This is a genomic window from Streptomyces sp. NBC_00691, assembly GCF_036226665.1.
Lineage (GTDB): Bacteria > Actinomycetota > Actinomycetes > Streptomycetales > Streptomycetaceae > Streptomyces.
Window position 1 is genome coordinate 226,427 of the sequence record NZ_CP109007.1, and the last position, 922,746, is coordinate 1,149,172.

Consider the following 922,746-nt stretch of genomic DNA (forward strand, 5'->3'; position numbering starts at 1 on the left):
CCGCGAGCAGGAACAGCGCCCTGGTCTCCTCGGCGGTCAGCCCCGTGAGGTCCGTACGAGCGCCGCCGACCAACGACCAGCCGCCCCCGCGCCCGCGCTGCGAGTAGACGGGCACACCCGCGGCGGACAGAGCCTCCAGGTCACGCCGCGCGGTCCGCGGCGACACCTCGAGCTCGGCCGCCACCTCGGCCACCGTCACACGGGTGCGGGTTTGGAGGAACAGCAGGGTTGCCACCAGGCGATCGGCTCTCATGCCGATCATTCTCATCCGGAAAGTGGCCAGGGGATGACCTGTTCTGCTTCCAGGATGAGGTCATGACGCACACCGAGAACGCCCCCCCCTGACCACCCTCACCCCCGACAGCACCGGTGACCCCCGCCAGGGCCTGTCGAGTCTCCCCACGCTCGCCGACGACCTCGCGGACAGTGCATGGCAGGAAGCGTGGGACGCCGTGGTGCGTGAGGTCGAAGCGGCGTGGGCGGACCCCGCGATCCTGGGCCGGACCCTGACCCTGCCGTTCGGCAACATTCCAGGCGCAGCCGCCGCGGCCGTCTGGACCTCCGAGTTCACCGTCCACACCTGGGACATCGCCACCGTCACCGGCCAGCACCCGGACTGGGACCCCGAACTCATCGCCGCCTCGTACGCCGCCATGCAGCGCGGGCTGCCCACCGGGCCGCGCGACGGCGCGCCGTTCGCAGCCGCGGTGGACGCCGACCCCGACGCGCCGGCCATCGACCGCCTCGTCGCGTGGTGCGGACGCAAGCCGTAACCAGCATCCGAGGCCGACTGGCCCAGATCGCCGTCTACGTACATCTGCGCGCCTTCGCCGCAGACGCCGGTGCTCCCGACCTCCCCCGATGAGCGGCTGCGCGCGCTGTACGAAGAAGCCGCCTCGATCCTCGGACATGACAGAGGCGGACTGGAGCATGCCATCTGACGGTTGCCTTCCTAGTACCCCTAGGCTAAAACTAGGGGTATTAGGAACTCGGGAGGATGCATGGTGCGGGCCGGACTGACTGCGGAGCGGGTGACCGTCGCGGGCGCGGAGCTGGCGGACGAGGTCGGGCTCGACAAGGTGACCATGTCGCAGCTGGCGCGGCGGCTGGGCGTCAAGGACGCGAGCCTGTACGCCCACGTCCGCGGCCTGGAGGATCTGCGCGGCCGGATCGCGCTGCTGGCGGCGGACGAGAAGACCATCCGCATCGCGGAGGCGACTGCCGGGCGAGCGGGCAAGGACGCGCTCGTCGCGTTCGCGGACGCCTGGCGGGAGTACGCCCATGAGCACCCGGGCCGTTACACGGCCACGCAGACCCCGATCCAGATCGATCCCGTACTGGCCGCCGAAGCGCCCGGACCACGGCGCGCGGTCGAGCTGACCTACGGCATGCTGCGCGGGTACGGACTCGCAGAGCCGGACCTGACCGACGCGGTCCGGCTGCTGCGCAGCACGTTCCACGGGTTCGTCGCCCTGGAGGCGGCGGGCGGCTTCGCGCACGAGCGTTCGCCGCAACAGACCTGGATCCGCGCGCTCGACGCCCTGCACACCCTCCTGGAACACTGGCCCCCGTCCCGAGATGGAGACCCCTCATGACCGACCCGGCCATGGGCAGCCTGCGTGTGAACGGCGCGACCCTGCACTACGAAGTACGAGGCCAGGGCCCGCTCCTGCTGCTGATCCCCGGAGGGACGGGCGGCGCGGCGTCCTTCGACGACATCGCCGACGGCCTGGCCGCCACCTACACCGTCGCGGCCTACGACCCGCGCGGCATGTCACGCAGCACCCTGGACGACCCCGACGCCGAACAGCACGTGGCCGAGCACGCCGAAGACGCGCTCCGGATACTGGACCTGCTGTCCCCCGGCGAGGCCGCCCGCGTGTTCGGCGCCAGTTCCGGCGCGATCACCGCCCTGCACCTGCTCACCGCCCACCCCGAACGCATCGCACGCGTCGTGGCGCACGAGCCCCCCGTCGTGCACGTGCTCCCCGACGCGGCGGAACACCACGCACTCATCGCCCACGTCCAGGACACCTTCCGCACCCAAGGACTCATGCCGGCGATGTCCGCGTTCGCCGCCGGCCTCACCAGGGGCAGCGACACATCCGGGCCGAAGACCCAGCTCAAGCTTCCGCCACAGACAGCGGCACGGGCCGAGCAGACCATGGCCGACCTGCCGTACTTCGTCAGCCGGATCGTGCCCCGCTTCATGTCCTACGCGCCGGACATCCCCCGGCTGGAGAAACTGACGGAACGCCTCGTGATCGCCGGCGGACAGGACTCATCCGGTGAGCTGCCCCATCGCTCAGCGGCCTTCCTGGCCGAGCTTCTCGGCACACAGCTCCAGCGCTTCCCCGGCGGACACATCGGACTGACCACGCACCCCGCAGAGTTCGGCGAGCTCCTGCGAAAGACCTTCGCGGCCTCGGTCTGAATCGCCCGTGACCTGGCCTGCGGCGCTCGCAGGCATTCTCGGCACACCGTCAGGCCCCGTCAGGCCCCGAGCCAGCCGGCACCGTGCTGGTGAATTCGTACCGTACGTGGAACGGGGCTGGTGAGCTGGCGCTGCGGTGCCGTCTGCCGTGACGGCCGGGGCAGACGGCCGCACGGTAGGTCACGGCTGCCGTCGCCGGAGGCGAGCAGGGGTGATGGGGAGGGGCAAGGACTGAGGCGGCCCTCCCCTGCGTTCTGACGCGAGCCAGGAGACCGGCAGCGCCGGCGTTGTCAGTCCCCGGTGTTAGCGTCGCCGCCATGGCGAACCGTTCATATCTCTACTCCGCGGACTCGATGCCGAACGCGGCGGAGATCCCCCAGCACGTCCGATGCATATCCGAGCACAACGGGGACATCCCGCTCGCGCACAAACTCATGGTGGGGCACCGGACGACGATCGTCCCGTCCATGATCTGGAACCCCCCGATCGGTATCGCCGCGGACTACACCGCCGGGGCGGCACTGCTCCGCGACCTCCTGCGCGCGGTCGGCAAGGGCCTGGAGGACGACACCGAGTTCGCCGCCTGCGTTGCCAGGACCACCGCCCACCTCGCACAGCAGCAGGCGAAGTACTTCCTCCTCGAGACAGGGGAGATCATCTCGCTGTCAGGTGACGACCCGGCAGCGAGCGTGCAGCGCCTGGTATCCACGGACATCCCGGACGTCGTCGCCAGGGCCGAAGCGGCCATCGCCGGCCGCGACGACGACTGGCTGGCCTCACTCCGAACCGACTGGCACAGACACTTCGCCTCCTTCTACAGCGAAGCGCTCTACTTCTCGTTCCCCAACTGACCGACTTCCACGACACGCCACCGGGCAGCCCTGGCTCGGTCCGAAAGGAGGCCAGGGCCAGCCGGGTGAGGGGATGCGTTCGCGTCACGGCCCAGCGGGACTCACGGCCCAGCGGGACTCACGGTCTGCGGGCCACCCAGAGCAGTTCCGCCGGCCAGCGGTGCGCCCAGTCCGGCGGGTCGGTCTCGTTGTATCCGTTGAGCACACCCGGTCCGGGCCGCGGCTCGATGAGATCGTCGATGATCAGACCCGCTCCGCGCAGCACCCTGACCCAGTCGCCGTAGGTCAGCTGATAGCTGACCGCGCCGTCGCCCTCCGCGATCGCGTCGAGCCCGAAGTAGTCCTGCCGCAGCGTGGTCGTCACACGGCCGGCGGCTTCGTCGTAACACGCCTCGAACCACGGACTGGCGACGTTGAACACCAGACGCCCGCCCCGGCCCAGAACACGCGCGACCTGCGGAACAGCCAACCGCGGAGGAGCCCAGCTGAGGCCGCCGAAGTCACAGAAGACCAGGTCGAAACTGCCGTCGGCGAAGGGAAGTTGTTCGGCAGCACCCTGCACCAGCGCATAGCGGGCCGCCCCCATCGCTCCCGCCGCCGCGCCGAGCTGGGCCTCTGACAGGTCGAACCCGACCACCAAGGCGCCCTCGGCGGCAAGCACCCTGGACCACTGGCCGGCACCACAGCCGAGCTCGAGGACGCGCTTGCCGGCAACGTCACCCAGGGCCTGCAGCTGCGCGTCGGGCACGGAGTACATGCCCCACAGCCGGGGTGCGGCACCGATCTGCGGATCATGATCGCGCTGGTAGGCACTGCTGAGCTGATTCCAGAACCGCCGGTTGACCGAGACACTGTCCACCCACCGACTCCAGCATCCCCACCGGAAACGGTCAACCCGATGCGGTCACCGGCCCCTCGCCCCTCCCCCTCTCGGTCAGAACCTGGAAGAGCATCTCGGCGCCCCGCCTGGCGAGTTCCAGGAGCAGCGGCGTACCTACCCACGAGTGCACCGTCAGTCGGATGACGGAGGGCCGGAGCGTTTGATGGCTCGGCCCACGAGCACGGCCAGCGGGACCACGATCGCGAGGTAGACCGCGCAGATCACCGCTGCCGCAGTGCTGGCGAACACCAGGTAGACAAGCCCCCCGAGGACGAGGGCCACCGTGAGGGTCAACAGAAACACGCGCATGAGACGCTCAACGATCGAAGCAGCCCGGAGGACTTCCTGGGCGTTCCACGACATCCTGCCGGGTGCGCCCGCAGCCACCGCGCCCCTCTGGCCGGACTCCCGCTGTCGGCGACGGCCGGAGTTCGTGCCGCAGTCGTTCCACGCATCGTCCACACCGCCGAAGCACTAGTCGTCACGCAGGGAAGCGCCTCCAGGGTGGGGCGCCACACCTACTCGTACCCACGCCGAGGCCTGCCGACCAGGCGCTCCGCGCGGGAAATGGGCGGCCGGCGGCCGAAGAGGTGGCTTACGCTTCCGCCTCATGACCGTCGTACTGCGGGGCGATGCCCTGGAACTGACCCCGGCCGGGCCCGACGACGTACCCGCGCTGGCGGCCATCAGAGCCACACCCCAGGTCCGCGAACGCTGGCGCGGCGGGCCCGATCTGGCGTCCGAGATCACCAACGACCTCGCCGACCCGGACACCCACTGTCTGACAGTCCGCAGCGATGGCCGGATCGTCGGCATGATCCAGTGGTACGCGGAGGAGGACCCCGACTACCGCCACGCGGGCATCGACCTGTTTCTCGACCCGTCCGTGCACGGACGGGGACTCGGCACCGACGCCGTACGCACCCTCGCCCACCATCTGGTCCACGACCTTGGCTACCACCGTCTGGTCATCGACCCGGCCGCCGACAACTCCCCCGCAATCCGCTGTTACACCAAGGCCGGTTTCCGGCCGGTAGGCATCATGCGACAGTACGAGCGCGGCACCGACGGCACCTGGCACGACGGACTCCTGATGGACCTGCTGGCAGAGGACCTGCTCCAGAGCGACATCTGAGTCAACGGCCTTGGGCGTTTCGCACGCTGCGGGTGGCGACGACTCTTCGCACGTCACCGTGTCCGGTGGGCACGCACGGTCCGCTGTCAGGATTAACGGGTGCGGAGCGCCCGTGACGCCCCTCGGGGAAGCGGTCGCCGACCGCGCACGGGCGGGTGGTGCGGGCCGCGTTCGACGTCGGGGTGTCGTGGCCTGTGGCGAGCACAGTGTGCAGAGCCACGGCCGAGGCGGCGCCGCCGACGGGAACGCCGCCTGTGGCGTACCTTCCCCGCGATCACGACCGGCGTCACCGACGCCGCCTCCGTAGGGATCGACAGGGCGATCAGATCGGTCCCGTTCGCCTTCACTCGAACGCGTCGTCAGTCGAGAACCGCCGGCCCCTGACGAGATACATAAAGGATTCATATAAAGCCGCTATGCTTCGGGCATGAGCCGCAGAGACGCCGCGCACGGCGCTTCCGATGCCATCGGGTCAGCCCTCTACGGTCTGGCCACCAGGGCCGTAAGACGCCTTCCCCGCGACATGAGCCTGACGTCCGCCGCCACCTTGGCCACCCTGGACAAGACCGGACCGCGACGGATCACCGATCTGGCGGTGTCCGAGGGCGTCACCCAGCCCGCGATGACCGTCCTGGTCCGGGTGCTGGAGGAATCCGGGCTGGTCGAGCGGAAGGGCGATCCTGCCGACAAGCGGGTCACGCTGGTGTGCGTGACCGAGGCCGGCGCGTCGTACGTCCGGACGCGACGCCAGGCGGGCGTCGACGCGTACGCACGGTTGATCGATGGACTCGCCAGGGACGAGGTCGAGGCCTTGGCGGCAGCCCTTCCGGCGCTGATCCATCTGGCGGAGCTCGACAGCCACGCCCGAGAGGAGTCGGACCGGTGACCTCCGCCCAGACTCATGACCAGCCCATGAGTACTGCCCTGATACGCCCCCAGGCACGTCTGCTGGTTCCCGCCCTGCTGTTCATCGCCCTGGTCGTGGCGGCCGTCGCCAGCCTCGGGACGCCCCTCATCACCAGCGTGGCGACCACGTTCCACGTCTCCCTCGACAGCGCGCAGTGGACGCTGACCATCGCCCTGCTCAGCGGCGCCGTCGCCACACCCGTCCTCGGCCGGCTCGGAGCCGGTCCGCACCGGCGGACCACGATTCTCGCCACCCTGGCGATCGTCGTCGTCGGCAGCGCGCTCACCGTGCTGCCACTGCCGTTCACCTGGCTGCTGGTGGGGAGAGCGGCCCAAGGCGTCGGACTCGGTCTCACGGCGCTGATGATGGGCGTGGCCCGCGACCACCTTCCCGAGGAGAGCGGCGCGACCACGATCGCTCTGATCTCAGTGGTCTCCATCATCGGAGCCGGCGTCGGCTACCCGCTGGCCGCGCTGCTCGCCGAGTTCGGAGGCCTGCGGGCCGCCTACGGCCTCGGCCTGCTCGTCACCGCCCTCGCCTTCGTGACCGCGTGGCGCTCCATGCCCGCGGCTCCCCAGGGCCGCACCGCTCGCGTGAACGTGGCCGGTGCGCTCGTCCTGACGGGTGGACTGCTCCTCGCCCTGCTCCTGGCCGGTGAGAGGGGCCTGTGGAGCCGACACCTCGCCCTGGCCGTGGCCCTTGCCATCACCGCGGTACTACTCCTCTGCGGCTGGACCGTTTCCGAACTGCGCACGAAGAATCCCCTGGTCGACGTCCGGGCGGTACGGCACCCGGCGGTCGCCGGGGCGAACATCGCCATGTTCGTCGGCGGCAGCGGCATGTACCTCCTGCTCACGCTCATCACCCGCTACGCGCAGACGCCGCGCGACGCCGGCTACGGCTTCGGGCTGACCACCTTCGCGGCGGGGCTGGTCCTCATCCCGTTCTCCGTGCTGGGGTTCGTCGCCGGCAAGCTCACGCCGCGGGTCCGCGCACGGATCGACGGCCCCCTGCTCCTGGCCGGCAGCGCCGCCATCGTCGGCGGCGGGTTCGTCCTGTTCGCCACCGCCCGGTCCAGCGTGGCCGAACTGCTCGCGGCCATGGGCGTGCTGGGCTTCGGCGTCGGCAGCTTCTCGGCCGCCATGCCCGGCGTCATCCTGGCCGTCACCCCCAAGAGCGAGACGTCGAGCGCCATGAGCTTCAACTACGTCGTCCGCAGCGTCGGGTACTCCCTGGGCAGCGCCATCGGCGGTCTCGTCCTGGCCGCCGGCACCGCCGCGGGCCGGCTGTTCCCCGACGACGACGCCTACACGACCGCGGCGCTGGTCGGCGTCGTCGCGATGGCGATCACGACGATGGCCGGCCTCGCCCTCGCCCGCCGACCCGAGGCCCCTTCGATCACGGCCCCAACCGGCGTGCGGGGCCCGGGCCGGTCGGGTCGGACCGGAAGCTGAGGATCGAAGCCGTGCGATGTCGGGGCCGTCACCGTCGGCTCACCGACCCGGAGTTCGACAGCCCCGAACAGGTGACTGCCGCGACGGCAGGTGGCGCGCGGGACATGCTCCCGAACCGCCACTTCTCCAGCTGGGGGACGACAGGGCATCGCGCACACACTCGAATCTAGTGCCAACCGGTGTACCCGTCCGGGTGCCCCCCTCCGGAATCCCCGCCCATGAGACCGAGCACGAAGAGAATCACCACGATCAGGGCGAGCAACACCAGCCAGAATCGGTCCTCGAATCCTGGGCGCCTCGGGCCCCGTGGACGATCGTCGCCCCGGCTCTCGGCGTCGCTGTCCTCGTCGCTCACCTCGTACCCCCCCCGTCGTCTGTTCATGGCACTGCGCGACGCGGTCAGCGTCAAGCCTCTCGACGCCCGGGAGGTGTCCGAGCTGCGGCAGCCGGTTGCGAACCGCCACGGGTCAGTGACCGGCCTTCGTTGACGAACCGCATCCTGCCCTGCCTTCCAGCGCGACGAGAGGTGGGACCGGCACAGCACCCCTCCCCGGCGTTGACGGGAGCAGGGCCCCGGCGCCGGTCGGCCGTTGCCCGGTGCCGGCACCCGTACTGGCGGCTTCGGCACGACCGCAACAGGCCCGTCCGGATCTCTGCCTCCCCCGCGCCCTCGTCACCTCACCGCCGAGCGCCGTCGAAGGGCAGGCGACAGCGTGGACACCGCCCCTCGGCCGGACGGCAGTCTGAGGCGCGGGGGATCAGGTGGCCGGGTCGAGCAGGTGGGCACCGTTGTTGCGGACGTTGTTCACGGCCGGGGAGACGGGCCGGGCGTCGAGCCGCCCGTCAGCGGGGCGGGTGAGGAGGGCGCGGAGGTCTTCGGTGTCGTGGTGGTGGGGGTCGAGCCAAGCGTCGTAGTGGTCCGGGGTGAGAGCGAGAGGCATGCGGGGGTGCACGCGCCCTGCTTCGTCGGTGGCCTCGGTCGTGATGATCGTGCAGGTCGTCAGCCAGGCGTCCGGGTCGTCGTCGCTCGTGACATCGGGGTCGCGCCAGTACTCGTACAGACCTGCCATCGCCAGCACCTGGCCGTCGGCGGGGTGGATGAAGTACGGCTGCTTACGGGTCCTGCCCGTCGCCTCGTCCTTGACCGGCTCCCACTCGTAGAAGCCGTCGGCCGGCAGCAGACAGCGGCGCCTGGCGAAGGCACGCCGGTACGCGGGCTTCTCGTGCACGGTCTCCACCCGGGCGTTGATCATCCGCGCACCCGCCTTCGGGTCCTTCGCCCACGAGGGCACCAACCCCCAGCGCAGCACCCGCAACTCACGCCGCACCTCATCACCGTCACCGCGGCCCGCTCGTTCGAGAACCGCGTAGACCTGGTCGGTCGGCGCGACGTTCCAACTGGGCGCCAGCGCCTCGGAGGGACGCCAGTCGGTGACCTGGAAGAGTCCGGTCAGGTCCTCAGGACCGCGGGTCGAGGTGTAACGGCCGCACATGCGGCCACTGTGCCACGACTCGCGCCCGGTTGTCGGCAGCCCGGACACTCCCGGAGTCCGGGGCGACGGCGCGCCCTCGCCGCCAGGGGTCCATGCGGAGGCTTCCGACGACCCCCGCCGTCGTCCGCGGCGGCTACGTCAGGACGCTCGACCGGCTCCGCGCCCCTACGCGGAAACCCGTACACGGAGGAAGGGGGTCTCCCCGGTGCGCGGAGCACCGGGCAGACCCCCCTCCTCATTCATTCAGGCGGCGGGCGTCAGCCGACCGAACCCGACTCCGCCGGGAACTCCGGCGGCCAGGGCGTGTCGTACAACGACGCCCGCTCGCCCATCACGGCGTACTCCGCCTCCCGCCAGTTCGGATGGCCACCGACGACGAAGCTTTCGCATTCCGGATCCAGGATCCAGGTGTACTCGGCGTCCGCCGCCGGAATGCCGTGCCGTTCACTGAGCACGGCGAACTCGGCGGCGGTCGCCCGCCGGATGTGGAGCCCGTTCCGGTAGAGGGACTTGAGGAACATCAGTTCCACATGCCCGATGGAGACCTCGACCCTCGTCGTGGTCCGGTCCACGAGTGTGGCCTCACTGATCAGGAAGAGCCGGCGGTGCGAGGGGTCGAACCCGCCGACTCGGAAGAGCCGCCCTTCCCTGACGAGATCCGTCATGCTCACCATCTCCTCATCAGTCGGCGACCGGCGTGCCGTTGGCGTACTTCCACTTCTCCGGGTAGACCTGTACGACCTTGCCCTCCGCGTCGGTCATCCACCAGTCGATGGACTTCCAGCCGCGGTCCTCCACCCGGACGGCCGAGCGGAGCTTGGTCATCTCCCATGCGGTTCCCATGCCTTTCGACCGGATGGTCTCCCAGTCGCCGATCGTGATCCCCTCTCCTCGCGTGATGAGCGCGTTCAGCGCCTCGTCCGGAGTCCTGGCACCCGGGACTCCGTCGAGGGACACCGAGATCCTCACATTGCCGTTGGCCACCGCCTGCTCCACTCCCACCGTCCAGAGCGGTCGCACTCCCAACCCCATCTCCTCCGGCAGTTGAGTACCGAATTCCTTGTTGTTGAAGGTGCGCCCGCCGGGCCCGCCAGAACAGCCCTCAGCGACGCCATGACTTTCGCGCGCCCCTGGACGGTGCGGTCGGGGCGGCCGGATCGAGGGTGAGTTCCCACTGGTGCCTGCTCTTGTCGATGGTGACCAGGAGGGGCCCGCTGGGCAGGGTGACCTTCTCCCGTACGCGGCGACCGTTCCACTCGTGCACGAGCCGCTTGGCGGGGCGCCTCAGGTCACGGGGACTGTCGCCCCAGTGGTAGTGCATCTGGAACCAGCCCTTGTGCGGGTCCTCCGCGCGCACCTTCAACTCGGCCTCGGGGCCGGTGCGGACGAAGACTTCCCGCCCGCTGCCCGCGATCGTGCCGAAGTCCAGCGGCAGGGCCGCCGACAGGGGCAGGACCGTGAGCTGCCACGCCCCGGAGTTGCGCACCTTGAGGGTGAGAGGCCCGCCCTTGCGGTGCGGCACCATCAGGGTGCGGCCGTAGTGATCGGGCAGGTCGGACAGGAAGACGTCGTCCTCGCGGCCGGGGATCTTGACGGAGATGAAGTTGTACTCCTCCGTCCGCGCCTCCAGGATCACCGGCTCCCCGTCGGGCGGGAACGGCAGGTCCACGGTGACCGTCTTCGCGCCCTTGCCGCGGTAGACGCACGGCTCGAACGCGAAGAAGCCAGCCGCCCAGGAAGCGTGCTCGACGGGGGTACTGACGGCGGGCGCCCCGGCGGCGTAGACGGGCGCGAACCCGGCGGGCGCGGAGACAGGCGACACGGATGAGACGGGGTACGTCGCGGAATCGCTCGCCGGGCCGGGCCCGGGCGACCCCGGGCCCGCCGTGAACGCATCCGGCCCCGGCACCGACGACGCTCCGGGAGCCACCACGCCGGAGCCGGCCTTGTCCACCCCGGCGAGCGGCACGGGGCCGGAGACGGAGGGCACGGCGGGCGACGCCGAGGGGACCGACGGCGCCGGCGGTGACGGGTGCGGGGGCGATGGCACCGCTGCCACCGCCCCCGCACCCCCTACGTCCCGCATCAGGCCCGCGAGCCCGTCCTCGTAGCCCTGCCCCACCGCGCGGAACCGCCACGCCCCCTCGCGCCGGTACAGCTCTCCCAGCACGAACGCGGTCTCGGAGGTGGCGTCGGTGACCGCGTACCGCGCGACGACGGTTCCGTCGACGGCGACCAACTGCGCGTAGAGACCATGGACCTGCCCGAAGATCCCGTCCACGCAGGATCCGACTATCAGGACCCGCTGGACTGCGGGTTCGACTCGGAGCAGGTCCAACTCCAGCCATTCGGCCAGCTGTCCGGCCCCGTGTCCCGTACCGACGTGCCGAACGGCGCCCGAGGGGTGGAGGGGACGGTCCTGAAAGACGATGTCGGCTTCGCCGCGCACCACGCCGGCCGCGTCGAGCAGAAGGGCCGCGGCTGACACGGTCGGCGCCCCTGGCAGCGACTGCCGCCCCACGGCGACACGCAGAGGGGCGGCGGGAACGGGCGCGTTCGCACCCTTGATCATGTGCCTCATGCGGAACATGGTGACAGCGGAGCAGGCGTCCGGAGAAGATCTTCGGCACGGAGGATGCTCGGCACGAGCGGCCGGAGCGCACGGTCCGCGCAGGGCCACGTGGTCCGTCGCCGGGGCCTCGGCTCCACCTGTCGACGCGGACCCACAGGAGATCTTGAGACCGCGAGCGGCGCATGGCAGGCTCGTGCCGCATGATCGATGAATTCGCGAAGGACAACGTGCGCGGAAGGCTGCGGCGGGACCGCGAGGGGCTGCTCTGGAAACTCGACGGCCTGTCCGAATACGACGCCCGCCGACCGTTGACAGCGACCGGGACCAACCTCCTCGGACTGGTCAAACACATGGCCACCGTCGAGGCCAGGTACTTCGGAGAGGTCTTCCACCGCCCGTCCCCGGAACCGCTGTGCCGGTGGCAGGACTCCGACGGCAGCGATCTGTGGGCGACCGAGGACGAGACCCGCGATCAGATCGTCGCCTTCTATCGACGCGCGTGGGAACACTCGGACGCGACGATCGACGCGCTTCCACTCGACGCTCCCGGCCACGTGCCGTGGTGGCCGGAACCTCATTCCGATACGAACCTGTTCGCCGTCATGATTCATGTCCTCGGCGAGTCCATCCGGCATGCCGGGCACGCCGACATCCTGCGCGAGACCCTCGACGGCCGGACCGGGCTGCGCGCCGAACTCGAGAAGCAGATCGACGCGGAAGCACGTGCGGCCCACTGCGCGAAGATCGAGCAGGCCGCCAGGTCGGCCGCACCGGTCGAGGCTCGACGACAGCCTCACGTGCCGTGACGTTCGTACGGCATCCCGTCGGCCGAGGGGCCGCTCCGCGGAGCGGGCGCGTCAGTATCCGGTACCGCGCTTGACCTTGGCCCGCTCCGCGTCATGGGTCGCGCCCTTGTCGTCCAGGGTGCGGCACGCATCCTCGATGTCCTGGCTCAGGCGGTCGATCTGTTCGCGGCTCAGGGTCTCCTTGACCAGGGCACGCAGGATCTTCACCCGCTCCGCGTCGGGCGGAAGCGTGTACGCCGGCACCATCCAGCCGCGTTCCGCGGCGAGTTGCCACGCGATGTCGGACTCGTCGTAGGAGCGCTTGTCGGCGAGGCGGAAGGCAACCAGCGGCAGTTGCTCCAGGTCGGCTCCGATCACTTCGAACCGCCCACCGTTTCGCAGGTTGTCCGCCAGCACCCGGGCGTTCTCCTGCATCATCTTCATGACGTAGGTGTAGCCCTGCCGGCCGAGCCGCACGAAGTTGTAGTACTGCGCGAGCACCATCGACGCGCCGGTGGAGAAGTTCAGGGTGAACGTCGAATCGGTCTTGCCCAGGTAGTTCTCGTAGAACACGAGGTCCTTGGACAGGTCCGACTCCTCACGGAAGATCAGCCAGCCGATGCCGGGGTAGACCAAGCCGTACTTGTGGCCCGAGACGTTGATCGAACGGACCTGATCGAGCCGGAAATCCCACTTCGAATCCGGGTAGAGGAAGGGCCAGACGAAAGCACCGCTGGCGCCGTCCACGTGGATGGGGATGTCGAGGTCCCGCTTCTCACGGACGTCACGCAAGAGCTTGTCGATACCGACGACATCGTCCTTGTGGCCCGTGAAGGTGGTGCCGAGAACGGCGACGACGCCGATCGTGTTCTCGTCGAGGTGGCGCTCCACGTCCTCAGGGCCGATCGTGTACTTGCCTTCCGCGAGCGGCACGATCCGCGGCTCGACGTCGAAGTAGCGGCAGAACTTCTCCCACACGACGTGGACGTCCCCGCCGAAGATCAGATTGGGCCGCTCGGTCGAGAGGCCTGACGCCTTGCGGCGCTCGCGCCACTTCCATTTCAGTGACAGCCCTCCGAGCATGATCGCCTCGGATGAGCCCTGGGTCCGGCATCCGGTCGTGCTTCCCGGTGCGTGGAAGAGATCGGCGAGCATGCGCACGCAACGCTGCTCGATCTCGGCGGAAATCGGGTACTCCGCGTGGTCGATGAAGTTGCGGTGGAGGTTCTCGGCGATGAGCCGCTGCGCTTCCGGCTCCATCCACGTGGTGACGAACGTGGCGAGATTGCGTTGCGGGTCGCCCTCCATGGCGAGATCCACATCCACGAGCCTCATGGCGTCCGTCGCCGCCATGCCCTCCTCAGGAAAGGTCTCCGAAGGGGCGGGCACGGCCAGGAATCGATTACCGAAAAGAGACTCGTCGTCACGCTTGGTCATGCGGGAATTCAAACAGCCCGGTCGTCTGCCTTCTCGTGGGACACGCCGAGGTGCTGGGCCTGGGCACCGATCACGAATGCCGTCACGGCCGCCGAATCGAGCAGCGGAGAGGCGCACCGTGGGGGCGTGTACCGCATCCCGCTCCGCCCATGGGATCGCTGCTCCGGTGCGGTGAAGAGGGGGCGCGAGTCGGGCGTGTCGGTGGGGCCGGGGAGTCTCTGTCCAAAGGATTGTGTCGGCCGCGGCATCGGCCCTGGACCAAACCACGACCGCCATCAGCGAAATGGACATGGTGTGACCAGAAGACACAGCCGGCGCCGGGGTCTCGGCGCTGTGGGAGTGGCTGCGGCCCTCGTCTGGGGCAGTACCACCGCCGGGGCCGCCCGGCCCTCCGACGAGGCGCCCGGAGGCTTCGAGCGGGCGGCCGAGCAGGCGGCAGCGGAATTCGGTGTGCCGAAGGAAGTCCTTCTCGGTGTGAGCCACGAGTCCTCGTGGTGGGAGGCCAACGACGGCCGCCCCAGCACCAAGGGCGGCTACGGTCCGATGCACCTGACGGACACGACGTCCGGGGGCACGTACGACCATCGCCCGGGCGAAGGGCCGGTGGACGCCACGGGTACCGACGACCCGTCCGAGCACACGTTGCAGGCCGCCGCCGCGATGATCGGCGTCGATCCGGCGACCCTCAAGCGGGACGAAGTCCAGAACCTGCGCGGCGGCGCCGCGCTGCTCGCCTCGTACCAACGGAAGATCACCCGCGCGTTGCCGCGCGACCCGAGTGGTTGGTACGGCGCCGTGGCGCACTACAGCCAGGCCGCCGACACCGGCGCGGCCGGGCGGTTCGCGGACGGCGTGTTCGAAGTGATCCGCGCCGGCAAGCAGCGGGTGCGCAAGGACGGCCAGAGGGTTTCCTTGGCGAAGACGCCGTCCGTCCGACCGACACGGTCACAGCTCGCGTCACTGGGGCTGCGGTCGTCGGCCTCCGCGGCCGTGCCGGAGTGCCCCGGCGAGCTGCACTGCCGGTTCGTTCCCGCGGCCGCCTCGAACTACCAGGTGTCCACGCGGAACTCGAACGGCCTGGACATCGACTTCATCGTCATCCATGACCTCGAAGGGTCCTACGACGGGGGAGTCAGCTGGTTCCAGGATCCCGTCAGCGGGGTCTCCGCGCACTACGTGATGAAGGCCGACGGCAGTGCGGCGACGCAGATGGTCGCCACCAAGGACATCGCCTTCCACGCCGGGAACTACTGGGTCAACCTGCACGGTCTCGGCATCGAACTGGAGGGGTACGCCGCCCAGGGTCCCACCTGGTTCACTCCGGCCCAGTACAAGGCGACCGCCACGCTGGTGGTCTACCTGGCCCGGCGCTTCGACGTCCCGCTCGACCGCAAGCACATCATCGGGCACGACAACGTCCTCCCTCCCAGGCCGGCCCGCGCCCCGGACGCCCACTGGGACCCCGGCCCCTACTGGGACTGGGAGAAGTTCATGGCTCTCCTCGACCCCGAGCGGCGCCGGCAGCGCGAGGCCGAGGGCGGAGCGGCGGGCGCGGCCATCGGAGTCGGGCACGCGGTCACGATCGCCCCGGAGTACGGCGAGAACAGGCAGAAGGTGACGGTGTGCTCCTCGACGTGCCGGGTCCAGACCCAGCCGTCGAACTTCCTCTATGTGCGCAGGGAGCCCCGCGCCGACGCTCCGCTCGTCTCCGACCTCGCCCTTCGCCCGGACGGATCGGCGGGAAGCGACCGCATCGACGACTGGGGATCCACCGCGATGTGGGGGCAGGAGTTCGTGGTCGCCGAGCTGCGAGGGGACTGGACGGCCATCTGGTTCGGCGGCCAGAAGGGGTGGATCCACAACCCGGCGGGCGTGAACACCCGACCCGCCCCGAACGCGCGGATCGTCCGTCCCTCCGGCGGGACGAAGTCGGTCTCCGTCTACACCACCGCCTACCCCCGAGCGGACGAGTACCCGCAGGGACTGCCCGAATCGGCACAGACCCGGTTCGTCATGCACCCGTTCCCCCAGGGGCAGGCGTACGTGGCCGCTCGCACCTCGGTGGGCGCCGACGACTTCTTCCCGGCCACGCCGACGCGCCCAGAGGTCGTGGTCACAGGTGACCAGACGTACGAGGTGATCCAGTACAACCGGCGTCTGGCCACCGTGAACACCGCCGAGACGGACTGACGGCCCCCGGGGGCCTGGGCCGGCCAATGCAGTTGCCTTACGGCCGAGCCCCAGAGCTACTGGGCCGTCTCGGTCGACTCCTGGCTCCAACGCAGTTCGTTCACTGCCTCTGCCGCTTCCCTGCGGACCTCGGGGTGGGGGTGGTGAAGGAACCGCTCGACGATCGGCAGTGCCGCCTGGTCGTGAGTCGAAGCGAGGAGTGCCAGGACGTAGTCCAGGAGCAAGGGTTCGAAGCCATCCGAACCGACGGCGAGCGGCTCCACCACCCGGTAGGGAAGTTCGTAGTGCGTGGAGGCGGTGCAGGCTGCGTGCAGCGCGGACTCCCGCGCCGAGTAGCCCTCATCAGAAAGCGCGACCGTGACGAGGCGCTCGACGGCCCGCTCGGCGTCATCCGGCGTCAGGCGGCCCGTCTCCAGCACGTCGCTGACGACATCAAGGCAGAGGTCCCGACGGCCCGTATCGGAGCCGTTCAGCTCCTCCCAGGCCGATTCGATCAATGCAGTCAGTCCCTGGTATCCGTCCACGGCCAGAGCTTAGGAGACGGTCGCCGCCTGGTCTCAGGGATAAATGATCGGGTCATGGCGGTGAAACGGCCTGTGTTTCCTTCAGTGCCGGTCGTCCAGCCCTGCGGCTGCTCTTCGCCTTCGAGGTTGGGTTGTGGGCCCATCGGCCGGGCTGGACCGTGTCGCGTCTGACACGGGTTCTCAGGACGGGCCAGCGGTTCGGTTTCTTGATCGCGCGTGGGCAGTCCCGGTTGCGCCGGGTCGGAAGAAGGCGGCTGCGCGCCTCCCGCCCTGCCTCGGCGAACGAGCGCGTGAGCTTGGCGGTGGTGGCTCCGAGCTGGGACGGGATGCTGCGGCGGACGACGCGGACGCACTTCAGGTAGGAGACGCGGTCGGCGTCCACCGCCGGGCGGGCAAGTGCTGCTGTGTGGGCGAACTTGCGGATCGCGTGGTGGACGGCGAGGTAGGCCCACAGCTCCTGCCGGACACCCTCCGGTGTCCGCGACCGGATCGGCCCGCCAGGGCCGAGGTCGTTCTTGATCTCGTCGAAGGCGAGCTCGATCTCCCAGCGTTCCCCGTAGAGCGCAACCAGCTCGGCGGCCGGGTACTGCTCGGGGTCCAGCAGCGTCGTGCCCAGGTGGGCGACCTTGTCGCCCTTGGCGAAGGCGATGACGCGGTAGATCACGTGCCGGGGCAGCGTCCGGCCTTCCCTCGCGGCTCAGAGCCGGACCTCTTTGCCTGGTCGCGCCATCGACAGACACGAGCCGTCCGGAAGTTCTTCCTGGACGGTGCCGAGGTGGTTGGACTGGAGCCTGACGAGCAGATCCGCGCCCGCCACGGTGAAGACGTGCGCGAACTCGACCGACCAGAAGCCGCGGTCGGCAATGACCAGGTCGCCGGGGCCGGTAGAGCCGGCCAGTGGGTAGGCGAGGCTGCGTTCGCCGTCGCGATAGCCGCCCAGGCGGGCATCGAGGACTCCGTGCGTTCCGATCTCGGCCAGTACGACCGCTCTGACCTGGGGGAATCCGAAGGGGGCGCTGCCGGTGGTGGAGGGGCCGTCGAAGGTGTCGCCGTTGCTCGTCGAATCCGGAAGCTCGAACTGGGTGCCGTCCAGGGCGAGAAGCCGCAGCCCTCGCCACCACGCGCCCGGCGTGTCCGGAGTGGCGAGCGGACCGGCGACCTGCCGGAACACGGTCTTCAGTACGTCCTTCCCGAGCCGAGCGCGAGCCCGGCACAGCGACGACCGGTTCACCCGCGTGAGGGCTCGGCTGCCCGGAATGCCGCTGGTCAGCACCCGCAGCACCTCCTCGTACGACTCCCGGGCGAACAGACACAGAGCCAGGACGAAGTACACGACCAGCCGAGCCGGCAGAAGACGGCGGCGCCGCTCGGCACGGTCGTGCTTGGCTATCGCCGCGTCCACCAGCTCAGCGGTGAACACCTTCGTCAGATCCCGATCCGTACCCGCTGGCCCGCACCCCACCCCGTCACACGCGGGGCAACGATCTCCGCAGCTCAAAAGCAACTGCATTGGCCTGGGCCGGCCCTCGAGTGCCGCCGCGGTTCCGCCGTGGCGGCCCCCGCCTCGCGGTCGGCGGCACGCCCCGACCGTCGTTCCGCGAAACCGGTCAGCGACGGCCTGCGTCGACGTCCTGGTCCTGGACGTACTCGACGGTCTGCATCATGCCGAGGTCCTCGTGGTGGAGCTGGTGGCAGTGGGCGAGGGTGCGGCCGGTGAAGTGCTCGTACTTGACGAGGAAGGTGACGGACTGGCCGGGTGCGCCGCCGGGCAGGCCGACGGTGTCGTGCCAGACGGGCGGGTCCAGCCGTTCGCCGTTCCTGTGGGTGAGGAGGAACTGGTTGGTGTGCAGGTGGAACGGATGGTTGAACGCCGGCAGTGTCTCGTCGGTGCGCACCGTCCAGCGTTCGACGGCGCCTACGCGCAAGGTGTGGTTGGTGTAGTCGGGGTCGAACAGCCCGTAGGACAGGTCGCGTCGGGGATCGCCGTCACGGTCGGCCGGTGGGGTGGCGTGGGTGCCCAGCATGCGGAAGGCGTTCGGGAAGGTGCCGGTGAAGACGTTGGGGTCGGCGTGGAAGACGACCTCCCGGTCGGCGTCGGGATCGCTGATGTCGTTCTCGTCCAGGAAGGGCCTGCCCGCCGGCAGCCGGGTGGGCAGCTCCATCGGCGGTTCGACGGGCGGGCCCGTCACCTCGATCGTCATCAGCGGTCCTGGGACCCCCTCCGACCTGAGTTCGTACGTGCCGGGCCGCGCACCCCGGATCAGGAGATCGGCGCGGTTGCCCATGGCCAGGTCCACCAGGTCCCGTGCGACCGGAGCGCCGAAGGTGACGCCGTCCTGGGCGATCTGGTGCACCGTCATGGTGCCGCCGTTCCCGGTGACCGTGAGCCGCAGGCCGGTGAAGGCGGTCGCGGCCACCAGCCGCCACCGCTGGACCTCGCCCGGGCGCAGGGTGATGGTGGGGTTGACCGATCCGTTGACGGTGAAGGTGGACGGGATGCCCTTCACCCAGCCGCCCGAGGTGAACGCGGGGACCTTCCCGTCCTTGAGCTTGAGTTCGTTGACGCAGACGACGACATCGGCGGCCGCCTTGATCTCCGGGACCTCGTCCACGTCGCCCTCGACGACGATCACACCCGTCATGCCGCCGACGAGCTGCTCGGTGGTGGCTCCGTGCAGGTGCGGGTGGTACCAGTAGGTGCCGGCGGGGTGGTCGGCCGGGACGTGGACGGTCGTCGTGTACCGCGGTTCCGAGGCGCCGGCCGCGGCCTCCTCGGCGGTGCGCGGTGCGAACTCGCGCCAGACGTTGTCGGCCTGCTCCGACGGGGAGACGTGCATCCCGTGGGTGTGCAGGTTGAAGCTGTTGGGGTGGTGCGGCGTGTTGTGGCCACCCTGGTGGGGAGGATTCGGCGGCAGGCCGTTGATCTGGGTCAGCCGCAGCGTGTCCCCGGCGCGCAGACGCAGCGTCGGCCCTGGGAGCGCCCCGTTGTAGGTGCGGGTGGTGGCAGGGCCGTAACCGGGGATGGAGATGTCCGTGAGCCGGACGTCGAGGATCCGGTCGAGTACCGACGAGGCCGAGCCCGGATCGGGCCGCGAGACCGCCAGGGCCGGCTGTGGAAACGGGGCGGGGGACGGGGACGCCCGGCGCTCGTCGAGAAGTCGGCCGGGCGCCGCCGCGAGGCCGACGACGGAGATGGCCTTGAGTAATGATCGACGGCGAATTCTCCCGATTTCTCCCATAAGCCGGAAATCTAGATCACCTGGGCCCGGGTGGCCGGCACGGCACACCGCCCGGGGATCGGTCGCCTGGTGCGTGTGCGTCCGACGTCACGTGACGACGGGTCACCTCTGCCCGGCTGTCGGCCTCACGGACTCCGCGGCATGCCCGCGGGACCGATCGGCGGACTCGACCGCTGTACGGGGCCGGTTACCGGACCCGAGATCCGGCGAAGAGCTCCTGAGCGGCCTCTGACCGCGGCACCGCGAGCACATGCGCCGACTGGGGCCTTCTCCGCCGAACCTCGCTGGACTCCCGCTGGACCTCCTTGCCGGGGCCCTCGGCGCGGCAGGTCAGATCTCGCAGCTGATGCTGACGCCCCAGCCGCCCTGGCCGTCGCTGTGGACGTCGACGTGGACACCGAAGGACTGGGTCGTGGAGGCGATGCCGATGTCGGCCCCTTCGACCAGCGCCTGGCTGAGGAGTGCCCGCCACCGGAAGCCGTCGGCCGGGTCGGACGTGGCCGTCGTCAGCTGGTCGCGCTGCTTGTCCGTGAGTTCGAAGTACTCGTCCCCGAAGGCCAGCACGCCACGGGTCTGGATGATGTCGATCGCCCGGAGCCGCTCCTGGTCGTTCTGCTGCAGTCGCTGGATCAGCTCCTCGAAGGTCTGCGGGTTGAGCGCGGGCTTGGTGTACGTGGCCATGGTGTCTCCTCGAAGCCCATGGGTGGAGGTGTGGGCGCACAGCGGCGTGCGTCGGCGTACGCGACGGAGAAACCGGTGCGGGGAAGTCGGCCAGATCGAAGCCTGCCTGAAATCTTCCTTTATCCCCCTTCCTCACCGTACGCGCAACTCGCCTGCCCCGCATGGCGGAAGTGGGGTCCTGAGCCCCCTCACTCCCCTGGTCGCGGCGGGCTGGCGACCGTGCGGCCGCCCCCGGACAGTGACCGGAGTGCCGGCACGCCGGCAGAGACCCACCGAGAATCCCGCCCCGCCCCGGAAGGCCCCCGATGTCCGGACCCGTGGAACCCGTGCCCGACTGCGCGGACGACCCGACCGGCGCGCTGCGCGCCATGTTCGTGGACCTCGTGCAGGGCGGACGGATCGCACAGGGGCAGGAACCCGCGCTGCGCCCCGTCTTCCTCAAGGCCCACGGCTCCGCCCGTGGCGTCCTCACCGTCGACGCGGGCCTGCCCGAGGAGCTGCGCGTCGGTTTCCTGGAGGAGGCCAGGGCGCGGGGCGGCCTGACCGCGTGGGTGCGGTTCTCCAGCGACACCGTGCCCTCCCGGTCCGATCTGCGCACCACTCTGGGTGTCGGGATCAAGCTCTTCGGGGTCCCCGGCACGAAGCTCCTGGCGGACCGGAGCGCCGCGGACACCCAGGATCTGCTGCTCCAGAACCATGACGTGTTCTTCGTCGACACCGCCCGCGACATGTGCGAGTTCACCCGGGCCGGGGTGGTCGACAACACGCTCCAGACCTATCTGGACAGCCATCCGGTCACCCGTACCGTGCTGCTGGACATGGCCAAGGCCGAGGAGAGCGCGCTGACGGCCACGTACTGGAGTGTGCTGCCGTACGGCTTCGGGGACGAGCGGCACATCAAGTACAAGCTCGTCCCGGCGGGCTGCCCGGAGGGCGATCCGCAGGCCGTGCCGCCCGACGAGGACCCGTCCTTCCTCCGTGGCGACCTGCGGCACCGGCTGGCCGCCGGGGAGGCTGCCTTCGACCTGTTCGTACAGGTGCGCACCGATCCGGAGCGGATGCCTCTGGACCGGGCCACCGTCCGCTGGGAGGAGGCGGAGAGCGCCCCGGTCCGGGTGGCCCGGCTGACCCTGCATCAGCAGAGCACGGAGGCCCGTGGCCAGGCGGCGTACGGCGAGAACCTCGCTTTCAACCCCTGGCACTCCCTGCCCGAGCACCGCCCGGTCGGCAGTATCGCCGAGGCCCGCCGCGAGGTGTACCGCGCCTCGGCCACCCGGCGGCGCGACGCCAACGGCGTCCCGACGACCGAGCCCGGTCCCGCCCGGCCCGCCTCCACCGAGCCGCCGGGCCGCGACACCCGCATCGTCCGCGCGGCCATCCACCCGGCGATCGGCGTGGCCCGGGTCGGCGACAGCGCCGAGGGCTTCTTCCTCGCCCCCGAGGTCGACGAGGCGCCCGCCGAGGCGGTCTACAAGGACGCCACCGGAGCCCTGAAACGACAGGCGGTCCGCTTCAGGGTGTACGGCTTCAACGCGGCCGGGCAGCCCGTCGCGGAGCTGACCGCGGACAACGCCGATCTGCTCTGGACCGTGCACGTGGCCAACAAGAAGGGGGCCTGGTACCAGTTCCAGCTGGCGCTGGACATCCCGGAGGCCGACGAGGCGCCCCCGAGCAAGCTGCGCAATCCCCTGGTCCGGCCCCGGAGCCGGCTGGTCATCGACCCGGGCTCCCGGTCGGTGCGCGGCCGTGACCGGGCCGGTCTCACCGGGCTCCGGTTCGACACCGGCACGTTCCTCGGCACCCCCGTGTACCTGGGCGAGCTGCGCACGGACCGGGCCGGCCGGCTGCTCTTCCTCGGCGGCCGGGGTGCGGCGGCCTCGGCGGACGGCCTCCCGGCGACGGACTTCGCCAACAACGACGGCTGGCACGACGACGTCGCCGACGGGCCGGTGCGGGCCGAGGTCCGGATCGACGGGCGTTCCATCCCCGTCGAACCGGCCTGGGTCGTCGTCGCGCCCCCGGACTACGCGCCGGGCCTCAAGTCCGTCCGCACGCTGTACGACCTGCTCCGCGACACGTACGTGAAGGCCGGCCTGCTGCCGCGCCCGCAGGTGGTGTCCTTCACCCAGGACGTCCTGCCGGTGCTGCGGCGGCTGTGCGACCTGCAGTGGGTCAACCACGGGCTCGCCGTCCAGTTCGGCCACGGCGGCCGTGACCATCTGCTGGCGCCCGAGCGGCTCGCCCGGCTGGCGAGCAAGGACCCGGCGCACAAGGAACTGCGCCGCCAGGTCTGGGCGTCCCTGCGGCACCTCGACCGCGACGGCATGTCGACCGTGCCCTGGCCGCCGGTGTACGGCGATGCCATGAGTCTGCCGCCGGTCTCGCCGCGCCAGCATCTCGCCCTCTCACCACTCCAGTACGACCTCCTGACGCGCTGGATGAACGGGGCGTTCGTCGAGGACTTCCGGCCGGCCGCCAGGCCGGTGACCAGGCTGGACGACGTGCCGCTCGCCGAGCGTCCCGCGACGCTCGACCGGGCCGCGCTGTCGTTCTGCCTCGCCGACGCCTTTCACCCCGGCTGTGAACTCACCTGGCCGATGCGGCACGCCACGCTGTACTCGGCGCCGTTCCGGATCAAGCACCGCCAGACGGGGCTGCCCGACCAGCAGTACGGGAGTGTGCTGACGCCGCAGGCCGCGCTCGCTGTCGACGGCCCGCTGTACGCACAGGGCCCCGGCCACCTCACCCGGTGGATGGCCGTCCCCTGGCACACCGACACGGCGAGCTGCCGCTCCGGCTACGACCAGGGGTTCGGGCCCCGCTACGACCCGTATCTGCCGACGTTCTGGCCGGCCAGGGTGCCCAATCACGTCCTGGCCGAGGAGGACTACGCGATCGCGATGGACCCCGCGCGGCCGCAGGAGGAGCGGCGGCTCGCCTTCGAGCGCCGGTCGGTGTGGCTGCGCTGGCTGCCCACCGGCTACGAGACCCAGATCAACGAGATGGTCCGGGACTTCGGCAGGCTCGGGATCGTCGAACGCCGTCCCGGACCGCTGGACACCCCGGGGCTTCCGGAGACGATGATGGTGGAGTCCGAGGTGACGTTCACTCCTGAGGCGGCACCGCCCCGCGAACGGAATCTCATCACTGTGCACGTGCCGGAGGCCGTGGATCCGGAGGTCCGGGCCGACGCGGTGGCCGCGGCCGCGGCGTTGGCCGAGCCCCCCGACGAGGAGATCTCGGCCGGCTACATCTCCAAGGTCACCCGCTTCCCGGGCCACCGGTGACGGACGGCTGCGACGTGGTCGTGGCGGGCGCCGGGCCGGCCGGGTCGGTCGCGGCGCTGTGCCTGGCCCGCGCGGGCCACCGCGTCCTGCTCCTCGATCCCCTGTCCGGTGACCGCCGGTCCGGTGACCGTCCGGCGGTGCCCGCCGGGCCGGCTGCCACGGCTGCTTCCGACGGACCGCCGAACGACCTTTCGCACCGCGGGGAGGTACGCCCGTACCGGATCGGCGAGGCGCTGCCGCCCGCCGCGCGGCCCCTGCTGCGTGACCTCGGGCTGCTGGCGGGGCTCGACGCCGACGGACACCTGCCCTGCACCGGCACCGAAGCGGCGTGGGGCTCCGGGGAGCTGTACGGGCGCGAGAACGTCCTGGACCCGCACGGGCCCGGCTGGCATCTGGACCGCGTCCGGTTCGACGCGTTCCTGCGCGGCGCGGCCGAGCGGGCCGGAGCCCGGCCCGTGTGCGGCGTGGCGGTGCGCCGGACCGGACAGCCGGGCGCGTGGCGGCTGGTCGTGCGGGAGCGCGGGGTCGAGCGGGAGGCGCCCTGCCGGTGGGTGGTGGACGCCACCGGTCGGCGCGCGGTGATCGCCCGGCGCGGAGCCGTACCGCTGCGGCAGGACCGGCTCGTCGCCGCGTACGCCGTGCTGTCCGGCCCCGCACCGGCCGACCAGGACCTGCGCACGCTCGTCGAGGCGGCGCCCGAGGGCTGGTGGTACACCGCGCGCGTGCCGGCCGGGCGGCTGGTCGCCCATCTCACCGATCGTGACCTCGCCGACCCCCGGCTCCGTACCACCGCCGGGTTCCTGGAGCGGGTGGCTCGCACCCGGCACGTACGGACCCGGTTGGACGGCTACGTCACCGGGTGGGCGTCCCACCGCGAGGACTGTGTGGCCGGTTGGCCGCCGGACCGGGACGGTGACGCGGCAGGGTGGCCGTCCGGCCCGCGCTGGGCGCCGGCCCATGGACAGCGGCTCGCCCCGCCGGCCGGTCCGGGCTGGGTGGCGGCGGGCGACGCCGCGCTCGCCTGCGACCCGCTGTCCTCCCAGGGGATCCTGACGGCCCTGCACACCGGCGTCCGCGCGGCGCGGGCCGTCGACCGCTGCCTGCGCGGTGGTGGCCGCGGCGAGGAGGACGCCCTCGCGGAGTACGGCGCCTTCGTCGACGGGGTCGCGGAACGCTACCTCGCGCACCACGCGCGGGCCTACGCGGACGAACGCCGCTGGCCGTCGGCCCCGTTCTGGGCACGGCGCCGTCCGGCGGTCCTCGCGAGATCCCTCCCGAAGCCGGGCCTCACGCCGGGTTGAGGCAGATGTTCTGCGTGGTGCCGGACATGGTCGCCTGGTCCAGGACGACGAGTCGGTTGACGTAGCCCTCGCGCATGACGAGCACCGAGTACGCCGACCACATGCCGTCGACGAGGGCGATGAACTGGGCGTTGGCGTCGAAGGTGTACGTGTTGAACCCGTCCGTGATCCAGGACCACGGCAGCAGCATCTCGTTGGAGCAGTCCCGCAGGATCAGGGTCACGACCCACGGGAAGTGGAAGTCGGCGCCCTCGGTGTCGGCCCGCTCGGCACCGAACACGGTTCCGCCGTCGAAGACCCCGCTCTTGCGCCCGCTGCCGGAGGCCTGTTCCGCGACCGCGGCGAACCGCTTGTGCATGGGGTTCCGCAGGCGCGCGGTCGAGCCGTGGCCCTCCGCCTGGCGCAGGGACAGGCGGACGAACGCGGTGAGTTTCGCGGCGAGGTCGGCCTCGTCGTAGACGGGGAACAGCTCGGGGGGCGCACACGGCTGGTCCGGGAAGTCGGGCGGGAAGAGGGGCGGGAACCCGGGCGGGAACCCGAGCGTGCCCGCGTCCGTACCCTGGGCGGCCAGCTTCTTCAGGAGGTCGTCCCAGTCCACGAGGGGCATGGGCAGGCCGCGGAGCAGGGCACCCAGCTCGTAGACGAGTGCGGTCTCGGGGTGGGCCATCAGCAGCTGGGCCTCGAACGACGGTCCCTGGGGCACGTCGGCGTTCTGGTTCACCATCACCATCACCCTCTTCTGGTTGACGGGTGTACCGCTTGGAGGAGGAGAGGCCCGGCGCGCGGAGATCGTCCGGAGGCGAGCCGGGCGGGAGGGAGAACGCACCAAGGGCCGAGCAGGGGCCGTTGCCTTCCGCGGCTCCACGGCAGCCTGCGCTGGGGCACTCCTTGTGCGGACACTCCCAGTCTCACCCTGGCTGATCAGGCTCGCAAACGCGGTCCGCACCACGCTCCGGCTCCGCTCGGCGCGCCGCCTCCCGCCCCCTGCCGTACCGTGGAAGGTGCCTGCTCGACTCGGTCGTGCCCCGCCAACGCACCCTGGGGGAAGGGCAGATGACGACCCTCACTCCTCCTCAGCTGCGACTGCTCGGCCAGTTCCGTCTGGAGTTCCCCGCCGGACCGGTGGACCTGTGCGGCAACGCGCAACGACTTCTCGCCTTCCTGGGGCTGCGCAGACGGGTCAGCCGCAGCGTCCTCGCCGGAACGCTGTGGCCGGACGTCACCGAGGAGCACGCACGAGGCAGCCTGCGCACGAGCCTGTGGAAGCTGCCGCACGGCGACCGCCCGCTCGTCCGGTGCGGTGGCGAGTCCGTGGAACTCACCGACACCCTGCGGGTCGACGCCCACACGCTGGCCGAGACGGCCCTCAGCGTGGTGCGCGCCGAGGAGCCGCCCCGGCCCGGCCCCGCACCGCTGGTCCTGCTGGGCGGCGGTGAGCTGCTGCCCGGCTGGGACGAGGACTGGGTGCTGCTCGAGCGCGAGCGGCTGCGCCAGCTGCGGCTGCACGCGCTGGACGCGCTGGCGGAGGGCCTGACCCGGCAGGGCAGCCCGGCCCTGGCCCTGGAGGCGGCGCTGGCGAGCGTACGGATCGAGCCCCTGCGGGAGAGTGCGCACCGGGCGGTCGTGGCGGCGCATCTGTCGGAGGGCAACGTGATCGAGGCGGTGCGGCACTATCGCGCGTACCGGGTGCTGCTCCGGAACGAGCTGGGCCTCGAGCCCTCCACACAGCTCACCCGGATGATCCCGCCCGCGCATCGGTGACGGCGGAGTGACACGGTGCTGACGACGTCTGCCTAGCGTTCCTGATGGACGAAAGGGCGCGAAAGCGGTCCGGAAGGAGCTTTCCATGACGACGCTTCTCGCATACCGGAGCAACCGGATCGTCGAGCTGATGGAGGAGCCCGCCGAGCGCCGCGACGCGGACTGGCTGAAGGAGTCTCTCCAGCAGGCGATGCTGCTGGAACTCGCCACGCTGCCGCCGTACTTGTGCGCGATGTGGTCCATCGAGCCGCAGAGCGGGGACGTGTTCAAGGCCTTCAGGCGGATCGTCTTCGACGAGATGTCCCACCTCGGTCTGGCCGGAAACATGCTCACCACCATCGGTGGAGTCCCCCGCCTCGCCGATGCCCGTACGGTGCCGGCGTACCCCGGCCCGCTCCCCGGCGGCGTACGCCCGTCGCTGAACGTCTTCCTGAGCGGGCTAACGAAGGAGTCACTGGATCTGTTCGCGCGGATCGAGGAGCCCGACGACCCGATCGCGGAGGCCCGTTCGCACACCTCCATCGGCGCGTTCTACACGGCGATCCTGGAGGCGTTCCGGGACCACGCGGCTTTGATCACCGGGGCCCATCAGCTCGTGCGGGACATGGCACACCACGGCGCGGGCAACAGCCTCGTCGCGCTGAACTCGCCGGCTGACGTCGAGGCGGCCATCGACGTGATCAAGGAACAGGGCGAGGGCACCACCGCCTCGCCGGAGAACCCGCACCCCGGAGAGAGCGGCGAGCTCGCCCATTTCTACGTCTTCCGGCAGCTCTTCCACGGCCGCAAGCTGGTCAAGGTCGCCGAGAACCCGGACCGGTGGGATTTCACCGGGGACGTGATCGCGATGCCGGTCACCCGCCCGATGGGCAGGGTGCCCGAAGGCGGCTGGGGAGGACCCGGGCAGCCGGCCCCCGACGCCGCTGCGCAGGACCTGCTGGACCGGGGCAACCAGGCGTACAGCAGGATGCTGCGCGCACTGGAGGATGCCTGGCAGGCGGCGGACGCGGACACGGCGGACGGCCTGCTCGGCGACGCCGTCGGCGAGATGATCGGTCTCAAGAGCCCGGCCCGGTCCCTGATGACCCGCGAAGTCCCGGGCAGCGGCGGCAGGACCTACGGACCGGAGTTCCGGTACGTCGACGCATAGGACCGGCCGCGGCCGCCCCGGAGAGGAACGAGTGCCATGAGCGAGCAGGGTTCGGGCCCGGGTCAGGGTCGTTTCGAGGTCCCGCCGGATCTCCCCGTCGACGGGAGCGCGGACCGGGAACCGGAGGGATTCCGGGTGCCGCAGTACCCGCCGTCGCAGGAGAGCCGCGCGGCGCTGGAACGGGCGAGCGGCCTGAGGGACACCAGGATCAAGGACGCCCAGGAGGCCGTGACCGCCGCCCTGTTCACCGATGCGCGGGCCCGGTACGCGAGCGGCACACCACGGACGGCGGACACCCTCCAGGGGGTCGGCGCCATCCAGGGCGTCGGCGCCGGCATGAGCGTTCCCGGCGAAGGGGCGCCCGGCACGGAGGTCCTGAGCGTGTGCGTGGCGGAGCCCACGGCGGCGAGCGACGTCCGGGAGCTCGTCGTCGACGCGTTCGGTGTCCGCGCGGCCGGAGACCTCCCCCTGCGGGTGGTGCACAGCGGTCTGATCCAGCTCCAGACCCACACCCACCGCCAGCGGCGGGCGCCCGGCGGCATCTCCGTAGGCCATCACACCGGTGTTCAGGGCACTCTGGGATTCGTCGCGAAGGGCCGCGCCCCCGCCGACGCGAACAAGTTCTTCCTGGTCAGCGCCAACCACGTCATCGCCAACAAGAACGCCGCCGCCTTCGGCTCCTGCATCGTGCAGCCCTCCCCTGCCGACGGCGGCCGCTGCCCCACCGACCGGGTCGCCGTGCTGGACCGCATCCTGGCACTGGACCTGACCTTCTCCTCGCCGAACTGGGCCGACTGCGCCAGGGCCTGGTGCTATCCGGACGAGGTGGTGCAGAGCCCGTCGCAGGTCCACATCGTGCCCGGGTTCGGTCCCCAGCTGTTCGGCATCGGCAGCACGGCCCAGTTCCCCGTCGTGAACACGGTGGTCGGCAAGAGCGGGTGCATCACGCAGATGACGTACGGGAGAGTGGACGTCCCGTCCTGGAACGGCCTCGTCTACGACACGTCCACCTCTCCCCCGACGGCGCTCCCCTTCAACGGGCAGACGCTCATCGTCAGCCCCGGTTACGCCTTCTCCTGGCCCGGGGACTCCGGGGCGGTCGTGTGGAACTACGACGCGGCCGTGAACCCGATCGGCCTCCTCATCGGGGGCAGCCCCGCCGGCGTCTCGATCTCCACTCCCCTGCCGTGGGTCCTCGACTATCTGGACGTCGGTCTGGTCTAGGGGGCCGGGCCGGAGTCACGGCGGCATCTCCTGGACGCGCCGCGCGCTACCGAGCCGCATCGAGGCGTGGGGCCACGCCGTGCCGTGGCGTGCAGCCCTGAGCCGAGCCGCGAGCCGTTCAGCGAACGCGTTCGCTGAACGACGTCGCGAACACGTTCACTGAGCGACCCATCACGGATCCGGACCGCCCGGCCCCGTCTACCCCTCGACGCTGATCGCCCGGACCGGACAGGCGCGGGCGGCCTCGCGGACCAGGGGGCCTCCGCCCTCTTCCCGGCCAGGAACCACCGTCCCGAACCCGTCGTCGTCCTGGGTGAAGAAGTCCGGGGACGTCAGGGCGCACTGTCCGGCGCCGATGCAGAGGTCCCCGTCGATGGAGATGCGCATCTGTGCGGTCCTTTCACCACGTGACGGGGAGTTCGAGCATCCCCTGGATCGTGTCGCCCGGCTTGAACGGGATCTCCTCGGCGGGGACGGCGAGCCGCAGCCCCGGGAGCCGGCGGAGCAGGGTCCCGAGCGCGATCTCCATCTCCGCGCGCGCAAGGTTCTGCCCGAGGCACTGGTGGATGCCGAAGCCGAAGGCCAGGTGGTGCCGGGCCGAGCGCGACCAGTCCAGACTGTCGGGATCGGCGTAGGCGGCGCCGTCCCGGTTGATGACGGAGGTCGAGAAGACCACGCCCTCCCCGGCGCGGATGACCGTGCCGTCGATCTCCACGTCCTCGCGGGCGACCCGCAGGAGCCCGTCCGCGATCGACAGGAACCGCAGCAGTTCCTCGACGGCCGCCGGTACGAGACCGGGGTCGGCCCGGAGCTCGGCCAGCCGCTCGGGGTGGCGCAGGAGTGTGTACGTACCGAGGGAGATCATGTTCGCGGTGGTCTCGTGGCCCGCGATCAGCAGGATCGTGGCGAGCTGGACCAACTCCTCACGGTCGGGCCCGCCCGGCTCCCGTTGCCGCGCCACCAGGTCGTCGAGCACGCCCTCGCCCGGCTTGCGCCGCTTGCGTTCGACCAGGTCGCCCAGATAGCCCTCGAGCTGGGCGAGCGCGTCCTCGGTGTCCGCGCCCGTCGGTCCGCGGAGCAGCCGCGCGGACTGCTTCTCGAAGAAGTCGTGGTCCTCGTACGGTACGCCGAGCAGGCCGCAGATCACGATCGAGGGCACCGGCAGCGCGAACGCGCTCACCAGCTCGGCCGGCGGACCCGCGGCCTCCATGGCGTCGAGGAGCCGGTCCACGGTCTCCTGGATGCGGGGGCGCAGCCGCTCGGCACGCTTGAGCGTGAAACTCGGGATCAGCATGCGGCGCTGGACGTTGTGCTCGGGGTCGTCCCAGCCGAGCAGCGCGGCACGTCGGCGTCGGCGCAGGGCCGAGGCCCGCTCGGTCGTGAGCGGGAAGTCCGTCCGGGTGGAGTCGGTGGACAGCCGCGGGTCCGAGAGCAGCGCCCGGCCGGCCGAGTGTCCGCTGACGAGCCACACGGAGCGCCCGTCCCACAGAGTCACCCGCGACAGCGGGCGTTCCTCGCGCAACGGGTCGTAGGCGGTGGGCGGGTGGTAAGGGCAGGTCCGGTTCTGGGGGAACGCCACGGCTTCCGTCATGGGGGCCTCACAAGGGGCGAATCGGTGGCTTGGGGATTCGTTGCCGTCACCACTACATGCCTCAGGCACCTATCTGGTCTACGTGTAGTTCGGCCAATCCACCGGAACGGGGTCATCCATTCGGCGGCAGCCGGGTGGATGCGCGGAAGCCGCGCGTCGGGGAACGTCACGAGCGGCGGCGCGGGAAGGGGAAGCCGTGGGCGAGGGGGCCGTCGGCGGGGGCGCGCGCAGGGGGAAGGCGCGCGCCGCTCGTCGACGGACCGGGTCCGCGGACCCGGTCCGGGCAGCGGTCTTGAACGGCAGGCGCCGTCCCAGGGGTCAGAAGCGCTGTGGAGGCGGCCCGGAAGGGGCGGGTGCCATCGTGGTCAGGACGAAGGCGTGGCCACCGGGGTCGGTGTAGCGGCGCACGTCCGTACGCCGGTCGGTCCGCGTTCCGTCGCGCTCGGCGGCGATGGGCCGAGCCCCGAGCGACACCGCCTCGCGCTCCGCCTCGTCGAGGGCGTCCGGGGCCACGAAGATCTGCAGGTGAGCCTGCTGGGAGTCTTCGGGCCGCGGCCAACTCGGCGGCGCCTGACCGAGGTCACGGCGGATCCCGAGCACGACTCCGGTGTGGCCGGATACGAGAAGCAGGTCGTGGTCGCCTCCCGCGGGTTGCACGGTGGCGCCGAGCAGGGTCGCGTAGAAACGTGCGAGGGGTTCCGGATCGGTGGAGTCGAGGACGAGGACACTGGTCTTGGAGACTGCCATGCAGCCCGTCTGCCCCGCGGGTCCGCGGCCATGCCCCCAGCCCTGACCGGAGAGTCGGGGGAGGCAGAGGGGACCCGGCGGTCCGCTGCGGTGAACCGGCCCGAAGGGGCAGGGTGCGGGCCCCAGGGCCGCCCGCGCTGCGTGTACCGCACGTGCCGCCCGCGAGGGAACCGTGCGGGGGGGGGCGACTCGGGCCCGCTCGCCGGCGCGGAGACATCATCCGGCCGCGACGGGCAAAGCGGTCTGTCATGACGACGCAGACGGGCGCGACCGCGAGACCTTCCTGGCTTCTGGTACTGGTGCCGGCGCAGGTGAGCCTGATGGTGGGGCTGGGCCTCCTGTTGACGAGGGATCCGGTGGCCCGCCTGCTCACCCCTGGGGAGGACCGGGTCAGCCACGCCTTCGCCGCCGGTCGCGCACCCGTGGCCGACGCCGTCTCGGGCGCGCTGTCGGTACTGGCCGGCACCCAGTCGATCGTCGCGGTGACGCTGCTCTGCGTCGCCGCACTGCTGGTCCTGCCGAGTTCACCCCGGTGGGCGGAAGCCGTGTTCCTCGGCACGTCGGTCGCCGTGCAGTCGGCGGTGTTCCTGGTCGTGACCGTCTGTGTGCAACGGCCCCGCCCCGCCGTGCCGCACCTCGACGCGGCGCCGCCCACGTCGAGCTTCCCGTCCGGTCACGTCGGGGCCGCGGCCGCCCTGTTCGGAGGGCTGGCGCTGCTGGCGCTGACGCGTCTGCGGGGCCCCCGGCGGTACGTCGTCGTGACCGCTCTCCTGCTCGTCCCGCCGCTGGTGGGGCTGTCACGGCTCTACCGGGGCATGCACCACCCCAGCGACGTCGTGGGCGGCCTGGTCAACGGCGCCCTGACAGTTCTCGTCGTCGGGTGGGTGTTCCTCGCCTGCGGCGCGCGGGGCGGCGCCGACGACGACCGCGGCCGCCGCAGGTCGACCCCGGTCGTCCGGACGGCCGGGCGGGTCGTCGTCGTCCGGCATCCGCACGTCTGCGACGACGGGCTCGCCGACCGTGTGCGCGCCGTCCTGACGGCCCACGGCCATCAGGAGCAACGGTGGACGACGACCACGGCCGATCAGCCGAGCGGTGAACTCGCCGAGGTCTGTGCCGCCCCGGCGGCGGGCGGAGCCGTGCCGGCCCCCGTCGACCTGGTCGTCGCCTGCGGAGGCGACGGGACCGTACGAGCCTGCGCCGACGTGGTGGCTGGGACCGGGATCCCCCTCGCTGTCGTGCCCTGCGGCACGGGGAACCTCCTCGCCCGGAACCTGGGGCTTCCCTTGGACCCGGTGACGGCCCTGGACGAGGCCATGGGCGGAGAGTGCTTCGGCATCGACGTGGGGCGCGTGCGGGGCGACGGCCTCGAGTCCTCGCGGTTCACCGTCATGGCGGGGGCGGGTTTCGACGCCGCCATGGTCCGCGACGCGTCGCCGCGGCTCAAGGCGCGGCTGGGCTGGGCCGCCTACCTCCTCTCGGCGGCCCGGCACCTCCGGGACCCCCGTACCCGGGTGTCGCTCCGGGTCGACGGCGGACGGCGCCGTCGTCACCGGGCGCGCATGGTCGTCGTCGGAAACGTCGGGACCCTGCAGGGCGGAGTCGAGCTCCTGCCGGGGGCGCGCGCCGACAGCGGACGGCTGGACGTCGTGCTGTTCGACCCGGAGGGCGCGGCCGGGTGGCTCGCCGCGACCGGACACCTGGTGTCCCGAGCCCTGCGGCCGGGCTCCGGCGCATGGCCGCCGAGGGGGCGAACCGCTGCCGACGCGGCGGAGACCGGCCGGCGGTCCGTCGCCGGCGGGGCCCTGACGTACTACCGCGGCCGCCGGATCGACATCCGGTTCGCCGGGGCGCAGCCCCGTGAGATCGACGGGGACACCGTCCCCGACGGCCGCCGGCTGACCGTGGAGGCGGAGCCCGGCGCGCTGCGCGTACGGCTGCCGCGCGCTCCGGGGTCCTCCGCGACGCGGCCCGCGGCCCCCGCCCCGCGCCATGCGCGGCAGAGCTCCGGTGTGCCCCGGGCAGCCGGAGCCCCGGACCTTCCCTCCGGTACCTCCGGTCGTCCCGCCGCAGCCTCGGACCTCCCCCCGGTCTCCGGCCGTCCCGTATCGCCCGAGGTCCTCGCGCCGATCAGGCCGAGGCGCACACAGTCAGGATCATGATGGGCACCGCCACGCGTGTACCGCAGAGACGTGACGTCGCGGGAGAGGAACTGTCCGGCGACGAGGCATGGGCGGCACTGCGCCGCTACGGGGGCTGGCGGCTGGCCAAGGACTCCTTCGTGCGGTTCCGCTACGCCGACGGGTTCAGTCACTCCCGTGCCCTGGCCCTGCAGACCGTGCTGTCCATCGTGCCTCTCGCTATCGCCGTCATCGGCCTGTCCAGCGTGCTGCACACCGAGGACATCGGCCGCGTCGCGGAGCTGACGATACGTCGGATCGCCAGCGGGCCGAGCGCGCAACTGGTCGACGACGCCCTGCGCGAGAGCCGTCGCCACGCCGACGACGGCGGCCAGGCGGCCCTCTGGCTGGGGTTGCTGTTCTCCCTGGCCAACGTGACGACCAGCCTGTGCCAGGTGGAGCGGGGCGCCAATCGCATCTACGGGAACGAGCGCGACCGGCCGTTCCTCCACAAGTACACCCGGGGACTGGTGATGGCCGTGCTCGCCGGGCTGCCGCTGGGGCTCAGCTTCGTCGTCACGGTCCTCGGCAGCAATCTCACACACGCGTTCGCCGAGGTCTACCAGCTCGGGCCCGGCGCCGTCCGCGCCTGGGAGGTCCTGCGCTGGCCGATCGGGATCCTGCTGGCCGTCCTGGCGACCAGCGCGATCTTCCGCCTCTCTCCGCGCCGCGCCCAACCGGGCTACACCTGGCTCGCCTTCGGCGCTGTCGTCTATCTCTTCCTGTGGATCACGGCGACCTGGGCACTGAGCCTGTACGTCGGCGCGAGCGGCTCGTTCACCACCGTCTACGGTCCCCTGAGCGCGATCATGGCCCTGCTGCTGTGGTCCTATCTGACCTCGCTGGCCCTCTTCCTGGGCCTCGCGTTCGCCGCACAGCTGGAGGCCACGCGTGCGGGCGTGCGGGAGCCGTTGGGCCGGGACCCCGGAGTCTGACCACATCGCCCACGAGCAGGCCGCGGCTCACCCACTCGACACGTAGGAAGTCGGCTTCCCCATGGCACAGCGCACCACGCGAACCCGAATGCCCGGCGTCCGGGCCCTGCTACCCCGGCACCGCAGTGCCGACGCGACCTTCGGGACGCGGCTCGTCCTGGCGGCGGTCTCCACCGCCGTGGTGGCCGTCCCCTTCGCGCTCGCGCTGGTCCTGGTCGAGTCCCGGTGGCCGCCGCTGTACCGGCTCGACCGGGCCACGGCCGAGCGGCTGCACCAGACCGCCCTCGAACACCCGGGCTGGGTGGGGTTCCTGGAGTTCCTCACCGGTTACGTGTGGGACCCGGTCGTGATGCGTCTGCTGGTCGCCGTCGTGGTGGTGTGGCTGCTGACCCGCCGCGCGTGGCGGCTGGCCGCCTGGGCCTCCGTCACGGCGGTGGCGGGCGGTCTGATCGGCCTGCTGACGAAGCACGTCGTCGAGCGTGCCCGCCCCCACCTGCCGGACCCGGTGTCCCACGCTCCCGGCTTCTCCTTCCCCTCCGGTCACGCGATGACCGCGACCACCTCCTGCGCCGTCCTCCTGCTGGTCCTGCTTCCCCTGGTGCCCCGTGCCTGGCGTCCGCTGCCCTGGGCGCTCGCCTGCACGGCGGTCCTGGGGGTCGGGTACACGAGGGTCGCGCTCGGGGTGCACTGGGTGAGCGACGTCGTCGGCGGATGGCTGCTCGGCATCACCGTCGTCACGGCGACGACCCTGGTCTTCGAAGCCTGGCGGCTCGACAGCGGGCGCCGGCGGACCACGCCCGCGCAGGGTCTGGAACCCGAGATCTCCTCGGCCGCACCGGAACCGCCCCTTGCCCTGCACCACACGCCGGTTCCCTCGGACGAGCCGAACGATCCGCCCGGTGAATCCCGTCGACCACCCGGGCGCCCCGATTGATCTTCGATCGGCGGGGTAGCCAAGCCGCATGGCCCTCGACAACACATCCACCAGCCCTGCGACCGGCTACGCGCAGCCCGACATCGACGTCCGGACGCTGTCCGCGTTGCTCGACGGCGAGTACGCCGGGATCCGCGACCTCGTCCGATCCAACCTGTCGACGTACGCCTCCCTCTTCGAGGAGGCCGAGGAACTCGACATCGAGGCGTTCCGCGAGCGGGTTCGTGAGGTCGTGGTGGAGATGGCCGCGACGGGCCAGACCGGCATGGGCTTCCCGGCCGCCTACGGCGGGGGCGGCGACGTCGGGGCCTCGATCGCCGCGTTCGAGACGCTGGCCTTCGGCGACCTGTCGGTCCTGGTGAAGGTCGGGGTGCAGTTCGGTCTGTTCGGCGGCGCGATCCTGCATCTCGGCACCGAACGCCACCACGACGCCTATCTGCCACGCCTGATCACGGGTGAGCTGATGGGCTGCTTCGCGATGACCGAGACAGGGCACGGCTCCAACGTCCAGGCCCTCGGCACTGTCGCACGGTACGACGCCGCCCGCCAGGAGTTCGTCGTCACCACGCCCGGCGATCAGGCCCGTAAGGACTACATCGGCAACGCGGCCCGCCACGCCGAACTGGCAGTCGTCTTCGCCCAGCTGGAAGTGGCCGGGAAGTCCCACGGCGTGCACGCCTTCGTCGTACCCGTCCGGGTCGGCGGCGAGCCGGCGCCCGGCGTCCGTATCGAGGACGACGGCCGCAAGATGGGGCTCAACGGCGTCGACAACGGCCGCATCTGGTTCGACGAGGTGCGGGTGCCCCGTGAGGCACTCCTCAACAGGTTCGCCGACGTCAGCCCGGACGGCGTCTACGAGAGCTCGATCGAGAACCCCCAGCGGCGTTTCTTCACCATGCTCGGCACGCTCGTCCAGGGCCGGGTCAGCGTCGGCGGGGCCGGCATCGGCGTAGCCAAGGTCGCCCTGGCGGTCGCCACGAAATACGCAGTCCGGCGGCGGCAGTTCGGTGCGGCCTCGGAGACCGAGGAGCAGGTACTGCTCGACTACGGCCTGCATCAGCGCCGGTTGCTGCCGCTGATCGCCCGGACGTACGCGCTGCACTTCGCTCAGGACACCGTTCGCTCGCACCTGCACGACGTCTTCTCCGGCAGCACGGACGACGCGGAGGCGCGACGTCGGCTCGAGTCACGGGCCGCGGGTCTGAAGGCGATCGCCACCTGGCACGCCACCCGGGTCGTCCAGGAGTGCCGCGAGGCGTGCGGCGGCGCCGGGTATCTCGCCGTCAACCGGTTCGCCGCGCTCAAGAGCGACAGTGATGTCTTCACCACGTTCGAGGGCGACAACCACGTCCTGTTGCAGCTTGTCGCCAAGGGACTGCTCACCGATCAGGCGAGCGCGTTCGAGGACCTCGATCAGGCCGGCATGGTCCGCTACGTCACCGGCCTCGCGGTCGACACGCTCCTGGAGCGGACCTCCGTCCACAAGATGCTCGAACGCGTTCGTGACCTGCTGCCCGGCGGCGACGAGTGGGACCAGGAAGCCGGGCTCCTCGACTCGGAGTACCAGCTCGCCATGGTCCGCTTCCGGGAGGAGCACATGCTGGCCGGACTGGCCCGCCGGATCAAACGCGGGATCGACCAGAAGCGTGATCCCGGTCTGGTCTTCTCACAGGTGCAGGACCACGTCGTCGCTCTCGCCCGCGCCCATGTCGAGCGGCTGGTGACGGAGGCGTTCGTCGACAAGGTACGCGCGATGCCCGACGGCGACGAGAGGGTCGCGCTGGCGTTGCTGTGCGACCTGTTCGCCCTGTCGACGATCGAAGCGGACCGGGCATGGTTCATGGAGCACGGTCGGCTGACCGTGCAGCGTTCCAAGTCGATCAGCCGTGAGGTGAACGACCTCTGCCGCAAGGTCCGGCCCCTCGCCGTCGACCTCGTCGACGCCTGGGGAATCCCGCCCGAGATGCTGCGTGCGCCCGACCTCGTGGGCTGAGCCGTGCAGCCTTCCTGAGGCCGCCTGGGCGCGTACGTTCGCCACGGCTGCCCACCACGCAGTGCGCCCTTCGCCGCGCGCCCTTCGGCCCACGCCCCTCGCCGAGGGGCGTGGGGTCACCTGATGCCGAGTACGCGCACGGCCTCCACGATCAGCTCCCAGAACCCGTCCGTGTCGACCTCCATGCCGACCTCGATGTCGGCGGGGCCGCCGGTCACGCCGTGCAGGTCCACCACCGTCGCGCCCCGTGTGTGGGTGCCGGTCAGCTCGACCCTCACCGCCGCCCTCACCAGGCTGACGAGCGAGGGGTTGATCAGGTGGGCGACGGTGAGCGGGTCGTGCAGCGGGGGCGCGTCGAAACCGTAGACCTCCCGGTAGGTGGACGCGAAGTAGGTGAGAAGGTCGACGCAGAGCCGGCTCAGCGGGGTGCCGAGCCCGGCGATCCGGGCGACGACCTCGGGGGTGGCCCGCACCTGATGGGTGGCGTTGAGACCGAACATCGTCACCGGCAGCCCGCTGCGGAAGACGATGTCCGCGGCTTCCGGGTCGCAGAGGATGTTGAACTCGGCGGCGGGCGTGGTGTTCCCACGTCCCGTCGAGCCGCCCATCAGCACGATCCGCTCGATCCGCGACGCCAGCTCGGGATGGGCGAGCAGGAAGACCGCGATGTTGGTGAGCGGTCCGGTAGGCACCAGCGTCACCGGCGCCGGGTGCGCGAGCAGGGTCTCGCGGATGAGGGTGAGTGCGTCGCGCGGGTCCTGCCGTACCGCAGGCTCGCTCGTACCGAAACCGGGCCCGTCGAGGCCGGAGGAGCCGTGGATGTTCTCGGCGATCCGGCACGGTCCGTGGAGCGGTCGGTCCCGTCCCGCCGCGATCGGCACATCCCTGATCCCGGCCACCGAACACACCCGGCGGGCATTGAGCGTGGTCTTCTCCACGGTCTGGTTGCCCGCGACGGTGGTGATGGCGAGCAGCTCCACGGCGGGGTGCGCGGCGGCCAGCAGGATGTTGAAGGCGTCGTCGTGACCGGGATCGCAGTCGAGGATCACGGGGATAGGCATGTCCTCACCGTCCCACACGGGTGCCATGGCGCGAAGGGAAGACGACGCCGATTCCCCCGTCGTTCAGTACCGTACGGAGCGGTCGTTCCGTGCCGTACGGAGCGCCGGAAGGGGATGCGCGATGGCCGGTCTGAGGCTGGGTCCACTCCTGCGTCACGTGGACTGGGAGTCGGGCACGAGCGCGACGGTCTGGGTCGAGACCGACCGGGCGTGCACGGCGGAGGTCCGGTGCCCGGGCGGCGCCGGAGGTTCGGCTCCCACGTTCCGCGTCAGCGGCCATCACTACGCGGTGGTGGTGGTGACCGGACTCGCCCCCGGGTCCGCCACGCCGTACGAGGTGCTGCTCGACGGCGAGCGGGTGTGGCCCCTCGCGGAGTCGTCCCAGCCGCCCAGCACCATCCGTACGCCGTCGGTTCCGGCGACGGGCGCGGTGGTCGCCTTCGGTTCGTGCCGGTGGGCGGCACCTGCCATGGGCCGGCCCGATCCGGTGGGCCCCGACGTGCTCGACACGCTCTCCGCCCGGCTCGCCGCCGACCCGGAGGCCGAGCGTCCGGATGTTCTGCTCCTCCTCGGCGACCAGGTGTACGCGGACGAGACGTCCGCCGACACCCGTGCCTGGATCTCCCGGCATCGGCGGGCGGCCGGCACCGGCGCCACCGCCCCGCCGGACCAGGTCGCCGACTACGAGGAGTACACCCACCTCTATGACGAGTCCTGGGGCGACCCTGAACTGCGCTGGCTGCTCTCGACCGTACCCAGCTGCATGGTCTTCGACGACCACGACGTCATCGACGACTGGAACACGAGCGCCGCCTGGGTGGCCGAGATGCGTGCGACGCCTTGGTGGCACGAGCGGATCACCGGCGGTCTGATGTCGTACTGGGTCTACCAGCATCTCGGGAACCTCTCCCCCGCCGAGCTCGCCGACGACGAGCTCTACGCGGCGGTGCTGGCGGCCGACGACGGAACGGAGGTGCTGCGCGCGTTCGCCGAACGCGCCGACGCCGACCCGGCGACGGTGCGCTGGAGCTACCGAAGGGACTTCGGCCGCACCCGGCTGCTGATGGTCGACACCCGGGCGGCGCGGGTGCTGGAGGAGCGGCACCGGTCGATGCTGGACGCCGAGGAGGCGGCCTGGCTGAGGACGCAGGCGTTCGACGACCTGGGCGCCGTCGACCACCTCCTGATCGGTACCTCCCTCCCGTGGCTGCTGCCCCCCATGGTCCACTTCGCGGAGGGCTGGCACGCGGCGCTCTGCCGGGGCGAACGCGGGCCGCGCTGGGCGCGCTTCGGCGAGTGGCTGCGCCGGCGGGCCGACCTGGAGCACTGGGCGGCGTTCACCTCGTCGTTCCGGAGACTGACGGAGACGGTCGCCGAAGTGGGGCGGGCGGACGCCGCACCGGCCACGGTGTGCGTGCTCTCCGGGGACGTGCACCACGCGTACGTGGCGGAGCCCGTCTGGACCGAGGGGCGGCAGCTGCGCTCCCGTGTCTTCCAGTTCACCTGCTCTCCGCTGCACAACTCGGTGCCCGCGGCCATGCGGGCCGCGTTCCGTTTCGGCTGGAGCCGGTTCGCCAAGGGGATCGGGCATCTCCTCGCCCGCCATGGGCGGGTCGCGAGGCCGGCGGTCCGGTGGGCACGCACCGGCGGGCCGTGGTTCGGCAATCAGTTGATGACGCTGACTCTGCGGGGCCGTACGGCGCGGCTGCGGTTGGACAAGGCCTCGGCCGGCGCGAAGCGGGGGCGCCGCGGGACCGACCGTGCCGGCGCGCGGCTCACGGGCGTCCTCGACCGGCCCCTGACGGACGGACGGTGACCGCCCGTCCGGGACCAGGGCGAGCAAGGGCGTGCGGAGTGGTGGGTGGCGCGGGGTGACACCAGTCGGACGAACGTCACGGCGTGCGCCGCACGTCGTGAGCCGGCTGGGGGAATCGGGCACGGGCAGACGTCCGTACGGTGATGGCGGTGCCGCCGGAGTCCGGGCTTCGGGGTCAGCCCCGTAGGGTGGCGATGGCCTTCTCGATGCGCCGACGGCGCGTCTCGGGCTTCTTCGCGCTCTCGACGGCGCGCACATGCTCGCGCTTACGGCTGTACGAGAGGTTGTCGTACGCGGCGCGGGCGACGGGGTCGTCGTCCAGGGCGCGGGCGAAGTCCTCCGGCTCGACGACGACGCGCGGTTCGGTGTCGAGTTCCACCTCGACCTCGACCTCCTCACCGATCGCGACACCCGCGGCCTGCCGGTGGGCGTTGCTGAGGCCGAGCAGGTGGCGGCCTCGGAGGAGGGCGACCCGGCTCTTCCAGGAGTGCCCGTTGAGCGTGATCGTCACGGGTGGCCGCGCGCCGCCACCGAGCGCGGCGACCACCTCGGGCGGAACCTCCAGGCCCCGCATGGGCTCCGGCGGCTCGACGTAGGCCGAAAACCTCATGATCTGGCTCCTGCCGTTCTGTCGGCGCGGCTACTCGGCGTAGGGCTGGTCGGTTCCCTGGTCGCTGTGGCCGAGGCTCCAGACATAGCCGTCCGGGTCGGCGAAGGTACCGCCGTATCCGCCCCACGGCAGAGCTCCGGCGGGCTTGAGGACCGTGGCCCCGGCCTTCGCGGCCTCGGTCATGATCTCGTCGACCCGGGCCTCGCTGCGGACGACGTAGGTCAGGACCAGTCCGCTGAAGCCGCTGCCTTCCGGGTCCGTGCCCACCTGGTGGGCCAGGCCCTCTCGGCTGTAGAAGCCGACGGGCGAGGCGCCGTCCGATGCGAAGAACACCGAGATGCCGTAGTCGTTCTCGATCTTCCAGCCGAGTCCCTCGGTGTAGAACTGCTTGGCCCGGTCCATGTCCCGGACACCGAGGAGGATCGAGCTGACGTGTGCCTTCATGGCGTGCTCCTTAGCACTGCGGAGGGGTGGGTGCCGGACATCCGGGCCGGGGCACGGATGTCCTCTCGGTGGGTCCTGCCGGTCGATCGGTGTGACGTTGCCGAGGGTCAGGACCGCGTGGCGGCGAGCGCAGCGGCAGGCTCCCAGGCGAACCCGTCCTCGTCGGTGAAGGCGTCGGCGGCGCCGCCCAGGACGATGCGGTGCGAGCCGGTGCCGTCGGCGGGGACGCCGAGGTCCTTGGCCAGGGCACGGCGCTTGTAGAGCGCCAGCTTGACGCGGCTGGAGTCCGCGGGGGTGAACTCGGCGTACTTGCCGCCGAAGCTCTTGGCCACGCTCAGACCCCGGCCGACGTAGAACTCCTTGGTGGCCTTCACGCTCTCGACGCCGATCAGCAGGACGACCTCGTCGATCTCGCGGGTGGCGGGGCCGGTGTCCTTCTTCGCCGAGGTCGCGATCTTCCAGATCGTGCCGTCCGGGGCCCGGACGACGCCGCCGTAGCCCCAGAGCGACTTCGTGGCGGGCTTCAGCACCGTGGCGCCGGCCTCGACGGCGGCGCTGACGAAGCCGTCGACGGTGGCCGGACCGGACACCGTGAGCGCCAGGGTGAAGCCGCGGAATCCGGTGGACGGTGCCGTGGACGCCCGCAGGCGAATGTACGTGTCCACGCCGAAGGCGCCGTAGAAGCGGCGAGCGGCCTCGAGGTCGGCCACCTCGAGGGTGACGGATGCGAGGGTTGTCCGGGCTGCGGTGGAAGCGGTGGTTGCCATGACCATCACGCTAGGGGCCGGGCCCCGGCCAGGGCTTCTCGATTCCTGACCGGTCGGCCGACGCCCGCCTGGCCCGGCGTTCCGCACGTGCCGACGCCCCCGACAGCCGTACCCCTGGATCGGGGCGCCGAACGCCCGCGTACGGCTCGGCCCCGACCGCTGGACGGTGCCTAGCCCGTGACGGCCGGGCCCAGTGCTCGGGCCAGGGCGGTGCGTGAGGTGACGCCCAGCTTGCGGTAGGCGTTGCCCAGATGGGAGTCGACGGTGCGGTGGCTCAGGAAGAGGCGTTCGGCGATCTGCCGGGAGCGCAGTCCCTCCGCGGCGAGGTCGGCGATCTCCCGTTCGCGCTCGCTCAGCGCGGACCGCAGATCCACGGCGGGGGTTTCGGTCGGCGAAGGGAAATCGGCGGCCCGTGGCTCGGTGGACGGGAGTCCCGCGGCCGGGGTCGCCGCGGTCGGACCGGCGTCCCCGCCCCGCCGGGTGTCCGCAGCGAGTCGGTCGCGGACACGTGCCGCTTCCTCCACGGCCAGGGACGCACCGCAGGAGCGGGCCAGGGCCTCGGCCTGTGCCAGGACGTCCAGCGCGGCGGTCCGGCCGCGTTCCGACAGGGTCGTCGGCGCCCACTGCAGCGGCAGACCGAGGCGGCCCGCGTCCGCCTCCGCGTCGGCGAGCAGCCGCTCGGCCTCCTCCACGTGACCACGGGTCAGCGCGGCGGTCGCCATGAGGGCGAGGAGCGAGGGCCGGAAGGTGGGCTGCACCTGTGGCAGCCCGTCACCGCCCCCGCCGCCCAGCAGTGTCCGCAGGCAGCCGGTGGCGTCCCCGCCGAGCAGCTGAGCGTGCGCCAGCAGGCTGATGGCGGAGGTGGCCCACCAGCCCCGGCCGAGAGCGGCGGTGTCCACCGCTCGCGCCGCGAGCGCGACCGCCTCCTCGGTGTAGCGCCGCCCTCGGGCCCAGACCAGCGTCATGGCGCGCATCGCCGTCGCCAGTGTCACCACGTCGGGGGCGTCGACCGCGAATCAGTTCGGTGGCCTCGGCGGACAGTACGGTGGGCAGCGGCCGGGGCAGCAGCGCCATGCCGGTGCGGGCGATGGCCTCCGCTTCCTCGTAGCGGCACAGCAGACGCTCCGCGTCGGCGCAGACCGCGTACGCTCGCAGCAACAGCCCCGAGCTCGGCGTCGTGCCCCCGTCGCCGTTCGGCCGCGTGAGCGTGGGACCGCCCCGGGCGAGCAGGTCGTGGGCGAGGGCACGGGCCTCGCGGCGGCGTTGTGACGGGCCGGGCCTGCTGAGCGGCGCCGGGCGTGCCGTCCCCGTCTCAGGGAAGGACCCGTGCGTCGGCGGGCGCGGCAGGGCCCTCCTGGGGCCGGGGCGCTCCGGCCGTGGTGACGACGATGAGGACGTCGTCGTACGACCACCGGCGTGTTCCGGTCTTGGGCGGATTGAGGAGCGGGATCCCGGAGGCGCCGGGGCGGTAGCCGAGGGCGGTGGCGCCCTGCCGACCGGCGGCCTCGACGAGCGTGGCGAAGGGGGCCTCGGTCCCGGCGGGGACGTAGTCGGTGGCGGGGCGGAGACGGACCGCGTTGCCCGTCGGGGAGAAGAGCTCGTCGAAGGCCGCCGCGAGTTCGGTGGTCTGCGAGACCTGGGCCATGAGCAGGCCGACGAGCCGCCCGCCGACCACGAGGTCCGTGTGCGGGCCGGACGGGGCGAGGGGGCGGTGCTGGGCGTCCGTCAGTTCGGCGACGGTGGGGCTCCGGTGGCCCGACTCCCGCTCGGCGGCGCGGAGCCGGAGGAGGGTGACGAGGGTGTGCTCGTCGGGGTCGGGGTGGTCGTCGGGGCCGCCGAGGACGAGGACGTGGTGGGCCGGGTCGGGGGTGGGGAGGGTCTTCTCCCGGACCGCCGCCCAGCCGTTGCGGGCGAGGCCGTCGACGATGTCCGGGCCGCGCCGGTTCCAGCCGAGAATCAGGACGCGCCCGGGGACTGCCCGGATGCCGACGCCGGTCGCCGCCGGCGCGGACGAGGGCGGCAGGGGCGGGAGCGGTGTCGCCGGGATCGTGGTCCAGGTCGGTGGGGTCTCGTCCTCGGCCAGGACGACGACGGCGTCGCCGGGGGCGAGGGTGGTCTGGGGCGGCGGGTTGAGGAGCGGCGAGCCGTCGGGCCGTACGAGGCCCACCACACACGCGTCCACGCAGGCCGCCCGTAGTTCGGCGAAGGTCCGGCCGCCGAGCCCGGGGACACGGTGGACGTGCAGCTCGGCACCGGCGAAGTCGAGCAGGTCCTCCAGGACGTGCGACAGTCCGGGTTCGAGGACGCACTGGACGAGGGTCCTGGCCGCGATGCCGTCGGCGTCGAGGACGACCGCGCCGTGCCCGGCGGCGAGCCGAGCGGTGGCGACGTTCCGGGTCTGCCGGACCGCCGCCACGACGCGTACCGGGCTCGCGTCGCCGACCACGGCCCGGAGCGCCAGCAGTGTCTTGACGACCTGGGTGTCGGCCTCGGGGGTGTCCGGCGGCAGCACCACGACCGCCCCGGCGGCGGCCGGGCTGACGCGGGCGAGAGCTGCCGGATCGGCGGGGCGGCCCCGGCGGCAGAGCAGCCGGACGCGTCGGCCGCCGGCGGCGGCGAGAACGGCCCGTAACTCCCGCTCCATGTCGAGCTTGTCACGGTCGGCGAGGACCACGACCGCGCTGTTCCGCCGCTGGGCATGGGCGGCGAGCAGCTCGGCGACGAGCGTCGGGGTCTGCTCGGACCAGCCGAGGACCAGTGAGTGGCCGCGCTCCACGACCGTCGTCTGGCCGCGCTGGAGCTCGGTCAGCCGGTCGGTGATGGCGGTGGTGACGAGGCCGACGAGGGTGGAGACGTAGAGCAGGGAGACGAGGGCCAGCAGGACGGAGATGACCATCCGCAGCGGTGGGCCGACCTCGCCGCCGAGCCGGAGGGTCTGGCCGACGGTCCGCCAGACGGTCGCCACCTTGCCCTGGACGGTGTCGGGCGAGCGGTTGTCGGTCCAGACGAGGAGGGCGCTCGCCGGCGCCACCACCGCCAGGCAGACCAGCGCGAGCCAGCCCGCGACCGTGGTCATGCCCTTCACCACGGTCCGGTCCACCCAGTACCGCGTCCGGTCCCGAAGCGGCGGCGTGGGACGGGTACGGGGCGGGCCGGGAGTCAGCGGGGCCGGGACGGCCGCAGGACGGGACGGCCGCTGGGGCGGGACCGTGAAATCGAGCTCCTTGCGCACGTCAGCAGGGTGACGGGGGTACCGGGGCGAAACGCCGTCGACGGGCGCCGTTCATCCTTTCGGGCAGGCGGCCGGGAGTCATGCGTTCGAACCACAGGCGCCATCGCGCGCCTCCGCGCCCCTCCGCGCGCCCGGGCGCCGGTTCGGCAGGCCCACCCGTACCCCTGAGGGTGAGGGGCGAAGGCTCCGCGTCCTGCGAATCAGGGCAACTGCTGTTCGGCCCAGATGATCTTCCCGGTCCCGGTGTACCGCGTCCCCCAGCGCTGGGCGATCTGCCCGACCAGGAACAGACCCCGCCCGCCCTCATCGGTGTCCGCGGCGAGCCGCACGCGCGGCGAGGTACTGCTGGCGTCGGCGACCTGGCAGATCAGCGTCCCCGCGTACACGAGGCGTACTCCGATCGGGCTCCCACCGTGCCGGATGGCATTGGTCACCAGTTCGCTGAGGATCAGCTCCGTGCCGAGGACCAGTTCCTCCAGGCCCCAGCGGCGCAGCTGGGCCGTGGCGGTGGCCCGGCTGGCGGACACCGCCGAGGGGTCGGGCGGGACGTTCCATTCGGCGATCCTGTCCCCGGGCAGCGCGCGGGTACGCGCGACCAGCAGGGCGATGTCGTCGGCCGAATCCGCCGGGAGCATCGCCCTGAGCACAGCGCCGCAGGTCTCCTCCGGACTTCGCCCGGGGTGGGAGAGGGCCGTGCGCAGCCGCTCCAGTCCCACGTCGATGTCGTGGGTCCGTGACTCCACCAGCCCGTCGGTGTAGAGGACAAGCTCACTGCCCTCGGGGAGGTCGAACTCGATCGTGGTGAAGGGCAGTCCGCGCAGTCCCAACGGCGGTCCGACGGGAGTGTCGGGAATGCTCGCGGTGCCGTCGGGGCTCACCAGCATGGCCGGCAGGTGCCCGGCCCGGGCAAGCTGACAGCGGCACGTGACCGGGTCGTAGATCGCGTAGAGGCAGGTGGCGCCGACGACAGCGTCCTCGCGGCCGCCGGCCGTCTGCTCGTCGTCGATGCGGGCCACGACCTCGTCCAGGTGGGTGAGGAGTTCATCGGGCGGCAGGTCGAGCATGGCGAGGTTCTGCACGGCGGTGCGCAGTCTTCCCATGGTGGCGGCGGCGTGAAGGCCGTGTCCGACGACGTCACCGACCACGAGTGCGACCCGGGCACCGGACAGCGGGATGACGTCGAACCAGTCTCCGCCGACTCCCGAATGGGCGGGCAGGTAGCGGTGGGCGGCCTCGACGGCGTCCTGCGCCGGCAGCCCGCGCGGCAGCAGGCTCTGCTGGAGGGTCACCGCGAGCGGATGGCCGCCGCTGATGGCAGCCGCGAGCTGTTCCTGGCTCGTGTACCGGGACTCGAACTCGCCTCCGTTGCGGCCCAGTCGGAGCACGGCGATGCGGTCCGCGACGGCTTGAACGTCGTCGAGGTTGTGGCTGACCATGATCACCGCGTGACCCTGGTCACGCAGCCGACGGATCAGGTCGAGCATCCGCGAGGTCTGTTCCACGGTGAGCGTGGCGGTCGGCTCGTCGAGGACGACCAGCTGAGGGCTGCCCAGCAGAGCCCGTGCGATGGCCACCGTCTGGCGCTGGCCCAGGGTGAGCGCCTTCACGGGCGTCCGGATCCCGGGAAGGCTGATGGCGAGGCGTTCGAGCAGCGCGATGGTGCGCTTCTCTATCTCGATCTGCCGCAGGACCCCGAACCTGCGCAGTTCGTGGCCGAGGTAGAGGTTGGCGACCACGTCCAGCCGGCCGATCAGCGTCGGGTCCTGGTAGACGGTGGCGATGCCGAGCCGTTGGGCATCGACGGGCCGGCGCAGCTCGACGGGCACGCCCCGCCACTCGATGGTCCCCGCATCCGGCGGGCCCACCCCGGAAACCGCCTTGACCAGTGTGCTCTTGCCGGCTCCGCTGTCACCCACCAGACCGAGCACCTGCCCCCGGTCCACCTGGAGGTCGACCGAGTCGAGCGCGACGACCCCGCCGAAGTGCTTGGTGATCCCACGCAGGGACAAGAGCGGCCCCCTGGGCACTCGCCCACCTCCACCCTCTCCGTACCTTCGGACGGCAGCCTTCGGACGGCACCCCGGAAGGCTCGCCCGATCGGGCGAGCCTTCCGGGGAGCCTGCAGCAAGGGTTGTCCACCCCGGCGCCTGCCCCGTGAACGGTGGTGACGGGACACGCGAGAACGCCCCGTTCGGCGGCACGTGCAGCAGTCCCGGCGCGCCCCACGCGGCACTTCCCCTTCGGCGCGCCCCACGCGGAACGTTCCGTCCGGCACGCCCCATGACTGATCGAGGGAGGTCTTCGCTGTTCCTGTCGCCCGTCCGGCCCGTCCGGCCCGTCATGCCAAGCCCCCTTCGGCCCCGTCGCGGGCGCCGACCCGCGGGCGCACCACAGCGATGGCTTCGCCGGCCCAGGCGTGCCGGACCGAGGCGCTCACAGGTGGTGACCGGAGGAATTCACGAGGTGAGAAATTAGATGAATCCTTCACTGAATTTGCGTCAATAACCGTCGCCGTTTATTTCGATTACATAACAGGACGATCGAAAAGGCCTGGACCAATCCTCAATCATTCGATCAACTCCCTTTAATTCGCAAGCAATTGAGTGTTCATTAGATACGGAAGCGTAGGTAACGGAATGGATTCTCTGAGCACGCTCCCCTTTGTCCGAATTCTTCACCGGGAGGTTCTGACAGGCTTCCGCGCACCCAGTCTTCTGACCAAAGAGTTGAGGTGTGCATGCCTAGACATAGGAAGCCGAAGGACAACCGGGCACGCGGGGCATGGCCTCGCAGACCCTTCATGGGCATGACCGCCGCGATGGCCATCGCGGCGGTCATAGCCGGAGGGATCGCCTACGGGGCGGGACGCGCGGACTCGGGCGAGACTCCGCTCGCCCGCCTGGAGACCCCCGTCATCGGTGTCGCCGACACCGCCGTCCCCGCCGCCGCGCCCGCCAGGAGCGTGGAACCGGAGCCGATCCAGAAGAAGCCGACCAACGAGCCGGCCAAGGGCCTGGTGTACGACGGGCTCAAGGCGGCCCCTCAGGGAGACCGCTGCGCAGGCGTCTACGCCACGGCCACAGGTCTGTGCACCCACGGCCCCGACGCGCCGCCCAAGGGCGTCGACATCAAGAAGGACACTCCGCCCGCGGTCAAGTCCGTGACACCCGCGGCCGATCCCGCCAAGCCGGCCCCGCCGCGGACCGCGCCCCGTAAGAGCCGGGGACCGTCGCAGGACGCGCCCGCCGTCGACGCGCGGGCCCCGCGCAGCGCGGCCGCCGTGTCGCCGAGTCCCCCCGCCGCGACCGCGCCGGCCGCCCCCGGGACCACCACGACCGCCGCCGCGGGGCCCGCCGGGCAGACCGTCCAGTGCGACGGCGACGGCAGCACCGGCAACCGGGTCCAGGTCGTGTACGTCCACGGCCCGGGTCGCGACCGGTACTCCGAGTACCTCGCCTCCTTCCGCAAGTGGGCGGCCGACGCCGACCTCATCTACTCGGCCAGCGCCGAGGACACCGGCGGTGTCCGCCACATCCGGTACGTGACGGCCGCGGACTGCACGCCCACCGTCCTCGACGTCGAACTCCCCGACTCCGCGCTGGCCGAGTTCAGCGCCACCAACCGAGCGCTCGCCTCCAAGGGCCTCGACCGACGCGACCGCAAGTACATGATCTTCGCGGAAGCACAGGTGTACTGCGGCATCGGCACCTTCGCCGGCGACGAACGGCCGGGCCAGTCCAACCTGAGCAACTTCGGCCCCTCGTACGGGCGAACCGACAGCGGCTGCTGGGGCGGACACACCGCGGCCCACGAACTCGGCCACAACCTGGGCGCGGTCAACAACAGCGCGCCCAACACCAGCCGGGGTGCGCACTGTACGGACGAGTGGGACGTGATGTGCTACTCCGACAGCCCGTACTACCCGAAGATGCGGAACGTCTGCACCAACCGGGCCTCCGAGAACATCCTCGACTGCAACCACGACGACTACTTCCACACCAGCCCGCAGCCGGGCAGCTACCTCGCCACGCACTGGAACATCGCCGACAACCAGTTCCTGATGCGGACCAAGGGCGGCGGTACCGGACCGGACCCCACGCCGAACCCCACACCCAGCCCGACGTCCACCCCCACCCCCACCCGCACGCCGACCCCCACGCCCACGCCGACCACGCCGCGGCCGGGCGCCGCACCGGACGTGACGGTCGGCCAGATCCAGGCGGACTCGGTCGTGGTGAGCTGGCCGCGGGTCGGCGGAGCGGCCTGGTACCAGGTACTCCTCGACGACAGGCACCTGACCTGGGTCCAAGGGACCGCGCTGCGGATCTACAACCTGCGGCCGGGCACCTCGCACACTGCCGCCGTCTCCGTCCGCGACGGCCAGGGCCGTGACAGCGGACCGGGCCGGGCGACGAGCTTCCGTACGGCCGGTGCGGGCGGCACCACCACTCCGGGCACCCGCTACCTGCTCTCCAACGGCAGCACCGGGCTGAGCGCCCAGCTGTGGGGCGGCCGAAGCGCGGACGGCACGGTCCTGGTCGGTGCACAGAGCAACGGGTACGAGCAGCAGCAGTGGTACTTCGACGACGCGGGCAGCGGTCTCGTACGCGTCCGGTCGGCGGCCTCCGCCAAGTGCCTGCAGCCCGGCGGCACGCCTGCCCCCGGCATGTGGGTGGCCCAGCAGCCCTGTGCCGCCGGCTCCTCCGCCCAGCAGTGGCGGATGACGGTGGTGAACGGCGCGGTCACACTCACCGACCGGAACGGGTCCTACGCACTGACCGTCAGCAGCCGCCCGTACTACGGGGCCTGGCTGCTCGACCTCCAGCACGTGGACGGACGACCGGGGCAGATCTGGACGGCCCGCCGGGCCGACTGAGCCGACCAGTTGGTCACCCCCTCGACGCACGTCGGGCGGGCCGCCGATCGGCGGCCCGCCCTCGGCGCCCCTCGCACCTCGCGTCACCACGCCTCGTCGCCCTCACTCTCACCCTCACCTTGACCTTCACGCTCACCTTCACCGTCACCTTCACTTTCACTTTCAGCCGCGTAAGCCCACGCCAGCCCGCCCCTGTCTCCCTCAAGCACCGGACCGGAGCCCCGCCATGCACACCGCCACCCGACCCGCACTCATCGTGACCGCAGCGCTGGTCCTGAGCCTCGGCATCGCCGCGCCGCAGCCCGCCGCCGCACACGGCGACACCCTGGACGTGGTCATCACCGGTCACCGGGACGGCCACGTCCTGACCAAGGTGACCTGGGAGAACGACGGCGATGCGGTCGACGAGAAGGTCGCCGCGCTGGTCAGCGCCGTCAGCGCGGACGGCCGCCGTACGGCGGGCCCTTGGAAACTCGTCCGCGACAGCCGCCCGACCGACTGGACCACCGCCGAAGCCCTGCCGGCCGGCAGCTGGACGGTCACGGTCGCGGCCGGGCAGCCCGCGCTGGGGCATGCCGAGCGGCAGTTGACGGTGGCGGCGGCCGCCTCGTCGCCCGGTGCCTCGTCGGTTCCGGCCAGGACCGCTGCCACGCCGACCGCCCAGACTCCACCGGGGACGCAGGCCACTCAAACGGCTCCCGAGGCTTCCCCGTCCCCGTCGACATCTCACTCCGCGGCCGAGGACGTGGACGACGCCACCTGGGGTCACTGGCTGACCACGGCGGGGCTCGCCGTCGCCTCACTCGCCGGAGCGGCGGCCGGGATCTGGATACGACGGAGGCGGGGCGGACGGCGCTGAGGCACGCGCGATGCCGTCCGGGTTGAGCACCCCGGTCTCGATGTCCCGCACCGGGTCGTACGCGGACGGTTCGACCCGCGCGACCCGCCCCACTCCCCCGAGCACGGCCTCCGGCAGCTCCTGGACCCCGGACGGCCGCATCCCGGGCACGGACGGCGCCTCGGCGACGGCGAGTCCACGCTCGCCGGGCAGGGTGTGCGGCGCGGGCAGCGTCATACGTCCATGGCGTCCTCCTCGGGCAGACCGTGCGCGCGTACGGGAAATCCACCTGATCAGCGCGTTGCCGGGGCAGTAGCATCCCCGGATGCGAAGCATCGAGGCCCTGATACCGCGGCCCGGAGCCGACGACGCCGCAGGCCTGAGAGAGGTCGGCGCGGAGGAGCTCGCCCGCTACGTGGCGGACCCCCGCCACCCGTGGTGGCGCCGCAGGCCGTGCGCAGTCGCGCTGACCGGCCGGGTGCCCGAGCCGTACGTCCCCGGACTGATCGCGCGCGTCCAGGATCCCGGGGACACCTCCGAGGTGCGCCGGGCGCTCCTCGACCTGCTCGCCGACCGGACGGAGCTGCTGCCCTGGCTGCGGCACGAGGACCGCGCGTCGGACACCTCGTACGGCATGGGCGCGGCCTTCCTGAAGGCTCGGGGTGTCCTCGGCGACCGCTCGGCCGCGCCCGAGCTGTCGACCCTCGCCGCCTCTCCCTGGCAGGGGGAGCGCGACGCGGGCGATGCGGGTCTCGACGGGCTCGTGGACCGGTACGGAGCGGACGCGATCCTGGCGGAACTCGGCGAGGAGCGGCCCGAGGACCGGGAGTTCCGCGTCTGGACGCGGTACCGGGCGGACGAGGACGTGACGTACGCGCTCGCGGATCCGGACCGGACGGTCGCGTACGTCGGGCAGTCGCTCGCGCACGACGCCGACCGTCTGCGCGCCTACCTCGACGAGGCGCCGACGACGGAGGCGAAGGTCTGGGCAGCGTACGCGCTCCACGGCCTCACCGAAGACAGGGCGGAGGCCCGGGCGGTCTACGAGCGTCTGGGACGCCCCCGGGTCGAGGTCGAGGGCCTGGACGAGGAGCTCCGGCGCGCGATCGTGCACGAGTACGGTCCCGGCTGTCAGCGTGCGAGCGACCCGCGGTGGCGGATCGAGGCCGTGTGCGCCGAGCCGCCGGCCCGTCCCGACGTGGAGGACCTGCTCCGCCGGGCGACGGCCGCCCTCACGGCGGCCGGCCTTGAGCCGAGGCCCCCTGTCTCCTGCGGTGAGGACCACCAGCAGGGGGACGGGACGTACCACGTGATCGAGACCGGCGGGGGCCGGCTGCTGATCAGCACGCTGGGCCCGTTCGCGACCGGCGAGCAGGAAGCTCACGACGCGGCCCGGCGCGCGCTCGAATCGGCGGGCTTCCGCTGGATCGACGAAGAGACGGGCGCGATCCGGGTCACGGACCTCTGCGTCTACTACTACGGCGGCCGGAACCCTCTCACGGTCGACGCGCTGCTCTTCTACTGGCAGGACTAGAACCTGTCGTCGGCGTATGGGCCCGGAGGGCTCAGCGGGTACGGCCGGGGGCGGATCCCTTGCGGACCCGCCCCCGGCCCGCGCCGGCTCAGCGTTTGAGCATGAAGGTGAAGTCGTCGGAGAGCCGGCCGTTCAGCCGGGCCGTCGAGACGAGCCTCCCCTCCTTGATCAGTCGCTCTACCTCGGCCCGTGACAGACCGAAGCCTTCGGCGACCAACCGCACCGGCCGTACCGGGATCCGCGCGGCGAAGCGGACCGAGACATCGGCCGTCTCATCGTCCAGGTGGTCCGATCCCCCGGTGTCGAGGCGCCAGGCACCCGCCCAGTCGAGGGCGACGTGGTTGCGGCGCCGTAGGCCCGGGTCCTGGAGCAACTCGGATGCCAGGCTTGGGTCGTTGTCGTGCATCCGGTCGAGCAGCTCCGGTCGTACGGAGCGGACGTTCGCCCGCTCCAGGACCGTGAGCTTCGCCGTGTCCCCGCAGGAGGCGCAGAGCACGAGCAGCCAGGCGTCGAGGAGCTTGTGGTGCGCGTTGACGCGGAACTTGCCGTTCGCCCGGAAGCGCTCGGAGGCGCAGGTGTGGCAACGGCGGAGGACGGCAGGAAGGCAGGTGGGCATGACCACCCAGCGGTTGAGCACAGGAGTACACCGGTTTCAGTGAGAAATCCGCAGCAAGAAGGAGCGCGGCGCTCAAGCGCGACGCGCGACGGTTCAGCGCTCGGTGGGTCTCACACGGTGTACAAAGGCCTGCCCTTGGCTCGACGACGTGGCTCGGCAGTACCGTACGGGCGCCCGGTGCCGCCGTTCCACAGGTTTTCGCCGAGCTGTACGGGCCGCGCCACCGGCTCCGTACGCGGAGGAAGACGAGGGTCGGCTCGCGGCGGGGGAGGCAGCGGAAGACGCGGCGTCTTCCCTCCGGGGGTGCGGTCGGGACGGTGGGGGCAGGGTGCGGGGAGGGATGGTCCACGGTGGTCTTCCGCCTGTCACCACAAGGGCTTCGGGCGGCGTCTGGCCTGATTGCCCGTTGTGCCGCCACCGGCTCGCGCCCGAGACTGACGTGTGCGAACGGGAACGCGGGAACGGTGTGTTCGGTGAAACGGATCCACTTCACGAGCCAGGACCTGATGCGGATCCGAGTGGCCGGGACGATCGGCACGGCAGCCGAGACCTTGGACAGTGTGAGGCTGCTGCACACCGCTGACGTCGGCCTCGGTTTCCGGCGCTGGCAGGTTTCGGTCCGAGGCCGACTGGACGAACGGGTACGCCCCCTCCTCGCCCTGCTGCCGCCCGAGGGGCCCGATGTCGACCTGTGGAGCCTGGCCGGCGACTCGGTGTGCATCGAGGAGGCGGTGGACCGACTGCTCGGCGCTCCCCGTGACCTGCTCCGTCTCGAGTTCGAGAACATTCGCTTCCGTCCCGCGCACCGCGTCTGGGCGCGCGACCTGGTGGACGGCGACCGCGAAGCATGGCTCCAGGTCACCACGGCGCTACGGGCCTGCCACGCCGCCACCGTGGCTCCGTACTGGGACAGGGTGCGCTCGCATCTGGCCGAGGTCCGCGCCACGTATGCGAACGCGATGACCGAAGGCGGGGTCGACCGTCTGCTGCAAACCCTCTGCGGCCCCACGCTCCGCTGGCGGCCACCGGTCCTCGAACTGGATCACCCGCACGCGGCCGATGTACATCTCAACGGGCGCGGTCTCGTCATCGCGCCCACGCTGTTCTCCGGCCGGCGGGCCGAGCTGATGCACCCCTCGCTGGATCCGGCCGAAGCCCCCGTCCTCGCCGTCCCGTCCGTCACCGACGCCCTGGTGGGCAACACACTGTGGGACGGCAGCGGCACCTCCAGCGGTCAGGCGCTGGAGGACCTGCTGGGACGCACACGCGCCGCGATCCTGGAGGCGGTGGCAGTCGGTCACAGCACCACGGATCTGGCACGTCGGCTCAGCATCTCGCCGGCGACCGTGAGCCACCACACCTCCGTGCTCCGCAACTCCGGCCTGGTCGCCACTCGAAGGGAAGGCAAGGCGGTCCTCCACACCGTGACATCGATGGGCATGGCCTTGCTGGAGCCGGGTTCACGCCCGCTGTGACCGACCACTCGCGGGCGAACTCCCGCGGGCAGGCTCCCGCGGGCGAGCCGCGCGACGGATGCCACGTCACTCCTCCCCATGTTTTCGACGGAGCTCGAAAGCATGGCCCCGCCATCGATCCCGAACCTACGGTGACGGCGAGTCAACGGGCCACGCCACGAGTCGACCGGCGTGCTGCAGAGCCTGGTTGGCGAAGAGCCGCCGGCATCGCTCGCGGCGGCATGACGAGAGGACGAAAGAGATGCGTTCGCATTCCTTCCACAGGGGGACCCTCGCGCTGCTGGCCGCGGTGGGACTCCTCGCCGTCGGCAGCACGGCGGTGTCGGCGCAGCCGGCCACCCAGCCTGCCGCACCCACCGGGACGGCCGCCACCGCCCCTGTCCTGCAGACGGCAGGAGCAGGGACCGGTGCCGGTGCGCAGCGTGCGGCCGACGTGGTCCAGACGTTCGCGAACATGGCCACCGGATCCTGCCTCGACGACAGCCAGCAGTTCGGCCTGCGCGGCTACGGCTGCAACGGGGGCGTCTACCAGAAGTGGAACGTGCACGTGTGGGGTGACGGCACCCGTCAGCTCCGGAACCTCGCGACCAACGAGTGCCTCTTCGACGACGGCTTCACGCTGGACACCCGTGCCTGCAACTCGTCGCGCGAACAGAGCTGGTTCGCGCACAAGAGCGGTGACCGGGTGACCTTCCAGAGCCAGGCCACGAGCGAGTGCCTGGACGACAGCCAGTACGGGCTGCGGACGATCCAGTGCTCCTACAACCGCAACCAGACCTGGCGCTGACTCCGGCCCCGCCCGGTCAGGAGACCTGTCCCCACGGGGGTCGGGGACAGGTCCTGGCCGGGCGGCTGCAGCGGGGCTGACGACGTTTCCGTCGCCGAGGCCGATGAATCCGGCCCAAACCCTTCCGACACACGAAGGTCTGTGCAATTTTACATGTCACACATCATCGCCGCGTTCCTCGACACGTGGCTCCAACGGCCCCGGAGGCCCCCACAGATGCATCCGTTCCGGATATCGAGAGCCGACGCGCGCAGACTTCCCGCGCTCGGCGCAGCCGTCCTCCTCGCGCTCGGCCTGCTCGCCCCGCAGAGCCAAGCCGCCTCCGCCGGCGCCGGCACACCGGCCCGTGCGGCCGCCCAAGGCCCCGCGGCCCCGGCGCCGCGGTCGATCCCGGTGCCCAAGTCTCCCGACGCGATGAGCACCAGCCCGCGCTTCCGGATCTCCTCGCAGGACAGCACCGAGGAGTCCGCCCCGGCACCCGCCCCGACCGCCAAGGCGATCAAGGTCGGCAAGCAGTCGTCGGCCGCCGCGGCGGCCGAGTGCGGCGACCTCTCCGGCGTCATCGACGCCACCGGCAGCCTGCTGGTCCAGCGGCTCACGTCCCTCCCCCGGATCAACTGCACCTACCCGCTGTTCGAGCTCACCGGCGAGAACGCGCGCAAGGCCTTCCGCGAGGCCCAGATGGTGACCGTCGCCGACGCGCTGCGCGACGCCTCCGCCACGTACGCGGGCAGCAACAACGCCTCGATCGGCCAGCTGGTGCTGTTCCTGCGCGCCGGCTACTACGTCCAGGACAACCACTCCGATGTCGTCGGCGACTACGGCACGGCGCTCGACACCGCGGCCCGCGGCGCGCTGGACGCGTTCTTCGCCTCCCCGCGCAGCAAGGACGTCACCGACGCCAACGGCGAGATCCTCAACGAGGTCGTCACGCTGATCGACAGCACCCACACGGCCGGACGGTACGCCGGCGTCGTCAAGTGGATGCTCGGCGACTACAGCGGAACCTGGCCCGGCCAGATGAACCTGGCCATGCAGCACGTCGAGTGGGTCGTCGAGAACGGATTCAAGGCCAAGGACGACGCCCGCGGCTGGCGGGCGGCCCTCAAGGCCGACCCCACGATCCTCGACACCTGGGCCGGCTTCATCACGCGCAACGGCGCGCAGCTGAACCGTCTGGACGTCGTCAGCAACGTCGGCCGCCACCTCGGCCACGCACTCGACATCCCTGAGCTGAGGGACCGGCTCCGGCCGCTGCTCAAGGACCTGATCAACCGGTACCCGAACGTCGGCCCGACCGCGCCCATCACCATGAACCTCGGCTGGTACACGCGCCAGTACGACCGGAACAACTGCGCGGCCTACGCCATCTGCGACCTGCGCGAGCGCGTGCTCCCGGCGATCCTGCCGATCCAGCACACGTGCACCCCGGGCCTGAGGATCCGCGCCCAGGACATGTCTCCCGGCCAGCTGGCCGGCACCTGTACCAGCCTCGTCAACCAGGACGCCTACTTCCACCGCGTCATCGGCGACAAGGGCCCGGTCCCCGGTGACGTGAACACCGACCTGGAGGTCGTCGTCTTCGACGACTACACCCAGTACGCCCTGTACGCCTGGGCCATCTACGACATCGACGTCGACAACGGCGGCATGTACGAGGAGGGCGACCCGGCCGCCGCAGGCAACCAGGCCCGCTTCATCGCCCACGAGGCCCACTGGCTGCGCCCGGACTTCCAGATCTGGAACCTCAACCACGAGTACACCCACTACCTCGACGGCCGCTTCACGATGTACGGCGACTTCGAGGCGGGCATGACCACGCCGACCATCTGGTGGGTCGAGGGCATCGCCGAGAACATCTCGTTCGGCTACCGGAACGAGCGCAACGCCGACGCGATCGCCGAGGCCCGCACGAACACGTACCGGCTGAGCGAGCTGTTCGACACCGTCTACGGCCAGGACGAGGACCCCGAGGTCAGCTCGAACCGGGTCTACCGCTGGGGCTTCCTAGCGGTCCGTTACATGCTCCAGGCGCACCCGGCCGACGTCGAGACCGTGCTGGACGAGTACCGCGCCGGTGACTGGACCGGGGCCCGCTCCTTCCTGAAGGAGACCATCGGCACCCGCTACGACGCGGGCTTCGCGACCTGGCTGGCGACCACCTGCGCGACCGCCGACTGCGGTCCGCTGCCGGAGGCCACCCCGGCCGCGCCCGCCCCGCTCTGCACGATCAGCGACTCCCGCCAGTTCGACCAGAACTGCCGTCGGGACGATCTCTCGGCCGCCGCCGGCGGCTACAGCTACCACTTCGTGTACCTGCCCGCCGGCGTCAAGCAGCTGACCATCACGAGCAGCGGCGGCACCGGCAACGCCGACCTGTACTACGGCGGCGGCAGCTGGGCCACCACCGGCAGCTACACGGCGAAGTCCGTCAAGGCCGGCAACGGCGAGACTCTGACGATCGACAACCCGCCGTCCGGCTGGGTCTACTTCAGCCTCGCGGCCGCGCAGGACTTCAGCGGTGTGAGTCTCTCCACGCAGTCCAAGTGAGCCGGTTCGCCGGGACCGGCCGGGCCGTTGACACCCGGCCGGCCCCGGCGAACGGGGGACGGCACATACGAACGGCGCATGTACGGCGCGTACGGGGAGCCCGTACGCGCCGTACATGCGCCGAACCGCCCACTGGGCCTTCGTCGCCGCCGCGGTGGTACGGGTCAGGCGACCAGCTCGTAGATGCTCCGGCCCATCACCCACAGACCGACGAGCAGGGACAGCGTGACGATCAGCTGCTCCTGGTGCCGCTGCAGCCAGCTGCGCAGAGCGTTCAGCCGGGCGTGCGCGGCCTCAGGCGCCCACACCGCGTACATCTCCATCACGATGAGGCTCAGCGTCGCCAGCAGGCAGTAGCCGCTCAGGGCGAGCCAGTCGTCGAGGGTGGAGAGGTCCGCGTCGACGGCGGTCGCGGCGCCCACGCCGACCAGCCCCCACGGCTGCAGCAGCCAGGCGAGGGCGGCCGCGGTGACCAGGGAGGCGTCGTCGATCCGGGCGGCCCAACGGGGCGGGCCGTGCGGGCGCGGCGGGCGGCGCCGGCGGTGCGCGCCGTACACCACCAGTGCCACGCCGATGACGAGTTTCGCGACGATCGCGACCGTCGACGGCGTGCTGTTGTGCTCGGGGGGCTTGCCACCGGTCAGCAGCACCACACAGGCGATCACGGCGACGATGTTGACCAGCCACGACAACAGGAACGCCATCCCCTTGCGGAAACCGCGTCGCGACGAGAGCAGGAGGATGAAGGCGCTGTTGTGCAGGGGCCCCAGGCTGATGGCCGTACCGATCACGATCAGGTCGAGGACCATCGAATCAGCCGCTCCCGGAAGTGAGGGTGGTGTGCCGGTGGACGGGCGGGCCGGCAGAGTCGGGCGGCGCCGGTGCGGGTGCCGCATCCCGACTTTGCAGGTGGCGAAGGGGCCGGTCAAGCAGGCCACGCCCGCACGTCACCCGCGTTCACCGGACCCCGTGCTCTCCGTCGACGCCGGCTGTGCGCGCTCGTGGGGCCGGGAGCCACCGTCACCGACCCGGCGTGTCGCAGGGCGGACGCGTCAGTCCACCGGTTCGTCGACAGCGGAGTGCTCGCGGTTTCCCTTGCCTGCCTCGCCCCGGCGTCCGGTTCCCGCCACGTCGGTCGGGGGCACCTCGGAATCGGGCCAGTCCGGTACGGGTATGGCCAGGGGATCCTCTCCCTGCTCCGCCTGCTGGTTCTGCGGGTCGCGGGGCAGTGGTCCGTCCGCCTCCTCCGGTTCGTCCGGTTCGTAGCGCGTATCCGTCTCGTGGCGCCGGTCCGTCTCATCCCGCCCATCGCGCCGGTCCGTCCGACCGGGCTCCTGCTGGATGCTCATTCGCGCTCTCCTTCCTCTGATGGCGGTCCTCCCTGACGGAGCCGCCGGGCCACGGGCGGCATCCCCTCAGGCGGCCCTCGCCGCCCGGGTGCCGGACCCGTCCCTTGGCGGCTGACCGCAGCGCTGTCAGGTAAACCCCCGCGCCACACGAAAACGGTGCCCGCGCCCCAGCCCCCAGCCCCCATCCGGGGACGCTCCCCTCGCCGGGTTCCGCCGTGCCCCTGTGGTGTCCACACCTCGGGGGATACCTGGTGAATTCGCCGTCCTCCTCCTCCGTGGTCCTCGCGAGCAGTCGCCTCCGGTTCACCGCGCGCGGGCGGGGTCCCGCTTCACTCGCTCGGGCCGCGGACCATACTGGTCGGGCCCTGATCGCCCACCGAACGGTTCCATGGACAAGAACAGCACTTCATCGACCACCGTCCCCGACACCGCCTGGCTCGGGCGTGGGCGTCACCTCGGGCCCGAGCCCGAGCGGGACGTCCGGCGCAACCTGCTCGCCCTCAAGGCCGCCCAGGTAATCGACGACTTCCTGGACCTCGACCCCGTCGAGGCGGCGCGGTCCACCGACCTGTACCCCCGGGACGCGTCCGCCGACCCCGGCCCGTCCGCCCGTCGCGTCTTCGAGGCCCGTTGGCGTGTGGCCGACGACGTGACGGTACGTGCGCAACTGGTCACCTACGCGACCGGGTCCCGCCGTGCGAAGAGCGAAGGTGTCGACTGGGTCCTCGCCGCCGAGGCCGAGCGGGCGTGGCATGCGGGCTGGCCCTCGCCGGCCACCGTGTTCTGGCCCGACAGCGACCAGATCGCCTGGGACCACGTGCCGGTGGAGGACGTGCGCCTGCGAGCGACGAACCACCTGCCGAAGGACGACGACGAGTTGCGCCGCCTGCTGCGGGCCTGCACCCGGCAGAGCTGGTCCCTCCATGTCGTGGTGCACGAGGCGATGACGCCGGACGCCCTGGGCCGCCGGCCGATCACAGCGTTCCTGCCGCCGAGCCTGCGGCACCGGGTGGTCGAGCACCGGGCCACCCCGGACCAGGCGCTGATCGCCGACTTCGTGATGAAGCGTGAGCTGGGCGTGGGGATACCGCGTGGCGGCGCCGTCCTCCTGCCCCCGACGCCGCGGCCACTGGCGTACGACGCGGAGCGCTTCACGGTGCGCGATGTCTTTCTGGACGGCACGGAGCCCACCCAGCTCCTGGCCAAGATCGAGGAGTTCGCCGCACTGCCCCAGCCGATGCCGGCCGATGCCGAGCAGGCCCTGGCCCGGCTGCGCCAGGGCTGGCACCTGCTCACCCCCGACGAGGAGCTGGCCCACGCACGGGCCATGGTCACCAGGTACGCCAAAGCCCTCGAAGCCATGACAGCCTCCTGCGACCTCTACCGGGAGGCCGCGGAGTCGGCGCTCGGTGCCCTCGCCGAGGCGTCCGGCGGCGACGGCGCGCCCCGGACGGCATCGCCCTCCACGGCCAAGGAGGAGCCTTCGCCGTGGAAGGCCCTCACGAAGACGCTCTCCCGTTTCCGGGGCCCGAATCCCCCGGCACCGGACACGGAGGTCCCGGAGCAGCCGCACAACCGGTGAGCTGCGACCCTCCGCCACCACGTGGTGGAAGGGGGCGTCGCATCCCCCGGTCGGGTGAGGCGACGTCTTTCGGAGCGTGAACCGGGGGCGCCTGGTGGATCGCCGGCGACGGAACCACCAGGGCCCCCGCGCGCGTACTCCCGTACGCGCATGCGCAGGTCGGTACGCGCGCGGGAGCCGGTGCGGGGGCCGCCTCGTCGGCCCGGTGAGCGGGTCAGCCGCCCTCGGTCTCGAAGGTGCGCAGCAGGTCGGCGGCGACGCTGACGGCGATCGTGGCGGGCTCCTTGCCGTTGATGTCGCCGAGCCCGATCGGGGTCTTGATCCGGTCGATGGTGGACTCGGCGTGACCGCCCTCGGTGACCAGGCGTCTGCGGAAGCGCCCCCATTTGGCCGCCGACCCGATCAGCCCGATCGAGCCGAGATGGGTGGTGCGCAAGGCGGCGTCGCACAGCGCCGCGTCCTCGGCGTGATCATGCGTCATGATCAGGACGTGGGTGCCGTGCGGCAACGTCTCGAGCACTTCCTCGGGCAGCAGCGGTGTGTGGTGCACGTGGAGCTGAGCCACCGCGTCCGCCAGTACGTCGAGCCGCTCCGCGGTGAGGAGGTCGGCGCGGGTGTCGATCAGATGGAGGTCGAGGTCCTGGCGGGCGAGGATGCGCGCCAGTTCCATGCCGACGTGCCCGACCCCGAAGACGGCCACGGCTCGTACCACCGGCAGCGGTTCGAGCAGCACGGACACCGTGCCGCCGCAGCATTGCACGCCGTGCCGGTTGGCCACCTTGTCGTTCAGCGCGAAGTCGAGCAGCTCCGGATCGTGTTCGGCCGAGCCGATCATCTCCCGGGCCCGGTCGATCGCGACCGCCTCGACGTTGCCGCCGCCGATCGAGCCCCATGTCTCGGTCCTTCCCACCACGAGCTTCGCACCGGCGTCGCGGGGTGCGTGGCCGCGCACGGTCGCGACGGTCACCAGCACGCCGGGTTCCCGGCGTGCGCGCAGCCGGGTGACCGCGGCGACCCATGTCATGTCAGGCACCACTCAGCGCTTCTGCCTCGGTGCGGGTCGGCCCGTCGGCGGCGGGCCCGTTGCGGGTGCCGCCGTGCGGTGCGTCACCGTTCCGCGCGGCGTCGTTCCGGCGGGCCGCCTGGATCGCCCAGTAGACCGCCTCGGGCGTCGCGGGCGACGCCAGCTCGACGCCGGCCCCGCTCGGGCCGAACGCGCCGGCGGCCTGCCGCAGCGCCTCCCGTACCGAGAACGCCAGCATGAGCGGAGGCTCCCCCACCGCCTTGGACCCGTACACGGCGCCCTCTTCGGTGGCGTTCTGCAGCAGCGTGACGTGGAACTCCTCGGGCATCTCCGAGAAGCTGGGCAGCTTGTAGGTGCTCGCGGCCTGCGTCAGCAGCCTGCCGCGGTACGGACCGTCACTGGCGTCCCACCGCATGTCCTCGAGCGTCAGCCAGCCCGCACCCTGCACGAAGCCGCCCTCGACCTGACCGATGTCGATCATCGGGGACAGGCTGTCGCCGACGTCGTGCACGATGTCCACCCGCCGGATGCGGTACGCCCCGGTGAAGCCGTCCACCTCGACCTCGGCCGCGGCGGCGCCGTGGGAGAAGTACTTGAACGGCGAGCCCTGGAACGCCTTCGCGTCCCAGTGCAGACCTTCGGTGCGGTAGAAACCGGCCGCCGACAGCTGTACGCGCTGGAAGTACGCGGTACGTACGAGGTCGTCCCAGGCCAGCTCCTGGTCGCTGCCCAGGGTGCGGGCGACACCCTCGACGATGCGTACGTCCGAGGCGTTCGACCCCAGCCGGGTGGCCGCCACCAGGAGCAGCCGATCGCGCAGCTGCTCGCAGGCGTTCTTCACCGCGGCGCCGTTGAGGTCCGTGCCCGCGCTCGCGGCCGTGGCCGAGGTGTTGGGCACCTTGTCGGTACGCGTCGGGGCCAGCCGCACCTTGTGGAGCGGGATGCCCAGCGTGGTCGCCGCCACCTGGAGCATCTTGGTGTGGAGGCCCTGTCCCATCTCGGTGCCGCCGTGGTTGATCAGGACCGAGCCGTCCTTGTAGATCAGCACCAGCGCGCCGCCCTGGTTGAAGGCAGTGAGGTTGAAGGAGATCCCGAACTTGATACCGGTCATCGCGAGCGCCCGCTTGGTGTGCGGATGCGCGGCGTTGAAGGCGGCGATCTCGCGCTTGCGGTCCGCGATGCCCGCGTCGTCCTTGACCTGCTGCCAGACCGCGGCGATCCGCTCGGGCTGGACGACCTCCTGACCGTACGGAGTCGACTGCCCCCGCCGGTAGAAGTTGCGCTCCCGCAGCTCCATCGGATCGAGGCCGAGCAGGGGTGCGCACCGGCCCATGATGTCCTCGATCACCAGCATGCCCTGCGGTCCCCCGAAGCCGCGGAAGGCCGTGTTGGAGACCTTGTTGGTCCGGGCGATGCGGCCGGTGATGCGCGCGTTCGGAATCCAGTAGGTGTTGTCGATGTGGCACAGCGCCCGGGCGACCACCGGCTCGGACAGGTCCAGGCTCCAGCCGCCGTCCGCGGTCAGGGTGGCCTCCAGGGCCTGGATCCGGCCGTCGGCGTCGAACCCGATCTTCCACCGGGCGTGGAACCCGTGGCGCTTGCCGGACATGGTCAGGTCCTGCGTCCGGTTGAGCCGCACCCGGACCGGCCGCCCGGTCAGCTTGGCGCCGAGCGCGGCGACGGCCGCGAACCCGTGCGGCTGCATCTCCTTGCCGCCGAAGCCGCCGCCCATCCGGAGGCACTGCACCGTCACCTCGTGGCTGTGCAGCCCGAGCACATGGGCGACGATCTCCTGCGTCTCGGAGGGATGCTGCGTACTGCTCTGGACGAACACCTGCTCGGCCTCGTCGATGTGGGCCAGCGCGGCGTGCGTCTCCAGGTAGAAGTGCTCCTGATCGGAGAACTGGAGCTCACCCGCGAACACATGCGCGGAGTCGTCGAAGCCCGCGTCGACGTCGCCGGTCAGCATCTCGGGACGGGCGCCGTGAAAACTGCCGGCCTCGATGGCCTCCCGCAGTGTGACCAGCGAGGGCCGCTCGTCCAGTTCCACCTCGACGGCCGCGGCGCCGAGCCGGGCCGCCTCCAGGGTCTCGCCGAGCACCCACGCGACGGCATGACCGTGGAACATGACCGTGTCGGGGAACAGCGGCTCGTCGTGCTTCATCCCGGCGTCGTTGACACCGGGCACGTCGGCAGCGGTCAGAACGCGGACCACGCCGGGCACGGAGAGCGCGGACTCGGTGCGCAGCGCCGTGATCCTGCCGTGGGCCTTCATGACCTGCACCGGGTAGGCGTGCAGGACGTCCTTGGTGCGGTGGACCAGGTCGTCGGTGTAGAGCGCGGCGCCGGTGACGTGCAGCGCGGCACTCTCGTGCGGCATCGGGACGCCGACGACCGGCTTCTCCGGACGCTGGGACAGATGGCTCATGCCGACACCGCCTCGGTGGTCTGCGCGTACGTCTTCAGCAGGGTCTGGCCGAGCATCGCGGAGCGGTAGTCGGCGCTGGCACGGTGATCGTTCATGGGGGTCCCCTCGACCCGCAGCACCTCGGCCGCGGCCTCGACGGTACGTACCGTCCACGGCTCGCCCTCCAGGGCCGACTCGGTCGCGAGGGCGCGGATCGGGGTGGCGGCCACGCCGCCCAGGCCGATGCGTGCCTTGCGTACGATCCCGTCCTCGATGTCGAACGCGAAGGCGGCCGCGACGCTGGAGATGTCGTCGAAGCGTCGCTTGGCGATCTTGTGGAAGGCGGTGACCGGCGACAGCGGGAGCGGGATCCGTACTGTTCGGATCAGTTCGCCGGGGCGGCGGACGCTCTGCCGGTAGCCGGTGAAGTAGTCCGCGAGGGGTACCTCGCGCTCGCCGTCGGCGTCGGCCAGCACGAGTGATGCCTCCAGCGCGAGCAGTACCGGCGGGCTGTCTCCGATCGGGGAGCCGGTGCCCAGGTTGCCTCCCAGGGTCGCGCCGTTGCGGATGAGCCGGGACGCGAACTGCGGGAAGAGGTCGGCGAGGAGAGGGACACCGCCGTCGAGGCGACGCTCGATCTCGGTGAGCGTCAGCGCCGCCCCGATCTCCATGGAGCCGGACTCGGCCCTCAGCTCGCGCAGTTCGGGCAGACGGTCGACGGCCACCACGCAACCGGCCCGGCGCGAGCGGATGTTGACCTCCACGCCCCAGTCGGTGGAGCCGGCGACGACCACCGCTTCGGGGCGCTCGCGCAGCAGCCGCAGCGTCTCGGCCAGGGTGTCCCTGCGCAGGAACGCGCTGTCGTCCCGTACGTACTCGGTGGCGACCGGCGCGGGCGGGGCCTGCTCTCGGCGCCGGCCGAGAGGGTCCTCGGCGCTGGGCGTGCCGACGGCGAAAGCGGCGTCGCGGATGGGGCGGTAGCCGGTGCAGCGGCAGAGGTTTCCGCTCAGCGCGTGCAGGTCGAAGCCGTTCGGACCGTGCTCGTGGTCGGTGCGGTGATGGCTGCGGGCCGGGTCGGCGGTGTCTACGCGGGCCGCGTGCTCCGTCGTCCCGCCCGGGTCCGGCTCCGCCTTCGCCCGGCGGTCGGGGCGGTAGTACTCGGCGGCCATGCTGCAGACGAACCCCGGTGTGCAGTAGCCGCATTGGGAGCCGCCGCGGACCGCCATCTCCTCCTGCACCGGGTGCAGGGTGGGCGCCGTGCCGGGCCGGCCCGCAGTCGCGAGGCCCTCCGAGGTGATCAGCTCCTGGCCGTCGAGCGCCGCGGCAGGGACCAGGCAGGCGTTGACCGCCACCCAGTCGGTGGGCTTGTGCACCCCGGGTCGGGCCACCAGCACGGAACAGGCTCCGCATTCACCCTCGGCGCAGCCTTCCTTGGTGCCGGTGAGGCCCCGGTCACGCAGGAAGTCCAGCACCGTGGTGTGGGGAGCGGCGGGGGCGAGGGGCGTTTCTTTCCCGTTGACGATGATCCGCACGGCTACCATGACGGGCCTTCGATGCGGTGCGAGATCGGTCGATTCATCATGTTCGCCAATTTTCGGGCAACTTTCTGTGCTCAGGAGCGCCACGGGACGGGAGCGGGCGCGAAACGGCACGCGACAGCGAGGTGCCGGGGCCGGGCGGTGTCGGCAAGGAAGGAATGTGCCGCGGAGGGGCACAGCGGTACGGCGCGCTGGGCGTACTAGCAGCCGTGCGCGATACGACCCGGGACCCAGACCGTGGTGTGGGCGAGGCGACTCAGATCGGAGCAGGTGTACATCCGCTGGTCGCCTCCTCTCGGTCGCCATGGGTGAACGTTGACCGCAAGCTAACGGCTGGCGCCAAGCAGGTCAAGCACGGCCCGGTGGGGAACAAGCTGTCCGCCCGGTCAGGCGTCCCAGGCACGAGGGCGGTCGAGAACGTCCCACTCGGGGCGGAGCAGCGAGAACACGGCGAGGTCGTGCCGGCGACCTCGGTGGAGGCAGGCGGCCCGGCTGATCCCTTCTTGGGTGAAGCCGGACTTGGTGAGGACGGCGAGCGCGGGGGCGTTGTCGGTGTGGGTCTCCGCCGTGAGCCGGTACATCGGGAGTTCCCCGAAGGCGAGGTCCACCACAGCGTCGAGGGCGGCCGTGGCGTGGCCGTGCCCGCGATGCCGAGCCGCGAGCATCAGCTCGACCTCGGCTGTGCCGTTGACGATGTTCTGGCTGGTCAGCCCGACGTAACCGACAGGGGTCCCGCCAGGAGGGAGGATGAGGAAGTCGTCGCGGTCGTCGTCGTCGATGTCGCGCTCGATGCGCTCGCGCACGGCGGTGAGCGAGCGTGGCCAGATGCCCATCTGGTGGGCGACCACCGGGTCGGATCGCCAGCTGTGCACGAGTTCCGCGTCGTCCGTGTCGAGTGCCGCGAGGCCGATGGACCTGGCCCGCCAGGCGAGCTCCCTTACGGCTTCTGCGTCTTCCTCGCCACCGGCAATCCTGATGTCTTCGGTCATGGGCGGATGCTATGGGTGCAGTGGTGGCCGGACCACCATGTTTCCGCGCCGCCGTACGGCGGCCCCCGCCTCCCGTCCCCCTTCGACCGCGGACCGGTCGACGGTTACTCGTCAGAGCCCCGTCGGGTCGGTGTCGCAGGTGGCGCGGCGCCGGCCGATCGTGACCAGGGCTTCCCACAGGGCGTCGAGCTCGCCGCGGCGAATCTCGTGGATCGCTCCGTCCACGGGTTCGGCGCCCGGGCCCAGCGGCCCTTCCGGCTCCCCGGCGTCCCTGCGGAGAACGATCCCGGTGGGCGGATCCAGGGCACGAAGATCCCGCAGGAGACGGTAGCGGGCGAGGTCGGCCTCGGGGTGCGGCAGGTGGCGGGTGATCACCGCGATGTCGGGCAGCAGCACCCGGGCCTGGGCCAGGGCGATCCGGGGTTCGTAGGCGTGGGCGACGATGCGGAAGTGCGGGCTGGAGTGCACGCGGGCGCGCACCGATTCCAACTCGCCGCCCTCGGGCAGGCCTGCAATCAGCACGGTCATCATCGAAGTCATTGTCTCTCCATCCGGCCGCCGACGCCTCGCCGTGGCGGAGGCGGAGGCCACCTGGCGGGCCCGGCGGTCTCCGGCGCCTCGCCGTGGCGGCGGAGGCCACCTGGCGGAGCCCGCCCTCGCCGGTCGACGCCTCGCAGCCGCCCGCCGCACTCCCCCACCGCCGAAGGAGGCCACCGGTGGTCCCTGACGGCAGGATGGCGAAGGGACGCCGCCGATGGTCCCCGACGGCCGGATGTCGACTCCGGTGGCCCGGCCCCTACGTGGCCGGGGCGGGCGGCCTCGGGAGGGGGCGGGGAGGGATCTCCCGAGGGCGGGCGGGGAGGTATCAACACGCCGGACGGTACGGGGTGGCCTCACCCCTTCGCGCGAATCGAAGCCGCCTCAGTCCACCAGCACCCCCGGGTTGAGGATGCCGTGCGGGTCGAGGGCTCCCTTGGCCGCACGCAGGGCGAGGGCGAAGGGCTCCGGGCGCTGGCGGTCGTAGCCCGGCCGGTGGTCGCGGCCGACGGCGTGGTGGTGGGTGATGGTGGCGCGGTGGCGGTGGAGCACGTCGCCCACGACCGCCTTCAGCTCGTCCCAGAAGGCGACCTCGTCCCCCGGACGGCCTGCGGCGAGCACGGTGAAGTAGGGCGCCGCACCATCGGGATAGACATGCGTGAGGCGGCAGTTGACGGTGGCCGGGTGTCCCGAGATCTTGAGCGCCGCCTCGTCGACCGTCCTGCGGACGTCCTCGATGAGGGCGGGGATACGGTCCCAGGTGGCCGCCGTCTCGAAGGTCTCCGCGACGGCTCCCATCCGCGCCAGGCCGTCCCGGAGGTAGGGCATCCGCAGGAACGCCGACCGCCACGCGTTCACCGCCCCGTCGGCGGGAGCACCGTCCGTGCCGGCCTCGGAGGGTTCGCGTCGGCCCCCGTGGGAGCGGGCCAGGTCGACGGCCTGTGCGAGCCGGGTGTCGACCGGGGCGTCGGCGGACTCGAAGCCCAGGACGAGGACGGCCGAGCCGTCCCGCGCGGCACCCGCCAGTGCCGCCTCGCCTGAGTCGAGCAGTCGGCAGTTGGCGGGGGCGAGGTCGGACTGCGCGAGGGCGCGGACCGCCTCGATCGCGGCGCCGAGGTCGTCGAAGGCGAGGGAGGCGGACGCCTTGTGGACCGGGCGGGCCTGGAGCCGTACCCACGCCTCGGTGATGATGCCGAGCGCGCCCTCCGAGCCGAGAAACATCCGGTCCGGCGAGGGGCCCGCGCCCGAGGCGGGCAGCCGCCACGACTCCGCGGTGCCGGCGGGGGTGACCACCCGCAGCGACTGGACGAAGTCGTCGATGTGCGTGCGGCCGGTGGCGTAGTGGCCGCCGGCCCGGGTCGCGAGCCAGCCGCCGAGGGTGGAGAACTCGAAGCTCTGCGGGAAGTGCCGGAGCGTCAGGCCGTGGGGACGCAGCTGGTTCTCCAGGCTCGGTCCGAGCGTCCCTGCCTGGATGCGGGCTGCCCTCCCCTCGGAGTCGACCTCCAGCACCCGGTCCATCCTGGTCAGGTCGAGGGAGAGCACCCCGCGATGGCGGTCGCCCCGGTACTCGACCCCGCCCACCACCGAGGATCCGCCGCCGAAGGGCACGACGGCGACGCGGTGTTCGCCGGCCCAGTCCAGGAGGTCGCCCACTTCCCTCTCCTCCGTCGGGAACGCGACCAGGTCGGGGATCCGGCCCGGACGGCCGCGCAGGGCGCGCGCGATGTCCCGGTACGCCTTGCCCATCGCGTGGGCCGCGCGGTCGCCCGGATCGGTGCTGATCAGCGGCGCCAGGCTTGCGGGAGGCGGGACGGCGGGTGCCCCGATGCCCAGATCGGCGATACGGGGTACGGGAAGCGGACGGGCCAGGGTTCCGGGCAGCAGGGCTCCCATCGCCACGCACTCGGCATCGTCGGGGTGAGCGCTCTCCCACCCCCAGCCCCACCAGGACCGGAGGGGGGAGGACGGGATCGGCTGCGTCGTCGTGCCGGACATGGGGGGCTCCAGGGGCCGCGAGTGAATTTACCAGTGGGTAAATTACTTACTGATAATATCTGCGCATGGCAACCCCTCGTTCGAAGGCCGGCACCAAGGGCGTCCCCCGGCACGTCCGTCGGCAGCAGATGCTGGAAGCCGCCACGGAGGAGTTCGGAACCCACGGCTACGCCGCCGCCTCCCTGGCCGCCGTGGCAGACCGCGTCGGGGTCACCAAGACGCTGCTGCACCAGTACTTCGGCACGAAGGAAGACCTGTACGTCGCCTGCGTGACGCCCGTCGGGGACGGCCTGCTCGACACGATCCGCACGGCCATGGGCGAGGAGGGGGGCACGACCCCCCACACTCCCCTGCGGGTGCTCGGCGGCATCTTCGTCGCACTGGAGGGGCATCGGGAGGCGTGGTTCGTCCTCTACGACCGTTCCCTGCCGTCCGGCGGCGCGGCCGCCCGGACGGCCGCGAGCTACTGGGCGGCCATCGACGCGCTCGCGGCCGACGGCACCACCGAGCTGCTGCGCGTCGCGGGTTCCACCGACCCCATGGACGCCGACGCGCTCCGCCACGTGTGGACGGACCTGGTCGGCACCCTCGTCCGTTGGTGGGTCAAGCATCCGGAGGAGACCCCGGAGGCCATGACCCGGCGCTGCGCCCGCCTCTTCACCGTCGCCGCCGCACTCACGGCCGACCCTGCACGCCCGAGCTGACCGGAGGACGGGGCGGGAAAGGCCGGAGGATGCCGGTCACATCCCGGTGATGTCCCTGACCCGCCGGAGCACCGAGTCGAGGGCGGCGACGCCGCTGTCGCGCCGCTTCGCCTGCGCCGCCCGGTCCTCCGGAACCAACCGTTCGGCTGTCCGCACGGCGTAGGCGTCCGGGTCCCCGAAGGCGGCCTGCGGCTGCTCTCCCGTCTCCGCGCAGTGCGCCGTGACCTCCTTGACCGCCTGGAGCACGACCGCCCGGTCGACGCCCGGCTGCATGGCGAGCCGCACCTGGAAACGCGCCATCCACTTCTCGCGGTCCTTCTCTCCCGCCGCGTTCGTCGTGCGGTCCTTCTTCGCCACGCGCTCTCTCCCATGTGATCGGCAGCCGTCCGTCATGGAGTGGGACGTCGAGAGCCTTCGGCGGGTTGCCCGAGCGACACGCCCTCCGGTCACCGATCGCCCCCCGCCCATGCGGGGGCGTACCGGAACCTCACCTGCCCACTCTCCACCCGCCCCCATCCCAGGGTGTGTTCACGGCGAACAGCCCAGGGGGCCAAGCCTGATCGAAGGCGGCGCACCAGTGATGTACGGCCTCCACCAGGCTGATCGAAGACCGCGCAGCAGCGTGGCCGCAACGCCGCTTCACCTGGCGGCACAAGGCGTGTCCGCAGTCTTGCGCCCGTCCGCGCCACGGGTACACCATGCATGTGACTGACTGGTAGTTCAGTAGCGCCGTGCCGCACGGGCCGAAGGGCACCCCCTGCCCGTCGATGACGACAGCATGCGACGGCAACGCGCCATATCTACCAATACCCGACTGAACAGGGTGAAATCTCCCGTCAGCGCGCTACGCTCCCCCTCATGCCGACCATGAACATGTCACCTCGGGGTGTCCGCCTCGGCGCGCCCCCTCGGACCGGACCACGCCCGGCCGGGACCACGTCCACGACGAGACCCGCCCGGTTCTCCTTCGTCCTCCTTCTCCTGCTGAGCCTTCTCGGGGCACCGTCCCTGGCCAGTGCCGCGCCACCCAACCCCGCCCGATCGGTCGCAGCCGCCGCGTCGGAGAACAGCGCCGCCGCGGCCCAGGCCCAGGCACGCTGGGGCGACCGGCGACTCGACCAGGTCACGTTCCTCGGAACCCACAACGCGTTCACCAACTACGAGGACTCCCGGTGGAGTTCGGTGTCCCAGTCCGATTCCATACGCCACCAGCTCGAGAACGGCGTGCGTGGTCTGAGCCTGGACACCCACTGGTACGAGCGGAGCAACTGGCTCTGTGTCATCAGCTTCGGCAGCGACTGCTACCCGAGCGACGTCTACCTCTGCCACGGCGAGTGCAAGACCTTCGCCGGGGTCACGTACGCGCTGCCCCGGCAGTCCTTCCAGAGCAGCATGCAGACCGTGGTGGACTTCCTCGCGGCGAACCCCCAGGAGGTGGTGACCATCTTCCTGGAGGACTACGTCAGCGCCCAGCAGCTGGGGAACTCGCTCGGCCGGGTGTCAGGCCTCGACCGACTGCTCTTCCGGCCGGACGCGTGGAACGTCCGCCGGCAGGGGTGGCCGAGGATGACCGATCTCGTGAGCTCCGGGAAGCGTCTGCTGATCTTCAGCGACTCTCCTGACCGTGAGCACCTGGGGGTCATGTACGACAGGGCCTGGACCGTCAGCAACTTCTGGAGCCTCGGTGACCTCGGCAACGACGTCTCCTGTGTGACCCGGTGGTCCGACGTACCCCTGGACCGGCAGGAACCGGGCTTCCGGCGGCTGTTCACCATGAGCCACCACCGGAACGTCCCCACGGTCATCAACGCGGCCCTCGACAACGGGGCCAAACTGCGGGACCGCGTCAACCAGCAGTGCCGCCCGGCGGCAGGTGGCCGCGACCCGAACTTCGTGTCGGTCGACTTCCACCGGATCTCCGACGGAAGCGGCCAGACGCCGGCCTCGATCGTCGCGGAACTCAACGCCGGCAACTGATCTCCCCCGCCGCCTGATGCCCGCTGGTCGATCCACAAGCTCGCCGGTCACCCGCGACGCGGCGTCGCCCGGCCCGTCCGGATCGGCCGTGAGGCCCCGCGGTGCTTCCTGGCCCGTCGCGGGGCTCCTTCCAGCGCACGAGTCCCTGGAAGGAGCCCCCGGTTGCGTGGAGAAGAGCGCCCGTCGGGGCAGCCGACCCCCTCTCACGGCGTGGCGGATTCTCCGGTCACGGCACCGGCACTCGCCGTCGCCCAAGCTCTGAACAGCGTGAGGGCCTCGGTCAGATTGCCGGGGCCACAAGCGATGTGGAACGCCTTCTCCGACGTCCGGACCACCACCCAGTCATGCTCACTCCGCATGACCCGCCGCTGGGGGTACTCCCGGTCCGCCAGGTCCGTACCCGCAAGATCGATCTTGACGGTCCAGCCCGGGTTGTCGAGGGTGTCGATCGCCACACCCCACTCGTGCTCCCAGTCACCATCGCATTGTGAGCCGTACCAGCTCTGCAACCAGTCGAGGACGTTCTCGGATTCAGCCATGGACGCAGGCTATGAGAACTGCCGGAGAGCCGAAGTGATGGGGAACCCAAGCGCCGATGGACCGAGGCGCCGGTGAACCTCGTCGGTCACCGCTCCGGGTACGCCGTGTACGTGTCCCGTGCGATCGAAGGAGCCGACTCCGCCCGGACGGCAAGACCATCGCGACCAACGGCGACGGCGAAGTCCTGCTCTGGAACGCCGCCACCGGCGCCCTCGCCGGCACGGTGGGCGGCGACTGGGAGGCAGTGACGGCCCTCGCGTTCAGCCCCGACGGAAAGGCCCTCGCCATCGGCGACGAGGACGGCGGACTCAGGGTGTGGGAGCCGGGGTCGGGCGGCTGTTCCTCTGGTCCACCAAGACCCGATCCGTCACCGGCGAGGCAGAGGTCGCCGAAGGACCGGGCTCCGTGCCGGTGGCCCTCAGCGCCGACTGGGAACGACTGGCCACGGCCGGCGACAACAACTCGGTACGGCTGTGGCCGTTCTCCCCCGGCAACCCGCCCGGGTACCTCCACACACCCACCGCCACACATTCCTCCGGCTGACCACGCGCCGCTGCCTTCCCACCGCTGACACCGCACCGGCGCTCTGCCACGTGGGCCTCAGGACATGGAGGCGAGCAGGCCGATCTCGGGGGCCAGGACGCCCGGCTGGGCGAGCGAGCGGAAGTCGGCCTCGACGGTGGCGAGGTCGAGGACACCCGCGCGGACCGCCCGGTACCTCACAGCGGACCACGCGAAGACATCGAGGTTGTCGAAGTCCGTTCCCTCTTCGATGACTTCCTCTTCGTGGAACCACACCGCGACCCGGCCATCGGTACGCATCACGTACAGGTTGCCACCGCCGTCGGCGCCGAGCGACCACACGTCGTCGTCGCTCAGCTCCGTGGCATAGTCGCTGTTCAGGAGGGCGCAGCCGTTGGCGGCGAAGTCGAAGGCGTACGACCAGTCGTGGACGTCGAGGCACTGCCGCATCACCCCCGAGCGGGCCTTGCGGTCGAACGCGGCCAGCGCCGTCGCGGCGCTCTGCGGGAGCCGGGTGAGGAACGGCTCGACCGGGCGGGTCGGGGCGGGTATCACGACCGGTGGCGCGTCCGGGAACCAGCGCGCCAGGTCCGCGTCAAGTCCTCGCTCCACGTACCCGGCCAATTGATCGACATGAAGTGACATGCGGTCAGGGTAGCCAGCTGGGCAGCGCCCACCGGCCACACACCGGTGACACCGCCACCCTGGCACGGCGGCTCGGCGAGGCGGCCGGCGAGACAGCCCTCCAATGGCAGGGTCAGCGGCCGGATCCGTCTGGCAGACCACGTTCGGAACCAGATCCGGAGGCCTGTCCCTGTGGCGGTTGCAGGGCGGTGGCCGCGTTCGCCACCGCGCGTGGCGGCCTCCCCGGCTGTCGCTCTTCTCCGGGACCGTGGGGGTCGCTGCCACGGACGCTCGGCGGTCTGCCACTCGCAGCGCGTGGGGCGGCGCCGCCTCCGGTCACACGGAACGGCGCAGTTGCTCCCGTACCCAGGTGGGGTCGGGGTTGGTGTGCGGCCGTCCCGCCACGACGACGGTCGGCACCGTCTCGTTGCCGTCGTTGGCCGCCCGCACGGCCGCCGCACCTTCCGGATCACGCCAGATGTCCACCCAGTACATCCGCCGGGCGTTGTGCCCCAGCCGGATGCGCAGGCGCAGGCAGAACACACAGCCCGGCCTCCAGAAGACGATCGGCCGGCCGTCCTCCTCGCTGCGACGCTGTGCCTCCACAGCGCCGATCGACCTCGGAAAGACCAGAGGGGAGTTCATCACAGCGAGCAACAGGAACAGCACGAGCAGTGCCACTGCCTCGCCGGGCCTCTCGTTACGGAACAGACCGATCGCGATGGCCGAGCCGCAGAGTGCGAGCAGTATCGGCAAAACCCACAGACGCATCATGAAACGCAGGCTATCGACCGTCCGGGACTCGCGTGCGGCGCCGTGGACCTCCTGACGTGTCCAGGGCGTCTACGACCTGCTACTCCCCGCACGCATGCGCTCTCGACGATCGGGCCTTCCGGTCCGCCGCACCTCGCAGGCCGGCACCGGGGACCGGTCCCGGGCGGCGGTGCCGGGGGTCCCGGGCGGCGGTGCCGGGGGTCGAGTCCAGGGGCGGAAGGTCGGAACCGTGCTCGGAGGCGCGTCAGCGGCGTGCGAGCTGCCGCTCGCCGTTGATGCCGGGCCGGTAGGCCAGACCGTAGTGATGGAACACCGCGGGCTCCTCCTCCGCGGGAAGGACGTCGTCCGTACCCATGGCCGGGCAGTCCTTGACGAGCGCCTTCCCGTAGGCGACCCGAACGTAGGCAGGCCCCACGACGGCGCCGTCGAGCGGGACGAAGACCAGGCGACGGCGGGTCGGCAGCCCGACCTCCACGGTCGCCATGGCGGGCTCGTCCGTGCTCGTGTCCACGTAGATCGCCTCCAGGGTGCCGATCTTGTGGCCGTCAGGGTCGACCACGTCCTGCATGCGCCACTCACGGATGTCGGCTGACTGAATCATCGGGGGCGTCCTCCGTCCGAACGCGGAGCCGGAGCCCTACGGCTGCGGTACCTCCCACACTGCCCCGGGCCATCCGTGCTCACCACCCGGCGGACCGGCCCGGTCCTCGGCCGGGTACCGGAAGTGAATCTTGCCCATAGGGTGTTGGCATGACGCTGAGCCGCATAACCCTCTCCTCTGGACGTTCGATCGAACTCACCGAACTGCGCATGTCTTCGAGCTATGGAGGGATGCTGGAGGGCTACCCGTGCAAGATCATCAATGACATGAGGGTCGGGGGCCTCCAGCGGCAGGCTGAGCTTGCGTTTCCCTCCAGGCCGGTTCACCTGGTTCCCCCCTCCCGCGAGTACCCGGACCAGACCCCCGGCGCCTTCGGCCCCGTTGAGGTACTTCCTGCCGTGGCCTGCATCGGGGCCCTCCGCTCGACAGCGGTCGCCTCTGAACTCGACCCGGTACTGCACCGTTCCGCTCTCATCGTGGTCTGGTTCCAGACCACCCTGGATGTCCCGTCGGGCGAGGACGCCGACCTTGGACTGCGCAGCATTCGCTGGGAGGAGCTGGCGCAGGACCACGCGCTCTAGCGACAGGTACCGATCAAGCCACCCGTCGACGGCCGCGACGAGGACGATCGCGCGCGGTCTCCGCGGAGGCGTACACCTTGTCGGCGCGGACACGCGAGGGGGCCGGACACGTGGCCGACCCGGCCCGATGCGGGGCGTCTGGCGCCCGGCGGCCGGCGGCCGGACGGCGGACCCGGATCTCGGTGCCCCGGATCCCGGCGCCGTCGACGATGCCGGTCCGCCCACTGCGCCGGAGTGGCCGATCACTTCGGCCAGTGTCCGCAGCCGGACGCCGGGGCCGTGGTCCCCGTCAGTAGTACCCGTGTCCCGTCGTCGCGACCAGGAAGCCGACGCCGATGCCGACCAGGGCCGTCGCGATGACGTACCCGGCAGGGGCCCGGGCTTCGCCCCCGGGCAGAGGGGCGAGCACGCCGGCCGTCCTGGTCTGCCACCACACGAAAGCCGCCATCAGGATGCCGGAGGCCAGAGGCAGGACGACCTCCTGGTTCGTGAAGTACGGAACAGCCCCGCCGACGGCCGCGATCGCGCCGAAGCCGAGCAGCACGCCGGGCACGTCGAACGGCGCACCGAGGCGGACCGTCCTGTCGCGCACCTGGGTCGCCGTACCGACCACGGCGACCAGCGCGAGGGGGACCACGACGAGCACGCACACCCTCCAGGCCAGGCTGTCGAGGAGCAACCAGCCCGCGAGCAGGCCGAGCGCCGGGCCGCTGCCCGCGACCATCACATGGATCCCGAAAGCCTTGCGTCGCTCTTCCCGGTCCGTGAAGGACGCGGATACGAGGAGGGGCGCGGACAAGGAGACCAGTGCGGCGAAGACGCCTTGAACCACGCGGGCCACGATGACCACGTCGTAGGAAGGTGCCGTCACGACGACCACGGCGGCCACCACGAATCCCACCAGGCCGGTCATCAGGGTCCTCTTGCGGCCCACGCGGTCCGCGAGGAGGCCGCCGAACAACAACGTCACGACGAAGGCGAGCACATAGAGGCTGGGCAGCAACTCCAGGTAGACCGTGGAAGTCACCTTCATTCTCGGGCCGAACCCGAGGTCGATGTAACCACCCATCCACATCGCCGCGGTGAAGGACGCAGCGTCGAACAGAACGGCGAACTGTGCCAGGGCGACCATCACCAGTCCCCGCCGGCGCCGAGGAAGAGGCACGCTCGGATCCGTGGGCCGGGCCGCGGCTGTGGGTGCGCCCCAAGCCCCGGGAGGTGTGCCCGGTGCCTGCGGCGCACCTCCCGGTGTCTGCGGCGCACCGAAGCCGGGCCCGGAACCGGAGTGCGCGGAGGCCGTCGGGGTGTAGGCGGGCCGCGGGGGCAGCGGCTGGGCGGGCCGGCCTCGCGGGTCCGGCACGACGGCGGGCCGGCCGGCGGGCAGAACGGGGGCGTAGTCCAGCAGATGGGCCGCACGACGCCCGAGTTGAGCCAGCACGGCGCCCGGCAGCCACTCGCCGGCCTGATCCGGCTCCGTGCGTTCGGCGACCTCCTGAGGAGTGGGCCGCTTGACCGGGTCCTTGTCGAGACAGGCGCGTACGAGCTCGACGAGCGTATCCGGTACGCCCGTCAGGTCCGCCTCTTCCTCGGCGATCCGGAAGAGGTGGGCGTTCAGGCCTGTCTCCGTAGCGCCGAACAGCAGCCGCCCCGTGGCTGCGTAGACGAGGAGCGCACCCAGGCAGAACACGTCCGAGGCCGGGGTGAGTTCGAGGCCGCGCACCTGCTCAGGCGACATGAAACCGGGTGAACCGATCAGCATGCCGGTGCGGGTGTGCAGGCTGTCTCCGGCCAGGCTGTCCATGGCCCGCGCGATGCCGAAGTCGATGACGCGTGGGCCGTCCACGGTGACCAGGACATTGGACGGCTTGAGGTCACGGTGGATCAGTCCCGCCTCGTGCACGGCTCGCAGGGCGAGCGCGAGGCGGTTGGCGAGGAGTCGGACCGACCGCTCCGGCAGGGGCCCGAAGTCCTGAGCCACGACGGTGCTCAGGTCGGGCCCGGGGATGTACTGGGTCGCCACCCACGGCACGACGGCCTCGGTGTCGGCGTCCAGGACATCCGCGGTCCAGTCACCCCCGACCCGTCTGGCCGCAGCGACCTCGCGGGCGAACCGGCGTCGGAACTCGGGGTGTTGGGCGTGTTCGGCCTGGACGACCTTGACGGCGACCGTACGACCGACGTCGGAGCGGCCCAGGTAGACCAGGCCCATGCCACCCGCACCGAGGCGGGCGATCAGTCGGTACGGCCCGATGTATGCGGGGTCCTCCCCCGTCAGCTGTTCCACGGTGGAGAATTCAGCCCCTCACGTGCGCGGGACCGCCGCCGTACGCCAGGGCGCCGATCTGCGGAGTGACGGACTTTGCGGCGTGGCCCATGCGGTGATCCCCCTGGAAAGGTCGCGAAGATCCCAAGGTAGAGCAACTGCCTGCGCACCGGCAGGGATTGGGCCTACAGGCGACCGCGACCCGACAGGGCGGGTCGGCACCCTTGGCCACGCGACGCTCGAACCGGCGGATGACCGGCTCTCGGAGCTTCCTGAGGCCGTGCGCCGATGGTCCTCTGCTTCCAGCGATGACCGGCCCGGCGTTGCGACGCGACTCGGCGAATCGCTGGTGATGGGGTGCGCAGGAAGCCGAGCAGATGGGGTGCGCAGCAAGCCGAGCACTCGTCAGTACTCGATCCGGCCAACCCTGTGCAGGGGGATTCCCCGCTTCCGGGGTGGGGCTGGCCTCCCTCCTGACCGGGGGACCGTCGGATGTGCCGGTGATCACCGGGTCCGTAGCGTCTTCGTCATGACCCAGACGACACCCCACACGACGCGCCGCTCTTCGAGTCAGGCCACGCCCCACCCCACGCTGCTCACCCGTCGGAGTCGGCCCGCGCGGCACCGGAGGGTGCGCCGGTCCCTCGCCGCCGCGACCGCCGTCGTCGTCACCGCCCTGGCCGCCGCTCCGGCGTTCGCCGCGTCCGAGGCCCGTCCCACGCGAGTCCCGGTCCCGGTCCAGCAGACCATCGGACGCGGGACCCTCGTCGGTGTCACCCCTGTCGGCGACCTGAGTCGGACCGAGGTGGCCGCGTTCCTCGAGGACGCCGGCATCGACGCGTCGACCGTGCGCCACGGCATACGGAGCTACCGGCTCACCTACCGAACGCTGACGCCACAGGGCACGCCGACGACCGCCACCGGCCTGCTGGTGCTCCCCAAGGGCGGCGAGCGGCGGCTCGACCTGGTGGCGGACACGCACGGCACGATGGTCCACCGCGACTACGCGCCGTCCGTCGCCGAGGACTTCGGCCTCTACGCGCCCTACCTGCACGCCTCTGCGGGCAGGGCCGTCGCCGCTCCGGACTACCTCGGGCTCGGCAAGGGCCCCGGCCTCCACCCGTACATGGACACCGCCTCCTCCGTCTCGGCCTCACTCGACATGCTGCGGGCCTCCAGGACCGCTGCCGCCTCGCTCGGCAGGCCGCTCACCGGGGACGTGTACGGCACCGGGTTCTCGCAGGGCGGCCAGGTGGCCATGGGACTCGGCCGCGAACTGGCACGCGGGGCGGACCGGCGCTTCCGGTTGCGGGCCCTCGCGCCGGTCGCCGGACCGTACGATCTGCAGGGCGCCGAGATTCCCGCCCTGCTCGACGGCCGGGTCAACGACATCAGCGGCGTCTTCTACATGGCGTACTTCCTCACCGCGCAGAACCGGCTCCATCCCGTCTACACCGACCCGGCCGAGGCCTTCCGGCAGCCGTACGCGGGATACGTGGAGCAGCTCTTCGACACCCGGCACACCGAGGAGGACATCGTCCCGAGACTCCCCGGGTCGGTGAAGGAGCTGCTCACCGACGAGTTCTACGACCGGCTGAGCCACCCGACGGGCGGCCTGCTGGCCGCACTCAAGGCACAGGACGGCACCTGCGACTGGAAGCCCGATGTTCCGGTACGGCTCCACACCGCGGCCGGCGACACGGACGTGGCGATCGCCAACTCCACCAGCTGCGCGGCCGACCTGGCCCGCAACGGCGTGCGGGCCCCCGTGATCGACCACGGAATGGCCGACCACAACGGCTCCTTCAAGCTCGCGGGCCCGGAGATCGTGCGATGGTTCGACAGACTGGCGCGCGGCTAGGAGCCGCTTGGGGCGAGAACCGGGGGCGGGAGCGCAGCGCGAGGGTGAACCGCGCCGTCGAACCGACCCCCGGGGGCGGCACGGCGAAATCGGCTCGCCGCGCCGGCGGACCAGATGACAGGGTGCGGCGCATGACGCCGCAGTATGAGATTCGTGCCGACTACGACGCTCGCACGATCGTGGTCTATCAGGCGTACTCGCCTGCCATCGCTGACGCGGCACTGCGGGCGGGTCGCTTCGTCGCGCCGTTCTCGTTCCACCGAATGACGTGGATCAAGCCGTCGTTCATGTGGCTGATGCACCGCAGCAACTGGGCCCGCAAGCCCGGCCAGGAACGTGTTCTCGCCGTGCGCATCACCCGGGAGGGGTGGGAGGAGGCGCTGTCCCAGGCCGTGTTGACGACCTCCGACCCGGCGGCGGTGGCCCAGGCGGCCGTGCATGTCCAGTGGGACCCGGAGCGCTCGCCGCGCGGAGCGGCACTGAATCACTACAGCATCCAGGTCGGCGTCGGCCGCCACTTGATCCGCGCGTTCACCGACGACTGGATCGTCAGCCTCACCGACCTCACCCCTCAGGTCCGCAAAGCCTCGGCACTGATACGAGCAGGGCAGGCCGCCAAGGCTCATCGGCTGTGTCCCGCCGAGCGGACCTACCCGACGCCGCGGGCACTGGAAGAAGGCGTTTCGCCAGGCAGGTGATGAGGACCTGGTGAGTGGCCGCCCCGGCGACGTACCACCCGGCCGGCCTCCCCTGGGTGGAGGCGCGAGTGGGGCCGCGCACTCGGCGGCAGACCGTCCGGCGAGAGGCCACGGGGTGCGCTCTCCGCCACGGTCGTAGAGTCTGCGACGGGCACTCACGGAGCGAATCCACACGATGCGGGGCGCAGCTCGATGTCTCACCGACACGGGTTGCCACTTCACACCGCCCCGAGTTCAGCGCCCCTGACGCCTACGCGCATCGAACCGGAGCAGCACCCGCGCCACACGCCACACGCCGGCAGCGGCACCCAGGACAGCCCCTGCCTTGAGCAGCACCTTCCCCGCGGGCTCGTCGACTCCGACGACCAGTGCCGGGACCAGGAGGACGCCGAAGACCATCGCGGCGAGCATGCAGGCCGTGACCAGGGCGAACATGATCTCGACCGTCATCGCGTCCTTCTCCCACCGCGACTCTCTCCCCATATCCATCCCGCCAGTCTCACATGACTCCTGGCCAGATACGGGATCTCCGTCACCGCACGTCACAGCCGAACTCGACCGTGCCGAACCGGTGTCAGGAGACCCGGTCGCGTCCGGGCGGGCCACTGGTCAGCCGCCCTGGCCCGCGCTGCCGATCGGGCCGACCTTCACCGGGGATCCGGGACCCTCCGTGACGGGCAGGGTCGCGGCGCCCGGCCAGGCGAGGGTGACCGTCTTCGTCTCGTTCGGCGGGGTGACCAGGAGGCCCGTGATGCGGGCGCCGGAGCCGCCCGTCCTGTTCACGGGGTAGCCGATGGCGAAGGCCACCGACTTCCCGCTCTTGAGAGTGACCGAGGTGCCTTTCACGCCGGTGCGCTTCGCGGACAGCGTGCCCGCGTTCGTCTTGAGGTCGACGCCCGCGTAGCCGGACACCACGCAGTCCCGGCCTCCACCGTTCTTCAGCTCCACGACGACGGTGCCGTCGGGGTCGCCCTCGATGGTGTTGTCCATCGCCGTGATCTCCAGATCATCGGTGCGGCACTTCCCGGTCTTGCCTGTCTCCCCCGTCGTGCCGCTCTCGCCCGACCCGGTCCCGGCTGAGGCGCCCTGCCCGCCGGAGCCCGTCCCTGCAGTGCCCGATCCCCCGGAGCCCTTACCTCCGGAGCCCTGGCCCCCCGAGGTCTGTCCGGCGGAGTCCGCCCCCTGGCCCTGCCCCTGCCCCTGACCCGCGTCAGCCTGGTCCCCACCGCCGGTCGAAGCGGACGGGCTGGAGGCCGACGGCGATCCGCCCTGCCCCTGGGCGTCGCCGTCGTTGCAGGCCGTCAGCGAGAGCCCCGCGACAACGACCAGGGCGGCGGTGAGGGTGAGCTTGTGAACGCGCATGGTTTCTTCCTCGGTGTCGGTGGGGGGCCCAGCTGCTCGGTACTCGGTAGGAGTCAGCGTTTCCTGAGGTCAAGACCCGTCTCGGCGCCAGGCCGTTCCGTCCAACCGCTGCGTGGTACAGCCCTGTTACACGCCCGGGCCCCGACCCTCCACCCTGACCAGGTGGGGCCTTCCCTTCCACCGCCCCCGCGCCCTGTCCCGTATCCGTCGTCTGGGACAGAGCCGTGACCCGACGCTCCTTGACCTCGGAGGGACCCACCGGTTGACCATCCGCTGTCGCCGGTCAGCGGGACGCGGTCGGCCGTGTCACCACGTGCGAAAAGACCCGCGCCGTCGGCGAGCACCTTCCGGGATACTCGACACCCATGAATGAGGTCGAGGTCGTCGTTGCCCACTCCGAGCGCGCGACCCTGCGCGTCGGCGACGTGTTCCTGAAGGTGGACGCCGATCAGGCGCGTCTCGACTCCGAGGTCGAGGCGATGTCCCGCGCTCCGGTCCCGACCCCGAAGGTCCTGTGGCGGAAGCCCTCCGTGCTCGCGATAGCCGCGCTCCCGGGGACGACGCTCGGCCGCCTCGGCGGACCATCGACCGGATCGTCGGCAGCGTGGGCCGCGGCGGGCGCCGCCATCAGGAAGCTGCACGACGCGCCGCTGCCGCCCCGGCCCGGCCGAGCCGGGCGGAGCACCATCGCGCTGACGGCGGAACTCGACGCCGAGTGCGAGCTGCTCGCGTCGAGAGGCCTCCTGCCCGCCGACCTCGTGACCCGTAACCGCCAGGTCTCCGAGGCCGCGCTCCGGCCGTGGAATCCGGCGTTCACACACGGCGACCTGCAGATCGCGCATGTCTTCGTCGACGGCGACGAGGTGACGGGGATCATCGACTGGTCCGAGGCGGGCCAGGGTGACGCTCTGTACGACCTCGCCACCTTCACGCTCGGACACGAGGAGCACCTCGACGACGTCCTCGCCGGCTATGGCACCGTCATCGACCTCGACGTGATCCGCGCATGGTGGTCCTTGCGAAGCCTGCTGGCAGTTCGCTGGCTGATCGAGCACGGCTTCGACCCCTTCGCGCCAGGCTGCGAGGTCGATGTACTGAGATCCCAGATGTGAGACTGAGCGCGTGTGCTCGATCCGTTTCGATGCGCCTTGACCGGGACCGCGACGAACGCAATCCTCTTCACTGCCTCAGTCGTTGTCGTCGAAGAGAATGCAGATCGATACCGGATACTTGGGCGACCACTTCTCCGTCACCGCGTCATACGCACGCGCATACCCGTTCTTCGCGGTTCCGGTACAGGGGGCACGGAGATTCGTGTTGACGTTGATCCAGCCACCGGCGAGCGAGGGGTGGTCTCTGGCCGTCACCCACTTCTTGAAATACACGGTGCCGTTGTTGTGCTTCACGGTGACGTAGACCTGGCCGTTCTCGGTGAAGCAGCCGCCCTCCACCTTCAGATCGCCGTCGAAGGCGTACGTCGACACCCACGGCGGAGTAGGGGCACAGTTCACCCCGGCGATCACGGCGTGATGACTCACCGACTTCGCTTGGGCCGACGCGATACCGGGAGCAGTGAGACTGATCGCCGCCGCCATGACAGTCGCCATCGTGGCAGTTGCGAGTCGACGGTTACCCAACGTGGAGTGAGCGAGGATACCCATGTGTGTTCCTCGTGGATTCATGGATTCGATGCCGCGTCGAATCCAGCTGTTCGGGCGTCAAGGAGGGCACGCCGAAACAGGTTTGGGTGTCCTCGTAGACTTGGGGCTCCGCCACGGTCGACCGAGTGACCATCGGGCGACAAGGTCCAGCTGGAGCCATGCATTCCTCCGATCAGTCTACTGAAAGCTGCGGAATGGTGGCAAATTGTGCACATGTTCCCTTGCCGGTCGATGATCGATTGAGCCCGACATGACGGCCGCTCGGCCCCAATGCGGCGAATGGGGCGCTTGCGCCCTCACACGAGAAGGCTCCTCAGGATTAGTACGTGTACCTCTGTCAGCCCCTGCAGCCGTACGCCGCGGTCACCTCCGCCAGTCCCTCCAGGCTGCCGTCGAAGCCTCCGCCCTCGCCCAGGCGGGCGACCAGGAGCACCCGGGCCGGCACACCGGCGGCCGCGTACGCGGCGAGCCGGTGATGGCCGTCCAGGACCGCGCCGACCAGCCAGCGCTCCTCGTGCTGGGCCTCCACGTACCGGTCGTCGATCCAGCCGAGGACCACGGCTGCGGGTCGCTCCCCCGCTGCGATGGCGGCCGCGTACCGGGTGACGGTCGCCGGTTCGAGCGCCTCCGGCGGCTGTGAGGGCAGGAAGGCGCCGTACGAGAACGGCACCCGGCCGCCTGGAACGGGCGCGGTCAGCTGGAAGTGCGGGACGCCGGGCCAGTGGTCCTCGGGACGGTCGCCGACGTGTCCGACGTCGTCGCCGTCCGCCTCCGCCCGGGCCACCGCGCGGCGGTACCACCACGACTGGGCCGGCTCGGACACTCGTTCCAGCGGGATGTCCAGCAGGAGGGCACGGTAGTGACCGGTCTCCAACTCGCCCAGCACAGGACTCCATTCGGCGAGCACCGCGGCATCGAGCCGGTCCAGACCGGCCGACCGGGCGCGCATGCGGGCCGCGATCCGGCTCGCCTCGCCGTCCGGCCAGTCCAGCAAGGTGAGGCCCAGCTCGCACGTGTCGCAGATCGAACCGACCCGGTACAGCGACTTCCCGTCGAACGTCAGGGAACGGTTCCAGCGCGGCCAGGAGGAGCCGGGCGACGGCGGGTCGAAGGTGACCCGGATCCGACCCGCGCCCCCGTCGACGGAGAACCGGGCCCGCGCACCGGACTCGACGACGAGATCCCGGACCACCACCGGCGCGTGCTCGGTCTGACCGTCGGCCCAGGCGGCGCGTACAGCCGCCGCGTACGCGGCGCCGCTCGCCCGCTCGGGCAGGAGGGGGTCGCGTCCGGTGAGCCGTACGAGCGCGTGGTGGACGTCGTACACCCGCTCCTCGCCGCTCTCGGCCAACCACCGAAGCAGGTACGGCACGGCGGCGCGATCGCCCATCAGCTCCAGGGCGACGACGAAGGCGGTGTGGTCGAGCCCGGTCACCTCGGACAGCCGGGCGGCGATCGGGGCCGTCCACTCGCGGCCACCGAGGCGGCCCAGCGCCAGGGCGGAGCGACAGCGCACGGCAGGTGTGTCGAGGAGTGCGCCGAGGCGCGGGGCGAAGGACGCGTCGCCGGAGAGGCCCATGGCGTCGACGAGTTCGGGAGTGGGCAGGCCGCCGGCACGAGCATCGCTCCCAGCGGATGCCGTGGCCTCCGCGTACGTGCGCAGCAGTTCTGCGGGCAACCGCAGCCGGCGTGCCACGGTGGCCTTCAGCAGGTCCCGGCGGTCATCAGCGGCGAACGCGGGCTCGGCGAACAACCGGAGCAGGACCTCGTCGCCGGTCTCGCCGAGCCCCTGGAGGAGCCAGGCGAGATCGGGGCGGAAGGCGGCCGCGTCCGTGTCCGACCGGTACAACTCCTCGACCGCCTCGGCGAGACCGTCCGGCCGCTCCGTGCTCAAGGCGTGCAGCGCGATCCACGGGTCTCCGGCGCTCAGAGCGGCGCGCAGACGTGCCCGTACCGTGTCGTGATCCCCCATACGGACAGTATCGGCCACGAGTGGTCGGCGGCGTCGGCGGGTGGACGCCGGACGGGGCCAGGGAGCCGGCCATGAGGCCTGGGGCTCCGCTCGGCTCGTCCCGTTGCCTCCCGCGCGGGCGGTGCGCGTGGGCAGCCTTCCCTGATGGCTCCTCAGAACCTGCGGTCGAGACACCGGGTTCATAGGGTGGTGACGGGGCCGCGTACAAGACCGCGGCCCCGTCGGTCGGCACCGGTCCCTGAACCCCCGAGCAGGGACCGGTGCCCTCCGGGGCCGTCTCGGTGGCAGCAGCGGTTGGTGCACCTCTGTGTCCTGCGCCCGGGGTGGCCGTGTCCGGGGTGCCCGGGAGCCCACGGCAGTGTCCCGGGCGTCGGCCGGCGAACGACGCGTCAACCGGTACGCCGACACGCTCTACGCGTGTGCACGGCAGAATCCGCGAACCGCTGCCGTGAAGGCTTCCGGCGCCTCCAGGTTGCTCATGTGGCCCACCTCGGGGATCACCACCAGCTCGGCATGTGCGATGGCGTCCTGGAAGGCGTAGGCGACGTCCAGCGGGGAGCGGGCGTCCTCCTCGCCCCACAGCAGGAGGGTCGGCACCGTGATCCGGGGCAGCAGGTCCCTCTCGTCCGCCTCGGCCATCAGCGAGAGCTGCGCGGCCATGGTCTCCGGCCGGACGTCTCGGCTCATGGCGTCCAGCATCGCCGTGAAGCGCTCCGGCGGGCCGGCTGCGTAGAGTCCGGGCAGCGTCGGGTCGAACTCCTCCCGGGGTGCCGCGAGCATCCGCCGTGCCCCCTCGACCCGCGCCGCGACCTCCTGTGGGGGCAGCGAGCCCTTCCATCCGGCGTACGTGTCCACCATCAGCAGCGACCGCACCAGATCCGGCCGCCACCGGTACAGCTCCAGGACCACTGTCCCGCCCCACGACAGCCCCGCGACCTGCGCGGGCCCCAGCCCTACATCCTCGATCACGGCGGCGAGGGCACGCGCGAAGTCCTCCAGCCGGAAACCGTCCGGCACCGCACCGGACCGCCCTGACCCCGGCTCGTCCCAGGCCACCACCGTGAACTCGTCCGCCAACGCCTCGATCTGCGGTTGCCACATCCGCGCGTCGAGCCCGGTCCCATGAGCGAACACCACGACCGGACCCCGGCCCTGCCGCGTATAGGCGACATCGACTCCGTCAACCCGCACCACCGCCATACCCCCAAGCTAAGGCGTGCGCCCCGGACCGGCGAGACCAGCCCGTGCCACGTGGCACGCGCCTGGGACGTGTGAGGGTTCGAGGTTCCTCGAATCCCCTTCGGCAGCTGCGCGGTACTGGTGGGGGCGCGGACGATCGTGGAGCCGGCCGCAGCCGACCGGTCCAGCCCCCTCAGCCCCGCCCCTTCAGCCCCGCCCCGCCGGCACTGACACCGACACGCCCACAACCGGTGGGGGCTACCTGTGGCTCGACTCCGCCTCTGAGGTCAAGGTCACCGGCACCGCGGCCCGCACGGCTGTCGACCCGGGCGGGCATCGGCACCGTCAGGGGCGATCGCGACGCCGTGTGCGGCGTGCTCTCCTGACCCGGCGGGGCCTGGGGTGCGGCAGACGCCGAGGCCTACGGGGCCGTCTTCACGCAGGACCCCACGTCTGGCTCCACTGCCGTCGAGCAGGGATTCCGGGCCGCTCAACCGAGCCTGCTCCCACCCCGCCGGCCCGGTGACGTCGCATCGGGGTGGTTCAGGGACGCGTGCCCGTCGGCGCGAAGGCAAGGCCCGTCGGTGTGTTCAGGCCGGTGGCCGGGAGGGTGGTCTGGCCGCCGCCCGTCTCCCGGACGCGGACCACTCGGTTGTTGAAGCCGTCGGCGATGTACAGGCTGCCGCAGCCGTCGAGCGCGAGGCCCAGCGGGCTGCTGAGGCCGCTGGTCGGGACGGTGGTCTGGCCGCCGCCCCGCGCGATCCTCACGACGCGGTTGTTGCCGCTGTCGGCGATGTAGAGGTCCCCCGCGGCGCCGAGTGCCAGTCCGGTGGGCTGCGAGAGGCCGACGGTGGCGATCGTGGACTGGCCGCTCCCGTCACCGGCCACCTTGACGACGCGGTCGTTGACGAAGTCGGAGACGTACAGGTTCCCGGCCTCGTCCAGAGCCAGGCCCCAGGGGTGGAGCAACCCTGAGGTCGGTACGGTCGTCTGGGTGCCGTCGGCCACGGACACCTTCACGATCCGGTCGTTGAAGCTGTCGGCGACGTAGAGACTCCCCGCCCGGTCCAGGGCGAGCCCGAGGGGCCGCGACAGGCCGTCGGTGGGGACGGTCGTCTGGCCGCCGCCCTCCGCGAGCCTCACCACGCGGTTGTTGCCGGTGTCCGACACGTAGAGCCGACCCGCCGCGTCACCGACGATGCCCGTCGGACGTACGAGACCCTCGAAGGGCACGGACATCTGATCGCCGCCCCTCACGGGCAGGCGGACGACCCGGTTGTTGCCGTAGTCGGACACGTACAGGGGCGCATGCGTGGAGGGCCGGCCGTCCTGCGGAGGGGTTGCGCCCGCCGTCGTGGGGAGCGTGCACAGCGCCACGAGACCCACCGCGGCGACGAGCCGACGGCCCCATCGGCGCGAGGGGCACACCTTCGCGCGTGCGGGCGCGAGCGTCACCGTTCCGGATCCGGCCCTCGTACGACCCACCATGACTTCCCTTCAGATCTGAGCGGCCGACTCACCGCCGCACCTCTTCCGACCATAGGAAGCGGCACCGCCGCATACCGGAACCACGCCGCCCGCCCCGCCTCAGGCCACCCCAACGTCCCAGGCGCAGGCCTCATGAAGGCGTCGTCCTGGACACGCACGACGCTCCCCCTCAAGGACCCCGGGCGCGCCAGGCCCTCAGTCGTCCGCGCGTACGCCGGGCCGTGATCGGCGCGGAACAGCCTTAGGCTGGGGCTATGAACCGCACCGATCGCCTGTACGCGCTGGTCGAGGAGCTGCGCGCGGTGGCGCCCAGGCCGCGCAGCGCCCCGTGGCTGGCCCGGCGGTTCGAGGTCAGCGTGCGCACCGTGGAACGGGATCTCGAGGCGTTGAGGCAGTCGGGACTGCCCATCCGCAGTGACGCCGGCCGGGCCGGCGGCTACAGCCTTGACCGGGACCGTACGCTGCCGCCCGTGACGCTCAGCGCCGCCGAGGCTCTCGCCGTCAGCGTCGCGCTTCGTACGGCGGCGTCCACTCCGTTCGCGGCAGCAGCGCACCGCGCAGGTCAGAAGGTGCTGGCCGTGCTCCCCGCCGACGTACGACAGCGCGAGGAAGCGCTCGCACGGCAGGTCTACCGGGTCGGGGATCACTCGCCTGACGGGAGCGACAAGTTGAGCGAGATCATCGTCGACGCGGTGATCTCCGGCCAGGTCCTGCACCTCACCTATACGGACCGGGCAGGCGCGGCGACAACGCGCGACGTCGAGCCGTTGGGGCTCCTGTGGGGGCCGAAGGGCTGGTATCTGGCGGCGTGGTGCCGGCTGCGGTCAGCGGTCCGCGGCTTCCAGCTCGACCGGATCACGTCGTTGGAACCGTCGGACGAACAGGTGGCGTCCCGGGAGCCTCAGTGGCGGGCCGAGCTGAGGCGCCTGGACGCCGAACCATTCACTCTGTGATCTGAAACACCGACAGGACGGTGTCGCCAGGGGCCGCGATGCTGTTCGGCATGGACAACGAGAAGCGCATGATCACGTGGTGCCGCATGTGGAACGAGGACCCCTCCCTGGCGTACGGCCTGATGTCCGACGACTGCGTGCAGTGGTCGGACCACGGGGCCAGTCTGGACACGGTGGTCGGCCCCGAGGAGCAAGAACGGTTCGTCACCGCGTATCGCGCGCGGCACGTGAACATCTTCAGCCCCCGGGTGCTCGCCGACGCCGGTGATCGGTTCGCCTACCTGTGGGATGTGAGAAAGGCCGACGGTCAGGTGCTGACGGGTATCGACGTCAACGTCCTCGAGGACGGCCGCATACGGGAGAACTGGACGTTCGTGGCGGAGCGACGTTGTGAGCGGCCCGATCCGGAACCCGGAGGAGCGGGAGCGGTGGGAGGGGCTGGAGGGGTACGGGGGGCTCACCCTGCCGCGATCGAGCGCCTGTGCCAGCGCTGGGTCCAGCTTCGCAACGGACGGGCCGAGCTGGCCACGGACCTGGTGACGGGCGACTTCCACCTTTTCTCGGGCACCGGACCGGAGGGCGACGCACACGGCCCGGCCGAGCTGGCCGACCTGATCGAACGGCAGGCCAAGACCGACGGCCCGACCGCGCGCACGATCCACCGGGAGCCCGTCGTCGACCTCGTGCGGGGGTACGCGGCGATCCTGTGGACGGCGGAAGGCAGGGGTGACGGTGCGTCTGTCGGCGGCGTCGACCTCCTGACGGTTCGCTCCGACCGGGTCACACGCGCGTGGTCCCTGACGGGCACTCGTCCCTTCCGGTACTGAGGCGTGCGCCCGCCTCTCTTGGTGGGCGCGCATGAGAGCCACGACGGTGTGTCCGCGCCGGGAGGCGATCATCCCGGAGCCGTGGGGACGGGGACCCCGATGTGGTCCGGTCAGAGTGGCTCGCATGGGGAAGTCACGTGCCGGGATGTCTCGTACCGGGAGGCCCCCCAGGAGGCCTCGCGCCGAGAAGGGGGGCCGGTGTGGCGGGGTGGGGCGTCGTCCGCTTCCTTCGACGCTCCGCTCCCGCCGTGCCGTCAGTCCGCAGCCGGCCGGAGGAAGTCCGTCCCGACGGACCGGGCTGTGTCCTCGACCGCGTCGCGGTTCTTGTCCGCAGCCGTGAACAGCGTCAGGCCGACGCTGCCCTTGTCGCCCCACACGCACATCGCTCGCAGTGTGCCGCTGGCCACCTCGGTGAACCTGAGGCACTGCATCCAGGCCCCGTGGGGGCCGGCCGCGGCCCGCCAGGTGTCGTGGATGGTGCCGACCTCTTCCGTCTCCTTGGGGAAGAGCCCACCGTCGTACACGTACGACTCCCGCATCTCGTGGAAGTCCCCGGTCGTCACGGCCACCAGGTACTCGGCCGCGGCGTCGGCAGGAGCGTCCTCGGCGATGTACAGGCGGGCCGTCGAATCCGTCAGCTCGCCGTCGGGCATGGCAGCGAACGGGTCGAACTCCTCACGCAGGTCGAAGCCCTGCAGGCCCTGGAAGGTGTCGTGGGCGACGATGTCGTAGCGGGGATGGGCGAGGGAGGAGGTGTACGACGCGACGCCCACGGCCAGCAGGAGCGCGATTCCGGCTCCCGCGAAGGCGTACTCGCGAGGAGTGACGCGGGGCACGGGCGGGAGTTCCGGCGCCCCGAATCCTTCGGACCCAGCACTCGCTTCGGCCGCGACGGCTGCGACCATCCGCTCGGCGGCCCGCTCGCGGGCGGCCCGCAGTTGCCTGCGGAGGCTGAGGAACGGCAGGCCCAGCAGCAGCCCCACTCCCGCCGCCACGCCGAACGGCATCGCAGGCAGGACGGTGATACGCAGAACGATCAGCCCGGCGACGACCACACCTGTGGCGAAGCGGTATTCGAGACCGCGGCGCAGCAACAGGGGTAGCCAGGACCGACCGGTTTCGGCCAGGGAGGCCGTCGTCTCGGCGAGGACGGCCAGCCGCAGGTCGTGCGGGGCCGCGGCGGCCCACTGCGCGGCCTGAGCGGCGGCAGCCTGGGGCGTGGGGGCGTCCGCGAGGGCACGGGCCGCGTCGAACGACTGCACCCGGCGCACCGAGTCACTGTCCTTGGCACTCGTGGAAACGGAGCTGCCCGCGGTCTCCACTCGCACCAACTCCGTTGAATCCGGGGCTAGTTCGCGCAGACGGGCGAGGAGTACGGGACCGACCCCGGGCATGCCGTCCCGGCCGGTCCAGCGCGTCGGTGCGGGTGCAGAGTTCCGCGTACCCGGCGAGCAGGCCTACGTCGTCCGGGAAGGCGTCGAGGCCTTCGCGGAAGACGCGCTCGGCCGCGTCGTCATGGTCGTCGTCGTCCTCGGCCATATGGGCGCGGGCGAGGGACAGGAAAAGTCCGGCGTCGCGCCCGTCGGCTTCAAGCGCGGTCCGTGCGACAGCCCGCGCCTCGGCCGCTCGGCCGACGGCGACGAGTGCATCGATCCGCCCCCGCACGTCGTCACGCACGTCGTCACGTACGTCCTCTTTGTTGTTGTTCACGAGTCCCCACCCTTGGTACAGCAAGCCGGACGAACACGGCCGCGGCTGTCACTATCACCCGTACCGGAACCCTGGGTCAACCGGAAAAAGACTGCCCTGACCTGCCCTGACCTGCTCTTTTACCGCCCAACAGGATGCAATCGGACGTACTTCGAGCCCTGCCCGGACTCCGGAGCTTCTTGAAGCCAGGCGTCAGGATGACGGGCGCGGCTGCGGGCGGGACGTTCCCGGGAGGCAGGTGACCGCCGGGTTGTACGTGGTGAACTGGCCCTGGGGATTCTTCTTCCACAGCCAGAGGTGCAAGGCGTAGTGGACGGGCTGGCCCGGGAAGTTGCCGCGGTTGGGTCCCTTGAAGGGCATCCCGAACATGCTCGGTCGGTCGTCGTCCGTCGTGAGGTTCTGGTCGCGGTCGTAGACCATCCATTGCACTCCGACGAGACGCTTGCCTCCCTTGCTGTCGTCCTCGTAGAAGAGGGCGGTGGGCTTCGCAGGGTCCGTCGAGTTGTCGTACGCGTGGTTGAAGTGCGGGTAGCCGAGCGCGCCCGTGCCACCCGCACGGTCGAAGACGCAGTACTGATCGGGCTTGTAACCGGCCCGCACGCCGTTCGCGTGCTCCTGGTACGGAGCGGTCACCCGGTAGGTGACCGCCTTGTCCGCCGCTGCCCTGCCGGGCTCGGGTCCAACGACGGCGACGGCGACATCGGCATCGGCGACGGCGGGCGCCAGGGCGAGCGCGGTGGCGCCGGCCAGGACCAGGGCGAGCGTGCGGGCCATACTCGGACTCCTCAACGACGGCGGGGCTCGGATGCTCCACTAGTCCTTCCCCCACCCGCCTCACCCGTCCCACGGACGGTCCGGACGGAGGACACCCGACCGCACGGTCCAGGGCTCACCAGCTGCCTGGGGTGGCACCGCGAAAGTTCGCCGACGGCCTCATCGGCCCCGGCGGTGCACGGGGCCGCCACCTCGGCGGGCGCGTGGGGGGCGCTGGCTTCGGCGCGCGGCGGACACGTCGTCGGCGTCGGTCGGCTGCGGGGAGGAGAACGTGGCCTGAACAGCCGCCGGCGGCGCGGTCTTGGCGGGCGCGGGGACGGAACCACCGGGCGGCGTGGCGGCGCCAGGAAGGACTGTGGCGTTGACGATGTGCGGAGCGCACGCCTGGCAGACCTCGGTCAGGGTCCACACGTCGCCCACGGCTCGGTTGTGGACGAGGATCAGCAGGATCCGCCCCGTGCAGGTGGTTCTGGTGGTGTGGTGGCGGCATTCCGCCGCTCCGCAGGCGCAGGCGGCATGGGGGCGGGGGGTGGCGGATCGTGCGTGGGCGTGGACGTGCTGGTGCGCGAAGCGGCGCAGAGCGTTGATGTCCTTGGAGCGTGGGGGCATCCGGCAGGCCTTGGTGCTGCAGGCCACAGTGGCGGAATGGTCAGGATGTCCGGTCAGGTGGACGGTCCAGGTTCTGCCCGGCGGGCGTGATCCGGGGAGACTGCTCACTTCGTGGGTCCGTTCGATCGGGGGTGTGATGCTCTGGTCTTACCCTCCCGCGGCGTGCGGGTCACGTCGGTGTCGGCGGCCGCAGAGCCGTAGGGATATTCATAGCCGGGAAGGTCGATGCTGACCACCATCAACTCATACGACGTCGCCGACATCTCCGGGCCGTCCGGCATCACGTACTTTCCGCACGTACGAGGCGTCCACCTGTAGGACTCCCTCGCGACCTACTCTCCACCGCGGGAGTCCCCGAGAGCACGTGCTTCCCTCCCCTCGGCTTTGAGGACGACAACCTCGCCCGACGGGCTTTCGTTGCGAGCGTCAAGGCGTCCTGCGGCGGGGTCGGCGCCACGAGCTCTACCGGCCCGACAAGGGCGCGGTCTCCTGGAGCGGCGGTGATCTCGCCCGGCGGACCCCGCCGCGGTCTGGGGCCCTCGGGTTGCCCACGACCGGCGGCTTTGGGCCCCTGCTCGGCCGGCATCGGCGGCGCCAGTCGGCCTCGATCCTGGCGACAGGAGGAGCGCGGTCATGGAGGTGGCCTGGTCGACCCCGAGCGACATCGGCGCCTCGGGGCACACCGCACGCTCCGCCTCGCCGCCGGGCGCCGGATCACCGCCTGGCCGATCGCCTGGTCACAGGAGGCGGCGCTTCAAGGGGATGACTCACTCCTCGCTTCCGTGAGTGAGAACGAGCGAGCGCCGGGCGTGCCAGGCGAGGGAGTCGGAGATGCCCTGTTCCACGGAGAGGACCGGTTCCCAGCCGAGGAGTTCTCCGGCGAGGGTGATGTCGGGGTAGGCGCCCGCGTTGTCGCCGGGCCGGCGGCCGACGGTCTCGTGGGCGAGCGGCTGACCGGTGACCTTCTCGAAGGCCTCGATGAGCTCGAGCACGGTCGTGCCGGTGCCCGAACCCAGGTTGATGACGCGGTACGGCCCGCCGCCGTCCGCGTCGTTGGAAGTGATGGTGTCGAAGCGACGGACGGCCGCGATGTGGCCGCGAGCCAGGTCGTGGACGTGGACGTAGTCACGGATGCCGGTGCCGTCCCGGGTCTCCCAGTCGGTGCCGGTGACGGGGAAGGGACGCCCGGCGTGGTAGGCGTCGATCATGACGCCGAGCGCGTGGGTGGGCTTCATGACCTGGAGACCGGACCGGAACTCCGGGTCACAGCCGATCGGGTTGAAGTAGCGCAGGGAGATGGCGCGCAGCGGCGTCCCGGCGGTGATGTCCTCCAGCGCGTTCTCGAAGTGCGCTTTCGTCCGGGCGTAGGGGCTCATGGGGTTGAGCGGCGACGTCTCGGTGATGCCCTGCCCGGGCTCGTAGATCGCGGCGGAGGAGGAGAAGAGGTAGCGCTCGCAGCCGTTGCGGAGCAGGTGTCCGAGGAGCGCGAGGCCCTTGGAGACGTTCTCGGTGTAGTAGTAGAGGGGGTTCGCGACCGACTCGGGAACGACGATCTTCGCGGCGCAGCCGATGGTGGCGTCGATGTCGGGGTGGTCGGCGAAGATCTGGTCGATCACGTCGCCGTCGGCGATGTCCCCGCGGTACCAGGTCCGGCCCTCCACGAACTCGCTGCGGCCGGTCGCCAGGTCGTCCAGGATCACGACGTCGATGCCGTCGTCCAGGCAGGCGGAGGCGATGGTCGAGCCGATGAATCCGGCGCCGCCGGTGATCAGGACCTTCATGAGGTGTCTCCCCAGTTGCACACGGAACTTGTAGAACCTGTACGCGGAACTTGTACGCGGACGTGGTCGCGCACCCGGCCTGCCGGGCCGAGCGGCTGCCAGGGAGAAGACACTAACAGCGCCATTGCGGCGCATTTCGGGGTTCACGGTGAAGGCACCCGTTCTGGACGCCGGACCTTCGGAAGCAGCCGACCGGCCGACCGGCCCCGACGGGCCCGCCTTCAGGGCCGCTCTCCGCGCCTGTTCACGGCGGCGTCCGCGCCGGCGAGCCGGCCGACGGAATCGGGGATCGGCGCTTTGATCCGTCTCGGTCGGAGCTCCCAGCACGGTCAGCCGTGGAGGAAGGCATCGACTTCGGAGAAGGGGGCTGCTGTGTCGGGTGTGAAACGCCTGATCTCTCCCCGGAAGGAGCGGACCTCCAGCCAACTCCGGGTCGTCGCAGTCGGGAGCGCGTGCAGGAGCGCCTTGAGATCGGTGGATCCGAAGACCTTGAAGGTCCGCGTCCGCCCGTAGTGGGACGGTTCGACATCGAACCTGAGGTCGACCGTCGGGTGCGGCTGACGGCTCCAGTCGCTGTAAGGCAGTCCACCGTGACCGTGGATACGCGCGTCGACGAGGACTTCCGGATCCGCGTCGCCGATCTCGCAGTCGAAGACCGGGAAGGCTGTCGCGACGCGAGCGGCGATGGCTGGAAACGCGATGCAGGTCTGGCCGAGTGCCGGCGCGCAGAACAAGGCGTGACTGAAGGGCCCCACCGGCTCGGGCAGCCGCACCTTGTGGTGGGACCGCCCGTCGAAGGGCAGATCACGCTGAGTGCCGAGGAAGGTCAGGAAGGACGACACGGTCGCGGGGTCGTGGCTGTCTGCGCGTACGGTGAAGTGAACGGCGCTACGCCCCTGGTCCCGCAGGACGAAGTACTCGTGAAACCTCACCGGGTGGTCCGGGGTGTGGCTGCGGCGGTACGTCTCCTCGAAGCCATCGACCGGCAGATACTCCGGGACGGTGGCATGCGGCCGGGTGCTTGCCTTGATCACGTCGAGGACCGGCGTCTGCTGGTCGGGTTCGACGGTGCCGATCGGCGCCTCGACCTCGACCTCGACCTCGACGAAGCCCTTGCGCAGCCATTCATCGATCTTGCGCCTGGCGTGGCGACGGGCGTGCTCCTCGTCGTTCAGCGTCGACGTGCTCGCCTTGCCGCTGGTGCCTGTCGCGCCCCAGCGGAGGAAGCAGCGGATGCCTTCCTGGCGAATCTCCCGATACTGGGTCTTGGCCCCCTGCGGGAGCTCGAACCGACGTCGGCCCGTCACCATGTCCTCCAGCAGACTGTGAACCCGGGGACAGCGCCGTACGTCTCCAGGGCCGTCCTCCGGCCGACACATTATCCCGTGAGTGCTCGCTCTCCGGGTCCTGGACGACGAGCAGGGCGGACCGTCAGGTCTGCGGACTGTCCAGGGGATCCGACGCGGCGGCGGCCGGTTCCGCGAGGCGGAACAGTTTCTCGGAGGTACCGAGCTTGCCGGTCAGGCGAATGACTCGGCCGAGCCCTCTCGGCATGATCCTGACGCGCATGGTCACCTTGGCGTCGACGGGAGCGCCCAGGGGCGCGTCGACGAGCAGCCGCAGTTCCTCGTTGACGTGGAGGAATTCCTGGTCCGAGGCTCTGAAGTCCCAGTAGGCAGTGGTGAATCCGACGCCCGAGGAGGTGATCCGGGGGCAGTAGACCGTCCTGCGCCGGGTGATCTGAGGCGTCAGTTCCGCGCCGACGAGTGAACTCGCCACCTGGAAGGTGAGACCGGCGCCCATCGTCGTTTCGATCTCGACCGGATGCTCTCCGTCGACGAGTACCGGCGACATGTCCGCCACGACGGTTCCTCGCGAAGCTGAGAGGTCGACGACGAGTCGGGACCAGCGCACGACGGATTCAGGGTGCGTCTGGATCACGAAGATCAACGGCACGTCGTAACCGCTGCGGCCGGGAAGGGAATCCTCCACCTGGCGGACCGGACCGAGGGCGAGCCCGATACGGGTCGCCCGGCGCAGCAGCGTGATCGTCGCCTCGTCGATCGGCGCCAGTTGCCGGTCGGGCTCGTGTTCCTCCACGACCGGCTCGACCATGTCGAGCAGCTCGTACCCTTCGGGGAGTTCCGTGTGCGTCCGCATGTCATCCTCCGTCTCGGGGTGTGGGGCGAGTGGGTGCACGCCAGTCGCCGAGGAGGCAGAACGCCGCCCAGCGGTCGATACGCTCGTCTCCGGCACGGTCGCGTGCGGCGAGCATGGCCGCGCGCAGAGCGTGTGCGGGGGCCGCTCCGCCGAGCGTCAGGTCGTGGAAGTCGCCCATGATGGCGGCCGTGGTGGAATCCGGTACCCGCCACAGGCTCATCACGAGGGAGCGCACTCCGGCGAAGAGGAGCGATCGGCTGAGGCCGAGGGTCTCGTCCGTCCGGCTGGTGCGGCTCACGCCCGTCTCGCAGGCCGAGAGGACCGCGAGTCGGACGCTGTGCCAGTCCTGCTGCAGGATGTCCCGGGCGGTGAGGACTCCTCCCGCCAGGATCAGGCCGGAGGAGAGCGGGTCGTCGGCGTCGAAGTGGGCGTGACAGGCGGCGTGGAAGACCGAGGTGTTCGGGACGCGGAGCAGGACCTCCTCCCGTGTGGCCGTGTCTCCCAGGAGGGGAACGGTCCCCAGTCTGCTGCCCAGCGCGACCGCTTCCGTACGTGCGTACGGAAGGTCGAGGCCGGGGTCGCCGAGGACCACGGCGTCGGTGCCGGTTCCGGGAGGGCGGTGGTTCATGGTGCGCAACAGGGAGACGGTCGGCAGACGGCCGATGGGGTTGCGGTCCAGGAGGGTGGGAAAGCCGTCGACGGAGAGGGCGTGGAACGGTACGTGGTGGAGGGCGCCCGTAGGGCAGATCAGTAGGGTCTGTCCGGGGCTCGCCACCGCCGTGAGGGGGGCGACGAGGGGCGCCAGGACGTGCTGGAAGAGGCCGGGCATGTCTTCGGCCATTTCCCGGACCTGTCCCGCGCTTCCGAAGTGGTCCTCGATGAAGCCCAGCATCCGCGGTCCGTCGGCGTCGATGTGCGCCACCCGGAGTCCGGTCTCCGCGCCGATGGTGAAGACGACGATCTGTCCGTCGTCCAGGATCGCGTACGAGGCCACGACGGCCGACTCGCCGGCGAGTTCACTGATCACATCGGCGGGAGTGAGAACGTCGGCCTGTCTGATCGCGGCGTACTCGGCGGCTTCCGCGCCGCATTCCGCCATGCGGGCCCACAAGGTGGTGAGTTCGCCGGTCAGCACGTGGTGACGCGTCCAGTCGACCGCGCCACCGCGTTCGACCTCGGTGCGAGCACTCAGCAGTTCGGCTTCCCGGTCGAGGAGCGGTGGCGGGACTCCGACGGGTGCTCGGAGCCGGGCGGTGCTCATCGTGTCGAGCAGCGCGCGGGAGCGCTTTCTCTCGGACGCGGTGTAGGCGGCGATCACGTGTGACTCGGGGTCTCCGTCCGAGCGGCTCGCCCGTTCGAGGCGGTACCGGGTGAGCAGCTCGAAGACGGTGACCCGCTCGTCCTGGATGCGCATGCGCAGGTCCGGGTCGGGTTGGGCAGCCCGTACGAGGTCGGCGAGGCCGGTGCCGAGTTCCAGGACGTCCGTGGCCGTGTAGAGCTCGCCGTACTCCCAGGCGGAACGTGCCATCGGCATGATGACGTCCCAGGCACGCTCGACGGCGACGATACGGCGCCCGGTGCGTGCGGTGGGTTCACCCCGAGGGGCCCAGAAGAGCGGTTCCCCGATGGTGCCGGGCACCGAGGACAGGGCCAGCACCTGCTCGTACGCCAGGGTGTCGTGGCCGAGGTGCGGCCAGCGTTCGAGTATCTGAGCCGTGGCGATCCAGTCCGTCGCCAGGCGGTTCGCGTTGCCCGCGTTCAGTTCCCGGGCGGTGGCGAGATGGTGCAGGGCGCGGCGGGGCAGGCCGAACCAGGTGAGCAGGCGCCCCAGGTTGTGGTGTGCCGTGGCCAGGGCCACCGGTACGGGACTGAGGGCCGCTTCCCTTTCGGCGAAGCGTTCCGCGGCGAAGAGACGCTGCAGCGCCAGCTCCATGTCGCCGTCCCGCAGGTACGCCGTCATTCCTTCGGTGACGAGGTCCACCACTCTCTGGTGGTCGGTGACCGGGCTGCCGTTCTCGCGTTCCCGCCGCAGCCGGGTGTAGTGCTCGGCTCCGGCGTCGTCGCCGCTGCGGCGGGCCGCCGCGGCCAGTGCTTCGTACTGGCCGGCGCGTCGTGGGCGATCGTCGAAGTGGTCCATGCCGATCCGCTGACTTCTTCCCGTGCGGGCGCGCTCGGCTTCGTCGGTGTCGGCCCACTGCTCGGCGGTCTTGAGGAGGTCGTACGCCTCGCTGTAGCGGCCCAGTTCCGTGTTGACCCCGGCAAGCTGTTCCAAGGCTTCGGCGAGACACCGGGCCTTGCCCCGGTCGTCGGGGTCTCCCTCAGGCCATGGGTCGTCGAGTGCCTCCGCGATCTGAACACCCCGGCGGGCGAGCAGCAGTGCCCGCTCCGGGTCGGTGCCCCTGGCCGACCATTGGTGGACCAGCACCGTGAGCCCGGTCAGTGCGGCGGGCCAGTGCTCGGGGCCGTCGTCCACGAGCCAGCGGGCGAAGTCCTCGTCGTCGGCGAGGCGGTCGAGCATGGAGCCGATGGCGGGCTGATCGCGCCTCAGGGATTCCTCCACCCGAGGGGGGAGGTCGGCTTCGATGCCGGGCCCCACGGCGAAGGCGGCGGTGGGGATGCCGGGCCGCGGGGTGGCGGTGTGCCGATGTTCCTCGGCGTGCGCGGAACCGGAAGGCGGAGCGGGCGGCGCCGGAGGTGCCGCACCGGCCGATGACGGAAGCTGTTCGAGGGCCTGCCTGGCCCCTCCGTAGTTCGGGTCGAGAGCGAGTGCGCGCAGGTAGCAGGAACGCGCTGCCTCCGTCGCGCTCGCGCCTCGCTCCGCGCGAAACGTGTCACCCAGGAATCGCCAGGCCATGGGCGTCTCCGCCACGGCCAGCGACTCCTGGAAGTACACCCGCGCCGAGGCCATGCACCCGATGACGAAGTACACGTCACCGAGTGCGAGGAGGGCCGTGTAGCTCTCGGGGTCGACGTCCAAGGCCCGCTGGTAGCAGCCGGCCGCCTCCGCGTACGCACGCCGTTGGAAGTGCTCTTCTCCCTGCTGGATGTGCTGTGCGGCCTCCCTGTGGGCACGGGTGGTCAGTGGCACTCCCAGGAGTCGCGCCACGGCGGCCGCCAACAGGGGTTCGCTCTCGGCCAGTTCGGCCAGCTGCTGGGCTCCGTCGGGGTTTCCCGCGATCATGGCCGCGAAGATCTGGGGCTTGATCTCTCCCGGAGGGAGCGTGCCCATGTCCGGAGAGATGGTCAGCCGCCCGTCCTCGAGACGTGCGAACGCCCGCTGCGCCGTGGGGGCTGCCGGTCCTCTGGTCGGCATCAGGTCACCGAGACCGGCGCCGGTCAGGCGTCTGAACTCGCTGTCCCACAACCCGGCTTCCGGAGAGCCTTCCTTCACGAGCAGGATGGTCAGTTCCTGGAGGATGCCCTCCTCGCCGGCGATCGGCGGATCCGACAGGCGGGATCGCAGAAGGGCGATCGCCTCATCCGCACGGTCGGTGCGAGAAAGAGCCTTCGCCACGGCGACCAGGCGCTCTCCGTCGTCAGGGTTCTCGGCGAGCAGTCCGTTGTGTATCCGAAGGGCCCGATCCACATCCCCTGCGTCGTCGAAGTGGTCCGCGAGTCGTTTCCGGAACGGCGCGGCCGGGGCCACCGGGACGATGAGCCGGTCTCCCACCACGGCCCAGGCCATGGCCCAATCGACGTCCCCGTCCGCGAGGCCACGCTGCAACTCGCCGAACCAGGCGTGGATCAGCGCCATGAGGGCACCTGCGGGACGTTGTTCCAGCCATGAATCAGCCAGGTCCGCCATCGCGTCCGGATCGGCGGTCTGCGTCATCTCCTCGACGACGTGGAATGCCTCGTAGCGCATGCTGAACGCCAGACGCACATCCGAGAGTCCCCCTCCCGTCCACGACTCCAGCGTGTCGAAGACCGGCCCGACCGCCTCCAAGATCCCGGGGAGGTCAGCACGGTGCGCCTCGGTTCCGCAGGTCACCATGCCCAACGACCCGAGCAGACAGGCGAGCCCGTCGTCCGCCTGCAGGCCTTGCTGTTCGGCAAGGGCGAATTTCCGATGGGCCTCGGCCCGGTCTCCCGCGGCATCCGCCTCGATGGCCCGCAACAAATGGGCCTGACCTGAGAACGTCTCTTTCACACGACGGGCTTCGTCCCACTCCGCCGAGGAGCCGACAGCCATCCCGGCGACGAACGATTCCAGTACAGCGGCCATCAAGTCCGCGTCCGACCGGGTGTTCCACGGATCCTCGCGGGTCGCACCATAGGCGAACGCGTTGATCACCAGCTCGGTGCGCTCCTCAACTCCAAGAGCTGCCAGGGCGTCCCGTCGCTCCCGGGGCGCCAGCATCGACAAGCGGCGGAGTTCCTGCTCGACCGTCGCGGGGTCCCCGCTCTCCCGCTCTCCGAACCGGCTGTACATGGAACGAGCCAGAACTTTCAGCATCGCATGACCGAGCACGACTCCCCCGCCCCGTGTTCTCCCCATGAACCCTCAGCAGTCTGCTCTCACAGACGAATGGGCCACGCGCGTAGTTCCCCCTCTGTTCTTCACGGTCCCTGCGTCCGGCCCGGAGGCCGACGCTCCCGTGGAACCGCCGGCGTCCGGGCACGTGGGACCGCCGGCCTCCGGCACGTGCGGCTGTCGGTGTGGGGACTGGGGTTACAGGCCGCCGGTGAACAGGAGCTTGTCGGGGGTGACGGCGCTGAGGTTCGTCAGCAGGCCCTTGGTGGAGTTGCCGTCGAGCCAGGCGCCGACCTCCGCCGGGTCCGCCGGTCGGGTGTTCCGCCTTGTAGAGCACGGCGACACCGATCACGTGCGGGGCGGCCATGGAGGTGCCGTTCTGGGCGACGGAGCCGCCGCCGATGCGCGCCGACACGACGTCCTGGCCGGGCGCGAAGAGATCGACGCACCGGCCGTGGTGGGAGAAGGACGCCTCCTCGTCCCGCGCATGCGGGCGGATGCGAACGCTGTCGCCGGGGCGGTGATAGCGAGGACCGTCAGGGCGGCGGTGGCGCTCACCAGAGCGAAACTGGTACGCGTGTTCAAACGGTGAGCGCATCATGCAGAGATGATCACTTTCTATGACATCTCGGATGATTACGGCGTATGCCGCGAATATTACTGAAATGCGCTTCACCGAAGTGGCTCCATCAGCCCGAACGGGGCACTCCGGGCTCTTCTCAGGGCTTGCGCCCGGTGCCGGACATCTCGTCGGAGCGGCCTGCGCGACGAGGTCCACCACCGGAAATGTGAGCCTCACTCCCCGCCGTATGCCATTGCCCGGGAAGCGACTTGCTCACCACGCGGGGCGCCGCGGACGGCCGGCACCCGCCTCCGGAGTCACTCCGCTCCGGGACTCCCGGCCGCGAGCCCGCGCCGGAGAGCGGGTGTCGTCGCACTCGCTCCTCACCTTTCGTTCACCTACATAAGGGTAAACACCGTTGCGATCTCGTTAAACGTTTACTTCTTGACGACAATGTGGCGGCCGAGTTGACTTCGTGCCACCTCGGCCGCAACGTCGCGGCCTCGTCAGGGAGGCAACCCCACATGAACGCGATGACGCGTCGCACCGTCATAGCCACGGCCACGGTCTCGATGGCCCTCTCGCTCGCCGCCTGCGGCCAGGCCAGCGGCGACGACGACAGCGGTGACAAGGGCAGCTCGACCAAGATCGGCCTGCTCCTTCCCGAGAACAAGACCTCGCGGTACGAGGCACTGGACAGACCCCAGTTCGAGAAGGCCGTCAAGGGCGCCTGTCTCGCCTGCGAGGTCGTGTACAACAACGCGGTCTCCGACGTCGTCAAGCAGAAGCAGCAGTTCGACCAGCTCGTCGCCGGCGGCGTGAGGGTCATCGCGCTCGACCCGGTCGACGCGACCAAGGCCGCCGGCTGGGTCAAGGATGCCAAGGCCAAGGGCGTCAAGGTCGTCGCGTACGACCGCGCGATCGAGGGCGCGGACGCCTACGTGAGCCACGACAACAACAGGGTCGGCGAGCTCCAGGGCGAGGCCCTCCTCGCCGCGCTGGGCCCCAAGGCCGACGACGCCGACATCGTGATGATCAACGGCGACGAGAAGGACCCGAACGCCGGCCTCTTCAAGTCCGGCGCGCACAACGCCCTCGACGGCAAGGTCGGCAAGATCGCCTACGAGGCCTCCGGCCAGTGGGACCCGAAGATCGCCGGCGAGAAGATGTCCGCCGCGATCTCCTCGGTCGGCAAGGACAGGATCGCCGCGGTCTACTCGGCCAACGACGGCATGGCCGGGGGAATCGTCACCGCCCTCGAGAACGCCGGCATCAAGGGCATCCCGGTGGGCGGCCAGGACGCCGAGATCGCGGGCATCCAGCGCATCGTCGCCGGTACCCAGACCTTCACCATCTACAAGAGCCCCCTGGAGCTCGCCCCCAAGGCCGCCGAGGTCGCGGTCGATCTGCTGATGGATCTGCCCCTCCGCGCCAGGACCGAGACCAACGGTGTCCCGTCGCACCTCCTCGACCCGGTGGTCGTCGACAAGACGAACATCCAGTCCACAGTCATCGAGGAGGGCATCTACACGGCCGCCGACATCTGCACCCCCGAACTCGCCGCCAAGTGCACCAAGCTCGGCCTCAAGTAACCCCCGGCCCACACCCGTAGGAACCAGGCCGTCAGCCCCCGCCGACGGCCCGCCGCCCTTGCGGCCCCGCTCCCCCGCCCTCGCGCACCGCCGACGCCTCCTCATGGCAGCCGCCACGGCCGGACTCGATGTCACAGTGGTGAGGTCTCGATACGGCGAAGGTGTGCCCGGAGCGGTCCGCCTCCCCTGCCTCCGGCCCTCGGCCGACCCGGAAGCCGCTGTCGGTCCGGGGGCCGGACGTGCTCGGTGTCGACGACGCCCTGGCCCTCCTCAGGCCGAGCACCCATCGCCAGCCCGAGCCGGCGGGCGGATCCTGACGGCGCCCCCTCCTGTGACCCCTGCCCGATGGTCGTTGAGGTAGCCGTCCAGGTCGCGGCCGTTCGCCGAGGCATGCTGTTCGAGGACGACAAGGGCCTCCTCAGGGCGTCCGGCGTCGGCGAGCAGCTCGGCGATGTGCGGCGCGGTGTACGAGGTGGCTCCCTCCGGGTGGGCAGGGGGTCATCGAACTCGTCGACGAACGCCGGCCCTCGCGAGGCGGAGAGCCGCGCCGTCCATGCCGTACGACAGGCGAAGGAGGAGACGGTCATGACCGCCGACAGCGCCAGGTACGGCAAGCCGTACGCCGAGACCGGGGCGCTTCCTCCGTCCTCCCGAATGGGCTGGTGCGGGGCGGTGGCGCTGGTCAGGGACGTAGGCCTGCGATCAGGGCAGAGGTGACGACGTGGTCGGCGGGGCCGGTGTTCCAGTTCGCGTTGATCGGACTGACGGCGATCCGTCCGGCGCTGACGGCCTCCAGGTCACCGCCCTTCGCGGGCGAGCGCAGGTCCACCCTCACCTCGGCCTTCCAGGTGCCGTCGCCGGAGTCGGTGAAGTCCGGTTCGAGGATCGTCTGCGCGTCCTGGAACGTGGTCGACACGCCCACGGCGGTGCCCCTGCCGTCGGTGCCGACGACGGGATGGTTCACGTTCAGACCGACACCCTTGGGCAGCAGCGGACCCGACTTCGCCCGTACACGGAGCCGGTCGATGAGCTTGACGGCGAAGTCGAGCGTCGGGCCCATCGCGTTGACGGTGGTGACCGGGTCGGGCACGGAGACGCCGCCTGTGCTCAGCGCGATGGCAGGAACGCCCGACTCCACGGCGACGACGGCGCCGCCGACCGTACCGGAGTGGGTGGCGAGCCCGGCGACGTTCGGCCCGAAGTTGGTGCCGGACACCACCAGGTCGGGAGCGTCGCCCCCGAACACCTCGGAGAGTCCGAAGGCCACCGAGTCTCCGGGGCTTCCGTCGACGGCCCAGACCTTCGGCTCGGGGTGCTTCACCGTGATCGTGGGGGCGCTCGACATCTTCGTACCCGCACCGCTCTGGTTGGTCAGCGGGGCGACGATGGTGACGTCGTGCCCGGCGGCGGTGAGCCGCTCGAACGCCGTGCGGATGCCGGGCGCGTTGTAGCCGTCGTCGTTGGTGAGCAGGATCCGCAGCGGGGCCACGTGCGGCCCGGGCCGCGCGGCCGTCGGGCCGGTCTGCGGCGAGGTGACGGTCGGTGCGACGGCGCCGGCGGGCGCGGTTCCGGAGAGGACCGCGGTGCAGAGGATCAGCATGGCCGGCGGCAGAACGCGCATGTGTCTCACAGGATGCTCCTTGGAAGAGGGAGGACAGGGTGCTGGTGGGGAGAGGGGAGGGGCGAAGGTGGTGGCGCTGATGTGACTGATGTAGCTGGTGCAGCTGTTGTGGCCAATGGGGGTGCTGGGGACAGGGCAGGTGGTGGGACTCGTAAGCCTTGTGCAGCAGCGAGGGTGGTTGACGAAGAACCGGCAGGCACCTGGCCCTCGGCATGCGCCCGCCCGCCGGAGCAAGGGCGCCCGGGCCGCGGCGGCGCCGACGATGACCGGCGCAGACAGCGGCCGGCGCGGGCGGCCGTCGGTGATGACCGGCGCCGGCAGCGACCGGCGCGGGCGGCCGTCGGCGCGGTCTGCTGCCGCACCCGATCCCGACTCCCACGAGCGGGAGGTCCGGGCGACCGCCGACACCGAGTGCAGGCGACGCGGGCTGCAGCGGCACGCGCAGCAGCCGACGCCGGCTACCGCCGACGCGAACCGGCCGGGGTCAGCGCACGCCGCGGATCGGGAGGATGGCGAGCGCGCCGATCAGCGACAGGGCGCCGCCTGCCAGGAAGAGCGGGGTGTACCCGCCCAGGCCGGTGACGATGGCGGAGGCGACGAACGGCGCGATGATCTGCGGCCCGGCGTTCGCGACGTTGAGGACGCCCATGTCCCGGGCCGCGTCCTGCGCCCGGGGCAGGACCAGGGTGACCAGCGCGGTGTCGACGGCCATGAAGCAACCGAAGGCGAGGCCGTTGAGGGCGCTGAACACGAGCATGCCGGTCCAGGTCGGGCTGGCGACGGGCACCACCATGACCAGTCCGGCCAGCGTGGCGGACACGCCGACGAACACCTTGCGGCGGTTCCAGCGGTCGGACAGTAGTCCGCCGACAACGGTGGACAGCGCCACAGCGACCATCGAGACCGGCGCGAGGATCGCCATCGCCGCGGGCGGGTTCAGCCCCGCGGGGAGCGCGATGAGGTCGTCCAGGATGTACAGCTGGTAGCCGACGACGGAGAAGTAGCCCAGGACCATCAGGGCGCGGCCGATGAAGGCCCATCGGAAGTCGTGGTTCGCCAACGCGGAGAGGAAGGCGGCGAGTTGGGTTCCCTTCCGGGTTTCCGCCGCGGGCTCGGCGCGAGGTGTGTCGCGCAGAGGACGGAGAGGAGCAGCGCGGCGACGGCGACGATCGCACCGAAGATCAGGTAGCCGGTGCGCAGTTGGTCCGTGGTCTGCGAGGCGATGAGGACGCCGGCGGTTCCGCCGATCGGCATGCCGAGGCCCACCAGCGCCGACGCCGTCCCGCGACGGGCCGCGGGGACGCGGTCCGGCACGATCGCGGTGACCGCCGCCTGGTACGTGTTCATCGTCGCCTGGACCAGACACCAGCCGATGCCGACGAGCAGCGCGGTGGAGACGTTCCCGAGGAAGGCCAGGGCGATCAGCGCACCGGTCGCGCCGCTCAGGATCCAGGGATTGCGGCGGCCGCTGCGGTCGGAGAGGGCGCCCGCAATCGGGTTGAAGGCCGTCGCGAAGATGGCGCTGATGCCGCCGATCAGGCCCAGGACGGCGACCTTGTCGTCGGGTGCGATCGCGGCGACCTGGGTGGGCAGGAGGACGGAGCCGACTCCCATGTAGACCGCCATCATCGCGGAGTTGGCGACCAGCAGCAGGGGCATGAGCCCGCGCTGGCGCGGAGCTTCCTGTTCCGAGGTGGTGGCGGTGTCACCGGTGGCGGTGTCACCAGTGGCAGTGATTCCGGTGGCGGTGTCACCGGTGGCAGTGATTCCGGTGGCGGCGGGCGGATCGATCGGATCGGTGAGCTCGTTCGTGGCCATGACGACTCCTGGGAGGACGGAGCGGGGAGGTGGGGTGCGGCGGAGCCGCATCGGGTGGGGTGCGAGCGGGTGAGGCACCGGTTCCGGGTACGCGGGTGGCGAGGGGCCGGATGAGGGGGACGTCGCGTGAGCGGTCGCGCGGGGCGACGGTGTCACCGAGCCGCCGCCGAAAATTGCGTCCGACACGATGTTGTTACACGTGTCACCCGCAGCGCTTGCACACTGTGTAGCACCCATCTTCAGCCTCGGCTAGGGCCTGCGACGGGTCGATGCGCAGATCGTGACAGAGGGGAGATGCGCACGTGGATCACGTGTAACCACGGCTCGGGCATGCTGACCAGGGCCATCGCGGCTCCCTGCCCTCTTGCCAATGCGCCAACGGTCACGCATCCGCAAGGCTCCGCGCCCATCGCGAGGACCTCATGGCCCGGACGCCACTCCGGCACGCAGGCCCTCGGCCCGCGTGTACGTGCAGGGTCCATGGGTCCACAGCCCTCCCCCGCACCCCTCGCCCGCCGTGCAACCCTCCGACCGGACGCCACCCGGGCCGCACCCCCTCCCGGTCGCACGAGCCTCCCGGAGCGCGACCTTCCGGCAGGACGCGCGCCTCTCCCCCACACCCTGTGACCGCCTCACCGCGTACCCCCACCGCTCCGGGCGGAAGACCGTGAAAGGCCCGCCATCTCGCGTACCTCCGACGCCCCCGTCTCTCGCGCCCCGCGCACCCTCCCCGGCCGCCACGTCACATCGGCACCACCACGCCGCACGCCCAACGCCGGAATCGCGCTCCTCGCCCTGTCCCTGCCGAGGGCTGCACACCCGCACCGGCGACCGCCCCTTCCTCCCGGGGCTCGACGACCGCTGGGCCGCTGTCGGGGAGCTTGCCCGTGACGCGTCGCCTGCACGGAACGGACACGTAGGGCCGGAGCCCGTGTCCCGTGGACCGCTCGCATGGATCGCGCGGCAGCCCCGCCACCTGCGCGGTCTAACTCGTGTAACCTCAGAGTGAACATCGGCACACCTCAGACACGAGCCGCGCAAGGAGCGTCACGGGACGTCATGGCAGAAGAAACCCCCGTCCCCGCCTCGATCACGAGCGCCGATGTGGCACGCCTCGCAGGTGTGTCACGGGCCACCGTCTCCTTCGTACTCAACAACACCCCGGGCCACCGCGTCAGCGAGAGCACGCGCGCCCGCGTCCTCGACGCGGCCGACCGGATCGGCTACGTCCCGCACGCCGCCGCCCGGTCGCTGCGCGCCGGACGTAGCAATCTCGTGCTCATGCCCGCGTCGATCTCCGCGATCGGCCGCCTCGTCAGCGACTGGGTCGACGACCTGCACGGCGAACTCGACCGTCACGGCTACACCGCCGTCCTCCACGCGGGTCGCTTCACCGACCCGGTGAACGCCGCCCGGGCCTGGGCCGAGCTGCGCCCCGCTGCGGTCGTCGCCCTCGACGGCGACCGGATCACCCGGCAGGCAGCCGAGTTGCTGCACCGGGCCGGGGTGCGCGGAGTGCTCGCCTTCGCGTCCCGGCCCGTCCCCGGCATCCACACGATCGGCTTCGACCACGCACTCATCGGCGCCACGGCGACCCAGCACCTGATCGCCCGCGGCCGGACCCGGATCGGCGTCGTCATGCCCCAGGAACGCGGGCTCGACGCACTCGCCCGGCCCCGTCTCGCGGGGGCGGAATCGGTGGCCGCCCGGCGCATGGCCACCGTCGCACCGCTGGAACTCGCCTACACCCGCGAATCGGCGACCGCGCTCGCCCGGCGCTGGGCGAGCCTGGACCTCGACTCCGTCTTCGCCTACAACGACGAGTACGCCGCGCTGCTCCTGCACGCGCTGCAGGCCGAGGGGATCTCCGTACCCGACGAGGTGGCGATCGTCGGCTCCGACGACCTCGTCCTCTCCGGGCTCCAGCAGCCCGCGCTCACCACGGTCCGTCTGGACCTGGCGTCGCCGGCGCAGATCGCGGACGCCCTGCACGAACTGATCGAGACCGGCTCGACCGCGCTCCTCCCCGCCATAGAGGCCGTCCTCGTCCACCGCCAGACGTCCTGAACGGCCGCCCGCGCCCCGCACAGGGGACGTACCTTCGACGGCGCCCGGGCCCGCGCAGGGCCGGGGCGCCGTCGACGTCCGCGAGGACGTGCGGCCCACACCTTCGGCCCGTCCGGTCGGGCGGAACGTGCTCACGGCCGGTCAGAACGCGTGCGTCGGTCGGTCCGTGCACGCGCGTCGGCCGGTCAGGACACGCGCATCGGTCAGTCCGTGCACGCGTGTCGGCCGGTCAAAGCACGTACGTCGACCGAGGTGCTCACAGTCGAATGCCGACCGACGACCGAACGACGAAGGTCTACGCTCGCCCCGTGACAGCGACATGGGAGCCCACGACGCCCGGCGTGCTTCGCCTGCCCTCGGGCCGGTTCATCCGCGGCCGGGGACTGCGCCGGCCACTCCCACCAGGCCCGCAGCCCACGTTCGCGCTGTACCTGCTGGGCCACCGGCCGCCACCCGTCGCGTGGGAGAACAGGTGGATCCGCTGGCCCGACTTCTGGCTGCCGTCCGACCGTGCGGCGACCGCCGACGCACTCCGCGAGGCATGGGCACGCGCCGAGGCCGAACGTGTCGAGATCGCCTGCGCCGGCGGACAGGGGAGAACCGGCACCGCCCTGGCCTGCCTCGCCGTGCTCGACGGGGTACCCCGTCAGCGCGCGGTCGCCTACGTCCGGGAGCACTACGCCCGACGCGCCGTCGAGACCCCCTGGCAACGCCACTACGTCTCCCGATTCCAGTGACGGAGTCCGTTGTTGACGAGCCACCGGCCCGAAGGCACCTCACCGGCCGGTGAGCCTTCCCTGTCGCCGTACTGAGGCCTGTCCGGCGGATCAGGAGACCGTACTGCGTACCTCCGACAGCCGAGGACTGCAGGTCCCATGCTCCGCCGGCCGGGCCCTACGGAACCGTGGGCGCGGTGTCCGGTGCGGCTGCGGCCGCCCCCCGGCGGTCGCGAGCGGCTTCGCGGGCGAGCGCCGGAGCACAGAGCCACCACGCCAGCAGGCCCGCGCCCGCACCGGCGGCCGCACCGGCAGCCGTGTCGGTCAGCCAGTGCGCGTGAAGCCACGTGCGGCTCCACATCATGGCCGACGTGAACACGACTCCGCCGAGCCACCATGCCCGCCGCCGCGCGGCCGGGACCAGCAGCACCCCGACGAGTACGACGAGCAGCGCCGCCCCGGCCGCGTGGCCGGACGGGAACGAGCCGTGGTCGACCCGGACCAGCGGATTCGCCGGTCGCGGCCGGTCCACGAGGTACTTGAGGCCCTGGACCACGAGCAGATTGCCCGCGAGATAGACGCCGAGCAGGAAGCCGACGGACACCCAGCGCCCCCGGAGGAGCAGGAGGAGCAGCAGAGCGAGCGGTACGACGATGCCCAGGGGGCCGCCGAACCAGTTCAGGACAGCCGCGAGGACGGCGTACGGGCCGTCGTGCGGGCCGCCCATCCAGGACAGCCACTGATCGTCCAGGCCCTGGAACGGAGGGTTGGCCGGGTCGGTCCGGACGACGAAGGCGGGCAGCGCGGCGGAGCCGAGCAGCAGGAGCCCTGCCGCGAGGACACCGGGCCGACGCGCTGACCCCGCCTCGGGCGACCTGCCAGAGCTGGGTGAACCGTCCGCGTCGGACGGTGTGTCCGAGCCGGACGGCACGGCTGAGCCGGATGACTTGTCCGAGCCGGACGGCGTAGCCGAGCTGGAGGAGCGGTCCGAGCCCGACGGTGTCTCGGCGGAAGGCGGCCTCTCCGCGAGGAGCGGCCTCTCGGTCCGGAACGGTCTCTCGGAGTGCGGGGAAGGGGTGGCCGGGTGGATGGACATGAGTGCCTCTCGCGACCGCGGGGATGGCCGCGGTTCTTGGGTTGGTCGGCGTATCCGCAGAAGCTGCGGAACGGGCCTCTCGACGGCCCGACTGCCGACGGCAGCGGAGAAAGAGGGGGATGTCGCAGCGGGAAGGACGGGGGAAGGAAAGGCAGGCTGGAGGGGCGGCGGCGGTCGGGTGGTCGCGTCCGGGGAACGTCTGATCCCCGAGGCCAGCCCCGGGACCAGTCACCGTCACCCCGTCACCCCACCGCCCCACCACCTCAGCCCTTCGCGTCCAAGTGACGGGCCAGGAAGGTGACGCTTTCGGCGACGATCCCCGTGATGTCCGCCGAGCCGAGGAAGATGTGATCGGCCCCCTCGACGGGTCGCAGGGTCACCTCACCGCCCGCCCCCGCGAGTGCCTCGGCGAGCACCTCGCTCTGGCTGTACGGCACCAGGCCGTCCCGTGTGCCGTGGATCAGCAGGAACGGCGGCGGGGTCGAACTCGCCGCGTACGTCACGGGGCTCGCGGCCCGGGCCAGGGCCGGGCGCTCCGCCTCGGTGCCGCCGAGCAGGGCCTCGTAGGGATCGGGGAAGTCGCCGCCGGGGAGCATCCCCGGCAGGGGCTGTCCGGCCAGGGCGGCGAGGTCGGATACCCCGTACCAGTCGACGACCGCCCGGACGCCCGTGTCCCCGGAGCCCACCCCGTGCGTGCCCTCCAACGCCTCGGCGTCGGCGGTGTCCGGGCCGACGAGTCCGGCGAGCGCGGCCAGATGGCCGCCCGCGGACTCACCCCAGACGGCGATCCGGTCCGGGTCGATGCCGAGGTCGGCGGCGAATCGGCGGACGTAGCGGAGGGCGGCCTTCACATCGTGCAGCTGCGCCGGGAAGGGGGCTTCGAGGCTGTGCCGGTAGTCGATGGAGACGAGCGCGAGCCCGGCGGTCAGGACCGATCCGTGCAGCAGAGCGGCCGGCACGGTCGGCGGCGGGTAGCGGCGGTCGCCGTCCAGCCATCCTCCGCCGTGGATCCAGACGACCGCGGGGAACGGCCCTTCGCCAGCGGGCACCTGGACGTCGAGGAGCCGCGGGCGGTAGCCGGGCGTGGTGGCGTAGGTGACCCCGTGGAAGTGGCGCACGCCGTGCTCGTCCGTCACGGGCGGCACCGGGGGCTGGTACGGCGGGGGCGGCCAGGTCATGTCGGCCGGGTCGAGCTCGGCCAGGTGGGATGGTGTCATTGCGGCCCTTCTGCCGGCCCGGGGCTCGGTGCGCTTTGTGAGAAATGCTTGCGCCCGATGCCCGGGGGACATAATGAGTTACACGTGTCAGCAGAACCCTAGCGACGCACTTCGGCCGACGACAAGCCCAACGGCCACCCGAGCCGCACATTAGTTACACGAGTTAGCGGCCGCCTGCGTTGCGTATCCCCTCCTGGGAGCACGCCGTGCCCCCCGCCCCCACACATCGTGCTCGACCCGCGCCTGCGGCACGTCCCCGAGGCCTCAGTCGTGCTTCCTCAGGACCGAGGCCGCAAGACCGAGCCGGCCGCGCCTCGAACAGGAACGAGAGACGAGACAGGCACCCCCCGGCCGTGGAGCAGCGTCCTGAGCGACTGGGCCGCGTCCTGCGCGGAGGTGACGGCGGTGGCCTCCGTATCGCTGATCCGGATCGTGGGAAGCCAGCCGTGCAGGGGTGGCAGCAGGTCCGCCAGCGCATCCCTGAACGCGCGTTGCCGATGGCGCCCTCCCTCACCGGGGAACAGCGGTGGTCTCGGCCTGGCGAAGCCACCACCGCGCTCCTTCCCGGTACGGGTGTGACAGCGGGCCAGCCATTGCGAGGCGTCGAAGCCGATCCGCACACCTGCCGGATAGTGCTCCAGAGTCAGGGCACGGGCCGCCGTGAAGTGCTGCTCCTCGTCGACCTCCAGGATCTGCCGGTCCCCGTTCTCGTAGGTCAGGAGAACGTCCAGCCTGCGCCCTTCACGAGGAGGGGCCAGTTCGGGGAGGACCAGGCCGGTGAGGGCCCCGTAGATCGCCGACGCCGTCTCCCACAGGGCGAGGCACTCGATCCTTCCGGGGCGCCGCAGCCAGGGCGGGCACCTCTCCGAGTCGATCTCCGCCCTCACCGTCTCGGCCAGCAGCCGGGTGACGCCGTCCTGCACTTCCCTCACACCCGAGCCCCCTCACTCGATCGGCTGCCCCCGAGTCTGCCGACCCCCTCATCCGTTGCCCAGAGCCTGCGCGTACTCGACGAGTTGGCCCTCCTGGTCCCCTGTCAGGTGCCGGACCAGCCCAGGTTGCGGAGCGCCGGCATCCGGAGAAGGGGCGAGCCGAAGCCCGGCGGATACTGCTCGTACGGGCGGGGCCGCCAAGGGGTGAGCGTGCCCGTCGGCGCGGTCAGCGCGCGGGCACGGGTGCGCAGCAGCCGCCGCCCGGAGGAGGGCAGCTCCAGGGAACGCGCCACCAGGGAACTGGGGGCTCCGGCCGTCTCGTCGAAGAGCCACGCGGTCTCGGGTACGGGAAGGTCCGCGACGAGCAGGAGGTCGTGGACGCGCAGCCCGGTCCGCTCCGCGATGCGGCCGAGTGACTCCTCGGCCGGCGGCCACACCGCCGGGAGACCGACCGCGGCCGCGAGGCGCGCCAGTCGTATGTCGGGGTCGGGGTAGGTCGAGGTCTCCATGGCCATCACGGCTTCGGTCGAGGGTGTGCGGTACGAGAAGGGACCGTAGACCGTGTTCGGTGTTCGGTGTTCGCCCGGTCTTCGGCGAGCGGTCCTCAGGGCACGGTCTTCCGGCGAACGGTACTCCGCGACCGGCCTCGACGACTGATCCGCCCTGATCGGCCTTCGACGACTGTCTGCCGTGGCCGGCCTGCGGCGACTGAGCCGCAGGGGACACTCTGGGGTCGCCCCCCCCCAGCGGCCCTGAGGGTTGGCGCGTGCTGCTCCATGTGAACGTGACCTTCGCGGCGCTCCTGGCAGTTCTGCTCGCCCTCGCCGCCGGTGTGGTCACCGTCGCCCGGCTCGGCCGCCCACGCGACACCCTGTTCGCCGGGGCCCGCGCCGCCATCCAGCTCGTCGCCGTGTCCCTCGTGATCGGCTGGGTGGTCCGCACGCTGCCCCTGCTGCTGATGTACGCGGTCGCGGGTCCGCACCGCCGGGCGCCGCGTCGTCCCCGTACCCGGTCGCGCCTGGCCGTGGACCGCGGTGCCGATCGCCGCGGCCGTCCTGCCCGTGGTCGTCGCACTGCTGCTCACCGGGGTCGTTCCGGCTCAGGGCATCGCGCTCGTCCCGGTCACCGGCATCCTCATCGGCGGCGCGCTCACCGCCACCGTGCCGGCGGGACGCCGCTCCCTCGACGAACTCGCCACGCGCTGGGGCGAGGTGGAGGCCGGCCTCGCGCTCGGTCTGGCCTCGTCGCCCTGCTCCTGGTCCAGGCCGGCGCCGCGGCCGTCATCCTGGAACTCGTCACGCGGGGCCGCCTCGTCCGACCCAAACCCTGAGGGCATGTCAGAACGCCTGCTCCACGCGAAGGTTCCCGAGCTGTCACGTCTTGAGGGGCGTGCGCGACGCTCCGTTATCCCTCGTGTCCCGTCGGCCTGGTCCACGGGTCCGAGTCCGAAGGCGCCGAGAGGGCCGCGCGGGCCGGATGCCGCGGGCCGAGGAACGTGGCGAGGCCCGGGTCACCGGGTGCCGGGCCGGTGACCTGGGGCCAGCCCGCCCGCTCGTAGAAGGCGCAGGTGTCCTGGGCCGCGGCCGAGGTCAGCAGCCAGCAACGGCCGTCGGCCCGGTCCTCCGTGACCGCGTGCAGCAGCCGTGCGCCGAGGCCGGAGCCGCGTGCGCGGGTCGAGACGGCGAGCTCGTCGACCTCGCGCGCCCCGCACAGCCAGTCGGTGGTGCGGCGCTCGCCCAGCGCGGCGGATATCAAGGCGTAGGCGCGGTCGGTGGGGAACGTCTCCGGGGTCGTCCAGGCCGTGGCCCAGCCGGCCACCCTGTCGCCGTCGAGGGCCAGCGCGGCGGCGAACCCGGGGCGGCGTACGTCCCCGGCGAGCCGCTCCAGGTAGATGTCGGCCTGCTCCGGCCCCTCCAGCCAGGGAGGGCTCCCGAACGCGTCCGCGTACACCGCGCGCACCCCGTCCGCGTACGCGAGCAGACGGCTTCCGGAGACCCGCTCGACGGTAGCCATCAGGCGGCCCGCGCCGACACCGGCGCCGACGGGGTCAGGGAGGCGTACTCCAGCGGGGCCGACGGGTCGACGGACACGTCCAGCGGGGCGGGTTCGGCTCCTGCGCGTACGAGGAGATCACCGACGGCCGCGATCATCGCGCCGTTGTCGGTGCACAGGGTCATGGGCGGGACACGCAGTCGGACACCGGCGGACGCGCACCGCTGCTCGGTGAGGGCGCGGACCCTGGAGTTGGCGGCGACGCCGCCGACCACGATCAGCGTCTTGACGTCGTACGTGCGGCAGGCCGCGAGCGCCTTGCGGCTCAGCACGTCGGCGACGGCCTCCTGGAGTGCGGCGGCACCGTCCGCGACAGGCAGGTCGAGCCCCTGCGCCCGGTGCCGCTCGACCCAACGGGCCGCCGCCGTCTTGAGCCCGGAGAAGGAGAAGGCGTACGGGTCGTCACCGGGTCGGGTCAGCGGCCGGGGGAAGGCGACGACGTTCGCGTCGCCGTCCCGCGCGGCCCGGTCGATGGCGGGACCGCCCGGGTAGGGCAGACCTAGGATGCGGGCGACCTTGTCGAAGCACTCCCCCGCGGCGTCGTCGAGCGTGTCCCCGAGGTGCAGGATCGGTTCGCGCACGAGGTCGCGGACGAGCAGCAGGGACGTGTGGCCGCCGGAGACGATGAGCACCACGCAGGGCTCGGGCAGAGGCCCGTGTTCCAGGGTGTCGGCGGCGACGTGCCCGGCCAGGTGGTGCACCCCGTACAGCGGCACCCCGGCCGCGTACGCGAGCGACTTGGCACCGGCCAGCCCCACCTGCAGCGCGCCCGACAGTCCGGGCCCCGTGGTGACGGCGACCGCGTCGATCTGGCCGAGCCGGAGTCCCGCACGGTCGAGTGCCTCCCGGACGACCGGGTCGAAGGACTGGAGGTGCGCCCGTGCGGCGATCTCCGGCACCACACCGCCGAACCGAGCGTGCTCGTCCATGCTCGACGCCACGACGTGCGCGAGCAGCTTCCCGTCCCGCACGATCCCCGCACCGGTCTCGTCGCACGACGACTCGATGCCCAGTACCACCGGCCCGCTCACCACAGCACCCCTTCTGCCTCACTTCACTACTTGCAATATATGTGCAGTAAGGTCCGACGGATGCCCTCGGAGGGGCCGGTGACGTGATCGGCCGTCCGGAACCTACTGCGGCACCGCGGGGAGGCTGCGGGGGCCCGTGCAGCGGGCGCCCGCCTCCTCCACCCGTCGGCGCAGTTCGCGGTCGGACGTGACGACCCGGCACGGCCGGCCGTTCGCCTCTCGGGCCAGTTCGGCGATCAGGTCGTCGCCGCTGCCCGGCGCCTCCTCGACCCGCACGCCGGGGACCGAGGCGACGCCCCGGGCACGGCCCTCCACGACCAGCACGATCTCGTACGGTCCCGGGAACGGTCCTTCGTCCGGACCGCCCGTCAGGGCGAGCCGGTCCCGCAGTCGTTCCGCGGCCCCGCGCCGGTCCCGCCACCAGCCGTCAGGCACCGATCCCACGACGTTGGCGCCGTCCACCACGAGCAGGGGACGGAGCGGCGGATCCTCAGAGCTCATCGGCCCAGGATGTCATCCCCAGCCCGGCAGGGCCGTGCCCCCGGCAGCCGGGGACAGGGCGGCTTCGCGTCAGCGCGCACGGCGCGGGAGCCGACCGCCTCGGCGCCGCGACTAGTCTGCGGGGCGGGGATCACGCACGCGACAGGGGGATCGGATGACAGCGGCGTTGACGGACGCGGCACGGAACTACTGGATCGACAGCCGCAGACGGGAAACCGACCCGCTGCAGCTCTCGGCGCGAGCAGCGGGAAGACTGACACCCGTCATCGCCGCCACCGTCGACGCCCTCGTGGAGCGTGGCATCGACCGCTCCTGGGTTCGCCTGGGCCGTGACGCCTCCCTGCCGAGCTCGTTCGGATTGGCGAACACCCACTGGGACATCGTCATCGCCAAGGACGAGACCATCGTCGGAGCGATCGAGTTCACGACGCTCTCCGGCATCTCCGCCTCGAAGAACCTCACCAACAGGATCCACGAGATGGCCTCGCGAGCCTTCTTCGCGCAGAGCGCCCACGGTCATGGCGGGCCGCCTCCGCAGCTGGGGCTCTTCATCATGCTGGAGCACAGCGGGGACAGGCGTGTGCGGCCCCGGCTGGAGGAGGCGTTGAGCCAGTTCCACAGCGAGGAGATCTACGACGAGATCGCTTACACCCACTACGCCGACGACGTACTGCTGGAGCCGAAGGCGGAGATGGCCGTCCGGCGGTTCGTCGACCGGATCAGCCGTCGGCTGCTCGCCCGCGTCGTGGGGCCGCTGGAAGAGATCCCCCCGTATCTGGAGGGCTATCGCGAGGTGATCGAGGCGGCCCAGGGCGTGAAGAAGGACTACTCCCTGGAGCGCATCCCGGTCGTCGGCGGGCAGGGCGAGGTGTTCCGTGGCGTCCACAAGGCATCGGGCATCCCCGTCGCGTTCAAGCGCCGCCTCTCCCAGGGATCGAAGGCGGGGGCCCGGATGAGGCGGGAGGTCGACGTCGCACGCCTGCTGAACGGACACCCGCATGTCATGCCGGTTCTCGACTTCGAGGCGCAGCACCACTGGTTCGTCATGCCTCTGGCCGACGCGACCGCGGAAGAGCAGGCTCATCATCTCAAGGACCCGAAGCAACTGCGCCGAATGATCGAAGCCGTGGCGTCGGCACTGGCCGAGGCCCATCGGCACGGCTGGCGCCACCGCGACATCAAGCCCTCCAACATCCTCCTGCTCCATGGGCGGTGGACGCTGGCGGACTGGGGCACCGTGCGTCGCCCCCGCGGTGCGACCACCTTCGCCGGTCGCACCGGCGCGTACATCGGCACGCTGGGGTTCGCTCCGCCGGAGTTGTCCGTCAAGCCCAATGACGCCGTGCCGGCGTCGGACATCTACAGCCTCGGAAGGGTGGCCGCGTGGGCCCTCACCGGTACGTCGCCGCAGGCGAACATCCCTCTTCTGCCGGCGAACGAACCGTGGCGGACCATCGTCAGGGAGGCGACACAGCACGAGATCGGACGACGTCCGCAGAGCATCGACGAGTTCCTGGCCCTCATCGACCGCGAACACGCGAAGCGCTCCGCCGACTCGTCGCGGCCGGAGGAGTGACGGCACGCGGGCGGCCCGGGGTCCTCACCCAGGTGCCGTCACATCGGCCGGGGACGGCGCGCGTTCCCGAGCGTCTCCGTCAGATGTGGATCTGGAAGGCCGTCCAGCCCGAGGATCCGGTGGCGATGGTGCCGTGGCCGGCCCTGCCGTTCCAGTTGAGGCAGCCGCGGAGGCTGCCGTTGGTCGGTGCCGACGATCAGGAAGTGCGCCTCGCCGTCGGCGTCGAGGTCGGACATCCGGATCTGCGAGCCGCCGTTCGCCCCGCCCATGAGGGAGTCGCTCGGCCGTCCCCGTCGAGGTCGACATCGGCGTCGGCCACCGTGGTCGGCTCGGGCAGGGCGGGCTTGACGACGACGTTCTCGGTGATCCAGCCCTTGCCCGCGGCGCGGGCGACGGCGTCGTAGAACGCGGTCGCGATCTTGGCGTAGCCGGCGTCGTCGGGGTGCAGGCCGTCACCCAGTTCGGCGACCGTCACCGCGGAGGTGTCGGCGAGCTCGACGTGCGCTCCCTGGGCCTGGTAGTCCGACACCAGGGCGCGGACCGCGTTGTTGTAGGTGACGACGCGGGCCTGGGCTGCGTTGTCGGCGTTCGGGACGATGGTGGCGACCGCCACGGTGATCCCGGGGGCGGAGGCGCGGATCCGGTCGACGAGCTGCTTCAGCCGGGTCGGCGCGTTCGCCACGTCGATGTTCTTGTTGACGTCGTTGGTGCCGATCTTCAGCGTCACCACGTTGGGCCGGGCCTGGTACAGCCAGGACCCGATGGTGTCGTGGATGCCGCCGATGAACCAGCCCGAGTGGCCCTCGTGGTCGGTGTCCGGGAGGGTGCCGCTGCTCATCGAACCGACGAAGTCGACGGTGTCGCCGTGCCCCTGGAGCTTGCTCCACAGGCCAGGACGGTAGCCGTCGCCGGTGCTGCTGCCGACTCCCAGCGTGATCGAGTCGCCCAGCGGCATGACCGCCAGCCGCGGGACCTTCCACTGTGGGGCGGGTGCGGCCGACGTGGGTGCCGCCTCGACGACGACGGAGAAGGCGCTCAGCGCGCCGACGGCGATGACACCGGCGAGGAGCCGGGTGATCCGTTCACGGAACCCGGCCCCTCCGGGTGTCCGCCGGGGGGCGGAGGAGTGTCTCAAGGTGCGTCCTTCCTGGGAGGGGACGTGGGCGGGCGGAGCATGTCGCTCCGGGGACGGCGGGCGACCGCAGGGCTCCCCGGATGATCGCGGCCAGGCGCGTCGAAGGCCGTACGGCACGCCGGGCGGGCAGTGCCGCACCCCCGGGCCGTCCGTCGCCCGGCCCGACCGACAAGACACCCCCGAGGCTCGCCACCTGGCCGCACGGGCCGTCGCCGTCCGGCGGGACCCGGTACGGTCCTCGACGACCTGCGTGCCGATCTCTCCCCCCACGACCTGCCCGTCGTCGACGACCCCCGGGTCCGCGCGGTGCTGCTGCGCACCCACCAGGAGGCTCTGCGAGTCTCGCACCACGGCTGGCTCGACGACCGTCCGGCCTTCGTCCGCCCGTGGGGCTTCCACGTCTCCTCCGTCACCTCGCCCGCCCTGCTGTGGCACGGCCTCGACGACGCCTTCTCGCCCGTGGCGCACACCCGTTGGCCGGCCGGACGCATCCCCGGCGCCGGGCTCGTCCTCGTTCCCGACGCCGGTCACTTCGCCGCCCAGCCGGCCCAGCCCGACGTACTGCGCCGGCTGGACGGTCAGAGCGCCGGTCGCTGATACGCGGTCGAGCGAGCGCCCTTCAGGGCGTCGAGGATCCGCTCGTGGCTGTCCCCGACGACGTCGCCGACCCGGACCCTGATGTGGAGCGCCTCCACCTCGTCGACGAAGCGCCGGGAGAAGGCGCCGAGCATGGTCGTCTCGTACGAGCCGGTGCCCACCAGGGGGAACTTCCCCATGGTGACCAGCTGGAAGTCCTCCCCGACGGTGAGCCCGGCCCCGGTCAGTACGGCCGCCACGCCCTGGACGTCGGTCCACGGGGCGGCCTGGTCGGGCTCCTCGCCGCGCAGGACGGCCCGGCACTCGTAGGCCTCGACCACCGCGGCGTGCGAGCCTCCGTTGAGCAGTCCGACCTGCCACTCGGGTACGCCGCCCCGCAGGTGCCCGGTCGTCCAGTCGGCGCGCCAGCCCAGCATCGGCCGTACGGTACGGGCGTACTGCGCCCTGGCGAGGACCGCTCCGGCCGCGACGGCGAGCAGGCTGCCGAGCGGCTCCATGTCGAGCAGTTGAAGCCGCCACGGCCATGCGGCCCGGGCCTCCTCCGTCATGTTGGCGCGGACGGCCTCCCAGCCGAGCACCGCCGCCAGCAGGACGAGCAGCACGATCGGCACCGTGAAGAGCAACGGGCTGCGTCGCACGCGTCGTTGAGCATCCGTCTCGATCGTCGGTCCACCCCGCCTGAACCTGCCCATGGCCATTCCCCCGGTTCTCGACCAACGGTCCCCCGGCCGCCCCTGCGGCCCGGGAGCCTCGACCGGCTCATGGTGCCCGAACAGGGGCGCGGCCGACTAGGGGATCCCTCGACGGCGCGCCCCCGGGCGTGAGAGGGCACGGCCGTGCGGCACGCCGCACGTTCCGCCACAGCCCGGTGCCGACCGTGCGGACGGCCGACCCCTCCTGACGGTCGGGATCGTGAACAGCGGCAGGTGCGTGGCGTCCTCGTCGGGCAGCCGGACCGCGGCCTTGGCCGCCTCCGCCGCTTCCAGGACGTGTGCGGGGATGGAGGGAAGGGGGCAGCGGCCTGCCCGCGTAGGCGAGCGACAGGCGGTGGCTTCTCGCCGGACGCCGTACGTCGGAGGGCAGCGGCCCGCCGCCGTACGGAGGCCATGGGTGGCCTTCTCGCCGTACCCCGGACGGCGGGCACGAGACGCGGCCCGCACGGTCGTCGCGCCATGGGCGCACCCGGGCCGCCGTCGTACTCCCCGCTCCGTGCCCGCCCCGTCCCCCTTCGGCGCGGCGGACGCCGGGCTGCCCGTCCTGGTGTCAGGAGGGTGTGGGGGCCGTCTTGCTCGTGGTGGTGTCGCCGTCGTCCTGGGCCTCCGCCGCGGGTTGCTGCGGCGTGGGCGGGGTGCGGACCAGGAGTGCGATCAGCACGGCCACGGTGCCGATCACGGCGCCGACGCCGAATCCCCAGCGGATGCCCGTGGCGAGGGCGCCGGTCGCGTCGGCGCCGTCGAGCGCAGCCGTGGCGGCGTGTCCCGACATGACGCTGATGACCAGGGCGGTGCCGGCGGCCGCGGCCACCTGCTGGAGGGAGCCGAGGATGGCGGAGCCGTGGGCGTAGAGGTGCGGCGGCAGCACGGACAGGCCGGAGGTGAACACGGGGGTGAAGACGAACGCCATTCCGGCGCTCAGGACCACGTGCAGGGCGAGCACCAGCCACGGTGAGGTCTCTTCGCCCGTGAGGGCGAACAGACCGAGGCACAGCGCTGTGACCACGGCTCCGGGCACGACGAGGCGCGGTGCGCCGAGCCGGTCGTAGAGCTTGCCGACCTGCGGCCCGAGCAGGCCCATGGTCAGACCGCCCGGGATGAGGAGCAGTCCGGTCTGCAGTGAGGTCAGGCCGCGTACCTCCTGCAGGTAGATCGGCAGCAGGATGAACGCGCCCATGAGGGCCATGAAGGACAGGCACATCAGCCCGAGTGCCACGGAGAAGTGACGGAACGCCAGGGCGCGCAGGTCCAGCAGCGGCGTGGACAGCCGCTGGAGTGCCAGTTGCCGCCAGACGAACAGGCCGACCAGGACGCCGCCGGCGACGGTCATGGCCTCCGGGGGAACGGGGGCCCTGCTCGCGTCCCCGGCTCCGAGTTCGCTCAGGCCGTAGATCAGGGAGCCGAAGCCCGCCGCCGCCAGGGGGACGGACAGCCAGTCGATCGGTCCGGCCTGCGGTTCTCCGATGTTGACGAGTCTGCGTCGGCCGAAGACGGTCATGGCTCCGGCGATGGGCAGCACGGCCAGGAACAGCAGGCGCCATGTCCCCAGTTCCAGCAGGACGCCGGAGACCGCGGGGCCGAGTGCGGGGGCGACGGAGATGACGAGGGTGATGTTGCCCATGACGCGGCCGCGCTCGTGCGGGGGTACGAGGGTCATCAGTGTCGTCATGAGCAGCGGCATCATGACGGCGGTGCCGCCGGCCTGGATGACGCGGGCGGCCAGCAGCACGGGGAAGACGGGCGCGGCCGCGGCCAGCGCCGTACCGGCCAGGAAGAGTGCCATGGCCAGGCTGAAGGCGGTCCGGGTCGTCACGCGCTGGAGGAACCAGCCCGTCACCGGGATGACGACGGCCATGGTGAGCATGAAGGCCGTGGACAGCCACCCGGCGGCCGCCGCGGTGACCTCGAACTCGCGCATGAGCCGCGGGATCGCGTTGACCATGATCGTCTCGTTGAGGAGGACGACGAACGTGGACAGGACGAGAATCCGCAGCACGGCGGTGACGTGGGCGGGCGAGAGGGTGGGTGTGGTGTGGGAAGCGGGCATGGTGCCTTCCGTCATGTGAGTGTCCTCCGCACGTGGCAGCTCACACGGGTAGACGGCGGCGCCGGGAAGAACTCATCGGTGCTCCCGATCCTGTCGGTGGTGCCGACCGGGCACAAACGAATTTTCCGTGCCGGGACGGTGGGCCGGCGGTGGCCGGTGGGGCGGCCGAGGCGGGCGCGGTCCGGTGGTTCACCGGTCGCATCCGGAGGGCCACCGGGCCGCCGGACACGGGGGCGGAAGGCTTCGCTCCGCACCGTCTCCGGCTCCAACCTCCGTGACTTCGGGGCGAGTAGAAAGCGCCCGCAACCGAGGAGCACTCAGGAAGCGCTTGCTGTCCGGCACTTCCTGCGGGGTCAACAAGTGCGGACCTTCTCGGGCGCGGTACCGGAAAAGTATTGCCCTCAATGAATGCCGATCCGATCACAAGAGTTCCGAACTGATCAACAACGCATCTATAGTGCCGTCGTTGCGTCTTCCTTCCCCGCGTGCCCGCTCTTGAGAGTCTGGTTGATGTCGGCGTCACCCACCCCCTTCCGTCCTGCCCTGACCGCCTCGCTGCTGACCGCCGCCGCGGGCGGTGCGCTCGCAGTGGCCTCCGTCGCCGCGGCGCCGGGCGGAGTCCGTACCCCGCTCGGCTGGTTCGCCGCCTGCGGCGTCCTGCTGCTCTCGGCCGCGGCCTTCGCCGTGACCTGGTACGGGCGGACCGCGCGCGTACTCGCCCGGCGCGCCGAGACCCTCGCCTCCGAAGTCGCCTCCAAGGACGCGTACGTCGCCCGGTTCGCGGCCACCGCCGAGCGTGAGACCGCCACCCTCAAGGACCGCCTGGAGGCGGAGACCGCCGCCGCCCGGGCGGCCCACGCGGCCCGGTCCGAGGAACTCGCCCGGTCCCACGCGGCCGAGATCGCCGTACTGCGCCGGGAACGAGCCGCCGAGACCGCGCGGCTCGAAACCCGGCTGCGCCGCGCCGAGTCCGGCCGGTCCGCGGCCATGGCCGCCGCGGCCAACGCCGCCGGCCGTATGCAGGCCCTCGCGACGAGCATGCTCGCCGACCTCCGCGAGATGGAGAACCGGCACGCCGACGAGGACGTCCTGACCGACCTGCTCCACCTCGACCACCGCACCGCGCAGGCGGGCCGGCTCGCCGACTCCGTCGCCGTGCTCAGCGGGGCCAGGTCCGGCCGGCGCTGGGCCCGCCCCATCGTCATGGAGTCGATCCTCCGCGGCGCCATGGGCCGGATCAGCGGCTACCAGCGGGTGCGCCTGCACTCCAGCAGCGACGCGGCCGTCGCCGGGCACGCGGCCGAGGGCGTCATGCACGCCCTGGCCGAACTCATGGACAACGCGGCGAACTTCTCGCCGCCCACCGCCGAGGTGCACGTCTACGTCGAGGAGGTCCCGGCCGGCGTCATCGTCGCCATCGAGGACAGCGGCCTCGTGATGAGCGACGTGCAGCAGCGCCGCGCGGAGGCCGCCGTCGGTTCGGCGCCGCAGGACCTGGCCGGCCTCTCCGGTACCCGCCTCGGCCTCGCGGTCGTCGGCCGACTGGCGCGCAAGCACGGCCTCACCGTGTCGTTCCGCCCCTCCGCGCGCGGCGGCACCGGCGCCCTGCTCATGCTGCCGCAGGAGCTGATCAGCCACGCACCCGCGGAGCCGACGGCCACACCCGCCGACCCGCTGCCGCCGGTCTCGGGCCGCGGCCTGTCCGTGCCCGCCACGACGGGCGGCACGACCGCCGCCCCGGCCCCCGAGCCCGAGACCGAGACCGTGCACGACAACGCGGCCGAGGCCACCGGCGAACACCCGCGGTTCGGCGAGAGCGGCCTGCCCCAGCGCCGCCGCGGCCGTGCCATGGCCGCCGCCCACCCCGAGGGGCCGCTGGCCTCCGAGAAGACTCCCGCCGAAGGGCCGCGCACCGGCGCGGCCGCCGGCGCGGCGAACCGGTTCGGTACGTTCCGCCGCGCGGTCCGCGCCACCACCGCCCGGCCGGACGGCGAGCCCGAAGGCGCCCCCGCGCCGGAGACCGCCACCGTCACGCCCGCCGGCGACGACCGTCCCGGCTCCTCCTCCGCACCCACCGATCCGGCCGGCCCGACGTCCGCTCCGCGGACGCCGTCGCCGTCCTCGAACCCCCCGTACCCGGAAGGCACCTCGTAATGACCGGCTCCACCACCGACGAGAAGCTCAGCTGGCTCCTCGAGGGCCTGCTGGAACGCACCCCGGGCACCCGGCACGCCCTGGTGCTCTCCCGCGACGGCCTCAAGCTCTGCCGCACCCCCGAGCTCTCCGTCGACCAGGCCGACCAGCTCGCCGCGATCGCCGCCGGCATCCAGAGCCTGTCGCACGGTGCCTCCGTGGAGTTCGGCGACGGCACCGGCGGGGTCCGCTCCGCGATCGCCGAGTTCTATGGCGGCATCCTCTTCATCGTGGAGGCCGGCGAGGGAGCCCACCTCGCCGTCGTCGCCGACGAGGACGCCGACGCCGGCCTCGTGGGCCACAACATGTCGGAGCTGGTGGAGCAGTTGAGCGAGCACCTGGTCGCGAGGCCCCGGGGATGAGCCGCGGCAGACCGGGCAGGGACGACTCCCCCGACCGGCTCTACACCCTGACCGGCGGCCGCAGCCGTGCCGGGTCCGACTCCTTCGACCTGGTGACCCTGGTGGTCTCCGAGAGCGACCCGGCCCCCGGCATGCAGTCGGAGCACGCCGCCATCCTGCGCATGTGCCGGTACCCCACCGCGGTGGTGGAGGTCGCGGCCGGGCTAGGTCTGCCCGTGTCGATCACCCGGATCCTCCTGGCCGACCTGCACGACACCGGCGGGATCAGCGCCCGGCATCCCCGTGCGTCGTACAGCCTTCCCGATCACGACATCCTGGAGCAGGTGCTCGTTGGACTCCGTAACCTCTGAACAGCGCCAGACCCTGCACAGCACCGCCGACAACGGACTGAAGATCGTCGTCGTCGGCGGATTCGGAGTCGGCAAGACCACCCTCGTCCGCTCGGTCAGCGAGATCCGTCCGCTGAACACCGAGGAGACGATGACGCAGGCGGGCGAAGGCGTCGACGACACCTCCGGGGTCGCCGCCAAGTCGGCCACCACCGTGGCCTTCGACTTCGGCCGGATCTCGCTCGACACCCACAACGTCCTGTACCTGTTCGGGGCACCCGGCCAGGAGCGGTTCTGGTTCCTGTGGGACCGGCTGTTCTCCGGGACGCTCGGCGCGGTGGTGCTCGTCGACACCCGTCGGCTCGCCGACTCCTGGTACGCCATCGACCGCCTGGAGCACCACGGGACGCCGTTCGTCGTCGCCTGCAACGACTTCGGCGGCCCGTCCCACACCCCCGCCCAGATCCGCGGGGCCCTCGACCTCGCCGACGAGGTTCCGCTGGTCTTCTGCGACGCCCGGTCGCGCGAGTCCAGCAAGCAGGTCCTCATCTCGCTCGTCGAGCACCTGCGGACCGTCGTCGCCCCGGCCACGCCGCCGGTCCCGCAGCCGATCCCGGAGCCCACCCCGTGACCCTCCCCGAGCACCCGCCCGTCCCCCTCAGCGGGCCACGCTTCCAGACCGACCCCACCGAGCTGTACCGGCAGATCCGGCGCGAGCACGGAGCGGTCGCCCCCGTCGTGCTGGACGGCGGCATACCGGCCTGGCTGGTCCTCGGCTACCGCGAACTCCACCAGGTCACCAGCGACCCCGCCCTCTTCTCCCGCGACTCCGATCTGTGGAACCAGTGGGACTCCATTCCGCCGGACTGGCCGCTGCTGCCGATGATCGGCCGCAAGCAGCCGTCCATCCTCTACACCGTCGGGGAGCGGCACCGCGAGCGCGCGAACGTCATCTCCTCGGCCCTGGAGGGGATCGACCCGTTCGTGCTCAAGGAGCGGGCCGAGCGCTTCGCCGACGAGCTGATCGACGCACTGTGCGGCAAGGGGTCCTGCGACATCATCGCCGAGTACGCGATGCTGCTGCCGGTACGCGTCCTCGCCAGCGTCTACGGCTTCTCCGAGGAGCAGGGGCCGGGGCTCGTCACCGCCCTCAACGACATGATCAACGGCCAGGAGGGCGCGCTGGAGGGCCAGCGTCACCTCGCGGAGTCGATGTTCGCCCTCCTCGCCGCGAAGGCGGAGGAGCCGGGCGACGACGTGGCCTCCCGGATGCTGGGCAACACCGACGGCTTCACGGTCGAGGAGGTCGCCCAGGACCTCATGGTGATGCTGGCCGCCGGCCATCAGCCCACCGCCGACTGGATCGGCAACTCGCTGCGGCTGATGCTCACCGACGACCGGTTCGCCGCCTCGCTGTCCGGCGGCCGGCACAGCGTCGGCGAGGCGATGAACGAGGTCCTGTGGGAGGACACCCCCACCCAGAACGTCGCCGGCCGCTGGGCCTCGCGCGACACCCACCTGGGCGGGCGCCGGATCGGCCGCGGCGACCTGCTGCTGCTCGGTCTGGCCGCCGCCAACTCCGACCCGCACGTGCGCGCCGACGCGGGCCGGCTCACCGGCGGCAACAACGCCTACCTGTCCTTCGGCCACGGCGAGCACCGCTGTCCCTTCCCCGCGCAGGAGGTCGCCGAGACCATCGCGCGCACGGGGATCGAGGTGCTGCTCGACCGGCTGCCGGACGTCGACCTCGCGGTCCCCGCGGCCGACCTCGCCCGCCGCCCCTCCCCCTGGCTGCGCGGACTCTCCGCGCTCCCCGTGACCTACACCCCGACCCCCGCCCTTGGAGCCCTCGGATGACCTGCCCGCACGCCCACGCCGCGTCCGCCGCCGACGCCATCGTCCTGGACCCCTTCGTCGCCGACCTCGACGGCGAGAGCGCCCGGCTGCGGGCCGCGGGCCCGCTGGCCCGTGTCGTCCTGCCCGGCGGGGTGCCCTGCTGGGCCGTCACCCACCACGCCGAGGCGCGGCGGCTGCTCACCGACGCCCGCCTGGTCAAGGACATCGACGCCTGGGGGGCCTGGCAGCGCGGCGAGATACCCATGGACTGGCCGCTGATCGGCCTCGCGAACCCCGGCAAGTCGATGCTGACGGTGGACGGCGACGAGCACCGGCGGCTGCGTACGCTGGTCGCGCAGGCGCTGACCACGCGCCGGGTCGAGCGGCTGCGCGAGGGCATCGAGGCCCTCACCACGGGCATGCTGGACCGGCTGGCGGAGCTTCCGGCGGGCGAGACGGTCGACCTGAAGGCGGAGTTCGCCTACCCGCTGCCGATGAACGTGGTCAGCGACCTCATGGGCGTCGACCCGGTCGACCACCCGCGGATGAAGGCCCTGTTCGAGAAGTTCTTCTCGACGCAGACGCCGCCCGAGGAGGTGCCGCAGATGATGGCGGACCTGGGCACGCTGTTCGCGGGCATCGTGGCGGGCAAGGTCGAGAAGCCCGGTGACGACCTCACGAGCGCGCTGATCGAGGCGTCGGAGGGCGGCGACCGCCTCACCACGGAGGAGATCACCAACACGCTCCAGCTGATGGTGGCGGCCGGGCACGAGACGACGATCAGCCTCATCGTGAACGCCGTCCTGGCTCTGGAGACCCACCCCGAGCAGCGTGCCCTGGTCCTCTCCGGGGAGGTGCCGTGGGCGAACGTGATCGAGGAGACCCTGCGCTGGTCGACGCCCACCTCTCACGTGCTGATCCGCTTCGCCACCGAGGACATCGAGGTGGGCGACCGGATCCTGCCCAAGGGCGAGGCGCTGATCGTCTCGTTCGGCGCCATCGGCCGGGACGAGGAGCAGTACGGCCCGACGGCGGGCTCGTTCGACGTGACCCGTACGCCGAACCGCCACATCTCCTTCGGTCACGGCCCGCACGTCTGCCCGGGTGCAGCGCTCTCCCGTCTGGAGGCGTCGGTGGCCCTGCCGGCCCTGTACGCGCGTTTCCCGGGGCTGCGTCTCGCCGTCGCGCCCGAGGAGCTGCGGAACAAGCCGGTCGTCACGCAGAACGACCTGTTCGACCTCCCGGTCGTCCTGGTCTGACGGGACCTCGACGAGTGGGCCCGGTGTCCACCGGGTGCGGGCCGATGTCTCCGGCCCGCACCCGGTGGCACGCCCGGGGTCCGGGCACTCCGCGAGGTCCGTGACGTCCGCCGGGTCCGCCGTGAGGCACTCCGTGGGGTCTGCCGTCGGTCGAGGGCCGGGAGGACTCCCGCACCGCGGTGGAGCCGGGTCGCGGAGAGGCAGGGCGCGCCCGGCGTCCGACGGTCCCGGACCGGTGGGGCGAGGACAGGGAGCATGGCGTGCATGACCACTGAGCATCCCGCCGAGCGCGGCGGACCCGAACACGACCGGTTCGCCGCGTTCTCCGATCGGGCGTCGAACGTCACCGGCTCCCCGCTGTTCTACGTCCTGTGCGTGCTCCTGGTCCTCGGCACGGTCGTCCTGCATTTCCTGCATCCGCCGCTGTCCTGGCTGATCTTCGCCGGGGACGTCATGACGGCCGTCAACCTCCTCCTGCTCGCTCTCCTGAAGAACACCGAACGGCGTGACACACACGCTGTTCAGCGCAAGCTGGACGCCATCGCGGCAGCTCTTCTGGAGCAACGCGAAGGCACCGGCCACAGGGCGGCCGACGAACTGCGGCAGGCGATCCGGATGGAGGAGAACCAGTAAGACCGTCGGCGCGTCCCCCACGTGCGGGGCGTCACCTCCCGGGCGGGCTCGGCCGGCCCGCGCCGAGCCGTCCGTCCCCGAAGCGGGGGTGATCCCTCGTCCGCCCGGCCGTACCCGCGTATGAACCCCGGAGCGTCCGGGCAGGCGGGTTGTCCAGAGGCCCCCTGCGGGGCGGCGACGGACGAGGTGGGGCGTGGCAGTCGGCAAAGGACAGCAGAACCAGGGCCAGGGGCTGCTCGCGCGCCTCCGGCGTGACCCGTTCGCCGTCCAGACCGTGCGGTCCGCGGCGGCGGCCACCCTCAGCTATGTCGTGGCCCTCCGGCTGAGCGCCGAACCGGTGCCCCTCACCGCGCCCCTCACCGCCCTGCTCGTCGTCCAGGTCACGCTCTACTCCACCGTGACCACGAGCCTGCGCCGGGTGAACTCGGTCGTCGTCGGCGTGCTCATCGCCATCGCGTTCAGTGCCGTCGTCGGCCTCTCCTGGTGGAGTCTCGCCCTCGTCATCCTCGCCTCCCTGCTCGTCGGCCGGCTCGTCAGGGTCGAGGAGTTCATCCCCGAGGTCGCCATCAGCGCGATGCTCGTCCTCGGCGTCACCCAGGTGTCCGACACCGCCTGGGACCGCGTCCTGGAGACCCTCATCGGCGCCGCCGTGGGCATGCTCTTCAACCTGGTCCTGGCTCCGCCCGTCTGGGTCGACACCGCGGGCGACTCCATCGAGGACCTCGCCCGGCGGATGCGGCTGCTGCTCCTCGACGTGGCGGAGGAGTTCACCGGCGCGCCTCCCGTCGAGCGGGCCGCGACCAGGCTCCACGAGGCCCGCCGTCTCGACAACGACGTCGCCGACGTCGACGGGGCGCTGCGCACCGCCGAGGACAGCCTGCGGCTCAACCCCCGTGTCAAGGAGGGCCTCCTGCACCGGGTGGTGCTGCGTACCGGCCTCGACACCCTGGAGATCTGCGCCGTCGTCCTGCGGGTCCTCGCCCGCACCCTCACCGACCTCGCGAAGCACCGTGACGGGCACCAGCTGCTGCCCGAGCCGGCCGCCCTCGCCATCCGTGAGACCGCCCAGTACACCGCCGACGCCCTCGTCAGTTTCGCCGTCCTGGTCACCGCGCGCGGCAGCGAGGACGCCGAGGCCGCGGAGACCCGGCTCGCGGGCGAGCTGCGGGCGGCGAGGGCCTGCCGTGACCACGCCGCCGACCGGCTCCTCGCCCTCGCCCTCGCGGACGCCGGACGGTGGCAGCTGTACGGGGCCCTGCTCACCGAGGTCGACCGGATCCTCGACGAACTCGACCCCGAGCACCGGGGCCACCGGCTGATGGAGGAGCTGGACCGGCGGGTCCGTGAGCGGACCGACCGCCGACGCCGTCTCGCCCTCCGCGACCGGTGGAACGCGCGCCGGGCCGCCCGTGCCGACGGCTGAGCGCTCGGCGACGGGGGTACGCGGAGGCGGGTCGGCAGCGACCGCGGGCGCGTGACATCGTGGGGTCATGACCATCGTCGTCCGCCCGGCGTCCGTCTTCGAGGACGTCCGCGCCCTGGTCGGTCCGAAGTCGCCCGGGGCCAACGTCTGCTGGTGCCTGAGCTACCGGATCCCGTCCAAGCTCAACAACGAGCTCCGCGGTCCGGCCCGCGGTGAGTACGTCGCCGAGCTGTGCCGGTCGACGCCTCCGCCGGGTGTGCTCGCGTACGACGGCGACGAGCCTGTCGGCTGGGCCGCCGTGGCACCGCGCTCGGGCACCTCGTTCGCGCGCAGCCGTAAGATCCCGCACGTCGACGACCTGCCGGTCTGGGCGCTGTGGTGCGTCCGGGTGCGCCCCGGTCACCGCGGGAAGGGGATCTCGCACGCCCTCATCGCCGGTGCGGTCGAGTTCGCCCGCGGCCACGGCGCACCGGCGGTCGAGGCGTACCCGCTGGACAACGGTGACGCCAAGGTCGACCTGACGATGGCGTACGCGGGGATCCGGAAGAACTTCGAACGCGCCGGGTTCACCCATGCCGCCGACACCACTTCGGTACTGGCGGGTCATCCGCGGGTCCTGATGCGGCTCGACCTGCGCTGACGCACCGACTGCCCCGGGCGCGTCACGGGGAGGGGAGCACCACGGTCAGCGCCACGGTCGCCGAGGCCACGCGCACCGGCACCTGACCGTTCACCGGCCCCTGGCTGATCGCCGGTCCCTGCCGACCGTCACTCGGATCGACCGCCACGAGCCGGTTCGTACGGCTCCGCGCGGACAGCGCCGAGCGCCACTCCCCACGGGTAGGCCTCCGGCGTCCCGGGCTGGTTCGGCACGAATCCGCCCTCCCCGTAGAGGACGGTGACGCCGGCCGCGCGGAGCGTCTCCACCGACCGTTCGAAGGCGGGGTGCTGAGCGTAGGCCGCGTTCACGCACGGCATCGTCACCGTGGGGATCCGCTTTCCGATGCCCTCGGCCACGACGCCGACGACGAACTTGTCCGTCAGCCCGAGCGCCCACTGGTTGATCGTGTTGAACGTGGCCGGCGCCAGGAGGATGGCGTCCGCCGGCGGCCACACCTCAGGCTGTCCGGGCAGCTCGTAGTCCCAGCGGACGGGATGGCCCGTGAGAACGGCGAGGCCGTCGAGCGAGTCACCGAGCCAGCGTGCGGCTGCGGGGGTGAGGCCGAGGCAGACGTCCCAGCCGTCGGCCTGCGCGTCCTCGATGACATGGGCGATGTCGAAGACGGGCGGGGCCGCGCAGCTGAAGAGGTACAAGGTCCGAGTAGGCATGCGCCTATCCGATCACACACGATCATCTCCGCTCCGGGTGGCATCACGGGCGCACGCGGAGCGGGGCGCGCCTCACTCCCGCTGGTCCACGATGTTCTGGACCTCGTCGGCGATGCCGTCCAGAACGGCCTTCGGGTCGGAGGACGGCGCGACAGCCCGGCCGATGTTCCTCTTGATGGTGTTGCTCACCTGCAGCCAGGACGGTTCGTTCACCGGGTAGAGCTCGGCACCGCTCAGGGCGTCGAGGAACTGCTCGTTGCCGGGGTTCGCCGCGTCCTTGGACGCCTGGCTCGCGGTGACCGTGGAGGGCAGCAGATGGTAGCGGCTGGCGAACGTGGTGAGGTTCTTGTCCTCGTAGACGAAATCGAGAAAGCTGCCCACGAGTTCACGATTTCCATCGCGCTTGAAAGCCATCATCCAGTCGGCGACACCCGCAGAAGCCGTCGCCATTCCGTCTTCCAGCGTGTCCGAGACCGGCATTCTCAGCGTGCCGACCTTCATTCCCTTCGCCCGCGCCTCGTGCAGAAGCGAGGGATATCCGTTCAGCATTCCGACTTCACCGCGCAGGAATGCGGCGAACGCGTCCTTCCGGTTGACGCCGCCCGGCGGTACCGGGCCGGTCAGGCCGGGCTCGACGAGATTGTTCTTGATCCAGCGGAATGTCTCCGTGTTCCGGTCGGACGCGATGTCGTATCCGCCGGTGTCGCCGGCGTACCCTCCGCCGTTGCTCAGTTCCCAGATCAGTGCCTCGGCGTGGGCCTCCTCGGGGCCGAGCGGCAGGGCGTACGGGCAGGGCACACCCTCCGCCTTGAGGGCCTTGGCCGCCGTTTCCAGTTCGTTCCAGGTCTTCGGCGGCTTCGCTCCGGCCTTGTCGAACAGCTCCTCGTTGTAGAAGAGAAGCCGGCTGCTGGCCACGAAGGGCAGGCCGTAGAGCGTGTTGTCGACCGAACCCGCCTTGACCAGCGGTGCCAGGAAGTTCGACTCCACCCTCACCGAGAGCAGTTCGTCGGCGGCATAGAGCCGGCCCTGTGCCGCGAAATCGGAGTACGCGCCCATCAGCGCCACGTCGGGGGCGTTTCCCTCTTCGACGAGGCGGGTGACCTCACGGTCGATCTCGGCCCACGGGTGGAGCGTCACCTCGACCTTCTTACCGGGGTGGGCGGCGGTGAAAGCCGCGATCAGTCGGTCCCAGTACTCCTTGGAGCTGGTCCCCGGGCTGGTGCCGTACTCGGCCGCCACCAGGCGCAAGGTCGTCCCGTCGCCGCTTCCGGACGAGCCGCAGGACGTGACGAAGGAGCCCAGCAGTCCGAGTGCGGCCACGGAGGCGGTGGCGCCGGAGAGTCTTGGTCGCACGGGATCGTTCCTTTTGATTTCTTCGGACAGTGCGTCCGGCATCCTCTCCTGAATCGGGACACATGACGTCACCCGCTCAAGAATTGTGGCATTTTCTCCAACCGAACCCGCGGGGTCTGGTGCTTTCTCATATGCCGCGTCCGAATATGACGCGCGTAGAACGCTCCCTATTGTCCGCCGCTCTCCGCGAGGGAGTGTCAGCCGACGGTCTGTTCCCGGCCGTCGGGCGGAACAGATGTGGGGGCCTGCGTTCCGCCGCCGGCCCCCACACGTCCTCGTCTACACGAGGGCCTCCTGGAGCGGGAGCGCCAGGTGACAGTGGATCAGCCTTCTGCGGACGGGGCGCCCGGAAGGCCGGGCCGGGTGGCGGCGTTCGCGGCGGCGTTCGCGGGGTTCCCACTGGACGAGCAGGACGGCCGCGGCCATGGGAACGCAGGTCAGGAGGATGAACGTCATGACGTGGCCGTCGCCTTCGACGCGTCGGCGTGGGCCGTCCGCCGCCCCGCGGGGCACGCGGTGTCCATGAGGTGCTGAACAGCCCTCGACCGGTTCGCGAGCCTGAGGCGGCGTCCGCGCCGGGGCCACCAGTCGAGAACGGCGAGGAAGCCGGAGTCGCAGAAGGTGACCTGGCTCGTGTCCAGCACGAGCCCGGTGCAGCCGCCGTCGGCGGCGGAGGCCAGCAGCGTCCGCAGCGGGATGGCGCTGTAGTGGTCGATCTCCCCGGCCAGGTGGACGACCAGAGTGCTGCCGAAGGTCGTGCAGGATGCGACGACTATGGCGCAGGGCGCGGTGTCCGCGCCCGAGTCGTGTACGGCGGACGGGACCGGTGCGGTGAGAGGAGCGGGCTTTATCGGGGCGGTGCTTGAGGTGGTCACATCTCCATCAACGCCTCCGGACCGGTCTCGGGAAACGAGCCCCGCGGCGCATTCACCCCATGTGATCAGCGCCTATGCCCGACACGGGGGAAAGATTACGCCCGGAGGAGGACAACCACGGCGAGGATCTTGACCGCGGCGAGGAAACACGGGTCGACGGTGGCGGCCGGCGCGGCGCGCCCCGGCTCTGCGGTGGCCCGCCCCGCGTAACGTGACGGGCCCCGGGGGCGGTCCTGGACGGCCGGCGTGAAGCCCGGGGCGAGAGAAGAGGGGTGACGGACCGGCATGGGAACGACGGACGACGACGAACTGCACGACGTGACGGTCGTCGGGGCCGGGGCCGCCGGGCTCGCCTGCGCCACGGACCTGTTCGCCGCGGGGCTGCGTGTGCGGCTGCTGGAGGCCGACGACACCGTCGGCGGACGGATGCGTACCGACCGGGTCGCGGGTTTCACCGTCGACCGAGGGTTCCAGGTCTTCAACACGGCGTATCCGCAGGTGAAGCGCCGCCTCGACCTGCGGGCGCTGCGGCTGCGGCCGTTCACGCCCGGCGTGCTCGTGCACACGGACGACGGGATGCGGCGCTTCACCGATCCCAGCCGGCGTTTCCGTGAGAGCCGTGACCTCCTGCCAGGACGGCTGGCGTCCGGCCGCGACCTGCTGGCCCTCGGTGTGCTGACGGCACGCGACGTGCTCGCACCGGCCTCCCGGCTGCGGACGCGGCCCGACCGCACGACGCTCACCGCCCTGGCCGACGCCGGAGTGTCCCCCGACCTCGTGGAGACGTTCTTCCGGCCCTTCCTCTCCGGAGTCTTCCTCGAGGACGACCTGGAGACCTCGGCCCGCTTCTTCCACCTCGTGTGGCGGAGCATGCTGCGCGGCACGCTGTGTCTCCCCGCCGACGGCATCGGCGCGGTCCCCGCTCAGCTCGCCTCCCGACTGCCTCCGGGCGTCCTGCGGACCGGCGCTCCCGTCGCGGCCCTCACTCCGCACGGGGTGACGCTCACCGACGGCACCGAACTCCCCTCCCCCACGGTCGTCGTCGCCACCGGGCAACGGGCCGCCGGCGAGCTCCTTCCGGGTCTCTCCGTCCCGCGGGGGCGGACCGTCACCACGCTGTACCACGCCTCCACCACGCCGCCCCTGACCGAACCCGTCCTCGTGATCGACTCACGGCGCAGGTTCCTGAACAGCTGTGTCCTCACCGCCCTGCATCCCCGGTACTCCCCCGACGGCAGGGCGCTGGTGTCCACCTCGGTCCTCGGGACGCCGGACGCCCAGGCCGTGGCCGCCGTGGTCCGCGCCCTGGGCGAGGTGTACGACACGGACACGGTGGCGTGGGAACTCGTCCACCGGGTCACGGTTCATGACGCCCTGCCCGCGATGCCCGCGCCCCATCCCCTGTCGCGCACCACTCGCGTCGCACCGGGCCGGTACGTGTGCGGTGACCACCGGGCCACGGGTTCCCTCCAGGGCGCTCTGGCCTCGGGCACCCGGGCCGCGCGTGAGGTCCTGGCCGACCTGGGACGACCCACGGGTCATTGACCTTCCGGATCGACGGATCGACGGATCGACGGATCGACCCGGGGAGAGACGGGTGCATCCGTTTCCGCGCCTGACCGGGAAGTCATTGAGGACGGGTGGCCGGTACGGGCGCTCGCCGGTCATGAGAAGGCGGAGGTCGGTACGGTGATCACGGTGGAACGGAGCTTCGTCGTCGGGCTGCCGCTGGACGAGCTCGTCGCATACCTGGAGGACTTCGGCCGTGCCGAGGAGTGGGATCCCGGGACCTTGCGCTGCGTACGGCTGGACGAGGGGCCGGTACGGCCCGGGGCCCGGTGGCGCAACACCTCGCGCTTCCGCGGCCGCACCACCGACCTCGAGTACCGGCTCGTGGAGCGCGAGCCGGCGCGTCTGATGTTCGTCGGGGAGAACAAGACGGTGACCGCGACGGACGATCTCGGTTTCGAGGCCGAGTCCGCCTCGCTCACCCGGCTGAACTACCGGGCGTCACTGCGGTTCAAGGGGCTGGCCAAGCTCGCCACGCCTTTCCTCAGGGCCGAGTTCGAGCGCCTGGGCGACGCCGTCGCCGAGCGCCTCCCGGCCGCCGCCACACGACGGCGCGCATGAGGCAGGGGACGCCCCGGCGCCCGCGGTCGCCACAGGCGTGCGGCGCGCCGGCTCCCGCGGGCGTCCTCACCTCAGTGCAGAGTGATCCCGGCGGCGACCGGCAGGTGGTCGCTGCCGGTCGCGGGCAGGGTGCGGATGCGGACGACGGACGCCGAGCGGGCCATGACCTGATCGATCCGGGCCACCGGGAACGCGGCGGGGAAACTGAGGGCGAAGCCTCGCTCGGCCCTGTTCATCCGTGAGGTCAGCGGCCCCAGTCCGCGGTCGTCGACGGTGCCGTTGAGGTCGCCCAGCAAGATCACTGTTCTCACCTTCTCCGCCGCGACGGCCTCACCCAGCAGGCCGGCGCTCTCGTCACGCCAGGAGGACGCGAGTCCACTCGCCCGCACGCGGACCGAGGGCAGGTGTGCGACGTACGCCGCGACCTCCCCGCGTGGCGTGCGGACCACGGCCCGCAGCCCACGGCTCCAGGGCCCCGTCACCCCCCGCGGTTTGACATCCACCACCCGGACACCGGTCAGCGGATGCTTCGACCACAGCCCGACGGTGCCCCGGACCGCGTGGTAAGGGAAGTCCTGGGCGAGCGTCCTCTCGTAGACCCCCAGCGCCGGGGGTACCAGCTCCTGCAGCGCGATGAGGTCAGGTTCGGCCCCGGCCAGGGCGAGGGCCGTGCCGGCGGGGTCGGGGTTCTCGTCGCTGACGTTGTGCTGCACCACCAGCAGGTCCTGGACGACGGGCCTCCCACCGGGCAGGAGCAGCCCGCCGAAGAGGTACGTCCACGCCGCCACGGGCAGCAGCAGCGCCACCAGCGCGACGGCCGAACGACGCAGCAGCGCCACGCCGAACAGCAGAACGATCCCCAGGCCGAGCCACGGCAGGAACGACTCGACGAGACTGCCCAGGCGACCGACGGAGTTGGGCACGACCCGATGGAACGTCAGCAGCCCGGCCGTCAGCACGGCGCAGGCGGCGGTCACCCGTCCGCGCGGCCGGGCCGACGCGCCTCGCGAGTCCCCCTGCCGGCCCGCGGCCGGAACCCACCGCCCGGCCGGGCGGCGCGTCCACCTGCGGGCCACCGCCTTCGGCGTCGCCGTCACACCGCTGCCCGCTCGCTCCACCCGACTTCCCTCCGCTCGCCCTCGCTCTCCAGGACGAGCCACGGCGTGGATCGGTTTCCGGATCCGTCGCCTCGTCCCGCCACGCCACCCCGCCCCCGCGCGGCGGACGGGCGCTGTCGGCATTCGCCGGGGTGGTCGACTCAGTTGTGGAGAAGTTCTGGTCACCCCGTGAGTTTTCGGTCGGCGAATTCCTCACCGATGCCGCACCGGAATCACTTCCGGACCCTTCCAACTGAATAGTAACCAGCCCCTGACCAGCCAAAACTCCATTCTCGACGGTGCGTCCACGGGAATCCCCGGAATTCCGACAGGCGAGGTATGGTCGGGCCCGCTCACCTGTCCGAGTCATTGTCGAACGCCGTGGGCGAAGTGAAATCGGGGCACATGCAGACCCCAAGGGTGAAGACCGACCAAAGACGTTCGAGGCGAGGCAGACCGATGGAAGCTCCGACCAACCCGTCGGCCGACGGCTGCGGCTCCGGTGCCGCTGCCCCTGCCGGCGGTGCGGGCGGGGGCTGGTTCGGGCGCGATCCGAAGGGAGCGCAGGGGCCCCAGCGACAGGGGCACCCGGAGACCGGCCGGCCGGCCCCCGAACCCTCGCGTCCGACCGCACGACAGCCGGCCCCGGCGACGCCCCCTTCCACCGCTTCGGCGCCGTCCGCCACGGAGTTGCTGCGCCGCACGATGGCCGAGATCGAGCCGATCGCCGACCAGGTCACCTCGTACTTCTACGCCTTGCTCTTCCTCCACCACCCCGGCCTGCGGGACCTCTTCCCGGTCGCGATGGACACCCAGCGCGACCGTCTGTTCAAGGCCCTGCTCACCGCCGCGACCCATGCGGACGACCCTGTCACCCTGACGACGTATCTGACCCACCTCGGCCGCGGGCACCGGAAGTACGGCACTCTCCCCCAGCACTATCCGGCCGTCGGCGAGGCCCTGATCGGCGCCCTCTCCCGCCACGCCCCGCAGACCTGGGGGCCGCGCACCGAGGCCGCGTGGGTGGGTGCCTACACCACGATCTCCCAGATCATGATCGATGCGGCGACCGAGGACGAACTCCGTGCCCCGGCCTGGTGGCAGGCGGAGGTGGTCGCCCATGTCATGCGTACGAAGGACGTCGCGGTCGTCACGGTCCGGCCCGACGGGCCCTATCCCTTCCTCGCCGGGCAGTACACGGCTCTGGAGACCCCCTGGTGGCCGCGGATCTGGCGGCACTACTCCTTCGCCTCCGCGCCCCGTTCCGACGGACTGCTCTCCTTCCACGTCAAGGCCGTGCCGGCGGGCTGGGTCTCCAACGCCCTCGTCCACCGCGCCCGCGTCGGGGACGTCGTCCGGCTCGGACCTCCCGCCGGTTCCATGACCGTGGACCACACCAGCGACAGCGGCCTGCTCTGTCTCGGCGGCGGCACCGGCATCGCGCCCATCAAGGCCCTCGTGGAGGACGTCGCCCAGCACGGTCGGCGCCGCTCCGTCGACGTGTTCTACGGCGCGCGCCGCAACCAGGGCCTCTACGACATCGACACGATGCTCCGGCTGCAGCAGTCGCACCCCTGGCTCTCGGTGCGCCCGGTCGTCGACGACGGTCCGGTCGGTCTGCTGTCCGGCGGCATCCCCGAGGCCGTACGCGAGTTCGGCCCGTGGCACACCCACGACGCGTACCTGTCCGGCCCGCCCGGAATGATCCGGCGCGGCGTCGACACCCTCGTGGGCATCGGCATACCCACCCATCGCATACGGCACGACTCCATCGAAGAACTGGTCGGGGCAACGACGTGAGCACTTTCGAACACGCCGGACGGCGGGCGACGGCCCTGCGGACCACCCGCCCCGGCAGTGACGGCGAACACCTGGTCCAGCAGCGCATGGGCACCACCGAACGCGCGGACCGCTTCTACGCCGACCAGGTCCTGGACCGGCTGAACCCCCGGATGCGCGAGTTCGTGAACCGGCAGGAGATGTTCTTCCTGGCCACCGCCGACCGGCACGGCTCGTGCGACAACACCTTCCGGGCCGGCCCGCCCGGTTTCCTCCACGTCCTGGACGACGCGACGCTCGCCTACCCCGAGTACCGGGGCAACGGCGTCCACGCCAGCCTCGGCAACATCGAGGAGAACCCCCAGGTCGGCATCCTGATGGTCGACTTCCTCCAGGACCGCATCGGCCTCCATGTCAACGGCACGGCCACGAGCGTGCCCGACGACGAGATGCGCCGAGCCCACTCCTGGCTCCCGTCCGACCAAGTGCCCGGCCGCCGGGCGCTGGTGTGGGTGGTGATCACCGTCGAGGAGGCGTACATCCACTGCGCCAAGCACATCCCGCACCTCCAGAAGGTCCCCGCGCGCGGCCAGGGCCGCCCGTGGGGAACGGACGACTTCAAGCGCAAGGGCGGTGACTTCTTCGGAGCGGCCTCGTCGGCGCCGGAGCGGGGTCCCTACCTGCCGCCGCCCCGGCCGGACGCGGACGCGGCGACCTGGCGGGCGGAGGCGGAGAGGGTACTGGCGAGGGCCGAGGGGTGCGCCCTCGGCGAAGGCGGCGGCGCCGGGTCGGAACCGACGGCGGGGACCGCGCCGTTCAGCGGCTGGTTCAGCAGAAGCGCCTCGGTCTGAGCCCCGCTCGCCCCACATCTCCGCACTTGGGGCCGGGTCGGGTGAAACCTTTCGGCCGAATCTTCCGTCCCCCTTTCCGGGAGAGCGTAGAGAACCGGCGAGGAGCAGCAGGACATGGGGCTGAAGAGCAAGTACACCGCGCACATAGCCGTGGCGGCTTCGGCGGTCGCGATCAGCCTGGCGGCATGGGCGGCCACCGCGCTGACGGACACCGAGGCCGCCGCACAGGCTGCGGGCGCGCAGGGACAGACGAAGGATCCGGCATCGCGTCCGCCGCCGGTGTCGAAGGTGCGGATGCCCCAGGGGATCGCCCATGCCGCGGAGGCGGGCGGGAAGGCCGTGAACATCACCATCGACGACGGACCCGACCCGCAGTGGACACCCAAGGTGCTGAGGGTCCTCAAGGAGAACGACGTCAAGGCGGTCTTCTGCATGGTGGGACCCCGGGCGAAGGAGTTCCCCGACCTGGTCAGGCAGATCGTCGCGGACGGGCACCGCCTCTGCGACCACACCATGTCCCACGACACCACGATGGACAAGAAGTCCGTCGCGTACCAGAGGCAGCAGATCCTGGACGCGAAGAAGATGATCGAGGACGCCGCCGGGGGCGCCCCGGTGGAGTACTACCGGGCGCCGGGCGGTGCGTTCACCCCCGACAGCCGGCGCATCGCCGCCGAGGCGGGCATGCGGCCGCTGGGGTGGAACGTGGACACCAAGGACTTCGAGAAGCCCGGCACCAGCGCCATCGTCGGCACGGTCAAGAACGAGCTGTCCAACGGGCCGACGATCCTCTTCCACGACGGCGGCGGCGACCGTGTGCAGACCGTCGAGGCCCTCGAGCAGGTCCTGCCGTGGCTCAAGGAACAGGGACACCCCTTCAGCTTCCCCGTACGCACCGCCCCCTGAGGACCAAGTCGGCAGGGATCAGGACCGGGCCATGCGGGCGGCGAGACCCGCGCGCGTGGCGACGTCGGTCTTGCGGAAGGTCCGGGAGAGACGGGTCTCGACGGCTCGCGCGGCCGGTTGGCATATGGTCCGCGGTCGCCCTCCGGTCAGGGCCGGGCCGCTCCCCGTCCTCGGCCACCGGGCGGCGCCGCGCGGTGCTCGTCGGCGCGGGGATGCCGCCGGGCGTGGGCCCGGGCGAGCTGTTCCGCCGCGCTGTTCAGCAGCGTGTCGAGGACCACGGGGTAGGCGCTGTGCGTCATGCGCCCGGCCAGGAGCCGCGCGGTGGCCGCGATGTGCGGATGCGTGTCGGCGGGCAGCTCGGCGTAGGTGGAGTTCCACATCTCCTCGTCCGCCGCCCGGGCCTCGTCCGTCAGCGCCAGCGACCCCGCGTCGAGGGCGGCGAAGGCCAGGCCGAGGTCGATGAACGCGTGGTAGACGACGACCGCGTCCGCGTCGGCGAAGCCCGCGCCCCGCAGGATGCCGAGGATCGTCTCGTCCACCGCGATCTCCCGTGGGCGGCCCGTGACGCGGCTGGCCGTCAGAACGGCCGCCTGGGGGTGGGCGAGGTAGGAGGCGTGGATGGCCAGGCCGAGGGCCCGCAGGTCGGCACGCCAGTCTCCGGTGGCCGACCAGGTGTCCAGCGCCCGTCCCATCAGCTCCTCGCCGATGGCCCTGGTCAGGTCGTCCATTCCGGCGAAGTAGCGGTAGAGGGTGCTCGGGTCGGCGCCGAGGGCGGCGCCCAGCCTGCGCGCGGTCAGTCCGGTGCTGCCGTGTTCCCGCAGCATCCGCAGCGCCGTGCTGACGATCAGCTTCTCGGACAGCACCGTGCCCTGCCTGGTCGGCCGGCGCCTGCGCCGTGCCTCCTCCGGCACCACTTCCTTCACCATGCCGCTTCTCCCAGCTCTCCCGGATCTCCCGTACGGATCGCCCGCGCGCCCACCCTTATGCCAACGCCGTAGACCTTAACCTGGGGCATCCCGTTGCATGTGTCCAACCCCGGGAGCCACCGTCTCGGGCGACGAAAGGTGTGTGACATGCGAGTACTCCTCGTGGGCGCGGGCGGCGTGGGCACGGCCGTCACCCGGATCGCGGCCCGGCGCGAGTTCCTGACCCACATGGTCGTCGCGGACTACGACCTCGCACGCGCCGAGGCGGCTGTCGCGGCGCTCAAGGACCACGGGGACCGGTTCAGCGCGAGGCGTCTGGACGCCTCCGACGAGGACGCGGTCCGCCAGGTGCTCGTGGATGAGAACTGTGACGCCCTGCTCAACGCGACCGACCCGCGCTTCGTGATGCCCCTGTTCGACGCGGCCCTCGCGGCGGGCACGCACTATGTCGACATGGCGATGTCCCTCTCCACGCCGCACCCCACCCGTCCGTACGAGGAGTGCGGCGTGAAGCTCGGCGACACGCAGTTCGAGCAGGCGGGTCCGTGGGAGCGTTCGGGACGGCTGGCTCTGGTCGGCATGGGGGTGGAGCCGGGTCTTTCCGATGTGTTCGCCCGGCACGCGGCGGACGAGCTGTTCGACGAGATCGAGGAGATCGGCGTCCGCGACGGCGCGAACCTGACGGTCGAGGGCTACGACTTCGCTCCGTCGTTCAGCATCTGGACGACCATCGAGGAGTGCCTCAATCCCCCGGTGGTCTACGAGAAGGACCGCGGCTGGTTCACCACGGCCCCGTTCAGCGAGCCGGAGGTGTTCGACTTCCCCGAGGGCATCGGTCCCGTGGAGTGTGTGAACGTCGAGCACGAGGAGGTCCTGCTCATCCCCCGCTGGGTCGACGCCCGCCGGGTGACGTTCAAGTACGGCCTCGGCGACGACTTCATCGCCAAGCTCAAGACCCTCCACGAGCTGGGCCTGGACTCCACCACGAAGGTCACCGTCCCCTCGGGTGACGGGCCCGTGGCGGTGTCCCCGCGCGACGTCGTCGCCGCCTGCCTGCCCGACCCGGCCACCCTGGGCGATCGGATGACCGGCAAGACCTGCGCGGGCACCTGGGTCAAGGGCACCAAGGACGGCTCGCCGCGCGAGGTGTACCTCTACCACGTGGTCGACAACGAGTGGTCGATGCGTGAGTACGGTTCCCAGGCGGTGGTCTGGCAGACCGCCGTCAACCCGGTCATCGCCCTGGAACTCCTCGCGGACGGCACCTGGTCAGGCAGCGGCGTCCTGGGCCCTGAGGCCCTGCCGCCGCGTCCCTTCCTCGACCTCCTCACCGCGTACGGCTCGCCGTGGGGCGTCCGCGAGGAGATCTGACGGCTCGCCGCCGCCCGAGCTCGCGGGGGCTGCACCTCCGTGCGGTGCCGCACAGAGGAAGGCCCCCCGCCCCGCGAGGGGACAGGGGGCCTTCTCCGGCGGGCGGCCCGACTCGGGTCAGGCGTGGCGGCGTCCGTTGCCCGTGACGAGGCGGTAGAGGACGAGGAGGATCACAGAGCCGACGATGGCGGCGATCCAGGTGGAGAGTTCGAAGAATCCGTCGATGGCGTCGACGCTGAGGACCGCCTTGCCGAGCCAGCCCCCGAGCAGACCACCCGCCACGCCGATGAGCATGGTGATGATGATGCCGCCCGGGTCCTTGCCCGGCATGAGGGCCTTCGCGATCGCGCCGGCCAGCAGGCCGATGAGGATCCACGCGATGATGCCCATGATGTGCCTCCAGTTCGTCGCCTGAGAAGTTCGCACACAGCGTCTGTTCCGATCCGGCGCGGTCAAACCCGTCCGCTCGAACAGGTGTGCCGATACCTGCCCCTCCCGGACGGGCCTCGGGGCACGCCGGAGTGCCGGGAGGTCTCGCTTGGGCGGCCGGCCGCGTCAGCCGGTTTCGAGCAGCCCCTGGCGCAGGCGCTTCACGGTCCGCGAGAGCAGGCGGGACACATGCATCTGGGAGCAGCCCAGGTGTTCCCCGATCTGGGCCTGGGTGAGTTCCTCGACGAACCTCAGGTGGATGATCTGCCGGTCGCGCTCGTCGAGCTCTGCGATGAGCGGGGCCAGGGCGTGGAAGTCCTCCACCAGCTCCATGGCGGGGTCCTCGCTGCCTATGAAGTCGGCCAGGGAGGCCTCGCCGTCCTCGCTCTCGCCGCTCAACGCGGCGTCGAGCGAGGAGGAGTTGTACCCGTTGGAGGCCAGCCGTGCCTCGGTGACCTCCTCCTCGGTGAGGCTCATCAGCTCGGCGAGTTCCTTGACCGTCGGCGCCCGGCCCAGGCGCGTGCTCAGCTCCTCGGTCGCCTTGGCCAGTTCCACCCGGGCCTCCTGCAGACGGCGGGGGACGTGCACCGCCCAGGAGGTGTCACGGAAGAACCTCTTGATCTCCCCGACGATGTAGGGCACGGCGAACGTGGTGAACTCGACCTCCCGCGACAGTTCGAAGCGGTCGATCGCCTTGATCAGCCCGATCATCCCGACCTGGACGATGTCCTCCATCTCGTCACCGCGATGGCGGAACCGCCCGGCCGCGTAGCGGACCAGGCTCATGTTCATCTCGATGAGGGTGTTCCGCGCGTACTGGTACTCGTGCGTTCCCTCCTCCAGCACCGTGAGCTCCTGGAAGAAGACCTTCGACAGGGCCCGCGCGTCCCTGGGCGCGACCGCCAACGCGTCCGGTACGACCGGCAGCGTTCCCGTTCCGGCCTCGATCCTCTTGGCCGACATCATGGTGAGCGTCACGCCGTTCCCCTTCCAGGTGTGTCACGAGCATGGAGTCGTGACCCCGTGTCAGTTCGCCTACCCGGCAATCCGAAGTCCACACGGACGAGTTCGTGGCGGGTTCCCCGGGGAGCGGATCCTCCGGTCCGCTCGCTTCGGCCACCGGTCACGGGGCAGAAGGAAAGTGCCGTTCGGCCCTTCGAAGGAGAGACATGACACGGGATCCCTCACTCAGAGCCGTCGGGTGGGCTCGATCGCTTCCCCTCGGCAGCAGCGTGAAGACGGCGCGCGACTGGACGCGCGAGCATCTGGCGTCGCTCGGCTGGGACCGCACCGCGCCGGACCTGGTGGACTCCGTGGTGCTGGCCGTCTCCGAACTGGTCACCAACGCCCATGTCCACGCCCACAGTGACGCGCAGCTCATCCTCACGTGGGACGAGGCGTGCCTGCACGTGACCGCGCACGACGCGTCGCCCCGTGTTCCCGAGCCGCGCCACCCGGACGACGACGCTCTGGGCGGGCGCGGTCTGCTCCTGATCGGCGCCCTCGCCGACGATGTACGGATCCGCTCCTGCCCGCGGGGCAAGGACGTCACCGCCTGCTTCGGCCCGCCCTCGACGGGCCGGCCGGACTGAGGAGGGTCCGCGCGAGGGTCGAGCGGACAGCCGCCCCGTTCGAGGACACCTGCCTCATTCGTCCCCGGACGGTCGTCGGCTCTCGTACGGCACGTCAGCGCCGGAGGGAGGCGAGCAGCGGCTGCCAGTCGATGTGCCTCTCCTCGGTGCCCTGCGGCACCAGGGCGAAGGTGTCGCGTACGAGGCGGGCGAGCCGCTCCTTGTCGCACCTGACCGTGGCGCAGTGACCGGCCGGACCGAGCCGCAGGAGGAGGCTGCCGTCGGACGCGGGCCTCAGGCGGACCTCCCCCGCACCGGTGGGGGCCCGCGATCCGCTGAGGACCATCTCGCGGTCGACGCGCCACACGACGGGCGCTTCGCCCAGGAGGTGGAAGACGATGCTCAGCGCGTGGGGGTCGCGGGAGGTGTAACCGACGGTGGTCTCGATCGGGACGGACGCGTCCGGGGTCAGCAGCTCCATGGCCACGGGCTGCGTGAGGACGCGCGGCGGGGCGAGGGGTGCGACGGGGCGCTGCGGCATGGTGGGCCTCCGGCTGAAGGGACGTGGCGAGCGGTGCGGTGTCCGCCTGACCCGTCCTCTCGCTGTTACACCTCTCGCCCGCGAGACGGATGCGCCGTGGGCGTCGCGGTTCCGTGAAGGCCGTGGGAGCGGGGCCGTCGGGGGCCTCGGGGACAGAACCGCCGGAGGGCTGACGCGCGAGGCCCGGAGCGGAAGCCGGGCGGGCCTGTCAGAAGCCGGGGCGAGGCCCGGAAAAGACGCCGGGCAGGCCTGTCGGAAGCCGGGCGGGGTCCGTCAGGGGCCGGGGAGCCGGGGGCCGTCCGCCGCGCCGGTCGAGGTGTCCCCGTCGCTCCCCGCGGTCGCGGTCTCGGACCGGCCCGTCAGGTGCTCGTAGGTGCCGGTGAGTCGGAGCAGCCTGTCGAGCAGGACCGGTCTGCGGTCGAGGTGGAGCCGTACTCCCCTCGCCGCAGCATGCCGGTGGAGGGCGAGCAGGGTGGAGAGGCCCATCGAGTCGCACAGGGTCATCCGGGCGCAGTCCAGGTGGACGTCCGAGAGGTCGGGCACCGCGTCGATCTGGGCACGGGCCGCTTCGAGCAGCTCGTCGGCGCTGTCCCAGGCGAGGTCGCCGGAGAGCTCCGCGTACAGGACGCCGTCCGCAGCGGGGGCCGCCTTGAGTTCGAAGGTGCTGTGAGATGCGCTCATGAGTGGGGTCCGGGGGCCGTTGGGACGGGTACACGGGCGAGGGCGCGACGTCCCGCGACGAGATGGGTCCGCGCGCGGGGGAAGTCGTACTGTGCGTCGGCGAGGAGTCCGAGCGCGGCGGCCAGGGCGTCGCCCGGGACACCACGGGCCCGCAGGATGCCGGCGGTCCAGGTGACGAAGCCGGTGAACAGCTCGGGGTCGTCGGCGTAGAGGGACGCGGCGAGGAAGTCGACGATGTGCGCGATGTCCTCGGCGGTCCGTTCCCGCTGCTGTTCGGTGTACGCGGCCATCGCCGGGACCGCGTCCTCCAGCTTCTCGAGGACGTGGCGGGTGAGTTGCGTCCGGCTGCGGGTGACCAGTGTGTACTCCTGGTCGGACAGGTGCGGCAGTTCGCGGGACGGGTCCCGCGGAGGCGCCTCCGGGCGCCGCAGGCCGTCGGTCAGGAGGGAGGCGGCGACGCGGGCGTCGGGTGCCCATCCGTCCGCGCCGATCAGGGCGGCGTACCGGCCGTCGGGTCCGAAGGCGGCTCCGCCGACGAGGACGGGAAGGCCGATGGCCTGGACGGCGGTGACAGCGGCGTGGGCCGTCGGGAGCCGGAGCGGCAGGGAGGCCGAGAGAGCGACGGCGTCCGCGCCGGTCTGGTGCAGATGCGCGATCAGGTGAGGGGTGGGGACGTGAGCCCCCAGGTAGTCGACGACGAAGCCCCGGCTGCGCAGGACTTCGGCGAATAGGCGGGCGGGCAGCGCGTGCCACTCTCCGTCGACGCAGGCGACGGTGACGCGCTGCGGTGCCGTCGCGGTCGCCCGCCGGGCGTCCGGCCCGGCGGCGGTGCGGTGGCTCGGGGCCCGGTGGGCGAGGGCGGCGATGACGCGGTCCTGGATCGCGGTCACCGCGTGCTCCTGCGCGACGCCGATGCGGCCGGCGGCCCATTCGCCGCCGACCCTGGCCTGTACGGGTCCGATCACGTCGAGCAGGAGGTCCTCCTTCGTGGCCCCCGCGTCGTGGGCGTCGAAGACCGCCTGGGCGGCCGCCGTCTCGTCCCTCGCCGTGAGGGCCGCCCACAGCCGCTCGCGCGTTCCGACGAGGCCGGTGGACGAGGTCGTGGTGTGCGTGATCGTCATGCGGTGTACCTGCCCCGGGTGTGGCCGTTCACCGCGGAGAGATGGTTGGTGTGCGGTGCGGTGATGACGACGACCGCCATGTCGTCGTGCGGACCACGGCCCACCCAGTCGCCGGTGATCATCTGGAGGCGTTCGACGACGGCCTCCGCGGGGAGTCCGACGCACTCGGCCAGAGTGGCCTGGAGCCGGTCCTCGCCGAACATGGACGAACCCAGCGGTCCGCCCCGGGCCTCGGTGATCCCGTCCGTGTAGAGCAGGCACGTCTCGCCGGGCGACAGGTGCACGGTCGCGGACCGGGAGGTGACCTCGGGAAGTGCGCCCACGAGGGTTCCGCTCGTGTCCGCCTCCTCCACCTCTCCCGTGGTGCGCAGGATGAGGGGCCGAGGATGGCCGGCGCTGGTCAGCCTCAGCCGCACCTGGCCGCCCGAGCGGCGTACCGAGGCCAGGACCAGCGTGGCGAAGCGGGTGTGACGAGAGGTCAGGAGGGCGCCGTTGAGCAGCTTCAGGACGTCCTGGTGGTCGCCGGCGAGGGGCAGGAGCGCCTGGACGGTGCTGCGGATCCTGCCCGTGAGCACGGCGGCGTCAAGGCCCTTGCCGCACACGTCGCCGAGGACGGCGAGCGTCTCCTCGTCGGCGGTGTTCCCGGCGTGCACGTCGTAGAAGTCGCCGCCGATCCGCTCCGTGTCCTGGGAGGTCCGGTAGCCGCCGGCGAAGTCGACCCCCTGGACATGGCGGAGTCGCGGCGGGAGGAGTTCGGCGATCAGCGCGCGGGTGATGCGCGCCTGCTCCGCGTAGAGGCGTGCGGCCGACAGGGCGGCGCCGGCCCGGGCGGCGAAGAGCCGGGCGAAGAGTTCCTCGGAGGAGTCGAAGGCCCTCCGCCCTCCGCGCCGCAGCAGGATCAGGACGCCCGCGGGCACGCCGTGGCCGGGCAGGGGTGTGATGGCGACGGCGCCGGGGGTCCCTTCGAAGTCCTCGGGGACGGCCCAGTCCGGCAGCTCCGCCGGGTCGATCCAGCGGGCGGGCACCGGGGGGAATCCCTGGAGGGCCTCGGCCAGGCCGGGAACCGACGTCGGGTCCATCGTCACCTGGCTCCGGTCCCAGCGGTCGCCCACCGCGGTGACCACGCCGTACCGATTCCTCACGGGCGGGGAGACCACGAGCGCCGCGTCGCCGAGGTGGGCCGCGGCGAGCAGGGCCGTCTTCTCCAGGCAGCGGTCGGGGTTCAGCGAGGCGAGGAGCTGTGTGGACGCCTCGGCCAGGAGCGCGGTGCGCTCCCGTTCGGTACGCAGGGCGTCCTCCGCGGCGTTCAGATCGGAGTCGTCGACCAGCCACCAGGCGACGTCGCCTTGCCCGGACTCGGTGGGGTGGGCGCGCAGGAGGCGGCCCTCGTGACTCCCCCGCAGGGCGAGACGTCCCGCTCGCGCGGGTGCCGGAACGGACGGCGCCGGCACCCGGCGGGACAGCCGCTGGTGTGCGTCGGCCAGCCATCCGGGGACGACCTCGTCCAGCCATGAGCCGACGCCCATCTCCGGGAAGAGGTCGGCGGCGGCGGTGTTGAACTCGACGACGCCGCCCTCGCGGTCGGCCACCACCGCCGGGTGGGGCGAACGGAGCCAGGAGATGCCTCCGGCTTCGGGAGTGACCTGAGAGCGACCGAACCCATCTTCGAAAACAGTCATATGCGTGGCCCGCGCGTCGTGGCCCGCCACCTTCCCCGCTCGACGACAGTTTGCCTGCCCACCCTTCCTCAGGGCGCCTCACACATCAAGTGAACCCTCCTCTTTCGGTACGCATCCGACCCTCCCTCGCCATACCCGCACCAACCCGGCACAAGACCTTCACGGATGGCGCATCCTCCTGCGCGACCGACGACCCGGCGGTTCTCCCGGTCCGTCGCGCCCCGCCATCGGATTCGTGGCGGCGGAACGCGTTTCGGCTGCGTGTTCGGGGTCATTCGGAACCTCGGATGTGGTCCTCGACCCGGAGGGGTTCCGTCGTGTCGGTCATGGTGTTCCTGGTGTTCGGTGTCGGGGTGGCGATGGCGTGGTGGGGCATCGCCCCGGTCCGCGCCCCCGTCCGCGGCGGTGTGCGGAAAGGACCCCGGTGACGGCCGGGAGCAGCGTTCCCGGCCGCGGCGGCGTACTCCGGCAGGAGGGAGAGGCACGCCCTGACCCGCTTCCCCTCCGGTTCCGGCTCCACGCTCACCGTCTCGCAGACGGAGACGACGATCTCGACACCGTGCTGTCCGATGCGGCGGGGATCGTGTCCGCGAGGTACGGGGGCGGCGGCCTCGCGGTCGAAGACCGAGATCTCCAGGGTGTCCTGCCGCAGCTCCAGCAGCAGTCGGCAGGGGCCGGCCGCGTGCCGGACCGCGTTGGTCACGAGCTCGCTGACCACCAGCCGCGCCAGCTCGACGCGCTCGTCGGCCACCGGTTCACGCCCCGCGGACGGGGCGGCCGCGAGGAAGTCGGCCGTGAAGGCGCGGGCGGAGGCGATCGCTCCGCCGTCGTGGGCGTCGTCGTAGACGACACTCGCGGCCAGCAAGGGCTCCCGTGCCGCGGGCTCCGCCGTCATCGCGTATGTCATGGCGCTGGTACTCCCCTCGTCCGGTGGGTGCGCCGGGCACCTCCCCCTCCGCCTTTCCCCTCTTCATGGTTCCCACACCGCCCACCACGCGGATCACACAGACCGGTGGCGCGTCAGGGAGGGGGCGCGGCGGGTTCCCCGCCCGGTCTCGGGTCCGGTGGGGCCGCCCCGCGGCCGTTCCAGTCGAGGCAGAGCACGAGGACGGCGTCCGATGCGCCCCGGGGTGTCTCGCACAGTGCCCGTACGACGGCTCCGGGAGCGTCCGCGCAGCTCAGGTGGCTGGTCCGGGCGAGCGCCCGCGCGACGGGACCCTCCGGCGCCTCGTACTCCCCGGTGGACGCGGGATGGCCCGTACCGCAGGCGACGAAGATCAGCCGGTCGCCGGGGAGGAGGCGCAGGTGCTGGGGCGCGTAGACGGTGTCCTCGAACATGCCGAGGGGCAGTTGCCTGTCCAGTTCGACGCGCTCGGGAACGGCGTCGCGGATCAGCCAGAGCGACGGCGACCCGGCGTCGACCACCTCGATCCCGCCGGTGGCGAGGTCGAGACGGAGCAGCAGGGCGGCCAGCGGGCTCTTCCCCCGGTACTGCCCGTAGAGCGCCTGGTCGGTGAGGCTGGCCTGCCCCACCAGGTCGAGTCCGGCCCGCCGGGCGTTGCGGATCGCCGTCAGGGCGAAGGTGCTCACCAGGGCGGCGGGAGTACCGGGCCCGATGCCGTCGGCGACGGTCAGCAGGAGTTCGTCCGCGGTCACGCTCCAGTCCAGGAGGTGTCCGCCCGAGGTGTAGGCGGGCTCCCAGTGCGCGTGGAGGTCGAACGCCGGCCCGGCACAGGCCCGGCCCGGCAGGGTGTCCCACTGCATCTCCCCCGCGACGCTGAGGGCGTGCGTCCTGCGGGTGCTGCGGTACAGGTCGGTGTGGCGGTCGGCGACGCACAGGGCGTGTCCGAGCGTCTCGGCGACGCGGCCGAGACTCTCGACGGTCTCCGGCGTGCCCCGGTCCGACGGCAGGATGACCACGAGCACGCCGAATCGGTCGCCGCGGACCGTGACGGGAAGGTAAACGGTCGCCGTGGGCCCGACATCACGCGAAAGATATGGTTGCTGCGTGCGGAAGACTCGACCCGCGGGGCCCGCGTCCACGGGCACGTGCGGCGCTCCGGCAGGCGCCTGCACGGGCACCACGGGGCGCAGGGACGTGAATCCGTAGTCGATGAGCAGCAGGTCGGCGGAGGACGCGGCGTACAGCCGCGTGAGACTGGTACGGAGGGAGTCCAGGAGGAGATGTGGTGCCGCCCCGCGCAGTGCGCCTTCCACTGTCACGTATCGATCCACCGGATCCGTACCGCCTTCTGGAGAGATGTGGAGATGACCGGTCCGCCGCACGGCCGAGGTCCTCGGCCCCGGACGCCCGAGGAGTGTCGGCAGGCATGAACACCAACCCCGCTCCGTCGCCGCGGGAACCGCAGCAGACGGCCGAGGCCGCGCGGGAGCTCATCGAGCTGCTGGAGGTGCTGTGGGAGCGCGGCCGGGACATGGTGTCGTCGACACCGGTCTCGGCGAGTCAGCTGCGCGTGCTCTACAGCCTGGACCGCGAGGAGGGCATCAGCCTGCGCATCCTGGGTGACCTGCTCGGTTCCGCCCCGCCGTCGGTCAGCCGCATGTGCGACCGGCTGGAGGCGCTGGGCTTCGTCCAGCGCCTGCCCAGCCCCGTGAGCCGGAGGCAGCTGGAGCTGCATCTGACCGGGCACGGCAAGGCGTACCTGCGGGAGCTCCGGGCCCAGCGGGAGCAAGCCCTGCTCGCGGTCATCGCCGACATGTCACCGACGAGCCGCAAGGCCCTGCTGCGGGGGCTCACGGGGTTCCACGAGGCCCTGGGCGAGAGCGGGTCGGCCGCTTCGTCACGCCCGCGCACGCCGTTGAAGGACGTCAGCTCGGCCTGACCCCCGTGCGGCGCCGGCTCCGGCCGGGCGCACACCCCATGTCCCCATCGCCACCCCTGGTTCTCCATGACGTGTCCCACCGGGCACGCGCCCGGGAGGAGTACCCCAAGGATACAGTTGTCACACGGCAACTGTTGACACGGCGCCGTTCCAGTCGAGGCAGACGACGAGGGCGTCGTCCTCCAGTGCGCCGCCGCCGTGATGAGCGCTGAGCTCCCGGAGCATCGCCTGCGGGACGTGCGTGGGCGGCAGCAGACGCGTCCCCCTGAGCGCACGGGCCAGCGCCCGGTCCCCGTAGCTCTCGCCGGCCGGTGAGACGGCGGCGTACACCCCGTCGCTGCCGAACAGAAGGCGGTCCCCCGGCCGCACGGTGAACCGCTCGGGGACGTACACGGAGTCCTCGAACATGCCGAGGGGCAACTGCGCCTCGAAGCCGATGGACTCGACGGAATGGCCCCGCAGCCGCCACAGGCGAGGCGAACCGGCGTCCACGGCCTCCACCTCTCCCGTGGCCATGTCGAAGGACAGGAGCAGCACCGACACGAAGGCGCCGCCCCGGTACTGCGCGTACACGGCCTGGTCGGCCAGCGCGGCCTGGTCCGCGAGGGCGAGACCGGCCCGGCGGGCGTTGCGGAGCGCGTTGATCGCCAGGTTCGTCAGCAGGGCGGCCTCGATGCCCTCCCCCATGCCGTTGGTGACGGTGAGGGTGAGACGGCCCTCGGAGACCGACCAGTCGTAGTTGTCGCCGAAGATGGCGTACGCGGGTTCGAGGTGGGCGGCGAGGGCGAACTCGGGGCGGGCGCACGAACGGCCGGGCAGGAGCTGCCACTGCATCTCCGCCGCGAGCGTGAGCCGCACCGCCCTGCGTGCCAGGACGTACAGGTCCGTGTCGCGCTCGGCCACCAGGATCTCGTGGCCGAGTGCCTCGCAGATCTGGGCGAGTCCCGGGAACAGGGGGCCCAGGTCGATTCCCGGGGGCAGTTCGGCGGTGAGGACACCCAGCCGGTCTCCACGGACGGTCACGGGCAGGTGGAGCAGGACCGACGCCGGTCCGTGGACCGCATAGGGCTCCTGGGCACCGAAGGCTCGGCCCTCGGGACTGTCGTGGATCGGGATCGACGGATCGGCCCCGGGGGTGCGCTCGACGAGCTGGAGCGTCCGCAAGCCGTAGTCGGCGAGGCGGAGTTCCACCCGCAGGGCGCCGCAGCACTCCCGCAGGGCGTCCTCGACGACGCTCACCAGCCGGTGCGGAGCTGCCCGGCGGAGCGCCTGCTCGACGTCGGCGATCTCGTGCACGTTCTCCCTCATCCTTCCTCTCGGGCCCGGTCCCGTGCCGGGCACCGCGCTCCCTTCCGCTATCTCTCGCCGCCGGCCGCGGCCAGGGCCTCCGCCACTCGGTCGTGCGGCGGGATCGTCGTCGTCACCCCGGTGATGTCCAGGATGCGTCGCACCGCCGGGTTCGGCGCGGCGAGGTACAGGTCCCCGCCGGCCTCCCGTGCCCTGTGCACCGACCTGATGAGCACGTTCAGACCCGACGAGTCCATGAACTCGAGCGCGGTCAGATCGAGGACGAGATGGTGCCGCCCTTGGCCGAACTGTTCCGCGAGGTGGTCGTCGAGTCTGTCGGCCGTGTCCAGGTCCAGTTCACCCGCTACGGACAGCACAGCCGTGCGGGCGTCGCGGGTCTCGACGACGACCTGGAGGTTCGGTTCTCGCTCGGACATGTTTCCCTGCTTTCCGGGTGGGGGCGGTAGATCGTGGGGCGGACGGTCGGGGATCAGTACACCTGGACGCCGACCACGCACGTGTCGTCGTCCGTGTCCGACTTGCTGCGCGCCAGCAGCTGGTCCAGCCGCTGCTCCAGGCTCCCGGACGGGAGCTGGGCGACGGCGAGCAGCTGGGCGACGGAGTCCTCGACGGGGGTGTCCCGCCGTTCGACGAGTCCGTCGGTGTACATCAGCACGATGTCCTCGGGTTCGAGCCGGAGCTCGGTCTCCTCGTACTCGGCCTCGGCGAGCGCGCCCAGCAGCATTCCTCGCAGGAGCGGCAGGTCGAGCGCCCTCTCCCCCCGGACGAGCACCGGCGGCAGGTGCCCCGCCCGGGCCCATCGCAGGGTACGGGTGTCGGGGTCGAAGATCCCGCAGACGGCGGTGGCCGTGACATGGGCGGTGAGGTGGTGGGCGACGCTGTTGAGCCAGGACAGGAGCTGTCCCGGCCCCGCGCCCGTGACGGCGAGGCCGCGGAGCGCGTTGCGGAGCACCACCATCCCGGTGGCGGCCTCCACTCCGTGGCCCGCGACATCACCGACGCACAGGAGCACCTTCTTGGAGGGCAGCACGACGGCGTCGTACCAGTCGCCGCCGACCAGGGACTCGGTCTCGGCCGGGCGGTAGCGCACGGCCACATCGAGGGCCGGCGCGTCGAGCGGCGGTTTGACCGGCGGCATGATGGCGTGCTGGAGCTGGAGGGTGAGCCGGTTGCGCTCCTCGGCGGCCTCCTCCGTGGCGACCAGCCGGTCGTGGGTGGCCGTGAGGGCGACCTCGGTCCAGTGCTGCGCCGAGATGTCCTGGTAGGCGCCCCGGACGGTCTCGAGGCCGCCGTCGACGCCCAGGGCGGGTTCGGCGGTCACCCGGATGTGGCGCGTGACCCCGTCGCGGCGCAGCATGCGGAAGGCCGCGGATCCCACCTGCCGCTGGTGCAGCACCGTCTGGAGGAAGTGCCGGATGGTGCCGGAGTCGTCGGGATGGGCATGGCCGAGGAGATCGCGCAGGGCGACCGGCGCCTCCGTCGGCCGCCGGCCGAAGAGCTCGAAGAGCTGGCCGTGCCAGGTGATGTCTCCGGTGAGGGCGTCCTCCTCGAAGGCGCCGACCCGGCCCAGGCGCTGGGCGTGCTGCAGCAGGCTTGCCAGGCGCGCCGATTCGTCCTCGACGCGCCAGACCAGGAGGACGCTCCCTCCGTACCGGCTGATGCTGATGTCGGCGAGCGAGGTCAGCGGCACCTGGTCCACCAGGGCGGTGAGCCGGGTGCGCCGCGCGCGGAACGGCTCGCCCGTGGCGTAGACCCGCTCGATCCGTTCGAAGAGTTCGCTCTCGTCGGCCGTCGCGGGGTACGCCTCCAGGAGCAGCGCCCCGTCGACGGCGCTGCGCGGCCGGCCGGCGGGGTCCTGGAAGTGCGCGTTGGCGTGTCTGACGCGGAAGTCGGCGAGCCGGCCCTCCTCGTCCAGGTGCGGGGTGAGGACGAGGGCGGAGTCGTAGAGCCCGTCGGACAGCTCGGCCAACTCCAGCGATCCGTCCCCGGCGGGGCCGAGGGTTCGCGTGGGGGCCGCCTGGTCGGGGAGCCCTTCCAGCGTATGGGCACAGAGTTGCGCGAGTGCCTCGATCTGTCGTTCCACGGCCTGCGGCTGGGGGCCCAGCGGGCGGGCCCAGCAGATCTCCAGGACGCCGTGTATGCGACCGCCGGTCCCGGCGGGGACGACGACCCGCCCGCCGTCGGGGTGCCGCGTACGTCCGATGGAGGGGATGCCCGAGGCGGCCAGGTTGGGGTACCAGACGGTGCGGCGGCCGGTGAGCGCCTGTCGGGCGGCGGTGGTCACCCCCGGGGGTACGTAGTGCCAGCGGGCCGCCTCGTCGGGTCCGAACCCCGCGTGGCCGCGCAGGCTCAGCGAGGTGTCCGGGCTGGTGGTCCAGATCGCCACGGCGACGGCGCCCAGGGGTTCGAGGGCGTGCGCGAGCAGCGAATCGGCGACGGCCTGGGTGTCGCCGGCGCTGAGCGCCGCGCTCTCCGCCGTACGCAGGCGCACGGCGACCGAGGCGGCGGGCCCCGCGGTGCCCGGTTCACCGACGGTCGCCCTCATGAACTCGCCCGCGGCCTCGGAGACCTGGTCCCGGGCCGCCTGGTTGATGATGTCCGCGGCCAGCTCCAGCCGGGAGAGGCCGGCCCGGTCGGCGAGCTCGGCGAGCTGCCGCGCCGCCTGGGCGGGGCCGCAGCCGAGGCGCTCGACGAGGACGCCCTTCGCGAGTTCGATCAGGGCGCGCCCTTCGGTGGCCGCGTGCGCGGCGCGCACCTCGCCGCGCAGCCGCTCCACCGTGGCGGACAGCCGGCCGTCGGTGAGGTCGTCCGGCGTCGGTGGGAGTTCACCGCCGGAGGGAGGGGAGACCGGTGGGCCGGCGGGTGCCTCGGGCGCCGTGGCACCGTCCCCAGGAGGGACGGCGGACGGGTCTCCGTCCCGGAAGGGGGGGCCACTCACGTGGGCGACTCCTCGGTCAGGACGGCCTCGCGACCGCGGAAAGGAAAGGGACGGTGACAGGATGCGCCAGAACGGCCGGGGAATCGCCGTCGGGTGCGGGACGGCCCGATCGGGCCCGCGGGACTACGCATCGTTCAGCCACCGGCCGACGCAGGCGATGAGTTCGTCGGCGTCGACGGGCTTGGTCACGTAGTCGCTGGCGCCCGACGCGAGGCTCTTCTCACGGTCGCCCGGCATGGCCTTGGCGGTGACCGCGATCACGGGCAGTTCCGCGTACTGCGACAACTTCCTGATCCGGGCCGTCGCCGTGTAGCCGTCCATCTCCGGCATCATCACGTCCATCAGGACGAGGGACACGGCCGGGTTCGCCAGGAGCGTCTCGATCCCCTTCCGGCCGTTCTCGGCGTGCAGCACCGTGACGCCGTACAGCTCCAGGATCCCGCTCAGGGCGTAGAGGTTCCGGGCGTCGTCGTCGACCACGAGGACGGTGCGGCCGTGCAGCGTGGTGTCGATCGCCTGGGGCGCCGGTGCCCAGTGGTCCCCGCGGACCAGGGGCACGACATCGCCGGGCTGCTCCGCGGACAGGTGCAGCGCGATCCGCTCGCGCAGTTCGTCGAGGCTGGAGAGCAGCTCCAGCGGACGGCGGCGGGCCAGCTCCTGCAGCGCCACCTCCTCGTGTGCGGGGAGCCGGCGGTTGTTGTGGGCGAGGACCGGAACCGTACGCAACGCCTCGTCGCCGTCCACGGCGTCCAGGAAGCGCAGGGCGTCGCCGTCCGCCATGTCGACATCGAGCACGACGCAGTGGAACGGCTGGGTGGCGAGCGCGGTGGCCGCCTCCTGAGGGCCGACGACCGCGATCAGTTCGATGTCCGTCCGCTCGGCGTGCGCCCCGTCGGCGGAGAGCTGCGTGACCGCGTTCTCGGCGACGACGGCGAGGAGCCCGCGCGGGCGCTCCTCGATCACGAGGAGGCGGCGCGTCGGCCGGGTCCTCGCCGTGCCGGGCCCGGCGGGCAGGGCGGGAGCGGCACCCTGGGCCGGTGCCGGGATCTCGGTGGCCTCCAGCGTCCGGGCGGCGGGGTCGGGCCGCTCCGTGAAGTCGGCGCGGGTGACGGGCAGGTAGAGGGTGAAGGTGCTGCCCTCCCCGGCCACGCTGGTCACCGTGAGAGCGCCACCGAGCAGATGGGCGATCTCGCGGCTGATGGAGAGGCCGAGGCCGGTGCCTCCGTACTTCCGGTTGGTCGTCCCGTCGGCCTGCTGGAAGGCGCCGAAGATGGCCTCCAGGTTCTCGGGGGCGATGCCGATGCCGGTGTCCGCCACGCGGAAGGCGACGACGGCGCCGCCCCGCTGGACCGACACGGGGAGCTCGGCGTCGGAGGCCGGTTCGATGCGGAGCTCGACGCTGCCGTGCTCGGTGAACTTGACGGCGTTCGAGAGCAGGTTCCGCAGCACCTGCCGGAGCCGGGAGTCGTCGGTGATCAGGTCGACGGGCACGCCGGCGGCCGTGGCGACGGAGAAGGCGAGGCTCTTCTGCGAGGTGAGGGGGCGGAAGGTGGCCTCGACGTAGTCGAGGAGCCTGCGCAGGGGCACCCGCTCCGGGTTGAGGTCCATCTTCCCCGCCTCGACCTTGGACAGGTCGAGGATGTCGTTGATCAGCTGCAGCAGGTCGGACCCGGCGGAGTGGATGATGCCGGCGTACTCGACCTGCTTGGCCGTGAGGTTGCGGGTCGGGTTCTGGGCCAGCAGCTGGGCCAGGATCAGCAGGCTGTTGAGCGGGGTGCGCAGTTCGTGGCTCATGTTCGCCAGGAACTCGGACTTGTACGTCGAGGCCAGCGCGAGTTGCTGGGCACGGTCCTCGAGCTCCTGGCGAGCCTGCTCGATCTGGAGGTTCTTGGCTTCGATGTCGCGGTTCTGTGTGGCGAGCAGGGCCGCCTTCTCCTCCAGCTCGGCGTTGGAGCGCTGGAGCTCCTCCTGCTGCACCTGGAGTTCCTCGGTGCGTGAGCGCAGTTCGCCTGCCAGCCGCTGGGACTCGTCGAGGAGCTCGTCGGTACGGGCGTTGGCGACGATGGTGCTGAGATTGACTCCCACCGTCTCCATGAGCTGCTCCAGGAAGTCCCGGTGCACGGAGGTGAAGGGGCTGAACGCCATGAGTTCGATGACGCCGAGCACCTGGTCCTCGACGACGACCGGCAGCACCACGAGGCTGCCCCGGGCCGTGCTCCCGAGTCCCGAGGAGATCGTGACGTAGTCGGCGGGGACGTTCTCGGCGGCGATGGTGCGGCGGCTGCGGGCGGCCTGTCCCACCAGCGACTCACCCAGCCGGAAACGGTCCCTGCCCCGGTCTCCGGCGGGTCGGCCGTAGGCGCCGACGAGGCCGAGTTCGACGCTGTCCGATCCTTCTTCGGCCAGGTAGAACGCGCCGTACTGGGCGGCGACGAGCGGGGTCAGCTCGTCCATGACGAGTTCGGCGACGACCGCCAGGTCCCGGTGGCCCTGCATCAGCGCGGAGATCCGGGCCAGGCTGGACTTGAGCCAGTCCTGTTCCTGGTTGGCGCGCGTCGTCTCGCGCAGCGAGCCGACCATCGCGTTGATGTTGTCCTTGAGCTCGGCCACCTCGCCCGAGGCCTCGACGGTGATCGAGCGGGTCAGATCGCCCTCGGCGACGGCACTCGCGACCTCCGCGATGGCGCGGACCTGGCGGGTGAGGTTGCCGGCCAGCTCGTTGACGTTCTCGGTCAGCCGCTTCCAGGTCCCGGAGACGCCCTCGACCTCGGCCTGTCCTCCGAGCCGGCCCTCGCTGCCGACCTCCCGCGCGACGCGGGTGACCTCGGCGGCGAAGGAGGACAGCTGGTCGACCATCGTGTTGATGGTCGTCTTCAGTTCGAGGATCTCGCCGCGGGCGTCGACGTCGATCTTCTTGGAGAGGTCGCCGTTGGCGACGGCCGTGGTGACCTGGGCGATGTTCCGGACCTGTCCGGTCAGGTTGTTCGCCATGGAGTTGACGTTGTCGGTGAGGTCCTTCCAGGTGCCGGCCACGTTCGGCACCCGGGCCTGGCCACCGAGCCGGCCCTCGGTGCCCACCTCACGGGCCACACGGGTCACCTCGTCGGCGAAGGCCGAGAGCGTGTCCACCATGGTGTTGATGGTGTCGGCGAGCGCGGCGACCTCGCCCTTGGCCTCCACGGTGATCCGGCGGGAGAGGTCACCGCGGGCCACGGAGGTGGCGACCTGGGCGATCGAACGCACCTGCCCGGTGAGGTTGGACGCCATCACGTTGACGTTGTCCGTCAGGTCCTTCCACGTGCCCGAGGCGCCCCGGACGGTGGCCTGACCGCCGAGATTGCCCTCGGTGCCCACTTCGCGGGCGACCCGGGTCACCTCGTCGGCGAAAGCCGAGAGCTGGTCGACCATCGTGTTGATGGTCGTCTTCAGCTCCAGGATCTCGCCGCGGGCGTCGACGTCGACCTTCTCCGACAGATCGCCGTTGGCGACCGCGGTGGCGACGTGTGCGATCGCCCTCACCTGAGCGGTGAGGTTCCCCGCCATGGAGTTGACGGAGTCGGTGAGATCGCGCCAGGTGCCGGAGGCGCCCCTCACATCGGCCTGTCCGCCGAGAATGCCCTCCGTTCCCACCTCACGGGCCATCCGCGTGACCTCGTCGGCGAAGGAGGAGAGCTGGTCGACCATCGTGTTGATGGTGTTCTTCAGCTCCAGGATCTCGCCCCGCGCGTCCACGTCGATCTTCTGGGAGAGGTCTCCCTTGGCGACCGCGGTGGCCACCTGGGCGATGTCCCGGACCTGGGTGGTGAGGTTGCCGGCCATGGCGTTCACCGAGTCGGTGAGGTCGGCCCAGGTCCCGGAGACGCCGGGCACGGCGGCCTGCCCGCCGAGTGTCCCCTCCGTGCCGACCTCACGGGCGACCCGCGTCACCTCGGAGGTGAACAGGGACAGCTGGTCGACCATCCCGTTGAACACCATGGAGATCTCGCCCATCAGGCCGTCCGCCTCGTCGGGCAGACGGGTGCCGAAGTCACCGTCCCGCACCGCCGTCAGTCCGGCCAGGAGCTGTCGGAGCTCGGGCTCGCCCACCGCGGCCGGCCCGGGCCTCACCCGGGCCGACGAGCCTTCGGTCGTCGTCTCAGACATGCCCCATCCTCGTTCCCAACAGGCTTCCGCTTACGGACCGTTCGGTCCCGGTCACCGAGCCGGACGCCCGCTCCCCCAGGACGACTCCGACCACGATGGTTGCCGTACGGCAATGATGACGACACTACCCCTACGTGATCGCCAAGAGGAGGGCGGTGCCGCGTCATGCGGCCGGAACACGCCGTCGGCCCGGTTCGCCCGGGGCCTCGCGACGACGCGGCGCCGGGCCCCCGGGCGCGCGGACGAGCCCGGCACGCTCCGAACGGGGAGTGCCGGGCTCGTTCGTGCCAGAGGATCGCCTCCGTCGCAGGTGGACGACGGAGACCTGCGGCCGGCGGTGCCGCCTCGGAAGGGCCAGGAGGCGGAGGGACAGGATTCGGGTGTACGCGGCGTCGGGGCCGGGCGGGGCTCCTCGGCCCTCAGAAACGGCGTTCGAGGAGCCGGGCCACCGGCCCCAGGTCCCTTCGCCGCGTCCGCCGTCCCAGCGCGTACGCGAGGGCGAGCGCGGCCACCGTGCCCGCGGCGGCACCCGCCGTCACCGCCCTGTGGGCGCGCACGGCGGTCCACAGCGTGTCCCCGGCGCCGGTATCGACCCGCACGGCCGTACGGGCCTCGGGCAACGGAGCCGGAACGGCACGCAGCTCCCCCAGGTCCAGGTGGACCTCCACCGCCTCGGGGCCGTACGCCTCCGAAATGCCGGGGTCGGACGTCTCACCCCTCTCGGCGTCGTGCGCCATCCCGGGGTAGTCCGGCACGGCGTGCGGCCCGGTCCAGGGGAACTGGTTCTTTCCGCTCTTCTCCGAAGCACTCATGCGAGCCCGTCTCACCGGATGCGACCGCGGTAAACCTGGTGCCTCGTACCGGACGGTCTCCTCGTGTCCCGTGGTGGTGGCGCGCGGCGGGACCCGCCGCCGCGGACGTGGGAACGGCGTGGGCCGGACACGTTCTGTCCGGCCCACGCCGTTCGTACGTCCCTGAGGGGGAGCCCGGGCCGCGGCTCGTCAGATGGCGCCGGTGCCGCCCGAGAAGGGTCCGCCGGTGCGGTAGTACTGGGTGATCTCCTCACGGTACTGCCGGTCCGCGAGGTGCTTGTCGGAGACGAACTCGGGTGCGTCCTTCACTTGTTCCTTGGACAGGGCGAGGTGGACCGTGTAGTCCTCCAGGTCCACGCGGGTCACCGCGCTCGCCGGGATCAGCGCCTCCTTGCCGAAGATCCAGACACCCGTGTCCACCACGAGATAGGCGTCGTCGACCTCGTCGGAGTGCTTGTCCACCTTGCCGATGTGGCCGTCGGCCGCCTCGACCCGCCATCCGACGAGGTCGATGCCCGCCAGGTGGCCGGACTCCGTGCTGTAGGACCAGATGCGATCGTTCATCGCTGTCACTCCTCTGTCTCTGTACGTCGTGGGCGTCACGGCACCGGCATCCGCGTGTGCCTCAGAGCAGGTCACGCCGGTCGTCGTCGGTGACCGTGGGGGCCACGGGCGGGACCACCATCCGGCGGCGGCGAAGGACGCTCGTGTACACGGCGGTTCCGAGGAAGCCGACCGCCATGAGAATCAGGCCGACCAGATCGAGGTCGATCGCTTCGAGCTCCCAGTCGGACGCGAACGTGAGGATCGCTCCGACGGCGATCATGATGATGAACAGTCCCAGACCCATGATTGTGCTCCCTCCCAAACGGGTTGGACAGCGTCCGCGTACCCGGCCCTCAGGCGTTCATTCCGCTCTTCCCCCGGGCGCCGGTCGGGTCGCGCCCCCGTCGGACGGCGTGGGCGGGCATCCCGCGGATCCGCCGGATCCCGCTGGTGTGAGACGGCGGCGACGGGCAACACGGAGTGACAGCACACGAAGCCCGGTGGCACTCGCCCTCGACGGAACGAAGGAAACCATGGCACACGACATCTGGACCTACGGGCAGACAGCTGCCCCCGCGGCACGTCTCGACCTGATCGGTTACCGGGTCGAGGCCACGGACGGGTTCGCGGGCACGGTCGACACGCACGAGCCCACGGCCGGCCGCGCGCACGTGGTGGTGGACACGGCTCCCTGGATCCCCGGCAGGCGCGTCATCGTCCCGGCGGGGGTCGTGACCGCGGTCGACCCCGGTACGGAGAGACTCCACATCGGCTGCTCCAAGCAGCAGATCGAGGAGGCCCCGCAGTTCGAACCCGGCCCCGACCACGTATCGGACGACGAGCAGCCGCACCGGATGGGGCTCGTCGACTACTACCTGGCGTTCTTCCGATAGGCGATCCCCGCAGGAGCGTCCGCCTTCCGATCCAAGGAGAGAACCATGAGCGCACTGCTGACCCGTATCAAGCGATTCGCCCACAGCCCTCAGGGCCGTAGCGCCGCGGCGTCCGTACGCCGGGCCGCCGCCGACCCCCGCAGGCGCACCCAGGTGCAGCGCCTCCTCACCAAGCTGCGCGGCCACCGCTGACGGCTGCTCACCCCGGCCCGGCCGGGTACGGGAACGACGCCCCGCGCGGTGGACCGCGTGGGGCGTCGCCGCGTCCGCCCCCGGCCGCCGGACGCGGCGCGGGAAGGCTCCTGAGCCGGTCTCGTGGAATCGGCCGGTCACGCGCGGCGCCGCGCTCGATCGGCGGCGCTCCGGCGCATGATGAGCGGGTCACCGGGGTCGGCCCCGGCGACCTGCGGCGAGAGGAAGGCTGATGCCGGTGGAGGAGGACACCCTGGGCTCGGTCCTGGCCGACGTGCTGGCGTCGTCCCACCGTCTCGCGCCCCGAGCGATCCCCGACCTCGTGCGGGACGCCGGACGGCGCCTGGGGCTCTCCGCTGCCCGCGTCTACGTGGCCGACCTGCAGCAGCGCGATCTGGTCGCCCTGCCCCATTCGGAGCAGGGGCGTGGATACGACGCCGACGGCGGGACCGCGGACTCGGAGACGCTGCCCATCGAGAACTCGCTCGCCGGGCGCGCCTACCGCACCGAGACGGTGCAGGTGGGCCGGCCGGACGCCGCCGACGGCGGCCGCGGCGGCACCGGCACCGAACGGACCGGCTGGATCCCGGTGGTGGACGGCATCGGCCGCGTGGGGGTGCTGCGCGTGACCGCGCCGGAACTCGACGCGCGCCTCCTGCGCCGGTGCGAGGCCTTCGCCGACCTGCTCGCGATGATCCTGGCGACGAAGGAGCAGTACAGCGACCTTCTGGCCCAGACCATGCGCACCCGGCCGATGAGCGTGCAGGCCGAGTTGCTGTGGGCGTTCCTGCCCCCGCGCACGATCGGCACCGCGGTGGTGAGCTCCAGCGCCGTCCTGGAACCCGCGTACGAGGTGGGCGGGGACGCGTACGACCACAGCCTGGCCGGGGACGTGCTGCACCTGACGCTTCTGGACGCCATGGGCCACGACCTCGCGTCCGGCGGCTGCAGTGCCATGGCGCTGGCCGCCTGTCGTTCCGCCCGACGCGCGGGCGGCCGCCTCGACGACATCGCCGTGGGGATCGACCGCACCTTGGACCGCTGGATCCCGGGGCGCTTGCTGACCTGCGTCATCGCCGACCTCGACACCTCCACCGGCCGGCTGGACTGGATCAACTGCGGCCATCCTCCGCCGCTGCTGATCCGTGACCGCCGTGTGGTGACCGGCGCACTCGACCGCGCCCCCCGTCCGCCCCTCGGGCTGACCGGGTACGACCTTCCGCCCCCGCGCGTCCACAGCGCCCATCTACAGCCCGGCGACCGGCTGCTGCTGTTCACCGACGGCGTCACCGACGCCCGGTCCGGCACCGGTGACCTGTTCGGCGAACAACGCCTGGCCGACGCCGTCGTCCGTGCCCTGACCGACGGTCTCCCCGCCCCCGAAGCCCTGCGCCGCCTGATCGAGCAGATTCTCGTGCACCAGAACCAGCGCCTGAGCGACGACGCCACCCTGCTCCTCACCGAGTGGCATCCTGGGCGCCGATGAACCCGCCCGTACCGGGGCACCGAGCCTGGCGCACGGGGCGACCGGCCGTCTCTCGTGGGTGTCAGTGTGTGCCGGACCGGTCGAGCCAGCGCCGGAGCGCGCTGTGGGTGGTCTCGTCCAGGGCGCACAGCACCTCGATGGCGTCGAGATCGCCCGGCAGGGGTGCGACGCCCGCCGCGGTGAGGGCGGCGTGCAGCTCCAGCCGACGGCGGTCGGCCGGCCGGAGACGGCCGGACAAGCCGCCCGAGGCCACGGGCTCCGACTCCCGGTCGTCGTCGTAGTCCATGATGCCGAAGGCCGCCGAGGTCTCCCCGGTCCGGTCGTCGATGTCATGCGCGGCAGGGAAGCGGTACGGGTCGAGATCCAACAGTGCGCGCGGAGCCGTGGTGAGCGCCTGGAACTCGGTCATGAGCGTCTCCTCAGTCGTCGTGCAACGTGCACATGACGACGACGGGGGCATGTCGACCCGTTGCGCACCAGGGAGAAAGCCACCCGGATGTCCCCTATGGCATCTCGTCACACAGAAGATGAGGCCACGGACGCCGGAACGCCGGCAGGCAGGCACGTCGGCCAGGACTGTGCGCCGGGAGGAGCGCTTCTCACAGCTGCCGCAGCGCCGGCAGAAGCTTGGCCTCCGCCCAGCGCAGGAAGGGTTCCTGCTGGTCGCCGCCGATCTGGATCAGGCAGACCTCGGTGAATCCGGCGTCGGTGTAGGGGCGTACCGCGTCGACGAAGGCGTCCACGTCGTCGCCGCAGGGGACGGCATCCGCGACGTCCTGGGGCCTGGTGTGCCGCGCGGCCTGGTCGAAGGCGACCGGGCCGGGGAGCTCGGCGTTGATCCTCCAGCCCCCGAGCGCCCAGCGGAACTGATCGTGCGCCCGGGCCACCGCCGCCTCGTGATCGGGGTCGTAGGAGACCGGGAGCTGGCCCACGCACGGTTTGCCGGAGCCTCCGTACGCGCCGAACGCGGTCACCAGCTCGCGCTTCGGCTCGGTGGCGACGAGGAGGTCGCCGTGCAGTCCGGCCAGCTCGCAGGAGCGGTCTCCGGAGGCGGCGATCCCGATCGGGGGCGGATCGTCGGGGAGGTCCCAGATCCTGGCGTTCTCGACGTCGAAGTGGCGGCCGTGGTGGCTGACGTATCCGCCGGCGAACAGGGAACGGATGATGCCCACGGATTCCTCGAGCATCTCCAGGCGGACGCGGGCGGCGGGCCAGCCCGCGCCGACGATGTGCTCGTTGAGGTTCTCGCCCGACCCCAGGCCCAGCCGGAAGCGCCCCTGGGAGAGGAGCTGCATCGTGGCCGCCTTCTGGGCGACCACCGCGGGGTGGTAGCGGAACGTCGGGCAGGTCACGTAGGTCATGAGCGGGATCCTGGAGGTCGCCTGCGCGGCGGCGCCCAGTACGCTCCACGCGTACGGCGCGTGCCCTTGGGACTCCAGCCAGGGAAAGGAGTGGTCGGAGATGACGGCGAAGTCGAAACCCGCCCGCTCCGCTTCCACCACGTGGTCGACCAGATCCCGCGGTCCGGCCTGCTCGGTCATCATCGTGTATCCGAAACGCACCATGTCGGGCGGCTTTCCGCTGCGGGCTGCCTGAAACGTCCGCACCGGCCGCCGCCTCAGGCCGGGTGCCCCGGGTCGAGATCTCTCAACTCCCGGTAGCGGAGGAGCACGGGTGGCGGGCCCGCGGCCGGCGGGCAGACGTCCACGGGCGCAAGGAGGAATCCCACGTGGTCGCCGCCCTCGATCCGCCCCTCGATCCGGCCGGTGAACCAGGTGCGCAGCTCATCGAGGACCGGGCTGTCTCCCACTCCCGGCCGCCAGTCGATCGTCGCAAACTTGTCGACCCGGTCGCCCGTCTCCTCTCCGAAGAGCTCCGCCAGCGCCCGGTCGTCACGGTGGAGCAGGTGCACGGTGAGGTGTTCGGCCGTGCAGGCGACGCGGTAGGTGTGGTTGGCGACCGACAGCCACACGGCGAACCTCGGCGGGTCGATGGAACACTGCGAGGCGAACCCCACCAGGCAGCCCGCCCGCTGCCCGCCGGACGCGACCGTCACGACGTACATCGGGCCGTCGAACGCGTCGGTGAAGGGGTCCGCGTCCGTCACAGCGCCTCCTGAGGGTTCCGCCGGGAACACCGGGCCCCGACGAGATCGTGGTGACGCGTCCGGCCGGCCTGCGAGGCTCGTTCCCGCAGCGGAGCGCGGACGCACCGGCCTCCGTCGGGCCGGTTCGTCGTGTTCACCGTCCCTCAGCCCTCATTCGGCCCGCGGCCCGGCCCGTCCGGGCAGGGGCGTGCGCAGCGCGCTGCGCCCTTCGGCCCAGGCCGCGCCGATGTGCTCCGCGAGGCGGTCCTCCAGAAGGACGGTGGCCGCGCAGCCGAAGGCGATGTCGGCTTCCAGGGACGGCTCGTCGGCGAGCAGGCCGCCGATGACCTCATGGCGCACGACCTGTTCGTGCACGGCGTCCGCCTCGACGTGCTCGTCGTAGAAGTGGGCGGCGGCCCGGCCCGCACCGCAGCGGCGCATCGCCTTGGCGAGTCGCCTGGAGCCGGGTGAGGAGGTCACCTCGACGCACGCGAAGTGACCCACCAGGAGACCGCGGTGGGAACGGTGGAGCCCGAAGAGGGACATCAGGTTGAGGGTGGCGAGCAGCGGCGCGGGAGCCTGGTCCAGGTAGCGGCCGTACGCGGGGTCGAGGCCGAGGTCCACCATGAGGTCGGCGTAGAGGCGGGCGTGGATCCGGTCGGGGCGGCCCGCGCCGAACTCGTCGTACTCGATGGCGGCCATCGCGGCCTTGGCGCGGCCTCGCAGCCGAGGGATCACCCAGACATGCGGATCGGCTTCCTTGAGGTGGTAGAGCGAACGAAGGGCCGCGTACTCCCGCAGCTGCCACAGCTCGCCCTCGCGTTCGAGGTGGTGGCTGAGACCGCCGGAGTCCAGGGGTTCGACGAGGAGCGGGGCGAAGGCCTCCTCGACGGTTCGGGGGGCGTCGGACAGCTCGGTGCCCAGGGCGTGCAGGAAGCGCGATTCGAGGTCCAGGCGCAGCCGCAGCAGTTCCGGATCCCATTCGCGGTCGTCGTCCACACCGTCGAAGCCTCGGTAGTGGAGCTCGTAGAGGAGGTGGAGCGCCAGCTGGAGGTCCTCGCCCCAGGGGTCCGCCGACAGCACGGCGCCCGGGCGGTGGGCCGGAGCGGCGTTCGCCCGAAGGGCCTCCGTGACGGCGGCGGACAGGGTGCCGCGCGGCTCGACAAGACGGGCGTCCCCGGTGGACGCGGTGGCCTTCGTCGCCCTGGTGCTCGGGGTGCTCGGGGTGCTCGTGAGCGAGGCTGTCATGTGGGGCTCCTGTCCTCGGAGGGCGGGACCGCGCGCTCGCGGGGGCGGTGGCTGGTGTCGCACCACGGGTAGATGCGACTGCGGCGGCAGGTGCAGAGAGCGACCACGAAGCGCTCGGAACGGGCGACCGTTCCGTCGTCGAGGACGATCTCGACCGGCCCCTCGACCAGATCAGGTCCTCGCACGTCCCTCTGCGCCTTGGCGGACCGGCGGGCGGGCGCGTCCGCGCGGGTCGGGCCGGGGGCGTTCCGGGGGTCGCCCGGGCTGCCCGGGCTGTTCCGGGAGTCAGCGTGCACGGATGACCACCAGCTCTTCCCTGTCCTCGGCCTCCGTCGCCAGGCCCGTCCGAGCCAGCCAGGACCGGCGCGAGCGCAGGACGGGCCCCCAGGGCACCGAGGCCCTGGCCGTGACGTCCGCGTCCATGCCCGCCCCGGTCAGGCGGTCGACGGTCTCCTGGGCCCCGCACATCTGGGAATGGACCAGCAGCAGGACCCCGCCGGGCCGCAGCAGCGCCGGAGCGCTCTCGCAGATGCGATCGATGACACTCCGCCCGTCCGGGCCGGCGTCCCAGGCCCGTTCCGGCCCCCGCGAGGGCAGCAGGACGTCCGGTGCCGGCACATACGGCGGATTCGATACGACGAGGTCGAAGCGGCGGCCCCCGCTGCGCGCCGCGAAGTCACCGTGGACGACGCGCAGGGGCAGTCGGTGGCGCAGGGCGTTCAGGCGGGCGGTGAGGACGGCGGGCCACGAGACGTCGACCGCGGTGACCCTCGCCCGTCGCCGCGCCGCGTCGAGGGCGACCGCGCCGGTGCCCGTACCGATCTCCAGCACCTCGGTCCCCGGCCCGAGGTCCTCCTGGGCCAGGGCGTGGGCGAGCAGAAGCGTGTCCGCCTGCGGCCGGTAGACGCCGGGCAGCGCGATCAGACCGCCTGGCAGGGCGCCCAGGGACAGAGCTGTAGCGGACACGGAACACCTCCATGATCGACGGTCGTCGGGGCCGGTCGGGGGGCGCGACGGCTCCGGCCGGCTGCTCCCTGCGACTGCCCCGTGCGGGGCGGCTCATCCCTGCTGTCGCGATCTATCGGCGCAGGCGGAGCGGGCGGACACGAGGAGTGACGCGCCGGCCGGGTGCCGCCGACCGGTGCAGCCGGTCGGCCCCTGACGTCGGCTCCGCCGGCCGGTGCCGACCGGTCAGACCTCGCGCCACTTGGACTGGCCGAAGGAGAAGACACCGAAGAGCACCAGGCCGACAGCCACGGCGATCAGAAGCCACGGGCCTGCCGGGGTCTGCGCGAACGAGCGCAGCGCGTCGTCCATCCCCTTGGCCTCTCCCGGATCGGACTCGATCGACGCCTTCAGGCCGAACAGCCCGACCGCGGCGAACACGAGCCCGCGGCCGACGCCGCCGGCGATGCCCGACACGTCCATGAAACGGCGCTGCAGCCGGGACATCCGCTGGCGCTCCAGATGCTTGCGGTACTTCCGCAGCACGGCCCGGCCGGCTATCCACAGCCCCGCGCCCAGAACGCCCGCGGCCACCGCGCCCACCCACCACGGCCCGCCGGGCAGCGCCAGCAGGCGGCTCGTGAGGTCATGGCTCTGCTTGTCGGTCGAGCCCGCGCCGCTGCCCCGGTCACCCACCGCGAAGGACAGGACGAAGAAGGCGGAGACCGCGTAGAAGACGAACCGGCCACCGGACAGAGCGCGCTTGCCTGCTCGATCGCCCTTCGGTCCGGCGGCTCCGAAGAGCGCCTCCGACAGCCTCCACAAGGCCATGCCGGCCAGGCCGATGCCGAGGGCCCAGAGCAGGACGGACCCGAACGGCGTCGAGACGACCTCCTCAAGGGCCCCGCCCCGGTCGGCCTGCTCGCTCGTACCCGTCAGGCCGATGCGTACGGCCAACGCTCCGACGAGCAGGTACAGCACTCCACGCGCCACGAAGCCGGCGCGAGCACCCGCTCGTACGACCTGTGCGCGGTGCGCTCTTCTCGCGGTCGTCGTGAACGACTCTCCTGTGGTCATGAACGGTCACTCCCTTCGGGTCGGAACCTTCGGGTGCCCCCGAAACGAAGGCGTACTCGCGCGACTGACAGTGTTTCAAGTGCCGCCGACCGGTCAGCCGAAAGGAACGGCACTCCGCCCCGTAGACAGGAGGAATGACATGGACAGCTGGCGCACCTCCGCCGCCTGCCAGAACGTCGACCCCGACCTCTTCTTCCCCGTGGGGACCGGCGCCCCCGCTCTCGTCCAGACCGAGAAGGCGAAGGACGTCTGTCGAGGCTGCCCTGTCCGGGAGGCCTGTCTTCGCTGGGCCATGGACGACTCCCGCCAGGTGACGGGAGTATGGGGCGGCCTCGACGAGAACGAACGCCGCGCTCTGAAGCGCCGGCTGCGCAACCGTCTGGTCAAGGCGCGGTGAGGAACCCGACCCCTCGACACGGTTCGCGCCGCCCCCGCTCCCGGCATACGTCCGGTGTCGAGAAATTCCCGCCGGTCATCCGTTCCTTCGGCCGGCCCGGCCGACCTGTCGAGCCCCGACACGCGGGAATCGCGTGGCTCGGGCCCGCCGCGGATCGTCGGGGGAACCATGGGGCGGCGGGGACGTCGTGCTTCGGTCGATCAGCGTGATCGGAGGCACGATCCGGATTCGTCGGAGATCGGCGGTCCACCGATGTCGAGAACGTGCCACCGGCTCCGTCCCCGGGTCATCAGCGGCCACCGACAGGTCGCACAACCAGAGGGAGACACCGGCATGGCGATTCAGCGGATGGACAACGTCGGCATCGTCGTCGACGACATGGACGCGGCCGTCGCGTTCTTCGTGGAACTCGGCATGGAGCTGGAGGGCAGGGGCGAGGTCAAGGGCCTCTTCGCCGACCAGTGCACCGGGCTCGAAGGCGTCCACTGCGAGATCGCGATGGTCCGGACCCCCGACGGGCACAGCCGGCTCGAACTGGCGAAGTACCGCAGCCCCGCGGTGATCGGCGACGGCCCGCGCGACCGGCCGCACAACGTCCTCGGCACGCACCGCGTCATGTTCGCCGTCGACGACATCGAGGACACGGTCGCCCGTCTGCGGCCTCACGGCGCCACGCTCGTGGGCGAGATCGCGCGGTTCGAGGACAGCTATCTGCTCTGCTACGTCCGCGGCCCGGAGGGCATCATCGTCGGACTGGCCGAGCAGCTCGGCCGAAAAGAAGGACCGAACGGGTCGTAGTCGCCGTACGTGCCCCGCGCCGTCGTCGCGGAGACGCCAGGCGGCCGGGGCCCCGGGGGTCAGACGCCGGGCCGGGAGACGAAGACCCGCTCCAGCAGGGAGTACAGGGAGTCCCGGTCCTGGCCGCTGAGCTGGTCCAGGCCCTCCTGCGTGGTGCTCATCCTCGCGCGGATCGCGTCGGTGACGCGCTCGCCCTCGGCCGTGAGGATGACGTTCTTGACGCGCCGGTCCAGGGCGTCGGCCTCGCGGCGCACCAGCCCCCGCTTCTCCAGCCGGTCGATGATCCCGGTCATGTTGGAGGCGTCGCAGGTCATGGTCTCGGCCAGGGAACGCATCGCGGCGGGTCCCCGGCGCAGCACGGTGAGGGCCTTGCCCTGGCTGGCCGTGAGGTTCTCGCTCGCCGCGGCGACGGTGAAATCGCCGTAGTAGACGCCGAGCGACACGGAGAGCAGTTCCATGAGCTGGGCCGTGTCGACGCGGGGAGCTTCTGTCATGAGGGCACTCTACCCGGAGATACTTGACTATCTCAAGCATCACCCTCTACCGTCCCTCATTGCATGAAGTTATCAAGCATCAAGGTTGTCAAGTAACCGCCACGAGGAGCGTCCCTGTGTCCGTCACCGCGTCCCCCACGTCCCGCGCTGCCGAGATCCTGTCCCGGCCCGTCTCGCTGAACGGCCTGACCGTCCCGAACCGCATCGCGATGGCACCGATGACGCGCATGTTCTCCCCCGGCGGAGTCCCCGGCGAGGACGTGCGGTCGTACTACGCCCGTCGCGCCGCCGCCGGCGTGGGCCTGATCGTCACCGAGGGGACCTACGTCGGCCATGAATCGGCCGGGCAGAGCGACCGTGTGCCGCGCTTCCACGGCGAGGAGCAGCTGGCGGGATGGGCGAAGGTCGCCGAGGCCGTGCACGCGGCGGGCGGCACGATCGTCCCGCAGCTGTGGCACATCGGCATGGTGCGCGAGCAGGGCCAGGCGCCCTACGCCGACGCACCGGCGATGGGCCCCTCCGGAATCCGCCCCGACGGCACCGAGGGCACGGGCAAGGCCATGACCCAGGCCGACCTGGACGATGTCATCGGCGCCTTCGCCGAGGCCGCCGCGGCCGCCGAGCGCATCGGATTCGACGGTGTCGAGCTGCACGGCGCCCACGGCTACCTCCTCGACCAGTTCCTGTGGGCCGGGACGAACCGCCGTACCGACGCCTACGGCGGCGACTCCGTTGCCCGTACGAAGTTCGTGGCCGAGGTCGTGAGCGCGGTCCGCGCGTCCGTCTCGTCCGAGTTCCCGGTGATCTTCCGCTACTCGCAGTGGAAGCAGGACGCCTACGACGCGCGGCTCGCCGAGACCCCGCAGGAGCTGGAGGCGATCCTGGCCCCGCTCGCCGCGGCTGGCGTCGACGCCTTCCACGCCTCCACCCGCCGCCACTGGATTCCCGAGTTCGAGGGTTCGGACCTGAACCTGGCGGGCTGGACCAAGAAGCTCACCGGCAGGCCCACCATCACCGTCGGCTCGGTCGGCCTCGACGGCGACTTCATCCACGCCTTCGCGGGCGAGGGCGCCCCGGTCCAGGGCATCGACGACCTCCTCGACCGCCTGGATCGGGACGAGTTCGACATGGTCGCCATCGGCCGCGCGCTGCTCCAGGACCCGGAGTGGGCGGCGAAGGTCCTGGCGGGCCGGACCGACGAGCTCAAGGCGTACGACGCGGCCGCTGTGCGGACGCTCAGCTAGGTTCTGCTTCTCGTTCGGTCTCCCCCAGGCGGACGGCGAGCGCGGCGATGTCGTCGTCGAGCTGCCCGTGGGTGTAGCGAAGAAGATCACGGTGCAGCGCCGTGAGGAGTTCGCGGGGTGGTGTGAGCGGCTGTCGGCGCGTCCAGGCGGCCAGCGGGAAGAACTCGCCCCGACGGTCACGGGCCTCGGCGATCCCGTCGGTGTAGAGGAGCAGCAGGTCACCCGGGGCGAAGGCGCAGGTGTCGACGTTGTAGTGGTCGCCGAGCAGATCGGCGAGGCTGAGCAGGGGCGAGGGGGTCCGCGATTCGACGACGCGCAGTGTCGCGCGGTTCAGGATCAGCGGGGGCGGGTGTCCGCAGTTGAGGACGTCGATCCGCCCGGCGCCGTCGGGGATGTCGACGAGGAGCGCGGTGGCGAAGCGCTCCATCGTCCCGTCGGGGGGAAAGGCTCCGTTGTACCGGGTGCAGGTGGCGTCGAGCCTGCGGGCGACGTCGACCATGCGCGTCTCGCTGTAGGCCGCCTCGCGGAAGGCGTTGACGATGGCCGCGGCCGCTCCCACCGCGGGAAGGCCCTTGCCGCGGACGTCACCGATGAGCAGCCTGACGCCGTACGGCGTGTCGACGGCCTCGTAGAAGTCGCCGCCGATGCGCGCCTCGGCGGCGGCCGCGAGGTACAGCGACTCGATCTCGACGTTTCCGAAGCGGCGCGGCATCGGACTCAGCACCACCTGCTGGGCGGCGTCGGCGACGAGCCGTACCTGGAGGAGGGTCCGTTCCCGCTGGAGCCGTACATGGCTTCCGTAGGCCGCGGCGACGGTGACGGCGATGATCCCGGCGACCGTCCACCACGTTCCGAGGTCGGGGAAGACGAGGCTGAGGCCGATCATCAGCACCAGGCAGACGGTGCCGAGCAGAACGGTGGGCAGAACCGGCCACATGGCGGCGGCCAGGGCCGGTGCGGCGGGCAGGAGGCGGCTGAACGCCATCTCCGGCGGAGTGCTGTAGGCCAGTGAGGCGATGACGACGGTCAGGATGACCGGCGACAGCCGCACGAACGTCCCAGGGCCGAAGCGCCGGCTCAGCCGTAGCCGTCCAGACTCGATCACATCGGACAGAATATCCACATATGGGGTAGTCAGCGCCTCAGGAGACAGGGCCGGCCCCGGAGGTACGGGGCGCGTCACGTCCGCCCGCGCGGGGACGTCATCCCTCCGCGCCGCCTTCGGCCTCCCAGCGCAACAGGTCGCCCGGCTGGCACTCGAGCACCTCACAGAGCGCCGCGAGCGTCGCGAAGCGCACCGCCTTGGCGCGGCCGTTCTTGAGCACCGCCAGGTTGGCCGGCGTGATGCCGACGCGCCCGGCGAGCTCACCCACGGACATCTTCCGCCTGGCCAGCATCACGTCGATGTCGACAACGATCGCCATCAGATGACCTCGTCCAGCTCGGCCTGCATCCGGGTGGCCTCGACGTCGCGCGCGACCGCCTGGGCGAGCAGCATCCGCAGGAGGAGCACGACGAGCGCGACCCCCAGGACGGCCAGGGAGATCCCGCCCATGATGACGCTGACGCCCGGGTCCTCCCGCTGACCCGGCGCGTTGATGATCGTGACAGCGAGCCACAGGACGGCGGCGGCCACGATCGAGCCGATCACTCTGTCCACGTACCGGAAGGCGGCGTGGGAGAACACGGTTCCGCGTCGCACCATCGCCACCAGCCGCCACACAGAGGCCAGGGCGACCTGTGCCGTCACCATCCCCAGGACCACGATCACCCGCAGCGGAGTCAGGGGGATCGACCCGTCCTCGGGATCGTTCCCTGTGACCAGCATCCACAACATCAACATCTGTACGCCCACGGCGCCGGCGAACACCACCGCGAGCACGGCGCGCAACGCGCGCACTGTCAGCTTTCCCATGACCCACCCTTAAATCGACTTACGATGGGAACCTATCGAATCTCGATAGATGCAGCAAGGGGTGGGCTACACACGGGGCGGGGCGGGGCGGCGGATGACACACCCCCGAGAGGCCGCACCGAGGGCCGCACCGCCAACCCCGGCCGGAGCGTGGCACGTCCGCGCGACACCCGGTCGTCACTCGATGCCGGTGTCGCCCAGCACCTCCAGTACCTGACGCAGTCCGGCACCCGTCTTCGCGACCAGGTCGCGGTCCACGTCCGCGAGCAGGCGCGCGTAGTTCTCCAGGTGGTCCGCGAACGCGGCGCGGGTGACCTCGTGACCGTGCTCGGTGAGGCGGATCCTGATGGTGCGGCGGTCCTCACCGTCACGGACCCGCTCGACCAGACCCTTGGCCTCCATCCTGTCGATCCGGTTGGTGATCGCACCCGAGGTGACCATGGAGGCCTTCAGGAAGGCCCCTGCCGTGAGGGCGTAGGGCGGGCCCGAGCGCTGCAGCGTGGTCAGCACGTCGAACTCCCCGTGCTCCACGCCGTGCGCGGCCGCCGAGGCCTTCGCGGACTTGTCGATCACCCGGGCCAGGCGCTGGATCCGCCCGAAGAGCTCCACCGGCCACAGGTCCTCCGCGATGTCCGGGCGCTCCTTGACCCACTGACCGATGATCGCGTCCACGGCATCACTCATCGCCGTACTCCTCTCCATGGAAATCCTCTCAACGTTAAGACACTTGACGTTGAGAGAGTCGGGCTGCTTTTATTTCAACGTTGAGATTATCAAGGCTGAACAACAGGAGCATCCCATGCCCGAACCGGCTCGGCCCGAACCGGCTCGGCCCGAGCCGGCCCCGCCCGAGCGCCACCGCACCGCCGCGCACCTCACACCCCACCTCGTCCCGCGCCCCTCCGGAGTCCGCCGTGTCCCTGCTCGACCGCACCCGCCCCGTCCAGCCCACCCAGGCCGCCCGCCCCGTCGCCGCCCTGTGGCTCGCACTGCTCGCCACGCCCTTCGCCGCGAGCGCCAACAGCCCTGTCCTGATCCTCCCGGACATGGCCGACTCCTTCGGGGTCCCCACCTCCACGGCAACCTGGCTCGTCACCGTCTTCGCCTGGGCCGTCGCCGTCGGCACCCCCCTCATGGCGGGACTCCTGCGCCGCCGGGGACTGGGCGTCACCCTCCGGCTCGCCGCCCTCCTCATCACGGCCGGCACCGCGGTCGTCGCCGCGGCACCCTGGCTCCCTCTCGCCATGGCAGGGCGCGCCGCCCAGGCGGTAGGCGGCGCCGGCCTCATCACCGCCGCCATGAGCCTGGCGGGAACGGTCCGCCGCATGGGCGTGATCACCGCGGGCTTCGGAATTCTCGGCGCCGTCGGCCCGCTGCTCGGCTCCACCGTCGCCGGCGCGGTCTCCTGGCGCCTCTCCCTCGCCGTCGGAGCCCTCGCGCTCCTCGCCCTGCCGGCCGTCGCACGCCGCGCCGACCTGTCCGCCCCCCGCGACACCACCCCCTTCGACGGCCGCGGCGCCGCCCTCCTCGTCCTCCTCGCCACCGCCCTGGTACTCATCCCCCGCTTCCCGCTTCCCGCGATCGCCGCCTCCCTCGCCGCCGCCGCGCTGCTGACCCTGCACGTCCGGACCCACCCCACCGGCTTCGTTCCGGCCTCACTGCTGCGGACCAAGACGTTCGTCCTGTCAACCCTGCTCGCCTGCACCGTCTCCACCTCCTACTTCACCCTCCTCTTCACCGTCCCGCAGCTGCTCACCGACCGGACAGACTGGGCCACCTCCACCATCGGCACCGGCCAGCTGATCGCCCTCCTGACCGGCTCCATGCTCTCCATGGCACTGGCCGCCACCGCGGCCCGCTGGGGTCGCCCGCGCGTCCTGACCATCCTTCTCACCGTCGGCGCCCTGGCCCCGCTCACCGCGCTCCTGACCCCCTGGCCGCCGCTGCTCCTGCTGGCCGCGACGCTCGCCGTCCTCGCGACCAGCGCCGGCCAGGCCACCCTCGCGGTCTACGCCACCCAGGCCGCTCCCAGCCCCCAGCGCCCCACCGCCATCGGCCTGTTCAACCTCGGCTACCAGCTCGGCGGCGCCTTCGGCCCGGCGATCGCCGCCCTCATCACCCTCAGCGCCTGAACCCCACCCCGTACCGCCACCGCAGCGCACCCCCCACCACCACGCATCGCCCCGGTCCCCGCATCCGCCTTCCGTGCCCGCGCACGGGGGGCGGATGTCCTTGTCGCCCTTCACCACTCCTCACCGGACCAGGTAGAAAGGCCTCATGGGTTCGAGCGAAGACCGGATCGCGCAGGTCGAGAAGCACTTCGGAGTCCGGTTCCCCCAGGACTACCGGGACTTTCTGGGCACCACGGGGAGCCTGCGCCAGTTCGTTCCGCCCGCTGACGACTTCCTGGTGATCGACGCACTGGAGGAGCTCATCGGCGCCAACGAGGCCGGTGAGTTCCAGGAGCGCTTCCCCGGCGCCGTCGTGATCGGCGGGGACGGAAGCCGCGAGCTGCTGGTCTACGACTTCCGCCAGGCCACCCCGGTCCTGGTGACCCTCGACGTCTCCGCTGAGGACTGGTCCTCCGCCATCCACCAGGCGACGTCGCTCTCGGCCCTGCTCGAAGACTTCCCCCGCACCGGATGGCAATGGGACGAGACCGCTTAGCCGCTCCCCCGCCGACTCCCCCGGCCGGACCGACCGCAGTGTCCACACCGGACGCAAGGGCCGCACCTGCCGCACCGAGCCGCTCACGGGAAGCGGCGCCTCCCCCGGCCCGCGCCGTAAACTGGGAGAGGCCTGATCGCCTGGCACGGAATGCGGCGACCCGGACAGCAGCGACACGGACAGCGACGCCCAGGATCTACGGCGACATCGCGTGCCGGTCCCCGACCGGGTGCGGCACGGAGGTGTCGGGAGGTGCCCTCGGAGGCATTCCTTGTCAGTCGAGTTGAACCACACGATCGTCCACGCCCGGGACAACCGGGAGTCCGCGGAGTTCTTCGCGAGCCTCCTGGGCCTGGAGATCACCGGCGAGTGGGGGCCGTTCGTCGCCGTGGATCTGAGCAACCACGTCACGCTGGACTTCGCCACGATCCCCGCGGACAGCATCACCCCGCAGCACTACGCCTTCCTCGTCTCCGAGGAGGAGTTCGACGCGGCGTACGCGCGGATCAGGCAGGACGGCATCGAGCACTACGCCGACCCGCACCGGAAGCAGCCCGGCGTGATCAACCACCATGACGGCGGCCACGGCGTGTACTTCGTCGACCCGGCGGGTCACCTCATGGAGCTGATCACCGTGCCGTACGGCGGCCGGCCCTCGTAGCCGACCGCACCGAGGGCGGTCCGGTCATCCGGTGACGGCCGCGGGCACGTCGTCCCAGGCCAGCGAGGACATCCTCCACCCCGCCGGGGTCAGGAGGTACTGGGTGGTCTTGTGGCCGGACCCCTCGAACCACCGGCCGTCGCGGTAGCCGGACTTGTGGTACTCGCTGAACCGGTGGGCGATCGATCCGAAGATCTCGGTACGCGCGGCGACCTCCCGCTCGGAGAACTCCGTCAAAGTCCCGTCGGTGAGCATCCTCCGACGGGGTTCGATGAACGCGTCGAGGTCGTAGATCACCGGCTCGCCTCCGATGTTGGCGATGATCCGCCCCTGCGGGATGAACACGTCGCGGATGGCGTCGAGGTCGGGTCGCCTGCCGCCGGTGTTGGTGAACGCGCCGACGAACACACCCATCAGCCGGTCGAGTTCCGCCTGGACCCCGGACGCGTTCCCTTCCCCGGCGGTCGGCCACTCCTCGGAGAGGACCGACCAGACCTCGATGTCGTGCCGCACACCCCGGTACGGCGAGTGCCGGCGCAGCACGCCGTCGCGCGTCATGCCGAGCCGGCGGGCGGCACCGATGCTACGGGCGTTGTGTGCGGCTACCCACCACTCGACCCGGCTCATCCCCCGCTCGGTGAAGGCCCAGTCGATCAGGATCCGGCAGGCCCGGTTCACCAGACCGTGCCCCTCCCCCGCCTTCTCGAGCCAGCAGCCGATCTCGCTCACCCCGGACGTGCTGTCGAAACGGGTGAACATGACGCCGCCGACCAGCGTGCCGTGCAGCCAGATGCCGAAGATCCCGCCGTTGTCGGCGGCCAGCCGGTCGGCGTAGCGCTGGAGGGTGGCCGTGGCAGAAGGCAGGTCGGTGCTGAAGGTCGCCCAGGGGATCCACGGGTCGACGGTCTCCCGCGCGCGGTCGATGTGGGCGAGGAACTCCGGCGCCCGCCAGGGCTCCAGGGGGCCCAGCCGAGCGTGCTCGCCGATGGGCAGAGTGAACATACGAGCATCGCTCCCTCGGTACGTAACAAGCGTTCGGTACGTAAGCTAGCAGCATGCCGCCCGCACCTGGAGACCGCGATGCCCGCCGCGAGGACGTATCCGAGACCGTGTGGCAGGTGCTCGCGGACAAGGGGTTCGGCGGGCTGACCCTGCGCGCCGTCGCGACCGCGATGGGGGTCTCGACCGGGATGCTCATGCACTACTTCCCGACCAAACGGGCCCTGATCACCCACGCCCTGGACCTGCTGGAGAAGCGCACCGCGGAGCGCCCGCGCCGGGCCCGTCCCGGCGCGGGCCTCGCCACCGTGCGCGTCATGCTCCTGGACATCCTGCCGCTGACCCCCGGCGACACCGCCCGCAACCGCATCTGGGTCGGCTCCTGGGACCTCTCCCTCGCGGACGGGGGCCTCGCCGCGGAGCAGGCCGGCCGCTACACCAGGCTGCGCTCGACCCTCCTCCCCCACCTGGAAGCCGCACGCGACCTCGGCGAACTCCCGGCCGGCACCGACCTGGAACAACTCGCCGCGACCGCCGTCGCCTTCACACACGGCCTCGTCGTCCAGGCCCTCTTCGACCCCGCCCGGTTCCCCGAGGAGGCGCAGACCGCGATGCTCGACGACTTCCTCGCCTCGGCCTCGCCGCCCCACCCCGACACGGACGCCGACCGACAGACCCCCGGCCACCGGTAGTTCGGCCGCCCGGGTGGTGACGCGAACGCCTAGTCCTCGGCCGGTCCCTCGCCCTTCGCCCAGAGGGAGCGGACGTGGCCCAGGTGCCGGGTCATGCACGCCTCCGCGCCCTCGGCGTCCCCGGCGAGCATGAGGTCGAGGAGTTCCAGGTGTTCCTCGGCCGACGGGATGAGGTCGCCGCTCTCGTCGAGGGCGGTCAGCCCGTACAGGCGTGACCGCTTGCGCAGGTCGCCGACGGTCTCGACGAGGCGCTCGTTGCCCGCGAGGCCGAGCAGGGTGAGGTGGAAGAGCCGGTCGGCCTCCAGATAGCCGATGAGGTCGTGCTCGCGGGCGGCGCGCACGATCTCCGCGGCCACCGGCCGCAGCGCCTCCAGGTCCTCACGGGTGGCGGACCGGGTGACGCGGCCGACCGTCGGGATCTCGATGAGCGCACGGATCTCGGTGTACTGGTCGAGGTCGCGTTCGTCGACCTCGGTGACCCGGAACCCCTTGTTGCGGACGGGCTCGACCAGCCCTTCGCGGGCCAGGTCGAGCATCGCCTCGCGCACGGGAGTGGCGGAGATCCCGAAGTCCTCGGCCAGGGTGGGGGCCGAGTACACCACGCCCGGCCGCAGTTCCCCGGAGATCAGTGCGGCGCGCAGGGCATGGGCGACCTGGTCGCGCAGCCGCTCCCGGGAGGCGTTCAGGTCGCGCTGGGTCAGGTGCCCCATGGAGGTGGTGATCCCTTCGGCTCGATCTGCGTCACCACCGTACGATGTCACGTCGCGGCGCCCGCGGGTGCCAGGGTGTACGTCCGGGAGGACGTGTAGAACTCGAGGGCCGCTCTGCCCTGCTCGCGGGGACCGTGACCGGACTGCTTCGCCCCGCCGAAGGGCAGGTGGAAGTCGACCCCGGTGGACGGGGCGTTGATCCGGATCATGCCGGTGTCGACGAGGTCGAGTCCGTACAGGGCCGCGTCGAGGTCGGACGTGTGGACCGAGGTGACGAGGCCGTACGGCACGGAGTTCGTGATCCGTACAGCGTGGGCGAGGTCGTCGGCGGGGAGCAGCGCGGCGACGGGCCCGAAGACCTCCTCGTTGAGCAGTCGGTGCCCCGGCGGCACCTTCTCGACCAGGGTCGGAGCCGCGTACCAGCCAGGTGTCGTCGGGACGGTGGCGCCGGCGAGGACGGGGAGCCCCTGCCAGGCCTCGACCACGCGCTCGCGCGCGCTCTCGTGGACGAGCGGCCCGCACACCGTGCCCGGATCGGCGGGGTCGCCGACGCGGACGGCCCGGAAGGCCTCCGAGAGCGCGTCGCGCAGGGGTTCGAGAGCGGCGCCGACGGCGACGATCCGGCTGGTGGCGGTGCACTTCTGGCCGGCGAACCCGGCGACGGCGGCGGCGATGTGGGCCGCGGCCTGCCCGATGTCCGCGTCGGGCAGGACGATCGCCGCGTTCAGACCGCCCATCTCGGCCTGTGCGGGGATGCCCCGGGCCGTCGCCGCGCGGACGACGGCCCGGCCCACGGGGGTGGAGCCCGTGAAGGAGACGACGTCGGCGGCGGAGACGAGGGCGTTGCCCTCGGTGGGACCGCCCGGCAGGACGGCGAACACATGGTCCGGGAGGGCCTGTCGGACGACCTCGGCGAGTCGCTGGGCACACGCGGTGGCCTCGGGGGCCGGCTTGAGGACGACCGTGTTGCCGACCGCGAGCGCCGGGGCGGCCTTCCAGCTCGGGATGGCGAAGGGGAAGTTCCAGGGCGTGACGAGGCCTGCCACACCATGGGGGCGGCGCCGGTTCAGGAGCAGCCCGGGGCCCGCCGCGGTCTCGTGGACGGTGCCGGTGGGCTCGAAGGGCGCCTGGGCGTAGTAGCGCCAGATCGCGACCGTGCGGGCGATCTCGGCCCTGGCCTCGGCGAGGGGCTTGCCCACTTCGCGTACGGCGAGGGCGGCGAGCTCGTCGGCCGCGGCTTCCAGAGCCGCGGCGACGGCGCCGAGTGCGGCCGACCGGGCCGCGGCTCCGGCGCGCAGCCAGCCGGGCTGGGCGGCGCGGGCCCGCTCGACCGCGTCGGCGGCCGCGAAGGCGCCGGGGGCGGGGATGCGTACGAGCACGTCGGTCGGGTCGGCCGGATTGTGCGAGACGAGAGTGGTCACGTCGGTGGTCACAGGAGGAAGCCTCCGGGGAAGGGGTCGTCCGGGTCGAGGAAGTACTGGGCGGTGCCGGTGATCCAGGCGCGTCCGGTGACGGTGGGGACGACGGCGGGCAGGCCGCCGACCTCCGTCCCGGCGGTGAGCCGGCCGGTGAACCGGGTGCCGATGAAGGACTCGTTGACGAAGTCGCGGTCGAGCGGGAGTTCGCCCCGTGCGTGGAGCTGGGCCATGCGCGCGCTGGTCCCGGTGCCGCAGGGGGAACGGTCGAACCAGCCGGGATGGATGGCCATCGCGTGCCGCGAGTACGTGGCGTCGGAGCCGGGGGCCGTGAGGTAGACGTGTTTCAGTCCGGCGATCTCGGGGCGGCTGGGGTGCACGGGTCGGTCCGGGGAGGCGTTGATCGCGTCCATGATCGCGAGTCCGGCGGTGAGGAGGTCGTCCTTGCGGTCGCGTTCGAAGGGCAGCCCGAGGTCGTCGAGTGCGACGAAGGCGTAGAAGTTGCCGCCGAACGCGAGGTCGTAGGTGACCTTGCCGAAGCCGGGCACGTCCACCGCGCGGTCCAGGCCCACGGAGAAGGCGGGCACGTTGGTGAAGGTGGCGGACTTCGCCGCGCCGTCCTCCACCTGGACGTCGACGGAGACGAGACCGGCCGGGGTGTCCAGGCGGACCGTGGTGACCGGTTCGACGACCGGCACCATGCCGGTCTCGACGAGGACGGTGGCGACGCCGATGGTGCCGTGGCCGCACATCGGCAGGAGTCCCGACACCTCGATGTAGAGGACGCCGTAGTCGGCGTCGGGGCGGGTGGGCGGCTGGAGGATGGCGCCGCTCATGGCCGCGTGTCCGCGCGGCTCGAACATGAGGAGCGTCCTGAGGTGGTCGAGGTGCTCGATGAAGTGGAGCCTGCGGTCGGCCATGGTGGCCCCGGGGATCACACCGACACCTCCGGTGATGACCCGGGTGGGCATTCCCTCGGTGTGGGAGTCGACTGCGTGGAAGACATGACGCGTTCGCACGGGGTTCCTTTCGGTCCGGTCTGTGGTCCGGTCGGGGAGCCGGTCTGTGGTCCGGTCGGGGAGCCGGTCTGTGGGTCCGGTCGGGGGGGCTGTGGTCCGATCTGTGGGTCCGGTCGGGGGTACGGCCGGGGCCGGTCAGCGGTGGCCGTCGGCGACGGCCTTCTCGGTGGCGGTGCGTACGGCAGCCTCGGTCGCACCGGTGAGCGGGAGGCGCGGGGGGCGGGTGGGGCCGCCGCGGCGGCCGGCGATGTCCATGGACAGCTTGATGCACTGGACGAACTCGACCTTGGAATCCCAGCGCAGCAGGGAGTGCAGCGAGGAGTAGAGCGGCCGGGCGGTCGCCAGGTCGCCCGCCACGGCGGCCCGGTACAGCTCGACGGAGCTGGCGGGCAGGGCGTTGGGGTAGCCGGCGATCCAGCCGACCGCGCCGGCCGTGGCCAGTTCGAGCAGGACGTCGTCGGCGCCGATCAGCAGGTCGAGTTCCGGGGCGAGTTCGGTGATCTCGTAGGCCCTGCGGACGTCGCCGCTGAACTCCTTGACGGCGACGATGCTTCCGTCGCCGTGCAGCCTCGCCAGGAGGCCCGGGACGAGGTCGACCTTGGTGTCGATGGGGTTGTTGTACGCGACGACCGGGATCCCGACCCCGGCCACGTCCGCGTAGTGGGCGATCACGGAACGCTCGTCGGCGCGGTACGCGTTGGGCGGCAGCAGCAGGACGGAGCCGCAGCCGGCCTCGGCGGCCTGTTCGGCCCAGCGGCGGGACTCGGCGCTGCCGTAGGCGGCGACGCCCGGCATGACCCTGGCCCCGTCGCCCGCGGCCTCGACGGCGGTACGGACGACCCGGGCGCGCTCGTCGGCGGTGAGGGTCTGGTACTCGCCGAGGGAGCCGTTGGGGACGACGCCGTCGCAGCCGTTGGCGATCAGCCAGGCCACGTGCTCGGCGTAGGCGTCGTAGTCGACGGAGAGGTCGTCCTTGAACGGGAGGGTGGTGGCGACCATGATGCCGCGCCAGGGGCGGTCGGTGGTCCAGGTGGTGGTGTTCATCGCGACGACCTTTCGGTGAGGTGTGACGTCCGAGGCGGGACGTCTCGGGTGACGTCTCCGCTGATGTCTCGGGTGCGACGGCCGAGGGTGATGGCCGAGGTGGCTGAGGTGAGAGGTGGCCGAGGTGGCTGAGGTGGCTGGGGTGAGAGGTGGCCGAGGTGTGGCGTCTCAGGAGGGGACCGGGTCGGTGGAGCCGCCGACTGCGGACGCCGGTTCCGGGTCCTCCGGCCCGTCGAGCGCGGCGAGCGTCGACAGCGGGACGGGAACGGCGAACGGACGTCGCTCGGCCTGTGGTTCGGGGGTGGCTCCGGCGGCCGCGAGGCACGCCACGGCCGTCCCGCACATCCGGCCCTGGCACCACCCCATGCCGGCCCGGGTGAGGAGTTTGACGGTCCGGGCGTCGCGCGCGCCGCACTCGGCGACCGTCGCGCGGACCCTGCCCGCCGTGACCTCCTCGCAGCGGCACACGTCGGTGTCGTCGGTCAGCCACCCGGTCCAGCCGGCGCCGGGGGCGTGTGCGGCGGACATGACGTCGGCGAAAGCGCGCATACGGTCCCGGCGCCTCCGGAGTGCGGCGGCCGCCGCGCCGGCGGCGGGTCGGCCGAGGAGCCGCGCGGCGATCGCCCGGCCCGCCAGTTCCCCCTCGACGCGGGCGAGTTCGGCACCGCCGACGCCCCCGGTCTCGCCTGCGGCCCACAGTCCGCGCACCGAGCTCTCCTGGAGGTCGTCCAGGGCGAGGCCCAGCGTGCCGTCGGGCAGTGCGCGGGTGGTGCAGCCGACCGCCACGGCCAGCTCGATCTGGGGCACGAGGCCGTGACCGACGGCGAGGGCGTCGCAGGCGATCCGGCGACCCGTCCCCCGGACGGGCCTCCACTCGCGGTCCAGGCGGCTCACCGTGACGGCCTCCACCCGGTCGGTGCCGTGCACCTCGGTCACCGCGCTCCGGAACCGTACGGGCACCCGGTGACGGGCCAGCGCGGCCGTGTGGACGAGGGCCTCGACCGCCTTGCGCGGATTGGCGAGGAGCGCCCGTGGGGTTCGGCCGTAGCGGAGGTACCCCGCGGCCTCGATCACCGCCGGCACCCGCGCGCCGGCCGAGGCGAGCGACGAGGCGACGGCGAGGAGCAGGGGGCCGCTGCCGGCGACGACGACGGTCCGGCCGGGCAGCACGAGGCCGGACTTGAGCATGGCCTGCGCTCCCCCGGCGCCCACGACGCCGGGCAGGGTCCAGCCGGGGAAGGGCAGTTGGCGTTCGTAGGCGCCGGTGGCGAGGAGCAGGGCGCGGGCCCGGATCCGGACGGGCGCGTCGGCACTTCCGTCCGTGCCTCCCTCCGTGCTTCCGTTCTCGCCGGTGAGTGCGTGCGCCGTCCACGTCCCGTCGGTCCCCTTCACGACGGACCACACATGATGTCCGGTCAGGTGGTCGACGGCGCCGGCGTCCAGGCGTCGGCGCAGGTCGGCGAAGGCGGACCAGTCATGATGGAGGGCCTCGGGCCGTACGGCGCCCAGGGCGGGCGCCGGATGGCGGTAGAACTGCCCGCCGGGCTGGGGCGAGGAGTCCAGCAGGGCGACGGTGAGGCCGAGTTCGGCGGCGGTGACAGCTCCGGCGATCCCTGCGGAGCCCGCTCCGAGGACCACGAGGTCGTACGGCACGTCCGAGCCCCGGCCGGCTCCGGGCACCGTGTCGGCGAGGGCGCGGGGCGGGTTCTTCGACGCGGACGGGACAGAGGGCTCGGCCACGTCTTCGGGTTCAGACGCCGAGGCGGTCATGACCGTGCCCTTCCTGCGTGGTGATGGCGTCGCCGGGGCGGGCCGGGACCAGACAGGCGCGGCGGTTGGGCTCTCCGTTGACGGTGGCGAGGCAGTCGTAGCACTGGCCGATGCCGCAGAACGCGCCGCGCGGGCGCCCTCCGTCCCGGGTGGTGCGCCAGGCCAGGATGCCCGCGCCCCACAGGGCGGCGGCGAGGGTCTGGCCCGGCAGTGCGGGGACGGGCCGGCCGTCGAAGGTGATCTCGAACGGCGGATCGGGGCGTGCCCCGACGAGGCCGATGGGGGTGCGGGCCACGGGCCCTCCTCTCATGACGGTGGGTGCGCGCCTCAGGGTGCGGCGGCGTCGAAGCGCTCGGGTCGGAACGGGTGGAGGTCGAGGGGTGGTTCGGCGCCGGTCACGCAGGCCGCGACGATCTGTCCCGTCACCGGTGCGAGACCGATGCCCGCGCCCTCGTGGCCGCAGGCGTGCAGCAGTCCGGGGACGCGCGGGTCGGGCCCGATGGCGGGCAGGTGGTCGGGGAGGTAGGGGCGGAAGCCGGGGTAGGTCCGGATCGCCCGTACGGTGCCGAGGACGGGGAACAGCGCGGTGGCGCCGGCGGCGAGGCGGCGCAGGACCTCGGTCGAGAGGGTCCGGTCGAAGCCGACGCGCTCGCGGCTGGCGCCGATCAGGACGGGTCCGGCCGGGGTGCCCTCGACGACGGCCGAGGTCTGGAGCGCGGCGGAGCCGCTGGCCACGTCGGCCACGTAGTCGGCGGCGTACACCTTGTGGCGGACGACGCGCGGCAGGGGTTCGGTGACGAGGACGAAGCCGCGGCGGGGCAGGACGGGCAGGTGGACTCCGGCGAGGTCGGCGAGGGCGCCGCCCCAGGTTCCGGCGGCGTTCACGACGTAGGGGGCGTGGAGTTCGCGGGTGGCGGTCCGCACTCCGCGGACCGCTCCGCCCGCGCCGGTGAGGAGGCCGGTGACCTCTTCGCCCAGCGCGAGGCGGACCCGGTCGCCGGCGCTGCGGAGCAGCTGCGCGGCAGCGTGGGCGGGCATCACCTGGGCGTCCTGGGGGTAGTGGAAGCCGCCGGTGAGGCCCGGTGCGAGGTGGGGCTCCAGGTCGTGGAGCCGGTCACCGGTCACTTCGTGCGCGACGACACCGGCTTTCTCCTGGCGGGCCGCGAACTCGCGCAGGGCGCGCAGTCCCGTCTCGCCCGAGGCGACGACCAGGCCTCCCTTGGCCTCGTACTCGACGGCGGGCGGGAGCCTGTCGGCGAGTCCGGTCCACAGCGCGGTGGAGAGGAGGGCGAGTTCGAGTTCGGGGCCGGGTTCCTTGTCGGAGACCAGAAGGTTGCCCTCACCCGCTCCGGTCGTGCCGCCGGCGACGTAACCTCGGTCGACGACGGTGACGGAGAGGCCGGCGAGGGCCGCGTAGTGGGCGCAGGCTGCGCCGACCACGCCGGCGCCGATGACGATGACGTCCGAGGTTTCTCTCGTGGGCACAGCAGTAATATTTCACATTGCACTCGCCCTGCCAAGACCCCTCGCGACCCCACCGCCTCCCCCCACCTTCCGGACACGGATGGATAACGGCCCACCCGACACCTTGTCAGTACAATTTCACATTACTATGTTACCGGTCACATTCCAGCCGCCTCAGGCTGTCCGACCGCTCTCCCGGAGTGACCCCGTATGAACAAGCGCACCCGCACCCTGGCCACGGCCCTGGTGACGACCCTGACCCTCGCCGCGACCGGCTGCTCCGGCGGAGGCACGCCCGGGAGCGACCGGAACGGCAAGAACCCCGCGACCTCGAACACCGGCGCGGTCCTCGGCGGCACCCCGCAGAAGGGCGGCACCCTCACCGTCCTGTCCAACCAGGACTTCACCCACCTCGACCCGGCCCGCAACTGGGTCATGGGCGACATGGACTTCGGCACCCGCCTGCTCTACCGGACCCTTGTCACCTACAAGGCGGAGCCCGGTGCCAAGGGCGGTGCTCTGGTCCCCGACCTCGCAGAGAACCTGGGCGTCTCCTCCGACGGCGCCAGAACCTGGACCTTCACGCTCAAGCCGGGTCTCAGGTACGAGGACGGCACGCCGATCACCTCCCAGGACATCAAGCACAACGTGGAGCGGTCCTTCTCCCCCGACCTGCCCGGCGGCCCCGACTACGCGGCCCGCTACCTCGCCGGCGCCGAGGGCTACCAGGGCCCGGCGGGCGGCAAGCACCTCGCCTCGGTGAAGACCCCCGACGACCGCACGATCGTCTTCGAACTCCGCACGCCCTTCGCCGAGTTCCCCTTCGCCGCCACGCTGCCCACCTTCGCGCCCGTTCCCCCGTCCCGGGACAAGGGGCCCCAGTACGACAACAGGCCCTTCTCCTCCGGCCCGTACAAGGTCGACTCCTACGCCCGCGACAAGCAGCTGGTCCTCGTCCGCAACACCCACTGGGACCCGAAGACCGACCAGGTGCGCAAGGCGTACCCGGACAGGATCGTCGTCACCATGGGCCTCAAGGCCAATCAGATCGACGACCGGCTGATCGCCGCCACCGGCCCGGACGCCTCGGCCGTCCCGTGGGACAAGCTCCGCCCCGAGTCCACCCCGAAGGTGCTCACCAAGCCGGACATCAAGGCCCGGCTCCTCGCCGAGTCGACCAGCTGTACCGAGATGGTGCAGATGCACACCGGGCGCGCGCCGTTCGACGACGTCAGGGTCCGGCAGGCCGTGCAGTACGCCCTGGACCGTGAGGCCGTCCTCACCGCCTCCGGCGGCCCCGCCCTCAACGACCCGGCCACCGCGCTCATGCCGGGCTTCCTCTTCGGCGGCAAGCAGCCCGACACCCTCGGCATCCCGCTCACCGGCGACGTGCCCAAGGCCAAGGAGCTGCTCAAGGAGGCGGGCAGGGCGGACGGCTTCACCACCCGCATCACCGTCTCCAACGGCGACAAGGCCGTCGGCGAAGCCGTCCAGCAGTCCCTCGGCCGAGCCGGGATCAAGGTGACCATCGAGACCGTCGACCCCTCCGCCTTCTACGACACCATCGGCGACACCAAGAACCGCACCGACCTCGTCTACACCGGCTGGTGCCCCGACTACCCGTCCGGCTCCACCTTCCTGCCGTTCGTCTTCGACGGCCGATTCATCAAGGAGAAGGGCAACTCCGGCAACCACTCGCTCTTCCGCGACGACGCCACGATGAAGCGCATGGACGAGATCGCGGCGATGGCCGACGCCACCCAGGCGGCCAAGGCCTGGCAGGAACTCGACGGGAAGATCCTCGCCAAGGCGCCCACCGCGCCCGTCGTCGTCGAGCGCAAGCCCCTCCTCATCGGTACCAACATCGCCGGCGCCTTCGGCCACACCTCCTTCGGCGGCCAGCTCGACTACGCCACCGTCGGCCTCAAGGACCCCTCGAAGAGCGAGAACTGAGGCCGCCCGTGACCACCACCCCGCCCTCCCCCGGGACCGCCACCCGGCCGTCCTCCCCGACCGAGGCCCCACCGTCCCCCGCCCCCGCGGCCCACGGTCCCCGGCAGCTCGTCCGTGAAGAACTGCGCCGCCGCCCCGCCGCCCGCCTCTCCCTCGGCGTGGTCGCCTTCTTCGCGCTCCTCGCGGCGGCCGCCCCGCTGATCGGCGCGCTCGGCGGCTGGGGCCCCGACGAGTTCGACAAGAGCGCCGTCGACCCGTACCTGGGCGGCCTTCCCCTCGGGCCGCTCGGCGGCGTCTCGGCCGAGCACTGGCTCGGCGTCGAACCCGTCACCGGCCGCGACCTGTTCGCCCGGGTCGTGCACGGCGCCCAGGTCTCGCTGCTCATCGCCTTCTCCGCGACGGCGATCGTCGTCGTCGCGGGGACGGCGGCCGGCGTCGCCGCCGGCTACTTCGGCGGCCGCACCGACACCGCGCTCTCCCGGCTGATGGACCTCACGATGTCGTTCCCCTCCCTCATCTTCATGATCGCGATGATGTCGGTGGCCCGGGACGTCGACCGGATCCTCCTCATGACCGCCGTCATCGGCCTCTTCGGCTGGCCGGGCATCGCCCGGATCGTCCGCGGCCAGACCCTGTCGCTCAAGCACCGCGAGTACGTCGACGCCGCCCGCGTCGGCGGCTCCGGACCTCTGCGCATCCTCGTCCGCGACATCCTCCCGGGTGTCGCCGGGCCCGTCATCGCGTACACGACGCTGATCGTCCCCGGGATGATCGCCACCGAGGCCGCCCTCAGCTACCTCGGGGTCGGCGTCCGCCCGCCGACGCCCTCCTGGGGCCAGATGATCGCCGAGAGCGTCGCCTACTACGAGACGGACCCCATGTACTTCGCGGTCCCGAGCCTCTGTCTCTTCCTCACCGTGCTCGCGTTCACCCTGCTCGGCGACGCGCTGCGCGACGTCCTCGACCCGAGGGGAGGCGGCGCGTGATCGTCTACCTCGGCCGGCGCCTCCTCGGCGTGCTCGGCGTGCTCGTCGCCATCGCCGCCGTCACGTTCGCCGTCTTCTACGTCCTGCCCTCCGATCCCGCCGCCGCGGCCTGCGGCAAGGCGTGCAGCACCGAACGGCTGGAGGCCATCCGCGCCCACATGGGCCTGGACGCCCCGCTGTGGCGGCAGTTCGCCGACTTCGTCACCGGAATCTTCACCGGGCGCACCCTGGGCACCGGCCAGTACGCCCTGGAGTGCGACTTCCCGTGCCTCGGCTACTCCTACGAGAACAGCCAGGGCGTCTGGGACCTGCTCGTCGACCGGCTGCCGGTCTCCGCGTCGCTGGCCGTCGGCGCCGCCGCGATCTGGCTGCTCCTGGGCCTCACGGCGGGCGTCACCGCCGCCCTCCGCAAGGACACGCTCACCGACCGCGTCCTGATGGTAGGCGCGGTCGCCGCCGCCTCGCTTCCCGTGTACTTCACCTCGGTGATGCTGATCTACGGGCTGATCCGGGTCACGGGCCTGCTCCCCTACCCGCAGTACGTGCCCTTCGGCACCGATCCCCTCTCCTGGGCCTCCAATCTGCTGCTCCCCTGGCTGGCGCTCGCGCTCCTGTACGCCGCCATGTACGCGCGGCAGAGCCGGAACTCGATGATCGAGTCCATGGCGGAGCCGTACATCCGCACCGCGCGCGCCAAGGGGCTGCCACGCCGCACCGTGATCGTGAAGCACGGTCTGCGCGCCGGGATGACGCCGATCCTGACGATCTTCGGGATGGATCTCGGTGGGCTGCTCGCGGGCGCCGTCATCACCGAGTCCATCTTCGGACTGCCCGGCATCGGACGGCTCTTCTACGGCGCCCTGTCGACCGGCGACCAGCCGGTCATCCTCGGGGTGACGCTGCTCGCCGCCGCCTTCATCGTCGTCGCCAATCTGGCGGTCGACCTCCTGTACGCCGTCGTCGACCCGCGAGTGAGGTACTGATGGGCGACTCCGCCCCCCTCCTGTCGGTACGGGACCTCACGGTCACCTTCCCGACGAGGCGCGGCCCCGTGCGGGCCGTGGACTCCCTCGCCTTCGACGTGCCGCCCGGCCGGACGCTCGGCATCGTGGGTGAGTCCGGCTCCGGCAAGTCGGTCACCTCACTCGCCGTCATGGGCCTGCACACCGGTGCCGAGGTCACCGGCTCCGTCACCCTCGCCGGGCAGGAGCTCATCGGAATGTCCGACCGCGAGCTGAACAGGCTCCGCGGCCGGCGGATGGCCATGATCTTCCAGGACCCGCTGTCCAGCCTCCACCCCTACTACACGGTCGGCGAGCAGGTGGCCGAGCACCACCGGGCGCACTTCGGATCGCGCCGGTCCACCGCCCGCGAGCGGGCCGTCGAAGCGCTCGCCGAGGTCGGCATCCCCGAACCCCGGCGCCGGGCCGGCGAGTACCCCCACCAGTTCTCCGGCGGCATGCGCCAGCGGGTGATGATCGCGATGGCCCTCGTCTGCGAACCCGAGCTCCTCATCGCCGACGAGCCCACCACCGCGCTCGACGTCACCGTCCAGGCCCAGATCCTGGAGCTGATCGCCCGTCTCCAGCAGGAGCGGGGCCTCTCCGTCGTCATGATCACGCACGATCTCGGGGTGGTCGCCCGGGTCGCCCACGACGTGCTCGTCATGTACGGCGGCCGGGCCGCCGAACACGCGCCCGTGGACGCCCTGTTCGCCTCGCCCGCCCATCCGTACACCCGCGGCCTGCTCGACTCGCTGCCCCGTCTGGACGACCCCGACGACGCCCCGCTGCGGGCCGTCCCGGGCAGCCCGCCGTCGCTGCTCGAACCTGCCCCGGGCTGCGCGTTCGCACCGCGCTGTCCCCGCGCCGCCGTCGGCTCCGCGGAGGAACGGACCCGCTGCGTGACCGAACGCCCGTCCCTCGGCGGCCCGGACGGACACCCGGCCGCCTGCCACTTCCCCGCGTACGAAGGCGTCGCCCCATGACCACCAACGCACCGCCCCTCCTCCGCGTACGGGACCTCACGATCACGTTCCCCGGCCGCCGCAGGGGCTCGGCACCGATCCGGGCCGTCGACGGCATCGGCTTCGACGTCGCCGCGGGCGAGACCCTGGGCCTCGTCGGCGAGTCCGGCTGCGGAAAGTCGACGACGGGCCGCACGATCGTGCGGCTCCTGGAACCCACCGCCGGTTCCGTCTCCTACGAGGGGAGGGACATCAGCCATCTGTCGCAGCGGGCGCTCAGACCGCTGCGCCGCGACCTCCAGATGGTCTTCCAGGACCCGCACTCCTCCCTCAACCCCCGGCAGACCGTGGCCCGGATCATCGCCGACCCGCTGCTCGTCCAGGGCGGCACGGCGGCCGGCGCGCGCAAGCGCGCCGTGGAGCTGATGGAACTGGTCGGCCTCATCCCGGAGCACATCGACCGCTACCCTCACGAGTTCTCCGGCGGGCAGGCCCAGCGCATCGGGATCGCCCGTGCCCTGGCCACCGGCCCGCGGCTCGTGGTGGCCGACGAGCCGGTCTCCGCCCTCGACGTCTCCGTCCAGGCGCAGATCGTCAATCTGATGGAACGTCTCCAGCGCGAACTCGGGCTCGCCTACCTGTTCATCGCACACGACCTCTCGGTCGTGAAGCGGGTCTGCGACCGGGTGGCCGTGATGTACCTGGGCCGGATCGTGGAGATCGGCACCAAGGAAAGGGTGTACTCCGCACCGGCCCACCCCTATACACGGGCACTGCTGTCCGCCGTTCCGCTGCCGGACCCGGCGGCCGAGCGGAGCCGGGAACGGATCACCCTGCTCGGCGACCCGCCGAGTCCGGCCGCGCCGCCGCCGGGCTGCACCTTCCACCCGCGCTGTCCCAAGGCGCGGGAGATCTGCGGGACCGAGGCACCGCCGCTGCGGATCCTCGTTCCCGGCGAGGCGCGCGAGGTCGCCTGTCACTTCCCCGAGGGCGCCTGAGCGCGTCGGTGCCCCGGTCCCGCGTGCGCGCGGGACCGGGGCACCGGTGTGTTCAGGACGAACGGGCCGCCCGGTATAGGGCGGTGGCGACGGCGAGGTCCTCCCAGGCCATGCCCACGCTCTTGAAGAAGCGCGGCCGTCCGGCCGAGGGCCGCCCGCGGCCGGTCACCAGGTCGGCGAGGTCGCCCCTGATGTGGTCCGCCGCGATCGCCCCCTCGGAGAGCGGGAAGAGCAGGTCTCCCGCCTCCCGCAGGGCCGCGGTCCGCGCCTCGACGTAGACCTCGGACCGGGCCACGAGCGCGGTGTCGGTCTCGCGGGCGGCCGGCTCGTGCGAGCCGACGGCGACCACGGTGGCGCCCGCCGCGACCAGGGTCCCGTCGAAGAGCGGCTCCCGGGCCGTGGTGCAGCAGACCACGAGGTCGGCCTCGGCCACGTCATCGGGAGTGCCCGTGCGGGCGAGGACGCCGAGGGTCCGCGCGTACCCGGCGAGCGTCCGTCCGCCGACCGGCTCGCGTGCCACGACGACGGCCTCGGCGACCTCGCGGACGGCGAGGACGGCCTCCAGATGGCCGTACGCCTGGGGGCCCGCCCCGAAGAGGACGAGACGCAGGGGCCGGTCGGCCGGTGTGAGGGAGCGGACGGCGAGGGCGGAGACGGCCGGCGTACGCAGTTCGGTGAGAGCCGCTCCGTCGAGGAGGGCGAGCGGCCGGAGGTCGGCGCCGTCGAGCAGGAGGTAGGAGCCGGTGATGCGGGGCAGCCCGCGCGCCGGGTTGCCGGGGGCGACTCCGGCGACCTTGACGCCGGCGAAGGAGCCGAAGGCGGCGGGCATCAGGAGGAGTTCGCCGGCGGGGACGGGCACGGCCGTCCGGGGAGGTCCGGCGTCGGGGTCGAGTCCGGCCCGCAGGACGTCCGCGAGGACGTCGGTGACCGCCGCGGGACCCAGGAGCCGGGCCATCGTGGGTGCGTCGAGGAAGAGGGGCGGGTTCACAGGAGGAACCCCGTTCCCAGGCCGTCGTCCGGGTCCAGGACGAAGGCGTGGGTGCCGGTGCGGTGGGTGGTTCCGCCGACCTCGGTGATCCCCGCCCCGAGGAGGCGGCCGGTGAAGAGGGTGCCGACGACGGACTCGTGCCGCAGGGTGTCCCCGACGGCGAGGCATCCGTCGTCGCCGAGCAGGACGAGGCGTGCGGAGGTGCCCGAGCCGCAGGGTGAGCGGTCGATCTGCCCGTCGGCGAAGACGGTGACGTTGCGCTGGTGGAGCCCTTCGGGGGTGTCGGGGAGCTGCTCGTACAGGATGACGCCGTACACGTCGTGACCGGGGAGCGCGGCACGGATCTCCCGCCCGGCGTGGACGAGTTCGGGCAGGGCGGGCACGGAGACGTCGAGGCCGAGGTCGCGCGCCGCGACGGAGACGTAGAGGGCACCGGAGTCGGCGAGGTCGGCGTCGACGGTGCCGAGCGTGGTGGTCACCTTGATGCCACGGGCGACGACGCGGGTCGGGACGTTGCGGAAGGTGACGCCGGTGGTGCGGCCCGCGGCGCGGTGCACGGCGGCGGTGACACGGCCGGAGGGCACGTCGATCCGTACGGAGACGTCGCCGTCGTCGGGGGCCGGGACGCGCCCCGTGTCGACGGCCCAGGCGCCGAGGGCCATCGTGCCGTGGCCGCAGGCGGTGGAGTAGCCGTCCTTGTGCCAGAACAGGACGCCGAAGTGGGCGCCGTCGTCGTCGGGAGGCACGATGAAGCCGCCGTACATGCCCGCGTGCCCGCGCGGCTCACGGGACAGGAGGCGGCGCAGGTCGTCGAGGGGTCCGGGGCGCGGGTCCGTGCCCGATCCGCCGGTCGTGAGGGCCGTGGCCCGGCGCTCGGCGACGGTGTCGCCGGGGATCGGGGGCAGGTCCTCGTCGACGATCCGGAAGGGTTCGCCTGCGGTGTGGTAGTCGGTGGTGCGGACCGTGTGCGGGGTGGTGCTCACGAAGTACGGCCTCCGGGAGGGGATTTCGGGACGTGCGCCGGACGGTTCCCTGTCGGGTCGGCGCGCGCCGGGCCGGTCCCTCCGCGGGGAGGGACCGGCCCGGCCGGGGTGGGATCAGCTACGGAGGGGGCCTTCACAGCTGAAGCTCGACGTGCCGGCGACCCTGGTGGACCAGATGTCGATCGGCCCGAAGGAGCAGTTCATGTCGGCCAGGTTGTTGGAGGCGGCGCCCGCGCGGTCGAGGATGAAGTAGTCGACCGTCTCGGACATGTCCTTGAAGTTCTGGTCCGCGCTGCCCCAGTTGGACAGATTGGCGGTGATCCGGCCGGTGCAGACGAACCGGCGCTTGCCCGGCTCGCCCTTCTCGACGCAGTCGGGGGTGTTGTAGGTGGCGGTGGCGAAGGTCGACTTCACCGCGTCCAGGGCCGCGTCGCGCAGCTGGGCGTCGGGCGTGAACGTGGTGTTGGGGACGTAGAGCCTGTCGACGTCGGCGATCTGGGTGTCGAGGAAGCGGTTGTAGCCGCTCTGCAGGCCCGCGTCGCCGCCGAGGCGGACCCGCCAGGCGTCGTACGCGGCCACGTCGTTGTTCCGCAGGTGGGTGTACATCTCGCGGAGCAGGGAGGGCCGCTCGTTCCAGAGGAACTCGAAGAAGGTTCCCGCGTAGTTGTAGAAGCGGAAGCCGTCGCCGTCGTAGGTGGCGTTGAGGATCTGCCGGAGGTTCATCCGGGGGCCGCCGCCCGCCGTGTCGTTGATGATGCCGCGGACCAGGGACTTGCGGACCTTGATGCCGTCGCTGCGGGTGGCGCCGTCGAAGAACTCGGCGGTGCCCTCGTCCATGAAGGTGGTGCGGTCGCCCTGGTACCAGGGGCCCTCGCCGAAGAAGCCGGGGACCGCGTAGCGGCCGTTGAGGTAGTGGGTGTACTCGTGGCGGAAGAGCTCTTCGAGCGTCAGCGAGGAGTCCTGCGGGACGCGGCGCTGGTAGGTGTAGAAGGTGGCGCCGCGCTCGATGTAGATGCCGCCGTTGTTGGTGTCCATCCCGGTGAGGATGGGGTGGTAGTTCTCGTAGTCGGCCCGGGAGCCGTACAGGACGATGGTGAGGGTGGTGTTGGGGTCGCCCGCGAGCGGCTGCTCGGTGCCGACCACCCGGTGGAACTGCGCCTTGACCTGCTTGCTCGCGTAGTAGAGCTGGTCGACGGTGGCCCGGTCGAGCCCCGTGCGGACCTTGATCCCGCCGTTGTCGTAGGTGTAGGTGTACGGGAAGATCTGCGCCTCGATGTCCGCCTTGCAGACGCCGTACGGCTTGCAGGCGTCGAAGTAGTTGAGCCACGAGACGATCTTGGCCCACTGCTGGCTGCCGCGGCCGAACGTGGTGACCACCTGGCCGAGCAGTCCGCCGAGGTCGGCGGTGACGGCTGTCCGCAGGCTGGGGATCTCACCGAAGCGGCCGTACTCGCCGAGGGCGTCGCGGGCCACCCAGTCGTTGGCGGTGCCCTTCAGGTGGCTGTAGCCCGCGAAGGCCTTGAAGAGGGCGCGGTACGCCGGATCGGCGGCGGCCGCGGCCTGGAAGGCGGCGTCCTGGTTGCCCGGGTAGACGCCCAGGTAGTTGACGGAGAGCGCGGCGAGCGCGGCACCCGCCCAGGACGGGTCGAGGTGCGTGGCGGTGTGCGAGGGGTCCATGGTGGCGAGGACCCGCTTGATCAGGCCGAGCTGGTGCTGCCGGAGTCCGGGGGCGCTGGCCGCGTAGAGGGCCTCGCGCAGGGTGACGGCGTTGGCCTTGGTGACGTCGAACGTGCGGGCCGCGTTGCCGAAGTCGGCGACGGCCTGGCGGACGGCGTTCACGGTGGGCGCGTCGGTGGTGTCGATCTCGTCGCGTGCGTAGTCGTGGTACGCGACGGCGTGCAGGTAGGTGAACATCTCCTCCAGATGGGAGGAGTTGCGGCCGTCGTGGGCGGCGGCCAGGGCGGATATCCGGCGGGCGACGGCCTGGACGTGGGCGTCGGACATGACGGGGGTGAGCCGGGCGTCCCAGGTCCAGATGAGTCCGCGCAGACAGTCGTCGGCGAGGACCGCGGGGTCGGCGAGGAAGTCGGCGAACTGCTCGGGGCCGAGCCCGGTGACGCCGTCGAGCGTGCAGGGAACGCCGGCGGCGGTCGTCGTGGTGCCGACGGCGAAGGTACGCGCGGCGACGGCGGTTGCCGGGGCCCGGCCGGGGACGCGCCCGGTGGCGAGGCTGCCGGGAGCGGGCGCGGGCCCGAAGGTCTGGCTTGGAGCGGTGGCGAGGCGCTCCACCTCGTCGAACGGGTTGGTTCCGTGCCCGGCCCGGGGGGCCGGAGCGCCGGTCGACGCTGCGGGGACAGCGGTGGCGCGGGCGTCCGTGTCGGCCGCGAAGACCCCGGTCTGGCCCGAGGAGGCCAGGAGGGTCACCGCGACGGCGGAGGTCAGCAGGGACGAACGCACACGTCTGTGGATGGACAACAGAACTCCATGAGTGGTGGGGGAACGTCAATGGATGAGACGAGAACTGTTGTGGTGCGCACGGTGTTTGACGAAGATTCATCGAACCGTGTGCGGTGTAACATAGTAATGTGAAATTGCACTGACAACCCCTGGGTGGCCACGAGTTGCCCGAGGTTCCCCCGGAGCCCCACCCACCAGAGGACCGGGGGCTCGCCCCTGGAGTACCTCGGGACGGAGTGGCACCTCACCGACCGACGCCGAGAGCCCGCGCCGGAGGGCGCCGGGCCGACGGCGTCATCGCTCCGCCGCGGGCGGTCAGCCCGCGCCGTCCTCCGGGGCGCCTTGCTCGACCTCCTCGCCACCGACGACGAACAGCGACTCACCGCGGCCGTCGAGCACCCACTCGCCCCGCTGCACGACGACTCCGAAGACGGCTGACGGCGGTCCCCTCCCCGCCGGCCCCGCTCGGAGTGTTGCCGCGGTGTGGCGGCGTCATGGCGGTTTCGTGGCAGCGGAGTCCGTCTGCGCGTACGCGCGGCGGCGCGCCTCTAGCATCCGGTGAACGGCCCCGCCGCTGCGTGTGCGGGGCCGCACACCGGTCGCCGCCAAGGGCAGGTTCTCGATGAGCACATCCCCCACCCACACCCGTACGCTCACCGTCGGCGAAGCGGAGGCTCGGCTGCCCGCGTTGTACGTGGTCGACGTCCGCGCCCCGGGCGAGTTCGCCTCCGGTCGACTGCCCGGAGCCGTCAGCATCCCCCTGGACCGCGTCGAGGAACGGGTGTCCGATCTGCGGGACGCCGCCGCGAACGGTCCGCTCCTCTTGGTGTGTGCCTCCGGTGCCCGCTCCGAGAAGGCCGTCGCGGCCCTCGCCTCCCACGGGGTCGTCGCGGCGAGTCTCACCGGTGGCACCCGGGGCTGGGTCTCGGCCGGGCATCCGCTCGAATACCCGCCGGGTCCCGTGCGGAAGGTCTGGGGGATGGAGCGTCAGGTGCGCTTCGCCGCAGGGTCCCTGGTCCTGCTGGGTCTGGCTCTCGGGCTTCTCGTCCATCCCGCGTTCCAGGCGCTCTCGGCGGCGGTCGCCGGGGGCCTGGTGTTCTCGGCGCTCACCGACACCTGCGGTATGGCGGTGGTCCTGGGCCGGCTCCCCTTCAACCGGCGCGGCTCGGTACCGCACAGCTGACGCGTGCCGCCGCTCCCCGCGCGGTCACCGCGGTGCCGCGGGTCCGGCGGGGCGGGGTCACGCCTCTCGGGGCCGAACCGGCCGAACAGCACGGTGAGGCCGACGGCCGTCAGGGTCCCCGCGACGACGCCGCTGCCCAGGATCGTGCGCGCTTACGTCGACGTCCTGGAGCCCTGAGGGGACGAGCCCCCGGCGCGACCGGGCCCGTGCCCGCGGCCTTCTCGCTCCTTCCCGCTCACCCCGTTCCTTCCCCGGACGCTCCCGCCCCCTCCCGGACCTGCGTGCGGGACGGAGGCCGAGGGTGCACGCTGGGGAGCGTGGCCTGCCCCACCCGGCCGCCCCACGCCGTCGAAGGCCCGTGCCGTCCGGGGCCCGCGCCGTCGTGGCGACGAAAGGAGCACCGCCGCCATGGGTGACCTCATCCTGATCCGTCACGGCGAGACGCGGTGGAGCGTCGCCGGGCGGCACACCGGCCGCACCGATCTGCCGCTCACACCGGACGGCGAGGCGGAGGCACGCACGCTCGCCCCGTTCTTCGAGGGCCGCTCCCCCTCCTTCGTGCTCACCAGCCCCTTGCGGCGGGCCCGGCACACCGCGGAACTCGCCGGGCTGCGGGATGCGGTGAGCGACGAGGACCTGTGCGAGTGGGACTACGGCGGGTACGAGGGCCTGACCACGGCCCGGATCCGCGAGACCCGGCCCGGCTGGTCGCTGTGGGAGGACGGCGTGCCGCCGCACGAAGACGGCCGGCCGGGCGAGTCCGCCGTCGACGTGGGGCGCCGCGCCGACCGGGTGCTGGCGCGCGTCACGCCACTCCTCGCCGCCTCGCAGGAGGACGGTGTGGTGGTCGCGCACGCGCATCTGCTGCGCGTCCTCACCGCCCGCTACCTCGGGCTGCCGCCGTCCGAGGGGCGGCTGTTCCTCCTGACGACGGCGACGCTCTGCAGGCTGTCCACGGAGCACGGACTGCCGGTGGTCGCCGGCTGGAACCAGCGCCCGCTCCCCCGAGTCCCCGCGTGAAACGGGGACAGCACGTCATGAACCGGTACGCCGGGCACTGGGCGGCGTGGCCGCCGGTATTCGGTGCCGCGGTCATGGCCACCGGCATCCTGTCGGTCGGTCTGAGCCTGACCGGCTTCGAGGTGGTCTCCGTCGTCACGTTGTGGCTGGCCACCACGCTGTGGCTGCTGCTGGCGGTCGGCTTCACGGCCCTGCTCGTGCGGGACCGGCGCCGCTGGGAGGCGAGCGCCGACACCCCGCCGGCACTCACCGCGGTGGCTGCCACGACGGTGCTCGGCGTCCGGTTCGAGATCCTCGGTCTCACTCCGGTGGCCGTGGCACTCCTGGTGGTCGCCGCACTGGTGTGGCCCGTGATGCTGATCGCCGTGCTCCGCCACCTGCCCCGGCGAGCGCCGGGCGCGGTGTTCCTGATCTGCGTGGCCACCCAAGGGCTCGCGGTGTTGTGTGCCGTCCTCGCGCCGGAGGCCGGTGACCGGCTCGCGCAGGTGGCTCTCGGCCTCTTCCTCCTGGGACTCGCCCTCTACGTCGACGCCCTGGCCCGTTTCGACGTCCGCCAGGTGGTGACGGGCGCGGGCGACCACTGGATCGCGGGCGGGGCCCTGGCGATCTCGGCGCTCGCCGGAGCGAAGCTCATCGCCTCGGGCGTCTGGTCGGGAGGCGCGGCCACGACGCTGCGCACGACCACGCTTGTCCTGACGGCGCTCGATCTGGCCTGGTACGCGGTCCTGCTGTGCGCCGAGTTCGCCCGCCCGCGCCTCGGCTACGACGTCCGTCGGTGGGCGACGGTCTTCCCGCTCGGGATGACGGCGGTGGCCTCCCTGTCGGTCGCGGCCGCCACCGGAGTCGGATGGCTGGAAGGCCTGGGCCGGGCGCTGCTGTGGATCGCCGTCGCCGTATGGCTTCCCACCGCCTACGGCTTCGCCCGTTCACTCACCACCACGGCCGCACGGCCACACGCCTGAGAACGACCCCATGACGCCCCGGCGGGTGCGCTCGGGCCGGGCCCTGACGGACCGCCCGGCCGTGCGCTCTCCCGGTGCCGCCCAGGGCCCTCCCGCCCCGTCCAGCCGTGGTGAGGCGTCGGACGGAGGATGGGTGCACACTGGTCATCTGTACGGACTGCCGGCCCACCCCATCCGCTCGATCCGGGCGTCGGGGACGTGGCGACTCCTGGAGCACCGGGGAGCTCCAGGCCGATCCACCCGGGCGGCGGGAGGAGGACACATGGCAACGTCACCGGGTCCCGCACCCCGTGCCGGACCGGAGGACGGAGCGGACGGGGCTCCGTCCGCCTCCACGATCGACCCGGCGGATCAGCTGGCGCGTCTCGGCCGATCGTGGGTCTGGCTCCTCGGCGCCGCGATGGCGACGCTGGTCCCGGGCATCCTGGCGCTCGTGTGGCCGGATGTCACCCTGCACGTCCTGGCCGTGCTCATCGGCGTGTACCTGCTGCTGACCGGTGTCTTCCGGTTCGTGACCGTGTTCGGGCGCGGCAGTGAACGCGTGCCCGGCCTGATCGTCGCCGTCCTGTGCGTCCTGGGCGGGGTGCTGTGTCTGAGGAACCCGCTCCAGACGATCGCCGCGCTCTCGCTGATCACCGGCGCCGTCTGGCTGGTGTCCGGCATCGTCACCCTCTACACGGCCATCGCCACCGAGAACATGCCGCACCGCGGCGTCGTCATGGCCGTCGCCGCCCTCGGCATCGTGGCGGGGATCGTGGTGCTGGCACTGCCGACGGAGTCGGCCCGGACACTGACCAGGCTGCTCGGACTCTGGCTCGTCCTCCTCGGCCTGGCCGAGACGGCCGCCGCGCTGGCGTGGCGGTCGGCACTGCGCAGGGCGGGCGTCACGGGCCACGACGCGCCCGGCCCGGCCGTCTGACCACCACGTCGCCGACGCGGGCTCGCGCGCCCAGCCTTCGGGGTGGGGGCTCGCCCGCCCCCGCCCCGCGCGGGACCCGAGGCACACCACGGCGTGCCCGGCGACCGCGGAAACGGAGGAATGATGTACCTCGCCTACGACTACCCGCTGCTCAACGTCTTCTGGACCATGCTCTGGTTCTTCCTCTGGGTCCTGTGGTTCATCCTGCTCTTCCGGATCATCACCGACATCTTCCGCGACAAGGACATGAACGGATGGGCCAAGGGCGGGTGGCTCGCCTTCGTCATCCTGCTGCCCTTCCTCGGTGTCCTCGTGTATGTGATCGCCCGCGGCAAGAACATGGGCCACCGCGAGATCTCGCAGGCCCGTGCCCAGCAGCGGGAGTTCGACGCCTACATCCGTGAGACCGCGGCCGGTGCCCCGCGGCCCAGCAACGCCGAGGAACTGACCAGGCTCTCCGAACTCCGCTCCCGCGGGCACATCACCGAAGAGGAGTTCAGCCGGGCGAAGGCGCTGGTCCTGACCGACGACCGGCCGGCCGCGAGCCCCGCACCCGGCACCCCTCCCACCCCCGACGTCCCTCCCACCCCCGGACGCTGACCGCGCCCGGCATTCGACCGAGAAGCGAGGGCTCGCAATGGCCTCCACCCACACCACACGGCCGTCCGGTACGACGGGACAGGCCTGGGCCGGCGGACTGACCGTCTTCGCCGCCGTCATGCTCGGGATCACCGGCCTCGTCGGGATCTTCCGCGGCATCATGGCGATCGCGGAGGACGAGGTGTTCGTCGACACGCCCAACTACGTCTTCAAGTTCGACCTCACCTCATGGGGCTGGATCCACCTGATCCTCGGCCTCGTCGCGCTCCTCGTGAGCTTCGGGCTGTACCGGACGGCCACATGGGCACGCGTGGCCGGCGTGGGCATCGCCGCCCTCATCATCATCGCCAACTTCCTGTCCCTGCCCTACTACCCGGCCTGGTCGATCCTGATGATCGCCATGTCGGGATTCATCGTCTGGGCCCTGTGCACGGTGAAGCGCGACGACAGCCTGCGCGCCTAGGGCCTGTCAGGGGCCCAGTCGGTCGAGTTCCTCGGCGGCACTCCTCTCGATGACGGCGGCCAGGTCCTTCGCCTCCTTCGCGCCGCCCGAGGCCCGCTCACCGGCGCACAGGGTCAGGGTCTGCGCGTAGTGCGCGCGGAGCCCGGCGGTGAGGATGCGTGCGAAGTCCTTGCCGGTCGCCCGCTTCGCCCCGGCGAGGGTGTCCAGGCTGACCATGCCCGGCATGTTGTGCCCCTCGTGGGGGCGGGTGTCCGGGATCCCCGCGAGGTCCAGGAGTGCGCCCAGTCTCACCCGTTCCTCCTCCAGTCGTGATCCGGCCCGGGCGGCGAGGTCCGTCAGGGCCGGATCCGTCGTGCGCGAGGGTGCGAGGCCGGTCAGGAGGCGGGCCCGCTCGCTCATGGGAATCATCAGCTGGATCCAGGCGGTGTCGGTGGCGTTGAAGGCCGCTGCCCGCGGCGGGCCGGTCACCGGCTGCGTGGTGCAGCCGGTGACCATGAGCGCCGCGAGCAGGGCCCACGCCATCCGCGGGGTCAGAAGGTGCCGGCGGAGTTGCACTTGGCGCTCTGCGCGATGCAGTCCCTCACCCGGTGCCCCAGGGCAGCGTTGTCCCAGGCGTTGAAGAAGTCGCCGTGGATGGACGACGCCATGCCGGATGACAGGGAGAAGCCGGTGGCGCTCCCGGAGGTCGGGTAGCCGATGACGAAGGAGACGGACGGGATGGCGACGGGGTGGTCGCCGCCGCATGTGCCGTTCTGGGCGAAGGCGACGTGCGACTTGTGATCCGGGCTGTCGAGGTGCTTGCCGTCCCAGCAGTCGGGGAAGAGCAGCTGGTGGACGAGCTTGGCGGTCGGGGCGCAGACCGGCCAGTTGCCGTCGGCACTGCGTCCGATCTCACCGCCCTCGCCGGCGCAGAAGAACTGGTTGACCGAGCCCGCGGGAGTCGGGACCTGGGACTTGGCGTTGCCGGCGATCATGCGGAAGCCTTGGGGGAAGGGCACCGTCGCCGTGGGGTCGGGCAGCCTCGACCCGTAGTAGACGATCATGCCGTCGCTCTCGACGGCCCTGCCGTCCTGGTACAGGGTGGGGATCCAGTAGGCGGAGAGGTCCTTGGCGGGGGTGCAGCTGGTGCCCTGATGGGCGAGCAGGCTCTGGGTCGTGGTGAACGCGTCGGTGCTCCTGTTGCCGAAGAAGCTGTGCATGTGGGACGCGCCGGGCAGGGCCGGGGCGACGATGGGGTCGTCCGGCTTGGAGTGGCTGTAGGTGCAGGTGGCGTTGAACTCGGGTACGCGGACCGTGCCGGCGGGCACGGTGGCCGGGGTCATGGCCCGGTACTGCGCCAGTTGGGCGTTCCACGCGGCCTGGTCGATGCCGACCCAGCCGGGGGCGGTGCCGCCGGTGCCGTTGTCGAACGAGAACCAGTTGATGTCGACGAAGTCGCCGGGTGCGGCGCTGCGGACGACGGCGAACAGCGTCTGCGGGCCGGTGGCATGGGTGGTGATCTCGGCGGTACGGGTCGCCCAGTTCTGCCAGCCCCCGGTCGGGGTGATCTGGAAGGCGGCGAGCAGCGGGCCGGTCGGTGATCCGGTGCGCAGCTCCACGGTCCCGGGGCCGCCCGTGGCGGAGGCGATGCGGGCGGAGGCCGTCAGGGGGCCGGAGGCGAGGTCGACGGCGTCGAAGCGCAGCCAGTCGCCGTCGGCGAGATAGGCGACGTTCTGCCCTCCGCCGGTGTCCGCGGTCGCTTCGACACCGGCGCCGGACTGCGCGGCGTAGGACTCGGCCTGGACGACGACGGCGGCGGCCCACGCGGTCCGGGCGGTGAGCGTGACGCTGAGCGCGGCGGCCAGGACGACGGCCAGTGCCCCCGCCAAGAGGGTGGAGAGGTGGACGGATCGTCGGATCATGTCTGTTCCTCTGGGGTGGTGGGAGGGGTGTTCGGCGGCGGTGGCCGGGCGCGCCGTGGCCGGCCCGGGAGGTGGGCCGGCCACGGCGGGCACCCGGTCGGAGGCGGGGCTACTGGTAGACGCGCACGTAGTCGACGAGCAGCTTCGCGGGGAACGGCGTGGTGGCGTCGGTGGGGCCGGGCCAGTCGCCGCCGACCGCGAGGTTGAGGATCATGTAGTGCGGATGGTCGAAGATCCAGGGCCCTCGTTCCGTCTCCACCTGCTCCTTGTCGAGGGTGAAGACCGTCCGCCCGTCGAGGCCGTAGACGATGCCCTTGCTCGTCCAGTCGGCCGTCCAGGTGTGGAAGTCGTCGGAGAAGTCGGCGCCCTGGGGCAGGGTGTAGGGCGAGCCGATTCCGCCGCCGCCGTTGTAGGCAGGCGCGTGGACGGTGGAGTACGCGGTCTTCACGTCCTTGCCGAGGATCTCCATGATGTCGATCTCGCCGTTGTAGGGCCACGGCCGGCCGGTGAGGAAGTCGGCTCCCATCATCCAGAAGGCGGGCCAGAGCCCGTTGCCCTTGGGGACCTTGATGCGTGCCTCGACGCGTCCGTAGGTGAACTGGAAGGTGGAGCCCGTGTTCATGCGGGCCGAGGTGTACTGGCAGGTGGTGCTGCCGGTCAGCGGGTCGGGCGGGCATCCCTTGCCGGGCGTGGCCTGCTTGCGGGCCTCCATGACGAGGTGACCCGCACCGTCGAGCGCCGCGTTGTCGTGGTCGGTGTAGTACTGCAGCTCACCGTTCTGGCCCGTGCCCGGGTCGGCCTTCCATCTGGCCGGGTCGGGCTTGCCGCCGGCGGCGCCGTCGAACTCGTCGCTCCAGACCAGCCTCGGCGGTTGCGCCGGGTCGGAGGGCAGCGGCGGGGCCGGGTTCGGGGCGCCACCGGTGCCGTACACCTGGAAGTCCCACAGCGAGTAGCCGTAGGCGGTGGCTCGTTCCGTGCCGTACATCCGGACGTGACGGCCGGTGCCGGAGACCTGGAGGGTCTGCTTGAGACCCGTTCCGGTCGTGGTCGAGTAGATCGGTGTCCAGGCGGTGCCGTCGGACGAGACCTGGATCTGGAAGGACCGGGCGTAGGCCGGGTCCCATTGGAGGACGACCTTGCTGATCTGTGCGGTGGCCCCGAGGTCGACGGAGATCCAGGCGGGGTCCGTCCAGCCGGTGGTGGAGCTGGTCGCCCAGCGGGAGGCCGGGTCCCGGTCGAAGGCGCGGGCCGGAGTGCACTCCCAGCAGTTCTGGTCGCTCTGGGAGGAGGAGGCGGCGCCCGGCCGGCCGTAGGAGAGCAGGGTGTCCCCGCCGCTGCCGCCCCCTGTGGTGGTGCGGACCGCGAAGGTCCAGAGGGAGTAGCCGTAGGCGGTGGCGCGCCGGGTCGCGTACAGGCGGACGAACCGCCCGCTGCCCGAGACGCTGACGCCCTGGCTGCCGCCGGTCCCCTGGGTCGTCTCGTGGACGGTGGTCCAGGTGGTGGCATCGTCCGACACCTCGATCCGGAAGGCCTTGGCGTACGCGGCCTCCCAGTCGAGGGTCAGGCCGCAGATCTGCTGTCTGGTGCCGAGGTCGACCTGGAGCCACTGGTCCTCGGCGAATCCGCTCGACCAGCGCGTTCCCGGGTCCCCGTCGACGGCGTTCCGCGCGGCGAACGCCCCCTCGGTGCTGGAGGCGGTGACGGACGTGCCGCGCGCGGCGTCCGCACTGCCGCAGGCGTCGGCGCGCGGGGAGCCGTGGACCTGGAACTCCCAGAGGGAGTAGCCGTAGGCGGTGGCGCGCCGGGTCGCGTACAGGCGGACGAACCGCCCGCTGCCCGAGACGCTGACGCTCTGGCTGCCGCCGGTCCCCTGGGTCGTCTCGTGGACGGTGGTCCAGGTGGTGGCATCGTCCGACACCTCGATCCGGAAGGCCTTGGCGTACGCGGCCTCCCAGTCGAGGCTGATCCGGCTGATGGTCGCGGGGGCACCCAGGTCGACCTGGAGCCATTGGGCATCGGCGAATCCGCTGGACCAGCGCGTCCCGGGATCCGCGTCGACGGCGTTCCGGGCGGCGAAGGCCCCCTCGGTGCTGGAGGCGGTGACGGACTTGCCCTGTGACAAAAGGACTTCCGCGGCACGGGCGGGTGCGGCGGGAGTGGCGGGTACGGCGGTGAAGGTGAGCAGGGTGGCCGCGACGGCAACGAGTAGACCGAGGCGGCGAAGCAGCGGACGCACGGCGTCTCCTCCGATAGGGAAAGGCGAGGGAGCGCTCCCTGAGGGGTGAGAATGGGCCGGTCCACATCGACTGTCAAGGCCTTGGTTCACTTGATGGAAACGCCATGGATTCGCCAACGACCCTTCATGGAACGGTTTCTGAGTGTCCATCGGAAGCCTGCCCGGAAGGCCCTGCCAGGACGAAGGGGCCGTGTGGGCGAAGGTGGGTGACGGCCTGGACGCCCGAAAGGGCCTCGTCCGCCCTGCCGTTGACATGGGCGGCGACGGGGCGTCATCCTCGCCGGAGAACGCTCCCTGGGCGGCTCGGGCGTCGTCGATCGAAACGGACTGGGATGAAACGACCCACGCTGGAAGTGGTCGCCGCTCGCGCGGGTGTGTCCAAGTCGAGCGTCTCCCGGGTGGTCAACGGCGAGACGACCGTCGCCCCGCAGATCCGTGACGTCGTGATGCAGGCCGTACGCGAACTGGGCTACGTCCCCAACGCGGCCGCCCGCAATCTCGTCACCCGGCGGACGGACGCGGTGGCCGTGGTCGTCTCCGATCCGCCCCAGGGCGTGGTCTCCGACGACCCCCTGTTCTCCACCGTCGTGCGTGCCGTGAGCCGAGAGCTGGAGGCCGCGGGAAAGCAGGTCGTGCTCATGCTCGCGGAGTCGGAGCGCAGCCGGGCCCGGGTGGAGCAGTACGTGGCCGGCCGGCACGTGGACGGCGTCATGCTCGTCGCGCTGCACGGGACGGACCCGCTGCCGGCGGCCCTCGCCAGGACAGGCCTGCCGATCGCCTCGTTCAACCGCACGTCCGCGCCCCAGGTGCCGTACGCAAGCCTCGACAACATCGGCGGCGCCACACTCGCCGTCCGGCATCTGCTGGAACGGGGACGCCGCAGGATCGCCGCCATCACCGGACCGCTGGACCTGTTCGAGGCACGCGAACGGCTCGACGGCTACCGCGCGGCGCTGCACGGCAGCGGCCGCCGGTCGATCGTCGCGCTGGGCGACTTCACCCGGGCGTCGGGTGCCCAGGCGATGGAGCAACTCCTGGAGGACGACCCCGCGTTGGACGCGGTGTTCGCGAGCAACGACCTCATGGCCATCGGCGCCCTGCGGACCCTGCGCCGGGCGGGGCGCCGCGTGCCCGAGGACGTGGCCGTCGTCGGCTTCGACGACATCGAGGCCGCCGCGTACACCACGCCCGCCCTCACCTCCGTACGGAGCCCCATGGCCGACCAGGCCATCGCCACGGTTCACCTGCTCCTGGGACTCATCGAAGGCGGCCCCGGCGATCCGGTCGTCATCCGCAACGAACTCGTGGTCCGCGAGTCGACCTGACCGGCACGATGCGCGCGCGGTGCGCGCGCCGTCGAGGAGCCGGGATCCGGGGGCTGCCCCCGGTCGCGTTCATCATCAGATGGTCGGTCCGGCGGCCGGAAGGAACACTCGCCTGGGTGACTGTGGGGCGAGTGAGGGCCGGGACATGATCATCGGCATGAGTGCCTCTCTGATCCGCCGCGCCTGCGCCGCGGCCCTGCTCGTCACGTCCACCCTCGCCCCCGCCGTCGCCGCCGCGCCCCGGCCCGACGCGCCCGCACCGGAGTCGAAGCGGGCGGTGCAGGCCCGTCTGCTCGGTGAGAGGACCGTCCCGCACAAGCTCGACTTCCAGGGGACCACGGTCGGCGGTCTCTCCGGCATCGACCGAGACCGGTGCACCGGCGAGTACGTCCTCATCAGCGACGACCGTTCCTTCCTCCAGCCCGCGCGCTTCTACACCGCGCGGATCGATGTCGACGCGGCCGGTGTGCACGCCGTCGACTTCACCTCGACCCACCCCCTCCTCCAGCCGGACGGCTCGGTGTACCCGTCCCCCGCACTCGGCGACGGCAAGGCGATCGACCCGGAGGAGATCCGCGTCGACCCGCGCGACTGCCGTTACTGGTGGGGGCAGGAGGGCGACCGGCCCGCCGTCGCCGGCCCGCCGGTGATCCAGCCGTCCATCGAGATCTCCGACCCCGACGGAACCCACCACGGCCGCCTGCGGCTGCCGCGGAACTACCTGGTCACCGCGGAGCGCGGGCCGCGCCGCAACCAGGCCGTCGAGGCACTCACCTTCGGCGCCCGCGGCACCGTCGTGACCAGCGCGATCGAGGGTCCGCTGCTCCAGGACGGCCCGGTGCCGGACCTGACGCACGGCGCGCTCGTCCGTGTCACCCGGCAGAGCCGCGGCGGCCGGGTGCTGGGCCAGTACGCGTACCCCGTCGAGAAGATCTTCGCCGAGTCCGACCCGACGAGCCCGTGGGGCCCCGACACCGGCGTACCGTCCCTCCTGGCCTTCCCGAACGATCCCGAGCGCTATCTCGTGCTAGAACGCACCTGGGTCGCCGGCTCCGGCTACAAGATCCGGCTGTACGACGCCACCACGCGGGGCGCCACCGACGTACGGGCCGTCGACTCCCTGGCCGGACGGCCCGTCGTGCCGATGCGGAAGCGGCTCGTCGCCGACTTCGACACCCTCGGCCTGTCCACCGTCGACAACACCGAGGGCATGACCTGGGGCCCCACCCTGCCGTCGGGCGAGCGCTCGCTGATCCTCGTCAGCGACGACAACTTCGACACGGAGGCGGTCACTCAGATCGTCGCGCTCGCACTGCGCTGAACCCGGGTTCCGTCGGCGTCCAGGTGGGGACCGTGAGCCCGGGATCACCCCGTCGCGGCACGGGCGGGCCGGTCAGGCGCCCTCGTCGAAACGGCCTGCCTCCACCTGGAGGGCGAGGGACTGCAGCACCTCGGCGGAGGAGATGTCGCTCCGCCCCTCGTCGTGCGCCACCGCGAGACTGGTGAAGGCCAGGGTGAAACCGGAGACCATCGTGTACAGCGCGGGTCCGAGCGCCGCGGCGAGGAGGTGGGCGACTTCCTGCGGGGCCGCGTCGGCCGGCACGCTGATGTGGGGCAGCATCTCGTTCAGCATCTGGGTGACCACGCGCGGCTCGACCTCGGACGCCGCCTCGAAGTCCTCCTCGCCGTCGCTCTCCTCCTCCACGGCCCGGCGGATCTCCTGAGCCTCCGTCAGAATGCCGATCACACGCTTGAGAACCTCAGCTCGCTCCATTGCACGGAGCCTAGCCCCACGGGGGCGGCTCGGCGTCCGGCGGGACTCGGGGTGGCGCCACTCCGCCCGGCGGGGGTCAGGGGGTGGCGCCGTTCGGTGCCACCTTCCAGCTTCCGTCGTCCACCACGTACGCCGTCAGGCGGCGGGTGATCGTATCGCCGCGCCCGTCGAAGGCGACGCGCCCGGTGACGCCCTCGAAGGCCGTACCGGCGACCGCCCGCGCGAGCTTCTCCCGCGCGTCGGCGGGGAGCCTGCCGCCGTCGGCCGTCACGACGGTCTTCACCGCCTCGACGAGAGCCCAGGTCGCGTCATAGGCGTAGGGGCCGTACCAGCCCGGCGGTTCGGGGTAGTTCGCCGTGCGGTAGCGCGCGAGGAACGCCTGCCCCGCCTCAGACTCCTCGGCGGGTACGCCGATCTGGGTCGCGAGGTCGCCCTCGGCCTCCGGATTCTCCGTGGGGTACCGCAGGTCGAAGATGCCGTCGCCACCCATCAGGGGCACGTTCACCCCCGCCTGTTCGAGCTGCCGGGACAGGGGCGCCGCGGCGTCGTAGTAGCCGCCGAAGTAGACGGCGTCGGCGCCTGAGGCCCGTACGCGCACGGCGAGGCCCGCGAAGGCGCGTTCCGCGGGGTCGACCTGCTCGGTGCCCACGACGGTCCCGCCGAGTTCGGTGAACGTGTCCGTGAAACCGGCGGTGAGCGTGGTGCCGTGGGTGCTCGTGTCGTCGATCACGTAGAGCCTGGTCTTCTTCGCCTCGTACAGGTACCGGGCGGCGAACGGCCCCTGGTCGACGTCCGTGGCGATCGTGCGGAAGTAGGTGGAGTGGGGACGGGACGTGTGGCCCGTGGCCCAGTCGGGGCCCAGGGTCAGCGTGGGATCGGTGTTCCCCGGTGACACGGTGACCACGCCCGCCCGCGCGAGCGGGGGCACCAGCGTCCGGGCCACGGAGGAGTTGAGCGGGCCGACGACGCCCAGAACCTTCTCGTCGGCCACGAACCGGGTGGCGTTGGAGGCTCCCTCGGCGGCATCGGCCGCGTCGTCCAGGGCCTTGATCTCGAAGGTCACGCCGGGCACGTGCCGGGACTCGTTGGCGGTCCTGACCGCGAGGTCGGCGGAATTCCTGATGCCGAGGCCCATCGAGGACATTTCGCCGGTCAGGGGCGCGTCCACACCGATCACCACCGTGATGGGGGTGTTCCCGGCGCCGCTGCCGCCCGCGCCTCCGCGGGCGACGTCGTCGTCGCGGGTGAGGACCCACGTCAGGAGGGACCCCGAGGTCAGCACCCCCAGCGCCGTACCCAGGACCGCGGCGCGCCGGGTGAGTCCCCGCCGCTGGTCCGACGTCGGCTCCCGGTGCTCCGGGGCGAGCGACGCGTCGAGCGTGACCGGCTTCTCGCCCTGAGGCACGGGGACGGGCGCGGGCGCCGGCGGGGTGGACGGCCGGTCGGGGACGGGCGCGGGCGCCGGCGGGGTCGACGGCCGGTCGGGGACGGGTGGGCGTGGAGTGCCGAGGGAGGCCCCGGAGTCGAGGACCGTCGGCGTAGGCGTGGGTGGAGCCGAGACGGCCCGCAGCACCGACGCGAGCAGCTCGGCCGCCTCCGAGGCGCCCAGGCGTCGTGCCGGGTCCTTGGTGAGGAGCCCGTCGAGGACGGGGGTCAGCGGCCCGGCGTGGACCGGTGGCCGGTGCGGGCTGGTGAACACCGCCACGGCGAGGGCGTGGAGCCCGTCCACCTCGAACGGCGGGCGTCCCTCGACGGCGTGGTAGAGGGTCGCACCGAGCGCCCACAGGTCGTTGGCCGGAGTCGGCCGCTTGCCTTCCAGCTGCTCCGGCGCCATGTACTGCGGGGTGCCGATCACGATTCCGCTGTGACTCAGCTTCGTCGTGGCGTCGGCGAGGTGGGCGATGCCGAAGTCGGTCAGGACGACACGGTCCTTGGTCAGGAGCACGTTGTCCGGCTTGATGTCGCGATGGACGATGCGCGCCCGGTGCGCCTCGGCCAGGGCGTCGAGCAGGACGGTGCCGATCTCCGCCACCCGCCGTACGGGCAGCCTGCCGTGGCTTCGGACGGCACCGGCCAGGGACTGCCCGCGGATCAGCTCCATGATGATGACGGGGGCTCCCTCGTGCTCCACGACGTCATGGACGGTGATGACCCCGGGGTGGCTGAGAGTCACCGCCGCACGGGCCTCGCCGGTGAACCGCCGGAGCAGCACGGCTCGGTCGTCGTCGTCCATCCCCGGCGGGAACAGGATCTGTTTGACGGCGACCTCGCGTCCGAAGAGCTGCAGGTCGAGGCCGCGCCACACCCGGCCCATGCCGCCCTGGCCGATGCGTTCGACCAGCTGGTAGCGGCCGGCGATGAGTTCGGGATGTGGCTCGGTCACGCGCACACTCTAGGACCTGGTGGTGTTCTCAGGTGACGGAACGACGGCTTGATCACGCCTACGGGTGCGAGGGGCGGCTCGCCCTCCTCAGGTACGGGACAGGGCGTCGACGAGGGCCAGTTCCTCGGTGTCGAAGTCGAGGCCGCGGAGCGCGGCCACGCTGTCCTCGAGCTGTCGTGTGCTGCTCGCGCCCACCAGGGCCGAGGTGACGCGGCCTCCCCGCAGCACCCAGGCGAGGGCGAGCTGGGCCAGGGTCTGGCCGCGGGACACGGCGATGTCGTTCAGGGCGCGCAACCGGGTCACCAGGTCCTCGGTGACGGAGTCGCGGTTCAGGAAGGGGCTGTCGCTCGCGGCCCGGGAGTCCTCGGGGATGCCGTCCAGGTAGCGACCGGTCAACAGGCCCTGTTCCAGCGGGGAGTAGGCGATGGAACCGATCCGCAGTTCGTCGAGGGCGTCGAGCAGTCCCTCGTCCTCCGGACGCCGGTCGAGCATCGAGTAGCGGGGCTGGTGGAGGGTGAGCGGGGTGCCGAGCTCGCCGAGGATCCGGGCGGCCTCGCGGGTCTGCTCGGCCGAGTAGTTGGAGACGCCGACGTAGAGCGCCTTGCCCTGCTGGACCGCGGAGTGGAGGGCGCCCATGGTCTCCTCCAGGGGCGTCTCCGGGTCGAAGCGGTGCGAGTAGAAGATGTCGACGTGGTCGAGCCCGAGCCGGCGCAGGCTCTGGTCCAGGGAGGACAGGAGGTACTTGCGGGAACCCCACTCGCCGTACGGACCGGGCCACATCAGGTATCCGGCCTTGGTGGAGACGACCAGTTCGTCGCGGTAGGGCGCGAAGTCCGTCCGCAGGAAGTCGCCGAGTGCGGACTCCGCCGCGCCGGGCGGGGGGCCGTAGTTGTTCGCCAGGTCGAAATGGGTGATCCCGAGGTCGAAGGCGCGGCGCAGGATGGCGCGCTGGGTCTCCGCCGGGCGGTCCGGGCCGAAGTTGTGCCACAGCCCCAGGGAGAGGGCCGGGAGCTTCAGGCCGCTGTGCCCGGTGCGCCGGTACAGCATGTCGGCATATCGATCGGAATGTGCGGTGTACAACGCGACTCCATGGCGGTGGGAACGGCCCCCGGTCACGGGGGTGCGGCGGGGGGACCGCCGTGCCGCCACCAATCTCCCCTGTCCCGGGGGCATGAATCCAACAGGAGAATCCGATGCGATTCAGCGAGTAGCCTTCTGAATCATGGAACTGCGCCATCTCCAGCACTTCGTCGCCGTCGCCGAGGCACGGCACTTCACGCGGGCCGCGGAGCGGCTCATGGTCTCCCAGTCCGGTCTCTCGGCGTCGATCCGGGCCCTGGAGCGGGATCTGAGGGCTCCGCTGTTCGTACGGAGCACCCGCCGGGTGACGCTGACGGAGGCCGGGCGGGCGCTGCTGGTCGAGGCGGAGCGCATCCTCGCGCGGGTACGGGCCGCGCACGACGCGGTGGCGGCCGTGCAGGGCGTGGTGCGCGGCACGCTCTCCCTGGGGGCCGAGCAGTGTGTGGCGGGTGTCCATGTGGCGGGGCTGCTGGCGGCGTTCAGGCGACGGCACCCTGAGGTGGAGATACGGCTCCGACAGGAGGGCGGGCTCGCGCTGGCCGAGGACGTCGCCGCGGGGCGCCTCGACCTGGCCTTCGCGTACCGCACCCGGGCGGACTCCGAGCAGCTGCGCGCGGTGCCGCTGGCGGCCGAGCCGATGACGCTCCTGTGTCACCCGGCGCACCCGCTCGCCACGGCCCGGCCGGCCCTCGCGCTCCGGGACCTGGCCGAGCAGGACTTCGTCGACTTCCATCCCGGCTGGGGTCCGCGTCGGGCCACGGACACCGCCTTCGCCTCCGCGGGCGTGCCGCGCACCGTGGGGCTGGAGGTGAACGACGTGCACAGCCTCCTGGACCTGGTGGAGGAGGACCTGGGTGTCGCCGCCGTACCGCGGCATTTCCGGCACAAGCGGGAGTCCCTGCACGCCGTCGCTCTCACCGACGCCGGCGAGGCGGTCTACGAGACGGTGGCCCTGCTGCCACCGCCGCAGGCCACCAGCCCGGCGGCCCGCGCACTGATGACTCTCCTGGAGCGGGGAACCGTCACCTGAGGTGCGGGCGCGCCGCCCACGCGCCGCACGGCCTGGAACCCGGGTGCGGTCGGCCCGGGGCGGGTCTACCGTGGCGGCTCGGCACGTCGTGAGGGGGAATCATGGTGCTTGTCATGCCGGGGCGGCGGACATCGACGATGGAGCTGATGGCCGTCGAGGCGGCGGGACGGGGAATGGCGGTCGTGGCCGCGGAGGGGTTCTCCGGGGCATCGGGACCGGCGTACTGGTACGGCGGGCCGGAAGCGGGGGCCCGGCTGGCGGGGCGGCTGGGGATCGCGTTGCTCGAACCGGCGGACGACTGGCTCGCCGAGCTCCCGGAGGAGTTCACCGGGCGGGAGGTCCGTACGGCCACGCTCGCTGACGCGTGGGCGATCGGCCGGCCGACGTTCGTCAAGCCCCCACGGGACAAGTCCTTCCCGGCGGACGTGTACGCCGACGGCTCCCGGCTGCCCGCGGGCCTCGATCCCATGACGCCGGTGCTGCTGTCCGAGGTGGTGACGTTCGCCGCCGAGTACCGGCTGTTCCTGCTCGACGGACGGATCGCGGCGGCCAGCCGGTACGCCGTGTTCGGCAGGCTCGACCCCCGTCCGCTCGACGGGCACGGGCCCCTGGCCGCGGAGATCGCCGCGTTCGTCGACCGTCTGGTCGCCGCGGCCGGGCCCACCCTGCCGAGCGCCGTCGTGGTGGATGTCGGGCAGCTCCTCGACGCGTACCGCCCGGGCCGTCGGTGGGCCGTGGTGGAGGCCAACATGGCGTGGTTCTCGCACGCGTACGCCGCAGATCCGGCCCGAGTCCTGGATGTCGTGCTGCGTGCGGCGGGGCCGCGCGAGCGGGTGAGGCCGGAGGATCTCCCGTTCGTTCGGCACGGTTCGGCAGCGCGTCTCGGGCCGCACGGGCACGGCCGCCGCCGAGCCGGCGACGGAGCGCCGGTAGCGTGATGAGCCACCGCATGGAACGACCGTGCGCCCGGTGGTCCGTACGACGGCGTGCGGCGGAGAGCGATGAGGCCGCGATGACTGAACCGACCAAGCCCGAGGTCGAGCTTCCCGAGGGGGACGCCCCCACCGAACTGACGATCCGGGACCTCGTCGTCGGGGACGGGCCCGAGGCGAAGCCGGGCAGGGTCGTCCGGGTTCACTACGTCGGGGTCACCTTCGCGTCCGGCAAGGAGTTCGACGCCTCCTGGGACCGGGACCAGCCGTTCAAGTTCGCCGTGGGCGGCGGCAGGGTCATCAAGGGCTGGGACCGGGGCATCCGGGGGATGAGGGTCGGCGGCCGGCGCGAGATCGTCGTGCCCCCGCACCTCGGCTACGGCAAGGAGTCGCCCTCGCCGCTGATCCCGGCGGGCTCGACGCTCGTCTTCGTGGTCGACCTGCTCTCGGTCGCGGTCTGAGGCGGAGTCCGCCGGCTCGGCGGCTCCGCCCGGTCGACGGCCGAGCCGTCCGGGGGCGATGCCGACGCGTGCGACCACACGCGAACCGGATGCCCCGGGGGGGGCCGCCCTGGGAGCGGCGCGGGAGTCAGCGCCGTCACCCCGGGGCGGTCTCATGCGGCGGGCTGATGTCGCACGGACAGAGCCCGGTCCGCCTGAGGCGGTCAGAACGCGAAGGCCGCGCCTGAGTTCAGGGTGACGCCCATGGTGCAGGTGTTGGCGAAGGTGTACTCCCAGGAGGTGCGGGAGCCTTCCCACACACCGTCCACGGTGACGGTGACGGGGTCGAAGTGCTGCGGGCACATGCGGTCCGGATCGGGCGAGGTCAGCAGACCGTCGAAGGCGCCGCGCTCCGACGTGGCCTTGAGCTCGGCGCAGGCGGCCTCGGGGGCGGGGTGGGTTCCGCCGGCGGTCGGCGCGCAGCTGAGCGTGACCGCCCGCAGGACGACGGCCGAGCTCACGTCGGAGCCCTTGCTGATGCTCAGCACGACGGCGGAGGGCGCGTACAGGCTGTCCGTCCGGGCCTCCGCGGCGCCGGCGGTGCCGGCGAGACAGAGGAGAGCGGAGGCGGAGATCGCAGCGAAACGGCGAAGCATGACAGTGACTCACTTTCGATTCGAAGAGTTGAGGCGGCATCTACCTTTCGATCACCGCCCCGCTTGCGCTTCGGAGTGTGTCTGACACAGAGAGCGACCGCACCTTCGCGGTCACTATCCGGACATGCGCACCCACATGCCGGTGATCGAATGAATGTTCAGCAGGTCACGCCCGATGCCGGACGGTCTCACCACGGCCCCGCACCCGCTCGCTGCAGCCCCACGGCGACCGCCGGCCTGCGCAAGGACGCGTCAGGTTTACCGACCGGTCGTTCAGTACGACCGATTAGCGACGCTCACCCTCACCCCTATTGCCCCAAATGAGAGAAATGCCGCTTGCCGGTATGTTCTGTCACGAGGCCGCGCCTCGGCAGGCGTCCGCAGGGACCGTGCCGAATCCGAGGAATGCCTCATTTCCGTGAACACCCACAGGGGCGGGCCCGCCAGGGTCATCCCATCGGCACCATCCGGGCGGAGGAAATCCGTGGGAACGGTCCATACACAGGACGGCACCGGCATCTTCTACAAGGACTGGGGGCCACGCGACGCGCGGCCGATCGTGTTCCATCACGGCTGGCCCCTGAGCAGCGACGACTGGGACAACCAGATGCTCTTCTTCCTGGAGCACGGTTACCGCGTGATCGCCCACGACAGGCGCGGGCACGGCCGTTCCGGCCAGAGCGCGACCGGACACGACATGGACACCTACGCGGCCGACGTGACAGCGGTGACCGACGCTCTGGACCTGCGCGACGCCGTCCACATCGGCCACTCGACCGGGGGCGGCGAGGTCGCCCGGTACGTCGCCCGCGCCAAGCCGGGGCGAGTGGCGAAGGCCGTGCTCGTCGGAGCGGTCCCGCCCGTCATGGTCAGGTCCGACTCCAACCCGGGCGGCCTGCCGATCGAGGTGTTCGACGGCTTCCGGGCCTCCCTCGTCGCCAACCGCGCCCAGTTCTACGTCGACGTCCCGGCCGGGCCGTTCTACGGCTTCAACCGCCCGGGCGCCGAGGTGTCCCAGGGCGTCATCGACAACTGGTGGCGCCAGGGCATGAGCGGCGCGGCCAACGCCCACTACCACTGCATCAAGGCGTTCTCCGAGACGGACTTCACCGAGGACCTGAAGCAGATCGATGTGCCCGTTCTCGTCGCCCACGGCACCGACGACCAGATCGTCCCCTACGACGACTCGGCACCCCTGTCGACGAAGCTGCTGCGCAACGGCAGGCTGAAGAGCTACGAGGGTCTCCCCCACGGGATGCTGACCACGCACCCCGACACCGTGAACCCCGACCTCCTCGCCTTCGTCGAGGAGTGAGGGGGCGGAGACCGCCGCACGAGGTGCGGGGCTCCGGCGGGCGTCGCTCCCCGCGGGCCGGCTGAGGGCCGCGACCAAAGTCGTACGCGTGCCGCCGTCTCGGAGACTCTTGGCCGATGTCCGGCCCGGTACCGGCCTGTGAAGCTGGCCGGAAGAGCTACCGGGCCGGGCCCGTCAGGGGACGGGTCCGAGAGAGTGAGAGCGACGATGGTCAAGCATGAACCCCCGGTCACGGTGCGCCTGCCCGACGCGTGGCTGTGGGTCGTCATCCTGCTGGGGGCTTCGCTCGGCGTCGGTGCCGCGTTCGCGGTGGGCCCGGTCGCCGACTGGACGAACCGCCTCTTCGACAGCGCACCGGGCCCGCTCAGGCTGGTGGCCGCCCTGCCGCTCGCCTGGGCCGTGCCGGTGCTGACGCTCGTCGGCGCGTCGGCCGGGGCATGGCTGGCGGGCGTCTGGCGCGCGGAGAATCCCGTGGTGGAGGTGGGCGCGGACAGCGTCGTCGTCCATGCCGACGGCGGCGGTCGCCACGTCGGACGGGCGCAGTTCGCCGAGGTGTTCACCGACGGGCACGACCTGGTGCTGCGTGGTGCCGACGGCGAGGAGCACGTCCGCACCCGGGTCGACAGCGGCCTCGCGGGTCGCCTGCGGTCCGCGTTCGAGCGGCACGGCTATCCCTGGTGCGGCACCGTCGACCCGCACGAGTCCGCGTACACCTCCTGGGTCGACCACACGCCGGACCTCGACGAGTCCGCCCACGCGTTGCTGCGGAAGCGCCGACGGGCGATCGAGGACGACCGGACCGGCGCCGCCGACGCGGCCCGTGAGGAGTTGTGGGCACGAGGCGTCAGCGTGCGGGACCGCGGCAAGTCCCAGCAGTACCGCACGGTGTGACCGGGAAGGCTCAGGGCTGCGAGTGGGCGTCGAGGACTCCGGGAGAGGGCGGGGCCGCGGCGGGGAGGACGACGCGTACAGCCCCTTCGGAGACGACCCGTTGCCGACCGTTCACGTCGTACTCGGCGGCACCGCGCTGCCCTCGGGAAGGTACCAGCGGTGCGGCCGGATGAGCTCTCGCAGGCTGTCCGGACCCCAGGATCCCCGGGCGTACGGCTCCACCGGCGGCGGGGACTGCAGCAACGGAGCGGCCACCTCCCAGAGACGTTCGATGCCCGCGGCGTCGGTGAAGAGGGACTGGTCACCGAGCATCGCGTCGAGGATGAGGCGCTCGTATCCCTCTAGGGCATGGTCCTGGTTGAAGGAACCGGCGTAGTCGAAGACCATCTCGGCCTGGGCCAGGCGCATGTCGGGGCCGGGCCGCTTGGCCAGGAAGCGTGCGGTGATGGTCCCGGGGTCGTCGAAGTCGATGACCAGTTCGTTGTGGCGGCCGTCGGCGGAGTCCTGGGCGGCCGGCGGGAACATGCGCAGCGGTGGTTCGCGGAAGCCGAGGGTGATCACGTGGCGGCTCTCGGCCAGGGCCTTGCCGGAGCGGAGGTAGAAGGGGACGCCGGCCCAGCGCCAGTTGTCGATCTCCAGGCACAGGGCGGCGAGGGTCTCGGTGTCGGAGGCCGGATCGACCCCGGGTTCGGCGCGGTAGCCGTCGTACTGTCCGCGGACCACCCGGGCCGGGTCGACGGGGCGCAGGCTCTGGAAGACCTTGTCCTTCTCCGCGCGCAGGGAGTTCGCGTCGAGGGTGGCCGGCGGTTCCATGGCGACGAACCCGAGGAGCTGGAACAGGTGCGTGACGATCATGTCGCGGAAGGTGCCGGTGCCTTCGAAGAAGTGGGCGCGGCCCTGGATGTCGATGTGTTCGGGAACGTCGATCTGGACGTGGCTGATGTGGTCGCGGTTCCAGACCGGCTCGAGGAGTCCGTTGGCGAAGCGCAGGGCGAGGATGTTGTCGACGGACTCCTTGCCCAGGAAGTGATCGATGCGGAAGACGCGCGATTCGTCGAAGACGGAGTGGAGGGACCGGTTGAGAGCGCGGGCGGAGGCGAGATCCGTGCCGAAGGGCTTCTCCACGATCACGCGGGCGTTCCGGGCGAGTCCGGAGGCACCCAGTGTCCCCACGACGGAGGCGCACGCCTGAGGGGGGACGGCGAGGTGGTGGAGGAGCCGTGGACTGCCGCCGATCGCCCGCTCGGCCTCCTGCACGGCGGCGACGAGCGGGCCGGGATCGTCCGGGTCGGCGGCGCCGAAGGCCAGCCGGCTCTCGAAGTCCCGCCACGCGGCGCCTTCGGGCTTGGTCCGGCCGAACTCGGTGACCGCCTCGCGCGCGTGTGCGCGGAACGCGTCGTCGCCCAGGGCGACCGCCGCGGGAGCCGATCCGATGATCCGGTAGTCGTCGGGGAGCAGCCCCGCTCTGGACAGGTGGTACAGGCCCGGCAGGAGTTTGCGGCGGGCGAGGTCGCCGGTGGCACCGGAGATGACGATGACGTGGTCGTCGGGGGTGTGCCCGCCGGAGCTGGGGGGTGTGGCCACGTCGGATCTTCCTTTCGCCACGGCCGCCGGCCCCCCGTGCGTCGCGGAGCGGGCCCTGCCGCTGAATGGTGGTGCGGCCGGGCCATCGCGCGCGCCGCCCGGCTCACCTTCATGGGCCCACTGTGGTGCCGCCGCGGGAGTCCGGCACCCCCCGGCAGGCCGACAGAGCGACGCGGTCCCGCACGGGGGTCGGGTCTCAGCGTGGCTCGGTGGGCTCCTCACGGGGCGGGAGAGCCGCCATGGCCCACCGGATCGTCCCCGTCAGCGCCCGCCCCGACACCCGTACGAGCCCCTCGGGCAGGTACGGCGCGGGGTGGAGGCCCAGCAGGGTGCGCGCCCAGGGTGGCAGCAACCGGACCGCGTTCGACGCGAGGACGGCGTAGGGGCCCCGCGCGGCCCACGGCAACGGGGGTTCGCGGAGTACGAAGCGGGCCGCGTCCCGGGCCTGTGCCGTGGCGCGCAGCTCGGAGCGGTAGCTCGCCAGCCGGGCGGCGAGGGCGGCACGGTCGCGCGGCGGATCGGGGACGCCGAGGGCACGGGCGACGCGGGCCGCGTCGGCGATGTACCCGTCGTAGCCGGCGCCGTCCAGCGGGTCGGCGCCGAAACGCCGGTGTGCGCGCAGGAAGCTGTCCACCTCCGCCACGTGCACCCAGCACAGCAGGTGCGGGTCGGCGGCGTGGTACGGCTCTCCGGCGGGGGTGGTTCCCCTGATCCGCTCGTGCACCGCGCGCACGCGGTCGACGGCGCTCTGGGCGTCGTCGGCGGTGCCGTAGGTCGTGACGGCGAGGAAGGTACTGGTCCGCTGGAGGCGCCCCCAGGGATCGCCCCGGAAGCCGGAGTGCCCGGCGACGGCGGCCATCGCGCGCGGGTGCAGGGACTGCAGGAGTAGCGCGCTCAGGCCTCCGACGAACATGGACGCGTCCCCGTGGACGGTGCGGATGGGCCGCTCCGGGCCGAACCAGCGGGGGCCGGGGGCGCCGTGGATACGGGCCCGGTTCTGTGGCCCGGACGGTCCGGCGACATGGCTGAAGAGGCTGGCGCCGACCCGCTCACGCAGCCCCGGACCCGACTTCCCGGTCGTGTTCACGCCTCCATCCTCGCGCGCGAGCGACGGGAACGCCCCGCCGGCAACGCGGGTGCCCCGGTGATCAAGCGCAGGTGCCCCGGTGATCAGTCGTGCGGTACGTCCCCGACGGCCGGGCGATGCCCGCCGGCCGAGGCGGCCAACGCGTCCGCCACGACCGCCGCGTCCGCGTCCGCGACATCGGCCGGGTACTCCGGCAGCAGATCGTCCCAGACCGGCATCCACGACCCGTACAGCTGGGCCTGTCCCTCGGGCCGGGCGAAGAACCAGATGTGCAGGTGCGCGCCCCCGTCCCCGATGCGGTAGACGTGGGCTCGCGAGATGTGGGGCAGGGCCTGCACATGGCGGACGAGGTGGGCCGACAGGATCCCCAACTCGGCGGCCAGTTCGTCGGGCAGGTCGGCCATGTCGTAGTGGTCGAGCGGATGCAGCATGAGCACCAGCGGGACGCCGACTCCCGCGATCCGCGTGAGCCGCCATCTGTCGTTGAACCAGATCCCATCGCCCCGGTCACGGCACGACTCGCAGTCCGACGGGTCCTCGCCGTGTCGCGGAGGCTCGGGCAGAACGGGCGGGCGCAGGGGCGAGACGCGCAATCCGTCCGCTTCGAACGGGCTGATGCTCCACCCCGTCATGCGCGCGAGCGGCAGCCGCTGCTCGGCGTCGGCGGCGGCGAGCGCGTGTTCGTAGAATTCGTCAGGTCGCAGAGCCATGCACCGAAGACTAGTTCGATGTCGTCCGGGCGCGGCTACGTGATGCCCGGTCAGCGCAGCCGGCGGGCGCGCAGCACGAGGTCGTCCGTGTGGTGCGCGCCGGCCCCGCCGTCGGGTGCGACGCGGGCGCGCTGCTCGTCCACCTCCACCACCCAGTCGTCGCCGAGGAGGGCCGTGACCATCGAGGGCCAGACGTAGTCGGCCGGGTCGAAGCCGCTCTCGTCCGGATCCCGGGTGTCCATCCCCGCGTGATGGACGAGCAGCAGCACCCCTCCGACGGAGACGGCCCCGATCAACGCGCGCTCGGCAGCGGCGTCGGGGGTGCGCAGCAGGGCCGGGTACTGGGCGGAGACCAGGTCGAAGGATCCCGGCGCGAGGGCCGCGTCCGTCAGTTCGGCGTGGACCCAGTGAACGGCGACATCCGCGTCCCGAGCGTGCCCGGCCGCCCGCTCCAGGGCCACGCCCGAGACCTCGAGCGCGGTCACGTCCCAGCCGCCGCGCGCCAGCCAGACGGCGTCCGCGCCCTCGCCGCAGCCGACGTCGAGGACCCGGCCGGGGGTGAGTCCGGCGACCTCCGCCACGAGCGCACCGTTCGGTCGGCCGCTCCAGAGTTGTTGCCGGTCGGCGTAGCGGCTGTCCCATTCCGCCCGTACGGCGGGGTCGCCGGCATAGTCGTCGAAGGGCGAGGAAGCGGCGTGCGCGGGCGTTCCCGCTGCGATGTTCTCGGTCACGGATCCACCATGCCCATCCGGCCCTTCTCGTGGCGCGAAATTTGCCGTTCCGGCAAGAAACAGCGGCCGGGGAAGGCGTGACGGGCTTGGCCGCGTATCGGCCGACCTGTCCGACGTCTCCGGCGGTCGTCCCGGCCCCGAACCGGTCCGGCGCGGCGGGAGAGCCTTTGTGCGGCGCGCTCCTCAAGCGGCTCGACGGCGCCGACACCTCGTGGATCGTCGGGCTCCCGGTCACCGCGGCCCTCTACCGGCTGTGCGTGCGGCGCACGGCCGACCGCCGTCATGTCGATCATGCGAACTACGCGCGTCGACCTGCCCGTACGCCGTTGACGACCCCCTCCGGCTCGGCAAGACTCCTGACCCATGCAGCCCCTCCGTGACCAGTCGGTCACCACCGTCCAGCGCCGACACGTGGACCTCGTCCGTGTCGCGAGCGCTGTCTGTCGCTGCCGCTGACCGGACGTCCTTCCGCTCCCCCCGTACCCGCGTTCCCTCCGCACACCCGCACGCCGGGCCCCGGAGGCATGCCCGCACGCCCCCTGGAGATTCGTATGTCCACGCCCCTGTCCCGCCGTGCCCTCGGCGGGGTCGCCGCCGGCGCCGCGGCCGCCGCCGCGCTCGGAGCCACCGCCCCCGCCGCACAGGCGGCGGCCACCGCGGCCGACCCGCGGGAGAGGCCCTTCCGCGCCGCGCACCCGCGCCGCCATTCCCGGCGGCCCAACATCCTCTTCATCCTGGGCGACGACCTCGGCTGGGCCGACCTCTCCTCGTACGGCTCCCCGCACATCCGCACCCCCCACCTGGACCGCCTCGCCCGCGACGGCGTCCGCTTCACCGACGCCTACTCCGGCTCCGCCACCTGCTCCCCCACCCGATTCAGCCTCTACACCGGCCGCTACCCGGGCCGGACGAAGGGCGGACTGGCCGAGCCGATAGCCGACAGGTCCGTCGGCCTGGAACCCACCCATCCGACGCTCGCCTCACTCCTCCGGGACTCCGGCTACGCCACCGCCCTCATCGGCAAATGGCACTGCGGCTACCTGCCCGACTACTCCCCCACCCGTTCCGGATGGGACGAGTTCTTCGGCAACTTCGGTGGAGCCCTGGAGTACTACTCCAAGCTCGGCCTCGGCGGCGAGTACGACCTCTACGAGGGCGACGCCGAGTACAAGGACCTGCGCTACTACACCCGGATCCTCACCGAGCGCGCGAGCGAGTACGTCAGCCGCGACCACGACGAGCCCTGGCTGCTCAACCTGAACTTCACCACCCCGCACTGGCCTTGGATCGCCGACGGAGACAAGGAGGCGAGCGACGAGATCGTCCGGCGCATCAAGGCCGGCGACCGCTCCGCCCTCTGGCACCAGGACGGCGGCTCCGTCGCGAAGTACCAGGAGATGGTCGAGGACCTCGACCGCTCGATCGGACAGGTCCTCAAGGCGCTGAAGCGCTCCGGCCAGGAGCAGGACACGCTCGTCTTCTTCGCCAGCGACAACGGCGGCGAGCGCTTCTCCTACAACTGGCCGCTCGCCGGCAACAAGGGCTCGCTCCAGGAGGGCGGCATCCGCGTGCCGTCGATCCTGCGCTGGCCCGCCAGGATCGACGGCGGCCAGGTCAGCGACCTGCCGGTGTTCTCGCCCGACTGGACGGCGACCCTGCTCGACCTGGCCGGGGCCCGCCCCCATCCCGCGTACCCCCTCGACGGCACCAGCATCGCCGGGCACCTGCTCCGCGGCGCCGACGTTCCCGAGCGGGATCTCTTCTGGCGGGTGCGGGGCGAGCGGGCGCTGCGCCGCGGCGACTGGAAGTACTACCGGGGCAAGTCCGGCCGCGACCAGCTCTTCGATCTGTCCGAGGACTCCCGTGAGCAGGCGGACCGGGCACCGTTCGAGCAGGCGCGACTCGCCGAGCTGCGGGCGGCCTGGGAACGGATCGACGCGGGGCTGCTCCGCTACTGAGCCCGGCCGGCGAGTGGGCCGTACGAAGGGCGGTGCGCGGTTTTCCGGTGCTCCCCGTGTCCGGGCGGGTAAAGGGGCACGGGGCGGGGGTGTCCGATGGACTCGTCGAGTGCTGTGAGGAGCACGTCCGCCCATGCTCATCGATCTGAGACGACGTACCGCGCTGGTCACCGGCTCCACCCAGGGGATCGGCGCCGCCATCGCCACCGGTCTGGCCCGGGCCGGAGCCCGCGTCGGCGTCAACGGGCGGACTCGGGAACGCGTCGAGCGGGCCGTCGCCCACCTGCGGGCCGAGGTCCCCGGCGCGGATCTGGTTCCGGTGGTCGCCGACGTCGCCACCGAGCAGGGCGCGCGGCTGGCCGCCGAGGTGCTGCCTCAGGTGGACATCCTGGTGAACAACCTCGGCGTCTTCGGCGAGGCCGACCCGCTGAAGATCAGCGACGACGAGTGGCGGCGCTACTTCGAGGTGAACGTCCTGGCCGCGGTGAGGCTCATCCGTCAGTACCTTCCCGGCATGAGCGAGCGCGGCTGGGGGCGGATCCAGAACATCGCGAGCGACTCGGCCGTGGTGATCCCCGCCGAGATGATCCACTACGGCATGTCCAAGACAGCGCTTCTGGCGGTGACGCGCGGCTTCGCCAAGCAGGCGGCGGGGACGGGGGTCACCGTCAACTCCGTCATCGCCGGACCCACGCACACGGGCGGCGTGGAGCAGTTCGTGTACGAGCTGGTGGACCGCTCCCTGCCGTGGGACGAAGCACAACGCGTCTTCATGCGCGAGCACCGTCCGCAGTCCCTGCTGCAGCGGCTCATCGAGCCCGAGGAGATCGCCCACATGGTGGTCTACCTCGCCTCCCCGCAGGCGTCCGCCACCACCGGTGGCGCGCTGCGTGTGGACGGCGGGTACGTCGACTCCATCCTGCCGTAGCGGAGGTACCGGCGCCGGGGGGCCGCCGCGGCCGGTACGGCGCGCCCTGGCGCGCGGGCGCAGGGGCGTCGGTTCGTGAGCTTGCTTCTGCGCTGGGCGCACCTCTTGGCCGCGCCGTCGCGCTGTGCGCTCGCTGAATCAAGTGAATGCGGGCGGGGGCGTGTTGGTCCGCCGATGTCGTCGGGAACCTTCTCGTCAGCGGACCTCACCGTCGAGAAGGAAGCCAATGACGAGCCAGGTTACCGAAGTCGAACTGGAAGCCCTCCTCCACAAGGCGCTGCACGCCACGGGTACGGGCGCGCGCTGGTCGGCCGACTCGGACGAGATGTGGTGCCGTGTCACGCCCGAGTCGGGGACACGGCGTGAGCAGGGGTGGAAGCTGCATCTGTCGGCGACGGCCGCCTCCGCGCCGGCTGTCCTCGAGAAGGCCCTCGACGTGTTGCTCCGAGAGGAGTCGGCGTTCAAGTTCGCCCGGTCGCTCGACCAGGTGAGCGCGCTCAACTCCCGCGCCACGCCCCGGGGAAGCTCGGGCAAGTTCATCACCGTCTACCCGCGCTCCGACGCCGAGGCGGCCCGGCTCGCCCGCGAGCTGCACAGGGCCACGACGGGGCTGGCCGGCCCGCGGATCCTGTCCGACCAGCCGTACGCCGTGAACTCGCTGGTCCACTACCGGTACGGCGCGTTCGTCGGCCGGAGGCGGCTCTCGGACGACGGTCTGCTGGTGTGGTTCATCGAGGACCCCGACGGCAATCCCGTGGAGGACAAGCGCACCGGCCAGTACTCTCCGCCCGCGTGGGCGGTCTCCCCCTTCCCTGCCACGGTCTCCGTCGTGCCGCGCGCGGCGGAGGGACAGGACGCGGCGGGAGGCACGGCCGCTCCGGTGCTGCTCGGTGGTCGTTTCGCGGTGCGGGAGGCGATCCGGCACACCAACAAGGGCGGCGTCTACCGGGGCCGCGACGTCCGTACGGACGCCCTCGTGGTGATCAAGGAAGCCCGGCCGCACGTGGAGGCCGACGCCTCCGGGTGCGACGTCCGTGACTGGCTGCGCGCCGAGGCCCGGACGCTGGAGAAGCTCAAGGGCACGGGACTGGCTCCGGAAGCGCTGGCGTTGTTCGAGCACGGCGGGCACCTCTTCCTGGCCCAGGAGGAGGTACCGGGCGTCACGCTGCGCACCTGGGTCGCCGAGCACTTCCGCGACGTCGGAGCGGAACGCTACCGGGTCGACGCCCTGGCCCAGGTCGAGCGTCTGGTCGAGCTGGTCGCCGCGGCCCACGCCCGAGGCTGTGTCCTGAGGGACTTCACACCCGGCAACGTCATGGTCCGCCCGGACGGCGAGCTGCGCCTGATCGACCTCGAACTCGCCGTCCTGGAGGACGAGGCCGCCCTGCCGACCCGCGTGGGCACCCCCGGCTTCAGCGCCCCCGAGCGCCTGGCCGACGCACCCGTCAGTCCGACGGGCGACTACTACAGCCTCGGTGCCACGGTGTGCTTCGTCCTGGCCGGGAAGGTACCGAACCTGCTGCCCGAGGAGCCCGCCACCAGGACCGCGGAACAGCGGCTCGCCGACTGGCTGGCCGCCTGTACGGAGCCGCTCCGGCTGCCGGGCGACCTGGCGGCGACGGTCCTCGGGCTGATGAAGGACGACCCCGCCGAGCGGTGGGATCCCGACCGGGCGCGCGAGGCCCTCCGGCAGGCGGACCGGTCGCGGCCGCGGAGCCGCTCCGCACCGCGGGCGCCGCTGGACGACCGCCCCGACGGCAGCCTGGGCGAGGAGCGGCGCGACACGGCGGCGGGAATCGTGGACCAGGCGGTGGCGGGGATCGTGGACCATCTCGTCGCCTCGATGACGCCGGTGGACGAGGGCCGGCTGTGGCCCGTGTCCACCATGGCCGGGGAGACGGACCCCTGCACCGTGCAACAGGGCGCGGCCGGTGTCCTGGCCGTACTGACGCGGTACTGGGAGCTCACCGGTGACGACCGCCTGCCCGAGGTGATCTCCACCGCGGGCCACTGGATCGCGGACCGCACCGACCTCCGCTCCACCCGCCCCGGTCTGCACTTCGGCGGACGCGGAACGGCCTGGGCGCTGTACGACGCCGGGCGCGCCGTGGACGACCACGGGCTCATGGACCACGCGTCGGCTCTGGCGCTGGCTCCGCAGCAGTCGACACCCCATCACGACATCACCCACGGCAGCGCGGGGAGCGGACTGGCCGCCGTCCATCTGTGGCACCGCACCGGTGATCCGCGCTTCGCCGAGCTGGCCGTCGACGCGGCCGACCGGCTCGTCGCCTCGGCGCAGCGCGGTGGGGACGGAGTGGGCTGGCCGGTACCCGCGGAGGCGGCCTCCCCGGACGGCGGCAATCGCTACCTCGGCTTCGCCCACGGAGCGGCCGGGATCGGCTGCTTCCTCCTCGCCGCCGCGACCGTCTCGCGGCGCCGGGAGCATCTGGACCTCGCGGTGGAGACCGGCGAACACCTGCTGGCCCACGCCGTACTCACCGGCGAGGCCGCCCAGTGGCCCGCGCAGTCCGCGGACCCGCCCACGGCCCCGTACTGGTGCCACGGCTCGGCGGGCATCGGCACCTTCCTCGTCCGGTTGTGGCAGGCCACCGGGGACGACAGGTTCGGCGAACTCGCCCGCCGCAGCACCCATGCCGTCACCGAACGCGCCTCCCGCGCGGCCCTGGCCCAGTGCCACGGGCTCGCGGGCAACGGTGACTTCCTCCTCGACATGGCCGATGCCACGGGTGACCCCGTCCACCGGACCATGGCCGAGGACGTGGCCCGCCTCCTCGTCAGTGAGAGGGCCCACCGCCGCGCCCAGGTGGTCTTCCCCAACGAGTACGGGGACGTCTCGACCAGCTGGAGCGACGGATCCGCCGGAATCCTGGCCTTCCTCCTGAGGATCCGGCACACAGACCCCCGGCACTGGATGGTCCAGCAGCCGGTCTGAGCGGCAGCACGTCTGTCGCCAGCTCGCACAAAGAAGGAGAAACCCATGGAGAACAACGAGATCGAACTGCTGGCCCGCCTCCACGCCCTTCCGGAGACCGACCCGGTCGGTGCCGACGGAGCGCCGTTCGCCGCGACGTGTGAGTGCGTCGGCCTGCTGACCCTCCTCAACACGGTCTGCATCGGCATCAGCTGCGCGTAGGACCGGCACCCACCATCCGGCCGGCGGCCCACCCGGGAAGCCGCCGGCCGGATGTCCCCAGGGCGAACCCGTAGACGAGGACCGACCCCATGCAGCGACCCGCCGGTGCCGAGGACCGATCAGACCCGATGCAGCCACCCGCCGGTGGCGACGAGCGCAGCCCCGCGACCCTCGTGACGGCCGCCGTCGCCGGTACGGCCGCCGCACCTCACGCTCCCGAGCCCGTGTACGCCATCAGCACACGCGGCCTGGTCAAGGGCTATCCGGGCCCGCACGGCACGACCACCCTCGCGGTACGCGGCCTGGACCTGGACGTGCCGCAGGGCGAGACCTTCGCCTTCCTGGGGCCCAACGGCGCGGGGAAGTCCACCACGATCGCCGTGCTCTGCGCCCTGGCCCGGCCCACCGCCGGTCACGCCGTCGTCGCCGGCGCCGACGTGCTCGGTCGGCCGCACGAGGTGCGGCGCCGGGTCGGCATGCTCTTCCAGCACAGTGCGCTGGACCCGGACCTCACGGCCGAACAGAACCTGTTCATCCACGCCCGCCTCTACGGGCTGTCCCGCCGCCGTACCCGATCGCGCGCCGCCGAGGTGCTCGAGACGGCCGGACTGGCCGACCGGCGGCGCTCCCCCGTACGCACCCTGTCCGGTGGCATGCGCCGCCGGCTGGAGATCGCCCGCGCTCTGCTGCACTCCCCCCGTGTGCTGTTCCTGGACGAGCCGACCACCGGACTCGACCCGCACGCCCGCGCCCGGGTCTGGGAGCATCTGCGCGCGCTGCGCGACCGGGACGGCAGCACGCTCTTCGTCACCACCCACTACCTGGACGAGGCGGAGAACTGTGACCGCATCGCCATCATCGACCGCGGCCGCATTGTGGCGCGGGGCACGCCCCTCGCACTGAAGGCCGCGATCGGCGACGACCTGGTCGTCCTGCGTACCGGCGACGACACGGCGGCACGACGGGTCGCGCGCGGCGTCGTTCCGCCGGACCGCGCCGTGACCGCGGACGCCGACGGAGTCTCCCTGCGGGTACCGGACGGCAGCACCTGGATCCCGCGCCTCTGCGCGGCCCTGCAACGCCACGGCATCGCCGTCCACGCCGCTTCCGCGGCCCCGCCCACGCTCGACGACGTCTTCTTCCACCACACCGGCCGCAGTCTCGACACCACCGGGCGCCGCCCCGCCGACCCCGTGCCCGCGTGCGCGAGCACGCCGGAAGCCGGTGGTCACCGATGACGGACCTCACCGTCAGGACACCGGGCACGGCCGACGTTCCGGACGGCCCCGGTGTCCCGGGCGCTCCGCACGGCTCCGGCATCCGCGGCAGCGGGCGGGCCGCCCGTCTCCGGCACGAACTGCGCGCGGTCCACGCCCTGGTCCACCGCGACCTGCTGCGCCTGGCGGGCCAGCGCACCCACACCGCGCTGATGCTGCTCCACCCGATGCTCTACCTCCTCGTCCTGGGAGGCGGGCTGGCCGCCCTCATCCCCCGTTCCTCCCTGGGCGTCGGCTACCAGACCTACCTCTTCCCCGGCATGTTGATGATGACGGTGCAGACGCCGGCCATCATGGTCGGCATCCGGCTGATCACCGACCGGCAGAGCGGCTACGTGCGGGAGCTCCTCATGGCCCCCGTCAGCCGCGCCACCCTCCTCCTGGGGCACTGCGCGGGCGGCACCATGACGGCCACGGCGCAGGGCGCCGTGCTGCTGAGCCTCATCGGTGTGGTCGGCCTGCCCTACGACCCGCTCCTCCTGGTCCTGCTCCTCGGCGGCATGATCCTGGCCTCGTTCACCATCACCGCCCTGGCCCTGACCCTGGCCGTGTCCCTCCGCCGGGCGGAGACGTTCCACACGCTCCTCGGCGTGGTCATGATGCCGCTGCTGTTCCTCTCCGGCGGCTTCTTCCCGCTGCACTCCCTGCCCGGCTGGGCCCACGCCCTCGCCGCCGCCAACCCGCTCGCCTACGCGGTGGACCTGCTCCGCCGCTGCGTCACCCATCGCGTGCCCGGCCCGCAGGCCGCCTCCGGCATCGAATGGGCAGGCCGGCAGCCGCCCCTCCCTCTCGAAGCCGGTCTTCTCCTCGCCACCGGCGTCCTCGCCCTGCTCTGGGCCGCGCGACGCTTCAACCGTCCGGAGTGACCCGGCGCGCCGGTCGTGATCAGGTCGTGCCGACTCCGCCGCGAGCCAGCGTGAACACCCCGGCGACGATCAGTGCCACCCCCGCGAGCTGGGGCAGCAGCCACCAGCCCGCCCGTACGTGCTCCTCGTACAGCAGGACGCCGAGGCACAGGCTCACGGTGGCGTCGCCGAGGGTCAGGGCGGGCTGCGAGGCGACGAGCGGACCTCCCTGCATGGCGTGTTCGAGCAGCAGGAGGGCCGCGATACCCGCCGCGCCGAAGGCATAGGTCTGCCAGGCCGTCAGGAAGGCGCCGATGCCGCCGTCGCCGAGGATGTGCATGGACGTCTTCATGAGGGCGGCGGTCAGGGCGTAGCAGATCGCCGTCGCGGCCCCGAGACAGCCGGCCCTCGCGCGCCCGGCCGGTCGGCGGAGTCCGACGACGGTGAGGGCCACCACGGCGACGGCGCAGGCCACCAGCACCGGAACCCAGCGGTCCACCGCCACATGGGTGCGGTTGCCGGTGGGCGAGGCGGCCATGAGCGCCACGCCGAGGCCGAGCACGACCCCGGCCACGGCGGCCCAGAGCCGGACGGGCAGTCGTTCCCGCGTCAGAAGGGTGGCGATCAGCAGGGCGAGGGGGAGTTCGAGGACGAAGAGCGGCTGTACGAGGGCCAGCGGCCCGGTCGCGAGGGCCGCCGCCTGTCCGACACCGGCCGCGATGACGGCGAGGATGCCGGCCAGCCACAGGGGACGGTGGAGCAGGTCGAGGATCAGTCCGGGCCGGAAGGAGTCGGACTGCGGGACGGTGAGCGCCGCACGCCGCTGGAGCACCGTGGCCAGCGCGTTGCTGAACGCGGCGAACAGCGAGAAGAGGACCGGCAGGACGATGCCCATGGACCGATCCTCACCGGGACGGCCGCCGTCGAGGGGGCGACACCGGTCGGCGCCCGTACCGAGGACCCGGTCGGGCCAACGGTCGGGGAGCACGACGGTGTTCGCGAACGGTCCGGCGGGCCCCCTGGCCGTATGTCCATAGGGCCGAACGGGTGATGCGCCGCGGTCGTGGGGGACAGCACTCCGGCCGCCGCGACGCGTCCCTCCTATCGTGGAAGGGCACATGAGGACGGCTCGACGTCGGGACGGCAGTGGAATGGACGAACAGCGGGTCGACTACGCAGCCGTGTTCCAGGCCCTGCCCGGCATGGTCGCCCTGCTCACCCCGGACCTGGTGTACGTCGACGTCAACGAGGACTTCGCGCGTCTCGCCGGACGCTCCCGCGCGGAGCTGGTCGGCCGCTACATCTTCGACGCGTTTCCCGAGAGGCCGGACGACCCGGCCGCTGCCGGCATGCGGGAGACCGAGGCGTCGATGCTGCGCGTGGTGTCCACCGGCGAGCGCGACACCATGGCACTGCTCCGCTACGACATCGAGGACTCCCGGCGGCCAGGCCACTGGCAGGAACACTTCTGGAGCCCGGTCAACGCACCCGTGCTGGGCTCCGACGATCAGGTGGTGCTGATCGTGCACCGGGTGGAGGAGGTCACTCCGCTCATCCGCGCACGGGGCGGTCTGGGGGGGCACCACCAAGGCGGCCAGACTGGAGGCGGAGCTCTACACGCGCTCCCGGGAACTGCAGGAGGTCAACGAGCGCCTGCGCAAGGCGCACGCCCGGGAGCGCAAAGTGGCCCTGGCCCTCCAAGCGGCGATGCTCCCCTCCCCCGGCCCCGTCGGGCACCACCGGGCGGCGGTGCGCTATCGCCCCGCGGTCGGCGGCCTCAACGTGTGCGGTGACTGGTACGACCTGGTCGGCCTCCCCGGGGACCGGATGGCGGTGGCCGTGGGAGACGTGGTGGGCCACGGCCTCAACGCCGCCTGCGTCATGGGACAACTGCGCAGCGCACTGAGCGCGGCGACGCTCGTCGCCGACGGCCCGGCCCAGGCACTCGAGGTCCTCGGGCTCTATGCCCGCTCCGTCGAGGGCGCCGAGTCGTCCACCGTGGCGACGACCTTCATCGACTGGACCACGCACACCCTCACCTACAGCAGCGCCGGCCATCCTCCGCCCGCGTTGCTCACCCCCGGCGGCGACGTGGTCTTCCTCGACCGGGCGACCGACCCGCCGCTCGGCGCCCGCCCCGCACACGTCTCCCGTCCCCAGGCGACCACCGCCTTCTGCGAGGGCGCGACGCTGGTGATGTACACGGACGGCCTGATCGAGCGCCGCACGGAGGACATCGACGCCGGCCTCGCCCGCCTCGCCGACTCCCTGCGGCTACGGGGTCGGGACAACCCCGAGGCCCTGGCGGACGGCCTCCTCGCGGACCTCCTGAACACCACCGGCAACACCGATGACACCGCGCTCGTCGTCATCCGGCTGTGAGCCCCGGGCGGCGGGCGCGACCATGTGCCGGTCCGCCTTCGGTGTCCATGGCCGTTCGGCGACCCTCGCCGTACGCTCAGCAGGGTGCATCCCTCGACCGAGCCCCCTGGGCACAGCCCCTCCCGCCACGGCCGGCCCCGGCGGCTGCTGGTCCTGCGACACGCCAAGAGCGCCTGGCCGAAGGGCGTCGCCGACCACGACCGGCCCCTCGGCCCGCGCGGGCTGCGGGACGCCCCGGCCGTGGGGCGCCATCTGGCCGGGGCACACGGGCTGCCCGATCTCGCCCTGTGCTCCCCGGCCCGGCGTGCCCGCCACACCTGGGAGCTGGCGGCCGCGGAGCTGGACCGCCCGGTGCCGACCCGTCACGACCCGCGGCTGTACGGGGCGGACGGCCCGGAACTGCTCGATGTCCTCCACCGGGTGTCCGACGAGGTCGAGACGCTGATCGTGGTCGGGCACAACCCGGGGCTTGAGGACCTGGTCCTGCTGCTGGCCGCCGGTGCGGACGAGGCGGCCGGTGCGGTGGGAGCGGACGAGGACCTCCTGGACCGGGTGCGGACCAAGTTTCCGACGTCCGCGATCGCCGTCCTGACCTGGTCCGGCACCTGGTCCGGTCTGCGCCCGGGGGAAGCGGTCCTGGCGGACCTGGCGATTCCTCGTGGGGTCCGCGACTCCTCCTGAGGGGGGCCGTACGCGCGCGCAGCCGACTGCCCTGCCCGCTCCCCGGCTCGTGTCGCCGACCATCGCTTCACCAGGTGCGGTCGAGCAAGTGGGCGAACAGCACGTCCAGTTCCTCCGCCGCGGAGTGCCGGAGCGGTGCCTCACGCAGGGCGTGGCGGGCGGCGTCCAGGTGCCGGCGCGCCTCCTCGCGGGTTCCGGTCCGTCCGCCGGCCTCCTCCACGAGAGCCGCGGCGTGTTCGGCGTTCTCTCCGTCGATCCGGGTGCCGGATGCCAGCAGCGCCCCGAGGGTGTGCGCGGCCTTGCCTCCGGCTGACAGCGCGATGAGGACCGGGGCGGTCTTCTTGCCCTGCCGGAGGTCGGCGTGGACGGGTTTTCCGGTCACCCCCGGGTCGCCCCAGATGCCGAGGATGTCGTCCACCGCCTGGAAGGCGAGGCCGAGATGGCGTCCGGCTCGGTCGAGCGTGGCCACGGTCCGGTCGGGGGCGCCGCCGAGGATCGCGCCGAGCGCGAGCGCGCAGCCCAGCAGCGCGCCCGTCTTGTGTTCGGCCATGGACCGGTACTCGTCCGGCTCGACCGCTCCGGGCCCGGACCAGGGACGTTCCTCGAAGCGCAGGTCCTCCGCCTGGCCGGAGACCAGCGTGTTCAGGGTGTGGGAGAGGTGCCGTACCGCGGCCGCCGTCTGGTGGCCCGGGGCCTCCGCCAAGGTCGTCACGGCCTGGGCGAGGAGCGCGTCGCCGGCCAGGACGGCCGGCCCGGTCCCGTAGGTCTTCCACACCGCGGGGCGCTGCCGGCGCAGCGCGTCGGCGTCCATGATGTCGTCGTGGAGCAGGGAGAAGGTGTGGACGAGTTCGACGGCTACGGCGCCGGGGACCGCGTCGGCGCCGTCCGCGCCGACGGCCTCGGCCCCGAGGAGGGCGAGCGCCTGACGCACTCCCTTGCCCTCGGATCCGCCGGGGCCCGGGGTTCCGGCCGCGTCGGCCCAGCCCAGCCCGTACGCCGCCATCTCGCCGGTCCAGGGGTGCAGTCGGCCCACCGCCTCCACGAGGGCGGGACGCACCCGGTCACGGCACCGCCCGAGGAGGAGAGCCGCCGAGGCCTCGTGCGCACGCGGAGCACCCACCCTGGTCACCGCCGTGGTGCCTGAAATGGCGTCGAGCGTGCGGAGCGGCGGGGCGGAGGTCGGGAGGGCGCTCACCGCAGGCCCTCCACGTCGGCCTTCCGCAGGGCGTCGGTCCCGACCGCCGGCAGCACCGGGCCGTCCGTCCCCGCCCCGGTTCCCTCGGGGTCCGGCAGGGGCCCGACTCCCAGCTCGGCCGCGGCCTTGTCCACCATGTCCCGGGCGTGCCGCAGTCCGATGCGGTTCAGCGTCGTGCGGAGTTCGGCCAGTTCCGCGGCGGTGCGCGCGGCCTCGCGGCCCAGTCGGGCCTCGGCCTTGACCAGTCCCAGCCGCGACAGTGCGGCCCCCCGCGGCTCCTCCATGTCGCGGAACTCCGCCAGGGCCTGCGCGTACAGCTCGCGGGCCTGCTCGTGGCGGCCGGCCCGGTAGAGCACGTTGCCCCGCATCTTGTGGTTGTACGCGAGCGCGCTGGCCAGCCGTATCTCCCGGCATGCCTCCTCCGCCCGCGACAGCAGGGACAGGGCGCGCTCCACGTCCCCGTCCCGTACGGACACCACGTCGGCGATCCCCCGCAGGGCCCAGGCCCACCCGCGGCGGTCCTCGGCGCGCGAGGCCGTCTCGGCAGCCTCCTCGAAGAGGGCCAGGGCCTTGTCGTAGGAGCCGGTGTTGCGGTGCATCTGCGCGATGCCCTCGAGCGCCCAGACCGTGTGACGGGCCTCGCCGCGACGGCGTGCCTCGGCCAGCAGCTGCTCGTGCAGCCTGCCCACCGCCTCGTAGTCGCCCTGGATGCGTCCGGTCTCGGCGAGCCCCGCCAGCGAGTAGCCCCGCACGACGATGTCCCCGCCCCGCTCGCCCGCCTCGGCGGCGAGCCCCAGCAGCCGGTACGCGAGCCTGAGCGCACCGCGCTGACGGGCCAGCGTGCCGCCGCTCCAGAGCGCCCACGCCATGGCCCCCTCGTGACCGGCCGAACGGGCCGCCCGGTAGCTCGCCTTCCACGCCCGGTCGGCCTCCTCGATCCGCCCGAGCCTGCGGCACGCCTCCGCGACGGCCAGTCCGCAGCGCGCCGCCTCCCGCAGGTCCCCGGCCTCCTCCGCCGCCTGGAGTTCCCGGACGCCCCGGGCGAGCACCTCGGGCAGGGAGGCGTTCACCGACAGCGACCCGAGCGCTCCCTGGTACTCCGGCGCCGACGCCCTCGCCGGCCTGTCCGTCACCTGACCTGCCATCAGAACCTCCTCGGGTCGGCTCGACGATCGAGCCGACGCGAGGATCAAGACGTCTGTCCCGGGACGGGGTTCCCTCTCCGGAGCAATGTCCGTCTCCGTAGGGGCAACAAGATCGTCCTCAAGTACTACGCGGTGGCTCGACGTCCTCAATGAGACGGACGTCGTCGGTGGCCACCGGCGAGGGAGCCCTCCTGCCGGGCACGGCTCCTCGCGGGAGTCAGGCCCCGGGGAACATCGGCTCAGCCGCAGTCGAGGACGGCGGGCGTGAGGGGGCCTCGATCTCCGGCCGCATCACCGCGTGACGGGGAGGCACTCCGCGAGCAGGCCGACGATGTCGCTCCAGGCTCGCTGTGCGTGCCGCGGGTGGTAGCCGACGCCGGGGGGCGTGACGTGGTCGACCGTCGGGTGGTGGAAGGCGTGCAGGGCTCCGCCGTAGACCGTGAGGCGCCAGTCGACTCCCGCGGCCTGCATCTCGGCGGTGAACGCCTCCCGTTGCGCGGCGGTCCCCATGATCGGGTCCTCCGATCCGACTCCTGCCCACACCGGGCAGCGAATGCGCGCGGCCTCGTCCGGTCGGCCCGTGGTCAGTGCGTTGACCGTCCCGATCGCGCGCAGGTCGACGCCGTCGCGACCGAGTTCCAGCGCGATGGCGCCCCCGGTGCCGTATCCGATGGCCGCGACGAGGTCGAGGTCGGCCCGCGGTTCGGCGCGCAACACGTCGAGCGCCGCGTGGCCGATGCCGCGCATCCGGTCCGGATCGGCGAGCAGGGGCAGGCAACGGGCCAGCATCTCCTCGGGATCGCTCAGATAGCGCCCGCCGTGCAGGTCGAAGGCCAGTGCCACGTACCCCAGCTCCGCCAGGGCCTCCGCCCGGCGGCGCTCGACATGGCTGAGGCCCACCCCCTCGGGTCCGATCAGCACCGCGGGCCGGTGATCGGCACCGGCCGGGAGCGCGAGGTGCCCGCTCATCGTCAGGTGGTCGGCTGAATACTCCACTGTGCGTGTGGTGACCGTCGTCATGCGACTCGACTGTAATGACCGTCGAGTTCGCCCGGACGGTTGTTCACCGCCGGCGGACAGTGGTCCGTCCCGGCCGTGTCTCCGGGCTCCGCGAAGCGCGGGCCGCGGTGCGCGGGCTGGTGCCGGTCGGCGGCCGGGCGCGTCGGCGCGGTGCGCCCGGCCGCCGGGTGTGTCAGTCGGCCGGGCACTCCTTCCACGCCAGGTGGTAGACGGTGCTGATGTCACCGTCGGTGGAGTCCATGGTCATGTAGCTGGTGGCGCCCGCGGCCGACGTGCCGGCGTTCACCCGGAGTTCGGTGTTGATGTTGAAGTTGCGCTGCACGCCGCAGGGCGCCCACACCAGTTGCGCCCAGTCGGTGTCGTCGGTCGCCTGCCAGTTGTCCTCGTACGGGCCCCGGAAGGTATGCGTGCGGGAGGCGGTGTTCGGGGAGCCCTGGAAGTAGTAGGAGGCCTTCTCCGTGCTGCTCGCGCCACGCTGGAGGGAGGCGTAGCCGCGGTAGTCGGCGCTGGCGATCGCGTAGGTGAAGCCCTGTGGGACGTGCACCAGGAGGTTCAGCTGGCAGTTCCTGCGGGCCGCCGTGGGCGACGAGCCGCCTCCCACCTGCGCGAGGTACTCGCTGTAGGTCACGGTGAAGGCGGTGTTGTCCTCGGAGACGGCGATGGCGGCGGTGCCCAGCGGGCAGCCGGATCCGTTCACCGTGGCGATGTCGATGACGATCCTGTCCGGCGGCGGGTCGACGATCGACGAGGGGCCGGCCTGAGCGGGCAGGACCGAGGCGAGCAGGGCGGCAGCCGCCCCGCTCACGAGCAGGGGAACTCTCATGTCTCTCCCATCCGGTGCTTCGGTTCCCGGCGGGCGCGGACGCACGGGTGCGTCGGTGCCACGGGCGGGATGACGCGGCGCGCCCCGCTCGATCGCGGCGGCGGCCGTCACGGACCTCCTGCGGTGGAGGCCTGGTGCGCGGTGCGAGGGATGCGGAAGGCCAGAACGACGCGGTGGGGTAGTCCAACAGACAATGGTTGAACTATCATGCGTATGAGCTCTGTCCGACCATCCCCACCGATGTCGGCGGGGATGGTCGAATGCTAGGTGTCGACGCAGCTCTGGGCAGGACGGCGCCAAGCCAATAACCGCGTCGCGTACCGCCTTCTTTTGGCGTGGAAGTGCACCGCGCCGCCTCTTGCCCCTCAGGGAAGAGCGCCACGATCCCGGGCCGGGCCGCCGCTGGCCGGCCGGTCCGCGCACCGGCCGGCCAGGGGCGGGGCGAGCGGTCAGTCGACGGTGTGGACCAGTTGACTGCTGAGTTCGTAGCGCGCGCCGACGATCGCCAGCCGTCCCGCGCCGATCCTCGAAGCGAGGTCCGGCTCCGCGGCGAGCCGCGACCGCACACGCCGCACCTGCGCCGACACGGTCGCGTCGATGCGGGCGGTGCCCTCGTGCGTGTGATCGATCGCGGGGATGATCTGGTCGGCGATGTACTGGATGTGCGCGGGGAGCCGCTCACCGGTCTGCTCCGCGTGCACGGCCGCGGACACGGCGCCGCACGGCTGGTGTCCGAGGACGAGGAAGCGGCCCCGGTGGGGTCCTGGGATATGTGAGGTTCAGAGGAAGGATTCACGCGAGGAACGTACGGCGCGTCGGGGTCGCACGGTCGTGCATCGCCCGACGCCGGGAACGTCTTTGGCGACTTTTCAGGGAGAGACCCGGTCCTGGAGGGCCGACTTCCAGGCGGGTGCGGGGATGGTGGGCTTGCTCTCGGGGCGGCGGCCGCCCTGGGCGAAGAAGTCGACCAGCGGCAGCAGGGCCGCGCCCACGGTGACCGCTTCCGGGCCGAGGGTGCCGAGGCCGATGCCGGTACGGCTGGCCGGGTACTTGAGCGCGTACTCCCGTGCGTAGCCGGACACGGTTTCGAGGAAGCGGGTGCCCAGCTGGAGTCCGGCCCAGCCGCCGACCAGGATGCGCTCGGGCTGGAAGAGGTTGATGAGGTCGGCGAATCCGGCGCCCAGGTACTCGGCGGTCTCCTCCAGGACGGCGAGCGCGGTGGCGTCGGGCTCCGTCCCCGGCTCCGCCGGGTAGGCCGCCGCGAGCATCGCCGTCAGCGCCGTCTCCTCGTCCGCATCCGCCGGGGGCAGGCCCCCGGCCTCGCGCCACCGCTCCAGGAGCGCCTCGGATCCGGCGTACGCCTCCAGGCAGCCCCGCGCTCCGCACCGGCAGCGGCGCCCGCGGACCCGTACCGTCAGATGACCCCACTCGATCGCCCGGCCCGGCCCCATCGGATCGGTCACCACGCAGGCGCCGACGCCCGAACCGAAGAGCACCACCACCGCACTGCGCGCCCCCCGCCCGGCACCGAACCACATCTCGGCCTGGCCCAGGGTCTTGGCACCGTTGTCGATCCAGTACGGGACGGACTCGGGCAGGTCGACGGCGGAGCGGAGAAGGCGCTCGAAGGGGACGGCGTCCCAGCCGACGGTCTGGCCGTGGACGACGGCACCGTCCTCGGGGGTGCGGGCGACGATGCCGGGGACGCCGACGCCGACGCCGATGAGGCGGTCGGCGGGGACGTCCGCGAGGCGCAGCACCTCCGCGATGCCCTCGCGCAGATGGTCGACGACGAGATCGACGTCGTAGCGGGCCGTGCGAGGCCCGGAGCAGGCCAGCGGGCGTTCCGTGCGGGCGAGTTCGGTGAGGGTGAGGTCGAACAGCTCGATCCTGACCCGGGTCTCGCCGATGTCGACGCCGATCATGAAGCCGCTGGCGGGAGTGATCCTGACGAGGGTGCGGGGGCGTCCGCCGGCGGAGTCGACGCTGCCGGCCTCCTCGACGAGACCGTCGGCGACGAGTTCGGCGACGACGTTGCTGACGGATCCCGAGCTGAGGCCGGTCGCCGGGCCGAGCATGAGACGACTCATCGGTCCGTCGAAGTACAGCCTGCGCAGAACGGCGGTGCGGTTCTCGCGCCGCAGGTCACGCACCGTGCGGCCAGTTCTCGCGTGCACTTTGGTCCCCGTCTCTGAAGTCGTTCGTTGCAACATACCCGCAGCACAAGCCTTGACGCGACCTTCTCATGGGGTTTAACTCACATCCTAAATTAAGCCGATGTCACGGCGAGGCCTCCAGTCGCCCACCTCATCGGCCCTCCCCTCGTCCCCGAAAGGGCCCAGGAGCCATGCGCAGAGTCAGAGCCGCTGTCACCGGTGTCGTCACCCTCTCCCTCGCCTTCACCGCCACCGCCTGCGGCGGCGGTGAAGGAAGCGAGTCGTCGCCGAAGACCCTCACCTACTGGGCCTCCAACCAGGGCGCCAGCCTGGAGGTCGACAAGAAGGTCCTGCAGCCCGAGCTCGACCAGTTCGAGAAGGAGACCGGGATCAAGGTCAAGCTGGAGGTGATCCCGTGGTCCGACCTGCTCAACCGGATCCTCACCGCGACCACGTCCGGCCAGGGCCCCGACATCCTCAACATCGGCAACACCTGGAGCGCCTCGCTCCAGTCCACCGGCGCCCTCCTGCCCTGGGACGCGAAGAACCTGGAGGCCATCGGCGGCAAGGGCCGCTTCGTCGACTCCGCGCTCGGCTCCACCGGCGTCGCCGACAAGGACCCGGCCGCCGTCCCGCTCTACTCCATGGCCTACGCGCTCTACTACAACAAGAAGATGTTCAAGGACGCCGGCATAGCCAAGCCGCCGACCACCTGGGACGAGGTGATCGCGGCCGGCAAGAAGCTCAACAAGAACGGCAACGCGGGCATCGGGGTCGAGGGCTCCAACCTCTCCAACAACATCCACCAGGTCTTCGTCCTCGCCAAGCAGCACGGCGCCGACTTCTTCACCGCCGACGGCAAGCCCGACTTCACCTCCGACGGTGCCGTCGCCGCCGTCAAGCAGTACATCGACCTGATGGCCGTGCAGAAGATCGTCGCCCCCGGCAACGCCGAGTACGCCCAGAACCAGTCACTCAGCGACTTCGCCAAGAACAAGACCGGCATGGTCCTGTGGCAGACCCCCTCGCAGACCTTCTCCTCGCAGGGCATGGGCCCGGACGAGTGGGGCGTGGCCCCCGCCCCGGTCCCGTCGGGCAAGCCCGGTCAGGGCGCCCAGACCAACTCGATGGTCGCCGGCATCAACCTGGCCGTCTTCAAGAACACCAAGAACCTCGACGGCGCGCTGAAGTTCGTGAAGTACATGACGAACGACGAGGAGCAGGTCGTCCTCAACAAGGCGTACGGCTCCGTCCCGCCGGTCAAGAGCGCCCAGAAGGACCCCGCCTTCGCCGACCCGTCGCTCACCGTCATCCGCGACACCCTCTCCACCAGCGCCGCCGCCCTGCCGCAGGTGCCCGAGGAGTCCCAGTTCGAGACGGTCGTGGGCACCGCGGTCAAGGAGCTCTTCGCCGACGCCGCCGCCGGCCGCCCGGTCACCACGGAGTCCGTGAAGGCCAAGCTCGAAAAGGCCCAGCAGCAGATGCCCAAGAAGTAGGCCGCCGCACCATGACCGAAACCGCCGTCGCTCAGCCGACCGAGCCGGCGGTGCGCAAGGCCACACCCGGAGAGGCACGCGCACCACGCCGCTCCGGGCGTCGCCGCATCGCACTGCCCTACCTGCTGCTCCTGCCCGCCCTGCTCCTCGAACTCCTCGTCCACCTCCTGCCGATGCTCATGGGCATCGCCATGAGCTTCAAGGAGCTCACCCAGTTCTACATCCGGAACTGGGGCGAGGCCCCCTGGTCGGGTTTCGACAACTACACCGTCGCGATCGACTTCGACGCCCCCGTCGGACAGGCGCTCCTGAAGTCCTTCCTGACGACCTGTCTGTTCACCCTCCTGTCCGTGGGGCTGTGCTGGTTCCTCGGAACGGCCGCCGCGATCTTCCTCCAGGAGAACTTCCGGGGCCGCGGCTTCCTGCGGACCCTGTTCCTCGTCCCGTACGCCCTGCCCGTCTACGCCGCCGTCATCACCTGGGCGTTCATGTTCCAGCGGGACAACGGCCTCATCAACCACGTCCTCCACGACCAGCTCGGCATCGGCGACAGCCCCGCCTTCTGGCTCATCGGGGACAACAGCTTCTGGGCCCTGCTCATCGTGTCCGTGTGGAAGGGCTGGCCCTTCGCCTTCCTCACCGTCATGGCCGGACTGCAGAACATCCCCCGTGACATGTACGAGGCGGCGGCGCTCGACGGCGCCGGCGTCTGGAAGCAGATCCGGCACATCACCCTGCCGTCGCTGCGCTCCGTCAACCAGGTCCTCGTGCTCGTCCTGTTCCTCTGGACGTTCAACGACTTCAACACGCCGTTCGTGCTCTTCGGCAAGGCGGCGCCCGAGGCGGCGGACCTGATCTCGCTCCACATCTACCAGTCGTCCTTCCAGACCTGGAACTTCGGCACCGGCTCGGCCATGTCCGTGCTCCTGCTGCTCTTCCTCCTCGTCGTCACGGGCGTCTACCTCCTGCTCACCAGCCGCGGAAGGAAGACCTCCGATGTCTGAGCACGCATCCCGGCGCACGGCTCCGCGCTCCCCCATGGCGGCGCCCCGCTCGTTCCTCTGGACCCGGCGGATCTTCCTCACCCTGCTCACCGCCTTCGTGGTGCTGCCGGTGTACGTCATGGTCTCCAGCTCCCTCAAGCCGCTGGAGGACGTCTCGGGGAAGTTCGAGTGGATCCCCTCCGGGCTCACGCTCCGCCCCTACTTCGACATCTGGGAGACCGTCCCGCTCGCCGACTACTTCGTGAACTCGATCGTGGTCGCGGGCGCGGCCACCGTGTTCTCGGTGGTGGTCGCGATCTTCGCCGCGTACGCCGTCAGCCGCTACAGCTTCCGCGGCAAGCGGGTCTTCACGGTCACGGTGCTGTCCACGCAGATGTTCCCCGGCATCCTCTTCCTGCTGCCGCTGTTCCTCATCTACGTCAACATCGGCAACGCCACCGGCATCGCCCTCTTCGGCTCCCGCGAAGGCCTGATCCTCACCTATCTGACCTTCTCGCTGCCGTTCTCCATCTGGATGCTGACCGGCTACTTCGACTCGATCCCGCGCGAGCTCGACGAGGCCGCCAAGGTCGACGGCTGCGGCCCGATCAGCGCGCTGTTCCGCGTGATCGTCCCGGCCGCCTCGCCCGGCATCATCGCCGTCGCCGTCTACGCCTTCATGACCGCCTGGGGCGAGGTCCTCTTCGCCTCCGTCATGACGAACGACACCACCCGCACCCTCGCCGTCGGTCTCCAGGGGTACGCCACCCAGAACGACGTGTACTGGAACCAGGTGATGGCCGCCTCCCTCGTCGTGAGCGTCCCCGTCGTCGTCGGCTTCCTCCTCCTCCAGCGCTATCTCGTCGCCGGCCTCACCGCAGGTGCGGTCAAGTGACGTCCCTCTCCACACCCATCACGAAGAGGTTCCCCGTGTCCGAATCCCCCGACTCCCGCACCACGCTCGACCTGGAGGCCTTCCCGCCGGACTTCGCCTGGGGCACCGCGACCTCCGCCTACCAGATCGAGGGCGCCGTCGCCGAGGACGGCAGGGCTCCGTCCATCTGGGACACCTTCTCCCGCGTCCCCGGCGCGATCGACCACGGCGACCACGGCGACAGCGCCTGCGACCACTACCACCGCTGGCCCGAGGACATCGCCCTGATGAAGGGCTTCGGCACGGACGCCTACCGCCTCTCCGTCGCCTGGCCGCGCGTCCTCCCCGGCGGCGACGGCCCGGTCAACGCGCCCGGACTCGACTTCTACGACCGGCTCGTCGACGGCCTCCTCGACGCCGGCATCACCCCCTCCGTCACCCTCTACCACTGGGACCTGCCCCAGGCCCTCCAGGACCGGGTCAAGGACAGCCACGGAGGCTGGACCGAGCGGGCCACCGCCGAACACCTCGCCGCCTACGCCTCCGTCGTCGCCGAACGCCTCGGCGACCGCGTCACCCAGTGGGCCACCCTCAACGAACCGCTCTGCTCCGGCTGGATCGGCCACCTCGAGGGACGGATGGCCCCGGGCCTCACCGACCTCACCGCCGCCGTCCGCGCCTCCTACCACCTCCTTCTCGGCCACGGCCTCGCCACCCAGGCCATCCGCGCCGCCGCACCCGGCGCCCAGATCGGTCTCGTCACCAACCACTCGACCGTCGCGCCCGCCTCGACCCGGCCCGAGGACATCGCCGCCGCCGCCCGCGCGGACGGCCACACCAACCGCTGGTGGCTCGACCCGGTGTACGGCCGCGGCTTCCCCACCGACATGCGCGAGCTGTACGGCGTCGAACTGCCGGAGCGCCCCGGGGACCTGGCGACCATCGCCGCCCCGCTCGACTGGCACGGACTCAACTACTACTTCCCGGTCACCGTCGCCGACGACCCGACGGGACCCGCCCCGTACGCGAGCGAGGTACGGCTCCCCGACGTGCCCCGCACCGGCATGGACTGGCAGATCGACGCCGGCGGCCTGGAGGCCTTCCTGCTGCGCCTCACCGAGGACTACGGCGTACGGAAGCTGTACGTGACCGAGAACGGCTCGGCCTTCCCCGACACCGTCGGTCCCGACGGCGCGGTCCACGACCCGGAGCGCACCCGCTACCTGGAGCAGCACCTCGCGGCCTGCGCGAGCGCGCTGCGCAAGGGCGCCCCGCTCGCCGGGTACTACGCCTGGTCGCTCCTGGACAACTTCGAGTGGGCCTACGGCTACGACAAGCGCTTCGGCCTCGTCCACGTCGACTACGCCACCCAGCGCAGGACCGTGAAGACGAGCGGACGCCGGTACGCGGACATCATCCGCGCCCACCGCGCGGCGAACGCGGGCTGACCGGACGCCCTTCGCGCTCCTCCGGAAGGCCGCCCCGGCACCGCCGGGGCGGCCTTCGGGGTCGGACAGGCCCTCGCCCCTCCCGGAGGAGGATCGGGCACGGCGCCCCGACGCCTCCTCGCTCTCCTCGCTCTCCTCGCTCTCCTCGCTCCCGGAGATGATCCCGGCGCCGCCGTTCCGCCCGCACGAGGGGCCGGCCCGCCGTTCGCTCCGGGAGGAGAGGGCCGGTGCCGCACCGCCGGCCCTCTCCCTCGACTCCTCCGCCCCGCTCCGCCGCCTCAGGGAGTGCCCATGGCCGCAAGCTCCGTGCCGTCCCCTCCCCCGGGGTCCGACAACGCCGACGGGCTCGCGGCCACACGGATCCGGCACGTCCTCGGTCCGGCGGCGGTCGTCCGCGGTACCGCCCTCAGCGGCGGTCTCCACAACTCCGCCCGGCTGCTGGAACTCTCCGACGGCCGGCACCTGGTGCTCAAGACCGCCCCTCCGGCCGGCACCCCCGCCCTCACCCACGAGCGGGGTCTCCTCGGCACCGAGGCGCTCTTCCACCGTCTCGCCGCCAGGGCGGGCGCCCGGGTGCCCGCGGTCCTGCACCATGAGCCCGCCGGCCCCCGCACCCCCGCCGAGTGGCTGCTCCTCTCCTACGTCGACGGCACCACCTGGGACGCGGCCCGCGACCGGCTCACCCCGGCCGACCGCGCGGCGCTGCGCCGCCGGCTGGGCGAGAACCTGGCCCGGATCGCCGGCGTCACGGGGCAGGCGTACGGATACCCGCAGCCCGGCGCGGGGCTCTCGGCCCCCGACTGGCCGACCGCCTTCGCCGCCATGCTGCACGCCGTCCTCGCCGACGCGGACCGGTTCGACGTCGCCCTGCCCGCCCCCGCCGGGTTCCTCGCACGGCTGCCCGCGCGGTTCGGCCACCGGCTCGCCGAGGTGCGCCGTCCCGCCCTCGTCCACTTCGACGCCTGGGAGGGCAACGTCGTCCTCGCCCGCACAGAGACCGGCCCGTGGCGTCTGAGCGGGCTCATCGACGGCGAACGCGCCTTCTTCGGCGATCCGCTGGCCGAGCTCGTCGGACTCGACCCGCTCGGCGCGGCCGAGGACGACGCCGACCTCATGGCCGGCTACGGCTCCGTCGTCCCCGCCCCGGCCCTCGGCACCGGCGCCCGCGTCCGCCTCGCCCTCTACCGGGTCTATCTGGCCCTCGTGATGCGCGTGGAGTCCGTCCCCCGGGCCTACGGCGGAGACTTCGCCGCCTGGCTCGACGCCTGGTCCGCCGACCGGGTCATGGAGCAGCTCGCCGTGCTCGACTCCCTGGAGGCGTGAGGCCCCGGGGCCGGCCGGCGGGGACCGTCCCTGTGCCCACCGGGACCTCGTCACCGTGCCCCTCGCCGTCACCGCGGCCGTCACCGGGAGGGTCAGGTGGACTCGCGTACGACCAGGACCGGTTCGAAGACCTTCGCGACGGTCTCGGACCGGCCGCCGTCGAGCTGCTCGACCAGCAGCGTGGCCATCGCGGCCGCCATGCGCTCCACCGGCTGACGCACGGTGGTCAGCTGCGGCTGTGCCTTCCGCGCCACCACCGAGTCGTCGAAGCCCACCACGGCCACCGTGCCGGGGACCGCGATCCCCTGCTCGCGCAGGTACTCGCAGGCGCCCCGGGCCATCAGGTCGTTGGCGGCGAACACGGCGTCGATCTCCGGGTGGTCCTTGAGGAGTCTGGCCATGGCGCGCCTACCGCTGTCCACCGTGAAGCGCCCCCGTGCGACGGGAACCGACGTCACCCCGTGCGCCGCGAGCGCCTCCCGGAAGCCGTCGAGACGTTCGTCCGCGGTGGGGGCGGTGACCGGCGCGGCGATGGTGGCCGGGCGTCGCCGACCGGTGGCCCACAGGTGCTCCGCCGCCAGCCGCGCCCCGGCCGGGTTGTCGAGGTCGACATAGCCGCACCGCTCGCCGTCGCGAGGGCGGCCGAACAGCACCGTGGGAAGGCCCGCGGCCACCAGCATCGACGGCAGTGGGTCGTTCTCGTCCAGCGGCACGACCAGGGCCCCGTCCGCGCCGCCCTGACGCAGGTACTCGACGAGCTGGGCCCTGGCCTGCTCGGACTCGGCGACGAGCAGCACGGGCTGGATGGCGCGGCGGCGCAGGACAGGCAGGACACCGTCCACCACGCGGCCGAAGAACGGGTCGGAGAACACCCGGGCGGTGAAGGACCGGCCCGTGGCGGAGAGCACCAGGGCGACGGTCCCGGTGCGCCGGGTGACCAGGGAACGGGCGGCCTGGTTGGGCGTGTAGCCGATGCGGGCGATGGCTTCGCGCACGCTCTCCTGGATGTCGGGAGCCACGTTGCGCACGCCGTTGACGACGCGGGACACCGTCGCGCGCGATACCCCCGCCTCGCGTGCGACGTCTTCCAGAGTCGGTCCTCGATTCCCCACCTGCGCACCTTAACGGTGTCGTGTGTCCGGTGGGAGGACGGTCCACGGACGGCCGGAACCAGTTGGCGTCGACACTTAATGAAAGCCAAAAGAAAAGTCGTGTCATACGCCTTGACCGTCAACTCGCCCTGCAGGCAAGGTTTCGGGAGAGCGCTCTCCCACGTTTCCCCCATGTATCCAGAGGAGACCCCATGTCTTCCGTCGGGTCCCCGCCGGTCTTCCGGCGACCCGCCTCACGCGTCCGCCGGGCCACCGTCGGCGCACTTGTCACGTCGTTGGCCGGCGGCCTGCTCGCCCTCGGTCCCGCCACGACGGCACAAGCGGCCCCCACCCTGCTCTCCCAGGGGAAGACCGCGACCGCCTCCTCCACCGAGGGCGGCGCCTTCTCCGCCTCCGCCGCCGTCGACGGCGACCTCACCGGCACCCGCTGGGCCAGCGCCTGGCAGGACGCCCAGTGGATCCAGGTCGACCTCGGCAGCAGCGCCACGCTCAGCCACGCCGTCCTCAACTGGGAGGCGGCGTACGGCAAGAGCTACTCCATCCAGGCCTCCGAGAACGGCACCGACTGGCGGACCGTCACCTCCGTCACCGCGGGCGACGGCGGCACCGACAACGTCACGCTCTCCGGCACCGGCCGCTACATCCGGATGAACGGCCTCACCCGGGCCACCGGTTACGGCTTCTCCCTCTGGGAGTTCCAGGTGTACGGCACCACCGGCGGGACCGGCCCGACGCTCCCCGGCGGCGGCGACCTCGGCCCCAACGTGCATGTCTTCGACCCGTCCACGCCCGGCATCCAGGCCAAGCTGGACCAGGTCTTCCAGGAGCAGGAGTCGGCCCAGTTCGGCAGCGGCCGGCACGCCTTCCTCCTCAAGCCCGGCACGTACAACGGTCTCAACGCCCAGATCGGCTTCTACACCCAGATCGCCGGCCTCGGTCTGCGCCCCGGCGACACCACCATCAACGGTGACGTGACCGTCGACGCCGGCTGGTTCAACGGCAACGCCACCCAGAACTTCTGGCGCGGCGCGGAGGGCCTGACCCTCAACCCGGTGAACGGCACCGACCGCTGGGCCGTCTCCCAGGCCTCCTCCTTCCGCCGCATGCACGTCAAGGGCGGCCTCAACCTCGCGCCCAACGGCTACGGCTGGGCCAGCGGCGGCTACATCGCCGACTCCAAGGTCGACGGCCAGATCGGCAACTACTCCCAGCAGCAGTGGTACACCCGGGAGAGCTCCATCGGGGGCTGGTCCAACAGCGTCTGGAACCAGACGTTCTCGGGCGTCGAGGGCGCTCCGGCCACCTCCTTCCCCGAGCCCCGCTACACCACGCTCGACACCACGCCGGTCTCCCGCGAGAAGCCGTACCTCTACCTCGACGGCAACGAGTACAAGGTCTTCGCCCCCGCCAAGCGCGTCAACGCCCGCGGCACCAGCTGGGCCAACGGCGCCCCGCAGGGCGAGTCGATCCCGCTGAACCAGTTCTACGTGGTCAAGCCGGGCGCGACCGCCGCCACGATCAACCAGGCGCTGGCCCAGGGCCTGCACCTGCTGTTCACGCCGGGCGTCTACCACGTCGACCAGACCATCAACGTGAACCGCGCCAACACCATCGTGCTCGGCCTCGGCCTCGCCACGATCATCCCGGACAACGGCGTCACCGCGATGAAGGTCGCCGACGTCGACGGCGTCCGCCTCGCCGGCTTCCTCATCGACGCCGGCCCGGTCAACTCGCCGACCCTGCTGGAGCTCGGACCGCAGAACTCCGCCGCCGACCACGCCGCCAACCCCACCACCGTGCAGGACGTGTACATCCGCGTCGGTGGCGCCGGTGCGGGCAAGGCCACGACCAGCGTGGTCGTGAACAGCGACGACGCCATCATCGACCACACCTGGGTGTGGCGCGCCGACCACGGCGAGGGCGTCGGCTGGGAGACCAACCGGGCCGACTACGGCGTCCGCGTGAACGGTGACGACGTGCTCGCCACCGGCCTCTTCGTCGAGCACTTCAACAAGTACGACGTCGAGTGGTACGGCGAGCGCGGCCGCACGATCTTCTACCAGAACGAGAAGGCGTACGACGCCCCCAACCAGGCCGCCATCCAGAACGGCTCGACGAAGGGGTACGCCGCCTACCGGGTCGACGACTCCGTGAACACCCACGAGGCCTGGGGCCTGGGCAGCTACTGCAACTACAACGTGGATCCGACGATCGTCCAGGACCACGGCTTCAAGGCACCGGTGAAGCCGGGGGTGAAGTTCCACAGCCTCCTGGTGGTGTCCCTCGGCGGAATGGGCCACTACAACCACGTCATCAACGACACCGGGGCGTCCACCATCCCCGCGGGCACCTCCACCGTGCCGTCCACCGTCGTCTCCTTCCCCTGACGGTCCCGCCGGGACGCCCCACCCGTCCGGGGCGTCCCGGCCCCTCACCCCTTCCGGGCGGCGCCCAGTCCCCGCTGCGCCGCCCGGAAGGCGATCCCCCTCCTCCCCTCCGTCCAGGAGCCTCAATGACCTCCACCCATGCCCCCACGACACGAAGGCGCGCCCGCGAACGCGCCCGCAGGACAGGCTCGCTCATCTCCCTGGGTGCCCTGCTCGCCACCTCGGCCACGGCGCTGAACGTCGCCCCGGCCACCGCCGCCGAGACCCTGCTCTCCCAGGGCAAGACCGCCACCGCCTCGTCGAACGAGGGCGCCGCCTGGGCCGCCTCCGCCGCGGTCGACGGCGACCTCACCGGAACCCGCTGGGCGAGCCAGTGGACCGACTCCCAGTGGATCCAGGTCGACCTGGGCAGCAGCGCCGACATCAGCCGTGTCGTCCTCAACTGGGAGGGCGCCTACGGCAAGGCGTACGACATCCAGCTCTCCGACAACGGGTCGGACTGGCGCACCGTCAAGTCCGTGACCGCCGGCGACGGGGGCACCGACGACCTCGCGGTGACCGGCAAGGGCCGCTACGTACGCCTCCAGGGGATCACCCGGGGCACCGGCTACGGCTACTCCCTGTGGGAGTTCCAGGTGTACGGCGGCGGATCCGCGCAGCCCGAGCCCGGCGGCGCCGTCCGGGTGAGCGGCACGCAGGGCAACTGGCGGCTGACGGTCGGCGGGCAGCCGTACACCGTCAAGGGCGTCACCTGGGGCCCCGCGATGGCCGACGCCCCCCGCTACATGCCGGACGTGAAGTCCATGGGCGTCAACACCGTCCGCACCTGGGGAACGGACGCCGGCAGCAAGCCGCTGCTCGACGCGGCCGCCGCCAACGGCGTCAAGGTGATCAACGGCTTCTGGCTCCAGCCGGGCGGCGGACCGGGCTCCGGCGGCTGCGTCAACTACGTGACGGACGCCGCGTACAAGAGCAACTCGCTGACCGAGTTCGCGAAGTGGGTCGACACCTACAAGTCCCACCCCGCCACCCTCATGTGGAACGTCGGCAACGAGTCGGTCCTCGGTCTGCAGAACTGCTACAGCGGCGCCGAGCTCGAGGCCCAGCGCAACGCGTACACGACCTTCGTCAACGACGTCGCGAAGAAGATCCACTCCATCGACCCCGACCACCCCGTGACCTCCACGGACGCGTGGACCGGCGCCTGGCCGTACTACAAGCGCAACGCGCCCGACCTGGACCTCTACTCGATGAACGCCTACGGCGACATCTGCGGGGTCCGCGAGGACTGGGTGGAGGGCGGCTACACCAAGCCGTACATCATCACCGAGACCGGTCCGGCCGGCGAGTGGGAGACCCCCAAGGACGCCAACGGCGTTCCCGACGAGCCCACCGACGTCCAGAAGGCCGACGGCTACACCAAGGCCTGGAACTGCGTCACCGGCCACCAGGGCGTCGCCCTCGGCGCGACCGTCTTCCACTACGGCATCGAGCACGACTTCGGCGGCGTCTGGTTCAACCTGCTCCCCGACGGCCTCAAGCGCCTCTCGTACTACTCCCTCAAGAAGGCGTACACCGGGTCCGTCGCCGGCGACAACACCCCTCCGGTCATCAGCAACATGACGGTCACCCCCGCCGGATCCGCCCCCGCCGGCGGTGAGTTCACCGTCCGCGCCGACGTCCGTGACCCCGACGGCGACCCCGTCACCACCAAGATCCTCCTGAGCGGCAACTACGCCAACGGCGACAAGCGCCTCATCGACGTCCCGTACCGCTCCCTCGGCAACGGCGCCTTCGCGGTCACCGCGCCCGAGAAGCTCGGCGTGTGGAAGGTGTACGTCCAGGCCGAGGACGGCCGCGGCAACGCCGGCATCGAGACGAAGTCCGTCAAGGTCGTCGCCCCGCCGGTCGCCGGCACCAACATCGCCCTGAACCGGCCCGCCACCGCCTCCTCCGCGCAGGCCTCGTACGGCGACTGCCCCTGCCCGGCGAGCAACGCGACCGACGGCAACACCACCACCCGCTGGGCCAGCGACTGGAGCGACCCGCAGTGGATCCAGGTCGACCTCGGCTCGGTCAAGCCCATCCGCACCCTGCAGCTCGTCTGGGACCCCGCCTACGCCAGGTCCTACGAGGTGCAGGTGTCGGACGACGGGAACGCCTGGCGGACCGTCCACACCACCACCACGGGTAACGGGGACATCGACACCGTCGCGCTCTCGACCACGGCCCGCCACGTCCGCCTCCAGCTGACGGCCCGGGGCACCGGCTGGGGCTACTCCCTCCACGAGTTCGGCGTCTACAGCTGACCACGCCGAACCCCACGAACGGGTGGCGGAGCCCGCCCCAACGGCTCCGCCACCCCGGCAGCACCGCACAGGACCAACCCGCCAGTCACGTGGCCTCCACGGTCACGCGAAACCACCCCCATGGGCAGGAGATCCCCATGAGAGCGAGTCCCAAGCGGCTCCCCGCACTCCTCCTCGGCACGGCCCTCGTCGCCGGCGTCCTCGGCATCGGCACCATGGCCTCCGCCGCGGGCACGGACAGCGGCACACCGCCCACCGTCGTCACGGCCGGCGCCCACAGCGGGCACACCATGGCCGTGTCCACCCAGGCCTCGGGCGACGACGCCGACGGAGACGGCTACATCCCGGCCGTCCCGCAGGTCACCGGCGTCACCCCGTCCACGGCCACCCCGCCCCCGGCCTACCATCACGAGTTCCAGGCAGGCTGCTCGGTCACCCACACCGCGCCGGACGACCCGATCGTCTACCCGGGCCAGTTCGGCAAGTCCCACGACCACACGTTCATGGGCAACACCTCCACGAACGCCGCCAGCACCACCGGCTCGCTCTACGGGGGCAGCACCACCTGCAAGGCGCCCGCGGACGCCTCCGCGTACTGGATGCCCTCGCTGTTCAAGGGCGACCAGAAGATCCTGCCCGTCGGCCCGCAGGTCATCTACTACAAGGCGGGCGTCACCGACTACCGCAGCGTGCGGCCCTTCCCCAAGGGTCTGCGGTTCGTCGTCGGCAACCCGATGCAGACCGCCGAGGAGTTCCGCGCCCACAAGGGGTTCGTCGAGGGCTGGGAATGCGGTGACAGCTTCTTCAACACCGACATCCCGGCGAACTGTCCGAGCCGGCCCGACGTCCAGCTCAACCTGCGCATGCAGGCCCCCAGCTGCTGGAACGGCCTGTACCTCGACACCCCCGACCACAAGAGCCACATGGCCTACCCGGTGGTCAAGCCCGGCACCAACGACAACATGTGCCCGGCCTCCCACCCGGTCGCCCTGCCGATGATCGAGTTCAAGATGGCGTGGCCGGTGAACGGCGACATGAGCCAGGTCCGCCTGGCCAGTGGCCGCGGCTACTCCTTCCACTACGACTTCTTCAACGCGTGGGAGGAGCGCACCCTCAAGGCCCTCGTCGACCACTGCATCGTCGGCGGCCTGCAGTGCGACACACGGGGCTTCGACCTGTACCGCCCCGAACGCGGCGTCGTGCTCGACGAGAACCACCGTCTGCCCTGATCCCACTCCCGCATCCGGCCCGGACGCCCCCGAGGGCGCCCGGGCCGCTTTCCCGTCCGCCCCTCGGCACCAGGAGGATCCCGTGACCGCCCCCGCCCCGTCCGCCACTGCCCACCACGACGCGCTCATCGACCTCCTCCCCCCGCACTTCCGCTTCGGCGCCGCCACCTCCGCCTTCCAGATCGAGGGGGCCGCCGCCGAGGACGGCCGCACGCCGTCCATCTGGGACACCTTCTGCAGTGTCCCCGGGGCCGTCGACAACGGCGACACCGGAGACGTGGCCTGCGACCACTACCACCGGATGCCGGAGGACGTGGCCCTGCTCGCCGCCCTCGGACTCGACACGTACCGCTTCTCCGTCTCCTGGTCCCGCGTCCAGCCGCACGGCCGGGGGCCGGCCAACCCGGCGGGGATCGGTTTCTACGACCGCCTCGTCGACGAGCTCCTCGCGCACGGCATCACCCCCTGGCTCACCCTGTACCACTGGGACCTGCCCCAGGAGCTCCAGGACGCCGGCGGCTGGCCCGCCCGCGACACCGCACACCGGTTCGCCGACTACGCGGAACTCGTCCACGAGCGCCTCGGCGACCGCGTCACCCACTGGACCACCCTCAACGAACCGTTCTGCTCGGCCGTCCTCGGCCATGTCGAAGGCATCCACGCGCCCGGAGGCCGCTCCTTCGCCGACGGGGTACGGGCCGTGCACCATCTGCACCTCGCGCACGGCCTCGCGGTCCAGCGGCTGCGCTCCGCCGCCCGCCGCCCGCTCGACCTGGCCGTCACCCACCTCCTCGGCACCAGCCGGCCCGCCACCGACTCCGCGGCCGACCGCGAGGCCGCGCGCCGGGCCGACGCCCTCGGCTTCCGCTTCTACCTCGACCCGATCCTGCGCGGCCGGTACCCGCGGGACCTCGTCGACGACCTGGCCGTGCGGGGCGTCGAGATCCCGGTCAGGGACGGCGACCTGGAGATCATCTCCAGCCCCGTCGACACCCTGGGCGTCAACTACTACCGCTCGATGCGCACCTCGGGAGTCGACGAGCACGGCGCCACCACCGACGCCCACGGCATCCCCGTCACCCGGAACCTGCCGCACGGCGGGCTGCCGGTCACCGGCCTCGGCTGGGAGGTGATGCCGCACGACCTCACCGAACTCCTGCTGCGCATCTCCCGTGACTACCCCGGGACGCCGATGGTGGTCACCGAGAACGGGGCCGCGTACGAGGACGTCCCCGACGCCCACGGCTTCGTCGAGGACTCCGACCGCACCGCCTACCTCGCGTCCCACCTCGCGGCCGTGGCGGAGGCCGGCACCCGGGGGGCCGACGTCCGCGGCTACTTCGCCTGGTCGTTCCTGGACAACTTCGAGTGGGCGTACGGCTACGACAAGCGCTTCGGGCTCGTCCGGGTCGACTACGCCACCCAGGCCCGTACGCCCAAGCGCAGCGCCCTGTGGCTCCGCGACACGGCCCACCGCGTCCGGGCCGGCGCGCACGAGTGACCCGCCCGGGGTGACGCGAGGAGGCCGGGCGTCACGGCTCCCGGTCCTGGGTCTGCTCCTCGCGGCCGATGCCCGGACGCTGACGCTTGGCCCGGTGGCCTCCGGCGCCCGCCCGGTCGGTGTCACCGGCCCGGTCGGTGTCACCGGCCCGCTCGATGTCCCTGCCGGCACGGCGCGTCACGGCCTCCTCGGCCTCCTCGCGCGCCTCCCTGTCACCGCTTTCACCCTCGGCGCCCGCCGGAGTGGTGGGGGCGGTGCGGCGGTGCCGCCGCTCGTCCTCGTTCCCTCGTCCCTTCACGGGGTCCTCCTTCCACCGCGCCCCGTGGGCGTCCTCATCGGTCCGGCCTCTCGTCCGGCGCGGTCCAGGAGTCCCGCCGCGCCTCGGCCGCCGGCGGCTGAGCGACACCGGCGGAGACCTTTCTGCGGGCCACCCGCCGGGTACCCCACCAGAAGGCGGCGATCAGCAGGACGGCGATACCCACCCCGATCAGGATCAGGAGCAGGGCAGGGGAACCGGAGGCGGCCGTCTCGGCGGCGGTCGCAGTCGAGAAAGGCATGGGCGCCCTTTCTGTCGAGAACGGAACAAACCGTCTGGGTTCCGCTGCTACCCCCCGGCTCCGCAATCATTCACACGGCTTCCCGAGGCGGCCCGGGCGGGAGCTCCGCCCCGCCGTCGAGGTGCGGGAAGCGGAACTCCGTGCGCCGGTGGGCGGTCGTGCCGGGGCGCAGTACCGGGCTGGGGTACTCCGGCCGGTTGGGTGCGTCCGGGTAGTGCTGGGTCTCCAGGCAGACCGCGCCGTGGCGTTCGTGGGCGCGTCCCGTCCCGTCGGTGAGGGATCCGTCCAGATGGTTGGCGGTGTACACCTGCACGCCCGGTGCCGTCGTCCACACCTCCATGACGCGGGTCTCCGAAGGGGCCGTCAGCCGGGCGGCGTACCGCAGCGGCCCCGGCTCCCGCCCCGGCAGCACCCAGCAGTGGTCGTACCCGCCGGCCCCGCGCACCTGTTCGTCGGCCGACCGGACGCACTCCCCGAGCAGCCGGGGGGTCCTCAGATCGAAGGGGGTGCCCGTCACGTCACGGAGGGGGCCGAGCGGAATGCCGTCGTCGTCGACCGGCAGATAGGCGGCGGAGTCGACCTCCAGCGTGTGGCCCAGGACGTCCCCCGCGCCCGCCAGATTGAAGTAGGCGTGGTTGGTGAGGCTGACCACGGTCGGGCGGTCGGTGGCCGCCCGGCAGTCGACGGACAGCGTGCCGGCCGCGTCGAGGGAGTACGTGACGGTGACGTCGAGAGCGCCGGGGAACCCCATCTCCCCGTCGGGACTGCGCAGCGACAGACGGAGCGCGGCCGTGTCGCCGTCCGTGAGGGGGTGGGCGTCCCACACCCGGGAGTCGAACCCCGCGGGCCCACCGTGCAGGGCGTGGCCGCGGTCGTTGCGTGGAACGTGGTGCGTGGTGCCGTCGAGTGTGAAGCGGCCGTGGGCGATGCGGTTGGCGTACCGGCCGATCAGCGCACCGAGGTACGGGCCCTTCTCGGCGTACTGGTCCACCGAGGTCAGCGAGAGGACCACGTTGTCCGTCCCGCCTTCGGTGTCGGGCACGCCGAGGGAGTGCAGGACACCCCCGTACGTGAGGATCTCGGCGTACACGCCGGAAGGGGATTCCAGCCGCCAGAGGCCGACCTCCTCTCCGCTCGGGGCGGTGCCGAACGGCCGGTGGCGGACGGTGGGTCGGAGCATGGCGAGTCCTCAGGGCGAGCGGATGGCCGGACGTGACGGGTGGGACCGTGCGTCACGAACGTGATGAGCGAACGGTGATCGACGAACGGTGACGAGCGCGCGGTGGCGCGTGCGTGAAGACATGTGCGGAAGACACGTGCGCACCGTGGCGGGCCGTGCGGGGCGGACGGTCAGCGGGCGGGTGCGGGCGGGGTGTCGCCGCCGGGGAGCGCGCCGGTGCGGCCGCCCCCGGTGGACTCCCGCACGACCAGCTCGTGGCCGGGGCTGATCCTGCGCGGTTCGGAGTCCGGCCCGCCGCTGAGCCGCTCGACGAGCCGGTCGACGGCGAGGCGGGCGATGGCGTGCTTGTCGGGGGCGACGGTGGTGAGGCTGATCGCACCGAAGCGACCCTCCTCGATGTCGTCGAAGCCGACCACGGCGATGTCGTCGGGGACCCGGAGGCCGCGCTCGGTCAGCGTCCGCATCGCACCGAGGGCGATGAGGTCGTTGTACGCGAAGACCGCGTCGGGCCGTTCCCCTCGGTCCAGGAGCGCCGACATGGCCGCCGCCCCGTCGGAGCGGCCGTAGCCGTCCGTGGCGACGACCAGCGACTCGGCCGGCTCCAGTCCCGAGGCGACGAGCTCCTCCCGCCAGCCGCGGAGCCGCAGGTGCGCGGGCTGCCGCTCACGGTCGGTACGGGAGCCGAGGAACGCGATGCGGCGGCGGCCCAGTCCCACGAGGTGACGCACCGCCTCGCGCGCCGCCGCCACGTTGTCGATGGCGATCTGGTCGTACGGCGCCTCGTACTCGCGCTCGCCGAGCAGCACCAGCGGCGAGGTCTCCTGCCGGGCGACCAGATCGGCCGTCTCCAGATGGATCGGGCTCAGGATCAGCCCGTCGATGACATGGGAGCGGAACTCCTGGCAGACCAGCAGCTCCCGCTCGCGCAGTCCCGCGGTGTGGTCGACGAGGACGGTGTAGTCGTGCTGGGCGGCGGCGTCGATGATGGCACCGGCCAGCTCCGCGAAGTACGGGTTGCCCAGCTCGGGTACGGCGAAGGCGATGATGCCGGTGCGTCCCTTGCGCAGATGCCGTGCGGTGAGGTTCGGCCGGTACCCGAGCTCGTCGATGGCCCGCTGCACCTTGGCGCGCATCTGCGGTGTGACGTGGGGGTAGTTGTTCACGACGTTGGACACGGTCTTGATCGACACGCCTGCCCGCTGCGCGACGTCCTTGAGGCTGACGCCCACGGCACTCCTCTGATTCGGCTCTGGGTCGGTTCTGGACCGGCTCTGGATGGACTCTGCTCGGACGGGCCGGGCATGATCCGTCCCTCGTCAGACGGTACTTCGGCTCCGCGACAGGTAGCGCTGCGCGACCACGACGAGGATGAGGAATCCGCCGCTGACCACCGACTGGTACGAGGAGTTCAGCGTGCCGATCTGGTTGATGAGGTTCTGGATGACGGCGAGCAGCAGGACCCCCCAGAGGGTGCCGCTCACCGAACCCGCGCCGCCGACCAGCAGGGTTCCGCCGATGACGACGGCGGCGATCGCGTCGAGCTCCATGCCGGCGCCGATGATCGTGACACCGGAGGAGAGACGGGCCGCATTGACGGCTCCCGCGAGTCCCGCGAGGACTCCGCTCAGCAGGTACACCGTCACCTTGGCGCGGGCCACGGGCAGGCCCATCAGCGTGGCGGCGTCGCCGCTGCCGCCGACGGCGAACAGCGTCTGGCCGAACGACGTGCGCTGCAGGACCAGCCCGCCGATGCCGAAGAGCGCGAGCGCGAGGAGGATCGGGTAGCCGAAGCCCCCGATGCTGCCCTGGCCGAGCTCCGCGAACGCCGAGCCCTTGGGGACGAGATACGTGGTGGCGCCCTCGTCGGTGAGGGCGAGCAGCAGTCCGCGCGCGCCGAGGAGGGAGGCGAGCGTGACGATGAAGGGTGCCATGCCGGCCCGGGCGATCAGGAGACCGTTGATCAGGCCGATCGCCCCGCACGCCAGGAGCGGTACGAGCAGCGCGGGCAGGATGCCCCACTGCGAGGCCCAGGCGGCGAGCACCCCGCCCAGCGCGAAGACCGAGCCGACGGACAGGTCGATGCCTCCGGTGATGATCACCAGGGTCATGCCGAGCGCGACGACGGCGAGGAACGACGCCTGTACCGTCACCCCCCGCGCGTTGTCCAGCGTGGCGAACGTGGGATAGACGAAGGAGGCGATCACGACGACGAGGAGCAGCACGGCGAGGACGCCCTGGCGCTGTACGAGCGCGGCGAGCCGTTCCCGGCCGGAGACGTCGGCCCGCCCGCGGTCTGCGGCGGCGCCGCTGCCGGTGGGCGCGGGGGGCGTGGTGCCTGTCCCCGGTGCGGCGAGCGAGGAGGTGGGGTTCATCGGGATCGGCGCTCCCGTGCGACGTAGACGGCGGCGATGATGATGGCCGCCTGGGCTATCTGGGCGGTGGAGTCGGGCAGGTCGTGCTTGACGAGCGTGGCGCGCAGCAGCTGCATCAGCAGCGCGCCCGCGACGGTGCCCAGCACCCGGATGGAGCCGCCGCTGAGCGGAGTTCCGCCGACGACCACCGCGGTGATCGCGGACAGCTCCATGAGGGTGCCCAGGGATGACGGGTCGCTCGCGGTGAGCCGAGCGGTGGCCAGGATTCCCGCGAGGGCGGCGAGCACCCCGCACAGGATGTAGACCCCGGTCAGCACCCGCTTGACGGGCAGTCCGGAGAGGGCGGCCGCGGACCGGTTGCCGCCGATCGCGACGACCTGGCGGCCGAAGGTGGTCCGGTGCACGAGGAAGGCCACGGCGAGCGCGAGCACGGCCGCGATCAGGACGACCAGCGGGATGCCCAGGAGGCTTCCGGTGCCGAGGGACAGGAGGTCGGGGTTGACGATCTGCTTGAGCTGACCGTCCGCCATCACGAGCGCGATGCCGCGTCCGCCGACGAACAGGGCGAGGGTGGCGACGATGGGCTGCAGTCCGACGACGGACACGAGGGCGCCGTTCACCGCCCCGACGACGGCGCCGGCGAGCAGCGCGATCAGCAGGGCGGGCACGAGGCCGTAGCCCAGGTAGAGCGGCAGGAGTGCCGCCGCCAGTGCCATGGCCGACCCCACGGAGAGGTCGACCCCTTCGGTCCCGATCACCAGGGCCATGCCGAGCGCCACGATGACGATCGGGGCGACCTGGATCAACTGGGTGCGGAGGTTCTCGACGGTGAGGAAGTGCTCGGTGAAGAGGGCGTTGAACAGCAGGAGCGCGGCCACCGCCGCGTACACGCCGTACTCCTGGAACCAGGCCGGGGCACTCCGTCGTAGGGAGCCGCCGACCGGCGGCGCGGCGGTCACCTGGGTGGTCATCGGGGGTCCTCCTCGGAGGCGGTCTTGGCGAGGGCGGGCTCGTCGGCGGCCGGGGAGTGGTCCGCGAGGACGGCGAGCAGCTCGCTCTCCGACACCTGGTCCCCGGTCAGTTCACCGGACGTGGCCCCGTTCCTCAGGACCACGATCCGGTCGGAGCCCTCGACCAGCTCCTCGATGTCGGACGAGATCAGGAGGACGGCGAGGCCCTCCTGGGCGAGCTCGTCGATGAGGGCCTGCACCTCCGCCTTGGCCCCGACGTCGATCCCCCGGGTGGGCTCGTCGAGCAGCAGCACCTTCGGTTCGAGGCACAGCCACCGGGCCAGGAGCACCTTCTGCTGGTTCCCGCCGGACAGTTCGCCGACCTTCTGCTCGGGGCTGGAGGCCTTGATCCGCAGCCGCTTCACGAAGATGTCGACGACCCGGTCCTGTTGCGCGCGGGAGACGATGCCCGCGCGTGACAGGCGGGGCAGCGCGGCGAGCACGATGTTCTCGCGGACCGAGAGGCCGGGCACGATGCCCTCGGCCTTACGGTCCTCCGGGAGCAGGCTGATCCCGGCTCGGATGGCGCCGGCCGAGGACATCCGGTCGAGCGGCGTGCCGTCGACGGCGATCCGCCCGGTGTCCAGCGGCAGGGCGCCGGCGAGCGCCTTGGCGGTCTCGCTGCGGCCGGAGCCCAGCAGACCGCCGAGGCCCAGCACCTCCCCCGGGTGGAGTTCCAGCGAGATGCCGTCCAGCTGGTGCTTCCTGACCATGCCGGTGGCCGTGAGGACGGGCTTGCGCGCGATGTCGTGCCCCTCGCCCGCGAAGCTCGTCGTTCCGTGCCGACGGACCTCGGACAGTTCCCGGCCCAGCATCATGGAGACCAGCTGCATCCGGTCGAGGGCGGCCAGGTCGCCGGTGTGGATGTGCCGTCCGTCGCGGAGCACCGTGACGCGGTCGCAGATGCGGTAGAGCTCGTCCATGCGGTGGCTCACGTAGACGACGGCGATGTTCTGCCGGCGCAGATCGCCGATCACCCGGAAGAGCGTCTCGACCTCGCGAGGCTCCAGGGAGGAGGTGGGCTCGTCCATGACGACCACATGGGCCCGGACCGACACCGCGCGGGCGAGCGCCACCATCTGCTGCGCGCCTATGCCCAGGGTGTGCAGCGGGCGGCGGGGGTCGACGCGCACACCGAACCCGTCGAGGAGGGCCGCGGCCTCGGCGTGCATCCGGGAGAAGTCGATCAGCCGGAGACGGGTCCGGGGCTCCCGGCCGAGGAAGATGTTGCGCGCCACGCTCATCAGCGGGACCAGGTTCACCTCCTGATAGATCGTGGAGATGCCGGCCTGCTGTGCCTCGAACGGGCGCGAGAAGTGGACGGGCCGGTCCGAGAGCAACAGCTCGCCGCTGTCCGGACGGTGCACGCCCGTGAGCACCTTGATGAGGGTGGACTTGCCCGCGCCGTTCTCACCGACGAGCGCATGGGTCTCGCCGGCGCGGAGCGTGAACGACACGTCGTCGAGGGCCACGACGCCGGGGAATCGTTTCCCGACGCCGCGCGCCTCCAGCACCGTCGGCGCGAGCGACGGCCCGGTGCCGTCGGTCGCGGACAGGGCCGCTTCGGGGGGTGCCATGAGCGTGGCCTTCCGGAGATGGTTCGTGTGAGTGAGTGAGTGACGGGTGTGCCGGTGGTGGCTGCGTGGGTGACGGATGCGTCGGTGGCGGGTGGACGTCCCTCCGGGAGGGGGCCGGTCGCCACGGGCGGGGAGGTGCCGTGGCGACCCGCCTGGCTCCCGGTGGGCGCGCTCGGCCGCCGGTCGCCGTTCCCGCGGGCGCGGCGACCGGCGGCGTCGGAGGCGCGGCGTCAGTACGCCCCGCCGAGGGACGCCTTGGCGTTGGCCGGGTCGTAGGCGCGGTCCGCGATGATGACGTCCTCGGGGATGCCCTCGCCCGCGTAGAACTTCTGGGCGGTGGCGAACGCAAGAGGCCCGAAGCGGGGGTTGGACTCGATGACGGCGTTGAGTTCGCCGTTGGCGAGGGCCTGGACGGCGTTGCGCGTGCCGTCGATGGAGACGACCTTGACGTCCTTGCCGGGGGCCTTGCCCGCGGCCTTGAGCGCGGTGACGGCGCCCAGGGCCATCTCGTCGTTCTCCGCGTAGACCGCCGTGATGTCGGGCTTGGACTGGATGAGCTGCTCCATGACCTGCTGGCCCTTGTCGCGGGCGAACTCGCCGGTCTGCTGGGCGACGATCTCGATCCCGGGCGCCTGCGCCGCGACCTGGTCGACGAAGCCCTTGGTGCGGTCGGTCGTCACGCTGTTGCCGGAGGAGCCGAGGAGGATGGCGACCTTGCCCTTGCCGCCCGTCGCCTTGATCATCGCGTCGGCGGCGCGCTTGCCCTGCTCGACGAAGTCCGAGCCGAGGAAGGCCAGATAGTCCTTGCAGGCCGTCGCGTTGACCTTGCGGTCGATCGTGAGGACCGGCACCTTCTTCGCGGCCGCCGCCTGGAGGGCCGGCTCCAGACCGTCGGAGTTGAGCGGCGCGACGATCAGGAACTGCGCGCCCTGGGCCAGCATGTCCTGAATGTCGCTGATCTGCTTGGAGAGCTGTGACTGGGCGTTGGTGGTGAGCAGCTTCTTCACACCGATCTTCGCGGCCTCGTCCTTGATCGACTGCGTCTCGGCGATGCGGAACGGATTGGCCTCCTTCTCCGACTGGGAGAAGCCGACGACCGTGTTCTTGAGGTCCAGCTTCGGCGCGCCGTACGAGGTCAGCGAGCAGCCGGTGCCGGTGGCCGCGGACGCCGTGGGGGTCTGGACGACCTGTGCGCCCTGGCTGCTGTCACCGCCGGCCTGGTCGGAGGTCTCGGACTTGGCGCAGCCGCTCAGCGCCAGCGTGGTGGTGGCGACCACGAGACAGGCGACGGAGAGCGCGCGGGATCTCTTCGGAAGGGTCATGTCAAGACACTCCTTGGCGGGGGACAGCACCGCCGAGTGGCGTGCGGTCGCGCGGGGATCGGGAAACGTTGTCAGCACGTCAGGAGGGCTGTGCCCACCTGGCCGACGCAAAGCCTGAACTGGGGAGACTCGACCTCGACGCGCTTCGTGCGACGGGGCGGCGTCTGCGGCTTTACAACGTTATAACCGCGTCGTGGAGCGCACGGCAAGGGTTCGGCACGACGTTTCCTGAACGCGCTCTCACGCGGCAACCGCGCGACGGCGTCCACGTGGTGACGAACGGTCGGCGGAAGGGCGCGAGGGGGGTGGACAGGCGCCGGACGGCGTGCTGTCATTCCGCTGCACGCCGATTTCCAACGTTGGAATGACGGTCGGCCCACCTGTCGGCCACTCCGTGCCCGCACCCAGTCGGGCTCGGCAGTCCGTGGGCCCGACGCCGCCCGAGCGACCGCCCGAGCGGCCGGGCGGGGGCCGCGCGACCGCCGTACGTCGGCCGTTCGGGCGTACTCCGGCCGCCGCGACGTACGCACGTCCGTACGTCACGCACCTCCTCACGTCACGCACCTCCTCACGTCACCACGTCACCCCGCCCATCCGCGACCCCGCACGGCGGTTCAGCCGTCATGCCCTCCCCGCACCGGCTCCGACTCCCCTCCGCCCCGAGGAAAGATTCGATGACACGACGACACCCCCGCCCCCGCACCAGAATGTGGGCCCTCCTGACAGCGGCGGCCCTGGTGCTGCCCACGAGCATCCTGCTCCCCACCGCCTCGGCCGCGGAACAGCCCCCAGGCACGAGCGCCGCAGGCGCCGCCGGCACCGAGAAGGCCTCCGCCGAGAACGCCGCCATCGAGGTGCACGGCCTCAAGGGCGAGTACTTCAGCATGTCCGCGCCCGGCGCGCGGGACTTCGCCACGCTCGGCGGCACGTCCCTCGACCCGCAGGTCAACTTCTCCGGGCTCACGGGCACCTTCCAGAACCTCACCGGCCGCACCGAGCACACCACGGCGCGCTGGACCGGCCGGATCGAGGCTCCGGCCACCGGCGACTACACGTTCTACGGAATCGGCGACAACGGCTTCCGTCTCTTCATCGACGGACAGCCGGTCATCGACCACTGGATCCCCGACTGGGACAAGGAACAGACCAGCGCCTCGATCCGGCTCACCGCCGGTGAGAAGCACGACTTCCGGCTGGAGATGTTCCAGGACGTCGGCGGCGCCAACATGTTCCTGCGCTGGTCGACACCGACGACGGCCAAGCAGCTCGTACCGGAGTCGGCGTTCACCCCGCCCGCCGATTTCGAGGTCTATCCCGTCGAACTCACGGTGGACGAGAGCGGCCGCCGGCTGCGCGCGCGGTTCGACGGCGACGTCTCCGATCTCGCCGCCGTGAAGGACCACCTCACGGTCGAGGCCGACACCACGCCCATGCCGATCCGTTCGGTCACGGTCGCTCCGGACGACCGTCACTCCGTCCTCGTCACCCTCTCCGAACCGGTCCAGAAGGGCCAGCAGGTCAGGGTCGACTACGACGGGAAGGGCGGTCTGAAGAACGGCGGGGAGACGGTTCCGCAGATCCTCCGCTCCGCGAGGAACACCTCGACCCACCGGCTCACCACCGAGTGGGGCGACCGGCTGGACGAGAAGAACCCGCTGCCCGAGTACCCGCGCCCGCAGCAGGTACGCGGCAAGTGGAAGAACCTCAACGGTCCCTGGCAGTTCGCCGGCGCCGACGCGGGCGAGCAGCCGGCCTTCGGCAAGGACCTCGACGAGAAGATCATCGTGCCGTTCCCGGTCGAGTCGCAGCTCTCCGGCGTCGAGCGGCACGAGGACCACATGTTCTACCGCAAGCTCGTGAACGTGCCGAAGGACTGGAAGATCGGCACCGGCGGCAAGGACAACCGCCTGAAGCTCAACTTCGGCGCCGTCGACTACCAGGCCCGTGTCTGGGTCAACGGCAGGCAGGTCGCCGAGCACACCGGCGGATACAACGCCTTCAGCGCCGATGTGACCGACGCGGTCGTGGGGACCGGACCGCAGGAGGTCGTCGTCGCGGTGACCGACACCGGTGGCCGCGACCAGCCCACCGGCAAGCAGTCCACCAACCCGGGCGGCATCTTCTACACCCAGTCGTCGGGCATCTGGCAGACCGTCTGGATGGAACCGGTCGCCCCCGTCTCCATCGACGACGTCGTCACCACCCCCGACATCGACACCAGCAGCCTGGCCGTGACCGTCGCGTCCGACGACGCCACGTCCGGAGCGCGCGTCGAGGCCGTCGCCAGGGACAGGCGCGGCAAGGTCGTCGGCCGGGTCAGCGGTCCGGCCAACACGCGGCTGCGCCTGCCCGTGGCGAACCAGCGGCTCTGGAGCCCGGACGACCCGTACCTCTACGACCTCGACGTGAAGCTCGTCCAGGGCCGGTCGACCGACACCGTCGAGAGCTACTTCGGCATGCGGAAGATAGCGATCGAGAAGGTCGGCGGCTTCCAGAAGCTGGTGCTCAACGGCAAGCCCGTCTACTCCCTCGCCACCCTCGACCAGGGGTTCTGGCCCGACGGCCTCTACACCCAGCCCAGTGACAAGGCCCTCTCCTTCGACCTCGAAGCGCACAAGAAGCTCGGCTTCAACGCCGTACGCAAGCACATCAAGGTGGAATCGCCGCGCTGGTTCTACCACGCGGACCGGCTCGGCCTGCTGGTCTGGCAGGACTTCGTATCGGGCGACCTCACCGACGAGACGGGCCGGAAGGCCTTCGTCGACCAGGGCCGCGAGATGATGCGCCAGCACCACAGCTCCCCCTCCGTCATCGGCTGGATCGTCTTCAACGAGGGCTGGGGCGAGTGGAACCGCGAGGAGACCGGACGGATCGCCGAATCCGTCAAGGCCGCCGACCCGTCCCGTGTCGTCAACGCCCACAGCGGTGTCAACTGCTGCAATTCCAAGGGGGATTCGGGTAAGGGCGACATCATCGACCATCACGACTACAACAACACCGACCCCGCCTTCCCCGACGCCCGGCGCGCGGCGATGGACGGTGAGCACGGCGGCTTCACCCTCCGGGCCCCCGGCCACATGTGGCCCGGCGCGCCGACCGTGATCTACAGCGGTGTCGCCGACAAGGAGGCGCTCACCCGCAAGTACGTCGAGAACACGGAGAAGTACTACCTGGAGGCTGCCGGGGCGGAGCTCTCCGGCTCGATCTACACCCAGATCTCCGACCTGGAGAACGAGCTCAACGGCCTGTACACGTACGACCGCAGGGAGATCAAGGTCGACCCGGTGCGCGTCCGTGAGATCAACCGGAAGGTCATCGCGGCCGGCGCCGCGGCGGGCGAGCGCGACCTGCTCAAGGGCGGCGGCTCCTGGGCCCTCGACGAGGGCACCGGGACGACGTCACGGGACGCGGGCCCGAACGCCGAGGACCTGAGGCTCTCCGAGGGCACCACCTGGGCCCCCGGAGTGAGCGGCAGCGCGCTGAAGTTCGACGGACAGGGCCAGTACGCCGAGACCGAAGGCCCCGTGATCGACACCACCACCAGCTACTCGGTGTCGGCCTGGGCGACGCTCGACTCCCTCCCCGGCAACTACGCGACCGTGGTCAGCCAGGACGGACGGCGCCAGGAGAACCCCTTCTACCTGCAGTACGGTCAGGGTGCCTTCGCCTTCAGCACGCCCGGCGGCAACCGCGCCCGCTATGTCACCACCCCCGAGACGGGCCGCTGGTACCACCTCGTCGGTGTCCGTGACGCCGCGAAGAACGAGATCCGGCTGTACGTCGACGGCGCCCTGGTCGCGACGGCCGCCTCGGGTCCCGCGGACGTCGGCACCGGGCCGCTGTCCGTGGGCCGGGCCAAGTGGGGCGGCGGGAACGTCGACTTCTGGAAGGGCTCGGTCGACCAGGTCCGCGCCTTCGACAAGGCACTCACCTCCGAGGAGGTGGCGGCCCTCCACGCGCAGCAGAAGCCGTAGCGGCGCGCCGAGCGTCCCTACCCGCGCACAGTGCCGCCCCGTGCGCCGGCCTCTCCGGCCGGCGTACGGGGCGGCGCCGCGTCCCCGTGTCCGCCCGACGGCGGCGACCGGGCGAGGGGGACGGCGGCCTGGTGAGGAGATCGCGTCAGGAACCGCCGGAACTCCTCTCCTCCTCACCCCAGCCCCGGAGTTCGCCCGAGCCGGCCACCGAGCCGGTGAGCCGGACCGCGCCGGACGCGTTCGTGCGGACGGCGAGAAGCGGTCCCCGTGCCGTGGCGGAGACGGCACCGCCGGCGGTGACCGAGGTCAGGGCACGGCTTCCGGCGGCGAGGTAGTAGCGGACTCCGGACGGAGCCGTCCAGTAGGTCCCCGCCAGCATGTGCTGGCCGAAGCGACTGCACGCCGCCGTGTCCGCGGGAGCCGGACCCGGCACCCGTACCGGCGTCGGCGGGCGGTCCCTGTCCGGCCCCTCCCATCCCACCGTGACGCGGCCGCGCCCGTCCCAGCCGTCCACGCGGGTGCACGTCCAGGTGGCGCGGCCGGCCCGCTCGGGCAGGTCCTGCCGGGCGAACTCCCAACGGTTCACGGCGCGTACGCCGGTTCCCCGCAGTCCCAACAGCCCGCAGGCCGACCGGGCCCAGGCGGCGAGGCCCGCCGCCGACGTCGCCTCCCGGGGCTGGCGCGCGGGAGCCCCGGTTCCCGGCGCCGGGGTCCACGTCAGGTGCGCGGGCGCGAGCTCCCCGAGGTCCGCCAGCAGGAAGGAATGGTCCTCGACGATCCTGCCGGACGAACGCACCTGCAGTGCGGACACCCGGCTGCAGTCGCCCGGACCCAGGGGTACGGGGTCGGTGACGCCGTCCTCGGACACGGGCAACCGCCGGGCGGGCACGTCAGGACGCAGGAGGTCGCGCACCGCGCTCTCGTCGATCCACGGGGCGAGCAGGAACCGCGCTCCGAGAGGTGTCCTGCTCACGGCCACGGCCGCGCCGGTGGTCACGTCCGCGTCATCGGCCCGGGCCAGTTCGACGACCGCGTCTCCCCCGCCGGTGAGCGGCTCGGCGTACCGGACGAGCCGCCCTCCGTCGTGCAGGAGGACGACGGAGGAGCGGTCGACCCGGCCGGCGAAGAGCAGCCGCACCGGCGTCGCCGGTGGGGTGGTCGGCGTGCCCGGCGTGGCGGTCATCCGCACGCCGGACCGGTCTCCGGCCCGGTCGCCGGATCTCGCGCCGGACCGGCCGTCCGCGCCCCGCGCCCAGGCGTCGAGAGCCCGGGACAGCAGGGCCGTATCGCCGGTCCGCGAGCCTCGGGCGGGCCACGCGGTGAGGTCGACCCGCGCGGTGTCGGCCCACCGTTCGCCGGGGGTACGGAGCAGGAGCCCGGCGTCGGCCGCCCCGGCGAGGACCGTGGCGGGAGGCACCCGCGCGGGCGCGGCCGACTCGGGGCTCCGGGCGAGGACGACGACGGCGGAGGCGGCGAACACCATGACGGCGGCGAGGGCGGTGAGCCTCGTCCGGTGTCGGCGGCGGAGCAGGTCCGTGGGCCTGGCCTGCACACTGCAGGGATCGAACTCGACGCCGCGCAGGAGCGATTCGGCAGGCGCGCCGACGGTGGCGCGGAGACGTTCGGCCGTCCGCAGGGCCTCGTCCGCCGAGGACACCCCGACAGCGGTGAGGAGGCGGGCGGCGGACTGCGCGGTGAGTCCTTCGAGGACGCGCAGGGCCAGGGCGGCCCGGACCTCCGGGTCCGCCGCGGCCAGCGCGGACTCCAGCGCGAGCTCGTCGTCGCCGCCGACCCGGGGGAAGAGGCGCAGTCCGAGGACGGCGGGAAGCGGATGCCGTCCGTGGAACCACCGGGGGTGGACGGCCGCCCGCAGCGCGGCCGCCACGACGCGTTCCCTCAGCCAGGCGAGGACCGGTCCCGCCTCACCGCGCTGAGCGGGCACGGTGCGGCCCGGGCGCGAAGGGGCCGCCCCCGCGAGGGACTTCTGCGCGAGCGCGTGCGCGACGAGCACGCGGCGGTGGCGGCCGAGGGCGGGCGGGAGGATCAGGTGGGCGATCCGGACGAGCCGTGGGTAGTGCTCGACGAGCGCCGCCTCGGCCTCGGTCCGCCCGGGACGAGGAAGCGGGGAAGGGGATATGGCGTTGCTGGGAAGAGTGTCGTGCGACTGCATGACTGTGCCAACGAGGCGGCGGCGGTGCGGTCACCTCGGACGGTTGCTCTGAGGGTCCCCCCAGGTACGCGCCGGACTCGCGTCGTTCGTGCGTCGTCCTGCGCGGGGCGGGCCGGACCCGACACGTCGTCACCACGAGGGCTCCCGTGCGGCGTCCGGGGTGCGCGGCCGCTCCGGCACCCGACCGGCCCCTGGTACCGTTCGGGCCGCGACCGGCTCGACGGCCCGGTCTCCGTCACGGGGCTCAGCCGCGCGGCTCGGCCCGGGGCAGCAGCGCCGCGGTCAGTTCGGCGGTGCGGCGGTGCCACCGGGCGGCGCCGCGGAGCATGGCGTGCCCTCCGGTGGGCATCGGGATGCCGACCGCCTCGGCGCCCGCCGTCCGGGCCCTGCGGACGAAGTCCCAGGACTCCTGGGCCGAGGTGATCCGGTCGGTCTCGTCGTGCAGCACATAGATCGCGCGTCCCGCGAGGTGCGCGACGGGCTCCCCCGGCGGGCACCACGGTGCCAGGGCCACCACACCCCGGACCAGGGGATCGCCGGCGGCGCTGAGCGCGGCGCGGCCGCCCATCGAGTGGCCGACGAGGACGACGGGGATCCGCCCGGCCCGCTCCCGCAGCCGCGCGAGCGCGGCCTCCGCGTCACGGGCCGCGTCGCGGCGGCCGCCGTTCCAGCCCCGGTGCCGGTAGCGCAGCTCGGCGACGAGCACGTCCCGGCCGGCGAGCGCACGCGTCACGGCCGTCGCGAACGGGCGCATCCGCAGGGCGGGCAGGTTGACCAGGGGCGGGACCCCGAGACCCTCGGAGCGGCCGCCGTGCAACAGGATCACGGCCGCCGCCGGGACGGCCGGGGCCCCGCGCACGACGAGTCGGCCCTCCACGCTGCCGCGCGCCGCCGGGGCGGCCTCGGATGTCATCGGGCTTGGCTCCGGTGCGCCGGCGGACGGGGCCGGCGCGGAGGGCGGGGCAGGAAGCCGCTCGTGCGGGCCGCGTAGGCCGCGTAACCGGGGCGGTGCGCCATATGGGCCTCCAGGAGTCGTTTGCCGCTCCCCCAGATGAGCAGGCCGCTCATCACCACGGGCGACACCAGGCAGAGGAGCGCGGACTGCCAGCTCGCGCAGGCGGTGAGGTAGAGCCCCCACCAGACCAGGAAGTCGCCGAAGTAGTTGGGGTGCCGCGTCCAGCTCCACAGCCCCCGGTCCATGATCCGCCCCCGGTTCGCGGGGTCGGACTTGAAGCGGGCGAGCTGGTGGTCCCCGACCGCCTCGAAGGCCAGGCCCGCCGCCCAGAGGACGAGGCCGAGGACGAGCAGGGGGTCGGGGCCCTCGGGCAGATAGGCCGCCGCCTGTACGGGGAGCGAGACGAGCCAGACGAGGGCGCCCTGGAGCAGGTAGACGGTGCGCAGGGCGTAGAGCGCCGGATGGCCGGAGCCCTTGGCGAGCATCTTCGCGTAGCGGGGGTCCTCGCCGTGGCCCCGGGCCCTGTGGGCGATGTGGAGGGCGAGTCGCAGCCCCCACACGCAGGTCGCGGCGGTCACCGCGAGCCTGCGGACGTCGTCCCCGTACCCGTCCGAGAGCACCCAGGTGACGACCGCGACTGCGGCGAACGCCACGCCCCAGGCGATGTCGACGATCCGGTGGAGGCCCTTCACCGAGCCGATCACGAAGGTCACCAGCATGACCGCGAGGGCCGTCGCGGCCGACCCGGCCAGGTTCATCGCCAGCGCCGACCAGTTCATCGGCCGGCTCCGGGGGAGGCATCCGCCTGGACCAGGCGGAGCTGACGCACGTCGAGGTAGTGCGCGCGGAAGCCGGCCTCGGAGTAGGCCAGATACAGCTCCCACATGCGGCGGAAGACCCGGTCGAAGCCGAGCTCCCCGACGGCCTCGGCCTCCCGGACGAAGGTCTCGCGCCAGAGCCGCAGCGTCTCGGCGTAGTGCTCCCCGTAGCCGTCGTCGTGGGTGATGCGCAGTCCCGCGTCGGCGCTCTCGCGGCCGAGGGCGTCCGGCGACGGGATGAGGCCGCCGGGGAACACGTACTTGCTGATCCAGGTGTGGGTGCGCGCGGTGTGGAGCATCCGCTCGTGCGGCATCGTGATGGTCTGGAGGGCGACGGCGCCGCCGGGCGCGAGGAGGCGGCGCAGGGCGGCGAAGTACGTGGGCCAGTACTCGGCGCCGACGGCCTCGATCATCTCGACGCTCACCACGGCGTCGTACCGGCCCTCGACCTGTCGGTAGTCGCGCAGTTCGACGCGCACCCGGTCCGCCATGCCCGCCTCGGCGATCCGCCGCATCGCGAGCGCGCGCTGTTCCTCGGAGAGCGTGACGGTCAGGACGTCGGCTCCCCGGGACGCGGCGCGCAGCGCGAGTTCGCCCCAGCCGGTGCCGATCTCCAGGAGCCGGGTGCCCGGGCCGACACCGGCGAGATCGAGGAGGCGGTCGATCTTGCGGTGCTGGGCCGCGGTGAACGCGTCCGGCGTGGCGGGGAGGGTCTCGAACACGGCCGAGGAGTAGGACATGCTCGGGTCGAGGAAGCGGGCGAACAGGTCGTTGGACAGGTCGTAGTGCCGCTGGATGTTGTCGCGGGCGCCTTCGAGCGTGTTGCGGTCCCGGGTCGGGCGGCGGCGCACCCAGGCCCCCCGGAGGCGGCGCAACGGGGCGGGTACGAGGTCGTCCACGTGAGCGGCGAGGACGGTGAGGAGGCCCACGAGGTCGTCGCTGTCCCACTCGCCGGCCATGTAGGACTCGCCGAAGCCGATCAGCCCGTCGGCGCCGATCCGCCGGTGGAAGGCGGCGGGGTCGTGCAGCGTCAGGGTGGGCGGGCCGGTCCGACCGGTGGGGTGGGGGGCGCTGCCGGGCGGGGCGGTCTCACCGGTGGTGGGGCGGGGGACTATGCCGAGCGGGGCGTCGGGGCCCAGGCGGAGTGGCAGCCGGGCGAAGGCGCGGGCGAGGACGCGCCGGGCGATCGCCGTGCGCAGGGCCGAGGCGCGCGGGAGGCGGGCGACATCGGGCCAGCGCTCGGGATCGACGAACGGACGGCCGGGGGCCGCGGCGCGGGGGGCGGCCTGCGGGTCGGTGACGGTCACAGCATGCCTTCTCGGGTGGGCGGGACGGGACGGGGACGGATGGGAAGTCCCTTGAGGTACAGACGGATTCCGTGCCACCGGATCCCGGCGCTGACGGCGGCGGTGGACCATGGGTGGCGGAGCGCCGAGACGAGCAGGCCGCGTGCGTCCGCCGGCCGGCGGCGGCCGCGGACAGTGGCGGTCAGGGGCCTGCTCCCGTCGCCGTGCCGCAGTTGGACGGTCAGGTCGAGGTGCTCGCCGGGCAGCGGCAGCCGCATCCGGTAGGAGCCTTCGACGTCGAAGAACGGGGAGACGTAGAAGTCCTTGGCGACGTCCGCGCGTCCGGCGGCGTCGGGACGCAGGAGGTAGCAGTGCCGCCCGCCGTAGGTGTTGTGGACCTCGGCGACGACACAGACGAGGGCGCCGGCGCGGTCGTGGCACCAGTACAGGGTGAGCGGGTTGAAGACATGGCCGAATACGCGCGCGTGGGCGAGCATCACCACCCGTCCGTCGGCGTCGCGTACGCCCTGGGACGAGAGGTAGGCGTCGAGACCCGCACGAAGGGTGGGTGCTCGGCCGCCGAAGTGGTCGCGGGCGTCGAAGCGGGCGAGCGGCCGCAGCGGGCGGGGCAGCCGGGGGAGGTCGTCGAGGTCGACGAGCCACAGGTACGTGCGCTGCCGCACCGCGTGGTGCACCGGCTGGACGCGGGTGTGGGCGACCTCGCAGGGGTAGAGCGCGGGCACCGTGGGCGTCCCGGGCGCGACGGTCGGCGCAGCTGCGGCGGGTGAGGTTCCTGCGGCGGTGGGGGCGCGGTCGGTGCTCACCAGGTCACCCCCAGGGCGCGGGCCGCCTCGACGCCGGAACGGCAGCCGTCCTCGTGGAACCCCCAGCCGTGGTACGCACCGGCGAAGGCGGTCACGGACGTCGCGAGAGCGGGCAGTTCGCGCTGGGCGGCGACGGAGCCGGGCGTGTAGACCGGGTGCTCGTACACCATGCGGGCGAGCACCGTGCTCTCGTCGACGCGGCCGTCCCCGTTGAGGGTCACGATGTGCGGCTCGTCCACCGGAAGGCGCTGGAGCCGGTTCATGTCGTAACTGACCTTGACGGCCTCGGGGCGCGCGTCGCAGGTGGGGAGCCAGTAGTTCCACGAGGCACGGGCGTGCGGAGCGGGCGGCAGGACGGTGGTGTCCCGGTGCAGCACGGTGGGGTTGCGGGAGTAGGTGAACGCGCCGAGGACCCGGCGCTCGTCGGGCGTGGCGTCGGCGAGCATCCGCAGGGCCTGGTCGGGGTGGACGGCTATGACGACGGCCGCGTGGACCTCGGACTCGCCGTCGTCGGTGGTCACGCGGACCTGGTCGGTGCCCCGTTCGATCGCGCGGACCGGGGTGGTGGTGCGGACGGCGGCGAGTCCCTTGGCCACCTTCTCGACGTACGCGGCGGAACCTCCCGTGACGGTCCGCCACTGCGGCGATCCGGTGGTGGAGAGGAGCCCGTGGTGGTCGAGGAAACGGAAGAGGTAGGCCGCCGGGTACAGAAGCGCGGTGTCCGGGGCGCAGGACCAGACGGCGGCCACCAGGGGGATGGCGAAGTGGCCGACGAAGTACGGCGAGAACCCGCCGCTCGCCAGGAACGTCCCGAAGGTCTGACTGTCGTCCCCCGCGGCGAGGAGTCGCCGGGCCGCGCGGTGGAAGCGCGGCACGTCGGCGAGCATCCGCAGGTGACGGCCCCTGCGCAGGTTGCCGCCGCCGAGCAGACCGCGCGGGCCGCGGGCGCCCGCGTAGGCCAGGCCGCAGCCGTCGCACCGCACGGACATGCTCATCTCGGCGTCCTGGGTGACGACACCCAGCTCGTGGAAGAGGCGCAGCAGGTTCGGGTAGGTGCGCTCGTTGTGGACGATGAATCCGGTGTCCACGCGTACGGTTCCGCCGCCGCGGGTCGGCACCTCGTGGGTGTGGGCGTGGCCTCCGAGCCGGGCGTCCGCCTCGTACAGCACGACGTCGTGGCTCCGCGAGAGCACGTGCGCGGCTGTCAGGCCGGCCACTCCCGCCCCGACGACCGCGACAGTCCGCCGGTTCATCTGTTCCCCCTCGTGTCGCGGGGCGTCCGCGCACCGATCGCGTGGAGCGTCCCCGTAGGTGGTTCGGTGCGGTGGGCCGTCCGGATGGGTGCGGGTTTCGCGCCCCGGGGCGGGCACCGCGGTCCGCCGGTCCGTGAGAGGGGTGATTCCTCGCCGGTCGCGAGGAGCCCCGGGCGGTGGACGGTGAACGCTGTGTCCATGACGCCTCCTCCCCGTGCCGGTGCGCGGCGGATGCTTGCGCCCCCTCAGGCTCCGGCGCGCGGTGCCGCCGCCTCAAGGCGCAGCGTTTGTGCGTCGTTCGCGCAGGCGACGGGGCTCCGGCCGAGGAAACGGCGGAGGTACGGACCGGCGGGGCGGGGTGCGGCGGTGCCTGCGGGGCCTCCGGGCATGCGAAGAGGCCCCGTCTCCGGTGGGAGGCGGGGCCCTGCGGTTCTGCGTGGTGCGGCGGGTGACTCTTAGTACCAGCCGTTGGCCTGCCAGTGCGACCAGGCGGCGTTCGGGGAGCCGTAGCGCTCGTTCATGTAGTCGAGGCCCCACTTGATCTGCGTGGCGGGGTTCGTCTTCCAGTCCGAGCCGGCGGAGGACATCTTCGAGGCCGGGAGGGCCTGGACCAGTCCGTAGGCGCCGCTGGAGGAGTTGGTCGCGGCGGGGTTCCAGCCGGACTCGTGCTCGACGATCTTGCTGAACGAGGCGTACTGGGAGGCCGGGACGATCTGCTTGGCAAGGTCCTGCGGGCTCGCGGCCGAGGCCGCCGACGTCGTGCCGAGCACCGCGCCCGAGGCGCCCAGCAGCACGGCTGCCGAGACGGCGAAGGTCTTCTTGCGGGACGAGACACGAGTGGAGAGCGAGCGGAACACGAAGCGACCTAACGTCGGGGACAAGGGGCGCGCCGGGCGTTCCCGGCAAGCCGGAACCAGAGCCCGGGAGGTCCGGATCCGGAGGGATCGGCCTGCCGGCCTGGGCTGCGCTGAGCGCTGCCTGCCTGGCGACGTCCACCAGAGAAGCAGCCGTGGGACCCCGGCGCAATGACCCCCGGTACGAGGACGTTTCGGACCCGCGCCGAAAGCCCCGCCCCACCGGAATGTGAGTTTTGCCAGGTCACACCCCGGTCTGCGGTGATTCAGACAGGTCCCTACCTTCTCCTATTCCACGTCGTAGGTGACCTAGGTCCTGTGGGGCGCCTCACTCCGCGGGCCCCCCGGAAGGGGGCCGAATGTGACCTGGGCCTCTCCCGGCAGCCGCGCCGGTCGGCACACGACACGGCCGGGGCACCCACGCTTCACGGCCGGGGCTCGCACGACACGGCCGGGGCACCCGCGCGCGGGTGCCCCGGCCTTCCCGCTGCCGTGCGGTCAGCGGCGGACCTGGTAGGCCCGTGTGACCGTCTGGTCGACCGAGTTGCCGTCGGCGTCGGTGGCGGTGACCCGCAGCGAGACGAAGCCCGCGGCCGCCGGGTTGTCGATGGCGCCGTTCAGCCGGCCGTCCAGGCGCACCTCCCGCCAGGAGGCACCGTCGTCGTACGAGGCCCACAGCCTGACCCCGGTGACGGCCGGGCCGACGAGGCCCTTGGGGTGTCGTACGCCGAGGCCGACCGTCGTGCGGGACCTGGTCCGGGCGCTGTTCGCCAGGTCGGTCCCGAGACGGTAGTCGACCGACAGGACGGGCAGCAGCGTCCGCCCCTCACCCTGCGCGGAGTGGAAGCGCCAGTCCGTGCGCACCTTGGTGGAGGTGGTCCAGCCGGCCTCCTCCCGCTGTACGTCGGTGACCACGCGGTACCCGGCTCGTTCCGGGACCACGGGGAAGGCGACGGCGGCGGAGGGCGCGGTGCCGAGCAGCGTGCCGTCCCGGTAGACCGTGGTCAGCTCCTTGTCGGTGCCGTTGCCCATGACGGTCCACTGCCCGGAGCCGCTGTCGAGCAGCCCCGCCGCCATGATCCCGGCGACCGCGCCGTCGCGGACCGCGGCGCCGTCGAGGGCGATCGGAAGCGCGGTGCGGACGACGGCCTTGTTCCAGTCGCGGCGGACCTGCTGGCCGGGGGTGAACGTCGTGGCGGCCGTCAGCTGCCAGGTGCCGCCCGCCTTCCAGACGGGGCCGAGCTTCATGGCCTCGTAGGTACGCAGGCCCGTGGACACGTATTCGGTCAGGGTGCGCTGGAGCGTCGTCCGCCCGAAGGCGAAGTTCGCGACGGGCTGCATCGGCGCGTGCATCAGCCTGCCGTATCCGGCCTCGGCTCCGGCGGTCGTGCCGTGGAACCGGGAGTCGACCGTGGCCAGCTCACCGGCACGGACGCGGTAGCGCTGGTCCGCGGGAATGCCGCCGGCTCGGTACTTGAGCAGTTCGTAGGAGTACGGGCTGACAGCCGTGCCGGAGAAGGTGATCCGGGCGCCGGTCAGGGCCAGCAGCCGCTCGCCCTCGGTGCCGGAGACCGTCATCGCGGGGATCCGGGTCTCCTTCGGGCTCCAGTTGCCCGCCAGCCAGCTGCCAGGAGTGTCGTTGTACACGAGCACGGCCAGAGCTCCGGCGTCGGCCGCCGCGTCGACCTGCGCGTACGTGGTGGTGGCGGAGTCCCGCTTCACCAGCGCGAGCCTGCCCCGGACGTCCTCGCCCGGCCTGGCCACCCGGAGGGTGCGGCTGCCGTCGAAGCGCGCGGAGCCGGTCCAGCCCTGGAAGTAGGAGACGTCGACGGCACGGCCGCCGTGTCCGGCGAGCCGGGCCGAGAGCGCGGGGGCGCTCAGGGACCAGCCGACGCGCGACTCGAAGAGGCCGGCGTCGGTCGTCGCCGACGGCACCGAGTAGACGGCGGTCTCCCCGCCGATCCAGGTCTCACGGTCCTGGACGAGGGGCTGCGAGGAGGAGCGGGAGGAGATGCCGACCCGGAGGCGGTTGGTCTCCGACGGGCGGGGCGTGGCCATCGTGACGCGGCCCGCCTTGGAGCCGTCGAAGGTGAGGGTCCGGTCGGAGTCGACGAGCGTGCCGGGCTGGGCGCCGTAGGTGTACTCGTGGAGCACGCTCCAGTCCGGGCTGTAGTGGAAGATCTCCGCGATGAAGGAGTGCTCGCCGCGCGGCACCCGCACCACGACGGTCCCGTCCGCGCCGACCGGGTAGGTCTCCGGGAGCACCGCCCTGTCCAGGGAGGTGTCGGTGATCGCGGCGATGCCCTCGGTCGGCTTGCCGTCGCGGTCGAGGACCTTCAGCGTGACGTCGAAGCGCTGGACGTCCCGGCCGAAGCCGACCGCGGTCGTCACCGTCGTGCCGTCGGTGGCACGCGCGGTGACGTGCGCGCCGTGCGAGCCGGTGGTGACCTTGCCGCTGTCGAGGGTGACGGCGACCTCGGAGGTGCCGTGCGCGGGGACGGTCACCGAGTCGGCGCCGAGGGCGAGCGTGCCGGCCGGAAGGGTCTCCCCCGCGTCGGCCAGCGAGAGCGCCAGCGTGACCGGGGCGTCGCCGTCGTTGACGTACGCGATCGTCTTCTCGACCGAGGCCGTGTCGTCCCAGCCGCGCAGGCCGAAGTCGACCGTGCCGGTGGACGACACCGGCTGGCGGACCGCGCGCGCCACGTCGAGGCGACCGGCGCCCTGCGCGTACACGGAGGTGTCGGCGGTGGTCTTCGCGGTGCTGATGAGCCCGCTCTTCAGTCGCGCGGGCGACCAGTCGGGGTGGCGCTGGGCGAGGATCGCCGCCGCGCCCGCCACGTGCGGTGTCGCCATGGAGGTGCCGCTCGCGGTGGTGTAGAGGTCGCCGACCGGCGAGCCCATCGTGGTGCCCGCCGCGCGGGCCGCGACGATCCGGACGCCGGGCGCCGTGATCTCCGGCTTGAGGCCGCCGTCGCCGCGCGGGCCCCGGCTGGAGAAGTTCGCGACGGCGTCGCCGGAGTCCACGGCGCCGACCGTGAGGGCAGCGGCGGCGGCACCGGGCGAGCCGACGGTCCTCGCACCGGGCCCGCTGTTGCCCGCGGCGATGGTGAAGAGGACGCCCGTACGCGCGGTGAGTTCGTTGACCGCGAGGGACATGGGGTCGGTGCCGTCGGCGCCCTCCTGGCCGCCCAGGCTCATGGAGACGACCTTCGCGCCGGAGTGCGCGGCCCAGTCCATCCCCTCGATGATGCCGGACTCCGAACCGGAGCCGCCGTCGTCGAGGACCTTGCCCACGATCAGCTCGGCGCCGGGCGCCACTCCGCGGTACCGGCCGTCGGAGCCCGCGCCGCTGCCGAGGATCGTGGAGGCGACGTGGGTGCCGTGGCCGTGGCCGTCACGCGCGGTCTCGCCCGGGACGAAGCTGCGGCTCTCGACGATGCGGTCGGCGAGGTCGGGGTGGGTGGCGTCGACGCCGGTGTCGAGCACGGCGACCTTGACGCCGGTGCCGTCGTATCCGGCGGCCCAGGCCTCGGGCGCGCCGATCTGCGGAACGCTCTGCTCCAGGAGCGCGTCGACCTTGCCGTCCAGCCAGAGGCGCTGGACGCCGCCCGACAGCCGAGCCCTGGGGGTTCCGGCGCGGGCGCTGTCGTCGTCGACGGACTCCCAGAAGGTGTCGCCCTCGGCCTTGTCGGCGGTGACGGCCGCGCCGCGCACGCCGGGGAGCTTGCGGGTGAGCCGGGTCCCGCCGGGCGCCGGGGTGCCGGCGGAGTCGTAGCGCACGATCAGCGGGGTGGACGCGCGGTGGGCGTCGTCGAAGCCCTGGGCGACGAGCTGGGTGACGTTGAACAGTCGCTTGTCGACCTGGCCGTTGTGGACCAGCGCCTCGACCTCCCGGGGGATGACGTACACGTCGGTGCCGACGGTGTACGTCCGCAGTCCGGCGGCGCTGCCCCCGTACGGGGTGACGTTGACGGCGACGGTCCTGCCCGCCCGGGTGGCCACCGTCACCTTGTCACCGGTCACCAGGGTGACCGTCGTGGTGCGGACGGCGTCCCGGGGCGCGGCTGTCACCGCGTCCTCGCCGGTCGGGGGAGGAGGGGTGGCGCCGTATGCCATGCCTCCCGCGGTCATGGTGGCTGCCAGGGCGAAGCCGAGCAGTGCGGTTCTCCGTCTGCTGCGCATGCTGAGGGCACTCCTTCCGCCGGCGGAGGGGGATCCGTGTCCGGCGGAACCAAGAGTCAACAGGAACGATCATCTTCGCTACGGTCCGCGGCTGGCGAAGAGGCGACATGTCCGCTCGCCGCCAATGTGCCTGCGGCACAGGCCATTTGAGTGCCCGCGTGGTAATGCGGGCCCTCGTTTCCGACGGTCCTGTTGTGATTTGATCACTCCGGGTACGGGGGTGATCACATCAGCCGGGGTGGGGAAAGGCGTCATGGGCGAAGGACACATGCTGGAGGCAGCAGGGGTCGGCGCCGCGGAGGAGCGGGTGTACCGCCTCCTCCTCGGCGTGCGGGAGGCCGACACCGCGGAGATCGCGGCGCAGTTGGGCTTCGACGAGCCACGGGTCGAGTGGCTGCTGGCGTCCCTCCACGACAAGGGCCTGGTGGGCCGGGCCGCCGAGCCGCCCGGGGGCGGCCCCGAGCGGTACGTGCCGATGGCGCCCGACGCCGCGCTGCGCCCCCTGCTGCTGCGCGGGCACGAAGCGCTCGAATCGGCACGCCGGGGGGTGGAACAGCTCGCCGAGGAGTACCGGGCCGGCGGGCGGCGGCACGACGCCGGGCAACTCGTCGAGGTGATCACCGGGGCGAGCGTGATCCGGCAGCGGCTGCGGCACATGGCGTACGGGGCCGAGGAGATGCGCTGGCTCTGCAAGGCCCGCCCCGTCGCCCTGGCGGCGGCGGAGAACGACGAGGAGTGGGAGCTGCTCGCCCGGGGCGTGCGCTACAAGACGATCTACGAGCGTGAACTGCTCGAAGGACCCGGAATGGTTGACAACGTTGCCCGGAGCATCCGCGCCGGCGAGCAGGCCCGGGCCGTCGGAACGCTGCCGGTGCGGCTGGTGATCGCGGACAGCTCGACGGCCATCTGCCCCCTGGTGTACGAGAGCGGGGAAGGCCTCGACGGCGTGGAGCGGGCGGCGCGCACCGCCGACCGGGCGGGTGCGCCGACGGCCGCGGTGATCCACAGCAGCAGCCTGCTCGACGCGCTCATCGCCCTGTTCGAGAGCCAGTGGGCGGCGGCGACCCCGCTGCACGTCACGGACTCCGGCGAACTGGCCGACTTCGACGGCGGCCCGAACCATGCGGTGCACCTCGCCGACGACGAGCGGTATCTGCTCTCCCTGATCGTCGCCGGGGTCGCGGACAAGGCCATCGCCTCCCAGCTGTGGGTCAGCCAGCGCACGGTGCAGCGCCGGATCCAGGCCTTGATGCAGCGCGCCGGGGCGCTCACCAGGACGCAGTTGGTGTGGCAGGTGGCGCAGCGGGGATGGCTGACGAACAGCTGACCGGTCTCACCTGCCGAGGACGCCCGGAAGGCCGGGTGCTCTCCTGGTCGCCCGCCTCGCCGCAGCGCGGTACACCGACCGCTTGCCGTCGCGGGTGGGGCCGACGGGGAGACCGGGCACGACATACTTACCGGCCGGTAAGGTATGCGCTACCCTCCCTCACGCCGTCACCGCCCCTCCGCCCGAAGGAATCCGATGTCCCGGTCCGCCCGCTCCGCCTTCCTGCTCGCCGGCCTGCTCGCCTCCGCGGGCGTCGCCCACTTCGTCTCCCCCAAGCAGTTCGACGCCACTGTGCCGAAGTCCCTCCCGGGCAGCCCCCGGGCCTGGACCCAGGCCAGCGGAGTCGCGGAACTCGCCCTCGCCGCCGGGCTCGTCGTCCCGGCGACCCGCAAGGCCAGCGCCCGCGCCTCGGCCCTGTTCTTCGCCGGCGTCTTCCCCGCCAACGTCAAGATGGCCTACGACTGGCGAGACCGCTCACCGAAGGCCCGGGCGATCGCCTACGGCCGGCTCCCCCTCCAGATCCCCCTGATCCTGTGGGCCCGCGGCATCGGCCGCGCCGACTCCTGACGTCACAGGGCCCGGGCCGCCGCGCCCGCCCCACTGGGGGCGGGCGGGAGCACCCGGCCCCGATCGGCCCGCCGGCCGCCGCACGCCGGGCGACACGCCCGTCAGCGCCTCGACGACGGGCGTGAACGGGGCAGCGCGCGCAGGACGTCGTCGAGCCGGCTGGAAGGACACCCTCCTGCTGCCCCGGGCACCTCGATGCGGCTCATCATGCGCTTCGCCGACCACGCGGATCCGGCCGGCCCGTACATGTACCACTGCTACATGCGGTACCACGAAGACCAGGGAATGATGGGTCAGTTCATGGTCCTGGGCCGGGGCCGATGCCCCCGCCCGCTCGGCGCCCCTCACGCCGGCCGTCACTGAGAGGCCGGACATCCTGGCGTCGGACGTACCGAGAGGGCATCGGACGTACCGAGAGGGCGTCAGCCCTCGTCGAAGCCGCGGAAGGTCCCTGACGCGTCAGTGGCGTCGGCGAACTCCGCGAAGTCCAGGTTGGCGATGCCGAGGTTGGTCGAGACGTCGGGGAACCACCGCGCGGGCACCCTGAACGTCCGCCCGGGCTCGTCCGCGAGGTCCACGGCCAGGAGCGGGCGGCCCGGATCCTTCATCGTGGCCGCGTCCGCCAGGAACACGTAGACGATCTGGTCGTCCACGTCGGCGGCGGCCTCCTCGTCCACCAAGGCCTGGACCCCCACGTCGGTGAAGCGAGGCTCGCTGACATACGTGGCGTGGGGGTACTCGCCGGCCGCGTCGAGTGCGGCCCGTACCGCGTCCCAGGCTCCCTCGGAGCCGAAGTCGGTACGCAGGACCAGCGAGGTCAGGTCATCAGGCTGCGGCAGAGGCATCCGGTGATCCTCTCACCTCGCGCTGACACCGACGACAAGCAGCCGCCCACGCCACAGGGCCGCGAGGCCCTCCCCCCTCGCGCGTCCGCCGTGGGGTCGCCGCCGGTCCTTCGGATCACCAGTCCCGCGTGGCGATCAGTTCCTCCGCGTCGGCGTCCGCGAAGCCGTAGGCCGACGCGACGCGCCAGAAGTCCTCGGCTATCGCCTCCCGCGCGACCGTCTCGATCTCGCTGCCCGCCGGCGCGCACGAGGCCGGGAGGTTCTCCGTCACAGGCCCCGTGGACCGTCGCGTCGGCGTTTCGGCCACCGCCGCGTCGGCGGCCGACCCAGCCCCGACAAGGGTCGGTGTATCCGGAACGAACGAACTTTCGCCTGGAGTCAGGGATCGGAGCACGTCCAAAAGTCATGTGTTCGAAAGGACGGGGAGCGTCGTTGAGCCTGGCAACCACTCGCCGCACCCCTTCCCAGAGGCTGACATGTATCCCCTGTATCCCCTGCCGCATCCCCGGACCTCCCTTCCTCCCGCCGCCGAGCCCGCTCCGGTCCGGCTCTCGACCGCGCCGGTACGGCCCCGGCCTACCGTCGGCGTCTCCTGTGCGGCACGACCCGATACGAGGTGGTGGGGATGACGGACGACATGACCACCGCCCCGTCCTCGGTGGACGGGCCCTCGCCCTCGGAACAGCTGCTGTTCGGCGGCGAGCTGACCTACGACTACGGCTGGGGCAGCCACGACGGGGCCTGGCTGAAGCTCGGACTGCGGCAGATGGGCGGCGCGCTGCCGCGACAGGTCGCGGTCGCGATCCGGCTGGCGCGCGAGGCCGACCAGCGGGCGTTCGTCACGGTCGCCGTCTGCGAGATCGCCCGCGGCATCGCTCAGGCAGTCTCCCTGATCGCGGTCAACTCCCTCCTCGTCGAGCTGCTCGCGTCCGGCGACATCACCGGAAGGCTCCGTGCCGCGCTGCCCTCGCTCGCCCTCGTCGCCGTGTTGGCGGTGGTCGGATCGGCGTGCAAGTCGGCCTCGGCCGCCGCGACCGGGATCCTCGAGCCGAAGGCCCAACGGGTGGCGACCGAGCGCTATCTCGGGCTGGTGGCCAGAGTGGAGCTGGAGGCGATCGAGGACGACGCCTTCCACAAGCTGATGGACTCCGCGCAGTGGGGCGCCGACTCGGCCAGGCGGATGGTCGGCTACTGCACCGCGGTGGTCACCTCGGCCATCTCCCTGATCGCCGCCGCCGGTGTCCTCGCGGTGCTGCACTGGACGCTCCTGCCGCTGCTGGCGTTCATGGCGCTCCCCAGCGCCTGGGGTTCCCTCACCATGGCCAGGCACCGGTACGTCAGCTGGCACCGCTTCGTCCAGCACGTCCGGGCCGCCAAGCTGATCAGCCAGCTCCTGATCAACCCGCAGGCGGCGGCCGAGATCCGCGTCCACGACGTGGCTCCCTTCCTCCTCACCCACTTCCGGGAGATGGCGCGGACGAGCGAGCGTGAGCAGACCCGGCTCGCGTGGACCGGCGCCCGCACCCATGTGCTGGCGGACTCGGCCCGCGGGCTCGCGACCGTCGCCACCTACGGGGTCCTCGGACTGCTGCTGTGGAACGGCCGGATGGACCTCGCCGTGGCCGGCACGGCGGTACTCGCCATCCGCTCCGGCTCGGCCAGCATCACCGACCTCGTCCTGCGCGTCACGGACGTACAGGAGGAGGCGCTGTTCGTCGCCGATCTGGAGACCCTGTGCACGGAGGCCGTCCGGCGCGCCATCCCCACGGGCGGGCGCGACCTGCCCGAGGAGGTGGACGAGATCCGCTTCGAACAGGTCACCTTCACCTACCCCGGCAAGGACAGGCCCTCCCTGTCCGAGGTCGATCTGGTCATCCCCCGCGGCAGGACCGTCGCCCTCGTCGGGAGCAACGGCGCCGGCAAGTCGACACTGATCAGCCTGCTCAGCGGCGCCCGTCTCCCCGACAGCGGAAGGGTCCTCTGGGGCGGGGTGAGCACCGCTGAGGCGGACCGGGCGCAGGTCTTCGCGCGGGTGGCGATGGTCGCCCAGGACTTCTTCCGGTGGCCGTTCACCGCCCGTGTCAACATCGGCATCGGGCGTACGTCCGGTGCGATGACCGACGCGGCCGTCGAGCCGGCCGCCGCGTACTCGGGGGCCGACGACGTCGTCGCGGGACTGCCTCGTCGCTGGGACTCCCTCCTCACCCGCGGCTACAAGGGCGGGCAGGAGATCTCCGGCGGCCAGTGGCAGAAGTTCGGCCTCGCCCGGGCCCGGCACCGTGACGGCGCCGTACTGATCGTCGACGAGCCCACCAGCGCCCTGGACGCGGCCGCCGAGCAGCGGGTGTTCGACCAGATCCACCAGTTGGCCGACAAGGGGCAGACCACCGTGCTGATCACCCACCGCCTGGCGAGCGCCCGCCACGCCGATGTGATCTACGTGCTCGACGAGGGCCGGGTCGCCGAACGGGGCACCTTCGCCGAGCTCATGGATCCGGCCACCGGCACCGGGGCGTTCAGGGAGGCGTACGAGCTGCAGGCCCGCCAGTTCGTCCGGCCGGTCGTCCCGGCGCAGCCCGTACGGTCCGAGGAGAGGCCGAGGACTCCCGGCGCCCGGCCGGACGACGGGGAGACCACCTGATGACAGAGATCCTCCCGGTGAGGCCCTCCGTGGTGACGTCGCCGCCCGTCAGCGAGTCGAACCCCTCGTCCGCCCCTCCTGCCGAGTTCTCCGTGAGGTCCGACATGCCGCCTTCCCCCACCCCCGTACGCGATCTGGTCACCGCCCACCTCGCCGAGCACCCCGACGAGCACCCTGCCCTGCTCGGGGGCGGCCGGGCGCCGCAGGACGGCACCCTGCCGGACACCGCCCGGCGCGCACTCCGGGAAGAGGCCGGCCCGGAGGTCGCCGACCTGCGGCCGTACGCCGTCGAGGACGCCGCGCCGACACCCTCCGGGGCCGTCCCGCACATCGTCGGCGTCCACCTCTATCTGGAGCGCGACGGCCTGATCCTGCTGGGGCGTCGCCATCCGGACTCGGCGTACGCGGGCGGATCGTGGCACGCACTCGCCGGTCACTGCGAGGCGGAGTCGGCGACCGCGTGCCTGGTCCGCGAAGCGTACGAAGAGGCGGGCCTCGTGATCGACCGCGAGGACCTCGAACTGGTCCACACGGTGCACGTGGTCGACCGGCCCGGGGATCGGGACGGGGACCGGCCGCCGAGGATCCAGCTCTTCTTCCGGGCCTCCCGCTTCGAGGGCACCCCCGAGCTGCGGGAGCCGGACAAGTGCGTCGCGTGGCAGTGGTGGAATCCCGAGGGCCTGCCCGAACCGGTCGTCCCGTACACCCGCGCGGCAGTCGAGGGGATCCGGGCCGGCCGGCCCTACACGGAATCGGGGTGGGCGCGTTGACCGACTTCGCCACCGTGTGCGCGGCGTACTCCGCTCACTCGCTCAGCGCCCGGGGCCGCCTGCGTCACGACCTCGTCGCGCGTCGGCTCCTCGCCGAGCTGCCCGGCAGGCCCGCGCGCGTCCTGGACGTCGGCTGCGGGGACGGCGAGATGACACTGCGGCTCGGCGCGGCCGGGCACCATGTGACGGGCGCCGATCCGTCCGCGGAGATGCTCGCGGCGGCGGCCCGCCGACTGGCCTCCCGGCCCGATCTCGCCCCGCGGATCCGGATGCTCGAAGCGGGCGTGGACAGCCTTCCCTTCGAGCGGGAACGGTTCGACGCGGTGTGCTGTCACGGAGTGCTGATGTATCTCGACGACACGGCCGGCGCGATCGCCCGCCTGGCGGGGCTGGTCGCCCGTGGCGGGGTCCTGAGCGTCCTCACGAAGAACCGGGCCGCGATCGGATTCCGCGAGGCTCTTCGGGGGGAGTACCGGGCGGCGCGTGGCCTCATCGAACAGGGTGCCGCGGCGAGCGTCGGAAACCTCGGCATCGAGACGCGTGGGGACACGGCCGAGTCGCTCGACGCTCTCGCGGCCGAGCACGGGCTCGTTCCGCTCCCTTGGCAGGGGGTGCGGATCTTCCACGACCACCACGAGGACTGGGCCCCGGACCCCGAGGAGTACGCGCAGGCGCTGCGGACGGAGTGGGCGGCATCGACCCGGGACCCGTACCGGCGACTCGGCCGCCTCGTCCATACCCTGGCCCGCCACGAACCCGGACGACGGATGCCATGACGTCCACCGGCGCCGGGACGACAGGCCCCGGGAGCGCACCGCACGCGGCGCCGTCAGCTGAGACGACAGTGTGTCCGTCCTGCTCCACCGCCCTCCGGGGCACCACCTCACCGAACGGAGAGAGAAAGTTGACGACGTCCCCCGCCGACGAGCCTTCCGGCGCCGCGATGACCGATGAGGAGTACGGCGCGCTGCGCGCCTCGGCCGCGCTCTGGGCCGGGGCCTCCGTGCTGATCACCGATCAGCACGGGAAGGTCCTCGTCCAGCGTGTCGGATACCGGCCCTTTCGTCTTCTGCCCGGCGGCGCCGTCGACGCGGGGGAATCCCCCGCCCACGCCGCCGCCCGCGAGCTGCAGGAGGAACTCGGCGTCACGGCGACCCCCACGCGCGGGCTCGCCGTCGACTGGGTCTCCACCACCGGCATGAGGGTGCCCGCCGTCATGAAGTTCCCGGGCGAGATCCTGCACGTCTACGACGGTGGCGTCTGGGACGACGAGCAGATCGCCGCGATCACACCGGCCGAGGGAGAGATCGAAGCGGTCGAGTTCGTCGAGCCCGCGGACCTGCCCGGGCTGCTCTCCCCGGGCGACGCGCGCCGCGCCCTGTCCGCGCTGCGCGCCCGTGTCGACTGCGCCGGACCCGTGCTTCTGGAGGACGGAGTGCCCCTCGCACCCGGCGTCCTGGACCGGGCCGGCATCCTGCGCACCGCCCGCACCCGGCACCACGAGCCGTTTCACCCCGAACCGGCCCCGGAGTCCCTCCCGGTCCGCCAGTCGTGGGGCTGGCTCTTCGCCCCCGACGGGCGGGTGCTCGTCCTCCTCGAACCCGGCACCGGTGCGGCCTGCCTGCCGGGCGGCGCGCCCGAGCCGTCGGACCGCGGTGACGCCGCGACCACCCTGGCCCGGGAGGCCCGCGAGGAGGCCGCCGCCACCCTGGCGGACACCCTGTACCTCGGCCATCTGACCGACCCCGCCGAACCGTGCGTCCGCGTCCGCTACGCCGCGGCGCTCACCCGCCTCGGCCCCGTCCCGAGCGACCCCGCCACCGGCCGCACGTACATCCGCGTCCTGGCCACCCCCGAACAGGTCCTTCAGCTCTTCGACTGGGGCCCGGAAGCCGCCGCGCAGCTCACCGCCGTCCACACGGCCCGCACCCGCCTCGGCCTCCCCCGGGCCGCACAGCAAGCCGTCACCGAACTGGCCGGTCCCACGAGTTGGTAGGGGCCGGGGCCGACGGGACGTCGGCCCCGCGGGGCCTCCACGACGACGTTCGCAGCGGGCGATGAACGAGAGGACGTCCAAGACGGCGGGCCACAGCATGGAACTCGTCGCGTGAGTGGAAACGACCCCTAAGCCGCCTCGGACAGCAGGAAATCAGCGAACAGCTCGATCAGTGGCTGGCCGGTCAGTGGTTCCAGGAACAGGAACTGGCCCTGTGGGTTCACTTCGAGCCATACCGGCTCGTCGTCCGGTGTGAGTTTCAGGTCCACCACGCCCATGCGGAGCCCCAGGCGGCGTAGTACTTCGTCGACCTGTCTGCTCACGTACTCGGGAACGGGCCAAGCCGTGATGGGCACATTGAGGTCGGGGCGCCAGTCGAGCGCTTCCGTCGCGATGAGCGCGCCGTACATGCGGTCACCGAAACAGTTGAGCCTGACGTGTCGGTTGCCCTCGATGTACTCCTGGTAGGTGGCGGGGCAGACCTCGAACGAGCCTTCCGGGATCGACTCCGGTCCGTCCATCCAGCTGGTGTAGAGCGACGGTCCACGGGCTCCGACCACGGGTTTGACAATGGCTCGTCCGACTTCCCGGGTGAAGGCGATGACGTCTTCGCGTGACTGCGAGACCAGGGTCCGCGGCACCCGGAATCCCGCCTCCCTCGCCACCGCCAGTTGATACACCTTGTCCGAGGACCGGTCGGTTGCCTCAGGGGATGAGATCCAGTCCCCGTGGAAGGTGGCGGCGAGGACGCCGGCGAGCGCGCCGCGGCAGTCGTTGTTGATCAGACTGCGCTGGTGGGCGCTGCTCACCGTCTCGCTGATCTCCTGATCGGCCCTGGCTCGCCGCCACCACAGTCGGCTCGCCTCCTCCGGATCCACGGTCGCGCCTTCGGACGTCACCAGGCGTGCCCTTCCCGGGGCGTGGCTCTTTCCGGATCCGTGCGAATTCCACGAGACCGCCGTCCGTCCACCGATGGTGTCGCACTCCACGATGTGAAAGTCATGACCTCGACCGCGCACCGCGTGCTGCACCGCGAGCGCATGAAAGTCCTCACGGTAGGAGACGGCCAGGATCATGCCAAGTCACACATGTCGCTGCGAGAGGTGAGGTCGACTTCGCAGCCGGACTCGCAGACGTGCCCGGCGAGAGTGTCGGCGACCATCTCGAGGCCCGTGGTCAGGCGCACCGCCTCTTCCCACGCCCGGAGTTCCTCGGGACTCTTCAGCCGAACGTAACCGGTCGGCTGGGTCTTGAAGACCACTGGGGGTGGAGTGTTGACGAATTCCGCGCTCTCATCGATTCGATCGCCCAGCCTGAATTCAGACATCGTCCGACCTCCTCGGCTTGCGGTGGTGGATACAGGTGCCCCTCGTTCCACTCAACCACCAATAGGCCGTGGGTGCAGCCGGGCCGCAGCGAGGCGACGTGACGAGGGAGCCGCTGTCGTGGCGGAACGTCACACAGGTCACCCAGAGCTACTTTTCCCCCTGTCGTTTGGCTCTCGACGTCACACCGATCCGGGCTTCACTCCCCTGCCGGCGTCGCGGCTCAGGACACCCACGCAGAGGTGGCCGTCTGGACCAGCGAGCCGTCCAGGTCCGCCAGCTTCGCGCCGACGAAGGCACGGGCCGTGTCCGACGTCTGGATCCGGAAGGCAGGTCGATCGGTGGTGAGGGCCTCGGTGATCGCCTCCCCCACCGCCTCCGAGGTCTGCGCGGCCGCGAAGGCGCCCCGGGTGCGGCCGAGGTAGTTCGCCAGCGCCGGACCGTAGACACCGGCCTCGGCCGCCGCGCTCTCCCCGATGCCCACGTTCGCGACGAACTCGCTGGCCACCGCGCCGGGCTCGATCACCGCGACCGTGACGCCGACGGTGGCGGCGACCGGCGCCAGACTTTCCATGAATCCCTCGGCCGCGAACTTGGCGGCGCAGTAGGCCTCGTTGAACGGCTGGCCGACCACGCCGCCGACGCTGGTGACGGTGAGCAGCCGTCCACCGGTGGTGCGCAGGTGCGGCATGACGGCCTTGGTGACGGTGACCACGCCGAAGAAGTTGACCTCCATCACCTTGCGCACCTCGTCCACCGACTCGTTCTCGATGGTGCCGACGTGACCCGCGCCCGCGTTGTTGACCACTGCGTCCAGCCGGCCGTGGTCGGCGATCACACCGGCGACGCACTCCTCGACCGAGGTGGCGACGGTGACGTCCAGGGGGCGGATGTCGAGTACGACCCCGGCCGCCTCGGCCGCCTTGCGCAACGCGCCGGCCCGGGCCGGATCGCGCAGCGTGGCGACCGTGGTGAAGCCCGCGCGGGCGGCGGAGACGGCGGCGGCGAGGCCGATGCCGGAGGAGGTACCGGTGATCAGGACGACCTTGTCGGACATGGCGAACCCTCTCTGAGGTGATGCGGACGGCGCGATGTGACGTGCTCGGGTGGCGTCCACCGTGGCGCGCACGAGGACGTTCACGAGGCAATTACTTATGAGTCATAACCATCATGCTTCATAACTATGTGCTCGAATATTTGTCACTGTCAAGCACCTGGCTACAGTGGACGGCATGACCTCTCCCGCAGACCGGCTCGACGCGCGGGTGGTCGGCCTGTTCGCCGTCGTCAACCGCAGGTACGCGCGCGAGGCCGAGGCCGCCGCCACCGCGCACGACCTGACCCCGCTCCAGGCCAAGGCGCTGCTGTACAGCGCCGAACCGGTGCCGATGCGCGCGCTCGCCGAGCGGCTGCACGCCGAGCCGTCCAACCTCACGACACTGGTCGACCGACTGGAGGAACGTGGCCTGGTCGAGCGCCGGTCGGGCGCCACGGACCGCCGGGTCAAGCTCGTCGCCGCCACCGAGGCGGGCCGTCACACGATCGCCGAGCTGCGTACGGCCATGCCGTTCGCCGCCGACCCGCTCGGCGCTCTGGACCCCGAGCAGCGTGAGACGCTCGGCCGGCTGCTGGCGCTGCTCGCCGGCGAGCCGTGGCCGACCGACGCCACCCCGTAGGCTCCCCACCCGTGCGGCCCGGCAGGAAATGCCGCCGCCACCCGCCTGGCAGACACATGGCCTAGGCCGCGGCACGGTCGGGAAAGTATGATCAAGCGATGTCCGACATGACAGAGACCACACCCGGTTGGCTGAGCACGGACGAGCTGAACATGGCTCGGGCCCAGATGCCGATCCTGTACGTCGAAGCCGTACCCGTGCGTGTGGACGACAGCGGCGAAGTCACCAGCATCGGTCTGCTCCTCCGGATCGGCGCGGACGGAAACATCAGCCGCACCCTGGTCTCCGGCCGGGTCATGCACCACGAACGAGTCCGTGACGCACTCCTACGCCACCTGGAGAAAGACCTCGGCCCCGTGGCCCTGCCACGCGTCCCCCCTTCACTGCAGCCCTTCACCGTCGCCGAGTACTTCCCCACGGCCGGCATCACGCCGTACCACGACCCACGCCAGCACGCGGTCTCGCTGGCGTACATCGTGCCGGTGAGCGGCGACTGCCGCCCCCGGCAGGACGCCCTGGACCTCGTCTGGTTCAGCCCTCAGGAGGCGGCCTCCCCCGCCGTACAGGACGAGATGCCCGACGGCCGCGGGACACTGCTGAAGCAGGCCCTCGCGCACGTGGGGCACGCCTCCTACTGAGCAGGTCGGGCCGGAGAACCGAACGTCACGCGCCTGCCGCCCGTCTCCCGGGCGGCAGGCGCGTGTGCGTACGACCTCCCCCCGCGATGCCCACCGGAGCGGCGAACAGGACGACCCCGCCGGTGCGTTGCACCCACGTCACCACCCACCTCGAATCTCCGTTCGATTGTCAGTGGTGGGTGAGACGGTAGGTGCATCGAGTCGGAACGAGGGGGAGCTGTCATGACCCGAAGCCAGAACTACATCAACCACGTCGCCCTGGTGCTGGATGCCAGTTCGTCGATGTCCCACCTGAGCCGCAAGGTCGTCGAGGTCGCCGACCAGCAGATCGCGTACCTCGCCCGCCGTTCGAAGGACCTGGACCAGGAGACCCGCGTCACGGTGTACGTCTTCGCCGACACGGTGGAGTGCGTCATCTACGACAAGGACGTGCTGCGGATGCCGTCGCTCAAGCAGCTGTACCGCGTGGGCGGAATGACGGCCCTGCTGGCGGCCGCGCTGAAGTCGCAGCGGGAGCTCGCGCAGACGGCGCAACTGTACGGCGACCACAGCTTCCTGACGTTCGTGCTCACCGACGGCCAGGAGAACGCCAGCCACCGCTGCCCGGATGCCCCTGCCAAGGATCCGCGTGAACTGGTGGAGTCCGTGGCGGAGATGATCCGGACGCAGGAGGACAACTGGACGCTCGCCGTTCTGGTTCCGGACCAGATGGGCAGGCACGAGGCCATGCGGGGCGGCTTCCCGAAGGACAACATCGCGATCTGGGACGCGACGAGCACGCAGGGTCTGGAGGAGGCCGGCCAGGTCATCCAGGAGGCCACCGAGAAGTTCATGGTGGGGCGCAGCAAGGGCATCCGGGGATCGCGGGCCGTGTTCTCCGTGGGGGCGGAGGCCGTGAACAAGGACACGGTCGAGGCGGCGGGCCTGGCCCCGGTGGATCCCTCGGAGTACGACCTGATCGCGGTGGCCCGTGACGCGGCGATCCGGGACTGGGTCGTCGAGAGCGGGCACACGTACCGAACCGGTGGTGCGTTCTACCAGCTGAGCAAGTCGGAGAAGATCCAGGCGCGGAAGCGGATCGCGGTACTGGAGAAGAAGACGGACCGGGTGTACGCGGGGCCCGAGGCCCGCTCGCTGCTGGGCCTGCCGGACGTCGAGGTGCGCGTCAAGCCCGACCACAACGACGACTTCACGATCTTCGTGCAGAGCACCAGCGTGAACCGGAAGCTCGTTCCGAACACCCGCCTGCTGCTGATGCACTGACGCCACGTCCGGCCCGCCCGGGCCTCGCCGAACGCCCCATCGGCGGCGAGTCGTTCCTCGCCCACTTCCACACCTCTGACGAAGGCGTGGGACACACTGGGGCCGCTCGCCCGGGGGGGGTGGATCAGGGGGTGTCCGCGTCACACCTTGCGGGCCAGGAGCTCGATCTCCTGGAACTGCCGTCGGTCGGTGGGCAAGGGCTCGATGATCGTGCGTCCCACCTCCGCCAGGCCGTGGTCGCGCAGGAGCGCGGCGAGGCTGTCGGGGTGCCAGCGGTAGGCGGTCGCCACCACATGGTCGTAGCTCTGCGTCTCCGGATGCGGGCCGTCCGTCGCGGGAAAGTCGATCAAGAGGTACCCACCGGGTGCCAGGACCCGGGCGATCTCGGCCACGATGTCAGGAACGTCCTGCGGCGGGGTGTGGATGACGGACCATCGCGAGAGCACACCGCCGAGCGCGCCGTCCTCGATGTCCAGCGCGGCCATCGATCCGATCTCGAACCGCAGCCCGGGATGGGCCGCGTGCGCCAGCTCCACCATCACCGGGGAGGCGTCGACACCGAACACCTCAAGGCCCAGCCCGCGCAGATGGGCGGTGACGTAGCCCGGCCCGCAGCCGAGGTCCGCGACCTGGGCGTCGCTGCCGCCGTTCGTCCGCACCAGTTCCGCGAAGGCGCCGAGCACGGCGCGCTCCAGGGGGCGGTCCCGCAGGGAGTCCTGGAACTGCTGCGCGTAGACGGTCGCGATGGCGTCGTAGGCGTCTCGGGTCGCGTCCAGCGTGTGGGGTTCGGTCATCCGGAGACCGTATCGGGAGACCGGGGCGTGTGCGGACCGCGGGCGGCCGAAGTTGCCCGGCGCCCACCGAACCGTCATGTGCCCCTGTCCGTGGACACCACCCAGCGGTCCGCTCCCTGCCGGTCGCGCACCCGGGGACAGCCGCACGGACGAGGGGCCGGACCATGCCGAAGCATGCCGGTCCCTCGTCCGGCGTCGCCGGTCGCGTCCGACCGACCGGACCGGTCGTCAGATGCGGGTCGACAGGGGGACCGTGATCTGCTTCAGCCAGCTGCCCGCCGCGAAGTCGCGGGCCTTCACCACCACGCGGTCACGGAACACCTCCACCTGGAGCCCCTGGTTGAACGTACCGGGGACCGTGACCTCACCCCCCTTGCCGTCGTCCGTGTAGCCCGTCTGCACCGCGCCCGTGTTGATCACCGAGAATCCGTCCAGGTTGGCCGTGCCGGGGACGACCCTCCGCACGTACCAGTCCGACAGCGCGAGGTCCCAGTGCGTGTGCCCGCAGAAGAGGAAGACGTCCTTGTGGCGGCCGAGGATGCCGAGGAGACGGTCCGCCTGGAGGTAGTCGCGCGAGTAGAGGCGGTTGTGGCTGCCCGAGACCGTGTTGGGGAGCGGATGGTGGGTGACCACCATGACCGGCTTGCGGCGGTGCGCCCAGTGCGCGAGGCGCTCCTCCAGCCAGGTGAGCTGTGCCTCGCTCAGCCACACCTCGTCCCACAGCTTCGGGTCGTGGTAGTGCATGTACTTCTCCGTGCCAAGGCTCAGCACCGGAATGCCGCCGAACGAGTGCTCCGCGTACACCTTGTTGCGGCCGGCGAAGTGGTAGAAGCTGCGGAACAGCGAGTCCTCGGTGGTGCCGTTGGGCCAGGTGTCCTGCGCGAGGGTCGAAGGGTCGCGCCACTTGGGGACGTAGAACTCGTGGTTGCCGATGGCCCAGGCGACCGTACGCGCGTGGGTGTGGCGCGCGACCTCGATGCCGACCGCCGCGTACTCGGCGTCGTACCCGCGCGGAGTGATGTCGCCGGCCACCGCGAGGCCCGAACTCCCGGGGTTGGTCCGGTTCATGTCCTCCAGGGCGACTCCGAGGTCCCGGAGGTCGCCCTGGATGTCGCTGATGACGTTGAAGGCGGTGACCGGGCGACCCGGGCCGATGCGCCCCGGACCGGAATGCTCCGGGCCTGCCGCGCTCGCCGGTATCTGGGAGGCGGCGACGGCGCCCACCGCTCCTGTCGCGACGGTGAGCAGAGACCTGCGATCCACGGAGAGTTCCTCTCGGACGGGCGGTGGCCGTACTCACGCCCCGGGCACCGCTCTGTGCACTAGACCCGTTATGGATACGCAATCAGGGCGGCATGTTTCCCGACACCGGGATGTCTGCCGTGTGAATGTATTCCTACGGGGAGGGAGTGGAGGCTGTGGTCGGGCGCTTCCGCAGGGCAGGCACGCCATGCCGGATGACGCGGGACCGGTGCGGGCGCCGATGGCTGTGCCTCCACCGGTGCCTACGCCTGCGCCCTCGCCCATGCCCGCATCGCCCGCGCCCCCGCACCCTCCCCTCCCCTCCCCACAGCGAGAACACGCCGCCTGACGCCCTCTTCACGCCACCAGGCAACCCTCACCACGTCGTCGGCATCCTCCGAAGGCGAGAGAGGGAGCTGGGAAAGGCGGCGTTCTGGGGCACGTCAACGAGTTCTGAGGCCCCGACGCGCTCCGCGTATCTCCCCGTTCCCCACACGACCGATCGTGAGGAAGTCCGTTTTGATACGTGCTACACGCGGCGTGGCCACCGCCGCGGCGTTACTCGCGCTGGCCTCGGCGTCACCCGGGGCGGCGCTCGCGCAATCGACCCCGTCCACCTCCCCGCCGTCCGGGCAGTCGTCGTCCGGTGCGTCCCCGACCACCCGGCTGGGCGATCTCGACCTGCCCGAGGGCTGGCAGGTGTCCGGGGCCGGGGCGGGCCGGCAGCTGGTGTGGACGTCGCCCGAGCCCGTGCCCATGGGCGACTCCCGCGTCGCGTTCCACGCCGGCGACCGGCTTCTCGGTCACCCGGTGGCCGGCCGGGACGGCCGGTCCTTCCGACTGCCGCTCCAGGACGTGCGGCTCACCGAGGGAACCCGGTTGCGGGTCACGGCCGGTGGGCGGCGACTCGACTCCGCCGGTCCCGCCCGGTCCGCGCGTCCCGCCCCCTCCGCCCCGGCCGCGCTGCCCGCCGCCCCACTCCCCGCGAACGGCGTGGACCCCGGAGTCCCGGGTCGCTACCGCACCGTCAGCGGCGAGTACGACCTGAAGTCCGTGCGACTGCCCGGGTTCCCCGAGCCCGTCGAGATGCGTGCGACGGTCGTCGGGCCGGCGGACGCTCCGGGGAAGCGGCCCGTGGCCCTCTTCCTGCACGGCCGCCACGGCACCTGCTACACCCCCGGGACCGAGGACGTGACCGGCGACTGGCCCTGTGCGCCCGGTTCGAAGCCGATACCGAGCCACCAGGGCTATCTCCGGGCCCAGAAGCTCCTGGCGTCCCAGGGGTACGTGACCCTGTCCATATCCGCCAACGGCATCAACGGCCAGGACTTCCGGGCCGAGGACGGCGGCGCCCAGGCCCGCTCGTCCCTCGTACGGCAGCACCTGGCGCGCTGGGCCGACTGGTCGGCCGACCGGGCCGCAGCCCCGGCCGCCGTACGCCGCTCCTCCGCCGCGGACCTCTCTCGGGTCCTGCTCGTCGGCCACTCCCGCGGCGGCGAGGGCGTCAACCGGGCCGCGCTCGACACCCTCACCCCGCCGCCCGCCGACCAGGACGGCTACCGGGGCCCCGTGCGGTGGAAGATCCTCGGCACCGTGCCGATCGGCCCCACGATCTTCGGCAACAACCCGGCGCCCGACGTCCCGTCCATGACCATCCTGCCGGGCTGCGACGGCGACGTCTCCGACCTCCAGGGCCAGAACTTCGTCGACGGCACGCGCGGGGTCAGCCGGGGCGCCGCCCTGCACAGCGCGGTCTACATGGTCGGCGCCAACCACAACTTCTTCAACAGCGAGTGGACCCCCGGCCAGGCGCAGGCGCCGGCCTTCGACGACTTCTGGTCCGACGATCAGCCCGACCCCGTCTGCTCCCCCGGCACGACGACCCGTCTCACCGCCGCGCAACAGCAGGCCGCGGGAGCCACCTACATCGGCGCGGCCGCCCGGCTGTTCGTCGCCGGGGACGACCGGGTCCGTCCGCTCCTCGACGGCACCGGCCGCCGCGCCCCCTCGGCCGACCCGGTCCGTGCCCTCAGCCACGCCGTCGGCGCGAACCGTACGCCGGCCTTCGTGCCCGGCACCTCCGCGCTCACCGTGTCGGGCGGCGGCAGGCTGTGCGCCCAGATCGACCCCGACGCCGGGCGCGCCTGCCTGGCACCCGACGCGGGCGGCGCGTCCCCGCACTTCGCGTACTGGGAGGCCTCGCCCGAGCCGGGCCGGGAAGCCGTCGCCATGGAGTGGTCGCGTCCCGGAACCCCGGTGGCCGTGCGCTCGGCGCGGCCGGTCTCCCTGGTCGGCGCCGAGGCACTGACCCTCCGGGTGATCGTCCCGCCCAACAGCAAGGGCACCGAGCTGGACGTGGCCGTGACCGACGCCTCGGGGCGCCGCGCGCGCCTGGGACGTACCCGCGTCGACGGTCTCCCGGGCAGCGAGCGGACCACCTCGTACTGGGCGCGCGAGGTACGCGTACCCCTGTCCGCCGCCGCCCGGTCCGGCCTGGACCTCAGGAGGATCACGACGCTCGAGCTGATTCCGCGTACGACGGCCGGCCGGGCGTGGCTGATGGACGCGTGGGGCTGGCGTCCCGGCACTCCGGCCGTACGTCCGGCCGCGCTGGCGCGTGTCGACATCGGGCGCCTGACGGTCGCGGAGGGCGCCTCCGGCGTCCGGACCTACCGGGTCCCGGTACGGGTGTCCGGCCAGGGCAGCGGCCAGGTCCGGCTGTTCGTCCCCGATCCGGCCACCGGCGAGATCACCTCCCGCACGGTGACGGTGCGACCCGGACGTCATGACATCGACGTGCCGGTCGAGGTACGGGGCAACGAGCGCTTCGGTTACGACGTCGACCACGACGCCTTCGTCAAGGCGGTACGCGGCACGACGATCGGCGCGCACCACGGTGGCGTGACCGTTCGGAACGACGACCCCATGCCCAGGGCGACCGTGACCCCCGTCGCCGACGGGGTGGCCGAGGGCTCCGCGCTGACCTGGCGGGTGACGCTGTCCGAGCCGGCCGACGCCGAGATCGGCGGCCACGTCTCCTTCCTGCCGCCGACCGGTGGTACGGAGCTGTCCACGGCCGACGTCGACCAGGCGTGGCTGAAGGAGCTGCTCGGGGAAGTGCCGGCCACGGCCACGCCGCTGTCCCGGATCGGGTTCGGCGGCCTGTACCTCCCTGTCTCCGTCCCGGCGGGCGCGACGACCGTCGAGGTGAGCGTGCCCACGGTCAAGGACGACGTGAGCGAGCCGGTGGAGTCGGTCCGGGCACAGCTGACCACGTACGACGGCGCCTGGGAGCCTGTCCCGGGGCCCGAGTTCGTGGGGACGGTGCGGGACGCCTCGTAGGGTCCACGTCACTCGTCGCGCCGTCTGCGGCTGCCGCCTGACGTGACGGCGTCGTCCGGCAGTACTCGAACATGCCGGGAGCCTGTCGACGAGCCCGGTCCCGCTCGGCGGCCGAGGAGGCGGCTTTGCCAGGATGGGTGACCATGACAGGTGAGCGGGAGAAGCTCGTGGATCGGCTGCGGCGGGCCGGACTCGACATCGTGGCGGGAGACCGGGTCGAGGAGGTCGTGACGTCCCACGCCGCTTGGCGGCCGGTCGTCTCCTTCCAGGCCACACCGACGGTGGCCGTACGGCTGGACGCACCTGAGCCGGTCGCCGAACTCAACAGGCAGTGGCACCGGCTGGCGGTCGAGTACGGGATCTTCGGCCCGGACGGCACCTTCCTCATCGACGTCGGCGGCGACCGGCCGGACGGCAGGCCCCAGCGCTGGACACGCGTGCGGCTCACCGACCGGTGGGACCTCGCGGGAGTCCTCGGCACACGGCCCGGCCAACCCGAGTTCGTCACCCTCTCCACGGACGGCGATGCGCTGGTGGGGGCGACCACCGAGGAGTACGACGTCTGGCTCGTCGCGCTAGACCGCTTCAAGGAGTGGCACGAGTCGGCGGCGCGCGCCGCGGCCCGGGAGACGGCCGAGGAGCGGGAAGCCGCGTGGGAGCTGTTGTTCCGGCTGCCGGGGTCGCTCCGGAGAGTGCGTGACCAGTGGGCGCAGGGGCTCGCGGACAACCCCGCCACCTCCGACGACCTGTGTGCGGGGCTCCTCGGCCGGACGGACCGCCTTCTGTGGCGCGCGCTGCCTTCCTCGGTGGTCGAGGCCGCGGTGGTCCACCCGGAGTGGCGGGTGCGCGGGTTGCTGGCCGAGGCGCAGCCGAACATCACCGCGGAGCAGTGGGCACGGCTCGTCCTGAGCGAGCGGGACGACCGTCAGCGGTGGATCCTCACCCTCCTCGCCGCGGACCGGCGCGCCGAGCTCACCGCCCCCGCGTACGCGCGGCTCGCCGCGGACCCGTCCCCGAAGGTGCGTGTGGAGACGGCCAGGCTGCCGGGCCTCCCCGGTCATCTGCTCGTGGCGTTGGCCGGCGACGCCGATCCGGCGGTACGGGCCTCGGCGTGCCGTGAGGCTGCCTGGCCGCATCTGGACGAGGCGGCCCGGCGGGCGCTGCTCGACGACCCCGACGGGGAAGTCCGTGTCGCGGCGCTGCTCCAGCACCACCGGGAGCGCCCGCTCCCCCGGTCGGTGTACGAGGCGGAGGGGCTGGAGGCGAGCGACGCGATCGCGACCTGCCGTCTCGCGCGGGATCTCGCCCGGCATGTGGCTCACCACGGCGATCCCGGCCGGCGCCGTGCCCTCGCGAGGAACCGGTGGCTGGACGCCGACCTGGTCGCCGTCCTCGCCCGGGACCCCGACGACGGCGTCCGGTTCGAGGTCTCGACGCATCCCGGTCTCACCGAGGAGCAACGGGCGGGCGTCGTCATCGACTTCGACCCGCGTACGCGTTCCCGGACGCTCGACTGGGTCGGGGCGCTGCACGACGATCCCGACGCCATGCGGCGCCTGAGTGCCTCCTCGCACCCCGGCGTACGCAGGAGCGTCGCGCGGGCCAGGCGGCTCCCGCCGGACGTCGTCGAGTCCCTCGCGCGCGACGAGGACCGGGTCGTGCAGCTCTTCCTCGCCGAATCGTGCGACGACGCGCCCGCCGAGATGCTGCTGCGGGTGTGGCAGTGGTGGGACGGCAGCCTCAGCGTCCCCGACCGTCCCCGTGGCCATCCGAACTTTCCCCGCCGCGACCTGGTCCGCCTCGCCGACGATCCGCGCCCGCGGATGCGGCGACTCGCCCTGGACGACCCGGAGTCGACCGTCGAGCTCGTCGAACTCCTCAGCCGGGACGGCGACGAGGAGGTCCGGTTCCGGGCCGCGACCGACCCCCGGCTGACGCCCGCGTCGGCGGTGCGACTGCTCGACGACCCGTACGAGCACGTGCGGCACGCGGCCGCCAGGCACCCGGGACTGCCGGCGCGCAGGCTGATCCCGTTGCTGCGCAACAGGGACACCGCGTACGCGGCCGCCCGGAACCCGGGGCTGCCCGAGCCGGTCGTCGCGCGGATGATCCAGCTGCTCTCGGAGGTCCAGGACGCCCCCGGCGGCTGAGGTCCGTGATCCGTACGCCCCATCGGAGTGATCACTCGTTCGTGAGTTTCTCCCCGGTCGCGCCCGTGCTGCCGCGACGCTGGCATCGGCGGCGCGTGACCTGCGCCGCCGTATCGGTGTGCGGTGGAGGGGGAGTTGACATGACTCGGGAGACGGGCCGCGGAGGTGCCGGTGAACAGGCGGTGCTCCTGTTCGCGGGGCTGGCCGACGTGGCCGTGGGGATGTTGGGGTCCGCCCTCGGAGTCGTACGGGGACTGGCCCGGCGCTCGGACGCGGCGGAGCTGGTGTCGGAGGCCGAGCGGGATCTGACCGCGCGGGGCCGCCTCGTACTGGACCGCTACGCGGCCGCGCCCCCGGCGCACCTGGAGGTTCTCGCCCGGCACGCCCTCGCCCGGCGGGTGGGCGAGAGTGACTGAGGGGTGGGAGTCGGCCGCGTTCAAGGCGCGGGTCGACGAGGTCCTGCATCGTTTCGTCGCCGACGAGGCCGATCTGCTGGCGGCGGTCGACCCGGCACTCGGTCCGGTGGCCGAGCAATTGGAGGCATCGGTCGCGGTCGGGAAGAGGTTGCGGGCGGCCTTCTGCTACTGGGGCTGGAGGGCGGCCGGGCAGCCCGACAGCGACGCGCTGGTGCGGGCAGCCGCCTCCATGGAGCTGGTGCACGCGGCCGCCGTCGTGCACGACGACCTCATCGACGACAGTCCCCTGCGCCACGGGCGGCCGACCGCTCAGGTGGCGCTCGGGGATGTCGTACGCCATCACCCGCGGGCCACGGACGCCGCGGGGTCCCTCGCGATGCTCGTCGGGGATCTGCTCATGTCGCTGGCCGGGCAGCTGTTCGCCACCAGTGGTCTGCCCGCCGCGTACCTCGGCCGGGCCCGTCCGCTGTGGGCGGCGCTGGCCCGCGATCTCATCGCCGGGGAGTGTCTGGAGATCCTCCACACCGGTGCCACCCCGGACACGGCGGCGTCGCTGAAGGTGATCCGCTACAAGACCGCCAAGTACACCGTGGAACAGCCCCTGTTGATCGGCGGGGCACTGGCCGGGGCCGGCGAGCGGCTGCGCCAGGGGTACAGCGCGTACGGGCTGCCGCTGGGCGAGGCCTTCCAGCTCAGGGACGATCTGCTCGGCCTGTTCGGCGACCCACGGCACACCGGCAAGGCCAACGCCGACGACGTACGCGGCCATCGGCCCACCGCGCTCCTGGCGGAGACCTGGCGCATCGCCGGTACCGACGAGCGGGAGCGGCTGGGTGCCCTGCTGGGGCGGCACGACCTGGACGAGGACGGTCTGGAGGCCGTACGCGACGCGATGCGGCGGCTCAAGGCGCCCGACCGGGTCGAGAGCATGATCGCCGCCCGGGTCGACGAGGCGCTCGGCGCGCTCCACGAGCTGAACGTGCCCGCGCCGGCGGCCCGCGCCCTGACCGGTCTGGCGCATTCGGCCGCGGTGCGCGTGTCCTGACCGGGGTCGGGGGCTGAACCCGCCGGAACGGACGCGGGCGATCCGGACGGAGCCCGGGCCGAAGGGGTCCGGAGCGGGCGCGCCCGCTCCGACCTGGGCCTGCCATCGCGTCCCCTCACCTCGCCTTCCCCCCGTCCCTCCCCACACAGAGATGCAGAGGAGTTCCCCTTGCTTCACACCGAGACGACGATGAACGCCCTCCGGCAGAGCGGCGACGAGCTCGCCGACGCCACCGTCGCGGCCCTCTTCGAGCGCGGCGAGATGGGCACCTTCAACACCTTGATGCGCTTCTTCTCCACCGCCGGCGCACCCGTTCCGGACGGGCTTCCCGATGTCGCCAGGGAGTACCTGGAGGCCACGAGCGCCCCGCCGGCCTGGGTGGACTGGGACGAGATGGAACGGGCCCGGCTCTTCTTCATCGACAACAACGTGCACATCGCCACCGCCCTGTCCTTCGCCTCCATGCCCGCCTGCTATCTCGTCCCCCACGTGGCGAAGCTGCTGTCGACGACCCACGGCCTGAACTACCCCTCGACGCGCATGGCGGCGACCGGCCAGTTCACCGTCTACCTGATGCAGCCCGACGCCTTCGAGGCCGGCAGCCGCTTCATCCCCGCCGCGCAGAAGGTCCGGCTGCTCCACGCCTCCATCCGTCACCACCTCACCCGCGAGGACCGCTGGGACGTCGGGGAGCTGGGGGTGCCGATCTGTCAGGAGGACATGATCGGCGGGCAGATGTTCTTCTCGATGCTCGTCCTCGACAGCCTGCACCGGCTCGGCATCCACATGTCCCAGGAGGGAGCGGAGGCGTACTCCTACGCCTGGCGCGTGGTCGGCGCGATGCTCGGCGTCGACCAGGACGCCGTCCCCACGTCCCTCGACGAGGCACGTGGGTTCCTCGACCAGTACATGGTCCGGTACATGGGGCCGTCCCCGGAGGGCGCCCACCTGACCCGGCAGCTCATCGAGCTCTACGAGGACATCGTGCCGGGGAAGATGCTCGACCCGGTCGTGGCCGCGCTCGTCAGGTATCTCGTCGGCGACACGAGCGCCGACTGGCTCGAGGTCCCCAGCACGCCCTGGGACACCGTCGTCAAGGCCGTGCCCCATCTGCTGGGGGTCCTGGAGACGATCGAGGACCGCTCACCGCTCGGCGCCTGGGCCCTCGACCGGCTCGGGCACCTCACGACGATCTTCGAGCTGTCGTCGCTCACCCGGGGCCGTGTCATGCACTACGCCATCCCCGAACATCTGAGGAAGGAGTACGGCGTACCCGACGCACCGTCCCGCACCCGCCGCTGGACCCCGCCGGCGGCCACCATCGCTCCGTGAGACGGACCGCCGGCCCGCAGGGGCGACGGGAGCCTCCGCCGGACCCGGTGCCGTGACCGCACAGGGTTCAACGGCCTGCTCGACGCCGTCACGGACGCCCCCGTCTCAGGCCGTCCGGATCCGGTCCCGCACCTCCGGCCGCACCTCGAACCCGGCCGCCTTGTACGTGGCGACGGCTCCGACGTAGGAACTCGGCGTGCACACACGGACGCTCGACGAGCCCATCTCCCGCAGCGCGGCCGCCCCGGCCAGGGTGATCGCCCGGCCGTAGCCGCGACCACGGTGGTTCTCGTGGACGCCCATCGGCTCGACGAGCCCCGGCCTTCCCGGGCCGGCCGACCACACCGTCACCACCGCCGCCACGCCGCCCTGGTCGTCGTAGGCGCCCAGGCAGCGGGCGTCGGCGTAGAACGGTCCCTCCGCCATCGCGTGCCAGTACCGGCGCGTAGGGCGGGAAGTGCCGAACGCCGACCGCAGGACGTCGGCGAAGTCCTGCGCCTGGTCCGGGCCGATCGACGTGATCGGCACATCGGGGACCTCCACGGGCTCGGTCAGGTCGCGGAAGAGCGGCGTCCACGGCTCGTCGACGCCCCAGCCCTCCTTGCTCAGCAGATCGTGGAGCAGCAGGCCCGGCGGCGCCTCGACGGACACCGCTCCTTCCGGCAGCACGCCGCGCTCAGGCAGCGAGAAGTCCTCGACGAGCCGGCGCGCCACGTCCTCGTCCCGGAAGGCGTCCGGCGCGACCGTCATCCGCAGCAGCGTCGGCGAGTCGAGCATCCCGACCGCGAGAATCCGCCCGTCACGACTCCAGGTGCGGAGCACGGCGGCCGTCTCGGCCGTTCCGAACCGGTGGTTCCAGCCGATGTCTCCCGCATGCAGCTGCATCGGCGCTCCGTCGTGCTGCCACTCCCGCAGTGCGGCCATGGCCTCGCGTACTCCGTCAGCAGTCGGCGTGCCCAGCACCATCGTCATGGCGGGGATCAGACACCGCGCCCCGAAGGGTGCGCAACCGATTTTCCGTCCCCGAGCCCTGTCCGTCGAACCTCTCGCGCGTGAACCTCCGCTCCCCTACCGGAAGCCCAGGTGCGGATCGGTGCCGGTCAGCTCACCACTGATGGCCCAGAGACGATCGGCGACCGTCGGGTCCGCCATGTGGGAGGGGACGTGCTCGTTCCATGGCATGCCGCGGAGGCCGAACCGCCTCGGCCCCCACAGCTGCCCGCCCCGCACCTCCGGGTCGAGGACGGCGCGGACGACGGGCCATGCTCCGGCGTCCTTGCCCTGCACCACGAGTCCGGCGGGGAGGGCGCGCAGTCGCTCGGCAGGGGTGGTCACGCGTACCGGCGGACGCGACGGAGTGAGGGAGTCCAGCGCGCCGCCGGGGTGGGCCACCACGCTGAGCACCGTGCTGCCGACGGCTCGCAGGCGGCGATCGAGCGCGAAGCCGAAGCTCATCTGCGCCAGCTTCGATCGGCCATAGGTGCGCTTGGGCCGGTAGTCCCGGGTCGACTGCGGATCGTCCAGGTCCAGCCGCTCGGACCGCGCCGCGAAGCTTCCGACCGTCACGACGCGGCCCGCCGGCGCCGCCGACAGAAGCGGGGCGAGCTGCCGGGTGAGCGCGAAGTGGCCGAGGTGGTTGGTGCCGAACATCAGCTCGTGTCCGTCCTCGGTCTCCCGCCGCGGCGGGGCGTCGAGCGCGACCCCCGCGTTGTAGACCACCGCGTCGAGGTGATCGAGGCCGAGCCCGTCCACTGCGGACGACACCGACGACAGGGACGCCAGGTCCAGCTGGAGGTGCCGCAACCGCGCGCCGGGGACGCGCGAGTGGATCGAGGACATGGCGGCGTCGGCCTTCGCGGCGTCCCGGCTGCCCAGCACCACGACGGCACCGGTCGCGGCGAGCTGCTCCGCGACGAAGTATCCGATTCCGGCGTTGCCCCCGGTGACCAGGAAGGTTCTCCCCTCGGCGGACGGCAGCCGGTGAACGTCCCACGGTCGGCTCGGGGATGCGAAAGACACGACGACAGGCTCCTTGCGCTCGAAGTGCGTGCTCACGGCGAGCACCCACCCCCCAACCTCGCAGCCTTCACCGACAAGCCGCCGACAGCGCACGGGTCACTGCCGACAAGCCTTCGACACACGGGGGCGCGAGTACGCCGACACCCGGTCGCCGGGTCGGACATTCGGCCGCCTTCCCCGGCCGCTCGACCACCGCGCCCCGGCGCCGCGCGTACCGGCGCGAGCCGTGGCGAGGAGCCACCCCGCGCTGGGCCCCGGGGCACGGAACGGCACTCCCCACGCCCTGCCGTCGTGATGCGGGGCAGCCGGGCCACCGAATCGGACCATTCCTCCCCCGCCGGTGGCAGGATCGCCCGTATGGCTGCTGACCCGTCCGGCGACATGACCCTCGATCCGCTGCTGCTCCGCGCCCGTGGGCTGTGGGAGACACTGGCCGGCGCGCCGGTGTCCTTCGCGTCGTCCGGTGGACCCGCCGGCCCCGACGTGGTCGTTTCACCGGCCTCGGCCCTGTGCCCGGGCTCGTGGGCCGGAATCGTGGTCCTGGGTGACGCGGCGATCGCCACCGCGCCGACGGAGGACGTGGCCCGGGTACTGCGGACAGCGTTCTCCCCGCTGCTGCCCGCTTCGCTCACCCGGCCCGAGACGGTCAGGGCCGCCCTTCCGGTGCCGGTGGCCGATGTGCTCGGTCCGGCGACCTTGGCGTACCTGTCCGGCGCCGACTTCCGCCCCGCGCGCGCGGACGACTGCGCGAGCGGCAGGGTCGACTCCCTGGGCTGCGACCATCCGGACTTCCAGGGGCTGTTGCGGTCGGCGGATCCGGAGGACGTGGCGGAGAGCGGTATGGAGGAGATCACCTCTCCCGCGTTCGTCGTACGCGAGGGGACGGACGTGGTGGCCGCGGCGGGCTACCGCGCCTGGCCCTTCGGCACCGCGCACATCTGTGTGCTCACGCATCCGCGGTGGCGCGGCCGCCGACTCGCCCGCCACACGGGTTACGCGGCCGTGGCGCACGCGCTGACGGCGGGCCGGCTCCCTCAGTGGCGCGCCCGTCCGCCGGCCTCTCGACGGGTCGCCCGGTCGCTCGGGTTCCGAGAGCTGGGGAGTCAGCTGAGCGTCCGGTTCGAGGTGGGCGGGCTCGGCGACGCGTCGCGCGGGTGAGTCGGTTCGGGCCGCCTCGGTGCCGGCGCGATCAGGCTCGGTGCCGGGCGGGATCAGGCTCGGTGCCGGGCGGGATCAGGCTCCGGCCGCGCTCGGCAGCAGGGGCGCGAAGGAGTCCCAGCGGGCGATCTCGCAGCCGTCGGTGCGCGTGAACTCGGCGTCCACCGGCCGGCCCGCCCAGGTGCCCGTGACGTGGGCCGTGGCCGGTCCTCCGTACTGCATCGTGCACAGGGATTCCGGCGGCACCGGCGCGAAGGGGTCGGTGCCCCACGTGGTCAGTTCGTCGAGCCGGTCACAGGCGGCCCGCGGTGCGGGATGCGTGCCGCCCGCCGGGTGGCAGATCAGCTCGAACGTGCCATCGGCGGAAGGGGCGACGTCGCCCGTCACGGTCACGGTGAGGCGGTCCGGAGGCGCTGGTGCAGCCGAGTCCGCGGTGGCGGCCGCGACAGCCGAGGCGGTGGAGCAGGTGGACAGGGCGGCCAGGGCCAGGGCGAGCGCGAGACCTGAGAAGCGGGGCATGGACGACTCCGGGGCGTGAGGATCGGCACGGCCCGAAACGGCCGTAGCCGACCAGGTGCCGGTGGGCAGGGTGAGGTGCTGCGGACGCACCTCCCCCGACCCAACCTCGCCGGACTCGTAGAGGTCACGCGGCACGCCATGCCCGTGCCGCCCTCGGCCCCTGTTCAACCCCGATGGCCCACCGGCCGGTACGTGCCGACGTCGTGCGGGCTCGGTGATCAGTCATGATGACCGGGGACTGAACGAGACGAGAGAAGACGCGACGAGTCCAGTCCGGTCGAAGACCAGAACAGAGCAGACAGACCGGGGGCGGTCCTTCTCGCGCGGACCGCGGGCGGGGCTCACCCCGGGCAGACGCACGGGGGCGTTGATGCGGGGACAGGGCGAGACGGTGCTGCTGGACGTACTGACCGGGGCGGCCGCGGCCGCGCCCGACCAGGGAATCGTCCATGTCGGCGGGGACGGTGTGGAGCGAGCCGTCAGCCATCGCGCGCTGCTCGCCGACGCGCTGCGCGTCGCCGGAGGGTTCCTCGACTCCGGGCTCGCGCCCGGGAGCCACGTACTGGTGCCGGCCGAGCGGAGCGAGGAGTTCCTGCCGCTCTTCTGGGGCGCCGTCGCCGCCGGGCTCGTACCGGTCCCCCTCGCCCCCGACGTACGGCGGATGCTGCCCGTGGGGGAGTTCCTCGGCGGGCCGCCGGTCGCCGTGGGCGCGTCCACCGCGCGCCTTCTCGACGCCCTGCCCGGCTCCGTACGTCCCCTGACGCTCGACCAGCTCCGTCGGCACCCCGCTCCACCACGGCTGCCGGAGCGGGCGCCCGACGACGTGGCGTTCCTGCAGTTCTCCTCCGGCAGCACGGGGGCGCCCAAGGGCGTCGAGCTGACCCACGCGGCCGTGCTGGCCAATCTGGCGCAGATCCGTGCCGCGGCCGGCATCAACTCCGCCGATGTGCTGGCCACCTGGATGCCGTACTTCCACGACATGGGGCTGATCGGCACGCATCTCGTGCCGTTGTCGGCCCGGATCAGGCAGGTCCGGCTGGAGCCCCTCACCTTCGCCAAGCGACCCCTTCGGTGGCTGGAAGCGGCCGCACGGCACCGGGCGACGCTGCTCTCGGCCGCCGACTTCGCCCTGGCGCTCGTCGAACGGCGGGTCCCCCGGGACGCACTCGCCGGTCTCGACCTGACGTGCGTACGGATGCTCCTCGTCGGCGCCGAGCCGATCTCGCCGACCGTGTGGCGGGCCTTCGTGGAACGGATGAGGCCGACCGGGCTCCCGGCGTGCGCACCCACCCCGGTGTACGGCCTCGCGGAGTCCACCCTCGCCGTCACGTTCCCGCCGCCCGGAGAAGTCGCCCGGCCGCTCGCCCTGGACAGGGCGGAGCTGGGGCACGGCCGGGCCGTGGACACCGCGCCCGGCCCCGGCGCGGTGGAGCTGATGGACGTGGGCAGCCCCGTGCACGGGTGCGCCGTACGGATCACCGACGGCACGGGCAACCCCGTCGGGGAACGCCGGGTCGGCCATATCGAGGTCAGCGGACCTCAGGTGGCACGCGGCTACCACGGCGCCCCGGAGGCGACGGCGGAAGCGTTCCGCGGTCCGTGGCTGCGCACGGGTGACCTGGGGTTCCTGCGCGAGGGGCGTCTCTGCGTGACCGGCCGGTCCAAGGACGTCCTCTTCGTCGACGGGCGCACGCTGCACGCCTCGGACCTGGAGGAGGTCGCGGCGAACACGCCGGGCCTCGGCCGGTGTCCGGTCGCGGTCGTGGGATCGACGGATCCCTCGGGCGGCGGCGAGCGGGTGGTCGTCTTCCTGGCACCGACGGCCGCGCCTGCCCTGACCGCCTCGCCTGGGCTGCCCGTCCCGCCTGCGCTGTCCGCCGCGACAGCCGCGACCGGGCCCGTGACCACCGTGACCGCCGAACTCCTGCACGCCGTCCGAGGACGGGTCCGCGAGGCCCTGGGGCACGACGACGTGAGGGTGCTGGCTCTGCCGGCACGCGCCTTCCCGCGCACGACGAGCGGGAAGGTCCGTCGCGGGGTGCTCCGCGAGCGCTTCGAGGGCGGGACGTATCCGGAGATAGCGGGACGGGCCGCCGTCGGGGTGGCGGGGAAGGCATCCGGCCCCCTGCCGCATGCGTCGGGGGGAGCCGGCCCGCTGCCGCGTCCGGTGGTCGGCACCTTGCCCGAGCAGCGGTCGGAGTCCGGCGCCTCCCCTGGCGGCGAGGTCGAGGGCCTCGGGGCCGAGGGGCAGGCCACGGCGTTCCCGGACCTCTCCGTCGGCGGCGGTCCGTCGGGCGTCCCTCCGGCGACGCACGTGCCGCTGTCCCGGCCTGCCGTCGAGGCCGTCGTGCGCGGTGTCTGGGCACGGGTGCTCGGGCTGCCGGGCAGCGCCATCGGGTTGGACGACGACTTCCGGGCGCTCGGGGGCTCGTCGCTCAAGGCCATGGAGGTCCTGGCCGGGCTCGAGGACGCGTTCGGCGTGACGCCGCGCCCTTCTGACGTACGTGACCACACCACCGTGGCGGCCCTGGCCGGGCTGATACTCGCCGGCGGCGGCTCCGAAGGAGCGGAGGCGGGTGGGTCGCCGCGGCGCGACGCGACGGCGGACCGCTCCACGGGTGACGCGTCGGCGTGCCACGAATCGACGGCTGACGACCGTCCTCCGGCGTACGGCGCGTCGAGCGCGCCCGCGCCGGGCGATGTACCGTCCGGCGGAGCTCCGCGCGAGAAGGGGCAGGCCGACGGGCCTCCGATCGCCGTCACGGCACTCGCCTGCCGGTTCCCCGGGGCCGATACGCCCGAGGCTTTCTGGGAGCGGCTCCTCGACGGCTACGACGCCGTCACCCCCGTACCCGAGGGGCGGTGGGCCTCGCCGGGGGCCGGGCGGGCCCGGTGGGGTGCGTTCCTCGACGAGCCCGACCGCTTCGACGCGGGCTTCTTCGGGATCGGGGAGGAGGAGGCACGGGCGACCGACCCTCAGGCCCGGATCCTCCTCGAGCTGGCCCACGAGGCCCTGGAACGGGCCGGTCACGCGGGGCCGCGGCGGCGCGGGCGCCGCGTGGGCGTGTTCGTCGCGGCCGGTGACAGCGGCTATCGGAGCCTTCTTGAACAGGCTTACGGTCAGGGCGAGTTGCCTGCCGCCGCCCTCACCGGGAATCTGCCCGGCATGCTCGCCGCACGCATCGCGCACTGCCTCGACCTCACCGGGCCCGCGCTCGCGGTCGACACCGCCTGCTCCTCCGCCCTCGTCGCGCTGCACCTGGCCCGCCGCAGTCTGCAGGCCAGGGAGTGCGACATCGCCGTGGTCGGCGGCGTCCACCTCAACCTCACGCCGGCCGGGTACACCCTGCTGGAGAAGGCGGGAGCCCTTTCGCCGACCGGGCGTTGTCACGCGTTCGGCGCGGCGGCCGACGGGTTCGTCCCCGGGGAGGGCGGCGCGGCGCTCGTCCTGACCCGGCTCGATGAGGCGCAGCAGGCCGGGGACCCCGTCCTCGCGGTGCTCCGCGGGACCGCCGTGAACAACGACGGCCGCTCGCTCAGTCTGATGGCGCCCAACCCCCTGACCCAGCGCGAGGTCATCACGCAGGCGTACCGCGACGCGGGCGTCGACCCCGCGAGCGTGTCGTACGTGGAGGCGCACGGCACCGGTACCCCGATCGGCGACCCCGTCGAGGTGCGCTCGCTGGCCCACGCCTTTCCGCCGCTGCCCGACGGACGGCTCCGGCTGCTCGGCTCGGTCAAGACGAACATCGGACATCTCCTCAACGCCGCCGGAATGCCCGGCCTGGTGAAGGTGATCCTCGCGCTCGGGCAGCGCCGCCTGCCGCCGTCACCGCTGCGGAGCACGCCCCCGACCCCGCCATCGCCCGCCTCGTCGGCTGCGCCCGCCGCTGGGCCCTCGGCCTCGCTCGACCTGGCCGGTCACGGGTTCGCCCTGGTGGATGCCGTACGCGAGTGGGAGGCGCCGGGCCCGCTCGTCGCGGGGATCAACGCCTTCGGCTTCGGGGGCACCAACGCCCATGCCGTACTGGAGGAGGCACCGGCCCGGAGCCGACCGGAGCGGGTGCCGTCCCGCGGGCGCCGGCTGCTCACCCTGTCGGCTCATGGGGAGGACGGGCTTCGGGCCGCTGCCGCCGGGCTCGCCGCCCATCTCCGTGAGCACCCGGGTCTCGACGAGGGGGACGTCTGCGCCACCGTCGCCACCGCGCGCGACGAGGGGCCCGACCGGCTGCACCTCGTCACCGACGGCGATCTCGCCGCCCGGCTGGAGGCCGTACGCGACGGGACGGCGCCGGTCGGTGCCCCCCTGCGGTCCCGGGCCCGCCTCGTCCTTCTCCTTCCCGGACAGGGCGTACGGCCTCACGGCCAGGCCCGCGCCCTGTACGCCGACGCGCCCGCCTTCCGGGAGGCGCTCGACGAGGCCTCCGGCCACGCCGGGCCGATCGGCGGGCGCAGTCTCGCCGCCTGGTGTCTCGACGACGTGGCGGCGCCCGACGCCCTCGCCCGTACCGACGTCGCCCAGCCGCTGCTCGTCGCCTACGGGGTCGCGCTCGCCCGCCAGGTGCGGGCCTGGGGCATCAGGCCGGACGCCGTCGCCGGGCACAGCGTCGGCGAGATCGCCGCCGCGTGCGTCGCGGGGACGCTCTCGCTCGCCGACGCCGTACGGTTCTCCGCCGAACGCGGCCGCCTGATGGCCGCGCTGTGCGCTCCTGGAGCCATGGCGGCCGTGCGCTGCGGTGAGGAGTCGGTCGCCCCGCTGGTGGCCGGGGCGCGGGGCGCGCTGAGCGTCGCCGCCGTCAACGGTCCCGACCAGGTCGTTCTCGCCGGGACCGAGGCGGCCGTCGAACGTGCCGTCGCCGCACTGTCCGCGCGGGGCGTCGCCGCCCGTCGGCTCGGCGTGTCCCGGGCCTTCCACTCGCCCCTGATGGAACCGGCCCTGGACGCGCTCACCGACGCCGCGGGGACCCTCGTGCTCCGGCCGTCGGAGATGTCGACACCACTGATCAGTACCGTCACCGCCGCGTGGCAGCCTGTCCTGGACCCGGCCCATCTACGCGCCCATGCCCGGCAGCCGGTGCGGTTCGGGGCCGCGGTGGAGCGGCTGCTCGGTGAGGGGTACGACACCTTCGTCGAGCTCGGCGCCGACACCCTGCGCGGTTCCGTGCGGGCCGCCGCGGCAGCGCACGCGCGCGGAGGCGGGGCGGTCGCGCTCGCGGCCGGGCACCGGGACGGGGCGCGGGGACTCCTCGACACCGTCGGCCGGCTGTGGGAGCGGGGTGTGCCGCTGGACCGCACCGCGCTGGACGCCGGACGGGCCCGGATCTCCGGCGTACCCACGTATCCCTTCCAGAGGCGCCGTTACTGGCCTGCGGCCGTCGCCCGGCCCGTTCCGGACCGGGCGCCCCGACCGCCTCAGCCGCTGCTGCACCGGTTCGCATGGGCCGACGCCCCGCTGACCGTCGGCTCCGGGCCGCGCTCCGTCCTGCTCGCGGGGCCGGACTCGCCGCTCGCCCGCGCGTTCGCGGAGCGGCTCAGGCGCCGGGGAGCCACGGTCGAGCGGGGGGACGGGGACGCGCCGCTCGGCAGTGGGCCGGTGCCCCGGACGGAGGCGGCCCCCGAGGTCGTCGTCCTGCTCGCGGGCCCCGCCGTGGAACCGGGTTCCGCCGACGCGCTCGACACGGCCCACCGCGCCATGGTGACCGGCTTTCAGAACCTGCTGCCCGCACTCGCGCTCCACCGACCGCGCGTGCTCGTCGTCACCGAGGACGTCCACGTCACCGGCGCCGCGCCCGAGCGTCCGCGGCCCGCGCAGGCGATCCTCACCGGGCTGACCCTGGCGCTGCCGGACGAGTTGCCGGGTGTGGTCGCCCACAGTGTGGATCTCTCGTCCCTCGACGAGGTCGGCCTGCGGCTCGACGCGCTCGACCACGAACTCGCCGTTCGGCCCGACACGCCGGACGCCGGTGCGGATGCGCGCCTCCGCCCGGCCGCCGCCATCGCCTGGCGGGCGGGGCGGCGGCTGCGGCGAACGGCCGAGCCTGTCCCCACGGATCCTGTCCCCACGGAGCCCGACCCGACGAGGCCCGGCTCCCCGGTGGAGGCGTTGCCGCTCCACGGCGCGTATCTGATCACCGGTGGAGCCGGCGGGGTGGGCGCCGCGCTGGCCCGCGATCTCGCGGAACGGGGCAGGCCGACACTGCTGCTCACCGGTCGCTCGGCCGAGCCGCCCGCCGGGCTGCTCGCCGAACTCCGGGCGCTCGGCGCCACCGTGGAGTACCGCGCCGCCGACGTCTCCCGGGGAGCCGACGTCGACACCCTGCTGGCCGGTCTGCCGCGGCTCGACGTGCTCGTCCACGCCGCCGGCGTCGTGCTTCCCGGCACCATGCGGGCCAAGACGGCCGACGAGATCGCCGACGCGCTGGCCGCCAAGACGCGGGGCACCGAACTGCTCGCCCGGGGGATGGCCGAGCACGACCTGCGCCCCTCCCTGTGCGTGGCGTTCTCCTCGGTGGCCTCGGTGCTGCCGGGCCTGGCGGGCGCGATCGGCGATTACGCCGCCGCCAACGCCTACCTCGACGCCTTCGCCGCCGCCGAACGCGCGGCCGGCCGGCCGTGGCTGGCGGTCAACTTCGCGGCGTTCGCCGATACGGGGCTCGTCGCCGATGCGCGAGCCGCTGCCGACACGAGCGCGGTTGCGCGTGGTGCCGGAGCCGGAGGTCGTGCCGACTCCGGTACGGGCACCGGCTCCCGTCCTGGTACCGGCGCAGCGCGCGGGCCCGCCCCGCTGGCGACCGGTGAGGCGCTGGAGGCCCTGCGTACGGCCTGCGGCGTCGGCGCCGCCCAGCTCATGATCGCCGACCTCGCCCCGCGGGCCGCCGTGCCAGGAACCCCGGCGGACATTGCCCGTACCTCGCCGGACTTCGGCGTACAGCGGCTCGCCTCCCCCGCTCCCCCGGCGACGTCCACCCGTGTGGCGAAGGCCGCGCCCTCCCGAGCGGACGGCGTGCCGGACGTCCTGCGGCACCTGCTCTCCGAGGCGCTCGACGTCTCCCCCGACGCCCTCGGTGACGACGTACCGCTCCTCGGCCTGGGGCTCGACTCGCTCATGGCCGTCGATCTCGTCAAACGGCTGGAGCGGGAGCTGGACCGCTCGCTTCCCATCACGCTGTTCTTCGAGCACCACACCCTGGGTGAACTCGCCCACGAACTCGGCCGCGAGGCAGGAGACCCCGGGTCCGAGGCCGGCACATCCGAGGCCGAAGAAGGCAGCTCCGAAATCGAGGAAGGCAACTCCCCCACGGACAAGGCCCCTTCCGCCCCCCACGAGTCCGTCGCCGTGCCGTCGGCCGACGACGGCGTCCCCTTCTCCCTGACACCTGTCCAGCTCGCGTTCCACGTCCAGGGCGGGCTCCACCCCGACGTCCCCGCCTACGGATACGTGACCCAGGACGTCCGCGGCCCCCTCGACGCCGATCTGCTCGGCGAGGCGCTCGGCCTGCTCGCCGACCGGCACGCGATGCTCCGCATCCGGATCCACCCCGGGGAGCCGACGCCCAGCCAGTCCGCCGTACCGGCCTCGCCGTACGCCGGCACCAGGATCCCGGACTGGTACGAGGTGCGTGAGCTGCCCGGAACCCGTACCGCCGAGAAGGACATCGCACAGCTCGAAGAAACGCTGTGCAACCGGCTGTTCGACCTCACCGTCGAAGCCCCGATCAGGGCCGTGCTCGCCCGTACCGACGCCCGGGACGGGACCGCCGACGGGGCGGCCACGCAGGTCGCCCGTCTCGTGCTCGTCGTCCATCACGCCGCCGCCGACGGCTTCAGCCTCAACATCCTCGGCGAGGAACTCTGGGCCCTCTACACCGCCCTGTCGTACGGCCGCAGCCCGGAACTCCCGCCACTCACGACCGACTTCACCGCCTACGTGGCCCACGAGCGGTCCGCGCGAACGGACTCCGCCCTCGCCGAGGACCGGGCCCACTGGCGTGCGGCGCTCCGCCGGCAGGGCGAGCCGCTCGCCCTGCCGTACGACGGCGATCCGCTGGGTCTCCCCCGACCTCCGCTGCTCGCCCACCAGGTGACCCCCGGATCCGGTCTGTCGGCGGCGCTCCGGGCAACGGCCGCCGCCCACGGCGTGTCTCTCTTCCATCTGCTCCTCGCGGCGTACGCGCGCTGTCTGTCGCGATGGAGCGGGGCGCGGGAGGACGTGTCCGTCAACGTCGCGAGGGCCCGACGCGAGACCCGGCTGCCCGGCATCGAACGGCTGGTGGGGCCGCTGGCCGACACCCTCCCGGTGCCCGTCCGCGTCGGACCGGACGACTCGGTGCACACGCTCGCGGTACGACTCCGCGACGCCTGGCCCGAGACCGAGCGGCACAGCCGTGTCACGAGCCTGGACCTCGCCCGGCTCCTCCCGGCGGACGGGGCGGGGCCACGAACGGCCTCCCCCGCGTCGTTCAGTTTCGCCCGCTTCCCGGTCACGCTCGACCCCGACTGCCCTGTGGAGGTGCGCCCGGCCTCGGCCGGAACGGCCTCCGCCGCCACCCGGCTCAGCCTGCTGTGCTGGGAGTCCGACGGCGAGCTCGCCTTCTCGTGGAACTTCCCGGCGCGGCTCTTCGACCGGTCGACGATCGCGCGCCTCGCCGCCGAGTACCTGGCCGAACTGACCGAGGCCGCCGGGATCGCCCCCACCGCCGCACTCTCGGAGGCCACCCGGCTCGACGGGACGGCCGGACCCGACGCGACCGCCTCGCTCGACGGGAGGGCCGGACCCGACGAGCCCTCCACGGCCACCGCGGCCCTGGCCGGCGACATCGTCGCCCGACTTCGCGCCCAGTTCCGGGCGACGCCGGACGCGGTCGCCGTCGACACGGACGGCTCCGCCCTCACCTACGCCGAACTGGACCGTGCGTCCGAGGCCCTCGCCGCCCGTCTGCGCGCCCGCGGCGTGGTCCCGGGTGACCTCGTGGGCCTACTGACCGAGCCGGGCGCCGACGCCGTCACCGGCGTGGTCGGCATCCTGCGCGCCGGTGCGGGCTGGGTTCCGCTGGACGCCGCACATCCCCGCGTGCGCCTGACCGATCAGCTGCGGCGGTCGCGCGCCGGGGCGCTCGTCTGCCATGCGGCGACCCGGACCTCGGCCGTGGAACTGGCCTCGTCGGCGAACATCGCGCTGGTCGCGGCCGACGGCCCTTCCTCAGCGCGGCGCTCCCACTCCGACTCCCCGGAGGACGAGTCCCCCACCCCCGATCCCGATTCCCTCGCCTACGTCATCTTCACGTCCGGCTCCACCGGGCGCCCCAAGGCAGTTCCCATCACCCGCCGTTCGATGAGCAACTACCTCGACTGGGCGCTCGCCACCTTCGGTTACGGCGCGGGTGACCGGCTCGCCCAGACGGCGTCGCTGTGCTTCGACGCGTCCGTACGCCAGCTCCTCGCGCCCCTGCTCGTCGGCGCCACGGTCGTCACCCTCCCCCGGCAGCTCCTCCGGGACCCCGAGGCGCTGCTCGCCCGGGTCGAGCGGGCCCGGATATCGGTGTGGAGTTCGGTCCCGAGCCTGTGGTCGCGGCTGCTCGAAGCCGCGGAGACGCGCGTACGGGAGGGCGGGCCGACGCCCGATCTCTCCGCCCTCCGCTGGATCCACGTCGGCGGCGAGGCGCTTCCGCCGGCCCATGTCCGGCGCTGGTACGACCTGTTCGGGCCCGGACAGCGGATCGCCAACCTCTACGGGCCCACCGAAGCCACCATCAACGCCACCTGCCACATCGTCGACTCCCGTCCCGCCGACGACATACGGACCCTCCCCATCGGCACCCCTCTCACGGGCACGGAGATCGACGTCGTCACCGCCGACGGGCGTCGGCGCTGCGCACCGGGCGAACCCGGCGAGCTGCTCATCGCGGGCGTCGGACTCACCCCCGGCTATCTGCACGCCCCGGAGCTGACCGCCGTCGCGTTCACCGAACGCGACGGGCGCCGCTGGTACCGCAGCGGCGACCGGGTCCGGCGCGACGAGGCCGGCGTCCTCGAATTCCTCGGACGCCTCGACGACCAGGTGAAGATCCGCGGGCACCGGGTGGAACTCGGCGAGATCGAGTCGGCGCTCCTGACGCACCCGGCGGTCGCGCGCGCCGCCGTGGTCCATCGCGAGGAACGGCTGAGCGCCTTCGTGCGGTGCCAGCCGGGCGTCGTGGCTCCGGATTCCACGGAACTCCGCGCCCACCTGGCGCGGACGCTTCCGGAGTACATGCTCCCGACGCGGATCCATCTCGTCGACGAGCTCCCGCTGACGGGGACGGGCAAGATCGACCGCAGTGCTCTCAAGGCCCCGGTGACCGCGGCGCAGAGTCCCGCGGGGGGACCGGCTGCCGGATCGCTCCCCGCGACCCCGACCGAGGTCCTGTTGTCGCGCGTGTGGTCCGAACTCCTCGACGCGGACGGCGGCACCATCCGGCGCGAGGACGACTTCTTCGCCCTCGGTGGCGACTCCCTGCTCGTCCTCCAGGTGTTCGCCCGGCTGCGCGAGGCGATACCTGTCCTGCCCCGGCCCACGGTCGTGTACGCCCATCGCACGCTGGCCGCGCTCGCCGCCGCCATCGACCGCGGTCCGACGGACGGCCCTGCCGGCAGCGATCGGACGGTCTCGCGCGCCGACGATCACCGTCACGCCGAGGCACAGGGACAGGGACAGTCCCTGGTACCGGGACAGTCCCTGGTACCGGGGCAGGACCAGGGACCGGGGCAGGGGTACGGCATCGGTCACGGCAGTCCGTCCCCGTTCCCGCTCTCCCCCTCCCAGCGCGGATTCCTGCTCGCGGAGACGATGGCACCCGGCTCGCCCACCGCCTGGCTCGCCTGCCTGCGGGTCGACGGGCCGCTGCGAGCCGATGCGTTCCAGCAGGCCGTCGACGCCTGCGTCGTACGTCATCCGATGCTGCGGACCGTGTTCCCCGCCGGAGCACGACCGCCCGTCCAGCAGGAACTCCCACCCGCCCTCCGGCTCCCGGTCGCCTTCGAGACCCTCGCCGAGCCGGGACTCCTCGCCTCGCGGATCGCCGAGGAGCGTGAACGGCGCTTCGAGTCCTGGGCCTGGCCGCTGGTGCGCCTGCGCGTGCTCACCCTCGGGCCCGACGAGCACGCGCTCGTCGTCCACGCCCACCACCTGATCGGCGACGGATACAGCGTGGCGCTCCTCGGCCGGGAGCTGCTGGCCGTCTACGACCGTGCCGTACGGGGTGAGGCCGCCGAACTCCCGCCGCTGCGAGGCACGTTCCGCGACCATGTCCGTCTTCAGGACGCCGACACCGGCGCCCGTTCCCACCCGGCCACCCGGCTCGACGCGGCGTACCTGCGTCCGGTCCTCGGAGGCCGCGCCGGGGAACGGGCGTCCGCCGAGAGCCCCGGGGCGCCCCCGTACCGCTCCGCCGGATTCACCCTGGCCCCGGACGAGGTCGCCTCGCTGCGCCGGATCGCCTCCGACGCGGGTACGACGCTCTTCGCGCCGGTCCTGACCGCGTACTACCGGACGCTGGCGGCCACGACCGGGCAGCGGGACCTGATCCTCGGACTCGCCGTGTCCGGCCGTGACGACACCCACCGGGACGCCCACCTGGTCTTCGGTCCGTACGCCGCCGCCGTGCCGCTGCGGCCGGGACTCCGGTCCGGCGCGGGGGCGACGACCGGCCGCACGTTCACCGACGACCTTCGGGCGGTGGTGGAGGAGGTGGAGGCGGCCCGCTCCGAGGGGGTCACGCCCCGTCGGAGCGACGGCGGGCTTCCGCCGGTGGCCCAGTTCTTCTTCACCTTCCTGGACTTCTCCGCACTCGGACCCATGAGCGGCGCCACGCTGAGCGTGCGGTGGGACGACGCCGACGCGGAACTCGCACCACCGCCGGTGGGCACGGACACGTTCCTGGCGGTGCGGCCGTTCGGGGACGGGGAGCTGCGGGTGACGCTGCGCGCGTCCGCCACGGCGTTCCCCGACGAGGCGGCGTTCGCCTCGTTCACCGGTGCGTTGCGGAGCGGGATGACGGAGGATGCGGCCGGTGCGGTCGGCGCGGTGGCCGGGCGGCCAGGTGACGTGGCCCAGCCTTCGCCTCCCCGCGCCCTGGACTCCGCGCTCGTCGGGTACCTCCCGCCGCCGGGTCAGCTGGGGGCGCCCTCGGCCGACGCCGCCGCGTCACGTGAGCAGCTCCGGGAGTCGCTCTTCCCGGGCGGACACCCACGGCTCGTGGAGGAGGTCGACACCCCGCTGGGGCGCTCGGGATTCGTGTGTCTTCCGCTGTTCGCGGACGAGCTCGCGTCGACGTCCGACCTCGCTGCCCGGACGGCCCGGGCTGTCGAGCTCGCGGCGTCGGCTGGCGCGCGTTCCGTCTCGCTCGCGGGGATGATCCCGTCCTTGACCGCGTACGGCTTCGGTGTCCTGCGGGAGACGGAGCAACGGACGGCGCTGACGACCGGGCACGCGGCGACGGCGGTGTCCGTGGTCAAGACGGTTCATGCCGCCCTGGCCCGGACGACGGGCCCGCACCTCGCCGGCCGAAGCGATCTGGGTGACGTCCGTGACGGTGACGTCGGTGATCTGAGTGACCTGAGTGACCCGAGTGACCCGAGTGACCCGAGTGATCTTGGCGATCTCACCGACATCGCCGGCCTCGCCGTCGCCGTGGTCGGCCTGGGCTCCATCGGCCGCTCGTCACTCGAACTGCTCCTGGACCTCGCGCCCGAGCCGCCCGCCCGGCTGCTCCTGTGCGATGTCGCCGGCAGCACGTCTCGGCTGCGCACCCTGGCCGACGACCTGATCGGCCGCGGTCTGGCCCGGAACGTGGAGGTCCACGAGTCCGGCCCGTCCGCCCTGCCGGCCACCGTCTACGAGGCGGATCTCCTCGTCACCGCCGTGAGCGGGGGCGGCGCGCCGCTCGACGTGTCGCGCCTCCGGCCGGGCACGATCGTCGTCGACGACTCGTTCCCCCACTGCTTCGACACGACGAAGGCGCTGGCCAGGATGCGGGAGCGGCGCGACGTCCTCATCGTCGGCGGTGGCCTGCTGTCGATCGCCGCGGAGGGATCGGGGAGAACGGGCAGGTCCGGCGGAGCAGGGGGCTCCGTGGAACGCCGTACGGCTCCGGGCCTGCCGCCCGCCGCAGCGGCGGCGTACGCCGCACGCGCGTGGCTTCCCGACACGATCGCCTCCTGCCGCCTGGAGTCGCTGCTGCACGCCGCGACCCCGGAACTTCCGCTGGTCCACGGCCTGGTGGACGCGCGGCTCGCGCTGGCTTACTGGCGGGGGATGGAAGCGGCGGGTGTCACGGCGGGCCCGCTGCACCTTCTGGGGCACGCCGTCGCCACCGGGGCCGACCCCCTCGACGGCTTCCCGCCCCGGCCGGCCGGAGGCTCACGGCCGCGACGATCACGGTTCCGGCATGAAGGGACGGACGGGCGATGAGGGAAGAGGCCGTCGCGTTGGGCGAGCGTGAGTCGGCGGAGTAGGCCGGGGCCGGCGGCTTCGAAGTCCTCGACATGGTGCAGGCGTACCTGATCTGTGACGGCGACGAGGACGTGGGCGCGGGGACGGAGGTGTTTTTCGCGCTGCACGCCCTCGACCTCCCGGCGAAGGCGTTTCTCGACCGCTACGACTCGGGACCGGCTCATACGCGGACGACCGGGCCTCGGTGACGGCACCCTGACTCACGTTCGACGGCGATAGGGCTCCATGCCCGCGCGGCTGCGTAAGCAGCTCGACGCGGTGCGGCGCGCGCCGCCACGGCGGTGCGGCCGAACGTGACCATTCGAGGGAGGAGTTGGCCAGGGCTCGTGTGTGACATGGAGGCGGTGCGGAGAGCTGTTTAAGAAACCTTGTTGAATAAGCCCTTACCCCTGGTTCACTCTTGATTTGCTCCTGCCAATCCGAACAGGGTTCTCTCGAACGTTTGACGCCCCACACGTCAACACGAGGAGAGACCGACTTTCATGGCAACTCACAAGCGATCCCACGGACTTCGCAACGCGGCCATCGCCACAGGTACGGCAGCCGCGGCTGCCGCAGCGCTGTTCGCGGGCAATCTCGCCGGGGCAGCCACCCCGGCCGAGGGCACCGTCCACGGACTCGGCGCACCCGGCGCCGTCGACGGCAGCTTCATCGTCATCCTCGACGCATCCGCGAACAAGGGGGACCTCGCCAAGAAGTACGGCGGCACGCTCGTCCGCTCCTACGGCTCCAAGGTCAACGGCTTCTCCGCGTCCGGTCTGTCCGTCGACGAGGCCAAGCGCCTCGCCGCCGACCCCGCGGTCGGGACCGTCGTGCAGAACAAGCGGTTCAGCATCAAGGAGACGCAGGAACAGCCCCCGTCCTGGGGCCTGGACCGGATCGACCAGGCCGACACGGCGGGCGACCAGAAGTACACCTACCCCGACAACGGCGGGGAGGGCGTGACCGCGTACGTCATCGACACCGGCGTCCGGATCTCGCACAAGGACTTCGGCGGGCGGGCGGCCCACGGCTTCGACGCCGTGGACAACGACGACAGCGCCGACGACGGCAACGGCCACGGCACGCACGTGGCGGGCACCATCGCCGGTACCTCCCACGGAGTCGCCAAGAAGGCCAAGGTCGTGGCCGTCCGCGTCCTCGACGACAACGGCTCCGGCACCACCGAGCAGGTCGTGGCCGGCATCGACTGGGTGACCCAGAACCACTCCGGTCCCTCGGTCGCGAACATGAGCCTCGGCGGCGGCGCCGACGAGGCCCTGGACGCGGCGGTCAAGCGGGCCATCACCTCCGGTGTGACCTTCGCGGTGGCGGCCGGCAACGAGTCCGCCGACGCCGGCCAGGGCTCGCCCTCCCGGGTGCCGGAGGCACTCACCGTGGCGTCCAGCACCAAGGACGACCAGCAGTCGGAGTTCTCGAACTTCGGCGCCGTGGTGGACCTGTACGCGCCCGGCTCGGAGATCACCTCGGCCTGGAACGACAGCGACACCGGTGTCAAGACGATCTCCGGAACGTCGATGGCCAGCCCGCACGTGGCCGGTGCGGCGGCTCTCTACCTGGCGGCCAACCCGTCGGCGACGCCGGCCGACACGGCCGCCGCGCTGACCGGGGCGGCCACCCCGGACGCCATCAAGAACGCCTCCTCCGGCACCGCGAACAAGCTCCTCAAGGTGACGCCGTAACCCTGTGACAGCACGTCCGCGACTCGCCGGGGCCGACCCCGCCCCCGATGAGCCGTGACGAGGTGGCCCTCCACACACCGGTGGAGGGCCACCTTCGTCGGTCCGGTGCCCGATACTTCTGGGATGCCGCAGACGCAGCCCGCCGGGTTCCCCGAGCCGGTATCGGCGGAACCGCCGCACCGCCCGGACCTCACTTTGCTGACCCAGTCCTGGCTCGACCTGGCGTTCCTCCACTGGGCCGTGGACCCCGCCGACGTGGCCCCGCTGCTGCCCGCCGGCACCGTTCCCGACACCCACGACGGCGTGACCTACGTGGGTCTGGTCGCCTTCCGGATGCACCGGGCCGGCTGGCTCAGGCTCCCCGGGATCCCGTATCTCGGGACCTTCCCCGAGACCAACGTCCGGCTCTACTCGGTGGACGCCCACGGGCGCCGGGGAGTCGTCTTCCGCTCCCTCGACGCCTCCCGTCTGATCCCGGTGGCCGTCGGGCGGTGGGCGTTCCGAATCCCGTACGTCTGGTCCAGGATGAGCGTCCGGAACGAGGGCTCCACCGTGACCTACACCAGCAGCCGTCGCTGGCCAGGCCCGCGCGGGGCGCGCAGCGCGATCAGCGTCGAGGTCGGCGAGCCGGTGGCGGAGCCCACCGCCCTCGAACACTTCCTGACCGCCCGCTGGGGCATGCACAGCGCGTTCCGCGGGCGGCCTCTCTACCTCCCGAACACCCACCCGCGCTGGCCGCTGCACCGCGCCCGGCTGCTCGACCTCGACGAGACACTGCTCACCGCGGCCGGTCTGGAGCAGCCGCCGGGCCCGCCCGTGAGCGTGCTCTACTCACCGGGCGTGCCGGTCCGTTTCAGCGCCCCGCCGCGGAACCCGCGGGCCGTGTCGATCCCGCACCCGAGGAACGGGGACGGGTAGCCGGCTCGTCGGGGGCGGGGACGGGCGGCTCGCCAGGCCGTGGCAGGGGGGCGGAGGCGCGGTCTCAGCGCGGGGCGATCCCCGCCTCGGCCGCCGCCTTGATCCTGGCGCCGAAGCCGTCGGCGTCCTTGCGGGCGGCCGCGAGCGCCAGGCCCGCGAAGAGTCTGCCCAGGCCGTGGCCTTCGAGGACGTTGTAGACGCGGACCTGGGTCCGGCCGTCGGTGAGCGGTTCCAGGTCGTAGCCACCCTCACGCGCCGTGATCAGGTTCTTCGACACCTCGGCCCAGCGGAGTTTCACAGGAGCCTCGAAAGCGGTGATGCGGAACTCCCTGGCCGTCTTCGTCCCGGCGTCCTTGACGGTGCTCCGGAAGACGGTGCCCACGGAGGTCGGGGCGTCGGGGACCCGCTCGATCCTCAGCACCCGGGGGCTGAACTCCGGATCGTTGCGCCCGTCGGCGAGGAAGGCGAACACCTCGTCCACCGGACGGTCGACCTCGAACGTCGCTTCGAACTGTCCTGTCATGGGGCACCCCAGATCGGTCGAGCGGCGCCCCCGCCCGCGCCTGCGGCGACGAGGCGGTCCCCCTCGTCGTACCACCGCTGCTTCCGTAGCGGCACCACGACCCTACGTGACCGCCCGTCGGCCCGCCCGGTGAGTGGTCCGCTCCCCCAGCCGGTACGTCTCCACCGCCGTGCCGCCGAAGACCGCGGCCCGTTCGCCGGGGCTGAACGCCTCCGTGAGCGCCCCCGCGGTGGCGAGCGTCCGGCCGTACGGCACCGCCAGCGTGCACACCGGCCAGTCGGAGCCGAACATCAGGCGGCTCGGGCCGAAGGCGTCGAGCAGGGTGTCCGCGTACGGCCGCAGGTCCCGCACGGTCCAGGCGTGCCAGTCGGCCTCGGTGTGCAGGCCGGAGAGCTTGCCGACCGTGTTCGGGAGGGCGGCGAAGGCGCGCAGGTCGGTCGCCCACGGTTCGAGTTCTCCGCTCGCCACGGGCGGTTTCGCCGCGTGATCGAGGACGAAGGTCAGCTCGGGCAGGTCTCTCGCGGCCGTCGTCGCGGCCGGCAACTGGTGCGGGAGGATCACCAGGTCGTACGTGAGCCCGGCGGCGGCAACGGCGGTGAGGCCGCGGCGGACGTCGGGACGGAGCAGCCAGGCGGGGTCCGGTTCCGACTGGACCTGGTGGCGGATGCCCACGAGGTGCCGGCCACCCGGCAGGGCGAGCAGCGCGGCCAGGGTGGCGGCGGTCTCGGGGGAGGTCAGGTCGGTCCAGCCGACGACACCGGCGATCAGGTCGCTGTCGCGGGCGGTGGCCAGCATCTCGGGTGTCTCCTCGGCGACGGTGACCGTCTGGACGAGGACGGTGGCCGTCACCCCCGCGGCGGCCGTCTCCGCGCTCAGGTCGCGCTCCGTGAAGGTGCGGCGCAGGGGCGTGAGGGCGGGTCCGGTGATCCAGTCCTGGTCGCGGACGGAGAGATCCCAGAGGTGGTGGTGCGCGTCGACGACGTAGGGGCCGTCGGCGGCGGTCGCCGTGGGGAGGGCGCCCATCGTGGTGTTATCCCTTGCGCCCTTCGTCGCGTGCTCCGACTGTCCCGCCGCCGCGCCCCTGGTGCCGCTCACAGCTCCCACACCACGGGCAGTTCCGCGTCCGCGCCGTCACCGGAGTAGTCGTGCACGACCTCGAGGAGTTCGGCCATCCGGGCCTGCCACGTCACGTTGACCGGCAGCTTCTCCAGTTCGGCGAGGAGGCGGGCGTAGTCCTCGCAGTCGAGCAGATGGAAGAGGTGGGTGCCGCTGCGCCAGATCGTCCAAGAGGTACAGCCGGCGGCCCGGATCGCCCGGGTCAGCTCGGCGGGAACCTCGCGGTGCGCTTCCTCGTAGGCGGCGATACGGTCCGCGCGGACCCGGGTGTGCAGGGCGATTCTCAAGGGTTCGCTCCAGAGGTGTCGGCGACGACCAGGACGACGTCGAGGGTGCGGGGGCCGTGGACGCCTTCGACGCGTTGCAGTTCGATGTCGGAGGTCGCCGAGGGGCCCGAGATGAAGGTGAGGGGTCTGTGGGGCTCCAGGCGGGCGAGTGCCTCCGGTACGTCCGGGACGATCTGCTCCGCGCGCACCACGCAGAGGTGGTAGTCCGGGAGCAGGGACAGGGCGCGACGCCCTTGGCCCGGGCCCGTGTCGAGCACGATCGTCCCGGTCTCCGCGACGGCGACGGTCGCGGTGGTCAATGTGCCGTCCACAGAAGCGAGTCGGCGCACGCTCAGGGGCGGACGGTCGCCCACCAGGTCCGCGTCGGTACGTGTCAGGAACTCGGGCGGGAAGCCTTCGGGCACGACGACCCGCCGCGCACCTCGGCGTTCGAGGAGGGCGGCCACGGTCCCCGCGACGTCCTCCGGTGCGCAACGCACCACCGTCGCCCGGTAGTCGGCGACGCGTGCGGCGAACAGCCCGACGGTGTCGCCGGGCGCGACCGTGCGGCGGTAGGTCCGTGGAACGGGTACGTCGTCGGGCGTCTCGTCGCTCGGAACGTCGCTCACCGCGGTCCGGACGCGGGCGAGCACGGCGGATCGACTGTCCGTGGCGGGGCGGTCCTCCCCGGCGCCGCCGTCCGTGCCGCCGCTCCTCATCGCTCCTCCCGGTGCGCGCGCCACCATGTGCGGAACGACTCACGTGGCGGTGCCGGCGTGTCCCGCGTGGCGGACCAGCCGGCGAGCGGACCGGGCAGGCGCCGGATCCGTCCGCCGCGGCCGCCCAGCAGCCGGCCGCCGGCCGCCCCCGCGCGCTGCGCGACGGCCAGGAGCCCGGGTGAGTCGAGGACGGTGGCCGCCGCCTTCATGGCGAGCGCCTCCGGTGTCGGCAGCGCCCGGCCGTCGCGCTTCGCCTCGACGGCCTTCGCCCGCAGATGGACCAGGATCTCCGGGATGTCGATCTTCACCGGGCAGGCCTCGTAGCAGGCACCGCACAGGGTGGAGGCGAAGGGCAGCGACGCCGCCCGGCGCACCCCTGCCAGCTGGGGGGTGAGCACCGCTCCGATCGGGCCGGGGTAGACCGAGCCGTAGGCGTGGCCGCCCGTCCGCTCGTACACGGGGCAGACGTTGAGGCAGGCCGAGCAGCGGATGCAGGCGAGGGCCTGCCGGCCGACGGTGTCCTTGAGGACATCGGTGCGGCCGTTGTCCAGGAGGATCAGATGGAAGTCCTGGGGGCCGTCGCCGGGCGTCACTCCGGTCCAGAGCGAGGTGTACGGGTTCATGCGCTCGCCGGTCGAACTGCGGGGCAGCAGCTGGAGGAAGACCTCCAGGTCGGTGAAGGTCGGCACGACCTTCTCGATGCCCATGACGGTGATCAGGGTCTCCGGCAGGGTCAGGCACATCCGTCCGTTGCCCTCGGACTCGACGACCGCGATGGTGCCGGTGTCGGCGGCGGCGAAGTTCGCCCCCGAGATCGCCACTCGCGTGGTGAGGAACTTCTCCCTCAGGTGAAGTCTCGCCGCCTCGGCGAGCGCCTTCGGGTCGTCGGTGAGGTCGTCGGGCGCCGCCCGGCCCCACTCCCCCATCCGCTCCGCGAAGATCTCCCGTATCTCCGCCCGGTTGCGGTGGATCGCCGGGACGAGGATGTGGGAGGGCCGGTCCTCGCCGAGCTGCACGATGAGTTCCGCCAGGTCGGTCTCGTACGCGGTGATGCCGGCGGCCGCGAGTGCCTCGTTGAGCCCGATCTCCTGGGTGGCCATCGACTTGACCTTGACGACCTCGTGCCGCTCGGTGTCCGGGCCGCCGGCGGCGCGGACGAGGCGTGCGACGATGCGGTTCGCGTCGGTGGCGTCGGCCGCCCAGTGGACCGTGCCGCCGGCCGCGGTGACGCTGGCCTCCAACTGCTCCAGGTAGGTGGCGAGGTGGCGTGCGGTACGGCGCTTGATGGCGGCGCCGGCCTCCCGGAGCTCCTCCCAGTGCGGTACCTCCCCGGTCGCGTCGAGGCGCTTCGTGCGGATGGTGGTCGTGGCGTGCCGGAGGTTGTGGCGCAGCCGGGTGTCGGCCAGGGCGGTGCGGGCGGCCTCGGGGAAGGCGGGGGTGCCGAGCCAGACCCGTCCGTCGTGGTCGGTGTCCTCCGTCATGCCGGTCACCTGGTTCCTTCCGTGGCGGCGAGGATCTCCGCGAGGTGCAGGGTGCGTACGCCGCTGTTCCACCGGCTGAGGCCGCCGCCGATGTGCATGAGGCAGGAGTTGTCGGCGGCGCACAGGACCTCGGCCCCGGTGCTCAGGACCGTGGTCATCTTGTCGGCGAGGATGGCGGTGGAGGTGTCGGCGTTCTTGACGGCGAAGGTGCCGCCGAAGCCGCAGCACGCCTCGGCCGCGGGCAGGTCGACGAGGTCGATGCCCCTGACCGCGCGCAGCAGCCGCAGGGGCCGGTCGCCCAGACGTACTCCGCGCAGGGAGTGGCAGGTGGGGTGGTAGGTCACGCGATGCGGGAACACCGCGCCCACATCGGTGACGCCGAGGACGTCGACGAGGAACTCGGTCAGCTCGTGGACGGCGGGGACCACCGCGGCCACCGCGTCCCGCAGTGCGGCGTCGCCGAGCTGTTCGGCGAGGACGGGGTGGTTGTCGCGGATCATGGCGGCGCAGGAGGCGGAGGGCGTCACGATCGCGTCGTATCCGGCGAAGGCGCGGGCGAAGCGGGCCACCATGGGGAGGGACTCGGGGCGGTAGCCGGTGTTGAAGTGCATCTGTGCGCAGCAGCTCTGCTCGCGGGGGAACTCGACGGTGTGGCCGAGCCGTTCGAGGAGGGTGACGACAGCCCGACCGGTGCCGGGGAAGAGCGTGTCGTTGAGGCAGGTGATGAACAGTCCGATCCTCATCGGCGCCTCACCAGCCGTCGCGGGAGGGTACGAACCCGGGGATGCGGTGCTCGTGGCGCAGCTCGTCCCAGAGTGCCTCGGGTATCTCACGGGCCAGCATGTCGGCGGCGTCCGTGGCCTCAGCAGCGCTGCGCAGACCGAGGAGGACGCCCGCGACGGCGGGGTGGCGCAGCGGGAAGCGGGCCGCCGCGGCCCTCAGGGGCACTCCGTGGCGCTCGCAGATCTCCCGCAGCCGGAGGGCCCTGGCCAGGGTCTCCGGCGGCGCGGCCGCGTAGTCGTACGTGGCGCCCGGACGCGGATCGGCGAGGAGGCCCGAGTTGAACACACCTCCGGCGACGATCGAGACGCCGCGGCGCCGTGCGGCCGGCAGCAGTTCGGCGAGGCCGCTCCGGTCGAGCAGGGTGTAGCGGCCGGCCAGCAGGACGACGTCGATGTCGGTCTCGGTGACGAAGCGGGTGGGGATCGCGGTCTGGTTCATGCCCACGCCGATGGCACGGACGACGCCCTCCGCCCGCAGTCGTTCGAGGGCGGGGTACGCCTCTCGCAGCGCCTGGTCGGCATGGTCGTCGGGGTCGTGCAGGTACACGATGTCGACGCGGTCGAGCCCGAGCCGCTCCAGGCTCGCCTCCAGGCCGCGCCGGATGCCGTCCGCCCCGAAGTCCCAGGCCCTGCGGTACGCGGCGGGGACCGCGAAGCCATGGGCGAGGTCGTCGCCGGTCGCGCCGGGGTCGGGGACGAGGAGGCGGCCCACCTTCGTCGACACCGTGTACGTGTCACGGGGCCGGGCCCGGAGGAAGGCACCGAGCCGTCGTTCGGACAGGCCGAGGCCGTAGTGGGGTGCGGTGTCGAAGGAGCGGATCCCCCGGTCCCAGGCGGTCGCGAGGGTGTGGTGCGCGTCCTCGTCGGTGACGGGGCGGTAGAGGTTGCCGATGCCGGCCGCGCCGAAGGCGAGACGGCTCGTCCAGGCGGTGGTCCGGCCGAGGGGGACGCGGGCGGGGGCGGCGGCGCGGGAGAGGCTCACGGGGTCGGCGGCGCGGACGCCGACGGCAGGTTCGCCCGCGGCGCGGTCGCCCCGGGCGCGCTGGTCCATGGACCGCTCGTCCGCGGCCTTCTCGTCCGCGGTCCTCCGGTCAGCGGCCCTCTGGTCCCCGCTCATGTGCCCGCCGGCCGGAGTCGGAGTCCCGCCATGCCGCCGTCGACGGCGAGGGCGGTGCCCGTCACCGAGGCCGCCGCCGGGGAGGCGAGGTAGACGACCGCCGCCGCGACCTCGTCGGCGCCGACGAGCCGGCCGGTGGGCTGGCGGGCGCTGAGCGCCGCGCGTTCGGCCTCCGGGTCCGCCGCCGCGTCGAGCAGGCGGGCGACCCACGGGGTGTCCACGGTCCCCGGGTTGACGCAGTTGACCCGGATGCCCTCCCGCACGTGGTCGGCCGCCATCGCGAGGGTCAGGGAGAGGACCGCCCCCTTGCTCGCCGAGTACAGCGCCCGCTGCGGCAGGCCCGCCGTGGCGGCGATGGAGCAGATGTTGACGACGGCGGCGTGCTCCGAGCGGCGCAGGTGGGGCAGGGCGGCGCGGGTGGTGCGGACGACGCCGAGGAGGTTGACGTCGAGGACGGCGTGCCACTGGTCGTCGGGGTTGTCCTCGACGGTGCCGGCGGCGCCGATGCCCGCGTTGTTGACGAGGATGTCGATGCCCCCGAGTGCGGCGGCGGCCGCGGCGACGGCTTCGCGTACCGAGGCGTCGTCGGCGACGTCCGCGCGGAGGGCGGTGAGGGGGTCGGGGGTGGCCGACGGGTCGAGGTCGAGGACGGCCACGGCGGCGCCCCGCGCGTCCAGCAGACGGGCGACGGCGAGGCCGATGCCGGAGGCACCGCCGGTCACGACGGCGCGGAGGCCGGCGAGCGGGTACGCGGTCATGCGGTCACCTCCACCACGGATGCGACGGTCTCGTCGTCGGCGAGCGATCCTGCCAGGTCGGCGGCCCAGAACGTGCCGTGGGGATAGGCGAACGTGGTGAGGGAGGCCTCGTGCATGTCGGCCGAGAAGCCGGGAGCGAGAGGGGTCGTGTACGCGCCCTCGCGGATGACGGCCGGGTGGACGAAGTGCTCGTGGAGATGGTCGACGAACTCGATGACCCGGTCCTCGGTGGTGCCGCTGAGCGCCACGAAGTCGAACATGGCGAGGTGCTGAACCAGTTCGCACAGTCCGACCCCGCCGGCGTGCGGGCAGACGGGGACGCCGAACTTTGCGGCGAGGAGCAGTATGGCGAGGTTCTCGTTCACGCCGCCGACCCTGGCCGCGTCGAGCTGGACGATGTCGACGGCGTTCGCCTGGAGGAGCTGTTTGAACACGATGCGGTTCTGTACGTGCTCGCCCGTGGCCACCTTGACGGGGGCGACGGCGGCCCGCACGCGCGCGTGCCCGAGGATGTCGTCCGGGCTGGTCGGCTCCTCGATCCAGTACGGGTCGAACTCGGCGAGCGCCCGGGTCCATTCGATGGCCTCGGTGACGTTCCACCGCTGGTTGGCGTCGACCGCCAGGCGGACGTCCGCGCCGACGGCGGCGCGGGCGGCCCGGCAGCGGCGGACGTCGTCCGCGAGATCGGCGCCGACCTTCAGCTTGATCTGGGTGAAGCCCGCCGCCACCGCCTCCTCGGCGAGTCGGGTGAGCTTCTCGTCGCTGTAGCCGAGCCAGCCGGGCGAGGTGGTGTACGCCGGGTAGCCCTGGGCCCGCAGGACGTTCTCGCGCTCGGCGCGGCCGTCCTTGCCGCGCCGGAGGAGCTCCAGGGCTTCCTCGGGGGTGAGGGCGTCGGTGATGTAGCGGAAGTCGACCTGCGAGACGAGCCACTCGGGATCGGCGTCGGCGAGCAGTTTCCACAGCGGCTTCCGCTGCCGCTTGGCGGCCAGGTCCCACACGGCGTTGACCACGGCCCCGACGGCCATGTGCATGACGCCCTTCTCGGGCCCGAGCCAGCGGAGCTGGCTGTCGCCGATCAGCGCCCGGCTGACGAGGCCGGGGTCGGCGCAGAGGTCCTCCACGGACCGGCCGACGACGTGGGCGCGCAGCGCTTCGATCGCCGCGACCTGGACATCGTTGCCACGCCCGATGGTGAAGGTGAAGCCGTGTCCCGTGGGGCCGTCGGGCTCGTTCGTGCGCAGGACGAGGTAGGCGGCGGAGTAGTCGGGGTCCGGGTTCATCGCGTCGGACCCGTCGAGTTGGCGGGAGGTCGGGAAACGGATGTCGTAGGTGTCCATCGCGATGACCCGCGTGATGTCAGTGGACAACGGGGTTCCTTTCACACCTGGGCTGCTTGCTCGGTGTTCGGCTTCATCTGCCCGAGCGACGCGGAGCAGCCCCAACCATCAGCACAGATCGGGTGATTGGCCTGTTGAGCGAGAACGATACGGCGCTCGCGAGAGGTGAGGCAAGTAGACATCGGATGTTTCTCGGACCTTGAGAACGCATCACGCGCGGCAGCGCGAAGGCCGTGACCCACCGCCTCACGCATGGCATGCCGACGGGCGGGCGCTCCCGGGGGAGGCGCCCGCCCTCGTCGTGCGTCACGGGTGGTGGAGGCGGCGGAAGAGGCCGGAACGGCGGGTCACAGCACGCTGTCGAGCCAGCGGACGACATTGGAGATGTGGATGGTCGCCCAGGCCTCCGCCGTCCGCGCGTCCCGTGCGGCGAGCGCGTCCAGGATGGCCCGGTGCTCGGACAGGGTCCGGGCCACGGCGGTCTCCTCGGTGATGCCCCGCCACAGCCGCGCCCTCACGGTGGCACCCGAGATGCTGTCGAGGAGCGAGCACAGCAGGGGAATCCCGGAGGCCGTCGCGATGCGCCGGTGGAACTCCAGGTCGCTGGCGACGAGTTCCTCCAGGCTGGGGGCGTCGCCGAGCCGGTCGAGGAGTTCCCCGAGCGCTTTGATCTCCTCCTCGGGAATGCGCTCCGCCGCCAGCGCGGTCGCCGCCGGCTCCAGGATGCCCCGTACCTTGAGGGCCTGGAGCGCCTGGTCGTCCTGGTGGAAGTCGAGGACGAACGACACCGCTTCGAGCAGCAGGGGTGGTTCGAGGCTGGAGACGTACGTCCCGTCGCCCTGCCGCACGTCGAGGATGTTCAGCAGGGACAGCGCCTTCACCGCCTCGCGCAGGGAGTTGCGCGACAGGCCCAGCTCGGCGGCGAGGTCGGCCTCCTTGGGGAGCCGGTCCCCCGGACGCAGCGCGCCCGAGACGATCATCTCCTTGATCTTGCCGATCGCCTCGTCCGTAACTGCCAAGGCGTCCTCCTGTGCAAGGCCAAATACATCGGATGTGTCTGCTGGGCGCCACCTTACTGCAGGGTGGCGTGGGGGCGACCGGGTCCGTCAGGGACGCCTTCGGGACCACCGGGGTCCAGGCCCGCGGAGCGCCGCAGGGTCGCCGCCTCGCGGGCCAGGACGGCGGGGTCGTCGTCCGGGACGAACTCCAGGAGGGCGTCCCGCCGCCGCGGCGACGCCGCGAGCCGGGCGAACGCCCGGGTCCACAGCGCGGCGCGCGCGGACAGCGGCAGCCGGCGGTTGCCCGGCCACCAGGAGAAGACGTGGACGGCGCCGACCCGGTCGGCGAGTACGTCGAGGCCGGCGAGCGCCTCGGGGTCGGCGGCGTCCTGAGGTGGCTGCCAGTAGGAGGTGACGTTGTCCGCGTCCGCCGCCCGCAGCTCCTCCAGGAGGCGGACGGTGGAGGGGACCGAGTCGGTCAGGGTTCCCCCGTGGAACTCGAGACCGAGCTCCAGGCCGTGGTCCCGCGCGACCAGCGCGGCCTCCCGCAGGGTCGCGGTGATCCGGGCGCGGTCCTCCTCCACGGCCTCCGCCGACCCCGACACACCGGCCCAGACGCGGATGCGGGGTGCTCCGAGCGTCACGGCCCCGCGGGCGATCTCCGCGAATCCGGACAGCTCGTCCGGGAGGCAGTGGAAGTACGAGCCGTAGGAGCAGCAGGCGATGCCGTGGGCGTCGGCGGCGTCCCGGGCGACACGGAGCGCCTCGGGGCGGTCGGGCGGGGCGTGCACGTCCGCGCCCCATTCGACGACCTCGAGGCCCGCCTCCGCGACGCGACGGGCGACCTCGGCGACGGGCAGCCCCCGGAACGTGACGGAGCAGATCCCGAGCCTGGGCGGGGCGGTGTCCGGCCCTGGTGGGAGGGGGTGCGGCGGGTCGGGATCGGGCACGGGAGCGGTTTCCTTCGGGTAGAGCCGGTCGCGTGGAGTCGAGGGAGTCGAGGAGGCCCAGGAAGGCCGGGGAAAGTCCACGGATGTCCTCGGCAGACCGGGGAGGTCCGTGGCGGTCGTGGCCCGCCGTGGCGGTCGTGGCCCGCCGTGGCGGTCCGAGGGGAGCGTCTGGGGAGTCGGCAGCCGGCCCGGAGCGTGACGTACGTCGGGCCGGCTGCCCCTCCCCCTTCGCCGTCAGCGGGCGTTGGGGCCCACGTCCGCCGGGGTCAGCGGTCGGCGCAGCGGCGTCGTCGTCGCGTACTCGTCGGCACCGACGTCCCGCACGCTGCCGCGCGCGTCGCCGTCGATGTCATGGGTGACGGGCGCCGGGGAGAGCGTGGCCGCACCGATCGCCCGGCTCGTGCTCGACAGGCGGTACACGCCGTCGGAGCCCCGCACGAGACGGGGGTCGGCCCGCAGGAATCCGCCGGCGGGGATGTTCCCGTCGGCCGCGGCGCCGAACAGGATGTTGCTCTGCCAGGTGAAGCGGACCGTGGTCGCCATCTCGACCAGGCTGCCGGTCTGGCCGACCAGCAGGTTGTCGGCGACGGTGATGTCACGGGGTTCGTGCGGGCGGTGGCTCTCGCCCGAGAGCGCGCCGCCCGCGTTGTCGAGGAGGGTGTTGTGGGCGATGAGGACGCGGTCGGGTGCGTCGTTGCCCCGGCGGGCCTCGGCCGATTCGCCGGGGAGGTGGTCGCGTTCGGTTCCGCTGCCGATGACCATCGCCCGCCCGGTGAGCCCGGCCAGGTAGTTGTTGACGATGATGTGGTCGTTGCCGTAGATCCGCACGCCCTCCTCGCCGCCGATGAGGTAGTTGCCGTCGACGAGGGTGCCGTTGCCGTGGCGCAGGACGATGCCGCCGAGGCTGTCGCGGATGGTGTTGTAGCGGATGGTGTTGTCGGAGCTCTTGACCGAGATGGCCTCGGGGTCGCCGTTGGCCCGCTCGAACAGGTTGTACTCGACGAGCGCGTGCGCGCTGGACAGGGCACGGGGGCTGACGCCGAGGCGGATCGGTTCGCCGCCGTTGGAGCCCGCGAAGGTGTGGTCGGAGAAGTGGTTGCGGTGGACGTGCACGCCCTGGGCCATGGCCTCGCTGCCCGCGCCCTCGATGCCGAGGAAGATGCCGAGCGTCGTCTTGCCGTGGAAGTGGTTGCGGTCGATCACGGCCTCGTCGCCGCGGACCATGACCCAGTGCAGGCCCTCGATGTCCGCGAGCTGGAAGTCGTTGCGGGTGAGCCGGATGTACGTGCAGGTCGGCGGGATCTCCAGGGTGGTGCTCTGGCGGAAGGAGAAGCCGCTCACGGTCACGTTGCTGGACGCGTCGAAGACGAAGCTCCGCTCGCCATGAAGCACGGCGCCGCCCCGTGACGCGGCGACGATGGTGATCGGCGCGGTGCGGGAGCCGTTCTTGCCGGTGATGGTGAGGGGTTTGGCGGCGGGCACGGTGTAGGTGCCGTTCGCGACGACGATGCGGGTGCCCGGTCCTGCCGCGTCGATCGCGTCCTGGAGGTCGTCCAGGGTGCTGACGTCGACGGTGGCGCCCAGGGGGCGTGCGGGCTTGCACCGGGCGGTATTCGCGTACGCCGGGGCGGAGAGGGGCAGGACGGCGACGGCCGCCCCTGCCGCGGTGCCGGTGAGGAACGTGCGTCGTTGCATGGTGCCTCCGTGATCGGTCGGATGGGTGGTACGCGTACGGCCCGTCACATCGAGGCGCCGGGCCCGGACGGGTCCGTCAGACGCAGCTCGATGACGGGCACGGGTGTGTCGGGCCGCCGCACCGGGAGCCGGAGCGTGAGGGTGCCGGCCGGCTGGCCGCCCATCTGGGTGTTCATCGCCGGGCGGTCGGGGTCGAGCGGTTCCTGGACGATCTCCGAGGCGTCGTTCAGGAGCTGGGCGTACCGCACCCGGCCCGCGAGGCCGGGCAGGTGGAGGTGGCGCAGCGGCCAGGAGAAGAGATGGACGTAGAGCCGGTCGCCGGACTGGGTGTACCGGCAGTCGGCGGGCGGGGTGTACGGGGAGGGGCCGCAGCCGCGGACGGAGCGTTCGTGGAGGTCGGTCCAGCGGCCGATCTCGGCGAGGGCCGCGGTGTCGCGCGGATCGAGGTCGCCCCGGCCGGTGGGCCCGACGTTCAGCAGCAGGTTGCCGCCCTTGGAGACGCCGTCGACGAGCATCCGGATGAGCAGGTCGGGGCTCTTGTGGTCGAGGTTGTCGCGGTCGTAGCCCCAGCTCCCGTTCAGGGTCTGGCACGCCTCCCACAGGACCGGACGGCCGTCGACGGCCATCGGGGCGGACGGCTGGTACTGCTCGGGCGTGACGAAGTCTCCGGGGAGGCCGGACCGGTCGTTGACCAGGATGTGCGGCTGGAGCTCGCGGACCATGGCCATGAGCCGCGGGGAGTCCCAGTCGTCGGGGCCCTTGCCGCCCCACCATTCGCGGCCCGCGTAGGAGAAGTCGAAGAAGAGGTAGTCGACGCGTCCGTAGTCGGTGAGCAGTTCGCGGACCTGGCCGTGGAGGTACTCCTGGTACTCCCGGATGTCCCGGTCCGCCGCCGCGGCCTTGAACTCCTCGTCGTCGCGCCGCGGGTGGGTCCCGTCGACGGGGAACGACGGGTGGTGCCAGTCGATCAGGGAGTGGTAGAAGCCGACCTTGAGGCCCTCGGAGCGGCACGCCTCGACGAACGGTCCGACCAGGTCGCGGCCGTGGGGTGTCTTCGTCACCTTGTAGTCGGTGAGCCGGCTGTCCCAGAGGCAGAAGCCGTCGTGGTGCTTGGTGGTGAGGACGACGTACCTCATGCCGGCGGCCTTCGCCGTCCGTGCCCATCGGACCGGGTCGTAGCGGTCGGGGTCGAAGTGGTCGAAGTACACCTGGTACTGCTCGTCCGTCATCCTCTCGCGGGTCTTCACCCACTCGTGGCGTGCGGCGAGGGAGTAGAGGCCCCAGTGGACGAACATGCCGAAGCGGTCGTGGGTGAACCAGGTCGTGTCGGGCGAAGAGGTCGACGGGAGGCCGGCGTCGGCGCTGGTGGAGGTCATCGGGCATCGTTCCTGTGCGGTCGGGAGGTGAGGGCGGTCCGTCCGACGCCGTCAGGCCGGTTCGTGGACGTCTTCGCGGAGCCGTACGCCGGGGGCGACGCGGGCCAGGTAGCCGGTGTCGTCGCGGCGGGTCAGGCCGCACGCCAGGTACTGCTCGTGCAGCCGGTCCAGTGCGTCGCGGTCCAGCTCGACGCCGAGTCCGGGGCCGCGCGGGACGGTGATCGCGCCGTCGACGAGGTTCCACGGGGTGGTCACGACGTCGTCCTCGGGCCGCTTCCAGGGCCAGTGGGTGTCCAGGTCGTGGGTGACGGCGGGGGTGGCGGCGGCGAGGTGGACCATCGCGGCGAGGCTGATCCCGAGGTGGGAGTTGGAGTGCATGGACATGCCGATGCCGAAGTGGTGGCAGGCGGTGGCCAGTTGCTGGCTCGCCCTGAGTCCGCCCCAGAAGTGGTGGTCGCCGAGCAGGACGCCGACGGCCCGGGCGGGAATCGCCTGGGTCAGGTGCTCCCAGGTGACCACGCACATGTTGGTGGCGAGGGGCATCGGGGCGGTCCGCGCGAGTTCCGCCATGGCGGGGATGCCGGCGACCGGGTCCTCCAGGTACTCCAGTACTCCCGTCAGCTCCTCGGCGACCCGGGCGGCGGTGTCCGGGTCCCAGCTCGCGTTGGGGTCGAGTCGGAGCGGGTGGTCCGGGAACGCCTCGCGCAGGGCGCGGATCGCGGCGACCTCGTCGTCCGGCGGGAGCACGCCGCCCTTGAGCTTGAAGGAGCGGAAGCCGAAGCGGTCCGTCAACATCCGGGCCTGCGCCACGAGTCCCGCGGGGTCGAGCGCCGGGCCCCACTCGTCGGGCTCGTGTCCGGGGTGCGCGGCCCATTTGGCGAACAGGTAGCCGCAGAAGTCGATCCGGTCGCGTGTGGCGCCGCCGAGGAGGTCGGACACGGGCCTGCCGAGGTGTTTGCCCTGGAGGTCGTGGCAGGCCACCTCGAACGGCGAGGTGACGCTCGCGACCGTCTTGGCCGCGCCGCCGTCGCCGATGAGGCCGTGGGCGTCGCGCGCCACCCGGCCGCCGGCGATCGCCCCGACCCTGCGGGACAGTTCGTTGAGGTCGAAGGGGTCGAGGCCGGGCAGGTCGTCGGCGACGGCGCGGAGCAGTGCGAGGTGGGCGGCGTCGCCGTAGCTCTCGCCCAGGCCGTACGCGCCGGTGTCGGTCCTGACCTCCACCACCGCGCGCAGGGCGTACGGCTCGTGGACGCCGACGGCGTTGAGCAGCGGCGGGTCGGCGAAGGCGACGGGGGTGACGACGACGGAGGTGACCTTCACGAGGCGACCGCCACGGCGGGAGCGGCGTGCGCGGGGGTGGGTCCGGTCAGGGCGCGCCGGCCCTGGAGGAGGAGGTCCGCGAGCTGGTCGACGTGGTCGGGGGCCGCGTCCACGAGGGGCGCCCGGACGTGGCCGACGTCGAGCGAGCGCAGCCGGGCTCCGGCCTTGACGAGGGAGACGGCGTAGCCGGGGACCTGGTCGCGGAGGGCGGTCAGCGGCAGGTAGAAGTCGGCGAGGAGCCGGCCGGTGGTGGCGGTGTCGCCGTTCGTGAGGGCCGTGTGGAAGGCGCGGGCGATGTCGGGGGCGAAGCACAGGACGGCGGAGGAGTAGTCGCGGATGCCGATGGCACGGCAGGCGGTCGCGCTGACCTCGGCGGTGGGCAGGCCGTTGAGGAAGGCGAAGGTCTCGGCACGGGGGTGGCCGCTGGTGCGTACGGCGGTGACCATGCGGGCCATCGAGTCCAGGTCTCCGTCGCCCTCCTTGATCCCGGCGACCTGGGGCACCGAGAGGAGCCGCAGGGCGGTGGACACGCCGATCCTGGCGAGGCCGCGCCGGTAGACGAGGACGGGGAGGCGGCCGGCGCGGGCGACGGACTCCACGTAGGAGACGTAGCCCTCCTCGGTGCCGCCGACGAGGTACGGCGGTAGCAGCAGGATCCCGTCGGCTCCCGCCTCGGAGGCGGCGGCGACGGCCGCCTGTGCGGTGCCGAGGCCTCCTCCGGCGCCGGCGAAGACGGGTACGCGGCCGGCGACGACGCGTACGGCGTGCCGGACGACCTCGGCGTACTCGGGGGCGCTGAGCGAGGAGTACTCCCCCGTGCCGCAGGCGACGAAGAGGGCGGCGGGGCCGTGGGCGAGCTGGTCCTCGATGTGGTCGGTGAACACGCTCGTGTTCACCTCGTCGGCGGGGGTGAACGGCGTGAGCGGGAAGGACATCAGGCCGGACGGGATCACGGGAGGTGGTCCTTTCGGAGGGGTCGGCCGTTCGGGTCAGCCCTTGAGGGCGCCGCTGGACAGGCCGTGGACGAAGGAGCGCTGGAAGAAGAGGAAGACGATGACGGACGGCAGCAGGGCGAGCAGCGAGGCGGCCATCACCACGCCGGGGGTGACGAGGGGGTCGACCCGCAGCGTGCGCAGGGCCAGCGGCAGGGTGTAGGAGGAGGAGTCGGTGGCCACGAGCAGGGGCAGCAGGTACTGGTCCCAGATCATGGTGAAGCCGAAGACTCCGATGACGCCGAGCGCGGGCTTGCACATGGGGAGGATGATCTGCGCGAAGATCCGCAGGTCTCCGGCGCCGTCGATGCGCGCCGCCTCCTCCAGCTCCTTCGGCACCTCCTTCATGAACTCGGTCATGACGAGGATGGAGAACGCCCAGGCGCCGACGGGCACGATCATGCCGGCGAGGGAGCCGATCAGACTGATGTGGACGACGGGCAGGTCGGCGAGGATCACGGAGAGCGGAATGGCCAGGATCTCCTCGGGCAGCATGAGCGTCGCCAGGATGGCGACGAACGCGAGGGTCATGCCCCGGAAGCGCTTCCTGGCGAGGGCGTAGCCGGCGAGGACGGAGACGGCGACCTGGAGCAGCAGTCCGAAGCCGACGACGAAGAACGAGTTGAGGAGGTACTTCAGGACGCCCTGGTCGAAGGCGACGGCGAAGTTGTCGACGGTGGGGTCGGAGGGGAGGACGCTGAGCTGGGTGGGGTCCTTGACGTGGTTGAACGCGCTGACGAGCAGGGCGAGCAGCGGGCCCGCGAACACGATGAGGACGAGGAGGTACGTGAGGACCTTGAGGGCGCGGCCGGCGGCGCTGCGGCTCTCGGTCAGTCCGAGGGCGGTCTCGGTCGGCGCGCTCATTCGTTACCCCTCCGTCGGAACAGGTGGACGCCGACCGTCAGGAGCAGCGTCGCCAGGAACAGCAGGACGGCTCCGGCCGCGCCGACACCGAGCCGGTTCTGTTCGAGGCCCAGCTTGTAGATCACGGTCATGACGACTTCGGTGGAGCCGTCGGGGCCGCCGTTGGTGAGCAGGAAGACCTCGGTGAAGACGCGCAGGCCCCGGATGGCGGCGAGGACGAAGAGGATGGTGAGGACGGCGCGCAGACCGGGGAGGGTCACATGACGGATGCGCTGGAACCGGGACGCGCCGTCGACCTTGGCGGCCTCGTAGAGTCCGCGGTCCACCCCGGCGAGTCCGGCGAGGAAGATCATCATGTCGTAGGGGGCGCCCCGCCAGATGCCGGTGAGCATGATGGAGGCCATCGAGGTGTCGGGGTCGTTGATGAATCCCGACGGGCCGAATCCCACGAGGCCGAGGAGGGAGTTGAGCATGCCGTCCTCGGTGGGGTGGTACATGATCCGCCAGAGTTCGGCGACGACCGCGATCGGCACGACGACGGGGAGGAAGGCCGCCGAGCGGACGAAGCCGAGTCTGCGGCCCTGCCCCTCCATGAGGAGGGCGAGGGTGAGGCCGAGCAGCATCGATCCCGCGGTCTGTCCGACGGCGAGGACGACGGTGTGCCAGGCGGCCTCGCGGAAGCCGTCCGAGGAGAGCACGGTGGCGTAGTTCTCGCCGCCGACCCACCGGTTGCCGAGGTAGGGCTGGACTTCCTGGAAGGACATGGTCAGCGCGCTGGCCATGGGGATGAACTTGAAGTAGAGGAAGAGGATCAGGGCGGGGGCGAGGAAGAGCCAGGGCGTCCACCACCGGCCCCCGCGGCGGTTCCTCACGCGGCGGGAGACGGGCGTCCCGCCTCCTCCCGGCGCGGTCGTCGCCGGCCCGCGCGCGGCGGGCGGGGTGGAGCCGGCCGCCGGGTCTGCGGCCGCCGTCACCTGGTCGAGGCTCGTCATCCGGCGATTCCCTGCTCCTGGAGGATCCCGGCGAGCTTCGTGTCGAGTTCACGCAGCTTCTCGCCCAGGTCGAGGGAGCAGTCGGCCATCAGGGCGTTGACCGTCTCGGCGGTGGTCTGCCGTACCGGTGTCCAGTTGGGGAGGGAGGGGGCGTAGCGCCCGGAGGAGCGGTAGGCGTCGGCGTAGGTCTTCCAGCGGGGGTCGGGGCGGACCTCGGTGACGTCGACGGTCTTGTTCACGGGGAGCTGGACGGTGGAGCCGTCGACGCCCTCCATGCCGAGTCTCTGGCCCTCGGCGGAGATGGCGTACCCGGCGAAGGCGTCCTGTCCGGCGTTGTTCTCGGAGCCGGCCATCAGGTAGACGGAGCCGCCCTCGGCGAGCACGGTGGCGTCCTTCGGGCCCTTGGGCATGGGGACGACCTCGTACTTGTCCTTGCCGAGGGACTTGTCGAAGCGGGACATGAGGTAGGGGCCGACGACGAACATGCCGGTCCTGCCGGCCTCGAACGTCTCGTTCGTCGGCGGGGTGTCCATGGTGACGGCACCGGGCTGGACGACCTTCGCGTCGCAGCCGAGTGCGCGGAACCAGCGCATGGCCTCCGTCGACTCCTTGCCGGTCATCGACGGCTTGTACTTCCCCTGGCCCGCCTCGGTGACGAAGTCCCCGCCGGCGGCCCAGAGGAAGTTGGAGAAGTACCAGGAGGCGTAGCCGCGCTTGGTGGACAGCGGGGCGGCGAGGCCGTAGGTGTCCTGCTTGCCGTTGCCGTCGGGGTCGCGGGTGGTGAAGGCGGCGGCGAGCGCGGCGAAGTCGTCCCAGGTCCGCGGAGCCTGCAGCTTGAGCTTCTCGCGCCAGTCCTTGCGGATGAGGAGGGCGCCGGCCTGGGCGGAGTACGGGATGCCGTACTGCTTGCCGTCGACGCTCCGGCCGGAGTCCCGGGCCTGCTCGACGAGATCCTGACTGCCCTTGATCTTGCCGAGGTCGATCTCCCTGAGGAGGCCCTGGCTGTGCATCGCGCCGAGCTGGGTGACGTCGTTCATGACGATGTCGGGCAACTGCCGCTGAGCGGCGCGCTGCTGGAGCTTCGTCTCGAAGTCGTCGAAGATCGCCGTGACCTTGACCTTGTGCCCGGTGGCCTTCTCGAAGCCTTCGACCAGCCGGAGCGTGGCCTTCTCGCCGGGGCCGCCGGGCGTGGTCCTGGTCCACAGCTCCAGCTCCGCCTTGGAGTCCTGCTTGGCGTCCGTCCCGGCAGGACCGGACGTACAGCTCGTCAGGGCCAACGCCGAGGCGAGAAAACCCGCACCGATCCATCGCGTTCTCTGCATGACAACTCCTGTTCGCCGCCGTCGGCAGCTGGCCTGTAAGCGCTTGCCGGGGACGCTAACGCGCGGCCGAACGAGGGTCAATAGTCCGATGACTGAAAAGAGTTGAAACGAATGAAGGCGCTTGATGACGCGTATCCGTCGGAGCCCTCATCACCCGCTTGAGCAGTCAGGGAGCCGCGTCGGGAAGCGAAGCGCTTCACCTCGACGCCGGGAGCATTCCTGGGAGCTCCTCGCTCAGACATCGATCAAAGCTCCGATGTCTGAGCGGGGGCGAGGGTTCGGGGCGCAGGAAACAGGCCAGGCTAGGCCCGGGTCGACGCCCGGTCGGGGGCGACGGCGTGCCGCAGGGGTTCGCCGTGCACCAGTCGCCGCAGTTCGTCGCGTACCAGCTCACCCAGGCGGGCGCGTTCACGTCCCATGGCGCCGGCCAGGTGCGGGGTGAGGAGGACGTTCGGCAGGGTGAACAGGGGCGAGTCCGGCGCGGGCGGCTCCGGCCAGGTCACATCGAGGACGGCGGTGAGGTCGGGCCGGTCGCGGAGAACTCCGATCACCTCCGGCTCGTCCAGCACCGCCCCCCGGGCGGTGTTGATCAGCGTCGCCCCCTCGGGGAGGAGCGCCACGAGCCGCTCCCCCACGAGGCCTTCGGTCTCGGGCAGCAGCGGGGCATGGACGCTCACGACGTCACAGGAGGTGAACAGCTCGTCGATTCCGGTGAGTCGGACACCCAGCTCCGCGGCGGCGGCCGGGTCGATCACCGGATCGCAGGCGAGCACCTCGACGCCGAAGTTCCGCAGCAGCCGGGCGACGAGCCGGCCGATCTCACCGAGTCCGAGCAGGCCCACGCGGGAGCCGTACCCTCCGGCGACCGGCGGATCGTGCGGGAAGCGGCGGCCGACCGTCACCTCGCGGCCGAGGCGGTGCACCTGCTTCAGGCCGAGCAGGATCTGGGCGAGGGTGAACTCGGCGACCGGGACGGCGTTGGCGGCGGCCGCGGACACGATGGGGATGCCGCGGGCCCAGAACTCCGGCGGCGTCAGGTGGCGTACCGAACCGGCCGCCACCATCACCGCGTTCAGCCGCGGCGCACGGGAGAGCAGTGCCGCGTCGAGCACCGGGGCTCCCCAGCCGGTGAGCAGGACGTCGACCTCCTCCAACACGCCGGGGTCCCGGAGGAGGGCGTCGCGGGTGAGGGCGGGAGCACGCCAGCGCGCCAGGTGTCCGATGTCCGCCAGGACGTGGGCCGGGTAGACATCGGATCTGCGCTCCTCCTCCATGACCAGCAGGACGTTGGGCGTTGTGGTCGCAGCTGCCATCGGCTCGGCCTCCTGGGGCGTGGCGGTATCGGCGGGCCACACGATACATCGGAGGACAATCCTGATCCTGTCGAAGGGCTGGACAAAACTGCGGGCGATTGCTTGCATTCCACAGTCGATACATCCGATGTCTATGGTGAGGGATGGCTGGCATGCGTGTACTGAGGGTCGGCGAAGCGGGGGCGGAGCGTCTCGCGGTCCTGGACGGGGCCGGCGGGCTGCTCGACGCCTCGGGCATCGCCGACGACATCGACCACCGCTCGCTCGCCGACGGCGTGCTCGACCGGCTCGCCGAGGCCGTCGCGGCGGGCGCCCTGCCCGCCATGGACGTCCCCGTCGACCGCGTACGGATCGGGGCTCCGGTCGCACGGCCCGGGAAGGTCGTCTGCGTCGGCCTCAACTACCGTGACCACGCGGAGGAGACGGGAGCGGAGCTGCCGGCCGAGCCCGTGGTCTTCATGAAGGACCCGTGGACGGTCTCGGGGCCGTACGACGAGGTGCTGATCCCCCGCGACAGCGTCAAGACGGACTACGAGGTCGAGTTGGCCGTGGTGATCGGCAGGACCGCCCGGTACCTGGAGAGCGACGAGGACGCGCTCGCGTGCGTCGCCGGGTACGCGGTCTCGCACGACGTCTCCGAGCGCGCGTTCCAGTTGGAGCGGGGCGGCCAGTGGGACAAGGGGAAGAGCTGCGAGACCTTCAACCCGCTGGGTCCGTGGCTGGTCACTCCGGACGAGGTTCCCGACCCGCAGAAGCTCTCGCTGCGGCTGACGGTGAACGGCGTCGGGCGTCAGCACGGCACGACCGCGGACATGGTGTTCCCGGTCGCCGAGATCATCCGCTACCTCAGCCGGTTCATGGTCCTGTACCCCGGGGACGTCATCAACACCGGCACCCCGGCCGGCGTGGCCCTCGGCCGGCCCGAACCCCGGCCGTACCTGCGTCACGGTGATGTGGTCGAGTGCGGGATCGACGGTCTGGGCACCATGCGCCAGACCTTCCGGCAGGCCTGAGAGGAGACGCGCGTGCGGTTCACCCGGGACGACCTGCTGCTCTTCATCGGTGACTCCGTCACGGACACCGGCCGCGACCGCGAGGACCCCGCGTCCCTCGGCGACGGCTACGTCCGGATGATCGCCGAGGCCCTGCCCTCCCCCGCGACCGTCGTCAACCAGGGTGTCAACGGCCATCGGGTCCACGACCTGGAGGCGCGCTGGGCCACCGACGTCCTCGCCCTCGCCCCCTCGGTCGTCACCGTCCTGATCGGCATCAACGACACCTGGCGGCGCTACGACCGCGGACTCCTCAGCCCCATAACGGAGTTCGAGGCCTCGCTCGGCCGCGTCCTCGCCCTCGTGAAGGAGAAGTGCGCCGCCCGGCTGTTCGTCATGACGCCGTTCCTGCTGCCGGCCGGCCCCGAACAGGAGACGTGGTTCGAGGACCTCGCACCCCGCACCGACGCCGTCCTGCGCGCGGCGACCGCTCACGGGGCGACGGTGGTCCGCACGGACCTGGCGCTGCCGCGCGCCGCCGAGGAACACGGCGCGGCCGCCCTCGCCCCCGACGGGGTCCATCCGAGCCCGCTCGGCCACCGCGTCATCGCGCGCGCGTGGCTGGAGGCGGCCGGGGTGTACGAGGGGAGAACCCCGTCTGAGAGGCTGTGAGCATGACTGACATGCCTCTCTGGCGTCGGCCCACCCGTAGCGGCTGGCGCATCGCCGTCGACGACGCCCGCACCCGCGCCGACGTGATCGACGCCGTCGGCGACGTCCGGGCGTCCGTACCCATAGAACCCGTACAGCACTTCACGGGGTGGTTCGCCAAGCGCCAGAACGCGGTCGTGAACCAGGCGTTCGAAGCCGACGGTCCGTCGCTGCCCGGCCGGGGGACGAGCGCGATCTCACTGGATCCGCACGACCCGGACGCCTTCGTCGGCGACGGCGCCGCCGACGGGCGCCGTCGGGACAAGACCGGGCGGGCCGTCGTCCACGGCCGGAGCTACACGTTCCTGCACACCGACGGAAAGAGCGCGGACGCGATGCGGGACGGGACCCGCATCGCGTCGTTCGTCAAGCACGGCTTCCGCCCCCGGGACGGGCACGTCAGCCGCGAGGACCACCTTCCCCTGGACGAGACCGACGAACTGGTCCTCACCGTCTTCGAGAAGCTCCTCAGGCCTGGACGGCCCGGCGCCGTCTCCGACGCGCTGACCGACCTCAGCTGATCAGTGGCCCGTCCGGACGTCGCCCGGCTCCCCGAGGATTTCGTCAGGGGCAGCTGACGCGGATGTCGCCCGGGTCGGTGGTGCAGGTGTCCGTGCCGGCGCCGCCGTTGGCGGTGTCGTTGCCCGCGGTGCCGTCGGTGGTGGTGAGGCGGTCGTTGCCGTAGGAGCCGGCCAGGGTGTCGTTGCCCGGACCGCCGTTCAGGGTGTCGTCACCGTAGCCGCCGTCGATGTTGTCGTTCCCGAAGCCACCGTGGACCGTGTCGTTGCCGTAGCTCGACCGGATGGTGTCGTTGCCGCCGAGGCCGCAGATCACCTCGTTGCCGAAGCCGCCGTTGATGGTCTCCGCCGCACTGGTGCCGATGATCGTGCACCCGCGCGCGTTGTTCACCGAAGTGGTCGCGGTGGCCGTGTTGTCGGAGGACACGGGATCCTGCGGCGAGCCGCTGACGCCGGCCGCGTTCGTGAGGGTGCCGACGGCACGGGGTTCGGCCGTCACCGTGACGGTCGCGCTCGCGCCGGGGGCCAGGGAGCCGAGGGCGCAGGTGGCCCCGGTCGTGGTCGTCGTACAGGTTCCCTGCGAGGGAACGGCCGAGACGAGCGTCGCGCCGGTCCCGGAGAGCGTGTCGGAGAGCGAGACGCCGGTCGCCGTGGCCGTGGACGTCGCGGCGTTGGTGACCCGCACCGTGTAGGTGGCGCGGTCGCCGATGCTCACGGTCGTCGTCCCGGCCTTCGTCACCGACAGATCGGCGCTCGGCGGGGGCGGCGTCGTACCGTCGCCGCCCTGGTAGCGGGCGAGGGCGAAGGAGAAGCCCGCTCCGTACCCGGCCGCGACGATCTTGCCGTCGGGCTGGACGAGCACCCCCCGCGCCTCGTCGAAGTCGTTGAACCCGGTCACGACGAAGCCGTCGCCGCCGAAGCCGGTGTCCACCGAGCCGTTGACATTGAGGCGGGCCAGACCGAAGTCGTTGGCCTCGGAGCTGTCGGGGTCGTCCGCGCGTCCGGCGAGCACGATCTTGCCGTTCTGCTGGAGCGCCAGCCCGTACGCGATGCCGCCGTCGCCGGGGGCGTTGACCGACGTACGGCCTCCCGTGCCGAAGCCCACGTCCGGCGTGCCGTTGGCGTTGTAGCGGAGCGCGGCGAAGCCGAGGCCGCCCGAACCCGCGGCGACGATCCTGCCGTCGGGCTGGACCGCCACGGCGTTGCCGAACTCGGTGCCGCCGAAGTCCGCGGTCACCATGCCGTCACCGCTGAAGGTGGTGTCGAGCGACCCGTCGCCGTTGTAGCGGGCCACCCCGATGTCGAACGCGGTGTTGCCCACGTAGCCGACGGACACGATCTTGCCGTCCGGCTGCAGCGCCATGCCCCGGGCGATGCCGCCGCCGTCCTGCGGCGATGTGGGGGTGAAGCCCGCGACGACCGCCCCGTCACCCCCGAGGCCGGGGTCCAGGGAGCCGTCGGTACCGAGCCGGACGAGCGCGAAGCCTCCGCCGCCGCCCTTGCCTGCGGCGACGATCCTGCCGTCCGGCTGGACGGCCACGTCCGCGCCGTCCGCGGACCCGCCGAACTCCTCGACGCGCACCAGCCCGCCGTCGCCGAAGCCCGTGTCGAGACTGCCGTCGGTGTTGTACCGGGCCACGGAGAAGAAACAGCAGCCGCCGCCCTCCTCCGCGATCACCTCGGTGGTGCCCGCCACGACGATCTTTCCGTCGGACGGCTGGATCGCGACGGCGTTGGCGGTGTGCGTGCCACCACCGAAGTCGCTGGTCACCGTGCCGTCCCCGCCGAAGCCGGTGTCGAGGCCGCCGTCGGTGCCGTAGCGGGCGAGCGCGAAGCCCGCCTCGCTCAGACCGACCACGACCAGCTTGCCGTCGGCCTGCCGCGCGATGTCGTGGCCCTCCGCGAACCCGGTGACCGGAGTCGTCACCCGGCCGCCCACGCCGAACGTCGGATCCAGATCTCCGGGAGCGGCGAGCGCGGTGCCGGGCAGCGCGAGGACGAGCGCCATGCCGAGCGCGGCCGGCACCCCGGCCCTTCCGCCGGTCCTGCGCCGCCGATCCGCCGGTCTCAGCTGTACGTGGGTCATCTGCGTACGAACCTCCGTCTTCGTGGTGTACGGGGAGCAGCGCACAGCTTCGTGCCGTTGCGGGCCCCGTTCCGGCGGGCCGTGCCGGACTACGCTCACCGGCCCCGGGGAACCACCCCCGCGAGGGAGCGCACGGGGCGCGATCAGGATCGGCGGTCGCCCAGCGCCTCGCCGGCGCTCTGTTCACCCACTGACGGGCCGGTTCGGGAGTGCGGCCCGGACACCACGTACCCTCACATCGGAAACGCCCACCGGCCTCGCCGGGTGCGGCACGAACCGCATGAGCAGGGCGAGCAGGGAACGGAACATGACTCAGGCGCGGGGGCAGGACACGGAGCCCGGTGGGGGCGAACGGGATCGGGACCGGGCGTCGACGGTGCGCGTCTTCATCGCCCTCGCCCCGCCCGACGAGGCGAAGGACGAGCTGGAACGGCAGCTCCGGCCCGCCTACGACGCGTACCCCCGGATGCGCTGGAACCGCATTGAGGACTGGCACATCACCCTGGCGTTCCTCGGCGAGCTGCCGGCCGGGACCGTGCCGGCGCTCCGTCCGCCGCTCGCCGGACTCGCGGCGTCGCGCGGGCCGGTGGAGCTGGCGCTGCGGGGCGGCGGGCACTCCGACGAACGGGTGCTGTGGAGCGGCGTCGACGGCGACGTCGACGGACTCCACCGGCTGGCCGCCGACGTGCGCGACGTGGTCAGGGAATGCGGCATCCCCTTCGAGGACCGGCCGCTGCGCCCGCATCTGACGCTGGCCCGGGCCCGCCGCGACGACCTGTCCAGCGTGCCGGACGTGGCCGCCGGGCTCGCCGGCTTCACCGGTCGCCCCTGGCGGGCCGAACGGCTCCACCTGGTGGGCAGCGACTTCGGCCGGGGCCCGGGGCCGATCCGGTACCGCGACATCGAGTCCTGGTCGTTCGGCGGGCGCTGATCGGCTGTCGCCGGTGCATCGCCCCGGGGTCCGTGAAGGTGCCCCGTCCGGGCGCCCGCGGCTGCGAGGATGCCCGACATGGAGACGACACTGAACGGCACACGCGCCTCGGCCGCGGTCGGCGACGCGGGCTGGCGCTATCTGCTGGGCGGCCTCCGCACCGCCGTCACCGTCGCGTCGATGGCGCAGGCGGCCGACGTGGCGGCGCTCGCGGTCGCCGCGTGCGGCCACGACGCCGACCGGCACCTGGCCGTGGACATCCGGGCCGGACGGGTCCTGCTGACCCTGCAGTCCACCGAGCACGCGGCAGTGACCACCCTGGACGTCGCACTCGCGCACCGGGTGTCCAGCGCCGTCGGCGGGCTGGGACTGCGCACCGGGCCCGAGATCGCGACGGAGGCACCGCGGTCGCTCCAGCTCCTGGAGATCGCCATCGACGCGCTCGACATCGCCGCGATCCGGCCGTTCTGGAAGGCGGTCCTCGGGTACGCGGACGAGCCGGGCCCCGACGGAACGAGTGCCGGCCTCCCGGGCGCCGCACTCGTCGACCCCGTGAGGCAGGGCCCGGCGGTCTGGTTCCAGCGGATGGACGCCCCACGCCCGCAGCGCAACCGCGTCCACTTCGACGTCTGCGTGCCGCACGACGAGGCGGCACGGAGGATCGACGCCGCGCTCGCGGCGGGCGGCCGGCTCCTGTCCGAGGACCGGGCCCCCGCCTTCTGGGTCCTGGCCGACGCCGAGGGCAACGAGGCCTGCGTCACGACGTGGCAGGGGCGGGACGACTGACCCCCGCACCCTTTCCGGCGGCGGCGTCCGCGCTTGTCGAAACCGTTCGGGGGTGCTCACGCGTGTTTCCCTGTGCAGTGATCGCTCCGGAAAGGGAATCACCTTGTCCATCACAGGTTTCAGCCCGTCCCGTCGCAGTGCGCTCGGCCTCGGCGCCGGTGCCGCGCTCGCCGTCGCGTTACCGCTCGGCGGGACCGCGAACGCCTCCGCGCCCGGCGGGGAGGACCTCGTCGCCCGGCTCCGGGAGCTGGAGGAGCGGCACGCCGCCAGGCTCGGCGTGTACGCCCACGACGTGCGGACCGGGCGCTCCGTCGCGTACCGCGCCGACGAGCGCTTCCCCATGTGCTCGGTCTTCAAGACCTTCGCCGTCGCCGCCGTGCTGCGCGACCTCGACCACGACGGCTCCTTCCTCTCCCACCGCATCCACTACACGGCGGCGTACGTCGCACGGTCCGGCTGGTCCCCCAGGACGGAGCTGCCCGAGAACCTCGCCAACGGCATGACGGTCGGTGAGCTGTGCGACGCCACGCTGCGCTTCAGCGACAACACCGCCGCCAATCTGCTCCTCCGCGAGCTGGGCGGCCCGAAGGCAGTCACCCGGTTCGCGCGGTCGATCGGCGACCTGACGACCCGGCTCGACCGCTGGGAGCCCGAGCTGAACTCGGCGGAGCCGTGGCGCAGGAAGGACACCTCGACGCCCCGGGCCGTCGGGCGGAGCTACGGCCGCCTCATCCTCGGCGACGCGCTCCCGAGTCAGGACCGGGAGCGGCTCACGCGGTGGATGCTCGCCAACACGACCAGCGGCGAGCGGTTCCGCAAGGGGCTGCCCGCCGACTGGCTCCTCGCCGACAAGACCGGCGGCGGGCGCTACGGCGGCAACAACGACGCGGGCGTCACCTGGCCGCCGGACGGCGGCCCGATCGTGCTCACCGTGCTGAGCACGCGCTTCGTGGAGGACGCGGCGCCCGTCGACGCGCTGGTGGCCGACGCGGCCGCACTGGTGGCGGCGGAACTCGGCTGATCGCGAAAGACGTCGAATTAAATCGCTTGAGCGTCGCCGCGGGCTTTCCTAGGCTGTGGTCACACGCTGAAAGGAGGTGATCCGAGAACATGGTTTCTTTTCGGATTCGTGAGGTGACTGCGGGCTAACGGCCTGCCGTCGCACTCTGTGCACCTCGGCAGGTCATCTGCCGAAAACCACGCAGTCACCCGACCCGTGGGCCGCCGGTAATCCGGTCGGCTCCCGTCCGAACTCGAGCGGACGGGACCAAGGCCCACGGGTCGTCCGCGTTCCCGGGCTCCCGCACTCCGCTGCTGTGAGCCGGATCACAGGGAACCTTCGGGCGGGACCTCTCCTCCTCGGGGTGTCGGCGCGCTGCGTCGCCGGCCTCGGAACGGAGGGGAACCCCATGGCGGTCATCGACATAGAGCGGCCTCGCACGATCATCGGCGGGCGCGGGGTCGCGGCCCTGCTCGCCGTCCTCGCGCTCGTGCACGTCCTCTGGGCCACCGGCCTGACCTGGCCCGCCGCCGACGAGCGGGCCCTGTCCCTCGCCGTCCTCGGCAGCGTCGTCTCCTTCGGGCCGGCCGTGGTCCTGCCGCTCGCGGTGTTCGAGGCGGCCGCGGCGTTCGCCGTCGCGCTCCACGCGCGCGGTGGTGGCCGCCGACGCGGCATCCCTCGACTGGTCACGGCCGGCGTCGCCACCGGGATACTGCTCCGCGGAGCCGCCGGGCTGGTGTGGATCGTCGTCGGCAAGGACGGCTCGGGAACGGCGTTCCCATGGCTCAACGCGCTCGTGTACACACCGCTGTGCCTGGTCTTCGGAGGGGCGGCCCTGCGTGCCGCCCGCTGACCCCCTCCGCACCGTCGAAGCGGCCGCCGCCGTCGGGTCCGCCGCCACCGTCGCACCCGCCGAGCGGGGCGTCGCGTTGGTCCGGGCCGCCCGGCGTGGCGACACGCTGGCCCTGCACGAGCTGCTCGATCACCTCACCCCGTACATCTCCCGGATCTGCCGTCCCATCGCGCTGGACGACGGACCGGACGCCACGCAGGAGGCCCTGGTGGCGGTCTTCACCTCGCTGCGTTCGCTACGGGAGCCGGAGGCGCTGTACGGGTGGGTGCGGGCGATCTCCGTACGGGAGGCGGTTCGGGTGGCGAAGCGGGCGGGGCGGGCGCGGCCGGCCGAGCTCGCCGACGTACCGGAGCGGGGTGATCCGCAACTGGCGGCCGATATCGACGACGTCCTGGCCAGGCTGTCCCCCGCGCACCGGGCCGTTCTCGTGCTGCGGGACATCGAGGGGATGGACGAGGAGTCCGTGGCGGCGCTCCTCGGCGTACCGGCCGGCACGGCGAAGTCCCGGCTGTACCGGGCCCGGCAGAGTTTCCGAAAGGCGTGGTCCGCGTGAACGAGAACACGGTGAACGACGAGAGCACCGAGAGCGCTGCGGGCCATGCGGTCATGGGGAGCCGTGGGGGCGTCGAGGGCAGAGGCGGCCTGCCGCTCGACGACGTACGACGGATGCGCGTCATGGTCGCCGGCGTCCGGGGGGCCCGGCTCGTCGAGCGGGTGCTCCCCGCGCCGCTCCCCCGCGTCTGGCAGGTGATGGGCGATCTGGAGGGCGGCTTCGGGGAGTTCCAGCCCGACATGCGGTCGGTCAGGATCCTGCGGCGCGACGGCGACCGGGTGGAGGCCCTCGCCCGCAGCCGCTATGGGCTGCGGGCGCACTTCCACGGCGTGCTGCGGCCCGGCTGGTGCTGGCTGCAGAGCCGGTTCCTGGTGATCGGGATGGCGGCCGCGGAAGCCGAGGAGGAGAGCGGGCACACCCGGGTCGCGCTCACCGGCGGCGTCCGGGTTCCCGGGCGCGCGGCGCTGGTGCCGTTCGGCGCGCGGCGCGAGCTGGAGGAGGCGATGACGCGGCTGACCGGGCGGGTCACCTGACCGGCGCCGCCGGGCGGGGGCTCACCCTGAGCGAACGAGCCATACGACTCTGGCTGGATCTTGCCCTTCAACCCCTTGCCATGATCATATTCAGGCCTTTCTTGTGATCATTACCTGGGGGCAGAACATGACCAGAGGCATGGACCGTCGTTCCGTCATACGCGGCGTGGCGACAGCGGGAGCCGGAGTCGCCGTCGGCGCTCTGGCCACGGGCGGCACCGCGTACGCGGCCGGTTCCGGGGGCGACCCGTACAGCGTCGATGTCGTCAGCAAGGGCGCGGACCCGACCGGTGCCACCCCGAGCGACGCCGCCTTCCGTGCGGCCGCCGCCGAGGTCCTGGCCTCGTTCCAGCCGGGCCCGATCTCCGGGGCCATCCCGAAAAAGGTCCTGGTCGTCCCGCCCGGCACGTACCTGCTGACCCAGCCGGACTCGCTCCTGCCGAACGTCGACGGCGAGGGCAACGGCGGCATCGTCGACGGCGTGTCGATCACCGGCTACGGCAAGCGGCTGTCGCGGATCGTGTACGCGCCGACGGCCGACGACACCACGCTCTGGACGAACTACCAGCGCTACAAGAACATCCGCATCTCGGGCCTGACGTTCACCAGCACCAACGCCACGTCGAGCTTCAACTACGCCTACTCGTCGGCCGAGTACGGCGTCCAGGACACCTGGTACAGCGATGTCGAGTGGCGCGGCAGCTGGAAGCGGGGCATCGGCCTCGACGGCCCGGCCACCACGTCCAACCTGAACAGCGAGATGGGCTGGGACCACTGCCAGGTCGGCGGCTCCTACTCCGACGCCTTCCTCGTCATGGGGATGACGACGGCCGCGACGCAGCAGGACCAGTTCCTCAACTACTGGTTCCGCGACTGCAAGGTGGAGTACCAGTCCGGGGTGTTCGTGAAGAACAACCGCGGCGGTTCGATGAACTTCGTCGGCGGCTCGTACATCCTCACCGACGCCGCGTCCACCGGCACGTTCTTCCAGCTCACCCCCGACGCCACCACCCGGGCCGACTCCGTCATGCGGCTGTACGCGCAGGGCATCCGCTTCGAACTGCGCGGCGTCGGCCACAAGGTCATCGACTCCCGGTGGTACAAGGGCAACATCACCTTCGAGTCCTGCGACGACACCGCACTGAGCTTCAAGTCCTGGGCCCCGAACGCCGTCACGCACGTCTACGACTTCAACGCCAACGGCGCCCGCGGCCCGATGGTGCGATACGTGGACTGCGGCCTCATGGGCTCGCACCAGGTGTCGACCGGGTCCACCCCGACCACCTACGGCAAGGTCCTGTACGACGGCTGCCGCTTCATCGACATGTCGACGGCGACCGGGACGACCGGTTTCCTCCGCTGGACCGGTACCCTCGCGCCCCGTTACGAGATGCGTGACTGCCTCATCGGCGCGAGCTACCTGGCCGACGTGAAGAACCCCGCCTGATCCGCCTGCCGCGCCGCGGTTCATCGTGCGTACACCTGGACTTCGGAACTCCGGTCGGGCGGAGGCCGCCGGGCCGACACGGAAGGGCAGCACGCTCACGCAGGACGTACAAGCCCCCCTCCCCTGAGGAGACTTGCGTGACTCGCCCCCGTACCGCCAGGTCGCTCGTGCTCGCCGTCACCACGGCGCTCGCCGCGGCCGCCCTCGCCGTGCCCGCCCAGGCCGACACCCGGAGCCAGGCCCGCCACCACGGTTCCGCCCGCGCGCTGCCGGTCGTGACCCCCCGCGCGGAGACGCCGGTGCTGCACGACGACGACGCGGGCGGCAACGCCGACGCGGACGACCCCGCCATCTGGCGCAACGCCGCCGCCCCCGGCCGCAGCCTCGTCATCGCGACCGCCAAGGAGGGCGGGCTCCGCGTCTACGACCTGGACGCGCGCCCGGTGCAGTCGATAGCCGCGCCTCCGGCGGAGGGACCTGACGACGCCCCCGGCCGGTTCAACAACGTGGACCTCGTCCAGGGGCTGCGGCTCTCCTCGGGCCGGGCCGACCTGGCCGTCACCAGCGACCGGGGCCACGACCGGCTGCGGTTCTACCGCATCGACCGCGACCGCACCGGCGGCCCGCTGACCGATGTCACCGACCCCGCCGCCCCGGCCGTCTTCTCGCGGGACCAGGCCGAGATCAACGAGCAGCGGACCGCCTACGGCCTGGCGACCTGGACGGACCCGGCGAACGGGAAGTCCTTCGCGCTGGTCAGCCGTCGTGAGCGGACCGGCATCGCGCTGCTCGAACTGCTTCCGGCCGCCGGCGGCAAGGTCACCTACCGCACGATCCGCACGCTCGACCTGCCGGCCTCCTTCCGACTGCCGAACGGCACCTCGTGGGCCCCGTGCGGCGAGCCCGGCGAACTGCCGCAGGTCGAGGGCATGGTCGTCGACCCGGCCAACGGCATCCTGTACGCCGGCCAGGAGGACATCGGCATCTGGCGGCTGCGCGCCGACCTCACCGGCACGCCGAAGCTGGTCGACAAGGTCCGCGAGTACGGCGTCCCCGGCGTCTACGACGAGGAGACCGAGGAGTGCACGCCGGGCGCCGACCCCGGCTACGGCGGGACCAGGATCTCCTCGGACGTGGAGGGTCTGACCCTGATCACCGAGCCCGGTGGCGACGGCTACCTGCTCGCCTCCAGCCAGGGCGACGACACCTTCGCCGCCTACGACCGCGAGCTCACGGACCACAACGAGTACGAGGGCGGCTTCCGCGTGGCACCCGCGAACGACACCCTCGACGGCTCCGAGGAGTGCGACGGCGCCGCCGCCCTGAACGCCCCGCTCGGCTCGAAGTACCCGAACGGTCTGCTCGTCGTGCAGGACGGCCACGACGCCCCCGGCGACGGCGACCGGGACTCGACCAACTTCAAGTTCGTCGACCTCGGCTCCGTCCTGGACGCCCTCGACGACTGATCCGCCGCACGAGTGCCCTGCGCTCCCGCACCGGCCGCCGCGCCGTCACGGTGTGGCGAGGAGCGCCGCCACCGCCCGGGCCGTGGCGGGGTGCCGCGTCGTCAGGGACGGCGCGGCGACACCCGGCCCCGCGGACGACCAGGGCTCGCCACCGCCCAGGAGGTCCGCGACGGCGTCGCAGGTGGCGCGGTGGGTGAAGAGGAGTCCCGCACCCGCCACGGCCGCCGGGCCCGTCGCCGGCGCGTCCGCCGGGGCCCACCCGTCCGTGCGGCCCAGGAGCTCCGCGACCGCGTCGCACGTCGCCGGGTGACGCGGGAGCAACACCGCGCCGCGTGGCGCGGGTGCGTCCGGGGACGCCCGGGCCGCCGGCCGCGCGTGCCACGGCGGGACCCAGGTGTCCAGAGCCGCGAGGCGCGCCGGGAAGATCCGGCCCGCCTCGCGGATGAGCAGCGGGGCGAGGTCGGCGGCGCTCGACCGCAGCGTGGTGATGAGAGTGGGCAGCCAGGGCAGCAGGACGGGGTCGGGGAGCCGTCCGAAGGCGTTCGACACCGCTTCCACGACGACGTCGGCGAGTCCCGGCACCGGCTCCAGCGCGTGCACGAAGCCACTCAGGTAGCGCGGGTACGAGGGCACCACCAGGGGATTGCCCAGGAGTTCGTCGCAGCGGCCGCGCAGTTCGCCCCGGGAGAGCGTGCCCAGCTGGACCTGGGCGGCCCACAGCAGGGCCGTCTTGGCCGGGTCGTTCGGGTGGGACTGCGCGACCGCGAGCTCCAGCTGCGTCCGGTCGCAGCCGAGCGACAGCGCCAGGCTCTCCATGCTGAACAGGAAGCCCAGCATCGCCGCCACCTGCCCCACCGTCGCGTCCTCGTCCCGGAAGGCCGTCGGCAGCAGCGTGCAGTAGTGCGCGTACCCGGCCCTGACGAAGGACTCGATCCACGGCGGGAGGACCGGTTCGCCGGTGCGGTAGTACGCCAGGAGGCCGCGCACCCTGCGCAACACCTCCGGGGCGCCGTCCACGGTGCGCTCGCCGGCGAGGACCTCCAGGGCCCGGCCGCCCAGCTCGTCGGCGAGACGCCGGCCGCCGAGGTGCAGCGTCGCGTCCTCGACGGCCGCGAGGACCTCGGCCGTGGTGGCCCGCGGGCCGTACGCGACGCGGCGCAGCCGCTGCTCCAGCACCTGCTCCAGGCTCACGCCCTCGTAGCCGAGCTCGATGAGCGCGCGCTGGTGCGTGCCGAGCGAGAGGTCCCAGGACTCCTGGATCGACCGCTCGCCGAGCCGCCGCTCCCCCATCACCGTGCGGGCGGCGCCGGGCGGCAGGAGGCGGCGCAGCATCCACAGGACGTCCGAGCAGGCGCGCAGCTCCGGCCGGGAGGCCATGTCGAGCAGGGCTCGCCGGACACCGCGCTGCTGGAGGTTCAGCTCCAGGGGCGCCAGCCGGTCGTGCACGTCACGGGCGAGGGGCGGCAGCGCGTCGTAGCCGACCTGTCCGATCCGGTCGCCGCCCATCATGATCTCGACGAGCCGCCGCACGTCCCGCCGGCCGGGGACGGTGTCCTTCTCGATGCAGGTGACCGCGGCGTCCTGGAAGTCGTACGGCGTCGGCTTGGCCCGGTCCCGCATGGCGGCGAGCAGGATCGACGTCTCGAACACGGCGATGGCGTCCGCGGTGGAGGCCAGATAGCCGCTGCGGCGGGCGGCGCGCACGATGTCCACGGACCAGCCGAGCAACTCGGCCTCGTCGAGGGTGTGGAGGACCGGAGGCTGCCGGAGGAAGCCGGTGAGCCGGTCCTCGGTCGGACCGGACTCGGGGACGGGCGTGGGGCCGGACGCGGGTACGGGCGTGGGGCCGGACGCGGGTACGGGCGTGGGCGGGGCCGCCGGGGCCTTCGCCGCCGTCTTCCGCGCGCTCGGCTTCCTCGTACCGGACTGGCCCTCCAGGCGGTACGGCTTCACCCGGGTCCGCTTGAGGTTCTTCGCCCATTCCGTCGCGGCGATCGACACCGAGCCGGACGCGAGGCCGAACTGTGCCTCGATCGCCGCGTGGCTGGAGGGAATGAGCCCGTACTGCCAGGTGGTGGCGGTCCGCGGGGAGATGGTGAAGTCGCCCGCGCCGTGCACGCCGAACTCGTCGACGCGGCTGGCCGCGTGGAAGGCTCCGCACACGTACAGGCAGTCCTCGGGGTCGGTGCCGGTCGCGGCGAGGTGCTCGCGCATCCGGGTCCACATGTAGCGCTCGCGGTCCTCGTCGACCCGCACCCGCTCGCCGCGGCCCGGGGCGAGCCGCCGGAACAGGCTGCCGATGAGGAACATGACCTGGCGGTAGGTGTCGTGGTCGCTGTCGCCGAGCGGGACCTCGACGTACTGGTGCCACCATTCCGACCAGTGCCGCACCTTGCCGTGCCGCAGCAGGTGCTCCTCCAGTTCGGCGAAGCGCGGTCGCAGATCGCCGATCTCGACGCCGACGGCCTCGCCGTGGAGCGCCGCCTCGGGCTCGGCCCCTGTCCCGGCTCCGGCCGGGGGTTCGGTGTCGCTTGCGGCCGGGTGGGGCTCGCCGTCGGTGGGCCGGCGGGTGTCCCACTGGAAGACGTGGTCGGAGGAACGGTCGACGAGGACGAGTTCCACGCCGGGGGTGTCGAGGGCGTAGGCGATGGCCTGGTACTCGGCGGACGCCTCCGTGATCGGGGCGACGACCGAGAGCGGCGCCCAGTCGGGCGGGAAGCCGGCGATGTCGCTCGCGAAGGCCTGGACGGCGACGGGCAGCCGGCAGTTGCGCAGCTCGGTGAGGAGCGGGGCCATGTCCTCGCACAGCTCCAGGTACACGACCTTGGGCTGCTTCTCCCGCAGCCGGCGGGCCATGGCGAGGGCGGAGGCCGGTGAGTGGTGGCAGACGGGGAAGATCTCCAGCGGCTCGGCGGCCGCCCGGTCGACATCGTCGACCATGCCGAGCAGGATGCCTTCCAGCGCGTCCTGGCCGCCGGCGAACTCCGATGCGGCTTCGTGGAGTTGACCGCGCAGGGCGGCGAAGGAGGCGCTCGTGGGCCTCTCGGAGGTGACGCTCATGCCAGCTTCGCGATCGCCTCGCGGCCGCCCTCGAGGAACTCGGGCCAGGAGCCGCCCTGCTCCTTGCCGCGCGGCTCGACGACACCGTGCAGGTACTTGTTGAGGATGGCCAGGTCCTCGGGTTCGCGGCGGGCGAGCGTACCGACCAGGGAGGCGGCGAGGGCGCGGGCCGTGAGCGTCCGCTCGCCGAAGAAGTCGCTGTGCAGGACGGCGTCCTCCAGGACGCCGATCTGCTCGGCGGTGGAGAGCGCGGACTCCAGCTTCTCGTCGTCGCTTCCGGCCGCGGCGGCGGAGGCGCGCAGGTCGGCGAAGCTCTGGAGGAGGACGTCGAGGAGGGTCGGCGGCACGTCCAGCTCGATCGAGTGCCGGCGAAGGAGTTCCTCGGTGCGGAAGCGGACGATCTCCGCCTCGCTCTTCTTGTTCGTGACGACCGGGATGCGGACGAAGTTGAAGCGGCGCTTGAGCGCGGAGGACAGGTCGTTGACGCCGCGGTCGCGGCTGTTGGCGGTGGCGATGACCGAGAAGCCCGGCTGGGCGAAGACGATGTTCTCGCCGCCGGCGCTGTCCAGCTCGGGGACCGAGATGTACTTCTCGGAGAGGATCGAGATGAGCGCGTCCTGGACGTCGCTGGTGGAGCGGGTGAGCTCCTCGAAGCGGCCGATGGTGCCGGTCTCCATCGCGGTCATGATCGGTGAGGGGATCATCGACTGGCGGGACTGGCCCTTGGCGATGACCATCGAGACGTTCCAGGAGTACTTGATGTGGTCCTCGGTGGTGCCCGCGGTGCCCTGGACGACCTGGGTGGAGTTGCGGCTGATCGCGGCGGCGAGGAGTTCGGCGAGCCAGCTCTTGCCGGTGCCGGGGTCCCCGATCAGGAGCAGGCCGCGGTCGGAGGCGAGGGTGACGATGGAGCGCTCGACGAAGCTGCGGTCGCCGAACCACTTCTGCGTCACCTCCCGGTCCAGGCCGTCGGCGCGCTCGGAGCCGAGGATGAAGAGGCGGACCATCTTGGGGGAGAGACGCCACGAGAACGGCTTGGGGTTGTCGTCGATCGACTCGAGCCAGTCGAGTTCCTCGGCGTACTTGATCTCGGCGGGGGCGCGGAGCAGGTCGGACATGCGAGAGGCCTTTCTGGGCTGGCTCAGGTGAGGAAGGTCTTGAGTTCGTGCACGAGCTTGTCGATGTGTCCGGAGACGACCGGGGTGCCGAGCGCCTTGAACCGCTCCCGGAACCAGGGGTTGACCTCCTGCCGTCCCGAGCTGGTCACCGAGCCGACGGGAATGAACCGCACGCCGGACCGGTGGACCGCCTCGATGCCCTCGAACAGGGGCTGTGACCGGTCGAACTCGTAGAAGTCGGAGATCCACACCATGACGGTGTTCTTCGGCTCGGCGATCTTCGGCCTGGCCATGGCCATGGCGACGGGTCCGTCGTTGCCGCCGCCGAGATTGGTGCGCAGGAGCACGTCGAACGGGTCGTGCACCCAGGGGGTGAGGTCGATCGCGCGGGTGTCGTAGGCGATGAGGTGGACGTCCACCTTGGGGAGCCCGGCGAAGATCGAGGCGAGGATGGTGCAGTTGACCATCGAGTCGACCATGGAGCCGGACTGGTCCACGACCACGATGAGCCGCTGCGGTGTGGTCCGCCGGACGGTGTGCCGGTAGTAGAGGCGGTCGACGTAGAGCCGCTCCTCCTCCGGGCTCCAGTTGGTGAGGTTCTTCCAGATGGTGCGGTCGAGGTCGAGGTTGCGGAAGACCCGCTTGGGCGGGACCGAACGGTCGAGCTCCCCGACCGTGGCCTTCTCCACCTGGGTGCGGAGCACCTGGGCGACCTCGTCGACGTAACGCCGGATGAGGGACTTGGCGTTGGCGAGCGCGATGCCCGACAGGTTTCCCTTGTCGCGCAGGAGCTGCTCGATCAGCGACATGCTGGGGGTGAGCCGGGCGGCGAGCGCCGGGTCGGCCAGCACCTCGCGCAGCTGCATCCGGCGGACGAGGTCGGCCTCGACGGCGCCGAGTTCGAGCCCCGCGCCCTCGCCGTCGAAGACGGCCCCGGCGCCCCGGCCTCCGCGCAGCCCGCCGGGCGGACGGCCGAGCGAGCGCTCCAGCCAGCCGGCGTCCGACTGCCAGCGGGCCAGCTGCCCGGCGGAGACCGTTCCCGATCCGGTGGAGAAGACGTTGAGCAGCAGCTTCGAGGCGAGTGCGGCGCGCCGCACCTCGGCCGCCCGGTCGCGGGCACCGGCCGGATCGGGCTCCGGTGTCATCAACCCGTCGAATTCGTCGGCGAGTTCCGGATGGCGCTGGACGACGGAGTCGACGGACGCACCCGGGTCGAGCAGCGCGGACGGCAGGCCGATGTCCTCGACGACGGCGAGGCTCGCCGCCTCCAGGGCGGCCTGCTCCTCGGGGTCGAAGAGCCGGGCGAGGAGCCGCCAGTAGAGGACCTGACGACGGTTGTCGTCGGCGTCGGGGACGGCCGGGGAGGAGGAGGCCGGCGAGGTACCCGCCGGGGGATCAACGGGCGGGAGGTCGCCGGGCCGGAGGCCGGCAGGCGGGAGGCCGGTGGACGGAAGGCCGGTGGACGTGGCGTCGGCGGGCGTGGCGTCGGTGTCGGTGTCGGTCATGCGCGCAGCAGCTTCCCGGCTCGTTCGCGCAGCACGGCGACGGTGTCCGTGGCCGCCTTCTCCGCCCGGGCACCCGCCTTGTCGGCGGTGCCTCCGGCCCACGCGCCCGCGTGCACGGCGACGGTCTTCTTCCGGACGGTCGTCTCGACGGCGAGCGGCTGGAGGACGAACTCCCCGGCGTCCCAGCGGAGCAGGCCCAGGCACGCGCCGGACGCGGCGACCGCCTCCGGGGTGAGCGGACCGGCGGTCGGGACGCGGTCGGTGTCGACGGCCAGCCGGTGTCCGGCGAGCGAGAACGTGAGCCGGCCGTCGCCCTCACCCCCGTGCTCCACCGCGTATCCCTCCAGGAGGACGGGGACGGCGATCCGCGCCGGATGACGGTCCAGCGGCGCGGTCACCGGGTCGGCTGCGGTGGCGAGGGCGACCCGGGCCGTCCCGAAGGGGTCGGCGGGCTCTCCCGTACGCGCCCGCTCGTCGTCCCAGAGGAGGTCGCCCTCGTCCGTGACCGGCATGCCGTCGAGCTCCATGGCGCGGCCCTCCCCCACGGCGGCGAGCAGCGACATCCGCGGCCGGAGGAGCTGCCACAGACCCGCGCCCACGACCGTGTCCGGCTTGGGCGCGGACACGGCCGCCCGGACCAGCCGCGGCTCCGTGCCGTCCGCGGGTTCGAACACCGCGTGGACCTGGGCCTGTACGGCCGTCGCGTGCTCCTGTACGTCCACGCCGAGCGGCAGCAGACGGCCGGTGGCGGTGGCCGGGGCCGGGGTCCGTGCGGCGCCCGGCAGGGTCAGGAGCAGGGCGCGCGTCCAGAGGTCCGCCCAGCGGCGGACCGGGACGCGGTCCAGGGTGGCCCCGGGGCAGGAGGCCGCGAGTTCGGCGGCGAAGCCGTCCAGCAGGGTGGCCTGGCGGCGCAGTCGGGGGTCCGGCAGCATCGCGGAGACGACGGGCGCGGCGCCGGCGACGAGATCGTGGTCGATGCCCTGCCAGCCGGCCCGGGCGAGGTCGCACAGCCAGGCGCGGGCGGCGGCGAGCACGTTGGCGCCGGGCTCGTCCGCCACCGCGTCCGGGGCGCTCCGTTCGGCGCCCGGCCTGCCGGTGATGTCCGCGACCCGTTCCGTCAGGGCGTCGTGGACGGAGCCCATGAGGGCGGTCCGGGCGGCGGCGAGCGCCACGAGGTGGTCCTCTCCCGCGGCACCGGCGGCGGCCTTGTCGGCCGCCTCCGCCACCAGAGCCGCCAGCGGCGACCCGGCCACGGCGGTGGCGAGGGCCGCCAGGCCGTCGGCCTGGTCGGGCCGCGGGCGCAGCAGTCCGGAGACCAGCACCCGGTCGAAGGCGTCGACGGCGGACAGTGCCTCGTCGAGCCCGTCGACGGGGTCGGTGAACAGATCCGTACGCATCAGGCGGCCGTCCTCGTCGGCGGGAACCACTGCATCTCGGGCAGCGGTGCGGTGGTCGGCTCCAGTTCCAGATAGGCGAGGTGCCGCAGGAAGCGGCTGAACACGGGCGCCGCCGCCGAGGTGTCGCCCTGCTGGGGGCGCGTGGCGGTCATCAGGGCGACGAGCTGGTGCGCGTCGGGGCCGGTGTCCGACGCCTCGCCCGTGTCGGCCTTCAGGTAGCGGGCGACCCGCTCGGCGCCGTACTGCAGGACGGCCTCGCCGACGAGCGCCCGGATGTGGTTGCAGAAGGTCCCCCGAGCGCCGCCGCAGGGGCGGTTGTTGTTCGTGCTGCAGGCGAACGCGTACGTCCCGGTCGCGATCGAGGACACGTACACGCGTCCTGCGTCGGACCCGCTGGACACGACTCCCTGCAACCGTCCGTCGGCCAGTTCGACGAACGGCACCTTGGCGAGTTTCCGCGGTCGCGCGGGCGGTACCACCCGCGCCGTGCTCGACAGCTCCCAGACCGGCAACGTACCTCTCCCATGCACGTCAAAGGGGATGTTCTCGCCGGTGCGGCGGAACAGGAACGAACCTATCCCCGGCCACTGACAACGTCCTGAAAGCCTGTCCCGACGACGTCCGCCGGCACCCCCGACGAAGCTTCCGGACGCAAGGGGACGGCCGGCCGGCTCCGCGCTCTCCGTGACGTGGAGGGCGCGGATCCGGCCGGCCGTGAGCGCGCTCCCGGGCGGGCGCGACCCGCGAAGAGAGCGCGCCCTAGTAGGACTTCGCCAGGACGTGTGCCGCTCCCGGGACGCCGACCTCCAGGAGGGCGTCCTCCTCGGCGGTCGTCTCCCCGCCCGTCTCCTGCTTGAGGACCGCGCGCGACAACGCCTGCACCCACATGGCCCGGGGCCTGCGCCTGGCCTCCCAGGTCTCCAGGGCCGCCGGCACCGAGGCCGCCGTCCCGAGCGACTCGGCGAGGACGAGGGCGTCCTCGACGGCCATGGCCGCACCCTGGGCGAGGTGCGGGGTGGAGGCGTGGGCCGCGTCACCGGCCAGGGCCACCCGGCCCACGTGCCAGGGCTCTTCGACGGTCACCTGGGAGATGCGGGAGTAGACCACGGCCGCGGGGTCGGTGACGGCGGCGAGCGCCTCGGCGACCGGGCCGGAGAACAGGGCGAGGCGCTTCGCGAGCTCCTCGTGCGCGTGCTCGGGGTCGGGGCGGAAGTCCTCGGCCTCGGCGAACACGGCGCCCAGATACATCAGTTCGTCCGTGATCGGGGTGAGCAGTGCCTTCGCCTCCTTGCCCGCCGTGGCCATCACCACGCCCCGGACGTCGGCGGGGCGGGGCAGGGTCACCCGCCAGTTGGCGAAGCCGGTGTACGCGGGCGCGTACCGGTCGCCGTAGAGCCGGGTACGGAGCGGCGAACCGATCCCGTCGAAGCCGACGACCAGGTCCCAACGGCCGGCGGAACCGTCGGAGAGCGTCACGTCGACGCCCGTGCCGTCGTCGTCGAGTGCGGTGATCGTCACGCCGAACCGCACCGTGGCGCCCGCGGCGACGGCGGCGTCACCGAGGACCCCGGCGAGCGCGGGCCGCGGTATGCCGTTGGCGGCCGGCACGTCGCCCATGCGGGGTTGCGGGATGCGGGCGAGGGCGTTCCCCGCGGGGTCGGCGATCGTCAGGACCTCCCAGGGGAACCCGGCCTCCAGGCACGCGTCGAGGACGCCGATCTCCCGCATGACGTGCAGGGCGTTGGTCGGCTGGATGATGCCCACGCCGAGCGCGTCGAGGGCGTCGCGGATCTCCGCGACCTCCACGCTGTGGCCGCGCCGGGCGAGGGCGGTGGCGAGCGTGAGGCCGCCGATGCCTCCGCCGTGGATGAGGACGCGCAGGGATGGTGCCATGTCGGATGTCTCCAGAACGTGTCGGAAGGCGGGCGGAGATCGCAGGGCGGGCACCCCTGGATCGAGGTCGAGCGCGGCCCGATCCCTTCCGCCGTACGGGTGTCGTATCCGTCGGATCACTCCGAAGCGCGCACTGTAGCCGCGAAGTGATCATCTGTCATCGCCCGGTCCGCGCGAGCGGTCACCGCCCGGGAACCTGTCGACACCCCGTTGCCGGTCGGGTGGGGCCACCGGCATGGCATCGCCCGCGGGGCGGTGTCGGGAGGACCGGCTACCCTTTCGCCCGCGGGGAACTCATGGGGAGGCATACGCGGTGTTGACCTTGGACGCGGCGCTGGTCCAGCTTGACCACAGGGCCTCGGCGAAGCGCCGTGCGGCCGCCGGGCGACTGCGCCGACTCGCGGTCACGACCGCCGGCCCGTCGCTGTTGCGGGCCCTCCGGCGCGAGGTTCTCGACCCGCGGACGTGGGAGACCCAGTACGAGATGGTCATGGCGCTCGGGGCGTGCGACCACCGGCCGGCGGTCCCCTTCCTGAGCGAGCTGGCACAGCGGCCCATGGAGCACACGAGCGTGTATGCCGCCCTCGGCGACTCGATCGTGCGGTTGCGCGGCGCGGAAGAGGGCGTCTCAGCCCCGGTGCGATGGTGTCTGAGCCTCGGAACGCCCCAGCTCACCGACGGCGCCCTCCGCGCCGTCGCCATGCTGCGCGCGGTGCCGGATCCGGAGACGGTCGACCTCGTCCTCGACCGGCTCGTGCCCCTGCGTCCTCACGACGGACTGCGCTTCTGGGCCGCGGCCGCCGCGGCCGGTTGGCCGGGTGAGCGGGTGCGCGCCTTCCTGGAGAGCTGCGCGGCGGGTCCGCGGACGGATGTCGCCGATGCGGCGGCCACGTCACTGGAAGGCACGTACCAGACCTACCGGCCGCTCTGACCCGACCCGGACGGATCCTGGGCGGAGGGGGTTGGACCAGGCGGGTTCAACTCGGCCGGCGACAGCTGATCAGGACTGAGAAACGGTCGTCCTGGACGAGGATGAGCGCATGGTGAAGGGTGTCGTGCTCGACGCGGTGAACGCCGCTCTGGCGGAGTTGTGCCAGGAGTTCCGCGGACTGGACAGCGGGCACCTCGCCTCGTACATCCCACCGCTGGCGCAGGCGGATCCCGACGACTTCGGGATCGCGCTGGCGAGTGCGGACGGGCATCGCTACCGGGCGGGTGAGGCGGACAGGCTCTTCACGATCCAGTCGGTGTCCAAGCCGTTCGTCCTCGCGCTCGCACTGGGCGAACTCGGCGGGGCCGAGGTCTTCCGCCGCGTGGGGGCCGAGCCGAGCGGTGAGCCCTTCAACGCGATCAGTCTGGACCCGGTGACGGGGCGCCCCGCGAACCCCATGATCAACGCGGGGGCCATCGCGACCACCGCGCTGGTGCCGGCCGCGAACAGGGAGCAGCGGTTCGCGCGCATCCTGGAGACGCTGGGCCGCTTCGCCGGGCGTCCCCTGGACGTCGACGAAGAAGTCTACCGGGCCGAGGTCGCCACGGGCGACAGGAACATCGCCCTCGCCCATCTGATGAAGGCGGCAGGATCCCTCGCGGGTGACCCGTCGGAGGCCCTGGACGTCTACTTCCGGCAGTGCGCGATCCGGGTGAACGCCGTCGACCTCGCGGTGATGGCCGCGACTCTCGCGAACGGAGGCGTCAATCCGGTCACCGGCGAGAGGGTCGTCCCGGAGCCGGTGACCGTTCAGGTCCTGGCCGTCATGGCGACGTGCGGGATGTACGACGGTTCGGGCGACTGGCTGCTCCGGGTCGGGCTTCCCGCGAAGAGCGGTGTCTCCGGGGGCCTGGTGGCCATCAGTCCGGGACGCTCCGGACTCGGCTCGTACAGTCCCCTGCTGGACACCGCCGGGAACCCCGTCCGCGCGGTCGCGGCGCTGGCCGTGCTGTCGCAGGAACTGGGACTCCATCTGATGCACAGGCCCCCGCCCGGCACCCCGACGATCATCGAGCCCGGCGCGGGCGACGGGCCCGACGGGGCCGCGTGGTCCCGGGCCGAAGGCGAGGCGGCACCGGGCGGCCTCTCCCCTCGGGTCGCGGCGCAGGGGCCGCTCGACTTCACCGGTGCCGAACGGTTGGCCTACGCCCTGGCGGAGCGCCTGCCCGAGGTCGGCCACGGGCGCGCGGTCATGGACCTCGTGCAGGTCACCGGCGTCGACGCCGCCGCCGAACGCCTCTTGCGTGGGGTCCTGGAACGCCTCACCGCCAGGGGGCACCGCATCGGCTTCGTGGGCGAGGCCGCGGTGCCCTTCCGTGGCCAGGGGGTCATGCTCGCCTCACGATCGGCGGCCGTGGAGTGGGCGCGGCCGCCCTCGTGAGCGGTGGCGGAGGGACGGTGACGGCCGGGGTGCGGTGGAGGATCACGCCGCGCCGTGCTTCCGGAAGGACGTGCTGTCCGTGGTGAGCGCCCAGATCACGAGGATCGAGATGGCCATCGAGAAGAGCGCCCACCAGGGGTGATAGGGCAGGAACAGGAACTGCGCGACGGTGTTCAGGACGGCCAGGGTGATGCCGCCCATCCGTCCCCACTCGGATCCCATGAGGATTCCGGTGCCGGCGAGTCCGACGAGGATGCCGAGGATGAGATGGGTCCAGCCCCAGCCGGTCAGACTGAACTCGAAGACGTAGTCCCCGACGCGGGTGTAGACGTCGTCCTTGGCGATGGCGGCGATGCCCTGGAGGATGTCGAGGATGCCGATGACCACCATGAGGACACCGGCGAACAGGGTTCCGCCTGCGGCCCCTCGTGCGCTCGCGTCGGCGCCGGGTGGGCGGGGTGCGGTGTTCTGGCTCATGGGGTCATCGTCCGGCCGTCGCTCCGGGAGCGACCGTTCAACTGGGCCGAACGAGTGAACAAGCACCGGCCGCGCGACACGGCCGGAGCCGGCCGAACGGTAGGCGGCCTCGTCGGGGCTGTGAAGCCGCCCGCCGTCCGGCATCGGGCCCGCCGGGCCCCCCGCTGCTGCGCGAGGGGACCGGCACGGCGGTCGGCGTCTCACCGTCGGAGTGGGGTCGGTGTCAGTTGACGGTCCACCGCTGGAGCGGCGTACCGGTGTCGGGCTGTTGGGTGACGAGGGCTCCGTCGGTCGAAGAGGCGGTCGTCAGGAGCAGTCCGCTCGCCGCGGAGGCGACGGTGTAGGTGCCGGCGGCCTGGCGGACGATGTTCCAGCGCTGGTTGGCCCCCTTGGTGCAGGTCCACTGGATGACGCGCGCGCCCGTACCGGTCGAGCCGCCCTCGACGTCGGCGCACAGCCCGGACTCGCTGTTCCTGAGTTCGTAGGTCCCGTCGGTCTGCTGGGTGAAGCTCCACTTCTGGTTGAGGCCGCCGGTCGGGGTCCAGGTGATGAGCCGGGTGCCGGCGGTGGTGCTGTGGTCGGGGTTGTCGAGTGCCTTGCCGCCGGCGGTCAGGGTGTGGACGCCGTCGAGCGAGGCCGTCACCGCCCAGGTGAACGTGGTCGAGCCAGTGGCGCTGCCGGAGGACGCGGTGACGGTGACCGTCGACATGCCCGCCGTGGTGGGCGTGCCGGTGACGAGTCCGCCGGAGTTGATGCTCAGACCGGCGGGAAGGCCGGTGGCGGTGAAGGTCAGGGGCTTGCCGGCGGAGTCGGCGGCCTCCACCTGGAGGGAGACGGCCTTGTTGAGGGGGGTGGTCCGGTCGCCGGGGTGGGTGACCGTCACCGTCTCGGGGACCTGAGTGGTCGGGGTCAGGGTCAGGATCTGCTCGCCCGCCGTCCGGGTGCCGCCGACCGCGTTGCCCGTGGTGTTGCTCCAGGTGCGGGTGGGCGTGGTCTCGGCGAGGCGGCCGGAGTCGGCGGAGAGGCCGATGACGAGGCCGCTGTAGCGGTTGACGATCTTGTACGTGCCGGTGGGGGCACCGTCGGTGGGCGAGGCGCCGCGGAGGACGAACCACTGTTGGCCGACGGTGGGACCGCCGGCCGGGGCGGGCGTGACGGTCGGCTTGGTGCCCCAGGCGCGGGTGGTGGTGGAGGTGGTGCCCACGCCGAGGAGTCCGCCCGAGGAGGAGTTGGCGATGCGGTACGAGCCGTCACCGTTCGGGGTGAAGATCCAGGCGTCGAGGCCGGACCCGGTGGCGGCGGCGAGCGAGGTGGTGGCCGAACCGCCGGAGACCTGGGCCAGGACGCGGCCGCCGGCTGCGGCGACGCGGTACGCCCTGGTCGTGTCGACGGGGGCCGCGGGCCGGGTGGTGCCGATGGTCAGGTTGACGTACTCGCTGCTGGTGCCGTTGGAGCAGCCGAAGGAGCAGTACGAGCGGAAGTCCTTGCCGACGATCCCGGAGGCGGTCCTGTTGCCGCTGTCCAGGAACCAGCGGTACCAGGACGCGTTCTTGTAGCTTCCGGTGTCCCCGAGGCGGAACCATTTCTGGGTGGCCAGGTTGTCGGTGGCGTAGATCTCCTGGGAGGCGTTACCGCTCTGGTCGACCGCCTGGGGCTGGCCGATGTACAGGCCGAGATGCGCGTTGTACGTGATGTCCATGACGAACAACGGGGATGTCGGGGGCGTCAGGCCGGCGGCCACCTGCTGGCTCACGGTGCCGCTGTTGGCGGGGTCGTACTCCTTCGACGGCGGGGTGTAGCCCGTCGTACTGCCGGAGCCGACCGGGACCATGGTGCTCTCGCGGCCTCCGACGCCGGGCTCGGACCAGGCGCCGCCGTACCACTTCTGCCAGGAGCCGGGCGCCATCTTCGACGCGATCGGGGCGCGGGCGACATGCCCGTAGAACGCGGCCCAGCCACCGCCCTTGTTCACGATCCGGGAGCCGTAGAAGGCGTAGAAGTAGCCGGACGACGTGTCGACGAAGAGACGCTGGTCACCGGTGCCGTAGTGGTACGTCTGCTGCGGGAAGGCAGTGGTGTCGCCGCGCTCGGTGCTGTGGTGCGAGGTGATGACGTGGTCCTTGATGGTCCACGTCCGTCCCTGGTCCCTGGAGACGGCGTAGTCGATGCCGTCGTAGTGGATGCCGTCGCCGAAGGGCTGCGGGGTGAACTCGTTGTGCACGAGTCCGTACCAGTCACCGGTGTCGGGGTCGACCCAGACGCCCGCGAGGTCGCAGTAGTTGCGGTGCGCGTACGAGGCGGTGGAGGGCGCCTGGGTGGACTCCACGCCCGTCGGGCTGTTGTTGCACCGCCACGTGGTGTCGTTGTTGCGGTCGGCGGAGTTGGCCGGGTTCACCGCGTCGCTGATGCCGCCGGACCGGGTGGCGGTGTCGAAGTCCGTCCCGGTGTAGAAGGTCCACTTGCGGGGATCGTTCGCGCCGTACAGCGCGTGCGCCTGCTGGAAGTAGAAGGTGCCGTCCTTGTCGATGTACGGGCCGGCGGGGGTGTCGTCGGGGTGGGTCCACGAGCCCTTGGCCCCGACGGTGACGGTGTAGGTGGCGGCGCTCGGTTCCGCGGACGCCGCGGACGCGATGGGCGTCCCCAGCGTGCTGCCGCCGGTGACGAGCAGCGCGGCGGCGGCGAGCGCCCCGGCCAGTCTGTGACGAGGAGTGCGCATGGTTCTCCCTGATCGGAGGAGCCACGAGGGGAGGCCGAGGTGCGCCCTTCCCGGCGTGGACGTGCGGGGCGGCACTCAGAGTGCTCGCACCCGCGTCGCGGCTCATAGGGACGAATCACCACGGCGCTTGGACTTTCCGTCGCCCGCCGGTACGCACGCCGGTACGCCCGCCGCGGCCCGGCCCGAGCGGGGCGGCGGGCTGAGCGGGGCGGCTAGCAGTAGGGCACCCCTGCCTTGTGCTTGCAGTCACCGCCATCCCGATCACACCGACTAGCCGCGATTGCATTTATAGCGCGTGTGCAATTATTGTGAGAGCACGTAAAGAGCTTGCTCAAGCACTCACGGAAGGGGTGAGCCATGCCGCTCGCACTCCTCGCCCTGGCAGTCGGGGCCTTCGGGATCGGCACGACCGAGTTCGTCGTCATGGGGCTGCTCCCCGAGATCGCCGGTGACTACGGCGTCTCCATCCCCACCGCCGGCCTGCTCGTCACCGGCTACGCGCTCGGCGTCGTCGTCGGCGCGCCGCTGCTGACCGTCCTCGGCAACAAGGTGAGCCGCAAGCGGATGCTCATGCTGCTCATGGGCCTGTTCGTGGCCGGAAACATACTCTCCGCGATCGCCCCGAGCTTCGGGGTGATGGTCACCGGCCGGGTGATCGCCTCGCTCGCGCACGGCTCGTTCTTCGGCATCGGATCCGTCGTCGCCGCCGGCCTCGTCGCCCCGGACAGGAAGGCCGGCGCCATCGCCACCATGTTCACCGGGCTCACCGTCGCCAACATCGTCGGCGTGCCGCTCGGCACCCTCATCGGGCAGGCGGTCGGCTGGCGCACCACCTTCGCGATCGTCGCCGCGCTCGGCGTGATCGGCCTGCTCGGCATCGCCAGGCTCGTCCCCGCCATGCCCGGCCCGGAGGGCACCCACCTGCGCCGGGAGCTGAAGGCCTTCCGCAACCCCCAGGTCCTGCTCGCCATGGCGATGACCGTGCTCGGCTTCGGCGGTGTCTTCGCCGCGATCACCTACATCGCGCCGATGATGACCGAGGTCGCCGGCTACTCCGACGGTGCGGTCACCTGGCTGCTGGTCCTCTTCGGTGTCGGGATGTTCCTCGGCAACCTGCTCGGCGGCCGGCTCGCCGACCGTGCGCTGATGCCCCTGCTGTACGGCGCCCTGGGCGGGCTCGCGATCGTCCTGGCGCTGTTCACCCTGGCCGCCCACAACAAGGTCCTCGCCGCGATCGCCGTCCTCCTCGTCGGAGCCCTCGGCTTCGCCACCGTGCCGCCGCTGCAGAAGCGCGTCCTCGACCAGGCGCACGGCGCGCCGACCCTGGCCTCCGCCGTGAACATCGGCGCCTTCAACCTCGGCAACGCGCTCGCCGCATGGCTGGGCGGCCTCGTCATCGCCGCCGGCCTCGGCTACACAGCACCGAACTGGGTCGGCGCCGTCCTCGCCGCCGCCGCTCTCGGCCTCGCCTTCTGGTCCGCCGCGCTGGAGCGCCGGGCCCTCGCGACCGCCGACGCCTCCGGTGCCGCGACCGCCGGCCCCTCGGACACGGACGCCCGTATCCCCGTACACCACTGAACCCCCCTCCCCTCCCCCTCCGCACACCATCGCCAGGAGAAGCGCCATGACCACCACCAGCGCCGTCGCCCCGCTGACCACCCAGGACGCCGAGATCCTGCTCACCACCGCCCGTCGCGCCGCCGAGGCCGCGGGAGTCACCGTCAGCGTCACCGTCCTCGACGCGGGCGGCCACCTCCTCGCCTTCCGCCGGGACGACCGCGCCGTGCTGATCTCGGGCGAGACGAGCACCCGCAAGGCCTACACCGCCCTGCAGCTCGACGCCCCCACCGCCGACCTCGTGGACCTGGTCAAGCCCGACGGCCCGTTCCACTCCCTGACCACGGCCCTCGACCGCCCGCTCCTCTTCATCGCCGGCGGCGTCCCCGTCCACCGCGACGGCACCCTCGTCGGCGCCCTCGGCGTCGGCGGTGGTGCCCCGGAGCAGGACCACTCCTTCGCGGTCACGGCCACCGCGGCCCTCGCCTGATCTGTACCGGCGGACATCACGAGGCGCCACCCGCGGCCTCCCCGGAGCGACATCCGCAGAGAAGCCCGCGCAGAGACCCGTGGGCGCATCCGAACAGAAAGCAGTGCACGCATGTCCCACCTCCCCACCGTCACGCTCAACAACGGCGTGGAGATCCCGCAGCTCGGCTTCGGTGTCTTCCAGGTCCCCGACGACGAGACGACCGCCGCCGTCGGCCACGCCCTCCGGGCCGGCTACCGCTCCCTGGACACCGCCGCGATCTACGGCAACGAGGCCGGTGTCGGACGCGCCCTCGCCGGCTCCGGCATCGACCGCGACGAGCTCTTCGTGACCACCAAGCTGTGGAACGCCGACCAGGGGTACGACTCCACCCTGCGGGCCTTCGAGGAGAGCCTCGCCAAGCTGGGCCTCGACCACGTGGACCTGTACCTGATCCACTGGCCGACCCCGGCGCGCGACCTGTACGTCGACACCTGGCGTGCGATCGGGACGCTGGTCGCCGACGGACGGGTCCGCGCGGCCGGTGTCTCCAACTTCCAGCCGGCGCACCTGAAGCGACTGCTGGACAGCAGCGACCTCGTGCCGGCCGTCAACCAGATCGAGCTCCACCCGGCGCTCCAGCAGCGGGAACTCCGCGACCTGCACGCCGCCCACTCCATCGCCACCGAGGCGTGGAGCCCGCTCGCCCAGGGCGCCGTCCTCACCGAGCCGGCCATCGTGGACATCGCCGCGCGGCACGGCAGGTCCCCCGCCCAGGTGGTGCTGCGCTGGCACCTCCAGCTCGGGAACGTCGTGATCCCGAAGTCCGTCACCCCCGCGCGGATCCGCGAGAACCTCGACGTCTTCGACTTCGCCCTCTCCGACGAGGAGATGGGCGCGCTCGGCGGCCTCGACCGCGGACTGCGCACCGGGCCGGACCCCGACACCCTCGACTGAGCCCGTCCCGGGCCCCGGACCCCCGTTTCACCCCCTCGCGCACGGGGCCGGTGGGAGGGACCGAAGCGGCGGATCGGCCGGTCCGTGCCGGGCGCGGAGAAGACCGTCCGAAGGAGTCACCGGGTCAGACTGGTGACACGCACCGACAGCTCCGCATCGATCGCACCGCCCCAGAACAGGAAGCGACTTCATGACCGACAAGCCGACCGTGAGTGTCCTGGGCACCGGGATCATGGGCGCCGCCATGGCCCGCAACCTCCTCCGGGCAGGACTCGCCGTCCGGGTCTGGAACCGGACCCGTGCCAAGGCCGAGCCCCTCGCCGCCGACGGCGCGTACGTCGCCGACACGCCCGACGAGGCCGTGCGGGACGCGGACGTCGTCCTCACCGTGCTGCACGACGGGCCCGCCGTGCTCCGGACCGTCCGGCAGGCCGCGCCGGGGCTCCGGCGGGGTGCCGTCTGGATCCAGTCGACGACGGCGGGCATCGAGGAGGTCGGCGAACTCGCGGGCCTCGCCCGTGAGCACGGGCTGGTCTTCTTCGACGCGCCCGTCCTCGGTACGCGCGCGCCCGCCGAGGCGGGGCAGTTGGTCGTCCTGGCCGCCGGCCCCGGCGAGCACCGCGAGGCCGTGGCGCCCGTGCTGGAGGCCGTCGGCTCCCGCACCGTGTGGACCGGCGAGGACGGTGCGGACGCGGCGGCCACGCGCCTGAAGCTCGTGGCCAACAGCTGGGTCCTCGCCGCCACCAACGCGACCGGTGAGGTCCTGGCCCTGTCCCAGGCCCTCGGTGTGGATCCCCGGAGCTTCTTCGACGTCATCGCGGGCGGCCCTCTCGACATGGGCTATCTGCGCGCCAAGGCGGCGCTCGTCCTGGAGGACCGGCTGTCGCCCCCCAGCTTCGCGGTGACCACGGCGGCCAAGGACGCCCGGCTGATCGTCGAGGCCGGGCTCCGGCACGGCGTACGCCTCGACGGGGCGGCCGCAGGCGCCGAACGCCTCGCCCGCGCCGCCGCGCAGGGCCATGGCGACGAGGACATGGCCGCCGTCTACTTCGCGAGCTTCGAGGAGGAGGGGGAGCGGGAACAGGGGGAGGAGCGGCGAACCGAGTGAGGCGCCCAAGACCTCGGGACCGTGCGTGAGCGGCGACGCCGTCAGGACGGCCCGGCCCCGCCCGCGACGCGCGCACCGTCCCGCCGCGCGCACCCGTCCTACGCGCGCACCCGCCGCAGCGCGCCGTCCGCGCGGAGGTCGGCGAGGGTCGGGTAGCCGTCGACGGCCATGATCAGGTCGGCCTCGGCGAGGAGGGCGCGGAGGACGTGCACGATGCCGTCGGTACCGCCGAGGGCGAGTCCGTACGCGTACGGGCGCCCGACCCCCACCGCGGTGGCGCCGAGGGCGAGGGCCTTGACGACGTCCGCGCCGCTGCGGACCCCCGAGTCGAAGAGCACGGGAAGGCCGTCGGCGGCGGCGACCACCTCGGGCAGGGCGTCCAGGGCGGGCAGGCCGCCGTTGGCCTGGCGGCCGCCGTGGTTGGAGCAGTAGATGCCGTCCACGCCGCCGTCCCGCGCGCGGCGGACGTCCTCGGGGTGGCAGATGCCCTTGAGGACGATCGGCAGGTCGGTGAGCGAGCGGAGCCAGGTCAGGTCGTCCCAGACGAGCGGCTTGCCGAAGACGCCCACCCACTCCAGGACCGCGGCCCGCGGGTCCTCCTCGGGGCTCTTGGCGAGGCGGGCGCGGAAGACGGGGTCGGAGGTGTAGTTCGCGAGGGCGTGTCCGCGCAGCTGGGGGAAGTTGCCGGTGGCGAGGTCACGGGGTCGCCAGCCGGTGATCCAGGTGTCGAGCGTGACGACGATGCCCTGGAAGCCGGCGGCCTCGGCACGGCGTACGAGGCTCTCCGCGAGATCGCGGTCGGTGGGCGTGTAGAGCTGGAAGAAGCCCGGGGTGTCGCCGAACTCGGCGGCGACCTCCTCCATCGGGTCGACGGTGAGCGTGGAGGCGATCATCGGCACGCCTGTGCGGGCGGCGGCGCGGGCGGTCGCCAGGTCGCCGTGCCCGTCCTGGGCGCAGAGGCCGATCACGCCGACCGGTGCCATGAACAGCGGAGACGGCAGTTTCAGGCCGAACAGGTCGACGGACAGGTCGCGCTGGGCCGCGCCGACCATCATGCGCGGCACGAGCCCCCAGCCGCGGAAGGCCGTGGCGTTGGCCTCCTGGGTGGACTCGTCACCCGCGCCGCCCGCCACGTACGACCACAGCGAGGGCGGGAGCGCGGCTCGCGCCCTCGACTCCAGTTCGGCGAAGGTCATCGGCTGGGTGGGCAGGACGCCGAAGAGCCCGTCGAAATAGATCTCGTGCTGGTAGTCGCCGTAGTGCTGGGGCATGGGGTGACGTGTCCCTTCCGGTTCCGGTGGCGCGCTCGGGTCGCCCCGCCGCGGTGGCCCCCATCGTGCCCGCCCCGTGCGCCCGTGACCATGGAACGGCGGCCGGGAAGATACGGGGGCGCGGGTGGGGCGGTCACGGACGGGGCCCGAGCGGGACGCGCGGGAACGGGAGGAGGGTGCGGGCGGGAACGGGAGGGTGCGGGCGGGATCCGGTGGTCAGGAGCGCGACGCGGTCCCGCATGTGTCGTCCCCGCCTCCCGGCCCGTCGAACACCGACCTGCTGCGGTCGTACGGGTCGACGGCCTCGCCGTCGGTCGAACCGGTGGCCGTCCCCCGCGTGCCGAACTCCGGGGTGAAGTAGCCCGTGTGGGTGTAGCAGCCGCCGTTGGTCATGTCGACCTTGTACGAGACGAGGGAGAGGGTGCCCGCTTCGGTGATGACCTTCGAGGGGTCGTCCCAGCTCACCACGACCTCGCGCCGTGCGATCGTGCGGACGACCTCGTCGCCGCCGGTCACGGCCCGCACGACCGGGTAGACCTAGGTGACGTCGGTGGTCACCCGCAGGGCGCCGTGTTCGCCCTCCCGGAACGTCATCCGGCCCCGGGTCTTCACGATGCCGCCGGCGATGCGCGCGTACGACGGGTCGAAGCGGCTGAACAGGAGGAGCGGGTCGTTCTGCTCCGTCGGCGTGCCGAACGCGCCGGCCAGATAGTCCTTCACGTCCTTCTGGTGCGGGTTGATCAGGGCGATCGCCCTGGTCGGACGCTCGCCGCCCAGCACGCCCGGGTCCAGGCTGGACGCGACGAGGAAGTCCCGGGTCTGGCGGAGCGCCTTCTCCACCTGTGCCTTGTTCATCCAGCCGGTCGGCCGGGCGGCGGGGACGGTGATCCCGGCCGGGCCGTCGGCCCAGTGCACGGCGGGAGATCCCTTGAACGGCTCGGCGAGCGTGGGACGTCGGGCCGCCTCCACGGGCGGAGCGTCCGTCGGACGTCCCGTCTCCTGGGCGAGCGGCGGTCCTGACGCCCCGTCTCCTTCGGACCCGCCGATCGTGCTCCACGGGACGAACGCCACGACCAGCAGCGCCACGGCGGCGAGCATCCCGAGCGGGTACCAGCCCTTCTTGGGCCTGGCCGGGCCGGCGAGCGTGCGGGTACGCCAACCGTCGTCGCCGGCCGGCTCGTCGCGCAGCCGCTCCGTCACGACCCGGGCCCGCGCGGACGGCTCCCTGGGGGCGTCCGCGACGCCTTCCACCGAATCCCGGAGGAACTGCTCCCACACATCGTCCGGCACCGACGAATCGCCCTGGTCCCCACCCGATCTCACCCGCGCACCTCGCATCGCACACGCCCGGTCGGGCGGCCCACCCCCGGGGCAACCGCATGATCCCATGCCGCAGTTCGGGGTGTCGCGGCAGGTCAGGGCGCGGGGTCAGGGGCGTGCGGTGCGGACCGCGCGTGCGGTTCCGTGGGCACGGTTCAGGCCGTGGGCACGGTGCGGACCGTCGGTTCGGGCCAGGGGACGTCCGTCTCGACGGCGACCGTGCAGTCGACCCCGGGGACGGAGAATCCGTAGAGGCGGCGGACCTCGTCGCCGAACCAGTCGAGGTCGGCGAGTTCGGAGATCGTGTCGCTGGTGGCGGTGTTCCAGCGTTCGGCGACGGCGTCCTGCACGGCGGGGTCGAGTTCCCAGGTGTCGAGGCGGATCCGGCCCTCGTCGTCGACATCGAGGGGACGGACGCCCGTCAGCTGGTCCCACAGCTGCACCAGTTGGCCGATCGGGGCCGTCATCGCGTCGCCGAGGACCCCGCGCAGCAGCCCGACGTACAGGGCGATCCCCGGGATCGCGGTGGAGGACTGGGTGACGGCGGCCGCGTTGACCGAGGTCACGGCCCGGCCGCCCAGTGTCTTGCCGAGGCGCTCGTCCAGCGTGCGTGCGGTGGCTTCCAGATGGGTCTTGGCGGCGCCGATGGTGCCCTGCCGGTAGATCGCCGCGGTGAGGGGCGAGCCGATGTAGGAGAGGGCGGCGGTGGTGAAGCCGTCGGCGAGCAGGGACCGGTCGGCCAGGAAGGTGACCCACCGCTCCCAGTCGGTACCGCCCATCACGGCCACGGTCTGTTCGATGTCGTCGCCCTCGGCCGGCGCGGTGGTGACGTGCCTGACCTCCGGGGCGCCGTTCTCGTCGAAGACGAGGGTCTTGGTGGTGTGGGGCGCGCCGACCGGCTTGAGGACCGAGGCGTACACGTCACCGGTGTCCGGGTCGGTGCGCCGGGGCGCGGCCACGGAGTAGACCAGGTAGTCGAGTCGCCCCCCGAACCGCTCGGTGAGGAGGTCGGCGACCTGCTCCTTCATCGCGTCGCCGAACGCGTCGCCGTTGAGGAAGACCATGTCCCGCCCGTGCTGCCGGGCGAGCCGTGCGGTGGCCGCGGTGCGGTACCAGCCGGCCGTTCCGGTGCGGCGCGCGGGTGCCTTCTCGAAGCACACGCCGATCCCGCGGATGCCGACGCGGGCCAGGCCCGCGACCGTCGCGGCCAGGCCGTACCCGGCCGACGAGCCGATGACGAGGGCCACCGGGCCTTCGCCCCCGGCCGCGGCCGGCGCGGGGACGGCCCGCCACATCTCCTCCACCAGGCTCCGGCAGCCGCCGGGGTGGGAGTCGAGGAACAGGAAGCCGCGGCTCTTGGGCGTGATGACGCGTTCGCTCACGTGTGGTGTCCCGGGTGTCGGTACGGACAGGGCCGCGGTGGTGACCGCGTGCTGTCAGTCTGCGTTCGCACGGACGGGCCTGGTGATCTTGACCTGGCACAACGTTGTCCGGCCGGACTTGGAGGGTTTCCACTGGCTGCGACGGGCCGCCGGAGGCTTCCACCGGCTGCGACGGGCCGGCTCCCGCCCGGGCCGGGTCCGTCGGCGTCCGTCTCGTCCTGACGGGCGCCGACGGCCCACGGCTGGGTCCGGACCCGGGCCCGGCCGGTCAGGCGTACGGGTCGAAGGGGATGCCGGCCGGCTTGGCCTTGGCCAGGTGGGGGGCGAAGTTGCCGTCCTTCAGGCCGAACACCGCACTCCCGAAGTCGGCCTGGCTGAGCTTGTCGCGCAGGCCGGCCGGATAGCCGTTCCAGCCGACCAGGCTCGGGAACTGCCAGGTGTGCTGATGGTTCTCCGGCGGCTCGTCGTTGGAGTTGGCGGGGCGGAAGCAGTGCGTCCCGATGCCGTCCTTGTGGTAGACGACCTTCGGGTGGGTGCCGTCCCAGCGGATCGCGTCCCGGCCGTAGGTGTTGAAGTTGCCGTGGGCGGACGTGGAGACGTACTGGGCCTGGTTGTTCTGCACCCAGACCACGACGTGCTCCCAGTCGTGGCGGTGTCCTCCGAGGCCGCTGCCCCAGACGGCCTGGTCCTTCTCGAAGTACAGGCCGTAGAGGATCGCGCACCAGCCGTTGTTGCACTTGGCGCGCGAGTAGCCGTTGGTCTGGGTGAGGTCCCAGGAGTCACGGCACTGGCCGCTGACGGTTCCGGACGGGTTGAGTCCGGGGTTGACGGTGCCGTCGGGTCCGATCGCGGCGGTGGAGTAGCAGCCGTCCGTGTCGTAGTCGTAGGCCGGCTGGAAGGTCTGCTCCAGGCCGTCGGCGTTGGCTGGGAGCGCGGGGGGAGGTGCGGCGAACGCGCTGCTGGGCAGGGCGATGATCATCGTGAGGGCGGCGGCGACGGCGAGCGCGCCCCGGGTGGCGTACACCTGTGTCTTCACTGTGTCCCCTGGGTCGGGCGGCATGATTCGACAGGCGACATCTTGGCATGCACAGCTCACAATGGAGAGGCTCGATCATGAACTCGACACGTCGCGGCCGCGACCAGCCGCCCGCTCGCGCCACACGCCCCGACACCGTGCCGCACCACGGCATCCATGAACGCGCCGCCCCGCGTCCCGCCGACCGGCCCCCCAGGGGCAATGAGTAGACGAGACGTATCGTCTCATCTACAGTGGCCGTCATGACCGCCACCGCGTCTCCCGCACACATCGCCATGTTCTCCATCGCCGCGCACGGCCACGTGAACCCGAGCCTGGAGGTGATTCGCGAGCTGGTCGCGCGGGGCCACCGCGTCAGCTACGCCATTCCCGCGTCCTTCGCCGAGAAGGTCGCGGAGACCGGCGCCACGCCCGTCGTCTACACCTCGACCCTGCCGACCGACGACGACCCGGACGCCTGGGGGACGGAGCTGATCGACAACCTCGAACCCTTCCTGAGTGATGCCGTGCAGGCGCTGCCGCAGCTCGCCGCGGCCTTCGACGGCGACCGGCCGGACCTGGTCCTCCACGACATCACCGCCTACCCGGCCCGCGTCCTCGCCCACGGCTGGGGCGTGCCGGCGGTCTCGCTGTGGCCGAACCTCGTGCCGTGGGAGGGGTACGAGGAGGAGGTCGCCGAGCCGATGTCCGCCGGCCTCAAGGCCTCACCCCGCGGCAGGGCGTACTACGCGCGGTTCGGGGCCTGGCTCGCCGAGCACGGGCTCGACATCGCCCCGGACCGGTTCGTCGCCCGCCCGCGCCGGGCGCTCGTCCTCATCCCGAAGGCGCTGCAGCCGCAGGCCGACCGGGTCGACGAGTCCGTCTACACCTTCGTCGGCGCCTGCCAGGGCGAGCGCGCCGAGCAGGGCGCCTGGGAGCGGCCGGCGGACGCGGCGACGGTGGTCCTGGTCTCCCTCGGCTCCGCGTTCACGAAGCTGCCCGGCTTCTACCGGGACTGCGTGGAGGCGTTCGCGGGGCTCCCCGGCTGGCACGTCGTCCTCCAGATCGGGAAGTTCGTGGACCCGGCCGAGCTGGGCGAGGTGCCGTCCAATGTCGAAGTGCACTCCTGGGTGCCCCAGTTGGCGATCCTGCGGCAGGCCGACGCCTTCGTGACGCACGCGGGCGCGGGAGGCAGCCAGGAGGGCCTGGCCACGGCCACGCCCATGGTGGCCGTCCCCCAGGCCGTCGACCAGTTCGGGAACGCCGACATGCTCCGGTCCCTGGGGGTGGCGCGGCACCTGCCGATGGACGAGGTCACCCCGGAGCGGCTGCGGAAGGACGTGCTCGCGCTTCTCGGCGATCCCGAAGTGGCGCGTCGTGCCCGGGAGATCCAGGGGGCGATGGCGCGCGAGGGCGGCACGCGCCGGGCCGCCGACCTGATCGAGGCCGAGCTCTCGGGGGCGTGACCGGGCGGGCGACCCGTCTGCCCTCGTACGGGAAGACCGTACGAGGGCTCCGTACGAGGGCTCCGTACCGAGAGGCCGCACGAAGGCTCCGTACGGAGCGGGCACACGGGGAGGCCGTAGGAGGGCTCCGTACGGCGCGGCCGTGCGGTGCCCGTGGCGGGTAGCCGCCCGGTCCGCCGGGGTCAGACCACCGCGCCCGAGCGGTCCCGGCCCGCGCCGGAACCGCCCGCCCGCTGCCGCGTGCCGGAGCCCCGTGCGGCGGCCGCGGCCGGGTTCCTGGTCTCCAGGGCCACCGCCAACGGCATCGCCGTGAACACCGTCGACGCCATCCCGAGCACGACTCCCGCGAGCAGCGCGACGGAGAAGTCCGTGAGCGAGTCGCCGCCCAGGGCGGCGAGCGCCACCAGGACGAAGAGCGCGCCCATCCCGGTGTTGACCGTGCGGGGCAGGGTCTGGGCGACGGCCCGGTCGGCGAGGTCCGCGAGCGGAACGCCCCCGCCGCGGCGCCGCAGCTCCCGCAGCCGGTCGAGGACGACCACCGAGTCGTTGACCGAGTAGCCGACGACGGTCAGGAGCGCGGCGAGGAAGACGCTGTCGACCGGCTTGCCGAGCCAGGCGAACAGGCCGATCACGAGCAGCACGTCCTGGGTCATGGCGGCCACCGCCGCCGTCGCGTACGTCCAGCGGAACCGTACGGTCAGATAGAGCAGTTGGGCCGCGACCGCCAGGCCGAGCGCGAGCAGGGCGTGGGTGCGCAGCTCGCCTCCCAGGCTGGGTCCGATCAGATCGTCGCGTTCCACCTCCACGGGGCCCGCGACCCGGGTGAGGGCGTCACGGATCTCCCGTTGCTCGCCGCCCCCGCTCTCCCGGACGCGTACCGACACATCGCTGTCGCCGGTCGTCTGCACGACGGCGTCGGGGAAGCCCGCCGCCGAGACCGCCGCACGTGCCGCGTCGGCGTCGACGGGGCGCTCGGCCGTGTACTGGACGACCCGGCCACCGGTGAACTCGACGCCGAACTCCACGCCCCGGACACCGACTCCGGCGAGGGCCACCATCAGGAGCCCGGCGCAGGACAGCAGCCAGCGGCGCCGGTGGGCCATGAGGCGCGGGACCCGGCGGGTCAGCCGGGTGCGCAGCCGGCCGAGTCCCGCCATGCCGGTGACCGCCGGCCGTCGTCGGACGGCGGGCAGGCGCAGGGCGAGGTCGGCGAGGAGGCGGGTGATCACCATCGCGGTGAGGAGCGAGGTCACGACGCCGACGGCGAGGGTCACGCCGAAGCCCTTGACGGGGCCGGTCGCGAAGACGAACAGCAGGCCCGCCGCGAGCAGGGTGGTGACATGGGAGTCCGCGACCGCGCTCCACACCTTGCCGAAGGCCGCCGTCAGCGGCCGCCGCAGATCCCGGCCGGTCGCGGCCCGGCCCAGTGCCGCGTACTCCTCCCTCGCGCGTTCGAAGACGAGGACGTTCGCGTCGACGGCGATGCCGATGGCGAGGACGAAGCCGGCGAGGCCGGGGAGGGTGAGCGTGGCGCCGAGGGCGACCACCGCGGCGTACGAGATCAGCCCGTAGAGGAGGAGCGCGGCGGTGGCGAGGACGCCGAGGAGGCGGTAGATCACCATCACGAAGATCCCGGTGCAGGCGAGACCGATCACCGCGGCCCAGGCGCTGGCCCTGATGGCCTCGGCGCCGAGCGTCGGGCCCACGGTGCTCTGCTCGATCGTCGTGACGGGGACCGGCAGGGCGCCGCCCTGGACGAGGGCCGCCAGGTCGCGGGCGTCCTGCCCGGAGAACCCGCCGGTGATCTGCGCGGAGCCGCCCCCGATGCCCGAGCCGCACGGGACGCCGGTCTGCATGGCGGGCGCGGAGACGATGCGGTCGTCGAGGACGATCGCGACCCTGCGGGCCGGGTCGCCGGGCGCCGCGCAGGCGGCGGCGCCGGTCAGCCGGGCCCAGGTGTCGGCGGCGCGGTCGCGGAAGGAGAGGTCGACGGTCCAGCCGCGGCCGCTCGTGGTGTCGAGGACGGCCTCGGCGCTCTTGACGCCGTCGCCGGTGAGGACGGGTGCGGCGAGGTCGAGGAAGCGACCGGGCGCGTCGGGGTCGGCGAGGACGCGGGCGGTGCCGTTCTTCGCGGCCGGGACGGCGGGCCCGCCCGAGCCTTCCGGCCGGCCGGCGCCTTCCGGCCCGCCCGAGCGGCTCGGACCGCTCGGGTCGGCGCTACCGGCAGGGGCCCGCGCCTCCCCCGTGACGGCATGGAAGGTGAGCTGGGCCGTACGGCCGATGACCTCGGCGGCCTGGCGCGGGTCGCGGAGTCCGGGGAGTTCGACGACGATGCGGCGTTCGCCGGAGCGGGCCAGCGAGGGTTCGGCGACGCCGAGCCCGTCGACGCGCTTGCGGAGCACCTCCAGGGCGCGGTCGGTGGCCGCGGCGTCGGCGCGGGCGGTGGGCCCGTCGCCGTCGTGGGTCTGGAGGACGATACGGGTCCCGCCGCGGAGGTCGAGTCCGAGGCGGGGCGGGGTGGTCAGGGTGATCCAGAGGGAAAGGGCGACGACGGCGAGCGCGAGCAGCGCACGCCAGAAGGCGGAACGAGAGGACACGGTTGCTCCACGGGCGGCGCACGGCGGCGGCACGCGCCCACGCGGATGGGTGGGAGCGCGCGCCGGCCGTGCCGGACGTACGGGTGGACACGCGTCGTGGACCGGCCCGGGGGCATGCCGATGGCCCGGACGGCGACGCGGGAGAACGTCAGCTGTGCCGGGTGGGAGGAGGGCCGCGCGGAGCCCGCGGGTCGTGGGCCGCACCGGGCGGCGCGCGCTCGCGGCGGGGGTCGCCGGCGAGGACGCCGCGCGCCGGGAGCGAGAGATCGACGGGAACGGTGGCCGTGCCCACGGGCGTGACGGGGATCCGTACGGGATTCTCGACGGCGGCGGGGAGCCGTACGACCGCGGTGGGCGCGAAGTGCGGCTCGGGAGCCGAGGCGCGGGGTCCGGCGCCATGGGCCGGGGCGGGCGCCGCGGTCCCGGTGGCGGCCTGACCGGCCCTGGCCGTGTGGTCCGCCGGCTGCGCGGCCGTCGCGGGAAGGACGAGGAGGGACCAGACCGCGCAGAGCAGCGCGGGCAGGAGGGCCACGAACCGCCGCGTCGAACGCACCACCGTCCTCCCCCTCTCCCGCTGGCCCGTCCCCGGTCCGGCCTCCGTCCTGGTGACGGCGGTCGGGCCATCAGCCTAGACCGCCCCGCGGGACCGCCCGCCACCGCGCCCCGCACTCATGGCCTTTGGGTACGGGAGCTGAGTACATGTGCTCATGTCAGGGGGCCCCGGATCTCGCACGATGAGGGGGTCAGCGTCTCGTCCTCGGATCCAGGGGGCCCTTCGTGCTCAGCCGTCTCGCCGCCCGCGTCGTCCCGTTCTTCGGGCGACTCACCGTCACCGCCGATCCCGGGGCGCGCCTCGAACCCGGCAGCATCCTGGTCGTGAACCACACCTCGACGGCCGATCCGGCACTCGTCCTCGCCGCGCTCCGCGAGCGGCTCTCCGTCGAGCCGGTCCTGCTCGCCACCGCGGGCCTGTGGCGGATCCCGCTGCTCGGCCGGGCGCTGACCCGCGAGGGCCATGTGCCCGTCCACCGCGGCTCGGCCCACGCCGCCGCCGCCCTCGACCACGCGGCGGTGGCGCTCGCCTCGGGGCGGCACGTGATGCTGTACGCGGAGGGCCGGATCCCGACGCGGCCGGACTCCGCCGAGAACCCCCCGGAGGCGTTCCGCACGGGGCTCGCGCGGCTGGCCGGGGCCACCGGGCGCCCGGTCGTGCCGATCGGTCAGGCGGGGGCCCGCCGGATCACGTCGGGCGGGCGCGTGAAGCAGATCGCCGGAGTGCTCACCGCGCCGGTACGGAGGCCGTGTCTGCACGTCCACATCGGAGCGCCGCTGCGGCTGCCGGCCGATGTGACCGCCGCGACGGAGCTGGCCCACGGGGCGGTCACGGCGGCGTGGCGGACGGCCGCCGGGGCGCTCGGCGAATCCGCGGCGACGGTGGACCGGCGGCACTGAGCGGAGGCGTGGGGGCTCGGCGGGAGGACGGCCGTTCACCTCCGGATCACCTGAGAGAGGCTCCGAGGACTCCCGTTGTTACCGAAGAGCGCTCTACCATGCGGATGTTGTGCGTGAGCACGTGCAACGGGCGTCAGGGGGAGGCGCGATCATGGTACGACCCGTACGACAGGTACGAGCGCAGGACCGGATACCGGACGACATGCCGGGCGGGGTCCCGCGCGATCTGCCCGGTGGGGTGGAGCTGTACCACCTGCGGCCCGACGGCGGCATCCTGCTCGCCGACCGGGAGGGCAGCCGGGAGCTCGGGCCCGAGCGGGAGTTCCTTCGCTTCATCGACGACGGGCAGTTCGCCCACTATCTGGTCGGGGACGCGGCGACCTCGCCCGAGCGGCCGTCGAACGCCACCGTCAAGCTGGGCGTCGTGGGCCCGCGCAGCGCCTTCACCCCGCACGCGCACGGCGGCGAGCACTTCGTCCTCAGCCTCGGCCACGCGGCCTGCGGGCTGTACGACGAGGCCCGCGGGCGCGTCACCGACGTCCCGCTCGCGCCGGGCACGCTGATCCGGATCCCGGAGATGATGCCGCACTCCTTCGCCAACCGCGGCGGCACCCCGCTGACCATCCTCGCCGCGAACACGGGGTACGGCATCGACCACGAGGACTACGCGATCACCGCGGCCGAGGCGGAGCGGCGGGCCGACTCCCCCGGCGGCTCCCTCGCCGGCGGCCGGACCGCGCTGGCCGCCGAGGCCGTCACCGACTACCGGGCCCTGGCCGCCGAACTCCGCGACATCGAGCGTGCCCAGCGGGTCCACGGCCTCGCCGCCACCACGGTCCGCGAGCGGCTCGCCGCCCGGCTGCGCCGTGTGGCGGCCGCACTGGAGGTGCCCAGGTGATCTGTCCGCACTGCGAACGCAACCTGCTCCGCAAGGAGCGCACCGGCAACCGCTGCACCCACTGCCGGCGCTCCTACGCGCTGGACCCCAAGACCAACCCGCTCCGTCTCAACGACCTCCGGGTGCGCCGGATCGCCACCGTCCTCACCGACGGCGGCCGGATCGCGATCGTCCCCGACCAGCTCTGGTACGCCCTCTCCCGCAAGCGGCTCCGGGACACGGAGTTCGGGCAGGGCTGCGCGGGCGCGGCGTTCGTGGTGGCCGGCTTCGTCACGGTCATCGCCCTCTTCGCCGAGGTTCCGGTCCTGCTGATCGGCTCCGCCGCCCTGCTGCTCATCGGCCTGGGCATCAGCGCGGCCCGGGCCATGGGCGCCGGCAGGGGCATCCCGCCGGTCGTCCGGGAGTCCTTCCCGACTCAGATCCTCTCCCCGTGGCGGTCGGTGTACGGGGTGCTCCCGCCCGGTGTGCTCGACCTCGCGGGATCCACCGGCGGGGCCGCGGACCCGGCCGGTGCGGCCGGCACGACCGGGGTGCTGATCTGTCCCGACCGCGCCGTCGTCGCGTTCCTCGTCGCCGACGGGCTGCCCGCCCGCCACGGCCTCGCGGTGGTCCGGAGCGCCGTGGAGGCCGCGGCCGTCCCGTCGAAGTGGCCGGTGCTCGTGCTCCACGACTCCGACGCGGAGGGCGAACTCCTCGTACGAGGTGTCCGGGCGGCCCTGCCTGGCCGGACCGTCATCGACGTGGGACCGCCCCTGCGCACCGTACGGGCCCTGCCGCAGGCCGTTCCGTACCGGGACCCGCGGCGGAAGCCGAGCCCCGCGGACATGCGGCTTCTCGCGGCGCCGGGCACGTACACCCCCGAGGAGCTCAAGTGGCTCGGGCAGGGCTGGCGGTTCCCGCTCGTCGGGCTGCCGCCGGCCCGGCTGCTCGCGGTCGTCGACCGGGTCGCCGGGCAGGTGTCGCGCAGGGCCGACCCGGACCGGCGGCGCGCCGCGGACCTGGGGTTCCTCACCTGGCCCGAGCCGGCCGGACCCGACCCGGCGGGTGGTCCGTGATCTGCCCGCACTGCGCCGCCCAGCTGGCGGCCAGGGAACGGACCGGACAGACGTGCTCACGGTGCGAGCGCAGGTTCGCCCTCGACCCGAAAATCCACGGCCGGGGCATGCACGACCTGCGGATCCGGCGGGTCGCCGAGCGCGCCACCGACGGCGGACGCCTCAAGGTGACCCTCACCCAGCTCTGGTACCTCTCCCGGGTCTCCACCTACGTCTGGGACGCGAAGCCCGCGCGCGGGATCCGGCCCGGTGTCCGGTGGCTGGTCGCCGTGCCCCTCGCCGTCCTCCTCCTCGTCGTCGGCGACCTCGTCCACGGCGCGGCGGGCGCGATCGGTGTCACCGCGGCCGTCGCCGTCGTCATCGTGGCGTCGTCCCTGCGGTACCGGCCCGCGAGCAGGGCGTGGTGGAGCATCACCCCCTCGGAGTCGGCGTTCCGACAGGCGATGACCGGTTCCTGGCGAACCGTGTACACGCGGCTGCCGCCGGGGGTGGTGAACGACGACCCGCGCACTCCCGCACCCCGTGAGTCCGTGACCGGCCGCCGCGACACGGTCATCCTCTGCACCGACCACGCGGTCGCCGTGTTCCTCCGGGCCAACGCCCTCCCCGAGAAGCTGGCCGCACGGCTCGTCGAGGCCGAACCGGGCGCCGCGGACGAGGCGTTGGCGGACGTCCCCGCCGGACTCCCGGTGGTGGTGCTCCACGACGCGAGCACCCTGGGGGCGCTGCTCGCCCCGCTGCTGCGCCTCGCTCATCCCGGCAGGGTCGTGGTGGACGCCGGACTCCCGGTCTCCGCGGTGCGGACCCGCCGGGGTGCCGTCCACCGGGTCTCGACCACGTCCACCGTCGACGCGGCGGAGCTCAGGTCCGTCGCGGGCCTGACCGAGGAGGAGGCCGCCTGGCTGGCCGGGGGCCGCTGGAGCCCGCTCGCCGCCGTTCCGCCGGCCCTCCTGGAATCGGCCGTCACGGCGGCCGTGGAACGGGCCAGGTCCGCCCGCCCCGCCGCACTCCGCTCCACCGACGGTTTCCTGACCTGGCCGGCCGCGACGCCGGCACGGGCCGACGGCCCGTCCCGTACGAAAGGCGCCACGGCCGGATGAGCCAGCGACACCTCCCGACCCCGCGCACCGGGACCGGACAGCCCGCCACGACGGGCCCGGACGCCGCCGCCGGCCAGGCCGCCCGCGCCGGTGGCCGCCCCGTCCCGGGGTTCGCCGTCCGGACGACGGTCGGGGTCGCCGACCGGGCGATCACCGCGGCGGCGGCCCGCGCCGGAGCGCCCGGCGGGCTGCGCTTCACTGAGCGCCAGCTCTACTACGAGACCTGCCGCGTCCTGAGTCCCGGCTCGACGTTCCTGCGGGGCCGGGTCCCGGGCACCCCTGCCCCGGTCCTGCGTCTTCCCGTGTTCACCCGCGCCCTGGAGGCGCGGGGCCGGGAGACCGTACCGGGACTCCTCCCGCCGCTGGCCGCCCCGGACGAGCGGAGGAGGCCGTCCGGGCGGACGGGATCCTCCGAGCGGTCCGAGCCCGACCTGTACGACTACGGGCTGCCCCGGCTGCTCATGTGCCAGGACCCTTCGATCGCCGGGATGCTGCTCGCCAACCACGTCCATCTGGAGGCGGCCTGCCCGGTGTTCGCCGCCACGGACGCCCTGCCCCTCGACCCGCGCCTGACCGCCGCCCTGCTGCGGGCCGACGGCGCCACCGTGTACGTCCTGCACGACGCGAGCCCGGCCGGGCTCGCGTTCCCGGCGCTGGTACGGGCCGGTCTGGGGCCGCTGCCCGGGGTCCGCGTGGTGTCCCTCGGGCTGGCACCCCGGCACGCGGCCGCCCTGCGGCTCCCCACGGGCCGGGGCCCCGTGCCCGGTCCCGCCGGCCTCGCCGCCCTGCCCGCCGCCCTGCGGCCGCGGGAGGCCGACTGGCTTGCGGAGGGCCGGTTCGCCGAGGTCTCGGCCGTACCACCGGACCGGCTGGTGCGCACGGTACTGCGCCTGACGCGGGGGCCTCGACCGCCCCGCGACTCCCTCTGGAGCGGCCTGCGCGGACTGCGCGGATCCGGCTTCATGACCTGGCCCGCCGCGTGACCCGTCCCGGCGCTCCCTCCCACCGACCCGAGGTACGCACACCATGAACCGTCCCGAAGAGATCGGCTACGCGGACGAACTGCTCGCCGACGGCACCGTCCACCGCCGCTACGAGAACGGTCTGGAGGAGTGGCGCCGTCGCGCCTCCGGTCACCCTCACCTCGTGCACTGGCACGACAATCGCGGCGCCTCCGGCACCGACGAGCTGCTCGGCGACCGGATCATCAAGCGCAGCCTCGCCGACGGCACCGTCACCTACGCCCGGGACATCGGCTACGGCCGCACCCTGTGGGCTCGCGGCGAGAAGGTCCTGGTCAACCGGAGTTCCTTCGGGGGCCGGATGGGCGTCCTGCTCGCGGGCCTCGGGGTGGCGGCCCTCGCCGTCACCGCCGCCCAGCTGCCCCCGCTGAGCATGTCCCCCGAGCAGGAGGAGGCATTGCGGCAGCAGCAGGCGCAGCAGTCCGGCGGGGGCGGAGGAGGCGGCGACAGCGGTGGCTCGGCCGCCGACGACGCTGCGGACGGTACCGACGGGTCCGGGGACAGCTCCGGCGACGGGAACGACTGGGACGCGGACTGGGACGGCGACGCGGACGCCTGGAACGACGACGACTTCGGCTGATCCGCCCCTCACGCCGACAGTGCCCGGCACGCCCGGCGCCGCCCTCGCCACGGCACCACAGGCACCACCAGCACCATGGGCACCATCCGTACCACCGGCACCGCGGGCACCATCCGCCCGACCGCACGACCGCACGACCAGCGACACCAGGAGAAGGAGCAGTTCGTGGCACGTCTGTGCGCCTGTCTGGCCGCCACCACAGGGCAGGCCCGCGCCCACCTCGACGCGATGCGCGCGCTCGGTCCGGGCCATGTCCCGGCCGAGGTCCCCGGCGCCGAGCTGGCTCTGCTCCCCGGTGAACACGGCCGTGCCGAGGGCCCGTTCACCGCGCACGGGCGGACGGCCGTCGGAGAGGTCACCCTGCACAACCGCCCGGTGCTCCTCGCCGCCCTCGCGGAGCGGGCCGCTCCGGTGCCGCCCGGCTGCCCGGACGGCGAGCTGCTGCTGCGCTGCTGGGCACTGCTCGGGGACGCGGGGATCGCCCTGGCCGAGGGTATGTTCGTGCTGGCCGTGCTCGACGGCCCCGACCTGGTCCTCATCCGTGACCACGTCGGCGCCCGCACCCTGTTCTACGCGCGGGCCGACGGTGCCTGGGCGGCCTCCACCTCGCTGCGCGCGCTGCGCCGCTGGCCCGCGCTCGGTACCTCGATGAACCTGTCCGCGGTCCGTTCCTTCCTCACCTTCGCCTATCTGCCCGGTGAGGAGACCCTGCTGACCGGGGTACGGGAGGTGCTGCCCGGCCGGGTACTGCGGCTGCACCGGGACGGGACGTCCACCGAGTCCGTCCACTGGGAGCCCCGTGAGCGGATCGAGGACCCGCCACCGGTGGACCCGGGCGCCCATGTCCTCGCACTGCGGGGTCTCTTGGAGCGGGCCACGGCGAGCCGTCTGCCCGTCGCCGAGCCGGCCGCCGTGCTCCTCTCCGGCGGGATCGACAGCTCCCTGGTCACCGCCCTCGCGGCGAAGCTGCACAGCCACCCGGTGCACACCTACTCGATCAGCTTCGGCGACGACCTGCCGAACGAGCTGGGCTACTCCGGTCTGGTCGCCGCGCACTGCCGCACCCGCCACCGGGTCCTCGACGTGTCGGGCGCTGCCGTGGCCGCCCGCCTCGCCGAGGCGGCCGCGCTGCTCGACAGCCCCGTCGGCGATCCGCTGACCGTGCCGAACCTGATGCTCGCCGAGGCCGTGGCCGCCGACGGCGCCTCCGTCGTCCTCAACGGCGAGGGCGGGGACCCCGTCTTCGGCGGGCCGAAGAACCTGCCCATGCTGGTCCAGGAGATGCACCGGACCCCCGGCGCGCCCTGGGACGAGGACCGGGCGACCGCGTACCTCCGCTCGTACCGCAAGTGCTGGACGGACCTGCCGGACCTGCTGACGTCGGCGGCGCTCGACGCCCTGCGGGACGCCCCGCCCCTGGAGCGGCACGTGGCGCCCTATCTGACGGCCGAGGGCGGCAGCCCGTACCGGATGGAGCACCTCCTCAACCAGTTGCTCCACTGCAACCTGCGGACCAAGGGCGCCCACCACATCCTCACCAAGGTGGAGCGGCTGACGTCCTCGCAGGGGGTGGAGGGCCGCTCCCCGCTCTTCGACCGGTCGGTCGTCGACCATGCCTTCGCGACCCCTCCGTCCTTCAAGCTCCGCGGTACGGCGGAGAAGTGGATCCTCAAGGAGGCGGTACGGGACCTGCTCCCGGACACGGTGGTCGACCGGCCCAAGAGCGGGATGCGGGTGCCGGTCCAGCAGTGGCTGACGGGCCCGCTCCGGGACCTCGGCCAGGACCTCCTCCTCGGGCCCACGTCTCTGGGACGCGGCCTGTTCCGGCCGGAGACGGTCCGGTCCTGGCTGCGGGGCGAGGGCGCTCTGCTGCCCCGGCAGGGCGGCAAGCTGTGGCTGGTGCTCACCCTGGAGCTCTGGCTGCGGTCGTACGACGTGTGAACGAGCACCACCCCGATCGACGAGAGGCCCCCGCATGACCCGCGACGCGACCGACTCCCCCGCCGTGACCGAACTGACCGACCCGCGTACCGGGGCGCCGCGGGGCACGGCCGTGCTGTCCCGGCTGCCCGAGGTCCTGGCCGCCGTGTCCGGCGCGCGTGCCGCCCTGCCCGCCTGGAGCGCCCTCACCCCCAGGGAGCGAGGCCGGCGCCTCGACCGGCTCGCAGGTCTCGTCGAGGAGCACGCGGCGGAGTACGCCGCCCGCGAGGGGGCCGGGACGGGCAAGCCGGAGGCGGAGACGGCGGGCGAGATCGAGCAGGTCGCGGACCTGTTCCGGTTCTACGCGACGGCGGCCAGGACCCGTACGGCACCGGCCGCGGGCCTGCTGGTGGCCGGGCACGAGAGCTGGGTGCGCTGGGAGCCCGTCGGCGTGGTGGGGGTGGTCGTTCCGTGGAACTATCCGCTGCTGATGGCGGCCTGGCGGTGCGCGCCCGCCCTGGCGGCCGGGAACACGGTGGTGGCGAAGCCGGCCGAGACGACTCCGGACAGCCTGGAGCTCCTCGCCCGGCACGCCGCGTCGGCACTGGGACCCGAGGTCCTCACGTACCTTCCCGGCGACCGTGAGACGGGCCGGCTGCTCGTCGACTCGGCGGTCGACATGGTGGCGTTCACGGGCAGCGGCCGGGCCGGCGCGGAGGTGGCGGTCCGCGCGGGGACACGGCGGGTCAGTCTGGAGCTGGGCGGCAACGCTCCGGCGATCGTCCTCCCGGACGCGCCCGCCGACACCTGGGAGTCGCTCGCCGACGCCGTCACGTACAACGCGGGGCAGAGCTGCGCGGCTCCGGCGCGGGTCATCACCCTGCCGGAGAACTACGAGACGGCCGTCGCCGGGCTGACGGCGGCGATGGCCGGGCGGGTGGCCGGGCGGGACTTCGGCCCGCTCAACAACCCCGACCAGGCGGGGCGTTACGACCGGCTGGTCGCCGCGTCCGACGCCAAGCGGAACATCGTCGCGGACGTCGCCCCGGCGCCGGGCGAGGAGGCGGGGCACTGGCGGCCCGCACGGGTGCTCGCCGACCTCCCGGACGACGACCCGGCGGTCACCGAGGAGGTGTTCGGACCGCTCCTCACCGTGCAGCGGGCCGACGGGGTGGAGGCGGCCCTCGCCCTGGCGAACAGCGTCCCGCAGGCCCTGGCCGCGAGCGTGTGGACCACGGACCTGACGACCGGCCTGGAGCTGACGGCCGCTCTGGACGCCGGCGAGACCTGGGTCAACTGCCATCTCGTGCAGACGGCGGAACTCCCGCACGGCGGCCGCGGTGCCTCCGGTCACGGCACCGACCTGAGCACGCTGGCACTCCAGGAGTACCAGCGGCCGAAGACGGTCACGGTCCGCCTGGCACGACGGGGCTGAGACCGGGGCCCCAGGGGCGAGCCGGGCGCGGCAGGGCTCGTGGGGGGGGCGACCGGAGGCGGGATCGGGCGCGGGGCCGATCCCGGGAGGCCGTGCCCGGGCGGTCCCGGCCCGCGCGGGGTCGGGCCGGGGGTCTCCCGCCGGTCGTGGGACCGGCCGGACGAGGGTGTCGGCGAGGATGACGACGGCGCGTTCGTGGCGCGTTCGTGGCGCGTTCGTGACGCGTTCGTGACGCCGTCCGGAGAAGACCGGTGATTCTGCCGATGCCCGTGGGGCGTGCCGACCGGACAGTGGCCGAGCCAGATCACGGCGTGGCCACCGTCCCGGACGCTCGGGGCCGCGGCCACCCCACGACACGAGAGGACGACTCCGTCGTGACACGACACCTCGGCGCGGCCATGGCCGCCGCCTGTCTGACCCTGCTGCTCGCCCCCGGCGCCCAGGCGGCCGGCTCCGCAACCGCCGGCACGGCCGCGGCCAACCCGTACGAGCGCGGCCCGGCGCCCACCCAGTCGAGCATCGAGGCGCTGCGCGGCTCGTACTCCGTCGGTGAGACGACCGTCTCCTCGCTCGCCGTCAGCGGCTTCGGCGGCGGCACGATCTACTACCCGACGTCCACGAGCGACGGCACCTTCGGCGCGGTGGTGATCTCTCCGGGGTTCACCGCCTACCAGTCCTCCATCGCGTGGCTGGGGCCGAGGCTGGCCTCGCAGGGCTTCGTGGTGTTCACCATCGACACCCTGACCACGGTCGACCAGCCCGACAGCCGCGGGCGGCAACTCCTGGCGGCACTCGACTACCTGACCCAGCGCAGCACCGTTCGGGGCCGCGTGGACGCGAGCCGGCTCGGTGTGATGGGGCACTCGATGGGCGGCGGCGGCACCCTCGAGGCGGCCAAGAGCCGGCCGTCGCTCAAGGCCGCCGTCCCCCTCACCGCGTGGAACACGGACAAGACCTGGCCCGAGATCACCACGCCCACGCTCGTCATCGGCGCCGACGGCGACACGATCGCCCCCGTCGCCACCCACTCCGAGCCGTTCTACGAGAGCCTGCCCGGCTCCCTCGACAAGGCGTATCTGGAGCTGAACGGCGCCACGCACTTCACCCCGAACTCGTCGAACACGACGATCGCGAAGTACAGCCTCTCCTGGCTCAAGCGTTTCATCGACGACGACGTCCGCTACGACCAGTTCCTGTGCCCGCTGCCGCGGCCGAGTCTGACGATCGACGAGTACCGGGGCACCTGCCCGCTCGGTTCCTGACGCCCTGTGCACCGTCACAGAGCCCGGTTCCCGGGTCTGGGCCGCTGCCCAGACCCGGGAACCTTCCGCCGTCCCGTACGGGTCGGTAACGTGATCGCCGTGAGCGGAACGACGCACACCGCCGACGGCCCGCGGCTCTACGACCGCACGGCGGAACTCGCCGCCGTGGCCCGGCTGTCGGCCCGCGCCGCGGCCCGGCGCGGCGGCGTGCTGTTCGTCACCGGGAATCCCGGCGAGGGGCGCACCGCCCTCCTCTCCCGGGCGGCATACGACTTTCCCGGTACGGCGCACCGGATCGCCGCACCCCATCACCGGGGCCCGTGGAGCGCGGCGCGGGCGCTGTTCGCGGCGCTCGCCCCCACCCCGGCGGCGGGGCGCCGGGCACTGCGGCTCGCACGGGGCGAGGACGGGCTCGCCCGGGCCGTGGCCGCCCTCGTCACCGAGCGGGAAGCCGTCCTGATCTGTGTGGACGACCTCCATCTGTGGGACGCGCATTCACGGGCCGCGCTCGCCGCGGCCTGGCAGGAGGCCGACGGCAGGGGGACGGGCCCGGTGGGGTGGCTGGTGTCGGCCGCGCGCCATCACCGGTGCCCCGAGGTGCCGGGGGCGCGGACGGTACGGCTGGGGCGGCTGACCACGTCCGGGGCGCGGGCGCTGCTCGGTGACCTGTGCCCGGTGGTCGCCCCGGCGCCGCCGGTCGAGGAGCGGCTGCTGGACGAGGCGGACGGTCATCCCGGCGTCCTGGCCGCGGCGGTACGGCGCCTGACCGCGCCTCAGCTCTCGGGGTCCCTGCCCCTGCCGCGGCCGGCGGTCGACGACACGGTCCTCGCCGAGGTGTACGGAGGACTCCTGGAGCGTCTCCCCGCCGCCTCCCGCCGGCTGCTGGCCACGGTCGCCGTGGTGGCTCTGGCAGGCCGCGCCGGGGCCGACGGAGCGAGCCCGGCGGCGTACGGTGCCGGTGGCGTCGGCGGGCCGCCGTCCGGCGGCGTGCGCGGGGCGCGTGCCCCGGCCGAGCCGCTGGAGGGTCTGGTGGCGGACGGGCTGCTGCGCCGCCGCAGGGGCGGCGGCATCGGCTTCGAGGACCCCTTCCTGGGGCGCGCCGCGCTCGCCTCGGCCCGGCCGTCCTGGCCGGGCGCGACCCGGGCCCCCGCTCCGGCCGGGGGCGCGGACGCGTCTTCGACGGGCGGCCCCGGCACGGACACGGCGTCCTCCTCGGACCGGCCGGCGGCCGGTGCGGCGCTCGCGCGGGGTGCGGGCCATCGGGCCGACCGGCTGGGGCCGTCCGCCGCCGTGCGCGCGCTCTCCCCCGTCGCCCGGGGCCGTGCGCAGCTGGTCCGGGGGCTCGCGACGCTGGCCGGCGGTCCGGTCATGGACGCCCATGAGGCGCTGCTCCAGGCTGCGGAACTGCTGCGGGGGCGGGCGCCGGCGGAGGCGTCCGACGCCCGGTTCCTGGCGATGGAGGCGGCGTGGGCGGGCGGCGACGCGGAAGCCTGCCTGACCGCACTGGACGGCGGCGAGGACGTGCCCGCTCTGGAGCGGGACTTCGCCGACGGGCTGCGCGCCGCGCTGACCGTACGGCTGGACGACGCCCGTACGGCACTGGCGCGGGTGGTGGCCGGGGACGGCGGCGCGGACGATCCCCGGCTGCTCCTCCGGGCCGGGGCGGCCGCGCTCGTCGTCGGCGACACGACGGCGGCGGCCCGGATCCACGCCCGTGCGCTGGTGCGGGCGCGGGCGGAGCACCGTACGGCCCTGCTGCCCCACGCCCTCGAACAACTCGCGTACGCCGAACTGCGGGCCGGCCGGTACAGCCGGGCGGCGCGCACGGCGTGGGAGGGGCTGCGGACGGCGGAGGCGACGGGTCAGCACAACGTCGCCGCCCACCAGCACGCCGTACTCGCGCTGGTGGCGTCGGTGGAGGGCGACGGGAGGGCGGTGACGGAGCACGCCGGGAGGGCGCTCGCGACGGCGGGGCCGCACGGGCTCGTGCAGGCGGCGACGCTCGCGGAGTGGGCGCTGGCCCGGGCCGAGCAGGGCCGGGGGCTGGCCGCCCAAGCGGCCGCGCGGCTCCTCCCGTTGGTCCGGCCGGGTCCTCGCGGCGGTCATTTCGCGCTGCGGATGCTGGTGGTCCCCTGTTTCGTGGAGAGCGCGGTCGCGGCCGGCCGGGACGCGGAGGCCCGGGACGCGGCCGAGGAGTACGCGGTGTGGGCCTCCCTGGGCGTCGACGGTCCCGCGCGGGCGCAACTGGCGCGCTGCCGTGCCCTGCTCGCGGAGGGCGAGGCGCCGGCGTACTGGTTCCGCGAGGCGGTGCGCCGCCACGACAGCTGCGGGAACGACTTCGAGCGGGCCCGCACCCTTCTCGCGTACGGCACGTGGCTGAGGCGGCGCCGACGGCCGGGGGACGCGCGTGGTCCGCTGCGCGACGCCCTGGTGACCTTCGAGCGGGCCGCCGCCGGGGGCTGGGCGGAGCACGCGCGCTCCGAACTCCGCGCCACGGGAGGCGCGTCGGGCGGGGCGACGGGCCCCGCGGAGCCTCGCGAGCTGACCCCCCAGCAGCAGCGCATCGTCCGCCTCGTCGCGCGGGGCGCCACCAACCAGGAGGTCGCCGACCACCTCTCCCTCAGCCCCCGCACCGTGGACCACCATCTCCGGGGAGTCTTCGCCCGGCTCGGGATCCGCTCCCGTGTGGAGCTTCCGGGCGTGGTCGACGGATGGGACGCGGACCGGGAGGCGGGTGCGTCGGCGGAGGCACGACGGGCGGGCCGGTGACCCAGGCCCGGGCCTGGCGAAGGGCGACCGGGCAGGTCGCCGAGGGCGTCGACCCGGTCGGCACGGATGATGGGGGGATGACACCTTCCTTCGAAGAGCTCGTCGCCGAGGCCTCCGAGGCGTCCGTGGACGGCTGGGACTTCTCCTGGCTCGACGGTCGGGCGACCGAGCGCCGGCCGTCCTGGGGTTACCACCGGCTGCTCGGCGAGCGGCTCGCCCGTGCGTCCGCCGGTCTCGATGTCCAGACGGGTGGCGGGGAGGTCCTCGCCGGTGTGCCGACGCTGCCGCGGACGATGGTGGCGACCGAGTCGTGGCCCCCCAACCTCGCACGGGCCACCGCGCTGCTGCACCCGCGGGGGGCCGTCGTCGTCGCGGATCCCGACGAGCCTCCCCTGCCCTTCGCGGACGCCGCGTTCGATCTCGTCACCAGCCGCCACCCCGCCACGGTGTGGTGGTCGGAGATCGCTCGCGTCCTGCGGCCGGGCGGTACCTATCTCGCCCAGCACGTCGGTCCCGCCAGCGTCTGGGAACTGGCCGAATACTTCCTGGGCCCGCAGCCGGAGGCGGCCCGGCACCGGCATCCCGACGACGAGAGCGCGGCGGCGCGCGATGCCGGTCTCGATGTCGTGGATCTCCGCTCCGAGCGGCTGCGGATGGAGTTCCACGACATCGGCGCCGTGATCTGGTTCCTGCGCAAGGTCATCTGGATCGTGCCGGGGTTCACGGTGGAGTCCCAGCTGCCCCGGCTGCGTGCGCTCGACGCGCTGATCCGCGCGGAGGGCCCGTTCGTGGCCCACTCGGCGCGGACCCTGATCGAGGCGCGCAGGCCGGGGACGGCGGCCGGTCCGGGTCCGGGCGCCGCCTAGGGCCTGTCGTCAAACTCCCGTCGTCGCCCGGAGGGCGAGGCAGGCGGGCGTGGCAGGCGGAAGTCCGACGAGGGGACCTAGCGTTCCAGGTAGGCGGCGCGGGGGACGGTGCCGGCGACCAGGGGTGCCATGTGGGCGCGGTAGCGGGGCGACAGGGTGCCGAGGGAGGTGATCTTCTCCAGCGGGACCCAGTCGAGGCCGATCTGGTCGATGTCCTGCTCGGTTCCGCCGACGAGTTCGGCGCTGCCGTCCACGGTGCAGAGGAAGACGACCTCGACCCGGTGGAAGTTCTCCGACGTGAGCACACCGGGGTCCTCCGTCCAGCCCTCCAGGACCCAGAGCAGCGGACCGACGCTCACGGTCAGCCCGGTCTCCTCGCGCACCTCGCGGCGGAGCGCGTCGGGCAGCAGCTCACCGGTGTCCTGGCCCCCTCCGGGGAGGAAGTGGCACTCCTTGCCGTTCCAGAGGTTCCGGGTGAGCAGGACGGACCCCTCGTGGAGGACGACGGCCTTGGCGGAGGTGCGGATGCGGGTCGGAACGGTCATGGGGTCTCCTCGGTCCGGGCGGTCGGCCACCCCGGCAGCATGCCCATCCCGTCCGACGGCATGCCCCGCACCGGACGACCGCGAGGTCGGCGGCCGAACGACCCCGCGGGTCGGAGGGCCCGGCGACCCCTGAGGTCAGAAGACCGACAGGCCGGTGATGGTGGTGAAGCGGTCGAGGGCGGTCACGCCGGCCACCGAGTTGCCCCGGTCGTCCAGGCCCGGGCTCCAGACGCAGAGGGTGCAGCGCCCCGGTACGACGGCGACGACCGCTCCGCCGACGCCGCTCTTGCCCGGGAGACCCACCCGGTAGGCGAACTCACCGGCGGCGTCGTACGTGCCACAGGTGAGCATGACGGCGTTGACCTGCTTGGCCTGGCTGCGGGTCAGCAGCCGTGAGCCGTCGGCGCGCAGGCCGTGGCGGGCCAGGAAGCCGGTGGCCAGGGCGAGGTCGGAGCAGGACGCTTCGAGGGAGCACTGGCGGAAGTACTCGCGGAGCAGGTCGGGCACCGGTCCCGTGATGTTGCCGTAGGAGGCCATGAAGTGGGCGAGGGCGGCGTTGCGGTCGCCGTGGGTGGCTTCCGACGCGGCCACGTCGGTGTCGAAGGCCAGGTCCGGGTTGCCGCTCTCGGCTCGCAGGAAGGCGAGCAAGCTGCCCGAGGCGTCACCGGTCAGCCGGTGCAGGCGGTCGGTGACGACGAGGGCGCCGGCGTTGATGAACGGGTTGCGCGGGATGCCGTTCTCGTACTCCAGCTGGACCAGGGAGTTGAACGGATCGCCGGACGGTTCCCGCCCGACATGGGCCCAGAGCGCGTCGCCCTCTCCGGCGAGGGCGAGCGCGAGGGTGAAGACCTTGGTGACGGACTGGGTGGAGAAGGGCCGCCGCCAGTCCCCCACCCCGTAGACGGTGCCGTCGAGTTCCGCCACGGCCATGCCGAAGTCCGTGGGGTCGCCGGCGGCGAGCGCCGGGATGTAGTCGGCCGGCATGCCCCGTTCGGCGAGTTCGGCGATCTCCTCGACGATGCGGTCGAGGACGGGCTGGAAGGAGGTGGTGGTGTGCGTGGTCACGCGCGGTCCCGTGGTCCCCGGTCCTCGGAGGCCTGTGCGGTGGTCCGTCCGGCGGCCCGGCGGTCCGCCTCGTCCTGGCGGGCGGCGGCGAGGCCGAGGTCGCCGCCGGCCGGTACGACGAAGGAACGGGCGACGGACGCGTCCGTGACCTCGGGGAGCGTGGCCGGGGTCCAGCGGGGGGCGCGGTCCTTGTCGACGACCTGGGCGCGGATGCCCTCGACGAGGTCGGGGGTGGTCAGGGCGGCGCAGGAGACGCGGTACTCCAGGTCCAGCACCTCTTCGAGGGTCGCGAGGGCCCGCGAGCGGCGCAGGGTGGCCAGGGTCGTCTTGAGGGCGGTGGGGGACTTCGTGAGGAGGGTGGTGGCCGCCTCCTTGGCGGCGGGCACGCCGGTGTCGAAGAGGCGCTCGACGACGGCCTCGACGGTCTCGGCCGGGTAGCAGGCGTCGATCCACTCCCGCTGCTCGGCGAGGACGCCGACCGGGGCCGGGGCGGTGTGCCGGGCGACGGCCTCCTCCGCCGGAAGCCGGGTCAGGTCCCGGACCAGGGAGGGCAGTGCGGCGGAGGGGACGAAGTGGTCGGCGAGGCCGGTGAGGACCGCGTCGGCGGCGCCGACGTGACCGCCGGTGAGGGCGAGATGGGTGCCGAGTTCGCCGGGGGCGCGCCCGAGGAGGTACGTACCGCCGACGTCGGGGACGAATCCGATGCCGGTCTCTGGCATGGCGACCCTGGAGCGCTCGGTGACGACGCGGACGGAGCCGTGGGCGGAGACGCCGACGCCGCCGCCCATGACGATGCCGTCCATGAGGGCGACGTACGGCTTGGGGTAGCGGGCGATACGGGCGTTGAGCCGGTACTCGTCGCGCCAGAAGGCGGCGGAGGCGGAGCCGCCGGCGCGCGCGTCGTCGTGGATGGCGCGGATGTCGCCGCCGGCGCAGAGGCCCCGCTCGCCCGCGCCCTCGATGACGACGGTCGTGACGGTTGGGTCGTGCTCCCACGCGGTCAGGGCCTCGTCGACGGCGAGGACCATGGTGTGGGTGAGCGCGTTGATCGCGCGGGGGCGGTTCAGCGTGAGGAAGCCGGCCCGGCCCTCCGTCCGGAGGAGTACGTCGGCGGTTCCGGTCGGCACGGTCACTCGGTCCCTTCGGTGGCACGGGGTCGCTGTCGCGATCACCGTACCCGGCGGGCCGGGAAGCGGCCCGGGTGGATCGGGGGATCGCCACGGGCCGGCCACCTGGGTCACGCCTGCCGCCTGGAGACGGACCTCGGTGGTGAGGGAGCAGCGGGACAACCGGACGCGGGGGACTCGGGTCCCGGCGATGTCGGCGCCGCGAGCCCGGCCCGCTCGACAGGACACCCCCCCCGGGGGGGCGGGAAGGACTCATCCGCTTCTCGCGGATCCTGATTGCACGGTGCACGGTCTGTGACGGCCGCTACCCCGCGTCCTCATGTGTCGGGTCCTTCCCGTCCCTTCCATGGAACCACCGCTCCGGCGGACGCGCGAGCGCCCGCCGGAGCGGCCGGAAGGGGTTCAGGCCGGGAGCAGGTCCTGCGGAACGCGCACCTGGCGGGGTGTGGAGAGACGGAGTTCGATGATGTCGCGGACGGTCGGCCACTCCTCGTCGAGGATGGAGTAGAAGGCCGTGTCGCGGACGGCTCCGTCGAGTCCCCTGGAGTGGGCGCGACGGACGCCTTCGCAGCTCGCTCCGAGGCGCTCGATCGCGATTCTGGAGCGGGTGTTGCGGGCGTCCGCGCGCATCGTGATGCGGCGTACGCCCCAGGCTTCGAAGGCGTGCCGGAGCATGAGGTACTTGGCCTCGGTGTTGATGCCGGTACCCCGGGCGTCGCCCGCGATCCAGGTGTTGCCGATCTCGGCGGCGTCCGGCACGGAGGTCAGCGGATCTCCGTGGGGCATGCCGGGGACGGGGGGCCAGACCAGCGGCCCCCGCCAGTAGTCGAGTTCGAGGAACCGGGTCGAACCGATGACTCGCTCGTCGGCCGTACTGACCACGGCGAAGGGCAGGGATCGTCCTGCCGCCTGATCGGTCAGGGCACGGGCGATGTAGTCGAGGGCCGATTCGAAGCCGTCGGGTACGGGGGTGAAGGCGTAGGCCGCTCGGTCCGCCCCGCCGGCCCGGGCGAGGGCTTCGGCGTGCCGCATCGCCAGCGGCTCCAGGCGCACGGAGCGCCCGGTCAGGAGAACAGGTACTGGCACGGAACCTCGGGTCTTTCACGGGCAGGGAGAGCTTCCGCCGAGGGGTCGCCGCGGCGGCAGCAGGAGGGAGGTTCTCGCCGGTGCCGACCAGGTCATGAGAGACGAATAAGCAGGTAAAACGGTTCGTCACCGGTGGCGAGGAGGACAGTATGCAGCCACAACGGCTCGGAGAACAGAACCCCCGGCGAACCCGGGTACACGCCTGGGTGAAGGCTGGCGCGCGCCCGGGTGGGCCGGTCTCAAGCAACGGACGGAGCCGCCCGCCAGTCGGACGGCCGGAGGGCCCTGAGGGCGTTCAGACGCAGGTGGGATGGCCCCAGCCGTCGGGGTTCTTCGCGATGGTCTCGCCCTTGTCGTAGGCCTTGCCGCAGCGGCAGCGGCCCGAGAATCTCGCCTTCAGCGTGCCGCCGGACGGGCGACTCCGGCGGGCTGCCGGACCGCCGGAGGATCCGCCCGAGGACGTGCCCGCGGAGCCGGAGGTCGCCGAGGAGCGCGCACGGGGCGCGGAGGCGCGTGTCGGGGCTTCCGGGGGCGGCAGCGTGGCTCCGGCGGCGGAGTCCAGGGGCTCCTGCGTACGGGCGCTGTGGCTGGCCGCGCGGTCGGCCGCGTCGTTGAGGGGGTCACCGTCGACCTGGTGCGCGGGGACGTAGACGAAGTCGACGTCCCGGCCGGTGAGGAGCGCGTCGATCCGGACGACCAGGTCCTTGTTGGCCACGGGGCTGCCGGAGGACGTCTTCCAGCCCTTGCGGCGCCAGCCGGGGAGCCAGGTCGTGACGGCCTTCATGGCGTACTGGGAGTCCATCCGGACCTCGACCGGAACCGCCGGGTCGAGGGTCTCCAGCAGCCGTTCCAGGGCGGTGAGTTCCGCCACGTTGTTGGTCGCGCGGCCGAGCGGGCCGGCCTCCCAGCGGTCGATCGCTCCGTCGGCGCGGCCGATGACCCATGCCCAGGCCGCGGGGCCGGGGTTTCCCTTGGACGCGCCGTCGCACGCCGCGATGATCTTTTCCACCATCCCACGATCCTGACACGGCGGCGGGGGCGCCCGGTCCCACCCCCGCGGCGCCGCCCGTCGTGGGTCAGAAGTCGCCGTAGTTGACCTGCCAGGTGGGCAGGCCCATCCGGCGCCAGAGCGCGACGACCCGGTCACGGTCGTCCAGCGAGACGCGGACGTTGTACCGGTGGCGTACCCGGGCGTCGAAGAGCTCGGCCTTCACGAGGTCGTCGCCGCGGCCGTCGCCGGACGGCCGCATCCACAGTTCGTCGTACGGCACCTCGTGGCGGGCGAGCCAGGACTCGGTCAGCTCGCGGTGGTCCTCGCTCCGGCCGGACAGCAGCACGATCCGGTCCCGCTCGGTGTGCCGGAACGCGCGCAGGGCGTCCCGCACCGCGACGTTGAGCAGGTCGCGGTCGCAGTGCCTGAAGTCGTACGGGCCCCGGTCGACGCGCAGGGCGAGGGTGCCGTCGATGTCGCACAGGACGGCGGTGGGGAGGCCGGGGTCGGGGACGTAGGGCTCCCCGACGGTGGGGCGGTCGTTGAGCCAGTCCGCGGTGAGCCGCCAGCCGCCGCGGGTGGCCTTGGCGTGCTTGTCGGCGAGGATGCGGATGATCTCCTCGCCCACGGGCCGCTCGCGGGCGGCGTCGCGGCGGACGCACTCGTCGACGGGGACGTCGGTGAAGTCGTGGACCTCGAAGGTGGCGAGGCCTCCCACGGCGGCCTTCAGCCGCTTCGGGATGTGCGGGGTGAGATGGGTGTTGTCGACGACGACGTCGAAGCCGTCGTCGACGGCGGCGCGGACGGCGGCGTCCTGGATGCCGAGCACGGTCTGCTCGTGCTTGTGGGAACGGCCGCGGTCCGGCGAGGGGACGTCCAGCATGGTGCGGAGGTCGTCGAGGTTGACGCGGCGCACGCGCCCCTCGGCGGACGCCTGGAGGGCGCGGGCGGCCGTCGTCTTCCCGGAGGCCGGGAGACCGGTCATGACATGGACGACAGGCACGGTCAGTTCTCCTGCTCGTGGGCGAAGGGATCGGTGGCCTCGGGGCGCAGCAGGCGCCAGAGGAGGAGGTCGACGGGGCGCCCGTCGAGGCGCAGGAAGAGGGCGGCGCGCAGCCCGCGGTCGGGCACCCCGGCCACGGCGCGCGCGAAGGCGCCCCGGTCGCCGGCGAGGTGGGCCAGGCGCGCGTACGCCTCGTCGACGGCACGCTCCCGCTCGGCGGCCGCCGTTTCGAGACCGCCGATCACCTCGCGGACCCAGGCGTCGAACTCGTCCGGCACCTGCTCCAGGAGGGCGTCCAGGGGCTTGCCGCCGTCGGCCTCGACCTCCGTCACGGAGCAGCCGAGGCCCTTGGCGAGTTCGCCGGCCGGGAGGGCGCCGAAGCGCTGGATGCCGTGGCCGCGCCATATGTCACGCTCGGTGACGCCGGTGAGCACCTTGTGGAGGCGTTCGTACTCGGCGAGCTTGGCCTTGGCGCGCAGGCCGGAGGCGAAGCGCAGGACGAAGCCCTCGGCGTCGGTGCCGGTGGCGCGGTGTCCGCCGGGGAGGGTGTTGGACGCGGTCAGGGCGACGAGCTCGGCGATGCCCATGGCCGGCCAGGCGCGGACGACGGAGCCGACGGGCCGCCAGCCGGCGGCGGCGTCGGTGAGCGGGATCTCGGCGCCGTCGCCGCCGAAGGCCGCGAGCAGGACGAGGTCGCGGCGCTCGCCGTAGTTCACGACGATGCGGTTGCCGGGGTAGAGGATCTCGGCGAGGTACGTGACGCCGGGCGTCAGGCCCGTCGTGTCGGCCGCGTCGAGGCGGCGCTGCGCCCAGGTGGCCTGGACGCTGGTGAAGGAGCCCTTGGAGGCGACGTGCCAGCGGCCGTCGTAGTGGAAGACCACGCCGAGGCTGCCGTCGACCTTGTCGTACACCTCGAACGGCTCGTCGGGCAGCGGCGGCGCGTAGGGGCGGCCGGCGGCGTGCTCGGAGACGTTGAAGAACTTGGGGAGCGGGAGCGCGACGATCCGTCCGGTGGCGTCGTCGGCGACGAGTCCGCGGCACCGGGTGGTGGCCCGGTTCCAGTGCTGGGCGTACTGGCACGCGCGCGTGTACGTGTAGATCGACAGCGGCAGCTCGGGGTGCCGCTTGCGTGTGACGTGCCCCTCCGTGAGTGCGGCGGCGAGCTCGTCGGACGGCATCAGGTCGTGCAGAGTCAGGGTCGCCTGGCTCATGGGGTCCCTCCCGGGTGTTCGGTGATCCATTCTCGGCGTCGGGGGGCCCGGGGGACAGTGAATATCCGGCACCGCGGGGCGGGCGGGGGCGGTGGGCGGCGTGGTGTGCGGGGGCTCGCTCCGGGGCGTGTCGGTGGTGCCCCGTAGACTCGCCGTCTCCCCGTCGGTGACATCGCCGGCGCAGACGAAGGAAGCGAGCCCCATGAACCACGCGGACGGCACGGCACCGATCTACGCCGAGCTCATACGGGAGCGGGGGGATGTTCCGGGTGACGTCCGCCAGGTCGCCGAGGAGGTTCTGCGGGACCTGAGCCGGGTCATCCAGGTACCGCCGCAGGGTGTCCAGGGGCCGCAGCAGGGCGTCGTCGCGCACGCGGGAGTGGGCGCGCACCAGGGGCCGCACCAGGGCGCCGTCGCCCTCGCGCACCAGGGGCCGCACCAGGGCGCCGTCCAGCAGCCGGGCGTCGGTGGCCCGATGGGCGTCGGCGGACCCGCGGGTGTCGTGGGGCAGGCGGGCGCCGTCCTGCCGCAGCGGCCGATGCGCTAGGGCCGGTCGTCAAGCTCCCGTCCGGGGCAGACGGGAGTGTGACGACAGGCCCCAGCGGAGTCCGGTCGTTCCGGGCCGTTGTCGGTGCCGTGGGCCATGCTGCTGCCGGACGGCCCGTGCCGCAGTGGCGGCGGGCCCCGTACGGACGACTGGGGATGACGACATGGCCGAGGTTCTGCTCTTCCACCACACGCTCGGGCTGACCGAGGGGGTCGGCGCGTTCGCCGAGGAGCTGCGGCGGGCGGGTCACACGGTGCACACGCCCGACCTGTACGAGGGCCGGACCTTCACCGACCTCGAAGCCGGTGTCGGGCACGCCCAGGAGATCGGCTTCGACACCCTCGTGGCGCGAGGCGAGCGGGCGGCCGAGGAGCTGCCCGAGGCACTCGTCTACGCCGGGTTCTCGCTCGGTGTGCTGCCCGCCCAGAAGCTGGCGCAGACCCGGGCCGGGGCGCTCGGCGCTCTGCTGTTCGGCGCCTGCGTGCCGGTGGCCGAGTTCGGCGCGGCCTGGCCGGAGGGCGTTCCCGCGCAGGTGCACGGGATGGACGCCGACCCCTTCTTCGTCGACGAGGGCGATCTGGCGGCCGCCCGCGCGCTGGTGGCGGACGCGGCGGACCGGAGGCTCTTCCTGTACCCGGGGACCGCGCATCTGTTCGCCGAGCGCGGGGCGCCGTCCTTCGTGCCGGAGGCGGCCGCGCTGTGCGTGGAGCGGACGCTCTGCTTCCTTGACGGCGTCGAGCGCTGATCGCTCCTCCACCACTCCGGACGGGCGGACGGGGTCAGCCGTTCGGTCGACCCCGGTGTCGTCCGTCCCGCCGTCGGGCCGGGGCCGGCTGTCGGACCGTGCGCGGCCGTGCGCGGGCGGAGGATCGGTGCAGGGTGCGGGCCCGTCCCCGGGCGGGGCCGCGCGTGACCGCCGTACCGAGGAGTCCGTCATGACGAAGTACCGCCGTGCGTCCCGCGCCGCCCGGGTGCTCCTGCCCGGAGCCGTGGCCGTGGTCCTGCTCACCGGGTGCGCGCAGGGGTCCGGAGGCGCGGCCTCCGCGACGGGACGGGCGTCGCCCGCCGGGGTGTCCCCGACCCGCACGCCGTCCGCCGCCGGCTCTGACGTCCCCCTGGCACCCGCCCCGGCCGGCAGGCCCGCGCCGGGCACGCTGCTGGTCGCCGACTTCGGCTCCGACACGGTGACCTTCGTCGACCCCGCGCGGGGTGCCACCGGCTCGGTCGAGGTCGGCACCGCTCCCTACGGGCTGGCCCTCGGCGAGGACGGGCGGGCCTGGGTGGCGACCGCCGAGGGCGTCGCGGTCGTGGACACGGGGACCCGGCAGCGGCTCGCCCTCATCCCGTACGAGACGGACTCGGGTCCCGTGACCACGGGCGAGTACCGGGGTGGCGGCATGGGCATCGCCCTCGCGCCGGACGGGAGCCGGGCGTACGTGGGGGTCAACGTGCCCGACGGGAACGGCACGCTCGAGGTGATCGACACGGAGGCCCTGCGGGTCACGGAGACGGTGCCGGTCGGACGGCGCCCCTTCGACGTGGACGTGTCACGTGACGGCGCCGAGGTGTACGCGACGAACCACGACTCCTTCGACGTCACGGTCGTCGCCACGGGGACGTGGGAGCCGCGCCGGGTGGAGGTCGCCCCGTACGGCACGGAAGGCGGGCTCGGTTCCTGGCTGAAGCCGCACTACACGGCCGTGCGCCCCTCGGACGGCAGGCTGCTGCTGCCGTTCGAGGGCGAGCGGCTCGCGGTCGTCGACCCTCGGACGGGCCGGACGACCATCGAGCCGATGACCGCGAACACGCATCAGCACGGGGCCGCGGTGACCGCCGACGGCACGTTCCTGGCGGTGGGCACGGGTCCCATCGACCCGGACGAGGACGAGGGCCCCTCCCTGACGGTCCGGACCCCCGGCGGCGGCGAGCGGGTCTACCCCCTGGAGGGGCCGCACGAGGACGTGGCGGTCTCCGAGGACGGCCGTACCGCCTATGTGACCGGCGGGTTCACCCGCGACGGGTACTGGGACGGTCTGAGCGTCGTCGACCTCGACACGGGTGACGTCCGCCGGCTGGAGGCGGGATCGCGTCCGCTGGGGGTCGTGGTCCTCTGACCCTCAGCGCTGGGGCAGGACGGTGAGGACCCGCTCGATGAAGGTCTTGAAGTCGGCCATGTAGTCGGTCAGGAACTGCTGCGTCGTCGGGTCGGTGACCTCGCCGTCCGGTGTGAAGAGCCCCGGGACGAACTGGATGTAGGCCTCGGGGGCGTTCATCTGCGGGGAGTTGCAGAAGCTCAGCACCGAGCGGAGGCTCTGCTGGGCGACGGCGGTGCCGATCTTGCCGGGCGAGGCGCCGATGACGGCCGACGGCTTGTGGGTGAAGGAGTTGGTGCCCCAGGGGCGGCTGGCCCAGTCGATGGCGTTCTTGAGGCCGCCGGGGATGGAGCGGTTGTACTCGGGTGTGACGAAGAGGACGGCGTCGACGGCGGCGACGGCCTCCTTGAGGGCCCGGCCCTCGGGCGGGTAGTCCGCGTCGAAGTCGTGGTTGTAGAGCGGCAGGTCCTTGATGGGGATCTCCTGGAACTCCAGTTCCGCCGGCGCCACGCGGAGGAGGGCACGGGAGAGGACCCTGTTGATGGAGTCCTTCGACAGACTGCCGACGAAGTAGCCGACCTTGTACGTGGTCATGCGTGCTGTTCCGCCTTCCGGGAGGGGGGCGGCCTCCGCGCGGGGCCTTCGGCAACGTAACCCGCCCGTGGCGCCGCTGCGACCGGAGCCGCGCCGGGGTCGCAGAGCCCCACGACCAGCTGGAACGAGGAAGCCGCCGGCGAGGCCGAGGCCCCTGCCGACGGCGCTGACCTCGCTGACCCCGGCCTCGGTGTCGCCGAGGAGGCCGGTCACCTCGGCGGTGCGTTCCCCGGGTATGGCGACGCGGATCCGGTCGTCGAGCTGGAGCAGGAGGTCGTCGTGGGCCGGCAGCTCCCGCCGGCGAGGAGCCGTCCGTCGGCGGCGCCGGGGACGTCGGCCCGGCGGACGGCCCGTGTGACGTCCACGGTGCGGGTGATCAGCTCCTTGGGAAGTCCGGATCCGGGGTCGCGGCGGCCGGGCCAGGAGTGTGCGGCTGAGACGGCCGCGACGAAAAGAATGGTGAGAACGACGGCGAGGGGGTAGCCGATCGCATAACCGGTGGCGGGCTGCGAGGGGACGGGAGAGGAGGCCTGGGCGGCGGCGAGACCGACGGTGTAGACGTACAGCGCGAGGCCGAGGACGGAGAGTCCGGCCGGCACGGCCGGGCCGATGTCGGGGTCGGGCGCGCCGAGCAGCAGACCGGCGAAGAGGGCGCCCGCGGCTCCGAGCTCCACCGGACCGAAGCGGACCATGCCGAAGAGCGATACCGCCGCAATGACGATAAAAAGGGTGAACCACGGATAGTCAGCGAAAAACTTTCACATGGGACTTACTCAGCCATATTCGATGGCTTCTTGCACGCTCATACGGAAGGGCGGACAGCGTGACGCGACCGAGGATTCTCGTGGTGGGCGCCGGTTTCGCCGGCGTGGCCTGCGTACGACGGCTCGAACGACGCCTCGCGGAGCGGGAGGCGCAGCTCGCACTCCTTTCACCGTTCTCGTACCAGCTCTACCTGCCCCTGCTCCCCCAGGTGGCGGCGGGGGTCCTGACCCCGCAGTCGGTCGCGCTGTCGCTGCGCCGCAGCGAACGGCACCGCACCCGGATCGTGCCGGGTGGCGTGGTGGGCGTGGACACCGCGGCGAAGGTCTGCGTGGTGCGCACGATCGCCGGGGAGTACGTGACCGAGCCGTACGACCACCTCGTGCTGGCGCCGGGCAGCGTGACCCGCAGTTTCGACATCCCCGGGCTCGCCGAGCACGCGCGCGGGATGAAGACCCTGGCCGAGGCCGTGTACATCCGGGACCACGTCATCGCGCAGCTGGACCTGGCGGACGCGAGCAACGACGAGGAGGAGCGGGCCGCGCGGCTGCGGTTCGTGGTCGTCGGCGGCGGGTACGCGGGCACGGAGACTGCGGCCTGTCTCCAACTGCTCACCCACAACGCGGTCAAGCGGTATCCCCGCATCGACCCGAAGCTCATCAAGTGGCACCTGATCGACATCGCGCCGAAGCTGATGCCCGAGCTGGGCGACAAGCTGGGCGCCTCCGCGACGGACATCCTGACCAGGCGCGGCATCGAGGTGTCCCTGGGGGTGTCGGTGGCCTCCGTGGACGACCACGCCGTGACGCTGACGGACGGGCGGGTGCTGCCGAGCCGGACGCTGATCTGGACGGCCGGCGTGGCGGCGAGCCCGCTGATCGGCACGCTCGGTGCGGAGACGTTCCGGGGACGGATCGTGGTCACGCCCGAGATGACCGTGCCGGGGCTCGACGGGGTGTGGGCGCTCGGCGACGCGGCGGCGGTGCCGGACCTCGCCAAGGGCGAGGAGGGCGCGATCTGCCCGCCGACGGCCCAGCACGCGATGCGGCAGGGCAAGGCGCTCGCCGACAACCTGGTCTCGACGCTGCGCGGCGAGCCGACCCATCGTTACGTCCACAAGGATCTGGGTCTGGTGGTGGACCTCGGCGGACTGGACGGGGTCTCGAAGCCGCTCGGCGTGGAGCTGCACGGGGCGCCGGCGCAGGCCGTGGCCCGCGCCTACCACTGGGCGGCGCTGCGGACCAATGTGGCGAAGACCCGGGTGATGACGAACTGGCTGCTGAACGCCGCGGCCGGGGACGACTTCGTACGGACGGGGTTCCTGGCGTCGAAGTCGGGCACGCTGCGGGACTTCGAGTACACCGACGCGTATCTGACCCCGGAGCAGGTCCTCAGCCACACGGGCGCCTTCCGCGGGGCGGTCGGGACCGGCGGAGGGAACTGAGGGACACACGTACGGCGGCCGGACGCGGAGTCACGCGTCCGGCCGCCGTACGTGTGGTCAGCGGGCCAGTTCGGACGCCGGGCCCATGACGATGACGGGGTCCTTGTCCGGGTCGAGGGTGCGCATGAGTGCGCGCAGCGGCTCGAGTGCGAGGGTGATGCAGGCCTGGGTCGGTCCGCCGTGGTCGACATGGATCCAGACTCCGCCGCCCTTCTCCGCGCCGAGCGGCCGTTCCTGGTCGAGCGGGGTCCGACCGGGGACGCGGTTGTAGTCGATGGCGACCACATGGTCGAAGGACCCTTCGAGCGGCTCACCGGAGAAGCCGGTGCCGCTGATGGCGAACTGGTCGTCCTGGTCGTACGGGAGGCGGGAGCCCGGGTCGGGCAGCCGGCCGCCCGCGTCACCGAGCCGGAAGACCCCGATGGGGGTGCGCAGGTCGCCGGCCGTGTGGTCGGCGGTCCAGCCCCGCAGCGCGTTGTGGGCGGGCCACGATCCCCCGGCCTCGGTCCAGCCGCCGCCGGGGTCCTTCTCGTAGAGGGTCGCGGTGGAGGTGTTGTCGTCGGCGTCGGCCCCGGTGACGACGAGGGCCTGGGTCGTACCGTCGGGGACGAAGGCCTGGGTGGCGGGGCCGACGCCGGGGAGTCGGGGGTCGGGGACGGGCGCGGAGGCGATGATGCTCGCCGGCTCTCCCGGCCCGCCGGCTCCGTAGGCCGCGCCGGGTGGGGCGCCCGCGGGACGGGAGTCCCCGGCGGGCGCGGCCGGTGCGGACGCCCCCGCGGCTGCGGCGGGGACGGGGGGCACGCTGTTCGCGCAGCCGCTGAGCAGCAGGGCCGCGCACAGCGTGCCGGCGCTCAGCAGCGCGGGCGCGCCCTTGTGGACGGACATGGACGGATCCTCCTGGCCGGGGGGCAATGCGGGGATCCGTACCCGATCGGCGGGCGGCGCTGCGGCGGTCGGGGAGCCCTCACCCGTACGGCCGCGTCCGGCGGGGTCACCGCCCCTCGCCGCCGTTCCGCACGCGAACGCGGTTGACCGGGCGGGGCGGGGCACGCTTTCCTGCGCTCATGAACGATCTTCGTATCGAGCCGGCCAGGACCGAGTCCCAGCTCGCGGACTGGCGGGCCGTCCACAACACGATCATTCCGACGGCCGTCCTCTCCCCCGGCGAGGTGCGCGAGCGCGCGGGCCGGAACCGGCTGGACGTCGCGTATCTCGGGGAGGTGGCGGTGGGTTGCTCGACGGTGCGCCCGCCGGACGAGGAGACCCCGGCGGCCACCGTCATCGCGCGGACGCTGCCCGGCTTCCGGGGGCGGGGCGTGGGGACGGCGCTGTACGAGCGGGGGCTCGCGCACGCGCGGACACTGAGCGACGAGGGCGTGGAGACGGTGGTGCTCGCCTCCAACGAGGACGGACTGCGGTTCGCGCTCGCGCGCGGCTTCGTCGAGGTGGAGCGGTACGTCCTGCCCGGCGACACGGTGCCGTTCGTGACGCTGCGGCTGGCCTGACGCACACCGGCCCGCACCGCGATCTGACGATTCGTCAGATCGTCGCGTCACGGGTCTGGGAACCTTCGGGGCCCGGCGCTACCCTCCGCGCATGATTCGGACGGTGGTGTGGGGTACCGGAAATGTCGGGCGCGCGGCGATCCGCGCCGTGGACGCCCATCCAGGGCTGGAACTCGCGGCCGTGCTCGTCTCCGATCCGGCGAAGGTCGGACGGGACGCGGGCCGGCTCGCGGGGCTCGGCCACGACCTCGGGGTCGTGGCCGTCGACGATGTGGGCGCGGTGCTCGACGGACGGCCGGGGGCGGTGGTGTACGCGGCTTCCGGCGACACCCGTCCCGACGGGGCGCTCGACGACGTGGCGCGCGCGGTGCGGACGGGCGCGGTGGTGGTCACCCCCGCGCTGTATCCGCTGTACGACCAGCGCAACGCGCCGCCGGAGTTCCGGGATCCGGTGCTCGCGGCGGTCGCCGAGGGGGGCGGGTCGCTGTTCGTGTCGGGAGTCGATCCCGGCTGGGGCAACGACGTCCTGCCGCTGCTCGTCAGCGGCCTGGGGAGCACGGTCGACGTGATCCGCTGCCAGGAGATCTTCGACTACTCGACGTACGAGCAGGAGGAGTCGGTCCGGGACCTGATCGGGATGGGCAGGCCGCTCGACTACGAGCCGCCGATGCTGCTGCCGTCGGTGCCGACGATGGTGTGGGGCGGGCAGATACGTCTGATGGCCCGCGCGCTCGGCGCCGAACTCGACGAGATCCGCGAGACGGTGGCCCGGCGTCCGCTGGAGTCGACCGTGAAGACCCGGACGATGGGTGTCTTCGAGGCGGGGACGCAGGGCGCGATCCGCTTCGAGGTGCAGGGCATCGTCGCCGGGGAGCCCCGCATCGTGATCGAGCACGTGACCCGTATCCATCCCTCGTGCGCGCCGGACTGGCCGGTGCCGCCGGACGGGGCGGGGGCGCACCGGGTGATCGTCGAGGGGAGCCCCCGGATCGAGGTGACGGTGGCGGCGACCGCCGAGGGCGAGAACCGCTCGGCGGGCGGGAACGCGACGGCGGTGGGGCGGCTGGTCGGGGCGATCGACTGGCTGGCCGCCGCCGAGCCGGGACTGTACGACGCGCTGGACGTGCCGTTGCGGCCGGCGGTCGGGAAGCTGGGAAGGAGACCACGGTGATCATCGACATTCCGGAGGGCCAGGAGCCGATCGGGTACGTGTGGGGCGACATGGTCCCGGAGATCGGGACGGCGGCGGCGAACTTCTCGCTGTCGGTGTACGCCCATACGACGCTGGGGCTGCGCGAGTTCGAGGCGGCACGGCTGCGGATCGCGCAGATCAACGGCTGCGGCTTCTGTCTGGACTGGCGTACCGACCGGGACGGGGTGAAGGTCGAGGAGGGCTTCGACGAGGTCGTCGCGGCCTGGCGGGAGACGGAGGTCTCGGAGGGCTTCGACGAGCGGACGCGGCTCGCGGCCGAGTACGCCGAGCGGTACGCGCTGGACCATCACGGTCTGGACGAGGAGTTCTGGGAGCGGATGACGGCCCGGTACAGCCAGGCGGAGATCGTGGAGCTGACGATGAGTCTGGGGTCGTGGCTGGCGTTCGGGCGGCTCAACCGGGTGCTCGGGCTCGACGAGGTGTGCGTGTTGCCGACGCACTGAGCGCGCGTGAAGGGCCGGCCGGGTGTCTTCCCGGCCGGCCCTTGCGTGTGCGGCGTGCGCGTGTCGCTCCCGGGATCGGGGCCCGGGCCCGGAGCCCGGGATTCTGGGCCCGCGGCAAGGCCGCAGGGCCCGGGGTCTCAGAAGTCCTCGGCGACGATCCGTTCGATGTTGCGTTCGGCGAGCGCCGTGATGGTGACGAACGGGTTGACGCTGGCGTTGCCGGGGATCAGGGACCCGTCGATGACGTACAGCCCGGAGTGGCCGTGGAGGCGTCCGTGGTTGTCGGTCGCCTTGCCCAGGACCGCGCCGCCGAGCGGGTGGTACGTGAGGTGGTCCCCCCAGATCTTGTACACACCGAAGAGGTCGGTGCGGTAGATCGTGCCCTCCTTGGCGTTGATCTTGTCGAAGATGGTCTTCGCGGCGTCGATGGACGCCTGCTTCCAGGCCCGGTCCCAGCTCAGGTCCACCGTGCCGGTGGCCGGGTTCCAGGTGAACCGGGCCCGGTGGGGGGTCTTGGTGATGGAGAGGTAGAAGGAGGCGTAGGTCTCGATGCCGGTGGGCAGCGGGGCCACCTCGGCGAAGGCGCCGCCCGCGTCCCAGTTGTCGATGCCCGCGGTGGGCATGGACGACTGCAGCTTGCCGGTCGCGTCCCACATGTGGTTGGCGCGGCCGCACATGACGTTGCCGTTGTCGCCCCAGCCCTTGCCGATCTCGTCGTTGAGACCGGGGAGGGCGCCGGTCGCCTTGAGGCGGGTGAGGAGCTTGCTCGTGCCGACGCTTCCGGCGGCGAAGAAGACCTTGTCGGCCGTGACGGTCTTGCTCGCGAGGGTGGCCCCGGTGGTGTCGATCTGATCGATGGCGACGGTGTAGCCGCCGCCCGCCGCCGGGGTGACGGAGGTGACCTTGTGCAGGGCGGAGACGGTGACCCGGCCGGTGGCGGCGGCCTGGGCCAGATAGGTCTTCTGGAGGGTCTTCTTGCCGGCGTTGTTGCCGTAGATGACCTCGGCGTCGAGGGCCGACTTCGGGACGGCCCCGGCGGCCTCCTGCTTCATGTAGTCCCAGTCGTAGACGTTCGGGACGAACACGAAGGGGAAGCCGGAGCGCTGGGCGTGCTTGCGGCCGACGCGCGCGTACTGGTAGCACGCGGCGCTCTCCCACCAGGACTGGTCCACCCCGGTGACGCCGAGTCCCGCGTTGGCGCGCGGGTAGTAGGTCGCGTACATCTCGGCCGCGTCGACGGTGGGGAGGATGGCCGCGAAGTTCTCGCGGCGCGGGGTGACGGCCATGCCGCCGTTGACGAGGGAGCCGCCGCCGACGCCCCTGCCCTGGTAGACGGTGATGCCGGCGAAGTCCTCGGCGTCGAGGATGCCCGTGTACCGCGGGACGTCCTTGTCGAGAGGGAAGCCGAGGAAGTTGCTCAGCGGCTGCTTGGTGCGGGTCCGCAGCCAGAAGGAGCGGTAGTCGGGCCGGGTGGTGTTGGCGAAGATCTTGCCGTCCGGTCCTGGGGTGTCCCAGGCCATGCCCATCTCGACCATGTGGACGGCGACGCCCGCGCGGGCGAGCCGGAGGGCGGCCACGGAGCCGCCGTATCCGGTGCCGATGACGAGGGCGGGCACGTGGGCGCCGGTGGGGATGGGGGTGTCGGCGAGACGGGCTTCGGCGTGGGCCGCGGTGCCGTGGCCGACGAGGGCGGCAGCACCGAGAACAGAACCTGTTCCCGCGAGGAATCGACGGCGGTTGATGCCACCGATTCCCCTTGCGGGCAGGGGGTGTTCGCTCATGTGATGTTCCTCACTCAGGGGCGAATGGGAACATGTTCTACTGTCGGCCATCGGGGAAGTCACGAGAAACCGACGGGTAACTTCAGGCCGGGTGCACCTCTCGAACGGACGCCGTCGGATACCGGGCCCGTGCACGGACCTCGGGCAGCCACTCGGCGCCGCTCCCGCACTCCCCCGCCGGGTACGGCTCGCGGGGCCTCCGCCGGCACGGGACGGTGGGCGGCCGGGAGTCTCCCGACGGTCCGGCCGACGTCACGGCCGTACGACGACGAGGGCGGGTGGGAGCCTCGCGACGGTTGGCTCCGGCTCGCGGACGGGCGGGGGGGCGCCGCCCGCGAGCCGGGGTTCCGGGGTGCGCCGGGTCAGGCGCGGGCGGCGACGGCCGAGGCCGAGCGGGAGCCGCCGGTGGCGAGGGCCGGTTCCGCGCGGACGGGCCCGTCGAGGAGGCGTCGCAGCAGCGCGGTGCCGCGAGCGGGGTCGCCCGCGCCGGTGCCGCCGTCGGCGAGGAGCGTCGCGAGGACCGCGATCCGGGCCTGGGCGGCCCGGAGCGTGCCGGTGAGCAGTGCTCCGGCGGCGACGAGGTCGACGGCCCCGCCGCCGGTGTAGATCTCGGCGAGCGGTCCGGCGGGGACACGGGTGGTCACGGCGACCAGGACGCCCTGGGCGACCGCGTCGGCCACGGCGGCGGCGATCTCGGGGGTGGCGTTGCCGGCTCCGGTGGCGACCAGGACGATGCCCCGGGCTCCGGCGGCGACGGCCGCGTTCAGGAGGAAGGGGTCGCCGTCGGAGTGGTGGGTCACGATGGCGACCCGGGGCAGCGGGACGGTGTCGGGGGCGTCGGGGTCCGCCTTGTCCGCGGCGGCGGGCAGCGGCAGCGGCGTCGGGCGCTCCGGCTGCCGCTCGATGTCGACGCGGGAGAAGCCGACGCGGCCCAGGCGCTCGGCCGAGGGGTCGGAGAAGGCGTCGGCGGCGAGCGTCTGGGTCTTCACGGTGCCGCGGGCGGCGTGCACCCGTCCGTCGAAGACGACGAGGACACCGAGGTCGCTGACGGAGGAGGCGACCTGGAGCGCGTCGTACAGGTTGCCGGGGCCGTCCCCGTCGCCGGTGCCGAAGGGGCGCTGGGCGCCGGTGAGGACGACCGGGCGGGCGTCGGTGTGGTGGAGGTCCAGGAAGAAGGCGGTCTCTTCGAGGGTGTCGGTGCCGTGGGTGATCACGATGCCGTCGACGCCGGGGTCGGCGAGGGTCTCGTGGACGGTCCGGAGCAGGGCGAGCTGGTGCGCCGCGGTCACGCGGGAGCTGTTGACGTTGAAGAGGTCGACGACCTCGACGGTGACGCCCTCGGGAAGCGGGGCGGTGGCCAGCACGTCGTTGCCGGAGGCGTCGGCGGCGTAGCCGGTGCCCTGCCAGCGGCTGGCGATCGTGCCGCCCGTGCTGATGACGACGATCCGGCGCGCTCCCCCGTCGTTCGTCCTCTTCATGCCTGCCGCCCTCACTCCGTACCGAAATCACCCTGCGTGGCAACGATAGGACAGAGGAAGCGCAAGGCGATTGCGAAATCGCCCGCCGTATCGTTTCAACGTGGTAGATAATTGCGCCATGGACCGAATCGATCTCCACATCTTGCGCGAGCTGCAGAACGACGGCCGCCTGAGCAACCAGGAGCTGGCCCAGCGGGTGGGGCTCAGCCCGTCGCCCTGCCTGCGCCGGGTCCGTCAGCTGGAGCAGGACGGGGTGATCCAGGGGTACCGGGCGGTCATCGACCCTGAGGCGGTGGGGCGGGGCTTCGAGGTGCTCGTCTCGGTGGAGGTGCGGCGGGACCGGGAGACGGTGGAGGCCTTCGAGGAGGCGCTCCAGGACGTGCCGGACGTCATCGAGGCGTACCGGCTGTTCGGCAGCCCCGGCTGTCTGCTGCGGATCGCGGTCGCCGATCTCGCGGCGTACGAGCGGCTGTGGATCGAGCGGCTGACGACCCTCACCGGGGTCACCGAGGTCAACTCGCAGATCATCATGAAGCGCGTCAAGGAGCCCAAGGGAATGCCGGTGGACATCAGGGGCACCTGAGGACACCTCCGACCCGGACCCGCCGGGGGAGCACCCCGGAGGGCTCCCCCGGTTCCGCCCTATGCGAACTCGTCATGGAACAGCCTCCCTCTCGTTACGTGACAGGTACCTGTCGTGTGCCACTCTCCCGGTGACACGAAGTCAACACGCGTAGACAGCGGAATCGTTGAGCCGACGCCCGCCGTCCCGCGCGTACCGTCCCCGGGAAAGGGCCCCCCATGTCCGTTGTGCGGATCGGCAGATGGAAGGTGTGGGCAGCGGCTTTCGCCGCCACCCTCGTCGGCGTCACGCTCCCCACGGTCGCCGCTACCCCCGCCGGCGCCACCACCACCGCGTACGACAGCACGTACTACAAGAACGCGATCGGCAAGACCGGCACGAGCCTCAAGTCCTCGCTGCACACCATCATCGGCAGCCAGAGCAAGATCTCGTACGACGCGGTCTGGAACGCGCTGAAGGTCACCGACCAGGACCCCGCCAACACCAACAACGTCATCCTGCTCTACAGCGGGACCTCTCGGAGCAAGAGCCTCAACGGCGGCGACGTCGGCGACTGGAACCGCGAGCACACCTGGGCCCAGTCCCACGGCAACTTCGGCACCTCGGCCGGCCCCGGCACCGATCTGCACCATCTGCGCGCGGCGGACGTCCAGGTCAACAGCATCCGCGGCAACAAGGACTTCGACAACGGCGGCAGCGCCGTCAGCGGCGCCCCCGGCAGCTACACGGACAGCAACTCGTTCGAGCCGCGCGACGCCGACAAGGGCGACGTGGCCCGGATGATCCTCTACATGGCCGTCCGCTACGAGGGCGACGACGCCTGGGCCGACCTGGAGCCCAACGAGTCGACCACCAACGGCAGCGTCCGCTTCCACGGCCGTCTCTCGATCCTGAAGCAGTGGAACGAGCAGGACCCGCCGAGCGCCTTCGAGGAGCGTCGCAACGACGTCATCTACACCACCTACCAGGGCAACCGGAACCCGTTCATCGACCACCCGGAGTGGGTCGAGGCGATCTGGTAGTCCGAGCGCCACAGCGGTGAACGGAGCCGGGCCGGGGTCGTCGTACCCGGCCCGGCTTCGGCGTTCTGCGATCCGGGCCCGTCGGGCGCCGCGTACGGACGGCCCCTACGCCTGACCGCTGAGACCACCTTCAAACGTCAAATGGCGGATGTTCTCACGCTCTTGGCGTGAACGACGACCGCACCCAAAAGCCGTTACCCATCCGTTATAAACGGGTAGTTCGTCCCATTCAAGGTGCCTTTTCCGTGCGACGTGGCGCACATTTCCGCCCTGTCGACCGCCGACTCATCTATCACGGCTGCCTGTCCATAACAACCCCTCCGGACCAGGAAGTTCCGAGATCCACTCGGTAGCTTCGGCGCCCATGACCCCGTTGACCACAGGCCTTACGACCACGACTCCCCGCACCACTCCTCCGACGATCGCGGACGGCGCCGAGCTCTGGCGGATCGCACGCGGCTCGGGCGAGCTCGACCTCAACTCGCCGTACAGCTATCTGCTGTGGTGCCGCGACTTCGCCGGCACGACCACGGTCGCCCGTGACACCTCCGGACGCCCGATCGGCTTCGTGACCGGCTACCTGCGCCCCGACGAGCCGGAGACCCTCTTCGTCTGGCAGATCGCCGTCGAGGGTTCGCACCGCGGAAGCGGGGTAGCCGGGACCCTGCTCGACGCTCTGTCCGCGCAGGTCGCGGCCGAGCACGGGATCAGCCGGATCGAGGCGACCGTGACCCCGGGGAACCTCGCCTCCGACCGGTTGTTCCGGTCGTTCGCTCGCCGGCACGGCGCGGAGGTGACGCAGGAGGTGCTGTTCCCGGCCGCCGCGTTCCCCGCGGCGGGACACGAGTCCGAGGTGCTGTACCGCATCGGCCCCCTCGGCCCGCAGGCCCGCTGAGCCGGTCGACCGCGCCCACCACACCCCCGAACCACACTCTGGAGAAGAGACTTCGTGACCCTCACCGACATCGCCATGCCCTCCGTCTTCGAGACCGTCGAATCGGAGGTGCGCAGCTACTGCCGTGCCTGGCCCGTCGTCTTCGAGCGCGCCAGCGGCAGCAGGCTGTACGACGAGCACGGGCGTCCGTACCTCGACTTCTTCGCCGGTGCCGGCTCGCTGAACTACGGCCACAACAACCCGGTGCTCAAGCGGGCCCTCCTCGACTACCTCGGCAACGACGGCGTCACCCACGGCCTCGACATGTCGACCACCGCCAAACGCGACTTCCTCGAGACCTTCCACTCCACGGTCCTGGAGCCGCGCGCCCTGCCCTACAAGGTGATGTTCCCGGGCCCCACCGGCACCAACGCGGTGGAGGCGGCGCTGAAGCTCGCCCGCAAGGTCACCGGGCGGCAGACGGTCGTCTCCTTCACCAACGCCTTCCACGGCATGTCGCTCGGCTCCCTCGCCGTCACCGGCAACGCAGCGAAGCGCGCCGGCGCGGGCGTCCCGCTGCACCACGCCATCCGCATGCCCTTCGACGACTACCTCGACGGGCAGCTCCCCGACTTCCTCTGGTTCGAGCGGCTCCTCAACGACGCCGGCTCCGGTCTCGACCACCCGGCGGCCGTGATCGTCGAGACCGTCCAGGGCGAGGGCGGCATCAACGTCGCACGGGCCGAGTGGCTGCGCGCGCTCGCCGAGCTCTGCCGACGGCACGAGATGCTCCTCATCGTCGACGACATCCAGATGGGCTGCGGCCGCACCGGTGACTTCTTCTCCTTCGAGGAGGCGGGCATCACGCCCGACATCGTCACCCTGTCCAAGTCCATCAGCGGCTACGGCCTGCCCATGGCCCTCTGCCTGTTCCGGCCGGAGCTCGACGTCTGGCAGCCCGGTGAGCACAACGGGACCTTCCGCGGCAACAACCCCGCCTTCGTCACCGCCACGGCCGCCCTCGACGCCTACTGGCGCGACGGCGCCCTGCGCGGACGCACCCTGGGCCGGGCGGACCGGGTGGAGCGCGCCCTCCTCGACCTGTGCGGGGGCGACGAGCGCACCGGCGTCTCCGTCCGCGGCCGCGGACTGGTGTGGGGCCTGGAGTTCGCCGACGGGGAGCGCGCCGAGGCCGTGTGCCGACGCGCCTTCGAGACCGGCCTCCTGGTGGAGACCTCGGGACCGTCCGGCGAGGTGGTCAAGCTGCTGCCGCCGCTGACCGCGACGGACGACGAACTCGACGAGGGCCTCGGCATCCTGGCCCGTTCCGTCCGCCACACCGCCTGACGTCTTCCGACCCGACGCTCCACCGACCCGTGAACCGATGAAACGAAAGGCAGTCGTACCCCATGATCGTCCGTACCTTCGACGAGCTGGAGAACACCGAGCGGCACGTGCGGTCCGCCTCGGGCACCTGGGAGAGCAAGCGCATCGTGCTGGCCCGTGAACGGGTCGGCTTCTCCCTCCACGAGACGGTGCTGTACGCCGGCACAGAGACCGCCATGTGGTACGCGAACCACGTCGAGGCCGTCGTCTGCACGGCCGGCGAGGCCGAGCTCACCGACCACGAGACGGGCCGCACGTACACGATCCTGCCCGGAACGATGTACCTGCTCGACGGGCACGAGCGCCACACCCTCAAGGTCAAGGCCGACTTCCGCTGCCTGTGCGTCTTCAACCCGCCCGTGACGGGGCGTGAGGACCACGACGAGAACGGCGTCTACCCGTTGCTCACGGAACCCGAGCCGGCGGCCGACGACGCCTGAGCCCGGCCCGCCGCCGACACCCCCCGCGCGCACCGACACCCCTACGCGAAAGGAAGCAGGCTCCTCCATGCCCTCCGCACCCACCCGCCCCGTCGACCTCTACCCCACCCGTGGCCCCAAGGAGGAACTGATCGGCCGCAAGGACCCCGTGGTGTGGTCCGAGCCCGGTACGGCGGGCCCCTTCTGGGCCCGTGAACTGGAGGAGTACGACCGCGACGGCTTCATCTCGGTGGACGAGATCGTCACACCGGACGAGGTCGACGTGCTCCGGGCGGAGCTGGACCGGCTCGTCTCCGACCCCGCCGTACGGGCGGACGAACGATCGATCGTCGAGCCCCGGTCCCAGGAGATACGTTCCGTCTTCGAGGTGCACCGGATGAGCGAGGTCTTCGGCCGGCTCGCCGAGGACCCGCGGATCGTCGGGCGCGCCCGCCAGATCCTCGGCTCCGACGTCTACGTCCACCAGTCGCGGGTGAACGTCAAGCCCGGCTTCGGGGCCAGCGGCTTCTACTGGCACTCGGACTTCGAGACCTGGCACGCGGAGGACGGCCTCCCGAGGATGCGGACCGTGTCGGTGTCGATCGCGCTCACGCCGAACCACACCACCAACGGCAGCCTGATGATCATGCCGGGTTCGCACCGCACGTTCCTCGGCTGCGCCGGTGCGACGCCGAAGGACAACTACAAGCGGTCGCTCCAGATGCAGGACGCCGGCACGCCCTCCCACGAGGCGCTGACCACGTTCGCCGACGCCTGCGGCATCCGCCACTTCACGGGCGCGGCCGGCTCCGCCACGTGGTTCGACTGCAACGCCCTGCACGGGTCGGGCGACAACATCACCCCGTACCCGCGCAGCAATGTCTTCCTCGTCTTCAACAGCGTCGAGAACCAGCCGGAGGCGCCGTTCGCCGCCCCGGTCCGGCGGCCCTCCTACATCGCGGCGCCCGCGTGGGACCACGTGTGACCGGCCCGGCGCACCAGGACAGGCGCGGACTCCTCGGCGGCCTCCCCCTCGCCCCGGGGCTCCTCGCCGCCTGACCCCGCACCCAGGTCGGCACGGGCGCGCCCGTGCCGACCGATCGCTCCCGGAGCGGAGGAACGCCCGGCGCGGGCCGGGCCGGGCGTTCCGCTCAGCCCTCGCCGCCGTCCTCGGCCATGCCGTCCCGCAGGCGGTCCAGGTTGCGGGCGAGCAGCCGGGAGACATGCATCTGGGAGACGCCGAGCCGCTCGCCGATCTCCGTCTGGGTGAGTTCCTCCACGAAACGCAGGTGCAGCAGCAGGCGGTCGCGCGGGGCGAGGGCCTCCACGAGCGGGGCGAGGGTGTGGAACTCCTCGAAGAGCGCGAGCGCCGGGTCCTCGCGGCCGATGAGATCACCCAGCGCGGCGTCCTCCTCGTCGCTGTCGCCGCCGGCGAACGTGGCGTCCAGGGACGTGGAGTGATAGCCGTTGGCGGCGACCTGGGCCTCGATCACCTCGTCCTCGGTCAGGTCCATGGCCGGCGCCAGCTCGGAGGTGCGCGGAGCCCTGCCCAGCCGTGAACTCAGCTCGTCGGTCGCCTTGGCCAGCTCCACCCGCGCCTCCTGGAGACGGCGCGGAACGTGCACGGCCCAGGTGGTGTCGCGGAAGAAGCGCTTGATCTCGCCGACGATGTACGGCACGGCGAAGGTCGCGAACTCCACCTCGCGCGACAGGTCGAAGCGGTCGATCGCCTTGATGAGACCGACCATTCCGACCTGGAGGATGTCCTCCCGCTCGTCGCCGCGCGCCCGGAACCGCCCCGCCGCGTACACGACCAGCGACATGTTCATCTCTATGAGGGTGTTCCGGACGTACTGGTGCCCTTCGGTGCCCTCCTCCCGCGCCGCCAGTTCCCGGAGGAACACCTTCGACAGGGCGCGCGCGTCCCGGGGTGGCACCGCGTGCGGGACCTCGGGAAAGGGCAGTTCCTCGGCCACGTCGTGCGTCGTGTACGTCGTCGTCGCCTCGACCGGATCGGTCCGCACGGGACAACCTCCTCTGGCTCGCCGTCCGTTCAGCGGTCCCGGTTCTCGTACCCCTCCTTTCCGGACGCACTCCCGCCCCGCTCCCACCCGATTCCGAGGGCGAGAAACGCATCACGCAGGTTCGAACGGGCAGACGAAAGCCATCACCTGCTGAGAAACCGGACAGGAACAGGAAGAAAGGGATCCGTGATGAAGACCTGGAGCGACACCCGGCCCCCGGCTCCCCGGGCGGACCCGTGGGGCGCCGGAAGCGTCGGCTCGCCCCCGGTCGGTACCCCGGCCCAGGCGCGGCAGCTCGTCCGTCACACCCTCGCGGGGCTCGGCCCCCTGCATCCCTCCCAGGTCGAGGACCTGCTGCTCGTCACCTCGGAGCTGGTCACGAACGCGCACCGGCACGGAGGCGGCGTCACCGGCTTCGGGATCGGGATCGGACGCGACCGGGTGACGGTGTCCGTGTCCGACGCCAGCGGGCAGGCCCCGCTGTACGAGCGCCGCGAGGAGCTGCGTCCCGGCGGCTACGGCTGGCCGATCGTGCTCCGTCTGTGCCGTGAGGTGACCGTGGACGCGGGGCCGAACGGAAAGACGATCCACGCCGCGGTGACGGTCGACCGATGACGGACGCGGTGGTGGCGGTCGACCGGTGATCGGTGACGGCCGTGCCGCGGGCCGGGCACGCGCGTGTGCCCGGCCCGCGGCACGGCCGTCACCGATCAGGGGCCGCGGGGGCGGGTTCCCCGTCCGTCGGCCGGTCGGGACCCGACCTGTGGAAGGGTGAGCCGATGACCTCACGCTCGTACGACGTCCTCGCCGGCGCCCCGGACTCTCCCGTCCTGCTCCATGTCCCGCACTCCTCCCGGGTGATACCCCCGGACGTGCGCGACGGCATCCTGCTCGGCGACGAGGAACTGGACCGCGAGCTCGACCACATCACCGACGCCCACACGGCGGAGATCGCGGCCGTGGCGGCGGCGGCCGCCGGCGCGAGCCCCTGGCGGTTCGTCAACCGGCTGTCCCGGCTGGTCGTCGACCCCGAGCGGTTCCCCGACGAGCGGGAGGAGATGCTGGCCGTCGGAATGGGCGCGGTGTACACGCGGACCACGCACCGGGCCCCGCTCCGCCCCACCGGGTTCGACCCGGCACCGTTGATCGACCGGTACTTCACGCCGTACGCCGAGGGCATGGCCGCCGCCGTGGCGGAGCGGCTGGAGGCGACGGGGCGGGCCGTGATCATCGACGTCCACTCGTACCCGACCGGGCCGCTGCCGTACGAACTGCACGGCGAGGGGCCCCGCCCGCCGGTCTGCCTCGGCACGGACGCCTTCCACACCCCGCCGGCCCTGCTGGACGCGGCACGGGAGGCGTTCGGCGGGTTCGGCGGCCTGGCGACGGACACGCCCTTCTCCGGGACGTACGTACCGCTGCCGTACTACGGCAGGGATCCGCGGGTCGGCGCGCTCATGATCGAGATCCGGCGTGACGTCTACATGAGCGAGCCGGGCGGCGCGCCGGGGCCGCGGGCGAGGGACCTCGGGTCGGCCCTGGCGGCGCTCGTCGACGCCGTGCCGCCGCACCCGTCGGCGTAGGCACGACGACTCGGTCCCGAACGCCTCCTCATGCGTTCGGTCGCGGCCGAGTGGCCCGACGGCGGCTGCGTGCGCAGGCTGGGAGTGGTCCGAGGAAGGGGCCGCCCCCGTGCGTGAGGAGACCCTCGATGACCGTGCCCGATTCCGCCCAGTACCGGTACGACGGCCTCAGCGCGCTCTACCTCAACTGCACGCTCAAGCGCTCGCCCGAGGTCAGCAACACCGAGGGGCTGATCGAGCGCAGCCGGTCCGTCATGGAGGCGCAGGGGGTGACGACCTCCCTGGTGCGGGCCGTCGACCTGGACATCGCGACCGGGGTGTGGCCGGACATGACGGAGCACGGCTGGGAGTCGGACGCGTGGCCCGCGCTGTACGAGCGGGTGATGGCCGCCGACATCCTCGTGCTGTGCGGGCCGATCTGGCTCGGCGACAACAGCTCCGTGATGAAGCGGGTGATCGAGCGGCTCTACGCCTGTTCCAGCCTCCTCAACAGCGCCGGGCAGTACGCGTACTACGGCCGGGTCGGCGGATGTCTGATCACCGGCAACGAGGACGGCGTGAAGCACTGTGCGATGAACGTCCTCTACAGCCTCCAGCATCTGGGGTACACGGTGCCGCCGCAGGCGGACGCGGGCTGGATCGGCCCGGCGGGCCCCGGCCCCTCCTATCTGGACCCGGGATCGGGCGGCCCCGAGAACGACTTCACCAACCGCAACACCACGTTCATGGCCTGGAACCTGATGCATGTCGCCGGTCTGCTCAAGCGGGCGGGAGGCATCCCGGCCCACGGCAACCAGCGCTCGGCGTGGGACGCGGGCTGCCAGCCGGACCTCCCGAACCCCGAGCACCGCTGACGCCCGGGGGACCGTCTCGGCGAGCCGCGCGGTCTCCCCCGTTCTGACCGCTTCTCAGGCCCCGGCGCGCACCACCGTTTTGGATTGTCGGAGGATCATCAATACGATCCGGCGATGATCACGAGAAAACGGCTGGCGACCGGGGCCTGCGCGCTGCTCGCCGCCCTGAGCGTCGCGCTCCTGCCGACAGGCGCGACCGCGGACGCGCCGGTGGCGAAGGAATCCCCCAAGGTCGAGCTGGTCCTCGACGTGAGCGGCTCCATGCGGGCCAAGGACATCGACGGCAAGTCCCGCATGGCCGCGGCCAAGCAGGCCTTCAACGAGGTCCTCGACGCGGTGCCCTCGGAGGTCCAGCTGGGCATCCGTACCCTGGGCGCCGACTACCCCGGGCAGGACCGCAAGCAGGGCTGCAAGGACACCCGGCAGCTCTACCCGGTGGGCCCGCTCGACCGGACCGAGGCCAAGACCGCCGTCGCCACCCTGGCACCGACCGGCTGGACCCCGATCGGTCCCGCGCTGCTCGGAGCGGCGAAGGACCTGGAGGGCGGTGAGGCCACCCGGCGGATCGTGCTCATCACGGACGGCGAGGACACCTGTGCCCCGCTCGACCCGTGCCAGGTGGCGCGCGAGATCGCGGCCAAGGGCATCCATCTCGTCATCGACACCCTGGGCCTGGTGCCGGACGCCAAGACCCGGCAGCAGCTCACCTGCATCGCGGAGGCCACCGGAGGCACGTACACCTCCGTCCACCGCACCGAGGACCTCTCCCGCCGGGTCCGGCAGCTGGTCGACCGTGCCGCCGACCCGGTGGTCACGCCCGTGGCCACCGAGGGCGCGCTGCGCTGCGCCGACGCCCCGCAGCTCAAGCCCGGTCTGTACACCGACCGCGAGGCCTTCGGCCAGCACCGCTGGTACCGGGTGGACCTGCTTCCCGGCCAGGAACTCCGCGCCTCCGTCAGCGTGTCGGCCGACCGCGCCGTCAACGACGACTACGGCGTGCTGCTGCGCGCCGTCACCCGTCACGGCCGGGAGATCGTCCGTGGCTCCGAGGCCGGCGACGGGCGCACCGACGTGATCTCGACGGGTCTGCGCTACCCGAAGCCGGAGCTCGACGACGAGCCCGGGGACGGCAAGCCCGCCGCGGAGACGGTCTGTCTCCAGGTCAGCAACTCGTTCTCCGCTCCCCCGTCGGTCAAGACGACGCCGGGCATGCCCATCGAGCTGACGGTGGACGTCGTCGACGGCCCGTCGACCGCGTCGGACGTGGCCTCGTTCGGTCTCGGCCGCGGCTGGTGGCTGCTCGGCGCGCTGGTGCTCGTCGGCTTCGTGGCCGGTCTGCTCTGGGGCTGGCTGTCCCGCTGGCGCGTCGCTGTCTGGAGGACCCACTGATGCGTACCGTACGCACGCTCGCCACGGCCGCCCTCGCGGGCGCCGCTCTCCTCGGACTCGCGGCCCCGGCCGCCCTGGCCGACTCGCCCTCGCCCTCGACGGACCCGGGCAAGGACACCGCGTCCGTCGTGGGGCCGACGGAGGCCGGCACCACGTTCCGTACGGCCGCCCGCTTCCTCCCCGGGCAGCAGGCCACGGCGCAGGCGGCCACGGGTGACTACCTGTACTGGGTGTTCCCCGCGGACACCGGGCAGCGGCCCACGGTGGACGCCACCGTCACCCTGCCCGACGCGGCCCTGCGGCACGGCCCCGCCACCTGGCGGATCGACGTGTACGACGGGCTGCGGCGGCGCCAGCCGTGCATGTACGGGACCCAGGCCCGCGCCGCCGCGAAGGAGACGGCGACCGTGCGGCTCACCTGTGTGCTGCGGCCGGTCCGGGCCTCGGCAGACACCTGGTCGAACGACCCGCTGCCCGGCAGCTACTACGTGCGGCTGACCGCCACCTCGCTGCCCGACGAGGACCTCGGCCAGCCGTTCACGGCCCGCCTCGGGGTGAGCACCCTCGACAAGGGCGGGGCCTACGCGACCGACGGCTCGCTCGCCGCGCCGCTCGTGCCCGGGGCGACCACGGCCGACCAGGCGGAGGCCGACGAGAAGGCCGGCCGGCCCACCGCCGTCGAGGCCGCGGCCCCGGAGGACGGCTGGTCCTCCGGCTGGTGGTCCGACCGCTGGCTCTGGACCGGGGCCGGCGGCGTCCTCGCCGCTCTCGCCGGCATCGGCGGCTACGTGCTGACGCGCGGCGCCCGGCGGCCCTCCCGGGTCCCGCCGGCCGCCTGACGGTCCACGGAAGGCCCGAAGGCCCCGCCGCGTCGACGCGGTGGGAGCCTTCGGGCCTTCCTCCTTCCCCGGCGGACAGGGGCCGGGTCGGGCCCGTCCGAGGTCGGTACGGGTTCAGGGCGGGCCGCCTCGGGTGCGGGGCCGGTTCACCGACGTGCGGCCGGACGGGCCGGGAAGCCGTGGACACGGGCGCCCGCCACGATCGCCACCACCGGGACGAGGAGAACGAGCACGCTCCAGGACAGGGCGCCCGCGCCGAGGACGTCGAGCAGGACACCGCCGGCGATGCCGCCCCCCGCCATGGCGGCGTTCCAGAGACTGACGAGCAGTGTCTGGGCGGTGTCGGCGTGCTCGCCGCCCGCGTCGGCGACCGCCGTCTGGAGCAGGGTGGGCGCGCCGCCCCAGCCGAACCCCCAGAGCGCGGCGGCCGTCAGGACGAGCACGGTGCTTCCGGCCGGGACGGCCAGCACGGCGGCCGCCACGGCCACGAGGATCGTGCCGGTGAGGGTCAGGGCCCGGAGCGCGCGGTCGATGCGCCGTCCGGTGAACCAGATGCCGGCGAGCGACGCGACGCCGAAGACCAGCAGGACGAGGCCGGTGGAGCCGGCCAGACCGAGATGGCCGAGGTAGGCGGCGACGTAGGTGTAGAGCACGGTGTGGGCCAGGACGAGGGTGAACGTGACGGCCAGGACCGGGAGGACGCCGGGCACCCGCAGGGTCCGGGCGACCGGGGCGCGTCCGCCGTGCGCCTCGCCCGCCAGGTCGGGGACCGCGAGGGCGATCCAGCCGAGGAGCGCGACGGCGATCACGGTCATGGCGGTGAAGGCGGCCCGCCAGCCCACGGCGTCACCCAGGAAGGTGCCGGCCGGCACACCGAGGGAGAGCGCCAGGGGGATGCCGGTCATGGCCACGGCGACGGCCCGGCCCTGGAGGTGCGCCGGGGCGATGCGCCGGGCGTATCCGGCGAGCAGGGCCCAGGCGACGCCCGCGGCGACCCCGGCGAGGAACCGGGCGCCCATGGTGAGGGCGTACGAGGTGGAGACGGCCGTCACGGTGTTGGCGGCGGCGAATCCGGCGACCGAGGTGAGCAGCAGGCGCTTGCGCCGCCACGCGGCGGTGCGGGCCGCCAGGGGGACGGCGGTGAGGGCGGTGCCCAGGGCGTAGACGGTGACCGCCTGGCCCATGGCGGCCTCGCCGACGCCGAGGTCGGCGCTCATGCCCGGCAGGACACCGGCGGGGAGGGTCTCGGTGAGGCTGGTGACGAAGACGGCGGTGGCGAGGGCGAGCAGCGCGAGGAGCGGGAGCCGGCCGGAGGGGGCGGCGGCGGGAGGACTCGCGGGAGTGGTGGGCGCGGCGGAACGGGCCGCCGCTGTCGTGTCGTTGGCCATGGATCTATGCTCGAACCCTCACATTGATGTGAAGGTCAAGCGAGTCCCTGGAGGGGCGTCCATGAGGATCGGGGAACTGTCGGAGCGCACCGGAACACCACGTCGGCTGCTGCGCTACTACGAGGAGCAGGGTCTCATCGTCGCGGACCGGCTGCCGAACGGCTACCGGGTCTACGACGAGTCGAACCTGGACCGGGTCATGCAGATCCGGGGTCTGCTCGACGCCGGTCTGCCGACCAGGATCATCAAGCAGATCCTGCCCTGCCTGAACAAGCCGCGGATCATTCACTTCCCGGACGCCACCCCGGAGATGCTGGCCACCCTGGAGGACGAGCGGGACCGGATGACGGAACGGATCCGCTGCCTCACCCGGAACCGGGACGCGGTGGCGGAGTATCTGGACGCGGTACGGGAGAAGCCGGCGCCGTCCGTCTGACCGCCGCCGGCTCGGCTCGGGTCAGGTCAGGTCAGGTCAGGTCAGGTCAGGTCAGGTCAGGTCAGGTCAGGTCATTCTGCGCGCGCCGTCCAGCACGGCCTGCCGGATGCGGTGGTACGTCCCGCACCGGCAGATGTTGCGGATCGTGTCCAGGTCCGCCTCGGTGATCTCGCGTCCGGCCTCCCGGGCCCGCCGGACCTCGGCGACGGCCGTCATGATCTGGCCCGGCTGGCAGTAGCCGCACTGGGCCACGTCGAGGTCGAGCCAGGCCTCCTGCATGGGATGGAGGTCGCTCCCGACGGTGTCGGGGAGCCCTTCGATGGTGGTGACCTCGTCGCCGGGGGCGAGGTCCTCGACGGGCACGGCGCAGGGCGTGAACGCCTTGCCGTTGAGGTGGCTCGTACAGGCCCGGCATACGCCGACCCCGCAGCCGTACTTCGGTCCGGTGACGCCCAGGACGTCCCGGAGGACCCAGAGGAGCCGGACGTCGCCCTCGACGTCGGCGGTGACGGCCTTGCCGTTCAGGATGAAGGTGTGCTGCGGCACGGATGCTGCTCCAGGTCTCAGAGGGCGCGGTCGCGGCCGTCGGTCGGCGAGGCGGGGACGGGCGGGACGGTCGGCAGAGGGGTGAAGGCGAGCGGGTCCGCGTGGTTGACGGGGAAGACCGTCGGCATGGTGCCGGTGGCCCGACCGTAGGCGCAGGCGACGGCGGCCATGGCGCCGGCGACCGCGAGTTCGCCCGCGCCGCCCGGCTTGTCGCCGGTCGAGGGCATCACGATGATCTCCAGCTCGGGCGGGGTGTTCCACTGCCGGGTGTAGAAGTACTGGTCCCAGCTGCCTTCGAGGAAGTGCCCGTCGCGCAGATGGAGGCTGGACGTCAGGGTGATGGCGATGCCGTCCGAGATGCCGCCCATCATCTGGGCCTCCAGACCACGCGGGTTGACCGCGAGGCCGACGTCGACGGCGCAGACCACCTTGGTCACCCGGGGTCCGGTGACAGCGCCGGGGATCTTCCGCCCGGTGGTCGCGGGGCGGCAGTCGATCTCGACGAGCATGGCGACGGCGGAGTGGTACTCGGTGTGGACGGCGATGCCCTGGGCCGTGCCGGCGGGCATGGTGCGGCCCCACTCCCCCACCTCGGCGACCTTGTCGAGGACGGCGCGGGCCCGCGGGTCCTTCATGAGCCGGCGGCGGAACGCGTACCCGTCCTGGCCCATGCGCTTCGCGAGTTCGTCCATGACGAGCTCCTGCGCGCAGCGCACATTGGGCGAGTAGATGCCGCGCATGGAGCCGGTGTTGTAACCCTTGTCGGTCTCGGAGAGCAGCTGGGTGGTGACGCCGAGGTGGTAGGGGCTGGTCTGGGTGAGCTGGAACATCGTCTCGGAGAAGGCGAGGTCGCCGACGGGCAGCCGGGCCGCCTCGGCGGTGAGGAGTTCGCCGATGCCGTGCCCGAAGTCGGTGGCGACGGAGGTGTGCCGCTGCTCGTAGGTGAGGACCTCGCCGAGCGTGTGCGTGGCGCGGACCCGGGAGGTGGACATCGGGTGCGTACGGCCCTGGCGGAAGTCGTCGGCACGGTGCCACATCAGCTTCACGGGCCTGCCCATGGCCCGGGAGATCTCGGCGGCCTCGTGGGCGGCGTCGTGGAAGAGCTTGCGGCCGAAGGAGCCACCGCCTTCGGTGACATGGACGCGGACGGCGGCGACCGGCAGTCCGAGCTCGAGCGCGATCTGTTCCCGGGCGACGATCGGGGCCTTGAGCGAGGCCCAGATCTCCGCCGAGTCCGCCCGCACGTCGGCGATCGCGCAGTTGGTCTCCAGGGCCGCGTTGCTGGAGAAGTGGAAGGTGAAGCGTGCGTCGACGGCCTTGGTGAGCAGCGGCAGCGGCGGTACGACCAGGGGGAGTTCGGCCCGGCGGAGCTTGGCGAGGACGGTCGCGTCGGAGGCGCCCTCGGCGGTTCCGGGTCCCCAGTCGACCCGGAGGGCGCGCACGGCGTCGACGCACTGCCCGAAGGTGCGGCCGCGGACGGCGACGCCGGTGGAGACGGTGACGACGTCGGTGATGCCGGGCATGGCCCGGACCTCGGCGAGGTTGGCGACGGAGCGGACCGTGCCGTTGATGGTGGGCGGGCGGCAGACCATGGTGGGCAGGGCGTCCGGGACCTGGAGGTCCATCGCGAACCTCTTGCGGCCGGTGACCGCTTCGAGGGCGTCGACGCGGCGCTGCCCGGTGCCGATGAGCCGGAAGCGGTCGGGGTCCTTGAGGGTGACCTCGACGGCGGTGTCGGTGAGCGCGGCGGCCTTCACGGCCAGTTCGCCGTAGCCGAGGAGCGTGCCCGCCGGGGAGAGGACGGCGCCGGACCTGGTGGTGAGGGTGCCGACGGCCTCGCCGAGGACGAGCGAGGCGGCGCGCAGGAGCCGGCCGCGGGCGACGGCGGCGGCGACGCGCAGGGGGTGGTACATCGAGTAGGTGGTGTTGGAGCCGCCGGTCAGCTGGTTGAAGAGCAGCTCGGGCCGTGCGTCGGCGAGCGTGACCTCGACCTTGTCCAGGGGCAGGTCGAGTTCCTCGGCGACGATCATGGCGCTGGACGTGGTGATGCCCTGGCCGACCTCCGCGCGGGGCAGCGCGAAGTGGGCGGTGCCGTCCTCGTCGAGACGGATGGTGATGAGGTGGCTGGTGGGCAGCGCCGCGAGGGTGAGCAGCTCGTTGAGGTCGAGGAGTTCGGCGGGTCCGGGGAGCGAGGGGATGAGCGCCGGGGCCGCGGCGGCGGCCTGCCGGGGCGCGAGCGACTCGACGCCGAGTTGGGCGGCGACGGTGAGGGTGGGCGCGGCCAGGACGTACCCGAGGAACCGGCGCCGGCTGGTGCCGCGTGTGGCCTCAGCCGTGTCCATGCCCGCGGGAGGCGTGGTTCCGTCCCCGCCGCCGCTCAAGGGGTGGTCGTCCCGCACGGGGTGCCGCCTGGCCATTCGGTGTGCCCTTCGTCATGACCCCGGCGCTGCCGCCCGGCGCCGTCCCGGATGTGTCGATCATCGCGCATGCGGGGTGACCCGGGGGAGGTTCGGGCGAGCGGATGACAGGTCCGTCTCCGGGCCCCGACCCCAGGGCCTGCATGACCGAAGCCGCGCACGTCGCCGCCACCCGCCGCTCGTACGACACCTGTGTACCGCTGGTCACCGGAGCGCGTCGCCGAGCGTCTGGCGGCGGCCGGTCTCGTCGAGTCGGCCCGGCTGGTGCGTGAGCCGGACCCCCGGGAGAAGACGCCGCAGGCCTTCCTCCTGGCGCGCAGACCGCTCGGCTGATCCTGCAGCCCGTCGCGGGAGCGGAGCCGTACGGGAGGGGCGGCCCGTCGGTGCGGTGCCGGCGCCGCGGGACGGGCGGACGGGTCCCCGCGTCACCCGGGAGCGGAGTCGTGCGCCCGAGCGGCGCAGGGCACCCGAGCGGAGCTGGGCGGACGAGATCCGGGCGCGCTGACCGCCGCCCGCGATCAGGGCGTTGACGGATGCCATGGGGTCGCCGCCCAGCGACCGGGCGAGCAACGCACCGACGACCACCGGGCCGAGGGCGACGGCGAGGGCCGTGCCCGTGGCGGTGACGTGCTGGAGGGGGCGGGGGCGCCGGCCGTCGAAGGTCATGGTCACAGTTCAGCAGGGCGCGGGCGGCGGCGTATCGGTCCGGGTACTCAGAACGGCGCAGGCGGCTACTCAGGTGTGGTCGCGCACGGACTCCCGAGGGGTGCCGCACGAACGTTTCCTGGACGATCCTCGGGATCGGCGAACGCGACGAGGCGTTCCCGGGCGGACCGGACGGACCGGATGGACCGGACGGACCGGATGGACCGGACGGACCAGGGGGCTCTCCGAGCGACGGGGCGTCCCCGCGTACCCGCACCAGACGCCGCGGGGCCGCCCTCCGGGCGACGACGACGACAGGCCCTAGTACCAGGGACGCGCGTCGGGCGTGGGCAGCGGGCGGAGCTTCGGCCAGCGTACGAGCAGACGGTCGGCCATCGCGGAGCCGAGGCGGCCGAAGGCATGCAGACGGTCGTGCTCACGGGTCATGTCGGCGACCACGCCCAGGCGGTGGACGAGCCGCTCACGGGCCGAGACGTAGCCCCACTCGAAGTCCTCGACGGGCACCCGGGCGAGTTGGTCGGCCGTTCCGCGTTCGGCCCGCTCGACGAGCGCGTCGCCCTGGATCAGCCAGGCCGCGCACGCGTCGGCGAGGTCACCCGGCACGTCCTTCCCCGTGAGACCGCGCCAGGTGGTCCGGTAGACGTCCTCGACCTCCGCGAGCGGGGCCGCGGTGACCGACAGGGCGCACCAGCAGGTGGGAAAGCCGATGCGGAAGTAGGCCAGTTCGACCAGGCCGTTGCCGAGCGAGGCCCGCTCGAAGTCGACGAAGCGCACGCCGTCGGCGGTGCGCAGATCATTTCCGGGGCAGGGATCGCCGTGCAGCAGCGCATGGTGCGAGGTGGGCGCCAACCGCTCCAGAAGGCCCGCGAGTTCGTCGGGAACCGTGGGCGGTACGGGTACGTCGAGCGCCCTTGCCAGGGCGAGGAAGGACTCCGCGTCGGTGGCCGTGGGCCCCGACCAGACCGGTAGCGCGCCCGCGTCGGCGGGTCCGGTCAGGGCGTGCAGCCGGGCGAGCGACTCGGCGTACCCCGGCATCCAGTCGTCCGTCCTGCCGAGGTCGTCCACGTGCTCGAGGACCATCACCCGAGAGGACGGGTCCATGGCGAGCACCTCGGGGGCCACGGCGGGCCCGGTCGCCCTCCCCGCCAGGCGCAGCCCGGCGATCTCCCGGGCGAAGCGCGCGTCCGCGTCGGCGCCCGTGTCCCCGGCGTCGGTGATCTGCTTGACGACGACGGGCCGCCGGTCCGTCAGCTCCACCCGCCACACCCGTGACCGGGGACTGCTGTCCAGGAGTGTGGCCTGGGTGGGGGCTCCCACCGTGGAGAGCAGCAGCTCGTGGAACGGAACGGTGTTCGACATGCGGACGATCGTAGCCGTGGCTCGTACACACGAACGGGCACCCCGGCGCGGCGCGTCCGCTCGGCCCGGCGGGGGCGGTGGGATTGCCCGATCGTCGCGCCGTACCGTACGAGCACGCACCCCAGAACGAAGGAGACCGCCGCCATGGCCGACTACCGGATCGAGACCGTCCGCACCGGGTACCGGAACTGGACCGCCCGGAACGACCGGGGCGCGGAGGTCCGGATGGCTGCCGCCGACGACGCCGACGCGCAGCCCTCGTTCACCCCGGTGGAGTTGCTGCTCGCGGCGATGGGCGGCTGCGGCGGGCTCGTCGTGGACCGGACGGCGCGGGCCGTGGACCACGACGACCTCACGATCGTGGTGGAGTCGGTCTCCGGGCCCGAGGACGACGGCCGGGTGGGCCGTATCCGGGTCAGTTACGAGTTCGAGCTGCCGGACAACAACCCCAAGGCGGCCGAGGTGTTCGCCCGCGGGGTGCGTCTGACGCACGAGAAGTTCTGCACGGTGAGTCGCACCGTGGAGCACGGCGCGCGCGTGGAGGCGATCCTGCCGGACGGCACGGTCGGCTTCGAGGGCTGATCCCCCGGCGCGCGCCCCGGCTCACGCCCCGCCTGGCACACTCCGGCGCACGCGGGTCGCTCCAGCGCGCCCCGGCTCACTCCTCGATCGCGCCGCCGACCCGGCGCAGATGCTGCCGGAAGGTGTACGCGGGGTCCTCGGCGCGGGCCGCCAGATACGCGTCGAACCGGGTCTGGGCGCGGAGCGTGTCCCCCGCCCTGATGCGCCGGGCCTGTTCCCGCTCCGTGTGGAACAGGGTGCGGGCCACCTCGAGGACGGCGTCCACCCGGGCGGCCGTCACGAAGAGCACACCGTCGTCGTCGGCGAGGACGACATCGGCCGCGGTCACCGCGTGCTCGCCGAACCGGGCCGTGGTCAGCGCGTCGGGGTCGCGGGGGTCGACGCGTACGGGGCCGGGCGCGTGCCGTCCGTACGAGAAGACGGGCAGCCCGATCTCGACGAGGTCGGGCGTGTCCCGGTGCAGGCCCCAGACCACGACCCCGGCGACACCCGCCGCTTCCGCCTCCAGGACGGCGAGGTCGCCGATGCAGGCCTCGTCGCGGCGGCCGGCGTTGTCGATGACGAGGACGTCGCCGGGCGCGGCCCGGGTGAACGCCTCCAGGAAGACGTCGACGCTGCCGTAGTGGCGTACGGGCAGTGCCTGCCCGGCGACCCGCTGCCCCGCCACGACGGGCAGGACACCGGCGGGCGCGGCGCGCAGGGGTTCCCCGAGGCGCACACAGGCGTCGGCGACGAGAGGGGTGGAGAGGTCCGCGAAGTCGGCCAGGTCCTTCGGCATCAGGCGTTCCGTTCGGTGACGAGTGACGGTGACGAGCGACGGTGACGGTGACGAGCGACGAGTGAGGTACGGCGGGCTGCGCGATGCTATCGGGTGACCGTGCGGGACCGGCCGACGGACGTCCCGCACCCGTTCGGCGCACCGCCCCCGCCGGACGTCCCGCGCCCCGCGGACGCCGTGCGGCGACCGCCCGGCCGCCTTTCCCACCCCGGCCCCCAGCCCCCTCCTGACGTGCAGCCCCGACCCGCCCTCCCTACGATGAAGGCATCCCTCTCCAGAGCGAGGCACCATGGCCGCAGAGGACGCCGCCTCGCCCGAAGGTCGCCCCGCGGGCCTGAAGGCGAATGCGATCGGGTTCGTCGACGCCCTCGTCATCGGGCTCAATTCCACCTCCCCCGCGTACTCCCTGGCCGCCGTCATCGGCCCGATCGTCGCGCTCGCCGGGATCTACGCGCCCGGCGTGATGTTCGCGTCGTTCGTCCCGATGCTGCTGATCGCGTCGGCGTTCTACTACCTGAACAAGGTCGACCAGGACTGCGGCACGACGTTCTCCTGGGTCACGCGCGCGATGGGTCCCTGGGCCGGATGGCTCGGCGGGTGGGCCATCGCGATGACCGGCGTCCTGGTCGTGGGCTCGCTGGCGGACGTGGCCGTGAGTTTCGCGCTGCTCTCCTTCGGACTCGACAGCTGGGTCGACAACGCCTTCGTACGGCAGTCCCTCACCGTGCTCCTGATCCTGGTGATGACGGCCGTCTGCGTCATCGGCACCGAGCTCTCGGCCCACGTGCAGAACGTCCTCATCCTGGCCCAGGTCGCCTTCCTGCTGATCTTCGTGGGTGTGGCGCTCTACAAGGTGTACGACGGCTCGAGCGCGTACGACTCCGTCGAACCCTCCCTCAGCTGGCTGAACCCCTTCGGCGCCGGAGGCGCGGCGCTGACCGGCGGGCTGCTGCTCGGCGTGTTCATCTACTGGGGCTGGGAGTCGGCCGTCAACCTCACCGAGGAGGTCAAGGACTCCGCGACCGCGCCGGGCAAGGCCGGCCTCTGGTCGACCGTCATCCTGCTGGTCACGTACGTGTCCGTGGGCTTCGCGGTCGTCGCCTACGCCGGTCCGGCTTTCCTCGCGGAGAACGCGGGCGAGGAGGAGTTCATCTTCGCCCAGCTCGCCACCGACGTGCTGGGCGGCTGGGACTGGATCCTGCTCCTGGCCGTCTCCACGTCCGCCATCGCCTCCACCCAGACGACGATCATCCCGGCCTCACGGACCGCGCTCTCGATGGCCCGGCGGCGTGCGCTGCCCGCGCACTACGGGCACATCAGCCCCCGCTTCCGTACCCCCGACGTGAGCACGTGGTGGGTCGCCGGCATCGCCATCGCCTGGTACCTGGTGGTGAACCAGATCAGCGCCAACGCCCTCTTCGACTCGCTGACCGCGCTGTCGCTCCTGATCGCCTTCTACTACGCGCTCACCGGAATCGCCTGCGCCGTCTACTACCGCCGTCACCTCTTCGAGAGCGTCCACAACTTCCTGCTGATCGGGCTCGGCCCGCTCGTCGGTGCCGGGCTCCTCACCTGGCTCCTGGTGAGGTCGGTCTCCGACATGTCCGATCCCGCGAACTCGTACAGCGGCACCTCGTGGTTCGGCCTCGGGCCGCCGCTCGTCATCGGTATCGGCATCGCCCTCAACGGGGTGATCGTCATGATCGTCTGGCGGCTGCGGTCGCCCGCCTTCTGGGAGGAGCGGCCGGGCGTGGCCGACCCCGACCTGGTGCACGGCAAGGAGCGCTGAGATGTCGGTCGTGCTCGGTTACGACGAATCCCCCGGCGCGGCCCGCGCGCTGCGCATCGCGGTCGAGGTGGCCGCAGCGTTCGACGAGCGGCTGGTGCTGGTCTACGGCGCGGCGGCGCCCGGCCCGCTGGGCGAGGAGTACCGGTCCCATTACGAGGCCATCCGCCAGACCGGCCGCGCCGGCCTCGAACACGCGGTCACGGAGGCCGACCGGGCGGGTGTGCCGACCGTCGTCGAGGTGCTCGACAACAACCCCGCGCAGGCCCTCATCGACGCGGCGACCCGTCACGCGGCCCGTGTCATCGTGGTGGGCAGCTGGGGCGACAGCCCGATGCGCGGCGCGCTGCTGGGCTCCACCCCCCACAAGCTGCTCCACATGTCGACCGTGCCGGTGCTGTGCGTGCCGCCGGAGGAGTGAAGGGGCAACGACCGCCCCTGGGCGCGTCGGGCCGGCACTCGGCGGCCGGGGGCCGGCATCCGGCGGCCCCGGACCGGAACCCGCCGACGTGGCCCCGGACGACGGGCCCCCTCTCGCTGATCCCGGCCGGTCACGTTCCCCGGACGACCGTGACCCGTGCGAGGGCCCAGGACGTGTGGTCGAAGGAGGTCCTGCCGTTCGCGTCCGCCACCTCCAGCCGCAGGACCCGGACGCCCCGCACGTCGACGTCCACCGGGACGGGGCCGCCCGCCGCGGTCAGGACGGGGCTGGTGAACAGGGCGCGGTCGTCGCCGTACACCGTGGCACGGGTGGCGCCGGCGGCGCTCTGGCGGGCCGAGAAGTCGTCGATGCCGACCAGGGCGGTGAACCGGTCCCCGGCACCGCCCAGGTGGAAGGCGACCTCGCTGTGGGCGTGGACGCCGAGCCCCTTGGCGTAGGTGGTGCCGCCGAAGGCGATCGGGGTGCCGTCGCCCCCGGCGCTCTTGCCGTTGGACCTGTCCCGTTCCACGGGGCCCCAGCCGTTGACGGCATGGATCCAGGTGAGGTCGGAGAGGTAGCTGTCCCGGGTGGGCGCCGGGGGCGGAGTGGTGACGACGCCCGCGTCCTCGTAGCGCACGGGGCCTCCCGGGGCGAGGGCGGTGCCCTCGGCGGTGAGGGTCCACGGCGTGACGGCCGGGACTCCGGCCCGCGGGGTGACCTGCCAGCCGACGGTGAGCCGGGCGCCGGGAGCGAGCTGCCCGGCGGTGGTGGGCGTGACGGCCTCCACGGTCCAGCCCGCGGGCGCGCGCAGGCCGAGGCCCGCGGAGCTCCAGGGCCTGGACGAGCCGTTGGCGAGCTCGGCGGTGACGGTGAAGGCCTGACCCGGGACGGCGAGGGACGGCACGGTGAGGGTCGTGCCGAACCCGGCGCGAGGGTAGGGGTCCTGCCACGAGGAACGCATCAGGGCGACCAGCTCCGCGACCCGTGCGGGATGACGGGACGCCACATCGGAGCTCTCGCCGATGTCGGTGGCCAGGTCGTACAACTCGACCTGCCACTGGTTGTCCGGCAAGGCGTGGTCACGCACGGGGGCGAACCTCACGGCCTTCCACCGGTCCTTGCGGAGCCCCTCGGCGAGCCAGGTGGCCCGTTGCCTGTCCTGGGCGTCGGCGCGAGAGGTGCGGTCGGGGTCAGCAGCAGGAGGAACGGTTCGGCCGCGTGGCGGTCCAGGAAGTCGAGCGCGCGCTGCCGCAGCAGGTCCGGGGCGTAGGCGCCCTTGGCACCGCCCGCGTTGGCGGCGATCGGCTCCTTGACGCCGTTGTGCCAGAGGTACGCGGGGTAGTACTGGTGGGCGTGACCGTGGTCGATGTAGCCGTGGAACTCCTCGAAACCGCGGGCCTGCGGGTGGCTGTCCTGGTCGGCGCTCTCCGGTCCGAACCCCCACTTGCCGATCACTCCGGTGCGATAGCCGCGGGCCCGGAGCACCTCGGCGATGGTGGTGTCGCCGGCGGTGAGGGAGCCCTGCGCCCCGGACGGGTTGGCGCGCACGGTCACGTGCCCGGTGTGCAGGCCGGTGAGGAACGAGCAGCGGGAGGGGGCGCAGACGGCCGCCGTCGAGTACGCGTCCGTGAACCGCAGCCCGTCGCCGGCGAGTGCGTCGATGCGCGGGGTGGTGATGAGCTTCTGGCCGTACGCGCCGAGTTCGCCGTGACCGAGGTCGTCGGCGAGCACGACGACCAGGTTCGGCGGCCGGCGCGTGGCCTCCGGCGCGGCCGCCTCGGCGGCCGCCGCCGCGGGATCTCCGGCGGCCGGGGTCACGGGCAGGGCGCCGAGGCCGAGGGTGGCGGCGGACCCGGCGAGGAAGCGGCGGCGGCTGGACATCGGGGCTCCTTGGGCGGGACGGCGAGCGCTGCGGGCGACGGGCGGGACGACGACGTGCCAGGGGCGGACGAGGGCCTGTCGTCACGCCCCCGGCATCCCGTCGATCATCGGTTCGCCCGCCTCCGCGGACCATGCACAGCGCATGAAGAACGTGTGACAGGGCCCCGGGCACGGCTCGCCGCCCTTCGGAGCTGCCGCTGTCCCTCCTGCCGACGCCGTCCCGCCACAGTCCCTCGGTCTCCGTCCCTCCCCGCCCCCGGTCCCGGTCCTCAGTCGAGCCAGAGCGCGCGGACCGGGCTCAGCGGGTCCTCGGCGACGCGGGGTTCCGTGTCCCAGATCTTCGTGGCGCGCCCCTCGGCGGTGTAGCGGGGCCAGTCGGCGCCCGGGTCCTGGTCGGTCACGAAGGCAACCCAGGCCCGGTGCACGGCGTCGCCGAGCGCGCGCGGCGGCGCGTCCCCGGCGACGGCCGGGACTCCCTCGGCGTCGAGGAGGTCGAAGGCGAAGGGAAGGTCGACGCAGTGGAAGGCGAGGTCCGCGGCGGGTGAGCGCCAGGCGAACTCGTAGAGCCAGGTGGGCTGTCGACGGTCGGCTCGGGCGTCGGCGACGGCCAGGTTCGGGGCGCGGAAGGTCGCGTCGGTCAGCGCCTGGCCGAACAGCCGCTCCGGGCCGACCTCGGCGTACGCCTCCGTGAGGGCGTCGGTCCGCGCGGGGTCGAGGCCGAGGGCGCCGAGGAGGACGGGCAGCGGCGGGCCTTCCGGTCCGGGGGCGGGGAACATCGTGAACTCGTGCTCGGTGAAGCCGAGCATCAGGGGCACGTCCGCGCCCGCCCCGCCCGTCGTGAGGGCCTCGTGGACGGGCAGCGGGATGAGTTCGCCGTCGGCGAAGGGGGCGAAGGACAGCATCGGCGGCAGACCCTCGCGGTCGGGGCCCGGCTCGTTCACGCGGTCCTGGAGGGCGAGGATCTCGTCGTCGCCCAGGTCGCGGAGGGCGGCGGCGGTGGCCGGTACGCCGGTGCGGGCGGTGAGGAGCCGGGAGGCGGCGCGGGCCACGTCCGGGCCGTCGGGGCTCGGGACGGCGCCCGAGACGGAGAGCGCGCCGCGGAACAGGCCCCGGGCGGCGGGGACGGCGAGGAGGGTCTGGACGGCTCCCCCGCCCGCCGACTGTCCGGCGACGGTGACCTTGGCGGGGTCGCCTCCGAAGGCCGCGATGTTGTCCCGCACCCATTCCAGGGCGGCGATCCAGTCGCGTACGCCGCGGTTGTCGGGGGCGTCCTCCAGGTACAGGAAGCCCTCGATGCCGAGGCGGTAGCCGAGCGAGACGAGGACGACGCCGTCCCGGTTGAAGGCGGCGCCGTCGTACCAGGGGCTGGCCGCCGACCCGGCGACGTAGCCGCCGCCGTGGATCCAGACGAGGACGGGGAGCGCGGCGGCGGGGTCGGCGCCGGGGGTGAAGACGTTGAGGTTGAGGATTCCGGCGCCCGGGACGGAGGGCTCGGGAATGGTGGTGATCTCGGAGAAGGGGCGGCGCTGGGCCGTCGGACCGTACGCGGTGGCGTCCAGCGGTTCCGTCCAGGGCTCCGGCGGTACGGGCGCGGCGAACCGCAGGTCGCCGACGGGCGGCTGCGCGTACGGGATGCCGAGGAACCGGAGGCCGCCGTCGGCACGGCGCTCGCCGCGGACAGGACCGCGTGCGGTCGTCACGGTGGTGCCGGTGGTGCTGGTGGTGCCCGTGGTGCTCATGGGTGCTCGCTCCTTCTGCGCGGGGGCATACGAAGCCCGCGACAGGAGCCTGCCACCCGTCAGTTACACGTGTCAACGTGTCCCTTCGTGCGTACCTCCTCCCTGGGCAGCAGCAGGGGTGTCGCCAGCAGCAGGACGCCCGCCAGGCCGATCGCCGCCCGGGGGCCGACAGCGGCCGCGAGAAGCCCCCAGAGCGCGGTCAGGGCCGCGACGGAGGCCTTCGCGGTGACGGACCAGGCGGTGAGCGTACGGGCGACCCGGTCGGTCGGCGTCAGGTCGAGGCGGTGGGTGGCGAGCACCGGGGTGAACACGCCGGCACAGGTGATCAGCGCCAGCTCGACGACCATCACCAGCACCAGCCCGGTGACACCCGGGTGGACGAGGACGAGGCCGACGGGCCAGCACGCGCGGAGCACGCCCGAGGTCCACAGGACCCGGTGCCGGCCGTATCGCGCGACGAGCGGGCGAGAGAGCCGTGAGCCGACGAGCCCGCCGATACAGGGCACGGCGAAGGCGAGCCCGTACTGCCAGGGGGCGAAGCCGAGCGGCCCCAGCATCAGGACGGCCAGCAGCGGCGCGGTCGCCATGATGAGGCCGTTGACCAGGACGGAGTTGACGAACAACGGGCGCAGGACGGGCTGGCCGAGGATGTGCCGCCACCCTTGGAGAAGCTCGCCGGCCCGCATCCCCGACCCGTCCCGGCGCGTGGGGCGGGGTTCGCGCCCCTTGACGGCCCGGATGCCCGCTGCCGAGAGGAGATAGCTCAGGGCGTCGACCAGCACGGTCGCCACCGGGCCGAGGAGGGCGAACAGGGCTCCGCCGAGCGGCGGTCCGAGGACGGTCGCGGTCCAGGTGGTGGATTCGAGCCGGGCCTGCGCGAGAAGCCGGCCCTCCGCCGGTACGAGCGCCTTCAGGCAGGCACCGGACGCCGCGCCGAACGTGATGTCGGCCGCCGCGACGACCACGGAGACCACGAGGAGCTGGACGAAGCCGAGCCGGTCCAGCGCGTACGCGGCGGCGACGCTCAGCATCGCCGCGCACCGCACGAGGTCCATGGCGACCATCACGGGCCGCTTGCGGCGGAACTCCACCCAGGGTCCCAGCGGCAGCGCGACCGCCGCGCCGACGGCCGCTCCCACGGCGGCCAGCGCGGCCACCTCGGCGGAGCCCTTGTGGAGCACGGTGATCGCGAGCAGCGGGAAGGCGTTGAAGGCGACCCAGGTGCCCAGGGTGCCGACCGCGTAGGCCGTCCACAGCCACCCGAAGTCCCGTCCGATGGGCACTCCGCCCGCCATCCCCGTACCCCTCTCGCCGACCGGCCGCACAACCGCGCGCCACCGGCCGACATCAAAGCGACCCGAGGACCCGCAGATCAAACAACCGGGGCGCCTATGCGACACAACCTGTGGTTGTCGGTCTAGGCTGCGCGGTGTGGACCTCGACGCCGTACGCACCTTCCTCGCCGTGGTGGACTCGGGCCGGTTCCGGGAGGCCGCCGCCGAGCTGGCGATCACCCAGCAGGCCGTCTCCAAGCGGGTCGCCGCGCTAGAGAGGGAGCTCGGCGTGCGACTGCTCGCCCGTACCGCGCGCGGGGCGGAGGTGACGATCGACGGGCAGGCCTTCCTGCCGCACGCGCGCGCCCTGCTGCACGCCGAGGCGCGGGCGATGGCCTCCGTGCGGCCCGAGCGGCGGGCGCTCCGCGTGGACGTGATCGGCCGTCGGCTCGCGACCGCGGGGCTCCTGCGGGGGTTCCACCGGGCGCATCCGGAGATCGAGCTGGACGTCGTGACGCTCTTCGACGCCGACACGGCCGTCGCCGCCCTCCGGGCCGGGACGATCGACGCGTCCTTCCGGGCCGTGACCATGCCGGGCCGGAGCCTTCCCGAGGACATCGAGGCGCTGCCGGTCCTGGACGAGCCGCTGCAGCTCCTCACGGGGCCCGGGCACGTGCTCGCGGGCGCGCGTTCCGTCCCGCTCGCCCGGCTCGCCGGCCACCGGATCTGGATTCCCGGCATCGTCGGCGGGACCGAGTGGGCGGCCTACTACGCGGACCTGGCCGACCGGTTCGGGCTCACCATCGAGGTGACGGGCCCGGACTTCGGCCCCGAGGCGCTGTTCGACACCATCGCGGACTCCCCCGAGCTGGCGACCCTCGTCGGCGAGGGCACCCGCCTGGTCTGGCCGCAGGGGCACGACCTGAGGCGCGTCGCCGTGCAGGGGCCGACTCCGGTCTACCCGCACTCACTTCTGTGGGCCGCGGACAACCCGCACCCCTCCCTGCTCAGCTTGCGCGAGCACCTCGCCCTGTCCCCCGAGGCCCCGGGGTCCTCCGCGTCGGCGGCGCGGGAGACCGACATCTGGACGCCCGCCTGGGCACGGCCTCGGGATCACGGTCTCGCGCCTTAGACTCGGAGCGCCCGGGGGACGGGCCGGTCCAGGGGAAGGCGGCCCATGATGTGGATCCATGATGCCGTGGGGGGCGCACTCGTCCTTCTGCTCGGTGCCGGGCTCATCTCCGCCGGGGTGCTGTGGAAGGGGCGCGCGGTCCGGCCGTTCGCCGCGTCCCGCGCGCGTTCCGTGGCCCAGCGGGAGTACGCCCGCGATCTGCAGCGCGCGGCCGACCAGGTGATCGCGCGGGCCCGCCGGTCCGCCGGCGAGGGCGAGCCGGCGATCGTCACCGTCGAGGCGGTGGTGCGCATGACGCAGGAGCGTTACGGATACGCCGGGGTGGAGCGGAGGCACGCGGCGGCCGCGCTGCGCCGCCGGTTCGAGCACTGGCGCTGCGCGGTCGACTGCGTCACCGACGCCTACGGCTGAACGTCCGTCTCGGGTACGGGCGTTCCCTGGTGGTAGTACATCCGCAGGCCCGTCCCGGCCGGCGCGGCGGGGTCCCGGCGCCAGAGCGAGCTGCGCCTGGCCCTCCGGCCGTCGAGGAGCGTCTCGTACGTGAGGTGGACGACACCGGGGGCGAGCAGCGTCCCGGAGAGGGCGGTGGGCTCGTGGCGCGGTCCGTTCTCCGTGGCGCCGGACATCTCGGGGAGCGCGGCGAGCATCTCCTCGTACGTCCAGCGCCGGCCGGAGGCGCCGACCTCGACGAACGCGGGGTCGAGAAGTTCGGCGGCGCGCGCCCGGGAGACGCGTACGGCCGGGTCAAGGAGCGCCAGTTCACCGGCGACGGCCTCGGCGATGTCGAGGTCGTGGGGGGTACCGGGGGCGGTCATCGGCGTCACTCCCCCGTCGCGCCGTCGAGGCGTTCACGAAGCAGGTCGGCGTGGCCGTTGTGCCGTGCGTACTCCTCGATCATGTGGGCGAGGAGGTAGCGCACGGAGTACGTCTCCCCCTCGTGGGTTCCGGTGGCGTCGAGGGAGTCGGCCTCGGCCACGATCGCGCGGGAGCGGGCGCACTGCTCCCGCCAGATGGTGAACGCCTCGTCGACGTCCGCCCCGTCCACCTCGAAGTCGGCCCAGTCGGTGGAGCCGGGCGGCGTCCAGGGGCTCAGGCTGCGCTCGCCGTTGAGGACGTTGCGGAACCAGCCCCGCTCGACCTCGGCGGCATGACGGACGAGGCCGAGGAGGGAGAGCGCCGAGGGGTCGACCGCGCGCGTGCGCAGCTGCTCCGGCGTGAGGCCCGCGCATTTCAGGGCCAGGGTGTCGCGCTGGAAGTCGAGCATGGCGGTGAGGACGGCGCGTTCGTCGCCGGTGTACGGCACGGACGTGCGCTGATCTTGGATCGTCATACGGGCATTGTGCCGCCGCCCTCCGGGGGCGGACCGGGAATTTCCCGCGCCGCCCCCGGCAGGGCGGACCGTCCGCTCGAAGGCGGCGGCGGCCCGTGGGAGGGGGTGAGGTTCGGCCACCGTCGGGCCGGTGGCGCCGGGGCGCCTCCCGGTCGGCCGGGGGGGGGCTCAGCGGGGTCCGGGGCGTCGGGGCGCCTCCCGGTCGGCCGGGGGCTCAGCGGGGTCCGGGCGCATCGGCGTGCCTCCCGGTCAGCCGGAGGGCTTCGCGTAGTCGCCGAAGCCCGTCCAGTCCAGCGCGACGCAGGCCTCGTCGCCGAGGACCCACGCGTCGTGGCCGGGCTTGACCTCCATGTAGTCCCCGGCGCCGTACTCGGTCGACTCCCCGTCGTCCATGACGACCTTCATCCGGCCGCTGACGATGTATCCCACGTGTGACGCCTGGCAGCTGTCGGTGCCGGCGATCGGCCCCACGTGCTTGGTCCACTGCCAGCCCGGCTCGAACACGGCGCGGCCGACCGCGCCGTGCTGACCGCTGACCAGGTCGAGCCTGCCCTTGCCGTCCTCGAAGGGGCGGGTCTCGTCCGCCGCGTCGAAGTTCCTCTTGACGATGCCGGTCATCGTTCACTCCCGGCGATGGAGGGCGGAATCCCCGAGTCCACTTCAAGGCTACGCGGCGGCATTCCGGCGGGCACCCCACGGGCCTGTCGCGAGGGGGTCGCATGTGCATTGAATTTTTGTTGAACGGAGATCAGCCTTTGGCGGGTCCACGCATATCCGCAGCTCAAATTCTGTGCACATCCCTTACCGGACAGACCTACACATAAAGGCCAGATAAGCGCACAATGAAGCAGCGGCAACATGTGCCGCAAGTGCGGTCAGACGTGCATGACGCCAGAAGGAGGCGAGTCGTATGGCCGACGTCTCTCACCGTCCTGGTGATATCGCAGGGCACCCCGATGCGCCGGAAATGCGGGACCGATATGCCCGCATGCTCCAGACCCGAGGTGTCGCGGCGGTCGAGGAACTCGTGATCCTCGCCGGTATCTACGCCGCGATCTCCGCGTGGACGGTCCACTTCTCCGCCACCCAGCCCGCGCTCGCCATCAGCAACCTGGTCGTCGGCATCGCCCTCGCGGTCCTCGGCCTGTGCATGTCGATGGTTCCCGAGCGCTCCCAGGACCTCAACTTCGTGGTCCTGCTCATGGGCGCGTGGCTGATCATCGCCCCGTGGGTGGTCGGGTCGAGCCCCGACACCGGCACCATCCTCAGCAACGTCATCACCGGCGCGTGCGTCTGCCTGTTCTCCCTCACGGCCGGCGGACTGCTCATGACCAAGCGAAGGACGTGACGTTCTGATCCTCTCCCGGAACGGCGGCCCCTCCACCCCCGGAGGCGCCGCCGCTCACTGTTTTCCGCCCGGGAACGGCCAAGGCCTGGTAACGAATTGACCCATGTGGTTTCAGCCACCTAAGTTCTGCGTAAAGCTTGCTCCACAGGGACAGGCTCCCGCTCGCATACCCAGTCCTTGGGGGGACAAAGTGAACTGGTACCTCGACGTCATCAAGAAGTACGCCGTCTTCAACGGCCGGGCGCGTCGCCAGGAATTCTGGATGTTCGAGCTGTTCAACTTCATCATCGCCGTCGTGCTGATGATCATTGGACTTCTGCTCGACTTCTCGCTCCTGAGCACGCTGTACTCGCTCGCCGTCCTCCTGCCGTCCCTCGGCGTGACCGTCCGCCGCCTGCACGACACCGGCCGGTCCGGCTGGTGGATCCTCATCGCCCTCGTGCCGATCGTCGGCTTCATCGTCCTCATCGTCTTCGCGGCCACCGAGGGCGAGCAGCACGAGAACGCCCACGGCCCGAACCCGAAGCTGGCCCCGGCCTACTGACGGACCCCGCCCTCGGCGGGTACCCACCCGCCTGAGGCACCGGCCCGCCAAGGCCTCGCACGTGCACCGCGGAAGACCCCCGGAGAGTTATCCGGGGGTCTTCCGCGTACCGGGCGGCGTCCCCGCGGATTCCCCGCACGTCCTCCGCGTACCGGAAGGCATTCCCCGCGCGCCGCCCGGGGCCTTGTCGTCGGCCGGTGCGGTGCCGCATAGAGCCGCCGCGGCGCGTTCGCCCGCGACGGCTTGTGCAGGATGGCGCACGACCGGGACCGGAGACCCCGCCTAGCCTCGCCGCAACGGCACCAACGAGGGGCGGTACCACCGGTGAACTGGCACATCCACGACTACCGCGAGAGCGATCTCGCCGCCGTCGTCCATCTGATCGACACGACCGCGGAGCTCGGCCAGGAGTCCGTCTTCTCGCTGGCCGAGTGCATCAGCGCCCTGACCTCCCGCCAGCCCGCCGTGGTCGCCGTCCACCAGGGCGTGCCGATCGGCGCCGCCCTCGCCTCCGTCTCCGGCGAGCGGGCATGGGTCATGCGGATCGCGATCTCCTCGGCCTGGCGCGGCCGCGGTCTCGCCAGCGCGCTCCTCGTGGAGCTGGAACGCCGGCTGGTGGCCGCCCGGGTGGGGCGGATCGCGTACGTCCTGCCGGAGGAGGAGCTCCTCGGCGAGGGGCTCCTCAACGCCGGGTACACACGGCAGCCGGCCGTCGCGTACTTCGAGAAGGTGGAGCCCCTGCACGGCCCGGCCGCCGGGCTCCTCGACGATCTGGGCGGCCTGCTGCTGCCGGGCGACCTGTGGGCCAGGGTCGCCGGCATGGAGCGGGAGAAGGACCTGATCGAGCGCCGTGTGGTGCTGCCGCTCGCCGAGCCGGAGCGGGCCGGCCGGCACGGGGTACGGCCGCCGCGCGCGGTCTGTCTGTTCGGTCCGCCGGGCACGGGAAAGACGACGTTCGCGCGCGGGGTCGCCTCCCGGCTCGGCTGGCCGTTCGTGGAGATCCTGCCGTCCCGGCTCGCCGACGAGGGGAACCTCGCCGCCGCCCTGCGGTCCGCGTTCGCTCGGATCGCGGAGCTGGAGCGGGTGCTCGTCTTCATCGACGAGGTCGAGGAGATCGCGCCCGTGCGCTCTGAGCCCGCGCAGCCCGGTGGCATGCACGGGGTGACGAACGAACTCCTCAAGCTGATACCGGGGTTCAGGGAGCGGGACGAGCGGCTGCTCGTCTGCGCCACCAACTCGATCCGTTCACTGGACCCGGCGTTCCTGCGGCCCGGCCGCTTCGACTACCTCATCCCGATCGGTACGCCGGACAAGGCCGCGCGGGCGGCGATCTGGGCCCGGTACACCGACGGCAGGACGGACGTCGACATCGACGAACTGGTGCTGGCGAGCGACCTGTTCACCCCCGCCGACATCGAGCACGCGGCCCGGATCGCCGCCCAGGCCTCCTTCGAGCGGGACCTGCTCGCCGTCGGCGGGCGGGGCGTCGACGCCCCGGCGCCCGGCGCGAGCACCGCGGACTATCTGTCGGCCATCGGCGAGTGCCGGCCGACGGTCACCCCGGAGATGGTCGAGCAGTTCGCCTCGGACATCACCACGCACGCACGGACCTGAGGGCGAACGTCTCGCGGGCGGCGTCCAGCTCGGCCCGGTCGGGCGGCTGGGCGCCGGCCCGGGAGACGGTGACGGCCGCCGCGGCGCTCGCCGTCCCCAGGAGTCCCGCGAGGTACTCGGCGCCGAGTGCGCCCAGGGCGTCCCGCTCCCGCCCGGCGAGTGTGTCGAGGACGGCGGACATGAAGGAGTCGCCCGCGCCGACCGTGTCGACGACGGTGACCGGCGGCGCCTCGACGGCGACCGTACGGTGGCGGGTGACGGCGAACGAGCCGGCCGCGCCCAGGGTGACGAGGACGAGGGCCGGACCGAGGGCGAGCCAGCGGGCGGCGACGGAACGCGGATCCTCGCCCGGGTACAGCCAGGACAGGTCCTCGTCGCTCGCCTTGACCACGTCGCCGAGCGCGACGCAGCGCTCGACGCGGGTCACCGCCGCCCCGTGCTCCCCCATCAGTGCGGGCCGCACGTTGGGGTCGTAGCTGACGGTGGCACGCTCCCGCAGGCGCTCGGTCTCGGCGAGGACCGCGGCCGCGCCGGGCGCGGTGACGGCGGCGATGGAGCCGATGTGCACATGGCGGGGCGCGGGTCCGGCCGGTGCCCCGCTCTTCAGGGTCCAGGCGATGTCGAAGGTGTACGAGGCCCGGCCGTCCGCGTCGAGGCCGACCACCGCCGACGGGGTGCGCTCGGGCACGTCACCGGCCTCGAGCCGTACACCCGCGTTCTTGAGATGAGCCTCGATGAGCCGGCCCGTGGGGTCGTCGGCGAGCTGGGTGAGCAGGGTGACGTCCCTGCCGAGCCGCCCCAGGCCGTAGGCGACGTTCGCGGGGCTGCCACCGGGGTGGACCCGGTCGGCCGCACCGGAGCCGGCGGGGGCGCGGACGATGTCGGCGACGCACTCGCCGATCACCAGGAAGGACATGGGTCAGAGCTCCTCGGCGTAGCTGTCCTGGTGGCCGGCCCGGCCCCGCGGACGTTCAGCCCGACGCGGCCCGCGACACGGCTCCCCCGGTGGACGATCCGCAGATCGTACGTGGCTCCGCGCCCCACCGGGGCGGGGGGCGGCGCGGAACTCCCCCGACGGCGGGTCGGGGGCGTCGGCCGCTTCCCCCCCGATGTCAGAATCGTGGTCACGAGCGCTCCGGACGAGCCCCCGGAGCGCTGATCGGCGCGGCACGACGACGACCGGCGACGGCCGACGAAGTCCGCGAGGACCAGGCGACGACAGGGGGACCGATCCGGTGGAGCAGTACGAGGGACTCGAGCTGATGACCGTCACACGGACCGAGGAGCTGGAGGCATGGCTGGAGAGCCACCATGCCGACCGCGCCGGGGTCTGGCTGAGGATCGCCAAGAAGGGCAAGGGAGGCGCGTCGCTGACGAATCCGGAGATCCTCGACTGCATGCTCTGCTTCGGCTGGATCGACGGACAGCGCAAGGGCGGCGACGGGGCCTACTACCACCAGAAATACACGCCGCGGCGGTCCCGGAGTCTCTGGTCGCAGGTGAACGTCCGCAAGGTCGCGGCGCTCACCTCGGCGGGCCGCATGCGTGAGCCGGGCCTCGCCGAGGTGCGGGCCGCGCAGGCGGACGGCCGGTGGGAGTCCGCGTACCCGTCGCAGGCGGAGGCGACCGTCCCTGACGACCTCGCGGCGGCGCTGGCGGCCGACGAGGGGGCCCGAACCTTCTTCGAGGGCCTGGGGAAGACCGACCAGTATCTGGTGATCATGCGGCTGTGGCAGGCCCGCACGGAGAAGGGCCGGGCGCAGCGTCTCGAGCGCATGGTGGCGAAGCTGGCGGCGGGCGAGAAGGTCCGCTGACACGCGCCGGGTGAGCCGCGGGGTGCGGAGCGGTCAGCGACTGCGGCGGTAGAGGACCTGGTGGGCGTCGTACTCGACGAACGAGGAGGCGTGGGTCATGCCGACGGCCTCCAGGAGTCGCCGGGAGCGCTGGTTCGCCTCCTGGGTCAGCGCGACCACGGTGGGGGTGTCGAGGAGGGTGGCCTCGACGACGGCGGCGACGGCCTCGCGCGCGTAGCCGTGCCCCCAGTGCTCGGGCAGGAACTGGTACGAGACCTCCGTCTCCCCCTCCCGTGCCGCGGGTTCCACCGTGACGAGGCCGAGCAGGGCCTCGTCGGACGTCCGCACCACCGCGTACACGCCGGGCGCCCCGACCACCCGGCGCTGCCGGATCCGTACGACCTGCTCGGTGACCGGCCCGCCCAGATGACGCCTGACCTCGGGGTCCGTCCACAGCCGGGTGACCGCCGGCACGTCGGAGGCGCGTACGGGGCGGAGCAGGAGCCGCTCGGTGGCGAGGGGGGCGGTTCCCGGTGTCGGGGCTGAGATCGACGAGGTGGCCATGCCTCCGATCATCTCAGCCCCGGCACGCGGTCGTGGGAACCCGTCGTCGCTTCGGCCTAGGACGAGGGGTGGACGAGGGTACGGTCCCTGGGCCGAGGTGCGGACGGGGGCGGCGGCGCCAGGATGACGCTCATGCGAATCGGAATTCTCGGTACGGGAAACGTAGGACAGGCACTCGCCTCGGCATGGGTGCGGGCCGGCCACGACGTGGTCCTCGGATCACGCCGGCCGGACGACCCGGAACTGCTCTCGCAGCTGAAGGAGCTCACCGCGTCGGGCTTACGGGTCGACGGGGCGGCGGGAGCGGCGGCCCACGCCGAGGTGCTGGTGAACGCCACCCCGGGCACCGCGTCCGTGGCCCTGCTGCGCACGATCGGCGCGGAGGCCCTCGCCGACAGGATCATCCTCGACGTCGGGGTCGGCTTCCTGGAGGACGGCTCGCTCTCGCATCCGGGCGTCAGCCTCGGTGAGGAGATCCAGCAGGCCTTCCCGGACACACGAGTGGTGAAGACGCTCTGCACCGTCGACCGGAAGGTGATGATCGCGCCGGACTCCCTGGAGGGCCCGGCCACGGTGTTCCTCTCCGGCGAGGACCCGGAGGCCAAGATGGTGGTACGCGGTCTGGTCGGCGACCTCGGCTGGGCCGACGACGCGCTGCTCGACCTGGGCGGGATCGCGACGGCGCGGGGCCAGGAACACTTCGCGCCGCTGTTCATCGGCATCGCGGTGGCGACCGGCACCTACGAGTTCGGCATCCGGGTCGTCCTGCCCACGGCGGGTGGGAGCGGCTCCGACCACTAGGGCCCGTCGTACGACAGCCGGCTGTCGTACGGATTCAGTCGGACATGCGTCTCGTCAGTGCGGCCAGGGCACCGGGCCGACGGCCCGGGACGCGCTGCCGCAGGGCGACGAGCAGCGGGCCGAGGGCGCGGGCCCGCGCCCGGTCGCCGATCCGTTCCCACTGGTGGTGGGCCCGGTCCACGGCCCCCTCGACGTCGGGGTCGTCCGTGCGCTGCCCCAGCCCGAGCCGGGCCTCTGCGGCGGAGAGCCACAGCTCGCAGCTGCGGGCGGGTTCCCCGGCGAGGCGGGCGAGGTCGGCCCGTACCTCCGTCCAATGGACGGCTTGCGAGGACCGGGGCCCGTGGCGGCGCAGTGCCTCGCGTTCCCAGGCCGCCGCGACCGCCGCCGCCTCGCCGTGGCGTCCGGCCGTCGCGGCGGCCAGGATCGCGGGGTGGGGGTCCTGCTCCACGACCGGTACGGGAGCGGGGGCGGGCGCCAGGAGGACCGACTCCGGCGCGGCCGCGACCGCCTGGGCGGCGGACTCCGCGTGGAGCGTGGCGTACGGGAGGCGGGCGCCGGAGCGCCAGAGCTCCGCCCAGGACCGCAGATACACGGGGGCGAGGGGTTCGCCTCTGCGCGGGGCGGGGGTCACCCTCCCGTAGAGGGTCGGACCGGGTCCCAGGTGGAGGAGGCCGGGTGTGGTGGTGAGGCGCTCCCATACGGCGGGGTCCGCCGCGAGGTCCGCGACGACGGTCGTGGTGCCGGGGGCACGCACCGCGAGTTCGACGGCGAGCCAGTGCCAGGGCAGCGCGGTGTAGCGGAGGGTCGCCGGGGTGGTCCGGGCGAGGGCGAGGTGCGGCAGCTGCTGCCGGCGGTCGAGGTGCAGCTGGCCCGCGAGGCAGAGCACGAGTGGCCCCGGGCTCGCCGCGGCGGCGCGCAGCCGGGTCAGGACGGTCTGCGGATCGAGGGGATCGGCGAGTTCGACGAGCGTGGCGGTGCCGGTTCCGGTGAGGACGCCGGGCGGGACGGCGGCGAGGGCCGGCAGGACGGACGCGGCGTCGATGGCGCGCCCGCGCCCCGCGGGCGCCGCGGCGAGCAGGAAGGCGGTGCCGGTGGCGGCGGTTCCCGGAGCACGAGCACCGGCAGGGTCCTGAGGCGTCACGCCCGTCGGTGTCCCCACTGGCGCCGCCCCGCCCGGCCCCGCCGCCCTGCCCGTACGCATCCCGCCCGTCACACCCGTAACTGCCGTACCAGAGGCTTCTGTCGTGCTCTTCTCCGTCCCCGTACCCGCCCCGCCCGTGACCGCCGTGCGCGTGTCCACCGGGCCGAATCCCTCGTCGTTCACCACCCCCGCACCGTAACCCGTCGTGCACTGGCCGATAATCGCTGGGCCTTTGACATATGCCGGAAGCACCACCGGATCGAGTGTTGCCGAATCCCTTACGGGCCGTCCCGGGCTGTGCAACAGTCGTATGCGGGCCTCACTTTCACACCTGGCCTGGCCGTGCCGCGCCTGTATCGGAGTACGACATGCCGTCCCCACTGTTCGCGGATCGCCCCGCCCAGCAGCCGGAGCCGGGCGCGGTGGACGCGCTGATCTCACAGACCCGCCGCCTGCGCGGCGAGCTCGTCGCCGTGCGCCAGGAAGCCGTGGTGAACGACGACGACCCCCAGCAGCGCTGGCAGCGCGCCCTGTGCGACCTGGCCGTTCACCAACTGGACGACCTGGGCGCCCACTTGGGCCAGCTTCGCTCGGGCGTCCCCGAGCAGCTCGTCACCGAGGAGTCCGACGAGCCCGCGGATCCGGTCCTCGACACCGCGCTCCCCACGACCCCCGGCACCGCGTACGGCGAGATCGCCCCGCAGCGCACCGGCTCCCTGCTCTCCCGCGTCGGCAGCGCCGAGTGGAACCTCCTGACCGACGAGGTCAGCTGGTCCGAAGAGCTGTTCCAGATCTTCGGTCGTACGCGCGAGAGCGGAGCGATGTCGCTGGACGAGATGCCCACGATGGTCTTCGCCGAGGACCAGTCCGTCCTCCAGGGCATGGTGACGGACTGCCTGATCGACGGAAAGCCGATCGACGGCGAGTTCCGGATCGTGCGGACCGACGGCTGCGTGCGCACCGTGCACATGACGGGCGAGCCCGTCCTCGACGCCGAGGGCTGCACCGCGTCGATGTGGGCCGTGCTCCGCGATGTGAGTGAACTGCGGCGCAGCGAGCGGGCGGTCCGGGAGAGCAGGGACAGCCTGGAGCGCAGCCGCCACATCGAGCAGACCGAGCGACGGGTCGCCGTCGAGCTCCAGGAAGCGGTGCTCCCGCCGTGGCGCGGCTCGCTCCGCTTCGCCCATGACGGCCCCGCCCCGCTCGACGTGGCCGCCCACTACCTCCCGGCCGCCAGCACCGGTCTGATCGGTGGCGACTGGTACGACGCACTGGCCCTGCCCGACGGAGACGCGCTGCTGACCGTCGGTGACCTGACGGGCCACGGGGTCGCCGCGACCTCGTCGATGGCCATGCTCCTCGGTGCGCTGCGCGGCATGGCCGTCGCCGGGATCCGGCCCGCCGCCCTGATGGGGCATCTCAACCAGCTCCTGGAGACCTCCGTCCAGCCGGCGCTCGGCAGCGCGATGTGCTGCCGCTACGACCCGGTCGCCCAGACCCTGAACTGGGCGCAGGCCGGCCACCCCGCCCCGCTGCTGTTCCGCGACGGGACGGGGCACGTCCTCCGGCGGCCCGAGGGCGTGCTCCTCGGGGCCACGACCGGAGCCGTCTACGGAGAGGCCGAGATCCGGCTGATCCCCGGTGACCTGCTCGTGCTGCACACCGACGGACTCACCCGTGGCAGCGGTCCGGACGACGACACGGGCACGCGCAGGCTGCTCGCGCTCGGCCGGCGGCTCATCGGGGCGCGGGACGCCCAGGACGGTGTGCGCGCGGTGGTCGAGGAGTTCGGCGAGGAACAGCGCGAGGACGACGCCTGTGTGATGGTGGTCCGGGTCGGACACTGACGGCACCACCGGACGACATCCGGGCAGGGGGCCCGGCGCAGGGCGGCGGGGACGGCCACGCGTACGGGCGCGCCACGACGCTGTGGCACGACGGTACGATCCCGGGCGGCCCACCTCGCCCGTCGACCTGTCCCGTCGACGAACCCGACCATCGACGATCATCGCCGGCGCTCGGCCCTCTCAGGCCTGCCCCGTCCTCGGCCGGTTGACCGGGGACCTCGGCAGAGCGAGCTCGATCTCCTCACGGAGATGCTCGATCCTCGCGTAGCCGGCGTACTGTCCGGTCAGCCGGTACATCTCGCGGAGCCGGTCCCATGTCCGGTGGGACGAGGTCTCCCCCATGGACATCAGGGCGAGCCTGGCGTAGCGGTCGGCCTGCTCGGGATCGTCGGCGATGAAGCAGGCCGAGGCGAGCGAGATGTGGTCGAAGAGCTTCGAACGGTCGTGACCACCGCGCCGCAGTTCGAGCGCCAGCTTGGCGTGGCGCTGGGCGGGGACGGCCGCGGCCGGGTCGTGGTCCGCCAGGGTGCGGTAGGCGAGGGCCTGCATGCCGTGCAGGTCGGCCTCGTCGAAGTTCTGCATCCAGCTGGGGTGCTTCTCGTCGCGCCGGTCGGACACGAACAGGTCCTCGGCCTCGCCGAGGGTCCGCCGCATGGCCTGCCCCCGGCCCATCGAGGCCTGCGCCCAGGCCTCGATCGTGTGGAACATGGCCCGGGTCCTGGGGAGGACGCGTTCGCCCGAGCCGTCCTTGGCGAGCTTCATGAGGTCGAGGGCGTCGTCGGGCCGGCCCAGGTGCACCATCTGACGGGCCGCACGGGACAGCGCCTCGCCCGCCCGCGGGCGGTCGCCGCCCTCGCGGGCCGCGTGCGCGGCGATGACGAAGTACTTCTGTGCCGTGGGTTCGAGTCCCACGTCGTGGGACATCCAGCCGGCCAGGACGGCCAGGTTGGCGGCGACGCCCCAGAGGCGTCGCTGAAGGTGGTCGGCGTGGCGGTAGGCGAGCATGCCGCCCACCTCGTTGAGCTGGCCCACCACGGCCTTGCGCTGGAGTCCGCCACCCCGGGAGGCGTCCCAGGCACGGAACACCTCCACCGAGTGCTCCAGTGCCTCGATCTCCTCCGACCCGATGGGGGCGGCCTCGTAGCGGTCGAACCCGGCGGGGTCGGCGTGGAGGGGATCGGTGGCCCGTTGGGGGGCTCCCTGGCGAGCGGGGTCGGTCTGCAGCCAGTCGTGCATGGCATTGCTGAGTACGGAGCCGGCGGCAAGCGCGGCACCCGCGCCCACCAGGCCGCGTCGGTTGAGCATGAGGTCCATTCCCGTGAATTCGGTGAGGACCGCCGCCGTACGATCGGGTGCCCAGGGCAGCCCGTCAGGGTTCTCCGTCTTCCTGACGTCCTGCCTCTTTCCGCTGCGCCCGTGTCGTACGAACCCGAGGTCCTCGATGGTCACGACACGGCCGAGTCGCTCGGTGAACAGTGCTGCCAGCACCCGGGGAACGGGATCGCGCGGGGTCTCGCCCCGGTCGATCCACCGCCGCACCCGCGAGGTGTCCGTCGCCAGCTGGGGGTGGCCCATGGCCGCCGCCTGCCGGTTGACGAGTCTCGCGAGTTCGCCCTTGGACCATCCGGCCAGGCCGAACAGGTCTGCCAGGCGGGTGTTGGTTTGTCCGGTCACGTCTAAGCCCCCAGGTTCTCGGCTGAGTTGACAGTAGCCCTCTGTCATAGGCCTGGCGACAATTCGCCAGGCTTCGCCAGGGTGCGCGAGATGTTCCGCCACCCGCGCCCGGGTGTCAGGTAGGAACGCGCCACCCCGCCCCGCCGACCGGCCCTCATTCCCCAGGGTGCGGACCGGGGGCGGGCGGGGCGACGCACGCAACTCGTCGGCACACGAAGGGATCTGTCACCTCCATGTACACAGCATCGTCCTCCGTGTCCGCCCCGCCCCGGCCGCAGCACCGCATCGTCCCGACCGGCGCCGGACCCTACCTCGCTCCCGCCCCTCAGGCCGTACGGCCGAGGCGCTGGGTGGCGGGCACGGGCACCCAGCCGATCAGCGGGAGAATCGATCTCTCCGGCCCTCAGGGGGCGCAGCTGAAGATCGCGATCGCCTCCGTCCACCGCATCTGCCCGGAGTTCAACCCGGTCCAGGTGCTGCGGCGCAGCGGGCGTTCCGTACTGATCGTCGGAACGACCGGGCGGACCACGGCGGTCGCGAAGTGTTTACTGGACCACTCCCCCGCGTGGGTCGAGCGGTTCCGGCACGAGATAGCGTCCTACCGCTCCTTCGTCCGCCACCGTCCGCCGGTGCGGGCGCCCCGGCTGATCGCGGCCGACCCGGAGAACTGCACGCTGGTGATCGAGCGGATGCCCGGGCGGGCGGCGGCGCTCTCGCGCCACCCCGTCGAGGCCCCGCCCCGCGCCGATGTGCGGGCCGCGCTCGGCGCGATCGCCCGCCTCAACGCGTGGCGCCCGCCGGCCGGGACGTTCGACGCGCCGCTGGACTACGGCACCCGTATCGCCCGCTACCACGAGCTCGGTCTCTTCACGGACCGGGACCGGGACGACCTGCAGAAGCTGCTGCACGGTCTGTCGCACGCGGGCGGCCGCCAGGGCATGGGCCAGTTCTGTCATGGCGACGCCCTGCTCTCCAACATCCTCCTCTCCCCCGCCGGACCGGTCCTCGTCGACTGGGAGCACGCCGGCTGGTATCTGCCCGGCTACGACCTGGCGACCCTCTGGGCGGTGCTCGGTGACGCGCCGCTCGCCCGGCGCCAGATCAGTCAGCTCGCGCAGCAGGCGGGCGCGGCCTCCCGGGACGCCTTCCTGGTGAACCTGATGATCGTGCTGACGCGGGAGATCCGGACCTACGAGACGGCGGTGCAGCGCACCATGAAGGAGGCTCCGCCGGCCGGTTCCGTACCGATGCCCACGGGCGCCCTCGCGCCCGGTGAGGAACAGCGGCTGCTCCTGAGGCGGCTGCACGACGACTGCGCCATGGCACGGCGGGCCGTGCGCGCGGCGGTCGGGACGCGCTGAACGCGCGGGCCCGACCGACGACACGGGGGGGTGCGCCGTGCGCCCGGTGCCGACACACCGGGACGCGGCGCACTGGCGTCTCCGGTCGCGATGGGGCCGACCGGGTCGGCGGGACCGGACAATGGTCCACTCCACTGACGCGCCCCAGGCCCGGGACCCGTCTCCGCGAAAGTCCGCCGTCCGGCCTCCATTCCCGCTCTGACGTGGGAAGTTCCGCTCGGGTACGGGTGATTGACGGATCGTCCGGGAGCCGATACCCCTGTACGGGTTCGGCCCCGCACGCCCCGGTGTCACCCCCCGCCCCTGGAGGCCGCCTTGCTCCGTTCCGCGTCCGGACGTACGCCTTCGCGTCGTCTGCCGAAGACCCTGGGCGCGCTCGCGTCCGCGGCCCTGTTGCTTCCGCTGTTGTCCGCCGCCCCGCCGGCCGGTGCCGAGGTGCCCGAGGCGGGTGCGCTCCAGGAGCAGTTCGCGCGGGCGGCCGCGCGCCAGGGCGTACCGGAGAGCGTGCTGCTCGCCGTCGCCTATCTCCAGTCGCGCTGGGACGCCCACGGTGGTGCACCGAGTGTGACCGGTGGCTACGGGCCGATGCATCTGACCGACGCGGTGACGGCGTTGGCCGAGACGCCCCCGCATCACTCCGAGGGCGCGGAGGACGCGCGCGGCGACTCCTCGCGCGCCGTGCGCTCCGGCACGCGGGCGGCCGAGCCGGCCGCCGTCCCGGCCGCGGGGGTGTTGCCCGCGCGGCTGCGCACGCTGGAGCGGGCGGCGGCCCTGTCCGGGATTCCGACCGAGGAGCTCCGGAGCCGTACGGCCGCGAACATCGAGGGCGGGGCGGCGCTGCTCGCCGCCGCGCAGCGGGAGTCCGGCCGGCCGGCGAGCGCTGACCCGGCCGACTGGTACGGGGCGGTGGCGCGCTACTCGGGCGCCGACGACTCGGCGACCGCCGCCCGGTACGCGGACGACGTGTTCGACGTGATCCGGTCCGGAGAGTCGCGGACGACCGACAGCGGGCAGAATGTGACGCTCGCGGCCGCCCCGGCGGTCGCGCCGGAGACCGCGCAGCTCGCCGGTCTCGGTCTGCGACCGCCCGCCGGCGGCCCTGTGGAGTGTCCGCGCACGGTGGCCTGCGAGTGGATCCCGGCGCCGTACGAGGAGTTCGGCGACGGCGACTACGGCAATCACGACAAGGCGAACCGGCCCGCCTCGCAGTCGATCGACTACATCGTCGTCCATGACACCGAGGCCACCTGGGACGTCACCCTGCAGCTGGTGCAGGATCCGACGTACGTCTCCTGGCAGTACTCGCTGCGCTCCTCCGACGGGCACGTCGCCCAGCACGTGGCGCTCAAGGACGTCGGCTGGCACGCGGGCAACTGGTTCGTGAACGCCAAGTCCGTGGGCCTCGAGCACGAGGGCTTCCTCACCGCGCCGGACTCCTGGTACACGGAGGCGATGTACCGCTCGTCGGCGCGGCTCGTGCGGTATCTCGCGGCCCGCTACGACATCCCGCTCGACCGGCAGCACATCCTGGGCCACGACAACGTCCCGGGGACGGTGACGTCCACGATCAGGGGCATGCACACGGACCCGGGACCGTACTGGGACTGGGCGCACTACTTCACGCTGCTCGGCCGGCCGATCACGCCGAGCGCCGGTCCCCGAGCCGGTGTGGTGACGATCCGGCCCGACTTCGGCTCCCACCGCCCGGTGTACACCGGCTGTGTCACGGCCGGTGAGGCGTGCGCGCCGCACGGCAGCGGGGCGGTGCGCCTGCACACCGGGCCGAGCGCCGACGCGCCCCTGGTGAAGGACATCGGTCTGCGGCCCGACGGGCAGGACTCGACCACCGGGGTCAACGACACCGGGGCGCGCGCCTCCACCGGGCAGAGCTACGCGGTGGCGGAGCGCCGGGGCGACTGGACGGCGATCTGGTACCTCGGGCAGCGGGCCTGGTTCCACAATCCGGCGAAGGAGCCGACCGCCGTCAACGCGCGGGGGCAGGTCCTGACGCCCCGGGAGGGGCTGGCGTCGGTGCCGGTGTACGGGCGCGCGTATCCGGAGGCCTCGGCGTATCCGGCGGGTGTGCCGGTGCAGGCGGTGTCTCCGCTGCCGTACCGGCTGCTCGCGGGGCAGCGGTACGTGGTGGGCGGCAGGACCCCGGGCGAGTACTACTTCGCGCCGGTGTTCGACAGCAGCGGGCACAGGGTCGTCCGAGGCCAGGAGGAGTACTACCAGATCCAGTTCGGCCATCGAGTGGCCTTTGTGAAGGCTGTTGACGTGCGGGTTTCCCCGTCCTGACGGAGGCATGGCCGAAAGCTGAGAGGTGGTGCCGGATGGACGATCCGGCATCACCTCTTCGACGTTCATAGGACTATTCAGGAGATCGCGTGCGCCGTACGGGCGACGGGTAAAGGTGGGCCGGACAGAGCCCCTGCTCACCGGAAGGCCCCTCCGCAGATGCCTCAGCCCTTCGTAATGCCGGATTTCTATGTTCCGTATCCGGCGCGGCTCAATCCCCATGTGGAGGCCGCCCGCACCCACACCCGTGACTGGGCGCGGAAGATGGGGATGCTGGAGGGTTCGGGGGTCTGGGAGACGCACGACCTCGACTCCCACGACTACGCGCTGCTCTGCTCGTACACCCATCCCGACTGCGACGAGGAGGCGCTCAACCTCGTCACCGACTGGTACACGTGGGTCTTCTTCTTCGACGACCACTTCCTGGAGATCTTCAAGCGGCCCCAGGACCGGGCCGGCGGCAAGACGTATCTGGACCGGCTGCCGCTGTTCATGCCGGCGGACCCGGGGGCGGGCATGCCCGAGCCGACGAATCCCGTCGAGGCGGGGCTCGCCGATCTCTGGCTGCGGACCGTTCCCTCGATGTCGGAGGGCTGGCGGGTGCGGTTCGCGGAGGCGACCGAGCATCTGCTGTACGAGTCGCTCTGGGAGCTCGACAACATCAACGACGGGCGGATCGCCAACCCCGTCGAGTACATCGAGATGCGGCGCAAGGTGGGCGGCGCGCCCTGGTCGGCGGGACTGGTCGAGTACGCGGCGGGGGCGGAGGTCCCGGCCCAGGTGGCGTACTCCCGGCCGCTGCGGGTCCTGAGGGACGCCTTCTCGGACGCGGTCCATCTGCGCAACGACCTCTTCTCGTACCAGCGCGAGGTGGAGGACGAGGGTGAGAACAGCAACGGCGTGCTCGTCCTCGAGAAGTTCCTCGGCTGTACGACCCAGGAGGCGGCGAACGCGGTCAACGACCTGCTGACCTCACGGCTCCAGCAGTTCGAGAACACGGCCCTCACCGAAGTGCCGTTGCTCGCGGCCGAGAAGGGGCTCGACGCGGCCGAGTGCGCGGCCGTCGCGGCGTACGCGAAGGGGCTCCAGGACTGGCAGTCCGGCGGCCACGAGTGGCACATGCGCTCCAGCCGGTACATGAACGACGGCATGGTCGGCCGGCCTTCCCACCTCGAAGGGGTTCTCGGCACCTCCGCGCTCGACATCCGCACCCTCTTCGGGCGCCCGGCGGCCTCGCGGCTGCGGGCGCTGACGCACGTGCCGCACCAGCGGGTGGGGCCTTCGCTGCTGCCCGAGTTCGACCTGCCGTACCCGCTGAGCGTCAGCCCGCACCACGCGGAGGCGCGTCGGCTGTCGCTCGACTGGGCCGAGCGCTTCGGGCTCCTGGACGACCTCTGGGACCGGCCCATGGCGGAGGGCTTCGACCTGGCGCTGTGCTCGGCCGGGCTCGACCCGGACGCCACCCTGGAGGAGCTGGAGCTCAGCGCCGAGTGGCTGACGTGGGGGACGTACGCGGACGACCACTACCCCGCGGTCTTCGGACGGTCCCGCAACCTCCGCGGCGCGCAGGAGCAGACCGAGCGGTTCAAGTCCTGTATGCCGGTGGACGATCCGGCCGCCGGAGCGGCGCTCGCCGTGAACCCGCTGGAGCGCTCGCTCGCCGACCTCTGGGCCAGGACGGCGGGCCCCATGGCGGCGGGTGCCCGCACCCGACTGCGGTACTCGCTCGACGTCATGCTGGACAGCTGGCTGTGGGAGCTGCACAACCAGGCGCAGCACCGGGTGCCGGACCCCGTCGACTACATCGAGATGCGCCGCAGCACCTTCGGCTCCGAACTGACCACGCTGATGTGCCGGTTGCGGCACGACGAGGTGTTGCCGCCCGAGCTGTTCCGCTCGGGGACCGTGCGTGCCCTGGAGAACGCGGTCATGGACTACGGGACGCTGATCAACGACCTGTTCTCGTACCAGAAGGAGATCGAGGTCGAGGGCGAGGTCCACAACGGCGTGCTGGTGCTCCAGAAGTTCTTCGACTGCGACTACCCGACGGCGGTGGCCATGGTCGACGACCTGATGCGGGGCCGACTGCGTCAGTACGAGCATCTCAAGGCACGTGAAGTCCCTTTGATGTATGAGGAGTTCGGGCTCGGCGCGAAGGGCAGGGCGGCCTTCGCGGCTTATCTGCGGGAGCTGGAGGACTGGCTCGCGGGCATCCTGAACTGGCACCGGAAGGTGCGGCGTTACGCGGCGGAGGACGTGCACACGGGCAGCGGTACGGCGCTGCTGCGGCGCGGGCCGACCGGTCTCGGCACCTCGGCGGCCCGGATGGCGGATCTCCTCGGGCCGGTCAGGGTCTGAGGCGGAGGGCGGGCGGCCCGACGGGCCGCTCCACGCGTCGGCGCTCAGCCGTTCCGGCCGCGCAGCTCGTCGAGTTCGCGGCGGTCACGCTTGGTGGGGCGGCCGGCGCCCCGGTCCCGCACGGCTGCGACGGCCACGTGCTCGCGCGGCGGCGGGGGCGGGCTGTTGTCCACGTACGCCTCGACGGCGACCGGTGGGCCGACCCGCTTGGTGTGGAGTTCCTTGACCTCGACGATCCGTTCCCGCCCGCCGTGGAAGACCCGGACCTCGTCGCCGGGCTTCACCGACTGGGCGGGCTTGGCCCGTTCGCCGTTGACCTTGACGTGCCCGGCCCGGCAGGCCGCGGCGGCCTGGGCGCGGGTCTTGGTGAGACGGACCGCCCAGATCCAGCTGTCGACGCGTGCGCTCATCGGCCCCCGCTCCCCCGTCAGGCCTGCTGGAACAGCTCGGCGGGCAGCGGCTTGAGCAGCGCGTACAGGTCGTCGGTGATCGGCCGGTCCCAACTGGCGATCGTGACGAGGACGTTGTCGCTGCGGTCGAACTGGACGCAGGAGATACGGCTCTCGGAGAGCTTGAGCCGACGGACGATCAGGAGGTTGTCACCCTGCATCACGGGGACGTCCTCGGTGTCGAGGACCTCGACGGGCTCGTCGTTCTCCAGGGCGGCGAGGAGCTGGGCCACCTCGAAGGGGATCTGGCCGTCGGTGAGCTCGCGGGCCGGGGAGCCCTCGGGCAGGTTGCCGATGATCATCGCGGGGCCGCGGCCGCCGAACAGGTCGTACCGGAGGAAGACGCCCTGGCAGGAGCCGTCGGGAGCGGGCAGCAGGCCGGCGCCGAGGTTGCCGGGCCAGTCCCCCGGGTCCATGGCCAGGACATCGAAGTCCGGGCCCGCGGGAGTGGCGGCGCTACGGCGGCGGAGGAAGGACATACGGCCATGGTACGTGCCCCGGCGCGCGATGCGACGCGCCGGGCGGCTCCGGGCGGTCAGTCCCGTCCGGCGGGGTCCCGGGGCTCCTGTCCGGTGTTCCTGAGGGCCTGCGCGAGGCCCGTGCGGTCGGTTCCCAGCTTGCGGTAGACGGCCGAGAGGAGCCGGGCCACGGTGGTGGAGTCGACGCCGAGGACGGCGGCCGCGTCCTGGTCGCGGACGGTGAGATCGGCGGCGGCACGCTCACGGGCGGTGAGCGTGTCCGTGCCCGCGGGGTGGAGCGCCCGGGGGCGGAGGCCTGCCGCGGCCAGCTCGGCGCGGGCCACCTCGACGAGGGCGTCGGCGCCGCAGTCCTGGGCGGCCTCCAGCCCCCGGTAGAGGTGCTCGGCCGCTTCTCCCGCGCGTTCGGTGCGGCGCAGGGCCGCGCCGAGGGCCACGAGGGAGCGGGCCAGCTCGTACGCGGCGGGCGACTGGTCGAGCCAGTCGACGGACTCCTCCAGGAGCTTCACGCGATCGGCGGGCTCGGACACCTCGGCGGTCACGCGGAGCGCCTGGCCGATCGCGGAGGGCGCCCCGTACTGGCGGGCGCGGGCGACGGCCTCCTGGGCGGTGGCGAGGGCCTTCGCCGGGGAGGTCGCGGCCTCGGCGAGCGCGAGGTGGAGCTGCCAGGGGCAGCAGGAGGGGTTGCGCTTGCCGCGCGGGTCGAGGCGCCTCGCGACGGCGGCCAGCTCCTCGGCGGCCTCCTGGGTGCGGCCGGTGGCGAGCAGCAGTTCCGCGTGGACGGTCTCGCAGTCGGGGATGGTGACGGCGGCCGGGAACGGTTCGCCGAAGTCGTGCTCACGGGCCACCTGCACGGCCTCGTCCGTACGGCCGCGGGCGATGAGGACCTCGATCATGACGCCGGTGGCGTACCAGAGGGCCGGGGTGCGGGCGCCGACGCGCTCGGCGAGGCGGAGTCCGGCGCGGGCGAAGTCCTCGGCCTCCATCAGTCGGCCGCGCCGGAAGCGGATGTAGCCGATGAGGGTGTACGCGAAGGCGAGGTGCGCCCCGCGCCAGCCCTGCTTCTCGAATTCGGCGGTTCCGGCGGCGAAGAGCTCCTCGGCGCGGCCGGGCCGGTCGGCGTAGAGGTGGAGCAGGGCCACGAGGACCGGCACCTCGAAGCCCCGGCTCTCGTCGGCCCAGGTGAGGCCGCCTTCGAGGGCGCGTTCGGCGTCCTTGAGGGCGGTGGCGGCGGGTTCGGCGCGCAGGGTGGCGTCCCAGGCGCGCAGTCCGATGATGTAGCGCTCGGTGACGTCGCGGCCGGTGAGGCGGTCCGCGAGCGCCGCGAGGCGCCGGGACCGGGCGGGCGATTCCGGTTCGTCGGCGCGCAGGGCGTCCCACATGAACTTCTCGGCCTGCATCCGCAGTCGGCTGCGGGCGTCGGTCGCCTTCCGGGCCTCCTCGCCGAGAAGCTCGGACGCCTCGACGAGCCGGTCGCTGTGCGCGAGGACCTGGGCGAGGCGGTAGACGATGCCGTGCCGGAGCGCCGGGTCGCTGACCGGCTCCTCCAGGGCTGCCCGCAGATGGTTGACGGTGGTGACGGGTTCGGTGAGGAGCGAGGAGCAGCCGAGCTCGTAGAGGACGGCGGCCCGGTCGTCGGGGGCGGGTGGTTCGCGCAGGGCGCGGGCGAGGAACCGGCGGGCCGCGTCGGGGGCTCCGGCGCGGAGGTTCTCGCCGGCGGCGGCGCGCAGCTGGCCGACGACCCAGGGGTCGCCCTCGGGGTGGGTCTCCAGGAGATGGCGGGCGGCCGCGTTGGGGCCGAGTCCGGCGTCGACGACGCACCAGGCGGCCTGTCCGTGCAGGGCGACACGGGTGGCGTCCGGGATGGACCGGTAGACGGTGGTCGCGATGAGGGGATGGGCGAACTGGAGGGGTTCGTCGGCCTCTTCGGCCTCGGCGAGGACGCGCGCCTCGCGGAGCCGGGCGGCGCAGTCGGCGACCGCCTCGCCGCCGAGGCCGGCGACGGCGCCCGCGAGCTGGGGTGAGATCTCGGTGCCGAGGACGGCGCAGGCCCAGGCGAGGCGGACGGGGGCGGGGCCGAGCCGTTCGAGCCGGGTGACGAGGCCGCTGCCTTTGAGGGCGGCGGAGAGGTCGGGCAGTTCGTGGGCGCCGTCGGCGGTGGGTTCGAGGCCGCGGTCGCGGACCTTGGCGGCGAGTTCGACCGCCTCGAAGGGGTTGCCCGCGGTGACGGACCAGAAGTCGCGGCAGAAGCTGTCGTCCGCGTGGGCCCCGACGCTGTCGCGGACGAGCCGGGCCACGGCGGAGGAGGTGAGCGGGGCGAGGTCGAGGGGCCGCTGCCCGGACCGGCGTCCGGTGAACTCCATTCCTTCGTCGGGGAGTTCGTCGGGCCGGTAGGCGACGACGAGGAGCATCGGCAGTTCCTCGGCGCGCGGGGCGAACGCGGCGAGCCAGCCGAGGGATTCGGGGTCGGCCCAGTGGACGTCGTCCAGGACGACGACGAGGGGCGCGCGGCGTACGGCGAGGTGGGTGAGGACCCAGTCGAGGCCGTCGCGCAGACCCTGCGGGTCGGGCGGCGAGCCTTCGGCGGAGGCACGGAGCCCGAGGGCGGGGCCGACGATGTCGTACCAGGAGCCGAGACGTTCGCGCAGTTCGGCGTCGCCGGCGTGGGCCAGCTGCGGCTGGAGGAGCTGCCGGGCGACGTGGAACGCGACCCGCTGCTCCTGGTCGCCGCCGCGTGCGGACAGCACCGTGCAGCCTCGGGCGGCGGCGCGGCGCCGGATCTCGGCGAGCAGGGTGGTCTTGCCGAGGCCCGCGGGGGCGGCGTAGGCGAGGATGCCGCCGCGTCGGACGACCTGGGGGCGTGCGGAGGCCGCGGCTCCGTCGGGTGCGGAGGCGAACACGGAGGCGTGGCCGGGACGGGGCTCCGGCGCGGAGCCGGCGTCGGGCACGGGGCGGAGTCCGGTCCGGCCGCCGGGGACCCGGTCGTCGCCGGACGGCGTGGACAGCGGCCCGGTCGCGGGATCGGGGTCCTGGGCGGGCGTGCGGGTGGGGACGGCGACCAGGTGCGGGCCGCGTACCTCGCGGGGTGAGGGCACGGCGACCGGCCACAACGGCTCGTCCGCCAGACCTGTCAGAAGGTCGAGCGCCTCCTCGGCCGCGGTGAGCGCGGCCTCGCGCTCGAAGAGGCCGACTCCCTGACGGGCCGAACCGCCGTCCTGACGTGCCACGTTCCACCCCCACACAGGGGGCGCGCGCCCGGCGCACGGTCAGGCGTGCCGAGCGGGAGCCCCGCGAAAGTCCCAGCGTACGCCCGAAGGAGTGAGCTGGGACGGCCAAACAGCCAAGCAAAATCCCGTCGTGTCGTCGGTGGCATATTCGACTCGGCGCAGAGCGCTGGGGAGTACCTTCGCCACCGCCGGCGCGACCGCTTCCGCCTCGGTCGGGCCGGTGTCGGCGGAGTGGGTGACCTGTCGCTCTGTGGCCGCGGAGGCGAACCCGAATGTCTGATACCCGACGGCCTCGCCCGTGTGCCCCGCGACCGGCCGTCCGGCCCCGGACGCGTGGGCGTCGCTCTGCGGGCCGGGGCCGTGGAGGCGTCCCGTGCGGGGGGGGGGCTCACGGGGCGCGCGAAGCGCGTCATCCGCGTCCCCGAAGGCGGTCCAGAGGGTCGCCGGGCCCGCCTTCCGCGAGCCGTTCGAGCACGGCCAGCGCCTCCCCCGCGCGCGCGTGTTCCACGAAGAGGTGGTCGTGGTGGAAGCCGGCCACCACGTTGCAGCTGAGCCCCGCCCCGGCGAGCGCCCCGGCGACGGCGGCCGTCAGCCCGACGGCGTCGAGTGCGGAGTGCACGCGCAGCGTGATCCGGCCCGCCACGTAGTCGTACGGGAGGGCGGCGGCGTCCGCCTCCTCCTGGCGTACGACGAGAGTGAGGCCCTCGTCCTCGGTGACGGTGACCACCGGGGCGACCCCGGCCGGGGCGGGGCCGTCCACCGTGGTGAAGACGTAGCGGCCGGGGTCGAGCTCCGGCCGCATCCCGGCGAGCAGCCGGGTCAGATCACGTTCCGCGTTCATGGCCGCCAGGGTAGGCGTCCCGGCCCGGCAGGGCGGCTCAGCCGGTGGGCGGGGTGTCTCCCACGAGCCACATCGAGAAGAACTGGGCGCCGCCTCCGTAGGCGTGCCCGAGGGCCCGGCGCGCTCCGTCGACCTGGTGCTCGCCCGCCTCGCCCCGTACCTGGAGCGCCGCCTCGGCGAAGCGGATCATTCCGGAGGCTCCGATGGGGTTGGTGGAGAGCACTCCGCCGGAGGGGTTCACGGGCAGGTCGCCGTCGAGTTCGGTGACGCCCGCCTCGGTGAGCTTCCAGCCCTCGCCCTCCTCCGCGAAGCCGAGGTTCTCCAGCCACATGGGCTCGTACCAGGAGAACGGCACGTACATCTCGACGGCGTCGATCTCCCGCCGGGGGTCGGTGATGCCGGCCTGCCGGTAGACGTCGGCGGCGCAGTCCCGGCCCGCCTGCGGCGAGACGAAGTCCTTGCCCGCGAAGAGCGTCGGCTCGCTGCGCATGGCGCCGCCGTGCACCCAGGCGGGCGGCCGGGGGGCGCGGGCCGCGCCCGTCCGGTCGGTGAGGACCATCGCGCACGCGCCGTCCGAGGAGGGGCAGGTCTCGGAGTAGCGGATCGGGTCCCAGAGCATCGGGGAGGCCTGCACCTTCTCCAGGGTGAGGTCGTGCTCGTGGAGATGGGCGTACGGGTTCTTGAGCGCGTTGCGCCGGTCCTTGTACGCGACGAGGGAGCCGATCGCGTCGGGCGCACCGGTGCGCCGCATGTACGCGCGCACGTGCGGGGCGAAGAAGCCGCCGGCGCCGGCGAGCAGCGGCTGCTGGAAGGGCACGGGCAGCGAGAGGCCCCACATGGCGTTGGACTCGGACTGCTTCTCGAACGCCAGGGTGAGGACGGTCCGGTGGACGCGGGCGGCCACCAGGTTCGCGGCGACGAGCGCGGTGGATCCGCCGACGGATCCCGCCGTGTGCACCCGGAGCATGGGCTTGCCGACGGCGCCGAGCGCGTCGGCCAGGTACAGCTCCGGCATCATCACGCCCTCGAAGAAGTCGGGCGCCTTGCCGATGACGACGGCGTCGATGTCCGCCCAGGTCAGTTCCGCGTCCTCCAGGGCGCGGACGGCGGCCTCGCGGCAGAGTCCGGCGATCGACACGTCCGCGCGTGCGGCGACGTGCTTGGTCTGGCCCACGCCGACGACGGCGACGCACTCCTTCGATGTCACGGCCTTACCGGACATGCGGCTCTCCTTCCAGGACGGCGACCAGGTTCTGCTGGAGGCAGGGCCCGGAGGTGGCGTGGGCGAGGGCGCGGTCGGAGTCGCCCCGGTGGATGCGGGCGGCGGCCTCGCCGAGCCGGATGAGTCCGGCGGCCATGACGGGGTTGGCGGCGAGGGCTCCGCCGGACGGGTTGACCCGCACGCTCTCGTCGAGGTCGAGGGCCCGGCGCAGGACGACCTCCTGGGAGGTGAAGGGCGCGTGGAGTTCGGCGGTGTCGACGGGCGCCTCGAAGGCTCCGGCGCGTTCGGCGGCGAGGCGGGTGGAGGGCGAGTCGGTGAGGTCGCGGACGCCGAGGGAGTGGGCCTCGATGCGGTGGTCCATGCCCCGGATCCAGGCGGGACGGGCGCAGAGTTCACGGGCCCGGTCGCCGACGGCGAGGATCACGGCGGCGACTCCGTCGCCGATGGGCGGGCAGTCGCCGGTGCGCAGCGGCCGGACGACGTACTCGCCCTGGGGGCGGGCGCCGGGAAGCTGGGCGTGTGCGTTGGCCGTGGCGTCCGCGCGGCTGCGGGTGGCGATCGCGGCGAGGGCGGGTTCGTCGGTGGCGCCCACGTCGACGAGCGCCTGTGCCTGGAGGGCGGCGAGAGCCACGGAGTCGGGCCAGAGGGGTGCCAGGTAGTACGGGTCGAGCTGGCGGGTGAGGACGTCGCGGACGGAGCCGGGCGAGGACTTCCCGTACGAGTAGACGAGGGCGGTGTCGGCCTCGCCGGTGAGGAGCTTCACCCAGGCCTCGTACAGCGCCCAGGCGCCGTCCGTCTCGACGTGGGACTCGGAGATCGGCGGCCAGGCACCGACGCCGTCGAGGGCCATCGTGAAGGAGAAGGCGCGCCCGGCCAGGTAGTCGGAGGAGCCGGAGCAGGTGAAGTCGATGTCGGAGGTCCTGAGCCCGGTCTGCCGCAGCACGTCGTGCAGGACGGGCATGACCATCTCGACCTCGGAGAGGTCGTCGGTGCGGCGGCGGTGGTCGCTCTGGGCGAAGGCGACGATCGCCACCTCTCGGTCCGGCCGGTGCGGCGTCACAGCAGCTCCTTGTAGGTGTCGTAGTCGGCGTCGGGCTCGCCGGTGGGCCGGTAGTGGTCGGGGTAGCGGCCGTCGTCGCTCCACACGGGTTCGACGCGCAGGCCCATGCGGACCTGGTCGTACGGGATGCCGCCGATGCGGCCGTGGAGGGCGAGCCCGGCGCCGTCGAGGGCGATGTGGGCGTAGACGTACGGCACCTCGATGTCGAGGTTCTTCGCCTTGATGTTGACGATGCAGTACGTGGTGACGGTGCCGCGCGGTCCGACCTCGACCTGGTCGGTGGTGGCGACTCCGCAGGTGGGGCAGGCGCCGCGGGGCGGGACGTACACCTTGGCGCAGGAGGGGCAGCGTTCGCCGACGGTCCGGCGCTCTCCGAGGGCGTGCAGGTAGCGGGTCTGGGCGCGGCCGGGGCTGTAGGTGTAGTCGAGGCGGGCGGCGGCGACGATGCCGGTGACGGGGTCGGTGAACCGGCCGTCGTGGGCCGCCGGTTCGTTCACCGGATCGCTGTCGTACGGCTCGAAGCACGCGATGTCCGTGATGGCGCCGGACCGTTCGGCGGCCCAGCGGATCCGGACCCGCAGGCCGGTGCGGACGGCTTCGGGGCCGGGGGCGTCGAGGGCGTGCAGGAGGGCGGTGTCGGCGCCGTCGAGGCGGACGAGGACCCAGGCGAAGGGGGTGGCGAGGGGCTGTCCGGTTCGGGGCGCGGGGTTCCAGGCCCAGGTGGTGACGGTGCCGGTGGCGCCGACCTCGACGAGGTCGCGGAGTTCGGCGGCGGTGGCGGGGTCGTACTCGACGGGCGGGACGAGGACCTCACCGGTCTCGGTGCGGACGCCGAGGACGGTCCGCTCGCGCAGGCCCGTGAGGAAGGCGGACTGGACGGGGCCGAGGGAGCGGGTGAAGGGGAATTCGACGACGAGGGGAGCGCGGAGCGTCTCCGACGGGGCTGTCATGCGGGCTCCTTGGTGGCGGGGCGGGTGGGACGGGCTGGGGTGGGGTGGGGCGCACCTCATTCCCGCCGGTACTCCGGCGTCCGCTTCTCCGCGAACGCCCTCGCCCCCTCCTTCGCGTCCGCCGTGTCGAAGATCGGCCACCCCCGCTTCAGTTCGGCGGCCAGCCCCTCCGTCTCCGTCATCTCGGCTGCCTCGTACACGGACGCCTTGACCGCTTCCACGGCGAGGGGCCCGCACGCGTTGATCCGTTCGGCGATGCCGAGGGCGGCGTCGAGGGCGGTGCCGTCGGGGACGACCCGGCCGACGAGGCCGATCCTGGCGGCCTCCTCGGCCGAGTACGGGCGGCCCGTGAGGAGCATCTCGAGGGCGTGGGTGCGGGCGATCTGCCGGGGCAGGCGGACCGTGGAGCCGCCGATCGGGAAGAGGCCGCGCCGGACCTCGAAGAGTCCGAACGTCGCCGAGGCGGCCGCGACCCGGATGTCCGTCCCCTGGAGGATCTCGGTGCCGCCGGCGACGCAGTACCCCTCCACCGCGGCGATGACGGGTTTGCGGGGGCGGTGGTGGCGCAGCATCGCCTTCCAGTGCAGGTCGGGGTCGGCCTTGAGCCGGTCCCGGTAATGCTCTCCCTCCATCCCCTTGCCGGCCAGGGCCTTGAGGTCCATGCCCGCGCAGAAGGCGCCACCGGCGCCGGTGAGGACGACGGAGCGGATGCCGTCGTCGGCGTCGGCCTCCAGCCAGCCGTCGTAGAGCCCGACGAGCATCGGCAGTGAGAGGGCGTTCTTGGCCTCGGGCCGGTTCAAGGTGAGGACGAGCGTGGCGCCTTCGCGCCGTACGCCGAGGTGTTCGGTGCCACCAGTGCCACCCATGGGGGTCTCCCGTCTCCAGTTCTGGAACAGGTTGCAGTAGCCGGGGGTCCAGTTCAATAGTTTTCTGACACCCAGTCAGATTCTTCTGCGCACCCCCTTCCCCCTGTCACCGGTCGGCGCTGTAATGACCGCCGAGTCAGTGCGAACCGGGGTCAGGAGGAACGGTGGAGTACAACCTTGCCGACCTGTTCGAATCGGTGGTCGACGCGGTACCCGACCGTGAGGCGCTGGTGTACGTCGACCATCCGGGCACCGGCGAGGAGCGCCGGCTCACCTACGCCGAGCTGGACGAGGCCGCCAACCGGATCGCGCACCACCTCGTCGACGCGGGCATCCGGCCCGGCGAGCACCTCGGCCTCCACCTCTACAACGGCGTCGAGTACCTGCAGACCGTCCTCGCCTGCCTCAAGGCACGGATCGTGCCGGTCAACGTGAACTACCGGTACGTGGAGGAGGAGCTCGTCTACCTCTACCGGGACGCCGACCTGGCCGCACTCGTCTTCGACGCCGAGTTCACCGACCGGGTCGCGGCGGCGCTGCCGCAGACGGAGAAGCTGCGGCACCTCGTGCGGGTGGGGACCCCGCCCGAGGGAGCGGCCGCCGGCCTGGACTGTGTCCCGTACGCCGAGGCGGAGGCCGCCGGTTCACCCGCGCGCGGCTTCGGACCGCGCTCGGCCGACGACCTCTTCATCATCTACACCGGCGGCACCACCGGGATGCCCAAGGGCGTCCTGTGGCGCCAGGAGGACCTTTTCTTCGCGGGGCTGTTCGGCGGGGATCCCTCGGGCGAGGCGGTGAAGCGCCCCGAGGAGCTGGCCGAGCGGGTCGCCGCCGGCGGCGCCGGCATCACCTTCTTCCCCGCGCCTCCGCTGATGCACGGCACCTCCACGCTGACCGCGTTCATCGCCTTCAACTACGGCCAGCGGGTCGTCCTGCACCGCAAGTACGTCCCGGAGGAGGTCCTCCGCACCCTGGAGAAGGAGAAGGTCTCCAGCATCTCCCTCGTCGGGGACGCGATGCTGCGGCCCCTCGTGGACGCGCTGCGCGGACCGCGGAAGGGCACGGACCTCTCCGCCCTGTTCAGCCTGTCCTCGTCCGGGGCGATCATGTCCGAGACCGTACGGGCCCAGCTCCAGGAGCTGATGCCGAACGTCCTGCTCCTCAACAACTTCGGTTCCACCGAGTCCGGTTCCAACGGCCGCGCCACCGACGACTCCGGTCCGGCCAGGGGCTTCCGGCTGCACGTCAACGAACGCACCCAGGTCGTCGACCCCGCGACCCGCGCCCCCGTCGCCACCGGCGAGATCGGCCGGCTGGCCCAGCGCGGCCACGTGCCGCTCGGCTACTACAACGACCCGGGGAAGACCGCCGAGACGTTCTTCGAGCGGGACGGGGTCCGGTGGGTGCTCCTCGGCGACATGGCGACCGTGGACGAGACCGGGGTGGTCACCGTCCTCGGGCGCGGCTCCCAGTGCATCAACACGGGTGGCGAGAAGGTCTATCCGGAAGAGGTGGAGCAGGCCCTCAAGTCCCACCCCGACGTGTACGACGCGCTGGTCGCCGGAGTGCCGGACGCCCGCTGGGGCAACCACGTCGCCGCGGTCGTCCAGCTCCGCGCGGACGCCCGGCCGCTGGACCTGGAGACCCTCCAGACCCACTGCCGTCCCCGCCTGGCGGGGTACAAGGTGCCGCGCCAGCTGGTCCTCACCGACCGCATCCAGCGCTCGCCCAGCGGCAAGGCGGACTACCGCTGGGCCCGCACGGTGGCGGTGGAGGCGGACACCCGGACGGAAGGCGGGGAACGCGCCTGAGGCGGGTCAGCTCCGCTCGGTGATGTTGACCATCCACGTGATGCCGAACCTGTCCGTGCACATACCGAAGACATCGCCCCACATCTGCTTCTCCAGGGGGACGGAGACGGTGCTGCCGTCGGTCAGCTTGTCCCAGTAGCCGCGCAGCTCCCCGGCGTCGTCGCCGCTGAGGCTCACCGCGAAGCCGTTCCCGGGGGTCAGCTCCGTGCCCGGCGGGTTGTCGGCGGCCATCAGCGTGAAGCCGCTGGGCGTCTCCAGCATGCCGTGCATGATCTTGTCGGCGTACCCGGGCGGCGCCTCGGCTCCGGACCCGCCGTACGTGTTGAGGTCGAGCGTGCCCCCGAGGGCCTGCTGGTAGAACTCCAGGGCCTGCTTCGCGTTGCCGGAGAAGCTGAGGTAGGGGTTGAGACGACTGGTCACTCCTGGCTCCTGTCATGTCGCGCCGTGGCGATGTCGGGCACCGTCCGGCGCCGCCGACCCACCGATCCTCCACCGGGGCCTGCCGCTACGGCCGAGGCGCGCCGCGCCTGGGCCGATCGGCCCACGGCCGCGAACCCGACACGGGCACGCGCACGGAGAGCGATACGGCCAGGGCGCCGGCACGGACCCCGACGCCGGCTCCGGCACGGGTGCGGGTGCGGGTGCGCTTCAGGCGCCCGCCGGCCCCTCTCCCGGGCCCGCCGCGAACGCCAGCGGCGGCGCCATCGCCCGCGCGTCCGCGTTCTCCCCGACCCACAGCCCGATGAAGAGCGCGGCCGTCGCCTCCAGGAGCCCCGCCCGGTCGAGACTTCCGCCGGTCAGCGGTGCGCAGCCCGCGTCCCGCACCAGCCGCCGTACGAGCGCGAGCGCGGTGGCGTCGTCGCCGCACACCGGGACGGCGAGGCGCTGCCCGTCGAAGACGGGAGGATCCATCCGCCACACGTCCTCGTGGCAGAGGTTGAAGGCCTTGACGACCCGGGCGCCGGGCGCGGCGTCCGCGAGTCGGCGCGCCGCCGACGGTCCGCCGTCCGTGAGCAGCCGGAAGCCGGGGCCCACGGGATTGGAGCAGTCCAGCAGAACCTTGCCGGCCAGGTCCGCCCGCAGCTCGCCGACGACCGCCTCCCCCGCCCCGTACGGCAGCGCCGCCAGGGCCACCTCGCCGAACGCCGCCGCCTCGCGGAGGCTGCCGTGGCCGGTCCCGCGGCCCAGGCGGCTCGCGAGGTGCCGCGCCCTCGTCTCGTCGCGGCCCCCGACGAGGACCTCGTGTCCCGCCCGCACCCAGTGGGTGGCCAGGGCGTCCGCCATGTTGCCCGTGCCCAGTACGCCGATCCTCATCGTCCGTCCCCTCTCCGCGCCGGTTCTCGGCACCTCGGGAACGACATTAGGGAGACGGTCGGGCACCATCTGGTACGTGACGTCCGACGCCTTCCTCGCCGACTGCCGCGCCCGCCTCGCCTTCGACCTGCTCTCGAACACGTGGAACGCCGTGGTGCTCTGGTCCCTGCGAGGGGGCCCGAGCCGCCACGGCGAACTCCGGGAGCGCATCGGCGGGATCAGTTCCAAGGTCCTCACCGAGACGCTGCGGCGGCTGGAGTTCAACGGCCTGGTGGAGCGGCGCGTCGAGGACGACGCGCCGACCCGGATCCGCTACGAACTCACCGGCCTGGGAGAGACCCTGCTCGGTCCGATCGACGCGTTCGGCGCGTGGGCCTTCGAGCACGGCGACGAGGTGATGGCCGCCCAGGAGCGCCACGGCGGGTGACGTCGACCGCTGCGGCGGCACCGATCGACAAGACACCCGCACGACACCCGCTAGAGGCCGAACTCCCGCAGTGCGCGCAGGAACGCGTCCGGGGCGTCCGTGTGGACGAGGTGCCCCGCCCCGATGGTGACGCAGCGGGCGCCGGGGATGCGGTCGGCCAGCCAGTACAGCTGGTCCTGGCGGACGTGGCTGGTCGGGCCGCCCGCGACGACGAGGGTCGGGGCCGAGATCGCGGGGAGTTCGTCGCGCCAGGCCGGATCGGGGGCGTTCAGCTGGGCGTCGGTGGAGGGGACGATCTCCCAGTCGAAGCCGAGCGGGCCCTCGGGCCGTTCCGCCGGGGGCCGCGGCGGGTCGAGCGGGAAGAACACGGGGACGTCCTCCAGGACGAGCCGACCGATCAGGTCCGGTTCCCGTGCGGCGAGGAGATACGCGGACCCGCCGCCCATCGAGTGGGCGACGACGGTCACACCGGTCAGGCCGAGGGCCTTGAGGAAGCCGCCGAGTTCGTCGCGGAAGACGTCGAAGCCGTAGGAGCCGGGCCGGTCGCTGAGACCGTGGCCGCGGAGGTCCACCGCGTACACCCGGTGGTCGGCGGCGAGCTCCGCCGCGATCCGCGCCCAGGTGGTGCTGTTCTCGCCCCGTCCGTGGACCAGGACGACGGGCGGGGCGTCCTCGGAGCCCCGTACCCGGTAGGCGAGGCGGACACCGTCCACTGTGACCGTACGGACGTCGGGGTCGAGGAAGGCGGCGAGGGGGCGGAGGAACCCCTCCGCGTCGTCGACCCACGGGAAGTGCCCGGCGCCGGGCAGGACGACGAGCTCGGCGTCCGGGAACAGGGCGGCGGCCTCCGCGGCCTTGGCCGGGGTGGGACCGGCGTCGTACTCCCCCGCCAGGAGGAGGACCGGTGCTGTGAGCGCCGTGAGCGCGCGGCGGGTCGCCTCCGGGGCGTACGCGCCCTCCCCGTGGTAGGCGGGCGCGGCCTCCCAGTTCATCTGCCCGGCCTCTCGGGCCGCGTGGTCCCGGGCGGCCTCGTCCCAGCGGCCGTACGCGAAGGGCGCGACGATCTCGCGGACGCGTATCAGCGGGGTGTCCGGTCCGATCCCGTCGAGCGCGGCCCTGGCCTGGGGGTACCAGGTCCGGTCGGCGAAGACCTCGACGGCCCTGTCCCACTCCTCGTCGGTGGTTTCGACGCCGAGCGCGCGGGCGGCGGAGGTGACGAGGACGAGGGAGCGGATCCGCTCGGGGTGGGCGGCGGCGTACAGGGTGGCCAGGTTCCCGCCCGCCGAGTGGCCGAGCAGGTCGATCCGCTCCAGGCCGAGGTGGACGCGGAGCGCCTCGACGTCGCCGACCTGCCGGTCGCAGCGGTACGTGCCGGGGTCGGCGGGCTCGGCCGACGCCCCCGTCCCCCGCGCGTCGAGCAGGATCAGGGTGCGGTGCGCGGCGAGTCCGCCCAGGTCACCGAGGTAGACGGCGTCGCGCATGGGTCCGCCCGCGAGACACACCAGGGGCTCGCCCTCCCCCACGATCCGATAGGCGAGTTCGGTTCCGTCGTATGCGGTGAACGTTGGCATGACACCGATCCTCAGGGACCACGAACGATCTTCGCAACGGGTTTGGCGCCACGCGCGATACGGTGGATGGACCGACCCCGACCAGCGAAGGAACCGTCCCACCGTGCCCGACACCCGGGAATCCGCACTGCGCGGCGACTGCGCCAACTGCTTCGGCCTGTGCTGCGTGGCGCTGCCCTTCGCGAAGTCGGCCGACTTCGCCGTGAACAAGGCACCGGGCGAGCCCTGCCGGAACCTCCAGGAGGACTTCCGCTGCGGCATCCACACCCGGCTGCGGACGAGCGGGTTCCAGGGCTGCACGGTGTACGACTGTTTCGGCGCGGGCCAGCAGGTCTCCCAGGTGACCTTCGGCGGTGTGTCCTGGCGCGAGGCGCCGGAGACCGCGAGCCGGATGTACGACGTGTTCTACGTGATGCGCCAGCTCCACGAACTGCTGCGCTATCTCACGGAGGCGCTGGCCCGCCCGGCGGCCCGCCCCGTCCACGCCGAGCTGGCGACGGCACTCGCCCGGGTCGAGGACCTCACCGGGGGTTCGGCGGACGACCTGGAGCAGCTGAGGGTGCCGGAGGTGCGCGCCGAGGTGAACGAGCTGCTCCTGCGGACGAGCGAGCTCGTCCGTGCCACGTCCGGCGGGAAGCCGAGGAGCAGGCGCGGTGCGGATCTGATCGGCAAGCGCCTGCGCGGGGCGAAGCTGCGCGGCACCGACCTGCGCGGGGCACTGCTGATCGCCGCCGATCTGACCGGCGCCGATCTGTCGCTCACGGATCTCATCGGCGCGGACCTGCGGGACGCCGATCTGTCGGGCGCGGACCTGACCGGAGCCCTCTTCCTGACGCAGCCCCAGTTGAACGCGGCGCGCGGGAACGCCTCCACCCGCCTTCCGGAGGGTTTCGAGCGCCCCGCGCACTGGGCGTCCTGAGCTACGACGCGGCAGCCGTGGACGGCGAGCGGCACGTCGGACGGCTCGAGGTCTCGGTGCACGACCCCGGCGCCGTGCATGACGTGCGGGGCCTCTGCCATGCCTGCGAGGACTACCCGCCGTAGGTGTGGGGGGTCGTGGTGGAGAGCGTGAGGAATCCGAGGCGGCCGAGAATGGGGCGGCTCGTGTCCGCCGCGTCGACCTGGACGTAGCGGTGGCCGCGTTCGGCGGCGATGCGCGCGCGGTGGGCGACGAGTGCGCGGTAGAGACCGCGGCCGCGCCAGGCCTCGACGGTGCCGCCGCCCCAGAGGCCGGCGAAGTCGGTGCCGGGGCAGAGTTCGAGGCGGGCCGCGCTCACGGGTTCGCCGTCGGCGAGGGCGAGGACGGCGGTGACGGTGTCGGGGTCGGCCGCGAGCCTGTCCAGGAGCTGGCGTTCGAGGTGGCGGCTGTCGGCGCCGAAGGCGCGTTCGTGGACCTCGGCCACCTGGCGTACGCCCGACTCGTCGGTGACGGAGCGGAGTTCGACGCCCGCGGGCAGCGGTACGTCGTGGGGCAGCGCGGCGGCTTCGGCGGCCATCAGGGTCTCGGGGTCCTCGGCGGTGAAGCCTGCGGCGAGGAGCCTTCCGCCGAGGTCGGCGGGGGTGTCGTGGGCGTACAGCTTCCACTCGAAGGGCAGGCCTTCGGCGCGGTAGTGGTCGATCTGCCCGGCGATGGCGCGGTCGGCGTCCCCGGCGTCGAGACCGGACCAGAGGACGCCGTTCCAGGCGTGCGCGGGTCCCGTCTGGCGGACGACGCCGCCGACGCGCTCGACCCGGCAGCCGGGTCCGTCGGGGCGGGCGTCGCGGCGGAGCTGGGCGTCGTACAGGTCACGGAGGTGCTGGGGTTCCATGCGGGCCACTCCAGCACCCGGCCCCGTGTCCGGCAACGGGATTACCGGGCGGGGCGGGCCCGCCGGGTCCGGCCGGGTGCCGTGCGGGAGGGGGCGGCCCTGGACGGGCGAGGTGCTGCCCGATCGGGCCAGGGGCCGGGAAACTTGCCCCGACCCCTTGCCAACCCCCCGGTGCCTCCGGTTTTACTGGCCGGGAACGGGTCGACCGAATGATCGGTCGTCCGTTTTACGACCGTGGAGGAGTGGCGCGATGACGGAACTGCTGGACAGCGGCGAACGGCTCGGACGCGAGGAGCTGGCGGCCCTCCAGCTGGAGCGGCTGCGGGCGAGTCTGCGCCACGCGTACGAGAACGTGGACTTCTACCGGCACTCCTTCGACGCGGCCGGGGTGGCCCCGGACGACTGCCGGACGCTCGCGGACCTGGCCCGCTTCCCCTTCACCGCCAAGACGGACCTGCGCGACCACTACCCCTTCGGCATGTTCGCCGTCGACCAGTCCCGGATCCGGCGCATCCACGCCTCCAGCGGCACCACGGGCCGGCCGACCGTCGTGGGCTACACCGACAACGACCTCGACATGTGGGCCGATATGGTCGCCCGGTCCCTGCGCGCGGCCGGGGCCCGCCCCGGACACAAGGTGCATGTGGCGTACGGATACGGCCTGTTCACGGGCGGACTCGGCGCGCACTACGGCGCGGAGCGGCTCGGGTGCACGGTGATCCCCGCCTCGGGCGGCATGACGGCCCGGCAGGTGCAGCTCATCCAGGACTTCCGCCCCGAGATCATCATGGTGACGCCCTCGTACATGCTGACGCTGCTCGACGAGTTCGAGCGGCAGGGCGTGGACCCGCGCTCGACCTCCCTGAAGGTGGGCGTCTTCGGCGCCGAGCCGTGGACGGAGGCGATGCGGAAGGAGATCGAGGAGGCCTTCGCGATCGACGCGGTCGACATCTACGGCCTGTCGGAGGTGATCGGCCCCGGCGTGGCCCAGGAGTGCGTGGAGACGAAGGATGGCCTGCACATCTGGGAGGACCACTTCTACCCGGAGATCGTGGACCCGTTCACGGGCGAGGTGCTGCCGGACGGGGAGGAGGGGGAGCTCGTCTTCACGTCGCTCACGAAGGAGGCCATGCCGATCGTCCGCTACCGGACGCGTGATCTGACCCGTCTGCTGCCGGGGACCGCGCGGGTGTTCCGGCGGATGGAGAAGGTGACGGGACGCAGCGACGACATGATCATCCTGCGGGGGGTGAACCTCTTCCCCACCCAGATCGAGGAGATCGTCCTGCGCACCCCGGCCGTGGCCCCGCACTTCCAGCTCCGGCTGACCCGCGAGGACCGGCTCGACGCCCTGACCGTCCGGGCCGAGGCCCGCCCGGAGGCGACGGGCGAGCAGCGCGCGGAGGCGGCCCGGTCGATCGCGGCGGCGGTCAAGGACGGGATCGGGGTCTCCGTGGGGGTCGAGGTGGTCGACCCGGAGACCCTGGAGCGCTCGGTGGGCAAGCTCAAGCGGATCGTGGACCTGCGGAAGGAGTCCTAGGGCCTGTCGTCAAACTCCCGTCTGACCGTCGGCGTACCGGTCGCGCAGCTCCCGCTTGAGGATCTTGCCGCTCGCGTTGCGGGGCAGTTCCGGCAGGAAGTGGACGCGCTTCGGGGCCTTGAAGCGGGCCAGGCTCTGCCGGGCGTGAGTGAGGAGTTCCGCCTCGGTGACCTCGCCCCGCGGGACGACCACGGCCGTGACCGCCTCGATCCAGCGGTCGTCGGGGAGGCCGATCACGGCCACCTCGGCGACCCCGGGGTGGGTGTAGAGCGCGTCCTCCACCTGGCGTGAGGCGACCAGCACACCACCGGAGTTGATGACGTCCTTCACCCGGTCGACGATCGTGAGGTAGCCCTGGGCGTCGCGGACGGCGAGGTCGCCCGAGCGGAACCAGCCGTCCCGGAAGGCCGCCTTCGTCTCCTCGGGCTTGCGCCAGTATCCGTCGCACAGCTGCGGAGAGCGGTAGACGATCTCGCCGGGGGTGCCGTCGGGCACGTCCTCGCCGTCCTCGTCCACGACCCGCGCCTCGACGTGACGGACGGGCCGGCCGCAGGAGTCCATCCGCCCCTCGTGCTCGTCGGGGCCGAGGACGGTGGCGAGGGGGCCGATCTCGGACTGCCCGAAGCAGTTGTAGAAGCGCAGTCCGGGCAGCCGTGCGCGCAGCCCTTCGAGCACCGGCACGGGCATGATCGAGGCTCCGTAGTAGGCCTTGCGCAGGGCCGACAGGTCACGGCGCGCGAAGTCGGGGTGGTTGGCGAGGCCGATCCACACCGTCGGAGGGGCGAAGAGGCTGTCGGCGCGACCCGCCTCGATCAGGTCGAGGAGGACGGCCGGATCGGGCCCGTCGACGATCGTGTTCTCGGCGCCGACGGCGAGGTAGGGCAGCAGGAAGACATGGGTCTGGGCCGAGTGGTAGAGCGGCAGCGCGTGCACCGGCCGGTCGTCCTCGTGCAGGTCGAGCGCCTCGATCGCGCTGGCGTACTCGTGGACGAGGGCCCGGTGGGTCATCGTCGCGCCCTTGGGCAGCGCGGTGGTGCCCGAGGTGTACAGCAGCTGGACGATCTCCCGGGCGTCGCGGTCGCTGTCGTACGTCTCCGGCTCCGCGAGCGCGTCGAGAAGGGAACCGGGCGCGTCCCGCAGCGCCTTGACCGCGAATCCGTCCGGTACGCGCTCCGCGAGGGCGGGGTCGGCGAGCACCAGGGAGGTCTCGGACTGTTCGAGGAGGTACGTGAGGTCCTCGCCGGTCAGATGGTGGTTGACCGGCACGTGGATCAGGCCCGCCCGTGAGCAGGCGAGGAACGCGATGAGGTAGGCGTCCGAGTTGTGGCCGTAGGTCGCGACCCGGGCGGTCTCGGGCAGACCGATGCCGTGGTGCGGTTCCCGCAGGACGGCCGCGGCGGTGGAGACGGCCGCGTCCAGCTCGGCGTACGTCCAGGTCCGGTCGGCGTAGCGGAGGGCGATCCGGTCGGGGACGCGCTGGGCGCTCATGCGCAGGACACCGTCGACGGCGCGGCTGAGGAGTCGATCCATGCGGTGATCCTCCGCGCGTGCCGGGCGGAAGGTCAAGTACCGTGCGAGCGCGCCGGACGGGCCTGGACCTCGGATACCGAACGGGATGTTGACATGAGGGCGCGCGGCTGCGTGCATGGTCCAACCCGTTGTGCCCGTCCGTCCGTTGGGAGGCATCTTGCACTTCCGTTCCCGTCTCAAGCAGCTGGCGCTCACCGCGTCCGCCCTCGCCGTCGTCACCGCCACGCTGCCCGGCGCGGCGGCCGCCGACTCCGGGGGCCGGGGCCACCACCCGTCCGACCGGGGGTTGTCGGCGGTCATCCGGTACACCGAGTACGGCATCCCGCACATCGTGGCCAAGGACTACGCGAACCTCGGCTTCGGGACGGGCTGGGCCCAGGCCGCCGACCAGATCTGCACGCTCGCGGACGGCTTCCTGACGGTGAACGGGGAGCGCTCCCGGTACTTCGGTCCTGACGCCGCCCCGGACGGCTCGCTCTCGTCAGCCGCCACCAACCTCTCCAGCGACCTGTACTTCCGCGGGGTGAGGGACGCGGGAACGGTCGAGACGCTGGTCGGCACTCCGGCGCCGTCCGGGCCGAGCCGTGAGCTGAAGGAGCTGATGCGCGGCTGGGCGGCCGGGTACAACGCCTGGCTGCGGAAGAACCGGGTGACGGATCCCGCCTGCGCGAAGGCCGACTGGGTGCGTCCGGTGACCGCCCTCGACGTGGCCCGGCGCGGTTTCGCCGTCTCGGTCCTGGGCGGCCAGGGCCGTGCCGTCGACGGCATCACCGCCGCCGGTCCGCCGGCCGTTCCCGCCGGCCCGCGGACCGGCTCCGGCCAGGAGCCCGCCCCGCGGGCGGGCGTCTCCGGGCAGCTTCCCGATCCCGGGCTCGCCGCCGAGGCCGCGCGGGAGCTCTTCGCCGCCGAGAACGCCACGATGGGATCCAACGCCGTCGCCTTCTCGGGGGCCGCCACGGCGAACGGGCGGGGCCTGCTCCTGGGGAACCCCCATTACCCCTGGCAGGGCGGCCGCCGCTTCTGGCAGTCGCAGCAGACCATCCCCGGCGAGCTCGACGTCTCGGGTGCCTCGCTCCTCGGTACGACCGTCGTGAACGTCGGCTTCAACGACAAGGTGGCCTGGAGCCACACCGTCGCCACCGGCGTCCCGCTCAACCTGCACCAGCTGACGCTCGCCCCGGGCGACCCGACCTCGTACCTGGTGGACGGCCGCCCGGAGCGGATGACCCCGCGTCAGGTGACCGTGCCGGTCGAGGGCGGCGCCCCGGTCACCCGTACGCAGTGGTGGACCCGGTACGGCCCCGTCGTCGCGGGTCTCGGCGCCCAGCTCCCGCTGCCGTGGACGGCGAGCACGGCGTACGCGCTCAACGACCCCAACGCGAGCAATCTGCGCGGCTCCGACACCGCGCTCGGCTTCGGCAAGGCGCGCTCCACCCGGGACGTCGCCGAGACCCTGCGGCGCACCCAGGGGCTGCCCTGGGTCAACACGGTCGCGGCGGACTCCGCGGGCCACTCCTTCTTCAGCCAGTCGCAGGTGCTCCCGCGGATCACCGACGAGCTCGCCGGGCGCTGTTCCACCCCGCTGGGCCGGGCCACCTACCCCGCGTCGGGCGTGGCGGTGCTCGACGGCTCACGGTCGGACTGCGCGCTCGGCTCCGACCCGGACGCCGTGCAGCCGGGCGTCTTCGGCCCGGCGCGGATGCCGGTGCTGCGGGACACCCCGTACGTGGAGAACTCCAACGACAGTGCCTGGCTGACCAACGCCGAGCGGCCGTTGACCGGCTACGAGCGGATCTTCGGCACGATCGCCACCCAGCGCTCGCTGCGTACCCGGGGCGGTGTCGAGGACGTGGCGGCGATGGCGGCGCGCGGCGATCTGACGGTGGCCGACCTCCAGCGGCAGCAGTTCGCCAACCGCGCTCCGGCCGGTGACCTCGCCGCGGGCGAGGCGGCGCGGGCCTGCGGGACGGCGCTGCCGGACGATCCCGAGGCCTGCCGGGTGATCGGCGCCTGGGACCGGACGGTGAACACGGACAGCAGGGGCGCGCTGCTCTTCGACCGCTTCTGGCGGAAGTTCACGGCGTCGGTGCCGTCAACACAGCAGTGGACGGTGCCGTTCTCGGCGACGGACCCGGTCCGTACCCCGAACACCCTGAACACGGCGGTCCCTGGCTTCGCCAAGGCCCTGGCGGACGCGGTGGCGGAGCTGCGGGCGGCGGGGATCCCGCTGGACGCGCCGCTCGGCGCGCACCAGTTCGTCGTACGGAACGGGGAGCGGATCCCGGTGAGCGGCGGCACCGAGTCGCTGGGCGTCTGGAACAAGACGGAGTCCGTGTGGAACCCGGCGGGCGGCGGCTACACGGAGGTGGCGCACGGGACCAGTCATGTGCAGGCGGTGGGCTGGGACGGCGGCCGGTGCCCGGTCGCCCGCACCCTGCTCTCGTACTCCCAGTCCTCGAACCCGCTGTCGCCGCACCACAGCGACCAGACGCGGTTGTACGCGGGCGAGCGCTGGGTGACCTCCCGGTTCTGCGAGAAGGACATCCTGCGCTCGCCGGCGCTGCGGGTGGTGGTCGTCAGGGGCTGACCGGAGCCGCTCGGCCCGGCGCGGGGAGCGTCACGGGCTGAACGACAGGAAGACGAAGGCGGCGAAGATCGCGAGATGGACGCCGCCCTGGAGGAGGGTGGCCCGTCCGGGCACCACGGTCAGGGCGCTCACCACACCGGTGAGGACCAGCAGGACCATGTGGAGCGGTCCCAGGCCCAGGACCAGGGGCCCGGACAGCCAGATCGAGGCGAGCGCGATCGCCGGAATCGTCAGGCCGATGCTGGCGATCGCGGAGCCGTACGCGAGGTTGAGGCTGGTCTGGACGCGGTCTCTGCGGGCCGCGCGGACGGCGGCGAGGGTCTCGGGAAGCAGCACCATCAGGGCGATGACGACGCCGACGACCGCCTTGGGCAGACCCGCCGACTGGACGGCGTCCTCGATGGTCGGGGAGATCAGCTTGGCGTTGCCGACGACCGCGACGAGGGCGACGACGAGGAGTCCGAGGCTGGTCCAGGCGTCGCGCCGGGTCGGCGGGTCCGCGTGCTCGTCCTCCGACTCCTGGCCGGGCCGCGGCACGGGGAGGAAGTAGTCCCGGTGCCGGACGGTCTGGACGCCGACGAACACGCCGTACAGGCAGAGGGAGGCGACCGCGGCGAAGGCGAGCTGGACGCCGGAGAACTCGGGGCCCTGATGGCTGGTGGTGAAGGTCGGCAGGACCAGCGTCATCGTGGCCAGGGTGCAGACGGTGGCGAGCGCGCCGCCTGAGCCCTCGGCGTTGAAGACGGCGATCCGGTTGCGCAGGGCGCCCACGAGGAGGGAGAGACCGACGATGCCGTTGCAGGTGATCATGACGGCGGCGAAGACGGTGTCGCGCGCGTAGGTCGAGGTCTTCTCACCGCCTCCCACCATCAGCGAGACGATGAGTCCGACCTCGATGACGGTGACGGCCACGGCGAGGACGAGCGACCCGTACGGTTCACCCACCCGGTGGGCGATGACCTCGGCATGGTGGACCGCGGCGAGGACGGCGGCGATGAGGCAGAGCGCGATGAATCCGACGGCGAAGCCCGGCAGGTCGCGCCCCCAGGCCGCGACAAGCGCAAGCGCCGCCACCACCGGCCCCCAGGTGGTCCACTGCCGTGTCAATGACGCCGTGCTCGAACTCATGATCCGCATCCTGCCACAAAGGGGGCTTTCGCCCGGTTCGGTCAATCCAAGGGGTCGCTGAGGCCTCGCTCGTACGCGGTGAGGGTCTCGAGGAACATCCGCCGCTGAGCCGCGTCGAGCGGGGCCAGGGCGGAGCGCCAGGCATCCGCGCTGCGGCCGAGCCAGCCGTCGATGGCGGCGGCGTGCGCCGGCGCGATGGAGACGATCTTGCGCCTGCGGTCGGCGGGGTCCTCGACCCGTTCCAGTACGCCCTTCTTCGCCAGGTCCCCCACCATGAGGCTCACCGTCGTCGGGGCGATCTCCAGGCGGGCGGCGAGCTCGTTGACGCTCAGCGACCCGTCGAAGAGGAGATAGGCGAGCAGGGAGAGATGGCGGGGCGCGAGCGTGAGCGTCTGCAGCTCTTCGGGAATCCTGATCCGCTTCGCCCGCGAGACCATCCGAGGCATGAGCAGCAACAACGTGCGCACGGCCTCGTCGAGTTCCGGCCCGGCGGCGGCCTCGTCCCCCTCGTGTGCGGTTGACACCGTGCACCCTCCCTTTTAGCTTTGCTTTCAAAGCAAATAGATTCTTCGGGATCGATGCTACCGGAAGGCAGAGCCATGCCCGATCTCAACCGACAGGTCATCGAGGAGTTCCGCGCCAACGGCGGCCGGGTGGGCGGGATGTTCGAGGGCGCGGCCCTGCTCCTGCTCACCACGACGGGCGCCCGCAGCGGACGGGCGCACACCAACCCCGCCGTGTACGTGCGCGACGGGGCACGGCTGCTCGTCTTCGCGTCGAACGCCGGCGGACCGAAGCACCCGGCCTGGTTCCACAACCTCAGCGCCGACCCGTACGTGACCGTCGAGCTGGGCACCCCGGAGGGGACCGTCGAGCGCTTCGGGGCGACGGCGGTGGTTACGGAGGGCGAGGAGCGGGACCGCCTGTACGCCGAACAGGCGGAGCGCGACTCGGGGTTCGCCGCCTACCAGGCGGCCACGGACCGGGTCATCCCGGTCGTCGCCCTGCACCGGGTGGACCTCGGGGACCCGGCGCGGCACCGAGCGATCGCCGACCACCTGGTCAAGGTCCACGCCGAACTCCGTTCCGAGCTGGCGGCGTTACGCGAGGGGCTGGGCTCCGCGGCGGAGGCGGCGGACCCGGCAGGCGCGGCGGTACGGGACACCCCGACGCCGGGCCGGCAGCTCGCCCGCCACTGTCTGACCTTCTGCGGCGCGCTGCACGCCCACCACCACAACGAGGACAGCGCCTTCGACCTCCTGGAGCGCGAGTTCCCGGAGCTGTCCGGCTCCCTGGACCGGATGCGCGAGGAGCACAGGGCGGTGACCCGGACGGTGGAGGAGCTGGAGGCGCTCCTCACCTCGGGGGCCGCACCGGCGACCCTGCGCACCGAGGTGGACCGGCTGGCGACGCGGCTGGAGGAACACTTCGCCTACGAGGAGGCGCAGCTGGTCCCGGCGCTCACGCGCTCCCGGACCGCGCCCGGGTCGTAGCCCCGGAGCCGGGGCCGGGGCGCGGAGGCGGACGCGGAGGCGGACGCGACAGGCTACGGCGTACGGAAGCCCCGGAAGGTCACGTGCCGGCGGGTCACGAAGCCGAGCTTCTCGTAGAGGGCGCGCGCACCGGCGTTCGCCTCGGCCACGTGGAGGAAGACCCCCTCGCCCCGCGCCTCGATGCGGGCCGCGAGCGCGCCGACCAGGCGGGCGGCGTGGCCCTGCCCACGGGCCTCGGGCGCGGTGCAGACCGCGCTGATCTCGGTCCACCCCGGCGGCCGGAGCCGCTCGCCCGCCATCGCGACCAGCGTGCCCTTCTCACGGATGCCGAGGTAGGTGCCGAGCTCGGGGGTACGGGACCAGAACGGCCCGGGCCGGGTGCGTTCGACCAGTTCCAGCATCTCGGGCACGCTGTCCGCGCCCAGTTCGACGATGCCGTCCTCCGTCCCGTCGCCCGGCCGCCCGGACGCGGCGTCGCCCGGCCGGATCATCTGACGGCCTTCCAGGACGAAGACGGGCTCCCAGTCCGACGGCGGGAGGACGGGGCAGCTGAACATGTCGGCGAACGCGCCCCGGCCGAGGAGTGCGGTGAGGTCGTCCCACCGCACCGGGTCCGGGTCGGCGGACACGGCGGCGAAGGTCGAGACGTCCGGCAGATAGGTGACGGCCCTGCCGACGCGCCGGGCGAGAGGGGCGTGGTGGCCCCCGAGGGACTCGCCCACGGGGTCGTCCAGTACGGAAGGGTCGCGGCCCGCCATCGTGGTGTCCCTCTCATGCTCCTGCCGAACGGGAAGGCGGTCCACCATGGGGGACCTCCTCGCCTGCGAAGTCTAAGCGGGCGGCCGGCGAGCCCGCGGGCCCGGGCGGCCTTCGGCCAGGTGGCGGGTTCGTGGTCCGGTGGTCGTGTCCGCGCACGGGGAGCGGCTCCGGGTGGGACAGCCTGGCACGGTCGCCCCGACGCCCAGCGGTAAGGAGCCGTGCCATGAGTGCCCATGACGATGTGGTGATCGGCACCGTCACCACGAAGATCCCCGCGCGGCTCGACCGCCTGCCGTGGTCACGATGGCACTGGATGATCGTGATCGGGCTGGGCACCGTGTGGATCCTCGACGGCCTCGAAGTGACCATCGTGGGCAGCATGGCGGGCCGGCTCTCGGAGGACGGCAGCGGACTGCCCATCACCGACGCGCAGGTCACCGGCACGGCCGCGGCGCTGTACGTGGCGGGCGCCTGCGCGGGTGCCCTGTTCTTCGGGTGGCTCACCGACCGCTACGGACGGAAGAAGCTGTTCCTGATCACGCTCGCCGTCTATCTGGCGGCGACGGCGATGACCGCGCTGTCGTTCTCCGTGTGGTGGTTCTTCCTCTTCCGCTTCCTCACCGGATTCGGCATCGGCGGCGAGTACGCGGCCATCAACTCCGCCATCGACGAACTCATCCCGAGCAGGTACCGGGGCAGGGTCGACCTCATCATCAACGGCAGCTACTGGCTGGGCGCCGTGGGCGGCGCGCTGCTGTCCGTGGTGGCGCTCGACACCGACATCTTCGCGATCAACGTGGGCTGGCGGCTGACCTTCGGGCTCGGTGTGGTGCTCGGGCTCGTGATCCTGCTCGTACGGCGGCACGTGCCGGAGAGCCCCCGGTGGATGCTCATCCACGGCCGGTCGGAGGGGGCGGAGGAACTCGTGACCGAGGTGGAGCACCGGGTGGAGGAGGAGAAGCACTCGCGGCTGCCGGAGCCGGACCGGTCGATCACCATCGAGCAGCGCCGCTCCATCGGCTTCGTCGAGATCGCCCGTACGCTCTTCCGTTCGTATCCGAAGCGGGCGGTCCTCGGCTTCTCCCTGTTCATCGGGCAGGCGTTCCTCTACAACGCCATCACCTTCGGCTTCGGCTCGATCCTGGTGAAGTTCTTCGACGTGCCGACCGGCGACACCGGGTACTACTTCGCCGTCATCGCCTTCGGCAACTTCCTCGGTCCGCTGCTGCTCGGCCGGCTCTTCGACACCGTCGGCCGGCGCACCATGATCGCGGGAACGTACATCCTGTCCGGACTGCTGCTCTTCGGGACGGCCTGGCTCTTCGACCGCGGCAGCCTCGACGCGACGACCATGACCGCCTGCTGGTGCGTGGTCCTCTTCTTCGCCTCCGCGGGGGCGAGTTCCGCGTATCTGACCGTCAGCGAGATCTTCCCCATGGAGACCCGGGCGATGGCGATCGCGTTCTTCTACGCCATCGGAACCGCGGCCGGCGGTATCTCCGGTCCGCTGCTCTTCGCCGAACTGACGGAGAGCGGGGTCGTCGGCGACGCCGTCATCGCCTTCTGCGTCGGCGCCACGCTCATGGTCCTGGCGGGTCTGGTCGCCCTGTTCTTCGCGGTAGCGGCGGAGGGGCGGTCGCTGGAGGACATCGCGACACCGCTCTCGGCGAAGGCGGCGCCCGAGGAGGGTTCCCGGCCGGCGGGCAGCACCCCCTGACGGGGCGCCGCCCTCCGGCGGGGAGCCCTCGGCGTCGCTAGACCGGGCGCTCGTGGCCCTCCCAGTACGGCTCGCGCAGGCGGCGCTTGTACAGCTTGCCGTTGGGGTCACGGGGCATGGTCCCGACGAAGTCGACGGACTTCGGGCGCTTGAAGCCGGCGAGGCGGTCGGCGCAGTGGGCCAGGATCTCCTCCGCGAGCGGCGCTCCGGGCTCGTACCCCTCGGCCGCCTCGACGACCGCCTTGACCTCCTCGCCCCAGTCGGCGTGCGGGATGCCGAAGGCGGCGGCGTCGGCGACGGCGGGGTGGGCGAGCAGGGCGGCCTCGATCTCGGCCGGGTAGATGTTGACCCCACCGGAGATGATCATGTCGATCTTGCGGTCGCGCAGGAAGAGATAGCCGTCCTCGTCGAGCACCCCGAGGTCCCCGACGGTGAAGAAGTCGCCGATCCGGTTCTTCGCGGTCTTGGCCTCGTCCTTGTGGTACTGGAAGCCACCGGTGTTCATCTTCAGGTAGACGGTGCCGAGTTCACCCGGCGGCAGCCGGACCCCGTCGTCGTCGAAGACCGCGAGTTCGCTGATGGGCCAGGCCCGGCCGACGGTCCCCGGCTTCTTCAGCCACTCCTCCGCGGTCGCGAAGGCGCCGCCGCCCTCGCTCGCGGCGTAGTACTCCTCGACGCACCGGCCCCACCAGTCGATCATCGCCCGCTTGACGTGCTCGGGGCACGGCGCGGCGCCGTGGATGGCGTGGCGCATCGAGGAGACGTCGTACCGGCCGCGCACCTCCTCGGGCAGCGAGAGCAGGCGGTGGAACTGGGTGGGGACCATATGGGTGTGGGTGCAGTCGTACCGGTCGATCAGCCGGAGCATCTCCTCCGGTGTCCACCGGTCCATCAGGACCAGCGGATGCCCGATGTGCAGGGCGGCGGCGGCGAACTGCAGAACCGCCGTGTGGTAGAGCGGCGAGCAGACCAGGTGCACGTTCCCGTCGGCCGGACGGATGCCGAAGATGCCGAGGAAGCCGCCGAGATGGGTCTCCTCCGGGAGCTTTCCGGGCAGGGGACGGCGGATGCCCCTGGGCCGTCCGGTGGTGCCGGAGGTGTAGTTCATGACCCAGCCGAGGGTGCGGTCGGCGGGCGGGCCCGCGTCCTGTCCCTCCAGCAGTTCGCCGTACGCGCGGAAGCCGGGGATCGCCCCGACGGCGTAGCGGTGGGTGGCGGGCAGTCCGGCTTCGTCGGCGGCGAGGGTCACGGCCTCGGCGAACCGTTCGTGGGCGACGAGGACCTTGGCGCCGGAGTCGGCGACGATCCAGGCGATCTCGGGGCCGACGAAGTGGTGGTTGACCGGAACGAGGTAGAACCCGGCCTGGCCGGCCGCGAGATGGGCGGTGAGGAACTCGGGCCCGTTGGGCAGGACGACGGCGAACGCGTCGCCGCACTGGAGCCCGGCCGCCCGCAGCCCGTGGACGAGCCGGTTGGCCTCGGCGTGCAGCCGGCCCGCGGTCCACTCCTCGCCGTCGGGTGCGATCAGGACCGTACGGCCGGGTTCGACGGTGGCCTGGGCCCAGAATCCGGTGGCTGCGGCTGACTGGCTCATGACTCGCTCCGTCCGGCGATGCGGTTGACGCGGTCGACGGCCTTCTCGAAGCCGCGGGTGAGCTCGTCCACGACCTGCTGGACGCTGCGCTCGGAGGTCATCCGGCCGACGATCTGCCCGACGGGGGTGCCGAGCAGCGGTTCGACCTCGTACCGCTGGATACGGGAGACGGCCTCGGCGACCAGGAGTCCCTGGAGCGGCATGGGGAGCGTGCCGGGGCCCGCCGGGTCGTCCCAGGCGTCGGTCCACTCGGTGCGCAGCTGACGGGCGGGCTTGCCGGTCAGGGCACGGGAGCGGACGGTGTCGCCGGAACCGGCGGCGAGGAGCTTGGCGGTGAGGGCGCGGGAGTGCAGGTCGGCCTCGGTGGTGGTGAGCCAGATCGAGCCGAGCCAGACGCCCTGGGCGCCGAGCGCGAGACCGGCGGCGATCTGCTCTCCGCTGCCGATGCCGCCGGCGGCGAGCACGGGCAGCGGGGACACCGCGTCGACGACTTCGGGGGTGAGCACCATGGAGGCGATCTCTCCGGTGTGGCCTCCGGCCTCGTAGCCCTGGGCGACGACGACGTCGATCCCGGCGTCGGCGTGGTGCCGGGCGTGCCGGGCGCTTCCGGCGAGGGCGGCGACGAGGACGCCGTGGTCGTGGGCGCGGGCGACGACGTCCGGCGGCGGGGAGCCGAGGGCGTTGGCGAGGAGTTTGATCGGGTAGTCGAAGGCCACGTCGAGCTGGTTGCGGGCGACCTGCTCCATCCAGCCGGTGATGCGCCAGCCGGAGGCCTCGCCCTCGGCGAGTTCGGGCACGCCGTGCTTGGCGAGCGTGGCGCGGACGAACGCCCGGTGCTCCTCCGGGATCATGGCCTCGACCTCGGCCTCGCTGACGCCTTCGACCTTCTTGGCGGGCATCACGACGTCGAGGCCGTAGGGCAGGCCGTCGGTGTGGTCCTGCATCCAGTCGAGGTCGCGGGCCAGCTCGTCGGGGGCGGTGTAGCGGACCGCGCCGAGGACGCCGAACCCGCCGGCTCTGGTCAGTGCGGCGGCCACCGCGGGGAAGGGCGTGAAGCCGAAGATGGCGTGCTCGATCCCCAGGGTGCGACTCAGCTCCGTCTTCATGGGCGGCAGGATGCCGCAGCGGCGCGACGGAGGGAAGAGGTTTTCTGATGCATCGTCAGATTCTTTGGAGCGTCGCACGCTTCCGCGACGAGCCTCGGCTCCGGTAAGAAAGTTTCAGTTTTCCCGGCGTGGCCGAAGTTTTCTTTCAAGGGGCTGTGGGAGAGGGTGGGCATGACGGAGGAGTCCATGAGGGACCGGGGCCCGAGCCGCCGGGCGTTCGGCGGCGGAGTCCTCGCCCTGGGAGGCGCGCTGATGATCGGTTCGATCCCGGGAGCCGCCGCGGCGCCGGAACCGGGTCCTGGGAGCCCGGGAGCGACGCGCGGCGGAGCCGCCCCCGCGCGCGGCACCACCTTGCGCCGCGGGTCCGCCGCGCGGGCGGGTCTTCTCCCGGAACACCTGGACCGGCTGGTCACGGACGCGGAGACCTTCCTCGGCCCCTCCCCCACGCACCCCTGGTACGCGGGCGCCGTCCTGCTCGCCGGGCGGGGCGGGACGGTGGCTCTGCACCGGCCGATCGGCATGGCCGTGCGATACGCCTCGTACGACGAGAAGACCGACACCGGGGTGGAACTGCCGCCGCACGAGCAGGTCCCCATGGCCGAGGACACCGTCTTCGACCTGGCGTCGGTCTCCAAGCTCTTCACCTCGATCCTCGCCGTGCAGCAGATCGAGCGCGGGGCACTGCGACTGGAGGCGAGGGTCACCGCGTACCTGCCGGAGTTCGGCGGCGGCGGGAAGCAGGACGTCACGGTCCGTCAGCTGCTCACCCACACCTCGGGGTTCCGGTCCTGGATCCCGCTGTACAAGGCACCGACGCGGGAGGGGAAGCTGCGGCTGATCTGGGACGAGGTCCCGGCGAACCCGCCGGGGTCGGCGTACCTCTACTCGGATCTGAATCTGATCACGCTCCAGCTGATCCTGGAGGAGATCACCGGTCTCGGTCTGGAGGTGCTGCTCCACGACGAGATCACCGCTCCGCTCGGGATGCACCGCACTCGTTTCAATCCACCGCTCTCCTGGCGGCCGGAGATCGCCGCCACCGAGGACGCCCGCCCGCCGTGGTCAGGTCTCGACCGGGGCATGGTCCGGGGCGAGGTCCACGACGAGAACGCCCACAGCCTGGGCGGGGTCGCGGGCCACGCGGGGATCTTCTCCCGTGCCCGGGACCTCGCGATCCTCGCCCGCACCCTGCTCAACGGCGGGTCGTACGGCAAGGCCCGCATCCTCTCCCCCGCCTCGGTGGAGCTGATGTTCACCGACTTCAACACCGCGTTCCCCGGCGACGAGCACGGACTCGGCTTCGAGCTCTACCAGCACTGGTACATGGGCGCGATGGCCACGCCCCGGACGGCCGGACACACCGGGTTCACCGGCACCAGTCTGGTCCTCGACCCGACCACCGACAGCTTCCTCGTCGTCCTCGGCAACTCCGTGCACCCGGTGCGCTCTTGGCGCTCGGGGTCGGCTCCCCGCGTCGCCGCGGCTGACCACCTGGCCCGCGCCGTCCCGGTCCGCCCCCACCGGGGCCGTACGTCCTGGTTCTCGGGCATGGCGAGCGCCACGACGGCCACCCTGACGCTGCCTCACGTGCCGCGGGCCGCACGGCTGGAGTGCGCCCTGTGGTGGGACACCGAGCCGGGCACCGACACCGTCGTCCTGGAGTCCTCGGCCGACGGCGGCACGACCTGGCGGCCGGTGTCCTTCACCACCGACGGACGCACGGAGCACCCGGCGGGCGCGGCGGGCGGCTGGTCCGGCCGCGCCTGGCACACCGTGTCCGCCCTCCTGTCCGCGACGGACACCCTCCTGCGCTGGCGCTGCACGACGGACCAGCGGTACGTGGGACGGGGCGTGTACGTGGACGGACTGCGGCTCCTCGACGCAGCGGGCCGCCCGGTGTTCGACGAGGCGAGGCCTGCGGACGGGGCTCGGATCGAGGCGAACGGCTGGAGCAGGTCGGCCGATTGAGCCCCTCCCCGGCGGGGGGCCGCTGCCTCCACCCCCTGCGGGGGGGGGGGAGGCGCCGCTCGCCCCCGGGGCCCGCCGGCACCCGGACGGTGTCCGGCGGAGATCGCTCCCGTCAGGCGCCGGTTTCCGAGGCCACGCCCAGTGCGGTCAGCACGGGGCTGATCAGCGGGTGGTCCTCCGCGCCCCGCCGGACGGCGGCGAAGACCCTGCGGGTCGGGGCGACACCCTCGATGGGACGGACCTCCACGCCCGTGAGGTCCATGCCGCGCAGGGCCGAACGCGGTACGAGTGCCACGCCGGCGGACGCGGCCGCGAGGGCGACGACGGCCCGGAAGTCGTCGGAAGAGTGCTCCGGGTTCAGCGTGAACCCGGCGTATTCGCAGGCCAGGACGGTGACGTCATGGCAGGGGTTGCCGGCGGACTGGCCGATCCAGGCGTCCTTCGCGAGGTCGCCGAGCGCCACCCGCTCACCGGCCGCCAGCGGGTGGCCGGGCGGCAGCACCGCGTCGAAGGGTTCCGCGTAGAGCGGGACCCGGGTGAGACGGGCGTCGTCCTCGCCCGGGGCGCCCCGGTACTCGACCGCGACGGCCACGTCGACCTGCCGGTCGAGGACCATCATCAGGCTCTCGTCGCCCTCGGCGTCCCGGACCCGCACCCGGATGCCGGGGGCGGAGTCGGCCAAGGCCGTGATGGCCGGGGCCACCACGAGTCCGATGCCGGTGGCGAAGGCGGCGACGGTCACCGTACCGGCCTCACCGGAGCCGTAGGCGGCGAGTTCCGACTCGGCGCGCTCCAGCTGGGCGAGGACGGCGTTGGCGTGGCTGAGCAGGATCTCGCCGGCCGGGGTGAGCCGGGCGCCGCGGGCGCTGCGGTCCACCAGCCGGTGGCCGGTCTCCTGTTCCAGCGCGGCGAGCTGCTGGGAGACGGCGGAGGGGGTGAGATAGAGCGCGGCGGCCGCCGCCGTGACCGTGCGGTGGTCGGCCACCGCACGGAGGATGTGCAACCGCCGCGCTTCGATCATGCCCCCAGTCTCGCAGGCCGCGGGGCCTGCGCCCGCCTCAGCCCCGCAGGGCCGCGCGGGCGTCGACGAAGGCGTCGACGGCGCGGTTCACGTCCTCCGTGGAGTGGGCGGCGGAGAGCTGGACGCGGATCCGGGCCTTGCCCTGCGGCACGACCGGGTACGAGAAGCCGATCACGTACACGCCGCGCTCCAGGAGCAGCTCCGCCATGCGGCCGGCCTCGGACGCGTCGCCGATCATGACGGGGGCGATGGCGTGGTCGCCGGGGAGGATGTCGAAGCCCTCCGCCGTCATCCGGGTCCGGAACAGCTCGGTGTTGGCGCGCAGCCGGTCGCGCAGGTCACCGGCGGACTCCAGCAGGTCGAGGACCTTGAGGGAGGCGGCGGCGATCACCGGGGCGAGGGTGTTCGAGAAGAGGTACGGACGGGAGCGCTGGCGCAGCAGGGCGACGATCTCGGCGCGGGCCGCGACGTAGCCGCCGGAGGCGCCGCCGAGGGCCTTGCCGAGGGTGCCGGTGATGATGTCGACGCGGTCCATCACGCCGTGCAGCTCGGGAGTGCCGCGGCCGCCGGCACCGACGAAGCCGACGGCGTGCGAGTCGTCGACCATGACCATGGCGTCGTAGCGCTCGGCCAGGTCGCAGATCTCGCCGAGCGGGGCGACGTAGCCGTCCATGGAGAAGACGCCGTCGGTGACGATGAGCTTGCGGCGGGCGCCGCCCTCCGTGGCCTCCTTGAGCTGCTGCTCCAGGTCGGCCATGTCGCGGTTGGCGTAGCGGAAGCGGCGTGCCTTGGAGAGGCGGATGCCGTCGATGATCGAGGCGTGGTTGAGGGCGTCGGAGATGACGGCGTCCTCGGCGCCGAGGATCGTCTCGAAGACACCGCCGTTGGCGTCGAAGCAGGAGGAGTAGAGGATCGTGTCCTCCTGGCCGAGGAAGGACGAGAGGCGCGCCTCCAGCTCCTTGTGCACCTCCTGCGTGCCGCAGATGAAGCGGACGGACGCCATGCCGTAGCCCCAGCGGTCGAGGGCCTCGTGGGCGGCGGCGACCACCTCGGGGTGGTCGGCGAGGCCCAGGTAGTTGTTGGCGCAGAAGTTGAGCACCTCGCCCGGGCGGCCGCCCGAGGTGACGGCGACGGTGGCCGACTGCGGGGTGCCGATGACGCGCTCGGGCTTGTGGAGTCCGGCCTTCTGGATCTCGTCGAGCGTGGTACGGATGTCGTCGCGTACGGAATCGAACATGGGTCAGGCTCCCGCAGTCCAGTCGAGGATGATCTTGCCGCTCTTGCCGGAGGCCGCGTCGTCGAAGGCGGCCTCGAAGTCGGTGAACGCGTAGCGTCCGGTGATGACGGGAGAGAGGTCGAGCCCGCCCTCCAGGAGCACCGACATCGCGTACCAGGTCTCGAACATCTCGCGGCCGTAGATGCCCTTGATCGTGATCATGGAGGTGACGATCTTCGCCCAGTCGACGGCGAAGTCCTCGCTCGGCAGGCCCAGCATGGCGATCTTGCCGCCGTGGGTCATGTTGGCGACCATGTCGCGCATCGCGTGCGGGTTGCCGGACATCTCCAGGCCGACGTCGAAGCCCTCCTTGAGCCCGAGGGCGCGCTGGCCGTCGGAGACGGTCTGCTCGGTGACGTCGAGGGCGAGCGTGACGCCCGTCTTGCGCGCCAGGGCGAGGCGCTCCTCGCTGACGTCGGTGATCATGACGCTGCGGGCGCCGGCATGCTTGGCCACGGCGGCGGCCATGATGCCGATCGGGCCCGCTCCGGTGACGAGGACGTCCTCTCCGACGAGCGGGAAGGAGAGCGCCGTGTGCACCGCGTTGCCGAACGGGTCGAAGATCGCGGCGATGTCGAGGTCGACGGGGACGCGGTGCACCCACACGTTCGAGGCGGGCAGCGCCACGAACTCGGCGAAGGCGCCGTCGCGGCCGACGCCGAGGCCGATGGTGGCGCGGCAGAGGTGGCGGCGGCCGGCCAGACAGTTGCGGCACTTGCCGCAGACGAGGTGGCCCTCGCCGCTGACCAGGTCGCCGACGGCGATGTCGGCGACGTCACGGCCGACGGAGACGACCTCGCCGACGAACTCGTGGCCGACGGTCAGCGGGGTCGCGATCGTCTTCTGCGCCCAGCCGTCCCACGAGCGGATGTGCAGGTCGGTGCCGCAGATACCGGTCCGCTTCACCTGGATGAGTACGTCGCCGGGACCGATCTCCGGCTCGGGCACGTCCGTGAGCCAGAGTCCCGGCTCCGCCTTCAGCTTGACCAACGCCTTCAATGCCACGGCTCCCGACGTGCGTGTCCTGTGATGTGCGGGTATGGGCGCGGCAAGGCGCCCAAGATCCCTGGAACAGAATCTTCCGTACGGAGCGCTCGCGGTCCATCGAGGATTTCTTAAGCGCGCTCGCAGATCAGCTTCACACCACAGGCGGGGACGGGGCGACGTCAACGCGTCCGAACGGAGAGGCCCCCTCGGGGACCCTCCGTCCGGGCCGCGTGAGGGCCGGCCGGTCAGTGGCCGAGGGCCGCCATCGCCGCGTTGTGGCCGGGGATGCCGCTCACGCCGCCGCCCCGGATCGCGCCCGCCCCGCACAGCAGCACATTGGCGTGGCGGGTCTCGACACCCCAGCGTCCCGTTCCGGCGGGCGCGCCCGCCTCCCCGTCCGCGTCCGTGCCCGCGTCCTCCACGGCGTACGGGAAGGACAGGTCGCGGTGGAAGATGTGGCCGCCGGGGAGGCGCAGCTCGCGTTCGAGGTCGAGCGGGGTCTTGGCCTCGACGCAGGGACGGCCGTCCCCGTCCAGGGCGAGGCAGTCGGCGATCGGCTCGTCGAGGTGGGCGTCGAGCTGGTCGAGGGTCGCCGCGAGGAGCGCCGCGCGGGTGCCGTCGTTGTCGGCGGCGAACAGTCGGGCGGGGGTGTGCAGCCCGAACAGGGTGAGGGTGTGGTGGCCCGTGGCGGCGAGCTCGGGGCCGAGGATCGTGGGGTCGGTCAGGGAGTGGCAGTAGATCTCGGAGGGCGGCGCGGAGGGCAGCCGGCCGGCGGCCGCCTCGGCGTGGGCGGTGGCGAGCCCGCCGTACCCCTCGGCGATGTGGAAGGTGCCGGCGAAGGCCTCGTGCGGGTCGACGGAGCGGTCGCGGAGCTTCGGCAGCCGGGTCAGCAGCATGTTGACCTTGAGCTGGGCGCCCTCGGGAGCGGGCGGGGGCGGGTCGCCCAGGAGGGTGGCGAGGTCGCGGGGCGAGGCGTTGACGAGGACCTGGCCGGCCTCGACGGTGCCCTCGCCGTCGGCGGTACGGAAGGTGATCGCGGCGCGCTTCCCGTCGGTCTCGATCCGGGTCGCCTCGTGCCCCGTACGGATGTCGGCCCCGGAGCTGCGGGCCGCCTCGGCGAGGGCGTCGGTGAGGGCTCCCATGCCGCCGACGGGTACGTCCCAGTCACCGGTGCCGCCGCCGATGACGTGGTAGAGGAAGCAGCGGTTCTGGAGGAGCGTCGGGTCGTGGGCCTCGGTGAAGGTGCCGATGAGGGCGTCGGTGAGGACGACGCCGCGGACGAGGTCGTCGGCGAACTCCCGCTCGACGGTCACGCCGAGCGGCTCCTCGAAGAGCATCCGCCAGGTGTCGGCGTCGTCCACGCGCGCGCGGAGGGCCGCCCGGGTGGGCAGGGGCTCGGTGAGGGTGGGGAAGATCCGGCGGGCGGCCCGGCCGGTGCGCTCGTAGAAGGCCTGCCAGGCCTCGTACTCGCGGTCGGATCCGGTGAGCGCGGCGAACGAGGCGCGGGTGCGGTCGGCGCCGCCGCCGACGAGCAGCCCGCCGTCGCCCTTCGGGGTGTACGAGGAGATGGACCGTTTCCGTACGGCGAACCGCAGCCCCAGATCGCGCACGATCTTCTCCGGGAGGAGCGAGACGAGGTACGAGTACCGGGAGAGGCGCGCGTCGACCCCGGCGAACGGCCGGGTGGACACGGCCGCCCCGCCGGTGGAGCCGAGCCGCTCCAGGACGAGCACGGAGCGCCCGGCACGGGCGAGGTAGGCGGCGGCGACGAGGCCGTTGTGTCCTCCGCCGACGACCACGGTGTCGTACGAGCGGGAGACGGGCCGGGCGCCCGGGAGCAGGTCAGGGGCAGTCATGGCTCATGCTCACACGGGGGCGACGGCCGGGGAAGAGGACAGCGCGGCGGGCCGTCGACCGCCGGGTCCGCCCGGGCCTCGCCCGGGGTGGCGCCCGGGAACGCGCCCGGGGTGGCCCCCGAGGCCCCGCCCGAGGTCGCTCCCGACGCGGGCGGGCGCCTCCCGGGGACGGCCGGACCGTCGCCGGCGGCACGGGGTCGTGGGAAGCCGCGCGGCCCGGTCGGCTCAGGCCTGCGGCGGTGCGGTGGCGGCTCTCAGATGGAGGGCGGCTGCCTCGGCGTGGCGGCCCAGCCGTTCCAGGCAGTGCGCCTCGTCGTCCAGGGCCGCGAGGGTGTCGGGGTGGGCCGGGCCGAGGAGCCGGGTGCGGGCGGCGGCGACCGCGCCGTGCGCGGCGAGCGCCTCCTCCCAGCGGCCGAGGCGGCCGAGCGCGACGGCGGTCTCCCGGCGGCTCAGCAGGGTGTCCGGGTGGTCCGGGCCGAGGACGCGCTCGCGGTCCGTGTGGACGCTCTCGGACGCGGCGAGCGCCTCGGGCCAGCGGCCGAGGCGGCCGAGGTTGACGGCCAGGGCGTGGCGGGCACGGAGGGTCTCGGGCCCGTCGGCGCCCTGTGCGCGGGTGCGCGCGGCCACGAGGTCACGGCAGACGCCCAGCGCGTCCGCGGCCTGGCCGAGCCGGCCGAGGAGGACACCGGTCTCGTAGCGGGCGGTGAGGGTGTCGGGGTGGTCGGGCCCGAGGGCGGCGGCGCGTGCGTCGGCGACCGCGCGGTACTGGGCGAGGGCTTCGTCGCCCCGCCCCAACCGCCCCAGTGTGTAGGCCACTTCGCGGCGGGTCACGAGCGTGTCGGGATGGTCCTCGCCGAGGAGTCGGGCCCGTGCCTCGGCGACCTCGTGCGCCGTGCGGTACGACTCCTCGAAGCGGCCCAGGCGGCCGAGGGTGAAGGCGAGGTTGTGGCGGCAGCGCAGGGTGTCCGGGTGGTCGGGGCCCACGGTGCGCTCGCGTGCGGCGAGCACGGTGACGTACACCTCGTACGCCTCGGGGTGCCGGCCCAGGCGGCCGAGCGCGTACGCCCGCTCCTGCCGGGCCGCGAGGGTGTCGGGGTGGTCCTCGCCGAGGACGCGGGCGCGGGCGGCGGCGACCGCGCCGAAGACGCGCAGGGCGTCGGCGGGGCGGTCGAGCCGGGCGAGGGCGAAGCCGACCTCGTAGTGGCTGGCCAGGGTGTCCGGGTGGTCCTCGCCGAGGGCCGTCGCACGGTGCTCGGCGACGGACCGGTGCACGGACTCGGACTCGTCCCAGCGGCCGAGGCGGCCGAGGCCCATGCCCGCCCGGTACCGGCCGGCGAGCACCGCGATCAGCTCCGCGGAGGCGGCGGTGCGCACCGGCGGGGGCTCGTGCCACGCGGGCGCGCCGCCGGTCGCTGAGGCGGCGGTCGTCCACTCCGTTGTGAGGACGGCCGCGGCGGGGTCGTGGGCGACCGGGCGCGGTACGCCGTTCGCGTCGGCGGGCCGGTGCCCGCCGGTGAGGGTCCGGACCCACGCGGGCATGGGGGCGGTCGCCCCGGGGTCGGCGCCGGGGCCGGACAGGGAACCGGACCCGGAGGCGGGACCGGGCCCGGGGACGACGGTCGCCCCGGCCTGCGACGCACCGGCGGCCGCCGTGCCCGGCAGGGACAGCGAGACCCGGCCCGTCACGATCCGGCGGCGCAGGTCCCCCGCGTCGGCCGGCCGCTCCGCGGGCGCCTTGGCGAGCAGGTCGACGACGATCCGGTCGAAGTAGTCCGGGAGCTCGGCCCGGTGGGCACGCGGCGGACTCGGCACCGTGTCGCGGTGTCCGATGAGGATCGCCCAGGAGTCGCCCAGGTCGAAGGGCGGGACACCGGTGGCGAGTTCGTACAGCACGCACCCCAGCGAGTAGAGGTCGCTGCGGTGGTCGATCTCGCCGCCGCCGATCTGCTCGGGCGACATGTAGTGGGGCGTGCCCATGGCGATGCCGGTGCCGGTGAGCTTGGACGTGAAGCCCACGTCCGCGCCGAGGCGCGCTATGCCGAAGTCGCAGATCTTCACCGTCCCGTCCCGCAGCCGCATGATGTTCGCGGGCTTCAGGTCGCGGTGCACGATCCCGTGCCGGTGGGTGTACGCGAGGGCGTCGGCGACCTGGTCGGCGATCTCGACGACGTCGTGGACGGGCAGCGGATGCTGGGCGTTGGCGGCGAGGAGCTGGCTGAGATTGCGCCCTTCGAGGAGCTCCATCACGAGGAAGAGCACGCCGTCGTACTCGCCGAAGTCGTGCACGACGGTGATGCCGCGGTGCTGGAGCGCGGCGGCCACCCGGGCCTCGCGCCGGAACCGCTCGCGGACCACGGTGAGGACCTGCGGGTCCTGCTGTGGTCCGATCGGCTTGAGGCACTTCACGGCGACCCCGCGGCCGAGCGCCTCGTCGGTGGCGCGCCACACCTCGCCCATGCCCCCGCGACCGATGACCTCGTGCAGGCGGTACCGGCCCTGGATCAGTCTCGAGTCCCCCATCGTGTGCTGCCGCCCCCGTCGATTTCCTACGCCTTTTCCGGCTCCTCCAGTATGGCCGCCGGTTCGGACAGTGGGTACGGGGCGGGGTACGTGTAAGGGTCGGGCCGCGTGCCCGGGCCGAGCCGGTCCATGGCGCGGAGGATGTGGCGGGGCGGGAGGCGCCAGCGCAGGCGGGCCGGGATGCGGCGCAGCAGGTCGGCCGTGGTGGCGAGGCGGCGGGTGACGGTCTCCGGCGGCGGCGCGGGGCGGCCGTAGAGCGCGTGGGCGTAGGGAGGCAGAGTGTCGTACGCGAGCGCCGCGACGCGCCGCCAGATCACCTCGCGCGCCGGTACCAGGACGGGTTTCACCGGCGGCCGGCGCAGGAAGTCCTCGACGGTACGGGCGTCCGGGCCGGCCTCCAGCCGGGGCCGTACGGTCTCGAAGTAGGCGGCGAGCGCGGCGGTGGATCCGGGCGCGGTGGCCGGATCCAGCCCGACGAGCCGCGCCGAGGTGCGGTGTTCGTCGACGTACCGGTCGGCCTGGGCGTCGGTGAGGCGGATGCCCGAGCGGCGTGCGACCGCCAGGTACGAGTCGGTCTCGGCGCAGTGCACCCAGAGCAGCAGCTCCGGGTCGTCCACGCCGAGCAGCCGGTGGATGCGGCGTACCCGGGCCCCGGCGGCTTCGGCGGCCTCGGTGGTCCCGTAGCTCAGGGTCCCGACGAAGTCCGCGGTCCGCATGAGCCGCCCCCAGGGATCCTTCCGGAAGCTGCTGTTGATCATGACACCGCGCACGGCGACGGGGTGCAGCGCCTGCAGCCACAACGCCCGCACCCCCGCGATCCACATGACCGGGTCGCTGTGCATCTGCCAGGTCACGGAACGGGGTCCGAAGAGCCCCGGGTCGGCACTCAAGAAGCGTCCTCGCTCATACCGTTCAGGCTACGTCGGAACCGGTTCCGTGGAACCGGTCGTGCACGAGGGCGGGCGGACGTCCCGGCAGAACCGGTGCCGGCCTCAGGGCTCGATGTTCTGGTTCAGGTGGAACAGGTTGTCCGGGTCGTAGGTCCGCTTGACCTCGACGAGGCGGTCGTAGTTCGCCCCGTAGTTGGCTCTGATCCGGCCCCGGTCGTCGTCGGCCATGAAGTTGATGTAGCCGCCCTCCTCGGAGTGCGGCGCGGTGGCCTCGTAGTAGTCGCGGACCCAGGCGGTGTTGGCCTCGTTGGCGGTGGGGTCGGGCCACATGCCGGCGATGACGGTGGCGAACGAGGCGTCCCGGTAGGCGAAGGCGGTGGCGTCGGGGGCGACGCGGTGGCAGGCGCCGTTGATGGGGTAGATGTGGACCGTGGAGTTCACGGCGGGCAGCCCCGCGGCGTGCTCGACGTGCGCCGCGATCGCCGCGTCGGTCAGTTCGGTCACGAAGTTGGCCTTCCAGTAGTGCTGGAGGCCGGGCGGCACGAGTGCGTCGAAGGCGCTGTTGAGCGCCGGGTACGGCATGGGCCCGACGTGCTCGGCGACCACCGGCGCGAAGTCGTGGAGGGGCCGCAGCGCGCGCTCGCCCTCGTCGAGCGGTCCCGCCCAGCAGGCCACGACCAGGGCGAAGGTGTCCCCGTGCCGGTCCTCCGGGATGAACGGGAGCGGCGGGGCGATCTGGAAGGCGGGGAACCCGCCCAGTTGCTCCGGCGCGTCGGCGATGTACTCGGCGAAGGAGCGTACGACGGTGGCCGCGTCCTCCAGTTCGAAGAGCATCGGTCCGCCGTAGATGTCCTTGACGGGGGCGAGCCGGTACTCGAACGAGGTCACGGCGCCGAAGTTGCCGCCGCCTCCGCGCAGGGCCCAGAACAGGTCGGCGTTCTGCTCCTCGTCGGCGACGAGGAACCGGCCGTCCGCGGTCACCACATCGGCCGAGACGAGGTTGTCGCAGCTCAGGCCGAGTCCACGGGCCAGATAGCCGATGCCGCCGCCGAGGGTGAGGCCGCCGACGCCGGTGGTGGAGATGATCCCGCCGGTGACGGCGAGGCCGAAGGGGTAGGTCGCCGCGTTCACGTCGCCCCACGTCGCCCCGCCCTCCGCGCGGGCCGTCCGCCGCACGGGGTCGACCCGGACTCCCCGCATGCCGGAGAGATCGGCCACGACGCCGTCGTCGCAGGTCCCGAAGCCTGGCACGCTGTGCGCGCCGCCCCGCACCGCGAGATCGAGCCCGTTCTCGCGGGCGAAGTCGACCGCGGCCATGACGTCGCCCGCGTTGACGCAGCGCACGACGACGGCAGGTCTCCTGTCGATCATGGCGTTGTGTACCGTGCGCGCCTCGTCGTAGGCGTCGTCCTCGGCCGTGACGACCGTCCCGCGTACCCGTTCGCGCAGCTGGTCGTTCGAGAGCTTGCCCATGGCCACCGCTCCTCGTTCGGATCATCTCCACGCTACGCCGATGACGGCGGGCCTCAACCGGAGGCCGGAGGCGCGGACACACGGACGACGGCCCGCTCCGTCCAGTACGTGAGACCGGGCCGACCGGGGATTCGTCGACTCCCGCCGCGCCCTTAAGGTGCCTCTACGCGTGGCCGGTACACGATCTTCCGGCCGCCCCCTTTCGACCCGATTCCCCCGAGGATGCCCATGTTTACGGTCAACGAGTACTTCGACGGCACGGTCAAGTCGATCGCGTTCACGCAGGAGCAGGGCCCTGCGACCATCGGCGTCATGGCTCCCGGGGAGTACGAGTTCGGCACCGCCGCCGCGGAGATCATGCACGTGGTCAGCGGCGCGCTGACGGTGCGGCTGCCGGGCGCAGAGGCGTGGGAGACCTTCGAGGCCGGGGACCACTTCAAGGTCCCCGGCGACAGCCGGTTCCAGCTGCGGGTCGCGGTGGAGACCGCGTACCTCTGCGAGTACCGCTGACCCCCTCGGCTCGTACCGCTGACCCGGGGACGGCAGAGAAGGCCCGCCACCGGGGGCGCGCGGCCCCGGCACCTCCGGGCAGCGGGAAGGGCGCCCGGCCTGGGTTCTCGGGCCGGGCGCCCTCGCGTCGGGGCGGGCGGGTCAGTACGGGGAGGTGTCGTTCCCCGCGGGGGTGCCGGCCAGGATCGTCTCCTCCACCGCTTCGTACCGCATGTGCTGGTCGGCCGGGTCACGTTCGCGGAGCACCGTGCCGAGCCAGCCCGCGAGGAAGCCCAGCGGGGCCGAGAGGATGCCCGACGTGGTGAACGGGAACCAGTTGAAGTCCTGGTCCGGGAAGATCGCCTGCGGCGATCCGGACACCAGGTTGCTGCCGGTCATGAGGATCAACGCGGAGGCGCTGCCCACGACGAGGGTGCAGAGCAGTCCCGTTCGGGAGTAGCGGCGCCAGAAGAGGCTGTAGATGAGTGCCGGTGCGACCGCGGAGGCGCCGATGCAGAACGACAGGGTGAGCAGTGCCTGAAGGTTCAGGTGCCGTGCGCCGGCGGCGATCGCGATCGCCACGAGCCCGACGCCCGCCGCGGCGATCCGGGCGATGGCCATCTCCGCGGAGCCCTTCAGTCGCGCCTTGCGGCGCAGCCCGTGCGTGATGAGGTCGTGCGCGAGGGAGTTGGCGCAGGCGAGGGTGATCCCGGCGACCGAGGCCAGCAGAGTGAGGAAGACGGCTGTCGCCACCGCCGTGAACAGCAGGGTCTCGACGGTCGCCTGCTCCGCCCCCATGATGGCCTGGCTGACCATGAGGAACGCCGTCTTGCCCTGCGGGTCACCGGCGACGATCCCCTGGTGGCCGACGATCGCCGCCGCCCCGAAGCCGATCACGGCGATCAGCAGACAGGTCACGACGACGGTCGACACGGCCCAGGACATCGAGCGCCGCACGGCTGCCGCACTGCGCGCGGTGAACATGCGCATGGTGATGTGTGGCAGCACCGCGGCGCCGAGCACGACCGTCAGCTGAGTGCTGATCATGTCGAGTTCGTTGCCGCCGAACTGCAGACCGGCGGCGAGGTAGGCGTCTCCCGCTCCGCTGCCGCGCTTGGCGGCGTCCAGCAGGGAGGGCAGGCTGAAGTCGAAGCGGTTGAGGATGAGGACGGCGATCGCGAGGGACGCGCCGAGCAGGGCGACGGTCTTGACGATCTGGATGAAGGCGGTGCCCTTCATGCCGCCGATCGCCGCGTACGCGATCATCAGCAGGCCCAGGAACACGATCGCCCCGGTCTTGAAGCCGTCGGAGTCGAAGCCGAGGACGACGGAGAGGAGATCGCCCGCGCCCGCGAGCTGGAAGACCACCAGCGGCAGCAGTGCGGTCAGGGTGACCGCGGCCGTGACGATCCGCACGGCGGGGCCGGGGAGACGCCGGGTGAGGACGTCGCCGATCGTGAACCGGCCGGCGTTGCGCAGCGGTTCGGCCAGCAGGAACATCATCAGGACCAGCGAGAGCACGGTGCTCAGGGCGAGTGTCACGCCGTCGTAGCCGACGAGCGCGATGATGCCGATCGTGCCGAGCACGGTGCCGGCGGAGATGTAGTCGCCGGCGATCGCGAGGCCGCTCTGCACGGGGGAGAGCGAGCGGTAGCCGGTGTAGAAATCGCCCAGGTCGTCACGGTCGGGGCCGGTCATCACGCAGAGCAGCAGTGTGACGGTGATGACCGCGATGAACGCGATCAGCGACATGGTCTGCGCCTCGGAGCTGAAGCCGGTCATGCGCGCGCACCTCCGGTGGGCTGCTGCCACACGGGACGCCCGGGACGACCCTGGCGTTCCGGCCGGGGCGCGGCAGCCGCGGCCGCCTGCTCGGCGCGTTCGCGGATCTCCGCGGCGAGCGGGTCGACGTGTGTGCGCGCGGTCCGCTCGTACACCACGATCGCGACCAGCGCGACGGGCAGCTGGAGGAGGCCCAGGACCACACCGGTGGTGAGACCACCGGTGATGCTGCCGGTCATCAGCGAGGGGGCGAAACCGGACAGCAGAAGGAAGACGACGAAGTAGCCGAGCGCGGTGAAGGTGGCGACGCGGCGGAGCCTGCGGTAGGCCGATCCGAGCCGGCGCAGATCGTCACGGTCGTCGGTGGCGGCGGGCGGCCGCGGCTGACGCGGGGACGCGTCCCAGGGCTGCGACACGGAGTCCCAGCCCTGCGGCAAGGACTCCCACGCTCGCGGGGACGGGTCCCGGGCCGACTGTGGATCGGTGTTCCAGGCGTCCCGGGCCGACTGTGGATCGGTGTTCCAGGACGGCGGTCCGCCCTCCCGGGACTGCGGCGCCGCCTCTTGGCGGTGCCGCCCGGCATTCGGGTGCCGGGGTACGGGCGGGGGGCCGGGGAAAGGCTGGTGGTACGACATCGATCTTGCTCCTTGCCGCCCCGGGGGACGGGCGGGTGGCGCTGGTGGTCCGCGAACGTTACTCATGGGTATAGCTCTCCCGTAAGGGGATTCCGACCGCTCGGTATGTCGGTTCGGTGACGATCCTGTGGGCATGGCGACGAAACCGGCAGAAACCCCCGTCGTGGATCTTTCCGCAGGTCACGGCTGGGTCTCGGGTCACGCCCCAACCCGGGCGGGCCACTCGGCACGACCGGTCACGGCGCTGCCGGCGCTACCGGAGCTACCGGCACTACCGGCACTACCGGCGGACGCGGGGCATGCCGAGGCCGATCCAGGAGATGATCTCGCGCTGGATCTCGTTGTTGCCGCCGCCGAAGGTGAAGATGACGGCGGAGCGGTAGCCGCGTTCCAGTTCGCCGTGGAGGACCGCGCCCGCCGAGCCCTCCTTGAGGGCGCCCGCCGCGCCGACGACCTCCATGAGGGCCGCGTAGGCGTCGCGGCGGGCCTCGGAGCCGTAGACCTTCACGGCGGAGGCGTCCTGGGGGGTGAGGGTGCCGTTCTGGACCGCGTTCACCATCTGCCAGTTGAGGAGTTTCATCGCGTCGAGCCGGGCGTGGGTGCGGGCCAGGGTGCGCCGGACCCAGGGCAGGTCGATGACGCGCCGGCCGTCGGCGAGCGGGGTGGCGGCGGCCCAGTGCTGGACGTCGTGGAGCGCGCGGATCGCCATCGTGCCGTGGGCGGCGAGGGTGACGCGCTCGTGGTTGAGCTGGTTGGTGATGAGGCGCCAGCCCCTGTTCTCCTCGCCGACCCGGCGCGACGCGGGGACCTCGATGTTGTCGTAGTAGCTGGCCGTGGTGTCGTGCGAGGCGAGGGTGTTGATGATCGTGCAGGAGTAGCCGGGGTCGCTCGTCGGGACGAGCAGCATCGTGATGCCCTTGTGCGGCGGGGCGTCCGGGTCGGTGCGGACCGCGAGCCAGACCCAGTCGGCGGTGTCGCCGTTGGTGGTCCAGATCTTCTGCCCGTTCACGGTGTACGTACCGGTGGCCTCGTCCCCCTCCCGGACCGCGCGGGTCTTGAGGGCTGCGAGGTCCGTGCCCGCGTCGGGCTCGCTGTAGCCGATGGCGAAGTCGATCTCGCCGGAGAGGATCCGCGGCAGGAAGTACGCCTTCTGCTCGTCGGTGCCGAAGCCCATGATCGTCGGTCCGACGGTGTTCAGCGCCATGAGCGGCAGGGGTACGCCCGCCTGCGCGGCCTCGTCGAAGAAGATGAACTGTTCCATCGGGGTCAGCCCCCGGCCGCCGTACTCGGCCGGCCAGCCGACCCCGAGCCAGCCGTCGGCGCCGAGCCGGCGCACGGTCTCCCGGTAGAAGCGCTTCTGCGCCGCCGGGTCCGCGTAGCGGGTGTGGACGTCTTCGGGGACCAGCTCGGCGAAGTACGCACGCAGCTCGGCGCGCAGGCTGTTCTGAGCGGGCGTGTATGCGAGGTGCATGGTGCGGGCCTCCCGTGGCGGCTGTCCTGCGGCGGCGGTCCTGCGGGGTCCTCGGTGTCACCCGGAGGGCGACGCGCGACGGCGGCCACGGTAGAACGTGTTCCATAAATGCGGAAGCCTCGGAGCGGCCCCGGACGGCCCTCGGCCCCGGTTCGCAGCTGCCGAACCGGGGCCGTGGGGGTTGTCGAGGGGTACTGCGGATCACTGCGGATCACTGCGGATCCCGTGCGATCACCATGGACCGCCGTGGAGCACCGCGGATGTCTCGCCTGGGCCGCGGCGGCCTACGGCAGCAGCTCGTCCATGGAGGCGCGACCCTTCTCGGCCATGCGGCGTTCCGCCCAGGCGAGGGTCTTCGGAGTCACGTCACGGCCGGAGGCGAGGACCAGGTCCTCGGCCGTGAACTCGCCCTCCGACCCGGAATGCAGCAGCCGGTCGGGCGTCGGGTAGTCCCCCAGGGACGTCTTGTCGGGCTCAGCGTTCATGCCGCCTCCTACGTTTCGTCCGGCACTCGCCATTCTCGTGTCCGGCCACCCCGTCCGCATCCGGGAGCGGCGGCGGCCCGCACCTCCCCCGGTCACCGTCCCTCGCTCACCCCCCGTACGCCGGGCGTCACCCTCGGCGGGCCCTCGCCCGGTCCAGGACGACACGGTGGCCTGGGAGGAAAACGAGCGAGCCCGCCGACCAGGACCTGGTCGCCTCCGGGCGCTGCGCGCCGTCCTCGGCCCGCCGGCGCCACCGGATCGGCCGACCGGGCCCGGGCGACTCCCGACGGTGGTCGGCCGGCCTGTCCGGGAAGCGGGCATCGCCGAGGGGAGGCCGACGTCAGGAGGCCGGGGCCTGCCCCCGGTTCCTGACCAGCTCCGCGGCCGCGCGGGACTCGAGCCGCGTCCCTAGCTCGTAGTGGCGGGTGTACGCCTCCGGGGCGAGCGCCACGCGGAGGGTCTCCTCGGCGCGCGACCTGATCAAGGTCTCCGTCTCGGTCGAGAACGGCCGGAAACCGCCGTCCGTGCCGGAGCCGGCATGGGCGTCGTACGCTCCGAGGAGCCGCGCCCCGGTCTCGGCGTCGCCCGGCCCGCCCCGTCCGCCGAGCGCCCAGGCCGCCGTGGCGAACTGGGTGACGATCAGGTACGGGGCGACCAGGCGGGCCAGGGTCTCCACCGCCGCGACGGCCTTCGCCAGCCGCTCCACGGCCGGGTCGTATGCCCCGTCGAGGCAGTCGAGCCAGGCCCACGCTCCCCCTGCGAGACCCCAGAAGAGGTCCGGCGTCGCGTCGCCGAACTCGCGCTCCAGACGGGAGAGCTGAGCGCGGGCGAGACCGGTCCGCCCGGTGTGGCCGTAGTGCTGGGTGAGCAGCATCCGGGCCGAGCCGGCGACCTCGGCGCCCCACTCCCCCGCCGCGTCGGCGGCTTGGGCCAGGAGCTGTTCGGCCGCCGGGTCCCCCTCGGGGGCGAGCCGGAGCCGTACGGCCGCGAGGCGCGCGGTGTACAGGGGCACCTGGGAGCTGGCGCCGACGTGGGCGGCGGCCTCCGTGGCCCGCTCGAAGTCGGCGGCGGCCTCCGCGAGCCGGCCCGCGCGTTCGTAGCTCTCGCCCCGGGCGGCGAGCGCTTCGGCGATGCCCCAGGAGTCCCCCGCGGCCTCGAAGAGGGCGAGTGCCTCGGCCGCGTCACGGGGGCCGCGGACGACGAGCTTGGCCCGCAGGAGGAGGGCGAAGCCCAGGTCCCAGCCGGGGGCGTGGTCGCGACAGGCGTCGACGACCGCCGTCAGGGTCTCGCCGAGGCCGGTGAACTCTCCGGTCATGAGGCGGGCGAAATACCACATCATCGCGGGCTGGCGGCAGGTCTGCGGAAGGCCGGGGCGGTACGCGGAGACCAGCGCGGCGAGCCTGGCGCGGGTTTCGGGGTGCTCGAACGAGGCTGCGCCCCGGCCGCCCTGCGTCGCGAGCACGTACAGCCACCCGCCGCGCCGTGCCTCGGCGAGGCGCTCGCCCTGCCACGGCGGCGGGACGTCGGTGCAGCGCCCGTCGAACGGCTCGGCCGGGCGGACCGGTTCCCGGAAGGGGTCGGGGCCCAGCCGGGCCGCCTCGACGGCCCAGGTGCGGGGGTCGAGCTGGTGGTGTCGGAGTTGCCAGAACCAGCTGAGGGAGTGGACGAGGCAGAGCACCTCCTGCTCCTCGCCGAGCGCGACGGCCGTGCGCAGGGCTCCGCGCAGGTTGTCGTGCTCGCGCTCCAGGAGCGCGATGGCGGCGAGCTGTCCCGAGCCGCGGAGTTCGGGGTCGGCGGTACGGGCGAGTTCCCGGTAGTACGTCAGATGCCGCCGCTCGACCGCGGCCCGCTCCCCCGACTCCCCCAGACGCTCCGCCGCGTACTCCGCCACCGTCTCCAGCAGCCGGAACCGCATCCCCTCACCATCCCGCCCCGGACCCGCCACCACCAACGACTTGTCCACCAGCGCACCCAGCAGATCCAGCACGTCCGACACCCCGCCGTCCGCGCACACCGCCTCCGCCGCCGCCAGATCCGCACCCCCCGCGAACACCGCCAGCCGCCGCAGCACCGCCCGCTCCGGACCCTCCAGCAGATCCCACGACCAGTCCACCACCGCCCGCAGCGTCTGCTGCCGCGGCAACACCGTCCGCGCCCCCGACGTCAGCAACCGGAACCGGTCGTCCAACCGCTCCGCGATCTGACGCACGGACAACAACCGCAACCGCGCCGCCGCCAGCTCGATCGCCAGCGGCAGACCGTCGAGACGCCGGCACACCTCCTCCGCCGCCCCCGCGTCCTCGGCCACCACGAACCCGGGACGCGCCGCCGCACCCCGCTCCCCCAGCAACCGCAAGGCCATCCCCACCGGCAACGGGCCCAACGGCCGCACCGCCTCCCCCGGCACCCCCAACGGCTCCCGGCTCGTCGCCAGCACGGTCACCCCCGGGCAGCGGGCGAGCAGCACGTGGGTGAGCTCCGCCGCCGCCGCGACCACGTGCTCGCAGTTGTCGAGGACGATCAGCATCCGCCGCCCGGAGCAGTGCTCGACGAGTTCGGCGAAGGGGTCCTCCGGGTCCGCCGCGGCGACGGCGGCGGCGCGGTGCCAGACGTGCGTCTCGCGCGCGCCCACGGCGCTCAGGACCGCCGCGGCGACGGTGGACTCCTCACGCACGGAGGCGAGTTCGGCGAAGTGGACGGGGCCGTCCCGGTACGTCCCGGCCGCTTCCAGGGCGAGCCGCGTCTTGCCGACACCGCCCGGCCCGGTGAGGGTGACGAGCCGCCGCGTGCCCCACTCGGCGGCGAGCGCGCCCAGGTCGTCGTCCCGGCCGATGAAGGAGGTCAGCCGCGCGGGAAGACCGACCGACCGGCCCCTCTCGCCCGGCGCCGGTGGCACGGGGTCCGCCTCGTCCGGCACGGGGTCCGCGAGGGGTGCGGGCGTCGGCTCCGCGAGGAGTTCCGCGTGGAGGGCGCGCAGTTCGGGTCCCGGGTCCGTGCCCAGCAGCTCCGCGAGACGCGCGCGCAGGTCCTCGTACGCGGCCAGGGCCTCCGCGGACCGTCCGGCCGCCCGCAGGGCGCGGATCCGCAGGGCCTGGAGCGGTTCGTCGAGCGGCTCTCCGGCCGCCAGGGCGGCGAGCGGGGCGAGGACCTCCGCGGCCCGTCCCAGGGCCAGGTCCGCGGCGAGCCGGTCGCGTCGTGCGTGGGCGTGCCGCTGCTCGACCCGTACGACCAGGGGGTCGGTGTCCCGGCCGGGCAGATCCGCCAGGGCGGGACCCCGCCAGAGCCCGAGGGCCTCGTCGAGGAGGGCGGCGGCCCGGGCCGGGTCCCCGGCGCCGAGCGCGGCGGAACCCTCGGCGGCGAGCCGTTCGAAGCGGTGGAGATCGACGGCGTCCGGGTCCGCGGCCAGGCGGTAGCCGCCACCGGGCGCGGAGACGACGGAGTCCCTGCCCGCGGCGCGGCGCAACCGCCCGACGAGGGCCTGGAGCGCGGCCGTGCGGTCCTGGTCCGGCTCCTCGGCGCGGCCGGTGTCACCCCACACCTGGTCGATCAGCGCGCGCGTGCCCACCGCCCGTCCGCCGGCCCCCGCGAGGGCGGCGAGCAGGGCACGGAGCCTGGCACCGCTCAGGACGGCCTCCGTCCCGTCGTCGGTACGGAAGGCCTGACACGGACCGAGAACACGGTAGGGCGGCTGCACCGGCCCATTCTGCCCCGCCGCACGGCGGGGCCCACCGGCATTTCCGTCCGGCGCCGCACCGACGTGCCGGGAGCGGCCCCCCGCCGCGCCTCATTCGCGGCCTTACTCCCCCTCCCGGCCGGGCTCCACCGAGGCGAACTCGCGCCACGCCGTGTCATCGCCATGGCGTCGAAGGGGCGCGGGTTCGACAATGGGGAGGATGACCGATGAAGACCGGCGTACGCGCAATGGCGAGATCGGGCCCGCCGAGTGGCTCGCCATGAACCGGACCGGCAGCTTCGACTGGGATCTCGACACGGGCACCATCGATGTCGACAAGTCCGGGCTGCTGGTCTTCGGCGTTGCCCCGGACGCCTACGACGGCCGCCCGGTGTCGCTGATCGCCCGCCTCGACCCCGAGGAGCGGGCCAGGCTGGAGAACGTCGTCCGGGAGGCGGTCACCAGCGGCGAGGTCTCGTACACCGCGCACTTCCCCATCCCGCAGCCCGGCGGACCACCCCACTGGACGCATGTGCAGGCACGGATCCTCCGCTCGCCCGACGGGCGGGCGCGGCGGATCGTCGGGGTCGTCCGGGACACGACGGCCGAGGTCACCCGCTTCGCGTTCGTCCAGGAACTGGAGAAGCGGCGCGAGGTCCAGACGAACATCGTCGAGCGGACGACGGCCGCGCTGTCGCGCGCGGTGACCGTGGACGACGTGACGGCCGCCCTGACCGGCCCCGGCGGGCTCGCCAGGCTCGGCGCCGACGGCCTGGCGCTCGGCCTCGTCGAGAACGGCTCGCTGAACATCATCGCGCTCAGCGGCGAGACCCTCGACGTGCTGAACGACTTCCGGGTCCGGCGGCTCGACCGGGCCATGCCGCTGGCCGAGGCGGTCCTGAGCGGGCGGCCCCGTTTCGTGTCCTCGTTCTCGTCGCTCGGGCGGGACTTCCCCGAGCTCGCCCCGTACCTGGAGCGCCTGGACTTCCGGGCGGCCTGCTATCTGCCGCTGGTCGCGCAGGCGCGGTCGCTCGGTGGCATGGCCCTGTTCTACCGGGGCCGTACCTCGTTCAACGCCGACGAGCGCAACCTGGCCCTCGGCCTCGCGGCGATCGTCGCCCAGTCCCTCCAGCGGGCGATCCTCTTCGACGAGGAGCGGGAGCTGGCGACCGGGCTCCAGGCGACGATGCTGCCCCGCCGTATCCCGCGGATCACCGGCGGCGAGATCGCCGTGCGTTACCACGCGGCCTGGAGCGGGCGGCAGGTCGGCGGCGACTGGTACGACGTGATCGCGCTGCCCCGGGGCCGGGTCGGCATCGTCGTGGGCGACGTCCAGGGGCACGACACCCACGCCGCCGCCATCATGGGGCAGCTGCGCATCGCCCTGCGCGCGTACGCCGGTGAGGGCCACGCCCCGTCGACGGTGCTGGCCCGCGCCTCCCGGTTTCTCGCCGAGCTGGACACCAACCGGTTCGCCACCTGCACGTACGCCCAGGTGGATCTGGGCAGCGGCACGCTGCGCGCCGTTCGGGCCGGGCACCTCGGGCCGCTGATCCGGCACACCGACGGCCGGGTCGGGCAGCCCAAGCTGCGGGGCGGGCTGCCGCTGGGGCTCGCGACCGTGTTCGGCGACGAGGAGTTCCCGGAGACGCGGCTCGACCTCGTCCCCGGGGAGACCCTGGTGCTGTGCACGGACGGGCTCGTCGAGCAGCCCGGATCGGACATCGAGACCGGTCTCGCCGCGCTCTCGGCGGCCATCAGCAGCGGCCCGCCGCAGGCGGAGGCCCTGGCCGACCACCTCTCCGAGCGGCTGTGGGAGCGCTGGGGCGCGGGCGACGACGTGGCCCTCCTGGTGCTGCGGCGCAGCCCGGACCCGGGCACGCCCCGAGCGCCGCGCATCCACCAGTACATCCACCAGGCCGATCCGCAGGGCCTGTCGGACGCGCGTGCGGCCGTGGGGCAGGCGCTGCACGACTGGGGCATGTCGGAACTGGCCGACGACGCCGAGTTGTTGACGGGTGAGCTGCTCGTCAACGTCCTGCTCCACACCGAGGGCGGCGCGGTCCTGACCCTGGAGGTGCTGCCCGAACCGGTGCGGCGGGTACGGCTCTCGGTGCAGGACCGGTCGAGTGCCTGGCCCCGGCGGCGTACCCCCGGCGAGGCCGCCACCTCCGGGCGCGGACTGATGCTGCTCGACGCGCTGGCCTCGCGCTGGGGTGTCGAGCCACGCGGCGAGGGCAAGGCCGTGTGGTGCGAGATCGGTCCGGCGGAGGTGCCGGCCGACCTCGGTCACGGCGTCTGAGGGGGACTCTGAGGAAGGGAGCAGCGACACCATGGATCCTGTGGCCGCCCTGAACCGGATCGCGTTCCTCCTCGAGCGCGCCCAAGCGCCGGGGTACCGGGCCCGGGCCTTCCGTACGGCGGCCGCCGCGGTCTCCGCCCTGCCGGACGGCGAGGCGGCCGACCGCGCGGCGGCGGGCACCCTGGAGGCCGTGAAGGGCCTCGGACCGAAGACGGCGGCGGTGGTGCGCGAGGCGCTGGACGGACGGGTCCCGGAGTATCTGGCGGGGCTCGAGGCGGAGCTGGAGGAGTCGCTGCGGACCGACGGAGGGACGAGCGGGGGCGAGGCCCTGCGGGCGGCCCTGCGCGGCGACTGCCATCTCCACTCGGACTGGTCCGACGGCGGCGCCACGATCGAGGACATGGGCCGCGCGGCGGCGGCCCTCGGCCACGAGTGGGCGGTGCTCACCGACCATTCGCCCCGCCTCACGGTGGCACGCGGGCTCTCGGCCGAGCGGCTCCTGGAGCAACTCGACGTGGTGGCGCGGCTGAACGCGGAGTGGGCACCGTTCCGGCTGCTCACCGGGATCGAGTGCGACATCCTGGAGGACGGTTCGCTCGACCAGGAACCCGAGCTCCTGGACCGTCTCGACCTCGTGGTCGGTTCGGCCCACTCGAAACTCCGCATGGACGCCAGGGCGATGACCCGGCGGCTCGAACGGGCCGTGCGCAACCCTCTGATGGACGTGCTCGGGCACTGTACGGGCCGTCTGGTGGCGGGCGGGCGACTGCGGCCGGAGTCGGAGTTCGACGCGGAGCGGGTCTTCGCCGCCTGCGCCGAGTCCGGGACGGCGGTCGAGATCAACAGCCGCCCGGAGCGGCTCGACCCGCCGCGCCGGCTGCTCCGGCTCGCGGTGGCGACGGGCACGTACTTCGCGGTGGACACGGACGCGCACGCGCCGGGCCAGCTGGAGTGGCAGATCATCGGCTGCGCGCGGGCGGAGGAGTGCGGAGTGCCGGAGGACCGGGTGATCAACACCTGGTCGGCGGACCGGCTGACGGAGTGGACCCGGGCCTGAGAGCCCGGCCTGAGGGGCGATGCGGGTGGACGGGTGGAATGCACCGTGTCGCCGCGCCGCCGGAGCGGCGCGGCGACACAGGGGCGCGGCGACACAGGGGCGCGGGGGCGTCGGTCAGGCGCGCTGCCAGACCGTCGTCGCGTTGCAGAACTCGCGGATGCCGTGCCCGGAGAGCTCTCGGCCGTAACCGGAGCGCTTGATCCCGCCGAAGGGGAGGGCGGGGTGCGAGGCCGTCATGCCGTTGACGAACACGCCCCCGGCCTCCAGATCGCGTACGAGGAAGGCGACGTCCTCCGAGGAGCGGGTCCAGACGTTGGAACTGAGTCCGAACGGGGAGTCGTTGGCGACGGTCACGGCCTCCTCGATGTCACGGACCCGGTACACCGTGGCGACCGGCCCGAAGGTCTCCTCCTGGTGGATCCGCATCTCCGGGGTGATGCCGGCGAGCACGGTGGGCCGGTAGTACCAGCCGTTCGCCAGTTCCGGCTCCTCCGGCCGGTGGCCGCCGCACAGGGCGGTGGCACCCCGCCGTACCGCGTCGTCGACGAGCGCCTCCAGATCGGCGCGGCCCTGTTCCGTGGCGAGGGGGCCGACATCGGTGGCCTCGTCGAGGGGATCGCCGACGGTGAGGGCGTTCATGGCGGCGGTGAAGCGCTCGGAGAAGTCGTCGTACACGTTCTCGTGGACGATGAACCGCTTGGCGGCGATGCAGGACTGCCCGTTGTTCTGCACGCGCGCGGTGACGGCCGTCTTCACGGCCCCGACGACATCGGCCGAGGGCATGACGATGAACGGGTCGCTGCCGCCGAGTTCCAGGACGGTCTTCTTGACCTCGTCGCCCGCGACGGAGGCGACGGCCCTGCCCGCGGGTTCGCTGCCGGTGAGGGTGGCGGCGACGACCCTGGGGTCCCGCAGGACGCGCTCGACGTCGCGGGACCCGATGAGCAGGGCCTGGAAGCAGCCCTCGGGGTATCCGGCGCGGCGGAAGAGGTCGCCGAGGTAGAGCGCGGTCCTCGGCACGTTGGAGGCGTGCTTGAGGAGACCGGTGTTGCCCGCCATGAGCGCGGGCGCGGCGAAGCGGATCACCTGCCAGAGCGGGAAGTTCCACGGCATGACGGCGAGGATCGGGCCGAGCGGCCGGTAGTGGACGCGCGCCACGTCGGCGCCGGAGTCCTGGACGTCGCTCTCCGCCGGGTGCTCGTCGGCGAGCAGCTCCTCGGCGTTGTGGGCGTACCAGCGCATCGCCTTGGCGCACTTGGCGGCCTCCGCGCGGGCCGCGGAGATCGGCTTGCCCATCTCGACGGTCATGGTGTGCGCGATGTCCTCGTTGTCCTCGTCGAGGAGAGCGGCGGCGGCGCGCAGCAGACGGGCGCGTTCGGCGAAGGAGGTGGTGCGGTACTGGCGGTACGCCTCGTGGGCGGCGGCGATCCGCCGCTCGACCTCCTCGGGCCCGTGGGCCTCGTAGACGCGCAGCGTCTCGCCGGTCGCGGGGTTCACGGTGGCGATGCCCATGACGGGTCTCCTCCTGACATCGGCCCCCGTCCGCACGTTTCCGCTAAGCGGGGCTCGGCGCAACAGGGGCGGTGCGGTGGGGTGACCCGAAAACGGCGGTGGCCTCGGGGAACGCGGCCGGAGGTCGGCTACCGGGCGGTGAGCCAGGACAGGGCGCCGGAGAGGTGGGCGCGGAAGACGGGGTCGCGGTACGTCTCCGCGGCGTGACCGAGCGCGGTGAAGAACACCCGCCCGCCGTCGATCTCCCGGCACCAGACCAGCGGGTGGTCGTCACCGTGCGTGCCGCCCCGGTACGAGGTCTCGTCGGCCCGGGCGAGGATCCACACCCCGGACTCGGAGCCGTCCCCGGGCTTCCCCGTGCCCTCGTGCTTCCCGCCGCCCCGCGGGTCCGACGTGAAGTTGTACCACTCGTCGGTCCACTCCCAGCGGTCCGGCAGCGGGGCCGTCGCGGGGTGGTCGTGGTCGTCGACGAGGACGATGCCGGGCTGGAGCTCGGGGTGGCCGTCGAAGCGGGTGCCGAGCAGTTCTCCGTAGAAGGGCCAGTCGGGCTCGGCGTTGGCGGCCGCGTGGACGGCGAGCAGGGCGCCGCCGCCCCTCAGGTACGCCTCGAAGGCGGTGCGTCCCTCCGGCGTGAGGACGTTCCCGGTCGTGGAGAGCAGGACGACGACGGCGCACCGCGCGAGGCGCCCGGTCGTGAAGGCCTCCGGGTCGTCCGTCACCTCGGCCTTCCGGCCGAGCTCGTGCGCCAGCTCCATGAGCGCCGCGGCCCCGTCGGTGATCGAGTCGTGGCGGTAGCCCGTGGTGCGGGTGTAGATCAGGACGTCCGGGGTGGGCACGCGGGGACTCCAGGAGACGAGGCCAGGGGGCGAGGGGCGAGGGACGGGGGGCGGCGGCCGCCGAGGGACAGCCGGCGGGCGAGAGCCGGCACACGTGGGGAAAGCGCTTTCTGTACGGGGTCGACCGTAGCCACCGGAATCCCTCGGCCGCAACCCTCGCCGCCCCCTCACCCCACCCCTCGATCCATTGTCGTATCGGATACATCTCTGTATCTTTTGGCGCGCCACGCCCCACCGCTCACCGAGGAGCCGTCATGAGCACCGTGCCGCCCGCGCTCGCCGCCGCCGTCGGGCCGTTGCCCGAAGGGGTCGTCCTTCCGCTGCCGCCCGCCTTCGACTCCGTCGAGGAGGAGCGCCGGTACCGCAAGGAGCAACTCGCCGCCGGTTTCCGCATCTTCGGACGGTTCGGCTTCTCCGAGGGGGTCGCCGGGCACATCACCGTCCGCGACCCCGGTGACCCCGACGCCTTCTGGGTCAACCCCTTCGGCATGAGCTTCGGCCAGATCAAGGCCTCCGACCTGATCCTGGTGGACCACGAAGGGACCGTACTGGAGGGGCGCAGGCCCGTGAACCGGGCCGCGTTCGTCATCCACTCACGGGTCCACGCCGCCCGGCCCGACGCGATCGCCGCCGCGCACTCGCACTCCCTGTACGGCAAGGCCTTCTCCAGCCTCGGCATCCCGCTCGACCCGATCACCCAGGACGCCTGCGCCTTCTTCGAGGACCACGGGATCTACGACGACTACCGGGGCGTGGTCAACGAGACCGAGGAGGGCGAGCGCGTCGCCAAGGCCCTGGGCGACCACAAGGCGGTCATCCTCAAGAACCACGGGCTGTTGACCGTCGGTCAGTCCGTCGCCGAGGCCGTGTGGTGGTTCGTCACCATGGAGCGGTCCTGCCAGGCGCAGCTCCTCGCGATGGCGGCGGGCACGCCGCAGCACATCGACCGGGAGACGGCCCTGCTCACGCGCGGGCAGATCGGCGGGCACCTGGCCGGCTGGTTCCAGGCGCGCCCGCTGTGGGATCAGATCACGGCGTCGGATCCGGACCTCTTCGACTGACCGCCCCCGCCCCACGCGGCGTCGCCGACACCGGCGCCGGCGTCAAGGCCGGGCGTCACCGCCCGGCATCACTCCCCGGCGTCACTGCCCGGCATCACTGCCGGTGTCCGTGTCACCGGAGGTGCCGGCGCCCGGGATCCGCCGCGTCGACGCCTCCAGGAGCGGGGGGAGGAACTGCAGCTCCAGGCTGCCCGGCGGCAGCTCGGCCGGCTCCACGTAGCTCTGCGCGAGTCCCCCCTCGCGCAGGGCGATGAGGAGACGCGCGAACCGGTCGGCGTCCACGGTCAGTTCGCGCCCGGCCCGGCGCAGGACGAGGGTGAGCCCGCGAGCGATCTCGGCCCGCAGCCGCGCGTCGTGGCGCGCCAGCACCCAGGCGGCCTGCGGGTCGCGGATGGCGTGCAGGGTGAACTCGGTGGTGACGAGGTACCAGTCCCGCTCGTCCGGTTCGACCCTGGAGGCGAGCTCCGCGAGCCGGGTCAGGGTGTACTCCTCGGCGGTCAGCGCGTCGATCGCGTCGGCGAGCCGTCCCACGGTCCGGTCGCTGTGCTCGTCGAAGAGGGCGAGGAAGAGCTCTTCCTTGCTCGCGAAGTTCGAGTAGTACGCGCCCCGCGTGAATCCGGCTCGCTCACAGATCTGCTCGATCGTCGTCGCGTGGAAGCCGTGCTCGGCGAAGGTCTCCAGGGCGGCCTTCAGCAGGGCCGCGCGGGTACGGGGCCGCCTCCTGGTGACACCTTTCGGCACGGGTGCTTCCTCCTTCGTCCTGGGCCGCTTCCCGCGGCGGACGCCCACCCTACCGGCGGCCTCATCCCGGGCGGGGATCACCACCGGCGGATAATATTCACGCATGGGAGAGCGACCCGTCGCGCCCGCGGCGCCCGAGCTGGTCCTCGAGATCGACGGGGACGCGACCCGGATGAGTCCGAGCCGCGTCTATCGCATCGGACGTGACCCGACCAGCGACGTCGTCCTCGCGGACGCGCGCGCGTCCTGGCACCACGCGGTGCTCAGCGCCGCCGCCGGCCACTGGACCCTCGCGGACGAGGGCAGCACGAACGGCACCTTCACGGACGGCCTGCGGGTGGCCGGGCGGCAGGAGGTGGGTGCCGGGACGGTCGTACGCTTCGGGCATCCGGAGGACGGCCCCCGCGCGGTCCTGTCGTCGGGAGCCGCCCCGTCCGCTCCGGCGGCGGCGGTGCCGGAGGCGCAGCCGGAAGCGGCGCCGCCGCCCGAACCGGCCCCTGCCGACTCGCCGGCGGACCCCCCGCCCACTCCGGCGACGCCGGCACCCGCCCCGACACCGGCGCCCGCACCCGCACCCGCACCCGCACCCGCACCCGCCGAGGCCGCGCCCCCGGCCGAGGCTCCCACGCCCGCCCCCGCGCCGGCCCCCGCACCCGCGGCGGCCTCCCCCGTGACCCCCGACCTCGGCACCCCGCCGAACGCGCCGCTCCCCCGGCCCCCCTCCGTCGCGCACCCCGCCGCCACCGGCACCTTCCGGCAGCCGACGTCCGTGCGGCCGTTGCCCGCCCACAGCATCCGGATCGGCCGCGCCCCCGACAACGACGTCGTCGTCCCCGATCTCGTCGTCTCCCGGCACCACGCCGAGCTGCGCGCCCGCCCCGACGGCACGTACTGGATCCATGACCTGGGCAGCCACAACGGCACCTACCTCAACGGCGCCCCCGTCGTCGACGCCCGCGTGACGCCGGACGACATCGTCGGTGTCGGCCACTGCGCGTTCTGTCTCATCGGCGGGCAGCTCGTCGAGTTCACCGACACCGGCGAGGTCTCCCTCGACGTCCAGTCCCTCGCCGTCACCGTCGACCACGGACGCAAGATCCTCCTCGACGAGGTGTCGTTCCCCGTGGGCGAGAAGTGCCTGCTGGGGGTGGTGGGACCGTCCGGCGCCGGGAAGTCGACGCTCCTGGGCGCGCTCACCGGGCAGCGCCCCGCCGACCGGGGCACGGTGCTCTACGACGGCCGCGACCTGTACCGGGACTACGCCGAGCTGCGCCAGCGCATCGGGCTCGTCCCGCAGGACGACATCCTGCACCTCCAGCTGACCGTGCGCCGAGCCCTCGGGTACGCCGCGGAGCTGCGCTTCCCCGAGGACACCGAGCCGGACGAGCGGCGGGCCCGGGTGGACGAGGTGATCCGGGAGCTGGGACTCACGGAACGCGCGCAGCAGCCCATCCACAGCCTCTCCGGCGGCCAGCGCAAGCGGGTGAGCGTCGCGCTCGAACTGCTCACCAAGCCGTCGCTGCTGTTCCTCGACGAGCCGACGTCCGGTCTCGACCCCGGCATGGACCGGTCCGTGATGCACATGCTGCGCGGGCTCGCGGACGACGGCCGGACCGTCGTCGTCGTCACGCACAGCGTGCTCAGTCTGGACGTGTGCGACCGGCTCCTCGTCCTCGCGCCGGGCGGCCGGGTCGCCTACTACGGGCCGCCCGCGGACTCCCTCGGCTTCTTCGGTTTCGACCAGTGGCCCGAGGCCTTCGAGGCCTTCGAGAACGACCGGGACCGTGACTGGGCGGGTCTGTACCGGTCCTCGCGCTTCCACCGCCGCTACGTCTCCGACGCGACGGCCCGCCCGAACGTCCCCCTGCCGGGGGCCTCCCCGGGGGAACGGGAGCCGGCACCACCGCCGAAAGCGCAGAGCTGGGGCTCCCAGCTGCGGACGCTCGTCCGCCGGTACGCCGCGGCGCTCTCCGCCGACCGCACGTTCCTGGCCATCATGATCGCGCTGCCGTTCGTGATGGGCGCGATGGCCCGGGCCCTGTCCGAGGGCGGCTTCAACCAGGAGTCGACGCTGAACGTCCTGCTCATCCTCTGTGTGGGCGGTGTCCTCACGGGCGCGGCGAACGCCGTCCGCGAACTGGTCAAGGAACGGACCATCTACCGTCGCGAGAGAGCCGTCGGCCTCTCCCGCTCGGCTTACCTCGCCTCCAAGGTGGTCGTCCTCGGCACGATCACGGTGGTCCAGGCCGTCGTCCTGACCCTGGTGGCCCTGATCGGCGTCCCGCTGAACGTGCCCGGCGGCAAGGGCGTCCTGATGCCACCGCTCGTGGAGATCACCCTCGCCGTCGCACTGCTCTCGTTCACGGCGATGATGCTCGGGCTGCTCGTCTCCGCCCTCGTCCGCAAGGAGGAGGTGACGATGCCGCTGCTCGTCCTCCTCGCGATCGTGCAGGTGGTGTTCTGCGGTGCGCTCCTGACCGTGCGGGGGACTCCCGTCCTGGAGCAGCTGGCGTGGCTGGTGCCGTCGCGGTGGGCGTTCGCGGCGATGGGCGCCACGGTGGACATCGGGACGGTCTCGCCGAGCGAGAAGACGGCGGATCCGCTGATGGACCACACGGCGTCGGCCTGGTTGTTCGACATGGGCATGATGGTCGTGCTCTGTCTCGTCCTCGGTCTGCTCGTGGCGCGGCTGCTGCGCCGCCACGAGCCGGTCGTGATGCGGAGGTAGGCCCGTGAGCTTCCCCGTACCGGAGTACGTGCCGGACTTCCGGCCCACCCATGTCGTACCGCGCGACGGCCTCGACACCTGGGAAGGGCCGGATCCGACGCTGCCCACGACGCCGCTCGACGCCTTCCTGCCGGTACGTCTGGAGGAGCGGGCCGGCGACTGGGGGCGGATCCTCTGCTCCAACGGCTGGACCGCCTGGGTCGACGCGCGGCTCCTCGTCACCGTCCCGGACGACCCCCCGGCGGCAGGACAGCCGCTCACCAGAACCGCCGATCCGCGCCCGCTGATCTCGCGCGCCGAGGATGCGCTCGGCCGCTACCGGCGGGCGGCGGAGGCGCTGGGGGCGGGGCGCCTCGACGGCGAGAACTTCCGGCTGCGGACACGTGGGCTGCGGGTGGGCATGGTCGTCGACGGCGAGTCGGTCTGGCTGTACGACGCGGAGCACGAGCGATGGGTCTACTGCGACGGCGTGGGGCTGAGTACGTACGCGGCGTCGTCGGCGCCCTCGATCGCCTCCCCCGCGTCTCCCGCTTCCCCCGCCGGCGATACGGCGGCGCCCGGCGGAGCCGGGGAGGCGGAGGAGCCGGAGGAGGCCGGCGGTCACGAGCGGGCCGCGGCCGCGCCCCTCGACCACGAGCCGACCCAGGTGGTGCTGCGGGGCGACGCGCCGCCGGCCGCCGGACCGCCGCCGACCCAGGTCGTGCCGCAGGCGCAGGCGGACCCCGCCTCGGCCCCGGCGCCACCGCCCACCCAGGTCGTGGAGCGCCCGCCGCCGCGAACGGCAGGTGAGGAGTGATGGCAGGCGGGCCGCAGGACGACCCGGAGCTGCCGGCGGGCCGTCCGTCCGGACTCCTGGGCAAGGAGATCGCGGGCTACCGGGTGGAGCGCGAGATCGGCCGGGGCGGGATGGCGGTCGTGTACCGGGCGCGGGATCTGCGGCTCGACCGGACCGTGGCACTGAAGCTGCTCGCCCCCGAGCTGGCCCGTAACGACACCTTCCGCAAGCGTTTCGCGCACGAGTCGAGGGTCGCCGCCTCGATCGACCACCCCCACATCGTGCCTGTCTTCGACGCGGGCGAGACGGAGGGGGTGCTGTACATCGCCATGCGGTACGTGGCGGGGCAGGACCTGGTGGCCCTGCTGGACCGCGAGGGGCCGCTGCCGCCCGGGAAGGCGGGGCGGATCGCCGTGCAGGTGGCCTCGGCCCTGGACGCGGCGCACGCCCACGACCTGGTGCACCGGGATGTGAAGCCCGGCAACATCCTGGTCGCTGAGGGTACCGACCGGGACCATCCGGAGCATGTGTACCTCACGGACTTCGGCCTGACGAAGAAGTCGTTGTCGCTGACGGGGTTCACCACGGTGGGCGAGTTCGTGGGCACGCTGGACTACGTGGCGCCCGAGCAGATCTCGGGGAAGCCGGTGGACGGCCGGTGCGATGTGTACAGCCTGGCGTGTGTGGTGTTCGAGACGCTGGTGGGTGCGCCGCCGTTCCGCCGTGACACCGACTGGGCGGTGCTGTGGGCGCAGCAGTACGACCCGCCGCCGCCGCTCTCCGAGGTCAGGCCGGGGCTGCCGGGGGCCGCGGACGCGGTCTTCGCGAGGGCGCTGGCGAAGACGCCCGAGGAGCGGTACGGGACGTGCCTGGAGTTCGTGGCGGAGCTGCGGGCCGCGTTGACGACGGGCGGAGCATCCGGGTCGTTCGTGACGAAGGGCGGCCCGGAGCCGCTGACTCCGCCGCGGGACCCGCCCGCGTGGGCGAGGCCGGTGTTCCGGGCACGGTAGGGCGGTTCTCCCGCCTGCCGTCCGGGCAGCCGTCCCGCGAACCGAGTACCCGCCTGAGTACGCGAGCCCTTCGGCCCCGGAACCCGGCCGTGCGACAGTGCGTCCGTACGGGCCGGGGGGTCCGGTGGTGACCCGGGCGGGGAGAGGGGACGGACGTGGACCTGTTCGACGGAGAGTTCGGCGGTCGGGACGAGCACCAGACGGATGTGGGGGGCGGCGGCTGTTCCTGGTTCTACGTGGTCCTCATCGGGCTCGCGATCCTCGTGGTCGTCGGCATGAACCGGTTCTTCGACTTCGTCAGAAGCCTCCTCTGACGGTCCCCGCCGGAACCGGCGGACGGACAAGGGCCTGGGCGACGGTTCACGCCTCAGGTGGGGTTGCGTAGCGGTCGGCCAGCGCGGCGGCCCGGTCGTACAGCACGGTGCGCAGGGACTCGGGGGCCAGGGCTTCCGCGTCCGTCCCGAGCTGCCACAGGGCCCACGCGGCGTGGCGTGCGTCCTGGTAGGTCAGCTCCAGGCGGAGTCGGCCGTCCGCGTCCGGTTCCTCGGCGCGGACGGCCACCGCGGTGTCCAGCAGGTCCTCCCGGCGCGCCGGGTCCACCCGTACCAGCACGGTGAGGTGGTCGTCGCCGAGGAACCGCGCGGAGCGCTCGCGCCAGATCCGGTCCAGGTCGACCCGGTCGGGCCGCTCGGCCGGCTCGGCCAGTTCCTCGGCGGCCAGCACCCGCGACAGCCGGTACGTACGGTCCGCGCCGGCCCTGGTGGCCAGCAGGTAGCCCCGGTCGCGCACCGTGACCAGGCCGATCGGGTCCACGGTGCGCCAGTCCGGAGCCCGGCCGGTGGCCGCGTAGTGGATGCGCAGCCTGTGTCCGGCGAGCACCGCGCGCCGGACCTCGGTCATCGTCGTACCGGGTACCTCGTCGCCGTTGCGCCGCCGTGACAGCAGGTCCGCCTCCGGCTCGACGAGAAACCGCTGGACCGCGTCGCTCGCGGTGGCCCGGTGGCCGTCCGGCAGCGCGTCGAGGATCTTCCGCATGGCCGAGGCGCGCGCCGAGGCGAGGCCGAACGCCTGCTCCCCGCGCCCCGGTCCGGCGGTCAGCAGGGCGAGGGCCTCGTCGTGGTTCAGCCCGGTGAGCTCGGTACGGAAGCCGGGCAGCAGGGCGAAGCCGCCGTGCCGGCCGCGCTCCGCGTAGACGGGGACGCCGGCCGTGGACAGCGCGTCGATGTCGCGGAGCACGGTACGGGTGGACACCCCCAGCTCACGAGCCAGGGTGTCCGCGGTCAGACGACCGTGCCGACGCAGCAGGAGCACCAGGGAGACCAGCCGGTCGGCACGCATGCGAGAACGCTAACGGAATACATGACCGAGGGTGTCGTGATTGGTTGGCAGGCTTCTCGGCACGACGTCGCGGCGGGTGGTCCGAGCGGCGACGGACGGACGTATCCCTACGAAGCGAACGGAGCTGATGCGGCGATGGAGCGCACGGCGGTCAACCCGGTGACGTGGTCGGTGGAGAAGGGGTTCAACCAGGGTGAGCTCGTCTCCGGGCACACACGCACCCTGTTCATCTCCGGTCAGACGGCGATGAGCGAGAAGGGCGAGCCGCAGCACGAGGGGGACATGGCACGCCAGTTGGCGCTGAGCCTCGATAACATCGAGGCCGTACTCGGCGAGGCCGGCATGTCGCTCGCGAACCTCGTACGGCTCAACGTCTACACGACCGACGTCGACCTGCTCTTCCAGCACTACGGCGAGCTGGCGGGCCGGCTGGGCGCGGCCGGAGTGGCACCGGCCACCACGATGCTCGGGGTGACGCGACTGGCGATCCCCGGCCAGACGGTCGAACTGGAGGGAACCGCCGTCGCGTGACACGACGGTGGCGGCGCCGCTGTCCGTGCCCGCCTCGACGGGATCGGAGAGCGGCGCCGGGCTCGCCGAAGCCGGGGGTGCTCCGGTCCCGAGGGTGACGCAGGCAACACCGGTTGCGGGGCAACCATTCGGCGAGGCGGCCGGTCTCCTGATCGATCACTCCCAGTGATCGCATCGACGAGGAGACCATCATCACCGCCATACGCAAGACCCTCACCGCCACCGCAGTCGTCGGCGCCGTCCTGGCGGGTTCGGCCGCCTGCGGCACGGTGGAACAGCTTTCCGCGGGGCAGAAGCTGGACCAGGCCTTCGAGAAGCTGGGCAAGGAGAAGTCGATCTCCTTCGAACTCGACCTGGACGTCGACGCGAAGACCCTCAAGCTGATGGACGCCGAGTCGGACCCGGAGCCCGGTGACGAGATCCCCGACGAGGCAGCGGACCTGATCAGCGGTGCGAAGGTCAGCGTCACGGTGGAGTCGAAGAAGGCGATCGGCGAGTCCGAGGAGAAGGACTTCGTCGGTATGGCCATGAAGGTCAGCACCTCGGGTGGTGACCTGCTCGACTACCGGGTCGTCGGCGACTACACGTACGTCCGGTCCGACGTCCAAGCCCTCAGCAAGGCGATGGCGATACCCGTCCCGCCCGTCGACCAGCTCCCTCCGGAGGCGAAGGGCATCAAGAAGGTCCTCGATGGCGGCTGGATCAAGTTCAACACCAAGGAGATGGAGAAGGCCGGCCAGGACATGGCCGAGGAGATGGGCGAGGCGCCCGGCGCCAAGCCGTCCGCCGAGCCCTCTCTGGACCCCAAGACGCAGAAGAAGCTCGTGGCGGCCCTCCGTGAGGTCATCGCCCGTGAGGTCGACTTCAAGACCGCCGGCGGCCAGGACGGCACCGAGCACATCACTGCCACGGCCCCGCTCCGCACCCTGCTCACGCGGCTGATCGGCGAGCTGCGTCCGCTCACCAAGGACCTGCCGCCCGGCATGGACCTTCCGTCGGACAAGGACCTCAAGGACACCCCCGACACCAAGGTGTCGGCCGACTTCACGCTCAAGAACGGCGAGCTGACCGAGGTGTACGTCGACCTCGCCAAGCTGGCCGAGAACGCGCAGGTCAAGAAGTTCGGTCTGGCCCTGAGGATGAGCGGCGGCAGCAGGCCGGTGGCCCCGGCCGGTGCCACGGAGATGAACCTGGAGGAGCTCATGGGCGGTTTCTTCGGCGCCATGATGCCGGACGAGGGCCCCGAAGGGGGCTTCGAAGAGGGCTTCGAAGAGGACGCCGCGTAGGGACATAGCGGAGAGACACCGCAGCCTGCCGCAGGCGCGGCGGGCCGCTTCCGTGCCGGCCGGGGCGGCGCCCCGGCCGGCGGACGTCGTCCGGCGCACGGCGCCCGGTCCCGTGCACGGGGGGGGAGGCACGGGACCGGGCTGTCTCCTACGGTACGCGCCACGGGGCCCTGTCGCGCAGGTATGCGGCACCTCGCGTCCTCCCCGGGTCGTCCACGGCGTCGGTACGCTCGACGGTCGCCCACGGGCGGCGGCGCGGCCCGTTCTACCTCTGGGGCCGTGGCGGTGGAGGCGCGTTCACGGTCCTGGGCCCGGTCTCGCCCTTGCGGCGGACGCGGGTGGCGAGCAGACCGCCCAGGAAGCCGAAGAACAGCCCCCAGAGGAGGGCGAAGCCGACCGTTCTCCAGATGTGGGGGCGGAGGATCACCTCACCGCCCAGGGAGTCCAGATCGCCGATGCCGAGGACCGAGAGGCCCAGGCGGGCCTCCACCAGCGTCAGCGGGGCGACGACCAGCATCGCGAGCGCGAAGGCGATCGCCAGGTGCAGGGCGTGCTGCCAGACCTTGATCCTCGCCGGGGAGCGCACCGCCGCCACGAAGGCCGCCGCGAGGACCAGCACGGCCGCCACGGGGAGCAGCCACCATGCCCGGGCGTCCTGCGCCGCGAGCGAACTCAGGTCGATGGTCGAGAGGTCCGTGCTGTCGGCCGCTCCGTCCCCCTGGCGCAGGACGGCGTCGAGGATCTGCGGCATCGGAAGGCCGAACGGGCCGTCGACCCTGCCCTCCCAGGAGCCGCCGATGCCCACGCCGAGCGCGAGCCAGGTGATGTTGGGCAGGCCGAGCAGGACGACCGCGAGGGTCTCCGCGGGGTGACCCTTGGTCGCCGCGACCACCACGCCGATGACCAGGCCCACGACCACGTACGCGAGGAGCAGCAGGAGCATCGCGTACGCCGCGGGCCGAACGGGTTCGTGGTAGCGGACGAGCCGGGACGGCAGGGGCGTTCCGCGGGAGACGAGGAGCGCGACGACGAGCACCCCGAGGATCCACAGAAGTCCGTAGAAGAGGGTAGGACCGAGGTCGACGCGGAAGCCGACGGTGGGGTTCACCGCGTCGAGCAGCTCGCCGAAGATATCCATCAGGCCGCTCTGCTCGTCCCCGCCGCCGAGGGTGAGGGGGAAGTCGTGCCGGGCGACGGCGGAGACTCCGGCCAGGGCCGCCAGCCAGAGGACGACCGTGCTCACGAAGCGGAGCAGGAGTTCGCGGGAGCCGGCCACGGCATGATGTCGCAGGGGCCGCAGGAAGCAGTAGCCGGTGACCAGTGCGCCCACCAGGGTGACGGTCAGCGGCATGGCGGTCAGTTCGGCCTGGGTTCCGGCGAGGGCGCCGGCGTCGCCGGAGAGTTCGACCTGGCCGCCCGCGGCCATGACGACGACGGCGGCCAGGACGGCGGTGAAGCCGCCGGGCAGATCGCCCGCGCCGGCCGCCCAGAGGCCGAGGCCCGCGACGACGCCCATGGCGACGAATCCGGCGACCACCGCGGCCAGGGACTGCAGGCCGACGCGGGCGAGGTGCCCGCCGGCGGTCGCGGCGGGCGTGGGGGTGGGGAGCCGACTGCTCACCCTGCTCACGCTAGTACCGGTGACGGTCGGCCGCTTGCGGACGGGACCGGACGGGTACGGGGCCGGGGGTGTACGGCCCCGGCGCGTGCGGGCTGTTGCCTGCCGGGCTCTGCCACTCGGGGTCCTCCGCTTGCGGGTACCCACCGTTCGGCGCACACAATGGGCCCGGAACGGAAGAAAGGGAAAAACGTGACTTCCCACCCGCCGTCCGGCCCTCCGTCGGTTCCTCCTGCAGGTCCCCCCTCGGGCCCCCTCTCGGGCCCGAGCACACGCCCGGGATCCGCCGGACCCCCGCCACCGCCCCCAGGACCGCCCCACAGCGGCTCGGGCGGCGGTTCGTCCGGCGGCTCCGGCGGCGGCTCTTCCGGCGGCTCCGGCAGTGACGGCGGTTCGGGCGCTCCCGGCGGGGCCGGTGGTTCCGGCGGTCCCGGTGACGGTGCTTCCGGCGCCCCCGGGAACGGCGGCCCCGGCAGGGGCCCCTGGTGGCGTTCCGTCCCCAAGGTCGCCTCCGTCACCGCCGTCGTGGTCGCGGCCGCCGCCCTGGCCGTGGTGCTCACCAACCGCCCCGACGACTCCCCCGACACCACGGGTTCCGGCGGCGGCGAGGTGTTCCTGCAGAACGCGGCCGCGACCGGTCCCGACCCGTTCACCAAGTCGACGGCCCGCACGGAGTCGACCTCCGCCTCACCCGCCTCACTGCCTCCCCGTACCTCCTCGGCCACCACCGAGGTATCGGGCTCGACACCCGGCCTCTACGGCGGGACGCAGTCGGTGGCCAGCTGCGACGTGGAACAGCAGGTCCGTTACCTCGCCGCCGAGCCCGCGAAGAACGGCGCCTTCGCCTCCACCCTGGGCATCGAGGCGAACCAGGTGCCCGACTACCTGCGCTCCCTGACCCCGCTTCAACTCCGCGCCGACACCCGGGTGACGAACCACGGCTACAAGAACGGCGCCGCCACCACGTACCAGTCCGTGCTCCAGGCCGGGACGGCGGTCATGGTCGACAACCGCGGGGTGCCCCGGGTGCGCTGCGCCTGCGGCAACCCGCTGACACCGCCGGTGGCGCAGAAGTCGCCGAAGCCGACGGGCACACCGTGGCAGGGCTACGACGCCGACCAGGTGGTCGTCGTGGCACCGTCGGTGACGGTCGTGAACGTCTTCGTGGTGTACGACACGGAGGCCGACAGCTGGTTCGCGCGGCAGCACGGTGACCACGGCAAGCACGACAGGCCGACCCCGCCGCCTCCCCCGCCCACCAGGTCACCGTCGACCTCGGCGTCCACCTCGACGCCCCCGTCCGTCTCCCCGTCGACGCCGGTGCCGTGCGTGACGGTGACGGGCGACGAGACCCCGACGCCGAGCGGCGGCGTGACACCGTCTCCGTGCCCCTCGACGCTCTCCCCCGCGACGCCGACGTCCTCGCCGCCGACCACCACGCCCTCGGACACGCCCCCGTCCACCGATACGCCCCCTTCCGACACCACGCCCTCGGACGACACCACCCCGCAGGACGACTCGTCACCGGTGACCAACTCGCCGGGCCCCGAGTCCGCGCCGGTCACGGACGGTTCGACGGCTCCGTCCGCCGAGTCGGCCGACGGGTCCGGAGGGTCCACCGCCTGACCGCCCCGGCCCCGCGCAGGCTCCGCAGCCGCGCCCCCAGCCGAAGGGGCTGGACCGCCCGCCGCTCCGCGGGTGGCCCTGCGGCTGCGACGTCACCGGGGCGACCATCGACCTCGCCCTGGCCTCGCCGGAGGCCCCCGCAGAGGAACTCTCCGCCGCGCTCGCCTCGGCGGCGGCCGAGCTCCCCCGCTACGCCGGGACGCAGGGCTACCACCCGTACGGACTGCCCGCGCTGCGCTCCGCCGTCGCCGCCCGCTACACGGCCCGGGGCCTGCCGACGCTCCCGGAGCAGATCCTCGTCACCACCGGGGCGCAGCAGGCCCTCTCCCTGGCCCTCACGCTGCTCGGCCGGTCCGGCGACCGGGTGCTCGCCGAGAACCCCTGTACACCAACGCCCTCGACGCCATGCGGGGCCGCATGCTCCGGATCACCCCGGTCCCGGTCACCGAGAAGGGCTGGGACACCGGGCTCGTCGACGCCGCGCTCCGGCAGACAGCGCCGCGTCTCGCCTATCTGATCCCCGACTTCCACAACCCGACCGGGCATCTGATGCCGCAGGAACAGCGGCGTGACCTGGCGCGGGCGGCGCGGGCCACCGGGACCTGGCTGGTGGTGGACGAGACGCTGACGGACATCGCGCTCGACGTGGCCGCGCCGCCGCCGTTCGCGGCGGCGGCCGCCGGTGGCGACAGCGAGCAGATCGTCTCCGTGGGGTCGCTGAGCAAGACCTGCTGGGGCGGTCTCCGGGTCGGCTGGGTGCGGGCGTCGTCCCGGGTCGTGACCGAGCTGGCCCGGGTGCGGATCACGGCCGACCTGTCCGGTTCCGTACTGGACCAGCTGGTGGCCGTCGCCCTCATGGACCGCCTCGACGTGATCCTGCCGAAGCGCCTGGCGGAGCTGCGGCTGCGCAGGGACGCGCTGACCTCGGCCCCGGCGCTGCCGGACTGGGTGGCCTGACGGGCCCCTCGCCGCGGGGTCGGCACAGGGGCTCACGGGCCAGGTGCAGGGGCTTATTCGGATGCCCGCCGACCCCGGTCCATGTACGGTCCACCGAGTGGAACCATTGACCGACAAACAGATCCGCTCGTCCTTCGTGAACTGCACCAAGGGCGAGGCGGCACGCCTCAAGCTGCCGCTCGACTTCGCCGAACTCCCCTGGGAGGATTTGGACTTCCTCGGCTGGGTCGACCCCGGTGCGCCGCTCCGCGCCCACCTGGTCGTCCCCCGCGAGGACGGACCGGTCGGTGTGAGCCTGCGGGTTCCGGCCGCCGGCCGGACCAGCGCCATGAAGTCGAGCATGTGCCAGGTGTGCCTGACCGGGCACGCCTCCTCGGGCGTCACGCTGCTCGTGGCACCGCTCGCCGGGCCCCGGGGCCGTGACGGGAACACCGTCGGGATCTACCTCTGCGCCGACCTCGCCTGCTCCCTCTACGTACGGGGCAGGCGGCAGCCGAAGCTGCGCGGCCGGCGCCAGGACGAGTCCCTCACGCTCGACGAGCAGGTCGCCCGTCTGACGGGCAACCTGGGCGCCTTCGTCGACCGGGTGACATCGGCCTGAGTCCGCGTCGGGAGGGGCTTGCGGGCCGGTTCAGCGGAAGGCCTGTTCGCCGGTGAGCGCCTTGCCGATGACCAGGGAGTGGACCTCGCTCGTGCCCTCGTAGGTGAGCACCGACTCCAGGTTGTTGGCGTGGCGCAGCACCGGGTACTCCAGGGTGATGCCGTTGGCGCCCAGGATCGTGCGGCACTCGCGGGCGATGGCGATGGCCTCGCGGACGTTGTTCAGTTTGCCCACGCTGACCTGCTCGGGGGTGAGCGTGCCCGCGTCCTTGAGCCGTCCCAGGTGGAGGGCGAGCAGCATGCCCTTGCCGAGTTCGACGCACATGTCGGCGAGCTTCTGCTGCGTCAGCTGGTACGAGGCGAGCGAGCGGGCGAAGACGGTCCGCTCGCGGGCGTAGGAGATCGCCGTCTCCAGGCAGTCGCGGGCGGCGCCGAGGGCCCCGAAGACGATGCCGAAACGGGCCTCGTTGAGGCAGCCGAGCGGGCCGGAGAGGCCACGTGCCCCGGGCAGCATCGCGTCGGCCGGGAGGCGGACGTCCTCCATGACCAGTTCGCTGGTGACGCTCGCGCGCAGCGACAGCTTCATCTTGATCTCCGGGGCGCTGAACCCGGGGGTGTCCGCAGGGACGAGGAAGCCGCGTACACCCTCCTCGGTACGGGCCCAGACGACGGCGACGTCGGCCACCGAGCCGTTGGTGATCCACATCTTGGTGCCGTTGAGGATCCAGTCGGATCCGTCGCGCTTGGCGTTGGTCCGCATGGCGCCCGGGTCGGAGCCGGCGTCGGGCTCGGTGAGGCCGAAGCAGCCGATGTACTCCCCCGCCGCCATCTTCGGCAGCCACCGCTGCTTCTGCTCCTCGGAGCCGTACTTCCAGATCGCGTACATGGCGAGCGAGCCCTGCACGGAGACGAGCGAGCGCAGTCCGGAGTCGACCGCCTCCAGCTCCAGACATGCGAGGCCGTACGCGACGGCGTTGGTGCCCGCGCAGCCGTAGCCCTCCAGGTGCATGCCGAGCACACCGATGCCGCCGAGGGTGCGGGCGAGCTCGCGGGCGGGGATCTCGCCCTTCTCGAACCAGCCGGCGACGTGCGGGCGCAGCTCGCGGTCGGCGACGGCGCGGACCGTCCGGCGGATCTCGCGTTCCTCGTCCGTCAGCAGTCCGTCGACGGCGAGCAGGTCGAAGGGGTGGACGGGGGCTGAGCTGGACTGCGACGACGACGGCGACTGCGGCGACTTCACGGACGGCCTCCTGGCGGCTGTGGCGACTCGGCGAGGCGAAGCGTAGCCCTACATCGGATATTGGATCCAGTATTGAAAATCCCGTATACCGGATCTACGGTCCGAGTGGATCCGATCGCCAGCGAGGGAGAGCGGAATGCGCGCAGACCAGCCGGACACGCCGGGGCCGGCGGCGACCGGCGCCCTGTCCGGGATCGTCGTCGCCGACTTCGGCCGGGTCCTGGCGGGGCCGTACATGACGATGCTCCTCGCCGACCTGGGCGCGGACGTGATCAAGATCGAGCGGCCGGGTTCCGGCGACGACACGCGCGCGTGGGGGCCGCCGTTCGCCGACGGCGGGGCCACCTACTTCCTCGGGGTGAACCGCAACAAGCGCTCGGTCGCGCTCGATCTCACCGACCCCGACGACCTGGCGACGGCGCGCGCGATCGTGGACCGCGCGGACGTCCTGGTGGAGAACTTCCGCCCCGGCACCATGGAGAGACTGGGCCTCGGGTACGCGGACGTCCGGGCCACCAACCCCGGTCTCGTCTACTGCTCGGTGACCGGCTTCGGCACCGACGAGGGCGCCCGGCTGCCCGGCTACGACCTGCTCGTCCAGGCCATGGGCGGCCTGATGAGCGTGACCGGCGAACCGGACGGTCCCGGGACGAAGGCCGGGGTCGCGCTGGTCGACGTCATCACCGGCCTGCACGCGGGCATGGGCGTCCTCGCCGCCCTCCGCCACCGCGAACGCACCGGCGAGGGCCAGCGCGTCGAGGTCTCACTGCTCTCCTCCCTCCTGTCGGCGCTCACCAACCAGGCGGCCGCCCACCTCGCGGCCGGGGTCGTACCGCGCGCGATGGGCAACCGGCACCCGAGCATCGCCCCGTACGAGGTGTTCGAGGCACGGGACCGGCCGCTGGTCCTGGCCGTCGGCAACGACCGGCAGTTCCGGGTCCTGTGCGAGCGGCTCGGTCTGCCCGGACTCTCCGAGGATCCGCGCTTCGCGACCAACACGGCGCGGGTCGCCCACCGGGACGCGCTGGTGGCAGCGCTGGCCTCACGGTTGGGGACCCGTACCGCCGACGCCTGGTTCGAGGAGCTCACCGCGGCCGGGGTGCCGTGCGGGCCGATCAACGACCTGGCGGCCGCGTTCGACCTCGCCGACCGGCTGGGGCTCGCCCCGCGCGTCCCGGAGTCCGCGGCCGGTCCCGGTCAGGTCGCCCATCCGGTACGGCTCGGCGCCACCCCGCCGACGTACCGCGCCGCTCCCCCACGGCTGGGCGAGCACACGGAGGGCGTGCTGGCCTCGCTCACGCGGCCGGAGCGGAGCGACACGGGAAGTCCGTGAGCACGCGCGCGTAGGAAGATGGTCGGGACCGGTGGAGAGATCATCCGGCGGGCGGCACGAGGGATCGGAAGGTCACAGGCGATGAGCAGCGCGGTGCAGAGGCGGCGGCCGCAGACCGCCCAGCAGTTCGTTCTCGAGGAACTGCGGCGCGCCATCACCAGCGGGGAGCTGAGACCGGGCGGGCAGATCCGTCAGGACGCTCTCGCGGCGCGTTTCGAGGTGAGCCGGGTGCCGCTGCGCGAGGCCCTGAAAGCCCTGGAGGCCGAGGGCCTGGTCGTGCATCACATCCACCGGGGCTACTTCGTCGCGGAGCTCTCGCTCGCCGATCTGGAGGAGATCTACCGGATCCGCGAACTCCTGGAGACGGAGGCCGTGCGGATGGCCGTGCGTCGGATGCCGGACGGCGTCGTGGCCGCCCTGGAACGCGTCCAGCGGGAGGTCGAGCAGGCGGCCGACGAGGGCGACGTGCCGGCCATGGCCGCGGCCAACCGGCTCTTCCACTTCACGCTCATCGAGGCGTCGGGGATGCCGCGTCTGGTCCGCCTGATCGCCACCCTGTGGGACTCCACCGAGGCGTACCGCTCGCTCTACTACACCGAGGGTCCGCACCGGAAGCAGGCCGTCCGCGAGCACCGCGCCGTCATCTCCGCGCTCCGGCACGGCGACGAGGACGCCACCGTCCGCTGGCTCGACGAGCACCGGGCGCACGCGGTGGCGGCGCTGCGCGAGGTCCTGGACCTGGAACGGGACTGAGCCCCCGGCAGACGTACGGCACCGACTAGGCTTCTCGCCATGTATCAGGGGGAATTGATCAATGTCGTCGACGTGGAGGCGACCTGCTGGGAGGGCGAGCGGCCGCCCGGCGCCGTCAGCGAGATCATCGAGATCGGGTTGACGGTGGTCGATCCGGGAGCGGGCGAGCGGGTCTCCCGGCACCGGATCCTCGTGCGGCCGGTCCGCTCGAAGGTCAGCGCGTTCTGCACCGAACTGACCGGTCTCACCCAGGCGGAGGTCGACACCGGTCTGGACTTCGCCGCCGCCTGCCGGCTCCTGGCGACCACGTACGAGGCGGGTCCGCGGCCCTGGGCGAGCTGGGGCGAATACGACCGCAAGCAGTTCACCCACCAGTGCCGCGTCACCGGCACCCCGTATCCCTTCGGGCGCCGTCACACCAACGCGAAGGCCGTGTTCACGGAGGCGTACGGCCTTCCCAGACGGCCCGGCATGGCGCGTGCCCTGGAGGTCGCGGGGCTGCCCCTGGAGGGGCGGCACCACCGGGGCGAGGACGATGCCTGGAACATCGCGGCGCTGGTACTGCGCCTCGCGGAGCGGGGCGCGTGGCCGGCGGCCGACGCGGTGGACGTTCCGTAGGCACCTCGGGGACCTGCGGTTACTCTGGCGCCGGATGCGAGGAGGAACCATGGGGCGGATGCCGTCGGCCGAACGACGCAGACAGCTGGTCGACGCGGCGATCAGGGCGATGACCAGGGACGGGGTCGCCCGGACCACCACCCGGTCGATCTGTGCCGAGGCGGGTGTCTCGCTGAGCGTCTTCCACTACTGCTTCGAGTCCAAGCAGGCCCTCCTCGAAGCCGCGATCGAGACGATCAACAGCGACTACGTGGCGCGCGTGATGTCGGCCGTCGAGCCGGGCACCACCCTGCGCGAGACGGTACGGGGCGCGCTCCAGTCGTACTGGGACCATGTCACGGCCCACCCCGGCGAGCACATGCTGACGTACGACCTCACCCAGTACGCCCTGCGGGAGCCGGGGTTCGAGCATCTGGCGCGCGCCCAGTACGAGCAGTACGTGGTGTCGGCGGCCGCGCTCGTCGAGCAGGTCCGCGCGATGCGGGAGATGGAACCGCGGGTGCCGGTCGAGACGATCGCCCGGTATCTGGCGGCGGCGATCGACGGCCTCACGCTCCAGTTCCTGGTCGTCGGGGACGAGAAGACGGCGTCGACGCTTCTCGATCTGACGGCCGATCAACTTGTGTTCCTCATCGAGGGATAGAGGGATCCGGGTCGACTCGGTCACCGCCTCATGACCATCAACAGGTCATCTGTCCCGGACTATTGACTCACTCCGTCAACACCGCGATCCTCGGGGCGCCCGGTACTCCCCCACCATCCGGAGGCATCGCTGACCATGACTCGACCCATTTCGCGCGGGCCCGGCGGCAGATCCGCCCTCCTCGCGCTGTTCCTCGCCCTGGCCGCCGTCCTCTTCGGCTCCGGTCCCGTCCCCGCTGCCGCCGCCGGCGGTTCGTGGTGGGAGCCCACGTCCCGGCCCGCGGCCGACTCCCGGATCAACGTCACGGGTGCGCCGTTCACGGGAACGGACGCGCAGGGGAAGGTGCGCGGCTTCGTCGACGCGCACAACCACCTGATGTCCAACGAGGGGTTCGGCGGCCGGCTCATCTGCGGCCAGACGTTCTCCACGGCGGGCGCGGCCGAGGCACTCAAGGACTGCCCGGAGCACTATCCCGACGGTTCGGGCGCGCTGTTCGAGAACATCACCGGCGGGGCCGACGGCCATCACGACCCGGTCGGCTGGCCCACGTTCAAGGACTGGCCCGCCCACAACTCCCTGACGCACCAGCAGAACTACTACGCGTGGGTGGAGCGCGCCTGGCGCGGCGGGCAGCGTGTGCTCGTCAACGACCTGGTGACGAACGGCCTCATCTGCTCGATCCTGCCCCGGGACCGGAGCTGCGACGAGATGACGTCGATCCGCCTCCAGGCCCGCAAGACGTACGAGCTCCAGGACTACGTCGACGGGATGTACGGCGGTCCCGGCAAGGGCTGGTTCCGGATCGTCACCTCCGCGGCGCAGGCGCGTTCGGTGGTCGAGCAGGGCAAGCTCGCGGTCGTCCTCGGCGTCGAGACCTCGGAGCCCTTCGGCTGCAAGCAGATCCTCGACGTCGCGCAGTGCAGCAAGGAGGACATCGACCGCGGTCTCGACGAGTTGTACGGGCTCGGGGTCCGCAGCATGTTCCTGTGCCACAAGTTCGACAACGCGCTGTGCGGTGTCCGCTTCGACTCGGGCGCGATCGGTACGGCCGTCAACATCGGCCAGTTCCTGTCGACGGGCACCTTCTGGGCCACGGAGAAGTGCGCGGGCCCGCAGCACGACAACCCGATCGGACTGGCGGCGGCCCCGGTGATGGCCGCCAAGCTGCCGCCGGGCGTGAGCACCCCCTCGTACGCCTCCGACGCGCAATGCAACACGCGCGGTCTGACCCGGCTCGGTGAGCACGCCCTGCGGGGCATGATCGACCGCGGCATGATGCTGGAGCTGGACCACATGAGCGTCAAGGCCGCCGGGCGGGCGCTCGACATCCTGGAGTCCGAGGAGTACCCGGGCGTCCTGTCCAGCCACAGCTGGATGGACCTGGACTGGACGGAGCGCCTCTACAAGCTGGGCGGATTCGTCGCCCAGTACATGCACGGCGCGGAGGGCTTCGTCGGCGAGGCCGGCCAGAAGGCCGCACTGCGCGCGAAGTACAAGGTCGGCCTCGGCTACGGCACCGACATGAACGGCGTCGGCGGCTGGCCGGCCCCGGTGGGCAGCGGAGCGCCGAACGCGGTGAAGTACCCCTTCCGCAGCGCCGACGGCGGTTCGGTGATCGACCGCCAGGTGACGGGCGATCGCACCTGGGACCTCAACACCGACGGCGCGGCGCACAACGGCCTGGTTCCGGACTGGGTCGAGCAGATCCGGCTCAGCGGCGGCCAGGGCGTCGTGGACGAGCTGGCGGGCGGCGCGGAGTCGTACCTGGCCACGTGGAAGGCGACCGAGAACCACGAGCCGGGGGTCAACCTCGCGAAGGGCGCGCCGGGTTCGGCGAGCTCCTCGGAGTGGAACCCGTTCGTCAGCTACGCGCCGGGCCGCGCTCTCGACGGCGACACCGGCTCGCGCTGGGCCAGCGACTGGTCGGACGACCAGTGGCTGGGCGTGGACCTCGGGGCCGTCCGCAGGGTGGGCAGGGTGACCCTGGACTGGGAGCGCGCGTACGCGCGTCAGTACCGGATCGAGGTGTCGGAGAACGGCACGGACTGGCGGACGGTGTGGTCCACGGACGCCGGTGACGGCGGGTACGACACGGCGGAGTTCCCGTCGACGTCGGCCCGTTACGTGCGGTTCCACGGCGAGCGGCGGGCGACCCAGTGGGGCTATTCGCTCTACGAGGTCGCGGTGCACAGAGCCTGAGCGCGCGGGGACTGACCGCCGCGTGAACGTGCCCGGTGCTCGCACGCGCGTGGGCGGGGGCCGGCCGGATCGTGTGCCGATCCGGCCGGCCCCCGCTGCGGTTCTCAACTCCCGCTTACACCGGCCCAGTCGGCCGGGATGTGGGCGAGCCGCACACGCTGCGGGTGGTCGCCCACGTCCACGGATGCCACGCGCCGGCCGGTGGCGAAGTCGATGGCGGTGACGCGGTCGGCGCCGCTCTCGGAGATGACGCAGGACCGTCCGTCGCCGCTCACGGTCGCCCAGTACGGCTTGGACGCCTCGACGAGCGGGCCCTCCTGGAGGGTGGCGCGGTCGACCACCGTGGCGTAGTCGTCCATCGTCCCCGCCACGCAGAGCTTGTCGCCGTCGGGGCTCATCGAAAGGCCGTGGTGACGCGAGTCGTTGACCCAGGTGGTGCGGTCCGGGTCGGCCTTCGGGTTGCCGGGGAGGACCTTGGCCCGGGTGATGCGGTCGGTGGTGACGTCGTACTCCAGGAGGCCGTTGTAGAACGAGACCTGGAGGTAGAGCTTCTTCTCGTCCGGGGTGAAGGCGACGGGACGGACGGCGTCGGAGAGGTCCTTGCGGCCGAAGGCGTCGAGCCGCTCCCGCATGTCGATGACGCGGACGGTCCTGAACGTCGTGGCGTCGACGACGGTGATGCGGCGGTCGCCCTTGGTCCAGTCGAGCCAGGGGGCGTCGAGGGCGGTGGTGACCTCGCCGATGGACATGTTCCACAGGAGTCCGTCGGAGGTGAAGACGTTCTCGTGGGGCTTGTCGCCCGTCTTGAAGGAGCCGGTCTCGCGGCCGGTGCCGATGTCGAGGACGTGCACGGTGTTGGCGGTGGAGGCGGAGACCGCGACCCGGGTGCCGTCGGGCGAGACGGCCATGTGGTCGGCCCGGTAACCGGCCACGGGGAAGCGCCAGTTGATCCGGCCGGTGCGCAGGTCGAGGGAGACCACATCGGCGAAGCTTGGCCGGGAGACGACCATGGAGGATCCGTCGGGGGTCGCGTACATGTCGTCGACGAACTGGTCGTGCCCTTCCCCAGGGCCGCTGCGGACCCCGAGGAAGAACGCGAGCTTGACGGGGTTCAGATAGACCTCCCGCAGACGTTCCTCCTTGTCGGGGATCACGTTCACACGGCCGATGCGGTGGAAGTCGCCCTGGGCGGCGATGACGTCGGCCGTCCCGTCCCAGTTGTTGCCGACGAACATCGCCTCGCGGAGTCCGGCGGCGGCAGGATCCTCGGCGGCGGCCGGTCGGGGGACGGCCGATCCGGTGCCACCCGCCGTGGCGACGAGGGCGACGGCCACCGCGAGGGCGGCGGCGAGGCGGCGGGGGCGGGTGGACGACGTGCGGGGAGAGGGCATGCGGGGGTCCTTCCGGGAGGGGTGACTTACCCGAAGTAACCATGTACATGACAGGTCTTGCAAGCCCCCGTCGGCCCCCTTGTCCCGCTACGGCGCCCGGTAGGAGATCATGGACTCCGGAACCCAGAAGGGACGGAACGGACGATGAGGCACCGCAGTGTCGCCGACCTGATGACGCCCACCGCGGTGGCGGTTCAGCCAGGGACGTCGTTCAAGGAGATCGCGCGGCTCCTCGACGAGTACGGCATCACCGCCGTCCCGGTGGTCGACGACGAGAACCGCCCCGTGGGCGTGGTCTCCGAGGCCGACCTCCTGCGGCGGCACACCGCGAAGGACGGGCCGAGCACCGCGGAGGCCATGATGTCGAGCCCCGTCGTGACGGCCAGACCCTCCTGGACGGCCGTCGAGGCGGCCCGCCTCATGGAACGGCACCGGGTGAAGCGCCTGCCGGTCGTCGACGCGGAGGGGAAGCTGATCGGGGTGCTGAGCCGGAGCGATCTGCTCCAGCTGTTCCTGCGGAGGGACCGCTCGATCCAGGAGGAGATCCGCGAGGACGTGGTCGTCCGCATCCTGCGTCTCTCCCCCTCCGCCGTCCACATCGACGTCGACGAGGGCCGGGTGACCCTCAGCGGCACGCTGGACCGCGCGGGGATCGGCCCGATCCTCGTCCGGCTGTGCGAGACGGTGGACGGGGTGGTGGAGGTCGAGGACCGGCTGACGTACGAGGACGCGGGAGGGACGGCGGGCGGCGAGGCCGCGTCCGCGTAGGACGGGTCGGCGGCCGGGCCGGGGGCCGACGAGAGCCCGGCGGACGAGGAGAGCCCTACGCGCGCGGGGGGCAGGCAGGACGCACTCGCACCCGGCCCCGGCGTACCGCTCCCGTGGCCGCCGGGTCCTCACCCCGCGGGCTCCGACGGGCCGGTCAGGAGACCGCCTCCGGCCAGCCGTAGCCGGGGCCGGTGCGCTGGGGCACGGTCCCGGCGCCCACGGCCTCCATCTCCCGGTTGGCCTCACGCATGAGCTTGCCCGCCAGGTCCTTCATCGCACGACTCGCGGCGAGCTCGTCACCGATCGCCGGAACGTCGACGTCCGAGGGATTGCAGCGGGCGGAGCCGTGACCCGTGAGGGTCGAGTTGCCGGTCAGGAGCCGGGCCTCGGCCTTGGTCCTGCCGTCGTCCTCGACCAGCTCCACGCCGACCGTCCACTCCAGGGTGCGGGTCATGATCTGCCTCCTCGCACGGCCGGCCTCACGCGACCGAGGCGCGGCCCCTTCCGATACCTCCAGGATCCATCCGCGCGCGCCCCGCGGCACGCCGCGCGACGGGCGGTCACGGAACCGGGGCGCACCGGCACGCTCGGTGTCCGGTCAGGCGGACGCGTGGGCGGCGAGGAGCACCGTCCGCGGGCCGTCCGTCCGCCACGCCCAGGGCCGGGGCGACCATGTACTCGGCGAGCGCGCCGCGCGGGGTGTTGCCGGCGAGTCCGGAGCAGGACCGGGCCCGGAAGCCGAGCAGGGTTCCGTGCTCGGTGTCGCGCAGGTGACGACAGGCCCTACGGGGCCCGGAAGAGACGGGGGAAGCGCGGCGCCAGCCAGGGCTTGCGGCCCCAGCCGAGGGCCTTGCCGCGGGCGATCACGGGCCAGGGGTCGACACGGCCCAGGCCGAGGAGGAGGAAGGCGACCGGCTCGGTGAGGATCGTGCAGTCCGGGCGCGCGGACGGCTCGTGGGTCGTCTCGACGACGCCGTCCGTGATGATGACGCCGAAGGCCGGGCCGCTCCGGAGCCGTACCGCGAAGCGGGCCGTCAGGCCGTCGACGGCGGCCGGGTCGGTGACCCGGGGCATCGCCTCGATCATGAACGGCAGCGTGAGGTCGACCCGGTGCGCGTCCAGCATGTGGGGGCGGCCGACGGCGAGGGCCAGGTCGTAGCCGTGGCCGAGCATGTGCGTCAGCAGGTACGAGCCGAGGACGGCCGGGCGCATGACGCCGAGCGGGGTGGCGAGGAGCTCTTCCGGATCGCGCCGCTCCACCGACACGAGGAAGGCCTCGGCCTGGGCGGCGATCATCTCGGCGAGCGGGCCGGGCGCCCGCTCACCGAAACCGGCGAGCGCACGCTCGTTGGCCTCGGCGATGCCCCCGGGGCTGCCGTCGCCGTACGGGCGCTCGTGTCCGGCGGCCAGGTCGGCCATGAGGGCGTTGGCCTGCGCCAGGTGGGCGGCGGCCTCTCCGAGGGTCCAGGTGGACCGGGGTACGGGCAGCGCGGCGCCGTCTCCGCCGGGCGCCGCGCGCAGCACCGCGGCGATGTCCTCGGCCGTCCCCCGTATCGCCTCCGCGAGACCCTCGGGCAGCACCCCGACCGCACCCACGCGTTCCACTGTCACTCCGCACCCCTCCCGACCAGGCAGCCCCACATGGCGCACCGGTTGGTCAGGGACCGTACCAGCCGGTAGGTACTTCGGCACCGGTCGTGTCAGCCGCGCTTCTGGCCGCCGATCCTCCCCGCACCACCGGTGCGCGAAGGGGGCCGGGAGTGAAGGTCCGCCGATGCGCCCCCGAGACGGACCGGCGCACCGCCGGCGGCCGCCCCCCGCGGTGTCCTGTCGCCCCGGGCGAAGGCCGGCCGTCCCCCGACGGCCTCTTCGCCCGCCCGCGGCGGGCTACAGAACGACGTCCCGGGCCCGCAGGTCCTCCGACGTCTCCCGGCGCACCAGGAGTCGCGCGTGGCCGTCGAGCACGGCGACCACCGGCGGGCGGCCCACGAGGTTGTACGAGGAGGCCATCGAGAGGTGGTACGCGCCGGCCCCCGGTACCGCGAGCAGATCGCCCGGGTGGGTGTCCGCGGGCGCCGGGAACGGTTCCGCGGGCTCCGCGTCGTCTCCGTACAGGGCGTCTGCCATAGGTTCCTCCCGGGGAGCTGAACACGGTCCCCGGAACGGTCGCGCCGGGGGTGTCTCCGACGCTATGCCCGGTGATCACCGCTCCCGGGTCCCCCCTGACGCGCCCCTGACGCGCGGGGGCCGAACGCATACATCCCACTGACGTGTGCCGCCGGATCAGGTCCGGGGTTCGGGTCGGCGCTCGGCTCGGGAGCAGCGTCCCCGTACCGCCATCGGGGTCACTCCGCTCGTCTGTCGGCGTACGTTCCGGGGCTCGGTGCCGCCGGCGGTCGAGGCGGCGGCCGTCCGGCCTTTCCGCAGGCCAGGGTGACCGGCGTATTCCCGTGGAGCCATCGGAGTTCCCATGGCAGCCATTGGATTCCGCATTGGAAAGGTCCCCGGGACGGGGCTACGTTCGAGGACATCGCCACACCGACGGTCCCCGCACCGGGGCGCCGGGTGGGCGATCACCGCTCCTCGGGCCGGAAACCCGGCCCGTACCTCCCGGGAGAACCCTCATGCCCAAGATTCTTTTCGTGTTGACCGGCACCGACTTCTGGACTCTGGCCGACGGTACGAAGCACCCGACCGGCTTCTGGGCCGAGGAGGCGGCCGCGCCGTACGAGGCGTTCACGGCCGCCGGGTACGAGGTCGTCGTCGCCACCCCCGGTGGTGTCGTTCCGACGGTCGACAAGAGCAGCCTGGCCCCGGAGTTCAACGGCGGGCAGGAAGGTGCCGACAAGGTCGCCGCGCTCGTCGAATCGCTCACCGAGCTCCAGCACCCGATCCGCATCGAGGACGTGGACCTGGCCGAGTACGCGGCGGTCTTCTACCCGGGCGGCCACGGCCCCATGGAGGACCTCGCGGTCGACGCGGCCTCGGGCCGGCTGCTGATCGACGCCCTCGGCTCCGGCAAGCCGCTGGCCGTGGTCTGCCACGGTCCGGCCGCACTGCTCGCCGCCACGAAGGACGACGGCAGCAACGCCTTCGCCGGCTACAAGGTCACCGCGTTCACCAACGACGAGGAGACCCAGTCCGGTTTCGCCGACAAGGCGAAGTGGCTCCTGGAGACCCGCCTGGTCGAGGCCGGCGTCGACGTCCAGGTCGGCGAGCCGTGGGTCCCGAAGGTCGTCGTCGACCGCAACCTCATCACCGGCCAGAACCCGGCCTCGGCCGCCCCGCTCGCGGACCGCGTCCTGAAGGAACTGGGCTGAGCCGCTGCGACACCCGGACGGCCCCGGACGCCCCGCACCCTCAGGTGCGGGGCGTTCCCTGTCATAGGGATGCCGATAGGCTTGCCGTGTGAGGCATACGGATCCTGATGACCGGGCCGACGTTCCCCGCCCCGGTACGGCGCTGCCCGGCGGCACGGGACCGGCGGACCTGAATCTGCTGCGCACCTTCCTGGCGGTCTACCGCTCCGGCTCCTTCACCGCGGCCGCCGGGGTCCTGGGGCTTTCGCAGCCCACGGTGACGACCCAGATCCGGTCCCTGGAGCGGCAGACGGGCCGCGAGCTCTTCGAGCGGCTGCCGCGCGGGGTCGCCCCGACCACGGTCGCCCACGACCTCGCGGCCCGGGTCGCCGCTCCCCTCGACCTGCTCGCCGTCGCGACCGGCCAGGACACCGCGTCCCACGAGCGGGCCGCCCCCGTGCACCTGGCGGGCCCCGCCGAACTGCTCTGCACCCGTGTCCTGCCGGCCCTGGCACCACTGGCGGCCGACGGGGTACGGCTCCGCGTCACCCCCGGCCTCACCGAACCCCTCCTCGACGAACTCCGTGCGGGACGGCACGACATGGTGATCGCGACCTACCGTCCACGTGGGCGCGTACTGACCGCCGTACCGCTGATGGACGAGGAGTTCGTGCTCGTCGCGGCACCCGTGTGGGCCGACCGTGTCGGCGATCGGCCGGCGGATGAGGGCCCGGCGGCGCTGCACACCGTCCCGCTGATCACATACGCCGAGGACCTGCCGATAGCCCGTCGCTACTGGCGCCACGTCTTCGGCGGCCGGCTCTCCCGCTCCGCCGCCGTCACCGTCCCCGACCTGTGCGGCGTCCTCGCGGCGGTCACCGCGGGGGCGGGTTTCACGGTCCTGCCCCGCTACCTCTGCGAAGCGGAACTGGCCTCGGGCGCCCTCGTCCCCCTCCACCAACCGGACGACCCGCCCATCAACACCGCCTACCTCGCCCAACGCCCGGGCCGCCCGGCCAACCCCGACGTCACGCGCGTCCGGGACCTCCTGCTGGAGGCGGGCCGCACCTGGTGACGGGCCGTCGGGCGCCGGTTCGCCGCACCTGACCGGTTCAGGTCCCCGCATCCGGCGGCCGTGGTGGCGAACCCGACGGCTCCGGCAGGATCTTCCGCATCGATGTCGGCCGACCGGCACGGGGGCAACGACAGCCCGACGGCGCCCGCACGAGGTGCGGGCGCCGTCGACAGCGGGTCGCCGTCAGGAGGGAGACGAACTCGCCGGAGCGAGCGCCGGGGCTCAGCCCCGGACGATGTTCTCCGCCTGCGGACCCTTCTGGCCCTGGGTGATGTCGAACGTCACGGCCTCGCCCTCGGTCAGCTCGCGGTAGCCGTTGCCCGAGATGTTGGAGTAGTGGGCGAAGACGTCCGGTCCGCCGCCGTCCTGGGCGATGAAGCCGAAGCCCTTCTCGGAGTTGAACCACTTCACGGTGCCGCTGGCCATGCTCGTCCTTCTGGTCAGTCCGGCGACGGTCCGGGGTGGGACCGTCGCGGCGCCCTTCCACGGGCGCCACTTCCGTCTTCCCCCGACACACCGCCCTCTACACCCACCGATCCGATCTTGTTACATCCGATGGAGTGACATCCCGATTGTGGGCGAGGGCACGCCGTGCGGGCGGAGGACCATGAGGTCGTCCTCGGAGGTCGCCACCATGGCGAAGGGGAAACGGTCGAGTTCCAGGCAGAGGGCGACGTCGTCCGGGTGGGCTCCTTCGCGCACGCCCTCCGTCAGTTCGGTGGCGGCGCGCGACGCGGCGGCGCGCCGGAGGAACGCGGCCGCGTCCGTCGCGGTCCCGGTCGCCCTCCGGGCGATGTACTGCGCGCAGGCCAGGTCTTCGTCGGCCCGGCCGTCCTCGCCCGTGACCACGAACGTGACATCGTCCCCGTCGCGCGACCGCAGCATCCGGGCGGTCGCCTCGGCCACCACGAAGCCGGCGCAGAGCACGAGCGACGCCTCCTTGACCGCGAGGGCGCCGACCGTCCCGGCCGTGGTCTTCTGCACGACGGTCCGTCCGCCGAGGTCCACGGACCGCAGCAGTCCCGGCGAGTTGACGGCGTCGAAACCGGGCGCGGGCGGGCCGTCCTTGAGCGCCACCCAGTCCGGGTGGCCGGCCTTGAGCGCGAGGGCGTCGTCCAGCGACTCGGCCAGAACGATCTTCTCCGCCCCCTGGGCGAAGGCCCAGGCGGCCACGGTGTAGGCGCGCATGACGTCGACCACCACCGCCACGGTCGGGACTTCGGCCAACGCGGGGATACCAAGGAAGCGAGCGTCCATCGGGTCATGATCACCCATGCCCGACGCGAAGGGAGCCGGGAGTGGCACGCGTCACGTCGTCCGGATCGCCGGCCCGCGTCCGCATGCGCCGACCCGTCACCGGGACTCATGTCACCGGGTGTTCCGCTCGACCGGGTCGGCCGACATACGGTATGCGTGGTCCACCCAGCCCCCTACCCCCACCACTCCCCCCGCCATACGCCGCCACGCCCCGCGCTTCACGCCTCGGCAGCCGCAGCCGCGGTCCGCCCCCACGGCGTGGGAACCCGACGCGACAAGAGGAGTCCGCGATGGGAACGTACGAGGATGTCTTCCGTGCCAGTACGGAGGACCCCGACACCTTCTGGCTGAACGCCGCAGAGGGCATCGACTGGGAGGTCGCCCCCCCCCGGCGGGCACTGGACTCCTCGGGCGCCCCCTTCTACCGCTGGTTCCCCGACGGCCGTCTCAACGTCTGCTTCAACGCGCTCGACCGGCACGTCGAAGCCGGCCGCGGCGAACAGCCCGCGCTCGTCTACGACTCCCCCGTCACCGGCACCCGCCGGACGTACACCTACGCGCGGCTGAGGGACGAGGTGGCGGTCTTCGCCGGAGGGCTCGCCCGGCTCGGCGTGGGGCGTGGCGACCGGGTGGTGATCTACATGCCGATGGTCCCGGAGGCCGCCGTCGCGATGCTGGCGTGCGCTCGCCTCGGCGCGGTCCACTCGGTCGTGTTCGGCGGGTTCGCCCCGCGCGAGCTCGCCCTCCGCATCGACGACGCCACGCCCAAGGTGGTCGTCTCCGCCTCCTGCGGCATCGAGGGCGAGCGGGTCATCCCGTACAAGCCGCTGCTCGACGAGGCGATCGCGCTCGCCTCCCACGGGCCCGAGAAGAACATCGTCCTGCAACGACCGCAGATACATGCCGAGTTGGGGCCCAAAGATCTCGACTGGGCCGATCTGGTGGCCGGTTCACCGCCGGCCGCGTGCGTTCCCATGTCCGCGAACGATCCCCTGTACGTCCTCTACACCTCCGGAACCACCGGAAAGCCCAAGGGAGTGGTGCGCGACTGCGGCGGATACGCGGTCGCCCTGCACTGGTCCATGGGAGCCGTGTACGACATCGGCCCGGGCGAGACGATGTTCACCGGATCCGATGTCGGCTGGGTCGTCGGTCATTCGTACATCGTCTACGCGCCCCTGCTGGTCGGCGCCACGACCGTCCTGTACGAGGGCAAGCCGGTCGGCACACCGGACGCGGGTCAGTTCTGGCGCGTCGCGGCCGACTACCGCGTCAAGACCATGTTCACGGCGCCCACCGCGTTCCGGGCCATCCGCAAGGAGGACCCGGAGGGAACGCTCGCCGCCGCCCACGACCTCTCGCGTCTGCGCTACCTCTTCCTCGCGGGTGAGCGCCTCGACCCCGAGACCTATCGCTGGGCGAGCGACCTCCTGGACATCCCGGTGATCGACCACTGGTGGCAGACCGAGACCGGCTGGCCCATCGTCGCCAACCCGGTCGGGATCGAGGCAGCCCCCGTGAAACCCGGCTCCCCCACCCGGCCGTTGCCCGGCTGGGACGTCAGCGTCCTCGACGCCTCCGGCAAGCCGGTGCCCGAGGGCGTCGACGGGGCGATCGTGGTCAGGCTCCCGCTGCCGCCCGGAGCGCTCCCCACCCTCTGGAACGACGACGACCGTTACCTCGCCTCCTACCTGTCCGCCTACGAGGGCTACTACCTCACCGGCGACAGCGGACACCTCGACGAGGACGGCTATGTCTTCGTCATGGGGCGCACGGACGACGTCATCAACGTGGCCGGACACCGGCTGTCCACGGGAAGCATGGAGGAGGCCCTGGCCGCCCACCCCGACGTCGCCGAGTGCGCGGTCATCGGTGTCGCGGACCCCCTCAAGGGTCAGGTGCCGCGCGGCTTCGTGGTCCTCAAATCCGGCGCCGCCCGCGACGCGGGCGAGGTCGAGGCCGAACTCGTCCAGCTGGTGCGCGACCGCATCGGTGCCGTCGCCTCCCTCAAGGACGTGGCGGTCGTGGCCGCCCTGCCCAAGACCCGCTCGGGAAAGATCCTTCGCAAGACGATGCGGGGCATCGCCGACGGCCGCGACGAACCCGTTCCCTCGACCGTCGACGACGCGAGCGTCATCGAGGCGCTGCGCCCCGTCCTCCGGCGCGCGGGTGACGACGGTCCCCGTGCGTGACCGCAGGGCCGACGGTCCACGTGCGTGTCCGTCAGGCCGACGGCCCGCGGCGTGAGGGGCCGCAGCCGTCGCGTCGCCCCGGCGAGACCACGACCTCGCCGGGGCGACACGGCAGGTGAGTCAGCTCACCGGTTGACGATCTTGCGTACGTTCTCGATGTCGCCGCAGTCCGACGCCAGTTGCTTCGCGCGCTCCTCCAGGAACGCGGTGGCCAGCTCGGCGCGTCGCTCATCGGGAACGTTCTCCCTGGCACCGTTCAGGATCGTCCGCTCCTCCTCGTCGAGGTGGTGGGAGACCGCCTGCACCAGGTCCTCCAGCCGGGAGTCCCATGCGTCGGAGCCGACGTCCTCGACCTCCAGCAGGGCGAGGAGTGCTTCGTTCCCCTCGGCGTGCTCCTCGGTGCCGTGCTCGACCTCGTCGTCGTCGATGTCACGGAAGCGCTTGAGGGCCCCGTAGACCTCGGTCTCCTCCGCCTCGCCGTGTGCCACGAGCAGCGCGGAGAACTCCCTCAGCGCGGCCGCGCGGTCGGACTCGACACTCCTCATACGGCGGAACAGGTCTTCCATCGTGCGGTGATCCCTGAGGATGACCGCGACGACATCCTGGTCTTCCTTGCTGCCGGCACTCACCGTCGTCCTCCCTGTGTCGTGGGTCGTGGTCGCCTCGTCCCGCTCTGTGCGGCGTGGACGGGGGTGACTCGTCCGGCGGGTACCCCCGGTCGGGCGGGGCAATCCCGCCGCCACGGCGCGGAGTCGCCGGCGTGCTGCGTTCGGGTGAACCGCCCCAGATGCCGAGCTCGCCCGGAGCGGTACCGAGCCAGGCGGTACCGAGCCAGGCGGTACCGCTCCGGGGTGGACGAATCCGGCCACCGCGAGATCCCAGCCCCCGGCGAGGGCTACGCCGCCGTGGGCCGCGTGCCCGGGGCGATCCGGAGGGGGCCTACGACCGTCATCGGGGTCCCCAGGCCCTCGCACAGGCGGCGGGCCCGGGCGAGCACGCTGAGTGAGGCCGGGGAGGGGTCCGATGTGGGCAGCTGTATGCGGACGTGCCGCGGGCCGTGGACGGCCAGAAGGGTCTCGATGTGCAGGGTGACTGCCGCACGGCCGGCGACATCGAGGTCGCGCAGGAGGGTCACGTGCAGAACGCGGTCCTCGAAGACATGGCTGATGAGCATGAACCCTCCTGGCGCACGTCGGTCCACCCTCTGCCCCGGCCCTCCGCGGGCGAGGCTCGGTCCTCCGTGGGCGGGAGGGGACGAGGGGCGGTGGACCCAGTATCCGACAACCGCTGCTCAGCGGCGCGCGGGACGACCGGGGCGGGCGTGGGTGGGGGCCGGTTCGCCGGACGGCCCGGAGGCGGCGGTCCACCCGGAACGGTCCTCGGATGCGGCGCTCGATCCGCGGCCAGGTTTACGGGACACGAAAACGGCTAGCCGCGAAGCAGCAGACGAAGAGGCACGAGAGGAGCGCGACCGTGTCGAGCGAACAGAAGATGAAGGCCAAGAAGGAACAGGTCAAGGGCAAGGTCGAGGAAGCGGCCGGCCGGGCCACCGGGAACGAGCGGCTCACGGCGAAGGGCCGCGCCGAGCAGAAGAAGAGCGACGCCCGGCAGGCCAAGGAGAAGATCAAGGACACGATGAAGGACTAGCACCGCCGGTCCGTCGTCCGCCGTGCGGGCAACACACCCGTACAGGCATCAACCATGCGGGCAACCGCAGCCGCCGTTCCTGAGGTGACGGGACCCGCGTGAGTCCCCCGGTGCATCGGACCCCGCTGCCCGGCGCGTACGCAGCTCATTTCCAGAAGAGCGAGGCACACCATGATCCTTCTCGGAGTCATTCTGCTCGTCATAGGACTCATCGCCGGCATCTCGATCCTGTGGACGATCGGGATCATCCTGGTCGTCATCGGCGCCGTCCTGTGGATCCTCGGCGCCGTCGGCCACGCGGTGGGAGGCCGGCGCCACTACTGGTGACGCCCTCGATGCCGATCCGACCAGGATGAGCGCCCGACCAGGACGCCGGCGCGCTTCCACCCTCCGGTGGTGACGACGTCCTGGTCCTGGCGAGAGCGGCCAACCCCTGGAGCGCGTCATGCGCGACTTTTCGAGCGCCGCAGACGGGCCGATGGCGTCGGGTGCGGCTCGCGCGCCGGACCTGTGATGACCATCCGTCCCGCCGGGCGCGTGTCTCCGCTCGGGCGGATACGAAGCGTGGTCCGCCGGCTGCGCGCCGGGCACCGATGGGGCCCGGTCAGCGAACTCGACCTGTGGCAGCGTTCGCTGGGGTTCGCCGCCCTGGGATTCCTCACCCTGATCCCGCTCCTGATCGTCGTGTCCGCGGCCGGGGCGGGCAGCGGCAAGGGGTTCGCGCAGTGGCTCGGCGACGGGCTCGGGGTCTCCGAGCCCGCCAGGATGGAGATCGAGCGGCTGTTCGCGCTCCCCGGCCAGGTGCGGCGGACCACGACGGCGTTCGGTCTCGCCCTCCTCGCCGTGTTCGGCCTGTCGTTCGGCACCGTGGTGCAGAGCGGCTACGAGAAGGTCTGGGACCTGCCTCCGGCCCACTGGCGGGCCCGATGGCGCCATGTGCTGTGGTTGGCCGTTCTCCTGGGGGTCCTGTATCTGTTCGCCGTCGCCGCCCTCTGGCGCCAGGGGCCGGCCGCGGGTGTCGTCACCGTACTGAGCGGCACTCTGTTCTTCTGGTGGTCGCAGCACCTGCTGCTCGGGGGCCGCATCGGCTGGCGGGCTCTGCTGCCCGGCGCGGTGGCCACCGTGCTCGGGCTGCTGGGGCTCAGAGTGTTCTCCCGGCTCGTCTTCTCGCCACTGATCGCGTCGAGCGCCGTCACCTACGGGCCGTTCGGCGCGTTCCTGGTCATCCAGACCTGGCTCGTCGCGGTGGGCGTGGTCGTGTTCGGCGGTGCGCTGGTCGGCCGCCTCTTCGATGACGAACTGCCCCGTGTGACACAGCGGCTGAGACGGCGGAGATGATCCCCTCCGGCGAGCGGGGCATGGGTCGCCGCGGCGGGGGCAGGCGGAGGGCAGGCGAGCACACCACCCGCCGCGCACGCAGCACACGGTGCGCAACACAGGTACGAAGCACGGTAAGAAGCAGAAAAACGCAGTACGAAGTACGGAGAGGGAGGACGGCGGGGAAACGGACGCCGCCCTCTGCCTACCGGAGGAGTTGTTTTCGCGTGACCGAGCACATCTGGAGCTACAAGTCGACCACGGGCCATCTGGCCGGGACCGATCTGACCGGCTACAAGGTCGAGGCGACCGACGGCAGCATCGGGAAGGTGGACAAGCACTCCGACGAGGTCGATGACGCCTATCTGGTCGTGGACACCGGTCCCTGGATCTTCGGCAAGGAGGTCCTGCTTCCGGCCGGCACCGTCCACCACGTCGACGTCGACGAACGGAAGATCTTCGTCGACGGGACCAAGGAGCAGATCAAGGACGCTCCCGAGTTCCACCGCGACACCCACCTGGACGACCCCGCGTACCGCCACGAGCTGGGCTCGTACTACATGCTGGGCGGCGGCCCCTTCGGCAACCGCATCGTCTGAACTCCCGCACGATGGAGGGCCCGAACTCGACGAGTTCGGGCCCTCCATCGTGCGCACCGCCGCGACTGACTGTGCAGGTGCGCGAGTTGCAGAAATTGGCGTGTCAGGTACATGACGTACGGGGTGACTGCGGCATACCGTCGGAAGGCCCCGGAGGAACGGCGATCCGACCGCCCCAGGTCGCCCCGCACCAGCGCCGCTCCTCCCGCACTCCCGGTTCCGCCAGGCTCCGGGTCCCCCACGAGTGAAGGAGCAGCATGTCGCTCTGCACATGGCTGAAGAGGGCCGCCGTCGGCGTCACGGTCGTCCTCGCCACGGCAACAGCCACCACGGCGAACGCCGCACCCGCGCCGACGACGGAGCCGTCGGCGGTCAGCGCCTCGGCCCCGATCGGCTCCCCGGCGAGCGCCTCGGCGGTGGTGACACTGCGATACGACGACAGCCGGGCCGGAGGCTGGGAGGCGGCCATCGCCGCCGGCGTCGCCTCGTGGAACGCGAACGTCGACAACGTCAAACTGGTCGAGGCCGCGCCGGGCACCCGGGCCGAGATCGTGATCGTGGCGACCACCGGCTGGCCCCAGGCCACGCTCGGGCCCGTCCGTCCCGGCCGGCAGGTCCGTGTCGAACTCGGGAGCCAGGCCGTGAGCCAGGGGTACGACAAGACCCGCATCGCCGCCCATGAACTCGGCCACAGCCTGGGACTCCCGGACACGAAACCCGGTCCGTGCTCGCAGCTGATGTCGGGGTCGAGCGCCGGAACGGCGTGCGTGAACGCGATCCCCAACGCGACCGAACAGGCCCGGGTGGAGTCCGCCTACGCCAACGGCGCCGCCTCACGGGTCGCCGCCGACGGCCGAACCCTCGTGGACGCCCCGTAAGCCCGTAGGCCCGTGAACGGCCCGCCTCCTCTCCTCTACGCTTCACCACGCGGAGGAGAGAGCGCGGGCCGTTGCCATGTCCACTTCTGTGGACGCTACGGGTTCGTCTCCCAGAGTCGAATGGCGGTCACGGCATGGCGTACGCGACGGAGCTGTCGGAAGCACGGATCGAGGATGCGAGCAATGTCCTGGTGACGTCTTCGGCGGCGCGGGACCACGACACGGTCCGGGACTTCTTCGGGTCCACGATCACACCTGATGACCTTGCCTCCGGCGCACTCGACCTCGCACGGAAGACGGTCTACGTGTGCGGCGACGCGTCCGGGATCAGCGCCGACCGACTCCGCTCGGCGGAAAGGGTGTTCGTCGTCAGGGAGCCGTCGCAGGGCGACCACGCGGACGTGGCGGCCCCTTGGCCCCTCGTCGGCCGAGGCCGCGTGCCCGTCCGCGTCCACGGCGCCGGCGTGTACTACCGCCGCTTCTTCGACCCCGACGCCGGCCACTTCGGACGGATCGGTGCGGAGCACGCCTTCCAGTCCCTGACGGAGTCCGACAAGCCGGGAGCGGCCCATCGCAGCGGGATCTATCTGACGCCCGTGACACGGGACGGCGACGCACTGCGCTTCCGGCTGCTCCGGTGCTCCACGAATCTCTCCGGTCCGACCGAGACCTTCCGCCCGACCGACACGGACATCGTCGATGCCCTGAACCACGAGGCCGCCGCCGTCTTCCGGGACCACGCACCGCTCAATCACGTCCTCGCCCAGATCTACCACAACACTCTCGCCACGGCCGGACGCAAGCAGTCGAAGGCCAGGATCTCGGCCCATGCCGACAAGACCAAGGACATGCCCGTCAACGGCGTCATGGCCTTCTGCACCTTCTACGACGGGCTGGACGAGCTGCGGCCGCTGGCCGAAGACCCCTTCGACCACGGCGTGAAAGGCGTCAGCGGGCTGACCAGACTCCACTTCCGCCTCAAGGAGGGGACCGCCGAGGGCGACGGGGCCGCGCTCGCGCTCCCCGCGCAGTTCAGCGTGACCCTGTATCCCGGCTCCGTCCTCTTCATGCCGCTGTCCACGAACCGCCTGTACACGCACGAGATCCGGCCCGCTGCCCTCGACGCCGGTCTGCTCCCGACGCGCCTGGGCTACGTGGTGCGCTGTTCCAGCACCGAAGCCGTTCACAGGAACGGGCAGACGTTCCTCGACATGGCCGGAGATCTGGTGGAGCTGGAGGCACCCACACCGGACGGGATGAACGAGCTGCGCAGGCTGTACGCCGAGGAGAACAGGACGTCGTCCTTCATCGACTACGGCGACAGGTTCCGCTTCAGCATGAACACGGGAGACTACCGTGCGCCCCGCATCTAGGATTTCGGACGAGATCCTGTCGTTCTCCTTGCCGACCGAGGAAGACCTCTTCGCGGAACTGTCCGCGTCGACGCTCTGGGAGGACGTGGGCACAGGCCGGCGGGGTGCCACGCTCACCCGGATCGACGAGGCGGGCGATGTGCCCCTCGTCCGTACGACGACCCGCTACGGCGCCCCGGCGCAGTGTTTCCGTTCCGTGCACGAACGCCTGGCACGCCGGATCCAGGAACGTGCGGCGCTCGCGGTCGGCTTCAACAACGCTCTCATCGAGACCTACACGAACGCCTACACCACCATGGGAGGCCACTCCGACCAGGCCCTGGACCTGGCCGAGGAGTCCTTCATCGCCGTCTTCTCCTGCTACCGGCACCCCGACCCCGCCCCACCGAGAAAGCTGATCTTCACCTCGAAGGGTTCCGACGACGAGACGTTCGAGATCCCCCTCACCCAGAACAGCGTCGTCGCGTTCTCCCTCGCCTCGAACCGGCGGCTCACCCACAGGATCGTGCTGGAGAAGCCGGTCCCGCCGACGGACAACACATGGCTGGGCGTGACCTTCCGCACGTCCAAGACCATGGTCCGGTTCCGCGACGGACAGGCGCACCTTCCGCACGGCGCACGCCTGACCGCAGCCGACGAGGAGCAGAGCCGCGAGTTCTACGGCCTCAGGCGCCGCGAGAACAAGGAGACGGACTTCGCGTACCCGGCGCTCACCTACACCGTCAGCGAGAGCGATCTGATACCGCCGGTATGAAGCCTGATGGCGCCGTACGCGAGGCGCTCCGGCCCGGTTCGTCGACCCCGGTGAGTGCGCCACGCCCGACTCATTAGGGTCAGAGGCATGACGACCACACCCCTTACCGGCAGTTCCTTCGACCTGCTCCGCTTCGACGCCCTGGCAGACCCGGAGCAGCTGCGCCGGGTGTACGCACTCCCCAGCGATGCGGCCGTACGCAAGCAGATGACCGAACTCACGGATCAGACACGGCAGCTGATCGCCTGCTCCTCATTGGTCCTGATCGCCAGCACGGACGCCGAGGGAAACTGCGACGTCTCGCCGCGCGGCGGCCCCGCCGGGTTCGTCGCCGTCCTGGACTCGCGGACGCTGGCGATACCGGACGCGACCGGCAACAAGCGACTGGACACCCTGCAGAACGTCATCGCCACCGGACGGGCCGGCCTCCTGTTCGTCGTCCCCGGGCGGACCACGACCCTGCGGGTGAACGGCCGGGCTGTCGTTTCCACCCGCCCGGAACTGCTGTCGCGGCTGACCGCCGTGGGCAAGCCGCCGGCCAGCGCGCTGGTGGTGGGGATCGAGGAGATCTATCCGCACTGCCCCAAGGCTCTGGTGCGCAGCGCGGCCTGGAAGCCGGAGCAGTGGCTGCCGACGGACGCCCAGCCGACCTCGGCCGAGGTGACGCTGGCCCAACTGCGCATGCCTGAGCTGACGCTCTCCGACATCGAGCAGGCGGAGGCCGACTCGCTGAAGTACCGCTACGAGTAACGGGCCCACCCACGAGCGAAGGCCGGCGCCCGGAGCTCTCGTCGACGAAGGCCCCGTCGGGGGATGGCCTCGTGTCAGGGCGAGAAGAGGACCTTGACGGCCCCGTCCTGCTTCTTCTGGAACATGGCGTAGGCATCCGGGGCCTGTTCGAGCGGCATGCGGTGGGTGGCGAAGTCGTCGACACCCAGAGGGTCCTCGTCCGTGAGCAGGGGGAGGATGTCGTCGACCCAGCGCCGGACGTTGGCCTGGCCCATGCGCAGCCGCAGTTGCTTGTCGAACATGGTCAGCAGGGGCAGCGGATCGGCCGCGCCGCCGTACACCCCGGACACCGAGACCGTGCCGCCCCGGCGGACCAGGTCGATGGCGGTGTGGAGGGCTGCGAGCCGGTCGACTCCGGCGCGCTTCATCATGGCCGCGGCGAGCGCGTCCGGCAGGAGGGTCGTGAGGCCCTGAGCCGCCGCCGCGACACGGCTGCCGTGGGCCTCCAGGCCCACGGCGTCGATGACCGCGTCCGGACCGCGCCCCCCGGTGAGGGACCGGACGGCGTCGGGCAGGTCGTCGCCGCATTCCTTCAGGTCGAGGGCGTGGACGCCGCGTCGGCGTGCCCTGTCCAGACGCTCGGGGACGAGGTCGATGCCGATGACCGTGCCGGCCCCGCGGTGAGCGGCGATGCGGCAGCTCATGTCGCCGATGGGCCCGAGTCCGAGGACCGCGACGCTGCCTCCCGGTGGGACGGACGCGTACGCGACCGCCTGCCAGGCCGTGGGCAGGACGTCGGACAGGTAGACGAACCGATCGTCGGGCGGGCCGTCCGGGACCGGGATCGGCAGCGAGTTCCCGAATGGAACGCGCAGGTACTGGGCCTGCCCGCCGGGGACCTGGCCGTAGAGCTTCGTGTACCCGAAGAGCGAGGCGCCGGTGCCGTGCTCCCGTACCTGCGTCGTCTCGCACTGGGACTGCAGCCCCTGGTCGCACATGAAGCACGACCCGCACGAGACGTTGAACGGGATCACCACACGGTCCCCGGGCTTCAGAGCGGTGACCTCCGGCCCCACGTATTCGACGACTCCCATGGGCTCGTGGCCCAGGATGTCGCCGGGATCGAGGAACGCCCCGAGAACCTCGTAGAGGTGCAGGTCGGAGCCGCACAGGCCGGTCGTCGTGATCCTGACGATCACATCATCGGCGTCGCGGATCACGGGATCGGGCACCGTGTCCACGCGTACGTCCCTCTTGCCCTGCCAAGTCAGTGCCCTCATGACTCCTCCTCGTGGACCGGGTGGGCGCGTGCCCTGGGGGCGTGAACGGGTTCCGGCCCTTCTCGTGGTAGGCCGCCCACGCATCGAGTACGGGTGTCTTCGACGGGTCCATAGCGCGCGCCTGCCCCGTGACCGATGGCGAAAACGGACATTCGACAGGAATCACGCAAGCGGCAGCGGCTGACAGGAGCGGTATTCCCGCCTCGCCCGGGTGTGCCCTCGGCCGGGGGAGGGCCGTCGGCGATCGCTCCGGTTGCCGCTCCTTCCCCCGTGGGTGAGCTTGGAAAGGGGCCCGAACGAGACCGGCCCCCTCAATGATCGTCCTTGTCCTCAGGAGGAACCATGGCGCACCCCGAGCAGGACCCGAACCAGCAGGAAGGTCCGATGGACGGGGGTGCTGCCGGCACGCCCGATGTTCACGACGGCGGGGCCGACGGAGGTGCGGACGGCGGAGCCGACGGAGGCGCGGACAGCGGTGCGGACGGCGGAGCTGACGGCGGCGCCGACGGCGGGGCCGACAGCGGAGCGGAAGGCCCGGCGGACGGTGGCGCGGCCGGGACTCCCGGCGTACACGACGGCGGTGCCGACGGCGGCGCCGAGAAGGCCGGTGGCGGCGTTTGAGCGCCGTCCCCACGACGCTTCGGGACACGGCCGCAGATGTTCGCGGCCGTGTCCTGGAGGAACGTCTGATCAGCCTCAGCCGGGAGGAGTTCGCCCTGGCGGTCTGGGGGCGTACCCCGCTGCTCAGCCGCCGGGTCAGTGACTTCTCCGACCTGTTCTCCGCATCCGCGGTGGACGAGCTGCTCTCCCGACGCGGGCTGCGCACGCCGTTCCTCCGTGTCGCCAAGGACGGCTCGACCGCCCCCGAGTCCTCGTTCACCTCACCAGGTGGAGTCGGCGCCTCGGTCGCGGACCAGCTGGACGACACCGCGTTGTGGCGGAGCTTCGCCGACGGCAGCACCTTGGTCCTGCAGGCACTGCACCGCACCTGGGGGCCGGTCACGGACCTCGCGACGCGGCTCGGCACGGAACTGGGGCACCCCGTGCAGGCCAACGCCTATGTCACCCCGCCGCAGAGCCGCGGCTTCGACGACCATTACGACGTTCACGACGTCTTCGTCCTGCAGGTCGCCGGTACCAAGCGCTGGATCGTCCACGAGCCCGTGCACCCGGACCCGCTGCGCGACCAGCCCTGGACCGCTCACCGCGCCGCGGTCGCCGATGCCGCGCGGGGAGAGGCGTACCTCGACGCCGTGCTCGAACCCGGCGACGTCCTCTATCTGCCGCGGGGCTGGCTGCACGCCGCCGAAGCGCTGGGCGCGGTGTCGATCCATCTGACGCTCGGCGTCCACACCTGGACGCGGCACGCGCTGGCCGAACAACTCGCGGAAGCCGCCCTCGCGTCGCTGCGGGACGACGAGGAGATGCGCGGGTCCCTCTCCCTGGGCGTGGACGGACCGGTCGACGAACTCGACTTCGTCCGCCGACGTCTCGCGGCCGCCCTCACCGAGGCCGACCCCACTCCCCTGTTCCACCGCACCCGTCGCGGCCAGGCACGCCCCGCCCCCATGGGGCCGCTGGCACAACTCGGGGCCCTCCACAGCCTCGCGCCCGACACACCGGTGCGGCTTCGCGAGGCGTTGGAGGCACGGCTGGCGGGCCTGCGCCTCGCCACCCGCGTCGGGTGGCTCGACCTCGCGGAGGCGGACCTCCCGTCGATGCTCCAGGTCCTCGACGGCGGCACCCGCTCTGCCGGCGAACTCGGCCTTCCCTTCGTCGAACGACTTCTGCGCGCAGGCGTGCTCGTGCCCGCCGAGTCATGAGACGGGCCCGATGACGACCCCGGCACGGTTCCTCTGCGCCGACGCCGCGCGCCTGCGCGGGGATCCGATCGCGGGCACAGCGCCGTACGGCTCTGTCTGGATCCTCGTCGAGTACCGGGCCGGCTGGCCGCCCGACGGCTTCGAAGGCCTCGATCTCGAACCCGAGGTCAAGGCACGGGTGAGCGCCGCCGCACGCGCCACGCGTGCCCGCGTGCTGCTGATCAGGCGGCACGGCCGCACTCGGGCGGACGAACGGCCACGATGGGCCGTCCTGCGCCATGAGAAGGACGGCGCCCACCGTCAGGAATGGGGAACCTGGGACGACGACCGGGAACTGGCGGCCGTCGTCACCGCCCTGGACGCGCCCGGAGAACTGGGCCACCCACCCGTCGTCCTCGTCTGTGCCCACGGTCTGCACGACACCTGCTGTGCCGTCCGCGGCCGTCCGGTGGCACGTGCGCTGAGTGAGGGCCGGCCACAGCTGGTGTGGGAGTGCACGCACGTGGGAGGCGACCGGTTCGCCGCCAACGTCCTCGTCGCACCCGACGGCGTCTACTACGGCAACCTCGACGCCCCCTCGGCGATCACGGTGGTAGAAGAACACCTGGCGAACCGCATCCACGCGGACCATCTGCGCGGATACACCGACCTCGTCCCGCCCCAGCAGGCCGCTCTGTCCGCCGTGCTCCACCACGCGGGTCCGTCGGGGCGGCACGACTACGTCATCGAGGACACGGTCCGGGTCGACAACCGCTGGCGGGTCCGTGTCACCGGCCGCCTCGCAGGTCTCTCGACCTTCGAGGTCGAGATCCACGCCCGCCGAGCACCCCCGCACCGACTGACCTGTCGCGGCCTGTCCCCCAGCTCGGCGGTGTACTACGAAGTCACGTCGCTGCGCGTCGGCTGAGGGCCGGGCCGTCGGCCCTCTTCCGATCCGGCCGGGTCAGGACTCTTCGGGTACGTGGATCTGCAGGACACAGATGTCGTCCCGGTTTCCCGGCCGCAGGTCCGCCAAGGTGTTGGCGAGCTTGCCGGATCGGCCCTGCCGCACGAGCCCCTCAGCCGCGTCGGCAAGATGGGCGAGCCCTACCTGGATGTCCTCGCCCGGCACCTCCACGAGGCCGTCCGTGTAGAAGAGCAGGTGGTCCCCGGGCAGCAGGTCGGTCACGTACTGCCCGTACGGCGAGTCGAACGCGGCGCCGAGGAGCGCGCCCTCGGGCTGCGGGAGGAAGCTCGCCGTGCCGTCGCGGATCAGCAGGGGCGCGAGGTGCCCCGCGTCCACCCAGGTCAGCCGGCGATCCCAGGGCTGATAGCGCCCCATGACCATGGTGGCGGTGGCAAGGTGGGTGTCGGTAGCGGTGTGGAGCAGAAGGGCGTTGAGCCGGCCGAGGACGTCGGGCAGGGGTGAGCCGGTGATGGTCATGCCTTTGGCGGTGAATCGCAGCTGGGCCATCGTGCCCACGGCGGTCAGGCCGTGTCCGGCGACGTCTCCTACGACGAACAGTGCGCTCTTGTCCGGGAGTTCGATCGCGGAGTACCAGTCACCTCCGACGTTCAACCCGCTGACGGCGGGGCGGTAGGCGACGTCGACGCGGAGGCCCGCCAGGTCCAGCGACTGCTCGGGGATGGGCAACAGGGCGTCCTGGAGCGCGGCGCCGAGCGCCCGTTCGGCCTTCAGCATTCCGCGCTGGACGAGGTTGGACCGTTCGCTCTCCCGCAGGGCCAGTTCGGCGTCCCGCAGCTCGGTGAGGTCCTGGAAGAAACCGTGTACCTCCAGCGGGGTGCCGTCCGCGTCCCGCTGTGCCTCGGCGACCATGCGCAGGTGCCGCGGGCCGTGTGCCGAGGTGATGCGGAAGTGCTGGTCGATGGCCGTGCCGTCGCCCAGCAGCTGCTGCACGGCCGCACCCAGCCTGGGCGGGTCCTCCCCGAGCAGCCGCGTGGGCAGCTCCTCCAGCCCCATGGGTCCCAAGGCCGGGTCGCGGTCGAAGATGGCGTAGACCTGGTCGGACCAGGTGATGGTGTCCGTCGCCAGGTTCCAGCTCGCCCAGCCCAGGTTGCCCAGCCGCTGCAGGTCGTCCAGCCTGCGGGTCTCGCGTTCGCTGGTGTCGTGGCGGAGCCAGGTCACGACCAGACGCTCGCCCAGTCTGGTCACGCGCACGGAGTACACCGACCGCTGCGGCACTCCGGCGGTCACCTCCTCGTAGACGAAGGGGTCACCGTCATAGACCGAGCCCGTGGTCAGCGTGTCCAGGTAGCCGTACCAGAGTGCTGTGCCCGCCACGGTGGGATAGTTCTCCAGTACCCGCCGGCCGATCAGCTCCTTGCCCTGCCGTCCGGCCAGGTCCAGCGATGCTGGCGTCGCCGCGTCGATCCGGTAGTCCTCCACCTCGCCCGTCGCCGACCGCAGCGGGGTCAGCAGGACCGCCGGTCCTGACAGCGCGTCGAAGATGGTCTGGACGGCATCGATCTCCGCGTGGAGCGGGACGTGGCCGTGGTGGCTCCGGTCCTCGCGCAGGGGACCTCCGCAGAGCCTGACGGCCCGCCGGAGCAGGGTCCGGGTGCGGGCGTCGAAAGGCCCCCGCCGGGTACGGAAGAGGCCGACGACCACGGTCACGGCTCCGGTACCGGGCACGGGCAGCCAGGCACGCGAGGGCCACCGCTCGGGTGGATCACCGATCAACAGGTACCGGGATGCGTCCAGTTCCAGGTCTTCGAGCCACAGCGCCTCCCGCTCCGCGATCGCTTCCATGGCGGCGACACCGCTGAGCGGAGGGATGTGGCTCCACTGCTCGGGCATCGACTCGCCGATTCCGGCGTGACCGATGAGCTTCAGACTTCCGGCGGTGGCCACGGTGTAGATCATCACCGCGTCGATGCCCTCGGAGTCGGCCAGCACGGAGTGGAGCAGCAGGGCGATCTCGTTCGGAGTACGCGTGCCGGCCAGGCCCTGGCCCAGCCGAGCCAGCAGTTCCCGATGTCCCGTCGAACGGCCGCCGTCAGCGGCCACCTGGCCGCTCGTGCCGAAAGGTGAGGGGCTCCGCACCGGCGGTGTGGCGGGTACCGGCCGGACCGGCGTCTCCGGCAGCGGCGTCGCCGGTCCGCCGCCGGTCCGGCCGAGGGTGATCCAGCACTCCTCCAGCAGAGTGCGCCGGTGCTGCGCGGCGCGGTCGGCCAACAGCTGATAGGCGACGTCCGGCGTGACGCCGTCCCGGGCCATCAGCACGCCCTTGGTGCGCTCCAGGACGGCTGTCATCGAGGCCACGCTCTCCAGGTCCACGACCTCGGCACGCAGCCTGGACACGACTCTGGCCAGCGCCAGCACCTCGGGTGCCGCGCTCGTACCGCCGTCGGGAAGCACGAAATCCTCCTCCATGATTCGAGCATGCCACGTCCCTCGGCCGGTGAACCTCGTGCTCTTCTGTCGTCTTCACGAGCAGATCCGTCTTGAGGCCGAGAACCACCGCCCGATGGCAGAACCGGGATCAGCGGCGAGGTGACCGCCCCGCTGCCGTGCAGTGCAGTGCAGTGCAGTGCTCCATGATCGGCGGCCCTCGGGCAGGACGGGTACGCGGGCACCGGTGGGGTAGCCGGGCTCTATGGACACCACCGAGACCACACCACTGCGTGCCGTCGCGCTGGTCTGCACCCTCTCCGCCTCGCCGAAGCGGTCCAGCTCGCAGTTGCTGGCCGAGCAGACCATGTCCGCCCTTGCCGATCACGGCGTCACCGGAAAGGTGATCCGGATCGCCGACCACGACGTCAGACCGGGCATCGAGGTCGACATGGGAGACGGCGACGCCTGGCCGGAGATCCGCGACACCGTCCTGGGCTGCGACATTCTGATCCTGTCCACGCCCATCTGGCTCGGGCATCCCTCCAGCGTCGCCCAGCGTGTGCTGGAACGCCTCAACGCGGAGCAGGGCGTGAGCGACGACGAAGGCCGCATGCTCACCTACGGCAAGGCGGCGGCCGTATGCGTCGTCGGCAACGAGGACGGCGCCCACCACGTCAGCGCCGAACTCTTCCAGGGCCTCAACGACGTCGGATTCTCCCTCGCCCCGAACGCCGTCACCTACTGGGTCGGCGAGGCCATGCAGGGCACCGACTACCAGGACCTCGACGAGACCCCCGAGAAGACCGCCGCGACGACCAGGACCCTCGCCGTGAACACCGCGCACCTGGCGCGCCGCCTCAAGGCCGCCCCGTACCCGCCCTCCTCCTGACAGCCACCCCGCCCGCCGGGCACGCCGACGGCCGGGCCGTCAGGCGTCCCGGCCGTCGGCGTGCCCGCACTCGTCAAGGACCGAGGGCGCGCTTGAGTTCGGCCTTGTCCGTCGTCGGACGGCCGTCGACGCCCCTCTGTCTCGCCTCGTTGTCGAGCTGCTCTTCGTCGGACCCTCGGGGGCCCGCCCGGAGCGAGGGCATGAGGGCCCTCGCCCTCCGGTCCCTCAGACCTGTCCGCGCCATCCGCCGGTTGCCGCGCCCCGTTCTTCGATGAAGTGCTTGAACCGCTTCAGGTCGCCCTTGACCTGCCGGTCGACGAAGCCGAGTTTGTCGCCGACGTTCTCCGCCATCCCCTCAGGATCGAAGTCCATCATCAGCGTGACCTGCGTACGGCTGGGGTCGATGGGCTGGAAGGTGACCAGGCCGGACTGCTCGACCTCGTCACCGACCGTGACCCAGGCGACCTTCGTGTCAGGGATCTGCTCGGTGATCTCCGCATCGAACTCCCGCCGTACGCCACCGATGCTGGTCACCCAGTGCGTGAGCCGTTCCGTACGCTGCTCGATCCGTTCCACACCGTCCATGAACTGCGGGAACGTCTCGAACTGCGTCCACTGGTCGTACGCGGTACGGACCGGAACATCGACCTCGATCGACTCCTTGACATGCGACATGAGCCGTCTCCTCTGCTTGTGAAGGCGATACGGGAGCCGGGGCCTCGCGCCCGCTCGCTCCCGCCGGGGTATCTCATCCGTGCCCGCACGCGCGCGTCAGCGCCGGACATCGCGCACGAACACCCCGGAGGGGGCCCATTTCGAGCCGAACGGACCCCAGATGTCGCACCCACGGCCGGACTGCGGCCCGTGTCGGCTGAGGAGTACCGCGCCATGGGGCGCTCCTGCGTGGAGAACACCGCTCGGCGCGCCGCGTACGACACGATCGCGCCCGGCCTGGCCGCGTACCAGCGTGACGCCATCGAGGTGTACGTCACCACCCGGCTCGGCTGACCGGGACCGGGGGCCGGCCCGGAAGGCGGTCGATCCGTCTCACCGACAGGCTCACCTCGCCCGGCTCGTCAGTCGCCGAGCGAGGTGCTGCCTGTCATGTGAACCTCGAAGCCCGGTCGCGGGCTTCCTGTCAGGAGCGCCGCCTGACGCTCCGGCCGGCGCCGATCCCCGCCACCTGCAGAGCCAGGGCGGTCAGTCCGAGCAGCATCACGTTCGCCGAGGAGAACGTGTCGTTGGTGCCGATGTCCGCCGCGTTGATCAGGAAGGCGATGAAGAACAGCACCGCCGCAACTATGCCAAGCATGCACAGGCTCCTCTCGAAGGGGTGGTGTCCGTATGCCCCCGCATCGGCCTCGTAAGCCGGGACGACCGGTCGTCGACGCGTCAGAGATCGCTGTCGATGCCGGTGACGGCCGGAGACGCGAGCGGGGCGTCCGCTTCCGCGATTCCCGCCTCGCGCAGCGCGGCCGACACGAGCCTCGTCGCGTCCAGTTTCGCCTCGTATCGGTCGGAGGCCTCGACCTCCAGCCGGATGGCGAACGTGCCGTCCTCGTTGAGCGTCAGCAGGTTCACGCCTTCGCTCTCGCTCACGTCTGTGTGCTGGGGGGCCAGCTTCCGTTCGAGGGCGGCGCGCTCCGAGTCGGTGATGTCCGAGGTGAACGTGCCGGGAACGGTGATGACGAAGGTGGTCATGGGTGCTCCTCGCGTGGGACGGAGGGTGAGCGTCGTTCTGCTTCCCTCATCCTCCGTGATGACTCGGCTCCGAATGGCTTCTGACATGGCATCGGCGCCGGGGTCGGTCTGGCAGCGCCGCAGCCCGACCGATGCCGTGGCGAGCAGGCCGCCGCGAACGTGGCACAGCTGCCGGGCGGCCCGCTCGGCCATGAGGCGTTCGGTCTTCGTCGGCATGTCCGCCCGTGTACCCCGATTCGCCCTGCCCATCGGCGGCGGCCGGGAGCTGTTCGGGTGGTCATGCGGGCCGTGCGAGGTGCTGCCCACGGCGCGGTGCGGACGACTCGGTCGGCGCCGCTGCCCGCGAGGACGTTATTCATCGAAATGACTACACACTTTATTGAGTATTATGCGCCGGGTACGGCACGCCGGTGCCGCGGGAGAGACGGACGGCGCATGAGCAACGGTCAGTACGTGCGATACGTCGCACTGGGCGACAGCCAGACTGAGGGAGTCGGTGACGGCGACGACCTCACCGGGCTGCGCGGCTTCGCGGACCGCCTCGCCGAAAGGCTCGCCGCGGCGCGCCCCGAGGTCCGGTACGCCAACCTGGCCGTCCGGGGGCGGCTCGCCGGACAGATCCGCGCGGAACAGCTCGGCCCCGCACTCGCTCTCCGCCCCGACGTCGCCACGGTGATCGCCGGGGTCAACGACCTGCTGCGGCCCCGGTTCGACCCGGACGAGACCGCCGCCCATGTGGAGGCGATGTTCGCCGCGCTCACCGAAGCGGGTGCGCGCGTCGCGACCGTCACGATCCCCGACATCACCCGTATCGCGCCCATCGCCCGCCCCGTCGCACCCCGGATCGCCGCCCTCAACGACCGCATCCGGCTCGCAGCGGCCCGGCACGGCGTCGCTCTCGCGGAGACCTCTCTGCACGCCGCCGCCACCGATCCACGCCTCTGGGCCGCGGACCGACTGCACGCGAGCCCGCTGGGACACGACCGGATCTCCGCCGCCCTCGCACAGGCGCTCGCCCTGCCGGGCAGCGACGACTCCTGGACCCGGGAGCTGGCGCCCGACCAGACCCCCACCGTCGGCGCGGTGCGCGCGGCAGCCGCCGAACTGCGCTGGGCCGCCGGGTTCCTCGGCCCCTGGTTGCTCCGCCGCCTGCGCGGCCGCTCCTCCGGCGACGGCCGGGCCGCCCGACGCCCGGAACTGCTGCCCGTGGGGATGCCGCCGGTCAGCCCCTGAACGACAGGAGTGCCGCGCCGCCCTGTCGCGACGATCACGGTCGAGCGGAGTGGGTGCGAGCCTGCGGCTTCAGGGCGTCAGACGCCGTCCAGCGCCTCCTGGCGGATCCATCGCGACAGAGCGGGGTTCCCGACGGTGGTCACCACACGCACGGTGGAGCGGACGTGCCGGTCGTCGTCCAGCAGCCCCAGGGGGGCCGCGGCCAGGTCCACGCGGGCGGTGGTCCGATCGCCTCGGCGATCTCCGGAAAGCCGAAGTCGAAGACCTCGCGGAGCACGAACACCGCGCGTTCGAGCGGGGTGAGCCGCTCCATCAGGAGAACTCCTCGGCGCGCGTCATGCCGGCCCCCGCGCCGATCGCCTTCGCCACGGCGTACGAGGCGACTGTCGGCCGACTCTCCACCCGGCCCGGGCACCGGCGATGCCGTACCCGTCGGCCACCGGCGCCGGTGGCGCCCCCTGTCGAGGCTCGGGGTTCTGTGACATGTCTCCGAGATTCGCTCGCGACGGGACCGGGGCATGGGTCCGGGGCGTCGGCGGCGCCCCGGGACCTCGTGGGGCGATGTCGAGACACGCGTGCAGGGGGCCTGTCGTCACATCCCGCGAGGCGGGCACGGCCGCGGCCTCCCCTGCCCGTGGCTCCCCTCCCGTTCCAGTGCGATCTTCACACCACCCTCATCCCATCTCCCGAAGGAACCATCAACTGGCCGCATAGCGAACACAGTTCTCTGTACTTCGGACAACAGATGGTCAAATCCTTGTTGCATACCTGCCAAACAGGCTCGCTCGCTGGCACGCTCACACCCGCACCACACCCCCCACGATCCCCACGCTTTGCAGCGAAGGAGCCCGCGTGACCCGCCAGCAGTCCTCGCACCGCCGTACCGCCACCGCCACCGCCCTGATCGCATCGGCCGCCATGGTCGTCGTCGGAGTCCAGACCGGCTCCGCCAGCGCCGATGCCCAGCGCGAGGCCGGCGCGACCGCGCTCGTACTCTCCGGCACCCAGCGTGCCGCCGCCGTCCGGGAGGCCCAGGCAGGAGCCGATGCCACGGCCCGGGCCATCGGCCTCTCCGGCCAGGAGAAGCTCGTCGCCCGGGATGTCGTCAAGGACTCCGACGGCACCGTGCACACGCGGTACGAGCGCACCTACGAGGGTCTCCCCGTACTCGGCGGCGACCTCGTCGTGCATCAGAAGAAGAACGGCGGCCGCGCCACCACCAAGGCCACCGACGCCCGCATATCCGTGGCGAGCACGACCGCCGCGGTCACCGCCACGAGCGCGGGCAAGTCCGCCGCGGCCTCCTCCGACGCGCGGTCCGCCGCGCCCGCCTCGTCCCGCAAGGTGGTCTGGGCGGCCACCGGCAAGCCGACGCTCGCCTGGGAGACGACCGTCACGGGCGTCCAGGCCGACGGCACCCCGAGCGAGCGTCACGTCATCACCGACGCCACCTCGGGGAAGGAGCTGTACTCCTACGAAGCGGTCGAGACGGGCATCGGCAACACCCAGTACAGCGGCCAGGTCACGCTCGGCACGGCGCCCTCGTTCACTCTCACGGACACCGCGCGCGGCGGCCACAAGACGTACGACCTGAACGGTGGCACCAACGGCACCGGGTCCCTCTTCACCAGCAGCACGGACACCTGGGGCAACGGCCTGGCGACCAACCGGGCGACCGCAGCCGCGGACGCCCACTACGGCGCGGCCGTGACCTGGGACTTCTACAAGAACGAGCTCGGCCGCAACGGCATCCGCGGTGACGGCGTCGCCGCCTACTCCCGCGTCCACTACGGCAACGCGTACGTCAACGCCTTCTGGGACGACTCCTGCTTCTGCATGACGTACGGCGACGGAACGGGCAACACCAAGCCGCTGACCTCGCTCGACGTCGCCGGCCACGAGATGTCCCACGGCCTGACCGCCTCCACCGCCGGACTCAGGTACAGCAAGGAGTCGGGCGGCCTCAACGAGGCCACCTCCGACATCCTCGGCACCTCGGTCGAGTTCTACGCGGCCAACGCCACGGACGTCGGCGACTACCTGATCGGCGAGAAGATCGACATCCGCGGCAACGGCACCCCGCTCCGCTACATGGACAAGCCGAGCCGCGACGGCAACTCCGCCGACTACTGGTCAAGCAGCGTCGGCCGCCTCGACGTCCACTACTCCTCCGGCCCGGCCAACCACTTCTTCTTCCTGCTGTCCGAGGGCAGCGGCGCCAAGACGGTCAACGGTGTCGCCTACAACTCCCCCACCAGCGACGGCTCCACCCTCACGGGCATCGGCCGCGCCAAGGCCTACAAGATCTGGTACAAGGCCCTCTCCACCTACATGACCTCCTCCACCACCTACGCCGGCGCCCGCACGGCCACCCTCTCCGCGGCCACCGACCTCTACGGCGCGGGCAGCGCCGAGTACGCCGCGGTCGCCAAGGCCTGGACCGCGATCAACGTCAAGTAACTCCCGGGGACGTCCCGCCCGTCTCGCCCGCCCCGCACACTGTCCGTGCGGGGCGGGCTCGCGCGTCGCCGGACCTCGGGTCGTCCCCGGTGCCGTGACCTCGCACGAGACGCCGGGCACGGAGTCCCTGTGCCGTATGGGACGCGCTCGGCGCTCGGCCCCAGCGCTCGGCGCTCGGCGCTCGGCACACCGGATTCCTCCTCGGTCCCGCCCGGGCGGTCAGTGCCGCAGCAGGGCGCAGACGAAGTCCTCCTGCACGGCGCGGACCTTGGCAAGGAGCTCCGGCTTGACGCTCTTGCTGGTCTGCGTGTTGATCGAGAACGTCAGGGAACGCCTGCCGTCCGCCGTGCCGACCGCGAGCTGGGTGTAGCCGGGGAAGTTGCCGGTGTGGCCGTAGACCGTTCCGCATCGTGTGGTGTAGCGGAAGATCGCCAGCCCGCCGGCGTTGACACCGGGACCCGCGGGCTCCGAGGCCGCGCCGGGGATGAAGGTCCGCTGCAGGCTGCGGGTCTCCTCCGACAGGAAGCCGCGTCCGCCGGCCCAGGCGCGCACGAAGACGTTGAGGTCCTTCGGTGTCGAGACGATGCCGCCGGAGGCCCAGACGCCTGACGCGCCGAGGACCTCGCTGATGTCCTCAGGCGGGGCGGGCGGCGTCACGTCGTAGCCGTGCAGGTACGGCCTCGGCAGCCGGTAGCCCTGGGGCAGGCTGGTCTGCCGCAGGCCCAGCGGCCGGTACACGAGCTGCGCGAGCAGCCGCTCGTACGGCTGTCCCGTGGCCGCCTCTGCCATCAGCGCGACGGCGATGTTGTCGGAGTTCGAGTACTCGTACGCCGATCCAGGCGGGAACACCAGGTCCCTGTCGGCGACGAAGTCGAGCAGTCGGCGGGAGTCGAAGTGATGCCTGGGGTCTTCCCGCAGGATCGCGAGGAACGCCGGCGCCGTCGAGAAGTCGGGGAGCCCGCTGGTGTGGTTGAGCAACTGCCGCAGCGTCACCTGGTGCCACGCGACGGGCAGGGACGGCAGGCGCTCGCCGATCGTGTCGTCGAGGTCCAGCTTCTGCCGGTCCACCAGGCGCAGGGCGACCGCTCCGCTGAAGGCCTTGGCGACGCTCGCGATCCGCATGTGATCGGTCGTACGGGGCGGGCGGCCGGTTCTCGTGTCGGCGACGCCCGCCCGGTAGACCGACGTCCGGTCGCCCTGCCGCAGCAGCGCGATCACACCGGGCGGGCCGCCGGCGGTGCGGACGAGGTCGTCCAGCTGCTTCTGCAGGGCCCTGTCCGGGGCCGGCGGCGTACCGGTGGCCTGCGCGGGCTGGACCAGGGCGGCGAGAACCGCGGACGCGGCCAGGCCGGCGAGGGACAGCCGCAGGCGGACGCGCGGACGGGGACGGACTTCAGAGCGTGGCGGCACCGGGGCTCCTTCTCGGTCCTGCCGGGCGGACGGACACGCCCGGTTCGGAGGGTTCGCCCCAGCTTCCGGCGCATCGCCGGGAGCCGCCCGCCCGGTGATCCATTCGGCCCAGACAGCGGCTCACCACGCGCCGGGCCGCCGGGACCGCGGGGGCACGGCGGGTGCGAGGTCGGCGTGCGGGCGCCGGCGGGCCCTCCGCCGACCGCACACGCGCGTCGTCGGGTCGCGCGGCGCCGCCGAGCTGCCAGGCTGTGACAGATGACGGCTGATGCGCGGGGGCCCGCCAGGACTTCTGACGGGCGGTACGTGATCGTCAAGGGCAGACGCTGGCGGGCCACGGATCCCGAGGTTCCGGAGGGCGTCGCCGCGCGCCTGCGCTCCCACCTCATGGCGGCGCGCCGGGCGGTGGCAACCGCCCGCCGCGCCGAGAACGCGGAAGCCGAACGCGCCGCCCGGGCGCGGGTGCACACGGCGAAGGTCGCACTCGGCGAGCGTGGCACGCCGTGGTGGGACCAGGCCGCGTCAGAGCGCCGCGCCCGTTGGAGCGAGGGGCTGGCGGCCCTCGACGGAACCACGAGCGAGGAGCCCGCTGACGAAGGGTGAGCCTCGCCGCCCAAGCGAGGGCCCCGTCCCGTCGGAGTCCGTCGGTTCGGGAGCAGCCTCGGGACCCGCGTCCGACACCGCGCGCCGTGATCTCGGACAGCCAGTCAGGTGATTCCTGGCGATTCGGTCACCGCCTCCCTTGCATAACGGGATGGGTGGCATCTCATAGGCGGCGGTTCATAAGTATGACAATCGTCTCGATCAGAAGGAGTTCCCCATGACTCTGTTCGGCTCCCTGCGTCCGACCGGCATCCGTGCCGGAGCCACCGCCGCCGCTGCCATCACGGTCGCCGGCATCGCCCTCGCCGGCGCACCGGCCGCCCACGCCGCTCCCGGCGACAGCGGCGACCTCAACGTCCGTTCCGCCGGCTGGCATTCGCGGGGTCAGGACGGCGTCGAGGTCTGCGCCTTCACTCTCGTCGCGAGCAACTTCGAATCCTTCCCGGCAGTGCCCTGGACGATCACGGAGCAGCCGCCGACGGTTCCGCCGGGCGACACCCTGGTCAGCACGCTGCCGCTGGTCAACGGTGCGGCACGCAGCGAGCGGTACCTCCTGCCGGAGGGCACGTACCAGCTCGTTTGGACGGTCCCGTCCGGCCCGAAGCACAGAAGCTTCAAGATCGACTGCGACAGCCGTGCCGCGGCCCAGGGACCGAACCGTCCGGCCCGCCCGAGCGGCAGCCCCGCCGCGGAGATCAACGCCGGATCGGGCTACCAGCAGCCGTCCGGCGCCGTCCCGGCAGGCGGCGGCGGCGTCCCGGACCTGGAGACCCTCAGTGCCGAGGAGGACTCGGACTTCGGCACGGGTGCCGCGCTGGCCGTCGGCGCGGTGGGCATCGCAGCGCTGGTCATGGTCCGCCGGTCCGCGGTACGCCGTGCCCGCAACGAGGCCTAGAGCGAACGGTCGGCCCCCACGGCGCCGGGGGCCGAACCGCGCGTGCCGGCTCACGATGACCCTGTCGGTGACGTTCGCGTCACTGGCGGGTCTCGTGTCGGCCTGCTCGGACTCGACGGAGGAACTCGGCCCCCCGTCCGTCACCGCTCGCGCGGACGACGCCGCCGGTGGTGGCCCTCCACCGGCTCAACCGGCCGCGCACGTACCCATGGTGCGCTCACGGCCGGTGAAGGTCGCCATCCCGGCCATCTTCATCGAGGCGCCCGTCACCCCTCTCGGGCTGGACGAGCGAGGACGACTCGGCGCCCCACCGCTGAGCACACCGATGAGGGCGGGCTGGCACCGCACCGGCCCGTCACCCGGGGAGAACGGAACGGCCGTCCTCGTCGGCCACCGCGACACCCTCACCGGACCCGCGATCTTCCTCAACCTCAAGGCGCTGCGCCGAGGCGACACGGTGAAGATCACCCGCGCCGACCACGGCGCCGCCGTCTTCACCGTCGACGAGGTGAACACGTACACGAAGGACAAGTTCCCCGACAAGAGGGTGTACGGGCCCACCGGCCGCGCGGAACTCAGACTCATCACCTGCGGAGGCCGCTTCGACTCGAAGAAGGGCTACGAAGCCAACGTCATCGTCTTCGCCCATCTGACGGACACCCCGAAGCAGACAGCGCGCACCCGCCCGCCCGTGTCCTCCGGTCCCGCCCCCAGCGCCGGCTGACGGCCGGCCTGGGGGCGGGACCGGGAGGGCGCCGGGGCCGTATCCACCAAGAATGGAAGTCCCGGCACGAATACGGCGGAGGCCGTTGACGGAGATTGTCACCCTTCTCGTGCTCCGCCGATCCCGCAAAGGAGCGTCGTCGGTCATCGGTACGTCTGCGACGGGCGCGGTGGCGACCCCTCGGGGGACGTGGCCGGTCAGGCCGGCCAGGTGCCCGTCACACGACGTATCGCTACAGCCCCCGACCGGTCTACCGAAGCCGTTACCACGGCGAAGATCCCCCCTGGATGGCTGCGGCGAGCAGGATCCGCTTCGAGGGTTGGTCCTCGTCGGTGGCGTCAGGAGCATCGCCCTCGGCCTCGATGATCTTCCACGCCTGCTTGAAGGCGGCGCCTGCGATCACGCAGCTGAGGGCGCCCACGGTCATCCCCAGAGGCCTGTAGACGATCTTGGATGCCTTCATCGGCGGCGTCCCCGGCTGCGGCGGACCAACAGGACGGCTGCTGCGGCGGCTCCGGCGCCCACCAGGAGCGCGGTGCGATCGGCGCGTGCGGCGGTCGCTGCCTGGCCGGCCTTCTCCAGGAGCGGGTCCGGGCTCTTGTCCTTCACCGCGTGGGCGGCCTGCCCGGCCTTCTCACGGAGCTGCTCGGAGAGCAGCGCTGCTTTCGCGGCGGCCTGGTCCTTGACGGCGGCTGCCTTCTCCTTGGCCTGCGCCTTGATGTCGGCCTTCGCGGCGAGGGCCTCGACCGTCTGGCCGAGCTCGTCGCGGGTGCGCTCGACCTGATCACGCAGTTCGGCGGAGCTGGGGGCGGGGGTGCCGATGTCGGTTCGGGCGTCGTCGTTCATCGGTGTGCCTTCTCCTTGATCTCGGCCCCGTCGGCCTTGACGCTGTCGATGGTCTGCTGGGGAGCCGGGGTACCGGCCCGGGCGATCTGCTTCTTTCCTGCCAGGGCGGTCACGGCCGCCACGACTCCCAGGGCCGCGGTGATGATGAGAGCGGCCGCCCACACCGGCAGAACCAGCGCGAGAGCGGCGATGCAGGTTGCCGTCAGAGCCTGGAGTGCCAGAAGGCCGATGATTCCCGTGGCGCCGAAGAGGCCTCCGCCCTTCCCGTAGCGCCTGCCCTTCTCGGTCATCTCCGCCCGGGCCAGTTGCATCTCCTCGCGCACCAGCTCGGACATCTGCTGCGAGGCGCGTGAAACCAGGACGCCCACCGAGTCGTCGGCGGCGTGGGGCTGTCGCTCCACCGTGCTCATGATGGGGACACCTTGCCTTTCGTCAGTCTGCTGTAACGGGCGGCCCGTAGGTCAGATCCTCTGCTCAGCGCCGATGAGTTCTCGTAGGGGGCGTCGGCGCTGCGCTCGAACGAGTCGGTGCCGTTCTGGTTCAAGGGGGGTCATGTCGTCACGGCGCGCCTACCCCACAACCGCACCGGCACCCACGCGGCGGCCAGCGTTGTACGGAGGGCGGCGCGGCGGCCGCGGGCGGCACCGGAGTGGCCGTGCGGTGCTGGTCTCATCGCGAGGCCGCGTCGACGTATGAGTCAATGCTCCGTCCGACGGCGATCGCGCGTTGCCGGGCCGGTTCCGCGTCGAACTCCAGCCCGAGGAGGATCGCGAGGTTGGTGATCCACAACCACAGGAGAAGATGATCGCGCCGGCAAGGGTGCCGTAGGCCTTGTTGTAGGAAGCGAAGTTCGCGGCGTGGAACGCGAAGCCTGCCGAGGCGGCCGTCCAGACGACTGGTCCGTGGCACCGGGGGCGGATCGAAACGCTGGTGCTGGATGGGAACGGCAGCCCGGTCGTGATCGAGTTCGAGAAGGGCTCCGACAGCGGTGTCCTGTCGCAGGCCGTCTCGTACTGTTTTGGGCGCACGGCCCCGCGCCCTCGCCGCAGTGGAGGCCCGGGTCGTCAGCCCACGGCCGTCACCTCGGGGACGCCGGTGCCCAGGGTGGTGGTGTCGAAGGCGTCGGCGAGTCGCAGCGCCTCCTCGATCAGGGTCTCGACGATCTTCGACTCCGGTACGGTCCTGACGACTTCGCCCTTCACGAAGATCTGGCCCTTGCCGTTGCCGGAGGCGACGCCGAGGTCGGCCTCGCGGGCCTCGCCGGGGCCGTTGACGACGCAGCCCATCACGGCGACGCGCAGCGGGACCTCCATGCCCTCCAGGCCGGCGCTCACCTCGGCGGCGAGCTTGTAGACGTCGACCTGGGCGCGGCCGCAGGACGGGCAGGAGACGATGTCCAGCTTCCGCGGGCGCAGGTTGAGCGACTGGAGGATCTGGTTGGCGACCTTGACCTCCTCGACCGGGGGCGCGGAGAGCGAGACGCGGACGGTGTCGCCGATGCCCTGGCGCAGCAGCGCGCCGAAGGCGACGGCGGACTTGACGGTGCCCTGGAAGGCCGGTCCGGCCTCGGTGACGCCGAGGTGCAGGGGGTAGTCGCATGCCTCGGCGAGGAGTTCGTAGGCACGGACCATGACGACGGGGTCGTTGTGCTTCACGGAGATCTTGAGGTCGTGGAAGTCGTGTTCGGCGAAGAGGCTCGCCTCCCACAGCGCCGACTCCACCAGGGCCTCCGGGGTGGCCTTGCCGTACTTCTTCAGCAGCCGGGCGTCCAGGGAGCCGGCGTTGACGCCGATGCGGATGGGGGTGCCGTGGTCCTTGGCGGCGCGGGCGATGTCCTTGACCCGGTCGTCGAACTTCTTGATGTTGCCGGGGTTGACGCGGACTGCGGCGCAGCCCGCCTCGATGGCGGCGAAGACGTAGCGGGGCTGGAAGTGGATGTCCGCGATCACCGGGATCGGCGATTTGGCGGCGATCGCGGGCAGGGCGTCTGCGTCGTCCTGGGAGGGGCAGGCCACCCGCACGATGTCGCAGCCCGCGGCGGTGAGTTCCGCGATCTGCTGGAGGGTGGCGTTGACGTCCGAGGTGAGGGTGGTCGTCATGGACTGGACGGAGATCGGGGACCTGCTGCCGACGCCGACCCTGCCGACCTGGAGCTGGCGGGTGGGTCGGCGGGCGCCGAGGACCGGGGCGGGCATCGGCGGCAGGCCGAGGGCGACCGTCATGGGGTGTCTCCTGCTCTGGTACGGGTGAGGGGCGGGCGGTTCACTGGTCGGCGCCGACGGGCCGGGGGTCCAGGTCGCCGATCGAGACGGAGTCGTCGCGGCCGGCGAGGGCCTCGACGACGGCGCGGGCGATGTGGCGGCCGGTCAGGCCGTGGGCGGCGAGGATGTCGTCGCGGCGGCCGTGGTCGAGGAAGCGCTGGGGCAGTCCGAAGGTGCGGACGGGGGTGCGGGCGCCCGCGTCGGCGAGGGCCTGGGCGATCGCGGCGCCGGCGCCGCCGCTGCGGCCGCCGTCCTCGACGGTGGCGACGAGGGAGTGGCCGAGGCCGAGTTCCACGAGGGCGGAGGGGACGGGGGCGATCCAGCGCGGGTCGACGACGGTGACGCCGAATCCGTGCTCGGCGAGGCGGTCGGCGGCCTCCAGGCAGACTCCGGCCATGGCGCCGACGGAGACGAGCAGGACGTCCTGGGCCCGCGAGCCCGTCCGCCGCAGGACGTCCATGCCGTCGAGGGTGGCGACGGCGGGGATGTCGCGGTCCGGGGAGCCCTTGGGGAAGCGCAGTGCGGTGGGGCCGTCCTGGACGGCGAGGGCCTCGCGCAGGGCGCGGCGCAGGGTGGCGGCGTCGCGCGGGGCGGCCACGCGCAGGCCGGGGACCATCTGGAACAGCGACAGGTCCCACATGCCGTTGTGGGAGGCGCCGTCGTCGCCGGTGACGCCGGCCCGGTCGAGGACGAAGGTGACCGGGGCGCGGTGCAGGGCGACGTCGAGCAGCATCTGGTCGAAGGCGCGGTTGAGGAAGGTGGCGTAGACCGCGACGACGGGGTGCAGGCCGCCGAGGGCGAGGCCGGCGGCGGAGGTGACGGCGTGCTGCTCGGCGATGCCGACGTCGAACGTGCGGTCGGGGAAGCGCTCGGCGAAGGCGGTGAGGCCGGTGGGGGCGAGCATGGCCGCGGTGAGGGCGACCACGTCGGGGCACCGGGCGCCGAGGGCGGCGAGTTCGTCGCCGAAGACGTCGGTCCAGGCGGGTTCCGGCGCGGGGCGGGGCGTGGAGCGGGCGGCGGGGCGGGGGCGTACGGCGTGGAAGCGGTCGGCCTCGTCCTGTTCGGCCGGGGCGTGGCCGCGGCCCTTCTCGGTCAGGCAGTGGACGACGACGGGCCGGCCGAGTCCGGCGGCGTGGCGGAGCGCCTCTTCGAGGGCTTCGATGTCGTGTCCGTCGACGGGGCCGACGTACGCGAGGCCGAGGTTCTCGAAGACGGAGTGCGGGGGGCGGTCCTCGGTGCGCAGGCGGGCCAGGTGGGCGGGGATGCCGCCGACGGTGGGGGCGTAGGAGCGGGTGTTGTCGTTGAGGACGACGACGACCGGGCGGTCGGCGCCGTCGGCGAGGTTGTTGAGCGCCTCCCAGGCCATGCCGCCGGTGAGGGCGCCGTCGCCGATGACGGCGACGACGGCGCGGTCGGTGGCGCCGGTCAGCCGGTGGGCCTTGGCGAGGCCGTCGGCGTAGGACAGGACGGTGGAGGCGTGGGAGTTCTCGATGACGTCGTGCGCGGACTCGGCGCGCGAGGGGTAGCCGGAGAGGCCGCCCGGCTGGCGCAGGGTGCCGAAGGCGTCCGCCCGGCCGGTGATGATCTTGTGGGGGTAGGTCTGGTGCCCGGTGTCCCACAGGATCTGGTCGCGCGGGGACTCGAAGACCCGGTGCAGGGCGAGGGTGAGCTCGACGACGCCGAGGCTGGGGCCGAGGTGGCCGCCGGTGCGGGTGACATCCTCGACGAGGAGGCGCCGGATGTCAGCGGCGAGCTCCTCGGTCTGCGCGGGGGTGAGGGCGCGGAGGTCGTCGGGTCCGTGGACCGATGCGATCGACGTCATGACAGATCCTGTTCTGGTCACAGGGCCTCATCGGCCAGAGGGGTCCGGGGTACCCGGCCGGTGACCGGGTCGGCCAGCCGGGCGGGCATGGAGAAGACGACGTCCTCGGCCATGCCGTCGTCCAGTTCGACGTCGTGCCAGCCGAGTGCGGCGAGCCGGTCGACGAGGCCGCGGACGAGGATCTCCGGGGCGCTGGCGCCGGAGCTGATGCCGATGCTGGACACCCCGGCGAGCCAGGTCTCGTCGAGGTGGCCGGCGTCGGGGACGAGGTGGGCGGCGCTGCCGTGTTCGCGGGCGACCTCGACCATCCGGATCGAGTTGCTGGAGTTGCGGGAGCCGACGACCAGGACGAGGTCGTTGTGGCGGGCGAGGGACTTGACGGCGTTCTGGCGGTTCTGGCTGGCGTAGCAGATGTCGCCGTCGGCTGGGCCGGCGAGGTCGGTGAAGCGGGTGCGCAGGGCGTCGACGACCCGGCGGGTCTCGTCGAAGGAGAGGGTGGTCTGGGTGAGATAGGCGACGGGTGTGTCGTCCGGGAGGTCGAGGGCGGCGACGTCGTCCTCGTTCTCGACGACGATGGTGCGCTCGGGGGCCTCGCCGCGGACGCCTTCGACCTCCTCGTGCTCGGCGTGGCCGACGAGCAGGATGGTCCGGCCGTCGCGGGCGTAGCGGACGGCGGCCTGGTGGACCTTGGAGACCAGGGGGCAGGTGGCGTCGATGACTTCGAGCCGGCGGTCGGCGGCGCCGCTGCGGACGGCCGGCGAGACTCCGTGGGCGGAGAAGACGCACACGGCGCCCTCGGGCACCTCCTCCTCGCTGTCGACGAAGCGGGCGCCGCGCTTCTCCAGCTCGGCCACGACGTGGTGGTTGTGGACGATCTCCTTGCGGACGTACACCGGGGCGCCGTGGAGGTCGAGGGCGCGTTCCACGATGCCGATGGCACGGCGTACTCCGGCGCAGAAGCCGCGCGGCTGGGCGAGGACGACGCGCGGGGGCCGGTGGTCGGCCGGGGCGTCCGGGCCGGCCGGTCGGATGGTGGCGCTCATGAAGCGTTCCGTTCGTAGGAGTCGTGGGTGAGGGTTGCGGGGTGCGGGGCGGGGACCGCCGCGGGTGGATGCCCCTGCGAGGCGCGCCACAGTGCGGCGTAGATCCCGTCCAGGGCGAGGAGTTCGTCGTGGGTGCCGTCCTCCCGGATGCGGCCGTCGTCGACGACGACGATGCGGTCGGCGCGGGAGGCGACGCTGAGGCGGTGGGCGACGATCAGGGCGGTGCGGCCGCTGACGAGGCGTTCGGTCGCCCGGTTGACCAGGGCCTCGGTGGCGAGGTCGAGGGCGGCGGTGGCCTCGTCGAGCAGGAGGATGTCGGGGCGGACGAGTTCCGCGCGGGCCAGCGAGACGAGTTGCCGCTGTCCGGCGGAGAGGTTGTGTCCGCCTTCGGTCACGCGGTGGTCGTAGCCGGAGTCGAGGGCGCTGAGGGTGTCGTGGGCGCCGACCCTGCGGGCCGCGTCGGTGACCTCGGCGTCGGTGGCGTCGGGCCGGCCGTAGGCGATGGCCTCGCGGACGGTTCCGGCGAAGAGGTAGGGCTCCTGGGGGACGACGCCGAGCCGTTTCCGGTAGGCGGTGAGGTCCAGGTCGCGCAGGTCGGTCCCGTCGACGCGGACGGTTCCGCGGGTCGGGTCGTGGAACCGGGCGGCGAGCTTGACGAGGGTCGACTTGCCGGCGCCGGTGGTGCCGACGAACGCGACGGTCTGGCCCTGCGGGATGCGCAGCCGGATCCCGGTCAGCGCCGGGCGGCCGTCGCGGTAGTGGAAGTCGACGTCGTCGAAGACGAGTTCGCCGCCCAGGGAGCGGACGGGGCGTGCGTCGGCGGCGTTCGGGGTGGTGCTGCGCAGCCGGAGGAGGTCCCGGATCCGCAGCAGGGACACCTGGGCCTGCTGGTAGCCGTCGAAGAGCTGGGAGAGCTGCTGCACCGGGACGAAGAACAGGTCCAGGTAGAGGAGGTAGGCGACGAGGGCGCCGACCGTCATGGTGCCCGCGGCCACCCGGTGCGCTCCGACGGCGAGGACGACGGCGGTGACGCAGGCCGCGAGGAGCTGGATGAAGGGGAAGTAGCGGGCGGAGAGGAGCTGGCCGCGGACGCGGGCGCGCCGGTAGGCGTCGCTGTGCCGGGCGAAGGCGGTGACGACGGAGTCCTCGCGGCGGAACGCCTGCACGGTGCGCATGGCGGCCGCGCTCTCCTGGAGGGCTCCGTTGACGACGGCGAGCCGTTCCCGGGCGTCCGCGTAACTGCGGGCGGAGGCCCGGCGGAAGACGACGGTGGCGAGAGCGATCGGCGGGAGGACGGCGAGGACGACGAGGAGCATCCCGGCGTCGGCGGCGCCGAGCGCGACGAGCACGCCGGCCAGGGTGAGGAGACTGACGAGGACGCCGATCAGACCGGTCTGGAGGAAGGAGGAGAGCGAGTCGACGTCGGTGGTCATCCGGGTGAGGGTGCGGCCGGACGCCTCGTTCTCGAAGTGGTCGAGCCCCAGGCGGTGCAGGTGCGCGAAGACCCGGATGCGCAGGCCGTACAGCAGCCGCTCCCCCGTGCGTCCGGTGACCCGGACCGCGGCCCACTGGACGGCGTACTGGGCGAGGACGAGGGCCAGCGCGGTGAGGGAGGCCGTGGCGACGACGCCGAGGGCGAGGCGGTGGGCGCCGCCCTCGATGCCCTGGCGCAGGACGAGGGGCAGGGTGAGTCCGGCGAGCGCGTCGGTGACGACCAGGGCGAGGCCGAGGGCGAGCGGCAGGCGGTGGCCGCGCAGCAGGTGGCGCAGTCCGAACTCTCCGTCGCCGTGGGTCCGGGGGTCGCGGGCGGCCGCCGCCTCGTCGACGCCGGGGAGGTCGAGGGCCGGCGGCAGCGCCGCGACGCGGGCCTGCATGCGCGCGGCCGCGGAGTGCGGGGCGGTGGCGGTCTTCGGGATGGTGGGCGCGGGGCGCTTCCCGTGCCCGGCGGGGGCCTGCGGCGGGGCGGCGGCTTCGTCACCCGGGGCCGTGGCCGGCTCGTGCTGGAGGATCGTGCGGTAGAGCGGGCAGCGGGCGGCGAGTTCGTGGTGGGTGCCGTGGTCGACGATCCGGCCGTGGTCGAGTACGGCGATCCGGTCGGCGAGGGCGAGGGTGGAGCGGCGGCGGGCGACGATCAGGGTGGTGCGGTCCCCGGCCCGGTCGCGCAGGGCGTCGTGGATGCGCTGCTCGACGCGGGCGTCGACGGCGGAGGTGGCGTCGTCGAGGAAGAGGACGCGGGGGGTGGCGGCGAGGGCGCGGGCGAGGGCGAGGCGCTGGCGCTGTCCGCCGGACAGGGCGCCGCGTTCGCCGAGGACCGTGGCGTAGCCGTCGGGCAGGGCGGTGACGAAGGTGTGGGCCTGGGCGGTGCGGGCGGCGGCGTGGATCTCGGCGTCGGTGGCGTCGGGCCGGCCGTAGGCGATGGCCTCGCGGACGGTTCCGGTGAGGAGGGCGGCGTCCTCGGGGACGCCGGCGACGGCGCCGCGCAGGGAGGCGTAGGTCAGGTCGCGGACGTCGGCGCCGCCGATCCGCACGGCTCCCTCGGAGACGTCGTGGAACCGGGAGAGGAGCAGGGCGAGGGTGGACTTGCCCGACCCGGGGGCGCCGACGAGGGCCAGGGTCTCGCCGGGTTCGATGCGGAGCGAGAGGTCGGTGAGGACGGGCCGGCCGGCGCCGTAGGCGAAGGTGACGTGGTCGAACTCGACGCCGAGGGGGCCTTCTTCGGGGAGCCGTGCCGTGCCCTCGGTCAGCACCGGGCGGGTGTCGATCACTTCGAGGACCCGCTCGATCCCGGCGCCGGCCTGCTGGCCCATGGTGAGCAGCGCGGCGAGCGTCTTGACGGGGCCGACGAGCTGGGCGAGGTAGGAGGAGAAGGCGAGGAGGGCGCCGAGGCTGAGTTCGCCGCGGGCCGCGAGCCAGCCGCCGACGGCGAGGGCGCCGACCTGTCCGAGGGAGGGGACGCACTGGAGGGCGGGCCCGTAGCGGGCGTTGAGCCGTACGGCGCGCATCCGGCCGGCGAAGAGCCGCCGGGCGGCGTCGGCGAGCCGGTCTCTCTCCCGCTGTTCCTGGCCGAATCCCTTGACGACGCGGATGCCGGCGGTGGAGCTGGCGACGACTCCGGCGACGGCGGCGGCCTGGTTCTGGGCGTACCAGGTCGCGGGGTAGAGCCAGGTGCGGCTGCGTCGGCCGATGAACCACAGGGCGGGGACGAGGGCGAGTGCGACCAGGGCGAGGAGCGGGGAGAGCAGCGCGATGAGGACGAGGGAGACGAGGAGGAGGGCCGCGCTGGAGATCGCCGTGGGCAGGGTGGAGACGAGCCCGAAGACCATGTTGAGGTCTCCGGAGGAGCGGCCGAGGAGCTGACCGGTGCTCAGTTCGTCGCGGCGTACGCCGTCCAGGCGGGAGAGCGACCGGATCAGGTCGACCCGCAGGTCGTGCTGGACGTCGGCGGCGAGCCGTCCGGCGTGGTGGCGGCGGAGGTGGGCGGCGAGGTAGCCGAGCGCGGCGACGGCGAGCAGGGCTCCGGTCCACAGGGCGGCGGAGCGGGCGGGGCGCAGGACGACGTCGTCGACGATCACCATGGTGACGAGGGGGACGAGGGCGCTGGTCGCGGTTCCGAGGAGCGCGGCGAGGACCGCGACGAGCACGCTGCGCCGGTGGCGCAGACAGCGGCGGGCGAGCCGCCCGGTCCAGGAACCCCGGTCGGTGTCGTCGGTGGGGTGCGTCATCCCGGGGCCTCCTCTCGTGAGGGTGGTGGTGGGTGGGGTTGCGGTGGGGGTCATGCGTCGCAGCGGCGCAGGTCGACCGGGGTGCCCGGGGCGCCGAGTCCGGCGACCGCGAGGACGTGCGCGCCGGTGCCGGTGGGCAGGACCGTGCAGGCGGCCGAGGTCGTGCCGGGCAGGGCCCGCAGGGCGGGTGGCGTGTCCTCGGCGGGGGGCGGCGGCCAGTGCGGGGGGTGGGGCAGCGGCTGGGTGAGCCCGCCGCGGGCGAGTCCGTGGCCGCGGGCCTTGCCGACGGCCTCCTTCTGGGTCCAGAGCCAGTAGAAGGCGGGGACCCGGTCCGCCGCGGGGAGGCGGCCGACCCAGTCGGCGTCGGCGGGGGCGAGCCAGCGCCGGGCCATGTCGAGGGCGGGCAGCGGCCTTACGGTCTCGATGTCGACGCCGACCGGGGTCCGGGCCAGTGCCACGGCCCGGGCTCCCGGGCTGTGGCTCACGCTCACGTGGAGCCGGGCTGCGTCTCCGGTGAGCCGGGGGCGGCCGCCGTGGTCGTGGGCGAACCCGATGCGGTGGAGCGGGCTTCCGGTGAGCTCCGCGGCGGCGCGCAGCAGCGTGGTGTGCGCCGCGCGCCGTTCGCCGGAGGCGACGGGGCCCCAGAGCACCGTGACGGCGTCGGGGCCGGTCACCGGGTCAGGACGCCATCGCGCGGACGAGGCTCTTGGGGCGCATGTCCGTCCAGTGGGCCTCGATGTGGTCGAGGCACGCCTGGCGGTCGCTCTCCCCGAGGGCGACCTCCCAGCCGGCCGGGACCTCGGCGAAGTCCGGCCACAGGGAGTACTGGCCCTCGTCGTTCACGAGGACGAGGTAGCGGCCGTCGGCGTTCTCGAACGGGTTCGTCATTTCTTTTCCCTTTTCCTTTTACGAAGCGAGTTCTTGTTTCCGTCGCCATTCTTTCTAACCAACCGGAGAAAGATCGGCAACCCTTTTCCGAGAGAATTCAGCGCATATCCGTTAGGCCGGGTTCCGGCGCGTTCACGAGGACCGCCACGTTGCCGGGCGGCTGCTTGTTCTCGTAGACCATCTGGTGCGCCCGGCCGATCTCGTCGAACGGCAGGGCGAGGCTGAGGCAAGGGTCGATGTGGCCGGCCGCGACGAGCTCGATGATCGCCGCGGTCTGGCGTACGTTGGCGGCGTGCGAGCCCTGTAGCCGCTTCTGGAACATCCAGAGGAACCGCAGGTCGATGTCGCCGTTGTAGCCGCTGGTGCCGGCGCAGGTGACGACCATGCCGGCCCGGTCGCAGACGTAGACCGAGGTGGGGAGGGTGGCCCGGCCCGGATGCTCCAGGACGATGGCGGGGTCCCTGCGCTCGCCGAGCGCGTCCCAGAAGGCGCGGCCGAAGGAACGGACCCCCGAGAGCCATTCCCGGTAGGCGACGGTGTCGCTCGAATCGGGCAGCCGACCCCAGTGGTCGAATTCATTCCGATTGATGACGCCGTGCGCCCCCAGACGCTTACAGTAGTCGAATTTATCTTCGTCCGACACCACGGCGACGGGAATTCCGCCGAAGTATTTCACGATCTGTATCGCCATGGAGCCGAGGCCGCCGGCGCCGCCCCAGACGAGGACGGGGTCGCCCGGCCGGACCGTGTGCGGGTGCCAGCCCATGAGCATGCGGTACGAGGTGGAGCCGCCGCCGAGGAAGCAGCCGGCCTCCTCCCAGGTGAGATGCGGGGGCTTCTTGTGGCACTGGTACTCGTCGGCCACGGTGAACTGGGCGAAGGAGCCGTGGTTCGACTCGTAGCCCCAGGCCCGCTGGGAGCGGGAGGCCGTCGGGTCGGTGCCGAGGCGGATGTCGGGGGCCGACTCGTCCCAGGCGACGCCGCCGACGATGACGTGGTCACCGACCTTCAGCTGCTTCACTCCGTCGCCGACGGCCCAGACCACGCCGGCTCCCTCGGATCCGGCGATGTGGAAGTCGAGCGGGTCGCCGGCCCGTTGGCGGTCGGCGATGACGTCGGCGGGGGTGCCGAGTCCGGCCCAGACGCCGTTGTAGTTGATGCCGGCGGCCATCACCCAGATGAGGACCTGCCCGCGGCCGACCGGGGGCACCTCCACCGTCTCGACCTGGATCGACTGCTCGGGTGGCCCGTACCGCTCGCGGCGGATCACGCCGGCGTGCATGAAGCGGGGCACCTCGCCCAGGGGGGGAGTCTCCCCCAGCGCGTACAACTCCCGGGTCATCAGATGTCCTTCCGTGTGGTGCGGTTGTTCAGATGGGCGGCGATCGCGCCGCCGACGACGGCCAGCGGTTCGGGCCGCAGCATGTCCTCGTGAAGGCAGTCGACCGGGTGGACGGCGATGGCGCCGGCGACGTACGGGCGCCAGCGGTCGGCCTTCTCGGCGGTGGCGGCCGCGGGGAGGGGCACGGGGTCGGGCCGGGAACCCCGGCCGCCCGCACCGCCGTTCGCGACGAAGAGGAGCAGGTCGCCCCCGAAGCGGCGCGGGGCGAAGCCCGCCCGCAGTTCGACACCGGTGCGGTACGCGTCGACGAGGGCGCCGACGCGGTCGGCGAGCAGCGCCGCGAGCGGTCCGCCGCGGGCCCGCAGGAGCGCGGCGCCCGCCTCGGGGGTGAGCTCCTCGTCGCCGCGGTCCGGGCCGACGCCCGCCGCGTCCAGGAGGGCGCCGAGGACCTGCGGCACCGGGGGAACGGTCACCGGGTCGCCGGGCCGCGCCGGGTAGGAGTCCAGGACCGCGACGGTCGCGACCTCCTCGCCGGCCTCCTCCAGGAGGACCGCCGCAGCCTGGGCGACCAGGCCGCCGAGCGACCAGCCCACCAGGTGGTAGGGGCCGGTCGGCCGGACGGCGCGGATCTGCTCCACGTAGTCGGCGGCGGCCTCCTCCAGGCTCGCCGGGCGGTGGCCGGGCTCGGCGAAGGCGCGGGCCTGGAGGCCGTATACCGGGTGGCCGGCCGGCAGGTGCCGCAGCAGGGCCGCGTACCGCCAGCTCAGGCCGCCCGCGGCGTGGAAGCAGAAGACGGGCGCAAGGTCGCCCCGGGTGCGCAGCGGCAGCAGGACGTCGAGCGCTCCGGCGGCGGCCGGGTCCTCGTCGTCGAGGGCGGCGGCGAGTCCGGCGACCGTGGGGGCCAGGAACAGGGCCTGGATGCCGAGTTCGACGCCGAGGACGGCGCGGACGCGGCTGACGAGTCCGGCCGCGAGCAGCGAGTTGCCGCCCAGGGCGAAGAAGTCGTCGTCGATGCCGGCCCCGTCGACGCCGAGGACGTCGGCGAACAGGCCGCACAGCAGCTCCTCGCGCGGGGTGCGGGGGCCGCGGCCGGTGCGCGCGGCGCCGTCGGCGGGGGCGGGCAGCGCCGCCCTGTCCAGCTTGCCGTTCGCGGTCAGCGGCAGGACGTCGAGCGGGACGATCCGGGCCGGGACGAGGTAGTCCGGCAGCGTCTCGGCCAGCCGGGCGCGCAGCTCCGCGGTGTCCGGGGCGGGCCCGTCGGGCGCGGGCACGGCGTAGGCGACGAGACGCTTGTCGCCGGGCCGGTCCTCACGGACCAGGGAGACCGCGTGGGCCACGCCGGGCAGGGCCGCGAGGGCGCCGTCGACCTCGCTGAGTTCGATCCGGAATCCGCGCAGCTTCACCTGGTCGTCGGCCCGGCCGACGAACTCCAGGGTGCCGTCCGGGCGGCGGCGGGCCAGGTCTCCGGAACGGTACATCCTCGTCCCCGGGCTCCCGAACGGGTCGGCGACGAAGGAACGGGCGCTGAGCGCAGGGTCGTTCTCGTAGCCGCGGGCGAGCCCGGAGCCGGCGAGGTACAGCTCCCCGACGGCCCCGGCGGGCACCGGCTGCAGGTCCGGGGAGAGCACGTAGGCGGACATCCCGTGCAGCGGGACGCCGATCGGCACGTTGTCCGGGACCGGGTCGCCCGCCCGCATGATGTGGTGGGTGGCGAACACGGTGGTCTCGGTGGGCCCGTAGCCGTTGCTGACGACGGTGCCGGGGCAGGCGGCGAGGACCTTGCGGACGGCGTCGGCGGGGACGACGTCACCGCCGGTGCGCACCTCGCGGACGCCGGCGAAGCAGTCCGGCTCCTCCTCGGCCAGCCAGCGGAACAGGCCGGCCGTCAGCCAGAGTCCGGTGACGCGCTCGTCGACCAGGAGCCGTGCCAGCTCCTTCAGGTCGGTCTCGCCGGGCGGGGCGACGACGACCGTGCCGTGGTTCAGCAGCGGCCCCCACAGCTCCAGCAGGGCGGCGTCCCAGGCGTGCGACGAGTGGAACAGCATCCGCTCCCGGGCACCCGGGGCCCAGCAGGGCTCGTCGGCGAGCTCGACGACGTCGCGGTGGGTGACCGCCACGCCCTTGGGGACGCCGGTGGAGCCGGAGGTGAACATGACGTACGCCAGCCGCTCCGGCTCGACGGTCACGCCCGGGTCCGTGGGGTCCTGGCGGGCCGGACGCGGGTCGGTGTCGACGGCGACGGCCGTCACCCCGTCGTCGGGCGCGTCGGCCCGTTCGGCGGCGCGGGCCGCGTCGGTCAGCAGCAGGCGCGCGCCGGCGCGTTCCAGGACGGTCCGCTGCCGCTGCGCGGGGTGGGCGGGCGCCAGCGGGACGCAGACCGCGCCTGCCTTGAGGACGGCGAGGAAGGCGACGACCAGCAGCGGCGACCGGTCGAGCAGGATGCCGACCCGGTCCTCCGGGCCGGTGCCCAGCTCGCGCAGCAGCCGTGCCAGCCGGTTGGCCCGCTCGTCCAGCTCCCGCCACGTGAGCCGCTCGTCCCCCTGGGAGACCGCGGTGGCGTCCGGCGCGCGGGCGGCGAGGGCGGCGACCCGGCCGTGGATCGTGTCGCCGGGGTCGCCGTGGGCGCCGGCCGCGAGCGGGGTCCGCGTGCCGCCGTCGGCGAGCGCGCGCCGCTCCTCCCGGGAGAGCCCCGAGACGCGTCCCACCGGCTGCTCGGGATCGGCGGCCACGGACTCCAGGACGCGGGTCAGCCGCTCCAGCAGGGCGGGGGCGGTCGCCTCCCCGAGCACGTCGGGCCGGTGGTCGAGACGGAACCGCAGGCCCTGCGAGCGCAGCGACGCGACGAGCAGCAGCGGGTAGTGCGCGGCGTCGCGGCCCTGCACCGCGGTGGCGCGGAGCCGGGACGGAGAGCGCTCGGTGTCCTCGGGCAGCGGGTAGTTCTCGTAGACGAGGGCGGTGTCGAACAGCGGCCGGAAGCCCGCGATCCGGTGCACGTCGGCGAGGCCGAGGTACTGGTGGGTGCGCAGGGCGGTCTGTTCGTCCTGGACGCGGGCCAGGGCGGCGCTCCAGCGTTCGGAGCGGTCGAAGCGGACCCGTACCGGCAGGGTGTTGATGAACAGGCCGATCATGTTCTCGGCGCCGGGGAGCTCCGGCGGCCGGCCGGAGACGGTGGTGCCGAACAGGACGTCGTCGCGGCCGAGGTGACGGCCGAGGACGAGCGCCCAGGCCGTCTGGACCACGGTGTTCATGGTGACGCCGGCCCGGGCCGCGTGCCCCTGGAGGGTGGCGGTGAGCTCCGGCGACAGGTCGTGCACGAGCTGCTCGGGCAGCGCGGGCCCGGCCGGTCCCCGGCCGGAGGCGAGCAGGGTGGGCTCCTCGACCCCGGCGAGGGTGTCGCGCCAGGCCCGCTCGCTGACCGTGCGGTCCTGCGCGGCGAGCCAGTCGACGTACGCGCGGAACGGTGCGGGGGCGGGCAGGGTGGCCGCGTCGCCGCCGTTCTCGTACAGGGTGACCAGTTCGCGCAGGAACAGCGGCATGGACCAGCCGTCGAGCAGGATGTGGTGCTTGGTGATGACCAGCCGGTGGCGCTCGTCGCCGAGGCGGATCAGCAGGAAGCGGACCAGGGGCGGTCGGCTCAGGTCGAACCGGTGGGCACGGGCGGCCTCGGTGAGCGCGACGAGTTCGCTCTGCGCGGCGTCGTCGGGCAGCGCGCCGAGGTCGGTCTCGGTCCAGGGCAGGACCGCGGCGCGCGGCACGACCTGGACGGCCGCGCCGTCCGCGCGGTGGTGGAAGCCCGCCCGCAGGTTGGGGTGCCGGTCGAGGACGGCCTGTCCGGCGGCGCGCAGGGCCGCCGGGTCAAGCGGGCCTTCCAGGTCGAGGACGAGCTGGACGGTGTAGACGTCGGTGCCGCTGTCGTCCGCCTGAAGGGCGTGGAAGAACAGGCCCTCCTGGAGCGGGGTGAGCGCGAAGGCGTCCTCCAGACCGCCGGGGGCGGCGGCGAAGCCGTCGATCTCGGGCTGGGTCAGCCCGGACGTGGGCAGGTCGCCGGGGGTGAACGCGTCGCCGCGCTCGGACTGGCCGGGGTCGGCGAGGGCGCGCAGGGCGGTGAACCACAGCTCGCCGAGCTCCGCCATCTCGGCGCGGTCGAAGAGTCCGGCGGGCCAGGAGTACGTGACGTGGAGCCGCGGCCCGTCGTCGCCCTCCCGGGTGACCGCGTTGATCTCGACCGCGTGGCCGAACGGCATGCCCGGGTCGGCGGGGAGCAGCGGGATGCGCAGGTCAGACGCGCTGGACCAGCCGGCGGGGCCCGCCTCGCCGAGGGTGTCGGCACCGCTGCCGACCCGGCCGAGGTAGTTGAAGCCGATCTGCGGGGTGGCGGCGCCCGCCAGGGCGAGCGCGGTGTCCGCGTTGAGGTAGCGGAGCAGGCCGTAGCCGAGTCCGTTGTCGGGGAGGGCGCGCAGTTGCTCCTTGACCCGTCCGAGGGCGGCGACGGTCGCCGCGCCGCCGTCCAGCGCGTCGTCCAGGTCGACGGGGCCGGGGTCGAGCCGCACGGGGAAGCGGCTGGTGAACCAGCCGACCGTGCGGGAGAGGTCGAGGGTCTCGTCGAGCTCCTCGCGGCCGTGGCCCTCCATGTCGACGAGGACCGCGTGGGACGCGTCCTGGGTCCAGCGGCGGCGCCAGCGGGCGACGGCGAGGGTCAGGCCGGTGAGCAGCACGTCGTTGATCTGGGTGCGGAACCGGGCGGGCACGTCGGTGAGCAGCGCCGTCGTCAGGTCCGCGGGCAGGGCTGCCGTCAGGTGCTCGGCGGTCTCCCGGGTGTCGACGGCGGGGTCGAGGCGGCGGGCGCCGAGGAGCGGGTCGTCGCCCTGTGTCTGCTGCCGCCAGAGCGGGAGTTCGGCGATGCGGGCCGGGTTCTGCGCCTCCATGACGAGGGCCTGCGCCCAGCGGCGGAAGGTGGTGCCGACCGGCGCGGGCCGGGGGTCGCGGCCCGAGCGGGCGGCCTGCCAGGCGTCGGCGAGGTCGGGCAGGAGGATCCGCCAGGACACGCCGTCGACGACGAGGTGGTGGAGGAGGACGAGGAGGAGGCCCTGCTCGTCCGGGCCGGCGTCGAACCAGACGACCTGGAGCAGGACGCCGTTCTCCGGGTCGAGCCGGCGCCGGGCCTCCTCGCCGTGCGCGGAGACCGCGGCGGCGAGGTCGGCGGCGTCGGCCGCCGCGTCCCGGACGTCGACGCGGGTGACACAGGTCCGGGCGTCGACGGTGCCGCGCGGGGCGGTCTCCAGGTTCCACGGGAGGCCGAGCGCGGCGCCGGTGAGCCGGGCGCGCAGCACGTCGTGGTGGTCGACGACGGCCTGGACGGCCCGGGTCAGTTCGTCCTGGCCGAGGCCGCCGGGAACCCGGAGCACCACGGACTGGTTGAGGCCCTGGAACGGGCCGCCGAGCTGGTGGAGCCAGCGGACGACCGGGGTGCCGGGGACGGCGCCGACGCCGTCGTCGGCGACGGGCGCGGCTTCCGCGGCGGCGGGACGGATCGCGGCTGCCAGCTCCGCGACGGTCTGGTGCCGGAAGATGTCCCGCGGGGTGAGGACGAGGCCGGCCTGGCGGGCGCGGCCGGCGACCTGGATGGCGTTGATGCTGTCGCCGCCCAGGGCGAAGAAGTTGTCGTCGGCGCCGACGTCGGCCAGGCCGAGGACGTCGCCGACGATCCGGCGGAGCAGGGCCCGCGGGTCGTCGCCGGCGGACGGCTCCGGAGAGCCGTTCGCCGCCGGCGCGGCCGGGGCGGTCCCGGGCTGCTCGGGGGCGGGCAGCGCCGCCTTGTCGGTCTTTCCGTTGACGGTCAGCGGAATCCGCTCGATCTCCATGAGGACGGACGGCAGCAGGTGCGCCGGCAGGGTGGCCCGCAGGTGGGTCCGTACCGCTCCGAGGTCGAGTCCGGCCCCGGCGTCCGGCACGAGGTAGCCGACGAGCTGACGGACGCCCGGGCGGTCCTCCCGTACGGTCGCCACGGCACGCGCGACACCCGGCGCACCCGTCAGGGCGGCCTCCACCTCGCCGAGTTCGATGCGGAAGCCGCGCAGCTTCACCTGGCCGTCGGCCCGGCCGACGAACCGCAGCCGGCCGTCGCGCATCCGGCTGACGACGTCGCCGGTGCGGTACATCCGGCTGCCCGCCGTCCCGAACGGGTCAGCGACGAACCGCTCGGCGCTCAGCCCGGGGCGCCGCAGGTAGCCCCGGGCCACGCCGATCCCGGCGACGTACAGCTCGCCGGGGACGCCGACCGGGACCGGACGCAGCCGGTCGTCGAGCACGTACACCCGGGTGTTGGGCAGCGGGCCGCCGATCGGCGGGACACCGGCCTCGGGCGCGAGCGGCCCGGCCATGGTGCAGGAGACCGTGGTCTCCGTGGGACCGTACGCGTTGAACATGCGGCGTCCGGGGGCCCACGTGGCGACCAGGCCGGCCGGGGCGGCCTCGCCGGCCGTCACGAGGGTGCGGACCGTGCGCAGGTTCGCGGGCGTGAGCTGGGCGAGCACCGCGGGCGGCAGCGTCGCGTGGGTGACGCGCTGCTCGCGCAGCAGCACGGGCAGCTCGGCGACCTGGAGCAGCATGTCGGCCGGACCGAGGACCAGGCACGCTCCGGCGGAGAGCGGGGTGCAGATCTCCGACATCGCGGCGTCGAAGCTGAGCGACGCGAACTGCAGCGCCCTGCTGCCGGGGCCCATGGCGTACGGGCCCGTGCGGGCCAGGACGATGTTGGGGATGCCGCCGTGCTCGACGACGACGCCCTTGGGGCGGCCGGTGGAGCCGGAGGTGTAGATGACGTAGGCGGGCGTGCGGGCCGTCAGCGGGGCGGTCCGGTCGGCGTCGACCGGGTTCCGCACCTGCTGGGCGGCGAGCGCGGCCACGGTGTCCGGCGCGTCGACGACGATCCGGCCGGCGGCGGCCGCGGCCGGCACCCGCTCCTCGGCCTCGGTGCTGGTCACGACCAGGCACGGCCGGGCGTCCTCGAAGAAGTACCCGATGCGGTCGGCGGGGTACTCGGTGTCGACGGGCAGGTAGGCCGCGCCGGACTTCAGCACGGCGAGCACCGCGACGATCATCTCCGGGGACCGCGGCACCGCGATCGCCACGACCGACTCCGGACCCGCGCCCCGCCCGATGAGCAGATGCGCCAGGCGGTTCGCCCGCGCGTTGAGCTCCGCGTACGTGAGGGTCACGTCACCCGCGGACAGGGCGGGCGCGTCGGGGGTACGGGCGACCTGAGCCTCGATCAGTTCGGGGACCAGGAGGTCCGGGAGCGGGCGGGCGGTGTCGTTCCAGCCGTGGAGCAGCAGCTCGCGCTCGGCGGCGCCGAGGAGGTCGAGATCCTCGATCCGGCGGTCGGCGTCCGCGACCACGGCCTTCAGGACGGTGACGAACCGCTCCGCCATCGCCTCGACCGTCGCCCGGTCGAACAGGTCCGCCGCGTAGGCCACGGTGCCGTGCAGGCCGGCCGGCCCGTCCTCGTCGGAGCGCTGCTCGGAGAGCCGCACCGACAGGTCGAACTTGGCCCGCCCGGCCCCGTCGCCGGCCGGCTCGCCGACGGCGTCGACGGTCAGCCCGGCGAGGCTCACGTCGGCCCGCGAGACGTTGTCCAGGGAGAGCATGACCTGGAACAGCGGGTGGTGCGCGGCCGACCGGCGCGGCGCGACCGCGTCCACGACCCGCTCGAACGGCACGTCCTGGTGACCGTAGGCGGCGAGGTCGGTCTCCCGGACCCGGGACAGCAGGTCGCGGAAGGACGGGTTGCCGGACGTGTCCGTGCGCAGCACCAGCGTGTTGACGAAGAAGCCGACGAGGTCGTCGAGGGCCTCGTCACCGCGCCCGGCCACCGGCGTGCCCAGCGGGATGTCCTCCCCCGCGCCGAGCCGGGTCAGCAGGGTCGCGAGCGCCGCCTGGAGGACCATGAAGACCGTGGTCCGGCTGGAGCGGGCGAGGTCGAGCAGCCCGGCGTGCAGCTCGCCGTCGAGCGTGAGCGGCACGAGTCCGCCCTCGTGGCCCGCCTCCTCCGGGCGGGGCCGGTCGGTGGGCAGCGCCAGCACCTCGGGCAGGCCGGCGAGGGTCCGCGTCCAGTGGGCGAGGTGGCGGGCGATCTCGCTGTCGGGGTCGGACTCGTCGCCGAGCACCTCGCGCTGCCACAGCGCGTAGTCCGCGTACTGGACCGGGAGCGGCGTCCACTGCGGCGCGGCGCCGTCGGTACGCGCGGTGTACGCGGTGGCCAGGTCCCGGATCAGGGGCCGCATCGAGGAGGCGTCGCCGGCGATGTGGTGCAGCACCAGGACGAGGACGTGGTCGTCCGCGCCTACTTCCAACAGCTGCGCGCGCAGCGGCAGATCGGTGTCGAGGGCGAAGTCGGTGCGCTGCGCCGCGGCCACGGCCGCCTCGACGTCGGACTCGGCGACCCGGACGACGTGCAGGTACGGGCGCGCCTCGGCCGGGTCGAGCACGACCTGCGTGGGCGTGCCGTCGGACGTCGCGGGGAACACCGTGCGGAGCGACTCGTGGCGGGTCACCACGTCGGCGAGCGCGGTCTCCAGCGCGACGGCGTCCAGCGGGCCGCGGAGCCGGGTGACCATCGGGATGTTGTACGTACCGGCCGTCGCACCGAGCCCGCTCAGGGCCCAGAGGCGCCGCTGCGCGAAGGACAGCGGGACCTCGGCGGGCCGCTGCCGCGCGACGAGGGCGGGCCTGGTCTCGCCTCGCCGCTCCAGGTAGGGAGCGAGGGCGGCGACGGTGGGTGTCTCGAACAGCGCGCGGACCGGCAGCTCGACACCGAGGACCGTGCGGATCCGGGACACCAGCCGGGTCGCGAGCAGCGAGTGACCGCCGAGGTCGAAGAAACCGTCGTCGATACCGACCCGGGCCACCCCCAGGATCTCCGCGAACAGACCACAGAGGATGTCCTCCTGGGCCGAACGCGCCTCACGACGCACGACGCTTGAAGCGCTCGGAGCAGGCAGGGCCTTGCGGTCCGTCTTCCCGTTCGGAGTCAACGGCACCGCGTCAAGGACCACGACCGCCGACGGAACCATGTACTCCGGCAGCAGCGCCGTCAGCGCGCGACGGACCGACTCCGCCTCCAGGACCGTTCCCCCGGCGGGAACCACGTAGCCGACGAGACGACGGTCGTTCGGCGTGTCCTCACGGACCATCGCGACAGCACGGGCGACACCGTCCACCGTCGACAGCGCCGACTCGACCTCGCCCAGCTCGATACGGTAGCCGCGCACCTTCACCTGGTCGTCGACACGACCGACGAACTCCAGAACACCCGCATCCGTCCAACGGACCAGGTCACCAGTCCGGTACATCCGGGCACCCCGCTCACCGAACGGATCGGTGACGAACCGCTCCGAGGTCAGACCCGGACGACCGAGATAACCACGGGCCACACCCTCACCCGCGATATACAACTCACCGGGGACACCCGGCGGAACGAGACGGAGCCGTCCGTCGAGAACATAGACCTGCGTGTTGGCGATCGGCGCACCGATCGGCGTCCGGCCATCACCCGTCAGCAGAGCACTGGTCGACCAGATCGTCGTCTCCGTCGGACCGTACATGTTCCACACCGACACACCGGCCCGCGCCAGTGCATCAGCAAGGGCCCCGTCCACGGCCTCACCACCGACCAGAATCCTCAGATCCCGCGCGGCCACCGGGTCCGTCTCCATCAGGGCACGCCACAAGCTCGGCGTCGCCTGCATCACCGACACGTCCTCGGAACGCACCAGCTGTCCCAACTGCGCCGGGTCGCGGACGACGTCACGATCCGCGATGACGACGACGGCACCGGAGACCAGCGGCAGGAAGACCTCGAGGAGGGAGATGTCGAAGCCGAACGTCGTCACCGCCAGCCACCTATCCCCCGCCGACAGACCCACCTGCGAGCCCATCGACCACAGGAAGTTCCGCAGCGCGCCGTGCGGCACCACCACACCCTTCGGACGGCCCGTGGAACCCGACGTGTACAGCACGTACGCCGCGTCCTCCGCCGACACCACGCACTCCCCCGCCAGTTCGGCAGCGGGCTGGATGTCGTCCAGCAGCAGTACGGGAACGGCGGACCCTTCCGGCAGCCGGCCGGCAGCCTCGTGGTTCGACAGAATGACCGCGGGCTGGGCGTCGGAGAGGACGTACGCGATGCGGTCGGCCGGGAAGTCCAGGTCCAACGGCAGGAACGCCCCGCCCGCAAGACCCACACCCAGCATCGCCACCACCGCATCCACCGAACGCGGCACCGCCAACGCCACCACCGCACCACGGCCCACACCACCACGCGCAAGCTCATTCGCCACACCCACCGCACGGGACCACAACTCCCCATACGACAGACGCACCCCACCACACACCACCGCCAGAGCCTCCGGCACCCGCGCCGCACGCTCCGCGAACCACACCGGCACCACACCCACCGGCACCACCGAACCCGTCGCGTTCACCCCACCCACCAGCCGCTCACGCTCCACGGCATCGAGGACGTCGATGTCGCCGATGGAGCGGTCGGGGTGGGCGACGGCGGCGCGGAGCAGGCGCTCCAGGCGGGCGACGACGGTCTCGACGGTGGCGCGGTCGAAGAGGTCGGCGGAGTATTCGGCGACACCTTCGAGGCCGTTCGGGACACCGTTCGCGGTGTGCCGTTCGCCGAGGCCGAGGGAGAGGTCGAAGCGTGCCCAGGAGGACGTGCCGGCCTCGGCGGACACAGTGAGGCCGGGCAGTTCGAGGGCGGCGTCGCGGGAGTTCTGGACGGTGAGCGTCACCTGGAAGAGCGGGTGACGGGTGAGCGAGCGCTGCGGGTTGAGCGCCTCGACGATGCGCTCGAAGGGCAGGTCCTGGTGGGCGTACGCGGCGAGGTCGGTGTCCCGGACGCGGGCGAGCAGCTCACGGAAGGACGGGGCACCGGAGGTGTCGGTGCGCAGGACCAGGGTGTTCAGGAAGAAGCCCACGAGGTCGTCGAGGGCGTCGTCGGTGCGGCCGGCGATCGGGGCGCCGATCGGGATGTCGTCGCCCGCGCCGAGCCGGCTGAGGACGGACGCGAGTCCGGCCTGGAGGACCATGAAGAGGCTGGTGCCCGTCGAGCCGGCGAGGGCCAGGAGCCGGCGGTGCAGCTGGGCGTCGAAGGCGAAGCGCAGCTTCGCTCCCCGCTGGGCGCCGGTCAGCGGCCTCGGCCGGTCGGTGGGCAGGGCGAGCTCCTCGGGCAGACCGGCGAGCACGTCGGTCCAGTGGGCGAGCTGGCGGGCGATCTCGCTGTCCGGGTCGGTCTCGTCGCCGAGCTGCTCGCGCTGCCACAGCGTGTAGTCGGCGTACTGGACGGGGAGCGGCGTCCACTGCGGGGCCTGTCCGCGGAGGCGGGCCCGGTAGGCCGTGGAGAGGTCCGTGGCCAGGGGGGCGAGAGACCAGGCGTCGCCGGCGATGTGGTGCAGGACGAGGACGAGGACGTGCTCGTCCGGACCGGTGGCGAGCAGCGTGGCCCGCAGCGGGACCTCGCTGGTCAGGTCGAAGCCGTCGCGGAGCAGTGCGGCGATGCGGGCCTGTGCGTCTGCGGGTCCGGCGGAACCGTCGTCCGAGCCGTCCAGGACGGTGAGGCCGACGGGCTGGGCCTCGGCGTCGAGGACGGCCTGACGGGGTTCGCCGTCGGTGGCCGGGAAGACCGTCCGCAGGCTCTCGTGGCGCTGTGCGAGGTCGGCGAGCGCGGCGCCGAGGGCCGCGCGGTCGAGATCGCCGGACAGGCGCAGGACCATCGGGATGTTGTAGAGCGGGCTCGCCGGGTCCATCTGGTTGACGAACCACAGGCGGCGCTGGGCGAACGACAGCGGGACGGCGTCGGGCCGCTCGGTCGGGGCGGGGGCCGGGCGGGCCGTGCCGGCGCCGTCGAGGCGCTCGGCGAGGCCGGCGACGGTCGGGGCCTCGAAGAGGGCCCGGATGCCGAGCTGCACACCCAGGACCGAGCGGATGCGGCTGAGGAGCCGGGTCGCGAGGAGGGAATGGCCGCCGAGCGCGAAGAACCCGTCGTGGATGCCGATCCGGCCGACGCCGAGGACTTCGGCGAACAGGCCGCACAGGATCGCTTCCTGCGGAGTGCGCGGTTCCCTGCCGCGTACCACCGCGGTCTGCTGCGGTGCGGGCAGGGCCCTGCGGTCGGTCTTGCCGTTCGGGGTGAGCGGCACCGCGTCGAGGGTGACGACCGCCGACGGGACCATGTACTCGGGCAGGACGGCGGCGACGTGGCGGCGGGCCGCCTCGCCGTCCGGGGCGGCGCCCTCGACGGGGACGAGGTAGCCGACCAGGCGGCGGTTGCCGGGGGTGTCCTCCCGGACGGCGGCGACGGCGCGGGCGACACCGGGGACGGTGGCGAGCGCGGCCTCGACCTCGCCGAGTTCGATGCGGTGGCCGCGGACCTTCACCTGGTCGTCGGCGCGGCCGACGAACTCCAGGCTGCCGTCGGGCCGGTGGCGGACCACGTCGCCGGTGCGGTACATCCGCGTGCCGGCCGGGCCGAACGGGTCGGCGACGAAGCGCTGGGCGGTGAGCGCGGTGCGGTTCAGATATCCGCGGGCCACGCCCTCGCCGGCGAGGTACAGCTCACCGGGGACTCCGGCCGGGACGGGGTTGAGCCGCCGGTCGAGGACGTACGCCTGGGTGTTGCGCAGGGGACGGCCGATGGGCACGGCTCCGTCGGGCAGTTCCTCACCGGGGGCGGCGCGGTGCTGGACGGCGCTGACGGTGGTCTCGGTGGGGCCGTAGACGTTGAAGACCGCGCCGTCCGGGTGCCTGCGGCGCCAGGGGGCGACGGCGGAGGAGGTGAGGGCCTCGCCGGCGACGAGGAGTTCGGCGTCGGCCTGGGCCGTTTCGACGGAGTCGGCGAGCATGCCGAGGTGGCTGGGCGTCACCTTCAGCAGGCTGAAGTCCTGCTCGACGGCCCCTTCGAGGAAGTCGGTGAGCCGGATGCGGCCGCCGACGGTGAGCGGGACGTGCAGCGAGGTCACCGTGGTGTCGAAGGAGACCGAGGAGTGCAGCGGCACGGTGCCGGCGACGCCCCGGTAGTCGGCGCCGGCGCCCGCGACGTAGTCGGCGAGGCCGGCGTGGCGGACGACGACGCCCTTCGGGGTGCCGGTGGAGCCGGAGGTGTAGATCACGTACGCGGGATGGTCGGCCAGCAGCGGGCCCGCGCGGTCCGCGTCGGCGGGGTCGTCCGCGCGCTGCCCGGCGAGGTCGGCGACGGTCGCCGGGGCGTCGAGGGCGAGGAGGGGCTGTGTGGCGCCCTTGGGCAGGTGCGGCACGACGTCCTGGGCAGTGACCACCAGGGCGGGTGCGGCGTCGGCCAGCATGTAGGCGATGCGGTCGGCGGGGTACTCGGTGTCGACGGGCAGGTAGGCCGCGCCGGACTTCAGCACGGCGAGCACCGCGACGATCATCTCCGGAGACCGCGGCACCGCGATCGCCACGACCGACTCCGGACCCGCGCCCCGCCCGATGAGCAGATGCGCCAGGCGGTTCGCCCGCGCGTTGAGCTCCGCGTACGTCAGCGTCACGTCGCCGCTGGTCACGGCGGGCGCGTCGGGGGTACGGGCGACCTGGGCCTCGATCATCCGCGGCACGAGCAGGTCGGGCAGGGGGCGGGCGGTGTCGTTCCAGCCGTAGAGCAGGCGCTCGCGCTCGGCGGCACCGAGGAGGTCGAGATCCTCGATCCGGCGGTCGGCGTCCGCGACCACGGCCTTCAGGACGGTGACGAACCGCTCCGCCATCGCCTCGACCGTCGCCCGGTCGAACAGGTCCGTGGCGAACTCGACGAGGGCGTCGAGGCCGGCGGGCGCGCCGTCGGCGGTGAGACGCTCGTTGAGGCCGAAGGACAGGTCGAAGCGGGCCACGCCGCCGCTGCCCGGCTCGGCGCCGATGCTCAGACCCGGCAGCTCCAGGGTGGGCTGCGCGGTGTTCTGCAGGGCGAGGACGATCTGGAACAGGGGGTGGCGGCCGAGGGAGCGGGGCGGGTTCAGGGCCTCGACGAGTCGCTCGAACGGCACGTCCTGGTGGGCGTACGCGGTCAGGTCGGTCTCCCGGACCCGGGCCAGGAGGTCGCGGAAGGACGGGTTCCCGGAGGTGTCCGTGCGCAGCACGAGCTCGTTGATGAAGAAGCCGACCAGCTCTTCCACGGCGTCGTCGGTGCGGCCCGCGACCGGGGTGCCGATCGGGATGTCCGTCCCCGCGCCGAGGCGGCTCAGCAGGCTCGCCAGGGCCGCCTGGAGGACCATGAACAGGCTGGTGCCGGACTCCCGCGCGAGGCTCAGGAGCTGCCGGTGCAGCGCGGCGTCCAGCTCGAAGCGGATCCGCTCGCCCCGGTGCGAGGAGGCGTCGGGGCGCGGGCGGTCGGTCGGCAGGGGCAGCTCGTCGGGCAGGCCGGCGAGGGTCTGCGTCCAGTGCGCCAGCTGACGGGCGATCTCGCTGTCGGGGTCGGACTCGTCGCCGAGCACCTCGCGCTGCCACAGCGCGTAGTCCGCGTACTGGACCGGGAGCGGCGCCCACTGCGGCGCGGCGCCCTCGCACCGGGCGGCGTAGGCGTCGCCCAGGTCGCGGGCGAGCGGTCGCATGGACCAGGCGTCGCCGGCGATGTGGTGCAGCACCAGCACGAGGACGTGCTCGTCCGGGCCGACGGTGAGCAGGGTGGCCCGCAGCGGGGTCTGCTCGGCCAGGTCGAAACCGTGCCGGACGGTCGCGGCGACCCGGGCGGCCACCTCGTCCTCCGTGACGTCGACGGTCTGCAGGATCCGGCCCGCGACGGTCCCGGCGTCGAGCACGACCTGCGTGGGCGTGCCCTCGGGCGCGGGGAAGAGGGTGCGGAGCGACTCGTGACGTGCCACCACGTCGGCGAGCGCGGTCTCCAGCGCGGCGGCGTCCAGCGGGCCGTGCAGGCGAAGGCCCAGGGAGATGTTGTAGAGCGGGCTGTCGGTGTCGAGCTGGTTGATGAACCACAGGCGGCGCTGCGCGTACGACAGCGGGATCTCGGCCGGCCGCCGCTGGGGCGCGAGCGCGGTGCGGGCGGCCGCCGTGCCTCCGCCGTCGAGGTGACGCGCGAGGGCGGCGACGGTGGGCGTCTCGAACAGCGCGCGGACCGGCAGCTCGACGCCGAGGACCGTGCGGATCCGGGACACCAGCCGGGTCGCGAGCAGCGAGTGGCCGCCGAGGTCGAAGAAACTGTCGTCGATGCCGACCCGGGCCACCCCCAGGATCTCCGCGAACAGACCACAGAGGATGTCCTCCTGGGCCGAACGCGCCTCACGACGCACGACGCCCGAGGCGGACGGAGCGGGGAGGGCCTTGCGGTCGGTCTTGCCGTTCGGAGTCAGCGGAACGGCGTCCAGCACGACCACGGCTGAGGGGACCATGTACTCCGGCAGCAGCCCGGCCACCGCGCGACGGACCGATTCCGCCTCCAGGACCGTTCCCCCGGCGGGAACCACGTAGCCGACGAGACGACGGTCGTTCGGCGTGTCCTCACGGACCATCGCGACAGCACGGGCGACACCGTCCACCGTCGACAGCGCCGACTCGACCTCGCCCAGCTCGATACGGTAGCCGCGCACCTTCACCTGGTCGTCGACACGACCGACGAACTCCAGAACACCCGCATCCGTCCAACGGACCAGGTCACCAGTCCGGTACATCCGGGCACCCCGCTCACCGAACGGATCGGTGACGAACCGCTCCGAGGTCAGACCCGGACGACCGAGATAACCACGGGCCACACCCTCACCCGCGATATACAACTCACCGGGGACACCCGGCGGAACGAGACGGAGCCGTCCGTCGAGAACATAGACCTGCGTGTTGGCGATCGGCGCACCGATCGGCGTCCGGCCATCACCCGTCAGCAGAGCACTGGTCGACCAGATCGTCGTCTCCGTCGGACCGTACATGTTCCACACCGACACACCGGCCCGCGCCAGTTCATCAGCAAGGGCCCCGTCCACGGCCTCACCACCGACCAGGATCTTGAGCCCCTTCACGGCCTCCGGGTCCGTCTCGGCCAGCGCGCGCCAGAGGCCGGGCGTCGCCTGCATCACCGCGATGTCCTCGGAGCGCACCAGAGCGCCCAGGCGCTGCGGATCACGCACCACCTCGCGATCCGCGATGACGACGACGGCGCCGGAGACCAGGGGCAGGAAGACCTCGAGGAGGGAGATGTCGAAGCCGAACGTGGTCACCGCCAGCCACTTCTCCCCCGCCGACAGACCCACCTGCGAGCCCATCGACCACAGGAAGTTCCGCAGCGCGCCGTGCGGCACCACCACACCCTTCGGACGGCCCGTGGAACCCGACGTGTACAGCACGTACGCCGCGTCCTCCGCCGACACCGCACACTCCCCCGCCAGTTCGACAGCAGGCTGGATGTCGTCCAGCAGCAGCACGGGAACGGCGGACCCTTCCGGCAGCCGGCCGGCAGCCCCGTGAGTCGACAGAATGACCGCGGGCTGAGCGTCGGAGAGAACGTACGCGATGCGGTCCGCCGGGAAGTCCAGGTCCACCGGCAGGAACGCCCCACCCGCAAGACCCACACCCAGCATCGCCACCACCGCATCCACCGAACGCGGCACCGCCAACGCCACCACCGCACCACGGCCCACACCACCACGCGCAAGCTCATTCGCCACACCCACCGCACGGGACCACAACTCCCCATACGACAGACGCACCCCACCACACACCACCGCCAGAGCCTCCGGCACCCGCGCCGCACACTCCGCGAACCACACCGGCACCACACCCACCGGCACCACCGAACCCGTCGCGTTCACACCACCCACCAGCCGCTCACGCTCCACGACATCGAGGACGTCGACGTCGCCGACGGGCAGGTGCGTGTCCATGACCGCGGCACGCAGGACGCGCTCCAGGCGGCGCAGGATCCGTTCGGCCGACGCGTGGTCGAAGAGGTCGGGGCGGTAGTCGAGGCGCACCTGCACGCCGGCGGCCGTGCGGGAGACGACGAGGGTGAGGGGGTAGTGGGTGGCGTCACGGCCCTTGGCGCCGACGAGGCGTAGGCCGGAGTCGAGCCGGGTGCCCTCGGCGGCCGGGTCCACGGGGTAGTTCTCGACGAGGACGGTGGTGTCGAAGAGTTCGCCGACGCCGGCGAGTGCCTGGATCTCGGCGAGGCCGAGGTGCTGGTGCGGGCCGAGGTCGGCCTGTTCGTTCTGGACGCGGGCGAGGGCCTTCGACCACGGCTCGTCGTGGTCGAGGGCGACGCGCACCGGGACGGTGTTGATGAAGAGGCCGACCATGGACTCGACACCGGGCACCTCGGCCGGGCGGCCGGCCACAGTGGTGCCGAAGACGACGTCGTCGCGGCCGGTGAGGCGGCCCAGGACGACGGCCCAGGCGAGCTGGACGACGGTGTTGAGGGTGACCGCGCCGGAGGCGGCGAGTTCCGCGATGCCGTCGCCGAGGTCGGCGGGGAGCAGGGACTCGACGCGCTCCGGCATGCGGGCCTCGCGGCCGGCGTCGGCGGGGGCCAGGCGGGTGGCCTCCTCGACGCCGGCGAGGGTGCGCCGCCAGACCTGCTCGGTCTCCGTACGGTCCTGGGCGGCCAGCCACCGGAGGTAGTTCTTGTACGGGGTGACGGGGGGCAGGGCCTGCTCGCCCTGCTCGTACACGGTGAACAGTTCGCGCAGCACGACCGGCATGGACCAGCCGTCGAGCAGGATGTGGTGGTTGGTGACGACCAGCCGGTGCAGGTCGTCCTCACGGCGGATCAGGAGGCAGCGGATCAGCGGCGGCGCGGCCAGGTCGAAGCGCTCGGCGCGGTCCCGGTCGGCGAGGCGGACGAGTTCGGCCTCCCTCTCCTCCGCCGGCAGCCGGGTGAGGTCGGCCTCGCGCCAGGGCAGGTCGACCTCGCGGAGGAGGAACTGCACCGGCTTCCCGGAGCGTACGGAGCGGAATCCGGCGCGCAGGTTGGCGTGGCGGCGGAGCAGGGCGGCCATCGCGTCCTTGAGGCGGTTCGCGTCGAGCGGTCCCTCCAGGTCGACGGCGAGCTGGACGGCGTAGACGTCGGGGCCTTCGCCGTCGTCGAGCAGGGAGTGGAACAGGAGGCCTTCCTGCAGGGGGGACAGGGGCAGGACGCCCTCGAGTCCGGACGGCTTGCGGGCCGGTCGGCTGGTGTGCGTCACGTCAGATCCTCCAGGTCGGCCAGGTCGGCCTCGAGCTCGTCGATCTCGTCCTGGTCCAGGTCTGCCAGGGAGAGGTCGGATGTCGTCAGACTGCGGGGGGAGCCGCCGGCGGGGGCGGCGTGTGCGGTGCTGTACCGCGTGAGGGCGTCGAGGGCCTCGAACCAGAGGCCGGTGAGGGACTCGACGTCGGCCTCGTCGAAGAGTCCGCCGGGCCAGGTCCAGGTGACGGTCAGTTCGGGTCCGGAGGGGCGGTCGTGGGTGACCGCGTTGACCTCCAGGCTGTGGGCGAACGGCAGGTCCGGGTCGGTCGGGGCGATGCGTACGTCCTCGGGCGCGGCGCCCCAGTCGGCGGTGCCGGCGGAGTGGTCGGTGCGGACGCGGCCCAGGTAGTTGAAGCCGATCTGCGGTGCGGCGCCGCCCGCCAGGAGCTCGGCGGTGCGCGGGTTGAGGTGGCGGAGCAGGCCGTATCCGGCGCCCTTGGCGGGGACCGCGCGGATCTGGCCGCTCACCCGGCGCAGGGCCTCTCCGACGGCGGGGGCTCCGCCGCGGACCTCGTGCCACCTGACGCCGGGGTCGAGGCGCAGCGGGTGCATGGTGGTGAACCAGCCGACGGTGCGGGAGAGTTCGGCGCCGTCGTCGTCGCCCCGGCCGTGGCCCTCCACGTCGAGGAGCACGGGTCCGGCGCCGGGCGCGCCGCGCCTGCGCCCGCGCCGCCATTCGGCGAGGGCGAGGGCGAGGGCGGTGAGCAGGATCTCGTCGGGGCTGGTCCCGGTCGCGGTGGGCACCGCGGTGAGCAGGGGCTCGGTGCGGTCGGCGGGGAGGGTACGGGAGCGGCGGCGGGTGGTGCCGTGGGTGTCGACGGCGGGATCGAGGGGGCGCCCGGCGAGCAGCGGGTCGGCCTCCGCGGTCATCCGCTCCCACAGCGGGAGTTCGGCCTCGGCGGCGCCGGTGAGGGCGCGGTCGGCGAGGTGGCGGGCCCAGGTGCGGAAGGAGGTGCGGACGGCGGCGACCTCGGTGTCGCGGCCGGCTTCGGCGTCGGTCCAGCAGGTCATGAGTTCGGGGACGAGGACGCGCCAGGAGACGCCGTCGACGACGAGGTGGTGGGCGAGGATCAGGAGGCGTCCGGCGCGGTCGGGCCCTGCGTCGAACCAGACGACGCGGAGCATGTCGCCGCGGTCGGGGTCGAGGGCCCGGCGGGCGGTCTCGGCGTGGTCGGTGAGGACGGGGGCGAGGGCGTCGTCGGAGACGGCGGTGATGTCGACCCGGGTGACGCGGTCGGCGGCGTCGGTCTTGCCGGCGGGCGGGACTTCCAGGGTCCACGGGCCGGGCGCGGTCCGGTCGAGGCGGGCGCGGAGGAGGTCGTGTCCGTCGAGGACGGCCTGGACGGCGGCGGTCAGGGCCGGTTCGCCGAGGCCCGCGGGGGTGCGGAGCAGGACGGACTGGTTGAAGCCCTCGACGGGGCCGCCGAGGCCGCGCAGCCACTCCATGATCGGGGTGACGGGCACGGTGCCGGTGCCGTCGTCGGGGGTGTGCGGGGTGTCGGCGCCCGGGGCGGTCGCGGCGAGGGCGAGGGCCTCGACGGTCTGGTGCTGGAAGATGTCGCGCGGGGTGAGGACGAGTCCGGCCTCGCGGGCCCTGCTGACGAGCTGGATGGAGACGATGCTGTCGCCGCCCATGGCGAAGAAGTTGTCGTCCACGGCGACCTGGGGGACGCCGAGCAGGTCGGCGAAGAGGCCGCAGAGGAGCTGCTCGCGCTCGTTGCGCGGGGCGCGGTCGCCGCCGCCCTCGTACCGGGGTGCGGGCAGGGCCTGGCGGTCCAGCTTTCCGGTGCGGGTGAGGGGCAGTTCGGCGAGTTCGACGAACGCGGCGGGCGTCATGTAGTCCGGCAGCAGGGCCGCGACGTGGGCGCGGAGAGCGTCGGCGTCGAGGGGTCGGCCGGCGGCCGGGACGGCATAGGCGACCAGGCGCTTGTCGCCGGGGCGGTCCTCGCGGACGACGACGACGGTCTGGGCGACGGCCGGGTGGGCGGCGACGGCGGCCTCGACCTCACCGAGTTCGATGCGGAAGCCGCGGACCTTGACCTGGGCGTCGGCGCGGCCGGCGAACTCCAGGGTGCCGTCGGCGCGCCAGCGGACCCGGTCGCCGGTGCGGTACATGCGCGAGCCGGGCGGGCCGTACGGGTCGGCGACGAAGCGTTCGGCGCTGAGGCCGGGGCGGCCGGTGTAGCCGCGGGCCAGGCCCTCGCCGGCGACGTACAGCTCCCCGGTGACGCCGTCGGGGACGGGCCGCAGGGCCGTGTCGAGGACGTAGACGCGGGTGTTGTCGAGGGGTCGGCCGATGGGGAAGGAGTTGCGGGCGACGTCCTCCTCGGTGAGGGCGTGGTGGACGACGCAGAGGGTGGTCTCGGTGGGGCCGTAGCTGTTGGTGAGGCGGGCTCCTGCGGTCTGCTCCAGGACCTTGCGGACGGCGGTGGCCGAGGCCGTGTCGCCGCCGACGTAGATGTCGCGGAGGTCGCGGAAGGCGGTGGCGTGGTTCTCGGCGAGGAGGCGGAACACGCCTTCGCTGAAGAGGCCGACGGTGACGCGGTGCCGGATCATGGTCGCGGCCAGGGAGGCGATGTCGGTGGCGTCGCCGTCGGTGGCGACGATCCGGGCGCCGTTGAGGAGGGGGCCCCACAGCTCGTAGGTGGAGGCGTCGAAGGACGGCGGGGAGTGCATGAGCACCCGGTCGTCGGCGCCGTGGCCCCAGTAGCGGTCGCGGGCGAGCCCGGCGACGTTGCGGTGGGTGACGGCGACGCCCTTCGGCTCGCCGGTGGAGCCGGAGGTGTACATGACGTACGCGAGCCGGTCGGGGTGGATGGCGGGCGGTTCGGCGCCGGGCGCGCCGGCCGGCGGGTACCCGGCGTCGACGAGCAGGACGGGCGCGGCGCCGTCCGGGACGCGGTCGGCGGTGGCCGTCTCGGCGAGGACGAGGACGGTCGCGGTGCCGTCGAGGATGCGGCGGGTGCGGGCCTCGGGGCTGCGCACGTCCAGCGGGACGTACACGCCGCCGGCCTTGGCGACGGCGACGGTCGCCACGACGTGGGTGGCGCGGTCGGCGAGGAGCAGCGCGATCCGGTCCTCGGGGCGGACGCCGCGGCCGAGCAGGGCGCCGGCGAGGCGGTCGGAGCGGGCGTCGAGTTCGGCGTAGGTGAGGGCGAGGTCGCCGCGGACGAGGGCGATGGCCTCCGGGGTGCGGGCGGCCTGGCGGCGGAACAGTTCGGGCAGCGACGCCTCGGGCCGCGGGTGGCCGGTGTCGTTGCGGACGACGAGGAGGTCGTGGAGTTCCGCGTCGTCGAGGACCGCGAGGCCGCTGATCGGCAGCTCGGGGGTGTGGGCGGCGGCGGTGAGGAGCCGCTGGAGCCGGGTGGCGAGGGTTTCCGCGGTGGAGCGGTCGAACAGGTCGAGGGCGTACTCGATCCGGCCGAGGATGCCGTCGGCGGCGCCGTCGGCGGTGTGCCGCTCCCAGAGGCTGACGGACAGGTCGAACTTGGCGACCGGGGCGTCGGCGCCCTCGACCTCGACCCGCAGGCCGGGCAGGTCGATCTCGGCCCGTGCGGTGTTGTGGAGGATCAGCATGATCTGGAAGAGCGGGTGGCGGGCCAGCGACCGCACCGGGTTCAGCTCCTCCACCAGCCGCTCGAACGGCAGGTCCTGGTGGGTGTACGCCGCGAGGTCGGTCTCGCGGACCCGGGCGAGCAGTTCGCGGAAGGTCGGGTCGCCGGCGGTGTCGGTGCGCAGGACCAGGGTGTTGACGAAGAAGCCGACGAGTTCGTCGAGGGCGTCGTCGGTGCGTCCGGCGATGGGGGTGCCGATGGGGATGTCGCCGCCGGCGCCGAGCCGGGTCAGCAGGGCGGCGAGGCCGGCCTGGAGGACCATGAAGAGGCTGACGCCGTGGGCGCGGGCGAGCGCGGCGAGCGCGGCGTGCGTCTCGGCGTCGAGCTCCAGCGGCACGTTGTCGCCGCGGTATGTGGCCACTTCGGGCCGGGGCCGGTCGGTGGGCAGGTCGAGCTCCTCGGGGAGGCCGTCGAGGGCGTCCCTCCAGTGCTGGACCTGGCGGGTGAGCTGGCTGTCGGGGTCGGTCTCGTCGCCCATGACGCTGCGCTGCCACAGGGTGTAGTCGGCGTACTGGACGGGCAGGGGCTCCCACGCGGGCGCGGCGCCGCGGGTCCGGGCGGTGTAGGCCCGGGACAGGTCGGCGAGCAGCGGGGTGAGGGACCAGCCGTCGCTGGCGATGTGGTGGGTGACCAGGACGAGCACCCCGTCGCCGTCGCCGCCGTCGGCGGTGAGCAGGCGGGCCCGCAGCGGCGGCTGGACGGTCAGGTCGAAGCCGCCGAGGACGGTGTCGGTGATCGTCTGCTCCAGCTCGGCGGCCGGGACGGTGTGTTCGTCGAGGACGGCGGCGCCCTCGACGGGGCCGAGGACGTGCTGGCGGGGGACGCCGTCGGTCTCGGGGAAGACGGTGCGCAGGCTCTCGTGGCGGTCGGTGACGTCGCGGAGGGCGGCGCGCAGGGCGGCCCGGTCGGGCGTGCCGGTGAGGCGGAGCACGAGGGGCACGTTGTACGTGGCGTTGGGGCCTTCGAGCCGGTTGAGGAACCACAGCCGGGTCTGGGCGAAGGAGAGCGGGACGTGGTCGCCCCGGTCGGCGGGGACGAGCGCGGGGCGCGTCTCGCCGGGGGCGGTGAGCCGGGTGGCGACGCCGGCGACGGTGGGGGCGTCGAAGAGCGCCTTGACGCCGACGCGGACGCCGAGAGTGGAGGCGATCCTGCTGAGCAGGCGCATGGCGAGCAGGGAGTGGCCGCCGAGGGCGAAGAAGTCGTCGTCGACGCCGACGCGTGCGACGCCGAGGACGTCGGCGAAGAGGCCGGCGAGGATCTCCTCCTCCGGGGTGCGCGGGGCGCGGGTCACCGGTCCGCCGACGGACTCGGGGGCGGGCAGGGCGGCCCGGTCCACCTTGCCGTTGGCCGTGAGCGGGAGCGCGTCGAGGACGACGACGGCGGTGGGCGTCATGTACTCGGGGAGCACCTCGGCGACGTGGGCGCGGACGCGGTCGGGCACGAGCCGCTCGCCGGGGGCGGGGACGACGTAGGCGGTGAGCCGCTTGTCGTCCGGCTGGTCCTCGCGGACCAGCGGGAGGGCCTGGCGGACGCCGGGGGCGGACAGCAGGGCGGCCTCGACCTCGCCGAGTTCGATCCGGAAGCCGCGGACCTTGACCTGGTGGTCCGCGCGGCCGACGTACTCCAGGACGCCCGCGGAGTTCCAGCGGACCCGGTCGCCGGTGCGGTACATGCGGGCGCCGGAGGGTCCGTAGGGGTCGGCGACGAACCGTTCGGCGGTGCCTGCGGGGCGGCCGAGGTAGCCGCGTGCCAGGCCGGTCCCCGCGATGTAGAGGTCGCCGGTGACGCCGTCGGGGACGGGGAGCAGGGCCGCGTCGAGGACGTAGGCGCGGGTGTTCCACATGGGGCGGCCGAGCGGGACCGGTCCGGCCGCGAGCGGGGCACCGGCCGGGACGCGGTGGTCGAGGACGCCGACGGTGGTCTCGGTGGGGCCGTAGTGGTTGACGACGGCGACCTGCGGGTGCCGGGCGCGCCAGGCGGCGAGCTGTTCGGCGTGCAGGGCCTCGCCGCCGGTCATCAGCTCGGCGGTCGGGGAGAGTTCGTCGGGCAGGGTGTCGAGGAGGGGCAGGTGGCTGGGCGTGGCCTTGAGGAAGGTCAGGCCGCCGGGGACGTCGAGGGTCTCGTCGAGGTCGCCGACGTGGAGGCAGCCGCCGGCGAGGAGGGTGCCGTAGAGGGTGGTGAGGCCGAGGTCGAAGGAGAGCGGCGAGTGGAGCAGGGTGCGTCCGCTCAGGCCGGGGTACTCGGCGGCGCAGCGCACCACGTAGTCCACCAGGGCCCGCTGCTCGACGACGACGCCCTTGGGCGTGCCGGTGGAGCCGGAGGTGTAGACGACGTACGCGGCGTCGTGGGGGGTGACGGGCGCGGTGAGGTCGGACGCGGCCGGTGCGTCGGTGCGGGCGCGGTCGAGCGCGTCGACGGTGTCGGGGGCGTCCAGGACGAGGACGCGGGCACCGGCGGCGGCCAGGTGCGGGGCGGCGTCCAGGGTGGCGGCGGTGGTGAGGACGAGGGCGGGCCGGGCGTCGGCGAGGAGCCGGGTGACGCGCTCGCCGGGGTGTTCGGGGTCGAGCGGCAGGTAGGCGGCGCCGGCCTTGCCGACGGCGAGCATGGCCGCGACGGCGTCGGCGGAGCGGGGCAGGGCGAGGGCGACCAGGGTGTCCTGGCCGACGCCGTGCGCCAGGAGCAGGTGGGCGAGGCGGTTGGCGCGGGCGTCGAGCCCGGCGTAGCTGAGCCGTTCGTCGCCGCAGACGACGGCGGGGGCCTCCGGGGTGCGGGCGGCCTGCGCCTCGAAGAGCTGCGGGAGGGTGGCGTCGGGGGTGTCGTGGCCGGTGGCGTTGCGGGTGACGAGCAGGTCGTGCCGTTCGCTGCCGTCCATGACGGCGAGCCGGGCGAGCGGCCGGTGCGGGTCGCCGAGGGCGGATTCGAGGAGCCGGACGAAGCGGCCGGCGAGGGCCTCGACGGTGGGCCGGTCGAACAGGTCGGCGGAGTAGCCGGCGGCGGCCTCGACACCCTGCGGTTCGCCGTGCTCGTCGTACCGTTCGGCGACGGAGAGGAGCAGGTCGAACTTGGCCATGTCGGGGTCGATCTGGGCGACGTCGGCACGCAGGCCGGGGAAGTCGACGTCGGGGCGGTCGAGGTTCTGCAGGACGAGTTTGATCTGGAACAGCGGGTGGCGGTTGAGCGAGCGGCGCGGGTTGAGCGCCTCCACGAGCCGTTCGAACGGAAGGTCCTGGTGGGCGAAGGCGGCGATGTCCGCGGTGCGGACGCGCTCCAGGAGTTCGGCGAAGGTGGGGTCGCCGGAGGTGTCGGTGCGCAGCACGAGGGAGTTGACGAAGAAGCCGACCACGTCGTCGAGGGCCTCGTCGCCCCGGCCGACGACCGAGCCGCCGATCGGGATGTCGGTGCCGGCGCCGAGGCGGGTGAGGAGGGCGGCGAGCGTGGCGTGCAGCACCATGAAGGGGGTCACGCCGTGGGCGCGGGCGAGGCCGAGCAGGGCGCGGTGGGTCTCGGGGCCGAGCTGGAAGGGCACGAGGCCGCCGCGGTGGCTGGGCAGCGCGGGCCGGGGCCGGTCGGTCGGGAGCGCGAGCTCCTCGGGGAGGCCGGCGAGGGCGTCCTTCCAGTAGGCGATCTGGGCGGAGAGGACGCTGTCCGGGTCGCTCTCGTCGCCGAGCCGCTCGCGCTGCCACAGGGTGTGGTCGGCGTACTGGACGGGCAGCGGGGTCCAGTCGGGCAGGCGGCCGCCGAGGGCGGCGGCGTAGGCGACGCTGAGGTCGCGGGCGAGCGGGGCGGTGGACCAGCCGTCGCCGGCGATGTGGTGGACGACGACGACGAGGACGTGGGTCTCGGGTCCTATCTCGATGAGCCGGGCGCGGAACGGGGCTTCGCGGGTGATGTCGAAGCCGCGGCCGACGGCTTCGGCGACGAGCGCGTCGGCGTCGGGGCCGGCGGCGGTGACGACGTCGAGGACGGGGCGGGCCCGCTCGGGGTCCAGGACGAGCTGGTGGGGGACGCCGTCGGTCTCGGGGAAGACGGTCCGCAGGCTCTCGTGGCGGGTGGCGACGTCGGCGAGGGCGCGGCGCAGGGCGTCGTGGTCGAGCGGACCGGAGAGCCGCAGCACCAGGGGGATGTTGTAGGTGCCGTCGGCGGGGTCCATCCGGTTGAGAAACCACAGGCCCCGCTGGGCGTAGGACAGCGGGAGCCGGTCGGGGCGTTCGCGGCGGGCGAGGCCGCCGCGGGCCGGTCCCGCGTCGGCGAGCCGGGCGGCGAGACCTGCGACGGTCGGCGTCTCGAAGATCGCCGCCACCTCCAGGTCCGTGTCCAGGGCGGTACGGATCCGGGCGACGAGGCGGGTGGCGAGGAGGGAGTGGCCGCCGAGGGCGAAGAAGTCGTCGTCCAGGCCGACCCGGTCGAGGCCGAGCATGTCGGCGAAGACGCCGCACAGGATCTCCTCCTGCGGGGTGCGCGGGGCGCGGCGTTCGGCCGTGGTGAAGTCGGGGGCGGGCAGGGCCTTGCGGTCGGTCTTGCCGTTCGGCGTGAGCGGCATGGCGGGCAGGGCGACGAGGACGGCGGGGACGAGGTGTTCAGGCAGTGCGGCGGCGAGGGCCTCGCGCAGGGCGCGGACGTCGTCGTCGCCGACGACGTAACCGACGAGGTGGCGGTGTCCGCCGGGTCCGGGGACGACCGCGGCGGCGGCGTCGGTGACGCCGGGCAGGGCCCGCAGGTGTGCCTCGACCTCGCCGAGTTCGATGCGCTGGCCGCGGATCTTGACCTGGGCGTCGCGCCGGCCGATGAACTCCAGCTGCCCGTCGGGGCGGTGGCGGACGAGGTCGCCGGTGCGGTACATGAGGCTGCCGTCGGCGGCGAACGGGTCGGGGACGAACGCGGCGGCGGTGCGCTCGGGGTCGCCGAGGTAGCCGAGGCCGACACCCACACCGGCCACGTACAGGTCGCCGGCGGTGCCGGGCGGGACGAGCTGCCGCTCGTCGCTGAGGACGTAAAGGGTGGTGTTGCGGACGGCATGGCCGATGGGGGCGGTGATGCGCCGCTCGTCGAGGGTGTCGGGGGTGAGGACGGCGTGGGTGACGTCGTCGGAGCACTCGGTGGGTCCGTACGCGTTCATCATCGGGATGCCGGGGAAGCGGGCGAACCAGCGCCGGCACAGGTCGGCGGGGAGCTCCTCGCCGGTGACGACGAGCCAGCGCAGGGCGGGCAGGGCGGGGACCTCGGCGCCCTCGTCCCAGGTGTCCAGGGCCGCGCGCAGCAGGGAGGGGACGACCTCCAGGACGGTGACCCCGTCGTGGCCGACGAGGCGGAACAGCCCCAGCGGGTCGGCGGCGAGGAGCCGGCCGACCGCCAGGACGCGGCCGCCGGTGAGGAGCGGGGCGATCATCTGCCAGACGGAGACGTCGAAGGTGAGGGGGGCGTTCTGGACGACGGTGTCGGCGCCGGTGAGGGTGAGGTCGTCGACCTTGGCGAGCAGGTGGTTGTTCATGCCCCGGTGGTGGACCATCGCGCCCTTGGGGCGGCCGGTGGAGCCGGAGGTGAAGATGACGTACGCGAGCTGGTCGCCGGCCGGAGCGGTGGGGTCGGCGGCCGGGGCGGGGCCGGCCGGTTCGTCGACCGCGAGGGCCTGCGTCCCGGTTCCGGCGACGACGGCGGCGCCGGTCTCCTCGTGGCCGGGGCCGGTGAGCAGCCAGGCGGCGGAGGCGTCGGCGAGCAGGGAGGCGTTCCGTTCGTGCGGCGCGCGGGTGTCCAGCGGGAGGTAGGCGGCGGACGCGGCCTGGATGCCGAGGAAGGCGGTGATCGCGGCGGCGCCCCGGTCGGCGAGGACGGCGACGACGGTGTCCTGGCGGGCGCCGCGGGCGCGCAGCCGGGCCGCGAGCCGGTCGACGCGGTCCATGAGCGCGGCGTAGGTGACGTCGCCGTGGTCGTCGGTGACGGCGACGGCCTCGGGGTGCTCGGCTGCGACGGCGCGGACGCGGCCCACGACGTCGGTCATGGTCTCGGGCGCGGCGGTGTCGTTCCAGGCGACGAGGAGGCGGTGGGTCTCCTCGTCCGAGAGGAGGGGGGCGCTGCCGATGCGGGTGTCGGGGGCGGCCGTGGCGGCTTCGGCGAGCCGGGCGAGGCGGGTCAGGACCGCTTCGGCGGTGGTGCGGTCGAAGAGGTCGGTGCGGAACTCCAGGGCGAGGAACAGGCCGGCCTCGTCGCCGTCGGGGCCGCGGTGCTCGCGGACGTTGAACGACAGGTCGAACTTGGCGGTGCCGGTGGGCACGTCGACCAGGCCGAGGGCGAGCCCGTCGACGGCGGGCAGGGACCGTTCCGAGCTGTCCATGGAGATCATGACCTGGAACAGCGGGTGGTGGGAGGTGGAGCGGGCCGGGTTGAGCACCTCGACCAGCCGCTCGAAGGGGAGCTCCTGGTGGGCGTAGGCGTCCAGGTTGCTCGTGCGGACGCGGGCGAGGAGTTCGGCGAAGGTGGGGTCGCCGGAGGTGTCGGTGCGCAGCACGAGGGTGTTGGTGAAGAAGCCGACGAGTGCGTCGAGGCTGTCCTCGGGGCGGCCGGTGACGGGCGTTCCGAGGGCGATGTCCGTTCCGGCTCCGAGCCGGGTCAGCAGGGTGGCGACGAGGGTCTGGACGACCATGAAGGTGCTGGTGCCGGTGGCGCGGGCGAGCGCGGCGAGGCGGCGGTGGGCGGCCGCGTCGAGGTCGAGGGCGACGAGGTCGGCGGGGGCTGCGGAACCGGCGCCGCGGGGGTGGTCGGCGGGCAGGTCGAGGTGGTCGGGCAGGCCGTCGAGCTGCCGCTTCCAGAAGGCGATCTGGCGGGCGGCGGAGCTGTCGGGGTCGCTCTCGTCGCCGAGGGCGCGTCGCTGCCAGGCCGCGTAGTCGGCGTACTGGACGGCGAGCGGGGCCCGGGCGGGGGCGTGGCCGGCGCGGCGGGCCGTGTAGGCGTCGGTGAGGTCGCCGAGCAGCGGGGCGAGGGAGCCCGCGTCGGCGGCGATGTGGTGGAGCAGGAGCAGCAGGACGTGCCGGTCGGGGGCGAGGGCGAACAGGGTGGCCCGCAGAGGGGGTTCGTCGGCGAGGGCGAAGCGGTGGGCGACGGCGGCGGACAGCTCGGCGTCGAGGGTGTCGTCGCTCGCCGTGCGGACGGTGAGCACGGGCGCGTCGCCGGCGGGCAGGATGTGCTGGGCGGCGACGCCTTCGGTCTCGCGGTAGACGGTGCGCAGGATCTCGTGGCGGTCGGTGAGGTCGCCGAGCGCGGCGGCGAGGGCGGTGCCGTCGAGCGTGCCGTCGAGGGTGAGCACGAGCGGGATGTTGTACGCGGCGCTGGGGCCTTCGAGCTGGTCGAGGAACCACAGGCGCTGCTGGGCGTAGGAGAGGGCGAGGTCGCCGGTGCGGGGCGTGGGGGTGAGCGCGGGGCGCTCGGAGGTCGCTCCTTCGAGGCGGACGGCGAGCCGGCGGACGGTGGGCTCGGCGAAGAGTGCCTCGACGCCGCAGTCCCGGCCGAGTTCGGCCGAGATCCGGCGGGCGAGGCGGGCGGCCATGAGGGAGTGGCCGCCCAGGGCGAAGAAGTCGTCGTCGGCGAGGACGGCGTCCTGGCCGAGGGCGTCGGCGAACAGGGCGGCGAGGGCGTGTTCGAGCGGGGTGCGCGGCTCCCGGCCCGCGCCGGTGGCGGCCGGGCCCGGCTCGGGCAGGGCCTTGTGGTCGACCTTGCCGTTGGGCGTGACGGGGATGGCGTCGACGACGGTGACGGTCGCGGGGACGAGGTAGCCGGGCAGGACCTCGGCGAGCGCCTCGCGGACGGCGGCCGGATCGGGTCCGGCCGCCGCGCCGGCCGCGGGGACGACGTATCCGGCGAGCGCGGGGGTGCCGTCGGCGGACCGGCGTACGGTCACGGCGGCCTGGGCCACGGAGGGCAGGCGCAGCAGGGCGGCCTCGGCCTCGCCGGGCTCGACGCGGTAGCCGCGGATCTTGGTCTGCTCGTCGGCGCGTCCGATGAACTCCAGCGATCCGTCGAGGAGTTGCCGGACGAGGTCGCCGGTGCGGTACATGCGCTCGCCGGGCAGGCCGAAGGGGTGGGCGACGAACCGCTCGGCGGTGAGCGCGGAGCGGCCGAGGTAGCCGCGGGCGAGGCTGGGGCCGGCGACGTACAGCTCGCCGGTGACGCCGGGCGGCACGGGCAGCAGGGCGCTGTCGAGGACGTACACGCGGGTCTCGGCGATGGGGTCGCCGATGGGGGGCGTGCGGGAGCCGTCGAGGGCCTCGCTCATGGTGGCGCAGACGGTGGTCTCGGTGGGGCCGTAGCCGTTGACGAAGAGCCGGCCGGGCGCCCAGCGGGAGACCAGTTCCTCACCGGCGGCCTCGCCGGCGATGAGGATGGTCATGCCCGGGGGCAGGTCGGCGGCGGGGTCCATGACGGCCAGCGACGACGGCGGCAGGATCGCGTGGGTGATCCCGGCCTCGCGGGCGAACGCGGCCAGCGGGTCGCCGGGCAGCAGCCGCTCGGCGGGGGCGAGGACGAAGGTCGCTCCGGCGAGCAGGCCCATGCACAGCTCGGGCACCATCGCGTCGAAGCCCATGGAGGCGAACTGGAGGACCCTGCTGCCCGGACGGACGTCGAGCCGCCGGACGAAGGTGTCGGCGAGACCCGGCAGTCCGGCGTGGGTGACCACGACGCCCTTGGGGCGGCCGGTGGAGCCGGAGGTGTAGATGACGTACGCGGCGTGCGCGGCGGTCAGCGGGGCGGTGCGGTCCGCGTCGGCGAGGTCGGCGCCGGAGAGCGTCGCCAGCTCGGCGGTGACGGCGGGGTCGTCGAGGACGAGCGGGGTGCGCCCGGCGGCCTCGGCGACGGCGGCGGTGGAGGCGTCGACGAGCACGCGGACGGGGGCCGCGTCGCCGAGGATGTGCGCGATGCGGGCCTCGGGGTAGCCCGGGTCCACGGGGACGTACGCGGCTCCGGCCTTGACGACGGCGAGGATCGCGACGACGAACTCGGCGGAGCGCGGCAGCAGCAGGGCGACCCGGTCCTCCGGTCCGACGCCGCGGGCGGCGAGCAGCCGGGCGAGCCGGTTGGCGCGCCGGTTCAGCTCGGCGTAGTCGAGGACGGTGTCCTGGAACGCGAGGGCGGGCGCGTCGGGCGAGGCGAGGACCTGGCGCTCGAACAGGGCGGCGAGCGTGGGGCCGTCGGTGGGGGGCATGACCGCGGCGGGGCGGGCGAGGGCCGCGTCCCGCTCCTCGTCGCCGAGCAGTCCGATCCGGCCGAGGGGCGTCCCCGGCTCGTCGAGCGCACGGGCGATCCGGCCGACGAACCGAAGGTAGCGGTCCTGGTGGGCGGCGAGCTCGGCGGGGGCGTACAGCTCCGGGTGCGCGTCGAAGTCGACGCGGATGCCGCCGCCGTTGCCGCGGTCGTACACGGAGACGGCGAGGTCCTCGATGAGCCGCAGCGACATGTTGTGGGCGTCGGCGCGCAGACCGGCGAAGCTGAGGTCGTAGTCGAACGGGACGACGTTGAGCAGCGGGCCGAAGAAGCGGCGGTGGTCGTTGGGCAGGCCGAGGTCGCGGCGCAGCTCCTCGCCGCGGTAGCGCTGGTGGGCGACGAGGCCGCGCAGCGCGACCCGGGTGCGCTCCAGGAGTTCGCCGACGGTGGTGGCGTCGTCGACGGCGACCCGCAGCGGGACGACGTTGGCGGCCATGCCGGGCGCGGTGCGGGACTCGGGGCCCGGGCGGGCGGTGACCGGCAGGCCGAGCACGATGTCGGTCAGGCCGGTCATGCGGTGCATGTAGGCGACCGTGGCGGCGATGACGACGCGGGAGCGGGCGGTGCCGGCCTGCTCCGCCGCGCGGACCAGGTCCTCGCGGACGTCCTCGGGCAGCTCGGCGCTGCGCCGGACGAAGTCGGCGGACGGCTTCAGCGGGCGGGTGGAGAGGGCGACCGGCTCGGGCTGGTCGGCGTACCGGCCACGCCAGAACTCCCGGTCCTCGGCGAGGTCCCCGGACGCGCGGTACGCGGCGTCCTCGGCGAGCAGGGTGCGGACCGAGCCGAAGGGTGTGGGGCCGGCATCGGCTCCGGTGGCGAGCGCGGTGTAGACGTCGGCGACGCGGCGGACCAGGAGGGCGGCTCCTACGCCGTCGAGCAGGATGTGGTGGTAGGCGTGGTACCAGAACCAGCGGTCCTCGGCGGCCTTGAACAGGGCGTAGGTGAACAGCGGTGAGCCGGTCAGGTCGATGCGGCGGCGCAGGTCGCGGCCCATCCACTCCTCGGCGTCGCGGCGGGGGTCGGCCTCGCCGGAGACGTCGACGGTCCGCAGGGTCCAGGCGGGCTCGGAGCCGATGATCTGGCGGGGGCCCTCGTCGGTGTCGACGAACCGGATGTGCAGGGCGTCCGCCTCGGCGGTCATCCGCCGCAGCGCCCGCTCGAAGAGCGCGGTGTCCAGCGTGCCGTGGATCTCCAGGTACTCCGCCGCGCGGAAGATCGGGCTGTCGGGTTCGACGGCCTGCGCGAACCACACCCCTGCCTGAGCCCCGGTCAGCGGAAGCCGCTGCTCGCCGTCGGCAAAAGACTGAGACCGGTCCATGATTCCTCGCCATCCACCTATCAGGTGTGCGACAGGCGACTCCTGGCACACCGCAAGAACAATCAGGTCAGTGGTTTCTCGCAGACGTGGTCTGCACACTGCGCTGAACGGTAGTGCGCACCCAGCCGCCCCCTCTGGACAGCGCCTATACGCCAAGCTGCCTCTTTTCGGGGGCGCTTGGGTGTGCGAGAAAGAGCCTGTTGAGGTCTATCCGCCATCAGGAGATCCGTATGTCCATTGCCTTTCCGGTGAGTCCGGAATTCACCGGTGTCGCCGCCCGTGAAACACGCGACCGCGTCCTGGCGCGGGTGGAGCGACGTATTCACGAATTCCTCGCCGAGGAGCGCCGTTCCTGGGCGGCGCTCAACGCGGACTCGGCCGAGCTGATCGACTGCGTGACCCGCATGGTCGGCAGCGGCGGCAAGCGCCTGCGTCCGGCGTTCTGCGTCGCGGGCTACCTCGCCGGCGGCGGCGACCCGGAGGAGCAGGTCATCGTCGACGTGGCCGCCGCCCTGGAGCTGCTGCACACCTTCGCCCTGCTGCACGACGACGTCATGGACGACTCGGGGCTGCGCCGCAACGAGCCGACCGCGCACATCGTGCACTCGGAGCTGCACACCGAGCGGGACTGGCGCGGCGAGCCGCGCAGGTACGGCGAGAGCGTCGCCGTCCTCGCCGGCGACCTCGCGCTGGTGTACGCGGAGCGGCTGCTCGCCGACTGCCCGCCGCACGCCCGCCGGATCTGGGGCGAGCTGTGCACGGAGCTGATGATCGGCCAGTTCCTGGACGTGCGGGCCGCGGCCCGTTTCGTGCCGGACCCCGAACTGTCCAGCTGGATCGCGCTGTTCAAGTCCGGGCGCTACACCGTCTACCGTCCGCTGGCCATGGGGGCGCAGCTCGCCGGCGCGTCGGAGCTGCAGCCCGCGTTCGAGCGGTACGGCCTCGCGCTCGGCGAGGCGTTCCAGCTCCGGGACGACCTGCTCGACGCGTTCGGCAGCTCCGACGTGACCGGCAAGCCCGCCCAGCTCGACTTCAAGCAGCACAAGATGACGCTGCTGATGTCGATCGCGCTGCGCCACGAGGAGGAGGTGCGGGAGCTGGTCGGCGACGACCTCGCCGGCGTCGCCCCCGAGCGGCTGCACGAGGTGCTCATCCGGACCGGGGTGCGCGACCGGGTGGAGGCGGTGATCGGGGAGCGCATCGAGACCGCGCGGGCCGCGGTGCGCGGAGCACTGGAACCGGACTGGGCCTCCGCGCTCCACACCATGGCGAGGCAGGCCGCCTACCGTGACAAGTGACCAGAGCGTGCCGGCCCCGGCCACTCCGGACCGGGCCGCCCCGGGCGCGTCCGCCGACCGCGTGTCCGTAGGTGGCGCGTCCGCCGACGGGGCCGCATCCGGTCGTCGGCGTCCCGCCGTCTCCGGGCGGCTTGCCTCCGAACGGGTCGTCGCGGACTGGGAGTTCGCCGTGCCGTCGGGCACGCCGGGATCGTTCTGGGACGCGGTCGACCCCGTCGAGGGGCTCGACGTCTTCGCCGGGGCGCTGGCCCGCGGCGCCGGACCGATCCCCGGCCCCGGGGCGGTCCGGCTGCGGGTGCGGGCGGTGGACGCGTACCGCCCGCCGCCCGGGGAGCCGCCGCCCGCGCGGGGCGGGCCCTGGGCCGCGTACGGCGAGAGCGGGGAGGAGCGGTGGATCCACTGGCCGGCCCGGGAGTCCTCGGGCACGGCCGGTCTGCTGACGGCCTCGCCCGACCCCGCCCGCGGGACGGCCGACGGGGCACCGGCCGCCGGCGCCCCGCTCCTTCCCGGCCGCGCGCCGTGCGCTCTCGTGGAGGTGTCCGCGAGCCACGAGGCGTTCCGGCGCAAGCTGGCGCGGATGGCGTTGATCGCCCCGCTGATGCTGAGCGGCGGGATGGCGCTGATCCACGGCGTGGCCGTCACCCGGGACGACGGGTTCACCGTGCTGCTCGCCGGGGCGTCCGGGTCGGGCAAGTCCACCCTCGGGCTCGCGGCCTTCGCCCACGGCTGGCGGGTCGTCGCGGAGGACCTGGTGTTCGTGACGGCGGACCGGGCCGTCGTCCCGCTGTTCCTGAGCGGCGCGTGGGAGTGCCGGGCGCATCCGGACGACCGGGCCCTCATCGAGCGGGTCACCGGGACGCCGGTCGAGGGACACGCCTCGGAGCTGCCCGCGGACCACCGGGGGCGGGAGTACCTGTTCCCGGTGCGCCCCGGGGCCGGGCCCCTGCCGGCGCGGCCGCTGCCGGTGGACCTGGTGGTCTTCGTGGACCGGGACGGCGAGGCGCCGGCGTCCTCCGGGGGTCGCGCCGGGCAGGTCCTGGGCGCGGGGCCGCGCAGCACCCTGGGCGCGGTGGCGAAGCTGCTGCGGCTCGACTTCTCCCCGGTCGTCCGGGAGACGGAGGAGACGCTGCGGCGCGTCGTCGAGGGGCTGCCGTCGCGGCGGTTCGCGGCGTCCGGCCGGATCGCGGACGACGTGCCGGCGTTCCTGGCCTCCCTCGACCGGTGGGCGTCCTGACGGCTCCTCCCCCACGGTGAACGCCTCGAAGGGCCGGCCCGAGCGGGCCGGCCCTTCGAGGCGTCCGAATGTGCGGCCGCGGATCAGGCCATGGCGACCAGGATGCGGCGCTGCCCGGTGAAGGCGCGGCGGCCGTGCGCGACCGCGACGTTGTCGACGAGCAGCAGGTCGCCGACCTCCCAGGCGACGTCCACGGCGGTCTTCATGCCGATCTCCTGGACGTGGGTGATGTGGTCGGCCGGGATGGGGCTGCCGTCGGCGAAGAACGCGTTCTGCGGGAGCTCGTCCTCCGGGATGAGTTCGGCGAGCGCCGCGGCGTCGTCGCCGAGTCCGGCGATGTGCCACTGGTCGGCCTGGTTGAACCAGACCTCCGTGCCGGTGACCGGGTGCTCCAGGGTCGCGCGGCGGAGCTGGGTGACCCGGAGGGTGCCGTCGTGCTGCCAGCTCCACTCGGCCTCGGCCCCGTCGAGGAACGCCTCGACCTCGGCCCTGTCCTCGGTCTCGAAGGTGGCCTGCCAGCTCTTGCCGAAGCCCATGCCGTCGTGGAGGTTCTGGGTGTAGCGGACGCCGGGGGCGAAGGCCGCCCGGACCTCGGGGTCGATGGACTCCAGCCACAGGCGGCCGTCGACGAGCGGGGTCGCACCGCCGGTGGCGGCCGCCACGCCGCAGTAGAACAGGATCCGCGAGGGCCAGGTGTGCGCGTACGACATCTCGTTGTGCATGGAGATCTCGAACTCGGCCGGGTACTCGGTGGAGGTGTAGAGGTTGCGGCCGACCTTGGTACGGGGCGAGTTGCCGTGGACGTACGCGAGCCGGTTCGCCAGCAGCCGGTCGGCGGCGCCGTCGTAGGTGTCGGCGGTGATGCCGAAGCCGCGGAAGTAGACGGCGCGTTCCTCTGCCAGGAGCCGGCCGACGTCGGTGGCCCGCAGGTACTCCTCCAGCCCCTGCGGGGTGGCGTCGGCGCCCACGTCGGCGGGGCGCAGGATCCGGGGCTGCCAGGCGTTCTCGGTGGTCACGCGGGGTTCCTTTCAGGAGGGGGTCGCCGAAGGGACGGCGTCCCCGGCGGGAGGGGTGTTCGTCGGCCGGGCCGCCCCGAAGTCGGGGGCGCGGCGGTCACGGAAGGCGGCGACCGCCTCGTGGACGTCCGGCGAGTGGGCGGCGACGACCTGGACGGGAGCCTCCCGTGCGAGGGCGGCCGACAGGGAGGGAGCGTCGGTGTTGGCCTGGAGGACCTGCTTGGTGAGGGCCAGCGAGACCGGACTGTGCGCGGCGATCTCGACGGCGAGGCCGAGTGCCTCGGCGGCGAGTTCGCCGGGGGCGGTCACCCGGCTCACCAGGCCGCGGGCGAGGGCCTCGTCGGCGGCCACGAACCGGCCGGTGAGCATCATGTCGGAGGCGAAGCCGAGGCCGGTGAGCCGGGGCAGCAGCCAGGAGGCGCCCATGTCGCCGCCGGAGAGCCCCATCTTCACGAAGGAGGCCCGGAAACGGGCGCCGGGCGCGGCGAGCCGGATGTCGGCGGCGAGCGCCAGGGACAGCCCGGCGCCGACGGCGGAGCCGTCGACGGCGGCGATCACGGTCTGCGGCAGCCCGGTGAGCCCGGTGATCGCCTCGGCCTGCCGGTGCAGCAGGTCGAGCAGGGTGCGCGGGGGCAGCGAGGCGATCCGGCCGACCTCGTCGATGTCGTACCCGGCGCAGAAGGTGTCCCCCACGCCGGTCAGGACGAGGACCCGTACGGAGGGGTCGGCGCGCAGGGCGGCGCAGAGTTCCGTGAGGCGGGCGAACAGGTCCTCGTCGAGGGCGTTCCTGCGGGCGGGCCGGTTCAGGGAGGCCGTGACGACGCCCGGGAGCGGGCGGGTGACCAGGAGGGAGGGTTCAGATGCGTTCATGGGTCCGCTCCTCCGTGTGGCGGGCGACGAACTCCAGTGAGGCCGGCAGGGCTCCGTCGACGAAGCGCCAGTCGTGGCCGCCGGGCCGCTCGTGGTAGGTGACCTCGTGGCCGCGTTCGCGCAGCGCGTCGCGGACCCGTCGGTTCATGGCCCGCATCCGGTCGTGGTCCTCGGTGCCGACGTCCAGGTACAGAGCGGGCGTCGGGGTGCCGCTGTCCTGCCCGATGAGGCGGTACGGGTCGTACCGCCGCCGGGTCTCGCTGCCGGGCGGGCCCCAGACCCGCTCGTGGCTCTCCACGGTCGGCATGGCGAAGGCGGGGTCCGAGCGGAAGGCGGCGTACGGGTCCCCGGTCCGCAGCGGCGCCTCGAAGGCCCCGGCGTGCGAGGCGACGGCCCCGAAGGTGTCGCCGTGCCGCAGCCCCAGGAAGAGCGCGGCGGCCCCGCCCATGGAGAAGCCGCCGACGGCGCGTCCCGAGCGGTGGGCGCGGGTGTGGAACCGCGCGTCGATCTCCGGGACCAGTTCGTGGACGAGGTGGTCCTCGTAGCGCAGTCCGGCGTGGTCGTTGACGAACCAGCGGCGTCCGCTCTGCGGCAGGACGACGATGGTCCGGCTGTCGCCGACCAGGTCGACGAGGCGGGTGTTGACCAGCCAGGTCTCCTTGCTGCCGCCGTAGCCGTGCAGGAGGTACAGGACGGGGTGGGGCGGTCCGTCCTCGCTGTAGTCGCCGGGCAGGACGACGTTGACACCCTTGTCGCGGCCGAGGAGCCGGCTGGGCCGGCGCAGGGTGAGCACGCGGGCGGTCACGCCGACTCCCGGAGGGCGGGGGCGGCCAGCGCCCGGCGGTCGATCTTGCCGGTCGAGGTGCGGGGGAAGGAGCCGGCGAGGTGGAAGACGGCGGGGACCATGTAGCGCGGGAGGGTCGCGCCGCAGTGGGCGCGCAGCTCCGCGGCCTCGGGCGCCGCGCCGTCGGCGGGCACCACGTGGGCCCGGAGTTCCTGGTTGCCGTCGGCGTCCGGGACGGCGACGCAGACGGCCTCGTGGACGTCGGGCCGCCGCATCAGCACGGCCTCGATCTCCTCGGGTTCGACCCGGTGGCCCCGGATCTTGATCATGTGGTCACGGCGGCCGAGGTAGAGGTAGCCGCCGCCCTCCAGGGACCGGACGAGGTCGCCCGTGCGGTGGGTCCTGGCCGCTCCCCCGGCCTCGGCAAGCGGGGTGCGGCCCCAGTAGCCGAGCATCACCGAGTCGCCGGTGACGCAGAGTTCGCCCTCGGCGCCGGGGACGTCGGGGACGGCGCGCCCGTCCGGGCCGAGCAGCCGGGTGTCGGCGTAGGGGCAGGGGCGGCCGATGGGCGGGGGCGCGGTGCGTTGGGGCGCGAGGTCGGCGTCGGTGACGCGGTGGTGGGTGCAGACGTTGGTCTCGGTCGGGCCGTAGAGGTTGTGCAGGGACGCTTCCGGCAGCGCCGCGCGCAGCCGCCGCAGGTGCTTCAGGGCGAACGGCTCGCCCGCGAAGAGCACGGTCCGCAGCCGCGACGTCCCCAGCAGGGCGTGGTTCTTGGCGTCGAGCATCCGGATGAGGGCGCCGGGCACCGAGTACCAGACGGTGATGCCCTCCTCGGCGACCAGCCGGTTGAGGGCCGGGCCCAGGGCCCGCTGGTGCTCGGGCACGAGGACGAGGCAGGCGCCGGCGCTCGCGGCGGCGAAGACGTCGAAGACGGAGAGGTCGAAGTGGACGGGGGCGTGGGAGGACAGCCGGTCCTCCGCGGTCAGTCCGAACTCGGCCACGGTCCAGTCGACGAACGCCGTCGCGTTGCGGTGGGACAGCATGACGCCCTTGGGCGTGCCGGTGGATCCGGAGGTGTAGAGGATGTAGGCGAGGTCGTCGGGGCCGACGTCCGCGGGCGTGAACCCTTCGGGCACCGGCCGGTTCACGGCCCGGGCCCAGTTCGTCGTCCGGAGCGCATCCCTGTCCGCCCGCGCGGGCTCGTCGGCCGGTGCCGGCTCGTCGCCGACGAGGACGGCGGTGCGCACCGTGGCGGGGAGCCCGTGCTCGTGGAGCAGGGCGAGCCGGGGCGCGTCGGTGACCAGGCAGCGGACGGCGCAGTCGCCCAGGATGTACGCCGCGCGGCCCACGGGCGTGGCCGGGTCGACCGGGACGTACGCGGCCCCGCACTTGAGGATGGCGTGGAGGGTCACGAGGGTCTCGGTCGACTTGCCGAACCACAGGCCCACCCGGTCTCCGGGGCGGACTCCCTGCTCGCGCAGGGTCGCGGCGAGCGCGGTGGCGGCCCGGTCCAGGGCGGCGTAGTCGGTGGAGCGGCCCCGGTGGCGGACGGCCTCGGCGGTGGGCCGGGCGGCCGCGGCGCGGGTCAGCAGCTCATTCAGCGTGCGCATGGAGGGCTCCTGCGGGGCGGGGGGACGCGGCGCGGGCGCGGGTGGTCAGGCCGAGCTTCTCGGCGATGACCAGCCGCTGCATGTCGGAGGTGCCGGAGGAGATCCGGGTGCCGAGCGCGTCGCGCAGATTCCGTTCGACGTCGGTGTCGGTGGTGTAGCCGAGTCCGCCGTACACCTGCAGGGCGTCGAGGAAGGTCTCGACGGCGGACTCGCTGGTGCGGAGCTGGGCGGCCTCGGGGTAGTGCGAGGGGACGTCCCGCCCGAGGTCCCAGGCGGCCCGGTGGGTGAGCAGGCGGGCCTCGTCCAGCCGGATCCGCATCTCGACGACGCGGTGGGAGACGGACTGGAACTTGCCGATGTTCCGGCCGAACTGCTCGCGGGTGCGCGCGTAATGCACGCACTCGTCGATCTGGCGCCCCATGGCGCCGAGCAGCGGGGCGAGGATCAGCGAGCGTTCCCAGGCCATGGTCGCGGAGAGGACGCGGGAGCCCTGCTTCTCCGCGCCGAGCCGGGCAGAGAGCGGGATCCGGCAGCCTTCGAGGGTGATCTCGCCCCAGGGGGCGGTGCGCAGGCCGGCCTTCTCGTAGCGGGTCTCGACGGTGAGCCCCGGCTGGTCGCGGTCGACGAGGAAGGCGGTGACCCCGGTGAACCCGAGGGCCGGGTTGACGGTGGCGTACACGAGGAAGACGTCGGCGAGGGGCGCGTTGGTGACGAAGCGCTTGGCGCCGTCGAGGACGTAGTGGTCGCCGTCGCGGCGGGCCGTGGCCGTCAGGGAGAGGGCGTCGGAGCCGGAGCCGGCCTCGGTGATGGCGTGTGCGCCGATCAGCCGGCCGTCGCAGAGCCCGGGGAGGTAGCGCGTCTTCTGCTCCTCGCTCCCGAAGAGCAGCAGCGGGATCTCCGCGGCCCAGATGTGCGCGCCGAGCGCGATCATGAGGCCGTTGTCCCGGCAGCCCTCGCCCAGGCCCTCCAGGGCGACGGCGCAGGTCAGCGGGTCCAGGCCGAGGCCGCCGTACGCGCGGGGCACGGGGAGGCCGAGGACTCCGGCGTCGGCGCAGCGCTGCCAGTCGCCGGGCTGGAGCGTCCCGGTGCGTTCCCGGGCGGGGAGGTCGGCGCCGAGGTCCCGGCCGAGCCGGCGGAACCGGTCGGCGAGGGCGGTCTGTTCCTCGGTGGGGCTGAGGTTCACGGGTGGCCGCCGACCGCGTCGAGGGCGGGCAGCCCGGCCAGCGAGGCCGCGATGTGGCCGTCGGAGACCACGTGGTCCTCCAGGGTGCCCGCCAGGTACTGGTCGTACGCGGAGAGGTCGAGCAGCCCGTGGCCGCTGACGTTGAAGAGGATGACGCGCGGCCGGTTCTCCTCTCGGGCCCGTACGGCCTCGTCGACGGCGCACTTGACGGCGTGCGCGGACTCGGGGGCGGGGATGAGGTTCTCCGTGCGGGCGAAGAACGCCCCGGCCTCGAACACCTCCTTCTGTCCGTAGGCCACGGCCTCCATGAGGCCGCGGTCGTAGAGGGCGCTCACCAGCGGGGCGGCGCCGTGATAGCGCAGTCCGCCGGCGTGGACGCCGGGTGCGACGAAGGTGTGGCCGAGGGTGTACATCTTCGTCATGGGGGTGGTACCGGAGAAGTCGTTGTAGTCCCAGGCGTAGCGGCCCCGGGTCATCTTGGGGCACGCCTCGGGCTCCACGGCGACCAGCCGGGTCCCGGCGCCGGTGCGGAGCTTCTCGCGGTGGAAGGGGAAGGCGAGACCGGCGAAGTTGCTGCCGGCGCCCATGGCGCCGATGACGACGTCGGGGAACTCGCCGGCCATCTCCATCTGGAGCAGGGCCTCTTCGCCGATGACCGTCTGGTGCAGCAGGACGTGGTTCTCGCCGCTGCCGACGGAGAAGGCGCCGCGGGTGACGCTCCGGGCGTGTTCGAGGGCCTCGGCGTTGGCGATGGCGACGCTGCCGTCGCCGTCGGGCGAGGCGGCCAGCAGGGCGCGGCCCGCCTCGGTGGTGCCGCTCGGGCTCGGGATGACGCGGGCGCCGTTGAGTTCCATCAGGACCCTGCGGTAGGGCTTCTGCCGGTAGCTGCAGTTGACCATGAAGACGGTGCAGGCGAGGTCGAGGGCGTGGCAGGCCATGGACAGGGCGGTGCCCCACTGGCCGGCGCCGGTGCCGGTGGTGATCTCCTGGACGCCGGCCTTCTTGTAGTAGTGGGCCTGCGCGAGGGCGGAGTTGAGCTTGTGGCTGCCGGAGGCGTTGGCGCCCTCGTACTTGTAGTAGATGTGCGCGGGGGTGTCGAGCGCCTGCTCCAGGCGGTGGGCACGGATCAGCGGGGTGGGGCGCCAGCGCTGGTACTGCGCGCGCACCGGGTCGGGGATCTTCACGTGGCGCTCGGTGCCGACGCTGCCGCGGTACATGGACAGCGGGATGTTGGCGCCGGTGGAGCCGCGGTCGGCCGTCTGCGCGTCGGCGTCCGGTCCCGCGGCGGGCCGGGCCCGGCGGACGTCGGAGGCCGACACGTCGAGGTCGGCGAGGATGTTGTACCAGTGGGTCGGGACGTCGTCCTCGTCGAGCAGGTACTGGTTGCGCACGGCTTTCATGCCGGGGTCTCCGTCCGCAGGCCGGCGACGTGCCGGCGGACGAGCGCGACCAGGTCGCCGACGGTCTCCAGGTCGGCCTCCATGACGTCCTCGTCCTCGATGTGGCCGCCGAACTCGTTCTCCACGGCGAGCAGGAGCTGGAGCAGGTTGAGCGAGTCGAGCTGGATCATCGGCGAGTAGAGCGACGCCTGGGGGCCGATGTCCTGGGGGTCGAGGCGGAGATCGAGGGCGTCGACCATGAGTGCGCGGACCTTCGTGGCCACGTCGTCGTCGGGCAGCATGTCGAAAGGCTCCTTGGAACAGGAAATACATCAGGTCGGGGTGACTTCGCGCGGGCCGCGCCGGGACGACACCGGAGGGGGAATTCCGTGACGGCCTGAGACCGGGTGCGCGAGGAAGTCGGAGAAAGACGGGAAAGGCCGGCGCCGAGGGTCTCCGACGGGGAATCAGCGGGGGTCGGCGAGAAGACGGGAGACGTCCGTGACGATCTCGCTCCCCAGCACGAGGGAGAAATGATCTCCGGGAAAGACCCGCAGGGAGAATTCCCCGGACGTCGCGTCCGACCAGGCGGCGGCGTGCGCGACGGGCACGCCCGGGTCGGCGTCCCCCACGTACGCCGTCACCGGCACGGTCACCGGCCGCGCCGCGGTGGGCCGGTAGGTCTCGATCAGCGTCAGGTCGCCGCGGAACGACGGCAGCAGCAGGGCCAGCAGCTCCGGCTCGGCGACCACCGCCGGGTCCATGCCGCCGAGCGCGAGCAGCCCCTCGACCATGGCCTCGTCGTCCTGCAGGTGGAGTGCGCGGCCGCCCCGCGGACTGAGCGGCGCGCCGTGTCCGGAGACGAACAGGTGGCGCGGACGAGCCCGGTAGAGCGCCTCCAGACGCAGGGTGACCTCGTACGCGAGGGCCGCGCCCATGCTGTGGCCGAGCAGCGCGACCGGCCGGTCGAACAGCGGCAGGAGCTCGCGCGCCACACGGTCGGCGAGCGGCCCCATGGCGCTGACGCACTCCTCCCCGAAGCGGTCCTGCCGCCCCGGGTACTGGACCGCGACGAGTTCCACGTCGTCCGGCAGGGCGTCCGCCCAGCCGTAGAACGCGCCGGCGGTACCGCCCGCGTGGGGCAGGCACACCAGGCGGATCCTCGGCGCGGGCACCGGGCGGGGCCGGCGCAGCCAGCGCCCGTCCGGGCTCGCGGCATGCGGGGCACGTACCGGGCTGGTCATCACTGGCGGCCTGCTTCCCTGGGCTTCTCGAACGGCCGGGAACTCACTCGTCCCGGCATTTCAAGTACCGCACCCTAACGCCATTTCACGGCTCGTCACCACCCGATTCGGGCGGCAGTTCGCCATACAGAATCTATCCAGTCCGCGGGTGTCCGGACTCCGTACATTGGTCCGCCGTCACGTCGTGAATTCCCTCCCCGCCGCCCGTCGCCGGAGGAATTCAGCTCATTCGATCCTGCCGAAAGAGACCCGTCACGCCATGAATTCTCTCCCTCTGCACCAGGTCTACGTCGGCGGCCGGTGGACCGCCCCGCGCGCCACCGGCACGATCCCCGTGGAGAACCCGGCGACCCTGGGAATCGTCGGGGAGGTCCCCGACTGCGGCAGCGAGGACGTCTGGCACGCGGTGGACGCCGCCCGCCGGGCCCTGCCCGGCTGGTCGGCGACCGGCGTCGAGGAGCGTGCGGCGGCCCTGACGGCGCTGCGCGAGGCCCTGGTGAAGCACCAGGACGAGCTGGCGGAGACCGTCACACGGGAGATGGGGTCGCCCCTCACGTTCTCCCGGCGCGTCCAGGCGGGCCTGCCCGTGCGGGTGCTCGACGGCTTCCTGGCGGAGCTCGCCGCGGCCACCGCCGAGGAGCGGATCGGGCACTCCCTCGTGGTGCGCGAGCCGGTCGGCGTGGTCGGCGCCATCACCCCGTGGAACTACCCGCTGCACCAGGCGGTCGCCAAGATCGGCGCGGCCGTCGCAGCGGGCTGCACGCTCGTGCTCAAGCCGAGCGAACTCGCCCCGCTCTCCTCGTACCTCCTGGCGACGCTCATCGACGGGATCGGGCTGCCGCCGGGCGTCTTCAACCTCGTGCCCGGCAGGGGCGCGACGGCGGGCGCCGCGCTGACCGTCGACGACGGCGTCGACCTGGTGTCCTTCACCGGGTCGCTGGAGGCCGGCCGGAAGGTCGGCGCCGCGGCGGCCCGTACGGTCAAGAAGACCTGTCTGGAGCTGGGCGGCAAGTCCGCCACGGTGGTCCTGCCGGACGCCGACCTGGCCGCCGCCGTCGAGGACGGGGTCCGCAGCGCCCTGCACAACGCGGGGCAGACCTGCACCGCCCGCACCCGGCTGCTGGTGCCGCGGGAGCGGCTGGACGAGGCGCTGGACATCGCCCGTTCGGTCGTCGCCGGCTACGTGCCGGGCGACCCCGAGGACCCGGCGACCCTGCTGGGCCCCCTCGCCTCCGCCGGGCAGCGCGAGCGGGTCCTCGGCCATCTGGCGCAGGCCGTCCGCTCGGGTGCCCGTCAGGTCGCCGGCCAGGACGCCGCGGCCGCACTGCCGGCGACCGGGCACTACGTGGCGCCGAGCGTCTGGACGGACGTCGGTCCTTCCTCGCCGCTGGCCCGCGAGGAGGTCTTCGGTCCCGTCCTCGCGGTCATGACGTTCGACGGCGACGACGGCGCGGTGTCGCTCGCGAACAACTCCGAGTACGGCCTCGCCGCCGCCGTGTGGTCCGGCGACCAGGACCGGGCGGTCGCCGTGGCCCGGCGGCTGCGGGTGGGCCAGGTCGACGTCAACGGCGCGAAGTTCAACGCCGCCGCTCCGTTCGGGGGCTACAAGCAGTCCGGCATCGGCCGGGAACTCGGCCGACACGGCATCCAGGAGTTCCAGGAGGTCAAGGCAGTCCAGCTGCCGTCCTGATCGGGACCGGTGGACTCCGCCGCACCGAGCCCCCCTTCTTCCCCCACTTCCCTGCACCTCGACTCGAAACGACGGGTGACACCGTGTCCCTGCGCATGCCGCACCTCCAAGTGGAGTTCCCTCCGGAGCTCAGTCCGTTCGCCGACCGGGCGGAGGCGGGAACCCGGGCCTTCGTGGCCCGCTTCGGCCTCGCCCCCGACGAGGCCGCCCGCCGCCATCACGAGCGCTCCCTGCTCGGCACCCTGATGGGCAGGGCCTACCCGCACTCCGGAGCGGAGGAGCTCCAGCTCGTGACCGACTGGATCAGCTGCATGCTGGTCCTGGACGACCAGTTCGACGAGACCTCCCTCGGCACGGAGCCGGAGCGGCTGCGCGAGGTCTGCGACGAGGTGCTCGGCTGGTTCACCGAGGACGGCTCCGTCGACGACGACGCCGGCCCGGCGGCGCACTCCCTCACCGAGGTGTTCCGCCCCGCCTACGCGGACCTGTGGCGCCGCACCGCCCCCCTCACCTCGCCGGCCTGGCGCCGCCGCCTCGCCGCCCACATCGGGGCCTTCTTCGACACCTGCGTGTGGGAGTCGGAGAACCGGCTCACGGGCCGCGTCCCCGGGCTGGACGAGTACATCGCCCACCGCGGCCGCGCACTCATGCCGTACCTCGACCTCATCGAGGTCACCACGCACTTCGAGGTGCCGGAGGAGATCTACGAGCTCCCGGCCTTCGCCGAGATGAACGCGGCCCTGTCCGACGCGGACCTGTGGACCAACGACCTGTTCAGCTGCGAGAAGGAGGCGCTGCTCGGCGACCAGCACAACCTGGTCCTGGTCCACCGGCACGCGCACGGCACGGACCTGCAGACCGCCGCCGACGCCGTCGGGGAGATGGTCCAGGGCCGCTTCGACCGGTTCACCGCGCTCAGCTCCTCCTTCGCGGAGCACCTGACGCCCGCCCAGCGCGCCCTCTTCCCGGCGGACCGCCTGGAGCGCCACGTCGCGGGGCTGCGGAGCTGGCTCACCGGCCAGCTCCAGTGGCGCTTCGAGACCCTGCGGTTCGACCCCACGCGGCCCGAGGTCACCAGCACCGCGGGCTCCACCCCGCTGTAGGCGCGCGTCCTCCACCGACTTCCCCCACCGTGACCCACCGTGAACGGGGTACGCATGCGAGACCGTTACGCGACACTCAGACATCTGGAGACCCTCGACCCCAAGGCGGACCACCAGGAGATCCACCGCATATCCTCCGACAGCGAGTTCCCCTGGGACTACGGCCGCGGGCTCGAGGTCGCGATCTGGCGCACCTGCTGCGTGCCCGCCATCTCCGACGTCCTGGACGGCAGCGGCGAGTTCGCCCTGCGGGCCCAGAAGCGGTACGACGACACCCGCATCCTGCTCGGCGAGCTGGTCCGCGGGGGCTACGACTCCCCGCGGGGGCACCAGGCGATCCGGCAGATCAACCAGGCGCACCGCAGGTTCGACATCGCCAACGAGGACATGCTGTACGTCCTGTCGACCTTCATCTTCGAGCCGGTGCGCTGGATCGACCGCTGGGCCTGGCGGCGCACCTCCGAGACGGAGCGGCTGGCCGCCTTCTACTTCTTCACCGGGGTCGGCAAGCGGATGAACATCCGCGAACTCCCCACCGACTACGACTCGTTCGAGCAGTTCAACCGCGAGTACGAGCGGGCCCGCTTCCAGCGGGCCGCGAGCAACCACCGCGTCGGCACCAACATCCTGAGCCTGTACGCCTCCTGGTACCGGCGCCCGGTCAGCGACCTGGTCGCGGCCACGCTGCCGTGCCGGCTGGACGCGCCCGCGCTGGACGCCCTCGGCATGTCCGCCCCGCCCCGCTGGGTGCGGGCGGTCCACCGCGCCGGGCTCCGCGGCCACGCGGGGGCCGAGCGCGTCGCGCCGCGGCTGATGGCCCGGCTGATGACCCGGCCGACCGCGCGGACGTACCCGGGCTACCCGCACGGTTACGACCTCGCCGACATCGGTCCCCAGCGGACCGTCCCGCCCGTGCGGCAGCAGCCGACGGCCCGCGTCGACAGCCTCAAGGACTGAGCACCATGACCCAAACCACAGTTCCCGCCGCGCCCTTGGCGGCCATCGGCGACACGCCCCTGCGGCCGGTCGTCGTTCCGGTCGGCGACCGGACCGTGCGGATCTGGCTGAAGCTGGAGGCCGAGAACCCCTTCGGGTCGATCAAGGCCCGCACGGCGGAGGCCCTGCTGAACGCCCTGGAATCGAGCGGCGCCCTGCGTCCGGGGATGCGGGTGGTCGAGTCGACCTCCGGCAACCTGGGCGTGGCGCTCGCCGGCCTCTGCGCGCAGCGCGGCTACCGGTGCACCCTGGTCGTGGAGCCGAGCACGCCGCCGGCCAGCGTCGCGCGGATGCGCGCGTACGGCGCCGACGTCGTGACCGTGCGCGAGGTGCCGGGCGGCCGGACCCTCGGGGCGCGGCTCGAAGCCGTCCGCGAGATCGTCTCGGCCGGCTCCGACGCCGTGTGGACCGACCAGTACGCGAGCCCCGCCAACCCCGGGGTGCACGAGTGGCAGACCGCCGCGGAGCTGATGAAGGCCGCGCCGGAGGGCCGGTTCGACGCGGTCGCCGTGGCCGTGTCGACCGGCGGCACGCTGGCGGGCATCGCGCAGTTCCTCCGCGACCACGCCCCGGACACCCAGGTCGTCGCGGTCGACGCGGTGGGCTCCTCGGCGCTCGGCGGCACCCCCGCCGACCGGCCGTTCAAGCTCATGGGCTTCGGCTCCGGACAGGTGTCGGGCTTCGTGGAGCCGCACCACGTCGACCACGTGGTGCGGCTGACGGACCAGGCGGCCGCCGCGGCCTGTGTGCTGATCGCCCGGCGGACCGGGATCTCCCTCGGCGGCAGCGGCGGCGCCGCGGTGCTCGCCGCCGTCTCCCGGGCGCTCGGCGACCCGTCGCTGCGGGAGATCGCCTGCGTCTGTCCGGACAGCGGGGAGAAGTACCCGCAGTTGCGCGACGCCCCCGCCGACGGCGGTCCGGGGTGCGCGGGCGAGATCCGCGCGGCGCTGGACCTGCTGGACCGGGTGCGGGCGGGGGAACCCGCCGCACCCGCACCGACGCACCCGCGGAGACTGCCGAACCCCCGGAAGGGAATGCACTGATGACACCGCACGACGACACGCTCACCTATCTGGACAGCGCCGACGTGGCCCGACTCTGCGACGGGCTGCCCGTCGCCGACCTGGCGCGCGACACTCTCCTCGCCTACCGGCGCAAGGAGGCGGGGCTCACCCCGGAGGCCGCGCTGCGCTGGACCACCCCGTCCGGGGCGTCGGCGCGCAGCCTCGTCCTGCCCGGCTGGGCGGACGGCGCCTACGGCTGCAAGATCATCAACGCCTCACTGGGCAACCACCTCCTCGGCCGGCCGCGCGCCGCCGGGCTGGTCGTCCTCGACGACCCGGAGACGGCGCGACCGGTCTGCATCATGGAGGGCGGCCGGATCAGCGCGCTGCGCACCGCCGGTGTCTCGATCGCGGCGCTGCGCGCCGTGCGCGACCTGGCGGCCGTCCGGCGGGTGGCCTTCCTCGGCTGCGGCCGGCAGGCGGAGGTCCACCGTGAACTCCTGGCGAGCGCCTGCCCCGCCGTCGAGGAACTGATCGTCCACGACCGGGACGCGGACCGGGCCGAGGAGCTCGCCGCCCGCTGGCGCGCCGCGCACCCGGCGGTCGCCGTCACGGTGACCCCGGACGCCCGCTCCGCCGTCGAGCGCGCCCAGGTGACGGTCGCGGTGACGACGACCACCGAGCCGTACGTGGAGCTGGAGTGGGTGCCGGCGGGCGGCACCTTCGTCAACGTGTCCCTCGACGACGCGGCCGAGAGCCTGTTGCTGGGCTGCGACCACCTGTTCGTCGACGACTGGGACCTGGTCGTCGACGACGACCACCGGCTGCTCGGCAGGCTGGCCCGGGCCGGCCGCGTCTCCGGCCCGGGGACGGCCGCCCCCGCGGCCGGCCGGTCGGTGGACGCCTCCCTGCCGGAGCTGTTCGCCGGCGACTACCCGCGTACGGTCGCCGAGGACGAACGGGTGGTGATCAACCCCTTCGGCATGGGCGTCCAGGACATCGCGCTGGCCGCCGCCGTGTACGCGCGCGCCGTCGAGCAGGGCGTCGGCCTCTCCCTGCCGCACTGAACCGGGGGCGTACGGCGTCCACCGCCGTACGGCCCTCCGCCGCTCGCGGTCCCCCACCGCGCCCGGCACCCCCACGACCGTGGCCCTGGATCAGTACGACTTCGGCAGCCCCAGGGTGTAGTGCGAGACGAAGTTGAGGATCATCTCCCGGCTCACCGGGGCGATCCGCGCCACCCGGGAGAGAGTCAGCAGGGAGGCGAGCCCGTACTCGGTCGTCAGACCGTTGCCGCCCAGGGTGTGGATCGCCTGGTCGACGGAGTGGGCGCACACCTCGGCGGCGGCGTACTTGGCCATGTTGGCGGCCTCGCCGGCGGCCATGTCGTCGCCCGCGTCGTAGAGTTCGGCGGCCCTGCGGGTCATCAGCCGGGCGAGTTCGAGCTCGATGTGGAGCCGGGCGAGCGGGTGGGCGACGGCCTGGTGGGCGCCGATCGGGGCGGACCACACCTGCCGGGTGCGGGCGTAGTCCACGGCCTTGTCCAGGGCGTACCGGCCGAGGCCGGCGGCGAACGCGGCGATCATGATGCGTTCGGGGTTCAGTCCGGCGAAGAGCTGCTGCAGCCCCGCGTCCTCCTCGCCGACCAGCGCGTCCGCGGGCAGCCGCACGTCGTCCAGGACGAGTTCGAACTGCTTCTCCGGGGCGCCGAGTTCCATCGGGATCTCGTGGTGCGCGAAGCCGCGAGCCTCGCGCGGCACCACGAACAGGCAGGGCTTGAGGCGGCCGGTCCGGGCGTCCTCGGTCCGGCCCACGACCAGGGTGGCGTCGGCCTCGTCGACCCCGGAGACGAAGATCTTGCGGCCGGTGAGCAGCCAGTCCGTGCCGTCGCGGCGGGCGGTGGTGGTCAGCCGGTGGGAGTTGGACCCGGCGTCCGGCTCCGTGATGCCGAAGGCCATCCGGGAGGAGCCGTCGGCCAGCCCGGGCAGCAGGCGGCGCTTCTGTTCCGGAGTGCCGAAGCGGCTGATGACCGTGCCGCAGATGGCGGGCGACACCACCAGCATGAGCAGCGGGTTGCCGGCCGCACCGAACTCCTCCATGACGAGGGAGAGTTCGGTGATGCCGCAGCCCCCACCGCCGTACTCCTCCGGGAGGTTGACCCCGAGGTAGCCGAGCCGTCCCGCCTCCGTCCAGAGTTCGCCCGGGGTGCGCGGGTCGGGACCGCCGTCGCCCCGGCCGCGCGCGAACGCGGCGACGGCCTCCCGCAGCGCCCGGTGCTCGGCGCTCTCCGCGAACGTGCCGTGCCCGCTCATCGGACCAGCTCCGCGAGGATCTCGGCGGTGTGCTCGCCGTGCCCGGGGGCGGCGCCGCGCAGCGAGTCCAGTCCCGCGCCGAACAGGACGGGGAAGCGGACCTGTCGGCGCGGCTCCTCGGTCGCCGATCCCGGCAGGGTCCCGACGAGGTCGCGGGAGGCGACGTGCGCGTCGGCGAGGAACGCGTCGGCGGTCTCGTACACCGGCGCCCAGGGCAGGTCCAGGGCGGCGAGCGCGGCGCACCACCAGGCCAGGTCGCGGCGGGCGAAGACACCGGTGAGGAGCTCCCGGATCCGTCCCCGGGCGCGGGTGCGCGCCGTGCGGCGGTCGTACGCGTCGTCGTCGAGCTCGGGGAACTCGCCGGCGAAGGCCTTGCGGAAGGTCAGCCAGAACTTGTCCTCGAAGGTCGCGAGGGCGATCCGGCCGCCGTCCGCGGCGGTGAACACGTCGTTGTCGCCGGTGACCAGAGGGCTCTCGGCCGGGTCGGACAGCGTGCGCAGGGGCAGCGCGAGCGGACCGGCCCAGGCGGCGGCCGCCTCGTGCAGGGACACGTCGAGGTGCTGGCCACGGCCGGTGGCGCGGGCGGAGGCGACCGCGACCGCGGTGGAGAGGGCCGCGTACATCGCTCCGGCGAGGTCGGCGATCCTGAGGCCCACCCGGTCGACGCGCTCGCCGGGGCGGTGGGGCACGGCGAAGAAGCCGGACAGGGCGAGGAAGTTGAGGTCGTGGCCGGGCCGGGCGGCGTAGGGTCCGTCCTGTCCGAAGCCGGTGATGGAGCAGAGCACCACCCGCGGGTTGGCCTCGCGGAGCCGCTCGTAGCCCAGGCCCATGGCGTCGAGGACGCCGGGACGGTGGCTCTCCACGACGGCGTCGCTGCGCTCCACCAGCCTCAGCAGGGTCTCCCGTTCGGACGGCTCGCGCAGATCCAGGACGAGGGAGCGCTTGTTGCGGTTGAGCGCGGCGAACGTCTCCGGATCGACCAGCCGGCCGTAGTCGCCGCCGTCCGGGCTCTCCACCTTGACCACGTCGGCGCCGAGGTCGGCCATCAGCACCGTGGCGAATCCCCCGGGCAGCAGCCGTGAGAGATCGAGAACCCGTATGCCGTCCAGGGCCGGCCAGCCCGCCGTCACGTCCACCTGCGACTCCTTCCGCTCCCGCGGCCTCCGGTCGAGGGCGGGCACAAGCGGGCGCACGTTACCCGCCACCGGACGGCGGGCCCTGGACGGAATCTGCACGGCTCCTGCCTCCCCCGTGCGGTTCCCTCGCCGGAGGGAGCCCCTTCCAGCCGCCGGGGGATCCGGCACCGGGGGCCCGAGGAGTGGGATGGGACCAGCGCCGGACGGACCGGCAGCCCACGCCGAGGAGAGTCACCATGCAGCTCAGCACCGCACCGGCCGCCCCGCGCACCGACATGCCTCTCGACGCGGTTCCGCACCTCGCCGCCCCGCTCGCCGAGTCGCTCCGCCCCGCGGACACCGCGGCGCCGCTCTCGGAGCACACCGTCGGCTCCCTGCTGCGCGAGGTCGCCGCCGACCGCCCGGACGCCCCGGCCCTGGAGTCGGTCCCCGACGACGGCGCCGCACCGCGCACCTGGACGTACGCCGAGCTGCTCGCCGAGGCCGAGAGCGTGGCGGGCGGGCTGCGGGAGCGCGTCGGACTCGGCGCGCGGGTCGCCCTGTGGGCGCCGAACGTCCCGGGGTGGCCGATCGTGGCGTACGCGGCGGCGCTGGCCGGGGTGACCCTGGTGGCGCTCAACCCGGCGCTGCGGGCCGGCGAGCTCGCCCACGCCCTGCGCACCTCCGAGGCCGAGATGCTGATCCACGCCGACGCCGTCCGGGGCTACGACATGGCCGGGACGGTGGCCACGGTGGCCCCGGACATGCCCGGTCTGCGGCACGTCGTGCCGCTCGCCGCGTGGGAGTCGCTGCGGGGTGCCGCGCCGCTTCCCTCGCAGGAGGAGGTCGCCGCCGTCCCGGCGCAGATCCAGTTCACCTCGGGCACCACCGGCCTCCCGAAGGCGGTGCTGCTCTCCCACCGGTCCGTGGTCAACGTGGCCCGGCTGACCTTCGAGGGTCTCGGCGTCCACGACGGCGCGACCGTGGTCTCCCCGCTGCCGATGTTCCACACCGCGGGCTGTGTCATCTCCTGCCTGGGGCCGCTGTGGAGCGGCGGCGTCTTCACGCTCCTGGAGCGCTTCGACCCCAAGGTCCTCTTCGAGGTGCTGCGCCGCTCCCCCGGCGCGGTGCTCACCAGCGTTCCGACGGTGCTGACCGCCCTGAACGACGTGGCCCGCGCCGCCGACGGCGCGCCGGCCCGGCTCTCCTCCGTCCTCACGGGCGCGGCGCCGGTCCGCCCGCAGCTCATCACCGAGACCGAGGAGCTGTTCTCGACCACGGTGTTCAACCTGTACGGGCAGACCGAGCTGGCGTCCGTGGTCACGCTGACCCGGCCGGACGACACCGCCGAGGACAAGACCAGCACCGTCGGCCGCCCCCTGCCGCACGTCGCGTGCAAGATCGTGGACCCGGACACCGGCCGGGTGCAGCCGCTCGGCGTCCCCGGCGAGATCTGCGCCCGCGGCTACCAGCAGCTCCTCGCGTACTACGGCGACGCGGAGGCCACCGCCCGGAAGGTGGACGCGGACGGCTGGCTGCACACCGGCGACATCGGGTCGATGGACGCGACCGGCGCGGTCCGGATCGAGGGCCGGCTGAGCGACCTGATCATCCGGGGCGGCGAAAACATCGCGCCCGGCCCCGTCGAGTCCTTCCTCAGCACACTGCCGGGCGTCCGCGACGCCCTGGTGGTGGGGGTGCCGGACGACCGGTGGGGCGAGATCGTCGCCGCGGTGCTGCTCCCCACCGCCGACCGCCCGGAGGGCCCGGACGTCGAGGAGTGCGTCGCCCACTGCCGCGAGCAGCTCTCCCCGCACAGGATTCCGGTCCGGTGGTACCTCGCGGACGGGCTGCCGCTGACCGCCTCCGGCAAGATCCAGAAGTTCCGGGTCCAGGAGCTGATCGCCGAGGGCTCCCTCCCCCGCCTCGACGCGCCTCGCGCCTGAACCGCCCCGCGGACCACGTCTCCCGACCTCCCGTCATCCCGCCGACGCACCCCGGAGCCCACGCCATGAAGATCTCCATGCAGCTGAAGTACGACACCGACATCGTCGCCGCGGCCGGTGAGGTCGCCGAACTGGAGCGGGCCGGCTTGGACCTGGTCTGGGTGCCGGAGGCGTACGGCTACGACGCGCCCAGCTTCATGGGCTTCCTCGCCGCCCGTACGGAGCGGATCGAGATCGGTTCCGGCATCCTCTCCGTCTTCAGCCGGACGCCCGCCCTGCTGGCGATGACCGCGGCCGGGGTCGACGCCCTGTCCGGCGGACGCTGCCACCTCGGCCTCGGCTCCTCGGGCCCGCAGGTCGTCGAGGGCCTGCACGGGGTGCCGTACGCCGCCCCGGTGGCCCGGACCCGCGAGACCATCGAGGTCATGCGCGCCTTCTGGCGACGGGACGAGCCGGTGCGTCACGAGGGGCGCACGGTCACGCTGCCGCTGCCCGAGGGGCAGGGCACCGGCCTCGGCAAGCCGATGCGGCTGCTGACGGCCCCGGTCCGCCCGACCGTCCCGGTGTGGGTGGCGGCGCTGGGCCCGAAGAACGTCCGGATGGTCGCGGAGACCGCCGACGGCTGGCTGCCGCTCTTCTTCGTCCCGGAGTGGTGCGACCGGGTGTGGGGCCCGGCCCTCAAGGAGGGCGCCGCGGCCCGCGGGCCCGAGCTGGGACCGCTCCAGATCTCCGCGGGCGGTCTGCTCGCGATCGGCCCGGACGCCGAGCGGGCCCGGGAGCTGGCCCGCGGACAGCTCGCGCTGTTCGTCGGGGGCATGGGCGCGCCCGGCCACAACTACTACTACGACCTGGTCAGCCGGTACGGCTACGCCCGTGAGGCGGAGACGATCCAGCGCCTGTTCCGGGCCGGGGACAGGGCCGGGGCCGCGGCCGCCGTGCCCGCCGCGCTGCTCGAGGCCACCACGATCTGCGGTACGGAGAGCTACGTGCGGGACCGTCTGGACGCCTACCGCGAGTCCGGGGTCACCCACCTCCAGGTCGTGCCCGTGCCGCAGGAGGGCGAGTCTGAGGCGACGGTGGTCTCCCGCCTGAAGGACATCACCGGCTGACGGGGCGCCGCCGGCCACGGAGCCCCAAGCCCTGTCAGGCCCGGAGCCCTCAGCCCTCTCAGTCCTCTCAGCCCTGTCCGCCCAGCCGGCCCAGCCGGCCCAGCCGGCACTGTCACCTCCGTCAGCCCACGGCGACGAACCCCGACTCGTACGCAAGGACCACCGCCTGCGTCCGGTCGCGCGCCCCCAGCTTCGCCAGGGTGCCGCTGACATGCGTCTTGACCGTCTGCACCCCCAGGAACAGCCGCTCGGCGATCTCCGCGTTGGACATCCCCTGCGCCATCAGCCGCAGCACCTCCGCCTCCCGCTCGGTGAGCTGGGAGCGGGCCAGCGCGTCCCCGGGCTCCCGGGCCTGACGCCCCTGCACCAGCGAGCGGATCGCGGCGGGGAAGAGCACCGAGTCCCCGGTCGCCACCGTACGGACGGCCTGGACGATCTCGGCGGGTCGGGACCGCTTGAGCAGGAACCCCGACGCCCCTTCCCTGAGCGCCTCGTAGACGTAGTCGTCGCGTTCGAACGTGGTGATCACGAGGACCCTCGGCGGGTCGGGGACGGCGGCCATGAGGTCGCGGGTCGCGGTGATGCCGTCGACGGTGGGCATCCGCACGTCCATGACGACGACGTCCGGGCGCAGCCTACGGACGAGCGGCACGACCTCGCATCCGTCGGACGCCTCGCCGACCACGGTGATGCCGGGGGCGTTGCCCAGGATGGCGGACATGCCGGCCCGGACGAGCTCCTCGTCGTCGACGAGGAGGACGGAGATTTCCATGATCACGATTCCAAGCGTAGGGGGAGACGGGCGCTGACGGTCCAGCGCCCCGAGGCGGCTCCGGCGCTGGCCCGGCCGCCGAGCAGCGCGGCGCGCTCCCGCAGACTGCGCAGCCCCTTGCCGGTGCCGGAGGCCTGCGGCACCTGCTCGACCAGCCGGTTGGCGACGGTGAGCCTCACCTGTTCGCCGGTGACGGCGAGCTCGACGTCCACGGGTGAACCGGGGGCGTGCTTCATGGCGTTGGTGAGCGCCTCCTGGAGGATGCGGTACGCCTCGCGGGAGACGACGCCCGGCACGGCGTCCACGTCGGCGGCCGTGCGCGAGCGCACCGTGACGCCCGCCGCGCGGCTGGCCTCCAGGAGCTGTCCGATGTCCGCGAGCGTGGGCCGCACGGTGCGGACGCCCTGCTCCTCGTCCTTCAGGTAGCCGAGGGTGCGCTCCAGGTCGTTCATGGCCCGGCGGCCGGTGTCCTCGATCGCCGTCAGCGCCCGGATGACGAAGTCACGGTCGGCATCGATGAGTTCGCGGGCCGCACTCGCCTGAAGCACCGTGACGGTGAGGGCGTGGCCGATGGAGTCGTGGAGTTCGCCGGCGAGCCGGTTGCGGGCCAGGAGTTCGTCCGCCCGGCGCTCCGCGGCCGCCAGCCGTTCGGCCGTCGAGGGCCCCAGTAGCCTTCGTGCGAGGGCGAGTTGTACGTTCCCGGCCCACACGACCAGTCCGAACACGGCGACGAGCAGCGGCGGCACGAGGCCCAGGTACCAGATGTGCCGGTGGCCGCCGGGGACGGTGATGCCGAGGATCGTGCGGGAGCCCTCGACGGCGGGCGCGGACGCCAGCGTTCCGGTGACGGACAGCAGCTGGGCCACGACGCTGGCGATGAGCAGTCCCCACCAGCAGCGCAGCACCAGCCAGACGCTGGTGCGCCGGCGGTCGGAGAGGCTCCGGGCCGGGGCGCGGCCGATGTCGTTCTCGTCGTCCGGAACGAGCAGCAGTCGCGCCTGGATCCCCTCCGCCCGCCGCGCCCCCGGCACCAGGCCGAGGAGCAGCAGGGGGACCACCGGCACGAGGGCGCAGGCCGCGAGGGTGCGCGCCAGGCTCTCCGTGATGCCGGGCCACACCAGGACGCAGACGGGCCCGACGGCCGCTCCGAGCAGCAGGTGGAGCCCTCGGGCGTACGTACGGCCCTGGCGCAGGGCGTCGTAGAGCGTCGACGGCAGACGTCTCATGGTGGATCAACTCCCTCCCCGGGGGGAGGTGACTCCCGCCGCCGGGGGATCCGTCCGGCACCGCCGCACGGTTGGCTTGAGGACATGAACAGGGACAACGCAACGGCGCACGGTGCGGGCGACGCACCGGCCGTCGAAGTACGCGGCCTGGTGAAGGCGTACGGCGACCGGACGGTGGTGAAGGGCCTCACCTTCCAGGTGCGGGCCGGTTCCGTCACCGGCTTCCTCGGCCCGAACGGCGCGGGGAAGTCCACGACCCTGCGGATGATCCTGGGACTGGACCGGCCCACGGCGGGCGAGGTCCTGGTCGCGGGACGGCCGTACGCCAGGCTGGTCGAGCCGCTGCGCCACGTCGGCGCGCTGCTGGACGCACAGGCGGCGCATCCGGGCAGGACCGCGCGCGACCATCTGCTCTGCGTCGCCCACGCCGGACGCATACCGCCGGGGCGGGTCGACGAGGTGCTGGAGCAGGTCGGCATGGACTCCGCGGCCCGTCGCCGCATCGGCGGCTTCTCGCTGGGGATGCGCCAGCGCCTGGGCATCGCCGCGGCGCTGCTCGGCGACCCCGCGGTGCTGATCCTCGACGAGCCGGTCAACGGTCTCGACCCCGAGGGCATCCGCTGGCTGCGGCACTTCCTGCGAGGACTGGCGGACCGGGGCCGGGCGGTGCTGATCTCCAGTCACCTGATGACGGAGACGGCGCTGCTCGCGGACCGGCTGGTCGTGATCGGCCGGGGCCGGCTGCTGGCGGACGTGTCCATGGCCGAGTTCGCCGCGGAGCACGGCCGCTCCCGGGTGCGGGTGCGGGCCGACGAGCCGGAGCGGCTGCGTGAGGCCCTGGAACGCAAGGGGCTGCGGGTGGTGCCCGGCGACGGCGACGTGCTGGAGGTGTACGCGGCGGAGGCCGCCGACGTCGGCCGCTGCGCGGCTCACGAGGGGGCCGCCGTCCTGGAGCTGGTCCAGGTGGAGGACTCGTTGGAGGAGGCATTCATGCGCATGACCGCCGATTCGGTGGAGTACGGGGGGCGACCCCTCGGAGAGGTGGTCTGACGATGTCTGTCGACGCGGTGCTCCGCTCGGAGTGGACGAAGATCCGCTCGGTGCGTCCGGTCCTGTGGTCGCTGCCGCTGGCCGCGGCCCTGCTCGTCGGCATCGGTGCCGGCGTGACAGGGTCGGTCGGCCCGGAGGAGGCGGACGGCCCCGGCTTCGACCCGGTGCAGCTCGGTTACTACGGCATCCTGTTCGCCCACGTCGTGGTGATCGCCTTCGCCGTCCTGGTGGTCGGCAACGAGTACCAGCACGGCGCCATCCGGGTGTCGCTGGCGGCGGTGCCCCGGCGCGGTCTGATGTACGCGGCCAAGCTCACCGTCGGGGCGGTGCTGGCCCTGGTGGCCGGCGCGGTCGCCTCGCCGGCCACGTTCCTCCTCTCGCAGCGTCTGCTCGGCGAGCACGGCGCGGCGCTCGGCGATGCCGGTACGGTGCGGGCGATCGTGGTGGGCGCCCTGTACTTCCCGCTGCTCGCGGTCATGTGCATGGGGTTCACGGCGATGCTGCGCAGTCTGATGCTCTCCATGGGTGTCCTGGTCCCCGTGCTGTTCCTGGTCTCCCCCGTACTGGCGGAGATCCCCGGCCTGCAGGAGCTGGCCTGGTACCTGCCGGACCGGGCGGGCCAGTACGGACTGCGGCTCGACCCCGCCGCCGCGCCCTACGGCCCCATGACCGGGGTACTGGTCATGGCGGTGTGGGCGGGGGCGGCGGCGGTCGGCGGCTGGCTGACGCTCCGCACACGCGACGCGTGAGCGTCCCGCCGCCGTGAGGGGCGCGTGAGGGGACAGGGGCGGTGGGCATCGACGACCGTCCCCTCACGCCGTTCACTGTTCCCGGGCGTGGAGGCGCACCAGGGGCGAGAAGGCGTACTCCTCGCCGGCGCCGACCGGGGGTTCGAACAGCTGGTGGTCGACCAGCCGTTCCAGGAGGTCCTCCGCCTGGTTCCCGCCGCACCGCAGCACGGCGGCCGCGCCGTCCGGGGTGAACGCCCGGTCCTCGGACCGGGCGAGGGCGCGCACGGCGTCACGGAGCACGGGATCCAGACCCTCGTGCGCGGACGTCAGCCGTTCCCGTACGGACAGGTCGCCGACGACCAGTTCCGACAGCCGCCGGTCCTCGTCGGCCAGCCGGTCCGCCAGCCGGGCCAGGGTCCAGTGCGGGCGGGCGGCGAGCCGCATGCCCGCGATCCGCACGGCCAGCGGGATCCCGTCGCACAGCTCGGCCAGGGTCTCGGCCGCCGTCCGTTCGGCCAGCACCCGCCGCTCGCCGGCGATCCGGGCGAGCAGGGAGACGGACTGGTCGGCGGTGAAGCGCTCGACGCGGAAGTGCTGGGCGCCCTCCAGGCCGGGCAGCGGGGTCCGTCCGGCCAGCAGGGCGGCGCCGCCGGGGCCGGACGGCAGCAACGGGCGCACGGCTCGCTCCCCCGGCGCGTCGTCGACGACCACCAGGACCCGGCGGCCGGCCACGGCCTCCTGGTACAGGGCCGCGAGCTCGGGCAGTCCGGTGGGCAGCCCGGACGCCGGTACGCCCAGGGCCCGGGCGAAGCCGCGCAGCGCCGTACGGACCTCGTCGGGCGCGCCGGTGCGCAGCCGGGCGTGCAGGACGCCGTCGGGGAAGTGGCGGGCGACGGCGGCGGCGATCTGGACGGTCAGGGCGGACTTCCCGACGCCGACCGGCCCGTGGAGGGCGGCGACCGGCGCCGCGCCGAACGCGGCCAGCGGCCCCTGCCCGGTCAGGTACTGACGGACCTGGAAGTGCTCGACGCGGCCCACGAAGTCCCCGACGCTCTGCGGAAGCTGGACGGAGCGCGGGGCGTCGGCGCGGCCGGCGGGCCGCTCCGTGATCACGCTCCCGGCCCGGGCGTCCTCCCGCAGCACGGCCATCTGGGCCTCGCGGAGTTCGACGCCGGGCTCGATGCCGCTCTCGACGCGGAGCCGGCGGGCGACCGCGGCGAACATCTCCAGCGCCTCCGCCCGGCGGCCGGAACCGGCGAGCGCGGCGAGCAGCCGGGCGTGCAGGCCCTCGTGCAGCGTCTCGTGCCGGGCGATCGGCCCGACCTGTGCGAGCACCTCCTCGTGCTGTCCGCGGGCGAGGGCGAGATCGGCGAGGCGCAGCGCGGAGGCGACGCGCAGCCGGCCGTGCCCGACGGCGGCGGCGTGCCGGGCCAGCCGCGGCGGGGCGCCTTCCAGGAGCCGGCCGCGCCAGAGTCCCAGCGCCTCGGTGAGCAGGGCCTGCTCGTGGACCGGGTCGTCGCCGGCGCGGGCCGACGCGGCCTCGTCCGTCAGCCGGACGAAGTCCCGGACGTCGAGCCGGCTGTCCCCCTCGATCCGGAGCTCGTAGCCGCCGCCGTGCCGCACGACCGCGGTGCGGCCGACGTCGGGGAGGGCGTGCGCGTCCAGCATCAGCCGGATGCGTGAGATGTAGGTGTGGATCAACTGACCGAAGGTGTCGGGAAGTTCGCCGTCCCAGAGGACTTCGATGATCTCGTCGCGTTCGACCACCTGGTGGGCCTTGAGCGCGAGGAGTCCGAGCAGGGTCCGCTGCTTCGGCGTTCCGGTGAGCAGTTCGGCGTTGCCGCGCGTGGCGGACATCCTGCCGAGGATCTTCAGGACCAGCGGGGCGTCCTCGGGGACGTCCTCGTCGGCACCGGTGGTGACTCCGGCCTGAGCCAGCAGGGCGGGTTCGTGCAGGGCTTCGGCGATTCTGCGCAGCGATCCGGATCTCGGGGCCCTGACCCGGCCCCGTTCGATCTCACGGAGCGTCCGGAGACCGATCCCGGACTTCTCGGCGAGGTCCCGCTGACTGACCCCGTTGCGGGTCCGCGCGGCGCGGACCATGGTGGCGACGTCTCGTTCAGCCAACGCCGTCGCCGGACTACCACCCGTCATGACTCCCCCATGGCATGGTCGTTCGTTTCGCCGTCCGTCCCGTCGTGGGCGACGGACCGCGCCGGCGTGATCAGCCGCGGCTGTCCCACTCCTCGTGGGGGTCGTTGACGATCGGGCCCTCGGCCGCGACGGTGCTCGTCACGGGCGCCGTGACCTGCTGCTCGACGACGGCCAGGAGGGAGAGGCCGAGCACCGCGGCGATCGCGACGCAGGCGGTGCGCAGGGCGTGGGTGGTGGGACGGGTGGAGGTGGTCGCTCGCATGTGCTCGGTCTTCCGTTCGCTCGTCGTTCGTGCTGGCGAGTCAGACTCTGCCGCCTGCCGATCTACGCTGGATAGATCCTGGATATCCGCTCTGACCTGCGGATATATTCCTGCCGCCGGGGATGCCGGGGCAGCTTCACAGCAGGTCGCCGAGGACCTTGAGGAGAGCGGCCGTGTGGTCGGCGTCGGGCAGCCCGAGCCGGGTGAAGAGCATGTGGGCCTGGCGGGCGCGGACCACCGCGGCACCCGTGTCGCCGAGGTCGGCCAGGGTCCGGCCGAGCACCAGGAGGGCGAGCCCCTGGTCACGTACCGCGCCGCGCTGCTCGCACAGCACCAGCGCACGCCCCGCCTCCTTGAGGGCCTCCTCCCGGCGTCCCGTGACCCTCAGGGTCTCGGCGAGCCGGTGGCGGGCCTGCGATTCCTGCCCGCGGATCTGCCAGGTCTCACACAGGTCCAGGCACCGGGTGTGGCTCGCGACCGCCTCGTCGTGCCGGCCCAGTTCGTGCAGCGCCATGCCCTGCACGTACAGCGCGTAGGCGGCGCCGTGGTGGTCCTCGACCTCGCGCAGCGCGGCCAGCGCCTCGTCGCACGCGACGAGCGCCTCCTCCGCACGACCGCCGCGCAGCCGGGCCTGCGCCGCGTTGAGCCGCGTCACCAGTTCGCCCGAACGGTGCCCGAGCGCGACCGCCAGCTCGATGGCCTGGTCGTAGAAGTGCACCGCGTCCTCGTAGCGGTGCTGGAACTGCGCGATCAGACCGCGGTCGTTGAGCGTCTGACGCAGGATCACCCGGTCGCCGACCCGCTCGCACGCCTCGGCCGCGAGCCGGGCGAACTGCTCGGCCTCGCCGAGCCGGGCGCTCTGCAGGGCGGCGTTCCCGCAGACGAATCGGGCCCGCCCGGCGACGTGGTCGTCGCCGCGCTGCGCGGCCGTCTCAGCCAGGGCCTGCGCGGCGGAGGCGAGTTGCCCGTACGGGACGTCCTTGCCGAAGGGGGTGAGGGCGATGAGCAGGTCGGCGGCGACCCGCAGGATCCGCGGGGCCGACCCGGCGGGGCTGCGGGCGGCCAGCGTCAACGCGTGGGTGAGGCATTCGAACTCGGCGGTCACCCAGGCGCGGGCCTCCGCGAGCCCGGCGAAGGGCGGCGCGGGCGCCGGGTCGGAGGTGAGGAAGACGCCGTCCGGGTTGCCGGGCACCATGCACTGGAAGGCGGCGCGCCCGGCGGCCAGCAGGTGGTCGAGGAGCGGCGCCAGTACGGGGATGCCGGCCTCGCCGCCGCCGTCGCCGGGCGGCACGCCGAGCTGGAGCGCGAAGGCCCAGACGAGGTCGTGGTAGCGGTACCGCCCGGGCTGCGGCGCCTCCAGCATGGCCGCGTCGACCAGCGACTCCAGGATCTCCTCGGCGTCGTAGGCGTCGAGGCCGAGGGCTGCGGCGGCCACCTCCAGGCCGATGCTGGGACGGGCCACCGGCGCGAGGAGCCGGAAGACGCACGCCTGTTCCTGCGGGAGCTGGCGGTAGCCGAGTTCGAAGGTCGCCGCGACGGCCAGGTCGCCGGCGCGCAGCTCGCCGATGCGGCGGCGCTCGTCGGCCAGCCGGCGGGTCATGGTCTCCAGCTGCCAGCGCGGCCGGGCGGCGAGGCGGGCGGCCACGATCCGGACGGCGAGCGGGAGATGCCCGCACGCGCTCACCAGTTCGACCGCGGCGTCGCGCTCGGCCTCCACGCGTGCGGCGCCGACGATCGCGGTGAGCAGCTCGACCGCCTCGTCGGTCGCGAAGACCTCCAGGGCGACGGCGGTCACCGCACTGGGGATGCCGACGAGCCGGGTCCGGCTGGTGACGATCACGGCGCATCCCGCCGAGCCGGGCAGCAGCGGACCCACCTGCGCGGGGTCCCGGGCGTTGTCGAGGAGCAGCAGCATGCGCCGGCCGTCGAGCAGGGTGCGCAGGAGCCGGGCGCGGTCGTCGGTCATGGCCGGGAGCGCGTGCGGGGCCACGCCCATCGCGGCGATCATGCTGCCGAGGACGGCCGACGGGTCGGCGGGTTCGAGACCGCTGCCGCGCAGGTCGACGTAGAGCTGCCCGTCGGGGAACTCGTGCTTGATCCGGTGGGCGACCCGCAGGGCGAGGGTGGTCTTGCCGAGGCCGCCCATGCCGCTGATGGACGCGACCGGGAGCGAGGTCCGGTCGGGGGCGGTGAGGACCCGGCTCAGCTCCTCGACCTGTTCGGCGCGCCCAGCGAAGTCGAATGCGTCGGCGGGGAGTTGGGCGGGGCGGGCGAGGGTCGGCGCGGTGGATTCGGGGTCGGGCGCGGGAGGGGTGCCGGTGGCGCGCGGGGCGGCGGCGGGAGGGCCGGAGGGTTCCGCGTCGCGGGGCGCAGGGGAGGGCGGTGGATCCTCTGGAGTCGGCGGGCGGGGGGTTTCGGGGGCGGCCGTGGCAGGCCGGGTGTCGCGGACCGAGACGTCGAGGAGCGGGTCGCCCGCGAGGACCCGCACGTGCAGCGCGGTCAGTTCGGGGCCGGGGTCGACGCCGAGCTCCTCGGCGAGGACGCGCCGGGCACGCGCGTAGACCGCCAGCGCGTCCGCCTGCCGTCCGGAGGCGTACAGGGCGCGCATGAGGAAGCCGTACGGCCGTTCCTGGAGCGGGTTCTCCTGGGTGAACGCGGTGAGGTCGGGAATGACCGCGCCGTGCCGGCCCGCCTCCAGCTCGTGCGCGAAACGTTCCTCCTCCAGCCCGATCCGCAGCTCCGTGAAGCGGGCCCGTTGCTGCTCGGCGTACGGGCCGGGCACGCCGGCCAGCGGCGCGCCCTGCCAGAGGCCGAGCGCCTCGGCCAGCAGCCGCCCGCAGGCCTCGTCGTCGCCCCCGGCCCGGGCCCGCCCGGCGTCGGCGGCGAGCTGCTCGGCACGGTGCAGGTCCACCGAGAGCGGCGGCGCCACCAAGCGGTAGCCGTCGGGCTGGGAGAGCAGCAGCCGGGGCGCGGCGGAGTCCTCCTCCAGGAGCCGGCGCAGCCGCCACACGTAGGTGCGCAGGCTCGCCAGCGCCGAGCCCGGGGACTCCTCGCCCCAGACCGAGGCGATCAGTTCCTGGGTGGAGGCGACCCTGCCGCAGCGCAGCAGCAGCGCCACGAGCAGGGCCTGCTGCTGCGGAGACCCGATGATGATCGGTTTCTCGTCCCGGTACACGGACACGGCTCCGAGCACGCGGAACCGAATCGACCCCCCCATGGATCCTGCCTTCTGCACTCGCGGCTACGCGACCCCCGTCGCACAGTGACCTGACGCCAGGCGTCAGCCCCGCGATCATTACATGGCCTGCAGGTAAGCGGCACCTGGCCCCCGGGAATGTTTCCCAACCCGTGCCCGGCATCGGGCACGAACCGGGCATGAGGGGACGTCAGCCGTCCAGCAGCATCACATGGACGAGATACGGGAGGAGGCGGACGGCCTGCGGATCGTGGTCGAGCAGCACCGCGACGGGGGTGCGTCCCCGGGCCCGGAGCACCTCGACGAGCCCCGCCCGCCCTGACGCGCCGTCCTCCACCGGGAGCGGCCCGCCGGCCGTCTCCCTGTCCGGCGTGACGGAGGGGACGGTCGGGACGGCGGGGCCCGAGCCGGTGGGCGGAACGCCCTTCTCCCGGGCGAGCAGGGCTCGTTCGGCGGCGGCCGCGAGGGCCTCGTCCCACGTCGCGGCGACGGCGACGACGGTGTCGTCCCCGAGCCGGACCGCGCAGGCCGGCACGGGGACCAGCGCGGTCAGGTCGTGGACCACCGGCTCACCCGCCGCGCGCAGCGCGCGGAGGGCGGCGGGACCTGCGTGGTCCGGAAGCGCGAGCCGGGGGACGCGTGTGCCCGGCTGGGCGAGCCGGTGGACCACCAGCGCCTCGCAGTGCATGGTCAGCGCGGCCTCCACCGCGGCCGCCCAGGTGAGCCCGGCCGCGACGCCCGTCGGCAGCCGGTACGGCGTGCCCGGCGCCGGGACCGGATACGCCTCGGCGGCGAAGACCCGGCGCAGCCGGTCGGTGACGAGGTCGAGGCCCCAGACCTCACGACCGCCCCGGGCGTCCGGGGCGGCGGCCAGGGACCCGTACGCGGCGAGCGCGTCGAGCAGCGCCGCGAGGCGGGCGCTGTGGGCGTCCCGTCCGTGACCCCACACGGTGACGCCCGGCGCGTCGGCGGACGGCGGACCGAACGGGTCGGGCACCGCGACCGCGCACCCCCACAGGCCGGTCGGCCCCGGCGTGGCCTCCGGGACCGGCCCAAGGAGCCCGGTCCTGGCGTCCGCGACCGCTTCGATCCGCTCCAGCAGCCGTGCGGGCTCGACGGCCGCACCGCCGATCCGCCCGAGGAACGCGGCCCGCGCCCCCGTCTCGGTCCCCGCACGGGTGGCCGATCGACCGGGCCGGGGGAACGGCACCACGGGGTGCCGGCCACCGGACGACGTCCGCAGGTCGGTCCGTACGAGGTAGGGGCCTCCGTCGTCCCCCGGCCCCCCGACGATCCCCGCGTCCGAGGCCCCGGTTCCTCCCGCTCCCGGAGTCGCAGCGCCGCCCGCTGCGCCCGCCCCGGGGAATCCATGGCCTGCCGCGGCTCCGGCGCCCGGGACGGTGCCCGCCGCCCCCGTGCCGCCTCGGCCCAGCCAGGCGCTCAGGAGCAGGTCGGCGATCCACTCGGCTCGCTGGGGGGCGAGCACGGCGCCGGGGTCGACCGGCGCGGCCCCCGCCGGCGTGGCCGGCCGGACCCGCGGCGGAAGACCGCGCAGGCGCCGCCAGGCCGAGGCCGCCGCGGTGCGGTCCGCGGGACCGAGGGGGCCGGTCCACAGTTCGTCGCCGTGAACCAGCACCTGTCCCAGCCACGCGCCGGCGTCGGCGCACCGGTCGGCCGTGGCGGCCAACTCGGCCGTCGACCGCGCGACGTGGAGCACGGCGTCGGCGGCGCTGAGCGTCTCCCCCGCCGTCCACTCCGTGGTGCCGGGTGCCGCCTCGCCCCCGCCCGTCCGGCGGACCCGGATGTCGCGGCACCCGGCCCGCGTCGCGGCCACGGCGAGCGCCCGGAGCACCTGGTCCTCGCCGGCGAGCAGCAGCCGCCCGTCCGGCACCGGTCCGGCCCCCGCCCCCCTGGCCGGCGGTTCGACGTGGGCGTCGCCGTCCGCGGCGCCCCGTGGCGCGGCCTCCTCATGAGGCCGGTCGTCGTCACTCCATCGCGGACGCATGCGTCGGCTCCTGTCCCCTGGATCACTGGCGGTCGGTCGAGGGGCTTCACGCCCCCGGACTCGATGAAAGAGCACGGGGATAGGCAAACGATCAACGCGGGATATAGCGTGGCCGGTTTCCACGCTGCCGGCGAACGCCCGCCGTGCCGGGCGGGGGCCGAGCGCCGCACCTCACCGGCGGGGGGCCATAGGGTCGACCCCACAAACGAGGCAGTGCCCAAGGGGGGAACGCGATGCGGGCTCAGCCAGACCGACCCGCTGCGCGACTACCTCTTCGTGCGGCCGCCACCCGTGGCACCCCACGCAAGCCGACCCTGACCTGCGAAAAGCCGACTCAGTCACATGCCTGCAAGTCTCACCAGGAGGTATCCATGAGGATGCTGATCAACGTCCCCGAGACCGTCGTCGCCGACGCGCTGCGGGGAATGGCCGCCGCCCATCCCGAGCTCACCGTCGATGTCGAGCGACGGGTCGTGGTGCGGCGGGACGCGCCGGTGGCCGGAAGGGTCGCGTTGGTGTCCGGTGGCGGATCCGGGCACGAGCCGCTGCACGGAGGGTTCGTGGGGCCCGGGATGCTGGCGGCCGCCTGTCCCGGGGAGGTGTTCACCTCGCCGGTGCCCGATCAGATGGTGCGGGCCGCGGCCGCCGTCGACAGCGGCGCCGGGGTGTTGTTCGTCGTCAAGAACTACACCGGTGACGTGCTCAACTTCGAGATGGCGGCGGAACTCGCCGAGGACGAGGGCATCCAGGTCGCCAAGGTCCTCGTCGACGACGACGTGGCCGTCACGGACAGTCTCTACACGGCCGGCCGGCGCGGGACCGGCGGCACGCTCTTCGTCGAGAAGATCGCGGGCGCCGCCGCCGAGGAGGGCGCGCCCCTTGAGCGCGTGGAGGCGATCGCCCGGCGGGTCAACGAGCGCTGCCGTTCCTTCGGCGTCGCCCTGAGCGCCTGCACCACTCCGGCCAAGGGCAGCCCCACCTTCGATCTCCCTCCGGGCGAGCTGGAGTTGGGCATCGGCATCCATGGTGAACCCGGACGCGAGCGGCGTCCGATGATGACCTCCCGCGAGATCGCGGACTTCGCCGTCGACGCCGTCCTTGAGGACCTCAGCCCGGCCGGGCCCGTCATCGCCCTGGTGAACGGGATGGGCGCCACCCCGCTCCTCGAGCTGTACGGGTTCAACGCCGAGGTGCAGCGCGTCCTGGGCGAGCGGCGCGTGCCGGTGGCCCGGACACTCGTCGGGAACTATGTGACCTCGCTCGACATGGCCGGCTGCTCGGTGACCCTGTGCGAGGTGGACGAGGACCTCCTGCGCCTCTGGGACGCGCCCGTGGAGACGCCCGCACTCCGCTGGGGCCGGTGACGACGCGTGAGAGAGGAGAGGACCGACGTGACACAGACCTTCGACGCCGACCTCCTCGTGCGCTGGCTGGCCGGCGTGGCCGAGGTCGTCGACCGGGAGGCGGACCGGCTCACCGAGCTCGACTCCGCCATCGGCGACGCCGACCACGGCGCCAACCTCAAGCGCGGCTTCGCCGCCGTGACCGAGACCCTGGCCAAGGACCCGCCCGCGACACCGGGCGCCGTGCTCACCGCCGCCGGTCGGCACCTGATCTCCACCGTGGGCGGCGCTTCGGGGCCGCTCTACGGCACGCTGCTCCGCCGCGCCGGCAAGGCCCTCGGCGACGACGAGCACGTCACCCGCGAGCAGTTGGCGGAGGCGTTCGGCTCGGGCGTGGCCGCCGTGTCCCAGCTGGGCGGCGCTCAGGTCGGCGACAAGACGATGCTCGACGCGCTCGTGCCGGCCGTCGAGGGGCTGCGGGACTCCTTCGGCGCGGCCCGCGCGGCGGCCGAGGAGGGCGCCCTCTCGACCGTACCCCTGCGGGCGCGCAAGGGCAGAGCCAGCTATCTGGGCGAGCGGTCGGTGGGGCATCAGGATCCGGGGGCCACCTCCTCGGCGCTGCTGTTCGCGGCGCTCGACGAGATCGCCCGTGCGGGGACGACGGGGACGTCGGATGCCTCGGATACGTCGGGGACATCGGATACGTCAGAGACGTCGGATGCGTCAGCGGCGTCGGGCAGCGAGGGGGTCTCATGAGCGCGGCCGGATCCGGTCTCGTCGGCATCGTGCTCGTCTCGCACAGCGCCGCCGTCGCGGCCTCCGTCGCCGAGCTGGCCAGGGGGCTCGCCGGTGGCGGCGACCTCGCTCCGGTCCTCCCGGCCGGCGGGACCCCCGACGGTGGCCTCGGGACGAGTTCCGAGCTGATCTCCGAGGCGGCGAAGGCCGTCGACCGGGGCTCCGGTGTGGCCATCCTGGTCGACCTGGGGAGTGCGGTGCTCACCGTGAAGGCCCTCCTCGCCGAGGGCGACGAACTGCCCGAGGGCGCCCGGCTCGTGGACGCGCCGTTCGTCGAGGGCACGGTCGCCGCCCTGGTCACGGCGAGCGCGGGCGGGGACCTCGACGCCGTGGCGGCGGCAGCGTCGGAGGCGTACGCCTACCGCAAGGAGTGAGGGCACAGGACCTGCGCGGGGCCCCTCAAGTGGCCGGGTTTCAGGTGCCGTTTGGCCGGAACTCGGCCGCTGTGGCCGCGTGGGTGCGACCTACTCTTGGAGGTCGCGGCCATGAGACGGCCGCGCTGCCGGGCCTCTCCGGGCGCCGGCGTCCACCCGTGGTCCACCTGGTCCGCCCAGGTGGTGAAGGAGGGGCACATGGGCAGTCTGTCGATCATGGTCGGTTTCGCGCTGGTGTGGCTGTTGGTCGCACTCGTGCCCCTGCGCGCTCCGTCCGCCCGCCGGGGGTGGGCGAAGGGCGTACTCGGCGTCTCGGCCCTGCTGGTGATCGGCGCCGCCCTGTTCGGCGCCAACGCGGAGGTGTCGGCCGACTACGACGGCCCCGACCCCATGCTGCTCGGCGCACTCGTGGCAGCGGTCCTCGTGGCCCCTGGTGCGATCGCGGCCCTCGTACGCAACGCCAGGAACAGCTAGGCGGCGGGAAAGCGGCAGGTACACGGCACCGCCGGCGGGAACGCCGGACGACCGCGGCGCCACCGGCGGGAATCGAGGAGGCCCAGCGCCCTCAGGAGCGGGAACCGGGAGCTCCCGCGCGGCGCCGCGGGGACCCTACAAGCACCCACATTGTGATGTACCTGGTCAACGCACTAATGTCACAGGGCCTTGGTGTACGGGAAACCGGTGCAGTACCGGTGCGGCCCTCGCCACTGTGATCGGGAGGTCCGGCTCCACCCCCGCGGGGAACACCCTCGGGGAAGCCACTGGACCACGTCGGGAGACCGGCGTGGTGTGGGAAGGCGGAGTCGGGCGGAATGACCGTCAGCCAGGAGACCGGCCAGGGTGCGTTGTCCATCCACGAGGTGCTGGAGAGGGTCTCCCAACCATGCATATAGCCGAGGGGTATCTGCCCCCTGTGCACGCGGCCGCCTGGGGCGTCGCGTCCGCGCCGTTCGTCGTCCACGGAGTCCGCGCGCTGACCCGCGAAGTGCGGTCCCATCCTGAGTCCACCCTGCTGCTCGGCGCCGCCGGCGCCTTCACGTTCGTCCTGTCGGCACTCAAGTTGCCTTCCGTGACGGGGAGTTGTTCACATCCCACCGGTACGGGCCTCGGTGCCATCCTGTTCCGGCCGCCCATCATGGCCGTCCTCGGGACGATCACGCTGCTCTTCCAGGCCTTGCTGCTCGCCCACGGCGGGCTGACCACGCTCGGCGCGAACGTCTTCTCGATGGCGATCGTCGGACCCTGGGCGGGATACGGGGCCTACGCACTGCTCCGCCGGTTCGGTGCGCCGCTGATGGTCGCCGTCTTCTTCGGCGCGTTCGTCGCCGACCTGTCCACGTACTGCGTCACCAGCGTCCAGCTGGCACTCGCCTTCCCCGACCCGGGCAGCGGCATCCCCGGCGCCCTCGCCAAGTTCGGCGGTATCTTCGCCGTGACGCAGATTCCGCTCGCGGTCAGCGAGGGCCTGCTCACCGTGCTCGTGATGCGTCTGCTCACCCAGTCCAGCAAGGGCGAGCTGATCCGGCTCGGCGTCCTCGCCGGGCGCACGCCGGAGCGACGCGAGGAGGCGATCGCGCGATGAGCCGGAACGCGAAGATCAACGCCCTGCTGCTGCTCGTCGTCGTCGCGCTCGCGGTCCTGCCGCTCGCGCTGGGACTCGGGGACCACAAGGAGGAGCCCTTCACGGGGGCCGACGCGGAGGCCGAGACCGCGATCACGGAACTCCAGCCGGACTACGAACCGTGGTTCAGCCCGCTCTACGAGCCGCCGTCAGGGGAGATCGAGTCGGCCCTGTTCGCCCTGCAGGCGGCCCTCGGTGCCGGTGTCCTGGCGTACTACTTCGGGCTGCGGCGCGGCCGCCGCCAGGGGGCGGCGCAGGCCGAGACGGCCGGGGTGGCCGGCGCACCGGGCGCCGGAGCCGGCGGAACCGGGCCGGGCGTCGGTGGCGAAGCCCCCGGCGGGCCGGGCGCGTAGCCGCCGATGCTGCCGATCGACGCGGCGGCGCACAGCAGTCGCTGGCGCCGCCGCCATCCCGCCGAGAAGGCGCTGCTCGGCTTCGGTCTCACCCTGTGCGCTGTCGGTCTGCCGCCGTGGCCGGGCGCGGTCCTCGTCGCCGCGGCCACGCTCACGGTGCTGCTCGGTCCGGCCGGTGTGCCGGGCCGGGCGCTGTGGCGGGCGTTCCGGATCCCGCTCGGCTTCTGCGTCACGGGCGCGATCCCGCTGCTGTTCGAGGTGGGCGGCTCCCGGGGGCTCGTCGCTCTCGCGCCGGACGGTCCGACGCACGCGGGCGAGTTGCTGCTGCGGACCGCTTCGGCCTCGCTCGGGGTGCTGCTCTTCGCGTTCACGACGCCGGTGTCCGACGTCCTTCCCCGGCTGGTACGGGTGGGGGTGCCGGCGCCGGTGGTGGACGTGGCGCTGGTGATGTACCGGATCATCTTCCTGCTGCTCGACGCGATGTCCAAGATCCGTCAGGCGCAGGCGGCCCGGCTCGGGCACACCACGCGGGCCGCGACCTGGCGTTCTCTCGCGGGCCTCGGTGCGACCACGTTCGTACGGGCCTTCGACCGGGCTCAGCGCCTGCAGTCCGGGCTCGCCGGGCGCGGGTACGACGGGACGCTGCGGGTCCTGGTGCCCGGGTGCGCGCTCTCCCGCCCGTTCCTCGCCGCGACGGGCGTCCTGCTCACCGGACTCGTCGCCCTCACCCTCGTACTGGAAAGGCTCCTTCCGTGACGTCTCCGACCCCTGTCGTGGAACTAGTGAACGCCGGCTTCGCCTACGAGGACGGCCCCCCGGTCCTGTCCGGTGTCGACTTCGCCGTCGCGGAGGGGCGGGCGGTCGCGCTGCTCGGCCGCAACGGAAGCGGCAAGACGACGCTGCTTCGCCTGCTCAGCGGCGGGCTGCGGTGCGTGAGCGGGTCGCTGCGCCTGGACGGTACGGAGGTGGCGTACGACCGGAAGGGGCTGACCCGGCTGCGGACGACCGTGCAGCTGGTGGTGCAGGATCCGGACGACCAGCTGTTCGCCGCCTCGGTGGACCAGGACGTGTCGTTCGGGCCGATGAACCTGGGACTGCCCGAGGACGAGGTACGGCAGCGGGTACGCGAGGCCCTGGAGGCGCTGGACATCACGGCACTCGCGGACCGGCCGACCCATCTGCTCTCGTACGGGCAGCGCAAGCGGGCGGCGATCGCGGGCGCGGTGGCGATGCGGCCCCGGGTCCTGATCATGGACGAGCCGACGGCCGGTCTCGATCCGCACGGGCAGGAGCGGCTGCTCGACGCGCTCCGGCGGCTGCGGGAGGCCGGTACGACGGTGCTGATGGCCACGCACGACGTGGATCTCGCGTTGCGCTGGGCGGACGAGGCGGCGGTGCTCGCCCCGTCGGGGCTGCGGACCGGGCCGGTCGCGGAGCTCCTCGCGGACGACGTGCTGCTCGACGAGGCCCGGCTGCGCCACCCCTGGGGCACGACGGTGGCCCGGCTGCTCCGCACCCACGGCCTGCTCGCCCCGGGGGCCGCGGAGCCGCGGACGCCGGAGGACCTGGACGCCTGGCTCGGAGCGACGGCGACGTCCGCCCGTACCGCATAGCTCGGCGCTCCGCGCCCCGGAAGCTACCGAGTAGTAGACATCACGTCCCGAATCTTCTGCAACTAGTTGCATAAGGAGGAAGGGTCCCCTAGAACTGAGGGTGACGATCCTGCGCGAGGAGGCGCCCGCATGACCCCGTACCCGCACCTGCTGAGCCCGCTCGACCTGGGGTTCACCACCCTGCCCAACCGGGTGATCATGGGGTCGATGCACGTCGGCCTCGAGGAGACCGAGCACGGCTTCGAACGCATGGCCGCCTTCTACGCCGAGCGGGCCCGCGGCGGTGTGGGCCTCATCGTCACCGGTGGCATCGCGCCCAACGACGCCGGCCGCCCCTGGGACGGCGGCGCCAAGCTCACCACCGAGGACGAGGTCGCCGAGCACCGGCTGATCACCGACGCCGTGCACGCCGAAGGCGGCCGGATCGCGATGCAGATCCTGCACTTCGGCCGGTACGCGTACCACCCCGCGCTCGTCGCGCCGAGCGCCCTCAAGGCCCCCATCAGCCCCTTCGTACCGAACGAGCTGACGGACGCCGAGGTCGAGCAGACCGTCGAGGACTACGCCCGCTGCGCCGAGCTCGCCAAGGCTGCCGGATACGACGGCGTCGAGGTGATGGGCTCCGAGGGGTACCTCATCAACGAGTTCATCGCCGCCGCGACCAACCAGCGCACCGACCGCTGGGGCGGCTCCTACGAGAACCGCGTCCGCTTCCCGCTGGAGATCGTCCGCCGGATCCGCGAGCGCGTCGGCGAGGACTTCATCCTCGTCTACCGCCTCTCCATGCTGGACCTCGTGCCCGGCGGCTCCACCCTGGAGGAGGTCGTCCGGCTCGCCAAGGAGATCGAGGCCGCCGGCGCCACCATCATCAACACCGGCATCGGCTGGCACGAGGCACGCATCCCCACCATCGCCACGTCCGTGCCGCGCGGCGCCTACACCTGGGTGACGAAGAAGCTGATGGGCGCGGTCTCCGTGCCGCTCGTCACCAGCAACCGCATCAACACCCCCGAGGTCGCCGAGGAGATCCTGGCCGACGGCCGCGCCGACCTGGTCTCGCTGGCCCGCCCCTTCCTCGCCGACCCGGACTTCGTCGCCAAGGCGACGGCCGACCGCGCCGACACGATCAACACCTGCATCGGCTGCAACCAGGCCTGCCTGGACCACACCTTCAACCTCAAGATCACGTCCTGCCTGGTCAACCCGCGCGCGTGCCACGAGACCGAGCTGGTCCTCTCCCCCACCCGTCGCGCCAAGCGGATCGCCGTCGTCGGCGCGGGCCCGGCCGGCCTCTCCTGCGCGGTGTCGGCGGCCGAACGCGGCCACGCCGTGACCCTGTTCGACGCGGCCGACGAGATCGGCGGTCAGCTGAACATCGCCAAGAAGGTCCCCGGCAAGGAGGAGTTCGACGAGACGCTGCGCTACTTCCGCGTCCAGCTCGCCGAACGCGGGGTCGACGTACGCCTCGGCACGCCGGTCTCGGCCGGTGACCTGGACGCGTTCGACGAGGTCGTCGTCGCCACCGGCGTCGCCCCCCGCACCCCCGGCATCGCGGGCGTGGACCACCCGAGCGTCCTCAGCTACCTGGACGTGCTGCGGGACGGCGCGCCCGTCGGCGAGCGGGTCGCGATCATCGGCGCGGGCGGCATCGGCTTCGACGTCGCGGAGTTCCTGACGGACGGCGGGGAGGGCGCGAGCCAGGACCCCGAGACGTACTTCCGCCAGTGGGGTGTGGACACCTCGTACGAGAACCGGGGCGGACTGCGCACCCCCGAGCGCGCCGCGCCGCCGCGCCAGGTGCACCTGCTCCAGCGCAAGGAGTCCAAGGTCGGCGCCGGTCTCGGCAAGACCACGGGGTGGATCCACCGCACCGAGCTCAAGCACCGGGGCGTGGCGATGGTCGCGGGCGTCTCGTACGACCGGATCGACGACGAGGGCCTGCATGTCACGATCGGCGGCGAGCAGCAGCTGCTGCCCGTCGACACGGTCGTGCTCTGCGCGGGCCAGGAGCCGCGCCGGGACCTGTACGAGGAGCTGGTCGCGGCGGGCCGCGTGGCCCACCTGATCGGCGGAGCCGACGTGGCGGCCGAGCTGGACGCCAAGCGGGCCATCGACCAGGGCACCCGCCTCGCGGCCACCCTGTGATCACCGTGGCCGGCCACTTCTAGGATGCGTTCATGTCCCTCCCGCACGCGATCCTCACCGCGCTGCTCGAGAAGCCGTCCTCGGGCCTCGAACTGACGCGCCGCTTCGACAAGTCGATCGGCTATTTCTGGTCGGCCACGCACCAGCAGATCTACCGTGAGCTGGGCAAGCTGGAGCAGGCGGGGCACATCCGTGCCCTGCCCGCCCCGGTGCCGGTACGGGGACAGCGCAAGGAGTACGAGGTGCTGCCGGCGGGCCGCGAGGAACTCGGCACCTGGGTGGCGCGGTCCGAGGACCCGAAGCCCATGCGGGCCGCCCTGCTGCTCCGGATGCGGGCGGCCGCGGTGGTCGGCGCGTCAGGCCTGCGCGCCGAGCTGACCCGTCATCTCGTTCTGCATCAGCAGCAGTTGGATGAGTACCTCGCGATCGAGACCCGTGACTTCCCGAACGAACGCCGCCACTCGGAACCCGACCGGCTGCGCCACCTCGTCCTGCGGGGCGGGATCGAGATGGAGCGCTTCTGGGTGGAGTGGCTGACCGGCGCACTGGACGAACTCGGGGCGGAGTGACGCCGGGGGCGGGATCGTCCGGTCGCGGCTAGGCGAACCACAGCGAGGAGTGCCGGTGGCGGGCGGGAGGGATGTCCACGGTGTCCGCCGCGTCCGGGGTGACGGTTCCGTCAGGGGCGTTCACGGCGCTCAGGACGCGTCCCACCTGGGCGCGCAGGCGCCGGCGCGCTCGGCGTTCCTCCTGGGCGGACCAGCGTGCGACGCCGGAGTCCTGGTTGAAACGGGGCCATCGGCGGAAGACCACGAGGCGGCGGATCGTGCGCGGGTGAGGATGCTCCCGATCGGCGCCGGTCCCGGCGCGGCGGGCGGAGGCGTGGCGCAGGTCGTACAGCACGAGGGAACGCCAAGGGGCCCCCGGTGTCTTCTCGGCGGCCGGCCGGCGACGTGAGCGGGGGATGTGGTGTGCGGTGCGTGCCATGGGACTCCGTCGGTGGGCACCGCCAGGTATCTCCTGGCGGGCTACCTGAAGCCCATGGGTCCGGTCGAACGTTCCTGCGCCATGTGCGGCACCCTAGCCGTGCCCCGATGCGGCCGAAACCGAGTGGCGGTGGCGGCCTGCGTCGCGTACCCCCGTGGATACTGGGCCGTGGGAGTTCCACGAAACGAAAGGGCGGGTATGGCGGACGACTTGGGGCATCGCGCGACACGTCACGCGGTGGTCATCGGGGGAAGTCTCGCCGGGCTGCTGGCCGCCCGGGTGCTGGCGGAGCACGCGGAGAGGGTCACGGTCGTCGAGCGCGACCGGCTGCCCGAGGGCCCGGAGCCGCGGGCGGGCGTCCCGCAGGGCAGGCACCTGCACGTCCTGATCGAGGGCGGGCAGCGCGCGCTCGACGAGCTGCTGCCGGGGTTCACGGACGAGTTGACCGCGCTGGGGGCTCCTACCGTGGGCGCTCCCGCCGACATGATCCAGTGGCAGAACGGCAGGTGGTTCCGGCGGACCACCGCCACCACCCGGCACTACACCGGCCCTCGCCCCCAGCTGGAATGGCTGGTGCGGCAGCGCGTGCTGGCCGATCCGCGGATCGAGCTGATCGAGAACACCGAGACGGTGGGCCTGACCGGTGACTCCTCGCGGGTCAGGGGCGTACGGCTGCGCGAGCGGGGCGCGGGGTCCGGCAAGGAGACCCGCACCCTGACCGCCGATCTGGTGGTGGACGCGTCCGGGCGGTCCACGAAGGCCGCCGACTGGCTGGCCGGGATCGGCGCGGAGGCCCCGCACGAGGAGACCCTGGACACGGGGCTCGCCTACGGCACCCGGGTGTACCGCACCCCGGGCGGGGCGGACACCGACGCGACGGGCTACTACATCGTGCCCAACCCCGCCCAGGTGTACAGCGGTGTGGTGCTGCCGCTGGGCGACGGGCACCATCTGGTGACCCTCTCCGGGCTGCGCGGGGACGAACCGCCCACCGAGGAGGGCGCGTTCGAGGAGTACGCGAAGCGGCTGCCGCATCCGGTGATCAGCGACTGGCTGGCGCGGGCGGAGCCGGTGTCTCCGGTGTACGGCTTCCGGAAGACGGCCAACATCCGGCGCCGGTACGACCGTCCGGGCCGCCGTCCGGCCGGCTTCCTCGCGACCGGCGACGCGCTCTGCGCCTTCAACCCGATCTACGGGCAGGGCATGGCCGTCGCCGCGCTCAGCGCGGTCGCCCTGCGCCGGGCGCTCGCCGACCCGAAGCGCACACCGACGACCCGTGCGGTGCAGCGGGCGCTGTTCGACGCCTCTCGGCAGGCCTGGGACATCTCGGCGGGCGCCGACAAGAAGATGCCGGGCGCGACCGGTGACGCGGCCCGGCCGGGCCCGCTGGACCACATCGTCGGCTGGTACCTGGGCCGGGTGGTGGAGCGGTCCGCGGGCGATCCGGTCGTGGGGGCGTCGTTCCGTGCGGCGATCACCCTGACCGCCCCGCTGACGAGCCTCTTCGCCCCCTCGGTGGCGCGGGCGGTGCTCTTCGGGCCGGTCGGCGAGACGCCGCCGGGACCGCCTCTGCGGCGCGACGCGTAGGGAGTCGCGCCGGGGGCCGGGCCGAGGCCGTGGGGCTCGGTCCGGCCCCCGGCGTGTGACGGTGGGCTCTTCGGCGCGTCGCTTCTCACGCCCCCGGCGCCGCCACCACCATCCCCGCCGCGATGGCCCCGCCGAGTGCCGCGTAGTCGTCGGCGTTCTGGTTCGTGTACGCGAGGGCGAAGTCGGCGACGGCGCGGTCGAAGGTGTCCGAGCCGCCGAGGTAGGCCGCGATCGCGATCCGGTCGCCGGAGCGGGCGTGGGCCCGGGCCAGGGCCCGGCCGCAGAGCCGCGCGTAGTCCCGCAGCATGGCCGGGGACATGGTCTCGACCTCGGCGGAGCCCTTCATGTCGCGGAGCTGGCGCCAGTAGAAGTGGCGCTTCTCGGGTCCGGTCATCCAGCCGAGGAAGATGTCGCTGGCGGCCTGGGTGAGGCGCTGTCCGTAGACGACGCGCCGGCCCTGGTGGGCGTACGCGCTCGGCTCCAGGTACGGCTCGAGGACCGAGCGGCCGGCTTCCTTGATCTGGAGGATCAGCGGGTCGCCGTCGTCCCGTCCTTGGAGGAGAAGGACGAAGCAGCGGGTGCCGACGCTGCCGACGCCGACGACCTTGCGGGCGGCTTCGAGGAAGCGGTAGCGGTCGAGGAGCACCCGTCGCTCCTCGGAGAGCGAGCTGCGGTAGTCGTTGAAGATCTTGCCGAGGGTGACCCGGTCGATGTCCGTGGTGCGTTCGAGGAGCGGCGGGTCGTCGACGATGTGCCGGACTCCGCTCGCGTCGGTCTCGGTGAGCTTGGCGAGCGCGTGGAGGCTGGTGCGCCGGCGGGCGCGGGCCAGCCGGTTCTCGAATCGGGCGCGTTCGTCGCGGCGGACCATGGGGACGAGGTCGTCGGCGGCGATCCGCTCGTACCAGACGGTGAGTTCCCCGAGGTCGGCGAGGCGGCGCATGGTGATCCGGTACGACTCCACGGCGACGAGGGCCGCCCGGCGGGCCTTCGCGCGGCTGCCGCCGTTCTGGAGGGCGGCGACGGTGATGCTGGCGGCGAGCCTCTTCACGTCCCATTCGAAGGGGCCGGGGAGCGTCTCGTCGAAGTCGTTCACATCGAAGAGGAGCGTCCGTTCGGGTGAGGCGTAGACCCCGAAGTTCAGGAGGTGGGCGTCGCCGCAGAGCTGGACGGTGAGTCCGGTGTGGCGCTGGGCGGCGAGGTCGGCGGCCATGACGGCGGCGGCGCCGCGCAGGAAGGCGAAGGGGGAGGCTGCCATCCGGCCGTACCGGAGGGGTACGAGGTCGGGCAGCCGGTCCGCGGACTGGCCTTCGAGCACGTCGATGGGGTCGGGACGCTGCGAGCTGGGAATCCAGCGGCCGTGGGAGGAGCGGGGGACGTGCTTGCGGGCCGTCCGGCCCCGTTCGGCACGTTCCGACGGTGTCGTCATCCGGCCTCACCCGCCATCGTCCGCGGTGACGGTCTCGCCCCTGTCACCTGCTACCTCATTACAAGATGACTCGCTCGTTTCGGCCACTCTGCCGGGCGGCCCTGGCAAAATGGTTTAGACCAATGATAGGAATTGGTGACCCGCACGACCCATGCGGTCACGCTGAGCGAAGAGAGGGTTTGATCATGGCCGAGCCCGAATCCGAGGCGGCGGCAGACGCGCCGCTCTATCTCCGGGTCGCCGCCGCGCTGCGCGAGGACCTCGCCCACCGCCGCATCTCCCCCGGCAGCAGGCTTCCTTCGGAACGATCCCTGTCCCAGCGCTATCACGTCAACCGTCAGACGGTACGCAGCGCGCTCCAACTCCTGCGGGACGAAAGGCTCGTGGTGACCGACCGGCGCGGCACCTTCGCCGCCTCCGGGACCGAGGGCGGGAGCGAGCCCGTCGCTCCGGCGCTGACGGCCCGTCGGCCGACGTTCCCCGGCGGGCCCCGCGCGGCCGAGGCACTGGTGCGGGCCTCGCTCACCTGGGAGCCGCCGCCCACGCCGCTGGCGGCGCGGCTGCTGCTCACTCCCGGCGAGCCCACGCTGGTCCACCGGCACGTGGTGCTCGGGCCGCAGGGAACGGCGCTCCAGCGGGCGGTGTCGTGGTTCTCCCGGCCGGCGGTCACCGAGATCCCGCAGCTCGCGCGCTACCGGCGGGGGCGGGACCGGGGCCGGCAGCCCGATCTGCGGCTGCTCTACCACTGGATGCACCAGGCGGGGCTACGGGTCACCCACCGGGAGTCGGTCGGCGTGCCCGGCCCGGCCACGACGACGGCCGGCGGCGCGGCCCGGCTGATCGTCCACCGGGTGGTGAGCGACCAGCACGGGCACGCGCTGGAGATCACGGACATCGACTTCTCGGCCCAGTCGGCGGCCTGGACGTACGAGTTCAGCGCCTGAGGGCGGGCCGGTTCCCGTCCGGTACGGGGACAGGAACCGGCTCTCTCAGATGATGCCCTCCGAGATCTCCGCCTCCTCGCGGGCGTTGCCGTACGCCGTCGGGGTGCCGTACGAGCGCCGGGCGACGTACCACCAGACGCTGGCCAGGACGAGCACCACCGCCAGGGCGATCACGGCGTAGTTCATGGTGTCGACCGTCACCGGGGACTTCTGCGGAAGGCAGAACAGGACGGTCACGAACGCCACCCAGACGACGGCGGTCCAGCCGATCGGCTTGCTCCAGCGGCCCAGGCTCCACGGGCCGGGCGTGAACCGGTTCCCGGCGCGCAGACGCAGATAGATCGGGATGGCGTAGGCGGGCGTGATGCCGATGACGTTGATCGCGGTGACGGCACCGTAGGCGGTGGCGGAGTACAGCGAGGGGAGCGCGAGCACCGCCGCGACGGCCACCGCGAGCCAGACGGCCGGGACCGGGGTCTGGGTGCGGCCGCTGACCTTGCGCCAGATCGCCGACCCGGGAAGGGCGTTGTCACGGGAGAAGGCGAAGACCATACGGCTGGCGGCGGCCACCTCGGCGTTGCCGCAGAAGAGCTGGGCGACGATGACCACGAGGAGCAGCGCGGTGGCGCCGCCGGAGCCGAGCGCGTCCAGGAAGATCTGGGCGGGCGGGACGCCCGTGGCGCTGTTCTGGGTGGCGGTGTAGTCCTGGATGGCGAAGCTCAGTCCGGCGAGCAGGGCGAAGCCGGCGAGCCAGGAGACCCAGATGGCCCGGACGATGCCCTTGGAGGCGGCGACGGAGGCGTTGGAGGTCTCCTCGGAGAGGTGGGCCGAGGCGTCGTAGCCGGAGAACGTGTACTGGGCGAGGAGCAGGCCTATCGCGGCGACGTAGAAGGGGTTGGCCCACCCGGTGTCGTTGACGAACTCGGTGAACACGAAGTCGACGGACTGGTGGCGGTCGGGGATGAACGCGAGGGCTCCGACGATGATCGCCACGCCCGCGAGGTGCCACCAGACGCTGATGGAGTTGAGCACGCTGACCAGGCGGACGCCGAAGAGGTTCAGGACGGCGTGGAGCAGCAGGATCGCGAGGAAGATCAGGAAGGTGGAGCCCGCGGTGGGCTCGAAGCCCCACTGCAGGTTGAGGAAGGCCCCGGTGAAGAGCGCGGCGCCGTAGTCGATGCCCGCGATGGCGCCGAGGAGACCGAGCAGATTCAGCCAGCCGGTGTACCAGCCCCAGCGACGCCCGCCGAGCCGGTCGGCCATGTAGTAGAGGGCGCCGGAGGTGGGGTAGGCGCTGGTGACCTCGGCGAGGGCGAGGCCCACGCACAGGACGAAGAGACCGACGCCGACCCAGCCCCAGAGCATGACCGCGGGACCGCCGGTGCCCATGCCGAAGCCGTACAGGGTCATGCACCCGGAGAGGACCGAGATGACCGAGAAGCTGATCGCGAAGTTGCCGAAGCCGCCCATGCGGCGGGCGAGGACGGGCTGGTAGCCCAGCTCTCTCAGCCGCGCCTCCTCGTCCTGGGCCGGGGGTGGCTTGCGCAGCGCGTCGGTGGGGTCGGGGGCGGTGCGGGACATGCGGTCCTCCGGGGACGGGGGGTGAGCGGGTCGGGGGGTGTGGGGGGCGGTAAGGGGTGGGGACAGGCCTCAGTCGCCGAGACAGCGGGCGCGGGCCCGCAGGAAGACCTCTTCGGCGAGCACGCGGTCGTCCGGATGAGGGGTCCGGTACGCCCACGGCAGGGTCGTGTAGTACGGGCCGAGCGACTCGAGGACCCGGGCCGCGTCGGTGAAGCGGAGGGCTCCGAAGAGGGCGTGCGCCAAGTGGTTGAGGTCGAGCAGGGAGGCCTCGTCGGTGGCGCAGAAGAGGAACCAGGTGTCGAGGGCGCGCTGGGCCTCGCGGACCGCGTCCTCGGCGACCCAGTGCAGGTCGAGGGCCCGTTCGTGTCCGCGCTCGCGCCGGTAGCGCTCGACGCGCACATACAGCGGGAGGACGTGCAGGGCGGAGCCGACGGGTGCCGAGGAGGCCGCCCAGTGCGCGTAGTTGACGGCCTCGGAGAGCGGTCCCGGGCGCCGGGCGTACACGAACTGGAGCATCCGGTGGTGCGCCTCGCGGTTGTGCGGGTCGCGCTTCTCGGCCTCGGCGAGCAGGCCCCAGGGGCCGGGCGGCAGCATGGGAGCCGGCGGGGACAGCCGGTGCTCCTCCATGCGCTGGCGGCCGTCGAGGGCGGCGAGGGCGATCAGGCCGACCCAGGGCACCGGGTCGTCGGGGGCGAGGTCGGCGGCCTCCCGGCAGGCGGTCCAGGCCTCCTGCCAGAGTTCGCGGGTACGGGCGTGGCCGGCGCGGTGCGCGCGTACGGCCCGCTCGACGGTCACGCGGCTGTGCATCACGGTCGCGGCGAGGCTTCCGGGCTGCTCGGTCCGCCACATGTGGACGACGTCGGTGCCCGCGGCGACGGCGGCGAGGACCTGGGTGCGCCGGGTCCAGCCGTCCCACCCCGTCGTCTCGTCGAGGAGACGCGCCATCGCCACCCAGCGTCCGGTGCGTAAGTCCTGGACGGCGTTGCGCAGGGCGTGGTCGTGGCCCGCGGGGTGGTAGACGGGTCTGAAGCCGTGTCCGGCCATCAGGGGGTGGTGCGTGGTGTGGATGACATGGGTCCTCGGTGGATGGGAGGGGGTGGTCAGTCCCCCGGCGGGCGTCCCGGCCGTTGATCGGCGATCACTATAGAGGGCTCTGGATGCGCCCGGTCCACTTTCTTTTGTGACAGTAATTATCAAGCCAACGACCGAATTTGACTTACCGTCAGGTTTGTCGGCGGACCTGACGTGATCACCCGCCGAGGCTTGACGGAGTGCGGCGACGACGGCACCCTGACCCTTTTCGGTGATCGGATGATCACCGAACGTCCAGGGACAGGAGCGGCACGATGACGGGCGGCCCGGTACTCGCCGTCGACCAGGGCACCTCGGGCACCAAGGCCCTCGTCCTCTGTCCCGAGCGCGGAGTCCTCGGCAGCGGCACGGCTCCCGTACGGCCCCGCTACCTGCCGGGCGGTCTGGTCGAGGTCGACCCGCGTGAGCTGTACGACTCCGTCGTCAGCGCGGGCCGCGCGGCGCTCGCCCAGGCCGCCACGCCGGTCGTCGCGGTGGGTCTCGCCAACCAGGGCGAGACGGTCCTCGCCTGGGACCCCTCCACCGGCGAGCCGCTCACCGACGCCCTGGTCTGGCAGGACCGCCGAGCGGCCATCGTCTGCACCGGACTCAACGCCCACGCAGAGGAGTTGAGGCACCTGACAGGGCTCCCCCTCGACCCCTACTTCGCCGCGCCCAAGATGGCCTGGATCCGTCGCCACGCCACCGGCGCCGGCGTCGTCACCACCAGCGACGCCTGGCTCGTCCACCGACTGACCGGTGCCTTCGTCACCGACGCGGCGACCGCCGGGCGGACCGGACTCCTCGATCTCGACACCCTCGCCTGGTCGGAGACCGCGCTCGACCTGTACGGACTCGGCGGCGAGCGCCTCCCCCGGGTCGTGGACTGCGACGCGCCCGTCGGTACGACCACGGCCTTCGGCCCGTCGCTGCCGCTCACCGGCCTCCTCGTCGACCAGCAGGCGGCGCTGCTCACCCAGAGCGCCGACGACCCGGCCGCCGCCAAGTGCACCTACGGCACCGGCGCCTTCCTCCTGGCACAGACCGGCCCCGAACCCCGGCGCGCGTCCTCGGGGCTGGTGAGCTGCGTCGCCTGGCGGCTGCGCGGGCAGGTGGCCCACTGCCTGGACGGCCAGGTGTACACCGTCGCCTCCGCCGTCCGCTGGCTCACCGACCTCGGCGTCATCGGCGGGGCGGCCGAGATCGACCCGGTCGGCGGCGGGGTCCCGGACTCCGGCGGCGTCACCTTCGTGCCCGCGCTCGCGGGACTCGCCGCGCCCTGGTGGCGGGGGGACGTCCGCGGCTCGCTCACCGGACTCGGCCTCGACACCTCACCGGGCCACCTGGTCCGCGCCCTGTGCGAGGGCATCGCCGCGCAGGTCGTGGAACTCGCCTCGGCCGTGGCCTCGGACCGGGGCGCCCCGCTGACCGCGCTGCGTGCCGACGGCGGCCTCACCCGGTCCGCGCTCCTCATGCAGACCCAGGCGGACCTCCTCCAGCTCCCGGTCGAGGTCTCCTCGTCGCCCGACGCCACGGCGCTCGGCGTCGGCGCGGTGGCCCGGCTCGGGCACGACCCGGGGCTCACGCTCCGCGAGGCCGTACCGGAAGGGAAGCCGTCGGCCGTGTACGAACCCCGGATCTCGGGCGACGAGGCGCGTGAGCGCCTCGCGCGGTTCCGGGAGGAGGTGGCGGGGCTGGTCGAGCGGACGGGCTCGCACACCGGGGCCCCGACAGGCGAAGACTCCGGGTCCGGCGCGGGCCCTGCCCCCGGGTCCGGGTCCGGTTCCGGGTCCGGCCCTGCCCCCGGGTTCGGTTCCGGGTCCGGGTCCTCATGAGTGTCACCCGTACCGGGCCCCTCCCGGCCGGCGCCGACGCGACGTACGACGTCGTGGTCGTCGGCGCGGGTGTCGTCGGCTCCGCCATCGCCCGGACGCTGGCCCGCCACCCCCTGCGGGTCGCCCTCGTGGAGGCCGCGAACGACGTCGGCGACGGCACGTCGAAGGCCAACACCGCCATCCTGCACACCGGTTTCGACGCACTGCCGGGCACGCTGGAGGCGCGACTCGTCCGCGAGGGACACCGCCTCCTCTCCTCGTACGCGCAGGAGACCGGCATCCCCGTCGAGCCGGTCGGCGCCCTGCTCGTCGCGTGGGACGAACAGCAGAGAACCACCCTCCCCCGCCTCGCGGAGAAGGCCGGGCGCAACGGACACCGCACGACCCGGCTCCTCTCAGCCGCCGAACTCCGTTCACGTGAACCGCACTTGGGCCCCGGCGCGCTCGGCGCGCTGGAAGTGCCGGGCGAGTCGATCATCTGCCCGTGGACGACCACCCTCGCGTACGCCACCCAGGCCGTCCTCTCGGGCGTCGACCTGCACCTCGACTGCAGGGTGGAGCAGGTCCGTCCGGGCGAGGAGTACCACCGCCTCGTCACCCGGCGCGGAGTGCTGCGGACCCGGCACCTCGTCAACGCCTGCGGGCTCCACGCCGACGCCTTCGACGCGCTGGTCGGCCGCGAGGACTTCACCGTCACCCCGCGCCGGGGGCAGCTGCTCGTCTTCGACAAGTTCGCGCGCGACCTGGTCCGCCACATCCTGCTCCCCGTGCCGGGCCCGCTCGGCAAGGGCGTGCTGATCGCGCCGACGGTCTACGGGAACGTCATGCTCGGACCCACCGCCGAGGACCTGGACGACAAGACCGCCACCGGCACGACGGCGGACGGACTCGCAGGACTCCGCGAGCAGGGCGGCCGGATCCTCCCGGCGCTGCTCGACGAGGAGGTCACCGCCGTCTACGCCGGGCTGCGGGCCGCCACCGGAGAGGAGGACTACCGGATCGCCGCGCACCCGGGACTCCGCTACGTGACGGTGGGCGGGATCCGGTCCACCGGGCTCACCGCGTCCCTGGCCATCGCCGAGCACGTCCGCGGGCTGCTCGCCGACGGCGGGCTCGGCCTCGGGCCCGGGCGGCCCCTGGCCCGGCTCCGGATGCCGAACCTCGGCGAGGCCTTCCTCCGCCCGTACCGGGACGCCCGGCTCATCGCCAGGGACCCGGAGTTCGGTGCGCTGGTCTGCCACTGCGAGCGGGTCACCCGGGGCGAGATCCGGGCCGCGCTCACCTCGACGATCCCGCCGGGCGGCCTCGACGGACTGCGCCGCCGTACGCGTGCGCGTGGGGGCCGCTGCCAGGGGAGCCACTGCGGCGCCGAGGTAAGGGAGTTGTTCGAGGAGCACGCGGAGCACCGGAAGGGGAGCCGGTGAGCCCTGTGGGATGTGCCGTACACGGACGAGGAGAGGCCCGGTGAACCGCACGGTCGACGTGCTCGTGGTGGGCGCGGGACCCGCCGGGCTCGCCGCGGCCGCGCGGCTCGCGGCGTCGGGCGTCGGGCGCGTCGAGGTCCTGGAGCGGGAGCAGACCGCCGGTGGCGTCCCCCGGTACTGCGCCCGCCCGGGATTCGGTACGGACGCCCGGGGCCGCCCCCTGGACGGTCCTGGCCACGCGCGCCGCTCCGTGCGCGAGGCCCTGCGCGCCGGAGCCACCGTCCGTACGGGGGCGTCCGCGACCGGATGGGCGGGACCGCTCACGCTCGACGTGACCGCGCCGACCGGCCTCGAACGCGTCCGGGCCCGCGCGGTCGTCCTGGCCACCGGGGCCCGCGAACGCCCGCGCAGCGCACGGCTCGTTCCCGGGTCACGGCCCGCGGGGGTCCTGACCACGGGGGAACTCCAGCGGCTGGTCCTTAAATTCGGCGCCCGGCCGGAGCGCATCGGACGGCGCGCGGTGGTCGTCGGTGGCGGTCCTGTGGCCCGCGACGCCGTGCGGACGCTGCGTGCCGCCGGGGTCGAGGTGGCGGCCGTCGTCTGTGACCTCCCTTCGAGAGCAACGGCGTTCGGGCGGGTCCCCGTGCTCTCCGGCGCGGTCGTGTCGGAGCTGGTCGGCCGCGGTCGGCTGACCGGGGTCGCGGTCCGCGGCGGAGCGGACGGTGCGACGCGGCACACCCTGCGGTGCGACACCGTGGTCTTCACCGGGGACTGGATCCCGGACCACGAACTGGCCCGTGCCGGTGGGCTGCCGCTCGCGCCGGGCACCCGGGGGCCCGCGACGGACGCCCGCTTCCGCACCACCGCGCCCGGGGTCTTCGCGGTCGGCAACCTGTTGCGCGGCGTGGAGCCGGCGGTGGTGGCCGCCGCCGAGGGGCGCGCGGTGGCACCGGCCGTGATCGGGCTCCTCGCCGGGGAGCCCTGGCCGGAGGGAGGGGTTCCGGTGGGGGTGCCCACGGGAGGGTCGGCGGGATCGGCGGGACCGCTGCGGTGGGTGACACCCGGTCTGCTCGGACCGGTGGCCTCGCCTCTGCTCGTACGGCCGGAGCGCCGGCTCGACCGCCCGGTCCTGACCGTCTCCCAGGACGGCGCCGCTCTGCGACGGATACGGTTGAGCGGCTCGCTCACCCCGTGGCGCTCGGTGCGGTTGCCCGCGCACTGGGCGAACGGGGCGGACCTCGGGGGCGGTCCGGTGGTGGTCGGCGCGGAAGAGTGAAGCGCGGGGCGGGGCGTGCGGGCCATGGCCGTACGCGCGGGGCGCGCGAGCCCGGCGGGCGCGACCGCGGCGACCCGCGCGCGCGGCTGCGGCCACGGCAAGCCTTCGGCCAGACTGTCCGGCATGTCTGACAAACGCAGTGCGGGCCTGCTCGTCTTCCGCCGTACGACGGACGGTGGTGTCGAGGTACTCATCGGTCACATGGGCGGGCCCCTCTGGGCGTCCCGCGAGCAGTCGGCCTGGTCGATCCCCAAGGGGGAGTACGAGCCGGACGAGGCCCCGGAGGCGGCGGCGAGCCGTGAGTTCCTGGAGGAGCTGGGGCTTCCGGCACCCGAGGGCGAGTGGCTCGACCTCGGCGAGAACCGGCAGCGCAACGGAAAACTCGTCACCATCTGGGCGGTCGAAGGGACACTCGACGCGGCGGCGATCGTGCCGGGCACGTTCACCATGGAATGGCCGCCCCGGTCCGGCGTCCAGGGCGAGTTCCCGGAGATCGACCGGGTGGGCTGGTTCGCCCCCGCCGTTGCCTCGCCGCTGCTCGTGGAGGGTCAGCGGGTCTTCCTGGAACGGCTGGTGGAGCGGCTCGACGGGCGGGGCTGAGGGCCGTTGTCAGACCCGTACGAGAGGGTGGTGAGCGCCGAACTGTCGAGAGGGAGCCCGACATGACCACGACCACGATCACCGCCAGCGAGCGCGCGGCCGCCCAGGCGTACCTGCGGTTGCTCGAATCCACGCAGGCCGTGCTGACCGATCCACAGCTCGCCCCGTACGCGGGGGTGATGCTCACCCATCCGATGGCCGAGGCGGACGAGGCGCTCCGGGCCGCGGGACTCGTGGGGAACGAGGCACGGCTGCTGCGGCTCGTCTCGTCCCTGCGCGCCTCCCCCGCGACCGCCTGGGGGCGGGCGGGGTGAGGACGGCCCACCGGTCCGGAGAGGTCGGGCCGCCGGTGCGGGGGCGGGACGTCCCGCCCCCCCACGGCACGGGGAGCGTCAGCCGCCCGGCCGGATCAGGAGCGTCCTGACGCTGTTGCCGACGAACCCGGCGTGGCGGGGCAGCTCGGACTCCGGGACCGCCAGGTCCAGCTCCGGGAAGCGGGTGAAGAGTGCCTCCAGGGCGATGGCCGCCTCCATCCGGGCGAGTGGGGCGCCCAGGCAGTAGTGGGGGCCGTGGCCGAGCGACAGGTGCTTCACCGTCGCCGTGCGGGTCACGTCGAAGCGGTCGGCGTCCGGGCCGTGGGCCTTGGTGTCCCGGCCCGCCGCCGAGTACCCCGCCAGCACGGGCGTGCCCTGGGGGATGAGGGTGCCGTCGACGGTGAGGTCACGGGTCGGGTAGCGGAACGGGAAGTAGCTGACCGGGCTGTCCCAGCGGAGGGTCTCCTCCACCACGTCCGCCCAGGTCGCGCGGCCCTCGACGACCAGGTCGAGCTGGTCGCGATGGGCGCAGAGCGCCCGGACCGCGTTGGTGAGCAGATTCAGGGTGGTCTCGTGGCCCGCGACGATCAGCAGGAGCAGGGTGCCGATCAGCTCGGCCTGGCCGAGCCGGTCGCCCTCCTCGTCCCGCGCGGCGATGAGCGCGCTCGTGAGGTCGTCGCCGGGGGCGGCGGCCTTGGCGACGGCGATGGCGGCGAGGAGTTCGAGGAGTTCACGGTTGGCGGCGACGGTCTGCTCGGGTGTGGTGTCGGTCGCGACCACCAGGCTGGAGAGGTGGTGCAGCCGCTCCTGGTGGGCGGCCTCGACACCGAGCAGTTCGCAGATGACACCGAGCGGCAGCGGAAGCGCGTAGTGACGGCGCAGGTCGGCCACACCGCCCCCGGCCCCGGCCGCCTCGGCGAGCCCGTCGAGGAGCCCTGCCGTGACCGCCTCGACGCGCGGGCGGAGTTCCTCCACCCGGCGGGCGGTGAAGGCGCTGCTCACCAGGGTGCGGAGGCGGCGGTGGTCGGCGCCGTCCGCGGTCATCATGCCGGGCAGGGTGGCGAAGGTCCGCAGGGGCCAGCCGTCGGGTATACGCCCCTCGGCGAGCGCGGTGAAGTGCTGGGGGCCCTTGGCGACGTCGGGGTGGGAGAGGAAGTCCCGGAGGGCGTCGTGGCCGAGGACGGCCATGCCGTCGATCTCGCCGGGGAGCACCACGGGGGCGACGGCGCCTTCGGCGAGGAGGCGGGCGTTCCGGGCGTGGGGGCAACCGCCGGAGGGGTCCATGCGGTGGGGTGGACGGGGAGTGGGTGCGGGCAGTGCGTTCACTTCGACAGCTCCTGTCTGCGGGCCTTCGGGGTCGGGACCGGGGGCGGTGCGGGACTCCCCGGGGGCGCGGGCGGGCACACGACGGGGGCACGTGTCCACCCGGGAGAGCGCGGGCACGAGGGCGTGCGTGTGCGGGCCGAGCCTACGGTCGGTCCGGGTCCGTTCGCGGGGAGTCGGGCCGCGCATGGCCGCCTCGGCCCAGGAGTTCGGCCAGTCCCCGGCGGGTGGCCGCGACGACGACCCGGTCCTCCGGTTTCAGGACCCGGTCGGGCTCCAGGCGCCAGGCCCTGCCCGTGCCGGACTTCGTACCGTGGCCGTCGATGGCGATGACGCGCCACTTGCCCGGATGGAAGGCCTCGGCCACGGTCAGTCCGTCCAGGAGCGGGTGGGCCGCGACGTCCACCGCGGCGAAGAGGAGGACCCGGCGCTCGACCGGTACGGCGCCGAGCACCTGACGGCCCAGCATGGCGCCCGCGAAGGCGGGTGCGGCCAGGTGGGAGACGCTGCGGCTGCGGGTGAGGGCCCCGGGGTGGGCCGTTCGGAGCGTACGGAAGACGGCCGTGGCGAAGTCGTCGTCGTACAGCCGGAGGACGACGCGCAGTTCGGGGCTGACGGCGCGGGCGGAGAGCGCGGCTTCCAGGTTGGTGATGTCGACGCTGGTCAGCGCGAGCAGGGCGTGGGCGCGGTCGATGCGGGCGGCCTCCAGGACCCCCTCCTCCGTCACGTCGCCGATGACGGTGGGGACGCGCAGCCGTCGCGCCACGGCGATGCCGCGGGCCTCCGGGTCGGACTCGACGCAGACCACCGGGATGTTCAGCCGGCGGAGGCGGGCGAGGACGCGGGTGCCGACCTTGCCGAGGCCGAGGAGGACGACGTGCCCGGAGAGTCCGCGCGGCGGCCGGCGCAGGGTGGTCGCCGTACGGAAGGTGCCGAGGCCTTCGATGAGGGCGGCGACGATCACCGGCAGCAGGAGCAGGCCGACGAACCCGGCAAGGATCTGCAGGACCTGACGGCTGGTCGACTCCCCCACCGCCGGGTCGCCGATGGCGAAGATGTCGAGGAGCGTCAGATAGGCGGCGTGCAGCGGGTGGTCTCCGGTGGTGAAGGTGGAGGCCAGGGCGAGTGCGAGGACGGCGGCGGCCGCCCCGGCCAGCGACCAGCGCAGCCGGCGGGAGAAGAGCGAGGCGACGGGCAGCGCGGAGGCGGCGAGCCGGCCGGACGCCAGGGCGGGGCCGGCCGCGGTGACCGCCTCGAGGGTCACGGCCGCGCGGCCGGTGGCGGCGGCCACCGTGCGGTCGTCCGGCAGGAGTCGGGGGCCCTCGTCGCCGCTCCGCTCGGAACCCTCGCAGCCCGCCGGGTCGCCGGCCGTGGCCGAGAGCAGGGCCAGGGTGCACAGGCCCGGATCGGGGGCCTCTCCGGCGGCGGGCAGCCGCTCGACGGCGTGCAGGAGGAGTCCCCCGGCCTGGACGACCTTGCTGGTGCCCGCGACCGCGGCCGCGGCGAGGCCGGGGGCGGCGGTGTCGACGTCCGAGAGGACGGTGGTGGCCGCGTCGAGCTTCGCGGGGTCGAGGCCCGGCTCGGCGACGGCCGCGGCCTGGTCCAGGAGGGTTTCCAGATACTGGCCGAGCTTGCGGTTGTAGAGCCGGATGACGAGGCGCAGCCGGGGATTGAGGCGGCGGGCGGTGAGTGCGGCCCGGATGTTGGTCTCGTCGTCCTCGTGGACGAGGGCGAGCGCGGCGGCACGCTCCACGCCGGCGTCCGTCAGTGCCCGGTCGTCGGCCTCGGCGGACTCGACGACGCGCAGGGTCCCGGTGGGTTCGGCGCCGTCCGCGCCGGAGGTTGTCGGGGTGGCCGGGGCGGAGGCGCCGGAGGCTCCGGCGGGCGCGGTGGTGCCGGTGGTGCGGATCACGGCGGCCGTGACGCGCCCGAAGAGGGCCAGCGCCCGGCCGGTGCGGGCGGCGGGGGTGCGCGGCGCGTCGGGGCGTATCGGCACGAGGAGGGTGACCTGCTCCCCGTACACCTCGTGCAGCTCGCCCGCGAGGCGGTGGGCGAGGGCGTCGTCCCCGCAGACGATCATGTGCCCGGAGTCGGCCTGACGGGGATGCCGCTCGGCTCGGAAGGCGGGCGCGCCGAACGGGCCGCCGGCGCCGGGAGTCCCCGAGGTCCGGGCGGGGCCGGGCACGGACCGGGAGGCCGGTTCGGCGGGAGGCGCTCCGGCGCTCCCGGCCGGAACGCCGTTGCTCTGATGCGGGTGTGAGGGCACGTCACAAGGATGCCCTGCGCCACCGACAGCGGGCCTGGGAGGGCGTCACCACTCGTGCGGGCTCACGACGCGCCCCCGTTCGGCACGCCCGCTACGCCGGTCGGCGCACTCCGATCTGCGCGTTCCGCACCTCCTTCCTACGGTGACTGAATGATCGTCACGTCAGCTGTCCGTCATGCTGCCGCCGGTACCGCGGCGGTGCTGCTCGCGCTGCCCACTCCGTCGGCCACGGCATCTCCTGTCACCTCGACCGCGACTGTCACCTCGACCGCGACCGTCACTTCGACCGCGACCGTCCACTCCGCCCTCCGGGAGCCCACGCCGCCCGCGCGGAAGTACCTCGACCGGGCCCGGCTGGACCGGAAGGGCACCCAGGTGGAGCCGCTGTCGGGCGCGCCCGACGTGCCCTCCGTCTCCGCGCTGTCGTGGGTGGTCGCGGACGCCTCCTCGGGCGAGGTGCTCGCCGCCCGCAACGCGCACCGGAAGCTTCCGCCGGCCAGCACCCTCAAGGTGCTGTTCGCCCTCACGGCGCTCCCCCACCACGAACCCTCCGAGCAGCACACCGTGGCCGATTCCGAGCTGACCGGGATCGGCGACGGCAGCAGCCTGGTCGGGGTGAAAGAGGGATACACGTACAAGGTCTCGGACCTGTGGAACGGCGTGTTCCTCAGCTCCGGGAACGACGCGGTGCACGTCCTGGCCTCGATGAACGGCGGCTGGGACGGGATGTCCGGGAAGATGCAGGAGAAGGCCAGGTCCCTGGGGGCCATGGACACCCATGTGGTGTCCCCCGACGGGTACGACGCCCCGGGGCAGGTCTCGTCCGCGTACGACCTGGCGGTGTTCGGCAGGGCCGGACTCCAGGACCCGGCGTTCACCCGGTACTGCTCGACGCCGTACGCCGACTTCCCGGCGGGCACCTGGTCGTACGGCATCGCCAACACCAACCGGCTCCTGACGGGGGCGGACGGCGTGGCCCGCTACCCGGGGCTGATCGGGATCAAGAACGGCTACACGAGCAACGCGGGCAACACCCTGATCTCGGCGGCCCGGCGCGGCGACCGGACGCTGGTCGTCACGGTGATGAACCCGCAGGGCGGTGGCGGACTCGCCGTGTACGAAGAGGCGCGCGAACTCCTCGACTGGGGCTTCGACGCCGCGGACCAGGTCCGGCCGGTGGGCTCGCTGCTCCCCGAACGGACGAAGGCGGCGGCCGACCCGGGGACGCGTGCCGTGTCGGTGACCCGTGAGGGCCACGACGCGAGGGCCGCCGCCCGGGCGCCCCGGGCCGGAGGCGAGGCCACGGCCGTGGCGGCCGCGGCTGCTGCCGCGCCCGCCAAGGACCACGCGGGCGGTGAGGAGCCCTCGGACGCGTCGGCCGGCCTTCCGCTGGCCCTCGTGGGCTCGGCCTGCGCGGCGGCGTTCGCGCTGTGGGGCTGGCGACGCAGGACGGCCCACCGGACGGGCTGACGCACGGGCGCGCGGGCGCACCGGACGGGTCGGGGCCGCCGGTCCCGGTCGGCCGGCCGGTCGGGACGGGTCGGGGCCGCCGGTCGGCCTCGTCGGGGCCGGACCGCCCGTCGGCGAGGGCCGTCAGACTCCCACGTACGCCGCCAGGTGCTCTCCCGTGAGCGTCGAGCGCGCGGCCACCAGGTCGGCGGGGGTGCCCTCGAAGACGATCGTGCCGCCGTCGTGCCCCGCGCCGGGGCCGAGGTCGATGATCCAGTCGGCGTGTGCCATGACCGCCTGGTGGTGCTCGACGACGATGACCGACTTGCCGGAGTCCACGAGCCGGTCGAGCAGCCCGAGCAGCTGCTCGACATCGGCGAGGTGCAGCCCGGTGGTCGGCTCGTCGAGGATGTAGACACCGCCCTTCTCGCCCATGCTCGTGGCCAGCTTGAGCCGCTGCCGCTCGCCGCCGGAGAGGGTGGTGAGCGGCTGGCCGAGGCTCAGGTACCCGAGTCCGACGTCCGCGAGCCGCGCGAGGATGCGCTGGGCGGCCGGGGTGCTCGCCTCGCCCGAGCCGAAGAACTCGACGGCGTCGGTCACGGACATCGCGAGCACCTCGCTGATGTCACGCCCGCCGAGGAGGTACTCGAGCACGGAGGCCTGGAACCGCTTGCCCTCGCAGTCCTCACAGGTCGAGGAGACGCCGGCCATCATGCCGAGGTCGGTGTAGATGACGCCCGCGCCGTTGCAGGTGGGGCAGGCGCCCTCGGAGTTGGCGCTGAACAGCGCGGGCTTCACGCCGTTGGCCTTGGCGAAGGCCTTGCGGATCGGGTCGAGCAGTCCGGTGTACGTCGCCGGGTTGCTGCGGCGCGAGCCGCGGATGGGGCTCTGGTCGATGGACACGACGTCGCCGCCCGCGGGGATCGAGCCGTGCACCAGCGAGCTCTTGCCGGAGCCGGCGACACCGGTGACGACGGCGAGGACCCCGAGCGGGACGTCGACGTCGACATCGCGCAGGTTGTGGGTCGTCGCGCCGCGGATCTCCAGGGTGCCGGTGGGTTCGCGGACGGTGTCCTTGACGGAGGCCCGGTCGTCGAAGTGGCGGCCGGTGACGGTGCCGCCGGTCCGCAGCCCGTCCACGGTGCCCTCGAAGCAGACGGTGCCGCCCGCCGTACCGGCGCCGGGGCCGAGGTCGACGACGTGGTCGGCGATCGCGATGGTCTCCGGCTTGTGCTCCACGACGAGCACGGTGTTGCCCTTGTCCCGCAGCTGCAGGAGCAGTTCGTTCATCCGCTGGATGTCGTGGGGGTGCAGACCGACGGTGGGCTCGTCGAAGACGTAGGTGACGTCGGTGAGCGAGGAGCCGAGGTGGCGGATCATCTTGACGCGCTGCGCCTCGCCGCCGGACAGCGTGCCGGCGGGCCGGTCGAGGGAGAGGTAGCCGAGACCGATCTCCACGAAGGAGTCCAGGGTCAGCTGGAGGGCGGTGAGCAGGGGCGCGACCGAGGGCTCCTCGAGGCCGCGGACCCACGTGGCGAGGTCGCTGATCTGCATGGCGCAGGCGTCGGCGATGCTGATCCGCTTGATCTTCGACGACCTGGCGCCCTCGGCGAGGCGGGTGCCGTCGCACTCGGGGCAGGTGGTGAAGGTGACGGCCCGGTCCACGAAGGCCCGGATGTGGGGCTGCATGCCCTCCTTGTCCTTGGCCAGGAAGGACTTCTGGATGCGCGGGATGAGCCCCTCGTACGTCATGTTGATGCCCGCGATCTTCATGCGGGTGGGCTCGTGGTGGAGGAAGGCCTGGAGTTCCTTCTTCGTGTACCTGCGGATCGGCTTGGCCGGGTCGACGAGGCCGGACTCGCTGTAGAGGCGGTAGTTCCAGCCGCCGGGTGTGTAGCCGGGGATGGTGAGCGCACCCTCGTCGAGCGACTTGGAGTCGTCGTAGAGCTGGCTGAGGTCGATGTCGGAGACCGCGCCCCGGCCCTCGCAGTGGGGGCACATGCCGCCGGTGCGGTTGAAGGTCGCTCTGACGGTCTTCTTGTCGCCGCGCTCGACCGTGATGGCGCCGCTGGCCTTGACCGAGGGGACGTTGAAGGCGTACGCGCTGGGCGGGCCGACGCGCGGCTTGCCGAGGCGGCTGAAGAGGATGCGGAGCATCGCGTTGGCGTCGGTGGCGGTGCCGACGGTGGAGCGGGGGTCGGCGCCCATCCGCTGCTGGTCGACGATGATCGCGGTCGTCAGGCCGTCGAGCACGTCGACCTCGGGGCGCGCCTGGGTCGGCATGAAGCCCTGGACGAAGGCGCTGTACGTCTCGTTGATCAGCCGCTGGGACTCGGCGGCGATCGTGTCGAAGACGAGCGAGCTCTTGCCCGAGCCGGAGACGCCCGTGAACACCGTGAGCCGGCGCTTCGGGATCTCGATGCTGACGTCCTTGAGGTTGTTCTCCCGCGCGCCGTGCACACGGATCAGGTCGTGCCGGTCGGCCGGGTGCGGCTGCTTGTCCGCCCTGGGGGCCTTGCTCATCGTCTCTCCAGCTGTCGCGCGGGGCCGAAACACGGACCGGCGCGGTGCGTCGTGAGCGACGGCGACCATGGCGCGAGGTCCGTGGCAGCCACGCTAGCGGCGGCGGAGTGCGGACGCTTCTCAAATCCTGATCGAACGGATCCGGATCGCACGGGGCGTGATCGGCCATGGGTCCGGCCGTCCTGACCGGGCCTGGTGTCCGGCCGTCCTGACCGGCGATCCGGGTCGCCGGTCAGGCTCCCGGGAGGCCCTCAAGGGTCTGCCGCGGCGCCGGGCGCGTTCCGGCCACGTAGTGCTCGGCCGCGAGGACGGCCTCGCGAGCGGTGCGCTCCCCCATCAGGACGCACAGCGTGTACGCCGTGTCCTCGAAGCGTCGGCGTGCCGACAGGTCGCACGGCCTGGCCAGCACGGTCCGCTCCTGGTCGCGGTAGTGCCGGAGCAGCCGGTCGACCGTGTTCCTGTCGGGCAGCAGCATGGTGTCCTCCTTCTCCTGAGTCGCTCCATAGTCCCGGTCGTCGGCCACACTCGCGACCGGCGCGGACACGCAGGGTGACGGCCGGCTGTCGGGGTCCCCCCGGAGTGCGGTTCGGGCGCCCATGGCGGAGGGTCGGAGACATGAACCCGATCGAGATCTCGCGGGTGGTCGTCACCGGCGCCACCGGCAACGTGGGCACCAGCCTGGTACGGCTCCTGGCGCGCGAGCCGCGCGTCGGCTCGGTCCTGGGTCTGGCCCGGCGCCGCCCGGGGCTCGAACTGCCCGGGGTGGAGTGGGCCGAGGTCGACCTGTCCCGGGAGGGCGACGAGCCGCTGCTGGCGCGGCACGTCGCGGACGCGGACGCCGTGGTCCATCTGGCCTGGCGGTTCGGGCCGACCCACGATCCGGTGGAGACGTGGCGGACCAATGTCCTGGGCGCGGCGCGTGTCTTCGCGGCGGTCGCGGCCGCGCGGGTGCCCGTCCTGGTGCACGCGTCCTCGGTGGGGGCGTACTCTCCGGGCCCGCCCGGCGGTGCGCCGGTGTCCGAGGCGTGGCCGACGCACGGCTGGCCGGGGGCCGCGTACACGCGGGAGAAGGCCTATCTGGAGCGGGTCCTGGACACCTTCGAGCGGGATCATCCGCTGATCCGGGTGGTGCGGATGCGTCCGGCGTTCCTCTTCAAGGAGGAGTCGGCGAGCGGGCAGCGCAGGATCTTCGCGGGGCGGTTCTTCCCCGGGCAGCTGATGCGGCCCGATCTGCTGCCGTTGCTGCCGGAGTTCGACGGACTCCGCTTCCAGGCACTGCACACCGATGACGCGGCCGAGGCCTACGGGCGGGCGCTGCTGCGGGACGTCCGCGGCGCGTTCAACCTGGCCGCCGAGCCGGTGATCGACGGCGCGGTCCTGGGCGAGCTCCTGGACGCCAAGCCCGTGCGGGTGCCGGCGGGCGCGGTGCGGGGAGCGCTGTCGGCGGCCTGGCGTCTGAGGCTGGCCTCGGCGTCGCCCGGTCTCTTCGACGCGCTGCGGCACATGCCGCTGCTGGCGACGGAGCGGGCGCGCGAGGAACTGGGCTGGGAGCCGTCGAGGAGTTCCCTGGAGGCCCTGGAGGCGTTCCTGCGCGGCGTCCGCGCGGGCGCGGGCGACGACACGGGCCCGCTGGCGGGCCACCGCATCGGCTGACGCGTCGACGGGCACAAAGGCCGGGCCACCACGTCGGCCGGCACGAGGCCGGGCCATCGCATCGGCTGACCCGGGGCCGGGGTTGGCAGGGGCGGGCGGGTGGCCCGCCGCCGCCCCCGCGCGTGTGTGTCGTCAGTCGGTCGGGCCGGACCAGTCGACGAGGCGGATGCCGGCGCCCGCGGCCTCGCGGCCCCGGCAGTGGGTGCGGTGGCGGCGCAGGATGCCGTCGATGTCGAGCCTGCGGGCGAACTCGGGTCGGGCGGCGAGGCGTCGGGCGTAGGCCCAGAGGGCCGGGTAGTCGGCGACCCGGTCCATCGCGGCGGCGTCGAGGTGCCAGCGGTGGACGGTGTCGAGCTGGACCAGGGTGACCCAGACCTGCACGTCGGCGGCGGTCGGCGCGTCGCCGAGGACGTACGGGTGGTGGGCGAGGCGGCGTTCGAGGGAGCCGAGCGCCGCGAAGAGGACGGTGAGGGGGTCGTGGTGGGCGGCCTCGCCGTCGAGTCCGAGCTCACCGGCGCGCTGGGCGGCCCGGTTGATGCTCCGTTCGCAGAGGTCGGCGATGGCCTCTATGTCGACGCGGTGTTCCTCGGGCAGCAGTTCGGGCCCTTCGCCGCGGAAGCGGAGGGCGAGGTCCCGCAGGATGTCGGGGGCGTGTGTGCTGACGATCCGTCCGGTCCACCCGTCGCTGAGGACGGGCGCGGCGGCCGGGCCCTCGTAGAGGTGCGCGCTCGCCTCGTACAGCGGGCGGAGGGCCGCGTACCCCCCGTCGGGCGTGTCGGGGCTCTCGGGCAGGACGGAGAGCGGGAGCGTGTCGTCGAGTCCGAGCAGGCTGTGGGTCAGGGCGATGCTCAGACAGCCGGGGTCGTACGGGGCGACGTGGAGGCGGTAGCGGTGGGGCACGGCGTAGTGGCCGCTGTGCACGTCGCGGCCGATGCGGCCCCGGAAGGCGGGCACGGCGGAGGCGGGCAGCAACGAGGACGGGACGACGGACATGCTTCTCCCTTGAGGGTGCTCGGTGCTGGGTCCGGGCGGCGCGCGGCGTGGCGCCGGTCGCGGCGGCGCGACCGCGGCACCGGCCGCGCGGGGCCCGGAGGCAGCAGAGGTACGGGAAGAGGAGAGGGGCGCGACGCTGCGCCCGCGGGGGCGGCGCCCCTTCGGCGAACAGACCCTCAGCGGGTGGGGTGGACCACCCGGCGGTGCCAGCGATGCGCCGCGCTGCAGACCCGGAGCAGGTCGATGTGGCGGCGGGAGGTGAGGGGCAGGGAGCCTGGGAGGGGTGCGGCGGGTGACGTGTCGCGTCGGCCGCTGCGTCCCATGGTTCCCTACCTGTTCGCTCGGTTTCCCCGTCCTGAGTGTCCGACCGGCCCAGGACGGCGTCAAGGGTGCGGTACGGGCCACCTCACGCAAGCGTGCGGAATAATGCGCGCATGCGCATTTCAGCCAGGGCCGATTACGCGGTGCGTGCCGCCCTCCAGCTCGCCGCCGCCCAGGACGCGGGTCCGCTGAAGGCCGAGGCCATCGCCGAGGGCCAGGGCATCTCGCACAAGTTCCTCGAAGGCATCCTCGGGGACATGCGCAAGGGCGGACTCGTGCAGAGCCAGCGCGGCGGCAACGGCGGCTACTGGCTGGCCAGGCCCGCGGAGTCGATCTCGGTCGCGGAGGTCATCCGCTGCGTGGAGGGACCCCTGGTATCGGTCCGCGGGGAGCGTCCGCCGGACCTGTCGTACACCGGTCCGGCCGAGTCGCTGCTCACCCTCTGGATCGCGCTCCGGGCGAGTGTCCGTGAGGTGCTCGGGGTGTCGCTCGCGGAGGTCGCGGCGGCGCAGCTGCCCGACACGATCGTCGCGCTCGCGGACGACCCGGAGTCCTGGACCAACCCATGAGTCCTCGGGGCCAACCAGCCGCGAGCTGCGCCGATGTGACCTCTTCTCACGTTCCGAGACGACCTTGTCCAGCTTACGGACGCCCCTTGGGGCGGCGACCACCCCTCTGCCACTATCCCTACTATTCCAGTGGGGATACGAGAAGCATGTGAGGTGACGTGAGTACGCCGAGGAAGTCGCCGAAGAGACCAGCGATACGCACCACCTCCGCACCAGCCGCCGGCCCACTCGCACGACCCGCCGAACGGCCCGGCGAGAGCCCGGTCGACCGGCCCGCCGACGACGCGATCTGGCCCCGCGTCACCCGCGAACTCGCCGACGACCTGGCCGTCGACGCCCTCACCAGGGACCGGGCGGGCAAGGCACCGTTCGACGAGGTCGCCCGGCTCCAGGAGGCCGGCCTTCCCGCCCTCCTGACGGCCCCTGGCCCGAACCGGCGGGGCGCCGACTGGCAGGCGGCGTGTGCGGTCGTACGGGAGATCTCCGCCGCCGACAGCTCGGTCGGCGAACTCCTCGCCCATCACTACGCCCTCTCCTGGAGCAGCCGCTTCTTCGGCGGTCCCGCGCGGGACCCGGGCACTCCCCTGGCGAACGGCCATCCCCTCGACGTACGCACCACCGAGGGACGCTGGCTGCTCGCCGGGGCCGTCGAGGCGCCCCGGTCGGAGACCGGCGCCGGCCTCATCCTCACCCCCGCCGAATCCGGCGGCTGGGTCCTCGACGGGACCCGTGCCTTCCCGTCCGCCGTGACGGTCGCCGACCGGCTCGTCGTCGGAGCCCGACCCGGCGGCAGCGGCGACCTCTTCGTCGTCCTGGTGGACCCGGCCGAGCCCGGAGTGTTCACCGCCGCCGGGACGGAACGGGTCGGCCAGCGGCTCGCCGGCGCGGGCACCGTCACCTTCGACCGGGTCCCCGTGGCCCCCGAGGACGTCCTGGGCGCACTCCCCCACGACGAGCACGCCGTCGCCCCCTTCTCGACCCTCGCCCCGCTCGCGCTGCGGCTGCTCCTGGTCCACGTCGGGCTCGGCATCGCCGAGGGAGCGCTCGCCGAGGCGAGGGACATCAGCCGCGCCGGTCATGCCGGACCGGCACCGGCGGACCGACCCGGCGACACCTCCGACGGCTCCGTAGCGGCCGGCGCCGGGGACGACCCCTACCTCCTGCTGGCGTACGGGGAGCTGGCGACGGCCGCGCACACCGCCGCCGCGGTGGTGGAGCGGGCGACCGACGCGCTGACCCACGGCCTGCTCGCCGCCTGGTCGCTGGGCGTGGAGGAACGCGCGGACATCGCCGTCCTGGTGGCCGCCGCCGAGACCGTCACGGGCCGGGCGGCGGTGCACATCACCACCCGCATCCTCGAACTCGTCGACGGCACGGCGGGCGCCGACGCCGGCTCCGGAGGTCCCGGCTTCGACCGCTTCTGGCGCAACGCCCGCGCGCTGACCGCCCCCACCCAGGCGGCCCACCGGCTCCGTGACATCGGGGACCACTACCTCAACGGCACCCACGCGCGGCTGACCCTGCTGGCCTGACGGAGGCGCCCGCCCCGGCCCGGGTGGGGAGGAAAGGGACGGACGGACCGGCATGTCGGGACGTCCGGCCCTCTCGCCGGGCGGCCGAAGGGCCCAAGCTGGGAGGCGCGGGGTCCGGCCGAACGGCGGGCCCACCCACCTACCCACGGAGGCAGCCTGATGAGTCGTGAGATCGTCGCAGGAGTGGACGGATCCCCGGAGAGTCTCGCCGCGGCGGACTGGGCCGCCCGCGAGGCGCTCCACCGGGACCTCCCGCTACGGCTCGCGCACGCGTGGCGCTGGGAACCGATCGACCTCCCCCTGGTCCAGGACCGCGCGAGCCAGGAACGCGCCGCGGACGCCGTCCTGCGCGAGGCGGAGGCCACGATCGGCGGGCGCTACCCGAAGCTCACCCTCACCGCCGAGGTGCTGACCGACACTCCGGTCGCCGCGCTCCTCGGCGCCGAGGAGCGGGCCGAGATGCTCGTCATCGGATCGCGCGGGCACGGGGCCGTCGCCGGTTTCCTGCTCGGCTCCTACGGACAGCAGATCATCGCCGGCGCCACCCGCCCCGTGGTGGCCGTCCGGTCCCGCGACGGAGACCCGGCCGAACCCCCCACCGGGCACGTGCTCGTCGGACAGCTCGGCAGTCCGGAGGACAGCGCCGCCGCGCTGGACTTCGCCTTCGCGACCGCGGCCGCACGCGGGGCGTCCGTGCGGGCGGTGCGCGCGTGGAGCCTTCCGGCGCTCTACGCGTACAGCCCGGCCTCGATGCGGCTCGCCGACGAGGCCGGCGGGCTGGTCCCGTACGAGGAGAAGTCGTTGCGCGAGGCCCTCGCGCCCTGGCGGGAGCGCTACCCGGACGTGCCGGTCGACGAGCACGTCGAGCTGGGCAGCGCCGGTCAGGTGCTGCTCTCCGCCTCGGGTGCCGCCCAGCTCCTGGTCGTCGGCCGACGGGCCGGGCGGGGGGCCGTCGGGCCGCGCATCGGGTCCGTGGCGCACGCGGCCCTGCACCTCGCGCCCTGTCCGGTGGCGGTCGTCCCGCAGGGCTGAAAGGGTGCGATACAGGTTGACGCGCGGGGTTGACGCGTCACGTTGACGAGGAGTGTCGGGGTGGCCGGGACAGGAAAGTGTTACCGCCGTCGCCCCGGTGGCTCTCCCCAGCGCCGGACCGTTCGGCGACCACGGCGAGAGAGCGGAGCTCCATGCGGCACCACGACCGTCCCGGTCAGCCCGGCGACCCCGACCCCACCCGGCGCCCGTACCCGCCCCGCACCGTACGGGACTTCGCGGCGGATCTCCCCGCCGCGGACGTCCCCCCGGCAGCGGGCCCGCACACGGCGGACGCCCCGGCGGCCCGTGTGAGCGGGCGGCACCGCAAGGGCGGCGGGGCGAGACGCCGCGCCGCGCGCCGGCCGTCCTTCCGGAGCGCCGTCACCGCCGCCGGGACCGCCGCCGCCGTCCTGACGGTGGTCACCGGGGTGTACGTCACCTCGCTCGGGTCAGGCCGCACGGCGGCCGCTCCCCCGGCCGCCGGGCCGGTCGTGTCGCTTCGCTCCACAGCCGCCGCGGCCCCGGGCGCCGGGCCGGAGACCGTACGAGAGGCGGAGAGCGCACGGGAAGGGCAGGGCGTACGAGAGGTGACGGCCCTACGGGTGGCCAGGCCGGCCTCCTGGGCCCCGTCCGCGCCCTCGACCGCTGCCCCGCCCTCTCCCCGTACGGCGCGGACGACGCCGGACGGCTCCGCGTCGGCGGCGACCCGGCCGGAGACGCCTCCGAAGGCGGAGTCGGAGCGACGGCGCGAGACCCGGACCACACCGGCCCGGGAAGCACAGCGTCCGGCGCAGCCGCAGGGGCAGCGGGAGCAGCCGGGCGCCGATCCCGTGGTGGAGGCACCCACGGGCAAGGCGGCGCGGTTCGTCCGGGACGTCATCGCGCTCGCCAACGCCGAGCGCGACAAGGCCGGTTGCGGTCCGCTGCTCGCCGAGAGCCGCCTGCGGACCGCCGCCCAGCGCCACGCCGACGACATGTCGGCCCGCGGCTACTACGAACACGACGACCCGGAGGGGCGCGACGCGGGCGACCGGATGACCGGCGCCGGGTACGCGTGGTCGACCTGGGGGGAGAACATCCACCGCGGTCCGAAGACCCCGGCCCGGGCGATGGAGGACTGGATGAACAGTCCCGGCCACCGGGCGAACATCCTCAACTGCGCCTTCAAGGACATCGGCGTCGGGGTGACGCTCACCGCCAACGGCCCCTGGTGGGTGCAGAACTTCGGCGTCAGGCGCTGAGCCGCCCTCCCGGACCGTCAGGAGGCGGGGGCGGCGAGCTTCTGCACCCAGACCGTACCGCCGGGACCGGGGGCCGACGCCACTCCGGTGTCCCGGTACCGGCAGTCGAGCATGTTCTCCTCGTGCATCGACCCGTCCGTCCAGTCGTCGACGACGGACGCCGGGTCGGTCGTCCCCCGGTCCAGGTTCTCGGCCCAGGCACTCCAGGTGTACCCGGCGGCCGTGATCCGGGTGTCCGCGAACTCGCCCTCGGGGCTGGCGTGTCCGAAGTAGCCGCGCGCGGCCATGTCACGGGCGTAGCCGCGGGCCGCCTCGGTGAGCCGGGGGTCGATGCGCAGCGGGGCGCAACCCGCCTGCGCCCGGAGCCGGTTGACGAGTCCGGTGACCCGCTCCTCACGCGTGGGGGCGGGCGTGGGGGCCGGGGTGCGGCGTGGGGTCGGGGGCGTGGTCGTCGGCGTGGGGGGCGCGGCGCGGGTGGGGGTCGGCGACGGCGGGGGCGTCGTCGCGGCGGGGGTCGCGGGGGGCGCGGCGACCGGGCTGCCCGGCTCCATGCGCGTGTGCGGTTCCTGGGGTACGAGGAGGGCGACCGCGCCGAGGACGGCGACGGCGGCGGCTCCGGCGACGCCGACCCGGCGCAGGGGTGTCCACCGGGAGACGCCGTCGGACACGGCCGGGTCGGGAGCGGTCCCGTCGGCCCCGGACGCGTGTGCCCCCGCCGTGCCGGGGGCGGCCGGGTCCGTGGTGGTCGGCGCGGGGGCGGTCGTATGGGACGCGACCGTGTCGAAGGCGACGGGTTCGGCGGCGGGGCCGTCCATGAGGCCGATCACCAGCGGCGGTACGAGGCCGAGGCCGACGAGCAGCCCTTCGACGGGGGCGAGGCCGCTGCGGCCGGTGACCCGCGCCGTGCAGGCGGCGCAGGTGCGTACGTGGCGGGCGACGCGTTTGCGCCAGAGCGGGGAGGGGCGGCCGTCCCAGGGGGTGACCGTCTCCGCGAGGTCGGGGCAGACCGGCACGGCGTCGAGGGCGCGGACGACGGCGCGGCCGGTCTCCAGCCGTTCCTTCATCCGCTGGACACGGACGGCGGCGTGCTGCGGGGATATCCCGCCCAGGCCCTCGGCCAGCTCGGCGCGGGTCAGCTCGCCCGCGGCCTCCAGCCACCAGAGCGCGAGCAGCTCGCGGTCGTCCTCGTCGAGCCAGCGGGTCGCGCGGGCCACGTCGCGTCGCTGGCCGGACAGACCGAGCCGGAGGATGGTGGCCTCGGTGAAGTCGCCGGCGGCCGGGTCGGCGAGGCCGGCGGCCCGGTCGAGGCCGGGCACGGGTGCCTGCTGGCGCTCGCGCCAGCGGCGGCGGATCCCGTTCATGGCGATGGCGACGAGCCAGGACCGGAAACGGGCCGGGTCGCGGAGACCCGTCAGGCCGTCGAGGGCGCGGACCATCGTCTCCTGGACGATGTCGTCGGTGTCGGCATGGCCGTCGAGGGCCCGGCCGACGATGTTGTGGACGAGGGGCAGGTAGGCGCGGACCAGCGCGTCCCTGGCGTCCGCGTCACCGGCCCTGGCGGCCTCCACCAGCGCGGTGGCGCGGCGCTCGTCGCTGTGCATGGATCTGCTCCCTCATCACTGGTACGAGTCCCCCGTGGTTCGGAGACCCGTGGGCGAGGGAGGGATAACACTTATCGGTGATCGACGCCGGCGTCCATCACAGCGGTGGTACGGGCAGGATCGGGACCGTGGCCCCGCTCCCCTCCCGGACGGCTGCCACGACGGCGTCGTGCAGATCGCGGCTCTCCTCCTCCGACGCGCACGGAACGGGACTGCCCGACATGGTGAACCAGTCGGACGCGCCGCTGTACTGCACGGCCACGCGTGCCTCGTTGTCGGCCCAGGTCGTGTGCACGGTCACATCGCCCGTGACGACTCCGGCCTCGACGGTCAGCACCCCACCTCGCCCGGTGTAGACACCGGCGGTCGTCCAAGATGCCCAGCTCATCCATCCAGGTTCACACCCGAACGGCGGATGCGCCACCGACGGGACCGCCCCGGTCGGAAGAGTTCCGTCCGGGGCGGCGCCACGCGTGTGCGCGAGGGGGCGTGGGAGGCGGGGGGCCTCCCGTGCCGCATCAGGCGAGGGAGGCGATGGCCTCGTTGAAGGTGGCGGACGGGCGCATCACGGCCGCGGCCTTGGCCGGGTCGGGCTGGTAGTAGCCGCCGATCTCGGCCGGGGAGCCCTGGACGGCGACGAGCTCGTCGACGATCTTCTGCTCGTCGGCGGAGAGGGACTCGGCCAGCGGCGCGAAGGCCTTGGCCAGCTCCGCGTCCTCGGTCTGGGCGGCCAGCTCCTGGGCCCAGTACAGGGCCAGGTAGAAGTGGCTGCCGCGGTTGTCGATACCACCGAGGCGACGGGTCGGCGACTTGTCCTCGTTGAGGAAGGTGCCGGTGGCGCGGTCGAGGGTGTCGGCGAGGACCTGGGCGCGCGAGTTGCCCGTGGTGGTCGCGAGGTGCTCGAAGCTGGCGGCCAGGGCGAAGAACTCGCCGAGGCTGTCCCAGCGGAGGTAGTTCTCCTTGACGAGCTGCTGGACGTGCTTCGGGGCGGAGCCGCCGGCACCGGTCTCGAAGAGGCCGCCGCCCGCCATCAGCGGGACGACCGACAGCATCTTGGCGCTGGTGCCCAGCTCCAGGATCGGGAAGAGGTCGGTCAGGTAGTCACGGAGGACGTTGCCGGTGACGGAGATGGTGTCCTCGCCGCGGCGGATGCGCTCCAGGGAGAACGTCGTCGCGTCGACCGGGGACAGGATCTTGATCTCCAGGCCCTCGGTGTCGTGCTCCGGCAGGTACTGCTCGACCTTGGCGATCAGCTGGGCGTCGTGGGCGCGGTTCTCGTCCAGCCAGAAGACGGCCGGGGCGCCGGTGGCGCGGGCGCGGGTGACGGCGAGCTTGACCCAGTCCTGGATGGGCAGGTCCTTGGTCTGGCAGGCGCGGAAGATGTCGCCCTCGGCGACCTCCTGCTCCAGGACGACGTTGCCCTCGGAGTCGACGAGGCGGACGGTGCCGGCCTGCGCCATCTCGAAGGTCTTGTCGTGGGAGCCGTACTCCTCGGCCTTCTGCGCCATGAGGCCGACGTTCGGGACGGAGCCCATGGTCGACGGGTCGAAGGCGCCGTTGGCGCGGCAGTCCTCGATGACGGCCTGGTAGACGCCGGAGTAGCTGTGGTCCGGGAGGACAGCGAGGGTGTCGGCCTCCTGGCCGTCCGGGCCCCACATGTGGCCGGAGGTGCGGATCATGGCCGGCATCGAGGCGTCGACGATGACGTCGGACGGCACGTGCAGGTTGGTGATGCCCTTGTCGGAGTCGACCATCGCGAGGGCGGGGCCCGCGGCGAGCTCGGCCTCGAAGGAGGCCTTGATCTCGTCGCCCTGCGGGAGGGACTCCAGACCCTTCAGGACGCCGCCGAGGCCGTCGTTCGGGGAGAGACCGGCGCCGGCGAGCACCTGGCCGTAGGTGGCGAAGGTCTCGGGGAAGAAGGCGCGGACGACGTGGCCGAAGACGATCGGGTCGGAGACCTTCATCATCGTGGCCTTGAGGTGCACGGAGAAGAGCACGTCCTCGGCCTTGGCGTGGGCGACCTGCTCGCCGAGGAAGGTGCGCAGGGCGGCGGCGCGCATGACGGCGGCGTCGACGACCTCACCGGCGATGACCTTCAGCGGCTCGCGGAGCTCGCTGGTGGTGCCGTCGGCGGCGGTGAACTCGAAGCGGAGGGTGTCGTCCTTGGTGACGACGACGGACTTCTCCGTGGAGGCGAAGTCGTTCTCGCTCATGGTGGCGACATTGGTCTTGGACTCGGAGGTCCAGGCGCCCATGCGGTGGGGGTGGTTCTTGGCGTAGTTCTTGACCGAGCCGGGCGCGCGGCGGTCGGAGTTGCCCTCGCGCAGGACCGGGTTGACGGCCGAGCCCTTGATCTTGTCGTAACGGGCGCGGACGTCCTTGTCCTGGTCCGTCCGCGGGTCGTCCGGGTAGTCCGGGAGGGCGTAGCCCTGCGCCTGGAGCTCGGCGACCGCGGCCTTGAGCTGCGGGATGGACGCCGAGACGTTCGGCAGCTTGATGATGTTGGCGCCCGGCGTCTTGGCCAGGTCGCCGAGCTCGGAGAGGGCGTCGGGGATGCGCTGGCCCTCCTCCAGGAACTCGGGGAAGACGGCGATGATGCGGCCCGCGAGGGAGATGTCCCGCGTCTCGACCGTGACGCCGGCCTGCGAGGCATACGCCTGGATCACGGGCAGGAACGAGTACGTCGCCAGGGCAGGCGCCTCGTCAGTGTGGGTGTAGATGATGGTCGAGTCAGTCACCGGGTGCTCCGCTCCACGTCTGCGTATGCGAGATTGCTCGACATCAAGATATCTCGTGATCGCGGTCCTCGGTGAAGGGCCCCACGAGCTCGCCGTCCCGGGGCACTCCGGCGGCCTCCACGAAGGGCCCGCCGAGGCGGTACGGGGTGGGGGCGCCCTCGACGTCGACACGGCGGAGCAGGCCGAGCAGGACGAGGGCGGCGGCGGCGACCACGCCCGCGGCGAGGGCCTGCCCGCAGCGGTGGGCGAGCCGGAGGTCGGCCGGGTCGTAGGGGGCGACGCTCGGCAGGGCGAGGGTGTCGCCGAGGAGCCAGAGGCCCACGCCGAGCCCGCCGGCGGCGAGCAGGGCGAGCGGAACGGTCACCGGGAGGCCGGGGAGGGCGGGCCCCCGTCGGGCGCCGGGACGCACCTGGCCCTTGCGGGCCAGGAGGGCGAGCAGGCCGCAGAAGACGGCGAGGACCACCAGGCCGGAGGCGATCACGTCGCCGGGCCGGTGCTGGCCCGCGGCGATGGTGTGGGCGCCGACGCCGACGGCCCAGAGCGTGGCGGCACCGACGGCGACGCTGCGCAGCCGGTAGGGGACGACGAGGGCCAGACCGAAGGCGACGCCGAGGGCGAGCGTGGTCTGGGCGCTGGGGAAGCCGGTGGACAGGAGCCCGCCGGCGTCGGCGAGCCGGGGGCGGGGTGCGTACCGCTGGAGGAGTCCGGTGAGGGCGAGGGCGGTAACCACCCCGCCGGCGGCGAGGCCGGTGAGGGCGTACCGCTTGCGTATCAGACCCGTGGCGAGCAGCAGGACGCAGCCGAGGACCAGAGAGAGGGTGGTTAGCCCGGCGAGCGAGGGGTGCTCGCGGAGCACGGTCACGGCCGCAGCGTCGGCGCGCCTGCCGGTCATGGCCCCGTCGCCCCAGCGACGGCCGGTCGCGGTGAGCACGAGGCCCGCGTAGACGACGGTGAGCAGGAGGACGGCCGCGAGGCAGCCGCGCCGGGTCCGGGTGCGGACCCGGGTGCTGAACGATCCGGCGGCCTCGCCTGCCACAGCGGCGTACCACCAGGTGTCACCGGTCTCCAGCGGCCTCGGGGAGCCGCCCGCGCGGGGCCTGTCGTAGGGAGCCATGCCCCGATTCGAACCCACGCGCGGCGGCCCCGCCCGCTGGACGCACCCGAACGAAACACGTCGGGGACGGTTCGCGGGGCGGGCCCCACCCAGCCGTCAGGGCTCGCGGACCCGGGGCGGCGCCCCGGGCCCCGGCGGGCGCTCCCGCTCAGCGGTCCGGGCTGGGGCGCTGGGCGACGACCGCGAGGACGAGTCCGCCGAGCAGGGCGAGCAGGGCGATGACGCCGAGCACGTATCCGGGCTCGCGCTCGTCGAGGAGCTGCCCGCCCACCTGGGTGGCGAAGGCCACCGCCATCATCACCTGTGCCCAGCCGAAGAGCTGGGGCCGGTGGACGCGGCGTCGTTGGAACGGCAGGATCCAGCCGGTCCGGATCGCCGCCGTACCGCCGACGGCGAACAGCACCGCGAACACGCTCGGCACGACCAGGAACCACGACATGTTCCACCCCCTGAACTTCCGTCGGGCGCCTCCGTCAGGCGCCCCGGATCGGGCGCGATCATGCCACGGCGAGATGACGGGATCCCCCCGTACGGTCGTGACGGCGGGTTCCGTACAGCGTGAACGCCGTGTTCACCAGGGCCACATGACTGAGCGCCTGCGGCATGTTGCCGAGCTGGCGGCCCGCCACCGGGTCCCATTCCTCGGCGAGCAGGCCGACGTCGTTACGGACGTCGAGGACGCCCTCGAAGACGGCGCGGGCCTCGTCGGTGCGGCCCGTCATGGCGAGCGCGTCGGCGTACCAGAGCGTGCAGGCGACGAAGGCTCCCTCGGTGCCGCCGAGGTCGTCGAGTTCGTGCGTCCCGCCGTCCCGGACGTCGCCGTAGCGGCGGAGGAACCCGTGGTCGTCGAGCCGCGCCATCGCCCGGACGGTCCCGAGGACACGGGGGTCGTCGGCGGGGAGGAAACCGAGCCGGGGGATCAGCAGGGCGGTGGCGTCGACCTGGTGGCTTCCGTAGTACTGGGTGAAGGACTGCTGTTCGTCGCTCCAGCCCTGGGCGCAGATCTCCGCGCGCAGTTCGTTGCGCAGGGCCTGCCAGTGCCCGAGCGAGCCGCGGAGCCCGGCGACGCGGGCGAGGCGGACGGCCCGGTCGGCGCCGACCCAGGCCATGACCTTGGAGTGGACGAAGTGGCGGCGCGGGCCCCGCACTTCCCAGATGCCCTCGTCCGGTTCCTGCCAGCGTTTGCCGAGGTACTCCAGGAGCGAGGCGACCAGGGCCCAGTCCGGGGCGTCGAGGGCGACCCCGGCCCGGACGGCCGAGTAGACGGTGTTGAGCACCTCGCCGTAGATGTCGAGCTGGAACTGGTCGACGGCCGCGTTGCCGAACCTGACGGGACGTGAGTTCTCGTAACCCGGCAGCCAGTCGGCCTGCGTCTCGGGCAGCTGCCGCTGTCCCTCGACCCCGTACAGCGGCTGGAGGTCGGCGGGGTCGCCGGCGACGGCGCGGACGAGCCAGTCCTTCCAGGCGAGCGCCTCTCTGCGGCAGCCGCCGCGCAGCAGGCAGGAGAGGGTGAACGTGGAGTCGCGCAGCCAGCAGAAGCGGTAGTCCCAATTGCGCTGCCCGCCGAGGGACTCGGGGAGGGAGGCGGTGGCGGCGGCGACGATGCCGCCGGTCGGGGCGTAGGTGAGGGCCTTGAGGGTGAGCAGGGAGCGGATGACCGCCTCGCGCGCCGGCCCCTCGTAACGGAGCGCGGCGGCCCAGTCGTTCCAGAGGGCGAGGGTACGGGTGAGGGCGGCGTCGACGTCGGCGGGCGGGGCGGCGGCGGGCGCGGGGGCGTGCGAGGGGCGCCAGCCGAGGACGAAGGAGACGCGGCGGCCCGCGGTGACCGTGAAGTCGACGGTGGTGCGGTCGGGGGTGACGAGGGGTTCGACGCCGGGGTCGCAGGAGAGGTAGGCGGCGTCGGGTCCGGCGACCCAGGCGACGGTGCGGCGGTCCACCGAGCGGACCCAGGGCACGATGCTGCCGTGGTGGAAGCGGACCCTCAACTCGCTGCGCACGTCGACCCGTCCGGCGATCCCCTCGACCACGCGGACGATGCGGGGTGCGTCCTCGCGCGGGCAGCGCGGGGGCATGAAGTCCGTGATGCGGACGGTTCCGGTGAGGGATTCCCAGACGGTGTCGAGGACGAGGGTGTCGCCCCGGTAACTCCTGCGCGTGCAGTGGGACCCGCCGACGGGGGCGAGGAGCCAGCGGCCGTGCCCCGGGTCGCCGAGGAGGGCCGCCAGGCACGCGGGCGAGTCGAAGCGCGGCGCGCACCACCAGTCGACGGACCCGTCGGTCCCCACGAGCGCGGCGGTCTCCAGGTCACCGACGAGGGCGTAGTCCTCAATTCGCCCTGCCATGACGGGATTGTATGCCTGATCGAATTCCTGTGCAGACAGATGGGGAATACCTTCCTGGAGGTTCGCATATTCTTCCCCCATTTCTTGACGGCATCGCCTCCGGCGCAGGATCCTGAAGTACGCGGGTTTTCCGCGCGGAAGGCCGTACCTATGAGTAGTGATTCACATCCCCTGCGCCGTTCGACCGACCGCGCACCCGGTTCCGGCACGCGTACGGTGAGTCTCGTCCTCACGGTGCGCTCCGGCGACGGCGACCCGCGACCGGTGCTCGATCCGCTGCTCGGCCAAGTCCCGTCGACCGTGGGGGACGTGGTCCTGGTCGGTGGCCCGCCCGGCGAACGGCGGACGCGCACGGGGCTCACCGTGCGCGGGCTCGGACCCTGGGACTCCTCGCACGGCGACATTCCGCACGCGGGTCTGCTCGCGGCGACCGGTGATCTGGTCGTACTGATGGACGCCGACGGCAGCATGTCGCCGCACGAGATCCCGCACTATCTGCACTACCTGGAGAGCGGCTACGACTTCGTCAAGGGATCACGCTTCATCGCGGGCGGAGATTCCGCCGACTATCCGCTCTCGCGACGGATCGGACACCGCGCGCTGCTACGGGTCGCACACCGGATGTACGGCCAGCACCTGACCGATCTCTGGTACGGGTTCTGCGCTTTCCGGCGCTCTTTCGTGGACCTCCTCGATCTGCGCGAGGACGGGGTCGAGCTGGGCGCCGAACTGGTCACGCACGCCCTGCACTACGGCCTGCGCGTCGCCGAGGTGCCCAGTCACGAACTGCCGCGCCGCCACGAGCCTTCCCCCCTGCGCACGGTCCGCGACGGCACGCGGATCCTCGGCACCCTCCTCGACGAACGGCCGCACAACGCGCTGTCGCGGCTCGCGCACCGGCGACGCGGGCACGGCTCCCGCCACCACGCCCCAGGTTGACTTATCACCTGAAAAGATGCTAACGCTGGAAACAGCACCATTTCTGGACAGACCGTTTCAGAAAAGACCATCGACATCAGGACAGACCCTCGGCAGGGTCGGTTGTCGGAAGAGGCTCGTCGTGACCTCCACCCCTCTCGACCGGACGCCGTCGGCATCCGGACCGCATCCCCTGCGGCGGACGACCGACTGGCCCGTCGACGATGCCCGGCGCCGCACCCTCCGCCGCCCCCCGCAGCACCCGACCGCCCACCCCTCACGCCGGGCGGCCGACCGGATGACAGCCGCCGTCCCTCCCCCGCGGAGCCGGACGTGCAGGACCCGGGGAGCGGCCCGCAGGCGCCGCGGTCGTACGACCCACAGCCGCGCCGCCCGGCGAAGCCGGGGCTCCGAGGGATCGTCCGGACCATCCGGACCATCCCGACCGGCTGAGACGCGACCCCGCCGTCCCGCCCCCGCACCGATCACCCGCGCGCCCGTGCGCCCCGCGCCCCGCGCCTTCTCCCGAGGAGGCGAGGCGTGATGGCCACCGCCCGCGCGCTCCCACCGCTCCCTCGCCGGCTCGTCCGACCGCCGGTGGACCTCGAACTGCTCATCCCGGCCTACAACGAGCAGCGCCGGCTGCCCTCGACCGTGGACGCCACGGTGGACTTCCTGGCCGGACGGCCCTGGTCCTCGGCGGTCGTCGTGGTCGACAACAACAGCGCCGACGGCACCCTCGACGTCCTGGAGCGGTTCGCGGACTCCCCCGTACCGGTCCACGCCATCGGATGCAGCGAGCAGGGCAAGGGCGCTGCGGTCCGACGCGGCATCGAGACCTCCTCGGCCCGGTACATCGGCTTCGCCGACGCGGACAACGCCACCCCCGTCGAGACCCTGGACCGGGTGATGACGCTGCTGCGGGAGGGTCACGGCGCGGTCATCGCCTCACGCCACGCACCGGGTGCGCACCTCGACGTGGAGCAGTCGGCGCTACGGCGCGGCGGGGGTCTGGTCTTCCGGAGGCTCGCGCGGCTCTCGCTTCCCGGAGTCGCCGACACCCAGTGCGGGTTCAAGTTCTTCTCCGGTCCTCTCGCCCACACGATCGTCCGGGACTGCCACATCGACGGCTTCGCCTTCGACGTGGAACTGCTCGCCCATGTGGTGCGGGCCGGGCAGGACGTCGTGGAGGTGCCGGTGGTGTGGCACGACGTACCCGGTTCGACGTTCTCGGCACGGCGCGACGGACTGCGCTCGATGGCCGATCTCCTGCGGATCTCGCTGGCCCGGTGATGACGATGACCGCCCTCGACCGGCTCGCCCGTACCGACCTCGCCTTCCTCAACTGGCGCGACCCCGCGCACCCCGACGCGGGCGGCGCCGAGGCGTACTGCTGGGAGATCGCCCGGCGGTTCGCGGCGGCCGGGGCCCACGTCACCCTCGTCTCGTCGCGGTACCCCGGCTCGCGCGCCCGCGAGTACCGCGACGGCATCCGCGTGGTGCGCGCCGGCGGCACCTTCGGCGTGTACGCCGCGGCGGCGGCGCACCTGTTGCGGAACCGGCACGCGTACGACGCCGTGCTCGACTTCCAGAACGGGATCCCGTTCTTCTCACCGTTGTTCACGCCCCGCTGGACCGCCGACCTCTGCGTCATCCACCACGTCCACCAGCACCAGTTCGACACCCGCTTCCGGTGGCCCATGAACTCCGTGGGGCGGGTCCTGGAGAAGCAGGTCAGCCGACGGGTCTACCGGGGCCGGCCCGTGGTGGTCGTGTCGCCGTCCACCCGCGAGGGCACCCGGCGCGAACTCGGCTTCGGCAACCCCATCCACATCGTGCCCAACGGGCGTCCCGGCAAGGGGCTCACGGCCCCCACCGGGCAGCGGTCCGCCACCCCGGCCCTCACCGTGGTCAGCCGGCTCGTGCCGCAGAAGCGGGTCGACCTGATCCTGCGCGCCGTGCCCGCGCTGCGGCGCCGTTGGCCGGAACTCCGCGTCGACCTCTGCGGGGACGGTCCGGAGGGCGAGTCGCTGCGGAAGCTCGCCGCCGACCTCGGCATCGCCTCCACCGTCGAGTTCCACGGGTACGTGTGCGACGAACGCCGGGAGGAGCTGTTCCACCGGGCGTGGCTGACGGTCGTGCCGTCGGTGGCCGAGGGCTGGGGCCTCGCGGTCATCGAGGCGAACGCCGTCGGCACCCCCGCGCTCGCCTTCGACGTGCCGGGGCTGCGGGACGCGATCCGGCCCGGGGTCAACGGCTGGCTCCTCGACCCCGACGCCGACCTGGCGGCCGGTGTCGCCTCCGCACTCGACGCGCTGTCCACCCCCGAGGCACGGTCGCTCACCGCGGCGCGCTGCCGCTCCTGGGCAGCCGCCTTCTCCTGGGACGCCAGCGCCGAACGGCTCGCCCAGGTCGTCCTGGAGGACCTCCAGCGCATCCACCGGCACCGGCGCTCCCGTCGCTCGGCCAGCGACCTCTCCGTACTCACCCGGTTCACCTCCGCCGACCCCGAGAGCACCGAGCGCGCGGTGCGGAACTCCCTGCGTCAGACCGACGCCTGGCACCGGGAGGGCGACGCCTTCCGGCTGCTGCTCCACGGCTGCGACGAGGTGCGGGCGTTGAACGCGCTGAGCCGCCTCGACGTCTCCGAGGCCGACATCGCCCTGGCGAACGGCCACGTCGTCCTGCTCGGCACGGCGGAACCCGGCGACGGCCCGGCTCCGGGCCAGGCCCGCGGGCGGCGGCCGTGACCGCCGCCGGGCCCGTCGCGGAGCGGTCGGCCGTCGTCCTCCAGGACGAGGTCACCGCGGTCCACGGCGCGCGCTGGATCGCGACCGCCGTGGTCCTGGTCGGCGCGCTGAACTACGGGTACACCCTGATACTCACCCGGCTGCTCGACGTCTCCGGGTACGCCACCTTCGCCGCGGGTCAGGGCCTCGTGGTGTGCACCGCGGCGGTCGCCGTGGTCACCGTGCCCTGGATGCTGGCGCAGGCGCTCGCGCGGTCCACCTCGGACACCGAGCGCGGCGAGGCGGTCCGGTTCGCCGTGATCACGGCCATCGCCGGCGGCGGTGTCGCGGCGCTCGCGGTGGGCTGTGTGTCGATGGGCTTCGCGAGCACGCCGACGACGCTCGTCATCGCGGGCGCCACTCTCGCCATCTACGTCACCCGGGTCAGCGCCGGCTGGCTCCAGGGCACCGAACGGCTGCGGACCCTCGCGGTCCTCACCACCGTGGAGGCCGCCCTCAAGTTCGGCATCGGCCTGTTCTTCGTGTCCGCGCTCGGCCTCGGCGAGACGGGCGCCCTCGCCGCCTTCGCGGTCGCCGTCGTGCCGTACGTGTTCTTCTGGCCGCGCCGCTTCCGCGGCGGGACGCACCGCCCGTGGCGGGCGGTGAGCGCGGACCGCGCGCTGTGGCGCCGCGCGTCCGGCGTGGCCTCGCTGCAGGGAGTCGTGGCGCTGCTCGCGGCCATGGACATCGTCCTGGTCGCGATGCTGCCCACCGACCGTGCGGCGGCCGCCAGTTACCAGGCGGCGGTCATGCTCGGCCGGGTCCCGCTCTTCCTCGCCGGTGCCGTCTCGATCGCCTTCCTGCCGGCGCTCTCGCGGCGGCGCTCGGGCGATCCGCTGACGGCGAGCGCGCTCCGGATGTACCTCACCGTGGCACTGCCCCTGACCGTGGTGGCCGCCACGGTGCCCGGCGGCCTGCTCACCACGATCTTCCCGCCCGGGTACGCGATGGTGTCCACCCTCATGGCCTGTACGGCGACGTCCGGCCTGGCACTCGGCGCGCTCGCCCTGCTCGTGACCTTCGCGCAGGCCGTGGACGACTACGCCTGCCTGCGGACACTCCTCGTGGGGCTCGGCCTGTACGTGACCGGGCTGGCGGTCGGCTGGGCCACCGGCGGTGTGCTCGGCATGGCGATCGGCGGGCTGTGCGGGACGGTCGCCGCCCTGGCCCTGCTCGCCGTCCGGCATGCCCGCCGCCACGGCTTCGGGGTCGCGGAGCGGCCGTTCGGCCGGGTGGTGCTGCCGCTGCTGGCGCTCGCCGGGGGCCTCGCACTGCTCCGCCCCTACACCGTCGTCTGGTTCGTGGCCGCGCTGGCGGTCACGGTGATCGCGCTGTGGCGGTTCTTCGGACGGCGCGGAGCACCCGTCGCCGCGACCGATTCCATGGAGGGCGCCCCGGACGATGCCGGCGGCGCGGGCCCGGGCGGGCAACCCGTGGCGGAGACCGCGAAGGAGTCTGTGATGAATGCGCTGACGCCACCGGCCGGGGCGCGAGAGACCCGGGCCGCGGTCCACGACGAGCGTTCCGTTCAGCTTCTCGTCGACGCCGTCTGGCGGGGCCGGGTCCGGCCCGCCGGAGACGAGGAGCTGGACGGCGCGCTGGCCGCGGCCCGGCGCAACCAGGTCGAGGGCCGGCTGGCCCGCGCGTACCCCCGTCAGCTCGCGCGGACGCTCACCGAGGTGGAGAGCGCGACCGGGCTGTTCCGGCGGAACCTCGTCGAGTCGACGGAGCGGCTGCGGGCGGCGGGCATCCCCACCGTCCTGATCAAGGCCGATCTCGCCGGGGACTACGTGTACGGCAACTTCGACCTGGTGGTGCCTCCGGGGCGCCTGTGGGCGGCGCAGGACGCGCTCGACGGCTGGTACGCGCACCGCACGACGTACTGGCTGGAACGGTCGTCGAAGGTGCTCCTGGAGCCCCCGGACGGCCCGGCGGCCCATCTGCACGGTTCGGTCTCGTGGTTCGGGGTGCCGGTGGTGCCCACCGACCGGCTCTTCGCCCGCGCCGAACGGCCCGAGGACCACGACCGTCCGAACGTGGACGTGCGAAGCCCCGTGAACGGCGACGTGCGCGGACCGGTCGACGGCGACGCGCGCGGCCCCGTGAACGGCCATGCCAGGGTCCGCGCCGACGGCTGCTCCTGGCTGACTCCGTGCCCCTCCGACCGGCTGCGGATCTGGCTGGCGCACGCCCTCTTCCAGAACCTGACCCTCGACCTGTCCGAACTGCTCGCCCTGCGGTCCCTGCTCCAGCCCGACGTCGTGGCCGAGGCACACCACGAGGCCGCCCGCGAGGGCTGGTGCGCGGGCGGACGCGAGGCGCTCGACGCCGCCGTCGAGGCGATGGCGCGACTCGACCGGGGCGCATACGTCCCGTTGCCCCTTCCGCTCCCGGTGCGGACCTCGCTCCGGGTCGGGGCCGAGCACTCCGGCCATCTCCTCGGCGAGGGCCGCCTGCGTGCCGCGACCCGCGAGGCCTCGCTTCGGGTGCCGCTCGTGGTGACCAAGAAGCTGCGGAGGCGAGTGCCGTGACGACCGCACGAGGCCCGCTTCTCGTCGCCGTGTCCGGACCGGACGGCGCCGGCAAGTCCTCGCTGGTCGCACGGCTGACGGCGCTGCTCGGCGAACGAGGTGTCACGGTCGTCGCCTTCCACTGCTACGGCTGCTTCCTGTGCCGCAGGTTCCCGGTTCCGCCCAGGGTGGAGGAACGGACGGAACCGGGTGGGGACGGGTGGGCACGGCGCGCCACGGATCCCGAGCGCCGGGGATCCGGGCTGCACCGTGCCCACGCGTTCCTGGACGCCGGTGAGCTGGCGGCCCGGATCGCGGCCGCCGGCCTGCGGGCCAGGACGCGCGCGCGGGGCGGTGAGGCCGTCGTCCTCACCGACCGGGGTCCGCTCGACGCCCTGGTGAAGTTCCATCTGCCGGCCGGTTCGGCGGCGGCGTCCGTCTTCCGCCGGATCGCCGACCGCTACGGTCTGACGCTGCTCGTGGAGACCGGGCCCGCCACCCTGCAAGGGCGGGGCTGGGAGGAGATCGCGGGGCCCCCGACGGCCTGGTGGGCCCGCTACCGGAGCTGGGCGCGGCGGCTGCCGCGGATCGCGCGGCTCGACGGCGAACGGGCTCCGTCCCTGGTCGCGGGCGAGGCCCTCGGCCGGATCCTGGACACGATGCGCGAGCGCGACCGGGCCGGGCACGAGGACGGGCAGAAGCGCCATGTCGTGGTGTCGATCTACGACGACGCGGAGAACCCCGCCTACCGGGGCGGCGGGGCCCTGGTCATCGGCAAGATCGCCCGCCGGCTCGCCCAGGACTTCCGGGTGACGGTCGTGACGGCGGGCAGGAACGCCGGCAGCGAGGACCGGAACGGCATCCGGTACGTCCGGCTGCCGGTGGGCCGGGCCGGCCCACGCGCCGGACAACTGCTGTTCCTGACGCTGCTGCCGTTCGTGGCCCGCCGGATCCGGCACGACCTGTGGCTGGAGAGCTTCACGCCCCCGTTCTCGACGAGTTTCCTGCCGCTGACGACGGGCGCGCCCGTGGTCGGCATCGACCAGGGCCGCAGCGCCGAGGCGCTGTGGCGGCGCTACCACATCCCCTTCTTCCTGGTCGAGCGGCTCGGGCTGCGCTGCTACCGGCACATCGTGGTGATGAACGCCGCCGACGGAGCGGTGGTCCGACGGCTCAGCCCGCGCGCCGACGTACAGGTGATCGCGAACGGGGTCGAGCAGCGCCTCCTCGACGAGAACCGGCTCGGGTCCGGGCGGTTCATCCTGTTCCTGGGGCGGATCGACACCTGGGTCAAGGGCCTCGACCTGCTCCTCGACGCGTACGAGCGGGCCCGGCCCCCGATGGACCTGCTGCTCGCGGGCAGCGGCACCCCGGCCGAGGAGCGCCGGCTCGCCGCACTGGTCGCCGCCCACGACCACGGACCGGAACCCCGGATCCGCTGGGTGGGGTACGCGGGCGAGGAACGCAAGCGCCGACTCCTCCTCGACAGTGCCTTCCTGGTGATGCCGTCCCGGCACGAGACCTTCGGCCTGGTGGCCCTCGAAGGGATGTCGTACGGCAAGCCCGTCCTCCACTTCGACCTGCCGGCACTGCGCTGGATGCGCGACGGCGGCGATGTGGCCGTCCCGCCGTTCGACGTGGCGGCCCTCGGGGAGCGGATGAGCGAGCTGGCCACGGACCCGGCGCTCCGCCGCCGTCTCGGACGGCGCTCGGTGATCGCCTCCCAGCACTACACGTGGGACGAGATGACGGGTCGCTACCTGGCCCTCGCCCACCGGCTTCTGGACACACCCGCCTCCGCACGGCGGCCGAGGAAGAGGGGTGCGTCGTGGCTGACGACCCGCTGACCAGCTTCGTCCGGACCCTCGTCGGATCGGACGTGCCGATCCTGGTGCTCTCGCCCCACCTGGACGACGCCGTGCTGTCCTGCGGCGGGCTGCTCGGCTGGGCGGGGCGCCGGGCGCCGGTGACGATCGCCTCGTTGTTCACGGAGGCCGCGCCACCGCCGTACACCCTCTCCGGCCGGCAGTACCTCAAGCAGATCGGCGCCGACGACGCGGAGGAGCTGTTCGCCGAGCGGCGTGCCGAGGACCGGCGGGTCCTGGAGCGCCTCGACGTCCGCTGCCGCCATGTCGGCCTGGTCGACGGGCTGTTCCGGCGGCTGCCGCGGCCGGGTCCCGCCGCGCGGCGACTCGCCCCGCGGCTGCCCGAGGTGGCCCACGTGTACCCGACGTACCGGCTGCACCTCTCCCGCGGCCGGGTCTCACCGCACGACGCCGAGACCCTGCGCCTGGTCGGTGCCGTCATCGACGAACTGCTTCCCGGCCGCACCGGCGGCCTGGTCCTCGCCCCGCTGGGCGTGGGCGGGCACGCCGACCACGTCCTCGTCCGCACCGCGGCCGAGCGCGCGGGCCGCCGGGTCGTCTACTACAGCGACTTCCCGTACGACCAGCACGCCTCCCCCGACGCCCGCTTCACCGCGAGGCACCGGCTGGTGGCCCGTTCCTGGCAGCGCGGGCTCGACCGGAAGGCCGAACTGATCCGGGGGTACGCGACACAGGTCGACGCGCTGTTCCCCGGCGGCGTCGTCCCCCGCGTGCCCGAGGTGTACCTGCTGCCGCGGTCCGGGTGGACGGCGGCGAGGCCGGCCCGCACACACGGCCCAGGTATCGGGGTCCGCGCCGCCGGAGGCGTCTCATGACCCTCCCCCGCACCGATCCGCAGGGCACCCGGGACGAACCGGCGGCACCGGTCCCACCCGTGCCCACGCCCACGCCCAGGCCCACGCGCCTGCGCCTGCGGCTCGGCACCCTGCCGACCTTCGTGTACGCGGCGGCGGTGGGACTGCTCACCACGGTCCTGCGTCTGACGCGACTCGGGCAGTCGGGCGACGTGTTCGTCGACGAGCCGATCTACCGGCGGCTCGGCGAGAGCGCGGCCGCCGGCGGCTTCCCCCGTACCGACGAGGGCACGTTCTTCCTCCACCCGCCCGGCTACTTCTATCTGGAGGCGGGCTGGACCAAGGTGGTCGGCGAGCACACCGGCATCATCGCGGGCGTGCACTCCTCCCGGGTGCTCAACGCCCTCCTGGCCGGAGTCACCGCGGCCCTCATCGTCTTCCTCGTCGCCCGGGTGCGGTCGCGCGGAGCGGGTGTCGTCGCGGGCCTCGTGTTCGCCCTGGACGCCTACTGCATCCGCCAGAACGACCGGGTGCTCCTGGAGACCTCCACGATGGTCTGGATCCTCGCCGGCTACCTGGTCCTGGTCGGCCTCGCACGGCCCGATCCACCCACCCGGCCACGCGCCCGGGCGCTGCTCGCCGGGCTGTTCTTCGGGCTGGCGATCCTGACGAAGGACCACGCGGTACTGATCACCCTGCTGCCCCTGTGCGCCGCCCTGATCCTCGGCTGGGGACCGCCCCGGCGTCTCGTCGCCCTCACCGGCGCCGTCGCCGTGGCCTCGTACGCCGTGTACCTGTTCCTGATCGCCGTGTTCGGACACTTCGAGGAGTTCTGGGAAGCGAAGACGGCCGGGGTGCGGCGGCTGCTCGGGCTCGTTCAGGAGACCGGTTTCAACGCGGCGGGCGCGCCCCCGCTCTCGGACCGGTTCCTCGACGAGCTCCCGGCGTTCGCGGGCACCTATCTGCTGCTCGCCCTCACCCCGGTGGCCCTCTTCCTGCTGCTGCGCCGCAAGGAGCCGGTGTACCGGCTGCTCGCGCTCTTCCACGCCTCGGCGATCGTGACCCTGGGGTACGCGGTCGGTATCGGCACCCTGGAGGAACAGGCGCTGTACCTGCTGTTCGTCCCGAACCTGGTGGCCCTCGCGGTCACCGTGCCGATGCCGTCCCGGAAACGGGCCGCACGGCGCTACGTCACCCTCGGCATCCTCGGGGCCCTGCTCGCCGTACCCGCCGCCAGTTACGCCCACGACCGGTGGACGCCCGACGACGGCTTCCGACGGCTGCACGCCTATCTGCTCGATCACGTACCGGCGGGCACCGGGATCGTCACGGTGGACGGCCAGCGGAGCCGGGGCGTGACGAACTGGGTGCTGCGCGACGACTACCGCCTCGGCAACTGGGTGACACCCGAGGAGCAGACCGCGAACGACGCCGCCTATGTCCTCGTGCCGTGGCGGGTCATCGAGCAGGGGTACGGCCGTTCCCCGCTCGCCGAGGTGCAAGGGCTGACGGCCGGACTGCGGCCGGTGTTCTCCTTCGACGGACCCACGTACGGCACGCTCGCGCTGTACCGGCTGCCGTCGGCGCCGCCGCTGCCTCCGCCGCTGCCCGGACCGGACGTGGCGCGACTCGCGGTGCCGGACTCGGCCGTGACGGGTCCGCTGCTCCCGGTGCCGGAGCAGGCAATCACGGGGGCGGGCGATGCGCCGCGGTGACCGGCCCCGTGTCCTGCTCCTGACCAGCAGCCCGCTGGACGGGGCGGAGGGCTGCGACGTCCGGCTCGCCTCCGACGTCCTGGAGGTCCTGCCCGAGGTGGACTTCGTCTGGCTCTCCCAGTGGCCGGGCCGACGCCAGGCCCCGCCGACGAGGGGCCGGCCGGTCCGCGTCCTCTCCCGGGACGGTGTGCCGCACCTGCCCGAGCGTGTGCAGTCCGCGGCCGCCGGGGGCGTGTGGTCCCGCCGGGTCGACCTCGTGCACGCCTTCCTGACCGTCGGCCGTACCTTCCCGGCCTTCTCGTGGCTGCGCCCGCTGCTCCTCGGTGGGCGACCCGTCGTCCACACCGTGCCGGGGATCATGGACTCCGGTCTCCTCAAGCACATCCGGCCGCTGGGGACGACGGTCGCCCTGTCCGAGTCGATGGCACGGCGGCTGCGCGCGGCGGACTTCGGGGACGTGCGGGTGATCCCGCCCATGATCTCCCTGGAGGAATGGCCGTACCTGCCGCGCCCCGAGGGGTTCCCCGTGGTCCTGTTCGCCGGGCATCACGATCCGCACGGCGGGGCGGAGACGGCGATCGACGCCGCGGCCGAGGCGGTACGGACGGGGGCGAGGTTCCGGCTGGTGCTCGCCATGCGCGGACGGCCCGGGCAGGACACCGCGATGCTCGACGAGGCGCTGCGCGAACGCGCGGGCGCCGCGGGGCTCACGGACTTCGAGGTGCTCGGCTACGTCGCGGACATGCACGCGCTGCTCGCCACCGTCCATGTGCTGCTGTTCCCGCCGGCCGTGCTCGGCGGCAAGGCCGACATCCCGCTGACCGTCCTGCAGGCGCTCGCCTCGGGGCGTCCGGCGATCCTCAGCGACCTCCCCCAGTGGGCGGACTTCGGCCACGCGGTGCTGCGGGCCCCGGCGGGCGACGCGCGCCGCACGGGCCAGCAGCTGGCCTGGCTGCTGGACCAGCCGCGCTCCTGGGACATGCTCGCCGACCGGGGCCGGGCTCTCGTCGAGGACCACTTCGGCCCCGAACGCTTCGCGGCCCGGTACGCCGCCCTGTACCGGGAGTTGCTGTCATGACGGCCCCGCGGTGGAGGGGGCCCCGGGGTGCGCCGGTCGCCCTGGTGGTGCTCGCCGTGCTCCTGCTGCCGACGGGGGGCGTGGTCGGACAGCCGGATCCGGAGCCGTACCTGTACGGCACGCTCCAGACCGACCCGGACCGGGCGGTCACCGAGTACGAGCACGGCATCCGGGTCGCCCATCTCCCGATCGACTGGAGCAGGTTCGAGCCGGAGCCGGGCGTGTACGACGAGGACTACGCGCGCGAGGTGCGGGACCGGCTGGAGGTCTTCCACGAGGCGGGGCTGCGGGTCGAGGCCGGGCTCGGCCTCAACGACCCGCCGCGGTGGCTGCCGGACGAGTTCCCGGAATCGGTCTATCTGAACCAGTTCGGCGAGCGGTCCACCGACACCCCCAACATCGTGTTCAGCGAGCCCGTGCGCGAGCACGTCGCCGAGTACGCGCGCGCGGTGGACCGGCTGATCGGTCTCGACGGCCTCTGGGCCATCCGCGTCGGCGTCAACGCGAGCGGCGAGTTCGCCTATCCCGGCCCGACCTCGGAGGACGGCGGCCCCGGCGCCTTCTGGGCGTACGACAGCCACGCCCAGCGGAGCACCCCGTACCCGGGGTGGCGCCCCGGGGAACGCACCTACCACGGGAAGCCGTTCACCCCGGAACAGGTGGCCCGCTGGTACGACTGGTACGTGGGGAAGCTGGCGGGCGCCGTGAACTGGCAGCTCGACCTGTACACCTCGCTCGGGTACGAGGGACTGCTCAAGGTCCTCATCCCCGGGGGCGGTTTCTACCCCTCGGACATGCGGGCGGCGGTCGACGCCGGGCTCGTGGGCTCGCCGTCGATCCGGCTCGTGTCGCGCGGCGCCGGGTTCTTCCTGACGCTCCCCCTGGTCGAGCACCGGGACTCGGTGCGGATCGTCACCACCGCCCTGGTGGACGGCACGGGCGACCCCGTGGACAACGGCTGCGCGCCCGCCGACGCGAAGACGGACCTCGCCGCCGCCCCGAACGACGCGCTGGTCCGCGACTGGTCCTCGGCCCGGTGGGTGGTGGCGGTGGCCAGGAGCGCCGGCTTCACCCGGCTGACCGGGGAGAGCGCCGGGCCGCAGGTCTCCCCATACCGGCCCGGAGTGACGGAGACGGCCTACCGGCAGATGGCGTCCTGCGGTCTCGAAGGCCTGATGTGGGCCTTCGACGGAAACCTGTACGACGGGACGCCCGGCTCGTCCCTCGATGAGTACGCGGAGACGATCAGCCGTCACCCCTGAGGCGCGGGGGCGTCGGGAGCGGTCGGGGGCCCGGCCGGCCGCTCGGCGCTGAGGAGCAGGATGCCGGTGTCGCCGTACTCGGGCAGCGTGGGGTCCTTGTCGACCCGGGCGATCCGCAGAACGCTGGTGCGGGGTGCGAAGACGGCCCGGAGGGCGGCCTCGTCGACCGGGCAGGCGGGCCAGAGCGGTCCCGCGCCGATGCGATAGCTCGGCATGCGTTCCATGAAGGCGGCGACGAGCCGGCCGCCGGGGCGGACGGCCTGCACGAAGGCGTCGCAGATCCGGGTGAACTCCCCGGCGTCCTCGGTGACGCTCTCGGCGACGAAGTTCATCGAGGCGAGGTCGTAGGCGCCGGGCACCACGTCGTCGACGGTGCCGGGCACGACCCGCACCGGGCGCAAGGCCTCCGCGGCGCTCTCGGGGAGCGCGGCGTCGAGGGAGCGGCAGAGCGCGTAGAAGGGCCGCCAGCTGGCGTCGGGACCCCGGTCGAGCTGGCGGCGCAGATACCGGAGGTTGGCGGCGCCGGGTTCGAGGGCGTCGACGCGACGGCTCGCGGCGCCCGCGAGCATCAGGGGGTAGAGGTTGGGGCCCGCGCCGAGTTCGAGGGTGCGGGCGAGGCTGCCGGGGGCGATCTGCCGGTAGACGGCCGCGTGGTGGTGGATGACGCCGATGTCGCAGGGGTGGAGGCGGCGGTAGTTCTCGGCGAGGTAGTCGGTGACGGGCCAGGCGTCCCAGTCGGCGTCGCGGTTGTGGCGCACGTGCGTCGTGCCCATCACGGCGGCTCCGGTGTCCGGCCGGCCGTGAGGGCGGAGGGCCGTACGGCAGGGGCGGGTTGCAGGGTGAAGCGCCCGGCCAGCTCGGTGAGGACCGCGCAGAGCTCCTCGATCTCCTCGTCGGTGTTGGCGGCGGTGACCTGGACGCGGAAGCCGACCCGGTCGCGCGGGACGAGCGGGTACGAGGCGAGCGTCACGTAGATGCCGTGCTCCCAGAGGAAGGCGGCGACCGCGTCCAGGTCGTCGGCGTCGGCGAGCGGGATCTCGATGATCGGCAGTCCGTCGGTGTTGGGCGTGGCGACGCCCAAGGCACGGACGTGGTCGAGGACGCGGGCCGTCTTGCGGTACAGCCCGGCCCGGATCTCGTCGCCGCGGGCGTCGTTGACCTCGAGTCCCGCGAGGGCGGTGGCGAGCGAGGCCGTCGGCGAGGGACCGGAGTAGAGGTACGGGGCCGCCGCCACCTTGAGATGGTCCTTGAGCCACTTCGGGACGGCGAGAAAGGCGAGCAGCGAGGAGAACGCCTTGGAGAAGCCTCCGACCAGGACCAGGTCGTCGTAGGTCTCGCCGAGGTGGCGGACGATGCTGTTTCCGCGGGATCCGTAGGGGCTGGTCTCGCCGGGCAGCCGCTCCCCGATGACTCCGAAGCCGTGGGCGTCGTCGATGTACAGCAGGGCGCCGTTCTCGCGGGAGATCCGGTGGAGGGTGGCGAGGTCGGGGAAGTTTCCGGTCATGCTGTTGACGCCGTCCATGCAGATGAGGCGGCTCGCGTCGGCGGGCGCGCCGCGGAGCAGCGCCTCCAGTTCGCCGGGCCGGTCGGCGTGGAAGCGGTGGATCTCGGCGCCCTGGCCGCGGGCGGCGACGCAGCCGTCGTACACGGTGCGGTGGGCCTGGGCCTCGACGAAGACCTGTCCGGTGCCGGCGAGGAGCGGGATCACCGACTGGTGGATGAGGGTGATGGTGGGCAGCAGCAGGGTGTCGGGGGCGCCGAGGAGTTCGGTGAGCCGCTCCTCGATCCGGGGGTAGAGCCGGGGGCTGCCGATGAGCCGGGACCAGCTGGGGTGGGTGCCCCAGCGCCTGACCTCCGGCTCGATCGCGTCGATGACCGTGGGGTCGAGGTCGAGGCCCAGGTAGTTGCAGGAGGCGAAGTCGATGAGCCAGTCGTCGCCGACCCGGATGCGGCGGCCGTCGATCTCGTCGATGACGGCGTCGCACATCCGGCTGGTCCGGTGGAGGTGTTCGAGGTCGCGCCAGCGGGAGGCGCGCGGAGGGCGTCCCGCCCGGGCGGCGGGGCGGACGGCGGGCCTGGCCGGCGGGCGCTCGCCGGACGGCGGGGCCCGGTGCAGATAGGACTCGGCCTGATGGGCGGTCATGGGGCGGGCGAAGAGATAGCCCTGCCCGTAGCGGCAGCCCATCTCGGCGAGGAGCGCCCGCTGTTCCTCATGCTCGATGCCCTCGGCGACGACCTGGAGACCGAGGACGTCGGCGATACGGACGATGCCCTCCACGAGCGCCACCTGCTGCGGGTCGGTCGTGATGTTGTCGATGAACGACTTGTCGACCTTCAGGACGTCGATGGGGAACTCGCGGAGGTAGCTGAGCGAGGAGAAGCCGGTGCCGAAGTCGTCGATCGCGATGGAGACGCCCAGGTCCTTCAGAGCGGCCATGGTGGTCCTGATCTGGGCGTCCCTGCGCATCAGGACGGTCTCGGTCAGCTCCAGGACGAGCGAGCCGGGCGCGAGCCCCGAGGAGCGGAGGGTGCGGCGTACGCCTTCGAGGAAGCCCGGGTCGCGGAACTGGCGGGCGGAGACGTTGACGCTGGCGTACAACGGGGTCTTCCGGGGGCGGGCGCGCTGCCAGCGGGCGATGTCGAGCGCCGCGTGTTCGAGGACCCAGGCGCCGAGGGGCATGATGTGGCCGCTCTCCTCGGCCAGGGCGATGAACTGGTCGGGCGGGACCATGCCGCGACGGGCGTGCGGCCAGCGGATGAGCGCTTCGAGGCCGGCCGGTGCGCCGTCCCGTACCTCGACGATGGGCTGGTAGCGCAGGGCGAACGCGTGGTCGGCGATGGCGGTGTCCATGCCCGCCTGGAGTTCGTGCCGGGCGACGAGCCGGGAGTGGAACTCGGGGTGGAAGAGCCGCCACCGCTTCTTCCCGGCCGCCTTGGCCGCGTACAGGGCGAGGTCGGCGTGGCCGAGGAGTTCCTCGGCGTGGGCGCTGTCGAGGACGGTCGCGATGCCGACGCTGGTCGACACGGAGACGGCTCCGTCGGTGAGGTGGAAGGGCTGGCTCAGGGTGTGCACGATCTCCGCGGCGAGGGTCTCGGCGTCGCGGGGTTCGCGGGCGCCCTCGATGAGGACGGCGAACTCGTCGCCGCCGAGCCGCGCGGCGGTGTCGGTGAGCCTCAGGACGGAGGTCAGGCGGCGGGCGACGGCGACGAGGAGTTCGTCGCCCACGGAGTGGCCCATGGTGTCGTTGACGACCTTGAAGTCGTCGAGGTCGACGAAGAGCATGCAGGTCAGGGTGGATTCGCGGCGCCCCCTGAGCAGGGCCCGCTCGACGCGTTCGAGGAGCAGGACCCGGTTGGGAAGCCCGGTGAGGGAGTCGTGGAAGGCCCGGTGGGTCAGCTCGCGTTCCAGCTTCCGCTGTTCGGTCACGTCGCGGAGGGTGAGGACGAGGCCGTGCACGGTGTGCTCGTCGCGGAGGTTGCTGCAGCGGACCTCCACCTCCAGGTCGGCCGAGCCGCCGTGGAGGAGCTTCCAGTCGTCCCGGGCATCGACGGCGGCGCGGGTGCGGACGTCGGCCAGGACGCGCAGGGCGGCGGCCGTGTCGGCGGGGGCGACGAGGTCGGTGAGGGGGGTGCCGGGGAGCAGGGAGCGGCCGAACATGGACTCGGCGGAGGGGCTCGCGTACCGGACGGTGTCATCGTCGTCGACGATGAGGATGACGTCCGACGTGTTGTGCACGAGGGTACGGAAGTAGGCCTCGCTGGTGCGGCGGTTGACCTCCTCGCTGAGGGCGAAGCGTTCGAGGGCGAGGGCCGCCTGGGAGGCGAGGGACTGGGCGGGGCCGGATATCTCGGCGAGCTTCTTCTCGGGTCCGGCGATGAGGAGGACGCCGAGGAGCGGTTCGGGGCCCGCCGGGGCCTGGAGTTCCAGGGGGCAGAGCAGGACGAAGCTCTCGGGGGCGAGTTCCGCGGCGACGGCGGGGGCGAGCCGGGACACGGGGAGGAGCCGGGTGCCCTCGGAGAGGGTCTCGGGCCAGGCGCTCCCGGGCTGCCGGTGGGGCTGTCCGTCGGCGGGGCGGGTGGGCTCGGCGGACGGACGGGCCGGGCCCGCGGCGGCGGGGTGGCCCTTCCCGCCCGCCGCGTTCGCGGGCGGGGCCGGGCCGTTCGCCGGCGGTGGCGCGGGTCCGCTCGACGGCCGGGGCGCGGAAGCCGAGGGCCGGGTCAGCTCGTCCGTGCGGCAGCTCCACGGGTGGCCGGGGGTGGCCACGCCGCTCAGGCCGCCCCGGCGGTCTCGGGTGAGCAGGAGGACCCGGTGCCCGGTGCCGGGGCCGAAGAGGGTGGCGGACGCCGTCTCCACGGCCCCGGCGACCTCGCGGGGGCTCAGGGCGGCGACGAGGGACGCGGCGGCCATCCGGAGGCTGCGTTCGCGCGCCTCGGCCTTGCCGTGGTCGTTCATCATGCCCCAGAGCCGGGCGAGGACCAGCAGGAACATCAGCGCCGAGAAGATCGCGATGACGGCGATGTCCTGATCCCGGTCGTCCCGCAGCGACTGGAACAGCAGCAGGGCGGGGGCCACGAGCGAGGCACCGGCCAGCAGGGCGAGCCGTCGCTCGGCCACGTGCGGCGCCGGTTCGGGCGCGCGTTCGGTGAGCCCTGTCATCGAGGGGTGGAGCGCGGCGAGGCCCCAGGCGGTGAAGAAGACGACCCAGCCGAGGTCCCAGGGGGTGCCGACCTGCCAGGTGCCCCGCAGCTGGAGTGTGCCGTAGATGACGTCGGAGGCGAGGATGCCGCAGGTGCCGAGGGTGAGGAGCTGCACGGACCGCGATCTGAGGCCGCCGGGCACGAGCAGCCGGGCGAGCATGGCGAGCATCAGGACGTCGCCGAGGGGATAGGCGATGGAGATGGCCTTCTCGATCCAGCTCATGTCCTCGCTCCTGGCGAGCGGGGTGATGAGGTTCACCCAGGAGAGCAGGGCGAGACCCGAGGTGAGGATCAGCGCGTCGAGGACGACGCCCAGGTCGCGGCCGACGGCCCGGTAGCGGATGAAGCCGAACAGGCCGATGGCGAACAGCGGGTACGTGGCCAGGTACAGGGCGTCGGCGACGGAGGGGAACGGCCTGGTCTGACCGAAGAAGGCCTCCAGGGCGTTGTACGCCGTGTCGCCGCCCACGAACGCGAGGTTGGCGGCGGCGAGCACCAGCCAGGGCCAGCGGCGGGACGGCTTGTGGAGATGGACGCCGACGAGGATGGCGACGACCCCGCCGAGGCCGATGAGCGCCCACAGCACGGTGTGCCGCGCGGGGAACTGCAGATAGCCGACCGTCAGCGCGGCAACGGCCAGGAGGTACAGCAGAGTCCATCGGCGCAGTCTCCCGGTCGGGGTGAGCGGCCGGTTCGGCTGGCGCAGCGACATCGTCGACCGCCCCCTTGCGGGTCGGACGGACGCCGTCGGGAGCGCCCTTTCACGGATTGGACCCCGTACGGTGTCCATTCTCCGGGGCCCCCGGGGCACCTGCATCTCGGAGCCGTTCGCGCGGCGGCCGGAGCGCGGTGGCCCGGCGTCAGGAGGAGGCGCGGACCACGAGTTCCGTCGGGAGCATCTGGCGGGGCTGCTCGTCCGGTTCGCTGGGTTCGGCGATCTCCTGGAGGAGCAGCCGGGCCATGGTGCGGCCCATCTCCTCGATGGGCTGCCGGACGCTGGTCAGCGGAGGGTCCATGTGCCGGGCGACGGCGGAGTCGTCGACGCCGACGAGCGCCACGTCCTCGGGGACCCGGCGGCCCGCCTCGCGCAGAACGCCGCGCGCGCCCGCGGCCATGACGTCGGAGGCGGCGAAGACGGCGTCCAGGCCCGGTCGGCGGTCGAGGAGTTCGCGCATCGCGCGCCGTCCGCCCTCCTCGGTGAAGTCCCCGGTGGCGACGAGTTCTTCGTCGGCGTCGAGTCCCGCCTCCGCCAGGCCCTCCCGGTAGCCGTCGAGTCGGCAGCGGGCCACGTACATGTCGAGCGGTCCGGTGATGGTGGCGACGGCGCGGCGGCCGCGCGCGGCGAGATGGGCGACGGCGGTGCGGCCGGCGCCGGTGTTGTCGGAGTCGACGAAGGCGACGCGCTCGTCCTCGGTGCGGCGGCCGTTGAGGACGGCGGGCAGGCCGAGGGCCCGGACCTGGTCGGGCAGGGGGTCCGCGGCGTGCACGGAGACGAGGAGGACGCCGTCGACGCGCTGGGCGGCCAGGTACTGCTCGAAGCGCTGCCGCTCCTGCTCGCTGCGGATCAGGGTGAGCAGCAACTGTTTGTCGGCGTCGGCGAGTTCGCTGCTGACGCCGCGGATGATGTCGAGGAAGTACGGCTCCGCGAAGAGCCGGGCCTCGGTCTCGGGGATGACGAGCGCGACGGCGTCGGTCCGGCTGCCGGCCAGGGCGCGGGCGGCCCTGTTGGGTACGTAGCCGAGTTCGGCGACGGCCCTCTCGACGGCCGCCTTGGCCTGCTCGCTCACCCGGGGGGAGCCGTTGATGACCCGCGAGACGGTGCCGCGGCCGACTCCGGCCCTGGCCGCGACCTCCTCGAGGGTGGGCCTGCCGGTCTGCCGCCCGCTCACCGCCATGTGCCGCTTCTCCCCTCGGGCCGCCGCCCCCGCCTGCGTGTGGACGCGAACCTATCAGGCGGGGCGGGGCCGTCCCCGGGGCACGGCGGACGGGCCCGGGGCCCGTGGCCCCGGGCCGCCCGGGACGGCTCTCACGCCGGCCGGGGGAACGCTCAGGCGCCGGTCGGGGCGAGCTCCGCCATGGCGCCCCAGCCCTGCTGCGGGACCTCGACGTTGATGATCTCGGGAGTGGACGCGATGGCCCCGGCCATGGCCTCGAGACCGGCCGTGAAGTGCGGGGAGGCGACGTGGGCCGCGCCCGCCGCGGCGTCCGCGAAGGCCTCAAGGAGGACGAAGACGTTCGGGTCGTCGACGCTGCGGGACCAGTCGAAGAAGAGGTTGCCGGGCTCCTCGCGGGTGGCGCGGGTGAAGTCGGCCACCAGGTCGAGCCAGCGGTCGGCGTGGTCGGGGCGGGCGGTGAAACGTACGGCGATGAAGATCATGCGGTAAGCCTGCGACGCGTCGGCCCGCGCGGCCACTCGGCCCGCTCAGGATTCCGGCAGGGCCGGAAACTCCGGCGCGGCCCGGGTGAGCGCCGCCCGGATCTCGCCCTGCCGCCGCCCGAAGTCGGCGGTCGGCAGCGAGACGGACAGGGCGTGCACGATGCCGTCGCCGCGCTCGGGCAGCGCGACGGCGAGACAGGTGTACGCGAGGTCCGCCTCGCCCACGGACACGGCGATGCCCTGCCCGCGCACCCGGTCGACCTCGGCCTCGAAGCGCTCGGCGCTGGTGATGGTCCGCTCGGTGAAGCGGGCCATCCCGTGCTCCGCGAGGTAGCGACGGCGCAGCGGGCGCGGCAGCGCGGCGAGCAGGGCCTTGCCGTGGGCGGTCGCGTGGGCGCGCTGCTCGGGTCCCGGCGTGAAGGGATGCGCGGCGTCGGTGACCGGGGCGGTGGTGTCCACGACGGTGATCAGGCCGTCGCGGTAGGCGGTGTGGTACGCCTCCGCGCCCGTGGCGCGCCGCAGCCGGCCGAGGAGGTCCCCGGTGCCGGCGCCGAGCCCGTGGTGCCGCTGGTGCGAGCGGTGCAGGGCGGGGACGCGTGGCCCCGGGGCGTACCCCTCTGCGGTGCGGACGAGGTAGCCGCGGGCGAGCAGGGGCCCGGTGAGGTGGTAGACGGTCGAGAGGGCACAGCCGAGCCGCCTGGCCAGCGCCTTCGCCCCGACGGGCCGGTCGGCGTCGGCGACGGCGTCGAGGACGGCGAGGGCCCGGTCTACGGACTGGGGCCCGGTGCTCGGGGACGGGGCAGGCATCGGTCCAGCTTAGGGCGCGGGGAAGGGCGGGACCCGCCTCGCCCCCGACCCCGGAGACTCTCCGTACCGCCTCCGCTGCCCTCCGTATCCCCGCAGGTCAAACCGGCCTTATGTGCATAAGACACTCTTTCGGCGTACCGTCGGGTGTTCCCCTGATCCTCGACGCCACGGGAGAGCGCGTGCCCCGCTCCACGACCCACCATGCCCCGACGCCCCGCGAGGGGCGCCGTCCGCGTCTCCGGACAGCGGCGATCGCGACGGGTGTGGTCGCCGTCGCCGCGGGCGGCCTGTACGTGGCGGGGCTCGTCGCCACCGGTGACGACATATCCGCCGGCACCCGCGTCGGCGGCGTGGACATCGGCGGCATGAGCCGTGCCGACGCCGAGGCCAAGCTGGCGGCCGAGGCCCCGGCCGCGTGGAGCGCGCCGATACCCGTGCGGGTCGGTGACCGCACCTCCACCGTGGCCCCGGTGTCCGCCGGTCTCACCGTGGACGTGGCGAAGACCGCCGAACTGGCGGCCGATCCCGCGCGCGACCCGTTCACCGTCATCGGACGGCTCTTCTCGTCCGGCGACCGCGAGATCGAGCCGGTCCTCGCGTACGACGCGGACAAGGCGAACGCCGCCGTGGCCGAGCTGGCCCAGAAGAACGACCGCACGGTGCGCGAGGGGGCCGTGGCCTTCCGCGAGGGCAAGGCCGTCGCGACCCACCCCGTCGCCGGTCAGAAGCTGGACACGGGCAAGGCGGTCGAGACGCTGCGCGCCGCCTATCCCGCCACCACCGGCGCCTCGCCGGTCACGCTGCCCGTCTCCGTGACCGAGCCGAAGCTGCCCGCGGCCGAGGTGAACCGCTTCCTCGACACGTACGCCAGGCCCGCCGTCTCGGGACCGGTGACGCTCACGGCGGGCGCCGACCGGCTGCGGATCTCCGCCGCCACCCTCGGCGACCACCTCACCGTGAAGAACGACGCGGGCCGGCTGACCGCCGCCCTCGACGCCGAGGCGCTGCTGCGCGACCCGGACGTGGCGGACCCGATCTCCTCCCTGACGGGCGCGCCCGTCGAGGCGACCCTCGGCGTCCGCGACGGCAAGGTCGTCGTGGAGTCGGAGGGCAGGCCGGGCCACGAGGTGACCGCGAAGGCCCTCGGCGACGCCGTGAGCCCCCTGCTCACCCGGTCCGGCGCCGCAGCGCGTACCGCCTCCGTGGCCACCACGGTCACCCAGCCCGAGCTGTCGTCCCAGTCCCTGGCGCGCCTCGGGATCACCGAGCAGATGTCGACGTACACGGTGAACTTCCCGGCCGCTCCGTACCGGACGACGAACATCGGCCGCGCCGCGGAGCTCATCAACGGTTCGATCGTGCAGCCCGGCGAGGTGTGGAGCTTCAACAAGACGGTCGGCGAGCGCACCCCGGACAACGGCTTCGTCGACGGCACGATGATCCTGGACGGCCAGTACCGCTCCGCACCCGGCGGCGGCGTGTCGGCGATGGCCACCACCATGTTCAACGCCATGTTCTTCGCCGGGGTGAAGCCCGTCGAGTACGGCGCCCACTCGTTCTACATCGAGCGCTACCCGGCCGGCCGCGAGGCGACCGTCGCGTGGGGCCAGCTCGACCTGAAGTTCCGCAACGACTCCGGGAAGCCGATCTACATCAAGGCGGGCGCCACGGACACGTCCGTCACCGTGAGCTTCCTCGGGACGAAGAAGTACGACTCGGTGGAGGCGGTGGCCGGGAAGCGCACCAACCTCACGGAACCGAAGAAGGCCGAGGGAACCGGCAAGGCCTGCGTGCCGCAGCCACCGCTCCAGGGCTTCGACATCGCGGTCGACCGGGTCTTCAAGAACGACGGCGCCGAGGTCAAGCGGGAGACGTTCAAGACCCACTACACCCCGCGCGACGAGGTCACCTGCAAGCCGGTCGACCAGCCCGACAAGGAGACGGACGCCAGGTGACCGGCGCGCGGCCGGCGGGGAGACGGATGCCCGGAAGGGTGTCTTCCCGCACGGTCGGGGCATGACTCCGGAGCACGGCCCACCAGGCCAGGGCCGCCCTCAACCGTCCGGAGGCCCGCCTTGGCGCAGCGCAGCGACCCCTTCGAGCGGCTCCTCGACGACGCCGTGCGCGCGGGTGTGTGCCCGGGCATGGTCTGGGCCGTGGGGCACGGCCGTACGACGGTGTCCGAAGGGGCCGTCGGCCTGCTCGACCCGGAGCGGCCCGGCGAGCCGATGCGCCACGACACGCTGTTCGACGTGGCGAGCCTCACCAAGGTGCTGGCCGTCTGGGCCGTGGTCGGCACGCTCGTCGACGCCGGGAAGATCGACCTGACGGCCCCACTGGGCGACTACTGGCCCGAGGCGGCGGGACGGCCGCTCGCCGACGTGACGGCGCATCACCTCCTCACCCACACCGCCGGCATGCCGCTCCGCGCCAACCTCCGGCACCTGTACGGATCCGATCCGCAGGACGTACGGGACGGCGTCCTCGCCGAGCGGCTCCGGCACCGGCCCGGGGAGGCCGTCGCGTACACCGACCGGGCGGCCCTGATCCTCGGGTTCCTCGCCGAGCACCTCACGCGCCGCCCGCTCCCCCGGCTCGCCGAGGAACGCGTCTGGAGCCCGCTCGGGATGGCGGAGACCCGGTACGGTCCGCTGGCGGCCCCGCTCAAGGAGCGCTGCGCGCCCACCGAGTACGACGAGGAGAGCGGCCGGCACCTCAAGGGCACCGTCCATGACTTCTCGGCCCGGCTGCTCGGCGGCGCCTGCGGGATCGCGGGGGTCTTCACGACCACCGGCGACGTCGGGCGGTTCCTCCGTCACCTCCTCGCCCCGGTGCCCGGGGTCTTCTCCGCCGAGTGGACGGCCGGCTCGCTCCGCGTCCGCACCGGCGGCCTCGAACCTCCCCGCGGCCTGTTCTGGCACCCGGCGCCGGGCACGGCACCCGCGGACGACGTCTGGTCGCACTTCGGCTTCACCGGCACGGGCATGTGGGTCTCGCCGAGCCGGGACCGCTGGGCGGTCCTGCTCACCAACCGCCTCCGGCTGACCAGGGACCCCGGCCCGCTGGCCCGGGTAAGGGAGGTCTTCCGGACCCTCGCCTTCCGCTGACCGCGCCACGAAATCCGCGTGCCTCGCGGCGGCGGCTCTGCGAGCCTGCACCCGAACGAACGATCTTTGACGGGGTGCGAGGCGCAAGGAGTGCGGACGATGGGATTCACCCTCGAAGGACCGGTCCTGGAGGGCGCGCTGGTGCGCCTGGAGCCGCTCGGGCACCACCATGCCCCGGGGCTCGCCGAGGCGGCGGAGGAGAACCGGGACAGCTACGGATTCACCTCGGTGCCGGACCGGGAGGGGGTCGGGGCGTACATCGACGCGCAGCTCGGCCGCGCCGCCGACGGTCTCCTCGCCCCGTACGCGCAGGTGGCCGTGGCGACCGGCCGCGTGGTCGGCCACACCTCCTTCTGGGACCCGCGGCGGTGGCGGTCCGGTGCGGGCCTCTGCGCGATCGAGATCGGTTTCACCTGGCTCGCGGCCTCCGCGCAGGGCACGGGGGTGAACACCGAGGCCAAGTACCTGCTGTTCAGGCACGCCTTCGAGAGCTGGGAGGTGGCCCGGGTGGACCTGAAGACGGACGCCCGCAACGCCCGTTCCCGGGCGGCCATCGCGAGCGTGGGGGCGACCTTCGAGGGTGTCCTGCGGAACTGGTCGCGCTCCTGGGCGCCGGGCGAGGAGGACCGTCTCCGCGACAGCGCCGTGTTCTCGGTCATCGCCGAGGAGTGGCCCGAGCGCCGGACGGCCCTCGAACGGCGTCTGGCGGCGAGGCGGTCGGGCTGAGATACGGCCTGGTGGCAGCCCCGGAACGTGGCAGTGGGGGCGTCGGACGTGACGTTCGGCACCCCTCCGATGGAGCAAACGGGCCGGGGGTTACCATATGAGCGCCGCCTAGCTCGAAAGATAAACTTGTGACTGTCAATGACGACTCGTTCACCAGCTGGAAGAACCGCGAGGAGATCGCGGAGTCGATGATCCCGATCATCGGGAAGCTGCACCGGGAGCAGGACATCACCGTCCTGGTCCACAGCCGCTCCCTGGTGAACAAGTCGGTGGTCAGCATCCTCAAGACCCACCGGTTCGCGCGCCAGATCGCCGGCGAGGAGCTGTCGGTCACCGAGACGCTTCCGTTCCTCCAGACGCTCACCACCCTCGACCTGGGCCCGTCCCAGATCGACATCGGCATGCTGGCCGCCGAGTACAAGACCGACAACCGCGGTCTCACGGTGGAGGAGTTCACCGCCGAGGCCGTCGCCGGTGCGACCGGTGAGAACAAGATCGAGCGCCGCGACGGACGCGACGTCGTCCTGTACGGCTTCGGCCGCATCGGCCGCCTCGTCGCCCGCCTCCTCATCGAGAAGGCCGGCTCGGGCAACGGTCTGCGCCTGCGCGCGATCGTCGTCCGCGGCGGCGGCGAGCAGGATCTGGTCAAGCGCGCCTCGCTGCTGCGCCGCGACTCGATCCACGGTCAGTTCCAGGGCACGATCACGGTCGACGAGGCGAACAGCACGATCGTCGCCAACGGCAACACGATCAAGGTGATCTACGCCAACGACCCCTCCGAGGTCGACTACACGGCGTACGGCATCGAGAACGCCATCCTGATCGACAACACCGGCAAGTGGCGTGACCGCGAGGGCCTGTCGAAGCACCTGCGCCCCGGCATCGACAAGGTCGTCCTGACCGCGCCCGGCAAGGGTGACGTGCCGAACATCGTGCACGGCGTCAACCACGACACGATCAAGCCGGACGAGCAGATCCTCTCCTGCGCCTCCTGCACCACCAACGCGATCGTGCCGCCGCTGAAGGCCATGGACGACGAGTACGGCGTGCTGCGCGGTCACGTGGAGACGGTCCACTCGTTCACGAACGACCAGAACCTCCTGGACAACTACCACAAGGCGGACCGCCGCGGCCGTTCCGCGCCGCTCAACATGGTGATCACCGAGACCGGTGCCGCCTCGGCCGTCGCCAAGGCGCTGCCGGAGCTCAAGGCCCCGATCACGGGCAGCTCGATCCGCGTCCCCGTCCCGGACGTGTCGATCGCCATCCTGAGCCTGCGCCTGGGCCGCGAGACCACCCGCGACGAGGTCCTCGAGTACCTGCGCGACGTCTCTCTGCACTCGCCGCTGAAGCGTCAGATCGACTTCACCACGGCCCCCGACGCCGTCTCGATGGACTTCGTGGGCTCGCGCCACGCGTCGATCGTCGACGCCGGCGCGACCAAGGTCGACGGCGACAACGCGATCCTCTACCTCTGGTACGACAACGAGTTCGGCTACTCGTGCCAGGTCATCCGGGTCGTCCAGCACGTCTCCGGCGTCGAGTACCCGACCTTCCCGGCCCCGGCGGTCTGATCCCGGCCCGCCCACCGGCACGGCGACGCGCCGCACTTCCTCCGGGGGGTGCGGCGCGTCGCCGTTCGCCGTGCGGCGTCCCTCCCGCCGCGCGAACCGACCGCCGCCGAAGGGCGTCCCTCCCCGCATGGACACGTTCACGCACGGGATGCGCCAGCTCCTGCGGTTCGCGGTGCTGGAGGCGCGGTGCTGCGCCTTCGCCGTCGCGCTCGTCGGGGGGATCGCCGTCTCGTCCCTGCTGCCCGAGCTGCCGATCGCCCGGTACGACCTGCTGCTGCTGTACGGGATCGGGCTCACCGTCGTGGCCTGGAGGGTCGGCTGGGACAGCGGCCGGGACATCGCGGTGATCGCCGCCTGTCACGCCACGGGCCTGCTCTTCGAGTTGGTCAAGGTTCGGATGGGCTCCTGGAGTTATCCGGAGGAGGCGCTGACCAAGGTCGGCGGGGTGCCGCTCTACGGCGGATTCCTCTACGCGGCGCTCGGCAGTTACGTCTGCCGGGCCCGGCGCCTGTTCGACCTGCGGCTGACGGGCTACCGGCCGCGCGCGACGGCCGTGCTCGCCGCCGCCGTGTACGTGAACTTCTTCAGCCACCACTGGCTGCCCGACGCCCGCTGGGTCCTGGCGGCGCTGATCCTCGTGACGACGGCGGGGACCTGGGTGCGGTTCCGGGTGGGCGTACGGGACCACCGGATGCCCCTGGCCCTGTCGTTCGTCCTGATCGGCTTCTTCCTCTGGGTGGCGGAGAACGCGGCCACGTACGTCGGCGCCTGGAGCTATCCGGACCAGCTGGACGGCTGGCAGCCGGTGTCCCTCGCCAAGTTCGGCGCATGGGCGCTGCTGATGACGGTCACGTTCGTCCTGGCAATGTCCTCGCGCTCCGTGCGACACGAGAATTGAGGCAATTCCCTGCGCCCGTGCACGGGCGCAGGGGACGTGGTACAGTCAACAGCAGTTGCAGTCGTGGTTCCCAAAGAAACTTACAAGTGCCTTTGACGATTCGACATCGTCAGGCACTTTCTGTGTTTTCGGTGCAGTTTTCCGGACGGGGCAATCATCACGGCGACGCCGGGGTCCGCACAGTGCGGCCCCCAGGGCTACGCCCCGAAGGAGAATTGACATGGCTAACGGCACCGTGAAGTGGTTCAACGCTGAAAAGGGCTTCGGCTTCATCGAGCAGGAGGGTGGCGGCCCGGACGTCTTCGCCCACTACTCCAACATCGCCACCTCTGGCTTCCGTGAGCTCCAGGAAGGCCAGAAGGTGACCTTCGACGTCACGCAGGGCCAGAAGGGCCCCCAGGCGGAGAACATCCTCCCCGCCTGACGTTGACACGTCCGACGCAGCCGGTGTCCTCACCCGTGTGGTGAGGGCCCCGGCTCGTCGCATTTTCCAGGCTTTTCAAACATTCCCGGGCTTTCACGACCGGTTGCCGATTTCATACCCTCGGCATGGCCGGATCCGTACGCCTGTGGCATTCGGTACGTTCCAGTAATTCATCGGGCCCGCGGCCCTTCGCGAATTCCTCGAGGCGCACCGTTTCGAGGAGGACCCATGAACGACACGAACGGCGCGAACAGCGCACCCCGAACGGACCGGGCAGGACGCGGCACCCGCGCCGTGGACGAATGGGCGGCGCTGCCGGTCGGCACCCCGGCCCTGCCGCCCGCCGCCACCTTCGCCGAGCTCGCACTGCCGGGCGCGGTCCATGAGGTCCTCGCCGGGCTCGGCGTCGACACACCGTTCCCGATCCAGTCCGCGACCCTGCCCGACGCCCTCGCGGGCCGTGACGTCCTGGGACGCGGACGCACCGGATCCGGCAAGACCCTCGCCTTCGGCCTGCCCCTCCTGGTCCGCGTCGCCGGCCGGCGCGCCGACGCCCGCAAGCCGCTCGCGCTGGTCCTCGTACCCACCCGCGAACTGGCCCAGCAGGTCACGGACGCCCTCGACCCGTTCGCCCGGGCCCTCAAGCTGCGTCTGGCCACCGTCGTCGGCGGCATGTCGATCGGCCGGCAGGCCACGGCGCTGCGCGACGGGGCCGAGGTCCTGATCGCCACGCCGGGCCGGCTCATGGACCTCGTCGAGCGCAAGGACTGCCGACTGGAGCGGGTGACCGTGACCGTCCTCGACGAGGCGGACCAGATGGCCGACATGGGCTTCATGCCGCAGGTCACCGAACTCCTCGACCTGGTGTCCGCCGAGGGGCAGCGGATGCTGTTCTCCGCCACGCTCGACCGCAACGTCGACCTCCTGGTGGAGCGGTACCTCACGGACCCGGTCGTCCACTCCGTCGACCCGTCGGCGGCGACCGTCTCCACGATGGACCACCATGTGCTCCATGTGCACGGGGCCGACAAGTTCGCCACCGCCACGGAGATCGCCGCCCGCGAAGGCCGGGTCATCATGTTCCTGGCGACGAAGGCCTCCGTCGACCGCTTCACCAAGCACCTCCTCGGCAGCGGCGTGCGCGCCGCCGCCCTGCACGGCGACAAGTCCCAGCCGCTGCGGACCCGCACCCTGGACCGCTTCAGGACCGGCGAGGTCCCGGTCCTGGTCGCCACCAACGTGGCGGCGCGCGGCATCCACGTCGACGAGCTCGACCTCGTCGTCAACGTCGACCCGCCCGCCGACCACAAGGACTACCTGCACCGCGGCGGACGCACCGCGCGCGCAGGAGAGTCCGGGGTCGTCGTCACCCTGGTCACCCCCGAGCAGCAGCGTGACGTGGCCCGGCTCATGGCCGACGCCGGCATCCGCCCCCAGGTCACCAAGGTCCGGTCGGGCGAGGCCGCGCTGAGCCGCATCACCGGTGCCCGTACTCCCTCGGGCGTGCCCGTCGGCGGCGCCGCGCCCAGCCAGGAGGGCACCAAGCGCGGCGGGGCGGCCTTCCGCGGCGTGGGCACCGTCCCCGGCCGCCCGGGCCGCGCCAAGAACGAGTCCCGCAAGGCCGCCGAGGCCCGCAAGACGGCCGAGGCGAGGCAGGCCGCCCGCATCCGCCGGGGCAAGTAGGCCGCCCTCCGCACCCAGCCACCGTCGGCGTACCAGAGGAGACCCCGTGAGGGACGACGACCCTTGGGACACGATCCGTTCGCTCGCCTCGCTGTTCACGGAGTTCGACACCGGGCGGGGGCTCGCCGCGGAGGAGCAGTGGACGCTGCAGGTGCTCAAGCTCTCGGAGGAGGTCGGCGAGGCCGCGCAGGCCGTCCTCGGGGTCCGGGCGGTGAATCCCCGCAAGGGCCGCAGCCACGACTGGGAGCAGGTGCAGGAGGAGGTGGTCGACGCCGTGATCACCGGCATGGTCTCCCTCGCCCGGATGCGCCCCGACGACGCGCCCGAGTTCTTCGCCTCCGTCCTCGCCCGGAAGTCGGCCAGGTTCCTCCGGCCCACCGACCCGCACCCGCACGACGGAGACCCCACGGTCACGTCGCGTTGAGCGCCACCGTCGGGTGGAGGCGCGAGGCACGGATCGCCGGGTAGAGCCCGGCGATCACCCCGATCATCAGGGTGGCCGCGAGGCCGCCCGCGAGGGACCAGGGCGGGACGACCGCCGTCCAGCCCTGGACCCGCGCGAAGCCGTACGTCGCCGCCGCGCCGAGCAGGGCTCCCACCGCCCCGCCCAGGGCGGACAGCAGCAGTGACTCGGTGAGGAACTGGAGCCGGATCGCGTTGCGGGTCGCGCCGAGGGAGCGGCGCAGGCCGATCTCCTGACGACGCTCCAGGACCGAGATGACCATGGTGTTGGCGACGCCGACGCCGCCGACCAGGAGGGCCACCGCACCCAGGCCCAGCATCAGGGTCGTCAGGCCCTTGTCGGTGGCGGCCTTGGCGGCCAGCGCGTCGGAGGGCCGCGAGACCTTGACGCCCGCCTCGCCGCCGGGACTGATCGTGCGGGCCAGGATCGCCCGTACGTCCTCCACCGAGGCGTCCGTGGAACGCTCGAAGATGGTCGTCGGGTGGCCGTCGAAGCCGAAGTGGCGCTCGGCAGCGGGGAATCCGACCATCGCCACCCGGTCGAGGTTCGGGACGAGTTCGAGCGGTTTCAGAATGCCGACGACGACCACGCGGGTGTCGTTCATCATGATCGTCTCGCCGCTGCGGGTGATGCCGAGCCGGTCGGCGGCCACCGCTCCGAGGACCGTGACCGGAAGCCGTTCCCCGGCCGGGTCCAGCCAGGTGCCCTTGTCCACCTCACCACCGAGCGCGGCCAGGAGGTCGGTGCGGACCGCCTGGGCGGTGACGCCGGCGGTGCGCTCCTCGGGGACCAGATCGCTGCGCCGGATCCGGGCATCGACGTCCGCCGTCCCGGTGGCGTGCCGGACGGGGCCGATGCGCTCGACCATCGCGACCGCGTTCTCGGGGAGTTTGATCTCCTTGCCCAGCGCGTCCTTGCCCGCCTCGGCGGTGAGGAGGTTGGTGCCGAGCCGGTCGAGCCGGGCCATCAGGTCCGCGCGGCTGGACTCGGAGAGACCGACGACCGCGACCATGGTCGCGATGCCGATGGCGATGCCGAGCGCGGACAGCACCACGCGCGCGCGGCGCGCGCGGAGACCGACCGCGCCGACCCGGAGGACGTCGCCCGCGGAGAGGCGTGAGGGCTTGAGAGTGGCCTTCACGGCGCGGCTCCTTCACGGGGAAGGACGCCTCGCTCGTCCGCGACGATCCCGCCGTCCTTGAAGCGGACCCGGCGCGGCAGCGAGTCCGCGATCTCGTTGTCGTGGGTGATGACGCAGATCGTGGTGCCCGCGGCGTGCAGCTCGTGCAGCAGCTCCATGACGACCTCCCCCGAGGCGGTGTCGAGGGCACCTGTGGGCTCGTCCGCGAGCAGCAGCCGGGGCTCCCCCACCAGCGCGCGGGCGATGGCCACGCGCTGCTTCTCGCCGCCGGACAGCTCGTTCGGCAGGTGGGAGCGGCGGTGGCCCAGGCGTACCCGGTCCAGCGCGGACCGGGCCCGCGCCCGGCGTTCCCGGAGCGGCACGCCCGCGTACAGGAGCCCGTCGGCGACGTTGTCGACGGCGTCGCGTCCCGCCGCGAGATGGAAGTGCTGGAACACGAAGCCGATGTGGCGGGCGCGGAGTGCGGAGAGCCGCTTGTCGGAGAGCGTGGACACGTCGTGTCCGGCGATCCGTACGGTGCCGCTGGTGGGCTTGTCGAGGGTGCCCATGACGTGGAGCATCGTGGACTTGCCGGACCCTGAGGGGCCGACGACGGCGAGCAGTTCGCCTTCGCCGACCGTGAGGTTCACTCCGCGCAGGGCGTGGACACCGCCGGGGTACGACTTTCCGGCGTCCCGCAGCTCGACGACGGGGGTGGGGGTGGGGGCGTCCTCGGTCCGGAGGGCGGTCGCGGCCCGGGGGCCGGTCCGGGGCTGATTCGGGGGCGGGGACAGGGGCTGGGGCAGGGGCTGGGGCAGGGGCTGGGGCAGGGGCTGGGGCAGGGGCTGGGGCTGGGGCTGGGGCTGGGTGGGACGTGAGCCTCTGGCGGCCCTCGTGCGGTCCTGGTTCATGAGGCCGCCATTCCGATCTTCAGGCCTTCTTTCACGTCGGCACCGCTGACCTCGATCTGCCCGTCGGCGGTCATGCCCGTCTCCACCCGTATCGTCCTGGTGGTGGTGCCCTGGACGATCTGGAGGCCGTAACCGCCGTTCTCGCCGCGCAGGGCGAGGACCGCCTCGACGGGAACCGCGAGGACTCCCCTGCGGGCCTCGCTGACGAACTTCACGCTCGCCGACGCCCTGGCGTCCTCGCCGGACACTGCGCGCGCCCCGCCGTCGAGCACGACCTCGACGACGATGCCCTCCTGCGACACGGCACCGGCCGCCGAGCCGGCCGCCTCCGGGCGTACGGTCCCGGCGACCCGCCCGGCCACGATCCTCCCGCTGGGCAGCGTGACCTCGACCTTGGTGCCGGCCGCGGTGAGCGCGCCGTCGGTCTGCTCCAGGTGGGCCCGGACGACGGGTCGGGTGGAGGCCACGGTCAGGACGGTTCCCCCGGGGCCGACCTGGTCGGCGAGCGCCGCGTCGACGGAGACCACCTTGACCGGGCCGGGCTGGAAGACGACATCGCCTCGGCCGACCCTTCCGGTGGGCTCGCGGTTCAGGGACTTCTGCCACCGTTCGACCGCCGCCTCGGTGTCCTTGTCGTAGCGCGGGTCGACGTGGACCCCGGTTCCGTACCCCAGGTCGCGCAGATTGCGCTCCAGTTGGAGGACGTCGCTGCCCCGGTCACCGGTCCTCATCTCGCGGAACATCGGGACGGGGCCGTAGAGGAGGCTGACGGGCTTGTCGTTCAGCTCGTACAGCGCCTGCCCCCTGGTCAGCGTCCTGCCCTCGGTGGCGGCGACCGTGACGGTTCCGTCGACCGCGGCCTTGACGGGCCGGCGCTGCGCGAAGTCGAGCGTGCCGTCGACCGTCTTGGACTGGACGAGGTCGGTCCGTACCACGGTCGCGGTGGCGGGCGGCAGATCGCCGCCCTTCCCGGCGGCGCCGGACCCGTCGGCGCCCTCGCCGAGGAGTCCGAAGTCCCCCAGGAGGACGGCTCCCCCGGTGACGGCGGCGGCCGTCACCGCGCCGAGCGTGCGGAGGGCGGTACGGCGCTTCACTGCATGCCGTCCAGACCGTCGAGCAGCTTCGTCTTGCAGGCCTCGCGGGCCTGCCTGTACGCCGGTGAGTCTCCGTCGATGGTCGGGGACGCCGGGTTGGGGTCGCCGCCCGGCTGGGCGTTGCCGCCGCTCATCGTCGGGTTGGTGAACCGGGAGACGCCGTTGTCCCGCATGCACTTGGCGTGCGCCAGCATCGACTCGTAGTCCTTCTGCTGGTCCCGCTCGGGCTCGGCCAGCATGACCTTCTGGAGCTCGTCGACACAGACGCCGTTCCTGCCGCCCTTGGCGGCCTCCATCTGGCCGGGCCGGGAGGAGATCTCCTCGACCTTGCCCCAGTCCAGGTGCCCGCTGAGCTTGGGGTCGGGGAAGTCCTTGTAGCCGCCCTTGACGCGCATGCACCGGACGTAGTCCATCTGCGCGTCGTAGAAGGCGCTCTTCCCCGCGGGCCGGGCGGCGGGGGCGGTGCCGTTCGGCGCGGCGGGCGAGGCGGTGGTGGTCTCCGGCACCGACGCGATCTCGTCGTTCTTCCCGGCGCCGACGGCGCTGTCGTCGCCGCTGCCGCACGCGGCGGAGAGGGCGAGGACGGGGAGCACGGCGAGGGCGGTCAGCCGCAGCCGGGCGACGGTGGCGCCAGGGACGGCGGGGCGGAGGCCGTGGTGACGGGCACGGGGAACGGCTCGGGAAAGTGTCTTCGGGGTCATGCCCCTCACTCTCGCCATGCCACGTGATGGCGATTCCATGGCGACATGATGAGAACGTAACAATGCCCCCGACCTGCGCATCGAGGCCCGATCGGGGCACCGGACAGGCCCACGCGGCACCCATAATCGACGGCATGCCGCATGTACTGCTGATCGAGGACGACGCGTCCGTACGGGACGGAATGGAACTCGTGCTGCGCCGGCACGGCTACGACGTCGACACGGCGGCCACCGGCGAGGAGGCGCTCGCGCTGCTCGACGCCCCGGACGGCGCGAGGATCGAGCTGGCCGTCCTCGACCTGATGCTGCCGGGAATGGACGGTTTCGAGGTGTGCCGCCGCGTCCGCGCCCGTACGGCGACGCTTCCGGTCATCATGCTGACCGCGCGCGGGGACGACCACGACATCGTGACCGGTCTGGAGGCCGGTGCCGACGACTACGTGGTCAAGCCGGTCACCGCACCCGTCCTGGAGGCCCGCATCCGGGCCGCACTGCGACGCGCCGAGCCGACCGGAGCGCCGGGGCCGGTGGGAGCGGCGGGTGCTCGGCCTCCCGGCGGCGAGGACTTCGCCGGTCTGGTGATCGACCGCGCCGGACTCACCGTCACCAAGCACGGGGCCGTGATCCCGCTTCCGCCCACGGAGCTGCGGCTGCTCCTCGAACTGTCCGCCTCGCCCGGCCGGGTGTTCAGCCGCGAGCAGCTCCTCGCCTCGGTCTGGGACCACACGTTCCTCGGTGACTCCCGGCTGGTGGACGCGGCGGTCGGCCGGCTGCGGGCGAAGCTGGAGGACGTACCGGCGAGACCGCGGTACGTCCAGACGGTGCGGGGCTTCGGCTACCGCTTCGGGCCGCTGTGAGCGGGACCGGCCGTACGGGTCGCGCGGCCGGCGCCGAGCCCGCCGGGGGCTCCCCCAGACGGCGCTCCCGGCGGCTCGTCGGAGGGCTGCGGACCCGGCTCGTCGTGACCTTCGTCGTCGTCGCGCTCATCAGCGCGGTGACCGCTACCGCGCTCGCCTACCGGGACGCGCGGACCGCCGTCCTCCGGCGCACCCAGGACGCCGCCGTGAACGACGTACGGGCGCGCGTCACCGCGGTCGCGGCGGACTTCGACCTGCCGCCCGACCAGCGGTCGCTGGGCCGGTTCGCGGCGAAGGTGTCGGACGGCCTCGGCGCCCGGATCGTCGTCGCCCGCTACCAGGACCTCGTCGCGGTGTCCGATCCGCTCGCCGACACGGAGGGCCGGATCACCGTCGAGCTGCGGAGCGCCGTACGGGCCGGGGACGGGACCCGGTTCCAGCGGGTGATGTGGCGGGACGAGCCGTACCTGGTGGTCGGCATGCCCGTGACGTACGCCGACGGCGACCGCCGCTTCTCGGGCCTCGAGGTCTTCGCGATCACCGATCTCCGGGCCGAACGCGACGACACCGCGGCCCTGTTGGACTCCGTACGGGCGGGAATCCTGCCTGTGGTGGTGGTGGCCGCCCTCCTGGCGCTGCTCGCCGCCGGAACGGTCCTGCGTCCCGTACGGAAACTGGGGCGGGCCACAGGTGAACTCGCGGAGGGCGACCTCGGCAGCCGTGTCGAGGTCAAGGGGCACGACGAACTCGCCGATCTGGCGAGGACGTTCAACGAGACGGCGGACGCCCTGCAGGCCTCCGACGCGCGCCTGCGCGAGCAGGAGGCGAAGGCACGCCGCTTCGTCGCGGACGTGTCGCACGAGCTGCGCACACCGCTCGCGGCGATGACGATGGTGGCGACCGTCCTGGAAGAGGACGCCGACCAGCTGCCTCCGGACGCGGCGCGGGCGGCCCGCACGGTGGGCGCGGAGACGGCGCGGCTGGCGCGGCTCGTCGAGGACCTGATGGAGATCTCCCGTTTCGACGCGAACGCCATCCGGCTGAACGCGACCGAGGCCGATCTCGCCGACGCCGTACGGGCTTCCCTCGCGCTGCGCGGCTGGACCGAGCGGGTGGAGGTCCGTCTCGCCGAGGGCGTAAGGGCGGTGGTCGACCGGCGGCGAGTCGATGTGATCGTGGCGAACCTGGTGGGCAACGCGCTGCGGCACGGAGCGCCGCCGGTCACCGTGACCCTCGCGACGAGGACGGGCCCGGCCCGTCGTTCGACGACGCTCCCGTCGACGGACCCGACGACAGTCACGAGCCCTCACGCGGGCGACGAGGACGAATGGGTGACCCTGGAGGTCGCCGACCACGGCCCGGGGCTGCCGCCGGAGGCGCGGGAGCGGGTCTTCGACCGCTTCTACAAGGCGGACGCGGCCCGGACGCGGAGCGCGGCCGACACCGGCGGACAGGGCAGCGGCCTCGGGACGGCGATCGCCCTGGAGAACGCGCGGCTGCACGGCGGCACGATCGGCGTCGCCGAAGGACCGCAGGGCGGCGCGGTGTTCACCCTGTGGCTGCCCCTTCGGCGTACGGGAGAGGACGCGGAGTGAGGGTACGGGCGGGAGTGCTGGTCTCCGTCCTCGGGGCCGCCCTGGTGGGGTGCGGTGTGCAGCCGACGGGGGTGATAGGCGCGGGCGAGCCGGCGACCGGGCTGACGCGCGGGATCCGGCTGTACTACGCGTCGGACAACGGGCTTCGGGGCGTGCCCGTGCTCGACAGGGAGGTCGAGAACCTCGCCTCGGTGGTGAAGCTGCTCGCGAGCGGCCCACCGCCCGCCGAGCAGCGTGACGGCCTGACCAATCTCGTCGAGCTCGGCGGCTACACGGTGACGGGCCGGGGCGCGGAGGTCACGGTGCGCCTGGAGGAGCCGTACGCGGGGACGGGCCGGGACCAGGGTACGGGGCAGCTGGTGTGCACGCTGGCCCGGGCCCAGTCCGTCCTGGACCCGAAGGTCGGGACGGACGACGTGGAGGTCACGCTGCGTCAGGCGGAAGGCCCGGCACTCGGGCCCTACCGGTGCGCCGAGTTCCTCGACGGCTAGCACACGACGGGGCGGGCCCGGGGGCGGCGAAGGGCGCCCGGCGCTTCCGCGTCAATCCGGCGGGACGCGCGGAGTTCGCCGTGGAGCAGACCATTCCGCAGATGTCGGACATTACGTTGACCTCCGTCAGACGTGTCCGGAGTCTCGGACAGGGGCCCTTCGCGTGCCGGTGGACGCCTGTCCCCGTTGCCGGTCACTAGGAGTCGAGACCCGGCGGAGGGCCGGCGGCGCTCGTCCCCGTGGAGGGCTCGGCGCCGGGAGCGGCACTCCCGGGGCGGTCCTCGGCGCCCGGGTCCACCTCCCCCGGGCGGGACAGCGGGGCGGCGTCGCCCAGCCCGGCGTCGGCCATGGGGGCGGCGTCACCGCTCCCGCGGCCGGGCGACGGGTCCGTGGCGCCCGCATCGGCGTCGACCACCGGAGCGGCGTCGGCCGCTCCGGCGTAGGACGCCCGGCGGACGTCGCTCAGCCGGGTGCCGCGCCCCTGGGCGCCGTCGCCGGGGGCCGCCTTGAGCAGGTCGAGAAGACCCGTGATCTCGTAGTCACCCTCCAGCGGGTGCCGGAAACGCTTGCCGGGGGCCAGACGGTAGCGGTTACGCCGGCCTTCGCGCGCGTGCGTGAGGTATCCGGCGTTCTCCAGGTCGGCGACGATCGCCTGCACCGTTCGCTCGGTGATCCCGCACGCGGAGGCGACATCGCGCAGCCGTACGTCGGGATCTCTGGCGATCACCACGAGCACCCGTGCGTGATTCGTCAGGAAGGTCCATGACTGACGATCGCCTGACCTGTCACTCATGCGCCCATTATGTGGCGTTTTAATCGCGATCCGCAAGACCGGAAAACCATCTCATGTAATGATTGACGTGTTATGGGATGAAGAGGACGATAAGGACAGAAAGACCAGGCTTGGCTGGACCATGGGAGTTCACCATGCACCCCGTTCCCGACCGCGCCACCGATCTCCGGGCATCCGCCGGTGACACCGGCATCCGGCCCGCGACCGTGGACGCGCGGATGACCGTGAAGATCGCGCCGGACGGCACTGTCGTCGTCAGCGGCGAGGTCGACAGCGCCACCGCCCCTCACCTGTGCCGGAGCCTGCTCACCGCCCTCCATGCGCACCCGGAGGGGGTCACGCTCGACCTCGCGGCCGTGACCTTCTGCGACTGCGCCGGTCTGGGCGCTCTCCTCACCGCGCGCGCCGCATGGGTCGCACGCACCGAGGAGGGCGTACCGGGCCGGACGCCCGGCCTGCCCGATCGGGCCGCACCCGCCGCCCGGGCCACCGTCCCGCGCCGACGCCGCGACGGGCACCGCCGCCCCCGCACGCCCCTCTCGCTCGGCCCGGTGAGTCCCCGGATGGCCCGCCTGTTCCAGCTGACCGGCACCGGAGCGCTCTTCCCTCCGCCGACGACGGGACGGACTCAATGAAGCGGCAGCCGTACCTCGATGGTCTTGCCGCCCTCCGGCAGCAGGGAGAGCCTGATCTCCTGCGCGAGCAGCCTGACCAGGGGCCAACCGAAGCCCCCCTCCGCCGGACCGGAGACGCGGCCCGTGCCGCGGCCGTCCGCGAGACGGGGCAGCTCACCGCTCGCGTCCGCGACGGTGATCGTCACGGCGCCCGGGCCGAGTGCCACACCGAAGCCGGTGAGGCCTCCCCCGTGCCGCAGCGCGTTGGTCACCAGCTCGGACGTCACGAGCAGCGCGTCCCCGACGGCGGTGGGGGACGGCGGCCCGCCCGCTCCCGTCGCGGCCACCTCCAGCGCCTCCGCCACGCGGGCGCGGGCCTCGGCCGCGTCCTGCGGGACGAAGCGCCGGTCCCCGTCCGGCATCGGATGCGCCGTGCCATGTCCTGTGATCACTGTGCTCCCACCCGGTCTCGGTTTCGGCCCCCGCCGCCCTCTCCCCCTCCTCCCCGGGCTTTCAACGGGCCCCTGCCCCGACGGCTCGTACGCATTCCCCCTCGTTCTACGGATTTCTCACATTCCCCTGATTCACCGTGTTCACCCCGCTTTTTCCCCTCTGTCACCCACGGTGTACTGCTCGTGTGCGACAGCTGAGGGTATGAGCCCCTAGGGACCTCCGACGAGGAGCCTTCATGTCGAACCACCGCAGCACCGTCCGCCGGCCCGTCCCGCCCGACCCCGGGCCGACCGCCGGACTACCGGAGATCGCGGATCCTCTCTCGGTGAGCACCGCGGACGCCCGCGCGCTCTCGACGGTCCTCTTCGAGCGGCTGCGCTCACTGGACGAGGGCTCGGCGGACTACTCGTACGTGCGCAACACCCTCGTCGAGCTGAACCTCAGCCTGGTCAAGTACGCCGCGACCCGCTTCCGCCGCTCCCACGAGTCCTGGGAGGACATCGTCCAGGTCGGCGCCGTCGGCCTGATCAAGGCGATCAACCGGTTCGACCCGGAGCGGGGCAACGAGTTCATGTCCTTCGCCCTGCCGACCGTGCTCGGTGAGATACGGCGGCATCTGCGGGACACCAGCTGGAGCGTCCACGTACCGCGCCGCCTGCAGGAACTCCGCCTCGACCTGGCCAAGGCGCACGACGCCCTCGAACAGGAGCTGGGCCGCCCGCCGACGGACGCGGAGCTGGAGGCCCATCTCCACATCACCGCAGCCGAGCTGCGCGAGGGGCGACTCGCGGCGAACGCGTTCACCAGCCGCTCGCTCGACGTCCCCGCCGACGACGAGGACGGCGGTCCGGGCATGCTCGCGCGCTGCCTGGGCAGCGACGACGAGTCCTTCGAGAAGATCGAGAACCTGGAGGCGCTGAAGCCTCTCGTCGCCGCCCTGTCCGAGCGCGACCAGATGATCCTCGCGCTGCGGTTCGGCGACGAGCTGACCCAGGCACAGATCGGCGCGCGCCTCGGCCTCTCCCAGATGCACGTGTCGCGACTCCTCGCCCGCATCGTCGAGGAGCTGCGTACGGCCCTGGCGACGGACGGGGCGCCGCAGCCGACGGCCGCGCCGGCACCGCGCTGATCCGGGCCGTCGCCGAGCGGCGGCAGCAGGTCACGGACGGCCGTCGCGGGCCACCCGGCTCACGGGCCGCCGTCGGGGGACGCCCCGCCGCCCGGACGAGCGGGGTCCCCCGGACGCGCCGGCCATGGGGACCCGGCCCGGCCCGCCGCCGCCCGCGAGTGCTCAGGAGCGAGCGGCGGCGCGTGCTCCGGGACCGGGGCCGCCACCTCCATCCAGAAGGCCTTGCCGGTCTCCTGGGGCACGGCTCCCCACGCGCGCGTGAGCCGGTCGATCACGATCAGGCCGTTGCCTCCCGGCTGCCCGGGCGCTCCTCGTGGCCGGAGGGCCGGAATCCCCCCGCTGCCGTCGTTCACCTCGATCCGCAGATCACCGGCCGTGCCGGTCCTCGCGCCCGGCGGGGCGTCACTCTCCGCGTCATCGCCCGCCGGCTCGACGGGGACGAGCCGGATGACCAGCTCCGTCGGACCGCCGGCGTGCAGACAGGCGTTGGTCACGGCTTCCGAGACGACCAGCAGGACATCCTCGATCGCGAGGTCCCGTTCCACCTCGGTGAGCCCGGTGCCCTCCGGCGTACCTGGCCAGTCCCAGTCGGCGAGCGCGACCCGGCAGAAGTCGCGGCACCGCGCGACCACGGACTCCCCGCTCCGCAGGACGAGCCGTCTGATCTGACCCCTGAACCGGACCGGTTCACTCATCCCTGCCTCCACCGGTCCGATGTCGTGCGACGTTCACAGGTGCTCCCCCTCGGCCAGTTCGGCGGGCAGCTCGTCGTGCACCGTGAAGACCGTGACGACGCCGGTGACGCCGAAGGCCCGGTCCACGGGCGGCCGCAGCGCGGCGAGCTCCAGCCGACTACCCGCCTCCCGCGCGTCCAGTCGTGCCGTGAGCAGCAGATTGAGACCGGTCGAGTCACAGAACGTGAGGCGTTCGCAGTCGACGACGACCCGTTCGGGGCGACGGTCCAGGGCATCGGCCAGCGCGGCGTGCAGGGGCTCCTGGGTGTCGCGGTCGAGCTCTCCCGTCACCGTGACGACGGCCGTGGCACCGCTCCACCGGACCCCGGCCGTCAGGCGTGGACCGACCGGCCCGGCATCACCCGTCCCTGTCGCATCCCTTGGCATCCGGCTCTCCGGTTCCCGTCGGCGCAGAATTGCGAGCTGCAGCCGACGATACGCCGAGGACTCCGGGCGAGGCGAACGGAAGACCTCCGGCCGCGTGGCGCGGTCGGCGCGGTCGGGGCTGCGGGTGCGGTCGGTGACGGCCTTCCGGGCCCGACCGCTCTCGATCGCTCCCGGCTGCTGTCTCCTCCCCCTTCTGCTCCCGACCGGCTTTCGTGTGATGCGACGAAGAGTCACGGCGGTACGGCTGCTACGCGGCCGGGCAGGGAACACGTGGCGTACGGCCTCCACCCCGCGCGGCCCCCGAACCGGAAGGTGAGACGGATGGCTGACCTCGGCACCGGGCGGGGGCGCGACGAGACCGTGGACGAGCGTGCCGACCGGCAGTGGCAGGACCTCATGCAGGAGATCCGGGTGGTCCAGACCGGTGTGCAGATCCTCCTCGGCTTCCTCCTGACGGTCGTCTTCACCCCCCGGTACGAGAGCCTCGGGTCGACGGACAAGGGGATCTACATCGTGACGGTGGTCCTCGGCTCCCTCGCCACCGGCGCTCTGATCGGCCCGGTCTCCTTCCACCGTCTCGTGGCCGGCCGGCGGATCAAACCCCAGGCGGTCACGTGGGCGTCCCGGCTGACCTTCATCGGGATCCTGCTCCTGCTCGCCACCCTCACGAGCGCCCTCGTCCTCATCCTCCGGGTGGCCACCGACAACGAGATCGTGCCGTGGCTCGTGGCCGGGGTCCTGGCCTGGTACCTGCTGTGCTGGTTCGCCCTGCCGCTGTGGGCCCGCAGCCGGCACACCGCGGAGCGGAAGGAGTGAGCGGAGGGAGAGGAGTGCGGGAAGGGGCGGCGGGTATCCGCACGGGAGACCGCTCGGCGCACCAGGGAGATCGGAGCACGTGCCGACGCGGAGCACACAGGAAGGAGCACGTCATGCCTCGCGGATCCAGCCCGAAGCGGGAACGGCAGTACGAGCACATCAAGGAGAGCGCGGAGGAGCGCGGCGAGAGCGAGAAGCGCGCCGAGGAGATCGCCGCACGCACCGTGAACAAGGAGCGGGCGCGGCACGGCGAGTCCAGGACGGCGAGCCGGCTGTCCCTGGAGGACATGTCGTCCGGCGAGCGCGGTGGCCGGCGCTCCCACAGCGGCGCCCAGGGGCGCACGTACGACCAGCTCTACGAAGAGGCCAGGCGCCGGAAGCTCGACGGCCGTTCGAAGATGAACAAGGCGCAGCTGGAGCGGGCGCTCGGCGGCGACAGCTGATCAGGCCGCCTCCGGGCCGCCGGCCTCCCCCGAGAGCGGTCTCCTCCGCGCCGCCGCCCCTCCGAAGCCTCGGTCTCCCCTGAGTCGCAGGCCGGTCAGACGTCCTGGATGCGCCGGAACGGGCGGTTGGCCTCCAGCGTGTACGCCACGTCGAGCAGCGTCCTTTCGCTGCCGGGGCGGCCGGAGAACATGACGCCGATGGGCACCCCGTCCTCGGTCGCGCTCGTGGCGGGAACCGAGATCGAGGGTGTCCCGACGACGTTGTTGACCGGTGTGAAGGCGACGTACGCGAGGATCCGCTCGACCAGCGTCGCGTACGGCACGGTCGGGCTGAGGTGACCGATCCGCGGCGTGGTGTGCGCCAGTACGGGCGTGAGGACGAGGTCGAGCCCGCGGAACGCCGCCGCGTACGCCTCCCGCGTCCGCTTCAGCCTCCGCAGCACGGCCGGTGTGCGCCGCCAGCTCTTCAGGTACTCCTCGCGCAGCCCCCGGCTGAGGCCGTCCATCCGGTGCCGGTCGAAGTCCGGACCGAGCGTCCGGCCCGTGACGCCGAGGAGGAAGGACAGCATGCCCCAGTACGTGAGGAAGTCGTCGGTGAAGCGGGGGTCGAGGCGCAGTTCGACCGGCTCCACGGTGTGGCCGAGCCGTTGGAGCGTCGTGACGGTGTCCATGACGGCGGTCCGGGTCGCGGTGTCGGCGTGGACGCCGTTCGGCGAGTCGACTAGGAACCCGATGCGCAGGCGTCGTTCGGAGGGTCCCTCGACCAGACCGAGGGGCGGCAGTTTCGGATTGCGCCAATGGGTCTCGGCGGCGGCGAGGAACGCGGCGGTGTCCCGTACCGAACGGCTCACGATGCCGTCGGAGACGATGTCCAGGGGCAGTTGACGGCTCTGGGCGTTGGTCACGACCCGGCCGCGGGTCGGCTTGAGTCCGACGAGCCCGCAGCAGGCGGCGGGGATGCGGATCGAGCCGCCGCCGTCGTTGGCATGGGCGATCGGCACCGCTCCGGCGGCGACGAGCGCCGCGCTGCCGCCCGACGAACCACCCGCCGAACAGCCGGTGTTCCACGGGTTGCGGACCGGTTCGGCGGTCTCGTACTCCGTGGCGGGGCTGAATCCGAACTCGGGCAGCCGGGTCTTGCCGAGGACCGTGACGCCGCTGCTCAGGAGCTGCCGGGTGAAGGGCGCGTGGCGCCGGGCGACACGCGGGGTGAACGCGGCGCTGCCGTGGCCGGTGGGCAGTCCGAGGTAGTCGGTGTTGTCCTTGACGAAGGTCGGCACGCCGGCGAAGGCACCGTGGCCCGGCCCGGTGGCGTACGCGGGGGCGTCGATGCGGACCTGGATCGCGTGGAGCCGGTCCTCGACGTCCCGTACGCGCTCGGCCGCGTCCCGGGCGACCTCGGCGGCGCCGACCTCGCCCCGCCGGATCGCAGCGGCGAGCCCGACGGCGTCGTGCTCCCCGAGTGCGTCGTCCCGGAAGGCGTGCACCGTGGCCTGTTCCTCGAAAGTCGTCACCGCTACCTCAGCCCCCGGCCGTGTGGATGGTTGGCCGCCAGCATGCCCTACCAACCAGTAACACGCGAGTGGTCGACCGGCTCGGATCCGAGCGCGAAGCCCCGCCGGCCGAAGCCGTCGGTATCGGCGAGGGCGAAGAAAAAGAGAAAGGCAAGGAGCTGAAACATCTCCTCGCCACTCTCAATGTATAGCGCACAGGGGGCCTTGCGGCAAGGCCCCCATCCTGGTGCAGAATCTCCAGCCGTAGCCAGTGACCTGCGGAAATCGACGCGCTCGCACGATCGGCGAGCGCGCGCCGCTCGGGGACCCATGACCGGCGGCCGGCTCGACGCAATCAATCGAAACGGGGCGGTTCTCATGTTTGACGTGATCGTTGTGGGCAGTGGTGCGACCGGCCTGATGCTGGCCGGCGAGCTGCGGCTGCACGGCGTCCACGTGCTCGTGCTGGACAAGGAGGCGGAGCCCACCCGGCAGTCCCGCGCCCAGGGTCTGCACGTGCGCAGCATCGAGGTGATGGCCCAGCGCGGTCTGCTGGACCGGTTCCTCGGACTCGGGCAGCAGGTCGCGGTCGGCGGCTTCTTCGCCGGACTCGCCAAGACGTGGCCGGAGCGGCTGGACACGGCCCACTCGTACGTCCTCGCCATTCCGCAGCAGGTCACCGAGCGGCTGCTGACCGAGCACGCGACGGAGGTCGGCGCCGAGATCCGCCGGGGCCGCGAAGTGGTCGGCCTGAGTCAGGACGAGGACGGCGTCACCGTCGCACTGGCCGACGGCGAGGAGCTCCGCGCGCGGTACGTCGTCGGCTGCGACGGCGGCCGCAGCACGGTGCGCAAGCTGCTCGGCGTGGCCTTCCCCGGCGAGCCCTCCCGGATGGAGACGCTGCTGGGCGAGATGGAGCTGACAGCCGGCCAGGAGGAGCTGACCGCGGTGATCACCGAGGTCCGCAAGACCCAACTGCGTTTCGGCGCCATGCCCTTGGGCGACGGGCTGTTCCGGGTCATCGTGCCCGCCGAGGGGGTGGCCGAGGACCGCTCGGCCACGCCGACGCTCGACGAGTTCAAGCAGCAGCTGCGGGCGATCGCCGGCACGGACTTCGGTGCGCACGCGCCGCGTTGGCTGTCCCGCTTCGGCGACGCGACCCGGCAGGCCGAGCACTACCGGGTCGACCGGGTGTTCCTCGCGGGCGACGCCGCCCACATCCACCCGCCGACCGGGGGGCAGGGGCTCAACCTCGGTATCCAGGACGCGTTCAACCTGGGCTGGAAGCTGGCCGCCACGGTCGCCGGCTGGGCGCCCGAGGGGCTGCTCGACAGCTACCACGCCGAGCGGCACCCGGTGGCCACGGACGTCCTGGACAACACCCGCGCGCAGATCCAACTGATGTCGACCGAGCCGGGCGCGCAGGCGGTGCGCCGACTGCTCACGGAACTCGTGGAGTTCGACGACGTCAACCGGTACCTCATCGAGAAGATCACGGCGATCTCGGTGCGGTACGACTTCGGCGAGGGCGACGCACTGCTGGGCAGGCGACTGCGCGACGTGCAGCTGAAGCACGGGCGCCTCTACGAGCGGATGCACGAGGGCCGTGGGCTGCTCCTCGACCAGACCGGCCGGCTCTCGGTCGGGGGCTGGGCGGACCGGGTCGACCTCGTCGCCGACGTCAGCGAGGAACTGGACGCTCCCGCCGTTCTGTTGCGACCGGACGGCCACGTCGCCTGGGTGGGCGAGGACCAGCGGGAGCTGCTCGCCCACCTGCCGAAGTGGTTCGGGGCGGCCACGGGTTGAGGCGGCCGCCCGCCCCGGGCCGCCCCCCGCGGGCGACTCGGCGCCCCCGCGGCCCGACGCGCGCGAACCCGGCCGGCGCGACCGGTGCAGAATGGTGGCATGACCATGGAGATCAGCCCCGTACAGGTGCTGCGCGCCGGCCGCACGCCGGAGTCGGCCGTGCCGCCCGTCGCCGACGGAACCGTGGCGCTCTGGTTGCTGCCCATGGCGGATGACCCCGGCGCGCCCGCCCTCCTGGACGCCGAGGAACTCCGCCGGTGGAAGGCCCTGGTACGGGCCGACCACCGGGCCCGCTACCTCGCGGCGCACGGCGGGCTTCGGCGGCTGCTCGGGCACTGCCTGGGGACACGTGCGGAAGACGTGGTGTTCGTGCGGGAGGACTGCCCGGTCTGCGGAGGTCCGCACGGCCGGCCCGCGGTACGGGACGCCGGGTTCCACTTCTCGCTCTCCCACAGCGGGGACCTGGCGCTCGTCGCCATCGCCTCGACGCCCGTGGGCGTGGACGTCGAGGCGCATCCCGAGGCCGAGGTGTCGGCCCTCGTCGCGGACAGCCTGCACCCCCGGGAGCGCGAGGAGTTCGCGGCACTGCCCGCGGAGGCGCGGCCCGCCGCGTTCGCGCGGTGCTGGGCGCGCAAGGAGGCGTACCTCAAGGGCACGGGAGAAGGGCTGGCCGGGGGCCTCGACCGTACGTACACGGGGCTGGGCGCCGAGCCGGCCGCCGTACCGGGCTGGTCGCTCGCCGACGTACGGGTCGCGCCGTCGTACGCGGCGGCGGTGGCGGTCGCACGGCGGTAGGGCGACCACGCCGGCGGGCTCGGCGTGGCGCCGGGCTTGACCTTGACACGATGACAAGGTCTTGACTGCCGGGCAAGGAGGTGGTCCCCATGACCATGACGACCCACGACGAGGTCGCGACCCGCGCTCTCCAGGGCCTGGGGGACGGCAGTTCGTCGGTACGGCTGCGGGCAGCGCTGGCGATCGGCACGGCCCCCGACCCGCGCTTCGTCGGCCCGCTCGTCGAGCGGTGCGCCGTCGAGCCCGACTTCTCCGTGCGCGAGATGCTCACCTGGGCACTCACGCGGCACGCGCCGTCCCTCACCCTCCCGGGACTCCTCGGCGAGGTCCGCTCGGAGGTGCCGCGGGCGCGGAGCCAGGCGCTGCACACCCTGTCCAAGATCGGGGACCGGCGGGCGTGGCCGGTCATCACACGGGAGCTGTTGTCCGACGCCGACGACGAGGTGGCGCGGAGCGCGTGGCGGGCGGCGGTCGTGCTGGTGCCCGAGGTCGAGCGGGCCGAGCTGGCGGAGGCGCTGGCGACGCAGCTCGGGCGCGGCGGGAGGGAGACCTGGCTGAGCCTCAGCCGGGCGCTGATCGCCCTCGGCGAGGTGATCCTTCCGACGCTGAGCGCCGCGACGACGAACGGCTCCCCCGGCGTGCGCCGGCATGCGGCCGCCACGGAGCGGCTGCTGCACGACCCGGATGCGGGATTCGCGTTCTCGATCGAGGAGGCGAAGCGTGTCGCCGTCCTCGGCACGTCCGGCCAGGAGGGGCGAGGAGGAGGGTGACGCATGCTGATCGGTGAGGTGGCCCGGCGGTCCGGGGTCAGCGCCCGCATGCTCCGGCACTACGAGTCACTGGGCCTGGTGCGGCCGACGGGCCGTACCGGGTCCGGCTACCGGGAGTACTCCGGCGAGGACATCCGGCGGATCTTCCACATCGAGAGCCTGCGGTCGCTGGGGCTTTCCCTGCGTGAGGTGGCGAGCGCGCTGGACGATCCGGGCTTCGCCCCGACGGCGCTCGTCGAGGACCTCATCCGCGGGACGCGCGAACGCATCGCGGCCGAGACCGCGCTGCTCACCCGGCTCCGTCGGATCGGTGCCGCGGAACCCGCGGGGTGGGAGGAGGTCCTCCAGATCGTCGCGCTCCTGCACGCCCTGGGCTCGGAGAGCGCGGGCAGGCGGCAGCTCGCGGCGCTGTCCTCGGTCGAGGAGGTCCCCGTGCCGGTGGAGGCACTGGTCGAGGCGGCCCTGGGCGAGACGGACCCGCACGTCGCCGGAGCCCTGCGCTGGGCCCTGGCACGGTCGGGGGACGACGGCTCGATCGCCCTGCTCGCGGAGGGCCTGGGCTCACCGGCGGCCGGGGTACGGGAACGTGCCGTGCAGGCCGTCGCCGAGATCACGGGCGACGAGGCGACCGCGCTCCTGCGCGAGGCGCTCGCGCACTCCGACGGAACGGTTCGCAGGCACGCGGCGCTCGCGCTGGGGGCGCGCGGAACGCCCGAGGCGATCCCGACGCTCGTCGACATGGTCGCGGAGGAGACGAACGAGGTCGACGCGGCGGACGTGCTCACCGCGCTGGCGGGTCGCCCCGAGTGGGCGGACCGGATCGCCACCGGCCTCGTCGCCCGCCTCCCGCGGGCCGCGGGCGACCCTTCGGCGCGGCGCCGGCTGACGCAGGCGCTGGCGGACATCCCGGGAGACAAGGCGTCACGCGCCCTGGAGACTCTGTCGCACGACGAGGACCGCGCGGTGGCGCTGACGGCGACGTACGTCCTGACGCTGCGGGAGGCGCGCTGGCGCGGGACGGTGCGGAATCCTCAGGGCGCGCAACCGCAGGGCGCGAAGGCTCAGTGCCCGGGGCCTCACGGCACGGAGCCCCGAAGCCAGGAGCCTCAAGGCCCGTAGACCGACTGTCGGACGCGTGTGCGAGAGTCTGCGCATGCTCGAGATCGTGGTGAAGACGGAGAAATGGGAGCGGCACGTCCGCGTGTCCGCCGAGGAGCTGGCCGGGCTCGTCCGGCGCATCGGCGACGAAGGGGACCGGTTCCTGGTGGTCCAGCGCATTCCGGACCTGCCCGACGTCTTCGCCCAGGTCTGGCACACGACGGGTGGGGACTACACGCTGGAGCACCGGGACGGTGCTGCCACCCGCCACTTCCAGGTGATGGCCGCCGGCCCTGAGGCAGTGATCGCGGCGCTGACCGGCTGGGCCCGCGAGGAGGGCGGCTGGGGGGCGGGGCTGGACTGGTCGCCGCTGGACATGGGACCGGCCCGCGAGGTGCCGCCCCTCGACCTCGATGAGGAGGACCGCGAGCTGTTGGAGCAGCGTGTCCGGGAGGTGCTGGCGGGCGGCTACGCGGCCCGTGCCGAACTGACCGAGATCGCGGAGGAGTACCTGGTCTCCGAGGGCCGCCGCCCCGTCTCGCGCGAGCAGGCCGGGGCGCTGGTCGACCGGATGTGGCTGGAGCGGGTCGCCGAGCAGTCGAGCTGGGACGGCGAGACGGACCCCGAACGACTGACCCGCGCGTTCGAGGCCCTGCGGGGGGTCGGCATCACGGCCCGCGAGAACTTCGCCTGCTGCCGCACCTGTGGCGAGTCGGAGATCGGCGGCGAGAGCGAGCCCGACGCCCGCGGCTTCGTCTACTTCCACACGCAGTGCACCGACTCCGCCGCGGCGGGCCAGGGACTGATGCTCCTGTACGGCGGCTTCGACGGCGCGCCCGAGACGACGACGGCCATCGGCCACGAGGTCGTGGCCGCCCTCGAAACCGCGGGCCTCCCCACCGAGTGGGACCGGACCCCCGGCCGAGCCATCACGATCACCCCCCTGGACTGGCGTCGCCGTCTGGTCGGCTAGGGCCTGTCATGGGCCGTCTCCGTGCGGCGGCTGTCCACCCCTGCGGCAGACTCCGCGAACCCGCAGGTTAGAGTCGTATACGGTCGCGCCGCCGCACCAGGGCGCTGCGCGGGGCCGGGCCGGCTGTCGATCACAGAGCCCGATACGACGACGTCCCGACCGCTTCTGCCCCATACGGCCCTCGGCCGCCTGCCACGGAAACAGCGCACATGACTACCGACGCCCCTTCGCGTCCCGACCCCGCCCACGCCACCCTCGAACGCCCCCGCCCGCCGCGGTTCAGCGGCCGGGCTCCGGCCAGGCCGGCGCCGGTCGCCGCGTTCCACAGCGTGAGCGCGGCGACAGCCGTTCTCCTCGCGCTGGTCGCGATCGGCGCGGTCCTCCACGAACCGGTGCTGATACCCCCGCTGGCCGCCAGCGCCGCTCTCGTGCACGCCGCGCCCACGCTGCCCCTGGCCCAGCCCCGGAGCGTCGTCGTCGGCCATCTGCTCGGCGCCGCCGTGGGGTACGCAGCCCTCGCCGCCGCGGGCAGCAGCGCGTGGGCGGCGGCCGTCGCCGCGGGTCTCACCCTGGCGCTGACCACGCTCGCGCGGACACCGCACGCGGCCGCCTGCGCCACCGCGGTGGTCATCGTGCTCCAGACCCCCGAGGCCGTCCGGTTCGTCCCCCTCCTCTTCGGCTCCACGGTCCTCCTCGTCCTGACCGGGTACGCCGGCTCCCGGATCCGTCGCGGCTCACCGAGGTATCCCGCGTACTGGTGGTGACCGCCGACGACTCCCCTTCCCGCCGGGGGGACGTCTCCGCGTGAGTGGAGTGCGTCTCCGCGTGAAGGGAGTGCGTCGCCGCATCGGTGGAGCACGTCTCCGTGTGGGGGGAGTACGTCTCCGTCCAGGTGGGGAGGCACCCTCGACCCGAGTCGGCGCCCGGCCCCGGCCCGGACGTAGATTGAGGCCGCCTCCCCGCCCAGGCGGACCCGGGCCCACCCGACACAGCACGACGAGGAGCACGCGTGGCCACCACCGCAGAGTCCGCCCCACCCGACGCACCGGCCCCGCAGGACCTCGCCATCGACGGTGAACCCACCGAACCCGTCGTCCCGGCCTGGCGCATGCTGCTCGGCTACATCCGGCCGCACCGCTGGACGCTGTTCGGCGGGGCCGTGCTGTCGCTGGTCACCGGAGCCACCGGGCTCGCGCTGCCGCTGGTGGCCAAGTACCTCATCGACGCGCTCTCCGACGACCGTCCGATCACCGGCGCCCTGCTGCTGATGTCGGCGCTGGTCGTCGCCAACGCGGGGATCGGAGCCCTCGGCGGGTACGTCCTGCGGCGCACCGCCGAGTCGGTCGTCCTCGGCGCGCGGCGCACGCTCACCTCGTATCTGCTGAGGCTGCGCATCGCCGCCGTGGACCGCAGCGAGCCCGGCGACCTGATGGCCCGCGTCACCTCCGACACGACCCTGCTGCGCGAGGTCACCACCGACTCGCTGGTGGGACTCGGCACGGGCGGGCTCACCCTCGTCGCGACCCTGGTGATGATGGGCCTGGTCGACCCGGTCCTGCTGGCCGTCACGCTCGGCGTGGTGCTGGGCGCGGGAACCGTGATCGGCGTCATCGTGCCCCGTATCAGCAGGGCCAGCCGCAGGGCGCAGGACGCCGTCGGGGCGATGGGCGCGTCACTGGAACGCATCCTCGGCGCCCTGCGCACCGTCAAGGCGTCCGGGGCCGAGCACCGCGAGGAGCAGGTCGTGCACGCGGCGGCCGAGGAGTCCTGGCGGCAGAGCGTACGGGCCGCCAAGTGGTCGGCGCTGGCCGGGAACACGGCCGGCCTGTCCATGCAGATCGCCTTCATCACCGTGCTCGCGGTCGGCGGCGCACGGGTCGCGACGGACGCGATCGACGTCGGCACCCTCGTCGCGTTCCTGCTGTACGTCTTCTATCTGATGTCGCCGATCCAGCAGGTCGTCGGCGCCGTCACCCAGTACCAGGCCGGGGCCGCCGCTCTCGCCCGGATCCGTGAGGCGCTGCGGCTGCCCGCCGAGCCTCCGGCGCCGCCCGCGCCGCTGCCCGCGCCGGGAGCCGAGCCCGCCGCCCTGGCATTCGAGGACGTCCGGTTCCGGTACGCGGACGATCTGCCGTACATCCACCACGGCGTGACCTTCTCCGTACCGCCGCGCGGGATGACGGCCTTCGTCGGCCCGTCCGGGGCGGGCAAGACGACGGTGTTCTCGCTGATCGAGCGGTTCTACGATCCGGGCGCCGGACGAATCACGTTCGACGGCCGCGATCTGGACGCGTGGGAGATTCCGCGGCTGCGTTCCGCGATCGGTTACGTCGAGCAGGACGCGCCGGTGCTCTCCGGCACCCTCCGCGACAACCTGCTGCTCGGGAACCCCGAAGCCGCGGAGGAGGACCTGCTGCGGGTGCTGGGCACCACCCGGCTGGACGGTCTGGTCGAGCGGCTCCCCAAGGGCCTGGAGACCCTCGTGGGCCACCGCGGCACCAAGCTCTCCGGCGGTGAGCGCCAGCGCGTCGCGATCGCCCGCGCGCTGCTGCGCCGCCCGCGTCTGCTCCTCCTCGACGAGGCCACGAGCCAGCTCGACGCCGTCAACGAGGCCGCCCTGCGCGACACCGTGGCCGACGTCTCCCGTACGACGACCGTGATGGTGGTCGCCCACCGGCTGTCCACGGTCACCATGGCGGACCGCATCGTGGTCATGGACGCGGGCCGGGTCCGCGCGGTCGGCACCCACCGCGAACTCGTCGCCGCCGACCCGCTGTACGCCGAGCTCGCGGCCACCCAGTTCCTGGCCACGACCGAAGGCTGACCGGGCGCCGTAGCCCGTGTCCCGCGGCGGGCGCCCGCCGCGAACGGGTCACCCGCCGCGAACGGTGAAGGCCACCCGCCGCGATCGGTGGGGGTCAGTCGGCTGTGGTGGTGCCCGATGTGGCGTCGTCCGTCCAGGGCCAGTGCGCCTGTCGGCCCGATTCGATGAGGGGGATCATGCGGAAGGCGGCGTCCGTCAGGCCGCCGAAGGTGTGGCGGTGGGGGCCCACGGGGGCGTGGGCGGGGTGGTAGCCCGCCAGGTTCCAGGTGTAGACGGGGATCTCCGGCGGGACCGGTTCGGCCGGTCCTCCGGGGTGATGGGGGGCGGCCTGTTCGTCGGTGACGATCACCACGCGGTCGTGGTCCCGGTAACGGTCCCGCAGGGCCTTCGTGGTGTGGGTGCCGCCGAGGCGGTGGAAGCGTTCCCGTACGTCCAGCACCGCTTCGCCGTGTGTGAACGGGACCTCCTTGGTGGACCAGCCGAACTCCACCAGGTCCGCCGCTTCGGCCCGCAGGGCCAGCGCGCTGCCGAAGACGGCCGCCGCGTCCGCGCGGGTCAGCTTGGATCGTTCCGAGAGCGTGTCCCAGAACATGGAGTCCGACCGGTCCACGAGGACCAGGGTCCGGCCGGGCAGCGCCGGCACGTTGGACAGCGAGTGGCCGAGTGCCGTCTCCAGCGCCGCCGCCCAGCGCCGCTTCGGCGCGTGTCTGCGCGCGGCCAGGTAGCGCAGGGGGAACTGCCGCGACCTGGCGACCTCGTCGGCGTCCGCGATCCGGGCGGCGACCCGGGCCGCGGCCTCGGCCGAGATCTTCGCGGCGTCGAGGTTCCGCAGGTTCCGCAGCAGGGCCATCGGGCCCATCTCGGGGATCACCGCCTCCCACACCGCGGCGTCCAGCGGCCCGTGGAGCCAGCCCGCCAGGGCCTCCCACGTCATGCCGGCCGCGGACAGGCGCTCGCTGCCGTCCGGCCCGGTCACCAGGGCCCGCCGCTCCTCCAAGGGCAGTTCCATGAGGGTCCGGTGTGCCGTCAGGAGGGTGTCGGAGGCCGGGGGCAGCGCCGTCTCCGGGTGGTGCCGGCGGTCCAGGGCGTACCGGAAGAGCGCACCCTGCCACGGCTTCTCCGGGTCGGGCGAAGCGTGCACCAGGTTGAGCACGTCTCCGAAGCGGAACGCGTGGGACGCGGTGTCGTACTTCAGCAGCGACCGCGACGAGTACAGCCTGCGTACGGCGTCGGCGATGCCCCTCTTCACGGGCTGCGGCACGTTCCGCCCGTACGCCGAGGTCCAGTGGGCGAGCAACTCGCCGGGCTCGTCGGCCCGCTGGAGCACCGCGTCGATCACGGAGCGGTTGGACGGGCCGTCGGACGCACCCGCGTCGAGCCGGGCCCGTACGTACGCGGCGGCGCCGACCAGGGATGCCGTACGCATGTTGCCCTCGCCGCGCAGCCAGCGCAGCAGGCCGGCCGTCCACGCGGGGTCGTCGACGGCGAGCCGGCCGACGAGCCGGACGTACCGTTCGTCGCGCTCCGTGCCGCTCTCGTAGAAGGTCCGCTGCGCGACGAGGTTGCCGACGGCCAGCAGGAAGAGCTCGTCACGGGGTTCCCGGACGAAGGCCGGTCCGCCCTCGTACGTGGGGAACGGGTACGGGGCGGGCGCGAGGTGGACCCGCGGCGGCTGAGGCATCGTGCGGGCGGCCGCCGAGACGTGCGGGGCCACGAGCATCTCGGACCAGACCTTCGAGACGCGTCGGGTGTAGCGAGGCAGTGAATCCCCCCGGATCCAGAGGAAAGGAACGGACGGCCCAGGGAAGGGTGCACAGGGGCCGAGGCGACCACGCCCACCGGGATCAGAGGTGGCGGCGGCGTCACTTGGATTTCGGAAGAAGTAGCCGCAGCCGAGCGCATCGGAGGCGCGGTCGCGGGACCAGCCTAGGCGGGGCGGCCCGCCGCACACCACCGATTAAACGCCGATCGGACCGTCCGGCGCCGCGCGCCGCGGGGGATGCGTGCCGGGCCGTCTAGGCGTCCTTCACGAACACGACGCCTTCGATGCCGGTCAGCTGCGCCGGGTCGAGCGGCGCGTAGCCGAACCAGGGGGACACTCGCGGCGCGGTGGGCAGGGCGTCGCCCAGGGTGGCGGCCAGGCCGCGGGCGTCGACGACCGCGCACTCCTCCGGGCCCGCGTACAGGAGTCCTTCGACGGTGTTCTGTGGCGGGGTGTCCACGCCCTGATGCCGGAGCGTGCCCAGGGCCGTCGCGAAGAAGGCGTACTCCTGGCCCAGTCGGGTGCTCACGATCGCGCCCGCGCTCCACCACTCGACCGGCCTGCCGCCCATCCGCATCGAGCTCCTGCTCCGCTGGAGATGGCCGTTGTGGGCGTGGACGAGCACCGGGGCCCGGTCGGCCGCGCCCGCGGAACCGACGGCGTCGGCGTCGACACCGGCGACTGCCAGGAGGTTGTCGGCCATCATCCGGTCCCGCAGGCTCACCAGCCGCGTGATGCGGTCCGGCGAGGTGTCGGCCAGCCAGTAGTGGTAGCGGAGGAGGCCGGTGGCCGTACGGCCGTACAGGCGTGCCCGGTCCCAGTCGTCCCGCGAGCTCGTCGCCATCAGGTGTGGCCCGTGCGCGTCGAGCAGCGCCACCAGGTCGTCGGCGAGCAGGCGGAGTTCCGTGGCATCGGCCGACTGACCCACGGACTGACCGGGGTCCGTCATCACGGCGGGATGCGTCCAGCGGTCGTCGGGGCCGAGCAGGCGGTCGAGCGTCTCCATGGCGCAGGTGGCATCGATCAGGTCCGTGTCCAGGCGGGTGGAGAGGAAGCCGTGGAGCGCGGTGAGGGCTTCCCGGGGACTCTCGGCCCCGGTGATCTCCAGAGGGCCGTCGAAGCCCGCGAAGCGGAGCAGGTCCGCCTCCGGGCGGCCGTCGTTGAAGGCGCGCATCCAGCGCACGAGCGCGCGGTTGCCGTCGTACGCGCCCCAGCCGTGGCTGAATCCCCGCTCCATGACCTCGTCGAGGGTGCCGGTGCCCGTGGTGACGTAGTCGTCCACGAGCAGACCCCGCAGGCAGTCGCTCTCGACGGTGATCGTCCGGTAGCCCTCCTGCTCGACGAGCTGCCGGAAGAGTTCGTTGCGTACGTCGAGCAGCACGCCGTCGTCGTGCGTGGGCTCCCCCAGGGCGAGCAGCCGTGGCCTGCCCCGGAGCAGCCCCATGACAGCGGCGGCGTCGACGGTGTGGATGACGTCCTTGATGTCGGTAGCCATGCCTTCAACGGTATCGTTGAACATGCGGTGGAGACTTTTGCTCGACAACGGCGGGAATCACTGGGGTCATGGAACAGAACCTTCAAAGCACCGGTCGGCTCAGGCCGGTCGACCTGGCGCGCGAGCACGGTCTGTCCACCCAGGCGATCCGGAACTACGAGGAGGCCGGCGCCCTGCCTCCCGCCGCCCGCACCCCCTCCGGATACCGCGGCTACACCGCGCTGCACGCGGGTGCGCTCCGTGCCTTCCTCGCCCTGCTGCCCGGCCACGGCCATCGGACGGCGACGGCGATCATGCGGGCGGTGAACGAAGGCGCGGCGGAGGAGGCGTTCCGTCTCATCGACGAGAGCCACGCCCTGCTCCTCGACGACCGCCGGACCCTGCGGGCCGTGGAGAACGCCCTCCGCGAGCTGGAACCGACCGCCGGACCCACCGCGAACGGCCCCGCCGCGGCATCGAAGTCCGTCGACATGTTCATCGGCCCCCTCGCGGAGGCGCTCGGCGTCCGGCCCGCGACGCTGCGCGCCTGGGAGCGCGCCGGGCTGGTGCGCCCGCGCCGCGATCCGGTGACCGGCTACCGCGTGTACGACGAGGCCGACGTACGGGACGTCCGCCTCGTCCACCAACTCCGGCGCGGTGGTCATCTGCTGGAGCAGATCGCCCCGCTGATCGCCCAGGTACGGGCGGCCGGGGGGCTCGGACCGCTGGAGGCCGCACTCGGCGACTGGCACGGCCGGTTGTCCGCGCGCGGCCGGGCGCTGCTGGCCGGGGCGGCGGCGCTGGAGGTGTACCTGCGCGAGCGGGAGCGCGACTGAGACCGCGACCGCGACAACCCGCGGCCGGGCGTGGAGAGACGGGCCATGGGCTCCGGGGCCGCGGCCCCGTTCACGCCCCGCTTCCCGCGTCACGACTCCTTCCCGGCACGCCCCGCACGCCTCACCCGTCCCCCACCGGCGGGCCGTCACCGCCCGCGCCGCCGGCCGCCACGTAGCCGCGGAGCGCCGCGACCGACACCTCCTCCAGGCTCTCCGCGAAGATCCGGCCCGGTCGCGCGGGCACGGGCAGCATGGACGGGACGACGAGGACCGTGCAGCCCGCCGCGTCGGCGGAGGCCGCGCCGTCCGGGGAGTCCTCGACGGCGACGCACGCCGCGTCCGGCACGCCGAACCGGCGGGCGGCCGCACGGTACGGGTCGGGGTGCGGCTTCGTCCGTACGGTGTCGTCGGCCGAGAGGGTGAAGGCGAAGGGGACATGCGCGAGGGCACCCCCGATCACCGAGTCCACCACCGATCGCGGCGACGCGCTGACCAGGGCGAACGGCACGCCCTCCATGGCGAGTTCGGCGAGGAGCCGGTCCGCGCCGGGGCGCATCGGCGCGCCCCGGTCGACACGTTCCTGGAAGGCGGCGGTGAGTGCCGTCGCCACTCCGTCCGCGTCCGGGGTCCCTGTCACGCGTACGAGGTGGGCGGCGGTGTCCTCGACGGCACGGCCGACGACCTCGGGAGCGTCCACGTCCGTCAGCCGGTGGCCGATCCGTGCGGCGATCTCCGCGGTGGCCTCCCACCAGAGGACCTCGGTGTCGACCAGGGTCCCGTCCATGTCGAAGAGGACGGCGGCGAGTTCGGTCACCGCTCAGCCCTCGGCACGACGAGCGCGGGGTGCCGGGCGAGGCCCAGGGTGACGCGCGCGCCGGGGGTGAGTCCGGTCGCCTCCCGGGAGGCGAGGTCCGCCTTGACGCGCGTACCGGCGTGATCGAGGTGGACGCGGGTGACGGAGCCCAGGAAGGAGGTGGAGACGACGGTCGCCTCCCCGTCGGCGGCCTCGGTCACGGTGACGTTCTCGGGGCGGACCAGGACGTCGACCTCGCGGAGCTGCGGGGCCTCGCCGTCGACGGGCAGGCGGGTGCCCGCCACCTCGACCTCGCCGGAGTCGGTCAGGGCTCCGGGGAGCCGGTTCATGGTGCCGACGAACTCGGCGACGAAGGGGGTCGCCGGACGGCGGTAGAGCTCGGCCGGGGCGGCGCACTGCTCCAGCCGACCGGCGTTGAGGACGGCGACGCGGTCCGCCATGGACAGCGCCTCCTCCTGGTCGTGGGTGACGAAGACCGTGGTGATGCCGAGGGAGAGCTGGAGGCGGCGGATCTCCTCCCGCAGGCTCAGCCGGACCTTGGCGTCGAGCGCGGAGAGCGGCTCGTCGAGGAGCAGGACGCGGGGCCGCAGGGCGAGTGCCCTGGCGAGCGCCACGCGCTGCTGCTGGCCGCCCGACATCTGGTGCGGGTAGCGGTCGCCGAGCTGCGGCAGGCCGACGAGGTCGAGGAGTTCGGCGGCGCGGGCTCGCCGTTCGGCCGGCTTGACCTTCCGTACGCGCAGACCGAAGGAGACGTTGTCGGCGGCCGTGAGGTTGGGGAAGAGGCTGTACGACTGGAACACCATGCCCGCGTCGCGTCGGTTGGCCGGAACCTGGGTGATGTCGGCCCCGTCGACGAGGACTTCGCCCGCGTCGGGCCGCTCGAAGCCGGCGAGGACGCGCAGGGCGGTGGTCTTGCCGCAGCCCGAGGGGCCGAGCAGGGCGAGGAGTTCGCCGGGTTCGACGGTCAGGTCGAGTCCGTCGAGGGCGGTGGTGCTGCCGAAGGCGCGGCGCAGGCCCCGGAACTCGACGCGCGCCCCGCCGCCCGCGACCGGCTCGGTCCGCTCCGCTGTTGCTGTGGACGAGGACATGGGTCAGGACTCCTTGGGCGAAGTGCGGTACGGCGTACGGGGACTGCGGGCCTTGCGGGCGGAGCGCGGAGCGCCGGGAGTGCTGGTCGGCGCCGTCCCGGCCCGGGAGAGGGCGAGCAGCAGACCCCAGGTGATGACGAGGCTGAGCAGCGACACGGCCACCGACATCCGGGCGTGTGCCCCGGAGATGGACACGATCCACACCGCGAAGGGCCGGAAGCCGAGCAGCGAGGCGATGGTGAACTCGCCGAGGACCAGGGCCAGGGTGAGGAAGGCCGCGCCCGCGAGCGAGGAGCGCAGGTTGGGCAGGATGACGCGGAACATCACGTACGGCCAGCTCGCCCCGCAGTTGCGCGCGGCCTCGACGAGCGTGGGGACGTCGACGGCGCGCAGTCCGGCGTCGAGGGACCGGTACACGAACGGCAGGGCCATGACGGTGTACGCGAGGACCAGGACGAACGGGAAGCTCTCGTTCTGGACGGCGAGGAACGTCTGGTAGAGCGGGGTCCGCGAGAGGTGGTCGGGGCCCCAGCGCAGCACGGTGCTGATGCCGGTGACGAGGGCGATGGGCGGCACCACGAGCGGCAGCATGCACATCATCTCGACGACCGGCCGGAGCCGGGGTGCCCCGAGCCGTACGGCCACCAGGGCGGGCACGGCGAGCAGCAGGGCGAGGACGATCGTCGCGGCCGCCAGGCCGAGGGAGAGCAGCAGGCTCTCGGTGAAGCCGTCGGCGGCGAGCAGCGCGGTGTACGCATCGAAGGAGATGCCCTGGCCGGGCGTGTGCACGGTGAAGACGAACGAGGCGATCAGCGGAACGAGGAAGTAGGCGCCGCCGAGGCCGAGGACGACTCCGCGCCAGACGCGGGGCCGGGGACGGGTCCGCGCGCGGGCGGCCGGCGGGGCCGTGTCGGCGTCGTCCGGGCCGGGCTTCGGTGCGGTCTCCGAGGCGGTGGGGGTCATCGCAGCCATCGGGCGCTCCTGCGCTGGAGGGGGAGGTAGACGGCCATGACGAGTCCGGCGATGAGGATCATGTCGAGGCCGAGGGCGAGGGCGACGTTCTCCTGGCCGACGAGGACGTTCCCGGAGAGGGCGTCCGCGATCTTGAGGGTGACCAGGGGCACGGAGCCGCCGACGAGCGCCGCCGCGGTGGCGTGCGCGGCGAAGGCGCTGCCGAAGAGGAGCACGAACCCGCCGAGCAGGGACGGTGCGAGGACGGGGATGCCGACGTGGCGCCAGTACCGCAGGCCGCTCGCGCCCGCGTTCTGCGCGGCCTCGCGCCACTGGGGGCGCAGTCCGTCGAGCGCGGGGAGGATCACCAGGACCATGAGCGGGATGAGGAAGTACAGGTAGACCACGGCGAGTCCGGTGAAGGAGTACAGGTTCCAGCCGAGGCCGCCCAGGTCGGCGAGCTGGGTGACGACGCCGGAGATGCCGAGGGTCGCGATGAACGCGAACGCGAGGGGCACGCCGCCGAAGTTGGCGAGGACCCCGGAGGCGGTCAGCACGGCGTTGCGCAGCGCCTGGGAGCGGGAGGTGACGACGGCCTGGGCGATGAGGACGCCGAGGACCGTGGCGATGAGCGCGGTGAGGGCGGAGAGCTGGACGCTGCCGACGAGGGAGCCCAGGTAGGGGCCCTGGAGCGAGCGGCCGAGGTGCTCGCCGGTCAGGGTGGTGGCGCCGGTGCCCGGGTCGGTGCGGGTCACGGCGCCGTACAGGAGGGCGCCGAGCGGCAGACCGAAGCAGAGCCCGGTGAAGGCGATGAGGGGGAGGGCGGCGAGCCAGGTGCGCGGGCCGCGCCGCCGGCGGCGGTGGCCGCCGGCGGTCTCCTCGGTGGGGGTGGAGGAGGCGGAGGACATCAGGAGACGGCCTTGTCCCACTTCTCGGCGAGGGTGGCCTTGGCCTTGTCGAGCTCGGCGGAGGCCGGGAAGGCGGGGGTGCCGGTGACGGCGGGCAGCTTGGCGACGAAGGTCTTGTCGGCGGTGCCGTCGGCGGTCATGGCCGGGAGCAGCACGGGGCGGGCGTAGCCCTTGAGCCAGAGGTTCTGGCCCTCGGCGCTGTAGAGGAACTCCATCCACAGGCGGGCGGCCGCGGGGTGCGGGGCGTCCTTGTTGACGGCCTGCGAGTAGAACTGGGCGTAGACGCCGTCGGTGGGGACGGCGACCTGCCAGTCGACGCCCTTGTCCTTGAACTGGTCGGCGTAGCCGGCGTTCAGGTAGTCCCAGTCGATGCTGATGGGCGTCTCGCCCTTCTCTACCGTGGCCGGAGTGGACTCGACGGGGATGAAGTTGCCGCTCTTCTTGAGCGTGCCGAAGAAGTCGATGCCGGGCTGGATGTCGGCGAAGGAACCCTTGTCGGCGAGGGCCGCCGCGTACACGCCGCCGAAGGCGGAGCCGGACTTGGTCGGGTTGCCGTTGAGGGCGACCTTGCCCTTGTACTCGGGCTTGAGCAGGTCGGCGAAGGTCTTCGGGCAGTTCGGGATGCGCTTGGCGTCGCAGCCGATGGAGACGTAGCCGCCGTAGTCGTTGTACCAGCGGCCGGCCTCGTCCTTCTGGGCGGCGGGGATCTTGTCCCAGGCCTCGACCTTGTAGGGGGCGAAGAGGCCTTCCTCGGCGCCGCTGCGGGCGAAGGCGATGCCGAGGTCGAGGACGTCGGGGGCGCGCTTCTGGCCCTTGCGGGACTTGACGGCGGCGATCTCGTCGGCGCTCGCGGCGTCCGGGTTCTCGCTCTCGATCTTGATGCCGTACGTGGTCTCGAAGGTCTTGATCAGTTCACCGTAGTTGGCCCAGTCCGGCGGGAGCGCGATGACGTGGAGGGCGCCTTCCTCCTTGGCCGCCTTGACGAGGGCGTCCATGCCGCCGAAGTCCTTGGCCGACGCCGCGGTTGCCGCCTTGGCACCGTCGCCCTTGGCCGCGGCCTCACCCTCGGGTGCGGCGCCACAGGCGGTGAGAGTGGTCAGGGCGGCGGCGCCGAGCAGCACGGCGGCACCGCGGAGGGGGGTTCTGCGCACGAGTTCTCCCAGAAGCGAGTGAAGGAACTTGTCTGTACAAGCCGCCCTTAGTTCGCCCTTACGTCCTGTCCGGAACATGAACGGAACATGGCTGGATCCGGGCACCTCCCGGAAGAGCCGGGTGCGGTGAACACCAGGTGAACGCAGTGAACTCGGGCCCATCGGGAAGCTCGCCGCGAGGCCGTCCGATCGGGTTAGGCTGACCCCTGCACACCACACGCCGTGACCGGCTGCGCACAGCCACAGGCATCGGCTCACCGCCGCCATCGACGTACGGCGGCAGACAGCGATACGCGGCCACACGCGAGAAGGGGGATGCCGTGACGGCGCTCTACGTGGAGATCGCGGAGGGGCTCCGCCGCTCGATCCTCAGCGGCGAGTACGCCGTAGGCGCCCGCCTTCCCTCCGAGAGCGACCTCGCCACCCGCTGGGCCGCGTCGCGCGGCACGGTGCGCCAGGCCGTCGCACTGCTCACCTCCGAAGGACTCATCGGCTCACGCCAGGGTGCCCGCCGCATCGTCCTGCGCAGGGAGCGCCGGCACAGCTTCGCCGAGCTCCACAGCTTCGCCCAGTGGGCGCGGGCCATGGGCTACCAGGCGACCAGCCGGTTCCTCCACCGGGAACGCCGCACGGCCACCCCCGAGGAGGCACGCCGGCTCGTCCTGCCGGAAGGGGCGGGGGTCCTGGACGTGCTGCGCCTGCGGCTCCTGGACGGCGAACCGGTCATGGTGGAACGCACGGCGTACGCGGGCTGGGTCGCCCCCACGGTCGAGGCGCTGCCCGTCGACTGCGCCTCGATCATGGACAGCATGGCGGAGGAGGCGGGAATCGTCGCCCACTACGGCGAGCACCTCATCGACGCCGTCCCCGCCGGCAGCGACGACGCCCGGCTGCTCCGGGTCCGCCGGGGAAGCCCGCTCCTGCGCCAGCGGCACCTGACCAGCAACCCGGACGGCCGCCCGATCGAATGGACCGAGGACCGCTACCGCGCGGGCAGCGTGACCTTCAACGTGAGCAACTCGGTGGGCACGGCGCCACTGGTCAGGGACCCGGGCTCACTGCTGATGTGACCCGGCACGGCCCCCGCACCCGGAAACGACGAAGTGGCGGCCGGAATCACTTCCGACCACCACTTCGTACGACGAGTCGTCGTGTCCGAGGGGGGACTTGAACCCCCACGCCCGATAAAGGGCACTAGCACCTCAAGCTAGCGCGTCTGCCATTCCGCCACCCGGACAAGGTGTACGTCGCTGTGCGTGATGATCACTCGCGGCGACAAGACGAATATATCAGGGCTCTGACCTGCACTTCACCCTCGTTTCCCGGAGGCGGCCGACGCCGTCGACACATACCGCGATGGGTGACGTACGCGGGATCGACGCGGTCGGCCTGACACGGTCGACCTGACGCGTCCGTCGTGTCAGGGGTCCGGCCGGGGTGCCTCAGCTGCCCGTGAGTTCGCCGCTCAGCCTGCCGTGCAGCGCCGCGCTGGGGTCGTTCAGGCCGGTGATCTCCACGGTCTTCCCGCGCTGCGCGTACTTCGCCTCGATCGCGTCGAGGACGGCGACCGACGAGGCGTCCCAGACGTGCGCCGCCGAGAGGTCGATGACGACCCGGTCGGGGTCCGTGGCGTAGGCGAACCGGCCCACGAGTTCATCGGCCGACGCGAAGAACAGCGCACCCGTCACCCGGTAGACCACGGTCGTGCCGTCGGGATCGGTCACGGCGGTCACCTCGGCGTGGTGCGCCACCCGCCTGGCGAAGATCACCGTCGCGGTGACCGAACCGGCGACCACCCCGACGGCGAGGTTGTGGGTGGCGACCACGCACACCACGGTGATCACCATGACGGCGATCTCCCCGACGGGCATACGCCTGAGGGTCGCCGGGGCGATCGAGTGCCAGTCGAAGGTCGCGAAGCACACCATCACCATGACGGCCACCAGGGCGGCCATGGGGATGTCGGAGACGACCGGCCCGAAGACGATGCAGAGCACCATCAGGAAGACACCCGCGAGGAAGGTGGACAGCCGGGTCCTGGCGCCCGACACCTTCACGTTGATCATCGTCTGCCCGATCATGGCGCAGCCGCCCATGCCGCCGAAGAAGCCCGTGACGATGTTGGCGATGCCCTGGCCGATGGACTCGCGGGTCTTGTCGGAGCGGGTGTCCGTGATGTCGTCGACGAGCTTGGCGGTCATCAGGGACTCCATCAGACCGACGAGCGCCATGGCGAAGGCGTACGGCGCGACGGTCGCCAGGGTGTCCACGGTGAACGGCACGTCCGGCAGGCCGGGCGTCGGCAGGGAGGACGGCAGCTCGCCCTTGTCCCCGACGGTGGGTACGGCGATTCCGGCGGCCACGGTCACGGCGGTGAGGGCCACGATGGACACCAGGGGCGCGGGAACGACCGTGGTGATCCTCGGGAGGAACACCAGGAGGAGCAGGCCCGCCGCCAGGAGCGGATAGACGGCCCAGGGGACGTTCCTCAGCTCGGTCAACTGGGTGAGGAAGATCAGGACGGCCAGCGCGTTCACGAACCCGACCATCACCGAGCGCGGGATGAACCGCATCAGCTTCGCCACCCCGAGGGCGCCCATGATCACCTGGACGACGCCCGCCAGGATGACGGCGGCGATCAGGTACCCGAGCCCGTGCTCACGGTTGAGCGGTGCGATGACGAGCGCGACGGCGCCGGTCGCGGCGGAGATCATCGCCCGGCGTCCGCCGACGATCGCGATGGTCACGGCCATGGTGAACGACGCGAACAGACCGATGGCGGGATCGACCCCGGCGATGATCGAGAAGGAGATCGCCTCGGGGATCAGCGCCAGGGCCACGACCAGGCCGGCCAGCACCTCGGTGCGCCAGACCGTGGGATCGGTCAGCCAGTCGGGGCGCAGACGCGCGAGGGGGGCACGGGCGGGCGATGAGGACAAAGGAGGGGGAACCTGTCACGCGTGGGCACGCCCCGCGGCGGACGGGGTCCGGGGCATGTGCGGATCTGCGCCGGGGGCGCCGTCGGCCCCGACATGACGACGGCGGGGCCGCAGCCTGCCGCCCTCGCCGACGTCAACTCTACCGGGGCCGGTCACGGGGACGGCCGGCCCGCGGGAGCGGCACGTACGGGGCCTCCGCGGATGTCCTCGGCCGGCCCGGCCTCGCCTCCCGGCCCGCCGCCCGCGCGGCCCGGCGGGGCCGGGGCGGGCGGACCCGCCCCGGTCCCGTTCGGCCAGGCCCTACGGCGCCATCTCGTACGTGCCGGACAGCGCCTCGACGCGCTCCCAGACCCGGCCCGAGCGGGCCTCGTCGACGACCGGGCGACGGACGGCTCCCAGGGCCCAGGCCTGCTGCTGCTCGGTGGCGGAGTCCTTGCCGTGCAGCTCGATCGCGTGGGCGGAGAAGTCCCGTACGAGCACGGCGAACAGCTCGTCGAGGACGCTTTCGTCGAGCCCCGTCAGGCGGGCCTGCTCCAGGACCAGCTGGCCATGGACGACGAGCGCGAAGAGCTGGCCGACGGCGAGGAGCAGGTCGAGGTCGCGGCTCTGCGCCTCGTCGGGCGCGGCGGTGCGGACGAACTCGCAGAGGGCGTCGGCCTGTTCGCGGAAGCGGGCGACGTTCGGCACCGCGGCGAACGCCTCGTACGCCGGGCGCCAGTCGTGGAAGCGGACGGAGCCCAGACCGCGGGCCGGTCCCTGCCGGAAGAGGAAGGTGTCGTCGGCCGCGTCCAGCCGCGTCGGTACGGGCTCGTAGTCGGCCGGCGCGAGGAGGTGGTTGCGCATGAACTTCAGGATCAGGGCCAGGTTGACGTGGACCGTGCCCTCCAGCTTGGGCAGGCCGCGGATCTCGACGGCAGCCTGGGCGAAGTAGTTGTCCTTCTCGAAGCCCTTGGCGGCGATGACGTCCCACATCAGGTCGATGACCTTCTCGCCCTCCGTGGTCACCTTCATCTTCGTCATCGGGTTGAAGAGGAGGTAGCGGCGGTCGTCGGGACCGGCGGAGCGGAAGTAGTCGACGGCGCGGTCGCTGAACAGCTTCATGCCGACGAGACGGACGTACGCGTCGGCCAGCTCGCGCCGCACGTGCGGGAAGGCGGTGACGGGACGGCCGTAGAGGATGCGGTTCTGCGCGTGGGTGACGGCCTCGTACATCGCGTGCTCGCAGATGCCGATCGAGGCGGTGCAGAGGTTGAACTTGCCGACGTTGACGGTGTTGAGGGCGGCGTCGAAGGCGGCTCGGCCGGTGTGCAGGACGTCCTCGGCGGCGACCGGGTAGTCCTCCAGCCGGAACTCGCTGACGAACTTCGAGGAGTCGACGACGTTCTTGACGAGGTGGTACGCCGGGTGGCGGCTGTCGGCGGCGAAGAAGACGTAGCCGTCGGGGCCCTCGACGTCGGTGCGGCGGCCGAAGACGGAGACGAGTCCGGCGGCGTTGCCGTTGCCGATGTAGTACTTGGAGCCGGTGGCGCGGAAGCCGCCCTCGGCCCGCGGCTCCAGGAGCATGTCGGTGGAGTAGATGTCGGCGCCGTGGGTCTTCTCGGAGAGGCCGAAGGCGAACACCTCGCCTTGGGCGAGGAGTTCGGCGGCGCGGGCGCGGGCGGCGGCGTTGTCGCTCTGCCAGACCGGGCCGAGGCCGAGGATGGTGACCTGCCACGCGTACCAGTAGTCGAGTCCGTAGAAGCCGAGGATCTCGTTGAGGGCGGCGATACGGGCGGTGTCCCAGCGCTTGTCCTGCCCGCCCTCGGAGGCGTCGGCCCCGGCTTCGGCGGACGGCGTCAGGAAGGTCTCGAACAGGCCCTCCTTGGCGGAGAAGGCGAGGAAGTCGCCCAGCCAGGCCCGCGTGCGGTAGTCCTCGATCAGCCGGCGCTTGCCCCGCGCCTCGAACCAGTCGACGGTGGCACGGAGCAGCCGCCGGGTCTCGGGGTCGAAGTGCGCCGGGTCGTACGTGTGGGGGTTGAAGAGCAGCGAGTCGGCCATGGGCTCCGTCTTTCGGTCCGGTGGGGTGCGGTGGAGTGAGGGGAGGGCGCTGGGGCGTGTGCGGCGGAGGTCGTGACGCGGGGTGCGTCTCAGCGCGCGGCCGCGAGCCGGTGGAGGGTGGCGAGGACGTCGTCGAGCCAGGCGAGCGTCATCCGCTCGTACGCGATGCCGCCGCGCAGGACGACGTGCTGAAGCTCCCGGCCGGCGTCGGGCGGGCCGAAGTCGGCGGTCGCGCCCTCTTCACGTGGGAAGTCGCGCTCCTCGCCCGCCAGGTAGTGGGCGAGGCGCTCGGTGTGGGCGCGCCGGTGCCGCTCGACCTCCTGGATCAGCGCGGCCGGATCGTCGAAGGCGGCGCCCCGGATCTTCACGGCGAGGTCGTGCCGGATGCTCTCGGGCTCGATGGGTTCGTGGATCCAGCTGGACAGGACGGCCTGACCCAGGTCCGCGACGGTGTACTCCTTCTTGTCCGGACGGCCCTGCTGCGGCACGTCCCGGACGTCGACCCAGCCGTCGCTCTCCATCCGCTTGAGCACGCGGTAGATCTGCTGATGGCTGGCGGTCCAGAAGTACCCGATGGACCGCTCGAAGCGCCGGGCCAGCTCGTAGCCGGAGCCGGGCTTCTCCAGGAGGGACACGAGAATCGCGTGTTCGATCGCCACACCCGGATCCTTCTATGCAACTCGTTGCATAGGCAAGTGCGACCGCCCGGGTGAGACACGGCTCACCCGGACGGCCCGGCGACACGACCGGCGCTCACCGCGCGGGGCCTACCGCGCGAGGTCCGCGCGGCGGAGCATCGCCAGTCGGCTCGCCGTACGGTCCAGGTCGCGCAGGAGACCGGAGTCCTCGGGCAGTCCGGCCAGCGGGTCGGCCCCGATCAGGAACAGGCGTGTATCGCGGTCGCAGCAGACGTCTACGAGGTCGGCGAAGCGCCGGCGTCCGTCCGGAGTGCACGAGGCCAGCGGAGGGACACCGTCCAGGACCAGGGTGCCGAAGCGCTCGACGAGCGCCAGGTAGTCGGGCACCGCGGTGGTGCCCTCGCACAGGACGTCGAAGCCGAACCACACGAGGTCGGCGCGGGCCGCTCTGGCGGGCAGCGCGCGGTGGTGCGCGGGCACGAGGACGGCCTCACCCGGACGCGGCGCCTCCACCCCCGGCTCGCCCCGCAGGGCATCGCCCGCGTCCGTGAGGCAGGCCCCCTCCGCGAACCTCCGCGAACCGTGGGCCGGCGGCGGAAGACGCCGGAAGTCCGTGGGGCCGGACACGTCGAGGATGTCCATCCGCTCCTCGATCCGCTGGATCGTGGGCTCGAAGAGGTGGTGGTACAGCGGGTCGGGCATGAGGCCGGCGGGCGGGTAGTTGGACGTGGTCACGAGGGTCACGTGCCGGTCGAGGAGCGTCCGGAAGAGGCGGGCGACGAGCATCGCGTCACCCGCGTCATGGGCGTGGAACTCGTCGAAAACAAGGAGCCGGCAGTCGCCGACCAGCTCGTCGACGGCACGGTCGACGGCACGGTGCCCGCCCTCGCGGTCGCGGCCCGCCTGCGCCACGCCCTCGTGCAGGGCGCGGAAGAAGTCGTGGAAGTGCAGTCGCCGCTTGCGGCCGCCCGGAAGCCCGTCGAAGAAGGTGTCCACGAGCCAGCTCTTGCCGCGTCCGACCGGACCCCACAGGTAGAGGTTGCGGGGCGAGGGGTGGGTGCGGCGGAACAGACCGCCCGTTCCCGCGAGTTCGGCGGCGAGCAGGCTGAGTCTTTCGACGGCCCGGTCCTGCTCCGGGGAGAGGACGAAACCCCACTGATCGGCGGCCTGTTGGAGATGGCGCCGCATCGCCTCGTACTGCTCGCGCATGGTGTGATTCACGTTCGGCGACGCTAGCAGCGCACCCGGACCGACCACCGCCGGACTCGGCCGACCCATCCTTCTCCGCACGGCAGGCGGCGTCGAATCCCACCGGCTCCGGTGTGGGCGTCCGGCACGGATGCCGGGACCTAGGTCCGGTCGGCGGCTTTGTCCAGCTCCTCGTCGAGGGCCATCGCGGCGGTGATGAGGGCGAGGTGGGTGAACGCCTGGGGGAAGTTGCCGAGTTGTTCGCCGGTGCGGCCGATCTCCTCCGCGAAGAGGCCGACGTGGTTGGCGTACGTGAGCATCTTGTCCATCGCGTAGCGGGCCTGGTCGAGGCGGCCGGCCCGGGCGAGGGCCTCCACGTAGAGGAAGCTGCACAGCGAGAAGGTGCCCTCGGAGCCGCGCAGTCCGTCGGGGGACGCCTCGGGGTTGTAGCGGTAGACGAGGCTGTCGGTGACGAGTTCGCGGTCCATGGCGTCGAGCGTGGAGAGCCACGAGGGCGCCTTGGGCGAGATGAAGCCGACGAGGGGCATGAGCAGCAGCGACGCGTCGAGCACCTCACTGTCGTAGTGCTGGACGAAGGCCTTCCGCTCCGGGTTCCAGCCGCGCTCCATGACCTGGACCAGGATCGCGTCGCGCTGCGCGGTCCAGCGCGCGAGGTCGGCGGGGCGGGCGTACGTGTGGGCGAGCCGGATGCCGCGGTCCAGGGCCACCCAGCACATCATCCGGCTGTACGTGAAGTCCTTGCGTCCGCCGCGCGTCTCCCAGATGCCCTCGTCGGGGCGGTCCCAGTGGTCGCAGAGCCAGTCGAGGAGCGCGGCGAACCCCTTCCACCCCTCGTACCCGGCGAGTTCGGCCAGGTCCTGCGAGTGGGTCATCGCGTAGGCGAACTCGCCGTAGATGTCGAGCTGGAGCTGGTCGGCGGCTCCGTTCCCGGCGCGTACGGGGGAGGAGTCGCGGTAGCCGGACAGGTGCGGGAGGACCTCCTCGGAGAGCTGGGGGTCGCCGTCGACCCGGTACATGATCTGCATCGGCTCGCCGCCCGGCGGGCGGGCGGCCCGCCCGCGGCTGCCGAGCCAGCGGCGGAAGGCGTCGGCCTCCTCGACGTAGCCGAGGTCGAGCAGGACCCGCACCGAGAACGACGCGTCGCGGATCCAGGTGTAGCGGTAGTCCCAGTTCCGTTCGCCGCCGATCTGCTCGGGGAGCCCCATCGTGGGGGCGGCGATCGGGGCGCCGGACGGGGCGTAGATGAGGAGCTTGAGCGTGATGGCCGAGCGGTTGACCATGCTCTGCCAGCGTCCCCGGTAGCGGCACCGGCGCATCCAGCCGTGCCAGTAGACACGGGTCTCCTCCAGCGCCGCCTGCACGGACTCCTCGGTGACCGGCTCGGACGCGCCGGCTCCCGGGGCGGAGGTCTCCAGGACGATCCCGGCGGTCTGGCCGTGCCGGAGGGTGACGGTGGCGCGCACGTCCTGTCCGTCGGCCTCCAGAGGCACGCTGCTCCGTAGATGGACGTCGAGGCCGGGGCCGTGGAAGGTGGCGGCGGCGCCGTCGAGCGCGAGGGTGTGGGGTGCGCGCCCGTAGTCGAAGCGCGGCCGGCACGCGACGGCGAAGGTGAGGGTGCCGCGGACGACGCGCAGGGCCCGGACCAGGCGGTGGCGGTCGGTGGGGACGTCGGGCCGGTCGCTCACCGGCATGAAGTCGACGACCTCGCCCACCCCCTCCGGGGTGAGGAAGCGGGTGATCAGGACGGCCGTGTCGGGCAGGTACAGCTGGCGGACGGTGACGTCGTCGTGGGCGGGGGCGATGGTGAAGTGGCCACCACGCTCCTGGTCGAGCAGCGAGGCGAAGACGCTCGGCGAGTCGAACCGGGGCGCGCAGAACCAGTCGACGGCGCCGTCGGCCGAGATCAGGGCGGCGCTCTGCAGGTCGCCGATCAGACCGTGGTTGGCGATCGGGGGGTAGTCGGGCACGAGCGACCTCGTTCTCTCCCGCGGCTCCGGGCCTTCGGCGCCACCTCGGCGCCGTTCCGCTGCGCTGCTCCTGGGCGCCGTTCCGCGGCGCCCCCGGCGTCACTCTGCGGCTCCCTGCCGAAGCGCCCTTCCCCGGCGTCGCTCTGCGGCGCCGTTCCTCAGTGCCACTCCTCGGGTCCACGCAACCGGCAGTCGGCCGTCCCGGCAACGTGGAGGGACCGACCGGGCGAACCCCGCCGTGCCCCGGACGCCCCTGTGCTCACTCTCTTCCCCGCTGTCCGACCGGTCGGTATGTTGCGGGTGATGTCACTCGCGCTGCCGACCGTGCCGTTGCCCGCGGCGCGGGCCGGCGCGCCGTTCCCGACCGCCGCGCTCATGGAGGACGCCATGCAGGAGACCCCGCCGACCGAGGGGCACTGCGACCCCCGCTTCGCCGCCGTACGGGAGGCATTCGAGGACAACTTCCGTACGCGGGAGGAGCTCGGGGCCGCCGTGACGGTCCAGATCCGCGGCGAGACGGTGGTCGACCTGTGGGCCGGCTGGGCGGACGCCGCCCGTACGCGCCCCTGGGAACGCGACACCGTCGTCAACGTCTGGTCCACGACCAAGGGCGTGACCGCACTCTGCGCCCATCTGCTCGCGGACCGGGGACTGCTCGACCTGGACGCGCCCGTCGCCGCCTACTGGCCGGAGTTCGCGGCCGCCGGCAAGGAGAAGCTTCCCGTGCGCGATCTCCTCTCCCACAGGGCCGGGCTGTCCGGCCTGCGCGAGCCGCTCACGCTCGCCGAGTTCTACGACTGGGAGGTGACGACGGCCCGCCTCGCGGCCACGGAGCCCTGGTGGGAGCCCGGCACCCGGTCCGGCTACCACGCCATGACGTACGGCTTCCTCGTCGGCGAGGTGATCCGGCGCATCACGGGCCGGCTGCCCGGGGCCTTCCTCCACGACGAGATCACGGGGCCCCTCGGCATCGACTTCACGATCGGCCTGCCGGAGAAGGAGGCGGGCCGGGTCGCCGAGCTCGTCCGCCCCCGCTCCTCGCCCGCGGGTGAGCAGGCGGCGGCCTTCGCCCGGCTGGAGCCCGCGGCGCAGGCCGCCCTGGCCAATCCGCTCGTCGGCGCCACCGAGGCCAACAGCCCGGCGTGGCGCGCCGCCGAGGTGCCGGCGGCCAACGGCCACGGGACGGCACGCGCGGTCGCCCAGCTGTACGGCCTCCTCGCCAGGCCCGGCGGAGCCGGCGAGCGCGGGATCCTCTCCGCGGCGGCCGCCGAGCGGGCCCGCGAAGGGCAGGGGGCCTGCCGGGACCTGGTCCTGGGCGCGGGCTTCGCCGAGGACACGGAGTGCGCCCTCGGCGTCTGGCTGAGCGGACCCAACGCCTCGTACGGACCGAATCCGCGCGCCTTCGGCCACGACGGCTTCGGTGGTTCCTGCGGCCTGGCGGACCCGGAATCGGGGGTCTCGCTGGGGTACGTGATGAACCGCATGGGCCCGCACATCGCGGACGACCCCCGGAAGACGGCCCTCGTCCAGGCGGTGTACGCGGCGCTCTGACGCCGGGACACGAAGCGATACGCCGAGGAGACGACCAGCGACGACGGGAACCGGCCACCCGGCCAGCCCGTACGGAGGGCACGATTCCGGCATTGAGGGGCGCCCGCGCCCGGACCACGAGCGCGCGGACGCCCTTCCCGCCGCCTCCGGGGAGCCGATCGGATGCCCGCCGCCGGGGCGGGGGCGCGACCGGATCTGTGCGGGTGCTACTCCCCCGGCGGGCGTCCGGCGCTCCCACCGCCGGGTCACGGGGGCGGCGGCACGGAAGGCGCCGGACCGGGATGCGCGGGAGGGGCTGAGCAGGGGAATCGGTAGACCGCCTTCCGCTTCGCTCCTTGCGCCGGGTGCCGCCAACTCGCCTGTGAGGAGAGGTCGTTGAAAGGGTGTCAGTAAATTTCCGTAAGCATGTGCACACCCCTCCCCCCTTGTCTGCACCGCGACTCCGTTCACGGTCCGATCCACCCCTCCCGACGCGTGAACCACATGGACGCGCGTAGATAGGCCGAAAGGCGTTCTTGTCGCCAGGCCGTCCGGATTCGAGGATTCCCCTGTCGAGATTGACAGGTTCATGGCGAGCCGGACTCCCTCGCCAGGGACCCGTCCGCTCGGCGCCGAAGGGACCGCCCACCCAGCGGTTCCCCCCACTCCCCCACCGGAGGATCCAGTGAACCTCAAGCGTCTGTCCCCCCTCGGCGGCGCGGCCAAGGGCGCACGGCTGATCGCCGTGGCCTCCGCCCTGCTCGCCGCCTCAGCGCTTGCCGTGCCCTCCTCGTCGGCCGCCTCGTCCGTGGAGGGCCGGGCCACCGCCGCCCAGCTCGCCGTCGCCGACCAGGCCGTACGCGGAGCCGACGTGCCCGGCACCGCGTGGTACACCGACCAGGCGACCGGGAAGATCGTCCTCACCGCCGACTCCACCGTCTCCGCCGCCGAGATCGCCAAGATCAAGCACGCGGCCGGCGACCGCGCCGCCAGCCTGGAGATCAAGCGGACGCCCGGCACGTTCAACAAGCTCATCGCGGGCGGCCAGGCCATCTACGCGGGCGGCGGGCGCTGCTCGCTCGGCTTCAACGTCCGCAGTGGCTCCACCTACTACGTCCTCACCGCCGGTCACTGCACCAACATCGGCAGCACCTGGTACACCAACTCGGGCAACACCACGGTGCTCGGCACCCGGGCCGGCACCAGCTTCCCGACCAACGACTACGGCATCATCCGGCACTCCAACGCCTCGGCGGCGGACGGCCGCGTCTACCTCTACAACGGCACCTACCGCGACATCACCGGCGCGGGCAACGCCTCCGTCGGCCAGTCCGTGCAGCGCAGCGGCAGCACCACCGGTCTGCACGGCGGAACGGTCACCGGGCTCAACGCGACCGTCAACTACGGCGGTGGCGACATCGTCTACGGCCTGATCCAGACCAACGTCTGCGCCGAGCCCGGCGACAGCGGCGGCGCGCTCTTCTCCGGCACGACGGCGCTCGGCCTCACCTCCGGCGGCAGCGGCAACTGCTCCAGCGGTGGCACGACGTTCTTCCAGCCGGTGACGGAAGCGCTGAGCGCGTACGGCGTGAGCGTCTTCTGACCGACGGCGAGGGCGTCTTCCCGGCCTCTCCGGTCCACGCCCGCGCCCACAGGCCGGCGGCCCTTCGGGGCCGTCGGCCCGCGGCCGCTCCGAGGACCCTCCACGGTCAGGGTCCGCCCGGCGCTCCGGGAGCGCCGGAGTCGGGTCCGGTCGCCGAGCCGTGACCAGGTCGCGGGGTCAGCGCTCCAGTTCCTTGTGGGCGGTCTCCGGCAGCCGGAGGTACACCGCCGAGGAGACGAGGCACAGGACGGCCACGTACCAGGGGAAGAGACCGGGGACGTCCCACTCCTTGAAGAGCGTGCCGACGTAGGGCGCCGTGCCCCCGAAGAGCGCCACCGTCAGCGAGTACGGGAAACCGATCCCGGCCGCCCGCACACGTGCGGGGAACATCTCGGCGTTCACCGCGGCGGAGATCGAGGTGAAGCCGGTCAGCAGCACCATGCCCGCGCACTGCACCAGCAGGAGGGACAGGAACGAGCCGTCGAGCGCGCGCAGCAGCGGTACGGCGAGGGCCGCGAAACCGATGCCGAAGAACAGCAGGGACGGCTTGCGTCCGAACCGGTCGGAGAGCAGTCCGCCGACCGGCTGCAGCAGCGCGAAGAACGCCAGCGAAAGGGTCCCGGCCAGCAGCGCGTCCGCCTTGTCGATACCGGTGTTGAGCTCCGCGTACGTCGGCAGGTACGAGGTCCACGTGTAGTACGCGAGGGTTCCGCCGGCCGTGATGCCACCGATGAGCAGCGAGGCGCGGGGGTGGTGACGCAGGGCGTCGAAGAGCCCCGGCCGCGGCGCCTCGCGCTGGGCGACGCCGCGGGTCTCCTCGGCACCCCGGCGGATCCAGAAACCGGCGAGGCTGAACACCGCGCCGAGCAGGAAGGGGATCCGCCAGCCCCCGTCGTTCATCCGGTCCTCACCCAGCCGACTGACCAGCAGGGCGGCGATGCCGGAGGCGGCGAGCTGTCCGGCGGAGGTGGAGACGTACTGGAAGGAGGAGAACAGACCGCGTCGGCCTCGCCCCGCCGACTCGACGAGGAAGGTGGTCGAGGCCGCGAACTCCCCTCCCACCGACAGACCTTGGAGAAGCCGGGCGATCACGAGCACGACGGGCGCGAGGACACCGGCCGCCGCGTACGTCGGCGTGAGACCGACCAGCAGGCTGCTGCCGCCCATGAGCAGGATCGTCACGGTGAGCGCGGTGCGCCGTCCGCGCCGGTCGGCGAGCGCGCCCATGAGGAGTCCGCCGACGGGGCGCATGAAGAAGCCGACGGCGAAGACGGCGAAGGTGGACAGGAGGGGGACGAGGGAGTTCCCCGAGCTCTTGGGGAAGACCTGGTTCGCGAGGTAGGCGGCCAGGAACGTGTACGCGTACCAGTCGTACCACTCCACGGCGTTGCCGACGGAGGCCGCGAGCAGCTGACGTAACGGGCGCCGGGCGGACGGTGGTGGGGGCGGAGGCGTCGGCTCGGAGGCGACCGTCGCGGTGCCGTGGGGAGGGGCGCCGCCGGGGGTGGCGGCCGGTGGAGTCGTGCCGTGGGGAGGGGTGCCGGGAGACGGGGAGCCGTGGGGCGCGGGAGGCGTCATGATCACGCCCCTGCCCCGCCTCCCTCCGCCGTACGCTTCAGTCGACCGGCCAGGTGTGTGCCGGCGCGTTCAGGTGCATGTACTCGATGTACTGCTGCGTCATCCGCCGCAGCGCCTGATGCCGGTCCGCGTGGTCGATGTCATGGATGTGGTGGAACATCTCGGACTGCCACACCGCGCCGTTGCGTCCGCTCACGCACCGCTGCTCGATGACGCCGAGGAGCGGCTCCCGCCGGGACGCCTCCAGGCCCATGCGTTCGAGGCCGCGGTCCGCGAGCGGCAGCAGGCGCCGCAGGACCAGCTCGGTCACCGGGACCTCGCCCATCCCGGGCCAGTACACCTGCGCGTCGATGCCGTGACGGGCGGCGGTGTGCAGATTGTCCTCCGCGGCCGCGAAGGACATCCGTGACCAGACGGGCCGGTCCTCTTCGACCAGGGCCCGGATCAGCCCGTAGTAGAGCGCGCCGTTCGCGAGGGTGTCGGCGACGGTGGGTCCGGCGGGGAGCACCCTGTTCTCCACGCGGAGGTGCGGGACTCCGTCGACCACGTCGTAGACGGGGCGGTTCCAGCGGTAGACGGTGCCGTTGTGCAGGGTGAGCTCGGACAGTCCGGGCGTCTCGCCGCGGCCGAGCGTCTCCTCCGGGTCCTCGTCGTCGCACAGGGGCAACAGCGCCGGGAAGTAGCGCGCGTTCTCCTCGAAGAGGTCGAAGACGGAGGTGATCCACCGCTCGCCGAACCACACCCGCGGCCGCACGCCCTGCACCTTGAGCTCGTCGGGCCGGGTGTCCGTGGCCTGCTCGAAGAGGGGGATGCGCGTCTCGCGCCACAGCTCCTTGGAGAACAGGAACGGCGAGTTCGCCGCCAGCGCCACCTGCACGCCGGCCACGGCCTGCGCGGCGTTCCAGTAGTCCGCGAACTCGTCCGGCGACACCTGGAGATGGAACTGGGTGCTGGTGCACGCCGCCTCCGGGGTGATCGTCGCCGCGTGGGTGCGCAACCGCTCCACGCCGTCCACGGAGATCAGCAGGTCCTCGCCGCGGGCGGCGAAGATCTGTTCGTTCAGCAGGTGGTAGCGGGGGTTCTCGGAGAGCGAGGCGGGACCGGCGTCCTCGAGTTCCAGGGTCGGCAGGATGCCGATCATGACCAGATGCGCGCCGATCCCCGCCGCCTGCTGCTCGGCGTGGTTCAGCGCGTCGCGGATCTCCTGCTCCCAGGAGTCGGGGCCACCGCCCGCGCTGAGCCGGCGCGGTTCCAGGTTGATCTCCAGATTGAACCGGCCCAGCTCGGTCGACCAGGCGGGGTCCGCGATCGCGTCGAGGACGTCGGTGCTGCGCATGGCCGGTTCGCCGGTGGCGTCCACGACGTTCAGCTCGATCTCCAGGCCGACCTGCGGCCGTTCGAAGTCGAACCGCGACTCGCGCAGCATCCGCGCGAACACGTCGAGGCACGTGTGCATCTTGTTCCGGAACCGGCGACGGTCTTCACGGGTGAACTCAAGCGCCGGAACGTCACGTCCCATCGGGCCCTCCCGAGTCTCGTCGGCACGGACCTCCACCACCCAGCGTCCCACTCCCGGGGCCGGTCAACCACCGAAGGGGCCCGGAAGCGCTCCCCGGGCGGGCCCGCCGGGCGTGTGCGCGCCCCCGGTGTGCGTCCTGCGGAAAGCCCTCGGTGCGTGTCAGTGCCCGGGCGTAGGCTTCGTCACGCCGCTGACGAAGCGGGACGGCGTGACGGAACGGGGGCGGGGGCGCATGACGGCTGAGGCAGCCGACACGACGACCGGGGCGACGGTCGGGTCGACGGGACCGAGCGGTGCGAACGGGACGGCGTCGACGTGGGGATCGGCCCTCGACTCGGTCGTCGTCTACGCGCAGGGGGCACTCTGTCGTCGCCTGGCCCGGGGGCCTGTGCCCGCGGACGGCCGGGTGCGCGTCACGGGTCTGCCGCGCTCGCTGGACCCCGGCTCGCTGCGGGCCCGGGTCCTCGGCTCCTCGGGGCTGCGGGTCACCGGGGCCCGGGTGGAGATCGACGCCGAGCCGCGGGACACCGCCGTCGGCACGCCGGACAGCCTGCGACGCGAGGTCGAGCGGCTGCGTGACGCGTATGCGGCGGCACAAGGGCGCCGGGACCGGCAGCAGGGACTGATCGCGGAGGTCGGTGGGCTGCGCCCGGTGCCGCCACCGCGCAAGCGCGACGACCCGCACCGCCGCACCCCCGTCGACGCGTGGCTGGAGCTCGCCGATTTCGTCGACGAGCGGCTCACCGGACTGCACGCCCGGCTCGCGGAGCTGGAGGAGGAGCTGCTGGGGGCGGGGCACGAGCTGTCCGTCGCCGAGGACCGGCTCGCCCGTGCTTCCAGCGCCACGCCTTCGACGCACCTGGAGACCACCGTGTCCGCGGTCCTGACCCTCGGGGGAGCGGACCGGGGCGCCGAGGGCGGACCCGGGGCCGGGGCCGAGGGCGGACCCGGGGCCGGGGCCGAGGGCGGACCTCGCGCCGAGACCCGGCCCGAACCGGAGCTGGAGGTGGAGCTGGAGTACGGAGTGCCCGGCGCGGTCTGGGCGCCGGCCTACCGTCTCACCCACCGTCAGGGCGACGGCACGGGCCGTCTGGTGCTCCGCGCCTCGGTCGCCCAGCGCACCGGCGAGGACTGGACCGGTGTACGCATCGCGCTGGCCACCGCCGACCTGCGGCGCCGCACCGACCTGCCGAAGCTCCGCTCGATCCGGATCGGCCGCCGTCAGGCGGTCCCGGCCCCGTCCGGCTGGCGGGAACCCCCGGCAGGGCTCGCCGACCTGTTCACCGGATACGCGAGCGCGGGCCCGCGCCCCCTCGCGCCCCGCGCGGCCGGGGGCGACACCCCGCTGCCCGTGGCCGCCGGGGGAGGCTTCGTACCCGATCCCACACCGGTGGCCCCGCCGCTGACCGGTGGTACGCCGCCGATGCCCCCGCCGGCGCCGCAGGCCTACGGCGCACCGCCGCCGGCGCCGGGCGGCGGATACGGCGCCGCCCCCGACGCCTTCGCCTCCCCCGACTTCGCCCGGCGGGCACCGGCCCAGCCCGGCGGCAGGCCGCGCGGCGGCGGCCGGTCCTTCGCGGGCGCGCCCGCCCCCGCGGCGATGGCCCCCGCGGCTCCCGCACCACCGGGCGCCGCCCCGCCGCCGCTGCCCGGGCCCCCGCGGCCGAGCGGCGACGAGCTCGACTACGCCGCCCTGGTGCTGTCCGGCCCGGACGAGCCGAGTGCGCGCCGGGGCCGTCTGTTCCCCGGTTCGGCCTTCGACGCGGTGGCGGCCGAGTACCGCCGCCGCGCGGATGCCGTGGCCTCGCTGCCACTGCCCGGACATGCCGTACGGCCTCGTGCGTCGGCCGGTTCCTTCGACCATCGCTTCGACGCCGCCGCCCGCGCCGACGTGCCGTCGGACGGCACCTGGCACACCGTCACCGTCGGGGAGATCCCGGTCGGTCTGCGGACCGAGTACCTCTGTGTCCCGTCCGTGGAGCAGACCGTGTACGCGACCCTGGTCCTCTCCAACGCCACGGACCAGGCGCTGCTCGCCGGGCCGGTGGAGGTCACCGTCGACGACGACTTCCTGCTGACCACCGCGCTGCCCACCCTCGCTCCCGGGGGCGTGCGCCGGGTGGGGCTCGGGCCGGCCGAGGGCATCCGGGTCACCCGTCGCACGCGTCTGAACGAGTCGACCGCCGGTCTGCGGAACAACGTCACCGTGCTCGACCACCGTGTCCACGTCGAGCTGGTCAACGGACTCGCGAGGCCCGCCACCGTCGAGATCCGCGAGCGGGTACCGGTCACCTCCGACGCCGACGTACGCATCGAGGAACAACCCGGCTGGACGGCGCCGGAGGACGGCGGGGCGTCCGAACAGCATGCCCCGGGCACCCGCGTGCGGCGGGTCGACCTGCCCGCCGGCGGCACCGCCGCCCTCGAAGGCGGTTACGAGATTCGCATCCCGGCCGGCAAAGCCCTGGTCGGCGGCAACCGCAGGAGCTGAGACGCCTCATGTCCACCGCCTCGAAGACGAGCACCGGCGCCGGCACGGCCATGCCGTCGTCCCGCGTGCCCGCGGCCCCCGTGCCCGTCACGCCCGCCCCCGTCACCGCCGTCACCTGTCTGGAGGACCGCGCCCACATCGAGCGCGCCGTCCGGCTGGACCTGGCGGACGGCGTCCAGCGGCTGCGGCTCGGGCCGGTCAGCGCGCTGGCCGTCGACCGTACCCTTCATGCCGAGTTGACCTCCGGCCACCCGGCCACCGTGCTCGACGTACGTCTCGTCCGCGGCTGGGAGCCACGCGCTCCGCGGAGGCCGGCCGCCGACGACTCCGCGCTGCGCCACCGCGCCCACGCCCTCGACGAGGAGCGGCGGGCCCTGGAGCAGCAGTGTGACCGGCTCCGGACCCGGCTCGACGTGCTCGGCCGCCTCGCCGCCGATGTCCTGCGCGACATCGCCGAAGGAGCCGGCTCCGGTGAGGCCGAGGGACCGCGCTGGATCCGCGAACTGGACCGGGTGGACGCCGAGCGCGAGGCGTACGGCGAGCGGCTCCGTACCGCCGAGGCCCGGTTGTCCGCGCTGACCGCGGAACTCGACGAGGTCCTGGAGGCCCTGCACACCACCGAGGAGGAGCCCGCCGAGCTGGTGGCCCATGTCGAGCTGACGGTGGAGGCGACGGCGGCCGGGCCGGTCGGGGTGCGGCTGAGCCATCTCGTCCCGTGCGCGCTCTGGCGGCCCGCCTACCGGGCCGTGCTCGACGGCGGCGGCGTGTCCCTGGAGACCGACGCGATGGTCTGGCAGCGCACGGGCGAGGACTGGACGGACGTCCGGCTCACGTTGTCGACCGCCAGGTCTGCGCTGGCCACCGAACCGCCGTCGCTGGGCGAGGACCGGCTGACGCTCAAGGAGCGCACTGCGGCGGAGCGGCGCACGGTCGACGTCGAGCTGCGCGAGGAGGACATCAGCGACCTGGGGCCGGTCCCGGTCCTCGGGCTGCCCGGCGTGGACGACGGCGGCGAGGCGCGCGTGCTGCACTCCCCCACGCCGGTCTCGGTACCCTCGGACGGCCGGGCGCACCGGGTGCCGCTCTCCGTCTTCCGGGCGTCGGCCGACAGCGAGTACGCCTGCTCCCCCGAGGTGTCTCCGCTGGTCACCCAGGTGGTCCGGTTCGACAATCTGTCCGGTCACGTGCTGCTCGCCGGACCTGTCGATCTGATCCGCGGCGGTGGCTTCGGCGGCCGGGGCACTCTCGGGTTCACCACCCCCGGCGCCCCGGTCGAACTCGCCTTCGGCAGCCGCGACGACCACCGGGTGGTCCGGGAGACGGAGGAGACCCGGGACACCACCGGGCTCACGCAGCGGACGGTGGTCACCCGCACGGTCCGGCTGCACGTGTCCCGGTTCTCGGCTCCCGGTGAGTCGGACGACCGGGTGGTCGTGCTCCGGGAGCGGATCCCGGTCTCGGAGGTCTCGGCCGTGGAGGTACGGCTCCGCAAGGAGGCCTGTTCCCCCGCGCCCGACGCGGTCGACGCCGAGGGCATCGCCCGGTGGGACGTCACGCTGCCGCCCGGAGGACGGCGCACGGTCACGCTGGTCTACGAACTGTCGGCGAGTTCCAAGGTCGCGGGGCTCTGACAGAACGGGGCCCGACGTGGGGCCGACGCGGAGGCGCCGCGGCGGAGGTCACCGTGGGGGGTGCGGCGTGCCCGGAGCGCACTCCGGGCACAGCCCCCAGTAGGTGACCTCGGCCTCGGTCACCGTGAAGCCGAACCGGTCCTCCGCCGGGAGGGCGGCCAGCCCGGCCACCGGGTCGCCGGTCGGGTGGACGTCCCGGACCGTGCCGCAGCCCGAGCACACCAGGTGCTGGTGCGGCCGGTGCGCGTTCGGGTCGTACCGCTTCGCGCGGCCGTGGACGGAGACCTCCACGACCTCGCCGAGCCGGCCCAGTTCGCCCAGGATGTTGTAGACGGTCGCCCGGGAGATCTCCGGCAGCCGCTCCGCCGCGCGGGCGTGCACCTCGTCGGCCGTGAGGTGGACGTGCTCGCCGTCGAGGACCTCGGCGACGACCCGTCGCTGGGAGGTCATCCGCCAGCCGTGCGCCCGCAGCCGCTCCAACAGGTCGCTCATAGGATTTCACCTTTCTCACAGGAATTCCGGCGACGGGAATGCCGCCGCCCGCCGAACCGGGCCGTCGACGCCTTTTCGTATTCGCCCGCTTGTTACGCGGCGGCGCCCTGCGTGTTCTCTTAGCAGTGCGGTCCCCGGTGCGCGACCATACGGACGCCGAGTCGCCGTGCTCGACACCTGAAAAGCAGACGACGTCACGAGCATGCGGCCGGCAGACGGAAACATCGCGACAGGAAGAAGGACGTACGTGTCCGGCAGCGAAAGCGAGAACCCGGCAATCCCCTCCCCGGCCCCGAAGGACACGCGTCCCCGGACGAACCGGGACTGGTGGCCGAACCAGCTGGACCTCACGGTCCTCCACCAGCACTCGCCCCAGGCCAGCCCGATGGACGAGGACTTCGACTACGCGGCCGAGTTCGCGACCCTGGACGTCGAGGCGCTGAAGCAGGACGTCTTCGAGGTGATGACGGCCTCGCAGGACTGGTGGCCCGCCGACTACGGCCACTACGGGCCGCTCTTCATCCGGATGAGCTGGCACGCGGCGGGGACGTACCGCATCGAGGACGGCCGGGGAGGCGGCGGCTCCGGAGCGCAGCGTTTCGCGCCGCTCAACAGCTGGCCGGACAACGCCAGCCTCGACAAGGCACGCCGACTGCTGTGGCCGGTCAAGCAGAAGTACGGCCGGAAGATCTCCTGGGCCGATCTTCTGGTTTTCGCCGGTAACTGCGCCATGGAATCCATGGGATTCAAGACGTTCGGATTCGGCTTCGGCCGTGAGGACATCTGGGAGCCCGAGGAGGTCTTCTGGGGCCCCGAGGACACCTGGCTCGGAGATGAGCGCTACAGCGGCGACCGGGAACTCACCGGTCCTTTCGGCGCCGTGCAGATGGGCCTGATCTACGTCAATCCCGAGGGCCCCAACGGAAATCCGGATCCCCTCGCCGCGGCCCGTGACATCCGTGAGACGTTCGGCCGCATGGCCATGAACGACGAGGAGACGGCCGCGCTGATCATCGGCGGCCACACCTTCGGCAAGTGCCACGGCGCGGTCGACCCCTCCTGCATCGGTGCGGAGCCGGAGGGCGCCCCCCTCGAACAGCAGGGCATCGGCTGGCGCAGCACCTGCGGCAGCGGCACCGGCGCCGACGCGCTCACCAGCGGCCTGGAGGGCGCGTGGACCACCGCGCCGACGCGGTGGGACAACGGCTTCCTGGACAACCTCTTCCGGTACGACTGGGAGCTGACGACGAGCCCGGCCGGCGCCCAGCAGTGGACCCCCACGGACCCCGCGGCCCAGGGCACGGTGCCCGACGCCCACGATCCGTCGAGGCGCCACGCTCCGATCATGCTGACGACGGACCTGTCGCTGAAGCTCGATCCGGTCTACGGGCCGATCGCGAAGCGCTTCCATGAGAACCCGGACCAGCTCGCGGACGCCTTCGCCCGCGCCTGGTACAAGCTCCTGCACCGCGACATGGGTCCCGTCTCGCGGTACCTCGGCCCGTGGATCCCCGAGCAGCAGCTGTGGCAGGACCCGGTCCCCGCGGCCGACCACGCCCTGGTCACCGACGCGGACGTCGCCGACCTCAAGCGCCGGATCCTCGACTCGGGTCTCTCCGTCTCCCAGCTGGCCACCACCGCGTGGGCGTCGGCCGCGAGCTTCCGCGGCACGGACAAGAGGGGCGGCGCGAACGGCGCCCGGATCCGGCTCGCGCCGCAGAAGGACTGGGAGGCCAACGCCCTTCCCGAGGTGACCGAGACGGTGACGGCCCTCGACCGGATCGGGCGGGAGTTCAACGACGGCCAGTCCGGCGGGGTGCGGATCTCGCTGGCCGACATGATCGTCCTGGGTGGCTGCGCGGCCGTCGAACAGGCCGCGAAGAGCGCGGGTCACGACATCACCGTCCCGTTCTCGCCGGGGCGGACGGATGCTTCTCAGGAGCAGACCGACGTCGAGTCGTTCGCCGTGCTGGAGCCGAGGGCGGACGGTTTCCGCAACTACCTCCGGGCGGGCGAGAAGCTGTCACCGGAGACCCTTCTCCTCGACCGCGCCAACCTGTTGACGCTGACGGCCCCCGAGATGACGGTCCTCGTCGGCGGCATGCGGGCGTTGAACACAGGCTTCCGCACGTCACGGCACGGGGTGTTCACGGACCGGCCGGAGGTTCTCACCAACGACTTCTTCGTGAACCTGCTCGACATGGGCACGGAGTGGAAGCCGTCGACGGCCACCGAGAACGTCTACGAGGGGCGGAGCCGCGCCACGGGCGAGGTCCTGTGGACGGCGACCGCCGCCGACCTCGTCTTCGGCTCGAACTCCCAGCTCCGCGCGCTGGCGGAGGTCTACGGCTCCCGGGACGCGGGCGAGAAGTTCGTCCGTGACTTCGCGGCGGCGTGGACCAAGGTGATGGACCTGGACCGGTTCGACCTCGCCTGACCCGGCACCCCGGGACGCCCCGGCCGCCCGACACCGGGCCGGGGCGTCCCGGGTGCTCACTCCTCCAGGAGTCGACGGGCCTCGCCGAGAAGGCGCAGGAGTTCGGCCCGCGCCGGGTCCTCGGGGGCGACGGGCTCCGCCCCGCGCGGTGCGTGGGTGGTGAGGACGTGCAGGGCGACGGCGGCCTGCCGGGCGAACAGGCTCAGCAGGTCGAGCTCGGACAGGCTGGACCGGGCCTGCGGAGACGGATCGAGGACCTCCAGCACGCCGAGGACGCGGTCCCCGTGCACGAGCGGCGCGGCCATCAGGGCGTTCGGCACGAAGCCGGTGGAACGGGCGACGTCCCGGTCGAAGGACGTGCTGTCGTGGAGGTCGTCGACGACCATCGGCTCGCCCGAGGCGGCGACCCAGCCGGCGATCCCCCGGCCGGCCGGGAAGCGGCGGCCGACCAGGAACTCCTGTCCCTGTCCGGAGACGGCCTCGAAGACGAGCTCGTCCGCTGCCGCCTCCAGGAGCAGGATGGAGCTCGCCTCGGCGCCGAAGATGGCGCGGGCGGTGTCCACGACCGACTGCAGAAGTTCCGCCATGGCCGGGTCGGGCCGGGGTGCGGAGGGGACGGCGGGGGCGATCGTCTGAGCCATGGGGGTTCCCTTCCGGCGCCGGTCGTTACCGGCTGCCGTGGACACGGACGTTGGCGGCGGACAGGTACAGGGCGTTCTTCAGCTGGAACGGCGTCAGCCGCGGGCGGCTCGACAGGATCCGCGCGCAGAGCCCGGCGACGAACGGGGTGGCGAAGCTGTTGCCGGACGTACGGATCGACGTACCGCCCAGCCAGGCCACCTGCACCCGCTGGCCGGGGGCGAAGAACTCCACCGGCGGGTCGGGGTTGTAGAGGTGCAGGTCCGGGTCGTCCTCCTGGTGGCTGCCGACCGAGATCACCGAGGAGAAACGCCAGGGGAAGCTCTCCACATGGGTGTTGTGCGCGGAGGCGACGATCACGGTCTGCTGGAAGTACGCCTCGTCGGCGAGCCGGCGCAGTTCCTCCACGAAGCGGTCCCGGCTGGTCGAGAGGCTGAGGTTCACGACGTCGAAGCGCTGGCGGACGGCCCACCGGATCCCTTCGAGGAGGATGTCGCCGCTGCCGGAGAACCGTTCGCCGAGCACCCGGACGCTGGACAGCTCGCAGTCCGGGGCGGTCCGGCGGATGATCCCGGCACAGGCGGTGCCGTGACCGCAGGCGTCGCCCTCGTCGGTCTCCTCGACGTGGACGCCGTCGTCGTCCTTGAAGACGCGCCAGGACCGGGCGACGGGGCCGACCATGGGGTGGTCCCGTTCGACCCCGGAGTCGACGACGCAGACGCGCACGCCCCGCCCGGTCCCGCCGAGCAGCCCGCCCTCGGGCGGCTCCGGCGGATGGTCGGCCTCCACGGGTACGTCGTCGGGACCGCGCCCCCGGAGACCCCAGGTGAGTCCGGGAGCGGGCGTGGCGGGGGTGAAGGTCTGGGCCGGTCGGTGGCCGGTGGTCATCGCTGGGCTTCCTTTCCGGTTCCGTCGGCCGCCCGGCCGACGGAGGCGGGTCCGTCGGCCCGGAGGCCCTGACAGCGCAGGGCGACGGCCTCGGCCTCGCGTGCGGCGGGGCGGTGGCCCTTGGCGGCGAAGCTCCACCGGGCGCGCACCGCCGCCTCGGCCGCGTTCCCCGGGTGCCCCAGCGCGAGCGCGGCACGGGCCGCGTCGAGGGCGGCGAGCCCCTGGACGATGGGCGAGTCGGTGCGTACGGCGGTGGCGAGCGCCCGGTCGGCCAGGCGGGTGGCGGTCGTGTCCTGCCCGCGTGCCGCGGCGATCCGGGCGCGCAGGCCGTCGAGGTCGGCGGACTCGGCGCGCGGCCGGTCCCCGACGGGCTGCCCGCCCGTCGGGTGGAGTGCGGCGAGGGTGTCGTGTGCGGCACGCCAGTCGCCGAGGTCGAGGTGGATGCGGGTGGTGTCGAGGAGGGCGCTGCGCAGGAGGCCGGTGGCGCCGAGCGCCCGCGCGGCGGTCGCGGCCCGCTCCAGGCCGAGGAGGGCCTCCTCGCGGCGGCCCGCCAGCTCGTCGACGGTGGCGGTGAAGAGGGGCAGGAAGGCGTCGGTCTCGGCGTAGCCGAGCCGCTGGGCGAGTTGTTCCGCCTCCGCGAGGCAGGCGAGTGCGCCGTCCCGGTCGTCGTGGAGCGCCAGGAGCACGGCCAGCGGGCAGTTGAGCGTCAGCCGCACGGCCCGGCGGCCGGCGCCCTGCTCGGCGAGCAGGGCACGACAGCGGGTCACGGCGTCGGCCACGGGCAGGGGCCCGCGCCAGAGGGACACCCCCATGGCTCCGAGGGCGGCGGCCCGTTCGGGCTCGGCATCGGCCCGTACGGCATGACCGAGGGCCCGGTCGAGAAGCCGCTCGGCCTCCCGGTGCCGGCCCTGCTCCTGCGCGTGCTGCGCGAGCCGCAGACAGGCACGGGCCTGCCCGAACTCGTCACCGGTGGCGGCGAAGACGGGCAGGGTGACGGCGGCCGCCTCGGCAGGCGACTCACCGGACCGGGAGCCACCGGCACGCGCTGCCTCCGCGGGACCCGCCGCCTCGGCCCGGCGGATGTCCGCACGGCTGCCTGCCGACCCGCCGACGGACGCCAGACTCAGTCGGGCGTGCGCGGCCTGCACCACGTCGGTGCCGCAGCCGTCCCCCGGAACCTCGGCCAGGACTTCTTCGAGGAGGGCCCGGCCTTCCGTGACGCGCCCCAGGTCGAGCAGCGTCTGGCCGAGTCGCCGCCGTGTCGCCGTACCGCCGGGCTCGCCCGCCGCGTACCGGGCCGAGGCCCTGCCCAGCAGGTCGGCGGCCCATACCGGGTCGGCGTGGGCGAGCGCGAGACGACCGCCCTCCGCGAGGGCGTCGGCGGCCCGCCGCCGCAGGACGTCGGTGTGCGCGTCCTGGGCACCGAGTTCGACGCGGTAGCGGTACGCCTGCTCCAGATGGGCGCCGACCGCGGCACTGCCGCGCCGCTGGACCGTGTCCAGGCGGGCCGCGCGTTCGTGCCGGTCGGCGCGGTCCTGCTTGGACTGGCTGGTGTGGACGACTTCCTGGATCAGCCCTCCGGCGAAGCGGAACGCCCCGCCGTCCGGCCTGATGAGGCGGTGCCGGACGAGCCGGTGGAGGGTGGTCCGGAGCTCGGCCGCGGTCCATGCCTCGGCGGGATGCGCGGCGAGCGCCGTGAGTTCGTCGGCGGTGAAGTCGCCACCGAGGACGGACGCCAGCCCGAGGACCCGTTGTTCGGGCGGTTGGAGTGCGTCGATCCGGGCGCCGATCAGGGCCTGGAGGGGCAGCGGAACACTGTCCGCGTCGACGGGGTCACCTGCGACGAGCAGCTGCTCCAGATGCAGGGGGTTCCCGCCGACCCGTGCGAGGACCTGGGGTGCGAGCGGCGCGCTGTCGGCCTCCTGCGCCGTGAGCCCGGCCGCGAGGAGTTGTGCCTCGCCGTCGGAGAGACCGCCCAGCAGGACGGCGCCCGGGGCGAGTTCGGGCCGTACGTCGAAGAGTTGGGGCCGGGTGAGCAGGACGATCAGGACGGCCGCGTCGGCGAGGGCGCGCAGGAGCCGGTCGAGGGCGTCGAAGAGCGGCTGCGCGGCCCAGTGGCAGTCGTCGATCACCAGCACGACGGGCTGCGCCTCGGACAGCTCGGCGAGCACCCTGGCCAGCGCGGCACACGTGTCCGCCGGGGACGGATTGGGTGTCCCGTCGAGGAGCAGGCCCTGATGGAGCAGATCCAGTTCGGGTGAGGGGACGACGGTGCCCACGCTCTCGAGCAGCCCGGCCACGGCATCGGCGAGGGGCCCGAGGCTCGGCTGCTCGCCCCGGGCCCGACACCGGCCGACGCCGTGACGCGGGGCTTGCGCGGGAGCGGAGAGCAGGGGGGACGGCGTCAGTGCGGAGCTCCGTCCCTCGGGCCGGCCCGCGGCTGTCGCGCGGTGGAGCCATTCCCGTACCAGGCGGGTCTTCCCCTGGCCCGCCTCACCGCCCACCACCAGGCGGTCGATGCCTCTCCTGCGCGTCACCTGCGTCAACACCTCGTCCATCAAGGTGAGTTCGGGGACGCGTCCGACGAAGCCGACGTCGAAGCGGCGGAGGGATTCCGGGCCGTCCTCCTCGTCCAGGGCGATCAGCCGGTGCGCCGCCACCCGGTCGCTCTTGCCCTTCAGGAGCAGCGGCCCCGTCTCCGTCGTCCGGACGCCCGGCCCGGCCGCCGCCAGCGTGTCGGGGCCCAGCAGGATCTCCCCGGCCGCCGCGTTCTGTTCCAGGCGGGCGGCCACGTTCACGACCTCGCCCGAGACCATCGCCTGCCGCTGCGTGGCCGAACCCGTCACCGCCTGACCGGTGTTGATGCCGATCCGCATCTCCAGCCGTACGCCCACGGCCTCCTCCAGTCGGGCGTTGAACCCGGCGAGCGCCTCCCGCATCGCGAGGGCCGCGGCGGCCGCCCTCCGGGCGTCGTCCTCCCGGACCGTCGGCACACCGAACACCGCCATCACCGCGTCTCCGATGAACTTCTCCACCGTGCCGCCCTGCTCCTCGATCCGCAGCCGCATCAGGTCGAACCAGCGGAGCGTGACCGATCTCAGGGTCTCCGCGTCCAGCGCGCCGGAGAGCGCGGTGGAACCCACCAGGTCGCAGAAGAGGACCGTCACCACCTTGCGGCCCGTCGGTCTCGCCACGGCCGGCCCGGCAGCGCACGGGGTGCCGCAGGACGGGCAGAACCGGGCTCCGGACGGCAGGGCGCTCCGGCACGAGGCGCAGGGCATGGGTTCCTCCGGTGGACGGCGGACGGGGACGGGGACGGTCGGTGGACGGGGACGGGGACGGGGACGGGGACGGGGACGGGGACGGGGACGGCCGGCGGACGGGGACGGCAGTGGACGGCCCCGCGCCCCCGCTTCAGAACAGCGCGCCGCCCGCCACGTCCGCGTGGGCCTGGACCTCGGGGGCCGCCGCGTCCAGTCGCCCTCTGATGTCGACCAGCAGGGCGAGCTCGTCCGGCGTCAACGCCCTGATGACTTCCTGCTGCTCCTCGCTCAGTGCGTGGACGTCGAAGCCCGCGGCGGCGAGAGCCTCCGGGGTGGGCTCCGTGCCGTGCGGGGTGCCGTTGTCCGTCATGAATGTCCTCCGGTGTCCTCGGCGAGGGAAAGGAACAGGCGCGTGAGCAGGTTCGCCGTGTGCAGCGCGCTGACGGCGACGGCGGTCTGCAGGGCCGGGGTCGGCGCGAGCGCGTCGAACACCCGGTAGAGGTCGTCGAGGTGGCCGCCGTCGAGTTCCGCGTGCTCCCTGAGCGTGCGGAAGGCGGCGCCCGGCAGCCCGGTGACCTCGGCGAGGCGGTCCGCGAGCCGGGGCCCGGGGGCGTTGCCCTCCAGGACCGCGATGTAGCCGAGCAGGGCCACGGGGTGCTCGTGCGCGACCCGGTAGTACTGCGCCCCGGCCAGTTCCACGACGATGGGGTGCGGCACGGCCGACGGACCCGCGCCGGCGGCGGCCAGGTCGTCGAGCAGCCAGGCGTCGTGGTCCCGTTCCTCCTCGGCATGGCGGAGGAAGTACGCGGCCAGGCTCCGCGCGGCGGGGTCGTCGGGCTCGGCGGCGCACCGCTCGGCCGCGCGTACGAGAAGCGGCACCGAGGCGCGTACCAGAGGATGCATCGCGGCCAGGTAGCGCGCGTACCGCTCCCGCAGGCCGTCCGGCCGCCACAGCGCGACGGTCGCGGCTCTCAGGACGGGCGCCGTGGGCGCGAGTTTGGTGCGGAGGGCCAGAGATGCGGTGACCGTCGCGGGGGCGATGCTCGGCGGGGCCGTGGTGGAGGTGGTGGTGCCTGTCGCGGGGGCTCCGGCCGTGGGGGCGGTGACGGTGGCGTTCATCGGCTGCTCCTCTCGTGTGCGATGGGCGAGGGCGTGGCGGTGCGGGGCGCGTTCGTGGGCACGAGGTCCTCTCCGGAGGCGGGCTCGACCAGGTGCGCATAGCGTCCGCAGCCCATGCGCCGCACCAGTGCGGCGGGTCCTGCCGCGCGCTGCTGCTCCGTGGTGAGCCGGTCGAGGAGCTCGCCGACGCGACCGCCGGCGTCCCGGGCCGCGCCTTCCAGGACGCTCGGGCGGTCGGCGAGCGCGTGACAGCTGCGGCAGTAGCCGGCCGGGGCCGGCTCGGTCTCGTAGCGGGCGTGGAGGCGCCGTGGGCCGACCGCGCGCAGCATCCGCAGCACCGGAGAGCCGAGGGAACGTTCGCGTACGGCCGGCCAGTCGTCCTCGGCGATGTGCCCCAGTCGCAGGTGCGGGGGGACGGGGCGCCGGTCGACCGTCCACTGGTTGCAGCAGGCCGCGACCGTCCCGTCGAAGGCGACCACGGGCCAGGCTGCGAGGGTGCAGGGAGCCGCCAGGCTGTCGTCGGGGCCCGGCGGTGTCGCGCGGACGAGGCCGGCGGCGCGGCCGAGCGGCCGCACCTCGTTGACCAGCATGGGCATCCGGGCGCCGAAGACCCGGCGCACGTCCGCGACGACGTCCACCAGGTACGGGTCGTCGGTGTCCGCGCCGGTGCCGGTGCCCGTGACCCTTCCCGTTCCCGTGAGGTGGATGCTGGCGGGGATCCCGGCGTCGAGTACGGCACGCAGGGCGCTCAGCACGTCCGCGCGCGGGACCTCGCGCTCGTGGTGGACGTCCAGGCTCGCCGAGAAATGGTCCAGGGTGGTGATCGTCCGCATGATCCGCTCGGGAACACGTCCCCCACGGGCGAAGAACATCCCGCTGAGCAGGGCCACCCGGGCCCCCTTGGCCCGCGCGAGCCCGGCCACGCGGGCGGCTAGCCCGGGGAGGAGCAGCGGTTCGCCGCCGGTCAGCATGACCACCTCGGGACGGTCCTCGGCACCGAACGAACCGATGAAGTCGAGAAGCTGCCGCCGGTCGGGTTCCTCCGTGGCAGCCATGGAGGAACCCGTGGAGCAGTGCGCGCAGCTCATGGGGCAGCGGCGGGTGAGCGCCACGAGGAGACCGCCGCAGGGCACCGGCCGCAGGCCGATCAGCTCCGCCAGGTCCATGTCCGTCTCCTCCTCCGTGAGTTCGCACCGCGTCGTGCGCCGCGCGCGGAGCATTCCCGGATCGTGGCCCCGGGCGGCAGACTTCCGGTTCACGAACGCCTGGTGAACGGTTAAGCCGCAGGTCCGGAAGGGTCCGCAAAGCTCGGGAAGGCGCGGGAAGGGGGCCGGCGGAGCGCGCGGGCACGTGGCGGACGGCCGGGCGCCGCCGCCCCGCGGAGGCATCGGCGCACGTCCCGGGCTCGTACCGCGTCCGCGTCGTCGACGCATACCGGCGTCCAACCGTCGACCAGGCGTTCCCATACCCGTCGTCCGTACGTTCTTCTCAGCCGGCGCAGCGACGCCGCCAAACGAGGAGGACGAACATGCCCGAGAACACGAACCCGAAGCCGGTCGAGGACGAGGACATCGAGGTCGTGGCGCACGGGGAGGCCGAGGAGGACGAGGCCGGCTGCATCATCAACAACTCCAGCGACATCTCCTGACGCGACTCGTCTCGTCCTGAGTACCTCGCGGGCCACTCGGTTCTCGGCGGATCACGCCAGGACCGGGGGGCCCGCGGCCACTCACCGACCGATCGCCCCGGCCCCCGCCCCAGCCCCGGCCCCCGCCCCACCCTTCCGCCACCCGCCCGACCCCGAGGGAGCGCGCACGTCGTGAAGATCCTGCTCTGCCCGCTCAGCGACGGCGGCTACCTCTATCCGGCGCTCGCCGCGGGCCGCGAGCTGCGTCGGCGCGGCCATCACGTCAGCGCCCTCGCCAGAGCCTCCGCCGTACCGTTCGTGACCGAGGCCGGGCTGCCGTGCGCGGTGGCCGAGGACTTCGGTGGCCACCGGGCGTTCTCCGCCACGTGGTGGGGGAGGACCGGGGCCGCGCAGTACCGGGCGATCGTGCGCGCGGCCCGGGCGGCACGGGCCGAGCTGCTCGTCACCTCGGTGCTGTGCAACGGGGCCCTGCTCGCCGCCGAGGTCCTGGACATCCCGGTGGTCGTGATCGGACTCTCGGTCCATCTGTGGGACTACCGGAGCGGCGGCGACGGGGAGCCGCACCTGGGCAGGACCAGGGAGAGCAGGACCCGCGACAGCCTGGACCTCCACGCCGCCACGCGGGAGGAGGCCGGTCTGGCCGGACGGGCCTCCCGCTGGGGGAACGACCCATTGCCGGGCGACGCGCTGCTGCTCCGCGGGGATCCCGCCCTGGAGCACCCGGGCGCGGAACTCCCCGCACGGGTACGGCACGTGGGACCACTCTCCTGGGAACCGGCGCCCGAACAGGGGGAGTGGGAGACCGTCCGGGACCACCTGGACCGGACGGGTACGGGGAAGCCCGTCGTCTACGTCCATCTCGGCCGCTTCTTCGGCGGGCGGACCCTCTGGCCACGGCTCAACGAGGCCTTTAACGGTGGACCGTTCCGGGCGGTGGTCGAGCAGGGCCGGTCCACCGACCCCGCGCCCGCCCCGGAGGCCGACATCCTGCTCGTACGGAAGCCCTGGATGGGACCGCTCGTCGACGCGGCCGACCTGGTGCTGGCCAACGGAACCTCGGCTCCGGTCCTGTCGGCCCTCCTGCGCGGCCGCCCCCTGGCGCTGTCGCCCAACGGGTCCGAGCAGCCGCTGCTCACCGGCGCCTGCGTACGGGCCGGCGTGGCCGTGCGCGACCCGAAGACCCCGTCCGTGGACCTGTCGGCGCTGCTGGAGTCGGTGTCGCGCGACGAAGGACTGCGGACCCGAGCCCGCGCGCTCGGCGACCGGCTGGCCGCGGTGGACGGCGCGGCCCGCGCGGCCGACGTCGTCGAGCGGGTGGCTCAGGCATCCGGAACCCCGAAGGAGAACCATGAGTACGCGATCAGTCGGCCTCGATGAGGCCGTGGCCAGTCTGTCCATGGGTACGCGGCACTGGATCGCGCGCCACGCGGGGTACCTGGACTCCCCCGCCGGTCACGCGGAGCTGCCGGTGACCCCCCGCGTCAAGGCCCTCCTGCAGCTCGCGCTGCTCTGCCGCTACTGGGGGGCGTCAGCACCGGCGGAGCCCGCCCTCCGCGAGGCGTCCTCGATCGTCGAACGGGCGTGGCAGCGACCCGACTTCCCCCGCCTGCTCACCCTCGACGGGCGGTACGCAAGGCAGTTCGAGCTGATGTACGCGGCGCTGGCACCCGCCGGGACCGTCACCGGCGCCCCGCGCGCCGTCCTGGCCCGGCTCGAGGACGACGGCTACCTCGCACCGCGGCGCAAGGCCCCGTACCTCCACCTGGAGGCGCGGTTCTACGCCGATCTCGCGGGCGCCGAGCACGCGTTCGCCACGTACGACGAGCTGTACGCGGCCAGTCTGCCCGCCCGGGCCGCCACCCTGCCGGTGGCCGACCTGGACGCCTGCGTGGTCACCCACACCGTCTTCTACCTCAGCGACTTCGGCCTCCGTGACACCGGTCTGAGCGACGAGGCCCGCGAGCAGGCCCTCCAGGTCGTGGAGCGGCTCACCCACCACTGCCTGGGTCTCGGCGAATGGGACCTCGTCGGCAAGCTCGTCCTCGCGCAGTACTGCCTCGGGGCGGATCCCCTCGGTACACCCTCCGGGGCGGCCGGCATCCGGATGCTCGCCGAGGTCCAGGCGCCGGACGGAGCGATCCCCGGGAAGTCCGTCGTCAGACGCGCCCCGGCCGACGCGACGCCCGTGCAGTACTTCCGGAGGTCGTACCAGGCGACGCTCGTCACGGCGCTCACGACGCTGGTCGTCGGAAGCGGCAGGCCGGACGCGCCCGCCGCTCGCCCCCTCGCGGGAACCGCGGGAGCCGCGGCCACCGCGGGAGACACCGGTGCGACGGCCGTACGGGAGGCGACACGGTGAGCATGGACCGAGCGACGAGCGTCATCCCGGAGACCCCGAACGCCGCCCCGCCGGCCGGCACCGATCTCGCCGCCTCCGGCGCGCGCCTCCTCCGGGGTGGGCGCACCTGGTGGTTCCTCGGTCCGGGCGGCGTCGCCCGGCTCGCCGACCGCCATGTCACCCCCGACGGCGGCCTGCGCACCGAGGCCGAGCAACGGCTGCGTGAGAGCGGCATGTTCACCCCCGCGACGGTCCGGGCCTACGCCCTGACCGTCCTCACGAGCACCCACTGCAATCTGGGCTGCGGCTACTGCTTCCAGAACACCGCGCAGGACCTGTCGGGCGGGAGCCGGCCGCCCCGGATCGCCCGGACCCGGCTCGACTCGGAGACGATCACGTCGATCCTCGGGTTCACCGAGCGCCAGATGGCCGCCGTGGGCCTGGAGAAGCTCAGGATCCTCCTGTTCGGCGGCGAGCCCCTCCTCAACCCGCGCGGGTGTCTCGAACTCCTGGAACGGGCCGCCGGCATCGCTCCGACCTCGGCCTGGATGATCTCCAACGCCACCCTGCTCACCCCGTCCCTCGCCCGCAGGCTGCACGAGCGCGGTCTGACCTCCGTCCAGGTCACCTTCGACGGCGACCGCGACGACCACGACCGGATCCGGGTCGGCAGGGCGGACGGCAGCGGCACCTTCGACAAGATCGTCCGCAACATCGTGAAGGCCTCCGAGGCCACGCCACTGCGGTGGACCCTGCGGGTCAACGTCTCCCAGGAGACCTTCCACGGCGTCGACTCCCTGATCGACCGGCTTGCGGCCACGCTGGACCCCGCGCGCTGCACGCTGTACTTCGCGCGGATCGGCGACGTCGGCGTCGGCTACGCCAACAGCCTTCTGCACACCGGTGAGCTCTCCTCCGCCTTCACCCGGTGGCAGCGCAGGGCCCTCGAACTCGGATTCGCCGTGAACCGGCCCGGCGGTCGGAAGACCTGCGTCACCTGCGGCCACACCAACGGCCGGTACGGCGCCGTCGTGAGCGCGGACGGGACCCTGGCCAGCTGCTGGGAGACCGCGGGCAAGCCCGACTGGGAGGTCGGCACCGTCAGCGACGGCTATCTGCCCAGCGCGAAGACCGACGACCGGTGGATCGCGTGCCAGGACCTCTACAGCTACGACGAGGACGCCCGTACGCTCGCCAGGTTCCGCGACACCGTCGACACGGCCCTGCTCGACCATCTGCACGAGACGGGGCGCCTGTAGCCATGCCTCCCTCACTCCTGGAGCAGCTCTCCGCCGGCGCGCTGGACTGGCTGGACGGGAACCTCGACCACTTCGACCCGTTCTCCGCGGGCACCACCGGGGAACCGGACCGCTCGACGGCCCCCTCGCCCGCCCGCGGAAAGGCGAAGGCCGCCCTGGAGCTGGGGCTGCTCTGCGACCGCGCCGCCCGGCCGGACGCCGCCGCCCCGGATCCCCTGAGCGGGGCGTCCGCACTCGTACGGAAGCTCTGGCAGGACCCGGACTTCCCGCGGCTCTTCGACGACAGCCCGGCGTACGCCTCCACGTACCGGCTGGTGTACGCCGCGCTCGCCCCCGACGGCATCGACGACACGCTGTGCCGGGAGGCCCTCGCGCGGCTGGCCCCCGACTTCCTGTCGCCGGGCGGGAAGTCACCGTACCTGCGCATCGAGATCCGCTACTACGCGGACAGGGCGGGCGTGCGCCACGCCATCGAGCCGTACGCCGCACTCGTCCCGCGGAGTCCCCTCGTCGCCCTCCGCGCCGCCGGGCCGCCGACCGCGACCGCCCGGGACAGGGCGGAGCCGCTGACCGTCCCGCAGGCCTACGCGCTGACCCACACCGCCTTCTACCTCGGCGACTTCGGCCGCACCGGCCCCCGGATCTCCGGATCCGACCTGGACCACGCGCGGGACCTCACCCGGCGGACGCTGCTCCACTGTGTCGCACACGACCTCTGGGACCTGGCGGCGGAGCTCGTCCTCACCCAGTTCGTCCTCGGCGAGGATCCGCTCCGCACGCCTTCGGGAGCGGCCGCTCTGGCGTGCCTCGCACGGGCCCAGCGGCCCGACGGGGCGATCCCCGGGAGGTCGGCGGAACTCAGGGCCGCGCCGCGGGCGACGGGCGTCGAGTTCTTCCGGAAGGCGTACCACACGACCCTCGTGACGGCCCTCATGGCGTCGATCGTCTCGTCGCCGAGGTGGGCCTCATGACACCACGTCTCACGCTCATCAACCGCGACTACACCCGCCTCTGGTTCGGCCAGGCCGTCTCGTCCGTCGGCGACGCCGTCTTCAGCACGACGCTGGTGCTGTGGGTGGCGACCGTCCTGGCGAAGGGCGAGTCGTGGGCTCCGATGGCGGTCAGCGGCGTCCTGATGGCGTCCAGCGTCGCCGTCCTGGGCATCGGACCCCTCGCGGGCGTGTTCGTCGACCGCTGGGACAAGCTGGCCACGCTGCTCCGTACCGAAGTGGTGCGCGGCGCGCTCGTGGTGGTCCTGACCGTCGTCTCCTTCCTGCCGACCGACGCGCTCCCGGTGGGTGTCTGGCTCGCCCTCGTCTATGTGACCGTGCTCCTGCTGCACGCGACCGGCCAGTTCTTCTCACCCGCGCGCTTCGCGATCCTCGCGGACCTCGTGAAGGGGGACGCCAACCGCGCCCGGGCCGCCGGGATCGGCCAGGCGACCGGCGAGACCGCCTGGATCATCGGCCCGCCGCTCGCGGCGCCACTGCTGTTCGCCGCGGGAATCCAATGGGCCCTGCTCTTCAACGCGCTGTCCTACGCGGTGTCGTACGTGGCGATCCGGTCCATCGAGGTACCCGCGTCGGCCACGACGGGGAACAGCGGGAGGTCCGCCCCCGAGACCGCTCCGGACGACACGAGGCCGGCGCGGCGACGACCGAGCCTGGGCGGCGAGTTCGCGGACGGCGTGCGTTTCTTCGCACGCAGCAGGTTCCTGGTCGTACTGCTTCTGCTCGCCGTCATCGGGCAGTTCGGCCTCGGCGCGCTCAGCACCCTCAACGTCTTCTTCACCACCGACAACCTCCACGCCGACGCCCACCTCTACGGATACATCGGCATGGCGATGGGCGTGGGCGGCATCACGGGCGCGTTGAGCGGGGGCCGGGTCGTGCAGTGGTTCGGGGCACGCCGGAGCACCTGGATCAGCCTGCTGGTGAGCGGTGTCCTCCTGATCGCCTACTCCCGGCAGACCACCTTCCTCGGCGGCATCGCGCTGCTCTTCGTCTTCACCATTCCGCTGACCGTCCTCAACACCGCGATGGCGCCACTGCTGCTCGCGGCGGCGCCACCGGCCTTCCGGGGCCGGGTGATGGCCGTGTTCTACCCGGTGACCAAGCTGGCGTCGATGCTCGCCGCGGTGCTGTCCGGCTGGCTCGCCGGCTCGGTGCTGACGGACGTCTCGGGCTCGGTCGGGGGTGTCCGGTTCGGCCCCATCGACACGGTCTTCGCGGTGTCCGGGCTGATCGTCGTCCTGTCGGGCGTCTTCGCGTGGCTGGCCCTGCCGGGGACGGAGAAGGCGGACACGGAGACGCCGGTCACGGGGGAGAAGGCCGCCGCGCTCACGGCAGACGTCCCGTCCCCGGCCGGATCCCGCGGACACCGTGCGCCCGACCACGAACGAGGGAGACCGGAGTGACCACCGACGCCCGGCGCACACGGCGCCCGTACCCGCACGCCGATCGGCAGGACGTCGTCGAGGAGATCCACGGGGTGCGCGTACCGGACCCGTACCGCTGGCTCGAGGACGCCGAGAGCGCCGCGACGCGCCGGTGGAGCGCCGCACAGGAGGGCCTGTACGCGGCGGAGCGCGCGGCCCTGCCCGGTCTGGAGCGGTGGGAGGCGGCGGTGGCCGCGCTCGGCGCCGGTGCTCGTGTCCGCTCGCCCGAGGTCCGTGGCGGCAGGCTCTTCTGGCTGCGGCAGCAGGCCGGTCAGGAGCATCCGGTCCTGGTGGTGGCCGAGGCGGGAACGGGGACGGGGAGGGACGCGGGCACGGAGCGCGTCCTGCTCGATCCCGTCGCCCTCGACCCGTCCGGCCGTACCGTCCTCGACGCCTGGGAGCCCTCCGTGGAGGGCGATCTGCTCGCCTACCAGGTGTCCCGTGACGGGACGGAGGACTCGCTGCTCCGGGTGATCGACGTGGCCACCGGCGAGGTCGTGGACGGGCCGCTGGACCGGGTGCGGAAGGCGTCGGTCGGCTGGCTTCCCGGCGGCGGCGCGTTCTACTACGTCCGGCGGCTGGACCCCCGGCTCCACCCCGGCGAGGAGCGCTACCACCGCAGGGTCTGTCTGCACCGGGTCGGCACGCCGGCGGACACGGACGCCGTGGTCTTCGGCGAGGGGCGGGACAAGACGCAGTTCTACAGCGTCTCCGTGACCGAGGACGGCCGCTGGCTGGGCATCACGGCCACCCTCGGCACCGGCCGCGGAACCGACGTCTACCTGGCCGATCTGACGGCCGCGCCGCTCGACCGTCCGCTGCTGCGGCCGGTCCAGGAGGGCCGGGGGGCCGCCACCCGGCTGCACGCCGTCCGCGGTACGGGCCCAGCGGACAGGGTGTGGCTCCGCACCGACCGCGACGCGGCGCGCGGCCGGGTCGTCGCGTGCCGGCCGGACGAGCTGCACCTCGGCCCCGGCGCGTGGCACGAGGTCGTCCCCGAACGGCCGGACGCGGTGCTGACCCATCTCGTGGTGCTCTCCGGTCCCGAGCTCGAGAACCCGCTCGGCCTGGCCGCGTGGACCCGCGACACCGTGGCCGAGGTGACGCTGCACGACCTGGTCGAGGGCCGGCAGGTGGCCGCGCTGCCGCTCCCCGGCACCGGCGCGGTCGGCGACTTCTCGGCCGTGGCGTCGGGCGGTCACGAGGCGTGGTTCGCTTACACGGACTTCGTCACGCCGGTACGCGTCCTCCACTTCGACGCCCGTACGCGCCGTCTGACCCGCTGGGACCGGGATGCCCTGTCGGCGGACGGTCCGGGCGGTCCCGGTGGTCCGGTGCCGGGTGATCCGGCCATGGGCGGTCCCGGCGGTCCCGGTGGTCCGGTGCCGGGTGATCCGGCCATGGGCATTCAGGCGACAGGTGGTGCGGTGACCCGACAGGTCGCGTTCCCGTCGCGGGACGGGACGACGGTGCGGATGTTCGTGATCTCCCCCGCCGGGCACCCGGACCGGCCGCGCCCGGCGCTGCTCACGGGATACGGCGGCTTCGGCCGCACGATGTCGCCCCGCTACCGTGCGCAGGTCCTGGCCTGGGTCAGGGCGGGCGGGGTGTTCGCCTGGGCGGGACTGCGCGGCGGCGGCGAGGAGGGTGAGGCGTGGCACCGGGCGGGGAGCGGTGCGCACAAGCAGAACACCTTCGACGACTTCGGCGCGGCGGCCGACCGGCTGGTCGAGGAGGGCTGGACCGAGCCCGGCCGGATCGCGATCATGGGCGGCTCCAACGGTGGCCTGCTCGTCGGCGCGGCCCTCACGCAGGAGCCGGAGAAGTACGCCGCCGTGGTGTGCTCGTCCCCGCTCCTGGACATGGTCCGCTACGAGCTGTCCGGCCTCGGCCCCAGCTGGACGCCGGAGTACGGCAGCGCACGGGACCCGGCGCGGCTGCCCGTGCTGTTCGGCTACTCCCCCTACCACCGGGTCACGCCCGGGGCCGCGTACCCGGCGGTGCTGCTGACCGCCGCGGACGGCGACACGCGCACCGACCCGCTGCACGCCCGCAAGATGTGCGCCGCGCTCCAGCACGCCTCGTCGGGTACCGGCCCGATCCTGCTGCGGCTCGAGCACGGCGTCGGCCACGGGGACCGGGCCGCGTCCCGCGCGGCGGCGCTCCAGGCGGAGTGCCTGGCCTTCCTGGCCTCCCACGTGGGTCTCCCGGCCCCGGGCTCCGGCGCGGGGACACCGCCGCGGTAGCCGCGCGTGCCGTGCCCCGGCACGGCACGTCCGGGCGGCCGCCGGTTCACGGCGAGGACAAGCGTGCCGGGGCGGGCGTGAGTCGCGCTCAGCGGTGCTCCCCCGGGACCACCGGCCGCCACCCACCGGCCCTCCACCGCTCCCGTCACCGCCGGCACCCCCCGTCACCACCGCCCTACGTCAGCACCGGCGTCCCGTACCCCACGCCCCGTGCGTACAGCCGTATCAGGTGCGGCATGTCGTACTGCGCCGCGTGCGCGGTGACCTCGCCGCCGGGCGACGTGACCATGCCGGCGTCGATGAGCGCCTCCACCACCCTCACCGCGTGCCGCTCGTCGCAGCCGAGCGCCTCCGCCGCCTCCGTCAGACCGAACGGGCCGTCCCCCGTCCCCGCGGCCAGCCGCCCGGCGTCCCGGCCCCGTTCCGCCGGGAGCGTCTCCCAGCCGTGGGCCAGCCGCTGCCGTACGGACACGTCTCCGGCCGTCAGTTCGTCCAGGGCCCCGGTGGGGTCGGTCAGCCGGTCCGCGAACTCCCGCAGCGGTACGTGGCGGAGCACGGCCAGCCGCATGCCGCTCACCCGTACCGCGAGCGGCGACCCGCCGCACGCCCGGACGATCCGCAGCGCGGCCTCCCGGTCGGCCCGCACCCGTCGCACACCGACGAGCCCGGCCAGGAGCTGTACGGCCTCGGCCGTGTCGAGCGGCGGGACGGTGATCCGGTGCACCGGTGCCAGGCCGCCCAGCTGGCCTCGCGCGGTGAGCAGCACCCTGCCCCGTCCGCCGCACGGGAGCAGCGCTCGTACGGCGCCTTCCTCGGGGACGTCGTCCAGGATCACCAGGACCCGGTGGCGGGCCAGCCACTCCCGCCACGCCTCGGGAGTCGGCGGTCCGGTCCGGCCCGTGAGTTCGCCGAGTTCCGCGAGAACGGCGGGTACGGGCCGGGTGCGGCCCTCCGCGTCCCGCAGGGAGACACAGAACCGGCCCTCGGGGAACCTGCCGCCGAGAAGGTGGGCGGCCCTGACCGCCAGCGTCGTCTTCCCCGATCCCGCGGGGCCGGACAGCACTGCGACAGGGCCCGCTTCGCCCGCGCCGACTCCGCCGCCCCCGTCGCCGCCCTCCAACAGGTCCAGGACGTCGTGGAGCTCCTCGCCGTGTCCGGTGAAGTCGACCAGGTCGGGCGGCAGCAGCACGGTCGGCCTCGGCGGGGCGGCGACGGCTCTTGCGCCGGGCGGTCCGCCGGCCTCGCCCGGGCCTGCGGACCGGGTCTCCCCCGCGAGGACCGCCCGGTAGCGGGCGGCCATGGCACCGCTCGGCTCCAGGCCCAACTCCCTTGCCAGCAGCTGCCGGTAGTCGTCGTAGACCGCGAGCGCCTCCGGCTGCCGGCCGGAACCGCTGAGCGCACGCATCCAGGCGGAGCGGAGCCGCTCCCGCAGCGGATGCCGCTCCACCAGGTCGCGCAGCCCCTCGACCACGGCCGGGGCGCCGCCCAGCTCCAGCTCCGCCTCCGCCCAGCTCTCGTACGCCGTCACGTGCCGCAGCCGCAGCCGCTCGGCCTCCTCGGCGAGTAGGGGCGACTGCCGGAGGTCGTCGCCCAGCGGCGTTCCCCGCCACAGGTCGAGGGCCTGCCTCAGCAGTCGGGCGGCCTCCTGGGGCGGCTGCCCCTCGGCGGCCCGCACCAGGGAGCGGAACATCAGGAGGTCGAGTTCCTCCTCCGCCGCCCGCAGGACGTATCCGGCTCCCGTGTGCGTGAGCCGTGGCCCTTCCTGATCCTCCTGGTCGCCCTGTCCGAACAGCGCGCGCAGGGCGCTGACGTACACCTGGATGTTCTTGCGGGCCGTACGAGGGGGCTCCTCGGGCCACACCGCCTCGGTCAACGCGTCGACGGAGACAGGAGAGTTGACGGATGCCAGGAGCGCGGCCAGCACCGTGCGCTGCTTCAACGGGCCGAGGGGCAGGGGTCGCCCGTCCCGGTGGACCGTGAGCGGGCCGAGGACGGAGAACCGGAGTGTGCCGGGTGAGGCGGCGGGCTGCGCGGACGGTCTCGGCATCGAGCGAACCTCCGTATGGTGACGGGAGTTGGTCGGTCCGCTCGATGATCCAGCGCGCCGGACCTTCACACATCGGTACCGGACCCTCACAGTCGCACCGCCGCGGAGCACCCCCTGGGGGACTCGGCCCCCCGGGATGCGGGAACGGCCCCCATCCCGGGTGTGCCGAGCCCCCACACCGCCGGCCGCGCGCTCGACCGGGCTGTGGGCAGCCGGGTGGCCGGCGCCCGCTTCCGGTCAGGCGGACGGCTGCCGGGCGGCGATCCCGGCCGGCCCCTCGTCCTGCGCCCGCTCCGCCGACAGCGCGCACAGCGCCGAGCGGTCGGCACAGCCGGTCTTGGCCATGAGGCTCGCCATGTGCTTCTCCACCGTGCGGGGCGAGATGCACAAGCGCCGGGCGATCTGCAGATTGCCCGGACGCTCCATGAGCAGCACGAACACCTCGTACTCGCGCGGTGTGACGCCGGCGGTGCGCAGCTCCGCCGGGATCCGTTCCCGGCCGCCCCGGCGCTGCGGCACGCTCACCCCCGCCTGCCGCAGCAGGGCCCGGCAGGCACCGGCCACGGGCTGGACGCCCGCCTCGTGGAAGTACTCCTCCGCGGTCCGCAGCCAGGCGACCGGTTCGCCCCACGAGTCGGCGAGCGCCGCCTCCGCGACCAGCCGGAGGGCGAGGTGCCAGCCCTGCGGGAAGACCGGTGCCGCCCGGCCGGCCTCCTCCACCGCCCGCCGCGCGCCGACCGGGTCGCCGTCCCTGCCGCGCAGGACCGCGTCCGCCATCCCGAGGAACATCCGGTTCCAGGCCAGCTGTCCGCCCGGTGAGGAGAGCGCGTCCCGGTACATCTCGCGGCCCCGGCCACTCGTGGGCGTGCCGCCGCCGCTCGCGACCGTGCCGTCACCGCTCGTGGGCGTGCCCCCGCCGGCCGCCGGGGCGTCGGCGCGGTCGCCGTCGAGGATCCGCAGCAGCGGGCGGAGCCCGTACCGCCCGCTGAGGTAGAAGAAGCTCGGGTGCTCCCGCTCCCAGGCGAGCGAGGCGTCGAGCTCGGCCCCGGCCCGCTCGCGGTCCTCCGCCATGAGTGCGCCGACGGCCTGGCACAGTCCGCGTTGCAGGGGGACGAGCATCGACTCCTCGCCGCCCGCCCGGCGGAACCGGACGAGGGCGCGCTCCTGCTCGCGGGCCCGCCCCTGGTGGGCGGCGAGCGTGGCGTCGACGAGGAGCAGGTAGCGGTGCGCCGACAGGTTCTGGAGGCGGGCGCTCGCCTCCACGGAACGGTCGACGATCTCCCGGGCGCGGTCCCACCGTCCGGCGAGGACGCTCTGCATGGCGAGCAGCCCGTCGACGGTCTGGAGCACGGTCAGGGAGCCGAGTTCGTGCGCCGCCGTGCGGGCGGTCTCCAGCTGCGTCGCCTCTCCGGTCCGCATGAACGCGTTGGTGCCGAGCCGGACCAGCGCCTCCGCGCGCGACACCGCGAGCCGGTGCTTCTCGGCGACCTCCAGCATCCGCACCAGACAGGCGTCGGCCTCGTCGAATCCGCGCTGGCGGGACAGCAGGGCGAGGAGCTGCCAGGCCTGGCAGGCCACGACGGGGCGGCCGCGCTGCTCCGCGGTGAGCGCGGCGCTCCTGGCGGAACGTTCCGCCTCCTTCAGACGCTCGCGACCGTCCCCGCCCGCCGCACTCGCGAGAGCACCCCGGCCGTCCCCGCCGTCCCCGCCGTCCCGCTCCGGCAGGAGCGCCAGATGGCCCTCGACGACCACGAGCGCCGCCTCCTGCTCCGGGCGCGGCTCGGGCCCGAGCAGGGCGCGGGCGGCCCGGATCCGGCGGCGTGCCTCCTCCTGCCGCTCGGCCATCGTCGCGACCCAGGCGACCTGGGTGTGCGCCTGGGCCCGCTCCTCCGCGGCGGCCGAACCCGCGGGCACCGGGGCCAGGTCGTCGAGCAGCGTGGACGCGAGGTCGATCCGTCCGGACTCCGCCTGGGCGATGGCCAGTTGCACCGTGACCTCGTCGCGTTCCCCGTCGGCCGCGAGACCGCGGGCGCGTTCGAGGAGCACGGCCGCCGAGCCCGAGGCGCCGGCGTCCAGCATCTGCCGCCCGACCTGGGCGAACTGGCGGGAGGCCGCCACCCTGTCGCCGGCCGCGAGCCGGAGAGTGGCCACCAACTGGCTCTGTTCCCCGGAGAGTTCGCCCGGCCGGTCGCAGGAGAGCGACGCGGCGGCGGACTCCTCGATCGCCGAGGCCGCGCGTCCGGCGAGCGCGGCCTGCTCGGCGGGCGGCAGCGACGCCCGGAGCGCGTCGGCGGTCAGGACGTGGCGGAAGGTGTAGTGGTCGTGGGCCGCCCCGTCCGGGGCGATGATCCCGGCCTCGGACGCGGACCGGAGGTGGGCGAAGAGGGCCCGGTCGTCGAGTCCGGTCACCGACCTCAGCGCCCCGACCGAGAAACGGCCGCCGAGCGTCGCCGCGATGAGCAGCAGTTCACGCACCGGCTCGTCGAGCCTGGCCAGGCGGCGCGCCCAGCTGCGTACCGCTCCCGTGGGGACCGCCGCCTCGCCGTGATCGGCGAGGAGCCAGCCGCCGTCCGCCCTGCTCAGCCGCCCCATGTCCAGGAGGTCGGCCAGGAGGACCTCCACGAGGTACGGGTTCCCTCCGGCACGCTGCGCGAGGTGCCGGTGCGCGGCCGGCGGCACCTCGCCCGGGGCCGCGTCCAGACACGCGTCCACCATGTTCCGTACGGCGTTCTCGTCGAGCGGCCCCAGCTCCGTCAGGGAGGCCGTGTTGCGCAGCTCGGCGGCGAGCGCGAGGTCCTGGGCCGGTCCCGGATCGGGCCGGAGCGTGCCGACCAGCAGGACCGGGAGGTCCGCCACGTTGTCGGCGACGTACTCGACGACCGCGATCGTCTCGGTGTCGGAGTCGTGCAGATCCTCCAGGAGGATCACACAGCCGCGTTCGCGCCCCAGTACGGCGAACAGTCTGAGGAGCGCCTCGGCCAGTTCGACGAGGGAGATCGTGTAGCCGGGCGCCGTCGCGGCGGCCCGCCATTCCGGCACGAGGCCGGCCAACGCGGGCCGGTACGGGTCGAGTTCCGGGTCCTTGGGTGCCCCCGCCGCCCGGAACCGCGAGGACAGCGCCTCGACCAGGGGCCGGAAGGGGACGACGAGCCCGGTGGACGTGGCGCGGCCGCGCAGCACCGGCATGTCACTGCCGTAGGCGCGGAGAGCGCACTCGCCGGCCAGCCTGGACTTTCCGATCCCCGCCTCGCCGAGGAGGAACACGGCCCGTCCGGCGCCCCTCCGGGCGCTCTCCAGGGCCTCGTCCAGTAACTCGATCTCGGCGTCCCGCCCCACGATGACCGACGACGTCGCACGCATGTCCGCAGGCTACTTGATCCTTTTCGTGCACGGCAGTGGGCCGGGGGGATCCCCCGGCCCACGCCCGCTCTCGCGTCAGGACACCGTGATGGTGCCCGTGGTGTAGGGCATGTCCCATGTGGCGACCGTGTCCAGATCGGCCGTCCGGAGCAGTCGGCTGCGCCGCCCCAGCATGCCGCCGGTTCCGAGCGTCACCTCGCCCACCGGGTCGTCCTGGGCCGCGGCCTCCGCGCCGGCACCGCCGTTGACGTACGTCACCGAGTCACTGATCTGCATGGTCCTCACTCGTCCTTCGTGTCCGCGGGAGTGGTGGTCGCGCCGAGCTGTGCGTGGGGCGGGAGTGGGTCGGATGGGTGGGTCGGGTGGGTGGATCGGGTGGGTGGATCGGGTGGCTAGGGGGTGCGCAGGAGGAGCAGCGAAGGTACGCGCTCGGGGAATCCCGCCCGCAGGAGTCCGTGGCCGATCCCCGCGAGACCGGTGAGAAGGCCGGGGTGCGCGACCCCGTCCGGGGCGCCGCTCCTGGCGTCGTTCTCCTCGACGGAGGCGAGGAGCGCGCCCGCTCGGCGGATCCAGTGCGGTCGCGCCTCGGGGAGCGCGGCATGGTCCAGGAGTTCGCACAGGCCCGCCTCTCCGTGGCACAGGCTGTCGTCGGGAGCCGCCCCGTCCTGTCCGAGCCGCTCGGCGGTCCGCCGCGCCCAGGCCGCGAGGTCCGGGTCGGCCAGGGCGGCGGGGGCGTCCAGCACGGCGAGCGCGACACCGGCGTCCCCCCGGCACCAGGCCGAAGCCCGGGCGAGGCCCACGCCTCCGGGACCCGGGATCGGGGCGGAGACTCCCCTGCGGCCTCCGCCCGTACCCGGGGTGCCGAACGGCGGATCCACGCCGACGGCCGCCCTGATCGCGGACAGTCCGGCGAGCCGGTACCGCTCGGCGGCCCGGTACCCGGCTCCGTCGAGGCCGCCGACAGCGGTGTCGACGGGGGCCAAGGCGGAGACCTCAACCGCCTGTGCCGCTGACTCGGCCTCGGCCTCGGCCTCGGCGAATCGCAGCAGAGCCCACCCCATACCGGCCGTCCCCTCTGTGAATCCCCGTCCGAGGGGCATGAGTTCGACATCCGTGGGATCGGTGACCGCGGCGGAGCGGACGGCGGCGACCAGCCGGTCCGCGCAGCCCCGCGCGGCCCGCACGATCGCCGGATCGACACCCGGTCCCGTGCCGTCGCGCCCGCCCGTACCCGTCTCCGTGCGCCCCCCGCACGCCGCCGACAGCGCCACGAGACCGCCCGCGAGCCCCGCCCCCACGCCGTACTCCGGCTCGGCACCGGTCGCCGCGGCGGCCAGCCGCAGTGCGTCCGACGCCCAGGCGCCGATCTCCCGGTCGACCAGCAGCCGTGCCGTCTCGGCCAGGGCGTACGCGATGCCGCCGAGGCCCGAGAAGGCCCCCGAGCCCACCGCGCCGAGTTCCTCGGGCCGGGCCTGCAGCGCTTCGAGCAGCCCGGGCACGGGCGTCAGTGCCGTGCGGGCGGCCTCGGCGTAGTGTCCGGCCCCGGTGAGGGCCGCCAACTGGGCCAGGAACAGAGCCGGGCCGGTGTAGCCGTCGGCCAGATCGCCCGCCATGGGGCCGATCCGCCAGTAACGGTCGTCGAGGAGCTCCAGGCCGATCCAGTTGCTGCGCGGCCCTTCCCGGTACGCGAGGGAGACCAGCTGGTCCCCGACGGACCGGGCGGCCGAGAGCAGCCGCTCCGGCTCGGGGGCGCGGCCCGCGGTCCGGGTGCGCCGCCGGCCCGTGACGGGACGGTGCGCGGGGACACGGGAGGTCGTCGCCATCGCGGCCCGGACGATCCACTCCTGGTCCTGCCGGTCGACGGTGTCGAGGGCGTCGAGCTTCGCGGTGACACGGGCGATGCCGGGCAGCTCCGTACGGTCCGCGGGCGGTCGTCCGGGCGTGCCGAGGACGTCGTCACGGCCGGGCCTCGCGGTGAACAACGGCACGTCGCCGGTCCAGAGTTGACCGATCTCCTCGTCGATCACACCGGACGGGAGGACCGGGCCGAACTGCTCGCTCCGCAGGGACTCCAGAACGCGCTGCCGCACGTCCGCGTCCTTCAGGAGGTCAGGGTGCGTCGACTCGTCGAGCAGGAGCGAGTACACCCAGGTGGGGCGCACGACCACCCGTACCTCGTCCTCCGCGAACGACCTCAGCAGACCGTCCTCCCCCACGAGTTCTTCCACGGACGCGGCCACGGCCGTGTAGCCGGCCCGGAACCCGGCGCAGAGCGCGTCGATGTGGTCCCCCGGATCGACGGGCTCGCCGCCCGCCACCCGCGGCCGGTTGGCGGACTCGCCGAAGGTCCCCGCCCTGCGCACCAGGCGCATCCGGTCGGTGCCGGCGTCGGCGAAGTCCGCGCGTTCCACCGGGGACACGCCCTCGCGGCCCCCGCCCACCGCGGAGACGTCGAGGGCACTGTGGTCTCCGACGAGGAGCTGCGGCAGCAGTCCGACCCGGTACACCGAGTCGTGGAGCGCGCGGGCGGCGGGGTCGGCCGTGCCGGTGCCGGGGAGCGGCGGGTGGAACAGGGTCTCCACGTCCACGAGGACCGGGTGGGCGCCGACGGCGATCAGGTTCTCGTGGTGCAGGTCGGTCCCGTCGAGCAGGTGCAGCAGCGCGAGCAGCGCGCCCTGGCGGCGGTAGAACGAGTCGACCTCCGCCGTGTCGGCGCAGGGCCGCGCGGCGACGAACTCCACCCATCCGTACGGGCCCCGGTCGAGCAGCCGCAGGGCGCGCAGGTCCACGGCGTCGGGAAGCCCGTTGAACCAGGCGACGAGCGCGTTGAAGTGGCGGTGCACGGCGAGGGGGCGCGGCTTGTACACCAGGCGCGTGCCGTCGGCGAAGCGCAGCAGCATCACGCTGCGCCCGCCCCGGTGTCCGTCACCGGCGCCGGGTTCGATGCCCACGAGCGGGCCGGGGCCGTCGCCGGAGTCCTCGAGAAGGCCGGCGGCCGCCAGCAGGGCGTGGTCGTGCGCGAGCCGCTCCAGCGCCTCCGCCACCGCGTCCGCCGCGTCCAGCGCCGCGCGCCCGAGGATCCGCGCGAGGACGGGGCGCCCTGCGAGCAGGTCGGAGAGTCCGCGCCGGGTGGCGGTGCGCGCCAGGAAGTCCCGGAACCGGGACCGCGAGTCGTCCCCTTCGAGGCGCCCGGCGCCGCGCGCCTCGTGCAGTTCGAGGACCAGTGTCCGCGCGGCGGCCCGCGCCAGCCTGCCGCTGAGCTGCCGCTCCAGGTCGCCCCGTACGGCGGTCATGTCCACGCGCTCGCGCGCCCGGCCGGTCAGGCGCCGCTCCAACCGGGCCCCGGCGCAGCCGGTGAACGTCCGCAGAACCCACTCGAATCCGCTGAGCCCGGGCAACTCCCCCGTGGGCACTGCGGATTCGGGCCACTCGGGGGCGGCGTCCACGGCCTCCTCGGCGAGCACGGCCCAGTCCGGCCGTTCCGCGTCCCCGTCGCCGCGGAGCAGTCCGCTGTCCCACCACCGCTCGATCGCCGACAGCGACGTCGCCGCCCGCTCCTGCCCGGCTCTCACCGCCATCGTCCCCTCCTCGGCCCACCGCGGCCCACCGCTCCGGGCCGTGTCCGATCCTGGTACGGGGTGGGCCCGCGGGACATGGGGAACATGCCCCCATGTTTTCCCCTAGGCGCGCGCCGCGGGCTCCTCGCCGCGGGCGATGCCGAGGGTCGCGAGAAGGTCCTCGTGGAGTTCCATCCAGACCGTGTGGCAGGAGTCCTCCTTGACCCGGTCGACCCAGGACAGTTCGCCCCGCCGGACCCGTGCGAGCGCGCCGGTGAAACGGGGGCCGTACCCGCCGAGGCGTCCGATCCGCAGGCCCAGCTCCTCCGACAACAGGTCGATGACACCGCCCAGTTCGGTGAGTTCGTCGAGTACCCGTCCGTCCCACACGGCGTCCCCGTGGTCGTTGACGGCCAGCCGTCCCGCGCCGTCCGGTCGCACCTGCCAGTCGGTGCACGCGCGGAGGCACCGGGCGTTGTGGGCGAGGAACGTCTCGTACCGCTCCCGTACGAAGGGTCCGAGCCCCGACTCCGCCAGCTCCCCGGAGAGCTGCCGCTCCCCCTCGGTCCGGCCGGCGTCGGTCAGGGTCCATCCCCGTGTCCCGGCGAACGCCCGGCGGGTCACCCAGCCCCTCGCCTCGTGGTCGAGCAGCGCCTCCCGTACGACCTCGGGGTCGAGGCCGTAGCGCGCCGCCGCCTCGTCGTCGGAAGCCACGCCCTTGAGCCGTACGGCGTGCAGGGCGAGCAGCTCGGGGGCCGAGCCGGCGGGGCCGGCCGAGGAGTCCTGGAGATCGCTGGGGTTCACCACACGTCAGAGCATAGGTCGCCCGGTCGGGGACGGGACCTGCCCCGTACGGCACGAAGGCGGCGCCTCCGCGGCCGTCGGCGGCACGACGGCCGGGGCTACGACCTCGGCGGTCTCCCCACCAGAAGGAGCGCCACGTCGTCGGTCCGGTGCGCTGCGTCCCTGACGTGCAGGGTCAGTTCGTCCGCGAGCCGCTCCAGATCCGGGGCGCCCGACACTCCGAGCCTCTCCGCCAGGTCCGCCATGGCCGTACCGATGTCGAGGCCCGGTGCCTCGACGAGCCCGTCGGTGTACAGAGCGAGGACGGAACCGGGGTCCCACGGCAGCTCCATGGTGTCGTACGTGACGTCCGTCGCGATCCCCAGGAGGAGCCCCGGCGGGATCTCCAGCACCTCGGCCCTGCCGTCCGCCCGGCGCAGCAGGGGCGGCGGATGGCCCGCGCTCGCCAGGCGCAACCGGTACCGGGCGAGGTCGAACTCGGCGATCAGACAACTCGTGAAGCGGTCGGCGTCGAGGTCGTCGAGCAGCCGGTTGGTGCGCGCCAGGATGTCGCCGGGCGACGCTCCGGCCGTCGCGTGCGCGTGGACGGCGGTCCTGACCTGTCCCATGAGCGCGGCGGCGGTCGTGTTGTGTCCCTGGACGTCGCCGATGACGGCGACTACGGAGGTGGGGGTCGCGCGGACGAGGTCGTAGAAGTCCCCTCCGATGTCCATGCCGTGCCCCGCCGGCAGATAGCGGGCGGCGACGTCGAGCCCCGGGAGCGAGGTCAGGTGGTGCGGGAGCAGCACGTTCTGCAGGCTCCGCGCGAGCGAGTGCTTGGCGTCGTACAGCCGGGCCCTGTCCAGCGCCTGTGCGATGAGTCCGGCCAGCGAGGTGAGCAGCGCGCGCTCCGCCGACGGGAAGGGACGCGGCCGCCCGTACGAGAGGATCAGCGAGCCCACGGGACGGCCGGAGGCGATCAGGGGCAGGAACGCCCAGGCGTTGCGGCCCTCGTACCGCGGGGCGAGGGGATGGGCGCGGCGGAGGTCCTCGTACCGGGGGAAGAAGACGGGGACGCCGGTGGAGAGCACCTGGGCGTCGGCGACCGGCGCCGTGAGCGGTTTGCCGTCGAAGCGCTCGACGAACTCGTCGCTGTAGCCGCGGTGACCGATGACGCGCAGCCGGCCCTCGTCGACGCTCATCAGGACGAGGCCGTCCGGGCCGAAGGCGGGCACGATCTGGTCGGCGACCAGGTCGACGACATCGCGCACGCCGGCCGCCTCCGCCAGGGAGGCCGCCAGATGCATCAGCTGGTAGACGGCCGTCGCGCCGACCGGCTCTCCGGGGCGGTTCGGCAGCGTGGGGACGGAGGCGGACGCGGGGGCGCCGCGGCCGGAGCCCGGACCAGGGGCGGTCGAGGAGTCCGGACCGCCCTCCCGGTGCCGGGGTTCGGAGGCGGCCACGGACGCGGGACCGGCCCCGGCGACGGTCTCCGTGACGGTCCCGTCCGCCGTCTCGGGCGCGGTCGCGACCCCGGGGACCGAACCCTCGTAAGGCACGGGTCCGTCCTCCGGCCCGGGCGGCCCGGCGTGGGGCAGCAGCCCGTCCGCCTTCGGGATGATGAGCACACTGATGCCGGTCGCGTCCGGGTAGAGCTCGAACAGCAACGACGTCGCCGGATGTCGCACCACCGTGAACGACGTCGGCCGCCGGGTGACGACCGCGGCGCGGTAGCGGTCCTCGAAGGCGGGGTCGTTCAGCCACAGCAAGGTCTCCCACGGCCGCTTTCCCAGGAGCGCGGCCGCGCCGGCGTTGACCAGCTCGGCGGCCGCGGTGTTGATGAACGTGATGCGCCCGTCGAGGTCCAGGGAGCAGCACCCCACCGGCAGCCGTTCCGCGAGGTCGAGTGCGGCCGCCGCGAGGGCGGGGTCGGCCTCGGAGGGGCGCTGCGGGTGGACGACGTACGGTTCGGTGGGGTGGGGCGGCGGGGGATCCTGGTCGGCGGCCCTCCGCAGCAGCCGCGCCGACAGACGGCAGTGGACGTCCATCGTCTCGCGTTCGCGCGCGTCGAGCTCCGGCGCGTGCGAGCCCGGCCAGAGCAGGACCACACCGCCCCAGACGGTCGTGTCGTCGGCGATGGGGACGGCCGCCAGCATGAAGTCGTAGGGCAGCACGATCCCGATCCGCGGGTAGCGGTGGGCGATGTCCTGCAGACCGCTCAGCCATACGAGCCGCCGCTCGCGGATGGCGTCGGCGACCGGGATGGGGGCGTCGGTGGGGATCCGTACCCAGGGCGCCACGATCTCCCTGGACAGGCCCGAGATGAGCACGAGGCGCAGCATCCGGTCCCCGGGGATCAGCAGGTAGACCAGCCCCACCGAGGCCTCGGTGTCCCGCATGAGACCGGTGAGCACGGCGGCCATCCGGCCGTCGGCGAAGACGTCCTCGGGCCCGCTGCCCGCGCTCCCGGCCACGGGCCTCACCCGCCTGCCGCTGCCGACGGGGCACGGCGCGGGTCCGCGTGCGGAGCTCGGCGTGGTTCACCGGACCACGTGCCCGGGCCCGGCGGCCCGGCGCGCGGTCGACGGCGGGAGACGCGCTCGTCACGCATATTCGGACGATACGTCGCCCGCCCGGCGCCCGCGCGACGGAGGCGGAGGACGTGGCGGAGGGCGGGGACCGGACGCGCCTTCGCCGCGGCTGCCGCTCTTCGGGGCATCCCGTGGTCACCCGCCGCGCGGCTTCGGAGCGGGGCTCGGGGCCCGGGATATCAGTGGGCGGAGGTGGCGGTCGACGGCGACCGCCGTGTCGGGAAAGGCGGAATCCGTGACCGTACAACCCATCCCCGAGGGGTATCCGCGGGTCACGCCGTATCTCTGTGTCGACGGAGCCGCGGCCGGGATCGACTTCTACGTGGCCGTGCTCGGCGCCGAGGAGCGCGTGAGGATGCCGGCTCCCGACGGCAAGATCGGCCACGCGGAGCTGGCCCTCGGGAGCGCGGTCATCATGCTCGCGGACGAGTTCCCGGAGATGGGCTTCCGCTCCCCCAAGGCGATCGGCGGCACGCCGGTCACCCTGCACGTGTACGTGTCGGACGTCGACGCGGTCTTCGCCCGTGCGCTCGCGCAGGGCGCGAAGGAGCTGTCGGCGGTCAAGGACGAGTTCTACGGCGATCGCACCGGCCGGTTCGAGGACCCCTTCGGACACCGCTGGAACGTCGCCTCGCACATCGAGGACGTCTCCGAGGAGGAGATGGCCGAGCGGGCCAGGAAGGCGCTGGAGTCCACGGACCCCGGGTCGAACGGCGCCTGATCCCCGGGCCGCGCGCCCCGTCGTCAGCGGGGGTACATGCCTCGGCACAGGTCCGCCGCGCCCATGGGAGCGTCGATGTCCTCGGCCTGACGGCACAGTCCGCGCATCGCCGGAGTCCCCTCGGTCGCCGGCCGGGCCCCCGCGCGCACGGCGGCAGGCGCCTCGGGGTGTGTCGTCCCCCGCCGGGACGGCGCCACCGCCCGGGGGTCCGTCCGGGCACGGGTCTTCCCCGAGGTCCGCTTCTCCGACGTCCGTGGGGCCGACGCGCCCCGGTGCGGCGGCGGGGCCTCCGTCCGCCGCCCGGGCGACCGCCGCGCGGCGGGAACTTCGGCCGCGTCCGCCACGCCCTCGGTGACCGGCCGGGTCCTCGGCTTCCCCGTCGGCGTGCCGGGGAGGGGGTCCGTGTCGGCGATCTCCTCGTGCGGCACCGGCTGCGCGGGTACGGGCCAGGCCGGAACCGGGATCGGCGACGGAGGCCGGTCGGCGGCCGGCGCCGGCCCTTCGGGAGCGGGCTGTGGCCGGGGCGACGGCGGATGGGGAACGGCCACACAGCCGGCCGTGAGGAGCAGGGAGAGCAGGAGGAACGTCGTACGGCGGGGGTGCATGGGAACCACCGTGCCCGAACCGGCCCGTGGCGCGTGGGCGGCTCGGTCCGGGTCCACCGTCACGGGTGAACCCGGCTGTACGGAGGGAGACCTCCCCCCTTCTCCGCCCCCTCCTCGTCACTCCTCGCGCAGGGTCCTGACCAGCTCCCGCGGCAGACCGTGCGTGTCGTGGAGGTAGTGGAGGTCCCCCTCGTCCAGCGGCCGCCGGAACCGCGGGCGGGCCAGCAACCGCCGGCCGCGTTCGAGGAGCCGCCCGAACCGGCGTTCCTCGTCGAGCAGCATCCGGCGCACCTCACCCGGGTCCGTGTCCTGCCGGAAGTGGTCCAGGGTGTGCTCGACCAGCTCGGACGGCAGGTCTCCCAGCGTGCGCGTCGGATCCTCCCGCCACAGCACGGTGAGCACCCGGCGGACCAGGCGGCGCAGCACGTAACCCCGTCCGGTGCTGCCGGGGCGCACCCCGTCGCCGCTCACCACGACGGCCGAACGAAGATGGTCGTGGACGAGACGCCCGGTCGGTTCGTCCAGCGTCCAGATCGAAGGGACGAGCCGGCGCCATGGATCGAAGACGTCGCATTCGAACACGGACGGCTTCCCCTGGAGCAGCGAGGCGAGCCGCTCCAGACCGAGCCCGGTGTCGACGTTGCGCTGCGGAAGCGGGACGAGGGAGCCGTCGTCGAGGCGGCGGTGACGCATCATCACGTGGTTCCACACCTCCACCCAGCGGTCGTCCTCGGTGGGGGTCGACCGGGGCGGGGTGTCCCCGCTCCAGAAGAAGATCTCCGAGTCCGGTCCGCAGGGGCCGGTCGGCCCGTTGGACCACCAGTTGTCGGTGACGGTGAGCTCCACGGGGACGCCTCTGTTCTGCCAGAGTTCCAGCGAGGCGCTGTCCTGTCCCGTCCGTTCGTCTCCGGCGTGCACCGTGGCGTGGAGGAGGCCGGGATCGATGCCGAGGCCGTCGGTGAGCAGGTCGTATCCCCATTCGAGGCTCTGGGGACCCTCGTAGTCGCCCAGTGACCAGGTGCCGAGCATCTCGAAGACGGTGAGGTGGGTGGAGTCGCCGACCTCTTCCAGGTCAGTCGTGCGCAGACAGCGCTGGACGTCGACGAGGCGCCGGCCCATCGGATGGGGGCGACCCTCCAGGTGGGGGGTGAGCGGGTGCATGCCCGAGGTGGTGAAGAGGACCGGGTCGCCGGGCGGCGGCAGCAGCGTCGATCCGGTGATGCGGTGGTGACGGCGCTCCTCGTAGAACTCGACGAACGTGCGGACGATGTGGTCGGTCTTCATGGGACGACTCCTTCGCGTACGGCAAGGGAGGCGCCGGAGAACGGACCGGCACGGTCGTCGAAGCGGGCGGAGGAGCCGCGGAACCACCGGCGGGCCGTTTCCGGTCGCCGATGGGAGGGGGAAGGTCAGGCGGCGGCAACCGGCGAGCTGGTCGCTCGCGCGGTCGCGGTGAGGCTTCGGCCGGTGACGTTCATACGAGCGACGGTAGCGCGCCGCCGCCGTTCGGGCACGTGGATTTCCGGGGCCCTACCGGGGGCGCCGCGCGAGGCATCAGAGTGTACGAACGTACGCTCCAGGGCGTACGATCGTACGCATGGCGACGGACTACTTTGCTGACGACCCGCGCACCCAACTGGAGCGCATGCTGGCAGGCGATCTCTACATCGCCGACGATCCCGAGATCGCCGACCGGCAGCGGCACGCGATGCGGCTCGCCGACCGCTACCGGACCGCCTACCTGGAGGATCCCGCCGAGGCCGGCACGATCCTCGCCGAACTGCTCGGTTCCGCGGGCGAGGGCATCGACGTGCGGCCGCCGCTCCATGTCGACTACGGCAGCAACATCACCATCGGGGCCCGCACGTTCGTCAACTACAACCTGACCGCTCTCGATGTCGCCGCGATCACCATCGGCGAGGACTGCCAGATCGGCCCGAACGTCCAACTCCTCACACCCACTCACCCGTTGGAACCCCAGCCCCGGCGGGACAAGCTGGAGGCCGCGCGGCCGATCACGCTGGGGGACAACGTCTGGCTCGGCGGAGGCGTCATCGTCTGCCCGGGTGTGACCATCGGGGACAACAGCGTCGTCGGCGCCGGCGCGGTCGTCACCCGGGACATCCCGGCGAACGTCGTCGCCGTCGGCAACCCCGCCCGGCCCGTCCGCGAGCTCTGAGGGACACCCCTTCGATGGCCACCGGACACACCGACCCGCGGCGTCGCGAGCGCATCCTCGCCGCCGTGCTCGACCACATCGCCGACGAGGGCGTCGCCGGGGTCTCCCACCGCCGGATCGCCGCCCGCGCCGGAGTGCCCCTCGGCTCGATGACCTATCACTTCACCGGTATCGACGAGCTGCTGCGCGAGGCGTTCACGCTCTTCGCCGACCACATCGTCGCCGTCTTCGAGCAGCACATGGCCGCCGTCGACAGCCCCGACCGGGCGCGTGAGGCCGTGATCGACCTCATCCACGCGATCTCCGACGGGCCCCGCCGCGACCTCGTCCTCACCCATGAGCTGTACACACTGGCCGCCCGCCGTCCGGAGTACCGCGAGCTGACGCAGGCGTGGATGCGGCGCAGCCGGCACCTCCTGGAGCGGCACTTCGACCCCGGCACCGCGCGCCAGCTCGACGCGCTGATCGAAGGGCTCACCCTCCACCGGGCCCTCGATCCCGCACCGCACGACCGCGCTCTCACGAGCGAGGCGGTACGGCGTGTCACCACCGCCGGAAGGACTGCGCACCCCTAGGACTCCGAGTTGTCGCCCGCTTCCTTCTGCGTACGGTGCCCGCGGCGGGCGTCGCGGTCGAAGATGCCGAGGATCTCGCACGGGCCGCCCTCGGCACCGATGGCATGGGGCAGCATCGTGGGGAACTCCGCGGCCTGATTGGTCTCGACGCGGATGCGGCGGTTCCCGAGCAGCAGGACGGCGGTGCCGGAGAGGACGACGAGCCACTCACGGCCCGGGTGGGCGCGCAGCCGGGCCGGGCTGTCCGGGGGCGGTTCCGTCATCCGCTGGCGCACGACGGTCATCCCGGGCTCCGCCCTGATGGGCCAGCGCATCTGGCCGTGAGCCCCGTCGATCATCGGGCTCGTGACGACGTCGTCGGTGGCCGTCTCGACGAGCTGGTCGAGGGTGGTGTCCAGGGCTCTGGCGAGGGTGACCAGCTGGTCCAGGGCCAGACGGCGCCGGCCGTTCTCGATACGGCTGAGAGAGGACTGGCTGAGGTTCGCGCGGGTGGCCAGTTCTTCGAGGGACCAGCCCTGAGCGACGCGCAGGGCGCGGATCCTCTTGCGTACCAGGCTGTCCAGCTCACCGTCTTCTTGCGTCATAGGCATCAATGTATGCCCCTTCCGCAAGGCCTGCCTACCGTCGGGGCATGCATCCGAACCCATCCGTCCAGCAGAGCGCCGACGCCGAGCCGCGCCCCGGTGACATGAGCGCACCCGACGCGCGACGGCGTCGCACCGTCCTCACCCCGAGGAGGAGCGCGGCCGGGCGATCGGGGTACGGGGCGGAGTGGCCGGCGGTGGCGGCGTCCTGGGCACGTTCCTCTCCGCCGCACTGGTCGACGTGGCGAACTGGCGGTGGCTGTTCGCACTGCCCGTCGTACTCGTCGTCGTGGCCTTCGCCATGACGCTGCGGGCCGTGCCGGACTCCCGTGAGACCTCGGGGCACTCCTTCGACACGGTCGGCAGCGGGCCATGTGGCGGCCGTCGTGGTGATGGCCGCGCTCTTCTTCTGCATACTCACCCGGGGACCGAAGGACACCCGGCCGGAGGTACCCGGGAAGGATGACGACAGTTTGCGCGGAATTACGGAACGTTCTCCAGAAGGATCGTTTCCTTCCGCATGAAGCTGTTCTGAATACTGGTCAGGAACAGTTGAGGGGTTGACGATCGTGGTCGGCGGGCAGGTTTGGAGGGCCGCGGGCCGGGCATCGTCCGGCGTCACGGCAGTGCGGCCGTCACACGTGCGGGAGTGCACACAGCCCACCGCGTCCCTCCGCGGCCGAACGAAGAAGGAGGTTGGTCCCCATGACAGTGCGTGCTCTCGAGCAGCCCCGGCTGTGGATGCCCTATCCACTGCGGGTGAATCCGTATCTGTCGGCCCTGCACGAGGAGAGCGAGACGTGGGCGCGCGCGATGGGCATGCTGGACGGTACGGAAGGACCGTCGGGGCATCCCCCGATATGGACCCGGACGCAGTTCCACGCCATGACGGTCGACCAGCTGACCGCCTGGGCCCTGCCCGACGCCTCGTTCGCCGACCTCCGGCTCAACCACCGCTTCAACATCTGGGCGTTGGCCTGGGACGACTACTTCGCCACCGCGTTCAAGCAGACGGGTGACCTGGCAGGCGCCGTGGCCTTCACCGCCCGGCTGCACGAGTTCCTGCGACCGGACTTCGGCAACGGCGCCCGGCCGCCCGAGCCGTCGAACCCGGTCGAGCGCGGCATCGCCGATCTGCAGCGACAGTTCTTCCCGCCGCGACTGGCACACTGGCGCCACGAGTTCAACCGGGCGCTGGTGCGCTACGTCGACGCGGGCGTGGAGGAGCTGGCCAACAGCCGTGGCGGCCGGGTTCCGCACCTGATCGAGTACGCCCCGTTCCGGCGCGAGAGCTTCGCCGCCCACACCGCCCCGTACTCCGTCGAGCTGGCCACGGGCGCCCGGATACCGGAGCAGATACGGCACAGCCGCACCGTACGAGCCCTGCTCGACGCCTTCATGGACTACATGGGGCTGGCCAACGACCTCGCGTCGTACGAACGGGAGGTCCACGAGGAGCACGACGTCAACAACCTGGTCGTGGTCCTGGGCGCCTCCCTGGGCATCGCCCTCCACGACGCCGTGCCCGCCGCCCTGAACCTGGTGAACACCCGGCTGCGGGACTTCGAGCACCTCCGGCAGAGCGAACTGCCGCAGCTGGTACGGCGGTCGGGGCTGGACCACGACGAGCGGGCCGAACTGGAGACCTGGGTCCAGGGGGCCTGCGGCTTCCTGTCCGGTCTCCACGCCTGGTACACGGGGGCACCCCGCTACGCCGCCACGGATCTCTCCGTACCGGAGCAGCGGCAGCGTTCCTGACCCGGCGAGGGGGACACCGGCGGACGGGCGTCGGCAGCCCCCTCGGCGTGCGTCCTACCCCCACCGCAGCAGGCGCTTGAGCCGCGCCCGCCACGACGGGCGGGGTTCGGGCCGGCGCACCGGCTCGGCCGTGGACGCCGGCTCGGCGGTCTGCCACGGCGGTGCCGTCGGCGCGCCGACGCTCGGGGCCGGCGGCGTCGGCAGCGGGCTCGGGACGTCGAAGTCCTGGGGGGCGCGGGCGGCGAAGCTCACGGGCAGCGCCGTCAGGTGCCGGGCCCAGGTGGAGGAGCGCCAGGTGAGCTCCTCCTCCGGGATCGCCAGGGCGATGTCGGGCAGCCGGGTGAGCAGGATGTCGATGCCGGTGTCGGCGATGATGCGGCCGATGTCCTGACCGGGGCACTCGTGGGTGCCGGCGCTGAACGACAGGTGTGCGCGGTTGTGGTGCACCGGTGTCGAGGGGTCGGGGCGGATCGCCTCGTCGACGTTGCCGGCGGCGAGGCCGAGCAGGAGCATGTCGCCCGCCTTGATCTGCTGACCTCCCAGGGTGGTGTCGCCGTTGGCCCAGCGGCCGGGGCACACCATCAGCGGGGGCTCGTCCCAGAGGACCTGCTCCACCGCTTCCGGCAGGGTCATCTGACCGCCGGCCAGCGAACCGCGGAACCGGGGGTCGGTGACCACCATGCGCAGGACGTTGGACATGAGGTTGGCGGTCGTCTCGTACCCGGCGAGGAGAATCAGGCGCAGGTGGTGCTGCACCTCCTCGTCCGACAGGTTCGCGGGGTGGGCCATCAGCGCGGACGCGATGTCCTGACCGGGGCGGACCCGCTTGGCGTCGACGAGCTGCGCGAGGCTCTCCAGGACGTACGCGTTGCTGGCGAGCGAGGTCTCGGTGGCCTTGAACAGGTCACGGGCCGCGTGGACGAGCCGGGGGCCCGCCTCGTCCGACATGCCGAGCAGATGGGTCAGCGTGAGCATGGGGACGTGCTCGGTGAACTGGCCGACCAGTTCCGCCTCGCCGTCCTCGCAGAACGTGTCGATCACCTGGTGCGCGAAGCGGGTGATGTGGCGGCGGATGCCGCGGTGGTCGAACTGGCTGAGGCCGGCCGTGACCGCGCCGCGCAGCCGCTGGTGCTCCTCGCCGTCCGCGCAGACGCAGTCGGGTCGCCAGCCGATCATCGGCACCAGCGGCGAGGTGGCGGGGTCGATCTCGCCGCTGCGCCAGCCGTGCCAGACGCGGGGGTCGCGGGAGAACTGGGTCGGGCGGCTGGCCACGTCGCGGTTCTCCAGGTAACCGAGGACGAGCCAGGCGCGTACGTCGCCGTCCAGCAGCACGGGCGCCACCGGGCCGTGTGTGGCCCGAAGTTCCTCGTACAGGCCCATCGGGTCCGTCTCGGCGGCGCCGCCGTAGAGACGGGTCGCTCCCCCGGGTCCGGTGGCGACATGGGCCGGGCATCCCGGAGGGGGGATCGGCCCGGACAGCTCTGTGGTGTGTTCGGCGGGCGGGAGGGTCATGCGGTCTCCTGAGCGGCGGCGAGGGTGCGCAGGTAGACCATCAGCGACAGCAGGGCGTCACGGCAGGACGCCCGGTCACGTGCGTCACAGGTGACCATGGGCACGGATTCGCTGAGGGCCAGAGCAGCGCGCAGGTCTTCTACGGGGTGGTGCGGAGCCTCCGGGAACGTGTTGACGGCCACGACGAACGGGACACGTCGGTCCTCGAGGCGGGTGATGACTTCGAAACAGACTTCGATCCTTCGGGTGTCGACGAGGACGACGGCGCCGAGCGCGCCTTCGAAGATGCCGTTCCACAGGAACCAGAAGCGCTCCTGTCCCGGCGTCCCGAACAGATAGAGGATCAGCTCCTCGTTGATGCTGATCCGTCCGAAGTCCATGGCGACGGTCGTGGTGTTCTTGCCGTGGGCGCCGGGGTTGTGGTCGATGCCCACGCCCGCCTGCGTCATGGTCTCTTCGGTGGTCAGGGGCGGGATCTCGCTGACCGCCCCGACCATGGTCGTCTTGCCGACCCCGAAGCCACCGACGATCACGACCTTGACGCCCCTGGCACTGTGGGGCAGCGGCATGTCTGTGCCGCGTGGGCCGGCATCGCGTACGTCAGAGCTTGCGTAGTCCATGGATCACCGCCTCCAGCAGGCCGCGTTCGGGGAATGCCGCGACGGGCACGGGTGCGATGGCCTCGACCCGTTCGTCCTCGACGAGTTGGGAGAGCAGCGTGGTGACGACACTGAACGGAAGACTGAGGTACGCCGACACCTCGGCCACCGAGAGCGGGTAGGCGCACATCGTGAGGATGGCCGCCTGCTCGGGCTGCGTCGCGGCGTCGGGCTCGGAGCGCGTCGCGATGAGGGTGACCAGGTTGAAGGTGTTCGCCGCGGAACCCGTGCCCCCGGTAATGACGTAGAGCGGAACGGGATCGGTTTCATTCCAGGGGTCCTGGTTCTCCGATGTCACATCGCCTGCCCGACGTCCTCACGAGGAGGGCTGGTCATGTGCTGACCGATACGGACCACCAGCGTCCTCATCCGGTCGCCCAGCAGGCCGGCGTCCACCTGGTCGTCGGCGAGCACCGCCAGGTAGGCGCCGGGTCCGGCCGCCATGAGGGAGAAGTAACCGCCGTCGGCCTCGATCCCGACCATCCGCGTCGAGCCGTCCCCCTCGGGGAACCGCTGGGCGATGGCCCTCGCCAGGCTCTGGATGCCGGAACAGGCCGCGGCGATCGCGTCAGCCGTGTCGGGCTCCGTGTTCGACTGCCCGATGCACAGGCCGTCCGCCGACAGCACGACGACGTGTCGTACGTACGGGACGCCGCCCACGAGCTCCTTGAGCATCCAGTCCATGTTCGGCAGTGGCAGCATGTTACTCGACCTCATCTGAAGGCTCGCTGTGTGAAGTGGAAGGTTCGGCGGCCGCGCGCTTGTCGCCGTTGAAGGCCTCCCACATCAGACCCGGCTGACGGGTCGTGCCGGAGGACCGGGGGGCGGCCGGAGCGGGGGCGGTGGGCCCCACCTGGACGATCGGCGTCTGGACGGGTGTCTCGCGTCGCCGCTGCGGGAGTCCGTTGACGGTCTTCCTGACCTCGACGGCTTCCTTCGGGGCGTCTCCCGGGGGCGTCGGCCTGGGCAGGACCGGGCCTCCCGTACGCCGTCGGGCGGGCGGCTGCGGGTACCGCACGGCGGACTGCGGCACCGTGGTGATGAGGTTCCTGGGCACCAGCACCACGGCCCGTACGCCTCCGTAGGCGGAGGTGCGCAGGTCGACCTCGCAGCCGTGCTCGCGGGCCAGCCGGCTGACGACGGGCAGTCCGAGCTGGGTCACCTCGCCGAGGCCGGCGAGGTGGATGCCCGATGCCGACTGGGCCATGATGCGCTCGACGCGCCGGCGGACCTCTTCCGTGAGCCCGACTCCGCGGTCCTCGATCTCGATGGCGATGCCGGAGGGCACCTCGCTCGCGGACACCTCCACCGGGGTGTGCGGCGGCGAGAACGTGGTGGCGTTGTCGAGCAGTTCGGCGAGGAGGTGCATCAGCGGCTCGGCTCCGGGGCCGACGACGGCCACGGCGGTCACCGACTGCAGCTTCACCCGGGGGAAGTCGACGATGCGGGACATGGCTCCGCGCAGCACGTCGTACAGCGGGATCGCCTTCGACCACTGGCGTCCCGGACGCGCGTCACCGAGGACCGCGATGCTGGCCGCGAGGCGGCCGATCAGGGCGGTGCGGTGGTCGACGCCCTGGAGGCCTCGGGAGACCACGAGATCCGTGCCGTGGAGGATCTGCATCGAGTGCAGGTCCTTGGCGAGCTGGTGCACGATCGCCTGGACGCGGCGCGCGACGGCGACGAGTGCCCGCTGGGAGGCGTCCCTGGTGTACTCCTCGGCCTCCACGGCTTCCAGGAGCGTCTGCAGAGCCCCGCGGACAGCTTCCGTGAACTCCTCGTCGAGGTGCTCGCCGAAGTTGACGGACCGCAGGATCTCCGAGGCGGGGTCACCCTTTTTCATTCGGGCGACCGCGGCCGGGAGGAGCTCCTCGGCGAGCCAGACGGTGGTGGCGCGCTGATCGGCCAGCCGCCCGAGCAGCGCGGACTCGCGTTGCGCGTAGTACTCCTGGGCGTCGGCGACGGCCCGCTCGTAGCGCACCACGTCCCCCGACCGCAGTCGGCGCGCGGTCACGGCGGAGGTGACGGCGGTCAGCGCCACCGCGGCGAGACCGCACCAGGCGACCGGTGTCCGTATCTGTGCGGAGGAAAAGAGAAACGCTATGGCAAAGGCTCCGGCCAGAACTCCAGGGGGGAGGAGCCACACGCGATCGACCGCGGGTGGCCGGGCTCTGGAAATTGAACCTGCACGAACCATCAAGGGGTCCCTAATCAGTCTGGAACGAACGGACTGAGGTGATGCGATGAACCGACCGGAACGAATCGGGCTTCTTTCGTGCGATTGCCGCGTTCCGTCCGCCTGCCATCACAGCGTTCATGACTCGCTGTGACCGCAGCGCAACACACGGGGGAGCATAGTCAGTTCGGGTTCGCCATGTGACCGTGCTGGAAGGGCTGCCTCCAGTGGTCATTCTCGACCCATAAAACGACTATTCACTGCACGAAAAATGCAATGAACCGATCACACCCTGGCGCCTATTCATCAGATTTCGCGGCCCCCGAACAGACGACCGCCCCGCGCGACCCGTGCCGACGGGAACGGCGAACCCCTCCCGCGCGACCCGGGTCCACCGCGACGCCGAACCCCTTCCGGTCACCCCGCCACCCCCTCTCCCTGTGACGTGCGTCACGCCTTAAAAGTCCTTTAAGGAACAAGGCCGGAAAGCACCCGATTTGATAACTATTGCGGGTAGTTGACGCTTCCTTTGAACGACGGTCAAGATCTCCACGACTTCGCCACACACCCCCGGCGTCACCTCATCTGGAGCACTCGATGCGCAACAGGGCTGCCCTGACCACAGCAGTCACTCCCGCCTGGGAGACAGCGCGCCCGGAGCACCCGTCCGATCGCGTCTTCGGGAAGGTCGCCCAGCCCGACCGCAGCGGCGCGGGAGTCCGCGGGCAGGACATCGAGCTCTTCGACGGCACCGCTCGACCGCCGGAGGTCCCGGCCCTCCCGGCCCGTTCCCCGGAGTCTTCCACCGGGTCGCTTCGGTCCCGGCCCGCGCGCACGGCCGCCCCCGCCCGGCGGTCCGTGCCGCTTCCCCTGATGGCCGCGGGCGCTCTCTCCGCAGGGCTCGCCGGCGCGCTGACGGTCTGGCTCTCCGCCGACCCCGAGCCCGCGCCGCCGTCGCCCCCGGCCGTCTCCGTCCCGGTCGCCGACGTCACGGCGGCCGCGACCACCCCCTCCGCGACGCCCTCGGCCGAGAGCCCGCCGCCCACCACCGAGCCCCCGGCCGAGGCGGACGACGCCCGCGCCCGCACCGCCCGGGCCACCCCTCCCCCGGCCTCCGCCTCCCTCGCGCCGCCTTCGGCCACCACCTCCCGCACGCCCCTCCTCCCGCGCACCCTCGCCCCCACGACACCGCCGCCGCCTTCCCCGCACCGCACCCGTCGGCCCTCACGGCCCGCGCCCCGCGACATCACCCTGGGCAGCACCGGCCCCGAGGTCGCCGACCTCCAGCGGCGGCTCCAGCAGCTCTACCTCTACCTCGGCTCGGCCGACGGGGTGTTCACCGAACCCGTGGGCGAGGCCCTGAGCCGCTTCCAGATCGCCCGGAACATTCCGGAGCGACCCGGCGTCTACGGCCCCCTCACCCGCGCCGCCCTCCGGGCCGAGACCGACTGAGTCCACGCGCACGTTCCCTCCCCATTCACCCCACCCCTCTCGCGGACATCCAGAAAAGGACCAGCACATGAGCACCACCGGAAGAACGGGCCTTCGGCTGAGCAGCGCCGTGGCACTCGGCGTCGTCCTCGGCGTCACCGCCGCGGGCCCCGCCCTCGCCGCGCCGCTCGCCCCCGCCCCGGGGAGCACCCGGACTTGCCCGGCTCCCGGCGAGGAGCCCGGTATCGGCAACGAACCGCGGTTCACCGACGCCAACGTGGCCCTGTTCGCCGGCGGCGACTACACCGTGGACGGCGCCTCCGCCGAGGCCGAGGGCCTGCTGGTCGTCGCCGGGAACGCCCGCTTCGCCAAGACGTCGGGCGGTGTGTTCAACGTCGGCCGCGCCGGTGCGGGTTCCGGCATCGTGCCGCCGGCGGGTTCGGTCATGCTGGCCGTGGGCGGGAACCTCGCGATAGCGGGCGGCACCACGGTCGACGTCGGCCACGGCCTCACCTCCTCCTCCGGCTACGGCAGTGCCGTCCGTGTCGGCGGCGCCGTCGACGAGAAGGGCAGGCTGGAGACGAACGGCGGAAGCCGCTCGGAAGGCCTGGGCGCGCGCGCCGCCCTCACGCCGTACGACACGTTCGCCGGCACCGTACGGGCCGAGTCGGCGTCCCTCGGCGCGCTGAAGCCCACGGGGACGAGCGTGCGCCGCGGCGACACCGTCACCTTCGAGGGCGGCACGGCGGGCGGCACCGGTCCGCAGGTGTTCCAGATCTCCGCCAAGGAGCTGGACGGGGCCTCGTCCTTCGACTTCCGGTCGATCCCCGAGCGGGCGTCCGTCGTGGTAAACGTGACGGGGCGTCAGGCGGTCGGCATCTCCCCGCTGTCCGTCGGCTTCAACGGCGACCGCGTCGACGCGTACAGCTCCGCGCACTTCGGCGAGGCCGCGTCGCGGATCCTCTACAACTTCGAGGCGGCCCCGTCGCTCACGCTCGGCGGTGGCGGCAACTTCATGGGGTCGATCCTCGCCCCCGAGGCGTCCGCGGACCTGACGGCCAGCACGAACGGCCGCGTCTACGTCGGCGGTGACCTGCGCACCCACGGCACCGGGAACGAGACCCACAACTACCCGTGGACCGGCTCCTCGACGTTCACCTGCAAGCCCACGCCCGGGGGGCCGAGCGCCACCCCCACGCCGACCCCCTCGACCACGACGCCCACCACCACGTCGCCGACCCCCACCACGTCGCAGCCCGGCGAGGAGACCCCGGGCACCCCGGAGACGACCGCGCCCGAGGGGTCCGCCCCTCCCACCGAGAGCAGCTCCGCCCCCGCGGCGCCCGGCACGACGGCGCCCTCTCCGTCCGCCACCGTGCCCGGCGACGGCTCCCTCGCGACCACGGGTGCGCAGCTCACCCCGTACGCCGTCGGCGCCGCGGCCCTGGGCGCGGCCGGTGCCGCGATCCTCGTCGTCGCCCGTCGCCGTCGCGCGGGTGCCCAGCACTGATCCGCTGACCCGAGGTCACGCGCCACCACGGGCGGGCCACGCACGCACACCCCACAGAGCCGCCCTCCGGTCGGGACATCGTCCCGCCCGGAGGGCGGCTCTGTGCCGTTTCCCCCCTCGGTTCCCCCAGCCCCACCCGGGATGGATACCTAGGGGGGTATTTGACTTGTCGCGGCGAATCCCTTTACGGTCGAGCTCGCACATACCCAGGGGGGTATCAGAATCTCAGGGGTACCCGGTGCGCGCAGACCGCACGAAAGGATGGCCGTGTTCTTCGCCCAGTACTACCTCGACTGCCTCTCCCAGGCGTCCTACATGATCGCCGACGAGCGGACCGGCCACGCGGTGGTCGTCGACCCGCGTCGCGACGTCTCCGAGTACCTCGCCGACGCCCGCACCCACGGACTGACCGTGGTCGGCGTCATCAACACCCACTTCCACGCCGACTTCGTCGCCGGCCACCTGGAGCTGGCCGACAGCACCGGCGCCTGGATCGGCTACGGCAGCCGGGCCGAGACCGAGTACCCGATCCGCAAGCTCGCCGAGGGCGAGCGGATCACCCTCGGCGACGTCACGCTGGAGATCATGGAGACGCCCGGGCACACCCCCGAGTCGATCAGCGTCCTGGTCCACGAGCACGACGACGACGCCGTCCCGTACGGCGTCCTCACGGGCGACGCCCTCTTCATCGGCGACGTCGGCCGCCCCGACCTGCTCGCCTCCGTCGGCGTCACCGCCGAGGAACTCGGCGCGATGCTCCACGACAGCGTCCAGAACAAGCTGATGACCCTCCCCGACGAGGTCCGCGTCTTCCCCGCGCACGGCGCCGGCTCCGCCTGCGGCAAGAGCCTCTCCACCGAGAAGCAGTCGACGATCGGGGCGCAGCGCGCCACCAACTACGCCTGCGCGCCGATGAGCCGCGAGGCGTTCGTCGCGCTGGTCACCGCCGGGCAGGCCGCCGCGCCGGGCTACTTCGCCTACGACGCCGAGCTCAACCGCAGGAACCGGGAGCGGTACGACGCCGCGGCGGCGCGCTCGCTCGCCCCGGCCGAGTTCGCCGCGCTGCGCCGCTCGGGCGCGGTCGTGGTCGACGCGCGCTCGCCCCAGGCGTTCGCGGCGGGCCACCTCCGCGGGGCGGTCAACGTTCCCGCCGACGGCCGGTTCGCCGAGCAGGCCGGCAGTGTCCTCGACCCCGTCGACGAGCTGGTCGTCATCGCGCCGGAGGCGCGCGAGGAGGAGGTCGTCACCCGACTCGCCCGGATCGGCTTCGACCGGGTGGCGGGCTGTCTGCGCGACCCCGAGGAGGCCCTGGAGGAGCTGGCCGGCGAGGTCGCCCCGGCGAGCCGGCTGACCGCCGCCCAGCTGCGGTCCGCGCTCGCGGGCGAGCGTCCTCCCGTCGTCGTGGACGTCCGCACCTGCGGCGAGCGCGAGGCGGACGGCTTCGTCGACGACGCCCTCCACATCCCCCTGAGCGAGCTTCCCCGCCGCACGGACGAGCTGCCCGCCGACCGGCCGCTGGTCGTGCACTGCGCCGGTGGTCACCGCTCCTCGATCGCGGCGAGCCTGCTGCGCCACCGCGGCTTCGAGGACGTCTCCGACGTCCTGGGCGGGTACGCGGCCCTGGCCCACCCCACACCCTCCGCCACCGACTGACCCTCCGGGGCCCCCGCGGCCGATCGGTCCCCCACCGCTCGGACGGCGGCCCTTCGCACGTCCCCACATACCCCCACGGGTATTCCTGGTCGCATCCCTCACCCCTCTCCCCCGCCCCCCACCCCTCCGGAGTCACGCATGAGCACCGCACCCTCACCCGTCCCGCCCTCCCTCGCCCCCGTCGCCCTGCATCAGCTCGTCCAGGAGGGGCGCGCCCCTCGCCTGCTCGACGTCCGCACGCCCGGCGAGTTCCGGACCGTCCACATCCCGGGCTCCTCCAACGTCCCCCTGGACACCCTGCGCGAGCACCGCGCCGAGCTCCTCCCCCACCTCGACGAGGACGTCGTCCTCGTCTGCCGGTCCGGCGCCCGGGCCGCACAGGCCGAGCGGGCCCTCGCCGGGGCGGGGCTGCCGAACCTGCGCGTCCTCGACGGCGGCATGAACGCCTGGGAGGCGGCCGGCGCACCCGTGAACCGCGGCCCCGAGCGCTGGGACATGGAACGCCAGGTGCGCCTCGTCGCGGGCTCCGTCGTCCTGACCACCGGCCTCGTCGGCGTCCTGGTGCCGGGTGTCCATCTGGTCGGAACGGCGATCGGGGCGGGCCTGACCTACGCGGCCGTCAGCAACTCCTGCCTGATGGGCGTCCTGCTCTCCAGGCTGCCGTACAACCGCGGCCCCCGCCCCGACATCCGTACGGTGATCGCGGAGCTGCGGAGCACCCCGTGACCGTCCTCGTCGTCGGCGCCTCCCTGCTCATCGGCGTCAGCCTGGGCGTGCTCGGGGGCGGCGGCTCGATCCTGACGGTGCCGATCCTGGTGTACCTGGCGGGTCAGGGGGCCAAGGAGGCGATCGCCACCTCGCTGTTCGTGGTCGGCGTCACCAGCCTGGCCGCGCTGGTCCCGCACGCGCGGGCGCGCCGGGTCCGGTGGCGGACCGGTCTGCTCTTCGGCGCGTTCAGCATGGCGGGGGCGTACGGGGGCGGGCGGCTCGCGGAGCACGTGCCCGGCGGCGTCCTCCTCGTCGGCTTCGCGCTGATGATGCTGGCCACGGCCGTGGCGATGCTGCGCGGGCCGCGCCGCGGGCGCGCGCCGGACCGGCCCGCGGAAGCCCTGCCGGAGTCGGGCGGCCGGACCCTCGGAGGCATAGCCGCCAAGGGTCTCGCCGTGGGTGCCGTGACGGGGCTGGTCGGCTCGGGCGGCGGTTTTCTCGTCGTGCCGGCCCTGGCGATCCTCGGCGGGCTGCCGATGGGCCTCGCGGTCGGGACGTCGCTGCTGGTCATCGCGATGAACTCGTTCGCCGGACTGGCCGGGCACGTCACGGGCGTGACGATCGACTGGGGTCTCGCCCTGACGGTGACCGCGGCCGCGGTGCTCGGCAGCACGGCCGGCGCGCGGCTGGCGGGCCGCATCCCGCAGGACACCCTGCGGACGGCCTTCGGCTGGTTCGTCGTCGCGATGGGAGTCCTCGTCCTGGCGCGGCAGCTCCCCCCTGCCGTCTGGGCGCACCCCGCCACCTGGGCGGTACTCGGCGCCGGATGCGGAAGCGCCGCGACGGCCGTGATCGGCTCCCGCGCACGGCGCGCGCCGCGGCACCCCTGACGGCGCGCGCCGTGCGGCCGCCGCGCCGGGTTTCCTCGTGCGCGGGCCGCCGTCGCGCGTCCTACCGCGGCTCGGTCGCGATCTGGATGAGGTTGCCGCAGGTGTCGTCGAAGACGGCGGTGGTGACGGGGCCCATCTCCAGGGGCTCCTGGGTGAACCGGACCCCGAGGGCGGTCAGGCGCGCGTACTCCGCCCACACATCGTCCACGGCGAACTGGGCGAGCGGGATGCCGTCCTGGACGAGGGTGTCGCGGTACGGCTTGACGGCCGGGTGGCCGGCGGGCTCCAGGAGGAGTTCGGTGCCGCCGAGCTCGTCGGGCGAGACGACGGTCAGCCAGCGGTCCGTCTCGCCCAGGGGGACGTCGTGCTTCTTCACGAAGCCGAGGATCTCGGTGTAGAAGCGCTCGGCCTCGGCCTGGTCGTCGACGAAGACGCTGGTCAGATGGATCTTCACGGGGTGTTCTCCTCCGGTCCGGACGGTCGGGGTACGAGCCACCGGTCGGCGATCTGCCGCAACGGGGCCGTGTTCAGGTCGTGGAACTTGCAGCGCCCCTCCCGTCTGGTCTCGACAAGCCCGGCGGCCTCCAGCACGGCAAGATGCTGGGAGACACCCTGGCGCGAGATGCCCAGCCCATGCCTCATGCTCAGCCGGGCGCAGATCTCGAACAGTGTCTGTCCGGACTTCCGCGTCAGCTCGTCGAGGATGGTGCGGCGGGTGGGGTCGGCCAGTGCTTTGAAGAGGTCGTCGGCCACCACCCCAGGATAGGCAAGTAGCGACTTGCCTATCAAGTCGAGCGGAGCCCCCGCGCGCCGGGGCCGCCGGAGCGGCCCGTCCGCGAGGGCTCCACCCGGGCCCGCGTCAGCCCAGCCGGATGTGGTCCACCGCCCAGTACCAGTTGTTTCCGGCGTCGTACATCCGGAAGCGGAGGGTCACCGTGCGGGCCCCCGCCGGGACCGTGAGGTCCTTGCCGACCGCCGTGTTCTCGGCGTCCGGCGAGCCGGGGCCGTACCGCAGCACGATCTGTTCCTCGCCCGAGTCGAAGACCGCGCGGACCTCGGCCTTCTGGTCACCCTCCTGCCGGTAGTGGGAGTCGAAGTCCACCCGCAGGGCCGTACGGCCGGCCGGGATCGCGACGGCGGGCGAGACCAGGGTCGAGTCGAAGCGGCCCTTGCCCGCCGGCGCGCCGGTGTCGTCCCAGTCGTCCGGGTCGGCGACCGCGACGATCCCGAGGCCCCGGGTGAAGTTCGGCCGGTTCTGCGCGCCGGCCGACCAGGCGCGGCGGGTGTGGAAGGTCCAGCCCTGGAACATCGGCGTGCCCTGCGGCATCGCGGCCGCGTTGACGACCGACCAGCCGTCCGGTGCCGTCGCCGTCCAGCCGAGCACCTGACCGCGCTTGACCAGCTTCCCGGCGAGCGACTGGAAGTCCTCGGCGAGCAGATGACCGCTCATGGACGGGGCGATCCGGGCCTGGATCTCGCCGTCGGCGAGGCGCAGGCCGTCCGCCGCGCGGCCGCGGGCCACCGCGAGCAGCCGGGCGGAGCCGTACGCGAGGGCGTCGGCGGGCGCGGTGACGTCCCAGCTCGCGGCGTACGAGGACCCGGCGGCCAGGGTCCGCGGCGGGGTGTCCGCGACCTGCCTCGCAGTCCACTCGGCGGGCACCGTGAAGGCGACGGCCACGTCGTGCAGTCCGACGGATCCGCGGTTGGTCACGGTGGCGGTGAACCGGGCCGTGGTGCCGCCCGCGACGACCGGCTCGTCTCCGGCGGCCGTGGTGACCTCGACGGCGAGGGCGTCGGGAAGGCCCATCGCCGGGTCGGTGACGCCACGGGTCCGGTCCCGGCCGTGGTGACGGTCCTGGTTCCGGTCGGCGAAACGACCGGCGAAACGGCGCAGGAACCGCGGGTCGTCGGCGGCGCTCACGGCGATGTCGTACCAGCGCTCGGCCGTGACCCGCAGCTTCACGGTGCGCTCGTCGCGCGCGCCGACCCGGACCTCACGGACCCCGCCGCCGTACGCGAGATCGCCGACGAGCACGGTGCGGGAGCGCCGGCCGCGGTTCTCGATCTCGATCTCCACGTACGCGCGGTCGTCCTCGGACTCCTCCGTGAGGCGGGCCTCCAGCGCGTCGTCGGCGTCGCCGCGCAGCACCCACAGCGAGCCGTTGGGGCCGTGGACTCGCAGGTCGTAGGCGTCGCCCTGGAGGGCGCGGGTGCCGGAGAGCCGCTCGCCCGCGCCGACGGTGTAGAAGTCGGGGGCGCTGCCGGGCTCCGCGTACACCTGGAAGACGGCGGCCTGGCGGCCCTTGTTGCGGAGGTCGAGTCCGACCTTTCCGCCGCGGACCGTGGAGCGCAGCGACAGGGCGTACGGCACGGGGCGGGCGGGCCGGGTGCCGCGCTGCTGGCGCGGGAAGAACTGCGGCGAGGGGACGGCGATGGACGGCCTGCCGGCGGCCGCGTTCGCCTTCGCCACGTTGCCGCTGGTGTCGGGCAGTTCCGGCCAGACGATGTCCTCGCCGGAGAAGTCGAAGACGGACGTCAGGTCACCGGACACGGAGCGGCGCCAGGGGCTGATGTTGGGCTCGCGCACACCGAAGCGGCGCTCCAGGAAGCGGATGACGGAGGTGTGGTCGAGGACGGTGGAGTCGACGACGCCGCCGCGGGTCCACGGGGACACGACGAGCATCGGCACCCGGAGGCCGAGGCCCATGGCGTGCGGTCCGGAGACCAGGATCTCCCCGGCGGGCAGGGTGTCCGACCAGGTGAGGCGGCCGTCGGCCGCGCGGACCCGGTAACGGCCGTCCTGGGAGACGACCCGCATGGCGGTGGCCCCGTCGGCCTGCTTCACGCGGACGACGACCTCCCCGTCCACGGACATGGTGGCCTTGCCGCGGTCGGCGGAGAGCGGCGGCACGGGCGGCATGCAGTGGTCGAAGAAGCCGCCGTGCTCGTCGTAGTTGAGGATGAAGACGGTCTTGGCCCACACCTCGGGGTGGTCCGCGAGCGCTTCGATCAGTCGCGCGGTGAGGTCCTCGCCGAACGGCGGGGGCCAGCTGGCGTGCTCGGAGAGCGCCTCGGGGGCGACGATCCAGGACACCCGCGGCAGGCGGTCGGCGGCCACGTCGGCGCGGAAGGCCTCGACGAGGGCGTCGCCCATCTTGTGGCCGTCGCCCTGGTCGGCCGCGGCGCCGGCCATCGCCATGCCCCGGTCGTGGAGGGGCTCGCCGGGCTTGGCCTGCTGGAACGGCTTGAACCAGGCGAGGGCGTTGTCGTCGTAGTTGTCCCGGGCCTGGTACGTCTTCCAGCTGATCCCGGCGCTCTGGAGCCGCTCGGCGTAGGTGGTCCAGGTGTAACCGCCGGGAACGTAGCTGTTGTTGTAGACGACGGTGTCGTTGACCGTGCCACCGCTGGTGCCGGTCATGAAGTGGTCGCGGTTGGTGTTGGTGTTGCACTGGACCGACGCGTGGTACTGGTCGCAGACCGTGAAGGTGCTGGCCAGCGCGTTGTAGAAGGGCATGTCGGCGGGCTCGTAGAAGCCGTGGCCGAGCCAGCCGCTGCTCCGGCCGGTGACATAGCCGTCGGCCCGCCCGTCGTTCCAGAGCGGGAAGGAGTCGACGAACCCGAAGGCGGGGGCACCGTTCCGGTACGCGTTGGTGTGGGCCGCGTTCATCGCGAAGGGAACGAGGTGACCCTCGGGGCGCGAGGGGTCGGGCTGATGGAAGACCGACCTGCCGTTGACCGTGCGGACGGCGGTACGGTCTCCGAGGCCGCGGACGCCGGGCAGGGTTCCGAAGTAGTGGTCGAAGGAACGATTCTCCTGCATCAGGACGACGACATGCTCGATGTCTTCCAGCCGGCCGGGGCGGGCGGGCGCGGCGAGAGCCTCGCGGACGCTGAACGGCAGCGAGGCGAGCACGGCGGCGCCGGCGGCACCACCGAGCAGGGCGCGACGGGAGACGTCGGGGGAGGGAGGCATGACGGGGGGACTCCTCGCGTCTTTCACATCGGGACCTCTGTGGTCCAGACCCGTTATGTGTAGGAGATCGCGGAGTCCCCGACTGGGGCTGCCGGTGAACGGCAGAAGAACACCGCCGCCGAATCGGCGCACTCCGACCCGATCCGGGCACCGGGCCGCCCACCACCGCGCGGACGTCCTGGGCGGCCTCCGTCACGGCCGCGTTGTCAGTGCCTCGCGATAGCTTCGATCTTGTTCGAGCGGTTGTGCGAGAGGGGTGGATTCGTGGGTGTCGAGCATGCGTTGAGGGTCGTTCTGGTCGATGTCAACGACGAGGTGGTGGCGGCCTGGCGGTCCGCGTTCGCGGACACGCCCGAGGTGGAGATCCGGCGCGGATCCCTGCTCGACGTGGATGTCGACGCATGGGTGTCCCCCACCAACGCGCGGGGCCGGATGGACGGTGGCGTCGACGCCGTCGTCAAGCGGCACCTCGGCGCGGGGATCCAGGTGAGGGTCCAGCGGGCGATCCGCGACCGGTTCGGCGGAAGCCTCCCGGTGGGCAGCGCGGTGTGCGTCCCGTCGGGGGCGTCCGTACCGCGGTATCTGATCTCGACGCCGACCATGCGGCAGTCCTCGCAGAACGTCAGCGAGACGATGAACGTGGCGCTGGCGTGCGCGGCGGCGTTCCAGGCGGTGCACCTGCAGAACCGGGTGAAGCCCGGCAGCATCAGGTCGGTGGCGCTCGTGGGGATGGGCGCGCAGACGGGCCGGGTCCCGGCGGGGGTCTGCGCCAATCTGATGTGGACGGGCTACGCGCTCTTCCACGACCACGGGTTCACGGACTACGACGAGTTGCGGGCCGCGGTGCTCGGGCAGCTCGACGACATCGAGGGAGCGGGGTCCGCGCGGCGGGTCCGGATCAACGTCCCGCAGCGACCTTCCTTTCGTCACTGACGCGAAGGTTCCACAGCCCGGCGCCGCACAGGGCGGCGCCGCGGGCGACGACCCCACCGCGTCCGTACAGCATGCCGGCGGGCCCGAGGGGGCGGCCGGTTCGACTTCTGGGAGTTCTGTCCTCGTGAACGATGCCGACGTGACGGCCGCCGACGGCGGGGGTGCCTCCGCCGGGGACCCCCTGGGCCTCGCCGATCTGTTCACCGGTGGCGGTGAGCCGTGGCTTCCGCTGCTGGCCCCGGTGATCGAGGCGCAGCCGGGGGCCGCCGACTTCATCGGTCCGAAGCGCAGTCCGGAAGTGGTTCCGGTGCGCGAGCTGACGTTTCAGGCCTTGAAGCCTCATCCGCCGCACAAGTGGAAGGTGGTCGCCTTCGGGCAGAACCCGTATCCGCGGGCGGAGAGCGCGACCGGCATCGCGATGTTCGACAACACCTTCAACGACTGGAAGGACAGCCAGTTCGGCCGGGTGGTCAGCATCCGCTGCATCATCAAGGCGGCCGCGATGTGGAAGTACGGCATCGTCAAGAAGACGCCGATCGCCGATGTCCGCGCGCTGTTGAGAAAGGAGGACACCGTCGCGCCGCCGGAGTGGTTCCAGGCGATGCTGACACAGGGTGTGCTGCTGCTCAACGCCTCGCTCACGGCGAGCGCGGACGGGGCGATGCCGACGGACCGTCACACCTCCTTCTGGCGGCCGGTGGCCGAGCAGATCGTCGAGGAGATCCTCCGGGCGAAGCAGGACGCCGCGGAGGACGACCGGGGTGTGGTGTTCGCCTGGTGGGGCGCCCACGCCCGGAGCCTGAAAAGGGTCGTCCAGCGGCTGGAGAAGAAGTACCCGGGGGTCGAGGTCCGGCACCTCGACCACGCGAACCCGGCGGCGCAGGGCGACGTCTTCTGCGAGGGGGACCACTTCGCCCAGGTGAACGACGCCCTGGGCGCGGTGGGCGCCGAGCCGGTCGACTGGCTGCCGAGCAAGGGCTGGGACCGGAAGGCGGCGGGCCCGGGCGGCGCGGAGGGCGGCGAGGTCGCCGAGCGGATGGGGGCGTTCATCGCTTCGACCATGGAGCTCCACCAGCTCTATCTGGAACGCCTCACGAGCGTCAAGGACGAGGGGCTCGTCCTCCCCGCCATCACCGGGGTGTTCGACACGCCGCTGATGGACTTCCGCAAGGCCGTCGAGCCGGTGTCGCGGGTCCTCGCCCGGCTGGACCGGCACATCGAGAGGTCGAGCGCCTTCGGCGCGTCGAAGGCCACCGAGGCGGCGCCGGGCGGGACGACCGCCGGGGAGCCGGTGTTCGGGGAGGGGCTGTCCGCCGACGCGATCGCGGCGCTGCATCTCTACACCTGCGAGTCGGCGTTCTACCGCGAGATCAACGCCGTCCTGCGGTCCCCGGACCGGGAGCGGCTGGTGCCCTATCTCCCGTACCTGCGGCTGCTGTTCTCGGCGGTGGAGTCGCTGCCGGCCCAGACCCGGCCGCTGTGGCGCGGCGTGGCACTGGATCTGCGGTCGCAGTATCCGCTGGGGCAGACGGTGACGTGGTGGGGCGTGTCGTCCTGCACGTCCGAGCTGGGTGTGGCGAAGGCGTTCCTCGGGAGCCGCGGTCGGCGGACCCTGTTCGAGGTCACCCCGGCGCGGGCGGTGGCGATCCGGCGGTTCTCCGCCTTCACGGGCGAGGAGGAGTACATCCTCACGCCGGGCACCCAGCTGAAGGTGACGGAGGTGAAGGCCGAGCGCGGCGGCCTGTGCACCGTGCGGCTGACCGAGCTGGAGGGCCAGGGACTGGTGTCCTGAGGACGGCCCGTCACGGGTGTTCCTGACGGGGGCTCCGTCGCGGGGGTCCCTGACGGGGGCACCGTCGCGGGTGTTCCTGACGGGCTTTCCGTCGGGCGTCCTCCGGAGAGTGCGTGTCCCTTCGATCGGGCCGGGCGGTGTGCGCCCGGCCCGATCGGCGTGACGCGGAACCGCGCGTCGGCCGCCCCCGACCCGCCGTCACGACCACCCTGTCGTCGACACGTCCGCAGGGAGAACGGCTCCCACCCGGCCGCCGCCGGTCTGCCCACGACCTGGACCTCCGCCGTCAGCGAGTGGTACAGCTGGTCGAACAACCTCCGGTCCAACCCGTCGATCAAGGTGCTCGCCTCGGTCGACCCGGTCAGCTTCCCCCTGGGAACCGACCCGAACCAGTCCTGGTACAGCGGTGACTACCCGCTCGTGTGGACCAACACCCAGTACCGCATGATGTACGCGAACTTCGGCCACAACGCCATGAACTACACCACCGGCACCCGGCTCTCCTCCACCTTCGCCAGCCCCACCCAGAACCGTCTCCTCCTCGACGGCCTCCGGTGGCTCGCGGGCGCAGGCACCACCCCGCCCGGCCCGTTCCCGGGGGACTCCTGGTACACGCTGGCCGCCGAGGCGAACGGCCTGTGCGTCGACGTCAGGGCGGCGGGCACGGCCAACGGCACCGCCGTCCAGCAGTACACCTGCAACGGCACCCAGGCGCAGCAGTTCCGCTTCACCCCCACGACCGACGGCCACACCCGGATCGGGGTCCGCACCGCTCCCCAGCAGTCCGTCGACGTCACCGACCGGTCGACGGCCGACGGGGCGCCCCTGCAGCTGTGGGCCTACGGAGGCGGGACGAACCAGCAGTGGCTGCCGGTCGCCGAACCCTCCGGCCGGTACCACTTCGTCGCCCGCCACAGCGGCAAGTGCCTCAGCACCACCGGCACCACCACGGTCGGCGTCGCCCTCGTCCAGCGGCCGTGCGACGGCTCCCCGTCGCAGAGCTTCCGCCCCACCGCGACGCCCTGACGGTCCCCCAGGACGCCACGCCCTCGGCTCCCGGGCCCCGCACCCGGGAGCCGCGGCGAGGGCCGTGGCAGGTGGACCCCCGATACCGTCGCCCCCCGGGCGGCGGTATCGGCATGCACTCCCGGCGCCCCGGACCGATCATCCGTACATGGCAGGTACTCCCCCACCCCCCGGGCCGCCCGGCGCCGACGGCGGCCCGGCGCCCCGTCGGAAGGGCGCGCCCGCGGTCCCGCCGGGCGCGGTGTCGCTAGTCTTCGTCGACCGGACCTCCCGAAGCACGCCTCGCCTTTCCGCTCGACCCGCACCAGGGAGCCAGATGGGCCGTCGACTGATCCTTCGATGCCGCGCCGTCCTCGTCACCACGGCGGTCGTGGCCATGACGGCGGCGACCGCGCCGGGAGCACCGCGGGTCTCGGGGACCACCGCCTCGGCGGCCACGACCGCCTCCGGTACCCGGCCGGCCTCCGCCGGTCAGGTCACGGAGCCGGGCGGCACCCGGCCGGGCGCGGCCGTCCCCTTCGACCCGGCGCCCGCCCGGGCGAGCCTGGAGCGCCTGCTGCCGTCCCGGGCGGCGCAGTTCACCCTGATCCCGGTCGAGGAGTCCGCCTCGGGGGACCGTTTCACGGTCTCGGGCGGAGCCGGGGCGATCGAGGTCCGGGGCACCTCGCCCGCCACGCTCCTCACCGGAGTCGGCTGGTACTTGGAGCGGGTCGCGGGGGTGGACCTGGGCTGGCCCGGCTCCAGCGTCGGCCGGCTGCCCGGCACGCTCCCCGCGGTCTCCGGCACCCTCACCCGATCGGCCTCCGTGCCCCACCGCTACGCCCTGAACGACACGGACGAGGGCTACTCCGGCGCCTACCGCGACTTCGCCTCCTACCAGCGCGACATCGACCTGATGGCACTGCACGGCGTGAACGAGGTCTTCGTCCCGACCGGGGCCGAATACCCCTACTACCGGGCGCTCCAGGAGTTCGGGTACAGCGCGGCGGAGCTGCGCGGCTGGATCCCCGCCCCGGCCCACCAGGGCTGGTGGCTGCTGCAGAACCTGTCGGGCTTCGGCGGGCCGGTCTCCGAACAGCTCGTCGAGGCCCGGGCGGCCCTGGGCCGGCAGGTCGCCGACCACCTGCGTTCGCTCGGGATGACGCCTGTGCTGCCGGGATTCTTCGGGACCGTGCCGGCGGACTTCGCCTCGCGGAACCCCGGCGCGGTGACGGTTCCGCAGGGCAAGTGGGTCGGCTTCGACCGGCCCGACTGGCTGGATCCGACCGGGCCCGTGTTCGCCCGGCTCGCCGCCGCCTACTACCGCGCCCAGGAGGCGCGGTTCGGGGCCGGAGACATGTTCAAGATGGACCTGCTCCACGAGGGCGGCATCCCGGGGCCGGTCGACGTCGCGGCCGCCGCCGGAGCCGTCCAGCAGGCCCTGGACACCGCACGACCCGGTGCCACCTGGGTCATGCTCGGCTGGCAGAACAACCCGACCCCGACGTTCCTCAGCGGCGTCGACCGCCGTCGGCTCCTGATCGTCGACGGGCTCTCCGACCGGTACGACGGCCTCGACCGAGAGGCCGCCTGGGGCGGCACGCCGTACGCCTTCGGCACGATCCCCAACTTCGGCGGCCACACCAGCGTCGGCGCCAACACGGACGCGTGGGTGAACCGCTTCCACGCCTGGCTCGGCAAGGAGGGCAGCGCCCTGCGGGGCATCGCGTACCTCCCGGAGGCCACCGGCGGGAACCCCGCCGCGTTCGACCTCTTCACCGAACTCGCCTGGCAGCCCGGCCCGATCGACCAGGAGAGCTGGTTCGCGGCCTACGCCGCCCGGCGTTACGGCGGTACGGACCCCCATGCGGCGGCCGCCTGGGAGCAGCTGCGCCGGGGCCCGTACAGCATGCGGACCGGGACCTGGAGCGAGCCGCAGGACGGCCTCTTCGCCGCACGGCCGTCCCTGACGGCCGCGACCGCCGCGAAGTGGAGCCCGAAGGTCATGCGGTACGACGCCGCGACGGTCGAGCGCGCGCTCGTGGAACTGCTCCAGGTGGCGCCCCGGCTGCGGAGCACGGACGCGTACCGCTACGACCTGGTGGACGTGGCACGGCAGGCGCTCACCAACCGCAGCCGGGTGCTCCTGCCGCGGATCAGGACGGCGTACGAGGCCGAGGATCTGACGGGCTTCCGGGCGCTGGTGCGCGAGTGGCAGGCGCACGAGGAGCTGCTCGGGCGGCTGGTCGGCTCCGACCGGCGGTTCCTGGTCGGTCCCTGGCTGGCCGACGCGCGTTCCTGGGGCGCGGACCCGGCGGAACAGGACCGGCTGGAGTACGACGCCCGCTCGATCCTCACCACCTGGGCCGGCAAGGTGCCGAGCGAGACGGGCGGCCTGCACGACTACGCCAACCGTGAGTGGTCGGGCCTCGTCCAGGACGTCTACGCGCCGCGCTGGGCCGCGTACTTCGCGAGTCTCGACCGGGCGCTGGTGAACGGCACGCAGCCGGTCGCCGTCGACTGGTTCGCCCGGGACGACGCCTGGGCGCGCGGCCACCAGCGCTACCCGACGACGCCCACGGGCGACCCCTTCGCCCTGGCGGGCGAGGTGCGGGCGGCCCTGGCGGCACCGGCGGCCGCGGGGTCCGCGGCCGCCCGCCGCGGAACGGCGATGCTCTCCGGCCGGTGAGTTCCCGCCGTTCCCGGAGTCGTCACCGATGTCCGCCGTACCCGGCGGACGGGAACCGATGAGGGAGAAGCCGTGACGGACGACGTCTGGCCGATGGTGCACGCCGAGCGCGCGGCACTGATCGACGACCTGGCCCGCCTCGAGGACGAACAGTGGCGGGAGGCCTCGCTCTGCGACGGCTGGACCGTGCACGACGTGCTCGCCCATCTGGTCGACAACGCCCGCACGACACGCCTCGGCTTCCTCAGGGGTCTGGTGCTCGCGCGGTTCGACTTCGACCGTCAGAACACGCGCGGGGTGGAGCGCGAGCGCGCGACCACTCCGCAGGAGACCCTGGAGCGGTTCCGTCGGGTGGCGTCGAGGACCTCGGCGCCCCCGGCGTCCCTGGACAGCCGGCTCGTCGAGGAGATCGTCCACGGGGAGGACATCCGCCGGCCTCTGGGCCTCGCCCGCGCCTACCCGCAGCGGGCGGTCGTCCGGTCCCTCCGTCTCCAGGCGCGCACCCCGGCGTCCTTCGGCGGGGCCAGGGAACTCACCACCCGTGTCCGGCTCACGGCGACGGACACCGACCTCGCGATCGGGACCGGACCGGACGTGGAGGGTCCCGCGCTCTCCCTGCTGCTGGCGGTCATGGGGCGCCGGGCGGTCCTGGACGACCTTCGCGGCCCGGGGGTGGCCACGCTGTCGGCGGGCGGCTGAACCGGCGGTGACCGCACGGCGCCCGTCACCGTACGGTCACCCGGGAGACACCTCCAATACCCCCCTCAACCAGCCACGCGCAAGATGTCGACCGGAGAATCCTGGCCGACGCACTAGACTGGCGGGCTGTTTGGCGTCGGAACGGAACAACCCGGGCAGACCCGGGCTCCGCCGGCGACCCGGACGTTGCCGGGAACGAGACGCGAGGTCCGATGGCAGCCACACCAGAGCACGGTGACACCACTCTGCTCCACGACGGGGACGCGTGGGAGGAGGAGCCCGGCAAGTCCGCCCGCTTCTCCGCCGGCCCCGCCGCCCCGGTGCGCACCCTCGTCGACATCTTCGAGGCCTCGGTACGGGCCTACCCCGACGAGCTCGCCCTGGACGACGGCAGCACCCGGCTGACCTACCGGGCGCTCGCCGCGGAGGTCGAACGCCGGCGGCGCGCGCTCGCGGCCGCCGGAGTGGGGATCGGCGACCGGGTGGGCGTCCGGGTGCCGTCCGGAACGAACGAGCTGTACGTGGCCGTCCTCGCCGTCCTCGCCGCGGGGGCCGCCTACGTGCCGGTCGACGCCGAGGACCCGGACGAGCGGGCCGAGCTGGTCTTCGGCGAGGCCGGTGTGCGGGCCGTGGTCGGCGCGGAGCAGCGGATCGACGTCACCGGGCGGGAAGGGGAGCGCGCGGCCGCCGTGCGGCCCGGTCCCGAGCACGACGCGTGGATCATCTTCACCTCGGGTTCCACGGGCAAGCCCAAGGGCGTCGCCGTCAGCCATCGCAGCGCCGCCGCGTTCGTGGACGCCGAGGCCGCGCTGTTCCTCGTCGACGAGCCGATCGGCCCCGGAGACCGGGTCATGGCGGGCCTCTCCGTCGCCTTCGACGCCTCCTGCGAGGAGATGTGGCTGGCCTGGCGCTACGGCGCCTGCCTGGTGCCCGTCCCCCGGTCGCAGGTGCGCAGCGGCGCCGACCTGGGCCCCTGGCTGGTGGAGCAGGAGATCACCGTGGTCTCCACCGTGCCGACGCTCGCCGCGCTGTGGGATCCGGAGACGCTCGACGAGGTCCGGCTGCTGATCTTCGGCGGCGAGGCCTGCCCGCCCGAGCTGACCCAGCGCCTGGTCACCGAGGGCCGCGAGGTGTGGAACACGTACGGCCCCACGGAGGCCACCGTCGTCGCCTGCGCCTCCCAACTGACCGGCGAGGAGCCGATCAGGATCGGTCTCCCGCTGAACGGCTGGGAGCTGGCCGTGGTCGACGAGTCGGGTGAGCCGGTGCCGATGGGCGGCAGCGGCCAGCTGGTGATCGGCGGCGTCGGGCTGGCCCGCTACCTCGACCCCGGGAAGGACGCGGAGAAGTACGCCCCGCTGGAGTCCCTCGGCTGGGAGCGGGCGTACCGCAGCGGCGACCTCGTCCGCGCCGAGCCGGAGGGTCTGGTCTTCCTCGGCCGCGGTGACGAGCAGATCAAGCTCGGCGGCCGCCGCATCGAACTGGGCGAGGTGGACTCGGCCCTCCAGGGCCTGCCCGGTGTGGCCGGCGCGGCCGCCGCCGTCCGTACCGCCCGCGGCGGCAACCAGCTGCTCGTCGGCTATCTCGTGACCCAAGAGGGCTGGGACCACGCGGCGGCGGTCGAGCGGCTGCGCGCCGAGCTCCCGGCGGCCCTCGTGCCGCTCCTCGCGCCCGTCGCCGAGCTGCCCACCCGTACGTCGGGCAAGGTGGACCGGGACGCGCTGCCATGGCCCCTGCCGGACCTGGAGACCTCCGGTCCCGCCGAGCAGCTGTACGGCACGGAGGCCTGGCTGGCGGAGCAGTGGAGCGAGACCCTCGGGGTCGCCGTCACCGGCGCCGCCGACGACTTCTTCGCGATCGGCGGCAGCAGCCTCGCCGCCGCCCAGCTCACCACCCGGCTGCGCACCCGCTATCCGAGCGCGGCCGTCGTCGACATCTACCAGCAGCCCACCCTGCGCAAGCTGGCCCGGCGGCTGGAGAAGTCCGTCCAGGACGACGGAGCCGTACGGACGATTCCGCCGGTTCCGTTCCGGGCCGGGCTCCTCCAGACCGTCCTGCTGCTTCCGCTGTTCACCGTGATCGGGCTCCGCTGGACGGTGGCGCTGCTCGCCCTGGGCAACGTCCTGCACCGGTTCGGGGCCTATCCGTGGGCGCCGACGGCCTCGTGGTGGGTGGTGGCCGCGGGTGCGGCGCTGCTCTTCAGCCCGCCCGGCCGGCTCGCGATCGCGGCGGGGGGCGCACGGCTGCTGCTGCGCGGGGTGAAGGCCGGACGCCACCCGCGCGGCGGCAGCGTCCACCTGCGGCTGTGGACGGCCGAGCGGCTCGCCGAGTTCGTCGGCGCCACCTCGCTCACCGGATCCTGGCTGGAGCGGTACGCGCGAGCCCTCGGCGCCAAGGTGGGCCCCGACGTGGACCTGCACTCGCTGCCGCCGGTGACGGGCATGCTCAAGCTCGGCCGCGGCTGCGCCGTGGAGTCCGAGGTGGACCTCTCCGGCTACTGGCTGGACGGCGACCGGCTGGAGATCGGCCCGGTGAAGGTCGGCGCGGGCGCCGTGGTCGGCACCCGCAGCCTGCTGTTCCCCGGGGCGCGGGTCGGCAAGCGGGCCGAGGTGGCCCCCGGCTCCGCGGTGGCGGGCCAGATCCCGACCGGGCAGCGCTGGGCCGGCGCGCCCGCCGGCAAGCTCGGCAAGGCCAAGCGGAACTGGCCCAAGGAGCGCCCGCCGCGTCCGCTCCGCTGGCGGGCCGTCTACGGGGCGACCGGCTTCTTCCTCACCGTGCTCCCGGTGCTCGCCGCCCTGCCCGCGCTGCTCGTCGTGAGCCGCTTCGTGCCCGCCGACGCGGGACTCGCCGACGCGCTGCGCGGAGCACTGCTCGCGGTGGTGCCCGGGGCCCTCGCCTACGGCTTCGCGTACGCGTCGCTGGTGCTCGTCTCGGTGCGGCTGCTCAGCCTCGGGCTTCGCACCGGCAGCCATCCGACGCACGGCCGGGTCGCCTGGCAGGCGTGGACCGTCACGCAGCTGATGGACCTGGCGCGGGAGACTCTGTTCCCGCTGTACGCCGGGCTGATCACCCCGGTCTGGCTGCGGCTGCTCGGCATGAAGATCGGCCGGGGCGCCGAGGTGTCCACGGTGCTCGCGCTGCCGAGCCTCACCACGGTCGGCGAGGGCGCGTTCCTCGCCGACGACACGCTGACCGCCCCGTACGAGCTGGGCGGCGGCTGGGTCCGGATCGGGCACTCCGAGATCGGCCGCCGGGCGTTCCTCGGCAACTCAGGCATGACCGCTCCGGGCCGCACGGTGCCGGACGACGGACTGGTGGGCGTGCTGTCGGCGACGCCGAAGAAGGCCAAGAAGGGCAGCTCGTACCTGGGCCTGCCCCCGGTCAGGCTGCCGCGGTCGGCGGCGGACTCCGACCGGAGCCGGACGTACGACCCGCCCGCGCGGCTGCTGTGGGCGCGCGGTCTGGTGGAGCTCTTCCGGCTGCTCCCGGTGTTCTCCTCGGCCGCCCTGGCGGTGCTGACCGTGGCGGCCCTCTGCGCCCTGGCCACGGCGACCGGTCTGGGGGTCTGGGGCACGGCGCTGCTGTCCGGGGCGGTCCTGCTCGCCGCCGGTGCGGCCGCGTGCCTGGCCTCGGTGGCCGCGAAGTGGCTGCTGGTGGGCCGGCACCGGACGGGCGAGCACCCGCTCTGGTCGGGCTTCGTGTGGCGCAACGAGCTGGCGGACACGTTCGTCGAGGTCCTCGCCGTGCCGTGGCTGGTCGGATCGGTGCCGGGCACGCCGCTCCTCAACCTGTGGCTGCGCGCGCTCGGGGCCAGGGTCGGCCGGGGCGTGTGGTGCGAGAGCTACTGGCTGCCCGAGACGGACCTGGTCGTTCTCGGTGACGCGGTCAGCGTGAACCGCGGCTGTGTCTTGCAGACTCACCTCTTCCACGACCGGATCTTGAGGACGGATACTGTGGTCCTCCGCGAGGGCGCCACCCTGGGCCCGGGCGGAATCGTCCTGCCCGGCAGTTCGGTCGGAGCCCGCAGCACGCTGGGTCCCGCCTCTCTCGTGATGGCCGGGGAATCCGTCCCCGCCGACACCCGCTGGCTGGGCAATCCGATCGAGGCGTGGCGGGCCTGAACGGGCAGCACGAGCACAGGGCAGGGAGCGGGAGCGGCAGTGAGCGGCGAGCGGACAACGGCATCGGACCCGTACTTCCCTGACCACGGCGACTCCCGTTACCGCGTGCACCGGTACGAACTCGCTCTGGAGTACCGGCCAGGGCCCAACCGGCTGGCCGGGACGGCGCGGCTCAGCGCCATCGCCGGCCGGGCGCCGCTCACCGAGTTCCAGCTGAACCTGTCCGATTTCAAGGTCGGCCGGATCCTGGTGAACGGCCGGGCTCCGCACTACGCCCACCGCGGCGGCAAGCTCCGGGTCCGGCCGGCCAAGGCGCTGTCCGCGGGCGCCGCGTTCACCGTGGAGGTGCACTACGCGGGCAACCCCAAGCCGGTGCGCAGCCCGTGGGGCGGGCTCGGCTGGGAGGAGCTGACGGACGGCGCGCTGGTCGCGAGCCAGCCCATCGGCGCCCCCTCCTGGTACCCGTGCAACGACCGGCCCGCCGACAAGGCCTCGTACCAGATCTCGGTCAACACGCCCTCCGCGTACACCGTGGTGGCGGGCGGCCGGCTGCTCACCCGGACGACCAGGGCCAGCACGACCACCTGGGTGTACGAGCAGTCCGCGCCGACGTCCAGCTATCTGGTCGGGCTGTCGATCGGCATGTACCAGACGGTGCTGCTCGGTGACCCCGGGCTCGGCGGGGTGCCGCAGAGCGCCCATGTGCCGGCGCATCTGCTGTCGCGCTTCTCGCGCGACTTCGCCCGGCAGCCCGCGATGATGCAGCTGTTCGAGGAGCTCTTCGGTCCGTACCCGTTCGGCGAGTACGCGGTCGTCGTCGCCGACGAGGAGCTCGACGTGCCGGTGGAGGCCCAGGGTCTCTCCCTCTTCGGCGCCAACCACGTGGACGGCGCACGCGGTTCGGAGCGCCTCGTGGCGCACGAGCTCGCGCACCAGTGGTTCGGCAACAGCGTGACCATCGCCGACTGGCGGCACATCTGGCTGAACGAGGGCCTGGCCAAGTACGCCGAGTGGCTCTGGTCGGAGCGCTCCGGCGGCCGCACCGCGCAGGAGCTCGCGACCACCGCGCACCGGCTGCTGTCCACGCAGCCGCAGGACCTGAAGCTCGCCGACCCCGGGCGCAAGCTGATGTTCGACGACCGCCTGTACGAGCGCGGGGGTCTCACCGTGCACGCGGTCCGCTGCGCCCTGGGCGACCACGCCTTCTTCCGCATGCTGCGCGACTGGGCCACCGTGCACCGCCACGGCGTGGTGACCACGGCGACCTTCGCGGCCCATGTGGCCCGCTACGCGACGGAGCCGGTGGACGGTCTCCTCACGGCCTGGCTGCGGCAGCCGGCCCTGCCGCCCCTCCCCTCGCCCCACGGCGCCCCGGCCCTGCCGGCCCGGCCGGCGTACCCGCCCACCAACGGCGGGGGCCTGGGCAGGGCCTCCGCCTAGGGCCTGTCGTCAAACTCCCGTCGTCGCCCGGAGGGCGGCCCGGCGGCGTCTGGTGCGTGCTCTCGGTGTGCCGGGAGGAAGCCCTCGTACTGGACGTACTCGGTCTTTCGCCCGGTGCGGCGAGAGTGCGTGCCAGGCGTCGCGGGGCAGACGGGAGTTTGACGACAGGCCCTAGCGGACCGCCGACGGGCGTCACGCCTCGCGGGCGCCCTCGTACATGGCCTCGACGACCTCGGCGTACTCCCGTTCCACGACGGACCGCTTGACCTTGAGGCTCGGGGTGAGTTCGTCGTGCTCGATGTCGAGGTCGCGGGGCAGGACCGCGAACTTCTTGATCGTCTGCCAGCGCTGCAGGTCGCCGTTGACCCGCTGGACGAAGGCGTCGATCAGCCCGTGCGCCTCCGGCGAGGAGACCACCTCCGTGTAGCCGCGCCCGTCGAGGCCCTGCGCCGCCGCCCAGGGCATGATCACGCTCTCCTCAAGGGTGATCAACGCGGTGCAGAAGTTGCGGTTGTTACCGATGACCAGGATGTTGCTGGCGTACGGGCAGACCGCCTTGAAGCGGCTCTCGATCTCGGTGGGCGCGATGTACTTCCCGCCCGAGGTCTTGAACAGGTCCTTCTTGCGGTCGGTGATCCGGACGAAGCCGTCCTCGTCGATCTCGCCGATGTCACCGGTGTGGAACCAGCCGTCGCTCTCCAGCACCTCGGCGGTCTTCTCCGGGAGGTTGTGGTACCCGCGCATGACGCCGGGGCCCCTCAGCAGGATCTCCCCGTCCTCGGCGATGCGGACCTCGGTGCCGGGCAGGGGCCTGCCGACCGTGCCCACCCGGAAGTCCTCGACGGGGTTGACGGTGACGGCCGCGCTGGTCTCCGTCAGGCCGTACCCCTCCAGCACCGGCACGCCCGCGCCGGCGAAGAAGTAGCCGATGTCGGACGCGAGTGCGGCGCTGCCCGACGCACTGCCGCGGAGTTCGCCGCCGAAGGCCGCACGGATCTTGCCGTAGACGAGCTTGTCGGCGAGGGCGTGCTGCACGGTGAGCCGGAGGGGCACCGTGCGCCGTCCCGTCGCCACCATGGTCTCCTGCCCGGTCCTGGCGTGGTCGCGGGCGACCCGCGCCGCCCACAGGAAGATCTTGTGCTTGGCTCCGCCCTCGGCCTTCGACCTGGCGGCGATCCCGTTGTAGACCTTCTCGAAGATCCTCGGCGCGGACGCCATCACGGTGGGCCGGACGGCGGGCAGGTTGGTGATGATGCGGTCGACGCGGCCGTCGACCGCGATCACGCTGCCGGTCTTCACCTGACCGGCGATCAGGGCGTTGCCGAAGACATGCGACAGCGGCAGCCACAGGAACTGCACGTCGTCGGGCAGCAGCAGCCCGCTGACCTCCTGCGCGACGGCCTGGTACGACCAGCAGTCGTGCACCAGCCGCACCCCCTTCGGGCGGCCGGTCGTGCCGGAGGTGTAGATGAGGGTGGCGAGCTGGTCCGGCCGGATGGCCGCGACCGCCGCGTCGATCGCGTCCGGACGCTCCTGCAGGTGCGCCGCACCCCGCTTCTCCAGCTCGGCGAGGGTCAGCACGACGAGACCCTCGACCTGGGGCATGTCCGCCTCCGGGTCGAAGACGACGACGGTGTCGAGCCCGGGCAGGCCGCCCCGGTGGGCGGCCACCTTGGCCAGCTGTTCGGTGTTCTCCACGAAGATCGCCCGGCTGCCGGAGTCGGCGAGGATGTACGCCGTCTCCTCGCCGTTGGTGCTCGGGTAGACGGCGGTCGCGGCGACACCGGCGCACATCATGCCCAGGTCGGCGAGGATCCACTCGACCCGGGTCGAGGAGGAGATGGCCACCCGCTCCTCGGGCCGCAGTCCGAGGGTGAGCAGGCCGGCTCCGATCGCCTTCACGCGCTCCGCGGTCTGGGCCCACGTCAGCGAGCGCCACTCCTCGGCATCTCCGTGCCCGGCGGGCACGGGGTAGCGGTAGGCCTCGCGGTGGGGCGTGGCCTCGACCCGCGAGAGGAAGATGTGCGCCACCGACCGCGGGCGGCTTTCAAGAAGGTGCTGCGCGGAACTCATCTCAACCCCCCGGGACCGGACCGCCCGTCAACGATTCATTGACCGGCCGGTAACTTGCGAGCTGTGGTGAGGCTAGGCGGAAACGCCCCGGTGCGTAAGGGAGCAGGCAGAAGAAAGGCGGCGGCAGGGCTCGGGGCGCCGTGACCGGGTCGTGAGCGCCCCCGGCGCCCCACCCTGCCCCGCCCTGCGGGCCTGCACGGCTCGCACGCCTCGCACGCCTCGCCCGCCTCGCACGCCTCGCACGCCTCGCACGCCTCGCACGCCGGAGCCGTAGCGCACAGGTGCCGGCGGAGCACGGGCCGTCGTCATCCGGAGCGGTCCCGCGGGATCGAACCTACGATGGGCGGGAGCCGGCGTCGGCAGCCCGCCGTGCCGGCCTCCGAGGCGAGCGGGGCGGAGGCGCATGGCACAGGTCACCGACGCGGCACGGACCGTCATCCTGACGGTGGACGACGACCCTGGAGTGTCCCGCGCCATCGCCCGCGACCTGCGGCGCCGCTACGGCGGCGGCTATCGGATCGTGCGCGCCGAGTCCGGCGAGTCCGCCCTCGACGCGCTCCGCGAGCTGAAGCTGCGAGGCGACCTCGTCGCCGTGATCCTCGCCGACTACCGCATGCCGCAGATGAACGGCATCGAGTTCCTGGAGCAGGCCCTCGGCGTCTACCCGGGGGCCCGGCGCGTCCTGCTGACCGCGTACGCCGACACCAACGCGGCCATCGACGCGATCAACGTCGTCGACCTCGACCACTACCTGCTCAAACCGTGGGACCCGCCGGAGGAGAAGCTCTACCCCGTCGTGGACGACCTGCTCGCGGCCTGGCGCGCCAGCGACTACCGGCCGGTGCCCGCCATTAAGGTGGTCGGTCACCGCTGGTCGGCGCGCTCCTCGTACGTACGCGAGTTCCTGGCCCGCAACCAAGTGCCGTACCGCTGGTACTCCTCCGACGAGCCCGAGGGCAGGCGTCTCCTCGACGCGGCCGGGGCCGACGGCCGACGGCTGCCGCTGGTCATCACCCCGGACGGCACCGTCCTGGTCGAACCGGACGCGCCCGAGCTGGCCGCCCGGGTGGGGCTGGCGACGACGCCGGCCGCCGACTTCTACGACCTCGTCGTCATCGGCGGCGGTCCGGCAGGCCTCGGCTCCGCGGTGTACGGCGCCTCCGAGGGGCTGCGGACCGTGCTCGTCGAGCGCTCGGCGACCGGCGGACAGGCCGGCCAGAGCTCGCGGATCGAGAACTACCTCGGCTTCCCGGACGGCGTCTCCGGCGGACAGCTCACCGAACGCGCCCGCCGCCAGGCGACCCGGTTCGGCGCCGAGATCCTCACCGCACGCGAGGTCACGGGTCTCGAGGTGAACGGCGCGGCCCGCGTCGTCCGCTTCTCCGACGGTACGGAGGTCACCGCCCACAGCGTCATCCTCGCGACCGGGGTCTCCTACCGGCAGCTCCTGGCGCCCGGCTGCGAGGACCTGACCGGCCGCGGTGTCTACTACGGCTCCTCCCTCACCGAGGCGTCCTCCTGCCAGGACCAGGACGTGTACATCGTCGGCGGTGCCAACTCCGCCGGGCAGGCGGCGGTGTTCCTGGCGCGGGGCGCGAAGTCGGTGACCCTGCTCGTGCGCGGGGAGTCGCTGGCGGCTTCGATGTCGTACTACCTGATCCAGCAGATCGAGGAGGCGCCGAACATCACCGTGCGGCCCAGGACGGTCGTCGAGTCGGCGCACGGCGAGGAGCACCTGGAGCGGCTGACCCTGCGGGACGCCGTGACCGGCGCGACCGATGTCGTGGACGCCCAGTGGATGTTCGTCTTCATCGGGGCGGCCCCGCTGACCGACTGGCTCGACGGAACGGTCCTGCGCGACGAGCACGGCTTCATCCTGGCGGGCCCCGACCTCACACCGGACGGGCGGCCACCGGCCGAGTGGGCCCTCGACCGGCCGCCGTACCACCTGGAGACGAACGTCCCCGGGGTGTTCGTGGCGGGCGACGCCCGGGCGCGGTCCGCGAAGCGCGTCGCCTCCGCCGTGGGAGAGGGAGCGATGGCCGTGATGCTCGTCCACCGGTATCTGGAGCAGTCATGAGCGGACAGGACGCGGGGCGCGACGGCACGGGCGGGCAGGACGTGGGCGGGCAGGACGTGGGCGGGCAGGACGTGGGCGGTGACCGGCTCGGCGGTGAGGTCCTGCCCTGCGACCGGCACGAGATCGGCTCGCTGTTCCTGTTCGAGAAGCTCTCGCCCGAGCAGCTCGCCCGGCTCTGCGCCGAGGGGCGGGTGGAGCGGTTCGGGCCCGGGCCCGTCTACACGGAGGGCGAGCCCGCCACCTGCTTCTACGTGATGATCGAGGGAACCGTCGTCCTGTACCGCCGGGTCGGCGCCGACGACGTGGAGGTGAGCCGCACCTCCCAGCGCGGTGTGTACGCGGGGGCCATGCAGGCGTACCTGGGCGACCGGGTGCCCCAGACGTACAACAACTCGATGCGGGTGACCGAGTCGACCCGCTTCTTCGTCATGCCCGCGCAGTCGTTCGCGGACATCATGGCCGAGTGGTTCCCCATGGCGGTGCACCTCCTCGAAGGGCTGTTCTTCGGCTCCAAGAACACCCAGCGCGCCATCGGTCAGCGTGAACGCCTCCTCGCGCTCGGCTCGTTGTCCGCCGGACTCACCCACGAGCTCAACAACCCGGCCGCGGCAGCCGTCCGGGCCACGGCGGCGCTCCGGGAGCGGGTCGGCAAGATGCGGCACAAGCTGTCCGTCATCGCCAAGGGCCCCTATTCGCGGGAGGCGCTGGCCGACCTCATCGAGATCCAGGAACGCACCGCCGAACTCGTCGCCAAGGCACCGGTACTGAGCCCTCTGGAGGCCTCCGACCGGGAGGACGAACTGGCCGACTGGCTGGAGGACCACGGCCTCCCCGAGGGCTGGCGGTTCGCGCCCACCTTCGTCCAGGCCGGGCTGGACACGGACTGGCTGGAGCAGGTCGCGGCGACCGTGGCCGACGACGTGCTGCCGGGGGCCGTGGGCTGGCTCAACTACACCGTCGAGACGGAGCTGTTGATGAACGAGATCGACGACTCCACCAACCGCGTCTCCCACCTGGTGGCCGCGGCCGGGCAGTACGCGCAGCTCGACCGCGCTCCGCACCGCGAGGTCGACGTCCACGAACTCCTCGACAGCACCCTGCTGATGCTGTCCGGCAAGATCGGTTCCCGGGTGCGGGTCGTCAAGGACTACGACCGTTCCCTGCCCGACGTACCCGCCTACCCGGCGGAGTTGAACCAGGTGTGGACGAACCTCATCGACAACGCGGTGTCCGCCATCGGGAGCGACGGCGGCGACGGCACCCTGACGGTCCGCACGGCCCGGGAGGGCGACCGGCTGCTCGTGGAGTTCCGCGACACCGGCCCCGGCGTCCCCGAGGAGATCCGCAGCCGCATCTTCGACCCCTTCTTCACGACGAAGCCGGTGGGCGAGGGCACGGGGCTCGGGCTCGACATCTCCTGGCGGATCGTGGTGAGCAAGCACCACGGAAGCCTCCAGGTCGAGTCCGTCCCCGGCGACACCCGTTTCCAGGTGCTGCTGCCCCTGACCGCCCCCGAGGCGGAACCCACGCCGGAGACGGAGACGGGATCCGACGCCGACGACCGCACCGACACCGAGACCGCCGAGGAGCACACATGACCGACATCGAGGGAATCGACCCGAGCGCCGCGCCCAGCGGACCGGGCTGCGGGGACTGCGACAGCGCGGGCGGCTGGTGGTTCCACCTGCGGCGCTGTGCCCAGTGCGGCCACATCGGCTGCTGCGACTCCTCTCCGGCCCAGCACGCCACCGCGCACTGGAAGTCCACCGGACATCCCCTCGTCCAGAGCTACGAGCCGGGCGAGAGCTGGTTCTGGAACTACGCCACCGACGACCTGTACGACGCCGGTCCCGCACTGGCCCCGCCGGACGGCCACCCGGCCGACCAGCCGGTCCCGGGCCCGGCCGGCCGCGTCCCCCAGGACTGGCAGCAGCACCTCCACCGCTGAGGCGGGCCGGCCTCGCCCTCCGACACCCCGCTCCTCGCCGTGAAGGGACGGTACGGGGTGTGGTGATCGAGGAGGCGGGAAGCACCCTGGTCGGGCCCAGGAGCATCTCGCGGACCGCCGGGAGGGCGTTCCGCGTCCTCCTCGCCAGGGGTGGCATCCGGCTCGAACAGAGCGGCTTGCGTAGAGTACGGCCGGGCGCGGTGAGATCAGATGGAGTACGTGTGACCGCGATCAGCCTTGAGCACTCCACCGTCCCCGCCGACACGGGCGAGGTGACCCTCCTCATAGCCCGCCGGGTGGAGCCCGGCTACGAAGCGGCCTTCGAGCTGTGGGCCAGGGGCATCCTCGACAGCGCGGCCGCCTTCCCGGGGCATCTCGGGCACGGCCTCTTCCGCTCCTCGGGCGGCGGCGCCCCGTGGTTCCTCGTGCACCGCTTCCGGGACGCGGTGGCCTGCCGGGCCTGGCAGGAGTCTCCGGAGCGGGCGGCCTGGTTCGCCGACTGCGAGGGGCACCACCACACGGAGATCGCCCGGCGCACTCTGACCGGCATGGAGACCTGGTTCGCCAAGCCGGGCTCGACGCGGCCCGCACCGCCCCGGTGGAAGATGGCGATCAGTGCGACCCTGGCCATCTATCCCATCTCGGTCCTGGGCGGCCTCGTCCTCGTCCCCCGGCTGACGGGACTTCCCCTTCTGCTCAGCAGCGCGATCATGGCCTGCGTGTTCAACGTGCTCATGACCTACGTGGCGATGCCCGCCGTGAGCAGGCTCCTGCGTGGCTGGCTCACGCCGTAGCCCACCGGGGTGTATTCGTCATCTAAAATTCAGGGCGGCCTCAGGGCCGCGGCCCGTCGCCCGCGCGACGGGCCGCGGAACGTCAGGCCGGTCCAGGACCACGGCCCGCCCCAGGGTCTCGGCCCGGACGGGACCACATCACGCTGATCACAAAGATCCCAGGGAATCGGGTGACCGCCGGCGTGCGTCTCATCGGTGCGGGGTTCCCAGCTCACCCGCCCACGCTAGAGAAGACCCCCAGGGAGAAGTGAGGTATGTCCGTGATCTGCGTCGGCGGCATGATCGGAATCGGCAAGACGAGCGTGGCCGAGCTGATCGCCAAGGAGCTGGGCAGCGACGTCTTCTACGAGAGCGTGGACGACAACCCGATCCTGCCGCTCTTCTACACGGCGAGCGCCGAGGAGATCCAGGCCAAGCGGTACCCCTTCCTCCTCCAGCTGTACTTCCTCCAGACGCGCTTCGCCGCGATCAAGGAGGCGTACAAGCGGGGTGACAACGTCCTCGACCGCTCCATCTACGAGGACTGGTACTTCGCCAAGGTCAATCACGACCTGGGACGGATCAGCTCCCTCGAGATGCGGGTGTACGAGGGACTGCTCGACGAGATGATGCGCGAGATCGACGGCCTGCCGTACCGCAAGGCTCCCGACCTCATGGTCTACCTCAAGGCGGACTTCGAGACCGTGCTCCACCGCATCGGCCTGCGCGGCCGCGACTTCGAACAGGACGAGGGCCTCGTCGAGTACTACCGGACCCTGTGGTCCGGCTACGACGACTGGGTGCACAAGCACTATTCGGCCAGCGACGTCCTCGTCATCGACATGAACCACACGGACATCGTCAACAACGCGGAGGACGCGACCCGCGTGGCCCAGGAGGTCAGGGACGCCCTGGCGGCCGCCACCCGACGCGCCTGACCCGGCGCGCGGGGCCGCCTTCCGGAGGTCACGCCCTCGGACGCGTTTCGCCCGCCACCACTGTGGCGGGCGAAACGCGTCCCAGGGGCCGTCGGGCCGACTCACCTGTCGGGAGTCCGCGCCGTCGTCGTGGCTCAGCAGCTGACGGTGCCCCTGCGCAGCGCGTGGCCGCTCGTGTTGCTGTCGTCGGACCAGTACACGGGCTTGGTGCCGCCGACGCACTCGTCGGCTCCGGCCACGGTGAAGCCCTCGTTGTTGAGGTCGGGCATGCCGCTCGGGCGCTGGTAGGCGGCGTCCGGGGCGAACGCGCCCGAGGTGCCGATCTTCATCGTCCTGTGCTGGCCGCCGCACGTGTCGTCGCAGACCGTCCACAGGCGCGCGGCCTGCGGCTCCCACTGGAGCTCCATCACTCCGGCCATGCCGCTGACGATGGTGGCGACGCGGGTGGCGGCGCCGCTGTCCTGGAGGACGTACGCGTGGACCGCGCCGGTGCCCTCGACGCCGAGAAGGAAGACGCCCCCGGTGTGCGCGCCGTACCCGTTCGGGTCATAGGCCGCGCCGGTCGACTCGTCCTTGAACCCGGCCGCGACGAGGGTGGTGTCGGGGATCCAGGTGATGGCCTCGAAGCCGAGGTTGGAGCCCACGGCCGGCAGACCGGCGGTCAGGTTCCACTCCTTCGTGGCGGTCAGGGTGCTGCCGGTGCCGGTGGCGGCCTCGTAGCGGAGGACGGACAGGCGGCTGGTGCCGGAGGCGTCGCCGTTGCGCTCGGTGGCGACGTACGCGCCGCCCGCCGCCCCGGCGGCGGTGAGGGTGACGGCCTCGCTGTCGGGGCTGCCGCTCCCGCCGGGGTAGCGCAGCGTCTTGCCGGAGGTCCAGCCGCCGGCGGTGTCCGGCCGCCAGCCGCCGGAGCCGTCGCGGACCAGGCGCCACAGCTTGCCGGAGTTCTGGGCGGCCCAGAGGACGGAGCCCTCCTGGTAGAGGCCGCTGAGGTCCTCGCCGAAGACGTTCGACCCGTCGGCCGTCGCCACGGAGCTGCCGCCGGGCCAGGGCGCCGGGTTCGTACCGCCGCCCGTGCCGCAGTCGTTCGGCGCGCCCAGGGTCAGGGCGGCCTTCTTGAAGGCGCCCGTGCCGTCGGGGCAGCGCGACCAGGACGGGGCGGAGTGGGCGGTCCAGCTGTAGCTGTCGACGAGGGTGCTGCCGCCCGGCAGGTAGAGGCGGGCCTTGTCACTGGAGCCGAGACCGAACGCCGAGGCCACGGCGAACGCGCGGGCCGCGCCCGGGGCGAGCGTCGTCCCGGACGGGACCGAGAAGGTGTGGCTCGCGTCGTCGTCCTTGAGGATCCAGCCGGAGATGTCGACCGCGGCCGCGCCCTTGTTGAACAGCTCGATCGAGTCGTCGACGCTGCCGGTGGTCACCACCTCGTTGATGCGGATGTCGTCCGCCGGAGCGGCGTGCGCCGCCGGGGCGGCCAGCGTCGCGGCGGCGAGCAGCGTCGCACCGGCGACGGCGAGGCGGATCGGGGCGAGGCGGCGCCCCCGGGGAGCGCGTACTTCGAGCACGGCGGGTCCGTCCTGAGAGAGTGGTGAAGGGCGTCACGAGACTCACGCCCGTCGCCGAACGCCGGTCGGCGTCGGACCCGTTGTCACATGAACGCCCGTCGAACGACAGACCGCACGTCACGCGCCGCGAGCCCGGCCCGACCGGCACGACAGGTCCTAAGCCGGGTCGATCCGGGAGACGGTGCCGCCGAGCGCGAGGGCGTACAGCTCGCCCGCGCGGCCCTCCACGAAGGAGATGACCTCGCCCCCGTTGACGACGAGGTCGTTCACCCCCGTCACCCTGCCGTTCCTCAGCGAGAGGGAACGGATGGTGCCGTCGCAGTAGTCGCTGAACACGTACTGCCCCCTGAGGGCCGGGATCGCGCTCCCCCGGTAGACGAACCCGCCGGTCACCGCGCAGCCGAGGCCGGTGCGGGCGTACTCGTGGACGGGGCGCACATGGTTCGCCGGCTCGGTGCCGCCACGGAAGGGGTGGTTGCCCTCCATCTGGGACCAGCCGTAGTTCTCGCCGCCCCTGCTCCTCGCGGGCGCCCAGTCGATCTCCTCCCAGTCGTTCTGGCCGACGTCGCCGATCAGCAGGTCGCCCTTGAGCGAGTCGAAGGAGAACCGCCACGGGTTGCGCAGTCCGTACGCCCAGATCTCGCCCCTCGCCTTCGGATCGCCGACGAAGGGGTTGTCGCGGGGGATCGCGTACGGCGTGCCCCCGCGGGGGTCGATCCGCAGCAGCTTGCCGAGCAGTGTGTCGAGGTTCTGCCCGTTGCCGTGCGGGTCGCCGCCCGCGCCGCCGTCCCCGAAGGCGATGTAGAGGTATCCGTCGGGCCCGAACTTGATGTCGCCGCCGTTGTGGTTCGCGTACGGCTGCGCCTGGGTGAGCACCGTGCGCCGGGTCTCCGGCCGGATCCTGCCCTTTCGTACGGCGAACTCGTCGATGGTGCTGGTGCCTTCGAGGTTCGTGTACGAGATGTAGAGGTGCGCCCGTGCGTTGTCGAACGCGAGTCCCAGAAGGCCGCGTTCACCGTCGGTGGTGGTCTCGGCGGAGATGTCGAGCACCGGCTCGCCGAGCCCGTGGGGACCCAGCACCCGGACCGTACCCGCCCGTTCGGCGATCCAGACCGTGCCGCCGGGGCCGGCGGCACCGGCGATCGGGTTGCGTGCCGTGGCGACCGGGGTGAGCGAGATCTTCGCGGCCTTCGTGACCGACGCGACCGGTCGGCGGGCTTCACCGTCCTCCGCCGAGGCCGTGGTGAAGGCGAGGGAGGTGACGAGACCGAGGGTGCAGATGAGAGCCGAGCTTCTCGTGCGGACGTTCACCGTGATCCTCCTGGAGGCGGCGAAGGGGAACCCGGCTGCTCGGGGCGGTGCGTGGGGCGACGCGACCCGTGCCGGCACGCAACCGGGGCGGGGGGACAGGGGTGGAGCACCGGCACGCAGGAGACTACGGGGACTCGGTCGATTGGTATAGGCCAAGCGCGCCCTCGGCCGGACTGCCGGGGGCGCGGCGGGGGATGCGTGTCCCGGGTTCAGACCCGCGGGCGGGTGGCCGTGACCACGTAGTAGTCGATGTGGCGCTGCTCGTAGGCCTTCAGGAAGTTGCGCGGCCAGGTCCCCGGCTTCCACTGGTCCGACAGCCAGCGGTCCCAGCCCTGCCACACGTCCGGCCCGATGGACTCCGCCCGCGCGTCCGTCAGGCCCGCCCGGATGAGGGCCTCGGTCACGAGGGTGACGGGCCGCGCGATGTCCAGCCCGTCGGCGAAGGTCTCCAGATACGACGCGAGGCGGACGCCGTGACCGGGATCGTCGTCCGGGGTGAAGAAGCTCGCGACGACCACGCGCCCGCCGGGCCGCAGCACCCGGGCCGCCTCCCGGGTGAAGGCCGACATGTCGTCGAAGTGCTGGGCGGCCTCGACGCTGTAGACGCAGTCGAACTCGCCGTCGCCGAACGGCATCTCCTCCGCCGCGCCGCGGACGAACCTAAGCGCCGACGGCGAGGCCTCCAGCAGTTCCGCGTTCGCCCGGCGGGCACGGTCCAGCTGCTGCGGATGGATGTCCATGCCGGTCACCCGCTCCGGCCGGTACTCGCGCAGGGCGAGCGCGCAGCCGACACCGAGCCCACAGCCGACCTCGACGACGCGCCGGCCGTCGAGGGGACCGGCGGCGCCGAGCACCTGCCGGTACATGGCCTCCTGGCTGCGGATCCGGTCGTCGACGGTGAGCGGTCCCGCGAGATCGATCGAACCCCAGTGGCCGAAGTTGATGAACCCTCCGGCGAACACCGGGACCGAACTGAGGTCGGCCGGACCGTACGTCTCCCGCACCGTGGCTCGCATGCCCAACGGATCCACCACCCGCGTCACCTCCGCGAACAGTCTGCCGTCCGGAGCCACCCCTGTCGACGGCGCCCCGCCCCACGCGACCCGAAAGGGTGCAGGACCGATGACCGCCCACGGCGAGGACCGGCCCCACCGCGAAGACATCCGCTAGGGCCTGTCGTCAAACTCCCGTCGTCGCCCGGAGGGCGGCCCCGCGGCGTCTGGTGCGTGCTCTCGGTGTGCCGGGAGAAAGCCCTCGTACTGGACGTACTCGGGCTTTCGCCCGGTGCGGCGAGAGCGCGTGCCAGGCGTCGCGGGGCAGACGGGAGTTTGACGACAGGCCCTAGGTGTATTGATCACGAGCGTTGTTGACACTGGTGTGGTCTTGAACATGGCAAAGACCTCCGGTGTGGTGGGAGCTGTCTAGGAACTCACCGCACGGAGGTCTTCGTGGCCCACCGTAATGCCCGGCTGACCGTCTTCGGTAGGAGACTGCTGGTCGAACGTGTCTGCTCAGGCCGTCCGGTCGCTCATGTGGCCGCCGAGATGGGCATTTCCCGGGCCACGGCCCACAAGTGGATCCGCCGGTGGCGGGCCGAGGGCGACGCCGGTCTGCATGATCGGGCGAGCCGGCCTCGCACGACGCCGCACCGGACCCCGGCCGCGGTGGAGGACCGCGTCTGCGACCTGCGGCGCAGCCGCAAGCTCGGCCCCGCCAGGATCGGCCCGATCGTGGGCCTGCCCGCCTCCACCGTCCACCGGATCCTGACCCGCCACCGGCTCAACCGGCTGGCCTGGCTCGACCGCCCGACCGGCACCATCATCCGCCGCTACGAACGCGAACGTCCGGGCGAACTCATCCACGTCGACGTGAAGAAGCTCGGCCGGATCCCCACCGGCGGCGGTCACAAGGTTCTGGGCCGCCAGGCCGGCCGGGCCACCCGTTCCGCCATGGGCTTCGACTACGTCCACTCCGCCGTCGACGACCACTCCCGACTCGCCTACAGCGAGATCCACCCCGACGAGAAAGTCGCAACCTGCGCGGCCTTCCTGACCCGCGCGGCCGCGTTCTTCCACTCCCATGGCATCGACCGCATCGAGCGGGTGCTGACGGACAACGCCTGGGCCTACCGCAAGGGCCTGGCATGGAAGGCAGTCCTGGCCGAGCTCGGTGCGACCGGCAAGCTGACCCGTGCCTACCGGCCACAGACCAACGGCAAGGTCGAACGCTTCAACCGCACCCTGCTCGACGAATGGGCCTACCTGCGGCCCTACACCTCAAACGACGAGCGGACCGAGGCCCTGGCAGACTTCCTCCACACCTACAACCACCACCGCTGCCACACCGCACTGGGCGGACACCCGCCGATCAGCCGTGTCAACAACGCTGCGGGTCAATACACCTAGGCCCTGTCGTGGCCGGGGCGATCGCGCCCCCCTCCGCCGGGTCCGGTGCCCAGGTACGCCTCCCGCACCGCCGGGTCCGCGTGGACCTCGGCCGCCGTCCCCTCCGCGAGAACCCGGCCGAGGTCGAGCACCACGACGCGTGAGCACAGCTCCATCACGAAGGCCACGTTGTGCTCGACCAGCAGCACCGCACAGTTCTCCTCGTCGGCCATGTGCCGTATGACTGCGCCGAGTTCACGACGCTCCTCGGCGGTCGTCCCCGATGCGGGCTCGTCCAGGAGCAGGACCCGGGGCGGGTCGGCGAGCGCGCGGGCAAGCTCGACCATGCGGGCCCGACCGACGGGCAGCCCACCCGCGTACGTGTCGCCGAGCGCGCCGAGCCCGCACTCGTGGAGCACGGCCGCGGCCCGTTCCCGGTGGCGACGCGCCGCCGGCCGCACTCCACCGCGCCAGTCCTGCGCCACGACGAGATTGTCGGTGACGGTCAACTGACCGAAGAGCTGCTGGCGTTGGAAGGTGCGACGGATGCCGTGCCGGGCCCGCCAGACGGGAGAGCGACGGGTGATGTCCGTACCGTCGTACGCGATCGTTCCCGCGTCCGGCCGCCGTATCCCCGACATGACGTCGAAGAGCGTCGTCTTGCCCGCGCCGTTCGGCCCGATGAGGCCGCAGATCTCACCCGGGCCGACGGAGAGGGTCACGTCGCGCAGGGCATGGACGCCGCCGAAGCGGACGTCGATCCCGTTCGCGCGGAGCAGCGGGTGGCTCATCGGCGGGCTCCCGTCCCCAGGTAGGCCTCGGCGAGCCGCTCCCGGTCCACCTCGGACCGCGGCCCGGACCAGACGATCTCTCCCTGGGCGAGGTACGCCACGGTGTCGGCGATGCCGAGAACCTCGGCCGCCTTCTCCTCGACAAGGATCAACGCGGTCCCGTGGTCCCGGAGTTCGGCCAGGAGACGGAAGACCTCGTCCACGACGAGGGGCGCGAGACCGAGGGACGGTTCGTCGGCGACGAGGACCGCCGGCGGCCGCTGGAGGAGCGGGGCGAGGGCGAGGAGCTGCTGCTCACCGCCCGACAGGGACCCGGCGGCGACGGAGCGGCGGGCGGCGAGCGCGGGGAACCGCGTGTACACGGCGTCCCGGTCCTCCGCCCCCGTCAGCTGCAGGGTCAGGTTCTCCTCGATCGACAGTCCGGCGAAGATCCCCCGCCCTTCGGGGGCCAGCCGTACTCCCCGGCGGGCCCGGGTGACCGCCGGGTCGCGGGTGGCGTCCTCACCCCGTACCCGCACGAGACCGCCGGCCGGCCGCAGCAGTCCCGCCGCGACCCGGCAGAGGGTGGACTTCCCGGCCCCGTTGGGCCCGAGGAGCACCAGCACCTCACCGCCGCGCACGACGAGATCCACACCGTGCAGCACGGGCGCGCCACCGTACCCGGCGTGGACCCCGCTCAGCTCCAGAGCGCCCGCCGTCCCGCCGGGACCGCCGACGCCGGCCCCGCGTGGGGCGAGACCCCCGGGCCCGACGCCGAGGCCGTACGGCTCGGCCGGCCGCCCGCCCGGCGGACCGGGCGGGCCCTCGCCCGCCCGGGCGGTGTCCGCGGTGACGCCGGCGGACGGCCGGCCGCCTCCCTCCGGGGCCCGGTGGCCCGCCACCTGCTCCGGGACGCGCGAATCCCCCGACGCCGTGAGGGCGAGGTCCCCCGGCACCGCCCCCCGTGCCGCCGTCCCCCGTGGCGCGGCGCGCCGGGCCGCTCGCCTCGACGGCAGCGCGGCGCAGTACCCGTCCGGGTCGTTGGCGAGGGCGAGACCCGCCAGACCGAAGAGGATCACCGGCAGGTGCGCGGACTCCGTCACGTACGTCGCCATCAGATGCGGGACGACCGCGAAGACCAGCCCCGCCACCACCGCGAACTGCGGTCTGCGCACGCCCGCCGCGACGACGACCGCCAGCCACACCAGGCCCGTCATCGCCGTGAAGTCCGTTGCCGTGATCCTGGTGTTGTACGAGGCGTAGAGCACCCCGCCGAAGCCCGCGAGGCCCGCTGACACGGTGAACAGCAGGAGTTTCGTCCGTACCACCGACACCCCCGAGGCCGCGGCGGCCTCCGGGGCCGAGCGGACCGCCAGCATGGCGCGACCCCAGCGGGAGCCGCGCAGCCGGGTCAGCATCGCGACGAGCACCCCGGTGAGCAGCACGAGCGCGAGCCCCATGGCGCGGTCGTCGCCCAGGTCCACCGGTCCCGCCACCGGCCGCGGGATCTCCCACCCGGTGTCGCCGTTGCGCAACCACCCCAGCTGGAACAGCACCTGGTCCGCCAGGAAGGCGAGCGCCAGGGTGGCCAGGGCCAGCGATCTGCCGCCGAGCCGTAGCGCGGGCAGCGCGACCACGGCTCCGAGCAGGGCCGCCGCCGCCGTGCCGACCGCCGCGGCGGCGGCGAAGGGCCAGCCGTGACTCATCAGCAGCCCCGCGACCAGGGCGGCGCCCGTCACGAACGTCGCCTGGGCGAGGGACACCATCGCGCCGAGCCCGGTGACCACCGTGAACGACATGAACACGAGCCCGATCGCGAGCCCCTGGGTCAGGATCCCGCTCCAGAAGGGGGTGGTGACGGTGTAGAACGCCGCGCCGAGCAACGTGCCGGCCACCAGCCACACGCCCCAGCGGCGGCCCCACCCCCTGCCGGCGAGATAGTCCACCGGCGGGGGGTCCGCGGCCGCCGTGCCCGCCGCCCGCCGGCGCTGTGCGAGGACGACGAGTCCGGCGAAGAGGATGAGGAACGGTACGGCCGTGCGGAAGCCGGTGACGCCGTCGGCGAACGACGCGTATCCCGCCACCAGGTTCTGCAGCACCCCGAGCCCGAGGCCGCCCGCGAAGGCGAGCGGCACCGACGCGAAGCGGCCGAGGACCGCCGCGGTGGCCGAGACGAACAGGAACAGGGTGTAGTCGTGCGCGGAGAGCCCGAGCAGCGGGGTCGCGAGGACACCGGCGAGGCCCGCGAGTCCGGACGACAGCATCCACGCGGTGGAGGAGAGCCGGTCCGCGCTGATGCCCCGCAGCTCGGTCAGCGCGCGGTCGTCCACGGCCGCCCGCAGCCGCAGGCCGAGCCGCGTGTGCCGCATCAGGACCCACAGGCCCGCCGCCGCGAGTGCGGTGGCGATCCAGGTGATCAGCTGGTCGGAGTCGATGCCGACACCGTCGAGCGGCTGCCAGGCCACCGCCGGGCTCGGCCCGACGCCCGGCAGCCCGAACTGGTTCTCGGCGGGCAGGACCGGGGCGCCCGCCCGCTCCAGGAGTTCGACCACCCACAGTCCGGCAGCGGGCAGCGCGACCAGCAGGCCGATGGTCGCCACGATCTGTGCCGTCTCACCGACCTTGGCCAGCTTCCTGAACATCAGCCGGTCCAGGCCCCAGCCGAGGCCGGGCGCCACCACGAGCACCAGGAGCAGCGCGGTGGGGACGGCCGGCCAGCCGAAGCCGGAGTGGAGCTCGTAGAACGCCAGCGCGCACAGATAGCCGGTGGCGCCGTGCGCGAAGTTGAAGAGCCCGGAGGCGGAGTAGGACAGCACGAGGCCGGTCGCCAGCAGCGCGTACAGCGCGCCCGAGACCAGCCCGCTCAGGACGAAGCCCAGCAGGTCACCCACGTGACGCGCCCCTCAGCCGAAGGGGATCGGCGGATAGCACGTGAACGGCACCGCCACCTCGTACCGTCCGTTCGTCAGCCGCACGAGCGCCCCGCAGCCGAAGCTCTCCTTCTGCCCCTTGGGCTCGGCGCGGTCGCCCACGAGGGTCCCGGTGTCGGAGAACCCGTCGGCGGCCTTCTGGAAGGACTCGACGGTGAGGTCCCTGCCCGCCTTCCCGGCGATCGAGAGGAAGAGATCGGCACTCATGTACCCCGTCATGAGGTGCATGTTGAGGGGTATGTCCTTGCCGCCCGCGGCCTTCTTGATGTCGGCTTTGAACTGCCGCATCGCGGGGCTGTCGGCCTCGAAGGGCTGGAACTGCAGCAGCACGTACACCCCGTCGAGGGCCTGCTTGGTCGCGTCCTTCGCGAGCAGCCCGGGGTCGTAGTCCGTCGGGTCGGAGATGACCCCCTCGTAGCCGGACCGCTTGAGCGCCGTGAACAGGCCGATGTTGTACGGCGTCTGCATCACGGAGACCACGGCGTCGGGTGCGGCGCCGCCGGGGCCCGAGCGGAGGATCTCCTTGGTGTACGCCGACCAGTCGCTGGGCATCGAGGTCGCCGGGACCGCGGCCTTGGCGTACGCGACCTGGAAGCCGGCCGCCTTGAAGCCCTGGGTGAAGGTGCGGATGCCGAACTTGCCCGCGTCGTTGTCGCCGGCGATCAGCGCGACCGACTTGCCGCGCGCGCCGCCGAGAACGGCCGCGAGGCCCTCGGGCCAGGTCTGGTTGAGCGTGCCTCCGGGCGTCGGGACGAGGCAGCCGTTGAAGCCGTAGAGGTGTGCCGGTCCACAGAAGGAGGGGAGGGTGCCCCAGCCCACGGTCGGGACCTTCTGGGAGTCGAGGAAGTCGGCCCCGGCGAAGGTGACCGAGCTCATCGGGGACACGGCGAAGACCTTGTCCTGCTGGACGAGCTCACGGGCGGCGGCCAGGTTCCGTGCGGGGTCCTGACCGTCGTCCTCGGCCCCCAGGTACTCGATCTTCCGCCCGTTGACCCCGCCTTCGGCGTTGGCCCGGTCGTAGCGTGCGCGGGCGCCGAGATCGGTGTCCTTCTTGGAGTAGCCGCTGGCCGTCGTCATGGAGACGATGCCTCCGACCTTGATGGCGCCGTCGGTGACTCCGCGTACGGAGGAGGGCGTACTCCCGCCGCTGGAGGCGGAGTTGCAGGCGGTGACGAGGAGCAGCGCGAAACTGGCGGCGATGACGCGCAAGGGTCGGGGCACGAGCGATCCCTCCGTCGGGTGACCGCATTCTGTAACCGACCTGACGAACCGTCAATAATTGATGCACCGTCAATTGACGATCCGTCAGCTGCGTGCGGGGCCGCGCCGTCGTCCGGACCGCCGGTGCGGGTCTCGGCCCGGCCGCTCGGACGGTCACCGTCCGTATCGGCCCGCGGGAGTGGCCTCGGACCCGGCGGGGGCCGGCGGTGTCAGGTCTCCTCGGTGGGTAGCCAGCATCCGTGCAGGCCCAGCGGGACCCGGACGGGGATGCGGGCCCGGGCCACCGGGCCGGAGGCCGGGTCCTGCGCGGGGATGACCAGGAACCAGCTCGATCCGTCGGTACGGTCGGTGGCGAAGGTCATCCAGTACCCGTGCTCCTCGGAGTGCCGACCCGCCTCGGGGGCGAAGACCGGTTCCCCTACCGAGAGGTTCCCGGCCGACCAGACGCGGCTCTCGCCGGTCTCCGTGTCGTACCAGCGCACCGCGTCGTACTCACCCGGCAGCAGGTCCGCCCGTCCGCTCTGGGTGGCCAGCGCGGTGTACCGGTGGCGTCGCCCGATGCGCCGGTCGTCGACCCGCGGGAACTCGACCCGGGAGTCGTCCAGGAGGGTGCGGGCCATGCCGCCGGCGGCCGGATCGATGCGCGCCCGCGCCAGCCCGCCGCTCACCGGCTCGGCGTCGTCGGGACCCCCTCCGACGGTCAGCCTGCTCCACTGCACGAAATCGACGACGACCGGGTCGCGCTCACCGGGGCCGTCGTCATAGGCGTTCACGGTGTGCCACAGCCAGAAGGCCTCGTCGGCCGCCCAGACCGGCGCTCCGCCGTCGCGCGGGATCAGCACCACGCGCGTGCCGCGCTCGGGCCGCCAGGCGAGGAACGAGCCGCCCGCCATGGCCGCGTCCAGGTCGAAGAAGGCGGGAGCGAGGACGAGGACGACATAGCGGCCGGTCAGAGCCATGTCGTGGATCATCAGGGGCTCGTCCACGCCGTCGACGGGGGTGGGCCCGCGGGTGAGGGTGCCCTCACGGCCGATGACCGACCAGGTCAGGTACGGCGGCTCCAGGGCGTAGCAGAAGACGACCATCTCGCCGGTGACCGGGTCGATCTTGGGATGCGCGGTGATGCCGGCGGGCAGGGCACCGCCGAAGTCCTCACGGCCCAGGGTCGTCAGGCCCGCGTCGACCTGGAACGGGCAGGCCGACTCGGCCAGGGCCAGCAGGCGGCCCGCGTGCCGGACGACGTTGATGTCGGGCAGGTCCTTGAAGTCTCCCGCGAGCTCCGGGCCGACCTGGTCCGCGTCCGGCATGATCATCGACTCGACGCCGCCCCACAAGGCGTGCCCGGCCCGTTCCTCGGCCCGCATCGCGGGGGTGCGCACGAAGCGGTTGCGGTAGCGGGCGCGGCCCTCGGAGAGCCAGACGCCGTGCAGCATGCCGTCGCCGTCGATGGGGTACAGGTAAGAGCCGATCGGGGTGAAGCGGGGATTGGGGCCGTTGCGCACGTAGAGACCGTCCAGGGATGCCGGGATCTCGCCCGTGACCTCCAGGTCGGCGACGTCGACCTGCTCGGTGACCGGCGCGAACGAGCCCAGCAGGTGGGGGACCCGGGTGGGGTCGAAACGCGGTGGTGTGTGGGTGCTCACGAGACCTCCCGACGTACGACCCGGCGCGGTTTCGGGGGTCCGGAGTCCAGCCCCGCGCTCCAGTGCGGCTCCTTCCAGTGAAACGCGGGTCGGGCGGGCATGCCAGACGTGCGGTGGTCACGCCGTCGTCCGCGCCCGTCCCGCGACGCCAAGCCGACCACGGAGCGTCATCTCTCGGGTCGCGGCTTTGGCCGCGGCGGAAGAGGGTAGTCGTGCGCAACGACGAAAGGCAGAGCGATGACCGAGAGCCGACCTGCGACGACGACCGACTCCGGCGCCCCGGTGGAGAGCGACGAGCACTCCCTCACCGTGGGCGCGGGGGGTCCGATCCTCCTCCAGGACGCCTACCTGATCGAGCAGATGGCGCAGTTCAACCGTGAGCGCATCCCGGAACGCCAGCCGCATGCCAAGGGCAGCGGCGCATTCGGCCACTTCGAGGTCACCCACGACGTCAGCCGGTACACCAAGGCCGCGCTGTTCCAGCCGGGGACGCGCACCGACCTGGTCGCCCGCTTCTCCACGGTGGCGGGCGAGCGCGGCAGCCCGGACACCTGGCGGGACCCGCGCGGTTTCGCGGTGAAGTTCTACACTTCCCAGGGCAACTACGACATGGTCGGCAACAACACGCCGGTGTTCTTCGTGAAGGACCCGATGAAGTTCCAGCACTTCATCCGGTCCCAGAAGCGCCGCGCCGACAGCAATCTGCGCGACCACGACATGCAGTGGGACTTCTGGACCCTCTCCCCCGAGTCCGCGCACCAGGTCACGTGGCTGATGGGTGACCGAGGCATTCCGCGTACCTGGCGCCATATGAACGGGTACACCTCCCACACGTACATGTGGATCAACGCGTCCGGTGAGCGGTTCTGGGTGAAGTACCACTTCAAGACCGACCAGGGCATCGAGTTCCTCACCCAGGCCGAAGGCGACCGGCTGGCGGGATCCGACTCGGACTTCCACATGCGGGACCTCTTCGAGCACATCCGGGACGGTGACTTCCCGTCGTGGACCCTGCACGTCCAGGTGATGCCGTACGAGGAGGCGGCGGCGTACCGCTTCAACCCGTTCGACCTCACCAAGGTCTGGCCGCACGCCGACTACCCGCTCATCCCGGTGGGCCGTATGACGCTGGACCGCAACCCGACCGACAACCACGCCGAGATCGAGCAGGCGGCCTTCCAGCCGAACAACCTGGTCCCCGGCATCGGGCCGAGTCCGGACCGGATGCTGCTGGCCCGGCTCTTCTCGTACGCGGACGCCCACCGGGCCCGTGTCGGCGTCAATTACCAGCAGCTTCCGGTGAACGCGCCCGTCGTCGACGTCCACACCTACTCGAAGGACGGGGCGATGGCGTACCGGAAGACGTCCGATCCGGTCTACGCGCCGAACTCCAAGGGCGGGCCCGCCGCCGACACCGAGCGGTTCGGGAGCCCGCCGAGCTGGACCGCCGACGGCGAGATCACCCGTACAGCCTATGTCTCGCACGCGGAGGACGACGACTGGGGGCAGCCCGGCACCCTCGTGCGCGAGGTCCTGGACGACGCGGCCCGCGACCGGCTCGTGGACAACGTGGTCGGCCATCTCCTCGACGGGGTCAGCGAGCCGGTCCTGGAGCGTGCCTTCACGTACTGGACGAACATCGACGCGACCCTCGGCAAGCGCATCTCCGAGGGCGTCCGGGCCCAGCAGAACGCGTAGGGCCACGGGAGGAAGGGCGGGGCCGGTCGACGTGGCGTCGGCCGGCCCGTCGGCCGCGGCGGGTTCAGAACTCCACCGTGAGGAAGCCGTCCTCCTTCTCGTCGTCCCCCGGGGGCACGTGAACGGTGTAGCCGAACCGCTCCTTGAGGTCGGGCACGTCCCAGTTCCTGCCTCGTTCGCGGTAGTTGAAGAAGAGGTCCTTCGCCTCCCCGCCGTTCTTCAGGATCCGGGCGATCGCGATGTCGTCGGGATGGCCGTGGACCTTTCCGTTCGTGGAGATCAAGTAGCGTCCGCAGTCGAGGAGTCCGAGCAGGTTGTTCGAGAGGTTCTTGGCGCTGCCGTGGTGGGCGACCTTCAGGGCGTCGACCCGCAGCCGGCCGTTCTCCGCCTCGGCCCGCGGGCGGAGCGAGGCCACCAGGCGCGGGTCGTCCGCGTCGCCGGTGAGGATGATGCGGACGCCCTCGAACTCGAAGAGCAGACCGATGCTGGTCGGGTTCGTCGGGGAGCCGTCGCGTCGGAAGGGCGCCGCGGCCAGCCCGTCGACGTCGATCGCCCCGAAGCGCTCGATCCCCGCCTCCGGCTGTCTCTCCCTGGGGTCGACCCCGGGGATCAGCCCGGCCTCCTCGCACTTCGTCGCCCAGGTGTCGATCAGCGACTCCAGAAGCCTGCGGTCCGGGGCGAGCACCTCCATGGTGGAGCCGTCGTCGAACCAGGTCGGCGCGTGGTCGACCTCGACGCTCCGGCCGGCGAAGGCGGCGTTCCAGGGGAGGTTCTGGTGCATGAGCGCGGTGGTGAGCAGCTCCCCGTCCACGGCGCCGAAGACCTCCCGGTCGTGCAGGTGGTCGAAGCCGTTGAACCACACGTCACCGAACTCGACCGGCCGTTCGGGGTCCCCGAGCAGAGCCAGCACGCCGAGGATGTGGTCCTGGTCCACGTGGGTCACGACGAGGACGTCGATCCGGCCGTCCAGGTCACGCAGGAGCGGTTTGATCCGCGCGTAGGTACCCCGCCGTCCGCCGTCCACGAGGACCCGCCGGACGAAGTCGTCGTTGCCGTATTCGAGGAGCAGACAGTCGCCGTCCTCCGCGGGCAGCATGCTGAGGCGGATCATCACGCGCTCCCTTGACGCAGGTCGAGGATGAGGAACGGTTCGCGCATGTCGGCCAGCCAGGAGAGCCGGCGGACCTGGTCGAGCCGGGACGCGCACGCGGGGTCGTCGGGGAAGGCGGCGAGTCCGTCGGCGAGCCACGTGAGGCCGAGGGTGTAGAAGGGGATGCCGCGGTCGAAGGCGTCGATCAGCCCGTACTTGGCCTCGTCACGGTCGGCCCCGGGGCGGCGCAGCAGCCGTACGGCCCGCAGGATCGCGCCGTCGCTGAGCCAGGGGTGGCGGTCGGCCAGCAGCCGCAGCCACGGGTCCCAGTACGTCTCCTCGGTCCTGTGGTCGGTGCCGAGCAGGACGTACGAGCCCGCGGTCGCCGCGAGCGGGTTCTCCGGCTCGGACCGGAGTGCCGTCCCCGCGTCGGTGAAGAGCTGCGCCGCGGTGTCCAGAGCACCTTGGGCCATGTACGCGAGTCCCGCCCCGAACAGGGGGTCGCGTACCGCGACGGCCACGGCGCTGCCGGTCGGACTCTGCCGAAGGTTGACCAGGACCTCGACGTCGCTGGTCCCCCAGGGCAGCGGGAGGGTGACGAGTCGTACGGCCCCGGCCGCCTCCACCACGAGGAACTGCCGCTCGCCGATCGGTCCGCCGGGAGCCAGGGCGGGGCCGTCCGGGCCGAAGCGGTAGAGCGGGGTGACGTCGGCTCCCCGCGCTGAGGGCGTCGGCAGGCGGCGAGGGGCGCTCCGGGCGATCAGCGGAGCGACCGAAGGCCTGGCGGGGTCCTGGTCGAGGGCCAGCATCGACGCGTAGGACCAGCCGGCCGGGAGGGAGTCGCCGACCCAGGTGGCGAGTGTGGCGACGTCGACCACGGTCTCCAGCGGGAACCCCTCGTCACCGACGGCGGGCGCGATCATGGACCGTGAGGAGACCGATTCGGGCAGCGGGACGGCGGTGGCGCCGTGGTAGACGCGGTCGGGCTCGATGTTGCCCATCAGGTACTGCCAGGCGTGCGTCGCGTACGGCGAGTCGGTCATGTCGAAGTCCACCGGGGCCGAACGGCCCTCCACCGCCTCGGCGTCCTTCGTCAGCACCATCCCCGAGGGCAGGGTCGCGGACACGAGGTAGCGCCCCGGGTCGACCCGGTACGAGGTGGGATCGGGCGAACGCCCGCACGGTATACGGATGTTGCGCAGGGAGGTGCCGTCCCGGTCGGCCGAGCGGATGTCGCCCACGATCACCGCTTCGTTGAACTCCCCTGTGGGCGACAGGAGAAGCCGGACGGCGAGGATGGCGGTCATGGCCTGGCCAGGACGACGCGGAACATCGGAGGGCGGGCGTCGAACGTCTCGCGGCGGGTGTCCCCGGGGCCGAGGAGGGCCTCGACCTCGTACTGCCCGAACGGCAGGAACAGCGGCCATTCGGCGTCGTCGGCGTCGTCCTCCGAGGCGAGCGGCGGGCGCCTCCGCTCCTCCTGGGCCGGGTGGCGGCAGACGAACTCGGCGCGGGCGTTGTCGGCGGCGGGATCGCAGCCCACGTACACGGGGACGATCGGGTCTCCCCTCAGTTCGTGGAAGTCGAAGTCGAACGACTCCGGGCTCACCGGGACGGCGGCCCCGGCGAGGGTCCCCGCGAAGGGAATGGCCCTCATGAACTGACTGATCGCGTGCATGAGGGTCTGGGTCGTCACCCGCCACACCCGGCCCTGGGTGTTCTCACTGCCGGCTCCGTCGAAGCTCCGGAGCAGGGCGTCGGTGAAGAGGCTGACGCGGCCGGCGCGGGCGAAGGACTCCTGGCCGTGGAGGGTCGCGAAGTAGACGGCGTGCTTCCGTGGTACCAGTCCTTCGGGGCGCAGGGTGCTGCCGCTGAGGGGAACCCTCCCGAGGTTGTCCGTGCCCACGCGTCTGACGAGGGTGTCGGAACCCGCCCGGCAGGCGTCCACGAAGAACACCTGTTGTGAGGCACGGCAGTTGTTGAGGCCGTTCTTCAGTGCCTCGAACTGCAGCGCGCCGTTCATCGGGCTGTCGCGGTCGGCGAAGACGTCCGAGGCAAGGAGGGACGTGCTGATCCCCAGGGAGACGCCGTGACCGCAGAAATAGAAGACGAGCCGGGCCTCGTCGTGGTCGCCCCGGTCCTTCCACTCCGTGACCGCGGCGACGATGTTGTCGATGGTCGCCTCTTCCACGACGTGCTCGGCGCCCGTCGCCGGGTGGACGAACGGCGCGGGCGCGGCCTCGCTCAGCAGCAGCGCGAGGCTTCCCAGGGGTTTGCCGCCGTCGTGGTACCCGCTGAGCATCCAGGTCGCGAACTCGCGTGCCGAGACGGGTGGTGAGGAGAGCTGCCGCATGGCCAGGGCGCCCGGATGGTCCGTCGGCGAACGCCCGCCTTGCAAATGCGTGTACGCACCGACCCCGATGACGAGTACGTGTGTTGCCGCGGCGCCCACGTGCTCAGACACGTGAACGATGGATCCGGCCATGGAACCTCCACGTGACGCACTGGCGGGCCGGTGGGAGGCTTTGCTCCTAGCATAGGAGGAAGAGTGGCTTATGTCCCTCGGAGGCCGTGATGGAAAAGAACATCGTGGTATGCCTGGACGGGACGGGCAACCAGCTCAAGGCCCGCGGCAACACCAACGTCGTCCGTCTCTACGAGATGCTCGACCTCGGGGACCCGGCGGCGCAGATCGCCTACTACGACCCCGGCGTCGGCACGTTCTCCGCCGCCGGCGCCTGGAGCGCCCCCGCGCGGAAACTCTCCCGGCTCCTCGGCCTCGCCTTCGGCGCCGGACTCAGGGAGAACCTGGCCGAGGCGTACACGTACCTGATGCACCATTACGAACCCGGCGACCGGATCTACCTCTTCGGCTTCAGCCGCGGCGCGTATACCGCACGGGCTCTCGCCGGCCTGCTCAAGTCGGTCGGTCTGCTGCGGCCCGGGTCGGAGAACCTCGTACCGTACGCGATCTCCGTGTACGCCAAGAACCGGACGTGGACGGACGACGACTGGAAGCAACTGCACCAGTTCGCCGACGCGTTCAGCCGGAAGGTGGACCAGCACACCGGAATCCCCGTTCATTTCATGGGCATCTGGGACTCGGTCAAGGCGGCCGGACTGCTGCGGTGGAACCTGCGCTGGCTCTTCACCCGCCGGATCCCCAACGTGGCCCGCGTCCGGCACGCCGTCTCCATCGACGAGAAGCGCCGTCCGTACGAGGAGTACCTCGTCCTGCCGCCGAAGGAGCCGGGGGCACCGGGTCCGGTCATCGAGGAGGCCTGGTTCGCCGGAGTGCACTCCGACGTGGGCGGCACCTTCGACGACGACCCGAGGCTGCCCACCGTCGCGCTCAAGTGGATCGTGGACGGTGCTCTGGACGCGGATCTGCTGCTCAGGAGGACGGCCTACGCCAAGCACCTCACCCTCGACACGGACCACGCGCTGGGCACCGTGCACCGCATGGGCGCGGTGTGGTCCCTCCTCACCTACCGACGGCGCCGCGTCCCGTCGGGAGCCCGAGTGCACGAGAGCGTACGCCTGAGGATCGCGAGAAGGCCCGGCTACGGGAACCGGATCCCGCCGGGGGTGACCTGGACGGACGAGGACTGGCTGAGCCCTCATACCCGAGCGGGAGCCCGGGCCGGGGCGGGCGCGGGAACGGGAGCCGGGTGAGAGGCCGGTCAGCGCAGCAGTTCGATGCAGATCGCCGCCATCAGGACCCAGGCGGCGGCGCCCAGCAGCCACAGGGAGTCGAGGGCGAAGCCGGCCGTGGCCAGGGTCACGCCGGCGGCCCCGAGGGCTCGGGCGGTCCGGCGTACGCCGCCGTCGGTGTACCAGAAGGACATCACCGTACGAGGATGGCGCCGGACCGTCGGCGGGACGAGGATCCGCGCCGAATCCTGGCGGATCCCTGATCCGTGTCGCCCGTGCTCAGGCGGCCCGGCGGTTGCCCTGGTCGTCGCAGGGGAGTGCGGAGGCCGGGTGGTTGGCCGTGAAGTCCCGGGTCGCCTGGCGTTCGGCCTCGGTGATCGCGACCGGTTCGACGTCGATGATGCCTCCGAAGGGGCGGTCGACGTCCCGGATGATGCACAGCGCGGTCGTCAGCAACGCGGTGATGACGACGAGGGTGATCAGCTGGCCGCGGTTGTTCCTGCGGGGCAGGCAGACACCGAGGGCCACCACGGTGATGGTCAGGGTGGCGAGCAGGAACCAGAGGATGGCGCTGGGGATGCTGGCGGTGGCCTGGGTGAGGCGTTCCTCGCGTTCGTCGGAACGCCTGTTGTCGGCGGCGATGAGCATGCCGAAGGCGGGCTGTCCCTCCAGGGTCTTGAAGGTCTTGCGGAAGTCCGTCGACCAGACGCTCGGGGCCGGGGAACCGTTGCCGTCGGCCATGGCGGGCCATTCCTGGGTGCGGACGGCGCGGGCGTAGCAGACGGCGGCGGCCTGGATGCGGGCCCGCTGGGCCTCGGGCGCGTACTCGGCGGTCTCCACCAGCTGGTCGAGGGCCCGGGCCTCGCCGCGCGAGGCGACCTCGGCCTTGCCGTAGGAGCCGTTGGCCGTGACCAGGACGAAGGCGAGCAGCAGGACCGTCAGTGTCAGCAGGGGGCCCACGAGGTCCTTGACGGCCATGCCGGTGTCGTCGTCCTCGCTGAGCAGACGGGGCCGTAGCCAGCGGTTGGCGGCGAGACCCGCGAGCAGGGCGAGCGCGGCGACGATGATGACGACGGCCACAGGTGGCCACCTCCAAGGGTGGGGGGTCCCGCGCGGGTGGGGGGGCCCGCGCGGGTGGGGGGCCCGCGCGGGTGGGCGGGCCTCGTCATCATGACCACCGTGTGATGTGCCTGATCAGCGGAAACGTTCGCTCGCCCCCGTACGGGCGACGTGCTTGAGCCAGCGGGACCACCCCGCTCCGGCGGTGCCGCTCGCGCGTCCGCGTCAGCCGGGATCGTCCGCCGCGGCCCGATGCGGTGGCGTCGGACGGCCGGAACGGCGGAACGGAGACGGACGGGCCGCCGGGACTCGGCGCCCCCCAGGTACCGGGTCCGCGCGGACACCTGCCTCCACGCCGCCCGTCCGCACACCCGGCCGTCCCGTCCTGCCTCCGGAACTCAGGGCTTGAGCGCACCCAGCGGCGAGCACTCGCTCTCGTGGAACCTGGGGATCTGCCCGCAGATGACGACCGACGCCGGCGGGTCCCCCGCGCTCACCGCGAGCATCCGGGTGTACGTGTCGTTGTCCACCCTGATCGTGGCCTGCTCGGTCCGGCCGTGCCGGTCCTTGATGACCACCGAGTCGCCCACCGTGCCGTTCTCGATCCGGCCCCACACGGACGAGCACACCTCGCTGTAGCGGAGCTGGATCTTCAGCCCGCGCAGCCAGGTCTCCCGCACGGTGGTCGCGTCCCACTGGCAGTCCATGGCCTGCGGCTCGCGCCGCAGGCACTCGTCGGCCAGGCAGCCCGGCGCGGGCGGCTTGCCGGCGCCGCTCGCCGCGGCCGTCGCGATGGGCGTCGGTGACGGTGACGGAGCCGCGCCGCCCGCCGTACCGTTCGCGCCGCCCGCCGACCCCTGCAGCACCACGGTGCTGAGGCTGCCGAGCAGCGCGCCGGCCGCGACGAGCCCGGCGGTGCGGGCGGCGTTCCGGCCCCGGGCGAACGCGTGCCGGCCCCGGGCCCGTACGGACGCCGCCCGCTCGGGCCCGGGCGCGGGATCGCACACCGGCTCCGGCACCGGCCCACCGGCCTGGACAGGCGTGGACCTGGGCTCCTCCCCTTCGGCCGCGGCGGCGAGCAGCGGCAGCAGCTCCGCGGCGTCTCCGCCGACCGCCGCCGCGAACTCCTCGACCGCGACGGCGCTCGGCAACTGCTTGCCGTTGAGCATCCGTTCCCAGGAGGACCGGCTGTAGTGCGTCCGCTCGGCCAACCTCCCGTAACTCAGCCCGGCCTCGTCCTTCATCCGGCGCATCCGCGCCGAGAGCAGGACTCTGTCCCCCTCGCCGAACACGAGAACTCCCCCATCCCAGTGATCGAAAACCCATGCAGGACGGGGAGACTACCTCGTGGCCACGACGGTTCCGGAAGGGCTTCTGCGGCGTGGCGCGTACCCGTCAGTGCAGGAAGGTCACGTCCCAGTGGTTGCCCTCGTCGGCGTACACGTTGCCCGAAGGGGCGGTGTAGAGCGCGGCGCCGTCGCCGCCGGTCCCGAGTAGCTGAACGTGCCGGTGACATAGTTCGTCAGGCAGCTGGTGACGGTGAAGTCCAGCTTGTAGCCGTTCCAGGTGCTGGACGGTGGTCACCTGCACGCCGCTGCTGCCGGTCTTGACCAGGGGCCAGTCGGCGGCCAGCGCGGCCGGCGCGGTCAGCAGACCCGCGGTCAGCACGGCCACCAGGGCGGCGAACAGTGTGGCCGCCGGGCCGGTGATCCTCTTCATCGTGTGTTCCTTCAGGCTGTCGGTTCGGTCGTCGACGGAGACGGGCAGCGCGACGACGACGGCGAACAGCACCGTCCAGCCCGCGGCGGGGGGGTCAGGCCAGCAGCCGGGCGAAGGTGCGGGCGTCGACGAGGCCGTCGGACGTCAGTCCCGCGCCGCTCTGGAAGCCGGCGACCGCGGCCTCCGTGCCGGGCCCGAAGTCGCCGTCGACGGTGAGACCGGCTCCGCGCCTGGCGTTGAGCAGGAGCTGGGTGGCCTTCACGCCCTCGCCGGAGTCACCCCGGCGCACCGGCACCACCAGCTGGTGCCAGGTCTGGTTGCCCGCCCAGCCGTCGGAGGTGGCGGTGACCTGCGTCTGGAAGGCCCGTACCGCCTGCTCGGTGGCCGGCCCGAAGGAGCCGTCGACGCCGACCGTGGCGCCGCGCCGGACCAGCAGGTGCTGGAGCGCGCGGACCCGGTCGCCCGTGTCGCCGTTGTGCAGCAGCGGCCAGACCGGTGCGGTCGGGTCGCCGCCGGTCCGGGCTGCGACGTCCCGGCGCAGCTGCGGGAGCAGTGCGTAGAGCCGGTCGCCGGGGCACTCGGTGGCGTTGAAGTCCCGGTGCCCGTAGATCTGGTACGGGCGCAGCCGGTACTGGCCGCAGATCTGGGCGCACAGCTCGACCAGGGCCGCGTACTGCTCGCCGCGCGGGTCGACGGCGCTGTAGGTGCCCTCGTTCTCGATGCCGATGGCGAGGGTGTTCTGGCCGGTGCAGTGGGCGGACTCGACGGTCTGCGCGCCGCCGCGCAGTGCCGCCAGGCTGCCGTGCCGGCCCTCGACGAGGAAGCCGCCCCGGCTGACCGTGAAGTGCTGCCCGGTGTCGATCCAACGCCGGTCGTCCATGGCCCAGTTCTGCATGGAGCGGGCGAGCCGGAAGGCCTGGTCGCGCGAGAGGTCGGTGACGTTGGGAGTCGCCGTGTGATGCACGATGATCTTGTGCGGCGGGGCGGGGACAAGGGTGAGCGGGCTGCTGGGCTGACGCGCTCCCCAGGTGGCGCAGTCCGCGATGCCGGGCTCGGCCGCCGGCGCGGGGGTCGCGGCCGCCAGCGGCAGCGCGGCGGCGGCCCCGGCGGCGAGGGTCCCGGTGAGGAAGGCCCGGCGGCGCAGGTCATGTCCTAGTACCACGAGGTGCACTCCGATCCGAAGCCGGAGACGTAGCCGCAGGCGTGGGCCAGGATCCCCTTGTCGTCGATCATCGCGGTCCAGGCGCTCGCGCCGTTGCCGGGATGGAGGATGGCCTGGTTGAGGCCGGTGTTGCTCGACACCCACACCGTCATGCCGGTGGTGCCGCTGTAACGGGCCCAGGCGGAGCGGCAGGTGGGGCTGTAACGCAGCTCGACACCGAGGCTGTTGGTGGCGACCGTACGGGCGTCGTTCTGGCAGACGGTGGCGGCCGGGTCCTTGCCGGTGCAGTCGGGGCCGGAGCAGGAGGTGGCGGCGGAGGCCGGTCCCGCGGACAGGAACAGGCCGGACGCGGCGAGCGCGAGGGCGGAACCGCCGGTGGCGACCTTGCGGGCGAGCCGGGCGCGACGGGGTGAACTCGGTGCGGTGACCGATGGCATGACGGGTCCTCGGGGAGTGGGAGGTCGGCTCAGTACTGGCTGGTGCAGGAGAACTGGTCGGAGTTGTTCTTGTAGCCGCAGGCCCACGCCTTGAGGTCCTTGTCGTTGACCATCTTGGTCCAGGCGGAGACGCCGTTGCCCGCGTAGTGGGCGTAGAAGGCGACCCCCATGGTGTTCTGGATCTTGAGGTCGGTGGGCGCGGCACCGCTGCCGAGGCGGGCCCAGGCGGCGCGGCAGGAGGGGCTGTAGCGCAGCTCCACGTTGAGCCAGCCGTCCCACAGCACGGTCCTCGCGTCGTTCTGGCAGACGGTGGTGGCCGGGTCGAGGCCCTGGCAGCTCTGCGCGTAGCAGGAGGTGGCAGCGGAGGCCGGTCCCGCGGACAGGGCGAGACCGGAGGCGGTGAGGGCGAAGGCGGTGGTGGCGGTGGCGAGACGGCGGGCGAACGGCTTCAAGGGTTGGTCTCCAGGGGGTGCGGGGCGACGGTCGGAGGGGTGGCCACAGGCCTAGTAGGCGCCCGAGCAGCCCCAGCCGTCGGACTCGCGGCCACAGGCACGCGCCTGCAGACCGGCGTCGTTGACCATCCGGGTCCAGACACCGGCACCGTTGCCGCTGTAGTACGTGCGGTACCTCTCGGTGCCCGTCGAGCCGTTCCACCGTTCGACCGTGACGTTCATGGAGAAGGCCGCGCCACGGCTGTAACGCGCCCACGCGGCACGGCAGGTGGGGCTGTAGCGCAGCTCCACCCCGGGGTAGTCGGTGGTCGCCACGGTCTTCGCGTCGTTCTGGCAGACGGTGGTGGACGGGTCGAGGCCCTCACAGCTCGACGCGTAGCACGAGGTCGCCGCAGAGGCGGGCGTCGTCGACAGCACCAGGCCGGACACGGCCAGCGCGAATGTGGACCCGAGCGTCGCGGCCTTGCGGACGTACGCCTTCATGGTTCCCCCTGGGGTGTGGTGTACGGGAAGGCGGCACGAGAGGGATGCTCACGGGCTCTGGGCCCGGCTCGCTGCCGCCGCCGAGAACACTCGCAGACCACAGGGCACTTCCCGGCCGTCTCCCCGTCCCGGGACGGCCGTCGGGCGATGTCCCGGGAACTCGCACTCCGGCCCACCGCGTCTCCCACCCCCCCGTGCCCGTACGGACGCGGCCCGCTCGGGCCCGGGCGCGGGATCGCACACCGGCTCCGGGCCCGGCTCGCTGCCGCCGCCGAGAACACTCGCGCCGTCCCGCGCGTCCCGGCAGGTCCGGGGGGCGGGGAGGGGTCGGTAGGAGGCGGGGCCGGAGGGGGCCAAAGGGCCGGCGGGTCCGGCAAACCGGCGGGAGGACCACGCCGGCCGGCCGGAACAGGACCGCGAACGAAGGCGATGTCCGACGTCTTCCTGACGCCTGTGGCGCACCCACGTCCCTGACGTGCCAGTCTTGATCACCGCGCGTCAGGAATTCGTCGGAGACGCGTCAGCGAGGGGGCGGGACAGTGACGGAGCGAGTACCGGGCGAGGAGTACCTGGAGGGCTACGCCGAGATCCTGACGAGTGTGTGCGGGACCCGGCGCAGGCTGACGCGGGAGGAACGCGAGATGCTCCGCTCCCGCGGGGAGCGGGCCGCGGCGGCCGGCATCGGGCTGCGGTCGCTCGTGCGCGCCCAGCACTCCGCAGCGCAGCGGGTGCTCTCGGGGCTGCCGGGGTCGGTCGCCGGTCATCTCCTCGGCGCCGTGGAGCAGGCGGTCGACGCCTTCGCCGAGGGGCATGAGCGGGCGCAGCGCCTGGCGGTACGTCAAGAGGAGGCGGCACGGCGCGAGTTCATCGACGACCTGCTGTACGGCCGGAGCGATCTCGGTCGTCTCGCCGAGCGGGCCGAACGCTTCGGGCTGCTCCTCGCCCACGCCCACGCCGTGGCCGTCGCCCAGGGACGGGAGCCGTACGGCGACGGGTACGAGGTCTCCCGTGCCGTGGAGGCCTCGCTCGTGGCACGGTTCGGCGACCGCCGCATCCTGCTCACCACCAAGGACGGCCGGCTGATCTGTGTCGCGCCGGCCGACGAACCCGAGGTGCTCACCCACTTCGCCAAGCAGGCGTACGCGGCGACCGACGGAGGCCAGGTCGCCGTCGGCCGGCCGCACCCCGGTGCGGGGGGCGTGGTCCACTCGTACGAGGAGGCCCTCAACGCCCTCGACCTCGCAGCCCGCATGGACCTGAACGAACCGGTCCTGCACGCCGCCGATCTCCTCGTCTACCCCGTCCTGACCCGCGACCGACAGGCCATGGCCGACCTCGTGGACACCGTCCTCGGCCCGCTCCAGCAGGCCCGCGGCGGCGCGCAGCCGTTCCTGGACACCCTCACCGCGTATTTCGACACCGGCTGCGTGACCGCGCAGGCGGCCCGCCGCCTCAGTCTCAGCGTGCGGGCCATGACGTACCGCCTCGACCGCATCCACCGCCTCACCGGCGCGGACCCCGGCGATCCCGTCCAGCGCTACACCCTGCAGACCGCCGTCATCGGCGCCCGTCTCCTGGGCTGGCCCGAACAGCCGCTGTGACGTCAGGCACCGCCCTCCGGCCCCTCGCGCCCGGCTCCGTTCCTGAGGGCGTGTCCGGCACGTACCGCACGGACCGCCGTCGGCGTGAGGCGCTCGCACGCGGCATCAAGAACGCGTAAAGACTGCCGGAACACGGCAATGAACACACGCACCGTTCCGTGGAACCATGCCGGAACAACGGCGGTGGCGGGGCACGGGGGCAGGTGGCGTACATGGGCTGGTTTCTTGGTCTCGGCATCGCGGGTCTCGTGCTGCTCGTCCTGTCCCTGGTGTTCGACGGGGTGCTGGAGGGGGTCCTCGACTCGATCGGCGGAGGGCTGGACGGGCTTCTGTCGCTCCCGGTGGTCGCCGGTTTCGTGTCCGCGCTCGGGTTCGCGGGCGCGATCACCCTGGGTGCCACCGGCGCGGGGGGCGTGGTCGCCACCGGTGCGGGTGTGGTGGTCGGGGGTGTCGTCGGGTGGGGGACGTGGCGGTTCGGCCGTGCGCTCCTGCGCGACGGCGGCGCGCCCGCGCCGCGTGGTGAGGATCTGACCGGTACGAGCGGTTCGGTGGTGACCGCGATCCCTGCGAGCGGCTACGGCGAGGTGCTGCTGCATCTCGCGGGTCAGCCGGTGAAGTACGCGGCGAAGGCCGCGGCTCCCGTCACGCGGGGCACCGAGGTGTGGGTGGAGTCCGTGCTCTCACCGACGTCCGTCTCCGTCCGTCCGGTCGAACGCTGACCGGGCGTCACCTTCTCTCCTTCCTTCCTCTCATTCTGTTCCGATCGAAAGGGGTTTCTCCATGAGCCCTGTTCTGACCGCTGTCGTGGGAATAGTCGTCCTCGTCGTCCTGCTCGGCCTCGTCGTCGTCACGCGCTACAAGGTGGCCGGCCCCAGCGAGGCCTTCATCATCACCGGCCGGCGCGGCAAGCAGGCCACCGACCCGGCCACGGGGCGGGTGTTCACGGACAACAGCGGCCAGAAGGTCGTGGTCGGCGGCGGCGTGTTCGTCGTCCCCTTCGTCCAGCAGAAGTTCACCCTCGACCTGTCCAGCCGCCACATCCCCGTCGCGGTCCGCGGCGCGGTCACCCTGCGCGGAGTGAAGGCCCACCTCGAAGGCGTCGCCATCGTCAAGGTCGGCGGCACCGAGGACTCCATCCGCGCCGCGGCACAACGCTTCCTCATGCAGCAGAACGGCATCGTCGGCTTCACCCAGGAAGTACTCTCCGGCGCCCTGCGCTCCATCGTGGGCCGGATGTCGGTCGAGGACATCATCCGCGACCGGGCCGCGTTCGCCGGGCAGGTGGCCGAGGAAGCCGAAGCCAGCCTCTCCGGCCAGGGCCTGGTCCTGGACGCCTTCCAGATCCAGGACATCACCACCGAAGGCTCCTACCTCGAAGACCTCGGCCGCCCCGAAGCCGCCCGCGCCAAGCAGGAGGCCGACATCGCCGAAGCCGTCGCCCGCCGCGCCGCCGAACAGGCACGCCTCAAAGCCGAGGAAGAGATCGCCATCGCCCAGCGCACCCTCTACCTCAAGCAGGCCGAGATCAAGGCCCAGACCGACGAGGCCGCCGCCCAGGCCAACGCCGCCGGCCCCCTCGCCGAAGCCGCCCGCCAACAGGACATCCTCACCGAACAGGAGAAGGTCGCCGCACGCCAGGCCGAACTCACCGACCGCCAGCTCGACACCCAGGTCCGCAAGCCCGCCGACGCCGCCCGCTACCAGGCCGAACAGGAAGCCGAAGCCCGTCGCATCGCCCTCGTGAAGGAAGCCGAGGCCGACGCCCAGCGCGCCAGGCTCACCGGCGAGGGCGAGAAGGCCCACCGCGCCGCCCTCGCCGACGCCGTACGCATCGAGGGCGAAGCCCACGCCGCCGCCATCACCGCGAAGGGCACCGCCGAAGCCGACGCCATGCGCAAGAAGGCCGACGCCTACGCCCAGTACGGCGACGCCGCCGTCCTCCAGATGCTCGTCGAAGTCCTGCCCCAGATCGTGGCCAAGGCATCCGAACCGCTCTCCGCCGTCGACAAGATGACCGTCATCTCCACCGACGGAGCAAGCCGGCTCACCCGCACCGTCACCGACAACGTCGCCCAAGGCATGGAACTCCTCACCTCCACCACCGGAATCGACCTCGCGCAGCTCCTCCAGGACATCACCCGGAAGACGGAGCCCGCACCGGCCGCGACGAGCGCACCGGTCGAGATCACCGGCTGAGAGTCGGGAACGGATCCCGCACGGCGGGGCGCGGGAGTCCGGAACAGCCTGGATGCGAGGTCGGCATCGGGGTGGGGCCGCGGACTCCCGTCGCGCCGCCGGCGGGCCCGTTCCCGGTCCACGACGGCCGGCGGTACGGCGCCCTCGCCGGGCGCCGGCGGTGCGGGAGCGGCCCAGCGCCTCACGGCGGTCGTCGGATCCGTGCGTACACCACGACAGAGGGGGAGTCATGGCCGCACTGCCACAGCAACGGACGACGGCCCGCGCCGCCGGGCACATGGTCGTCTGCGGCGACGACGGCCTCGCCCGCCGGCTGGCCGGCGAGCTGCGCGACGTCTACCGCCAGCGGATCGTCCTGGTCACGGCGGACGACGGGTCCGGGGCACGGGCCTCAGCGCCGGGCACGGAGCCGACGGCCGAGGACACGACGAGCGCGGGCACGGTCCTGCCCGTACGGGTGATGACGGCACAGGCTCCGACGCGGGAGACACTCCTGCGAGCCGGGGTCGACCGGGCGACTGCCCTGGCACTGCTGTACGAGGACGACGAGACGAACCTGCGGGCCGCGCTCGCCGCCCGCAGGCTCAGTCCCGGACTGCGGCTGGTGGTCCGCATGTACAACCGCAAGCTCGGCCAGCACCTGGAGGAGATCCTCGACCAGGCCGCGCTGGTCCACTTCCCCGGCATGGACCGGGCCGCCCTCGACGCCTCCACGACCGTCCTTTCCGACGCGGACACCGCCGCCCCCGCCCTCGCCGCCACCGCCGTCGCCGGGACGAACAAGGTCGTCCAGGCCGACGGCGTCCTCCTGCGGGCCGCCGAACGCACCCCGCCCGGACGCGGCGAGTCACCGGACCCAGGACTGTGCACCCTGGCGCTGCTCTCCTCCACCACCGCCGACCCGGCGGGCGCCGAGGGGTCGGAGGGCAGCAGCCCGCGGGGCCCCGTCCTCCTGCCGGACGACCGGACCGTGGCGGGCAGCACCGGGCGGGGCAGCGTCGTCCTGGAGACCGTCCGCCACGCCGGCCCCACCCTGCCCGCGCGACGGCTGGCCCGGCGCGGAGCACGGCTTCGCGATCTGTTCTCCCCCCGCCTGCGGTGGGCGCTGGCGGGGATCGTCACCGCCGTCCTCGCCCTGACCGTCACCACGACCGTCCTCACCGACGCCGATCCCGTCCACGCCGCCTACATCACGCTCCTCGACCTCTTCTCCATCAACGACCCCGCGGTCGACGCCCCGACGACGAACCAGGTCCTGCAGCTGCTGTCCGGTCTCGTCGGCCTCGCCCTGCTTCCGCTCCTCGTCGCCGGAGCCCTGGAGGCGCTGGGCACCTTCCGCGACTCCGGCGGCCCGCGCCGCCCGCCCCGGGGGCTGTCCGGCCATGTCGTCCTCCTGGGCCTCGGCAAGGTCGGCACACGGGTCCTCGCCCGGCTGCGGGAGCTCGACATCCCCGTCGTCTGCGTCGAGGAGGACCCCGACGCCCGCGGCGTCGCCCTCGCCCGGCGCCTCCATGTGCCGGTCGTCCTGGGGGACGTCACCGAGGACGGCGTCCTGGAGGCGGCACAGGTCCACCGGGCGCACGCGCTGCTCGCACTCACCAGCTCCGACACCACCAACCTGGAGGCCACGCTCTCCGCCCGTGGCGTCCGGGCCGATCTGCGGGTGGCCCTGCGCCTGTACGACGACGATTTCGCCGCCGCCGTCCACCGGACCCTGCGCACGGCCCACCCCCGAGCGCTCACCCGCAGCCGCAGCGTCTCCCACCTCTCCGCCCCGGCCTTCGCGGGCGCCATGATGGGCCGCCAGGTCCTCGGCGCCATCCCCGTCGAGCGGAAGGTCCTGTTGTTCGCCGCCCTCCTGGTCGCCGGTCACCCCCCGTTCGAGGGCCGTACCGTCGCCGAGGCGTTCCGTCCGGGCGCGTGGCGCGTCCTCGCCCTCGACACGGCCGCCCCCGCCGTACGCCGCCCCGACCTCGCCGCCGCACCTCACGACGGCGAACAGCCTCAGCTCCTCTGGGATCTCCACCCCGGCTACGTCCTGAGGCCGGAGGACCGCGTCGTCATCGCCGCCACGCGCCGCGGCCTCGCCGAACTGCAGGGGCGGCTTCCCGGCGCCCGAGACCCTGACGCGGCACCCCTCCGGCAGCGGACGGTCACGGGAGGGTGACCCGGCCGCGGGACCCTTCGCGCAGAACGCGGCGCGGCCGCGATCAGCGGGTTCCCGTCGTCAGTCCTGCCCCGGAGGAAGCAGTTCGCGTCGGAGGGCGGACAGCGCGAACGCGTGTGCCGAGGTGTGCTGCCACCGGGACCGTCCGAACATCACGTCCTCGGAGAGCCCGCTCAGCATGGCCACGGCCCGGATGACGAACTCGGGGAGGTCCACGTCTGCGAAGTGTCCCAGGTCCCGGCCCTCGCGGACGATGGCGTCCAGGCGCTCGTCCCAGCCGTCCAGCAGTTCCGTGAGGATCTGCCGGCCCGCTTCGTCGTGGCGCTGGGCCAGGACCTGCGTCCACAGCGCGTAGCGTTCGTCGCCCTGGTGGCGCGGCAGGTAGAAGCGGACGAACAGGTCCAGCCTCTCGGCAGGGGACGCGGCCCGGTCGGCGGCCTCCTGGAACCGGGCCCAGAGGTCCGCCTGGCTCCATGCGAGGACTTCGAGCAGGAGCCGGTCCTTCTTGCCGAAGTGGTAGAGGATGTGCCCGGTGCTCATGCCGGCCCGCGCGGCGATGTCCGACATCCGCAGGGCGGTCGTGCCCTTCTCGGCGATGACGCTGATGGCGGCGCGCATGGCCCGCTCCCGGGCATCGTCCCCGCTGGGCTGACGCTTCCTGTCGCTCGGGGCCCCGGACGAGGGCCGCGAGGCGGCGCCGGTCCCGGCGCCCGCCGACCCGCTCGCGCCTTTCGGCGGGAGGAGGGGGTCGGGCAGCGCGCGCCCGGTCTCTGACGTGGACATGAGCTCACTTTCGGTTCCGGAGATCCAGCTCTCGAAGTCTAGGTTCCGAAAATCTAGATTCTTAGTCTAGACTGAAAATCTAGTTAAGGCGAGGGGGAGTGCGCCGACCGGCTGCGCACAGTCGCCCCGACCGCCGCCAGGCGGCCCGCCCGCCCTGCTCACCACCCAGTCAGGAGACACCCACATGACGCGCGGATTCGATGTCGTGGAGACCTGTATCGCCGACCTGCGCGCGGCACTGGAGAAGGGCGAGACGACCGCGGTCGGGCTGCTCGACGCCTATCTCGCGCGGATCGACGCGTACGACCGACCCGGTACGGCCACGGCGCTGAACGCGATGGTCGTGATGAACCCGCACGCGCGGGCGGAAGCGGAGGCATCCGACGCCCGCCGCGCCCGCGGCGAGACGCTGGGCCCGCTGGACGGCATCCCGTACACCGCCAAGGACAGCTACCTCGCCGAAGGGCTCACCGCCGCGTCCGGCTCTCCGGCCTTCGAGCACCTCGTGGCCCAGCGCGACGCCTTCGCCATCGAGCGGCTGCGCGCGGGCGGCGCGGTCCTCATCGGCCTGACCAACATGCCGCCGATGGCGAACGGCGGCATGCAGCGCGGTGTGTACGGCCGCGCGGAGAGCCCGTACAGCGCCGACTGGCTCACCAGCGCCTACGGCTCCGGCTCCTCCAACGGCTCCGGCACCGCGACGGCGGCCTCGTTCGGCGCGTTCGGCCTCGGCGAGGAGACCTGGTCCTCGGGCCGCGCCCCCGCCTCGAACAACGCGCTGTGCGCCTACACCCCCAGCCGCGGCGTGATCTCGGTCCGCGGCAACTGGCCACTGGTGCCCACCATGGACGTCGTCGTCCCGCACACCCGCACCATGGCCGATCTGCTCGAACTGCTCGACGTCGTCGTCGCCGACGACCCGCAGACGCGCGGCGACCTGTGGCGCGCCCAGCCGTGGGTGGAGCTGCCCTCGGCTTCGCAGGTGCGCCCCGCCTCCTACCCGGCCCTCGCACCCGCCGACGCGGAGGCCGCGTCCGACGCCCTCGCCGGCAAGCGCGTCGGCGTGCCCCGGATGTACATCAACGCCGACCCCGACGCCGGGACCAACCCCGAAGGGGGCATAGGAGGTCAGACCGGGCAGCGCATCGACACGCGCCCGTCGGTGATCGCCCTGTGGGAAGCCGCCCGCCGTGACCTGGAGGCCGCCGGCGCCGAGGTCGTCGAGGTCGACTTCCCCGTCGTGTCCCACTACGAGTCCGACCGACCCGGAACGCCCTCCCTGCTCACCCGCGGACTGGTCGGCCGCGAGTACCTCACCTTCGAGATCGAGGACCTGTCCGCCTGGGCCTGGGACGACTTCCTGCGCGCCAACGGCGACCCGGCGCTCTCCACCCTGGCCGACGTCGACGGCAGCCGCATCTGGCCCAAGCGGGAGGGCGAGCTGCCCGACCGGTACGACGGCTTCGACGACACGATCGGCGACTACCCCCGCTTCGTGCGCGAGCGACCGTACGCCTCCCTCGCCGACATGCCGCACCTCGAACAGGGGCTGCGCGGTCTTGAGGAGACGCGTCGGGTGGACCTGGAGCTGTGGATGGACGGCCTCGGCCTGGACGCGGTGGTCTTCCCCGCGGTCGCCGATGTGGGCCCCGCGGACATGGATGTCGACACGGCGTCCGCCGACCTCGGCTGGCGCAACGGCGTCTGGGTCGCCAACGGCAACCTGGTCCCGCGCCACCTCGGCATCCCGACCGTGACCGTCCCCATGGGCGCGATGACCGACACCGGCATGCCCGTCGGGCTGACCTTCGCGGGCCGCGCCTACGACGACAACGCCCTGCTCACCCTCGCCGCCGCCTTCGAGAAGACCGGCGACCGGCGCACGGTCCCGCCGCGCACGCCGCGCCTGACGGCGGAGTGACCTGACGAGGGCCCCGCGGGGGTTGTGTGTGGGGCAGGCGCTCGTCGTGCGCCCCGGCGAACGCGTCGCCACCGATGGCGTGGTGCTCGACGGCGGCTCAGCGGTGGACCTGTCCCTGGCCACCGGGGAGAGCGAACCCGACCACCGTCGTCCTCGCGCCGGCCGTCGGCACGCCCGGGTTCCGGCTCGGGGCCGACGGGAGCCCCCAGGCGGCCGTGACGGCCTGTGTCACGGTGCCGGTCGTCGCCTGCCCGTGTGCCCCGGGGCTGGCGACGCCGACGGCGCTCCTGGCCGCGACCGGCCGGGGCGTCCGTCTCGGCGTCCTGGCCGGCCCGAAGGCGCCGGAGGGGTTGCGGCACATCGACACCGTCGTGCTCGACCGGCACGCTGACCGCGGGCCGGACGATGGTCACGCGCGCCACCACGGTCACGGACGCCGGCGGTTCCGGCGAGGAGGCCGTCCTGCGGCTCGCCGGGGCCGGTCGAGCAGGGGTCGGAGCACCCGCTCGGCCGGGCGGTCCCGGCCCACGCGCGGCGGACGGCCGGCGGATCGCGCCCGCGCGGACCGGAGCCGGGCACCTTCCGGCGGCGGGCATCTTCCGGCCGCGCGGGATCGAGGCCCTGTCGCTCTCACGGTTCGTCCAGGGCCTCGGCATGCCCGGGGTGCCTCCGGCGGGTCATAACCCGGGTCTTATGCCCGCAGGGATGACTCCCGTTCGCCATGTCCACGCCCATACTCGGCGGCGATGACACCCGAACCCCCACGATCGGAGTGCACGTTGCAGCCCACCAGATGGACGGCGGCCGTGACAGCGATGGCGCTGTCCGCGAGCCTCGTCGGCACCCTCGCCGGAACGGCGTCGGCAGCGCGGCCGGCGCCGGCACAGAAGGACAGCCCCGTGACCCGCGCGGTCGCGGCCGCGGACCTCGCAGTCGACAGCGGCCTCGACACCCTGATCAACTCGGCCCAGGAACAGTACGAGCGACGTCTCGTCACCCCCTGGGTGAAGGACCTCTACTCGGTGTCGTACGAGCGCAGCTACCGCGGCCTGCCGGTCGTCGGCGGTGACGCCGTAGTCCTCGCCGACGGTTCCGGCAGGATCCGCGCCCTCCAGTCCGCCTCCTCCGTGCGCATCGACGTGGCGACCCGGCCGTCGGTCACCGCGAAGAAGGCCGAGACGGCCTCTCGGAAGAGACTGGCCTCGGTCGACACGGTCGAGACCAGTCGGCTGGTCGTGCGCCTCAAGAACGACAGACCGGTGCTGGCCTGGGAGACCGTGCTGCGCGGCCGTACCGAGAGCGCGCCCAGCAAGCTGCACGTCTTCGTCGACGCACGTACCGGTGCCGTCGTCGACAGCTACGACGACGTGGTGGCGGGCACCGGCAACAGCAAGTGGAACGGGCCCGGTCCGGTCACCATCGACACCACCGCATCGGGCTCCACCTACTCCCTCCGCGATCCGAGCCGGACCGGCCTGAGCTGCGCCGACTACAGCACCAACGCGGTCTTCTCGAAGTCCTCCGACTCCTGGGGCACCGGCAACCCCACGAGCAAGGAGACCGGCTGCGTCGACCTGATGTTCGCCGCGCAGAAGCAGTGGGACATGCTCAGCCAGTGGCTGGGCCGCAACGGCGTCAACGGCAACGGCCGCAGCTTCCCCGGCAAGGTCGGGCTCAGCGACCTCAACGCCTACTGGGACGGCAGCTCGGTGACCATCGGGCGCAACAGCGCCAACGAGTGGATCGCCGGCGTGGACGTGGTGGCCCACGAGTACGGGCACGCCATCGACTCCAACACCCCCGGCGGCACCAGCGGTCAGGAGGCCGGGCTCGGCGAGGGCACCGGTGACATCTTCGGCGCGCTGACCGAGGCGTACATCAACCAGCCCGCCCCCTACGACGTCCCCGACTACCTGGTCGGCGAGGTCATCAACCTCCAGGGGCGGGGCCCGATCCGCAACATGTACAACCCGCCCGCCGTCAACAACGACCCCGCCTGCTACAGCTCGGCGATCCCCGGCACCGAGGTGCACGCCGCCGCAGGCCCGCTGAACCACTGGTTCTACCTGCTGTCCGAGGGCACCAGCCCCGGCGGCGGCAAGCCCAGCAGCAGCACCTGTAACCAGAGCACCCTGACGGGCGTGGGGATACAGACCGCGGGCAAGATCTTCTACGGTGGCATGCTGCTCAAGACCAGCAGCATGAGCTACAAGAAGTACCGCACGGCGACGCTCAGTTCCGCGAAGTCGCTCGACGCGACCTGCGGCCTCTACGACAGGACGAAGGCGGCGTGGGACGCGATCAGCGTGCCCGCCCAGTCGGCGGACCCGACGTGCACCCCGAGCGGTCAGAACAACGACTTCTCGATGTCGCTCAACCCCTCGTCCGGCACGGTCCAGCAGGGCGGCTCGGCGACCACCACCGTCGGCACCACCACCACGACCGGCACGGCTCAGTCGGTGACGCTGACCACCACCGGCCTGCCCGCCGGGGTGACCGCCTCCTTCAGCCCCGCGACGGTGCAGTCCGGCCAGTCCTCGGTGCTGACCCTGACCGCCACCTCCAACGCGGCACCCGGCACGTCCACGGTCGTCGTCAAGGGCCAGGGCGCCACGCTGTCGCACACCACCGACTACACGCTCAACGTCGGCGGAACCCAGCCCGGCAACGACCCGCCGGACATCGACGTCGCCAACGTGCAGGCGCACCTCGCCCAGTTCAACACCATCGCGAGCCAGAACGGCGGCAACCGCCGTGCGGGCAGCGCCGGCTACACCCAGTCGCTGGCCTACGTGAAGGGCAAGCTGCAGGCCGCCGGATACACGGTGACCGAGCAGAACTGCACCTCCTGCACCTACCCGTCGAACAACCTGATCGCCGACTGGCCGGGCGGCCCCGCCGACCAGGTCGTCATGTTCGGTGCGCACCTCGACGGCGTCTCGGCGGGCCCCGGCATCAACGACAACGGCTCGGGCTCCGCGACCCTGCTGGAGAACGCCCTCGCCCTCGCCCAGAAGAACCCGACGATGACCAAGCACGTGCGCTTCGCCTGGTGGACCGACGAGGAACAGGGCCTCAACGGCTCCGCGTTCTACGTCAACCGGCTCACCGCCGCACAGCGCGCCACCATCAAGGCCTACTACAATTTCGACATGGTCGGCTCCACCAACGGCGGCTACTTCATCAACAACCTCAACTCCACCGCCGCCGCACCCCTCAAGGCGTACTGGACCTCCCTGAACCTGGCGCCCGAGGAGAACACCGAAGGCCAGGGCCGCAGCGACGACTACTCCTTCCAGCAGGGCGGCATCCCGACCTCCGGATACGCGGCCGGCGCGAGCGCCCGCAAGACCTCGGCGCAGGCGCAGAAGTGGGGCGGCTCCGCCAACACCGCCTACGACTCCTGCTACCACAGCGCCTGTGACACCACGAGCAACATCAACGCGACGGTCCTGAACCGCAGCGCCGACGGGGTCGCCTACGCCCTCTGGAAGCAGGCGGTCGGCGGCACCACCCCGGCGCAGGACTTCTCCGTCGGCGTGAGCCCGTCCGCGGGCAGCACGGCCCCCGGCGGGTCCGTCTCGGCGACGGTGAACACCGCCACCGTGAGCGGCGCCGCCCAGACCGTGGGGCTCTCCGTCTCCGGCGCGCCGGCCGGCGTGACCGCCACGCTCAGCCCGACGTCCGTCCAGTCCGGCAGCTCCTCGGCCCTGTCCGTCCAGGTCGGCGCGAGCACCACGCCCGGCACGTACACCCTGACGGTCACCGGCTCGGGCACCGTCAGCCACACCACCACGTACACGTTGACCGTCACGGGCGGCGGCTCCTGCACTCCGCGCCAGCTGGTGGTCAACGGCGGCTTCGAGAACGGCAGCAGCCCGTGGAGCGCGAGCACGGGCGTGATCACCAACGACGCCCGGCAGGCCTCGCACGGAGGCAGCTACAAGGCGTGGCTGGGCGGCAGGGGTACCAGCTACACCGAGCGCGCCGCGCAGTCCGTGTCCATCCCCTCGGGCTGCACCTCGTACCGGCTCTCGTTCTTCGTCCACATCGACACGGACGAGACCGAGAACGTCGCCTACGACGTGGCCACCGTCAAGGCGGGCGGGACGCAGCTGGCGTCCTACTCCAACCTGGACGCGACCGCGGGCTACGTCGAGAAGTCGTACGACCTCTCGTCCTTCGCGGGCCAGACCGTCACCCTCGATTTCACGTCGGTGGAGGACCAGTCACTGCAGACCTCGTTCGTCGTGGACGACGTCTCGATCCAGGTGAGCTGAGGCCCGGCGCCCATCCGAACCGGTGAACCAGGCCCGGCCCCCGTCATCCGGGGGCCGGGCGGGCTCGCCCGACGCCTCCCGCACGACAGGGCCGGCCCCGATCCTCCGATCGGGGCCAGCCGCACTGCGCCAACCGGCGACGCCGGCCGAGTGGCCGGGCACGTGGGCCCCGCCTGGTTGTCGAGGACCACCACGTGCCGCGGACCCATGCGTACCTGTCAGGAGCGGGCACACGGCCGTCGCGCTCGGCCACCGCACCCCGCCGTGCCGTCGGGTGGGCCCCGGCGAGCTATCCGAACGACTGGACCAACAGGGCCGGTACGAGCAGTTCCATGGTGAGGGCGGCCGCGAACGCGCGCGCGGCCCTGGAGAGGGCGGCCGGGCGGGCGGCACCCTCGTGGCGCGCCAGCCGGCCGCGGCGGCGGCCGTGAGTGCGACGCCGCGCACGACGACCAGCAGGACGAGCACGGCGAACAGGCCGCCGTAAGGGGCCTCTCGACATCGACGAGGCCGTCCGGCGCGTGTGCGCGGCGAGCGAAGGCTCGCTTTCCCAGGACCGCTGGCGCAGCACCTTGCCCGATCTGAATCAGGACCCGGAGTGCGGCTGACGAACGCCGGGCGCACGCAGCGGTCGGCCTGGAACCGCCCGGTTCCGGCCGCTTTCGGCCCCGCCGACCGTGACGCACCGGTGCGCGCCATCGCAGGGGACATCAGCCTCGGACTCACGGGGTTGAGCGCATCGGCTGGGGTCTGGAGAAGTGCTCAAGTCACTGACGGGAGCGCAGCGTCTCGCTACCGTTCCTCTGGGACAGGGGGGACCATGGGACGCAGTCCGATCGACCCCGGCCGCTTGGCTGCCCGGTTCGCCAGGCTGGCAATCGCGGCCGCGCTGGACGCAATCGACCCGGACGGCTGGCCGGACCGGCGACGCATCATCGGCCGCGCAGTAGAGCGAAGTATCAACCCGAACGCGAGAACAGACATCACTCAGTTCCTCGACGCTGTCCGGAACGGTGAATTGGGTCGGCATGCTACGGATCCCCACGAAAAACTCACGAAAGTCTTCCGGGATCTGCTCTATCCATTCGACCGCGGGACACTGAGTAGGGCCGCCGACAGCATCGACGCCATGGCCAGCGCGCTGCCCTGGATAGACCGCAGCCAGCCCGCCTTGAGAGGGTTCATGCCTCACCTCGGCCATAGCAGCGGCTCTGCCTCCCGGCGCGGCATCACGCACCTCGAATCCGCCCGGTACGACGCGGAAGACATAGAACCCGCCGTTGACGCTCTCCATCTCTCCCTGGCCCGGCTGTTCCTCCGGCTCGGCCCACCGCCCGAACCCACCGGCACCGCATTCACTCCCGCGAGCAACGGCGGCGGAGGAGCGCAAGCATGAGCCTCGAAGACCAACCGGCTGAACTCCCCACGGCCTCCGCACCGGACCCCGTCCTGGCAGCCGGACTCAGCATCGCGGCCCAGTGGGGCGAGGCGCTCGGCGGGCCCGAGAAGCTCCAGGTCGCCCTCAAAGCCCTCGAGCCACAACTCCGACGCGAGCACGAGCTGAACAGACTCCGGCTCGACCGGCAGGAGGCTGACGCAGCCCGGAAGGCGGCTGCGGAAGAAGCCGAGGCGCGGCGGCGCGCACAGGCGCACGAAAGGGAGAAAGAACGGGAGGCAGGTGAGCGGATATCCGTCCGCCATCACAAGCATCGAATGCGGCTTCTCAACTCCGCCGTCACACTGTCGGTATTGATGCTCGGGGGCGGACTCTACGCCATGCCGATAAACGGCTGGATCGCCGGGGCATTGTGCGGTCCGAGCCTGCTCTCCCTGCTGCGGATCTTTGTGTTGCGGCGTAGCGCGGATGCCGACTTGCGCGAGGCGGGTCGTTCGGCGCGCGGGGCCAGCAACGCCCCTCCCCCGATCTGATCAGCGCATCACAGGTTGTCCGATCCGCGTCCGGGGATGCTCCTGGACGGATCGCATAACGGTCGCGCGGGCGGCGAGGCGGCCACGAAGGCCGCGCCGGAATCGGGAGCCCCGACCCGCAGGAGGCAACGGCCCTCGGCCAAGCGGGAGTGGGTGACGGACCACATGTCGGTGACCGCACCCCGGGCCTGCTTGTCGCCGGCGCCGAACCAGCACCGTCGAGTCGCGCGTCGCGCCGACGAACCGGCCCCGTGGGCAAAGGCCGGCCTCACGCGCGGCCTGTCGGCCCGCGGGTGACCGGGCCCCGGTCAGGCCGGCCGCGGGGCGGGTTCACGGGCGGCCCGGACAGCGGCGGACAGCACGCCGATGTCGTAGGCGCCGTGATGCCTGCGGCCGTTGACGAAGCAAGACGTTCATCGCCGAGCTGCTGTCCATGAACGCGGTCATGATCCCCTCGATGACCAACACCATGCCCCAGCCCCACCTGCCCCACGTTCTGCTTCATCATGTCCATCTCCCTGTGCGCCGGCTTCCCCGTCGCCCTCCCGATGAACCGTGGCTGGTCGACCGAGGCCTCAAGGACGGCATGCTCACCGTCCCACGACGAGCCCGTCGCCCCTCGCCGCAGGAATCGCCCTCGCCGGCGCCACGCTCTCCGACCGCCCGCCACGGGCCACACCGGTGGTCACCCCGCCCCGGCCACCCGTCACGCGGTGCGCACCGGCCCCCCGGGTGCGTAGTTCGAGGGGTACACGGCACACGCCTCCCCGCCGGCCGATCAGCCCACCTCCGCAAGCGGCCACGACCACCACGCCATGGAGCCGAGGGGTGGCCGCGGGCAGCTCGCTGTCATGACCGTCGTCAGCCTCCTCGTCCTGGCAGCCGGAGTCGTGGTAGCCGGGATCCTCGGCGATCTGACGATGTGAGCTGCCTCCGGCCAGCACCCCCTGACGGGTGACCATGGCCGGGCCGCTTTCGCCACGGATGCTGATCACCTCGTTCGGCGCGGGCCGGGCGCACCCATCAACCGCCGCTGCTCGACAGCTTCGTCGACCGATAGGCCGGCCCCCTCCTCCACACGCACCGACCTCGCCCTTGATGGAGCGCCTGCCGCGGGAGCAACACCCACGTCGGCAGCGACGAATGTGACGGCTCCGGCCGGCCGCCATCGACAGTTGCGCCCACCAAGGGCTGGCCCGTAACTGCTGGTCACGGAGCTGGTCAGGTGCGGAAACTCCGTAGCTGCCGAGTTCGCGGTGCCGGTATCGTCCGGTCTCCCGACCGCCGTACCAGCCACCTACGTTCAGAGAGCGATGCGCATGACCAGCCATCAGGCAACGACGACTCTGTGGCGTCCCACCGGCCCCAAGGAGCTGGATCTGGTTCGGGAGCTGAACTGGCGTGCGTGGCCGCCCCGGCTGCCCGAGCAGCCGATCTTCTACCCGGTCCTCAACGAGAACTACGCGATCAGGATCGCGCGGGACTGGAACGTGAAGCACGATGGCGCCGGCTTCGTCACTCGTTTTGAGGTCGAGTCGGAGTTCCTGAGCCGGTATCCCATCCAGCAGGCGGGCGGGCAGACGATCCTCGAGCTCTGGGTACCGGCCGAGGAGCTTGACGACTTCAACGCCCGCATCGTCGGCGAGATCCAGGTGGTCCACGAGTTCCACTGAGGCGGGGGGGGGCTTGCTGACGGAGCGCGTCGGCCCGGTGTGATGATCCCGGCGTGGCTGGCGTGATCACGGCGTCGGAGCCGTCCTGGACAGCCCCCCTTCACCGGGCGGAGCCCGCGTACCTTCGGGAAGCAGGTGACCGTGCTGCGGCACGCAGGCGCGGACGCGGCCCTCAAGGGCCGACCGTGCGGCCTGTCACCGGTACTCCACCGACCACCAGGTCGTCATCGACGCCGACACCCGGCTCGTCGTCGTGGTCGGCCGGCCGCTGCCCGGGAACGGCGACCTGAAGATCATTTACGGGACAGCCCTTGGATTCCGTCTCCATGGTCCTCTACACGCCGGGGCGTCTACGGGTAGGTCATGGTGGTGCCGTCAGGATTCCGCCCGAAGGCGGCCTCTAGAACGGCGGGGAGGTCTTCCTCAGGGACCGTGGTGCGTACGTACGCCAGAACGTGGAGAAATTCGTCATCGTCGATGACGCCCATGTGTTCCTGACGTAGTCGGTAGATGATCTCGACAAGCTCCGGACTCAGCTGCATCCAGGCACGGGAGCTTCGGATCTCTTCATCGACCTGCTGCGTGAACCAGCGCATGACCTCGTACGGGACCTCAGTGTGTTCCGCGCCCGGGTGGAAGCACACCGTCGGCTCCCGTGCCGGATCCTCATCGGGGATGATCGCGGTCACGAGATTCCGTTGCGCGGCCACGAGATTCAGTTCCAGATACCAGGCGTCATCGGGCACGGCGTACGTCACGGTGATCGCATAGTCGCCGTCAGGGTGTCGAAAGACCATTGCCGCATGCTGCCACGCCGCGCTGAGGAGCCGGGTCACTGAGGGTTCCTCTCGATAAGCGGGCTTCAGGCGGGCTCCAGGACCATGTTGGCCAGAAGGTCGGCCCGGCTGCGCCGATGACCAGTACCTGAACCAGAACTTGGCGCAGGTCACCGGGGGGTGACATCGGGGCAGCGGGCCGGCCACCGTACCTCCCTCGGCGCCGCGTGAAAGCCATTGCCGTGTGTCCCCCGCCGGAGGACGCCCGGTGCCCGGCCGCGCCCGGCGGATAAAGTCATGGCAAGAGCAGGAGGTGGAACGCGCATGATCCAAGAGGGTTCTGACCCGCCCGAGGACACAGCCGCTTCCGGCGAGGACTCGTCCTCGCCGGAAGCGGAGCTGCTCGGCCGGCGGATCGAGTACCTCTTCACCTACGTACAGCCACTGGGTCGGCGTTTCACGCTTCAGGAGGTCGTCGACGGGATCAAGGAAGCCGCGGGCCGCAAGGACGCGACGCTGTCCGTAGGCCGGCTGTGGGCCCTGGCCAAGGGCAAGGCACCCAACCCGACGGTGGGAACGCTGCGGGTCCTGGGCGACTTCTTCGGCGTCCCGCTCGCCTACTTCATCGACGACGAGGTCGAGGCCCGGGTCTCTGCGCAGCTCGCGCTGATCGCCGCGATGCGCGCCAACGACGTGCGTTCGGTGGCGCTGCGGGCGGCCGCGGTGGCGACGATGTCCACGCAGGGCATCGAGGCCGTGCGCTCCGTCATCGAACGGGCACAGGCCGCTCCCGCGGCGCCACCGACCGTCTGACCTGTGTACTGCCTGTGTAAAGTCTGGCGCCGGAGATCGTTGTGCGGCCGTGCGGGGCCCCGCGATCGGGTGAACGGCGAGAGGGAACTCGGGGCGCATGGACCGCCGTGACTGGCGTGAGCTGAGGACGCGGTACGAGACGCTGATCGGACGTTACGCCCTCTCTCACCCCTTCCAAGTCGACGAGCTCTGCTCGGCCATCGCCGCGGAGCGCGGCCGACCGCTGCTCCTGCTCCCCATGCCCGCCGTCATGCCCGCGCGCGCCGGAGTGTGCGGCATGTGGGTGTCGTTCGGCACCTCCGACCACGTCTACTACAACGTGGTGACGAGCCGCACGCACCAGACGCACATCGTGCTGCACGAACTGGCCCACATCCTGCTCGACCACCGAGAACCCAGCGGCCCCGAGCCCGGGATGCTCGCACAGCTCTTCCCCGACCTGGACCCGGCCATGGCCGCACGGCTGCTGGGCCGCACCCGGACGAAAGCCACGACGCGGCAGGAACAGGAGGCCGAGTTGCTCGCCTCAGTGATGTGGCAGCACTTCAACGTCGCACCGGCAGCCGCCGCATCGGCTTCCCCCGAAACGGCCGACACCCTCAACCGGGTGATCGGTGCCTTGTCCAGACGCACCACCCTGAGGCCCCGTTGAGGATTTTCGACCTCGTTGTCGTCCCGCCCCTCTGGCTGTTCGTGTGCTGGAAAGCACCGGGGCTCCGCTCGGCGCCGCGGCAGGACCGCCTCATGTGGCTGATGTGGGCGCTTTGGGCAGTCGCCTTCACCATCGGCGTGCCCGCGGTCCGCCGGGTCATCGACGCGGCCGTGGCGGTTCCGAGCTTCACGAACCTGCCGGTCCACATGCTGTCGCTGTGCGCCATGGGGGCGCTCTTCGAATTCATCCGCGAGGCGACCGGAGCCCGGCGTCACCGGCTCTCCGGGCTGCGCTGGATCCTGCTGGGGCTGGCGGAGGCCGGGCTGATCACCACCTTCGCCGCGAGCCCACTCCCGGACGGGGAGACCGACCTGGTGACCGTGACCCGGTCGCCGATGATCACCGCGTACTGGATGCTCTTCCTCGGATACATCCTGTACGGGGTGCTCAGCGCGATCCGCCTGTGCTGGCGGTACGGGCGCCACGCCGCACCCGGTCCGACCCGGACGGCGATGCGACTGCTCGGATCGGCCAGCTCCTTCGGGCTGCTGTACGTCGTCCACCGGCTCGCGCACCTGGCGGCCGCGCTCACGGGGCGGAGCCTGACCGGCGCACCAGGTGTGGTGGTGACCACGCAGATCCTTCTGGCGTGCACCCTGCTGCTACTGCTGGCCAGTGTGAGCTGGCCGTTCCTCGCCGGGTGCGCGACGAGGGCGCGGCTGCACCGGCAGGTCAAGGCCATCCGTCCGCTGTGGCGACTCCTGACGGAGTCGACGCCGGAGGTGGTCCTTCCGCTGCCCGCGGGCCTGCACAAGGACATCGACATGGTCCGCTACCGCTGCGTCATCGAGATCCGCGACAGCGCGCTCGCCCTGTCCGGTCACGTCTCGCGGGAGCAACTCGAAGCCGTACGGCGCGCCCTGGCGGAATCGGGGCTCCGCGGTGTCGAGCGGGACGCGACGGCCGAGGCGGCCGTCCTGCTGTACGCGGCGCGGGCCGAAGGCGCCGGTGAGCCGCCTCGGTTCCCCGAACGGGCCATGGTGCGGGACGGCGGCGACCTGGACACCGACGCCGCATGGCTGCGGAAGGTCTCGGCAGCAGTCCGCTCGTCCGAAGCGGACGCGGCCGTTGCACTCCTGCTCGAGGACGCGCATTCCGAGGTCCTCACGACCGAATGACTCCGGCGCCGGTCTCCAGGACTGAAGTGCTGGAGACCGGCGCCGTGTTCACGCTCCGGCCGGTGTCGGCCGGTGTGTTGCGGGTGTGGGTCAGCCGTTCCAGGTACCCGTGATGGCGTGGGCGCCGGGGGCGGCGGGCAGGCCCTGGAGGGCGACGGTGCCGGTGGTGGCCCAGGTGCGGTCGGCGTGCCGGACGGTGTGGAGGAGCTTGCCGTCGGCGGTGGTGACGGTCACGACGACCTCGCCGTCGACGGTGGCGGTGGCGACGGACTTGGCGGTGACCGTGCCGAGGATGCTCTTGATCTCGGTCAGCGGGGTCCAGGTGCCGTTGAAGTTGCGGACCGCGTGGTACTGGCGGGCGCCGTTGTCGGTGGCGACGACGATGTGCATCTCGTCCCCGGAGCCGGTCGTGCTGACCGAGGTGATCGGACCGGTCGGACCGGCGGCGCCGGCGACGTCGCCCCAGGCGAGCCAATTGCCGTTCCACTGACGGATCGTGTGGAAGGCCTTCCCACCGCTGATGGTGGTGACCTGGAGCTCACCGCGGACCACGGCGGTGGCGGCGGCCGTCACGTTGGCGACCTTCCCGGAGGTGATGTCCTTGAACGGCGTCCAGTGGCCGGTCGCGTTGCGGACGGTGTGGAACGCTTTGCCGTCGGCGACCGCGACGACGTGCAGGTCGTAGCCGATGTTCGAGGCAGTGACGCTGGTCAGGCCGCCCAGGGCGTTGGCCGCGCCGAAGACGTCGCCGAAGGTGCCCCAGGTGCCGTCCTGCTTGCGGATCGTGTGGAAGAGCCCGCCCGCGTTGGTGACGGCCAGGACGTGGCTGTCACCGTTCATCCCGACGACCGCCGAGCTGCGGATCGCGCCGATGCTGCCGGCGCCCTGCGTCTGCACGTCTCGGAAACCGGTCCAGGAGCCGTCCGCCAGACGGATGCCCTGGTAGAGGCTGCTGCCCGACTGGACCAGAGCCTGGGTACGCCAGCCCGGAGAAAGCGCACGGACTCGCTGGATCCAGTCGCCCTGGTCGTCGACCCGGGTGCTGAACGCTCCGGAGCGGGTCTCGCCGCTGCCCAGGCAACCGCCCTGGAAGCCGCGGCTGACCACACCGACGAGAGTCGGCTTGCCGGTCATCATGCGCAGGGTCGACGCACCCGCGTCGCCCTTGCAGACCGTCGCGTCGGCCGGGGTCTTCGCGGCCAGGTCGAAGCCGGTGGCGTCGGTTGCGCCCGCGCTGAAGGCCGCGCTGTGCCGACTGACGGAACCCCAGCCGTCCTGGGTACGGCCGTACCCGACGACGTCGAATTCCTCACCGGTGGTGGGGGCGGCCGAGGAGACGGCGACGGGCGTGATGCCGGTGGCGGGGTTCGCGAGGCGGACCATGACCAGGTCGCGGTCCGGGTGCGGGACCAGTTCGGTGGCGTCGGCGGTGAAGCCGGTGCCGGACATGATCCAGGCCTTGCCGACCGAGACCTTGGTCTTGTCCTTCGGAGCCCCTGCTGTGACGGTGTTGTTCTCAGCGGGCTTGTCGGCGAAGCAGCTCTTGGCGGTGATCACCCAGTACGGGTCCACGAGCGCGCCGGAGCAGCGCTTGGTGTCGCCGATCTCCAGCTTCGCGTTGAACTTGAGTACCTCGTCGTTGAGGGGCTGACCGGCCATCCGCGGGCCGGAGGAGCCGGTGATGCGCATCTCCAGCAGGACGGCCTGCTTGGGGTCGACGGGGTCAGCCTCGCCGAAGCCCTTGGACGTGTCCTCGGGAATGCTCAGGTTGCTGGTGGTGCCACCGATGGAGACGCTGGCGTTGATGTCCCGGTCGACGGTCTCGATCCGGTACGCCCGCGGGATGTTCACGGCCAGGTAGCCGGTGTTGTGGGCCTTGAAGCAGATCCTGGAGTCACTCGTCTTCAGGTTCCGCGCCCACACCATGATCTGGTACTGGTCGGAGCAGCTGGTGTGGCTGATGCCCCCGTCGCCGGCGATGAGGCCGGCACCGGTGGCTGCCAGGATCTCGTCGCCGAACGGGTAGGCCCCGTCCTCGACGGCGAAGGGAGCGCCGGCGTTCGCGGGCACTTCCTCGGCCGCCCCGGCGGTATGCGCGGGTGCCCCCAGTACGACGGCCGTGGTGGCGGTGGCAGCAGCCACCCATCTACGAGTTCGCAAGGCGATGACTTCACTTTCCTGAAACCGGTCTCGCCACGTGTATGGGGAGGCGAGATGAACCCGACACTTCCGGGTCGCAACAACTTGCAGTCCGCTCCGTTGCGAACTGACAGGACCAGCCTGGGGAGCCGCGCCGCAGCATAGCCAGGATTTTCATTGAAGTGAATTTCGTGTCGATCGAGCAGAATCGGAACACAATGCTCCGATTGTTCGCGGCCAAAGGTCGAGCCGTGGGAGGACAACTCCCCTACGGTGTGCCACCCTTGGTCCTCGCCCGGTGCTGATGGTGCATCACCGGGCGCTGGGGGGCCGGAGTATCCGGATCCCGGCCTGTCGCCGCTCCGCCTGGGAAGCGTCATCGAGCGGCCCGCAGGCCTCCCGCGTTCGCGCGTATGACACCGACGTCCACAGAAGCCGGCGTTGTGGCTCCTGTGCCGTCCGCATGCCCGCGCGACCGCGGCGTCACAAACCGAGGGGAAGATTTCGTGCGTCACAAAACACCACAGTGGTCTAGCGGGAGTGGGAGGAGAGGCATGGCCAGACCTGGCTTCCTCGGCAGAGGCCTGCTGCCCCTCGCTCTGGTCGCCGGGCTCGTCTCCGCCGCGCCCGCGGCCGCCGAAGGCCCGGTCACCCCACCCCTCACCGAACGTCAGCAAGTCGTCCAGCTCTGGCGGTCCGGCGGCCCGGCCGTGAAATCCGCGTCCGGGGCGGCACTCGTCGGCAACGACGAGCAGATCCGCAAGTACCTGGCCGACGGCCAGAAGGTGGCCGAGCAGCTCGATCTGCGCGAGGCCGCACTCAAGCTCGTCACCGAAGCAGGCGCCGGCGTCAGCGAGGCCGCCGCGAAGGCCCTCGACGGCACCCCCGAGGAACTCGCCGTCTTCATGAAGACCGGCTGGCAGCGGCCGCTCGCCGACGACCAGCGCGTCGAAGCCGCACGCGCCATCGAGTCAGGCGGCGCCGGTGTCCGCGAGGTCGGCAACGCCGCGATGCGCGGCTCGATCGAAGACATCCGCGCGTTCCTGACCGAGGGCCAGTACAAGCAGCGCGACGACGACGCCCGCGTCCGGGTCGCGCAGATAGAGGCCGCAGGCGGCCCCGCCACCAAGCGCGCCGCCGGCGAGGCTCTCCGGGCGGGCATCGCGGAGATCCGCGAGTTCCTCACGTACGGGCAGCACATCACCCACGCCCAGGACCGCGAACTCGCCACCATCCAGGACCTGGAAGCTCAGACCAAGGACGCCGGCGTCGCGGCCGAGAAGGCCAAGAGGACCGCGCAGGAGGAGTCCGAGAAGGCCAAGACAGCCGCCAGGCTGGCCAAGGTGGAGACCGCCAAGGCCGCCGCCGAGTCCGCGCTCGCCAAGAACGACGCGGTCCGCGCCAAGGACGCCGCCCGCCGCGCAGCGGAGTCCGGTCGCCGCGCCGCCGCCGCGGCCCGCACCGCCATCACGGCCGCGAGGGCTGCCAACGCCGCCGCGCAAGCAGCCGCCATGGCCGCCGAGAACGCCTCCAGCGCCGCCCTTCGGGCATCGAAGGCGGCGACCCGCGCATGGGAAGCGGCCGGCTCCGCCGAGGACCACGAGCAGGCCGCGGCCTACGCCGACGAGGCCGCCGCCGTCGCCTCCCGGATCGCCGACTCCACCGACGCGGTGAAGGAAACGGCGCGCCAGCTGCAGATCGTCATGCAGGCGACGTACGACGCCATCAAGGACATGCACCTCTCGGCGGATGAGGCGACGGAGTCCGCGAGGTGGGCCAAGGAGTCCGGTGTCGAGTACGGGGCCGCTCAGGCTGCCGCCGCCTCGACCCGCCGGCACGCCGCGGAAGCCAAGCGTGCGGCCGACGCCGCCGTGGCGTACGCCGCGGATGCGGCCCAGGCCGCCGGTGAGGCCGCCGCCGCGGCCCGTTCGGCCGCCGACCATGCCCGCAAGGCGGCTGTGGCCGCGCGCGCGGCCGCCGGGCACGCCGGCGACGCGCAGGAAGCCGCGAACCGGGCGAAGGCCGCCGCCGCGGGGGCTCTCACAGCCGCCCAAGCCGCGGAAGCAGCCGTCAAGCAGGCCGAGACCGTGCAGGTGACGGCCCGCAAGACCGAGGCAGAAGAGATCGCCGCCCGCACCCGCACCCTGGTCAACGAGGCCAGGGACGCCTCGGACAACTACAACGAGGCGAAGGCGGAGATCGTCCGCGTCTCCCAGGAAGCCGTCAAACTCGACGTCGACTTCATGCAGCTCGCCGACCAGGCCCGCCAGCCCGGCGTGGACCCCGCCCTCATCGCCCTGACCGGCCGCAAGATGGCCCTGATCGCGATGCAGACCCGTGGCGCCTGGAGCCGCGTCGCCGCCGAGGCAGCCCTCTCCGGCGACGACGCCACCGTCGTGGCGTACGCGAGCACCGGCTGGAAGTCGGCCGATGCACAGGACGAACGCGACCTGGTCAACACCATCGCCCAGACCGGCGCCTACGAAGACCTGCGCAAGGCAGCGGCCGCGGCCCTGGCCGGCACGCCCGCCCAAGTCCACACCTTCCTGACCACCGGTCAGTACCAGGCAGCGGCCGCCGACAACCGCATCGCGGTGTCCCGCATCGCCGAAGCCGGCGGCACGGGCGTCAAGGAGGAGGCCAAGAAGGCCCTCGACAACGCCGACCCCAAGACCCTGGACACCTTCCTCACCAGCGGCCAGCACCAGGCACGGCTCGAAGACGACCGTGTCAAGGTTGCGAGCCTGGCCGAAGGCGGCACCCCCGAGGTCAAGGCGGCGGCCGAAGCCGCGCTCGCCAGCCCCGACACGAATCTGCGTACCTTCCTCGAGTCCGGCCTGTTCCGCGCCCAGCGCCGCGACCAGCTGAACGCCGCGCACGTCGCCCAGGTCAAGGCAATCATCGCGGGTGCCAGCCAGATCGCCGCGCGCGCGTACGAAGACGCCTTCCACGCAGCCGAGAGCGCCGCCCTCGCCCAGGGCTATTCCGACCAGGCGAGGGAGCACGCCAACACGGCGGCCGCCTACGCCAACACGGCCGCAGGCTGGGCCGACCAGGCCGCACAGTCCGCGACGAGCGCCCGCAACTCCGCCAACGCCGCCGCGGCCTCCGCCTCCAGTGCCCGCGCCGCCGAGAAGCAGGCAGCCAGTGCCGTCCGCCGCGCAGACGACTCGGTCACGGCCGCCGGCGCCAGCTTCAAGGCAGCGGTCGGATACGCGGAGGACGCCTTCCGAGCCGCTGAGGAAGCCCGGGTCTCCGCCGTCAACGCCGGCGCCAGTAGCGAAAGCGCGCAGGTCACCCACAACGAGACCATCGACCGCTACATGCGGGACCAGCACCAGAAGGCGGTACAGGAGAAGCTGCGCGCGGACGCGGAGCAGAAGCGCAAGCTCATCAAGCTCGGCTTCGGCATCGTGAACTTCCTCCTCACCAAGCAGCTCCCCGCGGACACGCCCATCGGCGTCCGACTGGACGTCGTGCACTTCGGCCTCGACATCCTCGGCATGGTCCCGGTCTTCGGCGAGGTCGCCGACGGAGTCAACTGCGGCATGTACGCGATGGAAGGAACCATCGAGTACTTCCACCCCATCGGGCGCGAGGGCGCATGGATCGACGCGGGACTGGCCTGCGCCTCCATGATTCCCGTCGGCGGCTGGGCCACCACCCCGTTCAAGTTCGCCCGTTACGCGGAGAAGTACGGCCCCGACGCGAAGAAGCTCTTCGACGACTTCGCCACCTTCCTCAAGAAGGCACCCAGCTGCCCGGGGGTGAAGAACAGCTTCCCGGCCGGCACCCGAGTCCTCATGGGCGACCGGACCACGAAGCCCATCGAGCAGGTCCGTGTCGGTGACACGGTTCAAGCCGCCGACCCGGTCACGGGTGCATCCGGTCCCCGTCGCGTCGAGGCCACCATCTACACCCCCGACGACCGCGACTTCACGGACGTCACCTTGAGCGCCGCTCGCGGTGAGAGCACGGTCACCGCCACCGACCACCACCCCTTCTGGTCCGTGAAGACCAGGACGTGGACCGACGCGGCCGACCTGAACGCGGGTGACACCCTCCGCACGGGCGACGGCGACACCGTCCAGGTGGACAAGGTCCGCCAGTGGAAGACGCTCCAGCCCGCCTACAACCTCTCCGTCAACGACCTGCACACGTACTTCGTACTCGCGGGTACGACCTCGGTCCTGGTCCACAACACCACGCCCTGCCCCAACCTCTTCGACCTCCACAAGCAAGCGGACGGCACCCTGTACAACGGGTGGCAGCATGTCCTTGCGCGGCATATCAAGGGGAGCCCTGAGAATGCGGGGAAGACCTACTTCCACCTCCAAGGACGGTCCGGCCCCCTTTCGCAGGCGGATCTCGACGACATCGCCGAGTTGATCAGGGAGACCGTCGAGGACGGAGTATCCTTCCCCAACACTGGGGTACTCCTGGACGGTACGCCGAGGAACGGGACCAAGTATCAACTCGACTTCGGAGACGAGGTCATCGGCAGGAGTCCCGATGGCACAGACCTCCATCACATCGAAGTGATCATCGACCCTGACGGCACGCTCCGTACCGCATATCCGATCCCCTCACGCAACTACAGGGGATGAGATGACCGCATCACAGGAAATGGAATGGGTGTTGGCCGGGTCCGGGTGGGCCAGGTGGCGATGGTCGGTGGAAGGTGAGGCGCACCAGTTCAGCGTCTCGTACACCGGCGAGGCGCTCGAGTGTCTCCTGGACGCCACGGCCGACCTGCGCCTGGGGGCTCGCTTCACCTACGCGACGCTGGAGTCCGAGCCCGAAGGATGGCGCGTCTTCCTCACGGCCGCCGGAGAGGAGGTGTTCGTCCAGATCGTCCAGTATCCGTACATGCAAGACGAGTTCCGCTGGAGCGACGCCGTCCTGTTGTGGGCCAAGCGAATCGACATGCGGGGTTTCATCGACGCGGTGTGCCGTATGACGGACGAACTCCTTGCCAAGCACGGGCGAGACGGCTACATGCGCCAGTTCGGAAAGCCCTTCCCTGTCGGCCCGTACGAGCGGCTGACCGGAGAAGTAGGCGCTAAGGAGAGCTAAGGGCCGTCCCGAGGATCTTCCAGATCCAGATCCGTGCGAGGACGTGCTCGGCCCGGGCTCGGACCTGCTTGTGGGATGTGTCGTGTTCCTCTTTCCAGCCGCGGAGTTCGGTCCGACCGCGCTCCGCGGCGGTGAGGGATGACGACCCGGTGCCCGGGTAGCCGCCGTCGGCGATCGTGATGGTCTCGCCGACGGCGGCTCCCCTCTCCCGCTCCTCTCGGGCCTTCGGCAGGGTCACAACAGCAGGCCATGGAGGCTGGGCGCACACGGCACACCCGAACTATGGTGCCCCACCACATACGCCCCTGACCTGCCGCTTCCTACGGTATGGCGACACCGAATCGTCCCCGTACCTGCCTGGAAGTGGTGCACATGGCCGCCGCAACTCCCTCCCCGACGCCACCCGGTTCCCTCAAGCGGATCGTCGCCGCCAGTCTCATCGGCACCACCATCGAGTGGTACGACTTCTTCCTGTACGGGTCCGCCGCCGCGCTCGTGTTCAACAAGCTGTTCTTTCCCGATTCCGATCCGCTCGTCGGGACCCTGCTGTCCTTCCTGACGTACGCGGTCGGGTTCGCCGCGCGGCCGCTCGGGGCGCTCGTGTTCGGGCACTACGGCGACCGGCTCGGGCGGAAGAAGCTGCTGGTGCTCAGCCTGCTCCTGATGGGCGGGGCCACCTTCGCCATCGGGCTGCTGCCGACGCACGCGACCGTCGGGTCCGCCGCCCCCGTGCTGCTGACCGTGCTGCGGCTCGTGCAGGGGTTCGCGCTCGGTGGTGAGTGGGGCGGGGCCGTGCTGCTGGTGTCCGAGCACGGGGACGCCAGGCGGCGCGGGTTCTGGGCCTCGTGGCCGCAGACCGGTGCGCCGGCCGGGCAGTTGCTGGCGACCGGTGTGCTGTCCGCGCTGACCGCGCTGCTCTCCGACGCCGCCTTCGCCTCGTGGGGCTGGCGCATCCCCTTCCTGCTCTCCGGTGTGCTCGTGATCGTCGGCCTCTGGATCCGGCTCTCCGTCGACGAGTCGCCCGTCTTCAAGGCGGCCCTCGCCGCCGCCGAGGAGCGCAAGGCCGTCGACGGTCAGGTCGAGAAGCTGCCGCTGGTCGCCGTCCTTCGGCACCACTGGCGGGACGTGCTGATCGCGATGGGCGCCCGTATGGCGGAGAACATCTCGTACTACGTGATCACCGCGTTCATCCTGGTCTACGCGACCACCGAGGTCGGGCTCTCCAAGCAGACCGCGCTCAACGCCGTTCTCATCGGCTCCGCCGTCCACTTCGCCGTGATTCCGCTCTGGGGCGCGCTCTCCGACCGCCTCGGCCGCCGTCCCGTGTACCTGATCGGCGCGATCGGCGTCGGGGCCTGGATGTTCCCGTTCTTCACGCTCATCGACCGGGGCACCTTCGGCTCCCTGCTGCTCGCCGTGACCGTCGGCCTGGTCCTGCACGGGGCGATGTACGCGCCGCAGGCCGCCTTCTTCTCCGAGATGTTCGCGACCCGGATGCGCTACTCCGGTGCCTCCATCGGCGCCCAGTTCTCCTCCGTCGCCGCCGGCGCGCCCGCCCCGCTCATCGCGACCGCGCTGCTCGCCGACTACGGGAACTCGACTCCGATCGCCCTGTACGTGATCGCCGCCGCGCTGCTCACCGTGGTCGCCATCGCCTGTGCCAAGGAGACCCGGGACCGTGACCTCGGGGAGATCGAGGAGCGGACCGCCGCCGACGCCAAGGTCGGCGCCGACGCCTGAGTTCCCGACCGGTCGTGGACGGCCCGGTGCCCCGCTCGTGACGAGCGGGGCACCGGGCCTTTCTCATGGGCTCGGGACCGCATCCGCTCTCATACGCCCGTGACCGCGTCCGCCAGGGCGTGCAGGCGCAGTGCCAGCTGGATCTCCAGGGCGCGGGCCGGGGACTGCCAGTCGGGGCCGAGGAGGCGGCCGACCCGCTCCAGTCGCTGGGCCACCGTGTTGACGTGGACGTGGAGTTCGTCCTTGGTCCGGGCCGGGCTCATGCCGCTCGCGAAATAGGCGTCCATGGTGCGTATCAGGTCGGTGCCCCGGCGCCGGTCGTACGCGACGACCTGGCCCACCGTCCGGTCGACGAAGCCGTCGATGTCCCGGCTGTCGGCGAGGAGCAGGCCCAGGAAGCCGAGGTCCTCGGCGGCGGCGCCCTGGCCGGAGCGGTGCAGGAGCCGGAGCGCGTCGAGGCAGCGGCGGGCCTCCTCGTACGCGACGGCCACCTGGTCCGGGTGGTCCAGGGGCGCCCGTACGGGAGCGGAGGCGCCCACCGTGACGGGTTCCCGCAGGGTGCCGCCGAGGCTGCGCGCGGTCTGCCGGGCGAGGTCGGCGGCGTTCTCACCGGGGCCGAGTGGCAGCAGCAGGACCGTGCCGCCGTCGCGGGCCGAGGCGAGTCCGTGCCGGGTGGCGGCCAGGTGGGTGGCCGCCGACCAGAGGCGCTGGCGGTCGGCGCCCTCCCGGCCGCCGGCATCGGGATCGGCCGTGCCGCCCGCCCGGTCGATCCGTGCGGCGAGCACCACGTGCGGGGCGTCGCTGTCGGTACGGAGCCGGGCGGCACGCTCCTTGAGGAGCCGGCGGTCACGGTCGGGTGCGTCGAGGAGGTCGTCGAGGAGTTCGCCCCGTACGCGCTGCTCGGCCTCGCCCGCCGAGCGGCGGGCGAGCAGGAGGAGGGAGGTGACGAGCGCGGCGCGTTCCAGCGTGCGCTGGTCGACCGGGTCGAGGTCCGGCTGGCCGTGCAGCACGAGGGCACCCAGGGTCTCGCCCCCGGCGGAGACGGCGGCGACCCAGTCGTCGCCCTCGCGGACGGCGTGGCCCCCGGCGCGGCGGGCGGCGCCGGCTCCCTCCTCGGTGAACTCGACGGTTCCGCCGAGGACCTCGGAGACGGCGTGGGCCACGTCGTGGACGCCGCCGCCGTGCAGGACGAGCTCGGAGAGCCGGTCGTGGACCTCCGAGGCGCGCTCGATGACGCCGCTGTGCTCACGGATGATGTCGTTGGCGCGCTCCAGCTCGGCGAGGGCCGAGCGGGTCTCCGCGAGGAGGTTGGCCGTGTCGATGGCGACGGCGGCGTGCGCGGCGAAGGAGCAGAGCAGCGCGACCTGCTCGCGTTCGAAGACCCTGGCCCTCCGGTCGGCGGCGAAGAGGACGCCGATGACCTGGCTGCCGAGGCTGAGCGGTACGCCGAGGATGGCGACGAGGCCCTCGTCCCGTACGGCCGTGTCGATCGTCCGGGTGTGCTGGAAGCGGGCGTCGCCGAAGTAGTCGTCCGTGACGTACGGGCGGGCGGTCTGGGCGACGAGCCCGCCGAGTCCTTCGCCCATGCCGAGGCGTACCTGCTGGAAGCGCGCGGAGACGGAGCCCTCGGTGACCCGCATGTACGTGTCGCCCGCGGCCGGGTCGTTGAGGCTCAGATAGGCGACCTCGGTGCCGAGGAGCGAGCGGGCGCGCTGGACGATGGCGCGCAGCACGGCGTCGAGGTCGCGGAGTCCCGCGAGGTCGTGGGCGGTCTCGAAGAGCGCGGAGAGTTCCGCCTCGCGGCGTCTCCGCCCCTCCAGCTCGGCCCGCACGCGCAGGGCGAGCTGTTTGGCCTCTTCCAGTTCGGCCAGCGCCTCGGGGCCCGCGCCGCTCGCACGGGCGAGCAGCACGGGCCGGTCGTAGGCCTCCGTCGCGGCTCCTCTGGCGAGGAGTTCGAGGTAGGAGACGGGTTCGTGGGACATGGACACAGGGATACCTGCCGAACGTGTGGTCGCACCACCCCTGTGGACAACCTTCACGGGGAAGCAGGGACACCAGGGACGCCGGGGGCAGGGGCCCCGGAGGCGCCGGGGGCAGGGGCCTCGGGGGCGTCCCTCAGTGGGCGGTCCACCCGCCGTCGAGCGTGAGGGAGGTGCCGGTGATGAAGGAGGCCTGGGGGGTGCAGAGGTAGAGCACGGCCTCGGCGACCTCGTCCGGCTCGATGAGCCGCTTGAGCGCCGAGTCCTTCAGGAGGACCTCGGAGAGGACGCGCTGCGGGGGGATGCCGTGGGCGGCGGCCTGGTCCGCGATCTGCCGTTCGACGAGCGGGGTGCGTACGTAGCCGGGATTGACGCAGTTCGAGGTGACCCCGTGCGGGGCGCCTTCGAGGGCGGCGGTCTTGGACAGGCCCTCCAGACCGTGCTTGGCCGCCACGTACGCGGACTTGAAGGCGGAGGCCCGCAGCCCGTGGACGGAGGAGATGTTGACGATCCGGCCCCAGCCCTGGGCGTACATGTGCGGCAGGGCGCCCCGGATCAGCCGGAAGGGCGCCTCCAGCATGACCGTGAGCACGGTGTGGAAGACGTCCGGCGGGAACTCCTCGATGGGCCGGACGAGCTGGAGTCCGGCGTTGTTGACGAGGATGTCGGCGCCGTCGGCGGCCGCCTCGGCGGCGTCCAGGTCGGTGAGGTCGAGGAGCCGGGGTTCGAGGCTCCCGGGGAGTTCGGCGGCCTCCTCGGCGAGGGTCTCCAGGCCTTCGGCCGCCCGGTCGACGGCTCTGACCCGGGCCCCCGAGGCGGCGAGCCGCAGCGCGCAGGCGCGCCCGATGCCGCCGGCCGCGCCGGTGACGAGCGCGGTGCGGCCGGTCAGATCGAGGACGACGGCTCGGGGCTGAGGTGCGGCGGCGGGCGCATCGGGGTCCGATACGGCACCGAGGGGGGCGGTGATGGGGGCGCTCATGCTCCGCACCCTATGAAGCGTCCACTCCCCCACCGATGTGTTTCGGACCCATAGTTCAGCTGGTTGCTGTGGTGCGGAACCATGTGGGTTCACCGGCCAGCGCCTTCTCGATCCGCAACAGCGAGAAGCGCTTCATCTCCGGCAGGTCGTTCACGTCGAACCAGCCGACCTCGGTGGACTCGTCGTCGTTGACCCGGGCCTCGCCGCCCACCGCGCGACAGCGGAAGGAGACGTCCAGGAACTGGCACTGGTCGCCGTTGGGGTAGACGACGGGCTTACGGAGGGTCTCGACGAGCACGATCCGCTCGACCTCGCAGCGTACGGCGGTCTCCTCGAAGACCTCGCGCACCGCGCAGTCGGCGGGCTGCTCCCCGGGCTCGATGATGCCGCCGATGACCGCCCAGCGTCCGTTGTCGGCACGCCGGCCGAGCAGCACCCGGCCTTGGTCGTCGAAGACGACGGCGCTCACTCCGGGCAGGAAGAGGAGCTGGTGGCCGGCTGTCTCGCGCAGGGCCCGGATGAACTCAGGGGTAGCCATGGACCGACCCTAGATCATCTGCGGGCCGCCTCCTCGGGCGCCGGTGCCGCCCTGCTCCGTCCCCGTGCGCCGGGCACGTACCGAACGGAAGGCCGACCACCCGAGGCCGGCGGCCGCGAGCGCCACCAGGACCGCCTCCGGCAGGGTGCCCATCCGGGTCGCCGGGGTCAGCGAGGAACGCAGCGGCACCTTCTCGACCAGGACGTCCGGGGTGAACATCTTCGTCTCGGCGACGATCTCGCCGTCGGGGCGGATGACCGCGCTGACCCCGCTGGTGACGGGGACGACCACCGACCGGCTGTGCTCGACGGCCCGCACCCGGGACATCGCGAGCTGCTGGTAGGTCATCTCGCTCCGGCCGAAGGTGGCGTTGTTGCTGGGGACGCTGATGAGCTGGGCGCCATGGGTGACGGTGTCGCGCACGGCCCAGTCGAAGGCCGCCTCGTAACAGGTGGCGAGGCCGACCTTCGTACCGGCCAGGTCGAAGACGCCGACCTTCGTACCGGCGCCGAAGTCGCGGCTCACCCGGTCGACGTTGCTGTTGAAGATGCGGACGAAGGAGCGCATCGGGATGTACTCGCCGAAGGGCTGGACGTGCCGCTTGTCGTACGTGGCGACGGGGCCGCGGTCCGGTTCCCACTGGATGAGGGTGTTGCGGAGCTTGCCGGTCTCGGGCGCGACGACCGCGCCGATCACGGTCGGCACGCCGATCGCGCGGACGGCGCCGTCGATGACCTCGGCCGCGTCGGCGTTCGCGTACGGGTCGATGTCCGAGGAGTTCTCGGGCCACAGCACGAAGTCGGGCTGCGGAGCGCGGCCGGCCTTGACGTCCGCGGCGAGTTCGCGGGTGCGGGCGACGTGGTTGTCGAGGACGGCCCGGCGCTGGGAGTTGAAGTCGAGACCCAGGCGCGGGACGTTGCCCTGGACGGCGGCGACGGTGGCCGTGCCGTCCTCGGCCGAGTCGTCGACGAGAGGCAGCGCCGCGAGCGCTCCGGTGACCGGAACGAGTACGGCGAGCGCGGCGGCCACGAGCGGGCCGCGCGGGAAGGCACGGGGCGTACGGGGGCGAGCCCCGGCGGCCGTGTCAAGCCCGGTGCCGCTGCCAGAGGCCGGTGTTCCGGCCGAGCCGAGGGGGCCGGACCCGGTGTCCGTGCCGGTGGGGACGGGCTCGTCGCCGACCGCGCCGGCCGCCGTTCCCGCGGCCCGGCGGGCCTGGATCTGGCGGTACGCCTCGTACAGGCCGAAGCCGCAGAGGGCTACGGCGAAGCCGAGCACCGGTGTGCCGCCGACGGCGGCCAGCGGCAGGAAGATCCCGTCCGCCTGGCCGAAGGCGATCTTGCCCCAGGGGAAGCCGCCGAAGGGCACGCGGGCGCGTGCCGCCTCCGCGAGGATCCACACCCCGGCGGCGAAGAACGGCCACCACGGGAGCCGGGAGACCGCGGCGACACCGAGGCCGGCGAGCGCCACGAACAGCGCCTCGATGGCGGCCAGGGCGAGCCAGGGCCCCGGCCCGACCTCCTCGCCGGTCCAGATGAGGAGCGGCAGCAGGAAACCGAGACCGGCGAGGTATCCGAGGCCGAATCCGGCGCGGAGCCGGCGGCCCCTCAGGGTCCAGCCGAGCAGGGCGAAGGCGGGCAGCGCGAGCCACCACAGGGGGCGCGGCGGGAAGCTCAGGTAGAGCAGGAGCCCGGACAGCAGAGCCGCCCCGGGCCGGACGAACCGCCGCAGCCGGGTGACCGGCGCGGGTGCGGTGTCGGCTGCGGACGCGTCGACGGGGGTGATGGTGGCGCTCACCTTGGGGAGTCTACGGGGCGTTCCTGTCGACGGAGGAGGGCGGGCGCGCCGGGCGTGGGGCCGGTGACCGGCCCCGACGCACGCGATCGCAGCAGTTCACGGCTCCGGGCTCTGGGCCTCGGGCCGCCGGCTCCGGAGGTCCGGTTCATTCTTGGTACCTGACGTGTCACACGGGGCGGCCGGTCGGCGCGGGAGGCGCGGGCGGGGCCACGTCGCGGAGGCGGTCGCGGATGACGCGGACCGCGGACTCGGCGTCATCGACGGTGACGGTGAACGTCCGCCCGTCGCCGAGGCGCAGGATCAGACCCTCGCCCCGCCGCACGACCACGGCCGTGCCCTTCTCGGGGCGCCAGCGGTAGCCCCAGCCGCCCCACTGCCGCGGGGTGACGCTCGGCTCGAAGTCGGCGCCGACGACATGGGAGAGGAGGATGCGGCAGCGCGGCACGCCGATGTGGCCGCAACGGACCTCCATGGCGCTGTCGTCGACCTTCACGGCCACGTGGACGAAGGCGAGCGTGCCGAAGAGCACGAGCAGTCCGACGGCGACGCAGCCGATCACGGCCATCAGCAGGGGCGCGATGCCCGAGGTCCAGGCCGACTCGACGGCGAGGGTGATGCCCAGGGCCATGCAGGCGGCACCGGCGGCCGCCGCGACCCACTGGAAGCGGTTGGTGGCACGACCGGTCCAGACGGCGGGCGTCCGCTGGTCGGCGTACTGATTCCGGGCATGGTCCCTCATATCGGGAAGAGTACCCAGGATCGCCCGGAACAGCGCGACGGAGCGAGGTCGCCTGCGGACGCTCGGTGAGCGAGGGTGTCGCCCGCCCCGCCGCCACCGCCGTCCCCGCTCGACGGGCGTGACATTCCCCGCTCGACGGCCGGGCGGCACCGGTCGACGGTCGGGGCGGCACCGATGGCCGGGTGGCACCGCTCGATGGGCGGGGGGGGCCGCCGCTACGTGGGCGGGTAAAGCACCGCTCAACCGACGGGGTCGGCCGGCGCTACGTGGGTGGGCAAGGCGCCGCTCAATGGGCGGGTTCGGCCGCCGCCAGGAGCCGGCCTTCGGCGTAGCCGAGGGCGGTGACGGGGAGCGGGCCCGGGCGGCCGCTGAGCAGGACGGAGAGGCTGCCGGTGGGGTCCGCGTCGGGGGCGGGTTCGGCGCCGACCCGGCGGAGCGCCTGTGCGGCGACGGCGTCGGCGGAGCCGTGGAAGACGAGCGGGGCCAGTCCGGCGCGGCCGCGGGCTTCGAGGGCGGCGAGGATGCGGTCCTCGACGAGTTCGTAGTGGGTGCAGCCCAGGACGACGGCACGGACGTCGCGAGGGGTGAGCGCGGCCGCGGCGGCGACCGCGCGGTCCACGGCCTCGGGGTCGGCGTGCTCCACGGCGTCGGCGAGTCCGGGGCAGGGCACCTCGGTGACCTCGGCGCCGTCGGCGAAGTCGCGGATGAGTCCGCGCTGGTAGACGCTGCCGGTGGTGGCCGGAGTGGCCCAGATGGCGATCTTGCCGCCACCCGCGGCGGCGGGCTTGATCGCGGGCACCGTGCCGATGACGGGGATGCCCGGTTCGAGGGCGGCGCGGATGGCGGGCAGGGCGTGCACGCTGGCGGTGTTGCAGGCCACGATCAGCGCCTGCGGATGATGCTCGGCGGCGGCGCGGGCGACGGCGACGGCGCGCTCGGTGAGGTCCTCGGGAGTACGCGGTCCCCAGGGCATCCCGTCGGGGTCGTTCGAGATGAGGAGGTCGGCGTCCGGCCGGAGCCGCCGCACCGCGGCCGCTGCCGGGAGGAGGCCGATTCCGGAGTCCATGAGCGCGATCTTCACCCGGTCACCCTAGCCGATGAGCGTTCTGGGGCCCCCAATCTGGGGCAGACTGCCGCGAATGAGCACCCTCGCCTGGTTCGCGCTCGTCTCCCTGGCCGTCTGGGTCTGGCTGCTGCTCGGCCAGGGCTTCTTCTGGCGCACGGACCAGCGGCTTCCGCCGGTCGGCGGCAGACGCGCGAGCGAAGGCCCCCACCCTCACGGGAGACGGGACGGGAAGCACATCGAGGGGCCGGACGGGAAGCCCCACGCGTGGCCGGACGGGAAGCCCCACGCGTGGCCGCGCGTCGCGGTGGTCGTGCCCGCGCGGGACGAGGCCGCGGTACTGCCACTGAGCCTGCCGTCCCTGCTCGCGCAGGACTACCCGGGCGTCGCCGAGGTGATCCTGGTGGACGACGGGAGTACGGACGGCACGGGGCGGCTCGCGGTCGAACTCGCGGCTCGCCACGGCGGGCTGCCGCTGACCGTGGTGTCGCCGGGTGAGCCGGAGCCGGGCTGGACCGGGAAGCTGTGGGCGCTGCGGCACGGCATGGCGCTGGCACGCACGCGTGGCCCCGGATTCCTGCTTCTCACGGACGCGGACATCGCCCATGAGCCGGACAGCCTCCGCCTTCTGGTGTCGTCGGCGGAGACGAACGGCCTCGACCTGGTGTCGCAGATGGCCCGGCTCCGGGTGGAGAGCCTCTGGGAGCGTCTGGTCGTGCCGGCGTTCGTCTACTTCTTCGCACAGCTCTACCCCTTCCGCTGGATCAACCGGCCGCGTCCGCTGGCGACGGCCGCCGCGGGTGGCTGTGTGCTGCTGAGGACGGAGACGGCGGTGGCGGCGGACGTGCCGGAGGCGATCCGGCAGGCGGTGATCGACGACGTGTCGCTGGCGCGGGCCGTGCGGCGGGCCGGTGGCCGGATCTGGCTGGGGCTCGCGGAGCGGGTCGACAGCGTGCGCCCCTACCCGGGGCTGGGCGATCTGTGGCGGATGGTCGCCCGCAGCGCGTACGCGCAACTGCGGCACAGTCCGGCACTGCTCCTGGGGACGGTGGCCGGACTCGCCCTCGTCTATCTGGTGCCGCCGGTCGCCCTGGCGGCGGGTGCGGTGCGCGGGGACACGGTCGCCGCGTGGGCGGGTGGCGCCGCGTGGGCGGTGATGGCGGGGACGTACGTGCCGATGCTCCGCCACTACCGGCAGCCGCTGTGGCTCGCGCCGCTGCTGCCCTTCACCGCGTTCCTCTATCTCCTGATGACGGTGGACTCGGCGGTCCGGCACTACCGGGGCGTCGGTGCGGCATGGAAGGGCCGGACGTACGCGCGGCCGGAGACGGCACCGGACCGGTGCCGCGATGTCGCGCCGGGCGAGTGACCGTGACGTCCTTCCGGGCTCCTGCCGGTGACATCGCCTCGGACGCGTGACGGTGAGGCCGCTCCAGGCGCGTGACGGTGACGTCGCTTCAGGTGAGCGCGCGGGATCTCGACGGAAATGGTTTTCCCGACACGGGGAGTAGCGCCGTCAATTCGGCGTGTACACATCGCCCCGGAGATCCGTGGATTGACGCTTAAGCATGCCCATGATCACTCCCTGCACGCCTTCCGGGCACCTTTTCTTTATGTGTTCTTCATGCCCGGGCACGGTCGGCCCGCCCGAGGCCCCCGACCCGCCGGTAACCCCCTCCGAACTCGGCTTTTACATGATCTTGGCACGTTCCGCCGCCCGTTTTTGGCACGTTCGCTCGGATTGGGGATCCACTTCTTCACGAAGCCCGTCAAACAACCCGCTAATCAGGCTCCCCAACCAGCACATCGTGGGCTTAACTTATGTGCCATGACCTCCCCCCGCTCCACCTATGGAGGCGGTTACCACACCGCGCCGTCCTTCCCGGACACCCCGATCTACGACTCCCTGGTCGCGGAGCGGGGCACGCCTCAGATCGCCCCGATCCGAGTGCCCGCCGCTTACGACACCGGCAGCAGCTTCCCGGCCACCGGCAGCAGCTTCCCCTCCAGCGGTTCCTACCTGCCGGCGCTCCCCGCGGCACTGCCCGCCCTCCCGGCGGCGCCCAGCCCGCAGCCCTCCTACGGCAACGGCTACGGATACCCGCAGCCCGCCCAGCAGATGGCTCCCGTGCCCCTGCAGCACGCCCCCGCCCCGTACATCCCGCAGCAGCAGGTGGCCCCGCGCGGCTACCAGGGCGGTCAGTACGCGCAGCCGCCCCGTCCCGCCCCCGCGGGGTACGAGGCGATGCGTCCGGCGGCGCCCCGGCCCGCCCCCGCCCCGATGCAGTACGAGGACCCGTACAACCGTCCGTACCAGGGCGGAGGCTACTGACCGGCTTTCACCCTCCGGACGGCGTCGCGCCCGGGGCGGCTGGCAGGATGGCGGCATGCCGACTCCTTCGATCCGCTCCGTCCACGTCCATCCGGTGAAGGCCATGCGTGCGCTGGCCCCCGCGGAGGCCGAGGTCCAGCCCTGGGGGCTGGCCGGGGACCGTCGCTGGGCCGTCGTCGACGCGGCGGGCAAGGTCGTGACCCAACGCCGTCACCCCCGGATGGCGTTGGCCACGGCGGACCCCCTGCCGGGCGGCGGGGTCGTCCTGTCCGCCTCCGGTCACCCGCCGCTGACGGTCGAGGTACCGCACCCCTCGTCCACGGTCACGGTGGAGATCTTCGACAAGCCGGTGGAGGCCGTGCCGGCCGGTCCCGAGTCGGCCGGCTGGCTCTCCTCGTACCTGGAGGGCGAGTTCCGGCTGGTCCACATGGACGCGCCCGAGCACCGGCGTCCGGTCGACCCGGACTACGCGCTGCCCGGCGAGACGGTGAGCTTCGCGGACGGCTATCCGCTGCTCGTCACCACCACCTCGTCGCTCGACGCCCTCAACTCCCTCATCGCACAGGGGGACCACGCCCATGAGGGGCCGCTTCCGATGAACCGGTTCCGGCCGAACCTGGTGATCGAGGGCGCCGCTCCCTGGGCGGAGGACGGCTGGACGCGGCTCGCCGTCGGTGAGGTCGCCTTCCGGGTCGCTCGGCCGTGCGGGCGCTGTGTCGTCACCACGACGAACCAGTTCACCGCCGAGCGCGGCAAGGAGCCCCTGCGGACCCTGGCCCGGCACCGCAAGAGCGACGGCAGGGTCATCTTCGGCCAGAACCTCGTCCCCGAGCACACCGGCACCGTCCGGGTCGGCGACGAGGTCAAGATCCTGGACTGAACCGGGGCCCCCACCGCTCCGCCCGCCGAACCCCCGGTCTTCTCCCTGCCCGCCGTTCCCCTGCCCTGGGTCCGCCGAGCCACCTCCGTTCCCCTCTGCCCTCCGTCCGTCAGGCCCCTCCGGCTCTTTTCGCCGGGGCCACGGCCGGACCGACAGGAGACTCCCCCGCGGGACCCCCGTCACACTTGACCGACCGACGGGCGGGGAACCCGCCGCCGGGGCACACTCGTTGAAGGAGCTGTGGACAACGAGGGGGTTGCGACGTGCGCGCTGCCATCGGGCTGTGGCGCTGGCGGCACAATCCCCTGCGCCGGACCACGGATCTCGTCGAGGCCTGGGTCGCCTTCGTGGCGCTCGCGCTGCTCTGTCTCGTCGTGCCCCTCACCGGCTGGGCGGCCTGCACCTCCGCCCACGGCTCGCTGCAGCGCGCGGTCCGCACCCAGCAGGAGCAGCGCGTGCCGACGACGGCCCGGGTGCTCGGACTCGCCGACCGGCCCGCGGACGGCCCCAGGACCGCCGAGGCGGCCGGCGAGGAGCGGCTGCGGCGCTCCGTCGTGGCCGAGTGGACCGCACCCGACGGCTCGTCCCGTACGGGAACGGTGACGACGGCCCGGCGGACCTCCGCCCCGGGCTCCACCTTCCCGATCTGGACCGACCGGTACGGACACCCCGTGGCTCCGCCCATGCACGCGGACACCGCCCGCGCCCACGCGGTCGTCGCCGGTCTGACGGCCGCTCTGCTCGCGGGGCTCATGGTCGAGGTCGTCCGCCGCCTCGCCGTACGCCGTCTGGTGCTGACGCGGTACGCGCGCCTCGACCGCGCGTGGGCGGCGGCCGGACCGGACTGGGGCCGCACCGGGACCGGCAGCTGACCCCCGTCGGACCGTGGTCGAACCGGGACGGATCCGACGTCGGGCAGGGCCGCCGCGCGACCGAGCCCGACCGACCTCGACCATCGGCGACCGTCCCCTGACCGGGCGTGACATGTGGCCGGTGCCCGCCCCGCCGCGGGTACGCGTGCGGGTCCACGACCCGTCAACCCCGTGCCCTCGCGCGCGCTACGGTGGGGCATCGGATCAGCGGCGAGGCATGAGGCGGGGGCAGGACACACCCATGGCACAGGGCACGGTCCAGGTGACGCACACCGGCACATCGCGGTGGCGGCGCCGCACGGGTGAGTACCCCTCGCTCGCCGCCGCACTCGAAGCGGCCGGGGACGGGGACGTGCTCACCATCGCTCCCGGCACCTACCGGGAGAACCTCGTGGTGCGGCGTGCCGTCACCCTGCGCGGCCCCGAAGGCTCGATCGGCTCGGTGCGGATCGCACCGCCGGACGGGGTGCCGCTGACGCTGCGCGCCTCCGTCACCGTCCAGGACCTCCACATCGAGGGGCAGGACGTCGCCGCACCCGCGCTGCTCGTCGAGGACGGCACTCCCGAGCTGCTCGATCTGCGGATCATGACCCGCTCGGCCGCCGGGATAGAGGTGCGGGGCGCGGCCCGGCCGACCGTCCGCCGCTGCACCGTCGACAATCCCGCCGGGGTCGGCATCGCCGTGGTCGACGGCGCGGGCGGGGTGTTCGAGGAGTGCGAGGTGGTCTCCGCCGGGCAGGCGGGCGTCTCGGTGCGGGGCGGCGCGCATCCGCGGCTGGAACGCTGCCGGGTGCACCACGCCTCCGGCGCCGGGATCGCCGTGACCGGTGAGGGCAGCGGGCTCGAGGGCGTCGGCTGCGAGGTGTACGAGATCAAGGGCGCGGGTCTCCAGATCGCGGCCCGCGCGACCGCCCACCTCACCGACTCCTCGGTGCACCGCACCTCGGGCGACGGCATCACGCTCGACACCGACGCGGTGCTCACGCTCTCCGACTGCGACATCCACGACGTCCCGGAGAACGCCGTCGACCTGCGCTCGCGCTCGGTCCTCACGCTGACCCGGTCGACGGTCCGCCGCTTCGGACGCAACGGCCTCTCGGTCTGGGATCCGGGGACCCGGGTGGACGCCAACCAGTGCGAGATCCACGACAGTACGGGCGACTACCCGGCGGTGTGGGTCAGCGACGGGGCGACCGCCGTCCTCGACGCCTGCCGGGTGCACGACGTGCCGGACGCGTTGTTCGTCCTCGACCGGGGTTCGCGCGTGGACGTCGTCGACAGCGATCTGTCGCAGGTGCGGAACACGGCGGTGTCGGTGAGCGACGGGGCGACGGCGCAGCTCGACGACTGCCGGATCCGGGAGGCGTCGACGGGTGCCTGGTTCCGGGACCACGGCAGCGGCGGCACGCTCGGCGGCTGCACGATCGACTCCGTGCAGACCGGCGTCATCGTCACCAAGGGCGCCGATCCCACGATCGACCGGTGCACGGTCACCTCGCCGGCCGAGGCCGGTTTCTACGTGTCGGCGGAGGGCCGTGGCTCCTTCACCGGCTGCCGGGTCACGGGCAGCGGCGGATACGGCTTCCACGTCACCGACGGCTGCCGGACCACCCTGCGCAAGTGCCGTACGGAGCGGTGCGCGCGCGGTGGTTACGAGTTCCCGGAGGAGGGCGCGAGCGCCGAGGACTGCACCAGTGACGAGAGCGCGGTCCGGTCCTCCGTCCCCGACGGCGGGACGGTGCTGACGGCCACCCAGTCGGGGGGACTCCTCGGGACGGTGCCCACGCCCCGGGTCCCGGCCGCCGTGCCGGTCCCGGAGGTTCCGGCGGTGGACGCCCGTTCCTCGCAGGACGTGCTCGGAGAACTGGACGCCCTGGTGGGTCTGGAGAGCGTCAAGCTGGAGGTGCGGACCCTCACCAACATGATCGAGGTGGGGCGCAGACGCCAGGAGGCGGGGCTCAAGGCCGCCTCGGTCCGCCGTCATCTGGTCTTCACGGGCAACCCGGGCACGGGCAAGACGACGGTGGCCCGGCTGTACGGCGAGATCCTGGCCTCGCTGGGGGTCCTGGAGCGCGGTCATCTGGTGGAGGTCTCCCGGGTGGACCTGGTCGGCGAGCACATCGGCTCGACGGCGATCCGTACCCAGGAGGCCTTCGACCGGGCGCGCGGCGGGGTGCTGTTCGTCGACGAGGCCTACGCCCTGTCCCCGGAGGACTCGGGCCGGGACTTCGGCCGGGAGGCGATCGACACGCTGGTGAAGCTGATGGAGGACCACCGGGACGCGGTGGTGGTCATCGTCGCGGGCTACACGGCGGAGATGGAGCGCTTCCTCACGGTCAACCCAGGTGTGGCGTCGCGTTTCTCGCGGACCATCACCTTCGGCGACTACGACCCGGACGAGCTGCTGCGGATCGTGGGGCAGCAGGCGGACGAGCACGAGTACCGGCTCGCCCCGGGCACGGACGAGGCGCTGCTCGTGTACTTCGCGAAGCTGCCCAAGGGCCCGGCCTTCGGCAACGGGCGTACGGCGCGGCAGACGTTCGAGTCGATGGTGGAGCGGCACGCGGGCCGGGTCGCCGAGCTCACCGAGGCGAGCACGGACGACCTGACCCTGCTCTACCCGGAGGATCTGCCCGAACTCCCCTGACCCGCCGTCGTGTCCGGTTCGCGCGGGTGGGGTACGGCGGGCGGGAGGCGGTCCAGGAGGGCGCCGCGCCGGTGGGCGAACGCCGGGTCGGCCTGGTAGTCGGAGTGGCCCAGGATCGGTTCGGGCAGCGGATGCGCGCGGGTGCGGCCGTAGGCGACGGGGTCGAGCAGGACGGCCGCGTCGACCGCCGGCCTGCCGTCCTCGGCGGGGACGCGGACGGGTCCGCCGATGGGGTCGGTGGCGCGGTACAGATTGCTCCAGCAGTGGACCGTACGGTTGAGGGCGCGCAGCGCCTCCGGGCCGAAGTAGGCCGGGAACCAGCGTCCGTAGAGCCGCTCCAGGGGCGACCCGTAGGTGAGGAGCGCGACCCTGCCGCGGGTGGCGGGCGGCAGCTGCCAGACGGCGGCCGCGGCGAGCACGCTGCCCTGGGAGTGTCCCGAGATGACGAGCCGGCCGCCGGTGCTCCGGGTCCAGGAGCTCATCCGCCAGGTCAGGTCGGGGACCGCCCGTTCGGCGTAGCAGGGCGGCGCGAACGGGTGGGCGGCACGCGGCCAGAACGTACCGACGTCCCAGAGGATGCCGATGGTGCGGCGGGCGGAGGCGTCCCGGTAGGCGCGACGGCCCCAGGTGACGAAGAGCAGGAAGCCGAAGCCGATCATCCAGGAGCCGATGGCCTGGGTGACGGTGGCCAGGGAGGCGATCGCCGGATGGGCTCCGTCGAAGGCGCGGCCCGGGACGTTGCCGCTGGCCCAGGCCCCGGCGACGGAGCCGGCCCCGAGGAGCAGGGTCGCTCCGGAGACGACGCCGACGAGCACGGGCGCGGAGTCGGTGAGCGACGCCCGTGCCCGGCCGTCCGCGATCCGGCCGGTGCGGACGGGGTCGCGTTCGTCGGCGGCGTCGTAGTCCGTCTCGACCTGGGCGCGCAGCCGGCGTCCGGCGAGCACGGTCCGTACGGCGAGGAGGACGGCGGGCACGAGCAGCAGCAGGAGCAGCACGGGGATGACGGACGCCTGCCAGCTGAGCAGCACGGGCGGGCCGATCCGGGGGCCGCTGTCGCCCATGCCCGGGGTGGCGGGCCCGTCGAGCCAGTCGGCGACCCGCTGGGCGACACCGCCGGACATCACTCCGGCGAGGGCGCAGGCGAGCATGGCGACGGCGGGCCCGCCGAGTCCGCGCAGCGCGGTACGGGGGTCCCTGCGGGGCCGCTGGAGGAGGACGGCGACGACGCCGAGGGCGACGACGAGGCCGCCCTGGGCGAGGGTGAGTCCGCCGAAGGCGATGTTGCCGGGCAGGGCCCCGCCGGAGGTCCAGCCGGGGCGGGACCAGCCGGCGTAGACGGCGCTGAGGGCGAGCACGGTGAGCGAGACCCCGGGCAGCCAGGAGACGAGGGCGCGTTCGACGCGCAGGTCGAGGCGGCGTTCGCTGCGGCCGCGGCGGCAGACGACCCAGAGGACGAGCACCGCGAGGGTGGCGACGGCGGCCTGGAGGGTCCGGCCGAGGACGGCACCGGCGCCGGGGGCGGTGACATCGTGCCGGGCGGTGGCCGTGGCGAGGGCGGCGGCGACGGTGAGGAAGCCGGCGGCGGTGTGGGCGGCCCTGAGGCGTGCGACGAGCCGGCGGCCGTACCAGAAGCCGGGGCGGCCGAGGGCGGGCCGCAGCTCGACGGGGCCGGGGCCGTCGTCCCCCCGGTCGGCGCTCTCGGTATCGGCGGACCCGTCCGCGGCGGGGGCCGACGCCTCGGCGGCCCGCGGTGCCGGCACGGGGTCGTCGTATCCGGTGGGCGGGCGCTGGGCCTCGTACGCGCTCCACGTCCGGTTCGACAGGTACCAGAGGAGGCCGACGAGCAGGGTCGGCACCAGGGCGGCGACGGCGAGACGTCGTCCGGGCGCCGACCACCAGCCGCCCCGCGCCTCGGAGAGGAAACCGAGCCAGGAGTACGCGTCGGTGCAGGCGGCGCTCGCGGCGCACTGCCAGGCCGTCAGGTCGAGGGCGACCTCGCAGGCCGCGGCGGTGAGGAGCACGGTGAGGGTGAGGGCCACGAGCCGGACGAGGACCCCGTACGTCCGGACGAGACCGGGCCTGCCCTGGGCGGGCGGGCGCATCCAGTGCGCGAGGTTGGCGACCATGAAGGGCAGGAGCAGCAGCCACAGGGCGCGGGCCCCGTCGCCGGAGGTCAGATTGGACCAGACGTACGCCTCCGGGACCGGGCGGGCCGCGTACCGTTCAGGGTGGTCCTCGGCGTCGACGTCCTCGGCGCGCCGGTGCATGGCGGCGGTCCGGTCGCCGGTGATCCGTACGGTCCTCGGGTCGTCGAGCATGTCCTGGGGGGTGGCTCCGCCGACTCCGTGGACGAGGAGTTCGAGCGCCGCTCCCCCGCTCTCCGGAGCGGGTGTGGCAGGGGACACTGAGGGGACTTCCTCTCAGGGTGGGAAGATGCGACGTCGGCACCAGGATCGCGGACAGTGACACGCCCGCGCATCGTTCCTCACCGAATCCGACACCCATCCCCTTGTCTCCTGCGGAAGGACCGGCCCCGGCGGTGACTGACAACCAGAACCTCCTCGCGGAGCAGCGGCGTGCCCTGATCCTCGACGAGGTACGGCGGCGCGGCGGCGTACGGGTCAACGAGCTGACCCGTCGCCTCAGCGTCTCGGACATGACGATCCGTCGGGACCTGGACGCGCTGGCCCGGCAGGGCATGCTCGCGAAGGTGCACGGCGGGGCCGTTCCGGTGGTCGAGGCGAGTACCCACGAGCCGGGCTTCGAGGCCAAGTCGGTGCTCGAACCGAGCGCCAAGGACGAGATCGCCCGGACGGCGGCGGCGATGGTCGCGCCGGGCAGTGCGATCGCCCTGTCCGGTGGCACGACGACGTACGCCCTGGCGCGGCATCTGCTCGACGTGCCGGACCTGACCGTGGTGACGAACTCGGTCCGGGTGGCGGACGTGTTCCACGAGGCGCAACTGGCGGGCAGCGGTGGGGAGTCGCGGCGCGGGGCGGCCACGGTCGTCCTGACGGGCGGGGTGCGCACGCCGTCCGACGCGCTGGTGGGGCCGGTGGCGGACCGGGCGGTCCGCTCGCTCCACTTCGACCTGCTGTTCCTCGGGGTGCACGGCATCTCGGTGGAGGCGGGTCTGTCGACGCCGAATCTGGCGGAGGCGGAGACCAACGGGTGCCTGATGCGGTCGGCGCGTCGGGTCGTCGTGGTCGCCGACCACACCAAGTGGGGCACGGTGGGCCTGAGTTCGTTCGCCGGTCTGGACGAGGTGGACACCTGGGTGACGGACCGCGGCCTTCCCGCGGACGTACGGGCCGAGGTGGCGGAGCACCTGCCGGGGCTCGTGGTGGCGGGCGAGGAGCAGGCGTGAGGCTTCTTTCCGGGGGCCGGTCATGACCCTCTTCCGAGTCGTACGGACCGTGTCGCCGGCGCCGGACGAGGTGTGGCGGCGGCTCACGGACTGGCCTGCCCATGGCCGCCAGGTGCCGCTCACGCGGACGAGGGTGCTGACGCCTGGGCCGAACCGGGCCGGGACCCGTTTCACGGCCCGTACCGGTATCGGCCGGCTGTCCTTCGACGATCCGATGGAGGTCGTGGTCTGGGAGCCGCCGGGGGCGGACCGGCCGGGCGTGTGCCGTCTGGAGAAGTCCGGGCGGGTCGTACGGGGGTGGGCGCTGGTCGAGGTGACGGAGGCGCCGGGCGGCGGAAGCCGGGTGGTGTGGACCGAGGAACTGTCCGTACGGGGCCTGCCGCGGGTCTTCGACCCGGTGCTCCGGCGGGCGGGCCGGACCCTGTTCGGCCGGGCGGTGGACGGGCTGTTGCGGATGCGGTGAGACGGGCACGGCGAGCGGGTCGGCCGAGGCGGTAGCGGCGGCCGGGGCGGCCTCGCGGTGCGGGAGGCCGCGCCGCGGGCCGGGCGGAAGGGGCCTCGGCGGCCTGGTCGGCGCGGAGCCCGGGAGTGAGCGGGGCCACCGTCCGCACCCCCTGTGCTGTTGACATTCCGTCAGCTAGGGTGCACTTCCGCTTCCGTCCCGTTCCATCCTGGGGAGGGTTGGTCCATGGCACGCCGACTGAGGCCGGTGGAGCTCGACTTCACCGCGTCCGCGCCCGTCCGTCTGGTCTTCACGGCGACGCTCGCCGCCCCGCCCCCGACCGTCTACCGGTCCCTGGCCGTGGAGGTGGGAAGCATGCCCGCCTGGTTCACCGCGGTCACCTCGGCCGTACCGTCGGGCGACGGGGCGGGCCGGACGGTCCGCCTCCGGGGCGGGATCGTCTTCGAGGAGACGATCCTCGCCTCCGAGCCCGACACCCGGTACGCCTACCGGGTCGACTCGACCAACGCCCCCGGCATGGCGGCCCTCGCGGAGGAGTGGGTCCTCTCCCCCGCCGGGAAGGGCACCCGGCTGCGGTGGACGATGGCCGCCGACGGCGCCGCGCCGTTCCGGCTGGCGCTGCGCCTGGCCGGGCCGAGCGTGGGACTGTCCTTCCGGGACGCCGCGCGCCGGCTCGACCGGCGGCTCACTCCGGCCAGGCCCCCGTCGCCAGGAACCGTTCGATAGCGGCGCTGTACGGGCCGATGTCGAGGCCCTGGGCGGCCAGCCAGTCGTCGGAGTAGTACTTGTCCAGGTAGCGCTCGCCGCCGTCGCAGATCAGGGTGACGACACTGCCGGTCCGCTCGTGGGCGACCATCTCGGCGATGATCTTGAAGGCGCTCCACAGGCCGGTACCGGTGGAGCCGCCCGCCTTGCGGCCGATCGCCGCCTCCAGGGCGCGGACGGCGGCGACGCTCGCCGCGTCGGGCACCTTCATCATGCGGTCGACGGCGCCGGGCACGAAGCTCGGCTCCATCCGGGGGCGGCCGATGCCCTCGATCCGGGAACCGCAGTCGGCGGTGGCGTGCGGGTCGTGATGCGTCCAGCCGTCGAAGAAACAGGAGTTCTCGGGGTCGGCGACACAGATGCGGGTGTCGTGCTGCATGTAGTGGACGTACCGGGCGATGGTCGCCGAGGTGCCGCCGGTGCCCGCGGTGGCCACGATCCAGGCCGGCTCCGGGTACCGCTCCAGCCTCAGCTGCTGGTACATCGATTCGGCGATGTTGTTGTTGCCGCGCCAGTCGGTGGCCCGCTCCGCGTAGGTGAACTGGTCCATGTAGTGACCGCCGGTGCGCTCCGCGAGCGCGGCGGCCTCCTCGTACATCGTCCGCGAGTCGTCGACGAAGTGGCACTGCCCGCCGTGGAATTCGATCAGCCGGCACTTCTCGGGGCTGGTCGTGCGGGGCATCACGGAGATGAAGGGCACGCCGATGAGCTTCGCGAAGTACGCCTCGGAGACGGCGGTCGAACCGCTGGAGGCCTCGATGACGGGCTTGCCGGGCCGGATCCAGCCGTTGCAGAGGCCGTACAGGAAGAGGGAGCGGGCGAGGCGGTGCTTGAGGCTGCCGGTGGGGTGGGTGGACTCGTCCTTGAGGTACAGGTCGATGCCCCACTTCTCTGGCAGCGGGAAGCGCAGCAGATGCGTGTCGGCCGAGCGGTTGGCGTCGGCCTGGACCTTGCGGACGGCCTCCTTGAGCCAGGACCGGTACGCGGGATCGGTGCGGTCGATGTCGACGGTCACCGCCGCCGCGGTGACACCGCTCTCCACACTGTTCTCGGTGGTGCTCATCCGCGCCTCTCCTCGATCACGTCCCAGGTACTCCCCTGGTGCCGACGATACCCCTCTCACCTGGGCAAACGTTTCCTTTGACTGTCCATAGGGATGACTTGAGGACGCCGTACGGAAGGGCCTCTGGTGCGGGCCGCGACGGCCCGGCACACTGGAGGGGCAACCGGGTGAAAGGGGCGGATCGGCATGTCGGAACCCGAGTTCAGCGCCAGGGGCGTACGGATCGCCCGCTGGCCGCGCTCACTGACACGCGCCGGCGAGGTGCGGATCGAGGACGGGCGGCTCGCCCTCCTCACCAGTTACGGCAGCGAGATCGACAGCGCGCCCGTGACGGCGGTCCGGGCGGGGCGCCCGTGGTTCGCCAAGCCCGACGAGGCGGTGGCCACCGTGAACGGCACGCGCTACCGGCTGACCCTCGACAAGGGCGGCGCCGGCGGGGGCGACGACCGGGGCGCGGCGGAGGAGTCGGGCCGGTTCCTGGCGGCGTTGAAGCGGGCGGCGGGGCGGCGCTGAGACGAGGCGGCGTGGTCGCGCGTGAACGGGCGGCGGCACGGGGGCGAGGCGATCGTCCGGCGTGTCGCGGGTCGCCGTGAGTTGCGGGACGCTCACCACTGGTCCAGGCTGGTACCACCTCACCGAGGGTTGACCGGTGGTGACAGAGCGCTCAGGTCGCCACCCTGCTGTACCGCATGTGAGATCCGAATCTTCGTCTTCTTCCGGACTACTTCGGGGAGTCGCAGCCGTGATCAGCGAGCCGAGCAGGTATTACGCGGTGGAGCTTCAGGCTCTGCCGTCGCGGATCGGACAGATCCGCAGGATCGTGTCCGCGCATCTACGTCATTGGCAGCTCGACGCTTTGATCGACCATGCCGTGCTCGGGGTCACCGAGCTTCTGACGAACGTCCACCGGCACGCCCAGCCGGACAAGCGGTGCACCGTCGAGATCGAGCTGCTGCTCGACCGTCTCACGGTCTCCGTCCGGGACCACGACCCCCGCATACCGGAGGCCGTCCGCTGCCAGGACCCGCTCGACGCGTACGACACGGGCGACGGCTGCGAGGAACTGGCCACCTCCGGCCGGGGCCTCGCCATCGTCGGTGCGGTCAGCGAGAGTTGGGGTGTCCGCCCGTGCGGGGCCGACGGCAAGGTGGTGTGGTTCACGCTCGCCGCGCCGCCGCCCGCCGTCCCGGTCGAGACGCGTTCCCGCATCGCGTACGGCTCCGCCGCCGAGGTCCCGCTCCGCGGGTACGCGCCGTTCCCCGGCGTTCCGCTCAGCACGCCGGCCGAACCGGCCGCCGTCCCGGTTCTCGAACCCGTGCTCGCGCCGGCCCCTGCCGTGGTCGTGGCCACGGCCCACCGGGTGCCGGCGGGCCGCGCGGGCTGACGGGGCGACCCGGACGGGACCGCCCCGGCCCTCCCTCACTCCGTGGCGATCGCCCGGAGGATCTCCAGACGGGCCGCCCGGCGCGCGGGCCGCAGCGCAGCCACGGCCCCGGCGACCAGACCCACCAGGGCCACCGTCGCCAGCTGCACCGCCGGTACGGCGAAGGCGAACGCGCTGTCGCCCGATCCCTCCGAAGCGCGGACCAGCACCCAGCCGAGGAAGCCGCCGAGGACGAGTCCGCCGAGCGTGCCGAACGCCGCCACCAGCACCGACTCCCAGCGGACCATGGCCCGCAGCTGTGCCCGGGTCTGTCCGACGGCCCGCAACAGGCCCAGTTCACGTGTCCGTTCGTGCACGGACAGGGTCAGGGTGTTCGTGATGCCGAGCAGCGCGATCAGGACGGCGAGCGCGAGGAGCGCGTACACGAGGGTGAGCATCATGTCGATGCCGGCCGCCGAGGACTCCGCGTACTCCTCCCTGGTCTGCACCTCGGGCTGCCCGTAGCGGTCCGCCACCCGCGTCACGGCCGCCTTGCCCTCCTCGGTGCCGACCCCGTCGGCGAAGGAGACGGCGACCAGCGTGTCGGAGTCCTGGGTGCGGTGCGGGGCCCAGGCCTCGCGGGTGACGAGATAGTCGCCGGCCAGGTCGGAGCGCTCGTAGACCGCACGGACGGTGAAGGTGTGCCGGGTGCCGTCCGTGAAGGTGAGCTCGGTCGTCCGCCCGGGGGCAAGGCCCGCGGAGGCCGCCTCGTCGGCGGCGACGGCGAGGCCGTCCGTACCGAGTGCGGCGAGGGAGCCCCGTACCCCGCCCAGGTCGAGCGTCCGGGAGAGCGCGGCCGGGTCGGTGACGGTCAGGGCGCGGCCCCGGCCGTCCACCGACGCCACCCCGCGCCCCAGGCCCACGGCGGTGTCCACCTCGGGCAGCGCGCCGACGGCCGGCGCGAGGCGCGGGCTGAGCCCCGCGCCGCCGGCGCCGAACGTGGCGCCGCTGATGGCCACGTCACCGGCGAAGGAGCGGTCGACCGTGCGGTCCATGGTCGCCTTGAGGGAGGCGCCGAAGACCGTGAAGAGGGTGACCACCGCGACGCCGACCATCAGGGCGGTCGCGGTCGCCGCCGTACGCCCCGGGCTGCGCAGGGCGTTGCGGCGTGCGAGGCCTCGGTTGGCGCCGCGCAGAGGGCGGCCCAGGACCCTTACGGCGACCGAGGCGGCCACCGGGCCGAGGACCACGAACGCGGCGACGGCGAGCGCCGCTCCGGTCGCGGCGAACCACAGTGAGGGGGTGCCCATCACACCGGCGAGGACCGTGCCGACCGCGACGGCGAGCAGGACCCCGCCGGTCACCCCGCGCGCGCGTGACGTGCCGGAGGCATCCACCTGCGTCTCACGGAGCGCGGCGAGCGGGGCCGTCCGCCCGGCCCGTACGGCGGGCAGGAGCGCGGAGCCGGCGCAGACCGCGAGGCCGACGGCGAGCGGCAGCACGAGGGAGGTGCCGGCCACGACCAGGTCGCCCTCGGGGAAGGGGAAGCCGATGGCGGGGAAGAGGGCCTGGAGCCCCGCCGCCACGCCGATCCCGGCGAGCAGTCCGGCGAGGGAGGCCAGCAGACCGACGGTCAGGGCCTCCGCGAGGGTGCCGGTGACGACCTGGCGCCGGGCGGCGCCGATCGCGCGGAGCAGGGCGTTCTCGCGGGTCCGCTGGGCGACGAGCACGGCGAACGTGTTGTGGATGCTGAAGACGGAGACGAGCACCGCGACGCCGCTGAACACCAGCAGGAAGGTCGTGAAGAGGCTGAGGAAGCGGCCGGAGACCATCTCGGTGTTCTCCTCGGCGGCGCGCTGCCCGGTGATCGCCTCGACGTCGTCGGGGAGCGCGGGGGCGAGGGCGGCGACCAGTTCCTCCTGGGAGACGCCGGGCCCGGCCCGTACGGCGATGCTCGTCGCCTCGCCGGGGCGTGCCGTCAGGTACCGCTCGGCGTCGGCGCGGGTCAGACCGGTCCAGGTGACCTGGCCCATGCCGTCCGCGCCGCCGAAGGTGGCGAGGCCGACGACGGTGACCCGCACCGGGTCGGGGGTGCGCAGGACGGTCGTGTCGCCCAGGGAGAGGCCCGCGGCCTTCGCGGCACCCCGGTTGAGGACGGCCTCGCCGGGGGTGGTCGGCGCACGGCCTTCCGCGAGCTTGTACGGGTTGAGGGCCGGGTCCTCGATCCAGTTCCCGGCGAGGGTGGGCGGTCCCTTGCCGCCGACGGGGGTGCCGTCGGCGGCGAGGAGCTGGCCGGCGCCCTCGATCCGGGGCGCGGCCGCGGCGACCCCGGGCACGCGCGCGAGGCGCTCGGCGAGGTCCGCGTCGACGGGACCCCGGGTGCCCTGGGCGTCGCCTGAGGCCGTCACCGTGACGGCGCTGCGGACGACCGCGTCGGTGCCGCGGCTCGCGCCGGTGAACATCGAGTCGAAGCTCGCGCGCAGGGTGTCGCCCATGACGAGGGTGCCGGTGAGGAAGGCGACGCCGAGGAGGACGGCGACGAAGGTGCCGAGGAACCGGCGCCGGTGGGCGCCGAGGGAGGACCGGGCGAGGCGGAGCGAGGCGGGGGCGGAGGGAGTTCTCATGGGGACACGCCTCCGGTGGTGAGCGCCGTCGGGTGGCCGTCGGCCGGGCCGGGGCCCGTCGCGCGCGAACCGGCCGGACGTCCGCCGCTCGCGGGGGCCCCGGCCCCCGTCGTCGTCTCGAACGCCTTCATGCGGTCGAGGACGCGGTCCGCCGTGGGGGCCGTCATCGTGTCGACGAGCCGGCCGTCCGCGAGGAAGATCACCTCGTCGGCGTGGGCGGCGGCGACCGGGTCGTGGGTGACCATGACGACCGTACGGCCGGTCTCGCTCACCGTACGGCCGAGCAGGCGCAGCACCTCCTCGCCGGAGCGCGAGTCGAGGTTGCCGGTCGGTTCGTCGGCGAAGACGACGTCCGGGTCCCCGGCGAAGGCGCGGGCGACGGCCACGCGCTGCTGCTGTCCGCCGGAGAGTTCGCTCGGCCGGTGGTGGAGGCGGTCGCGGAGCCCCACGGTGTCGACGATCCGGTCGAAGCTCTCCGGGTCGACCCTGCGGCCGGCGAGGTCGAGCGGCAGGGTGATGTTCTCGGCGACGGTGAGGGTCGGCAGCAGGTTGAAGGCCTGGAAGACGAAGCCGATCCGGTCGCGGCGCAGCAGCGTCAGACGACGGTCGTCGAGCGTGGCGAGGTCGGTGGCGCCGAGGAGGGCGGCGCCGGAGGTGAGGGTGTCGAGCCCGGCGGCGCAGTGCATGAGGGTGGACTTGCCGGAGCCCGAGGGGCCCATGACGGCGGTGAAGCGGCCTACGGGGAAGTCGACGCTCACCCCGTCCAGGGCCCTGACCTCCGTGTCGCCACGGCCGTAGACCTTGACGGCGTCGACGACACGGACGGCGGCGGGGCCGGCCGCGGGCGCGGTCCGGAGGTGCTTCTCTGTGGTGGTCATGCCCGGCGTCCCTTGGCGTCGGT

At 72.7% G+C, this 922,746-nt stretch carries 751 protein-coding genes, 1 tRNA gene, 18 pseudogenes and 1 riboswitch (2 of these 771 only partly in view); of the genes and pseudogenes, 364 read left to right on the forward strand and 406 right to left on the reverse strand.

Annotated elements, in window-relative coordinates:
- Positions 1–253 carry the 5' end (the start) of a helix-turn-helix transcriptional regulator gene (locus OG392_RS01115; protein ID WP_329274434.1) on the reverse strand. The gene continues 701 nt to the left of window position 1, outside the view, so 253 of the gene's 954 nt are visible here — the first part of the coding sequence; the start codon lies at positions 251–253; the stop codon falls past the left edge of the window.
- A gap of 133 nt (positions 254–386) precedes the next feature.
- On the opposite strand from OG392_RS01115, the gene OG392_RS01120 reads away from it, so the two are divergent.
- The 4 genes from OG392_RS01120 (at position 387) to OG392_RS01135 (ending at position 3,285) form a co-directional block, all read left to right on the forward strand.
- Complete coding sequence (locus OG392_RS01120) at positions 387–773, forward strand: TIGR03086 family metal-binding protein (RefSeq protein WP_329287003.1); 387 nt, start codon at positions 387–389, stop codon at positions 771–773.
- 228 nt (positions 774–1,001) lie between these two features.
- Positions 1,002–1,595 carry a TetR/AcrR family transcriptional regulator gene (locus tag OG392_RS01125; protein ID WP_329274436.1) on the forward strand — a complete coding sequence of 198 codons (594 nt, stop codon included), beginning with the start codon at positions 1,002–1,004 and terminating at the stop codon, positions 1,593–1,595.
- Positions 1,592–2,434: an alpha/beta fold hydrolase gene (locus OG392_RS01130; RefSeq protein WP_329274439.1), complete on the forward strand. Its 843-nt coding sequence runs from the start codon at positions 1,592–1,594 to the stop codon at positions 2,432–2,434. Before OG392_RS01125 ends, OG392_RS01130 begins: the two co-directional genes overlap by 4 nt.
- A gap of 317 nt (positions 2,435–2,751) precedes the next feature.
- Positions 2,752–3,285 carry a DUF7822 domain-containing protein gene (locus tag OG392_RS01135; protein ID WP_329274442.1) on the forward strand — a complete coding sequence of 178 codons (534 nt, stop codon included), beginning with the start codon at positions 2,752–2,754 and terminating at the stop codon, positions 3,283–3,285.
- Positions 3,286–3,403: 118 nt separating this feature from the next.
- Here OG392_RS01135 and OG392_RS01140 read toward each other — a convergent pair whose 3' ends face one another.
- A complete protein-coding gene (locus tag OG392_RS01140; RefSeq protein ID WP_329274445.1) occupies positions 3,404–4,144 on the reverse strand; it encodes a class I SAM-dependent methyltransferase in 741 nt (246 codons plus the stop codon).
- A gap of 153 nt (positions 4,145–4,297) precedes the next feature.
- On the reverse strand, positions 4,298–4,474 hold the full coding sequence (locus tag OG392_RS01145; protein WP_329274447.1) for a hypothetical protein: 177 nt from the start codon (positions 4,472–4,474) through the stop codon (positions 4,298–4,300).
- A 301-nt stretch (positions 4,475–4,775) separates the two neighbouring features.
- Here OG392_RS01145 and OG392_RS01150 point away from each other — a divergent pair, with 301 nt between their 5' ends.
- From OG392_RS01150 to OG392_RS01160, 3 genes are all read left to right on the forward strand, one after another.
- Positions 4,776–5,300 (forward strand): GNAT family N-acetyltransferase, encoded by a 525-nt coding sequence (locus tag OG392_RS01150; RefSeq protein WP_329274450.1) that lies wholly within the window; start codon positions 4,776–4,778, stop codon positions 5,298–5,300.
- Positions 5,301–5,727: 427 nt separating this feature from the next.
- Complete coding sequence (locus OG392_RS01155) at positions 5,728–6,186, forward strand: MarR family winged helix-turn-helix transcriptional regulator (protein WP_329274453.1); 459 nt, start codon at positions 5,728–5,730, stop codon at positions 6,184–6,186.
- 26 nt (positions 6,187–6,212) lie between these two features.
- Positions 6,213–7,661, forward strand: a complete 1,449-nt coding sequence (locus tag OG392_RS01160) for an MFS transporter (protein ID WP_329274455.1) — start codon at positions 6,213–6,215, stop codon at positions 7,659–7,661.
- Positions 7,662–8,419: 758 nt separating this feature from the next.
- Here OG392_RS01160 and OG392_RS01165 read toward each other — a convergent pair.
- The 4 genes from OG392_RS01165 to OG392_RS01180 all read right to left on the reverse strand — a co-directional run bounded on the left by OG392_RS01165 (position 8,420) and on the right by OG392_RS01180 (position 11,735).
- On the reverse strand, positions 8,420–9,154 hold the full coding sequence (locus OG392_RS01165; RefSeq protein ID WP_329274457.1) for an SOS response-associated peptidase: 735 nt from the start codon (positions 9,152–9,154) through the stop codon (positions 8,420–8,422).
- 257 nt (positions 9,155–9,411) lie between these two features.
- On the reverse strand, positions 9,412–9,819 hold the full coding sequence (locus OG392_RS01170; RefSeq protein WP_329274459.1) for a hypothetical protein: 408 nt from the start codon (positions 9,817–9,819) through the stop codon (positions 9,412–9,414).
- 16 nt (positions 9,820–9,835) lie between these two features.
- On the reverse strand, positions 9,836–10,312 hold the full coding sequence (locus OG392_RS01175) for a polymorphic toxin type 27 domain-containing protein (protein ID WP_329287004.1): 477 nt from the start codon (positions 10,310–10,312) through the stop codon (positions 9,836–9,838).
- Entirely contained in the window at positions 10,257–11,735 is a 1,479-nt protein-coding gene (locus tag OG392_RS01180) for a TerD family protein (protein ID WP_329274461.1), read from the reverse strand. Before OG392_RS01180 ends, OG392_RS01175 begins: the two co-directional genes overlap by 56 nt.
- Positions 11,736–11,926: 191 nt before the next feature.
- On the opposite strand from OG392_RS01180, the gene OG392_RS01185 reads away from it, so the two are divergent.
- Positions 11,927–12,532 (forward strand): DinB family protein, encoded by a 606-nt coding sequence (locus OG392_RS01185; protein WP_329274464.1) that lies wholly within the window; start codon positions 11,927–11,929, stop codon positions 12,530–12,532.
- A 51-nt stretch (positions 12,533–12,583) separates the two neighbouring features.
- On the opposite strand, the gene OG392_RS01190 is transcribed toward OG392_RS01185, so the two are convergent.
- Positions 12,584–13,948: a glutamate decarboxylase gene (locus tag OG392_RS01190; protein ID WP_329274467.1), complete on the reverse strand. Its 1,365-nt coding sequence runs from the start codon at positions 13,946–13,948 to the stop codon at positions 12,584–12,586.
- A 339-nt stretch (positions 13,949–14,287) separates the two neighbouring features.
- Here OG392_RS01190 and OG392_RS01195 point away from each other — a divergent pair, with 339 nt between their 5' ends.
- The gene (locus OG392_RS01195; RefSeq protein ID WP_329274469.1) at positions 14,288–16,138 is read left to right on the forward strand and encodes an N-acetylmuramoyl-L-alanine amidase; all 1,851 of its coding nucleotides are present in this window, start codon (positions 14,288–14,290) and stop codon (positions 16,136–16,138) included.
- Positions 16,139–16,194: 56 nt separating this feature from the next.
- Here OG392_RS01195 and OG392_RS01200 read toward each other — a convergent pair whose 3' ends face one another.
- From OG392_RS01200 to OG392_RS01220, 5 genes are all read right to left on the reverse strand, one after another.
- Positions 16,195–16,662: a HEAT repeat domain-containing protein gene (locus OG392_RS01200; RefSeq protein WP_329274471.1), complete on the reverse strand. Its 468-nt coding sequence runs from the start codon at positions 16,660–16,662 to the stop codon at positions 16,195–16,197.
- Positions 16,663–16,714: 52 nt separating this feature from the next.
- Positions 16,715–17,326 carry a transposase gene (locus OG392_RS01205; RefSeq protein ID WP_329274475.1) on the reverse strand — a complete coding sequence of 204 codons (612 nt, stop codon included), beginning with the start codon at positions 17,324–17,326 and terminating at the stop codon, positions 16,715–16,717.
- Positions 17,327–17,359: 33 nt separating this feature from the next.
- Positions 17,360–18,082, reverse strand: coding sequence for an IS4 family transposase (locus OG392_RS01210; protein ID WP_329274478.1), 723 nt, complete (start codon positions 18,080–18,082; stop codon positions 17,360–17,362).
- Between the two features lie 187 nt (positions 18,083–18,269).
- Entirely contained in the window at positions 18,270–19,901 is a 1,632-nt protein-coding gene (locus OG392_RS01215; RefSeq protein ID WP_329274480.1) for a multicopper oxidase family protein, read from the reverse strand.
- A gap of 330 nt (positions 19,902–20,231) precedes the next feature.
- Positions 20,232–20,582 carry a hypothetical protein gene (locus OG392_RS01220; RefSeq protein ID WP_329274482.1) on the reverse strand — a complete coding sequence of 117 codons (351 nt, stop codon included), beginning with the start codon at positions 20,580–20,582 and terminating at the stop codon, positions 20,232–20,234.
- Between the two features lie 305 nt (positions 20,583–20,887).
- On the opposite strand from OG392_RS01220, the gene OG392_RS01225 reads away from it, so the two are divergent.
- Positions 20,888–23,869: a LodA/GoxA family CTQ-dependent oxidase gene (locus OG392_RS01225; protein WP_329274484.1), complete on the forward strand. Its 2,982-nt coding sequence runs from the start codon at positions 20,888–20,890 to the stop codon at positions 23,867–23,869.
- Entirely contained in the window at positions 23,866–25,170 is a 1,305-nt protein-coding gene (locus OG392_RS01230; RefSeq protein WP_329274487.1) for an FAD-dependent monooxygenase, read from the forward strand. The genes OG392_RS01225 and OG392_RS01230 overlap by 4 nt, the downstream gene beginning before the upstream one ends.
- On the opposite strand, the gene OG392_RS01235 is transcribed toward OG392_RS01230, so the two are convergent.
- Positions 25,157–25,894, reverse strand: coding sequence for a hypothetical protein (locus OG392_RS01235; RefSeq protein WP_329274489.1), 738 nt, complete (start codon positions 25,892–25,894; stop codon positions 25,157–25,159). The two genes, OG392_RS01230 and OG392_RS01235, sit on opposite strands and share 14 nt — an antisense overlap.
- Before the next feature lie 329 nt (positions 25,895–26,223).
- Between OG392_RS01235 and OG392_RS01240 the strand changes: the two genes are divergently transcribed.
- From OG392_RS01240 to OG392_RS01250, 3 genes are all read left to right on the forward strand, one after another.
- Entirely contained in the window at positions 26,224–26,931 is a 708-nt protein-coding gene (locus OG392_RS01240) for an AfsR/SARP family transcriptional regulator (protein WP_329274491.1), read from the forward strand.
- Between the two features lie 85 nt (positions 26,932–27,016).
- Positions 27,017–28,081, forward strand: coding sequence for a ferritin-like domain-containing protein (locus OG392_RS01245; RefSeq protein ID WP_329274492.1), 1,065 nt, complete (start codon positions 27,017–27,019; stop codon positions 28,079–28,081).
- 36 nt (positions 28,082–28,117) lie between these two features.
- Entirely contained in the window at positions 28,118–29,305 is a 1,188-nt protein-coding gene (locus OG392_RS01250; RefSeq protein WP_329274495.1) for a hypothetical protein, read from the forward strand.
- A gap of 198 nt (positions 29,306–29,503) precedes the next feature.
- On the opposite strand, the gene OG392_RS01255 is transcribed toward OG392_RS01250, so the two are convergent.
- From OG392_RS01255 to OG392_RS01265, 3 genes are all read right to left on the reverse strand, one after another.
- Entirely contained in the window at positions 29,504–29,692 is a 189-nt protein-coding gene (locus tag OG392_RS01255) for a ferredoxin (RefSeq protein ID WP_329274497.1), read from the reverse strand.
- Positions 29,693–29,705: 13 nt separating this feature from the next.
- Positions 29,706–30,896, reverse strand: coding sequence for a cytochrome P450 (locus OG392_RS01260; RefSeq protein ID WP_329274499.1), 1,191 nt, complete (start codon positions 30,894–30,896; stop codon positions 29,706–29,708).
- A gap of 318 nt (positions 30,897–31,214) precedes the next feature.
- Positions 31,215–31,643, reverse strand: a complete 429-nt coding sequence (locus OG392_RS01265) for a VOC family protein (RefSeq protein WP_329274502.1) — start codon at positions 31,641–31,643, stop codon at positions 31,215–31,217.
- Positions 31,644–31,891: 248 nt separating this feature from the next.
- On the opposite strand from OG392_RS01265, the gene OG392_RS01270 reads away from it, so the two are divergent.
- The 4 genes from OG392_RS01270 to OG392_RS01285 all read left to right on the forward strand — a co-directional run bounded on the left by OG392_RS01270 (position 31,892) and on the right by OG392_RS01285 (position 37,685).
- Positions 31,892–33,805 carry a diacylglycerol kinase family protein gene (locus tag OG392_RS01270; RefSeq protein WP_329274504.1) on the forward strand — a complete coding sequence of 638 codons (1,914 nt, stop codon included), beginning with the start codon at positions 31,892–31,894 and terminating at the stop codon, positions 33,803–33,805.
- Positions 33,805–34,758, forward strand: a complete 954-nt coding sequence (locus tag OG392_RS01275) for a YihY/virulence factor BrkB family protein (protein WP_329287005.1) — start codon at positions 33,805–33,807, stop codon at positions 34,756–34,758. The genes OG392_RS01270 and OG392_RS01275 overlap by 1 nt, the downstream gene beginning before the upstream one ends.
- Before the next feature lie 61 nt (positions 34,759–34,819).
- On the forward strand, positions 34,820–35,692 hold the full coding sequence (locus tag OG392_RS01280; protein WP_329274506.1) for a phosphatase PAP2 family protein: 873 nt from the start codon (positions 34,820–34,822) through the stop codon (positions 35,690–35,692).
- Between the two features lie 28 nt (positions 35,693–35,720).
- Positions 35,721–37,685 (forward strand): acyl-CoA dehydrogenase family protein, encoded by a 1,965-nt coding sequence (locus OG392_RS01285; protein ID WP_329274508.1) that lies wholly within the window; start codon positions 35,721–35,723, stop codon positions 37,683–37,685.
- Positions 37,686–37,801: 116 nt separating this feature from the next.
- Here OG392_RS01285 and OG392_RS01290 read toward each other — a convergent pair whose 3' ends face one another.
- Complete coding sequence (locus tag OG392_RS01290) at positions 37,802–38,746, reverse strand: nucleoside hydrolase (RefSeq protein ID WP_329274510.1); 945 nt, start codon at positions 38,744–38,746, stop codon at positions 37,802–37,804.
- Between the two features lie 121 nt (positions 38,747–38,867).
- Here OG392_RS01290 and OG392_RS01295 point away from each other — a divergent pair, with 121 nt between their 5' ends.
- Positions 38,868–40,562, forward strand: a complete 1,695-nt coding sequence (locus tag OG392_RS01295) for an alkaline phosphatase D family protein (protein WP_329274514.1) — start codon at positions 38,868–38,870, stop codon at positions 40,560–40,562.
- Positions 40,563–40,737: 175 nt separating this feature from the next.
- Here OG392_RS01295 and OG392_RS01300 read toward each other — a convergent pair whose 3' ends face one another.
- The 7 genes and pseudogenes from OG392_RS01300 to OG392_RS01330 all read right to left on the reverse strand — a co-directional run.
- Complete coding sequence (locus OG392_RS01300) at positions 40,738–41,172, reverse strand: YdeI/OmpD-associated family protein (RefSeq protein WP_329274517.1); 435 nt, start codon at positions 41,170–41,172, stop codon at positions 40,738–40,740.
- A gap of 30 nt (positions 41,173–41,202) precedes the next feature.
- Positions 41,203–41,616, reverse strand: a complete 414-nt coding sequence (locus OG392_RS01305) for a VOC family protein (protein ID WP_329274520.1) — start codon at positions 41,614–41,616, stop codon at positions 41,203–41,205.
- 107 nt (positions 41,617–41,723) lie between these two features.
- The gene (locus tag OG392_RS01310; RefSeq protein ID WP_329274523.1) at positions 41,724–42,389 is read right to left on the reverse strand and encodes a glyoxalase; all 666 of its coding nucleotides are present in this window, start codon (positions 42,387–42,389) and stop codon (positions 41,724–41,726) included.
- 164 nt (positions 42,390–42,553) lie between these two features.
- Complete coding sequence (locus tag OG392_RS01315) at positions 42,554–43,357, reverse strand: helix-turn-helix transcriptional regulator (RefSeq protein WP_329274526.1); 804 nt, start codon at positions 43,355–43,357, stop codon at positions 42,554–42,556.
- A 338-nt stretch (positions 43,358–43,695) separates the two neighbouring features.
- Positions 43,696–45,459 carry a CASTOR/POLLUX-related putative ion channel gene (locus OG392_RS01320; RefSeq protein ID WP_329274528.1) on the reverse strand — a complete coding sequence of 588 codons (1,764 nt, stop codon included), beginning with the start codon at positions 45,457–45,459 and terminating at the stop codon, positions 43,696–43,698.
- 356 nt (positions 45,460–45,815) lie between these two features.
- Positions 45,816–46,916 (reverse strand): annotated as a pseudogene (locus OG392_RS01325) (ATP-binding SpoIIE family protein phosphatase); the annotation flags it as partial.
- 222 nt (positions 46,917–47,138) lie between these two features.
- Positions 47,139–47,957 (reverse strand): annotated as a pseudogene (locus OG392_RS01330) (ATP-binding cassette domain-containing protein); the annotation flags it as partial.
- 464 nt (positions 47,958–48,421) lie between these two features.
- Here OG392_RS01330 and OG392_RS01335 point away from each other — a divergent pair.
- Together OG392_RS01335 and OG392_RS01340 are read left to right on the forward strand one after the other, a co-directional pair.
- Positions 48,422–50,491: an RICIN domain-containing protein gene (locus OG392_RS01335; RefSeq protein ID WP_329274529.1), complete on the forward strand. Its 2,070-nt coding sequence runs from the start codon at positions 48,422–48,424 to the stop codon at positions 50,489–50,491.
- A gap of 226 nt (positions 50,492–50,717) precedes the next feature.
- Positions 50,718–51,350 (forward strand): hypothetical protein, encoded by a 633-nt coding sequence (locus OG392_RS01340; protein WP_329274531.1) that lies wholly within the window; start codon positions 50,718–50,720, stop codon positions 51,348–51,350.
- Here OG392_RS01340 and OG392_RS01345 read toward each other — a convergent pair.
- Entirely contained in the window at positions 51,291–51,566 is a 276-nt protein-coding gene (locus OG392_RS01345) for a hypothetical protein (protein ID WP_329274533.1), read from the reverse strand. The genes OG392_RS01340 and OG392_RS01345 overlap by 60 nt on opposite strands.
- A gap of 88 nt (positions 51,567–51,654) precedes the next feature.
- Here OG392_RS01345 and OG392_RS01350 point away from each other — a divergent pair, with 88 nt between their 5' ends.
- Positions 51,655–52,863, forward strand: a complete 1,209-nt coding sequence (locus OG392_RS01350) for a hypothetical protein (RefSeq protein ID WP_329274536.1) — start codon at positions 51,655–51,657, stop codon at positions 52,861–52,863.
- An 88-nt stretch (positions 52,864–52,951) separates the two neighbouring features.
- Here OG392_RS01350 and OG392_RS01355 read toward each other — a convergent pair whose 3' ends face one another.
- Positions 52,952–53,500, reverse strand: coding sequence for a DUF1062 domain-containing protein (locus tag OG392_RS01355; protein WP_329274539.1), 549 nt, complete (start codon positions 53,498–53,500; stop codon positions 52,952–52,954).
- A 452-nt stretch (positions 53,501–53,952) separates the two neighbouring features.
- Here OG392_RS01355 and OG392_RS01360 point away from each other — a divergent pair, with 452 nt between their 5' ends.
- The 3 genes from OG392_RS01360 to OG392_RS01370 all read left to right on the forward strand — a co-directional run bounded on the left by OG392_RS01360 (position 53,953) and on the right by OG392_RS01370 (position 58,291).
- The gene (locus tag OG392_RS01360; protein ID WP_329274541.1) at positions 53,953–54,954 is read left to right on the forward strand and encodes an ArsR/SmtB family transcription factor; all 1,002 of its coding nucleotides are present in this window, start codon (positions 53,953–53,955) and stop codon (positions 54,952–54,954) included.
- Positions 54,955–55,195: 241 nt separating this feature from the next.
- Positions 55,196–55,741, forward strand: coding sequence for an RICIN domain-containing protein (locus tag OG392_RS01365; RefSeq protein ID WP_329274544.1), 546 nt, complete (start codon positions 55,196–55,198; stop codon positions 55,739–55,741).
- Between the two features lie 216 nt (positions 55,742–55,957).
- Positions 55,958–58,291 carry a M9 family metallopeptidase gene (locus OG392_RS01370; RefSeq protein WP_329274547.1) on the forward strand — a complete coding sequence of 778 codons (2,334 nt, stop codon included), beginning with the start codon at positions 55,958–55,960 and terminating at the stop codon, positions 58,289–58,291.
- Positions 58,292–58,455: 164 nt separating this feature from the next.
- On the opposite strand, the gene OG392_RS01375 is transcribed toward OG392_RS01370, so the two are convergent.
- Both OG392_RS01375 and OG392_RS01380 read right to left on the reverse strand, forming a co-directional pair.
- Positions 58,456–59,100: a GAP family protein gene (locus OG392_RS01375; protein WP_329274550.1), complete on the reverse strand. Its 645-nt coding sequence runs from the start codon at positions 59,098–59,100 to the stop codon at positions 58,456–58,458.
- Positions 59,101–59,343: 243 nt separating this feature from the next.
- On the reverse strand, positions 59,344–59,640 hold the full coding sequence (locus OG392_RS01380; protein WP_329274553.1) for a hypothetical protein: 297 nt from the start codon (positions 59,638–59,640) through the stop codon (positions 59,344–59,346).
- A gap of 388 nt (positions 59,641–60,028) precedes the next feature.
- On the opposite strand from OG392_RS01380, the gene OG392_RS01385 reads away from it, so the two are divergent.
- Positions 60,029–61,222, forward strand: a complete 1,194-nt coding sequence (locus OG392_RS01385) for a hypothetical protein (protein WP_329274555.1) — start codon at positions 60,029–60,031, stop codon at positions 61,220–61,222.
- A 214-nt stretch (positions 61,223–61,436) separates the two neighbouring features.
- On the opposite strand, the gene xdhC is transcribed toward OG392_RS01385, so the two are convergent.
- The 6 genes from xdhC to OG392_RS01415 all read right to left on the reverse strand — a co-directional run bounded on the left by xdhC (position 61,437) and on the right by OG392_RS01415 (position 69,712).
- Positions 61,437–62,246 (reverse strand): xanthine dehydrogenase accessory protein XdhC, encoded by an 810-nt coding sequence (xdhC, locus tag OG392_RS01390; protein WP_329274558.1) that lies wholly within the window; start codon positions 62,244–62,246, stop codon positions 61,437–61,439.
- Between the two features lies 1 nt (position 62,247).
- Positions 62,248–64,674, reverse strand: a complete 2,427-nt coding sequence (xdhB, locus tag OG392_RS01395) for a xanthine dehydrogenase molybdopterin binding subunit (protein WP_329274560.1) — start codon at positions 64,672–64,674, stop codon at positions 62,248–62,250.
- Entirely contained in the window at positions 64,671–66,194 is a 1,524-nt protein-coding gene (locus OG392_RS01400; RefSeq protein ID WP_329274563.1) for a xanthine dehydrogenase small subunit, read from the reverse strand. The genes xdhB and OG392_RS01400 overlap by 4 nt, the downstream gene beginning before the upstream one ends.
- A 383-nt stretch (positions 66,195–66,577) precedes the next feature.
- Positions 66,578–67,180 (reverse strand): GNAT family N-acetyltransferase, encoded by a 603-nt coding sequence (locus OG392_RS01405; protein ID WP_329274565.1) that lies wholly within the window; start codon positions 67,178–67,180, stop codon positions 66,578–66,580.
- A 111-nt stretch (positions 67,181–67,291) separates the two neighbouring features.
- The gene (locus OG392_RS01410; RefSeq protein WP_329274567.1) at positions 67,292–67,711 is read right to left on the reverse strand and encodes a hypothetical protein; all 420 of its coding nucleotides are present in this window, start codon (positions 67,709–67,711) and stop codon (positions 67,292–67,294) included.
- Between the two features lie 390 nt (positions 67,712–68,101).
- Entirely contained in the window at positions 68,102–69,712 is a 1,611-nt protein-coding gene (locus OG392_RS01415; RefSeq protein ID WP_329274569.1) for an FAD-binding oxidoreductase, read from the reverse strand.
- A gap of 65 nt (positions 69,713–69,777) precedes the next feature.
- Between OG392_RS01415 and OG392_RS01420 the strand changes: the two genes are divergently transcribed.
- Complete coding sequence (locus OG392_RS01420; RefSeq protein ID WP_329274571.1) at positions 69,778–70,416, forward strand: TetR/AcrR family transcriptional regulator; 639 nt, start codon at positions 69,778–69,780, stop codon at positions 70,414–70,416.
- 36 nt (positions 70,417–70,452) lie between these two features.
- On the opposite strand, the gene OG392_RS01425 is transcribed toward OG392_RS01420, so the two are convergent.
- A complete protein-coding gene (locus OG392_RS01425) occupies positions 70,453–70,773 on the reverse strand; it encodes a hypothetical protein (RefSeq protein ID WP_329274574.1) in 321 nt (106 codons plus the stop codon).
- 501 nt (positions 70,774–71,274) lie between these two features.
- Between OG392_RS01425 and OG392_RS01430 the strand changes: the two genes are divergently transcribed.
- The gene (locus OG392_RS01430; protein WP_329274577.1) at positions 71,275–72,393 is read left to right on the forward strand and encodes a PI-PLC domain-containing protein; all 1,119 of its coding nucleotides are present in this window, start codon (positions 71,275–71,277) and stop codon (positions 72,391–72,393) included.
- Between the two features lie 203 nt (positions 72,394–72,596).
- Here the strand turns inward: OG392_RS01430 and OG392_RS01440 are convergent, their stop codons facing one another.
- A complete protein-coding gene (locus OG392_RS01440; RefSeq protein ID WP_329274579.1) occupies positions 72,597–72,932 on the reverse strand; it encodes an immunity 53 family protein in 336 nt (111 codons plus the stop codon).
- A 56-nt stretch (positions 72,933–72,988) separates the two neighbouring features.
- Between OG392_RS01440 and OG392_RS01445 the strand changes: the two are divergent.
- Both OG392_RS01445 and OG392_RS01450 read left to right on the forward strand, forming a co-directional pair.
- A pseudogene (locus OG392_RS01445) lies at positions 72,989–73,213 on the forward strand (WD40 repeat domain-containing protein); the annotation flags it as partial.
- 35 nt (positions 73,214–73,248) lie between these two features.
- Complete coding sequence (locus OG392_RS01450; RefSeq protein WP_329287684.1) at positions 73,249–73,476, forward strand: hypothetical protein; 228 nt, start codon at positions 73,249–73,251, stop codon at positions 73,474–73,476.
- A gap of 57 nt (positions 73,477–73,533) precedes the next feature.
- Here the strand turns inward: OG392_RS01450 and OG392_RS01455 are convergent, their stop codons facing one another.
- The 3 genes from OG392_RS01455 to OG392_RS01465 form a co-directional block, all read right to left on the reverse strand.
- Complete coding sequence (locus OG392_RS01455; RefSeq protein WP_329274582.1) at positions 73,534–74,100, reverse strand: hypothetical protein; 567 nt, start codon at positions 74,098–74,100, stop codon at positions 73,534–73,536.
- 315 nt (positions 74,101–74,415) lie between these two features.
- Complete coding sequence (locus tag OG392_RS01460; protein WP_329274584.1) at positions 74,416–74,853, reverse strand: glutaredoxin domain-containing protein; 438 nt, start codon at positions 74,851–74,853, stop codon at positions 74,416–74,418.
- 244 nt (positions 74,854–75,097) lie between these two features.
- Complete coding sequence (locus OG392_RS01465) at positions 75,098–75,454, reverse strand: PRC-barrel domain-containing protein (protein ID WP_329274585.1); 357 nt, start codon at positions 75,452–75,454, stop codon at positions 75,098–75,100.
- A 149-nt stretch (positions 75,455–75,603) separates the two neighbouring features.
- On the opposite strand from OG392_RS01465, the gene OG392_RS01470 reads away from it, so the two are divergent.
- Positions 75,604–76,035 (forward strand): hypothetical protein, encoded by a 432-nt coding sequence (locus OG392_RS01470; protein ID WP_329274588.1) that lies wholly within the window; start codon positions 75,604–75,606, stop codon positions 76,033–76,035.
- Between the two features lie 289 nt (positions 76,036–76,324).
- Here OG392_RS01470 and OG392_RS01475 read toward each other — a convergent pair whose 3' ends face one another.
- Positions 76,325–78,319 (reverse strand): MFS transporter, encoded by a 1,995-nt coding sequence (locus OG392_RS01475; RefSeq protein WP_329274590.1) that lies wholly within the window; start codon positions 78,317–78,319, stop codon positions 76,325–76,327.
- Positions 78,320–78,827: 508 nt separating this feature from the next.
- Between OG392_RS01475 and OG392_RS01480 the strand changes: the two genes are divergently transcribed.
- Together OG392_RS01480 and OG392_RS01485 are read left to right on the forward strand one after the other, a co-directional pair.
- Positions 78,828–80,159 carry an alpha/beta hydrolase gene (locus tag OG392_RS01480; protein ID WP_329274593.1) on the forward strand — a complete coding sequence of 444 codons (1,332 nt, stop codon included), beginning with the start codon at positions 78,828–78,830 and terminating at the stop codon, positions 80,157–80,159.
- Positions 80,160–80,290: 131 nt separating this feature from the next.
- Complete coding sequence (locus OG392_RS01485; protein ID WP_329274595.1) at positions 80,291–80,857, forward strand: DUF4291 domain-containing protein; 567 nt, start codon at positions 80,291–80,293, stop codon at positions 80,855–80,857.
- 234 nt (positions 80,858–81,091) lie between these two features.
- On the opposite strand, the gene OG392_RS01490 is transcribed toward OG392_RS01485, so the two are convergent.
- Positions 81,092–81,346: a DUF6332 family protein gene (locus OG392_RS01490; RefSeq protein WP_329274598.1), complete on the reverse strand. Its 255-nt coding sequence runs from the start codon at positions 81,344–81,346 to the stop codon at positions 81,092–81,094.
- 120 nt (positions 81,347–81,466) lie between these two features.
- A complete protein-coding gene (locus tag OG392_RS01495) occupies positions 81,467–82,219 on the reverse strand; it encodes a DUF4232 domain-containing protein (protein WP_329274601.1) in 753 nt (250 codons plus the stop codon).
- A gap of 365 nt (positions 82,220–82,584) precedes the next feature.
- On the opposite strand from OG392_RS01495, the gene OG392_RS01500 reads away from it, so the two are divergent.
- Entirely contained in the window at positions 82,585–83,331 is a 747-nt protein-coding gene (locus OG392_RS01500; protein WP_329274603.1) for a phosphotransferase family protein, read from the forward strand.
- Positions 83,332–83,406: 75 nt separating this feature from the next.
- Here OG392_RS01500 and OG392_RS01505 read toward each other — a convergent pair whose 3' ends face one another.
- The 4 genes from OG392_RS01505 to OG392_RS01520 form a co-directional block, all read right to left on the reverse strand.
- The gene (locus OG392_RS01505) at positions 83,407–83,880 is read right to left on the reverse strand and encodes a hypothetical protein (RefSeq protein ID WP_329274606.1); all 474 of its coding nucleotides are present in this window, start codon (positions 83,878–83,880) and stop codon (positions 83,407–83,409) included.
- Positions 83,881–84,217: 337 nt separating this feature from the next.
- Complete coding sequence (locus OG392_RS01510; protein WP_329274608.1) at positions 84,218–85,852, reverse strand: hypothetical protein; 1,635 nt, start codon at positions 85,850–85,852, stop codon at positions 84,218–84,220.
- A gap of 411 nt (positions 85,853–86,263) precedes the next feature.
- Positions 86,264–86,989, reverse strand: coding sequence for an alpha/beta fold hydrolase (locus OG392_RS01515; RefSeq protein ID WP_329274611.1), 726 nt, complete (start codon positions 86,987–86,989; stop codon positions 86,264–86,266).
- A gap of 585 nt (positions 86,990–87,574) precedes the next feature.
- Complete coding sequence (locus tag OG392_RS01520; RefSeq protein ID WP_329274614.1) at positions 87,575–88,519, reverse strand: virginiamycin B lyase family protein; 945 nt, start codon at positions 88,517–88,519, stop codon at positions 87,575–87,577.
- Positions 88,520–88,773: 254 nt separating this feature from the next.
- Here OG392_RS01520 and OG392_RS01525 point away from each other — a divergent pair, with 254 nt between their 5' ends.
- Positions 88,774–89,472: a helix-turn-helix transcriptional regulator gene (locus OG392_RS01525; RefSeq protein WP_329274616.1), complete on the forward strand. Its 699-nt coding sequence runs from the start codon at positions 88,774–88,776 to the stop codon at positions 89,470–89,472.
- Positions 89,473–89,522: 50 nt separating this feature from the next.
- Complete coding sequence (locus tag OG392_RS01530) at positions 89,523–90,299, forward strand: hypothetical protein (RefSeq protein WP_329274618.1); 777 nt, start codon at positions 89,523–89,525, stop codon at positions 90,297–90,299.
- Positions 90,300–90,553: 254 nt separating this feature from the next.
- Here OG392_RS01530 and OG392_RS01535 read toward each other — a convergent pair whose 3' ends face one another.
- From OG392_RS01535 to OG392_RS01580, 10 genes and pseudogenes are all read right to left on the reverse strand, one after another.
- Entirely contained in the window at positions 90,554–91,570 is a 1,017-nt protein-coding gene (locus OG392_RS01535) for a hypothetical protein (RefSeq protein ID WP_329274620.1), read from the reverse strand.
- A 4-nt stretch (positions 91,571–91,574) separates the two neighbouring features.
- Positions 91,575–92,009 carry a hypothetical protein gene (locus tag OG392_RS01540; protein WP_329274622.1) on the reverse strand — a complete coding sequence of 145 codons (435 nt, stop codon included), beginning with the start codon at positions 92,007–92,009 and terminating at the stop codon, positions 91,575–91,577.
- A 192-nt stretch (positions 92,010–92,201) separates the two neighbouring features.
- Entirely contained in the window at positions 92,202–92,783 is a 582-nt protein-coding gene (locus OG392_RS01545) for a hypothetical protein (RefSeq protein ID WP_329274624.1), read from the reverse strand.
- Positions 92,784–92,942: 159 nt separating this feature from the next.
- Positions 92,943–93,392 carry a hypothetical protein gene (locus OG392_RS01550; protein ID WP_329274626.1) on the reverse strand — a complete coding sequence of 150 codons (450 nt, stop codon included), beginning with the start codon at positions 93,390–93,392 and terminating at the stop codon, positions 92,943–92,945.
- A gap of 767 nt (positions 93,393–94,159) precedes the next feature.
- Positions 94,160–95,173 carry a UDP-glucose 4-epimerase GalE gene (galE, locus tag OG392_RS01555; protein WP_329274627.1) on the reverse strand — a complete coding sequence of 338 codons (1,014 nt, stop codon included), beginning with the start codon at positions 95,171–95,173 and terminating at the stop codon, positions 94,160–94,162.
- 329 nt (positions 95,174–95,502) lie between these two features.
- Positions 95,503–96,483, reverse strand: a complete 981-nt coding sequence (locus OG392_RS01560; protein WP_329274628.1) for a WGR domain-containing protein — start codon at positions 96,481–96,483, stop codon at positions 95,503–95,505.
- A gap of 121 nt (positions 96,484–96,604) precedes the next feature.
- Positions 96,605–97,333: a hypothetical protein gene (locus OG392_RS01565; RefSeq protein WP_329274630.1), complete on the reverse strand. Its 729-nt coding sequence runs from the start codon at positions 97,331–97,333 to the stop codon at positions 96,605–96,607.
- A 1-nt stretch (position 97,334) separates the two neighbouring features.
- Positions 97,335–101,765 carry a CHAT domain-containing protein gene (locus tag OG392_RS01570; RefSeq protein WP_329274632.1) on the reverse strand — a complete coding sequence of 1,477 codons (4,431 nt, stop codon included), beginning with the start codon at positions 101,763–101,765 and terminating at the stop codon, positions 97,335–97,337.
- Positions 101,766–102,005: 240 nt separating this feature from the next.
- Positions 102,006–102,152, reverse strand: coding sequence for a hypothetical protein (locus OG392_RS01575; RefSeq protein ID WP_329287686.1), 147 nt, complete (start codon positions 102,150–102,152; stop codon positions 102,006–102,008).
- Between the two features lie 25 nt (positions 102,153–102,177).
- Positions 102,178–102,408, reverse strand: a pseudogene (locus OG392_RS01580) (hypothetical protein); the annotation flags it as partial.
- A 485-nt stretch (positions 102,409–102,893) separates the two neighbouring features.
- On the opposite strand from OG392_RS01580, the gene OG392_RS01585 reads away from it, so the two are divergent.
- Both OG392_RS01585 and OG392_RS01590 read left to right on the forward strand, forming a co-directional pair.
- Entirely contained in the window at positions 102,894–103,961 is a 1,068-nt protein-coding gene (locus OG392_RS01585; RefSeq protein WP_329274634.1) for a sugar ABC transporter substrate-binding protein, read from the forward strand.
- A gap of 345 nt (positions 103,962–104,306) precedes the next feature.
- Positions 104,307–104,678, forward strand: coding sequence for a hypothetical protein (locus tag OG392_RS01590; protein ID WP_329274637.1), 372 nt, complete (start codon positions 104,307–104,309; stop codon positions 104,676–104,678).
- Here OG392_RS01590 and surE read toward each other — a convergent pair.
- The 3 genes from surE to OG392_RS01605 form a co-directional block, all read right to left on the reverse strand.
- Entirely contained in the window at positions 104,644–105,582 is a 939-nt protein-coding gene (gene surE, locus OG392_RS01595) for a 5'/3'-nucleotidase SurE (protein WP_329287007.1), read from the reverse strand. The genes OG392_RS01590 and surE overlap by 35 nt on opposite strands.
- A 484-nt stretch (positions 105,583–106,066) precedes the next feature.
- Positions 106,067–106,642: an MFS transporter gene (locus tag OG392_RS01600; protein ID WP_329274639.1), complete on the reverse strand. Its 576-nt coding sequence runs from the start codon at positions 106,640–106,642 to the stop codon at positions 106,067–106,069.
- The gene (locus tag OG392_RS01605) at positions 106,597–107,400 is read right to left on the reverse strand and encodes an MFS transporter (RefSeq protein ID WP_329274642.1); all 804 of its coding nucleotides are present in this window, start codon (positions 107,398–107,400) and stop codon (positions 106,597–106,599) included. The genes OG392_RS01600 and OG392_RS01605 overlap by 46 nt, the downstream gene beginning before the upstream one ends.
- Before the next feature lie 1,059 nt (positions 107,401–108,459).
- On the opposite strand from OG392_RS01605, the gene OG392_RS01610 reads away from it, so the two are divergent.
- Both OG392_RS01610 and OG392_RS01615 read left to right on the forward strand, forming a co-directional pair.
- A complete protein-coding gene (locus OG392_RS01610; RefSeq protein WP_329274644.1) occupies positions 108,460–109,467 on the forward strand; it encodes a LacI family DNA-binding transcriptional regulator in 1,008 nt (335 codons plus the stop codon).
- A 308-nt stretch (positions 109,468–109,775) separates the two neighbouring features.
- On the forward strand, positions 109,776–110,204 hold the full coding sequence (locus OG392_RS01615) for a protein-tyrosine phosphatase family protein (protein ID WP_329274647.1): 429 nt from the start codon (positions 109,776–109,778) through the stop codon (positions 110,202–110,204).
- A 157-nt stretch (positions 110,205–110,361) separates the two neighbouring features.
- On the opposite strand, the gene OG392_RS01620 is transcribed toward OG392_RS01615, so the two are convergent.
- The 4 genes from OG392_RS01620 to OG392_RS01635 all read right to left on the reverse strand — a co-directional run bounded on the left by OG392_RS01620 (position 110,362) and on the right by OG392_RS01635 (position 113,943).
- Positions 110,362–111,114: a phosphatase PAP2 family protein gene (locus tag OG392_RS01620; RefSeq protein WP_329274650.1), complete on the reverse strand. Its 753-nt coding sequence runs from the start codon at positions 111,112–111,114 to the stop codon at positions 110,362–110,364.
- 428 nt (positions 111,115–111,542) lie between these two features.
- Entirely contained in the window at positions 111,543–112,496 is a 954-nt protein-coding gene (locus OG392_RS01625; protein WP_329274652.1) for an alpha/beta hydrolase, read from the reverse strand.
- 278 nt (positions 112,497–112,774) lie between these two features.
- Complete coding sequence (locus tag OG392_RS01630; RefSeq protein WP_329274655.1) at positions 112,775–113,428, reverse strand: hypothetical protein; 654 nt, start codon at positions 113,426–113,428, stop codon at positions 112,775–112,777.
- Positions 113,429–113,532: 104 nt separating this feature from the next.
- Positions 113,533–113,943 carry a hypothetical protein gene (locus tag OG392_RS01635; protein ID WP_329274658.1) on the reverse strand — a complete coding sequence of 137 codons (411 nt, stop codon included), beginning with the start codon at positions 113,941–113,943 and terminating at the stop codon, positions 113,533–113,535.
- A 251-nt stretch (positions 113,944–114,194) separates the two neighbouring features.
- Between OG392_RS01635 and OG392_RS01640 the strand changes: the two are divergent.
- Positions 114,195–114,666 (forward strand): annotated as a pseudogene (locus OG392_RS01640) (ABC transporter permease); the annotation flags it as partial.
- A gap of 166 nt (positions 114,667–114,832) precedes the next feature.
- Here OG392_RS01640 and OG392_RS01645 read toward each other — a convergent pair.
- The 3 genes from OG392_RS01645 to OG392_RS01655 form a co-directional block, all read right to left on the reverse strand.
- The gene (locus tag OG392_RS01645; RefSeq protein WP_329274660.1) at positions 114,833–115,441 is read right to left on the reverse strand and encodes a GNAT family N-acetyltransferase; all 609 of its coding nucleotides are present in this window, start codon (positions 115,439–115,441) and stop codon (positions 114,833–114,835) included.
- Positions 115,441–116,511, reverse strand: coding sequence for a tRNA (adenosine(37)-N6)-threonylcarbamoyltransferase complex transferase subunit TsaD (gene tsaD / locus OG392_RS01650; RefSeq protein WP_443054647.1), 1,071 nt, complete (start codon positions 116,509–116,511; stop codon positions 115,441–115,443). The genes OG392_RS01645 and tsaD overlap by 1 nt, the downstream gene beginning before the upstream one ends.
- Before the next feature lie 102 nt (positions 116,512–116,613).
- Positions 116,614–117,012 (reverse strand): NTP pyrophosphohydrolase, encoded by a 399-nt coding sequence (locus OG392_RS01655; protein ID WP_329274665.1) that lies wholly within the window; start codon positions 117,010–117,012, stop codon positions 116,614–116,616.
- Between the two features lie 154 nt (positions 117,013–117,166).
- On the opposite strand from OG392_RS01655, the gene OG392_RS01660 reads away from it, so the two are divergent.
- On the forward strand, positions 117,167–118,588 hold the full coding sequence (locus OG392_RS01660; RefSeq protein ID WP_329274669.1) for a protein kinase domain-containing protein: 1,422 nt from the start codon (positions 117,167–117,169) through the stop codon (positions 118,586–118,588).
- Between the two features lie 196 nt (positions 118,589–118,784).
- On the opposite strand, the gene OG392_RS01665 is transcribed toward OG392_RS01660, so the two are convergent.
- Positions 118,785–119,723, reverse strand: a complete 939-nt coding sequence (locus OG392_RS01665) for an SGNH/GDSL hydrolase family protein (protein WP_329274672.1) — start codon at positions 119,721–119,723, stop codon at positions 118,785–118,787.
- Positions 119,724–120,029: 306 nt separating this feature from the next.
- Between OG392_RS01665 and OG392_RS01670 the strand changes: the two genes are divergently transcribed.
- The gene (locus OG392_RS01670) at positions 120,030–120,320 is read left to right on the forward strand and encodes an alpha/beta fold hydrolase (protein ID WP_329274674.1); all 291 of its coding nucleotides are present in this window, start codon (positions 120,030–120,032) and stop codon (positions 120,318–120,320) included.
- On the opposite strand, the gene OG392_RS01675 is transcribed toward OG392_RS01670, so the two are convergent.
- Positions 120,302–120,958 (reverse strand): hypothetical protein, encoded by a 657-nt coding sequence (locus tag OG392_RS01675; RefSeq protein ID WP_329274677.1) that lies wholly within the window; start codon positions 120,956–120,958, stop codon positions 120,302–120,304. The two genes, OG392_RS01670 and OG392_RS01675, sit on opposite strands and share 19 nt — an antisense overlap.
- Before the next feature lie 625 nt (positions 120,959–121,583).
- Complete coding sequence (locus OG392_RS01680) at positions 121,584–123,095, reverse strand: DHA2 family efflux MFS transporter permease subunit (RefSeq protein ID WP_329274680.1); 1,512 nt, start codon at positions 123,093–123,095, stop codon at positions 121,584–121,586.
- Between the two features lie 495 nt (positions 123,096–123,590).
- Between OG392_RS01680 and OG392_RS01685 the strand changes: the two genes are divergently transcribed.
- From OG392_RS01685 to OG392_RS01725, 9 genes are all read left to right on the forward strand, one after another.
- Positions 123,591–125,234, forward strand: coding sequence for an ATP-binding protein (locus tag OG392_RS01685; RefSeq protein WP_329274683.1), 1,644 nt, complete (start codon positions 123,591–123,593; stop codon positions 125,232–125,234).
- Positions 125,234–125,635: a roadblock/LC7 domain-containing protein gene (locus OG392_RS01690; RefSeq protein WP_073903351.1), complete on the forward strand. Its 402-nt coding sequence runs from the start codon at positions 125,234–125,236 to the stop codon at positions 125,633–125,635. The genes OG392_RS01685 and OG392_RS01690 overlap by 1 nt, the downstream gene beginning before the upstream one ends.
- Positions 125,632–125,985: a DUF742 domain-containing protein gene (locus tag OG392_RS01695; RefSeq protein ID WP_329274689.1), complete on the forward strand. Its 354-nt coding sequence runs from the start codon at positions 125,632–125,634 to the stop codon at positions 125,983–125,985. The genes OG392_RS01690 and OG392_RS01695 overlap by 4 nt, the downstream gene beginning before the upstream one ends.
- Positions 125,966–126,595 (forward strand): GTP-binding protein, encoded by a 630-nt coding sequence (locus OG392_RS01700; protein WP_329274692.1) that lies wholly within the window; start codon positions 125,966–125,968, stop codon positions 126,593–126,595. The genes OG392_RS01695 and OG392_RS01700 overlap by 20 nt, the downstream gene beginning before the upstream one ends.
- Complete coding sequence (locus OG392_RS01705) at positions 126,592–127,821, forward strand: cytochrome P450 (RefSeq protein ID WP_329274695.1); 1,230 nt, start codon at positions 126,592–126,594, stop codon at positions 127,819–127,821. Before OG392_RS01700 ends, OG392_RS01705 begins: the two co-directional genes overlap by 4 nt.
- On the forward strand, positions 127,818–129,059 hold the full coding sequence (locus OG392_RS01710) for a cytochrome P450 family protein (protein WP_329274699.1): 1,242 nt from the start codon (positions 127,818–127,820) through the stop codon (positions 129,057–129,059). The genes OG392_RS01705 and OG392_RS01710 overlap by 4 nt, the downstream gene beginning before the upstream one ends.
- Positions 129,060–129,323: 264 nt before the next feature.
- Entirely contained in the window at positions 129,324–129,692 is a 369-nt protein-coding gene (locus OG392_RS01715; RefSeq protein ID WP_329274702.1) for a low affinity iron permease family protein, read from the forward strand.
- A 193-nt stretch (positions 129,693–129,885) separates the two neighbouring features.
- Positions 129,886–131,115 carry an FUSC family protein gene (locus tag OG392_RS01720; protein ID WP_329274704.1) on the forward strand — a complete coding sequence of 410 codons (1,230 nt, stop codon included), beginning with the start codon at positions 129,886–129,888 and terminating at the stop codon, positions 131,113–131,115.
- A gap of 67 nt (positions 131,116–131,182) precedes the next feature.
- Complete coding sequence (locus OG392_RS01725; RefSeq protein WP_329274705.1) at positions 131,183–131,755, forward strand: GNAT family N-acetyltransferase; 573 nt, start codon at positions 131,183–131,185, stop codon at positions 131,753–131,755.
- A 128-nt stretch (positions 131,756–131,883) separates the two neighbouring features.
- Here OG392_RS01725 and OG392_RS01730 read toward each other — a convergent pair whose 3' ends face one another.
- The 4 genes from OG392_RS01730 to OG392_RS01745 all read right to left on the reverse strand — a co-directional run bounded on the left by OG392_RS01730 (position 131,884) and on the right by OG392_RS01745 (position 134,672).
- Positions 131,884–132,444, reverse strand: a complete 561-nt coding sequence (locus OG392_RS01730; RefSeq protein WP_329274707.1) for a flavoprotein — start codon at positions 132,442–132,444, stop codon at positions 131,884–131,886.
- A gap of 72 nt (positions 132,445–132,516) precedes the next feature.
- The gene (locus OG392_RS01735) at positions 132,517–133,839 is read right to left on the reverse strand and encodes an extracellular solute-binding protein (protein ID WP_329274710.1); all 1,323 of its coding nucleotides are present in this window, start codon (positions 133,837–133,839) and stop codon (positions 132,517–132,519) included.
- 237 nt (positions 133,840–134,076) lie between these two features.
- Positions 134,077–134,253 carry a hypothetical protein gene (locus OG392_RS01740; protein ID WP_329274713.1) on the reverse strand — a complete coding sequence of 59 codons (177 nt, stop codon included), beginning with the start codon at positions 134,251–134,253 and terminating at the stop codon, positions 134,077–134,079.
- A complete protein-coding gene (locus tag OG392_RS01745) occupies positions 134,250–134,672 on the reverse strand; it encodes an STAS domain-containing protein (RefSeq protein WP_329274715.1) in 423 nt (140 codons plus the stop codon). The genes OG392_RS01740 and OG392_RS01745 overlap by 4 nt, the downstream gene beginning before the upstream one ends.
- A 285-nt stretch (positions 134,673–134,957) precedes the next feature.
- Here OG392_RS01745 and OG392_RS01750 point away from each other — a divergent pair, with 285 nt between their 5' ends.
- Together OG392_RS01750 and OG392_RS01755 are read left to right on the forward strand one after the other, a co-directional pair.
- On the forward strand, positions 134,958–136,217 hold the full coding sequence (locus OG392_RS01750) for an NAD(P)/FAD-dependent oxidoreductase (protein ID WP_329274717.1): 1,260 nt from the start codon (positions 134,958–134,960) through the stop codon (positions 136,215–136,217).
- Positions 136,218–136,370: 153 nt separating this feature from the next.
- A complete protein-coding gene (locus tag OG392_RS01755; protein WP_443054648.1) occupies positions 136,371–136,802 on the forward strand; it encodes an SRPBCC family protein in 432 nt (143 codons plus the stop codon).
- A 71-nt stretch (positions 136,803–136,873) separates the two neighbouring features.
- Here the strand turns inward: OG392_RS01755 and OG392_RS01760 are convergent, their stop codons facing one another.
- On the reverse strand, positions 136,874–137,779 hold the full coding sequence (locus tag OG392_RS01760) for an endonuclease/exonuclease/phosphatase family protein (protein ID WP_329274722.1): 906 nt from the start codon (positions 137,777–137,779) through the stop codon (positions 136,874–136,876).
- Positions 137,780–138,604: 825 nt separating this feature from the next.
- Between OG392_RS01760 and OG392_RS01765 the strand changes: the two genes are divergently transcribed.
- The 3 genes from OG392_RS01765 (at position 138,605) to OG392_RS01775 (ending at position 141,435) form a co-directional block, all read left to right on the forward strand.
- Complete coding sequence (locus tag OG392_RS01765) at positions 138,605–139,699, forward strand: globin domain-containing protein (protein WP_443054649.1); 1,095 nt, start codon at positions 138,605–138,607, stop codon at positions 139,697–139,699.
- An 86-nt stretch (positions 139,700–139,785) separates the two neighbouring features.
- Positions 139,786–140,529: a pyridoxamine 5'-phosphate oxidase family protein gene (locus OG392_RS01770; RefSeq protein WP_443055048.1), complete on the forward strand. Its 744-nt coding sequence runs from the start codon at positions 139,786–139,788 to the stop codon at positions 140,527–140,529.
- Between the two features lie 114 nt (positions 140,530–140,643).
- Positions 140,644–141,435 carry a polysaccharide deacetylase family protein gene (locus OG392_RS01775; RefSeq protein ID WP_329274727.1) on the forward strand — a complete coding sequence of 264 codons (792 nt, stop codon included), beginning with the start codon at positions 140,644–140,646 and terminating at the stop codon, positions 141,433–141,435.
- A gap of 146 nt (positions 141,436–141,581) precedes the next feature.
- Here the strand turns inward: OG392_RS01775 and OG392_RS01780 are convergent, their stop codons facing one another.
- The gene (locus tag OG392_RS01780) at positions 141,582–142,361 is read right to left on the reverse strand and encodes a TetR/AcrR family transcriptional regulator (RefSeq protein ID WP_329274729.1); all 780 of its coding nucleotides are present in this window, start codon (positions 142,359–142,361) and stop codon (positions 141,582–141,584) included.
- A gap of 147 nt (positions 142,362–142,508) precedes the next feature.
- Between OG392_RS01780 and OG392_RS01785 the strand changes: the two genes are divergently transcribed.
- Positions 142,509–143,732: a saccharopine dehydrogenase family protein gene (locus OG392_RS01785; RefSeq protein WP_329274731.1), complete on the forward strand. Its 1,224-nt coding sequence runs from the start codon at positions 142,509–142,511 to the stop codon at positions 143,730–143,732.
- Between the two features lie 117 nt (positions 143,733–143,849).
- Here the strand turns inward: OG392_RS01785 and OG392_RS01790 are convergent, their stop codons facing one another.
- A complete protein-coding gene (locus OG392_RS01790) occupies positions 143,850–144,122 on the reverse strand; it encodes a GlsB/YeaQ/YmgE family stress response membrane protein (protein WP_329274733.1) in 273 nt (90 codons plus the stop codon).
- Positions 144,123–144,287: 165 nt separating this feature from the next.
- Positions 144,288–145,127, reverse strand: coding sequence for an RNA polymerase sigma factor SigF (locus OG392_RS01795; protein WP_443055049.1), 840 nt, complete (start codon positions 145,125–145,127; stop codon positions 144,288–144,290).
- A 203-nt stretch (positions 145,128–145,330) separates the two neighbouring features.
- On the opposite strand from OG392_RS01795, the gene OG392_RS01800 reads away from it, so the two are divergent.
- Positions 145,331–145,753 carry an ATP-binding protein gene (locus OG392_RS01800; RefSeq protein WP_329274737.1) on the forward strand — a complete coding sequence of 141 codons (423 nt, stop codon included), beginning with the start codon at positions 145,331–145,333 and terminating at the stop codon, positions 145,751–145,753.
- Between the two features lie 94 nt (positions 145,754–145,847).
- Here OG392_RS01800 and OG392_RS01805 read toward each other — a convergent pair whose 3' ends face one another.
- From OG392_RS01805 to OG392_RS01830, 6 genes are all read right to left on the reverse strand, one after another.
- Positions 145,848–146,273: an SsgA family sporulation/cell division regulator gene (locus OG392_RS01805; RefSeq protein WP_329274739.1), complete on the reverse strand. Its 426-nt coding sequence runs from the start codon at positions 146,271–146,273 to the stop codon at positions 145,848–145,850.
- A 273-nt stretch (positions 146,274–146,546) separates the two neighbouring features.
- Positions 146,547–146,954: an STAS domain-containing protein gene (locus OG392_RS01810; RefSeq protein WP_329274742.1), complete on the reverse strand. Its 408-nt coding sequence runs from the start codon at positions 146,952–146,954 to the stop codon at positions 146,547–146,549.
- A complete protein-coding gene (locus tag OG392_RS01815) occupies positions 146,951–148,075 on the reverse strand; it encodes a cobalamin B12-binding domain-containing protein (protein ID WP_329274744.1) in 1,125 nt (374 codons plus the stop codon). The genes OG392_RS01810 and OG392_RS01815 overlap by 4 nt, the downstream gene beginning before the upstream one ends.
- Positions 148,072–149,754 carry a PP2C family protein-serine/threonine phosphatase gene (locus OG392_RS01820; RefSeq protein WP_329274747.1) on the reverse strand — a complete coding sequence of 561 codons (1,683 nt, stop codon included), beginning with the start codon at positions 149,752–149,754 and terminating at the stop codon, positions 148,072–148,074. The genes OG392_RS01815 and OG392_RS01820 overlap by 4 nt, the downstream gene beginning before the upstream one ends.
- 271 nt (positions 149,755–150,025) lie before the next feature.
- On the reverse strand, positions 150,026–150,661 hold the full coding sequence (locus OG392_RS01825; RefSeq protein ID WP_329274748.1) for an ATP-binding protein: 636 nt from the start codon (positions 150,659–150,661) through the stop codon (positions 150,026–150,028).
- Positions 150,662–150,774: 113 nt separating this feature from the next.
- Entirely contained in the window at positions 150,775–151,977 is a 1,203-nt protein-coding gene (locus OG392_RS01830; protein WP_329274751.1) for a PP2C family protein-serine/threonine phosphatase, read from the reverse strand.
- 107 nt (positions 151,978–152,084) lie between these two features.
- Between OG392_RS01830 and OG392_RS01835 the strand changes: the two genes are divergently transcribed.
- Positions 152,085–152,597 (forward strand): MarR family winged helix-turn-helix transcriptional regulator, encoded by a 513-nt coding sequence (locus OG392_RS01835; protein ID WP_329274754.1) that lies wholly within the window; start codon positions 152,085–152,087, stop codon positions 152,595–152,597.
- A gap of 120 nt (positions 152,598–152,717) precedes the next feature.
- On the opposite strand, the gene OG392_RS01840 is transcribed toward OG392_RS01835, so the two are convergent.
- The 7 genes from OG392_RS01840 to OG392_RS01870 all read right to left on the reverse strand — a co-directional run bounded on the left by OG392_RS01840 (position 152,718) and on the right by OG392_RS01870 (position 162,648).
- Positions 152,718–153,893 carry a PP2C family protein-serine/threonine phosphatase gene (locus OG392_RS01840; RefSeq protein WP_443055050.1) on the reverse strand — a complete coding sequence of 392 codons (1,176 nt, stop codon included), beginning with the start codon at positions 153,891–153,893 and terminating at the stop codon, positions 152,718–152,720.
- A 59-nt stretch (positions 153,894–153,952) separates the two neighbouring features.
- The gene (locus tag OG392_RS01845; RefSeq protein ID WP_329274759.1) at positions 153,953–154,321 is read right to left on the reverse strand and encodes an STAS domain-containing protein; all 369 of its coding nucleotides are present in this window, start codon (positions 154,319–154,321) and stop codon (positions 153,953–153,955) included.
- Between the two features lie 53 nt (positions 154,322–154,374).
- The gene (locus OG392_RS01850; RefSeq protein WP_329274763.1) at positions 154,375–156,843 is read right to left on the reverse strand and encodes a SpoIIE family protein phosphatase; all 2,469 of its coding nucleotides are present in this window, start codon (positions 156,841–156,843) and stop codon (positions 154,375–154,377) included.
- 123 nt (positions 156,844–156,966) lie between these two features.
- A complete protein-coding gene (locus tag OG392_RS01855; protein ID WP_329274765.1) occupies positions 156,967–160,986 on the reverse strand; it encodes a HAMP domain-containing protein in 4,020 nt (1,339 codons plus the stop codon).
- A gap of 419 nt (positions 160,987–161,405) precedes the next feature.
- Entirely contained in the window at positions 161,406–161,798 is a 393-nt protein-coding gene (locus OG392_RS01860) for a hypothetical protein (RefSeq protein ID WP_329274767.1), read from the reverse strand.
- A gap of 189 nt (positions 161,799–161,987) precedes the next feature.
- Positions 161,988–162,362 (reverse strand): PRC-barrel domain containing protein, encoded by a 375-nt coding sequence (locus OG392_RS01865; RefSeq protein ID WP_329274769.1) that lies wholly within the window; start codon positions 162,360–162,362, stop codon positions 161,988–161,990.
- A 61-nt stretch (positions 162,363–162,423) separates the two neighbouring features.
- Complete coding sequence (locus tag OG392_RS01870; protein WP_329274771.1) at positions 162,424–162,648, reverse strand: DUF6458 family protein; 225 nt, start codon at positions 162,646–162,648, stop codon at positions 162,424–162,426.
- A 229-nt stretch (positions 162,649–162,877) separates the two neighbouring features.
- Here OG392_RS01870 and OG392_RS01875 point away from each other — a divergent pair, with 229 nt between their 5' ends.
- From OG392_RS01875 to OG392_RS01885, 3 genes are all read left to right on the forward strand, one after another.
- Positions 162,878–163,237: a PRC-barrel domain containing protein gene (locus OG392_RS01875; protein WP_329274773.1), complete on the forward strand. Its 360-nt coding sequence runs from the start codon at positions 162,878–162,880 to the stop codon at positions 163,235–163,237.
- 45 nt (positions 163,238–163,282) lie between these two features.
- Positions 163,283–163,429, forward strand: coding sequence for a hypothetical protein (locus OG392_RS01880; RefSeq protein WP_266975921.1), 147 nt, complete (start codon positions 163,283–163,285; stop codon positions 163,427–163,429).
- Between the two features lie 232 nt (positions 163,430–163,661).
- On the forward strand, positions 163,662–164,915 hold the full coding sequence (locus OG392_RS01885) for a PP2C family protein-serine/threonine phosphatase (RefSeq protein ID WP_329274777.1): 1,254 nt from the start codon (positions 163,662–163,664) through the stop codon (positions 164,913–164,915).
- Between the two features lie 61 nt (positions 164,916–164,976).
- Here the strand turns inward: OG392_RS01885 and OG392_RS01890 are convergent, their stop codons facing one another.
- The 7 genes from OG392_RS01890 to OG392_RS01920 form a co-directional block, all read right to left on the reverse strand.
- Positions 164,977–165,324 carry a hypothetical protein gene (locus OG392_RS01890; RefSeq protein ID WP_329274779.1) on the reverse strand — a complete coding sequence of 116 codons (348 nt, stop codon included), beginning with the start codon at positions 165,322–165,324 and terminating at the stop codon, positions 164,977–164,979.
- A gap of 190 nt (positions 165,325–165,514) precedes the next feature.
- Positions 165,515–166,480: an LLM class F420-dependent oxidoreductase gene (locus OG392_RS01895; protein ID WP_329274782.1), complete on the reverse strand. Its 966-nt coding sequence runs from the start codon at positions 166,478–166,480 to the stop codon at positions 165,515–165,517.
- Positions 166,481–166,533: 53 nt separating this feature from the next.
- Complete coding sequence (locus tag OG392_RS01900; RefSeq protein WP_329274784.1) at positions 166,534–167,022, reverse strand: flavin reductase family protein; 489 nt, start codon at positions 167,020–167,022, stop codon at positions 166,534–166,536.
- A 150-nt stretch (positions 167,023–167,172) separates the two neighbouring features.
- The gene (locus OG392_RS01905) at positions 167,173–168,249 is read right to left on the reverse strand and encodes an iron-containing redox enzyme family protein (protein WP_329274787.1); all 1,077 of its coding nucleotides are present in this window, start codon (positions 168,247–168,249) and stop codon (positions 167,173–167,175) included.
- The gene (locus tag OG392_RS01910) at positions 168,246–168,434 is read right to left on the reverse strand and encodes a CDGSH iron-sulfur domain-containing protein (protein ID WP_329274789.1); all 189 of its coding nucleotides are present in this window, start codon (positions 168,432–168,434) and stop codon (positions 168,246–168,248) included. The genes OG392_RS01905 and OG392_RS01910 overlap by 4 nt, the downstream gene beginning before the upstream one ends.
- Positions 168,435–168,534: 100 nt before the next feature.
- Entirely contained in the window at positions 168,535–169,215 is a 681-nt protein-coding gene (locus tag OG392_RS01915) for a HemK2/MTQ2 family protein methyltransferase (RefSeq protein ID WP_329274792.1), read from the reverse strand.
- Between the two features lie 225 nt (positions 169,216–169,440).
- A complete protein-coding gene (locus OG392_RS01920; protein ID WP_329274795.1) occupies positions 169,441–170,271 on the reverse strand; it encodes a DUF1206 domain-containing protein in 831 nt (276 codons plus the stop codon).
- 139 nt (positions 170,272–170,410) lie between these two features.
- Here OG392_RS01920 and OG392_RS01925 point away from each other — a divergent pair, with 139 nt between their 5' ends.
- Complete coding sequence (locus OG392_RS01925; protein WP_329274798.1) at positions 170,411–170,668, forward strand: WhiB family transcriptional regulator; 258 nt, start codon at positions 170,411–170,413, stop codon at positions 170,666–170,668.
- A gap of 333 nt (positions 170,669–171,001) precedes the next feature.
- The gene (locus OG392_RS01930; protein WP_329274801.1) at positions 171,002–171,466 is read left to right on the forward strand and encodes a VOC family protein; all 465 of its coding nucleotides are present in this window, start codon (positions 171,002–171,004) and stop codon (positions 171,464–171,466) included.
- A 59-nt stretch (positions 171,467–171,525) separates the two neighbouring features.
- Here the strand turns inward: OG392_RS01930 and OG392_RS01935 are convergent, their stop codons facing one another.
- Positions 171,526–171,960, reverse strand: coding sequence for a MarR family winged helix-turn-helix transcriptional regulator (locus OG392_RS01935; RefSeq protein WP_329274803.1), 435 nt, complete (start codon positions 171,958–171,960; stop codon positions 171,526–171,528).
- 116 nt (positions 171,961–172,076) lie between these two features.
- Between OG392_RS01935 and OG392_RS01940 the strand changes: the two genes are divergently transcribed.
- Positions 172,077–173,204: an NADH:flavin oxidoreductase gene (locus tag OG392_RS01940; protein ID WP_329274806.1), complete on the forward strand. Its 1,128-nt coding sequence runs from the start codon at positions 172,077–172,079 to the stop codon at positions 173,202–173,204.
- Here the strand turns inward: OG392_RS01940 and OG392_RS01945 are convergent.
- The 4 genes from OG392_RS01945 to OG392_RS01960 form a co-directional block, all read right to left on the reverse strand.
- Positions 173,197–174,309, reverse strand: coding sequence for a PP2C family protein-serine/threonine phosphatase (locus OG392_RS01945; protein ID WP_329274809.1), 1,113 nt, complete (start codon positions 174,307–174,309; stop codon positions 173,197–173,199). The genes OG392_RS01940 and OG392_RS01945 overlap by 8 nt on opposite strands.
- 97 nt (positions 174,310–174,406) lie before the next feature.
- The gene (locus OG392_RS01950; protein ID WP_329274812.1) at positions 174,407–174,628 is read right to left on the reverse strand and encodes a helix-turn-helix domain-containing protein; all 222 of its coding nucleotides are present in this window, start codon (positions 174,626–174,628) and stop codon (positions 174,407–174,409) included.
- Positions 174,628–175,119, reverse strand: a complete 492-nt coding sequence (locus tag OG392_RS01955; protein ID WP_329274816.1) for a DUF2975 domain-containing protein — start codon at positions 175,117–175,119, stop codon at positions 174,628–174,630. The genes OG392_RS01950 and OG392_RS01955 overlap by 1 nt, the downstream gene beginning before the upstream one ends.
- 177 nt (positions 175,120–175,296) lie before the next feature.
- Positions 175,297–175,803 (reverse strand): MarR family winged helix-turn-helix transcriptional regulator, encoded by a 507-nt coding sequence (locus OG392_RS01960; protein ID WP_329274817.1) that lies wholly within the window; start codon positions 175,801–175,803, stop codon positions 175,297–175,299.
- Between the two features lie 230 nt (positions 175,804–176,033).
- Here OG392_RS01960 and OG392_RS01965 point away from each other — a divergent pair, with 230 nt between their 5' ends.
- The 3 genes from OG392_RS01965 to OG392_RS01975 all read left to right on the forward strand — a co-directional run bounded on the left by OG392_RS01965 (position 176,034) and on the right by OG392_RS01975 (position 178,447).
- The gene (locus OG392_RS01965) at positions 176,034–177,251 is read left to right on the forward strand and encodes an MFS transporter (RefSeq protein ID WP_329274819.1); all 1,218 of its coding nucleotides are present in this window, start codon (positions 176,034–176,036) and stop codon (positions 177,249–177,251) included.
- A 145-nt stretch (positions 177,252–177,396) separates the two neighbouring features.
- Complete coding sequence (locus OG392_RS01970) at positions 177,397–177,786, forward strand: SMI1/KNR4 family protein (RefSeq protein ID WP_329274822.1); 390 nt, start codon at positions 177,397–177,399, stop codon at positions 177,784–177,786.
- A 271-nt stretch (positions 177,787–178,057) separates the two neighbouring features.
- Positions 178,058–178,447, forward strand: a complete 390-nt coding sequence (locus tag OG392_RS01975) for a VOC family protein (protein WP_329274824.1) — start codon at positions 178,058–178,060, stop codon at positions 178,445–178,447.
- A 24-nt stretch (positions 178,448–178,471) separates the two neighbouring features.
- Here OG392_RS01975 and OG392_RS01980 read toward each other — a convergent pair whose 3' ends face one another.
- Positions 178,472–179,449, reverse strand: a complete 978-nt coding sequence (locus tag OG392_RS01980) for a GNAT family N-acetyltransferase (protein WP_329274826.1) — start codon at positions 179,447–179,449, stop codon at positions 178,472–178,474.
- Positions 179,450–179,502: 53 nt separating this feature from the next.
- On the opposite strand from OG392_RS01980, the gene OG392_RS01985 reads away from it, so the two are divergent.
- Positions 179,503–180,138, forward strand: a complete 636-nt coding sequence (locus OG392_RS01985) for a TetR/AcrR family transcriptional regulator (RefSeq protein ID WP_329274828.1) — start codon at positions 179,503–179,505, stop codon at positions 180,136–180,138.
- 29 nt (positions 180,139–180,167) lie between these two features.
- Here OG392_RS01985 and OG392_RS01990 read toward each other — a convergent pair whose 3' ends face one another.
- The 7 genes from OG392_RS01990 to OG392_RS02020 all read right to left on the reverse strand — a co-directional run bounded on the left by OG392_RS01990 (position 180,168) and on the right by OG392_RS02020 (position 187,581).
- The gene (locus tag OG392_RS01990) at positions 180,168–180,848 is read right to left on the reverse strand and encodes a GntR family transcriptional regulator (RefSeq protein ID WP_329274830.1); all 681 of its coding nucleotides are present in this window, start codon (positions 180,846–180,848) and stop codon (positions 180,168–180,170) included.
- Between the two features lie 47 nt (positions 180,849–180,895).
- A complete protein-coding gene (locus tag OG392_RS01995) occupies positions 180,896–182,281 on the reverse strand; it encodes an aldehyde dehydrogenase family protein (RefSeq protein ID WP_329274832.1) in 1,386 nt (461 codons plus the stop codon).
- On the reverse strand, positions 182,278–183,282 hold the full coding sequence (locus OG392_RS02000; protein WP_329274834.1) for a proline racemase family protein: 1,005 nt from the start codon (positions 183,280–183,282) through the stop codon (positions 182,278–182,280). The genes OG392_RS01995 and OG392_RS02000 overlap by 4 nt, the downstream gene beginning before the upstream one ends.
- 135 nt (positions 183,283–183,417) lie before the next feature.
- A complete protein-coding gene (locus OG392_RS02005; RefSeq protein ID WP_329274836.1) occupies positions 183,418–184,326 on the reverse strand; it encodes a dihydrodipicolinate synthase family protein in 909 nt (302 codons plus the stop codon).
- Between the two features lie 168 nt (positions 184,327–184,494).
- Positions 184,495–186,096, reverse strand: coding sequence for an FAD/NAD(P)-dependent oxidoreductase (locus tag OG392_RS02010; RefSeq protein WP_443054650.1), 1,602 nt, complete (start codon positions 186,094–186,096; stop codon positions 184,495–184,497).
- Positions 186,077–186,391: a (2Fe-2S)-binding protein gene (locus tag OG392_RS02015; protein ID WP_329274838.1), complete on the reverse strand. Its 315-nt coding sequence runs from the start codon at positions 186,389–186,391 to the stop codon at positions 186,077–186,079. The genes OG392_RS02010 and OG392_RS02015 overlap by 20 nt, the downstream gene beginning before the upstream one ends.
- Positions 186,392–186,423: 32 nt before the next feature.
- Positions 186,424–187,581, reverse strand: a complete 1,158-nt coding sequence (locus OG392_RS02020; protein ID WP_329274840.1) for an NAD(P)/FAD-dependent oxidoreductase — start codon at positions 187,579–187,581, stop codon at positions 186,424–186,426.
- A gap of 189 nt (positions 187,582–187,770) precedes the next feature.
- On the opposite strand from OG392_RS02020, the gene OG392_RS02025 reads away from it, so the two are divergent.
- The 5 genes from OG392_RS02025 to OG392_RS02045 all read left to right on the forward strand — a co-directional run bounded on the left by OG392_RS02025 (position 187,771) and on the right by OG392_RS02045 (position 193,463).
- Positions 187,771–189,513, forward strand: coding sequence for an ABC transporter substrate-binding protein (locus OG392_RS02025; RefSeq protein WP_329274843.1), 1,743 nt, complete (start codon positions 187,771–187,773; stop codon positions 189,511–189,513).
- A 122-nt stretch (positions 189,514–189,635) separates the two neighbouring features.
- A complete protein-coding gene (locus OG392_RS02030) occupies positions 189,636–190,499 on the forward strand; it encodes an ABC transporter permease (protein ID WP_329287011.1) in 864 nt (287 codons plus the stop codon).
- Entirely contained in the window at positions 190,496–191,482 is a 987-nt protein-coding gene (locus tag OG392_RS02035; protein WP_329274846.1) for an ABC transporter permease, read from the forward strand. Before OG392_RS02030 ends, OG392_RS02035 begins: the two co-directional genes overlap by 4 nt.
- Entirely contained in the window at positions 191,482–192,486 is a 1,005-nt protein-coding gene (locus tag OG392_RS02040) for an ABC transporter ATP-binding protein (protein WP_329274849.1), read from the forward strand. Before OG392_RS02035 ends, OG392_RS02040 begins: the two co-directional genes overlap by 1 nt.
- Positions 192,483–193,463: an ABC transporter ATP-binding protein gene (locus tag OG392_RS02045; RefSeq protein WP_329274851.1), complete on the forward strand. Its 981-nt coding sequence runs from the start codon at positions 192,483–192,485 to the stop codon at positions 193,461–193,463. The genes OG392_RS02040 and OG392_RS02045 overlap by 4 nt, the downstream gene beginning before the upstream one ends.
- Before the next feature lie 52 nt (positions 193,464–193,515).
- Here OG392_RS02045 and OG392_RS02050 read toward each other — a convergent pair whose 3' ends face one another.
- The 3 genes from OG392_RS02050 to OG392_RS02060 all read right to left on the reverse strand — a co-directional run bounded on the left by OG392_RS02050 (position 193,516) and on the right by OG392_RS02060 (position 197,891).
- A complete protein-coding gene (locus tag OG392_RS02050) occupies positions 193,516–194,451 on the reverse strand; it encodes an ornithine cyclodeaminase family protein (RefSeq protein WP_329274854.1) in 936 nt (311 codons plus the stop codon).
- The gene (locus OG392_RS02055; RefSeq protein WP_329274857.1) at positions 194,448–195,434 is read right to left on the reverse strand and encodes a proline racemase family protein; all 987 of its coding nucleotides are present in this window, start codon (positions 195,432–195,434) and stop codon (positions 194,448–194,450) included. Before OG392_RS02055 ends, OG392_RS02050 begins: the two co-directional genes overlap by 4 nt.
- Positions 195,435–195,548: 114 nt before the next feature.
- On the reverse strand, positions 195,549–197,891 hold the full coding sequence (locus OG392_RS02060; RefSeq protein ID WP_329274859.1) for a collagenase: 2,343 nt from the start codon (positions 197,889–197,891) through the stop codon (positions 195,549–195,551).
- A 622-nt stretch (positions 197,892–198,513) separates the two neighbouring features.
- Between OG392_RS02060 and OG392_RS02065 the strand changes: the two genes are divergently transcribed.
- The 6 genes from OG392_RS02065 (at position 198,514) to OG392_RS02090 (ending at position 203,038) form a co-directional block, all read left to right on the forward strand.
- On the forward strand, positions 198,514–199,074 hold the full coding sequence (locus OG392_RS02065) for a rhodanese-like domain-containing protein (protein WP_329274861.1): 561 nt from the start codon (positions 198,514–198,516) through the stop codon (positions 199,072–199,074).
- A 408-nt stretch (positions 199,075–199,482) separates the two neighbouring features.
- Positions 199,483–200,094, forward strand: coding sequence for a histidine phosphatase family protein (locus tag OG392_RS02070; RefSeq protein ID WP_329274865.1), 612 nt, complete (start codon positions 199,483–199,485; stop codon positions 200,092–200,094).
- Positions 200,095–200,111: 17 nt separating this feature from the next.
- Positions 200,112–201,056, forward strand: coding sequence for a tellurite resistance/C4-dicarboxylate transporter family protein (locus OG392_RS02075; protein ID WP_329274868.1), 945 nt, complete (start codon positions 200,112–200,114; stop codon positions 201,054–201,056).
- A gap of 262 nt (positions 201,057–201,318) precedes the next feature.
- The gene (locus tag OG392_RS02080; protein WP_329274870.1) at positions 201,319–201,975 is read left to right on the forward strand and encodes an HdeD family acid-resistance protein; all 657 of its coding nucleotides are present in this window, start codon (positions 201,319–201,321) and stop codon (positions 201,973–201,975) included.
- Between the two features lie 120 nt (positions 201,976–202,095).
- Positions 202,096–202,575: an SHOCT domain-containing protein gene (locus tag OG392_RS02085; protein ID WP_329274873.1), complete on the forward strand. Its 480-nt coding sequence runs from the start codon at positions 202,096–202,098 to the stop codon at positions 202,573–202,575.
- A gap of 37 nt (positions 202,576–202,612) precedes the next feature.
- Entirely contained in the window at positions 202,613–203,038 is a 426-nt protein-coding gene (locus OG392_RS02090; protein ID WP_329274876.1) for a DUF7144 family membrane protein, read from the forward strand.
- Between the two features lie 6 nt (positions 203,039–203,044).
- Here OG392_RS02090 and OG392_RS02095 read toward each other — a convergent pair whose 3' ends face one another.
- The 3 genes from OG392_RS02095 to OG392_RS02105 form a co-directional block, all read right to left on the reverse strand.
- The gene (locus OG392_RS02095) at positions 203,045–203,560 is read right to left on the reverse strand and encodes a DUF305 domain-containing protein (protein ID WP_329274878.1); all 516 of its coding nucleotides are present in this window, start codon (positions 203,558–203,560) and stop codon (positions 203,045–203,047) included.
- A gap of 8 nt (positions 203,561–203,568) precedes the next feature.
- Positions 203,569–204,939 carry a DUF1996 domain-containing protein gene (locus OG392_RS02100; RefSeq protein WP_329274881.1) on the reverse strand — a complete coding sequence of 457 codons (1,371 nt, stop codon included), beginning with the start codon at positions 204,937–204,939 and terminating at the stop codon, positions 203,569–203,571.
- 109 nt (positions 204,940–205,048) lie between these two features.
- Positions 205,049–207,166: a discoidin domain-containing protein gene (locus OG392_RS02105; protein WP_443055052.1), complete on the reverse strand. Its 2,118-nt coding sequence runs from the start codon at positions 207,164–207,166 to the stop codon at positions 205,049–205,051.
- Positions 207,167–207,507: 341 nt separating this feature from the next.
- Between OG392_RS02105 and OG392_RS02110 the strand changes: the two genes are divergently transcribed.
- Entirely contained in the window at positions 207,508–208,500 is a 993-nt protein-coding gene (locus OG392_RS02110; RefSeq protein ID WP_329274886.1) for a LacI family DNA-binding transcriptional regulator, read from the forward strand.
- A gap of 157 nt (positions 208,501–208,657) precedes the next feature.
- The gene (locus OG392_RS02115; protein ID WP_329274889.1) at positions 208,658–209,821 is read left to right on the forward strand and encodes an esterase-like activity of phytase family protein; all 1,164 of its coding nucleotides are present in this window, start codon (positions 208,658–208,660) and stop codon (positions 209,819–209,821) included.
- Positions 209,822–209,893: 72 nt separating this feature from the next.
- Here the strand turns inward: OG392_RS02115 and OG392_RS02120 are convergent, their stop codons facing one another.
- The 3 genes from OG392_RS02120 to mgrA all read right to left on the reverse strand — a co-directional run bounded on the left by OG392_RS02120 (position 209,894) and on the right by mgrA (position 213,737).
- Entirely contained in the window at positions 209,894–210,274 is a 381-nt protein-coding gene (locus tag OG392_RS02120; RefSeq protein WP_329274891.1) for a hypothetical protein, read from the reverse strand.
- A 76-nt stretch (positions 210,275–210,350) separates the two neighbouring features.
- The gene (locus OG392_RS02125; protein ID WP_329274893.1) at positions 210,351–212,657 is read right to left on the reverse strand and encodes a bifunctional serine/threonine-protein kinase/ABC transporter substrate-binding protein; all 2,307 of its coding nucleotides are present in this window, start codon (positions 212,655–212,657) and stop codon (positions 210,351–210,353) included.
- 87 nt (positions 212,658–212,744) lie between these two features.
- Positions 212,745–213,737 carry an L-glyceraldehyde 3-phosphate reductase gene (mgrA, locus tag OG392_RS02130; protein ID WP_329274896.1) on the reverse strand — a complete coding sequence of 331 codons (993 nt, stop codon included), beginning with the start codon at positions 213,735–213,737 and terminating at the stop codon, positions 212,745–212,747.
- Positions 213,738–213,879: 142 nt separating this feature from the next.
- On the opposite strand from mgrA, the gene OG392_RS02135 reads away from it, so the two are divergent.
- The 3 genes from OG392_RS02135 to OG392_RS02145 all read left to right on the forward strand — a co-directional run bounded on the left by OG392_RS02135 (position 213,880) and on the right by OG392_RS02145 (position 216,160).
- Positions 213,880–214,767: a LysR family transcriptional regulator gene (locus OG392_RS02135; protein WP_329274899.1), complete on the forward strand. Its 888-nt coding sequence runs from the start codon at positions 213,880–213,882 to the stop codon at positions 214,765–214,767.
- 137 nt (positions 214,768–214,904) lie between these two features.
- Entirely contained in the window at positions 214,905–215,705 is an 801-nt protein-coding gene (locus OG392_RS02140; RefSeq protein WP_329287013.1) for an ATP-grasp domain-containing protein, read from the forward strand.
- 74 nt (positions 215,706–215,779) lie between these two features.
- Complete coding sequence (locus tag OG392_RS02145; RefSeq protein ID WP_329274902.1) at positions 215,780–216,160, forward strand: FKBP-type peptidyl-prolyl cis-trans isomerase; 381 nt, start codon at positions 215,780–215,782, stop codon at positions 216,158–216,160.
- Between the two features lie 203 nt (positions 216,161–216,363).
- Here OG392_RS02145 and OG392_RS02150 read toward each other — a convergent pair whose 3' ends face one another.
- Positions 216,364–216,795 carry a subtilase-type protease inhibitor gene (locus OG392_RS02150; protein ID WP_329274905.1) on the reverse strand — a complete coding sequence of 144 codons (432 nt, stop codon included), beginning with the start codon at positions 216,793–216,795 and terminating at the stop codon, positions 216,364–216,366.
- Positions 216,796–217,279: 484 nt separating this feature from the next.
- On the opposite strand from OG392_RS02150, the gene OG392_RS02155 reads away from it, so the two are divergent.
- Entirely contained in the window at positions 217,280–218,110 is an 831-nt protein-coding gene (locus OG392_RS02155; RefSeq protein ID WP_329274907.1) for an alpha/beta fold hydrolase, read from the forward strand.
- A gap of 207 nt (positions 218,111–218,317) precedes the next feature.
- A complete protein-coding gene (locus tag OG392_RS02160) occupies positions 218,318–219,001 on the forward strand; it encodes a YqeB family protein (RefSeq protein ID WP_329274909.1) in 684 nt (227 codons plus the stop codon).
- A gap of 111 nt (positions 219,002–219,112) precedes the next feature.
- Here the strand turns inward: OG392_RS02160 and zwf are convergent, their stop codons facing one another.
- From zwf to OG392_RS02180, 4 genes are all read right to left on the reverse strand, one after another.
- The gene (gene zwf, locus OG392_RS02165; protein ID WP_329274911.1) at positions 219,113–220,585 is read right to left on the reverse strand and encodes a glucose-6-phosphate dehydrogenase; all 1,473 of its coding nucleotides are present in this window, start codon (positions 220,583–220,585) and stop codon (positions 219,113–219,115) included.
- A 196-nt stretch (positions 220,586–220,781) separates the two neighbouring features.
- Positions 220,782–221,672 (reverse strand): oxygenase MpaB family protein, encoded by an 891-nt coding sequence (locus tag OG392_RS02170; RefSeq protein WP_329274913.1) that lies wholly within the window; start codon positions 221,670–221,672, stop codon positions 220,782–220,784.
- Positions 221,673–221,755: 83 nt separating this feature from the next.
- Positions 221,756–222,382 carry a hypothetical protein gene (locus OG392_RS02175; protein ID WP_329274915.1) on the reverse strand — a complete coding sequence of 209 codons (627 nt, stop codon included), beginning with the start codon at positions 222,380–222,382 and terminating at the stop codon, positions 221,756–221,758.
- 50 nt (positions 222,383–222,432) lie between these two features.
- Positions 222,433–223,113, reverse strand: a complete 681-nt coding sequence (locus OG392_RS02180) for a class I SAM-dependent methyltransferase (protein WP_329274918.1) — start codon at positions 223,111–223,113, stop codon at positions 222,433–222,435.
- 363 nt (positions 223,114–223,476) lie between these two features.
- On the opposite strand from OG392_RS02180, the gene OG392_RS37505 reads away from it, so the two are divergent.
- From OG392_RS37505 to OG392_RS02210, 7 genes are all read left to right on the forward strand, one after another.
- Complete coding sequence (locus OG392_RS37505) at positions 223,477–223,569, forward strand: putative leader peptide (RefSeq protein WP_443054651.1); 93 nt, start codon at positions 223,477–223,479, stop codon at positions 223,567–223,569.
- A gap of 95 nt (positions 223,570–223,664) precedes the next feature.
- A complete protein-coding gene (locus tag OG392_RS02185; RefSeq protein ID WP_329274920.1) occupies positions 223,665–225,071 on the forward strand; it encodes a sulfatase family protein in 1,407 nt (468 codons plus the stop codon).
- Between the two features lie 133 nt (positions 225,072–225,204).
- Positions 225,205–225,999 (forward strand): SDR family NAD(P)-dependent oxidoreductase, encoded by a 795-nt coding sequence (locus OG392_RS02190; protein WP_329274922.1) that lies wholly within the window; start codon positions 225,205–225,207, stop codon positions 225,997–225,999.
- Between the two features lie 226 nt (positions 226,000–226,225).
- Entirely contained in the window at positions 226,226–228,955 is a 2,730-nt protein-coding gene (lanL, locus tag OG392_RS02195; protein WP_329274925.1) for a class IV lanthionine synthetase LanL, read from the forward strand.
- Between the two features lie 45 nt (positions 228,956–229,000).
- Entirely contained in the window at positions 229,001–229,156 is a 156-nt protein-coding gene (locus OG392_RS02200; RefSeq protein ID WP_329274928.1) for a VenA family class IV lanthipeptide, read from the forward strand.
- A 128-nt stretch (positions 229,157–229,284) separates the two neighbouring features.
- Complete coding sequence (locus OG392_RS02205) at positions 229,285–230,394, forward strand: ATP-binding cassette domain-containing protein (protein WP_329287014.1); 1,110 nt, start codon at positions 229,285–229,287, stop codon at positions 230,392–230,394.
- Entirely contained in the window at positions 230,391–231,299 is a 909-nt protein-coding gene (locus OG392_RS02210) for an ABC transporter permease (protein ID WP_329274930.1), read from the forward strand. The genes OG392_RS02205 and OG392_RS02210 overlap by 4 nt, the downstream gene beginning before the upstream one ends.
- Positions 231,300–231,318: 19 nt before the next feature.
- Here the strand turns inward: OG392_RS02210 and OG392_RS02215 are convergent, their stop codons facing one another.
- The gene (locus tag OG392_RS02215; protein ID WP_329274934.1) at positions 231,319–232,173 is read right to left on the reverse strand and encodes a DMT family transporter; all 855 of its coding nucleotides are present in this window, start codon (positions 232,171–232,173) and stop codon (positions 231,319–231,321) included.
- 256 nt (positions 232,174–232,429) lie between these two features.
- Here OG392_RS02215 and OG392_RS02220 point away from each other — a divergent pair.
- Positions 232,430–233,660: pseudogene (locus tag OG392_RS02220) on the forward strand (PP2C family protein-serine/threonine phosphatase).
- An 84-nt stretch (positions 233,661–233,744) separates the two neighbouring features.
- A complete protein-coding gene (locus OG392_RS02225; RefSeq protein ID WP_329274937.1) occupies positions 233,745–234,341 on the forward strand; it encodes a SixA phosphatase family protein in 597 nt (198 codons plus the stop codon).
- 67 nt (positions 234,342–234,408) lie between these two features.
- Here the strand turns inward: OG392_RS02225 and OG392_RS02230 are convergent, their stop codons facing one another.
- From OG392_RS02230 to OG392_RS02255, 6 genes and pseudogenes are all read right to left on the reverse strand, one after another.
- The gene (locus OG392_RS02230; protein ID WP_329287017.1) at positions 234,409–235,461 is read right to left on the reverse strand and encodes a polyprenyl synthetase family protein; all 1,053 of its coding nucleotides are present in this window, start codon (positions 235,459–235,461) and stop codon (positions 234,409–234,411) included.
- 71 nt (positions 235,462–235,532) lie between these two features.
- Complete coding sequence (locus OG392_RS02235) at positions 235,533–236,681, reverse strand: tetratricopeptide repeat protein (protein ID WP_329274939.1); 1,149 nt, start codon at positions 236,679–236,681, stop codon at positions 235,533–235,535.
- Between the two features lie 291 nt (positions 236,682–236,972).
- A complete protein-coding gene (locus OG392_RS02240) occupies positions 236,973–237,701 on the reverse strand; it encodes a dienelactone hydrolase family protein (protein WP_329274941.1) in 729 nt (242 codons plus the stop codon).
- Positions 237,702–237,873: 172 nt separating this feature from the next.
- Positions 237,874–238,524, reverse strand: a complete 651-nt coding sequence (locus OG392_RS02245; RefSeq protein ID WP_329274943.1) for a DUF4360 domain-containing protein — start codon at positions 238,522–238,524, stop codon at positions 237,874–237,876.
- Between the two features lie 449 nt (positions 238,525–238,973).
- A pseudogene (locus OG392_RS02250) lies at positions 238,974–239,267 on the reverse strand (carbonic anhydrase); the annotation flags it as partial.
- Positions 239,268–239,393: 126 nt separating this feature from the next.
- Positions 239,394–240,701, reverse strand: coding sequence for an ROK family transcriptional regulator (locus OG392_RS02255; RefSeq protein ID WP_329274945.1), 1,308 nt, complete (start codon positions 240,699–240,701; stop codon positions 239,394–239,396).
- 170 nt (positions 240,702–240,871) lie between these two features.
- On the opposite strand from OG392_RS02255, the gene OG392_RS02260 reads away from it, so the two are divergent.
- The 5 genes from OG392_RS02260 to OG392_RS02280 all read left to right on the forward strand — a co-directional run bounded on the left by OG392_RS02260 (position 240,872) and on the right by OG392_RS02280 (position 246,804).
- Positions 240,872–242,176 (forward strand): extracellular solute-binding protein, encoded by a 1,305-nt coding sequence (locus tag OG392_RS02260; RefSeq protein WP_329274947.1) that lies wholly within the window; start codon positions 240,872–240,874, stop codon positions 242,174–242,176.
- Between the two features lie 11 nt (positions 242,177–242,187).
- Entirely contained in the window at positions 242,188–243,180 is a 993-nt protein-coding gene (locus OG392_RS02265; protein WP_329274948.1) for a carbohydrate ABC transporter permease, read from the forward strand.
- A gap of 34 nt (positions 243,181–243,214) precedes the next feature.
- A complete protein-coding gene (locus tag OG392_RS02270) occupies positions 243,215–244,054 on the forward strand; it encodes a carbohydrate ABC transporter permease (RefSeq protein ID WP_329287019.1) in 840 nt (279 codons plus the stop codon).
- 35 nt (positions 244,055–244,089) lie between these two features.
- The gene (locus tag OG392_RS02275) at positions 244,090–245,481 is read left to right on the forward strand and encodes a GH1 family beta-glucosidase (protein ID WP_329274950.1); all 1,392 of its coding nucleotides are present in this window, start codon (positions 244,090–244,092) and stop codon (positions 245,479–245,481) included.
- A gap of 291 nt (positions 245,482–245,772) precedes the next feature.
- Positions 245,773–246,804 carry a phosphotransferase family protein gene (locus OG392_RS02280; RefSeq protein WP_329274953.1) on the forward strand — a complete coding sequence of 344 codons (1,032 nt, stop codon included), beginning with the start codon at positions 245,773–245,775 and terminating at the stop codon, positions 246,802–246,804.
- A gap of 92 nt (positions 246,805–246,896) precedes the next feature.
- On the opposite strand, the gene OG392_RS02285 is transcribed toward OG392_RS02280, so the two are convergent.
- Positions 246,897–247,916: a LacI family DNA-binding transcriptional regulator gene (locus OG392_RS02285; RefSeq protein WP_329274957.1), complete on the reverse strand. Its 1,020-nt coding sequence runs from the start codon at positions 247,914–247,916 to the stop codon at positions 246,897–246,899.
- Positions 247,917–248,107: 191 nt separating this feature from the next.
- Between OG392_RS02285 and OG392_RS02290 the strand changes: the two genes are divergently transcribed.
- From OG392_RS02290 to OG392_RS02305, 4 genes are all read left to right on the forward strand, one after another.
- On the forward strand, positions 248,108–250,303 hold the full coding sequence (locus OG392_RS02290) for a discoidin domain-containing protein (RefSeq protein ID WP_329274959.1): 2,196 nt from the start codon (positions 248,108–248,110) through the stop codon (positions 250,301–250,303).
- A 125-nt stretch (positions 250,304–250,428) separates the two neighbouring features.
- Entirely contained in the window at positions 250,429–252,612 is a 2,184-nt protein-coding gene (locus OG392_RS02295) for a discoidin domain-containing protein (protein ID WP_329274961.1), read from the forward strand.
- Between the two features lie 137 nt (positions 252,613–252,749).
- Positions 252,750–253,841: a DUF1996 domain-containing protein gene (locus tag OG392_RS02300; protein ID WP_329274963.1), complete on the forward strand. Its 1,092-nt coding sequence runs from the start codon at positions 252,750–252,752 to the stop codon at positions 253,839–253,841.
- A gap of 82 nt (positions 253,842–253,923) precedes the next feature.
- On the forward strand, positions 253,924–255,342 hold the full coding sequence (locus OG392_RS02305; protein ID WP_443054652.1) for a GH1 family beta-glucosidase: 1,419 nt from the start codon (positions 253,924–253,926) through the stop codon (positions 255,340–255,342).
- Between the two features lie 31 nt (positions 255,343–255,373).
- Here the strand turns inward: OG392_RS02305 and OG392_RS02310 are convergent, their stop codons facing one another.
- The 8 genes from OG392_RS02310 to OG392_RS02345 form a co-directional block, all read right to left on the reverse strand.
- A complete protein-coding gene (locus tag OG392_RS02310; RefSeq protein ID WP_329274965.1) occupies positions 255,374–255,640 on the reverse strand; it encodes a hypothetical protein in 267 nt (88 codons plus the stop codon).
- A gap of 34 nt (positions 255,641–255,674) precedes the next feature.
- A complete protein-coding gene (locus OG392_RS02315) occupies positions 255,675–255,899 on the reverse strand; it encodes a DUF6479 family protein (RefSeq protein WP_329274966.1) in 225 nt (74 codons plus the stop codon).
- A 70-nt stretch (positions 255,900–255,969) separates the two neighbouring features.
- Positions 255,970–257,079: an aldose epimerase family protein gene (locus OG392_RS02320; RefSeq protein ID WP_329274968.1), complete on the reverse strand. Its 1,110-nt coding sequence runs from the start codon at positions 257,077–257,079 to the stop codon at positions 255,970–255,972.
- Between the two features lie 170 nt (positions 257,080–257,249).
- Positions 257,250–258,308 (reverse strand): LacI family DNA-binding transcriptional regulator, encoded by a 1,059-nt coding sequence (locus tag OG392_RS02325; RefSeq protein WP_329274972.1) that lies wholly within the window; start codon positions 258,306–258,308, stop codon positions 257,250–257,252.
- A gap of 87 nt (positions 258,309–258,395) precedes the next feature.
- Positions 258,396–259,451 carry an ABC transporter permease gene (locus tag OG392_RS02330; RefSeq protein WP_329274975.1) on the reverse strand — a complete coding sequence of 352 codons (1,056 nt, stop codon included), beginning with the start codon at positions 259,449–259,451 and terminating at the stop codon, positions 258,396–258,398.
- On the reverse strand, positions 259,448–260,422 hold the full coding sequence (locus tag OG392_RS02335; protein WP_329274978.1) for an ABC transporter permease: 975 nt from the start codon (positions 260,420–260,422) through the stop codon (positions 259,448–259,450). The genes OG392_RS02330 and OG392_RS02335 overlap by 4 nt, the downstream gene beginning before the upstream one ends.
- Entirely contained in the window at positions 260,419–262,038 is a 1,620-nt protein-coding gene (locus OG392_RS02340) for a sugar ABC transporter ATP-binding protein (RefSeq protein WP_329274980.1), read from the reverse strand. The genes OG392_RS02335 and OG392_RS02340 overlap by 4 nt, the downstream gene beginning before the upstream one ends.
- Before the next feature lie 230 nt (positions 262,039–262,268).
- Positions 262,269–263,360 (reverse strand): ABC transporter substrate-binding protein, encoded by a 1,092-nt coding sequence (locus OG392_RS02345; protein ID WP_329274983.1) that lies wholly within the window; start codon positions 263,358–263,360, stop codon positions 262,269–262,271.
- A 674-nt stretch (positions 263,361–264,034) separates the two neighbouring features.
- Here OG392_RS02345 and OG392_RS02350 point away from each other — a divergent pair.
- Positions 264,035–267,334: a LamG-like jellyroll fold domain-containing protein gene (locus tag OG392_RS02350; protein WP_329274986.1), complete on the forward strand. Its 3,300-nt coding sequence runs from the start codon at positions 264,035–264,037 to the stop codon at positions 267,332–267,334.
- A 145-nt stretch (positions 267,335–267,479) separates the two neighbouring features.
- Here the strand turns inward: OG392_RS02350 and OG392_RS02355 are convergent, their stop codons facing one another.
- The 8 genes from OG392_RS02355 to OG392_RS02390 all read right to left on the reverse strand — a co-directional run bounded on the left by OG392_RS02355 (position 267,480) and on the right by OG392_RS02390 (position 279,676).
- The gene (locus OG392_RS02355; RefSeq protein WP_329274989.1) at positions 267,480–269,504 is read right to left on the reverse strand and encodes a hypothetical protein; all 2,025 of its coding nucleotides are present in this window, start codon (positions 269,502–269,504) and stop codon (positions 267,480–267,482) included.
- Between the two features lie 244 nt (positions 269,505–269,748).
- Entirely contained in the window at positions 269,749–270,417 is a 669-nt protein-coding gene (locus OG392_RS02360; protein WP_329274991.1) for an alpha/beta fold hydrolase, read from the reverse strand.
- A complete protein-coding gene (locus OG392_RS02365) occupies positions 270,414–271,238 on the reverse strand; it encodes a DUF1295 domain-containing protein (protein ID WP_329274994.1) in 825 nt (274 codons plus the stop codon). Before OG392_RS02365 ends, OG392_RS02360 begins: the two co-directional genes overlap by 4 nt.
- Positions 271,235–272,584, reverse strand: a complete 1,350-nt coding sequence (locus OG392_RS02370; RefSeq protein WP_329274996.1) for a cyclopropane-fatty-acyl-phospholipid synthase family protein — start codon at positions 272,582–272,584, stop codon at positions 271,235–271,237. The genes OG392_RS02365 and OG392_RS02370 overlap by 4 nt, the downstream gene beginning before the upstream one ends.
- Entirely contained in the window at positions 272,581–273,306 is a 726-nt protein-coding gene (locus OG392_RS02375) for a DUF1365 domain-containing protein (RefSeq protein WP_329287023.1), read from the reverse strand. Before OG392_RS02375 ends, OG392_RS02370 begins: the two co-directional genes overlap by 4 nt.
- Before the next feature lie 77 nt (positions 273,307–273,383).
- On the reverse strand, positions 273,384–274,640 hold the full coding sequence (locus tag OG392_RS02380) for an NAD(P)/FAD-dependent oxidoreductase (protein WP_329274999.1): 1,257 nt from the start codon (positions 274,638–274,640) through the stop codon (positions 273,384–273,386).
- A gap of 455 nt (positions 274,641–275,095) precedes the next feature.
- Positions 275,096–275,497, reverse strand: coding sequence for a transglycosylase SLT domain-containing protein (locus tag OG392_RS02385; RefSeq protein ID WP_329275002.1), 402 nt, complete (start codon positions 275,495–275,497; stop codon positions 275,096–275,098).
- Positions 275,498–275,992: 495 nt separating this feature from the next.
- The gene (locus OG392_RS02390) at positions 275,993–279,676 is read right to left on the reverse strand and encodes a S8 family peptidase (protein ID WP_329275004.1); all 3,684 of its coding nucleotides are present in this window, start codon (positions 279,674–279,676) and stop codon (positions 275,993–275,995) included.
- Between the two features lie 253 nt (positions 279,677–279,929).
- Between OG392_RS02390 and OG392_RS02395 the strand changes: the two genes are divergently transcribed.
- The 3 genes from OG392_RS02395 to OG392_RS02405 all read left to right on the forward strand — a co-directional run bounded on the left by OG392_RS02395 (position 279,930) and on the right by OG392_RS02405 (position 281,933).
- On the forward strand, positions 279,930–281,003 hold the full coding sequence (locus OG392_RS02395; protein WP_329275006.1) for a helix-turn-helix domain-containing protein: 1,074 nt from the start codon (positions 279,930–279,932) through the stop codon (positions 281,001–281,003).
- 195 nt (positions 281,004–281,198) lie between these two features.
- Positions 281,199–281,570, forward strand: a complete 372-nt coding sequence (locus tag OG392_RS02400; protein WP_329275008.1) for a DoxX family protein — start codon at positions 281,199–281,201, stop codon at positions 281,568–281,570.
- A gap of 261 nt (positions 281,571–281,831) precedes the next feature.
- On the forward strand, positions 281,832–281,933 hold the full coding sequence (locus OG392_RS02405; RefSeq protein ID WP_329287026.1) for a hypothetical protein: 102 nt from the start codon (positions 281,832–281,834) through the stop codon (positions 281,931–281,933).
- A gap of 59 nt (positions 281,934–281,992) precedes the next feature.
- Here OG392_RS02405 and OG392_RS02410 read toward each other — a convergent pair whose 3' ends face one another.
- Both OG392_RS02410 and OG392_RS02415 read right to left on the reverse strand, forming a co-directional pair.
- Positions 281,993–282,415 (reverse strand): DUF6924 domain-containing protein, encoded by a 423-nt coding sequence (locus tag OG392_RS02410; RefSeq protein ID WP_329275011.1) that lies wholly within the window; start codon positions 282,413–282,415, stop codon positions 281,993–281,995.
- Positions 282,416–282,530: 115 nt separating this feature from the next.
- Positions 282,531–282,734, reverse strand: a pseudogene (locus OG392_RS02415) (DUF5713 family protein); the annotation flags it as partial.
- A 306-nt stretch (positions 282,735–283,040) separates the two neighbouring features.
- Here OG392_RS02415 and OG392_RS02420 point away from each other — a divergent pair.
- From OG392_RS02420 to OG392_RS02435, 4 genes are all read left to right on the forward strand, one after another.
- Complete coding sequence (locus tag OG392_RS02420) at positions 283,041–285,056, forward strand: ABC transporter ATP-binding protein (RefSeq protein ID WP_329275016.1); 2,016 nt, start codon at positions 283,041–283,043, stop codon at positions 285,054–285,056.
- A complete protein-coding gene (locus OG392_RS02425; protein ID WP_329275019.1) occupies positions 285,056–285,826 on the forward strand; it encodes an NUDIX hydrolase in 771 nt (256 codons plus the stop codon). The genes OG392_RS02420 and OG392_RS02425 overlap by 1 nt, the downstream gene beginning before the upstream one ends.
- On the forward strand, positions 285,823–286,602 hold the full coding sequence (locus tag OG392_RS02430) for a methyltransferase domain-containing protein (RefSeq protein WP_329275022.1): 780 nt from the start codon (positions 285,823–285,825) through the stop codon (positions 286,600–286,602). The genes OG392_RS02425 and OG392_RS02430 overlap by 4 nt, the downstream gene beginning before the upstream one ends.
- Positions 286,603–286,730: 128 nt before the next feature.
- A complete protein-coding gene (locus OG392_RS02435; RefSeq protein WP_329275026.1) occupies positions 286,731–287,822 on the forward strand; it encodes an NUDIX hydrolase in 1,092 nt (363 codons plus the stop codon).
- A 128-nt stretch (positions 287,823–287,950) separates the two neighbouring features.
- Here the strand turns inward: OG392_RS02435 and OG392_RS02440 are convergent, their stop codons facing one another.
- The 3 genes from OG392_RS02440 to OG392_RS02450 all read right to left on the reverse strand — a co-directional run bounded on the left by OG392_RS02440 (position 287,951) and on the right by OG392_RS02450 (position 290,204).
- The gene (locus OG392_RS02440) at positions 287,951–288,898 is read right to left on the reverse strand and encodes an ATP-grasp domain-containing protein (RefSeq protein ID WP_329275028.1); all 948 of its coding nucleotides are present in this window, start codon (positions 288,896–288,898) and stop codon (positions 287,951–287,953) included.
- Positions 288,895–289,149 carry a hypothetical protein gene (locus tag OG392_RS02445; protein ID WP_329275030.1) on the reverse strand — a complete coding sequence of 85 codons (255 nt, stop codon included), beginning with the start codon at positions 289,147–289,149 and terminating at the stop codon, positions 288,895–288,897. Before OG392_RS02445 ends, OG392_RS02440 begins: the two co-directional genes overlap by 4 nt.
- A 221-nt stretch (positions 289,150–289,370) precedes the next feature.
- Complete coding sequence (locus OG392_RS02450) at positions 289,371–290,204, reverse strand: SDR family NAD(P)-dependent oxidoreductase (protein WP_329275033.1); 834 nt, start codon at positions 290,202–290,204, stop codon at positions 289,371–289,373.
- A 175-nt stretch (positions 290,205–290,379) separates the two neighbouring features.
- On the opposite strand from OG392_RS02450, the gene OG392_RS02455 reads away from it, so the two are divergent.
- The 3 genes from OG392_RS02455 to OG392_RS02465 all read left to right on the forward strand — a co-directional run bounded on the left by OG392_RS02455 (position 290,380) and on the right by OG392_RS02465 (position 292,724).
- The gene (locus OG392_RS02455; RefSeq protein ID WP_329275037.1) at positions 290,380–290,823 is read left to right on the forward strand and encodes a MarR family winged helix-turn-helix transcriptional regulator; all 444 of its coding nucleotides are present in this window, start codon (positions 290,380–290,382) and stop codon (positions 290,821–290,823) included.
- Positions 290,824–290,921: 98 nt separating this feature from the next.
- On the forward strand, positions 290,922–291,461 hold the full coding sequence (locus OG392_RS02460) for an NUDIX hydrolase family protein (RefSeq protein WP_329275039.1): 540 nt from the start codon (positions 290,922–290,924) through the stop codon (positions 291,459–291,461).
- A gap of 222 nt (positions 291,462–291,683) precedes the next feature.
- The gene (locus OG392_RS02465) at positions 291,684–292,724 is read left to right on the forward strand and encodes a vWA domain-containing protein (protein ID WP_329275043.1); all 1,041 of its coding nucleotides are present in this window, start codon (positions 291,684–291,686) and stop codon (positions 292,722–292,724) included.
- A gap of 140 nt (positions 292,725–292,864) precedes the next feature.
- Here the strand turns inward: OG392_RS02465 and OG392_RS02470 are convergent, their stop codons facing one another.
- Both OG392_RS02470 and OG392_RS02475 read right to left on the reverse strand, forming a co-directional pair.
- Entirely contained in the window at positions 292,865–293,518 is a 654-nt protein-coding gene (locus tag OG392_RS02470; protein WP_329275045.1) for a class I SAM-dependent DNA methyltransferase, read from the reverse strand.
- Between the two features lie 228 nt (positions 293,519–293,746).
- Positions 293,747–294,781 carry a metallophosphoesterase family protein gene (locus OG392_RS02475; protein WP_329275047.1) on the reverse strand — a complete coding sequence of 345 codons (1,035 nt, stop codon included), beginning with the start codon at positions 294,779–294,781 and terminating at the stop codon, positions 293,747–293,749.
- A 498-nt stretch (positions 294,782–295,279) separates the two neighbouring features.
- On the opposite strand from OG392_RS02475, the gene OG392_RS02480 reads away from it, so the two are divergent.
- The 5 genes from OG392_RS02480 to OG392_RS02500 all read left to right on the forward strand — a co-directional run bounded on the left by OG392_RS02480 (position 295,280) and on the right by OG392_RS02500 (position 303,045).
- Positions 295,280–298,102, forward strand: coding sequence for a S9 family peptidase (locus tag OG392_RS02480; RefSeq protein WP_329275049.1), 2,823 nt, complete (start codon positions 295,280–295,282; stop codon positions 298,100–298,102).
- Positions 298,103–298,245: 143 nt separating this feature from the next.
- Positions 298,246–300,252 carry a HEAT repeat domain-containing protein gene (locus OG392_RS02485; RefSeq protein ID WP_329275052.1) on the forward strand — a complete coding sequence of 669 codons (2,007 nt, stop codon included), beginning with the start codon at positions 298,246–298,248 and terminating at the stop codon, positions 300,250–300,252.
- A gap of 140 nt (positions 300,253–300,392) precedes the next feature.
- On the forward strand, positions 300,393–300,668 hold the full coding sequence (locus OG392_RS02490; protein ID WP_329275054.1) for a polyprenyl synthetase: 276 nt from the start codon (positions 300,393–300,395) through the stop codon (positions 300,666–300,668).
- On the forward strand, positions 300,661–301,713 hold the full coding sequence (locus OG392_RS02495) for a polyprenyl synthetase family protein (protein WP_329275056.1): 1,053 nt from the start codon (positions 300,661–300,663) through the stop codon (positions 301,711–301,713). The genes OG392_RS02490 and OG392_RS02495 overlap by 8 nt, the downstream gene beginning before the upstream one ends.
- A 189-nt stretch (positions 301,714–301,902) precedes the next feature.
- The gene (locus tag OG392_RS02500) at positions 301,903–303,045 is read left to right on the forward strand and encodes an oxygenase MpaB family protein (protein ID WP_443055053.1); all 1,143 of its coding nucleotides are present in this window, start codon (positions 301,903–301,905) and stop codon (positions 303,043–303,045) included.
- 105 nt (positions 303,046–303,150) lie between these two features.
- On the opposite strand, the gene OG392_RS02505 is transcribed toward OG392_RS02500, so the two are convergent.
- Together OG392_RS02505 and OG392_RS02510 are read right to left on the reverse strand one after the other, a co-directional pair.
- Entirely contained in the window at positions 303,151–304,017 is an 867-nt protein-coding gene (locus OG392_RS02505) for a GNAT family N-acetyltransferase (protein WP_329275061.1), read from the reverse strand.
- Between the two features lie 96 nt (positions 304,018–304,113).
- Positions 304,114–305,064: an SDR family NAD(P)-dependent oxidoreductase gene (locus tag OG392_RS02510; protein ID WP_329275065.1), complete on the reverse strand. Its 951-nt coding sequence runs from the start codon at positions 305,062–305,064 to the stop codon at positions 304,114–304,116.
- A 381-nt stretch (positions 305,065–305,445) separates the two neighbouring features.
- On the opposite strand from OG392_RS02510, the gene OG392_RS02515 reads away from it, so the two are divergent.
- Positions 305,446–306,222 carry a GNAT family N-acetyltransferase gene (locus OG392_RS02515; RefSeq protein ID WP_443055054.1) on the forward strand — a complete coding sequence of 259 codons (777 nt, stop codon included), beginning with the start codon at positions 305,446–305,448 and terminating at the stop codon, positions 306,220–306,222.
- 75 nt (positions 306,223–306,297) lie between these two features.
- On the opposite strand, the gene OG392_RS02520 is transcribed toward OG392_RS02515, so the two are convergent.
- Positions 306,298–306,741, reverse strand: coding sequence for an SSI family serine proteinase inhibitor (locus tag OG392_RS02520; RefSeq protein ID WP_329275069.1), 444 nt, complete (start codon positions 306,739–306,741; stop codon positions 306,298–306,300).
- A gap of 370 nt (positions 306,742–307,111) precedes the next feature.
- Between OG392_RS02520 and OG392_RS02525 the strand changes: the two genes are divergently transcribed.
- The 3 genes from OG392_RS02525 (at position 307,112) to OG392_RS02535 (ending at position 322,830) form a co-directional block, all read left to right on the forward strand.
- Positions 307,112–320,188, forward strand: coding sequence for a non-ribosomal peptide synthetase/type I polyketide synthase (locus OG392_RS02525; protein ID WP_329275071.1), 13,077 nt, complete (start codon positions 307,112–307,114; stop codon positions 320,186–320,188).
- A 524-nt stretch (positions 320,189–320,712) separates the two neighbouring features.
- Positions 320,713–321,912, forward strand: a complete 1,200-nt coding sequence (locus tag OG392_RS02530) for a S8 family peptidase (RefSeq protein ID WP_329275072.1) — start codon at positions 320,713–320,715, stop codon at positions 321,910–321,912.
- A 123-nt stretch (positions 321,913–322,035) separates the two neighbouring features.
- On the forward strand, positions 322,036–322,830 hold the full coding sequence (locus OG392_RS02535) for a YqjF family protein (protein ID WP_329275074.1): 795 nt from the start codon (positions 322,036–322,038) through the stop codon (positions 322,828–322,830).
- Between the two features lie 64 nt (positions 322,831–322,894).
- Here the strand turns inward: OG392_RS02535 and OG392_RS02540 are convergent, their stop codons facing one another.
- The 19 genes from OG392_RS02540 to OG392_RS02630 all read right to left on the reverse strand — a co-directional run bounded on the left by OG392_RS02540 (position 322,895) and on the right by OG392_RS02630 (position 342,751).
- Complete coding sequence (locus tag OG392_RS02540; protein ID WP_329275077.1) at positions 322,895–323,353, reverse strand: SRPBCC family protein; 459 nt, start codon at positions 323,351–323,353, stop codon at positions 322,895–322,897.
- Positions 323,354–323,455: 102 nt separating this feature from the next.
- Positions 323,456–324,376, reverse strand: a complete 921-nt coding sequence (locus OG392_RS02545; protein ID WP_329287027.1) for an amidohydrolase family protein — start codon at positions 324,374–324,376, stop codon at positions 323,456–323,458.
- Between the two features lie 68 nt (positions 324,377–324,444).
- Complete coding sequence (locus tag OG392_RS02550; RefSeq protein ID WP_329275079.1) at positions 324,445–324,756, reverse strand: L-rhamnose mutarotase; 312 nt, start codon at positions 324,754–324,756, stop codon at positions 324,445–324,447.
- Positions 324,753–325,454 (reverse strand): LutC/YkgG family protein, encoded by a 702-nt coding sequence (locus OG392_RS02555; protein WP_329275081.1) that lies wholly within the window; start codon positions 325,452–325,454, stop codon positions 324,753–324,755. The genes OG392_RS02550 and OG392_RS02555 overlap by 4 nt, the downstream gene beginning before the upstream one ends.
- Positions 325,451–326,935, reverse strand: coding sequence for a LutB/LldF family L-lactate oxidation iron-sulfur protein (locus OG392_RS02560; RefSeq protein WP_329275083.1), 1,485 nt, complete (start codon positions 326,933–326,935; stop codon positions 325,451–325,453). The genes OG392_RS02555 and OG392_RS02560 overlap by 4 nt, the downstream gene beginning before the upstream one ends.
- A gap of 5 nt (positions 326,936–326,940) precedes the next feature.
- Positions 326,941–327,678 (reverse strand): (Fe-S)-binding protein, encoded by a 738-nt coding sequence (locus OG392_RS02565; RefSeq protein WP_329275084.1) that lies wholly within the window; start codon positions 327,676–327,678, stop codon positions 326,941–326,943.
- A 7-nt stretch (positions 327,679–327,685) separates the two neighbouring features.
- Complete coding sequence (locus tag OG392_RS02570; protein WP_329275087.1) at positions 327,686–328,768, reverse strand: aldo/keto reductase; 1,083 nt, start codon at positions 328,766–328,768, stop codon at positions 327,686–327,688.
- Between the two features lie 62 nt (positions 328,769–328,830).
- The gene (locus tag OG392_RS02575) at positions 328,831–329,592 is read right to left on the reverse strand and encodes an SDR family NAD(P)-dependent oxidoreductase (RefSeq protein WP_329275089.1); all 762 of its coding nucleotides are present in this window, start codon (positions 329,590–329,592) and stop codon (positions 328,831–328,833) included.
- Positions 329,589–330,929, reverse strand: coding sequence for an enolase C-terminal domain-like protein (locus tag OG392_RS02580; RefSeq protein WP_329287029.1), 1,341 nt, complete (start codon positions 330,927–330,929; stop codon positions 329,589–329,591). The genes OG392_RS02575 and OG392_RS02580 overlap by 4 nt, the downstream gene beginning before the upstream one ends.
- A gap of 347 nt (positions 330,930–331,276) precedes the next feature.
- Positions 331,277–331,948: a FadR/GntR family transcriptional regulator gene (locus OG392_RS02585; RefSeq protein ID WP_329275091.1), complete on the reverse strand. Its 672-nt coding sequence runs from the start codon at positions 331,946–331,948 to the stop codon at positions 331,277–331,279.
- 53 nt (positions 331,949–332,001) lie between these two features.
- Positions 332,002–332,877: a sugar phosphate isomerase/epimerase family protein gene (locus tag OG392_RS02590; RefSeq protein ID WP_329275093.1), complete on the reverse strand. Its 876-nt coding sequence runs from the start codon at positions 332,875–332,877 to the stop codon at positions 332,002–332,004.
- 234 nt (positions 332,878–333,111) lie between these two features.
- On the reverse strand, positions 333,112–334,572 hold the full coding sequence (locus OG392_RS02595) for a polysaccharide lyase 6 family protein (RefSeq protein ID WP_329275095.1): 1,461 nt from the start codon (positions 334,570–334,572) through the stop codon (positions 333,112–333,114).
- Positions 334,573–334,616: 44 nt separating this feature from the next.
- Positions 334,617–335,948, reverse strand: a complete 1,332-nt coding sequence (locus OG392_RS02600) for an alpha-L-fucosidase (protein WP_329275098.1) — start codon at positions 335,946–335,948, stop codon at positions 334,617–334,619.
- Between the two features lie 51 nt (positions 335,949–335,999).
- Positions 336,000–337,268: an enolase C-terminal domain-like protein gene (locus OG392_RS02605; protein WP_329275100.1), complete on the reverse strand. Its 1,269-nt coding sequence runs from the start codon at positions 337,266–337,268 to the stop codon at positions 336,000–336,002.
- A complete protein-coding gene (locus tag OG392_RS02610) occupies positions 337,265–338,221 on the reverse strand; it encodes a 5-dehydro-4-deoxyglucarate dehydratase (protein WP_329275101.1) in 957 nt (318 codons plus the stop codon). The genes OG392_RS02605 and OG392_RS02610 overlap by 4 nt, the downstream gene beginning before the upstream one ends.
- Before the next feature lie 36 nt (positions 338,222–338,257).
- Positions 338,258–339,124 (reverse strand): carbohydrate ABC transporter permease, encoded by an 867-nt coding sequence (locus tag OG392_RS02615; protein WP_329275103.1) that lies wholly within the window; start codon positions 339,122–339,124, stop codon positions 338,258–338,260.
- Positions 339,121–340,116 carry a carbohydrate ABC transporter permease gene (locus tag OG392_RS02620; RefSeq protein ID WP_329275105.1) on the reverse strand — a complete coding sequence of 332 codons (996 nt, stop codon included), beginning with the start codon at positions 340,114–340,116 and terminating at the stop codon, positions 339,121–339,123. The genes OG392_RS02615 and OG392_RS02620 overlap by 4 nt, the downstream gene beginning before the upstream one ends.
- A complete protein-coding gene (locus tag OG392_RS02625; protein WP_329275106.1) occupies positions 340,113–341,438 on the reverse strand; it encodes a sugar ABC transporter substrate-binding protein in 1,326 nt (441 codons plus the stop codon). The genes OG392_RS02620 and OG392_RS02625 overlap by 4 nt, the downstream gene beginning before the upstream one ends.
- A gap of 302 nt (positions 341,439–341,740) precedes the next feature.
- Complete coding sequence (locus tag OG392_RS02630; RefSeq protein WP_329275107.1) at positions 341,741–342,751, reverse strand: hydroxyacid dehydrogenase; 1,011 nt, start codon at positions 342,749–342,751, stop codon at positions 341,741–341,743.
- A gap of 152 nt (positions 342,752–342,903) precedes the next feature.
- On the opposite strand from OG392_RS02630, the gene OG392_RS02635 reads away from it, so the two are divergent.
- From OG392_RS02635 to OG392_RS02645, 3 genes are read left to right on the forward strand one after another with little or no spacing between them, the layout of a single operon-like run.
- Positions 342,904–343,764 carry a fumarylacetoacetate hydrolase family protein gene (locus tag OG392_RS02635; RefSeq protein ID WP_329275108.1) on the forward strand — a complete coding sequence of 287 codons (861 nt, stop codon included), beginning with the start codon at positions 342,904–342,906 and terminating at the stop codon, positions 343,762–343,764.
- Positions 343,765–343,776: 12 nt separating this feature from the next.
- Entirely contained in the window at positions 343,777–344,415 is a 639-nt protein-coding gene (locus OG392_RS02640) for an SGNH/GDSL hydrolase family protein (protein ID WP_329275110.1), read from the forward strand.
- Between the two features lie 2 nt (positions 344,416–344,417).
- A complete protein-coding gene (locus tag OG392_RS02645) occupies positions 344,418–344,975 on the forward strand; it encodes a hypothetical protein (protein ID WP_329275112.1) in 558 nt (185 codons plus the stop codon).
- A gap of 43 nt (positions 344,976–345,018) precedes the next feature.
- Here the strand turns inward: OG392_RS02645 and OG392_RS02650 are convergent, their stop codons facing one another.
- Complete coding sequence (locus OG392_RS02650; protein WP_329275113.1) at positions 345,019–347,058, reverse strand: calcium-binding protein; 2,040 nt, start codon at positions 347,056–347,058, stop codon at positions 345,019–345,021.
- Positions 347,059–347,365: 307 nt separating this feature from the next.
- Here OG392_RS02650 and thpR point away from each other — a divergent pair, with 307 nt between their 5' ends.
- From thpR to OG392_RS02690, 8 genes are all read left to right on the forward strand, one after another.
- Positions 347,366–347,989 (forward strand): RNA 2',3'-cyclic phosphodiesterase, encoded by a 624-nt coding sequence (gene thpR / locus OG392_RS02655; RefSeq protein ID WP_329275114.1) that lies wholly within the window; start codon positions 347,366–347,368, stop codon positions 347,987–347,989.
- 78 nt (positions 347,990–348,067) lie between these two features.
- Positions 348,068–348,775 carry a VOC family protein gene (locus tag OG392_RS02660; protein WP_329275116.1) on the forward strand — a complete coding sequence of 236 codons (708 nt, stop codon included), beginning with the start codon at positions 348,068–348,070 and terminating at the stop codon, positions 348,773–348,775.
- A gap of 103 nt (positions 348,776–348,878) precedes the next feature.
- Positions 348,879–349,796: a class A beta-lactamase gene (bla, locus tag OG392_RS02665; RefSeq protein ID WP_329275117.1), complete on the forward strand. Its 918-nt coding sequence runs from the start codon at positions 348,879–348,881 to the stop codon at positions 349,794–349,796.
- A 388-nt stretch (positions 349,797–350,184) separates the two neighbouring features.
- Positions 350,185–350,628 carry a DUF3995 domain-containing protein gene (locus tag OG392_RS02670; protein ID WP_329275118.1) on the forward strand — a complete coding sequence of 148 codons (444 nt, stop codon included), beginning with the start codon at positions 350,185–350,187 and terminating at the stop codon, positions 350,626–350,628.
- Positions 350,615–351,181 carry an RNA polymerase sigma factor gene (locus OG392_RS02675; protein WP_329275119.1) on the forward strand — a complete coding sequence of 189 codons (567 nt, stop codon included), beginning with the start codon at positions 350,615–350,617 and terminating at the stop codon, positions 351,179–351,181. Before OG392_RS02670 ends, OG392_RS02675 begins: the two co-directional genes overlap by 14 nt.
- Complete coding sequence (locus tag OG392_RS02680) at positions 351,178–351,714, forward strand: hypothetical protein (RefSeq protein ID WP_329275120.1); 537 nt, start codon at positions 351,178–351,180, stop codon at positions 351,712–351,714. The genes OG392_RS02675 and OG392_RS02680 overlap by 4 nt, the downstream gene beginning before the upstream one ends.
- A 139-nt stretch (positions 351,715–351,853) precedes the next feature.
- Positions 351,854–353,161: a hypothetical protein gene (locus OG392_RS02685; protein WP_329275121.1), complete on the forward strand. Its 1,308-nt coding sequence runs from the start codon at positions 351,854–351,856 to the stop codon at positions 353,159–353,161.
- A 137-nt stretch (positions 353,162–353,298) separates the two neighbouring features.
- Positions 353,299–354,627 carry a phytase gene (locus OG392_RS02690; protein ID WP_329275122.1) on the forward strand — a complete coding sequence of 443 codons (1,329 nt, stop codon included), beginning with the start codon at positions 353,299–353,301 and terminating at the stop codon, positions 354,625–354,627.
- A 45-nt stretch (positions 354,628–354,672) separates the two neighbouring features.
- Here OG392_RS02690 and OG392_RS02695 read toward each other — a convergent pair whose 3' ends face one another.
- The 6 genes from OG392_RS02695 to OG392_RS02720 form a co-directional block, all read right to left on the reverse strand.
- On the reverse strand, positions 354,673–357,687 hold the full coding sequence (locus OG392_RS02695) for a hypothetical protein (RefSeq protein WP_329275124.1): 3,015 nt from the start codon (positions 357,685–357,687) through the stop codon (positions 354,673–354,675).
- Positions 357,684–358,805, reverse strand: a complete 1,122-nt coding sequence (locus tag OG392_RS02700; RefSeq protein ID WP_329275125.1) for an ATP-binding protein — start codon at positions 358,803–358,805, stop codon at positions 357,684–357,686. Before OG392_RS02700 ends, OG392_RS02695 begins: the two co-directional genes overlap by 4 nt.
- Before the next feature lie 23 nt (positions 358,806–358,828).
- Positions 358,829–360,310 (reverse strand): VWA domain-containing protein, encoded by a 1,482-nt coding sequence (locus tag OG392_RS02705; protein ID WP_329275126.1) that lies wholly within the window; start codon positions 360,308–360,310, stop codon positions 358,829–358,831.
- Complete coding sequence (locus OG392_RS02710) at positions 360,307–361,707, reverse strand: hypothetical protein (protein ID WP_329275127.1); 1,401 nt, start codon at positions 361,705–361,707, stop codon at positions 360,307–360,309. The genes OG392_RS02705 and OG392_RS02710 overlap by 4 nt, the downstream gene beginning before the upstream one ends.
- Positions 361,707–362,219 (reverse strand): hypothetical protein, encoded by a 513-nt coding sequence (locus OG392_RS02715; protein ID WP_329275129.1) that lies wholly within the window; start codon positions 362,217–362,219, stop codon positions 361,707–361,709. Before OG392_RS02715 ends, OG392_RS02710 begins: the two co-directional genes overlap by 1 nt.
- Positions 362,220–362,466: 247 nt before the next feature.
- Entirely contained in the window at positions 362,467–363,600 is a 1,134-nt protein-coding gene (locus tag OG392_RS02720; protein ID WP_329275130.1) for an FAD-dependent monooxygenase, read from the reverse strand.
- Positions 363,601–363,913: 313 nt separating this feature from the next.
- On the opposite strand from OG392_RS02720, the gene OG392_RS02725 reads away from it, so the two are divergent.
- Positions 363,914–364,531: a HEAT repeat domain-containing protein gene (locus OG392_RS02725; RefSeq protein ID WP_329275132.1), complete on the forward strand. Its 618-nt coding sequence runs from the start codon at positions 363,914–363,916 to the stop codon at positions 364,529–364,531.
- Between the two features lie 109 nt (positions 364,532–364,640).
- On the forward strand, positions 364,641–365,972 hold the full coding sequence (glsA, locus tag OG392_RS02730; RefSeq protein WP_329275133.1) for a glutaminase A: 1,332 nt from the start codon (positions 364,641–364,643) through the stop codon (positions 365,970–365,972).
- A 42-nt stretch (positions 365,973–366,014) separates the two neighbouring features.
- Here glsA and OG392_RS02735 read toward each other — a convergent pair whose 3' ends face one another.
- Both OG392_RS02735 and OG392_RS02740 read right to left on the reverse strand, forming a co-directional pair.
- Complete coding sequence (locus tag OG392_RS02735; protein WP_329275134.1) at positions 366,015–366,449, reverse strand: DUF7144 family membrane protein; 435 nt, start codon at positions 366,447–366,449, stop codon at positions 366,015–366,017.
- A gap of 223 nt (positions 366,450–366,672) precedes the next feature.
- Positions 366,673–369,165 carry an RICIN domain-containing protein gene (locus OG392_RS02740; protein WP_329275135.1) on the reverse strand — a complete coding sequence of 831 codons (2,493 nt, stop codon included), beginning with the start codon at positions 369,163–369,165 and terminating at the stop codon, positions 366,673–366,675.
- Between the two features lie 357 nt (positions 369,166–369,522).
- Between OG392_RS02740 and OG392_RS02745 the strand changes: the two genes are divergently transcribed.
- The 4 genes from OG392_RS02745 (at position 369,523) to OG392_RS02760 (ending at position 373,256) form a co-directional block, all read left to right on the forward strand.
- A complete protein-coding gene (locus OG392_RS02745; protein ID WP_329275136.1) occupies positions 369,523–370,743 on the forward strand; it encodes an MFS transporter in 1,221 nt (406 codons plus the stop codon).
- 46 nt (positions 370,744–370,789) lie between these two features.
- On the forward strand, positions 370,790–371,212 hold the full coding sequence (locus OG392_RS02750) for a GlcG/HbpS family heme-binding protein (protein ID WP_329275137.1): 423 nt from the start codon (positions 370,790–370,792) through the stop codon (positions 371,210–371,212).
- Between the two features lie 111 nt (positions 371,213–371,323).
- On the forward strand, positions 371,324–372,148 hold the full coding sequence (locus OG392_RS02755) for an aldo/keto reductase (RefSeq protein ID WP_329275139.1): 825 nt from the start codon (positions 371,324–371,326) through the stop codon (positions 372,146–372,148).
- A 190-nt stretch (positions 372,149–372,338) separates the two neighbouring features.
- On the forward strand, positions 372,339–373,256 hold the full coding sequence (locus OG392_RS02760; protein WP_329275140.1) for an NAD(P)-dependent oxidoreductase: 918 nt from the start codon (positions 372,339–372,341) through the stop codon (positions 373,254–373,256).
- A 98-nt stretch (positions 373,257–373,354) separates the two neighbouring features.
- Here the strand turns inward: OG392_RS02760 and OG392_RS02765 are convergent, their stop codons facing one another.
- The 4 genes and pseudogenes from OG392_RS02765 to OG392_RS02780 all read right to left on the reverse strand — a co-directional run bounded on the left by OG392_RS02765 (position 373,355) and on the right by OG392_RS02780 (position 378,208).
- Positions 373,355–374,527, reverse strand: coding sequence for an alpha-hydroxy-acid oxidizing protein (locus OG392_RS02765; protein ID WP_329275141.1), 1,173 nt, complete (start codon positions 374,525–374,527; stop codon positions 373,355–373,357).
- 216 nt (positions 374,528–374,743) lie between these two features.
- Positions 374,744–375,865 (reverse strand): annotated as a pseudogene (locus tag OG392_RS02770) (hypothetical protein).
- Between the two features lie 137 nt (positions 375,866–376,002).
- On the reverse strand, positions 376,003–377,229 hold the full coding sequence (gene fabV / locus OG392_RS02775; protein ID WP_329275142.1) for an enoyl-[acyl-carrier-protein] reductase FabV: 1,227 nt from the start codon (positions 377,227–377,229) through the stop codon (positions 376,003–376,005).
- 268 nt (positions 377,230–377,497) lie between these two features.
- Entirely contained in the window at positions 377,498–378,208 is a 711-nt protein-coding gene (locus tag OG392_RS02780) for an NPP1 family protein (RefSeq protein WP_329287030.1), read from the reverse strand.
- Positions 378,209–378,507: 299 nt separating this feature from the next.
- Here OG392_RS02780 and mgt point away from each other — a divergent pair, with 299 nt between their 5' ends.
- On the forward strand, positions 378,508–379,710 hold the full coding sequence (mgt, locus tag OG392_RS02785) for a macrolide-inactivating glycosyltransferase (protein WP_329275143.1): 1,203 nt from the start codon (positions 378,508–378,510) through the stop codon (positions 379,708–379,710).
- A 182-nt stretch (positions 379,711–379,892) separates the two neighbouring features.
- On the opposite strand, the gene secD is transcribed toward mgt, so the two are convergent.
- Positions 379,893–382,307: a protein translocase subunit SecD gene (gene secD, locus OG392_RS02790; protein WP_329275144.1), complete on the reverse strand. Its 2,415-nt coding sequence runs from the start codon at positions 382,305–382,307 to the stop codon at positions 379,893–379,895.
- Positions 382,308–382,455: 148 nt separating this feature from the next.
- Complete coding sequence (locus OG392_RS02795; RefSeq protein ID WP_329275145.1) at positions 382,456–382,863, reverse strand: hypothetical protein; 408 nt, start codon at positions 382,861–382,863, stop codon at positions 382,456–382,458.
- A 221-nt stretch (positions 382,864–383,084) separates the two neighbouring features.
- Here OG392_RS02795 and OG392_RS02800 point away from each other — a divergent pair, with 221 nt between their 5' ends.
- The 11 genes from OG392_RS02800 to OG392_RS02850 all read left to right on the forward strand — a co-directional run bounded on the left by OG392_RS02800 (position 383,085) and on the right by OG392_RS02850 (position 396,666).
- Positions 383,085–383,759: a lysophospholipid acyltransferase family protein gene (locus tag OG392_RS02800; protein ID WP_329275147.1), complete on the forward strand. Its 675-nt coding sequence runs from the start codon at positions 383,085–383,087 to the stop codon at positions 383,757–383,759.
- Between the two features lie 151 nt (positions 383,760–383,910).
- Entirely contained in the window at positions 383,911–384,657 is a 747-nt protein-coding gene (locus OG392_RS02805; protein WP_329275148.1) for a cupin domain-containing protein, read from the forward strand.
- The gene (locus OG392_RS02810; protein WP_329275150.1) at positions 384,654–385,712 is read left to right on the forward strand and encodes a hypothetical protein; all 1,059 of its coding nucleotides are present in this window, start codon (positions 384,654–384,656) and stop codon (positions 385,710–385,712) included. The genes OG392_RS02805 and OG392_RS02810 overlap by 4 nt, the downstream gene beginning before the upstream one ends.
- A 107-nt stretch (positions 385,713–385,819) precedes the next feature.
- Positions 385,820–386,812, forward strand: coding sequence for a hypothetical protein (locus OG392_RS02815; RefSeq protein ID WP_329275152.1), 993 nt, complete (start codon positions 385,820–385,822; stop codon positions 386,810–386,812).
- Positions 386,809–387,795, forward strand: coding sequence for a hypothetical protein (locus OG392_RS02820; protein WP_329275154.1), 987 nt, complete (start codon positions 386,809–386,811; stop codon positions 387,793–387,795). The genes OG392_RS02815 and OG392_RS02820 overlap by 4 nt, the downstream gene beginning before the upstream one ends.
- A 43-nt stretch (positions 387,796–387,838) precedes the next feature.
- Positions 387,839–388,414, forward strand: a complete 576-nt coding sequence (locus tag OG392_RS02825) for a hypothetical protein (protein ID WP_329275156.1) — start codon at positions 387,839–387,841, stop codon at positions 388,412–388,414.
- 75 nt (positions 388,415–388,489) lie between these two features.
- Entirely contained in the window at positions 388,490–390,355 is a 1,866-nt protein-coding gene (locus OG392_RS02830; protein WP_329275159.1) for an asparagine synthetase B family protein, read from the forward strand.
- A 34-nt stretch (positions 390,356–390,389) separates the two neighbouring features.
- Positions 390,390–391,769: an aldehyde dehydrogenase family protein gene (locus OG392_RS02835; protein ID WP_329275161.1), complete on the forward strand. Its 1,380-nt coding sequence runs from the start codon at positions 390,390–390,392 to the stop codon at positions 391,767–391,769.
- Positions 391,770–392,167: 398 nt separating this feature from the next.
- Entirely contained in the window at positions 392,168–393,031 is an 864-nt protein-coding gene (bdeA, locus tag OG392_RS02840; protein WP_329287032.1) for a bis(hydroxyethyl) terephthalate hydrolase, read from the forward strand.
- Between the two features lie 99 nt (positions 393,032–393,130).
- A complete protein-coding gene (locus tag OG392_RS02845; protein ID WP_329275163.1) occupies positions 393,131–395,800 on the forward strand; it encodes a helix-turn-helix transcriptional regulator in 2,670 nt (889 codons plus the stop codon).
- A 77-nt stretch (positions 395,801–395,877) separates the two neighbouring features.
- Positions 395,878–396,666 carry a class I SAM-dependent methyltransferase gene (locus OG392_RS02850; protein ID WP_329275165.1) on the forward strand — a complete coding sequence of 263 codons (789 nt, stop codon included), beginning with the start codon at positions 395,878–395,880 and terminating at the stop codon, positions 396,664–396,666.
- A gap of 77 nt (positions 396,667–396,743) precedes the next feature.
- Here the strand turns inward: OG392_RS02850 and OG392_RS02855 are convergent, their stop codons facing one another.
- From OG392_RS02855 to OG392_RS02885, 7 genes are all read right to left on the reverse strand, one after another.
- Positions 396,744–397,211 carry an NUDIX domain-containing protein gene (locus tag OG392_RS02855; RefSeq protein WP_329275167.1) on the reverse strand — a complete coding sequence of 156 codons (468 nt, stop codon included), beginning with the start codon at positions 397,209–397,211 and terminating at the stop codon, positions 396,744–396,746.
- A gap of 135 nt (positions 397,212–397,346) precedes the next feature.
- Entirely contained in the window at positions 397,347–398,276 is a 930-nt protein-coding gene (locus OG392_RS02860) for a glutaminase (RefSeq protein WP_329275169.1), read from the reverse strand.
- Positions 398,273–399,409 (reverse strand): enoyl-CoA hydratase/isomerase family protein, encoded by a 1,137-nt coding sequence (locus OG392_RS02865; RefSeq protein WP_329275170.1) that lies wholly within the window; start codon positions 399,407–399,409, stop codon positions 398,273–398,275. The genes OG392_RS02860 and OG392_RS02865 overlap by 4 nt, the downstream gene beginning before the upstream one ends.
- A 396-nt stretch (positions 399,410–399,805) precedes the next feature.
- On the reverse strand, positions 399,806–400,489 hold the full coding sequence (locus OG392_RS02870; protein WP_329275171.1) for a GNAT family N-acetyltransferase: 684 nt from the start codon (positions 400,487–400,489) through the stop codon (positions 399,806–399,808).
- Between the two features lie 295 nt (positions 400,490–400,784).
- Positions 400,785–401,501, reverse strand: coding sequence for a ribonuclease H family protein (locus OG392_RS02875; protein ID WP_329275172.1), 717 nt, complete (start codon positions 401,499–401,501; stop codon positions 400,785–400,787).
- Positions 401,502–401,565: 64 nt separating this feature from the next.
- Positions 401,566–402,483, reverse strand: a complete 918-nt coding sequence (locus tag OG392_RS02880) for a phosphatase domain-containing protein (RefSeq protein ID WP_329275174.1) — start codon at positions 402,481–402,483, stop codon at positions 401,566–401,568.
- Between the two features lie 2 nt (positions 402,484–402,485).
- The gene (locus tag OG392_RS02885) at positions 402,486–403,694 is read right to left on the reverse strand and encodes an RNA ligase (protein ID WP_329275175.1); all 1,209 of its coding nucleotides are present in this window, start codon (positions 403,692–403,694) and stop codon (positions 402,486–402,488) included.
- A 202-nt stretch (positions 403,695–403,896) separates the two neighbouring features.
- Here OG392_RS02885 and OG392_RS02890 point away from each other — a divergent pair, with 202 nt between their 5' ends.
- The 3 genes from OG392_RS02890 to OG392_RS02900 all read left to right on the forward strand — a co-directional run bounded on the left by OG392_RS02890 (position 403,897) and on the right by OG392_RS02900 (position 406,355).
- Entirely contained in the window at positions 403,897–404,241 is a 345-nt protein-coding gene (locus OG392_RS02890; RefSeq protein WP_329287688.1) for a hypothetical protein, read from the forward strand.
- 163 nt (positions 404,242–404,404) lie between these two features.
- Positions 404,405–404,986: a dienelactone hydrolase family protein gene (locus tag OG392_RS02895; protein ID WP_329275176.1), complete on the forward strand. Its 582-nt coding sequence runs from the start codon at positions 404,405–404,407 to the stop codon at positions 404,984–404,986.
- A gap of 190 nt (positions 404,987–405,176) precedes the next feature.
- On the forward strand, positions 405,177–406,355 hold the full coding sequence (locus OG392_RS02900; protein WP_329275177.1) for a YncE family protein: 1,179 nt from the start codon (positions 405,177–405,179) through the stop codon (positions 406,353–406,355).
- Positions 406,356–406,358: 3 nt separating this feature from the next.
- Here OG392_RS02900 and OG392_RS02905 read toward each other — a convergent pair whose 3' ends face one another.
- Positions 406,359–406,928, reverse strand: coding sequence for an NADPH-dependent FMN reductase (locus OG392_RS02905; RefSeq protein WP_329275179.1), 570 nt, complete (start codon positions 406,926–406,928; stop codon positions 406,359–406,361).
- Between the two features lie 209 nt (positions 406,929–407,137).
- Positions 407,138–407,620: a hypothetical protein gene (locus OG392_RS02910; RefSeq protein WP_329275180.1), complete on the reverse strand. Its 483-nt coding sequence runs from the start codon at positions 407,618–407,620 to the stop codon at positions 407,138–407,140.
- Between the two features lie 131 nt (positions 407,621–407,751).
- Here OG392_RS02910 and OG392_RS02915 point away from each other — a divergent pair, with 131 nt between their 5' ends.
- Positions 407,752–409,134, forward strand: a complete 1,383-nt coding sequence (locus tag OG392_RS02915) for an NAD(P)/FAD-dependent oxidoreductase (RefSeq protein ID WP_329275181.1) — start codon at positions 407,752–407,754, stop codon at positions 409,132–409,134.
- A 57-nt stretch (positions 409,135–409,191) separates the two neighbouring features.
- Here OG392_RS02915 and OG392_RS02920 read toward each other — a convergent pair whose 3' ends face one another.
- Positions 409,192–410,019 carry a hypothetical protein gene (locus tag OG392_RS02920; protein WP_329275182.1) on the reverse strand — a complete coding sequence of 276 codons (828 nt, stop codon included), beginning with the start codon at positions 410,017–410,019 and terminating at the stop codon, positions 409,192–409,194.
- A 179-nt stretch (positions 410,020–410,198) separates the two neighbouring features.
- Here OG392_RS02920 and OG392_RS02925 point away from each other — a divergent pair, with 179 nt between their 5' ends.
- The 3 genes from OG392_RS02925 (at position 410,199) to OG392_RS02935 (ending at position 412,295) form a co-directional block, all read left to right on the forward strand.
- Complete coding sequence (locus OG392_RS02925; protein ID WP_329275183.1) at positions 410,199–410,639, forward strand: GNAT family N-acetyltransferase; 441 nt, start codon at positions 410,199–410,201, stop codon at positions 410,637–410,639.
- A gap of 91 nt (positions 410,640–410,730) precedes the next feature.
- On the forward strand, positions 410,731–411,810 hold the full coding sequence (locus OG392_RS02930; protein WP_329275185.1) for an NAD(P)H-dependent amine dehydrogenase family protein: 1,080 nt from the start codon (positions 410,731–410,733) through the stop codon (positions 411,808–411,810).
- Positions 411,807–412,295 carry a carboxymuconolactone decarboxylase family protein gene (locus OG392_RS02935; RefSeq protein WP_073902518.1) on the forward strand — a complete coding sequence of 163 codons (489 nt, stop codon included), beginning with the start codon at positions 411,807–411,809 and terminating at the stop codon, positions 412,293–412,295. Before OG392_RS02930 ends, OG392_RS02935 begins: the two co-directional genes overlap by 4 nt.
- Before the next feature lie 137 nt (positions 412,296–412,432).
- Here OG392_RS02935 and OG392_RS02940 read toward each other — a convergent pair whose 3' ends face one another.
- On the reverse strand, positions 412,433–414,076 hold the full coding sequence (locus OG392_RS02940) for a GMC oxidoreductase (RefSeq protein WP_329275189.1): 1,644 nt from the start codon (positions 414,074–414,076) through the stop codon (positions 412,433–412,435).
- Between the two features lie 362 nt (positions 414,077–414,438).
- Positions 414,439–415,554 carry an asparaginase gene (locus OG392_RS02945; RefSeq protein ID WP_329275192.1) on the reverse strand — a complete coding sequence of 372 codons (1,116 nt, stop codon included), beginning with the start codon at positions 415,552–415,554 and terminating at the stop codon, positions 414,439–414,441.
- 118 nt (positions 415,555–415,672) lie between these two features.
- Here OG392_RS02945 and OG392_RS02950 point away from each other — a divergent pair, with 118 nt between their 5' ends.
- From OG392_RS02950 to thpD, 6 genes are all read left to right on the forward strand, one after another.
- A complete protein-coding gene (locus tag OG392_RS02950; RefSeq protein WP_329275194.1) occupies positions 415,673–416,137 on the forward strand; it encodes an Lrp/AsnC family transcriptional regulator in 465 nt (154 codons plus the stop codon).
- Positions 416,138–416,355: 218 nt separating this feature from the next.
- The gene (locus OG392_RS02955; protein WP_329275196.1) at positions 416,356–417,159 is read left to right on the forward strand and encodes an endonuclease I family protein; all 804 of its coding nucleotides are present in this window, start codon (positions 416,356–416,358) and stop codon (positions 417,157–417,159) included.
- Between the two features lie 364 nt (positions 417,160–417,523).
- Complete coding sequence (gene ectA, locus OG392_RS02960; protein ID WP_329275198.1) at positions 417,524–418,054, forward strand: diaminobutyrate acetyltransferase; 531 nt, start codon at positions 417,524–417,526, stop codon at positions 418,052–418,054.
- Positions 418,055–418,129: 75 nt separating this feature from the next.
- Positions 418,130–419,380, forward strand: coding sequence for a diaminobutyrate--2-oxoglutarate transaminase (ectB, locus tag OG392_RS02965; protein WP_443055055.1), 1,251 nt, complete (start codon positions 418,130–418,132; stop codon positions 419,378–419,380).
- A 62-nt stretch (positions 419,381–419,442) separates the two neighbouring features.
- Positions 419,443–419,859 (forward strand): ectoine synthase, encoded by a 417-nt coding sequence (locus OG392_RS02970; protein ID WP_329275200.1) that lies wholly within the window; start codon positions 419,443–419,445, stop codon positions 419,857–419,859.
- Between the two features lie 67 nt (positions 419,860–419,926).
- On the forward strand, positions 419,927–420,823 hold the full coding sequence (thpD, locus tag OG392_RS02975) for an ectoine hydroxylase (RefSeq protein WP_329275201.1): 897 nt from the start codon (positions 419,927–419,929) through the stop codon (positions 420,821–420,823).
- 166 nt (positions 420,824–420,989) lie between these two features.
- Here the strand turns inward: thpD and OG392_RS02980 are convergent, their stop codons facing one another.
- Positions 420,990–421,862 (reverse strand): RNA polymerase sigma factor SigF, encoded by an 873-nt coding sequence (locus tag OG392_RS02980; protein WP_443054660.1) that lies wholly within the window; start codon positions 421,860–421,862, stop codon positions 420,990–420,992.
- Between the two features lie 189 nt (positions 421,863–422,051).
- Here OG392_RS02980 and OG392_RS02985 point away from each other — a divergent pair, with 189 nt between their 5' ends.
- The 5 genes from OG392_RS02985 to OG392_RS03005 all read left to right on the forward strand — a co-directional run bounded on the left by OG392_RS02985 (position 422,052) and on the right by OG392_RS03005 (position 426,527).
- Positions 422,052–422,477, forward strand: coding sequence for an ATP-binding protein (locus OG392_RS02985; RefSeq protein ID WP_329275203.1), 426 nt, complete (start codon positions 422,052–422,054; stop codon positions 422,475–422,477).
- A 164-nt stretch (positions 422,478–422,641) separates the two neighbouring features.
- Positions 422,642–423,445, forward strand: coding sequence for an N-formylglutamate amidohydrolase (locus OG392_RS02990; RefSeq protein ID WP_329275205.1), 804 nt, complete (start codon positions 422,642–422,644; stop codon positions 423,443–423,445).
- Positions 423,446–423,573: 128 nt separating this feature from the next.
- Entirely contained in the window at positions 423,574–424,299 is a 726-nt protein-coding gene (locus OG392_RS02995; RefSeq protein ID WP_329275206.1) for a flavodoxin family protein, read from the forward strand.
- A 114-nt stretch (positions 424,300–424,413) separates the two neighbouring features.
- A complete protein-coding gene (locus tag OG392_RS03000) occupies positions 424,414–425,688 on the forward strand; it encodes a VWA domain-containing protein (protein WP_329275209.1) in 1,275 nt (424 codons plus the stop codon).
- A complete protein-coding gene (locus tag OG392_RS03005; protein WP_329275210.1) occupies positions 425,688–426,527 on the forward strand; it encodes a hypothetical protein in 840 nt (279 codons plus the stop codon). The genes OG392_RS03000 and OG392_RS03005 overlap by 1 nt, the downstream gene beginning before the upstream one ends.
- 146 nt (positions 426,528–426,673) lie before the next feature.
- Here the strand turns inward: OG392_RS03005 and OG392_RS03010 are convergent, their stop codons facing one another.
- The gene (locus tag OG392_RS03010; protein WP_329275212.1) at positions 426,674–427,915 is read right to left on the reverse strand and encodes an MFS transporter; all 1,242 of its coding nucleotides are present in this window, start codon (positions 427,913–427,915) and stop codon (positions 426,674–426,676) included.
- A gap of 61 nt (positions 427,916–427,976) precedes the next feature.
- Between OG392_RS03010 and OG392_RS03015 the strand changes: the two genes are divergently transcribed.
- Positions 427,977–428,351: a MerR family transcriptional regulator gene (locus tag OG392_RS03015; protein WP_187620852.1), complete on the forward strand. Its 375-nt coding sequence runs from the start codon at positions 427,977–427,979 to the stop codon at positions 428,349–428,351.
- Positions 428,352–428,417: 66 nt separating this feature from the next.
- Here the strand turns inward: OG392_RS03015 and OG392_RS03020 are convergent, their stop codons facing one another.
- The 4 genes from OG392_RS03020 to OG392_RS03035 form a co-directional block, all read right to left on the reverse strand.
- Positions 428,418–428,897 carry a (2Fe-2S)-binding protein gene (locus OG392_RS03020; RefSeq protein WP_329275215.1) on the reverse strand — a complete coding sequence of 160 codons (480 nt, stop codon included), beginning with the start codon at positions 428,895–428,897 and terminating at the stop codon, positions 428,418–428,420.
- A gap of 17 nt (positions 428,898–428,914) precedes the next feature.
- The gene (locus OG392_RS03025; protein ID WP_329275216.1) at positions 428,915–431,239 is read right to left on the reverse strand and encodes a molybdopterin cofactor-binding domain-containing protein; all 2,325 of its coding nucleotides are present in this window, start codon (positions 431,237–431,239) and stop codon (positions 428,915–428,917) included.
- Between the two features lie 279 nt (positions 431,240–431,518).
- Positions 431,519–431,980 carry a hypothetical protein gene (locus OG392_RS03030; protein WP_329275218.1) on the reverse strand — a complete coding sequence of 154 codons (462 nt, stop codon included), beginning with the start codon at positions 431,978–431,980 and terminating at the stop codon, positions 431,519–431,521.
- Positions 431,981–432,280: 300 nt separating this feature from the next.
- The gene (locus OG392_RS03035) at positions 432,281–433,339 is read right to left on the reverse strand and encodes a phosphotransferase (protein ID WP_329275220.1); all 1,059 of its coding nucleotides are present in this window, start codon (positions 433,337–433,339) and stop codon (positions 432,281–432,283) included.
- Between the two features lie 144 nt (positions 433,340–433,483).
- Here OG392_RS03035 and OG392_RS03040 point away from each other — a divergent pair, with 144 nt between their 5' ends.
- Entirely contained in the window at positions 433,484–433,921 is a 438-nt protein-coding gene (locus tag OG392_RS03040) for an OsmC family protein (RefSeq protein ID WP_329275222.1), read from the forward strand.
- Between the two features lie 76 nt (positions 433,922–433,997).
- On the opposite strand, the gene OG392_RS03045 is transcribed toward OG392_RS03040, so the two are convergent.
- Positions 433,998–434,699, reverse strand: coding sequence for an RraA family protein (locus OG392_RS03045; RefSeq protein WP_329275224.1), 702 nt, complete (start codon positions 434,697–434,699; stop codon positions 433,998–434,000).
- A gap of 289 nt (positions 434,700–434,988) precedes the next feature.
- Here OG392_RS03045 and OG392_RS03050 point away from each other — a divergent pair, with 289 nt between their 5' ends.
- Together OG392_RS03050 and OG392_RS03055 are read left to right on the forward strand one after the other, a co-directional pair.
- A complete protein-coding gene (locus tag OG392_RS03050; RefSeq protein ID WP_329275226.1) occupies positions 434,989–436,488 on the forward strand; it encodes an APC family permease in 1,500 nt (499 codons plus the stop codon).
- A 1-nt stretch (position 436,489) separates the two neighbouring features.
- The gene (locus OG392_RS03055) at positions 436,490–436,906 is read left to right on the forward strand and encodes a universal stress protein (RefSeq protein ID WP_329275228.1); all 417 of its coding nucleotides are present in this window, start codon (positions 436,490–436,492) and stop codon (positions 436,904–436,906) included.
- A 130-nt stretch (positions 436,907–437,036) separates the two neighbouring features.
- Here OG392_RS03055 and OG392_RS03060 read toward each other — a convergent pair whose 3' ends face one another.
- The 4 genes from OG392_RS03060 to OG392_RS03075 form a co-directional block, all read right to left on the reverse strand.
- Complete coding sequence (locus tag OG392_RS03060; protein WP_329275230.1) at positions 437,037–437,993, reverse strand: NPCBM/NEW2 domain-containing protein; 957 nt, start codon at positions 437,991–437,993, stop codon at positions 437,037–437,039.
- Positions 437,994–438,004: 11 nt separating this feature from the next.
- Entirely contained in the window at positions 438,005–438,787 is a 783-nt protein-coding gene (locus tag OG392_RS03065; protein ID WP_329275232.1) for a sulfatase-like hydrolase/transferase, read from the reverse strand.
- 269 nt (positions 438,788–439,056) lie between these two features.
- Positions 439,057–440,526: a carboxylesterase/lipase family protein gene (locus OG392_RS03070; RefSeq protein ID WP_329275234.1), complete on the reverse strand. Its 1,470-nt coding sequence runs from the start codon at positions 440,524–440,526 to the stop codon at positions 439,057–439,059.
- A 59-nt stretch (positions 440,527–440,585) separates the two neighbouring features.
- Positions 440,586–441,821 (reverse strand): MFS transporter, encoded by a 1,236-nt coding sequence (locus OG392_RS03075; RefSeq protein WP_329275237.1) that lies wholly within the window; start codon positions 441,819–441,821, stop codon positions 440,586–440,588.
- Positions 441,822–441,957: 136 nt separating this feature from the next.
- Here OG392_RS03075 and OG392_RS03080 point away from each other — a divergent pair, with 136 nt between their 5' ends.
- Both OG392_RS03080 and OG392_RS03085 read left to right on the forward strand, forming a co-directional pair.
- Entirely contained in the window at positions 441,958–442,932 is a 975-nt protein-coding gene (locus OG392_RS03080; RefSeq protein ID WP_329275239.1) for a LysR family transcriptional regulator, read from the forward strand.
- 45 nt (positions 442,933–442,977) lie between these two features.
- Positions 442,978–443,343 (forward strand): hypothetical protein, encoded by a 366-nt coding sequence (locus OG392_RS03085; RefSeq protein WP_329275241.1) that lies wholly within the window; start codon positions 442,978–442,980, stop codon positions 443,341–443,343.
- On the opposite strand, the gene OG392_RS03090 is transcribed toward OG392_RS03085, so the two are convergent.
- From OG392_RS03090 to OG392_RS03100, 3 genes are all read right to left on the reverse strand, one after another.
- On the reverse strand, positions 443,334–443,747 hold the full coding sequence (locus OG392_RS03090; RefSeq protein WP_329275243.1) for a nuclear transport factor 2 family protein: 414 nt from the start codon (positions 443,745–443,747) through the stop codon (positions 443,334–443,336). The two genes, OG392_RS03085 and OG392_RS03090, sit on opposite strands and share 10 nt — an antisense overlap.
- A 5-nt stretch (positions 443,748–443,752) precedes the next feature.
- The gene (locus OG392_RS03095; RefSeq protein ID WP_329275245.1) at positions 443,753–444,262 is read right to left on the reverse strand and encodes a DinB family protein; all 510 of its coding nucleotides are present in this window, start codon (positions 444,260–444,262) and stop codon (positions 443,753–443,755) included.
- 249 nt (positions 444,263–444,511) lie between these two features.
- Entirely contained in the window at positions 444,512–444,880 is a 369-nt protein-coding gene (locus OG392_RS03100; RefSeq protein WP_329275247.1) for a cupin domain-containing protein, read from the reverse strand.
- A 370-nt stretch (positions 444,881–445,250) separates the two neighbouring features.
- Here OG392_RS03100 and OG392_RS03105 point away from each other — a divergent pair, with 370 nt between their 5' ends.
- The 3 genes from OG392_RS03105 to OG392_RS03115 all read left to right on the forward strand — a co-directional run bounded on the left by OG392_RS03105 (position 445,251) and on the right by OG392_RS03115 (position 447,768).
- A complete protein-coding gene (locus OG392_RS03105; protein ID WP_245234433.1) occupies positions 445,251–445,610 on the forward strand; it encodes an SPW repeat protein in 360 nt (119 codons plus the stop codon).
- A 190-nt stretch (positions 445,611–445,800) separates the two neighbouring features.
- The gene (locus tag OG392_RS03110; protein ID WP_329275253.1) at positions 445,801–446,154 is read left to right on the forward strand and encodes a DUF805 domain-containing protein; all 354 of its coding nucleotides are present in this window, start codon (positions 445,801–445,803) and stop codon (positions 446,152–446,154) included.
- Positions 446,155–446,478: 324 nt separating this feature from the next.
- Entirely contained in the window at positions 446,479–447,768 is a 1,290-nt protein-coding gene (locus tag OG392_RS03115) for an ATP-binding protein (protein WP_329275255.1), read from the forward strand.
- Here the strand turns inward: OG392_RS03115 and OG392_RS03120 are convergent.
- Positions 447,746–448,684: a carbohydrate kinase family protein gene (locus tag OG392_RS03120; protein WP_329275257.1), complete on the reverse strand. Its 939-nt coding sequence runs from the start codon at positions 448,682–448,684 to the stop codon at positions 447,746–447,748. The two genes, OG392_RS03115 and OG392_RS03120, sit on opposite strands and share 23 nt — an antisense overlap.
- Positions 448,685–449,030: 346 nt before the next feature.
- Here OG392_RS03120 and OG392_RS03125 point away from each other — a divergent pair, with 346 nt between their 5' ends.
- Positions 449,031–449,582 carry a YdeI/OmpD-associated family protein gene (locus tag OG392_RS03125; RefSeq protein WP_329275259.1) on the forward strand — a complete coding sequence of 184 codons (552 nt, stop codon included), beginning with the start codon at positions 449,031–449,033 and terminating at the stop codon, positions 449,580–449,582.
- A 33-nt stretch (positions 449,583–449,615) separates the two neighbouring features.
- Here OG392_RS03125 and OG392_RS03130 read toward each other — a convergent pair whose 3' ends face one another.
- A complete protein-coding gene (locus OG392_RS03130; protein WP_329275262.1) occupies positions 449,616–450,125 on the reverse strand; it encodes a GNAT family N-acetyltransferase in 510 nt (169 codons plus the stop codon).
- 132 nt (positions 450,126–450,257) lie between these two features.
- Between OG392_RS03130 and OG392_RS03135 the strand changes: the two genes are divergently transcribed.
- Positions 450,258–450,926 carry an NADPH-dependent F420 reductase gene (locus OG392_RS03135; protein WP_329275264.1) on the forward strand — a complete coding sequence of 223 codons (669 nt, stop codon included), beginning with the start codon at positions 450,258–450,260 and terminating at the stop codon, positions 450,924–450,926.
- A 34-nt stretch (positions 450,927–450,960) separates the two neighbouring features.
- Here OG392_RS03135 and OG392_RS03140 read toward each other — a convergent pair whose 3' ends face one another.
- Positions 450,961–452,067, reverse strand: a complete 1,107-nt coding sequence (locus tag OG392_RS03140; protein ID WP_329275266.1) for a hypothetical protein — start codon at positions 452,065–452,067, stop codon at positions 450,961–450,963.
- Between the two features lie 368 nt (positions 452,068–452,435).
- Here OG392_RS03140 and OG392_RS03145 point away from each other — a divergent pair, with 368 nt between their 5' ends.
- Positions 452,436–453,914, forward strand: coding sequence for a PP2C family protein-serine/threonine phosphatase (locus OG392_RS03145; RefSeq protein WP_329275268.1), 1,479 nt, complete (start codon positions 452,436–452,438; stop codon positions 453,912–453,914).
- 180 nt (positions 453,915–454,094) lie between these two features.
- Here the strand turns inward: OG392_RS03145 and OG392_RS03150 are convergent, their stop codons facing one another.
- Positions 454,095–455,588, reverse strand: coding sequence for a DNA-binding protein NsdB (locus OG392_RS03150; protein ID WP_329275271.1), 1,494 nt, complete (start codon positions 455,586–455,588; stop codon positions 454,095–454,097).
- 233 nt (positions 455,589–455,821) lie between these two features.
- On the opposite strand from OG392_RS03150, the gene OG392_RS03155 reads away from it, so the two are divergent.
- The 3 genes from OG392_RS03155 (at position 455,822) to OG392_RS03165 (ending at position 461,605) form a co-directional block, all read left to right on the forward strand.
- Positions 455,822–456,949, forward strand: a complete 1,128-nt coding sequence (locus tag OG392_RS03155) for an aminoglycoside phosphotransferase family protein (RefSeq protein WP_329275273.1) — start codon at positions 455,822–455,824, stop codon at positions 456,947–456,949.
- 366 nt (positions 456,950–457,315) lie between these two features.
- The gene (locus OG392_RS03160; protein ID WP_329287035.1) at positions 457,316–459,247 is read left to right on the forward strand and encodes an N-acetylmuramoyl-L-alanine amidase; all 1,932 of its coding nucleotides are present in this window, start codon (positions 457,316–457,318) and stop codon (positions 459,245–459,247) included.
- A gap of 159 nt (positions 459,248–459,406) precedes the next feature.
- Positions 459,407–461,605 carry a terpene synthase family protein gene (locus tag OG392_RS03165; RefSeq protein ID WP_329275275.1) on the forward strand — a complete coding sequence of 733 codons (2,199 nt, stop codon included), beginning with the start codon at positions 459,407–459,409 and terminating at the stop codon, positions 461,603–461,605.
- A 44-nt stretch (positions 461,606–461,649) separates the two neighbouring features.
- Here OG392_RS03165 and OG392_RS03170 read toward each other — a convergent pair whose 3' ends face one another.
- The 8 genes from OG392_RS03170 to OG392_RS03205 all read right to left on the reverse strand — a co-directional run bounded on the left by OG392_RS03170 (position 461,650) and on the right by OG392_RS03205 (position 470,696).
- Positions 461,650–462,015 (reverse strand): RNA-binding S4 domain-containing protein, encoded by a 366-nt coding sequence (locus OG392_RS03170; RefSeq protein ID WP_329275278.1) that lies wholly within the window; start codon positions 462,013–462,015, stop codon positions 461,650–461,652.
- A gap of 17 nt (positions 462,016–462,032) precedes the next feature.
- Positions 462,033–462,533, reverse strand: a complete 501-nt coding sequence (locus tag OG392_RS03175; protein ID WP_329275280.1) for a hypothetical protein — start codon at positions 462,531–462,533, stop codon at positions 462,033–462,035.
- A 56-nt stretch (positions 462,534–462,589) separates the two neighbouring features.
- On the reverse strand, positions 462,590–465,430 hold the full coding sequence (locus tag OG392_RS03180) for an ATP-binding protein (protein WP_443055056.1): 2,841 nt from the start codon (positions 465,428–465,430) through the stop codon (positions 462,590–462,592).
- A 736-nt stretch (positions 465,431–466,166) separates the two neighbouring features.
- Positions 466,167–466,598 (reverse strand): ACT domain-containing protein, encoded by a 432-nt coding sequence (locus OG392_RS03185; protein ID WP_329275282.1) that lies wholly within the window; start codon positions 466,596–466,598, stop codon positions 466,167–466,169.
- 37 nt (positions 466,599–466,635) lie between these two features.
- Complete coding sequence (locus tag OG392_RS03190) at positions 466,636–467,820, reverse strand: thiolase domain-containing protein (RefSeq protein WP_329275284.1); 1,185 nt, start codon at positions 467,818–467,820, stop codon at positions 466,636–466,638.
- The gene (locus tag OG392_RS03195) at positions 467,810–468,880 is read right to left on the reverse strand and encodes a thiolase domain-containing protein (protein ID WP_329275287.1); all 1,071 of its coding nucleotides are present in this window, start codon (positions 468,878–468,880) and stop codon (positions 467,810–467,812) included. Before OG392_RS03195 ends, OG392_RS03190 begins: the two co-directional genes overlap by 11 nt.
- The gene (locus OG392_RS03200) at positions 468,877–469,830 is read right to left on the reverse strand and encodes a Zn-ribbon domain-containing OB-fold protein (RefSeq protein ID WP_329275290.1); all 954 of its coding nucleotides are present in this window, start codon (positions 469,828–469,830) and stop codon (positions 468,877–468,879) included. Before OG392_RS03200 ends, OG392_RS03195 begins: the two co-directional genes overlap by 4 nt.
- Positions 469,831–469,886: 56 nt before the next feature.
- Positions 469,887–470,696, reverse strand: a complete 810-nt coding sequence (locus OG392_RS03205; protein ID WP_329275292.1) for a crotonase/enoyl-CoA hydratase family protein — start codon at positions 470,694–470,696, stop codon at positions 469,887–469,889.
- Positions 470,697–470,860: 164 nt separating this feature from the next.
- Between OG392_RS03205 and OG392_RS03210 the strand changes: the two genes are divergently transcribed.
- The gene (locus OG392_RS03210; protein ID WP_329275294.1) at positions 470,861–472,507 is read left to right on the forward strand and encodes an acyl-CoA synthetase; all 1,647 of its coding nucleotides are present in this window, start codon (positions 470,861–470,863) and stop codon (positions 472,505–472,507) included.
- A gap of 6 nt (positions 472,508–472,513) precedes the next feature.
- On the opposite strand, the gene OG392_RS03215 is transcribed toward OG392_RS03210, so the two are convergent.
- Positions 472,514–472,927, reverse strand: a complete 414-nt coding sequence (locus OG392_RS03215) for a VOC family protein (RefSeq protein WP_329275296.1) — start codon at positions 472,925–472,927, stop codon at positions 472,514–472,516.
- A 228-nt stretch (positions 472,928–473,155) separates the two neighbouring features.
- The gene (locus OG392_RS03220; protein ID WP_329275298.1) at positions 473,156–473,821 is read right to left on the reverse strand and encodes an NADPH-dependent F420 reductase; all 666 of its coding nucleotides are present in this window, start codon (positions 473,819–473,821) and stop codon (positions 473,156–473,158) included.
- A gap of 76 nt (positions 473,822–473,897) precedes the next feature.
- Between OG392_RS03220 and OG392_RS03225 the strand changes: the two genes are divergently transcribed.
- Complete coding sequence (locus OG392_RS03225) at positions 473,898–474,248, forward strand: winged helix-turn-helix transcriptional regulator (protein ID WP_329275300.1); 351 nt, start codon at positions 473,898–473,900, stop codon at positions 474,246–474,248.
- A 50-nt stretch (positions 474,249–474,298) separates the two neighbouring features.
- Here the strand turns inward: OG392_RS03225 and OG392_RS03230 are convergent, their stop codons facing one another.
- Positions 474,299–475,819 (reverse strand): alpha/beta fold hydrolase, encoded by a 1,521-nt coding sequence (locus tag OG392_RS03230; RefSeq protein ID WP_329275302.1) that lies wholly within the window; start codon positions 475,817–475,819, stop codon positions 474,299–474,301.
- Between the two features lie 103 nt (positions 475,820–475,922).
- Here OG392_RS03230 and OG392_RS03235 point away from each other — a divergent pair, with 103 nt between their 5' ends.
- Positions 475,923–476,738 carry a pentapeptide repeat-containing protein gene (locus OG392_RS03235; RefSeq protein ID WP_329275305.1) on the forward strand — a complete coding sequence of 272 codons (816 nt, stop codon included), beginning with the start codon at positions 475,923–475,925 and terminating at the stop codon, positions 476,736–476,738.
- 112 nt (positions 476,739–476,850) lie between these two features.
- Here the strand turns inward: OG392_RS03235 and OG392_RS03240 are convergent, their stop codons facing one another.
- Positions 476,851–477,627 (reverse strand): GNAT family N-acetyltransferase, encoded by a 777-nt coding sequence (locus OG392_RS03240; RefSeq protein WP_329275307.1) that lies wholly within the window; start codon positions 477,625–477,627, stop codon positions 476,851–476,853.
- 250 nt (positions 477,628–477,877) lie between these two features.
- On the opposite strand from OG392_RS03240, the gene paaK reads away from it, so the two are divergent.
- Positions 477,878–479,167: a phenylacetate--CoA ligase PaaK gene (paaK, locus tag OG392_RS03245; RefSeq protein ID WP_329275308.1), complete on the forward strand. Its 1,290-nt coding sequence runs from the start codon at positions 477,878–477,880 to the stop codon at positions 479,165–479,167.
- A 9-nt stretch (positions 479,168–479,176) separates the two neighbouring features.
- Here the strand turns inward: paaK and OG392_RS03250 are convergent, their stop codons facing one another.
- Complete coding sequence (locus OG392_RS03250; protein ID WP_329275310.1) at positions 479,177–480,697, reverse strand: fatty acyl-CoA synthetase; 1,521 nt, start codon at positions 480,695–480,697, stop codon at positions 479,177–479,179.
- A 157-nt stretch (positions 480,698–480,854) separates the two neighbouring features.
- Here OG392_RS03250 and OG392_RS03255 point away from each other — a divergent pair, with 157 nt between their 5' ends.
- Complete coding sequence (locus OG392_RS03255) at positions 480,855–483,284, forward strand: penicillin acylase family protein (protein WP_329275312.1); 2,430 nt, start codon at positions 480,855–480,857, stop codon at positions 483,282–483,284.
- A 30-nt stretch (positions 483,285–483,314) separates the two neighbouring features.
- Here the strand turns inward: OG392_RS03255 and OG392_RS03260 are convergent, their stop codons facing one another.
- Together OG392_RS03260 and OG392_RS03265 are read right to left on the reverse strand one after the other, a co-directional pair.
- Positions 483,315–484,412, reverse strand: coding sequence for a calcium:proton antiporter (locus tag OG392_RS03260; RefSeq protein ID WP_329275313.1), 1,098 nt, complete (start codon positions 484,410–484,412; stop codon positions 483,315–483,317).
- A gap of 41 nt (positions 484,413–484,453) precedes the next feature.
- Entirely contained in the window at positions 484,454–484,858 is a 405-nt protein-coding gene (locus OG392_RS03265) for a MarR family winged helix-turn-helix transcriptional regulator (RefSeq protein WP_073903872.1), read from the reverse strand.
- A gap of 153 nt (positions 484,859–485,011) precedes the next feature.
- On the opposite strand from OG392_RS03265, the gene OG392_RS03270 reads away from it, so the two are divergent.
- A complete protein-coding gene (locus tag OG392_RS03270; protein ID WP_329275314.1) occupies positions 485,012–485,905 on the forward strand; it encodes a nitroreductase/quinone reductase family protein in 894 nt (297 codons plus the stop codon).
- A gap of 53 nt (positions 485,906–485,958) precedes the next feature.
- On the opposite strand, the gene OG392_RS03275 is transcribed toward OG392_RS03270, so the two are convergent.
- Positions 485,959–486,663: a GNAT family N-acetyltransferase gene (locus OG392_RS03275; RefSeq protein ID WP_329287039.1), complete on the reverse strand. Its 705-nt coding sequence runs from the start codon at positions 486,661–486,663 to the stop codon at positions 485,959–485,961.
- Between the two features lie 224 nt (positions 486,664–486,887).
- Between OG392_RS03275 and OG392_RS03280 the strand changes: the two genes are divergently transcribed.
- A complete protein-coding gene (locus OG392_RS03280) occupies positions 486,888–488,381 on the forward strand; it encodes an MFS transporter (RefSeq protein ID WP_329275316.1) in 1,494 nt (497 codons plus the stop codon).
- A gap of 37 nt (positions 488,382–488,418) precedes the next feature.
- Here the strand turns inward: OG392_RS03280 and OG392_RS03285 are convergent, their stop codons facing one another.
- Together OG392_RS03285 and OG392_RS03290 are read right to left on the reverse strand one after the other, a co-directional pair.
- Positions 488,419–489,975, reverse strand: a complete 1,557-nt coding sequence (locus OG392_RS03285; protein ID WP_329275318.1) for an acyl-CoA synthetase — start codon at positions 489,973–489,975, stop codon at positions 488,419–488,421.
- Positions 489,972–491,081 carry an NAD(P)H-dependent flavin oxidoreductase gene (locus OG392_RS03290; protein WP_329275320.1) on the reverse strand — a complete coding sequence of 370 codons (1,110 nt, stop codon included), beginning with the start codon at positions 491,079–491,081 and terminating at the stop codon, positions 489,972–489,974. The genes OG392_RS03285 and OG392_RS03290 overlap by 4 nt, the downstream gene beginning before the upstream one ends.
- A gap of 171 nt (positions 491,082–491,252) precedes the next feature.
- On the opposite strand from OG392_RS03290, the gene OG392_RS03295 reads away from it, so the two are divergent.
- A complete protein-coding gene (locus OG392_RS03295) occupies positions 491,253–493,049 on the forward strand; it encodes a serine hydrolase (protein ID WP_329275322.1) in 1,797 nt (598 codons plus the stop codon).
- A 112-nt stretch (positions 493,050–493,161) separates the two neighbouring features.
- Here OG392_RS03295 and OG392_RS03300 read toward each other — a convergent pair whose 3' ends face one another.
- From OG392_RS03300 to OG392_RS03330, 7 genes are all read right to left on the reverse strand, one after another.
- The gene (locus OG392_RS03300; protein WP_329275324.1) at positions 493,162–494,070 is read right to left on the reverse strand and encodes a LysR family transcriptional regulator; all 909 of its coding nucleotides are present in this window, start codon (positions 494,068–494,070) and stop codon (positions 493,162–493,164) included.
- A 37-nt stretch (positions 494,071–494,107) separates the two neighbouring features.
- Positions 494,108–495,307 carry a glycine C-acetyltransferase gene (locus OG392_RS03305; protein ID WP_329275326.1) on the reverse strand — a complete coding sequence of 400 codons (1,200 nt, stop codon included), beginning with the start codon at positions 495,305–495,307 and terminating at the stop codon, positions 494,108–494,110.
- A 3-nt stretch (positions 495,308–495,310) separates the two neighbouring features.
- A complete protein-coding gene (gene tdh / locus OG392_RS03310; protein ID WP_329287041.1) occupies positions 495,311–496,345 on the reverse strand; it encodes an L-threonine 3-dehydrogenase in 1,035 nt (344 codons plus the stop codon).
- A gap of 233 nt (positions 496,346–496,578) precedes the next feature.
- On the reverse strand, positions 496,579–498,189 hold the full coding sequence (locus tag OG392_RS03315; RefSeq protein ID WP_329275328.1) for a phytoene desaturase family protein: 1,611 nt from the start codon (positions 498,187–498,189) through the stop codon (positions 496,579–496,581).
- Between the two features lie 225 nt (positions 498,190–498,414).
- Positions 498,415–500,709 (reverse strand): serine/threonine-protein kinase, encoded by a 2,295-nt coding sequence (locus OG392_RS03320; protein WP_329275332.1) that lies wholly within the window; start codon positions 500,707–500,709, stop codon positions 498,415–498,417.
- A gap of 26 nt (positions 500,710–500,735) precedes the next feature.
- Positions 500,736–501,551: an oxygenase MpaB family protein gene (locus OG392_RS03325; protein WP_329287042.1), complete on the reverse strand. Its 816-nt coding sequence runs from the start codon at positions 501,549–501,551 to the stop codon at positions 500,736–500,738.
- 150 nt (positions 501,552–501,701) lie between these two features.
- Entirely contained in the window at positions 501,702–503,072 is a 1,371-nt protein-coding gene (locus tag OG392_RS03330) for an FAD-binding oxidoreductase (RefSeq protein WP_329275335.1), read from the reverse strand.
- A gap of 228 nt (positions 503,073–503,300) precedes the next feature.
- Between OG392_RS03330 and ppnP the strand changes: the two genes are divergently transcribed.
- Positions 503,301–503,582: a pyrimidine/purine nucleoside phosphorylase gene (gene ppnP / locus OG392_RS03335; RefSeq protein WP_329275337.1), complete on the forward strand. Its 282-nt coding sequence runs from the start codon at positions 503,301–503,303 to the stop codon at positions 503,580–503,582.
- Between the two features lie 141 nt (positions 503,583–503,723).
- Here the strand turns inward: ppnP and OG392_RS03340 are convergent, their stop codons facing one another.
- From OG392_RS03340 to OG392_RS03360, 5 genes are all read right to left on the reverse strand, one after another.
- A complete protein-coding gene (locus OG392_RS03340) occupies positions 503,724–505,343 on the reverse strand; it encodes a sodium/solute symporter (RefSeq protein ID WP_329275339.1) in 1,620 nt (539 codons plus the stop codon).
- Positions 505,340–505,780 (reverse strand): DUF485 domain-containing protein, encoded by a 441-nt coding sequence (locus OG392_RS03345; protein WP_329275340.1) that lies wholly within the window; start codon positions 505,778–505,780, stop codon positions 505,340–505,342. Before OG392_RS03345 ends, OG392_RS03340 begins: the two co-directional genes overlap by 4 nt.
- Before the next feature lie 478 nt (positions 505,781–506,258).
- Complete coding sequence (locus tag OG392_RS03350) at positions 506,259–507,449, reverse strand: acyl-CoA dehydrogenase family protein (RefSeq protein WP_329275342.1); 1,191 nt, start codon at positions 507,447–507,449, stop codon at positions 506,259–506,261.
- A 284-nt stretch (positions 507,450–507,733) separates the two neighbouring features.
- On the reverse strand, positions 507,734–507,934 hold the full coding sequence (locus tag OG392_RS03355) for a hypothetical protein (RefSeq protein ID WP_329275344.1): 201 nt from the start codon (positions 507,932–507,934) through the stop codon (positions 507,734–507,736).
- 340 nt (positions 507,935–508,274) lie between these two features.
- Positions 508,275–511,628, reverse strand: coding sequence for an ATP-binding protein (locus OG392_RS03360; RefSeq protein WP_329275346.1), 3,354 nt, complete (start codon positions 511,626–511,628; stop codon positions 508,275–508,277).
- 199 nt (positions 511,629–511,827) lie between these two features.
- Between OG392_RS03360 and OG392_RS03365 the strand changes: the two genes are divergently transcribed.
- A complete protein-coding gene (locus OG392_RS03365) occupies positions 511,828–513,909 on the forward strand; it encodes a SpoIIE family protein phosphatase (RefSeq protein WP_329275348.1) in 2,082 nt (693 codons plus the stop codon).
- 31 nt (positions 513,910–513,940) lie between these two features.
- Positions 513,941–514,966 (forward strand): PHP domain-containing protein, encoded by a 1,026-nt coding sequence (locus OG392_RS03370; RefSeq protein ID WP_329275349.1) that lies wholly within the window; start codon positions 513,941–513,943, stop codon positions 514,964–514,966.
- Positions 514,967–515,080: 114 nt separating this feature from the next.
- On the opposite strand, the gene OG392_RS03375 is transcribed toward OG392_RS03370, so the two are convergent.
- Both OG392_RS03375 and OG392_RS03380 read right to left on the reverse strand, forming a co-directional pair.
- Positions 515,081–516,478, reverse strand: coding sequence for an NADP-dependent succinic semialdehyde dehydrogenase (locus tag OG392_RS03375; RefSeq protein WP_329275352.1), 1,398 nt, complete (start codon positions 516,476–516,478; stop codon positions 515,081–515,083).
- Positions 516,479–516,606: 128 nt separating this feature from the next.
- Complete coding sequence (locus tag OG392_RS03380; protein WP_329275354.1) at positions 516,607–517,314, reverse strand: ThuA domain-containing protein; 708 nt, start codon at positions 517,312–517,314, stop codon at positions 516,607–516,609.
- Between the two features lie 254 nt (positions 517,315–517,568).
- Here OG392_RS03380 and OG392_RS03385 point away from each other — a divergent pair, with 254 nt between their 5' ends.
- Positions 517,569–518,375 (forward strand): class II aldolase/adducin family protein, encoded by an 807-nt coding sequence (locus OG392_RS03385; RefSeq protein WP_329275357.1) that lies wholly within the window; start codon positions 517,569–517,571, stop codon positions 518,373–518,375.
- Between the two features lie 81 nt (positions 518,376–518,456).
- Here OG392_RS03385 and OG392_RS03390 read toward each other — a convergent pair whose 3' ends face one another.
- Positions 518,457–519,116 (reverse strand): TetR/AcrR family transcriptional regulator, encoded by a 660-nt coding sequence (locus tag OG392_RS03390; protein ID WP_329275358.1) that lies wholly within the window; start codon positions 519,114–519,116, stop codon positions 518,457–518,459.
- Between the two features lie 103 nt (positions 519,117–519,219).
- On the opposite strand from OG392_RS03390, the gene OG392_RS03395 reads away from it, so the two are divergent.
- From OG392_RS03395 to OG392_RS03410, 4 genes are all read left to right on the forward strand, one after another.
- A complete protein-coding gene (locus OG392_RS03395; protein ID WP_329275359.1) occupies positions 519,220–521,844 on the forward strand; it encodes an FHA domain-containing protein in 2,625 nt (874 codons plus the stop codon).
- A gap of 4 nt (positions 521,845–521,848) precedes the next feature.
- Positions 521,849–522,640 carry a hypothetical protein gene (locus OG392_RS03400; RefSeq protein ID WP_329275360.1) on the forward strand — a complete coding sequence of 264 codons (792 nt, stop codon included), beginning with the start codon at positions 521,849–521,851 and terminating at the stop codon, positions 522,638–522,640.
- Positions 522,640–523,629, forward strand: coding sequence for a serine/threonine-protein kinase (locus OG392_RS03405; protein ID WP_329275362.1), 990 nt, complete (start codon positions 522,640–522,642; stop codon positions 523,627–523,629). The genes OG392_RS03400 and OG392_RS03405 overlap by 1 nt, the downstream gene beginning before the upstream one ends.
- Before the next feature lie 155 nt (positions 523,630–523,784).
- Entirely contained in the window at positions 523,785–523,943 is a 159-nt protein-coding gene (locus OG392_RS03410) for a hypothetical protein (RefSeq protein ID WP_329275364.1), read from the forward strand.
- A 46-nt stretch (positions 523,944–523,989) separates the two neighbouring features.
- On the opposite strand, the gene OG392_RS03415 is transcribed toward OG392_RS03410, so the two are convergent.
- Complete coding sequence (locus OG392_RS03415) at positions 523,990–524,967, reverse strand: helix-turn-helix transcriptional regulator (protein ID WP_329275366.1); 978 nt, start codon at positions 524,965–524,967, stop codon at positions 523,990–523,992.
- Positions 524,968–525,102: 135 nt separating this feature from the next.
- Here OG392_RS03415 and OG392_RS03420 point away from each other — a divergent pair, with 135 nt between their 5' ends.
- Positions 525,103–525,498: a RidA family protein gene (locus OG392_RS03420; RefSeq protein ID WP_329275369.1), complete on the forward strand. Its 396-nt coding sequence runs from the start codon at positions 525,103–525,105 to the stop codon at positions 525,496–525,498.
- A 269-nt stretch (positions 525,499–525,767) separates the two neighbouring features.
- Positions 525,768–526,784, forward strand: a complete 1,017-nt coding sequence (locus OG392_RS03425; RefSeq protein ID WP_329275372.1) for a hypothetical protein — start codon at positions 525,768–525,770, stop codon at positions 526,782–526,784.
- 265 nt (positions 526,785–527,049) lie between these two features.
- Here the strand turns inward: OG392_RS03425 and OG392_RS03430 are convergent, their stop codons facing one another.
- On the reverse strand, positions 527,050–528,414 hold the full coding sequence (locus OG392_RS03430; protein WP_329275375.1) for a streptophobe family protein: 1,365 nt from the start codon (positions 528,412–528,414) through the stop codon (positions 527,050–527,052).
- A 180-nt stretch (positions 528,415–528,594) separates the two neighbouring features.
- Between OG392_RS03430 and OG392_RS03435 the strand changes: the two genes are divergently transcribed.
- The 3 genes from OG392_RS03435 (at position 528,595) to OG392_RS03445 (ending at position 531,586) form a co-directional block, all read left to right on the forward strand.
- Entirely contained in the window at positions 528,595–530,028 is a 1,434-nt protein-coding gene (locus tag OG392_RS03435; protein ID WP_443054665.1) for a DUF6777 domain-containing protein, read from the forward strand.
- A 417-nt stretch (positions 530,029–530,445) separates the two neighbouring features.
- Positions 530,446–530,985, forward strand: a complete 540-nt coding sequence (locus OG392_RS03440) for an aminotransferase class I/II-fold pyridoxal phosphate-dependent enzyme (RefSeq protein ID WP_329275379.1) — start codon at positions 530,446–530,448, stop codon at positions 530,983–530,985.
- 97 nt (positions 530,986–531,082) lie between these two features.
- Positions 531,083–531,586 carry an FBP domain-containing protein gene (locus OG392_RS03445; RefSeq protein ID WP_329275382.1) on the forward strand — a complete coding sequence of 168 codons (504 nt, stop codon included), beginning with the start codon at positions 531,083–531,085 and terminating at the stop codon, positions 531,584–531,586.
- A gap of 30 nt (positions 531,587–531,616) precedes the next feature.
- On the opposite strand, the gene OG392_RS03450 is transcribed toward OG392_RS03445, so the two are convergent.
- Entirely contained in the window at positions 531,617–532,825 is a 1,209-nt protein-coding gene (locus OG392_RS03450; RefSeq protein ID WP_329275384.1) for an acyl-CoA dehydrogenase family protein, read from the reverse strand.
- Between the two features lie 136 nt (positions 532,826–532,961).
- Here OG392_RS03450 and OG392_RS03455 point away from each other — a divergent pair, with 136 nt between their 5' ends.
- The 5 genes from OG392_RS03455 to OG392_RS03475 all read left to right on the forward strand — a co-directional run bounded on the left by OG392_RS03455 (position 532,962) and on the right by OG392_RS03475 (position 538,371).
- Entirely contained in the window at positions 532,962–534,158 is a 1,197-nt protein-coding gene (locus OG392_RS03455) for a CaiB/BaiF CoA transferase family protein (RefSeq protein ID WP_329275386.1), read from the forward strand.
- An 81-nt stretch (positions 534,159–534,239) separates the two neighbouring features.
- Complete coding sequence (locus tag OG392_RS03460; RefSeq protein WP_329275388.1) at positions 534,240–534,911, forward strand: GntR family transcriptional regulator; 672 nt, start codon at positions 534,240–534,242, stop codon at positions 534,909–534,911.
- A 39-nt stretch (positions 534,912–534,950) separates the two neighbouring features.
- Positions 534,951–535,529: a 3'-5' exonuclease gene (locus OG392_RS03465; protein WP_329275391.1), complete on the forward strand. Its 579-nt coding sequence runs from the start codon at positions 534,951–534,953 to the stop codon at positions 535,527–535,529.
- Between the two features lie 49 nt (positions 535,530–535,578).
- Positions 535,579–536,172 (forward strand): TetR/AcrR family transcriptional regulator, encoded by a 594-nt coding sequence (locus OG392_RS03470; protein WP_329275394.1) that lies wholly within the window; start codon positions 535,579–535,581, stop codon positions 536,170–536,172.
- 135 nt (positions 536,173–536,307) lie between these two features.
- Entirely contained in the window at positions 536,308–538,371 is a 2,064-nt protein-coding gene (locus OG392_RS03475) for a galactose-binding domain-containing protein (protein WP_329275397.1), read from the forward strand.
- A 104-nt stretch (positions 538,372–538,475) separates the two neighbouring features.
- Here OG392_RS03475 and OG392_RS03480 read toward each other — a convergent pair whose 3' ends face one another.
- Entirely contained in the window at positions 538,476–539,762 is a 1,287-nt protein-coding gene (locus tag OG392_RS03480) for a YncE family protein (protein WP_329275399.1), read from the reverse strand.
- A gap of 144 nt (positions 539,763–539,906) precedes the next feature.
- Here OG392_RS03480 and OG392_RS03485 point away from each other — a divergent pair, with 144 nt between their 5' ends.
- A complete protein-coding gene (locus OG392_RS03485; protein WP_329275401.1) occupies positions 539,907–540,530 on the forward strand; it encodes a CBS domain-containing protein in 624 nt (207 codons plus the stop codon).
- A 154-nt stretch (positions 540,531–540,684) separates the two neighbouring features.
- On the opposite strand, the gene OG392_RS03490 is transcribed toward OG392_RS03485, so the two are convergent.
- From OG392_RS03490 to OG392_RS03500, 3 genes and pseudogenes are all read right to left on the reverse strand, one after another.
- A complete protein-coding gene (locus OG392_RS03490) occupies positions 540,685–540,984 on the reverse strand; it encodes a DUF1876 domain-containing protein (RefSeq protein ID WP_329275404.1) in 300 nt (99 codons plus the stop codon).
- 329 nt (positions 540,985–541,313) lie between these two features.
- Positions 541,314–542,135, reverse strand: coding sequence for a maleylpyruvate isomerase family mycothiol-dependent enzyme (locus OG392_RS03495; RefSeq protein ID WP_443055057.1), 822 nt, complete (start codon positions 542,133–542,135; stop codon positions 541,314–541,316).
- Positions 542,136–542,417: 282 nt separating this feature from the next.
- Positions 542,418–542,603, reverse strand: a pseudogene (locus OG392_RS03500) (diaminopimelate decarboxylase); the annotation flags it as partial.
- A 551-nt stretch (positions 542,604–543,154) separates the two neighbouring features.
- Between OG392_RS03500 and OG392_RS03505 the strand changes: the two are divergent.
- Both OG392_RS03505 and OG392_RS03510 read left to right on the forward strand, forming a co-directional pair.
- Entirely contained in the window at positions 543,155–543,850 is a 696-nt protein-coding gene (locus OG392_RS03505; protein ID WP_329275408.1) for a type 1 glutamine amidotransferase domain-containing protein, read from the forward strand.
- 88 nt (positions 543,851–543,938) lie between these two features.
- Positions 543,939–544,904, forward strand: a complete 966-nt coding sequence (locus OG392_RS03510; protein ID WP_443054666.1) for a LysR family transcriptional regulator — start codon at positions 543,939–543,941, stop codon at positions 544,902–544,904.
- Between the two features lie 222 nt (positions 544,905–545,126).
- Here the strand turns inward: OG392_RS03510 and OG392_RS03515 are convergent, their stop codons facing one another.
- The gene (locus tag OG392_RS03515) at positions 545,127–545,330 is read right to left on the reverse strand and encodes a cold-shock protein (RefSeq protein ID WP_030213732.1); all 204 of its coding nucleotides are present in this window, start codon (positions 545,328–545,330) and stop codon (positions 545,127–545,129) included.
- Positions 545,331–545,450: 120 nt separating this feature from the next.
- Positions 545,451–546,161, reverse strand: a complete 711-nt coding sequence (locus tag OG392_RS03520) for a 2-phosphosulfolactate phosphatase (RefSeq protein WP_329275413.1) — start codon at positions 546,159–546,161, stop codon at positions 545,451–545,453.
- A 290-nt stretch (positions 546,162–546,451) separates the two neighbouring features.
- On the opposite strand from OG392_RS03520, the gene OG392_RS03525 reads away from it, so the two are divergent.
- Complete coding sequence (locus OG392_RS03525) at positions 546,452–548,353, forward strand: propionyl-CoA synthetase (RefSeq protein WP_329275415.1); 1,902 nt, start codon at positions 546,452–546,454, stop codon at positions 548,351–548,353.
- A 125-nt stretch (positions 548,354–548,478) separates the two neighbouring features.
- Here the strand turns inward: OG392_RS03525 and OG392_RS03530 are convergent, their stop codons facing one another.
- Together OG392_RS03530 and OG392_RS03535 are read right to left on the reverse strand one after the other, a co-directional pair.
- Positions 548,479–548,982, reverse strand: a complete 504-nt coding sequence (locus tag OG392_RS03530) for a hemerythrin domain-containing protein (protein WP_329275417.1) — start codon at positions 548,980–548,982, stop codon at positions 548,479–548,481.
- A 266-nt stretch (positions 548,983–549,248) separates the two neighbouring features.
- Positions 549,249–549,527 (reverse strand): hypothetical protein, encoded by a 279-nt coding sequence (locus OG392_RS03535; RefSeq protein ID WP_329275419.1) that lies wholly within the window; start codon positions 549,525–549,527, stop codon positions 549,249–549,251.
- Positions 549,528–549,826: 299 nt separating this feature from the next.
- On the opposite strand from OG392_RS03535, the gene OG392_RS03540 reads away from it, so the two are divergent.
- From OG392_RS03540 to OG392_RS03575, 8 genes are all read left to right on the forward strand, one after another.
- Positions 549,827–550,000, forward strand: coding sequence for a CsbD family protein (locus OG392_RS03540; RefSeq protein WP_329275422.1), 174 nt, complete (start codon positions 549,827–549,829; stop codon positions 549,998–550,000).
- Positions 550,001–550,171: 171 nt separating this feature from the next.
- Entirely contained in the window at positions 550,172–550,327 is a 156-nt protein-coding gene (locus OG392_RS03545; RefSeq protein WP_329275425.1) for a DUF6131 family protein, read from the forward strand.
- Between the two features lie 186 nt (positions 550,328–550,513).
- On the forward strand, positions 550,514–551,338 hold the full coding sequence (locus tag OG392_RS03550; RefSeq protein WP_443054667.1) for a ribonuclease BN: 825 nt from the start codon (positions 550,514–550,516) through the stop codon (positions 551,336–551,338).
- A 206-nt stretch (positions 551,339–551,544) separates the two neighbouring features.
- On the forward strand, positions 551,545–551,916 hold the full coding sequence (locus OG392_RS03555; RefSeq protein WP_329275426.1) for a PRC-barrel domain-containing protein: 372 nt from the start codon (positions 551,545–551,547) through the stop codon (positions 551,914–551,916).
- Between the two features lie 257 nt (positions 551,917–552,173).
- A complete protein-coding gene (locus OG392_RS03560; protein ID WP_329275428.1) occupies positions 552,174–552,794 on the forward strand; it encodes a snapalysin family zinc-dependent metalloprotease in 621 nt (206 codons plus the stop codon).
- Between the two features lie 134 nt (positions 552,795–552,928).
- Positions 552,929–554,167 (forward strand): hypothetical protein, encoded by a 1,239-nt coding sequence (locus OG392_RS03565; protein WP_329275430.1) that lies wholly within the window; start codon positions 552,929–552,931, stop codon positions 554,165–554,167.
- On the forward strand, positions 554,151–554,921 hold the full coding sequence (locus tag OG392_RS03570; RefSeq protein ID WP_329275432.1) for a hypothetical protein: 771 nt from the start codon (positions 554,151–554,153) through the stop codon (positions 554,919–554,921). Before OG392_RS03565 ends, OG392_RS03570 begins: the two co-directional genes overlap by 17 nt.
- Positions 554,922–555,008: 87 nt before the next feature.
- Positions 555,009–555,671 carry an MSMEG_1061 family FMN-dependent PPOX-type flavoprotein gene (locus OG392_RS03575; protein ID WP_329275434.1) on the forward strand — a complete coding sequence of 221 codons (663 nt, stop codon included), beginning with the start codon at positions 555,009–555,011 and terminating at the stop codon, positions 555,669–555,671.
- Between the two features lie 74 nt (positions 555,672–555,745).
- On the opposite strand, the gene OG392_RS03580 is transcribed toward OG392_RS03575, so the two are convergent.
- Together OG392_RS03580 and OG392_RS03585 are read right to left on the reverse strand one after the other, a co-directional pair.
- Positions 555,746–556,930 carry a zinc-dependent alcohol dehydrogenase gene (locus OG392_RS03580; RefSeq protein ID WP_329275437.1) on the reverse strand — a complete coding sequence of 395 codons (1,185 nt, stop codon included), beginning with the start codon at positions 556,928–556,930 and terminating at the stop codon, positions 555,746–555,748.
- A 330-nt stretch (positions 556,931–557,260) separates the two neighbouring features.
- Positions 557,261–557,503 (reverse strand): hypothetical protein, encoded by a 243-nt coding sequence (locus tag OG392_RS03585; protein WP_329275439.1) that lies wholly within the window; start codon positions 557,501–557,503, stop codon positions 557,261–557,263.
- 44 nt (positions 557,504–557,547) lie between these two features.
- Between OG392_RS03585 and OG392_RS03590 the strand changes: the two genes are divergently transcribed.
- Both OG392_RS03590 and OG392_RS03595 read left to right on the forward strand, forming a co-directional pair.
- Positions 557,548–558,753 carry a cupin domain-containing protein gene (locus OG392_RS03590; protein WP_329275442.1) on the forward strand — a complete coding sequence of 402 codons (1,206 nt, stop codon included), beginning with the start codon at positions 557,548–557,550 and terminating at the stop codon, positions 558,751–558,753.
- Positions 558,754–558,763: 10 nt separating this feature from the next.
- On the forward strand, positions 558,764–559,660 hold the full coding sequence (locus OG392_RS03595) for a sucrase ferredoxin (RefSeq protein ID WP_329275445.1): 897 nt from the start codon (positions 558,764–558,766) through the stop codon (positions 559,658–559,660).
- Positions 559,661–559,696: 36 nt separating this feature from the next.
- Here the strand turns inward: OG392_RS03595 and OG392_RS03600 are convergent, their stop codons facing one another.
- Complete coding sequence (locus OG392_RS03600) at positions 559,697–562,126, reverse strand: SpoIIE family protein phosphatase (protein WP_329275448.1); 2,430 nt, start codon at positions 562,124–562,126, stop codon at positions 559,697–559,699.
- A gap of 223 nt (positions 562,127–562,349) precedes the next feature.
- On the opposite strand from OG392_RS03600, the gene OG392_RS03605 reads away from it, so the two are divergent.
- A complete protein-coding gene (locus OG392_RS03605) occupies positions 562,350–562,976 on the forward strand; it encodes a flavodoxin family protein (protein ID WP_329275450.1) in 627 nt (208 codons plus the stop codon).
- Between the two features lie 225 nt (positions 562,977–563,201).
- Here the strand turns inward: OG392_RS03605 and OG392_RS03610 are convergent, their stop codons facing one another.
- The 3 genes from OG392_RS03610 to OG392_RS03625 form a co-directional block, all read right to left on the reverse strand.
- The gene (locus OG392_RS03610; RefSeq protein ID WP_329275452.1) at positions 563,202–563,651 is read right to left on the reverse strand and encodes an SRPBCC family protein; all 450 of its coding nucleotides are present in this window, start codon (positions 563,649–563,651) and stop codon (positions 563,202–563,204) included.
- A gap of 463 nt (positions 563,652–564,114) precedes the next feature.
- Positions 564,115–564,288: a hypothetical protein gene (locus OG392_RS03620; RefSeq protein ID WP_329275455.1), complete on the reverse strand. Its 174-nt coding sequence runs from the start codon at positions 564,286–564,288 to the stop codon at positions 564,115–564,117.
- 80 nt (positions 564,289–564,368) lie between these two features.
- Complete coding sequence (locus OG392_RS03625) at positions 564,369–564,677, reverse strand: hypothetical protein (RefSeq protein WP_329275457.1); 309 nt, start codon at positions 564,675–564,677, stop codon at positions 564,369–564,371.
- A 435-nt stretch (positions 564,678–565,112) separates the two neighbouring features.
- Here OG392_RS03625 and OG392_RS03630 point away from each other — a divergent pair, with 435 nt between their 5' ends.
- Positions 565,113–565,910, forward strand: a complete 798-nt coding sequence (locus OG392_RS03630) for an SGNH/GDSL hydrolase family protein (RefSeq protein ID WP_329275459.1) — start codon at positions 565,113–565,115, stop codon at positions 565,908–565,910.
- Between the two features lie 223 nt (positions 565,911–566,133).
- Here OG392_RS03630 and OG392_RS03635 read toward each other — a convergent pair.
- Positions 566,134–566,232 (reverse strand): annotated as a pseudogene (locus OG392_RS03635) (sigma factor-like helix-turn-helix DNA-binding protein); the annotation flags it as partial.
- A 596-nt stretch (positions 566,233–566,828) separates the two neighbouring features.
- Here OG392_RS03635 and OG392_RS03640 point away from each other — a divergent pair.
- A complete protein-coding gene (locus OG392_RS03640; protein ID WP_329287047.1) occupies positions 566,829–568,370 on the forward strand; it encodes a M4 family metallopeptidase in 1,542 nt (513 codons plus the stop codon).
- Between the two features lie 219 nt (positions 568,371–568,589).
- Here the strand turns inward: OG392_RS03640 and OG392_RS03645 are convergent, their stop codons facing one another.
- Positions 568,590–569,780 carry a serine hydrolase domain-containing protein gene (locus tag OG392_RS03645; protein WP_329275462.1) on the reverse strand — a complete coding sequence of 397 codons (1,191 nt, stop codon included), beginning with the start codon at positions 569,778–569,780 and terminating at the stop codon, positions 568,590–568,592.
- Positions 569,781–570,038: 258 nt separating this feature from the next.
- Here OG392_RS03645 and OG392_RS03650 point away from each other — a divergent pair, with 258 nt between their 5' ends.
- From OG392_RS03650 to OG392_RS03660, 3 genes are all read left to right on the forward strand, one after another.
- Positions 570,039–570,383 carry a hypothetical protein gene (locus OG392_RS03650; protein WP_329275465.1) on the forward strand — a complete coding sequence of 115 codons (345 nt, stop codon included), beginning with the start codon at positions 570,039–570,041 and terminating at the stop codon, positions 570,381–570,383.
- A gap of 217 nt (positions 570,384–570,600) precedes the next feature.
- Positions 570,601–571,278, forward strand: coding sequence for a hypothetical protein (locus OG392_RS03655; protein ID WP_329275468.1), 678 nt, complete (start codon positions 570,601–570,603; stop codon positions 571,276–571,278).
- Positions 571,279–571,333: 55 nt separating this feature from the next.
- Positions 571,334–572,002 carry a class F sortase gene (locus OG392_RS03660; RefSeq protein WP_329275471.1) on the forward strand — a complete coding sequence of 223 codons (669 nt, stop codon included), beginning with the start codon at positions 571,334–571,336 and terminating at the stop codon, positions 572,000–572,002.
- A 197-nt stretch (positions 572,003–572,199) separates the two neighbouring features.
- On the opposite strand, the pseudogene OG392_RS03665 reads toward OG392_RS03660, so the two are convergent.
- From OG392_RS03665 to OG392_RS03725, 13 genes and pseudogenes are all read right to left on the reverse strand, one after another.
- Positions 572,200–572,465: pseudogene (locus tag OG392_RS03665) on the reverse strand (DUF4235 domain-containing protein).
- Positions 572,462–572,848, reverse strand: coding sequence for a DUF3618 domain-containing protein (locus OG392_RS03670; RefSeq protein ID WP_329275473.1), 387 nt, complete (start codon positions 572,846–572,848; stop codon positions 572,462–572,464). Before OG392_RS03670 ends, OG392_RS03665 begins: the two are co-directional and overlap by 4 nt.
- Positions 572,845–573,258, reverse strand: coding sequence for a phage holin family protein (locus OG392_RS03675; protein WP_329275477.1), 414 nt, complete (start codon positions 573,256–573,258; stop codon positions 572,845–572,847). Before OG392_RS03675 ends, OG392_RS03670 begins: the two co-directional genes overlap by 4 nt.
- A gap of 298 nt (positions 573,259–573,556) precedes the next feature.
- Positions 573,557–573,744: pseudogene (locus tag OG392_RS03680) on the reverse strand (YhjD/YihY/BrkB family envelope integrity protein); the annotation flags it as partial.
- Between the two features lie 168 nt (positions 573,745–573,912).
- Positions 573,913–575,070, reverse strand: coding sequence for a flavodoxin-dependent (E)-4-hydroxy-3-methylbut-2-enyl-diphosphate synthase (ispG, locus tag OG392_RS03685; protein WP_329275480.1), 1,158 nt, complete (start codon positions 575,068–575,070; stop codon positions 573,913–573,915).
- Between the two features lie 40 nt (positions 575,071–575,110).
- Positions 575,111–576,931: a 1-deoxy-D-xylulose-5-phosphate synthase gene (locus OG392_RS03690; RefSeq protein ID WP_329275483.1), complete on the reverse strand. Its 1,821-nt coding sequence runs from the start codon at positions 576,929–576,931 to the stop codon at positions 575,111–575,113.
- Between the two features lie 17 nt (positions 576,932–576,948).
- On the reverse strand, positions 576,949–577,974 hold the full coding sequence (locus OG392_RS03695) for a 4-hydroxy-3-methylbut-2-enyl diphosphate reductase (RefSeq protein WP_329275486.1): 1,026 nt from the start codon (positions 577,972–577,974) through the stop codon (positions 576,949–576,951).
- Positions 577,971–581,696: an ABC transporter ATP-binding protein gene (locus tag OG392_RS03700; RefSeq protein ID WP_329275489.1), complete on the reverse strand. Its 3,726-nt coding sequence runs from the start codon at positions 581,694–581,696 to the stop codon at positions 577,971–577,973. The genes OG392_RS03695 and OG392_RS03700 overlap by 4 nt, the downstream gene beginning before the upstream one ends.
- 50 nt (positions 581,697–581,746) lie before the next feature.
- The gene (locus OG392_RS03705) at positions 581,747–582,370 is read right to left on the reverse strand and encodes a 4'-phosphopantetheinyl transferase family protein (RefSeq protein ID WP_329275491.1); all 624 of its coding nucleotides are present in this window, start codon (positions 582,368–582,370) and stop codon (positions 581,747–581,749) included.
- Positions 582,371–582,374: 4 nt separating this feature from the next.
- Positions 582,375–582,584: an MbtH family protein gene (locus OG392_RS03710; RefSeq protein WP_148001029.1), complete on the reverse strand. Its 210-nt coding sequence runs from the start codon at positions 582,582–582,584 to the stop codon at positions 582,375–582,377.
- A gap of 97 nt (positions 582,585–582,681) precedes the next feature.
- Positions 582,682–583,926: a crotonyl-CoA carboxylase/reductase gene (gene ccrA, locus OG392_RS03715; protein WP_329275496.1), complete on the reverse strand. Its 1,245-nt coding sequence runs from the start codon at positions 583,924–583,926 to the stop codon at positions 582,682–582,684.
- Positions 583,926–602,123, reverse strand: a complete 18,198-nt coding sequence (locus OG392_RS03720) for a non-ribosomal peptide synthase/polyketide synthase (RefSeq protein ID WP_329275499.1) — start codon at positions 602,121–602,123, stop codon at positions 583,926–583,928. Before OG392_RS03720 ends, ccrA begins: the two co-directional genes overlap by 1 nt.
- Positions 602,120–616,345, reverse strand: coding sequence for a non-ribosomal peptide synthetase (locus OG392_RS03725; protein WP_329275500.1), 14,226 nt, complete (start codon positions 616,343–616,345; stop codon positions 602,120–602,122). Before OG392_RS03725 ends, OG392_RS03720 begins: the two co-directional genes overlap by 4 nt.
- A gap of 230 nt (positions 616,346–616,575) precedes the next feature.
- Between OG392_RS03725 and OG392_RS03730 the strand changes: the two genes are divergently transcribed.
- Both OG392_RS03730 and OG392_RS03735 read left to right on the forward strand, forming a co-directional pair.
- Positions 616,576–617,643 (forward strand): polyprenyl synthetase family protein, encoded by a 1,068-nt coding sequence (locus tag OG392_RS03730; protein ID WP_329275502.1) that lies wholly within the window; start codon positions 616,576–616,578, stop codon positions 617,641–617,643.
- A complete protein-coding gene (locus OG392_RS03735; RefSeq protein WP_329275504.1) occupies positions 617,633–618,877 on the forward strand; it encodes a hypothetical protein in 1,245 nt (414 codons plus the stop codon). Before OG392_RS03730 ends, OG392_RS03735 begins: the two co-directional genes overlap by 11 nt.
- Before the next feature lie 83 nt (positions 618,878–618,960).
- On the opposite strand, the gene OG392_RS03740 is transcribed toward OG392_RS03735, so the two are convergent.
- The 8 genes from OG392_RS03740 to OG392_RS03775 form a co-directional block, all read right to left on the reverse strand.
- A complete protein-coding gene (locus OG392_RS03740) occupies positions 618,961–619,893 on the reverse strand; it encodes a TauD/TfdA family dioxygenase (protein WP_329275506.1) in 933 nt (310 codons plus the stop codon).
- Positions 619,894–619,905: 12 nt separating this feature from the next.
- Positions 619,906–620,763, reverse strand: coding sequence for an enoyl-CoA hydratase/isomerase family protein (locus tag OG392_RS03745; RefSeq protein WP_329275509.1), 858 nt, complete (start codon positions 620,761–620,763; stop codon positions 619,906–619,908).
- Positions 620,750–621,568 (reverse strand): alpha/beta hydrolase, encoded by an 819-nt coding sequence (locus OG392_RS03750; RefSeq protein ID WP_329275511.1) that lies wholly within the window; start codon positions 621,566–621,568, stop codon positions 620,750–620,752. The genes OG392_RS03745 and OG392_RS03750 overlap by 14 nt, the downstream gene beginning before the upstream one ends.
- The gene (locus OG392_RS03755) at positions 621,565–623,157 is read right to left on the reverse strand and encodes an amino acid adenylation domain-containing protein (RefSeq protein WP_329275514.1); all 1,593 of its coding nucleotides are present in this window, start codon (positions 623,155–623,157) and stop codon (positions 621,565–621,567) included. Before OG392_RS03755 ends, OG392_RS03750 begins: the two co-directional genes overlap by 4 nt.
- Positions 623,141–624,340, reverse strand: coding sequence for an acyl-CoA dehydrogenase family protein (locus OG392_RS03760; RefSeq protein WP_329275516.1), 1,200 nt, complete (start codon positions 624,338–624,340; stop codon positions 623,141–623,143). Before OG392_RS03760 ends, OG392_RS03755 begins: the two co-directional genes overlap by 17 nt.
- Positions 624,337–625,740, reverse strand: coding sequence for a TrpB-like pyridoxal phosphate-dependent enzyme (locus tag OG392_RS03765; protein ID WP_329275518.1), 1,404 nt, complete (start codon positions 625,738–625,740; stop codon positions 624,337–624,339). Before OG392_RS03765 ends, OG392_RS03760 begins: the two co-directional genes overlap by 4 nt.
- On the reverse strand, positions 625,737–626,021 hold the full coding sequence (locus tag OG392_RS03770; protein WP_329275521.1) for a phosphopantetheine-binding protein: 285 nt from the start codon (positions 626,019–626,021) through the stop codon (positions 625,737–625,739). Before OG392_RS03770 ends, OG392_RS03765 begins: the two co-directional genes overlap by 4 nt.
- 165 nt (positions 626,022–626,186) lie before the next feature.
- Positions 626,187–626,963, reverse strand: a complete 777-nt coding sequence (locus OG392_RS03775; protein WP_329275523.1) for a thioesterase II family protein — start codon at positions 626,961–626,963, stop codon at positions 626,187–626,189.
- A 259-nt stretch (positions 626,964–627,222) separates the two neighbouring features.
- On the opposite strand from OG392_RS03775, the gene OG392_RS03780 reads away from it, so the two are divergent.
- The 5 genes from OG392_RS03780 to OG392_RS03800 all read left to right on the forward strand — a co-directional run bounded on the left by OG392_RS03780 (position 627,223) and on the right by OG392_RS03800 (position 632,823).
- On the forward strand, positions 627,223–628,653 hold the full coding sequence (locus OG392_RS03780) for an aldehyde dehydrogenase family protein (protein ID WP_329275525.1): 1,431 nt from the start codon (positions 627,223–627,225) through the stop codon (positions 628,651–628,653).
- 95 nt (positions 628,654–628,748) lie between these two features.
- The gene (locus OG392_RS03785) at positions 628,749–629,756 is read left to right on the forward strand and encodes a terpene synthase family protein (RefSeq protein WP_329275527.1); all 1,008 of its coding nucleotides are present in this window, start codon (positions 628,749–628,751) and stop codon (positions 629,754–629,756) included.
- 54 nt (positions 629,757–629,810) lie between these two features.
- On the forward strand, positions 629,811–630,713 hold the full coding sequence (locus OG392_RS03790) for a DUF2236 domain-containing protein (protein ID WP_329275529.1): 903 nt from the start codon (positions 629,811–629,813) through the stop codon (positions 630,711–630,713).
- 5 nt (positions 630,714–630,718) lie between these two features.
- A complete protein-coding gene (locus tag OG392_RS03795; RefSeq protein WP_329275531.1) occupies positions 630,719–631,795 on the forward strand; it encodes a PLP-dependent cysteine synthase family protein in 1,077 nt (358 codons plus the stop codon).
- Positions 631,795–632,823, forward strand: a complete 1,029-nt coding sequence (locus OG392_RS03800; RefSeq protein WP_329275533.1) for an ornithine cyclodeaminase — start codon at positions 631,795–631,797, stop codon at positions 632,821–632,823. Before OG392_RS03795 ends, OG392_RS03800 begins: the two co-directional genes overlap by 1 nt.
- A gap of 90 nt (positions 632,824–632,913) precedes the next feature.
- On the opposite strand, the gene OG392_RS03805 is transcribed toward OG392_RS03800, so the two are convergent.
- Both OG392_RS03805 and OG392_RS03810 read right to left on the reverse strand, forming a co-directional pair.
- Positions 632,914–634,068 carry an acyl-CoA dehydrogenase family protein gene (locus OG392_RS03805; protein ID WP_329275535.1) on the reverse strand — a complete coding sequence of 385 codons (1,155 nt, stop codon included), beginning with the start codon at positions 634,066–634,068 and terminating at the stop codon, positions 632,914–632,916.
- Positions 634,065–635,204, reverse strand: coding sequence for a CaiB/BaiF CoA transferase family protein (locus OG392_RS03810; RefSeq protein ID WP_329275538.1), 1,140 nt, complete (start codon positions 635,202–635,204; stop codon positions 634,065–634,067). The genes OG392_RS03805 and OG392_RS03810 overlap by 4 nt, the downstream gene beginning before the upstream one ends.
- Positions 635,205–635,440: 236 nt before the next feature.
- Between OG392_RS03810 and OG392_RS03815 the strand changes: the two genes are divergently transcribed.
- Both OG392_RS03815 and OG392_RS03820 read left to right on the forward strand, forming a co-directional pair.
- A complete protein-coding gene (locus OG392_RS03815) occupies positions 635,441–637,129 on the forward strand; it encodes a class I adenylate-forming enzyme family protein (protein WP_329275540.1) in 1,689 nt (562 codons plus the stop codon).
- Between the two features lie 65 nt (positions 637,130–637,194).
- Positions 637,195–638,238 carry an LLM class F420-dependent oxidoreductase gene (locus OG392_RS03820; protein WP_329275542.1) on the forward strand — a complete coding sequence of 348 codons (1,044 nt, stop codon included), beginning with the start codon at positions 637,195–637,197 and terminating at the stop codon, positions 638,236–638,238.
- 121 nt (positions 638,239–638,359) lie between these two features.
- Here OG392_RS03820 and OG392_RS03825 read toward each other — a convergent pair whose 3' ends face one another.
- Together OG392_RS03825 and OG392_RS03830 are read right to left on the reverse strand one after the other, a co-directional pair.
- Positions 638,360–639,010, reverse strand: coding sequence for a response regulator transcription factor (locus OG392_RS03825; RefSeq protein ID WP_329287048.1), 651 nt, complete (start codon positions 639,008–639,010; stop codon positions 638,360–638,362).
- A gap of 2 nt (positions 639,011–639,012) precedes the next feature.
- Positions 639,013–640,236 (reverse strand): sensor histidine kinase, encoded by a 1,224-nt coding sequence (locus OG392_RS03830; protein ID WP_329275546.1) that lies wholly within the window; start codon positions 640,234–640,236, stop codon positions 639,013–639,015.
- 84 nt (positions 640,237–640,320) lie between these two features.
- On the opposite strand from OG392_RS03830, the gene OG392_RS03835 reads away from it, so the two are divergent.
- Together OG392_RS03835 and OG392_RS03840 are read left to right on the forward strand one after the other, a co-directional pair.
- The gene (locus OG392_RS03835; protein WP_329275548.1) at positions 640,321–641,286 is read left to right on the forward strand and encodes an ABC transporter ATP-binding protein; all 966 of its coding nucleotides are present in this window, start codon (positions 640,321–640,323) and stop codon (positions 641,284–641,286) included.
- A 2-nt stretch (positions 641,287–641,288) separates the two neighbouring features.
- Positions 641,289–642,035, forward strand: a complete 747-nt coding sequence (locus OG392_RS03840) for an ABC transporter permease (protein WP_329275551.1) — start codon at positions 641,289–641,291, stop codon at positions 642,033–642,035.
- Between the two features lie 72 nt (positions 642,036–642,107).
- Here OG392_RS03840 and OG392_RS03845 read toward each other — a convergent pair whose 3' ends face one another.
- The 4 genes from OG392_RS03845 to OG392_RS03860 form a co-directional block, all read right to left on the reverse strand.
- Positions 642,108–644,144 carry a BTAD domain-containing putative transcriptional regulator gene (locus OG392_RS03845; RefSeq protein ID WP_329275553.1) on the reverse strand — a complete coding sequence of 679 codons (2,037 nt, stop codon included), beginning with the start codon at positions 644,142–644,144 and terminating at the stop codon, positions 642,108–642,110.
- Between the two features lie 97 nt (positions 644,145–644,241).
- Positions 644,242–644,433 carry a hypothetical protein gene (locus OG392_RS03850; protein ID WP_329275556.1) on the reverse strand — a complete coding sequence of 64 codons (192 nt, stop codon included), beginning with the start codon at positions 644,431–644,433 and terminating at the stop codon, positions 644,242–644,244.
- Between the two features lie 136 nt (positions 644,434–644,569).
- Positions 644,570–647,650: an AfsR/SARP family transcriptional regulator gene (locus OG392_RS03855; RefSeq protein WP_329275559.1), complete on the reverse strand. Its 3,081-nt coding sequence runs from the start codon at positions 647,648–647,650 to the stop codon at positions 644,570–644,572.
- Positions 647,651–647,819: 169 nt separating this feature from the next.
- Positions 647,820–649,634: a hypothetical protein gene (locus OG392_RS03860; RefSeq protein ID WP_329275562.1), complete on the reverse strand. Its 1,815-nt coding sequence runs from the start codon at positions 649,632–649,634 to the stop codon at positions 647,820–647,822.
- Positions 649,635–650,005: 371 nt separating this feature from the next.
- On the opposite strand from OG392_RS03860, the gene dhaK reads away from it, so the two are divergent.
- The 10 genes from dhaK (at position 650,006) to OG392_RS03910 (ending at position 658,447) form a co-directional block, all read left to right on the forward strand.
- Positions 650,006–650,998: a dihydroxyacetone kinase subunit DhaK gene (gene dhaK, locus OG392_RS03865; protein WP_329275564.1), complete on the forward strand. Its 993-nt coding sequence runs from the start codon at positions 650,006–650,008 to the stop codon at positions 650,996–650,998.
- A 27-nt stretch (positions 650,999–651,025) separates the two neighbouring features.
- A complete protein-coding gene (gene dhaL, locus OG392_RS03870) occupies positions 651,026–651,733 on the forward strand; it encodes a dihydroxyacetone kinase subunit DhaL (RefSeq protein ID WP_329275566.1) in 708 nt (235 codons plus the stop codon).
- Positions 651,730–652,146, forward strand: a complete 417-nt coding sequence (locus OG392_RS03875; protein ID WP_329275568.1) for a PTS-dependent dihydroxyacetone kinase phosphotransferase subunit DhaM — start codon at positions 651,730–651,732, stop codon at positions 652,144–652,146. The genes dhaL and OG392_RS03875 overlap by 4 nt, the downstream gene beginning before the upstream one ends.
- Before the next feature lie 198 nt (positions 652,147–652,344).
- A complete protein-coding gene (locus OG392_RS03880; protein ID WP_329275570.1) occupies positions 652,345–652,620 on the forward strand; it encodes a hypothetical protein in 276 nt (91 codons plus the stop codon).
- Between the two features lie 146 nt (positions 652,621–652,766).
- A riboswitch (cobalamin riboswitch) is annotated at positions 652,767–653,000 on the forward strand.
- A 29-nt stretch (positions 653,001–653,029) separates the two neighbouring features.
- Positions 653,030–653,728 carry an energy-coupling factor ABC transporter permease gene (locus tag OG392_RS03885; RefSeq protein WP_329275572.1) on the forward strand — a complete coding sequence of 233 codons (699 nt, stop codon included), beginning with the start codon at positions 653,030–653,032 and terminating at the stop codon, positions 653,726–653,728.
- Complete coding sequence (locus OG392_RS03890; protein WP_329275575.1) at positions 653,725–654,120, forward strand: energy-coupling factor ABC transporter substrate-binding protein; 396 nt, start codon at positions 653,725–653,727, stop codon at positions 654,118–654,120. Before OG392_RS03885 ends, OG392_RS03890 begins: the two co-directional genes overlap by 4 nt.
- Before the next feature lie 6 nt (positions 654,121–654,126).
- The gene (gene cbiQ, locus OG392_RS03895) at positions 654,127–654,876 is read left to right on the forward strand and encodes a cobalt ECF transporter T component CbiQ (RefSeq protein WP_329275578.1); all 750 of its coding nucleotides are present in this window, start codon (positions 654,127–654,129) and stop codon (positions 654,874–654,876) included.
- Positions 654,877–654,893: 17 nt separating this feature from the next.
- Positions 654,894–655,733 (forward strand): energy-coupling factor ABC transporter ATP-binding protein, encoded by an 840-nt coding sequence (locus tag OG392_RS03900; RefSeq protein WP_329275580.1) that lies wholly within the window; start codon positions 654,894–654,896, stop codon positions 655,731–655,733.
- 129 nt (positions 655,734–655,862) lie between these two features.
- Positions 655,863–657,878: an NADPH-dependent 2,4-dienoyl-CoA reductase gene (locus tag OG392_RS03905; RefSeq protein WP_329275582.1), complete on the forward strand. Its 2,016-nt coding sequence runs from the start codon at positions 655,863–655,865 to the stop codon at positions 657,876–657,878.
- Between the two features lie 32 nt (positions 657,879–657,910).
- Complete coding sequence (locus OG392_RS03910; protein WP_329275584.1) at positions 657,911–658,447, forward strand: PadR family transcriptional regulator; 537 nt, start codon at positions 657,911–657,913, stop codon at positions 658,445–658,447.
- 28 nt (positions 658,448–658,475) lie between these two features.
- Here OG392_RS03910 and OG392_RS03915 read toward each other — a convergent pair whose 3' ends face one another.
- The gene (locus OG392_RS03915; protein ID WP_329275586.1) at positions 658,476–658,865 is read right to left on the reverse strand and encodes a hypothetical protein; all 390 of its coding nucleotides are present in this window, start codon (positions 658,863–658,865) and stop codon (positions 658,476–658,478) included.
- A 198-nt stretch (positions 658,866–659,063) separates the two neighbouring features.
- Between OG392_RS03915 and OG392_RS03920 the strand changes: the two genes are divergently transcribed.
- Positions 659,064–660,452 (forward strand): FAD-dependent oxidoreductase, encoded by a 1,389-nt coding sequence (locus tag OG392_RS03920; RefSeq protein WP_329275587.1) that lies wholly within the window; start codon positions 659,064–659,066, stop codon positions 660,450–660,452.
- A gap of 85 nt (positions 660,453–660,537) precedes the next feature.
- On the opposite strand, the gene OG392_RS03925 is transcribed toward OG392_RS03920, so the two are convergent.
- Positions 660,538–661,878, reverse strand: a complete 1,341-nt coding sequence (locus OG392_RS03925) for a DUF2252 domain-containing protein (protein WP_329275589.1) — start codon at positions 661,876–661,878, stop codon at positions 660,538–660,540.
- Positions 661,879–662,063: 185 nt separating this feature from the next.
- Here OG392_RS03925 and OG392_RS03930 point away from each other — a divergent pair, with 185 nt between their 5' ends.
- Positions 662,064–662,822: a GntR family transcriptional regulator gene (locus OG392_RS03930; RefSeq protein WP_329275592.1), complete on the forward strand. Its 759-nt coding sequence runs from the start codon at positions 662,064–662,066 to the stop codon at positions 662,820–662,822.
- A 45-nt stretch (positions 662,823–662,867) separates the two neighbouring features.
- On the opposite strand, the gene OG392_RS03935 is transcribed toward OG392_RS03930, so the two are convergent.
- Entirely contained in the window at positions 662,868–664,403 is a 1,536-nt protein-coding gene (locus OG392_RS03935; protein ID WP_187624291.1) for an amino acid permease, read from the reverse strand.
- A 69-nt stretch (positions 664,404–664,472) separates the two neighbouring features.
- Complete coding sequence (locus OG392_RS03940) at positions 664,473–665,447, reverse strand: hypothetical protein (RefSeq protein ID WP_329275596.1); 975 nt, start codon at positions 665,445–665,447, stop codon at positions 664,473–664,475.
- A 302-nt stretch (positions 665,448–665,749) separates the two neighbouring features.
- Here OG392_RS03940 and OG392_RS03945 point away from each other — a divergent pair, with 302 nt between their 5' ends.
- From OG392_RS03945 to OG392_RS03965, 5 genes are all read left to right on the forward strand, one after another.
- Positions 665,750–667,309 (forward strand): FGGY family carbohydrate kinase, encoded by a 1,560-nt coding sequence (locus tag OG392_RS03945; RefSeq protein ID WP_329275598.1) that lies wholly within the window; start codon positions 665,750–665,752, stop codon positions 667,307–667,309.
- Complete coding sequence (locus OG392_RS03950) at positions 667,306–668,733, forward strand: FAD-dependent oxidoreductase (protein ID WP_329275600.1); 1,428 nt, start codon at positions 667,306–667,308, stop codon at positions 668,731–668,733. The genes OG392_RS03945 and OG392_RS03950 overlap by 4 nt, the downstream gene beginning before the upstream one ends.
- A gap of 40 nt (positions 668,734–668,773) precedes the next feature.
- Positions 668,774–670,009: an FAD-dependent oxidoreductase gene (locus tag OG392_RS03955; RefSeq protein ID WP_329275602.1), complete on the forward strand. Its 1,236-nt coding sequence runs from the start codon at positions 668,774–668,776 to the stop codon at positions 670,007–670,009.
- A 123-nt stretch (positions 670,010–670,132) separates the two neighbouring features.
- Complete coding sequence (locus OG392_RS03960; protein ID WP_329275605.1) at positions 670,133–670,609, forward strand: NUDIX domain-containing protein; 477 nt, start codon at positions 670,133–670,135, stop codon at positions 670,607–670,609.
- A 62-nt stretch (positions 670,610–670,671) separates the two neighbouring features.
- Positions 670,672–670,923 (forward strand): hypothetical protein, encoded by a 252-nt coding sequence (locus tag OG392_RS03965; RefSeq protein WP_329275608.1) that lies wholly within the window; start codon positions 670,672–670,674, stop codon positions 670,921–670,923.
- Positions 670,924–671,001: 78 nt separating this feature from the next.
- On the opposite strand, the gene OG392_RS03970 is transcribed toward OG392_RS03965, so the two are convergent.
- Together OG392_RS03970 and OG392_RS03975 are read right to left on the reverse strand one after the other, a co-directional pair.
- Positions 671,002–672,207 (reverse strand): cytochrome P450 family protein, encoded by a 1,206-nt coding sequence (locus tag OG392_RS03970; protein ID WP_329287050.1) that lies wholly within the window; start codon positions 672,205–672,207, stop codon positions 671,002–671,004.
- Positions 672,208–672,391: 184 nt separating this feature from the next.
- Positions 672,392–674,326: an NAD-binding protein gene (locus OG392_RS03975; RefSeq protein ID WP_329287051.1), complete on the reverse strand. Its 1,935-nt coding sequence runs from the start codon at positions 674,324–674,326 to the stop codon at positions 672,392–672,394.
- Positions 674,327–674,662: 336 nt separating this feature from the next.
- Between OG392_RS03975 and OG392_RS03980 the strand changes: the two genes are divergently transcribed.
- Positions 674,663–675,982 carry a D-alanyl-D-alanine carboxypeptidase family protein gene (locus OG392_RS03980; protein WP_329275610.1) on the forward strand — a complete coding sequence of 440 codons (1,320 nt, stop codon included), beginning with the start codon at positions 674,663–674,665 and terminating at the stop codon, positions 675,980–675,982.
- 123 nt (positions 675,983–676,105) lie between these two features.
- Here OG392_RS03980 and OG392_RS03985 read toward each other — a convergent pair whose 3' ends face one another.
- Together OG392_RS03985 and OG392_RS03990 are read right to left on the reverse strand one after the other, a co-directional pair.
- On the reverse strand, positions 676,106–678,484 hold the full coding sequence (locus OG392_RS03985; protein WP_329275613.1) for an excinuclease ABC subunit UvrA: 2,379 nt from the start codon (positions 678,482–678,484) through the stop codon (positions 676,106–676,108).
- 232 nt (positions 678,485–678,716) lie between these two features.
- The gene (locus OG392_RS03990) at positions 678,717–678,959 is read right to left on the reverse strand and encodes a DUF5133 domain-containing protein (RefSeq protein ID WP_329275616.1); all 243 of its coding nucleotides are present in this window, start codon (positions 678,957–678,959) and stop codon (positions 678,717–678,719) included.
- 140 nt (positions 678,960–679,099) lie between these two features.
- On the opposite strand from OG392_RS03990, the gene OG392_RS03995 reads away from it, so the two are divergent.
- Entirely contained in the window at positions 679,100–680,137 is a 1,038-nt protein-coding gene (locus OG392_RS03995; RefSeq protein WP_329275619.1) for an NAD-dependent epimerase/dehydratase family protein, read from the forward strand.
- A gap of 132 nt (positions 680,138–680,269) precedes the next feature.
- Here OG392_RS03995 and OG392_RS04000 read toward each other — a convergent pair whose 3' ends face one another.
- On the reverse strand, positions 680,270–681,130 hold the full coding sequence (locus OG392_RS04000; protein WP_329275621.1) for a glutathione S-transferase C-terminal domain-containing protein: 861 nt from the start codon (positions 681,128–681,130) through the stop codon (positions 680,270–680,272).
- A 434-nt stretch (positions 681,131–681,564) separates the two neighbouring features.
- On the opposite strand from OG392_RS04000, the gene OG392_RS04005 reads away from it, so the two are divergent.
- The 4 genes from OG392_RS04005 to OG392_RS04020 all read left to right on the forward strand — a co-directional run bounded on the left by OG392_RS04005 (position 681,565) and on the right by OG392_RS04020 (position 685,825).
- The gene (locus OG392_RS04005) at positions 681,565–682,020 is read left to right on the forward strand and encodes an RrF2 family transcriptional regulator (protein WP_329275624.1); all 456 of its coding nucleotides are present in this window, start codon (positions 681,565–681,567) and stop codon (positions 682,018–682,020) included.
- 158 nt (positions 682,021–682,178) lie between these two features.
- Positions 682,179–683,552, forward strand: coding sequence for an acyl-CoA dehydrogenase (locus OG392_RS04010; protein WP_329275626.1), 1,374 nt, complete (start codon positions 682,179–682,181; stop codon positions 683,550–683,552).
- Between the two features lie 159 nt (positions 683,553–683,711).
- Complete coding sequence (locus OG392_RS04015) at positions 683,712–684,584, forward strand: universal stress protein (RefSeq protein WP_329275628.1); 873 nt, start codon at positions 683,712–683,714, stop codon at positions 684,582–684,584.
- 152 nt (positions 684,585–684,736) lie between these two features.
- Entirely contained in the window at positions 684,737–685,825 is a 1,089-nt protein-coding gene (locus OG392_RS04020; RefSeq protein ID WP_329275630.1) for a CAP domain-containing protein, read from the forward strand.
- Positions 685,826–685,842: 17 nt separating this feature from the next.
- Here OG392_RS04020 and OG392_RS04025 read toward each other — a convergent pair whose 3' ends face one another.
- From OG392_RS04025 to OG392_RS04050, 6 genes are all read right to left on the reverse strand, one after another.
- On the reverse strand, positions 685,843–687,426 hold the full coding sequence (locus tag OG392_RS04025; RefSeq protein WP_329275632.1) for a sigma-70 family RNA polymerase sigma factor: 1,584 nt from the start codon (positions 687,424–687,426) through the stop codon (positions 685,843–685,845).
- Between the two features lie 97 nt (positions 687,427–687,523).
- Positions 687,524–687,814 carry a hypothetical protein gene (locus OG392_RS04030; RefSeq protein ID WP_329275634.1) on the reverse strand — a complete coding sequence of 97 codons (291 nt, stop codon included), beginning with the start codon at positions 687,812–687,814 and terminating at the stop codon, positions 687,524–687,526.
- A 130-nt stretch (positions 687,815–687,944) separates the two neighbouring features.
- On the reverse strand, positions 687,945–690,164 hold the full coding sequence (locus OG392_RS04035; protein WP_329275636.1) for an NADP-dependent isocitrate dehydrogenase: 2,220 nt from the start codon (positions 690,162–690,164) through the stop codon (positions 687,945–687,947).
- A 43-nt stretch (positions 690,165–690,207) separates the two neighbouring features.
- A complete protein-coding gene (locus OG392_RS04040) occupies positions 690,208–691,278 on the reverse strand; it encodes a phosphatase PAP2 family protein (protein ID WP_329275639.1) in 1,071 nt (356 codons plus the stop codon).
- A gap of 148 nt (positions 691,279–691,426) precedes the next feature.
- Complete coding sequence (locus tag OG392_RS04045) at positions 691,427–691,717, reverse strand: hypothetical protein (RefSeq protein WP_329275641.1); 291 nt, start codon at positions 691,715–691,717, stop codon at positions 691,427–691,429.
- 58 nt (positions 691,718–691,775) lie between these two features.
- Positions 691,776–693,620, reverse strand: coding sequence for a glycoside hydrolase family 15 protein (locus OG392_RS04050; RefSeq protein ID WP_329275642.1), 1,845 nt, complete (start codon positions 693,618–693,620; stop codon positions 691,776–691,778).
- A gap of 150 nt (positions 693,621–693,770) precedes the next feature.
- On the opposite strand from OG392_RS04050, the gene OG392_RS04055 reads away from it, so the two are divergent.
- From OG392_RS04055 to OG392_RS04095, 9 genes are all read left to right on the forward strand, one after another.
- Positions 693,771–694,559: a glycosyltransferase family 2 protein gene (locus OG392_RS04055; protein ID WP_329275644.1), complete on the forward strand. Its 789-nt coding sequence runs from the start codon at positions 693,771–693,773 to the stop codon at positions 694,557–694,559.
- Positions 694,560–695,081: 522 nt separating this feature from the next.
- Entirely contained in the window at positions 695,082–695,831 is a 750-nt protein-coding gene (locus OG392_RS04060; protein WP_329275646.1) for a dolichyl-phosphate beta-glucosyltransferase, read from the forward strand.
- Positions 695,831–697,288 carry a glycosyltransferase family 4 protein gene (locus tag OG392_RS04065; protein ID WP_329287052.1) on the forward strand — a complete coding sequence of 486 codons (1,458 nt, stop codon included), beginning with the start codon at positions 695,831–695,833 and terminating at the stop codon, positions 697,286–697,288. Before OG392_RS04060 ends, OG392_RS04065 begins: the two co-directional genes overlap by 1 nt.
- Positions 697,285–699,858 (forward strand): lipopolysaccharide biosynthesis protein, encoded by a 2,574-nt coding sequence (locus OG392_RS04070; protein WP_329275647.1) that lies wholly within the window; start codon positions 697,285–697,287, stop codon positions 699,856–699,858. Before OG392_RS04065 ends, OG392_RS04070 begins: the two co-directional genes overlap by 4 nt.
- Entirely contained in the window at positions 699,855–701,684 is a 1,830-nt protein-coding gene (locus OG392_RS04075; protein WP_329275650.1) for a glycosyltransferase, read from the forward strand. The genes OG392_RS04070 and OG392_RS04075 overlap by 4 nt, the downstream gene beginning before the upstream one ends.
- Entirely contained in the window at positions 701,666–702,538 is an 873-nt protein-coding gene (locus OG392_RS04080; RefSeq protein ID WP_329275652.1) for a PIG-L deacetylase family protein, read from the forward strand. The genes OG392_RS04075 and OG392_RS04080 overlap by 19 nt, the downstream gene beginning before the upstream one ends.
- Entirely contained in the window at positions 702,535–704,232 is a 1,698-nt protein-coding gene (locus tag OG392_RS04085) for an ArnT family glycosyltransferase (RefSeq protein WP_329275654.1), read from the forward strand. Before OG392_RS04080 ends, OG392_RS04085 begins: the two co-directional genes overlap by 4 nt.
- Positions 704,219–705,310, forward strand: coding sequence for a glycosyltransferase family 4 protein (locus OG392_RS04090; protein ID WP_329275656.1), 1,092 nt, complete (start codon positions 704,219–704,221; stop codon positions 705,308–705,310). The genes OG392_RS04085 and OG392_RS04090 overlap by 14 nt, the downstream gene beginning before the upstream one ends.
- Positions 705,307–706,572: a beta-galactosidase gene (locus OG392_RS04095; protein ID WP_329275658.1), complete on the forward strand. Its 1,266-nt coding sequence runs from the start codon at positions 705,307–705,309 to the stop codon at positions 706,570–706,572. The genes OG392_RS04090 and OG392_RS04095 overlap by 4 nt, the downstream gene beginning before the upstream one ends.
- Here OG392_RS04095 and OG392_RS04100 read toward each other — a convergent pair.
- From OG392_RS04100 to OG392_RS04120, 5 genes are all read right to left on the reverse strand, one after another.
- A complete protein-coding gene (locus OG392_RS04100) occupies positions 706,563–707,345 on the reverse strand; it encodes a class I SAM-dependent methyltransferase (RefSeq protein ID WP_329275660.1) in 783 nt (260 codons plus the stop codon). The two genes, OG392_RS04095 and OG392_RS04100, sit on opposite strands and share 10 nt — an antisense overlap.
- Positions 707,345–711,982 (reverse strand): aminotransferase class I/II-fold pyridoxal phosphate-dependent enzyme, encoded by a 4,638-nt coding sequence (locus OG392_RS04105; protein WP_329275662.1) that lies wholly within the window; start codon positions 711,980–711,982, stop codon positions 707,345–707,347. Before OG392_RS04105 ends, OG392_RS04100 begins: the two co-directional genes overlap by 1 nt.
- A 148-nt stretch (positions 711,983–712,130) precedes the next feature.
- On the reverse strand, positions 712,131–713,165 hold the full coding sequence (locus tag OG392_RS04110; RefSeq protein ID WP_329275665.1) for a LacI family DNA-binding transcriptional regulator: 1,035 nt from the start codon (positions 713,163–713,165) through the stop codon (positions 712,131–712,133).
- Positions 713,166–713,317: 152 nt separating this feature from the next.
- Positions 713,318–713,647 carry a putative quinol monooxygenase gene (locus tag OG392_RS04115; RefSeq protein ID WP_329275668.1) on the reverse strand — a complete coding sequence of 110 codons (330 nt, stop codon included), beginning with the start codon at positions 713,645–713,647 and terminating at the stop codon, positions 713,318–713,320.
- A gap of 45 nt (positions 713,648–713,692) precedes the next feature.
- The gene (locus OG392_RS04120) at positions 713,693–714,454 is read right to left on the reverse strand and encodes an IclR family transcriptional regulator (RefSeq protein ID WP_329275671.1); all 762 of its coding nucleotides are present in this window, start codon (positions 714,452–714,454) and stop codon (positions 713,693–713,695) included.
- A gap of 179 nt (positions 714,455–714,633) precedes the next feature.
- Between OG392_RS04120 and OG392_RS04125 the strand changes: the two genes are divergently transcribed.
- The 8 genes from OG392_RS04125 to OG392_RS04160 all read left to right on the forward strand — a co-directional run bounded on the left by OG392_RS04125 (position 714,634) and on the right by OG392_RS04160 (position 723,290).
- Positions 714,634–716,409 carry a VanW family protein gene (locus OG392_RS04125; protein WP_329275674.1) on the forward strand — a complete coding sequence of 592 codons (1,776 nt, stop codon included), beginning with the start codon at positions 714,634–714,636 and terminating at the stop codon, positions 716,407–716,409.
- Positions 716,410–716,529: 120 nt separating this feature from the next.
- Entirely contained in the window at positions 716,530–717,561 is a 1,032-nt protein-coding gene (locus OG392_RS04130) for a serine hydrolase domain-containing protein (protein ID WP_329275676.1), read from the forward strand.
- A gap of 99 nt (positions 717,562–717,660) precedes the next feature.
- Complete coding sequence (locus OG392_RS04135; protein WP_329275678.1) at positions 717,661–718,287, forward strand: GNAT family N-acetyltransferase; 627 nt, start codon at positions 717,661–717,663, stop codon at positions 718,285–718,287.
- A gap of 128 nt (positions 718,288–718,415) precedes the next feature.
- Positions 718,416–719,861, forward strand: a complete 1,446-nt coding sequence (locus OG392_RS04140; RefSeq protein WP_187624257.1) for a glyceraldehyde-3-phosphate dehydrogenase — start codon at positions 718,416–718,418, stop codon at positions 719,859–719,861.
- A 127-nt stretch (positions 719,862–719,988) separates the two neighbouring features.
- Positions 719,989–720,759 (forward strand): DUF817 domain-containing protein, encoded by a 771-nt coding sequence (locus tag OG392_RS04145; protein ID WP_329275684.1) that lies wholly within the window; start codon positions 719,989–719,991, stop codon positions 720,757–720,759.
- Between the two features lie 220 nt (positions 720,760–720,979).
- Positions 720,980–721,183: a cold-shock protein gene (locus OG392_RS04150; protein WP_030218719.1), complete on the forward strand. Its 204-nt coding sequence runs from the start codon at positions 720,980–720,982 to the stop codon at positions 721,181–721,183.
- Between the two features lie 228 nt (positions 721,184–721,411).
- Complete coding sequence (locus tag OG392_RS04155) at positions 721,412–722,866, forward strand: DEAD/DEAH box helicase (protein ID WP_329275687.1); 1,455 nt, start codon at positions 721,412–721,414, stop codon at positions 722,864–722,866.
- Positions 722,867–722,912: 46 nt separating this feature from the next.
- A complete protein-coding gene (locus OG392_RS04160; protein WP_329275690.1) occupies positions 722,913–723,290 on the forward strand; it encodes a MazG-like family protein in 378 nt (125 codons plus the stop codon).
- On the opposite strand, the gene OG392_RS04165 is transcribed toward OG392_RS04160, so the two are convergent.
- The 4 genes from OG392_RS04165 to OG392_RS04180 are packed head-to-tail and all read right to left on the reverse strand — an operon-like array spanning position 723,277 to position 727,155.
- Positions 723,277–724,470, reverse strand: a complete 1,194-nt coding sequence (locus OG392_RS04165) for an ABC transporter permease (protein WP_329275692.1) — start codon at positions 724,468–724,470, stop codon at positions 723,277–723,279. The genes OG392_RS04160 and OG392_RS04165 overlap by 14 nt on opposite strands.
- A complete protein-coding gene (locus OG392_RS04170) occupies positions 724,467–725,360 on the reverse strand; it encodes an ABC transporter ATP-binding protein (protein ID WP_329275694.1) in 894 nt (297 codons plus the stop codon). Before OG392_RS04170 ends, OG392_RS04165 begins: the two co-directional genes overlap by 4 nt.
- Positions 725,357–726,454 carry a peptidoglycan-binding domain-containing protein gene (locus tag OG392_RS04175; protein ID WP_329275697.1) on the reverse strand — a complete coding sequence of 366 codons (1,098 nt, stop codon included), beginning with the start codon at positions 726,452–726,454 and terminating at the stop codon, positions 725,357–725,359. Before OG392_RS04175 ends, OG392_RS04170 begins: the two co-directional genes overlap by 4 nt.
- A complete protein-coding gene (locus OG392_RS04180) occupies positions 726,451–727,155 on the reverse strand; it encodes a hypothetical protein (RefSeq protein WP_329275700.1) in 705 nt (234 codons plus the stop codon). Before OG392_RS04180 ends, OG392_RS04175 begins: the two co-directional genes overlap by 4 nt.
- Positions 727,156–727,289: 134 nt before the next feature.
- On the opposite strand from OG392_RS04180, the gene OG392_RS04185 reads away from it, so the two are divergent.
- From OG392_RS04185 to OG392_RS04195, 3 genes are read left to right on the forward strand one after another with little or no spacing between them, the layout of a single operon-like run.
- Positions 727,290–728,012: a response regulator transcription factor gene (locus tag OG392_RS04185; RefSeq protein ID WP_329275702.1), complete on the forward strand. Its 723-nt coding sequence runs from the start codon at positions 727,290–727,292 to the stop codon at positions 728,010–728,012.
- The gene (locus OG392_RS04190; protein WP_443054668.1) at positions 728,009–729,607 is read left to right on the forward strand and encodes an ATP-binding protein; all 1,599 of its coding nucleotides are present in this window, start codon (positions 728,009–728,011) and stop codon (positions 729,605–729,607) included. Before OG392_RS04185 ends, OG392_RS04190 begins: the two co-directional genes overlap by 4 nt.
- Positions 729,604–730,098, forward strand: a complete 495-nt coding sequence (locus tag OG392_RS04195) for a hypothetical protein (RefSeq protein WP_329275704.1) — start codon at positions 729,604–729,606, stop codon at positions 730,096–730,098. The genes OG392_RS04190 and OG392_RS04195 overlap by 4 nt, the downstream gene beginning before the upstream one ends.
- 196 nt (positions 730,099–730,294) lie before the next feature.
- On the opposite strand, the gene OG392_RS37510 is transcribed toward OG392_RS04195, so the two are convergent.
- Positions 730,295–730,891 carry a helix-turn-helix transcriptional regulator gene (locus tag OG392_RS37510; protein WP_443054669.1) on the reverse strand — a complete coding sequence of 199 codons (597 nt, stop codon included), beginning with the start codon at positions 730,889–730,891 and terminating at the stop codon, positions 730,295–730,297.
- Between the two features lie 134 nt (positions 730,892–731,025).
- Between OG392_RS37510 and OG392_RS04205 the strand changes: the two genes are divergently transcribed.
- Positions 731,026–731,526 carry an STAS domain-containing protein gene (locus OG392_RS04205; protein ID WP_329275707.1) on the forward strand — a complete coding sequence of 167 codons (501 nt, stop codon included), beginning with the start codon at positions 731,026–731,028 and terminating at the stop codon, positions 731,524–731,526.
- Here OG392_RS04205 and OG392_RS04210 read toward each other — a convergent pair.
- Entirely contained in the window at positions 731,520–731,927 is a 408-nt protein-coding gene (locus OG392_RS04210; protein ID WP_329275709.1) for an ATP-binding protein, read from the reverse strand. The two genes, OG392_RS04205 and OG392_RS04210, sit on opposite strands and share 7 nt — an antisense overlap.
- Positions 731,928–732,193: 266 nt before the next feature.
- On the opposite strand from OG392_RS04210, the gene OG392_RS04215 reads away from it, so the two are divergent.
- Entirely contained in the window at positions 732,194–733,087 is an 894-nt protein-coding gene (locus OG392_RS04215; RefSeq protein ID WP_329275712.1) for a SigB/SigF/SigG family RNA polymerase sigma factor, read from the forward strand.
- Positions 733,088–733,146: 59 nt separating this feature from the next.
- On the opposite strand, the gene OG392_RS04220 is transcribed toward OG392_RS04215, so the two are convergent.
- Positions 733,147–733,782, reverse strand: coding sequence for an ATP-binding protein (locus OG392_RS04220; RefSeq protein WP_329275715.1), 636 nt, complete (start codon positions 733,780–733,782; stop codon positions 733,147–733,149).
- Positions 733,783–733,815: 33 nt separating this feature from the next.
- The gene (locus OG392_RS04225; RefSeq protein WP_443054671.1) at positions 733,816–734,208 is read right to left on the reverse strand and encodes an STAS domain-containing protein; all 393 of its coding nucleotides are present in this window, start codon (positions 734,206–734,208) and stop codon (positions 733,816–733,818) included.
- Positions 734,209–734,529: 321 nt separating this feature from the next.
- Here OG392_RS04225 and OG392_RS04230 point away from each other — a divergent pair, with 321 nt between their 5' ends.
- Both OG392_RS04230 and OG392_RS04235 read left to right on the forward strand, forming a co-directional pair.
- The gene (locus tag OG392_RS04230) at positions 734,530–735,024 is read left to right on the forward strand and encodes a DUF6328 family protein (RefSeq protein ID WP_329275718.1); all 495 of its coding nucleotides are present in this window, start codon (positions 734,530–734,532) and stop codon (positions 735,022–735,024) included.
- A gap of 113 nt (positions 735,025–735,137) precedes the next feature.
- Positions 735,138–735,467 (forward strand): plasmid stabilization protein, encoded by a 330-nt coding sequence (locus OG392_RS04235; protein ID WP_329275720.1) that lies wholly within the window; start codon positions 735,138–735,140, stop codon positions 735,465–735,467.
- Between the two features lie 95 nt (positions 735,468–735,562).
- Here OG392_RS04235 and OG392_RS04240 read toward each other — a convergent pair whose 3' ends face one another.
- Positions 735,563–736,981, reverse strand: a complete 1,419-nt coding sequence (locus tag OG392_RS04240) for an amidase (protein ID WP_329275723.1) — start codon at positions 736,979–736,981, stop codon at positions 735,563–735,565.
- Positions 736,982–737,338: 357 nt separating this feature from the next.
- Between OG392_RS04240 and rox the strand changes: the two genes are divergently transcribed.
- The 7 genes from rox to OG392_RS04275 all read left to right on the forward strand — a co-directional run bounded on the left by rox (position 737,339) and on the right by OG392_RS04275 (position 745,226).
- Entirely contained in the window at positions 737,339–738,766 is a 1,428-nt protein-coding gene (rox, locus tag OG392_RS04245; protein WP_329275725.1) for a rifampin monooxygenase, read from the forward strand.
- A 99-nt stretch (positions 738,767–738,865) separates the two neighbouring features.
- Positions 738,866–739,561: a 4'-phosphopantetheinyl transferase family protein gene (locus OG392_RS04250; RefSeq protein ID WP_329275728.1), complete on the forward strand. Its 696-nt coding sequence runs from the start codon at positions 738,866–738,868 to the stop codon at positions 739,559–739,561.
- 89 nt (positions 739,562–739,650) lie between these two features.
- Complete coding sequence (locus tag OG392_RS04255) at positions 739,651–740,331, forward strand: HEAT repeat domain-containing protein (protein WP_329275729.1); 681 nt, start codon at positions 739,651–739,653, stop codon at positions 740,329–740,331.
- Between the two features lie 3 nt (positions 740,332–740,334).
- Complete coding sequence (locus OG392_RS04260) at positions 740,335–741,450, forward strand: HEAT repeat domain-containing protein (RefSeq protein WP_329275732.1); 1,116 nt, start codon at positions 740,335–740,337, stop codon at positions 741,448–741,450.
- Positions 741,451–741,484: 34 nt separating this feature from the next.
- A complete protein-coding gene (locus OG392_RS04265) occupies positions 741,485–742,402 on the forward strand; it encodes a DUF6891 domain-containing protein (protein WP_329275734.1) in 918 nt (305 codons plus the stop codon).
- Positions 742,403–742,611: 209 nt separating this feature from the next.
- Entirely contained in the window at positions 742,612–743,166 is a 555-nt protein-coding gene (locus tag OG392_RS04270) for an HPP family protein (RefSeq protein WP_329275737.1), read from the forward strand.
- Positions 743,167–743,510: 344 nt separating this feature from the next.
- Positions 743,511–745,226, forward strand: a complete 1,716-nt coding sequence (locus OG392_RS04275; protein ID WP_329287055.1) for an ABC transporter ATP-binding protein — start codon at positions 743,511–743,513, stop codon at positions 745,224–745,226.
- Positions 745,227–745,320: 94 nt separating this feature from the next.
- On the opposite strand, the gene OG392_RS04280 is transcribed toward OG392_RS04275, so the two are convergent.
- Both OG392_RS04280 and OG392_RS04285 read right to left on the reverse strand, forming a co-directional pair.
- Complete coding sequence (locus tag OG392_RS04280; protein WP_443054672.1) at positions 745,321–746,946, reverse strand: TROVE domain-containing protein; 1,626 nt, start codon at positions 746,944–746,946, stop codon at positions 745,321–745,323.
- Positions 746,947–747,241: 295 nt separating this feature from the next.
- A complete protein-coding gene (locus OG392_RS04285; RefSeq protein ID WP_329275739.1) occupies positions 747,242–748,483 on the reverse strand; it encodes an erythromycin esterase family protein in 1,242 nt (413 codons plus the stop codon).
- 68 nt (positions 748,484–748,551) lie between these two features.
- On the opposite strand from OG392_RS04285, the gene OG392_RS04290 reads away from it, so the two are divergent.
- Positions 748,552–749,298, forward strand: coding sequence for a MerR family transcriptional regulator (locus OG392_RS04290; RefSeq protein WP_329275742.1), 747 nt, complete (start codon positions 748,552–748,554; stop codon positions 749,296–749,298).
- A 121-nt stretch (positions 749,299–749,419) separates the two neighbouring features.
- Here OG392_RS04290 and OG392_RS04295 read toward each other — a convergent pair whose 3' ends face one another.
- From OG392_RS04295 to OG392_RS04315, 5 genes are read right to left on the reverse strand one after another with little or no spacing between them, the layout of a single operon-like run.
- Entirely contained in the window at positions 749,420–750,112 is a 693-nt protein-coding gene (locus tag OG392_RS04295; RefSeq protein ID WP_329275744.1) for an HAD family hydrolase, read from the reverse strand.
- Positions 750,109–751,200 carry an ABC transporter ATP-binding protein gene (locus OG392_RS04300; protein WP_329275746.1) on the reverse strand — a complete coding sequence of 364 codons (1,092 nt, stop codon included), beginning with the start codon at positions 751,198–751,200 and terminating at the stop codon, positions 750,109–750,111. The genes OG392_RS04295 and OG392_RS04300 overlap by 4 nt, the downstream gene beginning before the upstream one ends.
- 3 nt (positions 751,201–751,203) lie before the next feature.
- A complete protein-coding gene (locus OG392_RS04305) occupies positions 751,204–752,172 on the reverse strand; it encodes an ABC transporter permease (protein WP_329275748.1) in 969 nt (322 codons plus the stop codon).
- Positions 752,160–753,059 carry an ABC transporter permease gene (locus OG392_RS04310; protein ID WP_329275751.1) on the reverse strand — a complete coding sequence of 300 codons (900 nt, stop codon included), beginning with the start codon at positions 753,057–753,059 and terminating at the stop codon, positions 752,160–752,162. The genes OG392_RS04305 and OG392_RS04310 overlap by 13 nt, the downstream gene beginning before the upstream one ends.
- Complete coding sequence (locus tag OG392_RS04315) at positions 753,059–754,177, reverse strand: ABC transporter substrate-binding protein (protein ID WP_443055058.1); 1,119 nt, start codon at positions 754,175–754,177, stop codon at positions 753,059–753,061. Before OG392_RS04315 ends, OG392_RS04310 begins: the two co-directional genes overlap by 1 nt.
- A 353-nt stretch (positions 754,178–754,530) precedes the next feature.
- On the opposite strand from OG392_RS04315, the gene OG392_RS04320 reads away from it, so the two are divergent.
- On the forward strand, positions 754,531–755,280 hold the full coding sequence (locus OG392_RS04320) for a GntR family transcriptional regulator (protein ID WP_329275755.1): 750 nt from the start codon (positions 754,531–754,533) through the stop codon (positions 755,278–755,280).
- Between the two features lie 82 nt (positions 755,281–755,362).
- Here OG392_RS04320 and OG392_RS04325 read toward each other — a convergent pair.
- The 6 genes from OG392_RS04325 to OG392_RS04350 form a co-directional block, all read right to left on the reverse strand.
- Positions 755,363–755,447 (reverse strand) — tRNA-Leu (locus tag OG392_RS04325).
- A gap of 205 nt (positions 755,448–755,652) precedes the next feature.
- Positions 755,653–757,149, reverse strand: coding sequence for a SulP family inorganic anion transporter (locus OG392_RS04330; RefSeq protein WP_329275758.1), 1,497 nt, complete (start codon positions 757,147–757,149; stop codon positions 755,653–755,655).
- Positions 757,150–757,449: 300 nt separating this feature from the next.
- Positions 757,450–759,186, reverse strand: coding sequence for an acyl-CoA dehydrogenase family protein (locus tag OG392_RS04335; protein WP_329275761.1), 1,737 nt, complete (start codon positions 759,184–759,186; stop codon positions 757,450–757,452).
- A gap of 89 nt (positions 759,187–759,275) precedes the next feature.
- Positions 759,276–759,845 carry a PadR family transcriptional regulator gene (locus OG392_RS04340; RefSeq protein WP_329275764.1) on the reverse strand — a complete coding sequence of 190 codons (570 nt, stop codon included), beginning with the start codon at positions 759,843–759,845 and terminating at the stop codon, positions 759,276–759,278.
- A 108-nt stretch (positions 759,846–759,953) separates the two neighbouring features.
- Entirely contained in the window at positions 759,954–761,045 is a 1,092-nt protein-coding gene (zapE, locus tag OG392_RS04345; RefSeq protein ID WP_329275767.1) for a cell division protein ZapE, read from the reverse strand.
- 128 nt (positions 761,046–761,173) lie between these two features.
- On the reverse strand, positions 761,174–763,000 hold the full coding sequence (locus tag OG392_RS04350) for a glycoside hydrolase family 15 protein (protein WP_329275770.1): 1,827 nt from the start codon (positions 762,998–763,000) through the stop codon (positions 761,174–761,176).
- A gap of 375 nt (positions 763,001–763,375) precedes the next feature.
- On the opposite strand from OG392_RS04350, the gene OG392_RS04355 reads away from it, so the two are divergent.
- Together OG392_RS04355 and OG392_RS04360 are read left to right on the forward strand one after the other, a co-directional pair.
- Complete coding sequence (locus tag OG392_RS04355; protein WP_443055059.1) at positions 763,376–764,551, forward strand: serine hydrolase domain-containing protein; 1,176 nt, start codon at positions 763,376–763,378, stop codon at positions 764,549–764,551.
- 664 nt (positions 764,552–765,215) lie between these two features.
- On the forward strand, positions 765,216–766,133 hold the full coding sequence (locus OG392_RS04360) for a S1 family peptidase (RefSeq protein WP_329275773.1): 918 nt from the start codon (positions 765,216–765,218) through the stop codon (positions 766,131–766,133).
- A gap of 177 nt (positions 766,134–766,310) precedes the next feature.
- Here the strand turns inward: OG392_RS04360 and OG392_RS04365 are convergent, their stop codons facing one another.
- Together OG392_RS04365 and OG392_RS04370 are read right to left on the reverse strand one after the other, a co-directional pair.
- Positions 766,311–767,711 carry an MFS transporter gene (locus OG392_RS04365; protein ID WP_329275776.1) on the reverse strand — a complete coding sequence of 467 codons (1,401 nt, stop codon included), beginning with the start codon at positions 767,709–767,711 and terminating at the stop codon, positions 766,311–766,313.
- A gap of 37 nt (positions 767,712–767,748) precedes the next feature.
- Positions 767,749–769,230: a glutamate--cysteine ligase gene (locus OG392_RS04370; RefSeq protein WP_329275779.1), complete on the reverse strand. Its 1,482-nt coding sequence runs from the start codon at positions 769,228–769,230 to the stop codon at positions 767,749–767,751.
- Positions 769,231–769,462: 232 nt separating this feature from the next.
- Between OG392_RS04370 and OG392_RS04375 the strand changes: the two genes are divergently transcribed.
- Together OG392_RS04375 and OG392_RS04380 are read left to right on the forward strand one after the other, a co-directional pair.
- The gene (locus OG392_RS04375) at positions 769,463–771,721 is read left to right on the forward strand and encodes a DUF4139 domain-containing protein (protein ID WP_329275782.1); all 2,259 of its coding nucleotides are present in this window, start codon (positions 769,463–769,465) and stop codon (positions 771,719–771,721) included.
- A gap of 50 nt (positions 771,722–771,771) precedes the next feature.
- Positions 771,772–773,352 (forward strand): mucoidy inhibitor MuiA family protein, encoded by a 1,581-nt coding sequence (locus OG392_RS04380; protein WP_329287060.1) that lies wholly within the window; start codon positions 771,772–771,774, stop codon positions 773,350–773,352.
- A gap of 48 nt (positions 773,353–773,400) precedes the next feature.
- Here OG392_RS04380 and OG392_RS04385 read toward each other — a convergent pair whose 3' ends face one another.
- Entirely contained in the window at positions 773,401–773,844 is a 444-nt protein-coding gene (locus OG392_RS04385) for a Fur family transcriptional regulator (protein WP_329275783.1), read from the reverse strand.
- A gap of 247 nt (positions 773,845–774,091) precedes the next feature.
- Here OG392_RS04385 and katG point away from each other — a divergent pair, with 247 nt between their 5' ends.
- The gene (gene katG, locus OG392_RS04390) at positions 774,092–776,281 is read left to right on the forward strand and encodes a catalase/peroxidase HPI (RefSeq protein ID WP_329275785.1); all 2,190 of its coding nucleotides are present in this window, start codon (positions 774,092–774,094) and stop codon (positions 776,279–776,281) included.
- Between the two features lie 56 nt (positions 776,282–776,337).
- Here katG and OG392_RS04395 read toward each other — a convergent pair whose 3' ends face one another.
- From OG392_RS04395 to OG392_RS04420, 6 genes are all read right to left on the reverse strand, one after another.
- Positions 776,338–776,922 (reverse strand): GAF domain-containing protein, encoded by a 585-nt coding sequence (locus tag OG392_RS04395; RefSeq protein ID WP_329275787.1) that lies wholly within the window; start codon positions 776,920–776,922, stop codon positions 776,338–776,340.
- A 25-nt stretch (positions 776,923–776,947) separates the two neighbouring features.
- Positions 776,948–777,808 carry a S8 family peptidase gene (locus OG392_RS04400; RefSeq protein ID WP_329275789.1) on the reverse strand — a complete coding sequence of 287 codons (861 nt, stop codon included), beginning with the start codon at positions 777,806–777,808 and terminating at the stop codon, positions 776,948–776,950.
- The gene (locus OG392_RS04405; protein WP_329275791.1) at positions 777,805–781,002 is read right to left on the reverse strand and encodes an adenylate/guanylate cyclase domain-containing protein; all 3,198 of its coding nucleotides are present in this window, start codon (positions 781,000–781,002) and stop codon (positions 777,805–777,807) included. The genes OG392_RS04400 and OG392_RS04405 overlap by 4 nt, the downstream gene beginning before the upstream one ends.
- A gap of 220 nt (positions 781,003–781,222) precedes the next feature.
- Positions 781,223–781,441: an aroma-sacti cluster domain-containing protein gene (locus OG392_RS04410; RefSeq protein WP_329275793.1), complete on the reverse strand. Its 219-nt coding sequence runs from the start codon at positions 781,439–781,441 to the stop codon at positions 781,223–781,225.
- Positions 781,438–782,190, reverse strand: a complete 753-nt coding sequence (locus OG392_RS04415; protein ID WP_329275796.1) for an iron-containing redox enzyme family protein — start codon at positions 782,188–782,190, stop codon at positions 781,438–781,440. The genes OG392_RS04410 and OG392_RS04415 overlap by 4 nt, the downstream gene beginning before the upstream one ends.
- Positions 782,187–783,356 carry a radical SAM protein gene (locus OG392_RS04420; RefSeq protein WP_329287063.1) on the reverse strand — a complete coding sequence of 390 codons (1,170 nt, stop codon included), beginning with the start codon at positions 783,354–783,356 and terminating at the stop codon, positions 782,187–782,189. Before OG392_RS04420 ends, OG392_RS04415 begins: the two co-directional genes overlap by 4 nt.
- A 653-nt stretch (positions 783,357–784,009) precedes the next feature.
- Between OG392_RS04420 and OG392_RS04425 the strand changes: the two genes are divergently transcribed.
- From OG392_RS04425 to OG392_RS04450, 6 genes are read left to right on the forward strand one after another with little or no spacing between them, the layout of a single operon-like run.
- A complete protein-coding gene (locus OG392_RS04425) occupies positions 784,010–785,215 on the forward strand; it encodes a glycosyltransferase (RefSeq protein WP_329275799.1) in 1,206 nt (401 codons plus the stop codon).
- Positions 785,187–786,197, forward strand: a complete 1,011-nt coding sequence (locus OG392_RS04430; RefSeq protein WP_329275800.1) for a DUF6895 family protein — start codon at positions 785,187–785,189, stop codon at positions 786,195–786,197. Before OG392_RS04425 ends, OG392_RS04430 begins: the two co-directional genes overlap by 29 nt.
- A complete protein-coding gene (locus OG392_RS04435; protein WP_329275801.1) occupies positions 786,194–787,435 on the forward strand; it encodes a radical SAM protein in 1,242 nt (413 codons plus the stop codon). Before OG392_RS04430 ends, OG392_RS04435 begins: the two co-directional genes overlap by 4 nt.
- A 2-nt stretch (positions 787,436–787,437) precedes the next feature.
- The gene (locus OG392_RS04440; protein ID WP_329275802.1) at positions 787,438–788,406 is read left to right on the forward strand and encodes a DUF6895 family protein; all 969 of its coding nucleotides are present in this window, start codon (positions 787,438–787,440) and stop codon (positions 788,404–788,406) included.
- Entirely contained in the window at positions 788,403–789,851 is a 1,449-nt protein-coding gene (locus tag OG392_RS04445; RefSeq protein ID WP_329275804.1) for an MFS transporter, read from the forward strand. Before OG392_RS04440 ends, OG392_RS04445 begins: the two co-directional genes overlap by 4 nt.
- The gene (locus tag OG392_RS04450; RefSeq protein ID WP_329275806.1) at positions 789,848–792,118 is read left to right on the forward strand and encodes a prolyl oligopeptidase family serine peptidase; all 2,271 of its coding nucleotides are present in this window, start codon (positions 789,848–789,850) and stop codon (positions 792,116–792,118) included. Before OG392_RS04445 ends, OG392_RS04450 begins: the two co-directional genes overlap by 4 nt.
- A gap of 175 nt (positions 792,119–792,293) precedes the next feature.
- On the opposite strand, the gene OG392_RS04455 is transcribed toward OG392_RS04450, so the two are convergent.
- The 6 genes from OG392_RS04455 to OG392_RS04480 form a co-directional block, all read right to left on the reverse strand.
- Complete coding sequence (locus OG392_RS04455) at positions 792,294–794,165, reverse strand: AfsR/SARP family transcriptional regulator (RefSeq protein WP_329275809.1); 1,872 nt, start codon at positions 794,163–794,165, stop codon at positions 792,294–792,296.
- Between the two features lie 237 nt (positions 794,166–794,402).
- On the reverse strand, positions 794,403–797,525 hold the full coding sequence (locus OG392_RS04460; RefSeq protein WP_329275811.1) for a helix-turn-helix transcriptional regulator: 3,123 nt from the start codon (positions 797,523–797,525) through the stop codon (positions 794,403–794,405).
- Positions 797,526–797,600: 75 nt separating this feature from the next.
- Positions 797,601–797,801, reverse strand: coding sequence for a hypothetical protein (locus OG392_RS04465; protein ID WP_187624205.1), 201 nt, complete (start codon positions 797,799–797,801; stop codon positions 797,601–797,603).
- 116 nt (positions 797,802–797,917) lie between these two features.
- A complete protein-coding gene (locus OG392_RS04470) occupies positions 797,918–801,103 on the reverse strand; it encodes a type 2 lanthipeptide synthetase LanM family protein (RefSeq protein ID WP_329275814.1) in 3,186 nt (1,061 codons plus the stop codon).
- A 102-nt stretch (positions 801,104–801,205) separates the two neighbouring features.
- The gene (locus OG392_RS04475) at positions 801,206–801,889 is read right to left on the reverse strand and encodes a transcriptional regulator (protein ID WP_329275817.1); all 684 of its coding nucleotides are present in this window, start codon (positions 801,887–801,889) and stop codon (positions 801,206–801,208) included.
- Between the two features lie 95 nt (positions 801,890–801,984).
- Positions 801,985–804,339 carry a SpoIIE family protein phosphatase gene (locus OG392_RS04480; RefSeq protein WP_329275818.1) on the reverse strand — a complete coding sequence of 785 codons (2,355 nt, stop codon included), beginning with the start codon at positions 804,337–804,339 and terminating at the stop codon, positions 801,985–801,987.
- Between the two features lie 352 nt (positions 804,340–804,691).
- On the opposite strand from OG392_RS04480, the gene OG392_RS04485 reads away from it, so the two are divergent.
- Positions 804,692–805,177 carry a VOC family protein gene (locus tag OG392_RS04485; protein WP_329275820.1) on the forward strand — a complete coding sequence of 162 codons (486 nt, stop codon included), beginning with the start codon at positions 804,692–804,694 and terminating at the stop codon, positions 805,175–805,177.
- Positions 805,178–805,200: 23 nt separating this feature from the next.
- Here OG392_RS04485 and OG392_RS04490 read toward each other — a convergent pair whose 3' ends face one another.
- The gene (locus tag OG392_RS04490) at positions 805,201–805,782 is read right to left on the reverse strand and encodes a hypothetical protein (protein WP_329275822.1); all 582 of its coding nucleotides are present in this window, start codon (positions 805,780–805,782) and stop codon (positions 805,201–805,203) included.
- A gap of 117 nt (positions 805,783–805,899) precedes the next feature.
- Positions 805,900–807,066, reverse strand: a complete 1,167-nt coding sequence (locus OG392_RS04495; protein ID WP_329275825.1) for an alanine--tRNA ligase-related protein — start codon at positions 807,064–807,066, stop codon at positions 805,900–805,902.
- A gap of 313 nt (positions 807,067–807,379) precedes the next feature.
- On the opposite strand from OG392_RS04495, the gene OG392_RS04500 reads away from it, so the two are divergent.
- Together OG392_RS04500 and OG392_RS04505 are read left to right on the forward strand one after the other, a co-directional pair.
- Positions 807,380–807,961, forward strand: coding sequence for a sugar O-acetyltransferase (locus OG392_RS04500; RefSeq protein WP_329275828.1), 582 nt, complete (start codon positions 807,380–807,382; stop codon positions 807,959–807,961).
- Positions 807,962–807,975: 14 nt separating this feature from the next.
- Positions 807,976–808,536, forward strand: coding sequence for a TetR/AcrR family transcriptional regulator (locus OG392_RS04505; RefSeq protein WP_329275830.1), 561 nt, complete (start codon positions 807,976–807,978; stop codon positions 808,534–808,536).
- Here the strand turns inward: OG392_RS04505 and OG392_RS04510 are convergent.
- On the reverse strand, positions 808,533–809,120 hold the full coding sequence (locus OG392_RS04510; protein WP_329275833.1) for an XRE family transcriptional regulator: 588 nt from the start codon (positions 809,118–809,120) through the stop codon (positions 808,533–808,535). The two genes, OG392_RS04505 and OG392_RS04510, sit on opposite strands and share 4 nt — an antisense overlap.
- 145 nt (positions 809,121–809,265) lie before the next feature.
- Here OG392_RS04510 and OG392_RS04515 point away from each other — a divergent pair.
- Positions 809,266–809,487, forward strand: a pseudogene (locus OG392_RS04515) (MFS transporter); the annotation flags it as partial.
- 338 nt (positions 809,488–809,825) lie between these two features.
- Positions 809,826–810,878 (forward strand): terpene synthase family protein, encoded by a 1,053-nt coding sequence (locus OG392_RS04520; RefSeq protein WP_329275836.1) that lies wholly within the window; start codon positions 809,826–809,828, stop codon positions 810,876–810,878.
- 54 nt (positions 810,879–810,932) lie between these two features.
- Here OG392_RS04520 and OG392_RS04525 read toward each other — a convergent pair whose 3' ends face one another.
- Genes OG392_RS04525 through OG392_RS04545 form a run of 5 tightly spaced genes read right to left on the reverse strand, consistent with a single transcriptional unit; the run spans position 810,933 to position 815,090 of the window.
- A complete protein-coding gene (locus OG392_RS04525; RefSeq protein ID WP_329275839.1) occupies positions 810,933–812,390 on the reverse strand; it encodes a cytochrome P450 in 1,458 nt (485 codons plus the stop codon).
- On the reverse strand, positions 812,387–813,010 hold the full coding sequence (locus tag OG392_RS04530; protein WP_329275841.1) for a GTP-binding protein: 624 nt from the start codon (positions 813,008–813,010) through the stop codon (positions 812,387–812,389). Before OG392_RS04530 ends, OG392_RS04525 begins: the two co-directional genes overlap by 4 nt.
- Positions 812,991–813,347, reverse strand: coding sequence for a DUF742 domain-containing protein (locus OG392_RS04535; RefSeq protein WP_329275844.1), 357 nt, complete (start codon positions 813,345–813,347; stop codon positions 812,991–812,993). Before OG392_RS04535 ends, OG392_RS04530 begins: the two co-directional genes overlap by 20 nt.
- Positions 813,344–813,751: a roadblock/LC7 domain-containing protein gene (locus OG392_RS04540; RefSeq protein ID WP_229312772.1), complete on the reverse strand. Its 408-nt coding sequence runs from the start codon at positions 813,749–813,751 to the stop codon at positions 813,344–813,346. Before OG392_RS04540 ends, OG392_RS04535 begins: the two co-directional genes overlap by 4 nt.
- A 1-nt stretch (position 813,752) precedes the next feature.
- The gene (locus OG392_RS04545) at positions 813,753–815,090 is read right to left on the reverse strand and encodes an ATP-binding protein (RefSeq protein ID WP_329275851.1); all 1,338 of its coding nucleotides are present in this window, start codon (positions 815,088–815,090) and stop codon (positions 813,753–813,755) included.
- A gap of 732 nt (positions 815,091–815,822) precedes the next feature.
- Here OG392_RS04545 and OG392_RS04550 point away from each other — a divergent pair.
- The 5 genes from OG392_RS04550 (at position 815,823) to OG392_RS04570 (ending at position 821,417) form a co-directional block, all read left to right on the forward strand.
- The gene (locus tag OG392_RS04550; protein ID WP_329275854.1) at positions 815,823–816,677 is read left to right on the forward strand and encodes a peptidoglycan-binding domain-containing protein; all 855 of its coding nucleotides are present in this window, start codon (positions 815,823–815,825) and stop codon (positions 816,675–816,677) included.
- Positions 816,678–816,744: 67 nt separating this feature from the next.
- Positions 816,745–818,166, forward strand: a complete 1,422-nt coding sequence (locus OG392_RS04555; RefSeq protein WP_329275857.1) for a choice-of-anchor A family protein — start codon at positions 816,745–816,747, stop codon at positions 818,164–818,166.
- A gap of 267 nt (positions 818,167–818,433) precedes the next feature.
- Positions 818,434–819,819, forward strand: coding sequence for a rhodanese-like domain-containing protein (locus OG392_RS04560; protein WP_329275859.1), 1,386 nt, complete (start codon positions 818,434–818,436; stop codon positions 819,817–819,819).
- 138 nt (positions 819,820–819,957) lie between these two features.
- Complete coding sequence (locus OG392_RS04565; protein ID WP_329275862.1) at positions 819,958–820,545, forward strand: rhodanese-like domain-containing protein; 588 nt, start codon at positions 819,958–819,960, stop codon at positions 820,543–820,545.
- Positions 820,542–821,417 carry a sulfite exporter TauE/SafE family protein gene (locus OG392_RS04570; protein ID WP_329275865.1) on the forward strand — a complete coding sequence of 292 codons (876 nt, stop codon included), beginning with the start codon at positions 820,542–820,544 and terminating at the stop codon, positions 821,415–821,417. Before OG392_RS04565 ends, OG392_RS04570 begins: the two co-directional genes overlap by 4 nt.
- Before the next feature lie 61 nt (positions 821,418–821,478).
- Here the strand turns inward: OG392_RS04570 and OG392_RS04575 are convergent, their stop codons facing one another.
- The 3 genes from OG392_RS04575 to OG392_RS04585 all read right to left on the reverse strand — a co-directional run bounded on the left by OG392_RS04575 (position 821,479) and on the right by OG392_RS04585 (position 825,390).
- Positions 821,479–821,871, reverse strand: coding sequence for a VOC family protein (locus tag OG392_RS04575; RefSeq protein ID WP_329275867.1), 393 nt, complete (start codon positions 821,869–821,871; stop codon positions 821,479–821,481).
- A complete protein-coding gene (locus tag OG392_RS04580) occupies positions 821,868–822,170 on the reverse strand; it encodes an ArsR/SmtB family transcription factor (RefSeq protein ID WP_329275869.1) in 303 nt (100 codons plus the stop codon). The genes OG392_RS04575 and OG392_RS04580 overlap by 4 nt, the downstream gene beginning before the upstream one ends.
- Before the next feature lie 106 nt (positions 822,171–822,276).
- Positions 822,277–825,390, reverse strand: a complete 3,114-nt coding sequence (locus tag OG392_RS04585) for a phosphocholine-specific phospholipase C (RefSeq protein WP_329275871.1) — start codon at positions 825,388–825,390, stop codon at positions 822,277–822,279.
- 264 nt (positions 825,391–825,654) lie between these two features.
- Here OG392_RS04585 and OG392_RS04590 point away from each other — a divergent pair, with 264 nt between their 5' ends.
- The 7 genes and pseudogenes from OG392_RS04590 to OG392_RS04620 all read left to right on the forward strand — a co-directional run bounded on the left by OG392_RS04590 (position 825,655) and on the right by OG392_RS04620 (position 838,069).
- Positions 825,655–826,323: a macro domain-containing protein gene (locus OG392_RS04590; protein ID WP_329275874.1), complete on the forward strand. Its 669-nt coding sequence runs from the start codon at positions 825,655–825,657 to the stop codon at positions 826,321–826,323.
- Between the two features lie 124 nt (positions 826,324–826,447).
- Positions 826,448–828,115 carry an ADP-ribosyltransferase domain-containing protein gene (locus OG392_RS04595; protein ID WP_329275876.1) on the forward strand — a complete coding sequence of 556 codons (1,668 nt, stop codon included), beginning with the start codon at positions 826,448–826,450 and terminating at the stop codon, positions 828,113–828,115.
- Positions 828,116–828,337: 222 nt separating this feature from the next.
- Positions 828,338–829,141: pseudogene (locus tag OG392_RS04600) on the forward strand (RICIN domain-containing protein); the annotation flags it as partial.
- A gap of 316 nt (positions 829,142–829,457) precedes the next feature.
- Complete coding sequence (locus tag OG392_RS04605) at positions 829,458–831,809, forward strand: alpha-N-acetylglucosaminidase (RefSeq protein ID WP_329275878.1); 2,352 nt, start codon at positions 829,458–829,460, stop codon at positions 831,807–831,809.
- Between the two features lie 93 nt (positions 831,810–831,902).
- Complete coding sequence (locus OG392_RS04610) at positions 831,903–832,508, forward strand: maleylpyruvate isomerase family mycothiol-dependent enzyme (protein ID WP_329287065.1); 606 nt, start codon at positions 831,903–831,905, stop codon at positions 832,506–832,508.
- A gap of 212 nt (positions 832,509–832,720) precedes the next feature.
- Positions 832,721–836,629 carry a Pls/PosA family non-ribosomal peptide synthetase gene (locus OG392_RS04615; RefSeq protein WP_329275880.1) on the forward strand — a complete coding sequence of 1,303 codons (3,909 nt, stop codon included), beginning with the start codon at positions 832,721–832,723 and terminating at the stop codon, positions 836,627–836,629.
- 39 nt (positions 836,630–836,668) lie between these two features.
- Entirely contained in the window at positions 836,669–838,069 is a 1,401-nt protein-coding gene (locus OG392_RS04620) for a M1 family metallopeptidase (RefSeq protein ID WP_329275882.1), read from the forward strand.
- Positions 838,070–838,261: 192 nt separating this feature from the next.
- Here OG392_RS04620 and OG392_RS04625 read toward each other — a convergent pair whose 3' ends face one another.
- Positions 838,262–840,142 carry an AMP-dependent synthetase/ligase gene (locus OG392_RS04625; RefSeq protein WP_329275884.1) on the reverse strand — a complete coding sequence of 627 codons (1,881 nt, stop codon included), beginning with the start codon at positions 840,140–840,142 and terminating at the stop codon, positions 838,262–838,264.
- A 403-nt stretch (positions 840,143–840,545) separates the two neighbouring features.
- Between OG392_RS04625 and OG392_RS04630 the strand changes: the two genes are divergently transcribed.
- The 5 genes from OG392_RS04630 to OG392_RS04650 all read left to right on the forward strand — a co-directional run bounded on the left by OG392_RS04630 (position 840,546) and on the right by OG392_RS04650 (position 845,881).
- The gene (locus tag OG392_RS04630) at positions 840,546–842,222 is read left to right on the forward strand and encodes an FAD-dependent oxidoreductase (RefSeq protein ID WP_329275886.1); all 1,677 of its coding nucleotides are present in this window, start codon (positions 840,546–840,548) and stop codon (positions 842,220–842,222) included.
- Between the two features lie 101 nt (positions 842,223–842,323).
- The gene (locus OG392_RS04635; protein WP_329287066.1) at positions 842,324–843,820 is read left to right on the forward strand and encodes an ATP-binding protein; all 1,497 of its coding nucleotides are present in this window, start codon (positions 842,324–842,326) and stop codon (positions 843,818–843,820) included.
- A complete protein-coding gene (locus OG392_RS04640; protein ID WP_329275889.1) occupies positions 843,817–844,170 on the forward strand; it encodes a UBP-type zinc finger domain-containing protein in 354 nt (117 codons plus the stop codon). The genes OG392_RS04635 and OG392_RS04640 overlap by 4 nt, the downstream gene beginning before the upstream one ends.
- 221 nt (positions 844,171–844,391) lie before the next feature.
- The gene (locus OG392_RS04645) at positions 844,392–844,964 is read left to right on the forward strand and encodes an antibiotic biosynthesis monooxygenase (RefSeq protein WP_329275891.1); all 573 of its coding nucleotides are present in this window, start codon (positions 844,392–844,394) and stop codon (positions 844,962–844,964) included.
- A gap of 254 nt (positions 844,965–845,218) precedes the next feature.
- Entirely contained in the window at positions 845,219–845,881 is a 663-nt protein-coding gene (locus OG392_RS04650) for a deoxynucleoside kinase (protein ID WP_329275893.1), read from the forward strand.
- 134 nt (positions 845,882–846,015) lie between these two features.
- On the opposite strand, the gene OG392_RS04655 is transcribed toward OG392_RS04650, so the two are convergent.
- The 3 genes from OG392_RS04655 to OG392_RS04665 all read right to left on the reverse strand — a co-directional run bounded on the left by OG392_RS04655 (position 846,016) and on the right by OG392_RS04665 (position 849,767).
- Positions 846,016–847,440, reverse strand: coding sequence for a lamin tail domain-containing protein (locus OG392_RS04655; protein ID WP_329275895.1), 1,425 nt, complete (start codon positions 847,438–847,440; stop codon positions 846,016–846,018).
- A gap of 156 nt (positions 847,441–847,596) precedes the next feature.
- The gene (locus tag OG392_RS04660) at positions 847,597–848,751 is read right to left on the reverse strand and encodes a PQQ-dependent sugar dehydrogenase (protein ID WP_329275898.1); all 1,155 of its coding nucleotides are present in this window, start codon (positions 848,749–848,751) and stop codon (positions 847,597–847,599) included.
- Positions 848,752–848,960: 209 nt separating this feature from the next.
- Complete coding sequence (locus OG392_RS04665; RefSeq protein ID WP_329275900.1) at positions 848,961–849,767, reverse strand: class I SAM-dependent methyltransferase; 807 nt, start codon at positions 849,765–849,767, stop codon at positions 848,961–848,963.
- 432 nt (positions 849,768–850,199) lie between these two features.
- On the opposite strand from OG392_RS04665, the gene OG392_RS04670 reads away from it, so the two are divergent.
- The gene (locus OG392_RS04670) at positions 850,200–851,156 is read left to right on the forward strand and encodes an IS481 family transposase (RefSeq protein ID WP_329275903.1); all 957 of its coding nucleotides are present in this window, start codon (positions 850,200–850,202) and stop codon (positions 851,154–851,156) included.
- Here OG392_RS04670 and OG392_RS04675 read toward each other — a convergent pair.
- The 4 genes from OG392_RS04675 to OG392_RS04690 form a co-directional block, all read right to left on the reverse strand.
- Positions 851,153–851,926 (reverse strand): ABC transporter ATP-binding protein, encoded by a 774-nt coding sequence (locus OG392_RS04675; protein ID WP_329275906.1) that lies wholly within the window; start codon positions 851,924–851,926, stop codon positions 851,153–851,155. The two genes, OG392_RS04670 and OG392_RS04675, sit on opposite strands and share 4 nt — an antisense overlap.
- Positions 851,923–854,796, reverse strand: coding sequence for an ABC transporter permease subunit (locus OG392_RS04680; RefSeq protein ID WP_329275908.1), 2,874 nt, complete (start codon positions 854,794–854,796; stop codon positions 851,923–851,925). Before OG392_RS04680 ends, OG392_RS04675 begins: the two co-directional genes overlap by 4 nt.
- Positions 854,797–854,808: 12 nt before the next feature.
- The gene (locus OG392_RS04685) at positions 854,809–856,056 is read right to left on the reverse strand and encodes an ABC transporter substrate-binding protein (protein ID WP_329275909.1); all 1,248 of its coding nucleotides are present in this window, start codon (positions 856,054–856,056) and stop codon (positions 854,809–854,811) included.
- A 209-nt stretch (positions 856,057–856,265) separates the two neighbouring features.
- A complete protein-coding gene (locus OG392_RS04690) occupies positions 856,266–857,699 on the reverse strand; it encodes a carotenoid oxygenase family protein (protein ID WP_329275911.1) in 1,434 nt (477 codons plus the stop codon).
- A gap of 237 nt (positions 857,700–857,936) precedes the next feature.
- Here OG392_RS04690 and OG392_RS04695 point away from each other — a divergent pair, with 237 nt between their 5' ends.
- Positions 857,937–859,397, forward strand: coding sequence for a catalase (locus OG392_RS04695; protein WP_329275914.1), 1,461 nt, complete (start codon positions 857,937–857,939; stop codon positions 859,395–859,397).
- Positions 859,398–859,461: 64 nt separating this feature from the next.
- On the opposite strand, the gene OG392_RS04700 is transcribed toward OG392_RS04695, so the two are convergent.
- From OG392_RS04700 to OG392_RS04710, 3 genes are read right to left on the reverse strand one after another with little or no spacing between them, the layout of a single operon-like run.
- Complete coding sequence (locus tag OG392_RS04700; protein WP_329275917.1) at positions 859,462–860,508, reverse strand: MBL fold metallo-hydrolase; 1,047 nt, start codon at positions 860,506–860,508, stop codon at positions 859,462–859,464.
- Positions 860,508–861,794 carry a hypothetical protein gene (locus OG392_RS04705; RefSeq protein WP_329275919.1) on the reverse strand — a complete coding sequence of 429 codons (1,287 nt, stop codon included), beginning with the start codon at positions 861,792–861,794 and terminating at the stop codon, positions 860,508–860,510. The genes OG392_RS04700 and OG392_RS04705 overlap by 1 nt, the downstream gene beginning before the upstream one ends.
- Entirely contained in the window at positions 861,791–862,951 is a 1,161-nt protein-coding gene (locus OG392_RS04710) for a caspase family protein (RefSeq protein WP_329275922.1), read from the reverse strand. The genes OG392_RS04705 and OG392_RS04710 overlap by 4 nt, the downstream gene beginning before the upstream one ends.
- Before the next feature lie 110 nt (positions 862,952–863,061).
- Between OG392_RS04710 and OG392_RS04715 the strand changes: the two genes are divergently transcribed.
- Entirely contained in the window at positions 863,062–864,162 is a 1,101-nt protein-coding gene (locus OG392_RS04715; protein WP_329275924.1) for a DUF2235 domain-containing protein, read from the forward strand.
- Between the two features lie 8 nt (positions 864,163–864,170).
- Here the strand turns inward: OG392_RS04715 and OG392_RS04720 are convergent, their stop codons facing one another.
- The 8 genes from OG392_RS04720 to OG392_RS04755 all read right to left on the reverse strand — a co-directional run bounded on the left by OG392_RS04720 (position 864,171) and on the right by OG392_RS04755 (position 869,453).
- Positions 864,171–864,338: a hypothetical protein gene (locus OG392_RS04720; RefSeq protein WP_329275926.1), complete on the reverse strand. Its 168-nt coding sequence runs from the start codon at positions 864,336–864,338 to the stop codon at positions 864,171–864,173.
- A gap of 82 nt (positions 864,339–864,420) precedes the next feature.
- Positions 864,421–865,221 (reverse strand): bestrophin-like domain, encoded by an 801-nt coding sequence (locus OG392_RS04725; RefSeq protein WP_329275927.1) that lies wholly within the window; start codon positions 865,219–865,221, stop codon positions 864,421–864,423.
- A gap of 377 nt (positions 865,222–865,598) precedes the next feature.
- The gene (locus OG392_RS04730; RefSeq protein WP_329275929.1) at positions 865,599–866,492 is read right to left on the reverse strand and encodes a helix-turn-helix domain-containing protein; all 894 of its coding nucleotides are present in this window, start codon (positions 866,490–866,492) and stop codon (positions 865,599–865,601) included.
- Between the two features lie 103 nt (positions 866,493–866,595).
- Positions 866,596–866,991 carry a hypothetical protein gene (locus OG392_RS04735; RefSeq protein ID WP_329287690.1) on the reverse strand — a complete coding sequence of 132 codons (396 nt, stop codon included), beginning with the start codon at positions 866,989–866,991 and terminating at the stop codon, positions 866,596–866,598.
- Positions 866,992–867,013: 22 nt separating this feature from the next.
- A complete protein-coding gene (locus OG392_RS04740) occupies positions 867,014–868,081 on the reverse strand; it encodes a peptidoglycan recognition protein family protein (protein WP_329275932.1) in 1,068 nt (355 codons plus the stop codon).
- Entirely contained in the window at positions 868,072–868,518 is a 447-nt protein-coding gene (locus OG392_RS04745) for a DUF2690 domain-containing protein (RefSeq protein ID WP_329275936.1), read from the reverse strand. Before OG392_RS04745 ends, OG392_RS04740 begins: the two co-directional genes overlap by 10 nt.
- Before the next feature lie 29 nt (positions 868,519–868,547).
- Positions 868,548–868,970 carry a DUF2690 domain-containing protein gene (locus OG392_RS04750; protein ID WP_329275938.1) on the reverse strand — a complete coding sequence of 141 codons (423 nt, stop codon included), beginning with the start codon at positions 868,968–868,970 and terminating at the stop codon, positions 868,548–868,550.
- 51 nt (positions 868,971–869,021) lie between these two features.
- Positions 869,022–869,453 (reverse strand): DUF2690 domain-containing protein, encoded by a 432-nt coding sequence (locus OG392_RS04755; protein WP_329275940.1) that lies wholly within the window; start codon positions 869,451–869,453, stop codon positions 869,022–869,024.
- Between the two features lie 539 nt (positions 869,454–869,992).
- Between OG392_RS04755 and OG392_RS04760 the strand changes: the two genes are divergently transcribed.
- From OG392_RS04760 to OG392_RS04775, 4 genes are all read left to right on the forward strand, one after another.
- Entirely contained in the window at positions 869,993–871,054 is a 1,062-nt protein-coding gene (locus tag OG392_RS04760; RefSeq protein ID WP_329275942.1) for a PucR family transcriptional regulator, read from the forward strand.
- Positions 871,055–871,266: 212 nt separating this feature from the next.
- Positions 871,267–871,773 (forward strand): hypothetical protein, encoded by a 507-nt coding sequence (locus tag OG392_RS04765; RefSeq protein WP_329275944.1) that lies wholly within the window; start codon positions 871,267–871,269, stop codon positions 871,771–871,773.
- Positions 871,774–871,834: 61 nt separating this feature from the next.
- Positions 871,835–873,250: a flotillin family protein gene (locus OG392_RS04770; protein WP_329275947.1), complete on the forward strand. Its 1,416-nt coding sequence runs from the start codon at positions 871,835–871,837 to the stop codon at positions 873,248–873,250.
- 229 nt (positions 873,251–873,479) lie between these two features.
- Positions 873,480–875,417, forward strand: coding sequence for an NAD-binding protein (locus tag OG392_RS04775; RefSeq protein WP_443054675.1), 1,938 nt, complete (start codon positions 873,480–873,482; stop codon positions 875,415–875,417).
- A gap of 60 nt (positions 875,418–875,477) precedes the next feature.
- Here OG392_RS04775 and OG392_RS04780 read toward each other — a convergent pair whose 3' ends face one another.
- Positions 875,478–876,200 carry a TetR/AcrR family transcriptional regulator gene (locus tag OG392_RS04780; RefSeq protein ID WP_329275949.1) on the reverse strand — a complete coding sequence of 241 codons (723 nt, stop codon included), beginning with the start codon at positions 876,198–876,200 and terminating at the stop codon, positions 875,478–875,480.
- Positions 876,201–876,384: 184 nt separating this feature from the next.
- Between OG392_RS04780 and OG392_RS04785 the strand changes: the two genes are divergently transcribed.
- The 7 genes and pseudogenes from OG392_RS04785 to OG392_RS04815 all read left to right on the forward strand — a co-directional run.
- On the forward strand, positions 876,385–878,121 hold the full coding sequence (locus OG392_RS04785; protein ID WP_329275953.1) for an amidase: 1,737 nt from the start codon (positions 876,385–876,387) through the stop codon (positions 878,119–878,121).
- Between the two features lie 22 nt (positions 878,122–878,143).
- Positions 878,144–878,663: pseudogene (locus tag OG392_RS04790) on the forward strand (P-type ATPase); the annotation flags it as partial.
- Positions 878,664–878,936: 273 nt separating this feature from the next.
- On the forward strand, positions 878,937–882,401 hold the full coding sequence (locus tag OG392_RS04795) for a M28 family peptidase (RefSeq protein ID WP_329287068.1): 3,465 nt from the start codon (positions 878,937–878,939) through the stop codon (positions 882,399–882,401).
- Positions 882,402–883,221: 820 nt separating this feature from the next.
- On the forward strand, positions 883,222–883,797 hold the full coding sequence (locus OG392_RS04800; protein WP_329275955.1) for a hypothetical protein: 576 nt from the start codon (positions 883,222–883,224) through the stop codon (positions 883,795–883,797).
- The gene (locus OG392_RS04805) at positions 883,794–884,330 is read left to right on the forward strand and encodes a hypothetical protein (protein ID WP_329275957.1); all 537 of its coding nucleotides are present in this window, start codon (positions 883,794–883,796) and stop codon (positions 884,328–884,330) included. The genes OG392_RS04800 and OG392_RS04805 overlap by 4 nt, the downstream gene beginning before the upstream one ends.
- 1,313 nt (positions 884,331–885,643) lie before the next feature.
- The gene (locus tag OG392_RS04810; RefSeq protein WP_329275959.1) at positions 885,644–886,003 is read left to right on the forward strand and encodes a hypothetical protein; all 360 of its coding nucleotides are present in this window, start codon (positions 885,644–885,646) and stop codon (positions 886,001–886,003) included.
- A 53-nt stretch (positions 886,004–886,056) separates the two neighbouring features.
- Positions 886,057–886,283 (forward strand): annotated as a pseudogene (locus tag OG392_RS04815) (hypothetical protein); the annotation flags it as partial.
- Between the two features lie 70 nt (positions 886,284–886,353).
- Here the strand turns inward: OG392_RS04815 and OG392_RS04820 are convergent.
- Complete coding sequence (locus OG392_RS04820; RefSeq protein ID WP_443054676.1) at positions 886,354–886,839, reverse strand: hypothetical protein; 486 nt, start codon at positions 886,837–886,839, stop codon at positions 886,354–886,356.
- Positions 886,840–887,103: 264 nt separating this feature from the next.
- Here OG392_RS04820 and OG392_RS04825 point away from each other — a divergent pair, with 264 nt between their 5' ends.
- From OG392_RS04825 to OG392_RS04835, 3 genes are all read left to right on the forward strand, one after another.
- A complete protein-coding gene (locus OG392_RS04825; protein ID WP_329275962.1) occupies positions 887,104–887,592 on the forward strand; it encodes a hypothetical protein in 489 nt (162 codons plus the stop codon).
- A gap of 97 nt (positions 887,593–887,689) precedes the next feature.
- Complete coding sequence (locus tag OG392_RS04830) at positions 887,690–888,244, forward strand: hypothetical protein (protein ID WP_329275964.1); 555 nt, start codon at positions 887,690–887,692, stop codon at positions 888,242–888,244.
- A complete protein-coding gene (locus OG392_RS04835) occupies positions 888,241–889,422 on the forward strand; it encodes an MAB_1171c family putative transporter (RefSeq protein ID WP_329275966.1) in 1,182 nt (393 codons plus the stop codon). Before OG392_RS04830 ends, OG392_RS04835 begins: the two co-directional genes overlap by 4 nt.
- 90 nt (positions 889,423–889,512) lie before the next feature.
- Here the strand turns inward: OG392_RS04835 and OG392_RS04840 are convergent, their stop codons facing one another.
- The gene (locus OG392_RS04840; protein WP_329275969.1) at positions 889,513–891,564 is read right to left on the reverse strand and encodes a trypsin-like serine protease; all 2,052 of its coding nucleotides are present in this window, start codon (positions 891,562–891,564) and stop codon (positions 889,513–889,515) included.
- A gap of 551 nt (positions 891,565–892,115) precedes the next feature.
- On the opposite strand from OG392_RS04840, the gene OG392_RS04845 reads away from it, so the two are divergent.
- Both OG392_RS04845 and OG392_RS04850 read left to right on the forward strand, forming a co-directional pair.
- The gene (locus OG392_RS04845; protein ID WP_329275972.1) at positions 892,116–896,168 is read left to right on the forward strand and encodes a polymorphic toxin-type HINT domain-containing protein; all 4,053 of its coding nucleotides are present in this window, start codon (positions 892,116–892,118) and stop codon (positions 896,166–896,168) included.
- A gap of 1 nt (position 896,169) precedes the next feature.
- Complete coding sequence (locus OG392_RS04850) at positions 896,170–896,637, forward strand: hypothetical protein (RefSeq protein WP_329275974.1); 468 nt, start codon at positions 896,170–896,172, stop codon at positions 896,635–896,637.
- 10 nt (positions 896,638–896,647) lie between these two features.
- Here OG392_RS04850 and OG392_RS04855 read toward each other — a convergent pair.
- Positions 896,648–896,863, reverse strand: a pseudogene (locus OG392_RS04855) (IS5/IS1182 family transposase); the annotation flags it as partial.
- 146 nt (positions 896,864–897,009) lie between these two features.
- Between OG392_RS04855 and OG392_RS04860 the strand changes: the two are divergent.
- Positions 897,010–898,377 carry an MFS transporter gene (locus OG392_RS04860; protein ID WP_329275977.1) on the forward strand — a complete coding sequence of 456 codons (1,368 nt, stop codon included), beginning with the start codon at positions 897,010–897,012 and terminating at the stop codon, positions 898,375–898,377.
- An 89-nt stretch (positions 898,378–898,466) separates the two neighbouring features.
- On the opposite strand, the gene OG392_RS04865 is transcribed toward OG392_RS04860, so the two are convergent.
- The 6 genes from OG392_RS04865 to OG392_RS04890 form a co-directional block, all read right to left on the reverse strand.
- Positions 898,467–900,359 carry a helix-turn-helix domain-containing protein gene (locus tag OG392_RS04865; protein WP_329275980.1) on the reverse strand — a complete coding sequence of 631 codons (1,893 nt, stop codon included), beginning with the start codon at positions 900,357–900,359 and terminating at the stop codon, positions 898,467–898,469.
- Between the two features lie 133 nt (positions 900,360–900,492).
- A complete protein-coding gene (locus OG392_RS04870) occupies positions 900,493–901,335 on the reverse strand; it encodes a 3-hydroxybutyrate dehydrogenase (RefSeq protein WP_329275982.1) in 843 nt (280 codons plus the stop codon).
- A 55-nt stretch (positions 901,336–901,390) separates the two neighbouring features.
- A complete protein-coding gene (locus tag OG392_RS04875) occupies positions 901,391–901,873 on the reverse strand; it encodes an NUDIX hydrolase (RefSeq protein ID WP_329275985.1) in 483 nt (160 codons plus the stop codon).
- Between the two features lie 9 nt (positions 901,874–901,882).
- Positions 901,883–903,667: an apolipoprotein N-acyltransferase gene (gene lnt / locus OG392_RS04880; RefSeq protein WP_329275987.1), complete on the reverse strand. Its 1,785-nt coding sequence runs from the start codon at positions 903,665–903,667 to the stop codon at positions 901,883–901,885.
- Between the two features lie 166 nt (positions 903,668–903,833).
- Positions 903,834–904,406, reverse strand: coding sequence for a hypothetical protein (locus OG392_RS04885; RefSeq protein ID WP_329275989.1), 573 nt, complete (start codon positions 904,404–904,406; stop codon positions 903,834–903,836).
- Between the two features lie 286 nt (positions 904,407–904,692).
- A complete protein-coding gene (locus tag OG392_RS04890) occupies positions 904,693–905,487 on the reverse strand; it encodes a glutamate racemase (RefSeq protein WP_329275991.1) in 795 nt (264 codons plus the stop codon).
- Between the two features lie 58 nt (positions 905,488–905,545).
- Between OG392_RS04890 and OG392_RS04895 the strand changes: the two genes are divergently transcribed.
- The 5 genes from OG392_RS04895 (at position 905,546) to OG392_RS04915 (ending at position 912,200) form a co-directional block, all read left to right on the forward strand.
- A complete protein-coding gene (locus OG392_RS04895; protein WP_329275993.1) occupies positions 905,546–906,838 on the forward strand; it encodes a glycosyltransferase in 1,293 nt (430 codons plus the stop codon).
- 459 nt (positions 906,839–907,297) lie between these two features.
- Entirely contained in the window at positions 907,298–907,801 is a 504-nt protein-coding gene (locus tag OG392_RS04900; protein WP_187623817.1) for a DUF6643 family protein, read from the forward strand.
- A gap of 55 nt (positions 907,802–907,856) precedes the next feature.
- Positions 907,857–908,681 carry an MOSC domain-containing protein gene (locus OG392_RS04905; protein WP_329275996.1) on the forward strand — a complete coding sequence of 275 codons (825 nt, stop codon included), beginning with the start codon at positions 907,857–907,859 and terminating at the stop codon, positions 908,679–908,681.
- Positions 908,682–908,944: 263 nt separating this feature from the next.
- Entirely contained in the window at positions 908,945–909,553 is a 609-nt protein-coding gene (locus OG392_RS04910) for an Rv1733c family protein (RefSeq protein ID WP_329275999.1), read from the forward strand.
- Between the two features lie 241 nt (positions 909,554–909,794).
- Positions 909,795–912,200 (forward strand): right-handed parallel beta-helix repeat-containing protein, encoded by a 2,406-nt coding sequence (locus OG392_RS04915; protein WP_329276001.1) that lies wholly within the window; start codon positions 909,795–909,797, stop codon positions 912,198–912,200.
- Here OG392_RS04915 and OG392_RS04920 read toward each other — a convergent pair.
- Complete coding sequence (locus OG392_RS04920) at positions 912,170–914,605, reverse strand: hypothetical protein (RefSeq protein WP_329276003.1); 2,436 nt, start codon at positions 914,603–914,605, stop codon at positions 912,170–912,172. The two genes, OG392_RS04915 and OG392_RS04920, sit on opposite strands and share 31 nt — an antisense overlap.
- Before the next feature lie 134 nt (positions 914,606–914,739).
- Here OG392_RS04920 and OG392_RS04925 point away from each other — a divergent pair, with 134 nt between their 5' ends.
- The 3 genes from OG392_RS04925 (at position 914,740) to OG392_RS04935 (ending at position 916,756) form a co-directional block, all read left to right on the forward strand.
- Positions 914,740–915,567: a DeoR/GlpR family DNA-binding transcription regulator gene (locus OG392_RS04925; RefSeq protein ID WP_329276006.1), complete on the forward strand. Its 828-nt coding sequence runs from the start codon at positions 914,740–914,742 to the stop codon at positions 915,565–915,567.
- A gap of 22 nt (positions 915,568–915,589) precedes the next feature.
- Positions 915,590–916,030 (forward strand): SRPBCC family protein, encoded by a 441-nt coding sequence (locus tag OG392_RS04930; protein WP_329276009.1) that lies wholly within the window; start codon positions 915,590–915,592, stop codon positions 916,028–916,030.
- Between the two features lie 225 nt (positions 916,031–916,255).
- Positions 916,256–916,756, forward strand: coding sequence for an SRPBCC family protein (locus tag OG392_RS04935; protein ID WP_329276011.1), 501 nt, complete (start codon positions 916,256–916,258; stop codon positions 916,754–916,756).
- On the opposite strand, the gene OG392_RS04940 is transcribed toward OG392_RS04935, so the two are convergent.
- The gene (locus tag OG392_RS04940) at positions 916,716–917,858 is read right to left on the reverse strand and encodes a PLP-dependent cysteine synthase family protein (protein ID WP_329276015.1); all 1,143 of its coding nucleotides are present in this window, start codon (positions 917,856–917,858) and stop codon (positions 916,716–916,718) included. The genes OG392_RS04935 and OG392_RS04940 overlap by 41 nt on opposite strands.
- Positions 917,859–918,044: 186 nt before the next feature.
- On the opposite strand from OG392_RS04940, the gene OG392_RS04945 reads away from it, so the two are divergent.
- Positions 918,045–918,371, forward strand: coding sequence for a hypothetical protein (locus OG392_RS04945; RefSeq protein ID WP_329276018.1), 327 nt, complete (start codon positions 918,045–918,047; stop codon positions 918,369–918,371).
- A gap of 229 nt (positions 918,372–918,600) precedes the next feature.
- Entirely contained in the window at positions 918,601–919,242 is a 642-nt protein-coding gene (locus OG392_RS04950; RefSeq protein WP_329276019.1) for an ATP-binding protein, read from the forward strand.
- Between the two features lie 35 nt (positions 919,243–919,277).
- Here OG392_RS04950 and OG392_RS04955 read toward each other — a convergent pair whose 3' ends face one another.
- The 3 genes in view from OG392_RS04955 to OG392_RS04965 are tightly spaced (each overlapping or abutting the next) and all read right to left on the reverse strand, a layout consistent with a single transcriptional unit that may run on beyond the window.
- On the reverse strand, positions 919,278–921,845 hold the full coding sequence (locus tag OG392_RS04955; RefSeq protein ID WP_329276020.1) for an FtsX-like permease family protein: 2,568 nt from the start codon (positions 921,843–921,845) through the stop codon (positions 919,278–919,280).
- Positions 921,842–922,723, reverse strand: a complete 882-nt coding sequence (locus OG392_RS04960) for an ABC transporter ATP-binding protein (RefSeq protein WP_329276022.1) — start codon at positions 922,721–922,723, stop codon at positions 921,842–921,844. Before OG392_RS04960 ends, OG392_RS04955 begins: the two co-directional genes overlap by 4 nt.
- Positions 922,720–922,746 carry the 3' end of an SHOCT domain-containing protein gene (locus OG392_RS04965; protein ID WP_329276025.1) on the reverse strand. It continues 273 nt past the right edge of the window, so 27 of the gene's 300 nt are visible here — the last part of the coding sequence; its start codon lies beyond the right edge, outside the window; its stop codon occupies positions 922,720–922,722. The genes OG392_RS04960 and OG392_RS04965 overlap by 4 nt, the downstream gene beginning before the upstream one ends.

Coding starts and splice junctions, on each gene's coding strand:
- OG392_RS01125 (WP_329274436.1), top strand. CDS start 1,002: ATGGTGCGGGCCGGACTGACTGCGGAGCGGGTGACCGTCGCGGGCGCG.
- OG392_RS01130 (WP_329274439.1), top strand. CDS start 1,592: ATGACCGACCCGGCCATGGGCAGCCTGCGTGTGAACGGCGCGACCCTG.
- OG392_RS01135 (WP_329274442.1), top strand. CDS start 2,752: ATGGCGAACCGTTCATATCTCTACTCCGCGGACTCGATGCCGAACGCG.
- OG392_RS01145 (WP_329274447.1), bottom strand. CDS start 4,474: ATGCGCGTGTTTCTGTTGACCCTCACGGTGGCCCTCGTCCTCGGGGGG.
- OG392_RS01150 (WP_329274450.1), top strand. CDS start 4,776: ATGACCGTCGTACTGCGGGGCGATGCCCTGGAACTGACCCCGGCCGGG.
- OG392_RS01155 (WP_329274453.1), top strand. CDS start 5,728: ATGAGCCGCAGAGACGCCGCGCACGGCGCTTCCGATGCCATCGGGTCA.
- OG392_RS01160 (WP_329274455.1), top strand. CDS start 6,213: ATGAGTACTGCCCTGATACGCCCCCAGGCACGTCTGCTGGTTCCCGCC.
- OG392_RS01165 (WP_329274457.1), bottom strand. CDS start 9,154: ATGTGCGGCCGTTACACCTCGACCCGCGGTCCTGAGGACCTGACCGGA.
- OG392_RS01170 (WP_329274459.1), bottom strand. CDS start 9,819: ATGACGGATCTCGTCAGGGAAGGGCGGCTCTTCCGAGTCGGCGGGTTC.
- OG392_RS01180 (WP_329274461.1), bottom strand. CDS start 11,735: ATGAGGCACATGATCAAGGGTGCGAACGCGCCCGTTCCCGCCGCCCCT.
- OG392_RS01185 (WP_329274464.1), top strand. CDS start 11,927: ATGATCGATGAATTCGCGAAGGACAACGTGCGCGGAAGGCTGCGGCGG.
- OG392_RS01190 (WP_329274467.1), bottom strand. CDS start 13,948: ATGACCAAGCGTGACGACGAGTCTCTTTTCGGTAATCGATTCCTGGCC.
- OG392_RS01215 (WP_329274480.1), bottom strand. CDS start 19,901: ATGGGAGAAATCGGGAGAATTCGCCGTCGATCATTACTCAAGGCCATC.
- OG392_RS01220 (WP_329274482.1), bottom strand. CDS start 20,582: ATGGCCACGTACACCAAGCCCGCGCTCAACCCGCAGACCTTCGAGGAG.
- OG392_RS01225 (WP_329274484.1), top strand. CDS start 20,888: ATGTCCGGACCCGTGGAACCCGTGCCCGACTGCGCGGACGACCCGACC.
- OG392_RS01235 (WP_329274489.1), bottom strand. CDS start 25,894: ATGGTGAACCAGAACGCCGACGTGCCCCAGGGACCGTCGTTCGAGGCC.
- OG392_RS01240 (WP_329274491.1), top strand. CDS start 26,224: ATGACGACCCTCACTCCTCCTCAGCTGCGACTGCTCGGCCAGTTCCGT.
- OG392_RS01245 (WP_329274492.1), top strand. CDS start 27,017: ATGACGACGCTTCTCGCATACCGGAGCAACCGGATCGTCGAGCTGATG.
- OG392_RS01250 (WP_329274495.1), top strand. CDS start 28,118: ATGAGCGAGCAGGGTTCGGGCCCGGGTCAGGGTCGTTTCGAGGTCCCG.
- OG392_RS01255 (WP_329274497.1), bottom strand. CDS start 29,692: ATGCGCATCTCCATCGACGGGGACCTCTGCATCGGCGCCGGACAGTGC.
- OG392_RS01260 (WP_329274499.1), bottom strand. CDS start 30,896: ATGACGGAAGCCGTGGCGTTCCCCCAGAACCGGACCTGCCCTTACCAC.
- OG392_RS01265 (WP_329274502.1), bottom strand. CDS start 31,643: ATGGCAGTCTCCAAGACCAGTGTCCTCGTCCTCGACTCCACCGATCCG.
- OG392_RS01270 (WP_329274504.1), top strand. CDS start 31,892: ATGACGACGCAGACGGGCGCGACCGCGAGACCTTCCTGGCTTCTGGTA.
- OG392_RS01275 (WP_329287005.1), top strand. CDS start 33,805: ATGGGCACCGCCACGCGTGTACCGCAGAGACGTGACGTCGCGGGAGAG.
- OG392_RS01280 (WP_329274506.1), top strand. CDS start 34,820: ATGGCACAGCGCACCACGCGAACCCGAATGCCCGGCGTCCGGGCCCTG.
- OG392_RS01285 (WP_329274508.1), top strand. CDS start 35,721: ATGGCCCTCGACAACACATCCACCAGCCCTGCGACCGGCTACGCGCAG.
- OG392_RS01290 (WP_329274510.1), bottom strand. CDS start 38,746: ATGCCTATCCCCGTGATCCTCGACTGCGATCCCGGTCACGACGACGCC.
- OG392_RS01295 (WP_329274514.1), top strand. CDS start 38,868: ATGGCCGGTCTGAGGCTGGGTCCACTCCTGCGTCACGTGGACTGGGAG.
- OG392_RS01300 (WP_329274517.1), bottom strand. CDS start 41,172: ATGAGGTTTTCGGCCTACGTCGAGCCGCCGGAGCCCATGCGGGGCCTG.
- OG392_RS01305 (WP_329274520.1), bottom strand. CDS start 41,616: ATGAAGGCACACGTCAGCTCGATCCTCCTCGGTGTCCGGGACATGGAC.
- OG392_RS01310 (WP_329274523.1), bottom strand. CDS start 42,389: ATGGTCATGGCAACCACCGCTTCCACCGCAGCCCGGACAACCCTCGCA.
- OG392_RS01315 (WP_329274526.1), bottom strand. CDS start 43,357: ATGCGCGCCATGACGCTGGTCTGGGCCCGAGGGCGGCGCTACACCGAG.
- OG392_RS01320 (WP_329274528.1), bottom strand. CDS start 45,459: ATGACCACGGTCGCGGGCTGGCTCGCGCTGGTCTGCCTGGCGGTGGTG.
- OG392_RS01335 (WP_329274529.1), top strand. CDS start 48,422: ATGACCGCCGCGATGGCCATCGCGGCGGTCATAGCCGGAGGGATCGCC.
- OG392_RS01340 (WP_329274531.1), top strand. CDS start 50,718: ATGCACACCGCCACCCGACCCGCACTCATCGTGACCGCAGCGCTGGTC.
- OG392_RS01345 (WP_329274533.1), bottom strand. CDS start 51,566: ATGACGCTGCCCGCGCCGCACACCCTGCCCGGCGAGCGTGGACTCGCC.
- OG392_RS01350 (WP_329274536.1), top strand. CDS start 51,655: ATGCGAAGCATCGAGGCCCTGATACCGCGGCCCGGAGCCGACGACGCC.
- OG392_RS01365 (WP_329274544.1), top strand. CDS start 55,196: ATGCGTTCGCATTCCTTCCACAGGGGGACCCTCGCGCTGCTGGCCGCG.
- OG392_RS01370 (WP_329274547.1), top strand. CDS start 55,958: ATGCATCCGTTCCGGATATCGAGAGCCGACGCGCGCAGACTTCCCGCG.
- OG392_RS01375 (WP_329274550.1), bottom strand. CDS start 59,100: ATGGTCCTCGACCTGATCGTGATCGGTACGGCCATCAGCCTGGGGCCC.
- OG392_RS01380 (WP_329274553.1), bottom strand. CDS start 59,640: ATGAGCATCCAGCAGGAGCCCGGTCGGACGGACCGGCGCGATGGGCGG.
- OG392_RS01385 (WP_329274555.1), top strand. CDS start 60,029: ATGGACAAGAACAGCACTTCATCGACCACCGTCCCCGACACCGCCTGG.
- xdhC (WP_329274558.1), bottom strand. CDS start 62,246: ATGACATGGGTCGCCGCGGTCACCCGGCTGCGCGCACGCCGGGAACCC.
- xdhB (WP_329274560.1), bottom strand. CDS start 64,674: ATGAGCCATCTGTCCCAGCGTCCGGAGAAGCCGGTCGTCGGCGTCCCG.
- OG392_RS01400 (WP_329274563.1), bottom strand. CDS start 66,194: ATGGTAGCCGTGCGGATCATCGTCAACGGGAAAGAAACGCCCCTCGCC.
- OG392_RS01405 (WP_329274565.1), bottom strand. CDS start 67,180: ATGACCGAAGACATCAGGATTGCCGGTGGCGAGGAAGACGCAGAAGCC.
- OG392_RS01410 (WP_329274567.1), bottom strand. CDS start 67,711: ATGATGACCGTGCTGATTGCAGGCCTGCCCGAGGGCGGCGAGTTGGAA.
- OG392_RS01415 (WP_329274569.1), bottom strand. CDS start 69,712: ATGTCCGGCACGACGACGCAGCCGATCCCGTCCTCCCCCCTCCGGTCC.
- OG392_RS01420 (WP_329274571.1), top strand. CDS start 69,778: ATGGCAACCCCTCGTTCGAAGGCCGGCACCAAGGGCGTCCCCCGGCAC.
- OG392_RS01430 (WP_329274577.1), top strand. CDS start 71,275: ATGCCGACCATGAACATGTCACCTCGGGGTGTCCGCCTCGGCGCGCCC.
- OG392_RS01440 (WP_329274579.1), bottom strand. CDS start 72,932: ATGGCTGAATCCGAGAACGTCCTCGACTGGTTGCAGAGCTGGTACGGC.
- OG392_RS01455 (WP_329274582.1), bottom strand. CDS start 74,100: ATGTCACTTCATGTCGATCAATTGGCCGGGTACGTGGAGCGAGGACTT.
- OG392_RS01460 (WP_329274584.1), bottom strand. CDS start 74,853: ATGATGCGTCTGTGGGTTTTGCCGATACTGCTCGCACTCTGCGGCTCG.
- OG392_RS01465 (WP_329274585.1), bottom strand. CDS start 75,454: ATGATTCAGTCAGCCGACATCCGTGAGTGGCGCATGCAGGACGTGGTC.
- OG392_RS01470 (WP_329274588.1), top strand. CDS start 75,604: ATGACGCTGAGCCGCATAACCCTCTCCTCTGGACGTTCGATCGAACTC.
- OG392_RS01480 (WP_329274593.1), top strand. CDS start 78,828: ATGACCCAGACGACACCCCACACGACGCGCCGCTCTTCGAGTCAGGCC.
- OG392_RS01485 (WP_329274595.1), top strand. CDS start 80,291: ATGACGCCGCAGTATGAGATTCGTGCCGACTACGACGCTCGCACGATC.
- OG392_RS01490 (WP_329274598.1), bottom strand. CDS start 81,346: ATGGATATGGGGAGAGAGTCGCGGTGGGAGAAGGACGCGATGACGGTC.
- OG392_RS01495 (WP_329274601.1), bottom strand. CDS start 82,219: ATGCGCGTTCACAAGCTCACCCTCACCGCCGCCCTGGTCGTTGTCGCG.
- OG392_RS01500 (WP_329274603.1), top strand. CDS start 82,585: ATGAATGAGGTCGAGGTCGTCGTTGCCCACTCCGAGCGCGCGACCCTG.
- OG392_RS01505 (WP_329274606.1), bottom strand. CDS start 83,880: ATGGGTATCCTCGCTCACTCCACGTTGGGTAACCGTCGACTCGCAACT.
- OG392_RS01510 (WP_329274608.1), bottom strand. CDS start 85,852: ATGGGGGATCACGACACGGTACGGGCACGTCTGCGCGCCGCTCTGAGC.
- OG392_RS01520 (WP_329274614.1), bottom strand. CDS start 88,519: ATGGTGGGTCGTACGAGGGCCGGATCCGGAACGGTGACGCTCGCGCCC.
- OG392_RS01525 (WP_329274616.1), top strand. CDS start 88,774: ATGAACCGCACCGATCGCCTGTACGCGCTGGTCGAGGAGCTGCGCGCG.
- OG392_RS01530 (WP_329274618.1), top strand. CDS start 89,523: ATGGACAACGAGAAGCGCATGATCACGTGGTGCCGCATGTGGAACGAG.
- OG392_RS01545 (WP_329274624.1), bottom strand. CDS start 92,783: ATGGCCCGCACGCTCGCCCTGGTCCTGGCCGGCGCCACCGCGCTCGCC.
- OG392_RS01550 (WP_329274626.1), bottom strand. CDS start 93,392: ATGCCCCCACGCTCCAAGGACATCAACGCTCTGCGCCGCTTCGCGCAC.
- galE (WP_329274627.1), bottom strand. CDS start 95,173: ATGAAGGTCCTGATCACCGGCGGCGCCGGATTCATCGGCTCGACCATC.
- OG392_RS01560 (WP_329274628.1), bottom strand. CDS start 96,483: ATGGTGACGGGCCGACGTCGGTTCGAGCTCCCGCAGGGGGCCAAGACC.
- OG392_RS01565 (WP_329274630.1), bottom strand. CDS start 97,333: ATGCGGACGCACACGGAACTCCCCGAAGGGTACGAGCTGCTCGACATG.
- OG392_RS01570 (WP_329274632.1), bottom strand. CDS start 101,765: ATGTACAGCCGGTTCGGAGAGCGGGAGAGCGGGGACCCCGCGACGGTC.
- OG392_RS01585 (WP_329274634.1), top strand. CDS start 102,894: ATGAACGCGATGACGCGTCGCACCGTCATAGCCACGGCCACGGTCTCG.
- OG392_RS01590 (WP_329274637.1), top strand. CDS start 104,307: ATGGTCGTTGAGGTAGCCGTCCAGGTCGCGGCCGTTCGCCGAGGCATG.
- surE (WP_329287007.1), bottom strand. CDS start 105,582: ATGCGCGTTCTGCCGCCGGCCATGCTGATCCTCTGCACCGCGGTCCTC.
- OG392_RS01605 (WP_329274642.1), bottom strand. CDS start 107,400: ATGGCCACGAACGAGCTCACCGATCCGATCGATCCGCCCGCCGCCACC.
- OG392_RS01610 (WP_329274644.1), top strand. CDS start 108,460: ATGGCAGAAGAAACCCCCGTCCCCGCCTCGATCACGAGCGCCGATGTG.
- OG392_RS01625 (WP_329274652.1), bottom strand. CDS start 112,496: ATGACACCATCCCACCTGGCCGAGCTCGACCCGGCCGACATGACCTGG.
- OG392_RS01635 (WP_329274658.1), bottom strand. CDS start 113,943: ATGGCCATGGAGACCTCGACCTACCCCGACCCCGACATACGACTGGCG.
- OG392_RS01645 (WP_329274660.1), bottom strand. CDS start 115,441: ATGGCTACCGTCGAGCGGGTCTCCGGAAGCCGTCTGCTCGCGTACGCG.
- OG392_RS01655 (WP_329274665.1), bottom strand. CDS start 117,012: ATGAGCTCTGAGGATCCGCCGCTCCGTCCCCTGCTCGTGGTGGACGGC.
- OG392_RS01660 (WP_329274669.1), top strand. CDS start 117,167: ATGACAGCGGCGTTGACGGACGCGGCACGGAACTACTGGATCGACAGC.
- OG392_RS01680 (WP_329274680.1), bottom strand. CDS start 123,095: ATGACGGAAGGCACCATGCCCGCTTCCCACACCACACCCACCCTCTCG.
- OG392_RS01685 (WP_329274683.1), top strand. CDS start 123,591: ATGTCGGCGTCACCCACCCCCTTCCGTCCTGCCCTGACCGCCTCGCTG.
- OG392_RS01690 (WP_073903351.1), top strand. CDS start 125,234: ATGACCGGCTCCACCACCGACGAGAAGCTCAGCTGGCTCCTCGAGGGC.
- OG392_RS01695 (WP_329274689.1), top strand. CDS start 125,632: ATGAGCCGCGGCAGACCGGGCAGGGACGACTCCCCCGACCGGCTCTAC.
- OG392_RS01710 (WP_329274699.1), top strand. CDS start 127,818: ATGACCTGCCCGCACGCCCACGCCGCGTCCGCCGCCGACGCCATCGTC.
- OG392_RS01715 (WP_329274702.1), top strand. CDS start 129,324: ATGACCACTGAGCATCCCGCCGAGCGCGGCGGACCCGAACACGACCGG.
- OG392_RS01725 (WP_329274705.1), top strand. CDS start 131,183: ATGACCATCGTCGTCCGCCCGGCGTCCGTCTTCGAGGACGTCCGCGCC.
- OG392_RS01730 (WP_329274707.1), bottom strand. CDS start 132,444: ATGCCTACTCGGACCTTGTACCTCTTCAGCTGCGCGGCCCCGCCCGTC.
- OG392_RS01735 (WP_329274710.1), bottom strand. CDS start 133,839: ATGCCGGACGCACTGTCCGAAGAAATCAAAAGGAACGATCCCGTGCGA.
- OG392_RS01740 (WP_329274713.1), bottom strand. CDS start 134,253: ATGACGTTCATCCTCCTGACCTGCGTTCCCATGGCCGCGGCCGTCCTG.
- OG392_RS01750 (WP_329274717.1), top strand. CDS start 134,958: ATGGGAACGACGGACGACGACGAACTGCACGACGTGACGGTCGTCGGG.
- OG392_RS01765 (WP_443054649.1), top strand. CDS start 138,605: ATGGCCGAGATCGAGCCGATCGCCGACCAGGTCACCTCGTACTTCTAC.
- OG392_RS01770 (WP_443055048.1), top strand. CDS start 139,786: ATGGGCACCACCGAACGCGCGGACCGCTTCTACGCCGACCAGGTCCTG.
- OG392_RS01775 (WP_329274727.1), top strand. CDS start 140,644: ATGGGGCTGAAGAGCAAGTACACCGCGCACATAGCCGTGGCGGCTTCG.
- OG392_RS01780 (WP_329274729.1), bottom strand. CDS start 142,361: ATGGTGAAGGAAGTGGTGCCGGAGGAGGCACGGCGCAGGCGCCGGCCG.
- OG392_RS01785 (WP_329274731.1), top strand. CDS start 142,509: ATGCGAGTACTCCTCGTGGGCGCGGGCGGCGTGGGCACGGCCGTCACC.
- OG392_RS01790 (WP_329274733.1), bottom strand. CDS start 144,122: ATGGGCATCATCGCGTGGATCCTCATCGGCCTGCTGGCCGGCGCGATC.
- OG392_RS01795 (WP_443055049.1), bottom strand. CDS start 145,127: ATGATGTCGGCCAAGAGGATCGAGGCCGGAACGGGAACGCTGCCGGTC.
- OG392_RS01800 (WP_329274737.1), top strand. CDS start 145,331: ATGACACGGGATCCCTCACTCAGAGCCGTCGGGTGGGCTCGATCGCTT.
- OG392_RS01805 (WP_329274739.1), bottom strand. CDS start 146,273: ATGCCGCAGCGCCCCGTCGCACCCCTCGCCCCGCCGCGCGTCCTCACG.
- OG392_RS01810 (WP_329274742.1), bottom strand. CDS start 146,954: ATGAGCGCATCTCACAGCACCTTCGAACTCAAGGCGGCCCCCGCTGCG.
- OG392_RS01815 (WP_329274744.1), bottom strand. CDS start 148,075: ATGACGATCACGCACACCACGACCTCGTCCACCGGCCTCGTCGGAACG.
- OG392_RS01820 (WP_329274747.1), bottom strand. CDS start 149,754: ATGACTGTTTTCGAAGATGGGTTCGGTCGCTCTCAGGTCACTCCCGAA.
- OG392_RS01825 (WP_329274748.1), bottom strand. CDS start 150,661: ATGACATACGCGATGACGGCGGAGCCCGCGGCACGGGAGCCCTTGCTG.
- OG392_RS01835 (WP_329274754.1), top strand. CDS start 152,085: ATGAACACCAACCCCGCTCCGTCGCCGCGGGAACCGCAGCAGACGGCC.
- OG392_RS01845 (WP_329274759.1), bottom strand. CDS start 154,321: ATGTCCGAGCGAGAACCGAACCTCCAGGTCGTCGTCGAGACCCGCGAC.
- OG392_RS01855 (WP_329274765.1), bottom strand. CDS start 160,986: ATGTCTGAGACGACGACCGAAGGCTCGTCGGCCCGGGTGAGGCCCGGG.
- OG392_RS01860 (WP_329274767.1), bottom strand. CDS start 161,798: ATGAGTGCTTCGGAGAAGAGCGGAAAGAACCAGTTCCCCTGGACCGGG.
- OG392_RS01865 (WP_329274769.1), bottom strand. CDS start 162,362: ATGAACGATCGCATCTGGTCCTACAGCACGGAGTCCGGCCACCTGGCG.
- OG392_RS01870 (WP_329274771.1), bottom strand. CDS start 162,648: ATGGGTCTGGGACTGTTCATCATCATGATCGCCGTCGGAGCGATCCTC.
- OG392_RS01875 (WP_329274773.1), top strand. CDS start 162,878: ATGGCACACGACATCTGGACCTACGGGCAGACAGCTGCCCCCGCGGCA.
- OG392_RS01880 (WP_266975921.1), top strand. CDS start 163,283: ATGAGCGCACTGCTGACCCGTATCAAGCGATTCGCCCACAGCCCTCAG.
- OG392_RS01885 (WP_329274777.1), top strand. CDS start 163,662: ATGCCGGTGGAGGAGGACACCCTGGGCTCGGTCCTGGCCGACGTGCTG.
- OG392_RS01890 (WP_329274779.1), bottom strand. CDS start 165,324: ATGACCGAGTTCCAGGCGCTCACCACGGCTCCGCGCGCACTGTTGGAT.
- OG392_RS01895 (WP_329274782.1), bottom strand. CDS start 166,480: ATGGTGCGTTTCGGATACACGATGATGACCGAGCAGGCCGGACCGCGG.
- OG392_RS01905 (WP_329274787.1), bottom strand. CDS start 168,249: ATGACAGCCTCGCTCACGAGCACCCCGAGCACCCCGAGCACCAGGGCG.
- OG392_RS01920 (WP_329274795.1), bottom strand. CDS start 170,271: ATGACCACAGGAGAGTCGTTCACGACGACCGCGAGAAGAGCGCACCGC.
- OG392_RS01925 (WP_329274798.1), top strand. CDS start 170,411: ATGGACAGCTGGCGCACCTCCGCCGCCTGCCAGAACGTCGACCCCGAC.
- OG392_RS01930 (WP_329274801.1), top strand. CDS start 171,002: ATGGCGATTCAGCGGATGGACAACGTCGGCATCGTCGTCGACGACATG.
- OG392_RS01935 (WP_329274803.1), bottom strand. CDS start 171,960: ATGACAGAAGCTCCCCGCGTCGACACGGCCCAGCTCATGGAACTGCTC.
- OG392_RS01950 (WP_329274812.1), bottom strand. CDS start 174,628: ATGGCGATCGTTGTCGACATCGACGTGATGCTGGCCAGGCGGAAGATG.
- OG392_RS01955 (WP_329274816.1), bottom strand. CDS start 175,119: ATGGGAAAGCTGACAGTGCGCGCGTTGCGCGCCGTGCTCGCGGTGGTG.
- OG392_RS01960 (WP_329274817.1), bottom strand. CDS start 175,803: ATGAGTGATGCCGTGGACGCGATCATCGGTCAGTGGGTCAAGGAGCGC.
- OG392_RS01970 (WP_329274822.1), top strand. CDS start 177,397: ATGGGTTCGAGCGAAGACCGGATCGCGCAGGTCGAGAAGCACTTCGGA.
- OG392_RS01980 (WP_329274826.1), bottom strand. CDS start 179,449: ATGTTCACTCTGCCCATCGGCGAGCACGCTCGGCTGGGCCCCCTGGAG.
- OG392_RS01985 (WP_329274828.1), top strand. CDS start 179,503: ATGCCGCCCGCACCTGGAGACCGCGATGCCCGCCGCGAGGACGTATCC.
- OG392_RS01990 (WP_329274830.1), bottom strand. CDS start 180,848: ATGGGGCACCTGACCCAGCGCGACCTGAACGCCTCCCGGGAGCGGCTG.
- OG392_RS02005 (WP_329274836.1), bottom strand. CDS start 184,326: ATGAACACCACCACCTGGACCACCGACCGCCCCTGGCGCGGCATCATG.
- OG392_RS02010 (WP_443054650.1), bottom strand. CDS start 186,096: ATGACCGCCTCGGCGTCTGAACCCGAAGACGTGGCCGAGCCCTCTGTC.
- OG392_RS02025 (WP_329274843.1), top strand. CDS start 187,771: ATGAACAAGCGCACCCGCACCCTGGCCACGGCCCTGGTGACGACCCTG.
- OG392_RS02040 (WP_329274849.1), top strand. CDS start 191,482: ATGGGCGACTCCGCCCCCCTCCTGTCGGTACGGGACCTCACGGTCACC.
- OG392_RS02045 (WP_329274851.1), top strand. CDS start 192,483: ATGACCACCAACGCACCGCCCCTCCTCCGCGTACGGGACCTCACGATC.
- OG392_RS02065 (WP_329274861.1), top strand. CDS start 198,514: ATGAGCACATCCCCCACCCACACCCGTACGCTCACCGTCGGCGAAGCG.
- OG392_RS02070 (WP_329274865.1), top strand. CDS start 199,483: ATGGGTGACCTCATCCTGATCCGTCACGGCGAGACGCGGTGGAGCGTC.
- OG392_RS02075 (WP_329274868.1), top strand. CDS start 200,112: ATGAACCGGTACGCCGGGCACTGGGCGGCGTGGCCGCCGGTATTCGGT.
- OG392_RS02080 (WP_329274870.1), top strand. CDS start 201,319: ATGGCAACGTCACCGGGTCCCGCACCCCGTGCCGGACCGGAGGACGGA.
- OG392_RS02085 (WP_329274873.1), top strand. CDS start 202,096: ATGATGTACCTCGCCTACGACTACCCGCTGCTCAACGTCTTCTGGACC.
- OG392_RS02090 (WP_329274876.1), top strand. CDS start 202,613: ATGGCCTCCACCCACACCACACGGCCGTCCGGTACGACGGGACAGGCC.
- OG392_RS02095 (WP_329274878.1), bottom strand. CDS start 203,560: ATGGCGTGGGCCCTGCTCGCGGCGCTCATGGTCACCGGCTGCACCACG.
- OG392_RS02100 (WP_329274881.1), bottom strand. CDS start 204,939: ATGATCCGACGATCCGTCCACCTCTCCACCCTCTTGGCGGGGGCACTG.
- OG392_RS02110 (WP_329274886.1), top strand. CDS start 207,508: ATGAAACGACCCACGCTGGAAGTGGTCGCCGCTCGCGCGGGTGTGTCC.
- OG392_RS02115 (WP_329274889.1), top strand. CDS start 208,658: ATGAGTGCCTCTCTGATCCGCCGCGCCTGCGCCGCGGCCCTGCTCGTC.
- OG392_RS02120 (WP_329274891.1), bottom strand. CDS start 210,274: ATGGAGCGAGCTGAGGTTCTCAAGCGTGTGATCGGCATTCTGACGGAG.
- OG392_RS02135 (WP_329274899.1), top strand. CDS start 213,880: ATGGAACTGCGCCATCTCCAGCACTTCGTCGCCGTCGCCGAGGCACGG.
- OG392_RS02140 (WP_329287013.1), top strand. CDS start 214,905: ATGGAGCTGATGGCCGTCGAGGCGGCGGGACGGGGAATGGCGGTCGTG.
- OG392_RS02145 (WP_329274902.1), top strand. CDS start 215,780: ATGACTGAACCGACCAAGCCCGAGGTCGAGCTTCCCGAGGGGGACGCC.
- OG392_RS02150 (WP_329274905.1), bottom strand. CDS start 216,795: ATGCTTCGCCGTTTCGCTGCGATCTCCGCCTCCGCTCTCCTCTGTCTC.
- OG392_RS02160 (WP_329274909.1), top strand. CDS start 218,318: ATGGTCAAGCATGAACCCCCGGTCACGGTGCGCCTGCCCGACGCGTGG.
- OG392_RS02175 (WP_329274915.1), bottom strand. CDS start 222,382: ATGGCTCTGCGACCTGACGAATTCTACGAACACGCGCTCGCCGCCGCC.
- OG392_RS37505 (WP_443054651.1), top strand. CDS start 223,477: ATGCAGCCCCTCCGTGACCAGTCGGTCACCACCGTCCAGCGCCGACAC.
- OG392_RS02185 (WP_329274920.1), top strand. CDS start 223,665: ATGTCCACGCCCCTGTCCCGCCGTGCCCTCGGCGGGGTCGCCGCCGGC.
- OG392_RS02190 (WP_329274922.1), top strand. CDS start 225,205: ATGCTCATCGATCTGAGACGACGTACCGCGCTGGTCACCGGCTCCACC.
- lanL (WP_329274925.1), top strand. CDS start 226,226: ATGACGAGCCAGGTTACCGAAGTCGAACTGGAAGCCCTCCTCCACAAG.
- OG392_RS02200 (WP_329274928.1), top strand. CDS start 229,001: ATGGAGAACAACGAGATCGAACTGCTGGCCCGCCTCCACGCCCTTCCG.
- OG392_RS02205 (WP_329287014.1), top strand. CDS start 229,285: ATGCAGCCACCCGCCGGTGGCGACGAGCGCAGCCCCGCGACCCTCGTG.
- OG392_RS02210 (WP_329274930.1), top strand. CDS start 230,391: ATGACGGACCTCACCGTCAGGACACCGGGCACGGCCGACGTTCCGGAC.
- OG392_RS02215 (WP_329274934.1), bottom strand. CDS start 232,173: ATGGGCATCGTCCTGCCGGTCCTCTTCTCGCTGTTCGCCGCGTTCAGC.
- OG392_RS02235 (WP_329274939.1), bottom strand. CDS start 236,681: ATGGCAGGTCAGGTGACGGACAGGCCGGCGAGGGCGTCGGCGCCGGAG.
- OG392_RS02240 (WP_329274941.1), bottom strand. CDS start 237,701: ATGACGACGGTCACCACACGCACAGTGGAGTATTCAGCCGACCACCTG.
- OG392_RS02245 (WP_329274943.1), bottom strand. CDS start 238,524: ATGAGAGTTCCCCTGCTCGTGAGCGGGGCGGCTGCCGCCCTGCTCGCC.
- OG392_RS02260 (WP_329274947.1), top strand. CDS start 240,872: ATGCGCAGAGTCAGAGCCGCTGTCACCGGTGTCGTCACCCTCTCCCTC.
- OG392_RS02265 (WP_329274948.1), top strand. CDS start 242,188: ATGACCGAAACCGCCGTCGCTCAGCCGACCGAGCCGGCGGTGCGCAAG.
- OG392_RS02270 (WP_329287019.1), top strand. CDS start 243,215: ATGGCGGCGCCCCGCTCGTTCCTCTGGACCCGGCGGATCTTCCTCACC.
- OG392_RS02280 (WP_329274953.1), top strand. CDS start 245,773: ATGGCCGCAAGCTCCGTGCCGTCCCCTCCCCCGGGGTCCGACAACGCC.
- OG392_RS02290 (WP_329274959.1), top strand. CDS start 248,108: ATGTCTTCCGTCGGGTCCCCGCCGGTCTTCCGGCGACCCGCCTCACGC.
- OG392_RS02295 (WP_329274961.1), top strand. CDS start 250,429: ATGACCTCCACCCATGCCCCCACGACACGAAGGCGCGCCCGCGAACGC.
- OG392_RS02300 (WP_329274963.1), top strand. CDS start 252,750: ATGAGAGCGAGTCCCAAGCGGCTCCCCGCACTCCTCCTCGGCACGGCC.
- OG392_RS02315 (WP_329274966.1), bottom strand. CDS start 255,899: ATGCCTTTCTCGACTGCGACCGCCGCCGAGACGGCCGCCTCCGGTTCC.
- OG392_RS02320 (WP_329274968.1), bottom strand. CDS start 257,079: ATGCTCCGACCCACCGTCCGCCACCGGCCGTTCGGCACCGCCCCGAGC.
- OG392_RS02330 (WP_329274975.1), bottom strand. CDS start 259,451: ATGAACCCCACCTCCTCGCTCGCCGCACCGGGGACAGGCACCACGCCC.
- OG392_RS02335 (WP_329274978.1), bottom strand. CDS start 260,422: ATGACCACCCAGGTGACCGCCGCGCCGCCGGTCGGCGGCTCCCTACGA.
- OG392_RS02340 (WP_329274980.1), bottom strand. CDS start 262,038: ATGGCACCCCCCGAAGCGGCCCTGTCCGCGACCGACGGCACCGGGCCG.
- OG392_RS02345 (WP_329274983.1), bottom strand. CDS start 263,360: ATGACCCTTCCGAAGAGATCCCGCGCGCTCTCCGTCGCCTGTCTCGTG.
- OG392_RS02350 (WP_329274986.1), top strand. CDS start 264,035: ATGACACGACGACACCCCCGCCCCCGCACCAGAATGTGGGCCCTCCTG.
- OG392_RS02355 (WP_329274989.1), bottom strand. CDS start 269,504: ATGCAGTCGCACGACACTCTTCCCAGCAACGCCATATCCCCTTCCCCG.
- OG392_RS02360 (WP_329274991.1), bottom strand. CDS start 270,417: ATGACATCCGAGGCCGCCCCGGCGGCGCGCGGCAGCGTGGAGGGCCGA.
- OG392_RS02365 (WP_329274994.1), bottom strand. CDS start 271,238: ATGAACTGGTCGGCGCTGGCGATGAACCTGGCCGGGTCGGCCGCGACG.
- OG392_RS02380 (WP_329274999.1), bottom strand. CDS start 274,640: ATGAACCGGCGGACTGTCGCGGTCGTCGGGGCGGGAGTGGCCGGCCTG.
- OG392_RS02390 (WP_329275004.1), bottom strand. CDS start 279,676: ATGCGCAGCAGACGGAGAACCGCACTGCTCGGCTTCGCCCTGGCAGCC.
- OG392_RS02395 (WP_329275006.1), top strand. CDS start 279,930: ATGGGCGAAGGACACATGCTGGAGGCAGCAGGGGTCGGCGCCGCGGAG.
- OG392_RS02400 (WP_329275008.1), top strand. CDS start 281,199: ATGTCCCGGTCCGCCCGCTCCGCCTTCCTGCTCGCCGGCCTGCTCGCC.
- OG392_RS02405 (WP_329287026.1), top strand. CDS start 281,832: ATGCGGTACCACGAAGACCAGGGAATGATGGGTCAGTTCATGGTCCTG.
- OG392_RS02410 (WP_329275011.1), bottom strand. CDS start 282,415: ATGCCTCTGCCGCAGCCTGATGACCTGACCTCGCTGGTCCTGCGTACC.
- OG392_RS02420 (WP_329275016.1), top strand. CDS start 283,041: ATGACGGACGACATGACCACCGCCCCGTCCTCGGTGGACGGGCCCTCG.
- OG392_RS02425 (WP_329275019.1), top strand. CDS start 285,056: ATGACAGAGATCCTCCCGGTGAGGCCCTCCGTGGTGACGTCGCCGCCC.
- OG392_RS02440 (WP_329275028.1), bottom strand. CDS start 288,898: ATGATCCTGGCCGTCTCCTACCGTGAGGACTTTCATGCGCTCGCGGTG.
- OG392_RS02445 (WP_329275030.1), bottom strand. CDS start 289,149: ATGTCTGAATTCAGGCTGGGCGATCGAATCGATGAGAGCGCGGAATTC.
- OG392_RS02450 (WP_329275033.1), bottom strand. CDS start 290,204: ATGTCCGACAAGGTCGTCCTGATCACCGGTACCTCCTCCGGCATCGGC.
- OG392_RS02455 (WP_329275037.1), top strand. CDS start 290,380: ATGACCTCTCCCGCAGACCGGCTCGACGCGCGGGTGGTCGGCCTGTTC.
- OG392_RS02460 (WP_329275039.1), top strand. CDS start 290,922: ATGTCCGACATGACAGAGACCACACCCGGTTGGCTGAGCACGGACGAG.
- OG392_RS02465 (WP_329275043.1), top strand. CDS start 291,684: ATGACCCGAAGCCAGAACTACATCAACCACGTCGCCCTGGTGCTGGAT.
- OG392_RS02470 (WP_329275045.1), bottom strand. CDS start 293,518: ATGACCGAACCCCACACGCTGGACGCGACCCGAGACGCCTACGACGCC.
- OG392_RS02485 (WP_329275052.1), top strand. CDS start 298,246: ATGACAGGTGAGCGGGAGAAGCTCGTGGATCGGCTGCGGCGGGCCGGA.
- OG392_RS02490 (WP_329275054.1), top strand. CDS start 300,393: ATGACTCGGGAGACGGGCCGCGGAGGTGCCGGTGAACAGGCGGTGCTC.
- OG392_RS02500 (WP_443055053.1), top strand. CDS start 301,903: ATGAACGCCCTCCGGCAGAGCGGCGACGAGCTCGCCGACGCCACCGTC.
- OG392_RS02505 (WP_329275061.1), bottom strand. CDS start 304,017: ATGACGATGGTGCTGGGCACGCCGACTGCTGACGGAGTACGCGAGGCC.
- OG392_RS02515 (WP_443055054.1), top strand. CDS start 305,446: ATGACCCTCGATCCGCTGCTGCTCCGCGCCCGTGGGCTGTGGGAGACA.
- OG392_RS02520 (WP_329275069.1), bottom strand. CDS start 306,741: ATGCCCCGCTTCTCAGGTCTCGCGCTCGCCCTGGCCCTGGCCGCCCTG.
- OG392_RS02525 (WP_329275071.1), top strand. CDS start 307,112: ATGCGGGGACAGGGCGAGACGGTGCTGCTGGACGTACTGACCGGGGCG.
- OG392_RS02530 (WP_329275072.1), top strand. CDS start 320,713: ATGGCAACTCACAAGCGATCCCACGGACTTCGCAACGCGGCCATCGCC.
- OG392_RS02535 (WP_329275074.1), top strand. CDS start 322,036: ATGCCGCAGACGCAGCCCGCCGGGTTCCCCGAGCCGGTATCGGCGGAA.
- OG392_RS02540 (WP_329275077.1), bottom strand. CDS start 323,353: ATGACAGGACAGTTCGAAGCGACGTTCGAGGTCGACCGTCCGGTGGAC.
- OG392_RS02545 (WP_329287027.1), bottom strand. CDS start 324,376: ATGGGCGCCCTCCCCACGGCGACCGCCGCCGACGGCCCCTACGTCGTC.
- OG392_RS02555 (WP_329275081.1), bottom strand. CDS start 325,454: ATGAGGAGCGGCGGCACGGACGGCGGCGCCGGGGAGGACCGCCCCGCC.
- OG392_RS02560 (WP_329275083.1), bottom strand. CDS start 326,935: ATGACGGAGGACACCGACCACGACGGACGGGTCTGGCTCGGCACCCCC.
- OG392_RS02565 (WP_329275084.1), bottom strand. CDS start 327,678: ATGAGGATCGGACTGTTCATCACCTGCCTCAACGACACGCTCTTCCCC.
- OG392_RS02570 (WP_329275087.1), bottom strand. CDS start 328,768: ATGGACCAGCGCGCCCGGGGCGACCGCGCCGCGGGCGAACCTGCCGTC.
- OG392_RS02575 (WP_329275089.1), bottom strand. CDS start 329,592: ATGACCGCGTACCCGCTCGCCGGCCTCCGCGCCGTCGTGACCGGCGGT.
- OG392_RS02580 (WP_329287029.1), bottom strand. CDS start 330,929: ATGGACACCTACGACATCCGTTTCCCGACCTCCCGCCAACTCGACGGG.
- OG392_RS02595 (WP_329275095.1), bottom strand. CDS start 334,572: ATGCAACGACGCACGTTCCTCACCGGCACCGCGGCAGGGGCGGCCGTC.
- OG392_RS02600 (WP_329275098.1), bottom strand. CDS start 335,948: ATGACCTCCACCAGCGCCGACGCCGGCCTCCCGTCGACCTCTTCGCCC.
- OG392_RS02615 (WP_329275103.1), bottom strand. CDS start 339,124: ATGAGCGCGCCGACCGAGACCGCCCTCGGACTGACCGAGAGCCGCAGC.
- OG392_RS02620 (WP_329275105.1), bottom strand. CDS start 340,116: ATGACGAGCCTCGACCAGGTGACGGCGGCCGCAGACCCGGCGGCCGGC.
- OG392_RS02625 (WP_329275106.1), bottom strand. CDS start 341,438: ATGCAGAGAACGCGATGGATCGGTGCGGGTTTTCTCGCCTCGGCGTTG.
- OG392_RS02630 (WP_329275107.1), bottom strand. CDS start 342,751: ATGGCAGCTGCGACCACAACGCCCAACGTCCTGCTGGTCATGGAGGAG.
- OG392_RS02635 (WP_329275108.1), top strand. CDS start 342,904: ATGCGTGTACTGAGGGTCGGCGAAGCGGGGGCGGAGCGTCTCGCGGTC.
- OG392_RS02645 (WP_329275112.1), top strand. CDS start 344,418: ATGACTGACATGCCTCTCTGGCGTCGGCCCACCCGTAGCGGCTGGCGC.
- OG392_RS02650 (WP_329275113.1), bottom strand. CDS start 347,058: ATGACCCACGTACAGCTGAGACCGGCGGATCGGCGGCGCAGGACCGGC.
- thpR (WP_329275114.1), top strand. CDS start 347,366: ATGACTCAGGCGCGGGGGCAGGACACGGAGCCCGGTGGGGGCGAACGG.
- OG392_RS02660 (WP_329275116.1), top strand. CDS start 348,068: ATGGAGACGACACTGAACGGCACACGCGCCTCGGCCGCGGTCGGCGAC.
- OG392_RS02670 (WP_329275118.1), top strand. CDS start 350,185: ATGGCGGTCATCGACATAGAGCGGCCTCGCACGATCATCGGCGGGCGC.
- OG392_RS02685 (WP_329275121.1), top strand. CDS start 351,854: ATGGACCGTCGTTCCGTCATACGCGGCGTGGCGACAGCGGGAGCCGGA.
- OG392_RS02695 (WP_329275124.1), bottom strand. CDS start 357,687: ATGAGCGTCACCTCCGAGAGGCCCACGAGCGCCTCCTTCGCCGCCCTG.
- OG392_RS02700 (WP_329275125.1), bottom strand. CDS start 358,805: ATGTCCGACCTGCTCCGCGCCCCCGCCGAGATCAAGTACGCCGAGGAA.
- OG392_RS02705 (WP_329275126.1), bottom strand. CDS start 360,310: ATGACCGACACCGACACCGACGCCACGCCCGCCGACGCCACGTCCACC.
- OG392_RS02710 (WP_329275127.1), bottom strand. CDS start 361,707: ATGCGTACGGATCTGTTCACCGACCCCGTCGACGGGCTCGACGAGGCA.
- OG392_RS02720 (WP_329275130.1), bottom strand. CDS start 363,600: ATGGCACCATCCCTGCGCGTCCTCATCCACGGCGGAGGCATCGGCGGC.
- glsA (WP_329275133.1), top strand. CDS start 364,641: ATGGTGAAGGGTGTCGTGCTCGACGCGGTGAACGCCGCTCTGGCGGAG.
- OG392_RS02735 (WP_329275134.1), bottom strand. CDS start 366,449: ATGAGCCAGAACACCGCACCCCGCCCACCCGGCGCCGACGCGAGCGCA.
- OG392_RS02740 (WP_329275135.1), bottom strand. CDS start 369,165: ATGCGCACTCCTCGTCACAGACTGGCCGGGGCGCTCGCCGCCGCCGCG.
- OG392_RS02745 (WP_329275136.1), top strand. CDS start 369,523: ATGCCGCTCGCACTCCTCGCCCTGGCAGTCGGGGCCTTCGGGATCGGC.
- OG392_RS02750 (WP_329275137.1), top strand. CDS start 370,790: ATGACCACCACCAGCGCCGTCGCCCCGCTGACCACCCAGGACGCCGAG.
- OG392_RS02755 (WP_329275139.1), top strand. CDS start 371,324: ATGTCCCACCTCCCCACCGTCACGCTCAACAACGGCGTGGAGATCCCG.
- OG392_RS02760 (WP_329275140.1), top strand. CDS start 372,339: ATGACCGACAAGCCGACCGTGAGTGTCCTGGGCACCGGGATCATGGGC.
- OG392_RS02765 (WP_329275141.1), bottom strand. CDS start 374,527: ATGCCCCAGCACTACGGCGACTACCAGCACGAGATCTATTTCGACGGG.
- OG392_RS02780 (WP_329287030.1), bottom strand. CDS start 378,208: ATGATCATCGCCCTGCCCAGCAGCGCGTTCGCCGCACCTCCCCCCGCG.
- mgt (WP_329275143.1), top strand. CDS start 378,508: ATGACCGCCACCGCGTCTCCCGCACACATCGCCATGTTCTCCATCGCC.
- OG392_RS02805 (WP_329275148.1), top strand. CDS start 383,911: ATGGTACGACCCGTACGACAGGTACGAGCGCAGGACCGGATACCGGAC.
- OG392_RS02815 (WP_329275152.1), top strand. CDS start 385,820: ATGCACGACCTGCGGATCCGGCGGGTCGCCGAGCGCGCCACCGACGGC.
- OG392_RS02820 (WP_329275154.1), top strand. CDS start 386,809: ATGAGCCAGCGACACCTCCCGACCCCGCGCACCGGGACCGGACAGCCC.
- OG392_RS02825 (WP_329275156.1), top strand. CDS start 387,839: ATGAACCGTCCCGAAGAGATCGGCTACGCGGACGAACTGCTCGCCGAC.
- OG392_RS02830 (WP_329275159.1), top strand. CDS start 388,490: ATGGGCACCATCCGTACCACCGGCACCGCGGGCACCATCCGCCCGACC.
- OG392_RS02835 (WP_329275161.1), top strand. CDS start 390,390: ATGACCCGCGACGCGACCGACTCCCCCGCCGTGACCGAACTGACCGAC.
- bdeA (WP_329287032.1), top strand. CDS start 392,168: ATGGCCGCCGCCTGTCTGACCCTGCTGCTCGCCCCCGGCGCCCAGGCG.
- OG392_RS02850 (WP_329275165.1), top strand. CDS start 395,878: ATGACACCTTCCTTCGAAGAGCTCGTCGCCGAGGCCTCCGAGGCGTCC.
- OG392_RS02855 (WP_329275167.1), bottom strand. CDS start 397,211: ATGACCGTTCCGACCCGCATCCGCACCTCCGCCAAGGCCGTCGTCCTC.
- OG392_RS02875 (WP_329275172.1), bottom strand. CDS start 401,501: ATGGTGGAAAAGATCATCGCGGCGTGCGACGGCGCGTCCAAGGGAAAC.
- OG392_RS02885 (WP_329275175.1), bottom strand. CDS start 403,694: ATGAGCCAGGCGACCCTGACTCTGCACGACCTGATGCCGTCCGACGAG.
- OG392_RS02890 (WP_329287688.1), top strand. CDS start 403,897: ATGAACCACGCGGACGGCACGGCACCGATCTACGCCGAGCTCATACGG.
- OG392_RS02895 (WP_329275176.1), top strand. CDS start 404,405: ATGGCCGAGGTTCTGCTCTTCCACCACACGCTCGGGCTGACCGAGGGG.
- OG392_RS02900 (WP_329275177.1), top strand. CDS start 405,177: ATGACGAAGTACCGCCGTGCGTCCCGCGCCGCCCGGGTGCTCCTGCCC.
- OG392_RS02905 (WP_329275179.1), bottom strand. CDS start 406,928: ATGACCACGTACAAGGTCGGCTACTTCGTCGGCAGTCTGTCGAAGGAC.
- OG392_RS02910 (WP_329275180.1), bottom strand. CDS start 407,620: ATGGTCCGCTTCGGTCCGGTGGAGCTCGGAGCCGCGGGCGCCCTCTTC.
- OG392_RS02920 (WP_329275182.1), bottom strand. CDS start 410,019: ATGTCCGTCCACAAGGGCGCGCCCGCGCTGCTGAGCGCCGGCACGCTG.
- OG392_RS02925 (WP_329275183.1), top strand. CDS start 410,199: ATGAACGATCTTCGTATCGAGCCGGCCAGGACCGAGTCCCAGCTCGCG.
- OG392_RS02930 (WP_329275185.1), top strand. CDS start 410,731: ATGATTCGGACGGTGGTGTGGGGTACCGGAAATGTCGGGCGCGCGGCG.
- OG392_RS02940 (WP_329275189.1), bottom strand. CDS start 414,076: ATGAGCGAACACCCCCTGCCCGCAAGGGGAATCGGTGGCATCAACCGC.
- OG392_RS02945 (WP_329275192.1), bottom strand. CDS start 415,554: ATGAAGAGGACGAACGACGGGGGAGCGCGCCGGATCGTCGTCATCAGC.
- OG392_RS02950 (WP_329275194.1), top strand. CDS start 415,673: ATGGACCGAATCGATCTCCACATCTTGCGCGAGCTGCAGAACGACGGC.
- OG392_RS02955 (WP_329275196.1), top strand. CDS start 416,356: ATGTCCGTTGTGCGGATCGGCAGATGGAAGGTGTGGGCAGCGGCTTTC.
- ectA (WP_329275198.1), top strand. CDS start 417,524: ATGACCCCGTTGACCACAGGCCTTACGACCACGACTCCCCGCACCACT.
- ectB (WP_443055055.1), top strand. CDS start 418,130: ATGCCCTCCGTCTTCGAGACCGTCGAATCGGAGGTGCGCAGCTACTGC.
- OG392_RS02970 (WP_329275200.1), top strand. CDS start 419,443: ATGATCGTCCGTACCTTCGACGAGCTGGAGAACACCGAGCGGCACGTG.
- thpD (WP_329275201.1), top strand. CDS start 419,927: ATGCCCTCCGCACCCACCCGCCCCGTCGACCTCTACCCCACCCGTGGC.
- OG392_RS02985 (WP_329275203.1), top strand. CDS start 422,052: ATGAAGACCTGGAGCGACACCCGGCCCCCGGCTCCCCGGGCGGACCCG.
- OG392_RS02990 (WP_329275205.1), top strand. CDS start 422,642: ATGACCTCACGCTCGTACGACGTCCTCGCCGGCGCCCCGGACTCTCCC.
- OG392_RS02995 (WP_329275206.1), top strand. CDS start 423,574: ATGACCGTGCCCGATTCCGCCCAGTACCGGTACGACGGCCTCAGCGCG.
- OG392_RS03000 (WP_329275209.1), top strand. CDS start 424,414: ATGATCACGAGAAAACGGCTGGCGACCGGGGCCTGCGCGCTGCTCGCC.
- OG392_RS03005 (WP_329275210.1), top strand. CDS start 425,688: ATGCGTACCGTACGCACGCTCGCCACGGCCGCCCTCGCGGGCGCCGCT.
- OG392_RS03010 (WP_329275212.1), bottom strand. CDS start 427,915: ATGGCCAACGACACGACAGCGGCGGCCCGTTCCGCCGCGCCCACCACT.
- OG392_RS03015 (WP_187620852.1), top strand. CDS start 427,977: ATGAGGATCGGGGAACTGTCGGAGCGCACCGGAACACCACGTCGGCTG.
- OG392_RS03025 (WP_329275216.1), bottom strand. CDS start 431,239: ATGGACACGGCTGAGGCCACACGCGGCACCAGCCGGCGCCGGTTCCTC.
- OG392_RS03030 (WP_329275218.1), bottom strand. CDS start 431,980: ATGACCTTCGACGGCCGGCGCCCCCGCCCCCTCCAGCACGTCACCGCC.
- OG392_RS03035 (WP_329275220.1), bottom strand. CDS start 433,339: ATGTCGAACACCGTTCCGTTCCACGAGCTGCTGCTCTCCACGGTGGGA.
- OG392_RS03040 (WP_329275222.1), top strand. CDS start 433,484: ATGGCCGACTACCGGATCGAGACCGTCCGCACCGGGTACCGGAACTGG.
- OG392_RS03045 (WP_329275224.1), bottom strand. CDS start 434,699: ATGCCGAAGGACCTGGCCGACTTCGCGGACCTCTCCACCCCTCTCGTC.
- OG392_RS03050 (WP_329275226.1), top strand. CDS start 434,989: ATGGCCGCAGAGGACGCCGCCTCGCCCGAAGGTCGCCCCGCGGGCCTG.
- OG392_RS03055 (WP_329275228.1), top strand. CDS start 436,490: ATGTCGGTCGTGCTCGGTTACGACGAATCCCCCGGCGCGGCCCGCGCG.
- OG392_RS03065 (WP_329275232.1), bottom strand. CDS start 438,787: ATGTCCAGCCGCCGCCGCTTCCTCGCCGGGTCCGCCGCCACCCTCGGC.
- OG392_RS03070 (WP_329275234.1), bottom strand. CDS start 440,526: ATGAGCACCACGGGCACCACCAGCACCACCGGCACCACCGTGACGACC.
- OG392_RS03075 (WP_329275237.1), bottom strand. CDS start 441,821: ATGGCGGGCGGAGTGCCCATCGGACGGGACTTCGGGTGGCTGTGGACG.
- OG392_RS03085 (WP_329275241.1), top strand. CDS start 442,978: ATGATGTGGATCCATGATGCCGTGGGGGGCGCACTCGTCCTTCTGCTC.
- OG392_RS03090 (WP_329275243.1), bottom strand. CDS start 443,747: ATGACCGCCCCCGGTACCCCCCACGACCTCGACATCGCCGAGGCCGTC.
- OG392_RS03095 (WP_329275245.1), bottom strand. CDS start 444,262: ATGACGATCCAAGATCAGCGCACGTCCGTGCCGTACACCGGCGACGAA.
- OG392_RS03100 (WP_329275247.1), bottom strand. CDS start 444,880: ATGACCGGCATCGTCAAGAGGAACTTCGACGCGGCGGACGAGACCCGC.
- OG392_RS03105 (WP_245234433.1), top strand. CDS start 445,251: ATGCTCCAGACCCGAGGTGTCGCGGCGGTCGAGGAACTCGTGATCCTC.
- OG392_RS03120 (WP_329275257.1), bottom strand. CDS start 448,684: ATGTCCTTCCTGGTGATCGGCGAGTGCGTCGCCGACATCGTCCGCGCC.
- OG392_RS03125 (WP_329275259.1), top strand. CDS start 449,031: ATGACCGTCACACGGACCGAGGAGCTGGAGGCATGGCTGGAGAGCCAC.
- OG392_RS03130 (WP_329275262.1), bottom strand. CDS start 450,125: ATGGCCACCTCGTCGATCTCAGCCCCGACACCGGGAACCGCCCCCCTC.
- OG392_RS03135 (WP_329275264.1), top strand. CDS start 450,258: ATGCGAATCGGAATTCTCGGTACGGGAAACGTAGGACAGGCACTCGCC.
- OG392_RS03145 (WP_329275268.1), top strand. CDS start 452,436: ATGCCGTCCCCACTGTTCGCGGATCGCCCCGCCCAGCAGCCGGAGCCG.
- OG392_RS03155 (WP_329275273.1), top strand. CDS start 455,822: ATGTACACAGCATCGTCCTCCGTGTCCGCCCCGCCCCGGCCGCAGCAC.
- OG392_RS03165 (WP_329275275.1), top strand. CDS start 459,407: ATGCCTCAGCCCTTCGTAATGCCGGATTTCTATGTTCCGTATCCGGCG.
- OG392_RS03170 (WP_329275278.1), bottom strand. CDS start 462,015: ATGAGCGCACGCGTCGACAGCTGGATCTGGGCGGTCCGTCTCACCAAG.
- OG392_RS03175 (WP_329275280.1), bottom strand. CDS start 462,533: ATGTCCTTCCTCCGCCGCCGTAGCGCCGCCACTCCCGCGGGCCCGGAC.
- OG392_RS03185 (WP_329275282.1), bottom strand. CDS start 466,598: ATGAACGCGGAACGTGATCTGACCCGGCTGCTCGCCGGGATGCGGCCG.
- OG392_RS03190 (WP_329275284.1), bottom strand. CDS start 467,820: ATGTCCGGTAAGGCCGTGACATCGAAGGAGTGCGTCGCCGTCGTCGGC.
- OG392_RS03200 (WP_329275290.1), bottom strand. CDS start 469,830: ATGACAGCCCCGTCGGAGACGCTCCGCGCTCCCCTCGTCGTCGAATTC.
- OG392_RS03205 (WP_329275292.1), bottom strand. CDS start 470,696: ATGGGTGGCACTGGTGGCACCGAACACCTCGGCGTACGGCGCGAAGGC.
- OG392_RS03220 (WP_329275298.1), bottom strand. CDS start 473,821: ATGAGGATCGGCGTACTGGGCACGGGCAACATGGCGGACGCCCTGGCC.
- OG392_RS03230 (WP_329275302.1), bottom strand. CDS start 475,819: ATGCCAACGTTCACCGCATACGACGGAACCGAACTCGCCTATCGGATC.
- OG392_RS03240 (WP_329275307.1), bottom strand. CDS start 477,627: ATGGAACCCCAGCACCTCCGTGACCTGTACGACGCCCAGCTCCGCCGC.
- paaK (WP_329275308.1), top strand. CDS start 477,878: ATGACGGAACTGCTGGACAGCGGCGAACGGCTCGGACGCGAGGAGCTG.
- OG392_RS03250 (WP_329275310.1), bottom strand. CDS start 480,697: ATGGATCGACTCCTCAGCCGCGCCGTCGACGGTGTCCTGCGCATGAGC.
- OG392_RS03260 (WP_329275313.1), bottom strand. CDS start 484,412: ATGAGTTCGAGCACGGCGTCATTGACACGGCAGTGGACCACCTGGGGG.
- OG392_RS03265 (WP_073903872.1), bottom strand. CDS start 484,858: ATGCCTCGGATGGTCTCGCGGGCGAAGCGGATCAGGATTCCCGAAGAG.
- OG392_RS03270 (WP_329275314.1), top strand. CDS start 485,012: ATGCCCGATCTCAACCGACAGGTCATCGAGGAGTTCCGCGCCAACGGC.
- OG392_RS03275 (WP_329287039.1), bottom strand. CDS start 486,663: ATGGCGGGCCGCGACCCTTCCGTACTGGACGACCCCGTGGGCGAGTCC.
- OG392_RS03280 (WP_329275316.1), top strand. CDS start 486,888: ATGAGTGCCCATGACGATGTGGTGATCGGCACCGTCACCACGAAGATC.
- OG392_RS03285 (WP_329275318.1), bottom strand. CDS start 489,975: ATGAGCCAGTCAGCCGCAGCCACCGGATTCTGGGCCCAGGCCACCGTC.
- OG392_RS03290 (WP_329275320.1), bottom strand. CDS start 491,081: ATGAAGACGGAGCTGAGTCGCACCCTGGGGATCGAGCACGCCATCTTC.
- OG392_RS03295 (WP_329275322.1), top strand. CDS start 491,253: ATGACGGAGGAGTCCATGAGGGACCGGGGCCCGAGCCGCCGGGCGTTC.
- OG392_RS03300 (WP_329275324.1), bottom strand. CDS start 494,070: ATGATCGAAGCGCGGCGGTTGCACATCCTCCGTGCGGTGGCCGACCAC.
- OG392_RS03305 (WP_329275326.1), bottom strand. CDS start 495,307: ATGTTCGATTCCGTACGCGACGACATCCGTACCACGCTCGACGAGATC.
- OG392_RS03315 (WP_329275328.1), bottom strand. CDS start 498,189: ATGACTGCCCCTGACCTGCTCCCGGGCGCCCGGCCCGTCTCCCGCTCG.
- OG392_RS03320 (WP_329275332.1), bottom strand. CDS start 500,709: ATGGGGGACTCGAGACTGATCCAGGGCCGGTACCGCCTGCACGAGGTC.
- OG392_RS03325 (WP_329287042.1), bottom strand. CDS start 501,551: ATGCACAGCGACCCGGTCATGTGGATCGCGGGGGTGCGGGCGTTGTGG.
- OG392_RS03330 (WP_329275335.1), bottom strand. CDS start 503,072: ATGGGCAAGCTCTCGAACGACCAGCTGCGCGAACGGGTACGCGGGACG.
- ppnP (WP_329275337.1), top strand. CDS start 503,301: ATGTTTACGGTCAACGAGTACTTCGACGGCACGGTCAAGTCGATCGCG.
- OG392_RS03340 (WP_329275339.1), bottom strand. CDS start 505,343: ATGACCGGCTTCAGCTCCGAGGCGCAGACCATGTCGCTGATCGCGTTC.
- OG392_RS03350 (WP_329275342.1), bottom strand. CDS start 507,449: ATGCACCTCGCATACACGCCCGCTCAGAACAGCCTGCGCGCCGAGCTG.
- OG392_RS03355 (WP_329275344.1), bottom strand. CDS start 507,934: ATGAACGCTGAGCCCGACAAGACGTCCCTGGGGGACTACCCGACGCCC.
- OG392_RS03365 (WP_329275348.1), top strand. CDS start 511,828: ATGACCGATGAAGACCGGCGTACGCGCAATGGCGAGATCGGGCCCGCC.
- OG392_RS03370 (WP_329275349.1), top strand. CDS start 513,941: ATGGATCCTGTGGCCGCCCTGAACCGGATCGCGTTCCTCCTCGAGCGC.
- OG392_RS03375 (WP_329275352.1), bottom strand. CDS start 516,478: ATGGGCATCGCCACCGTGAACCCCGCGACCGGCGAGACGCTGCGCGTC.
- OG392_RS03385 (WP_329275357.1), top strand. CDS start 517,569: ATGAGCACCGTGCCGCCCGCGCTCGCCGCCGCCGTCGGGCCGTTGCCC.
- OG392_RS03395 (WP_329275359.1), top strand. CDS start 519,220: ATGGGAGAGCGACCCGTCGCGCCCGCGGCGCCCGAGCTGGTCCTCGAG.
- OG392_RS03405 (WP_329275362.1), top strand. CDS start 522,640: ATGGCAGGCGGGCCGCAGGACGACCCGGAGCTGCCGGCGGGCCGTCCG.
- OG392_RS03415 (WP_329275366.1), bottom strand. CDS start 524,967: ATGCGTGCCGACCGGCTGGTCTCCCTGGTGCTCCTGCTGCGTCGGCAC.
- OG392_RS03420 (WP_329275369.1), top strand. CDS start 525,103: ATGGAGCGCACGGCGGTCAACCCGGTGACGTGGTCGGTGGAGAAGGGG.
- OG392_RS03440 (WP_329275379.1), top strand. CDS start 530,446: ATGCTCCGGATCACCCCGGTCCCGGTCACCGAGAAGGGCTGGGACACC.
- OG392_RS03455 (WP_329275386.1), top strand. CDS start 532,962: ATGCGCGCAGACCAGCCGGACACGCCGGGGCCGGCGGCGACCGGCGCC.
- OG392_RS03460 (WP_329275388.1), top strand. CDS start 534,240: ATGAGCAGCGCGGTGCAGAGGCGGCGGCCGCAGACCGCCCAGCAGTTC.
- OG392_RS03465 (WP_329275391.1), top strand. CDS start 534,951: ATGTATCAGGGGGAATTGATCAATGTCGTCGACGTGGAGGCGACCTGC.
- OG392_RS03470 (WP_329275394.1), top strand. CDS start 535,579: ATGGGGCGGATGCCGTCGGCCGAACGACGCAGACAGCTGGTCGACGCG.
- OG392_RS03475 (WP_329275397.1), top strand. CDS start 536,308: ATGACTCGACCCATTTCGCGCGGGCCCGGCGGCAGATCCGCCCTCCTC.
- OG392_RS03480 (WP_329275399.1), bottom strand. CDS start 539,762: ATGCCCTCTCCCCGCACGTCGTCCACCCGCCCCCGCCGCCTCGCCGCC.
- OG392_RS03485 (WP_329275401.1), top strand. CDS start 539,907: ATGAGGCACCGCAGTGTCGCCGACCTGATGACGCCCACCGCGGTGGCG.
- OG392_RS03490 (WP_329275404.1), bottom strand. CDS start 540,984: ATGACCCGCACCCTGGAGTGGACGGTCGGCGTGGAGCTGGTCGAGGAC.
- OG392_RS03505 (WP_329275408.1), top strand. CDS start 543,155: ATGCCCAAGATTCTTTTCGTGTTGACCGGCACCGACTTCTGGACTCTG.
- OG392_RS03515 (WP_030213732.1), bottom strand. CDS start 545,330: ATGGCCAGCGGCACCGTGAAGTGGTTCAACTCCGAGAAGGGCTTCGGC.
- OG392_RS03520 (WP_329275413.1), bottom strand. CDS start 546,161: ATGGACGCTCGCTTCCTTGGTATCCCCGCGTTGGCCGAAGTCCCGACC.
- OG392_RS03525 (WP_329275415.1), top strand. CDS start 546,452: ATGGGAACGTACGAGGATGTCTTCCGTGCCAGTACGGAGGACCCCGAC.
- OG392_RS03535 (WP_329275419.1), bottom strand. CDS start 549,527: ATGCTCATCAGCCATGTCTTCGAGGACCGCGTTCTGCACGTGACCCTC.
- OG392_RS03545 (WP_329275425.1), top strand. CDS start 550,172: ATGATCCTTCTCGGAGTCATTCTGCTCGTCATAGGACTCATCGCCGGC.
- OG392_RS03550 (WP_443054667.1), top strand. CDS start 550,514: ATGACCATCCGTCCCGCCGGGCGCGTGTCTCCGCTCGGGCGGATACGA.
- OG392_RS03560 (WP_329275428.1), top strand. CDS start 552,174: ATGTCGCTCTGCACATGGCTGAAGAGGGCCGCCGTCGGCGTCACGGTC.
- OG392_RS03565 (WP_329275430.1), top strand. CDS start 552,929: ATGGCGTACGCGACGGAGCTGTCGGAAGCACGGATCGAGGATGCGAGC.
- OG392_RS03575 (WP_329275434.1), top strand. CDS start 555,009: ATGACGACCACACCCCTTACCGGCAGTTCCTTCGACCTGCTCCGCTTC.
- OG392_RS03580 (WP_329275437.1), bottom strand. CDS start 556,930: ATGAGGGCACTGACTTGGCAGGGCAAGAGGGACGTACGCGTGGACACG.
- OG392_RS03595 (WP_329275445.1), top strand. CDS start 558,764: ATGACGACCCCGGCACGGTTCCTCTGCGCCGACGCCGCGCGCCTGCGC.
- OG392_RS03600 (WP_329275448.1), bottom strand. CDS start 562,126: ATGGAGGAGGATTTCGTGCTTCCCGACGGCGGTACGAGCGCGGCACCC.
- OG392_RS03605 (WP_329275450.1), top strand. CDS start 562,350: ATGGACACCACCGAGACCACACCACTGCGTGCCGTCGCGCTGGTCTGC.
- OG392_RS03610 (WP_329275452.1), bottom strand. CDS start 563,651: ATGTCGCATGTCAAGGAGTCGATCGAGGTCGATGTTCCGGTCCGTACC.
- OG392_RS03620 (WP_329275455.1), bottom strand. CDS start 564,288: ATGCTTGGCATAGTTGCGGCGGTGCTGTTCTTCATCGCCTTCCTGATC.
- OG392_RS03625 (WP_329275457.1), bottom strand. CDS start 564,677: ATGACCACCTTCGTCATCACCGTTCCCGGCACGTTCACCTCGGACATC.
- OG392_RS03630 (WP_329275459.1), top strand. CDS start 565,113: ATGAGCAACGGTCAGTACGTGCGATACGTCGCACTGGGCGACAGCCAG.
- OG392_RS03640 (WP_329287047.1), top strand. CDS start 566,829: ATGGTCGTCGTCGGAGTCCAGACCGGCTCCGCCAGCGCCGATGCCCAG.
- OG392_RS03650 (WP_329275465.1), top strand. CDS start 570,039: ATGACGGCTGATGCGCGGGGGCCCGCCAGGACTTCTGACGGGCGGTAC.
- OG392_RS03655 (WP_329275468.1), top strand. CDS start 570,601: ATGACTCTGTTCGGCTCCCTGCGTCCGACCGGCATCCGTGCCGGAGCC.
- OG392_RS03660 (WP_329275471.1), top strand. CDS start 571,334: ATGACCCTGTCGGTGACGTTCGCGTCACTGGCGGGTCTCGTGTCGGCC.
- OG392_RS03670 (WP_329275473.1), bottom strand. CDS start 572,848: ATGAACGACGACGCCCGAACCGACATCGGCACCCCCGCCCCCAGCTCC.
- OG392_RS03675 (WP_329275477.1), bottom strand. CDS start 573,258: ATGAGCACGGTGGAGCGACAGCCCCACGCCGCCGACGACTCGGTGGGC.
- ispG (WP_329275480.1), bottom strand. CDS start 575,070: ATGACGGTCGCCCTCGGCCTGCCGCCGATGCCCGCCCCGGTCCTCGGC.
- OG392_RS03690 (WP_329275483.1), bottom strand. CDS start 576,931: ATGACGTCGATCGCATCGGTCCACGGACCCGACGACCTCCGCGCCCTC.
- OG392_RS03695 (WP_329275486.1), bottom strand. CDS start 577,974: ATGAGCGCCACCATCCGACCGGCCGGCCCGGACGCCCCGGCCGACCAC.
- OG392_RS03700 (WP_329275489.1), bottom strand. CDS start 581,696: ATGACGCACCCCACCGACGACACCGACCGGGGTTCCTGGACCGGGCGG.
- OG392_RS03710 (WP_148001029.1), bottom strand. CDS start 582,584: ATGACGAACCCGTTCGAGAACGCCGACGGCCGCTACCTCGTCCTCGTG.
- ccrA (WP_329275496.1), bottom strand. CDS start 583,926: ATGACCCGGGAGTTGTACGCGCTGGGGGAGACTCCCCCCCTGGGCGAG.
- OG392_RS03725 (WP_329275500.1), bottom strand. CDS start 616,345: ATGGACCGGTCTCAGTCTTTTGCCGACGGCGAGCAGCGGCTTCCGCTG.
- OG392_RS03730 (WP_329275502.1), top strand. CDS start 616,576: ATGTCCATTGCCTTTCCGGTGAGTCCGGAATTCACCGGTGTCGCCGCC.
- OG392_RS03745 (WP_329275509.1), bottom strand. CDS start 620,763: ATGAACGCATCTGAACCCTCCCTCCTGGTCACCCGCCCGCTCCCGGGC.
- OG392_RS03755 (WP_329275514.1), bottom strand. CDS start 623,157: ATGCGCACGCTGAATGAGCTGCTGACCCGCGCCGCGGCCGCCCGGCCC.
- OG392_RS03765 (WP_329275518.1), bottom strand. CDS start 625,740: ATGAAAGCCGTGCGCAACCAGTACCTGCTCGACGAGGACGACGTCCCG.
- OG392_RS03770 (WP_329275521.1), bottom strand. CDS start 626,021: ATGCTGCCCGACGACGACGTGGCCACGAAGGTCCGCGCACTCATGGTC.
- OG392_RS03775 (WP_329275523.1), bottom strand. CDS start 626,963: ATGACCAGCCCGGTACGTGCCCCGCATGCCGCGAGCCCGGACGGGCGC.
- OG392_RS03780 (WP_329275525.1), top strand. CDS start 627,223: ATGAATTCTCTCCCTCTGCACCAGGTCTACGTCGGCGGCCGGTGGACC.
- OG392_RS03785 (WP_329275527.1), top strand. CDS start 628,749: ATGCCGCACCTCCAAGTGGAGTTCCCTCCGGAGCTCAGTCCGTTCGCC.
- OG392_RS03790 (WP_329275529.1), top strand. CDS start 629,811: ATGCGAGACCGTTACGCGACACTCAGACATCTGGAGACCCTCGACCCC.
- OG392_RS03795 (WP_329275531.1), top strand. CDS start 630,719: ATGACCCAAACCACAGTTCCCGCCGCGCCCTTGGCGGCCATCGGCGAC.
- OG392_RS03800 (WP_329275533.1), top strand. CDS start 631,795: ATGACACCGCACGACGACACGCTCACCTATCTGGACAGCGCCGACGTG.
- OG392_RS03805 (WP_329275535.1), bottom strand. CDS start 634,068: ATGAGCGGGCACGGCACGTTCGCGGAGAGCGCCGAGCACCGGGCGCTG.
- OG392_RS03815 (WP_329275540.1), top strand. CDS start 635,441: ATGCAGCTCAGCACCGCACCGGCCGCCCCGCGCACCGACATGCCTCTC.
- OG392_RS03820 (WP_329275542.1), top strand. CDS start 637,195: ATGAAGATCTCCATGCAGCTGAAGTACGACACCGACATCGTCGCCGCG.
- OG392_RS03825 (WP_329287048.1), bottom strand. CDS start 639,010: ATGGAAATCTCCGTCCTCCTCGTCGACGACGAGGAGCTCGTCCGGGCC.
- OG392_RS03830 (WP_329275546.1), bottom strand. CDS start 640,236: ATGAGACGTCTGCCGTCGACGCTCTACGACGCCCTGCGCCAGGGCCGT.
- OG392_RS03835 (WP_329275548.1), top strand. CDS start 640,321: ATGAACAGGGACAACGCAACGGCGCACGGTGCGGGCGACGCACCGGCC.
- OG392_RS03840 (WP_329275551.1), top strand. CDS start 641,289: ATGTCTGTCGACGCGGTGCTCCGCTCGGAGTGGACGAAGATCCGCTCG.
- OG392_RS03850 (WP_329275556.1), bottom strand. CDS start 644,433: ATGCGAGCGACCACCTCCACCCGTCCCACCACCCACGCCCTGCGCACC.
- OG392_RS03855 (WP_329275559.1), bottom strand. CDS start 647,650: ATGGGGGGGTCGATTCGGTTCCGCGTGCTCGGAGCCGTGTCCGTGTAC.
- OG392_RS03860 (WP_329275562.1), bottom strand. CDS start 649,634: ATGCGTCCGCGATGGAGTGACGACGACCGGCCTCATGAGGAGGCCGCG.
- dhaK (WP_329275564.1), top strand. CDS start 650,006: ATGAGGATGCTGATCAACGTCCCCGAGACCGTCGTCGCCGACGCGCTG.
- OG392_RS03875 (WP_329275568.1), top strand. CDS start 651,730: ATGAGCGCGGCCGGATCCGGTCTCGTCGGCATCGTGCTCGTCTCGCAC.
- OG392_RS03880 (WP_329275570.1), top strand. CDS start 652,345: ATGGGCAGTCTGTCGATCATGGTCGGTTTCGCGCTGGTGTGGCTGTTG.
- OG392_RS03885 (WP_329275572.1), top strand. CDS start 653,030: ATGCATATAGCCGAGGGGTATCTGCCCCCTGTGCACGCGGCCGCCTGG.
- OG392_RS03890 (WP_329275575.1), top strand. CDS start 653,725: ATGAGCCGGAACGCGAAGATCAACGCCCTGCTGCTGCTCGTCGTCGTC.
- cbiQ (WP_329275578.1), top strand. CDS start 654,127: ATGCTGCCGATCGACGCGGCGGCGCACAGCAGTCGCTGGCGCCGCCGC.
- OG392_RS03905 (WP_329275582.1), top strand. CDS start 655,863: ATGACCCCGTACCCGCACCTGCTGAGCCCGCTCGACCTGGGGTTCACC.
- OG392_RS03910 (WP_329275584.1), top strand. CDS start 657,911: ATGTCCCTCCCGCACGCGATCCTCACCGCGCTGCTCGAGAAGCCGTCC.
- OG392_RS03915 (WP_329275586.1), bottom strand. CDS start 658,865: ATGGCACGCACCGCACACCACATCCCCCGCTCACGTCGCCGGCCGGCC.
- OG392_RS03920 (WP_329275587.1), top strand. CDS start 659,064: ATGGCGGACGACTTGGGGCATCGCGCGACACGTCACGCGGTGGTCATC.
- OG392_RS03925 (WP_329275589.1), bottom strand. CDS start 661,878: ATGACGACACCGTCGGAACGTGCCGAACGGGGCCGGACGGCCCGCAAG.
- OG392_RS03930 (WP_329275592.1), top strand. CDS start 662,064: ATGGCCGAGCCCGAATCCGAGGCGGCGGCAGACGCGCCGCTCTATCTC.
- OG392_RS03935 (WP_187624291.1), bottom strand. CDS start 664,403: ATGTCCCGCACCGCCCCCGACCCCACCGACGCGCTGCGCAAGCCACCC.
- OG392_RS03940 (WP_329275596.1), bottom strand. CDS start 665,447: ATGGCCGGACACGGCTTCAGACCCGTCTACCACCCCGCGGGCCACGAC.
- OG392_RS03945 (WP_329275598.1), top strand. CDS start 665,750: ATGACGGGCGGCCCGGTACTCGCCGTCGACCAGGGCACCTCGGGCACC.
- OG392_RS03950 (WP_329275600.1), top strand. CDS start 667,306: ATGAGTGTCACCCGTACCGGGCCCCTCCCGGCCGGCGCCGACGCGACG.
- OG392_RS03960 (WP_329275605.1), top strand. CDS start 670,133: ATGTCTGACAAACGCAGTGCGGGCCTGCTCGTCTTCCGCCGTACGACG.
- OG392_RS03965 (WP_329275608.1), top strand. CDS start 670,672: ATGACCACGACCACGATCACCGCCAGCGAGCGCGCGGCCGCCCAGGCG.
- OG392_RS03970 (WP_329287050.1), bottom strand. CDS start 672,207: ATGGACCCCTCCGGCGGTTGCCCCCACGCCCGGAACGCCCGCCTCCTC.
- OG392_RS03975 (WP_329287051.1), bottom strand. CDS start 674,326: ATGATCGTCTGCGGGGACGACGCCCTCGCCCACCGCCTCGCGGGCGAG.
- OG392_RS03980 (WP_329275610.1), top strand. CDS start 674,663: ATGATCGTCACGTCAGCTGTCCGTCATGCTGCCGCCGGTACCGCGGCG.
- OG392_RS03985 (WP_329275613.1), bottom strand. CDS start 678,484: ATGAGCAAGGCCCCCAGGGCGGACAAGCAGCCGCACCCGGCCGACCGG.
- OG392_RS03990 (WP_329275616.1), bottom strand. CDS start 678,959: ATGCTGCTGCCCGACAGGAACACGGTCGACCGGCTGCTCCGGCACTAC.
- OG392_RS03995 (WP_329275619.1), top strand. CDS start 679,100: ATGAACCCGATCGAGATCTCGCGGGTGGTCGTCACCGGCGCCACCGGC.
- OG392_RS04000 (WP_329275621.1), bottom strand. CDS start 681,130: ATGTCCGTCGTCCCGTCCTCGTTGCTGCCCGCCTCCGCCGTGCCCGCC.
- OG392_RS04005 (WP_329275624.1), top strand. CDS start 681,565: ATGCGCATTTCAGCCAGGGCCGATTACGCGGTGCGTGCCGCCCTCCAG.
- OG392_RS04015 (WP_329275628.1), top strand. CDS start 683,712: ATGAGTCGTGAGATCGTCGCAGGAGTGGACGGATCCCCGGAGAGTCTC.
- OG392_RS04020 (WP_329275630.1), top strand. CDS start 684,737: ATGCGGCACCACGACCGTCCCGGTCAGCCCGGCGACCCCGACCCCACC.
- OG392_RS04025 (WP_329275632.1), bottom strand. CDS start 687,426: ATGCACAGCGACGAGCGCCGCGCCACCGCGCTGGTGGAGGCCGCCAGG.
- OG392_RS04030 (WP_329275634.1), bottom strand. CDS start 687,814: ATGAGCTGGGCATCTTGGACGACCGCCGGTGTCTACACCGGGCGAGGT.
- OG392_RS04040 (WP_329275639.1), bottom strand. CDS start 691,278: ATGGCTCCCTACGACAGGCCCCGCGCGGGCGGCTCCCCGAGGCCGCTG.
- OG392_RS04045 (WP_329275641.1), bottom strand. CDS start 691,717: ATGTCGTGGTTCCTGGTCGTGCCGAGCGTGTTCGCGGTGCTGTTCGCC.
- OG392_RS04050 (WP_329275642.1), bottom strand. CDS start 693,620: ATGGCAGGGCGAATTGAGGACTACGCCCTCGTCGGTGACCTGGAGACC.
- OG392_RS04055 (WP_329275644.1), top strand. CDS start 693,771: ATGAGTAGTGATTCACATCCCCTGCGCCGTTCGACCGACCGCGCACCC.
- OG392_RS04060 (WP_329275646.1), top strand. CDS start 695,082: ATGGCCACCGCCCGCGCGCTCCCACCGCTCCCTCGCCGGCTCGTCCGA.
- OG392_RS04065 (WP_329287052.1), top strand. CDS start 695,831: ATGACGATGACCGCCCTCGACCGGCTCGCCCGTACCGACCTCGCCTTC.
- OG392_RS04085 (WP_329275654.1), top strand. CDS start 702,535: ATGACCCTCCCCCGCACCGATCCGCAGGGCACCCGGGACGAACCGGCG.
- OG392_RS04090 (WP_329275656.1), top strand. CDS start 704,219: ATGCGCCGCGGTGACCGGCCCCGTGTCCTGCTCCTGACCAGCAGCCCG.
- OG392_RS04095 (WP_329275658.1), top strand. CDS start 705,307: ATGACGGCCCCGCGGTGGAGGGGGCCCCGGGGTGCGCCGGTCGCCCTG.
- OG392_RS04100 (WP_329275660.1), bottom strand. CDS start 707,345: ATGGGCACGACGCACGTGCGCCACAACCGCGACGCCGACTGGGACGCC.
- OG392_RS04105 (WP_329275662.1), bottom strand. CDS start 711,982: ATGTCGCTGCGCCAGCCGAACCGGCCGCTCACCCCGACCGGGAGACTG.
- OG392_RS04110 (WP_329275665.1), bottom strand. CDS start 713,165: ATGGCGGTGAGCGGGCGGCAGACCGGCAGGCCCACCCTCGAGGAGGTC.
- OG392_RS04115 (WP_329275668.1), bottom strand. CDS start 713,647: ATGATCTTCATCGCCGTACGTTTCACCGCCCGCCCCGACCACGCCGAC.
- OG392_RS04120 (WP_329275671.1), bottom strand. CDS start 714,454: ATGCCTGCCCCGTCCCCGAGCACCGGGCCCCAGTCCGTAGACCGGGCC.
- OG392_RS04135 (WP_329275678.1), top strand. CDS start 717,661: ATGGGATTCACCCTCGAAGGACCGGTCCTGGAGGGCGCGCTGGTGCGC.
- OG392_RS04145 (WP_329275684.1), top strand. CDS start 719,989: ATGGACACGTTCACGCACGGGATGCGCCAGCTCCTGCGGTTCGCGGTG.
- OG392_RS04150 (WP_030218719.1), top strand. CDS start 720,980: ATGGCTAACGGCACCGTGAAGTGGTTCAACGCTGAAAAGGGCTTCGGC.
- OG392_RS04155 (WP_329275687.1), top strand. CDS start 721,412: ATGAACGACACGAACGGCGCGAACAGCGCACCCCGAACGGACCGGGCA.
- OG392_RS04170 (WP_329275694.1), bottom strand. CDS start 725,360: ATGAACCAGGACCGCACGAGGGCCGCCAGAGGCTCACGTCCCACCCAG.
- OG392_RS04180 (WP_329275700.1), bottom strand. CDS start 727,155: ATGACCCCGAAGACACTTTCCCGAGCCGTTCCCCGTGCCCGTCACCAC.
- OG392_RS04185 (WP_329275702.1), top strand. CDS start 727,290: ATGCCGCATGTACTGCTGATCGAGGACGACGCGTCCGTACGGGACGGA.
- OG392_RS37510 (WP_443054669.1), bottom strand. CDS start 730,891: ATGAGTGACAGGTCAGGCGATCGTCAGTCATGGACCTTCCTGACGAAT.
- OG392_RS04205 (WP_329275707.1), top strand. CDS start 731,026: ATGCACCCCGTTCCCGACCGCGCCACCGATCTCCGGGCATCCGCCGGT.
- OG392_RS04210 (WP_329275709.1), bottom strand. CDS start 731,927: ATGCCGGACGGGGACCGGCGCTTCGTCCCGCAGGACGCGGCCGAGGCC.
- OG392_RS04215 (WP_329275712.1), top strand. CDS start 732,194: ATGTCGAACCACCGCAGCACCGTCCGCCGGCCCGTCCCGCCCGACCCC.
- OG392_RS04220 (WP_329275715.1), bottom strand. CDS start 733,782: ATGAGTGAACCGGTCCGGTTCAGGGGTCAGATCAGACGGCTCGTCCTG.
- OG392_RS04225 (WP_443054671.1), bottom strand. CDS start 734,208: ATGCCAAGGGATGCGACAGGGACGGGTGATGCCGGGCCGGTCGGTCCA.
- OG392_RS04230 (WP_329275718.1), top strand. CDS start 734,530: ATGGCTGACCTCGGCACCGGGCGGGGGCGCGACGAGACCGTGGACGAG.
- OG392_RS04235 (WP_329275720.1), top strand. CDS start 735,138: ATGCCTCGCGGATCCAGCCCGAAGCGGGAACGGCAGTACGAGCACATC.
- rox (WP_329275725.1), top strand. CDS start 737,339: ATGTTTGACGTGATCGTTGTGGGCAGTGGTGCGACCGGCCTGATGCTG.
- OG392_RS04250 (WP_329275728.1), top strand. CDS start 738,866: ATGACCATGGAGATCAGCCCCGTACAGGTGCTGCGCGCCGGCCGCACG.
- OG392_RS04255 (WP_329275729.1), top strand. CDS start 739,651: ATGACCATGACGACCCACGACGAGGTCGCGACCCGCGCTCTCCAGGGC.
- OG392_RS04260 (WP_329275732.1), top strand. CDS start 740,335: ATGCTGATCGGTGAGGTGGCCCGGCGGTCCGGGGTCAGCGCCCGCATG.
- OG392_RS04265 (WP_329275734.1), top strand. CDS start 741,485: ATGCTCGAGATCGTGGTGAAGACGGAGAAATGGGAGCGGCACGTCCGC.
- OG392_RS04270 (WP_329275737.1), top strand. CDS start 742,612: ATGACTACCGACGCCCCTTCGCGTCCCGACCCCGCCCACGCCACCCTC.
- OG392_RS04275 (WP_329287055.1), top strand. CDS start 743,511: ATGCTGCTCGGCTACATCCGGCCGCACCGCTGGACGCTGTTCGGCGGG.
- OG392_RS04280 (WP_443054672.1), bottom strand. CDS start 746,946: ATGCTCGTGGCCCCGCACGTCTCGGCGGCCGCCCGCACGATGCCTCAG.
- OG392_RS04285 (WP_329275739.1), bottom strand. CDS start 748,483: ATGGCTACCGACATCAAGGACGTCATCCACACCGTCGACGCCGCCGCT.
- OG392_RS04290 (WP_329275742.1), top strand. CDS start 748,552: ATGGAACAGAACCTTCAAAGCACCGGTCGGCTCAGGCCGGTCGACCTG.
- OG392_RS04300 (WP_329275746.1), bottom strand. CDS start 751,200: ATGTCCTCGTCCACAGCAACAGCGGAGCGGACCGAGCCGGTCGCGGGC.
- OG392_RS04305 (WP_329275748.1), bottom strand. CDS start 752,172: ATGGCTGCGATGACCCCCACCGCCTCGGAGACCGCACCGAAGCCCGGC.
- OG392_RS04310 (WP_329275751.1), bottom strand. CDS start 753,059: ATGTCCTCCGCCTCCTCCACCCCCACCGAGGAGACCGCCGGCGGCCAC.
- OG392_RS04335 (WP_329275761.1), bottom strand. CDS start 759,186: ATGGCCGACTCGCTGCTCTTCAACCCCCACACGTACGACCCGGCGCAC.
- OG392_RS04355 (WP_443055059.1), top strand. CDS start 763,376: ATGGAGGACGCCATGCAGGAGACCCCGCCGACCGAGGGGCACTGCGAC.
- OG392_RS04365 (WP_329275776.1), bottom strand. CDS start 767,711: ATGACGCCTCCCGCGCCCCACGGCTCCCCGTCTCCCGGCACCCCTCCC.
- OG392_RS04370 (WP_329275779.1), bottom strand. CDS start 769,230: ATGGGACGTGACGTTCCGGCGCTTGAGTTCACCCGTGAAGACCGTCGC.
- OG392_RS04375 (WP_329275782.1), top strand. CDS start 769,463: ATGACGGCTGAGGCAGCCGACACGACGACCGGGGCGACGGTCGGGTCG.
- OG392_RS04380 (WP_329287060.1), top strand. CDS start 771,772: ATGCCGTCGTCCCGCGTGCCCGCGGCCCCCGTGCCCGTCACGCCCGCC.
- OG392_RS04385 (WP_329275783.1), bottom strand. CDS start 773,844: ATGAGCGACCTGTTGGAGCGGCTGCGGGCGCACGGCTGGCGGATGACC.
- OG392_RS04395 (WP_329275787.1), bottom strand. CDS start 776,922: ATGGCTCAGACGATCGCCCCCGCCGTCCCCTCCGCACCCCGGCCCGAC.
- OG392_RS04400 (WP_329275789.1), bottom strand. CDS start 777,808: ATGACCACCGGCCACCGACCGGCCCAGACCTTCACCCCCGCCACGCCC.
- OG392_RS04410 (WP_329275793.1), bottom strand. CDS start 781,441: ATGACGGACAACGGCACCCCGCACGGCACGGAGCCCACCCCGGAGGCT.
- OG392_RS04415 (WP_329275796.1), bottom strand. CDS start 782,190: ATGAACGCCACCGTCACCGCCCCCACGGCCGGAGCCCCCGCGACAGGC.
- OG392_RS04420 (WP_329287063.1), bottom strand. CDS start 783,356: ATGGACCTGGCGGAGCTGATCGGCCTGCGGCCGGTGCCCTGCGGCGGT.
- OG392_RS04430 (WP_329275800.1), top strand. CDS start 785,187: ATGAGTACGCGATCAGTCGGCCTCGATGAGGCCGTGGCCAGTCTGTCC.
- OG392_RS04440 (WP_329275802.1), top strand. CDS start 787,438: ATGCCTCCCTCACTCCTGGAGCAGCTCTCCGCCGGCGCGCTGGACTGG.
- OG392_RS04445 (WP_329275804.1), top strand. CDS start 788,403: ATGACACCACGTCTCACGCTCATCAACCGCGACTACACCCGCCTCTGG.
- OG392_RS04455 (WP_329275809.1), bottom strand. CDS start 794,165: ATGCCGAGACCGTCCGCGCAGCCCGCCGCCTCACCCGGCACACTCCGG.
- OG392_RS04460 (WP_329275811.1), bottom strand. CDS start 797,525: ATGCGTGCGACGTCGTCGGTCATCGTGGGGCGGGACGCCGAGATCGAG.
- OG392_RS04465 (WP_187624205.1), bottom strand. CDS start 797,801: ATGCAGATCAGTGACTCGGTGACGTACGTCAACGGCGGTGCCGGCGCG.
- OG392_RS04470 (WP_329275814.1), bottom strand. CDS start 801,103: ATGGCGGTGAGAGCCGGGCAGGAGCGGGCGGCGACGTCGCTGTCGGCG.
- OG392_RS04490 (WP_329275822.1), bottom strand. CDS start 805,782: ATGCACCCCCGCCGTACGACGTTCCTCCTGCTCTCCCTGCTCCTCACG.
- OG392_RS04495 (WP_329275825.1), bottom strand. CDS start 807,066: ATGAAGACCGACCACATCGTCCGCACGTTCGTCGAGTTCTACGAGGAG.
- OG392_RS04500 (WP_329275828.1), top strand. CDS start 807,380: ATGGCGACGGACTACTTTGCTGACGACCCGCGCACCCAACTGGAGCGC.
- OG392_RS04505 (WP_329275830.1), top strand. CDS start 807,976: ATGGCCACCGGACACACCGACCCGCGGCGTCGCGAGCGCATCCTCGCC.
- OG392_RS04510 (WP_329275833.1), bottom strand. CDS start 809,120: ATGACGCAAGAAGACGGTGAGCTGGACAGCCTGGTACGCAAGAGGATC.
- OG392_RS04520 (WP_329275836.1), top strand. CDS start 809,826: ATGACAGTGCGTGCTCTCGAGCAGCCCCGGCTGTGGATGCCCTATCCA.
- OG392_RS04525 (WP_329275839.1), bottom strand. CDS start 812,390: ATGACCCTCCCGCCCGCCGAACACACCACAGAGCTGTCCGGGCCGATC.
- OG392_RS04530 (WP_329275841.1), bottom strand. CDS start 813,010: ATGGACTACGCAAGCTCTGACGTACGCGATGCCGGCCCACGCGGCACA.
- OG392_RS04540 (WP_229312772.1), bottom strand. CDS start 813,751: ATGCTGCCACTGCCGAACATGGACTGGATGCTCAAGGAGCTCGTGGGC.
- OG392_RS04550 (WP_329275854.1), top strand. CDS start 815,823: ATGCGCAACAGGGCTGCCCTGACCACAGCAGTCACTCCCGCCTGGGAG.
- OG392_RS04555 (WP_329275857.1), top strand. CDS start 816,745: ATGAGCACCACCGGAAGAACGGGCCTTCGGCTGAGCAGCGCCGTGGCA.
- OG392_RS04565 (WP_329275862.1), top strand. CDS start 819,958: ATGAGCACCGCACCCTCACCCGTCCCGCCCTCCCTCGCCCCCGTCGCC.
- OG392_RS04585 (WP_329275871.1), bottom strand. CDS start 825,390: ATGCCTCCCTCCCCCGACGTCTCCCGTCGCGCCCTGCTCGGTGGTGCC.
- OG392_RS04605 (WP_329275878.1), top strand. CDS start 829,458: ATGGGCCGTCGACTGATCCTTCGATGCCGCGCCGTCCTCGTCACCACG.
- OG392_RS04610 (WP_329287065.1), top strand. CDS start 831,903: ATGGTGCACGCCGAGCGCGCGGCACTGATCGACGACCTGGCCCGCCTC.
- OG392_RS04615 (WP_329275880.1), top strand. CDS start 832,721: ATGGCAGCCACACCAGAGCACGGTGACACCACTCTGCTCCACGACGGG.
- OG392_RS04625 (WP_329275884.1), bottom strand. CDS start 840,142: ATGAGTTCCGCGCAGCACCTTCTTGAAAGCCGCCCGCGGTCGGTGGCG.
- OG392_RS04630 (WP_329275886.1), top strand. CDS start 840,546: ATGGCACAGGTCACCGACGCGGCACGGACCGTCATCCTGACGGTGGAC.
- OG392_RS04640 (WP_329275889.1), top strand. CDS start 843,817: ATGACCGACATCGAGGGAATCGACCCGAGCGCCGCGCCCAGCGGACCG.
- OG392_RS04650 (WP_329275893.1), top strand. CDS start 845,219: ATGTCCGTGATCTGCGTCGGCGGCATGATCGGAATCGGCAAGACGAGC.
- OG392_RS04665 (WP_329275900.1), bottom strand. CDS start 849,767: ATGCGAGCCACGGTGCGGGAGACGTACGGTCCGGCCGACCTCAGTTCG.
- OG392_RS04675 (WP_329275906.1), bottom strand. CDS start 851,926: ATGAGCCACCCGCTGCTCCGCGCGAACGGGATCGACGTCCGCTTCGGC.
- OG392_RS04695 (WP_329275914.1), top strand. CDS start 857,937: ATGACCGAGAGCCGACCTGCGACGACGACCGACTCCGGCGCCCCGGTG.
- OG392_RS04700 (WP_329275917.1), bottom strand. CDS start 860,508: ATGATCCGCCTCAGCATGCTGCCCGCGGAGGACGGCGACTGTCTGCTC.
- OG392_RS04705 (WP_329275919.1), bottom strand. CDS start 861,794: ATGACCGCCATCCTCGCCGTCCGGCTTCTCCTGTCGCCCACAGGGGAG.
- OG392_RS04715 (WP_329275924.1), top strand. CDS start 863,062: ATGGAAAAGAACATCGTGGTATGCCTGGACGGGACGGGCAACCAGCTC.
- OG392_RS04745 (WP_329275936.1), bottom strand. CDS start 868,518: ATGCCATCGGTCACCGCACCGAGTTCACCCCGTCGCGCCCGGCTCGCC.
- OG392_RS04755 (WP_329275940.1), bottom strand. CDS start 869,453: ATGAAGGCGTACGTCCGCAAGGCCGCGACGCTCGGGTCCACATTCGCG.
- OG392_RS04765 (WP_329275944.1), top strand. CDS start 871,267: ATGGGCTGGTTTCTTGGTCTCGGCATCGCGGGTCTCGTGCTGCTCGTC.
- OG392_RS04770 (WP_329275947.1), top strand. CDS start 871,835: ATGAGCCCTGTTCTGACCGCTGTCGTGGGAATAGTCGTCCTCGTCGTC.
- OG392_RS04775 (WP_443054675.1), top strand. CDS start 873,480: ATGGCCGCACTGCCACAGCAACGGACGACGGCCCGCGCCGCCGGGCAC.
- OG392_RS04780 (WP_329275949.1), bottom strand. CDS start 876,200: ATGTCCACGTCAGAGACCGGGCGCGCGCTGCCCGACCCCCTCCTCCCG.
- OG392_RS04785 (WP_329275953.1), top strand. CDS start 876,385: ATGACGCGCGGATTCGATGTCGTGGAGACCTGTATCGCCGACCTGCGC.
- OG392_RS04795 (WP_329287068.1), top strand. CDS start 878,937: ATGGCGCTGTCCGCGAGCCTCGTCGGCACCCTCGCCGGAACGGCGTCG.
- OG392_RS04800 (WP_329275955.1), top strand. CDS start 883,222: ATGGGACGCAGTCCGATCGACCCCGGCCGCTTGGCTGCCCGGTTCGCC.
- OG392_RS04805 (WP_329275957.1), top strand. CDS start 883,794: ATGAGCCTCGAAGACCAACCGGCTGAACTCCCCACGGCCTCCGCACCG.
- OG392_RS04810 (WP_329275959.1), top strand. CDS start 885,644: ATGCGCATGACCAGCCATCAGGCAACGACGACTCTGTGGCGTCCCACC.
- OG392_RS04825 (WP_329275962.1), top strand. CDS start 887,104: ATGATCCAAGAGGGTTCTGACCCGCCCGAGGACACAGCCGCTTCCGGC.
- OG392_RS04830 (WP_329275964.1), top strand. CDS start 887,690: ATGGACCGCCGTGACTGGCGTGAGCTGAGGACGCGGTACGAGACGCTG.
- OG392_RS04845 (WP_329275972.1), top strand. CDS start 892,116: ATGGCCAGACCTGGCTTCCTCGGCAGAGGCCTGCTGCCCCTCGCTCTG.
- OG392_RS04850 (WP_329275974.1), top strand. CDS start 896,170: ATGACCGCATCACAGGAAATGGAATGGGTGTTGGCCGGGTCCGGGTGG.
- OG392_RS04860 (WP_329275977.1), top strand. CDS start 897,010: ATGGCCGCCGCAACTCCCTCCCCGACGCCACCCGGTTCCCTCAAGCGG.
- OG392_RS04865 (WP_329275980.1), bottom strand. CDS start 900,359: ATGTCCCACGAACCCGTCTCCTACCTCGAACTCCTCGCCAGAGGAGCC.
- OG392_RS04870 (WP_329275982.1), bottom strand. CDS start 901,335: ATGAGCGCCCCCATCACCGCCCCCCTCGGTGCCGTATCGGACCCCGAT.
- OG392_RS04875 (WP_329275985.1), bottom strand. CDS start 901,873: ATGGCTACCCCTGAGTTCATCCGGGCCCTGCGCGAGACAGCCGGCCAC.
- OG392_RS04885 (WP_329275989.1), bottom strand. CDS start 904,406: ATGAGGGACCATGCCCGGAATCAGTACGCCGACCAGCGGACGCCCGCC.
- OG392_RS04895 (WP_329275993.1), top strand. CDS start 905,546: ATGAGCACCCTCGCCTGGTTCGCGCTCGTCTCCCTGGCCGTCTGGGTC.
- OG392_RS04900 (WP_187623817.1), top strand. CDS start 907,298: ATGACCTCCCCCCGCTCCACCTATGGAGGCGGTTACCACACCGCGCCG.
- OG392_RS04905 (WP_329275996.1), top strand. CDS start 907,857: ATGCCGACTCCTTCGATCCGCTCCGTCCACGTCCATCCGGTGAAGGCC.
- OG392_RS04915 (WP_329276001.1), top strand. CDS start 909,795: ATGGCACAGGGCACGGTCCAGGTGACGCACACCGGCACATCGCGGTGG.
- OG392_RS04930 (WP_329276009.1), top strand. CDS start 915,590: ATGACCCTCTTCCGAGTCGTACGGACCGTGTCGCCGGCGCCGGACGAG.
- OG392_RS04935 (WP_329276011.1), top strand. CDS start 916,256: ATGGCACGCCGACTGAGGCCGGTGGAGCTCGACTTCACCGCGTCCGCG.
- OG392_RS04940 (WP_329276015.1), bottom strand. CDS start 917,858: ATGAGCACCACCGAGAACAGTGTGGAGAGCGGTGTCACCGCGGCGGCG.
- OG392_RS04945 (WP_329276018.1), top strand. CDS start 918,045: ATGTCGGAACCCGAGTTCAGCGCCAGGGGCGTACGGATCGCCCGCTGG.
- OG392_RS04955 (WP_329276020.1), bottom strand. CDS start 921,845: ATGAGAACTCCCTCCGCCCCCGCCTCGCTCCGCCTCGCCCGGTCCTCC.
- OG392_RS04960 (WP_329276022.1), bottom strand. CDS start 922,723: ATGACCACCACAGAGAAGCACCTCCGGACCGCGCCCGCGGCCGGCCCC.